General features: G+C 57.7%; 812 protein-coding genes, 14 tRNA genes, 7 rRNA genes, 2 other RNA genes, 12 pseudogenes and 1 riboswitch (2 of these 848 running past the window's edge). Of the genes and pseudogenes, 341 read left to right on the top strand and 506 right to left on the bottom strand.

What is annotated here, in order from left to right; translation table 11 throughout:
• The 4 genes from umuD to ABUK12_RS21090 all read left to right on the top strand — a co-directional run.
• Positions 1-421 carry the 3' portion of a translesion error-prone DNA polymerase V autoproteolytic subunit gene (umuD, locus tag ABUK12_RS21105; protein ID WP_410013648.1) on the top strand. 11 nt of this gene lie to the left of the window's left edge, so only the last 421 of its 432 coding nucleotides appear in the window; the start codon falls outside the window, past its left edge; its stop codon occupies positions 419-421.
• A 2-nt stretch (positions 422-423) separates the two neighbouring features.
• The gene (umuC, locus tag ABUK12_RS21100) at positions 424-1,692 is read left to right on the top strand and encodes a translesion error-prone DNA polymerase V subunit UmuC (RefSeq protein WP_410013647.1); all 1,269 of its coding nucleotides are present in this window, start codon (positions 424-426) and stop codon (positions 1,690-1,692) included.
• Between the two features lie 191 nt (positions 1,693-1,883).
• The gene (panS, locus tag ABUK12_RS21095) at positions 1,884-2,810 is read left to right on the top strand and encodes a ketopantoate/pantoate/pantothenate transporter PanS (RefSeq protein WP_410013646.1); all 927 of its coding nucleotides are present in this window, start codon (positions 1,884-1,886) and stop codon (positions 2,808-2,810) included.
• A gap of 396 nt (positions 2,811-3,206) precedes the next feature.
• Positions 3,207-5,057 carry a DUF3413 domain-containing protein gene (locus ABUK12_RS21090; RefSeq protein WP_410013645.1) on the top strand — a complete coding sequence of 617 codons (1,851 nt, stop codon included), beginning with the start codon at positions 3,207-3,209 and terminating at the stop codon, positions 5,055-5,057.
• Between the two features lie 210 nt (positions 5,058-5,267).
• Here ABUK12_RS21090 and ABUK12_RS21085 read toward each other — a convergent pair whose 3' ends face one another.
• The 3 genes from ABUK12_RS21085 to ABUK12_RS21075 form a co-directional block, all read right to left on the bottom strand.
• A complete protein-coding gene (locus tag ABUK12_RS21085; RefSeq protein WP_410013644.1) occupies positions 5,268-5,813 on the bottom strand; it encodes a YfaZ family outer membrane protein in 546 nt (181 codons plus the stop codon).
• Between the two features lie 145 nt (positions 5,814-5,958).
• Complete coding sequence (locus tag ABUK12_RS21080; protein ID WP_410013643.1) at positions 5,959-6,135, bottom strand: DUF3606 domain-containing protein; 177 nt, start codon at positions 6,133-6,135, stop codon at positions 5,959-5,961.
• 262 nt (positions 6,136-6,397) lie between these two features.
• On the bottom strand, positions 6,398-7,228 hold the full coding sequence (locus ABUK12_RS21075; RefSeq protein ID WP_410013642.1) for an SDR family oxidoreductase: 831 nt from the start codon (positions 7,226-7,228) through the stop codon (positions 6,398-6,400).
• A gap of 117 nt (positions 7,229-7,345) precedes the next feature.
• Here ABUK12_RS21075 and ABUK12_RS21070 point away from each other — a divergent pair, with 117 nt between their 5' ends.
• The 6 genes from ABUK12_RS21070 (at position 7,346) to ABUK12_RS21045 (ending at position 13,759) form a co-directional block, all read left to right on the top strand.
• A complete protein-coding gene (locus ABUK12_RS21070; protein ID WP_410013641.1) occupies positions 7,346-8,236 on the top strand; it encodes a LysR family transcriptional regulator in 891 nt (296 codons plus the stop codon).
• 75 nt (positions 8,237-8,311) lie between these two features.
• A complete protein-coding gene (locus ABUK12_RS21065; protein WP_410013640.1) occupies positions 8,312-9,484 on the top strand; it encodes a hypothetical protein in 1,173 nt (390 codons plus the stop codon).
• Positions 9,485-9,689: 205 nt separating this feature from the next.
• Positions 9,690-10,541 carry an ABC transporter ATP-binding protein gene (locus ABUK12_RS21060; protein ID WP_410013639.1) on the top strand — a complete coding sequence of 284 codons (852 nt, stop codon included), beginning with the start codon at positions 9,690-9,692 and terminating at the stop codon, positions 10,539-10,541.
• Positions 10,538-11,320 carry an ABC transporter permease gene (locus ABUK12_RS21055; RefSeq protein ID WP_410013638.1) on the top strand — a complete coding sequence of 261 codons (783 nt, stop codon included), beginning with the start codon at positions 10,538-10,540 and terminating at the stop codon, positions 11,318-11,320. The genes ABUK12_RS21060 and ABUK12_RS21055 overlap by 4 nt, the downstream gene beginning before the upstream one ends.
• 37 nt (positions 11,321-11,357) lie before the next feature.
• The gene (locus ABUK12_RS21050) at positions 11,358-12,443 is read left to right on the top strand and encodes an ABC transporter substrate-binding protein (protein WP_410013637.1); all 1,086 of its coding nucleotides are present in this window, start codon (positions 11,358-11,360) and stop codon (positions 12,441-12,443) included.
• Positions 12,443-13,759 carry an acyl-CoA thioester hydrolase/BAAT C-terminal domain-containing protein gene (locus ABUK12_RS21045; RefSeq protein WP_410013636.1) on the top strand — a complete coding sequence of 439 codons (1,317 nt, stop codon included), beginning with the start codon at positions 12,443-12,445 and terminating at the stop codon, positions 13,757-13,759. Before ABUK12_RS21050 ends, ABUK12_RS21045 begins: the two co-directional genes overlap by 1 nt.
• Before the next feature lie 24 nt (positions 13,760-13,783).
• Here the strand turns inward: ABUK12_RS21045 and ABUK12_RS21040 are convergent, their stop codons facing one another.
• Positions 13,784-14,425, bottom strand: coding sequence for an HD domain-containing protein (locus ABUK12_RS21040; RefSeq protein WP_410013635.1), 642 nt, complete (start codon positions 14,423-14,425; stop codon positions 13,784-13,786).
• A gap of 135 nt (positions 14,426-14,560) precedes the next feature.
• Between ABUK12_RS21040 and ABUK12_RS21035 the strand changes: the two genes are divergently transcribed.
• Both ABUK12_RS21035 and ABUK12_RS21030 read left to right on the top strand, forming a co-directional pair.
• Positions 14,561-15,526: a GlxA family transcriptional regulator gene (locus ABUK12_RS21035; protein ID WP_410013634.1), complete on the top strand. Its 966-nt coding sequence runs from the start codon at positions 14,561-14,563 to the stop codon at positions 15,524-15,526.
• A 204-nt stretch (positions 15,527-15,730) separates the two neighbouring features.
• Positions 15,731-16,579, top strand: a complete 849-nt coding sequence (locus ABUK12_RS21030; protein ID WP_410013633.1) for a hypothetical protein — start codon at positions 15,731-15,733, stop codon at positions 16,577-16,579.
• Positions 16,580-16,739: 160 nt separating this feature from the next.
• On the opposite strand, the gene psiE is transcribed toward ABUK12_RS21030, so the two are convergent.
• Positions 16,740-17,138 (bottom strand): phosphate-starvation-inducible protein PsiE, encoded by a 399-nt coding sequence (gene psiE / locus ABUK12_RS21025; RefSeq protein ID WP_410013632.1) that lies wholly within the window; start codon positions 17,136-17,138, stop codon positions 16,740-16,742.
• A gap of 248 nt (positions 17,139-17,386) precedes the next feature.
• Positions 17,387-17,818, bottom strand: coding sequence for an OsmC family protein (locus ABUK12_RS21020; RefSeq protein ID WP_410013631.1), 432 nt, complete (start codon positions 17,816-17,818; stop codon positions 17,387-17,389).
• Positions 17,819-18,387: 569 nt separating this feature from the next.
• Here ABUK12_RS21020 and ABUK12_RS21015 point away from each other — a divergent pair.
• Positions 18,388-20,214 carry a methyl-accepting chemotaxis protein gene (locus tag ABUK12_RS21015; protein WP_410013630.1) on the top strand — a complete coding sequence of 609 codons (1,827 nt, stop codon included), beginning with the start codon at positions 18,388-18,390 and terminating at the stop codon, positions 20,212-20,214.
• A gap of 15 nt (positions 20,215-20,229) precedes the next feature.
• Here ABUK12_RS21015 and ABUK12_RS21010 read toward each other — a convergent pair whose 3' ends face one another.
• Positions 20,230-20,967 (bottom strand): SDR family oxidoreductase, encoded by a 738-nt coding sequence (locus ABUK12_RS21010; RefSeq protein WP_410016736.1) that lies wholly within the window; start codon positions 20,965-20,967, stop codon positions 20,230-20,232.
• Between the two features lie 141 nt (positions 20,968-21,108).
• On the opposite strand from ABUK12_RS21010, the gene ABUK12_RS21005 reads away from it, so the two are divergent.
• Positions 21,109-22,017 (top strand): cupin domain-containing protein, encoded by a 909-nt coding sequence (locus ABUK12_RS21005; protein ID WP_410013629.1) that lies wholly within the window; start codon positions 21,109-21,111, stop codon positions 22,015-22,017.
• On the opposite strand, the gene ABUK12_RS21000 is transcribed toward ABUK12_RS21005, so the two are convergent.
• Complete coding sequence (locus ABUK12_RS21000; RefSeq protein ID WP_410013628.1) at positions 22,018-22,503, bottom strand: RcnB family protein; 486 nt, start codon at positions 22,501-22,503, stop codon at positions 22,018-22,020.
• A gap of 148 nt (positions 22,504-22,651) precedes the next feature.
• Here ABUK12_RS21000 and ABUK12_RS20995 point away from each other — a divergent pair, with 148 nt between their 5' ends.
• The 6 genes from ABUK12_RS20995 (at position 22,652) to ABUK12_RS20970 (ending at position 27,089) form a co-directional block, all read left to right on the top strand.
• Positions 22,652-23,017: a hypothetical protein gene (locus ABUK12_RS20995; protein ID WP_410013627.1), complete on the top strand. Its 366-nt coding sequence runs from the start codon at positions 22,652-22,654 to the stop codon at positions 23,015-23,017.
• On the top strand, positions 23,017-23,577 hold the full coding sequence (locus ABUK12_RS20990; RefSeq protein ID WP_410013626.1) for an RNA polymerase sigma factor: 561 nt from the start codon (positions 23,017-23,019) through the stop codon (positions 23,575-23,577). The genes ABUK12_RS20995 and ABUK12_RS20990 overlap by 1 nt, the downstream gene beginning before the upstream one ends.
• Before the next feature lie 124 nt (positions 23,578-23,701).
• Positions 23,702-24,334 (top strand): TetR/AcrR family transcriptional regulator, encoded by a 633-nt coding sequence (locus ABUK12_RS20985; RefSeq protein ID WP_410013625.1) that lies wholly within the window; start codon positions 23,702-23,704, stop codon positions 24,332-24,334.
• A 233-nt stretch (positions 24,335-24,567) separates the two neighbouring features.
• Positions 24,568-25,209: a TetR/AcrR family transcriptional regulator gene (locus ABUK12_RS20980; RefSeq protein ID WP_410013624.1), complete on the top strand. Its 642-nt coding sequence runs from the start codon at positions 24,568-24,570 to the stop codon at positions 25,207-25,209.
• A 39-nt stretch (positions 25,210-25,248) separates the two neighbouring features.
• Positions 25,249-26,421, top strand: coding sequence for a TCR/Tet family MFS transporter (locus ABUK12_RS20975; RefSeq protein WP_410013623.1), 1,173 nt, complete (start codon positions 25,249-25,251; stop codon positions 26,419-26,421).
• A 152-nt stretch (positions 26,422-26,573) separates the two neighbouring features.
• Positions 26,574-27,089, top strand: a complete 516-nt coding sequence (locus tag ABUK12_RS20970; RefSeq protein WP_410013622.1) for a ClbS/DfsB family four-helix bundle protein — start codon at positions 26,574-26,576, stop codon at positions 27,087-27,089.
• Positions 27,090-27,313: 224 nt separating this feature from the next.
• On the opposite strand, the pseudogene ABUK12_RS20965 reads toward ABUK12_RS20970, so the two are convergent.
• Together ABUK12_RS20965 and ABUK12_RS20960 are read right to left on the bottom strand one after the other, a co-directional pair.
• Positions 27,314-27,583: pseudogene (locus tag ABUK12_RS20965) on the bottom strand (type II toxin-antitoxin system RelE/ParE family toxin); the annotation flags it as partial.
• 32 nt (positions 27,584-27,615) lie between these two features.
• Positions 27,616-27,900 (bottom strand): damage-inducible protein J, encoded by a 285-nt coding sequence (locus tag ABUK12_RS20960; RefSeq protein ID WP_410013621.1) that lies wholly within the window; start codon positions 27,898-27,900, stop codon positions 27,616-27,618.
• On the opposite strand from ABUK12_RS20960, the gene ABUK12_RS20955 reads away from it, so the two are divergent.
• Both ABUK12_RS20955 and ABUK12_RS20950 read left to right on the top strand, forming a co-directional pair.
• Positions 27,893-28,111 carry a hypothetical protein gene (locus ABUK12_RS20955; protein ID WP_410013620.1) on the top strand — a complete coding sequence of 73 codons (219 nt, stop codon included), beginning with the start codon at positions 27,893-27,895 and terminating at the stop codon, positions 28,109-28,111. The genes ABUK12_RS20960 and ABUK12_RS20955 overlap by 8 nt on opposite strands.
• A gap of 411 nt (positions 28,112-28,522) precedes the next feature.
• A complete protein-coding gene (locus tag ABUK12_RS20950) occupies positions 28,523-28,840 on the top strand; it encodes a hypothetical protein (protein ID WP_410013619.1) in 318 nt (105 codons plus the stop codon).
• Positions 28,841-28,883: 43 nt separating this feature from the next.
• Here ABUK12_RS20950 and ABUK12_RS20945 read toward each other — a convergent pair.
• The 7 genes and pseudogenes from ABUK12_RS20945 to xerD form a co-directional block, all read right to left on the bottom strand.
• A pseudogene (locus ABUK12_RS20945) lies at positions 28,884-29,075 on the bottom strand (DUF6538 domain-containing protein); the annotation flags it as partial.
• A gap of 87 nt (positions 29,076-29,162) precedes the next feature.
• Positions 29,163-29,236: transfer RNA gene (locus ABUK12_RS20940), tRNA-Gly, on the bottom strand.
• A 223-nt stretch (positions 29,237-29,459) separates the two neighbouring features.
• The gene (gene lysS / locus ABUK12_RS20935; RefSeq protein ID WP_410013618.1) at positions 29,460-30,980 is read right to left on the bottom strand and encodes a lysine--tRNA ligase; all 1,521 of its coding nucleotides are present in this window, start codon (positions 30,978-30,980) and stop codon (positions 29,460-29,462) included.
• Between the two features lie 9 nt (positions 30,981-30,989).
• Positions 30,990-32,088, bottom strand: a protein-coding gene (gene prfB / locus ABUK12_RS20930) for a peptide chain release factor 2 (RefSeq protein WP_410013617.1) whose coding sequence is annotated in 2 segments (ribosomal slippage) — positions 30,990-32,012 and positions 32,014-32,088 — 1,098 coding nt in all. Because the reading frame shifts where the segments join, the coding sequence is not laid out codon by codon here.
• A gap of 85 nt (positions 32,089-32,173) precedes the next feature.
• On the bottom strand, positions 32,174-33,910 hold the full coding sequence (gene recJ / locus ABUK12_RS20925; protein WP_410013616.1) for a single-stranded-DNA-specific exonuclease RecJ: 1,737 nt from the start codon (positions 33,908-33,910) through the stop codon (positions 32,174-32,176).
• A 5-nt stretch (positions 33,911-33,915) separates the two neighbouring features.
• Positions 33,916-34,620 (bottom strand): bifunctional protein-disulfide isomerase/oxidoreductase DsbC, encoded by a 705-nt coding sequence (gene dsbC, locus ABUK12_RS20920; protein ID WP_410013615.1) that lies wholly within the window; start codon positions 34,618-34,620, stop codon positions 33,916-33,918.
• Between the two features lie 79 nt (positions 34,621-34,699).
• Positions 34,700-35,614 (bottom strand): site-specific tyrosine recombinase XerD, encoded by a 915-nt coding sequence (xerD, locus tag ABUK12_RS20915; RefSeq protein WP_410013614.1) that lies wholly within the window; start codon positions 35,612-35,614, stop codon positions 34,700-34,702.
• Positions 35,615-35,713: 99 nt separating this feature from the next.
• Here xerD and fldB point away from each other — a divergent pair, with 99 nt between their 5' ends.
• Positions 35,714-36,232, top strand: coding sequence for a flavodoxin FldB (gene fldB / locus ABUK12_RS20910; protein ID WP_410013613.1), 519 nt, complete (start codon positions 35,714-35,716; stop codon positions 36,230-36,232).
• Between the two features lie 31 nt (positions 36,233-36,263).
• Here the strand turns inward: fldB and ABUK12_RS20905 are convergent, their stop codons facing one another.
• The 3 genes from ABUK12_RS20905 to ABUK12_RS20895 form a co-directional block, all read right to left on the bottom strand.
• A complete protein-coding gene (locus tag ABUK12_RS20905) occupies positions 36,264-36,683 on the bottom strand; it encodes a protein YgfX (protein ID WP_410013612.1) in 420 nt (139 codons plus the stop codon).
• On the bottom strand, positions 36,664-36,930 hold the full coding sequence (gene sdhE, locus ABUK12_RS20900) for an FAD assembly factor SdhE (RefSeq protein WP_410013611.1): 267 nt from the start codon (positions 36,928-36,930) through the stop codon (positions 36,664-36,666). Before sdhE ends, ABUK12_RS20905 begins: the two co-directional genes overlap by 20 nt.
• A gap of 63 nt (positions 36,931-36,993) precedes the next feature.
• A complete protein-coding gene (locus ABUK12_RS20895) occupies positions 36,994-37,149 on the bottom strand; it encodes a hypothetical protein (protein WP_410013610.1) in 156 nt (51 codons plus the stop codon).
• Here ABUK12_RS20895 and ygfZ point away from each other — a divergent pair.
• Positions 37,148-38,131, top strand: coding sequence for a tRNA-modifying protein YgfZ (gene ygfZ / locus ABUK12_RS20890; protein WP_410013609.1), 984 nt, complete (start codon positions 37,148-37,150; stop codon positions 38,129-38,131). The genes ABUK12_RS20895 and ygfZ overlap by 2 nt on opposite strands.
• Positions 38,132-38,248: 117 nt before the next feature.
• Here ygfZ and trhA read toward each other — a convergent pair whose 3' ends face one another.
• Positions 38,249-38,896, bottom strand: a complete 648-nt coding sequence (gene trhA / locus ABUK12_RS20885; RefSeq protein ID WP_410013608.1) for a PAQR family membrane homeostasis protein TrhA — start codon at positions 38,894-38,896, stop codon at positions 38,249-38,251.
• Positions 38,897-39,139: 243 nt separating this feature from the next.
• On the opposite strand from trhA, the gene ABUK12_RS20880 reads away from it, so the two are divergent.
• Positions 39,140-39,748: an HD domain-containing protein gene (locus ABUK12_RS20880; RefSeq protein ID WP_410013607.1), complete on the top strand. Its 609-nt coding sequence runs from the start codon at positions 39,140-39,142 to the stop codon at positions 39,746-39,748.
• Here the strand turns inward: ABUK12_RS20880 and ABUK12_RS20875 are convergent.
• The 3 genes from ABUK12_RS20875 to mntR form a co-directional block, all read right to left on the bottom strand.
• Positions 39,666-41,882 (bottom strand): YgiQ family radical SAM protein, encoded by a 2,217-nt coding sequence (locus ABUK12_RS20875; protein WP_410013606.1) that lies wholly within the window; start codon positions 41,880-41,882, stop codon positions 39,666-39,668. The two genes, ABUK12_RS20880 and ABUK12_RS20875, sit on opposite strands and share 83 nt — an antisense overlap.
• Positions 41,883-42,001: 119 nt before the next feature.
• Positions 42,002-43,225, bottom strand: coding sequence for a zinc metallochaperone GTPase ZigA (zigA, locus tag ABUK12_RS20870; protein WP_410016735.1), 1,224 nt, complete (start codon positions 43,223-43,225; stop codon positions 42,002-42,004).
• A gap of 169 nt (positions 43,226-43,394) precedes the next feature.
• Entirely contained in the window at positions 43,395-43,865 is a 471-nt protein-coding gene (mntR, locus tag ABUK12_RS20865) for a manganese-binding transcriptional regulator MntR (RefSeq protein ID WP_410013605.1), read from the bottom strand.
• 379 nt (positions 43,866-44,244) lie between these two features.
• Between mntR and ABUK12_RS20860 the strand changes: the two genes are divergently transcribed.
• From ABUK12_RS20860 to ABUK12_RS20845, 4 genes are read left to right on the top strand one after another with little or no spacing between them, the layout of a single operon-like run.
• A complete protein-coding gene (locus ABUK12_RS20860) occupies positions 44,245-45,102 on the top strand; it encodes a metal ABC transporter substrate-binding protein (protein WP_410016734.1) in 858 nt (285 codons plus the stop codon).
• Positions 45,099-45,911 carry an ATP-binding cassette domain-containing protein gene (locus ABUK12_RS20855; protein ID WP_410013604.1) on the top strand — a complete coding sequence of 271 codons (813 nt, stop codon included), beginning with the start codon at positions 45,099-45,101 and terminating at the stop codon, positions 45,909-45,911. The genes ABUK12_RS20860 and ABUK12_RS20855 overlap by 4 nt, the downstream gene beginning before the upstream one ends.
• Positions 45,911-46,780 carry a metal ABC transporter permease gene (locus ABUK12_RS20850; protein ID WP_410013603.1) on the top strand — a complete coding sequence of 290 codons (870 nt, stop codon included), beginning with the start codon at positions 45,911-45,913 and terminating at the stop codon, positions 46,778-46,780. The genes ABUK12_RS20855 and ABUK12_RS20850 overlap by 1 nt, the downstream gene beginning before the upstream one ends.
• Positions 46,777-47,631, top strand: a complete 855-nt coding sequence (locus ABUK12_RS20845) for a metal ABC transporter permease (protein ID WP_410013602.1) — start codon at positions 46,777-46,779, stop codon at positions 47,629-47,631. The genes ABUK12_RS20850 and ABUK12_RS20845 overlap by 4 nt, the downstream gene beginning before the upstream one ends.
• Before the next feature lie 122 nt (positions 47,632-47,753).
• On the opposite strand, the gene ABUK12_RS20840 is transcribed toward ABUK12_RS20845, so the two are convergent.
• The 9 genes from ABUK12_RS20840 to ABUK12_RS20800 form a co-directional block, all read right to left on the bottom strand.
• Positions 47,754-48,080, bottom strand: coding sequence for a transcriptional regulator (locus tag ABUK12_RS20840; protein ID WP_410013601.1), 327 nt, complete (start codon positions 48,078-48,080; stop codon positions 47,754-47,756).
• A gap of 109 nt (positions 48,081-48,189) precedes the next feature.
• Complete coding sequence (gene eptB / locus ABUK12_RS20835) at positions 48,190-49,842, bottom strand: kdo(2)-lipid A phosphoethanolamine 7''-transferase (RefSeq protein WP_410013600.1); 1,653 nt, start codon at positions 49,840-49,842, stop codon at positions 48,190-48,192.
• A 368-nt stretch (positions 49,843-50,210) separates the two neighbouring features.
• A complete protein-coding gene (gene gcvP, locus ABUK12_RS20830; RefSeq protein WP_410013599.1) occupies positions 50,211-53,075 on the bottom strand; it encodes an aminomethyl-transferring glycine dehydrogenase in 2,865 nt (954 codons plus the stop codon).
• A gap of 141 nt (positions 53,076-53,216) precedes the next feature.
• Positions 53,217-53,609, bottom strand: a complete 393-nt coding sequence (gene gcvH, locus ABUK12_RS20825; protein ID WP_410013598.1) for a glycine cleavage system protein GcvH — start codon at positions 53,607-53,609, stop codon at positions 53,217-53,219.
• Between the two features lie 26 nt (positions 53,610-53,635).
• Positions 53,636-54,733: a glycine cleavage system aminomethyltransferase GcvT gene (gene gcvT / locus ABUK12_RS20820; protein WP_410013597.1), complete on the bottom strand. Its 1,098-nt coding sequence runs from the start codon at positions 54,731-54,733 to the stop codon at positions 53,636-53,638.
• Positions 54,734-55,088: 355 nt separating this feature from the next.
• Positions 55,089-56,303 carry an FAD-dependent 2-octaprenylphenol hydroxylase gene (gene ubiI, locus ABUK12_RS20815; RefSeq protein ID WP_410013596.1) on the bottom strand — a complete coding sequence of 405 codons (1,215 nt, stop codon included), beginning with the start codon at positions 56,301-56,303 and terminating at the stop codon, positions 55,089-55,091.
• 43 nt (positions 56,304-56,346) lie between these two features.
• Positions 56,347-57,525, bottom strand: a complete 1,179-nt coding sequence (gene ubiH, locus ABUK12_RS20810) for a 2-octaprenyl-6-methoxyphenyl hydroxylase (protein WP_410013595.1) — start codon at positions 57,523-57,525, stop codon at positions 56,347-56,349.
• 3 nt (positions 57,526-57,528) lie between these two features.
• The gene (pepP, locus tag ABUK12_RS20805) at positions 57,529-58,842 is read right to left on the bottom strand and encodes a Xaa-Pro aminopeptidase (RefSeq protein WP_410013594.1); all 1,314 of its coding nucleotides are present in this window, start codon (positions 58,840-58,842) and stop codon (positions 57,529-57,531) included.
• Positions 58,843-58,904: 62 nt separating this feature from the next.
• Positions 58,905-59,486 carry a YecA family protein gene (locus ABUK12_RS20800; RefSeq protein ID WP_410013593.1) on the bottom strand — a complete coding sequence of 194 codons (582 nt, stop codon included), beginning with the start codon at positions 59,484-59,486 and terminating at the stop codon, positions 58,905-58,907.
• Positions 59,487-59,699: 213 nt separating this feature from the next.
• Here ABUK12_RS20800 and zapA point away from each other — a divergent pair, with 213 nt between their 5' ends.
• From zapA to ABUK12_RS20785, 3 genes are all read left to right on the top strand, one after another.
• A complete protein-coding gene (zapA, locus tag ABUK12_RS20795; RefSeq protein ID WP_410013592.1) occupies positions 59,700-60,029 on the top strand; it encodes a cell division protein ZapA in 330 nt (109 codons plus the stop codon).
• Positions 60,030-60,069: 40 nt separating this feature from the next.
• Positions 60,070-60,253, top strand: a non-coding RNA gene (gene ssrS, locus ABUK12_RS20790) — 6S RNA.
• A 226-nt stretch (positions 60,254-60,479) separates the two neighbouring features.
• Complete coding sequence (locus ABUK12_RS20785; protein WP_410013591.1) at positions 60,480-61,079, top strand: 5-formyltetrahydrofolate cyclo-ligase; 600 nt, start codon at positions 60,480-60,482, stop codon at positions 61,077-61,079.
• 130 nt (positions 61,080-61,209) lie between these two features.
• Here the strand turns inward: ABUK12_RS20785 and serA are convergent, their stop codons facing one another.
• Positions 61,210-62,442 carry a phosphoglycerate dehydrogenase gene (serA, locus tag ABUK12_RS20780; RefSeq protein ID WP_410013590.1) on the bottom strand — a complete coding sequence of 411 codons (1,233 nt, stop codon included), beginning with the start codon at positions 62,440-62,442 and terminating at the stop codon, positions 61,210-61,212.
• Between the two features lie 315 nt (positions 62,443-62,757).
• Positions 62,758-63,414: a ribose-5-phosphate isomerase RpiA gene (gene rpiA, locus ABUK12_RS20775; RefSeq protein ID WP_410013589.1), complete on the bottom strand. Its 657-nt coding sequence runs from the start codon at positions 63,412-63,414 to the stop codon at positions 62,758-62,760.
• 216 nt (positions 63,415-63,630) lie between these two features.
• Here rpiA and ABUK12_RS20770 point away from each other — a divergent pair, with 216 nt between their 5' ends.
• The gene (locus ABUK12_RS20770; protein WP_410013588.1) at positions 63,631-64,524 is read left to right on the top strand and encodes a LysR family transcriptional regulator ArgP; all 894 of its coding nucleotides are present in this window, start codon (positions 63,631-63,633) and stop codon (positions 64,522-64,524) included.
• 55 nt (positions 64,525-64,579) lie between these two features.
• Here ABUK12_RS20770 and ABUK12_RS20765 read toward each other — a convergent pair whose 3' ends face one another.
• The 5 genes from ABUK12_RS20765 to pgk form a co-directional block, all read right to left on the bottom strand.
• Positions 64,580-65,305 carry an oxidative stress defense protein gene (locus ABUK12_RS20765; protein WP_410013587.1) on the bottom strand — a complete coding sequence of 242 codons (726 nt, stop codon included), beginning with the start codon at positions 65,303-65,305 and terminating at the stop codon, positions 64,580-64,582.
• Between the two features lie 191 nt (positions 65,306-65,496).
• Positions 65,497-66,126 (bottom strand): LysE family transporter, encoded by a 630-nt coding sequence (locus tag ABUK12_RS20760; RefSeq protein ID WP_410016733.1) that lies wholly within the window; start codon positions 66,124-66,126, stop codon positions 65,497-65,499.
• 204 nt (positions 66,127-66,330) lie between these two features.
• Positions 66,331-67,248, bottom strand: a complete 918-nt coding sequence (gene mscS, locus ABUK12_RS20755) for a small-conductance mechanosensitive channel MscS (protein ID WP_410013586.1) — start codon at positions 67,246-67,248, stop codon at positions 66,331-66,333.
• 203 nt (positions 67,249-67,451) lie between these two features.
• A complete protein-coding gene (fbaA, locus tag ABUK12_RS20750) occupies positions 67,452-68,528 on the bottom strand; it encodes a class II fructose-bisphosphate aldolase (RefSeq protein ID WP_410013585.1) in 1,077 nt (358 codons plus the stop codon).
• Between the two features lie 116 nt (positions 68,529-68,644).
• Positions 68,645-69,808: a phosphoglycerate kinase gene (gene pgk, locus ABUK12_RS20745; protein ID WP_410013584.1), complete on the bottom strand. Its 1,164-nt coding sequence runs from the start codon at positions 69,806-69,808 to the stop codon at positions 68,645-68,647.
• 1,056 nt (positions 69,809-70,864) lie between these two features.
• Here pgk and ABUK12_RS20740 point away from each other — a divergent pair.
• Positions 70,865-71,623 (top strand): SDR family oxidoreductase, encoded by a 759-nt coding sequence (locus tag ABUK12_RS20740; RefSeq protein WP_410013583.1) that lies wholly within the window; start codon positions 70,865-70,867, stop codon positions 71,621-71,623.
• Positions 71,624-71,733: 110 nt separating this feature from the next.
• Here the strand turns inward: ABUK12_RS20740 and tkt are convergent, their stop codons facing one another.
• On the bottom strand, positions 71,734-73,728 hold the full coding sequence (gene tkt, locus ABUK12_RS20735; RefSeq protein ID WP_410013582.1) for a transketolase: 1,995 nt from the start codon (positions 73,726-73,728) through the stop codon (positions 71,734-71,736).
• Between the two features lie 261 nt (positions 73,729-73,989).
• On the opposite strand from tkt, the gene ABUK12_RS20730 reads away from it, so the two are divergent.
• Positions 73,990-74,751 carry a M48 family metallopeptidase gene (locus tag ABUK12_RS20730; RefSeq protein WP_410013581.1) on the top strand — a complete coding sequence of 254 codons (762 nt, stop codon included), beginning with the start codon at positions 73,990-73,992 and terminating at the stop codon, positions 74,749-74,751.
• A gap of 60 nt (positions 74,752-74,811) precedes the next feature.
• Here the strand turns inward: ABUK12_RS20730 and speB are convergent, their stop codons facing one another.
• Positions 74,812-75,732, bottom strand: coding sequence for an agmatinase (speB, locus tag ABUK12_RS20725; protein WP_410013580.1), 921 nt, complete (start codon positions 75,730-75,732; stop codon positions 74,812-74,814).
• A gap of 13 nt (positions 75,733-75,745) precedes the next feature.
• The gene (gene speA, locus ABUK12_RS20720) at positions 75,746-77,722 is read right to left on the bottom strand and encodes a biosynthetic arginine decarboxylase (RefSeq protein WP_410013579.1); all 1,977 of its coding nucleotides are present in this window, start codon (positions 77,720-77,722) and stop codon (positions 75,746-75,748) included.
• An 879-nt stretch (positions 77,723-78,601) separates the two neighbouring features.
• On the opposite strand from speA, the gene metK reads away from it, so the two are divergent.
• The 3 genes from metK (at position 78,602) to ABUK12_RS20705 (ending at position 82,288) form a co-directional block, all read left to right on the top strand.
• Positions 78,602-79,753: a methionine adenosyltransferase gene (gene metK, locus ABUK12_RS20715; RefSeq protein WP_410013578.1), complete on the top strand. Its 1,152-nt coding sequence runs from the start codon at positions 78,602-78,604 to the stop codon at positions 79,751-79,753.
• Between the two features lie 390 nt (positions 79,754-80,143).
• A complete protein-coding gene (locus ABUK12_RS20710; protein WP_410013577.1) occupies positions 80,144-81,553 on the top strand; it encodes a sugar porter family MFS transporter in 1,410 nt (469 codons plus the stop codon).
• A 207-nt stretch (positions 81,554-81,760) separates the two neighbouring features.
• Positions 81,761-82,288: a SprT family zinc-dependent metalloprotease gene (locus ABUK12_RS20705; RefSeq protein WP_410013576.1), complete on the top strand. Its 528-nt coding sequence runs from the start codon at positions 81,761-81,763 to the stop codon at positions 82,286-82,288.
• A 14-nt stretch (positions 82,289-82,302) separates the two neighbouring features.
• Here the strand turns inward: ABUK12_RS20705 and ABUK12_RS20700 are convergent, their stop codons facing one another.
• Positions 82,303-83,337 carry an alpha/beta fold hydrolase gene (locus ABUK12_RS20700; RefSeq protein ID WP_410013575.1) on the bottom strand — a complete coding sequence of 345 codons (1,035 nt, stop codon included), beginning with the start codon at positions 83,335-83,337 and terminating at the stop codon, positions 82,303-82,305.
• Between the two features lie 180 nt (positions 83,338-83,517).
• On the opposite strand from ABUK12_RS20700, the gene endA reads away from it, so the two are divergent.
• The 5 genes from endA to ruvX all read left to right on the top strand — a co-directional run bounded on the left by endA (position 83,518) and on the right by ruvX (position 87,088).
• Positions 83,518-84,216 carry a deoxyribonuclease I gene (gene endA, locus ABUK12_RS20695; RefSeq protein ID WP_410013574.1) on the top strand — a complete coding sequence of 233 codons (699 nt, stop codon included), beginning with the start codon at positions 83,518-83,520 and terminating at the stop codon, positions 84,214-84,216.
• Between the two features lie 62 nt (positions 84,217-84,278).
• A complete protein-coding gene (gene rsmE, locus ABUK12_RS20690) occupies positions 84,279-85,010 on the top strand; it encodes a 16S rRNA (uracil(1498)-N(3))-methyltransferase (RefSeq protein WP_410013573.1) in 732 nt (243 codons plus the stop codon).
• 11 nt (positions 85,011-85,021) lie between these two features.
• On the top strand, positions 85,022-85,972 hold the full coding sequence (gene gshB / locus ABUK12_RS20685) for a glutathione synthase (protein WP_410013572.1): 951 nt from the start codon (positions 85,022-85,024) through the stop codon (positions 85,970-85,972).
• Positions 85,973-86,081: 109 nt separating this feature from the next.
• Entirely contained in the window at positions 86,082-86,645 is a 564-nt protein-coding gene (locus ABUK12_RS20680; protein ID WP_410013571.1) for a YqgE/AlgH family protein, read from the top strand.
• Positions 86,645-87,088 carry a Holliday junction resolvase RuvX gene (ruvX, locus tag ABUK12_RS20675; RefSeq protein WP_410013570.1) on the top strand — a complete coding sequence of 148 codons (444 nt, stop codon included), beginning with the start codon at positions 86,645-86,647 and terminating at the stop codon, positions 87,086-87,088. Before ABUK12_RS20680 ends, ruvX begins: the two co-directional genes overlap by 1 nt.
• 46 nt (positions 87,089-87,134) lie before the next feature.
• Here the strand turns inward: ruvX and rhaM are convergent, their stop codons facing one another.
• The 4 genes from rhaM to rhaB all read right to left on the bottom strand — a co-directional run bounded on the left by rhaM (position 87,135) and on the right by rhaB (position 91,111).
• The gene (gene rhaM / locus ABUK12_RS20670) at positions 87,135-87,449 is read right to left on the bottom strand and encodes an L-rhamnose mutarotase (protein ID WP_410013569.1); all 315 of its coding nucleotides are present in this window, start codon (positions 87,447-87,449) and stop codon (positions 87,135-87,137) included.
• 96 nt (positions 87,450-87,545) lie between these two features.
• Positions 87,546-88,373, bottom strand: coding sequence for a rhamnulose-1-phosphate aldolase (gene rhaD, locus ABUK12_RS20665; protein WP_410013568.1), 828 nt, complete (start codon positions 88,371-88,373; stop codon positions 87,546-87,548).
• Positions 88,374-88,379: 6 nt separating this feature from the next.
• Positions 88,380-89,642, bottom strand: coding sequence for an L-rhamnose isomerase (locus ABUK12_RS20660; RefSeq protein WP_410013567.1), 1,263 nt, complete (start codon positions 89,640-89,642; stop codon positions 88,380-88,382).
• Complete coding sequence (rhaB, locus tag ABUK12_RS20655) at positions 89,639-91,111, bottom strand: rhamnulokinase (protein ID WP_410013566.1); 1,473 nt, start codon at positions 91,109-91,111, stop codon at positions 89,639-89,641. The genes ABUK12_RS20660 and rhaB overlap by 4 nt, the downstream gene beginning before the upstream one ends.
• A 336-nt stretch (positions 91,112-91,447) precedes the next feature.
• On the opposite strand from rhaB, the gene rhaS reads away from it, so the two are divergent.
• Both rhaS and rhaR read left to right on the top strand, forming a co-directional pair.
• Positions 91,448-92,275, top strand: coding sequence for an HTH-type transcriptional activator RhaS (gene rhaS, locus ABUK12_RS20650; RefSeq protein ID WP_410013565.1), 828 nt, complete (start codon positions 91,448-91,450; stop codon positions 92,273-92,275).
• 105 nt (positions 92,276-92,380) lie between these two features.
• Entirely contained in the window at positions 92,381-93,277 is an 897-nt protein-coding gene (rhaR, locus tag ABUK12_RS20645; RefSeq protein WP_410013564.1) for an HTH-type transcriptional activator RhaR, read from the top strand.
• A 189-nt stretch (positions 93,278-93,466) separates the two neighbouring features.
• Here rhaR and ABUK12_RS20640 read toward each other — a convergent pair whose 3' ends face one another.
• Complete coding sequence (locus ABUK12_RS20640) at positions 93,467-94,465, bottom strand: type IV pilus twitching motility protein PilT (RefSeq protein WP_410013563.1); 999 nt, start codon at positions 94,463-94,465, stop codon at positions 93,467-93,469.
• Positions 94,466-94,481: 16 nt separating this feature from the next.
• Between ABUK12_RS20640 and ABUK12_RS20635 the strand changes: the two genes are divergently transcribed.
• The 6 genes from ABUK12_RS20635 (at position 94,482) to hemW (ending at position 98,740) form a co-directional block, all read left to right on the top strand.
• Positions 94,482-95,195, top strand: coding sequence for a YggS family pyridoxal phosphate-dependent enzyme (locus tag ABUK12_RS20635; protein WP_410013562.1), 714 nt, complete (start codon positions 94,482-94,484; stop codon positions 95,193-95,195).
• A 21-nt stretch (positions 95,196-95,216) separates the two neighbouring features.
• The gene (gene proC, locus ABUK12_RS20630; RefSeq protein ID WP_410013561.1) at positions 95,217-96,038 is read left to right on the top strand and encodes a pyrroline-5-carboxylate reductase; all 822 of its coding nucleotides are present in this window, start codon (positions 95,217-95,219) and stop codon (positions 96,036-96,038) included.
• Positions 96,039-96,088: 50 nt separating this feature from the next.
• Positions 96,089-96,643 (top strand): YggT family protein, encoded by a 555-nt coding sequence (locus ABUK12_RS20625; protein ID WP_410013560.1) that lies wholly within the window; start codon positions 96,089-96,091, stop codon positions 96,641-96,643.
• Positions 96,640-96,948 (top strand): DUF167 family protein YggU, encoded by a 309-nt coding sequence (gene yggU / locus ABUK12_RS20620; RefSeq protein WP_410013559.1) that lies wholly within the window; start codon positions 96,640-96,642, stop codon positions 96,946-96,948. The genes ABUK12_RS20625 and yggU overlap by 4 nt, the downstream gene beginning before the upstream one ends.
• Before the next feature lie 72 nt (positions 96,949-97,020).
• Positions 97,021-97,614 carry an RdgB/HAM1 family non-canonical purine NTP pyrophosphatase gene (gene rdgB / locus ABUK12_RS20615; RefSeq protein WP_410013558.1) on the top strand — a complete coding sequence of 198 codons (594 nt, stop codon included), beginning with the start codon at positions 97,021-97,023 and terminating at the stop codon, positions 97,612-97,614.
• Positions 97,607-98,740, top strand: coding sequence for a radical SAM family heme chaperone HemW (gene hemW / locus ABUK12_RS20610; RefSeq protein ID WP_410016732.1), 1,134 nt, complete (start codon positions 97,607-97,609; stop codon positions 98,738-98,740). The genes rdgB and hemW overlap by 8 nt, the downstream gene beginning before the upstream one ends.
• A gap of 144 nt (positions 98,741-98,884) precedes the next feature.
• Here the strand turns inward: hemW and ABUK12_RS20605 are convergent, their stop codons facing one another.
• Together ABUK12_RS20605 and trmB are read right to left on the bottom strand one after the other, a co-directional pair.
• Complete coding sequence (locus ABUK12_RS20605) at positions 98,885-99,610, bottom strand: DUF2884 domain-containing protein (protein WP_410013557.1); 726 nt, start codon at positions 99,608-99,610, stop codon at positions 98,885-98,887.
• Positions 99,611-99,638: 28 nt separating this feature from the next.
• Positions 99,639-100,358 carry a tRNA (guanosine(46)-N7)-methyltransferase TrmB gene (gene trmB, locus ABUK12_RS20600; protein ID WP_410013556.1) on the bottom strand — a complete coding sequence of 240 codons (720 nt, stop codon included), beginning with the start codon at positions 100,356-100,358 and terminating at the stop codon, positions 99,639-99,641.
• A 169-nt stretch (positions 100,359-100,527) separates the two neighbouring features.
• On the opposite strand from trmB, the gene mutY reads away from it, so the two are divergent.
• From mutY to mltC, 3 genes are read left to right on the top strand one after another with little or no spacing between them, the layout of a single operon-like run.
• Positions 100,528-101,631 carry an A/G-specific adenine glycosylase gene (gene mutY / locus ABUK12_RS20595; protein ID WP_410013555.1) on the top strand — a complete coding sequence of 368 codons (1,104 nt, stop codon included), beginning with the start codon at positions 100,528-100,530 and terminating at the stop codon, positions 101,629-101,631.
• A complete protein-coding gene (locus ABUK12_RS20590) occupies positions 101,631-101,903 on the top strand; it encodes an oxidative damage protection protein (RefSeq protein WP_162366945.1) in 273 nt (90 codons plus the stop codon). The genes mutY and ABUK12_RS20590 overlap by 1 nt, the downstream gene beginning before the upstream one ends.
• Positions 101,904-101,961: 58 nt before the next feature.
• Positions 101,962-103,026 (top strand): membrane-bound lytic murein transglycosylase MltC, encoded by a 1,065-nt coding sequence (gene mltC, locus ABUK12_RS20585; RefSeq protein WP_410013554.1) that lies wholly within the window; start codon positions 101,962-101,964, stop codon positions 103,024-103,026.
• A gap of 43 nt (positions 103,027-103,069) precedes the next feature.
• On the opposite strand, the gene ABUK12_RS20580 is transcribed toward mltC, so the two are convergent.
• Positions 103,070-105,226, bottom strand: coding sequence for an ornithine decarboxylase (locus ABUK12_RS20580; RefSeq protein ID WP_410013553.1), 2,157 nt, complete (start codon positions 105,224-105,226; stop codon positions 103,070-103,072).
• A gap of 992 nt (positions 105,227-106,218) precedes the next feature.
• Here ABUK12_RS20580 and ABUK12_RS20575 point away from each other — a divergent pair.
• From ABUK12_RS20575 to ABUK12_RS20565, 3 genes and pseudogenes are all read left to right on the top strand, one after another.
• Positions 106,219-106,294 (top strand) — tRNA-Phe (locus ABUK12_RS20575).
• 492 nt (positions 106,295-106,786) lie between these two features.
• Positions 106,787-107,509 (top strand): annotated as a pseudogene (locus ABUK12_RS20570) (tyrosine-type recombinase/integrase); the annotation flags it as partial.
• Positions 107,446-107,787 (top strand): annotated as a pseudogene (locus tag ABUK12_RS20565) (integrase core domain-containing protein); the annotation flags it as partial. The pseudogenes ABUK12_RS20570 and ABUK12_RS20565, both read left to right, overlap by 64 nt.
• A 449-nt stretch (positions 107,788-108,236) precedes the next feature.
• Here ABUK12_RS20565 and ABUK12_RS20560 read toward each other — a convergent pair.
• Positions 108,237-109,532: an MFS transporter gene (locus ABUK12_RS20560; RefSeq protein WP_410013552.1), complete on the bottom strand. Its 1,296-nt coding sequence runs from the start codon at positions 109,530-109,532 to the stop codon at positions 108,237-108,239.
• Positions 109,533-110,186: 654 nt separating this feature from the next.
• On the opposite strand from ABUK12_RS20560, the gene leuC reads away from it, so the two are divergent.
• The 5 genes from leuC to ABUK12_RS20535 all read left to right on the top strand — a co-directional run bounded on the left by leuC (position 110,187) and on the right by ABUK12_RS20535 (position 115,138).
• The gene (leuC, locus tag ABUK12_RS20555; RefSeq protein ID WP_410013551.1) at positions 110,187-111,608 is read left to right on the top strand and encodes a 3-isopropylmalate dehydratase large subunit; all 1,422 of its coding nucleotides are present in this window, start codon (positions 110,187-110,189) and stop codon (positions 111,606-111,608) included.
• 4 nt (positions 111,609-111,612) lie between these two features.
• Positions 111,613-112,221 carry a 3-isopropylmalate dehydratase small subunit gene (gene leuD, locus ABUK12_RS20550; RefSeq protein WP_410013550.1) on the top strand — a complete coding sequence of 203 codons (609 nt, stop codon included), beginning with the start codon at positions 111,613-111,615 and terminating at the stop codon, positions 112,219-112,221.
• A 50-nt stretch (positions 112,222-112,271) separates the two neighbouring features.
• Positions 112,272-113,165: a fumarylacetoacetate hydrolase family protein gene (locus tag ABUK12_RS20545; RefSeq protein WP_410013549.1), complete on the top strand. Its 894-nt coding sequence runs from the start codon at positions 112,272-112,274 to the stop codon at positions 113,163-113,165.
• A gap of 15 nt (positions 113,166-113,180) precedes the next feature.
• Positions 113,181-114,089, top strand: a complete 909-nt coding sequence (locus tag ABUK12_RS20540; RefSeq protein WP_410013548.1) for an alpha/beta fold hydrolase — start codon at positions 113,181-113,183, stop codon at positions 114,087-114,089.
• Positions 114,090-114,193: 104 nt separating this feature from the next.
• Positions 114,194-115,138: a LysR substrate-binding domain-containing protein gene (locus ABUK12_RS20535; RefSeq protein ID WP_410013547.1), complete on the top strand. Its 945-nt coding sequence runs from the start codon at positions 114,194-114,196 to the stop codon at positions 115,136-115,138.
• A gap of 60 nt (positions 115,139-115,198) precedes the next feature.
• On the opposite strand, the pseudogene ABUK12_RS20530 reads toward ABUK12_RS20535, so the two are convergent.
• From ABUK12_RS20530 to ABUK12_RS20495, 8 genes and pseudogenes are all read right to left on the bottom strand, one after another.
• A pseudogene (locus tag ABUK12_RS20530) lies at positions 115,199-115,605 on the bottom strand (GNAT family N-acetyltransferase); the annotation flags it as partial.
• Positions 115,602-115,895, bottom strand: coding sequence for a DUF1778 domain-containing protein (locus ABUK12_RS20525; protein WP_410013546.1), 294 nt, complete (start codon positions 115,893-115,895; stop codon positions 115,602-115,604). The pseudogene ABUK12_RS20530 and the gene ABUK12_RS20525, both read right to left, overlap by 4 nt.
• Before the next feature lie 538 nt (positions 115,896-116,433).
• The gene (locus ABUK12_RS20520) at positions 116,434-118,092 is read right to left on the bottom strand and encodes a ShlB/FhaC/HecB family hemolysin secretion/activation protein (RefSeq protein WP_410013545.1); all 1,659 of its coding nucleotides are present in this window, start codon (positions 118,090-118,092) and stop codon (positions 116,434-116,436) included.
• A 3-nt stretch (positions 118,093-118,095) separates the two neighbouring features.
• On the bottom strand, positions 118,096-123,255 hold the full coding sequence (locus ABUK12_RS20515; RefSeq protein ID WP_410013544.1) for an MBG domain-containing protein: 5,160 nt from the start codon (positions 123,253-123,255) through the stop codon (positions 118,096-118,098).
• Between the two features lie 352 nt (positions 123,256-123,607).
• Positions 123,608-124,006, bottom strand: a complete 399-nt coding sequence (locus tag ABUK12_RS20510; RefSeq protein WP_410013543.1) for a nuclear transport factor 2 family protein — start codon at positions 124,004-124,006, stop codon at positions 123,608-123,610.
• Entirely contained in the window at positions 124,003-124,860 is an 858-nt protein-coding gene (locus tag ABUK12_RS20505) for an alpha/beta fold hydrolase (RefSeq protein ID WP_410013542.1), read from the bottom strand. Before ABUK12_RS20505 ends, ABUK12_RS20510 begins: the two co-directional genes overlap by 4 nt.
• 4 nt (positions 124,861-124,864) lie before the next feature.
• Positions 124,865-126,130: a cytochrome P450 gene (locus ABUK12_RS20500; RefSeq protein WP_410013541.1), complete on the bottom strand. Its 1,266-nt coding sequence runs from the start codon at positions 126,128-126,130 to the stop codon at positions 124,865-124,867.
• Positions 126,131-126,763: 633 nt separating this feature from the next.
• Positions 126,764-127,099, bottom strand: coding sequence for an EthD domain-containing protein (locus ABUK12_RS20495; RefSeq protein WP_410013540.1), 336 nt, complete (start codon positions 127,097-127,099; stop codon positions 126,764-126,766).
• Between the two features lie 93 nt (positions 127,100-127,192).
• Here ABUK12_RS20495 and ABUK12_RS20490 point away from each other — a divergent pair, with 93 nt between their 5' ends.
• On the top strand, positions 127,193-128,137 hold the full coding sequence (locus tag ABUK12_RS20490) for an AraC family transcriptional regulator (RefSeq protein WP_410013539.1): 945 nt from the start codon (positions 127,193-127,195) through the stop codon (positions 128,135-128,137).
• Positions 128,138-128,387: 250 nt separating this feature from the next.
• Here ABUK12_RS20490 and allB read toward each other — a convergent pair whose 3' ends face one another.
• The gene (allB, locus tag ABUK12_RS20485; RefSeq protein ID WP_410013538.1) at positions 128,388-129,959 is read right to left on the bottom strand and encodes an allantoinase AllB; all 1,572 of its coding nucleotides are present in this window, start codon (positions 129,957-129,959) and stop codon (positions 128,388-128,390) included.
• Between the two features lie 386 nt (positions 129,960-130,345).
• Here allB and ABUK12_RS20480 point away from each other — a divergent pair, with 386 nt between their 5' ends.
• The 7 genes from ABUK12_RS20480 (at position 130,346) to ABUK12_RS20450 (ending at position 139,121) form a co-directional block, all read left to right on the top strand.
• Positions 130,346-131,281 (top strand): LysR family transcriptional regulator, encoded by a 936-nt coding sequence (locus tag ABUK12_RS20480; RefSeq protein ID WP_410013537.1) that lies wholly within the window; start codon positions 130,346-130,348, stop codon positions 131,279-131,281.
• A 121-nt stretch (positions 131,282-131,402) separates the two neighbouring features.
• A complete protein-coding gene (locus tag ABUK12_RS20475) occupies positions 131,403-133,523 on the top strand; it encodes an FUSC family protein (protein ID WP_410013536.1) in 2,121 nt (706 codons plus the stop codon).
• Complete coding sequence (locus ABUK12_RS20470) at positions 133,513-133,707, top strand: DUF1656 domain-containing protein (RefSeq protein WP_410013535.1); 195 nt, start codon at positions 133,513-133,515, stop codon at positions 133,705-133,707. Before ABUK12_RS20475 ends, ABUK12_RS20470 begins: the two co-directional genes overlap by 11 nt.
• Positions 133,700-134,641, top strand: coding sequence for a biotin/lipoyl-binding protein (locus ABUK12_RS20465; protein ID WP_410013534.1), 942 nt, complete (start codon positions 133,700-133,702; stop codon positions 134,639-134,641). The genes ABUK12_RS20470 and ABUK12_RS20465 overlap by 8 nt, the downstream gene beginning before the upstream one ends.
• Positions 134,642-134,650: 9 nt before the next feature.
• Positions 134,651-136,141, top strand: coding sequence for an efflux transporter outer membrane subunit (locus ABUK12_RS20460; protein ID WP_410013533.1), 1,491 nt, complete (start codon positions 134,651-134,653; stop codon positions 136,139-136,141).
• Positions 136,142-136,318: 177 nt separating this feature from the next.
• The gene (locus ABUK12_RS20455; RefSeq protein ID WP_410013532.1) at positions 136,319-137,167 is read left to right on the top strand and encodes a helix-turn-helix domain-containing protein; all 849 of its coding nucleotides are present in this window, start codon (positions 136,319-136,321) and stop codon (positions 137,165-137,167) included.
• Positions 137,168-138,290: 1,123 nt separating this feature from the next.
• On the top strand, positions 138,291-139,121 hold the full coding sequence (locus ABUK12_RS20450; protein WP_410013531.1) for an N-acetylmuramoyl-L-alanine amidase-like domain-containing protein: 831 nt from the start codon (positions 138,291-138,293) through the stop codon (positions 139,119-139,121).
• A gap of 309 nt (positions 139,122-139,430) precedes the next feature.
• On the opposite strand, the gene ABUK12_RS20445 is transcribed toward ABUK12_RS20450, so the two are convergent.
• Complete coding sequence (locus tag ABUK12_RS20445; protein WP_410013530.1) at positions 139,431-140,462, bottom strand: LacI family DNA-binding transcriptional regulator; 1,032 nt, start codon at positions 140,460-140,462, stop codon at positions 139,431-139,433.
• Between the two features lie 394 nt (positions 140,463-140,856).
• On the opposite strand from ABUK12_RS20445, the gene ABUK12_RS20440 reads away from it, so the two are divergent.
• The 4 genes from ABUK12_RS20440 to ABUK12_RS20425 all read left to right on the top strand — a co-directional run bounded on the left by ABUK12_RS20440 (position 140,857) and on the right by ABUK12_RS20425 (position 146,375).
• Positions 140,857-142,287, top strand: a complete 1,431-nt coding sequence (locus ABUK12_RS20440) for a 6-phospho-beta-glucosidase (RefSeq protein WP_410013529.1) — start codon at positions 140,857-140,859, stop codon at positions 142,285-142,287.
• Between the two features lie 318 nt (positions 142,288-142,605).
• Complete coding sequence (gene ascF, locus ABUK12_RS20435; protein WP_410013528.1) at positions 142,606-144,060, top strand: PTS cellobiose/arbutin/salicin transporter subunit IIBC; 1,455 nt, start codon at positions 142,606-142,608, stop codon at positions 144,058-144,060.
• A gap of 195 nt (positions 144,061-144,255) precedes the next feature.
• Positions 144,256-145,374, top strand: coding sequence for a porin OmpC (gene ompC, locus ABUK12_RS20430; protein ID WP_410013527.1), 1,119 nt, complete (start codon positions 144,256-144,258; stop codon positions 145,372-145,374).
• Positions 145,375-145,697: 323 nt separating this feature from the next.
• Positions 145,698-146,375, top strand: a complete 678-nt coding sequence (locus ABUK12_RS20425; RefSeq protein ID WP_410013526.1) for a helix-turn-helix domain-containing protein — start codon at positions 145,698-145,700, stop codon at positions 146,373-146,375.
• A 17-nt stretch (positions 146,376-146,392) separates the two neighbouring features.
• On the opposite strand, the gene ABUK12_RS20420 is transcribed toward ABUK12_RS20425, so the two are convergent.
• The 7 genes from ABUK12_RS20420 to ABUK12_RS20390 all read right to left on the bottom strand — a co-directional run bounded on the left by ABUK12_RS20420 (position 146,393) and on the right by ABUK12_RS20390 (position 154,582).
• Positions 146,393-147,004 (bottom strand): 2-dehydro-3-deoxyphosphogluconate aldolase, encoded by a 612-nt coding sequence (locus ABUK12_RS20420; protein WP_410013525.1) that lies wholly within the window; start codon positions 147,002-147,004, stop codon positions 146,393-146,395.
• Entirely contained in the window at positions 146,994-147,887 is an 894-nt protein-coding gene (locus tag ABUK12_RS20415; RefSeq protein ID WP_410013524.1) for a 2-dehydro-3-deoxygalactonokinase, read from the bottom strand. The genes ABUK12_RS20420 and ABUK12_RS20415 overlap by 11 nt, the downstream gene beginning before the upstream one ends.
• On the bottom strand, positions 147,884-148,783 hold the full coding sequence (locus ABUK12_RS20410; RefSeq protein ID WP_410013523.1) for a dihydrodipicolinate synthase family protein: 900 nt from the start codon (positions 148,781-148,783) through the stop codon (positions 147,884-147,886). Before ABUK12_RS20410 ends, ABUK12_RS20415 begins: the two co-directional genes overlap by 4 nt.
• Positions 148,777-149,937 (bottom strand): mandelate racemase/muconate lactonizing enzyme family protein, encoded by a 1,161-nt coding sequence (locus ABUK12_RS20405; protein WP_410013522.1) that lies wholly within the window; start codon positions 149,935-149,937, stop codon positions 148,777-148,779. The genes ABUK12_RS20410 and ABUK12_RS20405 overlap by 7 nt, the downstream gene beginning before the upstream one ends.
• Before the next feature lie 20 nt (positions 149,938-149,957).
• Positions 149,958-151,280: an MFS transporter gene (locus ABUK12_RS20400; RefSeq protein ID WP_410013521.1), complete on the bottom strand. Its 1,323-nt coding sequence runs from the start codon at positions 151,278-151,280 to the stop codon at positions 149,958-149,960.
• A gap of 241 nt (positions 151,281-151,521) precedes the next feature.
• Positions 151,522-152,676 (bottom strand): porin, encoded by a 1,155-nt coding sequence (locus ABUK12_RS20395; RefSeq protein ID WP_410013520.1) that lies wholly within the window; start codon positions 152,674-152,676, stop codon positions 151,522-151,524.
• Positions 152,677-152,911: 235 nt separating this feature from the next.
• The gene (locus tag ABUK12_RS20390; protein ID WP_410013519.1) at positions 152,912-154,582 is read right to left on the bottom strand and encodes a methyl-accepting chemotaxis protein; all 1,671 of its coding nucleotides are present in this window, start codon (positions 154,580-154,582) and stop codon (positions 152,912-152,914) included.
• 539 nt (positions 154,583-155,121) lie between these two features.
• Between ABUK12_RS20390 and ABUK12_RS20385 the strand changes: the two genes are divergently transcribed.
• Entirely contained in the window at positions 155,122-155,922 is an 801-nt protein-coding gene (locus ABUK12_RS20385; protein WP_410013518.1) for a (S)-acetoin forming diacetyl reductase, read from the top strand.
• A 185-nt stretch (positions 155,923-156,107) separates the two neighbouring features.
• Here ABUK12_RS20385 and ABUK12_RS20380 read toward each other — a convergent pair whose 3' ends face one another.
• A complete protein-coding gene (locus tag ABUK12_RS20380; RefSeq protein ID WP_410013517.1) occupies positions 156,108-157,763 on the bottom strand; it encodes a methyl-accepting chemotaxis protein in 1,656 nt (551 codons plus the stop codon).
• A gap of 327 nt (positions 157,764-158,090) precedes the next feature.
• On the opposite strand from ABUK12_RS20380, the gene ABUK12_RS20375 reads away from it, so the two are divergent.
• From ABUK12_RS20375 to ABUK12_RS20360, 4 genes are read left to right on the top strand one after another with little or no spacing between them, the layout of a single operon-like run.
• The gene (locus ABUK12_RS20375; protein WP_410013516.1) at positions 158,091-159,215 is read left to right on the top strand and encodes an FIST N-terminal domain-containing protein; all 1,125 of its coding nucleotides are present in this window, start codon (positions 158,091-158,093) and stop codon (positions 159,213-159,215) included.
• Positions 159,193-160,308 carry a sensor histidine kinase gene (locus tag ABUK12_RS20370; protein ID WP_410013515.1) on the top strand — a complete coding sequence of 372 codons (1,116 nt, stop codon included), beginning with the start codon at positions 159,193-159,195 and terminating at the stop codon, positions 160,306-160,308. The genes ABUK12_RS20375 and ABUK12_RS20370 overlap by 23 nt, the downstream gene beginning before the upstream one ends.
• Positions 160,299-161,396 (top strand): HDOD domain-containing protein, encoded by a 1,098-nt coding sequence (locus ABUK12_RS20365; RefSeq protein WP_410013514.1) that lies wholly within the window; start codon positions 160,299-160,301, stop codon positions 161,394-161,396. The genes ABUK12_RS20370 and ABUK12_RS20365 overlap by 10 nt, the downstream gene beginning before the upstream one ends.
• On the top strand, positions 161,389-162,528 hold the full coding sequence (locus tag ABUK12_RS20360) for a response regulator (RefSeq protein WP_410013513.1): 1,140 nt from the start codon (positions 161,389-161,391) through the stop codon (positions 162,526-162,528). Before ABUK12_RS20365 ends, ABUK12_RS20360 begins: the two co-directional genes overlap by 8 nt.
• A 58-nt stretch (positions 162,529-162,586) precedes the next feature.
• Here the strand turns inward: ABUK12_RS20360 and ABUK12_RS20355 are convergent, their stop codons facing one another.
• A complete protein-coding gene (locus ABUK12_RS20355) occupies positions 162,587-163,234 on the bottom strand; it encodes a TetR/AcrR family transcriptional regulator (protein WP_410013512.1) in 648 nt (215 codons plus the stop codon).
• Positions 163,235-163,310: 76 nt separating this feature from the next.
• Here ABUK12_RS20355 and ABUK12_RS20350 point away from each other — a divergent pair, with 76 nt between their 5' ends.
• From ABUK12_RS20350 to ABUK12_RS20320, 7 genes are all read left to right on the top strand, one after another.
• The gene (locus ABUK12_RS20350; RefSeq protein WP_410013511.1) at positions 163,311-164,045 is read left to right on the top strand and encodes an SDR family NAD(P)-dependent oxidoreductase; all 735 of its coding nucleotides are present in this window, start codon (positions 163,311-163,313) and stop codon (positions 164,043-164,045) included.
• A gap of 544 nt (positions 164,046-164,589) precedes the next feature.
• Positions 164,590-165,879, top strand: coding sequence for an MFS transporter (locus ABUK12_RS20345; protein ID WP_410013510.1), 1,290 nt, complete (start codon positions 164,590-164,592; stop codon positions 165,877-165,879).
• 618 nt (positions 165,880-166,497) lie between these two features.
• Entirely contained in the window at positions 166,498-167,010 is a 513-nt protein-coding gene (locus tag ABUK12_RS20340) for a fimbrial protein (protein ID WP_410013509.1), read from the top strand.
• A gap of 114 nt (positions 167,011-167,124) precedes the next feature.
• On the top strand, positions 167,125-167,811 hold the full coding sequence (locus ABUK12_RS20335; protein ID WP_410013508.1) for a molecular chaperone: 687 nt from the start codon (positions 167,125-167,127) through the stop codon (positions 167,809-167,811).
• Between the two features lie 70 nt (positions 167,812-167,881).
• A complete protein-coding gene (locus tag ABUK12_RS20330) occupies positions 167,882-170,431 on the top strand; it encodes a fimbria/pilus outer membrane usher protein (protein ID WP_410013507.1) in 2,550 nt (849 codons plus the stop codon).
• 10 nt (positions 170,432-170,441) lie between these two features.
• Positions 170,442-171,464 carry a fimbrial protein gene (locus ABUK12_RS20325; RefSeq protein WP_410013506.1) on the top strand — a complete coding sequence of 341 codons (1,023 nt, stop codon included), beginning with the start codon at positions 170,442-170,444 and terminating at the stop codon, positions 171,462-171,464.
• Positions 171,465-171,635: 171 nt separating this feature from the next.
• Positions 171,636-172,130 (top strand): DUF1198 family protein, encoded by a 495-nt coding sequence (locus ABUK12_RS20320; RefSeq protein ID WP_410013505.1) that lies wholly within the window; start codon positions 171,636-171,638, stop codon positions 172,128-172,130.
• A gap of 87 nt (positions 172,131-172,217) precedes the next feature.
• On the opposite strand, the gene ABUK12_RS20315 is transcribed toward ABUK12_RS20320, so the two are convergent.
• Complete coding sequence (locus ABUK12_RS20315) at positions 172,218-172,634, bottom strand: winged helix-turn-helix transcriptional regulator (protein WP_410013504.1); 417 nt, start codon at positions 172,632-172,634, stop codon at positions 172,218-172,220.
• Between the two features lie 98 nt (positions 172,635-172,732).
• On the opposite strand from ABUK12_RS20315, the gene ABUK12_RS20310 reads away from it, so the two are divergent.
• From ABUK12_RS20310 to ABUK12_RS20290, 5 genes are all read left to right on the top strand, one after another.
• On the top strand, positions 172,733-173,464 hold the full coding sequence (locus tag ABUK12_RS20310; RefSeq protein WP_410013503.1) for an SDR family NAD(P)-dependent oxidoreductase: 732 nt from the start codon (positions 172,733-172,735) through the stop codon (positions 173,462-173,464).
• Positions 173,465-173,780: 316 nt separating this feature from the next.
• Positions 173,781-174,584, top strand: coding sequence for a MipA/OmpV family protein (locus tag ABUK12_RS20305; protein ID WP_410013502.1), 804 nt, complete (start codon positions 173,781-173,783; stop codon positions 174,582-174,584).
• Positions 174,585-174,598: 14 nt separating this feature from the next.
• Positions 174,599-175,309 (top strand): response regulator transcription factor, encoded by a 711-nt coding sequence (locus tag ABUK12_RS20300; protein ID WP_410013501.1) that lies wholly within the window; start codon positions 174,599-174,601, stop codon positions 175,307-175,309.
• Positions 175,302-176,684, top strand: coding sequence for a sensor histidine kinase (locus tag ABUK12_RS20295; protein ID WP_410013500.1), 1,383 nt, complete (start codon positions 175,302-175,304; stop codon positions 176,682-176,684). Before ABUK12_RS20300 ends, ABUK12_RS20295 begins: the two co-directional genes overlap by 8 nt.
• 417 nt (positions 176,685-177,101) lie before the next feature.
• The gene (locus ABUK12_RS20290) at positions 177,102-177,737 is read left to right on the top strand and encodes a transglycosylase SLT domain-containing protein (protein ID WP_410013499.1); all 636 of its coding nucleotides are present in this window, start codon (positions 177,102-177,104) and stop codon (positions 177,735-177,737) included.
• Here ABUK12_RS20290 and ABUK12_RS20285 read toward each other — a convergent pair.
• The gene (locus tag ABUK12_RS20285; RefSeq protein ID WP_410013498.1) at positions 177,734-178,693 is read right to left on the bottom strand and encodes a LysR family transcriptional regulator; all 960 of its coding nucleotides are present in this window, start codon (positions 178,691-178,693) and stop codon (positions 177,734-177,736) included. The genes ABUK12_RS20290 and ABUK12_RS20285 overlap by 4 nt on opposite strands.
• Before the next feature lie 82 nt (positions 178,694-178,775).
• Here ABUK12_RS20285 and ABUK12_RS20280 point away from each other — a divergent pair, with 82 nt between their 5' ends.
• Positions 178,776-179,777: an MBL fold metallo-hydrolase gene (locus ABUK12_RS20280; RefSeq protein WP_410013497.1), complete on the top strand. Its 1,002-nt coding sequence runs from the start codon at positions 178,776-178,778 to the stop codon at positions 179,775-179,777.
• A gap of 22 nt (positions 179,778-179,799) precedes the next feature.
• Here ABUK12_RS20280 and ABUK12_RS20275 read toward each other — a convergent pair whose 3' ends face one another.
• Entirely contained in the window at positions 179,800-180,708 is a 909-nt protein-coding gene (locus ABUK12_RS20275) for a LysR substrate-binding domain-containing protein (protein WP_410013496.1), read from the bottom strand.
• 103 nt (positions 180,709-180,811) lie between these two features.
• On the opposite strand from ABUK12_RS20275, the gene ABUK12_RS20270 reads away from it, so the two are divergent.
• The gene (locus ABUK12_RS20270; protein ID WP_410013495.1) at positions 180,812-181,879 is read left to right on the top strand and encodes an SDR family oxidoreductase; all 1,068 of its coding nucleotides are present in this window, start codon (positions 180,812-180,814) and stop codon (positions 181,877-181,879) included.
• A 22-nt stretch (positions 181,880-181,901) separates the two neighbouring features.
• Here ABUK12_RS20270 and ABUK12_RS20265 read toward each other — a convergent pair whose 3' ends face one another.
• The 14 genes from ABUK12_RS20265 to ABUK12_RS20200 all read right to left on the bottom strand — a co-directional run bounded on the left by ABUK12_RS20265 (position 181,902) and on the right by ABUK12_RS20200 (position 199,129).
• Positions 181,902-182,867 carry a D-2-hydroxyacid dehydrogenase family protein gene (locus ABUK12_RS20265; RefSeq protein WP_410013494.1) on the bottom strand — a complete coding sequence of 322 codons (966 nt, stop codon included), beginning with the start codon at positions 182,865-182,867 and terminating at the stop codon, positions 181,902-181,904.
• A gap of 59 nt (positions 182,868-182,926) precedes the next feature.
• Positions 182,927-184,537 (bottom strand): methyl-accepting chemotaxis protein, encoded by a 1,611-nt coding sequence (locus tag ABUK12_RS20260; RefSeq protein WP_410013493.1) that lies wholly within the window; start codon positions 184,535-184,537, stop codon positions 182,927-182,929.
• A gap of 305 nt (positions 184,538-184,842) precedes the next feature.
• Entirely contained in the window at positions 184,843-186,510 is a 1,668-nt protein-coding gene (locus ABUK12_RS20255; RefSeq protein WP_410013492.1) for a methyl-accepting chemotaxis protein, read from the bottom strand.
• Positions 186,511-186,955: 445 nt separating this feature from the next.
• Entirely contained in the window at positions 186,956-188,002 is a 1,047-nt protein-coding gene (locus ABUK12_RS20250; RefSeq protein ID WP_410013491.1) for a pyridoxal-phosphate dependent enzyme, read from the bottom strand.
• Between the two features lie 162 nt (positions 188,003-188,164).
• A complete protein-coding gene (locus tag ABUK12_RS20245; protein WP_410013490.1) occupies positions 188,165-189,208 on the bottom strand; it encodes an iron-containing alcohol dehydrogenase in 1,044 nt (347 codons plus the stop codon).
• Between the two features lie 165 nt (positions 189,209-189,373).
• The gene (locus ABUK12_RS20240; protein ID WP_410013489.1) at positions 189,374-190,420 is read right to left on the bottom strand and encodes a DMT family transporter; all 1,047 of its coding nucleotides are present in this window, start codon (positions 190,418-190,420) and stop codon (positions 189,374-189,376) included.
• A gap of 9 nt (positions 190,421-190,429) precedes the next feature.
• Positions 190,430-190,807: a 4-amino-4-deoxy-L-arabinose-phosphoundecaprenol flippase subunit ArnF gene (arnF, locus tag ABUK12_RS20235; protein ID WP_410013488.1), complete on the bottom strand. Its 378-nt coding sequence runs from the start codon at positions 190,805-190,807 to the stop codon at positions 190,430-190,432.
• Positions 190,804-191,154 (bottom strand): 4-amino-4-deoxy-L-arabinose-phosphoundecaprenol flippase subunit ArnE, encoded by a 351-nt coding sequence (gene arnE / locus ABUK12_RS20230; RefSeq protein WP_410013487.1) that lies wholly within the window; start codon positions 191,152-191,154, stop codon positions 190,804-190,806. The genes arnF and arnE overlap by 4 nt, the downstream gene beginning before the upstream one ends.
• Positions 191,151-192,815, bottom strand: a complete 1,665-nt coding sequence (gene arnT, locus ABUK12_RS20225; protein ID WP_410013486.1) for a lipid IV(A) 4-amino-4-deoxy-L-arabinosyltransferase — start codon at positions 192,813-192,815, stop codon at positions 191,151-191,153. The genes arnE and arnT overlap by 4 nt, the downstream gene beginning before the upstream one ends.
• The gene (gene arnD, locus ABUK12_RS20220; RefSeq protein ID WP_410013485.1) at positions 192,812-193,717 is read right to left on the bottom strand and encodes a 4-deoxy-4-formamido-L-arabinose-phosphoundecaprenol deformylase; all 906 of its coding nucleotides are present in this window, start codon (positions 193,715-193,717) and stop codon (positions 192,812-192,814) included. Before arnD ends, arnT begins: the two co-directional genes overlap by 4 nt.
• Positions 193,714-195,696, bottom strand: coding sequence for a bifunctional UDP-4-amino-4-deoxy-L-arabinose formyltransferase/UDP-glucuronic acid oxidase ArnA (arnA, locus tag ABUK12_RS20215; RefSeq protein WP_410016731.1), 1,983 nt, complete (start codon positions 195,694-195,696; stop codon positions 193,714-193,716). Before arnA ends, arnD begins: the two co-directional genes overlap by 4 nt.
• Positions 195,696-196,676 (bottom strand): undecaprenyl-phosphate 4-deoxy-4-formamido-L-arabinose transferase, encoded by a 981-nt coding sequence (arnC, locus tag ABUK12_RS20210; RefSeq protein WP_410013484.1) that lies wholly within the window; start codon positions 196,674-196,676, stop codon positions 195,696-195,698. Before arnC ends, arnA begins: the two co-directional genes overlap by 1 nt.
• Positions 196,663-197,817: a UDP-4-amino-4-deoxy-L-arabinose aminotransferase gene (gene arnB / locus ABUK12_RS20205; protein WP_410013483.1), complete on the bottom strand. Its 1,155-nt coding sequence runs from the start codon at positions 197,815-197,817 to the stop codon at positions 196,663-196,665. Before arnB ends, arnC begins: the two co-directional genes overlap by 14 nt.
• Before the next feature lie 475 nt (positions 197,818-198,292).
• The gene (locus tag ABUK12_RS20200; RefSeq protein ID WP_410013482.1) at positions 198,293-199,129 is read right to left on the bottom strand and encodes an SDR family NAD(P)-dependent oxidoreductase; all 837 of its coding nucleotides are present in this window, start codon (positions 199,127-199,129) and stop codon (positions 198,293-198,295) included.
• Positions 199,130-199,313: 184 nt separating this feature from the next.
• Here ABUK12_RS20200 and ABUK12_RS20195 point away from each other — a divergent pair, with 184 nt between their 5' ends.
• Complete coding sequence (locus ABUK12_RS20195; protein WP_410013481.1) at positions 199,314-199,928, top strand: TetR/AcrR family transcriptional regulator; 615 nt, start codon at positions 199,314-199,316, stop codon at positions 199,926-199,928.
• 49 nt (positions 199,929-199,977) lie between these two features.
• Here ABUK12_RS20195 and ABUK12_RS20190 read toward each other — a convergent pair whose 3' ends face one another.
• Complete coding sequence (locus ABUK12_RS20190) at positions 199,978-200,475, bottom strand: DUF1003 domain-containing protein (RefSeq protein ID WP_410013480.1); 498 nt, start codon at positions 200,473-200,475, stop codon at positions 199,978-199,980.
• Positions 200,476-201,462: 987 nt separating this feature from the next.
• Between ABUK12_RS20190 and ABUK12_RS20185 the strand changes: the two genes are divergently transcribed.
• Entirely contained in the window at positions 201,463-202,374 is a 912-nt protein-coding gene (locus tag ABUK12_RS20185) for a LysR family transcriptional regulator (RefSeq protein ID WP_410013479.1), read from the top strand.
• Positions 202,375-202,447: 73 nt separating this feature from the next.
• On the opposite strand, the gene ABUK12_RS20180 is transcribed toward ABUK12_RS20185, so the two are convergent.
• The 9 genes from ABUK12_RS20180 to ABUK12_RS20140 all read right to left on the bottom strand — a co-directional run bounded on the left by ABUK12_RS20180 (position 202,448) and on the right by ABUK12_RS20140 (position 212,923).
• Positions 202,448-203,164, bottom strand: a complete 717-nt coding sequence (locus ABUK12_RS20180) for an ABC transporter ATP-binding protein (protein WP_410013478.1) — start codon at positions 203,162-203,164, stop codon at positions 202,448-202,450.
• Positions 203,161-204,036 (bottom strand): ABC transporter ATP-binding protein, encoded by an 876-nt coding sequence (locus ABUK12_RS20175; protein WP_410013477.1) that lies wholly within the window; start codon positions 204,034-204,036, stop codon positions 203,161-203,163. The genes ABUK12_RS20180 and ABUK12_RS20175 overlap by 4 nt, the downstream gene beginning before the upstream one ends.
• The gene (livM, locus tag ABUK12_RS20170; RefSeq protein ID WP_410013476.1) at positions 204,033-205,403 is read right to left on the bottom strand and encodes a high-affinity branched-chain amino acid ABC transporter permease LivM; all 1,371 of its coding nucleotides are present in this window, start codon (positions 205,401-205,403) and stop codon (positions 204,033-204,035) included. The genes ABUK12_RS20175 and livM overlap by 4 nt, the downstream gene beginning before the upstream one ends.
• 11 nt (positions 205,404-205,414) lie before the next feature.
• Positions 205,415-206,329, bottom strand: coding sequence for an ABC transporter permease subunit (locus ABUK12_RS20165; protein WP_410013475.1), 915 nt, complete (start codon positions 206,327-206,329; stop codon positions 205,415-205,417).
• 187 nt (positions 206,330-206,516) lie between these two features.
• Positions 206,517-207,638 (bottom strand): branched-chain amino acid ABC transporter substrate-binding protein, encoded by a 1,122-nt coding sequence (locus ABUK12_RS20160; RefSeq protein WP_410016730.1) that lies wholly within the window; start codon positions 207,636-207,638, stop codon positions 206,517-206,519.
• A 633-nt stretch (positions 207,639-208,271) separates the two neighbouring features.
• On the bottom strand, positions 208,272-209,132 hold the full coding sequence (locus tag ABUK12_RS20155) for a D-amino-acid transaminase (protein ID WP_410013474.1): 861 nt from the start codon (positions 209,130-209,132) through the stop codon (positions 208,272-208,274).
• Positions 209,133-209,149: 17 nt separating this feature from the next.
• Positions 209,150-210,142: an N-acetyltransferase DgcN gene (dgcN, locus tag ABUK12_RS20150; protein ID WP_410013473.1), complete on the bottom strand. Its 993-nt coding sequence runs from the start codon at positions 210,140-210,142 to the stop codon at positions 209,150-209,152.
• Between the two features lie 668 nt (positions 210,143-210,810).
• Entirely contained in the window at positions 210,811-212,199 is a 1,389-nt protein-coding gene (gene thrP, locus ABUK12_RS20145) for a bifunctional threonine/serine APC transporter ThrP (protein ID WP_410016729.1), read from the bottom strand.
• 70 nt (positions 212,200-212,269) lie between these two features.
• Positions 212,270-212,923 (bottom strand): NADPH-dependent F420 reductase, encoded by a 654-nt coding sequence (locus tag ABUK12_RS20140; protein ID WP_410013472.1) that lies wholly within the window; start codon positions 212,921-212,923, stop codon positions 212,270-212,272.
• A gap of 133 nt (positions 212,924-213,056) precedes the next feature.
• Here ABUK12_RS20140 and ABUK12_RS20135 point away from each other — a divergent pair, with 133 nt between their 5' ends.
• A complete protein-coding gene (locus ABUK12_RS20135) occupies positions 213,057-213,950 on the top strand; it encodes a LysR family transcriptional regulator (protein ID WP_410013471.1) in 894 nt (297 codons plus the stop codon).
• Positions 213,951-213,952: 2 nt separating this feature from the next.
• On the opposite strand, the gene arsC is transcribed toward ABUK12_RS20135, so the two are convergent.
• Complete coding sequence (arsC, locus tag ABUK12_RS20130; protein ID WP_410013470.1) at positions 213,953-214,312, bottom strand: arsenate reductase (glutaredoxin); 360 nt, start codon at positions 214,310-214,312, stop codon at positions 213,953-213,955.
• Positions 214,313-214,638: 326 nt separating this feature from the next.
• Positions 214,639-214,824 (bottom strand): general stress protein, encoded by a 186-nt coding sequence (locus tag ABUK12_RS20125; RefSeq protein WP_410013469.1) that lies wholly within the window; start codon positions 214,822-214,824, stop codon positions 214,639-214,641.
• A gap of 643 nt (positions 214,825-215,467) precedes the next feature.
• Here ABUK12_RS20125 and ABUK12_RS20120 point away from each other — a divergent pair.
• Positions 215,468-215,626: a hypothetical protein gene (locus ABUK12_RS20120; RefSeq protein ID WP_410013468.1), complete on the top strand. Its 159-nt coding sequence runs from the start codon at positions 215,468-215,470 to the stop codon at positions 215,624-215,626.
• 39 nt (positions 215,627-215,665) lie between these two features.
• On the opposite strand, the gene ABUK12_RS20115 is transcribed toward ABUK12_RS20120, so the two are convergent.
• Complete coding sequence (locus ABUK12_RS20115) at positions 215,666-216,730, bottom strand: DUF808 domain-containing protein (RefSeq protein ID WP_410013467.1); 1,065 nt, start codon at positions 216,728-216,730, stop codon at positions 215,666-215,668.
• A gap of 102 nt (positions 216,731-216,832) precedes the next feature.
• On the opposite strand from ABUK12_RS20115, the gene ABUK12_RS20110 reads away from it, so the two are divergent.
• Complete coding sequence (locus ABUK12_RS20110; protein WP_410013466.1) at positions 216,833-217,129, top strand: putative quinol monooxygenase; 297 nt, start codon at positions 216,833-216,835, stop codon at positions 217,127-217,129.
• Positions 217,130-217,270: 141 nt separating this feature from the next.
• Here ABUK12_RS20110 and ABUK12_RS20105 read toward each other — a convergent pair whose 3' ends face one another.
• The 6 genes from ABUK12_RS20105 to ABUK12_RS20080 all read right to left on the bottom strand — a co-directional run bounded on the left by ABUK12_RS20105 (position 217,271) and on the right by ABUK12_RS20080 (position 225,143).
• Positions 217,271-218,146 (bottom strand): alpha/beta hydrolase, encoded by an 876-nt coding sequence (locus ABUK12_RS20105; RefSeq protein WP_410013465.1) that lies wholly within the window; start codon positions 218,144-218,146, stop codon positions 217,271-217,273.
• A gap of 652 nt (positions 218,147-218,798) precedes the next feature.
• On the bottom strand, positions 218,799-219,758 hold the full coding sequence (locus ABUK12_RS20100; RefSeq protein ID WP_410013464.1) for an ABC transporter permease: 960 nt from the start codon (positions 219,756-219,758) through the stop codon (positions 218,799-218,801).
• Entirely contained in the window at positions 219,755-220,735 is a 981-nt protein-coding gene (locus ABUK12_RS20095; RefSeq protein ID WP_410013463.1) for an ABC transporter permease, read from the bottom strand. The genes ABUK12_RS20100 and ABUK12_RS20095 overlap by 4 nt, the downstream gene beginning before the upstream one ends.
• A complete protein-coding gene (locus ABUK12_RS20090) occupies positions 220,728-222,209 on the bottom strand; it encodes a sugar ABC transporter ATP-binding protein (RefSeq protein WP_410013462.1) in 1,482 nt (493 codons plus the stop codon). Before ABUK12_RS20090 ends, ABUK12_RS20095 begins: the two co-directional genes overlap by 8 nt.
• Before the next feature lie 91 nt (positions 222,210-222,300).
• Entirely contained in the window at positions 222,301-223,233 is a 933-nt protein-coding gene (locus tag ABUK12_RS20085; RefSeq protein ID WP_410016728.1) for an autoinducer 2 ABC transporter substrate-binding protein, read from the bottom strand.
• Positions 223,234-223,550: 317 nt separating this feature from the next.
• On the bottom strand, positions 223,551-225,143 hold the full coding sequence (locus ABUK12_RS20080; RefSeq protein ID WP_410013461.1) for an EAL domain-containing protein: 1,593 nt from the start codon (positions 225,141-225,143) through the stop codon (positions 223,551-223,553).
• Positions 225,144-225,579: 436 nt separating this feature from the next.
• On the opposite strand from ABUK12_RS20080, the gene ABUK12_RS20075 reads away from it, so the two are divergent.
• Entirely contained in the window at positions 225,580-226,311 is a 732-nt protein-coding gene (locus tag ABUK12_RS20075) for a helix-turn-helix transcriptional regulator (RefSeq protein ID WP_410013460.1), read from the top strand.
• A gap of 202 nt (positions 226,312-226,513) precedes the next feature.
• Here the strand turns inward: ABUK12_RS20075 and ABUK12_RS20070 are convergent, their stop codons facing one another.
• On the bottom strand, positions 226,514-227,143 hold the full coding sequence (locus ABUK12_RS20070) for an acyl-homoserine-lactone synthase (RefSeq protein WP_410013459.1): 630 nt from the start codon (positions 227,141-227,143) through the stop codon (positions 226,514-226,516).
• A 222-nt stretch (positions 227,144-227,365) separates the two neighbouring features.
• On the opposite strand from ABUK12_RS20070, the gene ABUK12_RS20065 reads away from it, so the two are divergent.
• Both ABUK12_RS20065 and ABUK12_RS20060 read left to right on the top strand, forming a co-directional pair.
• Positions 227,366-228,034: a carbapenam-3-carboxylate synthase domain-containing protein gene (locus ABUK12_RS20065; RefSeq protein ID WP_410013458.1), complete on the top strand. Its 669-nt coding sequence runs from the start codon at positions 227,366-227,368 to the stop codon at positions 228,032-228,034.
• 254 nt (positions 228,035-228,288) lie between these two features.
• Positions 228,289-229,188 carry an SDR family oxidoreductase gene (locus tag ABUK12_RS20060; protein ID WP_410013457.1) on the top strand — a complete coding sequence of 300 codons (900 nt, stop codon included), beginning with the start codon at positions 228,289-228,291 and terminating at the stop codon, positions 229,186-229,188.
• 60 nt (positions 229,189-229,248) lie between these two features.
• On the opposite strand, the gene exbD is transcribed toward ABUK12_RS20060, so the two are convergent.
• The gene (gene exbD, locus ABUK12_RS20055) at positions 229,249-229,674 is read right to left on the bottom strand and encodes a TonB system transport protein ExbD (RefSeq protein WP_410013456.1); all 426 of its coding nucleotides are present in this window, start codon (positions 229,672-229,674) and stop codon (positions 229,249-229,251) included.
• Positions 229,675-229,677: 3 nt separating this feature from the next.
• Entirely contained in the window at positions 229,678-230,634 is a 957-nt protein-coding gene (gene exbB / locus ABUK12_RS20050) for a tol-pal system-associated acyl-CoA thioesterase (RefSeq protein ID WP_410013455.1), read from the bottom strand.
• Between the two features lie 426 nt (positions 230,635-231,060).
• On the opposite strand from exbB, the gene metC reads away from it, so the two are divergent.
• Positions 231,061-232,287 (top strand): cystathionine beta-lyase, encoded by a 1,227-nt coding sequence (gene metC, locus ABUK12_RS20045; RefSeq protein WP_410013454.1) that lies wholly within the window; start codon positions 231,061-231,063, stop codon positions 232,285-232,287.
• Positions 232,288-232,377: 90 nt separating this feature from the next.
• Entirely contained in the window at positions 232,378-233,043 is a 666-nt protein-coding gene (locus tag ABUK12_RS20040) for a DedA family protein (protein WP_410013453.1), read from the top strand.
• 26 nt (positions 233,044-233,069) lie between these two features.
• Here the strand turns inward: ABUK12_RS20040 and ABUK12_RS20035 are convergent, their stop codons facing one another.
• Positions 233,070-233,939, bottom strand: a complete 870-nt coding sequence (locus ABUK12_RS20035) for an AraC family transcriptional regulator N-terminal domain-containing protein (RefSeq protein ID WP_410016727.1) — start codon at positions 233,937-233,939, stop codon at positions 233,070-233,072.
• Positions 233,940-234,230: 291 nt separating this feature from the next.
• Between ABUK12_RS20035 and dkgA the strand changes: the two genes are divergently transcribed.
• A complete protein-coding gene (dkgA, locus tag ABUK12_RS20030) occupies positions 234,231-235,061 on the top strand; it encodes a 2,5-didehydrogluconate reductase DkgA (protein WP_410016726.1) in 831 nt (276 codons plus the stop codon).
• 113 nt (positions 235,062-235,174) lie between these two features.
• Here the strand turns inward: dkgA and ftsP are convergent, their stop codons facing one another.
• The 3 genes from ftsP to parC all read right to left on the bottom strand — a co-directional run bounded on the left by ftsP (position 235,175) and on the right by parC (position 239,796).
• Positions 235,175-236,587 (bottom strand): cell division protein FtsP, encoded by a 1,413-nt coding sequence (gene ftsP / locus ABUK12_RS20025; RefSeq protein WP_410013452.1) that lies wholly within the window; start codon positions 236,585-236,587, stop codon positions 235,175-235,177.
• 5 nt (positions 236,588-236,592) lie between these two features.
• Positions 236,593-237,345 (bottom strand): 1-acylglycerol-3-phosphate O-acyltransferase, encoded by a 753-nt coding sequence (locus tag ABUK12_RS20020; protein ID WP_410013451.1) that lies wholly within the window; start codon positions 237,343-237,345, stop codon positions 236,593-236,595.
• 162 nt (positions 237,346-237,507) lie between these two features.
• Positions 237,508-239,796: a DNA topoisomerase IV subunit A gene (gene parC, locus ABUK12_RS20015; RefSeq protein ID WP_410013450.1), complete on the bottom strand. Its 2,289-nt coding sequence runs from the start codon at positions 239,794-239,796 to the stop codon at positions 237,508-237,510.
• A 223-nt stretch (positions 239,797-240,019) separates the two neighbouring features.
• Between parC and ABUK12_RS20010 the strand changes: the two genes are divergently transcribed.
• The 7 genes from ABUK12_RS20010 (at position 240,020) to ABUK12_RS19980 (ending at position 247,930) form a co-directional block, all read left to right on the top strand.
• Positions 240,020-240,601 carry an NAD(P)H-dependent oxidoreductase gene (locus ABUK12_RS20010; RefSeq protein WP_410013449.1) on the top strand — a complete coding sequence of 194 codons (582 nt, stop codon included), beginning with the start codon at positions 240,020-240,022 and terminating at the stop codon, positions 240,599-240,601.
• A gap of 42 nt (positions 240,602-240,643) precedes the next feature.
• Positions 240,644-240,955: a putative quinol monooxygenase gene (locus ABUK12_RS20005; RefSeq protein ID WP_162366350.1), complete on the top strand. Its 312-nt coding sequence runs from the start codon at positions 240,644-240,646 to the stop codon at positions 240,953-240,955.
• Positions 240,956-241,243: 288 nt separating this feature from the next.
• Positions 241,244-242,764, top strand: coding sequence for a sugar ABC transporter ATP-binding protein (locus ABUK12_RS20000; RefSeq protein WP_410013448.1), 1,521 nt, complete (start codon positions 241,244-241,246; stop codon positions 242,762-242,764).
• A gap of 8 nt (positions 242,765-242,772) precedes the next feature.
• Positions 242,773-243,759 carry an ABC transporter permease gene (locus ABUK12_RS19995; protein ID WP_410016725.1) on the top strand — a complete coding sequence of 329 codons (987 nt, stop codon included), beginning with the start codon at positions 242,773-242,775 and terminating at the stop codon, positions 243,757-243,759.
• 229 nt (positions 243,760-243,988) lie between these two features.
• On the top strand, positions 243,989-245,344 hold the full coding sequence (gene glpT, locus ABUK12_RS19990; protein WP_410013447.1) for a glycerol-3-phosphate transporter: 1,356 nt from the start codon (positions 243,989-243,991) through the stop codon (positions 245,342-245,344).
• A 254-nt stretch (positions 245,345-245,598) separates the two neighbouring features.
• Positions 245,599-246,669: a sugar ABC transporter substrate-binding protein gene (locus tag ABUK12_RS19985; RefSeq protein ID WP_410013446.1), complete on the top strand. Its 1,071-nt coding sequence runs from the start codon at positions 245,599-245,601 to the stop codon at positions 246,667-246,669.
• A 10-nt stretch (positions 246,670-246,679) separates the two neighbouring features.
• On the top strand, positions 246,680-247,930 hold the full coding sequence (locus ABUK12_RS19980; RefSeq protein WP_410013445.1) for an LVIVD repeat-containing protein: 1,251 nt from the start codon (positions 246,680-246,682) through the stop codon (positions 247,928-247,930).
• A gap of 293 nt (positions 247,931-248,223) precedes the next feature.
• Here the strand turns inward: ABUK12_RS19980 and mtnK are convergent, their stop codons facing one another.
• Positions 248,224-249,423, bottom strand: a complete 1,200-nt coding sequence (gene mtnK, locus ABUK12_RS19975) for an S-methyl-5-thioribose kinase (RefSeq protein ID WP_410013444.1) — start codon at positions 249,421-249,423, stop codon at positions 248,224-248,226.
• 127 nt (positions 249,424-249,550) lie between these two features.
• Here mtnK and mtnA point away from each other — a divergent pair, with 127 nt between their 5' ends.
• Positions 249,551-250,582: an S-methyl-5-thioribose-1-phosphate isomerase gene (gene mtnA / locus ABUK12_RS19970; RefSeq protein ID WP_410013443.1), complete on the top strand. Its 1,032-nt coding sequence runs from the start codon at positions 249,551-249,553 to the stop codon at positions 250,580-250,582.
• 124 nt (positions 250,583-250,706) lie between these two features.
• Here mtnA and ABUK12_RS19965 read toward each other — a convergent pair whose 3' ends face one another.
• The 5 genes from ABUK12_RS19965 to ABUK12_RS19945 form a co-directional block, all read right to left on the bottom strand.
• Complete coding sequence (locus ABUK12_RS19965) at positions 250,707-251,252, bottom strand: 1,2-dihydroxy-3-keto-5-methylthiopentene dioxygenase (RefSeq protein ID WP_410013442.1); 546 nt, start codon at positions 251,250-251,252, stop codon at positions 250,707-250,709.
• Positions 251,249-251,938 carry an acireductone synthase gene (gene mtnC, locus ABUK12_RS19960; protein WP_410013441.1) on the bottom strand — a complete coding sequence of 230 codons (690 nt, stop codon included), beginning with the start codon at positions 251,936-251,938 and terminating at the stop codon, positions 251,249-251,251. The genes ABUK12_RS19965 and mtnC overlap by 4 nt, the downstream gene beginning before the upstream one ends.
• Positions 251,935-252,549: a methylthioribulose 1-phosphate dehydratase gene (locus tag ABUK12_RS19955; RefSeq protein WP_410013440.1), complete on the bottom strand. Its 615-nt coding sequence runs from the start codon at positions 252,547-252,549 to the stop codon at positions 251,935-251,937. The genes mtnC and ABUK12_RS19955 overlap by 4 nt, the downstream gene beginning before the upstream one ends.
• Before the next feature lie 152 nt (positions 252,550-252,701).
• The gene (locus ABUK12_RS19950) at positions 252,702-253,574 is read right to left on the bottom strand and encodes an NAD(P)-dependent oxidoreductase (protein WP_410013439.1); all 873 of its coding nucleotides are present in this window, start codon (positions 253,572-253,574) and stop codon (positions 252,702-252,704) included.
• A gap of 218 nt (positions 253,575-253,792) precedes the next feature.
• Positions 253,793-255,022 (bottom strand): MFS transporter, encoded by a 1,230-nt coding sequence (locus ABUK12_RS19945; RefSeq protein WP_410013438.1) that lies wholly within the window; start codon positions 255,020-255,022, stop codon positions 253,793-253,795.
• Between the two features lie 112 nt (positions 255,023-255,134).
• Here ABUK12_RS19945 and ABUK12_RS19940 point away from each other — a divergent pair, with 112 nt between their 5' ends.
• A complete protein-coding gene (locus ABUK12_RS19940) occupies positions 255,135-255,749 on the top strand; it encodes a TetR/AcrR family transcriptional regulator (RefSeq protein WP_410016724.1) in 615 nt (204 codons plus the stop codon).
• An 81-nt stretch (positions 255,750-255,830) separates the two neighbouring features.
• Here ABUK12_RS19940 and parE read toward each other — a convergent pair whose 3' ends face one another.
• The 5 genes from parE to nudF all read right to left on the bottom strand — a co-directional run bounded on the left by parE (position 255,831) and on the right by nudF (position 260,315).
• Positions 255,831-257,726 (bottom strand): DNA topoisomerase IV subunit B, encoded by a 1,896-nt coding sequence (gene parE, locus ABUK12_RS19935; protein ID WP_410013437.1) that lies wholly within the window; start codon positions 257,724-257,726, stop codon positions 255,831-255,833.
• Positions 257,727-257,821: 95 nt separating this feature from the next.
• Positions 257,822-258,403, bottom strand: a complete 582-nt coding sequence (gene yqiA, locus ABUK12_RS19930; RefSeq protein ID WP_410013436.1) for an esterase YqiA — start codon at positions 258,401-258,403, stop codon at positions 257,822-257,824.
• On the bottom strand, positions 258,403-259,230 hold the full coding sequence (gene cpdA, locus ABUK12_RS19925) for a 3',5'-cyclic-AMP phosphodiesterase (protein ID WP_410013435.1): 828 nt from the start codon (positions 259,228-259,230) through the stop codon (positions 258,403-258,405). Before cpdA ends, yqiA begins: the two co-directional genes overlap by 1 nt.
• A 27-nt stretch (positions 259,231-259,257) precedes the next feature.
• On the bottom strand, positions 259,258-259,683 hold the full coding sequence (locus ABUK12_RS19920) for a DUF1249 family protein (protein WP_410013434.1): 426 nt from the start codon (positions 259,681-259,683) through the stop codon (positions 259,258-259,260).
• Positions 259,683-260,315 carry an ADP-ribose diphosphatase gene (gene nudF, locus ABUK12_RS19915; protein ID WP_410013433.1) on the bottom strand — a complete coding sequence of 211 codons (633 nt, stop codon included), beginning with the start codon at positions 260,313-260,315 and terminating at the stop codon, positions 259,683-259,685. Before nudF ends, ABUK12_RS19920 begins: the two co-directional genes overlap by 1 nt.
• A gap of 221 nt (positions 260,316-260,536) precedes the next feature.
• Between nudF and tolC the strand changes: the two genes are divergently transcribed.
• From tolC to ABUK12_RS19900, 3 genes are all read left to right on the top strand, one after another.
• A complete protein-coding gene (gene tolC, locus ABUK12_RS19910) occupies positions 260,537-262,066 on the top strand; it encodes an outer membrane channel protein TolC (RefSeq protein ID WP_410013432.1) in 1,530 nt (509 codons plus the stop codon).
• A gap of 195 nt (positions 262,067-262,261) precedes the next feature.
• Positions 262,262-262,945 carry a DUF1190 family protein gene (locus ABUK12_RS19905; RefSeq protein WP_410013431.1) on the top strand — a complete coding sequence of 228 codons (684 nt, stop codon included), beginning with the start codon at positions 262,262-262,264 and terminating at the stop codon, positions 262,943-262,945.
• Between the two features lie 7 nt (positions 262,946-262,952).
• On the top strand, positions 262,953-264,113 hold the full coding sequence (locus ABUK12_RS19900; RefSeq protein WP_410013430.1) for a glutathionylspermidine synthase family protein: 1,161 nt from the start codon (positions 262,953-262,955) through the stop codon (positions 264,111-264,113).
• A gap of 45 nt (positions 264,114-264,158) precedes the next feature.
• Here ABUK12_RS19900 and ygiD read toward each other — a convergent pair whose 3' ends face one another.
• Positions 264,159-264,944 carry a 4,5-DOPA dioxygenase extradiol gene (gene ygiD, locus ABUK12_RS19895; RefSeq protein ID WP_410013429.1) on the bottom strand — a complete coding sequence of 262 codons (786 nt, stop codon included), beginning with the start codon at positions 264,942-264,944 and terminating at the stop codon, positions 264,159-264,161.
• Positions 264,945-265,138: 194 nt separating this feature from the next.
• Complete coding sequence (gene norR, locus ABUK12_RS19890; RefSeq protein WP_410013428.1) at positions 265,139-266,659, bottom strand: nitric oxide reductase transcriptional regulator NorR; 1,521 nt, start codon at positions 266,657-266,659, stop codon at positions 265,139-265,141.
• Between the two features lie 255 nt (positions 266,660-266,914).
• On the opposite strand from norR, the gene norV reads away from it, so the two are divergent.
• The 3 genes from norV (at position 266,915) to tehB (ending at position 270,447) form a co-directional block, all read left to right on the top strand.
• Entirely contained in the window at positions 266,915-268,321 is a 1,407-nt protein-coding gene (norV, locus tag ABUK12_RS19885; RefSeq protein WP_410013427.1) for an anaerobic nitric oxide reductase flavorubredoxin, read from the top strand.
• A gap of 9 nt (positions 268,322-268,330) precedes the next feature.
• Positions 268,331-269,467 (top strand): NADH:flavorubredoxin reductase NorW, encoded by a 1,137-nt coding sequence (norW, locus tag ABUK12_RS19880; protein WP_410013426.1) that lies wholly within the window; start codon positions 268,331-268,333, stop codon positions 269,465-269,467.
• A 116-nt stretch (positions 269,468-269,583) separates the two neighbouring features.
• Positions 269,584-270,447 (top strand): SAM-dependent methyltransferase TehB, encoded by an 864-nt coding sequence (gene tehB / locus ABUK12_RS19875; protein ID WP_410013425.1) that lies wholly within the window; start codon positions 269,584-269,586, stop codon positions 270,445-270,447.
• A gap of 214 nt (positions 270,448-270,661) precedes the next feature.
• On the opposite strand, the gene ribB is transcribed toward tehB, so the two are convergent.
• Positions 270,662-271,315, bottom strand: a complete 654-nt coding sequence (gene ribB / locus ABUK12_RS19870; RefSeq protein ID WP_410013424.1) for a 3,4-dihydroxy-2-butanone-4-phosphate synthase — start codon at positions 271,313-271,315, stop codon at positions 270,662-270,664.
• A 109-nt stretch (positions 271,316-271,424) separates the two neighbouring features.
• Positions 271,425-271,600: riboswitch (FMN riboswitch) on the bottom strand.
• Positions 271,601-271,729: 129 nt separating this feature from the next.
• Between ribB and ubiK the strand changes: the two genes are divergently transcribed.
• Positions 271,730-272,131: a ubiquinone biosynthesis accessory factor UbiK gene (gene ubiK / locus ABUK12_RS19865; protein ID WP_410013423.1), complete on the top strand. Its 402-nt coding sequence runs from the start codon at positions 271,730-271,732 to the stop codon at positions 272,129-272,131.
• Positions 272,132-272,216: 85 nt separating this feature from the next.
• On the opposite strand, the gene hldE is transcribed toward ubiK, so the two are convergent.
• From hldE to ABUK12_RS19850, 3 genes are all read right to left on the bottom strand, one after another.
• Positions 272,217-273,650, bottom strand: a complete 1,434-nt coding sequence (hldE, locus tag ABUK12_RS19860; protein ID WP_410013422.1) for a bifunctional D-glycero-beta-D-manno-heptose-7-phosphate kinase/D-glycero-beta-D-manno-heptose 1-phosphate adenylyltransferase HldE — start codon at positions 273,648-273,650, stop codon at positions 272,217-272,219.
• A 104-nt stretch (positions 273,651-273,754) separates the two neighbouring features.
• Positions 273,755-276,619 carry a bifunctional [glutamate--ammonia ligase]-adenylyl-L-tyrosine phosphorylase/[glutamate--ammonia-ligase] adenylyltransferase gene (glnE, locus tag ABUK12_RS19855; protein ID WP_410013421.1) on the bottom strand — a complete coding sequence of 955 codons (2,865 nt, stop codon included), beginning with the start codon at positions 276,617-276,619 and terminating at the stop codon, positions 273,755-273,757.
• A 45-nt stretch (positions 276,620-276,664) separates the two neighbouring features.
• On the bottom strand, positions 276,665-277,972 hold the full coding sequence (locus ABUK12_RS19850; RefSeq protein WP_410013420.1) for an inorganic triphosphatase: 1,308 nt from the start codon (positions 277,970-277,972) through the stop codon (positions 276,665-276,667).
• A gap of 418 nt (positions 277,973-278,390) precedes the next feature.
• Between ABUK12_RS19850 and ABUK12_RS19845 the strand changes: the two genes are divergently transcribed.
• Both ABUK12_RS19845 and ABUK12_RS19840 read left to right on the top strand, forming a co-directional pair.
• Positions 278,391-279,011, top strand: a complete 621-nt coding sequence (locus ABUK12_RS19845) for a TIGR04211 family SH3 domain-containing protein (RefSeq protein WP_410013419.1) — start codon at positions 278,391-278,393, stop codon at positions 279,009-279,011.
• Between the two features lie 157 nt (positions 279,012-279,168).
• Positions 279,169-280,422, top strand: coding sequence for a multifunctional CCA addition/repair protein (locus tag ABUK12_RS19840; RefSeq protein WP_410013418.1), 1,254 nt, complete (start codon positions 279,169-279,171; stop codon positions 280,420-280,422).
• 108 nt (positions 280,423-280,530) lie between these two features.
• Here ABUK12_RS19840 and bacA read toward each other — a convergent pair whose 3' ends face one another.
• Both bacA and folB read right to left on the bottom strand, forming a co-directional pair.
• Entirely contained in the window at positions 280,531-281,349 is an 819-nt protein-coding gene (bacA, locus tag ABUK12_RS19835; protein ID WP_410013417.1) for an undecaprenyl-diphosphate phosphatase, read from the bottom strand.
• A gap of 144 nt (positions 281,350-281,493) precedes the next feature.
• A complete protein-coding gene (gene folB, locus ABUK12_RS19830) occupies positions 281,494-281,853 on the bottom strand; it encodes a bifunctional dihydroneopterin aldolase/7,8-dihydroneopterin epimerase (RefSeq protein ID WP_410013416.1) in 360 nt (119 codons plus the stop codon).
• 105 nt (positions 281,854-281,958) lie between these two features.
• Between folB and plsY the strand changes: the two genes are divergently transcribed.
• Positions 281,959-282,654: a glycerol-3-phosphate 1-O-acyltransferase PlsY gene (plsY, locus tag ABUK12_RS19825; RefSeq protein WP_410013415.1), complete on the top strand. Its 696-nt coding sequence runs from the start codon at positions 281,959-281,961 to the stop codon at positions 282,652-282,654.
• A gap of 11 nt (positions 282,655-282,665) precedes the next feature.
• Here the strand turns inward: plsY and tsaD are convergent, their stop codons facing one another.
• A complete protein-coding gene (tsaD, locus tag ABUK12_RS19820; protein ID WP_410013414.1) occupies positions 282,666-283,679 on the bottom strand; it encodes a tRNA (adenosine(37)-N6)-threonylcarbamoyltransferase complex transferase subunit TsaD in 1,014 nt (337 codons plus the stop codon).
• 450 nt (positions 283,680-284,129) lie between these two features.
• On the opposite strand from tsaD, the gene rpsU reads away from it, so the two are divergent.
• The 3 genes from rpsU to rpoD all read left to right on the top strand — a co-directional run bounded on the left by rpsU (position 284,130) and on the right by rpoD (position 288,214).
• Entirely contained in the window at positions 284,130-284,345 is a 216-nt protein-coding gene (rpsU, locus tag ABUK12_RS19815; protein ID WP_001144069.1) for a 30S ribosomal protein S21, read from the top strand.
• A 124-nt stretch (positions 284,346-284,469) separates the two neighbouring features.
• The gene (dnaG, locus tag ABUK12_RS19810) at positions 284,470-286,218 is read left to right on the top strand and encodes a DNA primase (protein WP_410013413.1); all 1,749 of its coding nucleotides are present in this window, start codon (positions 284,470-284,472) and stop codon (positions 286,216-286,218) included.
• 154 nt (positions 286,219-286,372) lie between these two features.
• Positions 286,373-288,214: an RNA polymerase sigma factor RpoD gene (rpoD, locus tag ABUK12_RS19805; protein ID WP_410013412.1), complete on the top strand. Its 1,842-nt coding sequence runs from the start codon at positions 286,373-286,375 to the stop codon at positions 288,212-288,214.
• A gap of 196 nt (positions 288,215-288,410) precedes the next feature.
• Here the strand turns inward: rpoD and mug are convergent, their stop codons facing one another.
• Positions 288,411-288,917: a G/U mismatch-specific DNA glycosylase gene (gene mug / locus ABUK12_RS19800; RefSeq protein ID WP_410013411.1), complete on the bottom strand. Its 507-nt coding sequence runs from the start codon at positions 288,915-288,917 to the stop codon at positions 288,411-288,413.
• A gap of 133 nt (positions 288,918-289,050) precedes the next feature.
• Here mug and ABUK12_RS19795 point away from each other — a divergent pair.
• Positions 289,051-289,127, top strand: a tRNA-Ile gene (locus ABUK12_RS19795).
• Positions 289,128-289,237: 110 nt separating this feature from the next.
• Here ABUK12_RS19795 and ABUK12_RS19790 read toward each other — a convergent pair.
• Positions 289,238-290,394 (bottom strand): IS3 family transposase gene (locus ABUK12_RS19790; RefSeq protein ID WP_410013410.1). Its coding sequence is split into 2 segments (ribosomal slippage): positions 289,238-290,142 and positions 290,142-290,394, totalling 1,158 coding nucleotides; the frame shifts between segments, so codons are not numbered across the junction.
• A 244-nt stretch (positions 290,395-290,638) separates the two neighbouring features.
• On the opposite strand from ABUK12_RS19790, the gene ABUK12_RS19785 reads away from it, so the two are divergent.
• Positions 290,639-290,797, top strand: a complete 159-nt coding sequence (locus ABUK12_RS19785) for a hypothetical protein (protein WP_410013409.1) — start codon at positions 290,639-290,641, stop codon at positions 290,795-290,797.
• On the opposite strand, the gene ABUK12_RS19780 is transcribed toward ABUK12_RS19785, so the two are convergent.
• From ABUK12_RS19780 to ABUK12_RS19760, 5 genes and pseudogenes are all read right to left on the bottom strand, one after another.
• The gene (locus ABUK12_RS19780; protein ID WP_410013408.1) at positions 290,794-291,408 is read right to left on the bottom strand and encodes a Fic/DOC family protein; all 615 of its coding nucleotides are present in this window, start codon (positions 291,406-291,408) and stop codon (positions 290,794-290,796) included. The two genes, ABUK12_RS19785 and ABUK12_RS19780, sit on opposite strands and share 4 nt — an antisense overlap.
• A 4-nt stretch (positions 291,409-291,412) precedes the next feature.
• Positions 291,413-292,728 (bottom strand): annotated as a pseudogene (locus ABUK12_RS19775) (tyrosine-type recombinase/integrase).
• Positions 292,729-293,165: 437 nt separating this feature from the next.
• Positions 293,166-293,294, bottom strand: a pseudogene (locus ABUK12_RS19770) (ogr/Delta-like zinc finger family protein); the annotation flags it as partial.
• A gap of 16 nt (positions 293,295-293,310) precedes the next feature.
• Positions 293,311-293,805 carry an N-acetyltransferase family protein gene (locus tag ABUK12_RS19765; protein ID WP_410013407.1) on the bottom strand — a complete coding sequence of 165 codons (495 nt, stop codon included), beginning with the start codon at positions 293,803-293,805 and terminating at the stop codon, positions 293,311-293,313.
• A gap of 97 nt (positions 293,806-293,902) precedes the next feature.
• Positions 293,903-294,304, bottom strand: a complete 402-nt coding sequence (locus ABUK12_RS19760; RefSeq protein ID WP_410013406.1) for a YybH family protein — start codon at positions 294,302-294,304, stop codon at positions 293,903-293,905.
• A 395-nt stretch (positions 294,305-294,699) separates the two neighbouring features.
• Between ABUK12_RS19760 and ABUK12_RS19755 the strand changes: the two genes are divergently transcribed.
• A complete protein-coding gene (locus ABUK12_RS19755) occupies positions 294,700-295,341 on the top strand; it encodes a glutathione S-transferase family protein (RefSeq protein WP_410013405.1) in 642 nt (213 codons plus the stop codon).
• A 302-nt stretch (positions 295,342-295,643) separates the two neighbouring features.
• A complete protein-coding gene (gene tnpA / locus ABUK12_RS19750) occupies positions 295,644-295,937 on the top strand; it encodes an IS66 family insertion sequence element accessory protein TnpA (protein WP_410013404.1) in 294 nt (97 codons plus the stop codon).
• Positions 295,938-296,292: 355 nt separating this feature from the next.
• Here the strand turns inward: tnpA (ABUK12_RS19750) and ABUK12_RS19745 are convergent, their stop codons facing one another.
• The gene (locus ABUK12_RS19745) at positions 296,293-296,670 is read right to left on the bottom strand and encodes a DUF5680 domain-containing protein (protein ID WP_410013403.1); all 378 of its coding nucleotides are present in this window, start codon (positions 296,668-296,670) and stop codon (positions 296,293-296,295) included.
• Positions 296,671-297,189: 519 nt separating this feature from the next.
• A complete protein-coding gene (locus ABUK12_RS19740) occupies positions 297,190-298,854 on the bottom strand; it encodes a methyl-accepting chemotaxis protein (RefSeq protein WP_410013402.1) in 1,665 nt (554 codons plus the stop codon).
• Positions 298,855-299,484: 630 nt separating this feature from the next.
• Here ABUK12_RS19740 and ABUK12_RS19735 point away from each other — a divergent pair.
• Positions 299,485-300,810, top strand: a complete 1,326-nt coding sequence (locus ABUK12_RS19735) for a hypothetical protein (protein WP_410013401.1) — start codon at positions 299,485-299,487, stop codon at positions 300,808-300,810.
• 2 nt (positions 300,811-300,812) lie between these two features.
• Here ABUK12_RS19735 and ABUK12_RS19730 read toward each other — a convergent pair whose 3' ends face one another.
• Both ABUK12_RS19730 and rlmG read right to left on the bottom strand, forming a co-directional pair.
• The gene (locus ABUK12_RS19730; protein ID WP_410013400.1) at positions 300,813-301,118 is read right to left on the bottom strand and encodes an MbeD/MobD family mobilization/exclusion protein; all 306 of its coding nucleotides are present in this window, start codon (positions 301,116-301,118) and stop codon (positions 300,813-300,815) included.
• A gap of 139 nt (positions 301,119-301,257) precedes the next feature.
• A complete protein-coding gene (gene rlmG, locus ABUK12_RS19725) occupies positions 301,258-302,385 on the bottom strand; it encodes a 23S rRNA (guanine(1835)-N(2))-methyltransferase RlmG (RefSeq protein WP_410013399.1) in 1,128 nt (375 codons plus the stop codon).
• 212 nt (positions 302,386-302,597) lie between these two features.
• On the opposite strand from rlmG, the pseudogene ABUK12_RS19720 reads away from it, so the two are divergent.
• The 3 genes and pseudogenes from ABUK12_RS19720 to ABUK12_RS19710 form a co-directional block, all read left to right on the top strand.
• Positions 302,598-303,572: pseudogene (locus tag ABUK12_RS19720) on the top strand (Gfo/Idh/MocA family protein); the annotation flags it as partial.
• A 77-nt stretch (positions 303,573-303,649) separates the two neighbouring features.
• A complete protein-coding gene (locus tag ABUK12_RS19715) occupies positions 303,650-304,381 on the top strand; it encodes a glutamine amidotransferase (protein ID WP_410013398.1) in 732 nt (243 codons plus the stop codon).
• Positions 304,382-304,663: 282 nt separating this feature from the next.
• The gene (locus ABUK12_RS19710) at positions 304,664-305,605 is read left to right on the top strand and encodes a TerC family protein (protein ID WP_410013397.1); all 942 of its coding nucleotides are present in this window, start codon (positions 304,664-304,666) and stop codon (positions 305,603-305,605) included.
• Here ABUK12_RS19710 and ABUK12_RS19705 read toward each other — a convergent pair.
• The 4 genes from ABUK12_RS19705 to uxaC form a co-directional block, all read right to left on the bottom strand.
• Positions 305,602-306,144, bottom strand: a complete 543-nt coding sequence (locus ABUK12_RS19705) for a YgjV family protein (protein WP_410013396.1) — start codon at positions 306,142-306,144, stop codon at positions 305,602-305,604. The two genes, ABUK12_RS19710 and ABUK12_RS19705, sit on opposite strands and share 4 nt — an antisense overlap.
• A 96-nt stretch (positions 306,145-306,240) precedes the next feature.
• On the bottom strand, positions 306,241-307,728 hold the full coding sequence (locus tag ABUK12_RS19700; protein WP_410013395.1) for a UxaA family hydrolase: 1,488 nt from the start codon (positions 307,726-307,728) through the stop codon (positions 306,241-306,243).
• Positions 307,729-307,746: 18 nt separating this feature from the next.
• On the bottom strand, positions 307,747-309,198 hold the full coding sequence (locus ABUK12_RS19695; protein ID WP_410013394.1) for a tagaturonate reductase: 1,452 nt from the start codon (positions 309,196-309,198) through the stop codon (positions 307,747-307,749).
• 84 nt (positions 309,199-309,282) lie between these two features.
• Positions 309,283-310,692, bottom strand: coding sequence for a glucuronate isomerase (gene uxaC, locus ABUK12_RS19690; protein WP_410013393.1), 1,410 nt, complete (start codon positions 310,690-310,692; stop codon positions 309,283-309,285).
• A 555-nt stretch (positions 310,693-311,247) separates the two neighbouring features.
• On the opposite strand from uxaC, the gene ABUK12_RS19685 reads away from it, so the two are divergent.
• A complete protein-coding gene (locus tag ABUK12_RS19685; RefSeq protein WP_331120011.1) occupies positions 311,248-312,546 on the top strand; it encodes an MFS transporter in 1,299 nt (432 codons plus the stop codon).
• Between the two features lie 272 nt (positions 312,547-312,818).
• On the top strand, positions 312,819-313,595 hold the full coding sequence (gene exuR, locus ABUK12_RS19680; RefSeq protein WP_410013392.1) for a transcriptional regulator ExuR: 777 nt from the start codon (positions 312,819-312,821) through the stop codon (positions 313,593-313,595).
• 92 nt (positions 313,596-313,687) lie between these two features.
• On the opposite strand, the gene ABUK12_RS19675 is transcribed toward exuR, so the two are convergent.
• The gene (locus ABUK12_RS19675; protein WP_410013391.1) at positions 313,688-313,990 is read right to left on the bottom strand and encodes a hypothetical protein; all 303 of its coding nucleotides are present in this window, start codon (positions 313,988-313,990) and stop codon (positions 313,688-313,690) included.
• Between the two features lie 14 nt (positions 313,991-314,004).
• Here ABUK12_RS19675 and ABUK12_RS19670 point away from each other — a divergent pair, with 14 nt between their 5' ends.
• The 7 genes and pseudogenes from ABUK12_RS19670 to ABUK12_RS19640 all read left to right on the top strand — a co-directional run bounded on the left by ABUK12_RS19670 (position 314,005) and on the right by ABUK12_RS19640 (position 318,726).
• Positions 314,005-314,685 (top strand): DedA family protein, encoded by a 681-nt coding sequence (locus tag ABUK12_RS19670; RefSeq protein WP_410013390.1) that lies wholly within the window; start codon positions 314,005-314,007, stop codon positions 314,683-314,685.
• The gene (gene mzrA / locus ABUK12_RS19665) at positions 314,682-315,071 is read left to right on the top strand and encodes an EnvZ/OmpR regulon moderator MzrA (protein ID WP_410013389.1); all 390 of its coding nucleotides are present in this window, start codon (positions 314,682-314,684) and stop codon (positions 315,069-315,071) included. The genes ABUK12_RS19670 and mzrA overlap by 4 nt, the downstream gene beginning before the upstream one ends.
• A 153-nt stretch (positions 315,072-315,224) precedes the next feature.
• Complete coding sequence (locus ABUK12_RS19660; RefSeq protein ID WP_162366294.1) at positions 315,225-315,530, top strand: DUF883 family protein; 306 nt, start codon at positions 315,225-315,227, stop codon at positions 315,528-315,530.
• Between the two features lie 4 nt (positions 315,531-315,534).
• A pseudogene (locus ABUK12_RS19655) lies at positions 315,535-315,918 on the top strand (phage holin family protein); the annotation flags it as partial.
• A gap of 74 nt (positions 315,919-315,992) precedes the next feature.
• Positions 315,993-316,277, top strand: a complete 285-nt coding sequence (locus ABUK12_RS19650) for a YqjK-like family protein (RefSeq protein ID WP_410013388.1) — start codon at positions 315,993-315,995, stop codon at positions 316,275-316,277.
• A gap of 228 nt (positions 316,278-316,505) precedes the next feature.
• Positions 316,506-316,898 carry a DoxX family protein gene (locus ABUK12_RS19645; protein WP_410013387.1) on the top strand — a complete coding sequence of 131 codons (393 nt, stop codon included), beginning with the start codon at positions 316,506-316,508 and terminating at the stop codon, positions 316,896-316,898.
• A gap of 826 nt (positions 316,899-317,724) precedes the next feature.
• Entirely contained in the window at positions 317,725-318,726 is a 1,002-nt protein-coding gene (locus ABUK12_RS19640) for a glutathione S-transferase family protein (RefSeq protein ID WP_410013386.1), read from the top strand.
• 44 nt (positions 318,727-318,770) lie between these two features.
• On the opposite strand, the gene ABUK12_RS19635 is transcribed toward ABUK12_RS19640, so the two are convergent.
• Positions 318,771-319,661 carry a LysR family transcriptional regulator gene (locus ABUK12_RS19635; protein ID WP_410013385.1) on the bottom strand — a complete coding sequence of 297 codons (891 nt, stop codon included), beginning with the start codon at positions 319,659-319,661 and terminating at the stop codon, positions 318,771-318,773.
• A 196-nt stretch (positions 319,662-319,857) separates the two neighbouring features.
• Here ABUK12_RS19635 and ABUK12_RS19630 point away from each other — a divergent pair, with 196 nt between their 5' ends.
• Positions 319,858-320,586, top strand: a complete 729-nt coding sequence (locus tag ABUK12_RS19630) for a pirin family protein (RefSeq protein WP_410013384.1) — start codon at positions 319,858-319,860, stop codon at positions 320,584-320,586.
• A gap of 65 nt (positions 320,587-320,651) precedes the next feature.
• Here ABUK12_RS19630 and rnpB read toward each other — a convergent pair.
• Positions 320,652-321,028: RNase P RNA component class A (gene rnpB / locus ABUK12_RS19625), an RNA gene on the bottom strand.
• A gap of 25 nt (positions 321,029-321,053) precedes the next feature.
• Entirely contained in the window at positions 321,054-321,923 is an 870-nt protein-coding gene (gene rsmI / locus ABUK12_RS19620) for a 16S rRNA (cytidine(1402)-2'-O)-methyltransferase (RefSeq protein WP_410013383.1), read from the bottom strand.
• Between the two features lie 62 nt (positions 321,924-321,985).
• On the opposite strand from rsmI, the gene ABUK12_RS19615 reads away from it, so the two are divergent.
• From ABUK12_RS19615 to dolP, 4 genes are read left to right on the top strand one after another with little or no spacing between them, the layout of a single operon-like run.
• A complete protein-coding gene (locus tag ABUK12_RS19615; protein WP_410013382.1) occupies positions 321,986-324,007 on the top strand; it encodes a penicillin-binding protein activator in 2,022 nt (673 codons plus the stop codon).
• Positions 323,965-324,360 carry a YraN family protein gene (locus ABUK12_RS19610; RefSeq protein ID WP_410013381.1) on the top strand — a complete coding sequence of 132 codons (396 nt, stop codon included), beginning with the start codon at positions 323,965-323,967 and terminating at the stop codon, positions 324,358-324,360. Before ABUK12_RS19615 ends, ABUK12_RS19610 begins: the two co-directional genes overlap by 43 nt.
• Positions 324,361-324,397: 37 nt before the next feature.
• Entirely contained in the window at positions 324,398-324,988 is a 591-nt protein-coding gene (gene diaA / locus ABUK12_RS19605; protein ID WP_410013380.1) for a DnaA initiator-associating protein DiaA, read from the top strand.
• A 9-nt stretch (positions 324,989-324,997) separates the two neighbouring features.
• Complete coding sequence (dolP, locus tag ABUK12_RS19600; protein ID WP_410013379.1) at positions 324,998-325,573, top strand: division/outer membrane stress-associated lipid-binding lipoprotein; 576 nt, start codon at positions 324,998-325,000, stop codon at positions 325,571-325,573.
• Between the two features lie 41 nt (positions 325,574-325,614).
• Here dolP and mtgA read toward each other — a convergent pair whose 3' ends face one another.
• The 4 genes from mtgA to ABUK12_RS19580 form a co-directional block, all read right to left on the bottom strand.
• Positions 325,615-326,343: a monofunctional biosynthetic peptidoglycan transglycosylase gene (mtgA, locus tag ABUK12_RS19595; RefSeq protein WP_410013378.1), complete on the bottom strand. Its 729-nt coding sequence runs from the start codon at positions 326,341-326,343 to the stop codon at positions 325,615-325,617.
• Complete coding sequence (gene elbB / locus ABUK12_RS19590) at positions 326,340-326,993, bottom strand: isoprenoid biosynthesis glyoxalase ElbB (RefSeq protein ID WP_410013377.1); 654 nt, start codon at positions 326,991-326,993, stop codon at positions 326,340-326,342. Before elbB ends, mtgA begins: the two co-directional genes overlap by 4 nt.
• Before the next feature lie 229 nt (positions 326,994-327,222).
• Complete coding sequence (gene arcB / locus ABUK12_RS19585) at positions 327,223-329,556, bottom strand: aerobic respiration two-component sensor histidine kinase ArcB (RefSeq protein WP_410013376.1); 2,334 nt, start codon at positions 329,554-329,556, stop codon at positions 327,223-327,225.
• Positions 329,557-329,637: 81 nt separating this feature from the next.
• Positions 329,638-330,564 carry a TIGR01212 family radical SAM protein gene (locus tag ABUK12_RS19580; RefSeq protein ID WP_410013375.1) on the bottom strand — a complete coding sequence of 309 codons (927 nt, stop codon included), beginning with the start codon at positions 330,562-330,564 and terminating at the stop codon, positions 329,638-329,640.
• Between the two features lie 678 nt (positions 330,565-331,242).
• On the opposite strand from ABUK12_RS19580, the gene gltB reads away from it, so the two are divergent.
• Both gltB and ABUK12_RS19570 read left to right on the top strand, forming a co-directional pair.
• Positions 331,243-335,703, top strand: a complete 4,461-nt coding sequence (gltB, locus tag ABUK12_RS19575; RefSeq protein ID WP_410013374.1) for a glutamate synthase large subunit — start codon at positions 331,243-331,245, stop codon at positions 335,701-335,703.
• Between the two features lie 10 nt (positions 335,704-335,713).
• Positions 335,714-337,132: a glutamate synthase small subunit gene (locus ABUK12_RS19570; protein WP_410016723.1), complete on the top strand. Its 1,419-nt coding sequence runs from the start codon at positions 335,714-335,716 to the stop codon at positions 337,130-337,132.
• Between the two features lie 103 nt (positions 337,133-337,235).
• On the opposite strand, the gene sspB is transcribed toward ABUK12_RS19570, so the two are convergent.
• The 5 genes from sspB to zapE all read right to left on the bottom strand — a co-directional run bounded on the left by sspB (position 337,236) and on the right by zapE (position 340,922).
• Entirely contained in the window at positions 337,236-337,733 is a 498-nt protein-coding gene (gene sspB, locus ABUK12_RS19565) for a ClpXP protease specificity-enhancing factor (protein ID WP_410013373.1), read from the bottom strand.
• Between the two features lie 3 nt (positions 337,734-337,736).
• Positions 337,737-338,378, bottom strand: a complete 642-nt coding sequence (sspA, locus tag ABUK12_RS19560; protein ID WP_410013372.1) for a stringent starvation protein SspA — start codon at positions 338,376-338,378, stop codon at positions 337,737-337,739.
• A gap of 336 nt (positions 338,379-338,714) precedes the next feature.
• Positions 338,715-339,107, bottom strand: a complete 393-nt coding sequence (rpsI, locus tag ABUK12_RS19555) for a 30S ribosomal protein S9 (protein WP_162366275.1) — start codon at positions 339,105-339,107, stop codon at positions 338,715-338,717.
• 15 nt (positions 339,108-339,122) lie between these two features.
• Positions 339,123-339,551: a 50S ribosomal protein L13 gene (rplM, locus tag ABUK12_RS19550; RefSeq protein WP_410013371.1), complete on the bottom strand. Its 429-nt coding sequence runs from the start codon at positions 339,549-339,551 to the stop codon at positions 339,123-339,125.
• A gap of 243 nt (positions 339,552-339,794) precedes the next feature.
• Entirely contained in the window at positions 339,795-340,922 is a 1,128-nt protein-coding gene (gene zapE, locus ABUK12_RS19545; RefSeq protein WP_410013370.1) for a cell division protein ZapE, read from the bottom strand.
• A 210-nt stretch (positions 340,923-341,132) separates the two neighbouring features.
• Between zapE and zapG the strand changes: the two genes are divergently transcribed.
• From zapG to degS, 3 genes are all read left to right on the top strand, one after another.
• Complete coding sequence (gene zapG / locus ABUK12_RS19540) at positions 341,133-341,537, top strand: Z-ring associated protein ZapG (RefSeq protein ID WP_410013369.1); 405 nt, start codon at positions 341,133-341,135, stop codon at positions 341,535-341,537.
• Positions 341,538-341,703: 166 nt separating this feature from the next.
• Complete coding sequence (gene degQ / locus ABUK12_RS19535; protein ID WP_410013368.1) at positions 341,704-343,083, top strand: serine endoprotease DegQ; 1,380 nt, start codon at positions 341,704-341,706, stop codon at positions 343,081-343,083.
• A gap of 341 nt (positions 343,084-343,424) precedes the next feature.
• On the top strand, positions 343,425-344,492 hold the full coding sequence (gene degS / locus ABUK12_RS19530; RefSeq protein WP_410013367.1) for an outer membrane-stress sensor serine endopeptidase DegS: 1,068 nt from the start codon (positions 343,425-343,427) through the stop codon (positions 344,490-344,492).
• Between the two features lie 106 nt (positions 344,493-344,598).
• Here the strand turns inward: degS and murA are convergent, their stop codons facing one another.
• From murA to mlaF, 7 genes are all read right to left on the bottom strand, one after another.
• Positions 344,599-345,858, bottom strand: coding sequence for a UDP-N-acetylglucosamine 1-carboxyvinyltransferase (murA, locus tag ABUK12_RS19525; protein ID WP_410013366.1), 1,260 nt, complete (start codon positions 345,856-345,858; stop codon positions 344,599-344,601).
• Positions 345,859-345,923: 65 nt separating this feature from the next.
• The gene (ibaG, locus tag ABUK12_RS19520; protein ID WP_410013365.1) at positions 345,924-346,184 is read right to left on the bottom strand and encodes a BolA family iron metabolism protein IbaG; all 261 of its coding nucleotides are present in this window, start codon (positions 346,182-346,184) and stop codon (positions 345,924-345,926) included.
• A gap of 92 nt (positions 346,185-346,276) precedes the next feature.
• Positions 346,277-346,585, bottom strand: coding sequence for a lipid asymmetry maintenance protein MlaB (mlaB, locus tag ABUK12_RS19515; protein ID WP_410013364.1), 309 nt, complete (start codon positions 346,583-346,585; stop codon positions 346,277-346,279).
• Positions 346,578-347,213 carry a phospholipid-binding protein MlaC gene (mlaC, locus tag ABUK12_RS19510; RefSeq protein ID WP_410013363.1) on the bottom strand — a complete coding sequence of 212 codons (636 nt, stop codon included), beginning with the start codon at positions 347,211-347,213 and terminating at the stop codon, positions 346,578-346,580. Before mlaC ends, mlaB begins: the two co-directional genes overlap by 8 nt.
• Positions 347,214-347,227: 14 nt before the next feature.
• Positions 347,228-347,800 (bottom strand): outer membrane lipid asymmetry maintenance protein MlaD, encoded by a 573-nt coding sequence (gene mlaD, locus ABUK12_RS19505; RefSeq protein ID WP_410013362.1) that lies wholly within the window; start codon positions 347,798-347,800, stop codon positions 347,228-347,230.
• 4 nt (positions 347,801-347,804) lie between these two features.
• Entirely contained in the window at positions 347,805-348,590 is a 786-nt protein-coding gene (gene mlaE / locus ABUK12_RS19500) for a lipid asymmetry maintenance ABC transporter permease subunit MlaE (RefSeq protein ID WP_410013361.1), read from the bottom strand.
• A gap of 7 nt (positions 348,591-348,597) precedes the next feature.
• Positions 348,598-349,407: a phospholipid ABC transporter ATP-binding protein MlaF gene (gene mlaF / locus ABUK12_RS19495; RefSeq protein WP_410016722.1), complete on the bottom strand. Its 810-nt coding sequence runs from the start codon at positions 349,405-349,407 to the stop codon at positions 348,598-348,600.
• A gap of 251 nt (positions 349,408-349,658) precedes the next feature.
• Here mlaF and ABUK12_RS19490 point away from each other — a divergent pair, with 251 nt between their 5' ends.
• The 11 genes from ABUK12_RS19490 to npr all read left to right on the top strand — a co-directional run bounded on the left by ABUK12_RS19490 (position 349,659) and on the right by npr (position 357,701).
• Positions 349,659-350,624 (top strand): calcium/sodium antiporter, encoded by a 966-nt coding sequence (locus tag ABUK12_RS19490; protein WP_410013360.1) that lies wholly within the window; start codon positions 349,659-349,661, stop codon positions 350,622-350,624.
• Positions 350,625-350,658: 34 nt separating this feature from the next.
• A complete protein-coding gene (gene kdsD, locus ABUK12_RS19485) occupies positions 350,659-351,645 on the top strand; it encodes an arabinose-5-phosphate isomerase KdsD (RefSeq protein WP_410013359.1) in 987 nt (328 codons plus the stop codon).
• Between the two features lie 14 nt (positions 351,646-351,659).
• On the top strand, positions 351,660-352,223 hold the full coding sequence (gene kdsC, locus ABUK12_RS19480; RefSeq protein WP_410013358.1) for a 3-deoxy-manno-octulosonate-8-phosphatase KdsC: 564 nt from the start codon (positions 351,660-351,662) through the stop codon (positions 352,221-352,223).
• Positions 352,220-352,789 (top strand): LPS export ABC transporter periplasmic protein LptC, encoded by a 570-nt coding sequence (gene lptC, locus ABUK12_RS19475; protein ID WP_410013357.1) that lies wholly within the window; start codon positions 352,220-352,222, stop codon positions 352,787-352,789. The genes kdsC and lptC overlap by 4 nt, the downstream gene beginning before the upstream one ends.
• A complete protein-coding gene (gene lptA, locus ABUK12_RS19470; RefSeq protein WP_410013356.1) occupies positions 352,767-353,348 on the top strand; it encodes a lipopolysaccharide ABC transporter substrate-binding protein LptA in 582 nt (193 codons plus the stop codon). The genes lptC and lptA overlap by 23 nt, the downstream gene beginning before the upstream one ends.
• Before the next feature lie 14 nt (positions 353,349-353,362).
• A complete protein-coding gene (gene lptB, locus ABUK12_RS19465) occupies positions 353,363-354,088 on the top strand; it encodes an LPS export ABC transporter ATP-binding protein (RefSeq protein ID WP_410013355.1) in 726 nt (241 codons plus the stop codon).
• Between the two features lie 47 nt (positions 354,089-354,135).
• A complete protein-coding gene (gene rpoN, locus ABUK12_RS19460) occupies positions 354,136-355,569 on the top strand; it encodes an RNA polymerase factor sigma-54 (RefSeq protein ID WP_410013354.1) in 1,434 nt (477 codons plus the stop codon).
• A gap of 23 nt (positions 355,570-355,592) precedes the next feature.
• Complete coding sequence (gene hpf, locus ABUK12_RS19455) at positions 355,593-355,880, top strand: ribosome hibernation promoting factor (protein ID WP_162366255.1); 288 nt, start codon at positions 355,593-355,595, stop codon at positions 355,878-355,880.
• A 106-nt stretch (positions 355,881-355,986) separates the two neighbouring features.
• A complete protein-coding gene (ptsN, locus tag ABUK12_RS19450; RefSeq protein WP_410013353.1) occupies positions 355,987-356,466 on the top strand; it encodes a PTS IIA-like nitrogen regulatory protein PtsN in 480 nt (159 codons plus the stop codon).
• Between the two features lie 111 nt (positions 356,467-356,577).
• A complete protein-coding gene (gene rapZ / locus ABUK12_RS19445) occupies positions 356,578-357,432 on the top strand; it encodes an RNase adapter RapZ (RefSeq protein ID WP_410013352.1) in 855 nt (284 codons plus the stop codon).
• A complete protein-coding gene (npr, locus tag ABUK12_RS19440) occupies positions 357,429-357,701 on the top strand; it encodes a PTS phosphocarrier protein NPr (RefSeq protein ID WP_410013351.1) in 273 nt (90 codons plus the stop codon). The genes rapZ and npr overlap by 4 nt, the downstream gene beginning before the upstream one ends.
• Here npr and ABUK12_RS19435 read toward each other — a convergent pair whose 3' ends face one another.
• The 9 genes from ABUK12_RS19435 to ABUK12_RS19395 all read right to left on the bottom strand — a co-directional run bounded on the left by ABUK12_RS19435 (position 357,702) and on the right by ABUK12_RS19395 (position 365,191).
• Positions 357,702-359,615, bottom strand: a complete 1,914-nt coding sequence (locus ABUK12_RS19435) for a BglG family transcription antiterminator (protein WP_410016721.1) — start codon at positions 359,613-359,615, stop codon at positions 357,702-357,704.
• A gap of 6 nt (positions 359,616-359,621) precedes the next feature.
• The gene (gene dagF, locus ABUK12_RS19430; RefSeq protein WP_410013350.1) at positions 359,622-360,362 is read right to left on the bottom strand and encodes a 2-dehydro-3-deoxy-phosphogluconate aldolase; all 741 of its coding nucleotides are present in this window, start codon (positions 360,360-360,362) and stop codon (positions 359,622-359,624) included.
• Positions 360,359-361,477: a DgaE family pyridoxal phosphate-dependent ammonia lyase gene (locus ABUK12_RS19425; RefSeq protein ID WP_410013349.1), complete on the bottom strand. Its 1,119-nt coding sequence runs from the start codon at positions 361,475-361,477 to the stop codon at positions 360,359-360,361. Before ABUK12_RS19425 ends, dagF begins: the two co-directional genes overlap by 4 nt.
• Positions 361,461-362,603: an amidohydrolase/deacetylase family metallohydrolase gene (locus tag ABUK12_RS19420; RefSeq protein WP_410013348.1), complete on the bottom strand. Its 1,143-nt coding sequence runs from the start codon at positions 362,601-362,603 to the stop codon at positions 361,461-361,463. The genes ABUK12_RS19425 and ABUK12_RS19420 overlap by 17 nt, the downstream gene beginning before the upstream one ends.
• Positions 362,604-362,689: 86 nt before the next feature.
• Positions 362,690-363,337 (bottom strand): DUF4310 family protein, encoded by a 648-nt coding sequence (locus ABUK12_RS19415; protein WP_410013347.1) that lies wholly within the window; start codon positions 363,335-363,337, stop codon positions 362,690-362,692.
• Between the two features lie 20 nt (positions 363,338-363,357).
• Positions 363,358-364,134 (bottom strand): DUF4311 domain-containing protein, encoded by a 777-nt coding sequence (locus ABUK12_RS19410; protein WP_410013346.1) that lies wholly within the window; start codon positions 364,132-364,134, stop codon positions 363,358-363,360.
• Positions 364,135-364,165: 31 nt separating this feature from the next.
• A complete protein-coding gene (locus ABUK12_RS19405) occupies positions 364,166-364,462 on the bottom strand; it encodes a DUF4312 family protein (RefSeq protein WP_410013345.1) in 297 nt (98 codons plus the stop codon).
• A complete protein-coding gene (locus ABUK12_RS19400) occupies positions 364,462-364,827 on the bottom strand; it encodes a glycine-rich SFCGS family protein (protein WP_410013344.1) in 366 nt (121 codons plus the stop codon). Before ABUK12_RS19400 ends, ABUK12_RS19405 begins: the two co-directional genes overlap by 1 nt.
• Positions 364,828-364,846: 19 nt before the next feature.
• The gene (locus ABUK12_RS19395; protein ID WP_410013343.1) at positions 364,847-365,191 is read right to left on the bottom strand and encodes a glycine dehydrogenase; all 345 of its coding nucleotides are present in this window, start codon (positions 365,189-365,191) and stop codon (positions 364,847-364,849) included.
• A gap of 671 nt (positions 365,192-365,862) precedes the next feature.
• On the opposite strand from ABUK12_RS19395, the gene ABUK12_RS19390 reads away from it, so the two are divergent.
• Positions 365,863-369,960, top strand: a complete 4,098-nt coding sequence (locus tag ABUK12_RS19390) for a dermonecrotic toxin domain-containing protein (RefSeq protein WP_410013342.1) — start codon at positions 365,863-365,865, stop codon at positions 369,958-369,960.
• A 48-nt stretch (positions 369,961-370,008) separates the two neighbouring features.
• Here ABUK12_RS19390 and cybC read toward each other — a convergent pair whose 3' ends face one another.
• The 3 genes from cybC to ABUK12_RS19375 all read right to left on the bottom strand — a co-directional run bounded on the left by cybC (position 370,009) and on the right by ABUK12_RS19375 (position 373,111).
• Entirely contained in the window at positions 370,009-370,377 is a 369-nt protein-coding gene (gene cybC / locus ABUK12_RS19385) for a cytochrome b562 (RefSeq protein WP_410013341.1), read from the bottom strand.
• A 36-nt stretch (positions 370,378-370,413) separates the two neighbouring features.
• A complete protein-coding gene (pmbA, locus tag ABUK12_RS19380; RefSeq protein WP_410013340.1) occupies positions 370,414-371,754 on the bottom strand; it encodes a metalloprotease PmbA in 1,341 nt (446 codons plus the stop codon).
• 202 nt (positions 371,755-371,956) lie between these two features.
• Positions 371,957-373,111 carry a Gfo/Idh/MocA family protein gene (locus ABUK12_RS19375; protein ID WP_410013339.1) on the bottom strand — a complete coding sequence of 385 codons (1,155 nt, stop codon included), beginning with the start codon at positions 373,109-373,111 and terminating at the stop codon, positions 371,957-371,959.
• A 273-nt stretch (positions 373,112-373,384) separates the two neighbouring features.
• Between ABUK12_RS19375 and ABUK12_RS19370 the strand changes: the two genes are divergently transcribed.
• Both ABUK12_RS19370 and ABUK12_RS19365 read left to right on the top strand, forming a co-directional pair.
• Positions 373,385-374,299 (top strand): BadF/BadG/BcrA/BcrD ATPase family protein, encoded by a 915-nt coding sequence (locus ABUK12_RS19370; RefSeq protein WP_410013338.1) that lies wholly within the window; start codon positions 373,385-373,387, stop codon positions 374,297-374,299.
• Positions 374,300-374,311: 12 nt separating this feature from the next.
• On the top strand, positions 374,312-375,430 hold the full coding sequence (locus ABUK12_RS19365; RefSeq protein WP_410013337.1) for an ROK family protein: 1,119 nt from the start codon (positions 374,312-374,314) through the stop codon (positions 375,428-375,430).
• Positions 375,431-375,435: 5 nt separating this feature from the next.
• Here the strand turns inward: ABUK12_RS19365 and ABUK12_RS19360 are convergent, their stop codons facing one another.
• Positions 375,436-376,521 carry an ABC transporter ATP-binding protein gene (locus tag ABUK12_RS19360; RefSeq protein ID WP_410013336.1) on the bottom strand — a complete coding sequence of 362 codons (1,086 nt, stop codon included), beginning with the start codon at positions 376,519-376,521 and terminating at the stop codon, positions 375,436-375,438.
• Between the two features lie 12 nt (positions 376,522-376,533).
• Positions 376,534-377,136 (bottom strand): GNAT family N-acetyltransferase, encoded by a 603-nt coding sequence (locus ABUK12_RS19355; RefSeq protein ID WP_410013335.1) that lies wholly within the window; start codon positions 377,134-377,136, stop codon positions 376,534-376,536.
• A gap of 556 nt (positions 377,137-377,692) precedes the next feature.
• Here ABUK12_RS19355 and ABUK12_RS19350 point away from each other — a divergent pair.
• The 4 genes from ABUK12_RS19350 to yjgA all read left to right on the top strand — a co-directional run bounded on the left by ABUK12_RS19350 (position 377,693) and on the right by yjgA (position 381,424).
• The gene (locus tag ABUK12_RS19350) at positions 377,693-379,048 is read left to right on the top strand and encodes an extracellular solute-binding protein (RefSeq protein ID WP_410013334.1); all 1,356 of its coding nucleotides are present in this window, start codon (positions 377,693-377,695) and stop codon (positions 379,046-379,048) included.
• Between the two features lie 81 nt (positions 379,049-379,129).
• Positions 379,130-379,999 carry a carbohydrate ABC transporter permease gene (locus tag ABUK12_RS19345; RefSeq protein WP_410013333.1) on the top strand — a complete coding sequence of 290 codons (870 nt, stop codon included), beginning with the start codon at positions 379,130-379,132 and terminating at the stop codon, positions 379,997-379,999.
• Positions 379,999-380,814: a carbohydrate ABC transporter permease gene (locus ABUK12_RS19340; RefSeq protein ID WP_410013332.1), complete on the top strand. Its 816-nt coding sequence runs from the start codon at positions 379,999-380,001 to the stop codon at positions 380,812-380,814. Before ABUK12_RS19345 ends, ABUK12_RS19340 begins: the two co-directional genes overlap by 1 nt.
• Before the next feature lie 58 nt (positions 380,815-380,872).
• Positions 380,873-381,424, top strand: coding sequence for a ribosome biogenesis factor YjgA (yjgA, locus tag ABUK12_RS19335; RefSeq protein ID WP_410013331.1), 552 nt, complete (start codon positions 380,873-380,875; stop codon positions 381,422-381,424).
• 7 nt (positions 381,425-381,431) lie between these two features.
• Here the strand turns inward: yjgA and ABUK12_RS19330 are convergent, their stop codons facing one another.
• The 5 genes from ABUK12_RS19330 to aaeX form a co-directional block, all read right to left on the bottom strand.
• On the bottom strand, positions 381,432-381,698 hold the full coding sequence (locus ABUK12_RS19330) for a hypothetical protein (RefSeq protein WP_410013330.1): 267 nt from the start codon (positions 381,696-381,698) through the stop codon (positions 381,432-381,434).
• Between the two features lie 110 nt (positions 381,699-381,808).
• Positions 381,809-383,266: an NAD-dependent succinate-semialdehyde dehydrogenase gene (locus ABUK12_RS19325; RefSeq protein WP_410013329.1), complete on the bottom strand. Its 1,458-nt coding sequence runs from the start codon at positions 383,264-383,266 to the stop codon at positions 381,809-381,811.
• A gap of 176 nt (positions 383,267-383,442) precedes the next feature.
• Positions 383,443-385,410: a p-hydroxybenzoic acid efflux pump subunit AaeB gene (gene aaeB / locus ABUK12_RS19320; protein WP_410013328.1), complete on the bottom strand. Its 1,968-nt coding sequence runs from the start codon at positions 385,408-385,410 to the stop codon at positions 383,443-383,445.
• Between the two features lie 15 nt (positions 385,411-385,425).
• On the bottom strand, positions 385,426-386,358 hold the full coding sequence (gene aaeA, locus ABUK12_RS19315; RefSeq protein ID WP_410013327.1) for a p-hydroxybenzoic acid efflux pump subunit AaeA: 933 nt from the start codon (positions 386,356-386,358) through the stop codon (positions 385,426-385,428).
• Positions 386,359-386,365: 7 nt separating this feature from the next.
• A complete protein-coding gene (aaeX, locus tag ABUK12_RS19310; protein WP_410013326.1) occupies positions 386,366-386,569 on the bottom strand; it encodes a p-hydroxybenzoic acid efflux pump operon protein AaeX in 204 nt (67 codons plus the stop codon).
• A 347-nt stretch (positions 386,570-386,916) separates the two neighbouring features.
• Between aaeX and aaeR the strand changes: the two genes are divergently transcribed.
• The gene (aaeR, locus tag ABUK12_RS19305) at positions 386,917-387,843 is read left to right on the top strand and encodes an HTH-type transcriptional activator AaeR (protein ID WP_410013325.1); all 927 of its coding nucleotides are present in this window, start codon (positions 386,917-386,919) and stop codon (positions 387,841-387,843) included.
• A gap of 19 nt (positions 387,844-387,862) precedes the next feature.
• Here the strand turns inward: aaeR and tldD are convergent, their stop codons facing one another.
• The 8 genes from tldD to csrD form a co-directional block, all read right to left on the bottom strand.
• Positions 387,863-389,308 carry a metalloprotease TldD gene (gene tldD / locus ABUK12_RS19300; protein WP_410013324.1) on the bottom strand — a complete coding sequence of 482 codons (1,446 nt, stop codon included), beginning with the start codon at positions 389,306-389,308 and terminating at the stop codon, positions 387,863-387,865.
• Between the two features lie 123 nt (positions 389,309-389,431).
• A complete protein-coding gene (gene yhdP / locus ABUK12_RS19295; protein WP_410013323.1) occupies positions 389,432-393,241 on the bottom strand; it encodes an AsmA2 domain-containing protein YhdP in 3,810 nt (1,269 codons plus the stop codon).
• A 97-nt stretch (positions 393,242-393,338) separates the two neighbouring features.
• Positions 393,339-394,808, bottom strand: a complete 1,470-nt coding sequence (gene rng / locus ABUK12_RS19290; protein ID WP_410013322.1) for a ribonuclease G — start codon at positions 394,806-394,808, stop codon at positions 393,339-393,341.
• Complete coding sequence (locus ABUK12_RS19285; RefSeq protein WP_410013321.1) at positions 394,798-395,391, bottom strand: Maf family protein; 594 nt, start codon at positions 395,389-395,391, stop codon at positions 394,798-394,800. Before ABUK12_RS19285 ends, rng begins: the two co-directional genes overlap by 11 nt.
• 8 nt (positions 395,392-395,399) lie before the next feature.
• Positions 395,400-395,888 (bottom strand): rod shape-determining protein MreD, encoded by a 489-nt coding sequence (gene mreD, locus ABUK12_RS19280; RefSeq protein WP_410013320.1) that lies wholly within the window; start codon positions 395,886-395,888, stop codon positions 395,400-395,402.
• A complete protein-coding gene (gene mreC, locus ABUK12_RS19275) occupies positions 395,885-397,135 on the bottom strand; it encodes a rod shape-determining protein MreC (RefSeq protein WP_410013319.1) in 1,251 nt (416 codons plus the stop codon). Before mreC ends, mreD begins: the two co-directional genes overlap by 4 nt.
• A gap of 94 nt (positions 397,136-397,229) precedes the next feature.
• Positions 397,230-398,273: a rod shape-determining protein MreB gene (gene mreB, locus ABUK12_RS19270; RefSeq protein WP_004385136.1), complete on the bottom strand. Its 1,044-nt coding sequence runs from the start codon at positions 398,271-398,273 to the stop codon at positions 397,230-397,232.
• A gap of 395 nt (positions 398,274-398,668) precedes the next feature.
• A complete protein-coding gene (gene csrD, locus ABUK12_RS19265; RefSeq protein ID WP_410013318.1) occupies positions 398,669-400,603 on the bottom strand; it encodes an RNase E specificity factor CsrD in 1,935 nt (644 codons plus the stop codon).
• A 204-nt stretch (positions 400,604-400,807) separates the two neighbouring features.
• Between csrD and msrP the strand changes: the two genes are divergently transcribed.
• The 10 genes from msrP to fis all read left to right on the top strand — a co-directional run bounded on the left by msrP (position 400,808) and on the right by fis (position 409,201).
• The gene (gene msrP / locus ABUK12_RS19260) at positions 400,808-401,812 is read left to right on the top strand and encodes a protein-methionine-sulfoxide reductase catalytic subunit MsrP (RefSeq protein WP_410013317.1); all 1,005 of its coding nucleotides are present in this window, start codon (positions 400,808-400,810) and stop codon (positions 401,810-401,812) included.
• Positions 401,813-402,412 (top strand): protein-methionine-sulfoxide reductase heme-binding subunit MsrQ, encoded by a 600-nt coding sequence (gene msrQ, locus ABUK12_RS19255; protein ID WP_410013316.1) that lies wholly within the window; start codon positions 401,813-401,815, stop codon positions 402,410-402,412. It abuts the gene before it with no gap.
• A gap of 241 nt (positions 402,413-402,653) precedes the next feature.
• Positions 402,654-403,106 (top strand): type II 3-dehydroquinate dehydratase, encoded by a 453-nt coding sequence (gene aroQ, locus ABUK12_RS19250; RefSeq protein WP_410013315.1) that lies wholly within the window; start codon positions 402,654-402,656, stop codon positions 403,104-403,106.
• A 21-nt stretch (positions 403,107-403,127) separates the two neighbouring features.
• Complete coding sequence (gene accB, locus ABUK12_RS19245; protein WP_410013314.1) at positions 403,128-403,592, top strand: acetyl-CoA carboxylase biotin carboxyl carrier protein; 465 nt, start codon at positions 403,128-403,130, stop codon at positions 403,590-403,592.
• Positions 403,593-403,603: 11 nt separating this feature from the next.
• Positions 403,604-404,953: an acetyl-CoA carboxylase biotin carboxylase subunit gene (gene accC, locus ABUK12_RS19240; RefSeq protein ID WP_410013313.1), complete on the top strand. Its 1,350-nt coding sequence runs from the start codon at positions 403,604-403,606 to the stop codon at positions 404,951-404,953.
• Between the two features lie 131 nt (positions 404,954-405,084).
• Positions 405,085-405,327, top strand: a complete 243-nt coding sequence (locus ABUK12_RS19235; RefSeq protein WP_410013312.1) for a YhdT family protein — start codon at positions 405,085-405,087, stop codon at positions 405,325-405,327.
• Entirely contained in the window at positions 405,317-406,762 is a 1,446-nt protein-coding gene (panF, locus tag ABUK12_RS19230) for a sodium/pantothenate symporter (RefSeq protein ID WP_410016720.1), read from the top strand. Before ABUK12_RS19235 ends, panF begins: the two co-directional genes overlap by 11 nt.
• A 21-nt stretch (positions 406,763-406,783) precedes the next feature.
• Positions 406,784-407,665, top strand: coding sequence for a 50S ribosomal protein L11 methyltransferase (prmA, locus tag ABUK12_RS19225; protein WP_410013311.1), 882 nt, complete (start codon positions 406,784-406,786; stop codon positions 407,663-407,665).
• 250 nt (positions 407,666-407,915) lie between these two features.
• Positions 407,916-408,881 carry a tRNA dihydrouridine synthase DusB gene (gene dusB / locus ABUK12_RS19220; RefSeq protein ID WP_410013310.1) on the top strand — a complete coding sequence of 322 codons (966 nt, stop codon included), beginning with the start codon at positions 407,916-407,918 and terminating at the stop codon, positions 408,879-408,881.
• 23 nt (positions 408,882-408,904) lie between these two features.
• The gene (gene fis, locus ABUK12_RS19215; protein WP_410013309.1) at positions 408,905-409,201 is read left to right on the top strand and encodes a DNA-binding transcriptional regulator Fis; all 297 of its coding nucleotides are present in this window, start codon (positions 408,905-408,907) and stop codon (positions 409,199-409,201) included.
• Between the two features lie 74 nt (positions 409,202-409,275).
• Here fis and ABUK12_RS19210 read toward each other — a convergent pair whose 3' ends face one another.
• The 5 genes from ABUK12_RS19210 to cspA form a co-directional block, all read right to left on the bottom strand.
• Positions 409,276-409,965, bottom strand: a complete 690-nt coding sequence (locus ABUK12_RS19210) for a hypothetical protein (protein ID WP_410013308.1) — start codon at positions 409,963-409,965, stop codon at positions 409,276-409,278.
• A gap of 134 nt (positions 409,966-410,099) precedes the next feature.
• Entirely contained in the window at positions 410,100-410,246 is a 147-nt protein-coding gene (locus tag ABUK12_RS19205; RefSeq protein ID WP_410013307.1) for a hypothetical protein, read from the bottom strand.
• Between the two features lie 88 nt (positions 410,247-410,334).
• The gene (locus ABUK12_RS19200; protein WP_410016719.1) at positions 410,335-410,706 is read right to left on the bottom strand and encodes a carboxymuconolactone decarboxylase family protein; all 372 of its coding nucleotides are present in this window, start codon (positions 410,704-410,706) and stop codon (positions 410,335-410,337) included.
• A gap of 18 nt (positions 410,707-410,724) precedes the next feature.
• The gene (locus tag ABUK12_RS19195) at positions 410,725-411,087 is read right to left on the bottom strand and encodes a MerR family transcriptional regulator (protein ID WP_410013306.1); all 363 of its coding nucleotides are present in this window, start codon (positions 411,085-411,087) and stop codon (positions 410,725-410,727) included.
• Between the two features lie 255 nt (positions 411,088-411,342).
• A complete protein-coding gene (cspA, locus tag ABUK12_RS19190; protein ID WP_410013305.1) occupies positions 411,343-411,555 on the bottom strand; it encodes an RNA chaperone/antiterminator CspA in 213 nt (70 codons plus the stop codon).
• A gap of 587 nt (positions 411,556-412,142) precedes the next feature.
• On the opposite strand from cspA, the gene ABUK12_RS19185 reads away from it, so the two are divergent.
• The 4 genes from ABUK12_RS19185 (at position 412,143) to ABUK12_RS19170 (ending at position 416,317) form a co-directional block, all read left to right on the top strand.
• Complete coding sequence (locus ABUK12_RS19185) at positions 412,143-413,168, top strand: amino acid ABC transporter substrate-binding protein (protein WP_410013304.1); 1,026 nt, start codon at positions 412,143-412,145, stop codon at positions 413,166-413,168.
• Between the two features lie 78 nt (positions 413,169-413,246).
• The gene (locus tag ABUK12_RS19180; protein WP_410013303.1) at positions 413,247-414,425 is read left to right on the top strand and encodes an amino acid ABC transporter permease; all 1,179 of its coding nucleotides are present in this window, start codon (positions 413,247-413,249) and stop codon (positions 414,423-414,425) included.
• A gap of 15 nt (positions 414,426-414,440) precedes the next feature.
• Positions 414,441-415,547: an amino acid ABC transporter permease gene (locus ABUK12_RS19175; protein ID WP_410016718.1), complete on the top strand. Its 1,107-nt coding sequence runs from the start codon at positions 414,441-414,443 to the stop codon at positions 415,545-415,547.
• Positions 415,548-415,555: 8 nt separating this feature from the next.
• Positions 415,556-416,317, top strand: a complete 762-nt coding sequence (locus tag ABUK12_RS19170) for an amino acid ABC transporter ATP-binding protein (protein WP_410013302.1) — start codon at positions 415,556-415,558, stop codon at positions 416,315-416,317.
• Positions 416,318-416,340: 23 nt separating this feature from the next.
• On the opposite strand, the gene ABUK12_RS19165 is transcribed toward ABUK12_RS19170, so the two are convergent.
• Positions 416,341-417,513: an ROK family protein gene (locus ABUK12_RS19165; protein WP_410013301.1), complete on the bottom strand. Its 1,173-nt coding sequence runs from the start codon at positions 417,511-417,513 to the stop codon at positions 416,341-416,343.
• 263 nt (positions 417,514-417,776) lie between these two features.
• Between ABUK12_RS19165 and ABUK12_RS19160 the strand changes: the two genes are divergently transcribed.
• The 5 genes from ABUK12_RS19160 to ABUK12_RS19140 are packed head-to-tail and all read left to right on the top strand — an operon-like array spanning position 417,777 to position 422,849.
• Positions 417,777-419,030, top strand: coding sequence for an extracellular solute-binding protein (locus tag ABUK12_RS19160; protein ID WP_410013300.1), 1,254 nt, complete (start codon positions 417,777-417,779; stop codon positions 419,028-419,030).
• 10 nt (positions 419,031-419,040) lie between these two features.
• The gene (locus ABUK12_RS19155; RefSeq protein ID WP_410013299.1) at positions 419,041-419,943 is read left to right on the top strand and encodes a carbohydrate ABC transporter permease; all 903 of its coding nucleotides are present in this window, start codon (positions 419,041-419,043) and stop codon (positions 419,941-419,943) included.
• A complete protein-coding gene (locus ABUK12_RS19150) occupies positions 419,940-420,779 on the top strand; it encodes a carbohydrate ABC transporter permease (protein ID WP_410013298.1) in 840 nt (279 codons plus the stop codon). Before ABUK12_RS19155 ends, ABUK12_RS19150 begins: the two co-directional genes overlap by 4 nt.
• A gap of 24 nt (positions 420,780-420,803) precedes the next feature.
• The gene (locus tag ABUK12_RS19145; RefSeq protein ID WP_410013297.1) at positions 420,804-421,754 is read left to right on the top strand and encodes a carbohydrate kinase family protein; all 951 of its coding nucleotides are present in this window, start codon (positions 420,804-420,806) and stop codon (positions 421,752-421,754) included.
• A 3-nt stretch (positions 421,755-421,757) separates the two neighbouring features.
• Positions 421,758-422,849: an ABC transporter ATP-binding protein gene (locus ABUK12_RS19140; protein ID WP_410013296.1), complete on the top strand. Its 1,092-nt coding sequence runs from the start codon at positions 421,758-421,760 to the stop codon at positions 422,847-422,849.
• 30 nt (positions 422,850-422,879) lie between these two features.
• On the opposite strand, the gene ABUK12_RS19135 is transcribed toward ABUK12_RS19140, so the two are convergent.
• Positions 422,880-423,632 (bottom strand): SDR family NAD(P)-dependent oxidoreductase, encoded by a 753-nt coding sequence (locus tag ABUK12_RS19135; protein ID WP_410013295.1) that lies wholly within the window; start codon positions 423,630-423,632, stop codon positions 422,880-422,882.
• Between the two features lie 208 nt (positions 423,633-423,840).
• Between ABUK12_RS19135 and ABUK12_RS19130 the strand changes: the two genes are divergently transcribed.
• Complete coding sequence (locus tag ABUK12_RS19130; protein ID WP_410013294.1) at positions 423,841-424,764, top strand: AraC family transcriptional regulator N-terminal domain-containing protein; 924 nt, start codon at positions 423,841-423,843, stop codon at positions 424,762-424,764.
• Positions 424,765-425,246: 482 nt separating this feature from the next.
• Positions 425,247-425,765: a hypothetical protein gene (locus ABUK12_RS19125; RefSeq protein ID WP_410016717.1), complete on the top strand. Its 519-nt coding sequence runs from the start codon at positions 425,247-425,249 to the stop codon at positions 425,763-425,765.
• Between the two features lie 426 nt (positions 425,766-426,191).
• Here the strand turns inward: ABUK12_RS19125 and rrf (ABUK12_RS19120) are convergent.
• The 7 genes from rrf (ABUK12_RS19120) to ABUK12_RS19090 form a co-directional block, all read right to left on the bottom strand.
• Positions 426,192-426,307 (bottom strand): 5S ribosomal RNA (rrf, locus tag ABUK12_RS19120).
• Positions 426,308-426,342: 35 nt separating this feature from the next.
• Positions 426,343-426,418 (bottom strand) — tRNA-Thr (locus ABUK12_RS19115).
• Between the two features lie 58 nt (positions 426,419-426,476).
• Positions 426,477-426,592: ribosomal RNA gene (rrf, locus tag ABUK12_RS19110) — 5S ribosomal RNA — on the bottom strand.
• A 126-nt stretch (positions 426,593-426,718) separates the two neighbouring features.
• Positions 426,719-429,711 (bottom strand): 23S ribosomal RNA (locus ABUK12_RS19105).
• 390 nt (positions 429,712-430,101) lie between these two features.
• Positions 430,102-430,177 (bottom strand) — tRNA-Ala (locus tag ABUK12_RS19100).
• 190 nt (positions 430,178-430,367) lie between these two features.
• Positions 430,368-430,444: transfer RNA gene (locus ABUK12_RS19095), tRNA-Ile, on the bottom strand.
• A 75-nt stretch (positions 430,445-430,519) separates the two neighbouring features.
• Positions 430,520-432,062: ribosomal RNA gene (locus ABUK12_RS19090) — 16S ribosomal RNA — on the bottom strand.
• The 16S, 23S and 5S rRNA genes sit together here with 3 tRNA genes alongside, the layout of an rRNA operon.
• A 479-nt stretch (positions 432,063-432,541) precedes the next feature.
• On the opposite strand from ABUK12_RS19090, the gene ABUK12_RS19085 reads away from it, so the two are divergent.
• Positions 432,542-433,084 (top strand): gamma carbonic anhydrase family protein, encoded by a 543-nt coding sequence (locus ABUK12_RS19085; protein WP_410016716.1) that lies wholly within the window; start codon positions 432,542-432,544, stop codon positions 433,082-433,084.
• A gap of 80 nt (positions 433,085-433,164) precedes the next feature.
• On the opposite strand, the gene aroE is transcribed toward ABUK12_RS19085, so the two are convergent.
• The 5 genes from aroE to dprA are packed head-to-tail and all read right to left on the bottom strand — an operon-like array spanning position 433,165 to position 436,705.
• A complete protein-coding gene (gene aroE / locus ABUK12_RS19080; protein WP_410013293.1) occupies positions 433,165-433,983 on the bottom strand; it encodes a shikimate dehydrogenase in 819 nt (272 codons plus the stop codon).
• Positions 433,984-433,998: 15 nt separating this feature from the next.
• Complete coding sequence (gene tsaC / locus ABUK12_RS19075; protein WP_410016715.1) at positions 433,999-434,568, bottom strand: L-threonylcarbamoyladenylate synthase type 1 TsaC; 570 nt, start codon at positions 434,566-434,568, stop codon at positions 433,999-434,001.
• Positions 434,558-435,115, bottom strand: coding sequence for a topoisomerase DNA-binding C4 zinc finger domain-containing protein (locus ABUK12_RS19070; protein ID WP_410013292.1), 558 nt, complete (start codon positions 435,113-435,115; stop codon positions 434,558-434,560). Before ABUK12_RS19070 ends, tsaC begins: the two co-directional genes overlap by 11 nt.
• 23 nt (positions 435,116-435,138) lie before the next feature.
• Positions 435,139-435,612, bottom strand: coding sequence for a DUF494 family protein (locus ABUK12_RS19065; protein ID WP_410013291.1), 474 nt, complete (start codon positions 435,610-435,612; stop codon positions 435,139-435,141).
• Complete coding sequence (gene dprA, locus ABUK12_RS19060; protein WP_410013290.1) at positions 435,584-436,705, bottom strand: DNA-protecting protein DprA; 1,122 nt, start codon at positions 436,703-436,705, stop codon at positions 435,584-435,586. Before dprA ends, ABUK12_RS19065 begins: the two co-directional genes overlap by 29 nt.
• A 126-nt stretch (positions 436,706-436,831) precedes the next feature.
• Between dprA and def the strand changes: the two genes are divergently transcribed.
• From def to mscL, 5 genes are all read left to right on the top strand, one after another.
• On the top strand, positions 436,832-437,347 hold the full coding sequence (gene def, locus ABUK12_RS19055) for a peptide deformylase (RefSeq protein ID WP_410013289.1): 516 nt from the start codon (positions 436,832-436,834) through the stop codon (positions 437,345-437,347).
• 22 nt (positions 437,348-437,369) lie between these two features.
• Entirely contained in the window at positions 437,370-438,317 is a 948-nt protein-coding gene (gene fmt / locus ABUK12_RS19050) for a methionyl-tRNA formyltransferase (protein WP_410013288.1), read from the top strand.
• Positions 438,318-438,399: 82 nt separating this feature from the next.
• Positions 438,400-439,725, top strand: a complete 1,326-nt coding sequence (gene rsmB, locus ABUK12_RS19045; protein WP_410013287.1) for a 16S rRNA (cytosine(967)-C(5))-methyltransferase RsmB — start codon at positions 438,400-438,402, stop codon at positions 439,723-439,725.
• 10 nt (positions 439,726-439,735) lie between these two features.
• A complete protein-coding gene (gene trkA / locus ABUK12_RS19040; RefSeq protein WP_410013286.1) occupies positions 439,736-441,112 on the top strand; it encodes a Trk system potassium transporter TrkA in 1,377 nt (458 codons plus the stop codon).
• A 108-nt stretch (positions 441,113-441,220) separates the two neighbouring features.
• Positions 441,221-441,673, top strand: coding sequence for a large-conductance mechanosensitive channel protein MscL (mscL, locus tag ABUK12_RS19035; RefSeq protein WP_410013285.1), 453 nt, complete (start codon positions 441,221-441,223; stop codon positions 441,671-441,673).
• Positions 441,674-441,738: 65 nt separating this feature from the next.
• Here mscL and ABUK12_RS19030 read toward each other — a convergent pair whose 3' ends face one another.
• The 30 genes from ABUK12_RS19030 to rpsJ all read right to left on the bottom strand — a co-directional run bounded on the left by ABUK12_RS19030 (position 441,739) and on the right by rpsJ (position 456,369).
• Positions 441,739-441,993 carry an alternative ribosome-rescue factor A gene (locus tag ABUK12_RS19030; RefSeq protein WP_410016714.1) on the bottom strand — a complete coding sequence of 85 codons (255 nt, stop codon included), beginning with the start codon at positions 441,991-441,993 and terminating at the stop codon, positions 441,739-441,741.
• Between the two features lie 148 nt (positions 441,994-442,141).
• Positions 442,142-442,519 carry a DUF1992 domain-containing protein gene (locus ABUK12_RS19025; protein WP_410013284.1) on the bottom strand — a complete coding sequence of 126 codons (378 nt, stop codon included), beginning with the start codon at positions 442,517-442,519 and terminating at the stop codon, positions 442,142-442,144.
• Between the two features lie 175 nt (positions 442,520-442,694).
• Positions 442,695-443,090 (bottom strand): 50S ribosomal protein L17, encoded by a 396-nt coding sequence (rplQ, locus tag ABUK12_RS19020; protein WP_162368673.1) that lies wholly within the window; start codon positions 443,088-443,090, stop codon positions 442,695-442,697.
• 40 nt (positions 443,091-443,130) lie between these two features.
• Positions 443,131-444,120 carry a DNA-directed RNA polymerase subunit alpha gene (locus ABUK12_RS19015; RefSeq protein ID WP_162368674.1) on the bottom strand — a complete coding sequence of 330 codons (990 nt, stop codon included), beginning with the start codon at positions 444,118-444,120 and terminating at the stop codon, positions 443,131-443,133.
• Between the two features lie 25 nt (positions 444,121-444,145).
• On the bottom strand, positions 444,146-444,766 hold the full coding sequence (rpsD, locus tag ABUK12_RS19010; RefSeq protein WP_011412065.1) for a 30S ribosomal protein S4: 621 nt from the start codon (positions 444,764-444,766) through the stop codon (positions 444,146-444,148).
• 30 nt (positions 444,767-444,796) lie between these two features.
• Complete coding sequence (gene rpsK, locus ABUK12_RS19005) at positions 444,797-445,186, bottom strand: 30S ribosomal protein S11 (protein WP_131867908.1); 390 nt, start codon at positions 445,184-445,186, stop codon at positions 444,797-444,799.
• A gap of 16 nt (positions 445,187-445,202) precedes the next feature.
• On the bottom strand, positions 445,203-445,559 hold the full coding sequence (gene rpsM / locus ABUK12_RS19000; RefSeq protein ID WP_162368675.1) for a 30S ribosomal protein S13: 357 nt from the start codon (positions 445,557-445,559) through the stop codon (positions 445,203-445,205).
• Positions 445,560-445,706: 147 nt separating this feature from the next.
• Positions 445,707-445,820 (bottom strand): 50S ribosomal protein L36, encoded by a 114-nt coding sequence (gene rpmJ, locus ABUK12_RS18995; RefSeq protein WP_132923644.1) that lies wholly within the window; start codon positions 445,818-445,820, stop codon positions 445,707-445,709.
• A gap of 33 nt (positions 445,821-445,853) precedes the next feature.
• Positions 445,854-447,185, bottom strand: coding sequence for a preprotein translocase subunit SecY (secY, locus tag ABUK12_RS18990; protein ID WP_162368676.1), 1,332 nt, complete (start codon positions 447,183-447,185; stop codon positions 445,854-445,856).
• Between the two features lie 7 nt (positions 447,186-447,192).
• Positions 447,193-447,627 (bottom strand): 50S ribosomal protein L15, encoded by a 435-nt coding sequence (gene rplO / locus ABUK12_RS18985; RefSeq protein WP_162368677.1) that lies wholly within the window; start codon positions 447,625-447,627, stop codon positions 447,193-447,195.
• Positions 447,628-447,630: 3 nt separating this feature from the next.
• Positions 447,631-447,810 carry a 50S ribosomal protein L30 gene (gene rpmD / locus ABUK12_RS18980; RefSeq protein WP_162368678.1) on the bottom strand — a complete coding sequence of 60 codons (180 nt, stop codon included), beginning with the start codon at positions 447,808-447,810 and terminating at the stop codon, positions 447,631-447,633.
• A 6-nt stretch (positions 447,811-447,816) separates the two neighbouring features.
• Entirely contained in the window at positions 447,817-448,317 is a 501-nt protein-coding gene (gene rpsE / locus ABUK12_RS18975) for a 30S ribosomal protein S5 (protein ID WP_162368679.1), read from the bottom strand.
• 14 nt (positions 448,318-448,331) lie between these two features.
• On the bottom strand, positions 448,332-448,685 hold the full coding sequence (rplR, locus tag ABUK12_RS18970) for a 50S ribosomal protein L18 (protein WP_162368680.1): 354 nt from the start codon (positions 448,683-448,685) through the stop codon (positions 448,332-448,334).
• Positions 448,686-448,694: 9 nt separating this feature from the next.
• Entirely contained in the window at positions 448,695-449,228 is a 534-nt protein-coding gene (gene rplF, locus ABUK12_RS18965; RefSeq protein ID WP_410013283.1) for a 50S ribosomal protein L6, read from the bottom strand.
• Between the two features lie 13 nt (positions 449,229-449,241).
• Positions 449,242-449,634, bottom strand: coding sequence for a 30S ribosomal protein S8 (gene rpsH / locus ABUK12_RS18960; RefSeq protein ID WP_410013282.1), 393 nt, complete (start codon positions 449,632-449,634; stop codon positions 449,242-449,244).
• A gap of 33 nt (positions 449,635-449,667) precedes the next feature.
• Positions 449,668-449,973 carry a 30S ribosomal protein S14 gene (gene rpsN / locus ABUK12_RS18955; protein WP_410013281.1) on the bottom strand — a complete coding sequence of 102 codons (306 nt, stop codon included), beginning with the start codon at positions 449,971-449,973 and terminating at the stop codon, positions 449,668-449,670.
• A 12-nt stretch (positions 449,974-449,985) separates the two neighbouring features.
• Complete coding sequence (gene rplE / locus ABUK12_RS18950) at positions 449,986-450,525, bottom strand: 50S ribosomal protein L5 (protein WP_162368684.1); 540 nt, start codon at positions 450,523-450,525, stop codon at positions 449,986-449,988.
• Between the two features lie 14 nt (positions 450,526-450,539).
• Positions 450,540-450,854 carry a 50S ribosomal protein L24 gene (gene rplX, locus ABUK12_RS18945; protein WP_162368685.1) on the bottom strand — a complete coding sequence of 105 codons (315 nt, stop codon included), beginning with the start codon at positions 450,852-450,854 and terminating at the stop codon, positions 450,540-450,542.
• A 10-nt stretch (positions 450,855-450,864) separates the two neighbouring features.
• On the bottom strand, positions 450,865-451,236 hold the full coding sequence (gene rplN / locus ABUK12_RS18940; RefSeq protein ID WP_132923655.1) for a 50S ribosomal protein L14: 372 nt from the start codon (positions 451,234-451,236) through the stop codon (positions 450,865-450,867).
• Positions 451,237-451,405: 169 nt separating this feature from the next.
• Positions 451,406-451,660, bottom strand: a complete 255-nt coding sequence (rpsQ, locus tag ABUK12_RS18935; RefSeq protein ID WP_410013280.1) for a 30S ribosomal protein S17 — start codon at positions 451,658-451,660, stop codon at positions 451,406-451,408.
• Positions 451,657-451,851 (bottom strand): 50S ribosomal protein L29, encoded by a 195-nt coding sequence (gene rpmC / locus ABUK12_RS18930; RefSeq protein ID WP_410013279.1) that lies wholly within the window; start codon positions 451,849-451,851, stop codon positions 451,657-451,659. The genes rpsQ and rpmC overlap by 4 nt, the downstream gene beginning before the upstream one ends.
• Complete coding sequence (rplP, locus tag ABUK12_RS18925; protein ID WP_162368688.1) at positions 451,851-452,261, bottom strand: 50S ribosomal protein L16; 411 nt, start codon at positions 452,259-452,261, stop codon at positions 451,851-451,853. The genes rpmC and rplP overlap by 1 nt, the downstream gene beginning before the upstream one ends.
• A gap of 12 nt (positions 452,262-452,273) precedes the next feature.
• Positions 452,274-452,975 (bottom strand): 30S ribosomal protein S3, encoded by a 702-nt coding sequence (rpsC, locus tag ABUK12_RS18920; RefSeq protein ID WP_162368689.1) that lies wholly within the window; start codon positions 452,973-452,975, stop codon positions 452,274-452,276.
• A 17-nt stretch (positions 452,976-452,992) separates the two neighbouring features.
• Entirely contained in the window at positions 452,993-453,325 is a 333-nt protein-coding gene (gene rplV, locus ABUK12_RS18915; RefSeq protein ID WP_011412083.1) for a 50S ribosomal protein L22, read from the bottom strand.
• A gap of 14 nt (positions 453,326-453,339) precedes the next feature.
• Positions 453,340-453,618 (bottom strand): 30S ribosomal protein S19, encoded by a 279-nt coding sequence (gene rpsS / locus ABUK12_RS18910; RefSeq protein ID WP_132923660.1) that lies wholly within the window; start codon positions 453,616-453,618, stop codon positions 453,340-453,342.
• Between the two features lie 14 nt (positions 453,619-453,632).
• Complete coding sequence (rplB, locus tag ABUK12_RS18905; RefSeq protein WP_410013278.1) at positions 453,633-454,457, bottom strand: 50S ribosomal protein L2; 825 nt, start codon at positions 454,455-454,457, stop codon at positions 453,633-453,635.
• Between the two features lie 17 nt (positions 454,458-454,474).
• Positions 454,475-454,777: a 50S ribosomal protein L23 gene (gene rplW, locus ABUK12_RS18900; RefSeq protein WP_162368692.1), complete on the bottom strand. Its 303-nt coding sequence runs from the start codon at positions 454,775-454,777 to the stop codon at positions 454,475-454,477.
• A complete protein-coding gene (gene rplD, locus ABUK12_RS18895; RefSeq protein ID WP_410013277.1) occupies positions 454,774-455,379 on the bottom strand; it encodes a 50S ribosomal protein L4 in 606 nt (201 codons plus the stop codon). The genes rplW and rplD overlap by 4 nt, the downstream gene beginning before the upstream one ends.
• A 16-nt stretch (positions 455,380-455,395) precedes the next feature.
• A complete protein-coding gene (gene rplC, locus ABUK12_RS18890) occupies positions 455,396-456,025 on the bottom strand; it encodes a 50S ribosomal protein L3 (protein WP_410013276.1) in 630 nt (209 codons plus the stop codon).
• Between the two features lie 32 nt (positions 456,026-456,057).
• On the bottom strand, positions 456,058-456,369 hold the full coding sequence (gene rpsJ, locus ABUK12_RS18885) for a 30S ribosomal protein S10 (RefSeq protein ID WP_001181005.1): 312 nt from the start codon (positions 456,367-456,369) through the stop codon (positions 456,058-456,060).
• 346 nt (positions 456,370-456,715) lie between these two features.
• Here rpsJ and ABUK12_RS18880 point away from each other — a divergent pair, with 346 nt between their 5' ends.
• Positions 456,716-457,459, top strand: coding sequence for a prepilin peptidase (locus tag ABUK12_RS18880; RefSeq protein ID WP_410013275.1), 744 nt, complete (start codon positions 456,716-456,718; stop codon positions 457,457-457,459).
• A 141-nt stretch (positions 457,460-457,600) separates the two neighbouring features.
• Here the strand turns inward: ABUK12_RS18880 and bfr are convergent, their stop codons facing one another.
• The 11 genes from bfr to fkpA all read right to left on the bottom strand — a co-directional run bounded on the left by bfr (position 457,601) and on the right by fkpA (position 466,115).
• Positions 457,601-458,080, bottom strand: a complete 480-nt coding sequence (bfr, locus tag ABUK12_RS18875) for a bacterioferritin (protein WP_410013274.1) — start codon at positions 458,078-458,080, stop codon at positions 457,601-457,603.
• Positions 458,081-458,153: 73 nt separating this feature from the next.
• A complete protein-coding gene (bfd, locus tag ABUK12_RS18870) occupies positions 458,154-458,348 on the bottom strand; it encodes a bacterioferritin-associated ferredoxin (RefSeq protein WP_410013273.1) in 195 nt (64 codons plus the stop codon).
• Positions 458,349-458,522: 174 nt separating this feature from the next.
• The gene (gene tuf / locus ABUK12_RS18865; protein WP_410013272.1) at positions 458,523-459,707 is read right to left on the bottom strand and encodes an elongation factor Tu; all 1,185 of its coding nucleotides are present in this window, start codon (positions 459,705-459,707) and stop codon (positions 458,523-458,525) included.
• Positions 459,708-459,778: 71 nt separating this feature from the next.
• Entirely contained in the window at positions 459,779-461,887 is a 2,109-nt protein-coding gene (fusA, locus tag ABUK12_RS18860; RefSeq protein ID WP_410013271.1) for an elongation factor G, read from the bottom strand.
• Between the two features lie 96 nt (positions 461,888-461,983).
• Positions 461,984-462,454 (bottom strand): 30S ribosomal protein S7, encoded by a 471-nt coding sequence (rpsG, locus tag ABUK12_RS18855; RefSeq protein ID WP_011412093.1) that lies wholly within the window; start codon positions 462,452-462,454, stop codon positions 461,984-461,986.
• Positions 462,455-462,548: 94 nt separating this feature from the next.
• Positions 462,549-462,923, bottom strand: coding sequence for a 30S ribosomal protein S12 (gene rpsL, locus ABUK12_RS18850; RefSeq protein ID WP_162367223.1), 375 nt, complete (start codon positions 462,921-462,923; stop codon positions 462,549-462,551).
• A gap of 257 nt (positions 462,924-463,180) precedes the next feature.
• Positions 463,181-463,468 carry a sulfurtransferase complex subunit TusB gene (gene tusB, locus ABUK12_RS18845; RefSeq protein WP_410013270.1) on the bottom strand — a complete coding sequence of 96 codons (288 nt, stop codon included), beginning with the start codon at positions 463,466-463,468 and terminating at the stop codon, positions 463,181-463,183.
• 14 nt (positions 463,469-463,482) lie between these two features.
• Entirely contained in the window at positions 463,483-463,842 is a 360-nt protein-coding gene (gene tusC / locus ABUK12_RS18840; protein ID WP_410013269.1) for a sulfurtransferase complex subunit TusC, read from the bottom strand.
• Between the two features lie 9 nt (positions 463,843-463,851).
• Positions 463,852-464,238 carry a sulfurtransferase complex subunit TusD gene (gene tusD / locus ABUK12_RS18835; RefSeq protein WP_410016713.1) on the bottom strand — a complete coding sequence of 129 codons (387 nt, stop codon included), beginning with the start codon at positions 464,236-464,238 and terminating at the stop codon, positions 463,852-463,854.
• Positions 464,239-464,240: 2 nt separating this feature from the next.
• Positions 464,241-464,963 (bottom strand): transcriptional regulator, encoded by a 723-nt coding sequence (locus tag ABUK12_RS18830; protein WP_410013268.1) that lies wholly within the window; start codon positions 464,961-464,963, stop codon positions 464,241-464,243.
• Between the two features lie 282 nt (positions 464,964-465,245).
• A complete protein-coding gene (gene fkpA / locus ABUK12_RS18825) occupies positions 465,246-466,115 on the bottom strand; it encodes an FKBP-type peptidyl-prolyl cis-trans isomerase (RefSeq protein WP_410013267.1) in 870 nt (289 codons plus the stop codon).
• Positions 466,116-466,444: 329 nt separating this feature from the next.
• On the opposite strand from fkpA, the gene ABUK12_RS18820 reads away from it, so the two are divergent.
• Entirely contained in the window at positions 466,445-466,663 is a 219-nt protein-coding gene (locus tag ABUK12_RS18820) for a protein SlyX (protein ID WP_162367218.1), read from the top strand.
• 82 nt (positions 466,664-466,745) lie between these two features.
• Here ABUK12_RS18820 and slyD read toward each other — a convergent pair whose 3' ends face one another.
• The 4 genes from slyD to kefG all read right to left on the bottom strand — a co-directional run bounded on the left by slyD (position 466,746) and on the right by kefG (position 470,012).
• Positions 466,746-467,333: a peptidylprolyl isomerase gene (slyD, locus tag ABUK12_RS18815; RefSeq protein ID WP_410013266.1), complete on the bottom strand. Its 588-nt coding sequence runs from the start codon at positions 467,331-467,333 to the stop codon at positions 466,746-466,748.
• A 94-nt stretch (positions 467,334-467,427) separates the two neighbouring features.
• Positions 467,428-467,631, bottom strand: coding sequence for a YheV family putative zinc ribbon protein (locus ABUK12_RS18810; RefSeq protein WP_410013265.1), 204 nt, complete (start codon positions 467,629-467,631; stop codon positions 467,428-467,430).
• Positions 467,615-469,459 (bottom strand): glutathione-regulated potassium-efflux system protein KefB, encoded by a 1,845-nt coding sequence (gene kefB, locus ABUK12_RS18805; RefSeq protein ID WP_410013264.1) that lies wholly within the window; start codon positions 469,457-469,459, stop codon positions 467,615-467,617. The genes ABUK12_RS18810 and kefB overlap by 17 nt, the downstream gene beginning before the upstream one ends.
• Positions 469,452-470,012: a glutathione-regulated potassium-efflux system ancillary protein KefG gene (kefG, locus tag ABUK12_RS18800; RefSeq protein WP_410016712.1), complete on the bottom strand. Its 561-nt coding sequence runs from the start codon at positions 470,010-470,012 to the stop codon at positions 469,452-469,454. Before kefG ends, kefB begins: the two co-directional genes overlap by 8 nt.
• A 132-nt stretch (positions 470,013-470,144) precedes the next feature.
• Here kefG and ABUK12_RS18795 point away from each other — a divergent pair, with 132 nt between their 5' ends.
• Positions 470,145-472,070: an ABC transporter ATP-binding protein gene (locus tag ABUK12_RS18795; RefSeq protein WP_410013263.1), complete on the top strand. Its 1,926-nt coding sequence runs from the start codon at positions 470,145-470,147 to the stop codon at positions 472,068-472,070.
• A gap of 5 nt (positions 472,071-472,075) precedes the next feature.
• Here the strand turns inward: ABUK12_RS18795 and ABUK12_RS18790 are convergent, their stop codons facing one another.
• Positions 472,076-472,678, bottom strand: a complete 603-nt coding sequence (locus tag ABUK12_RS18790) for a LysE family translocator (protein WP_410013262.1) — start codon at positions 472,676-472,678, stop codon at positions 472,076-472,078.
• A gap of 121 nt (positions 472,679-472,799) precedes the next feature.
• Here ABUK12_RS18790 and ABUK12_RS18785 point away from each other — a divergent pair, with 121 nt between their 5' ends.
• Together ABUK12_RS18785 and ABUK12_RS18780 are read left to right on the top strand one after the other, a co-directional pair.
• Positions 472,800-473,042: a YheU family protein gene (locus ABUK12_RS18785; RefSeq protein WP_410013261.1), complete on the top strand. Its 243-nt coding sequence runs from the start codon at positions 472,800-472,802 to the stop codon at positions 473,040-473,042.
• 104 nt (positions 473,043-473,146) lie between these two features.
• Positions 473,147-474,016 (top strand): phosphoribulokinase, encoded by an 870-nt coding sequence (locus ABUK12_RS18780; protein ID WP_410013260.1) that lies wholly within the window; start codon positions 473,147-473,149, stop codon positions 474,014-474,016.
• Positions 474,017-474,648: 632 nt separating this feature from the next.
• On the opposite strand, the gene ABUK12_RS18775 is transcribed toward ABUK12_RS18780, so the two are convergent.
• Entirely contained in the window at positions 474,649-475,071 is a 423-nt protein-coding gene (locus ABUK12_RS18775; RefSeq protein ID WP_410013259.1) for an OsmC family protein, read from the bottom strand.
• Here ABUK12_RS18775 and ABUK12_RS18770 point away from each other — a divergent pair.
• From ABUK12_RS18770 to ABUK12_RS18760, 3 genes are all read left to right on the top strand, one after another.
• Positions 475,031-475,219, top strand: coding sequence for a hypothetical protein (locus ABUK12_RS18770; protein ID WP_410016823.1), 189 nt, complete (start codon positions 475,031-475,033; stop codon positions 475,217-475,219). The genes ABUK12_RS18775 and ABUK12_RS18770 overlap by 41 nt on opposite strands.
• A 167-nt stretch (positions 475,220-475,386) precedes the next feature.
• Complete coding sequence (gene crp / locus ABUK12_RS18765; RefSeq protein WP_034895576.1) at positions 475,387-476,019, top strand: cAMP-activated global transcriptional regulator CRP; 633 nt, start codon at positions 475,387-475,389, stop codon at positions 476,017-476,019.
• 53 nt (positions 476,020-476,072) lie between these two features.
• Positions 476,073-478,145 (top strand): YccS/YhfK family putative transporter, encoded by a 2,073-nt coding sequence (locus ABUK12_RS18760; protein ID WP_410013258.1) that lies wholly within the window; start codon positions 476,073-476,075, stop codon positions 478,143-478,145.
• A gap of 16 nt (positions 478,146-478,161) precedes the next feature.
• Here ABUK12_RS18760 and ABUK12_RS18755 read toward each other — a convergent pair whose 3' ends face one another.
• Both ABUK12_RS18755 and ABUK12_RS18750 read right to left on the bottom strand, forming a co-directional pair.
• Positions 478,162-479,388 carry a bifunctional acetylornithine/succinyldiaminopimelate transaminase gene (locus ABUK12_RS18755; RefSeq protein ID WP_410013257.1) on the bottom strand — a complete coding sequence of 409 codons (1,227 nt, stop codon included), beginning with the start codon at positions 479,386-479,388 and terminating at the stop codon, positions 478,162-478,164.
• A 158-nt stretch (positions 479,389-479,546) separates the two neighbouring features.
• On the bottom strand, positions 479,547-480,122 hold the full coding sequence (locus tag ABUK12_RS18750) for an aminodeoxychorismate synthase component II (RefSeq protein WP_410013256.1): 576 nt from the start codon (positions 480,120-480,122) through the stop codon (positions 479,547-479,549).
• Between the two features lie 200 nt (positions 480,123-480,322).
• Here ABUK12_RS18750 and ABUK12_RS18745 point away from each other — a divergent pair, with 200 nt between their 5' ends.
• A complete protein-coding gene (locus tag ABUK12_RS18745) occupies positions 480,323-482,098 on the top strand; it encodes an ABCB family ABC transporter ATP-binding protein/permease (protein ID WP_410013255.1) in 1,776 nt (591 codons plus the stop codon).
• A gap of 241 nt (positions 482,099-482,339) precedes the next feature.
• Entirely contained in the window at positions 482,340-482,723 is a 384-nt protein-coding gene (locus ABUK12_RS18740; protein ID WP_410013254.1) for a DUF427 domain-containing protein, read from the top strand.
• A gap of 20 nt (positions 482,724-482,743) precedes the next feature.
• On the opposite strand, the gene ABUK12_RS18735 is transcribed toward ABUK12_RS18740, so the two are convergent.
• The 3 genes from ABUK12_RS18735 to ppiA form a co-directional block, all read right to left on the bottom strand.
• On the bottom strand, positions 482,744-483,346 hold the full coding sequence (locus ABUK12_RS18735) for a putative adenosine monophosphate-protein transferase Fic (RefSeq protein WP_410013253.1): 603 nt from the start codon (positions 483,344-483,346) through the stop codon (positions 482,744-482,746).
• Positions 483,336-483,503, bottom strand: a complete 168-nt coding sequence (locus tag ABUK12_RS18730; RefSeq protein WP_410013252.1) for a YhfG family protein — start codon at positions 483,501-483,503, stop codon at positions 483,336-483,338. Before ABUK12_RS18730 ends, ABUK12_RS18735 begins: the two co-directional genes overlap by 11 nt.
• 149 nt (positions 483,504-483,652) lie before the next feature.
• Positions 483,653-484,225, bottom strand: a complete 573-nt coding sequence (gene ppiA / locus ABUK12_RS18725) for a peptidylprolyl isomerase A (RefSeq protein WP_410013251.1) — start codon at positions 484,223-484,225, stop codon at positions 483,653-483,655.
• A 317-nt stretch (positions 484,226-484,542) separates the two neighbouring features.
• Here ppiA and tsgA point away from each other — a divergent pair, with 317 nt between their 5' ends.
• Complete coding sequence (gene tsgA / locus ABUK12_RS18720; RefSeq protein ID WP_410016711.1) at positions 484,543-485,736, top strand: MFS transporter TsgA; 1,194 nt, start codon at positions 484,543-484,545, stop codon at positions 485,734-485,736.
• A gap of 36 nt (positions 485,737-485,772) precedes the next feature.
• Here tsgA and ABUK12_RS18715 read toward each other — a convergent pair whose 3' ends face one another.
• The gene (locus ABUK12_RS18715) at positions 485,773-486,378 is read right to left on the bottom strand and encodes a LysE family translocator (protein WP_410013250.1); all 606 of its coding nucleotides are present in this window, start codon (positions 486,376-486,378) and stop codon (positions 485,773-485,775) included.
• 41 nt (positions 486,379-486,419) lie between these two features.
• Positions 486,420-486,635 carry a DUF1127 domain-containing protein gene (locus ABUK12_RS18710; protein ID WP_410013249.1) on the bottom strand — a complete coding sequence of 72 codons (216 nt, stop codon included), beginning with the start codon at positions 486,633-486,635 and terminating at the stop codon, positions 486,420-486,422.
• Between the two features lie 176 nt (positions 486,636-486,811).
• On the opposite strand from ABUK12_RS18710, the gene ABUK12_RS18705 reads away from it, so the two are divergent.
• Positions 486,812-488,236 (top strand): PLP-dependent aminotransferase family protein, encoded by a 1,425-nt coding sequence (locus ABUK12_RS18705; protein WP_410013248.1) that lies wholly within the window; start codon positions 486,812-486,814, stop codon positions 488,234-488,236.
• Positions 488,237-488,246: 10 nt separating this feature from the next.
• Here ABUK12_RS18705 and ABUK12_RS18700 read toward each other — a convergent pair whose 3' ends face one another.
• Positions 488,247-489,530 (bottom strand): cytosine deaminase, encoded by a 1,284-nt coding sequence (locus tag ABUK12_RS18700; RefSeq protein WP_410013247.1) that lies wholly within the window; start codon positions 489,528-489,530, stop codon positions 488,247-488,249.
• Positions 489,531-489,897: 367 nt separating this feature from the next.
• Here ABUK12_RS18700 and frlA point away from each other — a divergent pair, with 367 nt between their 5' ends.
• From frlA to ABUK12_RS18675, 5 genes are all read left to right on the top strand, one after another.
• On the top strand, positions 489,898-491,250 hold the full coding sequence (gene frlA / locus ABUK12_RS18695; protein ID WP_410013246.1) for a fructoselysine/psicoselysine transporter FrlA: 1,353 nt from the start codon (positions 489,898-489,900) through the stop codon (positions 491,248-491,250).
• Between the two features lie 45 nt (positions 491,251-491,295).
• Positions 491,296-492,318: a fructoselysine 6-phosphate deglycase gene (frlB, locus tag ABUK12_RS18690; protein ID WP_410013245.1), complete on the top strand. Its 1,023-nt coding sequence runs from the start codon at positions 491,296-491,298 to the stop codon at positions 492,316-492,318.
• Positions 492,319-492,384: 66 nt separating this feature from the next.
• On the top strand, positions 492,385-493,206 hold the full coding sequence (gene frlC, locus ABUK12_RS18685) for a fructoselysine 3-epimerase (protein WP_410013244.1): 822 nt from the start codon (positions 492,385-492,387) through the stop codon (positions 493,204-493,206).
• A 7-nt stretch (positions 493,207-493,213) separates the two neighbouring features.
• Complete coding sequence (gene frlD / locus ABUK12_RS18680) at positions 493,214-493,999, top strand: fructoselysine 6-kinase (RefSeq protein ID WP_410013243.1); 786 nt, start codon at positions 493,214-493,216, stop codon at positions 493,997-493,999.
• Between the two features lie 114 nt (positions 494,000-494,113).
• Complete coding sequence (locus ABUK12_RS18675; RefSeq protein WP_410013242.1) at positions 494,114-494,854, top strand: GntR family transcriptional regulator; 741 nt, start codon at positions 494,114-494,116, stop codon at positions 494,852-494,854.
• Between the two features lie 40 nt (positions 494,855-494,894).
• Here the strand turns inward: ABUK12_RS18675 and trpS are convergent, their stop codons facing one another.
• The 11 genes from trpS to pilM form a co-directional block, all read right to left on the bottom strand.
• Positions 494,895-495,899, bottom strand: coding sequence for a tryptophan--tRNA ligase (gene trpS / locus ABUK12_RS18670; protein ID WP_410013241.1), 1,005 nt, complete (start codon positions 495,897-495,899; stop codon positions 494,895-494,897).
• 1 nt (position 495,900) lies between these two features.
• Positions 495,901-496,599 (bottom strand): phosphoglycolate phosphatase, encoded by a 699-nt coding sequence (locus tag ABUK12_RS18665; protein WP_410016710.1) that lies wholly within the window; start codon positions 496,597-496,599, stop codon positions 495,901-495,903.
• Positions 496,592-497,323, bottom strand: coding sequence for a ribulose-phosphate 3-epimerase (rpe, locus tag ABUK12_RS18660; protein ID WP_410013240.1), 732 nt, complete (start codon positions 497,321-497,323; stop codon positions 496,592-496,594). Before rpe ends, ABUK12_RS18665 begins: the two co-directional genes overlap by 8 nt.
• Before the next feature lie 22 nt (positions 497,324-497,345).
• Positions 497,346-498,185 carry an adenine-specific DNA-methyltransferase gene (dam, locus tag ABUK12_RS18655; RefSeq protein WP_410013239.1) on the bottom strand — a complete coding sequence of 280 codons (840 nt, stop codon included), beginning with the start codon at positions 498,183-498,185 and terminating at the stop codon, positions 497,346-497,348.
• A gap of 83 nt (positions 498,186-498,268) precedes the next feature.
• Positions 498,269-499,375, bottom strand: a complete 1,107-nt coding sequence (locus tag ABUK12_RS18650; RefSeq protein WP_410013238.1) for an SPOR domain-containing protein — start codon at positions 499,373-499,375, stop codon at positions 498,269-498,271.
• Between the two features lie 217 nt (positions 499,376-499,592).
• Positions 499,593-500,678 (bottom strand): 3-dehydroquinate synthase, encoded by a 1,086-nt coding sequence (gene aroB / locus ABUK12_RS18645; protein ID WP_410013237.1) that lies wholly within the window; start codon positions 500,676-500,678, stop codon positions 499,593-499,595.
• 41 nt (positions 500,679-500,719) lie between these two features.
• Entirely contained in the window at positions 500,720-501,241 is a 522-nt protein-coding gene (gene aroK / locus ABUK12_RS18640; RefSeq protein WP_131866394.1) for a shikimate kinase AroK, read from the bottom strand.
• A gap of 335 nt (positions 501,242-501,576) precedes the next feature.
• Complete coding sequence (gene pilQ, locus ABUK12_RS18635) at positions 501,577-502,821, bottom strand: type IV pilus secretin PilQ (RefSeq protein WP_410013236.1); 1,245 nt, start codon at positions 502,819-502,821, stop codon at positions 501,577-501,579.
• A 15-nt stretch (positions 502,822-502,836) separates the two neighbouring features.
• Positions 502,837-503,784 carry a hypothetical protein gene (locus ABUK12_RS18630; protein WP_410013235.1) on the bottom strand — a complete coding sequence of 316 codons (948 nt, stop codon included), beginning with the start codon at positions 503,782-503,784 and terminating at the stop codon, positions 502,837-502,839.
• Positions 503,768-504,322: a PilN domain-containing protein gene (locus tag ABUK12_RS18625; protein WP_410013234.1), complete on the bottom strand. Its 555-nt coding sequence runs from the start codon at positions 504,320-504,322 to the stop codon at positions 503,768-503,770. The genes ABUK12_RS18630 and ABUK12_RS18625 overlap by 17 nt, the downstream gene beginning before the upstream one ends.
• The gene (gene pilM, locus ABUK12_RS18620) at positions 504,322-505,158 is read right to left on the bottom strand and encodes a pilus assembly protein PilM (RefSeq protein ID WP_410013233.1); all 837 of its coding nucleotides are present in this window, start codon (positions 505,156-505,158) and stop codon (positions 504,322-504,324) included. Before pilM ends, ABUK12_RS18625 begins: the two co-directional genes overlap by 1 nt.
• A 129-nt stretch (positions 505,159-505,287) precedes the next feature.
• On the opposite strand from pilM, the gene mrcA reads away from it, so the two are divergent.
• On the top strand, positions 505,288-507,849 hold the full coding sequence (mrcA, locus tag ABUK12_RS18615) for a peptidoglycan glycosyltransferase/peptidoglycan DD-transpeptidase MrcA (protein WP_410013232.1): 2,562 nt from the start codon (positions 505,288-505,290) through the stop codon (positions 507,847-507,849).
• Positions 507,850-508,563: 714 nt separating this feature from the next.
• Here mrcA and nudE read toward each other — a convergent pair.
• Entirely contained in the window at positions 508,564-509,115 is a 552-nt protein-coding gene (gene nudE / locus ABUK12_RS18610) for an ADP compounds hydrolase NudE (RefSeq protein WP_410013231.1), read from the bottom strand.
• Between the two features lie 421 nt (positions 509,116-509,536).
• Here nudE and ABUK12_RS18605 point away from each other — a divergent pair, with 421 nt between their 5' ends.
• The 4 genes from ABUK12_RS18605 (at position 509,537) to pckA (ending at position 514,991) form a co-directional block, all read left to right on the top strand.
• Positions 509,537-511,672 (top strand): IgaA/UmoB family intracellular growth attenuator, encoded by a 2,136-nt coding sequence (locus ABUK12_RS18605; RefSeq protein ID WP_410013230.1) that lies wholly within the window; start codon positions 509,537-509,539, stop codon positions 511,670-511,672.
• A 176-nt stretch (positions 511,673-511,848) separates the two neighbouring features.
• Positions 511,849-512,271: a ribosome-associated heat shock protein Hsp15 gene (hslR, locus tag ABUK12_RS18600; protein WP_410013229.1), complete on the top strand. Its 423-nt coding sequence runs from the start codon at positions 511,849-511,851 to the stop codon at positions 512,269-512,271.
• Between the two features lie 29 nt (positions 512,272-512,300).
• Positions 512,301-513,179 carry an Hsp33 family molecular chaperone HslO gene (hslO, locus tag ABUK12_RS18595; protein ID WP_410013228.1) on the top strand — a complete coding sequence of 293 codons (879 nt, stop codon included), beginning with the start codon at positions 512,301-512,303 and terminating at the stop codon, positions 513,177-513,179.
• Positions 513,180-513,371: 192 nt separating this feature from the next.
• The gene (gene pckA, locus ABUK12_RS18590; protein ID WP_410013227.1) at positions 513,372-514,991 is read left to right on the top strand and encodes a phosphoenolpyruvate carboxykinase (ATP); all 1,620 of its coding nucleotides are present in this window, start codon (positions 513,372-513,374) and stop codon (positions 514,989-514,991) included.
• Positions 514,992-515,661: 670 nt separating this feature from the next.
• Here pckA and envZ read toward each other — a convergent pair.
• The 3 genes from envZ to greB form a co-directional block, all read right to left on the bottom strand.
• Complete coding sequence (envZ, locus tag ABUK12_RS18585) at positions 515,662-517,029, bottom strand: two-component system sensor histidine kinase EnvZ (RefSeq protein WP_410013226.1); 1,368 nt, start codon at positions 517,027-517,029, stop codon at positions 515,662-515,664.
• Positions 517,026-517,745: a two-component system response regulator OmpR gene (gene ompR, locus ABUK12_RS18580; protein WP_003853014.1), complete on the bottom strand. Its 720-nt coding sequence runs from the start codon at positions 517,743-517,745 to the stop codon at positions 517,026-517,028. Before ompR ends, envZ begins: the two co-directional genes overlap by 4 nt.
• A gap of 293 nt (positions 517,746-518,038) precedes the next feature.
• A complete protein-coding gene (gene greB / locus ABUK12_RS18575; RefSeq protein WP_410013225.1) occupies positions 518,039-518,524 on the bottom strand; it encodes a transcription elongation factor GreB in 486 nt (161 codons plus the stop codon).
• Between the two features lie 237 nt (positions 518,525-518,761).
• On the opposite strand from greB, the gene ABUK12_RS18570 reads away from it, so the two are divergent.
• The 6 genes from ABUK12_RS18570 to ABUK12_RS18545 all read left to right on the top strand — a co-directional run bounded on the left by ABUK12_RS18570 (position 518,762) and on the right by ABUK12_RS18545 (position 527,362).
• Positions 518,762-521,086 carry a Tex family protein gene (locus ABUK12_RS18570; protein WP_410016709.1) on the top strand — a complete coding sequence of 775 codons (2,325 nt, stop codon included), beginning with the start codon at positions 518,762-518,764 and terminating at the stop codon, positions 521,084-521,086.
• 398 nt (positions 521,087-521,484) lie between these two features.
• Positions 521,485-521,709, top strand: coding sequence for a ferrous iron transporter A (gene feoA / locus ABUK12_RS18565; protein ID WP_410013224.1), 225 nt, complete (start codon positions 521,485-521,487; stop codon positions 521,707-521,709).
• Positions 521,710-521,793: 84 nt separating this feature from the next.
• Positions 521,794-524,100: a Fe(2+) transporter permease subunit FeoB gene (gene feoB, locus ABUK12_RS18560; RefSeq protein WP_410013223.1), complete on the top strand. Its 2,307-nt coding sequence runs from the start codon at positions 521,794-521,796 to the stop codon at positions 524,098-524,100.
• A 12-nt stretch (positions 524,101-524,112) separates the two neighbouring features.
• Positions 524,113-524,361: a FeoC-like transcriptional regulator gene (locus ABUK12_RS18555; RefSeq protein WP_410013222.1), complete on the top strand. Its 249-nt coding sequence runs from the start codon at positions 524,113-524,115 to the stop codon at positions 524,359-524,361.
• Positions 524,362-524,644: 283 nt separating this feature from the next.
• Positions 524,645-526,330: an alpha-amylase family glycosyl hydrolase gene (locus tag ABUK12_RS18550; protein ID WP_410016708.1), complete on the top strand. Its 1,686-nt coding sequence runs from the start codon at positions 524,645-524,647 to the stop codon at positions 526,328-526,330.
• Between the two features lie 66 nt (positions 526,331-526,396).
• Positions 526,397-527,362 (top strand): LysR family transcriptional regulator, encoded by a 966-nt coding sequence (locus ABUK12_RS18545; RefSeq protein WP_410013221.1) that lies wholly within the window; start codon positions 526,397-526,399, stop codon positions 527,360-527,362.
• Here ABUK12_RS18545 and mdcH read toward each other — a convergent pair.
• The 10 genes from mdcH to bioH all read right to left on the bottom strand — a co-directional run bounded on the left by mdcH (position 527,328) and on the right by bioH (position 535,896).
• Positions 527,328-528,257: a malonate decarboxylase subunit epsilon gene (gene mdcH / locus ABUK12_RS18540; RefSeq protein WP_410013220.1), complete on the bottom strand. Its 930-nt coding sequence runs from the start codon at positions 528,255-528,257 to the stop codon at positions 527,328-527,330. The genes ABUK12_RS18545 and mdcH overlap by 35 nt on opposite strands.
• A gap of 6 nt (positions 528,258-528,263) precedes the next feature.
• Positions 528,264-528,905 carry a malonate decarboxylase holo-ACP synthase gene (locus tag ABUK12_RS18535; protein WP_410013219.1) on the bottom strand — a complete coding sequence of 214 codons (642 nt, stop codon included), beginning with the start codon at positions 528,903-528,905 and terminating at the stop codon, positions 528,264-528,266.
• Positions 528,906-528,922: 17 nt separating this feature from the next.
• Positions 528,923-529,882, bottom strand: a complete 960-nt coding sequence (locus ABUK12_RS18530) for an AEC family transporter (protein WP_410013218.1) — start codon at positions 529,880-529,882, stop codon at positions 528,923-528,925.
• 171 nt (positions 529,883-530,053) lie between these two features.
• Entirely contained in the window at positions 530,054-530,860 is an 807-nt protein-coding gene (gene mdcE, locus ABUK12_RS18525; protein ID WP_410013217.1) for a biotin-independent malonate decarboxylase subunit gamma, read from the bottom strand.
• Positions 530,857-531,693, bottom strand: a complete 837-nt coding sequence (locus ABUK12_RS18520) for a biotin-independent malonate decarboxylase subunit beta (protein WP_410013216.1) — start codon at positions 531,691-531,693, stop codon at positions 530,857-530,859. The genes mdcE and ABUK12_RS18520 overlap by 4 nt, the downstream gene beginning before the upstream one ends.
• Positions 531,686-531,985: a malonate decarboxylase acyl carrier protein gene (mdcC, locus tag ABUK12_RS18515; protein WP_410013215.1), complete on the bottom strand. Its 300-nt coding sequence runs from the start codon at positions 531,983-531,985 to the stop codon at positions 531,686-531,688. The genes ABUK12_RS18520 and mdcC overlap by 8 nt, the downstream gene beginning before the upstream one ends.
• Positions 531,986-532,010: 25 nt before the next feature.
• Positions 532,011-532,862, bottom strand: coding sequence for a triphosphoribosyl-dephospho-CoA synthase (locus ABUK12_RS18510; RefSeq protein WP_410013214.1), 852 nt, complete (start codon positions 532,860-532,862; stop codon positions 532,011-532,013).
• Complete coding sequence (gene mdcA, locus ABUK12_RS18505; protein ID WP_410013213.1) at positions 532,862-534,523, bottom strand: malonate decarboxylase subunit alpha; 1,662 nt, start codon at positions 534,521-534,523, stop codon at positions 532,862-532,864. Before mdcA ends, ABUK12_RS18510 begins: the two co-directional genes overlap by 1 nt.
• A 245-nt stretch (positions 534,524-534,768) precedes the next feature.
• Positions 534,769-535,038: a DUF1471 domain-containing protein gene (locus ABUK12_RS18500; protein WP_410013212.1), complete on the bottom strand. Its 270-nt coding sequence runs from the start codon at positions 535,036-535,038 to the stop codon at positions 534,769-534,771.
• Positions 535,039-535,107: 69 nt separating this feature from the next.
• Positions 535,108-535,896, bottom strand: coding sequence for a pimeloyl-ACP methyl ester esterase BioH (gene bioH, locus ABUK12_RS18495; protein WP_410013211.1), 789 nt, complete (start codon positions 535,894-535,896; stop codon positions 535,108-535,110).
• A 40-nt stretch (positions 535,897-535,936) separates the two neighbouring features.
• Here bioH and gntX point away from each other — a divergent pair, with 40 nt between their 5' ends.
• The gene (gntX, locus tag ABUK12_RS18490) at positions 535,937-536,623 is read left to right on the top strand and encodes a DNA utilization protein GntX (RefSeq protein ID WP_410013210.1); all 687 of its coding nucleotides are present in this window, start codon (positions 535,937-535,939) and stop codon (positions 536,621-536,623) included.
• Between the two features lie 59 nt (positions 536,624-536,682).
• Positions 536,683-537,258, top strand: a complete 576-nt coding sequence (gene nfuA, locus ABUK12_RS18485) for a Fe-S biogenesis protein NfuA (protein WP_410013209.1) — start codon at positions 536,683-536,685, stop codon at positions 537,256-537,258.
• A gap of 121 nt (positions 537,259-537,379) precedes the next feature.
• On the opposite strand, the gene malQ is transcribed toward nfuA, so the two are convergent.
• The 5 genes from malQ to glpE form a co-directional block, all read right to left on the bottom strand.
• Entirely contained in the window at positions 537,380-539,482 is a 2,103-nt protein-coding gene (gene malQ, locus ABUK12_RS18480; RefSeq protein ID WP_410013208.1) for a 4-alpha-glucanotransferase, read from the bottom strand.
• Positions 539,483-539,491: 9 nt separating this feature from the next.
• Entirely contained in the window at positions 539,492-541,897 is a 2,406-nt protein-coding gene (gene malP, locus ABUK12_RS18475) for a maltodextrin phosphorylase (RefSeq protein ID WP_410013207.1), read from the bottom strand.
• A gap of 337 nt (positions 541,898-542,234) precedes the next feature.
• Positions 542,235-542,993: a DeoR/GlpR family transcriptional regulator gene (locus ABUK12_RS18470; protein WP_410013206.1), complete on the bottom strand. Its 759-nt coding sequence runs from the start codon at positions 542,991-542,993 to the stop codon at positions 542,235-542,237.
• A 24-nt stretch (positions 542,994-543,017) separates the two neighbouring features.
• Complete coding sequence (gene glpG, locus ABUK12_RS18465; protein ID WP_410013205.1) at positions 543,018-543,857, bottom strand: rhomboid family intramembrane serine protease GlpG; 840 nt, start codon at positions 543,855-543,857, stop codon at positions 543,018-543,020.
• A gap of 325 nt (positions 543,858-544,182) precedes the next feature.
• Positions 544,183-544,515, bottom strand: coding sequence for a thiosulfate sulfurtransferase GlpE (gene glpE / locus ABUK12_RS18460; RefSeq protein ID WP_410016707.1), 333 nt, complete (start codon positions 544,513-544,515; stop codon positions 544,183-544,185).
• Between the two features lie 179 nt (positions 544,516-544,694).
• Between glpE and glpD the strand changes: the two genes are divergently transcribed.
• Positions 544,695-546,206 carry a glycerol-3-phosphate dehydrogenase gene (gene glpD, locus ABUK12_RS18455; protein WP_410013204.1) on the top strand — a complete coding sequence of 504 codons (1,512 nt, stop codon included), beginning with the start codon at positions 544,695-544,697 and terminating at the stop codon, positions 546,204-546,206.
• A gap of 181 nt (positions 546,207-546,387) precedes the next feature.
• On the opposite strand, the gene glgP is transcribed toward glpD, so the two are convergent.
• The 6 genes from glgP to asd all read right to left on the bottom strand — a co-directional run bounded on the left by glgP (position 546,388) and on the right by asd (position 557,381).
• The gene (glgP, locus tag ABUK12_RS18450; protein WP_410013203.1) at positions 546,388-548,835 is read right to left on the bottom strand and encodes a glycogen phosphorylase; all 2,448 of its coding nucleotides are present in this window, start codon (positions 548,833-548,835) and stop codon (positions 546,388-546,390) included.
• Positions 548,836-548,861: 26 nt separating this feature from the next.
• Positions 548,862-550,292, bottom strand: coding sequence for a glycogen synthase GlgA (gene glgA, locus ABUK12_RS18445; RefSeq protein WP_410013202.1), 1,431 nt, complete (start codon positions 550,290-550,292; stop codon positions 548,862-548,864).
• Positions 550,293-550,343: 51 nt separating this feature from the next.
• On the bottom strand, positions 550,344-551,630 hold the full coding sequence (gene glgC / locus ABUK12_RS18440; RefSeq protein ID WP_410013201.1) for a glucose-1-phosphate adenylyltransferase: 1,287 nt from the start codon (positions 551,628-551,630) through the stop codon (positions 550,344-550,346).
• A gap of 13 nt (positions 551,631-551,643) precedes the next feature.
• Complete coding sequence (glgX, locus tag ABUK12_RS18435; protein WP_410013200.1) at positions 551,644-553,629, bottom strand: glycogen debranching protein GlgX; 1,986 nt, start codon at positions 553,627-553,629, stop codon at positions 551,644-551,646.
• Positions 553,629-555,812, bottom strand: coding sequence for a 1,4-alpha-glucan branching enzyme (gene glgB / locus ABUK12_RS18430; RefSeq protein WP_410013199.1), 2,184 nt, complete (start codon positions 555,810-555,812; stop codon positions 553,629-553,631). Before glgB ends, glgX begins: the two co-directional genes overlap by 1 nt.
• A 465-nt stretch (positions 555,813-556,277) precedes the next feature.
• Positions 556,278-557,381 carry an aspartate-semialdehyde dehydrogenase gene (asd, locus tag ABUK12_RS18425; protein ID WP_410013198.1) on the bottom strand — a complete coding sequence of 368 codons (1,104 nt, stop codon included), beginning with the start codon at positions 557,379-557,381 and terminating at the stop codon, positions 556,278-556,280.
• Positions 557,382-557,456: 75 nt separating this feature from the next.
• Here asd and ABUK12_RS18420 point away from each other — a divergent pair, with 75 nt between their 5' ends.
• A complete protein-coding gene (locus tag ABUK12_RS18420) occupies positions 557,457-557,594 on the top strand; it encodes a hypothetical protein (protein ID WP_410013197.1) in 138 nt (45 codons plus the stop codon).
• Positions 557,591-558,184, top strand: coding sequence for a YhgN family NAAT transporter (locus ABUK12_RS18415; RefSeq protein ID WP_410013196.1), 594 nt, complete (start codon positions 557,591-557,593; stop codon positions 558,182-558,184). Before ABUK12_RS18420 ends, ABUK12_RS18415 begins: the two co-directional genes overlap by 4 nt.
• A gap of 91 nt (positions 558,185-558,275) precedes the next feature.
• Here the strand turns inward: ABUK12_RS18415 and gntT are convergent, their stop codons facing one another.
• From gntT to pldB, 5 genes are all read right to left on the bottom strand, one after another.
• Positions 558,276-559,595, bottom strand: coding sequence for a gluconate transporter (gntT, locus tag ABUK12_RS18410; RefSeq protein ID WP_410013195.1), 1,320 nt, complete (start codon positions 559,593-559,595; stop codon positions 558,276-558,278).
• Between the two features lie 285 nt (positions 559,596-559,880).
• Complete coding sequence (gene gntR, locus ABUK12_RS18405; protein ID WP_410016706.1) at positions 559,881-560,876, bottom strand: gluconate operon transcriptional repressor GntR; 996 nt, start codon at positions 560,874-560,876, stop codon at positions 559,881-559,883.
• 320 nt (positions 560,877-561,196) lie between these two features.
• Positions 561,197-561,892 (bottom strand): pirin family protein, encoded by a 696-nt coding sequence (locus tag ABUK12_RS18400; RefSeq protein WP_410013194.1) that lies wholly within the window; start codon positions 561,890-561,892, stop codon positions 561,197-561,199.
• Positions 561,893-562,091: 199 nt separating this feature from the next.
• The gene (yigL, locus tag ABUK12_RS18395) at positions 562,092-562,889 is read right to left on the bottom strand and encodes a sugar/pyridoxal phosphate phosphatase YigL (protein ID WP_410013193.1); all 798 of its coding nucleotides are present in this window, start codon (positions 562,887-562,889) and stop codon (positions 562,092-562,094) included.
• Between the two features lie 9 nt (positions 562,890-562,898).
• On the bottom strand, positions 562,899-563,933 hold the full coding sequence (pldB, locus tag ABUK12_RS18390; RefSeq protein WP_410013192.1) for a lysophospholipase L2: 1,035 nt from the start codon (positions 563,931-563,933) through the stop codon (positions 562,899-562,901).
• 149 nt (positions 563,934-564,082) lie between these two features.
• Between pldB and rhtB the strand changes: the two genes are divergently transcribed.
• Entirely contained in the window at positions 564,083-564,700 is a 618-nt protein-coding gene (gene rhtB / locus ABUK12_RS18385; protein WP_410013191.1) for a homoserine/homoserine lactone efflux protein, read from the top strand.
• On the opposite strand, the gene rhtC is transcribed toward rhtB, so the two are convergent.
• The 3 genes from rhtC to pldA all read right to left on the bottom strand — a co-directional run bounded on the left by rhtC (position 564,687) and on the right by pldA (position 568,218).
• Positions 564,687-565,310, bottom strand: a complete 624-nt coding sequence (rhtC, locus tag ABUK12_RS18380) for a threonine export protein RhtC (RefSeq protein ID WP_410013190.1) — start codon at positions 565,308-565,310, stop codon at positions 564,687-564,689. The two genes, rhtB and rhtC, sit on opposite strands and share 14 nt — an antisense overlap.
• A gap of 141 nt (positions 565,311-565,451) precedes the next feature.
• Positions 565,452-567,284: an ATP-dependent DNA helicase RecQ gene (gene recQ, locus ABUK12_RS18375; RefSeq protein WP_410013189.1), complete on the bottom strand. Its 1,833-nt coding sequence runs from the start codon at positions 567,282-567,284 to the stop codon at positions 565,452-565,454.
• Positions 567,285-567,348: 64 nt separating this feature from the next.
• Positions 567,349-568,218 (bottom strand): phospholipase A, encoded by an 870-nt coding sequence (gene pldA / locus ABUK12_RS18370; protein ID WP_410013188.1) that lies wholly within the window; start codon positions 568,216-568,218, stop codon positions 567,349-567,351.
• Between the two features lie 268 nt (positions 568,219-568,486).
• On the opposite strand from pldA, the gene rarD reads away from it, so the two are divergent.
• Complete coding sequence (gene rarD, locus ABUK12_RS18365; protein ID WP_410013187.1) at positions 568,487-569,428, top strand: EamA family transporter RarD; 942 nt, start codon at positions 568,487-568,489, stop codon at positions 569,426-569,428.
• Here the strand turns inward: rarD and ABUK12_RS18360 are convergent.
• The 9 genes from ABUK12_RS18360 to ABUK12_RS18320 all read right to left on the bottom strand — a co-directional run bounded on the left by ABUK12_RS18360 (position 569,366) and on the right by ABUK12_RS18320 (position 580,203).
• Positions 569,366-570,421 (bottom strand): AbrB family transcriptional regulator, encoded by a 1,056-nt coding sequence (locus ABUK12_RS18360; RefSeq protein WP_410013186.1) that lies wholly within the window; start codon positions 570,419-570,421, stop codon positions 569,366-569,368. The two genes, rarD and ABUK12_RS18360, sit on opposite strands and share 63 nt — an antisense overlap.
• A 127-nt stretch (positions 570,422-570,548) precedes the next feature.
• Entirely contained in the window at positions 570,549-571,499 is a 951-nt protein-coding gene (gene corA / locus ABUK12_RS18355) for a magnesium/cobalt transporter CorA (protein ID WP_410013185.1), read from the bottom strand.
• A 378-nt stretch (positions 571,500-571,877) separates the two neighbouring features.
• On the bottom strand, positions 571,878-574,040 hold the full coding sequence (uvrD, locus tag ABUK12_RS18350; RefSeq protein ID WP_410013184.1) for a DNA helicase II: 2,163 nt from the start codon (positions 574,038-574,040) through the stop codon (positions 571,878-571,880).
• 58 nt (positions 574,041-574,098) lie between these two features.
• On the bottom strand, positions 574,099-574,815 hold the full coding sequence (gene yigB / locus ABUK12_RS18345) for a 5-amino-6-(5-phospho-D-ribitylamino)uracil phosphatase YigB (protein ID WP_410013183.1): 717 nt from the start codon (positions 574,813-574,815) through the stop codon (positions 574,099-574,101).
• Positions 574,815-575,726: a tyrosine recombinase XerC gene (xerC, locus tag ABUK12_RS18340; RefSeq protein WP_410013182.1), complete on the bottom strand. Its 912-nt coding sequence runs from the start codon at positions 575,724-575,726 to the stop codon at positions 574,815-574,817. Before xerC ends, yigB begins: the two co-directional genes overlap by 1 nt.
• Entirely contained in the window at positions 575,723-576,427 is a 705-nt protein-coding gene (locus tag ABUK12_RS18335; RefSeq protein ID WP_410013181.1) for a DUF484 domain-containing protein, read from the bottom strand. Before ABUK12_RS18335 ends, xerC begins: the two co-directional genes overlap by 4 nt.
• On the bottom strand, positions 576,424-577,248 hold the full coding sequence (dapF, locus tag ABUK12_RS18330; protein ID WP_410013180.1) for a diaminopimelate epimerase: 825 nt from the start codon (positions 577,246-577,248) through the stop codon (positions 576,424-576,426). The genes ABUK12_RS18335 and dapF overlap by 4 nt, the downstream gene beginning before the upstream one ends.
• A gap of 69 nt (positions 577,249-577,317) precedes the next feature.
• On the bottom strand, positions 577,318-577,509 hold the full coding sequence (gene lptM, locus ABUK12_RS18325; protein WP_410013179.1) for an LPS translocon maturation chaperone LptM: 192 nt from the start codon (positions 577,507-577,509) through the stop codon (positions 577,318-577,320).
• A 141-nt stretch (positions 577,510-577,650) separates the two neighbouring features.
• Positions 577,651-580,203: a class I adenylate cyclase gene (locus ABUK12_RS18320; RefSeq protein ID WP_410013178.1), complete on the bottom strand. Its 2,553-nt coding sequence runs from the start codon at positions 580,201-580,203 to the stop codon at positions 577,651-577,653.
• Between the two features lie 295 nt (positions 580,204-580,498).
• On the opposite strand from ABUK12_RS18320, the gene hemC reads away from it, so the two are divergent.
• Genes hemC through hemY form a run of 4 tightly spaced genes read left to right on the top strand, consistent with a single transcriptional unit; the run spans position 580,499 to position 584,666 of the window.
• A complete protein-coding gene (hemC, locus tag ABUK12_RS18315; RefSeq protein ID WP_410013177.1) occupies positions 580,499-581,449 on the top strand; it encodes a hydroxymethylbilane synthase in 951 nt (316 codons plus the stop codon).
• Entirely contained in the window at positions 581,446-582,186 is a 741-nt protein-coding gene (gene hemD / locus ABUK12_RS18310; protein ID WP_410013176.1) for a uroporphyrinogen-III synthase, read from the top strand. The genes hemC and hemD overlap by 4 nt, the downstream gene beginning before the upstream one ends.
• Positions 582,187-582,209: 23 nt before the next feature.
• Positions 582,210-583,424: a uroporphyrinogen-III C-methyltransferase gene (gene hemX, locus ABUK12_RS18305; RefSeq protein WP_410013175.1), complete on the top strand. Its 1,215-nt coding sequence runs from the start codon at positions 582,210-582,212 to the stop codon at positions 583,422-583,424.
• Between the two features lie 3 nt (positions 583,425-583,427).
• A complete protein-coding gene (hemY, locus tag ABUK12_RS18300) occupies positions 583,428-584,666 on the top strand; it encodes a protoheme IX biogenesis protein HemY (RefSeq protein ID WP_410013174.1) in 1,239 nt (412 codons plus the stop codon).
• A 609-nt stretch (positions 584,667-585,275) separates the two neighbouring features.
• Here the strand turns inward: hemY and lpxL are convergent.
• Entirely contained in the window at positions 585,276-586,199 is a 924-nt protein-coding gene (gene lpxL, locus ABUK12_RS18295; protein WP_410013173.1) for an LpxL/LpxP family Kdo(2)-lipid IV(A) lauroyl/palmitoleoyl acyltransferase, read from the bottom strand.
• A 476-nt stretch (positions 586,200-586,675) separates the two neighbouring features.
• Positions 586,676-587,521: a fumarylacetoacetate hydrolase family protein gene (locus ABUK12_RS18290; protein WP_410013172.1), complete on the bottom strand. Its 846-nt coding sequence runs from the start codon at positions 587,519-587,521 to the stop codon at positions 586,676-586,678.
• A 500-nt stretch (positions 587,522-588,021) separates the two neighbouring features.
• Here ABUK12_RS18290 and ABUK12_RS18285 point away from each other — a divergent pair, with 500 nt between their 5' ends.
• From ABUK12_RS18285 to tssG, 8 genes are all read left to right on the top strand, one after another.
• On the top strand, positions 588,022-588,660 hold the full coding sequence (locus ABUK12_RS18285) for a two component system response regulator (RefSeq protein WP_410013171.1): 639 nt from the start codon (positions 588,022-588,024) through the stop codon (positions 588,658-588,660).
• A 164-nt stretch (positions 588,661-588,824) separates the two neighbouring features.
• Entirely contained in the window at positions 588,825-591,305 is a 2,481-nt protein-coding gene (locus ABUK12_RS18280; protein ID WP_410013170.1) for a type VI secretion system Vgr family protein, read from the top strand.
• Positions 591,306-591,315: 10 nt separating this feature from the next.
• Complete coding sequence (locus ABUK12_RS18275; RefSeq protein ID WP_410013169.1) at positions 591,316-593,991, top strand: DUF2169 domain-containing protein; 2,676 nt, start codon at positions 591,316-591,318, stop codon at positions 593,989-593,991.
• Positions 593,988-595,067 carry a pentapeptide repeat-containing protein gene (locus ABUK12_RS18270; RefSeq protein ID WP_410013168.1) on the top strand — a complete coding sequence of 360 codons (1,080 nt, stop codon included), beginning with the start codon at positions 593,988-593,990 and terminating at the stop codon, positions 595,065-595,067. Before ABUK12_RS18275 ends, ABUK12_RS18270 begins: the two co-directional genes overlap by 4 nt.
• Before the next feature lie 23 nt (positions 595,068-595,090).
• Positions 595,091-595,723 carry a DUF3540 domain-containing protein gene (locus tag ABUK12_RS18265; protein WP_410013167.1) on the top strand — a complete coding sequence of 211 codons (633 nt, stop codon included), beginning with the start codon at positions 595,091-595,093 and terminating at the stop codon, positions 595,721-595,723.
• A gap of 39 nt (positions 595,724-595,762) precedes the next feature.
• Positions 595,763-596,314, top strand: a complete 552-nt coding sequence (tssE, locus tag ABUK12_RS18260; RefSeq protein WP_410013166.1) for a type VI secretion system baseplate subunit TssE — start codon at positions 595,763-595,765, stop codon at positions 596,312-596,314.
• A gap of 3 nt (positions 596,315-596,317) precedes the next feature.
• Complete coding sequence (gene tssF, locus ABUK12_RS18255; protein ID WP_410013165.1) at positions 596,318-598,177, top strand: type VI secretion system baseplate subunit TssF; 1,860 nt, start codon at positions 596,318-596,320, stop codon at positions 598,175-598,177.
• Entirely contained in the window at positions 598,174-599,280 is a 1,107-nt protein-coding gene (tssG, locus tag ABUK12_RS18250) for a type VI secretion system baseplate subunit TssG (protein WP_410013164.1), read from the top strand. Before tssF ends, tssG begins: the two co-directional genes overlap by 4 nt.
• Before the next feature lie 2 nt (positions 599,281-599,282).
• On the opposite strand, the gene ABUK12_RS18245 is transcribed toward tssG, so the two are convergent.
• From ABUK12_RS18245 to ABUK12_RS18200, 10 genes and pseudogenes are all read right to left on the bottom strand, one after another.
• Positions 599,283-599,705, bottom strand: coding sequence for a hypothetical protein (locus ABUK12_RS18245; protein ID WP_410013163.1), 423 nt, complete (start codon positions 599,703-599,705; stop codon positions 599,283-599,285).
• Positions 599,706-599,712: 7 nt separating this feature from the next.
• Entirely contained in the window at positions 599,713-600,240 is a 528-nt protein-coding gene (locus ABUK12_RS18240; RefSeq protein ID WP_410013162.1) for an Hcp family type VI secretion system effector, read from the bottom strand.
• Between the two features lie 36 nt (positions 600,241-600,276).
• On the bottom strand, positions 600,277-601,755 hold the full coding sequence (tssC, locus tag ABUK12_RS18235; RefSeq protein WP_410016705.1) for a type VI secretion system contractile sheath large subunit: 1,479 nt from the start codon (positions 601,753-601,755) through the stop codon (positions 600,277-600,279).
• Between the two features lie 60 nt (positions 601,756-601,815).
• A pseudogene (gene tssB, locus ABUK12_RS18230) lies at positions 601,816-602,283 on the bottom strand (type VI secretion system contractile sheath small subunit); the annotation flags it as partial.
• A 5-nt stretch (positions 602,284-602,288) separates the two neighbouring features.
• Entirely contained in the window at positions 602,289-603,305 is a 1,017-nt protein-coding gene (gene tssA / locus ABUK12_RS18225) for a type VI secretion system protein TssA (protein WP_410013161.1), read from the bottom strand.
• A complete protein-coding gene (tssM, locus tag ABUK12_RS18220; protein WP_410013160.1) occupies positions 603,302-606,856 on the bottom strand; it encodes a type VI secretion system membrane subunit TssM in 3,555 nt (1,184 codons plus the stop codon). The genes tssA and tssM overlap by 4 nt, the downstream gene beginning before the upstream one ends.
• Positions 606,857-606,872: 16 nt before the next feature.
• On the bottom strand, positions 606,873-608,051 hold the full coding sequence (gene icmH / locus ABUK12_RS18215; protein ID WP_410013159.1) for a type IVB secretion system protein IcmH/DotU: 1,179 nt from the start codon (positions 608,049-608,051) through the stop codon (positions 606,873-606,875).
• Complete coding sequence (tssK, locus tag ABUK12_RS18210; protein WP_410013158.1) at positions 608,048-609,397, bottom strand: type VI secretion system baseplate subunit TssK; 1,350 nt, start codon at positions 609,395-609,397, stop codon at positions 608,048-608,050. Before tssK ends, icmH begins: the two co-directional genes overlap by 4 nt.
• A complete protein-coding gene (gene tssJ, locus ABUK12_RS18205) occupies positions 609,387-609,899 on the bottom strand; it encodes a type VI secretion system lipoprotein TssJ (protein ID WP_410013157.1) in 513 nt (170 codons plus the stop codon). Before tssJ ends, tssK begins: the two co-directional genes overlap by 11 nt.
• A gap of 26 nt (positions 609,900-609,925) precedes the next feature.
• A complete protein-coding gene (locus ABUK12_RS18200; protein WP_410013156.1) occupies positions 609,926-610,318 on the bottom strand; it encodes a DUF4150 domain-containing protein in 393 nt (130 codons plus the stop codon).
• A 253-nt stretch (positions 610,319-610,571) separates the two neighbouring features.
• Between ABUK12_RS18200 and ABUK12_RS18195 the strand changes: the two genes are divergently transcribed.
• On the top strand, positions 610,572-611,744 hold the full coding sequence (locus ABUK12_RS18195) for an AAA family ATPase (RefSeq protein WP_410013155.1): 1,173 nt from the start codon (positions 610,572-610,574) through the stop codon (positions 611,742-611,744).
• Between the two features lie 78 nt (positions 611,745-611,822).
• Here the strand turns inward: ABUK12_RS18195 and ABUK12_RS18190 are convergent, their stop codons facing one another.
• The 5 genes from ABUK12_RS18190 to bcsR all read right to left on the bottom strand — a co-directional run bounded on the left by ABUK12_RS18190 (position 611,823) and on the right by bcsR (position 621,126).
• Entirely contained in the window at positions 611,823-615,089 is a 3,267-nt protein-coding gene (locus ABUK12_RS18190) for a cellulose synthase subunit BcsC-related outer membrane protein (RefSeq protein ID WP_410016704.1), read from the bottom strand.
• Between the two features lie 99 nt (positions 615,090-615,188).
• Positions 615,189-617,537 carry a cellulose biosynthesis cyclic di-GMP-binding regulatory protein BcsB gene (gene bcsB / locus ABUK12_RS18185; RefSeq protein WP_410013154.1) on the bottom strand — a complete coding sequence of 783 codons (2,349 nt, stop codon included), beginning with the start codon at positions 617,535-617,537 and terminating at the stop codon, positions 615,189-615,191.
• A 10-nt stretch (positions 617,538-617,547) separates the two neighbouring features.
• Positions 617,548-620,160 carry a UDP-forming cellulose synthase catalytic subunit gene (gene bcsA, locus ABUK12_RS18180; protein ID WP_410013153.1) on the bottom strand — a complete coding sequence of 871 codons (2,613 nt, stop codon included), beginning with the start codon at positions 620,158-620,160 and terminating at the stop codon, positions 617,548-617,550.
• Positions 620,157-620,876, bottom strand: a complete 720-nt coding sequence (gene bcsQ, locus ABUK12_RS18175) for a cellulose biosynthesis protein BcsQ (RefSeq protein WP_410013152.1) — start codon at positions 620,874-620,876, stop codon at positions 620,157-620,159. The genes bcsA (ABUK12_RS18180) and bcsQ (ABUK12_RS18175) overlap by 4 nt, the downstream gene beginning before the upstream one ends.
• A 43-nt stretch (positions 620,877-620,919) precedes the next feature.
• Complete coding sequence (gene bcsR, locus ABUK12_RS18170; protein ID WP_410016703.1) at positions 620,920-621,126, bottom strand: cellulose biosynthesis protein BcsR; 207 nt, start codon at positions 621,124-621,126, stop codon at positions 620,920-620,922.
• A 109-nt stretch (positions 621,127-621,235) separates the two neighbouring features.
• Between bcsR and bcsE the strand changes: the two genes are divergently transcribed.
• From bcsE to bcsG, 3 genes are read left to right on the top strand one after another with little or no spacing between them, the layout of a single operon-like run.
• Positions 621,236-622,957, top strand: a complete 1,722-nt coding sequence (gene bcsE, locus ABUK12_RS18165; protein ID WP_410013151.1) for a cellulose biosynthesis protein BcsE — start codon at positions 621,236-621,238, stop codon at positions 622,955-622,957.
• Positions 622,954-623,178, top strand: coding sequence for a cellulose biosynthesis protein BcsF (gene bcsF / locus ABUK12_RS18160; RefSeq protein WP_410013150.1), 225 nt, complete (start codon positions 622,954-622,956; stop codon positions 623,176-623,178). Before bcsE ends, bcsF begins: the two co-directional genes overlap by 4 nt.
• Positions 623,171-624,823 carry a cellulose biosynthesis protein BcsG gene (gene bcsG, locus ABUK12_RS18155; RefSeq protein WP_410016702.1) on the top strand — a complete coding sequence of 551 codons (1,653 nt, stop codon included), beginning with the start codon at positions 623,171-623,173 and terminating at the stop codon, positions 624,821-624,823. The genes bcsF and bcsG overlap by 8 nt, the downstream gene beginning before the upstream one ends.
• A 73-nt stretch (positions 624,824-624,896) precedes the next feature.
• Here the strand turns inward: bcsG and ABUK12_RS18150 are convergent, their stop codons facing one another.
• On the bottom strand, positions 624,897-625,136 hold the full coding sequence (locus ABUK12_RS18150; protein WP_410013149.1) for a hypothetical protein: 240 nt from the start codon (positions 625,134-625,136) through the stop codon (positions 624,897-624,899).
• Positions 625,137-625,488: 352 nt separating this feature from the next.
• Between ABUK12_RS18150 and kdpF the strand changes: the two genes are divergently transcribed.
• From kdpF to ABUK12_RS18120, 6 genes are read left to right on the top strand one after another with little or no spacing between them, the layout of a single operon-like run.
• Positions 625,489-625,572 carry a K(+)-transporting ATPase subunit F gene (kdpF, locus tag ABUK12_RS18145; RefSeq protein WP_410016701.1) on the top strand — a complete coding sequence of 28 codons (84 nt, stop codon included), beginning with the start codon at positions 625,489-625,491 and terminating at the stop codon, positions 625,570-625,572.
• Positions 625,572-627,257, top strand: coding sequence for a potassium-transporting ATPase subunit KdpA (gene kdpA, locus ABUK12_RS18140; RefSeq protein ID WP_410013148.1), 1,686 nt, complete (start codon positions 625,572-625,574; stop codon positions 627,255-627,257). The genes kdpF and kdpA overlap by 1 nt, the downstream gene beginning before the upstream one ends.
• Before the next feature lie 18 nt (positions 627,258-627,275).
• Positions 627,276-629,324 (top strand): potassium-transporting ATPase subunit KdpB, encoded by a 2,049-nt coding sequence (kdpB, locus tag ABUK12_RS18135; RefSeq protein ID WP_410013147.1) that lies wholly within the window; start codon positions 627,276-627,278, stop codon positions 629,322-629,324.
• Between the two features lie 11 nt (positions 629,325-629,335).
• A complete protein-coding gene (gene kdpC / locus ABUK12_RS18130; protein ID WP_410013146.1) occupies positions 629,336-629,911 on the top strand; it encodes a potassium-transporting ATPase subunit KdpC in 576 nt (191 codons plus the stop codon).
• A gap of 8 nt (positions 629,912-629,919) precedes the next feature.
• Positions 629,920-632,610, top strand: a complete 2,691-nt coding sequence (gene kdpD, locus ABUK12_RS18125; RefSeq protein ID WP_410013145.1) for a two-component system sensor histidine kinase KdpD — start codon at positions 629,920-629,922, stop codon at positions 632,608-632,610.
• A gap of 28 nt (positions 632,611-632,638) precedes the next feature.
• The gene (locus ABUK12_RS18120) at positions 632,639-633,562 is read left to right on the top strand and encodes a nucleoside hydrolase (RefSeq protein WP_410013144.1); all 924 of its coding nucleotides are present in this window, start codon (positions 632,639-632,641) and stop codon (positions 633,560-633,562) included.
• A 16-nt stretch (positions 633,563-633,578) separates the two neighbouring features.
• On the opposite strand, the gene ABUK12_RS18115 is transcribed toward ABUK12_RS18120, so the two are convergent.
• From ABUK12_RS18115 to trxA, 17 genes are all read right to left on the bottom strand, one after another.
• Positions 633,579-634,412 carry a YdcF family protein gene (locus ABUK12_RS18115; RefSeq protein ID WP_410013143.1) on the bottom strand — a complete coding sequence of 278 codons (834 nt, stop codon included), beginning with the start codon at positions 634,410-634,412 and terminating at the stop codon, positions 633,579-633,581.
• Positions 634,413-634,548: 136 nt separating this feature from the next.
• Positions 634,549-634,625 (bottom strand) — tRNA-Pro (locus ABUK12_RS18110).
• 35 nt (positions 634,626-634,660) lie between these two features.
• Positions 634,661-634,747, bottom strand: a tRNA-Leu gene (locus ABUK12_RS18105).
• 14 nt (positions 634,748-634,761) lie between these two features.
• Positions 634,762-634,837, bottom strand: a tRNA-His gene (locus ABUK12_RS18100).
• A gap of 63 nt (positions 634,838-634,900) precedes the next feature.
• Positions 634,901-634,977: transfer RNA gene (locus ABUK12_RS18095), tRNA-Arg, on the bottom strand.
• 183 nt (positions 634,978-635,160) lie between these two features.
• Positions 635,161-635,901, bottom strand: coding sequence for a lipopolysaccharide N-acetylmannosaminouronosyltransferase (gene wecG / locus ABUK12_RS18090; RefSeq protein WP_410013142.1), 741 nt, complete (start codon positions 635,899-635,901; stop codon positions 635,161-635,163).
• Between the two features lie 27 nt (positions 635,902-635,928).
• The gene (gene wzyE / locus ABUK12_RS18085) at positions 635,929-637,275 is read right to left on the bottom strand and encodes an ECA oligosaccharide polymerase (RefSeq protein ID WP_410013141.1); all 1,347 of its coding nucleotides are present in this window, start codon (positions 637,273-637,275) and stop codon (positions 635,929-635,931) included.
• Entirely contained in the window at positions 637,272-638,354 is a 1,083-nt protein-coding gene (locus ABUK12_RS18080) for a TDP-N-acetylfucosamine:lipid II N-acetylfucosaminyltransferase (protein WP_410013140.1), read from the bottom strand. The genes wzyE and ABUK12_RS18080 overlap by 4 nt, the downstream gene beginning before the upstream one ends.
• The gene (wzxE, locus tag ABUK12_RS18075) at positions 638,351-639,601 is read right to left on the bottom strand and encodes a lipid III flippase WzxE (protein ID WP_410013139.1); all 1,251 of its coding nucleotides are present in this window, start codon (positions 639,599-639,601) and stop codon (positions 638,351-638,353) included. Before wzxE ends, ABUK12_RS18080 begins: the two co-directional genes overlap by 4 nt.
• 1 nt (position 639,602) lies before the next feature.
• Complete coding sequence (gene rffA, locus ABUK12_RS18070; RefSeq protein WP_410013138.1) at positions 639,603-640,733, bottom strand: dTDP-4-amino-4,6-dideoxygalactose transaminase; 1,131 nt, start codon at positions 640,731-640,733, stop codon at positions 639,603-639,605.
• Positions 640,734-640,737: 4 nt separating this feature from the next.
• Positions 640,738-641,502 carry a dTDP-4-amino-4,6-dideoxy-D-galactose acyltransferase gene (rffC, locus tag ABUK12_RS18065; RefSeq protein WP_410013137.1) on the bottom strand — a complete coding sequence of 255 codons (765 nt, stop codon included), beginning with the start codon at positions 641,500-641,502 and terminating at the stop codon, positions 640,738-640,740.
• A gap of 42 nt (positions 641,503-641,544) precedes the next feature.
• Positions 641,545-642,807, bottom strand: coding sequence for a UDP-N-acetyl-D-mannosamine dehydrogenase (gene wecC / locus ABUK12_RS18060; protein ID WP_410013136.1), 1,263 nt, complete (start codon positions 642,805-642,807; stop codon positions 641,545-641,547).
• Positions 642,804-643,934, bottom strand: a complete 1,131-nt coding sequence (gene wecB / locus ABUK12_RS18055) for a non-hydrolyzing UDP-N-acetylglucosamine 2-epimerase (protein ID WP_410013135.1) — start codon at positions 643,932-643,934, stop codon at positions 642,804-642,806. Before wecB ends, wecC begins: the two co-directional genes overlap by 4 nt.
• A 106-nt stretch (positions 643,935-644,040) precedes the next feature.
• Positions 644,041-645,087: an ECA polysaccharide chain length modulation protein gene (wzzE, locus tag ABUK12_RS18050; protein WP_410013134.1), complete on the bottom strand. Its 1,047-nt coding sequence runs from the start codon at positions 645,085-645,087 to the stop codon at positions 644,041-644,043.
• Positions 645,084-646,196, bottom strand: coding sequence for a UDP-N-acetylglucosamine--undecaprenyl-phosphate N-acetylglucosaminephosphotransferase (wecA, locus tag ABUK12_RS18045; protein ID WP_410013133.1), 1,113 nt, complete (start codon positions 646,194-646,196; stop codon positions 645,084-645,086). The genes wzzE and wecA overlap by 4 nt, the downstream gene beginning before the upstream one ends.
• Before the next feature lie 274 nt (positions 646,197-646,470).
• A complete protein-coding gene (gene rho / locus ABUK12_RS18040; RefSeq protein ID WP_162367083.1) occupies positions 646,471-647,730 on the bottom strand; it encodes a transcription termination factor Rho in 1,260 nt (419 codons plus the stop codon).
• Between the two features lie 435 nt (positions 647,731-648,165).
• Entirely contained in the window at positions 648,166-648,492 is a 327-nt protein-coding gene (gene trxA, locus ABUK12_RS18035; protein WP_162367082.1) for a thioredoxin TrxA, read from the bottom strand.
• Positions 648,493-648,610: 118 nt separating this feature from the next.
• Here trxA and rhlB point away from each other — a divergent pair, with 118 nt between their 5' ends.
• Both rhlB and gppA read left to right on the top strand, forming a co-directional pair.
• Positions 648,611-649,906 carry an ATP-dependent RNA helicase RhlB gene (gene rhlB / locus ABUK12_RS18030; protein WP_410013132.1) on the top strand — a complete coding sequence of 432 codons (1,296 nt, stop codon included), beginning with the start codon at positions 648,611-648,613 and terminating at the stop codon, positions 649,904-649,906.
• A 5-nt stretch (positions 649,907-649,911) separates the two neighbouring features.
• The gene (gppA, locus tag ABUK12_RS18025; RefSeq protein WP_410013131.1) at positions 649,912-651,411 is read left to right on the top strand and encodes a guanosine-5'-triphosphate,3'-diphosphate diphosphatase; all 1,500 of its coding nucleotides are present in this window, start codon (positions 649,912-649,914) and stop codon (positions 651,409-651,411) included.
• 104 nt (positions 651,412-651,515) lie between these two features.
• Here the strand turns inward: gppA and rep are convergent, their stop codons facing one another.
• The 8 genes from rep to ABUK12_RS17985 form a co-directional block, all read right to left on the bottom strand.
• The gene (gene rep / locus ABUK12_RS18020) at positions 651,516-653,543 is read right to left on the bottom strand and encodes a DNA helicase Rep (RefSeq protein ID WP_410013130.1); all 2,028 of its coding nucleotides are present in this window, start codon (positions 653,541-653,543) and stop codon (positions 651,516-651,518) included.
• A gap of 266 nt (positions 653,544-653,809) precedes the next feature.
• Complete coding sequence (gene tnpC, locus ABUK12_RS18015) at positions 653,810-655,378, bottom strand: IS66 family transposase (RefSeq protein ID WP_410013129.1); 1,569 nt, start codon at positions 655,376-655,378, stop codon at positions 653,810-653,812.
• A 30-nt stretch (positions 655,379-655,408) separates the two neighbouring features.
• A complete protein-coding gene (gene tnpB, locus ABUK12_RS18010; RefSeq protein ID WP_410013128.1) occupies positions 655,409-655,756 on the bottom strand; it encodes an IS66 family insertion sequence element accessory protein TnpB in 348 nt (115 codons plus the stop codon).
• Positions 655,753-656,142: an IS66-like element accessory protein TnpA gene (tnpA, locus tag ABUK12_RS18005; RefSeq protein ID WP_410016700.1), complete on the bottom strand. Its 390-nt coding sequence runs from the start codon at positions 656,140-656,142 to the stop codon at positions 655,753-655,755. Before tnpA (ABUK12_RS18005) ends, tnpB begins: the two co-directional genes overlap by 4 nt.
• Positions 656,143-656,563: 421 nt before the next feature.
• The gene (locus ABUK12_RS18000) at positions 656,564-659,248 is read right to left on the bottom strand and encodes a hemagglutinin repeat-containing protein (RefSeq protein ID WP_410016699.1); all 2,685 of its coding nucleotides are present in this window, start codon (positions 659,246-659,248) and stop codon (positions 656,564-656,566) included.
• A 30-nt stretch (positions 659,249-659,278) separates the two neighbouring features.
• Complete coding sequence (locus tag ABUK12_RS17995) at positions 659,279-660,337, bottom strand: hemagglutinin repeat-containing protein (protein WP_410013127.1); 1,059 nt, start codon at positions 660,335-660,337, stop codon at positions 659,279-659,281.
• A 361-nt stretch (positions 660,338-660,698) separates the two neighbouring features.
• A complete protein-coding gene (locus tag ABUK12_RS17990) occupies positions 660,699-661,448 on the bottom strand; it encodes an SDR family oxidoreductase (protein WP_410013126.1) in 750 nt (249 codons plus the stop codon).
• A 331-nt stretch (positions 661,449-661,779) separates the two neighbouring features.
• Positions 661,780-661,977, bottom strand: coding sequence for a hypothetical protein (locus tag ABUK12_RS17985; RefSeq protein WP_410013125.1), 198 nt, complete (start codon positions 661,975-661,977; stop codon positions 661,780-661,782).
• 53 nt (positions 661,978-662,030) lie between these two features.
• Between ABUK12_RS17985 and ABUK12_RS17980 the strand changes: the two genes are divergently transcribed.
• Both ABUK12_RS17980 and ABUK12_RS17975 read left to right on the top strand, forming a co-directional pair.
• Positions 662,031-662,333 carry a helix-turn-helix transcriptional regulator gene (locus tag ABUK12_RS17980; RefSeq protein ID WP_410013124.1) on the top strand — a complete coding sequence of 101 codons (303 nt, stop codon included), beginning with the start codon at positions 662,031-662,033 and terminating at the stop codon, positions 662,331-662,333.
• Positions 662,330-663,550, top strand: coding sequence for a type II toxin-antitoxin system HipA family toxin (locus tag ABUK12_RS17975; protein WP_410013123.1), 1,221 nt, complete (start codon positions 662,330-662,332; stop codon positions 663,548-663,550). The genes ABUK12_RS17980 and ABUK12_RS17975 overlap by 4 nt, the downstream gene beginning before the upstream one ends.
• 129 nt (positions 663,551-663,679) lie before the next feature.
• On the opposite strand, the gene ABUK12_RS17970 is transcribed toward ABUK12_RS17975, so the two are convergent.
• The 3 genes from ABUK12_RS17970 to ilvC form a co-directional block, all read right to left on the bottom strand.
• Positions 663,680-664,162: a hypothetical protein gene (locus ABUK12_RS17970; RefSeq protein WP_410013122.1), complete on the bottom strand. Its 483-nt coding sequence runs from the start codon at positions 664,160-664,162 to the stop codon at positions 663,680-663,682.
• Between the two features lie 51 nt (positions 664,163-664,213).
• Positions 664,214-664,363: a hypothetical protein gene (locus tag ABUK12_RS17965; protein ID WP_410013121.1), complete on the bottom strand. Its 150-nt coding sequence runs from the start codon at positions 664,361-664,363 to the stop codon at positions 664,214-664,216.
• 275 nt (positions 664,364-664,638) lie between these two features.
• Entirely contained in the window at positions 664,639-666,117 is a 1,479-nt protein-coding gene (gene ilvC, locus ABUK12_RS17960; RefSeq protein ID WP_410013120.1) for a ketol-acid reductoisomerase, read from the bottom strand.
• A 183-nt stretch (positions 666,118-666,300) separates the two neighbouring features.
• Here ilvC and ilvY point away from each other — a divergent pair, with 183 nt between their 5' ends.
• Entirely contained in the window at positions 666,301-667,188 is an 888-nt protein-coding gene (gene ilvY, locus ABUK12_RS17955) for an HTH-type transcriptional activator IlvY (RefSeq protein ID WP_410013119.1), read from the top strand.
• 173 nt (positions 667,189-667,361) lie between these two features.
• Here the strand turns inward: ilvY and ilvA are convergent, their stop codons facing one another.
• The 6 genes from ilvA to ilvL all read right to left on the bottom strand — a co-directional run bounded on the left by ilvA (position 667,362) and on the right by ilvL (position 673,936).
• A complete protein-coding gene (gene ilvA / locus ABUK12_RS17950; RefSeq protein WP_410013118.1) occupies positions 667,362-668,906 on the bottom strand; it encodes a threonine ammonia-lyase, biosynthetic in 1,545 nt (514 codons plus the stop codon).
• 5 nt (positions 668,907-668,911) lie between these two features.
• Positions 668,912-670,762 (bottom strand): dihydroxy-acid dehydratase, encoded by a 1,851-nt coding sequence (gene ilvD / locus ABUK12_RS17945; RefSeq protein ID WP_410013117.1) that lies wholly within the window; start codon positions 670,760-670,762, stop codon positions 668,912-668,914.
• A 64-nt stretch (positions 670,763-670,826) separates the two neighbouring features.
• Positions 670,827-671,756, bottom strand: coding sequence for a branched-chain-amino-acid transaminase (ilvE, locus tag ABUK12_RS17940; protein ID WP_410013116.1), 930 nt, complete (start codon positions 671,754-671,756; stop codon positions 670,827-670,829).
• A 21-nt stretch (positions 671,757-671,777) separates the two neighbouring features.
• Positions 671,778-672,035, bottom strand: a complete 258-nt coding sequence (gene ilvM / locus ABUK12_RS17935) for an acetolactate synthase 2 small subunit (protein ID WP_410013115.1) — start codon at positions 672,033-672,035, stop codon at positions 671,778-671,780.
• The gene (ilvG, locus tag ABUK12_RS17930) at positions 672,032-673,678 is read right to left on the bottom strand and encodes an acetolactate synthase 2 catalytic subunit (protein ID WP_410013114.1); all 1,647 of its coding nucleotides are present in this window, start codon (positions 673,676-673,678) and stop codon (positions 672,032-672,034) included. The genes ilvM and ilvG overlap by 4 nt, the downstream gene beginning before the upstream one ends.
• Positions 673,679-673,834: 156 nt before the next feature.
• On the bottom strand, positions 673,835-673,936 hold the full coding sequence (gene ilvL / locus ABUK12_RS17925) for an ilv operon leader peptide (protein WP_162367070.1): 102 nt from the start codon (positions 673,934-673,936) through the stop codon (positions 673,835-673,837).
• Positions 673,937-674,318: 382 nt separating this feature from the next.
• Here ilvL and ABUK12_RS17920 point away from each other — a divergent pair, with 382 nt between their 5' ends.
• Positions 674,319-675,842: a YifB family Mg chelatase-like AAA ATPase gene (locus tag ABUK12_RS17920; RefSeq protein ID WP_410013113.1), complete on the top strand. Its 1,524-nt coding sequence runs from the start codon at positions 674,319-674,321 to the stop codon at positions 675,840-675,842.
• A 26-nt stretch (positions 675,843-675,868) separates the two neighbouring features.
• Here ABUK12_RS17920 and ABUK12_RS17915 read toward each other — a convergent pair whose 3' ends face one another.
• On the bottom strand, positions 675,869-676,207 hold the full coding sequence (locus ABUK12_RS17915) for a DUF413 domain-containing protein (protein WP_410013112.1): 339 nt from the start codon (positions 676,205-676,207) through the stop codon (positions 675,869-675,871).
• A 120-nt stretch (positions 676,208-676,327) separates the two neighbouring features.
• Between ABUK12_RS17915 and hdfR the strand changes: the two genes are divergently transcribed.
• On the top strand, positions 676,328-677,146 hold the full coding sequence (gene hdfR / locus ABUK12_RS17910) for an HTH-type transcriptional regulator HdfR (RefSeq protein WP_410013111.1): 819 nt from the start codon (positions 676,328-676,330) through the stop codon (positions 677,144-677,146).
• A gap of 32 nt (positions 677,147-677,178) precedes the next feature.
• Here hdfR and yjfF read toward each other — a convergent pair whose 3' ends face one another.
• The 8 genes from yjfF to ABUK12_RS17870 all read right to left on the bottom strand — a co-directional run bounded on the left by yjfF (position 677,179) and on the right by ABUK12_RS17870 (position 686,496).
• The gene (gene yjfF, locus ABUK12_RS17905) at positions 677,179-678,240 is read right to left on the bottom strand and encodes a galactofuranose ABC transporter, permease protein YjfF (RefSeq protein ID WP_410013110.1); all 1,062 of its coding nucleotides are present in this window, start codon (positions 678,238-678,240) and stop codon (positions 677,179-677,181) included.
• Positions 678,233-679,249: a galactofuranose ABC transporter, ATP-binding protein YtfT gene (ytfT, locus tag ABUK12_RS17900; RefSeq protein ID WP_410013109.1), complete on the bottom strand. Its 1,017-nt coding sequence runs from the start codon at positions 679,247-679,249 to the stop codon at positions 678,233-678,235. Before ytfT ends, yjfF begins: the two co-directional genes overlap by 8 nt.
• 14 nt (positions 679,250-679,263) lie before the next feature.
• Positions 679,264-680,766 (bottom strand): galactofuranose ABC transporter, ATP-binding protein YtfR, encoded by a 1,503-nt coding sequence (gene ytfR, locus ABUK12_RS17895; protein WP_410016698.1) that lies wholly within the window; start codon positions 680,764-680,766, stop codon positions 679,264-679,266.
• A gap of 322 nt (positions 680,767-681,088) precedes the next feature.
• On the bottom strand, positions 681,089-682,045 hold the full coding sequence (ytfQ, locus tag ABUK12_RS17890) for a galactofuranose ABC transporter, galactofuranose-binding protein YtfQ (RefSeq protein WP_410013108.1): 957 nt from the start codon (positions 682,043-682,045) through the stop codon (positions 681,089-681,091).
• A gap of 780 nt (positions 682,046-682,825) precedes the next feature.
• Positions 682,826-682,901, bottom strand: a tRNA-Trp gene (locus ABUK12_RS17885).
• A gap of 8 nt (positions 682,902-682,909) precedes the next feature.
• Positions 682,910-682,986, bottom strand: a tRNA-Asp gene (locus ABUK12_RS17880).
• A 274-nt stretch (positions 682,987-683,260) separates the two neighbouring features.
• Positions 683,261-683,376 (bottom strand): 5S ribosomal RNA (gene rrf / locus ABUK12_RS17875).
• A gap of 126 nt (positions 683,377-683,502) precedes the next feature.
• Positions 683,503-686,496, bottom strand: a 23S ribosomal RNA gene (locus tag ABUK12_RS17870).
• Positions 686,497-686,562: 66 nt separating this feature from the next.
• On the opposite strand from ABUK12_RS17870, the gene ABUK12_RS17865 reads away from it, so the two are divergent.
• Complete coding sequence (locus ABUK12_RS17865) at positions 686,563-686,781, top strand: hypothetical protein (protein ID WP_410013107.1); 219 nt, start codon at positions 686,563-686,565, stop codon at positions 686,779-686,781.
• Between the two features lie 29 nt (positions 686,782-686,810).
• Here ABUK12_RS17865 and ABUK12_RS17860 read toward each other — a convergent pair.
• The 8 genes from ABUK12_RS17860 to ubiD form a co-directional block, all read right to left on the bottom strand.
• A tRNA-Glu gene (locus tag ABUK12_RS17860) sits at positions 686,811-686,886 on the bottom strand.
• 114 nt (positions 686,887-687,000) lie between these two features.
• Positions 687,001-688,543, bottom strand: a 16S ribosomal RNA gene (locus ABUK12_RS17855).
• Positions 688,544-688,891: 348 nt separating this feature from the next.
• On the bottom strand, positions 688,892-689,467 hold the full coding sequence (gene hemG / locus ABUK12_RS17850) for a menaquinone-dependent protoporphyrinogen IX dehydrogenase (RefSeq protein WP_410013106.1): 576 nt from the start codon (positions 689,465-689,467) through the stop codon (positions 688,892-688,894).
• 13 nt (positions 689,468-689,480) lie between these two features.
• The gene (gene trkH, locus ABUK12_RS17845) at positions 689,481-690,932 is read right to left on the bottom strand and encodes a Trk system potassium transporter TrkH (protein ID WP_410013105.1); all 1,452 of its coding nucleotides are present in this window, start codon (positions 690,930-690,932) and stop codon (positions 689,481-689,483) included.
• 47 nt (positions 690,933-690,979) lie between these two features.
• Positions 690,980-691,594 carry an IMPACT family protein gene (locus tag ABUK12_RS17840; protein WP_410013104.1) on the bottom strand — a complete coding sequence of 205 codons (615 nt, stop codon included), beginning with the start codon at positions 691,592-691,594 and terminating at the stop codon, positions 690,980-690,982.
• Positions 691,594-692,925, bottom strand: a complete 1,332-nt coding sequence (pepQ, locus tag ABUK12_RS17835) for a Xaa-Pro dipeptidase (protein WP_410013103.1) — start codon at positions 692,923-692,925, stop codon at positions 691,594-691,596. The genes ABUK12_RS17840 and pepQ overlap by 1 nt, the downstream gene beginning before the upstream one ends.
• Positions 692,926-693,003: 78 nt before the next feature.
• The gene (gene fre / locus ABUK12_RS17830; protein ID WP_410013102.1) at positions 693,004-693,705 is read right to left on the bottom strand and encodes an NAD(P)H-flavin reductase; all 702 of its coding nucleotides are present in this window, start codon (positions 693,703-693,705) and stop codon (positions 693,004-693,006) included.
• A 51-nt stretch (positions 693,706-693,756) separates the two neighbouring features.
• Complete coding sequence (ubiD, locus tag ABUK12_RS17825; RefSeq protein WP_410013101.1) at positions 693,757-695,244, bottom strand: 4-hydroxy-3-polyprenylbenzoate decarboxylase; 1,488 nt, start codon at positions 695,242-695,244, stop codon at positions 693,757-693,759.
• Positions 695,245-695,436: 192 nt separating this feature from the next.
• Here ubiD and rfaH point away from each other — a divergent pair, with 192 nt between their 5' ends.
• On the top strand, positions 695,437-695,928 hold the full coding sequence (rfaH, locus tag ABUK12_RS17820) for a transcription/translation regulatory transformer protein RfaH (RefSeq protein ID WP_410016697.1): 492 nt from the start codon (positions 695,437-695,439) through the stop codon (positions 695,926-695,928).
• Between the two features lie 76 nt (positions 695,929-696,004).
• Here rfaH and hemB read toward each other — a convergent pair whose 3' ends face one another.
• The 13 genes and pseudogenes from hemB to ABUK12_RS17755 form a co-directional block, all read right to left on the bottom strand.
• The gene (gene hemB, locus ABUK12_RS17815; protein ID WP_410013100.1) at positions 696,005-697,024 is read right to left on the bottom strand and encodes a porphobilinogen synthase; all 1,020 of its coding nucleotides are present in this window, start codon (positions 697,022-697,024) and stop codon (positions 696,005-696,007) included.
• A gap of 106 nt (positions 697,025-697,130) precedes the next feature.
• Complete coding sequence (gene tatC / locus ABUK12_RS17810; RefSeq protein WP_410013099.1) at positions 697,131-697,910, bottom strand: Sec-independent protein translocase subunit TatC; 780 nt, start codon at positions 697,908-697,910, stop codon at positions 697,131-697,133.
• Positions 697,910-698,599, bottom strand: a complete 690-nt coding sequence (gene tatB, locus ABUK12_RS17805; protein WP_410013098.1) for a Sec-independent protein translocase protein TatB — start codon at positions 698,597-698,599, stop codon at positions 697,910-697,912. The genes tatC and tatB overlap by 1 nt, the downstream gene beginning before the upstream one ends.
• A 165-nt stretch (positions 698,600-698,764) precedes the next feature.
• Positions 698,765-698,998, bottom strand: a pseudogene (gene tatE / locus ABUK12_RS17800) (twin-arginine translocase subunit TatE); the annotation flags it as partial.
• 59 nt (positions 698,999-699,057) lie between these two features.
• Positions 699,058-700,695 carry a ubiquinone biosynthesis regulatory protein kinase UbiB gene (gene ubiB / locus ABUK12_RS17795; protein WP_410013097.1) on the bottom strand — a complete coding sequence of 546 codons (1,638 nt, stop codon included), beginning with the start codon at positions 700,693-700,695 and terminating at the stop codon, positions 699,058-699,060.
• Entirely contained in the window at positions 700,692-701,297 is a 606-nt protein-coding gene (locus tag ABUK12_RS17790) for a ubiquinone biosynthesis protein UbiJ (RefSeq protein WP_410013096.1), read from the bottom strand. Before ABUK12_RS17790 ends, ubiB begins: the two co-directional genes overlap by 4 nt.
• Positions 701,298-701,309: 12 nt before the next feature.
• On the bottom strand, positions 701,310-702,068 hold the full coding sequence (gene ubiE, locus ABUK12_RS17785) for a bifunctional demethylmenaquinone methyltransferase/2-methoxy-6-polyprenyl-1,4-benzoquinol methylase UbiE (RefSeq protein ID WP_331120775.1): 759 nt from the start codon (positions 702,066-702,068) through the stop codon (positions 701,310-701,312).
• Between the two features lie 74 nt (positions 702,069-702,142).
• Complete coding sequence (gene rmuC / locus ABUK12_RS17780; RefSeq protein WP_410013095.1) at positions 702,143-703,780, bottom strand: DNA recombination protein RmuC; 1,638 nt, start codon at positions 703,778-703,780, stop codon at positions 702,143-702,145.
• Positions 703,781-703,850: 70 nt separating this feature from the next.
• The gene (locus tag ABUK12_RS17775; RefSeq protein ID WP_410013094.1) at positions 703,851-704,381 is read right to left on the bottom strand and encodes a DedA family protein; all 531 of its coding nucleotides are present in this window, start codon (positions 704,379-704,381) and stop codon (positions 703,851-703,853) included.
• Between the two features lie 140 nt (positions 704,382-704,521).
• Positions 704,522-705,286, bottom strand: coding sequence for a uridine phosphorylase (gene udp / locus ABUK12_RS17770; RefSeq protein WP_410013093.1), 765 nt, complete (start codon positions 705,284-705,286; stop codon positions 704,522-704,524).
• Between the two features lie 103 nt (positions 705,287-705,389).
• The gene (locus ABUK12_RS17765; RefSeq protein WP_410013092.1) at positions 705,390-705,899 is read right to left on the bottom strand and encodes a hypothetical protein; all 510 of its coding nucleotides are present in this window, start codon (positions 705,897-705,899) and stop codon (positions 705,390-705,392) included.
• Positions 705,900-706,241: 342 nt separating this feature from the next.
• Complete coding sequence (locus tag ABUK12_RS17760) at positions 706,242-706,751, bottom strand: hypothetical protein (RefSeq protein ID WP_410013091.1); 510 nt, start codon at positions 706,749-706,751, stop codon at positions 706,242-706,244.
• 121 nt (positions 706,752-706,872) lie between these two features.
• The gene (locus tag ABUK12_RS17755; protein ID WP_410013090.1) at positions 706,873-707,655 is read right to left on the bottom strand and encodes a hypothetical protein; all 783 of its coding nucleotides are present in this window, start codon (positions 707,653-707,655) and stop codon (positions 706,873-706,875) included.
• Between the two features lie 251 nt (positions 707,656-707,906).
• Between ABUK12_RS17755 and ABUK12_RS17750 the strand changes: the two genes are divergently transcribed.
• Positions 707,907-708,734, top strand: a complete 828-nt coding sequence (locus tag ABUK12_RS17750) for a dienelactone hydrolase family protein (protein WP_410013089.1) — start codon at positions 707,907-707,909, stop codon at positions 708,732-708,734.
• A gap of 32 nt (positions 708,735-708,766) precedes the next feature.
• On the opposite strand, the gene metE is transcribed toward ABUK12_RS17750, so the two are convergent.
• Entirely contained in the window at positions 708,767-711,043 is a 2,277-nt protein-coding gene (gene metE / locus ABUK12_RS17745; RefSeq protein ID WP_410013088.1) for a 5-methyltetrahydropteroyltriglutamate--homocysteine S-methyltransferase, read from the bottom strand.
• A 102-nt stretch (positions 711,044-711,145) separates the two neighbouring features.
• On the opposite strand from metE, the gene metR reads away from it, so the two are divergent.
• A complete protein-coding gene (metR, locus tag ABUK12_RS17740; protein WP_410013087.1) occupies positions 711,146-712,081 on the top strand; it encodes an HTH-type transcriptional regulator MetR in 936 nt (311 codons plus the stop codon).
• On the opposite strand, the gene ABUK12_RS17735 is transcribed toward metR, so the two are convergent.
• Together ABUK12_RS17735 and ggt are read right to left on the bottom strand one after the other, a co-directional pair.
• Positions 711,987-712,886 (bottom strand): carboxylate/amino acid/amine transporter, encoded by a 900-nt coding sequence (locus ABUK12_RS17735; RefSeq protein WP_410013086.1) that lies wholly within the window; start codon positions 712,884-712,886, stop codon positions 711,987-711,989. The genes metR and ABUK12_RS17735 overlap by 95 nt on opposite strands.
• A gap of 144 nt (positions 712,887-713,030) precedes the next feature.
• Positions 713,031-714,707: a gamma-glutamyltransferase gene (gene ggt, locus ABUK12_RS17730; protein ID WP_410016696.1), complete on the bottom strand. Its 1,677-nt coding sequence runs from the start codon at positions 714,705-714,707 to the stop codon at positions 713,031-713,033.
• 215 nt (positions 714,708-714,922) lie between these two features.
• Here ggt and ABUK12_RS17725 point away from each other — a divergent pair, with 215 nt between their 5' ends.
• The gene (locus ABUK12_RS17725; protein WP_410013085.1) at positions 714,923-715,216 is read left to right on the top strand and encodes a DUF2756 domain-containing protein; all 294 of its coding nucleotides are present in this window, start codon (positions 714,923-714,925) and stop codon (positions 715,214-715,216) included.
• Positions 715,217-715,407: 191 nt separating this feature from the next.
• On the opposite strand, the gene ugpQ is transcribed toward ABUK12_RS17725, so the two are convergent.
• From ugpQ to ABUK12_RS17675, 10 genes are all read right to left on the bottom strand, one after another.
• Complete coding sequence (gene ugpQ, locus ABUK12_RS17720; RefSeq protein ID WP_410013084.1) at positions 715,408-716,157, bottom strand: glycerophosphodiester phosphodiesterase; 750 nt, start codon at positions 716,155-716,157, stop codon at positions 715,408-715,410.
• A complete protein-coding gene (locus ABUK12_RS17715; protein ID WP_410013083.1) occupies positions 716,154-717,230 on the bottom strand; it encodes a sn-glycerol-3-phosphate import ATP-binding protein UgpC in 1,077 nt (358 codons plus the stop codon). Before ABUK12_RS17715 ends, ugpQ begins: the two co-directional genes overlap by 4 nt.
• Positions 717,231-717,236: 6 nt before the next feature.
• Complete coding sequence (gene ugpE / locus ABUK12_RS17710; RefSeq protein ID WP_410013082.1) at positions 717,237-718,082, bottom strand: sn-glycerol-3-phosphate ABC transporter permease UgpE; 846 nt, start codon at positions 718,080-718,082, stop codon at positions 717,237-717,239.
• Positions 718,079-718,969 carry a sn-glycerol-3-phosphate ABC transporter permease UgpA gene (gene ugpA / locus ABUK12_RS17705; RefSeq protein WP_410013081.1) on the bottom strand — a complete coding sequence of 297 codons (891 nt, stop codon included), beginning with the start codon at positions 718,967-718,969 and terminating at the stop codon, positions 718,079-718,081. Before ugpA ends, ugpE begins: the two co-directional genes overlap by 4 nt.
• 65 nt (positions 718,970-719,034) lie before the next feature.
• Positions 719,035-720,354, bottom strand: coding sequence for a sn-glycerol-3-phosphate ABC transporter substrate-binding protein UgpB (gene ugpB / locus ABUK12_RS17700; RefSeq protein ID WP_410013080.1), 1,320 nt, complete (start codon positions 720,352-720,354; stop codon positions 719,035-719,037).
• Between the two features lie 1,661 nt (positions 720,355-722,015).
• Positions 722,016-722,735, bottom strand: a complete 720-nt coding sequence (gene livF / locus ABUK12_RS17695; protein ID WP_410013079.1) for a high-affinity branched-chain amino acid ABC transporter ATP-binding protein LivF — start codon at positions 722,733-722,735, stop codon at positions 722,016-722,018.
• Complete coding sequence (gene livG, locus ABUK12_RS17690) at positions 722,735-723,514, bottom strand: high-affinity branched-chain amino acid ABC transporter ATP-binding protein LivG (protein WP_410013078.1); 780 nt, start codon at positions 723,512-723,514, stop codon at positions 722,735-722,737. The genes livF and livG overlap by 1 nt, the downstream gene beginning before the upstream one ends.
• Positions 723,511-724,782, bottom strand: a complete 1,272-nt coding sequence (locus ABUK12_RS17685) for a high-affinity branched-chain amino acid ABC transporter permease LivM (protein WP_410013077.1) — start codon at positions 724,780-724,782, stop codon at positions 723,511-723,513. The genes livG and ABUK12_RS17685 overlap by 4 nt, the downstream gene beginning before the upstream one ends.
• The gene (gene livH / locus ABUK12_RS17680; protein WP_331120756.1) at positions 724,779-725,705 is read right to left on the bottom strand and encodes a high-affinity branched-chain amino acid ABC transporter permease LivH; all 927 of its coding nucleotides are present in this window, start codon (positions 725,703-725,705) and stop codon (positions 724,779-724,781) included. Before livH ends, ABUK12_RS17685 begins: the two co-directional genes overlap by 4 nt.
• Before the next feature lie 81 nt (positions 725,706-725,786).
• Positions 725,787-726,896 carry a branched-chain amino acid ABC transporter substrate-binding protein gene (locus ABUK12_RS17675; protein ID WP_410013076.1) on the bottom strand — a complete coding sequence of 370 codons (1,110 nt, stop codon included), beginning with the start codon at positions 726,894-726,896 and terminating at the stop codon, positions 725,787-725,789.
• A gap of 399 nt (positions 726,897-727,295) precedes the next feature.
• Here ABUK12_RS17675 and panM point away from each other — a divergent pair, with 399 nt between their 5' ends.
• The gene (gene panM, locus ABUK12_RS17670) at positions 727,296-727,697 is read left to right on the top strand and encodes an aspartate 1-decarboxylase autocleavage activator PanM (protein WP_410013075.1); all 402 of its coding nucleotides are present in this window, start codon (positions 727,296-727,298) and stop codon (positions 727,695-727,697) included.
• An 84-nt stretch (positions 727,698-727,781) separates the two neighbouring features.
• Here the strand turns inward: panM and ABUK12_RS17665 are convergent, their stop codons facing one another.
• The 5 genes from ABUK12_RS17665 to ftsY all read right to left on the bottom strand — a co-directional run bounded on the left by ABUK12_RS17665 (position 727,782) and on the right by ftsY (position 732,803).
• On the bottom strand, positions 727,782-728,264 hold the full coding sequence (locus ABUK12_RS17665; RefSeq protein ID WP_410013074.1) for a hypothetical protein: 483 nt from the start codon (positions 728,262-728,264) through the stop codon (positions 727,782-727,784).
• Between the two features lie 357 nt (positions 728,265-728,621).
• Positions 728,622-729,479: an RNA polymerase sigma factor RpoH gene (gene rpoH, locus ABUK12_RS17660; RefSeq protein WP_410013073.1), complete on the bottom strand. Its 858-nt coding sequence runs from the start codon at positions 729,477-729,479 to the stop codon at positions 728,622-728,624.
• A gap of 212 nt (positions 729,480-729,691) precedes the next feature.
• Positions 729,692-730,678, bottom strand: coding sequence for a permease-like cell division protein FtsX (gene ftsX / locus ABUK12_RS17655; protein WP_410013072.1), 987 nt, complete (start codon positions 730,676-730,678; stop codon positions 729,692-729,694).
• Entirely contained in the window at positions 730,668-731,336 is a 669-nt protein-coding gene (gene ftsE / locus ABUK12_RS17650; protein WP_410013071.1) for a cell division ATP-binding protein FtsE, read from the bottom strand. Before ftsE ends, ftsX begins: the two co-directional genes overlap by 11 nt.
• Positions 731,337-731,381: 45 nt before the next feature.
• Entirely contained in the window at positions 731,382-732,803 is a 1,422-nt protein-coding gene (gene ftsY / locus ABUK12_RS17645; protein ID WP_410013070.1) for a signal recognition particle-docking protein FtsY, read from the bottom strand.
• A 227-nt stretch (positions 732,804-733,030) separates the two neighbouring features.
• Here ftsY and rsmD point away from each other — a divergent pair, with 227 nt between their 5' ends.
• Positions 733,031-733,639 (top strand): 16S rRNA (guanine(966)-N(2))-methyltransferase, encoded by a 609-nt coding sequence (gene rsmD / locus ABUK12_RS17640; RefSeq protein WP_410013069.1) that lies wholly within the window; start codon positions 733,031-733,033, stop codon positions 733,637-733,639.
• Positions 733,629-733,916 carry a DUF1145 family protein gene (locus ABUK12_RS17635; protein WP_410016695.1) on the top strand — a complete coding sequence of 96 codons (288 nt, stop codon included), beginning with the start codon at positions 733,629-733,631 and terminating at the stop codon, positions 733,914-733,916. Before rsmD ends, ABUK12_RS17635 begins: the two co-directional genes overlap by 11 nt.
• Positions 733,917-733,932: 16 nt before the next feature.
• On the opposite strand, the gene ABUK12_RS17630 is transcribed toward ABUK12_RS17635, so the two are convergent.
• Complete coding sequence (locus tag ABUK12_RS17630; RefSeq protein WP_410013068.1) at positions 733,933-734,256, bottom strand: DUF1820 family protein; 324 nt, start codon at positions 734,254-734,256, stop codon at positions 733,933-733,935.
• Between the two features lie 225 nt (positions 734,257-734,481).
• Here ABUK12_RS17630 and ABUK12_RS17625 point away from each other — a divergent pair, with 225 nt between their 5' ends.
• Positions 734,482-735,108 (top strand): lysoplasmalogenase, encoded by a 627-nt coding sequence (locus ABUK12_RS17625; RefSeq protein ID WP_410013067.1) that lies wholly within the window; start codon positions 734,482-734,484, stop codon positions 735,106-735,108.
• Here ABUK12_RS17625 and tusA read toward each other — a convergent pair whose 3' ends face one another.
• Positions 735,109-735,351, bottom strand: a complete 243-nt coding sequence (gene tusA, locus ABUK12_RS17620) for a sulfurtransferase TusA (protein WP_410013066.1) — start codon at positions 735,349-735,351, stop codon at positions 735,109-735,111.
• A 181-nt stretch (positions 735,352-735,532) separates the two neighbouring features.
• Here tusA and ABUK12_RS17615 point away from each other — a divergent pair, with 181 nt between their 5' ends.
• From ABUK12_RS17615 to ABUK12_RS17605, 3 genes are all read left to right on the top strand, one after another.
• Complete coding sequence (locus ABUK12_RS17615; protein WP_410013065.1) at positions 735,533-736,198, top strand: 7-cyano-7-deazaguanine/7-aminomethyl-7-deazaguanine transporter; 666 nt, start codon at positions 735,533-735,535, stop codon at positions 736,196-736,198.
• 47 nt (positions 736,199-736,245) lie between these two features.
• The gene (locus ABUK12_RS17610) at positions 736,246-736,680 is read left to right on the top strand and encodes a GNAT family N-acetyltransferase (protein WP_410013064.1); all 435 of its coding nucleotides are present in this window, start codon (positions 736,246-736,248) and stop codon (positions 736,678-736,680) included.
• Positions 736,681-736,761: 81 nt separating this feature from the next.
• The gene (locus tag ABUK12_RS17605; protein ID WP_410013063.1) at positions 736,762-737,319 is read left to right on the top strand and encodes a DcrB family lipoprotein; all 558 of its coding nucleotides are present in this window, start codon (positions 736,762-736,764) and stop codon (positions 737,317-737,319) included.
• 25 nt (positions 737,320-737,344) lie between these two features.
• On the opposite strand, the gene ABUK12_RS17600 is transcribed toward ABUK12_RS17605, so the two are convergent.
• On the bottom strand, positions 737,345-738,559 hold the full coding sequence (locus tag ABUK12_RS17600) for an MFS transporter (RefSeq protein ID WP_410016694.1): 1,215 nt from the start codon (positions 738,557-738,559) through the stop codon (positions 737,345-737,347).
• Between the two features lie 409 nt (positions 738,560-738,968).
• Here ABUK12_RS17600 and aegA point away from each other — a divergent pair, with 409 nt between their 5' ends.
• From aegA to ABUK12_RS17555, 9 genes are all read left to right on the top strand, one after another.
• Positions 738,969-740,981: a formate-dependent uric acid utilization protein AegA gene (gene aegA / locus ABUK12_RS17595; RefSeq protein WP_410013062.1), complete on the top strand. Its 2,013-nt coding sequence runs from the start codon at positions 738,969-738,971 to the stop codon at positions 740,979-740,981.
• Positions 740,982-740,999: 18 nt separating this feature from the next.
• Entirely contained in the window at positions 741,000-741,527 is a 528-nt protein-coding gene (locus tag ABUK12_RS17590) for a 4Fe-4S dicluster domain-containing protein (protein ID WP_410013061.1), read from the top strand.
• A gap of 161 nt (positions 741,528-741,688) precedes the next feature.
• Positions 741,689-742,972, top strand: coding sequence for an acid phosphatase (locus tag ABUK12_RS17585; protein ID WP_410013060.1), 1,284 nt, complete (start codon positions 741,689-741,691; stop codon positions 742,970-742,972).
• A gap of 239 nt (positions 742,973-743,211) precedes the next feature.
• Positions 743,212-744,714, top strand: a complete 1,503-nt coding sequence (gene proP / locus ABUK12_RS17580) for a glycine betaine/L-proline transporter ProP (protein WP_410013059.1) — start codon at positions 743,212-743,214, stop codon at positions 744,712-744,714.
• Between the two features lie 96 nt (positions 744,715-744,810).
• A complete protein-coding gene (locus ABUK12_RS17575; RefSeq protein ID WP_410013058.1) occupies positions 744,811-745,740 on the top strand; it encodes a LysR family transcriptional regulator in 930 nt (309 codons plus the stop codon).
• A 103-nt stretch (positions 745,741-745,843) separates the two neighbouring features.
• Positions 745,844-747,040: an MFS transporter gene (locus ABUK12_RS17570; RefSeq protein WP_410013057.1), complete on the top strand. Its 1,197-nt coding sequence runs from the start codon at positions 745,844-745,846 to the stop codon at positions 747,038-747,040.
• A gap of 44 nt (positions 747,041-747,084) precedes the next feature.
• Positions 747,085-747,702 carry a TetR/AcrR family transcriptional regulator gene (locus tag ABUK12_RS17565; RefSeq protein WP_410013056.1) on the top strand — a complete coding sequence of 206 codons (618 nt, stop codon included), beginning with the start codon at positions 747,085-747,087 and terminating at the stop codon, positions 747,700-747,702.
• 254 nt (positions 747,703-747,956) lie between these two features.
• Positions 747,957-749,096, top strand: a complete 1,140-nt coding sequence (locus tag ABUK12_RS17560; protein WP_410013055.1) for a hypothetical protein — start codon at positions 747,957-747,959, stop codon at positions 749,094-749,096.
• A 524-nt stretch (positions 749,097-749,620) separates the two neighbouring features.
• Entirely contained in the window at positions 749,621-750,430 is an 810-nt protein-coding gene (locus ABUK12_RS17555; protein ID WP_410013054.1) for a hypothetical protein, read from the top strand.
• A gap of 15 nt (positions 750,431-750,445) precedes the next feature.
• On the opposite strand, the gene ABUK12_RS17550 is transcribed toward ABUK12_RS17555, so the two are convergent.
• Entirely contained in the window at positions 750,446-751,657 is a 1,212-nt protein-coding gene (locus ABUK12_RS17550; protein WP_410016693.1) for an NAD(P)/FAD-dependent oxidoreductase, read from the bottom strand.
• A 288-nt stretch (positions 751,658-751,945) separates the two neighbouring features.
• Here ABUK12_RS17550 and pitA point away from each other — a divergent pair, with 288 nt between their 5' ends.
• Positions 751,946-753,451: an inorganic phosphate transporter PitA gene (pitA, locus tag ABUK12_RS17545; protein ID WP_410013053.1), complete on the top strand. Its 1,506-nt coding sequence runs from the start codon at positions 751,946-751,948 to the stop codon at positions 753,449-753,451.
• 82 nt (positions 753,452-753,533) lie between these two features.
• Here the strand turns inward: pitA and uspB are convergent, their stop codons facing one another.
• Positions 753,534-753,869, bottom strand: coding sequence for a universal stress protein UspB (gene uspB, locus ABUK12_RS17540; protein ID WP_410013052.1), 336 nt, complete (start codon positions 753,867-753,869; stop codon positions 753,534-753,536).
• A 583-nt stretch (positions 753,870-754,452) separates the two neighbouring features.
• Between uspB and uspA the strand changes: the two genes are divergently transcribed.
• On the top strand, positions 754,453-754,896 hold the full coding sequence (gene uspA, locus ABUK12_RS17535; RefSeq protein WP_162367300.1) for a universal stress protein UspA: 444 nt from the start codon (positions 754,453-754,455) through the stop codon (positions 754,894-754,896).
• 87 nt (positions 754,897-754,983) lie between these two features.
• Here the strand turns inward: uspA and rsmJ are convergent, their stop codons facing one another.
• Positions 754,984-755,772, bottom strand: coding sequence for a 16S rRNA (guanine(1516)-N(2))-methyltransferase RsmJ (gene rsmJ, locus ABUK12_RS17530; RefSeq protein ID WP_410013051.1), 789 nt, complete (start codon positions 755,770-755,772; stop codon positions 754,984-754,986).
• Positions 755,772-757,814: an oligopeptidase A gene (gene prlC, locus ABUK12_RS17525; protein ID WP_410013050.1), complete on the bottom strand. Its 2,043-nt coding sequence runs from the start codon at positions 757,812-757,814 to the stop codon at positions 755,772-755,774. The genes rsmJ and prlC overlap by 1 nt, the downstream gene beginning before the upstream one ends.
• Before the next feature lie 342 nt (positions 757,815-758,156).
• Between prlC and ABUK12_RS17520 the strand changes: the two genes are divergently transcribed.
• Positions 758,157-758,579 (top strand): DoxX family protein, encoded by a 423-nt coding sequence (locus tag ABUK12_RS17520; RefSeq protein ID WP_410013049.1) that lies wholly within the window; start codon positions 758,157-758,159, stop codon positions 758,577-758,579.
• A 105-nt stretch (positions 758,580-758,684) separates the two neighbouring features.
• Here ABUK12_RS17520 and ABUK12_RS17515 read toward each other — a convergent pair whose 3' ends face one another.
• Entirely contained in the window at positions 758,685-759,089 is a 405-nt protein-coding gene (locus ABUK12_RS17515; protein ID WP_410013048.1) for an ASCH domain-containing protein, read from the bottom strand.
• Positions 759,090-759,284: 195 nt separating this feature from the next.
• Here ABUK12_RS17515 and ABUK12_RS17510 point away from each other — a divergent pair, with 195 nt between their 5' ends.
• The 4 genes from ABUK12_RS17510 (at position 759,285) to gorA (ending at position 764,963) form a co-directional block, all read left to right on the top strand.
• The gene (locus ABUK12_RS17510) at positions 759,285-761,501 is read left to right on the top strand and encodes a glycoside hydrolase (protein ID WP_410013047.1); all 2,217 of its coding nucleotides are present in this window, start codon (positions 759,285-759,287) and stop codon (positions 761,499-761,501) included.
• Positions 761,502-761,765: 264 nt separating this feature from the next.
• Positions 761,766-762,218, top strand: a complete 453-nt coding sequence (locus tag ABUK12_RS17505) for an RcnB family protein (RefSeq protein WP_410013046.1) — start codon at positions 761,766-761,768, stop codon at positions 762,216-762,218.
• Between the two features lie 306 nt (positions 762,219-762,524).
• Positions 762,525-763,367 (top strand): 23S rRNA (adenine(2030)-N(6))-methyltransferase RlmJ, encoded by an 843-nt coding sequence (locus ABUK12_RS17500; protein WP_410013045.1) that lies wholly within the window; start codon positions 762,525-762,527, stop codon positions 763,365-763,367.
• 243 nt (positions 763,368-763,610) lie between these two features.
• Positions 763,611-764,963, top strand: coding sequence for a glutathione-disulfide reductase (gene gorA, locus ABUK12_RS17495; protein WP_410013044.1), 1,353 nt, complete (start codon positions 763,611-763,613; stop codon positions 764,961-764,963).
• 81 nt (positions 764,964-765,044) lie between these two features.
• Here the strand turns inward: gorA and ABUK12_RS17490 are convergent, their stop codons facing one another.
• Positions 765,045-765,365, bottom strand: a complete 321-nt coding sequence (locus tag ABUK12_RS17490; protein ID WP_410013043.1) for a hypothetical protein — start codon at positions 765,363-765,365, stop codon at positions 765,045-765,047.
• Positions 765,366-765,578: 213 nt separating this feature from the next.
• Here ABUK12_RS17490 and ABUK12_RS17485 point away from each other — a divergent pair, with 213 nt between their 5' ends.
• Positions 765,579-766,007, top strand: a complete 429-nt coding sequence (locus tag ABUK12_RS17485; RefSeq protein ID WP_410013042.1) for a MarR family winged helix-turn-helix transcriptional regulator — start codon at positions 765,579-765,581, stop codon at positions 766,005-766,007.
• Positions 766,004-767,401, top strand: coding sequence for a DHA2 family efflux MFS transporter permease subunit (locus ABUK12_RS17480; protein WP_410013041.1), 1,398 nt, complete (start codon positions 766,004-766,006; stop codon positions 767,399-767,401). The genes ABUK12_RS17485 and ABUK12_RS17480 overlap by 4 nt, the downstream gene beginning before the upstream one ends.
• Positions 767,402-767,428: 27 nt before the next feature.
• Here the strand turns inward: ABUK12_RS17480 and ABUK12_RS17475 are convergent, their stop codons facing one another.
• Complete coding sequence (locus ABUK12_RS17475) at positions 767,429-768,802, bottom strand: cation:proton antiporter (RefSeq protein ID WP_410013040.1); 1,374 nt, start codon at positions 768,800-768,802, stop codon at positions 767,429-767,431.
• Positions 768,803-769,037: 235 nt separating this feature from the next.
• Here ABUK12_RS17475 and ABUK12_RS17470 point away from each other — a divergent pair, with 235 nt between their 5' ends.
• Positions 769,038-770,159, top strand: coding sequence for a GNAT family N-acetyltransferase (locus tag ABUK12_RS17470; RefSeq protein WP_410016692.1), 1,122 nt, complete (start codon positions 769,038-769,040; stop codon positions 770,157-770,159).
• A gap of 51 nt (positions 770,160-770,210) precedes the next feature.
• Here ABUK12_RS17470 and ABUK12_RS17465 read toward each other — a convergent pair whose 3' ends face one another.
• The 4 genes from ABUK12_RS17465 to ABUK12_RS17450 all read right to left on the bottom strand — a co-directional run bounded on the left by ABUK12_RS17465 (position 770,211) and on the right by ABUK12_RS17450 (position 778,249).
• Positions 770,211-772,043: an ABC transporter ATP-binding protein gene (locus tag ABUK12_RS17465; protein ID WP_410016691.1), complete on the bottom strand. Its 1,833-nt coding sequence runs from the start codon at positions 772,041-772,043 to the stop codon at positions 770,211-770,213.
• A gap of 300 nt (positions 772,044-772,343) precedes the next feature.
• A complete protein-coding gene (locus ABUK12_RS17460; protein WP_410013039.1) occupies positions 772,344-773,612 on the bottom strand; it encodes an arginine deiminase in 1,269 nt (422 codons plus the stop codon).
• 15 nt (positions 773,613-773,627) lie between these two features.
• Complete coding sequence (locus tag ABUK12_RS17455; RefSeq protein ID WP_410013038.1) at positions 773,628-775,136, bottom strand: amino acid permease; 1,509 nt, start codon at positions 775,134-775,136, stop codon at positions 773,628-773,630.
• 497 nt (positions 775,137-775,633) lie between these two features.
• Positions 775,634-778,249: an ATP-binding protein gene (locus tag ABUK12_RS17450; protein WP_410016690.1), complete on the bottom strand. Its 2,616-nt coding sequence runs from the start codon at positions 778,247-778,249 to the stop codon at positions 775,634-775,636.
• 152 nt (positions 778,250-778,401) lie between these two features.
• On the opposite strand from ABUK12_RS17450, the gene ABUK12_RS17445 reads away from it, so the two are divergent.
• The 4 genes from ABUK12_RS17445 (at position 778,402) to ABUK12_RS17430 (ending at position 782,668) form a co-directional block, all read left to right on the top strand.
• Complete coding sequence (locus ABUK12_RS17445; RefSeq protein WP_410013037.1) at positions 778,402-779,913, top strand: sugar ABC transporter ATP-binding protein; 1,512 nt, start codon at positions 778,402-778,404, stop codon at positions 779,911-779,913.
• Between the two features lie 9 nt (positions 779,914-779,922).
• Positions 779,923-780,912 carry an ABC transporter permease subunit gene (locus ABUK12_RS17440; protein ID WP_410013036.1) on the top strand — a complete coding sequence of 330 codons (990 nt, stop codon included), beginning with the start codon at positions 779,923-779,925 and terminating at the stop codon, positions 780,910-780,912.
• A 19-nt stretch (positions 780,913-780,931) separates the two neighbouring features.
• Positions 780,932-781,873 carry an ABC transporter substrate-binding protein gene (locus ABUK12_RS17435; protein ID WP_410013035.1) on the top strand — a complete coding sequence of 314 codons (942 nt, stop codon included), beginning with the start codon at positions 780,932-780,934 and terminating at the stop codon, positions 781,871-781,873.
• 108 nt (positions 781,874-781,981) lie between these two features.
• Entirely contained in the window at positions 781,982-782,668 is a 687-nt protein-coding gene (locus tag ABUK12_RS17430; RefSeq protein ID WP_410013034.1) for a D-lyxose/D-mannose family sugar isomerase, read from the top strand.
• A gap of 5 nt (positions 782,669-782,673) precedes the next feature.
• Here the strand turns inward: ABUK12_RS17430 and ABUK12_RS17425 are convergent, their stop codons facing one another.
• Positions 782,674-783,420 carry a response regulator gene (locus tag ABUK12_RS17425; protein WP_410013033.1) on the bottom strand — a complete coding sequence of 249 codons (747 nt, stop codon included), beginning with the start codon at positions 783,418-783,420 and terminating at the stop codon, positions 782,674-782,676.
• Positions 783,421-783,568: 148 nt separating this feature from the next.
• On the opposite strand from ABUK12_RS17425, the gene mak reads away from it, so the two are divergent.
• The 4 genes and pseudogenes from mak (at position 783,569) to ABUK12_RS17405 (ending at position 788,226) form a co-directional block, all read left to right on the top strand.
• On the top strand, positions 783,569-784,474 hold the full coding sequence (gene mak / locus ABUK12_RS17420; protein WP_410013032.1) for a fructokinase: 906 nt from the start codon (positions 783,569-783,571) through the stop codon (positions 784,472-784,474).
• A gap of 80 nt (positions 784,475-784,554) precedes the next feature.
• Positions 784,555-785,520: pseudogene (yhjD, locus tag ABUK12_RS17415) on the top strand (inner membrane protein YhjD); the annotation flags it as partial.
• 498 nt (positions 785,521-786,018) lie between these two features.
• A complete protein-coding gene (locus tag ABUK12_RS17410; protein ID WP_410013031.1) occupies positions 786,019-787,341 on the top strand; it encodes an MFS transporter in 1,323 nt (440 codons plus the stop codon).
• 126 nt (positions 787,342-787,467) lie between these two features.
• Entirely contained in the window at positions 787,468-788,226 is a 759-nt protein-coding gene (locus tag ABUK12_RS17405; protein ID WP_410016689.1) for a CDP-diacylglycerol diphosphatase, read from the top strand.
• A 1,918-nt stretch (positions 788,227-790,144) separates the two neighbouring features.
• Here the strand turns inward: ABUK12_RS17405 and ABUK12_RS17400 are convergent.
• The gene (locus ABUK12_RS17400) at positions 790,145-792,508 is read right to left on the bottom strand and encodes an AsmA family protein (RefSeq protein ID WP_410013030.1); all 2,364 of its coding nucleotides are present in this window, start codon (positions 792,506-792,508) and stop codon (positions 790,145-790,147) included.
• A gap of 253 nt (positions 792,509-792,761) precedes the next feature.
• Between ABUK12_RS17400 and ABUK12_RS17395 the strand changes: the two genes are divergently transcribed.
• A complete protein-coding gene (locus tag ABUK12_RS17395) occupies positions 792,762-793,703 on the top strand; it encodes a sugar kinase (protein ID WP_410013029.1) in 942 nt (313 codons plus the stop codon).
• 95 nt (positions 793,704-793,798) lie between these two features.
• Here the strand turns inward: ABUK12_RS17395 and ABUK12_RS17390 are convergent, their stop codons facing one another.
• The 3 genes from ABUK12_RS17390 to hmsP all read right to left on the bottom strand — a co-directional run bounded on the left by ABUK12_RS17390 (position 793,799) and on the right by hmsP (position 799,058).
• Complete coding sequence (locus tag ABUK12_RS17390; RefSeq protein WP_410013028.1) at positions 793,799-795,283, bottom strand: M16 family metallopeptidase; 1,485 nt, start codon at positions 795,281-795,283, stop codon at positions 793,799-793,801.
• Positions 795,284-795,556: 273 nt separating this feature from the next.
• A complete protein-coding gene (locus tag ABUK12_RS17385; protein WP_410013027.1) occupies positions 795,557-796,831 on the bottom strand; it encodes a dicarboxylate/amino acid:cation symporter in 1,275 nt (424 codons plus the stop codon).
• A 220-nt stretch (positions 796,832-797,051) separates the two neighbouring features.
• A complete protein-coding gene (gene hmsP, locus ABUK12_RS17380) occupies positions 797,052-799,058 on the bottom strand; it encodes a biofilm formation regulator HmsP (RefSeq protein ID WP_410013026.1) in 2,007 nt (668 codons plus the stop codon).
• 804 nt (positions 799,059-799,862) lie between these two features.
• Here hmsP and ABUK12_RS17375 point away from each other — a divergent pair.
• Genes ABUK12_RS17375 through ABUK12_RS17345 form a run of 7 tightly spaced genes read left to right on the top strand, consistent with a single transcriptional unit; the run spans position 799,863 to position 811,648 of the window.
• The gene (locus ABUK12_RS17375; RefSeq protein WP_410013025.1) at positions 799,863-800,705 is read left to right on the top strand and encodes a hypothetical protein; all 843 of its coding nucleotides are present in this window, start codon (positions 799,863-799,865) and stop codon (positions 800,703-800,705) included.
• Positions 800,696-801,499: a cellulose biosynthesis protein BcsQ gene (bcsQ, locus tag ABUK12_RS17370; RefSeq protein WP_410013024.1), complete on the top strand. Its 804-nt coding sequence runs from the start codon at positions 800,696-800,698 to the stop codon at positions 801,497-801,499. The genes ABUK12_RS17375 and bcsQ (ABUK12_RS17370) overlap by 10 nt, the downstream gene beginning before the upstream one ends.
• Before the next feature lie 17 nt (positions 801,500-801,516).
• Complete coding sequence (bcsA, locus tag ABUK12_RS17365) at positions 801,517-803,616, top strand: UDP-forming cellulose synthase catalytic subunit (protein ID WP_410013023.1); 2,100 nt, start codon at positions 801,517-801,519, stop codon at positions 803,614-803,616.
• Between the two features lie 20 nt (positions 803,617-803,636).
• Positions 803,637-806,165 (top strand): cellulose biosynthesis cyclic di-GMP-binding regulatory protein BcsB, encoded by a 2,529-nt coding sequence (gene bcsB, locus ABUK12_RS17360; RefSeq protein WP_410013022.1) that lies wholly within the window; start codon positions 803,637-803,639, stop codon positions 806,163-806,165.
• Positions 806,166-806,214: 49 nt separating this feature from the next.
• Positions 806,215-810,150, top strand: a complete 3,936-nt coding sequence (locus tag ABUK12_RS17355) for a cellulose synthase subunit BcsC-related outer membrane protein (protein WP_410013021.1) — start codon at positions 806,215-806,217, stop codon at positions 810,148-810,150.
• Between the two features lie 2 nt (positions 810,151-810,152).
• Entirely contained in the window at positions 810,153-810,632 is a 480-nt protein-coding gene (gene bcsD / locus ABUK12_RS17350; protein ID WP_410013020.1) for a cellulose biosynthesis protein BcsD, read from the top strand.
• Between the two features lie 14 nt (positions 810,633-810,646).
• A complete protein-coding gene (locus ABUK12_RS17345; protein WP_410013019.1) occupies positions 810,647-811,648 on the top strand; it encodes a glycosyl hydrolase family 8 in 1,002 nt (333 codons plus the stop codon).
• Between the two features lie 61 nt (positions 811,649-811,709).
• Here ABUK12_RS17345 and ABUK12_RS17340 read toward each other — a convergent pair whose 3' ends face one another.
• Together ABUK12_RS17340 and ABUK12_RS17335 are read right to left on the bottom strand one after the other, a co-directional pair.
• The gene (locus ABUK12_RS17340; RefSeq protein WP_410013018.1) at positions 811,710-812,426 is read right to left on the bottom strand and encodes a VUT family protein; all 717 of its coding nucleotides are present in this window, start codon (positions 812,424-812,426) and stop codon (positions 811,710-811,712) included.
• A gap of 464 nt (positions 812,427-812,890) precedes the next feature.
• Positions 812,891-813,526, bottom strand: a complete 636-nt coding sequence (locus ABUK12_RS17335; protein WP_410013017.1) for a hypothetical protein — start codon at positions 813,524-813,526, stop codon at positions 812,891-812,893.
• Between the two features lie 360 nt (positions 813,527-813,886).
• On the opposite strand from ABUK12_RS17335, the gene ABUK12_RS17330 reads away from it, so the two are divergent.
• Positions 813,887-814,540: a S24 family peptidase gene (locus ABUK12_RS17330; protein WP_410013016.1), complete on the top strand. Its 654-nt coding sequence runs from the start codon at positions 813,887-813,889 to the stop codon at positions 814,538-814,540.
• 23 nt (positions 814,541-814,563) lie between these two features.
• Positions 814,564-815,085, top strand: coding sequence for a hypothetical protein (locus ABUK12_RS17325; protein ID WP_410013015.1), 522 nt, complete (start codon positions 814,564-814,566; stop codon positions 815,083-815,085).
• An 854-nt stretch (positions 815,086-815,939) separates the two neighbouring features.
• On the opposite strand, the gene dppF is transcribed toward ABUK12_RS17325, so the two are convergent.
• The 7 genes from dppF to ABUK12_RS17290 all read right to left on the bottom strand — a co-directional run bounded on the left by dppF (position 815,940) and on the right by ABUK12_RS17290 (position 825,344).
• Positions 815,940-816,950 (bottom strand): dipeptide ABC transporter ATP-binding subunit DppF, encoded by a 1,011-nt coding sequence (gene dppF / locus ABUK12_RS17320; protein ID WP_410013014.1) that lies wholly within the window; start codon positions 816,948-816,950, stop codon positions 815,940-815,942.
• Complete coding sequence (dppD, locus tag ABUK12_RS17315) at positions 816,947-817,927, bottom strand: dipeptide ABC transporter ATP-binding protein (RefSeq protein ID WP_410013013.1); 981 nt, start codon at positions 817,925-817,927, stop codon at positions 816,947-816,949. The genes dppF and dppD overlap by 4 nt, the downstream gene beginning before the upstream one ends.
• A gap of 10 nt (positions 817,928-817,937) precedes the next feature.
• Positions 817,938-818,840: a dipeptide ABC transporter permease DppC gene (gene dppC, locus ABUK12_RS17310; protein WP_410013012.1), complete on the bottom strand. Its 903-nt coding sequence runs from the start codon at positions 818,838-818,840 to the stop codon at positions 817,938-817,940.
• An 11-nt stretch (positions 818,841-818,851) separates the two neighbouring features.
• Entirely contained in the window at positions 818,852-819,871 is a 1,020-nt protein-coding gene (gene dppB, locus ABUK12_RS17305) for a dipeptide ABC transporter permease DppB (protein ID WP_410013011.1), read from the bottom strand.
• Between the two features lie 195 nt (positions 819,872-820,066).
• Positions 820,067-821,674, bottom strand: a complete 1,608-nt coding sequence (dppA, locus tag ABUK12_RS17300) for a dipeptide ABC transporter periplasmic-binding protein DppA (protein ID WP_410016688.1) — start codon at positions 821,672-821,674, stop codon at positions 820,067-820,069.
• 897 nt (positions 821,675-822,571) lie between these two features.
• Positions 822,572-823,729, bottom strand: coding sequence for a sigma 54-interacting transcriptional regulator (locus ABUK12_RS17295; RefSeq protein ID WP_410013010.1), 1,158 nt, complete (start codon positions 823,727-823,729; stop codon positions 822,572-822,574).
• Between the two features lies 1 nt (position 823,730).
• Entirely contained in the window at positions 823,731-825,344 is a 1,614-nt protein-coding gene (locus tag ABUK12_RS17290) for a sigma 54-interacting transcriptional regulator (protein WP_410013009.1), read from the bottom strand.
• Between the two features lie 1,042 nt (positions 825,345-826,386).
• On the opposite strand from ABUK12_RS17290, the gene ABUK12_RS17285 reads away from it, so the two are divergent.
• Positions 826,387-828,330: a hypothetical protein gene (locus ABUK12_RS17285; RefSeq protein WP_410013008.1), complete on the top strand. Its 1,944-nt coding sequence runs from the start codon at positions 826,387-826,389 to the stop codon at positions 828,328-828,330.
• Positions 828,327-828,827: an immunity 42 family protein gene (locus tag ABUK12_RS17280; RefSeq protein WP_410013007.1), complete on the top strand. Its 501-nt coding sequence runs from the start codon at positions 828,327-828,329 to the stop codon at positions 828,825-828,827. The genes ABUK12_RS17285 and ABUK12_RS17280 overlap by 4 nt, the downstream gene beginning before the upstream one ends.
• Positions 828,828-829,014: 187 nt before the next feature.
• Here the strand turns inward: ABUK12_RS17280 and anfO are convergent, their stop codons facing one another.
• From anfO to nifH, 7 genes are all read right to left on the bottom strand, one after another.
• Entirely contained in the window at positions 829,015-829,632 is a 618-nt protein-coding gene (anfO, locus tag ABUK12_RS17275; protein WP_410013006.1) for a Fe-only nitrogenase accessory protein AnfO, read from the bottom strand.
• A 10-nt stretch (positions 829,633-829,642) separates the two neighbouring features.
• Positions 829,643-830,149, bottom strand: coding sequence for a pyridoxamine 5'-phosphate oxidase family protein (locus ABUK12_RS17270; protein ID WP_410013005.1), 507 nt, complete (start codon positions 830,147-830,149; stop codon positions 829,643-829,645).
• Positions 830,150-830,164: 15 nt separating this feature from the next.
• A complete protein-coding gene (locus ABUK12_RS17265) occupies positions 830,165-830,584 on the bottom strand; it encodes a hypothetical protein (RefSeq protein ID WP_410013004.1) in 420 nt (139 codons plus the stop codon).
• 35 nt (positions 830,585-830,619) lie between these two features.
• The gene (anfK, locus tag ABUK12_RS17260) at positions 830,620-832,008 is read right to left on the bottom strand and encodes a Fe-only nitrogenase subunit beta (protein WP_410013003.1); all 1,389 of its coding nucleotides are present in this window, start codon (positions 832,006-832,008) and stop codon (positions 830,620-830,622) included.
• Between the two features lie 11 nt (positions 832,009-832,019).
• Positions 832,020-832,370, bottom strand: a complete 351-nt coding sequence (anfG, locus tag ABUK12_RS17255; protein ID WP_410013002.1) for a Fe-only nitrogenase subunit delta — start codon at positions 832,368-832,370, stop codon at positions 832,020-832,022.
• 12 nt (positions 832,371-832,382) lie between these two features.
• Complete coding sequence (anfD, locus tag ABUK12_RS17250) at positions 832,383-833,948, bottom strand: nitrogenase iron-iron protein, alpha chain (protein WP_410013001.1); 1,566 nt, start codon at positions 833,946-833,948, stop codon at positions 832,383-832,385.
• Positions 833,949-834,026: 78 nt separating this feature from the next.
• The gene (nifH, locus tag ABUK12_RS17245; RefSeq protein ID WP_410013000.1) at positions 834,027-834,854 is read right to left on the bottom strand and encodes a nitrogenase iron protein; all 828 of its coding nucleotides are present in this window, start codon (positions 834,852-834,854) and stop codon (positions 834,027-834,029) included.
• Between the two features lie 421 nt (positions 834,855-835,275).
• Between nifH and modD the strand changes: the two genes are divergently transcribed.
• The gene (gene modD / locus ABUK12_RS17240) at positions 835,276-836,124 is read left to right on the top strand and encodes a ModD protein (RefSeq protein WP_410012999.1); all 849 of its coding nucleotides are present in this window, start codon (positions 835,276-835,278) and stop codon (positions 836,122-836,124) included.
• A gap of 47 nt (positions 836,125-836,171) precedes the next feature.
• On the opposite strand, the gene ABUK12_RS17235 is transcribed toward modD, so the two are convergent.
• A complete protein-coding gene (locus tag ABUK12_RS17235; protein WP_410012998.1) occupies positions 836,172-836,627 on the bottom strand; it encodes a molybdopterin-binding protein in 456 nt (151 codons plus the stop codon).
• A 428-nt stretch (positions 836,628-837,055) separates the two neighbouring features.
• On the opposite strand from ABUK12_RS17235, the gene ABUK12_RS17230 reads away from it, so the two are divergent.
• From ABUK12_RS17230 to ABUK12_RS17210, 5 genes are all read left to right on the top strand, one after another.
• On the top strand, positions 837,056-837,622 hold the full coding sequence (locus tag ABUK12_RS17230; RefSeq protein WP_410012997.1) for a spore coat U domain-containing protein: 567 nt from the start codon (positions 837,056-837,058) through the stop codon (positions 837,620-837,622).
• An 18-nt stretch (positions 837,623-837,640) separates the two neighbouring features.
• On the top strand, positions 837,641-838,171 hold the full coding sequence (locus ABUK12_RS17225; protein WP_410012996.1) for a spore coat U domain-containing protein: 531 nt from the start codon (positions 837,641-837,643) through the stop codon (positions 838,169-838,171).
• A 20-nt stretch (positions 838,172-838,191) separates the two neighbouring features.
• Complete coding sequence (locus ABUK12_RS17220) at positions 838,192-838,917, top strand: molecular chaperone (protein ID WP_410012995.1); 726 nt, start codon at positions 838,192-838,194, stop codon at positions 838,915-838,917.
• A 78-nt stretch (positions 838,918-838,995) separates the two neighbouring features.
• Positions 838,996-841,311 (top strand): fimbria/pilus outer membrane usher protein, encoded by a 2,316-nt coding sequence (locus tag ABUK12_RS17215; protein WP_410012994.1) that lies wholly within the window; start codon positions 838,996-838,998, stop codon positions 841,309-841,311.
• Between the two features lie 10 nt (positions 841,312-841,321).
• Positions 841,322-842,299: a spore coat protein U domain-containing protein gene (locus ABUK12_RS17210; protein ID WP_410012993.1), complete on the top strand. Its 978-nt coding sequence runs from the start codon at positions 841,322-841,324 to the stop codon at positions 842,297-842,299.
• A 135-nt stretch (positions 842,300-842,434) separates the two neighbouring features.
• Here the strand turns inward: ABUK12_RS17210 and ABUK12_RS17205 are convergent, their stop codons facing one another.
• The 5 genes from ABUK12_RS17205 to ABUK12_RS17185 form a co-directional block, all read right to left on the bottom strand.
• Entirely contained in the window at positions 842,435-842,719 is a 285-nt protein-coding gene (locus ABUK12_RS17205) for a hypothetical protein (protein ID WP_410012992.1), read from the bottom strand.
• A gap of 703 nt (positions 842,720-843,422) precedes the next feature.
• A tRNA-Pro gene (locus ABUK12_RS17200) sits at positions 843,423-843,499 on the bottom strand.
• Between the two features lie 100 nt (positions 843,500-843,599).
• The gene (gene eptB / locus ABUK12_RS17195) at positions 843,600-845,288 is read right to left on the bottom strand and encodes a kdo(2)-lipid A phosphoethanolamine 7''-transferase (RefSeq protein ID WP_410016687.1); all 1,689 of its coding nucleotides are present in this window, start codon (positions 845,286-845,288) and stop codon (positions 843,600-843,602) included.
• Positions 845,289-845,579: 291 nt separating this feature from the next.
• A complete protein-coding gene (locus tag ABUK12_RS17190) occupies positions 845,580-846,008 on the bottom strand; it encodes an organic hydroperoxide resistance protein (protein ID WP_410012991.1) in 429 nt (142 codons plus the stop codon).
• Between the two features lie 160 nt (positions 846,009-846,168).
• Positions 846,169-846,630 (bottom strand): MarR family winged helix-turn-helix transcriptional regulator, encoded by a 462-nt coding sequence (locus tag ABUK12_RS17185; RefSeq protein ID WP_410012990.1) that lies wholly within the window; start codon positions 846,628-846,630, stop codon positions 846,169-846,171.
• Positions 846,631-846,825: 195 nt separating this feature from the next.
• Here ABUK12_RS17185 and ABUK12_RS17180 point away from each other — a divergent pair, with 195 nt between their 5' ends.
• Positions 846,826-848,022 carry a multidrug efflux MFS transporter gene (locus ABUK12_RS17180; RefSeq protein ID WP_410012989.1) on the top strand — a complete coding sequence of 399 codons (1,197 nt, stop codon included), beginning with the start codon at positions 846,826-846,828 and terminating at the stop codon, positions 848,020-848,022.
• Positions 848,023-848,339: 317 nt separating this feature from the next.
• Here ABUK12_RS17180 and ABUK12_RS17175 read toward each other — a convergent pair whose 3' ends face one another.
• Positions 848,340-848,939 carry a nitroreductase family protein gene (locus ABUK12_RS17175; RefSeq protein ID WP_410012988.1) on the bottom strand — a complete coding sequence of 200 codons (600 nt, stop codon included), beginning with the start codon at positions 848,937-848,939 and terminating at the stop codon, positions 848,340-848,342.
• 194 nt (positions 848,940-849,133) lie between these two features.
• On the opposite strand from ABUK12_RS17175, the gene ABUK12_RS17170 reads away from it, so the two are divergent.
• From ABUK12_RS17170 to ABUK12_RS17145, 6 genes are all read left to right on the top strand, one after another.
• Positions 849,134-849,652 (top strand): cupin, encoded by a 519-nt coding sequence (locus tag ABUK12_RS17170; RefSeq protein WP_410012987.1) that lies wholly within the window; start codon positions 849,134-849,136, stop codon positions 849,650-849,652.
• Between the two features lie 24 nt (positions 849,653-849,676).
• A complete protein-coding gene (locus tag ABUK12_RS17165) occupies positions 849,677-850,078 on the top strand; it encodes a VOC family protein (protein ID WP_410012986.1) in 402 nt (133 codons plus the stop codon).
• 86 nt (positions 850,079-850,164) lie between these two features.
• Entirely contained in the window at positions 850,165-850,521 is a 357-nt protein-coding gene (locus ABUK12_RS17160) for a VOC family protein (protein ID WP_410012985.1), read from the top strand.
• Positions 850,522-850,638: 117 nt separating this feature from the next.
• Positions 850,639-851,238 (top strand): DJ-1/PfpI family protein, encoded by a 600-nt coding sequence (locus tag ABUK12_RS17155; RefSeq protein WP_410012984.1) that lies wholly within the window; start codon positions 850,639-850,641, stop codon positions 851,236-851,238.
• An 82-nt stretch (positions 851,239-851,320) separates the two neighbouring features.
• Positions 851,321-851,869, top strand: coding sequence for an isochorismatase family protein (locus ABUK12_RS17150; protein ID WP_410012983.1), 549 nt, complete (start codon positions 851,321-851,323; stop codon positions 851,867-851,869).
• Positions 851,866-852,783, top strand: a complete 918-nt coding sequence (locus tag ABUK12_RS17145; RefSeq protein WP_410012982.1) for a GlxA family transcriptional regulator — start codon at positions 851,866-851,868, stop codon at positions 852,781-852,783. The genes ABUK12_RS17150 and ABUK12_RS17145 overlap by 4 nt, the downstream gene beginning before the upstream one ends.
• Positions 852,784-852,818: 35 nt before the next feature.
• Here the strand turns inward: ABUK12_RS17145 and ABUK12_RS17140 are convergent, their stop codons facing one another.
• Entirely contained in the window at positions 852,819-853,820 is a 1,002-nt protein-coding gene (locus ABUK12_RS17140) for an acyltransferase (RefSeq protein WP_410012981.1), read from the bottom strand.
• A 229-nt stretch (positions 853,821-854,049) separates the two neighbouring features.
• Here ABUK12_RS17140 and ABUK12_RS17135 point away from each other — a divergent pair, with 229 nt between their 5' ends.
• Positions 854,050-855,294, top strand: a complete 1,245-nt coding sequence (locus tag ABUK12_RS17135; protein ID WP_410012980.1) for an MFS transporter — start codon at positions 854,050-854,052, stop codon at positions 855,292-855,294.
• A 49-nt stretch (positions 855,295-855,343) separates the two neighbouring features.
• Here the strand turns inward: ABUK12_RS17135 and ABUK12_RS17130 are convergent, their stop codons facing one another.
• The 3 genes from ABUK12_RS17130 to ABUK12_RS17120 form a co-directional block, all read right to left on the bottom strand.
• Positions 855,344-856,882 (bottom strand): aldehyde dehydrogenase family protein, encoded by a 1,539-nt coding sequence (locus tag ABUK12_RS17130; protein ID WP_410012979.1) that lies wholly within the window; start codon positions 856,880-856,882, stop codon positions 855,344-855,346.
• A gap of 140 nt (positions 856,883-857,022) precedes the next feature.
• Positions 857,023-857,658 carry a glutathione S-transferase gene (locus tag ABUK12_RS17125; protein WP_410012978.1) on the bottom strand — a complete coding sequence of 212 codons (636 nt, stop codon included), beginning with the start codon at positions 857,656-857,658 and terminating at the stop codon, positions 857,023-857,025.
• Between the two features lie 77 nt (positions 857,659-857,735).
• A complete protein-coding gene (locus tag ABUK12_RS17120; protein WP_410012977.1) occupies positions 857,736-858,338 on the bottom strand; it encodes a hypothetical protein in 603 nt (200 codons plus the stop codon).
• Positions 858,339-858,575: 237 nt separating this feature from the next.
• Here ABUK12_RS17120 and fdhD point away from each other — a divergent pair, with 237 nt between their 5' ends.
• Both fdhD and sodA read left to right on the top strand, forming a co-directional pair.
• A complete protein-coding gene (fdhD, locus tag ABUK12_RS17115; protein ID WP_410016686.1) occupies positions 858,576-859,355 on the top strand; it encodes a formate dehydrogenase accessory sulfurtransferase FdhD in 780 nt (259 codons plus the stop codon).
• Positions 859,356-859,486: 131 nt separating this feature from the next.
• Entirely contained in the window at positions 859,487-860,107 is a 621-nt protein-coding gene (gene sodA / locus ABUK12_RS17110) for a superoxide dismutase [Mn] (protein WP_410012976.1), read from the top strand.
• A gap of 115 nt (positions 860,108-860,222) precedes the next feature.
• On the opposite strand, the gene ABUK12_RS17105 is transcribed toward sodA, so the two are convergent.
• The 9 genes from ABUK12_RS17105 to glyQ all read right to left on the bottom strand — a co-directional run bounded on the left by ABUK12_RS17105 (position 860,223) and on the right by glyQ (position 875,631).
• Complete coding sequence (locus ABUK12_RS17105; protein ID WP_410012975.1) at positions 860,223-860,771, bottom strand: MltR family transcriptional regulator; 549 nt, start codon at positions 860,769-860,771, stop codon at positions 860,223-860,225.
• Positions 860,772-860,829: 58 nt separating this feature from the next.
• Entirely contained in the window at positions 860,830-861,978 is a 1,149-nt protein-coding gene (locus ABUK12_RS17100; protein WP_410012974.1) for a mannitol-1-phosphate 5-dehydrogenase, read from the bottom strand.
• A gap of 86 nt (positions 861,979-862,064) precedes the next feature.
• Positions 862,065-863,987, bottom strand: coding sequence for a PTS mannitol transporter subunit IICBA (locus ABUK12_RS17095; protein WP_410012973.1), 1,923 nt, complete (start codon positions 863,985-863,987; stop codon positions 862,065-862,067).
• A gap of 524 nt (positions 863,988-864,511) precedes the next feature.
• The gene (locus tag ABUK12_RS17090; RefSeq protein ID WP_410016685.1) at positions 864,512-865,228 is read right to left on the bottom strand and encodes a DUF3053 domain-containing protein; all 717 of its coding nucleotides are present in this window, start codon (positions 865,226-865,228) and stop codon (positions 864,512-864,514) included.
• A 135-nt stretch (positions 865,229-865,363) separates the two neighbouring features.
• Complete coding sequence (locus ABUK12_RS17085; protein ID WP_410012972.1) at positions 865,364-865,570, bottom strand: hypothetical protein; 207 nt, start codon at positions 865,568-865,570, stop codon at positions 865,364-865,366.
• A 226-nt stretch (positions 865,571-865,796) separates the two neighbouring features.
• The gene (locus tag ABUK12_RS17080; protein ID WP_410012971.1) at positions 865,797-870,356 is read right to left on the bottom strand and encodes an RHS repeat-associated core domain-containing protein; all 4,560 of its coding nucleotides are present in this window, start codon (positions 870,354-870,356) and stop codon (positions 865,797-865,799) included.
• Between the two features lie 370 nt (positions 870,357-870,726).
• Positions 870,727-872,055 (bottom strand): hypothetical protein, encoded by a 1,329-nt coding sequence (locus tag ABUK12_RS17075; protein WP_410012970.1) that lies wholly within the window; start codon positions 872,053-872,055, stop codon positions 870,727-870,729.
• 581 nt (positions 872,056-872,636) lie between these two features.
• Complete coding sequence (gene glyS, locus ABUK12_RS17070; RefSeq protein WP_410012969.1) at positions 872,637-874,706, bottom strand: glycine--tRNA ligase subunit beta; 2,070 nt, start codon at positions 874,704-874,706, stop codon at positions 872,637-872,639.
• Positions 874,707-874,716: 10 nt separating this feature from the next.
• Positions 874,717-875,631: a glycine--tRNA ligase subunit alpha gene (glyQ, locus tag ABUK12_RS17065; protein ID WP_410012968.1), complete on the bottom strand. Its 915-nt coding sequence runs from the start codon at positions 875,629-875,631 to the stop codon at positions 874,717-874,719.
• Between the two features lie 93 nt (positions 875,632-875,724).
• Between glyQ and ABUK12_RS17060 the strand changes: the two genes are divergently transcribed.
• From ABUK12_RS17060 to ABUK12_RS17035, 6 genes are all read left to right on the top strand, one after another.
• The gene (locus tag ABUK12_RS17060) at positions 875,725-876,156 is read left to right on the top strand and encodes an N-acetyltransferase (protein WP_410012967.1); all 432 of its coding nucleotides are present in this window, start codon (positions 875,725-875,727) and stop codon (positions 876,154-876,156) included.
• Between the two features lie 239 nt (positions 876,157-876,395).
• A complete protein-coding gene (locus ABUK12_RS17055) occupies positions 876,396-877,430 on the top strand; it encodes a LacI family DNA-binding transcriptional regulator (protein WP_410012966.1) in 1,035 nt (344 codons plus the stop codon).
• A 236-nt stretch (positions 877,431-877,666) separates the two neighbouring features.
• The gene (locus tag ABUK12_RS17050) at positions 877,667-878,410 is read left to right on the top strand and encodes a sugar phosphate isomerase/epimerase family protein (RefSeq protein WP_410012965.1); all 744 of its coding nucleotides are present in this window, start codon (positions 877,667-877,669) and stop codon (positions 878,408-878,410) included.
• 295 nt (positions 878,411-878,705) lie between these two features.
• Positions 878,706-879,971: an MFS transporter gene (locus ABUK12_RS17045; protein ID WP_410012964.1), complete on the top strand. Its 1,266-nt coding sequence runs from the start codon at positions 878,706-878,708 to the stop codon at positions 879,969-879,971.
• An 86-nt stretch (positions 879,972-880,057) separates the two neighbouring features.
• Complete coding sequence (gene ghrB / locus ABUK12_RS17040; RefSeq protein WP_410016684.1) at positions 880,058-881,032, top strand: glyoxylate/hydroxypyruvate reductase GhrB; 975 nt, start codon at positions 880,058-880,060, stop codon at positions 881,030-881,032.
• Positions 881,033-881,190: 158 nt separating this feature from the next.
• Positions 881,191-882,189 carry an AI-2E family transporter gene (locus ABUK12_RS17035; RefSeq protein ID WP_410012963.1) on the top strand — a complete coding sequence of 333 codons (999 nt, stop codon included), beginning with the start codon at positions 881,191-881,193 and terminating at the stop codon, positions 882,187-882,189.
• Positions 882,190-882,267: 78 nt separating this feature from the next.
• Here the strand turns inward: ABUK12_RS17035 and ABUK12_RS17030 are convergent, their stop codons facing one another.
• The 5 genes from ABUK12_RS17030 to ABUK12_RS17010 are packed head-to-tail and all read right to left on the bottom strand — an operon-like array spanning position 882,268 to position 887,931.
• A complete protein-coding gene (locus tag ABUK12_RS17030; protein ID WP_410012962.1) occupies positions 882,268-883,356 on the bottom strand; it encodes an ABC transporter ATP-binding protein in 1,089 nt (362 codons plus the stop codon).
• A gap of 6 nt (positions 883,357-883,362) precedes the next feature.
• Complete coding sequence (locus ABUK12_RS17025; protein ID WP_410012961.1) at positions 883,363-884,340, bottom strand: ABC transporter ATP-binding protein; 978 nt, start codon at positions 884,338-884,340, stop codon at positions 883,363-883,365.
• Positions 884,341-884,345: 5 nt separating this feature from the next.
• A complete protein-coding gene (opp4C, locus tag ABUK12_RS17020; RefSeq protein WP_410016683.1) occupies positions 884,346-885,287 on the bottom strand; it encodes an oligopeptide ABC transporter permease in 942 nt (313 codons plus the stop codon).
• On the bottom strand, positions 885,287-886,246 hold the full coding sequence (locus ABUK12_RS17015; RefSeq protein WP_410012960.1) for an ABC transporter permease: 960 nt from the start codon (positions 886,244-886,246) through the stop codon (positions 885,287-885,289). Before ABUK12_RS17015 ends, opp4C begins: the two co-directional genes overlap by 1 nt.
• A 47-nt stretch (positions 886,247-886,293) precedes the next feature.
• The gene (locus ABUK12_RS17010) at positions 886,294-887,931 is read right to left on the bottom strand and encodes an ABC transporter substrate-binding protein (RefSeq protein WP_410016682.1); all 1,638 of its coding nucleotides are present in this window, start codon (positions 887,929-887,931) and stop codon (positions 886,294-886,296) included.
• Between the two features lie 260 nt (positions 887,932-888,191).
• On the opposite strand from ABUK12_RS17010, the gene ABUK12_RS17005 reads away from it, so the two are divergent.
• Positions 888,192-889,460, top strand: a complete 1,269-nt coding sequence (locus ABUK12_RS17005; protein ID WP_410012959.1) for a valine--pyruvate transaminase — start codon at positions 888,192-888,194, stop codon at positions 889,458-889,460.
• A 92-nt stretch (positions 889,461-889,552) separates the two neighbouring features.
• On the opposite strand, the gene ibpB is transcribed toward ABUK12_RS17005, so the two are convergent.
• Both ibpB and ibpA read right to left on the bottom strand, forming a co-directional pair.
• The gene (ibpB, locus tag ABUK12_RS17000; protein ID WP_410012958.1) at positions 889,553-890,014 is read right to left on the bottom strand and encodes a small heat shock chaperone IbpB; all 462 of its coding nucleotides are present in this window, start codon (positions 890,012-890,014) and stop codon (positions 889,553-889,555) included.
• 114 nt (positions 890,015-890,128) lie between these two features.
• The gene (gene ibpA, locus ABUK12_RS16995; protein WP_410012957.1) at positions 890,129-890,542 is read right to left on the bottom strand and encodes a small heat shock chaperone IbpA; all 414 of its coding nucleotides are present in this window, start codon (positions 890,540-890,542) and stop codon (positions 890,129-890,131) included.
• Between the two features lie 288 nt (positions 890,543-890,830).
• Between ibpA and ABUK12_RS16990 the strand changes: the two genes are divergently transcribed.
• Entirely contained in the window at positions 890,831-891,181 is a 351-nt protein-coding gene (locus tag ABUK12_RS16990; RefSeq protein ID WP_410012956.1) for a YceK/YidQ family lipoprotein, read from the top strand.
• 26 nt (positions 891,182-891,207) lie between these two features.
• Here ABUK12_RS16990 and ABUK12_RS16985 read toward each other — a convergent pair whose 3' ends face one another.
• The 14 genes from ABUK12_RS16985 to ABUK12_RS16920 form a co-directional block, all read right to left on the bottom strand.
• The gene (locus ABUK12_RS16985; protein WP_410012955.1) at positions 891,208-892,257 is read right to left on the bottom strand and encodes a LacI family DNA-binding transcriptional regulator; all 1,050 of its coding nucleotides are present in this window, start codon (positions 892,255-892,257) and stop codon (positions 891,208-891,210) included.
• 319 nt (positions 892,258-892,576) lie between these two features.
• Positions 892,577-893,923, bottom strand: a complete 1,347-nt coding sequence (locus ABUK12_RS16980) for an MFS transporter (protein ID WP_410012954.1) — start codon at positions 893,921-893,923, stop codon at positions 892,577-892,579.
• A gap of 377 nt (positions 893,924-894,300) precedes the next feature.
• Positions 894,301-895,650, bottom strand: coding sequence for an MFS transporter (locus ABUK12_RS16975; protein WP_410012953.1), 1,350 nt, complete (start codon positions 895,648-895,650; stop codon positions 894,301-894,303).
• Between the two features lie 123 nt (positions 895,651-895,773).
• Positions 895,774-896,718 (bottom strand): dihydrodipicolinate synthase family protein, encoded by a 945-nt coding sequence (locus ABUK12_RS16970; RefSeq protein WP_410012952.1) that lies wholly within the window; start codon positions 896,716-896,718, stop codon positions 895,774-895,776.
• On the bottom strand, positions 896,715-898,376 hold the full coding sequence (locus ABUK12_RS16965; protein WP_410012951.1) for a signal transduction protein: 1,662 nt from the start codon (positions 898,374-898,376) through the stop codon (positions 896,715-896,717). Before ABUK12_RS16965 ends, ABUK12_RS16970 begins: the two co-directional genes overlap by 4 nt.
• Positions 898,377-898,401: 25 nt before the next feature.
• Positions 898,402-899,991, bottom strand: coding sequence for an FGGY-family carbohydrate kinase (locus ABUK12_RS16960; RefSeq protein ID WP_410012950.1), 1,590 nt, complete (start codon positions 899,989-899,991; stop codon positions 898,402-898,404).
• Positions 899,992-900,515: 524 nt separating this feature from the next.
• Entirely contained in the window at positions 900,516-901,454 is a 939-nt protein-coding gene (locus tag ABUK12_RS16955; RefSeq protein WP_410012949.1) for a 2-hydroxyacid dehydrogenase, read from the bottom strand.
• Positions 901,455-901,469: 15 nt separating this feature from the next.
• Positions 901,470-902,783, bottom strand: a complete 1,314-nt coding sequence (locus ABUK12_RS16950) for an MFS transporter (protein ID WP_410012948.1) — start codon at positions 902,781-902,783, stop codon at positions 901,470-901,472.
• A 127-nt stretch (positions 902,784-902,910) separates the two neighbouring features.
• Positions 902,911-904,059: a galactonate dehydratase gene (dgoD, locus tag ABUK12_RS16945; RefSeq protein ID WP_410012947.1), complete on the bottom strand. Its 1,149-nt coding sequence runs from the start codon at positions 904,057-904,059 to the stop codon at positions 902,911-902,913.
• Positions 904,060-904,327: 268 nt separating this feature from the next.
• Positions 904,328-905,095, bottom strand: a complete 768-nt coding sequence (locus ABUK12_RS16940) for an SDR family oxidoreductase (RefSeq protein ID WP_410012946.1) — start codon at positions 905,093-905,095, stop codon at positions 904,328-904,330.
• Between the two features lie 99 nt (positions 905,096-905,194).
• Complete coding sequence (locus tag ABUK12_RS16935; protein ID WP_410012945.1) at positions 905,195-905,818, bottom strand: 2-dehydro-3-deoxy-6-phosphogalactonate aldolase; 624 nt, start codon at positions 905,816-905,818, stop codon at positions 905,195-905,197.
• Positions 905,802-906,698 (bottom strand): 2-dehydro-3-deoxygalactonokinase, encoded by an 897-nt coding sequence (locus ABUK12_RS16930; protein WP_410012944.1) that lies wholly within the window; start codon positions 906,696-906,698, stop codon positions 905,802-905,804. Before ABUK12_RS16930 ends, ABUK12_RS16935 begins: the two co-directional genes overlap by 17 nt.
• Positions 906,695-907,393 (bottom strand): FadR/GntR family transcriptional regulator, encoded by a 699-nt coding sequence (locus tag ABUK12_RS16925; RefSeq protein ID WP_410012943.1) that lies wholly within the window; start codon positions 907,391-907,393, stop codon positions 906,695-906,697. Before ABUK12_RS16925 ends, ABUK12_RS16930 begins: the two co-directional genes overlap by 4 nt.
• A 249-nt stretch (positions 907,394-907,642) precedes the next feature.
• On the bottom strand, positions 907,643-908,335 hold the full coding sequence (locus tag ABUK12_RS16920; RefSeq protein WP_410012942.1) for a FadR/GntR family transcriptional regulator: 693 nt from the start codon (positions 908,333-908,335) through the stop codon (positions 907,643-907,645).
• A gap of 283 nt (positions 908,336-908,618) precedes the next feature.
• On the opposite strand from ABUK12_RS16920, the gene ABUK12_RS16915 reads away from it, so the two are divergent.
• The 3 genes from ABUK12_RS16915 (at position 908,619) to ABUK12_RS16905 (ending at position 913,877) form a co-directional block, all read left to right on the top strand.
• Positions 908,619-909,926 carry an MFS transporter gene (locus tag ABUK12_RS16915; protein ID WP_410012941.1) on the top strand — a complete coding sequence of 436 codons (1,308 nt, stop codon included), beginning with the start codon at positions 908,619-908,621 and terminating at the stop codon, positions 909,924-909,926.
• 58 nt (positions 909,927-909,984) lie between these two features.
• A complete protein-coding gene (gene uxuA / locus ABUK12_RS16910; protein ID WP_410012940.1) occupies positions 909,985-911,169 on the top strand; it encodes a mannonate dehydratase in 1,185 nt (394 codons plus the stop codon).
• Between the two features lie 248 nt (positions 911,170-911,417).
• On the top strand, positions 911,418-913,877 hold the full coding sequence (locus tag ABUK12_RS16905; RefSeq protein WP_410012939.1) for an ankyrin repeat domain-containing protein: 2,460 nt from the start codon (positions 911,418-911,420) through the stop codon (positions 913,875-913,877).
• A gap of 137 nt (positions 913,878-914,014) precedes the next feature.
• On the opposite strand, the gene yidA is transcribed toward ABUK12_RS16905, so the two are convergent.
• The 6 genes from yidA to dnaA form a co-directional block, all read right to left on the bottom strand.
• Positions 914,015-914,830, bottom strand: a complete 816-nt coding sequence (yidA, locus tag ABUK12_RS16900; protein WP_410016681.1) for a sugar-phosphatase — start codon at positions 914,828-914,830, stop codon at positions 914,015-914,017.
• 163 nt (positions 914,831-914,993) lie between these two features.
• Positions 914,994-916,682, bottom strand: a complete 1,689-nt coding sequence (locus ABUK12_RS16895; protein ID WP_410012938.1) for an ankyrin repeat domain-containing protein — start codon at positions 916,680-916,682, stop codon at positions 914,994-914,996.
• Between the two features lie 298 nt (positions 916,683-916,980).
• Entirely contained in the window at positions 916,981-919,395 is a 2,415-nt protein-coding gene (gyrB, locus tag ABUK12_RS16890; protein WP_410012937.1) for a DNA topoisomerase (ATP-hydrolyzing) subunit B, read from the bottom strand.
• Between the two features lie 18 nt (positions 919,396-919,413).
• On the bottom strand, positions 919,414-920,508 hold the full coding sequence (recF, locus tag ABUK12_RS16885) for a DNA replication/repair protein RecF (protein WP_410012936.1): 1,095 nt from the start codon (positions 920,506-920,508) through the stop codon (positions 919,414-919,416).
• A 24-nt stretch (positions 920,509-920,532) separates the two neighbouring features.
• Complete coding sequence (gene dnaN / locus ABUK12_RS16880; RefSeq protein ID WP_410012935.1) at positions 920,533-921,633, bottom strand: DNA polymerase III subunit beta; 1,101 nt, start codon at positions 921,631-921,633, stop codon at positions 920,533-920,535.
• A gap of 3 nt (positions 921,634-921,636) precedes the next feature.
• On the bottom strand, positions 921,637-922,746 hold the 3' portion of the coding sequence (dnaA, locus tag ABUK12_RS16875; RefSeq protein ID WP_410012934.1) for a chromosomal replication initiator protein DnaA. It continues 285 nt past the right edge of the window; the window shows 1,110 of its 1,395 coding nt (coding positions 286-1,395); its start codon lies beyond the right edge, outside the window — the gene reads right to left on this strand; its stop codon occupies positions 921,637-921,639.

Genomic DNA, 922,746 nt, shown 5'->3' with positions numbered 1-922,746 from the left:
CACGACATTTTTTGCGCCCGCCGGCCTGTTGCCGGTGCTGTCCCTGCCGCTGTTCGCCGACCGGTGCCGGGCGGGTTTTCCCTCGCCGGCCCAGGATTATGTCGAAAAGACCCTCGACCTGAACGAATACTGTATCCGCCATCCCAGCGCCACCTATTTTGTCCGCGCCAGCGGCGATTCCATGACCGACGCGGGTATCGGCGACGGCGATCTGCTGGTGGTGGACCGGGCGGAAAAAGCCGGCCACGGCGATATCGTCATCGCCGCCGTCGACGGCGAATTCACCGTCAAACGGCTCTGCCTGCGGCCGCGCCTGGCGCTGCAGCCGATGAATCCGGCGTTCCCCGAACTGTTTCCCGACCCCGACACGCTGGAAATTTTCGGCGTGGTGCTGTTCGCCGTTCACGACACCCGCAATTGATCATGTTTGCCCTGGCCGACGTCAACAGCTTCTACGCCTCATGCGAAGGCCTGTTCCGTCCGGATCTGCGCGGCGTGCCGATCGTGGTGCTGAGCAATAACGACGGCTGCGTGATTGCCCGATCGGCGGAGGCGAAAAAACTCGGGGTGAAAATGGGCCTGCCCTATTTTCAACTGGAAGCGTTATTGCGCCGGCAGCGCATCGCCGTGTTTTCCTCGAACTACGCCCTGTACGCCGATATGTCGGCGCGGGTGATGGCGACGCTTGAAGCCCTGGCGCCCCGAACCGAGGTGTACTCCATCGACGAAGCCTGGATGGATGTCGCCGGCATAAATGCCAGAGTACCCTACGATCGGTTCGGCCGGCAGGTGCGCGCGGCGGTGCGGGAGGTGACCGGATTGACGGTGGGGGTAGGCATTGCCCGCACCAAAACCCTGGCCAAACTGTGCAATCATGCGGCCAAGCGGTGGCCGGCCACCGGCGGCGTGGTGGCGCTTGACGATCCGATCCGGCTGCGCAGGCTGATGGCTTTGACGCCGGTTGAGGATGTGTGGGGCGTTGGGCGGCGTATCGGCAAAAAACTCACCGCCATGGGCATGCAGACCACGCTGCAGCTGGCCGACGCCAATATCCATTTTATGCGCAAAACCTTCGGCGTGGTGCTTGAGCGCACGGTACGGGAGCTGCGCGGCGAATCCTGCCTCAGTCTGGAACAGCAGCCGCCGGCCAAGCAGCAGATCGTCTGCAGCCGCTCGTTTGGCGGCCGGGTCACCGATCTTGCCGCCATGCGCCAGGCGGTCTGCCGCTACGCCGGGCGCGCGGCGGAAAAACTGCGCCAGGAAAAACAGTATTGCCGCCAGATAGCGGTATTTATCCGCTCATCCCCCTACGCCATCAATGAGCCTTATTATGCCAACGGCGCCAGCGAAACGCTGCTCACCGCCACCCAGGATACCCGGGATATTATGGCGGCCGCCGTGCGCGGCCTGGAGCGCATCTGGCGCGACGGCCCCCGTTACGCCAAGGCGGGGGTAATGCTGAATGATTTTTCTCCCACCCGCCAGGCCCAGTTCCAGCTGTTTGACGACCATCCTCCCCGTCCGTCCAGCCGTGAGCTGATGGCGGTGCTCGACCGCATCAACCAGACCGGTATCGGCCATATCGGGTTTGCGGGCCAGGGCATCGCCCCCGCCTGGGCGATGAAGCGCGAGATGCTATCGCCGGCTTATACCACGCGCTGGGGGCAATTGCCCGTCGCCAGGATAATCTGATAGGACGCGGGGTTAAAAAAGCCGCGCGGGCAAGGCCGGCACAGCCGGCAACGCGTTTTATTGACGGTAATATATTGCCACCCATCCGGATTGACGGTACAAATAAAGCCGCTATGGCAAGCGCGGGGGCTGTATCAGCTCCCGGCAACACAATTTACCTATTAAAATAAGATAATAAGGACACACCTCACATGTTAGCCAAGATTACCCGCCTGTTCCCGCTGTGGGCTGTTTTGCTGTCCATCGCCGCGTACTATTCCCCGACCACCTTTACCCGCATCGGGCCCTATGTGAGCATCCTGCTGATGCTGATTATGTTCGCCATGGGCGTCACGCTCCGGGTGGCTGATTTTAAACGCGTGCTCTCCCGCCCGGCGCCGGTTATCGCCGCCACCTTCCTGCACTACCTGGTGATGCCGCTGGCCGCCTGGATACTGGCCAAGCTGTTCCAGATGCCGCCCGATCTGTCGGCGGGCATGATCCTGGTGGGCAGCGTCGCCAGCGGCACGGCCTCCAATGTGATGATTTACCTGGCGAAAGGCGATGTGGCGCTGTCGGTGACCATTTCCGCCGTGTCCACCCTGGTGGGGGTTTTCGCCACGCCGCTGCTGACCCGGCTGTATGTGGATGCGCAGATCAAGGTCGATGTGGCGGGCATGCTGCTGAGCATTTTGCAGATTGTGGTTATCCCGATCTTTGCCGGCCTGGTTGTCCATCATCTGTTTACCCGCGCCGTTAAGCGCGTGGAGCCTTGGCTGCCGGCGTTTTCAATGATCTGCATCCTGGCGATTATCAGCGCGGTGGTGGGCGGCAGCCAGGGATTTATCGGCTCGGTGGGGCTGGTGGTGATCGCGGCGGTGATCCTGCATAACGGCATCGGCCTGCTGAGCGGCTACTGGGGCGGAAAACTGTTCGGCTTTGACGAAACCACCTGCCGCACGCTGGCCATGGAGGTCGGCATGCAAAACTCCGGTCTGGCGGCCACCCTGGGCAAGATTTATTTTTCCCCCCTGGCCGCGCTGCCCGGCGCGCTGTTCTCGGTATGGCACAACCTGTCCGGTTCGGTGCTGGCCGGCTACTGGTCCGGCCGTCCGATCAAGAACGTGAAGCCAAAATAACGGCGCTACGCTATCAATGACGCCATGCCGTCCGGCGCAGAGGTTGCGCCGGCGGTTAACGTATCAGAAAGCTTAACGGAATACGTCCGCGCGGCGCGCCCGTTTGATAAATAAAACCGCGGTGATTCCACCGTCGCCCATCGACGGCTTTTCGCGCTGATGTGGCCATGGCCTCCTCTGGCGCCGTTGACGACGGCGCCTGTCGTTTTCCCCATGTTCTCACCCGCTCGCTATGCTTAAGCCAAGTTAATCGATAAAGCCATCCTATAACCGGCTGATAATGAGCGGCGCGTTACAGTTGTTTACTAAAATAGATAGCCGGTTAAACACAATTTGGGTGTTAAATCTCACCGCCTCTCAGCTCGCCGCTCTATTTGCCATACAGGATTACTGAAGATGACGCTTAGATTGAATGCCTTTAGTTCATTTAAACCCAATGTAAGATGGGCAACGGTGTTCTGGTTATTAAACGCTGTGTTACTGACGGCGGTAAGTTTCCGCTATTGGCAATGGATCAGCATTCCGGCGGGGGATTACCGTTCGGTTATCTATTTGCTTACCGCCCAATACGCCCTGTTCGGCACCATCTGCCTGCTGGGCCTGGTGCTGAATTGCCTGTTGTGCCTGTTGCCCGGTCGGCTGTTCCGGGGCATCGGCATCCTGCTGGGATTCTGCGCCGTTGCGGTGCTGGTTGTCGATACCCTGGTGTTCGCCCAATACCGCTTTCACCTTAACGGCGTCGTGCTCGAAATGCTGTTCGAGGGGCGCGACGTGGTCGACCTCTCATGGTACACCTGGCTGGTGGGCGCGGGCATGGGGCTGGCGCTGCTGGCGCTGCAACTGCTGTTTAACCGCCTGGCGCGCGCCGTACGCCGTCTAAGCACGCTCAGGACGCCCGGCTACAGCCTGATGGCGCTCAGTATCCTGGTCAGCCAGGGTATGCACGCCTGGGATGACGCCAACTATAGAACCCAGATCCCAAGTTATACCCATGATTTTCCGCTTTATTACCCGCTGACGGCCAAGTCCAGGCTGGTCGCCTGGGGACTGGTGGATCCCTCCCTGGCATTGAATAAAGAGAACAATCTACAGGCTGCGCCGGAAGGGACATTGCATTACCCCCTGCACCCTATCGCCTATGCCAAGCCGGCCCAGCAGCCCAATGTGCTGTTTATCCTGATCGACGCCTGGCGCTACGACGACGCCAATGACCGGGTGACCCCCAACGTCAGCCGGTTCGCGCAGCAGGCGCTGCGCTTCCATCAGCATCGCAGCGGCGGCAACTCTACCGAGCCGGGCATATTCAGTTTGTTCTACAGCCTGCCGGATACCTACTGGCTGGCGGTGCGTAACAGCGGCCAGCGTCCGGTGCTGATGCAAACCCTGGCCGACGAGGGGTATCAATTTTCCATTCACGGGTCGGCGGATCTCAACCATCCGCCGTTTGACCGCACGGTATTTTCCCATATTCCCGATTTGACCATCAGCAACAGCGAACCGTCTCCCGCCCGGCGCGACCGGCAGATCACCGATGCCTTTAAGCAGTTTATCGATAAGCGGGACGCTAAAAAGCCGTTTTTCGGTTTTCTGTTTTATGACGCGGCCCACGGCTACGACCTGCCGCCCGACGCGGCGACGCCGTTCAAGCCCTATTGGGAACGCGTGGATCACATTAAACTCAACAACGATTTTGACCCGACCGAATACCATAACCGCTACCGGGACGCGCTGTATTATGACGATAGCCTGATAGGCGAGGTGTTGGCCAAACTGGCGCAGGCGGGGCTGGACAACAATACCCTGGTGGTGATTACCTCCGATCACGGCGAAGAGTTTAACGATCATAAAAAGAACTACTGGGGTCACGGCAGCAACTTTAGCGACGTGCAAATCCATGTGCCGATGTTTATGAAGCTGCCGGGCGGCGAAAGCGGCGATATCAACCGGCGCACCAGCCATTTCGATGTGGTGCCGACGCTGATGCAAACTATTGCGGGCGTCACGACCCCGGTGGGCGACTACAGCGTGGGACGCAATTTATTGCAGCCCGACGCGCCGCGTTCCGACGATATCATTGTCGGCAGTTATTACAATTACGCGGTGGTGTCCCCCGATCAGATTGACGTCGTCTACCCGGGCGGGATCTTCGAGACCTTTACGCCGGACCTGCAGCCCAGCAAGCAGCATCTGCTGCAGGGCGAGCGCCTGCGTAATATTATCGGGCTGATGTCGCGGTTTAATAAATAAAACGCCACCGCCCGGCGGCGGTCTTGTTCAGACTGCTGACAAGCGTGCACATGAGCTAGCGGTGGGTATGATGGGTAGGCTCAGTAAAGCGTAGCGCACCAGGGATGGCGCGCACGACGTTGCCATCAAACTCAACAAGACCGCCGCCGGGCGGTCTTGTTTCGATCAAATGAAATCGCAGGCATGATGAGGGGAGGACGAAGACGCCCCTCAGAAGTTAAACGCGCCGCCGATATACGGGCCGTCGGCCAGGATATTGTCGCGGTCGCCGTCCTTGCCGTCCATCGCCATATAGCGGTAACCGACGCTGACGGTTACCAGCGGGATGGCGGTCAACCTGACGCCGGCATTGGCTTCGGTATAGTTTTCCACGCCGCTGGAAAGGGAATCCGGCGAGTAGTAATAATCGCCATACAGGCTGAACAGGCTGCCCACCGGCAACTGCAGGCCTCCGCCCACGGCAATGGCATAACCTTCATCGCCGTCTTTTGGCCCCACATACAGTCCCTTGCCGCCCACGGTGCCCATAAACGGGCCGAGGGGAATATTGTAACCGAGGCCGAGGCCGGCGACATCGCCGTTGTCATCGTTATGCGCCCAATTGCCGCTGACGGCAATGCCCGGCGTAGTGGTCCCGAAACCAACGCCTACGTTGGTATAATGTTCGCCGACTTCACCGGTTACGCTTACGGCATTGGCGGATGCGGCGGCCAGTAACAGGCTGGCGGCGGCACCAGCAATAAAAAACGTCTTCATTGTTTTCTTCCTGAATCATCAAAATGGTCGGGAAACATTCCACCGCAGGAAGTTTAACGCAAAGAGTTGAAAGTGTAATGAGGTTAATTATATAAATTTCAGATACAAGCATTCATCCTGATTGGCGCGCCCCGCCGCCGGCGCATTATTTACCACAATGCTCCTTCACGTCTTTCGTGCCATTGCCGACCGCCCTGATGGCGGCGGAGAGTTTTTGTTTGGTGATTCCTAAGGTTTGCGTCCAGTACTCCACTTCCCACGGTTCCCGCAGGCTGATAAAATTTTTATCTTTCGGCTCTTGAAGATGAATTTGTTCACTCATTTCGTCGTGTCCCTGCTGATGGGAATAGCCCCATACCAGTTATAAGTTTATATAACTGAATAGCAACAGGGATTATTTAACTTTTGGGGCTGGATCATGACCCTGACCGAATAAAGCCGTTTATCTGCAAAACGTGAAAAGGATCGCAGTAACTTTTATTGTCTGCGGGAAATGTCGCCGCCCGGTAAATTACTAAATTAATCATCGCGCAGAGGATCGGCACCCGGAATCATTCCCGCCGCCCTGCGCGATATCTTGTCTTTCACTGGTCAATATCGGTCGATAGAGCAATGTCTTTTTGCGCTTCCAGCGCGGCCAGCCGCTGCGTCAGCGTCGCGTGGAGATGATCATAAGCCTGGCTGCCCAGCGTCAGCCGCCGGGGAGCGGGGCTGCGCTCCACGCTGGCCATGATTTCCCGGACCATCTTTACCGGGTCCCCCAGGATCGGGAAAGCCTCAGCGGCCAGCGCGCGACGCATATCCCCCGCCGGGGTGGCGTCATACTCCGCCATCGGCGGCGGGGTGATCAGCGCGCCGCCGAAGCCTGTTTTCGCCGGTCCCGGTTCCACCAGGGTAAACTCGATATTGAACGGCGCCACTTCCTGGGCCACCGCCTCGACGAATCCCTCGATACCCCATTTAGTGGCATGATACAGGCTGAAATTGGGATAGGCGGTTTGGCCGCCCTCCGAGGATATCTGCAGGATCCGCCCGCCGCCCTGGCGGCGCAGGTGCGGCAAGGCGACGCGGATAAGCTGGATCGAGCCGATGAGATTGGTATCGATCTGATGACGGATCTGCTCATCGCTCGCCTCCTCGCCCGCGCCGAACACCGCATAACCGGCATTGCTCACCACGATGTCGATACGGCCCCAATGCGCGACGGCCTGATCGAAAACACGATGCACCTGCTGCGTATCGGTAACGTCCAACGACGCCACCCACAGACGGTCGCCATACCGCGCCAGCAGATCGTCAAGCGCGCCGGTCTTGCGCAAGGTTGCCGCGACGCGATCGCCGCGCGCCAGGAGTTTTTCCGTCAGTTCCCGGCCAAGTCCCGAGGACGTGCCGGTAATAAACCACGTTCTAGACATACGCTGTCTCCTTATTGTTAAGGCGCCGCTATGATGGCGCGTTAACTGAGTATAAGGCCCGCAGATCCATGCTACTATCCGTACAATATCGCATGAAGAAGTGAAATAAACCCAGCAATGAAAAAACCCGATTTAGCGGATTTAACCGCTTTCGCCGCGATAGTCGCCCATCGCAGCTTTCGCAAGGCGGCGGACGAGCTAGGCCTGTCCCCCTCCACCCTCAGCCATATGATGCGGGTGCTGGAGCAGAATATGGGGGTGCGGCTGCTGCACCGGACCACCCGCAGCGTGGCGCCCACCGAGGCCGGCGAGCGGCTGGTGTCCCGTCTGCGCCCGTTGCTCAGGGATCTGGATTCGGCGCTGGAGGATGTCAACGAATTCCGCGACCGGCCCAGCGGCATATTACGCATTAACGCCAGCGAGCCGGCGGCCCGGCAACTGCTGGCGCGGGTGGTGCCGGCGTTTCTGGCGCGCTACCCGGAAATGTCCCTCGATCTGGTGACGGAGAACCGGCTGGTGGATATCGTCGCCGGCGGTTTTGACGCCGGCGTTCGCCTGGGCGAGGCGCTGCCGCAGGATATGATTGCCGTGCGTTTCGGCGGCGAGGTACGTTTTGTGACGGTGGCCGCTCCCGCCTATCTGGCGGGCCGCAGGCCGCCGCAGACGCCGGACGACTTGAAAAGACATGAATGCATCCGCCTGCGCCTGCCCAGCGGCAAGATTTTCCGCTGGGAATTTGCCCGCAACGGCCAGGAAATCGCCCTCGACGTGCCCGGCGCCCTGACCCTGGACCACCTGGGCCTGATGGCGGAATCCGCCGCCGCCGGACTGGGCATCGCCTACTTACCCGCGCCGGTGGCCCAGCCCTATATCGACCAGGGTAAACTTATCCGGGTGCTTGAGGAGTGGTGCCCGCCGATACCCGGGTTATTTTTATATTATCCCGGCAATCGCCATGTGCCGTTGGGGCTGAGGGCATTTATTGCCGTATTGAAAGAAGTTGATTAGTTTATTCGTAGATATTATTTTTTCAAATAAATTAATATCTGGCATTAATTAAATTCAATAGCACCGCGCATTGCAATGCTATTACCTGTTCGCGTAAACTGCGCAGCGCATTACTTATTGCGCACTATGCTTCGGCACTTATGCCATCAATATAATGCTCACTCCCATCGACATCATTATCCATTAGGTTTCTACTATATGCCTTTAAATGTAACACTCGCCTCGGCACCGCAAAATCAGCCATCCCTTACCGCCGGCCATAGCAGCACCGCGCACGACCACCATCTTGCCGGTGACCTTTTAATTGCATTGTTAAAAAAAACCGGCTACGCCGCAACGCCGCTTCCCGCAGAAATAGGGAATGTGACTATAGATAGCAATAATATCGATTTTTTTAATGAGATTTTCGTTAAAACGTATACCGCTACCCGTGATAAAAAAAACGTTCAGGACATCCGATTCGACAACGCATTCACCCTTTCGCTGCTCGACTGCGATGGCGGATTGGTAATAGCCTATGGCGAGAAAGTCTTTGAGCTGTCTAATATTACTATCGAATTATTAACGAATTTAATCATAAGCGATTACCATGATCATCCCGCCGCCTACGATAATACGCTGCTGGCGGATTTTATCCTGATGCAGACAGCGCTGAGCGACGATACCGATAAAATCGATATCCATAAAAAAATCGATATCCTGCATAATATATACCACGACATTCCCCAGCCCTGTTTTATTGCCGCCGCGTATATGATGGCGCACAGATCCATCAGTCCTTTCGACTTTTCCGTACCGGCGTCGATCCTGGCGCCGCTCAGGCAAGGCGGGCAGTTCGACATCGGCTTATGCATGCTGGACGGTAACGATATCAGCCAGGAGCGCCATGGCGTCGATTTTACCCTCACGCGCCATGATAATCAGAAAACCAGCCTGCAGGCGAATGTCCGCCCCCGGGATTTATTTAACCACGCGGCGGAGATCCGGCATTTCCTTGCCGCCAACTTTGGCGACCACTGTATTTTTCTGACCAGCAGCTACAGCGCCGGCCATTTTTGCTATTATGATATTAAAAATGATATTGTTTATTCCGGTGGGACAAAGGCGCTTTCCGCGGCAGCCTCCGGCATACATTTCGTCGACTATATGGCAACAAAATATAATAAAGATAATGAAAAGCAGCAAATCACTTTGTTTTGCACGAATAATAGCGCGGATGAAGTAGCGAAAATCATCGACAGCTTCTGATCAACCCCGCGTCATCAGCACCACCAATACGCCTTCTGCACCTGGCCGGCGCTTATCCTTAAGCAGCTCAGCCGATGCATTTAACTCATATTTAATCCCGGTTTATTTATTAGAGCTTCCATTATTTTCCTCACATACTGAGCCATGTCAAATCACCCCAGACACCCGCGGTGAGCTGCTCACAATATGCATTAAGGATCATTTTATGGTTGCCGTTTCACCCCGCTTTACGGGGGCTATTGTCCGGGGCGCGCCGGGCGATACGCTTTCTTCGCCGCCGGGCATTGCCCCGGCTGACCCGATGCTTAACGCCGAAGGTATTTCGGTCACCTACCGTACCCGTCGTGGGATAATAGAAGCGCTGAAACAGGTCAGCCTGCGCATCGGCACGGGCGAGTTCGTCACGCTGCTGGGGCCGTCCGGCTGCGGAAAATCGACGCTGCTGAAAATCGCCGCCGGCCTGCTGCGTCCCTCCGCGGGGCAAATTACCATTGCCGGCAAGCCGTCCCACGGCCCTAACCGCAATATCGGCGTGGCGTTCCAGAAACCCACCCTGATGCCCTGGAAAACCGTGCTGGAAAATATCCTCATGCCGGCGCATACGCTTAAGCTGGATTTCACCCGGGCGCATGCCCGCGCCCTGGAACTGCTTGCGCTGGTGGGACTGAGCGAATTCAGCCACAACTACCCTAATGAACTGTCCGGGGGCATGCAGCAGAGAGTCGGGCTGGCGCGCATGCTGCTGGGGGATCCCAAACTGTTATTGATGGATGAGCCCTTCGCGGCGCTGGATGCCATGACCCGGGAAACCCTGACCCTGGAACTGCAGCGCGTCTGGCTGCAAGACCGGAAATCCGTGCTGTTTATTACCCATAGCATCCCGGAGGCGGTGTTCCTGTCGGACCGGGTCCTGGTCATGTCCGCCCGCCCGGGAACCCTTATCGAAGACTACCGGATAACCCTGCCGCGGCCCCGATCGCCTGAGACCCTCTCCTCGCCCCCGTTCAGCGAGGCATGCCGGCACCTGCGCCGGCATTTTATGGAGCACGCGCAATGAACCGGATCCTATCGGTGATTTATCCGCTGATAACGCTTACGGTATTGTTGCTGGCATGGCAACTGGCCGTCAGCCTGCTGAATATTCCGGAATATATTTTACCCGCCCCCACCGCGGTGTGGACCACCCTGCTGGATCTGTTCCGCCAGGGCGTTATCTGGAAGCATATCGGCTATACCCTGTCGGCCACGCTTATCGGGTATGCGCTGGGCAGCGGCTTTGCCCTGATCGCCGGCGCCGCGCTGGCGGAATCCGCCACCTTCGAGAAATTCGTTTACCCGCTGCTGGTGGCTATCCAATCCACGCCTAAAGTGGCCCTGGCGCCGCTGATCCTGGTCTGGTTTGGTTTCGGCATCGCCTCCAAGGTGGTGCTGGTGGTGCTGTTATGCTTTTTCCCGCTGTTTATCAATACTCTGGTGGGATTTAAGCGGGTAGATGCCGACCTGATTGACGCCTGCCGGGCCTTTTCCGCCTCCCGCTGGTATATCTTCCGCCACGTTAAGCTGCCGTCGGTGGCCGGGGATATTTTTGCCGGTCTGCAGATAGGCATTGCGCTGGCGCTGATTGGCGCCGTGGTGGGCGAACTGGTGTCGTCGGAAGCCGGGCTCGGTTACATGATTGGCGCCGCCGCGGCGAATTTAAACGTCAGCACGATGTTTGCCGGCGTATTCCTGCTGGCGGTGATAGGGCTTATCGGGGCGCAAAGCGTGCGCTGGCTGCACCGGCGCCTGGTTTTTTGGGAAACACCCCGGGCCGATGATACCCGCACGGTGCGCTAACCCCAGGTTTGATGACATTAACGAGGCTCGCTATTTCATGACACAACGTGGTTATTTATTCAGCACTTTTTTTTGCCTGGCGCTAAGTGCGGCGGCCCAGGCTGAAGAACAGATTATCGTGGGATTGAATATTCCCCAAACCGTGGTCGACGGCAGTATTTATAGCGCCGCCGATAAGCTGGGTTACTTCCGCGCGGAAAACCTGGCGGTGAAAACCATCGTTTTCCAGGGCGCCGGCGCCCTGCTGCCGCAGGTTAACAGCAAAAAAATCGATATCGGCTTTCCGATGCCGGAGCCGGTGCTGGCGTCCTATGCCCCCGGCAAACAACCCTTGCCGGTACAGTTTTTCTATAACGCCCGGCCTTCCGGCGGCATGGAGCTGGCGGTATTGGACAGTTCGCCCATCAAGACCCTGGCCGACCTGAAAGGGAAAAAAATCGGCGTCGGCGCCCTGACCTGGGCTTCGATTCCGCAAACCCGCGCCGTGCTGGCCAACCAGGGACTGAATCCGGATAAAGACGTGCAGATCGTGGCCACCGGCGCGCTCGGCGCCGGCTTCCTGGCGTTAAAGGAAGGCCGCGTCGACGCGCTGAACTTTAACCAGAGCTGGCACGACATGCTGGAGCAAAGCGGCACTAAAATCCGCCGGTTGTCCTATCCGGCCGAATTTTCCGCGATGGTGGGCAATGGCTTTATCGCCCATAACGATACCCTGCGCGATCGCCGCGCCATGCTGGTGGGTTTTGGCCGCGCCATCACCAAGGCCACACTGGCGTGTGAGGCCAATCCCGGCTTCTGCGTCCAGACATTCTGGCAGGCGCAGCCGGAATTAAAACCGGGCGCCGAGGTCTACCAGGCCAGGCTGAAAGACGCGGTATTCCTGTTGGAACGCCGGTTAAAACGCACCCTTTACACACCTGAGGGTCAGCCGGTGGTGCCGGGACGATACGATATCGACGCCATTGCCCGCTATGTCGCCTTGATGCATGACGCCGGTGAGTTGGACGTGGCCAGCGTACCGCTGGATAAGATTTTCACCAACGCGCTGGTCGGCGATATTAATCATTTCGATAAACAGGCCGTACAGCAACAGGCCCGCGTGGCCAAAATGGAGGAGAATTGATGATGCCGCTGACACTGACCGTTACCCCGGCCATCGCCTTGGTGGATGAACCGCGCCGCATCCGTCTCCATGGCCTGCGCCCCGGCGCCACGGTTGAGATTGAAGCCACATCCCGCACCGGCGATGGCGCGGCCTGGCGCAGTTACGCGCAATTTATCGCGGCGGATGACGGCACGGTGGATTTGCAGCATGATGCGCCGGTTGCCGGTGATTACCGGGGCGTAGACGGCCAGGGATTACTGTGGTCGCAGCGGCAGGTTTCCCCGCCGACCGGCGCCGCCGGTCATCCGGCGGTTATCGCGCCGGTCACCGTGCATCTGCGCGCAACGGGACGCTCCGCCGGGGTGGATGCCGCACCTGTCCATGCCGACGCGCAAATGGTGCAACAGTTTAGCGCCGATAACGTCGCCTATCGGCCGATTGAAGAGCAGGGCCTGGTGGGCGCGCTCTATACGCCTGGCACGCCGGGGCCGCATCCGGTGGTTATCTACCTCAACGGATCCGGCGGCGGCATCAATCATCAGCGCGCCGCGTTATGGGCTTCCCGCGGCTATGCGGCGCTGGCATTGGGGTACTTCGGCGCGCCGGGCCTGCCGTCGCATATCTCCGCCACGCCGCTGGAATATTTCGCCGACGCCCTGGCCTGGGTACACGAGCGGCTGCGGCCGCGCAAGGGTTTTGTCGCGGTCAGCGGGCAGTCGCGCGGCGGGGAATTATCCCTGCTGCTGGCCGCCACCTTTCCCGAACGGGTGTCCGCCGTGATCGCCTATGTTCCCAGTTCGGTAACGCACGGCGTACTGGCGGCGGGACGCCCGGGTGAAAGCCGCTTCGCGCCCTGCTGGGTTTACCAGGGCAAGCCGCTGCCGATTGTCTGGCATGGAAACGACGCGCAGGCATGCTGGCGCGAAATCGACAACGCCCCGCAGCCGCGGCGCCAGGCGGCGGCGTTTGTCCACGCCCAGCGGAATACCGCCGCGGTGGAAGCCGCGCGCATCCGGGTGGAAAATATGCGCTGCCCGGTGCTGTTGATTTCCGGCGGCGACGATGGATTCTGGCCGTCCACCGACTACTGCCGCCATGTGACCAGGACGCTTAACGATCACGCCTATCCTTACCCCGTTCAGCACCTGGATTATCCCGACGCCGGCCACGCCATTGCCACGCCGTATGTGCCGGCCACGGTTATCGATAAGCCCCATGCGGTATCGGGCATTATCATGGCCGCCGGCGGCACGCCCGCCGCCAATGCCCACGCCTCGGCGGATTCGTGGCACCACAGCCTGGCGTTTATGGCAAAACTGACGCAAAGCCGCTGATCAACTCGCCGCCTTGCGCGGCGGTTACCCTTTCCAGCGCGACGCGCGGATAAGCGCGCAAAAGTCGCCGGGCATAAAACCCGGTTCCTTATCGGCAATCACATCGGCTTTAACATTGCCGAAGGTGGTGTCCGGCTTATGCTTAATGCCGTCATAAAACGCCTGGATAATGTCTTCTTTAAACGCCGGCGTGCGCGGATGCTCGGCCACCACCTGTTCCCGCACGTCTTCCGGGTAGGACGCATAGTTAATGCCCAGTACATCCATCTCCACGCCGGCGGTGACCAGGGCGATTTCCGGCGCCATAAACTCCGGCACCCCCGGCGTGGTATGCAGGGCGATGGCGGTCCAGACCTTATCGATATCCGCCTGGCCGACACCGTACCGGCGCAGGAAATCGCGCGCCGCATCGGCGCCGTCCACCTCAAAACGCTTATCGCAGCTGCAGTGCTCCCGTGTCAGCCCCATGTCGTGGAACAGGCAGCCGATATACAACAATTCTTGATCGACGCGAAGGCCGCGCTGCCGCCCGGCCAGCGCCCCCCAATAATAGGTGCGGCTGGAATGATGAAACAGCAGATCGGATTCGGTGTCGCGCACCAGCTCCGTTGCTTCGCGCGCCATTTTGCTGTCGGGCACGCTGATACCGTTGATGCTGAAAGCCATGGTGATTACCTCCGGTTAATTGACCTGACCAGGGTAATGGCTCATGCTCAGTGTCTTCAATCACCGTATTACGACGATTTGAGACAAAACGCTGACCGGTGCCATGCAATAACCCATTGAGGTACGGAATAGGATATGCGTAAAGAAATAGTCTGCCTCGCGCTGCCCGGCGCGCAGCTACTGGATATTTCCGGGCCGCTGGACGTGTTTGCCGAGGCGAACGCCATCCTGGGGCGCGTGGTTTACCGTATGCGGGTCATGGGGCTGGATCAGCAGATCGTTACCTCATCCTCGGGAGTAAAAATCGTCCCCGACCTGTCGTTGCGGGAGACGCTTACCGGGCCGCTGGATAGCTTCCTGGTGGCGGGCGCGCCGGCGGCGGCGGGCGTTAATCTGGATGCGCACAGCCTGGCGGCGCTGGCGGCCTGCTGCCGGCAAAGCCAGCGTTATGGCTCGGTATGCACCGGCGCGCTGGTGCTGGCGGCTACCGGATTAATGGATGGCTTCCGGGTCACCACCCATTGGGCGGTATGCGGGGAACTGGCGCGCCGCTACCCCGGCGTGCGGGTCAATGGCGATGAAATCTATATCTGCGACGGCCCGCTGCGCACGGCGGCGGGCGTAACGTCCGGTCTGGATCTGGCGCTGCGGATGGTGGAAGAGGATCTGGGCCGCGAGGTGGCGCTGGCGATCGCCGCCAACCTGGTGATGTTTTTCACCCGCCCGGTCGGCCAAGGGCATTTCAGCCGCAGCGGCCGCGCCTCGCTGGCCGGCAGATCGTCCTTGCAGGATATGCAGCGCTGGGCCGTCGCCCATCTCGATGAGGTGAAAAAGGTGAAAACCCTGGCCGATCATATGCAGCTCAGTACCCGGCATTTTACGCGTCTCTTCCAGGAGGCGCTGGGAGTGGCGCCGGCGCGCTGGCTGGAGCAGGAGCGGGTGGCCAAAGCGCGCGACCTGCTTGAATCCAGCCGTCTGGCGCCGAAGGAAATCGCCGCCGCCTGCGGTTTTTCCAGCGTGGATATTCTGCGGCGCGCCTTTTTACGGCGGCTGAAAACCACGCCCACGCAATATCGCCGCTATTATATCGGCCTTGATTGAGCGCAAGGGCAAACCCGCCTGCGCGCGGCCACACCAACGTCGCTACCGCCTAATCAACACGCCTGGCAAGTCCTCCGGGGCAATCTCCTACAAAATTTCAAAGAATAGCGTTCAATCTCTGTACTGATTAAGCGCTTTATCAAAGACACCGGTGATTTATTATACCCACACTCTTTTTATCAGGTGAAACTCAACGGCGGGCGCATGAACAATATCAATTCAACATCCTCTTCCTCCGATACCGCCATAAATGATGTCGCCGCCGCTCGGCAAGCCGGGCCGTTCAATCCGGCATTCGGCTTAAGCGTAACCAATGTCCCGCGGCCCTTTACCGCAATGCGCAGCCCCATACTCCGCCACCAGGAAGGTCCCCCGGCAAAAATCCATAAACCAAACTTCGCCGATGGTGATAATACCCCCGGCAAGGGAAACCCAGGTTTCGCCTGTCGTTCATATGAATGTTTAAAACAAGAACTGCATAAAAAATATTATGATATAAGCGTTTTGCTGCCGCATGAAAAACACCTTTATCTGCCGATTTTGCTCGACGGCGATAGCGGGACGATAGAACTGCTCAAAAATACCACCCTTATCGATGATAGTGATAACCCTGCTTTAAACTTTCACGCGGCATCCGGCAGGCTGTCCATTACAACTGTCACAGATAAAGATGATAATGAATTTAACGATATCCCGTTAAAACTGATGGACCAAATAAATATGCATTATCCTATATTAGGTAATAATTTCTATGCATCTTATTATTGTGAGCCAAATAAAAAGCAAAAAATGTATAAACTGATATTCCCTAAGAAAAATTTTACGGGGGAAAATTTTTATCTGACGTTGGAATGCGCAAATACGGTATTTAATGCCGCATCGATCAATAAAAAATTTTATATTTCATTGGTTATAATGCATTTAAGTAACTATCTAAAGCACGCCGGCTTGCCTGAGCTTAATCATGATGTTATTGACAAATTATTGCAGGGATATCCGTCATTGGCCAATAGCGGCAAGGGGATTTTGCAATGCTTAGCGGCCTATTACTGAAGGCTCCTTGCCCTACCCTCGCCCACCAATGCGCCATGGCGCGTTTTTATCATGTAAAAGCAGGCCGGATGATGTCCGGCGCCGGCACGTTTTCATCCAGGCGACGATCGCCAGGCTTGGGGGAAGCGCTAATCATGGGCAGTCCGCATCACTGACGGGGCTATTCGCGCTTAAGCCGGTTACTGTTGACCAGCCACAGCGTTACCACCAGGATTAATATGGCGGCCGAATAATACAGCGTGTCCTGCGGATCTTTATGATCGACGATAATCAGGCGGATAATCGCCGTGATGCCGATATAGACAAAGTAGCGCAGCGGAAAGTGATACCCGGACTGGAAATACTTCACAATCAGGGCGATAAACTCAAAATACAGAAAATAAATGACGATGCCTTCAATCATCTGGTAGTAAGACGCCAGTTCGCCGTTTACCAGCAACACCCTGGCCAGAAGAACGGTTTCCTTACCCATAAAAACGATCAGGATCGCCGCCAGGAACAGCAGGCCGATATTCAGGATCATTTGCAGCACGGTCGCTATACGCATACCGGTAATCATACCCATACCTCGTCGTGATAGTTTCCTTACGGAAAGACCGGTAAGCATAGCATGATTTTTGTGATGAATATCACATTAAACCAGCGCATCCGGGTACTTGCCTTCAGGCGAGTAAAGGAAGAGCAAGGGGTTTGGCGGCGCGGCGAAACGCGGTATGCGGCGTAGGGAGGGGAAACCCACTGCGTGGTAAAGCGGTGGCGCAAACCCCGCCCTGATAGACGGGGTGCGGATCAGGTCGTGCTGCCGATTCAGTTTTTTAACTGGTAGGTCAGCGTAATGTCAGCCTTTAGGACCTTGGACACCGGGCAGTTTTCTTTTGCCTGCTGGATAATGGCGTCAAATTCCTGTTTATCGATCCCTGGCACTACCACGCTGCTGTCCAGGGCGATTTTAGTGATGCCGTAGCCGCCGCCCACCTTATCAAGGGAAACATCGGCTTTGGTATCAATACTCTGCGCAGTATATCCCTTCTCGCCCAGCATCAAGGATAGCGCCATGGAAAAACAGGCCGAGTGGGCGGCGCCGATAAGCTCTTCGGGATTGGTGCCGGGTTTGCCTTCAAAGCGGGTATTGAAGCCATAGGGTTGCTGGCTTAAGGCGCCGCTTTCCGTGGAGATGGTGCCCTTACCCTGCTTGATATCGCCTTCCCAATGTGCCTGTCCGTGTTTATGAATAGTCATCTGCATCCTCCTGTTTGTTACCCATAGGCTTTTAGTATAGCTACTCTTGCCGGAGGTGGGGAAATCCCAGGCCAATGCGGTCGGGTAGGCGACGTGACATCCACCCGGTTTATTTTTTCGCTCTTTTGTGAAAGCGGCTATTCTATTTCCGCCATGCGGCAGGCGAAAAATAGATGCCCTGTTATTTTATTAAAAAAATAGCGGTAATTATTTCCCAACGTTCATTTGCAATCGGTAAGCCGAGGCATTACCCGTCAAGATTGAGTCATCATCATCTCTTGGACAGTTGCACTATTTTTTTCAGGCATCCGCATATCAGCACGGGCAAAAGACAAAATTTGGGCTTAACGCCATCACGCAAAGCACAGGGTGGCATGAGCGAATCCCCATAATTTCCACAACAACCGCCCTACCGCCGCCGCACCACTCCGCATCGATATTTTTACTGTCCATTCGCTCATTCCGCGGAAAATAACCTAAAGAAGCGGAAAAATTTGCCGATAGCTACGCAGGACATTTATCTCAGGTATTACACAGTTTGATTTGTGACATTTATATGGGAAACAGAAATGACAAGTTTAATAAGTAAAATAAATAGCATTAAAGTGTCACATAAACTTTTTTTAGGCTTCGGCATTGTCTTATTACTGGTCGTTATTGCATCAGGCCTTAGTGTTCAACGCTTCAAGGAAATTCGCGATATTTATGAAAAGACCAATCTGGTTTATAATATAAATATTGATGTTTTCCAGGTTAAAGTCAACCGCGTTAAATACCTTTACTCGTCCGACGACGCGGTGCGTAAAGTCATGGCCGGCTTTATCGATGACGCCGCCGCGCTCACCCACCAAGCCCAGGCACTGTCATGGGATAAAGAATCGATGGCAAGCCTGGATAGCATTGCCCTTTATCTGGGAGATTTTAATAAATCTCTGGAAAACATGGGTGTTTTTTCCAAAAAGATGGTTGCCATCCGCGCCCAGCTGGACGATCTCCATAACCAGGACGCCATAGGCCCCTTTAAAACCGCCTTGCTAAACCAGACGTTTGGCACCGATATGGATAATCAACTCAATGATTTTGTATTAGCCTTTATTTTAATTAAAGACAACTCCTTTAATTTGCAATTAAAAGGCACCGATGAGGCATTAGCCTTGCTGCAAAAAAATTATGCGGATGCAGAGAAAAAATATAACGACTTAGCGATCAGCCTCGCACCGGAAAAGAAGCCTGACCTGGATGCTTTTTGGAGCTACTTTGGCAAGTATAAAGATATCAGCCAGAATTACTATGCCGATTATAAGGATTTAAATGCGGCGGAAAATGGCGTAAAGCTTGCCGGCGATAAGAGCAGCGCTGCGGTCAAAGTCATTATTAATATCGTGAAAGAAAAAAATGACGCGCTGGCGTATGGTTCTTCAAGCATGACCATTATCATCGGCCTGATTGCGGTGGTCTTCGGTATTCTCGTCTCCTGGTATATCACCCGGCAGATTACCCGGCCGGTGCTGAAAAATCTCGCGGTTGCCGAGCGCATTGCCGACGGCGATCTCACCGCGTCGATAACGCCTGAAAGTCATGATGAACTGGGCCAGCTTACCGCCGCCATGGCGCGCATGAACGCCAAACTGCGCACCATCATTTCCGATGTGCGCGACAGCGTCGGCACCGTGGCCTCGTCGGCGGCCAAAATCGCCACGGGCAATACCGACCTGTCTTCCCGCACCGAGCAACAGGCCGCCGCCGTGGTCGAGACCGCCGCCAGCATGGAAGAGCTTACCTCAACGGTGAAAAACAACGCCGACAACGCCAGACATGCCAGCCAGATCGCCGGCGAAGCCACCCACAATGCCCATCAAGGCGGCGAAGTGATGAAAAATGTCGTCAGGACCATGGACGACATCTCCCTGAGTTCGAAAAAAATCACCGATATTACCGCCGTCATCAACAGCATCGCTTTCCAGACCAATATCCTGGCGCTTAACGCGGCGGTGGAAGCGGCGCGCGCCGGCGAGCAGGGCCGTGGGTTCGCGGTGGTGGCCAGCGAAGTACGCAATTTGTCGCAACGCAGTTCGCAGGCGGCGAAAGAGATCGCCACCTTAATAGGCGAGTCCGTCTCGCGCATTGACGTGGGCACCAAACTGGTGGCCCAGGCCGGCGATACCATGGAGCAAATCGTCGCCTCGGTTTCGCGCGTCAACGACATCATGGGCGAGATTTCCTCGGCCTCGGAGGAGCAAAGCCACGGCATCGAACAAATCGCCCGGGCGATCAGCGAGCTGGATACCACGACCCAACAGAACGCCGCTCTGGTCACCGAGTCCTCGCTTGCCGCCAACACGCTGGAAGACCAGTCGGCGGTGCTGGAGGAACTGGTTGCCAGCTTCCGTTTATAGCGGCCGCCTTGCGGGTTAACCCTGCGCGGTGGGACGCACGATAATCTCGCCCACATCCACATCGGCGGGCTGTTCAATGGCAAAGGCGATGGCGCGCGCTATCGCCTCAGGCGCAATGCCGAACGTGTTCATGGACTCTTCGATCCGGGCCTTGACGGCCGGATCGGTGATGGTCTGCGCAAAGTCGGTACGCGTCATACCGGGAGAGATGACCGTGACCCGCAGCGTTTCCCCCGCCTCTTGCCGCAGCCCTTCGGAGATGGCGCGCACCGCCATTTTCGTGCCGGCATAGACCGCCATGGTCGGTACGATACGATGCGCGGCGGTGGACGCGGTGTGGACAAAATGGCCGAAACCCTGGGCGCGGAACACCGGCAGCGCGGCGGCAATACCATACAACACGCCCTTGATATTAATATCGATCATCGCCTCCCAGTCGTCTACCTTCAGTTCGTCGAGAGGTGAAATCGGGCCCACGCCGGCGTTGCCGATCAAAACATCCAGCTTGCCATACCGTTCGCACGCCAGGTCGACAATACGCGCCACATCGTCGCGCCGGGTGACATCGGTTTGCAAACAGGCCGCGTCGCCCCCCTCGGTTCGTATACGGGTTGCCAGCGCCGCCAGCCGCTCCGGCCTGCGCGCGCCCAGCACCACTTTAGCGCCGCGCGACGCCAGCAGCAGCGCGGTCGCCGCGCCGATACCGCTGCCCGCGCCGGTAATAATCACCACTTTACCGTTGATTTGCGACATGAATACGCCTCCACCTAATTCGCCATCAAAATCGGCGCGGCCTTGCCGGGCCACGCCGGGGACAGAAGGCATCATGGCGCCCGCCGGCCGATTAATCTATAATCAATTCCCCGCTATTTATCATCGATCGTACGGAATGTTATGGACCCGTTGTCGGATGTGTTTTCCCTGTTGAAAGCTAAAAGCCTACTTTCGGCGCGCATTGAGGTGCACGGTCCCTGGGCGATGCGTTTCTCCGGCCTGAGCCATATCAAATTCGCTGGCGTGTTGGAAGGATCATTCTGGCTGTGGAGTGAAGACGGCATGCCGCCCGTGCATATCATGACCGGTGATTTTTATTTGCTGACGCGCGGCCAGGACTATTGCACCGGCAGCGATCCCACGCTGGCGCCGGTTGATGGCCGGGAGGCCCTGGCGAAAAACCTTGGCGCAGACGGTATCGCGCGTTATGGCGACAGCGGCGAGAAGGTGAGCGCGGCGGGCGGACGTTTTATTTTTGCGCACGACACCGGCACCCTGTTATTGAAGCTACTGCCGCCGGTGGTTCATGTGCCGGCGGCGTCAGCCAGCGCCGCGCCGCTGCGCGCGGTGCTGGAACTGCTGCGCATCGAGACCGAAGCCTCACGCCCGGGGGCCGCGGTGGTGGCCACCAATCTCGCCAATATGGTGCTCATCCAGATCCTGCGGGCGCACCTGGGGTCGGGTATGCAAGCGCCCGGCTGGCTGGGCGCCCTGGCCGATCCGCAGATCGGCGCGGCGCTGGGCCTGATGCACGCCGATATCGCCCGCCGCTGGACCGTGGGGGAACTGGCGGCCAGGGTCGCCATGTCGCGCACCACGTTCTCGCAGCATTTCAGGCGGCTGGTCGGGGTGCCGCCGCTGCAATATCTTATCGAGTGGCGCATGGCGGTGGCGGGCGACGCCCTGCGGGCCGGCAAAAGTCTGGCGGCGGTGGCGGACAGCGTCGGTTACGGTTCCGATACGGCATTTAGTTCGGCGTTTACGCGCACCACCGGCCAAAGGCCGGGGCGTTACCGGGCACAAAGGTAGTCAGTTATTACTGAAAAAGATATCGCCCGATTCGGCTTTGAGAATTTTGCCGGTGTCATTGGTGATCAGAAGGTAATTGCCGCTGGCATAAGTCCAGTGGCTATTCTCTACCGGAGCGGGTAAATGGCGCTTTTGCCATTCGACAATTTCATACTGCTTGGTGAGGTATTTAGCCGGTACCGTATCGCCGATTTGATGCTCTTTATCATCGATAATGATTTTATTGAGCTCGTAGGACGGGGGCGCGGCGGGCTGGGGCTGCGTAAGCTCCGGTTGGGGTTGCGTAAGCTGCGGCTGCGCCGAATCCGATTGCGCGGGTGCCGGCGCCTGTTCAGGCTGCGCCGGCTCCTGCTGCGGTTGTACCTGTTCCTGCTGCGGCGCAACGGCATCCTGCTCGCCTTCCGCCCGTACGGGGGAAACCAGGCTGAGGCTGCCGGCCAGTAATCCCGCCGTAAAGAGTAAAACTTGAGTCCTGCTGCGCATCATGTCTCCCGCTGTAAATGCTGTTTTATCAAAATACTTACACTACAGACAATACGGAAGGTAGTGTTGTTCCGTACATGGGTCGCGCACGGCAAATATTTTCGCCGCTGATTCGTCTACCTCTGTATCTGAACAATGTGGAGTAGACAACATGAGAGATCGTAAGTTAAAGATATTGGTTATGGCCGTTGTGGCTATCCTCGCGGTTACCACGCTGGTCATGCTGCTGTGGAACGCGCTGCTGCCGGTAATATTCGGCGTAAAGAGCATTGGCTTTTTCCAGGCGCTGGGGCTGCTTATCCTCTGCAAAATCCTGTTTGGCGGTTTTGGCGGCCGGGGCATGTTCGGCCGCCGGGGCCAGGAAATGCGTGCGCGCTGGATGGCGATGAGCCCCGAGGAACGCGAGGCGTTTATTAAACAGCGCGGCATGGGCCACCGGCAGGGTCCCTGGCATGGCCACTGCCATCCTAGGGATCGGGGCAATGAACCGCGCGCCGACGATAACGGCCAGGCATAATGACTAACGCCGCGGACCGGCGCCACGATCTGCTGGCCGCGCTGCGCGGCTGCCAGCAGCGGCTGCGGGCGTTTATTGCCGGGCGCACCGGTAACGTCGCCGATGCGGAAGATGTGTTCCAGGAGATAAGCTATCAGCTGATCAAGGCCGATAGCTATCTTCATCCCATCGAGCAGGTCGCCGCCTGGCTGTATCGCGCCGCGCGCAATGAGCTTATCGACCGGTCGCGTAAAAAGCGCGAATTATTGCTATCCGACGATATGGACCAGGAATGGCCCGCCGGCGAGGAACTGGGCGAACTGCTGTTTAATGCGCAAAGCGGCGCCGAGGACACCTATCTGCGCGAGCTGGTATGGCAGGAGTTGGAACTGGCGCTGGCGGATATGCCGCCCCAGCAGCGCGAGGCGTTTGAAAAGACCGAACTTCAGGGCTACTCCTTTAAGCAGCTGGCCGATGAGACCGGGATCGCCGTCGAAACCCTGCTGTCGCGCAAACACCAGGCGGTGCTGTTCCTGCGCCTGCGCCTGCAGGTGCTTTATGAAGCGGTAACCGGTGCCTGAGCAGGCTGAAAATAGCCTGCCGTTATGGTCTCTCCGGCGCCCGGATCTCAAGGCGTTGTCCCTCTCTGCCGCGGCTCGAGGTATACTCAGTACATATACATACGCTGATAAGGTCCATTCGCCAATGCCATCCGACCGTCGTTCCCGTAAGCGCCTTGCCATGCGGCAAGCCATCTCCAATGCCGCCACGCGCCTCTTCATGGAACGGGGCTTCGATCGGGTGACGGTGGATGAGATCGCCTCGGCCGCCGACGTCGGGAGGATGACCGTGTTCAATCACTTTCCCCGCAAGGAGGACATGTTCTTCGATCGCGACGAGGAGGGCCGTGAACTCTTGCGCGACGCTTTGCGGCGCCGCGATCCCCAAGTCTCTCCCATCGAGGCGCTGCGCCTGCTCGCGCACCGGCTGGTGGCGGAACAAAGCCCCTATGTCGAATTTTCCGCCGGGAGCGAACGCTTCATGGCGACCATCGAGGGCAGCGAAACCCTTAAGGCCCGGGCGCGCGGAATACGCGACGAGATAGCGCAGGTGGTGACGCAAGCGCTATGCGCATGCGTGGGGCGGGACCCCGCCGATCCCGCCGCTCATCTGGCGGCCGGCCTGCTCCTGGCCACCTGGACCGTGGCCTTCATCCAGGCTCACCGGGTCTTTCGCCACCATCGGGACGCAGAGGAAGCGCAGGCCGCCTTTCTCGCTCTTATCGATCGGGGAACCCTCGGCCTGAACGCCGCCATGGCGGGCACGCCTTACGCCTGAGCGAACGGCTGCTCCCTGCCCGCTACATTCACCGGTGGCCCATCATATAATAACCTCCCGTCGGTCCGCCGGCTGCGGGGGCCGCCGCCCCAATCGCCCCTCCGCGCTGTCGGCCGCCAAAAATGGACGTGATTAAAAATTTTACTGGACTTAATTTTATGATGATCATAAAATTTTACCAGACATAAAAATATGCCATAATAATAGAGACACGACCACCCGGGAGCGGACAAGTGAACATCAACGGTAAAGCGGAAGGGTTGCGTGAGCAAAAAAAACGCATCACGCGCCAGCAGCTATCAAACACCGCGACGGAACTCTTTATTAAACATGGATTTGATAATGTCACTGTTACGGATATTGCCATCGCTGCAAACGTTTCTAAGATGACGGTATTTAACTACTTCCCGCGCAAGGAGGCGCTTTATTTCGATCGCATTGACGAGATCCATCAATTATTACAAAGCGCTATCGACCGCCATCACGCGCTTTCGCCGGTGGCGGCATTACGAACCCTGGCCGCTGAACTGGTCGAACAGGAACATCCGTTAGTCAGGATGGATAAGGGTGTTGCCGACTTTTGGAGGGTGGTCGCGGAAAGCCCATCACTGCGCGTTTATGCGCTTGAGCAGTTTGAAATACTGGTACTGACGCTGAGCAATATCCTGTCCTCGCGCATCAACGCGCAAAATAATGATCCCGCGGCCAGCCTTATCGCCGTCATCGTGCTGAATACCTGGCGTATCGCATTCCAGGAAGCGCTGAGCCACCAAACAACGTTATCAATCAAAGATAGGCGGCAGGTATTCCTTGGTCTCCTTGAGCGCGGCTTTCATGCCGCCGAAGCGGCTGCACAGGGAACCCCCTATGTGTAAACCGTGGGGAACGGCGCTTGCCAGCCTGATGTTGCCGCCATGGTGAAGCAAACGCTGAGCGTTATTTTTATTACCATTTGGCTTGACGCTATTGGCATCGGCATCATATTTCCTATTCTTCCGCGCCTTCTCGAAGATGTCATGCATACGGCGGACATCTCGCCTTACATCGGTATTATGGCGGCGCTTTATGCGCTTATGCAGTTTATTTTCGCCCCCTTTCTCGGCGCATTAAGCGATAATTTCGGCAGGCGCCGAATATTGCTGATTTCTCTTTCCGGCGCGGTGATCAACTACTTGATAATGGCTTTCTCCACCCAGCTTTGGATGCTGCTGGCCGGGCGGGCGATAGCCGGCCTCACTAGCGCGAATATAGCGGTCGCTATGGCCTGGCTGACTGATATAACCCCGCAACACAAACGCGCCCGGCGTTTTGGGTTATTTAATGCCATGTTTGGCGCTGGCTTCATCATCGGGCCGATTCTAGGCGGGTGGCTCGGCGACTACGGATTACGGCTCCCCTTCCTCGTTGCCGCCGGACTGAACACCGGTAACTTTCTGCTGGCGTTAACTGTCCTGAAAGAGTCCCGCACCCCGGCAAACCGGAAAATGAATTTGTCTGAATTTAACCCGCTCAAGCCGTTGCGCTGGTTATCCGCCTCTAAAGGGCTTTTGATTGTCACGCTGGTTTTCTTTTTCTTAAGCGCCACCGGCGAGGTTTATGGAACCTGTTGGGCGCTGTGGGGGCAGGATATGTTTCACTGGAATGGGTTGTGGATTGGCCTGTCCCTGGGCACGTTCGGAGTATGCCAGACACTGGCGCAAGCATTTTTGCCCGGCCCTGCCAGCCGGCTGCTTGGTGAACGCGGCACTATCCTTGCCGGCATAGCCTGCTCATGCCTGGCATTGATTATCCTGTCCATAAGCAACCAGAGTTGGATGGTGTTCGCGATTATGCCGCTTGTGGCTCTTGGCGGCATCGGCACGCCAGCCCTCCAGGCATTGGCTACCCATCAGGTTAACGCTGACCAACAAGGACAGCTTCAGGGCATATTGGCCTCGGCTGTCAGCCTGGCGTCTATTGTGGCTCCGCTGATTTTCTCGACCTTATACTTTCTGGTCCGGACATGGTGGCCCGGCGCCATCTGGATTTCAGTCATTATCATTTATGCGTTCGCGGTACCTTTGATATATCGCTGCGCCCGCACATAACGTAAGCGTGTGGCCAGCGACCGACACTGCAAAATAAGAATTGATCAGCTTAACAATAAGATTTACTCACACTTTCCTCGAAAGTGTTCGCATAAGTACCCCCGCCTTTGCCAAACTACCTTGATACCCCAACAACTGGAGAGGGAATTCTGATGGGTGTGCCGCAAACTAAATCGGAACTTCTGTTAGCCATCGACAAAAACTACAATAAATTATCAGGTTACCTCGCATCCATTCCGCCAGAATTAGCCTCGGAGGCATCCATGGAAGGGCATGCAAAAGGCTCTGTTATGAGTGTTTGCAATCTTGTCGCCTACCTAGTTGGCTGGAATAGATTAGTTATCAAATGGATAACGCGTGACGAAGCAGGACAGCCCGTCGATTTCCCGGAAAAAGGTTACCAGTGGAACCAGCTTGGTCTTCTCGCCCAAAAGTTTTATCACGACTATGGCGATGTGGATTTAGACTCGCTAAAAAACCAACTGCAGGAAGCTAAAAACGAAATCGTTGAATCTATCAATAAGCGATCTGACGATGATCTGTATGGAAAAGCGTGGTATGGCAAATGGACAATGGGAAGAATGATTTCTCTCAATACGTCTTCACCCTACGCCAACGCCTGCGGCAGGTTAAGAAAATGGGCAAAGGAAAATAACCTTAAGCTGTGAGGGAAGCTGGCGGAAAAATTGACTGCGAAAAAGCAACAGTCCCAGGTTTGGCAGCGTCCCTCTCAGCCATAGCGTTTAAAAACGTCGGCGACGGCAAATCAGTTCTTATACGGGCGTTATTGTTGACTTCGGAACGCCATAATCTGCCGCCGGCCCCGCATAGTGCACTTAAGCCGGCGCGCCTCTTGTCCTTCACCGGAGTGCGCCGGACTGCAGAGAGCGGACTAATGTTGTTGGTATCGACTCGTTATCTTTGGTGACATATGCAGAACACGCAAGATAAGCACGATTTTGATTTCGACGGCATACACCATAATAAACGGTAGCCTTGGCATGATAAGTTTGCGCTGATTGTCTTTTTTTCCCGCCAGCACCCCTGCCAGTGGCGTTTCTTCCAACAACGTTGCCATGGCAGTGAACCTTTCATCTACTATGGTGGCAACGTCCATTCCGGCTTCCCGGTAGAGGTAGGCATAGATAGATTCCCGATCTGCCTGTGCTTGTTTTCCCTATTGCGCCACTGATGTCACAGCTTTCCCTGCATGGCTAGTTGTTTGAGTTTGTCCATTCGAGCATGCATTTCTTCATTACTGATGAACTCGACTTGACCGGCTTCATAACTGTCGAACGCCTCTTCTATTAGCTTCTCATGGCAGTATTCATGTTCATGGCTCTGATACTCACGCTCTTCCTCCGCCAGTTCTTCCGCGCGTTGACGCATCAGCTCCGTCAGACTCACTTTATGTCTTTCCGCCGCCTGCGTCGCCAGACGCTTGGTATCGTCATCTATCCGGAAGTGGATTGTGCTCATTGTGACCCCCTCGCATGGCGTCATCTATGGTGTCATTTGTGTTGTCATTGTGTACACGACCCCTTTCGGTGTCATTTTCTTACTTTCCGCCCGCATCATCATCAAGCAAGTCGACCAGCAGCCCGGTGTCTTCATCAGCCTCAGGCGGATCGCCGTTCGCCTGCTCCGCCGGGTGCGTCGCCGCATGCACCGCCTGCAACGCCCCCGGTAGCTGTCAACGAAGTCGACACCCTTATTCGTTTTTATGCCGCAGTTTTCAGCCCGGTTTCTGGCTTATCCGGATTCAGCATCGCTATCGATCATTGGTCGGTGTTTTTATTGCCTCCGGCTCCGGTCTTCCCTCTATTCTGGCTTGGTTTCGCCAATTATAAAGGATAACTTCCGATATCCATTCCTATTGTGCAAGTGCGGTGACGGTCATGTTGTAAGGAGGAAGTAACTTGGCCAAAACTGCGGCTTTACGTTCCGGTGAATAGCGTTTCATATCAGGCTCCGTTGCCCCCCTTGGGATTTTCAGTATGGGGTGTCAACTACCCTGCCAGAAGGGGGGTGCCGGAAAACGGTGGTTTGTTGGCATTAGATTGATTATTCTCAGCATATCAACTCACCAACGAGATGCTTTATGGCTGGAATATTCTACGTTAACGGAATTGACACAAAAGCGTGTTATCAAGGAACAGGGAGGCTTGCTGGCAAAGTTCTCATCATCTCTGCCAATGCTCAACCATTTGGAAAACATGATCTTTATTGTGATCTTTCGAACCCAACTAATTCAAAGTGTTACTATTATCAAACCAGCCCGCAACCGGAACCAGTAAAAGCACACATAACAATTACATCGCTGGATGAAAACTTTATCGAGTTGATTTGGACTGAAAATTCAACCAGATGGGAAATCGAGGGAGAGCTATCAGGTTCTGTTGCCCTTAACAATGCATAGCGACCTCAAACGTTACATGTAGTGCTTTCAAAATATGAACGCTGAACTCTTCCAGAGACGCATACCACTTCTCCAGCAAACGCGTGGCGATCGTTCTGGCATTTGCAAGGCGGGTTGTGCGGGTAGACGCATGAATTTCGCGCTGCCCTATCAGGGCACGGTAACGAGCAGGAACGGTTATTCTTAGAACGTAGATCCCGCTGGAACGTCGATAGAGATTATCACGCTGAGCCATTGGCTGTATCACTCCGTTGTAGGAGGATCACGAGTCTCATCACGTATGATTGAAAAAGCAAGACGAATTAATACGTTAAGGAAGTTTTGGAGCGGGTGAAGGGAATCGAACCCTCGTATGCAGCTTGGGAAGCTGCCGTTCTACCATTGAACTACACCCGCACGGCCGCGCTCGGGGAAAGCGCGAGAGGCATTATAACCTTATGCCGGTGCCTGGCAAGCGGTGCGGCGATTAACTGCGTGAGTTTTAAGCGGTTATCCCTTAATAAAAAACGGCGCCCCGGGATGTTGGCGCGCAACCAACATTCAAGGCGCCGTTTAGCTGCTGCCTGCGGGGCGTTAAGCCCGCCGGCCCAGGTCATTGACCGGCTGGGGTACCGGCCCGTTATTTCTGCGGGCGCAGCGCCGGGAACAGGATCACGTCGCGGATGGTGTGGCTGTTGGTAAACAGCATCATCATACGGTCGATACCCACGCCCAGTCCCGCCGTCGGCGGCATGCCGTGTTCGAGGGCGATAACGTAGTCCTCGTCGTAGAACATGGCTTCGTCGTCGCCGGCATCCTTGGCGCTGGCCTGTTCGGCAAAACGCGCCGCCTGGTCTTCGGCGTCGTTCAGCTCCGAGAAGCCGTTGCCGATTTCGCGGCCGCCGATAAAGAACTCAAACCGGTCGGTGAAGAACGGGTTTTCATCGTTACGGCGCGCCAGCGGCGAGACCTCGGCCGGGTATTCGGTGATAAAGGTCGGCTGGATCAGGTGGCTTTCGGCGGTTTCTTCAAAAATCTCGGTCTGGATACGGCCCAGGCCCCAGCTTTTTTCGATCTTGATGCCGAGCGACGCGGCGATGGCGCTGGCCTGCTCCAAATCGTCCAGATGGGCGGCAACGGTTTCCGGGCGGTAATGGCAGATGGCTTCGCGCATGGTCATCTGGGTAAAGGGTTTGCCGAAATCAAAGGTCTGGTCGCCGTACTGTATTACGCTTGTGCCCAATACCCGCTCGGTCAGGGTGCGGAACAGTTCTTCCACCAGCACGATGAGATCGCGGTAATCCGCATAGGCCATATAGAGTTCCATCATGGTGAACTCGGGATTATGGCGCGGCGAGATGCCTTCGTTGCGGAAGTTGCGGTTGATCTCGAACACCCGTTCAAACCCGCCGACCACCAGGCGCTTGAGGTACAGTTCAGGCGCGATGCGCAGGAACATATCGATATCCAGCGCATTATGGTGGGTAATAAACGGCCGGGCGGCGGCGCCGCCGGGAATGCTTTGCATCATCGGCGTTTCCACTTCCATAAAGCCTTTATCCACCATAAAGCGGCGGATTTCCGCCATGATCTGCGAGCGCACTTTAAAGGTGTGGCGGGAGTCGTCGTTGGCGATCAGGTCCAGGTAGCGCTGGCGATAGCGGCTTTCCTGATCCACCAGGCCGTGGAATTTATCCGGCAGCGGGCGCAGGGCCTTGGTCAGCAGGCGCAGTTCTGTGCAGTGGATCGACAGTTCGCCGGTCTTGGTCTTGAAGACTTTGCCGCGCGCGCCGAGAATATCGCCCAGGTCCCATTTTTTGAACTGGTCGTTATACAGGCCTTCGGGGAGTTCGTCGCGGGCGACGTACAGCTGGATGGTGCCGCCGACGTCCTGCAGGGTCACAAAAGACGCCTTGCCCATGATACGGCGGGTCATCATGCGCCCGGCGATGCTGACCTCGAGCCCCAGTTCCTGTAGTTGTTCGTTGCTGTGTTCGTCATAGGCGGCATGCAGCGTATCGGACGTGGCGTCGCGGCGAAAATCGTTGGGAAAAGCATTGCCCTGCGCCCGCAGCAGCGCCAGTTTTTCACGGCGCGCCGCGAGTTCGTTATTGACATCCGTCGCCTGCGGGGCACCGCCCTGTGATTGTGATTCAGACATCTTGGTTCCTCATAGCCCGGCTTTAAGGCTTGCTTCGATAAATTTATCCAGATCGCCATCCAGTACCGCCTGCGTATTGCGTGTTTCCACGCCGGTGCGCAAATCCTTGATACGGGAATCGTCCAGGACGTAAGAGCGGATCTGGCTACCCCAGCCGATATCGGACTTGGTGTCTTCCAGCGCCTGCTTTTCGGCATTTTTCTTCTGCAGTTCAAACTCGTACAGCTTGGCCTTTAACTGCTTCATCGCCTGTTCTTTATTTTTATGCTGCGAGCGGTCGTTCTGGCACTGGGTGACGATATTGGTCGGCAAATGGGTAATACGCACCGCGGACTCGGTGCGGTTTACATGCTGGCCGCCGGCGCCGGAGGCGCGGTAGACGTCGATGCGCAGGTCCGCCGGATTGATTTCGATATCGATATCGTCATCCACTTCCGGGTAGGCAAAGGCGGAGCTGAACGAGGTATGGCGGCGGCCGCCGGAGTCGAACGGGCTTTTGCGCACCAGGCGGTGCACGCCGGTTTCAGTGCGCAGCCAGCCGAAGGCGTATTCGCCGATGACCTTGATGGTGACCGATTTAATGCCGGCCACTTCGCCATCGGATTGTTCGATAATTTCGGTTTTAAAGCCGCGGGCCTCGGCCCAGCGCAGGTACATGCGCAGCAGCATGCTGGCCCAGTCCTGGGCTTCGGTGCCGCCGGATCCGGCCTGGATATCCAGGTAGCAGTTGGCGCTGTCGTATTCGCCCGAGAACATGCGGCGGAACTCCAGCTGGGCCAGTTTGGCCTCCAGCTGATCGAGCTCGGCGATAGTGTCGTTAAGGGTTTCCTCGTCGTCTTCCTCCACCGCCAGTTCCAGCAGGCCGGACACGTCGTCCAGTCCGCGGGTCATCTGATCGATGGTGTCGACGATGGCTTCAAGGGAGGCGCGTTCCTTGCCTAAGGCCTGGGCGCGCTCGGGGTCGTTCCAGACATCGGGCTGTTCCAGGTCGGCGTTGACTTCTTCCAGGCGTTCGCGCTTGAGATCGTAGTCAAAGATACCCCCTGAGAACTTCCGTCCGTTCAGACAGGTCCTGGATGCGGTTTTTTACCGGATTAATTTCAAACATGAGTTCAGTTAGCTCGTAAAGAAAAGATAGGCATATAAGCCCGGTATTCTAACGGATCCGCACCCCGGTGTGTAGCATATTGCGCTTACAGCGGCCAGAGATGCTGGATTAATAATTGCACCGTGCGGTTGCCGCGATATTCGTTCACGTCCAGCTTGTAGGCGAGTTCCACCAGACGCACGCTGTTGTCGGGCCAGAGGGTGTTATCGACATTAAAGGCAATGCCGTCCAGCAGCGGGCCGCCGGCCACCGGCTCGACCATCAGCTTCAGGTGCTTGTCTCCCACCAGCTTTTGTTGCAGCACGCGGAATTTGCCGTCGAACAGCGGTTCCGGAAAAGCCTGGCCCCAGGGGCCGCCGTCGCGCAGGATTTCGGCGGTGGCCAGGGACAGTTCGCCGCCGCCCAGTTCGCCGTCGGACCAGATAATGCCGTCAAGCAGCGCCGGATCCAGCCATTCGTTGACCAGTTCGGCAAAACGCAGGCGAAAAGGCTCAAACTGCGAGGCGTCCAGGGACAGGCCGGCCGCCATGGCATGGCCGCCGAATTTCATGATCATGCCGGGATGCAGCGTATCGAGTCTTTCGAGCAGGTCGCGCATATGCAGGCCCGCCACCGAGCGGCCCGAGCCTTTCAGGATGCCGTCGCCCGCCGGGGCGAAGGCGATGACCGGGCGGTGGAAACGCTCCTTGATGCGCGAGGCCAGGATGCCCACCACGCCCTGGTGCCATTCGGCGTGATAGATAGCCAGGCCATAGGGCATTTCGTTTTGGTTCAGTTCCATCTGGCCGCACAGCGCCAGCGCCTCCACTTCCATGCCCTGCTCGATTTCGCGCCGGGTCTGGTTAAGGGCGTCCAGTTCCCCGGCAAGCCCGCGCGCCTGCGCCAGGTCGTCGGTCAGCAGCAGCGCCACGCCCACCGACATATCGTCCAGCCGGCCGGCGGCGTTGAGCCGCGGCCCGAGGGCAAAACCCAGATCGCCGGCGCTGAGCCTGGCGGTATCGCGGTTGGCGACCTCCGCCAGCGCCCGGATACCGGGACGGCAGCGGCCGGCGCGGATGCGGCTGATGCCCTGGTGCACGAGAATGCGATTATTGGCGTCCAGCGGCACCACGTCGGCAACGGTGCCCAGCGCCACCAGATCCAGCAGTTCGGCAAGCTTGGGCACCGGGATATTTTTTTGCGCAAACCAGCCGCTGTCGTTGAGCAGGGCGCGCAGCGCCAGCATCAGGTAAAACGCCACGCCGACCCCGGCCAGGGATTTAGAGGGGAAAGCGCAGCCGGCCAGGTTGGGATTAACGATGGCGTCGGCGTCCGGCAGGGTGTCCCCGGGCAGGTGGTGGTCGGTCACCAGCACCGGGATGCCGTGTTGATGGGCCAGATCGACCCCCGCATGCGACGAGATGCCGTTATCCACCGTAATGATAACCTCGGCGCGGCGCGCCAGCGCCTGCACCACCACCTCGGGGCTGAGGCCGTAGCCGTCCTCGAACCGGTTCGGCACCAGGAAATCCACATGGCCGGCGCCCATCTGCCGCAGCGCCATCACCATCAGCGCGGTGCTGGTGGCGCCGTCGGCGTCAAAATCGCCCACCACCATCAGGCGGCGTTCGTCAGCCAGGGCGCGTACCAGCAGATCCACCGCGCTTTCGATACCGTCCAGTTGCCCATATGCCAGCAGCCCCTTGACGCCGCGCTCCAGCTCGCCGGCGCCTTTGACGCCGCGCTGCGCATAAAGACGGCGCAGCAAAGGATGGATATCCAGTGCACGCAGTCCTTCGGCGCTTGCCTGCGGGCGGCGGCGCAGTTCGGTTTTGATTTTCACCGCCGTCAGCCGCCCGCCTGCTGCTGATCGAGCATCGCCGCCATTTCCTTCGGGCTTTGATAGCCCGGCACCATGGCGCCGTTGTCCAGCAGCACCGCCGGCGTGCCCTGGATGCCGTATTGCACGCCCAGCTGGTAATGTTTGCTGATATCGGTATTGCAGGCGGCGGCGGGCACCGGGTCGCCGTTCATGGCTTTATCAAAGGCGGCATTGGGGTTGGCGCTGCACCACACCGAGACCATGTCTTTTTCCGCCTGGGAATTGAGCCCCTGGCGCGGGAACGCCAGGTAGCGCACGGTAATGCCCAGCCCGTTGTAGTCTTTCATCTGCTCGTGCATCTTGTGGCAATAGCCGCAGGTGATATCGGTAAAGACGGTAATGACATGTTTTTGCTGCGGCGCTTTATAGACGATCATCTGGTTTTGCAGCGCGTCCAGCCGTTTGCCCAGCAGCTGGTTGGTCACATTGACCGGCTGGCTGCCGCCGACGTCGTACATCGGACCCTGGATGACGTGTTTGCCGTCGTCGGAGACATACAGCACGCCGCTTTCGGTCAGCACGGTTTTCAGCCCCGCCACCGGCGCGGGCTGGATTTCCGCTTGATGCACCCCCAGGCGCGCCAGGGAGTGCGTAATGGCGGCGTCATCGGCGCAGGCCAGGCGGGAAAGCGACAGCGCCGCAAAAGAAAGCAATACCAGGCTCGGTTTCATTGTCAGTCCTTATCTCTTGATCCTAAATGGGTCTTGTTGGTTTATGCCACGCAGGTGGTGATCAATACGTTAATCCCCGTCAGGCCCGGGGATGATGCTGCTGATGAATCAGTTTAAGACGTTCGGTTGCGACATGCGTGTAAATCTGGGTGGTAGACAGGTCGCTGTGGCCCAGCAGCAGTTGCACCACGCGCAGGTCCGCGCCGTGGTTAAGCAGATGCGTAGCGAACGCATGGCGCAAAACATGGGGGGAGAGCCGCTCGCTGTCGATACCCGCCAGGATCGCATAATGCTTGATGCGATGCCAGAAGGTCTGCCGGGTCATTTGCCGGCTGCGGTTGCTGGGGAACAAGACGTCGGCGCTCTGGCCGTTCATCAGCCAGGGACGGCCGTGCTCCAGGTAATATTCCACCCAGTATACCGCCTCCTCGCCCAGGGGCACCAGCCGCTCCTTGTCCCCTTTGCCGGTAACCCGCACCACGCCCTGGCGCAGGCTGACATCGCTCATGGTCAGGCCCACCAGCTCTGAAACGCGCAGGCCGGTGGCGTAAAGCACCTCCAGCATCGCCTTGTCGCGCACTTCGATGGGCTGGTCCAGCACCGGCGCGTTGAGCAGCGCGCCGACCTGGTCCTCGCTGAGCCCCTTGGGCAGGCGCTGCGGCAGCTTCGGCGCCGCCAGCGCGGCGCTGGGGTCGTCGTCGCGCGCTTTTTCACGGTACAGGTACTGGAAAAAGCGCCGCATGGCGCTAAGCAGGCGGGCGGAGCTGGTGGCCTTATAGCCGTGCTCCAGGCGGTCGGCCAGGAACGCTTGCAAATCCGCCGCGCCGGCGGTTTGCAGGTCCGTCTGGCGGGCGGCCAGCCAATCGGCCAGGGCCTGCAAATCGAGACGGTAGGCCGACAGGGTGTTTTCGGCCAGGTTGCGCTCCAGCCACAGGGCATCGAGAAACTGCTCGATCCAGGGGTTGTTCGATCCTGGGTTATTCTGCTGCTGCATCTGGGCCCCCGGTGTTTTTCATGCCTGCATTATGCCTGATTACGCGGTGAATCTGGTACACTTGATGACATAGATTGAAGGTCAAGAGTATGAGTAAAGATGAAAGTCGGTTTATTTTATGGCTCCAGTACCTGCTATACCGAAATGGCGGCGGAGAAAATCCGCGATATCCTGGGTCCGGATCTGGTCGACCTGCATAATATCAAGGATGTGCCGCCAAGCCGCATGGCAGAGTATAACGTGCTGATCCTCGGCATCCCCACCTGGGATTTCGGCGAAATCCAGGAAGACTGGGACGCCGCCTGGTCGCAGCTGTCCGATCTGGACCTGTCGGGCAAGATTATCGCCCTGTACGGCATGGGCGATCAGCTCGGCTACGGCGAGTGGTTCCTGGACGCGCTGGGTTATCTGCATGATGTGCTGGCGCCGCGGGGCGCCACCTTTATCGGTTTCTGGCCCACCGCCGGTTATGAATTCACCAGTCCAAAGGCATTGGCCGCCGACGGCGAGCATTTTGTCGGCCTGGCGCTGGATGAGGTGAATCAGTACGATTTAAGCGAGGAACGCCTGCAGCTGTGGTGCGAGCAGATCCTGAACGAAATGGCGGCGCTGCTTTAGCCTTCAGCATTGCGCCAAGGCCGGTCCGGCGTTAATCCAGCGTTTCCTGTGAGCCATGGTGCAGCAGCGCCTGGCGCAGGCTGCGCCACTCGCGCTGGCCCATGCAGTCCGCGGCCAGCCACAGGCGGCGCTTTTTTTTGCCCCCCACCTGGCGCAGGCGCAGCAACACCCCGCCTTTAAGCAGCCAGGGTTTGCCCACAACCGACCATTCCTGCTGATGCCAGCGGATATGCCGGTCGCTTTGCAGCACCAGCTCTCCCCGGCAGGCCATGATATTCCTCTGGCTGCGGATGCATTCAAACACCACAAGCGTTATCAGCGTAACCCAGACCAGGCCGTAATTTTCCGGCCACGGCGACAGCAGGATCACTAGGGTCAGGATCCCATGAACCGCCAGCGAAAAAATCTGCGTGCGCCAGGAGACCCGTATGTCACATCGCCAGAGGGCCACGGGCTTTATTTCGCTGTTGTATCATGGTTATCATTTTTTTTAATCCGCTGTCCTGGGGTTCGCCATGATTCATCAGCCAATTGAAAAGATCGGGATCGTCGCATTCCAGCAGGCGGACGAACAAGGCTTTGTCATCGTCGCTAAGGGTGTCATAGTCGTATTCAAAAAACGGCATTATGGAGATATCCAGCTCGCGCATGCCGCGGCGGCAGGCCCAGTGGATGCGCGCTTTATTGACGATATCCATTTGTATCTTTTACCTCATTTCCATCCGGCCAGGGCATAGTTTAACCCGTTTCGCGGGTCGGCATTACATAAAACGACACATTTCGACATGTTCCGGCAATTTTTTACCGGCACGCATCGCACATTTCGGCACAGCGCCGATGAAATAACCACTTGCAAAGCCTCTTGACTCTTTTACCATTAGGCTATTGTTTTGTCTTACAGGATAGGAGTGTTGCATGACACCTAAAGTTCCTTTTCCGCCGCGTTTACCTTCTCCCTCCAGCCATTTGCCCCTGACGCTGATGTCGCTTGAGGAATGGGCGCTGGTCGGGCTGACCGGGCCGGATACCCTTAAGTACCTGCAGGGCCAGGTCACCACCGATGTGGAGGCTATGGCGCGCGATCGGCATATCCTGGGCGCGCATTGCGATGCAAAAGGTAAAATGTACAGCAATATGCGTATATTCCATCGCGGCGCGGGCATGGCCTATATCGAGCGGCGCAGCGTGCGCGACGCCCAGCTTGCGGAACTGAAAAAATACGCGGTATTTTCCAAGGTCGCCATGACGGCGGACGACGACGCGCTGCTGCTGGGCGTCGCCGGGTTTCAGGCGCGCGCGGCCCTGGCCGGCCTGTTTGCCGCCCTGCCCGACGCCGAACATCAGGTGGTGGAGGACGGTGAAACGTCGATCCTGCATTTCAGCCTGCCCGCGGAGCGTTTTTTACTGGTCACCACCCCCGGCGTCCTGGAGCAGCTGCTGCACAAGCTTGAGGGCCAGGCACAGTTGACCGACAGCCGTCAGTGGCTGGCGTTGAATATCGAAGCCGGGTTGCCGGTCATCGACAGCGTCAACAGCGCGCAGTTTATTCCCCAGGCGGTCAACCTGCAGTCGCTCGGCGGCATCAGCTTTACCAAGGGCTGCTATGCCGGGCAGGAGATGGTGGCGCGCGCCAAATACCGGGGCGCCAATAAACGGGCGCTGTACTGGCTGGCCGGTAAAGCCGGCCGCGTGCCGGCGGCGGGAGAAGACCTTGAGCTGCAAATGGGCGATAACTGGCGCCGCACCGGCACGGTACTGGCCGCCCTGCAACTGGAGGACGGCAGCGTCTGGGTACAGGCGGTGCTGAATAACGATCTGGCGGCGGATAGCCGGCTGCGGGTCAAGGACGACGCCGCCGGCGCGCTGGCGATCCAGCCCCTCCCTTATGAAATCGAGTAAAGCAAACCGGCGCCTTTAAGCGGGGAGTGACTGACGCGCCCGGCGGCATAGGCATGGCGCCGGGTGTCGTGTGACTTTGACGGCGTTATCCCTGTTATCCGCGGCCGCCGGGCGGCATTAAATATACAAATAAATCGCCAGGAAATGGCATACGCTGCCGCCCAGCACAAACCCATGCCAGATGGCGTGATTGAACGGAATACGGTTGCAGGCGTAAAAAATGACCCCCACAGTGTAGACCAGACCGCCCACCGCCAGCAGCGTCAGGCCGCCCACCGGCAGGCGCTGCGCCAGCTGATAAATCACCACCAGCGATAGCCAGCCCATGGTCAGGTAGGTGATAAGCGATATCACCTCAAAACGATGGGCAAACGCCAGTTTGAACACGACGCCCAGCAGCGCCATGCTCCAGATCACCACCATCAGGCCCTTGGCCAGCGGCGACGCCAGGCCCACCAGCAGGAACGGAGTGTAGGTACCCGCGATCAGCAGGTAGATGGCGCAGTGGTCCATCTTTTTCAGCCAGCGCTTGGCCGGCGGATGGGGAATGGCGTGGTAGAGCGTAGAGGCCAGGAACAGCAGAATCATGCTGCCGCCGTACAAACTGTAGCTGGTGATGGCCGTCACGTCGGCGCCGACATGACCGGCCTGCACCAGCAATAGCACCAGGCCGACGATACCGAAGATCAGGCCGATGCCGTGACTGATGCTGTTGGCGATCTCTTCCGCCAGTGAATATCCCTGAGCTAATAGCTTATTAGCCATACGTAATACATCCTCAATCTTAACTCATTATCATTTTCGCCAACCGCACCAAGCTTAGCTGAGAACCATTCCAGTGTACACGCGTAAGCTGAAAAAATGTTAACGCGCCCTGACGGCGGCGGCGGCGCGCTTCGCACCGTATCGTCCCGGCGGCGATGGGAAACGGCGTGCAGAGAGCGTTCGAAATTGCCGCCGGTTTGGCCTACAATGTGGCGCTTTACGCTAGCGTGGTTAAAAATTGATATGTCTGAACTAACGCCTGAACTCGCCTTCGGCGAACTGACCGAAGTGATCGCTTTTTTAATGGAAATCGACAAGCTTAAAAGCATTCAGCGCCGCACCAAGGTCCTTGGCACCCAGCGTCAGGAAAATACCGCCGAGCACAGCTGGCATTTTGCCGTCGCGGCGATGGCGCTCGCGCCCTATGCGGACGATGACGTCGATATCAACCGGGTGATCCAGATGGCGCTGGTGCACGATATCGTGGAAATCGACGCCGGCGACGTACTGGTTTACGATTTGGTCGGGCGGGCGGCGGTGCATGCCCAGGAAGAAGCGGCCGCCGAACGGCTGTTCGGCCTGCTGCCGGCGCCGCAGCGCGGGCATTTCCATCAGCTATGGCTGGAGTACGAGGCGGGCGAAACGCCCAACGCGCAGTTTGCCCTGATGCTGGACCGGCTGATGCCGGTGCTGATGAACCTGCATAACCGCGGCCAAAGCTGGGTGGAAAACGGCATCCGGCTTGAGCAGGTGCTGACGCGCAACGCCTTTATCGGCGACGTTTACCCTGCCCTTTGGGAACATCTGAAACGCCATCTTGACGCCGCCCATCAGAACGGCTGGCTGAAGTAGCCCGGCCGGACGCCGCCGGCGCGCGCTGGCGCGCCATATCGGTATGCCGGGTCAGGGCGGGACGCGCGTTGCCGCGCGCGGCGCGCGGTTCCCCGCCGCCCGCCGCCGGGGAAGGCACCAGGCATTCGCCCCCGCCGCCGATCAGGTGCTTTAGTCCCATCTCTTCCAGCGCGGCGCGGATCAGCGCGGCATTGGCCGGATCGTGGTAACGCAGCAGCGCTTTATGCAAGCGGCGCTGGCGATCGCCGCGCGGCACCACCACCTCTTCGCTCTTATAGTCCACCTTGGCCAGCGGATTCTTGCCGGTGTAATACATGGTGGTGGCGCTGGCCAGCGGCGACGGATAAAAATTCTGCACCTGGTCGAGCCGAAAACGGTTTTTCTTCAGCCATAACGCCAGGTTGACCATATCCACATCGCGCGTGCCCGGATGCGCCGAGATAAAATAGGGAATAAGGTACTGTTTTTTCCCCGCCTCGGCGGAGTAGCGATCGAACAATGCCTTAAAGCGGTGGTAGCTGCCCATGCCCGGCTTCATCATCTTCGCTAAGGGCCCGGCCTCGGTATGCTCGGGCGCAATCTTCAGGTAGCCGCCCACATGGTGCAGCGCCAGTTCCTTGATATAGCGCGGATCCTCCACCGCCAGGTCGTAACGCACGCCGGAGGCAATCAGCACCTTTTTGATGCCTTTGACCGCCCGCGCCCGCCGGTAGAGCGAGATGGTCGGCTCATGATCGGTATCCATATGCGGGCAGATTTCCGGATAGACGCAGGAGGCGCGGCGGCAGGTCTGTTCCGCCCGGGGCGATTTACAGCGCAGCATATACATATTGGCGGTCGGCCCGCCCAGATCGGAAATCACGCCGGTAAACGCCGGCACCGTATCGCGGATGGCCTCGATCTCGCGCACGATGGACGCTTGCGAGCGGCTTTGGATAATACGGCCTTCATGTTCGGTAATCGAACAAAACGAGCAGCCGCCGAAGCAGCCGCGCATGATATTGATGGACGAGTGAATCATCTCATACGCCGGGATGGCCGCCTTGCCGTAGGACGGATGCGGCACGCGCTGGAACGGCAGGGCGAAAACCTGGTCCATCTCCGGGGTGGTCAGGGGAATGGCCGGCGGATTGATCCAGACATAACGATCGCCGTGTTTTTGCATCAGCGCCCGCGCGCAGCCGGGGTTGGTTTCGTGATGCAGGATGCGCGAGGCATGGGCATACATCACCTTATCGCCTTTGACTTTTTCGAACGAAGGCAGCAGCACGTAGGTTTTTTCCCACGGCTTGGGTTTGGCGGCGCGCACCGTTACCGATCCGGCCTGCGGAGCCGGCGCCGCGCCGTCGGCACAGGGCAGGTCGTCGCCATAGGGATTAAGGATCGGTTCGATGCGCCCAGGCTGGTCCAGGCGGGTGGAATCCACCCCGCTCCAGCCGGGCAGCGGCTCCCGGCGCATAATGGCGGTATTGCGCACATCGTTGATGGCGCCGATCGCCTCCCCCGCCGCCAGCCGATGGGCCAGCTCCACCAGCGGCCGCTCGCCGTTGCCGTAGATCAGCATATCGGCTTTCGAATCCACCAGCACCGAGCGGCGCACGGTATCGGACCAATAATCGTAATGGGCGATGCGCCGCAGGCTGGCCTCAATGCCGCCGAGGATCACCGGCACCTCTTTGTAAGCTTCCTTGCAGCGCTGGCTATAGGCCATGGTGGCGCGGTCCGGACGCTTGCCGCCGACGTTGCCGGGGGTGTAGGCGTCGTCATGGCGCAGCTTGCGGTCGGCGGTATAGCGGTTGATCATCGAATCCATATTGCCGGCGGTGACGCCAAAAAACAGGTTCGGCCGCCCCAGGCGCATAAAGTCGTCCTTGCTGGTCCAGTCCGGCTGGGCAATGATGCCGACGCGAAACCCCTGGGATTCCAGCATGCGGCCGATAATCGCCATGCCGAAGCTGGGATGATCGACATAGGCGTCGCCGCTGATTATCACCACATCGCAGCTGTCCCACCCCAATTGATCCATTTCGGCGCGCGACATCGGCAAAAACGGCGCGATGCCGTAACATTCCGCCCAATAAGGAGGATAGGAAAACAGGCCGCGTTCGGGTTGGATCAGGCTGGTGGACGCCATACAAGCACTCTTTATCTGGTTAATTCGCCGGGCGGCGATTATAAGCGTACCCGGCGAAATAAGCAGGGATCTTTATCAGTAGTGCGGGCTTTTGCCGATAAAAACAGCCAAATGCCAGGTTATGACCATTGCGGAAACGGATCGCCATACCAGAACCACATCTCCGGTCCCTGCGCCATTTCCCGATCGGTCAGCAGACAGGCGTCAAAACCTGCCCTTAAACCCGCCTCATCCATGCCGATTCCGATCAGCACCAGTTCCTGACGGGCATCGCCGACCCCGTCAACCCAGTTGTCGTGAATAAATGCCAGCGTATCGGGATCGCCGGGCCATCGATCGCGGGGTATGGCGGCCCACCAGCAGCCAGCCGGAGCATGCCTGCTGACGCCGCCGGCCTGGGACCATGAACCGGCATGCGCCGGACGGGTGGCCAGCCAGAAAAAACCCTTGGAACGCATCACCCCGGGCCAATCCTTCGCAATCCAGGCGTAGAAGCGCTCTGGATGAAACGGCCGGCGGGCGCGATAGACAAAGTGGGTAATGCCGTACTCTTCGGTCTCCGGCGTATGCTCGCCGCGCAGCTCCTTCAGCCAGCCCGGCGCCTGCGCCGCCTGGTCAAAATCAAACAATCCGGTGTTCAGGACGCTATCCAGCGCCACCCGGCCGAATTCAGCCGCTTCGATTTTTGCCCTTGGGTTCAGGCCGCGCAGGATAGCCAACAGGCGCAGGCGTTCGTCTTCGCCGATCAGATCGATTTTGTTCAGCACCAGCACATCGCAAAATTCGATCTGTTCGATCAGGAGATCCACCACCGTGCGCGGGTCCTCCACGCCCAGGGATTCGCCCCGGGATGACAGGCTGTCGCGCGAACCGTAATCGCGCAGGAAGTTGAACGCATCCACCACGGTGACCATGGTATCCAGGCGGGCGACGTGCGACAGGCTCAGGCCGTCGTCATCGGTAAAGGTAAAGGTCTCGGCCACCGGCAGGGGTTCGGAAATACCGGTGGATTCGATGACCAATTGGTCGAATTTGCCCTCTTTCGCCAGCCGGCCGACTTCCAGCAGCAAATCTTCCCGCAGGGTGCAGCAAATGCAGCCGTTGCTCATCTCCACCAGCCTTTCATCCGTTCTGGACAATTCCGCGCCGCCGTCGCGCACCAGTGCCGCATCAATATTCACGTCCGACATATCATTGACGATCACCGCCACGCGGCGGCCTTGCCGGTTGTTAAGGATGTGGTTAAGCAAGGTGGTTTTACCCGCGCCAAGGAACCCCGAAAGCACGGTTACCGGCAGGGGAACCGATGCACGCCCTTCCCCCGTCCGGGTTATGCCGGGCATCTTATCTGTCGCACGCATGTTTCACTCCATCAGTATTGTGGTCGGTAAAAGGGCGGAGAAGTCCGTGTTTATTGGTTATGTTATAACATAACATATTCAATAAAGACCAGAGCTTTCCCGCGTCTTTTGCCTGCGGGACACACAGAAGGAATGGATAAGGTGAAGGCCGTTATTTTTGCCGGGCGGCCTGTTCGGTAAACGCGCGGAAAATGGCCAGCGTTTCCTCGCTGACATGATGCTCCAGCCCTTCGGCATCCAGGCGCGCCGTCTCCGGACTGACGCCCAGCGCCAGCAGGAACGACTCGACCACCTGGTGCCTTTCCCGGCTGCGCGCCGCCAGCGCCTCGCCCTCGGGGGTAAGGAAAACGCCGCGGTAGGGTAATTGCCGGATTAGCCCCGCCGCGGCCAGCCTTTTCAGCATTTTCGCCACCGTGGGCTGCGATACGCCCAGCCGCGCGGCCAATTCCACCTGGCGGACTTCGCCGAAATCACGGATAAGATCGTCGATCAGCTCCACATAATCGTCCATCAGCTCGGCACGGTGGGCTGCCCTGACCTGAAGGAAACCCTGCGCATGTTCCTGCACATCCACAAGTTGCGTGGTACGGACGGGCATATCCGCTTTTTCAGGGGTGGTCATAGTCCTTCCTCTTGATGTACGGCTGCATAAGGCCATCACCGGCGATGGCGAGGTAAAGCATAGCATTGTTACCAAAGGCGTTGATAAACAAAATAGGCATGCACGGCGCGGCGGTGACGACAAACAGATTAAGTTTGCCTTTGCTATACAGTATAGCTCATGCTATATATGAACATTAAAGCATCACTTGTTAATTATATACATACAAATGTAATGACGCCCCGGCCGTGCGGACATCGGTAAAAGATGACGACGCTGTACTCCGACCCTGCCAGGGCCAGCCTGATGACCGGAAGCGTTTATGGAGATCGCCGACATGCCGTTATTGCCGTTAAAGAGACGTTTTTCCGCCCTGGCGCCATGGGGCCTGCTGTTTGGCATGGCGTTATCGCTTGCCGGCACCCCCGCCATGGCGGAGAAAAAATTCAAGGTGATAACCACCTTTACCATTATTCAGGATATGGCGCGCAACGTGGCCGGCGACGCGGCGGTAGTGGAATCCATCACCAAGCCCGGCGCGGAAATCCATGATTACCAGCCTACCCCGCGCGATATCGTCAAGACCCAGTCGGCGGATCTGATTTTGTGGAACGGCCTGAACCTGGAACGCTGGTTTGCCCGTTTTTTCGATAATATCCATGACGTGCCCTCGGCGGTGGTCACCGAGGGCATCGAGCCGCTGCCTATCCGTGAAGGCCCCTATAACGGCAATCCCAACCCCCATGCCTGGATGTCGTCCGCCAATGCGCTGATCTATGTGGAAAACATCCGCAAGGCGCTGGTGCAATACGACCCGGCCAACGCCGACGCCTACAACCGCAACGCCAAAGCCTATGCGGAGAAAATCGCCGCCACCGACGCCCCGCTGCGCGCCCGGCTGGCCAATATACCCGAATCCCGGCGCGTGCTGGTGACGAGCGAAGGCGCCTTCAGCTACCTGGCGCGGGATTACGCCCTGCGCGAAGCCTATCTTTGGCCGATCAACGCCGAGGAGCAGGGCACGCCCCAGCAGGTGCGCCGGGTGATCGATCTGGTGCGGGAGCAGCAGGTCCCGGTGGTGTTCAGCGAAAGCACCATCTCGGATAAACCCGCCCGGCAGGTCGCCAAGGAAACCGGCGCGCGCTACGGCGGCGTGCTATATGTCGATTCGCTGTCGGCAGCCGGCGGGCCGGTGCCCGACTACCTCAGCCTGCTTAACGTGACGGTGGATACCATCGCCAGGGGGTTCGGCCAATGAACAACACCGGCTATCAGCCCGATCTCCGGGTGGACGACGTGACGGTCACCTACAATAACGGCCATACCGCCATCAGCAACGCCAGCTTCCGGCTTACCGGCGGCACCATCTGCGCGCTGGTCGGCATCAACGGCAGCGGCAAATCGACATTGTTCAAAAGCATTATGGGCATGGTGCGCCCTTCCTCCGGCAAGGTTACCCTGGATAACCTGCCGGTGGCGAAGGCGCTGCGTAAAAACCTGATTGCCTATGTGCCGCAAACCGAGGAAGTGGACTGGAATTTCCCGGTGCTGGTGGCGGATGTCGTGATGATGGGGCGTTATGGCAAAATGTCTTTCCTGCGCATCCCTTCCGCCGAGGATAAGGCCCAGGTGGACCGGGCGCTGGCGCGGGTCGGCATGAGCGCATTCCGCCAGCGCCAGATTGGCGAACTGTCCGGCGGCCAGCGCAAACGGGTGTTCCTGGCGCGGGCGCTGGCGCAGCAGGGACGGGTCATGCTCCTTGACGAGCCGTTTACCGGTATTGATGTGCAGACCGAAGATGCCATTATCGCGCTGCTGCAATCGCTGCGCGCCGAAGGCCATCTGATCCTGGTCTCTACCCATAACCTGGCCAGCGTGCCGGAATTTTGCGACCGGGTGGTGATGATCAACCGCACGGTACTGGCCGCCGGCCCTACCGCCGCCGCCTTTACCCAGGAAAACCTGGAGCGGGTATTCGGCGGCAGGCTGCGCCAGTTTGATATCGCGGCGGCCGGGGCGCCGCGGGCCGGACTGCGCGCGGTCGACGCCGATAAGCGGGTGTCGTGATGATGGCGCTCTTGCTACAGCCGTTTCAGTACGATTATATGCTCAAGGCCATTTGGGTAAGCGGCATTGTCGGCGGGGTCTGCGCCTTTCTTTCGGCCTACCTGATGCTCAAGGGCTGGTCGCTGATGGGGGATGCGCTGTCCCACTCGGTGGTGCCGGGCGTGGCGGGCGCATATGCGCTGGGTTTGCCCATCGCCGCCGGCGCGTTCCTGACCGGTATGCTGGCGGCGCTGGTGATGACGCTGGTGCGCCATTATACCCGGCTGCGCGAGGACGCCATTATCGGTTTTGTCTTCACCACTTTTTTCGCCGTCGGGCTACTGATCGTTTCGCTAAATCCCACGTCGGTCAACGTGCAATCGATCATCTTCGGCAATATCCTCGGGATAGCCGACGCGGATGTCCTGCAGGTGCAGGTGATAAGCGGCGTGTCTTTTATCGTGCTGTGCGTGATCTGGAAGGATCTGCTGGCGGCGTTTTTTGACGAGGGCCATGCCGTCTCCATCGGCCTGTCGCCGCTGCGCCTGAAAATTATTTTTTTCACGCTGTTGAGCGCCTGTACCGTGGCCGCGCTGCAAACGGTCGGCGCCATCCTGGTCATAGCCATGGTGATAACGCCCGGCGCCACGGCGTACCTGCTGACCGATCGCTTCCCGCGCCTTATCATAATCGCCGTGATCATCGGCACCCTGACCAGCGCCTGCGGCGCCTGGCTGAGCTATTTCCTGAACGGCGCCACCGGCGGGGTTATCGTTACCCTGCAAACCCTGGTTTTCCTGCTGGCGTTTTTGCTGGCGCCGAAACACGGGCTGCTGGCCGCCAAGATGCGTGGCCGGGCGCGGGCTAAAGATAGACGGAGCGCCGGATGATGGCATGGTTGGATTACCTGCTCGCCTATGTCGCCGAACCACTGGGTTTCCCGTTTATGCAACGGGCGATTATCGCCGCCATCGCCACCGGCGTGGTGTGCGCCATCTTGTCGTGCTTCCTGGTGCTCAAAGGCTGGTCGCTGATGGGGGACGCCATTTCCCACGCGGTGCTGCCGGGCATTATCCTGGCCTATATCGCCGGACTGCCGATCGTGGCCGGCGCCTTTGGATCGGGTATCGTATGCGCCCTGGGCACCGGTTATATCAAAGACCACTGCCGGGTGAAGGAGGACACGGTCATGGGCATTGTCTTCTCGGGCATGTTCGCCCTCGGCCTGGTGCTGTTTTCACGTATCGATACCGACCAGCACCTTAGCCATATCCTGTTCGGCAATGTGCTGGGCATTACGCCCGCGGAGCTGTGGCAGGTCGTGTTGATAGCCGGCGCGGTATCCCTGGTCATCCTGGTCAAGCGCCGGGATCTGATGCTGTATTGTTTTGATCCGGCCCAGGCGCGGGTGCTGGGCCTGTCGGTAAAGACGCTGCATTATGGCCTGTTATGCCTGCTGGCGCTGACCATTGTCGCCGCCCTGCAGGCGGTGGGCGTGATACTGGTGATCGCCATGCTGATTTCACCCGGCATTACCGCCTCCCTGCTCGCCCGCCGGTTCGACGGGATGCTGCTGGCGGCGGTGCTGGTCTCGGTGTTCTCCTGCGTTACCGGCACGCTGATAAGTTTTTATATCGACGGCGCCACCGGGCCCTGTATCGTTATCGTCCAGGCCGTGCTGTTTGTGGCGGCGCAGATCTATCGCATCGCCCGGCGCAAAAATCACGCGGCCACCGCCTGAGCGCATCCGCCGGGCGCGGCGACGCTATCATGGTGCTGGCGCCGGGCGATACTTGCCAATCGCCTTCCCTTTTGTTGGTGCAAAATCCAGCCAGCAAATATCGCCGCGTCCAGGAATAAACATCAGTAATCCAGCTCCCCAGCGATGGGCGCCGCCAGATCGTCGGCATGGGCGGTATACGCGGTAAGTCCCATTAACAGGTCGGATTCCCGGAACCGTTTTTTATGGGCTTTTTGAGTGACTAATCCTTGCTCGCTCATCTCGATATCCACCGTATCCCCCGCTTCGAAATGCGGGATGGTTTTAAGGTTACCGGATAAACGCAGCGCAATGCTATTGCCCCATTTTTGTAAAACCGCCTGGGTATGCATAACAACCTTATAGGTAAAGGTATCGACAATGAGTAGACATGCAGCAGGCGCGATGTCAACACCGTGGGTGTCCGCCATACCCGGCACAGGGTGCCTTGTGCCGGTATGGGGCGTGATGACTGAAAAATCAGATCCCCGGGCATCACCGGCGTCTCGCCAAGGCCATCTCTGACCGGGACGCCGCGGCCTAGGGCGTCTGGCACCAGTTACGCTGCTTGACGATGCCGCCGTCGGGGGAGGTAAAGCCGATGCAGCCTAAGATACTGTCATAGAGTTTTTCATGGAATACCGGCGTCTTGGCCGCCGCGAGGGCGCGCAGCCGGCTAAACGCCGCCTGGTGATCGCTCCCGCGCAGGAAGCCGTCCGAGGCCCAGACCATAATGGGGATGGTGCGTTGTTCAATCGGCGCATGATCGCGCGGCGTGCCGTGGAAATGCATATTTTCCGCGATGGATTCCCCATGATCGGAGGCGTAGAACACGATGGCGTTACGATCGCGCAGCTGATCGAAGACCTGTTTCAGGAAATAGTCGGTGTACAGCAGGCTGTTGTCATAGGAATTGACCAGTTCCTCGGTGGAGCAGGCATCGTCGATGCCCTGGCATTCCGGCTGGTAACGGGCGAACTGGCGCGGATAACGCTCCGTATACATATAATGGGAACCCTTGGTATGCAGCACGATCAGGTGCTTGCCGTCGGGATGGCGCGCCAGGGAATCGTGCAGTTCGTCCACCAGCGCCATATCGTCCACCGGCTCGCCCGCGTTGCGTTTTTCCGCCTGGATGGTTTCGCGCAGGGCATAGTCGTCGGCCATCACCTTATTATAGAACCAGGCCTCGCTCTGCATGGAAAACAGCTCGGAGCTAAAGCCCTGTTTTTTTAATACGGAAAAGACGTTCATCTCTTTCAGGGTGCGCTGCGGCGCTTCCGACGCGCCGCCCTCGCGCACAAACATGCAGCGCAGGGAGAGCTTGGTGGACGTATCGCAGGAGTAGCCCTGCAGCAGCGCCAGGTTCTTTTCCTTGTCCAGGTTGGGCGTATTATCGCGCTGGTAGCCGTAGGCGCCCATATGGTCGCGGCGCGCGCTCTCGCCGATGATAAACACCACATACAGATCCTTGACATCCTTCGGCGCCACATACGTAAAATGCTGCGCCGGATCGTACAGCTTGCGGCTGTCCTCCGCCTGGCTATAGGAGCTGTAGATCAGCATGCCGAGCGCCGACAGCCAGTTTGACGGCGAGTAGGAGCCGGCGACCACGCCGCCGTAGCTGGCCATGGTGCGGTTATTCTCGCGATCGTGCTGGTCCTGTACCTGGCCCATCAGCTTCAGCGGCAGCCAGCAGCACAGGGCGGCGGTAACGATCAGCAGCCCTTTTTTGGAAATATGCCTGACGTTGCTGCGCCTGAGCGCCGCTTCGGGCATCGGCGCCAGCCAAATCAGCGCCAGGGGGATCAGGCTGACCAGGATAACCCAGATAAAGAAGTGGTAACCCACCGATTCCTTTGACAGGTCCACATCGGTGGTCATCACGGCGGCCAGGATGCCGTAGCCGATATCCACGTTGTACAGCACCATGTAATAACTGGCGGCCACCGAACTGACCACCACCAGGGTGACCAGTACGCGATAGAGTGTCTTGCCCAGCAGCGAGAGCAGCATGGTCAACAAAAACACCAGTGAAAACAATGCCAGCACTTCGATAGCCACCGACAAGGCATTATTATATTGCAGTTGCTGGTAGCGGCGGATCAGAATGGGTATGTTAAGAATAATCCCGATATAAAAAGCGATAAACAGGGAAATTTTCAGTTGGGATAGTTGCAGAAGCTTTCTCATTAATTCTATTTTTCTCAGTATAAATGACTGCGGATAAGCACATCCCGTACTTAATCACACTCCGCCGGGCCATCTTTAATGTCTTCGTAATATCAGACGAGGGATAATCCTTATCGGACCTCCGTATAGCTCAGGTGGTTCATTTAGTCAGGCGAATATCAGACGATATGATGTAACAACACGTGTTGTCGGCCGCAGCAGGCGGGGTAAAACAGCGGTAATGGGCGTCAGCGCAGGGGCGATCGCCGTCCGCCCGGCGCCGGGTGGGCTGGGCTTTCCAGGAAAGGCGTAGGATGCGGCCAAGCCCGCTCCCCCGCCCGTCCCGGTGCGATACCGGCGCGTCGAGCGGGGACAGCGCCGGTCAGCGCCTATTGATAATCGTCGATCGGCACGCAGGAGCAGAATAAATTGCGATCGCCGTACACATCATCCAGGCGTTTTACGCTCGGCCAGTATTTATTGCCGAAGCCCGCGGGAAACGCCGCGGTTTCCCGGCTGTAGGGATGGGACCACTCGCCCGTCAGCTCGCGCTCGATATGGGGCGCGTTGACCAGCGGATTGTCCGCCAGCGGCCATTCGCCGCTGCCCACCCGGTCGATTTCACCGCGGATGGCCAGCATCGCGTCGATAAAGCGATCCAGTTCCACCTGGCTTTCGGATTCGGTGGGCTCGACCATCAGCGTTCCCGCCACCGGGAAAGACATGGTGGGGGCGTGGAAACCGTAATCGATCAGGCGCTTGGCGATATCCATCTCGCTGATGCCGGTCGCTTCCTTCAGCGGCCGGATGTCCAGGATGCATTCATGGGCAACGCGGCCGTCGCGCCCGGTATACAGCACCGGAAACGCGGACTGCAACCGGCTGGCGATATAGTTGGCGTTCAGGATCGCCACCTGGCTGGCCTGCTTGAGTCCCTGGGCCCCCATCATGCGGATATACATCCAGCTGATCGGCAGGATCGAGGCGCTGCCGAACGGGGCGGCGGATACCGCGCCCTGGCGCGTCAGCACGCCGTCGATATGTACTACGGCATGCCCCGGCACAAACGGCGCCAGATGCGCTTTCACGCCGATGGGGCCCATGCCCGGGCCGCCGCCGCCGTGGGGAATGCAGAAGGTTTTATGCAGGTTCAGGTGCGAAACGTCGGCGCCGATAAAGCCCGGCGAGGTGATGCCGACCTGCGCGTTCATATTGGCGCCGTCCAGATACACCTGGCCGCCGAACTGGTGCACGATTTGGCAGACTTCGCGGATGGTCTCTTCGTATACGCCGTGGGTCGACGGGTAGGTCACCATGATGCATGACAACTGATCGCCGGCCTGTTCGGCTTTCCGGCGCAAATCGTGTAAATCGATATTGCCGTTTTTATCGCAGGCCACCACGGTGACCGACATGCCGGCCATCTGGGCGGACGCCGGGTTGGTGCCGTGGGCGGAGCTGGGGATCAGGCAGATACGGCGGTTGCCCTCGTTGCGGCTCTCATGATAGCGGCGTATGGCCAGCATGCCGGCGTATTCTCCCTGCGCGCCCGAATTGGGCTGCATGCACAGCGCGTCATAGCCGGTAAGCTGCACCAGCCAGCGGGAGAGTTGAGCGATCATCTGCTGGTAGCCGGCCGCCTGCCCGACGGGACAAAACGGATGCAGCTCGGCGAACTCCGGCCAGGTGATGGGGATCATCTCGGCGGCGGCGTTCAGCTTCATGGTGCAGGAGCCGAGCGGGATCATCGACTGGTTAAGCGCCAGATCCTTGCGTTCCAGCTGATGCATATAACGCATCATGTCCGTTTCGCTGTGGTAACGGTTAAACACCGGATGCGTCAGGATGGGCGTGGCGCGCAGCAGATCCGCCGGGATGACCTCCCCGACCGCGCGATCAAGGGCGTCGATATCCAGCACGGCGTCGCCGCCGGTCACCACGCCGTACAGCGCGGCAAGATCGTCGCGGCCGGTGGTTTCATCAAGCGTTATCCCCACCGCCCCGTCCAGGTCGGCGCGCAGGTTAATGCCGCGGGCCAGCGCGCGGCTTATCACCGCGTCTTTATCCGCCACATTGACGGTGAGGGTATCGAACCACCGGGCATGGCGCAGCGTCAGTCCCGCCGCCGTCAGGCCGGAAGCCAGGATGGCGGTCAGGCGATGGATGCGCGCGGCGATGCGTTTCAATCCTTCCGGACCGTGGTAGACCGCGTACAGGCCGGCGATATTGGCCAGCAGTACCTGCGAGGTGCAGATATTGGAGTTGGCCTTTTCGCGGCGGATATGCTGCTCGCGGGTTTGCATCGCCATGCGCAGGGCGGTACTGCCGGCCGCGTCGCGGGACACGCCGATAATACGTCCCGGCATGGAGCGCTTGACGTCGTCACGGGCGGCGAAAAATGCCGCGTGCGGGCCGCCGTAGCCCATGGGCACGCCGAAACGCTGGGAAGAGCCGAACACCACGTCGGCCCCCTGCGCGCCCGGCGCCGCCAGCAGCACCAGCGCCATCATATCGGCCGCCACGCAGCTGATGATGTGACGGGTTTTCAGTTCGGCCAGCAGCGCGCGGTAATCATGCAGTTCGCCGGTGGTGCCCGTCTGTTGCAGCAGCACGCCGAAGACGCCCTGCTGTTCCAGCGCGCGCGGGGCCGGGCCGGTGATCACCTCGAAACCGAAGGTCTCGGCGCGGGTGCGCACCACGTCCAGCGTTTGCGGATGGACATCGTCGGCGACAAAAAACACGTTGGCCTGTTTGAGCTTGCTGGCGCGCTTGGCCAGCGCCATGGCTTCCGCCGCCGCCGTGGCTTCATCCAGCAGCGAGGCGGAGGCGATATCCAGCCCGGTCAGGTCGAGGGTCAGTTGCTGGAAATTCAGCAAGGCCTCAAGGCGCCCCTGGGCGACCTCCGGCTGATAAGGCGTATAGGCGGTGTACCAGCCCGGGTTTTCCAGCATGTTGCGCAGGATCACCGGCGGGGTGACCACCGCGCTGTAGCCCATGCCGATATAGGTTTTAAACCGCTGGTTAAGACCCGCCATGGCCCTGAGCTCCGCCAGCGCCTGGGATTCCGTGGCCGCATCGCCGACCGCCGGAGGCGCCGGCAGCTGGATGTCGGCCGGGACGATGTGGCCAATCAACGCGTCGAGCGTCGCGGCGCCGATAGCCGACAGCATATGCGCCTGCTGCTGCGCGCTGGGGCCGATATGACGCTTGATAAAAGCGTCATGGTGTTCAAGCTGGCTGAGAGTCTGGGTCATAAACAACAATTCCTGCATCGGGCATGGGACGGGGAAAGGCAACGTGCTCGGCAGGGACAGGGGCCGGTATTCCAACGCCCTGTCCCGCCTGTTGGCCTCCGGACGGCTAATTAACCGTGCGGGGCCGGGTCTCGGCGGTGGTTATTCGTCTTCGTCGAGCGTGGCCTCATAGGCCTCGGCGTCAAGCAATCCGGCGACCTCGCTTTCGTCGTCGGCCTTGATCTGGAACAACCAGCCCTCGGTGTAGGGCGCGCTGTTCACCAGTTCCGGCGACGCTTCCAGCTCTTCGTTCACCGCCACGATCTCGCCGCCGATGGGCGCATAGATATCCGAGGCGGCTTTCACTGATTCGGCTACCGCGCAATCGTCGCTGGCGGCGAAGGATGTGCCGACGTCCGGCAGGTCGAGAAACACCATATCGCCCAGCAGTTCCTGGGCATGTTCGGTAATGCCGACGGTATACACGCCGTTACCTTCGTTGCGCACCCATTCGTGGGAGGGGGTATATTTTAGTTCTTGCGGCACATTGCTCATTGCCTTCCTCACTCTTGCAAAGTTAATTATTGAACGACCGGTTTACCGGCGCGTACAAAACCAGGTTTGGTGACCTTAACCGGCATTTCGCGGTTACGGATTAATACAATGGCGTGCTCGCCGATACCGGCGGGCACGCGGGCCAGGGCAATGCTGAAACCCAGGGTGGGCGAGAACGAACCGCTGGTTATCACGCCCGTTTTCATATTACCGTCGGCGTCGGTAAAGTGTACCGTCAGGTCGTTGCGCAGCACACCTTTTTCCGTCATCACCAGGCCGACCAGTTGGTCGGTGCCGGCGCGGCGCTGGGCTTCAAGCGCCTCGCGGCCGATAAAATCCCGATCCTCGGGCTGCCAGGCGATGGTCCAGCCCATGTTGGCCGCCAGGGGAGAAATACGCTCATCCATTTCCTGGCCGTACAGGTTCATGCCGGCTTCCAGGCGCAGCGTATCGCGCGCGCCCAGGCCGCAGGGTTTGACGCCCGCCGCCAGCAGTTTGCGCCAGAAGGACTCCGCCTCGGTTTTCGGCAGCGCAATTTCAAATCCCGCCTCGCCGGTATACCCGGTGGTGGCGATAAATAAATCCTCCGACTGCACGCCGAAGAACGGTTTCATCCCGGCCACCGCCGCCTGCTGCGCGGGGGTAAACAGCGTGCGCGCTTTCTCCTGCGCCCGCGGGCCCTGTACGGCAATCAGCGCCAGGTCGTCGCGTACCCGTACCGACACACCGTAGGGGGCCGCGTGGTCGGTCACCCAGGTGACGTCTTTGTCGCGGGTGGCGGAATTCACCACCAGGCGAAAATAAGTCTCTTCGAGGAAATAGACGATCAGATCGTCGATAACGCCGCCTGAGGCGTTCAGCATGCCGCTGTAGAGCGCCTTGCCGGGCACGGTGAGCTTGGCCACGTCGTTCGCCAGCAGGTGGCGCAGGTATTCGCGGGTGCGCGGACCCGTTAAATCGATGATGGTCATATGGGACACATCAAACATGCCCGCGTCGCGGCGCACCTGGTGATGCTCCTCCAGCTGGGAGCCATAGTGCAGCGGCATCATCCAGCCATGGAAGTCCACCATTTTCGCGCCGCACGCTATGTGCTGTTCATACAACGATGTCAGCTGGGCCATCTCGTCCTCTTTGTCGTCAAATCAGGAGCTGTAAAATTGAATTTTACGCCGCGACGCCCACAGCGAATCCGGCGGCGCAAACGATACCTTTTGCCAGAAGTTACCACTGAATCCCGGGGGAAACCATAAATTAAATTATCCTGCGGCCAGGGCGGCGCAGGCGGAGGGAATAGGCATGAATCAGCATGTTATGTTGGCAAAGTGGCGAATACGGCGCACAAACAATAAATGCCGGCCGTCAAAAGCAAAATATGATAACAAAAAACCCTGACTTTGGTCAGGGGCAAAGACTTTATTCCCGATATCGGATTAGAAAATATAATGCAAAATAGCGGGTTAAATTAGTTTATTTCAGTCAAACCGCGCCCGGTTCCAGCCATGCAGGCAGATCGTTTAACCCCATGGCCTGGCGGATGAGCCGGGGTTTGACCCCGGGTACCGTATCGGCCAGGCGCAGTCCCGCGTCGCGCACCCATTTTTTCAGCGGGTTATTGCCGTCGAACAACTGGCGGAACCCCTGCATGCCGGCCAGCATCACGGCGGCGCTATGCTTGCGGCGGCGCTCATAGCGCCGCAGGTAGGGATGATGGCCGATATCCTTGCCGGCCTGCTGCAGCCGGCGCAGCTCCGACAGCAGTTCCGCCACGTCCATAAAACCGAGATTTACCCCCTGCCCGGCCAGCGGATGGACCGTATGCGCCGCGTCGCCCACCAGCACCAGGCGGTGGGCGGCGAAATCCCGCGCATAGCGGGCGGTCAGGGGAAAGGTTAACCGTTCGCTTTGCAATTCGCATAACCCCAGCGCCAGGTTGAAGTGCGCAGCCAGCTGCGCGTTAAATCCGGCCGGCGCCTGTTCTTGGAGCGACTGCGCCATCTCGGGCGGCAGGGACCAGACGATGGAGCAAAGATGCGGATCGCTCAGCGGCAGGAACGCCAGGATGCCGTCGCCGTGAAAGGCCTGGCGCGCAATGCCGCCGTGCGGATGTTCGGTACGCACGGTGGCCACTAGTGCGTGATGCTGGTAATCCCAGAAAGTCAGCGGAATATCGGCGTAGCGGCGCAGCCAGGAGTTGGCGCCGTCCGCGCCCACCACCAGCCGGGCGGTCAGCATGCCGCCGTCGTCGAGGGTGATAAACGCTTCGTTCTCGCCCCAGGCAATCTGGCGCGGCGCGCGCGGGCACAGCAGCGTCACGTCGGACAGCTGCCCGGCCCGGCGCCACAGCGCCTGGTGGATAACCGGGTTCTCGACGATATGGCCCAGATGGGCGTAGCCCAGCTGTTTACCGTCAAAGGCGATATTGCCGAAGCCGTCGTTGTCCCAGACCTGCATGCCCTGGTAGGGATTGGCGCGCAGCGCGACGATATCGTCCCAGACCTGCAGGTGTTCCAGCAGGCGCTGGCTGGCGGCGTTGATGGCCGATACCCGCAGCGCGGGGTTATCGGCCGGCGGCACCGGCTCCGGCGCCTGTTGTTCCAGCACGGCCACGCGCATGCCGCTGCCCTGGAGTCCGCAGGCCAGCGCCAGGCCGACCATGCCGCCGCCGTTGATGACCACGTCAAATGCTTGCATAACTGTAATATCCTTTTAAAGACCGGGAACCAGCGTAAGGGTGCTAACGCGCCACCCAGCCCAGGGTTTGCCGCGCCAGCGCGGCGCGCAGCCCCGGCGAAGCGGCCATGGCGGCAAGACCCAGGTTACGCGCCACCACCAGCGGCGGATGCCGGTTGGCAAACAAATGTATCAGGCCGTCGGTAATGCCGACCGTGCGGTCCTTATCGGGCAGGCGGCGCTGCTGATAGCGCTGCAGGGTGGCGTAGGCGCCAGGGTCCTCGCCCCGCGCCAGGGCCTCGGCCAGGGTTTCCGCCAGGGTCATCACGTCACGCAAGCCCAGGTTGAACCCCTGGCCGGCAATAGGATGCAGGGTTTGCGCCGCGTTGCCCACCAGCGCCAGCCGATGGCTTACCTGGCGCGTGGCGGTGCGCAGCTGCAGCGGGTAACACTGCCGCTGCCCGCAGGCGGTAATACGCCCGAGCCGCCAGCCGAAGGCGGCTTGCAGCGCGTCGATAAACCGGCTTTCGCTCCAGCCGGTGATTTCCTGGCGCATGGACTGCGGCAGGCACCACACCAGCGCGCTGCGCCCCTGCGACATGGGCAGCATGGCCAGCGGCCCATGTTCGGTAAAACGCTCATAAGCCCGGCCCTGATGCGCCTCAGCGGTGGTGACATTGGCGATAATCGCCAGTTGCCCATAGTCCTCCTGGCGCCACTGCATATGGCAATGGCGCGCCGCCTGCGAGTGCGAACCGTCCGCCGCCACCAGCAGCGAGCCGGTCAGCTCCGTCCCGTTGTCAAGCCGCGCCAGGATATCGTCCTGGCGGCGGGTAATATCCGTAAGCGTCGCGGGGCAGTGCAGCCTTACCCCCGGCGCCTGGCGCAGCAGGGCAAATAAACGCTGCCCGGCGTCGTACAGCTCCACCACATAACCCAGCGCGGGTACGCGGTAATCGCGCGCGGACAGCGAGACTTTACCCGGATAGCCGCTATCGCTGACCTCGACACGGGTGATGGGCGTGGCGCAGGACATCAGCGAAGGCCAGACACCGATGGCGGTTAATTGCTGGCTGGTGCCCTGGGCCAGGGCGATGGCGCGGGCGTCATAACCGGGATGGCGCCGGCTTTCCGGCGCGGCCGCTTCCACCAAATCGATCTCCAGCCGCCCGCCGGTCAGGCGGGACAAGGCCAGCGCCAGGGTGGCGCCGGCCATGCCGCCGCCGATAATGATCACCGACATAGGCTAGCGCGCCGCCGCCATCAGCGCTTCGATGGCATCCGGGTCCTTGACCACCGATGCGGTGAGGTTGTCGTTGCCCTGTTCGGTGATAACGATATTGTCCTCGATGCGGATGCCGATGCCGCGATATTGCGGCGGCACATCCGCGTCCGCGGCGATATAAATGCCCGGCTCGATGGTCAGCACCATGCCCGGCTCCAGGGTCCTGCCCCGCTCCGGGGTGCCGTAGTCGCCGACGTCGTGCACATCCAGCCCCAGCCAATGGCTTAAGCCGTGCATAAAGAACTGCCGGTGGGCCTGGGCGGCGATAAGCCCGTCCACGTCGCCCTTCATTACGCCCAGCGCCACCAGCCCGGAGACCATAACCCGCACCGCCTGTTCATTGACTTCGCGGATACTGGTGCCCGGCCGGTACAACGCCAGGGATTTCTCCAGCATCGCCAGCACTATGTCGTACACCGCCCGCTGCTCGGGGCTGAACTTGCCGTTCACCGGGAAGGTGCGGGTGATATCGCCGGCATACCCCTGGTATTCACAGCCGGCGTCGATAAGCACCAGATCGCCGTCGCGCATCTGCGCCTCGTTTTCGGTGTAGTGCAGAATACAGCCGTTTTCGCCGCTGCCGACGATGGTATTGTAGGAAGGATAGCGGGCGCCGTGCCGGTTGAATTCATGCAGGATTTCGCCTTCCAGCTGGTATTCATACTGCCCCGGACGACAGGCCCGCATGGCGCGGGTATGCCCGAGCGCGGTGATTTCGCCGGCGCGGCGCATGACCGCCAGCTCCTCCGCCGATTTAACCAGCCTGAAATCGTGCACCCAGGGGCGCCAGTCGGTAAGCGTGGCGGGCGCGCGCAAATGCTGACGGTAGCCGCGGCGCAGGGTATCGAGGGCGTTAAACACCAGGGTATCGGCAAAGGCGTATTGTCCCTGGGCGTGATAGACCACATCCAGTCCGTTCAGCAGCAGGTGCAACTGATGATTGATTTCGTCCCACGGCAAGGCCCGGTCCACGGCAAGTCTGGCCGGGGCGGCCTCCTGGCCCAGGCGGCGGCCGAACCAGGTCTCGGCGCCGGGATCGCGCACCCGGTTGAACAGCACGCTGTGCGAATGGGTCGCGTCGCTTTTGATAAGCACCAGCGCCGCCTCCGGTTCGTTGAACCCGGTGAAATACCAGAAGTCGCTATTCTGGCGATAGGGATATTCACTGTCGGCGCTGCGCGTCGCCTCCGGCGCCGCAAAAATGACGGCGGCGCTGGCCGGAGCCATGTTGGCCAACAATGCCTGCCGGCGGCGTAAAAATTCTTGTGATGTCATCACTCTCTCCTGCCTTGCCATACTCTCAACAATTCAACGGGCGGTGCTGCCGGTTGCGGCGATCAGTGCAGCGTCGGCTTTGGCTTTTCCAGCGGGCCGGCGTGCTCCGAGCGGGTAAATCCATTATGGCAAAGAATGGCGGCCATACGCACGTATTCAACGACTTCCTCCAGCGACTGCGCCAGCTCTTCCTGATCTTCATCTTCGTCATAGCCGAGCTGGCCGATATTGCGCAGATCGTCGATGGCTTCCTTTAGCTCGCCCTTGATTTTATCCAGCTGCGGCTGCATCACGCCCAGCCCCAGCAGGAAATGATTTACCCAGCCGGCCAGCGCGTCCACGCGCTCGAATACCGTGGCGCGGTCGTCGTCGGGCAGCAGCAGCTGAAACATAAACTCCTCGTCGTCCAGGGTTTGCGCGGTGGCTTCGTGCAGCTGGCGCAGCGGGTCGGCCAGGGTCTGGGAAAAGGCCATGCCCTCGTTGGTCAGCTCGTGCACCAGCGTCTGCCAACTGTGATCCTTGTTGCCGCCGCACAGCATGCCGCTTATCAAACCATGCATTTCCGCCGGCGTCAGCGCCACGGCCTGTTGGTTAAGCAGTTGGGTCAGGTTATCGTAGTCGGGAAAGGTATTTTGTATAGACATGCGCTTTCATCGTCGTTGGCAGGATAAGTTCGTGTTATGCTACCACCAAGGTCCGTAGCTATACCAGAAAGGGCGTGTATCTTCTGTTTTATATGGATTCTTCTGTTTGATATAGCGCATGGATATAGAGTATAGTTGCGCCCGCCCTGTGCTCCCGCAATGGTGAAACGGGAGTGGCCTGGCGTCGGCGCGGTAACAAAGCAGGAAGGTGGTATGTCCGCACAACCGGTAGATATTCAAATTTTTGGCCGCACGTTAAGGGTAAATTGCCCGCCGGAACAACAAGAAGCGTTGAACCAGGCGGCGGAAGATCTTAATCAGCGGTTGCAAGATCTCAAAGTTCGCACTAGAGTCACCAATACAGAACAGCTTGTTTTTATCGCGGCACTGAACGTATGCCACGAACTGGCGCAGGAAAGAGTTAAAACCCGTGATTACGCCGCCAACATGGAACAGCGGATCCGGTTACTGCAGCAGACGATTGAGCAGGCACTGGTAGAACAGGGCCGTATCTCCGAGCGACCAGGCACGCAGTTCGAGTAACGATAGCCGCCGGGAAAATCCCGCGGAACAGGAATACAAAATTTCTCTGAGGTGTTCGCCAGCGGGCCCGTCCCCTGAGCCGATAATTTTTACCACAAGAATGTGGCGATCTGTAACTGGTGCGCAAGCTCGGTTCGTCCGAGAAGCCTTAAGGTTATAACGCTGCGTTCACCTTGAACCATGGGTTCAAGGGTTACAGCCTGCGGCGGCATCTCGGAGATCCCTTTATAGCGTAGCGTCGGTTTGCATCAGCAGCGGACGCGCGCGTCAGCGGCGCGGCTTGGTACGGCTCTCGGCACGGCGTATCAGGCTTCCCCCCGCCACACTCTATTCCCCGACAGCGTTTTTTCAGACCCGATTTCTTTATCCGCGTACGTTATGACATCCCCCCGGACCGTCTTTATGACATACTTTATTACCTTCTTTTTCCGGTATAGCGCGTAATCAGCCATGACCCAGTCGCCCGAAACGTCCCTGCAGCGGCAAAGTATCCGCAACCATATCCGCCGGCAACGCCGCCGGCTCACCCCGGGCGAACAGGCCGCTGCGGCCGCGGCGCTGGTCAAAACCCTGCTGGCCGACCCGCGGGTTACCGCGGCCCGCAGCCTGGCGCTGTTTTTATCGTTTGACGGCGAGCTGGATACCCGGCCGCTTATTGAGGCGCTCTGGCAACGCGACCAGCGCGTTTATTTGCCGGTGCTGCACCCTTTCAGCCCGGGCCACCTGTTGTTCCTGCGCTACAGGCCCGATACGCCGCTGGTGCTGAACCGCCTGCATATCAGCGAGCCGCGGCTGGACGTGACCCAACTCTTGCCGGCGCGGCATCTCGATATCCTGTTTACCCCGCTGGTGGCCTTTGATGCCCGGGGCCAGCGCCTGGGCATGGGCGGCGGCTTTTACGATCGCACCCTGCGGCACTGGCGGCGCGGCGCCGGCTTCTACCCCATCGGGCTGGCCCACGATTGCCAGCAGGTGGACGCCATACCGGCGGAGCCCTGGGATATCCCGTTGCCGGAAATTGTTACCCCGTCGCGGCACTGGCGCTGGTAAACCGCCGGGGACGGATGGCAGCCCTTGGCCCGGTGGTGTACCCGGCGTGCGCGGTAAGCTGGCGGTACCCATAAAAAAGCCCCGGCTTGCTAAGCCGGGGCTGGGGTCGACCACGTCAGGCGCGCAGCTATCAGTACAGCAGGCGGGCGCGGATAGTGCCGGGTATCGCCTTCAGCAGCTGTAGGGCGGTATTTTCGGTATCGGTTTCCACATCAATGACCACATAACCGATTTCGGGCGTGGTTTGCAGATACTGGGCGGCGATATTGATGCTTTGCTCGGCAAAAATCTGGTTGATGCGGGTCAGGATCCCGGGACGGTTTTCATGGATATGCAGTAAACGGCTGACGTTATCGCCATGTTCCGGCAGCGAGACTTCCGGGAAATTGACCGCCGACAGGGTCGAGCCGTTATCGGAGTATTTGGCCAGTTTGCCCGCCACCTCCACGCCGATATTTTCCTGCGCTTCCTCGGTGGAGCCGCCGATATGCGGCGTCAAGATCACATTATCGAATTCACACAGCGGCGAGTTGAACGGATCGCTGTTGGTGGCGGGCTCTTCGGGGAACACGTCCACGGCGGCGCCGGCGATATGTTTACTGGCCAGGGCGTCGCACAGGGCCGGGATATCCACCACCGTACCGCGCGAGGCGTTGATAAACAGCGACCCCGGTTTCATATGGCCGAATTCGTCCTTGCCCATCATATTGCGGGTGGACTGGGTATCCGGCACATGCAGGGAGACCACGTCGCACATACCCAGCAGCTCAGGCAGCGAATCCACCTGGCGCGCGTTGCCCAGGGACAGTTTGCTCTCGATATCGTAATAGAACACCTGCATCCCCAGGCCTTCCGCCAGGATACTCAGCTGGGTGCCGATATGGCCGTAACCGATGATACCCAGTTTCTTGCCGCGCGCTTCATAGCTGCCGCTCGCCTGCTTGTTCCACTGGCCGCGGTGCGCCTTGGCGTTGGCCTCCGGGACGCCGCGTATCATCAGCAGCATTTCGCCGAGCACCAATTCCGCCACGGAGCGGGTATTGGAAAAAGGCGCATTGAATACCGGCACGCCTTTTTTCAGCGCGGCTTTCAGATCGACCTGATTGGTGCCGATACAAAAGCAGCCGACGGCAACGAGTTTTTCCGCCGCGGCAAAGATGTCTTCCGTCAGGTGGGTACGGGATCGGATGCCGATAAAGTGCGCGTCGCGCACGGAGGCTTTCAGTGCCGCGGAATCCAGCGCGCCCTTATGGTATTCAATATTGGTATAACCGGCGCGTTTCAGGTTATCCACCGCGCTGGGGTGAACACCTTCGACCAACAGAAACTTAATCTTATCTTTTTCCAGCGATACTTTTGCCATTTCCCGACCCTTTTTGAGACTTCAGATGCGACTGCAACACACAGCACCCGGACAAAATAACAAAAATTACCGTGGCGGCAACAGGGCCGTTTATCCTTAAGACAGCATAAGACGCAGCCATAAGCGATTGCTATGGATAAATCCTCTGGTCTGGTGGAGAAGCGTCATATATATAGCAGGCCGATGGCATAAATGTGACATTTATCACTGAATTTCACCTGCGGCGATAAAAGATGCTATGTAAACAAAATTAACATCCACCGCCGCCGGCGTGGAAAGCCGGCGGCGGCGCCGGGCGGCGGTAAAACCGGCCCGTTACTCGATAACCTGAACGCCCCCGGCGGTGCCGATCAGCGCCACATCCGCGCCGCGCCGGGCAAACAGGCCCACGGTCACCACGCCGGGCAGGCTGTTGATTTTGTCTTCCAGGGCCACCGCGTCCAGGATGCGCAGGTTGCGCACGTCCAGGATAATATTGCCGTTATCGGTTACCACGCCCTGGCGGTACTCCGGCAATCCGCCCAGTTTCACCAGCTCGCGCGCCACATAGGCGCGCGCCATCGGGATCACTTCCACCGGCAGGGGAAAATTGCCCAGGACGTCCACCCGTTTGGATCCATCGACGATACAGATAAATTTACGCGCGACCGCCGCGATGATTTTTTCGCGCGTCAGGGCCGCCCCGCCGCCTTTGATCATCTGCATCTGGCCGTTGATTTCATCGGCGCCGTCGACATAGATGTCCAGCACGTCGACGCTGTTGAGATCCAGCAGCGGGATACCGAGGCTCTTCAGCTTGGCCGAAGAAGCGTCCGAACTGGAGACCGCCCCTTCGATTTGATTCCTGATGCTGCCCAGGGCATCGATAAAATGCGCGGCGGTGGACCCGGTGCCGACGCCGACGATCGTGCCCGGTTTCACATACTTCAATGCCGACCAGCCCACCGCCTTTTTCAGTTCATCCTGCGTCATAAATAATTAAGCCTTGGCTACGGAAAGTGGGCGGTATTATAAAACAATATCATCGCCGATGGCGTGAATTCCGCCACAACCCGCCGCATCCCGGATGCCCGCGCCTGACACGGCTAAAATTTTGCGTCCGCAACCGGGTCAATCTATGGCATAGTGAAAACCGGTGACCAAAAAGTACCTATTGATGCACAGAGATATCGACGCAGGGGATAAAGAATGAAACGCCCGGACTATCGGACGCTGCAGGCGCTTGACGCCGTGATACGGGAACGGGGTTTTGAACGCGCCGCGCAAAAATTATGTATCACCCAATCCGCGGTATCGCAGCGCATAAAACAACTGGAAAACCTGTTCGGCCAGCCGCTGCTGGTGCGTACCATTCCCCCACGGCCCACCGAACAAGGGCAAAAGCTGCTGGCCTTGCTGCATCAGGTGGAATTGCTGGAGGACGAATGGCTGGGCACCGATAACGGCAGCGACACGCCGCTGCTGCTGTCGCTGGCGGTGAATGCCGACAGCCTGGCGACCTGGCTGCTGCCGGCGCTGAAACCGGTGCTGACCGATTCGCCTATCCGCCTTAATTTACAGGTGGAAGATGAAACGCGTACCCAGGAAAGGCTAAGGCGCGGCGAAGTGGTGGGCGCGGTCAGTATCCAGCCCCAGCCGCTGCCGAGCTGCCTGGTGGATCAACTGGGCGCCCTGGATTATCTGTTCGTGGCATCCCAGCCTTTTGCCGATCGTTATTTCCCCCACGGCGTGACGCGCAGCGCGCTGCTGAAAGCGCCGGCGGTGGCGTTTGACCATCTGGACGATATGCACCAGGCGTTTTTGCAGCAGAACTTTGACCTGCCGCCGGGCAGCGTGCCCTGCCATATCGTCAACTCATCGGAAGCCTTCGTGCAGCTGGCGCGCCAGGGCACGACCTGCTGCATGATCCCGCATCTGCAAATCGAACGGGAGCTGGCGACGGGCGAACTGATAGACCTGACGCCGGGCCTGTACCAGCGCCGCATGCTGTTCTGGCATCGGTTTGCGCCGGAAAGCCGCATGATGCGCAAAGTGACCGACGCCCTGCTCTCCCATGGCCGGCAGGTCTTGCGCCAGGCCTGAGGGCCGCACAGCGCCGGCGCGCCCCGCAGTGGGACGCATCGGCCACACCCGCCGCCTAGGGCTGGCGTTGCAGCTCGAACACGACATCCACCTGATCGTCAAAATGGATCGCCTGCTGGACATAGGTCTGGGCCGCATCGGTCTGCGACATGGCCTCGTTGGTCTTAAACATCCGCGCCACCGGCACCGGCTGGTAGTTCGCCACATGGTAACGGATGCTGAAAATCGGCCCCAGGGTAGCTTTAAAGCCTTCCGCCAGCGAACGGGCCTGGGAAGTGGCGTTTTCAATCGCCTTGTTGCGCGCCCGATCGCGGTAGGCGTCCGGATTAGCCACGCCCAGCTCGACGGAGCGGATTTCATTCAGGCCGGATTTCAGCGCGCCGTCCAGCAGTTCATTGAGCTTATCAAGCTGGCGTAGCGTGACCTGCACCTGGCGCACGGCGCGATAGCCTTTCAGCACCGATTCCCCGGTCTTTAAAAAATCATATTCCGGCTGGGTGCGCAGGTTCGCGGCGTCGATATCTTTATTTTCAATGCCATTTTTATTCAGAAAATCAAAATATTGCGCCACGCGCGCGTCCACCTGTTTTTTGGCGTCGGCGGCGTCTTTCGAGGAAATCGACACTTCGATGGTCAGGGTGGCGATATCCGGCGTCGCCTCGACACTTGACGTGCCGGAGGTGATCACATGCGGCCCGGCGGGAAGCTCGGCGGCCAGCGCCTGGGTCGTAAACGATCCTAATCCCAACAGGGTGGTTAACAGCAATGCTTTGACCTTCATGACGTCTCCTGTGCGGCAAAATGCGCTGAATATAAATGAAAATACCGCCTATGATTGCGCATTTTCATCTAAAAACAACGCCCTTTGCGCTTATTTACCGTTATGTGATTATCGGCACCCAGCATAATCGTTGCCGTTGCGTTAAAATATAGGATAAGTTCGCAATCTCATGCAGCGCCACGCCCCGGGCACTACACCGGCTGCGCGGTAAACATCTGCCAGGCCTGGCGCGCCAACTGCAGCGCCACCAGCCACATCACCACGCCGACGAATAACTGGATCCCGCGCTGCACCCGGCCGCGGTTAAGCCAGGGGGCCAGACGCGCCGACAGCATGGCCAGGCCGTAGAACCATACCAGGGACGCGCCGATGGTGCCGCCGGCGAACCAGCGCCGCGCCGCCGGCTCCAGTTGCCCGCCGATACTGCCCAGCACCACCAGCGTATCCAGGTAAACGTGGGGATTGAGCCAGGTCACCGCCAGCATGGTAAGGATAATGCGCCGCCGCGACGGGCGGAAGACCTCGCCCGGGACACCGGCGCGGTCATCCCCTTCCCCGCGCCAGGCGTTTTTCAGCGCGCAAAAGCCATACACCGCCAAAAACGCCACCCCCGCCAGGGTCACGCCCCGCAACAATATGGGCGACTGCGACAGCAGCGCGCTGCTGCCAAAAACGCCGGCGATAATCAGCGCCATATCGCTTAACAGGCACAAAGTGGCGATCAGCAAATGATATTGCCGCCGTATGCCCTGGTTCATCACCAGGATATTCTGCGGCCCAAGGGGCACAATGGTCGCCATGCCCAACGCAAAACCCTGCATAAAAATAACCCACACGTCGCTCACCGCCTGCTGCCAATAAAAAGTAGCGCTAGTGTAATCAGAAGCGGATATCAGTTGAAATGGAATAAATTAATCTTGCATTAGCATTGCTTATAATCTGATCACCTGTGCGTCAGCGTGCAAGGCTGACCGCCGGCATGGCGTGACAACCCGCCGCGCCGGCGGGTTTAGCGGCAAGGCCTCTCAGGAGGGTTGCCGCGGCGCAGCCGGGGCCGCGGGCGAATGGCCGCCCTCGGCCGCCGCCTCGGATTTGGGCTTGGGCGCGCGATACATATGCACATCCATTTGCGGATAGGGAATGCCGATCTGGTGCTCGTCAAGGGCGCGTTTAAAGCTTTCCAGCAGGTCGAAGGTGGCGTTTTGCAGCGCATCCCGCGGTACCCAGGCGCGGACCATAAAATCGAGCGACGAGGCCCCCAGGGCGTTGAGGCGCACGGTAATACCCTTATCTTTCAGCACGCGGCTGTCGGCGGCGATAATATCGGTCAGCAGGCTTTTCACCTGTTCGATATCGGCGTCGTAGCTCACGCTGATAATCAAATCGATCAGCCGGTTGGGTTCCCGCGAGAAGTTGGTGATATTGCCGGACAGGATCTTGCTGTTGGGCACCACGATCATTTTGCCGTCGAAGGTGCGCAGCGTGGTGGAAAAGATCTGCACCACCAGCACGGTGCCGGCGGTGCCGGCGAAATCGACATACTCCCCGGCGCGAAAATGGCGGAAGGTCACCAGCAGCACGCCGGCGGCGAAATTGGACAGCGAGCCTTGCAGCGCCAGGCCTACCGCCAGGCCGGCGGCGCCGATAACCGCAATCACCGACGCGGTCTGCACGCCGATGCGCCCCAGGGCCGCGATAATGGTGAAAATGATGATGCCGTAACGGACAATGGCGGAGAGAAAGTCCGCCACGGTAATATCGATGTGGCGCGTTCTCATCAGTTTGTTGAGGGTGCGCGAAATGACGCCCGCAACCAGCATCCCGACGATCAGAATGATAATGGCGGCGACGATGTTCACCGCGTAATGGATTAATAATTGCTGGTTATTGACCAGCCAGCTGCCGGCGTCATTGATTTTATCGACTACGTTTAGATCTTCCATTTAGGTCATCCCACTCTGGTGTATTGCAAAAAAAAACCTGCCGGCGCTGACGTGCCGGCAACAACGGAGCCTTTTAAGCGTAACCAATAATCGGATGACTGCCAACGTCAGGTGGAAAAACGGCCGAAAATAATGCGCCTTATCATAACGTTAAAGGCCTCCACGCGGGAGGCCTTTAGAGAAGGGCAATGACGGCGGAAAAATTACAGCACGTCTATCGCATTCAATTCCTGAAACGCCAGTTCCAGGCGGGTAGCCATGGAGACCTGTCCGGCACGCAGCCAGGCACGCGGATCGTAGAATTTCTTGTTCGGTTTGTCGTCGCCTTCCGGGTTGCCCAGCTGGGTTTCCAGGTAGCCGGCATTCTTGTGGTAATACTTCAGGATACCTTCCCAGGTTGCCCATTGGGTATCGGTATCGATGTTCATTTTCACGACGCCGTAGCTCACCGCTTCTTTAATTTCTTCCGGAGTCGAGCCCGAGCCGCCGTGGAACACCAGGTTCAGGGAGTTAGCCGGCAGGCCGAATTTTTCCGAAACGAATTTCTGCGAGTTATCCAGAATTTTCGGGGTCAGCTTAACGTTGCCCGGTTTGTAAACACCATGCACATTGCCGAAGGCGGCGGCGATGGTGAAACGCGGGCTGATGGCGTTGAGCTTTTCATACGCGTAGGCCACGTCTTCCGGCTGGGTATACAGCGCGGAGTTATCCAGATGGCTGTTGTCCACGCCGTCTTCTTCACCACCGGTGCAGCCCAGTTCGATTTCCAGCGTCATGTCCAGCTTGGCCATGCGGGCCAGGTACTTGCCGCTGATTTCAATGTTTTCTTCCAGCGGCTCTTCGGACAGATCGATCATATGCGAGGAGAACAGCGGTTTGCCGGTGGCGGCGTAATGTTTTTCACCCGCGTCCAACAGGCCGTCAAGCCAGGGCAGCAGTTTTTTGGCGCAATGGTCGGTATGCAGGATAACCGGCACGCCGTAATGCTCCGCCATATGATGGACATGCAGCGCGCCGGCGATAGCGCCGAGAACCGCGGCAGTCTGGCCTTCGACCTTCAGGCCTTTACCGGCGATAAAAGCCGCGCCGCCGTTGGAGAACTGAACGATAATCGGCGCGCGTACCTTCGCGGCGGCTTCCAGCGCGGCGTTAATGGAATCCGTGCCTACGCAGTTAACGGCGGGCAGGGCAAAGTGGTTTTCCTTCGCCACGGCAAATACTTTTTGTACGTCGTCACCGGTGATGACGCCTGGTTTTACAAAATCAAAAATCTTAGACATATTGCTTTGTCCTGTTCTGTAGGCCATTGATGGAGGGAATCAAATACCGTTGCCCTAGCCTGCATTCGCAACGATGTTTGCGGGCGCCGTGATGCCGCGCCCGGCTCGCTAATGCGTTATTGTTTTGCGCGCTCTTCAAGCATAACCACGGCCGGCAGTTTTTTGCCTTCCACGAACTCAAGGAACGCGCCGCCGCCGGTGGAAATATAAGAAATTTTGTCCGCGATGCCAAACAGGTCGATGGCGGCCAGGGTGTCGCCGCCGCCGGCGATGGAAAACGCGTCGCTGTCGGCAATGGCGTTGGCCACGATTTCGGTGCCTTTGCGGAAGTTAGGGAACTCGAACACGCCCACCGGGCCGTTCCACAAAATGGTCTTGGCTTTTTTCAGGATATCGGCCAGCTGCTGCGCGGACACATCGCCCAAATCCAGCACCTGCTCGTTGTCTTTGATCTCGCTGGCGGATTTCAGGGTGGCCGGCGCGGTTTCCGAGAATTCGGTGGCGACGCGGACATCGGTCGGAACCGGGATCTGGCAGGTCTGCAGCAGGCGCTTCGCTTCAGGAATCAAATCGGCTTCGTACAGGGATTTGCCCACGTTGTGGCCCTGGGCGGCGATAAAGGTATTGGCGATGCCGCCGCCGACAATCAGCTGATCGGCAATTTTGGACAGGGAGTCCAGCACGGTCAGTTTCGTCGACACCTTGGATCCGCCGACAATGGCCACCATCGGGCGCGCCGGGTTGCCAAGAGCCTTGCCCAGCGCTTCAAGTTCATTGGACAGCAGCGGGCCGGCGCAGGCGATAGGCGCGAATTTTCCCACGCCATGGGTAGAGGCCTGGGCGCGGTGCGCGGTGCCGAAGGCGTCCATGACATAGATATCGCACAGTGCGGCGTATTTTTTCGCCAGGGTTTCGTCGTCTTTCTTTTCGCCTTTGTTAAAGCGGACGTTTTCCAGCACCACCAGCTCGCCCGGCTTGATTTCCAGGCCGTCCAGATAATCCTTGGCCAGACGTACCGGCGCGGACATATGTTCCTTCAGGTAATTCACTACCGGCAGCAAAGAAAACTCTTCGTTGTATTCGCCTTCGGTCGGACGACCAAGATGGGACGTCACCATGACGCTCGCGCCTTGTTTCAGGGCGGCTTCAATGGTGGGCAGGGACGCGCGGATGCGCGCGTCGGACGTGACTTTCCCGTCTTTAACCGGAACGTTCAGATCAGAACGGATAAGCACGCGTTTACCAGCCAGATCCAGATCGGTCATCTTAATTACAGCCATGGTGAACCCTCTTGTTGATTCTTGGAAAATTGCCTGAACGGCGGGAGGCGCATCGTCGCCCGCCGGCCGAGAAGCCGCTTACGGTCTGCGCCTGGCGGGAGAACCTCTCCATTGGCGCAGCCGTGTGTCTGTTTATTGTCTGCCCTTGTTTCATCACCGTTATTTTTTAACATACCGGCCTGGGGGAAACGTTGCGTCTCGTGCTCACGCGCCCCGTGGCAGGCCGCCGTCCGTCAGGACGGCCGAGGATAACGTTGAAAAGCGGTCATGATTGTAGAGCATGTTATACAGTCAACTATACCACGAAATGCGTCCCATGCCGCTTTTTGCGATAATTCCGCGCCGGCCGGCGGCGGTCAAAATGAGCGCGCGGCCAGGAGCCACGCGGGTGATCACTGCCTGGGGCCCCGTGGTTGGCGGAGGCGGCGCTGATGAATAAAACCGCCGGCGCCACCGTCAACTGAAACGCTTCAGCTAGAATAATCAAAATTAGATAGCAGCGGAATAATTTTGCCAAATATGTGACGCAGATCCGTTTCCGCCGGTTAAAACGGTGTTTTTTTTGTGCATTTGTCGGGGAAAAATTCAGATATTGACGATAAGGCACATACACGTAATAATCGTTCGCACAGTTGCCCGCACGGCGCTGTCGTAGGCGTTACCGTCATCCAACGCGTCCTTTGCCGAGAGGATCCCAGCAGGGAGTGTCTCGGGGTCACTAAAGGCGCTTTATCATGACATCATCCCCTTTTTTCGCATTCGTCCGCCTGTCTCGTACCGCTGTCTTGCCGGGGCATTCCCCCGCGATTACCCTGGCTCTGGCCTTTCCGGCGTTACTTGCCGTCACCGCCCCTTATTTCGCCCGATCGCCCGCGGTGCGTCATGATTCTATATTTGTTCCGGACAGTCGTGTTCAGTCCCTGGCCGCGCGGGCAACCCGCCATCACGCGGGGACGCGTTTGCGCCCCGGCCGTTCTCCGCCTCGCCATTTGCAGGGTGAGTCGGGAGGCGGTCAGACCATAAGCATACGATCACAATACAATACAGGAGCGACGAATGATGAAAATGACCGGCAACACTATCCTTATCACCGGCGGCACCAGCGGCATCGGCCGCGGGCTGGCCGATGCCTTCCACGACCTGGGCAATAAGGTCGTCGTCACGGGGCGCCGGCAGGCCCTGCTTGATGAAATCACGGCGGGCAGGCCCGGCATGGTCGGGATGTCCCTCGATCTTAACGATCCGGCCTCCTTGTCCCGCCTCGCCGGCGACGTGCGCGCGCGCTTTCCTGAGCTCAACGTGCTTATCGCCAACGCCGGTATCTCGCGGGCGGAGGACATGACCGCGGCCGGCTGGGATGTTTCCGACGCCCGGGACATCGTGGAAACCAATATCATGGGCGTGCTGCGCGTTACCGCCGCGTTTCTGCCGGTGCTGCAAGGGCGGCCGGACGCGGTCATCATGGCCACCAGTTCCAACCTAGCCTTCGTGCCCCGCGCCGATTTCCCGACGTATTGCGCCAGCAAGGCCTTCCTGCACTCCTGGTTACAATCGCTGCGCCATCAGTTGCGCCATATTCCCATCGATGTGCTGGAACTGGCGCCGCCCTACGTACAGACCGGGCTCACGGGCGATCGGCAGGCTCGCGACCCGCGCGCGGTTCCGCTCGCGGCTTATGTAGCGGAGGTCATGCAATTGCTGGCCTCGGGAGATCACCCCCGGGGCGAAGTGCTGGTCGAGCGCGACAGGGCCCGGCGCTGGGCCGAGCGGGAGGGTCGCTACGACGCCACCTTTGCCGCCATGAACCCGGGCTGAGGCCAGCGGGATAGCGGCGTGCCGGCGGGGGCTTAGCGCGCCCGCCGGCGCGCCAATAAAAAAAGGCACCCGCAGGTGCCTTTAAGCGTCGTGACGAGGAGGCCAGCAGGCTACGCCAGCAGCGTGCGCGCCTTGTCCAGCACGTTTTCGGCGGTGAAGCCGAACAGGGTAAACAGCTCCTCCGCCGGCGCGGATTCGCCAAAGCTGGTCATGCCGACGACGGCGCCGTTCAGGCCCACATACTTGTACCAGTAATCGGCAATGCCGGCCTCGATGGCCAGCCGCGCGCTCACCGCCTTCGGCAGCACCGCTTCGCGGTATGCCGCGTCCTGCAGATCGAATACCTCCGGCGACGGCAGCGACACCACCCGCACCCGGCGGCCTTCGGCGCTTAGCGTTTCCCACGCCGACACGGCCAGCGACACTTCCGAACCGGTGGCGATAATCAGCAGCTCAGGCGTGCCGTCGCAGTGTTTCAGCACATAACCGCCGCGGGCGATATCGGCCAGCTGCTGCGCGCTGCGCGGCTGCTGCGTCAGGTTCTGGCGTGAGAACACCAGGGTGCTCGGACCGGTGGCATGCTCCACCGCCTGCTGCCAGGCCACGGCGGATTCCACCTGATCGCACGGGCGCCAGGTGCGCATGTTCGGCGTCAGCCGCAGGCTCGCCAACTGCTCCACCGGCTGATGCGTCGGGCCATCTTCGCCCAGCCCGATGGAGTCATGGGTATACACGTAGATGGAGCGGATTTTCATCAGCGCCGCCATGCGCACCGCGTTGCGGGCATACTCCACGAACATCAGGAAGGTGGCGGTGTAGGGCACGAAGCCGCCGTGCACCGCGAGACCGTTGGCGATCGCCGTCATGCCGAACTCGCGTACGCCGTAGTGAATATAATTACCCGCCTTATCGTCGCCCAGGGAGACGGATTTCGCCCAGAGCGTCAGGTTGCTCGGCGCCAGGTCGGCCGAACCGCCCAGCAGTTCCGGCAGATCCGGGCCAAAGGCGTCCAGGGCGTTCTGCGAGGCTTTACGGCTGGCGATATTGGCCGGGTTGGCCTGCAGTTTTTCGATATACGCCCGGCTCTTCGCCTGCCAGTCGGCGGGCAGGCGGCCTTCGGTGCGGCGGATGAATTCCGCCGCCAGCGCCGGGAACGCGCTGCGGTAGGCGGCGAACTTATCGTTCCAGGCGGCTTCTTTGGCCGCGCCGGCTTCTTTGGCATCCCATTGGGCATAGATATCCTGCGGGATCTCGAACGCCGGAGAGTTCCAGCCCAGCTGCACGCGCGTGGCGGCCACTTCCGCCTCGCCCAGCGGCGCGCCGTGCGCTTCATGGGAGCCGGCCTTGTTCGGCGAGCCAAAACCAATCACCGTCTTGCACATCAGCAGCGACGGCCGGTCGGTTACCGCGCGCGCCTCATCAATCGCCGCTTTCAACGCCGCGCTGTCGTGGCCGTCGACGCCGCGCACCACATGCCAGCCATAGGCTTCGAAACGCGAGGCGGTGTCGTCGCTGAACCAGCCTTCCACATGCCCGTCGATGGATATGCCGTTATCGTCGTAGAACGCCGTCAGCTTGCCGAGCTTCATGGTGCCGGCCAGCGAGCAGACCTCGTGGGAGATGCCTTCCATCATGCAGCCGTCGCCCATAAACACATAGGTATGGTGGTCGACGATGTCATGGCCCGGACGGTTAAACTGCGCCGCCAGGGTGCGCTCGGCTATCGCCATGCCCACCGCGTTGGCGATGCCTTGTCCCAGCGGCCCGGTGGTGGTCTCCACGCCGGCGGTATAACCGTATTCCGGGTGGCCCGGGGTCTTGGAATGCAGCTGGCGGAAGTTCTTCAGCTCCTCGATGGGCAGGTTATAGCCGGTCAAGTGCAGCAGGCTGTAAAGCAGCATGGAGCCGTGACCGTTGGAGAGGATAAAGCGGTCGCGGTCGGCCCATTTGGGATTGGTGGGATTATGGTTGAGGTAGTCGCGCCACAGCACTTCGGCGATATCCGCCATGCCCATCGGGGCGCCGGGGTGGCCGGATTTGGCTTTTTGCACCGCGTCCATGCTTAACGCGCGGATGGCGTTAGCCAGCTCTTTTCGGGATGTCATGAATTACTCCGTTTCGGATTGAATAGTGTCTCGTTGCCCAAGCCATCATAAAATCAATCACTTAACTTCAGAGACTGTGAAAATATCGATAAATGTACCCTAAAAAGGTCATAATTGTATATGCAGGAATGCGCGATAAATAGGGGATAATCCCCTGATCGTACGGCACGACGATGCGATGGAAAAAACACCATCATTCATGCCATAAAATCTGTTAACAGACTCACAATTTTTCTTAATATCTTATGGGAAAACAAAATAATGACCCTATCTGTACTGCCCTGGGCCGGCTTAAGCATTATCGCCATCACGCTGCTGAGCGGTTGTGAAAATCTCGACCAGAACACCCTGATGCAATCGGGCGGCCAGGCGTTTGTGGCGGCCACCCTGAGCGATAGCCAGGTCAAGGCGCTGAGCGCCGAATCCTGCGCGCAAATGGACCAGAAGGCGCAAATCGCCCCCGCCGGCAGCCCCTACGCCCAGCGCCTGGCGACCGTTGCCGCCGCGCTGGGGGATAATATCGCCGGCACCCCGGCCGACTATAAGGTTTACCTGACCAAGGACGTCAACGCCTGGGCCATGGCCAATGGCTGCATCCGCGTCTACAGCGGCCTGATGGATCTGATGACGGATAATGAAGTCGAGGCGGTGGTCGGCCATGAAATGGGCCACGTCGCGCTCGGGCACAGCCGCAAGGCCATGCAGCTGGCCTATGCCACCACCGCGGCGCGCACCGCCGCGGCCTCTGTGGGCGGGGTCACGGCGGCGTTATCGCAATCGCAGCTGGGCGAGCTTGGGCAGGCGTTGATCGGCGCGCAGTTTTCCCAGCGCCAGGAAAGCGAAGCGGACGACTATTCCTTTGATTTGCTGAAAAAACGTCATATCGACCCGCAGGGGCTGGTGACCAGCTTTGAAAAGCTGGCCAGCATGGAAAAGGGGCAAGGCGGCAGTATGTTTGATTCCCATCCGACGTCGCAGGCGCGGGCGCAGCATATCCGCGATCGCATCGCGGCGGACAAATAAAGGGCGGGATGGCCGCCCGGTCCGGCGCACCCCGGGGAGGGCGCGCCCGTCAGCGCGGAGTTACCGCGGTTTTTTGGCCGCCTGGATATAGAGCATTTCCAGCGCCAGCGTGGCCGCCGCCAGGGCGGTGATTTGCGAATGATCGTAGGCCGGCGCCACTTCCACCAGATCCATGCCGACGATATTCAGGGGCTGCAGGCCGCGCAGCAGCTTCAGCGCCCGATCGGTGCTCAGGCCGCCGATCACCGGCGTGCCGGTGCCGGGCGCGAACGCCGGATCCAGGCAGTCGATATCAAAGGTCAGGTAAACCGGCAAATCGCCGACAATCTGTATGACCTGGGCCAGGATATCGTCGACGCTGCGATCGTTGACCTGCCCCGCGTCCAGCACCGTAAAGCCGTTATCGCGATCGTATTCGGTACGGATGCCGATCTGCACCGACCGGGTGGGATCGATCAGGCCTTCGTTGGGCGCATGGTAGAACATGGTGCCGTGATCGAACTTGCTGCCGTTGCTGTAGGTATCGGTATGGGCGTCGAAATGCACCAGCGCCATTTTGCCGAAATGCTTATGATGCGCGCGCAGCAAAGGCAGCGTGACGTAATGATCGCCGCCAAACGAGAGCAGGCGTTTGCCCGCCGCCAGTAAACGCTCCGCGTGCTGCTGGAGCTTATCGCTCAGATCCTGCGCATCGCCGAAATCAAACACCACGTCGCCGCAGTCGACCACCTTTAAACGCTGGCGCACGTCGAAGTCCCACGGCCAGCGGCAGCCTTCCCAGGCCAGGTTGGTGGAAACCTGGCGGATCGCCGCCGGGCCGTGACGGCCGCCGGAGCGGCCCGAGGTGGCCATATCGAAGGGAATGCCGGTAATCACCCAATCGGCATCGGCGTCATAGGGGTTGAATTCCAACGGCAAACGCAAAAAGCCAAAGGCATTGGAAACCAGGGAATTATCGTATTGATGGCCCAGGGTGCTCATAGTCCGTCCTTTCTTATTCATCTTCCAGGTAAGTGTAGCCATACAGGCCGGCCTCGAACTCTTCGAGGAACTCCGCCTGCAGCGCGCCGTCCAGATCGGTCTCTTTCACCTGATCGCGGAAACGGGTCAACAGTACCGCCGGATCCAACTGCACATACTGCAGCATATCGGCTACTGAATCGCCTTCATCGGACTCATTAAGCTCCACGCTGCCGTCTTTAAACACAAAGACGTCCACCGCGGCGGTGTCGCCGAACAGGTTATGCATATTGCCAAGGATTTCCTGATAGGCGCCGACCATGAAAAAGCCCAGCAGCGGCGGGTTATCCACATCGTACGGCGGCATCGGCATGGTGGTGGCGATGCCGTCGCCATCGATATAATGATCGATGGTGCCGTCGGAGTCGCAGGTAATATCCAGCAGCACGGCGCGACCTTCAGGCGGTTTATCCAGCCCCTCCAGCGGCAACACCGGGAACAGCTGATCGATGCCCCAGGCGTCCGGCATCGACTGGAACAGCGAGAAGTTAACGTACAGCTTGTCGGCCATGCGCTCCTGCAGTTCATCGATAATCGGCCGGTGCGCGCGGTTGCTCGGATCGAGCTGCGTCTGGATCATGCGGCAAATATTCAGATAGAGCTGCTCGGCCCAGGCGCGCTGGCTCAAATCCAGCATGCCGTGGGTATATTGGGTATGGACGTCGTGCAGGTCCATCTGGCTGTCATGCAGCCATTCGCGCAACGAGCGGCGGTTTTGCGGTTCCTGCATTTCCTGCCAGGTCTGCCACATGCTTTCCAGCGGGCGCGGCGCGTCCTCGGCGGGCGGCAGCGGTTCGCTGAACTCGTTGCGCTCCACGCCGATAACGTTCGACACCAGCACCGTATGGTGGGCGGTAACGGCGCGGCCGGACTCGGTAATCACCGTCGGATGCGGCAGATCATATTCGTTACAGGCATCGCCGATACCCCAAATCACATTGTTGGCGTATTCGTTCAGGCCGTAGTTGGCCGAACAATCGGACTGAGAACGGGTGCCTTCGTAATCGACCCCCAGGCCGCCGCCGACATCAAAGCATTCGATATTCACGCCCAGGCGGTGCAGTTCCACATAAAAGCGCGCCGATTCCCGTACGCCGGAGGCGATATCGCGGATATTGGACAATTGGGAACCCAAATGGAAATGCAGCAGTTGCAGGCTGTCGAGCCGTCCTTTGCTGCGCAGCAGTTCCACCAGTTGCAGCACCTGGACCGCCGCCAGTCCGAATTTGGATTTTTCGCCGCCGCTGGACTGCCACTTGCCCGAGCCCTGCGAGGCGAGACGGGCGCGCACGCCCAGGCGGGGCACCACGTTCAGGCGCTCGGCTTCTTCCAGCACCAGCTTGATTTCGGTAAGTTTTTCAATGACCAGGTAGACCTTATGACCCAGCTTTTCGCCGATCAGCGCCAGGCGGATATATTCGCGGTCTTTATAGCCATTGCAGACAATGACGGTGCGCGTCATGCCGGCATGCGCCAGCACCGCCATCAGTTCCGCCTTGGAGCCGGCTTCCAGCCCCAGCGGCTCGCCGGAATTCACCAGGGATTCAATCACCCGGCGATGCTGGTTAACCTTGATGGGATAGACCAGGAAATAGTCGCCCCGATAGCCAAAGGATTCGCGGGCGCGCTTAAACGCCCCGTTAATGGAACGCAGGCGGTGTTGCAGGATCTGCGGAAAGCAGAACAGGGCCGGCAGCCGCTGCCCGTCGTTCTGCCGTTCCTTGACCAGCTCAGCCAGGTCGACCCGCGCCTCGGGAAAATCGGGATCGGGGCAAACGCTGATATGGCCCAGCTCATTGACATCAAAATAATTATTGCCCCAATACGCGACATTGTAGGTACTCATCATTTTGCTGGCATCGCTGTCATTCATGGCTACCTCCTGCATGGAACGCAAGTTTTCATGGGGTGCGGACCGGTGGGACCCTTGGTGCTTATGATCATCAGACATGACGTAACTCTCTCCCGGGGTTCCAGTTGGCGTTCCCGTTCATCAATGTTGGAGCGTGGACACCACCGTCGGTGGCATAGTTGTTGTGCGTAAACCCGCAGCCCGCCAACGGCAATAAGCGCCGCCGGACGCAATCGGCATCCGGTACATCAGTACAGTAATTGTAAAACACCTTGATGAACTCCGTGAGACGGGGTGGTGGATCGCCCAAAAAATAGGGTCCGCATGAAAGACCGCATGGCCCGGGTCCGGTAATGAGCAACCGTCAACCGGCCCTGGAATCCTGGGAAGCGCCCGCATGTCGGCGGCCTGGCGGGCAACATCGGCCATAACAGAGCGGAAATGCTGGAAAAACAGGGTGCGCCGGACAAGCCGGGCGAGCGGAAGCGTGGTCGGGGTTGACCGGAAAATAACGGATCATTAACTGTGCCACCTCCCGCAAATGCCGGCCATTGGCGGCTTACGCCGTGCCGGGACAGATAAAAAGTTACCGGATGTAAATGAAAGACATTCACCTTACCGTTGCTTATGCGCGCGAATTTATACAGCCTGCCCCGCGAAAAAGCAAAATTTAAATCAGCCCCGGGCGCGATTACCGCACGATCGGGTGCCGCCGCGGCCTGCGCGGAGGCGCCAGGGCGAAAAAATCGCTGGTAATTCGCCAAGCGGGTGTCCTAGAATAGCCATCCAGAAGTTAATCCATCTAAACTGGATAGCTTACTTATACTATTACTTACTGTGAGTACTTACTGCTAACGACGTTATCCGCGGGACGTTGCAGGACGCGTAACGCCATCATCGGAAAATCGCTTTTCCCTTATGGCTGAATCCCAGCGCTACGCAGTCATTCCTAACCCGTATGTTAAGGTAAAGAGACCGATGGCTAAACACCTATTTACGTCCGAATCCGTTTCAGAAGGACATCCTGATAAAATCGCGGATCAGATTTCCGATGCCGTGCTTGACGCGATCCTGGCCCAGGATCCCAAGGCGCGCGTGGCCTGCGAAACATTTGTCAAAACCGGTATGGTGCTGGTTGGCGGTGAAATCACCACCAGCGCATGGGTGGATATAGAAGAACTGACGCGCAGCACCATTCGCGATATCGGCTATATCAATTCGGATATGGGTTTCGACGCCAATTCCTGCGCCGTCCTCAGCGCCATCGGCAAGCAATCGCCCGATATCAACCAGGGCGTGGATCGCAGCGACCCGCTCGAACAGGGCGCCGGCGACCAGGGGCTGATGTTCGGTTACGCCACCAACGAAACCGAAGTACTGATGCCGGCGCCGATCACTTACGCCCATCGCCTGGTGGCGCGCCAGTCCCAGGTGCGCAAAAGCGGCACCCTGCCCTGGCTGCGTCCGGATGCCAAAAGCCAGATCACCTTTGCGTATGACAACGATAAAATCGTCGGCATCGACGCGGTCGTGCTCTCTACCCAGCATTCAGAAGACGTCTCCCTGCGCGATTTGCAGGAAGCGGTCATGGAAGAGATCATCAAGCCGGTCCTGCCCGCCGAATGGCTGTCGTCCAGCACCAAATATTTTATCAACCCCACCGGCCGGTTTGTTATCGGCGGCCCCATGGGCGACTGCGGCCTGACCGGGCGTAAAATCATCGTCGACACCTACGGCGGTATGGCCCGTCACGGCGGCGGCGCGTTTTCGGGCAAAGATCCCTCCAAGGTCGACCGTTCCGCGGCCTACGCCGCCCGCTACGTGGCAAAAAATATCGTCGCCGCCGGCCTGGCCGATCGCTGTGAAATCCAGGTTTCCTACGCCATCGGCGTGGCGGAACCCACGTCCATCAGCATCGAAACCTTCGGCACCGGCAAAGTCTCCATCGAAAAACTGACCCAGCTGGTACGCGAGTTCTTCGACCTGCGTCCGCACGGCCTTATCACCATGCTGGATCTACTGCAGCCGATTTATCGCGAAACGGCGGCCTATGGTCACTTCGGCCGCGAGCATTTCCCCTGGGAAAAAACCGATAAGGCCGCGCTGCTGCGCGATGCCGCCGGTTTATAAGCGGGATAAGATAAGTCGTACCGCCGGAGATTTCTTCGACTACACTACTTAACGGTGATCTGATGATCGCCGTTTTTTTTTAGCCCTTCTGAAAGCGATTACAAAACAATAAAATCAATTTTATCATCAAGTTAATTGGGATTAAATTTTCGATTTTTTTTTGCTACCGCTTCATTTTCAGCTATATGTTATATATCAACCGGACCGACGCGAAAGTTGTTTCTAAAACATCATTTTAGATTGATAAGCGGCATGGCCCTGGCTTTTAGTGCTGTTAATTCAGGATAAGTCTGTGTAAACGATTACATAGTTGTGATCTGGCGCACACTATATCCGCATACGTTTATTTAACATTCATAATTAATAATTGTGTAGTTTTAGGGAGGTACTATGAGTACTGCCAATGTGAGTACTGCCAAACCCCGGTCAGGCAGATCTCATGCCCGCATCACCTTTTTCGTCTGCTTTATGGCGGCGCTTGCCGGACTGCTGTTCGGCCTGGATATCGGCGTTATTGCCGGGGCATTGCCGTTCCTGTCCGATGAGCTGCAAATTACCGCGCATCAGCAGGAATGGGTGGTCAGTTCCATGATGTTCGGCGCCGCGGTCGGCGCGGTAGGTTCGGGCTGGCTGTCAGCCAAGCTCGGGCGTAAATACAGTTTGCTGATCGGCGCGTTATTATTCGTCATCGGCTCGTTATGCTCGGCGTTTTCCCCCAATGTCGAACTGCTGGTGGTTGCCAGGATCATCCTGGGGCTGGCCGTCGGCGTCGCTTCTTATACCGCCCCTTTATATCTGTCGGAAATTGCGCCGGAAAAAATTCGCGGCAGCATGATTTCCATGTACCAGTTGATGATCACCATCGGCATCCTGGCGGCTTACCTGTCGGATACCGCGTTCAGCTATAGCGGTTCCTGGCGCTGGATGCTGGGCATCATCACCATCCCGGCGGTCTTGTTGTTTATCGGCGTATTGTTCCTGCCCGGCAGCCCGCGCTGGCTGGCGGCGAAAGGCCGCTACATCGAGGCGCAGAAGGTGCTGAACATGCTGCGCGACACGTCCGAGCAGGCCAAGAAAGAGCTGGAAGAGATTCGCGAAAGCCTGAAGGTAAAACAAAGCGGCTGGGCGCTGTTTACCAATAACGGCAATTTCCGCCGTGTGGTGTATCTCGGCATTCTGCTGCAGGTGATGCAGCAGTTCACCGGGATGAACGTCATCATGTACTACGCGCCGAAGATCTTCGGCATCGCCGGTTTCTCCAGCACCACGGATCAAATGTGGGGCACGGTGATAGTCGGCCTGGTCAACGTTCTGGCCACCTTTATCGCCATCGGCCTGGTTGACCGCTGGGGCCGCAAGCCGACCCTCAAGCTGGGCTTCCTGGTGATGGCGGTGGGTATGGGCGTATTGGGCGCGTTGCTGCATATCGGCGTTGAAACCGACTTCCGCAAATACTTCGCCATCATTATGCTGATGATGTTTATCGTGGGTTTTGCGATGAGCGCCGGTCCGCTGATTTGGGTACTGTGTTCCGAAATCCAGCCGCTGAAGGGCCGGGATTTTGGCATCACCGTTTCCACGGCCACCAACTGGATCGCCAATATGATCGTCGGCGCCACCTTCCTGACCATGCTTGATGTACTGGGGAACGCCAATACGTTCTGGGTCTACGGCGGGCTGAACGTGCTGTTTATTCTCCTGACATTCTGGCTGATTCCGGAAACCAAGAATATTTCGCTGGAACATATCGAGCGCAACCTGATGACCGGCAAACGCCTGCGCGAAATCGGCGATAAATAATCGTCGAGCCGTCCAGCCGGTGAACGAGCCGGCTGGCGGCGGCGGAGCGGCGCAAGCCGCCCCGGCGCCGGCGGCAATCCGCCATACCTCCGCGCCGTGCCCGGCTTTCCCGCGGCATGGCGCCAGCGTCTATCCCGGCTAAACCCAGCCCTTCCCACCCTATTGCGTCGCTTGCATCTGTTAACTGCGCCGGTTAATCTTGCCGTTATGAAACCGAACCGCATCCCCATCGCCCTTCACCAGGCCGTTATGTCATGTCTGCGTGCCAAGCTGCGCCAGGCAGGGGACTATTTCAACACCACCTTCCCGGAGCCGCTGTTGAATTACCAGCAGCGCGGCACCTCGGCGGGCACCGCGTGGCTGGATAAATGGGAAATCCGGCTCAACCCGGTATTGCTGCTGGCCAACCAGGACAGCTTTATCGACGAGGTGATTCCCCACGAGCTCGCCCATCTGCTGGTGTTTCGCCAGTTCGGCCGCGTGGCGCCCCACGGCAGCGAGTGGCGCTGGATGATGGCAAGCGTGCTGCATACCGAGCCCCGCCGCACCCACGGTTTCGACCTGGCGACGGTGCGCACCAATACCTACCGCTACCAGTGCGGATGCCAGCGCCACGAACTGACGGTGCGCCGCCATAACCGCATCGTACGCGGCGAGTCGGTGTACCGCTGCCGCCAATGCGGCGCTGTGCTGCGCTTTGCCGGCGATAACGATGCCGAAAACGTGATGGAATAACAGCGGCGCCGGGCTCAGCCGGCGCTAAAGAACCCCTCCAGCTCGCGGGCCACCGCTTCAGGCTGCTCTTCCGGCAGGAAATGCCCGCAGTGGGGCACCACCACCCCTTGCACATTATCGGCAAAGGCCCGCAGGGGGGCGGCCATATCGATGATGGACCCCTGATCGGCGCTCAGCGCCAGTACCGGCATCGCCAGCCCGCCGTTCCCGCTCAGGCGCCGGTTCTGCGCCGCGGACAGCGCCGCCTCCCGGTAATAGGCCAGGCCGGCGCGCAGCCCGCCGTCTTGCTTAAAGGCGCGCAGGTACTCATCGATATCCGCCTCGGTAAAAGACTGTGGATTGGCGGTCTTGCGCCGCAAGAACCAGTCCAGGTATTCCCGCTCGCGTCCGGCAATCAAAACTTCCGGCAGGTCCGCAATGGCGTGAAAGGCAAAATGCCAGGTGCGCCAGGCCCGGTCCGGCGCCGTGGGCAGCGCGTCGGGCAGGGTGATGCCCGGGATGCCGGCATCAAGCAGCGCCAGACGCCGCACCTCGTCGCCAAACATCAGCGCGTAGGGATAAGCCACCCAGGCGCCGATATCGTGGCCGGCCAGGAAATAGCGCCGGATACCCAGCTGGCGCAGCAAGCCGTGCACGGCGTTCGCCAGGCTTTCAGTGTCATAGCCGGCCTGCGGGCGATCCGAATCCCCCTGCCCCGGCAGGTCCGGGACAATCACGCGATAGCCCCGCGCCAGCAGCGGCATGACTTTTCGCCAGGCGTACCCGCTTTCGGGAAACCCCGCCAACAGCACCGCCACGAGGCGCGGATCGGCGGCGGACGTTTCCGCGCGCGTCTTCACCGCGTCGCCGCCCGTGCCCTCGGGCAATGCTGTATCGCTCGTATCCCCGCCGGCGCTATGGCCGTTATCGACATAGTGGATCCTTACCCCCGCCACGGTGGCGAAGCGATGGACAAATCCGGCAAGATCCGCGTCCGGGCGCGACGCGGCGACGGCGGCCGTTATCCTGAAGCCAGGTTTCAGGGACGGTGATGGTATAGAGTCAGTCATAACATCTTCCTATAGGGTTGCAGGCAGGCTCCCAATATAGGAAACGATCATTTCCAAATCAAGTGATATCGATTGGCAGCGGCGCGGAAAACCGCGCCGGCAGGATTTTTTTTGCCGCTTCGATTTGCCTGCAACCCCGGGATTGGTTAACCTGCGTTTTTCCTTTTAATGAATCCGAAGATGCAACACAGAATTGTTTGGTTCCTTTGTTTTTCCCTGTTGCCGATCGCCGGCGGCGTCCTGGCGCAAAACATCAATAACTTCAGCCAGGCGAAAGCGGCGGCGGTAAAAATCAACCAGGATGCGCCGGGTTCCTTTTATTGCGGCTGCAAAATCGACTGGCAGGGAAAAAAGGGCACCCCGGATCTGGCATCATGCGGTTACCAGGTGCGCAAAAGCGCCCTGCGCGCCAACCGGATCGAATGGGAACACGTGGTGCCGGCCTGGGAATTCGGCCACCAGCACAGGTGCTGGCAGGAAGGCGGGCGCAAAAACTGCGCCAAAGATGCTGACTATCGGCAAATGGAAAACGACCTGCACAACCTGCAGCCGGCGATCGGCGAAGTCAACGGCGATCGGGGCAATTTCCAGTACAGCCAATGGCGCGGCGGCGAGGGACAGTATGGCCAGTGCGCCATGAAAATCGATTTCAAGAATAAACAGGCCGAACCGCCGGCGCGTGCGCGCGGCGCCATTGCGCGCACCTATTTTTATATGCGCGACCGTTATCATCTGAATATCTCGCGCCAGCAAACCCAGCTGTTCGAGGTCTGGGATCGGCAATATCCCGTCACCGCCTGGGAATGCGAACGCAACCGGCGCATCGAAAAGGTACAGGGCAACGCCAATCCCTATATTCAGCGGGCTTGCCAGTCGTAACACTGCTGCCTACTATGTGATGACGCGCGCCGCGCACCAACCAGGACGAAAACGATACCAGCATGCGAATACCGCGTATTTACCATCCCGGGCCGCTCCCGGCCAAGGGCACCGTGGCGCTCGATGAAGACGCCGCGCACCACCTGACGCGCGTACTGCGCATGTCCGAAGGACAATTACTGCATCTGTTCGACGGCAGCAATCATATCTTCGAAGCGGAGATTGCCGCGGCGGGCAAGAAAAACGTCACGGCCACCATCATCGCCTCTCGTCCGGCCAATTTCGAGTCCCCGTTGCAACTGCATTTAGGACAAGTCATGTCCCGGGGCGAGAAGATGGAATTTACCATCCAAAAATCCATCGAACTCGGCGTCAATGTGATTACGCCATTGTTTTCCGAGCGCTGCGGGGTCAAGCTGGATGACGACCGCATGGCGAAAAAAATCCAGCAATGGCGGAAAATCGCCATCGGCGCCTGCGAGCAGTGCGGCCGTAACAGTCTGCCGCTGATCCGGGAAGCCATGGACCTGGAGGCGTGGTGCGCCGAGCGGGATGAAGGATTAAAACTCAACCTGCACCCGCGCGCCGCGCACAGTATTAATACGCTGCCGCTGCCGGTCGATAAGGTACGGCTGCTGATTGGCCCGGAGGGCGGCCTGTCCCCGGAAGAAATAGCCATGACCTCACGCCATGGATTTACCGAAATCCAGCTGGGGCCCCGTGTTTTGCGCACAGAAACCACAGCGCTCACCGTCATTACCGCACTGCAGGTGCGTTTCGGCGATCTGGGGTAAAGGAGAAACAAATGTTAAAGCTCGGCATCGTGATGGATCCCATATCCTCCATCAATATCAAGAAAGACACCAGTTTCGCCATGCTGCTCGAAGCGCAACGCCGCGGCTGGCAGATCCATTACATGGAAATGAGCTCGCTGTACCTGCGCGGCGGCGAGGCGCGCGCCACCACGCGTCTGCTGGCGGTAAAGCAGGATTATGACCAATGGTATAGTTTCCACGGCGAGCAGGATATCGAGCTTGGCGATCTCGACGTGATCCTGATGCGTAAAGATCCGCCGTTCGATACCGAATTCATTTACGCCACTTATATACTTGAACGGGCGGAAGATAAAGGCGCGCTTATCGTCAACAAACCGCGCAGCCTGCGCGATTGCAACGAAAAGCTGTTCACCGCCTGGTTCGCCCACCATACGCCGGATACCCTGGTCAGCCGCCGCGACGATCATATCCGCGCGTTTTGGCAGGAACACGGCGACATCATCCTCAAACCGCTGGACGGCATGGGCGGCACCTCGATATTCCGGGTAAAAAAAGAAGACCCCAACCTGTCGGTCATCATTGAAACCCTGACCGGCTACGGCCAGCATTTTTGCATGGCGCAAAACTTCCTGCCGGAAATCAAGGACGGCGACAAACGGGTGCTGGTCGTGGACGGCGAACCGGTGCCCTATTGCCTGGCGCGCATTCCCAAAACGGGTGAAACGCGCGGCAACCTGGCTGCCGGCGGACGCGGCGAGGCGCGGCCGTTGACGGAAAGCGATTGGAAAATCGCCCGCGACGTCGGCCCGATCCTGAAAGAAAAGGGGCTGATTTTTGTCGGCCTGGATATTATCGGCGATAAGCTAACGGAGATTAACGTCACCAGCCCGACCTGCGTGCGCGAAATCGAAGCCGCGTTCCCGATTTCCATTACCGGTATGCTGATGGACGCCATCGAAAAACGCCTGGGCAAAAACTGATTTTATGCCGGCTGCGGGCGGATTTCGCTTGCAGCCAGTGACTTATCCATGATTTAGCCGCATACTGCTGTTCGACTATTTATTAAACTACTCACCCTAAAAAGACAGAATGAATTTACAGCATCACTTTCTTATCGCCATGCCCTCTCTGCAAGACCCTATGTTCAAACGCGCGGTGATCTATATCTGCGAGCATAACGACGACGGGGCCATGGGACTCGTCATTAATAAACCCGTCGAGCAGTTCACCGTCGAGAGCGTGCTGCACAAACTCAAGATCATGCCGGCCGAGCGCGATCCGGCGATCCGCCTGGATAAACCGGTGTTTGCCGGCGGCCCGCTGGCGGACGATCGCGGGTTTATCCTGCATACCCCCTGCGAGGGATTCGGCTCCAGCATCGGCATCTCCGCTGAAACCATGATTACCACGTCCAAGGATGTGCTGGAAACCCTCGGCACCGCGCAGCAGCCGCAGGATGTGCTGGTGGCGCTGGGCTACGCCGGCTGGGACAAGGGGCAGTTGGAGCAGGAATTATTGGAAAACGCCTGGCTGACCATCCCGGCCGACAGCGATATCCTGTTTCGCACGCCCATCGCGTCGCGCTGGCGCGATGCGGCCAGGAAGCTGGGTATCGATATTCATAATATCGCCAACGAAGCGGGCCACGCCTGATGACCAACCGGACCATGATGGCTTTTGATTTCGGCACCAAAAGCATTGGCGTTGCCATTGGCCAGGAAGTCACCTGCACCGCCCGTCCCCTGGCGGCGTTTAAGGCCCAGGATGGCGTTCCCGACTGGCTGGCGGTGGAAAAACTCCTGCGTGAATGGCAGCCGGACGTGATTGTGGTGGGACTGCCGCTGAATATGGACGGCACCGAGCAGCCGCTGACGCTTAAGGCGCGTAAGTTCGCCAACCGGTTGCATGGCCGTTTTGGTTTTGAGGTGGTGCTGCACGATGAGCGCCTGAGTACCGTGGAAGCACGCGCCGACCTGTTCGAGCGCGGCGGCTACCGCGCGTTGAACAAGGGCCGGGTCGACGCCGGATCGGCGGTGGTGATCCTGGAAAGCTGGTTTGAACAGCTGCTGGCCGTGCGCCACCCCCATGCCAGGTAAGGGATTTCCGGTAATGCCTGCCGGGTAATCCGGTCAGCAACGTCGCTCACTCCAGATAAAAAACCGGCCGCAGCTCACGGCTTACCGGGCTGTTGTCCGCATTGGCCGGCATCACGTCGGTCATATGGCGCCACCAGCGCTGGCACACCCCGGTGGCGGCCACTTCGTTCCACCGCTGCTCGGACTCCATTTCCACATACGCAAACAGCAAATGGCGCTCCTCGTCCATAAAAATGCTGTAGTGGTGGGCGCCGTGGGCTTTAAGGGTGTATTCCAATTCCGGCCAGATCGGGTTATGACGCCGCCGGTACTCCTCGTGGGCGTCGGGATTGACCTGCATGACAAAGGCCTTTCTGATCATAATCAATGCTCTTATCAATAATGAGGGTGAACCGGCGCGGGCCAGGCACGCCGAATCCCGGGCGCGTGAACATCCGCCGCGCCCGGTATCGGCGCCTTACTCTACATCCAGCGCCGACGCCATCGGCGTCACGCCGAAACGCTGCCCCAGGGCGATCAGCTCGTCGCGGCTGATGGTCTGCTTTTTGCCGCCCATGGCGCGCACCTTGACCATGATTTCGGCCGATTTTTCCGCGGTGTCAATCAGGCCAAAGGCGTCGTCCAGGGTCGGCCCGGTGGCAAAAATACCGTGGAACGGCCACAGTACCAGCGAATGGGAGCGCATCTGCGCCGAGGTGGCGTTGCCGATGCCGTCGGTGCCGGGCACCATCCAGGGCACGATGCCCACGCCGTCAGGGAACACCACCAGGCATTCGGTGCTGCCTTCCCACAGTTCGCGGGTAAAATGCGCGCTGTCCAGTTTCAGCACAAAACTCAGGGCAATCAGGTTGGTGGCGTGGCAGTGCATAATCACCCGGCCGCTGCCCTGCGTCACTTCCTGGCGCACCACGTGCGACTGGAAATGGGACGCCAGTTCCGACGTCGGCAGGCCGCCGGCGGTCAGGCCCCACAGAATGCTGTAGCCGTTGCCCGCGGCGTTTACCTGCAACAGCACCAGGTTATCCGACGGCGATAGCTGGACATTGCGGAAAAACTTACCTGAACCGGTGACCAGAAAATAGGTATTGGCCAGCTCCGGCACCGGCTCGGTCAGCGTTTCGGTGCGCGGCCGGGGCGTGAATTCCCCACGGTACGGCGCCACGTCTTCGGGGGTCAGGCGCAGGCTAACGTTGCCGCCATTACGTTCATCCCAGCCTTTAAGCCACATGTCGGTGGTGGCTTTGACCATTCCCTGTACAAACCAGGAAGTCAGTATTGTTTGCATAGCATCTTATCCTTTGCGTGTTGTTAACGTTGCGCGTTCATATTCACGCACCGTCTGCAGCCAATCGCCGCCTACCGGCACATTGTGCAATTGGCAATATTTGTCCCATACCGCCTGCCAGGGCAGCGATTTTTGCTCTTCCAGCAACGCCAGGCGCGCCGTATAGTCGCCCTGCTGCTCAAGTTGGCGCAGTTCCCCGGTCGGCTCCAGCAGCGCCCGCAGCAGCGCTTTTTTCATATTGCGGGTGCCGATGACCCACGCGGCGATGCGGTTGATGGAGGCATCGAAGAAATCCAGGCCGATATGCACGCGGTTAAACAGTTTCTGGCGCACGATTTCCGTGGCGATGGCCTGGGTTTCGTCGTCCAGCAGCACCACATGATCGCTATCCCAGCGTACCGGGCGGCTCACGTGCAGCAGCAGGCGCGGCACAAACAGGATGGCGCTGGAAATCTTATCGGAAATCACCTCGGTGGGATGAAAATGCCCGGCGTCGAGGCACAGGGCGGTACCGCGGCTGGTGGCATATCCCAGATAAAATTCACTGGAGCCGACGGTATAGCTTTCCGCGCCGATGCCGAACAATTTACTTTCCACCGCGTCGATATGGTGATTGCGGTCCAGCTTTTCCGCCATCACGGCATCCAGCGCCTCCAGCAGCCGCTGACGGGGCGCCAGGCGATCGATGGTCAGGTCCTTCATGCCGTCCGGGATCCAGATATTCATCACCGACGGCGTGCCCAGTTCACGGCCAAAATAAGCCGAGACGCGGCGGCTGGCCTGGCAATGTTCAATCCAGAACTGGCGGATGCCGTCGTCCGCGTGGGACAGGGTAAATCCGTCGGCGCTCAGCGGATGGGAAAAACAGGTGGGGTTGAAATCCAGTCCCAGATGATGCTCCCGCGCCCAGCTGACCCAGCGGGAAAAATGCTTCGGCTCGATTTCATTGCGCTCCACCTTGCCTTCGGCCTCCAGATAGATGGCGTGCAGGTTCAGGCGTTTTGGTCCCGGGATCAGGCTGAACGCCTGCTCCAGGTCGGCGCGCAGCTCCTGAGCGTTATGCGCTTTGCCGGGATAGTTGCCGGTGGCCTGGATGCCGCCGGTGAGCGCGCCGCCCGTGTTTTCAAACCCGGCCACGTCATCGCCCTGCCAGCAATGCATGGATACCGGCAGGGTATCGAGTAATTCGAGCGCGCCCTCCACATTGACATTGATATCCGCAAACCGCTGTTTGGCCAGGAGCCAGGCTTGTTCAATGGATTGACTCATAATAAAATTTCCTCTTTCAGGTGGCAGAGCGCCAAAAAACGTTGCCAGTGTGTGGCGAAATCGGGATCGGGATTAGGGGTGTAATGGCGTAATGGGAAATTGGCTTCCACCACGCCGCGCCAGTGGGCGACGTCGGCCACCTCCCCCAGCGCCATCAGCTGGCAACCAATATTGCCCAGCGTCGAGGCCTCCACCGGCCCTGCGGTCACCGGTATCCGGCAATTGTCGGCGCAAAGCTGGTTAAGCAAAGGGTTCAGGCTGCCGCCGCCGACGATATGCAGCCGGCTTAGCGGGACGCCGCGAAGCCGGCCCAGTTCAAGCAGTACCTGGCGGTATAACAGGGCCAGGCTGTCGAAAATACAGCGCGCAAGCGCGGCGGCATCCTCCGGCGCCGGCTGTTGCTGTTCCCGGCAGGCCTGGCGGATGGCCTCCACCATTGACGGGGGATTAACAAATCGTTCATCGTTGGGATTAATAAGGCTCCGGCAGGCCGGCCGGGCCGCGGCGGCGGCCAGCAAAGCCTCCAGGTCCGTTATCGCCAACTCGCTGCACACCCGCTGCAACAGCCATAATCCCATAATGTTTTTCAGAACCCGGTAGCGCCCGTTGACGCCGCCTTCGTTGGTGATATTCATCGCCAGCGCACGGTCGTCGTTAAAGGGACGATCGCTGTCGATACCCATCAGCGACCAGGTACCGGAGCTGAGATAAGCGCAGTTATCGCCATGCAGCGGGGCCGCCACCACGGCGCTGGCGGTATCATGGGACGCCACGGCGATAACCGGCACCGCCTGGCCGCCCGGGCTGATCCAGTGTCCCGGCGTATTGCCGGGCTGCGTGGGCGTGCCCAGCCAACGCCGGGGAATCGCGAGGTAATCGAGCAGGGACGGATCCCAGTCCCCGGTGGCAAGGTTAAGCAATTGGGTCGTGCTGGCGTTGGTGTATTCCCAGTTCAGCACGCCGGTAAGGCGAAAGTAAAAATAATCCGGGATCATCAAAAGATGCGCCACCTGATCGAGGCCGGCGGGGTGCTGTTGGCGCCAGGCTTTCAGTTGGTACAGGGTGTTGAAGGACAAGAACTGAATGCCGGTGAGCCGGTAAATATGCTCACGCCCCAGTTCATCCAGCACCGCGGGCATAATGCCGTCGGTGCGGTGATCGCGATACGATACCGGGCAATTTGCCCGTTCGCCCTGCGCGTTCAGCAGCACGTAATCCACCCCCCAGGTATCGATACCGATACTGTCGATAACGGTGCCGGCGCTATCCAACGCGGCCAGGCCAAACAGGATTTCCCGTTCCAACTGGTCCAGGTCCCAGCAATCGTGCCCGTCGACTGAAATAAAGGTATTGGGGAAGCGGTGAATTTGCTTAAGCGTGACTTTTTGCGTGGCTGAATGCCATTGAGCCAGCATGACCCGTCCACTGGACGCACCGAGGTCGACAGCTACGCTATTTCGTACGGCCATAGTGAATATTCCTCTTTCATTCTATGACCGGCAGTGTATTCACAATAATGGCGGGCCACCTTCCGGTGAATGCCAACATGGAAGTGCCGGTGGCAGAATAGTAAAGATGAACGTGAAACCGATCACAAAAATAGCATTACCTCAATAACGCAATATTTACGCGGGCAATGAAGGGCATTATTCCCCAGCGCCTGTGATCTCAGCCGCAATTTTGAATATTCACCCGGCCAATCTTTAAAAAATAACCTGAATGTCAGCGATGGCGGTCATTTATTCAAGGTGAAGCCATGGCCAGTCGCCATACTATAAGCACCGAATAACGGTGAGGTGCTGAAGATGACGCTACTTTGCGGTGATGATTTTTTTATTTCCAAAGACGCGACGGTCACCATTGAGCCGCGCGTGCCCCAGGCCGCCTTCCCTGAGCATTATCACGATTTTTGGGAAATAGTGCTGGTGGAGAAAGGCTCGGGTATCCACGTGTTTAACGATCAGCCCTATGTGTTGAATAGCGGCACCGTCTGTTTTATCCGCGCGGACGATCATCATTTATTTGAGAATGTCGATGAGCTGATAATGACCAATGTGCTTTATCGTTCACCGCAGGGTTTCCGGTTTTTAACCGACATCAGCCGTTTCCTGCCGGCCCAGAACCTGCCGGACAGCCAGGTTAACTGGCAGATTAACCATGCGGGCATGCAACAGGCCAAACAGTTTATCCAAACGCTTGCCGAGCTGACGACGGATACGTCGCCCGAAGGCATCGCGGCCAGCGAAGGGCAATTTTTGCAGCTCTTGATTATGCTGCGCCATGGCTGTTTCCAAAGCCAGGGCGAGGGCGATCGCGAGCGGCGCCTGCGCGACCTGCTGCGCTGGCTGCAGCATAATTTCTGCAACGACATCGATTGGATGGCGCTGGCCGAGCAGTTTTCACTGCCGCTGCGTACGCTGCATCGCCAGTTAAAACAGCAGACCGGCATGACGCCGCAGCGTTATCTTAACCGGCTGCGTTTGCTGGAAGCGCGCAAGCGCCTGCTGGAGAGCGACAAAACCATTACCGAAATAGCCCACGCCTGCGGTTTCAGCGACAGCAATCATTTTTCCACCCAGTTCCGGCGCGAATTTTCCCACTCGCCCAAAATGTTGCGCAACGGTGAACACTGAACGCCGGTAGCTGGCGGAAAAATATGACAATTGTCGCCAGTCTCAAGTTTTTAGGTAGCCCGTTATGCCATGATCCCTCTCCTGCCCAGGCGCTGAGGGGGTCTGATGGTGTCTAACCTGAAGCTGAGTACCACCGACTATTTCCTGTCGGACAAAAATGCGATTACGGTGGCGGATCGTCATCCGCAGCCGATATTCCCCACGCATTACCATGATTTTGACGAGTTGGTGATTGTCTGGCGCGGCAATGGCCTGCATATCCTCAATGATGTGCCCTATGCCATTACCTGCGGCGATCTGTTTTACGTCAATGCCCGCGATCGCCATAGCTATGAGTCGGTCAATGAGCTGGAACTGGATAATATACTGTATTGCCGCGGCAGGCTGACCCTATCCACGGATTGGAACGCCTTGCTGCCGGGCGAGGAAGCGACGCAGGAACAACGCTACTGGCGGCTTAGCACCCCCGGCATGTCGGTATTGCGCCGTGAGGTGGACGCGCTGGCGCGGGAATGCATGAAAACCGATCCGCTGTCCGTCCTGCTGAGCGAAGCATTATTCCTGCAGGTGGCGCTGCTGTTGAAGCGGTTCCGCCACGCCCCCGACAGTCCGTTGCTTTCCGACGCCGAACAGCTGGACTTGCTGCTGATGGCGCTGCGGGTCAGCATCGAACAGCCTTTCAGGCTGGACGACTTTTGCCATCGGCACCAGCTTAACGCCCGTAGCCTGAAGACGGTGTTCAAGCAGCAGACCGGCATCGGGGTGAATCAGTATTTACGGCAATTAAGACTGTGCAAAGCCATGGATTTGCTGCGCCATGGACAACAGACCATCGGCGAGGTGGCGTCACGCTGTGGTTTCGACGACAGCAATTATTTTTCCGTGGTGTTCAATCAGTCTTTTGGCGTCTCGCCACGGGAATATCGCCAGCGGTTCCAGAAAAACCAGGACGGCAAAAAGCCTTTTAGCGCGGTAAACCCACCCTCTATTGCTTTGAAGTGAAGTACCACACCGCCAGCGCGATCAAAATAAAAACCCAGGTGACTTTTCTCATTTTTTTTCCGTGATTTGCCGTAGTTTGGCGCTTATTTCAGGCCATACCTGTCATGCGCGCTGGTTTTTTGCGATATTATACTACCACCCCGCTTTTGCAATGGTTATACCCGCGCCGCCCTAAGCCCATCACATATTTTACTGGTAGAGATATTTGCCCGAGGTCATGCGCAGGTAGCTTTGTTCAAACGTCTGCATGCCCTGTGCGTTGCCGGTCTGCAGCAAGCCCGGCAGCAAATGGGTTTTGCCGTCGCGAATAAGATTGCGCACGGCGGGCGTGGCAATCATCAGCTCGAACAGCCCCATGCGCCCGCCCTGCTCCCGGGGAACCAGCTTTTGCGCCATGATGCCAAGCAGGCCGGCGGCCAATAGGCCACGGGCAAAGGCGCGCTCATTGGCGGGAAAGACATCCAGGAGCCGGTCCACCGCCTGGGCGGCGTGGCGGGCATGCAGCGTCGCCAGGACCAGATGACCGGTTTCGGCGGCGCGCAGGGCCAGCCGGATATCCGCCTCGTCGCGCAGTTCCCCCAGCAGGATCACATCCGGGTCTGCGCGCATGGCGGCCCGCAGCCCGGCATTGAAATCCTGGCAATGGCCGCCGATCTCCCGCTGTTGGATCAGGCTGCGCCCGGCGGCATGGATATACTCGATGGGATCTTCCAGGGTAATAATATGGACCTGACGCTGCAGGTTAACATAGTCCACCATGGCCGCCAGGGAGCTTGATTTGCCGCTGCCGGTGGCGCCGGTGACCAGCAGCAGCCCCTGCGGCTGCTTTAGCAGCCCCTTGACCACGGGTGGGATGCCCAGCTCCGCCAGCGACGGGCTTTGCGTCGGTATCAGGCGAAAGGTGGCCGACGTCCCGGTGCGCTGGCGAAAAAAGTGGCAGCGCAGCCGCTGGCGGCTGGAGAGCGTGGCCGCGCAGTCGGCCTGCCCATCGCGCGCCAGCTGCCCGCGTCCGCGTTCATCCAGCAAGCGGTCGCCGCAGGCGATGACCCAGTCTTCCCGTACCGGCGGCAGCTGGTCCAGACAACACAAACCGCCGTCGATACGCACGATCGGCGCCTGGCCGGGACAAAGGTGCAGATCGGACGCATTATGCTTTACACTAAGGGCCACCAGTTCATCAATATCCATATGACCTCCTGAAACCATGAGTACTATCGAGCAGAATCTACAGCAGGTAACAGAACGAATCTCGGCGACCGCGCGTCAGTGCGGCCGCGATCCGCAAGAAATTACCCTGCTCGCCGTAAGTAAAACCAAACCTGTGACGGCTATCGAAGAAGCCATCCGGGCGGGGCAAACCGCCTTTGGCGAAAATTATGTCCAGGAAGGCCTGGAGAAAATCAGCTACTTCCGGCAAAAAGCCGTTACCCCGCCGTTGAGCTGGCACTTTATCGGTCCGCTACAGTCGAATAAAAGCCGGCTGGTGGCGGAGCATTTTGACTGGCTGCATACCCTGGATCGCCTGCAGCTGGCGCAACGCCTGAACAACCAGCGCCCCCCGGCGCTGGCGCCGCTCAATGTGCTGATTCAAATCAACATCAGCGGTGAAGAGAGCAAGTCGGGCATTGCGCCGCATCTCATGGCGGATCTGGCCGCCCAGGTGGCGGAGCTGCCCAGGCTGAGGCTGCGGGGCCTGATGGCCATTCCCGCCCCGCAGGCGGATTATCAGCGCCAGTTGGCGGTTTTTCAGCAAATGGCGGCGCTATTTGCGGATTTGCGCCGCGGCCATCCCGGCGCCGATACGCTGTCGCTGGGAATGACCGACGATATGCCCGCGGCCATCGTCGCCGGCAGTACCCTGGTGCGTATCGGCACCGCGATTTTCGGCGCCAGGGACTATCGCGCACCGATGGCATAACCCATTACCATGAGGAATAGCATGCAACAGCGTAAAATTACCTTTATCGGCGCGGGCAACATGGCCCAGGCCATTATCGCCGGCCTGGTCGCCACCGGTTACCCGGCGGGTTTGATCACCGTCTGCGCGCCGTCGCAGGCCAATCGCCAACGGCTTGCCGCGCGCCTGGGGGTGAATGAAAGCGCCGATAACCTGGCGGGCGCCAGGCAGGCGGAGGTGGTGGTGCTGGCGGTGAAACCCCAGCTGATGGCCGAGGTTTGCGCGCAGCTGCGCCAGGGAATGGATTTTTCCGGCAAACTGGTGCTTTCCATCGCGGCCGGTGTTAACGTTAGCCGGTTTTACGCCCTGCTCGGCGAGACGGTGGCCATTGTGCGCATCATGCCCAATACGCCGGCATTGGTCGGCAAGGGCATGAGCGGCCTTTATGCGCCGGACCAGGTCGGCCGGGCGGATCGCGATTTCACCGCCGATCTGATGGGCGCGGTGGGCAAGGTGTGCTGGGTGGACGAGGAAAGCGGTATAAACGGCGTCATTGCCGCGGCGGGCAGCGCGCCGGCCTATTTTTTCCTGTTGATGGAAGCCATGCAGCAAGAGGCGGTAAGGATGGGCTTTGACCAGGAAACGGCCGGCCTGCTGGTAAGACAGGCCGCCGCCGGCGCCGCCGCCCTGGCCGATGCCAACAGCGCGACCCCGTTTGCCACGCTCCGGCAGAATGTCACGTCCAAAGGAGGCACCACCGCCGCCGCATTACAGGTATTCGAACAACATCAGCTGGCGCAAACCGTAGCCGAGGCCATGCAGGCCGCGGTGGCGCGCGCTGAAGAAATGGAAAAATTATTCTGATTTTTTGCCGTAATCGTGCATTTTAACGCTATTAAGGATATCACCCTCTTATGCTGACGCTGACGTTTCTGGTCAAGACGCTATTTGATTTTTATATCATGGTGCTGCTGCTGCGCATCTGGATGCAGTGGACCCGTTGCGACTTTTATAATCCGTTTTCACAATTTATCGTTAAAATCACCCAGCCGGTCATCAAACCCCTGCGCCGGGTTATTCCCTCCATCGGCCCCATCGATACGGCGTCGCTGCTGCTGGCGTTTATCCTGGCCACGCTGAAGTTTCCGCTGGAAATGCTGATCCAGCTCGGCGGCGTGACGCCCGACCCGCTGTATTTGCTGGTGGGGCTGTTGACGCTGGTGAAATCAGCCGGCCAGCTGATTTTCTGGGTTATCATCATCCGCTCGCTGATGAGCTGGATAAGCCAGGGGCGCAGCCCGATGGATCAGGTGCTCTACCAGCTTAGCGAACCGCTGATGGCGCCGGTACGCCGCATTATTCCCGCCATGGGCGGCATCGATTTCTCCGCCATGGTGGTGATCCTGATCCTGTATCTATTCAACTATATGGGCATGGACCTGTTTCCGACGCTCTGGTACCGGCTGTGATCTGCGCCTGGCTGGACGCGGGCGACGTGGTATTGCGACTTTATATCCAGCCGAAAGCCAGCGGCGATCGGATAGTCGGCCCGCACGGCGACGAGATCAAGGTCGCGATCACCGCGCCGCCGGTGGACGGCCAGGCCAATGAACATCTTACCCGTTTCATCGCCAAACAGTTCGGCGTGGCCAAGAGCCGGGTTATGATTGAAAAAGGCGAACTGGGCCGTCATAAACAGCTGCGGATAACCGAGCCGCCCCGCCTGCCCGCGCTTATCGCGCAACTGCTGGCGGACGACGCCGCCGGGGCCTGAGGCGTGTACCGGCATCCCCCGCGCCGGGCTTGCCCCGCCTGGCACGAATGACCCCTTTTGTGGACAGATGATATGCAAAAAGTAGTACTGGCCACCGGCAACGCCGGCAAAGTGGCCGAACTGGCGGAATTACTGGCGGATTTCGGCCTGGACGTGGCGGCGCAAACCGCCCTGGGCGTCGACTCCGCCGAGGAGACAGGCCTGACCTTTATCGAAAACGCCATCCTCAAGGCGCGCCATGCGGCGGCGGCCACCGGCCTGCCGGCCATCGCCGATGATTCGGGCCTGGCGGTGGACAGACTCGGCGGCGCGCCGGGCATTTACTCCGCCCGCTACGCCGGCGCGGCGGCATCCGATCGGCAGAACCTGGAAAAACTGCTCGAGGCCCTGAAGGACGTGCCGGACAACGAACGCGGCGCCTGTTTTCACTGCGTGCTGGTATATCTGCGCCATGCGCTTGATCCCACGCCCCTGGTGTGCCACGGCATCTGGCGCGGCGTCATCAGCCGCGCGCCGTCGGGCGCCGGCGGTTTTGGCTATGACCCGGTATTTTACCTGCCGGATGAAAAGCGCACCGCCGCCGAGATGACCCGCGGGGAAAAACAGCGCGTGTCCCATCGCGGCCAGGCGCTGGCGCAGTTGCTGGGCGCCCTGCGTGATGCTTAGTTTGCCGCCGCTGAGCCTGTACATCCATATTCCGTGGTGCGTACAGAAATGCCCCTATTGCGATTTCAATTCCCATGCGTTGAAAGGCGAAGTGCCGCATGAAGAGTACGTCGGCCACCTGCTGGCGGATCTGGATCAGGACGCCGCCTATACCGGCGGCCGGGAAATCGGCACCATTTTTATCGGCGGCGGCACGCCCAGCCTGCTGAGCGCGCGGGCTATGCAGCTGTTGCTCGACGGCGTGCGCGCGCGGCTGCCGGTGAGCCCCGCGGCGGAAATCACCATGGAGGCCAACCCCGGCACCGTGGAGGCCGACCGCTTTCACGGCTACCAGCAGGCGGGGGTTAACCGTATCTCCATCGGCGTGCAAAGTTTCCAGCCGGAAAAACTGGTGCGCCTCGGGCGCATCCACGATGCGCAGGAAGCCCGGCGCGCTGCGCAGCTGGCCGCCGGCCTGGGGCTGCGCAGCTTTAACCTGGACCTGATGCACGGCCTGCCCGATCAAACGCTGGCGCAGGCGCTGGACGACCTGCGCCAGGCTGTGGAACTCGAACCGCCCCACTTGTCCTGGTATCAGTTGACCATCGAGCCGAATACGCTGTTCGGCTCGCGTCCGCCGGTGTTGCCCGACGACGACGCGCTCTGGGATATCTACCAGCAGGGAAATGCGCTGCTGTTCGCCGCGGGCTACCGGCAATATGAAACCTCGGCCTATGCCAAACCCGGTTTCCAGTGCCGCCACAACCTCAACTACTGGCGTTTTGGCGATTACCTGGGGATCGGCTGCGGCGCCCACGGCAAATTAACCCAGGCCGACGGCCGCGTGCTGCGTACGGTGAAAGTGCGTCATCCGCGCGGCTATATGCAGGGTAAATATCTGGACAAGCGCTATGCGGTGGCGCCGGCGGATTTGCCGTTTGAATTTTTCATGAACCGTTTTCGCCTGCTGGAGCCGACGCCGCGCGCAGAGTACGCCGCCTTTACCGGGCTGGATGAAAGCACGGCGCGCGAAGCGCTGGATCACGCGCTGGCCGGGGGCTATATTACCGAAAGCCCGTCAGAGTGGCAGGTGACGGAAAAAGGCAAGCTGTTCCTGAACCCGCTGCTTGAGCTGTTTATGGAATGACGGGGTCCGCCCCGCGCCAATAATTCAGGCGCCTCCGGCCGCGGGAAGAGCGTCCCGGCGGGGCGGTGTCGCCGGGCGCACGGTGGGCAGCCTCTACGCCGGCGTTGACAGGCCGGCTGCGGTTGCAACCGTCCGCCGGGCGCGTTATTGCGGCAGGGATTTCAGCAGATCGCTGCGCTGGCGCTCCAGGTGGGTCACCCGCTGGCAGACCTGATCGCCGAATTGCTTGAATTCCTGTTCCTGGTTGCTCCACTCCGCCTGAATGGCTTTTTGCAAGCCGCCCAGATTGCCCATCACCGACTGCAGCGGGCTGTTGCCGGTGGCGGCGTTCATCGTCTGCTTAACGCCCATCTCGTTGAGGCTGTCCTGCACCACGCCGCCCATGCTTTGCTGCACGATGCGCTGGCCGTCCTGCTGCACCTGATCAATGGCCTGATGATGGAAGGCCAGTCCTTCGCTGCGATGCTCCAGAATGCGGTTCATCTGCTGCTTCAGCTGTTTATCAAGCGTGGTCAGCCGGTTACGCACGTTGCTGTCGCTGCCCAACTGCTGCACGATAACCCTGTCCAGCGCCACGCGGCCTTTCTCCAGATGAGCCTGGGCGCCGTTGTCAATCCAGGGCAGCTGTTGACGTATCTCCGCCTGGTAATCCACCGCCTGCTGGCGCGCCCGCGCATCCAGCGCCACCTGCCGGCCGTTACGCACCACGTCGCCGTTGCGGCTGATGGTCACGTTGCCGCTGGCGCCCACCACCTGCACGGTCTGCGCGGTGATAAAGATATCGTCCTGCGGTTTTACCTGGCACTGATAATCCGCCTGCGCCTGCCAGGCGGTTAACATCAAGATACCCAGAACTGCTTTGCGCAACATACGTTCTCCTGAAAATAAAGGTCAAACATCAGACACTTTTTTCGAACATTAAATCCCAAACCCCGTGGCCTAATCGCTGGCCCCGCTGCTCAAACTTAGTTAACGGCCGGAATTCGGGACGCGGGACGTAGTCCCCTTGTTCGGAAAGATTATGGAAATGCGCCACGTCGCTCATCACCGCCAGCATATGCTCGGCGTAGGGCTGCCAGTCGGTGGCCATATGGAACACGCCGCCCGCCCGCAGCTTGCGCCGCACCAGTTCGGCAAACGGCGTCTGCACGATGCGCCGTTTATTATGACGGGCCTTATGCCAGGGATCGGGAAAGTAGAGTTGCACCAGGGCCAGGCTCTCGTCCGGGATCATATGCTCCAAAACTTCGATCGCGTCATGACACATCACCCGCAGGTTGCTGATGCCCGCTTCGCGCGCGCTCAGCAGGCAGGCGCCGACGCCGGGCAGATGCACCTCGATACCCAGAAAATCCTGTTCCGGATGCGCCGCCGCCATCTCCACCAGCGACGCGCCCATGCCGAAACCAATCTCCAGGGTGAGCGGCGCCTCGCGCCCGAACAGGGACGCCGGCGCGATCGGCTCGGGCCGGTATTCGACGCCCATGGCCGGCAACAGCGTATCGATTGCCAGCTGCTGGCCTTTGGTCAGGCGACCCTGGCGGCGCACAAAACTGCGGATGCGGCGCAGCGGCCGTCCCTGGTCGTCAAATTCATGGGAGATAACGTCATTGCTCATAGTAGTTTCGTTTTAGGCAAATTGATTGGCAATCGCGCATTATGCAAAGATAGCGTTGATTAGCAAGTGGCCGGTACCGGAAAGTTCCTGTTTACAGTATGGCAACTCTGTGCTGGAATCGCTGCCTGATATTTCGAGCCAAGACCTGCCGGAGAGTAATACCCCACCGATGAGACAAGCGCAACTGTTCGCGCAACAAGTGCTGGAATGGTACCGGCGCTTCGGGCGCAAAACACTTCCCTGGCAGCAGGACAAGACGCCGTACAAGGTCTGGCTGTCGGAGATCATGTTGCAACAAACCCAGGTCGCCACGGTTATCCCTTATTTCCAGCGCTTCATGGCTAAATTTCCGACGGTCGGGTCGCTGGCGGCGGCGCCGCAGGATGAAGTGCTGCATCTGTGGACCGGGCTGGGCTATTACGCCCGCGGGCGTAATCTGCACAAAGCGGCCCAGCTGATTGCCGACCGGCACGGCGGCGTCTTCCCCACCGCTTTTGCAGACATCACCGCCCTGCCCGGTATCGGCCGTTCTACCGCCGGCGCGATATTATCACTGGCGCTTGGCCAGCATTATCCTATTCTTGATGGCAATGTGAAGCGTGTTCTGGCGCGTTATTTTGCCGTCGGCGGCTGGCCCGGCAAAAAAGAGGTCGAGCAGCGGCTGTGGAGCCTGAGCGCGGAAGTGACCCCCGCCGAGGGCGTCGGGCAGTTCAACCAGGCCATGATGGACCTGGGCGCGCTGGTGTGCACGCGCACGCGGCCGAAATGCGAGCTGTGCCCCCTTAATACCGGCTGCGAGGCCTATGCCGCCCACAGCTGGGCGCTCTATCCGGGCAAGAAGCCGCGCCAGGCGTTGCCGCAAAAAACCGCCTGGTTCCTGATGCTAAAGTCCGGCCAGCGGATTTGGCTGGAACAGCGCCCGGGCGCCGGCCTGTGGGGCGGATTATTCTGCTTCCCGCAGTTTACGCAACGCGGGGAACTGGCGGCCTGGCTGCAAAGCCGCGGCCTGGATATCGATCAGGGCGAGCAGTTGACGGCGTTTCGCCATACCTTCAGCCATTTCCACCTGGATATCGTCCCGGTGCTGTTAAATACGGACGGCGCGCAGCGCTGCATGGATGAAGGCGCCGGACTCTGGTATAACTTAGCGCAACCGCCATCGGTGGGACTGGCCGCGCCGGTCGAGCGCCTGTTGCTGCAAGCGGGTAAATTGCCGGCAGGCGCGCCACGGCCACCGGCCTTGGGCCATCCCGCCAACAAAGAGGAACAATAATGAGCAGAACCATCTACTGTACTTTTCTCAAGCGAGAGGCCGAAGGCCAGGATTTCCAGTTTTATCCGGGCGAGCTGGGCAAACGCATCTTTGACAATATCTCCAAGGAAGCCTGGGCGCAGTGGCAGACCCGGCAGACCATGCTGATTAACGAAAAAAAACTCAGCATGATGAACGTCGCCGACCGTAAAATACTGGAACAGGAGATGATTAAGTTTCTGTTTGAAGGCCAGGATGTGCATGTCGAAGGGTACACGCCGCCTAAACCATAATGATAGATGAGCGCTCGCAGGCCCATTATGCCTTTCTTGTCCTGACACGGCCCGTAAGATGAAGAAAATTGTAGCATTGCTGGTGATTGCGCCCCTGTTGTTCTCGTGTTCCAGTCATAAAACCGAAGACAACGAGGCCTATGTTAAAGATACCAATGGTTTTGATATTCTTATGGGGCAGTTCGCCAATAATATTGAGAATATTTGGGGCATCAACGAGGTCCTGATTGCCGGACCGAAGGATTACGTTAAATACACCGATCAATACCAGACCCGCAGCCATATTAATTTTGACGCCGGGACCATTACCATCGAGACCATTGCCGGCGATCCGGCGTCGCATTTGCGCCAGGCGATTATCAGCACGTTGCTGATGGGCGACAACCCCGGTTCCATCGATCTCTATTCCGACGTCAATGATATCCAGATCAGTAAGCAGCCCTTCCTGTACGGCCAGGTGGTGGATAACAACGGCGATCCCATCCGCTGGGAATGGCGCGCCGCCCACTTTGCCGATTACCTGCTGCAAACCCGGCTGCAGCAGCGCACGTCCGGCCTGCATCAAATCTGGTCGGTGACTATCCAACTGGTGGCTAACCACCTGGATAAACGCGCCCATAAATATCTGCCGATGGTGCGTAACGCCTCACAGAAATATGGCGTGGATCAGTCGTTGATCCTGGCGATTATGCAAACCGAATCCAGTTTTAACCCCTACGCGGTCAGTCATTCGGATGCGCTGGGCCTGATGCAGGTCGTCCAGCACAGCGCCGGACGCGACGTATTCAAAATGAAGGGCAAATGGGGCCAGCCAAGCCGTAGCTACCTGTTCGATCCGGAAAACAACATTGATACCGGCACCGCCTATCTGGCGCTGCTGCAGTCCAGCTACCTGGCGGGGATTGTCAATCCCACCTCCCGGCGCTATGCGGTGATTACCGCCTATAACGGCGGCGCGGGCAGCGTGCTGCGGGTTTTCTCCAGCGACAAGAACCGCGCGTTCTCGGTCATCAACAACCTGGATCCGGATGAGGTTTACCAGAAACTGTCCACCCAGCACCCGTCCGCGGAGTCGCGGCGGTATTTGTATAAGGTGAGCAGTTTACAGAAACACTACCGCTAAGTGATAAACCCCTCCGCGGCCCGATAACGCGGCCGCCGGGGGGCTAGTTGCCGATAACGTGGCCGTACAGGCGCTGTAGGCCATCCTCTCCCCGCACCGCGTAAACCCCCTGCAGTTCCGGCGAAAAGCCCGGCAGCAGGTTTAACCCCTCCTCCAGCGCCAGGAAATAGCGCTGCGCCGCGCCGCCCCACACTTCGCCGGGCACCACGCACAGCACGCCCGGCGGATACGGCAGCGCCCCTTCGGCGGCAATACGTCCTTCCGCCTTGCTCACCGGCACCAGTTCCACATCGCCGCGCACAAAGGCCATGTTGGCTTCCTGGGGATTCATCGCCACCTGGGGCAGGTAGTCATGGCGGAACATTTCCCGCTGCAGCTGCTTCACATCGAAGCTGACATACAAATCGTGCATTTCCTGGCACAGGCGGCGCAGGGTATATCCCTGGTAGCGGTCGGGATATTTTTCGCAGATGCTGGGCAATACGTCGCTCAGCGGCGCATCCTGTTCGATATAGCGCTCGAATTGCACCAAGGCCGCCGTCAGCCGGCGCATTTTCGGCGCGTCTTCCGCCGGCGTCAGCAGGAACAGGATCGAATTAAGATCGCATTTTTCCGGCACGATATTATTTTCGCGCAGATAGGTGGCAAGGATGGTGGCCGGTATCCCAAACGCCGAATAATTCCCGCTCACCCGGTCGATGCCGGGCGTGGTCAACAGCAGTTTGCAGGGATCGACAAAGTACTGGTTTTGGGTGTAACCGCTAAAGGCATGCCAGGACTCTCCCGGCACAAAATTAAAGAACCGCACGTCATGGGCCATGGCGTCGGTGTCGTGATCCTGCCAGCGCTTGCCGCCGACGCGATCGGGGATAAACGGCTTGATAAGGCGGCACTGCGCTAGCATGTCCTTGCGTGTATCGATGCCAAGCTTAACGCAGTCCAGCCACAGGCGCCTGCCGGCGGCCCCTTCGTGCATTTTGGCATTGATTTCCAGCGCGGCGAATAGCGGGTAAAACGGACTGGTGGACGCATGAAGCATAAACGCGTTGTTGAAACGCTTATGGTTGCAAAAGCGTTTCTGCCCTTTGATATGCGCGTCTTTTTTATGGATTTGCGACGTTTGCGAAAAGCCGGCCTGCTGTTTATGCACCGACTGGGTAACAAAGATCCCGGGGTCATGTTCATTGAGATCAAGCAGCAGCGGTGAACACTGCTCCATCATCGGGATAAACTGCTCGTAGCCGACCCAGGCGGAATCAAACAGAATGTAATCGCACAAATGGCCGATTTTATCCACCACCTGGCGAGCGTTGTAGATGGTGCCGTCATAGGTGCCAAGCTGGATGACCGCCAGGCGGAACGGACGCTGCTGCGCTGCGCGCCAGGGAGCGATTTCCTCCACCTGGCGGCGCAGGTAACGCTCGTCAAAGCAATGGGCGTCGATACCGCCGATCAGTCCGAACGGGTTGCGCGCGGTTTCCAGATAGACCGGGGTCGCCCCCGCCTGTATCAGGGCGCCGTGATGAACCGATTTATGGTTATTGCGATCAAACAGCACCAGGTCGCCGCGGGTCAGCAACGCGTTAGTGACGACCTTATTGGCCGACGAGGTGCCGTTCAGCACAAAATAGGTTTTATCCGCATTAAACACTTTGGCGGCAAATTTTTGCGCTTCCTTCGCCGAGCCTTCATGGATCAGCAGATCGCCCAATTTAACATCGGCATTGCACATATCGGCGCGAAACATATTCTCGCCGAAAAATTCATAAAATTGGCGCCCGGCGGGATGTTTGCGGAAAAACTGGCCGCCCTGGTGGCCCGGGCACGCAAAGGTGCTGTTGCCCATGGCGACATATTGCGTCAGGGTATCAAAAAACGGCGGCAGCACGCCCTGCTGGTAGCGCGCGGCGGCGGCTTCCAGTAGCGGCCCGTGGTCTTCCGCGCCGCTCAGGATAAGCAGGCCGGTCTGCGGCGGCAAGGCGACATCAGCGGCGTGCTCCCCGCTCTCCACGGCGATAAAAGCCGGAATCGACAGCCCGGTATTGCGCAAAATGCTGAGTACGCCCGCGCGCGCGTCCGCCACGGAAACGACCAGGGCCGCGACATCGGTAAAATCGGTGCTATCCAGCGGCACGATATCCCGCGCGGTAGACAAACGATCGGCAAAGGCCGCACTGGCCGCTATTTTTAATAATTTCATGTCACCAATCCCAAAGGTTAAGGATGAGTGTATGTGCCTGAGAGCACGCGATGGGAGAACAACGTATCTTCCCGCATAAGATGTCTTCGCTGTTTCCGCTTGTGAAAACAGCGAGTTATCGGAAACACTGGTATTAACAGCAGCCGATAAGCATCAGTAAAAGCAGAGCCAATCTCTGTTTTTACGACTGCTTAACAGGAAGCCGGGATATACCCTCACCGCATGGTGAGCAGGGGTGTACTTCGGAGGCGAAGATCGTTTGGGCAAATATCGGATAACACCAGGCATTGATGCCCGACGCTATAACGCAGCAGCATGGAATGTATCATACCGGCGGCTCCCAAAGACCTTGCAGCAGTGATAAGAGAAATTTGCGCAATAATTGCATTTTTTTACGCCGGGTTCAAGCAAAAATATTGCCAATAAGCAAAAGCAAATTTGATATTAACCATATGATAAACAATAAATTTATATTATTCAGTTAAATTATGACATATCTTATTTCTCCACCGCCTTAAAGTCATCGCGTTATACGCCCATAACCCGGGCTCCAGCGAAGGAAAATGCATGGATAAAGTCTTCCTGTACCTGGCCTGCTTACCTGCCTCATCCGCCATCCCATAAGAAATACCGCGGCCCCTGGCCCGTCAGCGCCGGCCAGGATGGTGTGATTGACAATAAACAGCGCTTCAACTTTTTCCATTCGCCAACCAGGCATGATCATAATGACCAATAAAATACGTTTATCGCCACGTATAAATACCGGCGCCATAATGAGAAATAGTCTTAGCGTATTTTCGCTATAGAAAATAATGAAATAATCGCATCCGGAAAAAGGGCGCCATCACGTATTACCCTGGTTTTTTACGCCGCCACCCCGGATACGCCCGCGGGCGGCACAACGCTGACTGCGTGAAAACTCGCCGATCGAGCGAACAAAGATGATAAAGCCGTTGACGTCATCCCGGCGATACGGTTTAATGCGCCCCGTTGCCCGGATAGCTCAGTCGGTAGAGCAGGGGATTGAAAATCCCCGTGTCCTTGGTTCGATTCCGAGTCCGGGCACCATTTTTGATTAAACCAGCTTAGCAGCTGGTTTTTTGCTTTCTGGCATCGGGACTCTCCATCGAACGGCGTTCGATGACTCGCCTCATCCATGAGGCTCGCCCTGCGGGCCAGCGCTGACGCGCTGTGCAAAAACGCTCCCGGCTTTTTTGTCCGAGTCCGGGCACCATTTTTGATTAAACCAGCTTAGCAGCTGGTTTTTTGCTTTCTGGCATCGGGACTCCCCATCGAACGGCGTTCGATGACTCGCCTCATCCATGAGGCTCGCCCTGCGGGCCAGCGCTGACGCGCTGTGCAAAAACGCTCCCGGCGTTTTTGTCCGAGTCCGGGCACCACCATTTCTTTTTTATGCTTTCTTATGAATCCCTATATATCTTAAATTCAATAGGTTGGCGTAAGAACCCTTTCCGATACGTTTTGATTTATTCCTAGGTATCCGGAAAATGTGGGGTCAAATTGCGGGTCATTCAGTTCGATGAATGGAGAGGCCCTCACATGGCTCTGACTGACAGTAAAATCCGCGCTGCAAAAATCTTGGTAAAATCCTACAAACTCACCGATGCCCAGGGTCTGTATCTACTGGTATCCACCAGCGGCTCGCGTCTGTGGTATTTCCGCTACCGCTTCGGCGGCAAAGAATCCCGCCTGGCTTTAGGCGCCTATCCGCAGGTAACGCTGGCGGCGGCCCGTGAAAAGCGCGACGCCGCGCGCAAGCTGCTGGCATCCGGCATCTGCCCTTCCCTGCCCCGCGAATCAGAAAAAACCGCTGTAGACGAAACCCGCACCTTTAAACACATCGCAACCTCGTGGCACACCAGCAGCCTCAGGCTCTGGTCGGCAAGCCACGCGGATAAAATTCTGACCTGCCTGAAACGCTACGCGTTCCCCGACATGGGCGAAATGGATATCGCGGAGGTCGAAACACGGCATCTGGCGCAGCTCATCAAAGCCATCGACGACAAAGGCGTGCATGACGTTGCAGGGAGAATGCGCCAGTATTTGACCAAAATCATGCGCCACGCCGTGCAACAGGGCATCATCAAATACAACCCCGCGTTCGATCTGGGTGGCGTCGTGACACCGATTGTGACCCAACATCTTCCCGCTTTGCCGCTGCGACGCCTGCCAGAATTACTTGAGCACATTGATAACTACAAAGGCCGGATGCTGACCCGTTTGGCGCTGGAACCCACACTGATTGTGGTTCTCAGTGCTGCATGCATGATTATCATGCTATACAGCAACAGTTCGGCATGAAGATGTCAATATCGCGTAAAGTTAACTGTTACGACAACTTGCCAATGGAGAGATTTTGGGGAACGCTGAAGAATGAAGACCTCAACCACTTTATAGGCGTAATACGCGTGAAGAAGCGGCTTCAGCACAGTAGTACGCGAATACATCAAGATTTTCTACAATCGCCAGTGTCGTCATTCCCGGTTGGGAATCTCTCGCCGGCCGCCTTCGGAAAGTACTATCATCAAATGATTGCGTAAAAAAAGACAAGCGACAGTATTAGCCATTGCCAGTACATTTCAGAATTTTTCAGTACTATCGCTCCCGTCCGACTTCCTGAAAACGGTACTATCTCCCCACAACGGCTTAAACAAGTCCAAGATTTCGTCCGCCCCCGTAGCGCAGCGAATTAATTAAACCGCATTATTGCCAACAGCATTATATTAGGCCCGGTGGGAGCGACGCTTCAAAATGTAAAATTTGGCTTATTCAACTTTATAATACGACACCTAACTATACCGTTTGGCATCATATAGCGCTAAGGAACTTACTGGATCTTCTCCCCTAATCCACGACCAGGCCATTATAAGCAGCAATCGGCAAAACTGAAAAATAGTCTGTTTGTTTTTAGGAACTGTCAATTAACTATCAGCGCTAGCTGTATGAAAAATATATCCTTGTGATTAATTTTTGATCAACTGCATGCCAATTATTTAGTCACATGATTGACCAAACTTTTGTCGGATTGCCGGGACCGGCGCGTCCCCGGTTCGTCAGCGGTTTTGGCTGGGGCGGGAAAAACCGAAGCCTCGGTCCGCTGGCTTCTTTGCAAAATACGGCAGACCAGAAGGGCAATAACAAGCATGGACACAATCGACCCTATCATTCCACTCCAACTGAAACGGGCAAATAAAAAACCGTTCAAATAGCCGATGGCTGCGCCGCCAAGGTAGTAAAAGAACAAATAAAAGGCTGTGGCCTGCCCTTTATTAACACGGGCATTTTTACTCACCCAAGCCAGTGCGACAGAATGGCTAATAAAAAAAGAAACGGCAAAAAACACAATGCCAACAATAAATACGAAGATATTTTCCGTCATCAGTGTAATGACGATTCCAGCCAACATTACCGTCAGGAGCAACGTCAGTACATTCATTGCGCCATACTTCAAAGTAGCCCGGCCTGCGGCGGGAGCGCTGAAAAAAGTGAGGGAAAAGCTGATAGGAATTAATCCAATCCAGGCATAAGACAAATGAAAGGGTGTGTTATGTAAATGGAAAGCAATAAAATTGAATACCGACGTAAATGAACCGAATATCATAAACCCGATGATAAACATCAGGAAAAGAGTCTTATTCCTAAAATGTGCAATACCTCCGCGTAACATCAGCGCCAGATTCAGGTTGGGCATGGCCACGAAATTCTTTGATGCCGGCAGGAAAAACAGCACCAATAACGCCATCAGCAGTAAAATCCCGCCAAAGATAATAAATATGCCTGCCACCGGGATTCGGTCCATCATTTGGCTTGCAAATACGCGTCCGGACATACTGCCGAGGGAATTACCGAAAATAAAATAACCGGTGATAATACCTGTCATCGCGGGAATTATTTCTTCACTGATATATACGGTCACCGCTGCGGTGATGCCGCTGACGGTGAGGCCTAATAATCCGCGCAGCAGCAGCAGCATCGTCCACGACGACGCAAAGGCGCAACACAGCGTCAGCAAACCGCCGGCAAGTAACGAATAAACAATCAGCTGCTTGCGGCCGAAACGATCAGAAAGGCTGCCGCTGAACAGCAACGCCAGCGCCAGGCAACTGATCTCCACCGAAAGAATCAATCCCACCTGGTTCAGAGGGATACCATACACTTCCGACAGCTTGGGTAGCATGGCCTGCACCGAGTAAAGGGATGCCAGCTCGGCCAAGCCGGCCAGTGGCAAGGTGATAATAATGGGCAGGTACGCCCTGAGACTGTTTTTTTTGCGGTTATTGAGCATAACGGTAATTCTCCTTACTCACATACATAGGCATTCGGATTTTTCTAAGGTTTAAGCAATAAAAAAACTCGTGGGTTAATACCCTCTTTTGATAAAATTGACCAATTCCTTTTGGCTGAAATAATGAGAAATTATTGCCGGTTCTACATTCCTCATTTTTCTGTTGATAATATAGTTTCACAGTCAGGTGTGTTCACAAATGTCAGAAGTGTAATGGCAATCATCACATTATGTGTGTATTGCTTCTAGACTATTTTTTTCATGACGCCCTCATGCCAATTAAACATTTTTACTTATTGATAAATAATGTTTTTTATTTTTTATATGATTTTTGTGAATTACAATTTTTATCAATTTTATCGAATGCTGCGCACAATGCCGCGTATTTAATGATTCATAATGCTATATTGATCACACTTTTCAGAAAGATGGATTTCCCGCACAATAGTTGATTATTGCATTCTGTGACAGCGATCTGATTAACTTAATTAAAAATATATTACGGCATTTTAACGTCGATAAAACACAGTTCGTGATTTATTAGAACATATATCGTGATTTTTAAATTAACTAACAACTTCCAAGAGGGTGGTAATATAACGGCAAGATCATTTTGCCAGAATAACCAGACCAGGTGCTATGACGGGAGTAACCATGAGCGAGCATAAAACATTATATGAGAAATTAGTTGATTCTCATACTGTTCGAACGCTGGATGATAAAGGCAATGTACTGCTTTATATCGATCGTTCGATTTTGAATGAGTACACCAGCCCCCAGGCGTTCAGCGGATTGCGTGAAGCGGGGCGGCGGGTATGGAATCCAGCGACATTATTGCTCAATGTCGACCACGTCAATCCGACGCGTCCGGTGCGTACTCCGGCAATGACGGATGCGGGTGGTGAATTGCAGGTCAATTATTTCCGCGATAACAGCAAGTATTTCGACATCGAGCTATTTGATGTCATGGATAAACGCCAGGGCATCGAGCATGTGGTAGCACCGGAACAGGGCTGGGTGCTGCCGGGCACGGTGATTGCCGCCGGGGACAGCCATACCAGTACCTACGGCGCGTTTGGCGCGCTCGGTTTCGGTATCGGCACGTCGGAAATCGAACATCTGATGGCAACACAAACCCTGGTCTATAAAAAGCTGAAAACCATGCGGGTCAGCGTTATCGGCTCGCCGATGCAAGCCATGACCGCCAAAGACATTATCATGCTGTTGATTGAAAGACTGGGCGCGGACGGCGCCACCGGTTATGCCATCGAATTTACCGGCGAGGTTTACAGCGCCCTGAGCGTGGAGGGGCGTATGACGATGTGCAATATGGCCGTGGAGGCAGGCGCGCGCGGCGCGTTCAGCGCACCGGACGAGAAGGTGTTCGCCTATATCGAATCCGCTCCCCGCGCACCCAAAAATGCCCTTTGGCTACAGGCCGTGGCTCAATGGCGAAAGCTTAAGAGCGACGATATGGCGGTATTTGATAAAGAAATCTTCCTTGATTGCACCGCCGTTGAGCCGCGCATCACCTGGGGAATAAGCCCGGACCAGGCGGGCGGCGTCAGCGGCAGCGTCCCGGATCCGAACAGTATCACAGAGGATCAAAAACGCCGTGATATCGAATTTGCGCTGGACTATATGGGGCTCAAGCCCGGCATGTCCTTTGAAGACATCCCCATTTCCCACGCCTTTATCGGCTCCTGTACCAACGGGCGGATAGAGGATTTACGCGCGGCAGCCCGGGTGGTGCAGGGACGTAAGGTCTCGCCCAAGGTTCGCGCCATGATTGTGCCTGGGTCGACCCAGGTACGAGATAAAGCCGAACATGAAGGACTGGCGCAAATTTTTATCGACGCGGGCTTCGAATGGCGTCAGTCGGGCTGCTCAATGTGTCTGGCCATGAACGAAGATGTGCTGAAACCGGGAGATCGCTGCGCGTCCAGCACCAACCGTAACTTTGCCGGACGGCAGGGCGCCGGGTCGAGAACCCATCTTATGAGCCCGGCAATGGTCGCCGCCGCCGCCATCGCCGGTCATATCGTCGATGTCCGGCGTTTCGTTCAAGAGGCATAACAAAATGGAACCTTTTACACGCGTTGAGGGTATCGCCGCGCCGATGCTGGCCGCTAATATCGATACCGATGTCATTATGCCAAAACAGTTTCTCAAAGGCATCGATCGCCGGGGGCTGGACAAGGGCACCTTTTTTGACCAGCGTTTCCTGGCCGACGGATCGGAAAATCCAGCGTTTATCCTCAACAAGCCTGCCTGGCGCCCGACCGCGTTTTTGGTGACCGGACCGAATTTCGGCTGCGGCTCAAGCCGGGAGCATGCGGTGTGGGGATTGAAACAGCTCGGAATACGCGCACTGATTGGCAGCAGTTTCGCCGGTATATTCAACGATAATTGCCAACGTAACGGCGTGCTCACCATTACGCTGGATAAAAAATCGCTGCGGCGAATTGAGCAGGCGGCGACCGATAGCGGCGATCACCGGATAACGGTGGATCTGGTGGGACAGCGCATCGTGGCCGGGGATGACGCTTTGCCGTTTGAGATCGACGATCTCAAAAAGCAGATGCTGGTGGCGGGTTTGGATGCGATTGATTATACCCTTCAGTTTAAAGAGGATATACGGCATTTCGAGCAGCGTCATTTTACGGAGAATCCCTGGCTGAAGCTGTAGCCTTGCCTGGCGATAAAGAGTGAAACCCAAGCGATTGAATGAGGTTGTCAATGAAACTGGCGAGTTATATCCGTAATAAACAGCGCGGTTATGGTGTATGGACTGAGGGGGGTATCATCGATTTGAGTGATAAGCTGGGTAAGAAATACCCCTCGATAAAAGCCCTGCTTGAACAAAACGCCCTGTCTGAAGCCTATGGATTTATTAATACGACACCCGATACATCACCCGACGATGTGCAATTTCTGCCGGTGATCGATAATCCGAATAAAATTATCTGCGCCGGCATGAATTATGCCGAAAAAAGACTTGAATTCAACGAGCTCAATCCTGAACCGACGCTGTTTGTCCGTTTCCCCGATTCGCAAACCGGACATCGCTGTCCGGTTATCAAACCGGCCGGCTCCCGGGAATTTGATTACGAGGGGGAATTGGCGGTCATCATCGGCAAACCCTGTTTCCATGTGGACGTCACGGCGGCGCTGGAGTATGTGGCAGGCTACAGCTGCTATATGGACGGATCCGCCCGTGACTGGCAGCACACCTGGTACACGGCGGGCAAGAACTGGCCGGCCACCGGCGCGTTCGGCCCTTATATGGTCACGTTGGCCGATATCGGCGACCCGCAATCCCTCGCCATCAAAACCTGGCTTAACGGCCGGCTGATGCAAAATGACAATACCCGCAATATGATCCACGACGTGGCTCATTTGATCAGCTATATCAGCACATTTACACCGCTCTCCGCCGGAGACGTCATTATTACCGGTTCGCCGGGTGGGGTGGGTAAAAAACGAATTCCGCCCGTATATTTACAGCCGGGGGATTGTATCGAGGTGGAAATAGAAGGTATCGGTCGTTTAACCAATATGATTTATGAAGAACAAACGGTTCCGGTGCGACCGGAGCTGGATTCTTCCACCCTTTACCCGCCTTCCGTGTAGCTAAGAGGAATTATTATGACCGTAGGGAGTGAAATAATTGGACCGTCCCCCTTTATTGCCGGCTTTAGCCTCAGTGACATTGGTTTAAGCAACGGTATTCGACTGCGTACCGCCATCGGGGGAAAAGGGGCACCATTGTTATTGCTGCACGGACATCCGCAAACTCATGCCACCTGGCGGAAAGTGGCCCCGGAATTAGCTGAGCGCTTTACCGTTATCGCGCCCGATTTACGGGGGTATGGCGATAGCAGCAAACCGGAAAGCGATGCGGAGCACCGTCCTTATTCAAAACGGGAAATGGCCCGGGATATGATGCTATTGATGGCCGGGTTGGGGTACAACCGTTTTGCGGTAGTGGGCCACGATCGCGGGGGACGGGTGGCGCATCGCCTGGCGCTGGATTATCAGCAGGCGGTGGCCAGGGTGGTGTTTATCGATATAGCCCCCACCGCGACCATGTATGCCCGCACGGATAAAAACTTCGCCACCCGTTATTTTTGGTGGTTCTTTTTGATTCAACCCGCGCCGCTACCCGAAAAACTGATTTCCGCCGATCCGGCCTTCTTTTTAGAAAAGCATATCGGCGGGCAGTTGAAAACGCCGGGGGCCACCGAACCTGAGATTTTTAACGAATATTTGCGCTGTTACGCCAACCCGCAAACCCTACATGCCATTTGCGAGGATTACCGGGCGGCCGCGACCATTGATTTAGCAGATGACGAAGCGGATCGGGAGAAATGCGTTATTGTGCCGGTGCTGGCCTTATGGGGCGCGAAGGGCACGGTCGGCCAACTGTATGACGTGGAAGAAACCTGGCGGGAAAAGGCGCTGGATGTGCGGGGGAAGGCACTACCGTGCGGTCATAGTCCACAAGAGGAGATCCCCCGGAGAACATTGGATGAGCTGCTTAATTTCCTGGCATAAACGAGGAAGGCGCGAGCGGCAGCAGTTTGCCATGGTCCGGGAGCCGTGGCATGCTGGTTTACGTGATACCCCTACGTCTTTTGATATTCGCCGCGGAAACTTTTATGCATCTAAACAATAAATCACCCCATACATGGCCGTTGGTTGATGATTTAAACGTTTTTTTGACCGTCGTGAGAAAGCAAAGTTTTGCCGCCGCGGCAGTGGAACTGGGGCTTTCCCCGGCCTATGTAAGCAAACGGATTAATTTGCTGGAAAAGGGACTCGGAGTACGGCTGTTTTTACGCAATACTCGCCAGATCAGTTTGACGCCCGACGGCGAAAAAGCCCGTGACGGGGCGATGGGCGTGCTGGATACTATGAGTGAATTTATTTCCAGCCTTTCCGATACCCATGAGCATATCCAGGGACATCTGAATATCGGTTGTTCATTTGGTTTTGGAGAACAGCATATGGCCCCGGCGCTGGCGGAATTTTCGCGCCGATTCCCGCAAATAACCTGTAAATTGACACTATCCGATCGTGTCATGGATTTGATTGGCGAAGGAATCGATATCGAAATCCGCATTGGGAATGATATCAAAGAGCTTTATATCGCCAGAAGACTGGCGGATAACGCCCGTATTCTTTGCGCTGCCCCCGGTTATCTCGCAGAACACGGTATACCTCAAGAAATCGATGATTTGGCGCGGCATAAATGCCTGGTTATCCAGGAAAGGAATAGTCCGTTCGGCGTCTGGCGCCTGACGAGAGCCGAAGAAGCCTGCCAGGTGCGGGTAAAGGGTTCGTTATCCTCCAACAGCGGCGTAGCGGTATTAAACTGGGCGCTGGCAGGGCACGGTATTATCTGTCGTTCACGCTGGGATGTGCAGAAATATATCGATCAGGGGCTGTTAATCCATTTGCTGCCGGAATACGCGCAAAGCGCCAATATCTGGGCGGTTTACACTATCAAACCGTCGACCTCGACCCGGTTAAAGCTCTGCGTTGATTTTTTAGCGGAATATTTTCATTTAAATCCCCCGGGGCTATCCCCGGAACGCCTCTGAGCATGGACACCGATTGATCGTCAGTGCGACTGGCATAACCAGACCTGCCGCCGCCAGCGGGTAAAATTCCCGCACCTCATCAGACAGCGCATGAGCCAGCATCCCGCGTAGGCCTATAGTCTCCGCCACCTGAACCACCCGTAGCACGGCATCTCGCATCAGTGCCGCCCGATATCCTGGCCGTGCAATGATGTATCAACCGCCAAACGGCCCAACACCGCGATCGGGATCGAATCAGGCATATTGCGACAAAAGCGCCCAGGCGCAGTATTGGTCATCACGGCACTGGACGCCAACGAGTAATACGCCATCACCTTCGGGTCGTCGCAGCAGACGAACGTTCGGGATGCGCCGGTTAGCTGATTTTTCATCGCCCGCTGTTTTAGCCAGTTGACCATAGACTCGACGCCGCAACAAAATGAGGAAAGAATATGCCCGGCGTGAAGAAGATCAGGGGCTAAAATCAATGATTCTGCTGCCACGGCGCAGGCGTTTGCATGGTTTTACGCAGCGCGGCGTTGGGAGCAGGAGCTTGATCCTGACGAGCCAGAAATTCCTGATAGGCGTCCGGGTCCGCCATAATGATGCGCTGCTCGATCAACGCTTCCTCTGCCGCGGCGTGCGCGGCCTCCAGCACAAAGTTGGTACGGTTTTTCCCTTTCGCCTTCGCCGCACGATCGATAAGATCGCACTCGGCGGGTTTAATGCGTAAATTTAATGTCTCGCGTTTGACAGAAACGCGGTTCGTCGCTGGCATGACGTCATCCTCCCGGGTATTCCTCTGGAGATAAATTAAACAGTATGGCGTAACGCTAATGTCATTACGATTAACAGGCAGCATAGGCGATCGAACCAAAGAAACTCACCGGGCATGACAACAAGTGCAGTGCCCTACCCTTTGATCTACATACCATAAAACGGGTCACATTGCGGGTCTTGACAACCGGCGGGGATAAAATTTATGATGGAATTCAACTTAATAGAGAACTGAATGACCCCGAGTCCGGGCACCATTTTTGATTAAACCAGCTTAGCAGCTGGTTTTTTGCTTTCTGGCGTCTGGACGCTTCATCGAACTGGGTCCGATGAAGTGATTTTAATCGGGAAGCGCTGGCACCGATGCGTCAGGTGATTGACGCCATGCTGTAATATTCACCGCCGTCAGATCGCAGACCACATCAGGGCTTTTGCGGCCAAACTTGGAAGAACGCACCAGCGGAATCCGCTGCTGCGCGGCGTTGCGCATTGCCTGGCTGACGCCGCGCAAAACCCGACTTATGGGCTAGCGCTAACCGTCAAAACGAACGACTAACCCGCGCCCACACCCGCGGCGTACGATCCACGTCGCTCTGTGCATCGGCATTACCCAGCTTCCATGCCGCGACCGCCATCAAATGCCAGTTGCCGGCAGACAATGTCGAGCCCACGCCCGTAGCGGAAAGGCTGCGGTGATTTTCGCCGTCAACCCACGTGTCTTTGTTCAGCCGCACTTCGCCATGGTCGACGAAGGTGAACAGCTGCGCGATCTCGGTCAGTGCGTAACGCAGTTCGACGTTGGCCACATAACCTTGGTCGCCCTGTGCTTCGCCTTCTGGATAAGCCCGTACGCCATACGCGCCGCCGAGGCTGATTTTTTCAGAGGAGTCAAGGTTGCCGCCGGCCCATTGGCCTTGGAGCTGACCATAAAGACTGATCCGATCCGTCAGGCGCTGCAGGCGCACGACGCTGGGATTGATCTTCTGAAAGGTGCCGCGAGTCTTGGCAGTTTGATCGTCCAGCACTTTGTCTTGCGTGTTATCCAGCGTCAGGTTGCCTTGGCTCCAGGCCAACGAGAACGCATTCGAACCGCCACCCAAAAAATTGTCGCGGGCGGTGCCGTTGAGGCTGGCGGTCACGACATGCGAGTGTTTGTTGCTTTTGTAGTCGTAAAGATCGATGTCATCTTTTAAGCGTTTGTCATCGAATTGCAGTTGCGCAGTCAGGCTGAAATCCCGGGTGCGAATCAATGGCTGCTGCACAAACACGCTGGCAATCTTCGCGTGACCCGAGGCATCAAGATGGTCAAAATCCTTGGCCAGCTGATAATTCATGTCCGAGTAAGCGGCACCGATTTGGGTCGCCCACGGACCGATCGGCAACTGATACGCCGCCCGGTAGTAACGCTGATCTTCATCAGAGCCCATGATCCGCATGCTGGCCTGATCGCCAATGCCCAACGGGCTGGCGAGGTTCAGCGTGCTGCCTAGGCGATATTCACCGGTGAAGCGGTTGCCATAGTTATCCAGATCCACTTGGCCCGACACCATCGGCGCCGAGCGGGCATCCACCACCAGGTCGCTGGCGCCCACGGCTGTGCCGGGTTTCAGCGTGGACCGGACTTCGACGCCGGGGGTTTCCTGAAGCAGCAACAGACTGCGTTCCAGGGTGCCGGCGCGCACCGCGCCCCCGTTTTTCAGCGCGTGGAGCGGTGCCGCCAACGTGCCGTCGCTGATGCGCGACGCGTTATTGAGCGTCACTTCGCCAAAATGACCTTCGAGCACGGCGATGGTGACGATGCCATTTTCCACGTCCTGGGCCGGCAAATAAGCCCGCGCCAACGGGTAACCTTTGTGTCGGTAAAACAGGGTGATACGCCCGGCCGCTGCCTGCAACTCACCAAAGCTGACCGTGCGATTTCGCAGGTCAGCCAGCAATGGCAGCAGATCGGCGCTGCCGATCGCCTGATTGCCGGTCAGCTTGAATTGCGCGACCTGCATTGTCGGCCCGCTGGTCGTCGGGTTGGTGTCCGGCTTGTCGGGAAGGTTCAGTTCCAGCGTCTGGCGCGGCGGTAACGCCGGCGGTTTCGTTTGGATCTCACGGATCGATTGACCCGCGTCCGGCGCAATTTCAGCCTTGGCCGCACCCGCAGTTAACGTCAGGAGAGCCAGGGCAATGGGAGTAAGGCGGATACGCATGAATCAAAGTCCTTCTGGAAGGCGCAAGCCTTGCTCAATTACGCTATAGAGGTTGTCGGACGGCAGTTGCACCGCCAGAGGCGTGGTGGGGGTCGGCAATTTACGCAGAGGCTTGGTGGTCGCCGCCGCTACGTTTTCGGGGGCGCTGAGCAATTGGAGTAGCACCGCCAGAGACGTAGGGGGGGACGGCAATTCATGCAGCGGCGTGGTGGGTGCCGCCGCTACGTTTTCGGGGGGGCTTGGCAATGGGTTTAGCGGCGTTACACCGATATTGAACACACCGTCAGTGAACGCGATGGCGTAATTGCTGTTGTTCAGCGTGCCTTGTTCAATCCTGTATTGACCGACGGTTTCGCCTGCACTGCGCGTCAGATTGCCGTTGAGGTGGTCACCGTTAACCAGATTGCCATTGGTGGTCCACGTCAGTGCCGGGTCGCTGGCGTTGACGATTTTGCCAAGGTTGTTGGCGGTCACGTCCAGGGCGCGGGGATCGACGGTCCATTGGCCATCGGATGTTTGGGTCACGGTGTAGTTGCCATTGGCGAGGACCCCCTGCACGCTCAACACATAGGTGCCGACGTGGGTGGTGTCGCTAATGCCAGTGCTGCTCAAACCGGTCAGTACCGATACACCTTGGCCGTTGACCAAGCCGCTGGCGCTTAGGGTCGGCTGGACATGAGTAGCGCCGTACGTTGAGCTACCGCTGTTGACCGCCACGGTGATGTGTCTGGCATTGACTGTCCAGTTGCCATTGATGCGCTGATCGATCACGTAGTTACCGTTGCTCAGCGTACCGACCACATGAAGCACATTGCTGCCTGCGTTATCGGCGCTGGTGATGGCGAAATCGTTGCTCAGACCCAGTCCGCTATCGAGATCACCATTGACCAGGCCCGTGACGCCGATGCCCGGTTTATCCGCGGTGACATCGCCGTACGTTGAGCTGCCACTGTTGGCCGCCACGGTGATGTGTCTGGCATTGACTGTCCAGTTGCCATTGATGCGCTGATCGATCACGTAGTTACCGTTGCTCAGCGTACCGACCACATGCAGCACATTGCTGCCTGCGTTATCGGCGTTGGTGATGGCGAAATCGTTGTTCAGACCCAGTCCGCTATCAAGATCACCGTTGACCAAGCCCGTGACGCTGATGCCCGGTTTATCCGCGGTGACATCGCCGTACGTTGAGCTGCCGCTGTTGGCCGCCACGGTGATGTGTCTGGCATTGACGATTACGTTTCCGGTGTTCGCGAGTGCGACCAGGTAACCCCCCAAACCGCTTAACGTATTTTGGATTTCCTGGATGGCGTAACTGCCCACATTCGCGGTAGCCGCCGTTCCCATCGAAGACATCGCTAACGTGCCGGCCACCACGTTAGCCAAGGTATCGGCGGCGAATGCTCCTGCGACACCGGCACTCACGCCAGAGGTGGTATACGCAGAGCTGACGTCTGCCTGGTCGCCGTAGGTCTTGCTGACGTTTGCCGCGGTGTAGGTGACCGTCGGTTGATAGCGGAACACGTACCGGTTGCCGATTACGGCGCTTGCTGGAAGGGTATTCATGTTGGCATTCCAGATAGCCGTATTGTTGCTGTTTAGCCCGGCAAACGTATCGGTGGTTGGGGTATCGGAATAAATCACCCAGTGGTGTCCGGCGACGGCCGAGGCGGTAACGGCGTTACTGCCGGCGTTGTTGATAAAGGCCCCCGGGGTGGACAACACCACATCTGACCCGCTGACATGCCCGCCCTGTGCGATGGTCAAATCACCTGCGACGCTCAGGGTGCTGCTGCCGACAGCGCTCAGGGATTGGTCAACAATGAAACTCCCGGCCTGGGTGAGTTGCACATCATCGGTAGCGTTCAGGCCACCGCCATCGAGGGTAAACAGCTTGTTGGCGCTGTCTACGCCGCCGCTGGCCGCGTTCAAATCCGTCAGCAGCGAGGACAGTGAGTTTTCATCGCCAATGAGTACCAGCGTGTTAGCCGTCAGATTGATGTTACTGGTCGTATCCGTAACACCCTGAGTGAAGGTATTAGCCAGATTGCCGCCGCTTTGCGCGTAGGTGAACACATTCGTGTTCGCCAAGGCGCCGGGCACGAGCAGACTGTAATAGTAACCATCGGCGCCGATGGACGAGGTACCGGCCACCGCGCCGTTAATCACGGTGGCGACTTGGCCAGCCGCATCGCTGTTTTGAGCAAAGCCGGAAATGGCTTGCGGTGTGCCGTGCGGATAGTGGGATGTCAAATAGGGGTAAAGACCGCTGGCGGTGGCCCAAACAGTATTATCGAAATCAGAAGGTAATACGCCCTGTAATTGTGCGGTGGTTAACCCGGTGACACCGGAAGCGACACCGCCGCCAATCCCAACAGCATTGCCGCTGGTCACGCTATTCCAGTAAACGTGGGTAACCGTACCAGCGGCTTGATTGTAGCCAATGGCGCCGCCAACGTTAATGCCCGCCGTCCCCCGCACTTGGCCGGTGGAATAACTGGAGGAAACAGCACTGTCGTTATAGCCTGCGACCCCGCCCACAATATTATCAGCTTGAACATTGCCGAAATTGTAGCTATTTGTGAGCGAACTGGACGTATCGTTAAGGCCAACAACACCGCCGACAAAACTGTCGCCCGATATGTTGCCCGTATTGTAGCTGTTGGAAATCGTACCCTGGTAGCTGTTGCCGGCTACCCCGCCAACACGCGTGTTGCCCGATACGGTCCCGGTGCTATAGCTGTTGGTGATGGTGGCGCTTTCGTTAGCGCCCACTACCCCGCCAACGTAGTCACCCGTACCGCCATTGACGTTGCTGGAACTGTGACTGTTTGTCACCAGGGCACTGCCGTTATAGCCGGTTATTCCGCCTGTCCAGCGGGTGCCCGTCACAGTGCCCATGCTGTAGCTGTTTGCAATCGTCGAGCGATATCCATTCAAGCCGGCGATTCCCCCGATCATAATGCCGGAGGATGACGTTGACACCGTGCCGCTGAAATAGCTGTTTAATATAGAGGAGAAACTATCGTTCATCGAGACGATACCGCCGACGTAAGATCCGCCGCTGATAGCGCCATTCACTAAACCCAGGTCCCGGACCGTTGCCCCCTGATTGTAACCAAACAGCCCCGTGTAATTTGCGTACGGAGCCGTGATGGTCAAGTTCGATAGCGTATGGCCCAAGCCTTCGAAGGTGCCGGAGAAGGGCGAATCATCATCATCAGCATAGCTTCCCACAATGGCGTTCGTATAGGTGACGCCACTCGCGTCCTGATTACGCGCCAAGGCGTAATGGCCGGCTAATCCGCCCGCCGCAGTTTGGTTTGTAATTGCGCTGGACGAAGCTGGATCCCCGTCGATTCCGTCGATGTCGGCCATGCTGTAAACCAGCGTGTAAGCCGAACCGTTGATGTTCAACCGCTGCCCGCTGCCTTGCGGTGCCGTGAAACTGGCCGAGACGCCATCGGCGAAACTGAGATCGCCGCTGCCGCTGCTGGCGCCGTTCCTGTTGTTATTCGTCACCAGTACCAAGCCGCCTGCACCGGTGACGGAGACGTTGGCATTGATGGCAATGGAGTGGAACGAGTCCAGCGTTAGGGTATTTGGCGAACTCCAGCTCAAGGCGGAATTAACGGAAATATCACCGGGGCCGGTTGCCGTGGAGGCCGCAGATCCACCGGTCGTGGAGGCGGTGGTGCCGGTGGTTTGCAGGGTGACGTCGGTGTTCAAGAGCGCGGCGTTGATCGTGGCCGCTGAAACGTCATCAACGATCAGGTCTTCAGGATCCACCAGCCAATCACCCGTTTTGCCTTTCGTCGCCGAGGTGCTCACCTGGATGCCAGTGAAGTCAACGCTGTGGCCGGAGGTTTCTACAGACCCGCCGTCACCGCTGTGCGTACCGCCCCTGGCCGAAAAATTGCCCCTGGCCACGGTCGTTCCGTCGGACCAAACGACAATGTCGCCGCCTTTTCCCGTGGTCCCGGCGTCAGCCTTGAGGCTGCTGCCGGCATCCACGCTGGTACCTTGTGCGTGAGCCAGGGTGCCTTTGCCTTGAGCTTCGCCGCCGATCTTGATGCCGCCGCCACCGCTGGCGCCCGAGGCATTCAGGGTGGCGGACGCGAGCGCAATGTTCTGGCCGGTGATTTGAATCGCGCCGCCCGTGCCTTGGGTTGCCGAGACATCTAAGGTGCCGGCGATGTGCGCCAGACCGCTGTCGCCGCCGCCGAGGGAGATCTTGCCGTTCTTGTTCTGCAAGCCCCGCGCTTCAATCACACCGGTGTTGTTGACCACCGTCCTGAGCAGCGCATTGCTGGCCGCCGCGGTCATAATGACCTGGCCACCGTCGGCTTGAATCAACTGGCGGTTTTCCGCCAACGCATTCTTGGCCGCTTCATCGACCTGGACATTAAGCAAGCCATCGCCAGCGAAGTCCAACGTCACCGCCTTGCCGGCGGCCAATGCTACGGTACCCAGTTTCGCAACAATCACGCCCTGGTTGCTGACGGTGCCGCCGAGTAACGCCACGGCGCCACCGTCGGCTGCGGTAATGGTGCCCTGGTTGACGACGCTGGCGTTGCCGCCATCACCCTTGAGCGCGTATTTGCCGTTGGCGAAATCCCGGTTCGAGAGAGTGAGTGTCGAAGCCACCAACCCGCCGACACTGACGGAGGCACCCTGACCAAACAGCACGCCATTGGGGTTGATCAAGAACACCCGGCCATTAGCGTTAAGTTGGCCCATGATCTTCGAACCGTCAGCGCCGATCACCCGGTTCAGGGCAATAGAATCAGCGCCGGGCTGAACAAAGGTCACTTTGTTGTCTTTGCCAATATCAAAACTCTGCCAATCCATCGCCATTTTTTGGCTGGACTGATTGATCGTCAGTTGATGATTGGCCGCCGTGCCAATCTGGCCGCTGCCGAGAACGACATGACCGCCGGTGGGCAAATCTGCGGCCATGCTGACAATAGGCATGCAGGAAATACTGCATGAGATCAGGGCAATGGCAAACGGTAGCGGCTTGAGCGCTCCGTTACATGGGGTTGAATGATCATCGACCTGAATCGCACCGACTTCACTGCGTTTGCCACGGCGAGTGGCAAGCTCACTGACGACCACAAAGGCATTACAGCTGTGGTTCCAGATCACGCTGAAGATGCGATTCATAGGTACTCCTTGCTTAAGCGGGTAGAAATGCATGCTGACTAAGCTGTATTAGCGCCAGAGGGCGCGCTATCGTTGACGCACATTGGAACGGCAGGCGCCGGTTGCGCCTGCATCACAAACAACGGCAGGGATGGGGAGAATCTTTATCGATAAAAACGTTTAATCACGTGGATAAGATTATTTTTGCGAGATGCGTCGAAGAGGGAGAAATCAGGCGACCAAAACCCCTTGCAAATTGACCCCGTTCGGGGATGCCGGGTGTTAACCCGCCAATTTTCTTTGTCGGCAACCTAAATACCGATGGCGCAACCGTTGCCGGCTGATTTGCGGTATAGCAACACAGCCGGACGCGCTATGCCACCTGGTGCAGAGGGTCCGAGTGGTGGTGGAAAATCCGCCATTGCTCTTGTTCCCGGCGAAACAGAACCGTGACGCGCCGGCATCTTACCGTCGCATCTCTCATGTTGGTTACGCGTTCCCGCAAAATGACATAGCCGAGCATCCCGTCGTTAAAGGCTGCGATGGGTTCCTCCTGATAGTCGGGCTGCCATCCCCGGTAGTTGGCGGCTGCACGGATTATCGCCGCGCAGACCGCATCGTACCCCGTGTAGAGGCCGCCGTAGGCACCCATCATGGTGACGTCCGGCGCACGGGACCACAGTTGCTGATAGGGCGTATGCTCGCCGACAAGAAGACGTCCGACGGCGGCATGCAGCTCTCCCAGGATGTCCTCCCATGATTGCGGCTTCATGGCAGTGGCCCGATGGTCTTGCGAACGAACGGCTCGACTGCGGCGCGCCAAGCCTTGGGGTTGTCGAAGTGCAGTACATGTCCTGCGTCCGGCACCAATACAAACTCGCCTGCCGGGAGCGCATCCGCCATGCGGCGTGAACCCTCGGCGGGGAAATAACTGTGCTCCCCCGCGACCACCAGCGCCGGGCAGTGAACCTGGCTCAGCTCGGGGGTATGATCGCGGTTGTTCCAGTGTGCCCGGCAGGCAAGAACATTGCGCGTACCCGCAAGTGGCCAATAACCATCCCGCCGCTCAGCGAACACCTCGACAAAATAGTCTCCCTCAGCCGGGTGCACTCGTTCGGAATGCGCGCCAATCATGTATTGACCAAAATAGTCCCCGCCGAAATAGGCGCGGATAGCCGCAATACTGTCGAATGGGACCGGCCACTCATCCAGCCATGCCTGCCAGCGTGCCTGGACATCGGGCACCACGGCGGCCATATCGCCGATAACCACGGACCGGACCAGTTCAGGATGCTTGCCGGCAAGTTGCCACGCGGTGAGCGCGCCCATGGAATGACCAATGACCACGGCAGGCGCGAGGCCATACGCATTAATCACCGCGGCGGCGTCCTCGATATGCGCGTTGCGGTCGTAGGGCCCTTCGGGCGCGTCGCTTAAGCCGTGGCCGCGGGCATCGTATCCGATCACTTTTCCATGTTCGGTCAGCCACTGCGCCGTTGTTGACCAGGTCGTTGCCCGGCCCATCATGCCGTGGATAAGGAGAATCCCTCCGCCCTGCCCGCCGAAGTCGATTGCGGCCAGTTGAGTGCCGGCAAATCCGGCAATGTTGCTGCGCTTCCAGCTCATAGGCTTATCCTCTTTTTCCGGTGTTGATCATCAGCGATGTGGGGCCATGGAATCCCAGGTTCGTATTCCAGACGGGTTCGGTTTGCTGACTCACGTCGAAGGAAGGGTAGCGCGTGAGCAGTAGAGAAAGCGCGATTTGCGTCTGTTGGCGCACCAGCGTCGCGCCGATGCAGGCATGCGGGCCGGTGCCAAAGGAAAGATGCCGGTTGGGGGTGCGGCGTAAATCAAGGGTTTCAGGGTGATCAAAAACCGCCGGATCCCGGTTCGCGGAACCGACATAGGGCAGCACCAGTTGCCCCTCCTCGATGCGGTAACCCTTGTAGGTGAATGTCGTGGCCGCCCTGCGGCCAATGTACTGCACGGGCGTACCGTATCGAAGGAACTCCTCTATCGCCAGCGGCAATTGTTCCAGATCCGCCGCCAGCGCGCGCCGTTGGGCCGGATGCTGGTGCAGCGCCCAGACGGCATTGCCAATCAGATACCTTGTGGGCTCCAGCCCTGCGAACATCAGCAGCATGCACTGCGCGGTCGCTGATTCGATATCGAACTGGAATCCCTTGCCGCTATCGCTCATTAAACGGTTAAGTATCAGATCGTCGCGGCGGGATGTTATCGCGTCACCAGCAAGCGCGCGTAAATAACGCCCGAATGCGTGGAGACTTTTCTGGCCGCGTTGTACCTCTTCCACACTCAGATCGCTTGCGCCAAACAGGTACGCGATATCATCGGACCAACTCGCCAGTTGCTCATGATCACCGTCAGCCCCGCCCAGCAGCCGCGTGATCACTATTGCGGGTAACGGACGGGCAAAATCGGCAATCAGATCGACACGGTCCCGCTCCCGCCATGCCGCCATGAGATCCCCGGCAACATTGCGGATAACGCTGGACAAGGAACCTTTGCTGAGCAACGTTGGACACGACCAGTCCAGCCGTTGTCGACGCTGCGCATGGTCATGTCCATCAAAGAAGGCTAACCACTTGCTGAGAACGGGAATCATGTCGGCAAACTGTGCTCGATCTTCGTCGGGCAACGCCAATAACGGCAAGGCGGACCGATCATTGGTCAGTCTCGGATCCGTTAACAGCGCCTTGACGTCAGCGTAGCTGAACAGCAGCCACGATCCGCCATACATCGTCGAATAGTGAATGGGCTCTTCCCGCCGAATTTTGTCGTAGTACGGATAGGGATCCGCCAACAGCTGTGGGTTGCTTAATGAGAAGTCTTTTATTTTGAATGGGTCAGTAGCACCTGAGCGATGTAATTCCATTATTAGCACCTCGTAAATAAGGCATAGACTCCTGCGAACCGTAAAGCGGCACTCCGGCGAAAATATGTTAAAAAATAGCGCCAAGGAACTTATTACATTCACTACAGATTACGTCTTCTGATTAAATTAACTCTTGTGCTAATAAAGCAAGAACACGCATGGGCCAAAATCGCCCTTATAAACCTGACTTAAATGACAAGGCCCTTCGATTTAGCTAATGAATGATAATACTTATTAACCTATTTTAATTTCGTTAGAATATTTTTATTATATATGAATTTATATATTAAATTTTTTTAAGTTTATTTATAATAAATAAAAAAGCTTCCCAGCCCTCAATATCAAGACTGAAATATTCAGAATTCATTTATCTGTAAATAATATGTATACCTCAAGACAATTACCAATGAAAAAATAAGGTAATGCGATCCTCTTCAAATTTTATAAACTATTCTCTTTTAAACATAGCGTTAGCCAAGTCCCTGCTGCATTACCGGTTCGGTATGCAACCTAGAAGCCCCGCGACACAGCAGACTGAGCCGTTGGCCTCCAGAACGATCCGCTCAAACGCCGGTTTGCGAGAGCGGTGAGCATGGATAACAGTCTGCGCTAGAGGCCCGCTTATCGCATCGGTTAGCTTATCACCGTGATTTCTTCGGTGATTATTCTCTCGACCGAAGTCAGATCAATGAAATTCTCATGATCAGGATCTACTTTATGCAGGAAATTTTCTGAAGAGAAAAGGCCATTCAGCTCGGCCATTGTATTAAACCAGGCCTCTACCACCGCATCATAGCGCGGCTCAGGATAATTAGGCGCTGGCACAGGATAAGACACGACAAATTTCCGGATGTATTTCGCTTCAGGAATGGCCAGCAGCAGAGGTGCGTGCACCTCGCGGCGGTAGTCCATGAAGTCCTGGTGGCTCATGCCGGCCCGACGTCTGAACAGCAGAATAATTTTTATCATCTCATTTTACCTTTTGACAGATTAAGCACGAATTGCCTGACAGATGATAGGTAAGGCGACTGGGATGATCTATGCTTAAAAATCCCAATTACTTTGTTGATCGTCCAGATGAAGAGTGACCCTCTCTCCGATATTTTATCACTGCTAAAGCCTGACACTTGGGTGGCAGGCGGTCTGCATTTAGGTGGTGACTGGTCTGTCAGTTTTGACGCGCATAGCGGCATCAAATGTTATGCCATCGTATCCGGTACCGCATGGTTAGCTATGGAAGGCGACGAAGCCCCGTTACTGCTGGAGGCCGGGGATTGCGTTCTGTTACCCAACGGCAGACGCTTTGTCTTGGCACGGGATCTGGCCTTTCCCCCGCTGGCGTTTAGCGCTATGCCGACAGAGGAGTGGGTGGGTGGCATTGCGACGGTCAATGGCGGTGGCGATACGATGATGCTGGCGGGGCATTTTGCCTTCACCGGCAGCCATATCGATTTGCTGCTTGGCTCTATGCCCGCGATTATTCGTCTGCGGGACGACAGCGATAAGGTCGGCCTGCGGTGGGCGCTGGAAAGACTGCGGCTGGAATTAAGTGCAATCCAGCCGGGCGGGGTTCTGGTGGCAAAGCATCTGGCCCACCTGATGTTAATCCAGGCGTTGAGAATTTACCTCTCCACAGAAGCGGGCCGTGGCGTAGGGTGGTTATTCGCGCTGGCCGACCCCCAGTTGGCGGCGTCGATAAATGCGATTCATGCTCATCCGGGCGCACGCTGGACACTGCCGGCCCTGGCGAAAATAGCCGGTATGTCGCGGTCTAAATTTGCGCAGACGTTCAGGGCGAAGACCGGCCACTCGCCCATTATGTATCTGACCCGCTGGCGGATGCTGATTGCCTGCCGGCGTTTGATCCAGGGCGTCGACCCGGTCGCTGTCATTGCCCGGTCATTAGGCTATGAGTCAGAAAGCGCATTCAGTACCGCATTCCGGCGTTCAACCGGCTATTCACCACGCAACTACGCCAGACAACAATATCAGGCTGTACAAGCGTGACAAAGGGGGATGATGACAGGCCACGCCGCTTGCCCGGACCAGGACACAACACCTCAGTCAGGACAACCCGTATCGCCTGTCGCACGGTGAGCACGGGATTGTCCGGGACATACCCGCGGACGGCATGCTCGTGCGTCCGGCGCGCGCGTCAACCCGTTGCCGCCTGGTGGGGGATCAATGCGCGCCGGCAATGGATAACGGATTACAACCGCCGTTTTGCCCCTTGCGCTGATAGCCGGGCTTCACCTGGTCACACTTTGATATATCGGCCTGGGAATGAGCCGGTTAGGCCATCTTCCAGACTGTAAACCGTTTCGCCCCGTAACAGGGTCCGGACAATCCGGGCGCCGATTGTCCGGCCGACATAAGCGCTGATTTTATTCCTGTACTCAAGCTCCTCCGCTTTAAGGGTATAGGGCGAGTTCGGCTTGATAAAGGCAAAGTCGGCATCCTTACCAATCGCAATGCTGCCTTTGGTATGCAAAGCAAAGCGGTCGGCAGGATTGGTGGCGATGAGTCTGGCAAATTGCGTCAATGGCATCCCCCGTTTTTGTACGCTTTCATCAAAAAAAATATCAACGTCATTTTGTACTCCGGCAATGCCGCCCCAGGCGTCAAACGCGTTGTTTCTGTTTTTCAGTTTTGCCGGACAAGGTGAATGATCAGAAGTGATAAAGTTTATATTGCCGGCCAGCACATGCCGCCATAAGCCATCCTGCGCCCTTTGGTCGCGAATAGGCGGCGAGCATTTTGCCAACGGGCCGATATCGTCCAACTCATCAGTCACAAAATACAAATATTGATTACAGGTTTCACAGGTAATATTAACCCCTTCCCCGCGCGCTTTCACCACCTCGTCCACGGCTTCAGGACTTGATATATGGCAAAAATTAATGGGACAGCCGGTCATCTTCGCAAACAAAACCGCACGCCGGATAGCTTCAACTTCCGCGAAAACCGGACGCGTGGCCACATAGGATGTTAACGATCCCTCGCCTTTTTTATAGGCAATTTTCGCTAGACGGTCTGTAATGGCGGCGTTCTCAGCATGAATCATCAAAACCTTGCCGGTTTTGGCTATTTGCCGCATGCCTTCATAAAGGGAATAATCATCAACATTCAGAAAATCACCTTTAATGGAAGGATCGCCGCACGTTGCCATAAAGCATTTATATCCAACCACTCCAGAGTCGCTCTGCTCTTGGATTCCATTATTCTCTAAATTATAAGGAACCAAGCCACCATGAGACGCGACATCAATGACTAATTTCCCTTCTCCGGCAGCATATTTAATTTCCAGTGTTTTTTTATCGACGGTGGCCGGCAATTGGTTCAGCGGCATTTCGATGATCGTGGTAACACCGCCTTTGGCGCAGGCCCTGGTTCCGGTAACATACCCTTCCCAGTCGTTGCGAATGCCGCCCCCCGGTTCATTTATATGAACGTGCGCATCCACCATTCCCGGGCTTACCACCAGACCCTTTGCGTCAATCACGTGTTCAGCCCCTTTTAATGCCGAGCCGATGGCGGCAATTTTACCGTTTTTAATGGCGATGTCGGCAGGCACTTCGCCCTGTTCTAAAATAACTAAGCCATTAGCAATGATCACATCGTAATCACGCACTGCTGCCTGACGGGCAGGCAAGGCGGCGCGACTCTTTACCTCACCGGCGGTTACGGAATTGGGTGCTGTTCCCAACACCCCTATTGCCGCTATACCGGTAATTTCTTTTAAGAGATTTCTTCTATTTTCGGAAAACAAAGCGTCATTTTCCTGATTTTTTTCTTTCGCCTCCGCGCGCTTTCCTAACTTCGCTTTCATCCTTTATTTCCTTATTTTCCTTTTTCATAAAAAATAGCGTCATTAACCCTATTGCGCTATCTGGCTTTTATTGAGCAGCAGCCATAATGATTTTATTTCTTGTCATAGTGATAAGCGTTCAGAACGGCCAGGCTACTCAGTAGGTTCTATTAATCTGATAGGACTCAGTCAGCATAGCGGCAGTGTCGCCATAAACCAAAATATTAAGCCGGGCACGCGGGAATTGTGTTTTTAAACTATTCGACGCGATCGACGCCCGGTAAACAGGGCCGGGCTAAACGGAAGTGTTCATTTTTTTGCCCCTCCGCCGGGTAAACATTCTCCCGTACTTCTCACGGCATGGGTATAGCGTTAAGATTCTGTTTCACGCAATGGATGAGAGATGGATGATGAAGCTCCCCGACCTGAACCTGCTGGTCGCACTGGACGCCCTGCTGGAGGAAGGCAGCGTGGTGGGCGCCGCCCGGCGCATGAACCTGAGCCCGCCGGCGATGAGCCGTACCCTGGGCCGCATCCGGGAAACGCTGGGCGACCCGGTGTTCGTGCAGGCCGGCCGCAAACTGGTGCCGACCCCGAGGGCGCTGGCCATGCGCGAGCAGGTCAGGGCGGCGGTCGAGCAGGCGACACAGGTGCTGACGCCCAGCGCCGAGGTCGACCTGACAACCTTGGCGCGACGTTTCAACGTGCGCGCCACCGACGAGTTCGTCAGTATCCACTTGGGCCGTTTATTGGATGCGATGGCCACGAGTATGCCGCGCGCCATGCTGCGCTTCGCCCCGGAGGAAGACGATGTGGACGACGAGGCGCTGCGCAGCGGCCGCATCGATCTGTTCATCAGCGGCTCGCGCAAGCTCGGGCCGGAGATCCGTGTGCAGTCGCTGTTCACCACCACCTATGTTGGTGTTGCCCGCGAAAATCATCCGATCTTCGATAACGACATGACGTTGCAGCAGTTCACCCGCTGGGAGCATATCAACGTTTCCCGGCGGGGAAAATCCGATGGTCCCATCGACGCTGTAATCGAGGCGCAGGACCTGCGCCGGCATGTCGCCCTGGTGGTGTCCTCGCCCTACACCGCCTTATTCGCTTTGCAGGAATCCGACCTGCTGCTGCTGCTGCCCGCGCATCTCGCACACAGCGCCTTCGCCGCCGGGCTACACATCCGCCTCTTCGACCTGCCGGTCCCCCTGAAGACGGTGCTTCTCACCCAGGCATGGCATCCGCGTCTGCAGAGCGACCCTGCGCATCAGTGGTTGCGGCGCACTATCCGGCTCTTGTGCCGGGAGGATGCGTCGCCTGCCGCCAAGCCGGGAAAGGTATAGCGCGCTGGCGGCGATCGGTGCGTTGAACGCACTCGTTGATTCACTCAAAGTCACTTTCCGTAAGCAATACCGGGCCCTAAAGTAATGCAAATCGTTGCTTTAGCTTTAGGAAATGTTCATCGTGCCTTCTGCGACATTACCACCGGCATCGTCTGTCGCCCCCCTTCCCATCATCACCCGGCTTTGCGGCTGGCTGGCCCGGATTGATCTGACCACTCCACGCGCCACCTACGTCATGCGATCGACGCTTGCCGCCTGGCTGGCGCTGATAGTGGCCTATCTGCTCGAACTGCAGGCGCCGTATTCGGCCGCTTCCACCGTGCTGCTGGTCATCAACCCGATCCAGGGCGCGGTTATCGGCAAAGGCACCTGGCGCGTGCTCGGTACGCTGGCCGGCATGTTGGCCGCCATCGTGCTGATGAGTGCCTTCGGGCAGATGCCGTGGCTGTTTCTGCTGGGCTTTGGCCTGTGGCTGGGGCTGAGCGTGGCGGCAATGACGCTGCTGCGCCACTTTCGCGCGTACGGCGTCGTGGTTGCCGGCTACACCGTGGGTCTGGCGGCCTATGGCGCCCTTGAGCATCCGCTGCTGACGTTTGCTAATGTGATCAGCCGCGGTTCTTCGGTGATGGTGGGAGTGGTCTGCCTGGGGCTGGTATCGATGCTGTTCAGCGCCCGTGGCGTGCGCGGCAGACTCGACGCCCAGTTGCGGCGGCTGGCGGCGGCCATCGCCGATACCCTGGCGACGCAGCTTGGGGCGATCGGCAGCGGGAGCGACGCCGGCGCCGCCCAGGCCGCCTCGGCGAGACAACGCCTGATTGCCGAGGTCTATGGCGTGGACGACCTGCTGGCGCAGGGCAAGGCGGAATCGGCCGACCTGGCGCAGCGCGCCGTGACCGTGCGGCATGCGATGACGTCATTGTTCGCCGCGCTGGTCGGCGGCGTGCCGCCCCTGCCGGCGGACAGCGCCGGCGAGCGGACGCTGCGCGCCTTGCAACCGGCGCTGGAGCAGGCATGGCGCGAAGCGGGGCGCGCCGTGGCAGGCGGACCGCAGGGGGTGGAACCGGCGATACAAACGCTGCGCCGGGTACGCACGCACCTGGGCGCCACGCTTGCCGCGGCTTCAATCGCGGCGCCGGCCGGACAGGTGGCGCACCTTATCACCGGCGACCGGCTGGTGGAGCAGATCGACGACTATCTCGCGGCGCTGGAGGGCATCGCCACATTACATCACCCACGCCCACATGGCCCGCAATCGCCGATTCCTTTCCACCGCGATACCACCGCGGCGATGGAGAACGGATGTCGTGCCATGCTGACCCTGGTGCTGGGCGGCGGGTTTTGGGTCCTTACCGGATGGCCGCATGGCAGCATGATGCTGGCGGGGCTGGCGGCCAGCTGCGCGCTGCTGGCGACGGCCCCTAATCCCGCGGCCGGCGCGGTCGAATTCATCAAGGGCACCGTCGTGGCCGTGCCGGTGGCGTTCCTTTGCGCGTTCATCGTGCTGCCCCGCATCGATGGGCTGCCGCTGCTGCTGGTGGTATTGGCCCTGTTCTGGCTGCCGGGCATCTACGCGACGACGATTCCCCGCCACGGGCTGGCCGGCGTGGCCTATCTGGTCGGATTCAATACGCTGGCGGCCGCGGCCAATCCTATGCACTATGACCTTGCGTTGTTTCTAAACGGGTCGGTGGCGTGGATACTGGCAACGTTTTTCACGCTGCTGAGCTTTCGCCTGCTGCTGCCGCGCAATCTTGCCCGTGACCATGACCGGCTGCGCCGCCGTATCCGCGACGACGCGCTGGCCGTACTGCGCGGCACGCGGGCGGATCGCCGCAATTGGCAATGGTATCAGCAGCACCGCATGGCGCAGCTCGGCACCGTATTCAAAACCCAGCCCGCCGCGCTGGATCACGCCATCGGCGACGCGCTGGCCAGCCTGCATCTGGGCCGCGAGCTGCTGCGCTTGCGCGCATGGCTGCGGCTTGCGCCGACCCTGTCCCCATTGCGCCCGCCGGTCGCGGTCGCGCTGCAGCGGATGGCCCGCCGCGCTGATACTCCGGTCCTGGCCGCCCGGCATGCGCGCCGCGCCGCGCGGACCCTGATGTGGATGGGGGCCGGCGAACCGACCTTGACGGCGGACCGGCAGCGCGTGGCCGCGGCGTTTACCGATGTGGCGGCGCTGCTCGAGGGCCATGCCGCCTATTTCGCTACACTGCCGCGGAGCCGTGCCCATGTTCAGTGAAGTCGCCATCGCCGGCATCTACCTGCCGCCATTTTTCATCTACGCCTGCATCGCGGTGCCGCTGTTCCTGGGCCTGCGCTCCCTGCTGGCACGCTGCGGCCTGCTGCGTCGGGTCTGGCATCCGGCGCTGTTTGAGTTCGCTATTTCCCTTTGTCTGGTTTCCATACTGATTCTTTATGTCTAACACTATGTCTACTGCCGCATTACTCGTAAAACCCGCCGCGAAAGCGGCCCTGACGCTGGCGGCGATCGTCGCGGCGGTGTTGCTGGTCGCCGCGCTTTGGCGCGCCTACGTGCTCGCACCCTGGACCCGCGACGGTCGCGTGAGCGCACAGGTGGTACGTATCGCCCCCGAAGTGTCCGGCACTGTCGCCGCCGTCGCCGTCGCCGATGACCAGTATGTGAAACGCGGCGACGTGCTGTATCGCATCGACCCCGAGCGTTTCCGGCTCGCCGTCGCGCAGGCCGAGGCGCAGCTGGCGGCGGCGACCGCAACGTCGCGCCAGAAGGCCCAGGATGCCAAACGGCGTCAGGGCATGGACGATCTGGTGCCCGGCGAGGACATCCAGCGGGCAAACCAGGCCGTTGCCATCGCCCAGGCGGAACAGCGCCACGCGCAGGTGGCCTTGGACGTGGCGCGATTAGACCTTGAGCGCGCAGCCCTGTACGCCCCGGTCGATGGCTACGTGACGCACCTGCGGCTGCGCCGGGGCGATTATGCCGTGGCCGGACAGCCGAACATCGCGTTGCTGGATGCGCACAGCTTCTGGATCACCGGCTATTTCGAGGAAACCAAGCTTTACGGCATCCATCCCGGCGCGCCGGCGCAGGTCCGGCTGATGGGATACGACGACCTGATCCAGGCGCATGTGTCCAGCATCGGACGCGGCATCACCGATACTAACGAGAAGGCCGACACCCAGGGTTTGCCAAGCGTCGAACCGAGTTTCAGCTGGGTTCGCCTGGCCCAGCGTATCCCGGTACGCGTCGAGATTGACCACGTGCCGCCGGGTATCGTCCTGGTAGCCGGCATGACCTGCAGTATTGACGTCGGCCAGCCGGGACACGCCCCGATTCACCAAGGGCGTTTGACGACGCTGTTGCATCGCTGGATGTAAGGAATGATTATGCGCACAGACATGCATCCCCGCGGATTCACCTTTCCGGTTCCCGTATGGGTACTGCTCCTGGCCACCGGCCTGTCGGGCTGCGCCACCGTCGGCCCCGACTATCATCCGCCGCGGATCGCGGTGCCGACACACTGGAGCGAGGCGCCGGGCGCCGTCGCAGCCGCCGACCAGGCGCGTTTGCAGACCTGGTGGCGCACATTTAACGATCCCATGCTCGATCGGCTGGTGGACAGGACGCTGGCCAACAACCAGGATCTGGGTATTGCCCAGGCACGATTGCAGCAAGCGCGCGCCGAGCGTATATCGCTCGCCGCCGGCCTGGGGCCAACCGTGTCGGCCGGCGGCTCTGGCGAAGCCTTGCGCTCCAGCAAGAGGCTGGACGATGGGACGCTGGGCGGCCAATCCCGGACCTGGCGCGCCGGCTTCGATTCCAGTTGGGAACTGGACCTGTTCGGCGGCACCCGGCGCGCGGTGGAGTCCGCCGATGCGAACATCGATGCATTAGCCCATGACCAACACGCGTTGCAGGTGAGTTTACTCTCGGAGCTGGCGGCCGACTATGCCGGGCTGCGCAGCGCGCAGGCGCGCCTGGTCATCGCCCACGACAACATCCGCACCCTGCATGAGGGCGAGCACCTGGCCGAGCGGGCAATGCGGCAGGGCCTGGGAACCGCCACGGACGTTATGCAGGCACGCGCCGAGCGCGAGTCCGCCGAGGCGCAACCGCCTCTGCTGGAGGCAGACATCGCCCGCCTGAGCCATGCCATCGGCGTACTGGCCGGAGGCTTCCCCGGCGAATGGCGGGCCACGCTGGCCAAGCCTGCGCCCAGCCTGCCCATGGTACCGGCTTTGCCGCTGGCGTTACCCTCGGACGTTATCCGCCGGCGCCCCGACCTGCTGGCGGATGAACGCCGCCTGGCCGCTGCCACGGCGCAGATTGGCGTTGCCGAAGCAGCGCGTTTCCCGCATTTCAGCATTCCGTTAAGCATCGGTACCTCCGCCAGCCTGTTGCATGACCTGTTTTCCGGCGCCAGCCTGGCGTGGTCGGCCGGGGCGCAGGCAAGCCAGACGCTCTATGACGGTGGCCGCGCGCGGGCCGGCGTCACGGCGGCACAGGCCGGAATGCAGGCGGCGGGGCTGGCCTATGAGCGCGATGTGCGCCTTGCCCTGCGTGATGTAGAAGATGCCCTGACCGGGTTAAATAGCGAACGACTGCGCCAGGCGTCGCTGGCAGCGGCGGTTGGCGACAGCCAACGGGCGCTGGAGGGGGCGACCCGGCTTTATCGCCAAGGCTTGAGTGGCTATCTGCCGGTGCTTACCGCCCAGCGCGCGGCCAATCAAGCCCGCGACGCCCTGGCATTGAGCCAGGGGGACGAAGTGCGCAGCGCTATCGCGCTTTACAAGGCCCTGGGCGCAGGGTGGCAGCGCCAAGCCATGGCCCTGGACAGCCCCGGCGCCGGCCAGCCCAACGCCGCTGCCGATGAATGAATGCACGGCTTTCAGGGTGTGACGCCAACCCGATAAGAAGACGACCGGGCGAGCCAGCAGAACGGCCCTGACCTTATTCCAGACAAGAAACAGCACGCCCCTGTTAATACCCGGTATGAAATCGCGTTAACCGCCATGACTCATTCATCGCCCACGCGGGAACAAGGGAAATTACCGATGACTTATGATGACATTATTTCAGATTTACTTAACTGGCTAGAGTCCCATATCGATCAGCAGTTATCCCTTGATGCCATTGCGGCGAAAGCAGGCTATTCTAAATGGCACCTGCAACGCATATTCCTGAAAATAACCGGCAGTAAGCTGGGTACCTATGTACGGGAGCGAAGGTTATCCAAAGCCGCATTGGCACTCTACCACAGCAGCCGATCCATTTTAGATATCGCGCTGGAATATGGCTTTGATTCGCAACAAAGCTTCAGCCGCGCATTTAAAAAACAATTTTTTATTACGCCCGATCATTACCGCAAGATGGCGGATTGGGATACTGTCGGCCTCAGACCCCCGATACAGTTACACCCTTTTCATGTACCGCAACCAGCGTTAGTTATGCTGCCCCGCTTGGCATTAGTCCGTCTGCCCGCCAGCGTGTATCGCCCAGTAGATAACGATGGTTATCAGGGCAATACCTTAGCAAGCGATCTGCGAGGATGCGCACGGGACATCAATGCGGATGGAACGTCGATGCTGTATGGATTACATCATCTTTATCTGGCAAGAAAGCATAAACAACAAACTTACTATAGCATTGCCGCCGGTCAAATTGACGAAACAGAACGTCAGGCAATATTTATAGAAACGGGAATCTATGCGCGTTTTACCTATAATGGCCCATCGGATATGTTACCTTCATTTATTATGAAGATTTATGAAAACCACTTACCCGCGCTGGGATTCATCCGCCGGCAAGGTTACGATATAACACGTTTCCATGCCCTCGAAAGGACCGTTGCCGCCGCTTCGTTACTGCAATGTGATTATTTTATTCCCTGGAAGGAAAAATGATACCCTTGGGGATATGCAATACTGTTGATGCCATTGAGGTTATCTGGCGTGAAGCGGGTCCGTTCGCGGGCCTTCTATACCGCCCCGCGTGCACACGGATTCCCGGCGACCGCAGCGATGTCATGCTCTCGAAAGCGTCAGCGTGCTGCTTTGGCGGTCTGCAGATCGGACTGGCCATGCTCTTGACGGACGGTCAGGGCCGGAGCTCAGCCTTACAGATGTTAAAAGCCCCAACTCGGAGAGTCGGGGCTTTTAAGGTACAACGCACTTAAGATTTAACATTCATCAACTTTATAACGACTTACTGCTATGGGTACTGCGTTTATAGATGTACATGTGTATCACAGAATATATGAGCCACCTATATTGTACGATGTCCTCCCATCTGTTGCCTGAAAGGTAATTGTTCACTTAGCCCTATGCGTATCACTTTAGCTAAGCCTGTACAGTACATCCCCCTCGCGATATAGACTTTGTGTTACGTGGCTTTACTTCTGTCGCGATATACCTACTTTAATACCGTTTTACACCCATCGCGAACAATATAATAACTATAAAGCCTTAACTCATCGCGTTTTCATGACGATATTAACATGCGATGGCAGAGATTGACTACCTGGCCTTAAAGCATCGCCGTTCGAGTTTATTGAAGCCACTCTCACCGGCATAATGTTACTCTGTACTTCGTGGCCTTTATCGCATTATTTACTTACTTTTTACTTACTCTTTACTTACGCTTACTACTTAACTCTTACAACCTATACCGCTTAATTTAATCCACTACATACTACGCCGGCTCGATATAATCTTTACTGCTCAATGCACCGGCGTTGGATATAAATCTAATACATCTCACGGTAATGTCAATACTGTTTTTACAACCATGATTTTATTATCTGCAAATCAAACAAACCCGCGTCGGCTCCGCTTATCCAGCTCCTTTTTCTGCTACTGTGCGGCAGGGATTGAGCGTTAGCCTATTGTGCTCAGTACCCGGTATGGATCGGCCGCGCCCTGATTTAGCCCTGGCGGCCGCGATAAAACCGTGCTGCCGGCGTTTATTGAAATTTACCGCCAGGGTGGTAACCTTTTGCCTGGGAGCTCATGCCGGCGAGAGTGATTGATGAATATCGATAATGCTAACGATTATGCTCGTTTATCCCGCGATGAACGAACGGACGCCCGCGAGGATCAAAGCAGCGTATCCGCTGGCCCGGACGATGCCTTTGCCACCATGGCGACGGATGCCGTTACCTCGGAAAAAATCAACCGGCTTATCGATCGCATCGCGCTGCCCTGCCGCGATCTTAGCCTTGGCCAGCGGCTGGAAAGGCTATCCGAACAGTTTTTAGCCACGCCCTATCAAGCCAATACCCTGGTGGGCTCATTAACCGAAAAAGAGCGGCTGGTGGCCGACTTTCGCGGCGTAGACTGCTTTACCCTGCTGGACTATGTCTGCGCGTTGGCCACATCCCGCAGTGAGCATGACTTTTTCCAGCGCCTGGCGGCAATACGCTATCAGGCGGGCAACATTGATTTTCTGGCCAGAAACCATTTTTTCAGCGACTGGTGCGCCAGGGAACCGGCCAATGCCGTGGATATTACCGCGACACTTAGCCCGCAGGCGATCGGCGTCACCAAATACCTCAACCGCAAGGGCGTTGATGAGGTGTATATTCCGGGGTTGGCTATCGTGGAGCGCAGGATCAGCTATATTCCCACGGAAAAAATCGACGCTGCCGTGCTGGCTGGGCTTTATTCCGGCGATCTGATCGGCATTTATGCACCCTCGCCGGGGCTGGACGTTTCGCACGTGGGCTTTTTGATCAAAAACGCCGACGGGGTTTATTTGCGTAACGCGTCATCGCTTAGCCACAATATGAAGGTGGTGGATTCCCCGTTGGCGGCCTATTTGCAAAACAAGCCGGGCATCGTCGTACTGCGTCTTTGCTAATTAATATCGGCCGTCTTTATTTGTCTGGCGGTTTTAAGCCCGTTATGGTGAATAAACCCGCCGGTCCAGGAGTCCAGCCATCAGAGTCACGGTCATAACGTGTCGTCATCGTTACTCCCGCGCCTGGCGTCACCCGCTTAGGCGATCGCGTCTATAGCGAGTCGGGAAAAACCCTATCCATGGCCGCAAACCGGGATTTGTCCGTCAAAAGCCCCCGGCGGTTCATTGCCCATCGATTGAGTTGGAAACGACACCCTGGCCGGAGAGGCTATGGCCAGTCATTGTTTATACCGCCGGGATATTCTGTATTCAGATGGCGTTCTGCGCAGAAAATTGCGGACCATTAATGACAGAATCCCGCAGAATAAGATCTGAGGTAAATTGATTTTGCTCGGACAAATATCCGCCATCAAGCATCGAAATAATCTGATTAATCACTTCGTTGACCATATCGCTGACGGGATCTTTCACGCTGGATAACGCCGGAATCAGAAACGGCGCGACCGGGATATTATCAAAACCGATCACCGAGACATCGGCAGGCACAGCTATACCGGCGTCGTTGAGTTTTTTCATGGCACCAATCGCCATTTCGTCGTTACTGGCAAGAATGGCGCTGAACGGCTGATTCCCGGCGAGAAGAGTATCAACCGCGGCCGCGCCGCTGGCCGATGACCATTTACCCTTTACGATCAGCGCTTCCTGCACCGGTAAAGCACAGGCGGTCAATGCCTCTTTATAACCGGAAAAGCGTTCAATGGCCGTGGGGGAATCCATAGAACCGGTAATAAATGCAATGTCATGGTGACCACGTTCAATGAGCGCTTTGGTGGCGTTAAAGCTCGATCCTTTATGATCACAATAAATACAGTGGCTCAGATGCTTCCTCAATTTTCGATTCACCACCATTACCGGTATTTTATATTTATCGATGATAGCGTCCATTTTGTCGATGGATAAAAAACGCGGATAAATAATGATGCCATCGCAACCTAAATCATGTAGAAATTCAATGGCCTCCAGCTCCTCGGCGACGCTGTTTTTCCCATCCACCAGAATCAGCTTGCGTCCATTCGCATCCAGTTTTTTGGCCGCCTGAGAAATGAGCTCACTAAAGTAATTACCGTTATACAACGTATTGGTGACCACCAGCCCGATACACTTGGATTTGCTGGTCGCCAGATTACGCGCCAGCAAGTTCGGACGATATCCCGTGTCTTCGATGGCCTTGAACACCTGATCCTTCGTTTCCTGGCTGACATAGCCTTTCCCCGAAAGAACGCGTGAAACCGTGGCTTTTGAGACGCCGGCTCTGGACGCCACTTCCTGCATTGTCGACATCAGGCATACCTAAACGGAAAATGATACGCCATTCTACACATTTTGTGAGTTTTCCGGAGATTTCGACCGGCAATGTCTCCCCATAGGGATCGGCATCACAAAATTGAAGCAGAGTTAAAATTAACTATTGAATTATAAAATAGATAAACTCACTATTGTGTGAAACCGGTTACTTATCGTTTCAGCAAGAAAGTAAAAAGATGACGATAACGCAGGCTCATAGGCAACGAAAAACTTATAATTACATGAAAAATAGAGACTTATTGTTGATGCCTGCCTATTTTACAGCACTATCGCCGTCCATTGCCGACGCCATGGACATACCCATCGCCCGCGCCGTTTTGCAACGTGCTGTGAATATTGATTAAAGAAATTGAAAAAAGAGGATTGTTAGATGAGTGCATCATTATTTCCCGACGGTTTCTTATGGGGCGGCGCGATTGCCGCCAACCAGGCCGAAGGCGGGTGTTTTGAAGGTGGAAAGGGTCTGGCGACAATCGATATGATCCCGCACGGCGAACATCGTTTGGCGGTTAAACTCGGTCAGGAAAAGCGTTTCACGCTGCAAGACGATGAGTTCTACCCGAACCATCAGGCAATTGATTTTTATCATCGTTATAAAGAAGACATCGCGCTGATGGCGGAAATGGGTTTCACCGTGTTCAGAACCTCCATCGCCTGGAGCCGTCTTTATCCGAACGGTGACGAACTGACGCCGAATGCCGAAGGTATCGCGTTCTATCGCGACGTATTTGCCGAATGTAAAAAAAACGGCATCGAACCTTTGGTGACGCTGAGCCACTTCGACGTGCCGATGAATCTGGTGATTGAATACGGTTCTTGGCGCAACCGCAAAATGGTCGATTTTTTCACCCGCTATGCACGAACCTGTTTTGAAGCCTTTGACGGTCTGGTGAAATACTGGCTGACTTTCAACGAGATCAATATCCTGCTGCACAGCCCATTCTCCGGTGCCGGTTTGGTATTCGAAGCGGGTGAAAATCAGGAGCAGGTAAAATATCAGGCGGTACATCACGAACTGATAGCCAGCGCGCTGGCGACAAAAATTGCCCACGAAGTCAACCCGGAGAACCAGGTCGGCTGCATGCTGGCGGGCGGTAATTTCTACCCGAGAACCTGCAAACCGGCAGATGTCTGGGCGGCGCTGCAAAAAGACCGCGAAAATCTGTTCTTTATCGACGTGCAGGCGCGCGGTGCTTATCCGTCCTACACCAAACGCATTTTTGCCGAGAAGGGCATTACCCTCGACAAAGCGCCGGGGGATGACGAGATCCTGAAAAATACCGTCGATTTCGTCTCCTTTAGTTATTACGCTTCACGCTGCGCCTCGGCGGACATGAGCGAGAATAACAGCAGTGCGGTCAATGTCGTCAACTCGCTGAGAAATCCGCATCTTGACGTCAGCGAATGGGGCTGGGGCATCGACCCGTTGGGCCTGCGTATCACGATGAATATGATGTATGACCGCTACCAGAAACCGTTATTCCTGGTGGAAAACGGCCTCGGCGCAAAAGACGAAATTAACGCACAGGGTGAAATCGTTGACGATTACCGCATCAACTACCTGCGTGAGCACATCAAAGCGATGGGCGAAGCCATCGCCGACGGAATCCCGGTGATCGGCTACACCTCGTGGGGCTGCATCGATCTGGTTTCCGCCTCCACCGGTGAAATGAGCAAACGCTACGGTTTCGTCTATGTCGATCGCGACGACCATGGCAACGGTACCCTGGCAAGAAAGAGAAAAAAATCATTTTACTGGTATAAAAAGGTTATTGCGAGCAAGGGGGCAGATTTGGATTGACCGCCAATATAAACCTTAAACCCACATCAGGTCTGGGTAAGTAACATTATATTCATTCGAAGCGGTGAATGTTGACTTTAGCCCGCCCTCATGAATAGAAAAATAATAGGTTGCACAACTATCATAGCGACCAAGAAATACGTGGGCGGCCGCCTGATGGGTTATTACAACCCCATGAAGCCACACCGCGATATCATGGGTATGCACCGGTATCAGCTGTAAATATGGCTGATTTACTGTCCGGATATTGTGGCCCGCAAGCCGACCAGGTTCAGTAATCAGTATAGAACCGGGTACCTACTTAAGAGGACTTTATTTATGTCTAAAAATTATGCGGCATCAGCACAATCGATAGTCGATGCCCTCGGCGGGGCAAATAACATTACCGCCGTCACCCACTGTATGACGCGCTTACGTTTTGTTATTAATGATGATTCAGCGCTGGATACAGAAAAACTGAAATCCATCAGCGGCGTGCTGGGGGTAGTAAGAAACAACAACCAGTGCCAGGTGATCATCGGCAATACGGTTTCGCAGGCTTATGCCGAAGTTATTAAGCTGTTGCCGGAAAATGCCGTTGCGCAACGCCCCCTGCCGGGGAAAAATAAAATTACCCTAAGACGCATCGGTGCGGGCATTCTGGATGCATTGATCGGCACCATGTCACCGCTGATTCCGGCCATTATCGGCGGTTCTATGGTGAAATTACTCGCTATGGTTTTCACTATGACCGGAGCACTTTCCAGCACCTCGGCGACACTCATTATTCTTAATGCGATTGGCGACGGCGCCTTCTTTTTCCTGCCGGTGATGGTTGCGGCATCCGCAGCGGTAAAATTTAAAACGAATATGTCGCTGGCGATTGCGATTGCCGGTGTATTGGTCCATCCCGGCTTTATTGATCTCATGGCAAAAGCCGCACAAGGCCAGCACGTCGAATTTATGGGAATTTCCGTCACGGCGGTAAAATATTCCTACACGGTGGTCCCGGCGCTGGTGATGACCTGGCTGCTTTCCTATATTGAACGCTGGGTTGATAAAATCACCCCGGCGGTGACCAAAAACTTCCTCAAACCGATGTTGATCGTATTGATCGCAGCCCCGATCGCCATCGTATTGATTGGCCCGTTAGGGATCTGGATCGGTACCGCCATTTCCGCCCTGGTCTACACCATTCATAGCTATCTTGGCTGGTTGTCCGTGGCGATTATGGGCGGGATTTGGCCACTGCTGGTCATGACCGGTATGCATCGGGTGTTCACGCCGACCATTATCCAGACCATTGCCACAACCGGGACCGAAGGCATGGTTATGCCGTCGGAAATCGGCGCAAACCTGTCGCTCGGCGGCTCATCTTTGGCGGTGGCATGGCGAACTAAAAACTCCGAGCTACGTCAGACAGCCCTTGCCGCAGCGGCTTCCGCGATTGTGGCCGGAATTTCGGAACCGGCACTGTATGGCGTGGCAATACGTCTGAAACGCCCGCTTATCGCGTCGATAATCAGTGGTTTTGTGTGCGGCGGCGTGGCAGGCGCGGCAGGATTGGCGAGCCATTCCATGGCGGCGCCGGGGCTTTTCACCAGCGTTCAGTTCTTTGATCCCGCCCATCCGATGTCTATCGTCTGGGTTTTCGGGGTGATGGCGCTCGCCGTGGTGCTCTCTTTTATATTGACGCTGTTGCTGGGCTTTGAGGATGTACCGGTTTCCGGCAACGAAAGCCAAAAAACTCAGCCTGCGCCCGCTGTATTGGCGCATGAGATGAAAACAGAATGATTTACTGAAACTGTGTACCACCACGGCCATACTATAGCAATGATAAGATAACGATCTTTACAGGAATATATCCTGGCCGTCGACACGTTCATTGCCATGCCATTTTTATATTAATGACATTATTACGCTGTTATTAAAAAGTAACGTTACCCTTACTATATTACACACACTTAACTTTGATAAAGGTCGTTTATAATGAAACCTTACCTACTGACACTTTTGATTCCTGCATTATTAGTTTCAACCACCTCCGGGGCGGCGGAAATTTATAATAAAGAAGGCAATAAATTAGATTTATATGGTTTTTTTAATGGCATGCATTATTTATCAGATGATAAAAGTGCTGACGGAGATAAAACGTATATGCGTTTTGGTTTTAAGGGTTTGACCCAAATCTCTGATCAGCTGGCTGGATTCGGCCGCTGGGAATATCAAATTCAGGGTAACCAAACCGAGAGCCAAAACACCGCATTTACGCGTTATGCCTATGCCGGTTTAAAATTTGCCGGGTCTAACTCTTTCGATTATGGCCGTAACACCGGTGTGTTATATGATGCCGCATCCTATACCGATATGCAGCCGGAATTCGATGCTTCCACCTATGGCTCTGACCAGTTTTTGTTCAAACGTGGCAACGGTATCGCCACTTACCGCAACACCGATTTCTTCGGTTTGGTTGAAGGCCTGAAAGTGGCGTTGCAGTATCAAGGTAAAAACGATAGTGGGGCCAGCGAGCCGGGTACCCGTAACGTATTGTCGCAAAATGGCGATGGTTACGGCTCCTCTTTGAGTTACGATTTTAAGTCCGGCATCAGCGTCGCCGGTGCCTTTTTTAGCTCGAATCTTACCGATGAGCAAAATTCCGCGCCAGGCATCATGGGCGGGGGCGGAAAAGCTGAGGGCTATACCGGGGCGATTAAATATAATGCCGACAGCCTTTATCTGGCGGCCATGTATACGCAAGCCTACAATGCGGCGAAATTCGGATCGCCGAGTGGTACCGCCTACGGTTTAGCCAATAAATCACAGGCCGTGGAACTCTATGCGGGCTACACCCTGCTTTCAGGTCTGATTCCCTTTGTCGCTTATAACCAAACACGCGGCAGCAATTTAGGCACTGACCGTAAGGGCAACAACTACGATGCCCAGGACCTGGTCAAATTTGTTGATTTTGGTTTCACCTACAACTTCAACAAAAATATGGTGACCTATGTTGACTATAAAGTTAACTTGCTGGATGACAACACCTTCACCGAAAATGCCGGTATCGTCACGGATAATGTGTTAGCCGTAAGCATGAAGTACCAGTTCTGAGGGTATAGATAATCAGTCGGTTTTCCGTTTCGTTAAACCGACACGCCTCTGCCTCATTTTGTGTTATTGCCTGTTTTTGATGTCCTAATCCGCATAGCAAAAACAGGCATCCCTAGCCGTAACGGTTACTCCCCCCAACCTGATTTACCGATGATAAAATCGCATCAGAGACATCGCTTACTCTTGACGGCGCCTGCGCGCCCCGGATTCCCGCGCCGGGATTCCGACCGCGCCGGATCCAGGTTATAATAGTGACCACCAAGCTGGATGCCGCTGCCCACGGTATTCCCGAACCCCATGGGCATCCCCCGACAGGGAGTAAGATGCTACTACATTCGGTTTATGATGCGTTTCGCTGTATGAACCTGCTGGCCACCCTGAGCGAGCCCACGGGTATTCGTGAGATTGGCCGCCAGTTATCGCTGGATTCGGCAAAAGTGACCCGCATTATGCAAACGCTCCTGGCACTGGAGATGGTACATCGCAATGAAAAGCGCAAGTACTCGCTCGGCCTTGGCGTACACCGTTTTTCCGCCCATGCCATTCATAATTCCGCCTTTTACAAAGCCGTGCTTGAGATACTCGAGGAAGTGGGCAATAAGCCGGTTTCCATTGTCATCGGCGTGCTAAGCGGCAGGGATGTCGTCTATTTGATTCATACACGGCAGGGGAAAAGCGTGGCCCGGGCGATAGGGAATTATGATTCGGTCCCGGTGACCGAGTCGATTATCGGCATTAAACTGCTGGCCGCGCGCAGCGATGAGGAAATCGTCAGCCTGATTGGCATCCATGACTTTCATTTGATAAAAGAAGATATCGACGGCGCCCGGCGCCATCAGGTGCTGGTGAAGCGCTATCCGCCGCAGGAGTACCGTATGGCCTGCACCATTCCGGGCATGCAGGCGGCGATAGCGCTGTCAAACCTGAGCGGCGAACGGCTGGAACTGGAAACCCTGAAAAAGTTTCTGGTGTCGGCGGCGCAGAAAATCAGCGGCGGATAAGCGCCGCCGGGCCGGCATTACAGGGCGGGGCCGGCCGGACTTCGCCCCATCAGCGCCACGGCGCGCCGGCGGGTAAGGGACGGCGGCTGTCCAGGCCGGTATAGCGCCGAACCGATCCCCACGCTATCGTAATACCGCAGATAGTCCGCCATATTGTCCGCATCAATGCCGCCCACCGCGCAAAAGGGAGTGGCATGGCAAAACGGCCCCTTAATAAGCTGGGGCCAATTTGCCGGCAGCGCCGCCGCCGGAAAGATTTTCAGCGCGCCGGCGCCAAGCGCGCTGGCGGCGAAAATCTCGGTACTGGTGTACACGCCGATACAGGTTTCCAGCCCCTGGGCCTGACAGGCGCGGACGACGTTTTCGTCAAGGTTGGGCGTGAGGACATAATCAGCGCCGGCCTGCGCGCAGGTCGCCACCTGCGCGGTGGTGATGATGGTGCCCGCGCCGAGATTCACCTGTCGCCCGAAGTGGCGTTTGATAGCCTGGATACTTTGCGCCCAGTCCGGCGAATTGGCGGGAATTTCCACATCGCTGATACCGCTGTCCACCAGGCCGGTGACCTGCGCAATAACGTCGGCCGGGGTTATGCCCCGCAGGATGGCGATGACATTGCCATTAAACAGCATCGTCGAATACCTCGTTCAATCCGGTGATAATCGCCTCTTCCGCCGCGAGAGTGGTACAGGGAAGATGAAGTAAATGACATGCCCGCTGATAGCGTTCAAGCAGGATGGCGGAGCCGATGAAGCACACGCTTTCGTGCCGCGCATGGCCGGTCAAGACTTCATGGCCCACCAGCAGGCCGGATAGCCAGGCCGCGGCAAAGGCGGCCTCGAATTCGCCAAGGATATAACGCCCCCGGCAGCGGAACAGTTCGCTGAGCAGGGTGCTGTCGCCCCGGTCAATGGCCTCGGCGGTTTCCACCCCCTGCCGGAAAATGTCCTCGGAAAAATCCTGCTCGCCAAGCCCCTTGCCGACCACCGAATGATTCAGCACCAGGTGGTACAGTTCGCCGGTCATCAGCGTGCGCAGGCCGACGATTTTTTGCTGCCGGCGATCAACGGTTATCCATTTGCTGTGGGTGCCCACGGCGGCGAATATCCGCGCGTCGCTGATGCTTAAGGCTCCTGCCAGCTGTATCTCCTCGCCGCGGCAGATTTCGTGCTCCTCGCGGCTGCAGATGCCCGGGCGCACGGTGACGGGATTGGGCAATACGTTTTCCAGCGGCAATCCGCGGGCGGTCAAATCATGAAAGCTGACCGGAAGCGCCAGGTAACCGGCATCCACTATGCCGATATTGCTGCCGATCATGCCGCACAGGATAACCGGCACGTGTTCGTCGTACTCATCGCCCAGCCGCAATAGCTCCTCGCGCAACACTGCGCCCAGCTGCTCGCGCCGGCAGCGGGCGACGCCTTTTTCAGATTGCACGGCGCGCACCACCCTGCCCTGTTTGACGCGCATGGCGCGAAAATTACTGGTCCCCCAGTCGACGGCAATGTAGTTCATTGCGCCCGTGCCAAAATCGCCAGCGGCAGATGGTCGGTTATCTCCTGCAGCTCCAGACGCGTCGTCTCGTCGAGCCCCTTTGCCGGATCGCGCACCGCGGCGGTGGCGAACAGTCCTGAGCGGTGCAATATCTCTTTATGCACCGCCACACCCAATCCTGGCTGCACGCCATAGCGCAGGAAGGGCAAATAACGGTAAAACAGCGCCCGCGCCGCCTCCTTGTCATGTTGTTCCCAGGCCTGCAAAATCGCATTTATCACCTCGGGAAATTCACAGGCGGGCATGGTGCCGACAATGCCCCGCGCGAGTTCCTCGTATAAGAAACCGGCGTTGAGTCCGCCGAAAAGCCCGACCCTGTCACCCAGCGCGGCCTTAAGCTGGCTGATTTTCAGCGTGGTGGGCGGCTGTTCTACCTTGATGTAGCGAATCTGCGGGAAATCCTCACACAGCCTTATCAGCGTGGGAACCGGAAAGCTGACGCCGGTCATTTGCGGCGCGTCCTGAATCATAATCTCGATATCGCTCTGTCGGCAGATGTCGCGGTAGAACCGGTAGATCTCGTCCGGGCCGGGTTTTACCACCGACGGCGGATTGATCATCGCCACCTCCGCGCCCCAGCGCTCAACGCGTTTAATCTCCTCTATCGCCACCGGCGCCGCCGCGCCGCCGGTGGCAACCACCAACGGCAGGTCTCCGGTCAGGGCCTTTACGCTCTTAAAAATCGCGTCTTTTTCCTGCCCCGTCAGCGCATAGCCTTCCGAGGCATTGCCAAACAGCGCCAAACCGTCGATACCCTGCTCAAGCAAAAAGCGCACAAGTTTAACAATGGCGGGGAGATCGACCTCCCCCTGGTTATCAAAAGCGGTTGCCAGTATCGGAACATTACCTTTTAACATGCGTCACTCCAGTGATTTTCACGTACTTTGTCTTCATTGATGTCAATACCCAGGCCAGGCCCCGCGGGCAGCGCATAGTGACCGTCCCGGCAAACCAGGGGCTGGCGCAGCAAGCTGTTGGCCAGGTCAAACACCGGCGGCTGGAACTCAAGCATAAAAAAGTTGGGCAGCGCGGCGGCCACGTGGATGGAGGCGGCGATACAAGGACCCAGGCCGACGCTCAGATGCGGCGCCACCAGCAGGTTCCAGGTTTCGGCAAGGGCGGCGATATGCATCAGTTCGGTAATGCCAGTACGCCCCACATCCGGTTGCAGAATGTCGACGGCGCGCTGCTCGATATAAGGACGGAACTGATAGCGGGTACGCTCTGTTTCGCCAAGGGCCACCGGCACCGCGCTTTTCCGGCGTAATTCCCGATGACCCGCGACATCCTCGGGCAGCAGCGGCGCTTCAAGAAAACCGACGTCACAGGCTTTAAGGCCTTCCGCCAGCCTTACCGCCTCGTGAACGCTGTAGTTCCAGTGCGCGTCGATAAAGAGGGTTGCCTGCGGCCCGAGCGCTTGCCGGATGGCGCGGACATTTTCCAGGTCCTCGTCGACGCCATAGCCCAGCGCCAGCTTGACGGCATTGAAATTTTTCTCCTGCCATTGCCGGGCCAGCTCGCAGCGGGCTTCGACGGTCGGGCGCGGCAGACCGGAAACATAGCAGGGAACCTGCGCGCGAAAGCTGCCCCCAAGCAGCTGGTGGAGCGGCAGCCCCAGAATATGCCCTTTGAGATCCCACAGCGCGATATCCACCGCCGCCAGCGCATCAATATGGTAGCCGGCGGTATGGCCGCGATCGCGCATTGAGTTGTACATCTGCGCGTTGAGGACATTGCTGCTAAACGGACTGGCTCCCAGCAGCAGCGGTTTAAACAGGTGCGTAATCAACTGCGCGACCACCTGCGGCACCACCGGGGCCAGCGCTTCGCCCCACCCCACATGGCCATCATCACAGGTTATTTTCACCAGGCAGGTTTCCATTTTGCGTGAATAGACGCAGCGGTATTCAGGGCGATAGTAGTAATCCCCGCCGCCATCCGGATCTCCGCCGAGATAAATCTGCTGCGGTTTGATTTTTAACGGGAAACACTGTACGTCGACGATCTTCATATCCACTCCGGTTTTGCGGGTTAATCCAGTTTTTTGCCTGCGGTCTCTTTGGCGAGGCACACGGCGACAAAAGAGATAAGCGCGGTCAGCATGACGTAAAAAGCGGGCGACAACGGATTGCCGGTGGCGGAGATAAGCCCCGCCGAGACCAGCGGCGTTACGCCGCCAAAGACCGCCACCGTCATGTTGTAGGCGATGGCGATGCCGCCGTAACGCAGCGCGGTGGGGAAAAGCTCCGCCATTGCCGCGCCGCAGCCGCCGTTAAATAAGGCGACCAGCATGCCGAGCAGGCTCATGGCGACGATGGAGACGGCCACCGAACCTTGCTCCATGACCATCATCGCCGGGTAGGTCAGCAGAATAAAACCGCCGCAGCCGATAAGCATCAGCGGCCGGCGTCCCCACCGATCGGAGAGATACCCCGCCAGCGGCATGACGATGGCGACGCTGAACAGACCGAGCATGGTGATCAGATAGGAATCGGTATGGGAATAATGCAAATAGGTGGAGAGATAGCTGGGCATAAAAGATTGCAATACCCAACTGCTCACCGCCTTCACCACGACAAAACCGACGCAAAACAGCAAGGCGCGGGTGGAGGTGGTAAGGGTGGTACGCAGCGGGGAGTGTTCCAGTTTTCCCGATTTTTGCAGCATATGGAATTCGGCGGAGTCTTCCATATTGCGGCGCATATAGAGACCGCCCAGCCCCAGCGGCGCGGCCAGGAGGAAAGGAATGCGCCAGCCCCAGTCGTTCATCGCCGGCTCCCCCAACTGGTGGGTCAGGAACAGCACCAGCCCGGAACCGCAGACAAACGCCATAAAACTGAAATTTTCACTCCAGCAGGTCAGGCTGGCCCGGCGATGAGGCTGCGCGCTTTCCGCCAGATAGGTGATAACGCCGGAACTCTCGCCGCCCGCGGCGAATCCCTGCACCAGGCGGGTCAAGACCAGCAGCACCGGCGCGAGTATGCCGACGTGCGCATAGGTGGGAAGAATGCCCATCACGAAGGTGGAACAGGACGTGATGACAATCACCGTCACCAAGACTTTCCGCCGCCCCAGCCGGTCGCCCATCGAGCCGAAGAAAAAGCCGCCCAGCGGACGCATTAAAAAACCGGAACCGAACACCGCGAAGGATTTCAGCAGCGCCACCGTCGGGTCATTGCTGGCAAAGAAGTTGCTGCCGATGATGGCCGCGAGCGTGCCGTAAAGGCCAAAGTCGAACCACTCGATAAAGTGGCCGACGCCCGCCGACATCATGATTTTAAACGTCCGTTGTCTTTTTGTTTTTGATGTCTCGGCCGGATAGTCCTCTGTCCGGTGAGTGATGGAATTGCTCATTTTATCTCCTGAACGAAACGTCATATGCCTGGCGGTACATCGGGACACCGGCAGGCCTGGGCAGCTGTTTTATCCGCATAACCCGCAGTGTAGGCGGCGGCGGGCGACAAGCCACTACGCGTGGGCGTTGCGTGAGAGCAGTCATAAAACCCATGCGGAAATTGCTTCATATGGTGAAGCATTTGCCAAAACAGCCCTGGATTGCGTTAGTACTCATCTCGATTGAATAAGGGGGGTGTTATCAGAACCGATACCAGAGGCGGACCCAGTTTTCATCCGGCTGGTTATCCGTGGTATTGCTGAAGGTGCGTTCATAATCAATTTGGAAGCCATGGGGCAGTTCCGCGGCAATCCCCAGGTAGGTGTGGTTCGTCTGGTAATGCTCCCAGCGCATCCCATCGCCGGCGATATAAGGCTTGACGGCGGTAATGGCCCGGGCGGCCACCGGCCACCGATACGACGCCATATATTCCCAACCCCGCGCCTGCCCTTCAAAATAGGCCGTCGGCACCCTGGCGGTACGCCGCGGAATAAAATCATGGTAATACCCGGCCGTTGCCGCCAAAGTCCAGTTATCCGGTTTCCATTGCGCCGCGATACCGGTTATCTGTTGATTATAACCCGCTGTATCCGCGCCATCCCCCGTCGGGGCGCGGCTGATGATATAAGCCCGGGTATAACTGTAGGCGGCGCTGAGCGTCAAATCCTTGGCGATATGGTAATCCATGCCGCCGGCGCCGCCGGTTTGGCGCTGGTAACGGACATTGTCGCTTCTGATATAATAATCATTCACCGGCGCGTCCCAACTGGCGCTCAGGGTTACCGGTCCCGCGTCCTGGACATATTTGAGCAAATATTTACCGCGGTAGGAACCATCATAATTGCCGTTGACGCCATTGTTCGACCCTTGACCGTGCATATCATTATCCCATACGTCGGTTTTGGCGCCGATAACACTGTATAAGACGCTGTTTTGCTGTCCGAAGGTCAAGGTTCCATAGGTCTTGCTGGCGATACCAACATAATGTTTACGGGTGAAGGTGGTATCTTTATTATGATCAAAATGGCTGCCGGCCCCGAGCTCATTAAAGATATCGATACCGACTTCGTAATACCATACTAGGTTAATATCATCATTGAGATAATAATTTAAAGAAGTATGAATAAAGCTGCCGCTGTCATATCCCCGCTGCATATAGGTGTGATCATCGGCCGAGCCCATTTTATTACGATATTGCGGCCGGATAAGGCCGCCGAATTGCCATTCCACCCCGTTAAGCATAGGCAGATTATTATTTCGGTTAAGCAGCATGATATCCGCCCTGGCCAAATCAGGCAGGGCAATCAGACTCAACAATACTGCGCTGAAGAACACAGTCGGTTTTTGTAGGGCCATTATTTTATTATTCCTCTGGAAATTGCGGCATTATTCCCGGCAAAAGCTCGGGTATCCGGCAGTGTATGCCGGCGCGGACGGGAAGCTATCGCCCATGCGCGTTGCGTGAGAGGAGTCATAAATTCATTGGCGATATTGCTTCATATAGTGAAGCAATTAACAGGCGTAGAGGAGAAAGGGATGCGCGCCGAAGATTCCCGCCCTTAGAGTGCGGGCGGGAATGTGCGGCGGGGGACTAAAACGTTTCCCAGTTATTGTGAGCCTTGTCGGGCCTGGCCGCCGCTTGTGCCGGGGTAAGGGTGGCCCGGCTAGCAACCCGGTTGATCTTATCGCCGCCATTGCGCGCGTCCGCAGCCTGCGGCAGATGAAATACCGCGACCGTTTCCGTCAGCATCCGGGCCTGTTCTTCCAGCGAGGCCGCCGCCGCGGCCGATTCCTGGACCAGCGCCGCGTTTTGCTGAGTTACGCCGTCCATTTCCGCCACCGCATTGCCCACCTGGCTGATGCCGCGGCTTTGTTCTTCCGACGCCGAAGAAATTTCGCCCATCAAGTCGGTTACCCGGGTCACCGCCTGCACAATGTTATGCATGGTTTCACCCGCGCGGGAAGCTTGCCTGGAGCCGGTATCCACCCGCTCAACCGACTCCGCGATCAACCCTTCTATTTCCTTCGCTGCCTGGGCGCTGCGCTGGGCCAGGCTGCGCACCTCCCCCGCCACCACGGCAAAACCACGGCCCTGTTCGCCGGCCCTGGCCGCTTCCACCGCCGCATTCAACGCCAGGATATTGGTTTGGAAAGCAATGCCGTTAATCACCCCGGTGATATCGGCGATCTTTTTCGAGCTGGTGGTGATGCTTATCATGGTTGACACCACGTCATCGACTATTGCGCCGCCCTGTCTGGCGGTATCCGCGGCATCTTGCACCATCTTATTGGCCTGCATGACATTTTCGGTATTTTGCTTCACCGTGGCGCTTAACTGCTCCATGCTGGCCGCCGTTTCTTCCAGCGCCGCCGCCTGCTGCTCGGTGCGCGATGAGAGATCGGTGTTACCCAGGCTGATTTCACCCGCGCCCTGGTAAATGGAGGCCGACCCATCGCGGATAGCGGTGACGGTACGAATCAGGTTGCGCTGCATTTCCTGTAGATCAGGAATCAGCGAGCCAACGTCGTTACGGCCAACATCGACGATGGCATCATCCAAGTGTCCTTCTGATAGCGTATGCAACTGCGCCTTAATGCGGCCCAGGGGTTTAATCATATAATTGACGAGATAGCGATCGGTGAGGAGCAGTATGACTACGCCGGCGATAATGGCCGCAATGAGTATGGTCTTACACCTGTCAACCATCACTACCATTTGCCGCGCGCTTTGGTCCGACATGGCCGCTGACTTGTATGTTTCCGCCGCCTGCCCAAAGGCGAGGCTGAGCGGGGGATACTGCATCCTGAAAACCTGACGAAATTGTTCAATATCTTTGTTCTGCACCGCGCGGTATAACGGCTCCAGTCCCTGGGAAACCATACGCGACCACGTCGCGATCATGTTTTCGGTCACCGCGGCGTCTATGGAGGGATGAGGGCGCAATTTGAATTCAGCCAGCGCATCCGCTGAGTTTTTCATCGCCACCGCGGCGGAGGCCAATACCTTATCGGCATCGGCCGTTTCTCCCGTCTGGCTATAATCCATAGTACGCGCCAACCGGGTAACGGTGCGGAAATATTGGTCGTTACCACGGGTAATGATATCAATATCTTTTTTCTGATCTTCACTGACAGTCAAAAGATGAGTGACCTGGCCCAATGACGATAGGGTAAATGCCGCAACACCGCCCCAGAGAAGCAAAAAAAATCCAAGCGTGATGATTAATATCACTCTGATACTGCTGTTTTTAAAAAAATTCATAAAACTGCTCCTATTCATCATTTCTATGCTGACATCCGGGCATAGGCGTTATAAGCCAATCAGTTGTAAATAAAATATTACCCACACCTTATCGATTGGCTGATCTGAGCTTTTATAGGTATCGGTTTATGTGGGCGAAACTTTATAGCAAGGGGGGGAGAAATCAGCTCAAAAACAGAGAGTTAGAATGTGAATGGTTCGTATGAATGCCTACGTCGGTCATTAAAAGCCAAGCCGCTTAAGCCTACATTTAGCCCGCCTATTCTCATGATATTAATAAATAACAGCTTTAAGCCACTCAAGGCATCATCATCGCCCATTTCCCCTCAGTATTATCTCATAATAAAAATATATTGAGCGGGGGCCGCTGCGGTATTTACGCCTGTGTTTAATTGCAAAATTCCCAACTATTCTGTTTCTGTTAATGACTTATGCCAGGATAAAGTCTTTTTTTCTGCTATGCCTAGATACTCGATAAGAGTAATCAGAAGCCGTTTACGTAACGGTTTGCATGTAAACCAGAGACCCAGGAGGATACAGTGGTCGATTCAAGCAAGAAAGTCGCGGTTGTGACCGGGGCCGGACAGGGTATTGGCAGAGCCATTGCGCTGCGCCTGGCGAAAGATGGCTTTGCTATCGGCAGTCTGGACTTTAACGCCGAGACGGCGAAACAGACGGTGGCATTGATCGAGGCAGCCGGCGGCAAAGCCCTGGCCGTGGCGGTGGACGTGGCGAAGCGCGAGGATGTCATATCCGCTGTCGACCAGGTGGTGGCGACGTTCGGCCGGCTTGATGTCATGATTAATAATGCAGGTTTAGGCCCGACAACGCCTCTTGAGGATATTACGCCGGAAATCTACCATAAGGTTTTTGACGTGAACGTGGGTGGCGTCTATTGGGGTATCCAAGCCGCCCTTAAACACTTCAAAACCAGGACACCCGCCAAACCCGGCGACATCGTCGGCAAGATAATCAATGCTTCATCCCAGGCGGGACAGGTCGGCAACCCTGATCTGGCGGTCTATGGCGCCACCAAGTTCGCCGTGCGCGGCATTACTCAAACGGCGGCGCGCGACCTGGCTAAACTGGGCGTTACCGTCAATGCCTATTGCCCGGGTATTGTGCGTACGCCGATGATGGAAAACATCGCTAAAAAAGTCGCCGATGAAAATAAACAGTCCCTGGAGTGGGGTCTGCAACAGTGGGCGAAAACGGTTGCGCTGGGCCGGATATCCGAGCCGGAAGACGTGGCGGCCTGCGTATCCTATCTGGCGGGACCCGACTCAGACTATATGACCGGACAAGCGCTGATTATTGATGGCGGCATGGTCTTCAACTGATAGTCTATGGATAAAAAAACCGAGGCGCGCCCGCACGTTAACAGGCGGGCGCGCCGAAGCCGGCGGTGCGCGGAGCGTACCCATCCGGACACATTTTTCCCGACTGATGGATCCTTAATCCCAGTCCCTTTTCCGTCCCGGCGAACAGGGGCGGGCTCCCGTGTAGCGCTCGGGGGCTAACGTCTTCAGAATGTTTCCCAGCCGGCATTATCCTTGGGGTTATCAAGGGGCTTAGCGGCACGACGCGGCGATGCTTTGGCGCCGTTTTGCCGGTTCTCTTCCTGCCGCCCTTGCGGTTCATGCAATTTGAACACCTGAATAGTATCAAGAAGCAGGCGTACCTGCCCCAGCAGCGAGGCGCTGGCCGCTGAGGACTCTTCCACCAGCGCGGCATTCTGCTGCGTGACGCCGTCCATCTGCGAAACCGCGAGGTTAACCTGGTCGATACCGGCGGACTGCTCTTGCGATGCCGCCGAGATTTCCGCCACGGTGTCAGTCACGCACTTCACTGACGACACGATTTCATGCATGGTTGCGCCGGCGCGCTCCACTTGCCCGGCGCCGATATTGACCTTGGCCGCGGAGTCCTCTATGAGCAATTTGATCTCCCTGGCGGCAGATGCGGAGCGTTGGGCCAGGGTGCGTACTTCGCTTGCCACCACCGCAAAGCCCTTGCCGTGCTCACCCGCGCGCGCGGCCTCCACCGCCGCATTCAGCGCCAGTATATTGGTCTGAAACGCGATGCTGTCGATAACCGAAATAATCACGGAAATTTTGCTGGAACTGGAGGAAATCTCGTTCATGGTCTGGACGACTTCCGATACGGCCTTGCTGCCGGACTCGGCCATTTGAGACGCGTTAGCGGCAAGCTGGCTGGTCTGGCGCGCATTCTCGGCGTTTTTCTTGACGGTGGAGGCGAGCTGTTCCATCGAGGAAGCGGTTTCTTCCAGCGAAGATGCCTGCGCCTCGGTGCGAGACGACAGATCGGTATTGCCTGCCGCAATTTCTTTGGAACCGGTGTTGATCTCTTCGACGCCCAGGCGGACCTGCGTGACCAGACGCATCAGGCTTTGCTGCATGCCGCTGATGGCGGAAAGCAATTTACCGATTTCGTTTTTGCTTGATACCTGTATGTCGGCGGTTAAATCGCCTTTGGCGACCGCATCCAGTTGCACAATCGCATAGTTCAATGGTCGCAGTATGATGTTTCGCAACACGTACAACACGGTAAGGGTTATCATAAAGGCAATAAGCAATACGATGGTCATCGTCCACAGCAACTGGCGGTATTCGCTGTTGCGCATCTGCGTCAGCGCGTTTACCGTTTCACGGGTGTTTTTCTGATACTTCTCCAGCGAGGTAGAAAACCGCCCTCCGGCTTTGTCGATATCCTGTATGTTGATAGCGTAATAGCCTTGCACATCCCCCACCTGCAGCAGATGCTCCGCCTGGTCGAGAAGCTGGCTGAGCGCATGCGCCGAGTCCACCAGTTCAGTCTTGATGGCCTCATCGCTGCTTAGCAATACGGGAAGGTCTTTGAATAACTGGATATTGGCCGTCATGCGCCCGTGGGTCTTCTCGATGTTTTTGAAAATCCAGTCATCGGCCTTGCCTTCTTTCAGCAAGCTGGCATAGACCAGGGCAAAGCCTGCGCGGGTACGCGCGGAATCTTTATAGACATCATTGATCAGGATCACCCGGCTGTCGGCCTGGTGAACGAACTCCGTCGTGTCGTTTGAGCGCGTGAGCGCAAACAGGCCCGCGCAGGAAATCGCCAGAATCATCAGAGCGAAAATGGAAATTGCGCCAGTCAACGCAAGTCGTACTGAAATATTCTTCATTAATGATTATTTTCCATAACTGAAACAGCAACACCGGGAGCGGGCGCAATGGATCGTTGTGCGTCGTCGACGTGAGGTTCTGTGGCCGGACACAATGATTGACAATGAGTACTTAACGACCAAAAACCAGGAAACTTTAACTTTTAACGTTACCCCGCCGCCCTTAAGTCAAACCGCGAAGACGCAGGCTATTCCCTGGCCGCAACACGGTTGCTATCTCTGCCGCAAAGACCTAATCTCTTCCCATCGCTATAAACCAAAGAATTTTGAATCGAACGAACGCGGGATCGCAGGCGAAAGTTCTACTCAGAATTGGGAGAGCTTGTCATGAATGATCAATTCCATTACGCCAGCAGCGAGTCGCCGGACCCGCGCCAGGCCGTCGCCGAATTTGCCAGCCAGCTTGGCCATGAAGGCATCGATACCGTTCTTTTCTTCTGCTCCCCTGACTACGACCTGGACATCCTGGGCCAGGAATTGAAGAACGCATTTTCCTGTCCCTGCATCGGCTGCACGTCCTCCGGACAGATTGGCAAGGAAGGCTTCCAGCACTCCGGGCTGTTGGGTCTCGGACTGGACGGCAACTTTCGCACCCGCGCCTTCCTGATTCAACCTTTGACCAACTACACCGCGCTGGTGGCCGACATCGCCGAAGCCATTCGCCTCGACTGCGAGGCCAGGCCGAACCTGCAGCGCTTCGGCCTGCTGCTGGTAGACGGCCTCTCTATGGCCGAAGAACGCCTGGCGGCGAACCTCTATCAGCAGATCGGCAACATTCCCATAGTCGGTGGTTCCGCTGGCGATAACCTGCGATTCGAGAAGACGCACGTTTATGATGGCAATGGCCATTTTATTTCCGACGCGGCGGTATTCGCCGTTATAGAGACCAACGCGCCCATCACCATCTTCAAGGTCCAGCACTTCGAGCCCAGTGAGGTGGAACTCGTCATCACCGGGGCCGATCCTGAGAAAAGGCTCATCCTGGAGATCAATGGCGAACCTGCCGCCCAGGCTTACGCGGATGCCCTGGGCCTGACGGTGCGCGACTTGACGCCGACGGTATTCTCCCGCAACCCGCTGGTGCTCTCCTTCGGCGATGAGCCCTACATCCGCTCCATCCTGCGGTGGAACGAAGACCTTTCTCTCACCTGCTACTGCGCCATCGAGGAGGGATTGATCGTGGCCGTCGGCAAAGCGAAGGATCCCGTCCAAACCTTCAAGCAGGCTTTCGCCAAGGTCCGCGAGACCATTCCCGAGCCTGCGGCCATCATTGGCTTCGATTGCATCCTGCGCCGTATCCAGTTCGAGCAGGAAGGGCTGGAACAGCAGATCGGCAGCATCATGGAGCAGAATCATGTCGTGGGATTTTCCACCTACGGCGAGCAGTACAACGGCGTGCACGTGACGCAGACATTCACGGGCGTCGCCATTGGAGGACAGAACATTGCCTGATGAAGCCTGTCCGCAAGCGTCCGCCGGCGAATACGAGCGCAAGCTCGCCGCCCGGGACAAGACCATCGAGGTCCTCAAGCGCCGCATCGCACAAGAAGCCAGGCGCGGCAACGCGACGCCTTTTGCCATCCTAGAGCAGAATGTGGGCCTGGAGAAGGTGGTCGCGCGCAAGACCCTGGAGCTGGAAAACGAACGGCGCGAGCTCGAAAAAGCCCTGTCCGAGTTGCGCTTGACCCAGGCTCAACTGCTGCAGGCGCAAAAGATGGAGTCCATTGGCCAACTCGCCGCCGGCATCGCCCATGAGATTAATACGCCGACCCAGTACGTCTCCGACAATGTGGGTTTCGTTAAAGGCGCCACCGTTTCACTGCTAAGCCTGTTGGACGCCGCCCTGGCGCTGGCCGAGGCCGCGCGCGGGAAAATGGCCGGGGAATCCGTCATGGCGGAATTCGACGCGATCCTCAAACGCACCAAAGTGGATTTCCTGCGCCGCCAGATCCCGGGCGCCCTGGACGAATCGCTGGAGGGCCTTGGCCATATCGCCAAGATCGTGTCCGCCATGAAGGAATTCTCCCATCCCGCCCAGGACGAGAAGGAATGGGTGGATGTGCGCGAGGTCATCAATACCACCACGACCGTCGCGCGCAACGAATGGAAATACGTGGCGGAACTTGAGACGCGTTTCGAGGATGACTTGCCGCAGCTGCCGTGTCTGCGCGACATGATTGGCCAGGCCATTCTCAATCTGGTGGTGAACGCCGCCCACGCCATCGCCGATACCATCCAGGAAGGCGTCAAGGAGAAAGGCCACATCATCGTATCGGCGGCGCGCAACGGCGAATATATTGAAATCCGGGTCACCGACGATGGCGGCGGCATCCCTGCGGGGATCCGCGATCGCATCTTCGATCCCTTCTTCACCACCAAAGCGGTAGGCAAAGGCACGGGCCAAGGTCTCGCTATCGTCTATTCAACCGTGGTGGACAAACATGCCGGCCGCGTCTTCTGCGAGTCCGAAGAAGGCGTGGGCTCGACGTTCATCCTGCAACTGCCCCTGCACTGCGATAAAGAGGAGTGCCCGGCATGCAAGTGATGTTCGTTGATGACGAAAGCCGGGTACTCTCCGGCATTGAGCGGGCGCTTATGCTGCAAGACACCGAATGGGAGTGCCGCTTCGCCACCAGCGGCCAGGAAGCGCTGGCGATGCTGGAGGAAGAGCCGGCCGACGTGGTGGTGTCCGACATGCGCATGCCGCTCATGGACGGCGCTGAATTGCTTACGCGGGTACGCGACCGCTGGCCGGGCACGATACGTATCATTCTGTCCGGCTACTCCGAGGCCAGCTCCACCTTGCGCATGGTGGACGTGGCCCACCGGTTTGTCGCCAAACCCTGTGACAGCACGGCGCTGCTGGCGATGGTGGGCGGCGCCCTGGCCCTGCGCGCCCTGTTTCAGGACCCGGCGGTGGTCGAGGCCGTGGGCCGCATCAGCAGACTGCCGGCCGCCCCGAAAGTCTTTACCGAAGTATGCCGCCTCCTTGCCAGCGCCGGCGGCGATACCCGACGCATCGCCGGGCTCCTGGGCAGTGACCCCGCCCTGAGCGTCAAGATTATGCAGTTGGCTAACTCGGCCTTCTTCAGCAGAGGCGGTCGCATTCATGATATCGGCAACGCCATCACCCGCCTGGGCCTGGATCAGGTGAAGCTGCTGGTCCTGGCTTCCCAGATCTTTGCGGATGCGAGTACGGACCCTTATGTGGACCGGTTACAGCGGACCTCGCTGCTCGCGTCCACCCTGGCCGCCCGCATTTCCGGACACCAGGAACTGGAGCCGACCGCCGCCCTGCTCGCCAGCATCGCACGGCTTATCCCCGAACTGAGGGAGCCTGGCCGCGAGGTATCCGCCACCCAGGACAATACGTCCATGCATGCCGCGGTAGGCGCCTATCTGCTGGCCTTGTGGGGTTTGCCCATGGACATCGTGGAAGCCGTGGCCTATCACGTCGAGCCCTCCCGCTCTGCGGAGAAAACCTTCGGCGTGACCGGCGCCGTGCATGTCGCGGTCGCTCTCGCCAACAACCGTATCCCCGATCTGGATTATCTCGAACAAACCGGCGTGCTGAATAAACTGCCCCTGTGGCAGGAGATGCTCGCCCACACGCAGGAGACGCTTGATGACTGAAACCGCCTTGCCCCGGGTGCTGTGCGTAGACGATGAACCCAATGTGCTCGCCGCGATGGAGCGCAGTCTCTTTAATGAATTCGACGTGGTGGTGGCTCTCAGCGGTGAAGCCGGCCTGCGCGCCGTGTCCTCGGGCGAGCGTTTTGCCGTGATCATGTCCGACATGCGCATGCCCGGCATGGACGGCGCCGCCTTCCTGTCCAAAGTGCGGGCAGTCGCCCCCGACAGCGTGCGGATCCTTCTCACCGGACAGGCCGACCTGGCATCCTCCATCGCGGCCATCAACCAGGGCGCCATCTTCCGCTACCTCTGCAAGCCTTGCCCCAGGGAGGAACTGGTATCGGCGCTCAATGACGCGGTCGGTCAATACCGTCTCGTTTGCGCGGAAAAAGAATTGCTGGCGACCACCCTCACCGCGTCGGTCAAAACGCTGACTGAGGTCCTCGCCATGGTCGCGCCATGGGCTTTCCAGCGGTCGGCCTTCGCCCAGTCCTGTGTCATCCACGCGCTGCCCAAGCTGGCGTGGCCTGATGGATGGCTATACACCATCGCCGCCTCATTGAGCCAAATCGGCTGTGTGGGCGTCCCCGCCGACATCGTCCAGGCCGATGTGGCCCAGAGAAAACTCTCGGAGGACGAAAAAAAACTCCTCCAGGAACACCCGGATGTCGCCGCCCGATTGGTTGAGCACATTCCCCGCCTCGAACTGGTGGCCGGGATTATCCGCCACCAGGCCCGTGAGGCCGCGCCAGACGCGCCCCTGGAGGTTATCCGCGGCGCCCACCTGCTGCGCGCCGCCCTTGAACTGGAACGCCACGCGGCGCGGGGGCAAAGCCTGGAACGCCCGTGGGAAATCCTGCGCGCGGCGCGCCCGGCGATCCCCGAGTACATCATCAAAGCCCTGGCTGATTTTCGCGCTAACGTGGCCGGCGCCCGCACCGTGCGCTTTAGCGAACTGATGCCCGGCTGGGTGGTAGACGAAGATATCCGCACCACCAACGGTTTGATGGTGCTGACCAAAGGTCATGAACTTACCGACACCGCCATATCCGCGCTTCAACGCCTCCTCGCCGCAAATGCCGTCAAAGAGCCGATCCGGGTGCGTGGACGGCCGGACGCCGCGGCGTCTTAAGATCCACGCCAGGCTCCCCGGGGGAAAATGGCTTAGCCTGTGTTTTCTCCCCGCGGCACTACGCGTCCGCCGGCGGCATTTTCGCCGCGTTCAGATAAGTACAGAACATTAACGTCAGCTGTGATGTCAGGCCGCCGCCAACGAACAGTTCCGACATATTCCTGACGAACACATTGCAGACGGTGCCGCACAGGACGTTCAACAGCGTCAGGTTCACCGTAGCGAGATCGGCAAATTTCGCGTCCGGGGCGCTGGCAAACATGGCCTCGCTTGCCGCTTCGACACGCCTGGTCATCGCCTCGACCAGTTCGGCCACATCCACCTCGGCCGCCGCACGATAGAGTGCGCTCGTCACATCGCGGCGCTCGATTTTGGCTGCAATGTAGGTGCTGACGAGCGCGTCGCTCATCTGCGCATAGGGTTTCCCGTGTTGCGCCAGACAGGCCGCCTCAACCCGTTCCGCCAGCATGATGAGATATCTTTCATTCAGCGCATAGAACAACGCCTGCTTATTGGGAAAATACTGATATAGCGAGCCAACGGATACCCCCGCCCTTTCAGCCACGCGCGTTGTCGTCAAACGGGTTGGCCCCGCGGCTAATAAAACCTGAATCGTCGCGTCGAAAATGGCCTCGACAGTGGTGGCCGATCGCGCCTGCTGCGGGACTTTACGGGCGCTGAGGCTGCGTTTGGGGACCGAAAACATAAGCGAATTCAAAACCTGAAGAATTATTCTTATTCTTAATGTGATCGGAATAACCGAAATTATCAAGGAACTTCACATGACAAATATCGCTAACCGCATTGCGCTCGTGACGGGCGCCAATAAAGGAATCGGCCACGAAATCGCCAGGCAGCTTGCGCAAAAGGGTGTCTTCGTCCTGGTGGGTGGACGCGACGCGGGCCGAGGTAAATCCGCGGCCGATAAGCTGGCCGCGCAGGGTTTGCCGGCGTCGTTCATTCAGATTGACCTTTGCGACGCGCGGAGCATAGCCGCGGCCGCGGCCAGGATCGACGCCGAGTATGGCCGCCTCGATATCCTGGTGAACAATGCCGGCGTTTCCGACGCCACGGACGGCGCGCCAGGCGCCGCCGCCCTGGACGCGGTGCGTCGGGTATTCGACACTAATTTCATCGGGACACTGGCGGTTACGCAGGCGATGCTGCCGCTGCTGCGTAAGTCCGAAGCCGGGCGTATCGTCAATCTATCCAGTAGCCTGGGTTCATTGACGCTCAATGAAGATCCCGACTGGCCGTACTACGATGTCCGGTTTATTGGCTACAACGCGTCAAAAGCCGCGCTGAATATGCTGACGATCCAGCTCAATGCCGAACTGCGCGCTACCGGGATTACCGCGGTATCTGCCTGCCCAGGCCTGGTGAACACCGAGCTAAGCGGAAATCGGGGTGATAGGATGCCCGCCGAGGCGGCGGTATTTATAGTGCGCCTGGCGCTGCTTACTGAGCACGACCCGAAAGGCGCCTACCAAAACGAGCAGGGTAGCCTCCCCTGGTAATGTAGACGCAGTCGGGTATGCAGTAGCGCGCTGATGCGCGCAATGAACGAGCCGGCTTGCTCCGCGCCAGCGGCAGCCGCGCTCTTTTTCGCGGGCCATCAAGCCCGCGGATAAAGTGTCCAAAGTGTGATCTGCATTGTAGTACAAGATAAAATTATGGTGCTACAATCACCAACAGATAATTATTGCGAAAGAAACTGCTTGGAAGCAACGACACATTCTTTCATCCATCGGGCAGAACGCCATATTGCCTTTAATACTGACTGATAAATATATTTTCAGCCGGTGGGCCATTAATTTTATTTAACTTAAAAAATTAATGAGTTCTTTTTATTGTATAACGTGCTGCGGTAGTTCATTAGGTTTTTAACACTGTATTGTTTATTTTGTCACAAAGCCAAAGCGCGCATCGTCTGCAAACACAATTTATTTTCGATGCTATAACAATGGATTTCATGCGCGTTTTCAGTTTCTATCAAAAATATTATCAACTCACTACCCACCTTACCTTACATGTTGTAGTTTACTGAACGGGATGAACAAGATGGATATCTCAGTAGCCACCGTGCCGTCCAAACGGCGCTATATCACATTGCTCATGATCTTTATTACCGTGGTGATTTGTTATGTCGACCGCGCCAATCTGGCGGTAGCGTCGGTGCATATCCAGCAAGAGTTCGGTATCAATAAAACGCAGATGGGATATGTCTTCTCGGCATTTGCCTGGACCTATACCCTTTGCCAGATACCCGGAGGCTGGTTTCTCGATCGCGTCGGCTCAAAAATGACCTATTTCATTGCCATTTTCGGCTGGTCCGTGGCGACGCTCGGCCAGGGATTCGCCAATGGTTTGATTTCACTCATGGGCTTGCGCGCCATCACGGGGATGTTTGAAGCGCCCGCGTTTCCAACCAATAACCGGATGGTGACGAGCTGGTTCCCCGAGCAGGAACGGGCATCGGCGGTTGGTTTTTTCACTTCGGGGCAATTTGTCGGTTTGGCTTTTCTGACGCCGCTATTGATCTGGGTACAGGAAATGCTGAGTTGGCATTGGGTGTTTATTCTCACCGGCGGAGTAGGCATAATCTGGTCGATTATTTGGCACGTTGTTTATCAACCGCCGAAAAAAAGCAAAGGGATTAATGCGGCCGAACTGCATTATATCGCAGCCGGCGGCGGCATTATTGACGGCGATGCACCTACCGCCAAGGCGCAACGCGTGTCCATGACCGCGGCCGACTGGAAGTTAATATTTCACCGCAAGCTGGTCGGCGTTTATCTGGGGCAATTTGCCGTAACCTCGACGTTATGGTTTTTTCTCACCTGGTTTCCCAATTATTTGACCCAGGAAAAACATATCGGCGCCCTGACCGCCGGATTTATGACTACCGTACCTTTCCTGGCCGCGTTTGCGGGCGTATTACTGTCGGGTCTCTTTGCCGACCGTATGGTGCGCAAGGGCAAAACCATTGGATTTGCACGCAAAACGCCCATCATCTGCGGCCTGTTGCTGTCAACCTGCATTATGGGCGCGAATTATACCAACGATCCTGTTTGGATTATGACGCTAATGGCTTTAGCCTTTTTCGGCAACGGTTTTGCTTCCATTACCTGGTCGCTGGTATCGTCGCTGGCGCCGGTGCGGCTGATCGGACTGACCGGCGGCGTGTTTAACTTTGTCGGCGGGTTGGGCGGCATCACCGTTCCGCTGGTGGTCGGCTATCTTGCCCAGGATTATGGTTTCGCGCCGGCATTGATCTATATCGCGGCGGTCGCCCTGCTGGGCGCATTGTCATACCTGTGCCTGGTGGGTGAAGTAAAACGCGTCGGCTGATATGGCAGACCGCTAAACCCGCCGGATGGGAAGCATCCCCAAGGAATCACCGGCATTATTGCCTGCCGCGCCGACATGGGCGGCATTATTTTTATATACGCCTTATTTTTTGGCGGCGCAGCCGCACCGTTCATTAACTATCCATCACCGATTAAGCACCGGCTCTAATGCAGGCTATCAATTTCACTCAACATTCTATAACAATAATTTATCTGGCTATATCTCATATAAAATTAAAATTCATTATGATTATTTATGCGTAACCTATCTTGTCTCACAAAGAGGTTTTTATCCTAATTGCTCCCCGCCCCTTAAAATAACCCACCATTAAAAATCAATATCAAGGTTTTTATATTTTTTTATTCATTATTCCCTTTAACCCTATTTACAGAAGGTGACGTACCGGCGTTATTATCAACTTGCATCGCACGCTGTATTTTCTGCAAATACACCCTAATGAGGTTTATTATTCACTTGATCCCCTACTGGCGTTTTTCCCCACGCTCGTTGACAGGCAATGAGATCACGCGATCACGTTCCGGCAAGATTGAGTGGCATGTTTCAAAAGGGCAGTGATTTATCCAGCGATAAATAATATTAGTGAACGAGGGGCCTTATATGAAAAGCACATTTACCCTTCCCGCGTTAGCCGTAGCCGGCATTCTGTCCTGCGGCCTGGCTAATGCCGCCGATGGTACCATCAACTTCACCGGAACCATTCTGGATACAGCCTGTGTCGTGGAACCTGCCGTCGTGGCGGTGAATATGGGCAGTTTAACCGTCGCGGCGTTTAGTGGTGTTGGCGCAACCGCGGGTTCCACGCCGTTCTCCATTACGCTGACCTCCTGCCCCGCGGGTTTAACCACTGCCCAGGTCTTTTTTTCCGGCGCTGCGGATCCCGCGGATAGCACGGTATTAGGTTTAACCGCCGGGGGAGCCACCGGCGCCGGCATCGCGCTGTTTGAATCCGACGGCAGCACCCGGGTGAATCTTGGCGCGGCGTCCGTGGCGCAGCCTGTCACCGCGGCCGGCGGTTCGCTGGACTTCGTGGCGAAGTACATGCAAACCGCGACGCCGATTGTAGCAGGTGCCGCCAATGCCACGGCGGAATTCGTCCTGCAATATCCCTAAACATAAATGCCGATGCCCTGGCCCCGTCTTTAGGTCGCCCCAGAGGCCATATTTAATCTCTATCGGTCATTACTCTTGGGCCATGGCGCGCGTAGTGGCGGATTTTTACTGGAGATGACCATGTTTCAGTGGCTGAAAGCGGTATGCATGGCAGCCGGGCTGGTTAGCGCCTTACTGGCTCAGGCCGGCGTGGTGGTGGGCGGAACCCGGGTCGTTTACGATGCCGGGAAGAAAGAAGCGTCGATTTCCGTCAGCAATCCGGACAAATCGCTGCCCTATCTTATTCAGTCCTGGATTGATAACGAACGCGATAGCGACACCCTCAGGGTGCCGTTTATCATCACCCCGCCGCTGTTCCGGCTGGATGCGGGGCAGGAAAATGTCCTGCGCATCGTGCGCGCCGGCGGCAACCTGCCCGGGGACCGCGAATCGGTGTTTTGGCTCAATATTAAATCCATCCCCGCCACCGATAAAAATGCGATCAACCAGTTGCTGATCAGCATCAATACCCGCATCAAACTGTTTTATCGTCCGCAAAACCTGGCCGGTCGTGCCGGGGATGCGTATAAAGCCCTGAATTTCTCCCGCCAGGGCGGGCAATTAACGGCGCGTAACCCTACCCCGTTCTACGTGTCGTTCGCCAGTTTGAGCGTAAGCGGCCAGGACATTACAAATCCCGGCATGATTGCCCCGCTGGGCACCCTGAGCTGGCCGTTGCCGGCCGGGGTACGCGGTAACGTGATGTGGCGGGCGATTAATGAATTCGGCGGCACTTCCGCGCCGGCCAGCGCGCCGTTGTGATGGCTTAACGACGGCACGCCCATTAGCCGGCGGATCATCCGTTTGCCAGCATGCGGTAGAGGGGGTGAATATGAAAAATGCGCTATCCCGGCTGCCTGTCAGACCGATGTTGATGAGCTGCTTCGCCTGGTCCATCCCGCCTGTTTTGCCGGTCTTATCGCTGGGTCTCGTCCCGCTGCCGTCGCCGGCGCAGGACTACTTTAATCCCAACGCCCTATCCCTCAAGGGGGCGGCAATGCACACGGTTGATCTCTCCCAGTTCTCTGATATCGGGGGACAACTGCCCGGCATCTATCGCGTCGATATCTATCTCAACGGCAATAAGGTGGATACCCGCGAGGTCACGTTTGTGGCCTCCGCGGCGGGGCTGCAGCCCGAACTCACCGCCAGGCAACTGGCGGAGTATGGGGTGAATCGCGGCGCCTTCCCGGCCCTGCGGGCGCTGCCGGACGACCAGCCTATTACCGCGCTTGGCCAGTACATTCCCGAGGCCGGCAGCACGCTGAATTTCCAGCAATTGCGCCTGGATCTCAGCGTGCCGCAGGCGGCGCTGGACAGCCAGGCGCGCGGCTATGTCGATCCGTCGCAATGGGATCAGGGGCTGCCCGCCCTGATGCTGGGCTACGCCTATTCCGGCTCTACTACCTGGTATGACGACCAGTCGGGCAGCGACGAAAACCATTATCTCAACCTGCGCAGCGGGGCCAATCTGGGCGGTTGGCGATTAAGGAATTATTCTGTTTATAGCAACAGCAGCCGGGAGCGTTCCCATTGGGACAGCATCAACACGTACGTCCAGCATGACGTGCAGTCGCTTAAGGGCCAGTTTACCGCCGGCGACGCCTACACGCCCGGGACGATATTCGACAGCGTGCCGTTTCGCGGCGCGCAGTTGGCCTCCGATGATAATATGCTGCCCGATAGCCTGCGCGGGTTTGCCCCGGTTGTACGAGGCATCGCGCAAAGCAACGCGCAGGTGACCATTCGCCAGAATAATTCCATTATTTATCAGACGTACGTCGCCCCCGGCCCTTTTGTGATTACCGATCTGTTTCCCACCGCGGCCAGCGGTAACCTGGACGTGACGATACGGGAAGCCAGCGGCGCGGAACGCCGTTTTACCCAACCGTTTTCGGCGGTGCCTATCATGCAGCGCGAGGGCAGGTTGAAATATGCCGCCAGCGCCGGCCGATACCGCTCCGCGTTTAACGACGCGCGGGAGCCCAATTTTCTTATGGGCAGCCTGATTTACGGCCTGCCCGGGGACACGTCGGTCTACGGCGGGTCAATCGCCTCGGCGGACTACCAATCCCTGCTGCTGGGGATGGGCCGTGGTTTTGGCGACCTGGGCTCCGCGTCGTTCGATGTGACCCGGGCCAACACCACGTTGCCCGGCAGCGATGAGCGCCATACCGGCCAATCGTATCGCTTCCAGTACGCCAAAGTCTTTACCGACTACGGGACCTCTTTTACCCTCGCCGGGTATCGCTACTCCAGCAAAGGCTTTTATGACTTTGGCGATGCCAACGAGATGACCCATCAAGCCTCCGACGCCTGGCAACGGCTCTACAACAAGCGCAGCAGGATCCAACTGAATGTCAGCCAGTCTATGGGCGATGCCGGCAGTCTGTATCTGGCGGGCTATCAGCAGGACTACTGGCAGCAAAGCGGTTATCAGCGCAGCTTAAGCGCCGGGTACAGTCTTAGCCACGCCGGCATCACCTATTACCTGAATTACACTTTTAGCCAGACGCCGGGGCCGCAGGACAACGATCGGCAATTTGCGTTCAGCGTGCAAATCCCGCTCAGCAAATGGCTGCCGAACAGCTGGGCGACCTACAGCGTCAATGGCGATAACCACGGCGCGGTCAATCAGCAGGCGGGCATCAGCGGCACCCTGCTTGCGGATAATAATTTTAACTACAGCGTGCAGCAAAGCTACGGCAACCGGGGTACCGGCGCCAGCGGCAGCGCATCGGCGTCGTACCGGGGAGGGAGCGGCGAGCTCAACGCAGGCTATAACTACAGCCGACACAACCGGCAGGTAAACTACGGGGCGCAGGGCGGCGTCGTGGCACATCCTTATGGCGTCACGCTGTCGCAATCGCTGGGCGATACGCTGGCGCTGGTACGCGCGCCGGGCGCCGACGGGGTACGGGTGGAAAACAATACCGGCGTGGTGACCGACCGGCGTGGTTACGCCGTGGTGCCCTTTGCCACCACGTATCGCCGGAATCGCATTGCGCTCGACACCACGACGTTGGGTGAGGATGTGGATATCGATATCAATACCCAGACCGTCATACCCACGCAGGGAGCGCTGGCGCTGGCGGACTTCAAGACCCGGGTGGGCAGCCGGGTGCTGCTGACGATAACGTATCGGGGTCAGCCGGTGCCCTTCGGCACGCAGGTCACCCAGATACAGGCCGCCGGTGAAAGCGAAAACAGCGGTATTGCGGATGCCGCGGGCCAGGTGTACCTGAGCGGAATGCCGGAACAGGGCCGGATCAAGGCGGTCTGGGGCCAGGGCGCGGACCAGCGGTGCGAAGCCGGCTACAGTCTGCCCGCCGCGGCATCGCCAACCCCCTCGATTCGCATGGCCAGTGTGCCATGTCGTTAGGAGCCATCGTATGAAGCAACAACGCATTTTATGGTCGATAAGCGCCCTGCTGGCGACGGCGTGCGCGGCGCTGGCGTATACCCCACCGGCCATGGCCGCCTGTACCACCACGGGAGCATCGCAGACCGGCGCCCCCGTCACCTTAACGTTAGCGCGTGATAAACCCAACGGCCTGATAGGCAACCCCTATGTTTTTCCGAGCTCGGATAAATATTCGTGCGCCCCCGCCGGCATAACCCAGCAACAATTTGGGCTACAGGGAAATTTGGAAAATATCACAGGTGAGGTATCGGCTGGCCGTAACATCTATAAATTGGGTGATACCGGATTAGGTTACATCGTCTATGGCGATGTGCAGCCTACAGGAGACTGCGTAGGATCCGCCTATATAGGCACCGGCCCGCAGATGGGGGGGGATGCCAATACCGTTCAGCTATGCTCCAATCCAAGCGGCTACATCCCGCAGTTAACCGGCGGCGCAACAATCACTTTTTATAAACTCGGTCCCGTCACCCCCGGAACCCTCCCCTCGACACATCTCGCCAGTTTTATCAATGTCGTAAACGGCAGTGATTTGACTTTGCCGGCGGTATCGCTTTTCTCGGGAATTATTACCGTTATCGTCAATGCATGCTCCGTGACCAACACCGCCATCACGGTGCCGATGGGTAATGTGGATCGCGCAGAGTTTACCGCCATCGGCAGCACGGCGGGCCTGCGCGGCTTTACTATACCGCTGGATTGTAATCCCGGCATTAATGTCAGAGTGCAGTTCGACGGCATCAGCGCCGGCAGCGCGACGAACGTACTGGCGCTGAGCCCATCCTCTTCCCCCCCCGCCGCCACCGGCGTGGGCGTGCAAATACTGTATAATAGCAATCCGGTCACCCTCGGCGCGCCGCTGGCCGTTGGCACCACCACCGTGGCAGGATTTTTTAATATCCCGTTAGAGGCGCGTTATTACCAGACTGAAAGCACGGTGACGCCCGGACTCGCCAACAGCACAGCCACCTTTACCTTAACCTACCAATAAATCACGGCGGGATGAAATGGGTTGGCCTTAAAGCGGACGCCAGTGCGCAGCTCCGGCAATAATGGTAAATTGCGGGTCGCTGAATCCCGGTGAACATCTTTCTTCCGCACGGCTGTTTTCTCGGCGGTGATTTACTCTTATGATGGACCCTGGTTTGCTTGAGGACGTCCCATGATCTGGCTCATACTGGCAACGCTGGTTGTCGTTTTCCTTGTCGGTTTTCGCATCCTAAACTCCGATTCCCGCCGGGCGTCGCAGGCGTTGACCAAACGCCTGAATATCGAGCCGGTCTATGTGGAATCCATGATAAGCCAAATGGGGAAAAAAGCCGGCGGCGAGTTTGTCAGCTATTTATTACATAACAGCGAATCACATCTCGGCAACGCCGCGGGCGTGCTGCTGATCTATCAAACCTTTATTGTCGATGACGCCGAAGAGAGTCTGGCATTCTGGCATTCGGTGTTGCATAAAGCGCGGCTGCCCACCGAACTGACGCATAAACATGTCCGTTTGGCGCTCTCGTTTTTACGGGACCTTGAGCCGGAAGCAAATGATCTCGCTGCTTACCGGCAACGCTATAACGCGCGCTTTACCGATATCTTTAACCAGGTCCCCGCCGCCAACAGCAATGTGTATTATCTCGACGGTGTCGCGCCGAAGAATTAAGGCGGCAGGACGCATTTGTCCAACAGGACGGTAAACCGTTCAGCCAGGCCATCACTCTGCGGATAAGACCGATGTCTCAATGCGGGTTCAATTAACCGCGCTGTTCATTTGATGAATATGCTGATCGAAATCCCGCTGCGCCCGTTCGATGTCGGGCTGATGATCGACAGCCCAGGCATAAATCGCGGCAAACGGTGATTGCAAGGTATGCCCCAACGGCGTGAGCGAATATTCAACCGCGACCGGCGAGGAGGCTATAACACATCGTTTTACCAGCCCGTTTCTCTCAAGACGACGCAGGCTCTCGGTCAACGCCTTCTGGGTTATCCCCCCCACACGCCGCTGCAACGCGTTAAAACGAACCGGCTGCTCACAAAGGACAATCAGGATCATCAGGGACCATTTATTGGCGATTTGGTCAAGAATCGGGCGCGCCGTGCATGCAGCGGCAAGGGTGTTCACCGCGCATGCGGCAGCAAGGGTGTTGATAGCGGGCCGGGACATAGTGGTTTCCTTGTGTATACCTACGCGACTCAAGGTGCGTAATTGACAGTAAGTATATAAGTTATACCATCATGGTTCAAATTCAATGGAGTACTTATATGTCGAACTTAAATGGGAAAATCGCGGTCGTCACCGGCGGCGGCAGTGGCATCGGCCTGGCCATCGCACAACGCTTCGTGCAAGCAGGCGCTTATGTCTTTATCACCGGCCGCCGCCAGGCGGAACTCGATAAGGCGGTGGCATTGATCGGCGGAAATATCGCGGCGGTGCAAGGGGATGTGACGGAAATGGCGGACCTTGACCGGTTATATGCCGCGGTCAAGGCTCAAAAAGGTCGGCTGGATGTTCTGGTGATCGCCTCAGGCGTTTCCGTGCCGTCCACATTAAACGAGATAACCGAAACCCATTTCGATCTGATGTTTGATGTTAACGCCCGCGCCGCGCTGTTCACGGCGCAAAAAGCGCTGCCGCTGATGGATAAGGGCGGCAGTATGGTATTGATTGGATCCATCGCCGGATTTATCGGCACCCCCGGCTATGGCGTCTATGGCGCGACCAAAGCCGCCATGCGCTCCTATGCCAGAACGTGGGCCAACGAGTTCGCCGATCGGGGAATTCGCGTGAATACGCTGAGTCCCGGACCGATCGACACGCCAATGTTTGATCAGGTTACGCAAGAGGTTCGGAAAACCTTGATCGGCCATATTCCGTTAGGCCGTCTGGGCAAACCGGAAGAAGTCGCGGCCGCCGCCCTGTTCCTCGCCTCGGATGAAAGCAGCTTTATTACCGGGGCAGAATTGTGCATTGATGGCGGAATGGCGCAAATTTAACCAGCGGCGCCCAGGCCGGCTACATGACTATCGTCGCCACCCAACCCGTGACCCTGGCCGGCGGATACATTCCGCCTCTTTGCCGGTCCCTGCCGGCGGCCGGGGCCGGCGCGCGTTGTTCACTTATGTCATGTTGCCGGCACCCTCCCAAATTTATTCACTGCGATGACCATGCCATGAAATGATGGCGGACTGCCGCTGAAGGGATCATTAATCGCCTCGCTGTAAGTCGACTGTAAGCCTGACGGCCTTAGAGTTGACCCCATCTTGGTCACGTCCTCCCGGCGACATCCAGACAACCACTGTGAGAGAATTCATGCAACATCGGCTCAGGATAGGGTATGCAGTAGCATCCGTAGCGTTTTTTTCCGGCGCCGCCTGCGCTGCCGGCACCGCCCCGGCGACGGCGGAGAATGACGCGACGGGCTTTTCATTTTGGAGCGATGCGCCCAACGTTACCCACTGGGGTCTTGGCATCGGCGTGGGCTATGAGCAATCGCCTTACAAAGGAGACGATGCCAGCGTCTCCCCGCTGCCCCTGATCTATTTCGATAACAAATGGATCCATCTCTTCGGCAACAAACTTGACGTCAAGATCGGCCGCTGGGATAACGTCAGCGTTACCCTGCGCGGGGAATATGCCCTGGGCGATGGCTATAAGGAATCGGATGCGCCGATACTCGACGGCATGCAAAAACGCAAAGGCGGATTCTGGGTCGGACCGGCCATGGCCTGGGACAGCGGCTACGGCACCTTCGGCGCAAACGTCCTGACGGCGGGGAATAAAGGGCTGAAAGCGGGCATTGATTACCACCGGGCGTTCGAATACGGGGACGTCACGCTCGTGCCCCACGCCGGCATTGACTGGTATAACAGTCGCTATGTGGATTATTATTACGGCGTGGAAAATGATGAAGCGCGCGCCGGACGCGATGCCTACGCGGGTAAAGCCACCTATAACTTCTCGGCGGGCGTGCGTTTCGATTACCAGCTTACGCCGCACCAAAGCCTGAGCCTGGACGCCGGCGTCTCTCATCTGGGCGGCGGAATCACCGACAGTCCATTGGTTGACAGGACAGTGATCCCCGAGGCCCGGTTCGGCTACCTTTATCGTTTCTAACTGGAAAACACGACATGGCGCGTATCGCACTTATCGAGGATAACGAGCGTCTGGCGGCCATGATCGGTCAGGCGCTGTCCGGTGCCGGGGTGGAAACCGATTTTTTTTATACCCTGTCGCAGGCGAAATACGGCGTAAAGCAGGCTGATTATGCCGTGCTTATCATCGATCGCGGCTTGCCCGACGGCGACGGATTGGATTTTTTAAGGGAGTTGCGGGCCACGGGATATATGACGCCCTGCCTGATCCTGACCGCCCGGGATGCCTTGCACGATAGGGTCGACGGACTGGAAAGCGGCGCGGACGATTACGTTACCAAACCGTTCGCCATGAGCGAACTGGTCGCGCGCATCCGAACGCTGATGCGGCGGCCGGCTGAAACCGCCGGCCTGGTATACGCCTTCGCCGATATTACCCTTGATCCCCGGGAACCGACGCTGTACGGCGCAACGCAGTCCGTTTTGCTCGCCCCCACCGAGCTGCAAATATTGCTGGCGTTGCTTAAGGCGGGCGGGCAGACGGTGCGTCATGCATCACTGGAACACGCGGCATGGGGATTGGGGGAAGCGGTCACGCCGAATGCGCTGGAAGTCACCGTTCACCGGCTACGTAAAAAAATGTCCAGCGCGGGCGTGGCCGCCCAAATCGTAAATGTCCGTGGCGTCGGCTTCGCCCTGGCCGTGAGGACGGCCTCCCGCGATGACGGCGGGCTTGGCTATGCTTAAGACATTTCTCCGTGCGCAATGGATCCGTTACTGGACATATAGCCTGTCGGCAAGATTATGGCTGACCAGCATTGCGGTCCTGGCGGTCAGCCTGTCGTTTATCGCGGCGCTTTACCTCTACGCGTTAAATCAGTTTCCCCGGGAAATGTGGCAGAAAGATAATAACCAAAAAAACGCGCTGCGGGTTTCCGCCGGCTTGCAATACAACGAACTGGGCATGCCCGTCTCCGCCAGGCTGGATGAACAAACGGCCTGGCTATTTGCTATCGCCCCCACCGAAGTGATGTATCGCGTGTTTGATAACCACGGCACATTGATGCTCAGCAGCGGGAAAGACAACAGCGGCCTGGCATGGGGCAAGGGCCGGCTGGCGGATCTGGCGGATTCCCATCAGCGCGTGACCATCAACGGCAGGCCATTTGATGTAATAACGCTTGCAACCGATCACGGGGGAAGGCGCTTTTACGTGCAGACCGCGACCAGCGACGTCTTCGGGGAAAATGTGGCGAATATGAAATTCGCGCCGCTGCCGGAGATCATCGCCTGGAGCATATTAATCGCGACCATCGCGTTCGGCCTGGCATTCCCCTTTACCATACGCCGTGTGCTCTATCCCCTGAAAGTGGCCTCCGAGGCCGCCATGTCGATCACGCCCGCTAATTTGCAGACACGCTTAAACGATCGTGATATTCCCAGTGAAATCAAGCCGCTGATTGTCGCTTTTAACGCTGCCCTGGCGCGACTGGAAACGGGTTTTATCGCCCAGCAGGATTTCCTCGGCGCCGCGGCGCACGAGCTGCAAACTCCGCTCACGTTACTGCGGGGACAAATTGAGCTGCAGCCCGAAATCGAAAATAAAAACCTGCTGTATCGGGAAATCGATCTGATGGCGCGTCAGGTCCGCCAGCTATTGCACCTGGCGGAGGTGAGCGAATCGCAGAACTATAGCTTTGGCGAGGTGGACCGGCTTGCCGTAATGCGCGACGTGGCATCCTATCTGGACCGCAAGGCCGCGGGCAACCGTATCACGTTGCGCCTGTGGCTGCCGGATACCCTGCCGCCGATACACGCGGATAAAAGCGCGCTGTTTATCTTGCTGAAAAACATCGTCGAGAATGCCATCCACTACTCCCCGCCCGGCGGTACCGTTGATATTCTGGCCGACGCCGCCTCCATCCAGGTCTCGGACAACGGGCCGGGCCTTAAAGCCGATGAAGCGCCGCGGGTGTTTGACCGGTTCTGGCGCGCGCCCGGCGCGGTACATGGCGGTACGGGACTGGGACTGGCCATCTGCAAAGAGATTGCCGTCGCCCATCACTGGCAGCTTGATGTCAAAGCCCTGCAGCAGGGCAGCCGATTTATTTTGCGGTTCTAACTCTTATGGCGCGGCAATATCCTGCCGGCGCCGGCAGGCGGCAAAATATCGCAGCGCATGTCGCGCTAAGATAAAAATAGAAATGAAAAATCGGTATAACCTGCGTTATTTACTTAATATCGACAGTTAAATTATACTGACATCGTTGTCGTATTTGGGGCCAGTCGCGTTATTTGGGCGGCAACGGCGATGCCGCGCGCTATTTGAGCGCGGCGTTACCCTTATATTTTTTGAATATTTAAATATAATTTTAGGATGCATCTTAGAGACAGGGGAATATTCCAGCCGGAATCCCGCGCAATCTAACGAAACGGCGAGAAAAAATGCAATTTGCCTCGCATCACTGAAAAAAAATATTCAGAACTGGCGCAAACCTGTATATGCTGAGGGTCGCTCCCGTCGCCTGAGGCATACTGCGTGAAATTAAACTCCCTTTTCCTGATAGCTGGTTTGCTGTTGGCCGGGTGTGCCAAACAACCCACAGAGCGGCCTGTCGCCATCGTTACTCCCCCCCAGCCGCAGCAAATGTTGCCGCAGTCAGCGCCCAAGGGAATCTATGGCGGCTATATCCACGACTCCGCCAGCATTTACGGCGTCGATGAAACGCTGGTGAAAGCCATTATTCAGGTAGAGTCGGGTTATAATCCCAGCGTAATCAGCAAATCCAACGCCGTCGGGCTTATGCAGCTTAAGGCGTCTACCGCCGGACGCGATGCCTATCGGTTAAAAGGCCGCTACGGCCAGCCGAGCGTCCGTGATTTAAAAGACCCCGCCACGAATATTGATCTGGGCACGGCCTATATCAGCATCCTGCAACGGCAGTTATCCGGCATCCACAACCCCGAGACGCTGCGTTACGCCATCGCGGTCGCCTACGTTAACGGCGCGGGCGCCCTGCTGCGCTCGTTCTCAAGCGATCGGGACTACGCCATAAACAGAATCAACCAACTGACGCCGGAACAGTTCTACCAGCACATCCAGGAAAAACATCCCCAGCCGCAGGCGCCGCGATACCTGTGGAAGGTAAAAAACGCCTATCTGGCGATGCGCTAAGACTCTAAGTGCTTTGTCTCCGCGGTGTGCTGCGCCGCATTATTTCCCGCTATAGCGCTTATCTGCCCCGCAAGCCAGCGGCGGCCTGCATCGGCGTCATTTCTGCCATGCCATAACAGCGACAGGTCAAATCCCGGCAGCGCCAACGGCGGCGGACTGGCGCAAAAAGCGACATTGCGCATCCACGCCTGCGCCAATGCTTGCGGTACCGTGGTCAGCACCGGCGTATTCTGTAATATCCCCGGCAATGAAGAGAAGTGCGGCGTGGTATAACTGATGCGCCGTTCCATGCCCTTTTCCGCCAGCATATCGTCCGCCACGCTGCGCGCCCTGGAGCGATAGGTCACCAGCAGATGTTCATATCGCAAGTAATTCTCAAGGGAAAGCGGGGCGGGCAGCGGCAGCTGACGCGGATGCCATAATACCAGGAATTCCTGGGATAACAGCTTCTCCCGCCGTAGCCAGGGGGCCTGGTCGCTGGTGACTGAAACCACCATATCCACCTCGTGCTGCTCAAGAAAAGCCGGGTCCTCAAAGGGCGTGGTGGCGATAACGTTGATACGAATAGCCGGCGCGTGCGTCCTGAGCTGTTTCAACAGCGGCGGCATCAGCCAAATCTCTACCCAATCCGTCATTCCCAGAGTGAATGTCCGCTGGCTCGCGCCGGGGATAAACTCATCGGAATTAAATAAAATCGACTGGATCTGTTCAAAGTGCGGCGCAAACCGCCGGGCCAGGAAATCCGCCCTGGCGGTGGGTTGCATCCCCTGGGCGGTACGGATAAACAGCGCATCGTCAAATAACGCCCGCAGCCGGGCCAGGGCGCTGCTGACCGCCGGTTGCCCCAGGAAAAGCTTCTGCGCGGCCAGTGAAACGCTGCGCTCCCGGTACAGTACCAGGAAAGTAATCAGCAGATTCAAATCCACACCACGAAAATCATTTTCGTTGATATTCATAATTACTCCAATCAATTTGATCAATACTATCGCCGACCAGATACTTTAGCCATTGATTTATGTCGTTTAAAAATGGAAGGTAATGATGAAAAGAGTCAACAAGGTCAAGGTCGCCGCCGTCTTTATGCTTGCTACGGCGCTCTCACCCGCCCTGGCGCTGGTGCCCGCCGCCGCGACCCCGGTGGCGCAGCAAAAACACCAGGCTCCGGGCTTTTATCGTATGATGCTGGGCAAGTTTGAAATCACCGCCGTTTCCGACGGCACCGTCACCATCCCCCTGGACAAGCTGTTGCTGGACATCACCCCCGCCATGCTCAAACAGCGCCTGGCCGATGAAGATATGTCCGCCAATGTGGAAACGTCCATTAACGCCTATGTCATCAACACCGGCAGCAACCTGATACTCGTCGATACCGGTTCCGGCCCGCTGTTTGGCAACAATGGCGGACGTCTGCTGGAAAACCTGCGCGCTGCCGGTTATCCGGCGGAAAAGATAGATACCGTCTTGTTAACCCATATTCACGCGGATCATTCGGGCGGATTGGTGCATAACAGCCAGTACGCTTTCCCCAATGCCACCGTTTGGGTTAATCAGCGGGATGTCGACTTTTGGCTGAATCCCAGGAATATCGGCCAGGTGCGGGAGAGTGAAAAGCATACCTTCGCGGAATCCGCGTCCTCCTTCCGCCCGGTAATCGCCGCGGGAAAATTAAAAACCTTCACCGGTCAAACCCAGCTGTTTTCCGGCATAAACGCCATCCCCGCCCCGGGCCATACGCCGGGCCACACGCTTTATATGATAGAAAGCGCCGGCCAGAAGCTGTTGATCTGGGGCGATACCATTCATTCATCCGCCGTGCAATTTCCCGATCCGGACACGACGATTACCTATGACTGGGACAAGACGCAGGCGGCCGAATCCAGGAAAGCCATTCTGGAGGAGGCGGTAAAAAATGACTATTTGATTGCCGCCGACCATATTGCTTTTCCCGGCCTGGGCCATGTGAAATACCGGGATAGGACGGGCGATCGGCGGGGTTACCGGTGGGTGCCGGTTAATTACAGCCTGGCGGGATTAGAATAACCGCGGCACGCGCGCGCATGCCTTAGCGAATGCGCAGCTGCCCGGCGAAAGTTCGCAACAATAAATCGATCTTGGGGGTCAGTTGCTTATTTTTCGGCCAGGTAATATGCAAAGGCAGGCCGTCGACCACGGCCTCGGGCAGGACAGGCACCAGTTTGCCCTCATCAAGGCTTTTGCTCACCAGCCAGGTGGCTATTTGCGCCAGGCCCGCCCCCGCCTCGAGGGCCGCCACCTGCGCTTCGCTGTCGCTGACCATCATATGATGCGCGATCTCAAGCCCCCTGGTCCGCCCCCCCTCCGCCGGCAATAACCAGCGCGCCCCCGCGCCATCGCTTTTACCATAGACCACGCAATCATGATCGCTTAACGCCTTCACGGTGAGCGGTACGCCCCGGGATTTCAGATAAGCGGGCGCGGCGCAGAAAATCAGGCGTTCGGTGCCCAGGTAGCGGGAGCCGATCGCCGGCGGCAAATCGCCAACGCCGCCGATACGCACCGCGACATCCACGCCCTCGTCAACCAAATCGACAAAACGATCGGTAAAGGTGATATGGGGCCGCAGATGGGTATGCCGCCGGAAAAACGCGATCAATATCGGCATCACGATAAGGCGGCCGAACGAGGCCGGCAGATCGATACGCAGCCGGCCCATGGGCGTATGGGCATGGGACGCCAATACCGCCTGGGCATCGGCCAGGTCGTTCAATACCCGGGTACAGGTGGCGAAAAACGCCTGTCCGGCATCGGTCAGGACCAACCGGCGCGTAGTGCGCTCAAACAGCCGTGTGTCCAGGCGTTGTTCAAGGCGCGCCACGCTTTTACCCACCGCGGAACTGGTGAGGTTCAGCTGTTCGGCGGCGGCGGCGAAGCTGCCGTACCTGGCGGTGTAAACAAACGCGCTCAGGCCTTTCAGACGTTCCGTGGGATGCATATTATCAGGGATAAAAATTCTCGAATGGAAGGAAACAATAGCCGGGATAAGAATTAAATTCCAGTCTAAGCTGAAGACCTGGAATGATAATGGGAGATAAGCTATGCAACATCGTGCCTTAATCGTCGGCGTTAGCGGCATTATCGGCAGCGCGCTGGCAGTGAAATTATTGCACAGTGGGTGGCGGGTCTACGGTTTATCCCGTGGCCGCACGCCGGTGCCGGAAGGCTGCGAAGCCATCGTTGCCGACCTCACCGACGGGCAGTCCGTGGCGGCGGCGTTGAAAGATCTTGCGGTCGATCGCGTGTTTTTCACCGCCTGGTCGCGTCAGGCTACGGAAAAAGAAAATATCCGCGTGAACGGCGCCATGGTCAGTCATGTCCTGGATGCGCTGGGCGCCTCTATGGCAGGCGGCCATGCCGCGCTGGTCACCGGGCTGAAACATTACCTCGGTCCCTTTGAGGCTTATGCCACCGGCGCGGTCCCCGTCACGCCCTTTCGCGAAGAACAGGGGCGGCTGCCGGTGGACAATTTTTATTACGCCCAGGAAGATCGCCTGTTCGCCGCGGCCAAACGCCATGGCTTCACCTGGAGCGTCCATCGCCCGCATACCATCGTTGGTTATGCCATCGGCAATGCCATGAATATGGGGGTAACGCTGGCGGTTTATGCCACGCTGTGCAAATACACCGGCCAGCCGTTTATTTTCCCGGGTTCCGCCATGCAATGGCACGGCCTGACCGATATGACCGATTCCCGGCTGCTGGCCAGTCACCTGGAATGGGCCGCCACCCATGACCAGGGGAAAAACCAGGATTTTAACGTCGTAAACGGCGATATCTTCCGCTGGCGGTGGATGTGGTCGCAGATAGCCGATTATTTTGGCGTGTCGCCGGCGCCGTTCCCCGGCCAGGCGTCACCGCTTGGCGAGCGCATGCAGGACGCGCCGGCGCAGTGGACGGACATTGCCGCGCGCTTTGGCCTGCGCGAGGCCAATATCGATAACCTGGTCTCCTGGTGGCATACCGACGCCGACCTCGGCCGGCCGATGGAAATCGTGACCGATATGAGCAAAAGCCGTAAGGCCGGTTTTACCGGCTACCAGGATACCCGCGACAGCTTTATCGACCTGTTTGACCGTCTGAAAGCCGAGCGTATTATCCCGGCGTAACCGCCAGATCCCGGCGGCCCGGTTATGCCAGCAGCCGGATAGGCCGGCCGGCGTGCCAGGCCAGGATATCCTCGATCATATCGCTGAAGAACACCTGGTAGCTTTCACGGGTTACGTAGCCGATATGCGGCGTCGCCAGGACATTATCCATGGCGCGAAACGGATGCGCCGCCGGCAGCGGTTCCTGGTCAAAGACATCCAGGGCCGCGCCGGCGATGCGCCGTTCGTGCAGCGCGGCAATCAGCGCCGCCTCATCAATTATCGGTCCGCGCGCGGTGTTGACCACATACGCCGTGGGTTTCATCAGCGCCAGCGATGGCGCGTCCACCATTGCGCGGGTGCGCCCGCTCAATACCAGATGGACGGATAAGACATCCGCCTGTGCAAACAGCGTTGCTTTATCAACATAGGTCACACCTGATTCGGCCGCCCGCTCAGCCGTCAGGTTTTCACTCCAGGCGATAGTCTCCATGCCGAAGGCCTGCGCATAGCGGGCCACCTTCCGGCCTATCTTGCCCAACCCCAGGATACCGAGCGTGCGGCCGTGCAGGCTGGTGCCCAGCCCCTGCTGCCAGCCGCCCGACCTCAACGCAGTCGCCTCCGCCAGCAGGTTGCGGGTAAGCGCCATAATCAACGCCCAGGTCAGTTCGGGGGCGGCATAGGGATTGCCGTCGGTGCCGGCGACGCTTATGCCCAGCTCTCCGGCGGCGGCAATATCAATCGCGGCATTTTTCATGCCGCTGGTCACCAGCAGCTTTAACTGCGGCAACTGCATCATGAGCGCGCGGTCAAAACGGGTCCGTTCACGCATGGCGCAGATAACGTCATAGCATTGCAGCCGTGCGGCCAACGCCGCGGTATCGGCGGGGAACTCGTGCAAAAATGTCACGTCGCCGACGGGCGTCAGCGCCGACCAGTCCACGACCTGACCGGCGATGGATTGCCAGTCGTCGATAACCGCAATACGTACAGGGGATAATTGGCTCATTTTATTCCTCGCAGTGGCACAAAGGATGGCAGGAAAATATCATCGGCTTTTCCGGCCGGTCATGCCAGCGCGAACTTACTGACGCTTTGCCGCAAACGTTGGGAATGGCCGATAAGCGCATCGGATGCTTTGGCGCACGCCAGGGTCAGCAGATTGCTTTGCGCGATTTGATCGTTGAGCTGTTTAATTTCACCGGCGATGGTATTCACCCCTTCGCTTTGCGACGCGGCATTGCGCTGCAGTTCATCCAATAACAATGCCACCCCCTGCACCGCCTGGACAATATCGTGGTATACCCGGTCCAACGCTTTTACCCGGCTGAAACCGCTGTCGATGTGCCGGTGGGTGGATTGGATCAGCATATCGATATCACGCGTCGACCCACCGCTTTTTTGCGACAACAGGCTCATTTCCCGCGCCACCACTGAAAATGTGCGGCCGTTTATCCCTGAGTGGGCCGCTTCGATGGCCGCGTTCAACGACAACAGTTTGGTTTGCATGGAGATGCCGTCGAGGAAGGTCACGATGCCGGCTATTTTTTCCGACTCCGCCACGATCTCATGCATTTTTTTATCAACCTCCGTCACCATCTCGCCACAGCGCCGGGTCAACGCCTCCGCATCACTCATATGACGTGTGGCATTACCGGCGAACTGCGCTCCGGTTTCCGCTTCCTGCGCCACATGGTTTAACCGCTCGCCGATAGTTTGAAAAGCCTGGGTCTGGTGCCGGTTATGCTGGCTGACGCGCTGGTTATGACTGGCGATGTCGCCGGCGCCCTGCATCACAAGGGAAGATATTTCATTGATTTCATTGACGATATGTTGCAAGCCCAGTTGCATCTGGCCGATACCTTGATTCAGATCCACGATCTCCCGCGACTGCCAGCGGGAGGCCGTCATAGGTTCGCTGAGGTTGCCGGTGGCAATCTGCGCCATATGGCGCAGGGCGTGGTCGAGAGGCATGATAACGGCATAGGACAGGGCCAGGCCGGCTAGCGCCAGCAAACCTGCCAGCAACACCGAGATACCTAGCGACAGGCTGCGACCGGTGGTCAGCGAGGATAATATCGCTTGGTTAAAGCGCCCGGCTTCGGCGGTATCCTGGCTTAGCCGCTGATAAAACGCCGTGTTGAATTGTTCCTGAAACGCCTGGATGGGCACCATGAAAAACGAATCGATATTATCCGCGCGCAGTCCCTTTAACTGCTCATTCAGCCCGTCAAACACCAGGGCGAAATTCTGGCGCAGAGCGGCGTCGTTATCCTGCGCGCCATCCAGCTTTTGATAATCGGCAAAAAAGGACTGAGCCGCTTTTAGCGCTGTGTCGGCGCTGTCGGCCAAGGCCTGCCAACTGCCGACGGAGCCGCTTTGTTTATCCTGCATAAAATAAACGCCGGCGCGATTGATATTATCGCTGGCGGTCAATAATTCTATACGGGATTTATTCATTAACGCCTGACGTTCCGTCATGGCGTGGGCGGTGGTGATATTGCTTTTCATATGGGTGACCAACTGAGAAAGCAACGCGATAGAGAGGCATTGCAACAGACAAAACAGCAACAGGAACAGGACAAACCCGCCGCGCAGGCTGGTCATCCATTGCGGCGCGTCGATGCGCGGTAATCGCCATCTGCGGCCCTTGAAACCACCTTGACCAATAACCAACATGATTTTATCCATCATAAATAAAATGCAGTATTCGACGGCTTGATGTCAGTGATGTTACAGCGGGGCAATCGGGGCGGTAAAAAACCGTATCCCCGGCGCTAAGTCAAATAAGCGGCAGGATATGCGGCATGGATAACGCAATGGATAACGCAATAGGACGGTCTTGATCCGCGGCGTTCGCAACGCACGCGCCGGGGGTTAAGGGGCGAAGAGAGGGGAGATCGTCTGGCGGCGGGACGGTGGGCGCCTAGCGGCGGCCGACACTTTTCCGGCAGCCACCAGGCGTTATTCAAAAAGGATTGACGTTAAAATGTTTCCCAATTTTCGTTAAGTTTTTCCCGGCCAGCCGGCGTTTTTAATCCGTCCTTTGGCGCCGCGGCGCAAGACGATATCGAGGTGTCTGTTTTCAGCAATCGCCCCGCCGCCGGCAATTGAAATACCGACACGGTTTCCGTCAGCAAACGGGCCTGCTCTTCCAACGATGCCGCCGCCGCCGCGGATTCCTGCACCAGCGCCGCGTTTTGCTGGGTTACCCCGTCCATTTCCGCCACCGCGGTGCTGACCTGGCTGATGCCCCGGCTCTGTTCTTCCGAGGCCGAGGAGATCTCGCTCATTAAATCCGTCACGCGGTTTACCGCCTGCACAATACTGTGCATGGTCTCGCCGGCGCGCGAGGCCTGCACGGACCCCGTGCTTACCCGTTCAACCGACTCCGCAATCAGCCCTTCAATTTCTTTCGCCGCCTGGGCGCTACGTTGGGCCAGACTGCGCACTTCGCCCGCCACCACGGCGAATCCACGACCCTGTTCCCCCGCCCTGGCCGCCTCCACCGCGGCGTTTAACGCCAGGATATTCGTCTGGAAGGCAATGCCGTTGATGACGCCGGTGATATCGGCAATTTTTTTCGAACTGGTGGTGATGCTGCTCATCGTGGCCACCACCTCATCGACGATTTCGCCGCCTTTTTTAGCGGTATTGGAAGCATCCTGTACCATTTTATTGGCCTGGAACACATTTTCCGTATTTTGCTTAACCGTCGCGCTTAGCTGCTCCATGCTCGCGGCACTCTCTTCCAGGGCCGCCGCCTGTTGCTCGGTGCGCGAGGAAAGATCGGTATTGCCCCGGCTGATTTCCCCCGCGCCCTGGTAAATGGAGGCGGAACCGTCGCGAATGGCGGAGACCGTGCGGATCAGGTTCTGTTGCATTTCCTGCAAATAGGGGAATAGCAGGCCCACATTGTTACGGCCGAACACGGCGATGGTATCGCCCAAATGTCCGCCGGAAAGCGTGTGCAGCTGTACTTTAAACCGTTCCAGCGGCTTAAGCATGCAGTTGACAAGATAGCGGTCGGTCAGGACCAGGATGATAAGTCCGGCCACGATGGCCGCAATCAATATTTTTTTGCACCAATCGACCACCACCGCCACCTGCAGCGCGCCTGCCTGCGACATGGCCTCGCTTTTGAATTTTTCCGCCGCCGCGCCGAAAGCCTGGCTGAACGGCGGTGATTGCGTCCGGTATATGCGGCGGTATTCATCCATATTTTTCGCCTGGGCCGCCTGCAATAAAGGCTCCATTCCCTGATTAATAAGCTTGGTCCAGCTGCTGATGATGTTTTCAGTTACCGCGGGGTCAATAGAGGGATGTTGCCGCGCTTTGAACTCATCAAGCGCCGCTTTGGTGCTCTGCATGGCGGTAATAGCCGTCGCCAGTACCTTATCGGCATCCCCTATTTCGCCAGTCTGGACATAATCCATGGCCCGCGACAGGCGCGTAACGGTGCGAAAATACTGGTCGTTGCCGTGGGTGACAATATCAATGTCTTTCTTCTGATCTTCACTGACTGCTAATAGATGGTTTACCTGATTCAGCGAGGACAGGGTAAATGCGGAAACCCCACCCCACAGTACCATAAAAAAACCAAGTGTTATTAAGAGTATAACTCGAATACTGGTATTTTTTAGAACACGCATAGGTACTGCTCCTGTTAATTATTTCTATGCTGGCTTGTGCGCATATGTTTGGCATGCATGGAGGATGGGGGGAAGCGTAAGAACATTTATTGCACCATTCATGCCCAGCCCAAACTGGAAATGATTTTTGCGCGCCGATCTGTCCGTTTAATGAAATCAAATATTGTCCACACCCTGTGAAACGACTTATCTGAGATACAATGGTTATCGGCAAACGTTAACAAAGCTTGATAGAAGATGAAGAAAAAAAAGATCAAAAACAGACAGTTAGCTAGGCGTGTACTCGGCTGTTAATAAATAAGGGTTTTAGGGGTTTTTTCCCCTTTAATTTCACGAAAAAAATATACGTATTATCTTATATGAGCCGCTAATGGGCGGCGGCATTGGGCATATTCAGCGCAAATACCGCCAATGTAATCCCGGTATAATTTGCCGGTGATGATCCTTACAGCATAACGCCCGCCCGGTCCGAACGGTTTGCGCTAGTGAAAAAAACCTCGCCCTTTTCACGGTCGCTGTCGCTACCCGCATCGGCAAACAGCGTTACCACCTGTTGATCGGGACCCAGCGTTTGCGCCAGGCGGCAAGCGCTCTTCCAGTTAGCCGCCGATGAGGCGCCGATGCGTATGCCGGTCAGGTGATAAAATTCATACATTGCCGCCAGCGACTCTTGCCAGCCAATCAGGCTAAACGGCAGCACGTCGAGCTGCATGCGGCTGATAAACGGCTGGCGGAAACCAAAGCCCATGCCGCCGGCACCGGCAAATTTATCCCGGCCGTTAGGCGGAGCCAGGGTGCCGAAAGGCAATTCCCTGGGCGTGGTGCCCTGCACTTTTAGCGCCGGATTATCCTGCGCCAGCGCGGCGTATACCCCGGATAAGGTCCCGCCGGTGCCCACCGCCGCCACCCAGCCGCCGGCCTTGTCGCCGCGCAGCTGACGGCGGATTTCCTGGCCGGTGCCGTGTTGATGTACGGCGACATTCACCAGGTTCCGGTGTTGGGCAAGCAGGGTCCAGCCGGGGTCCGCCAGCGCAATTTCCTCGGCGCGGGCCATTAATCCCAGCAGGAAATACCGGGAGTCCACCAGGGTCAGCCCGGCGTTGGCTTCCCGCAAGGCCTTAACCAATACCTCCGGCGAGGAGTCCGGGATAACCAAATGCACGGCGATATCGCACATATTGCCCAGCATCGCCAGCGCGCGGCCCATATTACCGCCGGAAGCATCAAGCAGCTTCAGCGGTCCCTGGTGAAAATCGTGCTTGTTTACCGCCTCGCAGAACATGCCAAACGCGGTGCGGTCCTTGACCGATCCGAAGGGATTTTCAAACTCCAGCTTCGCCATTATGCTGGCGCCGCCCTCAGGACCGGGTACCGGCATCAACGTGGTATTGCCCAAGGCTGCATGAAAAGAGGACAGTTGGGGAAACATATCCAGTGCCTTAGAGGGATCCGGCGCACGATCAATATCGTTGAATAATTCCAGGTTCATCATCGTTCCTTGAAAGAATCTATTATGCGGGAGCATAATTATCCTATGATTAACATCATGATCAATAAAGAATTATTCAATAAGTTATTTTTCTCGGCTCCACTTTGCCGCCTGGTTATTTCATATAAAAGCGGCCAATATCGTCTCTGTCTGGCGCGACGCTGGCTATTTTATCTCAGTAAGAATGCTCTTTATAAATATGTCGGATATGGCATTATTGTATTTATCGCCAAAGGTATTCTCCCATAGGCAGGTCAAACTATCCCGGGTCGCATTCATTACCGATAATATTTTTTGTCGATCCGCGCTGGGGCCGGCGTTAAGCTTATAATCCACCGCATATTGGCGACAAAATGCAAAAGCAACCTGGGCGTATTGGTCAAAAAAAAACCTCAGGTGGCCGAGCGCCACTAAATTGGCCTTCGAATGGCAAATGCCCATGGCATTTGATACGCCATACGATAATGCATGGACCGCGCCTAACGATCCGCCAAGTAATGAAAAAGCGCTGGTATAATTGGCATAATAAGCTAATTGGCACCATTTGCTATCCTGCGGATGGTAGCCGCTTTTGATGATTTCATTAAAGATCGAAATGACGTTACGGCAGGCGGTGCGCGACGCATGCGACCCTTTAATACCCTCCAGGCATTCCATGGCATGAATGTAGCCGTTCAGCAGCACGGGGATGCCGGTTTCCGCGCTTACCGAGGCAAAGAAGCGGGGATCCACCAGCGCGACTTCCGGCCTGAGGTAAGGTGAAGTCAGGTTCTGCTTGTAGCCGTCGCCGCTTAATACCGCGGATGCGCTAAATTCTGCCGCCGTGCCGGGTATCGTGGGGGCGACAATAATCGGCAATCCTGGACGGATAACCGTATCCTGGTCGCACAGCTTTTCCACATCTCCGCCGTTGGTTAATGTTATGGCGATGGCCTTGCCGAGATCCATGGTTGAGCCGCCGCCAACGGCAATGATATTTTCGGTTCGTGGATAATTATTTACCGCTGCATTCACATCTTCCATGGTCGGTTCCCTGGTCACCAACAGGATATTCTTTCGTTTTAGCAGGCTGATGGTTTCTTTAATAATTTCATGGTTAACAACATTTACGTCAATTAATATTAAAGCATTATTTATGATATTTTTAGAGAAGTAAGTCTGTAGCATACCGGCGGACATTAATACATTTGTGGTAATATTCAGATTCATTACACACCTCTTCACCTATGACAATGAGTGTACTTACCATTTCTAAATTATATTTATTCCCTATTCTACCGTTTGTTTTTAAAACCCATGGGCAATAAACTCTACTCTTATAAATATTTTTTTATTTTAATTAGTTCATTACGAGTTAATCGGCACGACATAAAATTAATGATCGTGGCGGTGATGGGCGTCGGGGAAATGCGGATGGGAATGGGCCATGGGGTCATGTCGATGCCAATGCCGGTGAACGGTTCCCGGTGCCGGCGTTTCCTCATGCGAATGTTGATGATGCTCATCATGGCGGTGTTCATGATCGTGCGCCATGGGCGCGTGGACATGAGGATGCTGATGACGCTCGGTAAGGTGCAACCCGATGCCCAACGCCATCAGCGCCCCGGCGGCAAGCATTTGCAGCGTCAGCGTATCGCCGAGGACGACGGCCAGCGCGGCGCCGAAAAACGGCGCCACGGAAAAATACGCGCCGGTGCGGGCGGTGCCGAGCTGGCGCAGGCCGACCACAAACAGCGCCAGGCTGACGCCGTAGGCCAGGAACCCGAGCGTCAGGGCCCCTGCCGCCTCGGGCCAGCTGGGGAAGGCCACGCCGGCGGCAAAGGCCAGCGACAGATTCACCAGACCTGCCGCCAACCCTTTTACGGCGGCGATCCAGGTCGCGTCGGTTAAAGAAACCTTGCGGGTAAGGTTATTATCCATACCCCAGGCGAAACACGCGCCCAAAATGGCAAGCGCAGGCCACAGACCGGCAAATCGGGCCTCGCCCGGCCAGCTCAGCACCACGGCGCCGGCCACGATCGCCGCCATGCCCAATGCAATGCGGCGATCGACATTCTCTTTAAAGGCAAACCATGCCAGCAATGAGGTGAAGACCCCCTCGGCATTGATCAGCAGGGACGCGCCCGAGGCGGGCATGGCGGCAAGCCCCAGCATCAGCAACACCGGGCCGATAACGCCGCCGGTGATAATGGCGCCGGCAAACCACGGCACTTCCGCCCGCGGCATACTGATCCTGGGGGCGCGCCTGATAAACCGGTACAGCGTCAGCCCCAGCCCGGAACCCAGGTAAAGCAATCCCGCCAGCAGCCAGGGGTTGACGCTGGTTAACAGCAATTTCGCCAGGGGCGTTCCCGCGCCGAATAATATCGCGGCACCCAGCGCCGCCAGTACGCCGGGATGGCGCAGCCCATTTTGCATCATGACCCCGACCTATGGGTGATGGCGATGGATAAGCCACACGCCGAATAAAATAAACGCCACGCCCAGGGTCTTGGCCGCGCTGGCCGCTTCGTTAAACATCGGCAGCGCGATCGCGGCGCAATAGACCAGGGCATAACTGATGCTGAGCAGGGGATAGGCCAGGCTGAGCGGCAGATAGAGCAAAGCGCAGAACCAGCATAACATCGACAGGATGTAACCCAGCACACCCACCGCCACCGCCAGCAGAGGTATACCGTAATGGATGGCGAAGGCCGGCGTCAATGCCTTTAGCGACAACAGCGGGATCTGCTGCATCCCCCACTTCATCAGCAGTTGCGCCAGGGTGACCAGCAGCACGCTGGTCGCCGCCCAGAGATAACCCTTCATGGATTCAGACCCATCAGCACGATGCCGACCATAATGGCCGCCACGCCCCACCAGTGGCGGGACGTGGCGCGCTCATGGAAGATGCCCTGCGCGGCCAGCGTGACCAGCACAAAGTTCAGGCTCAGCACAGGATACGCCACGCTCAGCGGCAGACGTTGCAAAACGCCAAGCCAGAACAGCAGCGCCACCCCCAGCAAAACCAGCGCCCCCGCCAGCCAGCCCAAGGTTGCCGTGCGCCGGTTTTGCCGCGGCGGGCATTGCTGCCAGCGCACCGCGGCCTGTTTCTGACATAACTGCCCCGCGCAGGTGAGAACGCTGACCAGAAGTATCAGCAGATATCCGCTCATGGCCGTTGCCGGTACAGCACCAATGCCAGATGGGAGCTGCGTTGCATGGCATCGGGCGCGGGCAGGTAAACCGGCAGCCGGTTGTCGTCGGGCAGGCGGAGGAGAAGCGCCACATCCCCTTGCCTGCGCGCCGTTGCCAGCCAGCCGGGGAAATCCTGCTCGCTGATAAAACGCCCGCGCGCGTCGGGATAAGATAACCCATAGGTCAACTCGCCGCGCTCACGAAACATTTTCACGTCATCGCGCCTGAGCTCCCAGGCTATGGCGGTCGCCAGGCCCACGCTGTTGCTCAGCACGTATTGGCTGTGGCGCAGCACGCCGGCATTGGCGCGTATAATGTGCTGCGGCAGCTTATTGTCGATCACCCGCTGGGGAATGGCATGGCCCACCACCAGGCTGAACAGGACGGGACAGGCCGCGGCCCAGGCCCAGCGCCGCCCACCCTGGCGCCAGGACACGGCGGCAAAGAGAGCCCAGCCGGCGAATCCCAGCAGGCTTAGCGCCACCTTGGGCCATTCATCGTGGCCTAATATAATCACCTGCGGCAGCAGCCCGGCGCCCAGCGCCGCGATAGCCGCCATGCCCAACAGACCGAAGGCGCCGTTGATCACCGCGTTAAGGCGGAAAACCCGCACGCGGCGGGATGCGATGCAATCTTGCGCATATGCGGCCATCAGCAGGCTCAGCGGCGCCATACACGGCAAAATATAGGTGAGCAGCTTGCCTTTGGCGAGACTGAAAAACACCAGCGGCATCAGCATCCAGCACAGCAGGAAAAACAGCTCCGGCCGCGTCGCCCGCTCACGCCAGCCCTTGAGCAGAGATCCCGGCAGCAGCGCCAGCCAGGGCAATGATCCCGCGATGATAACCGGCAGGTAGTACCATGCCGGCGCTTTATGCTGCGCGTCGTCATCGGCAAAACGCTGGATATGCTCAATCCAGAAAAAATAATGCCAGTAATCCGGCTCACGCCGGGCAACGGCCAACGCCCAGGGCAGGCTCAGCGCCACCGCGGCCAGTACCGCCACCGGGCCGAAGATCAGCAGATCTTTCAGCCGGCGCCGCTGGATGGCGACGGGCAGCGCGGCGATTACCGGCACCGCCAGCGCCAGGAAACCCTTGGTCATAAAGCCCAAACCGCAGGTAATCCCCAGCAGGATATAGGCGCCCAGCTTATCGCGCGCGCCGCTCGCGTTGATCGCCAGATAAAAACTGACCATCGACGCCGTCAGCCACAGCGACACCATGGGATCAAGCACGCTGTAGGTGCCGACGCCGAATACCAGCAACATCGAAAGGAATATCAGCGCGGCCAGGCACGCGGTGCGGCGCGCTTGCCACATCATCATGGCCAGCACATACACCAGCAGCGCGCTGGCGCCGGTGCTCAACACCACACCGAAACGTACGGCGAAATTAGAATCGCCGAACAGCCATTGGCTGATATTGTTAATCCAGTAACCCAGTACCGGCTTTTCAAAATAACGCACGCCCAGCAGATTAGGCACAATCCAGTCGCCGCGCAGCAGCATTTCGCGGCTGGTCTCGGCATAGCGGATTTCATCGGGCTGCCATAACAAACGGCTGTTCAAAGGCAGCAGATAGACCAGCGCATAAAACAGCGCCAGTATCGCCGCCCAGTAATGTTTCATTAATTTCATGGCGGTGAATTTGCCGGGGCCTGGCAACACAGCCAGCCTTCCCGTCCGGGAAAAGGGGAACGGACGACACGCCCCACCGGCACCGTGGAGACATCGGCCGGCAACAGGTCGGGCAACGGGCAAAAGGTGATGCCCTGCTGCTGCGCGCGTTGTAATAATTGCTCGAATAACGCCGACTGCGATCGCCCTTCCACTTCACTATGGATGGTGTAGACCGGCACACCGCTATCCCGGGCGATCCGCCCGAGGATATAATCGTTGAAATTTTCCAGACGCGCCTCTTTGCCGATGACTTCGTCAAAGGTAGGCAAGGTGACGGGAATCTGTACCGCGCCGATACGGTTATCGCTTAATAGCGGCCGGAAAGGATGGCGGCCGCGGCAGTCGCTATTGTAGTAAAAACCGAAATTCTCCTTCGCCGCCAATACGCGCGTATCGGCGCGCCAGCCCGCCGCGGCGGAGCACGTTACCGGCCGCCCGATGCTCGTCTCCAGCGCCTCCACGCCCAGCCGGATCTGCCGCTCCAGCTCGGCGTCAGGCCAACGCCCGGCCTTGGCCTGCCATCCCTGGTGATCCCAGGCATGAAGGCCGACGTCATGTCCCGCCATCAAGGTCTGTTTCATTAACGGTCCCTGGGACGGGGTAATGCATCTGCCCGGCCAGGCGGTGCCGGCCAGCAGGATATCCCAGCCATAAAGGGAAGCCGCCTGGGAACGCAGCATCTTCCATAAAAAACGCGGGCGCAGCAGGCGCCATAAATGGCGCCCCATGTTATCCGGGCCGACGCTGAAAAAAAAGCTGGCCTTGATATCATACTTTTCAAACAGTTCCAGCAAACGCGGCACCCCATCACGGGTGCCGGTGAAGGTATCCACATCAACCCGCAGGCCGACCTGCCTCACGCGTCCACGCCTTCTTTAACCGTGCTGCGCAGGAAGAAATCCAGCGTCTGGTCAACGGTGCGCCGCATCTCGACGGTCGGCTGCCAGTTCAGTAAGCGGCGGGCGTTTTCAATGCTCGGTTTGCGATGTTCGACGTCCTGATAGCCGTTGCCGTAATAACTTTTGCTTTCGATATCCTTAAAGCCGGCAAACGGCGGGAAATGATGGCGCAGCGGATGGTTTTCAAAACTGTCCAGCAGCATTTGCGCCAGTTCACGGATGCTGGCCTCGTTGCCGGGGTTGCCGATGTTGATGATCTGGCCGTCGCAGCGGGCGTCGCGATTTTCGATAATGCGAAACAGTGCCTCGATGCCGTCGCTGATATCGGTGAAACAGCGTTTTTGCTCGCCGCCGTCCACCAGTTGTATCGGCGATCCTTCCACCAGATTCAGGATCAATTGGGTAATGGCGCGCGAACTGCCGATTCGCGCGGCATCCAGGTTATCCAGGCGCGGCCCCATCCAGTTAAACGGCCGGAACAGGGTGAACTTCAGGGTCTCTTTGGCGCCGTAGGCCCAGATGACCCGATCCAGCAATTGCTTGGATACCGAGTAGATCCAGCGCTGTTTATTGATCGGGCCGACGATGAGCCGGGAGCGATCCTCGTCGAATTCCTTATCATCGCACATGCCGTAGACCTCGGAGGTGGAGGGGAAAATAATGCGCTTACGGTATTTCACGCAGTCGCGCACTATTTTCAGGTTTTCCTCGAAGTCCAGTTCAAATACGCGCAGCGGATTGCGGGTATATTCGATAGGCGTAGCGATGGCGACCAGGGGCAGCACCACGTCGCATTTCTTGATGTGGTACTCCACCCATTCCGAGTGGATGCTGATATCCCCTTCCACGAAGTGGAAACGCGGGTTCGTCATAAAACGGCCGACGGCGTCCGAACTGATATCCAGGCCATAGACTTCATAGCCGTCCTCACGCAACAGGCGTTCAGTCAGATGGTTGCCGATAAATCCGTTTACGCCGAGGATCAGGACGCGGGTCCGGCGCCGCTGCGCGGGGCTGGGTTTAGCCGCCAGCCGCACGCCGGCCATCATGCCCATCTCCCGCGCCAGCCGGCTGCCCTGCAAAAATAAACCGGCTTCGCTCTGCCCGGTGATAATCTCCAGCGCGCCGTCGCCGCAGGCAATGGTCAGCGGTTCGGTGGCCAGCACGGTACCCGGCTGTTTATCATGCCGGATATCCCGGGCGCGCGCGTTCCAGACGATAAGCTTGCGCTGGCCCAAATAGCTGAAGGCGCCTGGATAGGGTTCCGTTACGGCGCGCACCAGGTTGGCGATATCGTGCGCGCAATGATGCCAGTAAATCTCACCGTCGGCGGCGGTGCGGCGGCCAAAGTGGCTGGCTTCTTTTTCATTTTGCGGCGTCAGGCTAAGGGTGCCCGCCTTCAGCGGCGGCAATAAATCGCGCAACAGTCGTTCCGCCGCGTCGCTGAGTTTGGCATGCAGCGTTAACGCGGTATCGTCCGGGGCGATATCAACGGCGGCTTGCCCGGCAATATCCCCGGCGTCCGCACGCTTGACCATGCGATGCAGCGTAACGCCGGTCTGTTTTTCACCCTTGACCAGCGCCCAGTTCACCGGCGCGCGGCCGCGATAACGCGGCAACAGCGACCCATGCAGGTTAAAGCCGCCCCGGGGCGCCAGCGATAAAATATCCTCGCACAGCAGCTGACGATAATAAAACGAGAAGATAATCTCGGGTTTCAGGTTGCGGATAGTCTCAACCCAGAGCGGATGGTTGACATCGTCCGGCGCGTAAACCGGCAGCTCGAGACTCGCGCCCAGCCGCGCCACCGAGGGGAAAAACCTGTTTTCGTCCGGGGCGTCGGTATGGGTGAACACGGCCTGTATGTCATAGCCGGCTGCCACCAAGGCTTTTAAACCGATACAACCAATATCATGGTAGGCAAATACAATAGCTTTCATCATTCTTCTTCCTGGGTAGTCGAGGACGGCCGGGCGCCGATCACCTGCTGCACGAAATAACGGGGTCTGGCGCGGACATCGTTGTAAATGCGGCCGATATATTCGCCCAGCAGCCCCATGCCGACGAACTGCGCGCCAATAAAGGTAAAAAGCACCGCGAACAGGGTAAAAACCCCCTCGGCCGCCCACGTGGGCCCAAGGAGCAGGCGCAGGGCGATCAGGATGATCGAGAGGGTGAACCCGGAAATGGCGATAATGCTGCCGACCACGCTTAACAGGCGCAGCGGCGTGGTGGTCAGGCAGGTCACCAGGTCGTACATCAAATTGATTAACTTCATCAGGCTGTATTTGGAATCGCCGAACTCGCGCTCGGCGTGCGCCACTTCAATCTCGATGGTGCGCCGGGCAAAAGAATTGGCCAGGATGGGAATAAATGTGCTGCGCTCATGGCAGTGCAGCATCGCTTCCACCACCTGGCGGCGGTAGGCGCGCAGCATGCAGCCGTAATCGCCCATCGCCTTGCCGGTGGCGCGCTGGATAAGACGGTTAATCATGCGCGAGGCGCATTTGCGGAACCAGGAATCCTGGCGCCTGGCCCGCACCGTTCCCACCACGTCATAGCCTTGTTCCGCCACGCTCACAAGCCTTGGAATCTCCTCCGGCGGATTTTGCAAATCGGCATCAAGGGTAATGACCAAATCGCCGCTGGCCTGGATAAAACCAGCCATGATGGCGGAATGCTGGCCGTAATTGCGATTGAGCATTACGGCGACGATATGGTTTTCCGGCGTCTGCGCCGCCGCCGTCATCAGCTCGATCGAATCGTCGCTGCTGCCGTCGTCCACCAGGATAATTTCATAGGATTGGGTTAACCGCCCGCAGGCGGCGACGGTACGCGTAATTAACGCCGGCAGGCTTTCCTGCTCATTAAATACGGGAATAACCACCGAGACCTTAGTAATAGGTTCAACGCGCGACAATGTTCAGCTCCAACACAGAAAACAAGGCGGCAACCACCCGATCGACATCGCTGTCGGCCATATCCGGAAACAGCGGCAGGGTACACAGACGGGCTGAATTCCATTCGGTCGCCGGCAAGGACACCTGTGGATAACGATCACGGTAATATTTTTGCGTATGCGCGGCGCGGAAATGCAGGCCGGTGCCGATGCCCTTCGCCTGTAAACGGTTCATCAGTTCATCGCGGTCCAGCCCGCAGCGCTCGGGATCGATACGCACCATAAACAGATGCCAGGCATGCTGATGATCGTAGGCTGGCAACCCGAGCGGCAGAAACGGGGAACCCGCCAGAGCGTGGAGATAGCGCCCGGCAAGAGACCTGCGGCGCGCGTTTAACGCCGGCAGGCGGGCCAGTTGCACCACGGCGATGGCCGCATGGATATCGGAGAGGTTATATTTGTACCCCGGCTCCACCACTTCGGCCTGCGGCTTGCGCCCCTGCTGACGGCGATCGAAGGCGTCGGCGCCCAGGCCGTGAAATTTCAGCCGCCGCACGCGCTCCGCCAGGGCATCGTCGTCGGTGCCGACCAGGCCGCCTTCGGCGCAGGTCATGTTTTTAATGGCGTGGAAAGAAAAAATCGCCGTACCCGTGGCGCCGATCCAGCGCCCTTTATAACGGGTGCCCACCGCATGGGCCGCATCTTCGATTAAAGGTATGGCGTGGCGGCGAGCCACGGCGCGCAGCGCATCCAAATCCAGCGGCGCGCCGGCGTAGTGCACCGGCACGATGGCCCTGGTGCGCGGGGTAATAGCCGCCTCCACCGCCGCCGCCGTGACCATCAGCGTGTCGCGATCGATATCGACCATCACCGGACGCGCGCCCAGCAGCTCGATCATGTTCAGCGTGGAAACCCAGGTCTGGGAAGGGGTAATGACTTCATCACCGGGACCGATGCCCAGCGCCGCAAGGACCAGATGCATTCCGGCGGTGGCGGAGCATACCGCTATGGCGTGTTTACAGCCGAAAGCGGCGCAAAAGTCCGCCTCCAGCCGCTGGTTTTGTGGTCCGGTGGTGATCCAGCCGGAACGGAGAACGTCGCCCACGGCCGCAATTTCGTCCTCACCAATGGAGGGACGGGAAAAAGGTAATAGTTGATCCATAAATAAAATCGAATCCAAAAATGCATTTTGAAAGTACTATACCGACCAATAATTAAACGAAGATTAAATTTAAAAAAGAAAGCCTGATTTAATATTGCCGCCGTAGCCATGGCAAAGAACAAGGCAACGTATTTAGGCAAGGAAAAGTGAGTTATATCATGCTTCAGGCATACCGCGTTTTTCGCCGCAGAATTATTACACCGGTTAAGCAATTGTAAAATTGAATTCTCACGCCTGTGCAATAAAAAAGCGTGACTCAACCTGGGTTTAAATATTTCAACGGCGACGGAACTTTTATGAAAGAACGGAATATGAAAATATTATTAATGTAATGACGTTACCTGTCCGGCTCTATTCTTACAGAATTCAGAGGTCTCCGTTGATATTCCCCGCATCGGTCTCCGGCATACTATAAGGAGGGGGCGCGGCTTATTATCATCCGCGTAGGCCCGCGCGGCATTCCCCCTCCGGGAGGTTATTGCGCCGCGGTCATCGTCACATGATAGCGCGTGGCCGGGCGTCCCCGGTTAACCTTACTGAACAGTTTAAGGCGCGCCTGAGTGTAATCCGCCAGCAGCCCGGCCTCTTCCAGTGAAGGCAGGGTTATGGCCTCGCCCATATCCAGACCCGCCAGCGCGGCGTCCACGCACTGCCCGGCCTGCATTATTGTGTCGGGGTCCAGCGTGGAGAGGGGCACGCCGGAAATATCCCAAATTTCCGTGGCGGTGGTGGCCGGAGCCACTAACTGAATCCTGACATTGGTATCGGCGAATTCCAGTTGGAGCGCCTGGGTGAAGCCGAGCACAAAGGACTTGGTGCCGCTGTAGACGGCGCTGCCGACGATGGAACTGAATCCCAGCACCGAGCCGATATTGATAAGCGTACCGCGGTTTCGCGCTCTGAATCCCGGCAGGACCGCCAGGCTAAGCCGGGTCAGCGCGGTAACATTTAAATTCAGCAGCGCCGCCACCGCCGGCGCGGGGGTCTGCTCGGCCGCCACCATCAGCGAGGTGCCGGCGTTATTGACCAGCAGGGTGATGGACGCATCGGCGGCCAGGATAGCGGCCACCCGGTCCAGATCGGCCGCCACGGCCAGATCCGCCACCAGGGTACGCGCTTCATGGCCGTAACGGGAGCGCAACTCCTCCGCCAGCGCCGACAGGCGATCGCCGCGGCGCGCCACCAGCAATAGATCATAACCGCGCTCCGCCAGCCGGCGGGCATACACTGCGCCGATACCCGACGACGCGCCGGTGATAACCGCGGTGCCACTGGCATCGCTGACAGGGTGAGTATCTGTTGGTTTCATCATCTTCTCCTAATAAGGTCGGTTGCCCTGCGGCCAGGCCGCAGAAGGGTTTTGCCACCAAACATGACAGCCATCATGTTTGATGGCAAGTAACATGATGATCGTCATGCTTGATGGCGACAAGCATGACCGCTATCATGTATACTTGTCAAGCCATGGCGGCAAACCGACGACAATAGGATGGAAGATGAGATATCCCGCGGCCGAAACGGCAGAAAAACATCAACGTATTCTCCAGGAAGCGGCACGGCTGTTTCGTGAACGCGGTTTCTCGGGCGTGAGCGTCGCCGAGATTATGAAGGCCACCGGCCTGACGCACGGTCCCTTCTATAATCATTTTGCGTCCAAGGAAGCATTAATGCAGGAGAGCTTCGAGTATCGGGCGCAGACGACGCTTGCCGGTATAGATGAGGCCGCCGCCACGCCGGCAGGGCTGCTGGACTACGTTGATCATTACCTGAGCGTTCAGCATCGCGATAACCCGGCCCTCGGTTGCCTGGTGTCGGCGCTGGCAACCGAAATCGCCCGGGAAGAGACCGTCAGGCCGTCCCTGACCCGGCTGGTGGCCGCCACGGTTGAACGGCTGACCCGTTATTTCCCCTGGCGCAGTAATAAACACGCCCGGGGCGACGCCATTCGTCTGCATGCGTCGATGGTGGGGGGCATTATCCTGGCGCGCGCGGTCAACGACGAGGCGTTTTCCCGGGAAATCCTGCGCGAAGTCAACGCCGGGATACAACGGTTTGCGCGCGCGGGGGCCGCCGGCAATGATAATGTCCAGGGCGGACGGGTGGAAAACTAGCGGCAGGCGGCGGGCGCCGCCTCAATAGCGATGTTGCCGGCCGGTTGGGTCAGCCTTGTTTTTGCTTGATCTCTTCAAGCTGCCGGGTGATCTGCGCCAGCTGTTCTTTTATTGACGTGACGATGTCGCCTTCCAGATAATCAATTTTATCGTGCAGCGCATACATTTCCAGATCGGATTTCACATTCACGTTGGACGCGATTTCCGCGCGGTAGCGGTCCACTTCCCCTTCCCGCTTCTGGCTCATCATAATGGCCGGTGCGGTATAGGCGGCTTGAAATGATAAGAAAAGATTCAGTAAAATAAAGGGATAAGGATCGAATCCGCTTTTACCGACGGCCAGGTTATATCCGGTCCAGCCGATGATAATAATGGTTTGGGTAATGATAAAGGTCCAGGTGCCGATAATGGCCGTGATCCTGTCGGCTAAACGTTGGCCCAGGGTCCGGGGCGCAACGGAATCAGATGACGGCATCAGCAGCGTGGCATGCTCGCTTCTGCTGCTGGCGCGTAACTCTTCAAGTTGCTTTTTGGATCTGGCATCCATGGTGCGTTTCCTTAATAAACACGTTGAATTAACTGACATTATTATATTAGGAAAAATTATAAGTTATCTTTTGTGTTTTACCACTCGCTCCCGGCAGGAAATGTATATTAAATTGTTTCTGGCAATGCCATCAGAGCAAGAGACCGGCAAGCCGGGAACAGAGGTTAACCTTTACGATCTACCGCCGGCTTATACCATCATCCTGCGGTTTACCTCAACTTTTAGAGTAATCCAATGACCAAAATGGCGATACGGACCGGTTTTGCCTTAATCATCATCCTATTTTAAATCATCGCCCGCCCCGTCGCCCCCGTACCTGGCGGCGCTGGAAATCGTAAGCAATTGAAATTGATCAATTTTAAAAACGGCTGAATGCGTTCACATCATTTTCTTAACGTGTCAGCAGGCATAATCTGATATTGATGGCTAATATATTCGCTGGGGAATATATGCTGATAATTAGCATTGCCTTTTGCATGCCATGGCCATTTTCGATACATAGAGTTAACAAGCGTGAGCTGGTTAACATTATTCGCCAATTGTTCTAAAGGATTTCAATGAAGGACTTGTCAAATACTATACTAAAGTCGTAACGTCTATTCACACCACTGATAACAGCGAAGCAACTCCAGCGATTGATGTTGCGTTGCTGGTTAACTGTTTTTTGAATAAATCAGTTGAACAAATAAAACCATCCATAATGATGGTTTTAAGACATTACTGAACATCTCATTTTTTTTCGAGTTAAGAGCGGCATTTCTTAAAAAATATTCTAAATAAGCCTAGCGCTGTTTATTATAGTTCTCAGTAAATTCAGCAATGATTTTTCGGTTGCTGCTGACACCCTTAATATCAATAATATTAATAATAAAATAGCCTGGCAATGTTATTTGAAAAAAAACAAAATAATTTTAATAATTATTCTATTTTTAAAAATATTTTCTTATAAATCTAGTCAAGATAAGCAAAAGCCACCGGGGGCCTAATATGATCTTAATATCTAAAACATTACGGTATTTCATCGTGACCGCACAACAGCAGTCTATTCGGTTGGCGTCGATGATTCTCTGCATCACGCCATCCCCGCTTTGCCGGACAATTAAAATGTTCGAGTTAAGCCTTGGCCATAAACTGTTTTCCCGCACCAGCAATGGCTTAAAACTCACCAGTTACGGTAGCGAACTGTACGCAACGCTGCTACCGCTCTATCAGGAAGTGTGTGAACTGGAAAGCAAAATTTTGAAAAAAAACACCAATAAAAATCATATCGCCACCCAGTATAAACTGGGAATCGATCATCATGACTATTCCTATTTATCTCCTTTGCTTTCTGACTCGCCCTTCAAAAACGAGATTACCCTAGAATACTATGCTCCAGATAGCACGAGTATGGAAGACGTGCTCAAGGAGGGATTGTGCAAGATTTTTTTCTCGGATAAACCGCTACGCTGCCCGCCAGGGGTAATACATCAGCTTTTAGCGGAGGATGCCCTCATGCTGGCAGTCGGCAGCGATGTGAATATCCGCAATGTGCCCATAAATCAACTCTTGTATGATAAAGTCCTGGTGCAATACGAGGCGCAACTTCCTGGAAAGATCAATGAGGAGATAGATGCTCATTTGCAATTTAATAACTTAATGTTGAAACGGCTTCATGTCCCCACGTTTCAGGGACAGCTGTCGACGATTGAAAAGAGCGATGCCATTGGTTTTTTCCCCGCATCGGTAAAAAATATCATTGAAGAACGGCAGTATAAAATAAAATTACTGCCCTTTAAGTTCAGGAATAAAGAACTATTAATCCAGCGTCATATTTATTATTTTAAAGATGACAGCAATTGGGTTGAACAATATATCGCGCCACGCATAGCACCTGTTCCCAATAAGATAGCCTGCTGATAGTCGCGCGCCGGCGGAATGGCTGTTTAGCGCGGTCATTCCGGCCATGGAACGATATTGCGGTATTGCCGGGCTATATACCGCCTAAATAGGCCTTGCGTACCTCTTGGTTGCCCAGGAGTTCGGCCCCGCTGCCGCTAAGCCGGATCTGGCCGTTGACCATGACATAGCCCCGGTCCGATAACTTCAGCGCGTGGTGAGCATTTTGCTCCACCAGAAAGATGGTCATGCCGGTGCGGGCCAGCTCGCGGAGAATCTGGAAAATGTGCTTGACGATGATCGGCGCCAATCCAAGACTCGGCTCGTCAAGCAGCAGCAGCTTAGGCCGGCTCATCAGCGCGCGCGCAATGGCCAGCATCTGCTGCTCGCCGCCGGAAAGCGTCATGGCGCGCTGGTTGCGGCGCTCACGCAGGCGCGGAAAAAGGTCGAACATCCGGAGCAAATCTTCGGCCTGATGGCGATTGCCGATGGGAATAGTGCCCATCAGCAGGTTTTCCTCCACCGTCATATCCGGGAATACCCGCCGCCCTTCCGGCGACTGGGCAATGCCGTTGGCGGCGATGAAATGAGTCGACTTGCGACTGATATCCTCTCCGCGCAATAGGATCTGCCCCGCGCTGATGCGCGGCTGGCCGAAGATGGACATCAGCAGCGTGGATTTGCCCGCGCCGTTGGCGCCGATCAGCGCCACCGTTTCCCCTTCATGCACCTGGATGGAAACCTGCCGCAGGGCCTGGATCGGACCGTAAAATACGTCTACATCGCGAAATTCCAGTAGAATGTCGGTCATAAGGCCAATTCCTCCTCGTCGGTGCCGAGGTAGGCGGCAATCACGCTGTCGTTATTCTGGATGGCTTGCGGCGTACCGGTGGCGATGACATCGCCATGATCGAGCACGATAATATGATCCGAGATGTCCATCACCATGCCCATATCATGCTCGATCAGCAACACCGTGATGCCATGGCGGTCGCGCAGCAGGCGGATAATTTTACTTAAGGTACGGGTTTCCACCGGATTAAGTCCCGCCGCAGGCTCGTCCAGGCAAATCACTTCCGGGTTGGTGCACATGGCGCGGGCGATCTCCAGCCGCCGCTGCTGGCCGTAGGACATTTCACCCGCCAGTCGGTTGGCGCAATCAACCAGTTCTACCACTTCCAGCCAGTAAAACGCACGATCCAGGGCGCGGTTTTCGGCGCGTTTATAGGCCGGCGTATTGCATATCCCGGCAATCAGGTTGCGGTTGGCCTGCATATGCTGCGCCACCAGCAGGTTCTCCACCACCGACATCTCGCGGAACAGGCGGATATTCTGGAACGTGCGCGCCAGCCCGGCGCGATTGACCAGATGGGTGCCGCCGAACATTTTATAAAAAACGCGCCGGCCCAGCCGGGCCGGATGGATAAAATCGGCGGCGCGAAATTTTTGCCCGAGGATCTGGATAATATTGGTGGGCCGCCCGCGGGTGTTGAGCATAATATTGCCGCCTGTGGCCTGGTAAAAGCCGGTCAGGCAGTTAAATACCGTGGTTTTACCGGCGCCGTTGGGGCCGATAAGCGCCGTTATGGAACCCCTGCGCACCTCGAGATTGACGTCGTTCAGGGCCTTAATGCCGCCGAAATGCATCATCAGGTGCTCGACGCTCAGGATAGTGTCGCTCATGGCGCCACCCCCTTACGGGCGGCGAAACCGGCGCGGCTGATACGGATAAGGCCGCGCGGCCGCCAGATCATCATCACCACCATCAGGATGCCGAACAGCAGCACCCGGTATTCGGCAAAACTGCGCAGCAGTTCGGGGGCCACGGTTAGCACAAAAGCGGCAATCACCACGCCGATGGTCGAACCCATGCCGCCCAGCACCACAATGGCCAGGATCAGCGCCGATTCAAAAAAGGTAAACGACGTGGGATTGACGAAACCCTGGTAAGTGGCGAAAAACACCCCGGCAATGCCGGCGGTGGATGCGCCGAGCGTAAAGGCCGACAGTTTAACCAGTACGTGGTTCAGTCCCATGGCGCGGCAGGCGATTTCATCCTCGCGCAGCGCCTCCCAGGCGCGGCCGATAGGCATGCGCGTCAGGCGGTGCTTGATATACAACACCAGCAGCACCACCAGGATCAGCACGCCGTAGATGAAAATAAACTTCAGGTTGGGATTATAGGGAATATTGAGGAACTCATGAATGGGTACCCCGCCCTCCCTGGCGCGGCGACCGAATTCCAGGCCGAAAAAGGTCGGCGACGGCACCGAGACGCCATTGGGGCCGCCGGTAAAAGCCAGCCAGTTGTTTAAAATCAGCCGGATGATCTCGCCAAAACCCAGGGTCACTATCGCCAGGTAGTCGCCATGCATGCGCAACACCGGGAAACCCAATAACGCGCCGGCCACGGCCGCCATGATTGCCGCCAGCGGCAGCATGGACCAAAACCCCAGGCCGAGATATTCATACCCCAGCGCCAGTCCGTAGGCGCCGATAGCATAAAACGCCACGTACCCCAGATCGAGCAGTCCGGCCAGGCCGACCACGATATTCAGCCCCAGTCCCAGCAGCACATAAATCAGGCCGAGAATTGCCACGGTCAGCAGGTATTTGGTCGCGACGAAGGGAAACAGCGCCGCGAGTACCAGGATCAACGGGATAATCCAGCGCAGGCGGCTTTTGTAGTCGGCGGGACGGACGTAGACGCCGCCGCTGTCGCCGTTAAAACGCAGTTGGAAACGTTGTCCCGGCCCGGTTTGCAGAAACAGGCTAAGGGCAAAACGCCCCGCCATCACCGCCAGGATAATCCAGGCCAGGCGCGGAGCGTGGAAATTGAAGCTGTAGCCGTCCAGCACCACGCCCACCACCGGGCCAAAAACAATCAGGGCAATAAAACCGGCCAGGACGGCATCAAGCAGGCATTGCCGGATATCCAGCCCTGCGGGCGGAGGCGATCCCGGGGAACGCGGCGCGGAGGTTGGCTTGTCCGGCGATTGAGCCCCCGGAGAAGGCGTCCCGGCGGATTGCGGCACTGTGGGTTGCGACATTATCTCTCCCTTTATACCTTAGCCACCAGTGGCCGGCCCAGCAGACCCTGCGGGCGAAAAATAAGGATGACCACCAGTAAGGAAAATGAAAATACATCTTTGTAATCGGAATTGACCATGCCCGAAAACTGCGCCTCGGCGACGCCCAGGATCAGGCCGCCCAGCATGGCTCCCGGCAGCGAGCCGATACCGCCCAGCACCGCAGCGGTGAATGCCTTAATGCCGATGATAAAACCGGCATAAAAATCAAAGGTGCCGTAGTTCATGGTAATCAATACCCCGGCCAGCCCCGCCATGGCGGCACCGATAACAAATACCCAGGAAATAACCCGGTCGGTATTGATGCCGAGGATCGAGGCCATCTTGCGATCCTGCTGGGTGGCGCGGCACATGCGCCCCAGCCTGGTGTGGCCGATAATATAGGTTAGCGCCAGCATCCCCAGCAGCGACGCCACCAGGATAAAGATCTTGGTATAAGTGAGCTGGACAAAGCTGTCGCCGATGTGGAACCTGAGCACCCCGTCCAGCATGGTGGGAATACCCTGTTGACGTGGCCCCTGGCTGATTTGCGCATAGTTTTGCAAGATAAGCGACATGCCGATGGCGGAGATTAGGGGCGCCAGCCGGGTAGAGTTGCGCAGGGGCCGGTAGGCAATGCGCTCGATAACCCAGCCGTAGACGCCCGTAACCGCGATGGTAAACACCAGGGTGCCGAGGATGAGCAGCGGAAACGAATGCAGGCCGAAAAACGACAGCAGCGCCAGCGCGATGGCGCACAGATAGGCGGAAATCATATAGACTTCGCCGTGGGCGAAGTTGATCATGCCGATAATACCGTACACCATGGTATAGCCGATGGCGATCAAACCGTAGACGGCGCCCAGTGTCAGGCCGTTAAACATTTGCTGCAGGAAGGAAGAATCCATAGTTACACCGTCTCGTCTTGCTTACAGATCGCCCGGCGGCCAGAAAAGCGACCACCGCACGGCGCGCGGGGTATTTTCCCCCGGAAAACATGGCGTCGGGGCCGGCCCGTCAGCGGCGACGCCCACGGACAACCCCGGCGCCTGGCCCAGGTTCCGCCTGGCGCATTACCTTTAGCCCATGGTGGCTTTAGGGGATTTCGTGATATTTACCCTGGTCGTCCCATTGATAAACCACGTAATCGGATACCTTCAGATCGCCTTTACTGTCCCAGGCCTTTTTGCCCATGACCGTATCCACGCTGTTGGCCTTCAGCCACGCGCTGGCCTTAGCGGAATCGCTGCCGCCGACGGCGTTAAACGCCGCGGCAATAGCCTGTACCGACGCATAGGAATAGAGAGTGTACCCTTCAGGTTCAAACTTGCCGGCGCGGAACTTCTCAATCACCGCCTTGCCGTCGGGAATAACGCGGGGATCTTTGCCGAAGGTCATTAAAACGCCGTTGGTATACTGCGGACCGCCGGCGGCGGTGACCAGTTCACTGGTGACAACGCAGTCGCCGGAAAAGAATTTAGCGGTGACGCCCTGCTCACGCATCTGGCGCACCAGGGGACCCGCCTCGGGATGGCAGCCGCCGAAATAGACCACGTCAGGATCCAGCGCGCGGATTTTCGTCACCAACGCGTTGAAATCTTTTTCACCGCGCGACAAGCCTTCATACATCACCTCCTTCACGCCGCGTTTGTTCAGCTCCGCCTTGGTGGCATCCGCCAGGCCCTGGCCGTAGGTGTCCTTATCGTGGATGATGGCCACTTTTTTCGCCTTCAGCTTATCGATAATGTAGTTGCTGGCAATCAGTCCCTGCTGGTCGTCCCGCCCGCACATACGGAACATGGCGGTCTGGCCACGCTCGGTAATCTGCGGATTGGTGGAGCCGGGAGTGATGGCGATAATACCCGCCTCGTCATAGACTTCCGACGCCGGCATGGTGGATGAGGAGCAGAAGTGGCCAATCACCGCCTTCACGTGTTCCTGATCCACCAGCCGGTTGGCCACCGCCACCGCCTGTTTGGGTTCACAGGCGTCATCTCCTTGCACCAGCTTAATTTTTTCCCCCTTGATGCCGCCCGCGGCGTTAATATCCTCGGCCGCCTGGGAAGCGCCGCGCCAGTATTGATCGCCATAGGTGGCATTGGGTCCGGAAAACGGCCCGGCAACGCCGATAACCACATCGGCATGGGCGGAGAAAGCCGCGCCCAGGCAACCGATAAGCAGGGCGGAAAGCGGGGTTCTTATCAATTTCATTGACATCATCTGGTTCCTTTATACAGTTTCAGCAAAACGCCCGAGGCGTGGACCATAAATCCTGAAGCTTAAACGTACAACCCATGAAGACGACGGGTATTTACCCCAACAAAATAAGCAATTATCCGGCCATAATGGCAAATTTCCGGCACATTAGAGGCACAGACCGTTTCGCTCCGGGGAGCTATCATCAGGGCGGGCGCCGCGCCGCCCCCTTTCAGTGCGCTTGTGCCGCCGGAAAACGGCGCCGGCGCCGCGGTTGCACCATTTCGGTGATACCGTCTATTAAAGACTATCTTTTAACGTTAAAGTCTAATTTTAATAACAAATAGGACATGTATCACATTAATTATCGGCGCGCCGCGGCACATGCCGCCTGGCGATTTAGCGTTAAAAAATAGTTGGTAAACACCAACGTATTTCTGAACCTTGAGATAATAAAAAGCGGCGCCTCAACACTTTCGCTGACTAATATTTACTGATAAGAAAAAATTAACCGCCCGCGCCGGTTTTATTGCCATAAAAATCATCAGCAATAAAGAACGGGCCTGAAAATAAAGGACCGGAATACCAAAATAAGGGCGGATACACCGCCCCCGGCCGGCGAAACCGCGGCATTGCCGGCCCGGGGCGTTATTATCAGGCGGTGGCCCGCAGCGCCATATCCACATATATCGCCCGCAGCGCCCGGGTTACCGGACCGGGAACGCCGTCCCCCACCGTCCTGCCGTCGATGCCGATAACCGGCCAGATAAAGGTGGTGGCGGAGCTGATAAACGCCTCCCGCGCGGCATAAGCCTCCTCAACGCTGAATGCCCGTTCCTCAAACGGGATAGCATGGGTTTCGGCCAGCATCAGTAGCGAACGGCGGGTTATGCCGTGCAAAATCTCGTTGCTGAGCGGCCGGGTCACCAGGGTGCCGGCAGACGTGACAATCCACGCGTTACAGGCGCTGCCTTCGGTTATCAGCCCGTTCTCCACCAGGAAGGCATCGTCCGCGCCCTGGGCATGGGCATACTCCTTGGCCAGGCAAGGCGCCAGCAGTCCCACCGTTTTGATGTCGCGGCGGTGCCAGCGGATATCCTCCAGCGTCACCACCCGGATGCCGTTGATAGCCTTGGCATTATTGATAACCGGCCGCGCCTGGGTAAACAGCGTAAGCGTAGGCGGAGTGCCGGCCGGCGGAAAATCAAATTCCCGATCGCCGGTAGTGCCGCGACTCAGTTGCAGATAGACCGCGCCTTCCCGCAGTTGATTGCGGGCGATAAGCTCCCGCTGTATCGCGTCCAGTTCAGCGGGCGTAACGGGCAGGGAGAGTTTAAGCTCCCGGCAGGAGCGCACCAGACGGGCGATATGGCCCTCGTTTTCCAACAGCTTACCGTTTAATACCGCGGTGACTTCATAGACCGCGTCGGAGAACAGGAAGCCCCGGTCGAAGATGGAGATCCTGGCGTCCTGCTCCGGCACATAGTCGCCGTTAAGATAGACAATTCTGCTCATGGATTCTTCCGCCGTGGTTAAAGTTGCTCAATAATGCGCGCGACGCCCTGGCGGAACGGATCCACCACCGGCAAACCGTAGCATGTTTCCAACTCCGCCATATAGGCCAACGCGTCCGCCTCCGGCAGCAGGGCGCTGTTAACGGAGATGCCGACAAATCGCGCCTGCGGGTTGGTCAGCCGCGCCGCCCGCAGGTTCAGCGCCATACAATCGGCCAGGTCGGGCAGCGGATAATCGACGCCGCGCATAGTGGTACGCGTCGGCTCATGACACAAGACCAGCGCATCAGGCTGCGCGCCGTGGATAAGCCCGAGGGTGACCCCGGCAAACGACGGATGGAACAGCGACCCCTGCCCTTCGATGATATCCCAATGATCCGGCTCGTTGTCCGGCGCCAGGGTTTCCACCGCGCCGGCGATAAAGTCCGCCACCACCGCGTCGATACTGATTCCCGCGCCGCTGACCAGGATGCCGGTCTGGCCGGTGGCGCGAAACGTGGCTTTTCTGCCCTGTTCCAGCATGGCCTTCTCAATGGCCAACGCGGTATACATTTTACCGCAGGAACAGTCGGTGCCCACCGGCAGCAACCGTTTACCCGCGCGCTTGCGCCCGTTGCCCACCGGCAAAGCGGCGCGGGTGTGGCGCACATCGAACAGCGAGCGGCCAAGCCTTTGCGCCGTGGCTTGCAGTACCGGAACGTCCGACAGGCGATTATGCAGCCCGGCGGCCAGGTCCATGCCGTTTTCCAGCGCGTCGCGCAGCACCTCGACCCAATGCCCGGCAATCACCCCGCCGCGATTGGCCACGCCTATCACCAGCGTTTTGGCGCCCATGGCCCGGGCGGCGGCAATGTCCAGATCGGGCAGGCCGCAATCCACCTGGCAACCGTCCATGCGCAATTGGCCGACGCAGTATTCCGGATGCCAGTGGCGAATGCCGGTGGCGACTTTCGCCGCCAGCCGATCGTGCGCGTCCGCCAGGAACAGCAGATAAGGTTTTTGAATTTCCATCAGCAACGCCTCATTAAACAGTTAGGGTTAAGGGTGCGCCCCACCGATGCTGCGGACCCGTTGCTCCACGGACAGAGGCGGCCAGGGGGTTGGCGCGATACCACTACCTAGCACAGGTTATGCCAAATAGACTCCAATCCTAAATAGCGTTATAGATCAATTAAATAAAATTATCTTCCGCCATCGCGACCGATAAAGCCGCGGTCGCCGTGCTTTTTTGCACCAAACTCAGGCGTTAACGCTGCTTTATTGCTTCACCATGGTGATATTTAATAAAATATTAACAATTAACCAGGTTAAAACCCGGCATATTAGTAAAATAACGGCATAAACCACGGTGCAAAAACGGCGTTGCCACGATAAAATCCGCTGCAAACCGAATCCGCCGCTGTTTGTGCGGTAAAACCATTATCCGGCGCTGAAAAACAACAGAGTATCTTGCCGGCGGGCAGACACGGCGGGGCGTTTTGCCGGCTGGGGGCGAAAAAAAACCTAAACCGCTTGTTTGCCACCGCTGATACAGCGAGAGAAACAAGGAGTTTAGGTTTTACCTGGACGGCGGCGGTGCCGCCGACAACAGTGATTGATAATGCCGCCGGCGCGTTATTTTAACAAGTGCCGCCCGGAGGCAGATGTTAATAATGTGACGCCGTTCAGATTTTAATCAATCACCCGGCGTTCGGCGTCCCCGCCTGCGCCGCGCGATTAAATCCCAGCACGCGGTAAATTACGGCAACCAGGACTAAAAAGGCCGAACCTACCACCAGCGACAACCGGGTGTCCGGGCTAAAGGCCATGCCCGCCAGCACGCAGACTAAAAAGGCCATGGTCAGGTAGTTGGACCAGGGAAACCATACCGAGCGGAACGGATGCGACGCCATGGCATCCCGGTGGGCCCGGCGAAAGCGCAGCTGGCTTATCAGCACCACAAACCAGGGCACCATGCCAGGCAGAACGCTGGCGCTGTAGACATAAACGAATACCCGCTGCGGATTGGGAATAATATAATTCAGGCACGAGCCCAACAGCAGCACCACGATGGACAGCATCACCCCCACCGCCGGGATGCCGTTGCGCGAGACCCGCCCTACCGCCGCCGGCAGCTGGCGGTTTTGCGCCAGGGCGAAGAGCATGCGGCCGCAGCTGTACATGCCGCTATTGCAGCCGGACAGCGCCGCGGTGAGGATAACAAAATTGATAATGCCCGCCGCCGCGGTAATGCCGATTTTGGCGAAGGTCAGCACAAACGGGCTACCGCCGCCGTCGATTTGATTCCAAGGGTAAATCGTTACGATAACAAATATTGCCCCGACGTAAAAAATCAGAATGCGCCAGAGGATCTTGCTCACCGCGCGCCGCAGGGTCACCTGGGGATTACGGGCCTCGCCGGCGGTGATGCCGACCAGCTCCACGCCCTGATAAGACGCCACCACAATACAAAGCGCAAACAGCAGGCCATTCCAGCCGCCGGCGAAAAAACCGCCGTGGGCGGTAAGATTGCCAAGCCCCACCGCATGGCCGTGGTTGCCGATGCCGAAAAAGATAATACCCAGTCCCACCGCGATCATCACCACGATAGTGGTGATTTTGATCATGGCGAACCAAAACTCGATTTCGCCATACAGCCTGACCGCGGCCAGGTTAGCGAGCGCCACCAGGGCGACGGCGGCCAATGCCGGCAGCCATTGCGGCAGGTCGGGAAACCAGTACTGGACATACACGCCGATGGCGGTGATTTCCGACACCCCCACCGCCATCCACATAAACCAATAGCTCCAGGCGGTAAGGTAGCCGAAAAACGGACTCATATAGCGATGGGCATAGACCGCGAAGGAGCCGGCGATGGGTTCCAGATAAAGCATCTCCCCCATCGAGCGCATAATAAAAAAGACAAATAACCCGGCGATAATATAGGCCAGCAGCACCGACGGCCCGGCCCATTGCAGCGTGCTGGCCGCGCCCATAAATAAACCGACGCCGATGGTGCCGCCCAGGGCAATCAGTTCGATGTGCCGGGCTTTGAGGCCGCGCTGCAACTCCTGCTTTGGTTCCACTATCATCCCTCTGAATCCGTTGGCTCATTTCCGCGCGCGGATTTAACAATGAATATTATCGAGGGCAAGGAGATTACCGCATTTTGCGTGATATAACATGCTCCTCATCGTTTTCGCGCAGCGCTTTTTGCAGCCCGGCGGCATCGAAACGTTCGCAATACATCGGCCTGCCCCGCTGGAAACGCCACCCCTCGGCCAGAGACCCGGCATCCACGACATCAAAGCCGAATTGATCGATAAGCGCGGCGGCCTGCTGCTTTGCCTGCGCGTCGTCGCCGCTGATGGGCAGCGCGCGCCGTCCCGGCGCGCCCGCGGGCATACCGTCGCGTTCCAGATCGTTAACCCGGATGGAATTGAACGCCTTGACGATGTTCGCCCCGACAAGATGACGGGCCAGCAGCTCGCTGGTGGTGATGGATTGATTCTCCAGCTCAGGCATCTGCCCGTCGCGTTCGGGATAATAATTATTGGCGTCCAGCACCACTTTACCGACCAGGGGCGCAACCGGTACTTGCAGGTAATTTCTCAGGGGAATGGCGACTACCACCAGTTCGCCGAAGGCGGCGGCCTGTGCCGCGGTGCCGGTCAAACAGCCTATTGACGCCACCAGGCTCATCAGGGTTTGCGGGCCGCGTGAATTGCTGACCATCACCTCATGCCCTTGCTTCATCGCCAGTTGGGCGATGGCGCGGCCGATAAAACCCGCGCCGATAATGCCTATTTTCATAAGTCAGAACTCCAGTTGGAAGAAAAAAAATACCGAGGACCGACTTTACATTACCAACCGTTTTGCGATAAACAGGCATATCAGAACATATCCCGCAACCTACAGTTGTGAATTATCCGGCAGGAGCGCCGTAATGGACCGACTGACCAGCATGGCGGTATTTGTTAAGGTCGCCGACCGGGGGTCTTTTGCCGCCGCCGCCGAGGCGCTGAATATTTCAGCGCAAATGGTGGGCAAGCATGTGGTATTTCTGGAGGATCGGCTGGGGGCGCGCCTGCTTAACCGCACCACCCGCCGGCAGAGCCTGACCGAAATCGGCGTGGTGTTTTACCAGCGCTGCAAGATAGTGCTGTCCGAAGCGCAGGCGGCGGAGTCCGTAGCCCTTGAACTCAGCGCCGCGCCGCGCGGCCAGCTGCGCGTCAACGCGCCAGTGACGTTTGGCGCCTACGCCCTGACGCCGATGATTAACCGTTATCTGCTGGCCTTTCCGGCGGTGAAGGTGGATTTAACCTTGACCGACCGCTTTGTGGATGTGGTGGATGAGGGTTTTGAGGCGGTCATTCGCCTGGGCGCGCTGAAAGACTCAAGTCTTGCCGCCCGGGAACTCGCACCCTACAGGATGATTGCCTGCGCATCGCCGGGATATCTGGCCCGTTGCGGGTTACCGCGCCAATTAAGCGATCTTGAACGCCATGAATGCCTGGGCTATAGCTTCTGGTCGCGTCCGCCGCTCAGTGAATGGCGCTTTACCCGCGGCGGCGAGGAACAACGGGTTCGGGTGCAAAGCCGGCTACAGATTAACGACAGCTCGGCGCTGTTAACCTCCGCGCTTCACGACGGCGGGATTCTCCTCGGCCCGGAAGTGATACTGCGTCCCTATCTGGCATCCGGCCAATTGATGCGGGTATTGCCGGACTATGAAGCGCCGTCCCGGCCGCTGCATATCCTGTTCGCCGCCCAACGGCAGCTGACGCCGAAACTGCGCAGTTTTATCGACTGCGTGGTGGCGGAATTCGGGGCGCGCTAAGGTCAAACCGGCGGCAGGATCTCGAATACCGCCTCTTTAGGCCGGCATAACCGGGTGCCCAGGGGCGTGACGACGATAGGGCGATTGATCAACACCGGGTATTGCACCATAAAATCGATAAGCTGTTCATCGGTCCAGCGATCTTCCGCCAGGCCCAGTTGCTGGTAAGGATCGTTTTTGGTGCGAATCAACGCGCGGACCGGCAGGCCCATATCCCTGATCAACGTCTGCAACTGCTGATGATTGGGCGGCGTTTTCAGATATTCGATAACCTTGGGCTCAATGCCCCGTTCGCGCAGCAACGCCAGCGTATTGCGGGAGGTACCGCAGGTGGGGTTGTGATAAAGGGTGACGTCACTCATAGCGTGTCTCTTGTCCTTGGGTAATGACCCACTGGTCCGGCAATCCAAACAGTATCGTCAAAACCCGGTGACGGCGCACGCGGTATTTTTGTATTGTCTCCGACCCGACATCTGGCGCAGGAAGCGCCCAAACCACGATAAGCCCGACCAGAGCGTCGGGCTTATCGTTTATGTCATGGCATAGTATTTGAATTAACGCGGCCGGATCTTGGTTAAGTCCGACCGCCTTTACCTGTTTCTATTACATAATTACTCTGTTGTGAACAGGCATAGCCACCTAACTTACAGATTATAATTATGTAGCGACGAAACAAGCATAGAACCTATTATTTCGACGGTTTTCTGCCGCCGCCATGGCTGTTGCGCCCGCCTTTTTCACCGGCTTCGGATGCGCGCTGCGGGTCGTTTTTAAAGTTGCCGCCGCTCGCCTGGCCGCCTTTCTTGCCGGCGCTGGATGCCTTTGCGCGATCTTCCGCGAAATTGCCCGATCCGCCACGATGTTGTTCAGCCATCTTAAACCTCCGGTTGAAATAAAGTGAATTTCAATTATTCTGTATCTTTTCAAAGCGGCATAAAAATAAACTGCGATAATTTAATCCGGTTTACCGCATTTTTACTCCACTTAATTGCTTTCCACCCAATAACAGAAAGGCAACTCAAATCATGTCATAGGTATATTTAATACTAGCCGACATACTCATACTGGCAAGCGTCATTTACAGATTGATACAAACTCCGCCCAAGGAATCAGCGTAAGTAGGTGCATTAATTTCTTAACTATCTATTATTTAAGGTTTTTTATTAAAAACATTATTTAAAGCCACATTATTTAACCCGTTATTGCATATAATTTAAAAATCGTGGGATACCTGCTGGGAACAACCGAAGCCGCAATTCTCTTTTTGCACCTAAAAATAAGAGACTTATAAGGCTTATAAAGATTATTCTCCCTATTGTCTTGTATGCCAGCCGCTTATCATGATGGAATCAGCACCCTATCATTTTTATTTCTGTCTATACTTAATGCGGACACTCATTCTATATTCGCAATCCGTGGTGTCCGACCGGTCCAGCCGCCGGCGGCAAGGTAAACATTAACCGCAACATTTTGCATGTTTGCATGTCGCTGCAAAAAATATTCACGGGAGAAAAACAATGTTCAGCAACCAGACCCGATACCCTGGCAAGCCCGATGGACTGCTGACAGCGCAGGCGCCGCAACCCGTGGCGCCGGCCAAGCCGGCTGATCAAAAAAGTAAGGATGACCCGGCCAACGCGCCGGAATCCGGCGACAAACTGCCCGACCAGCAATAATCGACCCGCATTGCCAGCCAGCAGTCATACGCCGGGCGATTATGCATGGCTTTTTCCGGCAATTTTCATACCCGCCGTCACCAGCGCCACGATAATCCCGCCGGCCACCAGTCCCAGCAGCATATCGGTGGCGCTGGTCATCAGGGTGCCAACGAAACCGCCGTGCCCTTCTTGCATGCGGTCAATCAGGCCATGGGTCCAGGGCAAGCCGTGCGCCAGAATGCTGCCGCCCACCAGGAACATGGCGATGGTACCGATAACCGACAGGGATTTCATCAGCAGCGGCGCGGCATTGACCACCCCGCGCCCCATGGCGCGCAACAGCTTGCGCGAGCCGCCCTGGCCGGGCAATTCGCTCAGGTAAAGTCCCACATCATCCATTTTGACGATGGCCGCCACGATGCCGTAGACGCCCAGGGTCATGGCGATGGCGATCAGCACCATCACCGCCACCTGGTTCATCAAGGGCGCGCTGGCCACGGTGCCCAATGAAATCACGATAATCTCCGCCGAGAGGATAAAATCGGTACGCACCGCGCCTTTAACCTTTTTATTTTCCAGCGCCAGCACATCTTCCGGGGTGACGCCGGATCCTGACGCCGGCGCATCCGTCTGGCGGGTCTCGTCCGGGGCCACCGAAGCGCCCTGCGCCACATCCGCCGGCGCGGCCTGCGCGGCGGTGGCCGGGACGATCGGCGGCGCATCGGCATTGAGCACCGCCATCGGCGCGGACGGGACCGGTTCAGCATGGTTTTTTTTCTGCTGACGGCGATGCCAGCTTTCGATCAGTTTTTCAACGCCTTCGTAGCACAGATAGGAGCCGCCCAGCATCAGCAACGGCGTAATGGCCCAGGGAATAAATGCGCTGATAACCAGCGCCAGCGGCACCAGTATCGCCTTGTTGATCAGTGAACCCTTAGCGACTTTCCATACCACCGGCAGCTCACGGTCGGCCCTCACGCCGGATACCTGCTGTGCGTTCAGCGCCAGGTCGTCGCTGAGCACGCTGGCGGTTTTACGCGCCGCCACCTTACTCATCGCCGCCACGTCATCCAGTATCGAGGCTATATCATCAAGCAGCGCCAACAGGCTGGTTCCCGCCATATCGAATTCCTTTAATTGTGCTTTTTATCATTAGTATCGTTATGATTAAAGCAGGCTATTCCCATATTGTTAATAATTCATATCAGTTATTTGGAGAATGTTATGTCTGCAGAGGTTCATATCGTGGCGGTTGTCGAAGGTAAACCGGGCAAGGCGGAAGCTATCAAAGCGGTGATAAAACCCTGTATCGAAGCCACCCGCCGGGAAGAAGGCTGTCTGAAGTACCAGTTGCATCAGGATATTGTCCGGCCCGATCATTTTATTTTTGTCGAGCAGTGGGCAAGTGAGGAAATTGTGCAAAAACACAGCAAATCCGCGCATCTCAAAACCATGGTGGACGGGCTGACCGATCTTATCGTCACGCCGTTGGAAGTGTCGCTATTAAAAAGCATTTACTGAGCCGGCGTCTGCGCGCCGTGTTGCATGTCTGGCGGACGACGGCGACCACGGCCGCACCGATAGCATGGATACCGGCGCTTATGGCATAGCCCCGAACACAACCGGGCCGGGCAATGCCGCTGCGGCCCATGTCTGCGCCCTTCACATGTGTTTACGTAGCCAGTCCAGTTGCTGTCCTGCGACGCGATTAAGATGCTCGCCGGCAAAAACCTGGTAATGACGCGCCTTGGGCTGGATATGGCAGCGTTTATCCGCGCTAATGGCCTGGTATAAAGCCAGGCCGTATTCCAGCGCGATGACTTTATCATTTTCAGCAAACACCATAAACGTCGGCTGAGTCACCCGCGCCGCAGCTTGCGCCGGATGATAAAGAATGGTTTCCCATACCGCCAGATAAGGGACTTTATTCCCCAGGACCGGGAATTCCTTTTTTTTCTTTTCAAAGAACACGCGCGACTCCTCATCGGTCATGACCTTGATAATGGGCACCAACAGTTCATTGCCGCTCTGCTGCTGCTTACTCGCCATCCTTTTCAGGGTATCCATAAAGCGGGCCTTTTCCTCTCCCCCCATATCGCCGGTCACCAATTGCTCGCCGTCGGCGAAAGCCAGTTGGCTGAGGACGCATTTTATTTCCGGGCGGCGGGCGGCCACCTCGATAACGTGACAGCCGCCAAGCGACGTGCCCCACAGGGCGATACGCCGGGCATCTATCCCGGGTTGGGCTTGGCACCAGTCCAATACCGCCATGATGTCTTCAATCTGCCGTTCCGGCACTATCCTGCCGGCGTCGCCTTCACTGTCGCCGAAGCCACGGTAATCAAAGGTAACAACGCAGTAGCCGGCCGCGGTAAAATGCTTAACAAAGCCCGATAATAATATGTCCTGGATGCAAAAGAATCCGTGGCACATCAATACCGCCGGCAGCGGCGATGTGGTGCTACCGCCTGCACGATGTATCCGTATGGCCAGTTTGTCCCCCGCAAATTCTATAGCGTGTCGCTCAATTTCCATCATATTTTCTCCTTAGGTAACTAATAATTTCGTCGTTTTAATTACAAATTTCGAACGCGCAATGAAAGTGGCGATCATCGCTGTTCACCGACAAATATTTTCATTAAAATATCAAGATAGTTATTTTAATTGATAATAATACAAATGCTAATGATATTAGGAACTCATAAATTGATAATACCGGTAATTATTATCGTTGAGCAAGGTAAATAATTTATTATCAGGCTCGTTTTTTATTATTGAGTGATAAACAGCAGGAAAATATAAAATACTCCAATTGAGCCTTTTTTAAAGACATATTATGTTAACTGCCAGTCAATCTTAACGCTTCTACTAATAGCCAGCCATTGTATAATAACATCTCTATGTTACTCAATCAGTTAAAGAAACAGCAATCAATTGCTTGGCTAATTATTTATTAGATTTACATTTATATACTCATAAAAATGGTTATTTTGACCGATAAAATCCTGCGTTCCTGTGGGCAGTGATTAAAATCAATAAATAACTATTTTATTTGCATTTATATGAAAAGATTCTTTCACCGGCGGGGAGGATAACATGCATAACATTTTTCTGGGCAACGCGGACGGGAACGCAAGTTGCCGGGAACGCCGCACGGTTCGTCCGCCGCGCGGCGTTTTAATCGTCCCGGTTAACGGCTGGGAAAAGGTAGCCGTATGCCCTTCAGGAAGAGAAACGCCAATAACAGGCCGCCCCATAGCGCCATCGTGATATAACTGCTTATCCCCATGATATTCAGGCCGCTTTCCAACATCTGCAGCAGGATCAGCGCCAGCACCATACCGACAATCTTGCCGAAACCGCCATCGGGATTAATCCCCCCCAGTACCGCCGCCAGGATACTCGTCAGCAGGTAGGACTCGCCGTAGGCGGCCTTGGCGGAATTCAGCTTGGACATCATCAGCAGCGCCGCGACCACGCACAACAGCGAGGAGATGACATAAACCGCCATCAGCGTGCGCGGCGTATTAATGCCGGCATAATGGGCCGCCCGCTGATTGGAGCCGATAAGATAAATACGGCGGCCCAGCGGCGACCGTTCCAGCACGATCCACATGATAAGCGCCACCAGGGCAAAGAGGTACAAGGGTACCGGGATGCCCAGCCAGTTATGGTTGTTCAGCCACAGCACATAGGCGGGAAAATTGGAGATAGCCGTCCCCTTGGATATCAGGATGGTCACCCCCTTCAGCAGGGTCATCATGCCCAGGGTGGCCAATATGGGAGAGACGCGGATGACGGCGATCAGGACCCCGTTCAGCAGGCCGATGAGACCGGCCATAGCGATACCGGCCAGCAGCATCAGCAGGGCGCTGCCTATCGACGGGGCAAAATGGGTGGCAACCCAGGCCATGACCAGGGCGCAGCAGTTGGTGGTGGCGATAATCGACAGGTTGATGCCGCCGGTCAGCATGGTCACCGCCATGGCGAACGCCAGCACGCCTAATACCGGCAATTGTGATCCGATGGACTGGAAATTCGACGCCGACCAAAATACGCCCGGAATCTGCACGCTGAAGGTCACCACCACCACCACCAGCAGCACCATCAGGTACAGCTCCACATGATCTTTTACTTTGGCGCCGCTCATGACAGGATCTCCGATTTACTGCGCTGACTCCAGGCGGTGGAGCTGATACTGACCACAATGACCAGGCCGGTAATCACCATCTGCCAATAGGAAGACACACCGATTAAATTCAAGCCGTTCTGCAGCATGGCCAGCAGTACCACGCCCAACACCGTTCCCAGCAGCGTGCCGCGCCCGCCGATGATACTGGTTCCACCCAGCACCACCGCCGCCAGCACGGTCAGTTCATATCCCAGCAGCGAGTCCGGCGCCACCGTCATCACGGTATAGGATTGCACCACCCCGGCCACGCCCGACAACAGCCCCATGAAACCATAGACAAACAGCTGTAGCTTGAAAATACCGAAGCCCAGCCGGGAAGCCGCCTCGCGATTACCGCCCATGGCATAGATTTTACGCCCGATACTGCTGCGTTTCATCAACAGGCCGGTGATGATCAATACCGCCAGCAGGGTCATAATGGGCAGGTTCAGGCCATAGTCATAGCCGTCGGCGGCGGTAAAAGTAAATAATGTCAGGCCGCCTTCGAACCAGTCGGGATATTTGTACAGCCACACGCCTTTGGAAAAATAGAGCAGTAAGCCATAAAATATATTCAGCGTAGAAATAGTGACAATAATGGAAGGCACTTTCAACCGGTTGACCAGTACAGCGTTGATCAGGCCCAGCACGGTACCGACGCCGCCGGCGATGAGGAACGCCACCAGGAAATTACCACCGTATCTCAGCAGCGCGGTGACCATGATATATTGCGCGATGATGGTCATCGCGGGAAAAGAAATATCGATGCCGCCCGAGATCAGGACGATAAACAGCCCGCAGGCCAGGATCAGCAGCATGGCGTAATTGTTGATAAGATCGTAAAGATTGCCGAAGGTGAGGAAATCGCTACTGTTCAGGCTGAACACGATCCCCATGATCAGGATGGTCGCGATCAGCAATACTTCATGCCGGTGCAATGCGGCTTTGTTAACCATTGACCACCTCCGCCAGCGCCGCTTCGGTGGTTTGGGACGTAAGGAATTCAGCCACCAGGGTGCCCGCTTTCATCACCAGAATCCGATGGCTGTTAAAATACGCCTCTTCAATTTCATCACAAATCATCAAAACCGCGATGCCCTGGGCGGCCAGCGCGTTAATAATCTGGTAAATCCCCGCCTTATTGGCAATATCGACGCCGACCGTGGGCGAATCCAGGATGAGCAGACGCGGACGGGTTGCCAGCCATTTTGCGATCGCCACCCGCTGGGCATTGCCGCCGGAAAGGGTATTGACCGGCAGCGAGGTATTATCCGACTTGATGGTCAGCCGGCCGATCATCTCATCGACCAGGGCCTGCGCTTTTTGCTTATCGATAAGGTGCCAGCGGTCTTTCACCTGCGCCAGTACCGTTGAGATGATATTGTCCTCAATGGACTGCTCCATGACCAGCCCGGTGCCCAGGCGGTCTTCTGACACATACCCTACGCCTGCGGCAATCGCATCGCGATTGCTGTTGAACGCGACCGGCCGCCCGTCGATTTTAATGCTGCCGCTGTCCGGGCGGTTCAGGCCGAACAGGCTCAGGCAAAGTTCCGTGCGCCCTGCGCCCAACAGCCCGGTGATGGCGACGATTTCACCTTGGCGCACCTGCAGCGAAATATCGTGGTATTGCCCGCGGCGGCTTAACCGCTCCACCTCCAGCACCACCGGCTTGCCGCCCGCATAAGGGGTCAGTACTCGATAATCGAACGCCAGCCCGGTCATCAGGAACGCCAGCTGTTTACTGCCCATTTCGGCGGCGGGGAAGGTGCCGATGTACTCACCGTCCTGCAACACGGTAATGCGGTCGGATACCTCCATAACCTCATCCAGCCTATGGCTCACAAACACCACGCAGATCCCCCGCGCCTTCAGCTGATGCACCAGCCGCAGCAGGCCTTTGACTTCCGTCATGGTAAGAGAGGCGGTAGGCTCGTCCATGATAATCAGCCGGGCATCCTGCGCCAGCGCCCGGCAAATCGCCACCAGTTGCCGCTGCGCTATCGACAGCGTTTCCAGGGGCGCGTCCAGGTTAAGCTGGATGCCGATATCGTCCAGGGTGCGCTGCGCCAGTTGGTAAAGATGGCGCTTATTCACCCAGAGATGGTGATGATAAAGATTGATGGCGATATTTTCCGCCACGCTCAGGTTGGGAAACAAGGACAGATCCTGGTAGATCACCTGGATGCCGCGTTTAACGGATTCCCCCGGCGTCAAATGGGAGAACTCGCGATCGTCGAGGGTGATTTTCGCCCCGGCATCCGGTTGATAAACGCCGGAAATAATCTTAATCAGCGTAGACTTGCCGCAGCCATTCTGCCCGGCCAGGCAATGCACCTCGCCCGGCAGTAACGTCAGTGCAATATCATTGAGCGCCTTCACCCCATAAAACGTTTTGCTGACATGTTCCATCGCAATTAACGGCTTCATTGCAACCTCATAGTAACGCGTCCGGGTGACCGGCCGGGGCAGTAGCCCTTCCCCGGCCAGAGCCTCGCAGGATGTAAACAGCGGCGAACAATTAATACAGGCTGTCGATGTTGTCCTTGGTAACCCGCAGCACCTTATGGAACTTAATCACTTTCTTGTCGGCATCCACTTCCGCTTTGCCCAGGCCTTTTACTTCATAGCCCGGGCCGATATTTTCGCCTTTCAGCAGGCTGGCCGCCACCGCCGTCAGGGCATACCCGGCGGTAGCCGGATCGTAGGTAATGCCTTCGGTGATATCGCCGCTTTTAATCAGCGACGCCGCCTGGGACGGAATCATCATGCCGTAGACATGGACTTTATTTTTGGCGCGTTTCTCCTTAACCGCGCGTCCCGCGCCGATGGGTCCCTGCGATCCAAACGCCACGATGGTATTCAGATCGGGATGGGCCTTCATCAGATCAAGGGTGGTACGGCGGGAGTCATCGATGCTTTCCGACACCGGCATGCGGCTGGTCACTTCATGCATATCGGGATAATGCTCTTTCTGGTATTTCACAAACAAATCGGCCCAGAGATTATGCTGGGGCACCGTCAGGCTGCCCACATAGATGACATATCCCCCTTTACCGCCGTTGGCCTTGGCGACCTCCTCCACGTTGTCGGCGGCAAACTGCTGGTTGTCGATAATTTCGACATCCCAATTGGCGCTGGGCTGGCCCGGCGATTCATTGGTTAATACCACGATGCCCGCCGCGCGCGCTTTTTTAAATACCGGCTCCAGCACATCGGCATCATTGGGCACGATGGTTATGGCGCTGACTTTTTTGGCAATCAGGTCTTCAATGATTTTCACCTGTTGGGGAGCATCGGTACTGGACGGCCCGACCTGATAGGCATTGACGGAAAGGTCCTTACCGGCCTGGGTGACGCCTTCGCCCATACGGTTAAACCAGGGCATGCCGGCGATTTTGGAGATATTGACGATTTCGGACTGCGCGGCAAAGGCGCTGGACGCGCTCAGCATCAGGCCCAGGCAACCTGCGGTTAACCAGTTGTGCAGGGTATTTGTTTTCATTTTATTTATCCTCATGAAGCAATAAAGGTAGGAGTAGCTAGAGTTAAAATTTACAAAAAGGCCATGGAGAACAGCGTTAAAATTAAAACGCTTTTTCAAAGCGTTATATTAAAAAAATAGAGACTTATGCGAAGAAAACGATTGAAATATGGAAGGATACGGAAAAATTATCCATATACATATTGGCTGTATATATGGATAAATAAGGCACTATTTTTGTTTGGGATTAAGCTCACAAAACGATTATAAAAAACCAGCAAGCCGGATTATGGTGCTATAGCTGTGGCGGCATGGCGCGCGTGTTCCTCGCGCATATACAGGGAAAATTGCGTCAGCGCCATCGGCCTGGAGAAAAAGTAGCCTTGCTGAAAGAACACCTGTTTATCCAGCAAATACGCCTTTTGCCGCGCGTTTTCCACCCCTTCGGCAATCAGCTTCATATCCAGCTTCACCGCCAGATCGATAACCACGTCCACGATAATCCGGGAAGTGGTCTCCTCTTCAATCATCGCCACGAAGGATTGATCGATCTTCAGGAAATCGATATTCATCTTGCTCAGATAGGACAGTCCGGAATATCCCGTGCCGAAGTCGTCGATGGCAATCGCCACCCCGAGTTGTTGCAGCTCGGCCAGCACGGCCAGCGTCGTATCGTTGACGTCGATAAATTGCCGTTCCGTCAGCTCCAGTACCAGCCGGATATTTTTATCCTGCACCGTCTGCAAAAAAGTCCGGCAATCTTCCACAATCTGCCGGTCGGCAAGATGGTTAGCCGAGATATTGATGGCGACATGCAGCCTCTCCCGCCAATGCACCGCGCTATCGGCAATCACCGTAGCTACCTGCTGCATAAGCTGACGCGTTAAGGGAATGATGAGGCCCGATTCCTCGGCCAGCGGGATAAATACCTCGGGAGAAACAAATCCGTCCGTGGGATGCCGCCAGCGCGTGAGGATCTCCACGCCGGCGCAACGATCGTTGGCCACATTCATCACCGGCTGGAAATAGGGTTCAAACTCATTACGCTTCAGCGCCAGGGCCATATTGGTGCGAATGGACGTGGTAGCCGCCAGCCAGTTGCGGATAAGCAGCGACATGACCAGGCAAACCACCACTGAAAACAGGATTATGACGGCATACGTATCGACCATATAGTCAAAAAACTGACGTTGGGTAATGGCGATGCTCAACGCAAAAGGAAAAACCCGCGAAACCCGGTTGACGGCGATAAACCCGGTTTGCAGCTTGTCAGATGGGATCAGCCGCCCATCAGGCGACAGGGATTGATTCTTTATGCTCAGGAAAATCCGGTTATTGGATCCCACCGCATCCATCATATAATGCATATATTGCGTATCAATGACCACGCTGACGCCGTCATTGCCGCGATGCTTGCGCAACACGATGACGGCAATGCCGGGAAACAGGAGCGTGCCGGCGCGCAGCTCGATTTCCGGCGTCAGATCGCGCATTTCCGCTGCGTATTTGCGCGGCTTCATATTGGGCGGCGCCGGCACCGGGGAGCAATACACCAGGCCTTGATGATCCAGGATAACGGTGCGCACCAGCGAATGGCGCATGTTGATCATGCGTAATCGATCGACGATCTCCGCGCAAGGTCGGTTCAATAACATGATGGCTTCATCGGCCGTTGCGTCGGCGTCGTTTAATAGCGTGTCGACAAAGGCCAGCGTACTGCCTATCTCATGATCGGCGCGGGATTTCAACGTCTGGTAAGCAAAAAAACTAATGAGAGAAACGGAAAAAATAAAAAAGCACAAGGGAATGATTACCCAAAAGAGCATGCGATACTTGTTGGCGATTTTTGCTATGATCCTGCTTTTCAGGCTGATAGGCATTGTGCGTTCCCTACTCCTCGGCACATCCCCGGGGGAGATGCAATCCCGCGTATTCGCCTCTGCGAAACTGTGGTAACTGGTTTGAGTATACACCCAGTTAATTATTTCACTCCTAATGCTTCGGGCAGGGAGGCGATATCACAGGAGCAGCTTGCCTGGGATTATACGGACGGCCAGGCTGGCCGGCAAGCGGACAACGCCGGGCACAAGGCGCAGACAGAAAGTATCTTACACGATGAATAATATAAATTAAAATAATTAGCTTTATGCTTATATATATAATGATTTTTTTAGCGGGACGCATTTTCTCATTGACCGAATCTGTTAACTGATTTACTATCGATTAAAATAATATTATATAATAAAAACCTGCATTTCAATGTATTAAATATATCCCAGATCATTAACTAAACTCAGCTAAAATGATGAGATTCATATGCTTCTTACTGCAAATTCAATCAGGAAAAATGAACACAATCTTATCATTAAAAACATTAGCGATACTATTTTTCGTGAATTTCGCTTTCCGGCGCAAACCCGGTTTGCCTACGCCGTGATTAACAAAAGATACCCGAAGCCGCCGGTTATCTACTCCAACTATCCGGAAAAATGGATAGAGAAATATATCAATATGACATTATATAAATACGATCCCGTTGTCTTATTGGCGCGAAAAAGCATCATGCCCTTCGTGTGGGATGACAAAACGCCATTATTCAATAGTAGCGCCTATAGTAAAATTTTCTCGGCCGCGAAAGAATATAATATCCTCAGCGGTTATACTTTCCCACTGCACGATCATGAAAATAATCTGGCAACCTTAACCCTGTACGCGGAGGAAGAATGCGCGCTTCTCAAACAGCGCATCGAGGAGCATAAAAGAAATATCCAGCTGCTGCTGCTCTCCGTCCATGAGCAATTTATGCTCATACATCCCTATCATGCGCTGCCTGAGAGAGATGAAAGAACGTTAACCACCCGGGAAACCGAAGTCCTTCGCTGGGCAAGCCTCGGGAAAACCTATGGCGAGATTGCCATCATCATGGGCATAACGGAGAGTACCGTTAAATTCCATATCAGTAATGTCATTGTAAAACTTGGCGTAGTGAATGCCAAACACGCCATTAAAAAGGCATCTGACCTGCAACTGTTGAATACCCATGAATAATTGCGGCGGCGTCAAGGCAGCGGGCAATGACTGGCGCCGTCATCATCGGGAAATCGTTATGAATAATGGCGGTGGACATTGTCATGCCATGGTTACAGACCCATCCCGACCGTTACCTATTATCATCTTATTTAATTGAAACGACATTGACAATAAAACACTTAAAATAAACCCTGGCATGACCCATGATGCACCTAAGCGCTCAAAGATAAATAGGCCATTTTTTCAGATAACTTCCCTCACAATAATAATGACGGCGTATATATTTGATCAACGCGTCCTGGCTGTCTTCACCGATGCCGAGACGCAGCAAATATACCGGCTCTTTTTTTTCCGATAATCCGGTACTCTCGATCGCTATATTCCAGCCGCTCCGCTTAAGAATGGTATACATTGATTTACTGCATACCGTCATTATTGCCTGCTTACCAAGCATTCGGGCATAATTCACCATCCCCAGGAACAGCAAATGGCAAAACGGCAGCTTTGTCTCGGCAAGGTCCTTTACCCGCCCTTTATCAACAAAAAAGCGGCTGGACTCAATCAAGGCACCGTCTTCAGGCGCCTGATAATTAAAAAAATCCTTAAAAGGGCCCGTAATCATATTCGGCTGGTCCATGGTTATGAAACGCACGCTGCAGACGATTTCACCGCCATAGCATCCTAATAAATAATGGGTGTGTTCATTATCATAGCCGTCAAATTCCCGGTCTCCGACGCAGGTGACCTGCCAGTCCAGGCGATCCTTGAAGGTTTTTTTACGCAGCAGATATAATTCATCGAGTTTATCATTGATAATATCCTGGTACTTAACACTAATTAAATTAAACATAGTCCACCCTTTTATGATTATATATTAATGCTCTTTGATTTAACTTAATACAAAGTTAATTTATGGTATCAGTTAAGAAAAGCCCTAACAACCTGTACTAAAGTACAGGCAATAACTGTACTTAATACTAGCTTTTTACCCGTATCGATAACGTGTAATGTCTTTGCAACCGGTTATTTTTTATAACAGTAATTAGCATAATTAATAGTTACAAGAGGGTGTATGAGCAATCGTTTTTGTGTCATCCTTAACCAAGGAAATAATATCTTAACCATCACATCACGTCCGCACGGAAAAATACATCGGTTAAGGCAAGGCCAATTATTTATCGGTGACGGCACACCCTATAAGACGTATAATCAGGGAGATGAATCATGGCATATTATCGGCCATATCGACAACCTGCCGCTGCTAAATTACTTATTATTCAATTATTACCCCTCCGGCGCCGATCCGATCAGCGAAGAGATCATCAGCCTGGCGGTGAAGCGCCACGGCATGAGCATCATTGCGCTGCTGAAAGGTGATTTTTGCATTATCCATGAAGACGCGGAAGGTAACCTTACGCTGGTATCAGAAGAGGAAGACGAGTGGTGCGCGCCGGCGGGCGCTGATACCATCGCGGGATCCGCCGCGATAAAAGATGAAGGCCCCTGCACGCCGGCGGGCGCGTATTCGTTCTACAGCGCGAACGGCAACACAAACCATTGCGACGCCGTGCCGGCATGCCTGAGTCCCGCGGGCGAATATTTGGGGCAGCGCCGTATATGCGTCACACGCTGGCGCGAGCACAATTTACATTTTATCCGCAGCTTCCGCAGCCGCGTGGACCCGGGCAGCAGGAGTGTTAACAGCGACAATCCGCCTGATGCCAAGGGTTATTTTTTCTAGACCTTGATCATTATTACTCTCTTATTTTTTTGAATAAAAACCCGGGTAATTTTATTAATTTATAGCATGGTAATTTAGCCAATTGGAACATATCCATTAATTTTAAATAAATATTAATGCACCTGTTGGCATTTTTATGATTATTTATAATTGAGATTAAAATAATCGCTCAAAATTTTTATATTCGACAAATCCGGAAAATCAACTAGGCTTAGGTTTAAATAGGTATGCTTATTATTTAAAAGGAGAGAAAGATGGCTGATTTTGATCAATATACCATGCGTAATCCCGTGACCCAATATACCCGGGAGGACTTTCCTGAACAACGCCAGGACGCGCCCGGACTACAATCCGACATGACCCCGGTTCCTGATTGCGGTGAGCAAACCTATCGCGGCAGCGGCCGCCTGGCCGGACGCAAGGCCTTGGTTACCGGCGCTGATTCCGGCATCGGACGCGCCGTGGCCATCGCCTATGCCCGGGAAGGGGCGGATATCGCCCTGGCATATCATCCCGATGAACATAAAGACGCCGAACAGGTAGCGGAACTGATTAAGGAAGCGGGACGCAAAGTATTTATGCTGCCCGGTGATTTAAGCGACGAGTCGGTAAATGTCAAAGTGGTGGAAGATGCGTACAACCAACTGGGCGGCCTGGATATCCTGGCGCTGGTGGCCGGGAAACAAACGGCGGTGGAGGATATTGCCGATCTGACGACCGAACAGTTCCGCAAAACGTTTGAAACCAATGTTTTTTCACTGTTCTGGATGACCAAGGCGGCGTTGCCGTACCTGCCCGCCGGCGCGTCCATCATTACCACCTCGTCCATCCAGGCCTACCAGCCCAGTCCGTCGTTACTGGATTACGCGGCCACCAAAGCCGCCATCCTGAACTTTACCCGCGGACTGGCTAAACAGGTCGCCGCCAAAGGCATCAGGGTTAACTGCGTGGCGCCCGGCCCCATTTGGACCGTATTGCAGGTGTCCGGCGGACAGCCCACCGAAAAGCTGCCTTCATTCGGCACGCAGACCCCGCTTGGCCGTGCCGGTCAACCCGCCGAACTGGCGCCCATCTATGTCTATCTGGCTTCGCAGGAATCCAGCTACGTCACGGCCGAAGTCCACGGCGTCACCGGCGGCAATCACTTAAGCTAACCGTTCCATGGCGGGCCAGGCCCGCCAGCACCGGCTCAAAGCCGCCGAATTCACAGCAGCCTAGCGCTTGCCGCCGGATTCCGCCCCAACCAACCCCACCTTGAAGTACCCTCCCTGGCGCAGGTTATCCATTACCGACATCAAGGTCTCGTAATCAACGCTTTTATCAGCCTGGAAAAAAATCGTGGTGTCTTTATTGCCCTGGGTCAGCGTATCCAGCGACGTCGCCAGGTTAGCCGGTGTGACGGGTTGATCACCGAGGAACAACTGCTTATCCCCTTTTACCGACAGGTAAACCGGCTTTTCCGGACGCGGCTGCGGGGCCGCGGTGGAGTTGGGCAAATCCACCCGGATATCCACCGTTGCCAGCGGGGCGGCCACCATAAAAATAATCAACAACACCAACATCACGTCGATAAACGGCGTCACGTTGATATCGTGCATCTCCCCGTCGCCGTCAATGTCTTCATTCAAGTGCATTGCCATCGCTTAACCTATCCGAAACTTTGCCACGGCATGCGCGCTTTGACGCCCGGCGCTGGCGGCCAGATCCAAATCACGGCCCAATAACAGGAGAACCTGCGCGGCGCAATCTCCCACCATGGCTTTATAGCCGGCGATAGTGCGCGCAAAAATATTATAGATAACCACGGCGGGGATAGCGGCGAACAGACCGATGGCCGTGGCCAGCAGCGCCTCGGCAATGCCCGGCGCCACTACCGCCAGGTTAGTGGTCTGGGTATGGGCGATGCCGATAAAACTGTTCATGATGCCCCAAACGGTGCCGAATAAACCGATAAACGGCGAAATGGCGCCGATGGTGGCCAGAAAACCGTTGCCTTTACCCATCGCGCGGCTGGTGGCCGCGACGCTGCGTTCCAGCCGGAAGGCGACACGCTCTTTAATGCCGTTGCTGTCGTTAGACTCGGCGGAGAGATCCAGCTCATTTTGCGTCATGGCCAGCAGCCGGCCGGCGACGCTGGCTTCTTTAAATGCCGCCGCGGCCGAAAAAGCCTCGTCCAGGCTCTTCACCTCCGCAAGCGACGCCATCTCGCGGCGCAGCCGGCGTTTCGCCGACGACAGTTCGGCGCTTTTACCAAAAAACAACGCCCAGGTGATGATGGAGGCAATCAGCAGCCCAATCATCACGGTCTTGACCACCACATCGGCATGCTGATACATACCCCATACCGACAGATCCATCTGCGGCAGCAACCGCTGGCCGGAGGCGTCGACAGGTATCGCCTGCGGCAACCTTTGCGGCGCGGCGACGGCGGCGGTTCCCATCGGCGCGGGGGCGGTATCCGGCGCGGCGGCGGCGGCCGGCCCTGTCAGGCCAAATACCATTAGCGTCGCGACGGACATGCCACGCAACACTGCGGATAATGAATAAGCACGTCGCTGCGCCCTTTGGGACAGGACCTGGACCCGTTGTAAAACAGCCATTTTCACGCTGCGCCTCCACCTAAAACTTTGCTAAAAAATAATCCAGCCAGAATGATAGCAAACAGAACGGGAATTGATAGTGGTTCTCATTATTATTTGTATCAACCATTCTTGCGCCACCGACAACCCGCGATAAAATTTATCCTGCGCTCATCAACCTAATAACACCTCGCCGTGGAAAATAACGTTATTAACACTTCGGTTAAAGAACCGTTCAGTTCCCGCACGCGCGGGTTACGGCGGCGGCGGCGCTTATGCCGGATCCCTCTTTTTAAATCAAAATTAATATTATTATAAATCGTTTCAGCCCGGCCAAAACGCCTGCCGCCGCGGCGTATTCATGTTAACGTAGCACAGCGAACACCGGCGTCATTGCGCCGGTGGACCCTTCAGTACAGACAATCAGTTAAAGGCGTAGCGTGGATAATGAAGGCTAAGAAAATCGAGACGGCGTTGATTACCGCCGGCAGGGATAAAAAATATACCCAAGGGTCGGTCAATGCGGTTATCCAGCGGGCCTCGTCGTTGGTCTTTGACTCGGTCCAGGCGAAAAAAAAAGCCACCGCCGGACGTGCCCAGGGCGAGCTGTTCTATGGCCGGCGCGGAACGCTGACCCATTTTTCCCTGCAGCAGGCCATGGTGGAACTGGAAGGCGGGGCGGGATGCGCCCTATACCCCTGCGGCGCGGCGGCAGTGACCAATGCCATTCTCTCGTTCGTCTCGGCGGGCGACCATATCCTGGTTACCGGCTCAGTCTATGAGCCGACCACGGATTTTTGCCGCCATATCCTGGGCAAGCTGAATGTCGCCACCACCTGGTTCGATCCGCTGATAGGCGCCGGGATCGCCGCCTTAATCCAGGAAAACACGCGGGTGGTATTCCTGGAATCGCCGGGGTCCATCACCATGGAAGTACAGGATATCCCGGCGATCGTGAAAGCCGTTCGCGCGATCAACCCCGATATCGTGATTATGCTGGATAATACCTGGGCGGCGGGCATTTTGTTGCCGGCCCTGGAACTGGGCGTGGATATTTCCATCCAGGCCGGCACCAAATATATTATCGGTCACTCCGACGCCATGCTCGGCACGGCGGTCGCCAACGACCGCTGCTGGGATCAGTTGCGCGAACAATCGTATTTGATGGGCCAGATGGTGGATGCCGATAGCGCGTATATGGCCGCGCGCGGCCTGCGCACCCTGGGCGTGCGTCTTAAGCAACACGCCGAGAACGGCATGCGGGTAGCCTCCTGGCTGGCCGGCCGGCCGGAAGTGGCGGTGGTCAACCATCCGGCGTTGCCCAGCTGTAAAGGCCATGCGTTTTTTGTCCGTGATTTTACCGGCGCGAGCGGACTGTTCTCTTTTGTGCTGAAAGCGCGTCTGAGCCAGGCGCAACTGGAGTATTATCTCGATCACTTCATCCATTTCAGCATGGCTTATTCATGGGGTGGTTTTGAATCGCTGATCCTGGCCAACCAGCCCGAGGACATCGCGGCTATCCGCCCCGCCGGCGGAGTCGACTTTACCGGCACCCTGGTCAGGCTACATATCGGCCTGGAAAATACCGATGACCTTATCGCCGATCTTGCCGCCGGTTTCGCCAGGATTGAGGAAGCGTCTCATCGCGCATACCCGGGATCAGGTCTAAAATAGTTAATAAATATTGTCTGATTGCGTACGCGATCGAGGACAGACAGGGATGTTAACGTTAAGCTGCCAATAAAATGAGATAAGCAGGTAGAGATGAGCGTATTACATGAGATTATCCGCGCGCTTTGGCAACAGGATTTCGCCGCCCTGGCAAATCCGCGGGTAATCGGGATAGTTTACTGTGTGATGTTCGCCACCCTATTCCTGGAAAACGGATTGCTGCCGGCCTCGTTTTTACCCGGCGATAGCCTGTTGCTGCTATCGGGCGCCATGGTGGCGAAGGGGGTGATGGCGTTTATACCCACCCTTATCATCCTTACCGTGGCGGCAAGCCTGGGCTGCTGGTTCAGTTATCTGCAGGGCCGCTGGCTCGGGGATACCCGTATTGTCCGCGGCTGGCTGCTGCACCTGCCCGCCCATTACCATCAGCGCGCCTACGCGATGTTCAATCGCCATGGCCTGATGGCGCTGCTGGTCGGCCGTTTCCTGGCGTTTATCCGCACGCTGTTGCCCACCATGGCGGGAATTTCCGGCTTAAGCAGCACCCGTTTCCAGCTGTTTAACTGGTTAAGCGCCCTGATATGGGTCGGCACGCTGCTGACGCTGGGATTCGCCATCAGCCATGTGCCCTTGGTAAAACACCATGAAGACCAGGTGATGATGATCCTGATGGTGCTGCCGCTGGTATTGCTGTGCAGCGGGCTGGTAGGCACGCTGGTGCTGCTGCTGCGCAAACGCAAGGTCAAGGATGCCGCCTAGCCCCCTTTTTCTCCTCCCGGCGGGGGTTATATCTGCAACGCCGGGTTATGTCCCGGCACGCGCACGCGCGCCACGTCTTCCCGGGGCGAGATACCGAAATAACGTTTAAACTCCCGGCTGAACTGCGAGGGGCTTTCATACCCCACCTGCATGGCCGCGGTACCGGCGTTCAGTCCGTCATGCAGCATCAGGATGCGCGCCTTATGCAGCCGGTAGGTTTTCAGGTATTGCAAAGGCGAAGTGCTGGTCACCGCTTTGAAATTATGATGGAACGCCGACAGGCTCATATTGACGTCCGCCGCCAGTTGCTCGATGGTCAGGTTATCGGCAAACTGCCGTTCAATTTTTTTCAGGATCTTGGCGATCTGGTTAAAATGCGATTGCCGGTTCGCCAGGGCGTACAGCGCGTCGCCGCATTCGCCCTGCAGCAGGTAATACAAAATTTCGCGCACCACGGCCTGCCCCAGCACCCGCGCGTCCAACGGCTTATCCATAATATCCAGCAGGCGTTCGGCGGCACAAAATAATTCTTCGGTCAGCGGCGCGGCGTTAATGCCGCTTGACCGGGGGGTAACCGGCCTGAACTGCGCATCGTCCCCCATATCGATAATCAAATCCTGCAGCATCAGGGTATCGACGCCAATAAACAATCCCACCAGCGGCTCTTCCCGCGAGGCGAACGTCTCGCATTCGAACGGCAGCGGCACGCTCAGCAGCAGATATTGGCTGGCGTCGTAAACAAAGGTTTTGCCGCCGAGATAACCGGTTTTACGGCCCTGGAACAGGATAATGATGCCCGGCTCGTACATTACCGGGGTGCGGGCATAATAGGCGTCGGCATGCAGCAGCTTCACATGGGGAATGGTCACGGCCTTGTTCTCCCGCAACAATTGCATGGCGCGCAGCGACAAACGGGTACAGAGGGATTGATTTTGCGTCATGGCAAGGTTCTCTTGTTTGTACGATCCTACAGGTATAGTGCCTTTTTTTACTCCTTTTCTATAGTCTTTTGGAGAAACAGGCAAATAGCGGACAGGAATAAGCATTGAGTCCCAGCCGTGGGATGATCACAATGGAGGGGTACTCACGCCACGCAACACCGCAATTTCTACTAGAATAACTGATCTCGCCACGTGAGATCCCTGCCGGCCTGAACGGGACCGGCGCATGGAAAGTAAGGAGAAATGATGTCGACGCAACCTACAGTAAAATTTCATGATGGACGTACCATGCCACAGCTCGGGCTGGGCGTTTGGCAGGCCAGCAACGAAGAAGTCCTGAAGGCGGTGCAGGAAGCGCTGAAAGTCGGTTACCGCTCTATCGACACCGCGGCCATTTACAAGAACGAGACCGGCGTCGGCGAAGCGCTGCAGGCGGCCGCATTGCCCCGTGAACAGCTGTTTATCACCACCAAGCTGTGGAACGCCGATCAGACGGTGGCGCCTAAGGCGCTGGAAGAAAGCCTGAAGAAGCTACAGCTTGATTATGTCGATCTGTATCTGATGCACTGGCCGGTACCCTCGCAGGATACTTATGTCCAGGCCTGGCGCGATATGGTCAAGCTGAAGGAGGAGGGACTGGCAAAAAGCATTGGCGTTTGTAATTTCCATGCTCCTCATTTGCAGCGCCTGCTGGATGAAACCGGGGTTACGCCGGTGATTAACCAAATCGAACTGCATCCGTTGCTGCAACAGCGCGAACTGCGCCAATGGAACGCCGCCCACGATATCCTGACCGAATCCTGGAGCCCGTTGGCCCAGGGCGGGGAAGGCGTTTTTGACCAGGCAATTATCCGCAAGCTTGCGGAAAAATACGGTAAAAGCCCGGCGCAGATCGTGATCCGCTGGCATCTCGACTCCGGCCTGGTGGTGATACCGAAATCGGTAACGCCGTCGCGTATCAAAGAGAACTTCGCGGTGCTGGACTTCAAGCTGCAGCAGGACGAGTTGGACGCCATTGCCCAACTGGACTGCGGTAAACGACTGGGGCCAAATCCGGATACGTTTGTGAAACCCTGATAAGCGCCGGTGGGCATGACTGGCCTGGTCATATTCGCTCCGGGTCCCGCCGGGATCCGGAGGGTGGCTTACATTGCCGTGAGCCGCCGCAGTCGTATGGCCGGGCCGGCAATTTAGCCGGGACTGACGGTAAACTGGCCGGCGCAGCCGCGATCGGCCATTTCCAGCGTCTGGCTATAATACAGGAACGGGAAATGGTCGCCGGCCACCTGCGGAAACCAGACCATCAGCTCCACATCGCCGTCGACCCATACCGTATCCTTCCAGCCGCGGTCTTCCGGCAAGGGCGAATTGCCATTGACCCGCTTGATCAAAAACGCCACGCCCTGGATATGGAATGACTGCGCCGTCTCGGCGTGGATGATCCAGCGCTCAAAGCTGCCTTGCAGCGCCCGGAAATCGGTGCGGTTCATATCCCACATGGCGCCGTTGATTTCAGGCTGGCTGCCCCCGAGATGAAACTCCCGCGTGCGGGTGATATTGCCGTCGATCACCTGGTCCGACAGCAGCCGCATCGGCAGGTTATCGGTGACCAGCGGCAGCAGGCCGGTGGGTTTGAGCGTCAGCACAATGGTTGAGATCAGGATCGACGAGGGTTCAAAAAAACCGCGCACCCGATCCATAATGCCCGCCGCCGCGCCGGCGGTGATCGCCACTTCTTCGCCTTTCGACATATCAATCAGGATTTCGCGCCGCTCGCCGGGGGCAAGCGAGAGTTGGCTTACCGGCACCGGGGCCGGTAAAAACCCCTGATCGCCGGCCACCACCTGCATGGTGCGTCCGTCGCTCAGCTGCAGCTGGTAGCGCCTGGCGTTCGAGGCGTTAAGCAGCCGCAGGCGCACCCAGCCCCGGGAAACCTCCACGAACGGACTCTGGGCGCCATTGGCCAGCAGGGTGTCGCCGAAAAAACCGCCGTTGGCCGGCGGGTTATAGACTGGGGCGCCAAAGTTATCCAGGCGCTTATCCTGGATGATGACCGGGAAATCGTCCACGCCGTAATGATTAGGCAGAGGTGAGGACTTACTGACTTCATCTTCCACCAGCCAAAGCCCCGCCAGGCCGTTATAGATATGCGGCGCCATGCGGTTGGGGGTGTTGGCGTGATACCAGCAGGTGCCGGCCGGCTGGCGGATGGGGATAACCGGCGACCAGTCGACGCTGGCCGACATCATGCGCGGGGCGCCGCCCATCAGCGAGCCGGGCACTTGCAGGCCGCTGACCGTCATGGAAACCGGTTCGTTAAGACGATTGTTATAGATGAGCTTAACGTCGTCGCCGTTGTATACCCGTACCGTCGGGCCAAGGTAGCCGCCGTTGATACCCCAGGTGGCGGCGCGCCTGCCGGGCATAAACTCCCAGTGCGCCCGTTGCAGCGTCAGGAACAGCGGCTGTCCCCGGCGCGATTCCAGCAACGGCGGAATGGGCAAGGCGGTCGGTTGCCCGGCGGCCCGCGCCCTCAGCGGCAGCGCGCCGGCGCATAACGCAATCCCCGATGCCTGGATAAACTGACGCCTGTTGAATGACATAGCCGTTACCCGGCCTTTTGCGGCGCCGGACGCCCTTCGCGCTGGGCCACTTCCGCATCCAGCTCCGCCAGTTTGGCCGCCATGATATCGCGGCAGTGCGCGGCCAGTTCGCGCACCTGATCGCGCCCATAAGGCGTGATATCCACCGGCGGCAGAATTTCCACGATCACCAGGCCGTTGTTCCAGCGGTTCAGCCTGATCTTACCGTTGGACGTATTGGAGACGCAAATCGGCACCACCGGCACCCCGGCGGCGATGGCCGCGTGGAACGCGCCCATTTTAAACGGCAGCAGCCCGCGGCCCCGGCTGCGGGTGCCCTCCGGGAACATCCAGATGGATATGTTTTTTTTCTTTATCTGCTTAACGATTTCAGCAATGGTGCCGTGGGCGCGCGAACGGTTTTCGCGATCGATAAGCAGATTGCCCGTCAGCCAGTAAAGCTGGCCGAAAAAGGGAATCCACAGCAGGCTTTTTTTACCCACCGTCACCGTGCGCGGCTGCACCATGCTCGCGGCGGTCACCATGTCATAATTATTTTGATGATTGGCGATATAGATGCAGTTTTGCCGGGTCACCAGCGTTTGGGGGTAACGCAGTTCGACCTTCAGGCCGAGGATGGGAGCCATTCGCCCGAACATCCGGCCGAAAGTGGCGACATGACGTGGGTTTCTCGGGCTGAACAGACAATAAATCAAGCCAAATACGCAAATACAAATAGAAAGCAGCACCACCACAATGGTACGAATAATCGCTAGCATATTAACCTCTTAACCATCAGCCGCCGCTAGTATACCGGCTTCATGACAAAATACACGGTTATTCCCCGTACGGCGCTGATAACATTTAAGTCAAACCGCGGCCGGCTGACCTCAACGCCGCCGGGGGCCCGGCGGAAAAGCGCGGGCCCAACGGCCGGACCGCTACTGGTCCGGCAGCGCGGCCTGGCCAGGATCGGCCGCGGCCAGCGGGTCGTCTATCTCAATGCGGTCGATACGCTGCAGGCCGCGGGGCAGTAGCGTTCCTTTCCGTCCCCGTTCGGCGCGATATTTTTGCAAGTCCTCCGGTCGCAGGGTTAATTTGCGTTTGCCGACATATAGCGTAGCCGATCCCTTGGTGGACAACAGCAGCATCCAGACCAGGCGATCTTTGCCGGCGGCCGCGTCGGCCGCGGCAATCGAGACAATTTTATTGCCTTTGCCCTTGGTAAGCTGCGGGAGATCGCTTACCGGGAACAGCAGCAGCCGTCCCGCCTCGGTAATCACCATCAGCAATTGCTCGATCTCATCATTCACCCAGAGCGGCGGCATGACCCGGGCGTTTTCCGGCAGGGTCAGCATCACCTTGCCGGCGCGGTTGCGGGCCACCAGATCGTCGAAGGTGCAGACGAACCCGTATCCGGCATCGGAGGCCAGCAGCAGTTTCTGCTGGTCGGTGCCGGTCAGCATCTGCTCGACGGTAGCGCCGGGCGGCAGCGTCAGCTTGCCGGTTAACGGCTCTCCCTGCCCTCTGGCCGATGGCAGCACGGACGGCTCCAGCGCGTAGCTGCGCCCCGTGGAATCGATAAACACCACCGGCTGGTTGCTTTTGCCGCGGGCGGCGGAAAGGAAGTTGTCGCCGGATTTATAGTTCAGCGCGCTGGGATCGATATCGTGCCCCTTGGCGCTGCGCACCCATCCCATGGTGGACAGGATGATGGTCACCGGTTCCGACGGCGTCAATTCGTTTTCGCTCAGCGCCCTGGCCTCGCCGCGCTCAACCAGCGGCGAGCGGCGGGGATCGCCGTAGGCGGCGATGTCCGCCTCGATCTCTTTCTTCAGCAGATTGCTCAGCTTGCGCTCGGAGGCCAGGATGCCCTGCAGCTTTTCGCGCTCTTTTTCCAGCTCCGCCTGCTCACCGCGGATTTTCATCTCTTCGAGTTTAGCCAAATGGCGCAACTTTAATTCCAGGATGGCGTCGGCCTGGGTCTCGCTGAGCGCAAAGCGCTGCATCAATTGCTGTTTCGGCTCATCCTCGGTGCGGATGATATGGATGACCTCATCCAGGTTAAGGTAGGCCACCAGCAGCCCCTGCAGGATATGCAGGCGGCGCAGCACTTTTTCCAGCCGGTAGTTCAGGCGGCGGCGCACCGTGTCGCGGCGATACACCAGCCATTCGGTGAGGATTTCCAGCAGGTTCTTGACCGCCGGACGGGCGTCAAGACCAATCATGTTCATGTTGATGCGGTAGCTGCGCTCCAGATCGGTGGTGGCGAACAGATGATGCATCACCGCCTCCAGGTCGACCCGGTTGGAACGCGGCACCACCACCAGACGGGTGGGATTTTCATGATCCGACTCGTCGCGCAGATCCTCCACCATCGGCAGCTTCTTCGCCCGCATCTGGGCGGCGATTTGTTCCAGCACCTTGGCGCCGGACACCTGGTGCGGCAGCGCGGTAATCACCGCCTCGCCGTCCTCGATTTTCCACAGGGCGCGCATGCGCACCGATCCGCGTCCGCTTTGGTAGATTTTGCGGATATCCTCGCGCGGGGTAATGATTTCCGCCTCGGTGGGATAATCAGGCCCCTTGACATGGTCCAGCAACTGCTCAAGGGTGGTTTTCGGATTGTCCAGCAGCGCGATAATCGCGGCGCCGACCTCGCTGACATTATGCGGCGGGATATCCGTGGCCATGCCGACGGCGATGCCGGTGGTGCCGTTAAGCAGGATATTGGGCAGCCGCGCCGGCAGGGTTTTCGGCTCCTGCAGCGTGCCGTCGAAATTAGGGGCGTAATCCACGGTGCCCTGGCCGAGCTCGCCGAGCAGCAGCTCGGCGTATTTGGACAGCCGGGACTCGGTGTAACGCATGGCGGCGAAAGACTTGGGATCGTCCGGCGCCCCCCAGTTGCCCTGGCCGTCCACCAGCGGATAACGATAGGAAAACGGCTGCGCCATCAGCACCATGGCTTCATAGCAGGCGCTGTCGCCGTGGGGATGATATTTACCCAGCACATCGCCTACGGTACGGGCCGACTTTTTATATTTGGCGTTGGCGTTTAGCCCCAGCTCCGACATGGCATAGACAATACGGCGCTGTACCGGCTTGAGGCCGTCGCCGATAAACGGCAGCGCGCGATCCATGATGACGTACATGGAATAGTTAAGGTAGGCATTCTCGGTAAATGTATGCAGCGCCAGGCTTTCCGCGCCGTCATGAGCCAAATCACTCATTGATTGTTGTTTCCTCTCACCGCGGTATGGTCTGGGTAGCTAGCCATACCCTTTGGTTTGGTGGTAATAGTCCATGATACTACCCTATCCGGCCCCCGGCTGTCACAGGGCTTGATGGCGCGGCTTTATTGCGCCGCGGACAAAAATGTTGTGCGTCAGGCGCCCTGTTTCATTTTGTCCGCGCGGGCTACACTGCCGTTCAATCTATTTAAGGCAGGATAAAATGAAAAACGTCTTTATTATTAACGCAGGTAAAAAATTCGCCCACTCCGAGGGCGCCTTAAACAACACCATGGCCGACGTGGCCGCCACGTTCCTGACGGAGGCTGGCCTGAACACCCGCGTGACGGTGGTGGACCAGGGTTACGACAGTGAACGCGAGGTGGACAATTATCTTTGGGCGGACGCGGTCATTTACCAGATGCCCGGCTGGTGGATGGGACAGCCCTGGATCCTGAAAAAATATATCGACGAGGTTTTTACCGTCGGTTACGGGCGCCTGTATGCCAGTGACGGGCGCACGCGTTCGGACAGCACGAAAAAATACGGGTCCGGCGGCCTGATCCAAGGCAAAGGCTATATGCTGTCGCTGACCTGGAACGCTCCGCTTGAGGCCTTCACGGACCCGGATCAGTTTTTCGAGGGCGTGGGCGTGGACGGGGTTTACCTGCCGTTCCATAAAGCCAACCAGTTCCTCGGCATGTCGATGCTGCCGACCTTTATCTGTAACGATGTCATAAAACAACCGCAAATTGAGCGGGATATCATAAAATATCGCGAGCATCTCGGCCGCGTCTTTGGTTAACTAGTGTCGACCCGAACTACCCATCCAAAAACTGAGGAATCGATGATCACGGTAATTGCAGAAATCAAAGTGAAACCGGGACGAAGAGAAGCGGTTTTAGCCGCCATCCAGGCACTCCGGCCCAACGTTCTGGCGGAAGACGGTTGCAGCGAATATACCTTGCTCACCGACTATAAGGCGCAGGTGCCCTGGCGCAAAACCGCCCCCGACTCCATTTTCATGCTGGAGCAGTGGAAAAGCATCCGTCATCTCGAGCAGCACCAGCAGGCGCAGCATATGGACGATCACCGCGCTCATATCCGCAACGACGTCATGGACGTGACTTTCCATATTCTGGAAAGACGCACCGATTGATTTTTGCCGGGCAGCCCCGCGCGGCTGTCACCGATAATACCAGGCCGGCAGTGACCTGCGATGCGGGGCAACTGCCGGATTATCTCCTCGCCGGTCCATCAATGTTTGCCCTCTGCCCCGCCCATGGGGGATTCAAGGGCGTCAGCGCGTCGGCAGGGATAAAGATCAAGACCGTTTTTATGTAGCTTATGCTTTTTCCGTTATTGCCAAAACACCCCTGTTGATGAAATATTCCGTCATTATGGAATAACGGTCCTTTATGGCGTGTCGGAAAAAATCCCCGTGCTCATGTCTACACCCAGGCCCAAAGAGACGTCCCGCCTGGAAATGCGTCATATTTCCATTGCCTTCGCCGGTTTCAGGGCATTGGACCAGGTCGACTTCACCCTAGAAGGCGGCTCGGTGCACGCGTTGATCGGCGCTAACGGCGCCGGCAAATCCACACTGATGGCCATCCTGTCCGGCACCCACGCCCATTACCAGGGCGAGATCCTGATAGACGGCGAACCGGTGGATCTGCGCTCGCCGCGCCAGGCCAAGCTGCAGGGGATCCATCTGGTGCAGCAGGAAGTGGATGTGGCGCTGGTGCCGACGCTGACGGTGGGGGAAAATATCATGCTGGACAGGCTGGCGGAACGCGGCCAGCTGTGCCACTGGCCCCGGCTCTACCGGCAGGCGCAGGCGCTGCTCACGCAGCTGGAGGTCAATCTTGACGTGCGCCTGCCCGTCGGCCGTTGCACGCTGGCGGAAAAACAGCACATCCTGCTGGCGCGGGCGTTGTCCCACCGCTGCCGTTTCCTGATCCTCGACGAGCCCACCGCGCCGCTCGATCTTGCCGAAAGCGAGCGGCTGTTTGCGGTGACCCGACGTTTGCAGGCGGAAGGCATCGGCGTGGTGTTTATTTCCCACCGCATCCACGAACTGGCGCAAATCTGCGATAGGTTAACGGTGCTGCGCGACGGCAGGCGGGTCGGCGACGGCCCCATGGCCGGTTTGACCAGCGCGCATATCATTGAAAAAATGCTCGGCCATCCCCTGGACGCTATTTTCCCGCCGCCGCGTCCGTCCGCCGCCAGCCCGATCCTGCTGCGGGTGGAGGGACTGCACGATGAAAGCCTGCTGCGCGATATTTCCCTTTCGCTTCGCCGGGGTGAAATCCTGGGGATAGCCGGCCTGGCCGGCGCCGGTAAAACCGAGCTGTGCAAGGCGTTGTTCGGCGCCTCGGCCGCCGGCGTCGCCTACGGCGAACTGAACGGTAAACCCTGGCGCCCGACGACGCCTTATGACGCGGTAAGGCGGGGGCTAGCCCTGGTGCCGGAGGAACGGCGCAAAGAGGGCATCTTTATCCACGAAAATATCCCCATGAATCTGAGCGTCTGCGCAGATGATACGTTTACCCGCTGGGGCTGGTTCAGCGCCGGCCGGGCGCGGCGCTTCGCGCAGCAGGTGGTGGATCGCCTGGGCATTCGCGCCAGCGGACTGGATCAACAATTGCTGCGCCTGTCGGGCGGCAACCAGCAAAAAGTGGCCATCGGCAAATGGCTGCGCGGCCACGCCGAGGTGCTGATCTTCGACGAACCGACCAAAGGCGTGGATATCAAGGCCAGGCAGGATCTGTTTGTGCTGATTGACGGCCTGGCGCGCCAGGGCAAGGGCATTATCTATGCCTCGGGCGAGTTTTCCGAGCTGCTGGGCCTGTGCGATCGGATTTGCGTGATGTGGGACGGCCGTATCGTGGCGCAGCTGGACGCGCGCGCCACGGATGAGGAAACCCTGTTGTTATATTCAACCGGAGGTACGCTCCCGTGAGCAACAACCTGTTCGTAAAGGCTGGCGCGCTACCCTGGCGCCACCGTTTGTTTGAATTTTTATACCGTTGGGGGATGCTGCTGACGGTAGTGGCGCTGGTGGCGCTGTTCGGCCTGGCCTCGGATAACTTTCTCGATCCCAATAATATCGTCAATATCCTGCGCTCCATCGCCATTGTCACCGTGATTGCCATCGGCGTCTCCCTGTCGCTGGCGGTGGGCGGTTTCGACCTGTCGGTGGGGTCGACCGCGTCGCTTGCCAACGCGCTGGTGATGTCGATGTTTGTCTGGCATGGCCTGGAGACCACGCAGGCGATAGTGCTGACCCTGGCCGCCTGTACGCTGGTGGGACTGTTCAACGCCTTTCTGATCGTGGTGCTGAAAATCCCCGATATGCTGGCGACCCTGGGATCGCTGTTTGTGGTGCAGGGCGTCGCGATGACCTACAGCTTCGGCGGCTCCATCACGCAAAATATGGTGCTGCCGGGGGGCGATATGGCGGAAGGCGAGATTCCGGCGGTGTTTTCCACCCTGGGCCAGGTGCCGGTCATCGTGATTATCATGCTGGCGGTCACGGTGGTGGTGCAGCTCGGTTTATCCCTGACCAAGCACGGGCGCCGGATGTACGCCATCGGCGGCAATCCGGAAGCGGCGCGGCTGGCCGGCATCCGTACCGCGCGTTACCGCATCCTCGCCTACGTTATCTCATCGTGGCTTGCCGCGCTGGGCGGCATTTTACTGGCCTCGCGCATCGGGTCTTCCCAGGTGAACGCCGGAGGCGGCTACCTGATGGACGCGGTGGCCGCGGCGTATATTGGCTTTTCCCTGGCGGGATCCGGCAAACCCAACGCCTTGGGCACGCTGGTGGGCGCGGTGATCCTGGGCGTATTGCAAAACGGCCTGGTCATGATGTCGGTACCCTACTATGCGATGGATATCATCAAGGGCCTGGTGCTGGCCGCGGCGCTGGCCATCACCTATATCCAGCGCCGCTGACGCAAGGTGGTGTTGCCGTCGCGCGCCGGGCAGACCGGCGGCATAACCCTATTAATGTAAGTGTTTCTATCAGATTCCCGCAGCATTCTATCAAAAACGGAATATCCCTCCCGACGCGGGTCGCGTAATACGTGGCCCATGCGCGACTTTGCCCCGCCGCTCCGGCCATACTTCGGTTGCCTGAATAAAAGTATAGGCAGGTCATTTTTTCAACATCACCGGAGACGAAATGCTACGTTTGTTCAAACCCGCCGCCCATCAGCCCCGCGTACCCGATCAACGGGTTGATCCCCTTTACCGCCGCCTGCGCCGGCAGCTGTTTTTAGGTATTTTTTTCGGCTACGCCGCGTATTATTTGGTGCGTAAAAATTTTGCGCTGGCGATGCCTTACCTGGTTGAGCAAGGCTATAGCCATGGCGACCTGGGCGTTGCCTTCTCAGCCATTTCCATTGCCTACGGCATATCCAAATTCGTCATGGGTTCGGTGTCGGATCGGTCCAATCCCCGGGTATTCCTGCCGGCCGGGCTGTTACTGGCCGCCGCGGTGATGCTGTTTATGGGGCTCGTGCCCTGGGCGACCTCCAGCATCGCCATTATGTTCGCGCTGCTGTTTGCCTGCGGCTGGTTCCAGGGCATGGGCTGGCCCCCGTGCGGGCGCGTCATGGTGCATTGGTGGTCCCATAAGGAGCGCGGGACCATCGTCTCGGTATGGAATTGCGCCCACAACGTGGGCGGCGGCATTCCGCCGCTGCTGCTGCTGCTGGGCATGATTTGGTTTAACGACTGGCACAGCGCCCTGTATATGCCGGCCGTGGCCGCCATCGTCGTGGCGGTGGTCGCCTACGCGCTGATGCGCGACACGCCCCAGTCCTGCGGGCTGCCGCCGATAGAGGAATACAAAAACGACTACCCGCCGGAATATGATAAACACGCCGCCGAACAGGAGCTGACCACACGGCAGATCCTGCAAAAATATGTCTTCCCCAATAAGCTGCTGTGGTATATCGCCCTGGCCAACGTGTTTATTTACCTGCTGCGCTACGGCATTCTCGACTGGTCGCCGACCTACCTTAAGGAGGTAAAGCACTTCACGCTGGATAAATCCTCCTGGACCTATTTCTGTTATGAATATGCCGGTATTCCCGGCACGCTGCTGTGCGGCTGGATGTCCGATAAAGTTTTCAGGGGCAATCGCGGCGCCACCGGGATGTTTTTCATGGTGCTGGTCACGCTCGCAACGGTAGTGTACTGGCTTAATCCGGTGGGCAATCCCGGCGTGGATATGCTGTGCATGCTGATGATTGGCTTCCTGATTTACGGTCCGGTGATGCTGATAGGGCTGCACGCCCTGGAGCTGGCGCCGAAAAAAGCCGCCGGCACCGCCGCCGGTTTTACCGGCCTGTTCGGCTATCTTGGCGGCTCGGTGGCGGCCAGCTCCGTGGTCGGCTATACGGTGGACTATTTCGGCTGGGACGGCGGATTTATGATAATGATCGGCGGCTGCGTCCTGGCCGTGCTGTTGCTGGCGCTGACCATGTTCGGTGAAAAACAGCACCGCCGGCAGCAGGCGGCGGCGAACGCCTGACCGGCATCACTTCTGCGCGGCGTAGTCCGATGATACGCCGCGTTTTTATCCCCTGGGTGGCCCACCGCACGCCAATCATCCCCAAACACACGAAATGGCATAACATCTGCCAAAAAGTCATAACGGAAAACATTTCTTATTACGCGCGCGCTGGCTATGATGCAATGCCGGGCCGAATAGACATCCAGACATACAGGCTTCTATCTTATGCCCCGGCGCCCACGCTTATCCTATTTACCCTCATGGAGCCGTTGATGAAAAAATTATTCTCCCCGCTGCTGGCGCTGGGCCTGCTGGCAGGCCTGCCAGCCTTCGCCGCCGCGCCCGCGCCCGTGCCCGCCGCCATCGCCCAGCATAACGGTCCCATCCGCATCGCGGTCATCCGCAACCTGGGATCGGATGACAATACTACACAGTTTGTCTCGGGGGTCATCGAGGAGGGGAAAAAGCTGGGTTTTAAGGTCAGTACCTTTTTAAGCAACGGCGACGATGCCCGGTTCCAGGATTTTGTTAACCAGGCCATTACCCAGAAATACGACGGCATTATCCTGTCCCAGGGACGGGATCCTTATTCCACCGAGCTGGTCAAACGCATCACCGCCAGCGGTATAGCGGTGTCGGTATTCGATACGGCGGTTAACGACGTGGTGCCGGGCGTAACCGTCACCCAGCAGGATGACGCATCCCTGACCAGGGAATCCTTCGGGCAGTTGATCAAGGACTTCAACGGCAAGGCCAATATCATTAAATTATGGGTGGCCGGCTTCCCGCCCATGGAGCGGCGCCAGGCGGCCTATAAAGCCCTGCTGCAGGACAATCCCGGCATTCATGAGCTGGAATCCATCGGCGCGGTGTCGTCGGATGTGCAGGGCGATACCGCCAATAAGGTCGGCGCGGTGCTGGCCAAATATCCCAAAGGTAAAATCGACGCTATCTGGGGCACCTGGGACGCCTTTAGCCAGGGAGCCTATAAGGCGCTCAAGGAAAACGGCCGAACCGAAATCAAGCTGTACAGCATCGACATTTCCAACCAGGATCTGCAATTGATGCGTGAATCGGACAGCCCCTGGAAGGTCAGCGTGGCGGTGGATCCAAAGCTTATCGGCAAAATCAACCTGCGCCTGGTGGCCAATAAAATAGCCGGCGCGCCGACGCCCGCGACCTATGAATTCCGCGCCGCCGTTATCCCCCAGGCGCTGCTGGCCAGCCAGCCGGGGACGGTGAATATGGCGTCGCTGGCGACCATTATCCCGGGCTGGGGCCGGGCGGACGACTTTGTCGCGCCCTGGTTTGCCACCCTTGAAGCCGTTCACGCCAAAAAATAAGGGCATACCGATGGCAGATAAGCAACTCCCCGTCCCGGAATACAGCCGCAATATGCGGCTGCTCAGCCATAGCGACCAAGGGGGTAGACCCGACGGCGTGCAGGTCATGGTGCACCGGGGCTACGCCTACATTGGGCATATGGTGTCGCAAGGCGTATCCATTGTGGATGTGCGCGATGTCAAGCATCCGAAACCCGCCGGTTTTATCGCCGCGCCGCCCGGTACCTGGAACGTGCATTTGCAGGCCCATGACGACCTGCTGCTGGTGATTAATGCGCGCGATTTGTTTGCCGACGCGCGTTTTGCCGATGAAAAAGTCTATTACACCCGCCAGGTCAACGATACCGTGAGCCAAGGCCCGGCGGATCGCGACTGGAGCGCCGGTTTACGCATTTTTGATATCAGCGTTCCCGACAGGCCGCGGGAAATCAGCTTTTTATCCCTGGACGGCATCGGCATTCACCGCATCTGGTATGCGGGCGGGCGCTGGGCGTATGTGTCGGCCCTGTTGGACGGCTACAGCGATTATATTTTCCTGACCATCGATTTGGCCGATCCCGCCCGTCCCGCGGTAGCGGGAAAATACTGGCTGCCGGGCATGCACACCGCCGGCGGCGAACAGCCGGATTGGCCACAGGGCAAACGCTATGCGCTGCACCATGCCATTGTCAGCGGCGATACCGCCTACGGCAGCTGGCGCGACGGCGGCCTGACACTGCTGGATGTCAGCGATCGCACGCGACCGGCATTGATAAGCCACCGCAACTGGAGTCCGCCGTTTGGCGGCGGCACCCATACCGCCCTGCCCCTGCCGGACCGGGATCTGCTGATCGTGCTGGACGAAGCGGTGCTGGATAACCAGGAAGACGGCGAGAAACTGATTTGGGTCTTTGATATCCGCGCGCCGGCGAACCCGGTGAGCATCGCCACCTTCCCGCAGCCAAACGAAGCGGATTACGTGCGTAAAGGCGCGCATTTCGGTCCGCATAACCTGCATGAAAACCGTCCGGGCAGTTTTATCAGCTCGACGCTGATTTTCGCCACTTACCAGAATGCCGGGATACGCGCCTATGATATCAGCGATCCCTATCATCCGCGGGAAACCGGCGCGCTGGTGCCCGCGCCGCCGGCGACGCTAATGGATAAACGCCCCGGCAGGCCGAAGGTCATACAGTCCTGCGATGTCTTTGTGGATGCCCAGGGCATTATCTACGCCACGGATTACAACGCCGGGCTGTCGATTATCGAATATTTGGGCTGAGGATAAAGTACCAGCGGGCGTTCGCGGGCTGGGTCCGCGAACGCCGCACAGCAATAGCGGGAAAAAACTCAGAAGATTAATTTGAACACGCCGGTGAGGGTTAACAGACCAACAATAAAGATAATCGCAATAATCCACAGAAAAATTTTCATTCCCTTTTCCTTCTCGTTTGGGTTGTCATCGTTTAGCGCTTAAGTCGATGAAATCGTTATATCAGTATAGAAGAAGAAAACAGGAATGCAGGCCACCCGCAAGAAAAAATACGCATCATTGCGGCGGCCCGGTCCGGCGGCTCAGCCGTTCTGCCTGATGCGGGCCAGCAGCGCGTCGACATCGGGAATATGCGCCGCCGCCAGAATCAGCGTTTTGCCCAGGCTCAGCGCCTGGCGCTGGCATTGATGGCGCATTGCTTCGTCGGTGATGGTATCCAAATCCGCGACATGGGCAAAACCGATAGTGCGCCGGATTAGCTCGGTGCCGCAATATCCCACCGCATCCGTCCAGACCTGCTGCAGGAACCGCCGCGCATAGCCGGGCTCGGCCAGCATGATATCCCGGCTTTTTTCAACAGCCAGACCCAGGAACCCTTCGGCGAACGCCTGCCACAGCGCGCGCACGTCCCTAAGGCGCTGCTCGCGGGCGTCCGCCGCCTCGCGCAGGGCCAGCAGCCCCGGCAGGCCGCAGTAATTGAGCAGCAGGTTGCCCATGGCGGTGCCGAGATCAAACCCCATCGGGCCGTAATAGCCGAACTCGGCGTCTATTACTTTTAGCCGGCCTGCGGCGACAAAGATCGACCCGCTGTGGACATCGCCGTGCAGCAACGCCTGTGCCTGGCTGAGGAAGCGATGCTTTAAACCCGCCACCGCCGCCTTCAGCGCGCTGTCGCCCTGTATCGCCGCCACCTCGTCCGTAAGCGACGGCGGGAATGCATTGCGCTCATGGGTGATATAAGGATCGGTAAAAAACAGATCTTCGGTGATCTGGCACATCTCCGGATTAGTGAAACGGCTGACCTCCGCTTTTTTGTGCTGGGGACGCTGGTAAAAATCCGAGGTATGGAATAGCGCCTGCGCCAGATATTCGCCCAGCTGGCCGGCGGCCTGGGGATAAACAGCGCCGTTGATCAGTTCACGGCGCCAGATGCTATGGTCGGAGAGATCTTCCTGAATCATCACCGCCAGGTCCGCGTCGTGGTGCAGGATGCGCACCGTGTGCCGCGGGCAGAACGCCCCGTGGATGAGCAGGGTTTCCGCTTCGATCCTGGCGCGATCGAGCGTCAGCGGCCATGATTCGCCGACGCAGCGCACATAAGGCAGCGCCTGCTTGACGATGACCCGGCTGACGCCCTGGCTGTCCAGGATTTTAAATACCAGGTTCAGGTTGCCGTCCCCGACCTCTTCGGCGGCCACCAGGGCATCCGGTTGATCCACGCCGGCATAATGGCGGGCATAATCCACGGCGTCGGCGGCGGTGAGGGTATGGTAAACAGACAAGGCGCACCTCATACAAAGGGAATTAAGGCCGTAAAGGCGTAAAAGCATGTAGACGTCTATACATCTTCCCGTCATGTTGGCAGAATAGCCATTAAGTTGCAATAACCTAAAAGGGTCTTAACGATCGATGCAAAATCTTAACACCGCCAGCATGCGCGTGCGCGACGGCCGTTTGTGGATTCTGGACCAGCAGGCGCTGCCGCAGCGGCAAAACTGGTGCGCCACCGATACCGCGGCGGATCTTATCGATCATATCCGCACGCTCCGGGTACGCGGCGCGCCGCTGATCGGCCTGTCCGCCAGCCTGCTGCTGGCGCTGCTGGCGGAAAGCGGCATGGCGCGCCCGCAGCTGGCGCAATCCCTTGCCGCTTTAGGCGCGGCGCGGCCCACGGCGGTTAACCTGATGAATAATCTGGCGCGAATGCGTCTGGCGCTGGAGCAGGAGGCTTATGCCGCCGCCATGGCGGCGGAGGCGTTGCGCCTGGTGGAAGAGGACCGCTCGCTGTGCGCGGCCATTGCCGGCCACGGCGCGGCGCTGGTGCGCCCCGGCAGCCGCCTGCTGACCCATTGCAATACCGGCGGCCTGGCCACCGCCGGCATCGGCACCGCCCTTGGCGTGATAAGCGTGGCCGCCGCGCAGGGCAAGGTACAAAAGGTCTGGGTGGATGAAACCCGTCCGCTGCTGCAGGGCGCGCGCCTGACCGCCTGGGAGCTGGGAGAACAGGCCATACCCTATACGCTGATTTGCGACGCCATGGCCGCCGGCCTGATGGCGCGGCGGGAAGTGGACGCCGTTTGGGTCGGCGCGGACCGGATTGCCGCCAACGGCGACGTGGCCAATAAAATCGGCACTTATAGCCTGGCGGTGCTGGCGCGCTTCCACGACATCCCCTTTTATGTCGCCGCGCCTCACACTACCCACGATCCCGCGTGCCCCGACGGGGACGCCATTCCCATTGAGCAGCGGGCGGCAAGCGAGGTCACCGGGGTAGCCGGCAGCTTCGGCAGTTGCCAATGGGCACCGCAAAACGCCGATGTCTATAATCCGGCGTTTGATGTCACTCCCGCCGCGCTTATCAGCGCCTGGGTGCTGGATACCGGCGTGGTGACGCCCGGGCAGGCGCAGGCAGGCATCTTCCGCCGCCCGCTGGCGTGCTAGCACCGGCGCGAAGCCGCCGTCTACCGGAACGCCATCGCTCACGCCGGCCGGTAATCAACCGGGCGGCCATAGCGGCATCCGGCGCGGGATGCCCCGACCGGATGCCGGGCATTGATGCGGCCGCTTATCTCTCCAGGCGCGGATAACGGTCGGCGATGGCATCGCCGGTAAACCTGGCCACCCATCCTTCCGGGTTGTCAAAAACCCGGATGGCGGTGAAATGCGGGGCGCTTCCCATATCAAACCAATGGGGCGTGCCGGCGGGCACCGAGATAAGATCGTTCTTCTCACACAGGATCTGCCAGATTTTTCCATGCAGATGCAGGCAAAACAAACCGGCGCCCTCGACAAAAAAGCGCACCTCGTCTTCGCCGTGGGTGTGTTCCGCCAGGAATTTTGCCCGCAGCTGCTCGCGCTCCGGATGATCGGCGCGCATGCTGATCACATCCCAGCTCTGATAGCCTTTCTCCGCCACCAGCCGGTCGATGGCCGGCTGATAGGCGGCGATCACCGCCGCCGGAGCCGGATCCCGCTCCAGTTCACGGTCGGCCTGCCAGCGCTCAAAACGAACGCCGATGTCGTTAAGCTGCCGGCGGATGGCCTCGGCGTCGCGGCTTTGCCACACCGGCTGGCCGGCATGGGTATCGCTGAAAATCGTTAACGCGCTCATTGGGCGATCTCCTGTAAGTCAATCTGGTCAAACCGGTTAACCTGGGGGTAATGCTGCTGCGGATCCGCCTCGTCGCGCACCAGCTGGCACACCCGCCAGCCCGCCGCGCGCGCCGCCGCCAGCTCTTGCCCGATATCGGACAGGAACAGCAGCTCGCCGGGCGGCAGCCGCAGCTCGCGGGAAATGGCGCGATAGGACGCCGTCTCCCGTTTGGCGCCGATGCGGGTATCAAAATAGCCATCGAACAGCGGGCGCAGGTCCCCGGCCTCGCTGTGGCCGAACAGTAATTGCTGGGCCTCCACCGAACCGGAGGAGTACACATACAGCCCCAGCCCCTGCCGCCGCCATTCGGCCAGTCTGGGCGCCACATCGGGATAAAGGTGGCCGAGAAAATCGCCCTCCTGGTAGCCCTCGCGCCAGATCATGCCCTGTAGGGTTTTCAGGGCGGTGGACTTGCGGTCTTCATCCATAAAACCGAACAGCGTGGCGATAAGCGCCTCGGTATCGGCCTCGGGCCGGTTGATTTCCCGCCGTAATGCCGCCAATGCCCGCGCCACGTCTTTCCCGGCGGCATGCCGGCGCACATAGCCCGCCAGCCGTTCGCGCGCGTAGGGAAACAGCACCTGATGGACAAAACGGATATCGCTGGTGGTGCCTTCGATATCGGTGACGATGGCCCTGATCATTTTGCCTCCAGCTGGCGGCGCAGCAGCTCGCACTGGAACAAGAACTCCAGCCCTTCCAGATGGCGCCGCGCCTCGAAGACATCGCGCCCCCAGCAGTAGAGGCCGTGGCCGCGCACCAGAAAGCCGTGGCGCAACGGGGTAGCCTCGTGATGGGCCGCCACCCGGGCCGCCAGCGCCGGGATATCCTGATCGTTATCGAAAATCGGCACGGCCACCTGTTCCAGGTGGCTGGCGACGCCGTCGAGGGATTTTTGCATCTCGTAGCCCGTTAGCAGCAGCGCCTGGCCGGCCTCAAGGCGCGACAGCACGGTGGCATTCACCGAATGGGTATGCAAAATGGCCCCGGCCGCCGGAAAACAACGGTACACCAGGGTGTGCAACCCGGTCTCGGCGGAGGGTATGCGCGCGTCCAGCACCTGGTTGGTGGCGATATCCACCGGCAGGAAATCCTGCGCGCGCAGCCGTCCCTTATCCTTGCCGGATTCGCTGATAAGGCACTGCCCCGCCTGCGCGCGCACCGACATATTGCCGCCGGTAGCCGGGCTCCATCCTTTGGCGCCGATCCAATGGCACGCGTCCACCAATGCGGCCAACTGCTGATTCTCTGCCATACCTGTCCGTTCTCCTGCCGCGGGCGATAAGGGTCAACGTGATTTTTAGCCGTTTAACCATCCGCATGTCTTGATAGCTAAATAGTAACATCGGGGTAATGCAACGGCAACATGGCGTGAGCAGACTCTTTCCCCAGGGTATACAACAAGGACTACCGGGGAAAGTCAGGTTCATCCCTTTGTCTGTTGATGGTGAAATCCGCCACCACCGACCAATCCCGCCCCCCATGGCCTGCGGCCACGGCATCGCCCATCTGCCGATGAATGGCGGCAAGCATGGGGAGTTGCCGCCCCAGCTGTTCGGCCGCCTCCCGGGCCAGGCGCAAATCTTTAAGGCCGAGTGAAGCCTTGAAGCCGGGCTCGTAACGTTCTTGCGCGATATTGGCCGCGTACAGCTGGTAGGAACGGCTGCCAAACAGGGTGCCGAGGATCAGCTCGAAAAAGCGATCGCGCGCCAGGCCGTTAGCCTCGGTGAGCACCACCGCCTCCGCCATCGCCTCAATCGCCATGGTGATCATCATATTGCAGGCAATCTTGGCGGCATGCGCGGTGGGCGGCTGTTCGCCCATTTCCCAGACGCGCTTGCCGATAACCGCCAACAGCGGCCGAACGGCGTCGATTGCCGCCGCTGCGCCGGCGACCAGGATATTGAGCTCGCCTTTGGCGGCGACGTCCGGGCGACCCAATACCGGCGCGGCCACATAGGCAATCCCCGCCTGCTGATGATACGTCACCAACTCCTGCGCAAACGCCACCGAAATAGTCGACGCCACCACGTGCACCAGCCCGGGTCTTGCATGCGCAAACGCATTTGTATCCACCAGCACGCTGCGAATGGCGTCATCGTCGGACAGCATCGTCAGCACCACCTCTGATTGCAATACCTCAACCGGCGTCGCCATGATGTCCACCCCTTCGAGATGGCTGCCTGAGCGATTCCAGGCTGTTACCCTATGGCCGGCCGCAACCAGTTTCAATGCCATCGCGCTCCCCATTGCGCCTAATCCGATTAATCCAATGTCCATTGTTGTTCCCCTGTATCAGTGGTTTGGCGCAGCGACGGCGGCATTGAGGAAATCGGCCGTCGGCGGACTGGCGGCGGCGAAGGCCGAGGCCTCTGCCGTCACATAAGAATGGGTAAATCCACCAGTGAGGGCAGCCGCAAGCGCCCTGGGCTCCCATGCCGTACTGCCGCGCGTCGCTGGCCGGCGGTTCAACCCGCAGCGTGCAACGGCAAATTTTTCTAATCGGTAACCAAGGCGCGGTCCTGCCGGCTGCCGGCGGGAAATCCATGCCGGGAGGCGCGGGAGGCGACGGCAAGGCCTGCCAGTAAAAGGGCCAGCAGAACCCAGGGGAATGACCGTACGCCCCCATGGTCAAGCAGCAGTCCGCCGAAAAGCCCGCCAAGGGCAATGGCGCTGTTCCAAACCACGACGTTCATTGACAGCGCAACGTCCGCGCCCGCCCCGGCCGCGTCGGCCAGCGCGGTCTGGAGCAGTGTGGCGGCGCCGCCGAACGTCAGTCCCCAAACGGCGACACCGGCATAGATCATCAGGGGTGAGGCGGCATTAAGGCCAAAGAGGAGTGATATCAGCGCAAACACGGATAACGAGATCAGCACCGCCCGGCGCAGATGTTGTTCGACAACGCGTCCCGTAATGGAGATGCCCCCGAGCGCGGCCAGGCCGAAAGCCAGCAATACCCGATCGACGCTGCCGGCCAGACCGGCCGGACCGATAAACGGGGCAACGTACGTATACAGCATGTTATGAGCCAGCATCCAGAGTAATACCACCGCCAGTACGGGTTTTACGCCCGGCGTGAAAAGGACTTTTTTCAGCTGCATCCGTTGCGGATCCGACTGTCCCGGATAGTTCGGCACGGCGGCAAGAACCCAAACGATGAGGATGACGGACAGGCCGGACATCACGGCGAAAGTCAGGCGCCAGCCCAGCACACTCCCCAGCCAGGTACCCAGCGGCACGCCAAGGGAAAGCGCAATAGGGGTTCCCACCATCGCCAGGGCCATTGCCCGGCCCTGTAATGCCGGCTGTACCATCCGGCGGGCGTAGCCGGCCAGCAGGCTCCAGGCGAGACCGGCGCAAGCCCCCGCCAGAAAGCGCGCCGCCAGCGTAAGCATCATGCTGGACGACATCGCCGTCAGCGTATTGAACGCCAGAAAACCGGCGATCGTTACCAGCAACACGTGCCGGCGAGGCCATGTGCGTGTCGCGAGCGTCAATGGAATGGCCGCAATCAGTGAACCGGCGGCATATACGGTCACCATTTGGCCCGCCAGCGACATCGAGATCCCCAGGCCGGCGCTGATTTCGGGTAATAAGCCAGCGGGAACGGTTTCGGTCATAATGCATATAAACCCCGTCATGGCGAGGGCCAGCAGCGCGAGTACCGGCAGGCTTTCATTTTGCTGCCGGTAGTCTTGGCGCCGGGAGGGAGAAGGCTGAGATTTCATCGCGTATACTCTTGGGCTTATTTATATATCGATTAGTACAAATATCGTGAAACGAATAGGTTGTCAAACAATTATGTATCAATTAGTATAAAATTATTGAAGCAGGAGAGAGATCATGCGAACCGGACGACCCAGACAGTTTGATCGCGACGAAGCCGTGCGCCAGGCAATGCATCTGTTCTGGGAATATGGTTATGAATCAACGTCATTGACGCAACTGAAAGCGGCTATCGGCCGCGGCATCACCGCACCCAGTTTTTATGCCGCCTTTGGTTCAAAAGAAGGGCTTTTTCGTGAAGCGGTGGCCTGTTACCTGGCCACGCACGGGCGCGTCACCGAGCCGCTTTGGGATCCGGCACTGCCGCCTCGCCAGGCCATTGAGCGGGCGTTGTCGGATTCCGCCCGCATGCAGTGCGAACCCGGGCATCCCAAAGGGTGCATGGTGGCGCTCGGCGTCATGTCTGCCGGCTCCCCCGAGTACAACCCGGTGCTCAAACCGCTTGCCGATTCCCGCAACCGCACACGCACCGGATTGAGAAACTGTGTTAACAGAGCTATCAGCTCAGGAGAACTGCGGGAAGAGGCCGGTACGCAGGCCCTGGTGGTTATTTTTGACAGCTTCCTGCTGGGGATATCCACGCTGGCGCGCGACGGCATACCCCTGAGCGATATCGAAGGGGCGATTGCCCAGATTATGACCTTGTGGGATGCGGCGTCCGCCAGTTAGCCCAAGAGGTTTCAGGCGGCTATCCGCGCAGCCAGCACGGCTGGCCGCCTTGCGCCGGCAGGCGTCCCTGCCGTAAGGGGACTATACCTCGATCTCGGCCTCGTCGCCTTTTTCCTGCAGCCAGTTGCGCCGGTCTTCCGAGCGTTTTTTCGCCAGCAGCATATCCATCATCGCCAGCGTCTGCTGCATATCCTCGTCGTTGATGGTGAGCTGCACCAGGCGGCGGGTGTTGGGATCGAGCGTGGTCTCGCGCAGCTGCAGCGGGTTCATTTCCCCCAGCCCTTTAAAGCGCTGCACGTTCGGGGTGCCTTTTTTGCGTTTCAGTTGCTCGAGCACGCCGGCTTTTTCGCCTTCGTCCAGGGCATAAAACACTTCCTTGCCCAGATCGATACGGTACAACGGCGGCATGGCGACATACACATGGCCTTCCTTCACCACCGCGCGGAAATGGCGCACAAACAGCGCGCACAGCAGGGTGGCGATATGCAGGCCGTCGGAGTCGGCATCGGCCAGGATGCAAATCTTGCCGTAGCGCAGCTGGCTTAAATCATCGCTGTCCGGATCAATGCCGATCGCCACCGAAATATCATGCACTTCCTGCGACGCCAGCACTTCATCCGAGGAGACTTCCCAGGTGTTGAGGATCTTGCCCTTCAGCGGCATGATCGCCTGGTATTCCCGATCGCGCGCCTGCTTGGCCGACCCGCCGGCGGAGTCCCCTTCCACCAGGAACAGCTCGGTGCGCGCCAGATCCTGCGCGGTGCAATCCGCCAGTTTCCCCGGCAGCGCCGGGCCGCTGGTCAACTTCTTGCGCACCACTTTTTTCGAGGCGCGCAAACGCCGCTGGGCGCTGGCCACCGCCAGTTCCGCCAGCTGTTCGGCTACCTGGGTATTTTGATTCAGCCACAGGCTGAAGGCATCCTTCACCACGCCGGAGACAAACGCGGCGCACTGGCGGGAAGACAAACGCTCCTTGGTCTGGCCGGCAAACTGCGGATCCTGCATTTTCACCGACAGCACATAGGCGCAGCGCTCCCAGATATCTTCCGCCGACAGCTTAACGCCGCGCGGCAGGATATTGCGGTATTCGCAAAACTCGCGCATGGCGTCCAGGAGGCCCTGGCGCAGCCCGTTGACATGGGTGCCGCCCTGGGGGGTGGGGATAAGGTTAACATAGCTTTCGGTCAGCAGCTCGCCGCCCTCGGGCAGCCAGAGCAGGGCCCAGTCGACGGTTTCGGTATCGCTGGCAAAGGCGCCGGTAAACGGCGCCTCGGGCAGGGTAATCAGCCCGTTGATCGCCTGGTTAAGATAGTCGGTCAGGCCGGAGGCGTAGCACCAGCGGTGCTCGGTGTTATTCACCTGATCGGTAAAGACTATTTCCACGCCGGGACAAAGCACCGCCTTCGCTTTGAGCAAATGGGCCAGCCGGGAGGCTGAAAAACGCGGGCTGTCGAAGAACTGCGGATCGGGCCAGAAATGCACGCTGGTGCCGGTGTTGCGTTTGCCGCAGGTGCCGATGACCGACAGATCCTCGACCTTATCGCCGTTTTCGAACGCGATGGCGTAGATGTTGCCGTCGCGGCGCACCGTCACATCCACCCGGGTAGACAGGGCATTGACCACTGAAATACCCACACCGTGCAGGCCGCCGGAGAACTGGTAGCTTTTGTTGGAGAATTTACCGCCCGCATGCAGGCGGCACATAATCAGCTCGACCGCCGGCACCCCCTCCTCGGTATGGATATCCACCGGCATGCCGCGGCCGTCGTCGGTCACTTCCAGGGATTGATCGGCATATAACACCACGTCGATACGCCGGGCATGGCCCGCCAGCGCTTCGTCGACGCTATTGTCGATGACCTCCTGGCCCAGATGGTTGGGCCGGGTGGTGTCCGTGTACATGCCGGGACGACGACGTACCGGCTCCAGTCCGCTTAATACTTCTATCGCATCGGCGTTATAGCTTGATTGAGTCATGGCTTAAAGTATATTTCGTGACAAATTGTTGGAGAGCCTACCGCAAAGGACACCCCCTCGGGAAGCGTTATTCGCGCGGCTCAAACGGCGGCGATTCAGACTTTATTCAGCCCCAGGAAATCAATTATGGGAGAGAAAAAATGCTCGAACCCGACAAAGGCGTGATTCCCGCCCGATTCCACGGTCTGGCGGCAGTGGGTGTAATACTCCTGCGCCTGCCGGTAATCAAGGATCTCGTCGCCTGTTTGCTGCAGCAACCAGATAAGGTCCGGCGATTCCAGCCTGTCGACATGCATCAGCTTCAGGTCGTAGACATGGCGAGACTCTAGCACATAATGTTGGCCGGTGTAGGGATTCTCATTCTTGCCCAGGAACTCCGCCAGCAGCTCGAACGGCCGCACCGCGGGGTTAACCACCACGGCGGGCAGCATAAAGGATTGGGACAGCCAGGTGGCATAATAACCGCCCAGGGACGACCCGACAATGCCCAGCGGTTCGCCGGCCCGGTCAAGGACCAGCGACTCGATCATGTCGGCCGCGTCGGCGGGATACACCGGCAACTGCGGGACGATCATCTCGATATCGGGATGATGCCGGGCGAGCCAGGCCTTGAAAGACGTGGCCTTGGCCGAGGCGGGGGAACTGTTGAAACCATGGAGATAAAGCAGGACCGCCATCAATAGCCTTCCGAATCCGTGTCGGGCAGATACTCGTCGCCGGATAACCGATGGACCTCGGTCGACAACGTGCCGTCAGGTTGCAAATCGAGATAACGCCAGCCGGGCCCGACGGAATCGATTGTAAAATTGGTGCAGTGCGGTTTGAACTGCACGCAGGTGGACGGCGAGGCCAAAACGCGCCGGCCCTGCCAGTCGACATCCAGTTCCTGGTGTATATGGCCGCACAGCAGCGTGGTTACCCTGGGAAACCTGGCCAGCGTCGCCGCCAGCATATGCGCGTTGCGCAGGCTATGCTGGTCAAGCCAGATGCAGCCGGACGCGAACGGATGGTGATGCAGCAGCAGCAGCGTATAGCGCTCGGGCTGCGAGTCCAGGGCCTTTTCCAGCCATTCAAGCTGATAATCGCTCAGTTCGCCGTGCGGTACGCCGAACACCTGGCTGTCAAGCAGCACCAGTTGCCATTGATCGCCGAGCAGCACATGTTTCGACGGCGATATTCCGCCGTCCGCCAAGGCCTTGACCATTGCCGGCTGGTAATCATGATTGCCTGGTAACCAGACGCAGGGCGCGGGCAACCGCGTAATGCCCCTGGCGAAGTGCTGGTAGGCCTCAAGGGAATGGTCCTGGGCCAAATCACCTGTCGCGACCACCAAATCGTAATGATGACGTTCAGCTTCAACCGCGTCCAATACCGCGCAATAGCTACGGTAGGTATTCACCCCGAGCAGCGCCTCATCCTCACCGGCGAACAAATGAGTGTCTGTGATCTGTAAAATCCTGATAATGGCCCCATTCGCCACAGGAAGTGTCAACAGGCTTTCCAAAGGGTATCCTTGGTTATTGAAATCTGCCTAACAAACGGGAACCGCCATCGCCCCATACGCTAAACAATAGCGTAGCCAATCCGCAAGGAATTGGTTGATTTGATGTTTTTCGTCACGTTGGTGTAACTTTTTATTAGGGTAATCATACCTTGCCTTGAAACGATAGATCTGCTGACTGGAACACACTTCCGCAACCATGGCGTCCCGGTACAGCCGCACGCTCATGGACGGCAGGCTCCAGTAGCTGACCAGCGGTTCGGTCTGGAGTATCTGCACCAGGGTGGTGTAACGCGTCGCCTCCAGTATGGTCAGGCGATAGCTGGCGCCGTTGACCTGATAGGTTATGGCGTCCCCCACCTCGTTGGTGCGCGGCAACAGCCGGCGCAGCTGGGCGAAATTGGTCTCGCACAGGCGCATCATTTCAGGAAAATCAGGGGTGTAGCGCTTGATCATTAATCGGCCCACTCTTTTCGTAAGGATTCATGGTGTAGTGCCAGCCATTGCAGGGCAATGACGGAGGCCGCGTTATCGATAATCCCTTCCTCAACCCAACGGTAAGCCTGCTCCCGGCTGACCACGTGAAGACGGATATCTTCGTTTTCTTCCACCAATCCGTGGATACCTTCGGCCAGCTGCGCGTCCACCTCGCCGGCCATAATCGTCAAGCGTTCGCTGGTGCCGCCCGGACTTGCCAGATAGCTTAGCAGCAGTTTGCAACGGCCGATGTCCAGCCCCGCCTCCTCAATGGACTCCCGCCGCGCCACCTGTTCGTGCGATTCGCCAGGCTCGATCATACCGGCTACCAGCTCCAACAGCCAGGGGGTCGGACTGCTATCATAAGAGGCAATACGAATTTGTTCCAACAATACAACTTCATCTCGCACCGGATCATAGGGTAACAATACCACGGCATGTCCGCGCTCTAAAATTTCCCGCCGCACCTCGCCGCTCATCTCGCCGTTAAACAGGCGATGGCGGAACCGATACAACTCCAGGGAAAAAAATCCACGGTAAAGCGTTTCGCGTGCAATAATTTCTACATCATTTTTACCAAATGTTACCGGTGAGGGTGTGGACGAAACCATGGAAACGACTCCTTTTGGGATGATTTGTCAGTAGCGACGGCGTCAGGCAATCACTTTTCTCGCTAATTAGGTGGATTGTGATAAATTTTATCCCACAGATTCAAGATGGCACATTAAGCCACCACCTACTTCTGGCGGACTCTGGTAGAATCGTGCACTATTTCATGGCTCATTATCGCCAGCGCTACCATAGCAATTTTGCTGTATCAAAAGGAATGCAAATGAAGAAACTGCTCCCCCTTCTTATCGGACTCGGCCTCGGCGGCTTCAGTGCGTTAAGTCAGGCAGAAAATCTGCTACAGGTATATCAGCAGGCGCGGTTGTCCAACCCGGATCTGCGGCAATCCGCGGCCGATCGCGACGCGGCATTTGAAAAAATCAACGAAGCGCGCAGTCCGTTGTTGCCACAGCTCGGGCTGGGGGCGGATTATACGTATAGTCAAGGCGCCCGTGATAGCAAAGACATCAATTCCGGCGTTGCCAGCGGGTCGCTGCAGCTGACCCAGACCATCTTCGATATGTCGAAATGGCGCGCGCTGACCATTCAGGAAAAAACCGCCGGCGTCCAGGACGTCTCTTACCAGGCCGCCCAGCAGACCTTAATCCTGAATACCGCCACCGCCTATTTTAACGTATTAAGCGCCATTGACGCGCTGTCTTATACCGAGGCGCAGAAACAGTCGATTTACCGCGAACTGGATCAAACCACCCAGCGTTTTAACGTCGGCCTGGTGGCGATTACCGATGTGCAGAACGCCCGCGCCCAGTATGACCAGGTGCTGGCCGACGAGGTCACCGCCCGCAACACGCTGGACAACGCGCTGGAAAGCCTGCGCCAGATAAGCGGCAACTTTTATCCGCAGCTGGCCTCGCTTAACGTGCAGCGCTTCAAGGCTGAACGTCCCCAGCCCATCGCCGGCCTGCTGAAACAGGCGGAAACACGTAACCTGAACCTGTTAAGCGCCCGCCTGTCGCAGGATGTGGCGCGCGAGAATATCCGTTATTACGAAACCGGCCATTACCCGACCCTGAGCCTGAATGCCGAGTCGTCGGTGACCAATACCGATTATAACGGATCCAGGACAAATAATGATCCGACTTACGCAAACCGGCGTGTCGGCCAGAACTCTATCGGCCTGAGCCTGAACGTGCCGATTTACTCCGGCGGTTCGGTGACCTCGCAGGTAAAACAGGCGCAGTACAGTTTCGTCAGCGCCAGCGAACAGTTGGAAAGCGCGCATCGCAGCGCGGTGCAGACCGTACGTTCTTCCTTTAATAATATTTCCGCCTCCGTCAGCTCCATCGACGCTTATGAACAGGCGGTCATTTCGGCGCAAAGCTCCCTGGACGCGTCCGAAGCCGGTTATGAAGTGGGCACCCGCACCATCGTCGACGTGCTGGACGCCACCACCACGCTCTATAACGCCAAGCGGCAGCTGTCGGATGCGCGTTATACCTATGTCATCAATCAGCTGAACCTGAAACAGGCCCTCGGCACCCTGAATGAAGGCGATATCCAGGCGCTTAACGCTTCCCTCGGCCAGCAGATTGCCACCAGTCCCGAACAGGTGGCGCCGGAAAATCCGTCCCAGGTCGCCAAGGCCGAAGGCGTCAGCCCGAGCCAGACTGCCAACGCGCCGCGCGCCAACCAAAGCCAGGAGCAGGCGACACGCTCCCAGGCCGCGACGGTCAGCGCCACCGCGCCGGTTAATTCCAGCTCCGCCACCGGCCGCAATCCCTTCAGGCATTAAGCGTTTTCCAGGCGGGCAGCCCGCCCGCCTGGCCCCTCCGGCGACATCCCGCCTTTCCGCCGCGATCCCACCTTTATGTATAACTATGTAAAGATGTTTCCGCAGTCGCCGCCGATGCTTCTTATTTAGGCATTTTTACCCTATTCTTAGAGCGTATCTCCGGGAATGTTAAATCGTTAATAAAGCAGGAAAATAATGAAACGGACAAAAGACATTAACCACGCCAGTTTCCGCAAGCAATGGCGTGCCTGCCGCATGGCGCCGGTCGCGCTGGCGGTCGGCGCGGTGTTTATGCTGGCCGGCTGCGAGAAAAGCGACGAGAACGTGTCGCTGTATCAAAACAGCGATGACTGTACCCGCGCCAATCCGTCCATGAGCGAGCAGTGCACCACCGCGTTTAACAACGCGCAGAAAGAGGCGGTGAAAACCGCGCCCAAATACGCCTCGCGCGAAGACTGCGTCGCCGAATTCGGCGAAGGGCAATGTACCCAGGCCCCCGCCCAGGCCGGCGTGGCCGCCGAATCGCAGCAAAGCGGCAGTTTCTGGATGCCCCTGATGGCCGGCTATATGATGGGCCGCATGATGGGCGGCGGCGGTTATGCGCAGCAGCCGCTGTTCACGTCGCGCGCGCCCAACAGCCCGGCGAACGGCAAGTTTGTCGACGCCACCGGCCGTAACTACGGCCCCGCCACTACCGGGCGCAGCATGAATGTGCCGAAAACCGCCATGGCGCCCAAGACGCCGACCACCAATACCGTCACGCGCGGCGGCTTCGGCGAAACGGTGGCGAAACAGAACGCCACCATGCAGCGCAGCAGCAGCACCGCGCCACGTCGCAGCAGCACCGCGCCACGTCGCAGCATGAGCATTGGCGGCTAAGCGGGACATGAAACGAGTTACCCTGAACGAACGCCCGGACTGGCGCGAAAAAGCCGCCGAATATGGTTTTGAGTTCCATACCATGTACGGCGAGCCCTACTGGTGCGAGGATGCGTATTACCAATTTACGCTGGCGCAGATAGAAACGCTGGAGGATGTGACCGCCGAGCTGCATCAGATGTGCCTGAAAGTCGTGGCGAAAGTGGTGGACAGCGACGCGCTGCTGGCCAAATTCCGCATCCCCAAGCATACCTGGCAATTTGTGCGCAACGCCTGGCATACCCAACAGCCCTCGCTCTACTCCCGTCTGGATTTAGTCTATGACGGCCGGCAGCCGCCAAAACTGCTGGAAAATAACGCCGATACCCCCTCGTCCCTGTATGAAGCCGCTTTTTTCCAGTGGATTTGGCTTGAGGATCAGATCAAGTCCGGCCAGCTGCCGGCCGGGGCCGACCAATATAACAGCCTGCAGGAAAAGCTGATCGAACGCTTCCGGGAGCTCAAGGAGCAGCATGGTTTCAGCTTGCTGCATTTTGCCTGCTGCCAGGATACCACCGAGGATCGCGGCACGGTGCAGTACCTGCAGGACTGCGCGCTGGAGGCGGAATTACCCAATGATTTTCTGTTTATCGAGGAAATCGGCCTGGGCGAAAGAGGCCAGTTTACCGACACTGAAAACCGGGTGATCGGCAATATGTTTAAGTTCTATCCGTGGGAATTCATGCTGCGGGAGATTTTCTCCACCAAGCTTGAGGACGCGGGGGTGCGCTGGCTGGAACCGGCCTGGAAAAGCATTATCTCCAACAAGGCGCTGCTGCCGATGTTATGGGAAATGTTCCCGGGGCATCCCAACCTGCTGCCGGCCTATTTTGCCGAAGACAACCCGCCGCCGATGGATCACTATGTGGTGAAGCCGCTGTTTTCCCGCGAAGGCGCCAATATCCGCATCGTCGAAAACGGCAAGGAAACCGCCCGCGTGGACGGGCCTTATGGCGAAGAAGGCACCATCGTGCAGCAGTTTTGCCCGTTGCCGCGCTTCGGCGACAGCTATACCGTTATCGGCAGCTGGCTGGTGAACGACAGGCCTTGCGGCATCGGCATCCGGGAAGATAAAGAACTGATCACCCAGGATCTGTCGCGCTTTTACCCGCATATTATCCTCGACTGAGCGCCCCAAAGCATACGCAGCGGCAGCGCCGCTGCGTAACAGCGTTTAACCCACCTGCACCGACAGCATGCTTAACGACGCCATCTCAATGCCGTCCACCGGTATGGAAATCGCCTCTTCGCCATCCCAGGCGCCCAGTATATACAGCAGCGGCAGGTAATGATCGGGCGAGGGGTTGGACAGCGCCGCGCCGTCATGAGCCATAAAATCCACCAGCGGATGGACGCCCTGGCCGCGCCAGCCGATATTGTCGCGCACAAACTGGTTAAAGGATAACGCCCAGGGATAGGGCGGCGCCTCGCCGTGCCATTGGATCATGCGCAGGTTATGCACCACGTTGCCGCTGGCGACCATCATCACGCCCTGGTCGCGCAGCGCCGCCAGTTTTCGCCCCAGCTGGAAATGATATTCCGGCGGCTGGGTACCGTCGATACTGAGCTGTACCATGGGGATATCCGCGTCCGGATACATTTTTTTCACCACCCCCCAGGAACCGTGATCAAAACCCCATTCGGTCAGATCGGCGCTGACAGCCACCGGCAGCAGCAGTTCCTGGATGGTGGCGGCAAGGGCGGGCGAGCCCGGCGCCGGATAACGGATATCAAACAACGCCTGGGGAAAACCGCCGAAATCATGGAGAGTGCGCGGGTTTTCCATCGCAGTCACCGCGGTGCCGCGGGTAAACCAATGGGCGGATATCGCCAGGATGGCGCGGGGACGCGGCAAGGTCCGGCCGAGGCGTTGCCAGGTTTGGGTATATTGATTATCTTCCAGCACGTTCATCGGACTGCCGTGGCCGAGAAACAGCGCGGGCATACGGGGTTCGCTCATGGGTCATTCCTTCTGTATCATCTTGTCGCGCCTGGCGCCTTATGCTGATTAACTTACGCCTTGCGGCCGGAAAATAAACCCGGATAAGCATGATCATCTTATTCAATATATTTGAATAAACCTAAACGTCCGCGTGGCTCGTCCCCGCGCGCCAGGGACGACGATGCCGCGGCGCAAAGCCGGGCGGCGGCCTTTCATTTAATCCCCAGCCGCTTCGCCAGCCGGTGCAAATTGCCGGGATTGACCGCCAGCCTGCGCGCGCAGGCCGACCAGTTATTGCCGCAGCCGGCCAGCGTCATGCGGATTAAGCGGCGCTGATAATCGTCGGTACCGTCGCGCAGGGTAGCGGAAGCGATAGGGTCATGCGGCGGCGAGACATGCGTTAATGCGGGTGAGGCCCCATCCAGGGCAAAATTCTCCGGCCGCAGTACCACCTCGGCGTTGCCCTGCCCCGCCCGCGCCAGTACCGTGGCGCGATAAATGGCATGCTCCAGCTCGCGCACATTGCCCGGCCAGCCGTTTTCCGCCAGCAACGCCAGGGTGGCCGGCGCCAGCGCCACGCGCTGCAGTCCCAGCCGGATGCGGCTGCGTTCGCAAAAAAAACCGGCCAGCAGGGCAATATCCCGCCCGCGCTCGCGCAGCGGCGGCACATGGACGGGAAACACGCTTAAGCGGTGAAACAGATCGGCGCGAAACTGCCCGGCCAGCACCGCCTCCTTCAGCACGCGATTGGTGGCGGCCAGGACGCGCACATTGACCCGCAGGCTTTGATCGTCGCCGACGCGCTGTAAATCGCCGTACTGCAATACCCGCAGCAGTTTTGCCTGCAATGTCAGCGACAGCTCGCCGATTTCATCCAGGAACAACGTGCCGTTATCCGCCAGTTCAAATTTACCGATACGATGATGAATGGCGCCGGTAAAGGCGCCTTTGACATGGCCGAACAATTCGCTTTCCGCCACCGATTCCGGCAGGGCCGCGCAGTTAAGGTACACCAGCGGATTGGCCGCCCGTGGCGATTGCAGATGTATAGCGCGCGCCACCAGCTCCTTGCCGACGCCGGTTTCACCGGTGATCAGCACGTTCAGATCCGAATTGGCCACGATGCCGATTTCCTTTTTCAGCTGCGCCATGACCGCGGACAAGCCGATCATTTCGTCGGCGCCCTCGGTTTGCGGCCGGCCGACGGCGCTTATCGGCGCAATGGCCTGTTTTTCCAATTGCTCCACCAGCAGCGCGTTGCTGAGCGCGACCGAGAACAGCGCCCCCACCAGACGCAGTTCCTCATCGCTGAAATGATCGAGCTGATGCGCATCCATATCATCAATAGTCAGGGCGCCGACCAGGTTCTGGTGGGTAAACAGCGGCAGGCCGATACAGGCATGCACCTTCAATTGCTCATGGCCCGGGATCAGCCCGTCGTAAGGATCGGGCAACAGGCTGTCCGCCGGAAAACGCACCACATCGCCGGCGCGGGCGATGGCCTCCAGACGGGGATGCTCGGACAGCCGGAAACGGCGCCCCAGCACGTCGGGCGACAGACCGGCGATCGCCAGCGGCCGGAACAGCTGCTGTTCATAGCTGAGCAGCGCGCAGGCGTCGCACGCGAGCAACCGGCGCAGGCTGTTGATCAACTGCTGGAAACGGTCCCTGCCGGAGATGCCCGATTGCAGCTCAATGGCAATCCGGCTCAGGGTTTGCATGGATAACGCCATAAGGATAAGCACCTGAAAGGTAAAAAGCGGCGACAAGCCACAGCGTCATTACGCCGCGCAGGGCGGATGCGGCCCGGAGCGCCGACTATCTCATTGTGACAATAGCTGTGTCAAAAAAACATATTTCCAATTTCGTCATTTTGACAAATAAATAATTTAAATTCTTTAATTTCAATGAATTAATTATTGGCATGGGTTATGCAGCACTGATGCCATCCAGCGGTTTTCAGTGGCAATTTACCATGAGGTTTTATCATGACGGTACAGGTCAAAAACACTATTCATTGGGTGGGACAACGGGATTGGGAAGTACGCGATTTCCACGGCACCGAGTATAAAACACTTAAAGGCAGCAGCTATAACAGCTATCTGATCCGTGAAGAAAAAACGGTATTGATTGATACCGTGGACTATAAGTTCAGCCGTGATTTCCTGCAAAACCTCGAGGCGGAAATCGATCTCGCCACCATAGATTATATTATCATCAACCACGCCGAGGAGGATCACGCGGGGGCCCTCACCGCGCTGATGGCGCGTATCCCGCATACGCCGATTTATTGCACCACCAACGCCATTGACTCCATTAACGGCCACCACCATCACCCGGAATGGAACTTTCGCACGGTTAAAACCGGCGACAGCCTGGATATCGGCAACGGCAAGCAGCTGATCTTTATCGAGACGCCGATGCTGCACTGGCCCGACAGCATGATGACCTATCTCAGCGGCGATGCGGTGCTGTTCAGCAACGACGCTTTCGGCCAGCATTATTGCGACGAGCATCTGTTTAACGACGAAGTGGACCAGAATGAACTGTTTGAGCAATGCCAGCGTTACTACGCCAATATCCTGACGCCGTTCAGCCGGCTGGTCACCGCCAAGATCAATGAAATCCTGGGCTTTAACCTGCCCCTGTCGATGATCGCCACGTCCCATGGCGTGGTGTGGCGCGACAATCCGACGCAGATCGTCGCTAAATATCTGCAGTGGGCCGACAGCTACCAGGAGGACCGTATTACCTTGTTTTACGACACCATGTCGAACAACACCCGCATGATGGCGGATGCCATTGCCCAGGGGATTACTGAAACCGATCCCGGCGTGGCGGTAAAAATCTTTAACGTCGCCCGCCATGATAAAAACGAAATCCTGACCCAGGTTTTCCGCTCCAAAGGGGTGTTGGCCGGCTCCTCCACGATGAATAACGTCATGATGCCCAAGGTAGCGGCGCTGCTCGAAGAACTGGCGGGACTGCGCTTTCGCGATAAAAAGGCCTCGGCCTTCGGCAGCTACGGCTGGAACGGCGGCGCGGTGGACCGGGTGCAGACGCGGCTGATGGACGCCGGGTTCGAAACCTCCCTGCCCCTGAAGACTAAATGGCGACCGGACGGCGCGGCATTGAACCTCTGCCGCGAGCACGGCAGGGAAATTGCCCGCCAGTGGGCGCTGCATCCTTTGGATGAGCAGGTCGCGGTTGCCCCCGCCCCCGCCGCCGCGGACACCGTCAGGATGCAATGCAGCGTGTGCCAATGGATTTACGACCCCGCCCTGGGCGAACCGATGCAGGAAGTGGCGCCCGGTACCGGTTGGCCGCAGGTGCCGGAGACCTTTTTATGCCCGGAATGCGGTCTTGGCAAAGACGTCTTTGACGCGTTGAAATAAGGCGATGAGATGAACGAAGGCATTGTTATTATCGGCTCCGGCTTTGCCGCCCGGCAGTTGATCAAGAACCTGCGCAAGCTCGATGACGGCGTGCCGATCCGGCTTATCGCCGACGACAGCTGCGATGAATACCACAAGCCGGAGCTAAGCCATGTGTTCAGCCAGCGGCAACGCGCGGACGACCTGACCCGGATGACCGCCGGGGACTTTGCCGAACAGTTCCGGCTGACGCTGCACCGTCATTCACGGGCGCAGCGTATCGATGCCGCGGCGCGGCGGGTCTATTGCAGCGACGGCGAATATGGCTACCGTCAGTTGATCCTGGCCACCGGCGCGCAGGCCGTTATCCCGGCGATTGAAGGCCGGGAACTGATGCTGACGCTCAATAGCCAGCAACAGTACCGCCGGATAGAAGACCAGCTGCGGCAGGCGCGGCGGGTCCTGTTATTGGGCGCCGGCCTTATCGGCACTGAACTTGCCATGGACCTGACCCGGGCGGGCAAACAGGTGATCCTCCTCGATCAGGCGGCCAGCATCCTGGCGTCCCTGATGCCGGCTGAAGTCAGCGCGCGTCTCCAGCATCGCCTGGTCCGGCAGGGGGTGGAGCTGATCCTTAACACCCGACTGCTGAGCCTGTGTCAGACCGCGACCGGCATCGCCGCCGCCCTGCCGCGCGGCCGTCTGCTGGAAGTGGATGCCGCCATTGCCGCCATCGGGCTAAAGCCCGACACCGCGCTGGCCTTATCGGCCGGTCTGGATACCGGCAGGGGTATCCGGGTTAACGACAGATTGCGCACCTCGGATCCCGCCATCTATGCGCTGGGCGATTGCGCGGAAATCAACGGCGCGCTGATGCCTTTTTTACAACCGATACAGCTCAGCGCCGCGGTGTTGGCTAAAAATCTGTTGGGCGGTAACGACAGCCTGTTACTGCCGCCGATGCTGGTAAAGGTGAAAACGCCCGATATGCCGCTGCACCTGGCGGGCCAAACGCAGCGCACGGATTTACACTGGCAGATCAACTTTGACACCCAGGGTATACTGGCGCAGGGTTGGGATGAACAACGGCGGCTGTGCGCCTTTGTCGCGGGAGAAGCGCGGATGAAGGAGGCGTTTTTACTGCTGCGCCAGTTGGCGCCATGCTGAACGCGTCCTCACGGCCGGCGGCCCGGCGGTAGCCGCCCGGTCGGTATTGACCCGCCATCCCCGGCATTATGTTGATAAATTGACGATGGCCGTTGCCCCCAACGGCGGAGAACGATATGCAAGATTTGATGTGTTATAAAACCCTGCCCGAATGGGATAGCCAGACGCTGCCGGAGGCCTTCCGCCAGCGGCACAATACCCAGGAGGGCGTATGGGCGAAACTCACTGTACTGCAGGGCACGCTGTCCTTTGCGTTTTTAAGCGAAAACGATGAGGTGCTGGAATCCCACGCGTTTACGCGCGACAACCCGCCGCCCCTGGTGGAGCCGCAGCGCTGGCACCGTATTGTCGCCAGCTCGGCGGATATGCGTTGCCAACTGGCCTTTTACTGCCGGCCGGAGGATTATTATCATCTTAAGCACGGCATGACGCGCACGCATTCCGAGGTGATTAACGCCGCCGCATACGCGGCGCCGGGCAAAGCGCTGGATCTGGGCTGCGGCGCGGGCCGTAATGCGCTGTATCTGAACCTGCTGGGGTTTGATGTCACGGCGTATGATAAAAGCCAGCAAAGCATCGATGCCCTGAATACCCTTATCGCGATCGAGCAACGCGATCATATCTCAGCCGGCGTTTATGATATCAACGAACAGCTGATAAACGGCCGGTACGACTTTATTCTCTCGACCGTGGTGCTGATGTTTTTACAGGCCGACCGGATCGAGCGCGTTATCCGCAATATGCAGCAAAGCACCAACGACGGCGGGCTGAATCTTATTGTCGCCGCCATGTCCACCGAGGATTGTCCCTGCCCGCTGCCGTTTCCGTTTACTTTCAGCGCCGGGGAACTGTCCGGGTATTATCGCGATTGGGAAATAATAAAATATAACGAGGATAGGGGAGAACTGCATAAAACCGACGCCGAAGGCAACCGCATTAAGCTGCGTTTTGCCACGCTGCTGGCGCGCAAGCGGCCCTGACAGAACCGGGAAAGCAACCGGGCGCCCCCGGCGGCCGGGGCTTCCCGGCACAGCGGCATCGCCAGTACATACGGACGTTTCAGGGCAGAATGCGCGCGGCGAACCTGCTACCCGCGGGGCCAGCGCCGCCTGGTCCCTTCTGCATGCCCGCACGGCGCCGGGCTATTATCCCGGCCCGGCGAAAGCTGCGGCCGCGGGCGACGGCAGCCGCGCGTCAGCTGGCCTGACGTGCCAACGAGCGGCGGTAGTCCACCAGATCTTCGATGGTGACCACCGGCATATCATACTTTTTGCCGAACGCGATGATTTCCGGAGCATGGGCCATGCTGCCGTCCTCATTGGTGACTTCGCACAGCACGCCCATCGGCTTGAGGCCGGCCAGGGTGGTCAGGTCGATGCTGGCCTCGGTATGGCCGCCGCGGGTGAGCACGCCGCCCGGCTGGGCGCGCAGCGGGAACACGTGGCCGGGACGATTGAGATCGCTGGGCTTGGCGTTGTCTTTGATGGCGGCGCGGATGGTGGTCAGGCGGTCGGCGGCGGAAACGCCGGTGGTGACGCCTTCCGCGGCTTCGATGGTGACGGTAAACGCCGTCTGGTAGTGGCTGGAGTTGTGTTCCACCATCATCGGCAGATCCAGCTGCCGGCGGCGCTCCTCGGTCAGGCACAGGCAAACAATACCGCTGCCGTGGCGGATGGCCAGGGCCATCTGTTCAACCGTCATGCTTTCGGCGGCAAAAATCATGTCGCCTTCGTTTTCACGATCTTCATTGTCCAGCACCAGCACACCGCGACCATGGCGCAATGCGTTAAGTGCGTTTTCCACGCGTTCTGTCGGCGTACCGAACTCGGAAAGAAGCGTCTGATTCATGGTAAAAAAAACCTCATAAAGTATATGGATTACCAGAACCAGGGCAGACTTAGGAGTAGCCTTAACAGGCTAAAAGATAACGAGAATGAGCTGGCAGCTCATTGTTGGCCGTTACTCTCTCCCATCCGGACTATAACCGTCGGCCCCGGAATTACACCGGGTCTGCTGACCTCAAATCCTACGGCAATCTGAGCGCTCGCGGGCTTCCTGTGCAATAATCGTCAATAGCAATTAGCGCACGGGTTTACCGCCGGTGGGGAGTTTCGCCCCGCCCTGAGAATAAGCGGAATTACTATAACGCCATTGGATTATCGGAGCAATTAGCAAACGAATAATTTCTGGCGGCTCTTTTAGTTTCTTCTCGGCTGATCTGGCATTACACTTAACCAAAACTAACGCGTTAGGGAACTACAGATGATAGACACCAAAAAAATCGAACAGCTTGCCCGTCAGATCCATGAGTCCCTGCCAAAAGGCATCCGCGATCTGGGCGATGACGTGGATAAAAAAATCCGCCAGGTGTTGCAAAGCCAGTTCAGCCGGATGGATTTAATCAGCCGCGAGGAATTTGACGTGCAGACCCAGGTATTGCTGCGCACCCGGGAAAAGCTGAACCAGCTGGAACTGCGCCTCAATGCGCTGGAAACCATGCCGAACAGCGGCGGCGCCTCGACGGTGGCCGGCGCCACATCACCTGTAACCCCGGGCGCCGCCGTATCGGCCCCGGCCGCCGCGCCGGCAAGCGATGAACCGCCGGCCGAAACGCAGGCTGGAAGCATCGCCGCAGACATTAAGGACGCAGGCAAGAAGCCGTAGGCCGCCGCAAAATATCGGGCGGCCGCGGACACGTTATCCGCCGGGAAAAGCGGGGGGCAACGGCGCCGTCGCGGCGCCCTTGCCTTTAACCGCGTTTGCCGGTTTTGATGGCGTTAATGATATTGGTGGTGGAGCAGCCGTCTTCAAAGTTGAGCACCCTGACGTCGCCGCCGTTGGCCCACACTTCCTTACTGCCGGCAATCTGTTCGGGCCGGTAATCGCCCCCCTTCACCAGCACATCGGGCAATATCTTGGCGATCAGCCGCTGCGGGGTATCCTCGTCAAAGGCCACCACCCAATCCACGGCGCCCAGCGCGCCCAGGACTACCATGCGCTGCGCCAGCGGATTGACCGGCCGGGACTCGCCCTTCAGGCGCCGGGTCGAGTCATCGCTGTTTACCGCCACGATCAGCCGGTCGCCCAGCCGCCGGGCGTTGGCCAGATAGGTCACATGCCCGGCGTGCAGGATATCGAAGATGCCGTTGGTCATGACAACCTTTTCGCCGCGCTGGCGCGCCTGCGCCACCGCCTGCTCAAGCTCGGCCTCGGTCATGACGCCGAAACCGGCGTCGCCACGCCCGTGAATGGCGTTTTCCAGCTCGATGGGACTGACGGTGGACGTGCCCAGCTTGCCGACCACCACGCCGGCGGCGGCATTGGCCAGGAAACAGCACTCTTCCAGCGGATTTCCGGCCGCCAGGGCCGCTGCCAGCACGCCGATCACCGTATCGCCGGCGCCGGTGACGTCATAGACTTCCTGCGCCTGCGTCGGCAGGTTCAGCGGCGGCTTGCCGGGTTGCAGCAGCGTCATGCCCTGTTCGGAACGGGTAATCAGCAATGCCGACAGGCCGTAATCGGCAATCATCTTCATGCCGCGGGCGACCAGATCGGCTTCGTCGGCGCTACGGCCGGCCACCGCCTCGAACTCGGATAAGTTCGGCGTCAGCATGGTGGCGCCGCGATAACGGGCGAAATCGGTGCCTTTGGGATCGACCAGTACCGGCACCCCGGCGGCGCGCGCCAGCTGGATCATATCCTGCACGCGGGCCAGCGCGCCTTTGGCGTAATCCGACAATACCATCGCGCCGGCGGCGGGCAACGCCGTCTTGATGCGCTCCAGCAGCGGTCCGGCGTCCACGCCGTCAAAGCCTTGCTCAAAGTCCAGGCGCAGCAGCTGTTGGTTACGCGACAGCACCCGCAGTTTGGTAATGGTGGGATGGGTGGACACCGCCACGAAATCACAGGTCACGCTGACGCCGTTGAGCCGCTCGCCCAGGGCGCGGGCGGCATCGTCGACGCCGGTAAGGCCGACCAGGCGCGAACCCGCGCCCAGCGCGGCGATATTCATCGCCACGTTGGCGGCGCCGCCGGGGCGCTCCTCGATGGTATCGACTTTGACTACCGGCACCGGGGCTTCCGGTGAGATACGGCTGGTTGGGCCGGACCAGTAACGGTCCAGCATGACATCACCCACCACCAGCACGCCCGCCCGGCGAAAATCAGGCAACGTAACTTTCATCCACTCGCTCCAGACTTAACGATTTTATTGCGCGGGATTCTAGCATAGGCTGCGGCAATTCTCTCCCACCCCCGATAGTGGAACGCATTTTCCCGCCCTTGCCCTCAGTCGAGCCATTTTTTCCAGTAGGCGGTAATCAGCGCGCGTTCGGTTTGAAACCGATGGCTATCCACGCGCCCCGGCAGGTCCTGCAGCGCCAGATGATGGATTTCGTCGCGCAGGGTGGTATAGGCGTCGCTTAATCGCGCGGCGTCGTCCGGGCTGATGATCCCGTGGCGCGCCATCAGCGCGAAAATGCGCACATTATCGGACCAGCGCGTCAGTTCCGGGATGGCGCAGGCATAACGCAGCACCAGGTACTGCGCCAGAAATTCAATATCGGTGATGCCGCCTTCGTCGGCCTTGATATCAAACTGTTCGCCGTTTTTACCGGCCAGGTGCCGGCGCATTTTGGCGCGCATCTCGCTGACGTCCGCGCGCAAGGCCGCCGGATCGCGCTCCCGGCACAGCACCTCGCGGCGGATGGCGGTAAAACGCGCCCGCAGCGCGTCGTCGCCATATACCTGGCGCGCCCTGACCAGCGCCTGGTGCTCCCAGGTCCAGGCCTCATGCAACTGGTAGTCCGCAAAAGCGTCCAGGGTGCTGACCAGCATACCGGCCGCGCCGGAGGGACGCAGGCGCGGGTCGACTTCATACAGCACGCCCGCGGGCGTGCGGGTGCTGAATAAATGCATGATCCGCTGCGCCAGGCGCAGGTAGAACTGGCGGCCGTCAATACTGCGCTCGCCGTCGGTCATCACCTCCGCCGGACAATCATGTAAAAACACCACATCCAGATCCGAGCCGTACCCCAGCTCCCAGCCGCCCAGCTTGCCATAGCCGATTACCGCGAATCCCTGGCCGCCCTGCTCGCCCAGATGGGCGGGACGGCCGTAACGCGCCACCATGGTCTTCCAGGCTTGCTGGAGCACGGCGGCAATCATGGCCTCGGCCAGATAGGTCAGGTGATCGCTGACCCGCATGACCGGCAGCACGCCGGTAATATCGCTGGCGGCAATGCGCAGTTGCTGCGCCTGCTTAAACTGGCGCATGGCGTCGAGCTGCTGCTCTTCGTCCTCCTCCGGCACCCGCAGTAAATACTGACGCAGTTCATCACCGTAAGCTTCAGGCGCCAGGGGATGGTAGAGCGTGGCCGGATCCAGCAGTTCATCCAGCAACAGCGGATGGCGGGCCAGTTGGGTGGCGATCATCGCCGAGGCGGCACACAGACGGATCAGGTGGGTCAACGCCCCCGGATACTCCACCAGCAGTTCCAGGTAAGTGGTGCGGGACACGATGCTCAGCAGCATCGGCGCCAGCCGTCCGAAGACATCGTCGGCGGCCGGCTGCGGACAGATTTGCGCCAGCAGCCGCGGCATCAGTTGATCGAGCACCTCGCGCCCGCGCGGGCCGATGGTACGTTTCGCTATGTCGCGCCGTAATTCCACCAAGCGGGCCAGAAGGCGCCCGCGCCCGGCCTCATCCAGCTGCGGCGCCAGAAGTCCGGCATCCTGCTCCGGCGCGTCGTCAAACCACAGCGCGCCATAGCGGTCGAAATCCACCGGGTCCGCCGGATCGGGCGCGTCGTCGCCGATAAGCATATCAAAGATTAACCGCACCCGCCGCATATGGCCGGACAGCGCGTCCTCAAGGGCCGGCCAGTCGGCCACCGCCATGCCGTAGGCCAGGCGGGCGCGGTTGAGCGCATCGGCCGGCAGGGTCTGGGTTTGTTCATCGTTGATGGCCTGCAGCAGGTTTTCCAGCCGGCGCAGGTAGAGATAGGCCTGGCTTAATTGTTCGGTCTGGCCGGTGGTCAGCAGGCCAAGCTCGCCGACCGCGCTCAGGGTAGGCAACAGCGAGCGCTGCTGCAGACGGGGTTCCCGGCCGCCGCGGATCAGCTGGAATACCTGGGTAATGAATTCTATTTCCCGAATGCCGCCGGCGCCCAGCTTGATATTGTCTTTTAGTCCCCGGCGCCGCACTTCGCGGGCAATCATGATTTTCATATTGCGCAGGGATTGGATCACGCTGAAATCGATATAGCGCCGGAACACAAAAGGACGCAGCAGGCTTCGCAGTTCCTGGCAGTAGGCGTCGTCACCGTCGCCCATCAGCCGGGCCTTGACCATGGCGTACCGCTCCCAGTCACGCCCCTGTTCCTGGTAATAATCCTCCAAGGCGGCAAAACTCAGCACCAGCGGCCCGCTGTCGCCAAACGGCCGCAGGCGCATATCCACCCGGTAGACAAATCCGTCGGCGGTCGGCTGATCGAGGACTTTGATAAGCCGCTGCCCCAGGCGGGTAAAAAACAGCGCGTTGTCCAGCTCGCGCCGCCCGCCCCGGGTCTGGCCGTTTTCCGGATAGGCGAAAATCAAATCGATATCGGAAGAGAAATTCAGCTCGCCGCCGCCGAGCTTGCCCATACCCAACACCAGCAGCGGCTGCGCGGCGCCGTGCGCATTAGACGGCGTGCCCCACTCACGGCAGCACACCTGGTATAGCCAGTCGCGCGCCGCAATAATCAGCGTTTCGGCAAGCTGGCTGAGCTGGATCAGGGTATCGGTGGTCGCGCAGGCATCCAGCGCCTGCGCCCAGGCAATACGCACCAGGGCGCGGCGGCGGAACAGGCGCAGCTCACGCATCAGCGCCGCCTCGTCCTGCACCTGCGCCAGCCGCGCCTGGAGCGACGAGGCATAACCGCGCCACTCGTCCGCGCGGGGCGGATCGCGGTGCAATTCCTCCAGCCAGTCCGGCCGGGCAATCAGCGCTTCGCTGATAAAATCACTTAACGCCAGCGCGACGGCGGTGTTTTCGTCCACCACAGCAGACCCGGCGGCCGCCTCCCCGTCCGCCGGGCGGGCGGGCATCAGCCGGGCGGCCATCGCCTGCGCCTGGCGATCCAGCAGGGGCGGAAGAGGCAATTTCATCATCGATCTCCTGGGGATGTCACGGGCAACGCTGCGGCCCCGCGGGGCTTAGCGGTTATTGACGCTGCGCCAAAAACTCGGCTGGGTCAGCGCCTGGCGCCGCATATGCTCCAGATTGTTGGTGCCGGGCAGGATAATCGCCTGCTGCAGCGCCTGCCAGTGTAAAATATAAGATAAAACCTTCTTGACCGGATAGGCGCCCGACAGCAGATGGAAAGCCATGATCCGCCGCTCCAGCCGCGGCAGCTGCTGCTGGTATTCCTCGTGGGACATCACGCGGCCGAACGCCACTTTTAACTCGGCGGCGCAGCGCGACAGCATGATATCGGCAAAACGCTTAAAGGAGCCGTCCAGTTTCCGGCGCGCCTTATCATCGAGACTGTCCCGCCAGCCGGCGAGAATCAGCCAACGGGTCAATGCCAGCTTACATTGCAGGTAAGCGGCGTCATAGCACAACCGCCGGGGATCGCTGTCCGGCGGTTGCAGCCGGTCGGTCACCTCCGCCAACCGGGCGCGCAGCTCGTTGGTGGCCTTGCGCGGGATCATATTGCCCATCACCACAAAGGTTTCCCGGATCAGCATAATGGCGGACAGGATGCTTTCCCGCGCCAGCGGAATGCCCTGCAGCCACAGTTCCTCATGGTATTGCCAATGGGCCAGCGCCAGGGACAGCGCCTCGCTCAACCCCTGCTCCACCGTCGCCTTGGGCGCGGGACGCAGCAACGGCAGGGCGCGGATTTCACGCGGCTCATTGCCCGCGGCCAGATGATAGCCGCGCGCGGCCTTGCTCAGGCTGCCCTGGCGCAGGCCGCCGTCGGCGCAAAGCGTGCCGGCCAGCGCCAGTAGGTCCGCGACGTTGCCGTGCATGATTTCCAGTTCCAGTTCGCAAATGGCCTCGCTCAGCTCACCCGCCACCACTTCGCCCTGATCAAACGCCACTTCTATCTCGCTGTCACCGTAGGTTATCAACCACTTTTCACGCAGATAATCGGTACGAAACAGGGGTTGCAAGCGCTGCTGCAACGTCGCCACATCCATGTCCGGCGGCCAGATGTCGGCGGGCAACAGCGTAATATCGATATCGGGGCCGGGCAGTGGAATATTATATTCCGGGTGCTGGTGCAGGCCGCCGACGATGGTGCCGGCGGTTTTAGCCGTCATTTCGTAACGTTCGTTATTGCCGCGTACGCGTAAACCCACGCCGTGCCGGCGCAGGTCAAGCCCGACGGTGTCAAAATAGATGTTAATCAGGCGCTGCGCTGCCGTATGACTGCCTCCGCAGGCGGATACACGCTCCGCCATGGACGCCACCGCATCGGGATGAACGATAAATTTTATTTCTATTTCTTCACTCATAGCTTCGGTTACACCACTGGTTGCTCAACGAGCAGTTGCGGAACGACACCCGGCCCAGCGCCGTTTGTCACGGGAATGCCGCGCAGGTGTCGGGCTGAAGAATGTAATAATCGCCTTAATGCCGCTTATGGACAAGCACTGATATGATTTGAATGACAATTTATAACAAAAAATTAATGCGCTTAACGCGACATGCCGCCGTTTTTATCCATTACAACGTTAATCGGCGCCGTAACGGATAAATTACCCGTTCAAGAAGCGGGACATGGCCATTTAAATAACGCTATTGCGTCTTTCCTCCCCTGGCCGGGGCCTTGCGCAGCCTGATAGTAAGATAGTTCCCATTTCTGTTTAAGCATTGCGTCGTCAAACTGAACCCACTACTATCGACCCACATTTGCCTGAAAACGACGGAACTATGTACAAATTACGCCATATTTGCTTCGCGTTATTGAGTCTAGGCTTCGCCGCCAGCACTCATGCCGATGAGACGCGCTTTGTTTCCGATGAGCTCATCACCTATATTCACAGCGGGCCGGGCAACCAGTACCGGATCGTCGGCACGCTGAATTCCGGAGAAGAAGTCACGCTGCTGAGCGTCAGCGAAGGCAACAACTACGGCCAGATCAGGGATACCAAGGGCCGCACCGCCTGGATCCCGCTCGATCAGCTCAGCGACCAGCCCAGCCTGCGGGTCAAGGTGCCGGCGCTGGAGCAAAAGGTCCAGGACCTGACGCAAAAACTCAGCACCATCGACGCCAGCTGGAACCAACGCACCGCCGAAATGCAAAAGAAGGTCACCGAGAGCGACGGCAATATCCAGACCCTGCGCGACGAAAACCAAAGCCTGAAAGATCAGCTGGTGGTGGCCAGGAAAAAGGTGGATGCCGTGGCGGTACAGCTTGATGATAAACAGCGCGCCATTATCATGCAGTGGTTCCTGTACGGCGGCGGCGTGGCCGGCGTCGGCCTGGTGCTTGGCCTGGTGCTGCCCCATCTGATCCCGCGCCGTAAAAAAGACAATCGCTGGATGAACTGATCCCGCGGGTTTGCCTGTTGTCCTGGCGGTTTAACGTCGCCGCAATATTGCTGTTTACGCTAAGCGCGGTAAGCATGATAACGAAGAGGTAATCAGCGTTGCGGATGCGACTACACTTAACAGATGATGGCAGAACCGACATTGTCAGGAGTTCACAGTGAAAAAATATCTGGTCGGCGGCGCCGTCCGCGACGGATTATTGCAATTGCCGGTGCATGAGAAAGATTGGGTCATCGTGGGCGCCACTCCGGAGCAGCTGCTGGCGGAAGGCTATCAGCAGGTGGGCAAGGATTTCCCGGTATTCCTTCACCCGCGCACGCGCGAGGAGCATGCCCTGGCGCGTACCGAGCGCAAATCAGGATCAGGCTATACCGGCTTTACCGTCTATGCCGCGCCGGATGTCACGCTTGAGCAGGATCTGATGCGCCGGGATCTGACCATCAATGCCATCGCCCAGGATGAAGACGGCCGGCTGATTGATCCCTATCACGGCGTGGCCGATATCGAGCAGCGGCTGTTGCGCCATGTGTCGGACGCGTTCGGCGAAGATCCGCTGCGCGTACTGCGCGTGGCGCGTTTCGCGGCGCGTTTTGCCCATCTTAACTTTCGCATCGCCCCGGAAACCCTGGCGCTGATGCGGCAAATGGCCGAGGACGGCGAACTGCCGTCCATCTCGCCGGAACGGGTGTGGACCGAGACCGAAAAAGCGCTCGCCACCCGCAACCCCCAGGTCTATTTCCAGGCGCTGCGCGATTGCGGCGCCCTGGCGGCGCTGTTCCCGGAAATCGATCGCCTGTTCGGCGTGCCGGCGCCCGCCAAATGGCATCCGGAAATCGACACCGGCATCCATACGCTGATGACGCTCTCGATGGCGGCGCAGCTTACGCCCGACGTCGCCGTGCGTTTCGCCACGCTGTGCCATGATGTGGGCAAGGGGCTGACCCCGCGTAACCTCTGGCCTCATCATCACGGCCACGGCCCGGCCGGCGTCAAGCTGGTCGAGACCCTGTGCGCCCGCATGCGGGTGCCCAACCACATTCGCGATCTGGCAAAAATCGTCGCCGAATACCATGATTTGATCCATACCGTAGATCGCCTCACCCCCAGGACCCTGATGAAGCTGTTCAGCGCCATCGACGTCTGGCGCAAGCCGGAGCGCCTGGAGCAGATGATCATCACCAGCGAGTCCGACGCCCGGGGGCGCACCGGTTTTGAAAATAACCCTTATCCGCAGGGAGACTGCCTGCGCGAGGCATATCGAGCGGCGGCGGCGGTGACCAATCGCGAGGTGATCGAGGCGGGGTTTACCGGCGCGGAAATCGGCGAGGAGATCCGCCGGCGCCGGCTGCAAGCGCTGGCGGACTGGAAGCAACGCCAGGAACAATCGCGCGCGGAGACTCTGCAGGACTAGTCCTCCTCCCCGCAGCCAGCCTTATCCTGACGATAAACAACGCCCCGCCGGGCGCAAGACCGGCGGGGCGTTGTTTTGGCAAACGTTAGCGTAGCGGCGTCGCCGGCGCTACATCAGCACCCAGTACACCAGTCCCGCCAGGATAAAGCGGTAAATGGCGAAAGGCACAAACGAGATACGCTTGATGATCTGCAGGAACAGCTTGATGGCTACCAGCGCCACGACAAAGGCGGTGACAAACCCCACGGCAAACATCGGGAAATCATGCCAGGAAAGGAAAGGCAGGCTTTTATAGAGATCGAGGGCAGTCGCCCCCAGCATCATCGGCACCGCCAGGATAAATGAAAACTCCGACGCCGCATAACGGCTCACACCCACCAGCAGGCCGCCGCTGATGGTGGCGCCTGACCGGGAAAACCCCGGCCACAGCGCCAGGCACTGGAAACAGCCGATCAAAAAAGCCTGCAGGTAGGTGATATCATCAATGCCTGCGGCGCGTGGCACCTTCGGCTTCAGCCACTCGCCGGCCAGCAGCAGCACGCCGCCGACCACCAGGGCGAACATGACGTATTTCGCCTCGAACAGCCCTTTGATTTGTTCATGGAACACCAGGCCCATCACCACCGCCGGTATCATGCCCAGCAGGATATGCCCCAGACGCAGGCGCCCGGTGCCGATGCCCTCGTGCGGCACCCGGCCGAAATGAATACCGATCAGGCCGAACAGCCGGCGCCAGAACATCACCACCACCGCCAGGATCGACCCCAGCTGGATAATCACTTCAAAGGTTTTTGCCTTATCATCCGTAAAGCCCAGCAATGTGCCGACCAGAATCATATGCCCCGTCGAGGAGACCGGCAAAAATTCGGTTAACCCTTCCACCACCCCAAGAATAAAAGCAATAAATACATCAGGCAGTCCTGTCATACAAAACGTTCCCCTCAAGCAACCGACAACAAAAAAGCGGCGGTTTGACGTCAAACCCAGCCGCTAAAACAACCCGGAAAATGAGACAAACATACGGTAAAAAGGTTTCCGCTGCATGAATTTTAGATTAAGAGTCATAAACTTTCAGACTTTTCGGTTACCGCGCTCGATTATCACGCCAACGCTTTTCGCCTGCGGCACCGCGCCCGGCTTGCTGAGTTTAATGCGCACCCAGGGCAGGTTAAAACGCTGGCGCAGCAGCCCGGCCACGTCTTCGGCCACCCGCTCGACCAGCGCAAACTTATTGCCCGCGACAAACGACAGCACCGCTTCGCTGACATCGGCGTAGCTCAGGCAGTCGGCCACGTCGTCGCTGCGCGCCGCGGGTCCGTTATCCCACCCCATCTCGATATCAAACACCAGCTTTTGCAGCCGGGTCTGCTCCCAGTCATATACGCCGATAACCGTCATCACCGTCAGCTGTTCTATAAATACAATGTCCATGCGCCATACCCGCTTTTTGTGGATGTTGGATACCACTTCGAAAGGAATATGCGTATTATCCACACTCAGGCAAATAAAACGATGATTACGGGATGGAACTTGGTTATGAATGCTATCGCGATTGGCATGATAATCTTCGCCTATCTTTGCGGCTCGGTGTCCAGCGCGATACTGATATGCAAACTCGCCCGTCTGCCCGATCCCCGCACCCACGGCTCAGGTAACCCTGGCGCCACCAACGTGCTGCGTATCGGCGGCAGGACGGCGGCGGCGGGCGTTATGGTATTTGACGTACTCAAGGGCATGCTGCCGGTCTGGCTGGGCTACCATCTGGGGGTGCCGCCCTTCTATCTGGGGCTGATTGCCATCGCCGCCTGTATCGGACACATCTATCCGGTGTTCTTCCACTTCCAGGGCGGCAAAGGCGTCGCCACCGCGTTCGGCGCCATCGCGCCCATCGGCTGGGACCTGACCGGCCTGATGGCCGGCACCTGGCTGCTGACGGTACTGCTCAGCGGTTATTCGTCGCTGGGCGCCATTATCAGCGCGCTGATCGCGCCCTTTTACGTCTGGTGGTTTAAACCGCAGTTTACCTTCCCGGTGTCCATGCTGTCATGCCTGGTGCTGCTGCGCCACCACGACAATATCCAGCGCCTGTGGCGCGGCCAGGAAAGCCGTATCTGGCGCAAGCGGCAAAAAGACAAAGATATCGACCGCCAGGAAGGCGCGCCGGATAACAGGGACGCCGATCTGCGGGCCGGCACGCAAAACAACGCGCAGGACAGCCATAGGGACAGATAACGCCCCCTCCCTTATACCGGCGTCAGTTCGGCCAGAGGCCAGCGCGGCCGCACGGTAATGCCTAAATCCGCATGAGCGCCGTCTTGCAGGCGCACCATGCCCGCATAGGCGATCATCGCGCCGTTATCGGTGCAAAATTCCGGACGGGCGTAAAACACGTTGCCGCCGCGTTTTTGCATCATCTCCGCCAGACGCGCGCGCAGGGTTTGGTTGGCGCTGACGCCGCCCGCTATCACCAGCCGCGTCAGGCCGGTCTGATCCAGCGCGCGGCGGCATTTAATCGCCAGCGTATCCACCACCGCGTCCTCGAACGCCCGGGCAATGTCCGCCCGCGTCTGGTCGTCCTGCCCGTTGGCGCGAACGGTATTGGCGGCAAAGGTCTTCAGGCCGGAAAAACTGAAATCCAGCCCCGGACGGTCGGTCATCGGGCGCGGAAAGGTAAAACGCCCGGCCGTACCCTGGCGCGCCATTTTCGACAGCAGCGGGCCGCCGGGATAATCCAGTCCCAGCAGCTTGGCGGTTTTATCAAAAGCCTCGCCGGCCGCGTCGTCTATCGACTCGCCCAGCAGTTCATAGTGGCCGATGCCGGTCACGGCGATCAGCTGGGTATGGCCGCCCGACACCAGCAGCGCGGCGAAGGGAAACGCCGGCGGGTTATCTTCCAGCATCGGCGCCAGCAGATGGCCTTCCATATGATGCACCGCGATGGCCGGCACCTTCCAGGCATAGGCCAGGGCGCGTCCCACGGTGGCGCCCACCATCAGCGCGCCCACGAGGCCCGGGCCGGCGGTATAGGCCACGCCGTCGATATCCCGCCCCTCCAGCCCCGCCTCGCGCAGCGCGGCCTGGATCAGCGGCACGGTCTTGCGCACATGATCGCGCGAGGCCAGTTCGGGCACCACGCCGCCATAGTCGGCATGCAGCTTGACCTGACTGTAAAGCTGGTTGGCCAGCAGCCCCGACCGCTCGTCGTAAATCGCCACGCCGGTTTCGTCGCAGGACGTCTCAATACCTAAAACTCGCATAATTTTTCATCAACTCCACGTTGTGCGGCGCATAGTCTACCATATTCCGGCCCGCGGGCACCCGCCGGCGCGGTGCCGCGGCGCGTAAATTCGGTGTCTTTATTGCCCGGGCCATGATACAAGTATGCCCCTTGCGGATCGCGGGATCCGCGGGAAGATCCAGGATCGGCCGCTCAGGATCCCGGATCAACAGGCCAGGCCACTTAATTTCATGCTTTTTAATCGAGCACGCCAATCATGTGCAGCAAATTTGGCCGTTTTGCGCTATAATAAGTCCAAGAAATCATGAATGACGCGGCAAAGACCCACGCTGTTTGCCGGCCGGCCAGCAAGATCATTGGCCGTGGCGCTTTACAAAGCAGCCCTGGTTGAAGTAAAATTCCGCACCATTTTGAAACGGCTGACACAAGGTCAGCAGCAAAATCCGAATTCTATCGAGGTGAGAGTTACATGCCGGTAATTAAAGTACGTGAAAACGAGCCCTTCGACGTAGCACTGCGTCGCTTCAAACGTTCATGCGAAAAAGCAGGTGTCCTGGCCGAAGTTCGTCGTCGTGAGTTCTATGAAAAACCGACTACCGAACGTAAACGCGCCAAAGCATCCGCAGTAAAACGTCATGCAAAAAAATTGGCTCGCGAAAACGCACGCCGCACTCGTCTGTATTAATTTTTCGGGGTGAAAACCCCAACCGCGTGATTAATCCGCAGACTTAGCAGTTGCATACGAAGGCCGTGCGATCCGGAAGGATTGCGCGGCTTGTTCTCGTTTATAGGCTAACCAATCAGGGCTTATGGCTGGACGAATCCCACGCGTATTTATCAACGACTTGTTGGCTCGCACCGATATCATCGACCTGATCGACGCTCGGGTGAAGCTGAAAAAACAAGGCAAGAATTATCACGCTTGTTGTCCGTTTCACCATGAAAAAACCCCGTCGTTTACCGTCAATGGCGAGAAGCAGTTTTACCATTGTTTCGGATGCGGCGCCCATGGCAATGCCATCGATTTCCTGATGAATTACGACCGGCTTGAGTTTGTCGAATCCATCGAGGAACTCGCCACCATGCACGGCCTTGAAGTGCCGTCCGAGACGGGCGCCGGTCCCAACCAGCAGGAACGCCACCAGCGTCAGAGCCTCTACCAGGTGATGGAGAAGCTTAGCGACTACTATTTGCAGGCGCTGCAGCAGCCCGCCGCCGCGCCGGCGCACCAGTACCTGGACAAGCGGGGGCTGAGCGCGGAGATCATCAGCCATTTCGCCATCGGCTACGCGCCGCCCGGCTGGGACAACGTGTTGAAACGCTTTGGCCGCTCGGCGGACGATCGCACGGCATTGAACGATGCCGGAATGCTGGTGACTAACGATCAGGGACGGGTTTATGATCGCTTTCGCGAGCGCGTCATGTTCCCGATCCGCGACCGGCGCGGGCGGGTTATCGCCTTTGGCGGGCGCATCCTTGGCGACGGCCAGCCGAAGTACCTGAACTCGCCGGAAACCGAGATTTTTCATAAAGGCCGCCAGCTGTACGGGCTTTATGAAGCGCAGCAGAAGCACCCGGCACTGTCGCGCCTGCTGGTGGTGGAAGGCTATATGGACGTGGTGGCCCTGGCGCAGTTCGGCATTGATTATGCCGTCGCCTCGCTCGGCACCGCCACCACCGCCGAGCATATCCAGCTGCTCTACCGCGCCACGGATCAGGTCATCTGCTGCTACGACGGCGACCGCGCGGGCCGGGAAGCCGCCTGGCGCGCGCTGGAAACCGCCCTGCCCTATTTGAACGACGGGCGCCAGCTGCGGTTTATGTTCCTGCCGGACGGGGAAGATCCCGATACCCTGGTGCGCCAGATTGGCAAAGAGGCCTTTGAGCAGCGCATGGAACAGGCGCAGCCGCTATCGGTTTTTTTGTTCGAGACGCTGATGCCGCAGGTGGATTTAAGCAGCCCGGACGGCCGCGCCAAGCTCAGCACCCTGGCGCTGCCGCTGATAAGCCAGGTGCCCGGGGAAACGCTGCGCATGTACCTGCGCCAGCAATTGGGTAATAAATTGGGCATTTTGGACGATAACCAATTGGAAAAGCTGCTGCCGAAGCAGGCGGGCAATACAAATATTTCGCCGCAACCCCGGATAAAACGCACAACCATGCGTATACTTATAGGATTGCTGGTGCAAAACCCGCGCCTGTCGGCCCTTATCCCGTCCTTACAGGGATTGGAGCAGGCGAATCAACCGGGTGTGCCGCTGTTTATTGAATTAGTCCAGACCTGCCAGGCGCAGCCGGGCCTGACCACGGGGCAGCTGCTGGAGCTGTACCGGGATAATAAATCCAGCCCGCAGCTTGAAACGCTGGCGATTTGGAACCACATGATCATAGAGGATATGATCGAAGCGACGTTTGTCGATACCCTGACGAGCCTTTATGACTCCATACTGGAACAACGTCAGGAAGAACTGATAGCGCGCGATAGAACGCACGGATTGACGACCGAAGAACGAAAAGAGCTTTGGTCACTGAATATGGCTCTGGCCAAAAAGACATGAATGACACCGAGGCTTAATTGCCTATAAATGGCAGGGCAATGCCCTGTGCGATGCCGTATTGGGCTGCGGCGTTAAACAAAGGCCTGCACTCTTGTTGGTGATGAAATTTCACCGACCAACACCGAATTATAATCTGAAGTGTGGATACCGTCTTATGGAGCAAAACCCGCAGTCACAGCTCAAGCTACTTGTCACTCGTGGTAAGGAGCAAGGCTATTTGACCTTTGCCGAGGTCAATGACCATCTGCCGGAGGATATCGTCGACTCCGACCAGATCGAAGACATCATCCAGATGATAAATGACATGGGCATCCAGGTGATGGAAGAAGCACCGGATGCCGACGACCTGCTGTTGGCCGAAAACACCTCCGACACCGACGAAGATGCCGCCGAAGCGGCCGCGCAGGTCCTGTCGAGCGTGGAGTCCGAAATTGGACGCACCACCGACCCCGTACGCATGTACATGCGCGAAATGGGTACCGTTGAACTGCTGACCCGTGAAGGTGAAATCGATATCGCCAAGCGTATCGAGGACGGGATTAATCAGGTGCAATGCTCGGTTGCCGAGTATCCTGAGGCAATCACCTACCTGCTGGAACAATATGATCGCGTCGAAGCGGGCGAAGCGCGCCTGTCGGACCTGATCACCGGTTTTGTCGACCCGAACGCCGAAGAAGAGATGGCGCCGACCGCGACCCATATCGGCTCCGAACTGACCACCGCCGAACTGGCCGACAACGATGACGACGAAGAAGAAGATGACGACGACGCGGAGGACGATAACAGTATCGATCCCGAGCTGGCGCGCCAGAAATTCGTCGATCTGCGCGATCAGTACGAAGCCACGCGCAATGTCATCAAAGCCAACGGCCGCAGCCACGCCAAGTCGGCGGATGAAATCCTCAAGCTCTCCGAGGTGTTCAAGCAGTTCCGCCTGGTGCCGAAACAGTTCGACTACCTGGTAAGCAACATGCGCTCCATGATGGATCGCGTGCGCACCCAGGAACGGTTGATCATGAAGCTCTGCGTCGAAAACTGCAAAATGCCGAAGAAAAACTTCGTCACGCTGTTTGCCGGCAACGAGACCAGCGAAGCCTGGTTCAAGGCGGCGCTGGCCATGAACAAGCCTTGGTCGGAAAAACTGCGCGAAGTCGATGAAGACGTCCATCGCAACCTGCAAAAGCTGCGTCAGATTGAAGAAGAAACCGGCCTGACCATCGAACAGGTGAAGGACATCAACCGTCGCATGTCCATCGGCGAAGCGAAAGCCCGCCGCGCCAAGAAAGAGATGGTGGAAGCCAACCTGCGTTTGGTTATCTCGATTGCCAAGAAGTACACCAACCGCGGTTTGCAATTCCTGGATTTGATCCAGGAAGGGAATATCGGTTTGATGAAGGCGGTGGATAAGTTTGAATACCGCCGCGGGTACAAGTTCTCGACCTATGCCACCTGGTGGATCCGTCAGGCCATTACCCGCTCCATCGCCGACCAGGCGCGCACCATCCGTATCCCGGTACATATGATTGAGACCATTAACAAGCTCAACCGTATTTCCCGCCAGATGCTGCAGGAAATGGGCCGCGAGCCCACCCCTGAAGAGCTGGCGGAACGGATGCTGATGCCGGAAGATAAAATCCGCAAGGTGCTGAAAATCGCCAAGGAGCCGATCTCCATGGAAACGCCGATCGGCGACGATGAAGATTCGCATCTGGGTGATTTTATCGAGGATACCACCCTCGAGCTGCCGCTGGATTCCGCCACCTCGGAAAGCCTGCGTTCGGCCACGCATGATGTGCTGGCCGGCCTGACCGCCCGTGAAGCCAAAGTCCTGCGCATGCGTTTTGGCATTGATATGAATACCGACCATACGCTGGAAGAAGTGGGCAAACAGTTTGACGTTACCCGCGAGCGTATCCGTCAGATCGAGGCGAAGGCGCTGCGCAAGCTGCGCCATCCCAGCCGGTCTGAAGTGCTGCGCAGCTTCCTGGATGACTAAACCCCGCAGGACCCGGCAACGGGCCAGCCCGGCGCGTTAACGGCCGCAACAAGCCCCGCTCTCGACAGGCGGGGCTTTTTTTTTGATTGATGCCCGTGCTATTTCCCCGCGGCGCGGCACTCGCCTTACGATCGGCGCTGCGTTTGGCCCGGGCATCCGGCGGCCAGGCCTGGTTATGCCCCTTGACCGGGCCGGGTTACCGGCCCCGCGTCGCCAGTATGGCATCCAGCTCGCGATAGGATTTGATCAGCGTCTCGAAACCCATACGGTTCAGTCCGCTGGGATTGGGCAGCACCCAGATTTCGGTTTTGCCGATGGTCACGTCCTGCTTGCCCCAAATGGCGTTGCTCACCCGAAACGCCTGCCGGTACGCCTGCTTGCCCAGTACCGCCAGCGCGGTGGGCTGATACGCCTGGATCTTCTCGATCAGGCGTTTGCCGCCCTCCCGGTACTCCGCCAGCGTCAGCTCGGACGCCTCGGTGGTGGGCCGCTCTGCCAGCATGGTAATGCCGCATCCCGTATCCAGCAGTTGACGTTCTTCCTCAGGCTTAAGCTGCCGCTCGGTAAACCCGGCCTGATGGATGATTTTCCAGAACCGGTTATTGGGATTGGCGAAATGCACACCCTTGTGGGCGCTCGACAATCCCGGGTTGATACCACAAAAAACCACCCTAAGCCCCGGGGCCAGAATGTCCTCTATCATCTTGAAAACTCCTGAAAATGCAACGCGCTACACACGCCGGCCAATAATAGCGCGTAATTGGCGATAAATCAGCCAAGCAAACCGGGACACTATGGATCTGTCACCGCAGTTACTCTATAATCAACGCCCACTCGGCCCCTTAGCTCAGTTGGTTAGAGCAGGCGACTCATAATCGCTTGGTCGCTGGTTCAAGTCCAGCAGGGGCCACCAAGAAAAACCTTACAGAACAATATATTAAGCCACCATATTGCATGGTGGCTTTTTTGTAGGCGCTACAGGATGGCAGCAAAATGGCAGCAGAGTAATCCTGATTCTATCCTTCAAACACGCAGAGGTAGCCAAAATTGACCTCCCCCCATATCCTGATCATGGCTAAATGAGAGGATTTGCCGTTTTTGGTGACTTCGGATAAATTCCGCCGGAGTCAGATCATTTAATGAAGAAGGTGTCCTGTCATGGTTATATTCCTCCCGCCAGCGATCAAGCTTTTCCTGCACATCTTCCATCGACAGGAACCCGTGGATATTTAGGCATTCATCCCTCAGGCTGCCATTAAATGATTCGATAAACGGGTTATCCGTCGGCGTGCCGGGGCGTGAGAAGTCCATGGTGACCTTATTTTCGTACGCCCATCTATCCAGCACTTTTGAGATAAATTCGCTGCCGTTATCGGCCTGGATCCTTAACGGCACACGATTGTGCATCAACCTCAGATGCTCCAGTACCGCCACCACATCCTCGCCCCTGAGCGACTGGCCGGCATGGATCGCCAGGCATTCCCGACTAAAACTATCGACCACAGTTAACGCCCGAAACCGGCGCCTGTTAAATAGATTATCAGCAACGAAATCCATGCTCCAGCATTGATCCGGATTTGACAGTAGCGGCCTCTCGAGCCGGTGGGCCGCCGTCACATGGCGCCGGGGCCGTTTGCACCGCAAATTTAACCCCTCCTGGCAGTATATGCGGTGCGTTTTTTTGTGGTTCACTCGCCAGCCTTCACGCCTGAGCTGTACATGTAATCGCTCGCAGCCATAACGGATCCGGGTTTCAGCGATCTCTCTGATCCGCGTGGTCAGCCCCCGGTCATCACGGCAAGAACGGTAGTAATAAACCGAGCGGCTCATGGGGATCGTCTGGCAGGCGCGACGAATGCCTACCCGGTAAGCGTCAAGCAAAAAATGGACAATTTCACGCTTACGGGCAGGCTTTAAAACTTTCGTTTTAGCACATCCTGCAGCATCTCTTTGTCCAGGCTCAGATCCGCCACCAAGCGTTTTAGCCGCTGATTTTCATCTTCCAGCTGACGCAAGCGCCGCAGTTCAGCCACGCCCATGCCGCTAAATTTTTTCTTCCAGTTGAAAAAGGTCGCTTCAGAAATGCCCATCGTGCGACACACTTCCGCCACGCGGGTGCCGCCTTCCGCCTGTTTCAAGGCAAAAGCTATCTGTTCCTCGGTAAACTTGGATTTTTTCATGCCCGGATCCCCCCCTTTAGTATGAGAAGTGTGGCAGAAAGCTCCCGTTTAGCCTGGTCCTGTTTAATGGGAGGAGATCAGGAAGAGATCACAAGGTAAAGCGATGAGTTTAAAAATTATTTAATGACAAGTCAGTTTTTTCATCATCTCAAATCGAGAGATGTACAGTGCTATCCCATTGTACCAGCCTTGCGGGCTGTCCCTATCCACACTAGAATGATTGCAACAAAACGAGGCTTTCAGCATGACAAAAAAAACAGCACATACTCAGATCACCAGAACTCAGATCTATCGTTCCGTCGCCAGTTCAACCGCGATCGAAACAGGCGTTTCCGTGCAAAAGATTGAACAGCAACTCAAAAAAAATCAGGTACAGGCGAAAGCTGTTGGCCTCGCCCGTTAATCTGGCAAGATATCGTCCACCAGTTGCATCATGGGACTGTAGTTCCCTGATATGCCTGCCTGTATTGCCTTGAAGTAAAACGCCTTGTGCTCATCCCACAGGCTGTAGTCCAGTAAGCCCTTCCCCGACAGAACCGACAACACATCGCAAAGCAATCTCGACAGACGCCCGTTACCTTCTCTGAATGGATGGATCAAAATAAATTCCACATGGCATTCAGCCAGATAACGAACCAGCTCCGGACGAGCCAGGGATTTCAGTTCACCAGAACGGGAGAGAAACTGCTTCTCGAAACCATCAAGAAGAAGCGGAATCCTGTCGGCAGCAGCAAACTGGAAACCGTCCTTAGTTAAGTTGGCATTACGCAACCTCCCCGCCCAGTCGTACACATTCCCCAGCCATTGACGATGCCAGCCGCTGATATGCTCAAAAGCCAGCGCCGCTGGCGGCTGGCCTTCGATAAATAGCTGTTCATAAAGCATCAGCAATAGACCAGACTCCAGCGCCTCCATTTCCTCTTCTTCAGTGATCCCTAGCTTATTAGCCAGCACCAAGTCTCCAGAGCCCGGCTGATAACGCTCTTCTGCTGAATTAAGCTCATATTTTGACAAGCTCTTACCTCCGTCCAAATAAGTTCACACCGTTGTTTTCCTGTTGGCGCTGATAGTTGTTAACCCGATCCTCCCAGATCTCAAGCGCCCTGCGCTTTTCAGTCAGGTAATCATAACGATCATAGTGTTTCGAGCTAACGTCGTTCAACGCGTGGTTCTGGATACGATCGCGGATCTCTTTACTGATCCCCGCCTCCCCCATCAGCGTTTTACAGGTGCGACGTAAATCTCGCGCCGTGAAAACGTTAAACTCAGGACTAGAGGCCCGGAAATACATGATGGAACGCGTCAGACTATCGGTGCGCACCGGTCGCTCGCCGTTGGTCGAGCGTGGGAAGATATAGAGGCTACCACTTTCCTTAGTCAGTTCTTTAACAGAGGCTAATTCATTTAATGCCGACTCAATCAGCGGGATCAGGTGCTCACGCTTGTTTTTCGATACATCGGCAATGACCAGTAACGTCTTCTGCTGCCAGTCAATCGCGTTCCACTGGCTGGCAATCATTTCAAACGGGCGCTGCCCGCCAGCATAAACACAGAAGCGAATCAGATGCTGCATCAACGGGCCAACGTTAGTTGCCTGAGCGAACTGTTCCATGACAAAACGTAGCTCTTCCAGCGTTAACCATGTATCACCCACTTTCTCCGCCGAGGACTGCTTCGGTATGGCCGATACCGATTAGCTTCAAGCCCGAACGTAATGCCTACGCTGGTATTCATCGGATCGTTATCGGCTTTAAGCCCGTAGTTGAAAGCCGCCATCAGGTAGGAACGAATTCGGTTTGCATGGACCACCGCATCACGCTGGATGATGCCAGACAAGATCGTTTTGATCTGTAAGGGCGTGACATCCTTCGCTTTGGTCTCGCGAGGAATGACTGAATAGCACTTTTTTTCAAGACGCTTCAGTACATCGGCCCAGGTCCGCTTATTGTCGAGCTTCATCTTGTTAACATAGCCGTGTACCAGTTCTTTAAACGATCCCTGCGAGCGATGAAGCTGCATGATGTGCTGCTCGGCCAGGCGTTGTTGCTCAAGCTATTGCTGGGGATTTTTTCCTTCAACAAGCCAGGCTCCGTACTTTTTCGCCAGCTCATTGTCCGTCACCAGTTTCATCTCAGGCCAGATGCCCAGCTGAATGAATTTCTCTTTCTTCCCTTTGTCAATGTAGTAACGGAAATAAAAAATCTTGCTGCCTGAAGGCTGAACTTTGACACCAAGCCTGCCGGTACCGCGCTGCGCGCTGTTGCTCCACACGTAGTACGACGTGCTTTTTGTCTTCAATCCACGTATAGCAGTCTCGGTAAGATTAGCGGCCATGAGGTTGCCTTTCTGAGTATAAGCGTTACCTGACCCGATGCCCATTTTGGGTCAGGTAACGATAGTACAATGGGGAGACGAGACAACCAATCAGAAACAAAAATAACCTCATAACTGATTGATTATAGAAAATTAAAAATACAATAGGCGCCAATGGCGAACGATTAGAAACATGCCGATTTTATGACTCATAATCGCTTGGTCGCTGGTTCAAGTCCAGCAGGGGACACCAAGAAAACTTATATAAATCATCCTATTACAACCACCCTTCCCCGTTTCGATTTTTCCTGTTTTACCCGAGTGTCTCAAAAGTGTCTCACCAGAAAATATCGTGCCTCATCGACGACGCAGTTTAGACATCGGAAACAGGCAAACGGCAGGCGAAAAAAAACCTGCTCTCGCAGGCTTGGCTCAGAACCAAACGCATCTTGCTTGGCCCTGGGATGGGGCGGCGCCGGATTTACCCGGCCGGGGATCATAATGGATTTCGTAATGCTTTCCATAGTCTTAAACGTATGGCCGCAATTGATATTAGTGCATTGGTGATAATGTTCTTTGGTGGTATCCCGGTTACGAAGCGGGTTAGAAGTCCAGCCTCATAAGAAGCTCGTCATGGAACACACCATCAACACATAATGCAGCGGTATCTGTTGCCCATTCTTTGAATCCAACAGAACGATAAAGCGCCTGCGCCGGACGGTTTGTCGAGACGACGGAAAGCTTCACCGTCCTCACCGTTCCAACCGCCTGCAGTGCTGCCGCCAGAAGCGCTCTGGAAAGACCGCTGCCCCTCAGTTCAGCCCGGACATACATTCCCCAAAACGTGGCCACATGGCTCAGCTTTGGCGCAGTACTGAAACTGATGCCAATGATGCCCTGCAATCTATTGTGCAGGTCAAACCCGCCAAATACCGTATTTAACAGCAGACGCTCAGCAAAGAACTCATCAGGCTTCTGGCTTTCATCTGCAAATGAAGCGCCGAATGCCTCCGGGTAAAGCCTGAGAGCTTCGAGTCTGACATACCTGAAATCGCCAACATGGTTTCTGGTAACGCGGCGTACCGTAAATACGTCCATTTCCCGCTCCCTACTGCCGCAAAGATGATGTTCGTTATCCTCGGCGGGACTGAATTTAACACCACCCCCGGCAACGCCTGCCCATCATTGCCTGTTTTCAGACGATATTATCCAGAAGGGAGGTGCCGTAAGAATTATCGACAGTACACAACCACCGGCCGTCGCCCTCCCGGCGGAATACATAGGTAGCCCGCCGGATGGCCTCGGCCGTTCCGCCCTGATCGTCCGGGAAACGAAGCACCGTTTCCATGATAACCAGAGCATTTCCGCCGCCTTCAATAACCTGCATTTTCCCCTGCTCCACAATGAGCCGATCCTGGAAATAGTCAGATATGGCAATGAAAGCGCGGCGAATATCGTCTTTACCCCGGGCTATCATGCCCGGTTTAACAACCAGCGCCGCATCTTCGGCGTAATGCGCCATCAGCGCGTCAAAATCTTTTGCTGAGATAGCCTTATCACATGACGCGATGATCTGCCGGATCGGGTGTGAATTCATGAATTACTCCCCTTAGAATTAACCTTTTCTATTTACCATAACATCTAACACCCGCCCCCTGAAAGGCGCGCTAACGCTTCTCTGTAGTGTTATGCTGCCCCTCGGCGATCAACCTCACCCCGCTGGCGGCTCGCATCAGGTACGCTTTAGCCTCTTCCGGCATTAATTGTATCCCCCTGGCCCGGGTCTGTTCTATGAGGTCGGCGGTGCGGATGCGTACGCCGTTAGTTTCGGAGCAAACCGCATGCGCGAAGGCATCACCCAACTCGTTCTCTCTTATCATTATCAGCCCTCCCCTATTGCGGGAAAAGCTACCCGAAGTCAGGTAAAAAACGTTTTTACCGGGCGAACAGCAGGTAAACTATCCACTCCAATAACAGAGGCGGTGAAGCGATATGCTGCAAGTATGGGGAAGGAAAACGTCATCCAATGTCCAGGCGCTGATGTGGTGCATCGGTGAGTTGCAACTCGATTATCAGCGTTACGATATCGGCCATAAATACGGCGGCAATCACACGCCGGCGTTTTTAGCCATGAATCCCAACGGCACCGTGCCGGTGTTGCAAGATAACGCTGGCCCGGCGTTATGGGAAACGGGCGCCATACTGCGGTATCTGGCAGCCAGGTATGGGAATGATGTTTTTTGGCCGCGGGATGAGAATTGCCGGGCGCAGGTGGATATGTGGGCGGAGTGGTCAAAAATTAATGTGGCGCTTAACTTTACCGCCCCCATTTTCTGGCGCGTGGTGCGCACGGCGGCGAACGAGCGGGATCCGCTGGCGATTGGCCGTGCGGTGGAAACGCTGGCAACCGTTTTATCTATCGCTGAACGCCAGTTAGCCCTGCATCCTTATCTAACGGGTCATGAATTGACTTTAGCGGATATACAGTTCGGCCATGTACTATATCGTTATTATGATATTGATATTCCTCGCCCGGCGTTGCCTCATTTGCAAGCCTATTATCAACGGTTAGCTTCCCGGCCGGCGTACAAAAAACATGTGATAATTTCTTACGAGGAATTACGCGTTTTCTGATGTCGCTAAAAAAGCGGTCGCCAGGGGCCGTTTTTCAGCCTGCGCTCTTTATCTGATTTTCGCCGCCTCCAAGCCATGGCTGCAAGATAAAGGTTCTCGTTACTTATCCGTGTAAATAGAACTAGTATTGTCAAAATTATTTCCAAACGATAATGTGAATGGTATATTCAGTTGCAGCGCGCCATCATGCGATAAAGCAAAAAGAATAATAAATTATATTTTCATGATTATTTATTTTGTTATTAAATTTATTTAATAATTAATTCCAATCACATGTTATAAATACATTATCGAGGTAATTAATGGCAAACCGGTATCCCCTGACTGTGCAACTGCATCATATCCAGGCATGGCTGCTCAGCGGATTGTCCAAACAGGACTATTGCGCGCGCGAAAAATTGACGTTAAGTACCTTTTATTATTGGTTAAATAAAAACAAGTTTGACGCGGAAAAAGGCAATATCGGGGCGGCCGGGCGCACCGAGCTCTTAAGAGACGACCCCAATACCGTGACCCTGCACCTGCCCAATGGCTGTTCTGTCAGCTGTTATCCCGGCCAGCTCACCACCATTATGCAAGCGTTGGCTCTGGCATAACGGCGGCGCCGCCGCGGAATTTACCGGCCGTCCGGGGTCAGGCCGTTGCCTGCGGTTGCAAAAGTACGGTTCGGCCACTGCCATTGCTACCTCATAACCGGTAAGCAGGCGACTTACCCGATGGGTAACGCGGATAGCGCTCAAGACAGGCTGTTTTATACGATGGCGGTAAAGCAACTTAGCTGAAATTGGCTGTTTCCGGCCGCCGGGGTGGTCGCCGCATGCCTGGGAATTGCCTTTGCAGAATAGCGCATGGGAAGGTTAATAATAAGAGTAAAGAAACTGTGTATCGCAGCAGGATAGAAAGCCCCCGTAACATGAACAAGGGCTTGGTCAGCGGCGGATTAACGCCGGGCTAATATATCACATCGCCGCCCGAGTAGCTCAGGCTATAAATTAACCGCAGGTTACCCAACGTAACGGTTTCGGTGCCGTTAAACTTATTAATGGTACCAAAAAAACGATTATTATAGATCATTTTGCCATCCTGGAATTCGGATGGGCCCCGGATAGGCTGTTCAAGCGTCGACCTTGCCAGGTTTTGCCTGACAAACGCATAGATTTTCCTGACAGAATCGTCTGAATCCTCATGATTGATTACCCCGCCTTCGTATGTCATGATCCAAATGGGCTTATTATCTTTAAGTATTAAAATTTTGCCATTTAACGAGCGGTAACCTACATAATAATTCCGATAAATAAAATTATCGCTGCAATGCTCGATTACTTTCATGTCACCGCTAAGTGTGTCCCTGATAAGGATATTATCAGGAAATTTATAGAGGAACTTATTTGCTTCGACTAAAAATTTAATCATTATATTTGTACAAGTCCTTGGAAAAGAGGGCGCGTTATAATAAATTCGCTACCTTGGCATTATATTAAGAAAAAGATCAAAATATTTGCCCATCAACCCAAAGAGCACCTCACAACGCCAGACTAGCATCATATTATTTGTCTTAGCAAGGCATTATATTTGTTAAATCGTCTATTTAAATATAGCTTTTACCCAATCGCAACGCATGCCAATAATTAATATACATATTATTTATTTATTTTATGTTTTTACCAGTAAAAGCAAGAGGATCTAAATGAAGGGAAAGCGGCATTTTGCCGAATAAACGCATGTCCGCAGAATGTCATGACGAAGAAAGTAGGGAACGGTAAGGATAATCGCCTTTTGCGGGTTAGTCATAAGAAACCCGGCCTGAAGGCCGGGCGAGGTATTTATCTCATTACAGGAAAACCATCATTAAAATGTCTGCCAATGCTCATCCTGGCTGGAGGGCGTCTTGCGGCCGGCAATGGCCTGCGTCGCTTTGCCTGCCGGCACCGGCCGGCCCGGAGCGGAGATACCGGCCTGTTTTAACTTGAACACTGAAACCATCTCGGTCAGATGACGCGCCTGTTCTTCAAGCGAGGCGGCCGCGGCCGCCGATTCCTGTACCAGCGCCGAGTTTTGCTGGGTGACGCTGTCCATTTCAGTTACCGCCTGGCCGATTTGCTGAATGCCTTTGCTTTGCTCATCCGAAGCCGAGGCGATTTCGCTCATGATATCGGTCACATGGGTGATGGCCTTTACGATATCCTCCATGGTTTCGCCTGCGTGCGCCACCTGGGTTGAACCGACGTTAACCCGTTCCACCGATTCGTTAATCAGGGTCTCGATTTCTTTCGCCGCTTCGCCGCTGCGTTTGGCCAGGTTGCGTACTTCACTGGCCACCACGGCGAATCCCCTGCCCTGTTCGCCGGCGCGGGCTGCTTCCACCGCGGCGTTCAGCGCCAGGATATTGGTCTGGAAGGCGATACTGTTAATCACGCCGATAATATCCACTATGCGCCGCGAACTGGAGGCGATACTGCCCATGGTGGCGACCACTTCCTGCACGCTGGCGCCGCCTTTCCTGGCGGTTTGCGAGGCCGATTCCGCCAGTTTGCTGGCCTGGTGCGCATTGCCGGTATTTTGCTGCACTGTCGAGTTGAGTTCCTCCATGCTGGCCGCCGTTTGCTCCAACGCGGAGGCCTGCTGTTCGGTACGGGACGACAGATCGGTATTCCCCATGGAGATCTCGCTTGATCCCTGGTAAATCGCTTCGGCGCTGGCCCTGATGCTGGTCACCGTGGTGACCCAGCTGTTTTGCATTTCCAGCAGGAACGGAATTAACTGGCCAACGCAGTTGCGCCCGAAATTCTTGATCTCGACATCAAGCCGCCCGGCCGCCAGTTCGGTGAAATAGTATTTTATGGTGTCGAGGGGTTTGACCAGATAACGCACCAGGTAACGATCGGTAATCACCATAAGGAGAATTCCCGCCAGTAGCGCGCCCATTAGCGTGCGCTGACACCAGGAGACCAGCAGGTTTATGCGGATACTCGAATCCGCCTTGATTTTTTCTATCGAGGCATTATATGAATGCATAGCGGTAGTGAACTGTTTGCGCAATGTCAGATACGGGTCGGCGAGCTGACGCTCGGCATCGTCCAGCCGTCCGGTTTGCACCGCCAGGGCGAGCGGCTGAATGCCCTTGGTAAACAAATCGAAGGATGAGTTATAGATGTTATCTATCAGTGCCGGTTCCAGCAGCCCATGATCCATGACTTTAAACTGTTTTAATCCCGCATCGATGGCGTTCATCTCTTCCGAGACCGCCGCCATTTCATCGTCAAAAGCCTGCTTATTGCCGGCCTTGGCCTGCTTGGCGGCCCGCTCCAGCGTGGTGACCGCGCGGTAGTAGTGATCGTTGGCGCCGTTGATGACGTCACCGTTAACCTGTTGATTATCGCTAAGCTTCAGGGTTTCGTTAACTTGATTTAAGGAAAATAGCGTAAACGTCGATACCGCTGCCCAGAGCAACGAAAAAATAATGAGGATGAAGACCAATACCCACCTGATTTTAAAATTTTTCAATATATTCATTTACTTTTCCTTTCGTGCTCTCTTTGTTATTCCTTGCCCGGGCATCCTCTTGACGGTTGCCTTGGCATGTCGGCTTATCTCTTGGCGCCGGTAAATCAGGTTCTGGACGGGGCCTTATGAAAATATGCCTTCTGTTAATGGCAATACCCTAATCATCGGCAAAAGCAGGCCAAGGTTTATAGTGCGGAGAATATTTATCCGCATTATTAATCAGCGGCGTTAAAATTGGGTTTAAGGTAAAGATAAAAGTATTGTCATAGCCGTCAGGATGGCCGTTTAGGCGCGCAAAGCGTACATGTACTGTATGAAGGTATTATTAGACATCGAACTATATACCATCTTTGATAAGGCGTTCCCATCCTGATAGTGACCTAAGGAAGTATATTTTAAGGCATTGTAATTAGAGGTAAAAAATGACGTTACTTTTGGCATCACGCTTGTTTATTGAGAACAGTTATTTATATATTGACTCTATTACCCTGCGCGGCATACCGCGTTTAACATGATATAGGCTAAAATACAGGCCGTCATTTTCGTACCATGCTGAAATGGCTAAAAGAAAAAACATGACTGTGTACAAAAACCTATTATATATCACTTATTAATATTCCATCGGTTCAAGAGGAAAGTATGCTCAGCGTTAATGCCAACGATAAATCATATTGCAATAATATAACATATAGCGAGATACCGGAAAAAAATCGCACAGACGTTAGTTTATATGATCATAAAAAATTTACCGAAAACATTAATTTTATTAAAGAAATTTATCGAGCTAAGTATCAGCCAACAACCAATATCACACCTCATGCATTCGTGAATGATTACCTGACCGTATGTGTCGATGCATCGTCTGACTCGCCCCCCTGCCTGCCGGCGCGCAATCATGAGATAAGGCCAAGTCCGGATACCTGCCAGCGTAATTTATTCAGGTTCATGCTAAATACCTGGTTTCAGTGGTACGAAGCAGACGTTGAGGCAAACATTAAGATAAAACTTACCCAATGCATGCGTTTATTTTTGCATGAATATGAGAACTATCACTATTCTGGCACGCCGTTGTCCGACCATGCCATGCTGGAACAGACCTTCGTCCTGCCGGAGGAATTAAAATGTATCCTGCCGCCGGGAGTATTTGTGGAAAAAATCATATTGGAAACGATGATTTATTTACTTTCGCAAGAGAAAACGGATTTTTTTTGTACCCCGACCCTACTTTATGGACATCAGGCGAATAGAATCAATAACCACTTTCCTCTTTATTTAAGGGAGGATACGCAGAAGCGTTTTCACATTGCCCGTGTCAGGATGGAAACACTCGCTATAGGCCATTATCTGATGATGCCTTTATTATCTATGCAAAGAGGAGAAGATGGTGTTTTATCCCAGGGTGATCATTTCAGCGCTATTTTAGTGGAAAAAAAATCAAGGGGTTTTGTTTTTAATATCTTCGACAGTTACGACTCAGGAGAGGAGAATGAAGATAAAGAAAAATTAATAGACGCTCTTATTGACGAATCAAGTGATAACGAAATTCGCTATTTTGGCCAGCAGTTTCAATTTAATAATGATTGTAGTATTCATACGTATAATTTTCTCAGATTATGCACTCTGGCGCCGTCCGCCGCTTTATCTGAACAGCATCAATTTCGTCAGATGACCGAACGCTATATACTCAATATCAAATCATTGCAGCAACTGCTCGGGAGAGATGACAACGCAACAAGCCAGATGTTACGTACGTTTTTTGTTCTGGACGGGATTAAAAGCGGTTATACGCAGGGGATGGCCCATGATTTCGAATTGCTGGGCAGGATCTATGATGTGCAGGAAGGCGGCGCCGTTGCCGGCAACGCCACCCGTCCCCCCGGCTTTTGGCAACGATTGCGCCGTAACCCATCATTGACCTTGAGGCCCTGGAAGCGGTGCAGCAAAAATAGCACATCGCCGGCGTGACATTAATTAGCGCCGGGCAGGGACCGGCGGAACGCCGCCGCATCCCTGGCCAGCGCGTCAATATGGGTGCCTAATATTTTGATTTTGTGGATTAACGGATTGCGATCGGGCGAGCTGTCCAGGTTGTTGAGCTGGCTTATCAGTAGCGCATTTTGTTCACGCAGCTTTGCTTCGCGCCGCAGGCTCAAATCCAGTTGTTGCTGCAAAGTCTGATGGTCCAGCTGCCACAGTTTATGGTGGCGGCCAAAGCTTTGCTCCAGCTCCGTCAACGCATCGTTTAACCGTGTTTCGAACTCTTGCAACAACATAATCGTTCCTTAAAAATGACCTTTGGCGAAGTATAATCACTGTCGGCATAGCCAACAAATGCATTAGTGCCCGCCTTTTTTCACCGGTTAAATGCTTACCAAAACGTCCTGGGAAGCAGGCCGGAAACCGCTTGCGGCATCAGATTTTTACCGCGCGCAACACCACGAATTTTGGATTCGAACCAAGTGTAGTGCAGTTGCCGAATAACTGTTTGATCTGATGATAATAATCTAAGTGTCGATTGGCAACGACGCGTAATTCCCCCCCGACGCGCAGGGTGCGCTTCGCATCCCGGAACATTTCCCTGGCGATGTGATCGGTTATCGCCTGCTGCTGGTGGAACGGCGGGTTGCATAACACCACCTGCACGCTGCCGGCGTCATAACCCGCCAGCGAATTTTCCACGCTGAACCGGCAGCGCGCCATATCCTGGGGGCGGTTAATCTCTATATTAATCCGGCTCGATGCGACCGCCATATAGGATTCATCGACAAAATGCACTTCGGACCCGGGATTTTGTCCCAGGGCGGTTAAACCCAGCACGCCGTTGCCGCAGCCCAGATCGACCAGGGTGCCGTCGAGCCCTTTGGGCAGATGGTGCATAAAGAACCGGGCGCCGATATCAAGCGACGCGCGGGAAAACACATTGGCATGATTATGGATTTGGTATCCGCTCTCCTCAAGGGTCCAGACGCAGCACCGATCGGGACTGTCCGCCGCCGGCGCGGTCACCTGGCTGAAAATCAGCCGGGCTTTCTTTTTGGCCAGGGACGTGCGCGTGGGCCCGAGGATATCGCTAAACCGTTGCAGGGTGGAGTTATGGATATCCTTAACCTTTCCCGCCGCGATAACCTGCGTGGCGGCGGTGGCCACCCGGCGCAGGGCATAGAGCTGATACTCCAGCAGCGCCAGGGTCTTGGGAATTTTCATCACCACCAGGCCGGGGGCGTCCGGCAGCGGGGACAGGCTGTCCAGAAAATGGATTTCACCGTCGTCGCCGGGATTTTGCCGGTCATTATGCCGGGTCGCCAACTGGCTGAGGTAGGAGTCGCCGCTGCTATAGGGCGAGAGGGCGCGCAGCGCGCAGGCCAGCGCGCCGAAGCTGTCGTTGAGAATCAGCGTCGGCCCGGCGACGGCGCCCAGGGTGGCGATATGGGCCAGCAGGTATTCGTCCGCCGCATCCCAGGCCTGTAAATTGTCATCGGCCGCGCCGGGCGGATATCTGTCAAGCTCCAGCGTGCCGGAAGCATAGTCAAAGCGGCTCATAGGCCTTTCCTGAAACAGTCAAATTGGGGTGTTTATCCCTGAAAACGCCACCGCAGTAAACTCTTTTTTCATCCGCCGGGCAAAAACCGCGCCGATCGGGGCGATTTAACGCCGGGCGGGCGGGGTTAACCTGCCCGCAGGGATGTTTTCCTTCCACTATTAGCGTGCTAATCTGATGCTTCGTTTACCACTGCGCAGGATAATGATTCAGTATGATTCGCTTCGCTGTGATAGGTACTAATTGGATTACCCGGCAATTTATCGATGCCGCCCATGAGAGCGGCAAGCTTAAACTGACGGCCATCTATTCCCGCACCCTCCCACAGGCGCAAATACTTGGGATCGATTATCCGGTCCAGTACTATTTCGACTCGCTGGAGGCCCTGGCGCAATCCGATGCCGTAGACGCAGTGTACATCGCCAGCCCCAACGCCATGCACTGCTCCCAGGCGTTGTTGCTCCTGGGCAATAAAAAACATGTGATCTGCGAGAAGCCGCTGGCCTCCAACCTGCGCGAGGTGGAAGACATGATTGCCTGCGCGCGCGCCAATGGCGTCGTGCTGTTCGAGGCGTTTAAAACCGCCAGCCTGCCTAATTTTCATGCTTTGCAACAAGCGCTGCCGCGCGTGGGCAAATTGCGCAAGGTGTTGCTTAACTATTGCCAATATTCCTCGCGCTACCCGAAATATCTGGCCGGTGAACAGCCCAATACCTTTAATCCGGCATTTTCCAACGGCTCCATCATGGATATCGGCTTTTATATGCTGGCGAGCGCTGTGGCGCTGTGGGGCGAGCCGCTGCGCCTGTACGCCACCGCCTCGTTGCTGGCCAGCGGCGTTGACGGCCACGGCACGGTGTGCCTGGATTATGGCGATTTTGACGTGACGCTTAGCCATTCAAAGGTCAGCCAGACCGCGTTGCCAAGCGAAATCCAGGGGGAAGACGGGTCCCTGGTGATTGAAAAAATGTCCGAATGCCAGCAGATCACCTGGGTGCCGCGCAGCGGCAATAAGCAGGATCTTACCCAGCCGCAGCATATCAATACCATGCTCTACGAAGCGGAACATTTTGCCGCGCTGGTGGAAAACAACGAGGTGGAGCACGCCGGTCTGGCGCATGCGCGCGCCACCGCCGCCCTGTTAACCGAAATCCGCCGCCAGACCGGCGTGGTATTTCCCGCCGATAATCCCACGGCTAGCAGCCATGCCGTTGACGCACGCGCCGGCGGCCTGGCGATAAACGCCCGGGATGGGGGGACGGTGGCATGACGACCGCGGCCAAACCCATTCTGATCCTGCAAACCGGCGACGCGCCGCCGGATGTGATCGCGGCTAACGGCAATTACGACACGATGTTCCTGCAGGCGACCGACCTGGACCCACGGCAGGTGTGGATTGTCCACCTGCCGGGGGGCGAACGGCCCGACACGCCCGATGCCTATTGCGGCGTGCTGATTACCGGGTCGGCGGCCATGGTGACCGAACGGCTGGCCTGGAGCGAATTCGCCGCCGCGTGGCTGCGCCGGGCGATGGCGGCCGGGATACCGATTTTCGGCGTCTGCTACGGCCACCAGCTGCTGGCCTACGCGCTGGGGGGCGAGGTGGACTATCTTGCCGACGGCATGGAGGTGGGCACCCAGGCGATTGAAGTATTGCCCGCCGCCGCCAACGACCCGTTGATCGCCCGGCTGCCGGAGCGGTTCCAGGCCAATCTGATCCATTCGCAGACCGTGATCACGCCGCCCGCGGGCGCCACCGTGCTGGCCCGATCGGCGCGCGATCCCCACCAGATCCTGCGCTATCGCCATAATGTGATCACCACCCAGTTCCATCCGGAGTTTTCCGCCGCGGTGATGCATGATTTTTTAGCGGGCATGACGGCCGAGGAGCCGATGCGCGGACCGGAGCTGGCGCAAATCGGCCGCGGGATCGCCGATACGCCCGACAGCGAGGCCCTGATGGCGGCGTTTGTCCGGCAATGCCTGCGGGCGGGATAACGCGGCGCGTCCGGGGTAGCGCGAGGTTAACCGGACGGGAGATTGACTGTCGCAAATTTTTACATTAATGTTGCGCCTAGCAAAGGGGAGTAACTTCTTCGTCGGTTTGTCGTCAATACGATGCCAACGCATCCGGCTACCGGGCAATCAGGACAGCGGAATCAATCCAGTCCTGCGTTGTAAGTGAGACCTTGCCGGAAGGCGAGGTATGTTTGCATCCTGGATCAGGAAAAAACGGCTGCGTCTTCCGACGTTAGCCGTTTTTTTTTGAGGATATCCCTGATGAATACCGTTGGCACACCTTTGCTGTGGGGCGTTTTTTTCGTGGTGGTCGTTATCATGCTGGCCATCGACCTGCTGCTCCAGGGCAAAACCATGACGTTGAAACGCGCCGCCTGCTGGTCCGTGGTGTGGGTCTCCCTATCCCTGCTGTTTAACGCCGCCTTTTGGTGGTATCTCGCCACCACCCAGGGGCGCGCCGTGGCCGACCCGCAGGCGCTGGCATTCCTTACCGGTTACCTGATTGAAAAAGCGCTGGCGGTGGATAATGTCTTTGTCTGGCTAATGCTGTTCGGTTATTTCGCCATACCGGCGCAGCTGCAACGGCGGGTACTGGTCTACGGGGTATTGGGCGCCATCGTACTGCGCACCCTGATGATCTTTGGCGGCAGCTGGCTGGTGACCCGGTTCGACTGGCTGCTGTATATTTTCGGCGCCTTCCTGCTGTTTACCGGGATTAAAATGGCCTGGTCAAAAGAGGATGACGCCGCGCTTGACCAAAAACCGCTGGTACGCTGGCTGCGCGGCCATTTGCGCATGACCGGTGAAATCCACGGCGAGCGCTTTTTTGTCCGCCAAAACGGCGTACTGTTCGCCACGCCGCTGATCCTGGTGCTGATCCTGGTGGAATTCAGCGACGTCATTTTCGCCGTCGACAGTATTCCGGCTATTTTTGCCGTCACCACCGATCCCTTTATCGTCCTGACCTCCAATCTGTTCGCTATTCTGGGCCTGCGCGCCATGTATTTTATGCTGGCGGGCGTGGCCGAACGCTTCTCGCTGCTGAAATATGGCCTGGCGCTGATCCTGGTCTTTATCGGCGCCAAGATGCTGATCGTGGATATTATCCATATTCCCGTGGCGATATCCCTGGGCGTGGTGGCCTCTATTCTGGCCGCCACCCTGCTGATTAACGCCTGGGTTAACCAGCGTAAAGGGGGTTAACGCGTCGAGACGGCTTTATGTTCCGCGGCGAACGGGTCGATGCCGCGTAATTGCATACGGCGAAAGCGCACGATATTAATGCCGTTGACAATCAAAAAGCTGCCTTCGATAAGCGAGCCGCCGATAGAGCCAAGCCAGATATTATGGGTGACCCAGCCGGCGGTGGAACACCACATCACGCAGCGGGTGGTCAGCCCGCGGGTGCGGAACAGCGCCCAGGTGCTGATAACCGTACCGATAATGGGCAGCAGCTCCACGGCGTGCTTGACCTCGGAGAGCCCGAGCGCCAGGGTGAGGATAATGAATGCAAACATCACCAGAATGCTGCGGGTACGTGTTGAGATCACCGTACGCAGCGCATTCAGCACCGCGCTCATGCCCGCGGCGTTGGCGCCCATCAGGAAAAAATGGCAGCCAATGATAAAGCTGTAAAGCGCGAGCTGCAGTTTGAACTTGCGATCGTCACGTTTGATAAACATGGTGATGCCGACAAAAAATGCCAACACCCCCACGCCCTGAGCGACCCAGTAAAGGCTCATGGCACGGCATTCCTGTAATTTGGGGAAAGAATAAAATGAAAACGGCGCTTCATAATTATGAAACGCCGTTCTTATAGTAAGGATTCAGGCCGGTTTTTACAACGTTACGCCGCTTTTAAATATGGCCAGTTCCCGGAAATCATTCACTTCGTTGCGCGTGTGCTTGCCATTGGCAATGGCGACGATTAAATCGACGAACTCCGCCAGCACCTGATCCATCGCGACGCCGTGAATCAACCGGCCGGCGTCGAAATCAATCCAATGAGGCTTTTTCGCCGCCAGTTCGCTGTTGGTGGCAAGCTTCACCGTCGGCACAAAACCGCCGTAAGGCGTGCCGCGCCCGGTGCTGAACAGCACCATATGGCATCCCGCGCCCGCCAGGGCGCTGGTGGCCACCGCGTCGTTGCCCGGCGCGCTGACCAGGTTGAGGCCCGGCACATGCAGGCGCTCCCCGTATTTCAGCACGTCCATCACCTTGCTCTGGCCGGCTTTTTGCGTACAGCCGAGGGATTTCTCCTCCAGGGTGGTAATGCCGCCGGCCTTATTCCCCGGCGATGGGTTTTCATAAATCGGCTGTTGATGGGCGATAAAATATTGTTTGAAATCATTGACCATATGCACGGTCTTTTCAAACGTCGCCTCGTCCCGGCAGCGGCTCATCAAAATACGCTCGGCGCCGAACATTTCCGGTACTTCGGTTAATACCGAGGTGCCGCCGTTGGCGATGACATAATCCGAGAAGCGTCCCAGCAGCGGATTGGCGGTAATGCCGGACAACCCGTCCGAACCGCCGCATTCGAGGCCGAATTTCAGCTCGCTGAGTTTGCCCGGCTGGCGCTTATCCTCGCGCATCGCCAGGTAAAGCGCGCGCAGGCACTCCAGCCCCGCCTCCACTTCATCATCCTGCTGCTGGCAGACCATAAAGGTCACCCGCTGCGGATCATACTCGCCAAGCGTGGTGCGGAACACGTCGACCTGATTGTTTTCGCAGCCCAGGCCAATCACCAGCACCGCGCCGGCGTTGGGATGGCGCACCATGTTTTGCAGCATGGTGCGGGTGTTTTCATGATCCTGCCCCAGCTGCGAGCAGCCGAACGGATGGGTAAACAGATGAACGCCGTCGATATCCTCGGCGCCAAAGGTTTCCTTCAAAAAACGCTGCTGGATCTGTTTGGCGATGCCGTTGACGCAGCCGACGGTCGGCAGGATCCACAGCTCGTTGCGGATGCCCACCTCGCCGTTGGCGCGGCGGTATATCTGAATCTCACGATCGGGCATCTGCGCCGGCAGGGTTTTGAAATCCGGCAGGTACTGATATTCATCCAGGTCGCTAAGATTGGTCTTGGCATTTTGCGAATGAATGTGCTGGCCGGGAGCGATGGGGCTCAGCGCATGGCCGATGGGCAGACCATATTTAACGATCATTTCGCCCTCGCCTATGGGCGCCAGGGCAAACTTATGGCCCCGGGCGATAGGCTGGGGCAGCGTGATGGTCACGCCCCCGATTTCCACCGTTTCATTCGTGTCGAGGTCTTGCAGGGCGACCGCCACATTGTCTGAGGAATGAATTTTAATAATATTCATGAATTAACCTTTTTGCTTTCAGCAATAGGCTGAAACGGCAGTGCGCATGCCTTGGTCGATAATGGCCTGCAACTGCTGTTCAACCTGTTTCGCCAGGCCGGGAACCTTGAGCAGATCCTGTTCCCAATGCTCTGTATCGCCCAACACGTCATTTACTAAGGTGCTTAACGCCACCTCGCCTTTGTCCACGCCGCTCCAAAGCGATTTGAAACGGGTAATCCATTTTTCATCATCCTGCATCGGGTAGCTTTCGCCGTTGCGTTCTCCGCGGTAAAACGCGATCAGCGCCGCCAGGGCGAAGGTCAGCCGGGCCGGAAGCTCGCCGTGTTTTTCACGATAGGACAACAGCTGCGGCAGGATGCGGGTACGGAATTTGGTCATGCCGTTCAGGGAGATGGACAATAACTGATGCTGGATAAAGGGGTTGCGGAAACGGCTTAGCACCGCCTGCGCAAACGAGGTCAGTTCATCATGGGGCAGATCCAGCACCGGCACGATTTCTTCGGCGATGGTTTTTTCCACATAAGCGCTGATCAGTTTATCGTTCATCGATTCGCCGACGGTGTCCAGGCCGGACAGGAACGCTACCGGCACCAGCGCGGTGTGCGCGCCGTTAAGGATGGCGACCTTGCGTTCTTTGTAGGGCTTGATGTCGTCGACGATGCGCACGTTCAGGTCCATCTGGTCCAGGCGCAGTTCCTTGGCCAGCCACTGCGGTCCCTGGATAACAAACAGATAAAAATACTCGGCGGTATCAAGGAAGGTGTCCTGGTAGCCCAGTTCGGCCTGCAGTTCTTCCACTTCGCCACGCGGGTAACCGGTCACGATACGGTCGACCAGGGTGGAGCAAAAGGTGTTGTGTTCATTGAGCCAGGTGGTGAACCCGGCCGGCAGCGCCCATTGTTGGGCGTAACGCAGCACCAGCTCTTTCAGCGCGTCGCCGTTATAGTCGATCAGTTCGCACGGCACCAGCACCCAGCCTTTATCGGCGGCGCCGTCAAAATGGCTGAAACGTTCGAACAGCAGTCGGGTCAGCTTGGCGGGATAGCTGGCGGGCGGCGTATCGGTCAGCTTGTCCCCGGCCTGGTAGCTGATACCGGCCTCGGTGGTGTTGGAAAAGACGAAACGGATATTGGCGTCGTGCGCCAGGGCCAGGTAATCGTCGAATTCATGATAGATATTGATTTCACGGTTAACCGAGCGGATAAGCCTGGGCTCGCGCACCGCTTCGCCCTGTTCATTCAGGCCGCGGATAACGGTGGTGTACAGGCCGTCCTGGGTGCTGAGCGACGGCGGGAAATCCGTATTGATTGGACGGATGATAACGATGCCGGCGTCCAGATCGGTATGTTCATTAAGCAGATCCAACTGCCAGTCGATAAAAGCGCGTAAAAAATTTCCCTCGCCGAACTGGATGACACGCGTGGTGTACTGGGGTCCGGGAAAGTTTTGACGATTTAGCGTTTGCATGCGAAATTTTCCTTAAAAATTACCCGGCTGCGGATAATAAAAAATAGCGTTTTAACCGGGCGAGCCTAAGGCCCGCCCCCAGAATCAAAGCTCAATGGCGAAGTAGTTTTTCGCGTTATCAAAGCAGATATTTTTCACCATTTCGCCCAGCAGGTTGATATCCGCCGGCGCTTCGCCCGCTTCCACCCAGTGGCCCAGCATGCGGCACAGGATGCGGCGGAAATACTCGTGGCGGGTATAGGACAGGAAGCTGCGGCTATCGGTTTGCATGCCGACAAAGCGGCTCAGCAGACCCAGGTTGGCCAACTGCAGCATCTGGCGTTCCATACCGTCTTTCTGGTCGTTAAACCACCAGCCCGGGCCGAACTGCATTTTGCCTGGCATGCCTTCACCCTGGAAGTTGCCGATCATGGTGCCGATAATTTCGTTATCCGACGGGTTCAGGCAATACAGGATGGTTTTCGGCAGGGCGTTGTTACGGGCCTGCGCATCCAGCAGGCGGGACAGCGCCATGGCGACCGGCTGGTCATTGATGGAGTCGAAGCCGGTATCCGGGCCGAGCTGTTTCAGCATGCGGGTATTATTGTTGCGCAGCGCGCCGATATGGTATTGCTGGGTCCAGCCGCGGCGGGTGTATTCACTGCCCAGGAATATCAGCACCGCGGTGCGGAACTGGGCGATTTCGTCCTTGGAGGGCAGCTTGCCGTCCAGACGGCGGGCCAGGATGCCGTTCAGGGTGTTTTCGTCCGCTTCGCCGTAAACCACCACGTCCAGCGCATGGTCGGAGACCTTACAGCCATGGGCGGCAAAATGGTCCAGACGTTTTTTCAGCGCGTCGGTCAAGGTGCTGAAGCTGGTGATGGCGGTGTCGGCAGCGGCTTCCAGCAGCTTCATATAATCGTTAAAGCCTTCCGCTTCTATATTAAAGGCTTTATCCGGGCGCCAGCTCGGCAGCACTTTGATATTGAAGCTGGCGTCTTCGGCCACCGCCTTGTGGTGAACCAGGGAATCCACCGGATCATCGGTGGTGCCGGCCAGCTTCACGTTCATCTGTTTCATGATGCCGCGGGCGGAGAAATTGTCCTGGGCCAGCATTTCGTTGCCGCGATCCCAGATTTCCCGCGCGGTGGCGGGGCTCAGCAGTTTATCGGTGATGCCGAACGGACGGCGCAGTTCCAGGTGGGTCCAATGGAACAGCGGATTGCCGATGGTATGGGGAACCGTCTTGGCCCAGGCTTCGAATTTTTCATAGTCCCCGGCGTCGCCGGTGCAAAAACGCTCGGCCACGCCGTTGGTGCGCATGGCGCGCCATTTATAGTGATCGCCTTTCAGCCAGATATCGTACAAATTCTTGAAACGGTAATCTTCCGCAATCTGTACCGGCGGCAAATGGCAATGGAAGTCATAAATCGGCTGGTCCACGGCATAATCATGATACAAACGGCGAGCGAATTCGCTATCCAACAAAAAATCTTCAGTCAAAAACTGGGACATTTCAGGCTCCTCACCTTCATTTCTTTGAGTTATGTTTCTTAAATGTTGAAAGGTGTTATACCAATTTAGCAGGAAAATGCAGATCCTGCCGGTGCTGATATACCATTTCCTGCCAAATTCAACAAAAACTCAACATATATAGGTCAGCCACAGGGCTTACGCCCGGCTAACGGGACGATTTATTATCCCTTAAAATAAAAATGGTTTTTGTGATGTCACTCAACTTTTAAATCTGTATGACAAGTTATCGTAGCGCCACATTGAGTCTGGACTCAATCATTTTGTTTAGATGACTGCACTCAGGGTCATGAATTCATCTGACGGGCCAGGGCGATGCGGATTTCCGGCGGCGATTTGCCGGCAGTCCAAACAGCGGTAAGCGGTATCGGGTTAAAGCGGCAGGCGTTGGCAAGGCGCGGGTCGTTAGACCGGATAACAGGCCGACAGAATATAACAATACCCGGAGAGCGCGCTCTCCGGCTGGCTCTATACCCGTCGTCCCCATGATATCTGGGTAGTGGTGATGACGGCTCATACTCATTGGGAGAAGTGGTAATGCGTAAAATAAAAGGGTTACGCTGGTATATGATCGCCCTGGTCACCGTTGGTACGGTGCTGGGTTACCTGACGCGTAACGCCATTGCGGTGGCAGCTCCTACCCTCCAGGACCAGCTGCATATCACCACACAGCAATATTCCTATATTATTGCCGCCTACTCTGCATGTTATACGCTCATGCAGCCGGTAGCCGGTTATGTATTGGATTTGCTGGGCACAAAAGTCGGTTACGCCGTATTCGCCATCGTTTGGGCGCTGATGTGTATGGCGACCGCGCTGGCCAGCAGCTGGGGCGGACTGGCGATTGCCCGTGGCGCCGTCGGCATGGCTGAAGCGGCTATGATTCCCGCCGGCCTGAAGGCCAGCAGCGAATGGTTCCCGGCGAAAGAACGTTCTATCGCCGTGGGTTACTTCAACGTCGGCTCGTCAATCGGGGCGATGCTCGCACCGCCGCTGGTCGTCTGGGCGATTGTGGTTCACAGCTGGGAACTGGCGTTCGTTATCGTCGGCGCGCTGAGCCTGGCCTGGGCCATCGCCTGGCTGGTACTGTATAAGCACCCGAAAAACCAGAAGAAACTGAGCGACGAAGAGCGCGAATATATTCTGGGCGGCCAGGAAGCACAGCATCAGGTAAACAACGCCAAGAAGTTGTCCGCCTGGCAGATTATCCGCAACCGTCAGTTCTGGGGCATCGCCATCCCGCGTTTCCTGGCTGAACCGGCCTGGGGTACCTTTAACGCCTGGATCCCGCTGTTCATGTTCAAAGCTTACGGGTTCAACCTGAAAGAAATCGCCCTGTTCGCCTGGATGCCGATGCTGTTTGCGGATCTCGGCTGTATCCTCGGCGGCTATATGCCTCCGTTCTTCCAGCGCATCTTCGGCGTTAACCTGATCGTTTCACGTAAACTGGTCGTGACCCTCGGCGGTTTCCTGATGATTGGCCCTGGCCTTATCGGTCTGTTTACCAGTCCTTACGTTGCCATCGGCCTGCTGTGCATCGGCGGTTTTGCCCATCAGTCCCTGTCCGGCGCACTGATTACGCTCTCCTCCGACGTCTTCGGCCGTAACGAAGTCGCCACCGCCAACGGCCTTACCGGCATGGCGGCCTGGACGGCAAGCACCATGTTCGCCCTGGTCGTAGGCGCCCTGGCGGACACCTTGGGCTTCAGCCCGCTGTTCGCGGTACTGTCGGTATTTGACTTACTGGCCGTGCTGGCGGTATGGACCATACTGCAAAACCGTCCGGTGGTGGAACTGCTGCCCGGGCAAGAGCCGCTCAAACCGGCCCATAGCTAAATGACGCCGCAACGCGCGCTGTTTTCCACGCGACGCGGCGACCAATAGCACGTCCCTGAAATCCCCGGCACATGCATGACGCATTGCCGGGGATTTTTATTCCGGGGCGGAAAAGTAGGTGTAATGGGATATGTCCATCTAGGCGCTTCATTTAATAAGTGGTATAACAAATATGTCATCGATGTGAGTTCTAAACGAGCAACTTTTGACGCGTTGCGCAGTGATGGCGCGGCACCGACTAAAACGTTACCCAACATTTAAGAGCCTGTATCATGGAATTCACCGAAACCCGACGATTATATCAACAGCTGGCCGCCGAGCTGAAACAACGCATCGAGACCGGCGTCTATCCCGTGGGTGAAAAACTGCCGGCGGAGCGCTATATCGCGGAAGAGATGAATGTCAGCCGCACCGTGGTGCGTGAAGCCATCATCATGCTGGAAGTGGAAGGCTACGTTGAAGTGCGCAAAGGTTCCGGCATCCACGTCATCTCCAGTCAGCAAAAAAACCTGCTGCTGCCCAGCGGCGAGTTTCAGTTCACCACCGCAGGTCCGTTTGAACTCCTGCAGGCGCGCCAGCTGATCGAGAGCAATATCGCCGAATTCGCCGCCACGCAGGTTACCCGCCAGGATATCGTGTTATTAATGGATATCCAGGAAAATGCCCGCCTGGAAGATCGTTTCCGCGATTCAAAATGGGATCTGAAATTCCATGTCCAGGTCGCCCTGGCGACGCAGAACACCGCCATGGCCACCATTGTCGAGCAGATGTGGAGCCAACGGCTGCACAACCCGTACTGGCGCAAGCTGCATGAACATATCGATGATAAATCCATCGAAAGCTGGTGCGAAGATCACGATCATATCCTCAAGGCCTTGATCCGCAAAGACCCCTACGCGGCCAAACTGGCGATGTGGCAACATCTGGAAAACACCAAGCAAATGCTGTTCCACGCCACCACTGATGATTTCGAATTTAACGTCGACCGTTACATGTTTACCGAAAATCCGGTCGTACACCTTGATAGCCTGGCCAACGGCACCAAATAAACCCTCGCGTTGCATGTGATGATCAGGCCGCGGCGCGCCATTGAGGGCCCGCATCCGTGTAGGCGCCCTGGCGCCACGCCGGGGGCGTTCGTTCATTTCAGGCCAATGGCGCGCCATGCTTGACTCTTCTTACCCCGTCCCAGGCGGATGTGCGCGTTTTCAACCTCCTGTTTTTTAGTCTTGCCAAGCGCTTGCGCCCGGCGGCCGGACCACGTCAGCAAGTGTCGTTTTTCTGTCAGCCCATGTAAAAGAAGCCTTTGCCAGGCGTTTTTATTGCAATATATCCTCGCGGCGGGACGATTGTCGGTTATATTTCCCTGTCTCACGATGTCTGATTTTGTTACAGTGAGATGGCTTTTTTTACATTTTAACCAGGTTGTAAGCTGCTGTTTCAAGTTAGGAATGCTGAATGGATATACTAAAATCCCTGGTACATGCCCTCTGGCGACAGGATTTTGAAACACTTGCCGACCCTACATTGGTCTGGACCCTCTATTTGATATTGTTTGTCATTTTATTTCTGGAGAACGGCTTGTTGCCCGCGGCTTTCCTGCCCGGGGACAGCCTGCTGATACTGGTGGGCGTGCTGATAGCCAAAGGCACCATGAATTTTCCCCTGACCCTGCTGATACTGACAGCGGCCGCCAGCCTGGGATCGTGGATCAGTTATATACAGGGTAAATGGCTGGGCAATACGCGCATGGTGCAAAGCTGGCTGTCCCATTTGCCGGCGCAATATCACCAGCGCTCGCATTCTTTGTTTTACCGGCACGGGCTTTCGGCGCTGCTTATCGGTCGTTTTGTCGCCTTTGTCCGCACCCTGCTGCCGACCATCGCCGGCCTGGCCGGACTGAGCGATACCCGCTTCCAGCTGTTTAACTGGCTGAGCGCGTTTATCTGGGTATTTATCCTGACCACCGTCGGTTTCCTGCTTGGCAAAACCGCCCTGTTCAAGCATTACGAAGATGAGCTCATGCTGGGATTGATGTTACTGCCGCTGATCTTCCTGGTGATGGGACTGGTCGGCTCGCTGCTGATATTGTGGCGTAAAAAACGCGCCACGGACGCCGTAAAAAGGTTAAGAAAGTGAATGTGAACGTAAAATGGCGGCGCGGGTGGATGACATGGCGAGCGGGATTGGTGGCGACAGCCTCGCTGCTGGTCTTGATATTGCTGCTGCCGGCGCTGATGACCAAAGAGACGGCGCTGGAGATTACCCTTGCCAGCGAACGCGGTTCCCTGCCCGACGGTTTTTATATCTACCAGCGCCTTGACGAGCGCGGCATCAGGATCAAAAGCATCACTCCCGCCAGGGACAGCCTGATTATCCTGCTCGATACGCCCGAACAGGCGCTGGCGGCGCAGCGCGCCCTGGAAGATCTGCTGCCGGAAAATTATTCGGTTTCACGCAGCCGGCACTATCCCCGATGGCACTGGCTTCCCTATCTGCATACCGGCAATGCCCGGGTAGGCTAACCCTATTAACCCTAAGAAATTGCTATAAGTTTTTTGCGGTTTGCCAAATCCGGGGCTACGCTTACAACAAGCGCTAAATATTAGACGCCTAGGTAGTAATGATGGATTAATACGGGCTAACACTGATTCGTAAACGTCGAAGGAGTAAAAAAGATGGTTAAAGATACGACCTCTGAACATTTACGCGCCGAATTAAAGTCATTGGCGGATACGCTGGAAGAAGTGCTGCGTGGCTCCTCTCAGAAACCCAAGGCTGAATTTGACAAGTTGCGCAGCAAGGCGGAAAGCGCGCTCAAGGAAACCCGGACCCGTCTCGGCGATGGCGGCGAGCGCCTGGCCGAACAGACCAAAGTGGTTGCGGAAAAGGCCGATGAATATGTACATGACAACCCCTGGACGGGTATCGGCATCAGCGCCGTAGTCGGGTTTGTCCTTGGTGCGTTAATTATGCGGCGTTGATAAAATGATTGAACAGCAAAGCCAGGGCCCTGGCAAGGGCATTTTCACCATAGGCCAGCGTATTATTACCATTATTGTCAGTATGGTGGAGACCCGCCTGCGTTTGGCAGTGGTAGAGCTGGAACAAGAAAAATCCAATATTATCCAAATGCTGATGATGGCCGGTATTACGTTGTTACTGGCCGCTTTTGGCTTGATGAGCCTGCTGGTGCTGCTGATCTGGGCCATCGATCCGCAATACCGCCTGACGGCGATAGCCACTACCACCGCGGTGCTGTTCGTGCTGGCGATTATTGGCGCCATCTGGACGTTGGGCAAGGCTAAGCGTTCCACCCTGCTGGGTTCCACGCGCGAAGAACTGCAGGTTGACCGGAATATATTGGAAAAGGTCCAGGACGAAATTCAGGAAGAAGAGAAAGCCCGCAAGCGCGAAAAGGAAAGGGAAAGAGCCAGGGAGGACAGATGAGCGACCATCAGCCTAAAATGACCAAAACCCAACTCCTGCGCACCATACACCAGCAGCGGCTGGATCTGGGGGCGGAAAAACGCGCCTGGTATTTTGCCACCGCCCGCTACGACCGCGGCTGGAACACGGTATTGAGCCTGCGCAAGTATCTGATAGCCGGTTCCAGCATACTGGCGCTGTACAATATCCGCCATCCCAGCCGTTTTATCCGCTGGACAAAACGCGCGCTCGGCATTGTCGGTACGCTTAAACTGATTCGCACCACGCTTCAATCACGTTAATACGCTCTCCCGCGGGCGAAAGCCCGCAGGAATCTCCACCGCCCCGCCCCTTACTCAATTTTTTTGATAATAACCGACAGTTTTAATCGCTATCACCCAACCTTTCTTACGGATAACATCTCCCTCATCAAACGCAACGGGTTCATTAAGCCGCCTAACCTGCTTTAAAACCTGCTGTAATCTGGCCTTCGTTTTGAAGGCCGTCCTTTAAAATAAGATGGGAAGAAGATGAAAAAATTAGATGATAGCGCCATCCTGGTTGCCCGGATCCTGTTGCCGATCCTATTTATCGTTTCCGGCTTCGGCAAAATAGGCGGCTACGCCGCTACGCAGCAATATATGGAAGCCATGGGCGTGCCCGGCTTTATGCTGCCCCTGACCATCTTGCTGGAATTCGGCGGCGGCCTCGCCATCCTGTTCGGTTTCCTCACCCGCACGGTTGCGTTGATCACCGTGGTCTTTGTCCTGCTGACCGCCTTTATTTTCCATAGCGATTTCTCCCAGGCAGGCAACCAGATCAACTTTATGAAGAACCTCTCCATCTCCGGCGGCTACTTACTGCTGGCGGTGCTGGGTGCCGGTTATTTCAGCATCGATCGCCTGCTTAACAAAAAGTGGTAACAGGCCGCAGAAGGCAAAGCTGACTACACTTAACACAAGCAGTGTTCAAGGGAAAACGCCCCATGGCATGGTAGGCACGCGATCATCGAGCTCACATAAGTCGTGTTAAAGGGAGAGCGTGCCAATGGGGTCGAATCGGGCGTGGTTTTCCCGCCCGACCGAGCGCCCCATAGTGCGCTATGCCCGCCAACGCCGAATTCAACGCAGACGTGTTAAAGGGAGAGCGTGCCAATGGGGTCGAATCGGGCGTGGTTTTCCCGCCCGACCGAGCGCCCCATGGTGCGCTATGCCCGCCAACGCCGAATTCAACGCAGACGTGTTAAAGGGAGAGCGTGCCAATGGGGTTGAATCGGGCGTGGTTTTCCCGCCCGACCGAGCGCCCCATGGTGCGCTATGCCCGCCAACGCCGAGCTCAACGCAGACGTGTTAAAGGGAGAGCGTGCCAATGGGGTCGAATCGGGCGTGGTTTTCCCGCCCGACCGAGCGCCCCATGGTGCGCTATGCCCGCCAACGCCGAGCTCAACGCAGACGTGTTAAAGGGAGAGCGTGCCAATGGGGTCGAATCGGGCGTGGTTTTCCCGCCCGACCGAGCGCCCCATGGTGCGCTATGCCCGCCAACGCCGAGCTCAACGCAGACGTGTTAAAGGGAGAGCGTGCCAATGGGGTCGAATCGGGCGTGGTTTTCCCGCCCGACCGAGCGCCCCATGGCATGGTAGGCCCGCGATCATCGAGCTCACATAAGCCGTGTTAAAGGGGGAGTGTTCCATCACACCGCAGGCCCGCTGGCACCGGCCGCAATTATCCACTGACTATAAGGAACTCGCATATGGGACTGCTCGTAGAGGGCCAATGGCAAAACAGCTGGTACGACACCAAATCCACCGGCGGACGCTTCGAACGCTCGGCGGCGCAGTTCCGCAACTGGATCACCCCTGACGGCGCGCCCGGCCCCACCGGCCGCGGCGGATTCGCCGCGGCGAACCACCGCTACCACCTCTATGTCTCGCTGGCTTGCCCCTGGGCGCACCGCACACTCCTGATGCGCAAACTCAAAGGCCTGGAGAACCTGATCCCGGTGTCCGTGGTCCATCCCCTCATGCTGGAAAACGGCTGGACCTTCGGCACTGATTTTCCCGGCGCCACCGGCGACCCGCTTTACCACAAGGATTACCTCTACCAGCTCTATCTCGAGGCCGACCCCCGCTACAGCGGGCGCACCACGGTACCGGTGCTATGGGATACCGCGGGGAAAACCCTCGTCAGCAATGAATCGGCGGATATCATCCGCATGTTCAACAGCGCCTTCGACGGCGTCGGCGCCCGCGCCGGCGACTATTATCCCCGTGAACTGCGCGCGCAAATCGATGAGATTAACGGCTGGGTTTACGACCAGGTCAACAACGGCGTTTATAAAGCGGGCTTCGCCACGTCCCAGCAAGCCTATGATGACGCGGTGGAAGGCGTATTCGCCGCGCTGGATCGGCTCGAGGCGATACTGGGCCGCCATCGCTACCTCACCGGCGACCGGCTGACCGAAGCGGATCTGCGCCTCTGGACCACCCTGATCCGTTTTGATCCGGTCTATGTCACCCATTTCAAATGCGATCGCCGCCGGATTGGCGATTACCTCAACCTGTCGGGCTTCCTGCGCGATATCTACCAAATGCCGGGCATCAGCGACACGGTAGATTTCGCCCATATCCGCAACCACTACTACCGCAGCCACGCCACGCTCAATCCCCACGGTATCATTTCCATCGGACCGCGGCAGGATCTGGACGAACCGCACGGCCGCGACGATCGTTTCGGCCCGGCGGACGAGGACTGACCGGCGCCGGGATGCGGTGGCGTCAGGTTAACAGCGGCCGGATCTCAGGCGAATAATTTCGGGATTTCGCGCAGGAACCAGGATTTGGCCTCGCCCATGCTGTCGCGGCGCCAGGCCATAATGATATCGTTCTCCATACTGTACTCGGGGCCCACGACCCGCAGGCGTCCGGCGGCAATGTCCTCCGCCACCAGCGGATAGGGCATGGTGGCCACGCCCAGCCCGGCCAGCAGCGCCCGGCGCTTATCGTGCATGGAGCTTACCGTCAGGCGTTGCTGCTTATCCAACAGCTGCACGGTCAGCACCGGACGTTCGCGGGCGGTATCGGCAATGGCGATGCCGCGGTATTTTACCCGCGTCAACTCCGACAGCGGCTCCGGCTCCTGGTGAATGGGATGATCCGGGCTGGCCACGTACACGTTGAGGATTTTATACAATTTGCGGCTGTTGATTTCCGACGAGGTGCGAAAATGCATATCCGGCGCGATAACGATATCAGCCCGGCCCTGCTCCAGCCGTTCCCAGGCACCGGCCAGCACTTCGGTAATAATCGACACCTGGGTATTGGCCTTGCGCGCCAGCTTCTCGATTAAGGGGAACAGCTTCTCGCTCGGCACCAGGGCTTCCGTCACCACGGTTAAATGGGTTTCCCAGCCGCGCGCCAGCGCCTCGGCGTCGGTGGTCAGCTTATCCGCCGCTTCCAGCAGTACCCGCCCGCGCTCCAGCAGCATGCGCCCGACGTTGGTAAACTTGGTGCGATGCCCCGAACGGTCGAACAGCACCACATCCAGCTCTTCTTCCAGTTTTTGCATGGTATAGCTTAGCGCCGAGGGTACCCGGCCCAGTTCATCCGCCGCCGCGGCAAAACTGCCGCGCCGGTCGATGGCATCCATCACCCGTAATGCTTCCAGCGTTAACGCCCGTTCTCTAGCCATGCCCGGTCTCATTCAGGAAATTTGAATATACTGACCAGATTAACTTGCTAACAATCCGCCGTCCATACCCTTACTATTTATAGAGTAAAGTTTTGGCGCCGCCGTCCCTATGCCGCCAGGCGGATAATAAACACGCCATCCGACCCTACACATAAAAAATGGGCAGCTTGTCCATAGAAAATAAGCAGACAGAGCCATGATTACATTCAGAACGGCAAAACAATGCGGCCATGCCGACTACGGCTGGCTCCAGGCGCGTTACACCTTTTCCTTCGGCCATTTTTTCGATCCCAAGATGCTCGGCTACGCTTCCCTGCGCGTGCTGAACCAGGAGGTGCTGGCGGTCGGCGCCGCCTTTCAGCCGCGCGCCTATCCGCAGGTGGATATTCTTAACCTGATCCTTCAGGGACAGGCGGAATACCGCGACAGCGAGGGCCGCCATATCCAGGCCGCCACCGGCGACGCCCTGCTGCTGTCGGCACGCAACGGCGTCACCTATAGCGAACAAAACACCGGTTCGACGCCGCTGACCCGGCTGCAACTGTGGATGGACGCCTGCCCGACGCGGGAAAACGCCGCGGTCCAGCGCCTGGCTATACCCGACCAGCCCCATTTGCTGCTGGCCTCGCCGGATGGCGAAGGCGGCAGCCTCCAATTGCGTCAACAGGCCTGGATACATCACGTGGAACTGGCGGCGGGCCAAAGCCTGACCTTGGAATTAAGGGGATCGCGCGCTTACCTGCAATCGGTGCATGGCACGATTCACATCGATAACCCGGCGACAGATAGCCCCGCTCACCGCGAGGACACCGCCAATCCCACCTTGCTGACCTGCGGCGACGGCGCTTTTATCCACAATGAGCGCCGCGTCCGGCTACAGGCGCAAACGCCGCTGCGGGCGTTATTGATCGACCTGGCGGAATAAACGCGAAGGGGGGTTGCCGGGCAAAAAAAAACCCCATGCCATAAATAAGCATGGGGCTAACGCGATAATAGAGTTGACCGGTAAGCCGGGTTCTGTCGAGGACAATCATTCATCTAGGCCAGCGCTCGCGCGCTGGCTCAAGCAGCCTACCCGGGTTCAGTACGGGCCGTACCTTGTGAACCCCTATTTGGCCTTGCTCCGGGTGGAGTTTACCATGCCGCAAACTGTTGCCAGCCGCGCGGTGCGCTCTTACCGCACCCTTTCACCCTTACCTGATCCCGCTTGCGCGGGCCATCGGCGGTTTGCTCTCTGTTGCACTTGTCGTGGGTTTGCACCCCCCAGGCGTTACCTGGCACCCTGCCCTATGGAGCCCGGACTTTCCTCCCCATGACGTTGCTTCCCGAAGGAAGGTCGGTCAAGCGGCGATTGTCTGGTCAACTCCGGCGCGGAGTATAAAAGCTTTTCGATCAATTGTCATCCCCAAGCTGGTCCAGGGCATAACGATAAAGGGCATTTTTTTTCACGCCGTGGATTTCGGCGGCCAGGGCGGCGGCTTTATTCAGCGGCAGCTCCTTTTGCAGCAGGCCGAGCGTACGCAGCGCCTCCGGCGGCAGGGCGTCGTCCTTGACCTGGAAACCTTCGACGATCAGCACCATTTCACCGCGCGCGCGGTGCTCATCCTCGCCGACCCAGGCCAGGAGTTCGCCCACCGGCGCGCCGTAGATGCTTTCCCATGTCTTGGTCAGCTCGCGCGCCAGCACCACATAGCGCGCCGGCCCCCATACGGTAACCATATCCTGCAGGCTCTCAAGCAGCCGATGGGTGGATTCGTAGAAGATAAGGGTGCGCGGTTCCTGTTCCAGGGCCAGCAGCGTATCCTGGCGGCCTTTGCGCTTCGCCGGCAGGAAACCCTCGTAGCAGAAGCGATCGGAAGGCAGGCCGGCGGCGGACAGCGCGGTAATGGCCGCACAGGGACCCGGCAGCGGCACCACCCGGATACCTGCCTCGCGGCAGCGGCGGACCAAATGATAGCCCGGATCGTTGATCAACGGCGTGCCAGCGTCGCAGACAAGTGCGATACTCAGTCCTTCCTGCAGCTTTGTCAGCAAAACATCCGCTTTTTGCTGTTCGTTATGATCATGTAACGCGAACAGGCGCGCATTTATGGCAAAATGTTGTAACAATAGGCCGGTATGACGGGTATCTTCAGCAGCAATCAAGTCGACCCGCTGGAGTGTCGACAGCGCCCGCTGGGTGATGTCTTCCAGATTACCAATGGGAGTCGGTACCACATAAAGCGTTGATGCGGAAATATCTGCTTGTTGGTGTTGATTCATTGTCTCATCCGGATTGCCGATTTAATATTGAGCATCTTGAAAAAAACATCACTGGATACAGAATGCTTTACTCATATGTCATGGGTTTTAAAACAGGGCGTGTTCTACCCGTCGTGCTGGCTGCGCTGATCCTCGCCGCGTGTTCCAGCCAGGCGCCGCAGGCCCCTGCCGGCGGCGGCCAGGCCAAGCCCGGCGCCAATGCCGGCGCCAACGCCGATTATTACCTGCAGCAAATGCAGCAGGCGGGCAATGATAATAGCAAGACCGACTTTCAATTACTCGCCATTCACGCCCTGATCGGCGAAGGCAAGACCGATCGGGCGCAGCAGTTGCTCGGCACGCTACCCCAAGCGATGACCGATGTCCAACAGCGCGAGCAGCTTTTGCTGTCCGCCGAGCTTGCCGTCGCGCAAAAACGGCCGCAGGACGCAACCGCCGCGCTGCAAAAACTCGACCCCGGCCAGCTTTCCCAGGAGCAACAGGCGCGCTTCCTGCAGGTGCGTATTGCCGCGGGCGCCGGCCAACAGCCGTCGCTGGATTTGCTGCGCGCCTATATTGCCCAGGAGCCGCTGTTGGCCGACCCGGCGGCGCATCAGCAAAATATCGACCAGACCTGGCAAGCCCTGCTGGCCTTTTCAGCCCAGCCGCAGGCAAGCCTGGTGATTAACGCCAATGAAAATGTTCTCCAGGGCTGGCTGGATCTGCTGCATGTCTACCAGGACAATAAACAGGATCCCGCCCTGCTGAAAGCCGGCATCAAGGATTGGCAGACCCGTTATCCGCAGAACCCGGCGGCCAAGACCCTGCCGACCCAGCTCAACCAGGTCCTGAACTACCAGCCCTCGTCGGTCGGGCAAATCGCCCTGTTCCTGCCGATGAACGGCCAGGCCCAGGTGTTTTCCAATGCCATCCAGCAGGGATTCAACGCCGCGAAAAACGGCCTGAATACGGCCGCCGCCCCGGTGCCGCCCACCGATGCCTCCGCGGGCCAAACCTCGCAGGCGGTCACCGCGCCGGCCGACGCCACGGCGGCCGACGCCGCCACCGCCGTTACCGCCGCGCCGCAGCCGGCGGCCGCGCCCGTTGCCGCCGGACCGGCAAGCAATGCGCAAGTGAAGGTCTATGATACTTCCAGCCAGCCGCTGCCAGCGCTGCTGGCGCAGGCGCAGCAGGAAGGCGCCACCATCATTGTCGGGCCGCTGCTGAAAAATGAGGTGGAACAACTCTACAGCAGCCAGAGCACGATGAATATCCTGGCCCTCAACCAGCCTGAGCATCTGCAGAACCGGGCGAATATCTGCTATTTCTCCCTCTCGCCGGAAGATGAAGCCCGCGACGCCGCCAACCATATCTTCCAGCAGCACCGGCAACAGCCGTTATTGCTGGTGCCGCGCGGGTCGCTGGGCGATCGCGTCGTCAAGGCCTTTGCCGATGCCTGGACCAAAGCCGGCGGCGGCACCGTGCTTGAGCAGCGTATCGGTTCCGTCGGCGAGCTGAAACAGGCCATCAACAGCGGCGCCGGCATCCAGCTTTCCGGCCAGCCGGTAGCCACCGCGGCGCCGTCGGAACCGCAGTCGGTGACCATTGCCGGTCTGACCATCCCGGCGCCGCCAAGCGATGCGGCGATCTCGCCTTCCGCCGGCGGCGGCGTCGACGCGGTGTATATTATCGCCACGCCGTCCGAGCTGGCGCTGATCAAGCCCATGATCGACATGCGCACCAGCTCGCGCTCGCGCCTGGGCCTGTATGCCAGTTCGCGCAGCTACCAGGCCGAGGCCGGCCCGGATTACCGCCTGGAAATGGAAGGGCTGGAATTCAGCGATATTCCGCTGCTGGCGGGCGCCAATCCCGGACTGCTGCAACAGACCAGCGCGCAGTTCAAGGAAGATTATTCACTGGTGAGGCTGTACGCCATGGGCATGGACGCCTGGACGCTGGTTAACCATTTCTCCGAAATGCGCCAGATCCCAGGCTTCCAGGTGGCGGGCGAAACCGGCCAGCTCTCGGCGACACCGGATTGTGTCATCAACAGGAAGCTATCTTGGCTGAAATACCAACAGGGAAAACTGGTACAGGCACTCTAACCCGGCAGCGGTCCGGCGCGCGGGCGGAATATCTGGCGCGCCGGTATCTGGAAAGCGCTGGCATGCGCTTCGTCGCCGCCAATATGCGGGTGCGCGGCGGCGAAATCGATTTAATCATGCGGGAATCCCGCGCCTGGGTATTCGTCGAAGTGCGTTATCGCCGTAATAACGCGTTCGGCAGCGCCGCTGAAAGCGTCACCCTCCGCAAGCAGCGCCGGTTATTGCTGGCGGCGGCGGTCTGGCTGGCGCGCCGGGGCGAAAGCCTGGAAACATCCTCTTGCCGTTTCGATGTCCTGGCCATTACCGGTTGCCGCGTAGAATGGCTGGTAAACGCCTTCGGCGCAGCGGGATAACCGCTACTTCATTTATCACAGATTAGGCTTAACTACCGTGCTGGAAAGAATCAAAGGTTGTTTTACAGAAAGTATCCAAACCCAAATCGCGGCGGCGGAGGCCTTGCCCGACGCCATCTCCCGCGCCGCCACGGCCTTGGTGCAAGCGCTGCTCACCGGCAATAAAATCCTGTGCTGCGGCAACGGGACATCCGCCGCCAACGCGCAGCATTTCGCCGCCAGCATGATCAACCGTTATGAAACCGAGCGGCCAAGCCTGCCGGCCGTGGCGTTAAACGCCGACAGCGTAGTGCTGACCGCTATCGCCAACGACCGCCTGCATCAGGAAATCTATGCCAAGCAGGTGCGGGCGCTCGGCCAGGCCGGCGATATCCTGCTCGCCATTTCCACCCGGGGCAATAGCCGTGATATTGTGAAGGCGGTGGAGGCGGCGGTAACGCGCGATATGACCATTATCGCCCTGACCGGTTACGACGGCGGCGAACTGGCCGGCCTGCTCGGGCAGCAGGACGTTGAAATCCGTATTCCTTCACACCGCAGCGCGCGCATACAGGAGATGCATATGCTGACGGTTAATTGCCTGTGCGATCTTATTGACAATTCATTGTTTCCTCACCAGGACGATTAAGGAGCTCAAATGAAGGTTCGTTTCCCCTTTGTACTGCTGTTCACCGCCCTGTTGCTGCAGGGATGTGTCGGTGCGGTGGTCGTCGGCAGCGCGGCGGTGGCAACGAAAACCGCCACCGATCCCCGCACGGTAGGCACCCAGGTCGATGACGGCACGCTGGAAGCCCGCGTCGGCAACGCCCTGGCCAAAGACGCGCAGATCAAGAAAGAAGCGCGTATTGTGGCCACCGCCTACCAGGGCAAGGTGTTGTTGACCGGCCAGGCGCCCACGGCTGAACTGGCCAATCGGGCCAAACAAATCGTGGTAGGCGTGGACGGCGCCACGGAAGTGTATAACGAAATTCGCCTGGGGCAGCCGGTCAGCCTGGGACGCGCCTCGATGGATACCTGGATCACCACCAAGATCCGCTCGCAGCTGCTGGCCAGCGATGCGGTGAAATCATCCAATGTCAAAGTGACCACCGAGAATGGCGAAGTCTTTTTGCTGGGACTGGTGACCAATGAAGAGGGTAAGGCGGCGGCGCAAACCGCCAGCCAGGTCAGCGGCGTCAAGCACGTCACCACCGCGTTTACCTTTATCAAATAAATAGCGGGGCGGGTTCTCCCGCCCGCCCTTTCCCCTGGCGCTCAGCGCAGGCGATTTTCCCTCAGGTAGTCCTCTCCCCCCATCTGGCGCATCTGGCGCATGATCCATTGCTGGCGCATCTGCACATAACGCGACGGGGCATTGGCGCGAAAAAGCAGCGGATTCGGCAATACCGCCGCCAGCAACGCCGCTTCCGCGGCGGTCAACCGGCTGGCGGGCTTGTGGAAAAAACGCTGCGCCGCCGCTTCCACGCCAAAGGTCCCCTCGCCAAATTCGGCGATATTCAGATATACCGTCAGGATACGCCGTTTGGTCCAGAGTCCTTCCATGGCCAGGGTAATGCCGGCTTCAAGGCCTTTGCGCGTCCAGCTGCGTCCGTTCCATAACAGCAGGTTCTTCGCCGTCTGCTGGGAAATGGTGGACGCGCCGCGCATCCGCTGGCTGCGTTCATTATGCGCCGCGGCCGCCTGGATAGCGTCGATATCAAATCCCCAATGCCGGGCAAACTTCTGGTCCTCGGCCGCAATCACCGCCAGCGCCATGTTCGGCGAAATATCGCTCATGCCGACCCAGTCGGAATGGGCGACATAGGCAAAATCGCCGTGCAGCCAGGCGCCCAGTTGCCGTTCCATCATCACCGCCGAAAAGGGCACCGGCAGAAAAGCAAACAGCACCACCGCCGCCAGCCACGCGCCGACAAGCGCAGCGCACCCCGCCAGCAGCCATTTCGCCGCGCGCCATGCGGAAAACCGGCCGCCTGCGATCCTCATGCGGTGAATTCCAGTACCCGTGCCACCAGTTTATCGATGCCCTTCGCCGCCTCGGTGATGGAGGTGGCCAGCATATAGCCGGGCGTGGTGATCACTTTATTGTCGGCATCGACCACAATATCATCCACCGGGCACACCACATGGATGCCCCCCATGTCTTCGATCATTTCCGCGGTATCGTTATCCGTGCCGATGGTTAACCGCAGCGGCGTATCAATCAGTTTCGGCAACAGCGCCGGGGCGATGCAAATAAAACCGATTGCTTTACGTTGTTTATGTATTTCCTGCGTCAGACGACGCAAATCGGCATCCACGTCGCCCTCGTTCCCTTTGCCGGCGATATCGCTCAGGTTCAGCACGGCGCCGAATCCACCCGGCACGATCAGCGCGTCCAGCTCATCGGCGCGCGCCTCCGCCAACGGACGTATCTGGCCGCGCGCGATACGCGCGGATTCAACCAGGACATTGCGTTTTTCGGTCATTTCCTCGCCGGAAAAATGATTAATAACATGGGCCTGGAGTTTATCCGGCGCAAAACACACCGCCTGCGCCCCGGCGCGGTCCAGGGCCAGTAACGTCAGTACCGCTTCGTGAATTTCACTACCGTCATTCACGCCACATCCGCTTAAAACGACGCCAACGCGTTTCATAAATATCCTCGCTTCCATCAGGCCGGTGAAAATATTATTTCTATTGACAAAGTCTATTCTACATCCCAAATTTTAATGGTTCTTGTAACATTACAGCGTTCTTTTGCTATGTTGATAATTAACGCTTAACGAATATTACCACCCCGCCAACCAACAACACCTGAGAATGGGCGGGCAACAGTTTCCCTGGTGTTGGCGCAATCTTCGCGCACCCCGGCCTAGGTCGGGGTCATTTTTTTTCAGCCTTCCGTACCCACTCCCGCAGCGTCTGCACATCGTTACGCCACTCCTGCCCCAGTTCGTCCACCCACTCCTGCACGTTATCCCACCAGGCCGGCAGTTCCGGCGATTGGATCTGCTGGGCCAACTGCTGCAGGTGCAGCAGGCCGATGGAACCGGCGGCGCCTTTGATCTTATGGCCTTCCTCGGCGATGCCGTGCCGATCGCGCGCGGTCATATTGGTCGACAGCAGAGTCATATACCCCGGCATCATCTTCTCGAACATCTCCAGGCCCTGGTATATCAGGGACGGTCCCACCAGGTCCAGATACTGCTCCAGCATCGCGGTGTCCAGTATGGCCTGCGCCGCCGGCGCTCCGGCGGCATCCTCCGCGTCGGCGGGCCGATCGCCGGGATGATCCCAGAAGCGCTGGATGACCTCGGTCAGGGCCGATACCGCCAGCGGCTTGCTCAGCACATCATCCATGCCGGCATCGAGGTACTCCTGTTTGTTTTTCAGTACGTTGGCGGTCAGGGCGATCAGCGGCGGCAAATCCCGCCCGGCGTAGCGCCGGCGCAGCTCGCGGGAGATATCCAGCCCGGTCATATCCGGCAACTGGATATCCAGCAGCACCAGGTCATATTCATCGGGATCAAACATCTCCAGCGCGTCGCGGCCGGTCATCGCCACATCCACGCTGCTGCCCAGTTTTTCCAGCACCGAACGCGCCACCACCACATTCAGCTCAATGTCCTCCACCAGCAGTACGTTGAGCGCCGGCAGCGGCAGGTCATCTTCGTCGTCCTTCGGCTCAGGCCGCACTTCCGGCGCCGTGATGGACAAGCTGAAACACGAGCCTTTGCCCGGCTGGCTTTTTACCTGGATATCGCCGCCCATGGCCTGCGCCAGGCGTTTTGACACCGCAAGGCCGATGCCGGTGCCGGTGGCGGGCTTGCCGCCGTTCTGATCCTTGACCTGGTAATACATGGCGAAAATCTTGTCCTGCTCGTCCTCGGGAATGCCGATACCGGAATCCTCCACGTCAAAGCACAGCAGATCGTCTTTTTCGCGCCGGACGCGAATAATAATTTCACCGCTGCGGGTAAATTTCACCGCGTTGCCAATCAGATTCCACAGGATCTGGCGCAGGCGGGTGCCGTCGGCAAGAATGGCGGCCGGCAGCGGCGCGCAGGGCTGCATCACCAGCGTCAGCCCCTTGGGCTGCACCAAAAGGCCGGACAGGTTCTCCAAATCGGTCAGGAAGGCGTTGAAATCCATCGGCTGGTTATCCAACTGCACCTTGCGCCGCTCCAGTTTATCCATTTCGATAATATCGTTGAAGATATTGCCGAGGGTGATGGCGCTGACGTGAATGGTCTTCAGGTAATTGAGCTGCTCCTGATCCAATTGGGTATCGAGCAGGATGCGGCTTAAGCCGACGATGCCGTTAAGCGGCGTACGCAGCTCGTGGCTGATCGTTGAGATAAAGGTGGTCTTCTCCCTGCTGGCGTTCTCCAGCGCGTCCTGGTAGCGCTTACGCTCGGTTATATCGCGGCCGAAACCCATCAGGCCGTGTCGTTTGCCCACCCGGTCGTAAAAAGGCACCTTGCGCAGTTCAAAACAGGCCTTGCGTCCGTCGGGATAGACCAGCCACTGCTCGTAGGTCAGCGAGACATTATGGCGGAACACCTTCTCATCGGTTTCGATCACTTTTTCCGCGATATCCGGCGCATACACATCGCGTGGGGTCAAGCCTACCAGCTGCTTCTCGCTTTTCCCCACCAACAGTTCCGTCGCGCGGTTGCAGCCGGAAAATTCCTTGTTTTCATTGCGGTAATACACCAGGTCGGGCGAGGCGTCCAGGAAAGAGCGCAGCAGCGACGACTGCTGTTCCAGCTCGATTTGCGCCTGTTCGCGCCGGGCCATTTCCTCGGTCAGTTTATCCATGGCGCGCTGGCGGGCGTCCTCCGCCTTCTCGCGATCGGCAATCTCCTGGTTCAAATGCGCGATATTGTCCTGCAACTGCTGGTTGAGCTGCAGGTCGCGGTTGCGCATTTCCTCCAGTTTATCCACCAGCCGCGCCAGCCGCTGGCGGGATTCCTCCAGTTGCTCAACCACCACCGAGAGAAAATACACCGCCCAGGGCGTGATCAGCAGGCCGAAAAAGATCGAGCGCACCACGTCGATGCTTTCAACCTCGCCGCGCAGCAGCATGGTCACGGCCATCTGCACAATCATGGCCAGCACCACCAGCGCCGACGCCAGCAGCAGCGAAAAACGGACCAGCCCCAACTTGACCATCAGGTCGACGTAATATTGCGCCAGCAGGCGGATTTGCTTCATAGCGGTTTCCTTGGGTGACGATGCCGTCAATCATACCGTAAAAAACGATACCGTAGGTGACGTCGCGGGGGGAGAAGGCGGTCAGGCCCCGGGCAAGAACGGCATGCCCAGGGCGCTGCCCTGGCCGCCCCGCGCTTTGAGGTCATTGTACAGCGCATTCATCCCGTTCCAGTGATTGGCGCACCACAAAGGTGCAAGCAGGGTCGGCGGACGGGCGCTGGCGCTAATACGGTGGAAAATAACCTGCGCGGGGGTATGGCGGATCATCTCGCCGGCAATGGCGGTATAGTCCTCCAGGCTTAGCGCGGCAAGACGCCCCGCCCGCCAGGCCCTGGCCATCACGCTGCCCTCGACCAGCAGCAGCGGATGCAGCTTCAGGCCGTCGACGCCCGCCGCCAACACCCGATCGAGGGTGGACAGGCATTCCGCCGCCCCCTCGCCCGGCAAGCCGACAATCAGGTGCGTGCACACGCGCAGGCCCCGCGCCCGCGCCGCCGCCACGGTATGGCGATAACAGGCAAAATCATGACCGCGGTTGATACGGCGCAGGGTTTTATCCTGCGCGCTTTGCAGCCCCAGTTCCAGCCAGACCTCATACCCCTGGCGCTGGTAGCCGGCCAGCAAGTCCAATACCTCGGGCGGCGCGCAATCCGGACGGGTGCCGACGCAGATGCCGACGATATCGGCCTGCGCGAGCGCCTCGCGGTAGAGACGGTCTAAAACCCTCACTTCTGCATAAGTACTGGTATAGGCCTGAAAATAGGCCAGGTAGCGTTTGGCCCGGTCGGCGTTGCGCGCCTGGCCGGCTACCTGCTCGCCGACGCTGCGGAACTGGCTTTGTTCGTCGGCAAAAGAGGCGACATTGCAAAACGTGCAGCCCCCGCGTCCGAGGGTACCGTCGCGGTTGGGACAGCTAAACCCCCCGTGCAGCGAGAGTTTATACACTTTCTGGCCGTAGCGGCGCAGAAGATCGCCGCCAAACATATTGACTACCTGCAGCAACTGCATATTCTGGTTATCCCGGCCGGTTGAGGTCGTCCAGACTAGCCGGTTTGCCCGCCGGCCGCGATGATATCGATCAATACCCGTCGCCGTCGCCGGCCGTATCGCATATTTATGCAAAGAAGGTGAGAATAAAATCAATTCTCATCGATTAAAATTTCTTATTTTCTCCCGGCGAATCATTCATAATGTCACTATCGCGACAAAACAGAGCCATACACGCCAGAAAACACGCTAGCCAGCAGATCCTGCTGTTATGGGACCTAGCACTAGCATGGTGCAGAGATACTAGCGCTGCACTACAGTGAGACAGCGCATATCGGCGCCGGCCGCTCCCGCCGCCCAGACGACGGTCAAACCGGCTTTAATTAGATTATTATCAACTGGTTAATAGTGTTTTCAGGCGATTTAAGCCCCTTTCTAGCGGGATTTGACCTGCGTGGTGTTTATCGTTAATTTGGAAGGCCGCTGGAAGAATTCTGGACGGGTTAACGACTCGTCATAGTTATGCAGTTATGAAGACTCCTTCTTAAAGCAAGTCGTTTATCACGAGCAAAGACCGCCACGATGAGGTTACCTGGAGAGAGTGGAACAGCAGGACGTTTAATCCGCTGCCGCTCAATACGGATACGCCTCCTCGCAGTAGGTTGTGAGAGTCACCTGGAGCCTGGGGAGGTCCACGATATGTTGTACGATGAATCCCAAGAGAAGGACAACTGCGGCTTCGGCCTGATTGCCCATATAGAAGGCGAGCCCAGCCACAAGGTGGTCCGAACCGCTATTCATGCGCTGGCCCGTATGCAGCATCGTGGCGCCATCCTGGCCGACGGCAAGACCGGCGACGGCTGCGGTCTGCTGTTGCAAAAACCCGATCGCTTCTATCAGATGGTGGCGCTGGAGCGCGGCTGGCGGCTGGCTAAAAACTACGCCGTCGGCATGATATTCCTGAGCCGCGATGAAGACGAAGCCCGCGCCAGCCGCCGGATTGTCGAAGAGGAACTGCAAAACGAAACGCTGTCGATAGTCGGCTGGCGCGAGGTTCCCATCAATCCCGATGTGCTGGGTGAAATCGCACTCTCCTCGCTGCCCCGTATCGAGCAGATTTTTGTCAACGCACCGGCGGGTTGGCGTCCCCGTGATATGGAACGCCGCCTGTACGTGGCGCGCCGCCGTATAGAAAAGCGCGTGGCCGACGACAGTTTTTACGTCTGCAGCCTCTCCAATCTGGTGACCATTTATAAAGGCCTGTGCATGCCGGCGGACCTGCCGCGCTTTTACCTGGATCTGGCGGACCTGCGGCTGGAATCGGCCATTTGCCTGTTCCACCAGCGCTTCTCCACCAATACCGTGCCGCGCTGGCCGCTGGCGCAGCCGTTTCGCTACCTGGCGCACAACGGCGAAATCAATACCATCACCGGCAACCGGCAGTGGGCGCGGGCGCGCGCCTATAAGCTGAAGACGCCGCTAATCCCGGATTTGCAGGACGCCGCGCCGTTCGTTAACGAAACCGGCTCCGACTCCAGTTCGCTGGATAATATGCTCGAGCTGTTCCTGAGCGGCGGCATGGACCTGATCCGCGCCATGCGCCTGCTGGTGCCGCCTGCCTGGCAGAACAATCCCAATATGGACCCGGAGCTGCGCGCCTTTTTCGATTTTAACTCCATGCACATGGAACCCTGGGACGGACCGGCGGGGCTGGTGATGTCCGACGGCCGTTTCGCCGCCTGTAACCTGGACCGCAACGGCCTGCGCCCGGCGCGTTATGTCATCACCACCGATAAGCTTATCACCTGCGCCTCCGAAGTGGGCATCTGGGATTACCAGCCCGACGAAGTGGTGGAAAAAGGCCGCGTCGGACCGGGCGAGCTGATGGTGATCGATACCCGCAACGGGCGTATCCTGCACTCGGCGGAAACCGATAACGACCTGAAAAGCCGCCATCCCTATAAAGAATGGATGGAAAAGAACGTGCGCCGCCTGACGCCGTTTGAGGAGTTGTCCGACGATCAGGTCGGTCACCGCGAGCTGGACAATACCCTGCTGGAAACCTACCAGAAGCAGTTCGGCTATTCCAATGAGGAGCTGGACGCCATTCTGCGCGTACTGGGCGAAAACGGCCAGGAAGCCACCGGCTCCATGGGCGACGATACCCCCTTTGCCGTGCTGTCGAGCCGCCCGCGCGTAATTTACGATTATTTCCGCCAGCAGTTCGCCCAGGTGACCAACCCCCCCATCGACTCGCTGCGCGAAGCCCACGTCATGTCGCTGGCCACCTGTATCGGCCGGGAAATGAACGTGTTCTGCGAAGCGGAAGGCCAGGCGTTCCGGCTGGCGTTTAAATCGCCGATCCTGCTCTACTCCGATTTTACCCAGTTGACCACCCAGGAAGAGCATCATTACCGCGCCGACAAGCTGGATATCACCTACGATCCCAGCGAGCGCAATATGCACGAGACGCTGCTCAAGCTGTGCGACGACGCGGAAGAGAAAGTGCGCCAGGGCACGGTGCTGCTGGTGCTGACCGATCGGGCCATTTCCCCCACCCGGCTGCCGGTGCCCGCGCCGATGGCGGTGGGCGCCATCCATACCCGCCTGGTGGAAAAAAACCTGCGCTGCGACGCCAACCTGATCGTGGAAACCGCCAGCACCCGCGACCCGCATCATTTTGCGGTGCTGATTGGCTTTGGCGCCACGGCCATCTATCCGTACCTGGCCTATGAAACCCTGGCGGCCATGATCGACAGCGGCACCATCGAAAAAGATTACCGTACCGTGATGCTGAACTACCGTAACGGCATCAACAAGGGCCTGTATAAGATCATGTCCAAGATGGGCATCTCCACCGTGGCGTCGTACCGCTGTTCCAAGCTGTTTGAGGCCGTCGGCCTGCATCGCGAACTGACGGATCTGTGTTTCCAGGGCGTGGTCAGCCGTATCGGCGGCGCCAGCTTCAGTGAATTTGAACAAGATTTGCTGAATCTCTCCAAACGCGCCTGGCTGAAACGCAAACCGCTGGATCAGGGCGGCCTGTTGAAGTATGTCCACGGCGGCGAATACCACGCCTACAACCCGGACGTGGTCAAGACCCTGCAGCGGGCGGTGCAAAGCGGCGAGTACGGCGAATACCAGCAGTACGCCAAGCTGGTCAACGAACGTCCCATCGCCATGCTGCGCGACCTGCTGGCCATCAAGCCCGACGGCAACGCCGTGTCCCTGGACCAGGTGGAGCCGGCGGAAAACCTGTTCAAACGTTTTGACACCGCCGCCATGTCCATCGGCGCCCTCAGCCCGGAAGCCCATGAATCGCTGGCGCAGGCCATGAACAGCCTGGGCGGCTTCTCCAATTCCGGCGAAGGCGGCGAAGACCCGGTCCGCTACGGTACCAATAAGGTCTCGCGCATCAAACAGGTCGCCTCCGGGCGCTTCGGCGTCACGCCGGCCTACCTGGTCAACGCCGATGTTATCCAAATCAAGGTGGCGCAGGGCGCCAAGCCGGGCGAAGGCGGCCAGCTGCCGGGCGATAAGGTGACCCCGTATATCGCCAAGCTGCGTTATTCGGTGCCCGGCGTGACGCTGATTTCCCCGCCGCCGCATCATGATATTTACTCCATCGAGGATCTGGCGCAGCTGATTTTCGATTTAAAACAGGTCAATCCAAAGGCGCTGATTTCGGTCAAACTGGTTTCCGAGCCCGGCGTGGGCACCATTGCCACCGGCGTGGCGAAGGCCTATGCGGATTTAATCACCATCGCCGGCTACGACGGCGGCACCGGCGCCAGCCCGCTGTCGTCGGTAAAATATGCCGGTTGCCCGTGGGAACTGGGCCTGGTGGAAACCCAGCAGGCGCTGGTGGCCAATGGCCTGCGCCATAAGATACGCCTGCAGGTGGACGGCGGCCTGAAAACCGGCCAGGACATCATCAAAGCGGCGATCCTCGGCGCGGAGAGCTTCGGCTTCGGCACCGGTCCGATGGTGGCGCTGGGTTGTAAATACCTGCGCATCTGCCATTTAAACAACTGCGCCACCGGCGTGGCCACCCAGGATGAAAAGCTGCGCCGCGATCATTATCACGGCCTGCCGGAACTGGTGACCAACTACTTCCGTTTTATCGCCCGGGAGACCCGCGAAATCATGGCGGAGCTGGGCGTGACCCGGCTGGTGGATCTTATCGGCCGCACCGATTTACTGCTGGAGCTGGACGGCATTTCCGCCAAGCAGCATAAGCTGGACCTGTCGCCGCTGCTGAAAACCGCCACCCCGCATCCGGGCAAGGCGCTGTATTGCACGGAAAGCAGCAATCCGCCGTTCGACAAGGGACTGATGAACAAAACCCTGGTCGAACAGGCCATGCCCCATGTGGAGCTGCGCCAGAGCAAGACGTTTTATTACGATATCCATAACACCGATCGCTCGGTGGGCGCCTCGTTGTCCGGCGCCATTGCCGCGCAGCACGGCGACCAGGGCTTATCCGCCGATCCGATCAAGGCCTTTTTCACCGGCACCGCGGGCCAGAGTTTCGGCGTGTGGAACGCGGGCGGCGTGGAGCTGACCCTGACCGGCGACGCCAACGATTATGTCGGCAAAGGCATGGCCGGCGGCAGTATCGTTATCCGTCCGCCGGTGGGCTCGGCGTTTCGCAGTCATGAAGCCACCATTATCGGCAATACCTGCCTGTACGGCGCCACCGGCGGCAAGCTGTTTGCCGCCGGCCGCGCCGGCGAGCGCTTTGCGGTGCGTAACTCCGGCGCCATCACCGTGGTGGAGGGCATCGGCGACAACGGATGTGAATATATGACCGGCGGCATCGTCTGCGTGCTGGGTCGTACCGGCGTCAATTTCGGCGCGGGCATGACCGGCGGCTTCGCGTATGTCCTTGACGAAGAAGGCGATTTCCGCAAGCGGGTGAATCACGAACTGGTGGAAGTGCTGGACGTGGAGCAATTGGCCATCCATGAAGAACACCTGCGCGGCCTGATTACCGAACATGTCCAGTTGACCGGCTCCCATCGCGGGGAAGAAATCCTGGCCGACTGGCCGGCCTGGGCATCGAAATTTACCCTGGTCAAACCAAAATCGAGTGATGTGAAAGCGTTGCTGGGTCACCGCAGCCGTTCTGCGGCAGAGCTTCGCGTGCAAGCGCAGTAAGAGGTTAATGATGAGTCAAAATGTTTATCAATTTATCGACTTGCAGCGTGTGGATCCGCCTAAAAAACCGCTCAAGATCCGGAAAATTGAGTTTGTGGAAATCTACGAGCCGTTCTCGGAATCGCAGTCCAAGGCGCAGGCGGACCGCTGTATTTCCTGCGGCAACCCTTACTGTGAGTGGAAATGCCCGGTACATAACTACATTCCCAACTGGCTGAAGCTCGCCAACGAAGGCCGGATTATCGAAGCGGCCGAGCTGTCGCACCAGACCAACAGCCTGCCGGAAGTGTGCGGACGCGTGTGCCCGCAGGATCGCCTGTGCGAAGGCTCCTGTACGCTGAATGACGAATTCGGCGCGGTCACCATCGGTAATATCGAACGCTATATCAACGATAAGGCGATTGAAATGGGCTGGAAGCCCAACGTGTCGGGCATTGTGTCCACCGGCAAGCGGGTGGCGGTGATCGGCGCCGGTCCCGCGGGGCTGGCCTGCGCCGACGTGCTCACGCGCAACGGCGTACAGGCGGTGGTGTTCGACCGCCATCCGGAAATCGGCGGCCTGTTGACCTTCGGCATCCCGTCGTTCAAGCTGGAAAAAGACGTGATGATCAAACGCCGCGAGATATTCAGCGAGATGGGCATTGAATTTCGGCTGAATACCGAAGTCGGCAAAGACATCATGATGAGCGATCTGCTGGGCGAGTTTGACGCGGTGTTCCTGGGCGTCGGCACCTATCAGTCCATGCGCGGCGGCCTGGAAAACGAGGACGCGCCCGGTGTTGTGGACGCGCTGCCGTTCCTGATAGCCAATACCAAGCAGCTGATGGGCTTTGAAAACCCCGAGTCGGCGCCTTACGTCAGCATGGAAGGCAAACGCGTGGTGGTGCTGGGCGGCGGCGATACGGCGATGGACTGCGTGCGCACCTCGATACGCCAGGGCGCAACCCATGTGATCTGCGCCTATCGCCGCGATGAGGAAAACATGCCCGGCTCGAAACGCGAAGTGAAAAACTCGCGCGAGGAAGGGGTGGAATTTATGTTCAACCTGCAACCGGTCAGCATCGAAATCGATGCCGCCGGTAAAGTGTGCGGTGTGAAGATGGTACGCACCGCCATGGGCGAACCGGACGCGCACGGCCGTCGGCGCGCCGAGATTATCGCCGGGTCGGAGCACGTGCTGGCGGCGGATACGGTGGTCATGGCGTTTGGTTTCCGTCCGCACAGTATGCAGTGGCTGGCGGATTTCAGCGTCGAGCTGGACAGCCAGGGACGGATTATCGCGCCGGAAGGCACCGAAACCGCGTTCCAAACCAGTAATCCGAAGATTTTCGCCGGCGGCGACGCGGTGCGGGGTTCCGATCTGGTGGTGACCGCCATTGCCGAAGGCCGCAAGGCCGCAGATGGCATCATGAACTACCTGGAAGTGTGATTGCCGCTAAGGCCCTCCCGCTCCGCCAGGGGCGGGAGGGCCTTGCCGTTACGGGTACGGATGAAATCGTTCCCGCCGTGATGGGCGCAGAGGGGCCTTTGGCTTATTTCACGACCCGCAGCGACGGACGCCCGCCACGCGGCGGCGTTGGCGGCTCGTCATCGGGATGATAGTCATCATCGCTATCAGGACGGTCGCCGTCAATAATGGACATGACCGTTTCCGGCGCGTTACCCAGGGTCGACGCATCTTCCGCCACGCCATTTTGCTCATAGCCGACTTCCGGCTCAAACATGGTGCCGGCGCCGTTTTCGCGGGCATAAATGGCCAGCACGGCGGCAATGGGCACATTGACCTGACGCGGGATACCGCCGAAGCGCGCGTTAAAACTCACTTCGGCGTTGGTGAGCTCGAGACTTGCCACCGCCCGGGGGGCGATATTGAGGACGATTTGTCCGTCACGGGCAAATTCCATCGGCACCGAGACGCCGTCCACCGTGACATCCACCACCAGGTGCGGCGTCAGGTGGTTGTCCAGCAGCCACTCATAGAACGCCCGGAGCAGGTAGGGGCGGCGTGGGGAGAGTTGAGAGACTTCCATACCTTAGCCCCGGGTTTGCAGGCGCATTTCGCGCTCAGCTTCGGTTAAGGAGGCCAGGAAAGCGTCACGCTCGAATACGCGCGTCATATAGCCCTTGAGCTCCTTGGCGCCGGCGCCGGCCAACTCGATCCCCATCTGCGGCAAACGCCACAGCAGTGGGGCCAGGTAGCAATCCACCAGGCTGAACTCTTCGCTCATGAAGTACGGCGCTTCGTTAAATACCGGCGCTACGGCCAGCAGCTCTTCACGCAGCTGGCGGCGGGCGCCTTCCGCTTCCTGGGCGCTGCCCTGCTCGACCTTGCGCATCAGGGAGTACCAATCGTTTTCGATGCGATGCATCATCAAACGGCTGGTGCCGCGCGCGACCGGATAAACCGGCATCAACGGCGGATGGGGAAAACGCTCGTCAAGATATTCCATGATGATGCGCGATTCATACAGGGTCAGTTCGCGATCGACCAGGGTCGGCACGGTGCGGTAAGGGTTGAGGTCAATCAGGTCCTGCGGTAGATTATCAAGTTCTACCTGCTCAATTTCGACACTGACACCTTTTTCCGCCAGTACGATGCGTACTTGATGGCTAAAAATGTCGGTCGGGCCAGAAAACAGCGTCATCACCGAACGTTTGTTGGCAGCGACAGCCATGAAAACCTCCAAGTTTATCTAGAAAATACCGCGAATAGCCAACTAACCCGGCTACTATCCTGAAATTGTTTGACTGTTAATTCACCTGGCGCCACGCTGCCCATCGCAACCGCGGCAAGCGCTGCTTGCGGCATCATGATAAATCGCCGGCGACATCAACAGACATAAAAGTGTTTAACAGTTTACCAGATTTTTGCATGTTTAGGGGGATGGCGTGTGGCAAATCGCGTTGAATACATCGACGCAATCAGATATTTGGCGTTAAATCAACGCTCGGGAAATAAAAAAGCCCGGACCGTGCCGGGCTTTGTCAGCTGTAATAATAACAGCCGGGAATTAACGTTTGGAGAACTGCGGACGACGACGTGCTTTACGCAGACCGACTTTCTTACGTTCAACCTTACGGGCATCGCGGGTAACGAAGCCGGCTTTGCGCAGTTCTGCGCGCAGCGATTCGTCATATTCCATCAGTGCACGGGTGATACCGTGACGGATTGCGCCTGCCTGACCGGAAATGCCACCGCCGGTAACGGTGATGTACAAATCCAGCTTTTCAACCATGTCGACCAGTTCCAGCGGCTGACGAACTACCATGCGGGCAGTTTCGCGACCGAAGTATTGATCCAGACTACGCTGGTTGATAACGATGTTACCGCTACCCGGCTTCATGAAGACGCGTGCGGAGGAGCTTTTGCGGCGACCAGTGCCGTAGTATTGATTTTCAGCCATTGCCTATAATCCCGATTAAATGTCCAGAACTTGCGGTTGCTGAGCCGCGTGGTTGTGCTCGGTACCCTTGTAAACTTTCAGTTTACGATACATTGCACGACCCAGCGGGCCTTTTGGCAGCATGCCTTTAACCGCGATTTCAATCACACGCTCAGGGTGGCGGGCAATCATCTCTTCAAAGGTCGTTTCTTTAATACCGCCGATGAAACCGGTATGATGATAATAGATTTTGTCGGTACGCTTTTTGCCGGTGACGGCAACTTTTTCGGCGTTCAACACGATGATATAATCACCGGTATCAACATGCGGCGTAAATTCCGGTTTATGCTTCCCGCGCAGGCGACTGGCCAGTTCAGTAGCAAGACGACCCAGGGTTTTACCGCTGGCGTCGACAACATACCAGTCGCGTTTGACGGTTTCTGGTTTTGCTGTAAATGTTTTCATTAAAAGCTTACCCAATTAAAGTTACACGTTGGTGAACACCCAAACGCTTCAATGAATAGTTATGAGGCTCACACGGCTATCTAGTCCAGCAAACCTACCCCTTCGAATAGCCGTTGCTGGCGCGATCGAAGTTTTCGGGAAAAAAACTTCTTGTAACGTGGGGTCGCAAGATTATAGAGAAGACGAGGCCAAAGGTCGACTGTTATTTACGATTCCAGCCCAATCAGTCGGCGGGCGCGCCGCTCACGGCAAGTGCGGCAGGGCCAGGTACTCTTCGCTTTGCATCTCCTGCAGGCGCGACAGGCAGCGCTGGAATTCAAAACGCAGCAACTGGCCCTGGTACAAAGACTCCAGCGGCGCGTCGGCGGCAATCACCAGCTTAACCTGCCGTTCGTAGAACTCATCCACCAGGGCCACAAACCGCCGGGCGGTATTTTCATCCTGCGGGCCCATCGCATGCACATTGTGCAGCAGCACGCTGTGATAAAGGCGGGACAGGACAATATAATCATTCTGGCTGCGGGCGCCGGCGCACAGCGTGGCGAAATCCAGGGCCACCACGCCGTCCCGGGCGCCGAGCGTCGGCAACGGACGATGATTGACCGTCAGCACCGGCGCGCCGTCCGGCCGTGCGCCGGCCAGGCGGGTGAAAATGCGCGCCATATCGGCGGCGGTCTGCTGATCCAGCGGCGTCAGGTAGAGGCTCGCCTGGGTCAGGGTGCGCAGCCGGTAATCAATGCCGGCGTCTACGTTCATCACCGCGCAATGGCGTTTGATCAGCGCGATGGCCGGCAGAAAGCGGGCGCGCTGCAGACCGTTGCGGTACAGGTCGTCCGGCGGGATATTGGACGTGGCGACCAGGGTGATGCCGCGGGCGAACAACGCCTGCATCAGCGTACCCAACAGCATGGCGTCGGTAATGTCCGCGACAAAAAACTCGTCAAAACAAAGCACGTCGGTTTGCGCCTTGAAATCATCGGCAATCAGTTCCAGCGGGTCCTCATGCCCCTGCAGACGGTTCATCTCCTCGTGCACCCGCAGCATAAAGCGGTGGAAGTGCAGGCGCAGCTTACGTTCTCCCGGCAAGCTTTGAAAAAAAAGATCCATTAACCAGGTTTTTCCGCGCCCTACCCCACCCCACATATATAATCCCTGTACGGGTTCGGCGGCTTCGGCGTTTTTTTTGCCGCGCAGGCGCTGGCCCAGGCGCCCCAACAGCCCGCCGGCGGCCGGCGCGGCGGCGGGCTTCGCCAGCAGTTGGCGGTGAAGGTGTTCAAGCTTATCGACGGCCGCTGCCTGGACGGCGTCGGCCTGGTATTCGCCTCCTGCCAGCATCTGCTGGTAGAGGGATAATGGCGATGTGACATGCATGGCGGCAAACGATCCCTGATACGATTATTTGTAACACTTTTGTTGCGGCCAGCTTAAACAGCCGCGCCGCGGAACACAAGGGCAACAAATAACAATGCTTTGCCCGCGGTGACGCTATCGGGATTCCCCACCGACCGGGTAAACGGTTATAGTGGGAAGTATAGAGTGTGAAAACCCTACGGGACAACGAAGTCAAATATAGGAGTCATTATGACCTGGGAATATGCGCTGATTGGATTAGTGGTCGGTATCATCATCGGTGCGGTCGCAATGCGGTTCGGCAACCGCAAACTACGTCAGCAGCAAACGCTGCAGCATGAGCTGGAAAAGAGCAAGGCGGAGCTGGAAGAATACCGCGAGGAGCTGACCGGCCATTTCGCCCGCAGCGCCGAACTGCTCGATAACATGGCCGACGATTACCGCCAGCTTTACCAACATATGGCCAAAGGCTCCAATAGCCTGTTGCCCAACCAGACCGGCGAAGATAATCCGTTCCGTTACCGCCTGACCGAGGCGGAATCGGACAACGATCAAATCCCGGCGGGCATGCAGCCGCGGGATTACCCCGCCAGCGCCACCGGCCTGCTGCGTGGCACGCGGGAACCACGTAAATAACTTTACAATAAGGCGGGATATCGCCAGCCCCCGCTGACATAACCTTACTGCGCCACCGCTGAACTTTAGCCGTCCCAACAGGGTCATAGAAGAACAAAAAGTGGCGTTTTAACATGGTTAATGATTAATGGCGTCGTTCACGGACAGCAAGCGAGTAATAAGTTTAATGAAAACCACACCTTTATTCAGCGCATTGGCACTTTGCATCTCATTCGGCTTAACCTCTTCCCTGCCTGCCCAGGCGGCGCTGCCGGCCGCGGTACCCGGGCAGACCATGCCCAGCCTGGCTCCCATGCTGGAAAAAGTGCTGCCGGCGGTGGTCAGCGTACATGTGGAAGGTACCCAGCAGGTGCAGCGCCCGACCCTGCCGAAGGAATTCAAATACTTTTTCGGCCCGGGCACCCCGCAGGGCGATCAGCAGCCCGGCGATTCCCGTCCGTTTGAAGGCCTGGGCTCCGGCGTTATCATCAACGCCGCCAAGGGGTATGTCATCACCAACAACCATGTGGTGAACGGCGCGGATAAAATCAAGGTGCAGCTTAACGACGGCCGCGAGTTCGACGCCAAGCTGGTCGGACGCGACGAACAGACCGATCTCGCGCTGCTGCAGCTGCCGGACCCGAAAGGCCTCAGTGAAATCAAGATGGCCGATTCGGACAGCCTGCGGGTCGGCGATTTTGCCGTGGCGGTGGGCAACCCCTTCGGCCTGGGGCAGACCGCCACTTCCGGTATTATCTCGGCGCTGGGGCGCAGCGGCCTGAACCTGGAAGGGCTGGAAAACTTTATCCAGACCGACGCTTCCATTAACCGCGGCAACTCCGGCGGGGCGCTGATTAACCTCAACGGCGAGCTTATCGGCATCAATACCGCCATCCTGGCACCCGGCGGCGGCAATATCGGCATCGGCTTCGCCATCCCGAGCAATATGGTGCAAAACCTGAGTCAGCAGTTGATTGAATTCGGCGCGGTCAAACGCGGCCTGCTCGGCATCAAGGGCAGCGAAATGACCGCCGATATGGCCAAGGCCTTCAAGATCGATACCCAGCGCGGCGCCTTTGTCAGCGAAGTCCTGCCGGGCGGCGCCGCCGCCAAGGCGGGGGTGAAGGCCGGCGATATTATCGTGTCTATCGAAGGCAAGCCTATTACCAGCTTTGCCGAGCTGCGGGTGAAAATCGGCACCACCGCGCCGGGCAAGGCCGTTAAGCTGGGCCTGCTGCGCGAAGGCAAACCCGTGGAAGTGACGGTCACGCTTGACGACAGCGCCGCCACCACCAGCAGCGCGGAAATCCTGACCCCGGCCCTGCAGGGCGCCTCGCTCAGCAACGGGCAGTTGAAGGACGGCACCAAGGGCGTGGCGGTGGATGACGTGGCCAAAGACACCCCGGCGGCCCAGATCGGCCTGCATAAAGGCGATGTGATCATCGGCATCAACCGCGAACGGGTGGAAAACATCACTCAGTTGCGTAAAGTGCTGGAGGCCAAGCCCGCGGTCATGGCCATGAATATCATGCGCGGCGACGAGAGTATTTTCCTGTTACTGCGCTGATGAACCCTATAGCTTTCGGGTGACAGGCAGGCGGCAAGCGAGTGAATCCCGATGAGCTTACTCGTGTAAGTGATTCGGGTGAGTAAGCGTGGCCAACGCACCTGTCGCGTGAAAGATGACGGGTATACCCTATAGCTTTCGGGTGACAGGCAGGCGGCAAGCGAGTGAATCCCGATGAGCTTACTCGTGTAAGTGATTCGGGTGAATAAGCGTAGCCAACGCACCTGTCGCGCGAAAGATGACGGGTATAGGTCAAAACATAAAAAATCGGACACTGACCATGCAGCGTTCGATAAACTCATGTTATCCTGCCGCTATTTCCTTTCTCTTGTTCGGACATCATGCTGGTTAAGCTTCTACGTGCGGTTATTTTTGGACTTATCATCGCGGGCGTCATGCTGCTGGCGTTGCCTGGGCTGCGTTCCACCACCGGCACGCTGATTGCCGGCCATGCCGACAGCGACGACGAGACCCCGGTCAGCTATAACCAGGCGGTGCGCCGGGCCGCGCCGGCCGTGGTCAACGTTTACAACCGCAGCATGAATACCGGTTCCCAAAACGAACTGGAAATCCATACCCTGGGTTCCGGCGTCATCATGAACCAGAAGGGTTACCTGCTCACCAATAAGCATGTTATCAACGATGCCGAGCAGATTATCGTGGCGTTGCAGGACGGTCGGGTCTATGAGGCGCTGCTGGTCGGCTCCGATAGCCTCACCGATCTGGCGGTGCTGAAAATCGACGCCACCAACCTGCCGGTTATCCCCATCAATCCCCGCCGCGCGCCGCATATCGGCGATGTGGTCATGGCCATCGGCAATCCCTATAACCTGGGCCAGACCGTGACCCAGGGCATTATCAGCGCCACCGGCCGCATCGGCCTCAGCCCTTCAGGGCGCCAGAATTTTCTCCAGACCGACGCCTCCATCAACCGCGGCAACTCCGGTGGGGCGCTTATCAACAGCCTGGGCGAACTGGTGGGGATCAATACCCTGTCGTTCGATAAAAGCAATAACGGCGAAACGCCGGAAGGCATCGGTTTCGCCATTCCCACCGCCCTGGCCACCAAGGTGATGAACAAGTTGATTCGCGACGGCCGGGTGATCCGCGGATATATCGGCATCGGCGGGCGCGAGGTGGCGCCCCTTCATACCACCGGCGCCAATATGGATCGCATCCAGGGCATTATCGTCAATGAAGTCACCCCCGGCGGCCCGGCGGCGCAGGCCGGCATCAAAGTCACCGACGTTATCCTTAGCGTCAACAATAAGCCGGCGATATCGGCGATTGAAACCATGGACCAGGTGGCGGAAATCAGGCCAGGCTCGGTGATCCCGGTGGTGATTTTACGCAACGGCGCCAAGCTGACGCTGAATGTGACCATCCAGGAATATCCGGCTTCGGATTAACAGGGGTGTTGACGGTGCCGATGAATACGCCAGCGGCCGACGCTTAAGCGGGGATGGAGCGGGGGAATAACGCCCTGCCTGAAAACACCGGCAGGGCGATAAGCGGTTATTCGCCGGTGACGCGTTCGATATTGGCGCCCAGCTTGCGCAGCTTGGCCTCGATGCAGTCATAGCCGCGATCGATATGATAGATGCGATCCACCAGCGTAACGCCTTCGGCAATGCATCCGGCCAGCACCAGGCTGGCGGAAGCGCGTAAATCGGTGGCCATCACCTGCGCGCCGGACAAGGTTTCCACCCCGTGGCAGATGACCGTATTGCTTTCTATCTCCGCCCGCGCGCCCATGCGGATCAGCTCCGGCACATGCATAAAGCGATTTTCAAAAATGGTCTCGGTAATCACGCCGGTGCCTTCGGCCACCAGGTTCAGCAGGCTGAACTGAGCCTGCATATCGGTGGGGAAGCCGGGATGGGGCGCGGTGCGCACGGTGACGGCTTTAGGCCGCTGGCCATGCATGTCCAGGCTTATCCAGTCGTCGCCGGTTTCGATATCCGCGCCGGCTTCGCGCAGCTTGGCCAGCACCGCGTCCAGCGTATCGGGACGGGTTGCCCGGCAGACTACGCGCCCGCGGGAGACCGCCGCCGCCACCAGGAAGGTACCGGTCTCGATGCGATCGGGCAGCACGCGATAAACGCCGCCGCCAAGGCGTTCCACGCCCTCGATGGTGATTTTATCGGTTCCGGCGCCGGCGATCTTCGCCCCAAGCGTAATCAGGAAGTTGGCGGTATCGACAATTTCCGGCTCGCGGGCGGCGTTTTCAATAATGGTGGTGCCTTCCGCCAGGGTGGCGGCGCTCATAATGGTTACCGTGGCGCCGACGCTGACTTTATCCATGACGATATGCGCGCCGCGCAGCCGCCCGTCCACCGACGCCTTGACATAACCCTCTTCCAGCTTGATGGTGGCGCCGAGCTGCTCAAGGCCGGTAATATGCAGATCCACCGGCCGTGCGCCGATGGCGCAGCCGCCGGGCAGGGAAACCTGTCCCTGGCCGAAACGGGCTACCAGCGGCCCGAGCGCCCAGATGGACGCGCGCATGGTCTTGACCAGTTCATAAGGCGCGCAGAACACGTCCACCCCGCCCGCATCCACATGCACCGACCCGTTGCGCTCGACTTTGGCGCCAAGCTGGCGCAGCAGTTGCATCGTGGTATCGATATCTTTTAATTTTGGTACATTTTGTATTTCTACCGGCTTTTCCGCCAGCAGCGCGGCGAACAATATCGGCAACGCCGCATTTTTAGCGCCGGAAATGGTCACTTCGCCATTCAGGCGGGTCGGACCCTGGACACGGAATTTATCCATCAACACTGCTCTCTGTATTTAACGGGCTTAGATATACAACGCCATAGCGCGGCATCGCCTACAACTTAAAAACCATTCAGCTTACGATCGCGCCGCCACTCTTCCGGGGTATACGCCTTGATAGAGAGTGCATGGATACGATTGTCCGAAATATATTCCATCAACGGGCCGTAGACCGCCTGTTGCTTTTTAATGCGGCTCATGGCGGCAAACCGCTCGCTCACGACGATGACCTGAAAATGGCTGCCATCGCCCGTTACATGCGCTTCTTCCAATGCCAACGCCTCGGCGTTCATCAGCACTTCTTTGATTTCGTGGTTTTCCATAAGGGTCAAATCACTGTCATGGGTCGGGAAACAAGCCGATATCTTAGATGAATACGTCGTCATCGGAAACAGGCAATAATGTGTTCATTCTGTCAGCCGGGCGAATCGTCCGCGCAGGGCAGGATATTATGCAGGTTGTACAAGGTGATAAGGGTGCGCAGTTTATCGGTGACGCCGGTAAGCATGAGCGTACCGCCGCGCCTGGCCTGCAGCGCGCACAGGTGCAGCATCAGGGCCACGCCGGCGGAGTCCACCCGATCCAGCCGCGAGACGTCCAGGAAGCGGATGCCCTGCAGGGCCTGTTCGCGCTGTTCCCAAAACGGCAACAGCGTGACGCGATCAAGCTCGCCCCGCAGGACAAGCGTGTCTTCCTCGGCTTGCCAGCTCAGGGTTTCAGCCATTGCTTTTCTTATCCAGCGAGATAGGTTGCGCGGCGGCGGCCTGTAACTGCCTGGTCAGCCCCTCGATCCCCTGCTGGCGCAGCGTCGAGGCCCATTCATTCTGCTTGGTGGTGATCATGCTCACCCCTTCGGCGATCATATCGTAGGCCTGCCAGTTACCGGTCTGGCTGTTCTTGCGCCATTGAAAATCCAGCCGTACCGGCGGGCGCCCACCCTGATCGACGATGGTGACGCGAATGGCGACGATCGTGGCATCGCCCACGGGCTGCGGCGGGGCAACCTGGTAGGTCTGGTTGCTGTACATCGCCAGCGCCTGGCCGTAGGCCTGCTCCAGATAAGCCTGGAAAGCCTTGAAGTAGGCATCGCGCTGCGCCGGGGTGGCCTGGCGGTAATAGGTGCCGAGCACCAGCGCGCCGGCGTATTTGACCTGCACATAGGGCAGCAGTTCTTCACGCACCACATCGCGCAGCACGTTGGGATTGGCGCGAATCTGGCTTTGTTCGTTCTTGAGGCGGGTAAAGGTTTTATCCGCCGCCGCGTTCATCAGCGCATAGGGATTGGTCTGGTCGACAGCCTGGGCCAGCGGCGCAACCGCAAGCAGGGCCAGCAGTAAAAATCGTGTAAACATAAAACATTATCCTCTTATTTTGCCGCCGCCGCGGGGGCGTTGCCGTCGGCGGATGCAGGTGCGTGGGCCGCGCCGCTGGTCGGGGCGGGCCCGTTGTCGCCGGAAACAGGCGCGGGTTTGTCGCCGCTTTTGTACAGGAACTGGCCGATCAGGTCCTCCAGCACCAAGGCTGATTTGGTATCCTGAATAATACCGCCATCCTTAAGGATAGACGTTCCCATATCCGGGTCCTCGAAGCCGATGTTCAGCGCCAGGTATTGTTCGCCCAGCAGGCCCGAGGTGCGGATCGCCAGGGAGCTGGTATCGGGGATATGATTGTAGGTGTCCTCGATGTCCATCGATACCCTGGGCGCATAGGTTTTCGGGTCGAGGGTAATCTCCGCCACCCGGCCTACCACCACGCCGCCCACTTTGACCGGCGAACGCACCTTCAGGCCGCCGATATTATCGAAAGTGGCCGAAATACGGTAGGTGGACACGCTGCCCATCGAGCGGATATCCGCCACTTTCAGGCACAGGAAAATAACGGCGCACAGGGCGATGATCATAAAAACGCCGACCCAGATTTCACTCTTTTTCGTTTGCATTAACTCACTTCCCAAACATCAGTGCTGTCAGCACAAAATCCAGTCCCAACACCGCCAGGGACGCATGGACGACCGTTCTGGTGGTCGCGCGGCTAATCCCCTCCGACGTCGGGATCGCATCATAACCGTTAAACAGCGCGATCCAGGTGACCGTAATGGCGAAAACCACGCTCTTAATCAGACAATTCACCAAATCCTGGTGCCAATCCACCGCGCCTTGCATGGCGGACCAGAAATAACCGTTGTCGATCCCCTTCCAGTCCACCCCCACTATGCCGCCGCCCCAAATGCCCACCGCGACAAAAATGGCCGTCAGCAGCGGCATGCTGATGACGCCGGCCCAAAAACGGGGCGCCACGATGCGCCGCAGCGGATCGACCGCCATCATCTCCAGGCTGGACAACTGCTCGGTGGCCTTCATCAACCCGATTTCGGCGGTCAGCGCCGACCCGGCGCGCCCGGCGAACAGCAGCGCGGTCACCACCGGGCCCAGCTCGCGCAGCAGCGACAACGCCACCATCATGCCCAGGCTGGCCTCGGCGCTGTAGGTGGTCAGGATAATATAGCCCTGCAGCCCCAGCACCATGCCGATAAACAACCCCGACACAATAATAATGATTAACGATTGTACCCCGACGCTGTAGAGCTGCTTTATCAACAGCGGCCACTGCTGCCGGAAGGCGGGTTTGCCCACCAGCGCGTTAAATAACATCACGCCTGACCGCCCGAAAGTATGGCAGACGCTGATGCCCCGGCGTCCAAAGGACGCTAATGCTTGTTGTAGTAGCATGGCTCGGTCAACTCCCTGAACCTAAAAGCTGTGTTTTATAATCTCTGGCGGGGAAATGAAACGGCACCGGACCATCGGCGATGCCGTCCAGGAACTGCCGCACCCGCGGATCCTGGTTGGCGCGCAGCTCGGCCGGCGTTCCTTCCGCGATAACATGCTGCTCGGCCACGATGTAAGCGTAATCGGCGATGCTCAATACCTCCGGCACGTCATGGGAGACCACGATGCAGGTGACGCCCAGCGCGTGGTTCAATTCATCGATAAGTTTGACCAGCACGCCCATGGTAATGGGGTCCTGCCCGACGAAAGGCTCGTCAAACATAATCAGTTCCGGGTCGAGGGCGATGGCGCGGGCCAGCGCGGCGCGCCTGGCCATGCCGCCCGAGAGTTCGGAAGGCATCAGCGACGCGGCCCCGCGCAGCCCCACCGCCTCGAGTTTCATCATCACGGTGGTGCGCAGCACTTCTTCCGGCAGCCGCGTGTGCTGCCGCAGGGGGAACGCCACGTTTTCAAACACGTTGATATCGGTAAACAGGGCGCCGGACTGGAACAGCATGCTGATTTTTTTGCGCACCTCGTATAGCCGTCCGCGCGATAAGGAGGGAATATTGTCGCCGTCAAACCAAATTTCGCCGCTGTCGGGCGGCAGCTGGCCGCCAATCAGGCGTAACAGGGTGGTTTTACCGATACCCGACGGCCCCATGATCGCGGTGATCTTTCCCCGCGGCACCTGCAGGGTGATGTTGTCGAATATCGGCCGATTGCCGCGCCGGAAGCTCAATCCGCGGATATCGACCAAATGCTCCGTCTGGTTCATGTCATTACTGCCCATATCTTGCCCACTTAAAGCCCATTGCCCTAGATATTAAAGCAATAGGACCGATTCATCGAACTTTTACATAAAATTACCCTGGCGGCGGTAAGATAGGATCAATAGCCGATGTTTTACTTTTGGCCCGCGGGCAGTCAAAATTAAGACGCGCGCCGGTTGCCGGCATCCTTACCCTTCCGCCCGGGAAGCGGCGGTGGCGACGGCGGCCCAGGATTCTTTCACATCAAGGACTTCATATGTTTTTTGCCACGTCATTATTAGTTATTGGTCTTATTCTACTGGTTTATGGCGCGGATAGATTGGTTTACAGTGCTGCCGTGATCGGCCGGTCGCTGGGTATGGCGCCCTGGCTGGTAGGCTGCACCATCGTCGCATTGGGCACGTCCCTGCCCGAACTGCTGATCGCGGTGACCGCCGCGCTGAATCACCAACTCGATATGACCGTGGGCAATATCCTTGGTTCCAATGTGATCAATAGTTTATTGATCGTCGGCGGCGCGGCGCTGATCCGCCCCATGGCCTTCCATTCGGACATCGTGCGGCGCGAGCTGCCGCTGCTGCTGCTCGCCACCGCGCTGTGCGGCCTGGCGCTGGCGGATCGCGCTCTGGGCCGCCTGGATGGTATAATACTGTTGCTGGCGGCGATAGGGTATATTGCCGCCATGATCGCCCTGACCCGCCGGGCGCAGAGCGCCGGCAACGACAGCCTGACCCGCGAACGGCTGGCTGAGCTGCCGCAGGACACGCCGGATAGCGGCACAACCGTGGCGGTGCTGTGGCTGGCGCTGGCCTTTATCATCATGCCCATATCGGCGCATATGGTGATTGATAACGCGGGCGTGGTGGCCCGGCATCTGGGGGTAAGCGAGTTGGTGATCGGCCTGACGGTGGTGGCCTTCGGCACCAGCCTGCCCGAACTGGCAACCGTTATCGCCGGCGCCCTGAAAGGGGAAAACGATATTGCCCTGGGCAATCTCATCGGTTCCAATATCGTCAATAGCCTGCTGGTGCTGGGCGTGCCGGCCCTGCTTTCGCCCGGCCGGTTCAATCCGCTGGCGTTTACCCGCGATTATTGGGTTATGCTGGCGGCAAGCATTATATTAACCGCCTTTTGCCTGGGAAAGCGCCGTAGGATCAACTCTGGCATGGGCGCTCTGTTATTATGTGGTTTTGCCGCCTATGTTACGGTGTTGTTTATTTAGCCCGCGGACGCTGCCGGGCGCATCAGGATACGTTATGTCACATTTGTCGTTAGCGCCGGATTTTGATTTCCCGGCAGCAGGTAAACAGGTACTCGCCGCCGAGCGTGAAGGCCTGGCGCAGCTTGATCAATATATCAACGACGATTTTCGCCGCGCGTGCGAAAAAATATTTTATTGCAGCGGCAAAGTCGTGGTGATGGGGATGGGCAAATCCGGCCATATCGGCCGCAAGATGGCGGCGACCTTCGCCAGCACCGGCACGCCCTCCTTTTTTGTCCATCCCGGCGAGGCCAGCCATGGCGATCTGGGCATGGTATCGGCCCAGGACATCGTCATCGCCTTGTCCAACTCAGGCGAATCCAATGAAATCCTGGCGCTGATTCCGGTGCTCAAGCGCCTGCAGATCCCGCTTATTTGCATGACCGGCAATCCGGCCAGCGCCATGGGCAAGGCGGCGGATATCCATATCTGCGTCCACGTGCCCCTGGAAGCGTGCCCGCTGGGCCTGGCTCCCACCACCAGCACCACCGCCGCCCTGGTGATGGGCGACGCGCTGGCGGTGGCGCTGCTGCAGGCCCGCGGCTTTACCCCCGAAGACTTCGCCCTGTCCCACCCCGGCGGCGCGCTGGGCCGTAAACTATTGCTGCGGGTGACCGATATCATGCACAGCGGCGAAGAAATCCCGGTGACGCCGCGGGATGCGTCATTACGCGACGCCCTGCTGGAAATCACGCGTAAAAATCTCGGCATGACGGTGATATGCGACGATAAGCTGAATATCGCCGGCATTTTTACCGACGGCGACTTGCGCCGGGTGTTCGATATGGGCGTGGATTTAAACCAGGCGCGCATCGCCGACCTGATGACCGCCGGCGGTATCCGGGTGACGCCCAATACCCTGGCGGTCGACGCCCTTAACCTGATGCAGTCGCGCCATATCACCTCGGTGCTGGTGGCCGACCAGAACCGGCTTATGGGCGTGGTGCATATGCATGATATGCTGCGAGCCGGCGTTATTTAACAAGGAAACCCGCCATGCAAGAGACCACCCTTATCGAGACCTGTTACGGCCCGGTCGACCAGCGGATACTGCAATGCGCCCGGGATATCCGGCTGCTGGTGTGCGACGTGGACGGCGTCCTGTCGGACGGCTTTATCTACCAAGGCAACCAGGGCGAGGAGCTCAAGGCGTTTAACGTCCGCGACGGCTACGGCATCCGATGCTTACTGACATCCGGCATCGAGGTCGCTATTATTACCGGCCGGTCCGCCCAACTGGTGGAAGATCGCGCGCGTACCCTGGGGATCTCCCATCTCTACCAGGGCCGGTCGGATAAGCTTTTGGCCTTTGAGGATCTATTGGTTAAACTATCTTTAACAGCGGATCAGGCCGCGTATATCGGCGATGATCTTATTGATTGGCCGGTGATGTCGCGGGTGGGATTAAGCGTCGCCGTGGCGGACGCGCATCCTTTGTTGCTGCCGCTGGCCGATTATGTGACGCATATCGCCGGCGGTCGCGGCGCGGTTCGCGAAATCTGCGATTTAATTCTGCTGGCGCAAGGAAAGCTTGATGATGCCAAAGGGCAGTCGGTATGAGTAAAACAAGATGGTGGGTCACCCTACTGCTGGTATTGGTGGTCCTGGTGTTAATCGGCCTGAACCTGACCGATAACGACGGCAGCCAGAACGCGGCGGCGCCCGATGCCGGCGAACCCACCTACCAGAGCGAACATACCATTACCCTGGTATACAATCCGTTGGGCGCCATGAATTATCGCTTGATTTCCGAGCACGTCGAGCACTTCGCCGTCGAGCAGATTAGCTGGTTTACCCAGCCGGTGGCGACGATGTACGATGAGAATAAAGTCGCCACCTGGACAGTCCGGTCCGATCGGGCCAAGCTGACCAATGATAAAATGCTTTATTTATACGGCCATGTTCAGGTTGACAGTCTGACCGAAACCTCACAACTGCAGCGTATCAGAACCGATAACGCGGTGGTGAATCTTGTTACGCAGGATGTTTCCTCCGATGACGAGGTGACCCTATATGGCATCGGATTTAACTCTAAAGGCATGAAAATGCGCGGAAACCTGCGGAACAAGACTGCCGAGCTGATTGAAAAGGTTAAGACCTCTTATGAAATCCAAAATCCAAAATAACATCTGTTACGTTTTTGCGGCCGGCGCGCTGCTGCTGGCGAGCGCCAATGCCCTGGCGCTGACCGGCGATACCGACCAGCCGATCAATATTGATTCCGAGCAGCAGGCCGTCGATATGCAGACCAATGTCGTCACCCTTACCGGTACGGTGGTGGTCAAACAAGGCTCCATCGACATCCGGGCGGACAAAGTGGTCATCACCCGCCCCAACGGCGAACAGGGCAAGGAAGTGGTCGAGGGTTACGGCAATCCGGTGACGTTTTACCAGATGCAGGACAACGGCAAGCCGGTGAAGGGCCATGCGCAAAAGGTCCGCTATGAGCTGGCCAACGATTTTGTGGTGCTGACCGGCGACGCTTATCTCGAACAGCTCGACAGCAACGTCAAGGGCGATCGCATCACCTACCTGGTGAAACAACAGCAAATGGAAGCCTTCAGCGACAAGGGCAAACGGGTCACCACCGTATTGGTGCCATCCCAGCTGCAGGATAAGAACCCGGCGGGCGCGGCACCCAAAGCGTCCTCAGCGCCCAAGGCGCCCAAATCCGGCACTAAATAAGAGTAATTGAACCCATGGCAACATTAATCGCAGAAAACCTGGCTAAAGCCTACAAGGGCCGACATGTGGTGGAAGACGTCAGCCTCAAGGTCAGCTCAGGGGAAATCGTCGGGTTGCTGGGGCCGAACGGGGCCGGCAAGACCACCACGTTCTACATGGTGGTCGGCATCATCCAGCGCGACGCCGGGCGCATTATTATCGATGACGACGATATCAGCCTGCTGCCGTTGCATACCCGCGCCCGGCGCGGCATCGGCTACCTGCCGCAGGAAGCGTCGATTTTCCGCCGCCTGAGCGTGTTTGATAACCTGATGGCGGTATTGCAGATCAGAAACGATCTCAGCGCTTCGCAGCGCGACGACCGCGCCAATGCGCTGATGGAAGAATTCCATATCGCCCATCTGCGCGATAACCTGGGGCAATCATTATCCGGCGGCGAACGGCGGCGGGTGGAAATTGCCCGCGCCCTGGCGGCCAACCCCAAATTCATCCTGCTTGACGAGCCTTTTGCCGGCGTCGACCCGATTTCCGTCATCGATATCAAGAAAATCATTGAACATCTGCGCGATAGCGGCCTGGGCGTGCTGATTACCGATCATAACGTACGCGAAACATTGGACGTCTGCGAGCGCGCCTATATCGTAAGCCAGGGACATCTTATCGCCCATGGCACACCCGCCGAAATCCTTCAGGACGAGCAGGTGAAGCGTGTTTATCTGGGCGAAGAGTTCCGCCTCTGATAAGGTGTCCTGAAGTGAAAGCCCCAAGAGGTTAATTGACGCATTATATGAAGCAAGGTTTGCAACTCAGGTTTAGTCAGCAACTCGCCATGACTCCGCAGTTACAGCAAGCAATACGCCTGCTGCAACTGTCTACGCTTGAACTTCAGCAGGAGATTCAAACCGCGCTGGAAAGCAACCCCTTACTTGAGCAAACCGATGTCCATGAAGAAATAGACTCACACGACGTACCCGACAGCGAATCGCTTGATACCCGCGAGGCGATGGAGCAGAAGGACATGCCGGAAGAACTGCCGCTGGACGCCACCTGGGACGAAATGTACTCGGCGGGCACGCCTTCGGGCACCGGCACCGACTACCGCGACGAAGAACTGCCGATTTACCAGGGCGAGACCATCCAGACCCTGCAGGATTATCTGATGTGGCAGGTGGAGCTGACGCCGTTTTCCGATACCGATATCGCCATTGCCACCTCCATTGTCGACGCGGTGGATGAAACCGGTTACCTGACGGTGCCGCTGGAAGATATCCTCGAGTGCATCGGCGACGACAGCGTCACCATGGACGAAGTGGAAGCGGTATTAAAACGCGTGCAGCGCTTTGATCCGGTGGGCGTGGCGGCGCGGGATCTGCGGGATTGCCTGCTGATCCAGCTATCGCAGCTGTCGAAGGATTTCCCTTACCTGAACGAAGCCAGGCTTATCGTCAGCGACTATCTCGATCTGCTGGCCAGCCATGATTTCCGCAGCCTGCTGCGGTCCACCCGCCTAAAGGAAGACGTGCTGAAATCCGCCATGGCGCTGATCCAATCCCTCGATCCCCGGCCCGGCCAGTCAATCAACACCACCGAATCGCAATATGTCATCCCGGACGTCCTGGTGCGCAAGGTGCATAATCGCTGGACGGTGGAGCTCAATACCGACAGCATTCCCAATCTTAAAATCAACCAGCAATACGCCGCGCTCGGCAATACCACCCGCAATGACTCGGACGGACAATTTATCCGCAGCCATCTGCAGGAAGCGCGCTGGTTGATCAAAAGCCTGGAAAGTCGTAATGACACGCTGTTAAAAGTGACCCGCTGCATCGTGGAGCAGCAACAGGCGTTTTTCGATCAGGGAGAAGAGTATATGCGGCCCATGGTGCTGGCGGATATCGCCCAGGCGGTGGAGATGCATGAATCGACGATATCCCGCGTCACGACGCAAAAATATCTGCACAGCCCGCGCGGCATTTTTGAACTGAAATATTTTTTCTCCAGCCACGTCAATACCGAGGGGGGAGGCGAAGCGTCTTCTACGGCCATTCGTGCGCTGGTGAGAAAATTAATCGCCGCGGAAAACCCGGCGAAGCCGCTAAGCGATAGCAAGCTGACCACCCTGCTTTCCGATCAGGGCATTATGGTGGCGCGGCGAACCGTGGCAAAATACCGAGAGTCTTTGTCCATCCCGCCGTCAAACCAGCGTAAGCAAATGGTTTGACCTCTACAGAGAAGGAAGACACTATGCAGCTGAATATTACCGGACAGCGCGTTGAAATCACCGATGCTTTGCGCGATTTCGTGACGACGAAATTTTCCAAGCTGGAACAATACTTCGACCGGATCAATCAGGTATATATTGTTCTGAAGATCGAAAAAGTCCAGCAGATTGCCGAAGCGACGATCCATGTCAACGGCGGTGAGCTGCACGCGACGTCAGAGGCGGACGATATGTATGCCGCCGTCGATTTGCTGATCGACAAGCTGACGCGCCAGTTGAACAAACATAAAGAGAAACTGAAACAGTACTGAATTCACTGTAGCCATTATCGCTACCTAACCTCACATCGGCTCGTTATCCGTACGATAACGGGCCGATGAGTCTTAAAGGTGAAACAAGCGCCTTAAGTGAAATGAAATGACTAACGATACAGCTTTGCAAATAAACACGGTGTTAAGCCTTGAGTGCACCCGCGGCTCCATCCACTGCCAGAGCAAAAAGCGCGCGCTGGAAATTATCAGCGAGCTGGCGGCCAAGCAGCTCAACCTGGCGCCGCAGGTGGTGTTCGAGGCCGTATTGACCCGTGAACGCATGGGCAGTACCGGTATCGGCAACGGTATCGCCATCCCGCACGGCAAGCTGGAAGAAGACACCCTGCGCGCGGTCGGTGTGTTTATCCGCCTGGAGCAGCCCATTGCCTTTGATGCGATAGATAACCAACCGGTGGATTTGCTGTTTGCGCTATTGGTGCCGGCCGAGCAGTGTAAAACCCATTTGCACACCCTGGCCCTGGTGGCCAAGCGCCTGGCCGATAAAACGGTCTGCCGTCGCCTGCGCGCCGCGCAAAGCGATGAAGAGCTGTATGCCATAATGACGGAAACGGAAGCCGGGTCTTAACGCGCCGGGTCGGATTGCCTGCCCGGCGCTGTACCGACCAGCGGGGAGTCATTGGCGCGATTACGGCAAGCGTGGCCAATGGGTCAATAAAAATACCAGAGGGGAGTCGTCATGGTGCTGATGATTGTCAGCGGTCGATCCGGTTCAGGGAAATCAGTCGCGCTGCGCGCGCTGGAAGATATGGGGTTTTATTGCGTCGATAACCTGCCGGTGGTGCTGCTGCCGCAATTGGCCAATACGCTGGCCGATCGGAATATCTCCGCCGCGGTGAGCATTGATGTGCGCAATATGCCCGAGACGCCGGAGATTTTCGAGCACGCCATGGACAACCTGCCGCAAAGCTTTTCGCCGCAGCTGTTGTTCCTCGACGCCGATCGCAGCACCCTCATCAGGCGGTATAGCGATACCCGGCGCCTGCATCCGTTATCCAGCAAGAACCTGTCGCTGGAAAGCGCCATTGATGAAGAGAATGAACTGCTGGAACCGCTGCGCTCCCGCGCGGATCTGATTATCGATACCACGGAAATGTCGGTGCATGAGCTGGCGGAAATGCTGCGTGCCCGGCTGCTGGGCAAACGCGAGCGCGAGCTGACCATCGTGTTCGAGTCTTTCGGCTATAAGCACGGCCTGCCCATCGACGCCGATTATGTTTTCGACGTGCGTTTCCTGCCCAACCCGCACTGGGATCCCAAACTGCGGCCGATGACCGGGCTGGATAAGCCGGTGGCGGCCTTTCTCGACCGCCATACCGAAGTGCATAATTTTATCTATCAAACCCGCAGTTACCTGGAGTTATGGTTGCCGATGCTGGAAACCAATAACCGCAGCTACCTGACCGTGGCCATTGGCTGCACCGGCGGCAAACACCGCTCGGTCTACGTGGCCGAGCAGCTGGCGGACTATTTCCGTTCACGCGGTAAAAACGTCCAGTCCCGGCACCGCACCCTGGAAAAGCGCAAACCATGACGGTTAAACAAACGGTGGAAATCAAGAACCGCCTGGGCATGCACGCCCGGCCGGCAATGAAGCTATTCGATCTGGTGCAAAGCTTTGACGCGGAGGTGTTGCTGCGCAACGATAGCGGCACCGAAGCGGAAGCCAGCAGCGTTATCGCCCTGCTGATGCTGGACTCGGCCAAAGGCCGGGTGATCGAGGTGGAGGCCACCGGCCCGGATGAGATACAGGCGCTGGCGGCGGTGATCGAGCTGTTTAACGCCGGTTTCGACGAAGACTGATCACGCGCGGCTCAGGCTATCGATGGCCACCGCCTTGAAGCCGGCGAAATCGCGGCTGTCGCGCAGCCTGGGCATGGAGCGCTCGCGCACGAAGGTCACGAACAGCTCATAGATCGCCATCGCCTCTTCATAATCGGTCTTATTGATCGCCAGCAGGAAAATCACGTAGGCGGTTTCATTATCGCCCCAGGCTATGCCCTGCGGCGCCAGAATGGTGTAAATCACCGTCTGCCTGGCCAGCAGCCCCAGGGAATGCGGCAGCGCAATGCCGTCGCCCAACAGGGTACTGACGATAGCCTCGCGCTCCACCACCGAGGGATAGAAATCTTTATCCACAACCCCTTCCCGCTTCAGCTGGCCGCATACCTGCTTAAACAGCGCCTGCTGGGTCAGCGGCCGGTCGACAATCATAAAATGCTGTTCAGAAAAGAACTTTTCCAGCATATAAGGGCGGGTGCGATCCACCAGCACCAGTTTGCCCAGCTGTTCGAGCTGATAGTCGCTGGGGAACGGCGCCAGCACCATCACCGGTTTGTTTTTTTCACCGATCCTGACGGTGGAAATGACAAAATCCTCCTCCAGCGCCGGCAGCTTGTCATATTCCCGTAATGAAATCACCTGCGTCACGGCAATCTGCGGATATTTGCGCTTGAGCATCGCCTGGATCATGCGCACCGTCGAGTTGCCGCTGTCGCAGACCAGCAGCGCCTGCGGATGGCGCTGGTAGCCGATATTGTAGTGCCGTTCCAGGCCGACGCCGATATGCAGGACCAGATAGCCTATCTCGTTTTCACTGATGACATACGGGGTATATTTGCCCCAGCTGGTTACCGCCGCCAGCGTCACGTCATAGGCCATGGGATAGTGCTGCTTGATGTTGGCCAGCAGCGGATTGGGAATGGTGATTTGATAGCGCACCCGGGTGATCATGGTCTTGATATGGGTCAGCAGGTCGGCGCGCAGCTGGCTGTCGTTTTGCAGGTTATAGTTATAGTGGCTGTTGATGTAGCTGAGGATATAGTCCACCAGCGTTTCGTCGTCGTCGGCGTTAATGGACGAGGGATTGATGTCCTGTATCCGCCGCGCGGCAATATGGATGCGCAGGTAATTTTCCTCCGCCGCCGAAAAGCCCTTGCCGGTTAACGGTTCGATCAGGCGCACCAGCTGCGCGGACGCCGTTTTAATCCCCTCGTCCACCTCCTCCATCGGGAAATCCGGCAGGGGGTAACCTTGCCGGATGCGTTTGACCGCCACCGCGCTGTACAGGGCCAGATATTGTTCGCCATCATCGGTAAGCTTGATGCCGCTGGCCACCAGGCTTTGGTGCCAGGCCGGCTTCAGCCGCGGCAGAATATCGAACGGCAGCTCGCCGCTGGCCAGCAGATAGCTGTCATGCTCGTCCAGCGACAGGGAATACATCAGATCGGTCAGGCACACCCGGATGGACGCTTCCTTGCCGAACAGCTTCATGCCGTGGCGGGGTTTGGTCTCGATGGTCAGATCGTAGCGCGACAGCCGTTCGCGCACTTCGCCCATATCGCTTTGCAGCGTGCCGCGGCTGACATACCATTCGTCGGCCACATCCTCCATCTTAAAGGCATAGGCCGAGCTTAAAAAGCGTACCATCAGCGCCGGGATACGCTCGGCGCTGGAATGAGGCGTGCGATTTTGGCGCGGCGTCTGCCGGGAGAGCGAGGCAAAAAGCGGCTCGTCGTCGATTTTCAACTGATAGCCGCTGCCGCGGTTGAGAACAAACTGCGCGCCATGGCCGGACAGGATGGCGTTCAGCGCCTGGATATCGGCCCGCACGGTGCGGGTCGATACCGAAAAACGTCTGGCCAGCTCTTCCTGCGGCAGCGATTCCGCCTGTAATGCGTCGAACATATTGGCCAGTCGCTGGTTAGGAAATCTCACCATGGCTTATGCAACCTGCTTTTTTACCAGCGCCAGCAATGTCGCCACGTCCTGGGGGCGGGTATTGCCGGTCTCTTTGTCGATAATCGAGCTGTAGATATGCGGAATGATGCGTTTGACCCCGGCGTCCAGCGCGATCTGCAGGATCGGGGCGAAGTTGTCCAGATCGATGCCGCCGGTCGGTTCCAGATAAAAATCATGACGCGCGCAGGCCAGCGCCACCGCCCGGTATTCATCCAGGTGATCCAGCCCGCCCATGGGGAAAAACTTAATGGAGCTGCCGCCCATGTCTTTTAGCAGGGCGATGGCCGTTTCAACGGGAACGATGCCGTCGGGCGACCTGGCGCTGAGCGGACCGGTGGAGATTTTCACCAGCCCCGGCCGGCCGGTGGGCGACACCAGGCCATTGACCAGGGTATCGGTCTGGCCGAGCAGCGCGCGGCTGGCGCCGACGCCGGTAAACACCTGGTTGACGTGCTGCGGCTGCAGGACGCCGGCAATGGCGGCGACCATCGCCGACTGGTTCGGATCGCCCGCTCCCAGGCCAACCGACAGCGCGTTGTCAATCAGGGCGGCGTAGGCGCGCATATCCTCGACGGCCGACGGCACGTCGGGATAGTTTTTCGAGAGGACGCCAACCAGCACATGGCCTTCCGCCGCCTCGTAGATGGCGCGCGCGTTTTCTTTGGAGCCGGCCAGAACGTTCAGGCAAACCCGGTCGCGGTAATAATTGGGGGTTAATTTCATGAACGGGATCCTTTTCCTATTTCACTGATGCGTGAACAAATGATATCAAGCTGGACCGGGGTCACGCTGCGCACATCCACCTCGATAATGCCCGCGTTAGCCTTATACCCGCGAAAATAAATCGCCGGATTGCCCATTTTCAACGCCGAGACGATATCCGCCGTGGCGATGCCCAATACCGTCTCGTCAAAATGGATTTCGGCGCGGGCGATGTCGCGCCCCGCCCCATCCCACACCACCCGCGCGCTGATGCCGGCCAGGGTATTCAGCCGATCGATAAACGGCGTCATTTTGGCCACCATCTCGCCGCCCGACTCTTTTTCACGCGCCAGATAGCTTTCGATGGCCTGGGTCAGGCCCAGTATGCCTTCCTTGCCGATCTTCATTGCCCGGCCGATGCCGCCGCCCTGCCGCTTGACCCACTCCACCGCCTGCGTTTTGCCGATAACCAGCCCGCTGGTCGGTCCCTCGAGCGCTTTGGCGCCGCTGTAGATCACCAGGTCGGCGCCCTGGCGGTAATATACCGCCAGATCTTCCTCGGCGGCGGCGTCGACAATCAGCGGCAGATGGCGGCTATGGGCGATTTCCGCGGCCTGCGCCACGGACAATATGCTCTTTTGCACACAATGGTGCGATTTAATATACAACACCGCCGCCGTTTGCGGACCGATGGCCGCCGCCAGTTGCTCCGGGGAGCACTCGTTGGCATAACCGGCCTCCACCACCTTACCGCCGCCCAGCGCCACCATGGTGCCCACCGGCGCGCCAAAATTCACGTTATGCCCCTTGGGCAGCACTATTTCATGAGGCACGGCCAGCGGTGCGGCATGCAGGTTCACCAGCAGGTTCAGGTCGTCCTTAACGATAAACGCCGCCACCGACTGGGCGATGCCCGCCGAGGCGCAGGAGACGATAACCGCGCTCTCAACGCCCAGCAAACCGGCCAGGTAGGCGCCGGTCTTATCCACCAGATCCTTCATTTCAAAATAATGGTTCAGGCCCAGATTGACCGCGTCGACCACATCCTGCCGGGGTGTGGACACGCCCAGCAGGGTCATGCGGCCCGAGGCGTTGATCACTTCTTTCAGCTGATATTTTTCATAAATCGAAGACATGGGAGGTTTTTCCTTCGTCCGTTAACAAACAAACGCCCGCCACCACCGCCGCCAGCGGGATCAACTGCTGCTCCCCGGTGACGGAGTGTCCCTCGGCGTCGGTGAACACGCAGGGGGCGGTGCGAACGTCAAACAGGGTTATATCCGCATCGCAGCCGGGTACAAGCCGTCCTTTTTTGGTCAGGCGCAGCGCATCGGCCGCATGCAGGGTTACACAGTCAATCACCTGGGCGAGCGTCATGCCGAGGGTGAAAAATTTAGCCATCACCGCCGCCAGGCTATGTACAGGCCCGTCAATACGGTTGCGGCAGTAGATATCGGAGCTGATGGTATAGGGATAGATACCCTGGGCTATCGCCAGGCGGGCCACCTCGAAGCTGAAGCTGGCGGTGCCATGGCCGACATCCAGGCGCACGCCGCGTTGCAGCGCCTTGCGCACCGAGGCGCGCAGTTCGCCCGCGGGCGTCAGGATGCGGTTGGGCTTGCCGTTATAACAATGGGTGACAATATCCCCGGCGCCGAGCAGATCGACGATGCGCCCGAGATCCGGCGGATTATTGCCGATATGCACCATTAACGGCAGGTTGCCGTTTTCCCGCTGGATTTCCTTGGCGCGCTGCAGGGGCTTGACGCCGTTGGCGCCCACCACGCTGCTGCTGATCCTGGCCTTGATACCGATAATAAAACCGCGATGACGGGCAATCGCCTCACCGGCCAGCGCTTTGTCGATGCGCGTCATATCCGCCAGTTCATCCTGGGTGACGATGCCGGTGCGCGCGATATTCAGCAGGGCATACACCCGGGTTTTGGCCGCCCGGGTCAATTGATAAAAATCGTCCACCGCGTCGGCGCCGGTGCTGCCGGCGTCGACCACCGTGGTCACGCCGCAGGCGATACCCACCTTATCCGGCTCGTCATGGTATATCGGCGAGGCGGGATAGCAATGGACATGGGAATCAATCCAGCCGGCGCTGGCATAATAGCGCCCGCCCAGGTTAATCTCGCGCCGGGCGGAAGTCGGCACGGCGCCTACGGCGGCGATGCGCCCGTCCAGCACGGCGATATCGGCAAGGGTGCCGTCCGGCTGCCTGGCCTGCCGGATAATCAGATCATATAAGGGTGCCAAGGGTCCTCCTTATGTTATCCGCCCGCCGCCCCGTGGCGCGGCCGGATAATCAACACAGTGATGGCGTCCCGGCGGCGGGCGTTAGGTTACGCAATAGCCACCGGGAAAAACGCGCCCAGCAGCATCGCGCCGAGGATGGCGCCGCCGGTAATGGGTTTATTCCACAGATAAAACAGCAATGCCCCGGCCAGGGATCCCAGGCCGATGGGGATCGACGCGGTAATGGCCGACAGGATAATCAGCGGCCCGAGAAAACGGCCCGATGCGTTGCCCGCGCCCATCATGACATCCGCCCCGTAGGTGGCGTTGCTTTGGTTAATGGTGAATCTGCGCGCCAGGATAATCAGGCCGCCGATGGCCAGGCCCAGCACCATGCCGGTCGCCAGCGAGGCAAGGAAATTCTCCAGGGGAAATTTGATGCCCGCGCCCAGCAGCAGCGCCGGCACGCCCAGGCCGACCCCGGTCTGCAGCGCGCCGCCGATATCCAGGATCCCCACCAGGGATCCTTCGATAATGCGCGCAAACAGGAAACTGGCGCCGAAAGCGGCCACCGCGCCGTAAACGCCGGTATCGATACCGGTGCGCAGCATGGCGACAAAGGCGACCTCGTTAAAGGCGCCGATGCCGTACAGATAGTACATATGGGTCCCGGCAAAAATCCCGGCTGAAAGCAGTCCGACAAAAATCGGGAACGACCAGTCGGCATACCAAAAACCGCGTTTTGTTTCTTCCATTTTCTTAACCCCTGTAAAATTTATTTACCGCTTAAGGCGTTATGGATGCCGTTCAGCCAACCGGGCACGCCCAGGCTAAAGGACTGCAGCATTTTCATATCGAAACCACGGAAGAAACCGCTGAGGACAAACAGGGCGATAATCGCCGCCATCATGATGCCGGTGATTTTATTCCAGCCGCCCTCTTCCACGCCCTTGCCGATCAGGATGCCCAGCACCAGGCCCGGCACGGCGTTGCCCATGATAAGCTGCGCCAGGCCGCCGAAAATGGTGGCCCAGAAACCGGAGCGTTTGCCGGCGTCGATTGCCGCCAGCCAGAAGATCACCGGCATGACGGTATTCACCAGGATATTGGCGGCAGGCACCAGGACCTTCACGGCGGTCACCTGGAGCGCGGCGGGCACGGCGGAAGCGGTGGAGTTAAGAAACGCCACCACCAGCATGCCGATGATGCCGCAGGCAAACGCCATGCGTTTTGGATCGTGCATGGTTTCACTGAGCTGGCGGTTTTTAATCATCAGCGCCGCAGCCCCCCAGTGGGGAATGATGCGATGGTCGACATCCTGGGTAAACGAACCGGCGGCCACCGACGATGCCCAGGCGTTAAAGAAGAAACCCAGGCCGAAGGAAAAATGCGACGCGGGATCGCCCTCGCAGGAATTGAGTTCACCCAGGGTACGAAAGGCCCCCATGCCCTGAACGGTCGGCGCATGGAACATGCGCGCCGCCCCGGCCCCCACCCCGACGCCGACCAGCCCGCCGATAATAAGTGACTTTATTAAAATGATAAGAAACATCGGATTATCCTTTGATGATTTATCCGCATCGTTAACTGCGGGTAAAAGGGACTTTTTCGGTATCGATCATGATGATGCCGACCGTAATATCCAATATGACGCTGTAGCTTTTCTTTTCACGCGGCAAAAAGAAAAAAAGAAATTTTTCAGTAATACGCTTCTCTTCCGCCTGGATAATTTTGACTTCCTGCGGTTCAATACGCAGCAAAACACAGCCGGTGGATTTCATCACCGCTGGCTGCACCTGACTTAACGCGGCGGCAAAAGCGGCCGCTTTGGTTTCACCTTTTCCCGCCACCTGTACGGTTAAAACAGACTGCTCTTTCATCAGGCATTGCCATATTTTTTAAGCCAGGTTTCTACTAATTTTTGCCCCAATTCTTCTTTATCCATAAAACCAAAACCCAATACTTTATTGCCTTCCTGGATAGCCGTTACGCCTTCTTCAATCGAGCGCATGCCGTGTTTGGCTTTATAACCGTATTTATTCTGCGCGGTGATGGCGCCGGCGCCGCCGCTGCCGCAAAAGGAAATGCCGAAGTCGGCCTGCTCGCTGTTCATCACATCGCCCAGCTTCATATCCGCCGCCATGCCGGGCACGACTATTGCCTTGCCGCCCGCCGCTTCGATGCCCTTGGCCACTTTCTGCCCCTTACCCAGCCGATCGCCTATCACTACCGTTACCTGTGCCATTTGGTTCTCCCACACGTTATTAAGCGTTATTGTCTTTGGCCACTTCAAAATGAACCGATAATAAATACGCTTCTTCAATCGGTAAATTATCCAGCAAATTCACCACCGCCTCCGCCATCGCCATCGAATCCGCGGAAATTTCGTCAAATAACTCTTTATCCACTTCCGGTAACGGCTCGCCGGTTAAAGAACGCATCACCATGGCGCGCACATGGGAGTGCAGCATTTGATCCTGCACGTGATTGATCCGGATATTGCGCTCCGTCAGCATCTGCATGATTTCCAGCAGAACCTTTTCGGTCAATGCGGCGGCCAATGCATCACGTTCCGTTTCTCCGCCCGCTGATACGGCTTTATCGACCACTCTGTGCTCCTACGGCATCCATAATAAAAATATTCAGCGCGGTAAAGCAGTCTTGCTTTTGCCGCCTTTAATGATGATTTACCCTAGCCGGTGCGGCGGCAGGTTTGTAGCCGTTATATTTCCACTTTGAAGTGGAAATAAATCACGGCCAAGCGATCTCATTCGCATAATGGCTACAAACCGCATCATTTCACTGTATATATGGGATATCAGAGTCCAATTGCCCGGCGACGGGCATGGAAGGACGGATATTACGTCGTTATAGACCTATAAGAATAACCTATCGTGAATTTGGCCCTGGCGATAACGCCCGGCAACCCCAGACCATATACCGCGCAGGCTGGCGCCCGCCGTCTGTCTTTATGCGCTGGAAAAAGCCTTAATCCGGCGGCCGTCGGGATAAGGATAAACAATGACGATGGACCATGCGCACCCTGCCGCCTGATGTGCCGGCCCCGGCCTCAGTCAGTTCACCGGCTGGGAAGCGTAAACCCGGCACGGTTAAACCTTATCAGCCGCAAAGACTAATTAACCCGCCATTATGGCGATAGTGGCCGCCTACCTGTTTATCATGGCGGCATCCACCCCCAGGTCATGTTTCATCCCTCATATGGCTCAGCTGAAAGAGATGGTTTAGCGCCGAGCAACAGATTATATATAGAGAGAAATTAATGTACATTAACCATGAAGTTATTAAACATAACCATATTGATACAAATAATTCGGAAGATGTTTTTTATGATTGCGAGCCTTACACCTTATGGCCCGGCCATAATGATGATGAACATGCCGCCGTTGATGACATAATCAATCAACCCCAAACAGCCTTAGCGGAAGATTTAAAAATAGCGTTGACGAACCTGCTTAAAATAGCGGTTTCTCATGAGGCCAGTCGGTTCAGCATGAATATGGGATTGGATATTCCACAGGCGGTATTCAATACCGCCTGGTGCCTCTATAATGCCATAACAGCCAGAAAAAGTATCAGTACAGTCCTGGAAGCCGGGCTGCCATTGTGCATAAATGCTATTTTATCCCAGTCACAATTTTTAGTTTCTGTATCCGTTTATGTAAGGGATTATATTGAAGAACAGCTCGGGCCCTCGCTGACCGGCGCATTAGATATCGGTGCGGATAATATCCTCACTCATAACAGCTATCTTTTTTTTGGCGCCCTGGCGCTGGCCAGTAAGTACTATTGCGATGGGGGGAATGAACGACAGCCGCAGCGGCGTTGTCTGAACCTGCCGGTAGCCATCGCGCGCCTGTTTAATAAGGCTTGCCAGTACTGGCAGGGATTATGCGTGGCGTCCGGGGTTCATCAACGGCAACCGACGGATGAAGGTGGCAGGATGTTATTAAACCCAACGGAAAAAACACAACAGGCGTTGGGGCGCAACCTGGCCCGGCAATGGGCCAGGCAAAGCCATTACAACCAGCTGCGCGCGGAGCGGGCGGCCGAGCAGTTTTATGGCATCAGCGCCAAGACCGGTAGCGCGGCGTCGCGGGCGTGTGTCGAGATCAACGCGCAGCCAAGGCCGCGCATTCCCCCCGTTCGGTGCCCACGATTAAGCGTGGCGCGGGATACCGGCGAGGTAACGGACTGTTTGCCGGGGACGCGCGCACCTCATCTGCCCACGATAACACCGTCGTTCAGCCGCGGGCTGGCCGGATTTTCACTGCCCCGCCTCTCTCTGCTGCCGATGACGGCGGCGGCCCCCATACCGGACGCGACGCCCGCAAAGCAGATTATTACCGCCCTGGCGCCGGAGCGCGATACCCCCGCGCACAAAAGCGATATCCTGATTAACCGCCATCTGCAGCAGGCATTTCCCACCATCACCCGCATAGTCACGGCTTGGTTAAATCAAGAGATCAAAACCAGGTATCTACTTGATATTAAGACGGAAGAATGTTGGGTTCTGTATTTTGACCGTCCTTATCCCGACAGGGAGCCCACTTACGGCCGCAGCCAAATTGCGGTAATCACACAATCGATGCCGTTAACCGAATATGTTATCAACAATTTCTTTAGTAAAGAATGCCAAGATTTGAATTCCGTCGATAAATATCAGGGGATATATTTTACGGAACGGCCGGAACCGATGCTTCGCCATCATTCACAGGCGGCGATCAAACCTTCACAAATTATCGAGCTGTTGAATAATATGGATATTGCTTCCCGGTATTTAACGGCACTGGACGTCTATTGGCGTGAGAATAAACCTTACCATGTCATCGCCAATATCATTAATATATTGACCCATCTTAGCATCGAGCAGACATCATTGGCTGATAGCGTTGTAGCTATCATCCTGCATGCGCTGGGTTTGGAGAAAAATGATCAACTGCGGGTGAGGGTGAAGCTATTTGATATAAACGGTTATCCGGCCACGGATATGGTGGTGTTCAGCATGACCGGTGAAAATATGCTCATTCTTTACCAACCGCGCGGCGTCAGGCATTTTTGGGTGTTCAATGGCATCAACGATTTGAGAAACTGGGTAATAGAACAATGCCGGAACGAAACGCAGCGCATTGACATCGCCAGCCATTTCACGTTGCAGGATAGAGTGGATGGCATGTCGCTATTCGGTTTTTACTCTTGGGGCGTCGACCGTTGGCTGGCCCATGCCGGCGCATACCCTGACCGTATCATGACGCTGAATGAATCGCTGAGCGAACCTTGCCATCTGGCGCTGGGCAACCGGCAGCAGGCGCGCTCCTTAAGCGACGCCGCAAAACTTGGCTACGCGAGCCACCAGGGCCTGTGGACCCTGGCCGCAACGGCGCTGGATATTAGCGCAAACCTGTTTGCCATGCCCCTGGTCCCCTTCGTCCCCCTGGCAGCGCAGACCAATAAAACGGACGGCGTCGCAAAAAACTTCCTGCGCATGGCCCAGTATGCCGGCGATCAGGGCGATACCGTGAAACGAGCGTTATCCATACTCACGTCGGTCCTGAGCGAAATAATGCCATACGATGAAAAAGGCGCAATTCAGCCGGCATTAAGCCTGAACTTTACACTGGCTGAATATTTTCATATCGTCCATACGGATATCGCCCTGTGGAAAACCATGCCTGAGGCCACCTCCGGCGAGAAACGCCTGGTGAAAAGGCTGAGCGTTTACCCGCTAGGGTACCGGCGGGTATTGCAGACCCACCAGCATGGAACCACGGATAACCATTTCACCTTAAGCCTGATGACCAAGGACGGTCTGCGCAGGGACGACATTATCGCCATCCGAATGTATAAAGCGGCGTTACCAATACGCTTTAATAATAGGTTACAATTATTCGAAGTTTACGATATTGATCATATCAGCAAGGCGGGTTATCCGGTCTATATGTTCGTCACCAATAATATAACGCATTGGCAATTCGGCCGCGTGACGGACACCCGTAGTAACGTGGTGGGGGAAAGTGAAGTCATTATGGCTGATTACGCTTTTGTCTCGGTGCGTTTGTTTGACTTGATTATGGAAAATATTGATAACCTCTGCGCAAAGGTGAAATCACTGACCCCCATTAATAGCCAAGGTCTGGCACAGGACGCGCTTGGGCACAGCTATTTAAAAGTGGGCATACATTATATAAAAATTGAAATAGACGCCGAAAGAAATCATTATTATTTAGGCGATCGTGACGCCTGTTATCTATTGATTATCTATGATGGAAAATTAAAAAAATTCACCCTTTACTTAACGCCCGAGCAGAAGTTGTCGGCGCTCTACAACCAGCTGGCGGCGCATGAAAATGACCAATTCAAAAGCACCAATATATCTTTAAGTTACCGTAGCGGCTACCGGGGTGCTAACGAACAAGAATACTTTAGCGCCATGGTGGCTGACAACATCATCCTTGATGCCGGCGTTAAGGAGATTATTTGTTATGGTCTGTTACCACATGAAATAGTGACACACCCTGAAGCAACAGTTTTGGCTTCCCGGCTAAAAAAAGTCATGAGCGCATGCCGCCATATCATCATGGACATGATGAACACTTCGGAGTGCGTACGGCAAGCGTTTTTGATGGATACTATATATACGTTGATAAGAGTCAAAAATCCCGATAAGGATATATTCCGCGCAAAAAACATCATACGATTTAACGAATTATTGGAAAAAATGCTCGATATTATTGAGCAGCATATTGCCGATAAATTCAGTCGGATCTGGTTAGCGCGCTTTCATCAATCCGAGACCATAGTCATGACCGTCCATGGCGATCCGCTTAAACGATTATGGGTCAGCGCGGGAGATGGAGATAATGAGAGCGCGAGTCCATCGCAATGGTATCGCGCCCGCTTTTGCCGTTACGGTTGCAGCGAGCTGCCCCCAGCGCAGAATATCGCCATTCTCGACCGGGTAAACCTTATTAACGGCACCCACGCCGGGAGAAATTATGCGGCCCAGTATCAACATGAAAATTTTAAGTCAATTATCAACCGCTTATGGGCAGGCGAGATGACGGAGGGCGAGGTCAATTACCTGATCAGTCTGCCGGAGGTCACCGCGGTCAAAAATTATTTGCTCATGACCGATAGAGAACTTGCCCGAAAGCTGTTTCGCAAGAAGGCCACGGTCCGGATGGCCATGATTTTCCGCAATGCCGACCTCTTCTGCGAACTGCTGGCGCATCTGCATCGGGGCATGAACAATGGTCATCCGCAGATTCGCCATCATCAGGATCCGTGGCTGATGTCCCTGCTTTTCGCCGTGGCATTTCATGCGACCGGTCCAGCAACATCCGCGCCGGCGCGGGTATAAAAAAACCGGCCTGCCGGGACCGGTTTATTGCCTGGCGCAGCCTTCATCCTAGCGGAATTTTGCGTGGTTTTCGTTGCGGGTTTGCTGAAATTGCTTTGCCATTGCCTGGGCCTGTTTAAGATCGCCTTTATCAGCCAACGCCTGGGCCTGCTCGATTTGACCGATCAGAGTACTCATACCCTGGCGGAAATCCTTCATCTGCGGGCTATCCGCCGGTTGCCCCTTGAGCTTGGGCGGCGTGCCGTTACGGGCATCCAGCGCCGCTTCATGCATATTGGCCAGTGCCGGTTTAAGCGTATCGAGATTATCGCTTTTGACCACTTTACTATAGTTGGCGTTAAGGATATCCATATCCTCGCCCAGATCGCGCGCCTGCGTCGCCAGGGGAGCGGCGATAAACAGGGCTGCCGACAACATTGCTATTGCTTTGAATCTCATTATTATAAATTCCCGTTAAATACCTGCGATTTTCATCTGCGGTAATAACACCGATCCGCATTGGATATTGCTGCGGGTTTCGATATCGTCGCCGACCGAAACAATATTACGCCACATATCCTTCAGGTTGCCGGCAATAGTGATCTCGCTGACCGGATACTGAATTTCACCGTGTTCCACCCAGAAACCCGCAGCCCCGCGTGAATAATCCCCGGTGATGGCACTCACACCTTGCCCCATCAGTTCGGTGACTACCAGTCCCCTGTCCATTTTTTTGATCAATGCCGCAAAATCAAGGCCCTGGCCCGCGATGCGCCAGTTATGAATGCCGCCTGCATGGCCGGTGCTTTTCAGCCCCAGCTTACGCGCCGAGTAGCTGCTTAACAGCCAGGTCTGGAGTACGCCGTCTTTGATGATGGCCCGATCCTGGGTACGCACGCCTTCGCTGTCAAAGGGTGACGATGCCAAGCCCTTAAGCAAGTGCGGATGCTCTTCTATGGACAGCCAGTCCGGCAAAATCGCCTTGCCCAGGTAATCAAGCAGGAATGTGGATTTGCGATACACGCTGCCGCCGCTGATAGCGCCGACCAGATGGCCGAACAAACCGGTTGCCGCTTCGGCGGCGAACAGCACCGGCGCCTGCTGGGTGGCAATCTTGCGCGGGTTCAGGTGCGCCAGCGTGCGCCTTGCGCACTCCTCGCCAACCCATTCCGGCGTGCGCAGATCGTCAAATGCCCTGCCGATGGTGTAGGCGTAGTTACGTTCCATATTACCGCCGCTTTCGGCGATAACGCTGCTGGAGAGGGAATGGCGGCTGCTGTTGTAGCTTGCCAGCATGCCATGGCTGTTGCCGTAGACCTTGGTACTGTAATGGCTGTTGAAACTACCGCCTTCGGTATTGGTGATGCGCTTATCGGCGTTGAGCGCCGCCTGTTCGGCACGGGCGGCCAGATCGGCTCCGCGCTCCGCGTCCAGCTCCGCCGGATGGAACAGGTCCAGTTCCGGCGCGTCGAAAGCCAGCAGTTCTTTATCCGCCAGGCCGGCGAACGGGTCGGGTGAGGTATAACGGGCGATATCCAGCGCGGCGCCCACGGTACGGGCAATCGCGTCCGGACTGAGATCGGTCGACGAGGCGCTGCCTTTGCGCTGCTGGTAAAAAACGGTGATGCCCAACGCGCCGTCGCTGTTGAATTCAACGTTTTCCACTTCGCCATAACGGGTGCTGACGCCGATACCGGTGGTTTTGGTCACCGCTACTTCCGCCGCGTCGGAGCCGGCGCCGGCCAGTTCCAATGCCTGGGCTACCGCGTTTTCCAATAACTTACGCTGTTCTGCAACTTGAGTGACTAATTTCATTGGGCCGCCATAATTGTGAGGGTTATCCGCCGCAGGATGATGTATCAATTCTATCAGTCCACAGGCTGTTTCGCACGGTATCAGGGTGGGATGGTGAAAAGGCTGGGCGGCAGGCGACAAAAATCAATGAACGGCACAGGCGCGCCGCCGTCCCCCGCGCTGGGAATATAACGGCTGCGCGCCAGGGATAGCGCCGGCGGGGTCAGGCACCGCGTCCAAGCTTGCGGTCGAAGCGTCGCCAGCATTCCGTCAGGTCGATAAGGCATTTCTTTTTACGCGCTTCGTCTATTTTAATCGCGGTCAGGCCGGCCTCCATGGCATCGATAATAGAGACCTTTAACGGTTCGCCGTGCAGCAAATGGTCGACCACGCCCTGCGCCATTTGCGTATCCGCGCCGTAATGACCGGCGTCGCCGTAGCCTTCATAGGTTTTATCCTCCAGCTTGTCGCCGCTGCGGGCATCATGGACGCGAAAATAGTTGCGGACAAAATCCCCTTCCGCCATGCCGTCGCTGCCGATAACGCAAAAACGGCGAAAATAATCCGGCACATTCAGATTGGCATGGAAAGAAAGCGTTGCGCCGGTGGCGTATTCAACGATAGCGGTCTGGTAGTCGATAATATCCGCATCGCTGGTAAACACGTTATCGGTGCTATGCCAGCCGCTGGGCTTGCGGTGATACACGTCAGACGCAGCGGTCACCGGCCCGTGCGGTTCATGCGCCGCGGTAAAGGATTTGCGCCCGCCAAAGCTCGCCACGCTGGTGGCGCGCGCGCCGACCAGCCCCTGGTACAGGTCCAGGTCGTGGCAGCATTTTTCCAGCATATACGCCCCGGCGAAGCGTTCGAAGCGCCGCCAGTCGCGCATGAAAAAAGCGCCATGCCAGGGCGGAATATGCTCACAGGCCTCGATGGAGGTGATTTCGCCCAATTGGTTTTGCGCCTGGGCGCGGAGTAAATCCACATACAGCGGCGAATAACGCAGCACCAGGCCCACAATGATGCGATCGCTGCCGTACTGCCGCACCAGCTCCGCCAGCGCCATGGTCTGCTCTTCGTTTATCACCACCGGTTTTTCGGTAAAGACGATAAGCCCGGCTTCCAGCCCGGCGCGGATATGCTCCAGATGCAGGTAATTCGGCGAACCCACCATCAGTAGGTCAAAGCCGCCCGCGGCCAGCAGTTCGCCAAGCGTGCCGAATCCCCGTCCGGCATCGATGCCGAATTGCGTGAGCGTCTCCAGCCCGGCCGGCGCCGGGTCGGCGTATCCGGTTATGGTAAAATCCGCATCGGCTTGTTTAAATTCCCTGGCCACGTTCGCCATGCGAAAACCCAGTCCGACAATGCCTGCTTTCATGTTGGTTGCCCCTGCCGCCCATGATGAACCCACGTTTCTGAACCTTGAACTTATTACGATTACAAAAGTAATGTCAATTATTAACCAATACGTAAAAATGATGACCCTGGATATTGCATTGAAATTTAATAATTTATTAAAATAAAAGAATGTGATATTTTTTTCATTATTGCGATTTATGTTTTTTTACCCTATCTTTTCCGCTCGACACGTCAGTTCCACAGCGTCCCTGGCGGCAATTCATGTCATCAAGAGCCAAAAGGAGGGGGAACGTTGCAAGCAAATTTTTATGTGGGCGTAGATGGCGGCGGCACGGCGTGCCGCGTGCGCCTGATCGATAGTCAGGGCCGCCTGCTGGCGGAGTGCCGGGGCGGGGCGGCCAATATTTTCAGCGCTCCGGCGCAAGCCCTGGCCACGTCGCTGGCGCTGGTGGCCGAGGCCTTTCGCCTTGCCGGCCTGCCGTTGGCGGAACAGGCCGGCGCGCGGGCGGGGTTCGGTTTTGCCGGCGCCAATGTGCAGCGCGTCAGGGAACTGGCGGAAAGCTGGCCAATGCCGTTCGCGGCCCGGCATATTGCCTCCGACGTGGAAATCGCCTGTCTTGGCGCTCATCAGGGCCGCCCCGGCGCGGTGCTGATTACCGGCACCGGCAGCCAGGCCACGGCGTATGACGGCAGCCGGTTTCATTCTATCGGCGGCTGGGGCTTTAGCCTGGGAGACCAGGGCTCGGGCGCCATCCTGGGACGTCACGCGCTGCGCCGCACATTGCAGGCCCATGAGGGCATCCTGCCGGCGTCCGCATTAACGCAGGCCCTGATGGCGGATTTCGATCATTCGCCCGAGGTCATGTTGCACTGGGCCCAGTCCGCCGGCCCCCATGACTGGGCGGCGTTTGCCCCGCGCATCTTTGATTCCGCCCGGTGCGGCGATCCGAACGGCGTTCATTTGGTGCGCCAACTGGCACTGGAGATCGATCTGATGCTAGCCTGTCTGGTGGACGCCGGCTCGCCGCGGATTGCCCTGATGGGCGGTATTTCACAGCCGGTATTGCCCTGGTTGCACCCCCGCTGGCGCCAGCATATTGTCGCACCCTGCGCGGACGCCCTGGACGGCGCGCTGCGCCTGGCCGGCGGCGCCGGACCTTACGTCCAGGCCCGGCCGGCGCACCCGTTATCGTCGTCACAAGGATAAAACAGCCCAGCTATGAGCGCGCCGACCGTATCGCCACGCATTTTACGCCTGATCGTCGAACACTCGCCTATCAGTCAATCCGACCTGAAGGTTCGCAGCGGCCTGAGCATGTCCACGGTTTCACAGGCGACCAATCGGTTATTATCGAAAGGGATTATCCATGAACTCGGACTGCGCCGGGAATCCATGGGGCGGCCCAAGATCTTGCTGGGTATCGATCCCGCCTATGCCTCGGTGGTGGGCGTACAGCTCAACGCCGAGCGCAATGTGATCGTCATGACTGATTTAGTCGGCAAGCTGATCGGCGAACAGCAGATGCCGACCGGCGCGCTAACGCCGAAACAGCTCAGCGACGCGCTGGCGAAATTCCTTAAATCGGTGGAAACCAGCAAAGTGGGCGCGATCGGCCTGGCCATCTCCGGGATAGTGGATCCCCTCAGCGGGGTGTGCATTCGTTCCAAGGTACTGGACTGGAACCATGTCCCCATCGCCGGCCTGTTATCCGAGCGTTTCGCCATACCGGTCTATATCGAAAATGACGCCAACGCCATGGCGCTGGCTTCCCTGGTGTTTGGTCAGCTGGGCGACGCGCAGTCGGCCATCATCGCCACTTATGGTAAAGGGATCGGCGCCGGCATTATTCTCGAACGCCAGCTTTACCGCGGCCGGCACGGCAACGCCGGTGAAATTGGCAACGCGCTGGTCGGCGACGGGTCGGCGGCGCTTCTTGAGGAAGTGGCATCCTCCAGAGCGATATTAAACAGTATCGCCGCCACGTTGCCGGAAAATGGCCCGCCGCGCAGCCTGCAGGAGGTGGACGGCTGGCCGTCGCACCAGGTGGTGGATATCCTCACCGCCGCCGGACGGCACATCGGCATTTCGCTGGCCAACCTGTCGATCGCGTTCGATCCGGACGTGGTGTACCTGGCGATGGAGCCGCAGATGGCCTCGCGCATCCTGCTTGATCAAATCATGACGCATTTTCAGCAATACCGGCTCAAACTCACGCCGCAGGTGATCCCGCTGCGCTACCTGACGGACTCCAGCCGCATGTGGGCGCTGGGGGCGGCGGGATTTGCGGTCAACGGGCTGATCGATGCGATAGCCTCGTCCGCGGACGAGGATGCCTAGCCTGTTTAGCGGATCCGCTCACCGGATTCGCTGAACAGAAGACATTTTGCCGCATCGATGCCCAGGGTCAGTGTTTCCCCGTTGCTAATAGCGGTCAGCGCCCGCTGTTCAATCACCAACGCCTCGTCCCGCCCGGTATGCAAATACAGGTAATTGGTATGGCCCAGCCGCTCGGCAAAATCCAGCACGCCGCTAAACCGCACCTCCGCCCCTTCAGCGGCCAGGAAATGCTCCGGCCTGATGCCCAAGGTAACCGGACGATCCGGGGCCAGCGCGCCGCTCACCCGTACCACCAGGTGATCCAACCCTAGCTCGGGGACCGCCAGGCGCGCCCAGCCCGGTTCACTGCCCACCACCGTGGCCGGTAGAAAATTGATTTTCGGCGAGCCGATAAATCCGGCGACAAAGATATTATCCGGATCATGATACAACTCGAGGGGCGCGCCCACCTGTTCAATGCGGCCCTGGCGCAGCACGACGATACGATCGGCCAGCGTCATCGCTTCCAGCTGATCGTGCGTAACATAAATCATTGTATTGCCCAGCTTTTCATGCAGGCGGGCAATTTCGATACGCATTTTCAGGCGCAGCTCGGCGTCAAGGTTCGATAGCGGCTCGTCAAACAGGAAGATGCGCGGCTTACGGATAATCGCCCGGCCGATGGCCACCCGCTGGCGCTGGCCGCCGGACAGGGCGCGGGGTAAACGATCGAGGAACTCGGTAAGATGCAGCACCGCGGCGGTGCTGTTCACCTGCTGTTCAATATCCCGTTTACTGTATTTCGCCACCTCCAGCGGATAGCGCAGGTTACCGCGAACCGTCATATTGGGATACAACGCATAAGACTGGAATACCATGGCGATGCCGCGATCGGTCGGCGCGCTGTGGGTAATATCCTGGCCATCGACGCTCAGGGTTCCGCCTGATATTTCCTCCAGACCGGCAATCATCCGCAGCAGGGTCGATTTACCGCAGCCGGAGGGACCGACAAATACCACAAATTCGCCGCTGTGGATCTGCAGATCGATGCCGTGGATAACATTGATTTTGTCATAGGATTTTTTTATCCCCCGAAGCTCTACGTTGGCCATCTATGTCCCCGTTTACAGTATTTGTCCCATATAGATGGCCTGGCTCCGGTGCAACAACCGGAACCCGAGCCGTTCATAAAACGCGCAGACGGGTTCATTCTTCAGGCTCACGCCGAGGTGAACGCCTGAAACGCCGGCGCGCCGCAGCGCCTCCAGCTCCGTTTCAATCATCCGCCGTCCCTGGCCGCCGCCCTGGGCCTGCGGCAGGATATTGATATGCAGGTGCGCCGGATACTGCTCGAGCAGGCCGGCTTCCTTGCTCTGCGGCTGGCGAATAAAATCCAGCACGCCTTCATCGAGCGGCAACAGCGCCCGGCGATCGGCCAGTTTTTCCCTAAGCCCCGGCCACCAGTCGCGCTGCAGCCGCTGCTCGAACGCCGCGGTATCGCGCGCGGCGACGACATACCCGAGGATATGGCCGTTTTCCTCCAGAACAAACGCCAGTTCCGGTTCAAAAATGGCGTACGGCATCACGAAACGCAGCCCGGGATAAGCCGGATCGCTGTAAAGCGCACTGGCGTCCGTGCCGGCATTCGCGGTTTTCAGGCAGATCTCAGACAGCGCGGCGCGATCGCGCTCCGCGGCCTGCCTGATCAAAAATGGGGAAGAGGACATAACAACCGGTCTCCATTGCGTTCCCAGGAATAAGGATTAATACACTAAGGAAAACATACTTAGTTCGCAAGTTATAATAATTATATTATATGGTTCAAAAAAATGACGGCAATCGCAATATCAACGCCACCAGACAGAAAAGTGATGACCGCTTGCTGGGTGAATATCTTTAATGATGCATAATCATCGGTTTAGGATTTTACCGCTGAAAATACCGCGCCATCAGGGCGCTAAACTATAAGATAAAATGATAGAGCGATAAATAACTTAATGAAATACAAAACAAAAAAATGAACCCTTTACTTTTCGGTATAGAGATCCGTTATGCTGTCTCCTGATTGTTTTATCTCTCGATTGTCCTTGAATTCATTCTTTAGCCAGTTCTTTTATCCTGTATCCGCGCCGGACCGGCGATAAACAAAAGAACATTGACTTTATTTTTACCATAAAGTAAGTATTAAAGGAGAACCTGTCAGCCGTTTTCCGCCGGTGAATCCATGTCGTTTTCTCCCCGGCGCAATGGGCTTATTATCCTGTGATGGAGGTCAAAACCACCATGTCCTATTTAGTCACTACTTACCGCCGGTCTTCTTACCGCGCAGACGGACTTTTCCTCCATCGCATCAAGCTGGCGCTGGCGGGAAGCCTGCTCGGTCTCTGCGCTCTCAGCGGCGCGCAGGCGCAAACCCTCACCACCTGGGATGTATGGAACTACCCCGCCCAGGATGCGTTGATGAAACAAACCGTTACGCAGTTTGAGCAGCAAAATCCCGGTCTTAAGCTCGATCGTTCCGTCCATGCCTCCGCCGATACGCGCATCCCGCTGAAGCTGTCGCTGACCTCCGGCGAAGGCCCGCAGGTGGCGCAGGTTAATCAGGGCGGCGGCGATATGGGCGCGTTGGTACATGAAAAACTGCTCTATTCACTGGATGATTACGCCAAAACCTATCATTGGGAGCAGCGCTTCCCCGCCTCCATTCTAAAACGCAACCGGTGGTCGGATCATAATGACTTCGGCGAAGGGCATCTGTATGGGGTGGCCAGCCTCGGGGAAATGGTCGGCTTGTATTACAACAAGAAATTGCTTGATCAGGCGGGCGTCGCGGTGCCGAAAAATATGGACGAGTTTGAGGCGGCCCTGCCAAAACTACAGCAGCAAGGCATCGCGCCCATGATGATGGGATTGCTTGACAGCAACGGCGGGCCCCATTTGCTGATGATGCTCTGGCAGGATCAAATCGACAGCAAGGATCGAAAACCCCTTGACGATCTGATCTATGGCAAAGGCGGCACGTTCCATGATGCGAAACTGTTAAAGGCCGCCACGTTAATGAAAACCTGGGCGGACAAGGGGTATTTCTTCCCCGGCTACCAGGGCATCGGCAACGATGACGCCGCCACGCTGTTCCAGAACGGCCAGGCGGCCTTTTTTATCAGCGGCACCTGGTACATGGGGCAGCTCCAGGAAAACAAAGATATCCATTTCGCCGACCTGCCGCCGTTTCCCGGCGTGACATCACCGCTGATGGTGGGCGGCACCGATTTGCCATTCTCTATTACCGCCACCGCCAAGACCCAGCAGCAGCGTGATATCGCGGCCAAATTCATCAATTACCTGGTCTCCGACCACATGGCCGAGGCCTGGCTGAAGGCGGGTTTCCTGCCGGCCAGCGCCGATAAAAACGCCAAAATTCCGGCTGATAACCCGTTATTGGCCGAGATCTACCGAGTCTGGATCAAGGTCAGCGACTATGACGGCCTGGGCCATTATATCGACTGGGCCACCCCCACCATGATCAACGCGCTGCAAGAGCATGTGCAGCTGTTGCTGGCGGGCAAGGAGAGCCCGCAGCAGTTAACCGACAAACTCGATGAGAACTATCAGCAATACATCAAGACGCTAACGCATTAACCCCAGGACGCCGCTCCGGTGCGCGGGCATAACGCGGGCCGGGACGGCGGCTCCTTTTATTTCGCATCAAGAGGCGTATCAATGTTTAATAAGTCCAGTTTGCAAAATATGCTGTACATTTTGCCCTCGCTGCTTATCTACTCAGTGTTTTTATTGATACCCCTGCTGATCACCTTTTGGGCCAGCCTGACCGAATGGGACGGCACCTCATGGCCGGTCTTCATCGGCCTTGGCAATTATATCCGCATGCTGCTCGACCCCGTGTTCTGGATCTCCATCGGCAATAACGCCCTGCTGCTGCTGTTTTACACGTTATTTCCGATTATCATCGGCCTGGCATTATGCAGTTTCCTAAGCGACGCCCGTCCAGCCGAGCGCAGTTTGCTGCGCATCCTGTTTTTCCTGCCGTATATCATGCCGATGGCGGTGCTCGGCGTCGTCTGGCGCTGGCTGTATAACCCGGCGTTCGGCCCGATCGATCAGCTGTTGCGCGCCATCGGGCTGCCGCACCTGGCCCGCGCCTGGCTGGGCGATTTCGACTGGGCGCTGGCGGCGGTGGGCATGGTGGCCACCTGGTATTTCTTTGGTTTCTGCCTGGTGCTGTTTATGGCGGGCATCCAGCGCATGGACCCGTCGTTGCTGGAAGCCGCCGAGCTGGAAGGATCGTCCCATCGGCAAAAATTCATGCGCATCACCCTGCCGTCATTACTGCCGGAAATTCGCGTCGCGCTGCTGCTGACGGTGATTGCCGGCATCAAGGCCTTCGATCTGGTGTACGTAATGACGCGTGGCGGTCCCGGCACATCTACCCTGGTGACCAATATTTATATGTTCCAGCAGGGGTTTGATTTACGCCATTTCGGTTATGCCTCGGCGGTGGCGATTGTCGGTATGGGACTGGTTTTTATTATCAACGGATTGATTCACTTTGCTATTCGGGAGCGACGCTAATGCGCGGTATTCCATTGTATACGCGGGGCTTGTTGTGGCTGTTTGCCCTCATTACCATCCTGCCGTTCGCCCTGGCGTTGTTAACCTCGTTCAAAACACAAACGGAACTGTTCCAGGGGGTATTTACCCTGCCCTCCGGCCTCAGTTTTGCCAACTACATTTCCGCCTGGCGCGACGGTCATTTCCAGATTTATTTTACCAATTCCGTGCTGGTGGTATTCCCGGTGATTATCATCAGCCTGCTGGCGGGTATTCCCTCCGGTTTCGCCTTCGCATTTTTGCGGCTGCCGGCGAAAAAATTTATCGCATTCCTGCTGGCCATCGGCATGGTGCTGCCGTCGGAAGCCTATATTATCCCGCTGTATCATGAGATCCACTGGATCGGGCTGAATAATAATTATCTGGCGTTAATACTGCCGCAGGTGGCGATGTCGATTCCTTTTACCACCCTGATGGTGGCCAGCGCCTTTTCACAGGTGCCGAAAGAGTTACTGGAAGCGGCGGTAATGGACGGGGCGAGCCGCTGGAAAATCTTGTGCGGCCTGCTGGTCCCGGCCATTGTGCCCACCTTGTCCACGCTGGCCCTGCTGCTGTTTATCTGGACCTGGAACGAGTTCCTGATCCCCCTGATCCTGGTGAATAAAGAAGAGCTGCGCACCTTGCCTATCGGCATGATGTTTTTCCAGAATCGCAATACCATCAATATTCCGGTGCTGATGGCGGGCGCCACCATCGCCATATTGCCTTTGGTGGCGGTATTTTTACTGTTCCAACGCAGATTTATTCATGGCATCACCGAAGGTGCGGTAAAATAAGGGCGTGGATCCTCCCGCGCAACCTGTTAGGATTAGCCTCTTTTTGAGGAACCGTATCATGAGTAAATTACCGGAAGACTGGCAAGACGAACAGCCCGCGGCGCAGCCCGCCGAAGAAGACGACGACGAGATTATCTGGGTCAGCAAAAGCGAAATCAAACGCGATGCCGAAGCCCTGAAGGAACTTGGCGTCGAACTGGTCGATCTTGGCAAGAACGCATTGGAAAAAATCCCGCTGGACGATGACCTGCTCGCCGCCATAGAACTGGCGCAGCGCATCAAAAAAGAGGGGCGCCGCCGCCAGATCCAGCTGATTGGCAAGATGCTGCGCGCTCGCGATCCCGAGCCCATCCAGCAGGCGCTGGATAAGCTGAAAAACCGTCACAACCAGCAAATCACCCTGTTCCATAAGCTGGAAAACCTGCGCGACCGCCTGATAGATCAGGGCGACGACGTGGTGGAGGAAGTGATGGCGCTGTATCCCGAGGCGGACAGGCAGCAGTTGCGTTCGCTGGTGCGTAATGCGCAAAAGGAGAAAGCGGCCAACAAACCCGCCAAGACCTCCCGCCAGATTTTCCAGTACCTGCGTACCGTCGCCGGCGATAAATAAGCCGGCGTCAGCGCAGGTTAAAGCGCAGCCGGCCGTCCAGCTCCTCTTCCGCCTCGTCAAACAAGAGGATCAACGCGCCGAAACGGCGTTTTTTTGAAGCATTAAGATGCACGAACTCTATTTCCACCGGCAGCGGCAGCCGGCTGGTAACGGTTTGCCATAAATCGTCCAGATTGGCGGCGCACGGCTCGCTCAGGGAGAACTGACGGCCAAAATCACGGTAAAAGGCCGGCAGATCGGGTATCTGGTTAAAATCAAAGGATACTTTCCCCATCAAGCTTTCTCCGCACTGCAGGTTGTTAATTTTATGTTGCCCATCGCTCCGTCAGTATGCCACACAACGATTACCGGTCATGGTGTAAAAGTGGCGGCGCAAAAAATTAATCATAAGCCGCCAAGATGCAGCGTTTTCACTTCCAGGTAATCGTCCATGCCAAGCACGGAACCTTCCCGGCCCAGTCCGGATTCCTTGACGCCGCCAAACGGCGCCACCTCGGTCGATACCGCGCATTCATTTACGCCCACCATGCCGCTTTCCAGCCGGGCGGACACGCGGAATACGCGCTGCAGGTTTTGCGTATAGAAATAGGCCGCCAGACCGAACGGCGTATTATTGGCGCGTTCGATCACTTCCTCCTCGGTGTCAAAGCGGAAACACGCCGCCACGGGACCGAAGGTTTCCTCATGCGCCAGCTTCATCTCCTCGCTGGCGTCTCTGATAACCGTAGGCTGGAAAAAATTACCCCCAAGCTGATGCGGCTTGCCGCCGGTAACCGCCCGTCCGCCTTTGGCCAGCGCGTCGGCGACGTGCTCCTGCGCTTTTTCCAGGCCGGCGCGGTTAATCAACGGCCCGACCACCACGTCCTGCTCCATGCCGTTACCCACCTTTAACCGCTCCACCTCGCGCGCCAGGCGGGAAACAAATTCGTCGTAGACGCCGGACTGGATATAAAAACGGTTCACGCTGACGCATACCTGGCCGGCGTTGCGGAATTTATTGGCGATGGCGCCCTTTACCGCGGCGTCGATATCCGCATCGTCAAACACAATATACGGCGCGTTGCCGCCCAGTTCCATGGAGATCTTTTTCATGGTGTCGGCGGCGTTGCGCATCAGCGTCTTGCCCACCGCGGTGGAACCGGTAAAGGTCACCTTGCGCACGCGGTCGCTCGCCATAATGGCGTCGCTGATGGCGTGGGTATCCCCCGCCACGCCGTTAACCACCCCTGGCGGCACGCCGGCCTGCTGCGCCAGCGCCAGCAGGGCGAAGGCGGACAGCGGCGTATTGTTGGCCGGTTTTATCAGCGCGGTACAGCCCGCCGCCAGCGCCGGCCCAAGCTTGCGCGTCAGCATGGCCAGCGGAAAGTTCCACGGCGTAATGGCCGCCACCACGCCCACCGGTTCGCGGGTGGCGAAAATCCGGGAATGCGCTTTGGCCGGTGGGATGATCTCGCCGTTAACGCGCTTGGCCTGCTCGGCGAACCATTGGATAAAGCTTGCGGCATAGGCGACTTCGCCCTGCGCTTCCTTTACCGGTTTTCCCTGTTCCGCCGTCATCAGCCGCGCCAGATACGCCTGGTTCTCCATAATCAGGCCGTACCAGCGGTACAGGATTTCAGAACGTTCCTTGGCGGTTTTGGCGCGCCAGGCGGGGAACGCCGCGTCGGCGGCGGCGATGGCGGCCTCGGTTTCCCGTTTGCCGCTTTTGGCCACGTTGGCGATAAGCTGGCCGGTGGCCGGATTCACGACCTCAAAGGTGTCCTGAGCGCCCCGCCATTCGCCGTTGACCAGATAGCCGGTCTTGAACAGCGGGTGGTCTTGTAGGTGTAAGTGCTCGCTCATTGTTATCCTCCCCTTTTATGCCTCCCGTCGCGGGAAGGCGTGCAGTTGCGGTGTAACGCCCCGGCCGCCGCAGGATAACGGCTCCCGGACGCGCCGCGGCGTAAGAAATATGGTTTAAGTATAGATGCTGGTTGCGGGATGGGCGGCCGGGTACGGGGAAAAGCCGCCCCGGCGGGTTAATCGCTGAGCGCGTGACGGTAACGGAACAGGGTGTCGGTCAGGCGCCGCACGGATTCGGTAATATCGGGCGTGGCCTGGTAATGAAGCAGTTTGTCATGATAAATACGCAATTCCGCCAGTAATTGATCGAAATGTTTCCGGCGGCGGATGTCGCTGCGGGCGACCAGCACCCGGTCGGCGGTGGCGCGGATCTGGCGATGGTACGCCGAGAGATCGGCATTGGCCGGAATATCCGCCAGGCGCAGGCGCTGGTGGATAATGATAAGCGTCAGCGCCAGGCGGTATTTGGCGATATCTGCGGGGAATAGCGTCAGTAGCTGGAACAGCTGCTGGTACAGCGCCGGCAGATGATTTTCCTGGCGCCGCGCCTTGTTGGTGGACAGGGCCGATACCGCGCCGTACACAAAGCGGTTCAGCAATACCCGGCCGATGCGCGCCTTGGAACCGTCCCGGATGAGCAGGATCACCAGCGTCGCCAGGCCGCAGCCGATAATTTGGCCGATGGCGCTGTCGAGGAAGGTGTTAATGGAAAAGCTCATGGGATTGGCCAGCACCAGCACATTGATGGTCCCCGCCAGGGTGCCGAGCGTGCCGAGGCGCCGCTTTTGCACCTCGATGCCGATGATAAACGCCAGTACCCCCAGCGCAATGCACAGCAACAGCAGACTTTGCTGGGTGGCGGGCATGATCACCATATAATACAGCGCGCCGATGGGCAGCGCCGCCGACATGCCGATCATAAAATCCTTGCAGACCATCCAGGGGTTGGGCAAGCGCATGGCCAGCGACGTCACCACGGCAATCATCACCATGCAGCTGCTGCCGGACGTCCAGCCGGTCCAAAGCCAGAACAGGCAGCCCAGCGCGGTGGCGACGCCGGTGCGCAGTCCGTTAATCATGGCGTGATGCCGTTCGGCGGAGGGGGCCGAAATGATCACCTGATCGACCAGCACCTGCTCCTCAATTTTGCTGATACGCGCGTTGCTCTTTACCCCTTTCGCCAGCAGCAAAAACCGGGTTGCCGCGCCCACCCAGGTATACAGGACCTGCGGGGTATCGCGGGCGGGCGTGGCGGCGATGACCTGGCGCATCAGCTTCATGCGCTTATGGATATCCCCCACGGTGTCCGCCGGCTCGTTTAACAGCAGCCGCAGATGCGGCGCGATAAAGTCAGGGCGCACCTGCAAGATCAGGAAGGCTTCGCAGGCCTGGGTAATCAGGGTCAGCGACAGGGTATTGATCGCGCGCAGGCGCCGGTTGCAGCGCTGCCAGCGCGAGGATTCCATCATCAGGTTGACGCGCATGCCGTCGAGGGCGGTGGTAAATTTCACCAGATCGCCCCAGGCTTTATCCACCTCTTCTTTCGCCGCGCCGTTAAGGCACAGTAGCAGCAGTCGGTACTGATCCAGCAGTAGCTGGTCCACCGCCCGGTCGATATCCTGTTTTATCGAGCGGGGCGAAAACAGGATATCCGCCAGGATGGCGCAGACGATACCCAGCACGATTTCGCTGCAGCGCTCAACGGCAAACTGCGGCGTCACCTGGGGCTGGCTTTGGATACTGACGATAATAATCAGCGCGGTGTACCCAGCCAGGCCCAGGGCATAGGAATTCTGTACCCGCACCACCGTGGAGATCCACATGCAGGCGCCGGCCCAGATACAGCTTAACAGCAGCATCACCACCGGGGCGCGGATGGTGAGGGTAATAATCACCAGCGCCCCGGCGCAGCCGATAAAGGTGCCGATGATGCGCAGCATGCCGCGATGGCGGATAGCGCCGGCAAAAGGCTCGCCGCCGGCGGCAAAGGCCGGGCCGGCGGCCACGATGGCGGCGGTCAGCACCGACCAGCGCGGCGTTTCCAACTGGAAATGAAAGCCCAGGAACAACGCCAGCAGAATGGCAAAGGTGAGCTTGACCGCAAAACGGCAGCGGAAAAATATCGGCGCCAGCAGTTGCAACATTATCGGGCCATCCGTTTAGCCGAACTCGCGCAGGCGATGCATCAGCTGCATCATCGGCGACAGCTCGCGCCGGTCGCGATCCTTACTGCCGGTGATCACCACCGTCGCGGTGGTGCCGGCCGGATAAAGATCTCCCTGCTGCGCGTCGAGGCGGATTTTAACCGGTACCCGCTGCGCCAGCCGCACCCATTCCAGGTTGGAGTCCACGGTCGCCATGCCCTTGGCATCCACGGCGCTGCTGCTGTTGGTCACCCCGGCGGCAATGCTGTCCACCGTGCCGTAGAGCACCAGATTGCTGCCCAGCGGCGTGATTTCCACACGAAAGCCCGGACGCACTTTTTCCAGTTTGGTTTCTTCCATATAGGCCAGCAGGTAGAACGAATTGCGTTTCACCAGTGCCACCGATACCGCGCCGCGGGTAATAAATTCACCGGCATGGACATTCAGGTTGGTTATCCAGCCCTCGGCGGGGGCGCGCACCGTGGTGCGCTCCAGATCGATTTTCGCCAGATCCCTGACCGCCACCGCTTTCGCCAACTGGTGGCCGACGGTGGTCAAATCATTGCTGGACTGGTCGATGGCTTCCTGGGACATGGCATTGGTGCCCAGCCGCAGCCGGCGTCCCGCCTCGCGACGTTTCTCGGCCACCAGGGCCTGGTAATAATCCACATCGGCCTGCGCTTCGTCCAGCGCCTGCTGGTAGCGCGGCTGATCGACCACGAACAGCACCTGTCCCTGCTTCACCAGCTGGTTATCGCTCACCCGCACGTCGGTAAGCAGGCCGCTGACATCGGGCGAAATCGCCACCACATCAGCGGTGAATTTGGCATCCCGCGTCCAGGGCGATTCGGTATAGAACACCCATGCCCGGAAAATAGCGACCGCGGCAATCAGTACCAACAACAGAGTAATCGCAATCCTGATTATTTTTATTGCAACAGTTTTCACAGCGACCTCAAACAAAAAGACACGAAATCAGATAAAACACGCAGCAATACAATGCGGTATTAAACAAGGCCGGATGCCAGACGAAATCGTAAATGCCCGTTGGCAGCAAAAGGCGACGCAGCAGCATGAACACGGCCATCGACACCAGCAGCTCAAAAAACACCGGGGGAAACGACAGGCCGAAGATCACCATAACCGGCAGCAAACTCATGACATTTTCCTTACCTTTTCCCGTTTGACCGTTGCCGGCGACCCCAAACGCGTCCTGCCCGCCACGGCATCCTTCCTCACGGCCATGGGCGGCATACGCGGATGTAAACGCGGCTAAGTATAGAACTCAGGAAGGTGATCGAGGGTTATTCCCGGCGGATAAAACCCATTGAGGCAGCGTGGCGAAAACGCCCCCACAATGTTACTGTTTATTTCAAAGCAATAAAGACATCTGAAAAACAGGGGCGGCAATGCGCGATCAGATGAACCGACGGGTATATAGTAGCCTTTACTGACTGGCATTTTCAATATTATGTGATCTAAATCACTTTTCACTCAGGCTTAACAATGGAAAGACTGAAACGTATGATGGTATTCGCCAAGGTGGTGGAAGGCGGCTCGTTTACCTCCGCCGCCCGGCAACTGCAGATGAGCGTATCGTCCATCAGCCAGACCGTGGCGAAACTGGAAAACGAACTGCAGGTAAAACTGCTTAACCGCAGCACCCGCAGCCTGGGCCTGACCGAGGCCGGCAAGATTTATTATCAGGGCTGCCGCCGTATGCTGCTGGAGTTCCAGGAGGTGCATGAGCAGCTCTACGCTTTTAACAATACCCCGATCGGCACGCTGCGCGTCGGCAGTTCGTCCACCATGGCCCATAACGTCCTGGCGACCATCACCGCCGATATGCTGAAGGAATATCCGGGACTGTCGGTAAACCTGGTAACCGGCATACCGGCGCCGGATTTGATCGCCGACGGCTTGGATCTGGTGGTGCGGGTGGGCGCGCTGCAGGATTCCAGTCTTTTTTCACGCCGTCTCGGCGCCATGCCGATGGTGGTTTGCGCCGCCAAAAGCTACCTGGCCGCCCACGGCACGCCGGAAAAGCCCAGCGACATGGCTAATTTTTCCTGGCTGGAGTATGACGTCAGGCCGGACAGCGAATTCGAGCTGGTGGCCCCGGAGGGCATCACCCTGCATCTGGCGCCGCAGGGCCGTTTCGCCACCAACGACTCACAGACGCTGATCCGCTGGCTGACCGCCGGCGCCGGCATCGCCTATGTGCCGATCATGTGGGTTCTGGATGAGATAAAGCAGGGCAATGTGGAGATTTTATTCAATCGCTATCTTTCCGACCCGCGGCCGGTGTATGCGGTGTATACCCAGAAGGATAAATTGCCGCTGAAGGTGCAGGTGTGCATCAACGCCATGCATGAATACTTTAACAATGTCACGGCGGTCTACCAGGCGTTCCGCCAGGATACCATGTTCTGATATCCCGGCGGGGCAGGACTCAGGCGGTGCCGCCGACGGTGATATTGTCGAGCTTAAGCGTGGGCTGGCCGACGCCGACCGGCACGCTCTGGCCTTCCTTGCCGCACACGCCGACCCCTTTATCCAGCGCCAGGTCATTGCCGACCATGGAGATTTGCTGCATCGCCTCGATGCCGGAACCGATCAGGGTCGCGCCTTTAACCGGATGGGTTACCCGGCCGTTTTCGATCAGATAGGCCTCGGACGTGGAGAAAACAAATTTGCCGGAGGTGATATCCACCTGGCCGCCGCCGAAGTTGGGCGCATACAGGCCATATTCGACGCTGGCGATAATCTCCTCGGGCGTGGACTGACCGGCCAGCATATAGGTGTTGGTCATGCGCGGCATCGGCAAATGCGCGTAGGACTCGCGCCGGCCGTTGCCGGTGGGCGCTACGCCCATCAGCCTGGCATTGAGCTTATCCTGCATATACCCTTTGAGAATGCCGTTTTCGATCAGCATATTATATTGTCCGGGCACCCCTTCGTCATCGATGGCAAGCGAACCGCGCAGGCCGGCCAGCGTGCCGTCATCCACCACGGTGCATAACGGCGAGGCCACCAATTGGTCCATCTGTCCGCTGAACACCGAGCTGCCGCGACGGTTAAAATCGCCTTCCAGTCCGTGGCCCACCGCTTCATGCAGCAGCACGCCAGGCCAGCCGGCGCCCAGCACCACCGGCATGGCACCGGCCGGCGCCGCCACGGCGGACAGATTAACCAACGCCATGCGCACCGCTTCCCGCGCCCAGCTGTCGGCACGCACGTCGCCGTCGACGCTCTCAAGGAAAAAGTCATAACCAAAACGGCCGCCGCCGCCGCTGGAACCACGCTCGCGTTTGCCGTCCTGCTCAACCTGAACGCTGATGGACAGGCGCACCAGCGGGCGCACATCCGCCGCCAGGGTACCGTCGCTGGCCGCCACCAGGATCTGTTCATACACGCCGGACAGGCTGGCATTCACTTCCTGCACCCGGGGGTCGGCGGCGCGCGCGACTTTATCCACCCGATGCAATAAGGCGATTTTCTCTTCACGCGGCAGGCTGTTAAGCGGATCACGCTGCGTATAGAGGGATTTATAAGGAACTTCGCCCAGGGTATGCACCCGGCCGTTGCCCTGCTCGCTGACAATGCTGCGCGCCGCGTTGACGCTTAATTGCAACGCGTTAAGGGTGAGCTGATCGGCATAGGCGAAGCCGGTTTTTTCCCCGCTGACCGCACGCACGCCGACACCCTGGTCAATGTTATAGGATCCATCTTTGATGATGCCGTCCTCAATCACCCAGGACTCGTGGTAGCTGGATTGGAAATAGAGATCGGCATAATCCAGACGACGTTCGCTCATCTGGCCTAACAGCGAAAAAAGATCTTCGTGACTCAGGTTGTTGGCCGCGAGTAATTGCTCACTGACAAAAGTCAGACTCATAGGTTTTCACTCTTATTAATGATGGATTGGCCAGCAACGGCTGGAATAATAATCGTACTAACAATCGTTATAGTCATATTTATAGACTGCGGCAATTCAACGCCGGCGTCAAATGCACGCTGATTATTTACTATGACCCGCCGGTGTGCGCGGCTGGCGCAGCACTTCCTCGATTTTCGGCTGATCCAGGCTGCCGGTGATGTGATAGCGAATCACCGAGATTTTGTTCCACAGCGGCGCCAGGACCTTGCTGGCGGCGAATACCGCGGCGCCGACCACCGGATTGATGGCAAACGCGGCGGCAACCCCGACGGTGGCGGAGATTTCCGGCGCTATCACCGCTTCCATATCAATGCGCTGCGCGTTCAAATCCACCTGGCCGTTCATGGCGATGTCCGCTTCCAGGCCATCAATCAGCGAGTCGTTGGTATGCAGCACACCGTCTTTAATCCAGGCGGTACCTTTAATGGAGTCAAAATAGAATCCTTTACCGAAGGTGTCGCGGAAATCGAACTGGAGCTTGCGCAACAGCGCGTCGAAGCTAATCAGGCGCAATAGCCTGCCCGCCTGGCCGCTGCTGAGATTATCGATCTTGCCTTTGCCGAGATTGGTGTGCAATACGCCGTTCAGGCTGGCGATCTCGGGTGTCCAGGGCAGCGACTGCCAGTGAAGATCGTAATCCAGGTTAAAAGGCGCGTCGCGCAATGGGGTGTCGATGCCGACATAGTCCGCCGCCTCGCCGATATTTTTACCGCTCAGTTTGCCTTTGACCGAGGTCAGGTTTTGCCGGCCGGTGCGCGACCATCCGCCTTCAAGCGTCAGCCGGGATTTGCCGGTATCCACCAGGCCATGGCTCAGCGCCAGGGTATTTTTCTGCGGCGTCACATCCGCCTCGACCCGGCCCAGATTTTGCCCCAGCAGCCAGCACTCCTGGCAACGCAGCTGCAGTGCCGGCCAGTCGCTAAAGCCGGCGGCCGGGTCGTCATCCTGGAAGAGCGTATCGCCAGCCGCGCCGTTTTTCGGCCACAGCGGATTATAATAAAGGTAACGGATATCCGCCCGCCAGGGGCCTTGGTTCGCTAGCGCCAGCTTGCCGTCGATTTCCTTGCCGCGGGCTTCAACGACGCTGCCGCCCAGGGTATTGCGGCGCGTCAGCGACAGCGCGTGCCATTGCTGGCCGCCCAGGGCCAATAACGGCGTATTCAGCGTCAGGGCATCCGGGAAACGGAACCGGCTGGCCACCGCTTTGCCCGCCGAGCGGGACTGCGGCGTCATTAACGCCAGCCATTTTTCGCCGTCCAGCGCCGGTAGATTCAGCGTCAGGCTTTTACCGTCCGGCAGCGGCGGTATCCTGGCGTTATCGGTGGCCCAGGCGCCGCGAGCAAGCGTAACCAGCTTGCCCAACTGCCATTCGCTGTTAAAGGCATTATTCTTGCCGGCATGTCCGCTCAACGTAAAGCCCGTCAGCCCGCCCTGGGCCTTGACCGCTAATGGGAACGGCTGGCCGGCCGCTTTATCCAATGGCGCAGGTAAGTGACTGCTTACATTTTTTAAATCGGCAGTGACATCCACGGTATACGCGGGTTTGCCTTGCAACGGCAAGGTTATCGCCATCACGCTCTGCCAGGAGGCCCGTCCTCCCAGCGCTTTCGCCATGGGTTCGGGCAGGCCGGACAGATGGGCCACCGACCAGTCCCCTTGCATATCGACGTTGATATCAAAGCTTTTTTGCAGCTCTTGCGTCGTGAAGCGCACCGCTACCGGCTGTCCCAGCCACTGTGCCGACAGCATATCGCTGTCCAGGTTGCCATTATGGTAGCGGAACTGGCCGTTCAGGTTGTTCATGGTGGTGCCCAGCGGCTTAATCAGCAGGCTGTTGTCGGCCAGATTCACCTGACCCGATGCGGTGACTGCCTGGCCGCTAAGGGGTATGGATAGGTGTAAGTCCCCACTAACATTGCCGCCGACCTGCAGCTCGGCAAGCGCCGCGCCAAGGGATTTCTGCAACGGAGTCTGGTTAAAATAGGCGCCGATGGCCGGGCCGGACCCGCTGACATCCGCATCCACCAACAGCAGCTGTTTGGAATAATCTGGGATGGCGGCCACGATATTACTGCCGGTCGCCTCGCCCAGTTTCGCCTGCGGCGCGCGCATAAACAAACCGTCGTTCAGGAAGTCCAGATCGATACTCAGATCGGTCAGCCGCGGCCAGCCGGGTTCAAATTCATAGTCCGCATGGCGCAGCGGCACCAGTACCTCGAATTGCCCGTCGTTATGCTTAAACGGGAATTGTTTGGGATCGCCGGCAAAGACCAGCGTGGCGTTATCCACCTGCCCGCCTTTCAACGCGCCGGTAAGGTAATTGACCAGGTGGGTGCCCATTAACGGCTCGGGAAAATAGCGCCAGACCTGGGCGGCATCATACAAGCGCAGACCGGACAGCACATCCAGCCACGGATCACCGTTGAGGGGCTGATGAAAATAAAAGTCCCCGGTCGCCCACAGCGAGGTGGCCTGCAGATCGATATCGCTGCCCCATAACCGCAGGCCCTGCTCATCATTGCGCCAGTCAAGGGCGGCCCTGGCCCGCTGCACTTCCAGCGGCGCGCGAAACATATCTTTATACGGCAAGGTGCTGTTATCCAGCGCCAGGTTTAGCCGGCCGGCGGCAAGGGTTCCCGCCACCGAACCGCCGACATGATCCACGCCCGGCAGGAGTTGCCATTGCTGCCAGCTGAGATCGCGCCAGTCGCTCTGGAAACGGATTTTTTCCGGGTTATTAAGCGGAATATCCAGCGCCAGGGTGGACAGTACCCCTTTGGGCTGCAGGTCCTGCCAGCGGGCGCGCAGGTTGGGCGTAATAATGGATATCAGCGGCAAGAAGGGACTGAAACGCTGTAGCTCCAGGTTTTTCGCCCGCAGGCGGATTTCCCCGGCCCTGTCGGGCGCGAACAGATGATTCTTTTCCGGCAGCCAGAACAGCGAGAGCGCGCCGGGCGCCCAGGATTCCCCGTCGGTGGCGATGTTGAGCACCGGCACGTCCATTTGCCATCCGTCGCCCTGTTTGCTCAGGTGCAGGGCCAATTTCGCCACGTCCACGCGGTGGTCCTGGCCTCCGTCCTGCCAGCTAGCCGTCCCCTGGCTGAAAAAGGCGTCGCCGCCGGTAATATCGCCATGATCCAGGCTCAGCCAGGCGGCCAGGCTGAAATCGGCCCGTTGCAAACCGGTCTGGCTTTGCACCCACTGGCTGAACCATGGCTTGAGATTGATATTATCGGCCTGCAAGTAGATCTTGCCGTTGTCCAGCAGACCGTTTTCATCATTGAGGTCCATGCGCAACTGGATCGCGCCCTGCTGCACATCAACGTTGGATAAGGCTATCTGTCCTTCCGCCCGGTGGCGCTGGCGTGAGTTGAGCCAGGTCAGTTGCGGCACCGAAAGCATGGTGCGCTCCCCCGAGGGCGTCAGGAAAGAGAGCTCGCTGTCGCGCAGGATAAAGTGGTCGAACTGATGTAAAAACAGATCGGAAAGCTGGTCGGATTTAATGGGGCTGCCCTGATGGTCGCGGCCCAGCAGGGTGGTATTTAAATCCAGCTGCAATCGATAAAACGTGACGTCGCGAAATTGCCAGCGCCAGTGCAGCAGCGATTGCCAGACGTCCAGGGCCAGGGTAACGCGCTGGATACGCAACTGTTCATCGGCGGTAACGGATTCAATGGCGCGGATATCAAGCGTCGGGCCGAAGGACTGCCAGGTGCCGTGCATTTCACGGATCTGGACATTGAGTCCGGTAGCGGCGTTTAGGGTTTGGACAATTTGCGGGCGAAAGCTGTCCAGATGGGGCAACGCCAGGCGTAACGCACTGACCGCTAATGCCACCAGGACAATCAGGGTTGCACATAGGGCCAGCAATATCCCCGGCAGTCGCTTCACGCCTTTCTCCTTGCTTCCCGTCGCACCGCTTACGGCAAGTATTTATTTTTATCTCCTGCCCGCGTGTCATGCTCTACGCCGGGCCTGAATCCTCTGGCTACATCATCACGACGTCGAACTGTTCCTGACTGTAGAGCGGTTCGATCTGCACCTTAACCTGCTTGCCGACAAAAATCTCCACCTCCGCCAGCGCATGGGATTCGTCGCTTTTCAGCGCTTCGCCCACCGCCGCCGAGGCGTATACCAAAAAACGGTCGGATTCGTAGGCATGGTGCACCCGCACGATCTCGCGCATAATTTCATAACAAACGGTCTCAATGGTTTTCACCGTGCCGCGGCCATGACAAGTAGGACACTCGCTGCACAGCACATGTTCAATACTTTCACGGGTGCGTTTGCGGGTCATCTCCACCAGGCCGAGCTGGGAGAAGCCGTTGATGCCGGTTTTTACCCGATCCTTGCTCAGCGCCTGCTCCAGCGAATGCAATACCCGCCGCCGGTGTTCTTCATTAACCATATCGATAAAATCGATGATAATAATGCCGCCCAGGTTACGCAACCGCAGTTGGCGGGCAATGGCCTGGGTGGCCTCGATATTGGTGTTGAAGATGGTTTCATCCAGGTTCCGGTGGCCGACAAACGCGCCGGTATTAATATCGATGGTGGTCATCGCCTCGGTCTGGTCGATGATCAGATATCCCCCCGATTTCAGCTCGACTTTACGTTCCAGTGAGCGCTGGATTTCGTTTTCCACGTCATAAAGATCAAAGATAGGCTGTTTGCCGTTGTAATGCTCGAGCTTGTGGGTCATCTCCGGAATATATTCACCGGTAAACTCCACCAGCAGATCAAAGGTCAGGCGGGAGTCCACCCGGATGCGATCCAGCGCGGCGCCGGCAAAATCACGCAAGATGCGCTGCGCCAGCGCCAGCTCGCCGTAAAGCATATATTTGCTCTGGTTACGGCGTTTGCGCTCCATGACCTTGGTCCACAGGCGTTTGAGAAAAGCGGCATCCTGGGCCAGTTCCTCTTCGCCGATGCCTTCCGCCGCGGTGCGGATAATAAACCCGCCGTGCTCATCGCAGTAATCCGCCACGGTGCGCTTAAGGCGCTCGCGCTCTTCCTCGCTATCAATGCGTTGGGATACGCCGACATGGGACGCCCCGGGCATAAACACCAGGTAACGCGAGGGCAGCGTAATGTCGGTGGTCAGGCGCGCGCCTTTGGTGCCCAACGGATCCTTGACCACCTGTACAATGATGTCCTGTCCCTGCCTGACCAGTTCGGCAATATCGCGCACATGGAAGTTTTTCTGCTCTTCGCCGGCGACGCATTCGGTATGCGGCATGATATCGGACGCATGCAAAAACGCCGCCTTATCCAGGCCGATATCGATAAACGCCGCCTGCATGCCCGGCAGTACGCGGCTGACCCGGCCTTTATAGATATTACCAACAATACCCCGCCGGGCCTCGCGTTCAATGTGGATTTCCTGCAAAATGCCGCCGTCGATATAAGCGACCCGCGTCTCGGAAGGCGTGATATTAACCAGTAATTCAGCAGCCATGTTGTCCTCTCAGACTACGTAAAGCAATAAACTGGCAAAGCAATTCAGAGGTTTCCACCAGCGGCAAACCCACCACGCCGTGATAGCTTCCATTGATAGCCCTGACAAAAACCCCGCCCAATCCCTGGATGCCGTAAGCCCCGGCTTTATCCATGGGTTCACCGGATGCAATATAGCGATGAATCTCCTGCGGCGACAACCGGCGGAATGTGACCTCGGTCACGACGCTGAGGCAAAGCTGATGCCCGGCGTCGGCAAAAGCGATCGCCGTCATCACCTGGTGGCATTGTCCCGAGAGGGCCGTTAACATCTCGGCGGCATGGGCGCCGTCGCGCGGTTTTTCCAGGATGCGGCCATCCAGCACCACGATGGTATCCGCTCCCAGCACCGGACGCGGTTCAGGAGCTATCGCCACGCCGGCCAACGCTTTTTCCAGCGCCAGCCGGCGCACATATTCCGGCGCCTTCTCCCCCGCGCGGCGCAGTTCCGCCACCGGGGCGCAGAGCACGTCGAACGGCACGTCCAGCAATGTGAGCAATTCCCTGCGCCTGGGTGAGCCGGAAGCCAGATATATCGCGGTCATAACAGCCCCTATTGCACGGAAAACTGGCGGCGCACTTTACGCATCAGTAAAAACAGCCACGGCCATAACACGCCGTCCACGACGCTGCTCCAGAAAATTTCCGGCCTGAATGAAATATTGATCACCAGGAACTCAGCCCAGAACACGATGACATGCATGGTCAATGATAGCATTACCACGATCAGCGACTGCTGCCATAGGGCCATATTCCTAAACAACTGGAATTTGAAGACCACCAGGTAGGCCAGGATGCTTAACGCCAGCGCCCTGACGCCCAGGATGGAACCCAGGATGAGATCCATGATAAGCCCCAGCACGAAGCCGGTGCCGACATTAACCCGGTGTGGTATCGCCATCACCCAGTAAATCAGCACCAGGCTGAGCCAGGAGGGCCTGAACAGGTAAAGCTGCTCGGGCCACGGCATGATTTGCAATACGATGGCGAGAAGAAATGAGAGCCAGATGACCCAGGTGCCGTTGCGGCGATAACGGTTCATTGCCGGGACCCGGAAAACGGATTCACCGCCGGCGTGGACCGCCCTGAAGCCGGCGCCGTATGGCCGGCTGCCGGCGCGTTGCCGGCGGGGGACGTCGGGTTGGCGTCCGGCGCGCTGCCGGCGGGGGCCGTACGGCTGGATGCCGGCGCAGCGCTATCCGCCGCGGTGCGATTGCCCGCCGGCGCGGCGCGACCCGTCGCCGCGTGATTGGCCGGCGACGCATTGCCGGCCGGTGCCGCGCGGGAGGTCCCCGCCCTGGCATCCGCCGCCGGCGCAGCGGCGGCGGGCGCCGCGGCCGGTGCGCTTGCCGGCGCTTCCGGCCCCATGATGCTATCCTGGGACGGCAACACCTGCGGCATCATCTGCATCAGGCGTTCATTGGCCACCCGATGGACCTCCGCCGGCGGCAGCGGCACCTCGCCCCGGGGGTCGGCTCCCCATAACAACAGCAAATAGCGCAGCCGCTGCAATTGGGCGGTCGGCCTGGCCTGGATCACGGTGTAGGCACGCTGGGTATCGACCTTAACCGACGACACCACGCCCACCGGATATCCTTCGGGGAAACGGCCGCCAAGACCGGAGGTCACCAGCACATCGCCGACGCGGATATCGGTGTTGCCCGGTAAATGCTCCAGCTGCAGATCTTCGGTGCAGCCGTTGCCGGCCACGATGACCCGGATATCGTTGCGTAAGACCTGGATGGGCAAGGCATGGGACGCATCGCAAATCAGCAACACCCGGCTGGTCATTTTGCCGGCGGCCACTACCTGGCCCACCACGCCTTTGTCGCTGATGACCGGCTGGCCGACATAAACGCCGCTGTCCAGACCTTTATCGATCACCACCTGGTCGCTGTAAGGATCGGTACTGGTGGAGATAACCTGGGTGACCATCTTCTGTTCATCCTGGCGCAGGGGCGAACCGAGCAGCTCGCGCAGACGCGCATTCTCCTGCCGGAATTGCCCCAGCAGCAGCTGTTCGCTGTTCCTGAGCAGCAGTTCCTGGCGCAGGGTATGGTTCTCCTGCTCGAGCTGTCCGCGCGACGCCAGCGTTTCCGACACGTTGTCCAGCATCTTGCGCGGACCATTGGCCAGGAAATAGAACGGGCTGACGGCGGTATCCATGTATGTGCGTATCTGCACAAAGGTCCCGAGCCGGCTGTCGGCGATAATAATGGCGATAGCCACCATCACGGCCAGGAACAGTCGGAGTTGCAGAGAAGGTCCCCTGCTAAAAATCGGCTTCATAAGCTATGCATTTTCCTCAACAAAAAAGGGGGGCGCCGACCAGGATGAGAAATCTCAGCGTTCACCCGGGTGGTTCCCCCCTTTTCGAGGCAGGTTATTCTTCGCTGAACAAATCACCGCCGTGCATATCGATCATCTCCAGCGCCTTGCCGCCGCCACGGGCGACGCAGGTGAGGGGATCTTCCGCCACCACCACGGGTATGCCGGTCTCTTCCATCAGCAGACGGTCGAGATTGCGCAGCAACGCGCCGCCGCCGGTCAGGACCATGCCGCGCTCGGAGATATCGGAGGCCAGCTCGGGCGGGCACTGTTCCAGCGCCACCATGACCGCGCTCACGATGCCGGTTAACGGCTCCTGCAGCGCTTCAAGGATTTCATTGGAGTTCAGGGTAAAGCCCCGGGGCACGCCCTCGGCCAGATTACGGCCGCGGACTTCGATTTCCCTGACTTCATCGCCAGGATAAGCGGATCCAATTTCATGCTTGATGCGTTCGGCGGTGGCTTCGCCAATCAATGAGCCGTAATTGCGGCGCACATAATTAATAATAGCCTCATCGAAGCGATCGCCGCCAATACGCACGGAAGAAGAATAAACCACCCCGTTCAGGGAGATCACCGCCACTTCCGTGGTGCCGCCGCCGATATCCACCACCATGGAGCCGGTGGCTTCTGACACCGGCAGCCCGGCGCCGATGGCGGCGGCCATGGGTTCCTCAATCAGGAATACTTCGCGCGCCCCCGCCCCTTGGGCCGATTCACGGATCGCGCGGCGTTCCACCTGGGTGGCGCCGACCGGGACGCAAACCAGCACCCGCGGACTCGGGCGCATGAAGCTGTTGCTGTGAACCTGTTTGATGAAGTGCTGCAGCATTTTTTCGGTGACGAAGAAATCCGCGATGACGCCGTCCTTCATCGGACGAATCGCCGCGATATTGCCGGGTGTGCGACCCAGCATCTGTTTGGCTTCATGGCCGACGGCGGCGACGCTTTTCGGCGAGCCGGCGCGATCCTGACGAATCGCGACGACGGAAGGTTCGTTCAGGACAATGCCCTGTCCTTTTACATAAATCAGGGTATTGGCTGTACCCAGGTCGATGGACAAGTCGTTGGAAAACATGCCACGAAATTTTTTAAACATAACTGAAGGATAATCCTGCAAGCTGGGGCGAAAGATAAAATCCGCCTACTTTACCAACCACGAGAAGCAGCGACAAGGCGCAATAACGCGCTGCTTCAATGAAAATACGTCCTCGTTAACATTCCCACACACCGAAGAAATCCCTGACGCGGTTTTTAGTCAGATGAAATGCGAGATTACTTCCGGCGCCGGTGTCGGCACTTATCGCTCTGCCTGCCGTATACGGGCGGACGCGCCGGCGGCGTGGCCACTGATAAACGGCAAAGGAGCGACAGATTGGCAACCGCAGGCAGAAAATCTGGCAGTGCACCTGATTCCAGGTAATGTAAGTACCTACTAACCAATTAGGTTAATGGGCGTATTGTACGTTAATTTTTCACGAACTTTTATACTATTCACGCATCCTGGCGTGAATATTTTTTTACCATCTCGTCCAGAGGCACTATCGGGGCAAAAAAGTCCCCTTGTCCCCCTGCGACCGCGTTATCCACCAGCGTTTGCCATTCCAGTTGGGTCCTTACGCCGGTGGCGAAAACCTGGGTCGCGGTGCCGACGCAGGCTTCGGGCAGGCTCTGGATGAACAGCTGGTTTTCAGCACGGCGATCGATTTCCCTTGCCAGGCCGGGATGCAGCTTGATGAGAGATATCGTCACCGCGCTGATATAGGCGGTACTCACCACCGTCAGCCCCGCCTGTACCACGCTTAGACGACAGCCCAGCGCGTCCAGCAAGCGTAACACCGGACGCAACCGCACCAAGTGTTGACAAAGATCGGCCTCCACAAGTTCAAACATAATTTGCCGACGCTGTGTTTTTTCGCATTGCATCAGCGTATTGCGCAGCCACAGCCGGAAGTCGCGTTGCAGCAGCGAGTCAACGCTCAGGGTTATCGCCAGCACCCGTTCCGGCAATTGCGCCAGCAGGGGCAGGATACGGGTCAGCTGCTGCCGGTCGTAGCGCTCCATCAGTCCAAGGCGGCGCAGCATCGGCATAAATTCGGCGGCGGCCAACGCCTGGCCGCCTTCGGGGATACGGTTGATCACCACATGATGATCCAGACGGCCATCGCGCCGGTAGGCCGCGCGGGTAAACAGCTCCGGCCCGCCGCGCGCCAGGGTCTGTTCAAGCAAGGTGCGCCATTTGACATTGCCCCGCACCTGCTCCGGTACCCGCTTGTCGAATACCGACCAGGCGTTGCCGCCCTGCAATTCCGCTTCGCGGGCGGCCTGCTCAGCGGACTCCATCACCTCCACCGCCGTCTGGCCCTGGCGATAGACGCAAATGCCGATATGGAGCACATCGTCGCGGTGATGGCCCGCCTCGCCCGGCAGGGTGGCAAGCGCCGCCACCAGTTGCGCCGCCAGCGACTCGGCCTCCTTGAGGGAGCAATGCGGCAGCAGCACCGCCAGATCGCGCCGGAAATAACGCGCCAGCAGCGCGTCGGGATAACGCATCACATAGGTGGCGATCAGCTGTATCAGCGCCTGTATCAGTTCCAGGGCCTGTGTTTTGCCCTGGCGCGTTTCCGGCAGCTCGGGATCCGGCGGCCGCAGCATCATCACCACGCCATGCGGCCCCATTTCCTGGCTGTCTTCCAGCTGGAGCGACAGCTGGTTGTCAAAAAACAGCCGGTTGCTCAGCCCGGTCTTGGCATCGCGCGCCGCGAACGCCCGGATCAGGATATCCACCCGGCTACGCTGCTCGCGGGCCTGCGCAAGGTCGCTGAGCAGGCGATCGATGGCGCTGCTGGTCAGCGACGGCGGCTCGCCGGCATTGCCCGACACGCTGTCGCGCTCCCCATGCATAATCCGCCGGGCACGGTATTCCAGGGTTTCCTGCGGCTGGATTTGGCGGCGCAGCCAGCGTAACCCCATCAGCAAAGAGAGCACCATCAGGACGATGGCGATGCTTACCGGCGCGGTCACCGCCAGCGAGCGCACCTCGCTTAACAGCGCCGTGGGATAGGTCAGCCGGACCAGCAAGTCGGGATGATGGGGCAACGCCAGGCTGCGGCGCAGGAAATCGGAGGGAGGATGGCCGCTCTCCGCCAGGCCGGCGGGCAGGTAACGGTTCAGCGTGGTCTCGCCGCGGCGGATTTCCAGCTCGCTGATGCCGCCGCTTTGCAGGGCAAACGGCAGCCAGCGCGCCAGGTCGGCGGGTGATTGGGTCGACAGCGCCTCATCGAGCGCCGCGGCAAGCGCCGCCATTTGCCGATCGGTACGGTGCTCGTTGAGGTAAAAAAAACTTAACGCGCTGCCCGCCAGCATCAATAACATCACCAGCGCGCACAGCAAGGCCACCATAGCGGAAAGTCTGACGAGTAATCGCATCCCTGTGCCCCGGTAAAATATCTGAGGTAAGCCTGACGATATTTTATCGTCAGTACGGACAAAATGACATATTTTCAACCAAAGCGGGCAAAATATCGCCAGCCGACGGGTGGCGTGGAAAAATAGTCGCCGGGACGCGGGAATAAAAAAACGTTTTATACGTCATACTGGCTACAGAGCCTTAATTGCTTAATGGAGACGATTATGACCCGAAACCGCAAACTGCGGGAAGCCGACGTTACCGCCGAGGCCGTGTTTTTCCAGCGGCGTAAGGTGTTGCAAGCGCTGGGCATCACCGCGGCCTCGCTCAGCCTGCCGCTGTCGGCCCGGGCCAACGTATTGTCCTGGTTCAAGGGCGACAAGGCCGCCCCCGCCGCGCCGACGGGCAAGGATCTGTCTTTCAGCCGGCCCGCCGCCTGGCATGCCGATTTGCCGCTGACGCCGTATGATAAAGTCACCGGCTATAATAATTTCTACGAATTCGGCCTGGATAAAGCCGATCCGGCGGCCAACGCCGGCGGCCTGAAAACCGACGGCTGGAAAGTGGTCATCGACGGCGAAGTGGCTAAGCCCATGACGCTTGACATGGACGACATCCTGAAACGTTTTGCGCTGGAAGAACGTATTTACCGGCTGCGCTGCGTGGAGGCCTGGTCAATGGTCGTGCCCTGGACCGGTTTTGAGCTGGGAAAACTGCTTAAGCTGGCGGAGCCCACCAGCCAGGCGCGTTATGTCGCGTTCCAGACCCTGGACGATCCAGAGCAGATGCCGGGAGAAAAAGACCGTTATATCGGCGGCGGCCTGGATTACCCTTATGTGGAGGGGCTGCGGATCGATGAGGCCATGAACCCGCTGGCGCTGATGACGGTCGGCGTTTACGGCAAAACGCTGCCGCCGCAAAACGGCGCGCCCATCCGCCTGATTACCCCCTGGAAATATGGTTTTAAGGGCATCAAATCCATTGTCCATATCCGGCTGACACGCGAGCAGCCGCCCACCACCTGGAATCTTTCCGCGCCGAACGAGTATGGATTTTACGCTAACGTGAATCCGCATGTGGATCACCCCCGCTGGTCCCAGGCAACGGAAAGGGCTATCGGCGCCGGCGGCATCCTGGATGTAAAACGCCAGCCGACCCTGTTGTTCAACGGCTACGCCGAACAGGTGGCCGGCTTATATCGTGGCCTGGATTTGCGGGAGAATTTCTGAGTGCGGCTTAACCTTAAACACATTTTCTGGCTAAAGGTACTGATTCACCTGGCGGCGTTCCTGCCCCTGGTCTGGCTGGTCTATGCGGTCAGCCAGGGCGATTTCAGCGCCGACCCGGCCAAGGATATCCAGCACTTTACCGGGCGCATGGGGCTAAAACTGTTGCTGGCGTCGCTGTTGATAACCCCGCTGGCCCGGTATGGCCGCCAACCCCTGCTGATCCGCTGCCGCCGTCTTATCGGCCTGTGGTGTTTCGCCTGGGTAAGCCTGCATCTGCTGAGCTATTCCGTGCTTGAACTGGGCATCGACAATCTCGGCCTGCTGGGCCGGGAACTGGTCTCCCGCCCCTACCTGACGCTGGGCATCATCAGCTGGCTGATTTTACTGGCGCTGGCGCTGACCTCCACCCAGCGCGCCCAGCGGCAATTGAAAAGCCGGTGGCAAACGCTGCACAATCTGGTCTATGTGGTGGCGATCCTGGCGCCGATACACTATCTCTGGTCGGTCAAAATTCTCTCGCCCCAGCCGGTGTTGTATGCTCTGGCGGCGGCGGTTCTGTTAGCACTGCGTTACAAAAAATTTCGCGGCTGGTGGCGCTAGCCGCGGAATTTTTTATTTCATTCCCCCGCCAAAATGCGCTATCTTGCACTCCACTTTGGATACCGCGTCCAGCTTATCTTCGCAGATAACGCCAGTATGTTGCTGCGAAAAGTTGCGATATCATTATAATGCTTGACCCTGTTAACACTCTGGCCCGGATTTTTCATCAAAAAGGTGACAAAACGGTTACGGAAGGTTATTTTTTACGGGGCTTCGTTAATTAACCGGAGATAGCGGCACGATGGCGGATAAGTTTCACATTTTGCTCCTCAATGGTCCCAACCTGAATCTGCTCGGGACCCGTGAGCCGGATAAGTATGGCCACACCACGCTCGCCGATATCATCAGCAGCCTTGAAACACAGGCGCAGGCTCTCGGCGTGACGTTAAGCCACCTGCAATCCAATGCGGAACATGTCCTGATAGATCGCATCCATCAGGCCCGCGGTAATACCGATTTTATCGTGATCAATCCCGCGGCGTTTACCCATACCAGCGTAGCGTTGCGCGACGCGCTGTTAGCGGTAAACATCCCATTTATTGAAATTCACTTATCCAATGTGCATGCGCGCGAGCCATTCCGACATCCTTCCTATCTCTCCGATATTGCGGTTGGCGTTATCTGCGGCCTCGGCGCCGATGGTTATAATTTTGCTTTTCAGACGGCGGTCAATCGTCTGTCTGCATCCAATTAATTAGAGTATGGAACCCCACTCATGGATATTCGTAAGATCAAGAAGCTGATTGAACTGGTTGAAGAGTCCGGCATTTCAGAGCTGGAAATCTCCGAAGGTGAGGAATCGGTTCGTATCAGCCGTGCTCCGGCCATGCCTGCCTATCCCATGATGCAACAGGCTTATATCCCCGCGGCCCAGCAGCAGGTGGCCCCGGTGGCCGCCGCCGCGCCTGCGGCCGAGCAGGCCGCCGCCGTACCCGCCGCCATGAGCGGCCATTTGGTGCGCTCCCCGATGGTCGGCACGTTTTATCGCACCCCAAGCCCTGACGCGAAACCTTTTATCGAAGTCGGACAAAAGGTCAATGTCGGCGACACGCTGTGCATCGTCGAAGCCATGAAAATGATGAACCAGATAGAGTCCGACAAAGCCGGGGTGGTCAAAGCCATTCTGCTGGACAATGGTCAACCGGTTGAATTCGACGAGCCGCTGGTCGTCATCGAATAACGAGGCGCCACATGCTAGATAAAATTGTTATCGCCAATCGTGGTGAAATTGCGCTGCGTATTTTGCGCGCTTGTAAGGAATTGGGTATTAAGACCGTGGCCGTGCATTCCACGGTGGACCGCGATCTGAAACACGTACTGCTGGCCGATGAAACCATTTGTATCGGGCCCGCGCCTTCGGTAAAAAGCTATCTCAACATCCCGGCGATTATTTCGGCGGCGGAAATTACCGGCTCGGTGGCCATCCATCCCGGGTACGGTTTCCTGTCCGAAAACGCGGATTTTGCCGAGCAGGTTGAACGCTCCGGCTTTATCTTTATCGGGCCGCGCGCCGAAACCATTCGCCTGATGGGCGACAAGGTTTCGGCCATCAGCGCGATGAAAAAAGCCGGCGTGCCTTGCGTGCCCGGTTCCGACGGCCCGGTCGGCGATGATATGGAAAAAAACCGCGCGGTGGCCAAGCGTATCGGTTACCCGGTTATCATCAAGGCCTCGGGCGGCGGCGGCGGGCGCGGCATGCGCGTCGTGCGCGGCGACAACGAGCTGGAATCATCGATCAAAATGACCCGCGCCGAAGCCAAGGCGGCGTTTAACAACGATGTCATTTACATGGAAAAGTACCTGGAAAATCCCCGGCATATCGAGGTCCAGGTATTGGCGGACGGCCAGGGCAACGCCATCTACCTGGCGGAACGTGACTGCTCCATGCAGCGCCGCCACCAGAAAGTGGTGGAGGAAGCGCCCGCGCCGGGCATTACCGAAGCCATGCGCCGCTACATCGGCGAACGCTGTTCCAAGGCGTGCCGGGATATCGGCTATCGCGGCGCCGGCACCTTTGAATTCCTGTATGAGAACGGTGAGTTTTATTTCATTGAGATGAATACCCGCATCCAGGTGGAGCATCCGGTTACCGAAATGATTACCGGCGTGGATCTCATCAAGGAACAGCTGCGCATCGCCGCCGGCCAGCCTTTGTCCATCAAGCAGGACGAAGTACGGGTTACGGGGCACGCGGTGGAATGCCGTATCAACGCCGAGGATCCCAACACCTTTATGCCCAGTCCGGGCAAGATCACCCGCTTCCATGCGCCGGGTGGTTTCGGCGTGCGCTGGGAATCGCATATCTACGCGGGCTATACCGTACCGCCGTATTATGATTCCATGATTGGTAAATTGATTTGTTATGGCGAGAACCGCGACGTGGCCATCGCGCGCATGAAAAATGCGCTGGCGGAGCTTATCATCGACGGCATCAAAACCAACATTGATTTGCAGCTGAAAATCATGAACGACGAAAACTTCCAGCACGGCGGCACCAACATCCATTACCTGGAGAAAAAGCTCGGTTTAGTGGAAAAATAACCCGCGCTGCAAAAGGCCGGTTGTCACCGGCCTTTTCCGTTTAAATCCCCTTTAGCACTATGCAAATCGGCTGCATGCCGTAAAATCGCCTTTTTTTCGTTATCATTCATTCATCCCGGTACCAAGACATCATGGATAAACGATTTCTTCAGGCTCACCGCGAAGCCCGGTGGGCGTTTGGCCTGGCGGTGGCCTATCTGATTGCCTGGGTGCTGGCCGCCTACCTGCCCGACGACCGGCAGGGGATCACCGGCCTGCCCCATTGGTTTGAAATGGCCTGCCTGTGGGTGCCGCTGCTGTTCCTGGCGCTTTGCTGGCTGATGGTGCGCGTTATCTACCGCGATATCCCCCTGGAGGATAATGATGCAAAGTGAGATCCTTTTACCGCTGATTGCCTACCTGGTCCTGGTCTTCGCGCTTTCGTTCTATGCCTACCGCCGCCGCCAGAAGGGCGAGTTCCTGACGGAATATTTCCTCGGCAACCGCTCGATGGGCGGGTTTGTGCTGGCGATGACTCTCACCGCCACCTATATCAGCGCCAGCTCCTTTATCGGCGGGCCGGGCGCGGCCTACAAATATGGACTCGGCTGGGTACTGCTGGCGATGATCCAACTGCCGACGGTCTGGCTGTCTCTGGGTGTGCTCGGCAAGAAATTCGCCATCCTCGCCCGCCGCTACAACGCGGTCACTCTCAACGATATGCTGCTGGCCCGCTATCAAAGCCCGCTGCTGGTATGGCTTGCCAGTATCAGCCTGCTGGTGGCCTTTATCGGCGCCATGACGGTGCAGTTTATCGGCGGCGCGCGCCTGCTGGAAACCGCCGCAGGCATCCCCTACGATACCGGGCTGCTGATTTTCGGCATCAGCATCGCGTTGTATACGTCGTTCGGTGGTTTTCGCGCCAGCGTGCTCAACGACGCTTTCCAGGGACTGGTCATGCTGCTGGGCACTTTTATCCTGCTGTTCAGCGTTATCCACGCCGCGGGCGGCCTGTCCGCAGCGGTGACCAAACTCCAGCACATCCAGCCGGCGCTGGTATCCCCGACAGGCGTCGACCACGTGCTGACGCCGCAGTTTATGTCGTCGTTCTGGATCCTGGTGTGCTTCGGCGTTATCGGCCTGCCCCATACCGCGGTGCGCTGCATTTCGTACCGGGACAGCAAAGCCGTACATCGCGGCATTATTATCGGCACCCTGGTGATCGGCGTGCTGATGCTGGGCATGCACCTTGCCGGCGCCCTGGGCCGGGCGATACTACCCGACCTGACCATTCCCGACCAGGTGATCCCGACGCTGATGATCACCGTCCTGCCGCCGGTGGTGGCCGGCATATTTCTGGCCGCGCCTTTGGCGGCGATCATGTCGACAATCAACGCGCAACTGCTGCAATCCTCGGCGACCATCGTCAAGGATCTCTATCTCAGCCTGCGTCCCGCCCAGGCGGGCAACGAACGCTTGCTGACGCGGATGTCGGGCACGGTCACGCTGGCGCTGGGCCTGTTATTAATGGTGGCCGCCTGGCGCCCGCCGGAGATGATCATCTGGCTCAACCTGCTGGCCTTCGGCGGGCTCGAGGCGGTATTTCTGTGGCCGCTGGTGCTGGGGCTATACTGGGAACGCGCCAACGCGGCCGGGGCCCTGAGCGCGATGATCGCCGGCGGGGTCTGTTACGCCGTGCTCGCCACCCTTGATGTGCATATCGGCGGTTTCCATCCCATTGTGCCCGCCCTGGCGCTGAGCCTGGCGGCGTTCCTGGCGGGCAACTGCCTTCGCCCCGCCGCCCGGCCCGTTGCCCGGCCCGGCCTTTAATTTTTTTATTGGGAGCAACAGATGCCCTGGATTCAAATGAAGATCAACACCACCGGCGCCAACGCCGAGGAACTCAGCGACGCGCTGATGGAATGCGGCGCGGTATCGGTCACCTTTCTGGATACCCACGACAACCCGGTATTCGAGCCGCTGCCGGGCGAGACGCGGTTATGGGGCGATACCGATGTCATAGGCCTTTTTGCGGCCGATATCGACATAGCGGCGCTTATAGACGCCTTATCGGGCCATGCCCTGCTGGGACAGGATTTCCATCCTAAAATCGAGCAGTTGGAAGATAAGGACTGGGAACGCGAATGGATGGATAATTTCCACCCCATGCGCTTTGGCGAACGGCTGTGGATCTGCCCCAGCTGGCGCCCGGTGCCGGACGCCACGGCGGTAAACGTCATGCTCGACCCCGGCCTGGCCTTCGGCACCGGCACCCATCCCACCACCGCCCTTTGCCTGCAATGGCTGGACGGTTTGGACCTGGCGGGTAAAACGGTAATCGATTTTGGCTGCGGTTCCGGCATCCTGGCCATCGCGGCGTTGAAACTGGGCGCGGCGCACGCCATCGGCATCGATATCGATCCGCAGGCCATCCAGGCCAGCCGTGACAACGCCCAACGCAATGCGGTGGGCGATCGGCTCGACCTGTATTTGTCGCATGACAAACCCGACGACCTGAGCGCCGACGTGGTGGTGGCGAATATCCTGGCCGGCCCCCTGCGCGAACTGGCGCCGCTTATCTCCCTCCTGCCGAAACCGGGCGGCTATCTCGGCCTGTCGGGCATCCTGGCAAGCCAGGCGGAAAACGTCAAGGCGGCTTACGCCGACGCGTTTTCGCTCGACCCGGTGGCGGAAAAGGATGAGTGGTGCCGGATAACCGGCCGCCGCCGCTAATCCGGCGGCAAGCGCGTCCCGCCGCGTCGCCGGGGACGGGGCGGGAGCGATTCAGGAAAAAATCGCGACCGCACCAAATATTTTTCAGCTACAACTTTTTGTTTTTATTGTGAAAAATTCGAAAGATGACATGCAAAGAACAATTTCATTGATCTATAGCAGCGGATTGTTCAAAGTTTGGCCTTTCATCTGACGAAAAAAATGCGTAATATACGCGCCCTTGCGGACACAGTATGGTCTCTCTTTGTCTATGCGTATTGGACACCTGCAGCTCGATAATCGCCTGATAGCCGCCCCGATGGCCGGAGTGACAGACCGCCCATTCAGAGCACTCTGTCATGCGATGGGAGCGGGGTTGACCTTTTCCGAGATGCTTTCCTCGAATCCTGAGGTATGGCGCACGGATAAGTCCCGTCTACGTATGGTACATAGTGATGAACCCGGTATCCGGGCCGTGCAGATTGCCGGATGCGATCCTGCTGATATGGCCGCCGCCGCCGTCATTAACGTGGCAAACGGCGCGCAGCTGATTGATATCAACATGGGTTGCCCCGCCAAGAAGGTTAACCGGAAAATGGCGGGCTCCGCCTTGCTGCAGTTTCCGGATCTGGTGAAACAGATCCTGCTGACCGTGGTAAAGGCGGTGGACGTGCCGGTGATGCTGAAAATACGCACGGGCTGGTCGCCGGAACACCGAAATTGTGTAGAAATTGCCCAATTGGCCGAAGATTGTGGTATACAGGCCATCACAATACATGGCCGAACCCGCGCCTGCTTGTTCAACGGCAACGCGGAGTACGACAGTATTCGGGCAGTTAAGCAGTCTGTTACCATTCCGGTTATCGCGAATGGCGACATTACTGACCCGCATAAAGCCAGAGCGGTGCTTGACTACACCGGGGCCGACGCCCTGATGATAGGACGCGCCGCTCAGGGAAGACCCTGGATCTTCCGGGAAATCCAGCATTATCTGGATACGGGGGAGCTGCTGCCGCCGCCGCCGTTAGGCGAGGTGAAGCGTTTGTTGATAGAGCATGTACGGGAACTGCACGACTTTTATGGTCCAGGCAAAGGATTCCGCATTGCTCGTAAGCACGTCTCCTGGTATCTGCAGGAGCATGCCCCCGACAACCAGTTTAGGCGCACATTCAACGCCATTGAGGATGCCGGCGAACAGCTGGAGGCGTTGAAGGCATATTTTGAAAATCTTGCGTAATAGAAAAAAGAGCTGACAGAACTATGTTCGAACAACGCGTAAATTCTGACGTACTGACCGTTTCCACCGTTAACTCTCAGGATCAGGTAACTCAAAAACCGCTGCGGGACTCGGTGAAACAAGCACTGAAGAACTATTTTGCTCAATTAAACGGTCAGGATGTAAATGATGTGTATGAGCTGGTACTGGCTGAAGTAGAACAGCCACTGTTGGACATGGTCATGCAATACACCCGTGGCAACCAAACCCGCGCGGCCCTGATGATGGGCATTAACCGCGGTACACTGCGTAAGAAATTGAAAAAGTATGGTATGAACTAATACCACTGCTAACTGAATAAAAATAAAGGCGTTATTGGGCAACCAATAACGCCTTTTTATTGCCCTGCCGTCGGCTATTTAACCCATTGGCCGCGTCCGGCCGGCAGCGCCGCCAGGCTTCTTGCCATTGCGCGTCGATACTGTATTGCCGCCACCAACGCCAGGAACGGCAGCGACAGCTCCAGAAATTCTTCCTGCGAGGTTTGCAACGCCACCAGCCATTCAGGCGCGTGCCAGCCGAAAGTGCCCTTAATCATGCCCAGGGAACGGTCGATAATGTTGGTCAGCCCAATCAGGAAGACAAAAGTGGCGATGGTCACCGCATGGGCTTTGCCCATGCGCACCGCGCGCAAAACAGGCAACGCATGCCTGACCAGCAGATACAGGCAGGCAACGACAATAGGCACCAGCGACAGCACGGCGTACAGCTTATCAAGCGTGGGCAGGGAACCGGTCCAGAAGCGCAGTTTAAGCATGCTCATATGATCGATATATTTATGCAGGTCCGCCTCGCGCGCCATCATCGCCAGCAGGGCCACGATGACGGCGACACGGGTGCGCCGCCGGCATAGCGGCAGGGGCAGCAGCGCCAGCGACAGGACGGCGATGCCGTATCCCACCAGAGTCAGGTTTTCCACCAACTGCCCCTCTTCGACCAGATGCACCAATATGTCGGTGGGCATCAGGCACCATAGGATCAAGGTGAACAGGGACACGCCGACTGCCAGCCAGACAGAAAAGCGAGGGGTATCAAGAAAGGACATGGCGCCATCTCTAAAAAAAAGGAAACCATTATTACCGGTAGCAACCTATTTTTTTTAACAATCCATGCGCACTCATTACCCGTATTAATCTGTTTTGCCGTTTCCATCACAACATGTGCCCTCCAGCCAGGCGGTCAGCCCATCTTCACCGGCAGATCCGGCGATGCCGGGGACATGGCTATCGGCGCGCTACCCTGCTGCCGCAGCGTTTCCAGGTACGCCCGCTCGCGCCGCAGCCTGCTGCCGGCCGTTTCTATCTTGCCCGGATATAATTTACGCATAGGCTTATCACTCACTGTACCCGCCATTGCGCAGTGTTACTTCATCCGCCTCCCGCAGGACTAAGCGATCGGCAACGATACGGGGATATCAGGATGGATTAAACACCGCTTTCGCCACAAACAGCCCATTCAACGCCGCCGGGAAGCCCGCGTATATCGCCATCTGCATAATGATTTCGGTGATTTCCTCACGCGTTAACCCTACGTTCAGGCCGGCCTGGATATGGACGTTCAACTGCGGCGCGCAGTTGCCCATCGCCGTTAGCGCGGCGATGGTGGCGATTTCACGCGCGCGCAGGTCAAGCCCGGGACGTGAATAAATATCGCCAAACGGAAACTCAAGCAGATAACGCGCGAAATCGGGCGCGATATCGGCTAAGGCGTCAATCACGTTTTCTCCGGCGCTGCCGTCGATAGCGGCTAAGGCTTTTTTACCCTGTTCCAGTCTGGATAGGGTTATATTCTGTATCGTCATACATTATTCCTCGGTAACGTTGGCATCGGTATAACCGGCGATTTTAGCGTCGAGGACGAGCAGTGAGGATTGCAGTTCCGTGATATGCGCCCGTACCTTTTGGCGATGCGCCTCCAGCAGGCGCCGGCGATCGGGTAGGGTTGCCGTGCCGCCGTCGCGCAGGGCGGCATAGCGCAACATGTCGCGTATCGGCATGCCGGTAGTTTTCAACCGCTGCAAAAAGGCAATCCAGGGCAGGATGGCGCGGTCGTAATAACGCTGTCCGGCATCATCCCTCCGGGCATACGGCAGCAATCCAATGCGTTCGTAATAACGCAGGGTATGGGCTGTCAGCCCGGTTTTTTTTGCTATATCACCGATCTTCATATCTGTCCTTATTTCGTCCCGACTTTACCCATGCTAAGGGTTAGAGCGCGCGCTAAGTCAAGCGACAAAACAGGTTTTGATCAGGCGGTGGATTCTGGGGACGAAAAAAAGCCCCGACGATGTCGAGGCTCTTTAATTCATTGTCAGGTTCCGGATGCTTTGGATTTTCTGGCGGCTGCGCCGCGCGACCAAAGGGCTATTCGTTTAAGAATGTCCGGTAACCTGCTTCTGCGTGGTTATGGCTGAGTAATTAAATTACAGAGCAACAACGTTGGCAGCAGACGGGCCTTTCTGGCCGCTTTCAATGGTGAATTCAACGCGCTGACCTTCGTCAAGGGTTTTGAAATCATTGCTCTGGATGGCAGAGAAGTGTACGAACACGTCTTTGCTGCCGTCAGCAGGAGTGATGAAGCCGAAACCTTTACCAGCGTCAAACCATTTAACGATACCAGTCATTTTGTCAGACATAGATACTTCCTTCATAATTATTTGTGCCACAATGTGGCGTGGTGAATAGGTCTGTTTGCCAGGGAATACTTACTTATGGGCACTTAAGAAGGAAATTCGTCGAAGAAGTGATGGTCTGCTATCGCTTTTACTTGAACAACTTTACTAAAATGACTTACATAAATAGGTCTGTACTACAAACCGTTGACGCTATTTACTCATAAAACCCCCCGCCGCGCAAGCTTTAATTATCAAATGAATTTTTAAGGTGCAATGACTGCACCCAAGGCGATGTTGCGCCCGCATCCCATGCGCCCAATCAAGGCGGTTCGACAACAATTTTTGCCAACCCACTCCCAGATAACGGAACCCGGGGCGTCATAGTGGTGCGTCCGCCGAATCACTGCACTATATTTGTGCATAACTGTCCCGTTTTGGCGCGGCGCGGCTGTTAATAAAGTGTGAGTTCACCCGCCAGGCAAGCAACTGCCAGATTGGCATCCCCTTTGCTATAGAGGTAACTGGCACTATGCCAACAGACAGGATGGATGCGCAGCGAAAGTGCATCAAAACCACTGGCTTTAATTTTCTGCCTCACAGGATGCTTTATGAAAAAAATGATGATTTCCACCTTGGTTGCCGCAGCCACCCTTTTTGCGATAGCCAATCAGGCACATGCAGGCGCGACGTTGGACGCGGTAAAGAAAAAAGGTTTTGTGCAATGCGGTATCAGTGACGGTTTGCCCGGCTTTTCTTATGCCGATGCCAGCGGTAAATTTACCGGTATCGACGTGGACGTCTGCCGCGCCGTCGCCGCCGCCGTCTTCGGCGACGATACCAAGGTCAAATACACGCCCTTGACGGCAAAAGAGCGTTTTACCGCGCTGCAATCCGGGGAAGTGGATATCCTGTCGCGCAACACGACCTGGACCTCGTCCCGCGATGCGTCCATGGGCATGGTGTTCGCCGGCGTGAACTATTATGACGGTATCGGCTTCCTGACCCATACCAAGGCCGGACTGAAAAGCGCCAAGGATCTCGACGGCGCTACCGTCTGTATCCAGGCCGGTACCGATACCGAGCTGAACGTAGCGGATTATTTCAAAGCCAATAAAATGCAATTTACCCCGGTGACCTTCGATCGTTCCGACGAAAGCGCCAAGGCGCTCGAGTCCGGCCGCTGCGACACCCTCTCTTCCGACCAGTCACAACTCTACGCGCTGCGTATCAAGCTGGGCAAGCCCGACGATTATGTCGTACTGCCTGAAGTGATTTCCAAAGAGCCGTTGGGACCGGTGGTGCGTCGCGGTGATGAAGATTGGTTCACCATTGTCAAATGGTCGCTGTTCGCCATGCTCGATGCCGAAGAAATGGGCGTGACCTCGAAAAACGTCGATCAGCTGGCGGCCTCGCCGGCAACACCCGATATGGCCCATCTGCTGGGTAAAGAAGGTAACTTCGGCGAACAGCTGAAGCTGCCTAACGATTGGGCATACAAAATCGTTAAACAAGTAGGGAATTACGGCGAAATTTTCGATCGTAACGTCGGCGCCGGCAGCGAGCTTAAAATCAAGCGCGGCCTGAATGCATTATGGAATCAGGGCGGCATCCAGTACGCGCCGCCGGTACGTTAATACCAGCCACAGTGCGAGAGCGCCGGCGTAGTCCGCCGGCGCTTTTCCAGCAGATAAATTTATACTGAGGCTTTGCGCATGCAACAACGCCAAACCGTAAAAGGTGCCTTTTCGTTGACCAACCCTGCGGTTCGCGCCTGGGTCTACCAGATACTGGCCGTGGTGGTGGTGGTAGCCTTTGGCGGCTATATCCTGCACAACACGCTGACTAATCTCAGCAACCGCGGCATCACGTCCGGCTTTGGTTTCCTGCATGACGCCGCCGGTTTCGGCATCGTGCAGCATCTTATTCCTTTCGAACAGGGCGATACCTACGGACGGGTGTTTATCGTCGGGCTCCTCAATACATTGCTCGTCTCCGCGCTCTGTATCGTGTTCGCTTCCCTGCTCGGCTTTTTTATCGGCCTGTCGCGACTGTCGGAAAACTGGCTGTTACGTAAACTGTCGACCATCTATATCGAGACTTTTCGTAATATTCCGCCGCTGCTGCAAATCTTTTTCTGGTATTTCGCCGTGCTGCGCAACCTGCCCGGTCCGCGCCAGGCGGTTAATGCCTTTGACGTGGCCTTTCTCAGCAACCGCGGCCTTTATATGCCCACCCCGATGATGGGCGAAGGCGCGGCCGCCACCCTGGTTGCGCTGGTTGCCGCCATCCTGGCGTCGGTTATCCTATTTCGCATTAACCGCCGCCACCAGATGGCCACCGGCGAACTGCGCCGCAGCTGGCCCTGGATTGTCCTGCTGTTGATTGCGCTGCCCGCCGGCGCGCAGTGGCTATTCGGCGCGGCCCTCCATTGGGATTTGCCGCAATTGCGCGGGTTTAACTTTCGCGGCGGCATGGTGCTTATCCCCGAACTAGCCGCCCTGACGCTGGCCCTTTCGGTTTATACCTCCACCTTTATCGCCGAAGTCATTCGCTCCGGCATCCAGTCGGTACCCTTCGGCCAGCATGAAGCGGCCCGTTCGCTGGGGCTGCCTAATCCGGTCACGTTAAACCAGGTTATCCTGCCGCAGGCGATGCGCGTGATTATCCCACCCCTGACCAGCCAGTACCTGAATATCGTCAAGAACTCCTCGCTGGCGGCCGCCATAGGTTACCCGGATATGGTCTCGCTATTTGCCGGGTCGGTGCTCAACCAGACCGGCCAGGCGATTGAAACCATCGCCATCACCATGTCGGTCTATCTGGTTATCAGTTTGGGGATTTCGTTCTTAATGAACATTTACAACCGGCGTAAAGCATTGGTTGAGCGCTAAGAGACCTTCATGACCATGACAATCAATCCCCATGAACCCGTAGCGATAGCGTCGCGCAGCCGGCTGGCACTGGCTATGCTTTGGATACGCCAGAACCTGTTTTCCAGCCTGTCCAATAGCCTGCTGACCCTGTTTTGCCTGTGGCTGCTGTGGATTATTATCCCGCCCATGTTCAACTGGCTGATATTGCAAGCCAATTGGGTGGGCACCACCCGCGCCGACTGCACCCGCGACGGCGCCTGCTGGGTCTTTATCCACGCCCGCTTCGGCCAGTTCATGTATGGCCTGTACCCCTTCGACCAGCGCTGGCGCATTAACCTGACCCTGGTGGTCGGATTGCTGAGCCTGCTGCCGATGTTCTGGAAAGGCATGCCGCGTCGCGGACGTTATATTGCCTGCTGGGCGGTGTTGTTCCCCATTTTTACCTGGGTGATGCTGTATGGCGGCTTTTTCGGTTTATCCCGGGTGGAAACCCGTCAATGGGGCGGGTTGACCCTGACGCTCATCATCGCGGCGGTGGGCATTGCGGGCGCGCTGCCCCTGGGCGTGCTGCTGGCGCTGGGCCGGCGGTCGAAAATGCCGGTGGTGCAATGGTTTTGCATCATATTTATCGAGTTCTGGCGCGGCGTGCCGCTGATCACCGTGTTGTTCATGTCGTCGGTCATGCTGCCGCTGTTCCTGTCGGAAGGGACCAATATCGATAAGCTTATCCGGGCGCTGGTAGGGGTGATCATGTTCCAGTCGGCCTACGTGGCGGAAGTGGTGCGCGGCGGCCTGCAGGCCTTGCCCAAGGGCCAGTACGAGGCGGCCGAATCGCTGGCGCTGGGTTATTGGAAAACCCAGGGGCTGGTGATCCTGCCGCAGGCCCTGAAAATGGTGATTCCCGGCCTGGTCAACACCATCATTGCGCTGTTTAAGGATACCAGCCTGGTGGTGATTATCGGTTTATTCGATTTGTTCAGCAGCGTGCAGCAGGCCACGGTCGACCCGGCCTGGCTCGGGATGTCGACGGAAGGGTATGTCTTCGCCGCGGCAGTCTACTGGATCTTTTGTTTTAGCATGTCCCGCTATAGCCAACATTTGGAAAGGCGCTTTCAAACCGGGCATTCCTCCACCCATTGAGGTACATAATGAGCGACAATAACGCCATCCAGTCCGACCGTTTGATGATTACACTGGAAAACGTCAATAAGTGGTTCGGTCAGTTCCATGTATTGAAAGATATCAATTTGCAGGTAAAAGCCGGCGAACGCATCGTGCTGTGCGGCCCTTCAGGTTCGGGCAAGTCCACCACCATCCGTTGTATTAACCATCTGGAAGAGCATCAGCGGGGCACCATCGTGGTGGACGGTACCCTTTTGAATGACGATTTGCGCAATATCGAACGCGTGCGTACTGAAGTGGGCATGGTGTTCCAGCATTTCAACCTGTTCCCGCACCTGACGGTGCTGCAAAACTGTACCCTGGCGCCCATTTGGGTGCGCAAGATGCCGAAAAAAGAGGCCGAGGAGCTGGCCATGCATTATCTGCAGCGGGTGCGGATTGCCGAGCACGCGCATAAATTCCCAGGCCAGCTGTCCGGCGGCCAGCAGCAGCGGGTGGCCATCGCCCGTTCGTTATGCATGAAGCCGAAAATCATGTTGTTTGACGAACCCACCTCGGCGCTGGATCCGGAAATGGTCAAGGAAGTGCTCGATACCATGATCGGCCTGGCCAATGACGGCATGACCATGCTGTGCGTAACGCATGAAATGGGCTTTGCCCGTACCGTCGCCGATCGGGTGATCTTTATGGATCGCGGGGAGATCGTCGAGCAATCCGCGCCGGACGAGTTTTTCACCCAGCCGAAATCAGAGCGCACCCGCGCCTTCCTGTCCCAGATCCTGCATTGATCGCCACCGGGGCGCCGCCCCGGTTATTTCAGCAGCACCTCGTATTGCGGATTAAACTCATCGAATATCGGCAGCGCCGCGGCGCCCAGCGCGGCGGTGTCGGTACCGTTCAGCCCAATCCTGACGCGGTGGCCGTCGCTGTATTTGCTGCGCACCGAGCGCAGCAGCGGATGCAGGCGCCCGACAATTTTTTCCACCAGCGGCTGCGGCATTTGGCCGCCGATAATCACCGCTTCGGCGTCGAAAATGCATTCGAGGATATTGATTGCCTGCCGGGTTGCCGGCAGGACCGCGTCGATCCAGCGGTCAAAGCGGGCGTGTTCCACGTGCAGCAGGTCCCCGGGCATGGCGATCATGGGATCCAGCCCGCAGGCCTCATAAGCCGATTGCAGGGATAAATAGCGTTCCAGGCAGCCATGATTGCCGCAGGAGCACAGGCGCCCGCCGGGCTGCACCACCATGTGGCCGACCTCGCCGGCATTATGCGCATGGCCGGTGTAAATATGGCCGTCGGTGAAAATGCCCGCGCCCAGGCCAGTGCCGATATAAAGATAGATAAACGAATCCAGCTGCTTGGCAATGCCGTGGAACCGCTCGCCGATGGCGGCCACCGTAGCGTCGTTCTCCAGGGTCACCGGCAGGCCGGTTGCCGTCGTCAATTCCGCCACCACATCGACATGTTCCCAGCCGTGCAGGGTGGTGGGTCCTTCGGACGATAGGCCCTCGACGCCAAACGGCCCCGGCATCACCACCCCGATCCCCAGCATTTTGCCCCAGTCGACCGGCGCCTGCTGCTTCATCTCCGCCAGCAGCTCTTTGATCAGCGCAAGCGTTGCACCGGGCTGGGGCTTTTGCACCAGGCAAAGGCGCCGGAAGCGGACATTGCCGGTAAGATCGACCAAGACCATCAGCAGGGTCTGGTGATCGAGATGAATGCCTATCGAATAAGCGCTGTCCGGATTCAGGGTCATGGGTACCGCCGGCTGGCCGCGGCCGCCGACATGGCGTGGCGCATGGGAGGAGAGAATGCCGGCCTGGCCGAGCTCGGCTGCGATATTGGATACGGTCTGCGGCGTCAGCGCCGTCAGGCGCGCCAATTCCGCCCGCGTCAACTCGCCGTTTAACCGAATGGCCTCGATAACCACGCGCCGGTTGTGCGCCCTGGCATGTTCCAAATTGGTACCTGATGTTCTCATGAGTCCATACCCCTCACTGCCTGTGGCGCCAGTATGTGTGCTTGTTATAGAGCAATCAAATTGATTTATTAATTCCCGGGCAGTGTTTTCGGCATGGCTATTGCAAGTTTCTCTGCAGGATAGCGGCAATTGTTGCCAGGTATGTTAAGAGAATGTGGCGCGATAGCGATCACAAGCTGAGAAGTTAAGCATTGCTTTCGTCTATTAAAGCAATCAAATTGATTTAATTACCCACTCGCAAACCATCTGATCCCGGAGAGAGCATGAACATAAAGACCTTCTACCCCGCCCTGACGCTCTGCGCATTGTCGGTCCTCTCGCTGGGACTCCCGGCACAGGCCCAGGCGAAAACCCAAATCAACGCGCTGTTCATGACCCAGGCCGCCTACAGCGAAAACGATATCCGCGCCATGACCACCGATTTCACCCAGCAGCATCCGGATATCGACGTCAACCTGGAATTTGTCCCCTACGAAGCCCTGCACGACAAAATCGTCGCGGCGCGCGGCGCGGGCGGCAATGGGTACGATGTGGTGCTGTTCGACGCCATCTGGCCGGCGGAATTTACCAAATTCGGCCTATTACAGGATGTCACGGCACGGATTAACGCCGACGACAGCAAAAAGATTTTCCCCGGCGCTATGAGCACCGTTACCTATCAGGATAAGGTTTGGGGCCTGCCCTGGATCCTCGACACCAAATACCTGTATTACAACAAGGCGATGTTGAGCAAAGCCGGCATCACCACGCCGCCGCAGACCTGGCAGCAGGTGGAGCAGCAGTCCGAGATTTTAAAGCAAAAGGGCATCGTGAAGTATCCGCTGGTCTGGAGCTGGTCGCAGGCGGAAGCACTGATTTGTGATTACACCACGCTGGTATCAGCCTTTAAGGGCGACTTCTTTACCGCGGGCAAGCTGAATTTCAGCAACCCGGGCTCGCTGCAAGCGGTAAATTATATGAAGGAAACACTGGATAAGGGCCTGACCAATCCCAACTCGCGCGAATACCTGGAAGAAGATGTGCGCAAGGCGTTCTCCAACGGCGACGCGGCCTTCGCGCTCAACTGGACCTATATGTACAACATGGCCAACGACCCGAAACAGAGTAAAGTGGCCGGCGACGTCGGCATAGTGCCGGCACCGGGCGCGCAGGCCGGCGGCGTTTCGGCGGTCAACGGCTCGATGGGCCTGGGCATTGCCAAGGCCAGCCAGCATCCCGAGCAGGCATGGCAATATATCAGCTATATCACCTCGCAGCCGGTACAGGATAAATATTCGCGCCTGAGCCTGCCTATCTGGAAATCCTCCTATGATGACCCCAAGGTGCAGCAAGGTCAGGAGCCGTTAATCGCCGCTGCGAAACAATCCCTGAATGTCATGTTGTCCCGCCCGGCCATTCCCGCCTATTCGCAGTTGTCCAACGTGCTGCAGCAAAACCTGCAGCAGGTGTTGCAGAACCAGGCTACGCCGGAAGCGGCCATGCAGGCGGCGACGAAAGGCGCGGAACGTTTGCGTTAAGGATTTAGCCATGCTCAGTTTGCCGCAACGTGAGCGTCGTCAGGCATGGGTGCTGCTGGCGCCCATGCTGGTGATGATGTTTTTGCTGACCGCCTGGCCGCTGGGCCGGACCCTGTGGCTCAGCTTTACCGACGCCGCGCTGATTGGCGGCGGCGCCGTGCCCGCTTACGTGGGTTTCGCCAACTATCTGTATGCGCTGACCGACCCGGACTTTCTGGCGGCGCTGGCGCGCACGCTTTATTTTACCCTGGTGTCGGTGGCCTTTGAAGGCGTTATCGGCGTACTGGTGGCCCTGCTGCTGAACCAGAAATTTTACGGCCGCGGCCTGCTGCGGGTGCTGGTAATCCTGCCCTGGGCGCTGCCGACCATCGTTAACGCCATGATGTGGCGGCTTAATTTCAATCCCGATTACGGCAGCGTCAACGCGTTGCTGACACAAACCGGTGTCATCGATCGTTACCGCAGTTGGCTCGGCTCCCCCGACTCGGCGATGAACGCGGTGATGATTGCCGATATCTGGAAAAATTACCCGCTGGTGACGCTGCTGACCCTGGCGGCGCTGCAATCGATCCCGGACGATCTGTTCGAGGCCGCGCGTATCGACGGCGCCTCCGCCTGGCGGCGATTTCGCGCCATCACCCTGCCGGCCATCCTGGCTCCACTTGGCGTGGCGCTGATCTTACGCACCATCGACGCCTTTAAGATCTTCGACATTATTTATGTCATGACGCGGGGCGGCCCGGTGGACAGCACCAAGACCCTGAGCTTTTTCGTCTATCAGGAATCGTTCAGCTACCTGCGCGCCGGCAGCGGCGCCGCCTATGCCATCCTGATGACCATTCTGTGCGGGATTCTGATTGCCGTTTACATGCTGATGCTGTCCCGTCAGCGCCGCCGGGGAATAGAATCATGAAACGCAGGATCCGCATTGTTTTACGCTACGCGGCGGCGGCGCTGCTGGCGATAACCATACTGGCGCCCATGCTGTGGCTGTTTTTAATGAGCGTCAGCTCGGCGGCTGATTTAGCCCGCATCCCGCTGGAATGGCTGCCGCGACAATGGGACTTCAGCCGCTACGCCCGCCTGCTATCGCTGGCGCCGGGCCAGCCGGGCGCGCTTTTCCTGCACGCGCTGGCCAACAGTATGGTGATTGCCACCGGCGCGACGCTGATTTCGCTGCTGCTGGCCGTGCCGGCGGCGTTCAGTTTTTCCCGCTATCCCGGCCGTGAGGGCTGGTTGATGGGCAGCCTGGCTATTTATATGGTGCCGCCGGTGGCGTTTGTCCTGCCGCTGTATTTTGTTTTGCAGCAGTTGTCGTTACTGAATACGCATCTGGGACTGGTGTTGGTGTACTGTTCGCTGATCCTGCCTTTTCTGACCTGGATGCTGAAAAACCAGTTCGACGCGCTGCCGCTGGATATCGAACAGGCGGCGCGCCTCGACGGCCTGCGTTTTTGGCAGGTGCTGTTGCGCATTACCCTGCCACTGGCCAAACCGGCCGTGGCCGCCTCGGCGGTTTTTGGCTGGCTGCTGGCCTGGGATGAATTTTTCTATGCCTTGTTATTTACCAACAATATCCAGGCGCAAACGCTGCCGGTCACTATCGCCGGGTTTACCGCCGGCCGGGCCACGGACGACGGGCTTATCGCCGCCGTCGGCATCCTGGCCTCGGTACCGCCGCTGTTTATCGCCATCTGGCTGCAAAAATCCCTGGTCAGCGGTTTAACCAGCGGCGGCAGCAAGGGCTAAAAAAGGGACGAACTGGATACCTTCATGACAACATCCGCGATCGACGCCACGCTGTATGTGGTGGGCAATATCAATATCGACCTGATTATGGGCACCCTGCACCATTGGCCCGCCCGCGGAACCGAGGCGATGCTGGAACACAGCGCCATGCGGCCCGGCGGCTCGGCCGGCAACTGCGCGCTGGCGCTGGCGGCGCTCGGCACGCCGCACCGGGCGGTGGCCAATCAGGGAGACGATCATTTTTCTTCCTGGCTGGCGGGTTATTTTACCGCCAGCGCGCCCTTCTGGCCGCGTTATGCCTGCGAAACCTCGCTGACGGTGGGCCTGACCCATCCTGATAACGAACGCACCTTTTTCAGCAACCAGGGACATATCGTGCGCCTGACGCGGCAAGACGTGCTGATGCAGCTGCCGCCGCAGGCGACGCCGGGGGATATCGTCTTATTATGCGGCACCTTTCTCTGCCTGCGGCTGCTAAAGGAGTATCCGGAGCTGTTGGCTACGCTGCGCCGCCGCGGTTTTCAGGTGGCGGTGGATACCGGCTGGCCCCCCGACGGCTGGAACGAGCGCCTGCGTAGGGATATCGCCCGCTGGCTCGGTTACTGTGACTATTTATTATTAAATGAAGTGGAAACGCTGGGCCTGGCGGACAGCGGCGATCTGGCGCTGGCCGGAAAAACGCTGGCGGCGCAGCTCACGCCCGGCGGCGCCTGCGTCATCAAGCGGGGCGCGTTGGGTGCCACGGTATATGAGCAGCAGGGGGAATTTTCCCACGCCGCCGAGCAGGTCGAAATCAAAGATACCATCGGCGCCGGCGACAGTTTTAACGCCGGTTTTCTCAGCGCCCTGCTGTACGGTTATAACCGCCGCCAGGCGCTGCGCTGGGGCATTCGTGTCGCCGGGCAGGCCATAGGCAGCTCGCCGCGTCAGTATCCTGACCGGGCATCCCTTCAATCCCTTGCCGGTGAGGAATAATCCATGGCCAGCGTCGAACTCGTCAAGATCGCCAAACGTTATGGCAAACATACCGTGCTTAATCCGCTGGATCTCACCATCCCCGACGGCAGCTTTACGGTGTTAGTCGGCCCCTCCGGCTGCGGCAAATCCACCCTGCTGCGCCTGCTGGCCGGGCTCGATACCGTCTCCGACGGCGATATCTTTATTGATAAACAGCGTATCAACGACCTGGATCCGGCGGATCGGGATATCGCCATGGTGTTCCAAAGCTATGCGCTTTACCCGCATTTGACGGTCGCGGAAAACCTGGCGTTTCATATGCAGGTAAAAAAAGTACCGCGCCAGGAACAGCAAAGCAAAGTTGAGCAAGTCGCCCGCATGCTGGGTATTGAACGCCTGTTGCGGCGGCTGCCGAAGGCGCTGTCCGGCGGGCAGCGCCAGCGTGTGGCCATGGGCCGCGCCATGGTACGCAATCCGCGGGTATTCCTTTTTGACGAGCCGTTGTCCAATCTGGATGCCCAGTTGCGCATGGAGCTGCGCGCCGAGATTAAATCGCTGCATCAGCAGCTCAAAACCACCACGGTATATGTTACCCATGACCAGGTGGAGGCCATGACCCTGGCCGATCAAATTGTGGTGATGAAGGAAGGCAATATCGTTCAGCAAGGCAGGCCTCTGGAAATTTACGATCGGCCGGCCAATACCTTCGTGGCGCGTTTTATCGGCTCGCCGCCGATGAACCTGCTGGAAGGGAAGGTTGAGACACGCGATGGGATTGCGGGCGTAAGCTGTGGCGCACTGTGGTTCCCGCTGCCGGCAAAATGGCACGCTGCGGCAAAGCTTCAGGGCGGCGCGCCGGTGACGCTTGGCATTCGTCCGCATGATTTCCTGCGCCTTGATGCTTCGGAACAGCCCGCCGCCACGTTGCGCGTGATGGAGGTAACCGGCGAGACCAGCCTGCTGCACGTAGACTGGGGCGGTTTCCCGCTGCATGTCCAATTTGCCGGCCGGATCCTGTGCCAGCCCGGGCAACCGCTCTGGCTGGAAACCAAGGCGGAAAGCCTGCATTTGTTTGATACGCAAAGCGGCAACCGGCTTGGCGAGACCCGTTAAAGCGTAGGCGCGGGCGGCAATCCGCGTTGATCAGTAACCCACGCCTCGCACTCCGCCCGCGGCCCTAATGTATTCGCCTGTTACCCAATGTGCATCATCGGACGCCAGGAACACCGCAACGGGCGCAATGTCTTCCGGCTCGCCGAAACGGCCCAAGGGTGTTCCGGCAATAAGTTTTTCCCCCAGTTCGCCCGCAAAATGACCTTTCGTCGCAGGCGTATTGGTGTGGCCGGGCAGAATGGCATTGACCCTGATCCCACGGGGGCCCAACTCCCTGGCCAACGCCAGGGTCAGGGTATCGACCGCCCCTTTGGTGGCTGAATAAACACTGGATGCAAGATAAGGGTCGGTGCTGAGGATGGAGCTGATATTGATGATGCTGCCCCCTGATTTGCCGAAATGCTTTACCGCTTCACGAACAGCCAGTAGATACCCCAGCACATTGATATTAAACTGCTGATGGAAGGCTTCCTCCGTAAGGTCTTCAATCATTTGAAACACCGCGACCCCGGCGTTATTTACCAGAATATCCAGCCTACCGTAGTCCGCTCTGACCGTATCGAACAAGCGTGTGACGTCGCGTGCCTTGCTCATATCCGCCTGAATAGAGACTGCGGTGCCGCCCTGCGCCTGAATCTGCGCGACAACCGCGTCGGCCTCGTCCTTGCTTGACGCATAGTTTACGACGACCGTCGCGCCCGCAGCGCCAAACGCTTTGGCAATGCCGGCGCCGATGCCTTTTGATGCGCCGGTGACAACCGCTATTTTGCCTTTAAGTTTCATATAATTACCTTTTATATCGTTGAGTAATGGCTCGCGGGGGTGAAGGTGGTCAGATTTCAGAGATCCGGACGCAACGCCCGCTTGCCAATAGCATAGGGTCAACAGCCGGCCAGCGGCGTGCCCGTTCTTCTCTCATCCTTGCCTGATCTTCTCACTCCGCTTGCTTTGCCATCGGGTTTACCCCATAGTCAATTGCATGAACAATGCAATGGATGAGCTGCGCAGCATCGTTATGCGTGCAGGAAACACGTGGACAGATACCGGCCTATCGCACGTGACCATGGTGCGGGCCGAGGCGTGCGCGGATCGGGTTTATCAGCCCATGCTGCACTTGGTTCTACAGGGCTCCAAGACGCTCTCCATTGGGGATCAGGTTTTGGATTATGCAGCGGCGACCTATTTTCTCGTCCCCGTGGATGTACCCGCCACCGGCGAGATCCATTCGAGCGGACCGGGGCAGCCCTATCTTGCGATCGGCCTGGCCCTTGATGTCAAGGTCATCGCCACGTTGCTCGCTGGTGAGTCCGAAGCGGATGCGCGTCCAAACACGGGGGGCTTTTCCGCGGTGACCGCGCCTGCTGAAATGATTGATGCATGGTTGCGTATGATGAGACTTATTAATCGCCCGCGAGAAGCCGCGATCCTTGCCCCCATGATCGAGCGGGAAATTTTGTTTCGGGTACTGCAAGGGCCGCTGGGCGGTATGCTGCGCGAAATCGCCCGCCCCGAAGGCCGTTTGTCGCAGATTCGACGCGCCACCCTGTGGATCCGTGAGCACTACACCGAACCATTCCGCGTCGAGTCGCTCGCGGCAATGTCCGATATGAGCGTCGCGGCTTTCTATCGTCACTTCAAATCCATCACCGCCATGACGCCGATTCAATACCAGAAGCGTCTGCGTCTGCTTAGGGCCCGTTGGTTGCTGTTGTTCGATCCTCAGGACGCCGCCGCAATCGCATTTACCGTTGGGTATGAAAGCGCCTCACAATTCAGCCGTGAATATGCACGCCTGTTCGGCATGTCACCGGTGCGGGATGCCGCCAGGTTCAGGTCAGCGCCAGCCTCAGGCGGCGCTTCAATGATGGATGCGGGCGTTTCTGAAAGCTTAAGTCGCGTCTCTTCGTCCGGGTAGCGAACCGCCAGGGTTGATGTCTATGCAAAAGCCCGCTGTTGTCACCGAGGTTTTTTGCAATTGCATGCCTGACAATTGACGATTGCTTCTGACGCCAACGTTGCTGCGAAGATGCATAATGTCATCGGCACAGACGCCTTCCTGTACCTATCCGGCTGATAAACTATAAAATAAAAAACGCCTGGGCCAATGGGATTTATTACACAATGCTGTGCCATTATCTACCTCAGGGTAGCCGGTTATACTGACCGGGGGAATATGCTGAACGCAACCGGAAAGTGGTTAATCACAGGCTGGCAGCCAGGTTTGCAGCGGGTGGTCTCAGGCAAAATCTGATTGAAAAAATAAAGCCTTTTTCTTTGTGCGAATTTAAACTATATCTTAGATATATTCATTACAGAATTCTCTCTCCCCCTCTTGATGTTTTTTTTAATTATTTTCAGATAAAAGATATAATTTTTATTATCAAAGAGATTATTAAAATGTTTAAAAACTCAAGCAAAGCTTTATGTTTTTTTATACTTATCGTCGCCACCAGAACGTATGCCAGAGAGATAAACTTATATTCCGCCAATACCGGTTCGTTTGTGTATCACTTGACTGGTAATTATGGGCAATATAATGAGTTTTTTGATAATAAATTCTTATCAGTCGAGCGCAAATTTTCTGAAGATTCCAACTACAGTATATTGCTTGGGACGATGAACAACAGTTTCGGGGACCGCTGTCTGGCAATGGGATTGAGAAGGGACTGGATATCGGGTGACTCCGGCTGGGTTTTTAAAGGGATATATGGTTATACAGGGGAATTTTTTTTTGACGCTTTCAGTCGTTGCGGTGATCATGGCGCCTATAAAAACTTTAAGAAAGCGACTGGAATAGGATTTGCGCCATATATTTATCATGCTATTCAATACAATTTTACAGATTACTTCGGTATTGAAACTGGAATAATCATTCCTACCGTACTTGTCATCAGCGTGCAATGGAGCTTCAGATAAATGTTTGTTACCCGTTATACGCAAGCCGGGTAGCGAACCGCCAGGGTCACGGACATGAAAAAGCCCTCTGTTTGCACAGAGGGCTTCGCCAATGGGATGCCTTGCAGTGGATGTCCGCCTGCGGCGGCCACCCTGCGGGCCGCCGCAAGCGGCGTTCAACAGGCTCCGCCTGTTGTCCTACTCTCTTACTCGAGTAGCGAACCGCCAGGGTTACGGACATGAAAAAGCCCTCTGTTTACACAGAGGGCTTCGTCAATGGGATGCCTGGCAGTTGATGCCTGACGGCGTCAGGCACCCTGCGGGCCGCCGCAAGCGGCGTTCAACAGGCTCCGCCTGTTGTCCTACTCTCTTACTCGAGTAGCGAACCGCCAGGGTCACGGACATGAAAAAGCCCTCTGTTTACACAGAGGGCTTCGTCAATTGGATGCCTGGCAGTTCCCTACTCTCGCATGGGGAGACCCCACACTACCATCGGCGCTACGGCGTTTCACTACTGAGTTCGGCATGGGGTCAGGTGGGACCACCGCGCTAGTGCCGCCAGGCAAATTCTTTATTTGCCGAACTCTACCGTTAAAACTGGTGCTGATACCCAGAGTCGAACTGGGGACCTCACCCTTACCAAGGGTGCGCTCTACCAACTGAGCCATATCAGCGCTCAAAGCTTTTTTACCAACGCCTTTCGCTTCGCTCAAGGTATTGGTCTTAATGGATGCCTGGCAGTTCCCTACTCTCGCATGGGGAGACCCCACACTACCATCGGCGCTACGGCGTTTCACTACTGAGTTCGGCATGGGGTCAGGTGGGACCACCGCGCTAGTGCCGCCAGGCAAATTCGTTTACCAACCGTCATCCTGCTTCTGATGACCATCGGCCTTTATCCGGAACTTCGCTGAAAATTCTCTCGCCACCCCTTGGGGCAACGCTCTCTTTGCGTCAAACACTTTAGGTGTTGTAAGGTTAAGCCTCACGGGTCATTAGTATCGGTTAGCTCAACGCATCGCTGCGCTTACACACCCGACCTATCAACGTCATCGTCTTTAACGTCCCTTCAGGTGGCTTAAAGCCACAGGGAAGACTCATCTCGAGGCAAGTTTCCCGCTTAGATGCTTTCAGCGGTTATCTCTTCCGCACGTAGCTACCGGGCAATGCCATTGGCATGACAACCCGAACACCAGTGGTGCGTCCACTCCGGTCCTCTCGTACTAGGAGCAGCCCCTCTCAATCTTCCAACGCCCACGGCAGATAGGGACCGAACTGTCTCACGACGTTCTAAACCCAGCTCGCGTACCACTTTAAATGGCGAACAGCCATACCCTTGGGACCTACTTCAGCCCCAGGATGTGATGAGCCGACATCGAGGTGCCAAACACCGCCGTCGATATGAACTCTTGGGCGGTATCAGCCTGTTATCCCCGGAGTACCTTTTATCCGTTGAGCGATGGCCCTTCCATTCAGAACCACCGGATCACTAAGACCTGCTTTCGCACCTGCTCGAGCCGTCACTCTCGCAGTCAAGCTAGCTTATGCCTTTGCACTAACCTCACGATGTCCGACCGTGATTAGCTAACCTTCGTGCTCCTCCGTTACTCTTTAGGAGGAGACCGCCCCAGTCAAACTACCCACCAGACACTGTCCTCGACCCAGATTATGGGCCGGAGTTAGAACATCAAACATTAAAGGGTGGTATTTCAAGGTTGGCTCCATGCAGACTGGCGTCCACACTTCAAAGCCTCCCACCTATCCTACACATCAAGGCTCAATGTTCAGTGTCAAGCTATAGTAAAGGTTCACGGGGTCTTTCCGTCTTGCCGCGGGTACACTGCATCTTCACAGCGAGTTCAATTTCACTGAGTCTCGGGTGGAGACAGCCTGGCCATCATTACGCCATTCGTGCAGGTCGGAACTTACCCGACAAGGAATTTCGCTACCTTAGGACCGTTATAGTTACGGCCGCCGTTTACCGGGGCTTCGATCAAGAGCTTCTCCTTGCGGATAACCCCATCAATTAACCTTCCGGCACCGGGCAGGCGTCACACCGTATACGTCCACTTTCGTGTTTGCACAGTGCTGTGTTTTTAATAAACAGTTGCAGCCAGCTGGTATCTGCGACTGGCTTCAGCTCGGGGAGCAAGTCCCTCCACCTAATGCCAGCGTGCCTTCTCCCGAAGTTACGGCACCATTTTGCCTAGTTCCTTCACCCGAGTTCTCTCAAGCGCCTTGGTATTCTCTACCTGACCACCTGTGTCGGTTTGGGGTACGATTCGATGTGACCTGGAGCTTAGAGGCTTTTCCTGGAAGCGTAGCATCAATTCCTTCACCACCGTAGTGGCTCGTTATCACGCCTCAGTGTTGAATAAAAGAGCGGATTTACCTGCTCTTTCCACCTTCACGCTTAAACCGGGACAACCGTCGCCCGGCGAACCTAGCTTTCTCCGTCCCCCCTTCGCAGTCACACCCAGTACAGGAATATTAACCTGTTTCCCATCGACTACGCCTTTCGGCCTCGCCTTAGGGGTCGACTCACCCTGCCCCGATTAACGTTGGACAGGAACCCTTGGTCTTCCGGCGAGCGGGCTTTTCACCCGCTTTATCGTTACTTATGTCAGCATTCGCACTTCTGATACCTCCAGCAGCCCTCACAGGCCACCTTCGCAGGCTTACAGAACGCTCCCCTACCCAACGGACATATCCTTAAGTCAACTCGACGTGATGAACGCATTGACGTCGCTGCGCTCCGTCAATCGTTTTCCGTACAATTGTCTTAAGTGATATGTCCGCTGCCGCAGCTTCGGTGCATGGTTTAGCCCCGTTACATCTTCCGCGCAGGCCGACTCGACCAGTGAGCTATTACGCTTTCTTTAAATGATGGCTGCTTCTAAGCCAACATCCTGGCTGTCTGTGCCTTCCCACATCGTTTCCCACTTAACCATGACTTTGGGACCTTAGCTGGCGGTCTGGGTTGTTTCCCTCTTCACGACGGACGTTAGCACCCGCCGTGTGTCTCCCGTGGTAACATTCTTCGGTATTCGCAGTTTGCATCGGGTTGGTAATCCGGGGTGGACCCCTAGCCGAAACAGTGCTCTACCCCCGAAGATGAATTCACGAGGCGCTACCTAAATAGCTTTCGGGGAGAACCAGCTATCTCCCGGTTTGATTGGCCTTTCACCCCCAGCCACAAGTCATCCGCTAATTTTTCAACATTAGTCGGTTCGGTCCTCCAGTTAGTGTTACCCAACCTTCAACCTGCCCATGGCTAGATCACCGGGTTTCGGGTCTATACCCTGCAACTTAACGCCCAGTTAAGACTCGGTTTCCCTACGGCTCCCCTATTCGGTTAACCTTGCTACAGAATATAAGTCGCTGACCCATTATACAAAAGGTACGCAGTCACCCTGATAAATCAAGGCTCCCACTGCTTGTACGTACACGGTTTCAGGTTCTATTTCACTCCCCTCGCCGGGGTTCTTTTCGCCTTTCCCTCACGGTACTGGTTCACTATCGGTCAGTCAGGAGTATTTAGCCTTGGAGGATGGTCCCCCCATCTTCAGACAGGATATCACGTGTCCCGCCCTACTCATCGAGCTCACAGCACTTGCACCTTCGGATACGGGGCTATCACCCTGTGTTGCCGGACTTTCCAGACCGTTCTCCTGATGCAAATGCTGATGGTGACTCTGGGCTGTTCCCCGTTCGCTCGCCGCTACTAGGGGAATCTCGGTTGATTTCTTTTCCTCGGGGTACTGAGATGTTTCAGTTCCCCCGGTTCGCCTCAATACGCTATGGATTCACGTAATGATAGTGCAACGAATTGCACTGGGTTTCCCCATTCGGACATCGCCGGCTGATAGCGCTTCATATCAGCTCACCGGCGCATTTCGCGGATTAGCACGTCCTTCATCGCCTCTGACTGCCTAGGCATCCACCGTGTACGCTTATTCACTTAACCTCACAACCCTAAAGTGTCTGTGTTGCGACTGGCTGCACACTGCCATGGCATCGTTGCGCGGTGCTCGCCATGCTCATGGACATTGAGTCCACTCCGCTGGCTGCGCGCCGTGCGCCTTGCCCTGACACTGTTCGCACAGTCTCACCCTGGTGAGAGTAAACCCTCGCCTGGGCTACAGAGATTGCCATCGACACGGCAATCATTAGGTTTGCTTGCTTTGAGAGAATCGCATACTGATTTTGCTCAGCATGTTTTTTTTCAAATTTTCAGCTTGTTCCGGATTGTTAAAGAGCATGTATTTCGCAGCATACTGATACGCGGTTGCGTAACAATGTGCTCTGAAATAAATAAGAAAAACCAGACAATCTTACCACCCATCCCATCAGGAAATGGTGGAGCTAAGCGGGATCGAACCGCTGACCCCCTGCGTGCAAAGCAGGTGCTCTCCCAGCTGAGCTATAGCCCCAAGTCGTTTAACCTTTTAACATCAACCAGACTCTTTCCCGCACTGAAATTGCTGTGCATCAATTAAGCTACAAAGCAATGGCATTTAGAAAGGAGAACAACTTGATAGCCCATTCGTTTCCAGGCAAGGCGTGGGGTCACGAAGTTTATTGAAATAAACGAGTGGCGCCGCAACGCAGCATGGGAAGGAATGGTAGGCCTGAGTGGACTCGAACCACCGACCTCACCCTTATCAGGGGTGCGCTCTAACCACCTGAGCTACAAGCCTATAGAAGGTTTTTCTTGCTCGTTACAGTTATCAGACAATCTGTGTGGACACTACACAATCTAGTATCTATTTCGGTAAGGAGGTGATCCAACCGCAGGTTCCCCTACGGTTACCTTGTTACGACTTCACCCCAGTCATGAATCACAAAGTGGTAAGCGCCCTCCCGAAGGTTAAGCTACCTACTTCTTTTGCAACCCACTCCCATGGTGTGACGGGCGGTGTGTACAAGGCCCGGGAACGTATTCACCGTGGCATTCTGATCCACGATTACTAGCGATTCCGACTTCATGGAGTCGAGTTGCAGACTCCAATCCGGACTACGACGCACTTTGTGAGGTCCGCTTACTCTCGCGAGTTCGCTTCTCTTTGTATGCGCCATTGTAGCACGTGTGTAGCCCTACTCGTAAGGGCCATGATGACTTGACGTCATCCCCACCTTCCTCCGGTTTGTCACCGGCAGTCTCCTTTGAGTTCCCACCATTACGTGCTGGCAACAAAGGATAAGGGTTGCGCTCGTTGCGGGACTTAACCCAACATTTCACAACACGAGCTGACGACAGCCATGCAGCACCTGTCTCAGAGTTCCCGAAGGCACATTCGCATCTCTGCAAACTTCTCTGGATGTCAAGAGTAGGTAAGGTTCTTCGCGTTGCATCGAATTAAACCACATGCTCCACCGCTTGTGCGGGCCCCCGTCAATTCATTTGAGTTTTAACCTTGCGGCCGTACTCCCCAGGCGGTCGATTTAACGCGTTAGCTCCGAAAGCCACGGCTCAAGGCCACAACCTTCAAATCGACATCGTTTACAGCGTGGACTACCAGGGTATCTAATCCTGTTTGCTCCCCACGCTTTCGTACCTGAGCGTCAGTCTTCGTCCAGGGGGCCGCCTTCGCCACCGGTATTCCTCCAGATCTCTACGCATTTCACCGCTACACCTGGAATTCTACCCCCCTCTACGAGACTCTAGCCTGCCAGTTTCAAATGCAGTTCCCGGGTTAAGCCCGGGGATTTCACATCTGACTTAACAGACCGCCTGCGTACGCTTTACGCCCAGTAATTCCGATTAACGCTCGCACCCTCCGTATTACCGCGGCTGCTGGCACGGAGTTAGCCGGTGCTTCTTCTGCGGGTAACGTCAATCGACAAGGTTATTAACCTTATCGCCTTCCTCCCCGCTGAAAGTGCTTTACAACCCGAAGGCCTTCTTCACACACGCGGCATGGCTGCATCAGGCTTGCGCCCATTGTGCAATATTCCCCACTGCTGCCTCCCGTAGGAGTCTGGACCGTGTCTCAGTTCCAGTGTGGCTGGTCATCCTCTCAGACCAGCTAGGGATCGTCGCCTAGGTGAGCCATTACCTCACCTACTAGCTAATCCCATCTGGGTTCATCCGATGGCGTGAGGCCCGAAGGTCCCCCACTTTGGTCTTGCGACGTTATGCGGTATTAGCTACCGTTTCCAGTAGTTATCCCCCACCATCAGGCAGATCCCCAGACATTACTCACCCGTCCGCCGCTCGCCGGCAAAGTAGCAAGCTACTTCCCGCTGCCGCTCGACTTGCATGTGTTAGGCCTGCCGCCAGCGTTCAATCTGAGCCATGATCAAACTCTTCAATTAAAAGCTTGATGCTCAAAGATTGTCATACTGTTAATCTTATGAATTAACTGTTTGTTCACTCTTCAAGACTTGGTATTTTGTGTTTCGATACGGTCTTGTGAGTGCCCACACAGATTGTCTGATAAATTGTTAAAGAGCAGTGCGCCGCTGTAATCAGTCTGGCGCGAGGTGGCGTATATTACGCTTTCCTCTTTCAGTGTCAAGCCCGTTCGGCCTGTCTTCTGACTCGTTTCCGCTACCCCGCGATGTGCTGCACGGTGCCGGTCGATGGAGGCGCATTATAGGGATCCGGACATATTGCACAAGCGTTTTTTGATCTTTTCTTGCCAACTGTCTATTTTTCATCCCTTATGCCCCGATCTTGAGCGATCTCTTGCCCAAAAAGAGGATTTTTCCGGATCTCCAGTGTTGATATCTATGCCGTTACGGCGATACAGTCGATAAAAACAGATCGATGGAAAGGTAGAAACATGTCGGAATTGTCAAAATCATTGCGCCCCTTTCAGGAGCGGTTTCCGATCCTGGGTCAACGGGTGATGATCGATCCCTCAAGCGTGGTGATCGGTGAGATCACCCTGGCGGATGACGTCAGCATCTGGCCGCTGGTTGCCATGCGCGGCGACGTCAACAATATTATCATCGGAGCCCGCACCAATATCCAGGACGGCACGGTGCTGCATGTCACCCATAGATCAGAACATAATCCGGCGGGCAATCCGCTGGTTATCGGCGAGGATGTTACCGTGGGGCATAAGGCTATGCTGCACGGCTGCACCATTGGCAATCGCGTCCTGGTCGGCATGGGGTCTATCCTGCTGGACGGGGTGGTGGTGGAAGATGACGTCATGATAGGTGCGGGAAGTCTGGTGTCGCCGGGCAAAAGGCTGGAAAGCGGCTATCTGTATCTCGGCAGCCCGGCTCGCAGGGTCAGGGCGCTTACGCCCGCGGAAATAGCGGGCCTGCTCTATTCAGCCAATAATTATGTGCGCTGGAAGGATCAGTACCTGGCCCAGGAAAAATAGCCGCCGGCGCCACCGAGCAGACCGGATAGCGGATAACACCGCCTGCCCGGCGGCGGCAAAGGGCAGGCGAATTCGCCGTTTCAGACAGACAGCTCGCTGCGCAACTGTTCCAGTACCGGTGCGATATCGGGCATCACCCCATGCCACAGCATAAACGAATAAGCCGCCTGGCCCACCAGCATTCCCAGGCCATCGGCGCTATGCCCGGCACCCTGCACGGCGCACCAGCGCAAAAACGGCGTCAGTCCGCGCTGGTAATACATATCGTAGCAGCGAACCTCCGGGGTAATCAGCGTTGTTGCCAGTGACGGGATCTCGCCATGGATGCCGGAGGTGGTGGCATTAATCACCAGATCGAAATCCGGTGCGGCCAATTCATCCAGCGGCCGCGCGCTGATTTCGCCGGCATGGTGATAGAAGGACACCAGTTCCTGCGCCCGTTTGAAGGTGCGATTGGTGAGTACTATCGCGCAGCCAAAAGAGAGCAACGGCAGGATGACCCCGCGCGCCGCGCCGCCCGCGCCAATAAGCAAAATCCGGCTGTCATGGGTTATCAGCCCCAGGCGCTGCAAATCCGCCAGCAGGCCGATGCCATCGGTATTATCCCCAAGCAACGTACCGTCCTGCTGTTTTTTAACCGTATTGACCGCGCCTGCCTGAGAAGCCCGTTCGGTTAACTGATCGCATAGCGCAAACGCCCGTTCTTTAAAAGGCATGGTGATATTGGCGCCTTCGCCGCCGGCGGCAAAAAAATCGCGCAGGGTTTGCTCAAACGCATCCTCCGGGGCCAACACCCGCCCGTACGGATGGACGATACCGGTTTGCGCGGCAAACAGCGCATGGATATGGGGCGATTTGCTGTGGTGTATCGGATTGCCGAAAACGGCGTAAGTATCCATAAGCGGTTCTCCTGATTAACCCTGCCGGATAAGGCTGCCGGTTAATGCATCGCGAATTTCCGAAGGGTTCAGCCGCCCTTCCACCCGGTCTTCCATCACAGGAAAGTTATTGCCCAACTGCTGGCGAACCTCGGCGGGCGTGCGGCCAGGCGGTTGGCCGGTGACATTGGCGCTGGTTGAAACCAGCGGTTTGCCGAACGCCAGGCAAAGGCGCCGCACCGGCTCATAGGCGGTAACCCGTACCGCCAGGGTGGAAAACCGGCCGGTTAGCCAGCGCGGCGTTTCCGGACGGGCGGGCATCACCCAGGTCACCGGCCCCGGCCAGCGGGCAAAGACACGCTCCCGCTGCTGCGGGGTAAGCGCGGTCTCGTCGATATAAGGCAATAGCTGTTGATAATTGGCGGCAATGAGAATCAGGCCTTTGGTCCAGGGGCGCTGCTTAAGGGCCAGCAGCGCCTGGACCGCCGACTCGTTATCCGGATCGCATCCCAGGCCGAAAACCGCTTCGGTGGGGTAAGCGACGATTCGCCCTTGCCGCAGCGTGTCCACCAGTCCGGCCAATGCCGGCGGTTGATTATTTTTCATCATTTTCTTTTATCGATACCGGCTTGGCGCAGCGCTTATCGGCACAAAAAAGCCGGGGCCCGCGCGCGGTGTTTTTTTCATATAGCAGCGGAAAATGGCAAAATTCGCATTCACCCGCCACCGGTTTGAAATTAAGCACAAACCGGCAGTGGGGATACTGGTCGCACGCATAAAAGATTTTGCCAAACCGGGAAGTGCGTTGTACCAGTTTGCCCGTTTTGCATTCGGGGCAACTGAAGGCGGTTTCATCCGGCTGGTCCATGGCGGCAATATAATCACAGTCAGGATAATTGCCACAGCCGATAAACATGCCGTAGCGGCCCTGGCGCAGCACCAGGCTGCCCTGGCACACCGGGCATGACTGCCCCTCAAGCACCGTGACGATATGGCCGTCAGCCTGCTGTTTAAGCGATTTAATATAAGCGCAGCGCGGATACTGGGAACATCCGAGAAAGGGTCCATGCTGCCCGGAACGAATCACGAGCTCTGCCCCGCATTCAGGGCAGAGTTCGGTTTGCCTTGCGTTAAAGAGCGCAGCTTTTGCCATAGGGATATATCGTCAGTGATTCTCTAGTGCAGACGGCTCTCATCTTCTTCGAATACAAGATCTTCCATCTGCTGATAGGCATTTTCATATCCGGGGATATTAAACAGCACCATCAGGATTACCCATTTAAGATCTTCCAGATCGAACTCGACGGCATCCAGTGCCATGACGCGATCGATCACCATTTCACGCGTTTCAAGGTTTAACACCTGAATCTGTTCCAGAAACAATAAAAATCCGCGGCATTCCGTATCCAGGAACTGACTCTCTTCATCCGTGTAAATGCGTAATGCCAGCGGATCACCGCCCATGGCGAAGGATTTGCCCTGTCCGTCCTGCAGATCGGCCAACTTCTCCAGCCAGTTGAGCGCATTGTAGATATCGTCCTGATGAAAACCCGCGCGGGTGAGATCGTCGGTTAACTTGTCCTGATCGACCCGCATTTCCACTTCATTGTGGATGTATGTTTCAAACAAGTACATTAGAACGTCGAACATGGCCTGCCCTCCTTAAACGGACATAGCCGCCGGGTACAACTGCGATCCAGCCTGCTAACTCCAGTTGCAATAGCTTTGACACTACCTCTGGTACAGACCGGCCGGCACGTTCAGCGACGACGTCAACAGGTGTAACCTCATCTCCTACGTTAGCCAACACCTCGGCAAATGGCAATTCAAGTTCGCATTCTGGCGCAGAAATAATTTCCGGTGGCGGCAAAGGCAGCCAATGCAGGCCGCCGCCGAGCTGTTCAATAATCTCCTTCGGCTGGGTTACCAGGTAAGCGCCTTGTTGGATAAGCCAATGAGTGCCGGCGCTCGCCGCGTTGCCCAGCGGACCGGGCAAGGCATAGACATCCTTGCCCTGATCGAGGGCGTAACGGGCGGTAATCAGCGAACCGCTGCGGGCGGCGGCCTCCACCACCAGCACCGCCTGGCTCAGCCCGCTGATAATCCGGTTGCGGTAGGGGAAATGCGCCGCCAGGGGCGGGGCGTCTAATGCCAGCTCGGATACCAGCGCGCCGCCCTGCGCCACGATGCGCCCGGCAAGCCCCCGGTGCCGCGACGGATAAATGTTCTGCAGGCCGCTGCCCAGTACCGCGATGGTTTTGCCCTGCGCGTCCAGCGCCGAGCGATGGCATATCCCGTCAATGCCGAGCGCCAGCCCGCTGGTGATGGCCAGGCCGCACCGCGCCAGATCGGCGGCAAAGAACGTGCCCCACTGCTCGCCGTAGCGGCTGCATACCCGGCTGCCGACCATGGCCAGCTGCGGGGAGGCCAGGCAGGCGGGGTCGCCGATGATAAATAGCGCCGGCGGCGGACAGGCGAGGGACCTGAGCGCATCGGGGTAGCCGGGATCGGTAAAGGGCACAAAATGATGCAGCGGATGCTCCAGCCAGCGCAGGGCGGCCTCAATGTCACCGGCGGGATATTGCAGGAAGCGTTGACGCTGGCCGGGGGTGAGACAGGCGTAAAGGAGCGGTTGCGGGCTAAAATCGCCGGGAAGGGGCAATTGTGACAGGCAACGCTGCACTTTGGCGCCGTTAACGCCTTTTACCGCCGCCATGCGCAGCCACATTTCCAGTTCAGTCATGGTTCCCCCGCGCCTTTTGCCGGCGTATGTCGTGACATTTGCTTGCGGATGCTGTCAATCAGGGCGGGAAATGTCTAGAATAAGAGACAGAATCGTTTTCATAATCGGACACAGATATAGACTCATATGCCAGTATTGCAGGTGTTACATTACCCCGACGAGCGGCTTCGCACTATTGCGAAACCGGTAAAAGAAGTTAACGACGCTGTTCGGCGTATCGTGGATGATATGTTTGAAACCATGTACGCAGAAGAGGGCATCGGCCTGGCCGCGACCCAGGTGGATATACATCAGCGGATTATCGTGATCGATGTGTCGGAAGACCACAACGAGCGCCACGTATTTATCAATCCCGAACTGATTGCCAAAAGCGGTGAAACCGGCATCGAGGAAGGCTGTTTGTCCATACCCGATCAGCGCGGTTTCGTACCCCGCGCGGAGAAGGTTACGGTGCGCGCGCTCGATCGCGACGGCAAGCCGTTCGAGCTGGAGGCGGACGGGCTATTGGCCATTTGCATCCAGCATGAAATGGACCATCTGGTCGGCAAACTGTTCGTTGATTACCTCTCGCCGCTAAAGCGCCAGCGCATCCGCCAGAAAATGGAAAAACTGGCCAAAATCAACGCCCGCGCCGAAAAATAACCGTCGCCATACAGGAATTAACGTGTCCGATTCTTTACGTGTCATCTTTGCCGGTACGCCGGATTTCGCCGCGCGCCATCTCCAGGCGCTGCTCGATTCCGCGCATCGGGTGGTGGGCGTCTTTACCCAGCCCGACCGCCCGGCGGGCCGGGGCAACAGGCTTACGGCCAGTCCGGTAAAAATTCTGGCGCAACAGCACCTGTTGCCGGTATACCAGCCCAAATCCCTGCGCCCCGCGGACAGCCAGCGCCTGGTGGCGGAGCTTGGAGCCGACATCATGGTGGTGGTGGCCTACGGACTGATACTGCCCCAGGCGGTGCTGGATATGCCGCGCCTGGGCTGCCTGAACGTCCATGGTTCGTTATTGCCGCGCTGGCGCGGCGCGGCGCCGATTCAACGCGCCCTTTGGGCGGGCGACAGCGTCACCGGCGTCACCATCATGCAAATGGACGCGGGCCTGGATACGGGCGATATGCTGTATCAATCAGCCTGCGACATAGAGCCCGGGGACACCAGCGCCAGCCTGTATGAAAAACTGGCTGCAATCGGTCCGCGGGCGCTGCTCGATACCCTGGCGCGCAGCGCCGCCGGCACCCTGGCGCCGGAAAAGCAGGATGAGAGCCTGGTAACCTACGCCGAAAAGCTGAGCAAAGAAGAAGCGCGCCTGGACTGGTCATGCCCGGCCGCTATGCTTGCGCGCTGCGTGCGTGCCTTTAACCCCTGGCCGATAAGCTTTTTTACCGTCGGCGGCCAGACCATTAAAGTCTGGCAGGCGGCGGCATTGGATTTACCGGCGCAGTCCGCCCCCGGCACGATTCTACACGCCGATAAAAACGGCATTCAGGTCGCGACGTCCAGCGGCGCGCTCAATTTGACGCTGCTCCAGCCTGCGGGGAAAAAGCCCATGGCGGCGCAGGATTTACTGAATTCCCGCCGTGAGTGGTTTACCCCCGGCGCCATCCTGGATTGATGCCTCCCGGCTACCGCCCGGCAATGCCAGCAATGGCGCGGGCGGTTTAATTGCGGCCACCTTCACTTTCCTTCGGTCAACTATGAATAAACGATATAACCTCCGCGCCATTACAGCAAAGGCGGTGTCCCAAGTGCTGGATCACGGCCAGTCGCTGAGCCAATTGCTACCGATGCTGCAAAGTCCTCTGGCCGATAAGGACCGCGCGCTGCTGCAGGAATTGTGCTTTGGCATTTTACGTACCCTGCCGCAGCTGGAATGGATAATCAGGCAGTTGATGGCAAAACCGCTGACCGGTAAACAGCGGCCGGTGCACTATCTGCTGATGGTCGGCATTTACCAACTGCTCTATACCCGCATCCCGCCCCATGCCGCGCTGGCCGAGACGGTGGAAGGCGCGGTAGTGCTGAAAACGCCGCAGTTGAAGGGCCTGGTGAACGGCGTGCTGCGCCAGTTCCAGCGTCAGCAGGAGGCATTGCTGGCCGCGTCCGCGCAAGAGGAAAGCCGTTTCCTCCACCCGTCCTGGCTGGTAAAACGTCTCCAGCAGGCATATCCCGCTCACTGGCAGGCCATTATCGAGGCCAATAACCAACGGCCGCCGATGTGGCTGCGGGTTAACCGGCTGCATCACAGCCGCGCGGCGTATCTCGCCCTGCTGGCGCAGGAGGGCATTGCCGCCAGCGCCCATCCAAGCCTGCCTGAGGCGGTTAAACTGGACGTTGCCTGCAATGTCGGCCGGCTGCCCGGCTTTGCACAGGGTTGGGTAACGGTGCAGGACGCGTCGGCTCAGGGCTGCGCGCTGCTATTGGCGCCGCAGGCGGGAGAGGATATTCTGGATCTGTGCGCCGCGCCCGGCGGCAAGACCACCCATATCCTTGAGCTGGCCCCCGACGCCCGTGTCACGGCGGTGGATATCGACCCCCTGCGTCTGGCGCGTATCGAGGAAAACCTGCAGCGCCTGGGACAGCGGGCCCAGGTGCTGGTGGGCGACGGCACCCGCCCTGGCGAATGGAACCAGGATCGGACCTGGGACCGCATACTGCTTGACGCCCCCTGCTCCGCCACCGGCGTGATCCGCCGCCATCCGGATATCAAGTGGCTACGGCGCGATCGTGATATCGGGGAGCTCGCGGCATTGCAGCGGCAGATCCTCACTGCGATCTGGCCGTTGCTTAAACCCGGCGGCACGCTCCTTTACGCGACCTGCTCAGTACTGCCCGAAGAGAACAGCGAACAAATCGGCGCCTTCCTGGCAAGCCACGCCGACGCCGTTTTGGTTGAAACCGGCGATGCCGACCACCCTGGCCGGCAATGTTTTCCCGCCGCAGATGACGGTGACGGCTTCTTTTACGCTAAGATGATAAAGAGTGACGCACCGGGCATATTGACCCGCACAGAATGGGCATGAAGAACCGACTATGAAAATAATAATCCTTGGGGCGGGACAGGTGGGCGGCACCCTGGCTGAAAACCTGGTGGGCGAAAACAACGATATCACCATCGTCGATACCAACCCGGCCCAGCTCCGCCAATTACAGGATAAATTCGATCTTCGCGCCATCCAGGGCCATGCCTCGCATCCACGGGTATTGCGTGAAGCCGGCGCGGAGGATGCCGACATGCTGGTGGCGGTGACCAATTCCGATGAAACCAATATGATCGCCTGCCAGATTGCCTATACGCTATTTAAAACGCCCAATCGTATTGCACGCATCCGTTCGGCCGATTATATCCGCGAAGCCGCCAAGCTGTTTTCGCCCGAGGCGGTGCCCATCGATCATCTTATTTCCCCCGAACAATTGGTGATCGACAATATTTATAAACTGATCGAATACCCCGGGGCGCTGCAGGTGGTGAATTTTGCCCAGGGGAAAGTCAGCATCGCCGCGGTAAAAGCCTATTACGGCGGGCCGCTGGTGGGCAATGCCCTGTCCTCCCTACGCGAACATATGCCGCATATCAATACCCGCGTGGCCGCCGTGTTCCGCCAGGATCGCCCTATCCGCCCGCAGGGATCGACGGTGATCGAGGCCGGCGACGAAGTGTTTTTTGTCGCCGCATCGCCCCATATCCGGGCGGTAATGAGCGAGCTGCAGCGCCTGGAAAAACCCTATAAACGCATCATGATTGTCGGCGGCGGCAATATCGGCGCGGGGCTGGCGCAGCGACTGGAAAAAGATTACAGCGTCAAGCTTATCGAACGCGACCAGCAGCGGGCGGCGGAGCTGGCGGAGCTGCTGCATGACACCATTGTATTTTTTGGCGACGCCTCCGATCAGGAACTGCTGGCCGAAGAGCATATCGAGCAAATCGATGTCTTCATCGCCATTACCAACGATGACGAAGCCAATATTATGTCGGCGATGCTGGCCAAACGCATGGGCGCTAAAAAGGTCCTGGTGTTGATTCAACGCCGCGCCTATGTGGATCTGGTGCAGGGCAGCGTGATTGATATCGCTATTTCGCCGCAGCAGGCCACCATATCGGCATTGCTGGGCCATGTGCGCAAGGCGGATATCGTCAGCGTGTCCTCCTTGCGCCGCGGCGTCGCCGAGGCCATCGAGGCTATCGCCCATGGTGATGAAAGCACGTCAAAAGTGGTGGGACGCACCATTGATGCCATCAAACTGCCGCCCGGCACTATTATCGGCGCCATCGTCCGGGGCGACGATGTCATCATCGCTAATAAAAACTGCCGTATCCAGCAGGGCGACCATGTAATTATGTTCCTGACCGATAAAAAATTCATTACCGACGTCGAGCGTTTATTCCAGCCCAGCCCGTTCTTTTTATAAAATGCCGGCGCACCGGCACGCCCAATTGCCACAAATTGTTAAAGATTCTGGTAAAAACAGCATCCTTTGTTAGACTTAATTTGTCATTAACCAAGAAGGAGCAAGCCTATGAGTTTCCTGCAGGAATTCAGAAAATTCGCCATGCGCGGCAATGTTGTGGACCTGGCAGTCGGGGTAATAATTGGTGCCGCCTTCGGTAAAATCGTCACGTCCCTGGTGGCCAACGTCATAATGCCGCCGCTGGGTTTATTGATTGGCGGGGTGGATTTCCGCTCGTTCGGGTGGGTGCTGAAACCCGCGCAGGGCGATACGCCGGCCGTGGTATTGCAATACGGTATTTTCCTGCAGAATGTCTTCGATTTCCTGATCGTCGCCCTGGCGGTGTTTTGTGTTATCAAGCTGATTAACAGGCTGCATCGCAAGCATGAAGAAGCCCCGGCGGCGCCGCCGAAACCGAGCGCTGAAGAAACGCTGTTGACTGAAATCCGCGATCTGCTCAAGCAACAGAACCAGTCGGTCTCCACCTCCTCGCTGCCACCGCAGCAGCCGCCGACGCTTTAGGACGTGATTCCAGTCAGTGCTGTTTAAAGCGCGCAAAACAAAGCGGTGAGTTATAGCGGGTCAGGCTAGACAGACTTCCGGTGCTGGCAACGTTCAATAAGGAATGCGCCGCAAACCAGAAAGCCAGTGGTAACGTTACGCTTGATGACGTTACCACTGGCCTCCCAGTTTTGGGCCTTAGCGTTTTTGCCTTTACGACAATAGCTGCCCTTACCCTTCACATTTTTCTCACGGCGCTGGCGAAACAGCGGATCGTGCAAAAGTGCCGCGATGGCATTGTCGTTAATAGTGCCTTTGGTATGGCGGTATTTCTCAGTCATCATATCCTCGCTAAATGATTTGTTTGCCGGCAGTACTACCAGCAAAGAGCCAACCCCCGGTATAAACCCAGCCGGTAAGCTGTGGGCGATATTATAGCAAACCGTACCAAACGCGAGAGCGGAAAAATAAAATATGTTGCCGGCTGGTTTAGCCTTTGGCCGCAGCGCCAAAGCGCCGCCGCAGCTGGTCATGATAGCCTTGATGCAAAAAATCGGTGCTGACTCCCGCCAGCCGCAGCTTGATTTCCAGCAGTCGCAGCCGCGCGCTGATTTCCTCATGCCGGGCATCCTGCGCGTCTATGCCCCGCAGCAGATCGCTTAAACGCAGCGCATCCTTGCGATCCTGTAGCTCCGCCGGCAGATAACCGGCATTTTTCAGCAGCCGGTAGCCTACCCGCAAATCTTCGGGCACGGCGCTGTCGTCGTCAAGCGTAAGGGGCTGGCCGTATCCCGGCAGGTTATCAAACTCGCCCTTTTGCTGGGCCTGCTGGATATGCCGCTCCGCCAATTCATCCACTAACCACATAACAACCGCTCCTTCTACAGACAGGTCATTGATGAGCATAACGCATTGCCGTGCGGATGATAAGCGCCGGCGGCGCACCGCCACAAACGCCCGGCATCGCAGCGGCGGCCGGCACTTTGTACCGGCAATAAAAAACCCGGCCGGAGCCGGGTTTTGGACGCGTACACGGGGCAGATTACTCTGCGACCGCTTCCGCTGGAACTTGGGATTCTGCAGCACGATCTAACAGCTCTATATAAGCCATCGGCGCATTGTCACCTGCACGGAAACCACACTTCAAAATGCGAGTGTAACCACCGGCACGGCTCGCGAAACGCGGGCCAAGTTCGTTAAACAGTTTTGCCACGATCTCGTTATCACGAGTACGGGCGAATGCCAGACGACGATTTGCAACACTGTCGGTCTTGGCAAGTGTAATCAGCGGTTCAACAACACGGCGCAGCTCTTTCGCTTTTGGCAGGGTCGTCTTGATTATCTCGTGACGAACCAGAGAGCCGGCCATGTTACGGAACATAGCCTGGCGATGGCTGCTGTTACGGTTCAGTTGACGACCACTCTTACGATGGCGCATGACCTTATCCTTCTCAGTAAAACCTTACCCTGTGATCGGGTTATTCATCAGCAATACTTGCCGGAGGCCAGTTCTCGAGGCGCATGCCCAGAGATAACCCACGGGAAGCCAACACGTCTTTAATCTCGGTAAGAGATTTTTTACCAAGGTTGGGCGTTTTAAGGAGCTCAACCTCGGTACGCTGTACCAGATCACCGATGTAGTGGATGGCTTCTGCCTTAAGGCAGTTAGCAGAGCGGACAGTCAATTCCAGATCGTCAACTGGGCGCAGCAGGATCGGGTCGAATTCTGGTTTTTCTTCTTTAACTTCTGGTTGACGTACATCACGTAAATCAACAAAAGCTTCAAGTTGTTCAGCCAGGATGGTTGCCGCGCGGCGGATCGCCTCTTCAGGATCGATCGTGCCATTGGTTTCCATTTCGATGACCAGCTTGTCCAGGTCGGTACGCTGTTCAACGCGTGCAGCTTCAACATTGTAGGCGATACGCTCTACAGGGCTATAGCATGCGTCGACCAGCAAACGACCAATTGGGCGCTCATCTTCTTCCGAATGAATTCGGGCAGAAGCCGGCACGTAACCACGACCACGCTGAACTTTGATACGCATATTAATCGATGCGTTTTCATCGGTCAGGTGACACAGCACATGCTGCGGCTTGACGATTTCGACATCCCCATCATGGGTGATGTCGGCTGCGGTTACAGGGCCAATGCCAGATTTATTCAGAGTAAGGATAACGTCATCTTTACCTTGAACTCTCACCGCCAGCCCTTTCAGGTTGAGCAGAATCTCCAGGATGTCTTCCTGTACACCTTCTTTGGTGCTGTACTCGTGCAGTACACCATCAATCTCAACCTCGGTCACCGCGCAACCCGGCATCGACGAAAGCAGAATACGGCGCAGTGCGTTACCTAGGGTATGGCCGAAGCCACGCTCTAAAGGTTCAAGGGTCACCTTGGCGTGCGTCGAACTGACTTGCTCGATATCTACCAGGCGCGGTTTTAGAAACTCTGTCACAGAACCCTGCATTGTGTCCTCTCTTTGGTACTAAGCCTTACTTAGAGTAAAGCTCGACTATCAGGTGTTCATTAATGTCCGCAGACAGATCGGTACGTTCTGGAATACGTTTGAACACCCCTTCCATCTTAGCAGCGTCAACTTCAAGCCAGGTCGGCTTTTCACGCTGTTCAGCCAGTTCCAATGAGGCACGAACACGGGATTGCTTTTTCGCTTTCTCACGGATGCTTACAACGTCATTCGGAGTAACCTGGTAAGAAGCGATGTTGACAACACGGCCGTTTACCATGATCGCCTTGTGGCTGACCAATTGGCGTGATTCAGCGCGAGTAGCGCCAAAACCCATACGGTAAACAACGTTGTCCAGACGACCTTCAAGCAACTGCAACAGGTTTTCACCGGTATTGCCTTTAAGACGCGCTGCTTCTTTGTAGTAGTTGCGGAACTGACGTTCCAGAACGCCGTAGATACGACGGACTTTTTGCTTTTCACGCAACTGCACCCCGTAGTCAGACAGACGCGGTTTACGCGCGCCATGCTGTCCAGGAGGCTGTTCAATTTTACACTTGGAATCGATCGCACGAACACCAGACTTCAGGAATAGGTCGGTGCCCTCACGACGGCTCAGCTTGAGCTTAGGACCCAAATATCTTGCCATTTTCTTTCTCCAACTAACCTAGAAGCGGCGTTATACGCGGCGCTTTTTCGGCGGACGACAACCGTTATGGGGGATCGGAGTCACATCAGTAATATTAGTGATGCGAAAACCAGCCGCGTTTAACGCGCGAACGGTAGACTCACGGCCCGGACCAGGTCCTTTAACCATAACTTCCAGATTCTTGATGCCATACTCTTTCACTGCTTCAGCGCAACGTTCTGCTGCAACCTGCGCGGCGAAAGGAGTGGATTTACGAGAACCACGGAAACCGGAACCACCGGCCGTCGCCCAACCCAACGCATTACCCTGACGATCGGTAATAGTAACGATGGTATTGTTGAAAGACGCATGGATATGAGCCACGCCATCTGAAACTTGCTTTTTAACACGCTTACGTGCACGAACAGGTGCCTTAGCCATTATTTACTCACCCCGATTATTTCTTGATCGGTTTGCGCGGACCCTTACGGGTACGGGCATTGGTCTTGGTACGCTGACCGCGAACCGGAAGACCACGACGATGACGCAAACCACGATAGGTACCAAGGTCCATAAGACGCTTGATACTCAGGGTTACTTCACGGCGCAGATCACCTTCGACCACAAATTTAGCAACTGCGTCACGCAGCGTGTCGATCTGCTCTTCAGACAGCTCACTGATCTTAACATGTTCAGCAATACCCGCGGTTTCACAAATTTTTTGTGAACGGGTCTTACCGATACCGTAGATTGAAGTTAACGCGATCACGGTATGTTTTTGATCAGGAATGTTAATGCCTGCTATACGGGCCACTATGCACTCCTAAAAATTTAAACGGCAACACCATTCTGAAAAGCCCGTTTTCAGGATACTCAAACAATGTTGCGTTGACCTACAAAAGATTGGCTGGCTAATCTAGCCAGCTCAACCCAACTTTGCAAGAAAAAAATGCCGAATTTATCAGCCTTGGCGTTGTTTATGCTTAGGCTCGCTGCAAATTACGCGAACGACGCCATGGCGACGAACGATTTTGCAGTTACGACATAACTTCTTGACGGAAGCACGAACTTTCATTTTTACTCTCCGTAACTTCTCAAGCTGGCCGGATTAGCGGTTATAGCCTTTCAGGTTTGCTTTCTTCAATGCGGACTCATATTGACTAGACATCATCAGAGTCTGCACTTGAGCCATAAAGTCCATGATCACCACAACGACAATCAATAAAGATGTGCCCCCAAAATAGAAGGGAACTTTCATTGCGTCACGCATGAACTCCGGGATAAGGCAGATAAACGTAATGTACATCGCACCGACCAGGGTCAGACGGGTCATTACTTTATCAATATATTTAGCCGTTTGCTCTCCCGGACGAATGCCTGGTACAAATGCACCGGACTTCTTCAGGTTATCTGCTGTTTCGCGCGGGTTAAACACCAATGCCGTGTAAAAGAAACAGAAGAATATGATTGCAGACGCATAGAGTAACACATAAAGCGGTTGTCCAGGCTGTAAATACAGTGAAATCGCTGTCAGCCATCCCCAACCGGTACCGCCGCCGAACCATGATGCAATCGTGGCCGGAAACAGAATGATGCTGGAGGCGAAAATTGCCGGTATAACGCCGGCCATGTTCACCTTCAACGGCAAATGTGTGCTCTGTGCCGCATAAACACGACGCCCTTGCTGACGCTTGGCATAGTTAACGACAATACGCCGTTGGCCACGCTCGACGAAAACAACAAAAAACGTCACTGCAAATACGAGTACTACAACCAATAGCAACAGGAGGAAGTGCAGGTCGCCTTGACGAGCTTGCTCAATGGTATGGGCGATAGCCGGCGGTAAGCCCGCTACGATACCCGCGAAGATAATGATTGAAATACCGTTGCCGATACCTCGTTCAGTAATCTGTTCACCTAACCACATCAGGAACATTGTCCCCGTGACCAGGCTCACCACCGCGGTAAAGTAAAACGCAAAGCCCGGATTATACACCAGGCCCTGCATCCCCGGCATATTCGGCAAACCGGTAGCAATACCGATCGACTGGAATATACCTAATACCAACGTGCCGTAGCGGGTGTACTGGCTAATCTTGCGACGGCCAGCCTCACCCTCTTTCTTGATCTCCGCCAGCGCCGGGTGAACAACCGTCAGCAGCTGGATAATGATCGATGCCGAAATATACGGCATGATCCCCAAGGCGAAGATCGAAGCACGGCTGAGCGCACCACCAGAGAACATGTTGAACATTTCAATGATGGTGCCTCTCTGCTGTTCGAGCAATTTCGCAAGCACAGTGGCATCGATACCAGGAATCGGAATAAAAGAGCCGATACGGAAGACAATCAAGGCACCAACAACAAACAAAAGTCTGCGTTTCAGCTCGCCTAATCCGCCTTTAGCACTTTGAAAGTCTAATCCTGGTTGTTTGGCCATCTGCTACTTATTCCTCAATTGTACCGCCAGCAGCTTCGATTGCAGCACGAGCGCCTTTGGTGACACGCAGACCGCGCAGGGTTACTGCGCGATTGATTTCGCCGGAAAGCATGACTTTCGCGAATTCAATCTGGGTGCCAACAATGTTAGCGGCTTTAAGCGTGTTGAGATCGATAACCTCGCCTTCCACCTGCGCCAGCTCGGACAGGCGAACTTCCGCCGTGACCATAGCCTTGCGCGAGGTGAAGCCGAATTTGGGCAGACGACGGTATAAAGGCATCTGGCCACCTTCAAACCCACGACGTACGCCACCGCCAGAACGAGACTTCTGACCTTTGTGACCACGACCTGCGGTTTTACCGAGACCGGAACCGATACCGCGACCTACACGCCGAGGAGCGTGCTTGGAGCCCTCAGCCGGAGACAGAGTATTTAAGCGCATCTCTTACTCCTCAACTTTGACCATGTAGGAAACCAAATTGACCATACCGCGTACAGCAGGAGTATCCTCGCGCTCTACGGTGTGACCAATGCGACGCAGGCCCAAGCCAACCAAAGTTGCCTTGTGTCTCGGCAGACGACCGATGGAACTGCGCGTCTGAGTTATTTTAATCATCTGTGCCATGGTCAATTACCCCAGAATTTCTTCAACGGATTTACCACGCTTGGCAGCGACCATTTCGGGGGACTTCATGTTAGCAAGGGCATCGATAGTTGCACGAACCACGTTAATCGGGTTGGTGGAACCATAGGTCTTTGCTAATACGTTGTGGACCCCTGCGACTTCCAGGACGGCGCGCATTGCACCACCGGCGATAATACCGGTACCTTGGGAAGCCGGCATCATGAACACACGGGAACCCGTATGAGCACCTTTAACAGGATGCTGCAGGGTGCCGCTGTTCAGCGCGACATTCATCATATTGCGACGGGCTTTTTCCATCGCCTTCTGGATCGCTGCCGGAACTTCGCGTGCTTTGCCGTAGCCAAAACCTACGCGGCCGTTACCATCACCAACAACAGTCAGTGCGGTAAAACTAAAAATACGGCCACCTTTAACGGTCTTGGAAACGCGATTTACCGCGATAAGCTTTTCCTGCAGTTCGCCAGCTTGTTTCTCAGTGTGTGCCATCTTACACCTCTACCTTAGAACTGAAGGCCAGCTTCACGGGCAGCATCTGCCAGTGCCTGGACTCGACCATGATATTGGAATCCGGAACGGTCAAAAGCGACAATCTTGATGCCTTTTTCCAGAGCGCGTTCTGCAATAGTTTTACCTACAGCAGTCGCGGCATCTTTATTACCGGTACCCTTTAATTGCTCCGCGATAGCTTTTTCTACTGTAGAAGCGGCTACCAGAACTTCAGAACCATTCGGGGCAATGACCTGCGCATAAATATGGCGCGGGGTACGATGTATAACCAGGCGGGTTGCGCCCAGTTCTTGGAGCTTGCGGCGTGCGCGGGTCGCACGACGGATACGAGCTGCTTTCTTATCCATAGTGTTACCTTACTTTTTCTTAGCCTCTTTGGTACGCACGACTTCGTCGGCGTAACGGACACCCTTGCCTTTGTAAGGCTCAGGACGACGATAGGCTCGCAAATCAGCCGCAATCTGCCCAACAGCCTGCTTATCAGCGCCTTTCAGCACGATTTCAGTCTGGGTCGGGCATTCAGCGGTGATGCCTGCCGGTAAAACATGGTCGATGGGGTGTGAATAGCCAAGGGCCAAATTCACCACATTGCCTTTTACCGCGGCACGATAACCTACGCCTACCAGCTGCAGCTTCTTGGTGAAGCCTTCAGTAACACCGACAATCATTGCATGCAACAGTGCACGGGTCGTACCCGCCAGGGCCCAGCCATTCGCTTCGCCTTCACGAGGCACAAACGTCAGGTTGTTGTCCGCATAGTTAACATGAACAGCGTCGTGGATAGTACGACTCAGCTCGCCGTTTTTACCTTTGATCGAAATTTCCTGACCGTTGAGTTTTATCTCTACGCCGGCAGGAACTACGACATGTGCTTTTGCAACACGAGACATGTTTTCCTCCCGATTAAGCTACGTAGCAGATAATCTCGCCACCAAGACCAGCCTGGCGAGCCGCACGATCAGTCATGACACCTTTAGAGGTAGAAACAACAGCAATACCTAAACCGGCCATAACTTTCGGCAACGCATCTTTTTTCTTATAGATACGCAGACCAGGACGGCTGATACGCTGGATGGTTTCCACAACCGGCTTACCCTGGAAGTACTTCAGTACGATTTCCAGCGTAGGCTTGGTGTCGCCTTCGATTTTGAATTCTTCAATAAAGCCTTCTTCTTTCAGCAAATTGGCGATGGCCACTTTAAGCTTGGAGGAAGGCATGGAGACCGCTGTTTTGTTCGCGGTTTGACCGTTACGGATACGGGTCAGCATATCCGCGATCGGATCTTGCATGCTCATCTGTCTTTACTCCCGTGATTCAATTGGTGACAATTACCAGCTAGCCTTTCTCAGACCCGGGATTTCACCGCGCATGGCAGTTTCACGGACTTTGATACGGCTCAACCCGAATTTCCGCAGGAAAGCATGCGGACGACCAGTTTGGCGGCAGCGGTTACGCTGACGAGACGGGCTGGAATCACGCGGCAGAGTCTGCAGCTTGAGAACCGCATCCCAACGTTCTTCATCAGAAGAACCTACGCTTGAGATGATGGTTTTAAGTTCAGCGCGCTTTGCGAAGAATTTCTCAGCTAATTTCACGCGTTTGACTTCGCGTGCTTTCATGGATTGTTTAGCCATTAGTACCCTGCCTTACTTGCGGAATGGGAAGTTAAAGGCGGCCAACAGTGCACGACCTTCATCATCGGATTTCGCAGTAGTGGTGATGGTAATATCCAAGCCACGAACGCGATCGACTTTGTCATAATCGATTTCCGGGAAGATGATCTGCTCACGTACGCCCATGCTGTAGTTACCACGACCATCGAACGACTTGGTGGACAAGCCACGGAAGTCACGAATACGCGGTACAGCAATGGATATCAGTCGCTCAAAGAACTCCCACATGCGTTCACCACGCAGGGTTACTTTACAGCCGATCGGATAGCCCTGACGGATTTTGAAGCCCGCAACGGATCTGCGTGCCTTGGTGATAAGCGGTTTTTGACCGGAAATTGCCGCTAAATCGTTCGCAGCATTATCCAGCAGTTTTTTATCAGCAATCGCTTCACCAACACCCATGTTCAGGGTGATCTTCTCGACCCGAGGGACTTGCATGACAGAATGATAGCCGAATTCTTTCATTAACTTTTCGACTAGTTCGTCTTTGTAGTAATCATGCAGTTTCGCCATCGTACTACTCCAAGTTACTTGATTGTTTCGCCGTTAGATTTGAAGATACGGACTTTTTTTCCGTCTTCAATCTTAAAGCCTACACGGTCCGCCTTGTTGGAGGCACCGTTGAAGATAGCAAGGTTGGAAAGCTGAATTGCCGCTTCCTGTTCAACGATGCCGCCCGGCTGGTTCGTAGCCGGAACTGGTTTTTGGTGTTTCTTAACCAGATTGATACCTTCAACAATGGCCTTGCCCGTAGACAGGACATTCTTTACTTTACCGCGCTTACCTTTATCTTTGCCGGTTAGCACGATAACTTCGTCATCACGACGGATTTTCGCTGCCATGATTCGCTCCTTAAAGTACTTCTGGTGCCAGAGAAATGATTTTCATGAACTTTTCGGTACGCAGTTCACGAGTCACCGGCCCAAAAATACGCGTACCGATGGGTTGCTCACTATTGTTATTCAACAAAACACAAGCATTACCATCGAAGCGAACGACAGAACCGTCAGGGCGACGGACACCCTTCTTGGTGCGCACCACTACCGCCTTCAGGACATCACCTTTTTTGACCTTGCCACGCGGAATTGCTTCCTTGATGGTGATCTTGATGATATCGCCGACGCCTGCGTAGCGACGGTGCGAGCCACCTAGAACCTTGATACACATTACGCGACGCGCGCCGGAGTTGTCGGCCACGTTCAGCATAGTCTGTTCTTGGATCATGTTAGTGCTCCGCTAATGTCAACTACAACTTTAGGACCCATATTAGGTCGTTAAGAAAAACCCCATAATACAGGGCGCAGCATTATAACACCGCACTCAGGATATGGGTAGAAAAAATAAACGGCTCGTGCTTTGAGCCGTTTATCTTGTTTGGAGCGCGCTTACTGTATTACAGAATCGCTTTCTCTACAACGCGAACAAGTGTCCAGGACTTAGTCTTGGAGATCGGACGGCATTCGCGGATTTCCACGACGTCACCGATACCACTTTCATTGCTCTCGTCGTGTACGTGCAGCTTGGTCGTACGCTTGATGAATTTGCCGTAAATCGGGTGTTTCACAAAACGTTCGATGGCAACGACAATGGATTTCTCCATTTTGTCGCTGATCACGCGACCTTGCAGAGTACGGATATTGTCACTCATTGCGCACCCGCCTTCTCAGTCAATAACGTTTTAACGCGTGCAACATTGCGACGCACTTGCAACAACAGGTGTGTCTGTTGCAGCTGGCCACTGGCCGCCTGCATGCGCAGGTTAAACTGCTCGCGCAACAGGTTCAACAGCTCGGTGTTCAGCTCTTCAACGCTTTTTTCACGCAGCTCTTTTGCTTTCATTACATCACCGTCTTAGTTACAAAGGTGGTTTTAATCGGCAGTTTCGCTGCTGCCAGCTTGAAGGCTTCGCGGGCAACTTCTTCCGGAACGCCGTCCATTTCATACAGGACTTTGCCCGGTTGAATCAAGGCAACCCAATATTCCACGTTGCCCTTACCTTTACCCATACGCACTTCAAGCGGCTTCTCGGTGATCGGTTTGTCCGGGAATACACGGATCCAGATCTTACCTTGACGCTTAACTGCACGCGTCATTGCACGACGCGCAGCTTCGATTTGACGAGCAGTCAGACGACCACGGCCAACAGCTTTCAGACCGAAAGTACCGAAGCTAATATCCGTGCCCGCAGCCAGACCGCGGTTGCGGCCCTTATGCATTTTACGGAATTTTGTACGCTTTGGTTGTAACATCAGCGACTCTCCTTACTTGCGGCCTTTGCGCTGCTGCTTTTTAGGTTGAGCAGCCGGTTTTTCCGGTTGTTCAACGGCAGCCATACCACCCAGAATCTCACCTTTGAAGATCCACACTTTTACGCCGATGACACCATAAGTGGTGCGCGCTTCGGAGGTGTTGTAGTCGATATCCGCACGCAGCGTATGCAGCGGAACGCGACCTTCGCGGTACCATTCGGTACGTGCGATTTCAGCGCCGCCAAGACGACCACTGACTTCAACTTTAATACCCTTAGCGCCCAGACGCATGGCGTTCTGTACAGCACGCTTCATAGCACGACGGAACATAACACGACGTTCCAGCTGTGAAGAGATGCTGTCAGCGACCAGCTTCGCGTCCAGTTCCGGTTTACGGATTTCGGCAATATTGATCTGCGCAGGCACGCCGGCGATATCCGCAACGACCTTACGCAGTTTTTCAACGTCTTCACCTTTCTTGCCGATAACGATGCCCGGACGAGCGGTGTGAATAGTCACACGGATGCTCTTGGCCGGACGCTCGATAACGATGCGAGAAACGGAAGCCTTCGCCAGTTCCTTGATCAGGAATTGACGAACTTTAAAGTCGCTGTCCAGGTTGTCAGCGAATTCTTTGGTATTCGCGTACCAGGTAGAGTTCCAAGGTTTGACAATACCCAGGCGAATACCATTAGGATGTACTTTCTGACCCATTGCTAGTCTCCAGAGTCTCAGCGATCGGACACAACCACAGTGATGTGGCTGGTGCGCTTCAAGATGCGATCCGCCCGACCTTTTGCACGAGGCATAATGCGCTTCATGCTTGGGCCGGCGTCGACGAATATTTTCGCGACTTTCAGATCATCGATATCTGCGCCATCGTTGTGTTCAGCGTTAGCAATGGCAGACTCCAGTACTTTTTTAACCAGACCAGCAGCTTTCTTGTTGGTATAGGTCAAAACTTCCAGAGCTTGCGACACTTTCTTACCGCGGATAAGGTCAGCCACCAGGCGTACCTTTTGAGCAGAAGAACGAGCGTGGCGATGTTGAGCGATAGTTTCCATCTCTTCCTCCTACCTTAGCGTTTTTTAGCCTTACGGTCGGCCGCATGGCCGCGATAAGTACGCGTCGGCGCGAATTCACCCAGTTTGTGACCGACCATTTCGTCGGAAACAAATACCGGTACGTGCTGACGACCATTATGGACAGCGATGGTCAAACCGATCATTGTTGGAAAGATCGTTGAACGACGGGACCAAGTGCGTATAGGCTTCTTGTCACCGCTTTCCACCGCTTTCTCTACCTTCTTCAGCAAGTGCAGGTCTATGAATGGACCTTTCTTGAGAGAACGTGGCATGGTTTATCCTCTAATTATTTTTTACTACGGCGACGTACGATGAACTTATCGGTACGCTTATTACTACGGGTCTTCTTACCTTTGGTCTGCAGGCCCCACGGACTGACCGGGTGCTTACCAAAGTTACGACCTTCACCACCACCATGCGGGTGATCCACCGGGTTCATCGCCGTACCGCGGACGGTCGGACGAATACCACGCCAGCGGCTTGCACCGGCTTTGCCCAGTACACGCAGCATGTGTTCGGCGTTACCGACTTCACCCATGGTTGCGCGGCATTCAGACTGCACTTTACGCATTTCGCCGGAGCGAAGACGCAGAGTGACATAAGCGCCGTCACGGGCAACAATCTGAACGTAAGCACCGGCGGAACGCGCCAGCTGACCGCCTTTACCCGGTTTCATTTCCACGTTATGCACGGTGGAACCAACCGGAATATTGCGCATCGGCAGGGTGTTGCCGGCCTTGATGGCGGCGTCGACGCCAGACTGAATCTGGTCACCTGCTTTCAGGCCTTTCGGCGCCAGTACGTAACGACGTTCGCCGTCTTTGTACAGCACTAAAGCGATGTTGGCAGAACGGTTCGGATCATATTCCAGGCGCTCTACGATTGCCGGGATACCGTCTTTGTCGCGTTTAAAATCGACAACACGGTATTGTTGTTTATGACCACCACCGATATGGCGCGTAGTGATACGGCCATTGTTGTTACGTCCACCGGATTTAGTGAGTTTTTCCAGCAACGGGCCATAAGGCTTGCCCTTGTGCAGCTCAGGGTTGACCACTTTAACTACGTGGCGACGACCCGGAGATGTCGGTTTACATTTAACAATTGCCATTGTTCTTCTCCTCCGACTTACTCTGCGCCGCCGATGAAGTCCATGTTCTGGCCTTCCTTCAGGGTGACGTAAGCTTTTTTCCAGTCGCTACGACGACCGATACGCTGTCCATGACGCTTCGTTTTCCCTTTAACGATCAGGGTGCGAACGTCATTGACTTCGACTTCAAACAGTTTATGCACAGCGGCTTTAATTTCTGCTTTGGTCGCGTCTTTAGCTACTTTGAGTACGATGGTGTTATGCTTTTCCATCGCTGCAGACGCTTTTTCAGAAACGTGCGGCGCGCGCAAAACTTTCAGCAAACGTTCTTCACGAATCATGCCAGCATCTCCTCAACTTGCTTCACAGCGTCAGCCGTCATGACGACTTTGTCGAAGGCGATCAGGCTAACCGGGTCAATACCTGCGACATCGCGAACGTCTACTTTGTAGAGATTGCGCGCGGCCAGAAACAGGTTTTCATCCAGTTCGCTCGTAATGATCAGCACATCTGCAAGCGACATGTCTTTCAATTTCTGTACCAGCAGCTTGGTTTTAGGCGCTTCGACAGAAAAAGACTCAACGACGATCAGACGTTCTTGACGTACCAGCTCGGACAGGATGCTTTTCAGCGCCCCACGGTACATCTTCTTATTTACCTTCTGGCTGTGATCCTGCGGCTTGGCGGCAAATGTTACGCCACCTGAACGCCAGATTGGGCTCTTCACCGTACCTGAACGCGCGCGACCGGTACCCTTCTGACGCCATGGTTTCTTACCGGAACCAGTAACTTCAGCACGGGTCTTCTGAGCGCGAGTACCTTGACGGGCACCTGCTGCATAAGCAACAACAACCTGGTGTACCAGCGCTTCGTTGAAGTCACGCCCGAAGGTAGTTTCGGAAACAGTCAGCGCGCTTTGCGCGTCTTTCAATACCAATTCCATTCCTATCTCCTCGACGTTACGCCTTGACAGCCGGTTTAACGATCAGGTCGCCGCCGGTTGCTCCCGGGACAGCGCCTTTGACCAGCAGCAGGTTGCGCTCAACGTCAACACGTACTACGTCCAGGCTTAGAACGGTTACACGCTCGTTACCCATCTGGCCTGCCATTTTCTTGCCCTTGAATACCTTACCCGGAGTCTGGTTCTGACCGATTGAACCATGACCACGGTGGGACAAGGAGTTACCATGGGTAGCATCCTGGGTACGGAAGTTCCAGCGCTTTACAGTGCCTGCAAATCCTTTACCTTTGGACGTACCGGTAACGTCAACTTTTTTCACATCGGCGAACAGTTCGACGCTGATGCTTTGACCCGCAGTGATTTCTGCAACGTCTTCGACGCGGAATTCCCACAGGCCACGGCCGGCTTCAACGCCTGCCTTAGCGAAGTGACCGGCTTCAGGCTTAGTCACACGATTGGCTTTTTTGGTGCCGGTGGTGACCTGAATAGCGCGGTAACCGTCGTTGTCCAGGTCTTTAACCTGAGTTACGCGGTTGGCTTCGATTTCAATAACGGTTACTGGGATGGAAACGCCATCTTCAGTGAAGATGCGAGTCATGCCCACTTTACGACCGACTAAACCCTTCATTGTTTCAACCTCTCAATCGTTTGGTGACCTGATTAACCCAGGCTGATCTGCACATCAACACCAGCAGCCAGATCCAGACGCATCAGAGCATCAACGGTTTTTTCGGTTGGCTCAACGATGTCAACCAGACGCTTATGAGTGCGAATCTCATACTGATCGCGCGCATCTTTATTGACGTGCGGAGAAATCAGAACGGTAAAGCGCTCTTTGCGGGTCGGCAGCGGGATCGGACCCCGTACCTGAGCACCGGTACGTTTGGCAGTCTCGACTATTTCCGCGGTTGATTGATCGATCAAACGATGATCAAACGCTTTCAAACGGATACGGATTCTTTGGTTCTGCATGAGACCAGAGCTCCAATTATTTATAAACGTAGAAAATTACTCCTCGCACCCATTTCGATTGATGGGGGAGTGTAATCATTCAGTATTATCCCCATATCGGGGATGTTGTGTGCTGGCTTACCGCCTTCGCGGCCAGCGCGGACTCATTGAGTCGGCTTGTTTCTTATGTCTATGAGACAAGCCCGCGCATTATACGTTAATTTGCTCATGAAGCAAGCGACGATACGGTAAAAAACGCCGGAAACCGGCGCTCATTCCATTTCCGCAGGGGCAGAATGGGCGGCGGCGCCGATTTCAGGCAGGCTTATGCCAGCTGGGATGCCGGGATAAGGGAAGGAAGGCGCGCGTGATAACGGTATTGTCGGTTTTCTGCCTGCTCTTGTATGGCGTCATCATGGGCCATCTCGCCCGGCGCATTCTCGGATGGGCCCGCGCGCTGCCAGGCGCCACGGCGGCGCGGCGCGGGCCACTGCCGGGCGGCGGTTGCGCCGGCGGGGGACGGTTGGCGTATGGCCGGCTTACGGCGATCTCCGGCCAGCGGGCTTCCGCGGCGCCTGGGGCCCGCCGCGCCGCGTGGACAATGCTGTCCCGCCAGATGTGGAAACGGCGCTGCGAGGCAAGCTGCGCGCTGGCGTTCCTGGCGGCGTTCGCCGCCCTGCCGGCGGAACGCCTGGTGAGCGGCCTGGTGTTCAGCTGGTTTTTATTAACGCTGAGCTGGATTGACTATCATACCCTGCTGCTGCCCGACCGGCTTACCCTGCCCTTCCTGCTGTGCGGACTGCTAAGCCCCCTTGGCGAGCCGCAATCGCTCTATGCCGGCCTGCTGGGCGCGCTGTGCGGCGGCGGCGGCCTGTGGCTGCTGAACGGGGTGTTTTACCGGGTGAGAGGCTACGCGGGGCTGGGCGGCGGCGATATCAAGCTGCTGAGCGGGCTGGGGGCCTGGCTGGGATGGCAAGCGTTGCCGCTGTTATGCGCGAGCGCGGCGCTGACCGGGATAGCGTGGTGGCTGCGGCGCCGGACGGCGGATAAAGACATTCCCTTTGGTCCCTGCCTGGCGCTGGCAGGCTGGTGGATATACATCGGCCCTTAGCGCCACTGCCCGGCCGCACATGACAATGCGGCCAGGTTACGCCGGAAACGCGGCAGCCAGGAGCCGATGCGTATCGGTCATAACCGTCGCATCATGCGCAGGCGTTGCTTTATCATTATTTAGCGGGGAACAGCCTGACGCCTATTGCGCCGCATCTTTTAACTGGGACTGGAGATAGTTCTGCAGGCCGACCAGTTTGATTAAATCCAGTTCGGTTTCCAGGAAATCGATATGGTGCTCTTCGTCCGCCAATATCTCGATCAGCAGATCGCGGGTGACATAATCCCGGACGCTGTCGGCATAAGAGATGCCTTCGCGCAGATCCTGCGCGCCCTGCAGTTCCAGGTTCAAATCCGAACGCAGCATTTCCTCGACATTTTGCCCGATGTTAAGCGTGCCCAGATCCTGCAGGTTAGGCAGTCCCTCCAGGAAAAGAATACGCTCGATATAACGATCGGCGTGCTTCATTTCATCGATGGATTCGTGGTATTCAATGTCGTTCAGACGCATCAGCCCCCAGTTCTTAAACATACGGGCGTGCAGGAAGTACTGATTGATGGCTACCAGCTCGTTGCCAAGCAGGGTATTGAGATGGGTGATAATTTGGTCATCGCCTTTCATAATTCACTCCTCCGTTGCGGTAATGTACAGAATATAACCGCGTCAGAGTAAATCAAGGTAATAACCCTACTAATTATGCAATTTTTTCAAACGGCACTAACTGCTGTAATTCGTCTTCCATAACCAACCGGGCCTTGCATGCGCATTTACCGCATTTATTCGCCACCGGCACGACACTTTTAAGTTCTTGAAACGTCTTCGGTTGGTAGTTTCTTACCGCCTTGCGTATGGCAGTATCGCTTACCGCATTACACAAACAAACGTACATTTTTCATACTCATTAAAATCAAATTAGGCATAATTTAAATGAGAACGAGTGTCATTTCAATAGCAGAACTATTTTTGTTTTGTAAATATCCGTCGCCGGTAAATAACCGCTTCTTTTTGCAGCAAATAAAAAAAGGGCGCCAAGGCGCCCTTTTTTGCATAAAACGGAAATGTCTTACGCGATAACCTTGGCAACCACGCCGGCGCCAACGGTACGGCCGCCTTCGCGAATAGCGAAACGCAGGCCGTCGTCCATGGCGATCGGGGCAATCAGGTTAACAACCATTTTGATGTTGTCGCCAGGCATAACCATTTCCACGCCTTCCGGCAGTTCGATGGTACCGGTCACGTCAGTGGTACGGAAGTAGAACTGAGGACGGTAGCCTTTGAAGAACGGCGTATGACGGCCGCCTTCATCCTTGGACAGGATGTAGACTTCGGATTCGAACTGGGTATGCGGGTGGATTGAACCCGGTTTAGCCAGTACCTGGCCGCGTTCCACGTCGTCACGCTTGGTGCCGCGCAGCAGGACGCCGACGTTTTCACCGGCACGGCCTTCGTCCAGCAGTTTACGGAACATTTCAACGCCGGTACAAGTGGTCTTGATGGTGGCTTTGATGCCGACGATTTCAACTTCTTCGCCCACTTTAACGATGCCGCGTTCCACACGACCGGTTACCACGGTGCCGCGGCCGGAGATGGAGAATACGTCTTCGATAGGCAGCAGGAACGGCTTGTCAATCGCACGTACCGGTTCCGGAATGTAGGTATCCAGGGCTTCGGCCAGTTCGATGATTTTAGAGGTCCAGGCTTCGTCGCCTTCCAGTGCTTTCAGCGCGGAACCACGGATTACCGGGGTGTCGTCGCCTGGGAAGTCGTACTGGGACAGCAGTTCGCGCACTTCCATTTCAACCAGTTCCAGCAGTTCTTCGTCATCGACCATGTCGCATTTGTTCATGAAGACGATGATGTAAGGAACGCCTACCTGGCGAGCCAGCAGGATGTGTTCGCGGGTCTGCGGCATCGGGCCGTCGGTTGCGGCAACCACCAGGATTGCGCCATCCATCTGGGCGGCGCCGGTGATCATGTTTTTCACATAGTCGGCGTGTCCCGGGCAGTCTACGTGCGCGTAGTGGCGGGCCGGGGTATCGTATTCAACGTGGGACGTGTTGATGGTGATACCACGGGCTTTTTCTTCCGGTGCGTTGTCGATCTGATCGAAGGCACGGGCGCTGCCGCCGTAAGCTTTGGCCAGCACGGTGGTGATGGCGGCGGTCAGGGTGGTTTTACCATGGTCGACGTGACCGATGGTGCCGACGTTAACGTGCGGTTTTGTACGTTGGAACTTTTCTTTAGACACGGCTATATTCCTTACTCTTATGCTCTCCCCCATTGGAGAGAGCACGGGATATTAATTGTAGACCCTAAAGCTTATTTACCGGCTTTACGGGCTTCGATAATGGCCTGAGCAACATTGTTCGGTGCTTCATTGTACTTCAGGAACTCCATGGAGTAAGAAGCACGGCCCTGAGTCTGTGAACGCAGATCTGTAGCATATCCAAACATTTCAGACAAGGGGACCTGCGCACGAACGGTCTTGCCGGTCGCAGTATCTTCCATGCCGTCGATCATGCCGCGACGACGGTTCAAGTCACCGATAACGTCACCCATGTAGTCTTCAGGCGTTTCAACTTCAACTTTCATGATAGGTTCCAGCAGAACTGGTTTCGCTTTCATGAAGCCTTCTTTAAACGCCATGGAACCGGCAATTTTAAACGCCATTTCCGAGGAGTCGACTTCGTGGTATGAACCATCGAAGGCCGCAACACGGACGTCCACAATCGGATATCCGGCCAGAACGCCGTTTTTCAGCTGTTCCTGGACGCCTTTATCCACCGCGGGCACGTATTCTTTTGGAACCACGCCGCCGACGATTTCATTAAGGAATTCGTAGCCTTTACCACCTGGTTCCATCGGTTCGATACGCAACCAGATGTGACCGAACTGACCGCGACCACCGGACTGACGAACAAACTTGCCTTCTTGCTCAACAGTATTGCGGATGGTTTCGCGGTACGCTACCTGCGGTTTACCGACGTTAGCTTCAACGTTGAACTCGCGACGCATACGATCGACGAGTATTTCGAGATGCAGCTCGCCCATACCTGCGATGATGGTCTGACCGGACTCTTCATCGGTCCAGACGCGGAAAGACGGATCTTCCTGCGCCAGACGGCCCAGGGCTAGACCCATTTTTTCCTGGTCGGCCTTGGTTTTCGGTTCTACAGCCACAGAGATAACCGGTTCCGGGAACTCCATGCGTTCCAGGATGATCGGCTTGCTCTGATCGCACAGCGTATCGCCGGTGGTCACATCTTTCAAGCCAATCGCAGCGGCGATATCGCCGGCGCGGACTTCCTTGATTTCTTCACGTTTGTTGGCATGCATCTGCACGATACGGCCAAAACGCTCACGTTTGTCTTTAACGGAGTTCAGCACGGTATCGCCGGAGTTAACCACACCGGAATAAACGCGGAAGAAGGTCAGGTTGCCCACGAACGGGTCGGTGGCGATTTTAAACGCCAGCGCCGAAAAGGGTTCGTCATCGCTTGAATGGCGTTCGGCATGGGTCTCGCCGTCTTCCAGCACGCCGTTGATGGCCTGAACGTCGGTCGGTGCCGGCAGGTATTCGATTACCGCATCCAGCATCGCCTGTACGCCTTTGTTCTTAAACGCAGAACCGCAGGTAACCAGGATGATTTCGTTGTTCAGCACGCGTTGACGCAGACCCATCTTGATTTCTGCTTCGGTCAGTTCTTCGCCGCCGAGGTATTTATCCATCAGCTCGTCATTGGCTTCAGCCGCGGATTCAACCATATGTTGATGCCACTTCTGCGCCAGTTCCTGCAGTTCAGCCGGGATCTCTTCGTATTCGAAGCTGATGCCCTGATCGGCCTCACTCCAGTTGATGGCTTTCATCTTCACCAGATCGACAACGCCGGTGAATTTTTCTTCGGCGCCGATGGCCAGCTGGATCGGAACCGGATTAGCGGCCAGACGGGTTTTCAGCTGTTCAACAACGCGCAGGTAGTTCGCACCCATACGGTCCATTTTATTCACGAACGCGATACGCGGAACTTTATATTTGTTGGCCTGGCGCCACACGGTTTCGGACTGAGGTTGCACACCGCCTACCGCACAGTAAACCATGACCGCGCCATCAAGCACACGCATGGAACGTTCTACTTCGATGGTGAAGTCAACGTGTCCCGGGGTGTCGATGATGTTGATGCGATGGGCATCAAACTGTTTAGCCATACCGGACCAGAAACAGGTGGTCGCCGCGGACGTAATGGTAATTCCGCGCTCTTGTTCCTGTTCCATCCAGTCCATGGTGGCAGCGCCATCGTGGACTTCACCGATTTTATGGTTTACACCGGTATAGAACAGAATACGTTCAGTGGTGGTGGTTTTACCGGCGTCGATGTGCGCACTGATACCGATATTACGATAACGCACAATTGGTGTTATACGAGCCATTTGTATCCTCGATTACTGGGGCGTTCTATTCGAGCTAACCCAGGAAGGGCGAGCTGTCCGCACGCCCACCTGGTTAGCATGACTACAGCGGCATAATTACCAGCGGTAGTGGGCGAACGCCTTGTTGGCATCTGCCATACGGTGAACGTCTTCACGTTTCTTAACAGCAGTGCCTTTATTTTCTGCTGCATCGGAAAGTTCGTTCGCCAGGCGCAGGGCCATAGATTTATCACCGCGTTTACGAGCAGCTTCAACGATCCAACGCATTGCCAGGGCATTACGACGGACCGGACGAACTTCTACTGGCACCTGATAAGTAGAACCACCAACGCGACGGGACTTGACTTCGACAGTCGGGCGCACGTTGTCCAGAGCTACTTCGAAAGCTTCCAGATGTCCTTTACCGGAACGCTGAGCCAGGGTCTCCAGCGCGGTATAGACAATTGCTTCGGCAGTAGATTTTTTACCATCTACCATCAGGATATTGACAAATTTTGCCAACAGCTCGGATCCGAACTTAGGATCCGGCAGGATTTTACGTTGACCAATGACGCGACGACGTGGCATGGGATAACTCCGTTGTTAATTCAGGATTGTCCAAAACTCAATGAGTTCTTTGACATTAATAATAAAATGTTTGGCCTTACTTAACGGAGAACCATTAAGACTTGGGCTTCTTCACGCCGTATTTGGAGCGGCCCTGCTTACGGTCTTTAACGCCTGAGCAGTCGAGCGCACCGCGAACGGTGTGGTAACGCACACCGGGAAGGTCTTTTACACGACCGCCACGGATCAGGATCACGGAGTGTTCCTGCAGGTTATGGCCTTCACCGCCGATATAGGAAGTGACTTCAAAACCGTTAGTCAGACGAACACGGCATACTTTACGCAGCGCGGAGTTCGGTTTTTTCGGGGTGGTGGTATATACGCGGGTACATACGCCACGTTTTTGCGGGCATGCTTCCAGCGCCGGAACGTTGCTTTTAGCAACCTTCATGGTGCGTGGCTTGCGTACCAGCTGGTTAATTGTTGCCATTCGATAAAACTCCTGGTTTTTGCTTCGTAAACACGTAATAAATCGCCTCGTTAAGCCGCAAGGCAAAGAACGAGGACGCAGAATTTTATGGCCGACGGGTGAGGGTGTCAAGAAATATACAATATACCCGCTATCTTTCGCGCTGCGGATGCATCGGCTGCGTTCGTTTATCCCCCTCCCTTATCGCTGTACGCTGATCGCAATGCGTTCCCTTGACCGCCTTGCCGCAAGGCGCAATTCAGAGGGTAGCGCCCTGCTTACCATGCCATTTGTTGCGATTGTTTTACCGTCAGCGCGACAAACCCAGTATAGCTTATCAGGGTGATTTTGTCCGAAAAATGAGCAAGCAGGCCGCGGGCGGCAACGTCGGCGTCAAGGGCATACAACCCGAGCGGCGAGGCGATAAGCCGCTCCAGCGCGGCGGTTCCCGCCAGCCCGGCTATCACGCCGTCCTGTATCAGCAGCAGATCGTCGCCCCTGCGGGCGGTAAGCAGCAGCGCCGGCAGGTCGCGGGCGTAAGGGGAGCGGCTAAGGGTATAAAGCATGGCGTTTTCCCGGCTCAGAAGGTCAAGACAGTATCAAAAGCGGACAAGCGCTCGCGCCAGCGCGCGGCGGGCAACACCTCGGCGTCGAGCACCCAGCCCGTGGCGCCGGCCAGCCCGCGCTCCGCCAGGGACTCCGCGCAGAGGTAAAAACGCGTGATATCGTAAATCGGCAATACGCCGAAGGTGGGGATGAAATTGCGCGCCAGGATTTCCGCCGGCCGCTGCTGCGGCAATAGCAACAGGACGCCATCGCCAATAAAAAACACGCCGATCTCATCGGTTAGCGCCGATGCGGCCAGCAGCGCATCCAGTCCTTCCCGTCCAGACGCGTCGCCGTGGGGGCCATGGGTAAAAACAAAGGCAAGGCGTTTCATCAGGGCACCTTAAAACTGGATAAACCGATCGCACTCAAGCACGGCCTGCGCCAGCGTGCCCAGGCCGCTCAGGGTAAAACCCGGCTGCAGGTTGCCCTGCTCCGGTGCCGGCGGCGCATCCTGCGCCCCGTCCGTCACGCCCCGGCGCAACGCCGCGGAGACACATACATCCAACGGCACCTGATGCTCCAGGCCAAGCTGCTGCCAGGCGCGCACGATATCCACCTCGTCGCCGGCCGGGGACGTATGGCGATTGGCGTTATAGACGCCGTCCTGATAAAAAAAAATGCTGTTGATCCGGTGGCCTGCGGCCAGCAAGGCCCGTGCAAACTGCAGGGCGCTGCTGGACTGCTGCGTGCCGTAGGCCGGCCCGCCGACCATCAGGCAGTAACGCAGGCTCACCGATCCAATCCCAGGAAATCACCGCTTTTAAACTGGCGGATATACAAATAGACCGTATGTTTGGAAATATTCAGCCGATCCGCCACCTGGTTGATGGCGTCCTTGATATCGAAAATGCCCTTTTCATACAGGTTAAGCACAATCTGGCGGTTCTTGGCGTTGTTGGACACGCCGCGATCGGCATTGACTTCCTCGATGGTGAACTCAAGGGTTTGCGCCACCAGGTCGTCCACCGAAGACGCGAAATTGACCGAGGTGGCGTTTTCCTGGGCTTCCGGCGGGACAAAGGTTTGCATGATTTGGGAAAAGGGCACGTCAAGATTCATATTGATGCACAGCAGGCCGATGACCCGTTGTTCGCGGTTGCGAATGGCGATGGTGACGGATTTCATCAGCACGCCGCTTTTGGCCCGGGTAAAGTAGGCTTTCGACACGCTGCTGTCCTCGCCCGCCATGTCATGCAGCATGCGCAGGGCCAGGTCGGAAATGGGCGAGCCGATTTTGCGTCCGGTGTGTTCGCCGTTGGCGATGCGCACGGCGGAGCTTTTCAAATCTTCCAGGGAATGCAGCACGATTTCGCAGTGTTCGCCGATAAGCATCGCCAGTCCATCCACCACGGCTTCGTAGGATGCCAGTATTTCATGATCAACCGGGCTGAATGGCCGTTCGTCCAAAACATCCAGTTCGTTGAATTCTGGGGTCGGAAGAGAAGTAGACATATGCAGACACCACCCGTTAAAGCGAGCCTGCCCGCATCCCTGGACAAACTCGGCTGTCAGTTGTATTTACCGGTCGCTAGTCTAGCAAATGATTTAAAACGCTGTCCTTGTGTTTGGACAGATTTTTACAACTTATTGGCCGCCAAAAGCGCTATAACGCGCTTTTTTTGGCTGGCATGCCCGGTTTTCCGGCGGGAAGGCGTTAATAAAAAAGGGCGGTGGCTGTTGAGACAGCCACCGCCCTTCATCACTGGCAACGCGTTTTACGCGCCGGCAGTGTGGTTATTTAGTGGTTTCAGCCGCGCCGGCCGGTGCTTCAGCCGCCGGCTTTTCGCCTTCGGCAGCCTTAGCCGCCGGTTTAATATCCAGCAGTTCCACGTCGAAAATCAGGGTGGAGTTGGCTGGGATTCCCGGGACGCCGGTTTTGCCATACGCCTGTTCCGGCGGAATCACCAACTCGATCTTGCCGCCTTTGTGGATCTCTTTCAGGCCTTCGGTCCAGCCGGGGATGACGCCGTCAAGACGGAATGACAGAGGTTCGCCGCGTTTGTAGGAGTTGTCGAATTCCGTACCGTCGGCCAGCGTACCCTTGTAGTTGACCACCACGGTATCGCTATTGGTCGGCGCTTTGCCGGTACCCGGTTTTTCAACTTTGTACAGAACACCGCTGGCCGTTTTCTTCACGCCTTTTTGCTTGGCGTAGTCGGCGCGGAATTTATCGCCTTTTTCGGCGTTGTCCTTGGCTTCCTGCTCCATTTTGGCCTGGGCGGCTTCTTTCACGCGCGCCTCGAAGCTCTGGAGAGTAGCCTCGATTTCTTCGTCAGTCAGCTTGCTCTTGTTGCCAAAAGCGTCCTGAACACCGGCGATCAGCTGATCTTTATCCAGCTTGATGCCTAACTTTTCCTGTTCCTTCAGGGAGTTGTCCATGTACCGACCCAATGAGGCGCCTAACGCGTAAGCAGCCTGTTCCTCGCTGCTTTTGAATTTGTCCGAGGTGGCGTTGGCCGGAGCAGTTGCCGGAGCGGTCGCTGTGGTGCCAGCCGCGGCGGGGGCATCAGCCGCTGCGGTGCTATCCGCGGCCATTACCTGGGCAGCATTGAGGGCTAGCGCCATGGTGGTAGCCAACAGCGTGACTTTAAACAGTGATTTCATCCATATCTCCATAGCCTGGGCTATCTTGTCCCAAGGTCGATAACTAAGTTAAGCCGATACTATAGCCGTGAGCGTAAACACAACACAATCGCTATCCCGATGAATTGAGTCTTTCTAAGACTTTTTTTACGTCAAGAAGTTTCTTTTTTAGCGGCGCCATTGAAGCCTGGTTCGGTGACGCGGGCATATAATAGGCTTTCGGCGGGCATTTATCGTCATTTACCGATAGAATAACACCTGGTTGTTGTCGCAGCTTAATCCGGGTATGAGGTCGGGCCGACGCGATCGCCCCTATTCCATGATAAACGGTATTGAGAGGAGGAGACACTATGGAGTTATCCCAATTGGAACAACGTCTTGATTTGCTGGAAGGCCGGCTTGCGTTCCAGGAAGTCACGATAGATGAACTGAATCAGACCGTCGTCGCGCATCAACGGGATATCGGCAGGCTGCAGGAGCAACTGCGCTTATTGTCGGAGAAACTGCGCACGCAGCAAACCTCGATTATCGCGTCTCAATCGGAAGAGACGCCGCCGCCGCACTATTAATTTTAATTAATTCGTTGAATAACCAATAAAACGGGGCGGAAAAACCCGCCCCATCGGCTATCGGGGTCCGAGCGAACCGGGTTTAGTGGCAACCGCAGCCGCCATTGCCGCCGCATCCGCCGCCTTTGTGCTCGTGGTCATGGCCGTGGCCGCCGCAGCAGTCGCCGCCGTGATCGTGGTCATGGCCTTCATGCTCGTGATCGTGTTCGCCGTGAACATGGCCGTGGGCCAGTTCTTCCGCCGTCGCTTCGCGAATAGCCAGCACCTCGACGTGGAAGTTCAAATCCTGGCCGGCCAGCATGTGGTTGCCGTCCACCACCACATGGTCGCCGTCGACTTCGGTAATTTCAACCGGCACCGGGCCTTGATCGGTCTCGGCCAGGAAACGCATGCCGACCTCAAGTTCCTCGACGCCCATGAACACCTCTTTCGGGACGCGCTGCACCAGGTTGTCGTCGTAATGACCGTAGGCATCGTCGGCAACGATATGCACATCAAAGCTATCGCCCTCATCGTGGCCGTCCAGGGCATTTTCCAGGCCCGAGATCAAAGAACCATGCCCATGGAGATAGTCCAACGGCGCACTCACCGGAGACTCATCGACCAACACGCCATCTTCTGTCCGTACCTGGTAAGCCAGGCTGACCACCAGGTCTTTTGCTACTTTCATGATATCTCCTACCGTTGGAAACTGAATTGGCGCAGATTCTAACGAAAATTTACGCGCATGTATCCTTCAGCTTAAAAAAATTGAGGGTATAAGGCTACTCCGGATCAAAAATACCGATAATGCGATCCTTTGCCGGCGTTTTATCCGCAGCCGCCGGGTCGGTTTGGCGCTGAGTAAAACCGCACTTTACACAAATGACGTTATCCGTCCCCTGGTCCTGCCAGACCGCCAGGGTATCCTTCGCCTGGCACTCGGGGCATACCGCGCCGGCAATAAAACGTTTACGCTTTGCCGTCATGGTGTTTATCTCCCTGCGGATGGTTATCTTCCCAGCCGTCAAGCTGGCGACGTTCATGCTGCATTTCGCGCTGGAAGATATCCTCCAGCTCGCGCCGGGCCTCCTTGACGCGGGATATTTGCGCCACATCCCCCTGCAGCTGCGGCATCAGCTCCCGCAGCATGCGGGTATCGATGCGGCGGAAATGCTGCTGGGCGCGATAGGCCTGGTGGGGATGCATCCCCAGTTCCAACAACGCCTTGCGGCCCAGATCCAGCGCGCTGGAAAAAGTTTCCCGCGAAAATTGATTCACCCCGGCCAGCAGCAGCTCATGGGCCTCGACGCGGCCCCGCGCCCGCGCCAGTATCTTCAGGTGCGGGAAATGCTGCTGGCACAGGTGCACGATGGTCATGTTGTCTTCCGGCGTATTGGCGGCGACCACGATGGCTTTTGCTTTCTCCGCCCCGGCGGCGCGCAGCAACTCAAGCTCGGTGGCATCGCCGTAATACACCTTATAACCATAGCTGCGCATCAGGCTTACCGCACTGATATCGCGCTCAAGTACCGTAATCCGCATCTTATTGGCCATCAGCAGGCGGCCTATCACCTGGCCGAAACGGCCGAAACCCACGATGATCACCTGCGGCTCGTCATCGTCGACGAAGGGTTTTTCACCCTCCTCGTCCTGGGCATTGTAACGTCGGACCAGGATAAGATCGATGAGTTGCATTAATAAGGGGGTGGTAATCATCGACAGCGTCACGGTGACCAGCAGCAGGGCCAGCTGATCGGGCGAGAGGATTTTTTGCGCGCCGGCGGCGGAAAACAGGACAAAGGCGAATTCCCCGCCCTGGCTTAGCACGCCGGCGAACTGTAGCCGCACCGAGCTGCGCAGACCGGATATCCGCGCCAGGATATACAATACCGTCCCTTTGACCAGCACCAGGACCGCCAGGCCGGCCACCACGGTCAGCAAGTGGACATATAAAATGCCCAGGTTGAGCGCCATGCCCACCGAGATGAAAAACAGGCCGAGCAGTAATCCCTTGAACGGCTCGATGGCGATCTCCAGCTCATGGCGGTATTCACTCTCCGCCAGCAGCACGCCGGCGATAAAGGTGCCCAGCGCCATGGATAATCCGAGCATATCCATAAACAGCGCCGCGCCCAGCACCACCATGAGCGAGGCGGCGGTAAACACCTCGCGCACATTAGCCATGGCGACATAACGGAACAGCGGCCGCAGCAGGTAGCGCCCGCCCACCAGCATGATAAAAAACGCCGCCACCTTCATGCCGATTTTCATCCAATCGCTCGGTTCGCTGCCGCCGCCGGCCAGGATAGGGATGAGGGATAACGTGGGGATTACCGCCATATCCTGGAACAGCAGGACGGAAAAGCCGAGCTGGCCGCCTTCATTGCGGTTCATGCCTTTGTCGCGCATCAGCTGCAGCGCGATGGCGGTGGACGACATGGCCAGGCCGATGCCGCCAATCAGCGCCGATTGCCAGGTGGCATGGGTCAGGTAAAGAGCCCCGCCCAGCAGCAACGCGGTAAAGAAAAGCTGCGCGGCGCCGACGCCGAAGATCGATCGCCTCAGTTCCCATAGCTTCGACGGATTCAGCTCCAGGCCGATGATAAACATCAGGAACACCACCCCAAGTTCGGAGAAGTGCAGGATTTCGTCCACATCGCGGATAAAACCCAGCCCCCAGGGGCCGATGGCGATACCCGCCGCAAGGTAGCCGATCACCGCGCCTATGCCCAGGCGCTGGGCTATGGGCACCGCAACGACGGCGGCGAATAAAAACAGCACCACGGCGGTCAAAAACGACGGACTGCTATCCAATGCGTTGTCCCCTTTCGTTAAGCGGCTCTTTCAGCCATTGGGCGTATTCGCCGGCATGGCGCGCCAATACGACGGGATCCAGCCTTCTGGCCCAATAGATCACCTGCGGGCGCACCCAATGCATGCGGCACATGGTGGCGGTCAATTCGAACGGGCGTAGAATATCCTCCATGCCGTAGCGGCTGTAGCCGCGGTTAAGATAAGCGCCCTCCGGTTCGCCGGTGGTGATAACCGTTCGCCAGTATTTCCCCGCCAGGGCGTCGCCGCCGATGCCGCTGGCAAATCCGCGCGCCAGCACCCGGTCGAGCCACTCTTTCAATAATGCCGGGCAGCTGTAAGTATAAAGCGGGTGCTGGAACACAATGACCTGATGTTCACGCAATAATTGCTGTTCGTGGTGAATATCAATAAAAAAATCCGGATAAAAGGCGTAAAGATCATGTACGGTGACATGCTCGAGCGACGATGCCGCCTGCAGCAAAATCCGGTTGGCAACCGAATCCTGTGATTCCGGATGGGCATACAACAACAAAACTTTGGGTGGCTGCGCGATCAATTCCCCTCCAAAGCGTCGTCAGGGCGCGGCTTTTCCGCTACCATGCTTCGCAAAGTTGAAACCAGGACAGGTTATCCTGGATAGCATTCAATAATGTTAATTTAACATACTCTCAAACTATGGCGCTTTATGATTGTCTTCTCCTCACTGCAAATTCGCCGCGGTACCAACGTACTGCTGGATAACGCCACCGCCACGGTGAATCCCGGGCAAAAGGTCGGACTCGTCGGCAAGAACGGCTGCGGCAAATCAACATTATTGGCATTGCTGAAGCATGAACTCGGCTGCGACGCCGGCAGCGTGACCTTCCCCGCCAACTGGTCGATGGCCTGGGTTAACCAGGAGACGCCGGCCCTTGACGTGCCGGCGCTGGAGTATGTTATCGACGGCGATCGCGAGTATCGCCAGCTGGAAGCCGACCTCCAGCTCGCCAACGAGAAAAACGACGGCCACGCCATCGCCACCGTGCACGGCAAGCTGGACGTTATCGAGGCATGGACCATTCGGCCGCGCGCCTCGAGCCTGCTGCACGGGCTGGGGTTCAGCCAGGATCAATTGCAACAGCCGGTGCGGGATTTTTCCGGCGGCTGGCGTATGCGCCTTAACCTGGCGCAGGCGCTGATCTGCCGCTCCGATTTGCTGTTGCTTGATGAACCGACCAACCACTTGGATCTGGATGCAGTCATCTGGCTGGAAAAATGGCTGAAGAATTATGACGGTACGCTGATTCTGATTTCCCATGACCGGGATTTTCTCGATCCTATCGTAAATAAAATCCTGCATATTGAACAGCAGACGTTGAACGAATATACCGGCAACTACTCGTCGTTTGAGCAGCAGCGGGTGACCAAGCTGGCGCAACAGCAGTCGCTGTTCCAGCACCAGCAGGAAAAAGTGGCCCATTTGCAGCATTATATCGACCGTTTCCGTGCCCAGGCCACCAAGGCCAAGCAGGCGCAAAGCCGGATCAAGATGCTTGAGCGGATGGAGCTGATCGCCCCGGCCCATGTGGATAATCCCTTCCAGTTCAAGTTCCGTACTCCGGAAAGCCTGCCGAGCCCCCTGCTGAGCATGGAGAAAGTCAGCGCCGGTTATGGCGGGCGCACCATTCTTAATTCCATCAAGCTTAACCTGGTGCCCGGTTCGCGCATCGGCCTGCTCGGACGCAACGGCGCCGGCAAGTCGACGCTTATCAAGCTGCTGGCCGGCACCCTTGAGCCGCAGTCCGGCACCATCGGCCTGGCGAAAGGCATCAAGCTGGGTTATTTCGCCCAGCATCAGCTGGAGTTCCTGCGCGCCGACGAATCGCCGCTGGCGCATATGATCCGGCTGGCGCCGCAGGAGTATGAGCAGGCGCTGCGCGATTATCTGGGCGGGTTTGGTTTCCGGGGCGATAAGGTGACCGAACCGACCGCGCGTTTTTCCGGCGGCGAAAAGGCCCGGCTGGTGCTGGCGCTGATTGTCTGGCAGCGTCCCAACCTTCTGCTGCTCGATGAACCGACCAACCATCTGGATCTGGATATGCGCCAGGCGCTGACCGAAGCGCTGATAGATTTCGACGGCGCGCTGGTGGTGGTGTCCCATGACCGGCATTTACTGCGTTCCACCACCGATGAATTTTATCTGGTGCATGACGGGCGCGTCGCATCGTTTGACGGCGATGTGGAGGATTACCAGCAGTGGCTGGTGGATCAGCAGCGCCAGGCGGCGGCGCAGGACGGCAATGATACCGAGACCCCGGCGCCGCAGACCAATAATGCTCAGGCCAGGAAAGACCAGAAGCGGCGCGAGGCGGATTTCCGCAATCAGACCCAGCCGTTGCGCAAGTCCATTACCCGTTATGAACAGCAAATGGAAAAACGTGGCGCGGAGCTGGCGGCCATCGAGGCCGGACTGGCCGACGCGGCGCTGTATGATATCAGCCGTAAAGCGGACCTGGCCCTGGCCCTGCAACAGCAGGCCAAGGTTAAATCGCAGCTGGAAGAGGCGGAAATGGCGTGGCTGGACGCCCAGGAACAGTTGGAGACCCTGACCCGGGAGTTCGAGTCGCAATAAGCGCGTCAGCGCCAGATCAGCAATACGCAGGCCGCCGTCAGCAGGCCCATGGCGACGTTAAAAGCGATCCAGGCGCGTTTGCTGCGCAGCAGCCGGCCGATAAGGGTGCCGAAGCCGAGCCAGATAACGCCGGAGACGATATTGACGCTGACGATGCCGACGCTGATGGCGCCGACGGAGGTGATATAGGCGCTGCCGCTCAGGCTGAAGCTGGCCACCGCGCCCAGCGCCATCAGCCAGGCCTTGGGATTAAGGAATTGCAGCAGGCCGCCCTGGTAGAAGGGAATGGGCCGGGGGGGCGGCGCGTCGGTTTCCAGTTTTTCATAGGCGGCGGTGGCTATTTTCCAGGCCAGCCACAGCAGGTAAAGGCTGCCCGCCACCTTCAGCATAAAATGCAGGGACGGATAAAGCGTGATCAGGCCGCCGATGCCGAAGGCCACCAGCAGCAGGATACATTGCATGCCGAGCATGATGCCGATCATCAGCGGCATCGAGCGCCAGAAGCCAAAATTGGCGCCCGAGGCGGTAAGCAGCATATTATTAGGGCCAGGGGTAATGGCGGCCACCCAGAGAAACCCCAGCATTGACAGAAAAAGACTCAGTTCCACGTTTTGGCGGCTCCCCGTAAAATAACGCGTATGAAGCTACCAGTGCGCACGGGGATGTACAAGGCATAACAGGTGAAATTTACTCAACACCTTGATTTATTGACTATCGGGACACAATATCGTGATTATTCCCTGGGAACAAATCGATCCTGACACGCTCTATAACCTGATCGAGTCCTTTGTACTGCGTGAGGGCACCGATTATGGCGAGCAGGAGAAATCACTGGCGCAAAAGGTCGAGGATGTAAAACGCCAGTTGATAAGCGGCGAGGCGGTGGTGGTCTGGTCGGAACTGCATGAAAATATCAATATCATGCCGCGCGGCCGGTTTAATGACCAGGCCGGAGATACGCCGGGCGAATAGCGAAGCCCCTGGCCCCTAAGCGCTAAATATGCTAACACTCACTTCTGGGCCTTGATGCCGGGCGCACTTCTTCACGCCGCAATTCAACCAAGCGTAGGGTTACCATGTCGACAAAACACCCCATTATTGCCGTTACCGGTTCCAGCGGTGCGGGCACCACCACCACCAGCCTGGCGTTTCGTAAAATATTCCAGCAGTTGAATATCCACGCCGCCGAACTGGAGGGTGACAGCTTTCATCACTTTACCCGGCCGGAAATGGATATGGCGATCCGCAAGGCGCGGGATTTAGGGCGCCATATCAGCTACTTTGGTCCGGACGCCAATAACTTTGGCCTGCTGGAGCATACGTTTCATCAGTATGGCGATACCGGCCGCGGCCAGTCGCGTAAATATCTGCATACGTATGACGAGGCGGTGCCGTATAACCAGATCCCCGGTACCTTTACGCCCTGGCAGGCGTTGCCGGAACCGACGGACGTGTTATTTTACGAGGGGCTGCACGGCGGCGTGGTAACCGATAGCCATGACGTGGCGAAGCACGTGGATTTGCTGGTGGGCGTGGTGCCCATCGTCAACCTGGAGTGGATCCAGAAACTGGTGCGCGATACCGGCGAGCGGGGGCATTCGCGCGAGGCGGTGATGGATTCGGTGGTGAGGTCGATGGAGGATTATATTAACTACATCACGCCGCAGTTTTCCCGCACCCATATCAATTTCCAGCGGGTGCCGACCGTCGATACGTCGAACCCTTTCGCCGCCAAGGCGATTCCCTCACTTGACGAAAGTTTTGTCGTTATTCATTTCCGTAGCCTGGCGCATATCGACCTGCCTTACCTGCTGGCGATGCTGCAAGGCTCCTTTATTTCCAATATTAATACGCTGGTGGTGCCCGGGGGCAAGATGGGGCTGGCGATGGAGCTGATAATGGGGCCGCTGGTACAGCAGTTGCTGGAAGGAAAGGAAATTAAGTAAACTCGAGGCCTCGGGTGGGAACACTACGCCCGATTCGGCCCCATCGGCATGCTTTCCCTTGAACACGCCAGGATTCGCTGCGGTGTTGGCGGGCCTAGCATACCGTGGGGCGCTCGGTCGGGCGGGAACACCACGCCCGATTCGACCCCATCGGCATGCTCTCCCTTAAACACGCCAGGATTCGCTGCGGTGTTGGCGGGCCTACCATACCGTGGGGCACTCGGTCGGGCGGGAACACCACGCCCGATTCGACCCCATCGGCATGCTCTCCCTTGAACACGCCGGGTTTGAGTGCGGTGTTGGCGGGCCTACCATACCGTGGGGCGCTCGGTCGGGCGGGAACACCACGCCCGATTCGGCCCCATCGGCATGCTTTCCCTTGAACACGCCAGGATTCGCTGCGGTGTTGGCGGGCATACCGTGCCATGGGGCGCTCGGTCGGGCAGAGAAACCATGCCCGATTCGACCCCATTGGCGCGCTCTCCCTTGAACACGCCGGGTTTGAGCGCGGTGTTGGCGGGCATACCGGGCCATGGGGCGCTCGGTCGGGCAGAGAAACCATGCCCGATTCGACCCCATTGGCGCGCTCTCCCTTGAACACGCCGGGTTGGAGTGCGGTGTTGGCGGGCCGGTTAGGCGGCTGGGGCGTGGTGTTCGTCGCGCACTTCAAAGCTGTGGGTCATATTGACCGACGCGCCGAGCATCAGTGAGACCGAGCAGTATTTTTCCGCCGATAGCGTCACCGCCCGCTCCACCGCCTTGTCGGTCAGCCCGGCGCCGGTGACGATAAAATGCAGGTTGATATGGGTAAACAGGCGCGGCGCCTCGTCGCGGCGCTCGGAGGTGAGTTTGACCTCGCAGTCCCGGACGTCCTGCCGCGCTTTGTGTAAAATCGATACCACATCAATGGCGCTGCAGCCGCCGACCGACATCAATACCATTTCCATTGGGCTGGGCGCTTTTTCGCCCGCGTTCCCATCCATCAAAACCTGGTGGCCCGAGGCGGATTCGCCCATGAAAGACAACCCTTCTACCCATTTGACCCGTGCCTGCATTATGATACTCCTGATGAAAAGCTTTCCAGCAGACTACATTTTTGTTGGAAAACTGGCAATGTTACTGAACATACTTCATGCTGAAGCAAGACAACAGAAGACACTGCTTCAAACCTATGCTAAAAACAAGGCTGGATCGGCCTCATGATAATGAAAGGGCAAGAGATCGATCGGAACATCACATTACCAGACCCTAATAAGTTCCCTTACGTCGCTCCGTTTAAACGCGGAGTCAGAGTGAATAATACAAGCGCCGTAACAGGGAATACGATGTCCCGAACCTGGGATAGCGATGACAAAAGAGGATAACAGCGAATGGTTCTCGGCAAACCGCAAACAGACCCGACTCTCGAATGGTTCCTGTCTCATTGCCATATTCATAAGTATCCATCGAAGAGTACACTTATACATCAGGGTGAAAAGGCTGAAACGCTTTACTACATCGTTAAGGGCGCCGTGGCGGTGCTGATTAAGGATGAAGAAGGCAAAGAGATGATTCTCTCCTATCTTAACCAGGGAGATTTCATCGGTGAGCTCGGCCTATTCGAGGAAGGTCAGGAACGCAGTGCCTGGGTACGGGCGAAAACCGCCTGTGAAGTCGCCGAGATTTCGTATAAAAAATTCCGGCAGCTGATTCAGGTGAATCCGGATATCCTGATGCGCCTGTCGGCGCAAATGGCCAGTCGTTTACAGGTAACGTCGGAAAAAGTCGGCAACCTGGCATTCCTGGACGTTACCGGACGCATAGCGCAAACCCTGTTGAACCTGGCGAAACAACCCGACGCCATGACCCACCCCGACGGCATGCAGATAAAAATCACCCGTCAGGAAATCGGCCAGATTGTCGGCTGTTCCCGCGAGACGGTAGGACGTATTCTTAAAATGCTCGAAGATCAAAATCTTATATCCGCGCACGGTAAAACCATTGTTGTTTACGGCACGCGCTGATAGCCCCGTTATACAGGCGTGGTGCTTCGTACCACGCTTTTTTTGCTGACAGTATGTGGCGCCGGTTAATCTACCACCCTGAAGTAAACTATGCCCTGCGGCAAACCATCGTGCTATGCCTGCCGGTGGCCGCCGGCCTGTTATTCGGCAGCTTGCAAAACGGCCTGCTGTTTTCGTTGGTCCCTGCCTGCTGCAATATCGCCGGCCTCGATACCCTGCATAAACGGTTTTTCAAGCGACTGGCCGTCGGCGGCGTGCTGTTCGCGCTGAGCAGCGTGCTGATCCAGGTGCTGTTGGCCGTGCCGGTGCCGTTGCCCTTGGTGATGCTCGGCCTGGCGCTGCTGTTCGGCGTTACCGGTGAAATCAGCCCGCTGCACGGCCGTTTATTGCCCGCCGCGCTTATCGCCGCCATCTTTACCCTGGGGCTGGCCGGCAATGTGCCGCCCGCCGTGCCGCCGCTGCTGTATATTGCCGGCACCGCCTGGTACGGGCTGTTCAACGCCCTGTGGTTCCGGTTGTGGAAGGAGCAGCCGATGCGGGAATCGCTTAGCCTGCTGTATCGGGAGCTGGCGGATTATATCGAGGCGAAATATACCCTGCTGACACAGCATACCGATCCGGAAACCGCCCTGCCGCCGCTGTTTGCCCGCCAGCAGGCGGTGATTGATCTGATTGCCCAGGTATACCAGCAGCTTTATATGCTGTCGGCCAATGATCAGCTGCAGTACAAACGCCTGCTGCGTTCTTTCCAGGTGGCGCTGGATTTGCAGGAGCATATCGCCGTCAGCCTGCACCAGCCGGACGAAGTACAAAAACTGGTGGCGCAAAGCCACGCCGAGGCGGTTATCCGCTATAACGCCCGGCTGATTGCCGCGCGGTTGCGGGTACTGGCGGATGATATTCTCTATCACCGGCAGCCGGGGCGTTTTAACATGGCCACCGCGCTGTCGGCCCTGGAAAAAATTGCCGACCGGCATCCGGATAATCCGGTCGGACAGTTTTGTTATTACCATTTCAGCCGTATCGCCCGGCTGCTGCGTACCCAGCGCCCGCTTTACCGCCGCGACCTGATGGCCGACAACCAGCAGCGGCTGTCGTTTTGGCATGCGCTGGTCAGCTACTGTTCCTTTAAATCCATGGCGCTGCGCAGCGCGGCAAGGCTTGGGATTATGCTGGCCATCGGCAGCAGCCTGGGGCTGGTATTGGATCTCCCCAAACCCTACTGGATTTTAATGACGGTGATGTTTGTCAGCCAGAACGGCTATAACGCCACCCGGGTGCGGATCCAGCATCGGGCCCTGGGCACGTTGGCGGGGTTGGTGATTGCCGCCGGCACGCTGCAATTCAGGCTGAGCGACGGCACGGTATTGCTGTGCATGTTGTTCCTGACGCTGGCGTCTTACCTGGTGTTGCGCAAAAATTACGGCCTGGCGATGATCGGCATGACGGTGACCGCGGTGTATACGTTGCAGCTACTGTCGCTGAACGGCGCGCATTTCCTGGTGCCCAGGCTGGTGGATACGCTGATCGGCTGTATGCTGGCGTTCGGCGGCATGCTGTGGTTATGGCCGCAGTGGCAAAGCGGTATGCTGCGCAAAAACGCCCATCTGGCGCTGGAGCGGGACCAGGACGCGCTGCGACTGCTGCTGCAACCCGCCCCCGAGCCGGCGGCGCTGGCCTACGCGCGCATGAAGGTCAACCAGGCGCACAACGCGCTGTTTACGTCGCTTAGCCAGGCGATGCGGGAGCCGGCGTTTAATTCGCGCTATCTGACCGATATGCGTTTATGGGTGACCCATAGCCAGTTCATCGTCGAGCACATCAATGCCATGACCATCCTGGCGCGGGATCACTACATGCTGACGCCGACGCTGGCGCAAAAGTACCTGGCCTCTTGCGAGGTGGCGCTGCAGCGCTGCCAGCAACGGCTGGAATATGACGGCCCAAGCTCAGACAGCCCGGTGATGGACGCCGCCGGCGAAACGCCGGAGCTGCCCGGCACCCTGATGGAACGCCATCTGCGGCGTATTCTGTTCCATCTGGGCGTGATGCATACGATTTCATCGGTAGCCTGGCGCCAGCGGCCGCAGCACGGCAACTGGCTGGCGCGCCGGTTAAGCCATTAGTCTCCCGCCGCGCGCCTTAGGGTTTGGCGGCGATAACCTGCGCCACCGCCTGTTCAAACCGGGCCATGCCCTGTTCGATATCGGCGAACTCCACCACCAGCGACGGCGCGAAACGGATGACGTCCGGACCGGCGTTGAGGATCATCAGGCCCTGCGCGGCGCTGGCGTGCAGGAACTCGCGCGCCCGGCCATGGAACTGCGGCCGCAGTTCGGCGCCCAGCAGCAGGCCCATGCCGCGCACATCCGAAAATACCTGATATTTGTCGTCAATCGCCTGGAGCGCGCTGACGAAACGATCGTGCCTTTCGTTAATGCCCGCCAGGACTTCCGGCTGGTTAATCACATCCAGCGCCGCCTCGGATACCGCGCAGGCCAGGGGATTGCCGCCATAGGTGGTGCCGTGGGTGCCCACTTTCATCACCGAGGCGATCTCTTCCGTAGTCAGCATGGCGCTGATGGGGAAACCGCCGCCCAGCGCCTTGGCGGTGGTCAGAATATCCGGCGTTACGCCATAGTGCATATAGGTAAACAGCTTGCCGGTGCGCCCCATGCCGCACTGCACTTCGTCCATCACCAGCAGCGCCTGATTTTGGTCGCACAGATCGCGCAGGCCCTGCAGGAATTCCGGCGTGGCGGGCATAATGCCCCCTTCACCCTGAATCGGCTCCACCACCACGGCGCAGGTATGATCATCCATCACCGCCTTGACGGCCGCCAGATCGTTAAAAGGCACATGGACGATATCCGCCGGTTTTGGCCCGAAGCCGTCGGAATATTTTGGTTGCCCGCCCACGGTAACGGTAAACAGCGTGCGGCCGTGGAACGCGTTATGAAAAGCGATGATTTTGGTTTTATAGGGGCTGTGGCGGGTAATGGCGTAGTGACGCGCCAGCTTAAACGCCGCTTCATTGGCCTCGCCGCCCGAGTTGGCAAAAAACACCCGGTCGGCAAAGGTGGCGTTAATCAGCTTGCGCGCCAGGCGCAGCGCCGGTTCGTTGGTAAAGACGTTGCTGGTGTGCCATAGGGTTTCGCCCTGGGCTTTCAGCGCCGCGACCAGCGCCGGGTGGCAATGTCCCAGCGCAGTGACGGCAATGCCGCCGGAGAAATCAATATATTCCTTTCCGTCCTGGTCCCATACCCGGCTGCCCTTGCCCCGGACCGGAATAAACTGCGCCGGTGCATAAACCGGCAGAATAACCTGGTCGAAAGTTTCCCGCGTTACTGCGCTATTATCTGTATTCATATGTAATTACCCGGTCCGCAACAAATCAAGAAGTGATATTATAGTCATAAAATATGAATAAAAAATCACTCCAGTGCAATCGTTTTATCACTATCAGAGCGAAAAAAAGCCGCTGCCCGTGGCCTTGTCCGTTAATGCTATATCAACATGCCGATCGGCTAACACGCAAGAAAGTTCGCCAGGAGTTGATGCCCCTGCTCGCTGAGCACGCTTTCAGGATGAAACTGTACACCTTCAAGCGGCAGGGTTCGATGACGGATGCCCATAATTTCATCCCGCGCGCCGTCGCGCAGACTCCAGGCGGTCGCCTCCAGGCAATCGGGCAAGCCGGCGCGGTCGATCACCAGGGAATGGTAGCGGGTGACCGTCAGCGGCAGGGCCAGCCCGGCGAAGACGCCGCGGCCGTCATGGGTAATGGCGGAGGTTTTGCCGTGCATCACCTGGTTTGCGCGCACGATGCGGGCGCCGAAAGCCTGCGCAATGGCCTGATGACCCAGACAGACGCCGAGTATAGGTATCCTGCCGGCAAAATGACGAATGGCCGCCAATGAAATGCCGGCCTCGTCGGGGGTGCCGGGACCCGGGGAAATCACCAGTTGCCGCGGGGCCATGCGCTCGATATCGGCCAGTTGCAACCGGTCGTGGCGCCATACCTCTACCTGCGCGCCCAGCTCGCAAAAATATTGGTACAGGTTGTAGGTAAAGGAGTCATAGTTATCGATAAGCAGCAACATCGCCGGTATATCCTACTGGTAAATAGATTTTTATTGAATAACAACAGGATGCATTTTAGATAGCGGCCCGTGCCCCGCCAGCCACACAGGATAGCGTCCTTTGCCTGGACAGGAGATCAGGACCTGTGTGATATTCACCCGACGCCCGCCCGCAGGCTACCGGCCATATTGTCATATCGTCAGGGATAAAAAAACAACGCATGCACCGTTATAAGCCGCTGAAAATACTGCTGCCTTACCTGTGGCCCAAGAATAACCCTAAGCTGCGCTACTATCTGGTGGCGGCGCTGCTGTTTATGATCGTGGCCAAGGTCGGCACGTCGCTGGTGCCGCTGGCCTATAAAGCCATCGTCGACCGGCTGGGCGGCGACCAGGCGCGGCTGCTGGCCGTGCCCATCGGGCTTATCCTCGCCTACGGTCTGGCGCGGGTCTGCGCATCGTTATTTGATGAACTGCGCAACGTGATGTTTATCTATGTCAGCCAAAACGCCACCCGGCTGCTGGGCCTGCGCGTTTTCCGCCAGCTGCATGCCCTAAGCCTGCGTTTTCATCTGGAACGGCGCACCGGCGGGTTGTCCCTGTCCATCGAGCGGGGAACCCAGGCGGTCTCGACGGTGCTGTCGCGCGTACTGTTCTCCATCGTGCCCATCTTATTTGAAATCAGCCTGGTGGCGGCCATTATGTGGCGGCTGCTGAACATCTGGTTCGCGGTGGCGATTATGGCCACCGTCGGCGCGTATATCCTGTTTACCATTACGGCGGTGGGATGGCGTACCCGCTTTCGCCGCGAATTAAACCAGGCCAATGCCGACGCCAGTAATAAATCCCTCGACAGCCTGCTTAATTACGAGACCGTGAAATATTTCGGCAATGAGGCGTTCGAGTGCCAGCGCTTTGACAGCTCGCGTCGGCTGTATGAGCGCGCCGCCATTAAAAACCAATTCAGCTTTACGGTGCTGAGCATTGGCCAGACGGCGGTGATTTCCGTCGGTTTGGTCACGATGATGGCCATGGCGGCGCGCGGCATTACCCAGGGCACCATGACCCTGGGCGACTTTGTACTGGTTAACGCTTATCTGCTGCAGTTGTATCAGCCGCTGAATTTTTTTGGTTTTATTTATGCGGAAATACGCCAGGCGCTGATCGATATGGATAATATGTTTGATCTGCTCACGCTGGAAAGAGAAATTGAAGATCGCCCTGGCGCCGCGCCGCTGCGCGTTACCCGCGGGGAAGTGGCGTTCAACGCCGTCGGTTTCGGATATGACGCGCGCCGCCCCATCCTGGGCAATATCACATTTACCATTCCGGCGGGGAAAACCGTGGCGGTGGTCGGCGCGTCGGGCGCGGGCAAATCCACGCTGTCGCGCCTGCTGTTTCGTTTTTATGATGTCGATGCCGGCGCCATCACCGTGGACGGGCAGGATATCCGCGACGTTACCCAGGCGAGCCTGCACCGTGCCATCGGCATCGTGCCGCAGGATACCGTGCTGTTTAACGATACCCTGCGCTATAACATCGGCTATGGCAATACCGACGCCACGTTTGCCGAAATCGAGCGGGCCGCCAGGCTGGCGCATATCCATGATTTTATTGTCAGCCTGCCCGACGGCTACGAGACCCGCGTCGGCGAACGGGGCCTAAAACTGTCCGGCGGTGAAAAGCAGCGGGTGGCCATCGCCCGCACGGTGCTGAAAAATCCCGCCATCCTGGTCTACGACGAAGCCACCAGCGCACTTGATACCCAGACCGAACGCGAGATCCAGACGCATCTGCGCGAGGTCAGCCGCGATCATACCACCCTTATCATCGCCCACCGGCTGTCCACTATCGTCGATGCCGACGAGATTCTCGTGCTGGAGGACGGCGCCATCGCCGAGCGCGGACGCCATGGCGCGCTGCTGGCGCAAAACGGCCGCTACGCGGCGATGTGGCAGCATCAGCGCCGCGAGGAACAGCATCAACAGACGGCGTAAACAACGCCTTCGGGGCGGCGGCGCGGCTTCACGTGGCTTGCGTGCATCCTGCCGGTGGCCGAGGCCGCAGCCTGCTTGCCGGGAGAGTAAAGGCTAGGGAGCACTGGCGGTAACACGCCGCACGCGCAAAGGCGTAGGCTGCGATAGTACGCCATGGCCGGTCACAGGCCGGATACCCCCGCCGCGGTTTATTGCGGCGGGTCCCCCGGACGTCACGATAACGCACCGAGGTAATACCGTTATGAATACCAAACCCGTTAAAATACCAGGTCCCGATCATCCGATCACCATTGAGCCCAACCCGCAGCGCATCGTGGTGTCCGTCGGCGGCCATACCGTCGCCGACAGCCGAAAGTCGCTGACCCTGCGCGAAGCGGACTATCCGCCGGTGCATTATATCCCGCGCGCCGATGTGGACATGACGCTGCTGGAAAGGACCGACCATGCCACCTATTGCCCGTATAAAGGCGATTGCGCGTACTACAGCATAACGCCGGGCGGACTGCGCTCGCGCAATGCCGTATGGAGCTACGAATCGCCCCATGAGGCCGTCGCCGCCATTAAGGATTACGTGGCGTTTTATCCCGATCGCGTCGACAGCATCGACCTGCGTCCCGGCGGATAATCAACGCGGCGCCGGCAGGCTTAATCGGGCTCGCCCGGTTCGGCGACCACGCGGGCAAACAGGGCGGCCAGGGGTCCCGTGTCGCCAAAGGCGCCGGCTTCATTGGCCGCCAGCCACTCCTCCCGTTCGATGGGCCGCCAGCGCACGTCGTAACCGGCATGGATAATCAACTGCTCAAAGAAGACCCGCTGCGCCCGTCCGTTGCCTTCCCGGAACGGGTGCAGCATATTGATGTCGGCATAATATTGCGCCAGGCGCGGCACGATTGCGTCCAGGGACAACCCGCGCAGATAGTCTTCATCCTCCAAACGCTGCATCACCGCGTTGCCCTCCTTTTCCAGGTAGGCAAAATGGCAATAGCGGGTTTCATTTTGATAGATATCAACCGTGCGCAACTGCCCGGCCCAGTCGTAAACATCCTGGAACAACTGGCGATGCAGGGCGCATAGCCAGGGCAGTCCCCTCTTTGGCGGCCCCAGTTCTATCGTCGCGGCGCGCAGCCCGGTTAGCGCCAGTTCGGCCTCGCGCAGGCCGGCGGACTCATGAATATTAAGCCGGTTGGCCAATACCGGGAGGCCGGGATAAAAATAGGGATCGCGTCCGTCGCCGAATTTATCGTTCATAATGCCTCCTGAGCTCGTCAATGCGCAGCAAGGCCTCTTGCGCCGTCAGGGTAACCGGTTCGGCGGTAAAACCTTCGAGGCGGTTGCTGGCGTGGAAATTCTCATTGCGGCGTTGCTGGAACAACCTGGCTTTTTGTTTTTCAGTCATTTTTTTCATGTCATGCCTCCTGGCTGCGACCTTGAGGTAATAACATGAAGTATAACCGGCATTGGCGGGTTCGCCGGGAAGCGAGGCGCGGACGACGGCGACGGGCCGCCGGGGAAAGGCCATGGCGACCTTTCCCGTTAAGCTGGCCGCGGCGGGGATTATGGCATAATTTTAGCGGACAGGATGGTCACCGGTTTTACCGGCACATTCTGGTAAGGCCCGACGTTTTTGGTCGGCACCTGGGCAATTTTATCGGCCACATCCATCCCCTTGACCACTTTGCCGAACACGGCATAACCGAAATCACGCTGGCCATGATCGAGGAACGCATTATCGGCAACGTTGATAAAGAACTGGCTGGTGGCGCTGTCCTTGTCGTTGGTGCGGGCCATAGCGACGGCGCCGCGCAGGTTGCGCAGGCCGTTATCCGCTTCGTTTTTTATCGGCGCCTGGGTGGTCTTTTGCGTCAGATCCTGGTTGAAACCGCCGCCCTGGACCATAAAACCGGGGATGACGCGATGGAAGATGGTGTTGTTGTAAAAGCCGCTGTTCACATAATCGACAAAGTTTTTCACCGCCACCGGCGCTTTTTGATTATCCAGCGCCAGCTCAATATTCCCCGCCGAGGTCGTCAGCAGTACATGGGTGTCCTGACCGGCGGCGAACACCGGGCAAGAAGCCGCCGCCAGGGAGAAAACCAGTGCGGCGGTGGCCAGGTTTCGTTTCAGCATGAAGGGTTCCTTTTTAATACATGGGCAACAGGAAGGGCTCTGATTCTAAAGAGCGGGCCGCGCTTACGCTACCCATTTACCGTTTTTTACGTAACAGGTTTTATATCGTCGCCGGGAAGGACCTCCCGCGCGGGCGGGATGGGTCTACCGCCGTTAAACAGATATTGCAAAAATCGCTGAAAATGTCCGGCGGGGCGACTTTTATGTCCACGGCATAAATCGCCATGATAGTATTTGTGCCCAATCGGTAACAGTAAGGCAACAATGATGCCGGCGGGCGGCAAGCCGGTCGGGCGTCGACATTTAACAGGCCAATGATGAATAACAAAAATCGACTGCTGCTAACGTGGATTAGTTTTTTTTCGTACGGATTGACCGGCGCGTTGGTGATTGTCACCGGCGTGGTGTTAAGCAATATTGCCGCGTATTTTCAGGTCCCCGTTTCGGCCATGAGCGCCACCTTCACTTTTCTCAACTCCGGTATTTTGCTGGCGATTTTCCTGAACGCCTGGCTGATGGAGATTATCCCGCTCAAACGCCAGCTGATTTTCGGCTTCGCGCTGATGGTGCTCGCCATCGCCGGCCTGATGAGCGGGCATACCCTGGCGCTGTTTTCGCTGTCGATGTTTGTCCTGGGCGTGGTGAGCGGCATTACCATGTCCATCGGCACTTATCTCATCGCTTACCTTTACACGGGACGGCAGAGGGGTTCGCGCCTGCTGTTTACCGACTCGTTTTTCAGTATGGCCGGGGCGGTATTCCCCATCCTGGCCGGCGTGCTGCTGGCGCGCCATATTACCTGGTATTGGGTGTACGCCTGTATCGGCCTGCTGTACGTGGCCATTTTTATCCTGACGCTGCTGAGCGAATTTCCGGTGCTGGGCAAGAAAGACCGCGCGGGGGATCCGCTGGCCGTGCCGCCGGCCCGGGAAAAATGGGGCGCAGGGGTACTGCTGCTGTCGGCCGCCGCGCTGTGTTATATCCTGGGGCAGTTGGGTTTTATCGCCTGGGTGCCTGAATACGCGACCCACAGCTTCGGCATGGATATCGAGCAGGCCGGCGGGCTGGTGGGTAATTTCTGGACGGCGTATATGGTCGGCATGTGGTTTTTCAGCGCGGTACTGCGCCATGTGGATTTACAGCGCATCGTTACCCTGCTGGCCGCGCTGTCCGCCGTCCTGATGTATCTGTTTATCACCTCCGGCCATGGGGAACATCTGCATTATTACCTGCTGGGGCTGGGGTTTGTTTCCAGCGCCATTTATACCACCATTATCACCCTTGGCTCGCAGCAAACCCGGGTGACCTCTCCCAAACTGGTGAACACCATTCTCACCTGCGGCACCATCGGCACCATGCTGACATTTGTGGTTACCGGCCCTATCGTCGCGCATCTGGGGGTAAAATTCGCGCTCATAACCGCCAATGCGTTGTATCTCGCCGTGTTCGTCTTGTGCCTGTCGCTGGGTTTCGTCACCCGCCATAGGCTGCACGGACACGCGGGCGAATAACCGGCTGGCCACGCGCATGCCTGGCCCGGGCAGGGACTAGCGCACCAGCAGTGGATAGAGCGACAAGACCAGCGTCGCGGCCATCAGGCGATTGAACATCATCTGCCGGTGCGACTGGCCGAGCCTGTTTTTCAACATGCTGCCGAAGGCCGCCCAGGCGCTGACGCAGGGAGCGTTGATCAGGGTAAAAATCAGGGCGATCAGCACAATATCGCGAAAATGATATTGCAGCGGGGCATAGGCGGTGACGGCGCCTATCGCCATCAGCCAGGTTTTGGGATTCAGCCATTGAAAAACCACCGCGCCCCAGTAGCCCAACGGCACGGCCGCGCCGCTCAGGCCGCCCGACGGCGCCACGGCGTTGGCGATGCGCCACGCGAGATAGACCAGGTAACAGGCGCCGCTCACCCTGACCAGGGGAAACAGCATGGGATAGAGCTGGAACAACCGCTCCAGTCCCAGGCCGATGGCCAGTATCATCAAGCACAGCCCGCAGCTAACGCCGAAAATATGGGGCAAGGTACGGTAAAAACCGAAATTCACCCCGGAACTGGCCAACATGGCATTATTGGGTCCGGGGGTGATGGACGTGACAAACGCGTACAGGCAAAAGGCGCTTAGTTCGGCAATGGTATTGGTCATGGTTCATTCAGTCCTTGTGATAGAAATCCTTTATCAATAACTTATTTTTTTTCGTCCCGATACGCGACTTCGCTGCGTGAAAGTCCGATATCCTTCAGCTGATCGTCACTCAGGGCGCTTAAGATCAGGCGGTTGCGCCGCCGCCGCTGCCAGTCGGTGAACCGGTGGTAGAACGCAACCAGCGGATTCTGACCGACGGCGTGGCGCGGCTTTACGTCCAGGGGAAGGGTCCGGCCTATTTTTAACGTGTTTTTCATGATGGTTCCTCCTCGTCGGTTGATGGAACTATCATGCAACGGTATGCTGATACCGTACAGATTCAGAAATCCGGTATTTTCACCATACAAATAATAATAATCAGCGCTGTAATGCTTAGATTTCGTCCATTCTGTATTGCTTTTTACTTAGAAAATTTAACCTGTATGAGGGCGATATGACGCGTTATGACAACCTGGCCGGTATCATCGGCGAACGTATTGAGCAGGGGCTATATACCTGCGGTCAGCGGTTGCCCTCGGTGCGCGCCCTGAGCCTGGAGCATGAGGTAAGTATCAGCACCGTGCAACAGGCGTACCGGGTATTGGAGGAACGGCGGCTGATCGAGGCGCGGCCGAAATCAGGTTATTTTGTCAGCCAGCAGCATGAACCGGCCGCGCTGCCGGCCATGTGCCGCCCGGCGCAGCGGCCGGTGGAAATATCCCAATGGGATCTGGTGCTTAAGCTGCTGCGATCCGATCCGGTTGACGGCATGGTGCATCTGGGGCCGGGTATGCCGGATATCAGTTCGCCCACGTTAAGACCGCTGACCAGACAGTTAAGCCGCATCGCCCTGCATCCGGACCTACGCGGCATGACCTACGGCGATATCAGCGGCGCCCCGGCGCTGCGCGAGCAAATCGCCCGGCTGCTGGTGGACAGCGGTTGCCTGGCGCTGCCCGACGATATCATGATCACCACCGGCTGCCACGAGGCGCTGTCGATCGCCATTCACGCGTTATGCCAGCCCGGGGATATCGTGGCGGTGGATTCGCCCAGTTTCCATGGCGTGACCCAGACGCTGAAGGCCTTCGGCATCAAAGCGCTGGAAATCCCCACCGACCCGGTGACCGGCATCAGTCTTGACGCGCTGGAACTGGCGCTGGAACAATGGCCGATCAAGGCCATCCAGGTCACGCCCAATTGCAATAATCCACTGGGTTATATTATGCCGGACGCGTACAAGCAGGCGCTGCTGAATCTGGCGGCGCGCTACGATACGCCGATTATCGAGGACGATGTCTATGGCGATCTGGCCTACCGTTATCCGCGTCCGCACACCATTAAATCCTTTGACGACGACGGCCGCGTGCTGTTGTGCAGCTCATTTTCCAAAACCCTGGCGCCGGGCCTGCGGGTCGGCTGGATCGTGCCCGGCCGCTATATGGAAAAAGTGATTCATATGAAGTATATCGGCACCGGCGCCACCGCGTTGCAACCCCAGCTGGCGGTGGCCGAGTTTGTGCGCCAGGGCGATTACCAGAAGCATTTGCGGCGCATGCGCGCCCGCTACCAGCTTAACTGCGATATCATGACCGACTGGGTCAAGACCTATTTTCCGCCGGAGACCCGCGTCAGCCGGCCCCAGGGAGGATTTTTAATGTGGATCGAACTGCCGGAGCACTTTGATTCCCTCAGGCTGAACCGGCAGTTGGAAAAAGGGGGAATACAAATTGCCGTAGGACCGATTTTCTCGGCCTCCGGCAAATACCGCCATTGTTTTCGCCTCACCTACGCCACCCAGCTCACGGCGGAAATCGAGGCGGCGATCAAAAAAATCGGCGAGACGATTAAACGGCAGTTGGCCGACGTGACGGCTTGAACCAGCAGCGTCACCGCGTGAAATCGACCTTTTCCGCGGGGCCGTCGAGAAACAGCGTCGCCTGCGACGGCAGCGTCTGGGCAATCACCCTGCCCCGGCGGATCACGTAGCGCGGCGCGGTTTGCCGGCGCACCGCGTCAAAACCGTTTTCCGCCGGCAGGATCACCAGATTGGCGCTGTTGCCTTCCTGGATACCGTAATCATCAAGGTGCATAGCGCGGGCGCTGTTAACGGTAATCAGCTCCAGGCCCCGGTTAATTTGCTCATACCCCATCAGCTGGCAGATATGCAGGCCCATATGCAGCACCTGCAGCATATTGCCGGTACCGAGCGGATACCAGGGATCAAACACATCGTCGTGGCCGAAACAGACATTGATGCCCGCCGCCATCAGCTCCTTGACCCGCGTGACCCCCCGCCGTTTGGGATAATCGTCAAACCGGCCCTGCAAATGGATATTCACCAGCGGGTTGGCGACAAAATTGATGCCTGAAAGCTTCAGCAGCCGGAACAGGCGCGCGGTATAGGCGCCGTTATAGGAATGCATCGCCGTGGTATGGCTGGCGGTTACGCGCGCGCCCATGCCGTCGCGGTGCGCCAGCGCCGCGACGGTTTCCACGAAGCGCGACTGCTCATCGTCGATTTCATCGCAGTGCACGTCCACCAGCCGGTCGTATTTCAGCGCCAGGGCGAACGCTGTATGCAGCGACTCCACGCCGTACTCGCGGGTAAACTCGAAATGCGGGATAGCGCCCACCACATCGGCGCCCAGACGCAACGCCTCCTCCAGCAGTTCCCCGCCGCGCGGATAAGACAAAATGCCTTCCTGCGGAAACGCCACCAGTTGCAAGTCCACCCAGGGCGCCGCCTCGCGCTTGACCTCAAGCATCGCCCTGAGCGCCGTCAGCGTGGGATCGGAAACGTCGATATGGGTACGCACGTGTTGAATGCCGTTGGCAATTTGCCATTTAAGCGTTTGCCATGCGCGCCGTTTTACGTCCTCGTGGGTCAGCTGCGCTTTACGCTCCGCCCAGCGTTCAATGCCCTCGAACAGCGTGCCGGACTGGTTCCAGTGGGGGTCGCCGGCGGTCTGGGTGGTATCGAGATGAATATGCGGCTCGACAAAGGGCGGAATAACCAGGCCGCCTCCGGCGTCCAGCGTTCCCGGCGCCTCCCCGGCGTCGGCGGGCGGAGTCTCCGGCGCGGCGGTGATCCGCGCGAAACGCCCCTGCTCGACGCTAATGCGCCACAGGCCTTCCCGCTGGGGCAGGCGGGCATTGATGATGTATTGCAATGGACATTCCGGCACGGTTCACCTCGTTACAGGACGGGACGCAAGGATTCATCCGGCAAGCTTAACGCAACCGCCGTCCCTTGTCCGCAGCTTCCTGCGCCAAGCGGCCAGGCAACCCCCGCGCGCTTTCTTTGTATTCATTTCCGCATTTTGTGATCGGCGTAGCGAATCCAATTCATCATATGTTGTTATATTCATCATATGTCATCATACAGAGATGCGAAACGGAATCCATCCGCTGATGTATAAAAACCCTCAACCCAGCGAATGAAGACCCCGAAACTGCAATAGCAAAAAAAGCCTGGTGATGACCAAACGCCGTTATCCGTCGGCAAAAACCTCGCCCTACAACGAGAAGGTAATTTTTATGGACGTTAAAGAACTACAGAGGAAACTCGGCTTTTGGGCCGTGTTAGCCATTGCGGTAGGAACCACCGTCGGTTCGGGGATTTTCGTTTCCGTCGGCGAAGTGGCGAAAGCCGCAGGAACGCCGCTGCTGACCATTGCCGCCTTTATCATCGGCGGGCTGATCGTCATCCCGCAAATGTGCGTTTACGCCGAACTGTCCACCGCATACCCAGAAAACGGTGCGGACTATATTTACCTGAAAAAGGCCGGCAGCCGGCCGCTGGCGTTCTTATCAGGCTGGACGAGCTTCTGGGCTAACGATGCGCCCTCGCTTTCCATCATGGCCCTGGCCATTGTCAGCAACCTCAACTTTATCGTCCCCATTGACCCCCTGGCAGGCAAGGCGCTGGCCACCGCCCTGATCCTGCTTTTTATGCTGCTTCACCTGCGCTCGGTAGAGGGTGGGGCGACGTTTCAGACGCTTATTACTATCGCTAAAATCATTCCGTTCGCGATTGTCATCGGCCTGGGCATTTTTTATATTCGCGGCGAAAACCTTATCGCCGCACCGGAATCCTTGGGCGCGACGGCGGGCGTCGGCGCGGGCCTGATGGCGCTGCTGGCCGGCATTTCCGCCACCAGTTGGTCCTATACCGGCATGGCCTCGATTTGTTATATGACCGGCGAGATAAAGAATCCAGGGAAAACCATGCCCAGGGCGCTGATTGGCTCCTGCCTGCTGGTGCTGGTGATTTATTCACTGCTGGCGCTGGTGATAACCGGGCTGATGCCCTTCGACAAGCTGGCATCCTCCGGTACGCCGATTTCCGACGCCTTAACCTACCTGCCCTCCCTTGGCGCCGTCGCCGGCACATTTGTCGCTATCACTGCGGTTATCGTCATCCTGGGTTCGCTGTCGAGCTGCGTGATGTACCAGCCGCGACTGGAATATGCCATGGCCAGGGATAAGCTATTTTTCCAGTGTTTCGCCCATGTCCATCCCAAATACCAGACGCCGGATATCTCTATTATCCTGCAATGCGCGCTGGGTATCTTTTTTATCTATGTCTCCGATCTGACCAGCCTGCTTGGTTATTTCACGCTGGTGATGTGTTTTAAGAACACGCTGACCTTCGGTTCCATCATCTGGTGTCGCCGGCGCGCTGACTATAACCCGTTATGGCGCACCCCGGCATTTGGCCTGATGACATTTATCGCCCTGGCCTCAAGCATGATCCTGGTGGCCTCCACCTTTGTCTGGGCGCCGGTCCCCGGCCTGATCTGCGCGGTGATTGTCATCGCCACCGGGCTGCCCGCCTACGCCTTCTGGGAGCGGCGCAATAAGCGTATGTCGGCGTCCGACCCCCTTTAAACCGCGGTATTGACCGCCCGTTAAGTCCTGTCTGGAGAAAGCAGTATGTTAAATGTGGATAAAAGCACCGTGGATTTCCTGGTTACCGAGAATATGGTGCAGGAAGTAGAAAAAGTGTTGCGCGTCGACGTACCTAAAGCCAAAGCCATTGTTGACGAGATGATTGGCCGCGGCATCGATCGGCTTTATTTTGTCGCCTGCGGCTCCCCGCTGAACGCGGCGCAGACAGCCAAGCATCTGGTCGATCGTTTTTCCAGCCTGCAGTGTTTTGCCTATTCGGGCTGGGAATTTTGCGATAACACGCCGCAACGCCTGGACGCCAGGTGCGCTGTTATCGGCGTTTCCGATTACGGCAAGACGGAAGAGGTCATCCAGGCACTGGGCATCGCGCGCGGACGCGGCGCGCTAACCGCCGCCATCACCAAACGCGCCGATAGCCCCATTGCCAGCGCCGCGGATCATCTGATCGCCTATGAAGCCGACTGCATATGGGAAATCCATCTGCTGCTGTGCTACACCGTTGCGCTGGAGATGATCACCCGGCTGCAGCCTAACGAGGAAATCGACCATATAAGCCGCGATTTACGCAAACTGCCGCAGGCGCTGGGGCATCTGGTACGGACCTGGGAAGAAAAAGGACGGGCGCTGGGCGAACAGGCCGCGCCCTGGCCGTTGATTTATACCGTCGCCGCCGGTCCGCTGCGGCCGTTAGGCTACAAAGAAGGAATCGTCACGCTGATGGAATTTACCTGGACCCACGGCTCGGTAATCGAAAGCGGCGAATTTCCCCACGGTCCGCTGGAAATCGTCGAGCCCGGCGTGCCCTTCCTGTTCCTGTTGGGCAATGACGGCAGCCGCCATACCACAGAGCGCGCGATTCGTTTCGTCAGGCAACGCACCGATAACGTCATCGTGATCGACTATGCCGACATCTGCCAGAACATGCATCCCTGGCTGGCGCCGTTCCTGATGTTCGTGCCTATGGAATGGCTGTGTTATTACCTGGCCATCTACAAAGATCATCACCCGGACGAGCGCCGTTATTACGGTGGGCTGGTGGAATACTAACCGACGGATTATCGGGCGGCGCGCCGCCGCCCGTTGCTTTACCCTACAAAATAATAAGGACGAAATATGAAAACCGGTATGTTTACCTGCGGGCACCAGCGGTTGCCGCTGGAGCAGGCCTTTAAAGACGCCCATGAGTTAGGCTATGACGGTATCGAAATCTGGGGCGGACGCCCCCATGCGTTTGCCCCAGACCTGAAAGCGGGCGACATCCGCCAGGTCAAAGAGCTGGCGCGGGTTTACCAGCTGCCGATTATCGGTTATACGCCGGAAACCAATGCCTATCCCTATAACATGATGATTGGCAGCGAGCGTATGCGGCACGAAAGCCTGGATATGATCATGCTGGCGATGGACATGGCCCGGGAAATGGGGGCGGGTTTTACGCTTATCTCCGCCGCCCACGCCGGTTATCTCGCCACGCCCGCCGAAATCTGGCCGCGTTTGGTGGACAATTTGCGCGAGCTGTCGGCCTATGCGGAGAATATCGGTATCGATCTGCTGCTGGAACCGCTGACGCCTTACGAGTCGAACGTGGTGTGCAGCGCCAACGATGTGCTGCGGGTGCTGGAAGCGGTGCCGTCACCCCGGCTGCACGGCATGGTGGATATCTGCGCCCCCTTTGTCCAGGGTGAGCCAATTACCAGCTATTTCGATAAACTCGGCGAACGGCTGCGCCATGTGCATATCGTCGATAGCGACGGCGCCAGCGACAGCCACTATATACCCGGCGAAGGGAAAATCCCGTTGGCCCCTCTGATGCGCGAACTGACGGCACGGGGCTACGACGGCTATTGCACCCTAGAGCTGGTCACCCTGTATATGAACGAACCGCGGCTGTATGCCGCGCTGGCGCTGGACCGTTTCCAGGCGCTGATGGCCGGGTGAGGCACCGATGAAAACAATAATTACGCTTGGGGATAACTGCGTGGATGTTTACCCGGCGCTGCAGAAAGCCTTTCCCGGCGGCAACGCGGTAAACGTCGCAGTCTACGCCACGCGCTACGGTATGCGCCCCGCTTATATCGGCTGGGTGGGCAGCGACGACTATGGACAATTATTGCGCCGGGAACTGGCGGTTAAAGGCGTGGATATTTCCCATGTGCATGTCAGGCATGGCGTTACCGCGCAGACTTTCGTAACCGTAAATGATAACGAACGGGTGCTGGGCGATTATATCGAAGGCGTGATGGCCGATTTTGATCTGGACGAAGGCGATATCGGCTGGATACAACGGTTTGATCTGGTGCACGCCGGCATATGGGGACGGGTTGAACAGTATTATCCCCGGCTCCGGCGCAGCGGCAGGATACTCTCGTTTGATTTTGCCGATAAATGGGACAGCCCCCTGTGGCGAACGTTGCCCGCCGAGCTGGACTATGCCTTCGCTTCGGCAGACGATGATACCCCCGTCGTGCGTGACAGGCTGAAAAACATTGTTTGCGCCGGCGCGCGGACCGCCATCGCCACCCTGGGCGCCAACGGCAGCCTGGCCTTTGACGGCCGGCAATTTTACCGGCACGGCATCCTGCCCGTGAAGGTGGTGGACACGATGGGCGCCGGCGACGCTTTTATCGCCGGGTTCCTGTGCGCCGTCGCGCAGGAGGGGTCCATTGACGCAGCGATGCGCCAGGGCACGGAAAGCGCGGCGCTCACCATTCAATATCCGGGCGCCTGGTAGGCGATATACGGCATGCGCGGGCAGGGACGCCGGCGCATTAACACAGGCTGCTTGGTTCCGGCCGTCAAAACACCCTATAATCGCCCTATGTCGTTATTTTTGTAAGGTTGCTACATGCCGGGCCAGGAGCGCTATTCACACCAGTTACTGTATGCCACCGTCAGGCAACGTATCCTTGATGATATCGAGCAGGGCGTTTACCGCCCCAACCAGCAGATTCCCACCGAAAACGAGTTGTGCATACTCTATGACGTCAGCCGGATAACCATCCGCAAAGCTATTACCGATTTGGTAAAAGACGGCGTGCTGATCCGCTGGCAGGGTAAAGGCACCTTTGTGCAGAGCAAAAAAGTCGAAAACGAGTTGCTCACGGTAAGCGGATTTACCGATTTCGGCGTATTGCAGGGCAAGGAACCGCGCGAGGAGGTGGTGAAGCGTGAGCTTATCCCCGCAGGGGATTTCAGCAGCCGGCTGGAAATCGACGCCGACAGCCAAATTTTCAAATTGGTGCGAGTGATGTATCTGGAGGAGGAGCCGCTGTTTATCGACTACTCCTATATACCGCTGGCACGATATCCGCAGTTTGACCAACAGTACCTGCCGGGCACCTCCACCTACCATCTGCTGCAGGAGCGCTACCAAACCCAGGTGGTCAGCGATAAAAAAGTGATCGATATTTTTCACGCCACCAAAAGCGAAGCCCGGCGCCTGCAGTGCGAGCTGGGAGAACCACTGTTTCGCATCAGCAAGATTGCCTATGACCGGCAGGGGCGACCGGTGCATTGCTCGGACCTGTTCTGTCGCGCCAACCGCGTGCGCCTGACCATTGATAACCACCGCAAGGCCCAAGTCTAGCCAAGCGCCGCTGTTTTTAGCCGGCGCGAGCAATGCTCAACTACGGGCGGGCGACAAATCCCACGGCCTGGTACACCTGGCGCAGGGTCTGCTGCGCGCGCGCGCTCGCCTTGGCCGCGCCGTCGCGCATAATCTGGTTAAGCAGGGCATCATCCGCGCGAAAATGGCGATAACGCGCCTGCAGATCGGTGAGCATGCCGGACACGGCGTCCGCCACCGCCCCTTTCAGGTGGCCGTACATCTGGCCTTCGAATTCATGTTCCAGGGCAATAATGGATTTGCCGGTGACGCCCGCGAGGATATCGAGCAGGTTCGACACCCCGGGTTTGGCTACGGGGTCGTAGCGCACCACCGGCGGCTCTTCCGAATCGGTCAGGGCGCGTTTCAGTTTCTTCGCCGCCGATTTTGGATCTTCGAGCAGCGTAATCACGTTGTTGCGATTGTCATCCGACTTGGACATTTTTTTGCTCGGATCGAGCAGCGACATCACCCGGGCGCCGGATTTGGGAATAAAGGGGTCGGGCAAGGTAAAGATAGGCCCATAGAGCGCGTTAAAACGCTGGACGATATCCCGCGTCAGCTCCAGATGCTGCTTCTGATCGTCGCCCACCGGCACCTGGTTGGTCTGGTAGAGCAGGATATCAGCCGCCATCAGCACCGGATAATCGAACAGGCCGGCGTTAATGTTATCGGCGTAACGGGCCGATTTGTCCTTGAACTGGGTCATGCGGCTCAGCTCGCCGAAATAGGTGTAGCAGTTGAGCAGCCAGCCCAGCTGCGTGTGTTCCGGCACATGGGACTGCACAAAGATGGTGCTTTTTTCCGGGTCGATGCCGCAGGCCAGGTACATCGCCAGCAGGTCCAGGGTGGCGTTGCGTAGTTTCTGCGCATCCTGGCGCGCGGTGATGGCATGCAGATCGACGATGCAATAAATACAGTCGTAATCATCCTGCATGGTAACCCACTGACGCAGCGCACCCATATAATTGCCAATGGTCAATTCGCCTGAGGGCTGCGCGCCGCTGAATACGATGGGTTTACTCATTTTACGCTTCCTGATTATCTGTAGATGACAACCCAAGGATGGGCAGGAGATCGGCAAAACGGTCCAGGACATAATCCGGATGGCTCGTTTCGATCGTTTCGCCATAGTTATAACCGTACGTCATGCCGACGCAGGGGCAGCCGGCGGCTTTGGCCGCAATGATATCATTGCGCGAATCGCCGACAAACAGCAGTTCCTCAACGTAGAGTCCCAGTTTGCCCAATACCAGGTAGATGGGCGCCGGGTGCGGTTTTTTCGCCGCCACGTCATCCCCGCCGATCAGCAGCGAAAAATAGCTGTCGATACCCAGCGATGCCAGCAGCGGCGCGACAAAAGGCGTGGGTTTGTTGGTCACCACCGCCATGGGCAGGCCGTGGGCGGCCAGACGGGCCAGCGTGTCTTTTACCTGCGGGAACAGCCGGCTGCCCTGCTCAACGGTCTGGGCGTAAAACTGGTCGAACAGCACGCGCGTCTCGCGGCACAGCGCGGGTTCGGGCGAGGCGCCGGCCCAAATCAGGGCGCGTTCGACTAAAACGTCGGCGCCATTGCCTATCCAGGTGGAAATCAGCGTCTGCCCCGCGGGCGGAAGTCCCTGTGCCTGGAGAGCCTGATCGAGCGCGCTGCTGAGCCCCGGGGCGGTATCGGTTAAGGTGCCATCAAGGTCGAAGGCCAGTCCGCGGATGTTGCAAAGCTTACTCATGGCTGTTTTTTCGCTCAAGGCGGCTATCCCCGGGTCTGGTGTTATCCGGCTCAGGACGGCTGGCGCCCAGCTCGCGACGCATGGCGTCGATAATGGCCCGGTAGTCGGGATGGCCGAAGATCGCCGAGCCGGCGACAAACATATCCGCGCCGGCGGCGGCGATGGCGCCGATATTATCGACTTTGACGCCGCCATCCACTTCCAGGCGAATATCGCGACCGCTGTCGTCAATCAGCCGGCGCACCTGGCGCAGCTTGTCGAGAGTGCCGGGAATAAACGACTGGCCGCCGAAACCGGGATTAACCGACATCAGCAGGATAATATCGAGCTGGTCCATGACATAATCCAGGTAACTGAGCGGCGTTGCCGGGTTAAGCACCAGGCCGGCCTTGCAGCCGTGGGATTTGATCAGCTGCAGCGAGCGGTGGACATGTTCCGAGGCTTCGGGATGAAAAGTGATGTAACTGGCGCCTGCGGCGGCAAAATCGGGAATCAGGCGATCGACGGGCTTGACCATCAAATGGACGTCGATGGGGGCGGTGATGCCGAAGTCGCGCAGGGCCTTGAGAACCATCGGCCCCATGGTGAGGTTGGGTACGTAGTGGTTATCCATCACATCGAAGTGAACCACATCGCCGCCGGCGGCCAATACCCGGGCGGTGTCTTCGCCCAGACGGGCAAAATCCGCCGAAAGGATGGATGGGGCGATTAAAAAATTTTTCATCCGCGTCTCCAATCATTAATGGTCAGTCAATGGCGCCGGAGCGGTCAGCATAATCATACAGCGCCAGCAGCTCGTTCACCTTGATGCGGCCAAGGATATTGCGGCTGATGGTGCGCCGGCCTTTCACCACATGCAGCACCGCGTCGCAATACCACTCCCGCGTCAGCAGAGTGTCATGGTTGGAAATCAGTACCGGCACCTGCGCTTCGCTGGCCAGCCGGTAGGCTATCCGCGCCAGGTTCTGCTGCTCAAGGTTATTGAAACTATTCGTATGGTACGCCGTAAAATTGGCCGTGGTCGACAACGGCACATACGGCGGATCGCAGTACACCACAGATCCCGGCGCCGCTTTATGCAGGGTCTGCTGATAATGTTCACAGACAAAAACCGCCTGCTGGGCTTTCTCTGCAAACCAGTTGAGTTCGTTTTCCGGGAAATAGGGTTTTTTGTAGCGGCCGAAAGGCACGTTGAACTCGCCGCTCAGGTTATAACGGCACAGGCCGTTATAACAATGGCGATTGAGATAAAGAAACAGCACCGCCCGCCGATAAGCATCGGTACAGAGGTTAAATTCGCTGCGCAGCAGATAATACACCTGCGACGTATTGGTCTCGGCGTTAAACATCAGCCGGGCGTCGCCGATAAATTCACTGGTGCGTTCTTTGACGATGTTGTACAGATTGATGAGATCGCTATTGATATCAGCAAGGATGTACTTCTCGTAGTCGGTATTCAAAAATACCGACCCCGCGCCGACAAAGGGCTCGATCAGGCAATCCCCCGCGGGTAAATGGCGGCGGATATCTTCTATTAGCGGATATTTACCGCCAGCCCATTTCAAAAACGCGCGGTTCTTCTTCATGCCGTCGATTGTTACTCACACACTCTCAAGAGCCGCGGATTGTACTCTGTTTAGGACCCATACATCAGGTTAAATTCAGGAACTTATTTGTTTTGATCCTGCTTGACCTGGCCGATTTCCCTGGCCCACGGTTTTTTAGCCTGTATATCGGCCGGTAATTGCGCCACCGCGCTTTTGGCCTGGGCTGATGTCGGGTAGACCCCGCTCACCAGCACATACCAGGGCTTGCCGTCACGGCGGGTCTCATACACCCAATACTGGCCCAACTGCTGCTTCTTGGCATAGGCGTTAAGCGTAGTGGCCTGGGAAGCGCTGCTGATTTGCACGGTGTAATACCCCGCCGGGGCGGTTTGGATTGAACCACCGGCACTGGCGGGGGCGGCCGCGGCGGCTGGTGCCGACGTGGCTACCGGTGCCGCTGTAGCTGCCGGCGCGCGCTGCGCGGCGGCGGCGGGAGCGCGCGTGGCGGGTTCAATCACCATGGTATGGCGGGTGGGTGCTGCCGTGGGCTGCGGCGCGGCCACGGCCGGCGCACGCTGGACGGCGGCGGGCGCCTTGGCGTTATGCGTTGGCGCCGAATTTTTGGCGCTGGGGACCATGGCGGTCGTCTTCGGCGCTTTATGCGCGGCGGACGCGGGTTTGGTCGCCTTGGCGGCAGGTTCCCTGCCCGCCGGGGCCACCGTGGCCGGTGCGGTCGGCAGCGTCGAGGCCGGCTGGTCGCCGTTGACTTGCTGGGTCACGCCGTTAACCCGATCCCCTTGCTGTGACAGCGCGTCCGCCATATTGCCCGGCAGATCGATGCGGTGCTGCGGATTGCCGTCGGCTGACGGCGGCGCCTGGGTCGGCGCGGCGGCAACCGGCGGCGCGTTGAGCGTCTGCGGCTGCTGGGCGGTGCCGTTGCTGCCGTTCACCGTACCGGCGGTATTGCCGTTGCCGCCGTTCACGGTGCCGTTGGCCGCGGGCGTACTGCCTGGGCTATTGACGTCGGGGTTGGCGCTGTCCGGCACGGGTTTGAGATCGTTGGTCGCGGTATTTGCCGTACCGGGCAGTTCGATGCTCTTTTCCGCCACGTTCGGATTTTGCTGGTTAGCGTCCATCTGGGTAGGCGCCTTTAACGCCGAACCGATGGCAATAACCAATAGCAGCAGCACCAGGATGCCAATGCCTATCATCAGATGCTGTTTGGACATGGCCACTTTGGGAACTGATGGACCTTTCCGTTGACGGGGTGGGCGGCGATCGCTGCTATCGGGTCTCAGTTCGTCTTCCGACTTGAACTCATCCATCTAAAACTCTCCAACTGAGAGATAATTTCCGCACGGCCCGGGGGTCGTGGGGAGGGTTAATGCGATTAAATCAAACTCATCCCCCCTTTCCCGCTCGCGGGATAAGGGGAACGGCCCTGACTCAAGCCTGGCAATCGGCGATTGATGCCAATACGATATCATTTGCTACACCGGTACGCACTTCCGCCTGGCCTATTGAGCGCGGCAGCACTAACCGTAATTGACCGGAAACCACTTTTTTATCCCGCATCATATGGGGCAGGTAATCCGCCGGGGCCATTTCTTTCGGTCCGGCCACCGGCAAGCCCGCGCGCGTCAACAACGCCCGCACGCGACCAATCTCATCCATACTGAACTGCCCTAAACGACGGGCGGTATGCGCCGCCATCATGATGCCCGCCGACACGGCCTCGCCGTGCAGCCAGACGCCGTAGCCCATATGGGTTTCGATGGCATGCCCATAAGTATGGCCTAAATTGAGCAAAGCCCGCTGACCATTTTCACGTTCATCCGCGGCGACCACCGCCGCTTTCAGTTCGCAGCAGCGCCGCAGGCAATAGGACAACGCGTCGGGCTCAAGCGCCAGCACATCGTCAAGATGATTTTCCAGCCAGCCAAAAAAAGCCTCGTCCAGAATGATGCCGTATTTGATGACTTCGGCCAGTCCTGAGGACAATTCGCGCGCCGGCAGGGTTTTAAGGCAGTCGAGATCGATAACTACGGATGCCGGCTGGTAAAACGCGCCGATCATGTTCTTACCGAGAGGGTGGTTAACCGCCGTTTTACCGCCCACCGATGAATCGACCTGGGAAAGCAGCGTAGTGGGAACCTGGATAAAGCGCACGCCGCGCTGATAACTGGCGGCGGCAAAGCCGGTCAGATCGCCGATGACGCCGCCGCCGAGCGCAATAAGCGTGGTATCGCGGCCATGGGGTTTTTTCAGCAGCGCGGTGAAAACCTGATCCAATACGGCCAGGGATTTGTATTGCTCGCCGTCGGGCAGAATGACCTGGTCGACGATGACCCCGGCGCTTTCCAGCACCGTGCGGACAGAGTGCAGGTAAAGCGGCGCCAGCGTTTCGTTGGTCACCACCATCACGTGATCGCCGCTTTTAAGCGGCATGAAAGAAGCCGGGTCGTTGAATAACCCGGCCGCTATCGTAATCGGGTAGCTGCGCTCCCCTAATGTTACCGTAATCCTCTCCATGGGGTGCTTAAGACCTTTTCGGCATCTCGTTACACACTAAATCAGTTGCTTTCCAGCATATTGATAATCTGGTTGGCGACAACTTTAGCACTTTGTTCGTCGGTACGGATGGTGACATCCGCAATTTCTTCATACAAAGGGTTGCGTTCCCGGGCCAGCGCTTCCAGTACTTCACGCGGCGGGGCTTCAACCTGTAGCAAGGGTCGTTTTTTATCACGCTGGGTTCTGGCCAGCTGTTTTTCAATGGTGGTCTCAAGATAAACGACCACACCACGGGCAGAAAGGCGGTTACGTGTTTCACGTGACTTTACTGAACCACCACCTGTAGCCAATACGATCCCTTGTTTCTCGGTAAGTTCGTTAATGACTTTTTCTTCACGATCGCGAAAGCCGTCTTCGCCTTCCACGTCGAATACCCAGCCTACATCAGCTCCGGTGCGTCGCTCAATCTCTTGATCAGAATCGAAAAACTCCATATTAAGTTGTTGAGCCAACTGACGCCCAATAGTGCTTTTGCCGGCACCCATAGGCCCAACCAGAAAGATATTGCGTTTCTCTGCCATGTTTTTCGGTATTACTAAGATTATTCGTTAATGACAACCCGCCCCGCCAATCAAATCAGCGGCGGGACCTAAACTGAAACCTCATGAGCGATAGTGCGAGAATCAGACGAAAAATTATCTCAACACTCGGGGTAGTTTGGCAACCGATTAAATCGATGCTCACACCGCAAGGAGGAATTCCGATATCTCTATCGTAATTACAGGTGACGCAAAAACAGCGATGCTCAATGGGTTACCCTTGTAAGCGAAATTGTGCACAGCGTCAAATCGAACGCGAAAAAAACGCATAATTTGTTGCTAAAACCGCAATTTTGCCCAAATTGAGGCAATCAAGTTTACCCCGTTATGCGGGTCGGCGTAATAAAAATAACCAGTTCACGCTGTTTATAGTGCGCACGCTGGCGTTTGAACAGCTGGCCGAGCAGCGGAATCTCCGCCAAAAGCGGTACCCTATCATGGGTTTGATGTTTTTGATGTTGAAAAATACCTCCTAAAACAATGGTTTCGCCGTCAGCAATGGTCACCTGGGTCTTGATTTCCTCCATATCGATGGAAACACTCTCATTTTCCCCTTGTTTGATTACCCGCCCCGGCACGTTCTGGCTCAGGCGCAAATTGAGGGTTACTTTGCCGTTGCGCAGTATTTTAGGGGTGACTTCCATGCTCAGTACCGCCTCTTTGAACTGAATGGCCGGTGATTTATTTTTACCGTTCGCCACCTGGTAGGGAATCTCGGTGCCCTGCTTGATGCTGGCGGTTTGCTGATGCGCGGTATAGAGGCGGGGGCTGGCCAGGATATCCACTTTGTTTTCCTGCTCCAGCGCGGTCAGTTCCAGTTCAAGCAGCCGGCCGCTGAGGCGCGCCAGGCGAAACCCCATGCTGGCGTAATGCTCACTCAGGGGCAGATCGACCCCCAGGCGCGTGGCGCAAGGCGATGTGCCGCCGCCTTGCTGCCACTTTACCCCGATTTCCCGCAGGTTATCCCGGCTGATGGTAACGATATGGGCGGTGATCATCACTTGCTCCAGCGGCAGATCCCAGATTTTTATCCAGCCGGTAAGCGCAGACAATGCCGCGTCGGTATCGCGCAGCACCAGGGAATTAGTGCGTTTATCCAGCATCACGCTGCCACGCGGGGACATCAGGGCGCCGCGCATCGAGCCGATGCTTTTCGCCACCTCGCCGGCATCGGCGTGCTCCAGCGTCACCAACTGGTTGCGCAAAGGAGTTTCACCCGGCGGCCCGTCCGCCTCGCCCCGCCGCGCGGGGAACACCATCAGCGCGTCATCCTGGCGCTCCAGGCGCAGGCGGCCAGTGCGCGCGATCAGATCCACCGCCTGTAGCCAGGACACATTGTGCAGATTAAGGCTGATATTGCCTTTGATGTCCGGGGCAATAACCAGATTCAGGCGCTGATGTTCCGCCAGGGCGCGCAGCACCTGCGGTATCGGCGCGTCGTCAAATACCAGCGTCACCGGTTTGCCGTCGCCGCCCGCCGTCCGTCCGGCCAGCGTGACGTCCCGCCATCCAACCGTCAGCAAACACAAGATCAACCCCACCATCCGCGCGTGTCCTTTCATTGTGCCTCGTCCTTTTTATCGGGTGACTCCATTATGATCCTCCTGATCTTTCTGATCTTCCTGATCTTTCCTGGCCGCAGTGCGTGTTGTTCCGCACCGGCGCCAGCGCCCCTGATCGTCAACGGTCCAGAATAACCAGCGCTCTCCCGCGCCCACCTTCCCTTTTATCCGATCGATCCGGCCGTCCGCGGCAGGCCGACCGGCGTGACCCGGCTGAACGTGCGGCGCCGGTTGAAAAGGATCGCGCTCCTGCGGCCGTTCATCGTCCGTTGCCTCTCTCCTCTCCTGGTCCTCCGCCGCCAAACCCGGGCTGGACGCCGTCTCCCGGTAATCTACCGCCGTGGCCCCGTCGTTACCGGCCTCCTCGTCATCGTCCCCCGCCTCCCCCGGCGCCTTTTCCCGCCGCCCGTTTTTCGTTTCCGTCCCGGGCGCGGCAGACAGGATAAGCTCCGCCTCCAGCAACCCGCCCCGGCGCCTGACGGTAAGGGTTTCCAGGGGGAGTGCTCCCCGCAGGTCGCAGAGATGGCGCAGCATGCGCCGCAGTTGCGCATAGTCCGTGGTTACCACCAGTTGCCAGCGTTCGAAAACGTGCTGCCGGTCGCCGGCGGCGCCAAACGCCCGCCAGGTGAGGTTCTTCCCCCGGCCCGGAGGGATAACGGCGGCCAAGGCGGCCGGATCCCCGCGCATTTTTTCGCCGGCGTCGACGGGGCGGCGTAAGCGCAGGATATCGGCTTCCAGGCGTTCCGGAGCGGGTAAGCCGGCCTGCGCCCGTTCCTGCCCAGCCACCACGGTTTTGCAATGGCCGATATCCTGGCGCAGCAACTCCGCCGCGTCCTGTCCAGGGCGCACGACCAGCAAAATCCCCAGCGCGACGTAAACGCCCACGATGATCTGCGCCAGGGCCAGCGCGCGCCAGGGGCGCTCCATCCAGCGGCCGAACCCGCCCTCAGCGTCCGGCATCATCCGCCGCCCCGGCGGGCCACGCCGCCTGTAACTCAAAGCTGAAGCGGCCGTTTTCCTGTTGTTCGATTCGTCGCCAGCGTATGGAAGCGAACCGAGGATGCCGGGAAAGCAGGCGGTCCGCCGTGCTAATATGCGCATAGCGCTCGCTGCAGCCGCTTATATGTACTTCTGTGCCGCACAGCCGCAGCCGGGTTAACCACAATCCCGGCGGCAGCAGGCCCGGCAGTTGATCCAGCAGTTGCCGGTAGCGCTGGTTGCCGGCGTTGGCCCGGCGCCGGCCGCGCAGCTTGTTTTCCAGCTCTTGCCGCCGTTCCAGCAGACGCTCCATCCGCTGCCGCTGCCCGCGGATTTGTTTTTCGCGCTGTTGCCACTGTGAGAGCAGTGCGCCAAGCTCGGCGAGCTGTTCATGGCCGCGCCGCGCCTGCAGGCCCAGCAGACCGGAGGCCAGCAGCAGTTCGACCGCCAGCGCCAGGGACATGATTCTTGCGCGCCGCCGCCGGCGTTGGCGCCGCCACGGCAGCAAGTTGACCTGATACATTATTCATCGCCGCGGCGCACGGCCAGCCCGCCCGCGATGGCGAATGCCGCCGGCCACGCCGGTAGCGGGGGATGCGCCTGCCACAGGGCGGCAAATGGCGACCATTGCAGGGCATCCGTCTGCGGCGGGCAGATGGCGTCGCTGCTGATATAGACCGGCTCGCCCCTGCCGCAGGCATCAGGATAGCGCTGGTGGATGAGTCCGCGCGCCGCCGGCAGCGCCGCGGCCTCGCCGGTGGCGATAACGCCGAATTCCAGGGGACGCGCCAGCGGCGAGACCCAGTGCCATCCCGTGCGCGCAGCGTGGATCAGCAGCCGGTCCCGCGCCAGGCCCGCGGCGCTTGCCATGCAGCGCAGGGCGCTGGGCGCGATATCCAGCACTTGCGGAGCCAGACCGGCGCGCTCCAGACAGGATAGCCACCGCGCCACGGCCTCCTGCCGGGCTGCGGTCACCAGCAGCGTGCCGGGCGCCTGCGGATCGTCACGGTAATCGAGCAGCAGCTTTTCACGGCCGGCGGGGAAATAGCGGCGGGCCTGCGCGGTGATATACCACTCCCGTTCCGGCTCGCCGAGGCGATGGTCCGGCGCGGCCATGCGCCGGTGCAGAAACTCGGTTGACGGCAAACAAACTCGTAACGAAATGCGTCCGGGCAGTTGCCTGCGCCACACCGCCAACAGTTGCTCCAGGGCGGCGGACGGCGTGCCCTCAGCCCCCTCCGGCATGGGCCGCTGCCACCAATGGCGAAGCTGCCAGCCCTGGCGCCGCCGCTGCACCGCCAGCGCCCGCGCGGTGCCGTTTTCAAACGCCAATCCCACTTGCCAGGTGCAAAATTCCATGTTTGCCGAGCTCCTTCTCATTCGTTATCGTCCGTCATTAAAAGTACGTATCCAACGTGCTGGCTTACCTTTATACTAGCGCGCGGTTGTTTATAAACTGCCCAAATGACATGAAATGGGAAATCTCAGGTGAAGTTCGTAAAATATTTTTTAATCTTTGCAGTGTGTTGCATTCTGTTGGGAGCCGCCTCGATATTTGGCATGTACAAATATATCGAGCCGCAGTTGCCTGACGTCGCCACCCTGAAAGACATTCGGCTGCAGACCCCGATGCAGGTCTATAGCGCGGACGGTGAGCTGATAGCGCAGTTTGGGGAAAAACGCCGTATCCCCCTGAAGCTGCAGCAAATACCGCCGGAACTGGTCCACGCGTTCGTGGCCACGGAAGACAGCCGCTTCTATGAGCACCATGGGGTTGACCCGGTGGGCATCATGCGCGCCGCCTCCATCGCGCTGATGTCCGGCCATGCGTCCCAGGGCGCCAGCACCATCACGCAGCAGCTGGCGCGCAATTTCTTCCTCAGCCCAGAGCGGACGTTGATTCGCAAAATCAAAGAAGCTTTCCTGGCCATCCGTATCGAGCAGCTGCTGACGAAAGATGAAATCATCGAGCTGTATCTCAACAAGATTTATCTGGGTTACCGCGCCTATGGCGTCGGCGCGGCGGCGCAGGTGTATTTTGGCAAGAATGTCGACCAGCTGACCCTGAGCGAGATGGCGGTCATTGCCGGCCTGCCGAAAGCGCCCTCGACCTTCAATCCGCTTTATTCCCACGATCGGGCGCTGGCGCGGCGTAATTTCGTGCTGTCGCGCATGCTGGATGAAAACTTCATTACGCGCGAACAGTTCGAACAGGCCCGCAACAGCGATCTGGTGGCGAATTATCACGTGCCGCAAATGGCGTTTTCGGCGCCTTATGTCTCTGAAATGGTGCGTCAGGACATGATGAAACGCTACGGGGAAAATGCCTATACCGATGGTTATAAGGTCTATACCACCATCACCAAAAAACTACAGCTGGCGGCGCAGGACGCCGTGCGCAACAACGTGCTCGATTACGATATCCGCCACGGCTACCGCGGACCGAGCAACGTGCTGTGGAAGGTGGGTGAAATGGCCTGGGACCAGAAGCATATCGTCGATACTTTAAAAACGCTGCCGGTTTACGGACCGCTGTTCCCGGCGGTGGTAACGCAGGCCGACGCCGAACAGGCCACCGCCGTAATGGCGGACGGCAGCAGCGTCGCCCTGCCGATGGCAGGGGTGCGTTGGGCGCGAGCGTTTAAAACCGATACGCTGCAAGGCCCTCTGCCGCGCAAGGTCTCGGACGTCGTCAAGCCGGGCGAGCAAATTTGGGTGCGCAAGGTCGGCGATATCTGGTGGCTGGCGCAGGTGCCCGACGTCAACTCGGCGCTGGTGTCCCTCAATCCGCAGGACGGCGCGGTCAAGGCGTTGGTGGGAGGGTTCGATTTCAACCAGAGCAAATTCAACCGCGTCACCCAATCGCTGCGGCAGGTCGGGTCGAATATCAAGCCGTTCCTGTATACCGCCGCCATGGATAAAGGGCTGACCCTGGCCACCATCCTTAACGACGTGCCGATTTCCCGTTGGGACGCCGGCGCCGGCGCCGACTGGCGGCCGAAAAACTCGCCTCCGACCTATGACGGCCCCATCCGCCTGCGCCAGGGGCTGGGGCAATCGAAAAACGTGATGATGGTGCGCGCCATGCGCGCCATGGGCGTGGATTATGCCGCGGAATACCTGCTGCGCTTTGGTTTTCCCGCGCAGAATATCGTGCATACCGAATCGCTGGCGCTAGGCTCGGCGTCGTTTACTCCGCTGCAGATGGTGCGCGGGTACTCGGTGCTCTCCAACGGCGGTTATCTGGTCGACCCCTACCTAATTACCCGCATCGAGGACGAAGCCGGCCATGTTCTGTTTGCAGCCAAGCCCAAAGTGGTCTGCGACACCTGCAACCTGCCGGTAATCTACGGCGACACCAACAAATCCGCCGTCCTGTCCGATGACAGCATGGAAAACGTCGCCGTGTCGCGCCAACCCGATAATAACGCCGCCGTGCCGATGCCCCGCCTGGAAACCGTTTCCCCGGCGCAACAGGCCGCTGACGGCAGCCAGCTTTATGCGCCGCACGTCATCAGTACGCCGCTGGCGTTCCTGATCCACGACGCGCTTAACAGCAACATCTTTGGCGAACCCGGCTGGATGGGCACCGGCTGGCGCGCGGGCAAGGACTTGAAGCGCCATGATATCGGCGGCAAGACCGGTACCACCAACGATTCCAAGGATGCCTGGTTCTCAGGCTACGGCCCGCAAACCGTCACCACCGTATGGATTGGCTTCGACGATCATCGCCGCAACCTGGGCCGGGCCACGGCGTCCGGCGCCATCAGCGATCAGATTTCCGGCGGCGAAGGCGGTGCCAAAAGCGCCCAGCCGGCCTGGGATGATTTTATGAAGGTCGCGCTGGAAGGAATACCGGAGCAAAAAGTCACGCCCCCGCCGGGCATCGTCACCGTCAGCATCGATAAGAGCAGCGGCAAACTCTCCGACGGCGGCGGCAACAGTCGCGAGGAATACTTTATCGACGGTACGCAGCCGAGGGACCGGGTGGTGCACGAGGTGGGTACCGTGGTGACGGATAACGGCGGCGAATCGCACGAACTGTTCTAATGCGGCGGCCTGCCACGGCAGGCCCGCCAACACCGCACTCAAAGCAGACATGTCAAGGGAGAGCGTGCCAATGGGGTCGAATCGGGCGTGGTTTTCCCGCCCGACCGAGCGCCCCATGGCGCGGTATGCCCGCCAACACCGCGCTCAAAGCAGACGTGTTAAGGGAGAGCGTGCCAATGGGGTCGAATCGGGCGTGGTTTTCCCGCCCGACCGAGCGCCCCATGGCACGGCAGGCCCGCCAACACCGCGCCCAAAGCAGACGTGTTAAGGGAGAGCGTGCCAATGGGGTCGAATCGGGCGTGGTTTTCCCGCCCGACCGAGCGCCCCATGGCGCGGTATGCCCGCCAACACCGCGCTCAAAGCAGACGTGTTAAGGGAGAGCGTGCCAATGGGGTCGAATCGGGCGTGGTTTTCCCGCCCGACCGAGCGCCCCATGGCGCGGTATGCCCGCCAACACCGCACTCAAAGCAGACGTGTTAAGGGAGAGCGTGCCAATGAGTCGAATCGGGCGTGGTTTTCCCGCCCGACCGAGCGCCCCATGGCGCGGTATGCCCGCCAACACCGCGCTCAAAGCAGACGTGTTAAGGGAGAGCGTGCCAATGGGGTCAAATCGGGCGTGGTTTTCCCGCCCGACCGAGCGCCCCATGGTGCGGTATGCCCGCCAACACCGCACTCAAAGCAGGCATCCAAAGGGATAACCGGACTCCGGTTGTTTTATTTCCGCACCAGCCACGCATGGGCCAGAAACAGCGCGCTGACGTTACGCGCCTCGCGAAAATCCGGCTCATTAAGCAACTCCATCATGCGATCGATGGGCCAACGCACCTGCGGCAACGGTTCGGGCTCATCGCCCTCGCGCTGCTGCGCATACAGATCCCGCGCCACCACGATATTCATTTTGCTGGAAAAATAGGACGGCGCCATGGTCAGCTTGGTTAAAATATCCATGCGCCGCGCGCCGAAACCCACCTCTTCCATCAGTTCCCGGTTCGCCGCTTCCAGGATCTCCTCGCCGGGATCAATCAGCCCCTTGGGAAACCCCAGCTCATAATCCTCAATGCCCACCGCATACTCACGGATCAACACCAGATGATCATCGATTATCGGTACGATCATCACCGCCTCCCGATCGGACGGCTGCATCCTTTCATAAATCCGCCGCGCCCCATTGCTGAACTCGAGGTCGACGGTTTCTACATTAAACAATCGGGAGCGCGCCACGGTTTCAACTTTATGAATTTTTGGTTTTTGCAGATGCTTATCCATAATGGTCCCGAGCAGACAAAATACATATCACAGCATAACCGCCTATGCGCGCAAACAACAGGATCAGGGCATCCACGTTAAATCCCCCGCCCGCCAGCGGCGCCGTTTCCGCGCCGGCTAACCCCATCTTTACCTGCCATTGCGCCAACGCGAGGCCGGGTAAAACGGATGCAATTAGTTATAGCATGGCAAGTAAAAGAAAAGAATTGGGATTAAAATAGGAAAATACCGATATGTCGCTAAAGAATGGATTGCTACCCTGAGATTAGCGTTGATAGTTGTCACGTTTTTTTCCCGCGCGGCTGTCAATCAAACAATCGAGTGTTCGTTTCTCTATGACGAGCGTGGCGTCACGCCGCTTGCCGGATGCGTATCATATTATCGATGTATCGTCGTTTTTTCGTGTTTCGATGGGGATGGCATGAGCACAATAGTCATTGTATTGGCCTTACTGTTGACCTGTGCGATCGCGTTATCCGCTTACCGGGCCTACCGCCGGCGCCACATCCCCGCGCCGATAAAGCGCATGCCGTCGCTGCAACCCTTGCCCCGCAAACTGGCCCCGCAGGAACGCGAGGCCATCGAACACTATTTCCAGCTGAATAAACACCTCCAGTATAGCTTGCCCCTGGCCTCGCCCCCCGCGCCGGTGGCGGAGACCCTGGCGTTAACCCCGCAAAGCGAGAATATCTATGCGGTCACCCACGCCATCACCCGTTATGGTTTGGCCACCGACGCGCCCCATAAGTGGCGCTATTTCCTCGACAGTACCGAAGTGCATCTCCCCCCGCTCTGGGAACAGTATATTGCCGACGAAAATCATGTCGAACTGATAAAAACCGCCGGGATCCCCCTGGTGATTGCGCTCAACGGCCACTCGCTGGTGGATTACATGTCCGCCGACCCGCAAGCGCCCAGCCCGCCGCAGTTAGTACCGAACTCGTCCATGCGCGAGCAGGAAACCGAGCAGGTCGAATTGCTTAACATCCGCAAGGAAACCCCCGAGGAATATGCGCTCAGCCGGCCAAAGGGCATCTATGAGGCCGCCTTGCTGAGCGTGGCGCTATTATTGCTGTTTGTCAGCCTGCTGGCGCCGGTGCTGGCCGTGCCATGGCTGGTGGCCGTCGCCGGCGTGCTGATGGGCTGGGGCGGCTGGCGGCTGTTGCGCCGGCCGGCCGAGAGCGCGCTGCGGGATGTGCACTGCCTGCGCGGCACGCCCAAGCGCTGGGGCCTGTTCGGGGAATCTGACCAAAGCCGCATCAGCACCATCTCGTTCGGCATTATCGACCTGAACTACCCGCCCCACTGGCTGCCTTTTATCGGCCATGATATGGGCAAAAAGACCGATGTCGATATCTACGTCAACCGCCAGGTGGTGCGCCAGGGGAAATATCTGTCCCTGCACGACGAAATGAGGCATTTCCCGCTCCAGCGCTTTGGCGGCAACCTGGTATTGCTGTGCAGCTCGGCCCTAATCCTGTGCCTGCTGCTGATCTACGTGCCGCTGACCTTGCCGCTGACGCTGAGCACCGCCTGGTTAAAAGGCGCGCAGAATATCCAGGCGGTGGATGTCAATACGCTGGCGCAGGCGCAGCTGCGCATCGGCGATACGCTGCACGCCCAGGGCTCGGGCATGTGCTATATCAATACCGCCCTGCCCGCGGATGCCCGGGAACCGTTTGTCCCTTTCGACTGTTCCAGCATTTATTGGAATAACGCCGAACCGCTGCCTTTGCCGGAGTCCGACACGGTGGATAAGGCGGTATTATTGCTCAATACCGTCAATACCCAACTGCACCCCCAGTTGGATAACGATCCCAAGATCAATCCAGGCCTGGCGACCGCCATCCAGAAATCGGGCATGATACTGCTGGATGATTTTGCGGACATCGTGCTGAAAACGCAGGACCTTTGCCATGACGACAGCGCCTGCGGCCGGCTGAAAACCGCGCTGGTCAACCTGGCCAACGGCCGGGATTGGCCTTCGCTTGTGAAGCGGGCGCGCAACGGCACGCTCAAAGGCGTCAACGTCCTGCTGCGCCCGGTCAGCGCGGAAACGCTGCAAAACCTGGTGACCAGCGCCACCTCGTCCATTTTCACCGGAGAGACCCGCCAGGCGACCAATGCCCTTAACAGTCCCCCGCCGGGCGGATTCCTGATCCACAGCGACGAGGGAAAATTACTGGTGGATCATCCATTGCCGGCCAGTTCCTTATATGATTACACCGGGCTGGCGCAATGGCATGAACTGCAGCGCCTCTCCGCCATGCTGCTGCACACGCCGTTCCGCGCCCAGGGCGTCATTACCAATATCACCGTCGACGCCAACGGCACCCGCCATATTTCGCTGCACAGCGAACCCGATGTCATCACCGTCTGGCGCTACCTTGGCACCAGCGTACTGCTTTTCCTGTTGATTATCATCGCATTGGTCAACGCCGTACTGCTGATCCGCCGCCTGGGCAAAAGCCGGCATCGCGCCCAGGATATTCAGCGTTATTATGAAAGCTGTTTTAATACCCACCTGCCCACCGTGGCATTAAAAACGCTGCGTTAACCCGCGGCGCCCCGGTTTGCCCCGCGCGTCATGCGCACGGAATTTGCATGTCATCCGCCAACGACTGGTATAATACCCTAATGTATCCTGATACCGGCGGCACACCAGCGCGGCATCCACCCGGCGGACCGGGTACTGAAAAAGCGCCCGTTCCCGGCCAGCACACAGGAGGCACGATGAAAAACCAGGATAAGGACAAAGGCGGACAGGAAGAGGCCGTCCGCCTTGATAAATGGCTTTGGGCGGCACGATTTTACAAAACCCGCGCCATCGCCCGGGAAATGGTGGAAGGCGGCAAAGTCCATTACAACGGACAGCGCACCAAACCCGGCAAAATCATGGAGAGCGGCGCGGAGATCACCCTGCGCCAGGGTGATGACGAGCGCACCGTGGTGGCGCTTACCCTAACGGTACAGCGCCGGCCCGCCAGCGAAGCGCAACTGTTCTACCAGGAAACGGCGCAAAGCGTGGCCAAACGCGAAAAGCTGGCCGCCGCGCGCAAAATCAATGCCCAGAACGTGACCCACCCGGACCGGCGGCCGGATAAAAAAGAGCGCCGCAACCTGATTAAATTTAAATATGGCGAGTCGGGGGAATAAGCCCGCCGCCACCGGCAAGAGAGAGAATTATGGCCATTCACGACCAGCTACACCGTTATTTATTTGAAGATTATGCCGTGCGCGGTGAACTGGTTTCATTGCATGATACCTACCGGCAGGTCCTGGGCCAGCATGATTACCCGCCCAGCGTCAAAAACCTGCTGGGGGAAATGCTGGTGGTCACCAGCCTGCTGACCGCTACGCTGAAATTCAGCGGCGAGATTACCGTGCAACTGCAGGGCGACGGGCCGCTGCGCCTGGTGGTCATTAACGGCGATCACCAGCAGAATATGCGCGGCGTGGCGCGCATCGACGGCGACATCGCCGAAAACAGCACGCTCAGACAAATGGTCGGCAACGGCTACCTGGTCATTACGCTCACCCCGGATGAGGGCGAGCGTTACCAGGGCGTGGTGGGCCTGGAAGGAGAACACCTGGCCGATTGCCTGGAAAACTACTTCCTGCAGTCTGAACAGCTGCTGACCCGCCTGTTTATCCGCACCGGCGAAGCCAACGGCCAGGTCGCGGCCGCCGGTATGCTGCTACAGGTGCTGCCCGCGCGCGATGCCAGCCACGACGACTTTGACCGCCTGGCGCAGTTGACCGCCACAGTCAAGGCGGAAGAGCTGTTCACCCTGCCGGCCGATGACGTGTTATATCGCCTCTATCATCAGGATAAGGTATCGCTTTACCCCGCCCAGGACGTCCGTTTTCTTTGCACCTGCTCCCGGCAGCGTTGTGCTGACGCGCTGCTGACGCTGCCGGAGCATGAGCTTGATGAAATGCTCGATCAGGACGAAACCATCGACATGCATTGTGATTTCTGCGGTAGTCATTATGTCTTTACCGCCGGGGATGTCGCGGCGATAAAGTCAGACCGCACGGGCCCTGAGACACAATTACACTGAGATAGGCGCCGGCGGGCACAGGACAGATAGACTTGCCTATGGTAGCGCATGCTGAAGCTTTATTTATGCGTCAGCTCCCAATACAGTGTAAAACTTGCTGACGTCGGTTATTTCATGACCTACCTCTCGGTGATCCACTGGGTAACCCTTACAATCGCTACAGGTAATAATTTAAAGCTAAGGAGTCGTCATATGGCAAGTCATGGTATCAACGCGCAAGACCTGGTCGGCTATGGCATTACTAACTGTAGCGAGGTGATTTACAACCCGGATTTTGCCTTATTGTTCCAGGAAGAAACCGCCGATTCACTGCAAGGATTTGAGCGCGGCACCGTCACCCGCACCGGCGCCGTGGCCGTCGATACCGGTATCTTTACCGGCCGCTCGCCGAAGGACAAATACCTGGTGCGCGACGACGTAACGCGCGATACCGTCTGGTGGTCGGATCAGGGTAAAGGCAACAACGACAATCATCCGCTCAGTCAGGAGACCTGGAGCCACCTGAAACAACTCGTCGGCAACCAGCTGTCGGGCAAACGCCTGTTTATCGTGGATGCGTTTTGCGGCGCCAATGAAAACAGCCGGTTAAAGGTACGCTTTATCACCGAGGTGGCCTGGCAGGCGCACTTCGTCAAAAACATGTTTATCCGCCCCGATGAAGAGGAACTGCGGGACTTCAAACCTGATTTCGTGGTCATGAACGGGGCCAAATGCACCAATCCCGACTGGCAACAGCAGGGCATGCACTCGGAAAACTTTATCGCCTTTAACCTGACGGAGCGGATGCAGCTGATTGGCGGCACCTGGTACGGCGGCGAAATGAAAAAAGGCATGTTCTCGATCATGAACTACCTGCTGCCGTTAAAAGGCATCGCCTCGATGCACTGCTCGGCCAATGTCGGCGCCGCCGAAGATGTCGCCATTTTCTTTGGCCTGTCGGGCACCGGCAAAACCACGCTGTCCACCGATCCGCACCGCCGGCTTATCGGCGACGATGAGCACGGCTGGGACGACGACGGCGTCTTTAACTTCGAGGGCGGCTGCTACGCCAAGACCATCCATCTGTCGGAGGAAGCCGAGCCGGAAATTTTCCACGCTATCCGCCGCGACGCCCTGCTGGAAAACGTGGTTGTCCGGGCCGACGGCAGCGTAGACTTTGACGACGGCAGCAAAACCGAAAATACCCGCGTCTCATACCCTATCTACCATATTGAGAATATCGTCAAACCGGTATCGAAAGCGGGCCATGCGTCCAGGGTCATCTTCCTGACCGCCGACGCCTTCGGGGTACTGCCGCCGGTGGCCAGACTGACGGTGGAACAGGCGCAATATCACTTCCTGTCCGGCTTTACCGCCAAGCTTGCCGGCACCGAACGCGGCATCACCGCGCCGACCCCCACTTTCTCGGCCTGCTTCGGCGCGGCGTTCCTGTCGCTGCACCCGACCCAGTACGCGGAGGTACTGGCCAAACGCATGAACGCCGCCGGCGCCAAGGCCTATCTGGTGAATACCGGCTGGAACGGCACCGGTAAACGCATTTCCATCAAAAATACCCGCGCCATTATCGACGCGATCCTGAGCGGCGCTATCGACGATGCGGAAACCCTCACGCTACCGGTATTCAACCTGGCGGTGCCGATGACGCTGGCCGGCGTCGACAGCCAGATTCTCGACCCGCGCCATACCTACGCCGAACCCGGTCTGTGGCAGGAAAAGGCCGACGACCTGGCGAAACGGTTTATCACCAATTTTGATAAATACACCGACACGCCGGCAGGCAAGGCGCTGGTTAAAGCGGGACCGAAGCTGTAAGCACCCCGGCGCCGGGCTAAACCCCGGCGCGGTAAGCCCACTGACACCGGACGTAAAACCGGCGTGTTAAAGGGAGAGCGTGCCGATGGGGTCGAAGCGGCCATGGTTTTCCTGGCCGCCAAAGCGCCCCATGGCATGCTAGGCCCGCCAACGCCGAACCTAAAGCAGACGTGTTCAAGGGAGAGCGTGCCAATGGGGTCGAAGCGGCCATGGTTTTCCTGGCCGCCAAAGCGCCCCATGGCATGCTAGGCCCGCCAACGCCGAACCTAAAGCAGACGTGTTCAAGGGAGAGCGTGCCAATGGGGTCGAAGCGGCCATGGTTTTCCTGGCCGCCAGAGCGCCCCATGGCATGCTAGGCCCGCCAACGCCGAACCTAAAGCAGACGTGTTCAAGGGAGAGCGTGCCAATGGGGTCGAAGCGGCCATGGTTTTCCTGGCCGCCAGAGCGCCCCATGGCATGCTAGGCCCGCCAACGCCGAACCTAAAGCAGACGTGTTCAAGGGAGAGCGTGCCGATGGGGTCGAAGCGGCCATGGTTTTCCTGGCCGCCAGAGCGCCCCATGGCGCGCTAAGCCCGCTGACACCGGGCTTAAATCCGGCGCTTGCCAGTCCACATCATGCCTCCGCGTAACGGAGGCTTTTTTTTGCCCCGCGGTCGTTGCCGCGGCGGGATTACGCCGTTTTCTTTACCGAGGTCACGACGGGAACGTCATGCGCATTCACAGGCAACGGCAGGTACGCGCGAATACGCAGGCCGCCGCGCTCGCTGCTGCCGATATCCAGCGTACCGTCGTGGGCGTCGACAATACGCTGCACAATAGCCAGCCCCAGCCCGGTGCCGCTGGTGCTGCGCGCGCTGTCCCCGCGCACGAAGGGCTGGAACAGATATTTCAGCTGCGAAGGTTCGATGCCCGGCCCATCGTCCTCCACCTCAAACCAAACCCGGTGCGCGTCCCGCCCGCTGTTCACGCGGATCCAGCCGTTACCGTAACGGGCTGCGTTAACCACCATATTCACCGCCGCCCGTTTAATCGACAGCGGATTCACGTTAACAATCAGCTCATCATCGAACAGCGCGGTTTCGATAATACGTTCATAACCGCTTTCAGCCGCCACCACTTCCGCCAGGATGCCGTTCAGATCCGCCATCTCGGTCTGCATCTCCTGCCCGGTACGCAGATAATCGATAAACTGCTCGATAATGGCGTTACATTCTTCAATATCCTTATTGATCGACTCGGCCAGATAACCATCCTCGGCATTCATCATCTCGGTGGCCAGGCGGATACGCGTCAACGGCGTGCGCAAATCGTGGCTGACGCCGGCCATCAGCAGGGTCCGATCGTCGGCCAGCATCTTGACGCCGGAGGTCATCTGGTTAAACGCCCGGGTGACCGAACGCACCTCCGAGGCGCCGTATTCCCGCAGCGGCGGCGGTATAATGCCTTTGCCCACCTGCAGCGCGGCGTGCTCCAGGTCCACCAGCGGACGGTTCTGCATCCGGATAAACAACCAGGCGCCGCCTATTGCCAGCAGCATAATGGCCAGGGTATAGCGGAATAAAGGCGAAAAATCGCCCTGATGGATTTCTGTTAACGGAATGCGCACCCAGATATCCGGCGACAGCCAGGTCTTCAGCCAGACCACCGGCGAATTCTTGGTGACCTCCACCCGCACATCGGTGGGGCCGCCGAGCTGCTGCGCCATCTGCTGGCTGAGGAACTCATAATGCTGCGCCCACCGCAGCCCGCTGTCCTCGGCCGCTGCATTGGTATAAAGGGAAATGCCCAACTCCCGGTAAATCTCGCGCCGGAACGCCGGCGGGACTTCAAGCAGCGTACCGTCCTCAAGCTGCAGACGGTCGGTCATCAGCATGCGCACTTCGTACGCCAGCACTTTATTGAACTGCTGCAGGCTGGGTAATATCGCGAAATTCAGTACCACAAGATAGGTCGTCACCAGGCTGACGAACAGCAGGGTAACGATTAACAACAGACTCCGTGCAAAAGAACTGCGCGGAGAGAAGCGCCATCGCCTCATGCTTTACTGCCGTCCGGCACGAATACGTATCCCAAACCCCAAACGGTCTGGATATAGCGCGGGTGGGCGGGGTCTTCCTCGACCATACGGCGCAGGCGGGAAATCTGCACGTCTATGGAGCGCTCCATGGCGCTGTACTCCCGGCCACGGGCCAGGTTCATCAGCTTATCGCGCGATAACGGCTCGCGGGGATGGCTTACCAGCGCCTTAAGTACCGCGAATTCGCCGCTGGTCAACGGCATGGGCTCATCCTCGCGGAACATCTCGCGGGTGCCGAGATTCAGCTTGAATTTACCGAAGGCGATAATCGCCTCTTCCTGCGAAGGCGCGCCCGGCAGCTCATTGGCCTGGCGCCTGAGCACCGCGCGGATGCGCGCCAGTAGCTCGCGGGGATTAAAGGGCTTGGGAATATAGTCGTCAGCGCCGATTTCCAGACCGACGATCCGATCCACCTCTTCGCCTTTGGCCGTGACCATAATGATCGGCATCGGATTGCTCTGGCTGCGCAGCCGGCGGCAAATGGACAGGCCATCCTCGCCCGGCAGCATCAGGTCCAGCACCATCAGATGGAAGGACTCGCGCGTCAGCAGGCGATCCATCTGCTCGGCATTGGCGACGCTGCGCACCTGGAATCCCTGTTCGGTTAAATAACGCTCCAGCAGGGCCCTTAAACGCATATCATCGTCCACGACCAGAATCTTGTAATTCTCTTGCATTGTTCTCTCTCCCAAAGGCGATACGCCCGTAAGCGTATTGTTCAGAAACCTGTAAGGCACTGACAGCGGTTTCAGGTGTATATTCTAAGCAAAATTGTTACAAAGCATATGGAAATACGTAGTTATCCACATATTCGGCAAAAAAACGCGCTTTATGACGATCATCGCCGGTCTTTACCGGTATTTATCCACAAATGCCGGCATGACGATAATTAAACCGACCGGGTAGGATGATTGTTCACTTTACCCCTGGCAAAGTAAACCTTAGCGGCCTTATATTTCGCATATTTCATTTATTCTCCCAACGGTTCCTGATAAGAAATTTTATTCACATACCAGGTTTTTAAACCGGTGGGCGTGGCGACCACCGCTTCATCGTCCACCGCTTTTTTGATTAAAGCCCGCGCCATGGGGGAATCAATGGAAATATAAGATTTGTGCTTGAAGATTTCATCCGGCCCGGCAATGCGGAAGCGGAGCCGCTCACCCTGATCATTTTCCACCTCCACCCAGGCGCCGAAAAATACCCGGCCTTCCTGCTGCGGCGAATAATCCACGACCCGCGCTTCTTTTAGTACCCGGCGCAAATAGCGCACCCGGCGATCGATTTCACGCAGGATCTTTTTGTTGTAATGATAATCGGCGTTTTCGCTGCGATCGCCAAGACTGGCGGCCCAGGACACCTTTTCGGTAATTTCGGGACGATAGTGCTTCCAGAGGTGATCTAACTCTTCCTGGAGTTCCCGATAGCCCTGACGGGTAATTAGATTGGTTTTCATCGTGACCGTTTAGCAAATGTGAGAAGCCGTACCCGGGAAATATACCATAGACCGCCGCCTCGCGACGCTGCGCCGGCGCCCATCCCCGCGCCCCGGCCGCGGCTTCTTGAACAATCGCGCAATTTTCGCCGCTTACCGCGCCCGCATCCATCAGATGACTGGCATTTTGGCGGCGCAATACGTATAACTGTCCACTGCATAAGTAACCCATAACGTGATGACGAACAAAACAGAATGATGAATGATCCTTTGAATCGCCTCATTGCCGCCGAGCTGAAGGCCCGCCCGGAGCAGGTCGACGCCGCTATCCGCCTGCTGGACGAAGGCAATACCGTGCCTTTTATCTCGCGCTATCGTAAAGAGGTCACCGGCGGCCTGGACGATACCCAGTTGCGCCAGCTGGAAACCCGCCTTGGTTACCTGCGCGAGCTTGAGGAACGGCGCCAGACAATTCTGAAAGCCATAGACGATCAGGGCAAGCTGACCGAACAGCTGGCGACGGCTATCAACGGCACGCTGAGCAAAACCGAACTCGAGGATCTCTACCTGCCCTACAAGCTCAAACGCCGCACGCGCGGGCAAATCGCCCTTGAGGCCGGCCTCGAACCCCTGGCCGAGACCCTATGGCGGGATGCCAGCCGGCAGCCGGAAGACGTGGCCGCGGCGTATGTCGACGCCGAAAAAGGCGTGGCCGATGTCAAGGCGGCGCTGGACGGCGCGCGTTATATCCTGATGGAGCGTTTTGCCGAAGACGCGGCGCTGCTGGCGAAAATCCGCCATTACCTATGGAAAAACGCCCATCTCGTGGCCAGCGTGATTGCCGGCAAAGAAGAGGAAGGCGCCAAGTTCCGCGATTATTTTGCCCATCACGAGCCGCTGGCGCAGGTGCCCTCCCACCGTGCCCTGGCTATGTTCCGCGGCCGTAACGAGGGTATTTTGCAACTTTCGCTGAATGCCGATCCGCATTCGGACGAGCCGCCGCGTGAAAGCCACTGCGAGCAGATGATTATCGATCACTTGCAGGTGCGCCTCAATCAGGCCCCGGGCGACGCCTGGCGCCGGGCGGTGATTAACTGGACCTGGCGCATCAAGATCCTGCTGCACCTGGAAACCGAACTGATGGGCAGCATCCGCGAAAAAGCCGAAGAAGAGGCCATCCAGGTCTTTGCCCGCAATATGCACGACCTGATGATGGCCGCGCCGGCGGGCCTGCGTCCGACCATGGGACTGGATCCGGGGCTGCGCACCGGCGTCAAGGTGGCGGTGGTGGACGCCACCGGCAAGCTGGTGGCCACCGATACCATCTATCCTCATACCGGCCAGACGGCAAAAGCCGTGGCGGCGGTGGCGGCCCTGTGCCTGAAGCATCAGGTGGAACTGGTGGCCATCGGCAACGGCACCGCGTCCCGGGAAACCGAACGCTTTTTCGCCCTGGTCAAGGAACAGTTCCCCAAGGTCACCGCGCAGAAGGTGATTGTCAGCGAGGCCGGGGCATCGGTCTATTCCGCCTCGGAGCTGGCGGCGCTGGAATTCCCCGACCTGGACGTCTCGCTGCGCGGCGCGGTGTCCATCGCCCGCCGGTTGCAGGATCCGCTGGCGGAACTGGTCAAGATCGACCCGAAATCCATCGGCGTCGGCCAGTATCAGCATGACGTCAGCCAAAGCCTGCTGGCGAAAAAGCTCGATACGGTGGTGGAGGACTGCGTGAACGCCGTCGGCGTGGATCTGAATACCGCCTCGGTGCCGCTGTTGACCCGGGTGGCGGGACTGACGCGCATGATGGCGCAGAATATCGTGAACTGGCGCGATGAAAACGGCCGTTTCCGCGATCGCAGCCAGTTGCTGAAAGTGGGCCGGCTCGGGCCGAAAGCCTTTGAACAATGCGCCGGGTTCCTGCGCATCAACCATGGCGACAATCCGCTGGACGCCTCCACCGTGCATCCGGAAAGCTATCCGGTGGTAGAGCGCATCCTCAAGGCCACCGAGCTTACCCTTGACAAGCTGCTGGGCAACGCGGGCGCGCTGCGCGGCATCGACCCGGTTCGCTTTACCGATGAGCGCGTCGGCCTGCCCACGGTGACCGATATTATCCGGGAACTGGAAAAACCGGGACGCGATCCGCGGCCGGAATTCAAGACCGCTACGTTCGCCGAGGGTGTGGAAACCCTGCAGGATTTAACCCTGGGCATGATACTGGAAGGCACCGTCACCAATGTCACCAACTTCGGCGCGTTCGTGGATATCGGCGTGCATCAGGACGGGTTGGTGCATATCTCCTCCCTGTCGGCGAGCTTTGTCGAGGACCCGCATAAAGTGGTCAAGGCCGGGGATATCGTCAAGGTGAAAGTGATGGACGTGGATTTGCCGCGCAAGCGTATCGCCCTGACCATGCGCCTGGACGAGCAGCCCGGCGAAACCTCAAGCCGTCGCGACGGCGGCGGCGATAAACGGCGCGACGCGCCTGCGCGTCCGGCGGCCAAACCCCGCCCCGGCAGCCCGTCCGCCGCCGGCAACAGCGTGCTAGGCGATGCACTGGCGGCCGCGCTCGGCAAAAAACGCTGAGGTCATCACTCTCCCCGCGGTGCCGGCGCGCGAGTCAATGCCGGCGCTGATTACCGGCGTGCGGCGCAAAACATCGCGCCGCTATTAATGAAGCTCCGGTTTAACATTCTTATTTCATCACATCAACATTCATAACGTTAATCCCGCTTAAAATAACGTGACCGCCAAAAAAACACTCAACAAATATATTATATTAATAATGCATTAATATTATTTTGAAATAATAATTATTATTTCAATTAATGTATTCCTGCCTGCGCGAATCTATTTACGAATAAGTTTCATTTGCCAATGCGAGCCATTGATGTTAAAACAGGGACATAAAATCAAAAAAAGCGTTTTTTATTGGGCGCAGGCTTTATTCAAAGAGCAGTACGTGAATTGTTTAAGAAGGTTATATGCAGCTGTTACCCCACCACCATTATGAAATTATCGGCTATGCCGCAGAGATAAGCCCGGCATACCGGCAAAAGCTATTGTCGCTGGGCATGCTGCCCGGCGCCTCTTTCCAGGTCATCCGCGTGGCGCCGCTGGGCGATCCGATCCAGATAGAGACACGCCGGATGCAGCTGGCGGTGCGCAGGAAGGATCTCTCCCAGCTGAAACTGGCCGTCCAGGCCTGACCCGGCCAGCCGTCCCCTGCTCCTGACGCCGAACGCGGTTCGCCCGATATAGGGATCATTTCTGTTTATGGATATTTACAGGCTATGAAAAAGCTCAGCATTGGTTTAATCGGTAATCCGAACGCCGGCAAAACCACGTTATTTAATCAATTAACCGGCGCGCACCAGCGGGTCGGCAATTGGGCCGGCGTCACGGTTGAACGTAAAGAGGGCTTTTTTGTCAGCGCTGGCCATCAGGTGGCGGTAATTGATTTACCGGGCACTTATTCATTAACCACCCTGTCGCCGCAATCCTCGCTTGACGAGCAAATAGCCTGTCGTTTTATATTCAGCGGGGAAGCCGACGTGCTGGTGAATGTGGTCGACGCCTCCAATCTTGAGCGCAACCTGTACCTGACCCTGCAGATCCTCGAGCTGGGCATTCCTTGCATCCTGGCGTTGAACATGCTGGATATCGCCGAAAATCAGCGGGTGGTCATTGATATCCCCATGCTGTCACGGCGGCTCGGTTGCCCGGTGGTGCCGCTGGTCTCCACCCGCGCCAGGGGCATCGGCGCGTTAAAACAGGCGATAACCCTGGGAGCGCGGCCGAGGGAACCGTTCCAGGCGCCCTATCCGGCGGATATCCTGCGGGCGGTGCGGCATTTACTGCCCATGCTGCCGGCCGAACTGCCCAGGGTCCAGCGCCGCTGGCTGGCGCTGCAACTGCTGGAGGGGGATGTTTACGCCCGCGCCCGCTTCAGCGCCGCGGCCGGTCAGCTAGACCGGATGACGGCCACCCTGGCGGACGATCCGTCGCTGCTGATCGCCGATGCCCGTTATCGCGGCATCGCCGCGATCTGCACGGCGGCCAGCAACGGCCATCTGACGGCGGCAAACGCCATGACCGCCAGGCTTGACGCCGTGGTGCTTAACCGCTGGCTCGGGGTGCCCATCTTCTTTTTTGTCATGTACCTGATGTTCCTGCTGGCCATCAATGTCGGCGGCGCGCTGCAGCCGCTGTTTGACATCGGATCCGCCGCCCTGTTTGTCGACGGCGCCCAATGGCTCGGGCATACGCTGGCGTTTCCGCGCTGGCTGACGGTGTTCCTGGCCCAGGGCGTTGGCGGCGGCATTAATACGGTGCTGCCGCTGATTCCGCAAATCGGCATGATGTATCTGTTTCTCTCTTTCCTCGAGGATTCCGGCTACATGGCGCGCGCGGCGTTTGTCATGGACCGGATGATGCAAGCGCTCGGGCTGCCGGGCAAATCCTTCGTGCCGCTGATTGTCGGCTTCGGCTGCAACGTCCCCGCGGTGATGGGGGCGCGCACGCTGGATGCACACCGCGAACGCCTGATGACCATCATGATGGCGCCCTTTATGTCCTGCGGTGCCCGGCTGGCGATTTTCGCGGTGTTTGCCGCGGCGTTTTTCGGCCAGGAGGGGGCGACGGTGGTCTTTTCGCTCTATCTGCTCGGCATTGTCGTCGCGGTGCTGACCGGACTGATGCTCAAGCACACCATCATGCGTGGCGAGGCCATGCCGTTTATCATGGAGCTGCCGGTGTACCACGTGCCGCATCTCAAAAGCCTGCTGTTGCAAACCTGGCAAAAGCTCCAGGGATTTGTACTGCGCGCGGGCAAAGTGATTATCGTCGCCAGTATGTTTATCGGCGCGCTCAACAGTTTTTCGCTGCGCGGCGCGGCGGTGGATGATATTAACGACTCGGCGCTGGCGTCGGTCAGCAAAGTGCTGACGCCGCTGCTGGCGCCGATGGGCGTTCACGCGGATAACTGGCAGGCGACGGTGGGCCTGGTGACCGGCGCCATGGCCAAGGAAGTGGTGGTCGGCACGTTGAATACCCTATACACCGCCGAACATATCGCCGCCTCGCCCTTCGACCCTCAGCGTTTTGATCTGGCGGCGGAATTGACCGGTGCGCTGGCCGAAACGTGGCGCAACCTGAAAGACACCTTCAGCCTCAGCGTGCTGGCCAATCCGATCGAGGCCAGCAAAGGCGACGGCGAGATGAACGGGCGCTCCATGGGCGTGATGGCCGGAAAATTCGGCAACGCCGTTGCCGCCTACAGTTACCTGATTTTTGTGCTGCTGTATGTTCCCTGCGTGTCGGTGATGGGCGCCATCGCCCGTGAAAGCAGCCGGGGCTGGATGACGCTGTCCATCGTCTGGGGCGTTAACGTCGCTTATTCCCTGGCCACCCTGTTTTACCAGGCGGCGACATTCACCGCGCACCCGGCCTATAGCGCCCTTTGTATTGGCGTGGTCCTGCTGTTCAACATGGTGTTTATCGCAACGCTTTACCTGATGCGCCGCCGATTTGACGTTTCCCTGCCGCCGGACGGAGGATGCGCGCGCTGCGCCACGCCAACCGGCGGCGGTTGTCATTAAGGCGCGCCGCCGATGGCCGATCTGTTGCGATTACGCGATGCCCTGGCGCTCCGGGGCCAGGCCGACGCTCGCCAGTTAAGCGCGCAGCTCAATCTGTCCGCCGCCATGACGCAGGCCATGCTTGAACAACTGGTGATGATGGGCAAGGCTGAACGCCTGCGCGTCGCGGCGGGAGCCGACCTGCCTGCCGGGTGCCGGCACTGTCCCCAGGGCGGCGGTTGCCGAACGCCGGTTTACCGGCTGACGCCACGGCGGGATTAACCTTCCCGGCGCCGCCCCTCCCCCCCCCCGCTCCGCGCCGCAGCGTATCGGACTGCTCCGCAAATGTGTTTCCCCCTCTCCGGCGGCGCACGGACCGCCAAGACCCTAACCCGCTGTTAATCGGGTTATTTATCGACCCGTCGCGGCCAATATCGCCGGCGGGGGCGTCATAAGAAGAAATAACAGGGTTTGCGCTTTTCTTGCGAATGGCTACATTGACAACATGGCGTCAACGCCACGGTCATGCTGTTTCAGGACGTCGTCACTTTTACAAGGTGCCATGATGGAAGCCATTACCCATTTACTTGAAGAGATTTACGCCTCATCCCTGACCCAGGCGCAGCTGGACACCATCAAGAGTAAAATCAGCTTTGCCAAATCGACGCAACAGCAGCCACGCAAATTACACTGGGATGAGCAGGACGTCGTGCTGATTACCTATGCCGATCAGTTTATGGAAGCGGAACAACCCACCCTGGCGACCCTGACCACCTTTTTTGAACAGCGGCTCCAGGACACGTTTAACCTGGTGCACCTGTTGCCGTTTTATCCCTATTCGTCGGACGACGGTTTTTCGGTCATCGACTACCATCAGGTCAATCCCATCGTCGGCAGTTGGCAGCATATCAGCCGGCTGAATCAATCCACCCGGCTGATGTTCGATTTCGTCTGCAATCATATTTCCGCGCACAGCAAATGGCTGGCGGGCTACCGGGAACAGCAAACGGGGTTTGAAAACTTTTTTATCAACGTGCCGCCCGCCACTGATTTAAGCACCGTGACCCGCCCGCGCACCTCGCCGCTGTTGACGCCCTTTACCATGAAGGAGGGGGAAACCCGCTATCTGTGGACCACCTTCAGCGCCGATCAGGTTGATCTTAACTTTGCCGATCCCCACGTGCTGATAAGCATTATCGGGGTCTTGCTGCATTACCTGACGCAGGGGGCGGATTACATCCGCCTCGACGCGGTGGGCTATCTGTGGAAGGAAATCGGCACGCGCTGCATCCACCTGCCCAAGACCCATCTGCTGGTCAAGCTGATGCGCGCCATCGTTGACGAAGTGGCGCCCGGCACGGTGATCATTACCGAAACCAACGTGCCGCATAAAGATAACATCAGCTATTTCGGCAATGGGCGGGACGAGGCGCAAATGGTCTATCAGTTCCCGCTGCCGCCCCTGGTGCTGCACGCCATCCATAACGGCAGCAGCCGCGCCCTGCGCCAGTGGGCGGCAACCCTTGACACCAGCAATCCCCACATCACCTTTTTCAATTTCCTCGCCTCCCACGACGGCATCGGCATGAACCCGCTGCGCGGCATCCTGCCTGAAGTGGAAATCAACAGCCTGGTGCGCGATCTGGAATCCGAGGGGGCGCTGGTGTCCTATAAACAAAATACCGACGGCACCACCAGTCCTTATGAAATCAACGTCACCTTTCTTGATGCCCTTAACCGGCGCCAGGACACCGACGATACGCGCCTGGCGCGTTTTTTGCTGGCGCACGCCATTCTGCTGGCGTTTCCCGGCGTACCGGCGGTGTATATCCAAAGCATCCTCGGCTCGCGCAATGATTACGAGGGGGTAAAGGCCGCCGGCTACAACCGCGCGGTGAACCGGGAAAAATATCCGCTGAAGGCTATCGAAGCGGCGCTCGCGGACGAAACCTCGCTGCGCTCGCGGGTATTTCATCATCTCAGCGATGTGATCCAACGGCGCCGCGGACAGCCGGCCTTTCATCCGGATGCCGCCATGGAGGTGCTGGAATGGGATAACGCGCTGTTTGCTTTTTACCGCCGCGCCGCCCGGCAGGCCATTTTGTGCGTTTTTAACCTCAGCGCCAAAACCATGACCTGCACTTTACCGCCGGGACGCTACCGGGACGTGGTAAATTATCGGTTATTGACGGGCGATACCCCGCTGAGCCTGGCGCCGTATCAATTCTTCTGGCTGGAAACCCTCGCCTGACTCCACGCGACCGGTTTCGGGGCCGCCCGTGCCGAACACTTTTCCCGTCGGGATGGGACCCCTGTTATGATCGATAACGATATCACTTTCCGTAAGCTTGAGATTTTCCTGGCATTTATGGATAAGCGCAACATCAGCCGCACCGCCGATCTGCTGGGGCTCAGCACCGTCAGCGTCCATCGCGCCCTGCATACCCTGGAAGAAGGCGTACGCTGCCCGCTGTTTATCCACCAGGGACGTAATCTTTCACCGCTGCCGGCCGCCGAGACCCTGGCCGAGTATGCCCGCGAGGTCTCGGACCTGATGCGCAAGGGCATTGAGGAAACCCGCAAATGCGGCGGTATCGGCCAGGGCCGGCTGAAACTGGGCACCATGTACTCCCTGACCCTCGATACCATCCCGCGGCTGATTATGGGCTTAAAACTGCGGCGCCCGGAGCTGGAGCTGGAACTGCTGATGGGATCCAATCAGGATCTGCTGGTGAAGCTTGAGGATCAGCAGCTGGACGCTATCCTGATTTCCATCAGCGATACGCAGATCGACCCCGCCCGCTTCGAGACCCTGCCGCTGTTTATTGATGACATTTACCTCGCCGCGCCGGCCTCGTCCCGGCTGTATGCCACGGGACCGGCGGATCTGCGCGATTTCAAACACGAAAAATTTGTTTCGCTCACCGAAGGATTCGCCACGTATCATGGTTTCCAGGAAGCGTTCCATATCGCCGGATTCGAGCCGCAGATCGTTACCCGGGTCAATGATATTTTCTCGATGATCAACCTGGTGCAGGCGGGAGTGGGTTATACCCTGCTGCCGGGCCGCATGAAGCGTATTTATGAACATTCGGTGCGCCTGATGACGCTGTCCGCCCCGTATCAAATGCGCCAGACCATCGCCCTGGTATTTGCCCGCAGCCGCGAGCATGACCCCGATATGCTGGCGTTGGTGGCGGAAGGCCGCATGTACGCGCGCGATCACGGCGACATCGGCGGCGGGCCGCTTAACGCCGCGTCAACCGCCCGGCCAGCGCCGTAATCAGCGACAGCGGATTCTGGCTGAAGGCAATGGCCTCGCCCTGCGCCATCACGCGCTTGGTCAGGCCGGTGAGTACCGCGCCCGGCGGCATTTCCACCGCCAGGCGCACGTCGCGCTCATAGGCGCTGATCATGGCGTCGCGCCAGTGCACCGGCCGCGCCATATTCAGCGCCAGATCCTCGGCGATGCGGTCCGGCTGCCATAAAACGCGGCCGGTGCTGCCGCTCAGGTACCCGATGTCCGGACGCCTGAGCGCGACCCCGGCCATGGCGGCGGCCAGTCGACGCGCCGGTTCGCTGAGTAATTCGCAGTGCGACGGCACGCTGACCGCCAGGCGCTGGGTGCGCCCCGCGCCCTGTTCACGGCACAGCGCGCAGGTTTGCGCCATCGCCGCCTCGCTGCCCGCGATGACAAACTGATCCTCGGCGTTAAGATTGGCCAGGTATACCGGATTATCCGGCCGATGCACCCGGGCGATAATACGCTCAAGCTGCGGCTGGAGCAGGCCGCTGATGGCCGACAGGCCGTAGCCGTCAGGATAGGCCTGCTCCATCAGCTCGCCGCGCAGGGCCACCAGCCGCAGCCCCGCCTCGAACTCCAGCGCCCCGGCGATGACCGCCGCCGGAAAGGCGCCGATGGATAATCCGCTGGTATAATCCACCTGTACGCCGGCGCGCAGGATTTGCCGGGCATAGACCACCCCCGCGATAAACAGGCATATCTGCACGGCGCGCGTGGCGCGCAGCGCGTCGCCGCTATCGAGATCAAGCACCGGCTCGCCCAGGATGGCCGACGCGCGGTCCAGCAGGCGGCGGGTGTCGCCATCGTCGGGTAGCTGGTGCAACATGCCGGGGACCTGCGGCCCCTGGCCGGGAAAGGTCAGTAACATTTTCATAGGGCATTATGTTCCAGTAGGGTGCGCATGGCCGCTATCCCAGGGATTGTCCGTCAGGATGGGACCGCGCGCGGTCTTGACCATCACCCTGCCGCCGCGCAACCATTCCGTCAGCGCGCAGCCGCCCTGCGGCGTCTCCAGCTGAATATCGGTCCGGCAGGGCAACGACGGCAACAGGTTCAGCAATGGGGTAAAGTCCCCGTGCGCCGCCGGATGTGGGCAACGAATCAGCAAATCCAGATCGCTATCCGGCCGGCTGACCGGTAAACCGGTGGCCAGCATATAACCGCAGCTGCCGGTGACGCCCCACGGCCACGGCCAGTGCTTCGCCGCCAGCAGGCGCAGCGCGCGCATTACCGGCAAGGCCTGGGCATCGGGGGTGGCGGCGGATAATAACCGCTCGATCAGCATCTCGGGGGTAACGACACGGGTAACGGCGTCCGCCGGCACCCAGGCCGCGGCGCGCTGCGAGCGCAACGCCCCGCGCAGGCCGACCGGCACCCGATCCCCGCTGGGATCGCTGTCGCGCCGCACGACCAGCGGCAGCGCCGCCAGCCCCGCCGCCGCCCAGGCGGGCACGGCCTGGCGCCAGATAAGCCGCTGCGGATTATCAATCCATAACAGATCGTGCGGCCGGGGCATTGGCATGGTCTTGCTCCTGCCGGCTACAGGCCGGCGGTCAATGAGATAAACAGCGGCAGGGTCAGGATACAGAGTACGGAGCTTATCAATAACGTCGCCTCGGCATCCGGCGACTGCACGCCGAAACGGTTGCCGAACACGATGCCAAAAAAGCCCGCCGACAGCGCCACCATCAGCACCGCGGTAATCGCCACCGTGCCGGTGATGCCGAACAGGTACAGCAGTCCCCAGGTAATAAACGGCTGCACCAGGTTTTTCGTTACGCACGAGAGCAGCACCGGCGCGTTAATCTTCAACTGGCGCGCGGAGAGGATCACCCCGGTCAAAAACAGCGCCGAAGCGGTGGCGGCCAGGCCCAGGGGCTTGATCGACGCCAGCACGATATCCGGCATTTTGATCCCAATGGCCGAGAGCAACACCCCCAGCAGCGGTCCCCAGACGATGGGTTTGGTCACCGAGCGCCACATCAGCACCGGCAGCAGCATCAGCGTGGATTTTTGGTTTTCACCGCCGGCGCGCGCCTTTTCACGTTCCAGGATCAGCAGGCAGAACGGCGTCATCAGTACCGAACCGCAGGCGATGGAGACCGCCACCGATAAAGAGGTTCCCGGGGTTTCACCCAGCACGCTACCTAAAATCGGCAGGCCCAGGGCGGCATAGTTCGGCAAGGCCACCGTCAGGGTTAACACCGCGGCGTCCTGGGGGGATTTCTTAAAGCCCAGGGTGCAGATAAAATACAGCGCGGCATACGCAATCCACATGGACAGCACCAGCAGCAGGATCAACGGCGACTGCGAGATAATGCCGTGCCAGGACGTTTGCACCGTGGCGCTGAACAGGGCCGCGGGCAGCGCGAAGTCCATAACAAAAACGTTAAGCAATGAAACGTTGGAGTTCACCACCATTTTCGCCTTGCCGGCATAATAGCCCAGCAGCATAATCACAAAGATTGGCGCCAGGGCATGAATAATAATATAGGTCATATAACCGCCTGAAATTAAGAAATAAATTAAATGGCCAGCACCGGCGCGATGTGTTTTTTATGATACGTTCCCCGCCGGCGGCGCGCGGCGGACCAGGATAGCGCTAACGCTATCCCCGCTTACGCCGGCCGCCGGGGGGACGGCAGATGTGTTACCGGTGCTGGTTCGTGGCTACCATTCCTGGCGCATGCGTTCCCTGACAAGCACAGAGCTGCGCCGGTTTTCCGCGCCCAGCCGGTTGGCCAGGCCGGTGCCCTGCTTCAGCGCCTGGTCAATGGCCTGTGAGAGCGCGGCGCGCACCCGGGCCAGATCGTCATCGCCGGCCCGATCGGGATCGCGGATATCCATCAGCTGCGCCAGCAGGCCGAGCGTGGCGTAATTGTTGATGTCGTAGGCCATCGGCGGGATGGTCTTGGCCAGTTTTTCCAGCGCGTCCACCGAGCGCAGGGTAATGCGCGCGGCGGATTCTTTGCCCATGGCATGGACCATCACCGCCGGATCGTTAAAGGCGATCAGCGCATTGGCCTGATACCCGTGGGCCAGGAACGCGCCGGACATGGCTTTACCGACAATCAGCGCAATCACCGGGTGACCGGCCAGACGCGCCTGGGCATAAGCCGCGGCGGCCCCCGCCAGCGCCTGGTGGATGCCAAAGGCTTCCTCGCGGCGGCCGTAGGCCTGGCTCGGCACATCCACCACCGCCACGATGGCGCGTTTAACCGCGTTATCCCGATCCTGTGCTATGGCCTCCGCCACCACTTCCCCCAGCGTCCAGCCCTCCAGTAGACCCACTTCGCCGCGCGCCGCGCGCGGATAATGATTGCCGGCATCCGGCACCACGGCGACGTAGCGCACCGGCCGATCGTTAAGGGTGCCGTCGGCGACTTTTACCGAGGCGCATTGGCCCTGGCGTTGGCGCGCGCCGTCGGTCAGCAGGGAGAACCAATAATCTCCCCGGCTCAGATAGGTGCTGTTCATAGGCGATCCTCCCGGGTAAACAGCGCCAGTACCTGCTGCTTATCCACTTGTTTACGGGTATCGAATTGATTGAGGCGATCCAGGTAGGCGCGGTAGTCGTCGGTACGCAGCCGGGCGGGCACGCCCTGGCGCAGGAAGGCCAGCGCGGCCTGCTTCACGTCCGCCACGGAATCCGCCACCAGCGCGTCGACAAACCCGGACTGGTAACGCGTTTCGCCGCCGGTGAGGCTCCAGATAAACGGCCGATCGCGGGAATCGTATTCCTCGATGCCCGCCTCCTGCTCAATCACCTGCGGGCCGTTCAGCCCCAGGCGCGCTTCGCGGGTGACGATCAGCCGGCTGCACAGCGCGGCGGCAATGGACATGCCGCCGAAGCAGCCCACGGTGCCCGCCACGATACCGATAACCGGCGTATAGCGCCGCAAATCGACAATCGCGGCATGGATATCGGCGATGGCGGCCAGGCCCAGGTTGGCCTCCTGCAGGCGCACCCCGCCGGTTTCCAGCATCAGCACCGCCTGGGTGGGAATGCCGTTGCGGTTGTCTTCCGCCGCCAGCTCCAGGGCCGCGGCCATTTTAGCGCCGGACACCTCGCCCATGCTGCCGCCCTGGAAAGCGCCCTCAATGGCGACCGCCACGGCGGGCTTGCCCTCGATGGTTCCACGGGCCACCACCATGCCATCGTCCGCCTGCGGGACAATGCCCTGCGGTTCAAGCCACGGCGAGGTGATGTGCTCATAAGGGCCCAGCAGTTCGCGGAAACTGCCTTCGTCAAGCATGGCGCGGGCGCGCTGCCGGGCGCCCAATTCAATAAAACTGGTGCGTTCAGACATGGCTGGCCTCCTCGAAAACCTGTTCGATCCTAAGACGGGCCACGCCCGGCGTGGCGCCAAAATCATTGATATCCAGGCGTCCGCCCGGCAAGGCGCGCGCGTTGCCGACCCGTTCGAACAGATGTTGCCAGCGCTGTCCGCCGCCCTCCACCGACGAGGTAATAATCACGCGCAGCGACCGGCCCGGGGCCGGTTGGTATATCGCCTCCAGATCGCCGGAGCCCACCACGCCGGCCAAGGCCTTGGCGGGCAAGGCGTCGCCGGCAGGAAAATGCAGTTCGATTCGTTCCATAACATCCTCTTGATGATGTAGATGATCAGGCGCTAACCCAATCGAGGAAAAACGTGGCCGCCAGCAGGTCGGCCGCGCCGCCCGGCGAGGCGTTATCCGCCAGCATGCGCCGCTCGAGCGCGGCCAGCGCCGCGCGTCCGGCCGGACTGCCGGTGCCGCCCGCCGCCAATACCGCCGCCGCGCCCCGGTGCATGGCGGCAAGCGCCGCCATGCCGCCCCGGCTCAGCACGCAGGTATCGGTCAGGGTGGTCATAATGGCCATTAACGCGTCCAGCCGGGCCTGCGGCTCACCGGCGCCCGCCAGCCGGCTGCGCCGCAGCTGCGGCAACGCCCGGTCGGTGATATGGGGAAATCCGCCGATGGCCTCTTCGCGCGCGCCGGGAACCTGATAGCGCTGCGTGGCCCGCTGCCCCTTGCTGAAGCTTTTCGGCTGCGCGGCGTCGGGCAGTACGGCCAGCCGCGCCGCGTGGGCGGCGATGTCCGCCGCCGTCCCCCGGCCCCCCAGCATGGCGCTGGCGCTGACCAGTAATCCCAACGCCCAGATCGCGCCGCGATGGGTATTGACGCCGCCGGTGGCGCTCATCATATGCCGCTCGCCCATCCGCCCCAGCCGGCCGATTTCCTGGCGCAGCGCCATATCGGGCGGGCGTTGCCAGCTGTGCAGCGCCAGGCGGTAAAATGTCGGCCGCAGGCTATGCGCCGAGCGCTCCATCAGCGCCAGGCTCAAATCCTGATGCGCCCCGGGACCGCGGCTGTCCACCAGGCCCGGTTTCGGGCTAAGTCGCGCTTCCTCGATCAACGCCGTTACGGCAAGCGCCGCGAGGGCGGCGGCCCGCGCCTCGGCATCGTACGGCTGGCCTAAGGGCAAGGCGTTCATTACCAGCTCCGGAATTTAGCCGGGGGTTGATATAAGCCGCCGGACCACTCGACCAGGTCGGCAATGCTGCCGGCGGCCAATAAGGAACGGCTGGCGTCGGAACGACGGATGCCCATATCTTCCGGATAAACCACCAGCTCGCGGCGGCGCAGATCGTCCACCCGTTTGGCGTCGACGCCCAGGCCGATATCGGTGATGCCGGCCACCGCCGCCACCATGGCCCGACGCTCCTCCATCGAGCGCGCGCGGTAGAGATAGGCGATGCCTTCCTCGGTCAGCACATGGGTGACGTCCTGGCCGTAAATCATTACCGGCGCCAGCGGCATGCCGGCGCCTTTGCCGACCTCCACCGCCTCGAGTTTTTCCACAAAGGACGGTTTAGCGCCGGCCTGATAGGTTTCCACCATTTGCACCACCAGCTTGCGGCCGGGCAGCATCGGGTCCGGCTCTTCGATCATATCCAGCCAGGCCGGGGTGGCGTGGCGCCGGCCGTGAGGATCATGGCCCATATTCGGCGCGCCGCCGAAACCGGACAGCCGACCGCGGGTGACGGTGGAAGAATTGGCAAGTCCGTCGATCTGCAGGGTGGAGCCGATAAACATATCCACGGCATATTGACCGGCCAACTGGCAGAAGGCGCGGTTGGAGCGCATCGAACCGTCGGCGCCGGTAAAAAAGACGTCCGGACGGGCGCGGATATATTCTTCCATGCCTAATTCGCCGCCAAAACAGTGCACCGTTTCCACCCAGCCGCTTTCAATGGCCGGGATCAGCGTCGGATGGGGATTCAGGGTCCAGTGCCGGCAGATTTTGCCTTTCAGGCCCAACTGCTCGCCGTAAGTCGGCAGCAATAGCTCAATGGCTGCGGTATTAAACCCGATGCCGTGGTTAAGGGACTGCACCTGGTGTTTGGCGTAGATGCCTTTGATCGCCATCATCGCCATCAGCACATGTACCGGCTTGATTAAACGCGGATCGCGGGTAAACAACGGTTCGATAAAGAACGGCCGGTCCGCCACCACCACAAAATCAACCCAGGAGCCGGGAATATCGACGCGCGGCAAATCATTTTCGTCATCCACCAGTTCATTCACCTGGGCGATAACGATGCCGTCCTTAAACGCCGTCGCTTCCACCAGCGCCGGGGTATCCTCGGTGCTGGCGCCGGTATAAAGGTTGCCTTTGCGGTCGGCCTTGAAACCGGCAATCAGCGCGACATTAGGCACTAAATCGACAAACAGGCGGGCATAAAGCTCGATATAGGTGTGAATAGCGCCGATTTCCAACTGCCCGTCTTCCAGCAATTGAGAAATGCGCAGGCTTTGCGAGCCGGAAAAGGCAAAATCCAATTTGCGGGCAATGCCCTGCTCAAACAGATCCAAATGCTCCGGCAGGCTGACGCTGGGCATGATCATATGCAAATCGTGGATTTTTTGCGGGCTGACTTTCGCCAGCATGCGCGATAAAAAATCAGCCTGCTTCTGGTTATTGCCTTCCAGCACCACCCGATCGCCGGGCAGGATCAGCGCTTCGAGCACGGCGGTAATGGCGTCGGTGGGCAACACCTTGCCGTCGGCTATAGCGCGAACCTGCTCCAGCCGGCGTTTCTTTTCAGTGCGGCGGGTATCCCAGACTCTGGGGGACGCTTGATGAAGCGGCATTATTGACCTCCTCGGTTCATAAACTGTCGCAACATGGGACAGTGGTCATAAACGGTAGAGGGAGTGTAAGGCGGTCAAGATGGGCTCATCAATTAACCCCGGCGGTCAATCGTTAGCGTAAGGGTAACGAATGCGTTGTGCCGCCCCGCGGCGGAAAAAGACAAAAAAAAACCGGTATCAGCGTGAAGACCGCTACCGGATCAGGATGGAATTTATTGGCCGCGCCCGGCCCGGGGCGTCAGTCTTTATTTATAGACATCGGCGGTAGCGCTGAACCTGCCATGCTGGCGGCCGGCGATAATGACATAATATTTACCGCCTTTTTCATCCGCCCGTTTGGAGAGTATGGCCTTGGCATCCATCGGCGAGGTCGTCTTGGCGGTGGTATGCACGGTGGCAATTTTCTCGTAGCCTTTTTCCTTGGCCTCCTGTGGGGTAATTTCTTCCGCCGCCAGGGCGCTTAGGGTAAATAGCGTGCCGGCCAGTGTCATTGCCATAAAGGTTATCGTCTTCATCGGTATTCCTTCATCTCTTTTACGGTGGAACGTGCCACTAACTATAGAAGAGTTTTTGTTTAATCCTTTTCACCTGGCGTCAGGAAGTGTTTTCCCGCCGGCAAAGTCGATAATGTATTGGCAAAACAAATCGGGATGGGAAATAAAGGGCGCGTGGGCGGCTTTGGGGATCACCACGCCGCGGCTATGAGGCCAGCGCGCGTCCAGCAGCGCGGCCACCTTGCGCGGCACCAGTCCGTCCAGATAACCGTACAGACGCAGCAGCGGCAGATCGAGCGCGTCAAGCTGTGCGCGCAAATCCGCGGTGCGCAGGATCTCCAGCCCGCCGGTTAATACCGCCACCGGCGGCAGCGGGTGCTCAAGCACCACCTGCTTTAACCGGCGGGCATCCTGGCGGGCGGTGTCGGTGCCGAGGGTTTGCAGGGCCAGGAAACGCTCCACCGTGCGGTGAAAATCCTGGCTCAGCTGCTGCGCAAAACCCGCCAGCACCTCGGGTTTGATGCCCGGCCATTGGTCGCCGGCGCTGAACCTGGGCGATGAGGCGACGGTAATCAGGCCGGCGACCCGATCCGGGCGCGCCAGCGCCGCCTGCGCCGCCACCAGGCCGCCCAGCGACCAGCCCAGCCACCACGCACCCTCCGGCGCTCCGGCGGCCACTTCCTGCGCCATCTGCCGCAAGGACAACGGCCCATAACCCTGGCTGCGGCCGTAGCCCGGCAGATCCACCAGATGCAGGCGAAAATGCGGCGACAGCCGCGCTTCGATGCAAGACCAGACGCCGGCGTTCAGGCCCCAGCCATGCAGCAGCACAAGATCAACGGAACCGCTGCCGAGGGTATGCCAATAGAGAGATGTCATCAGTTATAGTTCCCGGTACCCAGGTTATGGAGGACCTCCCATGCTAACAATCAACGCCCTTTGTTGGCTATGCCAACAGCCATTATGGTTTAGCCACCAGGGAATTTGCCGGTGCTGCGCCGGCCACCTGCTTAACCGGCGCGAGACCTGCTGCCCGCGCTGCGGGCTGCCGGCCGGAAGCCGCAGGCTTTGCTGCGGACGCTGTCTGCTGAAATCGCCGCCGTGGCAATCATTGCTGTACGTTACTGATTACCGGCCGCCGCTGAGCCGGCTGGTAAAAAAACTCAAATACCAGGGCGGCACCGGGCTTGCGCGCGTGCTCGCCCGCCTGCTGGTGTTGCGCTGGCAGGAAGAACGCCATTTGTACGGGCGCGATAAGCCGGATCTTGTACTAAACGTGCCTTTGCATACTTACCGCCACTGGCGCAGGGGCTATAATCAAACAGATCTTCTCGCCCGGCCGCTGGCGCGCTGGCTGGGCGTGGAATACCTCAGCCAGGGACTGGAGCGCACCCGCGCCGTGGCGCCGCAGCAAACGCTGCATGCCGGCGCCCGCAGGCGCAACCTGCGCGGCGCCTTTGCCTGCCATGCCGATGTGGCCGGCAAGACCGTGGCGCTGGTGGATGACGTGGTCACCACCGGCAGCACCATGGACGAAATTACCCATCTCCTGCTGGCCCGACAGGCCAGGGCGGTGCAGGTCTGGTCAGTTTGCCGGACCTTGTAGTGCTCAGGTTAATGGGAGTATTATAACCGACTAGATTAGTCAACTATTGAGTGAATGATATGATCCGGATTACCGATGCTGCCCAGGAACATTTTGCTAAATTACTGGCCAATCAGGAAGCTGGCACCCAGATTCGTGTATTTGTCATTAATCCAGGCACGCCGAATGCGGAATGCGGCGTGTCATATTGTCCTCCCGACGCGGTTGAAGCCACCGATACCGAGCTGAAGTTCGAGAAAATCAATGCGTATGTCGATGAGCTCAGCGCGCCTTATCTTGTGGATGCGGAAATCGATTTTGTTACCGACAAGCTCGGTTCGCAGCTCACCCTGAAAGCGCCAAACGCCAAGATGCGTAAAGTCTCCGACGACGCGCCGCTGATTGAACGGGTGGAATATGTGTTGCAATCGCAAATCAACCCGCAGCTGGCAGGCCACGGCGGCCAGGTTTCGCTGATGGAAATCACCGACGATAACCTGGCTATCCTGCAGTTCGGCGGCGGCTGCAACGGCTGTTCCATGGTCGATTACACCCTGAAGGAAGGCATTGAAAAAGAGCTGCTGGAAAAATTCCCCGAGCTAAAAGGCGTGCGCGATCTGACCGAGCACCAGCGCGGCGAGCACTCGTTCTATTAACGGCGGCGCGGCCGTCGGCCTTACCGTGAATTACCGGTCCGCTGCGACGGGCCGGCTCATCCCTGCCCAAGCCCCTTTTTACCCGCCGCACGGCGCCTGAGCGCCACTGTATTACCTGCGTTTACCGCTCACCCGTCGGCGTATTGCCTATCGCTGCCTTGCGCAGGCGATCTACTTCCCTGAGCAGGCGCATCAAGGTGGGGTCGTCAAACATTTCGTCCACCTCCCGCGTCAGCTTACGCCGCCAGTTCGGATATTGATCGGTGGTGCCCGGCACATTGACCGGCAGCGCCATATCCAGCCAATCCTCGGGTTGTAGCCCCAACAGCGCCGAATTGCTGCGCGCCACGTAGCGGTGCAGCCCGCGGTTCAGCAACGGCGACATCATCACCCGGTCCGCATTGGCGCTCATCTTTGCCGGTACGCATTTCCAGGCGTGCAGGGCCGCCAGCAGCGCCTGACGCGCTTTCTGCCTATCGTCCAGCAAGAGCTGATACACCTCCTGCGAGGGGTAGATTTTCAGTTCCCGTCCCAGCCGCAGATCCTCCTGCTGCCAAAAGCCGCGCAGGGTGGCGAGATCGTGTGTGGTCAGGGTGGCCATGGCCTGCGCCATATATTCATCGGGCGGGCGGAAATGGGTGGCGTCGGTACGCTCGAACAGCAATACCTTGTAGGAGTACACGCCGGCGGCCTGCAGTTTACCGGTGATTTCGCGCGGCACGGTACCCAGGTCCTCGCCGATAACCATGCACTGCTGCCGGTGGCTTTCCAGCGCCAGCACCGCCAGCAAATCATCCACCGGATATTGCACGTAAGCGCCGTGCTGCGCCGTCTGCCCGCGCGGTATCCACCACAGCCGCAGGAGCGACATGACATGATCGATACGCAACGCGCCGCAGTGGCGCATATTGGCACGCAGCATCGCGATAAACGGCTCATAGGCCCGGGCGATGAGCACGTTCGGGTCCTGCGGTGGCAGGCACCAGTTCTGGCCCTGCGGTCCCAGCTTGTCCGGCGGTGCGCCGACCGAGGCCGCCAGGCAATACAACGTGCGATCGCTCCAGGTCTCCATGCCCCCTTCACTCACGCCGACCGCCAGATCGCGATACAGGCCGATGGGCATTTCCAGACGCCGGCTCAGGCGAAAGCAGGCGTCGAACTGGCGCGCGGCCTGCCATTGCAGCCAGCTGAAAAACAGGATTTCGTTTTCGTGCCGTTGACAGAATTCCCGCACCGCGGCGCCGTCAGCCTGCTGATACTCCGGCGGCCACTGCTGCCAGCCCGCCGAGGGATGGCCCTCGCGGGTCAGGTAACGGTGGAGCGCATCGAAGGTGGCCTGCTGGCGCAGGCTGTCGCCGCCGTCGTGGATAAACCCGCTAAATGCCCGCCGCTCGGGGTCATCGGGCGCGCGGGTGTTGAACTGCGCATAAGCGTGGGTCAGCGCCGCCAGCTTGCATTCCGTCACCTGCGGATAATCCACCAGCTCATCGGCGCGCAGGGCGGCAAGGCGCTGCTGGGTCCGCGGCGATGCCAGCCACTCTTGCGCCGCCGGGCTTTGCTGGAAGTCCTCCAGCGCGCCGACATCGATATACAGGATATTGAGCCAGCGCCGGGAGGACGGACTATAGGGGCTGGCCCAGCCGGGCGCGGCGGGATACAGCGCATGGATAGGATTCAGGCCGACAAAGGCGCCGCCGTGGCGCGCGGTGCCCTCGATCATCAAGGCCAAATCGCCGAAATCGCCGATGCCCCAGTTATGGCGCGAACGCAGGGTATACAGCTGCACGCAGGCGCCCCAGAGCTTATGCCCCGCCAGCAGCGCCGGCGGTTCATAACAGCGCGGCGGCGCCACGATAATCTGGCAGGACCATTGGCTGTCGCCGGCGCGCAGGGTGAGCCGGTGATAGCCGGGCGGCAGCGCGGCAGGCAACGCCACGTGGCCATCCACCGTCCCGCCCTGATGGCGGCGGCCCGATTCCTCGATAAGCTCCCAGCCGGCCGGCTGCGCAAGCGTCACCGGCAGCGGTCGTTCTTGGCCGGTCCTGACCACCCACACCGGCGGCAGCGCCGCCGTTCGATCGGCATCGTCGCTTAACCCCGCCATGGCGGCCAGCAGCTGCCGCTTGGTCTCCTCGCTGATGATTTTGCGCTGTCCCCAGGCATCCACATATTCCGGAATAATTCCCGCCCGTCCGGCGGACCGCTCCAATACCTTGGGATCCATCAAAACTCCTTAACGTTTTGCTTGCCAGATGCGTTGCTGATAATCGCGTATCGAACGGTCCGAACTGAAGAACCCTACCCGGGCGGTATTCAGCACCGCGCTGCGCGTCCAGTCGTCCGGACGGCGGAACAGGGCATCCACCCGCCGCTGCGCCTCGCAATACGCGGCGAAATCCGCCAGCACCAGGTAGGGATCGCCGCCCTCCTGCAGGCTGTGCAGCAGCGGTTCGAACGCATGTTTATGCTTATGGCTGAAAACACCGCTGCCCAGCTCGGTCAGCAGGCCTTTCAGCGCTTTATCCTTTTTCAGGTACTGAGCCGGTTTATACCCCCCGGCCAGCAGCGCTTTGACCTCCGGGTCGGTCAGGCCGAAGATGAATATATTCTCCTCGCCGACCTGTTCGGCAATTTCCACATTGGCGCCGTCCAGGGTGCCGATGGTCAGCGCGCCGTTAAGCGCCAGCTTCATGTTACCGGTGCCGGACGCCTCCTTGCCGGCGGTGGAAATCTGTTCCGACAGGTCCGCCGCCGGGATCATCCACTCCGCCACCGATACCCGGTAATCGGGCAGGAAGATCACTTTAAGCCGATCGTTTATCTTACGATCGTTGTTGATCTTCTCCGCCACCTGATTGATGGCATAAATAATATTCTTGGCCAGGGCATAGCCCGGCGCGGCCTTGGCGCCGAACAAAAACACGCGCGGCACGATATCAAGCGCCGGGTTATCGCGCAGCTGGCGATAAAGCGACAGGATATGCAGCAGGTTAAGATGCTGGCGTTTATATTCATGCAGCCGTTTGATTTGCACGTCGAACAGCGCTTCCGGGTTGACGGTGACATCGGTCAATTGCCTGATTTTCGCCGCCAGGTAGTGCTTATTGTCGCGCTTGATTTGCTGGAACCGCTGGCGGAACTCGGTCTGGTCCGCATAGGGTTCCAGCTCCCTGAGTTTTTCCAGCCGGGTCACCCAGCCCTTGCCGATGGTGGCGTCGATAAGCTTCGCCAGCGCGGGATTGCACGCCTTCAGCCAGCGGCGCGGCGTAATGCCGTTGGTGACATTATGGAATTTTTCCGGCCAGAGCGTGAAGTATTCCGGGAACAGGTCGGTTTTCACCAGATCGGAATGCAGGGCGGCTACGCCGTTAACCGCAAAACCGCACACCACGCACAGATTGGCCATGCGCACCTGTTTGTCATAGTTCACCGCCACCTTCGGCCATATCTCTTTATCATCCGGCCAGCGCTGCCGCACCACTTTCTTAAATTCGCGGTCTATCTGCCTGATAATGTCGAAATGGCGCGGCAGCAGGGCGCGTACCAGCTTTTCGTCCCAGCGCTCCAGCGCCTCCGGCATCAGGGTATGGTTGGTATACGCGAAAGTGCGCGAGGTAATCGCCCAGGCGTCCTGCCAGGAAAGCTGATGTTCATCAAGCAGCACGCGCAGCATTTCAGGGATGGCGATGGTGGGATGGGTATCGTTGAGCTGGATGACTTCGTAATCAGGCAAGCTCTGGATCGTCCGGCCCGCCAGATGGTGGCGGCGCAGGATATCGGCTACCGCACAGGCGCACTGGAAATATTGCTGCATCAGGCGCAGCTGTTTGCCTTCCAGGTGATTATCGTTAGGATACAGCACCTTGGTCAGCTTGGCGGCGTCGATGCCGGCCTGCTCCGCTTTCAGGAACTTACCGTCGTTAAACAGCCCCAGGTCAAAGGGATGGGGATGGGTGGCTTGCCACAGGCGCAGCGGCAGGATGATGCCGTTTTCATAGCCGACCACCGGCAGGTCCCAGGCTTCGCCGTTGAGGGTAAACGCCGGTTCCCAGTTCACGCCGCCTTGCTCATTTTTCACCAGTTTGCCGCCCAGCCCCACCCGCACCGTCAGCGCCGGGTTGTGCCTGAACCAGGGATACTGTTCCCGCTGCCAGTCATCCGGCGTTTCGCATTGCCTGCCCGCGGCAAAATGCTGGCGGAACAGGCCGTACTGATAATCCAGGCCGTAGCCGGTGGCATCTTGCCCCACCGTCGCCATGGAATCCAGGTAACAGGCCGCCAGACGCCCCAGTCCGCCGTTGCCCAGGGCCGGGTCGATCTCCTGCTCCAGCAGGTCGGTAAGCTCGATGCCGTAGCCCCCCAGCACCTTTTTCACCGTATCGTACCAGCCCAGGTTAATCAGGTTGTTGCCGGTCAAGCGGCCAATCAGGAATTCCATGGAGAGATAGTTGACGTGCCTTGGATTTTTTTGGTCCTGCTGACGCGCCGGCTGCCGGGAGATTAATTCATTCACCGCCGCGCTGACCGCGTGCCACCATTGATAGGCGGTCATTTCCTGCGCTTCCTGCAGGCCTAAACGTTGCCACTGGCGGTCCAGGGCCGATTGAAAGGCGACTTTATCAAGCTTCATTTTTGGCATAAAAGCGTCTCTATCCTGTTGATAAAAGTGGGTCAACGCCGGAAACGGGCCGACAGCCTGCGCGGACTGTCATATTCACGGGATATCTCTACCGGGCGGCCGTCGCGGGAGCGACGGACCCATGTTATAAGTTATCGTAAAACAACGGGGTTTGTTCGTTTATGATCAAAGAATAGTCAAGGGCGTTAAAAAGAGGGGCGCTGGCAAAAAATTTTAATTAATTAGCGAAAAAATAATCTACCGTGGCGCGCGGCCGGTTAAAACGACCGGCGCGCCGGGGCCGGCAAGCGGCCCGCGCCCACGATGGCGCGGCCTGGCGGAACGGGGCATCCTGCCCTCAGCACAGCTCCAGCTTAACCTCGGACTGTTCGATAATGCTCATTACGCTCGGCGGCGGCAGCTCGTCGGTAAACAGAAAATCCACCAGGGACATTTTGCCCAGGTTGACCATGGCGTTGCGGCCGAATTTGGAATGGTCGGTGACCAGCATAACGCAGCGCGAGTTGTCGATAATCGCCCGCTTGGTGCGCATTTCGTGATAATCGAACTCCAGCAGCGATCCGTCCATATCGATGCCGCTGATGCCGAGGATGCCGAAATCCAGGCGGAACTGGGAAATAAAATCCAGCGTGGCCTCGCCCATAATGCCGCCGTCGCGGGTGCGCACCTCACCGCCGGCCAGGATCAGGCGGAAATCCTCTTTGGCGGTCAGCAGCGTGGCGACATTGAGGTTATTGGTGACCACCCGCAGGTTCTTATGGTTCAGCAAGGCATGGGCCACCGCCTCGGGGGTGGTGCCGATATCGATAAACAGCGTGGCGCCGTCCGGTATCTGACTGGCTACCCGCTGGGCGATGCGCGCTTTTTCCGCCGACCACATGATCTTGCGATCCTGGTAGGCCGTATTCACCGAACTGGACGGCAACGCCGCGCCGCCATGATGACGATGAATCTTATTGTGCTCGGCCAAATCGTTCAGATCGCGCCGGATGGTTTGCGGGCTGACCGAGAAATGCTCCACCAACTCTTCGGTACTGACATAACCCTGCCGCCGTACCAATTCAATAATGGCATCATGCCGCTGCGTTTGCTTCACGTTAAATCCTCTGCTGCCTGAACCCTATCGCCGGCGACCAATCGCATGGCGCGTATCCCAGAAAGCCATTAATAATCCGATAACCAGCCCCGCCACATGGGCGGCATTAGCCACGGCAATGCCGAAAATATCGAAATAACCGGCGATAAGCCACAGCAGGGCAAACACAATGACACCGCGAGGCATCATCAGCGGGCCGTTGGGGTTTTTCTCGCCATACCACCAGACATACCCCATCAAGGCATACACCACGCCGGAAAGACCGCCGAACAGGGCGCCGCTGAAATGGGATTGCACCAGGCCGCTGACCACCGCCGAGACCAGGGTCAATATCGCCAGGGTCGTCACGCCGCGGTATTTTTCCACCGCGCTGGCGAGATACCACCACCACACTATATTGAACAATAAATGCAGTAACGAAAAATGCAACAAAATATGGCTTACCCAGCGCCATACCTGCAGGTAGCGCGACGGACCGGCGGGAAACGCCAGCCAGTACATAACGACATCATCGCCCAGGACGTTCATTAAAATAAACACCAGGACGCAGCATAACAACACGCCGAGGGTCAGCGGCCCCGCCTGGCTGCGCAGCGCCGGCAGCCAGGCGGTGCGCTGATAATGAAACTGCCCGCGCTCGGCGCTGCCCGTGCGCCAGCTGGCCGCCTGGTAACGTGGGTGCGTCGGGTCCAGCAGAAAGATTTCCAGCGCGGCCTCTACCCGGGCCAGCTCCGCGTCATCTGCAAGCCATAGCTCGGCTATCCTGCCTTGCTGCTGCATTTCAATCGTCACGCCCTGGGTTTTCATATAGTCGATAAAAGCCTGGGCAAGGCGGGCATTGGACAGGGTCGTTACACGAATCATAGCGTGGGGCGAGTCCTTTAATCATGATGTTCGGGCGCCGGCAAGACCGGCGATATCGTGCTGGCATAGCGCTGGCATAGCGCCCGCGGCGCGATAATCAGCTGATTACTATCATAACATGTTCCCTGCGGCATCCCCCATCATGGCATCAACGGCCGCAGGGTTTTTTGCTTACGGGGGAAAATGAACGGTTTTGATAAGAAGGGGAACAGTATCCGCTTGCGGGCAGGGATAATCGCGAGCGCGTCACAATCGACGCACCGGTGATTATCGCCCGCTGAAAAAAGCGGCGCCCGCGCAGGGAAACGCCGGCGCCTGGCGCGGGTCAGCCTGCCGTCGGGGTGGCGACGTCGGAGGGAAACGCTTTCTGCCAGGCATCGAAACCACCGTCTATGCTATAGGCGGCGTTAAACCCCTGTTGCAGAAGGTACTGCGCAGCGCCCTTGCTGCTGTTGCCGTGATAGCACATCACCATCACCGGACGGGTAAAGTCCGTCTGCTGCATAAACGCGCCCAGGGTTTCGTTGGTAAGGTGAACCGCCCCCGGCGCATGGCCGACGGCAAAACTCTGCGGATCGCGGATATCCACCAGAATCGCGTCGCCCTGCCGCCAGCGTTCATACGCCTGTTCCACGCTTATTGCCTCGAAGTGTTCCATCGCCTGCGTCGCCTCGCTTGTTAACGTTTTTTCCACATAGTGTAAACATAAACTGTTACCTGCGTCACGCATAGACGTTTTTTTCAGCATGGGCCTTGGCGCTGATGTTGGTTTTCGATTACAATTATGAGCGAAAACGAAAATAAAAGAACTGTAACGAGCACCTGGAGGAAGGTAACGTGGAAACCAAAGACTTGATCGTGATCGGCGGCGGCATTAACGGCGCCGGCATCGCGGCAGACGCAGCGGGGCGCGGCTTATCCGTGCTGCTGCTTGAGGCGGATGACCTGGCCTGCGCGACCTCTTCCGCCAGTTCAAAACTGATTCACGGCGGCCTGCGCTATCTCGAGCATTATGAGTTCCGCCTGGTCAGCGAAGCGCTGGCGGAACGCGAGGTGCTATTAAAGATGGCGCCGCATATCGCCTTCCCCATGCGCTTTCGTCTGCCGCACCGGCCGCATCTGCGGCCGGCCTGGATGATCCGCATCGGACTGTTTATGTACGATCATCTGGGCAAACGCACCAGCCTGCCGGCCAGTAAAGGGTTGCGTTTCGGCGCGGATTCCATCCTCAAGCCTTCCATCGTGCGCGGTTTTGAATACTCCGACTGCTGGGTGGACGATGCCCGGCTGGTGGTACTGAACGCGCAGGAGGTGGTCGCCAAGGGCGGCGAAGTGCGCACCCGCACCAAAGTAACCCGCGCCTGGCGCGAGAACGGCCTGTGGACGGTGGAAGCGCAGGATGTGATTACCGGCCAGACCCTGACCTGGCAGGCCAAGGGCCTGGCCAACGCCACCGGCCCATGGGTAAAGGAATTTATCGACGACAGCCTGAAGCTGCCCTCCCAGTATGGTATACGCTTAATCAAAGGCAGCCATATCGTGGTGCCGCGCGTGCATAACGGCCAGCACGCCTATATCCTGCAAAATGAAGACCACCGCATCGTGTTTGTCATTCCCTGGCTGGACGAGTTCTCCATCATCGGCACCACCGACGTGGAATACCACGGCGATCCGAAAGCGGTGCATATCGACGACGGCGAGACGGATTACCTGCTTAACGTCTATAACGCGCATTTCAAGAAGCCGCTCAGCCGCGCGGACATCGTCTGGTCCTATTCCGGCGTGCGTCCTCTGTGCGATGACGAGTCCGACTCGCCGCAGGCGGTGACCCGCGACTATACCCTCGCGGTCACCGACGACCACGGCAAGGCCCCGCTGCTATCGGTGTTCGGCGGCAAGCTGACCACCTACCGCAAACTGGCTGAACACGCCTTGGAAAAGCTGCATAAATATTATCCTGACGCCTACGGCGCCTGGACCAAAGGGGCGGTATTGCCGGGCGGCGATTTTAACGGCAGCCGCGACGATTATGCCGCCCAGCTGCGGCGCAAATACGCCTTCCTGACCGAAAGCCTGGCACGCCGCTACAGTCGCACCTACGGCACCCAAAGCGAGCAGATCCTGAAAGGCGCGGCCACGTTCGCCGACCTTGGCGAGCATTTCGGCCACGAATTGTACGAGGCGGAGCTGCATTACCTGGTGGAAAAAGAATGGGTGGTTACCCTTGAAGACGCCATCTGGCGCCGCACCAAACTCGGCATGTGGCTTGATGACGGCGAAAAACAGCATGTGAGCGAATGGCTGGCCCATCATGCGCGCGGCGGGAGGAAGCTGTCGCTGGCCTCCTAGGCAAGGGCGGCCGGATTCGGCCAGCGCATTTTAAGCAACAAGGCCGCGTAACGACGCGGCCTTGTTTGATCGCCCTGGAGCGCTGTTTATAGAGAAATGATCAGCGCCGCCAGGCCATAAACACGCCAGCTCCGCGTGTCCCTGTAGACGTCAATACGGTGACAGCCTGTCGCTTGCTCCGCTACAGCCGGATCGGCTTCACATGCCATATCTCATCGGCATATTCCTGGATGGTCCGGTCCGACGAGAAATAGCCCATACTGGCAATATTCATGACCGCCCGCCTTGTCCACTCCTCCGGCTGCTGATAAAGCTGGTCCACCCGATCCTGGGTATCGACATAACTGCGATAATCCGCCAGCAACTGGTAATAATCGCCGAAATTCACCAGTGTATCGAACAGATTACGGTAGCGATTGGCCTCGCCCGGACTGAATACACCGGTGGCGATCTGGGTCAGGGCCTGGTTAAGCTCCGCATCCTGCTCATAGAACTGGCGCGGGTTATAACCGTCGCGGCGCAGCGCTTCCACCTGCTCGGCGGTATTGCCGAAGATAAAGATGTTTTCCTCGCCCATGCGGCTGCTCATCTCGATATTGGCGCCGTCCAGGGTGCCGATGGTCAGCGCGCCGTTAAGCGCGAACTTCATATTACTGGTGCCGGAAGCTTCGGTGCCCGCCAGGGAGATCTGTTCCGATAAATCCGCCGCCGGGATAATCAGCTGCGCCAGGCTGACGCTATAGTTGGGAATAAATACCACCTTCAAGCGGTTCTTCACCTGCGGATCGCTGTTAATCACCGTGGCCACATCGTTAATTAAATGAATAATCTGCTTGGCCATATGATAGGCCGAGGCCGCTTTGCCGGCAAAGATATTCACCCGCGGCACCCAGTCGGCATCGGGATCCTGTTTAATCCGGTTATAGCGGGTAATAATGTGCAGCACATTCATCAACTGGCGCTTATATTCATGGATACGCTTGATTTGCACATCAAATAACGCCGCCGGGTCGGCCACCACATTAAGCTCTTTGGCCATATAGAGAGCCAGCGCCTTTTTATTTTCCAGCTTGGCCTTTTGCACATCCTGGATAAACGCCGGGAAATCGATATGGGATTTGATTTCCTCCAGCTGGCTTAAATCGGTACGCCACATCTGGCCGATGGCGTCGTCCAGCACCGCCGACAGCGGCCGGTTCGCCAGCGCCAGCCAGCGGCGTGGCGTGACGCCGTTGGTTTTATTGCAAAACTTGTCGGGATAGATGCGCGCGAAATCGGCAAACAGCGATTGCACCATCAGGTCCGAATGCAGTTCCGATACCCCGTTGACCTTATGGCTGGCAATCACCGCCAGCCAGGCCATGCGTATCATCCGCCCGTCATGTTCATCAACGATCGACACGCGTGACAGCAGGGCGCTGTCGCCGGGAAACTGTTCCTGTACGCCGGTTAAAAAATGATCGTTGATTTCAAAGATAATCTGCAGCTGGCGCGGCAGGATCTTGCCCAGCATGTCCACCGGCCACCTTTCCAGCGCTTCGCTCATCAGGGTATGGTTGGTATAGGAGAATACCTTGCCCACCACGTCCCATGCCTGCTGCCAGGTAAATTTATGTTCGTCGATCAAAAGCCGCATCAGCTCGGGAATCGACAGCACCGGGTGGGTATCGTTGAGATGCACCGCGATTTTATCCGCCAGGTTGTCGAAGGTCTGATGCATCATCCAGTGACGGGTGAGAATATCCTGCATGGTGGCGGAGACTAAAAAGTATTCCTGGCGCAGGCGCAATTCGCGGCCTGAATAGGTGGAATCATCCGGATAGAGCACCCGGGAAACGTTTTCAGAATAGTTTTTATCTTCCACGGCGGCGAAATAATCGCCCTGGTTGAATTTGCCCAGGTTGATTTCATTGCTGGCCTGGGCGCTCCACAGCCTTAAGGTGTTGGTGGCGTCGGTATCAAAGCCGGGAATAATCTGGTCATAGGCGCAGGCCAGCACTTCCTCGGTCTCCACCCAGCGGGTTTTCGCCCCCTCCTGCTGCACGCGGCCGCCGAAGCGGACCTTATAGCGGGTGGAGTGGCGGGGAAACTCCCAGGGATTGCCGTATTCAAGCCAGTAATCCGGCGATTCCGCCTGCTGCCCGTTGATAATATTCTGCTTGAACATACCGTATTCATAACGAATGCCGTAACCCCGTCCCGGCAGCGCCAGCGTCGCCATGGAATCGAGGAAACAGGCCGCCAGCCTCCCCAGCCCGCCGTTGCCTAACCCCGGGTCGTTCTCTTCCTCCAGCAGATCGTCCAGCTCGAACCCCATATCCTCCAAGGCGGCCTTGGTATCGTCGTAAATCCCCATCGCCAGCAGCGCGTTGGACAAGGTCCGGCCGAGCAGAAACTCCATCGACAGGTAATAGACCTGGCGCACGTCCTGCGACAGTTGGGCGCGATTGGAGCGCAACCACCGCTCCACCATACGATCCCGTACCGCCAGCAGCGTGGCGTTCAGCCACTCATGCTTATTGGCGGCGGAAGGATCTTTACCGATGGTAAACATCAGCTTATAGGCAATCGAATGTTTCAGCGCTTCCACGCTGAGGGTGGGTGAAGCATAAATAAACGGAGAGTTCATGGCATTCATTCCCAATCAGTGAATATCTACAAGCGTTGATAAAGAGACTGATAAGCCCGGGCGGCGACATGCCAACTGAAATCTAAACCCATCGCCTGACGCTGGACATAACGCCACAGGGCAGGCCTTGACCATAACACAAAAGCGCGGCGGATAGCCCGTTGCAACGCGCTGGCGGTGGCATCTTCGAAAACAAAACCGCTGGCGATGCCGTCGGAGAGGTTCTCAAGCGAGCTGTCGGTCACCGTGTCCGCCAGCCCGCCGGTGCGCCGTACCAGCGGCAGGGTACCGTATTTCAGGCCGTAGAGCTGCGTCAGGCCGCAGGGCTCGAACCGGCTCGGCACCATAATCACGTCCGCGCCGCCGATAATGCGGTGGGAAAACGCCTCGTGATACCCTAACTGTACCCCCACCTGGCTGGGATATTCCGCCGCCGCCGCCAGGAACCCCTGCTGCAGGTTGGCGTCGCCGGCGCCGAGCAGCGTCAGCTGGCCGCCCTGCTCCAGCAGGTCCGGCAGGACTTCCAGCACCAGATCCAGCCCCTTTTGGCTGGTCAGGCGGCTGACCACGGCAAACAGCGGGACCTTTTCGTCCACCGTCAGGCCCATGGCGGTCTGCAGATGGCGCTTATTGTTGACTTTCGCCTCCAGCACATCGCGGTTATAGCGCGTGGACAGCATGGCGTCATGGGTCGGATTCCAGATGGCATCGTCCACCCCGTTGAGGATGCCGGTCAGCCGCCCCTGGGACTGCAGCGACGCCAATAGCCCTTCCATACCGTAGCCGTAGGCCGGCTGGGTGATTTCCCGGGCGTAGGTAGGGCTGACGGTGGTGACGTGATCGGCATAGAACAGCCCGGCCTTCAGATAGGAGATCTGGCCGAAAAACTCCATGCCGTAGGTGTGGAAAAACTCATCCGGCAGGCCCAACTCCGGCAGGTGTCGGGCGTTGAACAATCCCTGGTAAGCCAGGTTATGCACCGTAAACACCGATTTCGCCGGTCGTCCCTTGGCCGCCAGGTAAGCACAGGTCAGGCCGGCGTGCCAGTCATGGGCCTGGATGATATCCGGTTGCCAGGCCCGGTCCAGTCCGCTGGCCATTTCGGCGCCGACCCAGCCCAATAGCGCAAACCGCAGATAGTTATCCATATAGGCATACTGATCCTGGTCATGGTAAGGGCTGCCGGGGCGATCGTAAAGATCGGGGGCATCGATAAGATAGATGCCGACGCCGTTGAAACGGCCATATAACAGTTTGACGCGGCGTGAAAACGCGTCGAATTCATTGACCACGCGGGTATCCGGGATACCTTTGCGCAAATCCGGAAACGCCGGCAATAAAACCCGCACGTCATCCCCTTCCACAATCTGAGCCGCGGGTAATGCCCCGACCACATCTGCCAGTCCCCCGGTTTTCAGTAGGGGAAACAGTTCAGAACACACATGTAAAACCTGCATTATCGCTCCTGTTAAGGCCTATTATTTTTTGACTGATGGCTACAGATCTTCCTAATTAACGTTGGCCAGCATCTTACGTGTTACCAGCACGATTCCTTCCTCAGAGCGATAGAATCGTCGTTCATCGTCCGCGGCGTTTTCACCGATCACCATGCCTTCCGGTATTTCGCAGGCACGATCGATAATGCACCGCCGCAATCGGCAAGAGCGTCCCACGATCACATCCGGTAAAATTACCGCGCCGTCCAGCGTGCAAAACGAATTAACGCGCACGCGGGGAAACAGTACCGAGTGCGTGACATGCGCACCGGAAAGGATGCAACCGCCGGAAACCAGTGAGTTCAGGGTCACGCCGTGGTTACCGGCGCGATCCTGAACAAATTTGGCCGGCGGCAGCGGTTCCATATGCGTGCGTATCGGCCAGTTTTGATCGTACATATCCAGTTCCGGGGTTACCGAAGCCAGATCCAGATTCGCCCGCCAGTAAGCGTCCAGCGTGCCCACGTCACGCCAGTAGGGCGGGGTTTGGTCATCGTCGGCGGAAGAGACGCACGACAGGGTGAACGGATGCGCCCAGGCTTCGCCCAGGGCGGTGATTTTCGGGATAATGTCCTTGCCGAAATCATGATTGGAGCCTTCGGTGCGCATATCCTCTTCCAGCAGGGCAAAGAGATAATCGGCATCAAAGACGTAAATACCCATGCTGGCCAGCGCCAGATCCGGGAAACCGGGCATGGCCGGCGGTTCCGGCGGTTTTTCGACAAAGTCCAGCACCCGGTATTCATCATCGACCGCCATAACGCCGAAGTCCCTGCCCTCCATGCGGGGCACAGGCAGGCAGGCCACGGTGCATTTGGCGCCTTTTTCCACATGATCGATAAGCAGGCGGGAGTAATCCATTTTATAGATATGATCACCCGCCAGGATGACGATGTATTTGGCGCGGTAGCGGCGGATGATATCCAGGTTTTGCGATACCGCGTCCGCCGTGCCGCGATACCAGTGTTCGGTGGCAAAACGCTGCTGCGCCGGCAGCAGATCGACAAATTCGTTCATCTCCTCGTTGAGGAAAGACCAGCCGCGCTGGATATGCTGCACCAGGGTATGCGACTGGTACTGGGTTATCACGCCTATCCGGCGGATACCGGAGTTCAGGCAGTTGGAGAGCGCAAAATCAATAATACGGAACTTACCGCCGAAATGAACCGCGGGCTTGGCACGCTTGGCCGTCAAATCTTTTAACCGCGAACCGCGTCCGCCCGCCAGGATCAGCGCGACGCTTTGGATCGGCAATTGTCTGGCCAGCATCACCGGGTCACTACCTTCATACCTAACCATCGCCGACTCCTTATTATTGTTTTACCAGCACATTAACCGTCCGGGCCGCCAGCGGTAAGCGGCGCTCCGGATCCGGTTGCCCTGGGCGCTGAAACGGTGCCGCCAGCGCCCATGTCCCTTCAGGTAAGGTCATTTCGCAGGCTTTTGTAGTGGCATTGATCACAAACAGGTAATCTCGTGACAGACGGATCTGCAATCGATGTTCTCCCCGCTCCCACTCCCCGGCGCTCAGCGCCTCGCCATGCTCGTTCAGCCATTCGACCGTTTGCGGGTCGCTTTCACGCCACCAGCGGTTCTGCATCAGGGCGGGAATACGCCGGCGCAGGCTGATAAGGTCGGCGGTATAACCTATCAGGCCGGCATCCGCGCGCGGCCAGTCCAGCCAGGTCAGTTCATTATCCTGGCAATAGGCGTTATTGTTGCCCTGCTGGCTATGGCCGAACTCGTCCCCCGCCAGCAGCATCGGCGTGCCCTGCGACAGCAGCAGCGTCGCCAGCAGCGCCTGCTGGCTGCGGCGGCGGCGTTCCCGGATATCCTGTCCGGCGTCGGGGCCCTCGACGCCGTGGTTGTCGCTAAGGTTATCCCAGGCGCCGTCGCGGTTATCCTCGCCGTTGGCCTGGTTGTGTTTTTCGCTGAAGCTGACCAGGTCCTGCAGGGTAAAGCCATCATGGGCGGTCAGCATATTGACCGTGGCGCAGGGTAAGCGCCCGGTCGTGTTGAACAGGTCGCTGGACGCGGCAAAACGGCGGGCAAAATCTCCCGGCGCCAGGTCGCCGCGCAGCCAGAAGCGGCGCATATCGTCGCGAAAACGGTCGTTCCATTCCGCGAACGGCGGCGGGAAAGCGCCGACCTGATAACCGCCGGGGCCGATATCCCAAGGTTCGGCGATCAGTTTGCAGCCGTTAAGCGCCGGATGCTCCTGCAGCGCGGCGAATAGCCGCGCGCTGGCGCTGAATTCCGGCGTGCGCCCCAGCACCGTGCCTAAATCAAAACGAAAGCCGTCGACATGGCACGTCTCGCGCCAGAAGCGCAGGCAGTCCAGCACCCAGGCGGTAACATCGGGATTATCGAGGCGCAGCGTATTGCCGCAGCCGGTCCAGTTTTGATAATCCCCGCGATCGTCCAGCCAATACCAGCCGGGGTTGTCGATGCCGCGCAGCGACAGCACGGGACCGGTCAAATCCAGCTCGGCGCTGTGGTTGAACACCACGTCGAGGATGACCTCGATACCGGCCTGGTGCAGGGCGCGCACCATGGCGCGAAACTCGTCCAGCGCCGACAGATCCTGATGGCCGCAGGCATAGCCCGGCTCGACCGCATAGGGCGCCAGCACGTTGTATCCCCAGTAATTGCGCAGCCCCAGGCGTTGCAAACGCGGTTCGTCCACGTGCTGCTGCACCGGCAGCAGCTCGACTGCGGTAATGCCCAGTTGCCGCAAATACCCCGTCATCAGCGGATGGGCCAGGCCGGCATAAGTGCCGCGCAGCCCCTGCGGGATCCCGGGATGCAGCCGGGTCAGTCCGCGCACATGGGCTTCATAAATTACCGTCTCGCCCCAGGGCGTCGCGGGCGGCGTATCGTCACGCCAATCATAGCGCTCATCCACCACCACGCTTTTCGGCGCCGCCGCGGCGCTGTCGGCCCCGTCCGGCGTGTCGCCCGGGTCATACAGCGACGGATGGTCGCCGACCGCGCCGTCAAGCGCGCGGGCGCAGGGATCGATCAACAGCTTGGCCGGATTAAAGCGCAGTCCCTTTCGCGGCTCAAACGGGCCCTGTACCCGATAGCCATAACGCTGGCCGGGGCCGGCGCCCGGCAGGTAGCCGTGCCAGATATTCCCGCTGCGCGCCGTCAATGCGATTTGCCGTTCATCGCCTTTGTCGTCGAACAGGCACAACAGCACGCGCTCGGCATGGGCCGAATACAGGCTGAAGTTGACGCCTTTGCCGTCAAATCGGGCTCCCATGGGGCTGGCTGAACCTGCGGACAGCGTCTCCATTAATTCTCCCGTACCAGGAAAATCGTCGCCAGCGGTGGTACGGTCAGTAGCAGCGAATGCTCCCGGTGATGACTGGAAACAGGTTCGCTGTACAGCTCGCCGCTATTGCCCATATTGCTGCCGTTATAATAATGGGAGTCGGTATTCAGCACCTCGCGCCAACGTCCGGGGGACGGGATGCCGATGCGATAGCCGGGGCGCGGCACCGGGGTAAAGTTGCTGACCACGATCATTTCGCCGCCGCTGGCGTCGCGGCGCAGAAAAGCGAATACCGAGTTTTCGCTGTCGTCCGCCACCAGCCATTCAAAACCGTTATAGCGATAATCCACTTCATACAACGGCGCATGGGTGCGATAGCACTGGTTTAAGTCGCGCACCAGCCGCTGCACGCCGCTGTGCATGCCGTCCGGGTCGTCCAGCAGGTGCCAGTCGAGACTCATGTCGTGGTTCCATTCACGCAGTTGCGCGAACTCGTTGCCCATAAACAGCAGTTTTTTACCGGGGTGTCCCCACATAAAGCCGTAGTAGGCGCGCACATTGGCGAATTTTTGCCACATATCGCCGGGCATGCGGTTCAGGATGGAGTGTTTGCCGTGCACGACTTCATCATGGGACAGCGGCAGCACGAAGTTTTCGCTGTAGGCGTATACCATGCTGAATGTCATCTGGTGATGATGGTATTTGCGGTGAACCGGATCGAGCTGCATATATTTCAGCGTGTCGTTCATCCAGCCCATATTCCATTTGTAATGGAAACCGAGGCCGCCGTTTTCCGGCGGCGCGGTCACGCCGGAAAATGAGGTGGATTCCTCGGCCACGGTAATGGCGCCGTCGCGCTGGGTGCCCACGGTATGGTTGGTATAGCGCAGGAAGGCTATCGCCTCGAGGTTCTCGTTGCCGCCATAATGGTTAGGCACCCATTGCCCCGCAGGACGGCTGTAGTCGCGATAGATCATCGAGGCCACCGCATCGACGCGTAAACCGTCGATACCGTATCTTTCCAGCCAAAATAGCGCATTGCCCGCCAGGAAGTTGCGTACTTCGTTGCGGCCGTAGTTGTAGATCAGCGTATTCCAGTCCTGGTGCAGCCCCTCGCGCGGGTCGGCGTACTCATACAGCGACGTGCCGTCGAATTTCGCCAGGCCGAACTCGTCGCCGGGGAAATGGCCGGGCACCCAATCGAGCAACACGTTGATGCCCGCCCGGTGGGCGGCGTCAATCAGTACCCGGAAATCCTCGGGGGTGCCGAACCGGCGGGTGGGCGCATAGATGCCGAGCGGCTGGTAGCCCCAGCTGCCGTCAAAAGGGTGCTCGTTAATCGGCAGCAGTTCGATGTGGGTAAACCCCATATACTTGACGTAATCGACCAGTTGCTCCGCCAGTTCCAGGTAACTGAGCCAGAAATTATTGTCGGCGTGGCGCCGCCAGGATCCCAAATGCACTTCATAAATGGCAATCGGCTGGTTGAACGTATTGGCCGCGCTCCTGGCCGCGTCCGGCGTCACCACCGGCGGCAATCCCCGGGTCAGGGACGCGGTTTCCGGGCGCATTTGCGCCTCGAAGGCGTACGGGTCGGCTTTCAGGCGCGTTTGTCCGTGACAGTCGATGATTTCGTATTTATACAGTTGGCCGACGGTGACGGAGGGCAGGAACAGTTCCCAAATGCCGTTTTCGCGCCGCTGGCGCATAGGATGCCGGCGGCCGTCCCAATAATTAAACTCGCCCACCACCGATACCCGCTGGGCATTGGGCGCCCAGACGGCAAAACGCATGCCCGCCACCCCGTCCAGCTCGTCCGGGTGGGCGCCGAGACGTTCATAAGGACGTAAATGGGTGCCTTCCGCCAGTAGCCAGCTGTCGATATCCTGCAAGAGCGGTCCGAAACGGTACGGGTCCTCAATGATATAAGTATGCTCATGCCAGGTGACGGCCAATTGATAGGTAAAAGGTTTTTTACGCCGGCCTAATTGCGCCATAAACAAACCGCGGTCGTCTTCACAGGTTAATTCTGTGATCTTGCGCCCATTTTTTTTATCAATAAGCGTTACCGCGCTGGCATCCGGTAATAACGCGCGCACCACCAGCCCTTCGCTGGTCTGATGCATGCCTAATAATGAAAACGGATCGGCATACCGGCCGGAAACCAAAGCTGTAATGACCTCATGGTCGGGAAATCCTGACATGGTGTTATTCCTTTCATTACTCCATGAAATAAAACAATATTTCCAAAAAATTATCCGATGCTTACACCACCCCCATGGTTTCCCTAAGGCACGGGCGCCCGCGACGGCGGGACCGGCGCGGGTGCATAAAACGGTGCAGAGATTCGGGGTAGTATTGATTACATCTTATGCGCAATCATAGATCTCACAATAATAAGCATAGACAAAGGTTTAAAAGAAAGAATAACCTTAGCTGATGAAAATTTTAATTATCTAATAAGCTATTGAAATACTTTGAGTTAGAAAAAAAGATTCTTATATTAATCAGAGAAATATGAAATAGTGTCTTTGCACAAAAGTTAAAAAAGTGAAATTTTGTCGCTCACTTATTTTTAACTTCGCTCAAGCGGCGCAAGGAAATAGGGGAGGCAATCGCGGCCCATCCGTCGCGAAACGGACGGGCTTTGTCGGCAGGGTCGTATCAGGTCAGGCCAGTAAGCGCAGCATGCGCCGCAATGGTTCCGCCGCACCCCATAACAATTGATCGCCCACGGTAAACGCCGACAGATATTCCGGCCCCATGTTCAGTTTACGCAACCGCCCGACCGGCGTTTTCAGGGTGCCGGTGACGGCGGCCGGCGTTAATTCCCGCATCGACAGCTCGCGATCGTTGGGCACCACATGCACCCAGTCATTATGGGTGGCAAGGATTTGCTCGATTTCCGGCAGGCCGACATCGCGTTTAAGCTTAATGGTAAACGCCTGGCTGTGGCAGCGCAGCGCGCCGACGCGCACGCACAGGCCATCCACCGGAATGACCCGGCGGGTATTGAGGATCTTATTGGTTTCGGCCTGGCCCTTCCACTCTTCACGGCTCTGGCCGTTGTCCAGCTGTTTGTCGATCCAGGGGATCAGGCTGCCGGCCAGCGGCACGCCGAAGTTATCGACAGGCAGGGTGCCGCTGCGGGTTAGCGTCGTCACTTTACGCTCGATATCCAGAATGGCCGAGGCCGGATCCTGCAACTCTTTCGCCACTTCATTATACAACTGGCCCATTTGCGCCAGCAGCTCGCGCATATGGCGCGCCCCGCCGCCGGAAGCGGCCTGGTAGGTGGCGACGGACACCCAGTCCACCAAATCCTGGGCGAACAGGCCGCCAAGCGACATCAACATCAGACTGACGGTGCAGTTGCCGCCGACAAAGGCCTTGACGCCGTCGTTCAGGCCCTGCTGGATCACCGCCTGGTTTACCGGGTCGAGAATGATAATGGCGTCATCCTGCATACGCAGCGAGGACGCCGCGTCGATCCAGTATCCCTGCCAGCCGATTTCCTTAAGCTTAGGGTAGATTTCGTTGGTATAATCGCCGCCCTGGCAGGTGACGATAATATCCAGGGCGCTCAGGGCGTCCAGGGAATAGGCATCCTGCAACGTCCCTTGCTGCCCGCCGAATACCGGCGCGGCCTGGCCTGGCTGGGAAGTTGAGAAGAATACCGGACGGATGGCGTCAAAATCGCGTTCTTCATTCATGCGTTGCATGAGCACCGAACCGACCATACCGCGCCAGCCAATAAAACCAACGTTTTTCATGTTAACTGTCCTGCCTTGGAGGGTGACAAAGGATATTCTGGCGTCAGCCGCGGCAAAAAACACGCCGGCTATACAATGACCACCTTACAAAATGTGGCCGAACAGCTGCAAGCGAAATTAATCGATAAGGAAAAGTTTTTCAGCAGTGACGCTAATAATCATCCCGGCTGGAGGAGTCAGGGGAAAAAACGGAAAAAAAAGAGGCAAAAATGACTGAAATGATTTCGGCAACCGTATTGCTGTTTTTAATAATGGATCCGCTGGGCAATTTACCGATTTTTATGTCGGTATTAAAACACCTTGAACCGAAACGGCGCCGCGCGATCGTGATCCGCGAGCTGTTAATCGCATTATTGCTGATGCTGCTGTTTTTGTTTGCCGGTGAAAAGATCCTCTCTTTTCTTAACCTGCGTTCGGAAACCGTGTCTATCTCCGGCGGCATCATTATGTTCCTGATTGCCATTAAAATGATTTTCCCGTCGCAAGAGGGCAACAGCAGCGGATTGCCGGCCGGCGAAGAGCCGTTCCTGGTGCCGCTGGCCATTCCGCTGGTGGCCGGGCCCTCGATTCTGGCCACCCTGATGCTGTTATCCCACCAGTATCCGCACCAGATTAATCATCTGGTGGTGGCATTGCTGATAGCCTGGGGCATGTCGGTGTTTATCCTGATGCAATCGTCGCTGTTTATACGGCTGCTGGGCGACAAAGGCGTCAACGCATTGGAAAGATTGATGGGGCTGCTGCTGGTGATGCTGTCCACGCAAATGTTCCTGGACGGCGTGCGGGTCTATTTGCGCAGTTGACGACGTGGCCGCCGGCATAAAAACAGGGGCGCGTGATGCGCCCCTGCGATTGCTGATATCCCCCGCAGCGGCATGCCGCGGGCGGTATGGGTTAAGAAATGGCCATATTCATCAGCAGGCAACCTATCAGGCCGCAGACCGAAATAATGGTTTCCAGCGCCGACCAGGATTTGATGGTTTCCAGAATGGTCAGGTTGAAATATTCCTTGAACAGCCAGAAGCCCGGATCGTTGACGTGGGAGAAAATGACGCTGCCGGACCCGACGGCGATGACCATCAGTTCGGGGCTGGCGCCGGTGGTGGCGATCAGCGGCGCGGCGATGCCGCCGGCGGTGATGGCGGCGACCGTGGCCGAGCCGAGGGCGACACGCAGTACGGCGGCGATGCTCCAGGCCAGCAGTAACGGCGAAATGGTGCTGCCTTCCATCAGCGAGGCAATATAAGTACCGACGCCGCTATCCACCAGAACCTGCTTGAATGCGCCGCCACCGCCGATAATCAGCAGGATCATGGCGATAATCTTGATGGAATCGCTGATGGTGTCCATAACCTGCTGCACGCTGCGGCCACGGTTGATGCCGAAGGTGAAGATGGCGATAAGCACCGAAATCAGGGTTGCCATGATCGGATCGCCAAAGAATTCGGCGTAAGGCAGGATGGGATGCCCGGCGGGCAGCACCATCTCAGCCACGGCGCGCAGCGCCATCAGCACCACGGGGACCAGCGCGGTCCAGACGCTGACCGCGAAGCTCGGCATTTCCTGTTCGGTAAAGATTTTCGGATTGTACAGACCTTCAGGCACCGGCTTATCGATCCCTTTCAGGAACCGGCTGTAGACCGGCCCGGCCAGGATCACCGTGGGCACCGCCAGAATGGCGCCGTACAGCAGGGTCTTGCCCATATCCGCATGGAAAATGGTGGCGATGGCGGTCGGCCCCGGATGCGGCGGCAGGAAACCATGGGTTACCGATAGCGCGGCCGCCATCGGTACGCCGACATACAGCAGCGGAATGCGCGCCGTCGCGGCCAGGCTGAACACCAGCGGCAGCATCAGGACAAAGCCTATCTCATAAAACAGGGCAAAACCCACGGTAAAACCGGTGACCACCACGGCCCACTGGATATTCTGCTTGCCGAATTTATCGATAAGGGTAGTGGCGATACGCTGCGCGCCGCCACAATCCGCCAGCAGCTTACCCAGCATGGCGCCAAAACCGATAATCAGCGCCAGGCTGCCCAAGGTGCCGCCGACACCGTTCTTGATGGATACCAATACCTTGCTGACCGGCATTCCCTCAAGCACGCCGACAATCAGCGCCACCAGAATTAAAGCGATAAAACCATTCAGTTTAAAACGAATCATCAGCAACAGCAGCAACGCCACGCCGATAGCAACGATAAAGAGCGGCATAAAAAGTCCTCAATGGCTTTTTTCCCGGCAAGGATTTGGAATACCTTGCCTTCGAGTAGTTATGCATTTGGGTTAGTGATGTGCAAGTCGGGGATATTCCCCGGCCAACCGTAAGAGCATAGTGTGTATCGTGATGTTACCGGTATCATGATACGGGTAACATCACGATAAGGAATCCACCTGCGGAACTAAATTAACGTTTTGGGAGGTAGATCATAATTATGATGAGATAAAATGACGTAACGATGAACTTCACGGCGCGTGGGGAGACGTTAAGGCGGAAATTCAGATGCTGTCACCTGGCAATAAGGTAAAACCGACGTCCGTTTTTAGCGGATCAACCGTTTCGCCACGCAGGCGGGCCAGGAGTTTTTCGGCGCTCAGGCGGCCCATTTCCTCACGGGGCGTGAGCACGCTGGCGAGCCGCGGCTGCATCGCCTGGCCGACATCGTGACCGTGGAAGCCGGCGATAGCCATATCCTCGGGGATACGCAGCCCCTGGCGCTGGCATTCAAATACCGCGCCGATGGCCAGGTCATCGTTGGTGCAAACGATACTGTCCATGACGGGATATTCACGCTGGGCCTGGCGTAACAGCTCGGCGCCGGTGGAGTAAGAGGACGATTCGGTAATCATGACGCTGTGGGCCCGTAGTCCCTGCTCCGCCATCGCCTGCTCATAACCCCGCTGCTTAATGATGGTGCGCTCATCGAGGCGTGCGCCGAAATACACCACATGCCGGTGCCCGCGCGCAATGATATGCAGGGTCATTTGCCGCGCCGCCTCGAAGTTGTCGAAGCCCACCGCGATATCCAGGCAAGGGGAAACGCTGTCCATGATTTCCACCACCGGGATGCCGGCCACTTCGATCATCTTCAGGGTGCGCGGCGTGTGGGTGCGCTCGGCTAAGATCAGGCCGTCGATGTTATAGCTCAGCAGCGAGGTCAGGCGTAATTCTTCGGTTTCGGGCTGGTAGCCGTAGTGGGCCAGCATGGTCTGGTAGCCGTGGGCGTCGGTGACCGTTTCGATGCCGCGCAGCACTTCGGCGAATACCTGGTTGGTCAGGGAAGGCAGCAGCACGCCGATAGCCCGGCTGGTGGCATTGGAAAGGATATCCGGCGCCCGGTTGGGAATGTAACCCAATTCATCCAGGGAATGGGCTATTTTCAGCTGCAATGCCTCCGATACCAGCGCCGGATTGCGCAAATAGCGGCTGACCGTCATTTTAGTGACGCCGACTTTATCGGCAACGTCCTGAAGTCCCGGTCTTTTTTTCTTGATTGGCGACATGACAGCTCCTACCTGGAATGGACGGAGTTTAGCAAAAAAAAGACGCGGCGAGTATGTTTATCCGGCGGCGCAGTCCCCAGGCATAAAAAAGCGGGCCGTGGCCCGCTTCAGACTGCTGACAAACTCGCCCATAAGCGTGAAGCGGGTATGTTGGGCATGGAGAGTAACGCGTAGCGCGCCAGGGATGGCGCGCCCGAGCCTACATGGACGTATTTACGGCGTCGTTACGAGCTTGTCCGGCATACCCGCTGGCAAGGTTTGGTCATTCAATTCAAGCGGGCCGTGGCCCGCTTGCTGTCACTCATGCGCTATCACACCGGCGGCAGGTCGAATACCAGGATTTCGCTGTCCGGCCCCGCCTTGAGGGTCAGTACGGTTTCGTCCCAAACGGCGAGCGCATCGCTGGCGCCGGCCCGCTGGCCGTTGATATCCAGTTCACCGCGCACCACCTGGATCCAGACACGCCGTCCCGGCGCCACGTCCAGCGTTTCCTGCTGGCCGGCGGGCAACGCCCAGCGCGACAGGGTCATATCCTGGAACACCTTCAGCGAACCCTCGCGCGCATCCGGCGAGAGCACCAGCTGACGGCCCTGCGGGGCATCAAAACGGCGCTGCTCATAACGCGGCGTCAGGCCGGTTTGCTGCGGGATAATCCAGATTTGGTATAAATGCAGCGCCTTATCGTCACGTCCGTTATATTCGGAATGGCGTATCCCGGTGCCGGCGCTCATGATCTGGAATTCCCCGGCATGGATTTGTTCTTTATTACCCATGCTGTCCTGATGTTCAACCGTACCGTCCAGCACATAGGTCAGAATTTCCATATCCTTATGGGGATGGGTACCGAAACCCTGGCCTTGCGCGATGCGGTCTTCGTTAATCACCCGCAGCGCGGAAAAACCCATGAATTTGGCGTCATAATAGTCGGCAAAAGAAAAGGTATGCCAGCTGTCGAGCCACCCATGGTTAGCATGACCGCGATCGTTTGCTGCTCTTAAGTAAATCATGTTCAACTCTCCTCAACGTTTTTTTCTAGTCTAGACTTACGCCGGGAATATAAAAGGGTAAAAATCTCATCGCTCTATTCAAAAAAACTGAATATAGAAACTGGCCGCATTCAGCGGTTTTGCGCATGGGAGGGGACGGCGGGAATACCGATAAAAAAGCCGGCGTCAGGGCCGGCTTAAAAACGACTGGAGGCAATTTTCACAAATACATGTTGCGCAGAAAGCGCGGCACCGATTCATCGGCGTTGGTGCCGATGATCTCCAGCTCCGGCAGCAGATCTTTCAGGCGCTGCTGCGAATTTTTCATGATGCAGCCCTTGCCGGCCATGGCAAGCATTTCTTTATCATTCATGCCGTCGCCAAACGAAATACAGTCGGATAAGGCAAACCCCAGCGTTTTCGCCACCTGATCCAACGCATGCCCCTTGGAGACGCCGCCGGCCATCACTTCCAGGCATACCGGCAACGAAAAACTGACGTTGACCCGATCTCCCCAGCGCGCATTCAGCGCATTTTCCAGCGCCACCAGCCGTTCATGGTTGTCGCTGGTGTAATACACCTTGCAGATACCGTCGGTAGGCAGCATCCCCGGTTCGAACAGTTGGTAGTTAAATTCGGACTCGCGGAAAAAGTCCTGTTGATCTAACCGGTTACGATTCATATACCAGTCATCGCGGCGATAGACGTTGGTGAGGATTTCCGGATCGTCGTGCACCAGGCCGAACAGATCGGCGGCGATATCTTCGTCCACGTCATGGGCAAAAATCATCTCGCCGTCAGGACTATGTACCCGCGCGCCGTTGGAGGTGATCATATAGGCTGAAATACCGAGGCCGTCGCGAATTTGGGAAACATCAATATGATGACGGCCGGTGGCAAAGACAAAGTTGATGCCCCGGGCGGTCAGCAGTTGCAAGGTTTCCTTGGTGTAAGGTTTGAGAGTATGGTCCGGCGCAAGCAGGGTACCGTCAAGATCGGAAGCAACAACGTAATACATAAGCCTTTATTAAACCTCTGGTGTTATCGGCGGTTGATCACCGCCGGGAATAAAGTGATCGCGGCTAAAAAACGCGACAATTTTCTCCAGCGCCTCGGCGCGCAGGCTGTCTTTTTCAAACAGGATTTCATGTCTGGCGCCTTCGATCCTGACCGGTTTATTTTCCGCGCACGGATGTCCCGCCGCCGCCATGGCCTGGCAAAAAATATCGTGGCTGCGGTTATCGACAATCCGGTCTTCCCCGGCCTGCAGCAGCAATACCGGGGTGGTGATGGCGGCGGCCTTGGCCAGCACGTCATGACCCGCCAACACCCCTTCCCTGACCCAATGATAGGTCGGTCCGCCGACCCGCAATTCAGGATCGTCGGCGTAAAAACGCAAACTGCGCCGATAGCGCTGGCCGCTGTGCGTCAGCATATTGAGCATAAACGGCATGGGCCGCCACTGACCGGTGCCGATGGCATAATAATCGCGCATGGCCGGGCGCTGCTCGGTCCACTCCAGGATTTGCCAGGCCAGCCAGTGCGGCATCGGCAGGCGGATGCCGAACATGGGCGCGCAGAGCACCGCGGCGTCGCAGGCGTCCGGCATTGCCGCCAGAAACAGGGCCAGAATCGCCCCGCCCATGGAATGCGCCAGGGCAAAACGGCGTTTATAGCGCCCGGGAGCCACATACTGCTGCCAGAACTGGGTAAAATCGCTGACGTAATCGCCAAACTGCAGCACATGCCCGCGGTGGGTATCTTCGAGCAGGCGGCCGGAACGCCCCTGGCCGCGGTGATCGATAATCATCACGTCGTAGCCGCAGTGAAAAAGATCGTAGGCCACCTCAGGGTATTTTACGTAGCTTTCAATACGCCCGGTGCTGATGACGATGACTTTATCGTGCCGGGGCGAGCGCAGACGGACAAAGCGAATCGGCATGCCCTGCGCCCCGACAAACTCGCCCTCTTCCCGTTGATGCCAGAAATCCAGTAACGGACCGGTGGAAAAGGCGGCAAACTGTTGTTCGCGGTTTAACCATTTTTTTTTATGTACCGACACCACCTGCGCTACTCCTGGCACTGGCAAAACACGGGGCAGTTGAGACTGTCCTGCGCGCTGGAAAATCATTGCCGTCCTGGCGGGGAAAAGGCTACTCTACCCTATCGACATAGTGTGACATAAAAATAACATTTCAGGGAGCGCAATTAATGACCTGGGACTGGTGGTTGACCTATCTGCTCACGACCACCCTGTTGAGCCTGTCGCCCGGCTCAGGGGCGATTAACACCATGAGCACCGGCATCAGCCACGGTTATCGCGGCGCGGCGGCGTCCATCGCCGGCCTGCAGGTCGGGCTGGCCACGCATATCGTGCTGGTGGGCATCGGATTGGGGGCATTGTTCGCCCATTCGCTGTTGGCGTTTGAAATCCTGAAATGGCTGGGGGTGGCTTACCTGGTCTGGCTCGGCATCCAGCAATGGCGTGCCGCCGGCAGTTTCAGCCTGGACGTGTCGGGGGCCGCCCTGCTGTCCAGACGCCGGTTATTTCAACGGGCGGTTTTCGTTAACCTGACCAACCCGAAAAGCATCGTCTTCCTGGCCGCGCTGTTCCCGCAGTTCGTGCTGCCGCACCAACCGCAGGCATCCCAGTACCTGGTGCTCGGCGTCACCACCCTGGCGGTGGATACTATCGTGATGATTGGCTACGCGACCCTGGCGACCCGCCTGGCGCATTGGCTTAAGGGGCCGCGCCAGCTGCGGCGTCTTAACCGCACCTTTGGGTCGCTGTTTATCATGGTCGGCGCGCTGCTGGCTAGCGCGAAATAATCAGGCTGATGCCGAAGCCGGCAAAAAACACGCCCGCTACGCCGTCAATCCAGCGCGCCAGGCGCTGGTAGCCGCGGCGCATGGCCGGTAAGGCAAACACCACCGCCACGATGCTGAACCACATCAGGGTTTCGGCGATGATCAGGATAAATAAGCCCCAGCGCGCCCCGGCCGGCACATCATCGCCGACAAACAGGGAGAACACGCTGCCGAAATAGATCACCGCCTTGGGATTAGCCAGATTGGTCAGCAGGCCGCGCACAAAGGTGCGGCCGGAACGTAGTAACGCGGCGGCCGGATGGCCGCCCGCCTGCGGCGCGGCCGGACGCCGGGCCGCGCGCAGCAGCTGCCACCCCATCCAGCACAGGTAAAGCCCGCCGCCGACGGTGATAAGGCTGTGCAGCCACTTCATCTTCATCAGCAGCAGGTGCAGGCCCATCAGCGCCACGGCGGCCCATACCGCCACGCCCAGGCTAATGCCCAGCACGCCCATCATGGCGTCGCGGCGCGAACGGCTGGCCGCGGTCTGGGAGATAAAGAAAAAATCCGGACCCGGGCTCATCAGGGCAATCAAATGCACCATGGCCACGGTAACAAATAAAATTAACATCGGTGGACGCTCCTGGTAACGGTTGCCGCCCCGGCAACCGGTTCACGGCTTGCATAAAATCCTTGGCTAACGCTGGTCCCGCTTCACCCCGGCCGCCGCGCCGGACGCGGATAACGGCATGCGGCTGTGCACGGCCGGCCCCTATAGGGGGTCGTCATCAACCAGGTGTTCGCGGATCATGGTAAGGAACGGCATACCGAAGCGATCGAGTTTACGATTGCCGACACCGTTCACCCGCAGCATGTCCCCGGGCGTCACCGGCAGTTGTTCGGCCATTTCCAGCAGCGTCGCGTCGTTAAATACCACGTACGGCGGCACGTTGGCCTCATCCGCCAGGGATTTGCGCAGCTTGCGCAGCTTGGCGAACAGCTGGCGGTCATAATTGCCGCCGTAGGTTTTCGGCGCGGTGCTGCGCGCCTTAAGGTTGGGCAGCCGCGGCTCGGCCAGCATCAGCGGCACTTCGCCGCGTAACACCGGACGCGCCGACTCGGTCAGCTGCAGCGCCGAATGCTGGGTAATGTTCTGGCTGACCAGCCCAAGATGGATAAGCTGGCGCAGCACGCTGACCCAGTGCTCGTTGGTGCGGTCGCGGCCGATGCCGTACACCGGCAGTTTATCATGGGCGTAGTCGCGGATACGCTGGCTATTGGCGCCGCGCAATACTTCGACGATATACCCCATGCCGAAACGCTGGCCCACCCGATAAATACAGGACAACGCCTTGCGCGCTTCCTCCAGCCCATCGTAGCGCTTGGGAGGATCGAGGCAAATATCGCAGTTGCCGCAGGGCTGTTGGCGCCCCTCGCCAAAATAATTCAGCAACACCAGGCGGCGACAGGTCTGCGCCTCGGCGAACGCGCCCATGGCGTTAAGCTTATGGCGCTCGATATCCTGCTGCTCGCCGGGGGCCTTTTCTTCCAGGCACCGGCGCAGCCAGGCCATATCCGCCGGATCGTAAAACAAAATGGCCTCGGCGGGCAAGCCGTCGCGGCCGGCGCGGCCGGTTTCCTGGTAATAGGACTCGATATTGCGCGGGATATCAAAATGCAGCACAAACCGCACGTTGGGCTTGTTGATGCCCATGCCGAAGGCGACGGTCGCCACCACCACCTGCAAATCGTCGCGCTGGAATGCTTCCTGCACCTGCCCGCGCCGGTCATTGCTCAGGCCGGCATGATAAGCGTCGGCGCTGACCCCGCGGCTTTGCAGGCGCGCGCTGACGTCCTCCACCTTGGCGCGGCTGTTGCAATAGATAATGCCGCACTTGCCGCGCTGGCCCTGCACATAGTGCCAAAGCTGCTCGAAGGGTTTATATTTTTCCACCAGGGTATAGCGGATATTGGGGCGATCGAAACTGCTGATTTGGATTAGCGGGTCGCGCAGGTCCAGCAGGCGCACAATATCAAGACGGGTGGTTTCGTCGGCCGTGGCGGTGAGCGCGATAAACGGCAGGCCGGGGAAATGCCGCTTGATTTGCCCCAGGGTGCGGTATTCCGGGCGAAAATCATGCCCCCACTGCGAGATGCAGTGCGCTTCGTCCACCGCAATCATCGCCGGATGCCACGTGAGCAGCTGCTCCAGCATATTGTCCATCATCAGGCGTTCCGGCGCGATATAGAGCAGCTTGATGCGGCCATCGCGGCAGCCGGTCATCACTTCATGCTGCTGTTCGCGGGTTTGCGTTGAATTCAGGCATCCCGCGGCCACGCCGTAGGCCAGCAGTTGATCCACCTGATCCTTCATCAGGGAAATCAGGGGCGACACCACGATAGTCAACCCGTCCATCACCAGCGCCGGAATCTGGTAGCACAAGGATTTGCCGCCGCCGGTCGGCATGACCGCCAGGCAATCCCTGCCGCTCATCACGGCGTTGATCAGCGCTTGCTGACCCGGGCGGAACTGCTGGTAGCCGAAGGTATCATGCAGTATCTGCTCCGCCAGCGCTTCCCGATCTATTACAGCCACCGTTGACACATCTTCCCCAATTTATTACGTTCATGCGCCGGACATTCCGGCGCCTGTAAGGATACCTGCCGGCTTACATAAAGTCGTTAAGCATAAAACCGACCCCGACGCGGGTTTGCCGGTGATCATAATCGATGAGCGACTCGCCGTACCCGCTGAATACCTGGGTATAAAAGCGCACATGGCGGGAAATGGGATAACTCCAGCCCAGTTGGCCGCTGCCGTAGCCGCTGTTCCAGTTGTAGTGGCTTTCAACGCTGAACACGCTTTCACCCCACGCATAGCCTATCTTGAGCCGATAATAACCCAAATACTTGGTGATATCAGGGTTGTCATCGGTGCTACCGAAGGTAAACCAGGGCTTCACTTCCACCTGCCAGTTGCCGTTTTGCGCCATCAGGCGGGTGTAGGCGCGGTCCCAGCTGCGCGAGGTGGGGTCGGATCTGCCGTTGGACTGATGATTGACGCCGACTTCGATATCGCGCAGGGTCCAGCCGGCAAAATCATAATCCGTTGCCCAGCCGAGGAACAGCTGGGGTTCATAATTCGTTTCACGAAACGGCGACGATTCGTCGGTATTGGACGTCTGCCAAAAGGAATGCTGGGTATAGGACGCGCCCAATACGGAATTATCCCCGGCGATGCCGCGCCACAGCGGGAAGCCCAGGCTCAGCTGGAAGTCCAGTTCGTCGCGGCGGGCGCCATCGGCCCAGTCATAGGATTTAATGGCTTCTTTGTTAATATCGCTGGTATAGGTGTACATGACGAAATTGCTTTCATACGGATACAGCACAAAAGCATTATCATGCTCCTGCAGCATATTAGCGATAATACTGCCCCTGACAGCCGGCGCGTCGTGGATTTTAACCACCGTCGCTTCTTGTGCATTCGCAAACGTCGTTGATCCTAAAAAGAAAACAGCGGCTCCCAACAGCTTACGCATATATTTTTCTCCGAAGTGCGCAATGTAAGAATGCATAAAACCCATGCAAGCGGATCATTTTACACACTATCAACTATTTCTTTTAGCGAATTACACACTATTCGTACATGCATGTAAGCGATCGCTTGCACTTAAAATCCTATGGCTGCCGCCTGCGGCGCCATATCAACGCCTGCGCCGCGGGAAGGCGCCGGCGATGATCCGCAGGTGAATAAGTCATAACTTTCGCTTATACTGGCCAGCTTATTTTTGCTAACCAGGTTAACCCATGAATGAAACATCCACGCGCCAGGGCGTGCTATGCGCGCTGGGCGCGTATCTTATCTGGGGGTTGGCGCCGGCGTATTTCAAACTGATCCAACAAGTTCCCGCCACGGAAATCCTTACCCACCGCATTATCTGGTCGGTTTTTTTTATGCTGGCGTTGCTGACCCTGTGCCGTAAATGGCGGCAGGTGCGCGAGGTATGCCGCCGACCCAAGGCGCTGCTGCTGCTGGGCGTGACGTCATTGCTGGTGGGCAGCAATTGGCTGCTGTATATCTGGGCGGTTAATCATCACCATATGCTGGAAGCCAGCCTGGGCTATTTTATCAATCCGCTGGTCAATATATTGCTGGGGATGGTATTTCTCGGCGAGCGCTTTCGCAAATTGCAGTGGCTGGCGGTAGGCCTGGCCATCTGCGGCGTGCTGATACAGCTGTGGAAATTCGGCTCGCTGCCCTGGATTGCCCTGGGCCTGGCCTTCAGCTTTGCGTTTTACGGCCTGCTGCGCAAAAAACTGGGCGTCGACCCGCAGACCGGCATGCTGATCGAAACGCTCTGGCTGCTGCCGGCGGGCGCCTGGTATCTCTTTATCTTCGCCGACAGCCCCACCAGCCATTTGAGCGCCAATCCGTGGCAGCTCAATATGCTGCTGGTGGCGGCGGGCATTATCACCACAATACCGCTGCTGCTGTTTGCCGTCGCCGCCAACAATCTGCGCCTCTCGACGCTGGGCTTTTTCCAGTATCTCGGCCCGACGCTGATGTTCCTGCTGGCGGTGGTGTTTTACGGCGAAGCCATGACGGAGGATAAGCTGTTCGCCTTTGGATTTATCTGGCTGGCGCTGGCGGTGTTTATCTTTGACGCGGCGCTCACGCAGCAAAAATCACGTCATGGGCGGCACGGCGTGGCGGGAGATAAAGCGCGCCATGGCCGGGCCGATCAATAAAATCGAGAACAGCCGCAGGCTTTGCATCGCCATGACAAAACCGATATCGGCGTGGCTGCCCGCGGCGATAATCGCCACGGTATCCAGCCCGCCGGGGCTGGTGGCGAGATAGGCGGTGAGCAGATCCACCGGCAGCACCAGCGTCAGCACCCAGGCCATAAACCCGCATAACAGAATTAATCCCACGATGGACGCCACCATCTGCGGCAGCGTTTTTAACGCCAGCATCACAATGGCGGGGGTAAAGCGTAGCCCGACGGTCCAGCCGATAAACGCATAGGCCAGCGCCAACAGCCATTCCGGCACCTGCATCGTCAGCGTGCCGGTGATGTGCAGGGCGGCGCCGGCCAGCATAGGAATCAGCAGCGCGCCGGCGGGAATATGCAGTTTCCGCCCCAGCCAGGCGCCGGCGACGGCAATGGCCAGGGTGGCGGCAAAACGGTAATCGAGCGCCGGAAACCATATTACGTCCGCCGCCGCGACACCCTGTTCCCCCATGCTGATATGCGCCACCAGGGCCGCCGCCGCCGCCACAAACAGCACGCGCAGATACTGCATGAACGCCACCAGCCGCACATCCGCGCCGAACTCCCCCGCCATGGCCACCATGGCCGACGCCCCGCCCGGAGACGCGCCCCAGGCCCCGGTAGGGCCAGGCAGGCTGCTAAACCGCACCAGAAGCCAGCCCGACAGGCCGCTGGCCAACAGGGTCAGCGCCAGCACAATCAGCACCAGCAGCCAGTCGGAAATGAGGACATGTAGGATCGTGGGGGAGAGGGTCAGGGCTATCATGCAGCCCAGAACCGCCTGGCAGCCGACAAAAATGCGCGGGGGAATATCAATGGTGGCGCCGCAGAGCGCCATGACCACCCCCACCAGCATCGGTCCCATCAGCAGGGCGGCCGGGAAGTGGAAATATTGCAGGGTAAATCCCAGGGACAGCGAGCAAAACAGCAACACGGCCCATTGGGCGGTAAGCGGCAAATGTTTCATCGGCAACGTTCGCAACGTTTATCAGGTGCGCTAAAGCAGGATGTTTTAGCCAGGCCATCCTGTTTTATCATATTCGCCCGGCGGGGCAATCATTTATCGTACAATAATATCCGTTGAACCGCCGCCGCTATAGCCAGTTCTTGCGCTTAAAGTAGAGGTAAGGCGCCAGTCCCGCCAGGATCATCAGACCGATGGCGCCGGGATAACCAAACGACCATTTCAGCTCGGGCATAAAGGTGAAATTCATGCCGTAGCTGGAGGCCACCAGGGTGGGAGGCAGGAACACCACCGAGACCACCGAGAAGATTTTGATGATGCGGTTTTGCTCGATATTGATAAACCCCATCGCCGCCTGCATCAGGAAGTTCACCTTCTGGAACAACGATTCGTTGTGGGGCAGCAGGGACTCGATATCGCGCAGGATTTCCCGCGCCTGCTCCAGCTGTCCCGACGGCAGCCGCGCCTTGCGCACCAGGAAGTTGAGGGCGCGCTGGGTATCCATAAGGCACAGCCGTACCTTCCAACCGACGTCTTCCAGCTCCGCCAGGGTGGAAAGCGCCTCGTCGTACTCGTCGCCCTGGTGCCCTTCCATAATAACCAGGCTCAAGGCTTCCAGATCGCTGTAGATATTTTCTATTTCGTCGGCCAACTGCTCGATTTTCGTTTCAAACAGATCCAGCAGCAGCTCGTAGGCGTTGCCGTCGGTAAGCCGCTGGCTGCGGGCGCGCATGCGGTAGAGGCGGAATGCGGGCAGCTCCCGCTCGCGCAGGGTATAGAGGCGCCCGTCGCGGATGGTGAACGCCACGGTGGCGTTGCCGGCGTGATCTTCGGCGTCCTCGTAAAAAAAGAAGGAGTGGATATGCAGCCCGTCTTCGTCTTCGAAAAAACGCGCCGACGCCTCGATATCCTCCAGGTCCAGCCGGGTCGCCAGGCTTTGGCCCAGCTCATCCTGCACCCGGTCCCGCTCATCGTTGCCGGGTTCAATCAGATCCACCCAGACGGAATCAGCTAACCTGTCGGCTTCATCCAGCTCAAGGCGGGACAAGCGATTGTGATCCAATTTAAACGCGTTAAGCATACGCCATAGCTTCCTTAGCGGTGACAATCGGGAAACGCATTAGAAAGCAGAAACCGGGGGTGAGAATGTCACCGGCAAGTTTCAGACCATCACAGATCTGACTCAGAGCGACACATAAACGCGGGTCGCTGACAACCACTGAGGCCATCAGCAATAGGGATAGCCTTAGTGGGTGTACCTGATAAACAGATTAACGAGCCAGTATCTACTGGGGGCGTCCAAGGCGTAATCCTCTAATCATAATAGTGCGCGCATGTTACGCCGAGATGAAAAAGACTGTCAATACGCAAGCGGCGCAAAACTGTATATTTCGCGTACGATCGGCTGATTTAATCAGTAACCGCGCGTGAACGGACCCGTTAGCCGAAACCAGGGGGATTATACCGTTTCCAGGCGGGCGTAAGCCGCCACCAGCCACTTGATGCCCTGACCCTGGAAAGCAATCTGCAACCGGCTGTGCTCGCCGGTGCCCTCGAGGTTTATCACCGTGCCTTCGCCGAACTTGGGATGGCGCACCCGCTGCCCCAGCGTAAATCCGCTGTCGTTTTCACTGACCGGGGTACCCATGCGCTGATGGTTGGCCGGCCGGGTGACGCTTGCGCGCAGCCGCACCTCCTCGATACATTCCTCGGGCAGTTCGCCGACAAACCGCGAGGGCCGGTGAAAGGCCTCCTTGCCGTACAGCCGGCGGGTTTCCGCGTAGGTGATGGTCAGCTTTTCCATGGCGCGGGTGACGCCCACATAGGCCAGGCGGCGCTCTTCCTCCAGCCGACCACCCTCGTCCAGGGACATTTGGCTTGGGAACATGCCCTCCTCCATGCCGACGATAAACACCTGGCGGAATTCCAGCCCCTTGGCGGAATGCAGGGTCATCAGCTGCACCGCGTCCTGGTTGGCATGGGCCTGTCCTTCCCCCGCCTCCAGGGCGGCGTGGGATAAAAACGCCTGCAGCGGCATCAAATCCTGGTCTTCATCCTGGTAGCTGTACTGCCGCGTGGCGGTCACCAGTTCCTCCAGGTTTTCGATGCGCGCCTGGCCCTTCTCGCCCTTTTCCTGCTCATACATGATCCACAGGCCCGAGTTCCTGATCACCCGGTCCGTTTGCACATGCAGCGGCAGGTCGACCGTTTCCTCCGCCAGGGCATCCACCAGTTCGACAAAGCGCTGCATGGCCGACGCGGCGCGCCCGGCCAGCACCCGATCGCGCAATAACTCGCGGGTTGCCTGCCAGAGGGTCAGTTGCCGATCCCGGGCCGCCTGGCGCACGACGTCCAGCGTACGGTCGCCGATGCCGCGCGTCGGGGTGTTGACCACGCGCTCGAACGCCGCGTCGTCATTCCGGTTGGCGATCAGGCGCAGGTAGGCCAGCGCGTCCTTGATTTCCTGGCGTTCAAAAAAGCGCTGGCCGCCGTAAATGCGATAAGGCATGGCGTTTTGCAACAGCGCCTCTTCCAGCACCCGGGACTGGGCGTTGCTGCGATAGAGGATAGCGCTGTCGCTAAGCGCATTGCCCGTTTCCTGCCAGGTGCGAATGCGGTTGACCACAAAGCGCGCCTCGTCCAGCTCGTTGAACGCGCAGTAAACCGAAATCGGCTCGCCCTCGGCGTCCTCGGTCCAAAGGTTTTTCCCCAGCCGGCCGCCGTTATGGGCGATGAGGGCATTGGCCGCTTTGAGGATATTGCTGGTGGAGCGGTAGTTCTGCTCCAGGCGCACGGTGTGGGCGCCGGGAAAATCATCCAGGAAGCGCTGGATATTCTCCACCTGCGCGCCGCGCCAGCCGTAGATTGACTGATCGTCGTCGCCGACAATCATGACATTGCCGCTATCGCCGGCCAGGAGCCTTATCCAGGCATACTGGATGCGGTTGGTGTCCTGGAATTCGTCCACCAGGATATTACTGAAGCGTTCGCGGTAGTGCTTGAGAATATGGGGTTTGTTCAGCCACAGCTCGTGGGCGCGCAGCAGCAGTTCGGCAAAATCCACCAGCCCCGCGCGATCACAGGCTTCCTGGTAGGCCTGGTAGATGCGCAGCCAGGTGGCCTCCACGGGGTTGCCGTAGCTCTCCACATGCTGCGGGCGCAGGCCCTCGTCTTTTTTGCCGCCGATATACCACATGGCCTGGCGCGGCGGCCATTGCTTCTCGTCGATATTGAGCGCGCGGATAATGCGCCTGAGCAGCCGCAGCTGGTCCTCGCTGTCGAGGATCTGGAAATCCTGCGGCAGATTGGCGTCCATGTGATGGGCGCGCAGCAGGCGGTGGGCCAGGCCATGGAAGGTGCCGATCCACATGCCGCCCTGGGCGGTGCCGATCAGATGTTCGATGCGATGGCGCATTTCCGCCGCCGCCTTGTTGGTAAAGGTCACCGACAGAATAGAATAGGGCGAGCAGTTCTCCACCGACAGCAGCCAGGCGATGCGATGCACCAATACCCGCGTTTTGCCGCTGCCGGCGCCCGCCAGGACCAGCAAATTGCCGCGCGGCGCCGCTACGGCTTCGCGCTGTTTGTCGTTCAGGCTGTTGAGCAGATCGGAAACGTCCATAGAAGGCCTTCTTTATCCGGCGTTAAGGTACTGGTTATTTATACAGACATAGTGAGGATTATAACAAGGCTGTCAGGGAAGCCAACTGCGAAATTTCAATATGAGGCAACAAACGGGCATCCGCGGCCTGGAAAAAATTGCCGCCGCGATCGTTTACCCAGCACGCCTGCAGGCCCGAAGCGACGGCGCCGGTGATATCGGCGGTTAAATCATCACCGACGTGCAGGATGTTTTCCGGCGCCAGCCCCAGCCTTTGCGCCGCGATATGATACATGTCCCGGTACGGTTTGGCGCGTCCGTCGGGGCCGGCGCGCAGCACAAAAGCAAAATAGCCGCCCAGCCCGCAGGCCTCGGGGGAGGCGTTGCCGTTGGTGATGGCCACCAGCGGCCAGCGTTCGCCCAAAGCGCTTAAGGTCCGGTGGGTGGCGGCCGGCACATCGATGTCGCTGCGCCAGCGGGCAAAACTCGCCATAAAGGCGTCCGCGCCGGCCCGGGCCGCGCGCGCGTCCAGCCCCTGGTTGCGCATGGTCAGCTCGACCGCGCGCCAGCGCCACTGGCTGACGTCATGGTAGATATCCGGCTCGCGCCGGCGCAGCTCGGCGCGGATGCGCTGGAAGTGGCCGGCGTCCAGATCTTTCAGCGCCGGATGGTACCGTTGCAGGAAAAGCGTCGATTCCCGCTCGGTACGGGCGATAACCGGACGGTTATCATACAGCGTGTCGTCCAGATCGAAGGTCAATGCGCGAATCTCGCGCAGGGGGCGATAAAAATGCATCAGCTTTTACCTCGTTTGGCTCGTGGATGCGCCGCATCGTAAACCAATGCCAGGTGCTGGAAATCAAGGTGGGTATAGATCTGGGTGGTGGATACATTGGCGTGGCCGAGCAATTCCTGTACCGCGCGCAGGTTGCCGCTGGATTCCAGCATATGGGTGGCGAACGAATGGCGCAGCTTATGCGGATGGACATGGCTCTCCAGTCCCTGTTTGACGCCCCACTCGGCAAAACGCTTTTGCACGTTGCGCATGGAGATGCGCTTGCCGGTCCTGGCGACAAATACCGCGTTATCCACCGGGGCGAACCGCTCACGCAGCGCCAGCCAGTGCTCCAGCCAGACGATGGCGGTCTTGCCCAGCGGCAGCTTGCGTTCTTTGTTGCCCTTGCCCACCACCCAGACTTCGCCCGCCGCCAAATCGATATGGCCGCGGTCCAGGTTGACCAGCTCCGCCAAACGCAGGCCGTCGCCATACATCAGTTCCAGCATGGCGCGATCCCGTACCGCCAGCGGATCGTCGGTATTGATATCCAGCAGACGGTTCACTTCGTCCACATCCATGTTTTTCGGCAGGTGGCGGCCGCTGCGCGGCGCCGGCACGCCTTTGGCCGGATTGGCCTTCAATTCGCCGCGTCCGACCAGCCAGTCGAGAAAGCTGCGCAGCGCCGAGAGCCGCAGCGCCAGGCTGGCGGCCTGCAGACCGCGGCGTTTGCTGCGGGTGGCCATCGCGCGGACATGGGTCACGTCGAGCTGGGGCCAGGCGGTCAGGCCCAGCTCGCCGGCTATATCGATCAAGGCGGTTAACTGGCGATCGTAACTGGACTGCGTCAGCGGACTGAGCTGCCGCTCCACCCGCAGGTAGCGCAAAAACGCATCCACCTCCGGGCGCAGCGGCGAGACCTGGAGGGTCATGAACGCCCGACCCAGCGGGCCAGCAGGCCGGGCAGCAGGATGGCCAGTTGCTGTAACAGCACCGTGCCCATGCCGGACTGATAGTGCTGGCTGTCGCGGCTGGTAAAGGTCAACACGCCCAGGTCGCCTTTTTCCCCCATCAGGGAAATCGCCACCGAGCCGACCTGCCGCGCCTGGGGCAACAGCTGCAGCAGTTCGGGGCCGTTCAGGCCGCCCAGATAATGGTTGCCCTGCCCCAGCCGCTGGATGCGCAGGGGCTCAAACGCGGTGCGGGAAATGCCCAGGTGGGTAAAATCCGACGGTGCGCCGATATACCATTTATCGGTGAACAGCCTGACATGCGCCCCGGACAAGCCCAGGCCGCGCGCCCAGCGCTGCAGGCGGTTAAGCATATCCAGCAGGCTGTCGGCGGCCGCCAGATCGGACTGCAGATGCAACAGCCGGTTAAACAGCTGTTCGTTGGCGCTCGCCTGCTCCATCAACAGGGTAATCTCTTCCTCCAGCTGGCGGATATGATTACGCTGGCGGGCCAGCTGCCACTCCAGCAGGGAAACGCTGCCCCGGTTGACATGGGGCACGCGCATCTGCTCGACCTGGCAAGCGTTGCGGATAAAAAAATCCGGGTTTTCCAGCAGAAATTGCGCCACCGTGCTGTCGTCCAGCCGCGCCGCGGTCTCCAGTTGTTCCCCGACATGCTTCATAGATGTATAAATCCGTCGTAAATATGGGTTGCCGGCCCGGTCATATACAGCGGATTGCCCGGTCCTTTCCAGCTGATGTCCAGCGTGCCGCCCGGCAGGTCGACGCTGACGCGCTCCGCCAGCAGCGCCTGCTGGATGCCGATGGCCACCGCCGCGCAGGCGCCGCTGCCGCAGGCGCGTGTTTCCCCGGCGCCGCGCTCGTAAACCCGCAGGCGGATGTGCTGCGGGTCTATCACCTGCATAAAACCGATGTTCGCCCGCTCCGGGAAACGCTCGTGGTTTTCAAGCAGCGGCCCCAGCGTCTCCACCGGCGCGGTATCGATATCCTCCACCGTTATCACGCAGTGGGGATTGCCCATGGATACCACGCCGCACAGCACGGTTTGCTCCGCCACCCGCATGATATAGGTCTTTTCCGCCTTGGTGGCGCGGAAGGGCACCATCTGCGGGTCAAAATTGGGTTCGCCCATATTGACCCTTACCAGTTCATCATCGGTAATGGTTAATATCATACGGCCGGTTTGGGTACTGACGTGTATTTCACGTTTGTTGGTTAAACTTTTCATCCTGACAAAACGGGCAAAACACCGCGCGCCGTTGCCGCATTGCGCCACTTCGCTGCCGTCGGCGTTAAAAATACGGTAATGAAAATCCAGTTCCGGGTCGTAGGGAGGCTCCACTACCAGCAGTTGGTCGAACCCGACGCCATAATGCCGGTCCGCCAGGCGACGGATCAGCTCCGGCGAAAAGTAGACATTTTGCGTCACGGCGTCCACGACCATAAAGTCGTTTCCCAGACCGTGCATTTTGGAAAACTGCATAATTCACTCCGCTGAGTAACCTTACGCGCAGCATAGCGCGTCTCTAAAGCCGATGCGACTGAATCGCGGTTACGGCTGCGCCGACGTCGAGGCGCCGCCGGGATTCGCGGTTTGCACAGGCGTTGGCGTAACCGTCCTGGCGGGTTTCGGTTTGGCGGTGGTTTTCTCGGCCGGCGGGTAATATAGCGGACCTTTCAGCCCACATCCGTTCAATCCCAGAACTAAAAACGCCAGGGTAATAAGGCGTAACGGGTTTTTCATGCGCTTAGCTACCTGTTATTCATACTTTCAGGCTAACTATCATCGCAGTTAGATGCTGAAAAGCAATAGGAATCGAATGCCGGCGCCGCCGGGCGCCGGGCATCGGCGGGGGGAAACAGGCGCGCCACACGGGCGGGGCGGCTAGTTCAACCGTGCCTGCTGCGGCAGTGACGACGCGTCATGCTCATAGGCCGGCGCGCACAAATGGGACAGTACGCTGCTGCGAAACGGCACCACCTGGATACGGCCGTCCAGCTGCACAATCTGGTAAAACTGCGGCAGGTTGAAGTTGATAAAGCTGGAACCGTAGGTGAAGCGGTCGTGGGACGACGAATAAAAACGGCTCACATCGCGCACCAGCTCTTCCTTGCTGCCTTCGCAATGGTGGTAAGCCTCGACCCGGTTGGTCTCGTCCAGGATATAAATGTTAAAGCCCTGGTCGTCGGCGCTGTCTTCAAAAAAGAACTGGATTATGCCTTCGCTGGCGAAACCGTCCACCACCGGCGGTAAATGAATTTTTTCCGTTTCCATCTGGATCGACAGGCCATGCAGCTTATTGTTGGAAATGGCGCCGTAGAATTCAATGGCGTTTTCCAGTTTCTGCACCGAGACGCTCAGGCGTTCAAAAAACAATCCCCAGGTCTGGCCGGCTACCCGGACCGCTTTAAACCGCGCCGGATCCTGGCGGGTGCTGGATAGACGCAGTTCGATGCAATCCGCCACCAACTGCTGCACCCGGGTGCGGATAAGTCCGCGCAAATGCTGGCTGTAGCAGAACACTTCCACCGTATCAGGCGGCGCGGCGTCCTGATGCATCTTGCCGAGGATGGTTTTCAACGCTTCCAGTACCGCCTGCTCGCCGTTGAAATGCAGGGTGCGCACCTCATTCCACGAATTGCGGTACAGCAGGTCGATACTGCCCACCAGGCACTCCTGCTGTTGGCCGAAGCTGAACACGTCCAGCTTGCGGAAATCAAAATGCACCACCTGGTTGCGGAAAACCGCGGTCGGATCGTGTTCAAGGTTGACGATGATCGCCAGATGGCGGATTTCGCAGGGGCTGTAGAGCGCCTTGGGCGTCGGCGCCGGCACCCGCAGCGGGAAATTGCGCGACACATCCGCCACCAGTTCCTGCAGCCGGGGCAGATCGCACAGGTCGCTGCCCTTGATATGCAACTGGGTCTTTTCGGTCAGCAGGCCGTTAAACCACGCCCAGGCCACCAGCTTGTTCAGGTAGCGGTTATATTCCAGCGGCTGGTGGCTGATGATGGATTCCATCGCCGGCGACTGGTTATACAGGTACCAGCCGGCCCGGTTGGCCCGGCCCTGGGGCACATGGATAAACGTGAGGTTCGGTTCGGACAGATCGGGGGAGATCTGCGGGTTAATCAGCGTCACCTTGCCCGGCAGCGCTTCAAACGCCGCGTAGAGTTTACGGGTCAGCACCCCGATATCCTGCGGGCTGGCGCTGACGCTCAGGTTATTGCGGCGCGCAAAGCGAATCAGGTTACGGTAGCTTTGCATCATGGCGTCGAGCAGTTCGTTATGCGCCTCACGCACCTGGCCGATTTTCCAGTTGGCGCGGTCGTCGAGCATGCTCAGGCGCGCTTCGTCCCAGCCCCACTCCTTGACCTGCTGGCTTAGGATCTCGCGGCGCCAGACGACGCTTTCAGGCGTCAGCGAGAGCTTTTCGCAGACCTTGAGGTAGAAACAGCGCCGCACCAGGTCCAGCCGGGTGGTGTCGTTAATCTGGGTCAGGTAGTGGGTCACGCGCTCCAGCATCATGCAATAAGGATCGAGGCCGTAGGAGACTATCTCGCCGTCGTGCAAATGCTGCTTGATATTCATGGCCAGCAGCTGGGTATGGGGATATTCCCAGGAATAGGCCTCCAGCAGCAGGGTCTTGAGCACCGCTTTGTACGGGGAATCGATGCTTTTATACAGTTGCCACAGGCTGGCGCCGAAATATTCTTCGGCGGACAGCGTGCCCAGCCCGCCCAGATCGAGCCATTCATTGGGGGTCAGCGCGCCGCGGGCATAAAGCGACATGACGTAATCGTCATAATGCTCTTCTTCGTCGCCCGGCACCATATTCCATAAAATGCGCTTGCCGGCCATGCGCACCGCGGTACGGTAGAATTCGTCCAGCAACAGGATATGCTGGGTGGAACCGCAGTCTTCATCACCCAGGCTGCCGCTTTCGTTATGGCGGAAGCGGTTTTCATCAATCAGGAAGAAGTTGACGTCCACGCCCTTGGTGCCGGCCCATTTTTCCAGCAGGGCGCATTTGCGCTGCAACTGATAACGTTCTTCGTTATCCAGCCAGGACTGATGGCAGACCCAGATATCCAGGTCGGAATTGGCGTTCTGCCCGATGGACGAGGTGCTGCCCATGGAGTAAACCCCGGTGATCGGCCTTTCCCCGCTGGCGGGCGTCACCATCGGCTGCGCGGACTGGCGCTCGATATCGGCTATCCAGGCGGCCTGGTTTTCATCGCACGTGTAGAAGCAAACGCCGCACGGAACGTTACCTTCTAGGTAACCCGGAAGCATTGGATGATGATAATGTAATAAGGTTGGCAGCAGACTGTAGACTTGCTGAAAGGCCGGCCCCATGGCCGCCAACGCCCGATCCACCCGTAATTGGTTGATCGCGTCCAGTCTCTGTTTCAATGTCTCGATGTAGAAGTACAAGACGTCTCGCCTGGTTATCCCGGTGCCTAAGAGCCTATTTCCATACCCGGCCGGAGTGTTGTTTTGAAGATGGGTCGGCCGGTAATTGCTGGAAACGTGATCAATTTAACACCTTGCTGTTTGACCGTAAAGAAAGTTAAGCTACCCGTTAATTATAACACTTTTCCCCGCGGCAACCTTTAATTCCCGATTATCGGCACTTCACCCCATGCCGCCATCACCGGATCCTGATAACTTACAGCGTTTTACTATCGATGGTAGAATGGTTAAAGAATGTGAGAAACGGTAACCCAGAATGCAAGATACCCTGATACGCATCGCCACCCGGCAGAGCCCGCTGGCGCTATGGCAAGCACAGTATGTTCAGCGCCAGCTGCAGCTTCATCATCCCGATTTACGGGTGGAACTGGTACCCATGGTGACCCGCGGCGACATTTTGCTGGATACGCCGCTGGCCAAGGTGGGCGGCAAAGGGCTTTTTATCAAGGAGCTGGAGCGCGCCCTGCTTGAGGATCGCGCCGATATCGCCGTGCACTCCATGAAGGACGTGACCGTCTCATTCCCCGACGGGCTGGGGCTGGTGACCATTTGTGAGCGCGAGGATCCCCGCGACGCCTTCGTCTCCCCGGCCTACGCCAGCCTGGACGAGCTGCCGCCGGGCGCCGTGGTGGGCACGTCCAGCCTGCGCCGGCAGTGCCAGGTACGGGAACGCCGTCCGGATCTGGTGATCCGCGATCTGCGCGGCAACGTGGGCACGCGCCTGGCCAGGCTGGATCGGGGCGAATACGATGCGATCATCCTGGCGGTGGCCGGACTGAAGCGCCTGGATCTGCAGGATCGCATCCGTACGCCGCTGGAACCCGAGCTGTGCCTGCCCGCTGTCGGCCAGGGGGCGGTCGGCGTGGAATGCCGTCTGGACGACCGACGTACCCGCGCGCTGCTGGCCCCGCTGCATCACCGCGCCACCGCCACTCGCATCAGCGCGGAGCGCGCCATGAACGCCCGTCTTGACGGCGGTTGCCAGGTGCCTATCGGCAGCTACGCCGAAATCCAGGGCGACCGGATCTGGCTACGCGCGCTGGTGGGCAGCCCCGACGGCGGCAGGGTTATCCGCGCCGAAAGCAGCGCCCCCCTGGAGGAAGCGGAAGCGTTGGGTATCCGCCTGGCGGAGGAGTTGCTCAGGCAGGGCGCCCGGGAAATCCTCGATCAGGTCTATGCGGCGGAAAACCAGGATTCGCCGCAATGAGCATCCTGGTCACGCGCCCGTCCCCCGCCGGCGAAGAGCTGGTGAACCGCTTGCGCGCGCGCGGCCGATCCGCCTGGCACCTGCCGCTGATTGATTTTGCCCCCGGAGACGAACTGGCCCGGCTGCCCGAACGCCTGGGCGCGCTGCGGCCGGGCGATCTGGTGTTTATCGTCTCGAAACACGCGGTCAATTATGCCCACCCGTTTCTGACCCGTCGGGGCCTGTCCTGGCCGGAAACGCTGCAATACCTCGCGGTCGGCCGCACCAGCGGCCTGCTGATGCACACCGCCTCCGGCCTGCCGGTGGATTACCCCCACGACGGCGAAAGCAGCGAACATCTGCTGCGCCTGCCGTCGCTACAGCGCGTCGCCGGATTGCGGGCGCTGATCCTGCGCGGCAACGGCGGGCGGGAAGTACTGGAGGAGACGTTGCGGCAACGTGGCGCCGAGGTCGCGTATTGTGAATGCTATCAGCGCAGCCCGGTGCATTACGACGGCGAGCAGCAAAGCCGGCGCTGTCAGCAACTGGGCATCAATACTTTGATCATTACCAGCGGCGAAATGTTACAACAATTCTATACTTTAATTCCTGAGTACTATCGCGTCTCATGGCTGTTGCAATGCCGGCTGGTCGTGGTGAGTGAACGAATCGGGGCTTTAGCCCGCCAATTGGGCTGGACGGACATCGTCGTAGCAAACGCGGCAGACAACGATGCGCTTATGCGTGTGCTGCTCTAAATCTAATCATGGGATAGGCCAATATGACGGAACACACTACTCCAACGACTCCGCAGGAAGATGCAACCCGGGCGGCGGATACGCCTAAGCCCTCGTCATTCGCGCCCGGCGATACGGCGGCGGGTACCGCCAAGGCCAATCCTCCGGTCGGCGGGACGAAGGCCCCCAAGAGCGGCAAAAAGCCCCTAGGCGTCATCCTGGCGGCTATCGCCATTATCCTGTCCCTGCTGCTGGCCGCCGCGCTCTATATGTACGGCGTCCGGCAGGCAAAAACGCAAAACGCGCTGAATCAACAGCTGCAATCCCGCATCGAGGCATTGCAGCAGGCGCAGCAACAGCAGCAGCAGCAATCCCAGGCGGCGTTGCAGCAGCAGGGCCGGCAGCTTGGCGCCGCCCAGCAGCAGGCGGCCGTCCAGGACAGGCAGTTAAGCGAATTGCGTGATAAAGTCGCCACCATCTCCGGCTCCGATGCCAATACCTGGCTATTGGCCCAGGCGGATTTCCTGGTCAAGCAGGCCGGCCGCAAGCTCTGGAGCGATCAGGATATCGTCACCGCCGGCGCGCTGCTCAAGAGCGCCGATGCCAGCCTGGCGGATATGAACGATCCCAGCCTGATGAACGTGCGTCGCGCCATAACCGAGGATATTGCCGCCCTCTCAGGCGTCAGCCAGGTGGATTTTGACGGGATTATTCTGAAAGTGAATCAGTTGTCAAACCAGGTGGACAACCTGCGTCTGGCCGACAACGACAGCGATGAATCCCCCATGGACAGCGACGGCGGCAGCGAGCTGTCAAGCTCGGTGCGTGAATGGCGGCAAAACCTCAGCAAAAGCTGGCACAACTTTATGAATGACTTTATTACCATCCGCCGTCGCGATACCAGCGCCGAGCCGCTGCTGGCGCCAAACCAGGATATCTACCTGCGTGAAAATATCCGCTCGCGCCTGCTGATTGCGGCGCAAGCGGTGCCGCGCCACCAAAATGAAATCTACCGGCAATCCCTGGAAAGCGTCTCTACCTGGGTACGCGCCTATTTCGACGCCGATGATGCCAATACCCGCGCCTTTCTCAGCGAACTGGACGACCTGAGCCAGCAGAATATCACCATGGATGTGCCGGCACAGTTAAGCAGCCAGCCGCTGCTGGAGAAACTGGTGCAGACGCGCGTGCGCAACCTGCTGGCGCAGCCGTCGGCCGCGGTTGCTAATGCCCCCGCCGCCGCCGCTCAGGGAGAATAAACGATGCTACGCGTATTGTTGCTGTTCATCCTGCTGATTGCCGGGATTGTGATCGGGCCGATTATCGCCGGCCATCAGGGTTATGTACTGATCCAGACCGATAACTACAATATCGAGACCAGCGTGACCGGTCTGGTGATTATCCTGATCGTGGCGCTGGTGGCGCTGTTTATCGTGGAGTGGGTGTTGCGGCGCGTTTTCCGTACCGGCGCGCGTACCCGCCGCTGGTTCCTGGTGCGTAAAAACCACCGCGCCCGCAAACATACCAAAGCCGCGCTGATGAAACTGGCGGAAGGCGATTACCGGCAGGTGGAAAAATTGCTGACCCGCAACGCCGACCACGCCGATCAGCCAGTGGTCAATTACCTGCTGGCCGCCGAGGCGGCGCAGCAACGGGGCGACGATATTCGCGCCAACCAGCATCTGGAGCGGGCCATGGAGGCGGCGGATAACGATCAGCTGCCGGTGGATATCACCCGGGTGCGCATCCAGTTGGCGCGCAATGAAAACCATGCCGCCCGTCACGGCGCCGACCGTTTGCTGGAGATCGCTCCGCGTCATCCGGAGGTGCTGCGCCTCGCCGAGCAGGCGTTTATCCGTACCCGCGCCTGGCAGGCGCTGCTGGATATCCTGCCGGCCATGCGCAAAGTGCGGGTCTATGAAGAGAGTAAAATCCAGTCGCTGGAGCACCAGGCCTACAGCGGATTGATGGACCAGATCATGGAGAACGAGGGCAGCGAGGGCCTGAATAGCTGGTGGCGCAATCAAAGCCGCCGCACCCGCAACGATCCCCAACTACAGATCGCGCTGGCGGAACATCTGATCGTCTGCAACGATCATGAAACCGCCCAGGCTATTATCGTCAAGGGATTGAAGGACCATTACAACGAACAGCTGCTGTTGCTGGTGCCGCGCCTGAAAACCGGCGATCCGGAGCAGCTGGAAAAAGTACTGCGCCAGCAGATCAAGCAGCAGGGCGCGTCCCCATTGCTTAACAGCACCATGGGCCAGCTCTTGATGAAGCGCGGCGAATGGCAGGCCGCCGCCGACGCGTTCCGCGCCGCGCTTGCCCAGCGTCCGGACGCCCATGACTACGCCTGGCTGGCCGATGTGCTCGATCGCCTGCGTCTGCCGGAAGAGGCCACGCAAATGCGCCAGGAATCCATCAACCTATCGCTGCAAGCCCCGCAGCAGGCGCAGCCCGTCCCGCAGCCAGACCCGGCGCTGAAACCTTTGCCATAGGTAACCCGCCCCGGTTTGGATTAAAAAAAACACTTGCCATCACGGCAAGTGTTTAACAAGGTCAGGTCATAAGACAACAGTTTGGCGCCTCACTCAACGTTTTGTCCGAAGGTTCTGATGAGGGACTCATCATGGAGCTGGACAATAGGCGCCACAAGTTTGGCTCTGCGTCATTCCGGGGTTTATGAGGCGTAAACGCGAACATAAGAGGGTGGAATGAGCATCTACAACAAGGGTAGTGCAGTTTGCGTGCCAGGACAGGTTTTGCCGCGGGATATTTTTTTACCCGCGGCTGAAGCGCATCAATAAGGGTACGGCCGGCCTCATTCTTTCCGCATCATGGCTGCGAATAACAATATCAACATATTGATAAGCAATAACTTAAATTGATTTCGCCGGACTTTACCCCGCCATCGCCGTGCAAATCATTGCCGCCTGCCGGACAGACGATAACAGACAGGCCGCGCTTATTGCGCGGACGCCGCCGGCGGAACCTGTTACCTGTGAGAGACACAAATAGGCTGAAATAATTATTTATATTTAATTCAAATGGTTATATGTCTCCATATCGAGACATATACCCCTAGAGTATACGCAACGCCGCCCGCGCTAAATATATAATGACTTCTCCCCCAGCGGCCGGGTTTTAAACCGCCGGTGCAGCCATAGATATTGGCCGGGGGCTTTCATGATTTCAGTCTCTATCACCCGGTTGACATAGTTGGCGGCCGCCAGGCTGTCGTCGTAAGGGTAGTTTTGCAGCTCCGGCGAAATAATTAACTGGTAGCCCAGGCGGTCGGGTTTGCGGATGACCACGGCGCTGACCAGCTTCGGCCGGGCCAGCTTGGCGATGGTAAAGGTGCCGTTGGTGGTAGCGGTTTGATTGACGCCGAAAAACGGCACAAATACGCTGCCCTTCGGGCCGTTATCCTGATCCGGGGCAAACCAGACCACGCCGCCGCGTTTTAACGTGTGTACCATGCAAACCAGTTTTTTACGGCTGACCAGGGAATTCCCCGAGCGGGAACGGCCCCACTTCTGCACCAGTTCCATAATTTTGCTGTTATGGGGACGATACATGACGGTCATGGGTTTGCAGTGGCCTAAAATACGAAAATGCAGCTCCAGCGTCATAAAATGCACGCCGATAACGATAACCCCATTTTTCTCCCCTATGGGGGAATCCAGGTTTTCCAGGCCGACCACATCGAACCATTTTTTTATACGCTGGTCGGACCAAAACCACGCCATTCCGGTTTCCATCAGGCCCATGCCCAGGGAAGAAAAGTTATCGGCCAATTTTATTTTGATTTGTTCCGGCTCGAGAGTAGGGAAACTGAGCTCAAGATTACGTTTGGCGATGGCAACGCGCCTTTTTAAAAAGCGCATGGATAACAACCCCATACCCCCGCCCAGGCGCAGTAGCAGCGGATAAGGCAGCTGCACTAATAAAAACAACAGGCCAAGCCCCAGCCAAAGTAACCAATACCTGGGGTGCATATAACTTAACGGCAATAGCCAACGTTGGATCATAGGGATGGTTCCGCAGCACGGGACGGCGTCAATAATTCGGCATAGGTAATAACCTGGGTTATTACTTACTACGATGAGCTTAACGAGGACACTGACTCTCGCCGCATGGGTGCATTAAAAGATATTCAATTATAAAAAAACAGGCTTTTCCGGCCGTTCACCAAGCGTCAAAAGAAAAATAGAACCGAATAATACTAGCCGTTTTATTTTACAGAAAAAAGACAACCTAGCACGGACCGGCACGTTTAAACAGCCCGGGGAGAGGCAGGTATCGTAATTTCCTCTGACCTTAACTTATTCAGACACCGGCGGTGAAACTTAATTCATTAACCGCGTTAATCCATCCGCCCAGAAAACGGTGAAAAAAATAAAGTAAAAGCATTGCGGCAAAACAATGCCGCGCGCCCCGCGGCCCAAAATCCGGCCTGGGGCAAGCGGGGCCGCCCCGCCAGAGAGAGGCCCCTGCCATCCCGCGATCAGGCCGAGACCGTGCGCGCAAGCTGCTCGCCCAGGCCCTCTACGCCCAAACGCAGGGTCTGCCCGGCGCGCAGGAAAATGGCTTCCGGCTTATGTCCCATACCCACTCCCGGCGGCGTGCCGGTGGCGATAATATCCCCGGGCCGCAGGCTCATAAAACGGCTCAGGTAGCTGATAATATGCCTGACGCCAAAAATCATGGTGGCGGTATTCCCATTCTGGTAACGCGTGCCGTCCACCTCCAGCCAAAGGTTCAGCGCCTGCGGGTCGGCTATTTCATCCGCCGTGACCAGCCAGGGGCCAATGGGACCGAAGGTATCGCAGCCTTTTCCTTTATCCCAGGTGCCGCCGCGTTCTATTTGCCACTCCCGCTCGGAAATATCGTTCACCACGCAATAACCGGCCACATGGTCCATGGCTTCCCCCTCGTCGATGTAACGCCCGCCCTGGCCGATGACCACGCCCAGCTCCACTTCCCAATCGGTCTTACGCGACTGGCGGGGAATCTGCACATCGTCATTGGGGCCGTTGATGGCGCTGACCCATTTATTAAACACGATAGGCTCGGTGGGAATGGCCGCCCCGGTTTCCGCCGCATGGTCGGCGTAGTTGAGGCCGATACAGACAAACTTGCCTACCTGGCCGACGCAGGGCCCCAGCCTGGGCTGGCCGGCCACCAGCGGCAGCTGGGCGATATCCAGGGCGCGTAATGTGGCGAGCGCGGCGGGCAGCAGGGCGTCCCCGCCGATATCGGCGATATGACCGGCCAGGCTCCGTATGCGTCCCTCGTTATCCAGAATGCCTGGGCGTTCCTCGCCGGGCGGGCCATAGCGCAATAATTTCATGACGTACTCCGTTTTTTTAAAATGACAACGGGTGAAAATATATGCCCCGTAACCGCTGCCGGCCATCAAAACCACCGGACAGACATCAAATACTTGAAGAAGATCACTTTCAGGCGGGTTGCCCATCAAGGTGCGATGAATGAGTAACGCGCCGCAACCATGAACGTTCGCTGCTGCCATTTCTTTAACAGGAAGCGCTAATTAAGCACAGCGCCTAAACCGCATTGAAATATGCTGAATATAGCCTTATTTTTTCCTGTCTCGTCCTTGATTTATTTCAGGGTTCCATTATGCTCGTGGCGTTTCATTATCCAGATGATAACGTAGAATATTTTATTTAAAATCATTTCCCGAATGTGTAATTGCCAGCTTTTAAGCCTGTATCCGTTATTGTCTTTAGCGCTGTCCGCGATAATAGTAGCGGCCGGCGGTTCTGTGCGTTTTTTATTTCAACAATATGCCAATAAATACTCTTCATGTATTTTCCAGGGAATCGTTTTATGAACATAAAACTCGTGCTGGTTGACGATCATGAACTGATCATCAACGGCATTAAAGCATTGCTTACCCCCTATCCGCGTTATCAGATAGCGGGCCAGGTGGACAATGGACTTGAGGTCTATCGCCTGTGCGGCGAGACCCACCCGGATATCGTGATATTGGATTTGGGATTGCCCGGCATGGATGGGCAGGATGTGATCGCGCAATTGCTTAAGCGCTGGCCCGCCCTGCGCATTATCGTGCTTACCTCCAGGCGGGGAGAGCATTATGCCGCCGGGGTGCTGCGCCTGGGCGCCCTGGGCTTTGTGCTGAAAAGCAGCCCGCAGCATTGCCTGCTGACCGCGCTGCAGTACGTTTTTAACCGCAAGCGTTACCTTGATCCGGCGCTGGATCATTTTCGCGTGTTCCAGCTGATGAACGAAAGCGGCCATCACCCTTTGTCCCTGACGCTGAGGGAGCGCCAGGTATTAAAGCAAATCGCCGAGGGCGCGGGCAACCACGCCATCGCCGGTAACTTATCCATCAGCCCTAAAACAGTCGAGACCCATCGTTTGAATATTATGCGTAAACTTGACGTGCATAAAGCCATTGACCTGGTGCATTGGTCGTTCCGGTTGGGATTGGTGGAATACCGTTAGACAAAAATTCAGGAAGGATGTCAGGGAATTACCTGATGTTTCATCTTCATTCGCCGCCTATGATGGCAATAGTCTTATAAAGCCAATAGTTAGCAGAATAAAATAGAGACGTTGTAAAAAATAATTCGGCTTATTACCGACGATCTCGCGTATTGGGGAACAGCATGCCCGACTGGATTAATGTTCATACGCCGTTAAGCGGCAACGCCGAAAGTGAGCTGATATTTAAACGGCTGACCGGCCGGGAATCCTTTTCGGCCTTATACCGGTTCAACGCGGAATTTCTTAGCACTCATAACGATTTAGATATGAATGCATTATTAGGAAAGGATATCACCATTGAAATAAAGCTCATTAATGGCGAGCGCCGTTTTTTGCATGGCCATATCACCCGCATTGATTTCAACGGCTACGATCTGCTGCATGAAAAATATAAGCTGTATACCTTCACCCTGCATCCCGCCCTGTGGTATCTGACGCAAAATCGCGATTGCCGCGTCTGGCAGGAGAAAACCCTGCCGGATATTATTACCCATGTCCTGGCCGACTATAATATTGACTGTGAAAATCGGCTGACCAGCGCCTATCATCGCTACCCCTACATCGTGCAATATCGCGAAAGCACCTTCGATTTCCTGAGCCGTCTGATGGAGCATGAGGGCATTTATTATTTTTTCCGCCACCATGACCGGGGCCATACGCTGGTGCTGGCCGACGCCCCCCAGGCGCACCAGCCTTTCCCCGGCTACGAGGATCTGGTTTACCGGCAGCCGGGCGCCGGTCTTAACGCACATCGCGAAGCCATTCACCGCTGGACATTGTCCCATGAAATCACCCCCCGGTTGTGCAGCATGGACGATTATGACTTTCGGCAGCCGCGCGCCCATCTGGGGCAAACGTGCCAAAACCGCGCCTCGTTTGCCGCCAACAAAAGCGAAATATACGACTGGCCGGGGGGGTATGCCGATCATGGGCATGGGGAGTTCCTGGCGCAAATCCGCCAGCAGGAGCTGGCCTCCCGGCAATGCCGCGTCTCGGGACTGGCAACGGCGCGCGGCATGGCGCCCGGCTACACTTTCCGGGTTCATCACTGTCCGCGCCCGCAGGATGAGCAATCTTATCTGGTCACCGGCGTCGATTACAGCATCCAGGATAACCGCTGGCATGCCGCAGATGCTCAATCCGCACCCGGCGCCGCCATGGCTGAGTTCAGCGTGGCTTTTACCGTTATACCGGCCCAGGTCACCTGGCGTCCGCCCCGCGCCACCCCCTGGCCTAAAACCCAGGGGCCGCAAACCGCCGAGGTGGCCGGTCCGCCCGGCAACAGCATTTGGACCGATAAATATGGCCGCGTAAAGCTAAAATTCCGCTGGGACCGGCACGGCGCGGGCGACGACACCGATTCCTGCTGGGTGCGGGTATCCAGCCATTGGGCCGGGTGGAAATATGGCGGCGTACAGGTGCCGCGGGTGGGCGAAGAGGTGATCGTGGATTTTATCAACGGCGATCCCGATCGTCCCATTATTACCGGACGGGTCTACAACGAAGACGCCCTGCCGCCCTGGGAACTGCCGGCCGCCGCCGCCCGCATGGGATTTATGAGCCGCAGCAGGGATGGCGGCACGGGCAACGCCAGCTACTGGTTTATGGAGGACGCGCCGGGACGCGAGTCCTTTAACCTGCATGCCGAGCGGGATATGACCCTCTCGGTGGAACATGACCAACGCATCAGCGTCGACGGCGATCTGGCGCAGGAGATAAAAGGCCAGAGCCGCTTTATCCACCAAGGTCCCTGCGCCACCTTCAAATTTAAACCCGATATACAGACCTTCCACTTAGGCAAAACCAGCCTGATTACCGCCGGCGGCAGGGCAGACGCCGTTACCGGCGGCGAATACCGGCAGGTGACCGGGCACGCGGCGCAGATTGTCAGCGGCAGCCTGACCCAGCATGCCGGTGATACTATCAGCCACCATGCCCTGAATGATCTGATGTTTGACGCCGGCAATAAAATCGTGTTCGGCCGGACGCGCTATCCCGGCGTGCTGGCGGCGGATGCCCCAGGGCCGGCCCAGGCCGCCCTGGCGCAGGCCCGGCCCGCCACCGCGCAGGAGCTGGCGGATCGCCGCCGGGCCGAGCGGCAATACCAGCGCCCGGATCCCACCCGGGTGGAATATGCCAAAGGGGTGGATACCACCATCAATGGCGTGGATCGGCAATCCATCGCCGGCAATCGGCACGTGGAGATAAAGGGCGACGCGCGCCGCCATATCCACGGCAGGCTGGATGAGCAGGTTGACAGGGATCTGGCCGTGCGCGCCGGCGGCGATATCAGCATTGACGGCGGCAATGAGATTCAGGTGACAGCCAAAAAACGGGTGCTGAAAATCAAGGGAAGCAGCGAAACCCATGCCGGCAATATGCTTCACGTCGCCGGCGCGGCGGAAAGCATCTATAACATGCGCGTTGCCATGACAAAAATGGCGGTAACCACCGATGAGGTATTGACGTCCAGCACCCGGCTGAACCTGGCCACGACCGCGGTGCGGGTCGAAACGGTGGGCGTCAATATCAGCCAGGGGCAGTTGGATATCCGCACCACGCTGCTGAGCCTGCACACCAGCGCCATCACCCTTTTTATCTGAGCCGGCCGCCATGAACATCATCAAACCCCTGCGTCTGGGCGTGCTGCACCGCCCCTGGCGCTGGCTGGGCCAAAACCAGTTAGGCGTGTCCGTGCTGGCCCTGGCTGACATGGGGCCCGCGCCACGGCTGCGTCCCGAACCGGAGCTGTGGCAACTGGCGGCGCGGGAACTGGCCGGCGACGGCGGTTTGCTGGACCTGGCCATTCCCAAAGCCTGCGCGGAATTCCTGGCCACCGGTTATGCCTATACTCGCCATCAGCGGCAAAATAATGCCTGTATGGTTAAAATCCAGGTGGACGCGCTGGAAAAGAGCCTGATGGTGTTCGGGGAACGTTTCTGGGTCAGCGGACGCCCCACCGAGGCGCTGCCGTTTGCACGGCTGCGCCTGGACTGGCAAAACGCCTTCGGCGGCGAAAACGATACCCGCAACCCGCGTGGCCTGGGCGCGCACCCCGTAGAGCGTAACGGCGTCATATGCCATCCGCTGGCCCATATCGAACCGGAGGCGGGTTATGGCGCATCGCGTCGCAGGATAAAACCCGACTGTTTCGGCCCGCTGGACTTTTGCCTGCCGGAGCAGTTCAGCCGTATCGGCAAAAGCTACGACCGCCGCTGGCTGGAGCAGGAGTACCCCGGGTTCGCCCGCGATATCGACTGGCATGTATTTAACCGGGCCGGACGCGATCAGTGGTGGCCGCGGTCGCCGTCATTACCGCTGGGCGCGCCCTGGCGTATCTGGAATATGCACCCGGAGCAACCGCTGCAGCAGGGCGTGCTGCCCGACTGGCGCGCCCGGTGTTTTATCACGCGCGCCGCCGTTCCCGACGATCATCACGCTTGCGCGCCGCCGGCGCTGGAAGAAATCACCCTGCGCGCCACCACCTTGTGGTTTTTTCCTCATGTGGAACAGATGGTGCTGATTTGGCAGGGCAGCTGCGGGATCCAGGAAGACGATGCGCTGGACGTCGACAATATGCTGGTCGCCCTTGAAGCGGCACGGGAGAGCCGGCCCCTGGCGCATTACCGGGACGTTCTCCAGGCCCGCAGCCGAAAGGCTACCGCCGCCGCCCATGCCCTGTGTGAACAGGATTTGGTCACGGAAAGCCTGATCGGCCCATGGCTGGATACCGCCCCCCGGCCGCCGGAAAGCCCGCTGGCGGCCAATCTGGCCCGCCGGGAAGCGGACCTGCGGGAAAAGCGCGGACAGCCCCTGCCGGACAGCGGCGTTCATACGACCTTACCCGGGCAGGCAACCCCGGCTGACCGGAGCCCCGGCCGGCACCAGGGCGCAGCTGACGCGCGGATAAGCCTGCGCGACGGCGACACGGGCGCAGGCGACGGCGATACGGACGCAGGAGATAGCGCCGGTAACCTGGTGGCCCGCGCGCAGGAGCCGGGGCCGCTGCCCGGCGAGCTGCCGCGGTATATGGCGCGGGTGGAACGACAGGCGGCGGCGCTGCAACAACGGGCGCTGGAAAAAGCCGCGGCCCTGGGCGCCGATATGACGGATGCCGTGGACGGCGCCGGGCCTGCGCACTACCACCGGATGCTGGCGGCGCTGCGGCGGGAGGCTGAGGACAGCGCCGGCGCCGGGCCGTCTATTGATACGCCTGAAGCCCGCCTGGCCCTGCACCAGATGTACCGGCTGGCCGCCGCTGCCCGCCCTGCGGCCCCGCAGGCGGCGGCGGAGTGGCGCCCTCGCCTTCAGGCCCTGCTGGCGCAAACGCGCGATCTCGGCGACATGGATTTGACCGGCGCCGATCTGCGCGGCCTGGATCTACGCGGCGTTAATCTGCAGCGGGCCCTGCTGGAAAGCGCCAGGCTGGATAACTGCCTGCTGGACGGCGCCGATCTCAGCGACGCCATGCTGGCCCACGCCTCGTTGACCGGCGCTTCGCTGCGCGACGCGCGCCTTGCCGAAGCCTGCCTGACCGGCGCCCGCTGTCACAACACGCTGTTCACCGGGGCGCAGCTGTCCGGGACGACAGTGACCCGGGCGGCGTTTGCAGACTGTTGTTTTGAGCGGGCGCAGCTCAGCGGGCTGCTGTTTTACCACACCGCCATCCACCGCTGCCGCTTCAGCCATGCCGCCCTGACGAACTGCACGTTTCTTGATGCCGACGCCACGGCGCCGGATTTCAGCCATTGCCGCCTGGAAAAGGTGACGTTCAACCAGGGCCGTCTGGACGCGGCTTGTTTTAACGCCGCGCGGTTGTCCGGCTGCTCGTTTATCACCCTGGCGTTGGATGAGATCCGGTTTCAGGAGGCCGCCCTGGACAGCTGTGTTTTTACCGGCGGCACCCATGCCGGAGGCGCGGCATTCCGGCGCGCCCGGCTAACAAGCTGCAACTTCCGGCAAACGCCGCTGGACCGGGCGGATTTTTCACAGGTCGAGGCGCAAAGTTGTGACTTTAGCGGCGCCGTGCTTACGCGCGCGCGCCTGGACGGTATCAACGCCGGCGGCTGCCTGTTTATCCGCGCCGACCTCAGCCACGCCTCGCTGACCCGCGCCGACCTGATCGGCGCCCTGTTGCAAAAATCCCGGCTCGCCGGCGCCGACCTGCGCGCCGCCAACCTGTTTCGCGCCGATCTGTCGTTAGCGACCATCGACCGCCATACCCGCCTGCAGGGCGCCTATACGCACCAATGCAAAACCCTGCCGCGCGCGCAGGAGCCTTCGTCATGACTCACCTCACCGCGCGGGAATTACAGCACCGCATCGACCGGGGGGAAGCGGTCGACTCGGTGACGCTGGGCGAGGAACAGCTTGCCGGCGTACGGCTGCGCGGCGCGGTATTCAGCAACGTGGATTTCACCGGGGTGGACTTACGCCGGCGCCAGCTGGAAGACACGCTGTTTGATCATTGCCGGCTGGAACGGGCCCGCTTTTGCGGCGGGAATATCAAGGACTGCCGGTTTAACCACTGCGCGCTGCCCGCGGCCGATTTCAGCGGGTGCGATATTACCGGCACAGTATTTAATCATTGCCGGCTGATGGGCAGCCGATTTGGCGCCAGCGGCCTGACATTAACCCAGTTCCTGGAGTGCCCGCTGACCGGCGCGACCTTTGATACCTGCTCGCTGGAGCAGGTGACACTGTTTAAAACGCCGCTGCTCCAGGCCCGGCTGCATCAATGCCGGGCGGTCCTGACCACATTGTTCGGCATCGACCTTACCGCCACCACGTTCAGCCAGAGCCAATTCGACCGCGTTATCTTTGCCGAATGCGACCACCGCCATAACGACTATCGCCGCCAGACCTTTATCGCCTGCCAGTTTACCGGTAATGCCATGGATAACGTCGATTTCAGCCACGGCACGCTGACCCGCAGCTGTTTTAAAGGCGCCTCGCTGGGCATGGCGCGTTTCAATCACGCCCGGTGCGGCCAGGCGCTGTTTATCGACAGCAGCCTGGCGCGGGCGCAATGCCGCCGCGGCCATTTTGACCAGGGGCAGTTTATCGGCGCCGACCTGCGACAGGCGGATTTTTCCCACGCCAGCCTGGAGCAGGCCCTGCTGCATCGCGCCGCGGCCGGACAATGCCGATTTACCGGCTGCAACCTGGCGTATGCGGATTTTCGCGAGGCCGATCTCCAGGACGCCGACCTGCGGCACGCGCGCTTTATGCGCACCAGCATGCACCGCGCCCGGCAAACGGCGGCGCTGTTTTCCAGCCGCAAGGGGCTGCTGGAGGCGGATGCAGCGCTCCATGCCGCCGAAGAGTGGAGCCACCGGCGGCCAGATGTGACCCCGGACCCTTAGCCATCCCTTATTTGAGACACCTTATGATGAACCAACAGGCATTGCGCGACCAGATTGCATCGCCGCCCGGCCAGGCCGTAGGCCGGGTGGTCAACCTGCTGCCGGACGGCTGCTATATCGTGCGCCATGAACAGCGCGGCTGGCAGTGCCGCCGGGCCGCCAGCTGCCTGCTGGCGCCGCAGCCGGGCGATACGGTGCTGGTTGCCGGCAACCGGGCGCAGCTGTGGCTGCTGGCGGTGCTGGATCGCGCGGACACGCTGTCGCCCTGGTCCCTGACGGTTGCCGGCGACCTGCATATCGTCGCCCGGGGCGAGTTAAGCCTGCATGGCGCCGAACGGCTGGCGTTGCGCGCCCCGGCGCTGGATATCGGCGCCGATCGCGGGGAATGCCGTATCGGGCGGATGCGCTACCAGGGCAAGTCGTTGTCGGCCCGGGTGGATGTCGGCTGCATCGTCGGCAAGCGGCTGGAATCGGTATGGCGCACCCTGGTGCATATCAGCCACCGGTGGCTGCGCAAAGTGACGCAAACGGAGCACGCCAGGGTCGGCCAGCTGGATTACCAGGCCGCCGATTATGCCCGCCTCCACGGCCGGAACCTCATGATCACCGCCGACGCCGTCACCAAGATCGATGCTGAACACATTCATATGGGCTGATGCGGCAGCCGCCGGATTTGCCGTAAAAATGGAGCGGAAATGGCGAAAAAAATAAGCCACCCCCCGGCGCAACGCGCCGCCGGACAGACTAGCTCGGCCGGCGGCCGGCAACGCGCCGCGCCCTTGTTATGGGAACGGCTGCTGGACGACGATCCGGAAAATCCGGACGAGTCGCCGCCGGACATGGCGTGCCTGCGCGACAGGCTGAAACAGTCGGTGTTAACCAACCTGCAGGCGCTGTTCAACTGCACGCGTTTCGCCTCCCGCGGCGAGCTGGCGCGCTGGCCCCATATTTACGCCAGTACGCTGAACTTCGGCTTGCCGCCGCTGGCCGGCAAGGTGCGCACCGAGATCGCCTGGCAGGATATCGAAGTCGCCATCGCCAGGGCGATCGCTTGCTTCGAGCCGCGCATCATCGTCCCGGAGCTGTGTATTGATTGCATTGATGACGATGCCGGGCTGGCGTCGCATAACCTGCTGTCGTTTATTATCCAGGGGCGCCTGTGGTGGTCGCCGGCGCCGGTGGAGTTCAGGTTTACCAGCCGCGTGGATCTGGAAAACGGCCATTTTGAACTGAGTGATAAGGGATAACTGATGGATAGCCGGCTATTGGACTACTACAACCGGGAATTGGCCTGGCTGCGGGAAATGGGCACGGAGTTCGCCGAACAGTATCCCAAGGTCGCCGGGCGCCTGGGCTTACACAGCGCCGAACCGGCCGATCCGTATGTCGAGCGGCTGCTGGAAGGCGTTGCTTTCCTGACCGCGCGCGTCCAGTTGAAAATGGACGCGGAATTTCCGCAGTTCTCCCGGCAACTGCTGGAGATGCTGCACCCTAATTATCTGGCCGCCACGCCGTCGATGGCCATCGTGGAGCTGCGGCCGGATGTCGCCAAGGGAGATATCAGCCAGGGTTACCGGGTGCCGCGCGGCACGGTGATGGACAGCCTGGAACGTAAGTCCCGCGGCGTCACCTGCCGCTTTCGCACCGCCCATGACGTCGACCTCCAGCCGTTACGCATCGAGCAGGTGGCGTTGGGCGGGATTCCGGCGGAGATCCGGCCCGGCGCGCTGGGTCTGGAGGGCTGCGCCTGCGCGCTGCGCATCAGGCTTTCCTGTATCGGCCCGGTTACGCTTGGTGAAATGCGTTGCGATCGGCTGATGTTTTATCTCAGCGGCGGCGATATCCCGGCCCGGCAACTGCTGGAGCTGATCATGCAGCATACGCAAACGGTGCTGGCGCAGACCGGCGGCGGCGCGTCCGTGCGCCTGAACCTGGGCCGGGAGGCGCTGCGCCATGAAGGACTTGACGCCGATCAGGCCATGCTGCCGCCGGACCTGCGCAACCTGGACGCATTTCGCCTGTTGCAGGAATATTTTTGTTTTCCCGCCCGGCTACAGTTTTTCAGCCTGGAGGGATTGCAGCCCTTGTTCGACCGCGGCGGCAAACAGCAACAGCTGGAGATTATCCTGCTGCTGGATCAGGCCGCGCCCGAACTGGAGCGCCAGGTAGATCGGCAGCATCTGGCGCTGCACTGCACGCCGGTCATCAATCTGTTCCCCCGCACCGCTGAACGCATTGTTCTCAATGAACGCCAAACTGAATACCCGGTTATCGTGGATACGCTGCATCCGCTGGATTATGAAGTCCACTCCGTCATACAGCTGCACGGCTTCGGCAGCAAAGGCGAAAACGGCTACCGGCGGCTATTCAGGCCGGTTTACGATCGCCACGATGAAGAGGGGCCTGAGGGCCCGGGCTGGTTTTCCCTGCGCCGGGAGCAGCGCCACTGGCCATCGGCCGCCGATCCGTCGATGGCGTATACCGGCTACAGCGGTTCGCTGGCCTATGTCTCCCTGGCAGACGAACGGCATCCGCCCTGGCATGGAGAACTGGCCTATCTCAGCCCCGAGGTGCTGTGCTGCAATCGCGACCTGCCGCTCACGTTGTTGCAGCAAGATAGGCAATTCGTGATGCGCGACTCTCTGCCGGTGCAACGGGTGGTGTTACGCAACGGACCCAGCCAGCCCCGCCCGGCGCTGGCGGAAAGCGCGTCCTGCTGGCCGCTGATTAACCAGCTGCGCCTCAATTACTTCAGCCTGATGGATAACCACGACGGCGGCGCGGCCCTGCGCCAGCTAGTAGACTTCCACGCCCGCAGGGCCGATATGACCGTCAGGCAGCAAATTGCCGGCATTCGTCAGTGCCAGCTCCTTCCCTGCCATCGCGTCATGGCGTCCCCGGCCCTTGCCGTACGCGGCATCGGCGTGCGGCTAAGCGTCGATGAACAGGCATTTTCCGGCCTGAGCCCGTGGCTGCTGGGCAGCGTGCTGGCGCGGCTGTTTACGCGTCTGGCCACCATTAACAGCTTTACCGAAACCACGCTCAGCTCGATACAGCGGGGCGCCATCGGCTATTGGCCGCCGCGTCCCGGGGCGGCGACACCTTTATGAAAATTCACCGCGTCCGTCCCTGCCCCGCCCAACGCCGCTTATCTCCGGTTTCACGCCGCCGCGTCACTGCGCCATCCGCTCCAGCCGCTGATGGCGATACCAATAGCTGGGCCCTGCGCGAGCGCCATCCCTGGGAGTATGATCTGTTTCAACTGCTGCGCCGCGTTGATGCGCAGGGCGGGCTGCGCTACGCGCTGGGACGCGCGCCGCTGCCGCGCGACGAACCGCTGCGCCTGGGCCAGCGGCCGGCGCTGGGTTTCGCCGCCGCCAATATCGCCGCCATCGCGCCGGGGACAGACGCGCGGTTGCGGCGGGTGGATATTAACGGCTTCGGGCTGTTCGGCCCCAACGGTCCCCTGCCGCTGCATCTGACCGAAGAGGTTTACCAACGCCGGCGCCCCGGCCAGGAACCGGCGCTGACGGCCTTCGCCAACCTGTTTCACCACCGGTTGATTACGCTGTTTTATCGCGCCTGGGCCGACGCCCAGCACTGCGTCTCGTTCGATCGGCCGGACAGCCGGCGCTTTGATGGGTATGCCGCCTGCCTGTTGGGAACAGGCCAGCCCGCCGCGCGCGTTGGCGCGCCGGACGCGCAGGCGCGTTATTATATGTCGGGGCATTTAACCCGCGGCCCGCGCAGCGCCGAGGGGCTACGCTCGCTGATACGTCACTTTTTTGCCGTGCCGGCCAGGCTGCGGGAAAACCTGTTCCATTGGCTGCCGCTGCCAGCCGGCGCCCGGCTACGGCTGCACGCCGGTCAACACCGCGCCCGCCTGGGGGGCACACATTGCCTGGGCCTTGCCGTTCCGGACAGGCAGTCCCGGTTCGCCGTCGATATCGGTCCGCTGCCGTGGCGGCAATACCGTCGTTTTTTACCCGCCGGGCATTCCGGCACGCTTGACCGGTTGCGCAAGTGGGTGAGCCATTACGCCGGGGTGGAATTTTCCTGGGAGCTAAGAGTGGTCCTGGCGCGGGAGGAATATCGCGGCTGTACGCTGGGAGGCGGCCAGCCGCTGGGACAAGGCAGTTGGCTGGGATATAACCTGCCGTCGGCCCACCGCGACGATTTTGTTTATCGTCCCGATGAGCCGATGGGTTGGTAAACTCAGCAGGCGTTATGGGTCATTTCCCGCTGATAGACCGGTAAAAAAGTCTGGGTAAACAAGGCGTCGGCATCGTTTTGCGACAGCGTGCCGAGACAGGCGCCCAGCGCCGCCAGCATCGCCCGCCGCTGCGCCGGAGTCACCCCGCCCGTGGCGATATCCGCCGGCGGCAGCGCGCCCGGGCCATGTTCCGCCACGGACGCATCATCCGCCCGTGCCGTGAACAACCGCAACGGATCGGTTTCCCCAGCGCCGTAAAGCCGCGATCCGCCGGGCGCCTCCGCCGCCGCGATCCGGCCGGACGCGGGGGGCGCGTCGAAAAGCGCCCCCAATACCCGATCGATATCATTTTCCCGTACCGTCGCGCCCGGAAATTCATTGAGAAAGTTTTCCCAGGTCTCTTGCGGGCGGCGGTCGTCTATCAATGGGTCATTATTTAAACTTGACTTGGGCAGCGGCATTTTTTTTCACATCCCAACCAAATTCAACCTTCGCGCTCAGGGCGCCGGTGCTTAACTGTTCTCCGCAGGTCACGCCCATCACGGCGGGTGAAAAGCGATACAGCACCGCCATGGCGCCGGGCGCCACCGCGTGTCCTTCCCCCGCGCCGGTGCCGGTATGGGGCACGATTTCCACCGCGCTCAGCATCACCTCCTGCAGTTTAATCAGCAGGTAATCCTCGCTGGACTCGGCCGCCTTTCTCAGCCCCAGGGTTACCGCGGGCAGATGCGTGCCCTCGACGCATTTTTTCATCATGGTGGGCAGGGCCTTATCAATCCGCGCCAGCACCTCCAGCTCGCGCACTACCGCCTTGCCGATACCGCCGCCGCCGCCCACGCTGTTCTCCGAGGGCTGGACTATCTGCCAGCGGAAATGCTGCACGTCGATCCAGTCCTTATGTTCCTCGTCCTTGGCTTCGCCTTTAACGCTGTCCACCTGCAAATAAATACTGTTATTCATACTCAGGAATCCTTTCTTACCGCGGGAAAAGGGATGTTAATTGCCACCTTTCAGCGACGGCAGCTTGGACACCAGGCGTAGCGACACCGTCAGGCCCTCCAGTTGGTAATGCGGGCGCAGGAAAAATTTCGCCTGGTAATAACCCGGATTGTCCGCCAGCTCGCTCACCTGCACCTCGGCCGCCGCCAGCGGGCGGCGCGCTTTGGTTTGCTGCGATGAGTTAACCGGATCTCCATCAACATAATTTATTATCCAATTATTTAGCCATAGCTCCATTTCACTGCGGGTTTGGAAGGTTCCCACCTTGTCGCGCACGATGCACTTCAGGTAATGGGCGAAACGGCAGCAGGCGAAAAGATAAGGCAGGCGCGCGGCCAGATTGGCGTTGGCGCTGGCGTCGGGATCGCTGTATTCCGCGGGTTTTTGCAGCGACTGGGCGCCGATAAACGCCGCGAAATCGGAGTTTTTACGGTACACCAGCGGCATAAAACCGTTTTTGGCCAGCTCCGCCTCGCGCCTGTCACTGATGGCGATTTCGGTCGGGCATTTTAGATCCACGCCGCCGTCGTCGGTGGGGAACATATGGCATAAGAGATTATCCACCGCGCCGCCCGACTCCACGCCGCGAATGGAAGTACACCAGCCGTATTCCTGGAACGAACGGTTGATATTCACCGCCATGGCGTACGCGGCGTTCATCCAGGTGAAATTGGCATGGGTGGCGCCGTCGGTCTGCTCTTCAAACAAAAAGGCGTGGACGGGATTGCCGGCCAGGCCATAAGGCAAACGCGCCAGCAGGCGCGGCAATACCAGCCCGAGATAGCGGGAGTCTTCCGATTCCCGCAGCATGCGCCAGGCGGCGTATTCGGTATTCTGCACGATCTTGCCCAAGTCGCGGGGATTGGACAGCTCCTGCCACGACTCCATCTGCATCACCCCGGGCGACGCGCCGCTGATAAAAGGGCAATGGGCGGCGGAGGCGATAAGCGACAGTTCGCGTAACAGTTCCACATCCTGCGGACTGTGATCAAAATAATAATCGCCGACGAGACAGCCCAGCGGCTCGCCGCCAAACTGGCCGTACTCCTCTTCATAAACGCGTTTAAAGATCGGGCTTTGATCCCAGCTGGCGCCTTTATAGCGTTTAAGCGTGAGCCCCAGTTCTTTTTTGCTCAGGTTCATCACGCGGATTTTCAGCATATCGCTGCTGGCGGTATTGGCGACCAGATAATGCAGCCCGCGCCAGGCCCCTTCCAGCCGCTGGAATTCGGGATGATGGAGGATGATGTTGATTTGCCGCGACAGGGTTTGATCGATAAGCGCAATCAGGCCCTGAATGGTGCTGAAGGCATCCCGGGATAATGTCACCCGGTAGGCCAGCGCCTGCTGCGCCATGGCCCTAACCGCCAACTCCAGCGCGGCGCGCGCTTCGTCGGTCTTGGTACGGAACTGCTCTTCGATCACCGCGCCGATGGCCGGCGGCAAAATGCGTCCGCCGCCCCCGGCGGCGTACATCGGCGAGTAGGGTAATAGATCCTGCCCGCCGGTATCGGCCGACGCGCCGGCCAGGCCCCGCAGCAGCTGGTCATCATTCAGCACCGAGGCCATCAGTTCCTCGGCGCCATGTTTGCCATCCATATAGGAAAGCAGGTTGGAGAGCTGGATGTGCGCCTCCAGCAGCGCGTTCAGCGGTTCGACCTGGTGCGCTATCGCCTCCGGCAAAAAGTCGTCCATCTCGTTAAAGACGAGCGACACCGGCAGGTCGTCGACGCCGGTCAGGGTATTTTCCACCCGGATGGCGATACCCGGCTGGAACGATTTCATCCGTTCATTAAAATTATCACTATCGATATCGAGGAATTTCCGGTCATCGATCCGTACCGGCGGTTCGTGCGCCCCGCCGCTCAAATCCGCCATGACGCCCATGACAAACGGCAGCTGAACCGTGCGTTCGGCGCCGTATAATTCCACCTCATACTCGATTTGCACGCGCGGCGCGCGATGGCGGGCGATCAATTTTTGTCCGCTGTGTGCTTCTTTCATCTCTCTTACTCCTTAAGGCTCTCGCAGCCGAAAAAATGCTCTAACTGGCTTGCCGCCTCCGGCGCCAGGTTGCGCACTATCGCCAGAAAGTCCTGGCTCATTAACCGCTGGATACGCGCAATCATCAACGGCGCCGGATGGCTGGACTCGTAGCGCCGGAAATAGATCTTTACCTGTTCCAGCGCCTGGTAGGCGTCGTCGCGGGTGAGGATATCGCCCTCACGCCGGGACGACGGTGTGGCCGCCGCGCCGTTATCGGGCGGGGTGCGGCGGGGAAATAAGGAACCTTCCGCCGGCGCGGGAGGCGGCGGCGCGGTATCGTGGACCATCAGCGGCTGGGACAAGGCGCGCAGGGAAGCCAGCACGCCGGGCATGTCCGGGATCGCCGTTTCGCCCAAATGCGTGCGCAGCAGGTTGAAAAGCCGCTCCAGGGCGGAACAGATCAACGGCAGATAGCGCGCGTGCGTCTCCAGCCCCCGCCGCAGGAGGACGGACAGCCGCGCCGATTCGCCGGGGGGCTCCGCGGCCCTTATACCGTCGAGGGCGGCCGCGGCATCGGCAAACGACAGGCTGTGGCCCGCTTCGCGTACAAACAGGCTATGGCGCAGCAATTTCGCCAGCTCAAAGCCATCGCCCAGCTCGCGCAGCACGTTAATGCGCATCAGGGGATCGGACTCGCCCTCCAGCGCCAGCGGCGGCAACAGCGTCGGCCAATACCGCTCGAGCGCTTCGCCCATCAGCATAATGCCGTCGGCGTAACCGGGCACGCCGCGCAGGGCGGTCCAGGATTGCGCCAGCAACAGCATCACGCGCAGATCCTTGCTGCGCGCCAGCAATCCGAGGGCTTGTTGCTCCACCCGGCGCCAGTCCGGTTCCAGCGCCGGGATCAGCATATCGCCGAACTGTTGTTCCGCTTTACCGCGCGCCAGCTGGTGCAGCTGAATAAAGGCCAGATCGTATTCCAGGTTTTCGCCGCAGGGCGCGTCGGTGCTTACCGGCGTAAGCAGGGCGTTGATGTTCATAGCGGTTCCGGTTGCGCGACACAGCTGAAGTGCGGCAGGGTAAAGGGGTTGCGCACGTTGTCCGGGATAATTTCCAGCGTCACGTTGCGGCCAGCCAGGGTGAAGGTGATATGCTGCGCGCCGTCGTTGCCCGTCCGCCGGCTTTGGCCGCCGTCGAGCAGCCGGTTCAGCGCCCACGGCCCCTCCCGTTCCAGGGTGGCGATGGTGCCGTCGGCCAGGCCGGCGCTCAGCCGCGCTTTGCCCGTACCCCGCGCGCCCGGCCAGTTCAGATGATAGGCAATCGACGGGCCGTGGTTATAGCTGAGCATCTGCCCGTCGATATCAAGCGACAGGCTGAGAATGCCGTTGTCCATCTTTACCGGGCGCAGGGTAAAGGAAAAGACGGGGCGGGTCGCGCCCGGCGGGAAGAACGCATCGCCGATAGCACGGGCGGCGCGGAAAAAGTGCAGCAATGCCTCCCCGGCCGCCTCGTCGCCGGCGTTGATCCCGGGGAAAAAATGCCAGCGATTGGCGCAGGCTTCCACGCTGTCCGCCAGGTGCTGTCGCCAAAAACGATCGGCCAGCCCCGTTTCCGGCGCAAACAGACGCGCCATATCGTCCGGACTGAGATCGATCGCGCCCTGCGGCGATAAAGGATAACGGCCATCGGCGACCTGCCGGCAATACGCGCCGATCTGGGTATCGAACAGCCGCCGCAGCCGCCGCTGCGTTTGGCGCCGGGTATCATGGCCGGCGCCCTCGGCAAGCTCAAGGATCAGGCGGCGCATCGGCTGCGGCAAACGCAAGGCATCCGCCCGCAGCCGGGAGAGGGTCTCTCCTGGCGCAGGCGCCGTATCGCCGCTGTTGTGCAGCGCGACCAGATAGCGGTATACGCAGCCCAGCTGTGTGAGAATAGCGTCAAAGGCGATGGCGGCGCCGTTTTCATCGCCCGGGCGGGACAGCGCGATAAGATCCCGGTAGTGGTGCCTTACCTTCAGCTCGGGCCCTTCCTGACCTTCCCGGTTCCCCCGCTGGGGAAACAGTGTGTTCAGCAACCCGCGGGTGCCGGCGCCGAGCTGCCGCCCGAGGTCCGGCGATGACGCCTGCGCATCGCCCGGCGGCGACAAGGCGAGGATGTCGCCGATACGCGTCACCAGGCAACGCAGCGGCGAATGTTCGCCGGACAGGATACGCGCGCTGTCGATGCGCCGGTTCAGGTCCGGCGCGGGCATCAGGCCGATATCGCCGAGAAAGTTATCCCAGCGGGTAATAAATTCGTTCATATAACAATGCCGTACGTTGGCGGCCAGTTCGTCCTCATCCGCCGCCAGGGTCTGGTTCAGCACCCAGCGGTCCTCCTCCTGTAGCCGGCGCAGGGCGACGGCGACCCGGGGATGAAAGCCCAGCCAATACCCTGCGGGGGTAAACAGACCGGGGAGCGTATCCGTGGCCGGAAGGCCGCTGTTGCGTATCAGTACCTGCTCCGCCTCGGCGCCCGCCAGATCGATAAGGCTGATGGCCTTGAACCGGCTGTCGTTAATAAGCAATGGTTTCAGCCGCTGGTAGACGCGCTGGGCAAGCGGGTGCTGACGGATGGCAGACTGAGCCGTCTCGATCAGACGCTGGTCTTTGTCGTTGGGCGACAGCAGCGGCGCGTCGGTTATCAGTTGCGCGAGATGCCGGCGCAATTGTTCATTCCCGGCGCTGTCGAGCTGCGCCGCGCCCGGCATCGCCGGCAGGGTCATCAGCACCCAGGAGCGTAAAAACCCGCCGTCGTAATGCTGCGGCTCATACAGCATTTGATAGGCTTTCAGCGCCTGATAAGTGAAATCCGTCTCGCCGCCATGCGCCCGGGCCAGCACCGCGGCAAGCTGCTGCGTCACCAGCGGCAGCAGCACGCGCTTCAGCGCGTGCCGGTAGACCAGTTCGCCGGCGTCGTGCAGCATCCGGCCCCGGTACAGGCCCATACGATGGTCCAGCGGGGGGCGGCGATAATCAAAGACCCCGGTTTCGGCCCAGACGCCCAGTCCGTTAAAGAAGGGCATTATCTGGGCCAGCCCGGGGTCGGGCGCACGCAAGATAGCGGCGCTAAGCTGTTCCAGCGCCTGGGTGCGCGCCTGTACCCGTGCCAGGTACTGATGGTTATTATGATAGCTGGCGATACCCAGGCTCCCCGCCGCCAGCAGCAGCGCCGATAACAGGCCGTAGCCCGCGAGGTAACCCAACCGGCGACGGCATATGGCCCAGCGGCGGGTGCCCGCCAGGTCGCCTTCGGCCAGGATAATGTCCCGAAACAGCGTCTTGAGGAAATAGCTTTGCGGCGTCGGCGCGGCCACATTGGCCGTGGCCATATCCGCCGGCGTGAAGCGGTAATCGAACAAATCGTCCTGGCGGGCCGTTAACGCGCCGGCGGCCGGTCCGGTTTTCTGGTTGGCGCTGGTAAACCAGACGCCCCGTGGCGCGGGCGCGGCCCCCTCGGGAAAGGAGGCAAAGATAATCTCCAGGTAACGCAGCAGCGGCTGGCGCAGCGCGGCAAAGGCCTGGGGCAGGGCCAGGCATTTGCCGCGCTGCCTGGCATCGGACTCCGCCAGCAGCGTATCCGCCAAGGCGTCATCTAACCGCCGCTGCAACCGGTCGAAGGCCTGCGCAAAGGCTTCTGGCAGCGAGAACCCATCTTCGGACCCGCCCCGCCAAGGAAAATCCATGCCCCAGGGCTGCGCCAATTCAGGACCGTCGAAGCGGCTGAAATACTGGCTAAACCCCGCCAGGCAATCGGCCTTGGTGATCATGATATACACCGGCAGGACAATTTTAAGCTGCCGCCCCAGCTCCAGCAGGCGTCGGCGCAACAATCCGGCCTGCCGGCAGTGCTCTTCCCGCGAGGGCTGCAGCAGATCCTGCGCGCTTATTGTCAGCACCACCCCGTTAAGCGGCCGGCGGGCGCGATGGCGCTTTAGCAATGCCAGCATCTGTTGCCAACGGCTGTCGCCGTCGGCCAGAAAGCTGCCGCAGGGACTGATCACCACGCCCAGGGAGGTAAAATACCAGTCGCAACGGCCCGGCCCGTCCGCCGCGCCGGCGTCCGGGGCCTGGGGTTCGAGAAAATCGAGCTCAGCGTTTTGCAGGGCCCTGGACTTGCCGCTGCCGCCGGCGCCCAGCATCAGGTACCACGGCAGCCGATACAAATACGCGCGCCCGAAGACCGGCAGTCCCTCCTTTTTCAGCCCGGCGCCATAACCATGATGCCGCTTGAGGATCCTGGCCGCCAGTTTAAACCCTGCGGCAAGCGGGGTTTCCTCCCTCGCTGACGGCGTCCGCTCCGCCGTCAGCAGTTGCCGTCGCACACTGCGCCGGAAACGGGCCTGACGCATTGAGGAGAGGGATCGCGACAGCAGCCAAAACGCCGTCACCGCGCCGATAACCTGATAACGGACAGCGTCAGACGCCAGGGGATGCACCCCGCCGACGTCAAGCCGGGGGCCCACAAACCAGACGGCCAGGCCAACTCCCGCCGCCGCGCAAACGCCACGCCAGATTCCGCCGCCGTACAGCGCCCCCATCATTTTTAACATGTTCGTGCTCCCCGCCTCATTCTGTGTCGCCGCCGGCCAGGTTAAAGGCAATATCGATGCGTCGGTTAAGGGCGCGATTTTCCGCCGTGGTATTCGGCACCAGCGGCGTCTTGCCGGCGGCGCTTTGCGCCACCACCCGTCCCGGCTGATCCAGCGCCTGGCGCAGCATCAGGGCGACGGTTTCGGCGCGCGCCAGCGCCAGCGCGTCATTAGAAGTAAAAGCGGCGCCATGGATCGGCTGGTTATCGCTATGCCCGCGCACCGTTACCACGCCGGTGGTCTGCGCCAGATGCCGGGCAATCAGGAAGATAACGTCTTGATACGATGGGTGGAGCGTCGCGGAGGCCGACGCGAATACGTCGCCGCCGCGCAGCGTGACAACCCCCTGCTCATCCCGCAGGGACACCGCCACGCGGTTAGCGGCAATATCCGCCGCCAGGGCCTGCATCAGCTCTGGCAGCGACATCCCGGCCACCGACGGGGGCGCCTTGGGCAGTTGCAGGCTGAACAGCCTGTTTTGCACCCCGGTGGCAGCGACGTCCAGCCGGTTATTAAGGACGATATACAGCAAGCCAAGCAGCATCCCGCCCAACAAGACGCATAGCGGCGGCGCCAGCCGCGCCCTGGAGGTCCGCCGGGGGGCGGGGTGTTGCGCGCGCGGTTCACCCAGGGGACGGGCGTATTCACCCCTGATGCTGCGAATCTGCCGCGCCAGCCGCTGGGTCAGGATTTCCAGCCGGTAAATGCCGTTTTCCATGACCCGGTAGCGGCCGCCGAAACCCAATAACAAACAAAAATAGAGCAGCTCCAGCAGATCGATATGCTGCTCGGGCTGTTGCAACAATGTCGCCATCAGTTGGAAAAATTTCTCGCCGCCGTTGGTTTCATTATGAAAAGCCACCAGCAGGCCGTTGCCCGCCCAAATGCTGCTTTGCCCCCAGGAGGTCAGCGCCACCGCCTCGTCCAGGGCGGTACACAGGCAATAGCGCGCGCCGATAATCACGTTATAGCCCAGCGCCGCTTCCTGGCAAACCTGCTCGAAACGGCGCATTTCATCGATCATCCGCAGGCGCAGCGCCCCGGCATCCTCGGGCGGCTGCGCGTAACGTAAATGCGCCACGGCGTTCAGCAGCGGACCGGCCGCCGCCAGCAGCCGGTTGGGCTGCGCGTGCTGCATGCGAGCGTGGTCTGTCATGGCGGTGGTCCACCCGGCGGGGATTGACGCCTTATGGCCCATAATTGAATGTCCAGCCGGGCGAATTCGTCGGTAAGGTACAGGGCGAAGGCCCCGGTTTTGGCCAACTGCGGCCATAATGCGCCGCTATTTTCCAGGGCAAAGCAGCTGGCGCCCGTTCGGGAAGGCAGCTGGCGCGGCGCCTGCGCCAGGGGCCGCAAGGGGATACCCGGCAATTGCAGTTGCACCACGTCGCGGATGCAGCACGCCGGCGCAATCTTGATTTGCGCCAGAAACGCGCTCGTTTGCGCCCCGCCCTCGAGTTCCGCCACCCTTAAGACAAAGTCAAACCGGTCCGGCATCTCTTTATCCGGCAATGTGGCCACGCTCAAGCCCGGCATCTTCTCGGTCAGCGGCAGGGGGATGGCGCTGTCTTCAAGCGCGATAAACAATCCCTGGCGCAGCAGCGACATCAAGAGGCCAAAGCAGCCGCCGATATCCGCATGGTCATACACCGGGATATCGCCTGCAAAGACATGCGGCGCCCGGTACACCGCCAGCTCCAGCGCAAACGGCAGCCATGCGGAGAACAGGCACTCCGGATGTACCCTCGGGGCGTGCAGCAGATGATCTACCCTGGCGCTGAACCGATGGATAAGCGCCTGCAGCATCAGGTCCGCCGCCCTATTGTGCCCTTCGTCCCGCTGTTGCAGCTGGCGGCCCAGCCGCTGGCGTCGCTGTTGCAGCAAGCCCGCCAGCTCCCGGACATATTCCTGCAGCGCCGGGCTGGCGCGGCTGTCCAGCAGGGGAGGAAGATAACCGGGATCCAGCAACACGCCGCCGTCCCGATCCTTCGCCAGCACCCGTACCGCGCCCATGGCTATCCATTCGCCGTTAAGTTCATGTTCCGGCAGCAGCCGCAGACGCAGCCTGCCGCACTGGATCTTCGCGCCGCCCGCGGACAACGCGTTGGTGTCGGCAACCTCTTTTTCAAACGCCAGGTGACGGGCCAGCGAATCCGCCGCTTCGGTAAAAATGACCGCTTCCCGTCCCGCGCGCCGGACCGGCAATGCCAGAACGATGGTCACTCCGCCGCAGCCGGCGCGGATATCCAGCGCCGCCGGCGCATCGCAGGGATCGGTGAAATCGAACAGCGTACCGTCCGGTAGGATGCCGGCGCCGGCGGCCAGCGCCACCTTGCCCAGCGCCAGCAGGCTTTCATCCACCCGCAGGATGGAAAATCCCCAGGGATAGCGGCCATCCCGCAGGTGCCATTGGCGCTGCTCCAGATACTCCTCGGCCTGCTGGAAATGATGAGGACGCAGGAACATCCCCTCCACCCACAGCACTTTATGGTTATTTTTCATTATCATTTCCCTGCAAACCGTCCGGGGTCACGGTAATCCGGCGCAAAACGGGCGGAGGCGGCCGGAGCATCGTCCATACCGAGGCCGCAGGCCGCGGCGGCAGAGGCAATAGCAGCCGCCAGCGTTTATGGGCGAGATCCTGGTACTCGGCAAAGATGCCCAGGTAATGAACATCGTCCGCCGTTGGCAGCGGCAGGACCCGGCACTTATCGTCGGGCAGCAGGAAAATTTCTTCTCCGGCGCGCACCTGCCCGCGCAGCGTCTTATGCGCGTCACGTTGCAGGTCCTCATAGCCGGCCGACAAAAAGCGGGAGGGATCGGTAAGCTGCAATACGGTTATTTTTAGCGGTGATCCGTTATTCACCCGGCCGCGGGCGTTCAACGCCAGGCGATCGCCGCCGCCACTGTCTTGCGGGGTTATTTCCGCCGGCGCGCAGGCGCTGATAAACGCCGTCAGCGCCAGGAGGCCGGGAAAACGAAGCCGAAAAAACAGTGAAGACATATAAAGAATCCTGTTACCGGCGGGGGTTACATTCCAAGCATCATGATTTTCAGCTGGCTGGGAAGCAGCCGCATGCCCACCATATTGGTACCGTTCTGCAGGCTCAGGCTGGTCATGCGGGTGGCGGGAGAACCTTTGATCAGGGTGGTGAACGCGCCGGTTAAATGGCGCGAGGTCCCCATTACCGTACCCGACATTACCCCCAGGCTAATGCCGGCATTGTCGCCGAAGCTGGCATAGGTCAGGGTGGCCATATTATGCGCGGGCAGCCCGCCGAACAGGATGGTATAGGTATGCGGCGTCGCCGTGCAGCCCAGCGCCATATTGGGGTAAGGCACCGGTACGGGCACCGGCGCCGGCGTCAGGCAGACGTCGGGAAACGCCAAATCCATGCCGAATAATTGACAATTCGCAAACATACCCCTATTCCCTTTTCGCCAGCGGCGCCAGGCCAAAAACAGTGGCGACCACGCTATCAAACAACGGGAAAAAACCGCTACGGCGTTTACCTGATTTTATGCTCAACCATTGCGTTGCCGGCGTGGCCCGCAACCCGCTAACATTAGCGGCGGGGAGGCCGTTGGCGGTGGATAGCCGTTGGAAAACCGCGACCCAGGGTTATTTTTCTGTGGTATGGTTTAGCCGTCGCGTCAGCCATGGAGTCGTGTCCCGATGATTAACCTGCTTGCCGTTTCCGGCTACCGTTCCCTGCGTGATCTGACGCTGGAAATCGGGCAAATTACCGTGATAACCGGGCCGAACGGCGCGGGCAAATCCAGTATCTACCGCGCGCTGAATCTCCTGGCCGACATTGCCCAGGACCGCATAGTGCAGTCGCTGGCCGCGGACGGAGGGCTGCATTCCACCCTATGGGCCGGCCCGGAAACGTTTTCGCGCGCGATGATCAACGGCACGCTTCCCGTGCAGGGGACCCAGTCCCGGCAGGCGCCTGTCAGCCTGAAGCTGGGATTTTCCGGCGATACCTTTGGTTATGCCATTGATTTGGGTTTGCCTGAGAAACGCGACATGCCCCCCGGCAAAGCGATGTTTAACCGCGATCCCCACATTAAAACAGAAGTGGTCTGGCATGGTCCGCTGTACAGCAAAAGCGCGACGCTTGCGGATCGCCATGGGCCCGCCGTGCGGATACGCGATGAACGCGGCGTGTGGCAAACGCCGTTCCAGCACCTGGCGGTCTTCGACAGTATGATGACACACTGTATCGATCCGCTTAATGCGCCGGAGCTGCTGATGCTGCGGGAGACCATGCGCGGCTGGCGCTTTTACGATCATCTGCGTACCGATCGCGACGCCCCGGCGCGCCGGCCGCAGATTGGCACCTATACGCCGGTGCTGTCCGGGGACGGCGCCAACCTGGCCGCCGCCATCCAGACCATTTATGACATCGGCTTTGCCGAGGATTTGGACGAGACCATCGACGACGCATTCCCCGGCGCGGCGCTGCGCGTCGCGCAAAACGACGGTTACCTGGAGCTGCGCATGACGCAGCACGGGCTGCTGCGCCCCCTGAAGGCCGCGGAACTGTCGGACGGCACGCTGCGCTTTTTGCTGCTGGCGGCGGCGCTGCATTCGCCTCGTCCCCCTGAGCTGATGATTCTCAATGAGCCGGAAACCAGCCTGCATCCTGAGCTGCTGCCGGCGCTGGCGCGCTTGATTACCGCCGCCGGGCGCAGAACGCAGATCGTGATTGTTTCCCATGCGGCGGCCCTGGTGGACGCACTGCGCGCGGCATCGTCAATCACGGCCATTGTGCTGCAAAAACGGCTGGGGGAAACGCTGGTGGTGGACGACGACGGGCCATTATGGCATTGGCCGGCGCGCTGATTCTTTTCCTCACCGGCGGAAAACCGTTCAACCAGGCGCGCCGGGGATGACGACACCGGAGGGGATTTTCCGGCCGGGTTATTTAAAATCCGCATAGGGGTTCAGCGGCTGCGGCGGCATTGCGAGGTCGCCCTGCCAGCCCGCCATCGAATAGCGCAGGTAAGCAAGGATATGGCTGGGCGTGTAGTCCTTGGCCTGCTGGATATCGATACCGGCGCCAAGGGTCCAGTGCGACGACAGGCGCCGTTCGATTAACGCCTGGACGGTATAGCCAAACCCGGAACTGTCGCCGCCCGACGATAGGATGTCGGCGGCGCCCACCCCCGCCAGGGGATAACGCCGCCGCTCTTCCGTCGAGGCGTGCGACCAGGATAACGAGGCGCCGAGCTGCCAGGCGACATTTTCCGCGCGCGCGCGATAATTTACCGGCACGGCCAGGGAAAAATAGCGCTGCGGGCTATAATACCCGCCCTGCCCCAACGTATAGCCGCTCAAATCCCGGCGATAATGCCACAGCATCGAATTCAGCCCCACGGTGGCCCGCCGATCCTCTTCGTTAATCACCTTATAATAATACCCGCCCATCAGCCGTTCGCGGCTATTGTCGGCCACGTTTTTACCGGTCAGCTGATGCGCGCTCAGATCGCCCCACAGGCCGTTGGCGTTACCCTGATCATAACTCAGGCCCAGGCCGCCGCCGGTGGCGCGCACGCCGCCCCAGGTCATGCCGGTGCCGGGATCGCGAGCGCCGGCAAAGGACAGCAGCGAGCTGGAAACCGGCCGGCGCGAGGCGGTGGCGGTCCAGCCGAGACTGCGCCAATCGCCGCTATAAGCGACGCCGCCCACCCAGTCGACCACCGGAAAACCCAGCGGCGTGGTGCCGATATCGGTTTTCCATTGGTCATTTTCCCAGCCGGCGCCCAAGCTAACGCCGGTCGCCGTTTGGCGGCGGTTGCCGTGACAGGGCAAATCGGCGCACGTGCCGAAGGTGCCGCCGTAATCGTTGGCCAACGTTCCCGCGTCCATACGCACAATATCGGCGCGGCCAAAAGCCCGCCCCTGATCCCAGGGCATATCCGCCTGCAGCATGGTGGTATTAGCGCTCAGATCCGATTTGCCGGGGGTTCCGCCATCGCTCCAGAAATCATGGTCCAGGGTAAAGTTAACGTCCTGTTGACGATACAGCCCGCCGGCGTCGGCGCGGATACCGCGGCGCAGCCAGTCGTCGCCGGGGTTATGACGCGTCAGGCGGGTATACTCATCGTTATTCGCGGGGACGCCGGCGCTGAGGCCCGCGGCCTGCATGGCAGATTGATAGTCCGCGCGCGCTGCTTCCGGCTGGCCGCCCCGTTGCTCGACACGCGCTAAATCACGGTAAATCAGCGTTTTATCCTGCCCGTTCGGCGCTGTTTGTACCCGTTTTTTCAGTTGCCGCAGCCCGGCCGCCGCCCGCGCCGCATCGCCGGCGTCCAGCCAGGCCATGGCGATGCGCCGCTGCTGATACAGGCTCAGTCCATCGGTCGTCGATCGCAGGTATTGCAACGCCCCGCGCGCTCCTGCCGGGTCGCCGGCGGCAAGCCGCCGCTCGATGACGTCAAGCCGGCGGTCTATGTCTTCCGCGCGTTTCTCCCGCTCCAGCCGCTGCGCCAGCTGGCGCATCCCTTCGCTCCACTGACCGGACGGCAGCCCGCGCAGATGGGTCAGCGCCGCATCGTCCCGCCCGCTGCCCGCCAGATACAGCGCATAAGCGTACACCTGTGCGGGATCGCCGGGATAGCGCCGCGCCAGCGCGGCCATCAGGGTATCAGCCTCTGACACCCGGGCCGTATGGCGCAGCGCCTGGGCATAATGATACGCGGTCCAGATAGCGCCCGGCTCCAGGTCCAGCGCCTGCCGGTAACGCTGCGCCGCCTGCGCCCAGTGTCCCGCGCCGGCGTCGCGCCCGCCCTGGTCCGTGAGTAATGTCAATTGGATAGCGAGCTGCTTATCCCGCAGCTTTTGCCGCTGGCCCGGGGGAAGCTGCCCGAGATAATCCAGCGCCAGCTGCGGCGAGCGGCGCTGGTAAAGATTGACCAGCCCGCGCTGGGCGCTGCCGTTGTCGTGCTCAAGGGCCAGCGCGCGGCGATAAGCATATTCGGCCGCCGAGTCATTATCGCGCGCCACCGCCACATCGCCCAGGCCGACCCAAGCCCAGGCGTCCCGATCGTCAATACCGCGCGCCTGCCGGTAATAGCCATCCGCCTCGGCGAGATGCCCGGACTTAAGCGCGCGATCGCCCTGCTCCAACGCCCACCAGTAACGGTTGGTTTGAATCAGGCCCCGCCATTTTGCGCCATTAAAGCCATTTTGTTCAGCCTGCTGCGCCCGCGTAAAATAGTCCAGCGCCCGCAGGCGTTGGCCGGAGCGCGCATAGGCCAGCCCCATGGCGCCCAGCACTTGGGCATCGTCCGGCGTGGCGGCCAAAGCCTCGGTTAACGGCGCAATGGCGCCGGAGGAGGCGCCCTGTTCAATTTTTGCCAAACCCTCCATCCTGGCCTGATAGCGCGGGTCGGCCAGCAGCGCCTGCCGCCGCCGCAGTTCCTGCTGCGCGGCGTCGGCAGACGCGCCGTCGTTGAATACCCTAAGGTAAAATTGCAGGGCCGACACGCTTTGCGCGTCCACCGGCGTTGCCTTTATCCGCGCCAGCCACATTTCGGCGGCGGGCTGCCGGCCCGCCGGGGTATTCGCCACCTGCCGCAGCCAGTCGATAGCCTGTTCGTTCCGGCCGGCGGCAAAGGCGTATTGGGCCAGTTGCAGGCGCAGGGCGACATTGCCCGGATACTGCCGGTCAAGGTCGGCCAATTGACGTTCGGCCTCGTCTTGGTGGCCGGGTACGCGGGCCACCAGTTGCCAATATTCCAGCGCCAGCTCCACCGGCGGCGGCTGGCCGCCGAACACCTGGTCGTACAAGGCGCGGGCCTCCGCCAGCCGGCCCGCCGTGGCCAGCAGGCGCGCCTGCTGCAGCCGCTGCTGTGTTTCCGGCCGCGCCAGCTCCAGGCTGAGCCGCGCCTGGCGAAATTCCGTTGAATCCGGCGCCAGCCGCTGGATTTTTTCCAGCCGCTCCCGCGCCTGGTCCTGGTTGCCTTCACGCAGATCCAGACGCAGCTGGGCCGCCAGCACTTGCGGACTATCGGGCGCGATTAACGCTAAACGGTCCAGTGACTGGCGCACCAGTTGATCCTGATGATTAGCCTCGCCCAGTCTGACCTGCGCCAGCAGCCACTGCTCCGGCGCTATGGCCGGCGGCTGCCCGGCGCGTACGGGCGGCATAACGGCTAGCGACAAGGCCACGCCCAACACCATCATCAGCGCCTTGCCCACCGGCCCTTGTGCGGGGCGGCGTATGGCGGCCGGAAGGCTGCCCCCGGCGCCCCATGGCGCGATAAAACGAACGGTGGGCATGCGTTATTCCCCGTCGCCCGCGGATAAACGACGGCGGCTGAGGGCGCGTAAACCACACCAGAGCACCATGGCGGCCAGCACCACGGCGATCACCGCCATCAGCGCCAGTATTACCGGATGATGGGCCAGGGCATTCCAGACACGTTCCCACCAGGGCAAATGACCGACGTAATAGGTATCGCCCACCTTCAGGCTGTTGACGCCGGAATCGCGGATAAGCGCCACCGAACCGAAAACCCGCGCCTTTTGCAGATTATCCGCCATGGCATTGTTAAGCAGGGCGTTGCCGTCCGGTCCCTTCGCCAGCAGCGCCACGATGCTGCGCTGATTGAAGTAAGGCGACTGCAGGCCGACCACGGCGGCGATGGATCCCTGCGCGGCGATCTGGGTACTGGTATCGGCCAGGGCGTCCACGTCCGGCGTGGTATTGTCCGGCAGCGCCGCCTGGCGCACCGGCTGGTTGATCCAATCGCGGGTGGCGGCCAGCAGCAACTGGGCTTTTTTGCCGTCGCGCATGCCGTCGTTTCGCAAGACCGCGGGCAGATCACCTATCAGCAAAATATCGGCATCGACGGCGCTCACCTGCGACCCGTCCTCGCTCAGGCGCATGCCCAGGGCCGGATAACCGGTTAGCGCGCCGATATTACCCAGCGTGTTCAGCAGGGTGGTCAACTGTAGCGGCTGCGGTTTCGGCGGCACCAGCACCAGCGTCTGGGACAGGTCGGCCAGGCGGCTGAAGGGATAACCCGCGTTGGCGAAAGCGCGCAGGTCCGGCATCGCCATAAAATGCCGGTAGCCGGAAAAATCGATAGTCGAACTGTCGTCGATCACCACATGATTGGGCACCGTGGTGTAGGTTTCACAACGCCCCTCCGCGCCGCCGGCCAATAGCGAGGTATAGTCGAAAGCAAAACGGATCTGGTTAACCGCGCCAAGCTTCAGCGCCGGAATCATCAAGTCCCGGTGATCGGCCAGCAGGCCCCGCAACAGCGACAGGTGCAGCAGCTGCGGACCGTCGTCATGGCCGGGCAGCAGGATAAAGTCCTGCACAAACTGATTATTCAGGCTGACGCTCAGCCGCGAGGTATTTTTCAGCTGGGGCGAGGTGTAGCGGTAGCGCAAACGCATATCGATACCCTGGCTGTTGATCAAAAACAGATCGGGCGGCAGGTTCATATTCAGGCTAATGGGCGTGGGCACGATCCCGTCCGCCTGCAGCTGTTCGGGGTACTGCTTAAGCTCGCCAAAATTCATCGGCCGGTCGGTGCGGACCCAGTTGGGCGCGTCATAGGGCTGGCGCGGCTGAAGCTGCTCCACGCTTTCCACCGCCACCGCCTGCCCGCGAAACAGCATGTTGCCCTGCGCAATGCCTTTCACCGCCGTAAGCAGATCCGCATCATCGCGCCCGGTTATCAGCAGCAGTTTAATAAAAGGATTATCGCGCGGGCTGACCATCGCCACCGCCGGGCCGGTGGCCGGCGGCATATCACGCAGGAAATCCGGCCGGCCGGCGTTGGTGGCGAACACCACCGCATGGCGATCGGGCTCGCGATTGTACAACACCGGGAACGTCTGGCCGCGCCATTGCGCCCTGACGCCGAACCAGGAGGCCAACATCGCCGCGGCCTGCTGCTGGCCCGCATCCGGCGCGGCGGCAAAGACCATCGGCAGCGTCAGCGGCCCGGTATCGCGCGCATCGAAAAACGGCATGGGGAAACGCGATAAATCATTCTTCAGCGGCAGTGTTTGATAGCGCAGCGCCAGCGAGCTGCCTTTGCCGATCTCCAGCCACAGGGTGGTATTGGCCGGATTCTCGCAGATATTCTGGTAGTGGCCGACAAACTCCAGCCGGATACGATTAAAATCGGTGATATAGCGCGGATCTATGGGTACCTGTACCTGGTTTTCCTTGCCCAACTGCTGCTGACCGATAGCCTGCACCGCCATCAGCTGATCGTTAAGATAAACCTTCAGATGCGACTGCACCGGGATAAGCGACGGCGACGGCGTATAGTGTAAATTCAGCATCGCCTGGGTAACCACCTCATCGCCGCGCACGCCGAATTCAACCTGGCCGTTAGGCTGGATGCCGCGCAGGGTCATGGTGCCGGGCGGCGGCGCGATGACGGCAAAGGGCAGCGTGATGTCGCGCACCGGGGCGCCTGGCATCGGCGCATCCGGCCCGCGGAAAGCCGCATCGGGCGCAGGCGCCTGCTCATCCCGCGTCCCGGTTGCGGCCCCGTTTAACGTCAACGCCGGGGGCGCCGCCTCTGCCGGGCCGCCGGCGCCGGATACCGGCGCCGCGCTGGCGAATAGCGCGACGGTGAGCAAAGTCCATATCAGGTTTTTCATCGGTTAGTCATCATTGAGGGGTTTCATCGCTGCGGACGGGCCGCGGGGGATTGCGTGGCAGGAAAGAAGCGATCCAGCCACCGGCGTTAAAAATAAGGACGATTAGCGGACGCAGCGCCGGCGGCGCGATATCCAGCATGCGCAGATAGCCGCGCGCGCCGAGGGCCAGCACTTCGCCCAGGCTTTCCAGCGGCTTGTCCTCCGGAAAGCTATCGCCGCGCACCACCCAGCTGTCGGCGCGGGCAAAGGTACACTGGATAAAATCCACATGCTGCTGAAGCGTCAGGGGTGCCAGCTGGATGCCGGCCTGGCGGCCGCCCGCGCGGCTAACGCGGCAGGGAAAGGCATACTCCTGCCGTCCGCGGCTGAGCAGCAGGGTGATATCCTGACCGGGCTGCAATACATCGCAGGTGTGCATCTCAAGCCCCGCGCCGCTGTCCGAAAAATTGTGCATGACGCAGCCGTGCACATGGCCGTCCCGGGTGGCGATCGCCGCCGGCAGCACGGTATCCACCCGGTGCGCCGCGCGAATCTGTTTAGCCTCGAAGGCCACGGCAATGGCGCCGCCAAGAATAATCAGGTTGTACAGCACCCAGGCAAGGCTTATCACCACGGTCAGCAGTTCGTCGCCGCGGCTATAGGTCAGGCGCCAGGCGCCGGCCGCCAGCCCGGCGACGTTCAGCAGCATCAGCACCAGATAGGGACGGGTGATTGTCCAGTCGATATAGGATTGATCGTTCAGGCGGCCCTTGGCGGTGACGTTAAACGTGCCGGCGTAGGGATTGAGCAGCGCCATGGTGGTCGGCCGCGCGATATACCAGGCCAGCACCGTTTCGTAGATCTCGCTCCAGAACGAGTGGCGGTACTTGCCCTGCACCCGGGAGGTCGTCAGGCTGGCATGGACCATATGGGGCAAAACATACAGGGCGATGGCGACGGCCGGCGCGTAGATGATATAGGCATGCAGCAGCAGAAACGCCAGCGGCGCGGTCAGGAATATCAGCCGGGGGATGCCCGCCAGGAAATGCAGCATGGCGTTGGCGTAACATAAACGCTGCGCCAGTTTCAGCCCTTTGCCGAGCAGCGGGTTATCGATGCGGAAAATCTGCACCATGCCCCGCGCCCAGCGAATGCGCTGGCTGATATGCGCCGACAGGCTTTCGGTTGCCAGGCCGGCGGCCTGCGGAATACGGATGTAGGCTGAACTGTAGCCATGCCGGTGCATCCGCAGCGACGTATGGGCGTCCTCGGTGACGGTTTCCACCGCAATACCGCCGATCTCATCCAGCGCAGAGCGGCGCAATACCGCGCAGGAGCCGCAGAAGAAACTGGCGTCCCACAGGTCGTTGCCGTCCTGTACCAGGCCGTAAAACAGCTTTCCCTCGTGCGGCGTGCGGCGTACACGACCCAGGTTGCGCTCAAAAGGGTCCGGCGAAAAAAAGTGATGGGGCGTTTGCAGCATGCCCAGGCGCGCGTCCTTGAAAAACCAGCCGACGGTCAGTTGCAGGAACGAGCGCGTCGGCACATGATCGCAGTCAAAAATAGCCACCAGCTCGCCTTTGGCCTGTTGGAGCGCGTAGTTGATATTGCCCGCCTTGGCGTGTTCATGACGAGGCCGGGCGATATATTCCACGCCGATTTCCCGGGCAAACTCGGCGAATTCCGCACGGTTACCGTCATCAAGCAGATACAGGGTGATTTTCTCTTTCGGCCAGTCGATGCCGAGAGCCGAATACAGCGTGGGTTTCACCACGCTGAGGGCTTCGTTATAGGTGGGGATCAGCACATCAATGGTCGGCCAGCTGGCGATATCCGCCGGCATGGGCGTCGGCTGGCGATTAAGCGGCCACAGGGTCTGGAAATAGCCCAGCACCAGCACCGTCCAGGAATACGTCTCCGCGCCAAGCAACAGCAACCCCCATACCAGGCTCACCGGATCGCTCCAGTTCAGCGTGGCGGTATAGCGCCACCACAGATACCGGCATGACACGGTTAACGACAAAACAATCAGCATCAGGGCCGGGAAGCGCCCCGCCATATCGCGCACGATCATCGCGATGCCCCACAACAGCATCACAAACACAAACTGCGCCAGATAGCCGAAGGGCTGGGAAATGCAAAAACCGGCCAGCACCGCCGCGACAAGCCCGGCCAGGATCATTAACGCGCGGCTTAACAGGCGGCGCAGACGCGCGCTTGCAACCGGCGCGGCGGCAATCCGCGCGGCAGGCGCCCGGCGCCCGGCCACAGTACGCAGCCGGCGGCGCAAACGCGCCCGCCAGCGCCGGGAAATATCGCCATAAAGCGCCCGCTGGCGCACGCCCCCGGCGGGCATAATCAGCAATAGCCACAGCGTTTGCAGCACATAGCGGACCAGATCGAGCGGGCGGGGACGCGCGGCGGAAACATGGGGATACCAGCGCCCGCGCTGGCGACGGATGCGTTGCCAGGCCGGCGTTTCGAACCGCAGCAACAGCCAGCCGGCAATCACGCAAACCATCATCAGCGCCGCGGCCGGCCGGGAAGCGCCCGCCCGGCGGTAGCCACGGTAGCGGTCACGCAGCGCCGAATGCACCGGCGGCGGCAAGAACACCGACAGGACGCCGGGCCGCCGGGAATTCATTGTTCACCGTTGCGCAAATGGATCAGGCACCAATTGGCCAGAGTAGTCAGCTCCTGGCTGATTTTGCTGTGCGGCATAAATGCGCCCACCGGTTGCAGCGCCGCCAGGGACTCCGCCATCGCCTCGTCGCGATGCAATACCACCGGCAGCAAGTTCGGCAGGCTTTGCTGCCAGAGCAGCAGCAGGTCCTGCTGCAAGGCGCTGGCGGGAACAAATTGGTTAACCACATAATGAGCATGCCGGGGCAAGGATTGCTGATGCAGGCGCACATGGCACTGGGCGTCGGCCTGCAGGAGGGTAAACACGCCGTCGGCCAGGGATACCGCCTGGGTCGCCAGGGCAGACTCGCCGGCGGGGACGTCCAGCACGATCCAATGATAGGCCGACAGGGATTTCAATTGGGCAATGTTCTCCCGCCAGTCGGTCAATGAGTCCAACGCCTGCGTCCCGTCGGCCAGCCGGCCGAAGGGCAGAAAATCGAGCAGTTGGCTATAGCGCATGGCGCCATGCTGCCAGCCGGCGCCGGCCTGCACGGCGCTGGCCCAACCGCGCGGGGCGGAAAAAGGCATGGCGAAATGCAGGCGCAACAGGTTATCCGGTGAAAAATCAATTGCCAATACGTTCTCGCCCAATTGGGCCAGCGCCCAGCTCAGGCCGGCGGCCACCGATGTCGTGCCCGTCGCGCCCCGGATACCCCGCAGGGCTATGACCGGCATGATATGACTCCGCAAGAACGGTAAACCATGGCCACGGCAGGCTTCATGAAGCTTCCGCCTGGGATGCGTCATACGCCACGCCGGCCAATTCGGCCAATAGCGGCCAGCGCGACATCATCAGCGGAATTTTTTCCGCCCGGGTTATATCGACATAATTTAATTCCGGCAGGGAAAAGAGGTGACTTAACACAGCAAAATCATCACTCTCATCATGCGCTGCCGCGCCAGGGTCTATGCTATCCAGTTTTATTTTCCTTTATACGGTGCCATTACCTGGGTTTGGCATTAATCCAGCAAAAATTAAATCAGCGTAAAATAGGGTTCTGATGTAGCTAATTAACTGGTCATTTCATTCCAGAATGGTAATATTTATTATACTCCAGTATTCGATGCCGGCCCAAGCACACTTTAAAGACTTTCAATCCCGTTGCTTTTACACCTACTGCAAGCAGATAAAAATGGCACTGTCTTTTCCTTTTGGCATAAAAAATTGTTGGGATGATACGTCTTTAATGCAACCCCGGGGGCTGTACTGGGTCAATACCGATACCGAGCCGGCCGCCTATGAGCTGTGCGGGCAAGTGGTGGACGCACAGCGGCCAGATGTAATAATTTCAGTTATATATCAGAAAGATAACCCCACGTCCCTCCCCTGCACCTCGACATTGCCGCCTGAACATGCCCTGATCGTCCGTTTATTATCAGCCGAGGATAAAACCCATTATTATCATCAGGCGGCAGGGAAAAAAGCGTTAACCGACTTGCCGGTTGATATCAGTCGCCTGCCGCAGATCAAAAATCAACTGTTGATATTTATGTTGACCGCCGCGGCAGGGAATGATCTGGCGCCAAATGATTTTAACCAGTGGCTGCTTGAAATTGCCAGCCAATGCGCGCGCCAGAATTGCGCTATGCTCATTCTCTGTTATGGCAAGGGAATTCATGCCCTCATTCCGCGTTTATATGTCCAAAACCGCGTATTATATGGATTGGCTACGCTAAATTCAGCCCATTACCCACCGCAATATGTAATGTCCTGGTGGCACAATCAATTCGGCGTGGAAGCAAATACCGCGTACGCTTTACAGCCGCGCAGTCCCGGCTGGGAAATAGCGGCCTCTCCGGCATCCGCGCAACATATTAATAACCACAGTGACGATCAATGGATGTATCTTGCGGAAAACAGTATTTTGGAAGGCGCGCCGCCCTTATCGGATAAGTGGTTTATTTTTGCCGACAACCAGCGCCTGGTGGACCGTGGCCTGCGCGCACGCGCCGCCACGCTGATTTTTGCCCTCAGCGCCAACGACCAGATTGAAACGCTGGCCCGGCAAATTCATCTCCTGCGTATCCGGCGCGGCAACGCGCTCAAAATTGTCGTCAGGGAAATGTACCCCGCCCTGCGCTATATCGATCAACGCTTATTACAGGCCTGCGGCGCTAATTTAATCGTGCCGCACGCGGCGAGGCTATCCAGCTTCCTGACGCTGCTGGACGACATCCAGCAAGGCACGTTTAATCGCTATGTACCGGAAAATATTGAATTATTGCTGCAAGGGCGGCTGCCCGACCGCCACAAAGGTTTTTTGCCGCTGCCGGTATTTTGCGAGGTGATGCAATCCATCCTGGGACAGCCTACCCTTGCGGTAGAAACCCGCGGCGTACTGCTTGCCCTGCGCCCGGTCGGCGGCATCAGCCCGCAGCAGGCCATGTCGTTGTGCCATCTGCGCCGCGACGGCGACGTGCTTACCCTCACCGACAGCCATCTGTATTTGTTTTTATCCAACTGCCAGACCAGCGATGTGGATAGCGTGCTTAATTTCTTATTCAGCCTGCCTGCCGCCGACATGTTCCAAAACCGCACCCTGTGGTATCAGGATAATGCCATCCAGGCGGAGGTTCGCCGCCTGTCGGGGCTGGCCGTGCCGCCTGAGCCGCCGCCCGCCGCCGCCGAGCCGTCCCGGGACGCGCCGCCGGGTAAAAGACGCCGGCTACCCGTACCCCTCATCGTGCAACTGGACGGCAAGCCATTACCGCCTTCGTTTTCACCCCCGCGCAATAATAAAGGCTACGGACAATGAACATCGTCGATATCCTGCAAATGTTCTGCTTGGCGGCGGTGATATTTATCCCGCTCGGGTTTATGGCGCATAAATATTTGCCGCTGTGGCGTAATCGCTTTAATGCATGGTTTTTATCCCCCCGCTATCTGCGTCCGATCAGGGCAAGCCATGTCAAAACCCACCTGGCGATAAAAATAAACCACCGGTCAACGGCGGATAAGCCGGCACATGATGAATAACCCGCGCGTTAACACCTCCGTTTTTCAGAACGGGCACACCTGGCGCGGACTGGGTGGCTGGAATTATTATTTTTTACTGAAATTTATCCTGCTCTGGCTGGGCTATTTGCATGTCGACGCGCTGGCCAACCTGTTTTTCGCCGCCTGTCTGCTGTTTCCCCTGCCCACGGCGCGTCTGCACCGCTGGCGCCAATGGCTGGCGCTGCCGTTTGGCCTGGCCTTGTTTTACCATGATACCTGGCTGCCGGGCTGGCGTTCCATTCTCCATCAGGGCGCGGATGTCAGCGGCTTTAGCATCGACTATTTGCTGGAATTGGCCGATCGGTTTATCAACTGGCGATGGATTGGCGTCGCCTTCGTGCTATTGGTAGGGTATCTGTTTGTGGCGCAATGGCTGCGCATTACCACCTTCACGGTGGCGGGCCTGCTGTGGCTCAACCTGAGCCTGCTGTTGCCCCCGGGGCTGACCCAGGCGCCGCCCGCGGCCGCCACGCCCGCTCCCGTCGCCCAGCGCGCGCAGGAAACGGCGCCGGCGCAAAACCTGCCCAATACGGTCAGCGGCCCGCCGACCAACGCCAATCTCGATGCCTACCTGCAGCAATTTTATCAGCGCGAGCAGGCCAGGCAAACGCCGTTCCCGCAGACGCTGCCCCCCGATGCCCAGCCGTTTGATTTACTGGTGATCAATATCTGTTCCCTGGCCTGGTCGGATCTGGATGCCGCCCAGCTGTCCGCGTCCCCGCTGTGGTCGCGATTTGACCTGCTGTTCACCGACTTCAACTCCGCCACCGCCTACAGCGGCCCGGCGTCAATTCGTCTGCTGCGCGCCAGCTGTGGTCAAACGTCCCATCATGATTTGTACCAACCCGCCGCCCGGCAATGCTATCTGTTCGACAACCTGGCGAAACTGGGCTTTGGCGAACAGCTGGCGATGGATCATAGCGGCGTCTTCGGTAATTACATCGGCAACCTGCGCCAGGACGCTGATATGCAGGCGCCTATCATGTCGCAGGCGGGCCTGGGTCATGAACTGGCCTCCTTCGACGGCGAGCCTATTTTTGACGATGGGCAACTGATGGCCCGCTGGCTGGCAAACCAGTCCCGGGCGGCCACCGGGCGCAGCGCGACATTTTTTAACCTGATCGCGTTGCACGACGGCAATCGTTTTGTCGGCGCAGCCAAAGGCGCCGATTACCGTACACGCGCGCAAACCCTGCTTTCCCAGCTCAACGCCTTTATGGACCAGTTGGATAAATCCGGCCGCCGGGTGATGCTGATCGTGGTGCCGGAACACGGCGCCGGGCTTGTTGGCGATAAAATGCAGATCTCCGGCCTGCGCGATATTCCCAGCCCCGCCATTACCCATATTCCGGTCGGCGTAAAATTCTTCGGCACGCGCGCGCCGCATCCGGCCCAGGCGCTGAACATCACCGCCCCCAGCAGCTATCTGGCCATTTCCGAACTGGTGGCCCGTTCGGTGGACGGCAAGGTCTTCACCACGTCCCTCCTGGACTGGCCGGCGTTAGGCGCCAATCTGCCCACCACCCCCAAGGTGGCGGAAAATGAAAACGCGGTGGTGATGGAATACCAGGGCAAAGTGTATATCCGCCTCAATGGCGGCGGCTGGGTGCCCTACCCGCAATAATGGATAATCCCCGGGCGATGGCCTCCGCCGCCCGGCGCGGGTAGACGGCGCCCCACATCGCCACCATGCCGGCTCAACGCACTGGCCGGCAGCCACCCGGGCTGACCGGCGGCGGGTTCATTTTTGCCAGGATGTCCGGATGGGCGACTAAATAGTTTTCCACGATATGTTCAATCTCCGCCTGTTGTTGCGGCGAAAAATCGCCGCTCGCCGGCCTCTGCGCCGGCGCGGGCACCGGCGACACCGCCCATAGCAGACCGGATGCCAGCAGGCAGGCTAAAAACAACAGTATATTAACGACGATATATTTCATTTTCTTGTCGACCTCTTACCGCTGCCGGACATATTCTCAATACGTTATAGACGCGCCGTCGAATATCGTTAACCAGGCAAATATCTATTGAGCTGGTTATTCGTCTTGCCTTACGCGTTCCTGATAAAGCCAATATAACCAAGCAACTATAAAACCTTTATAAAAATAAAGGGCCGGGCTATAAATTTTTTATATACATTTCTGGAATTAAACCATCTACAAAACCTGCCGCGGCATTTGCGCTATTTTTATAAAATTTTTACACCCGGCAGGAGTAATTTTACATTAACTTTTCAGACAAAAATTTACACTCGCAGCACCTGAGAATTTCCTCTGGAGGTGCACTGTGGGTATGGCTTTGATAACCGGTATCGTGCTGGTGTTTTTACTGTTGGGCTATTTGGTTTATGCCCTGATTAACGCGGAGGAATTCTGATGGCTTCCAGCGCGTTTTTGTTGATTTTCAGCTATATGGCCGTGCTGCTGATCCTGGCGCGCCCTTTGGGGCTAGGGCTGAGCAGATTCATTAACGATCGGCCCGCGCCCGGTTTCGCCGGCATTGAGCGCCGGTTATGGCGATTGTGCGGCGTGTATAAACAGGACATGAACTGGCGCGGCTACCTGTTGGCCATTTTATTGTTCAATGTGCTCGGCATTATCCTATTGCTGGCGATGTTAATGCTCCAGGATCGCCTGCCGTTAAACCCGCAGCATTTGCCGGCCCTCTCCTGGCATCTGGCGCTGAATACCGCCATCAGCTTCGTCACTAATACCAACTGGCAGTCCTACGCCGGCGAAAGCACCATGAGCTATTTTAGCCAGATGGTGGGTTTAACCGTGCAGAACTTCCTGTCGGCGGCCACCGGCATCGCCGTGGCGTTTGCGCTGATCAGGGGGTTTGCCAACCGGTCGGTGGCCACGCTCGGCAACGCCTGGCGCGATATGGCGCGCATCACGCTTTATATCCTGCTGCCGCTGGCGCTGCTGATCGCCCTGATCAGCATCAGCCAGGGCACCCTGCAAAATTTCAGTGATTATCTCAGCCTGACGACGCTTGAGGGCGCCAAGCAAACGTTGCCGATGGGGCCGGTAGCGTCGCAGGAAGCGATAAAAATGCTCGGCACCAACGGCGGCGGCTTCTTTAACGTTAACTCCGCCCATCCGTTTGAAAACCCGAATTACATCACTAATTTTATCCAGATGATTGCCATCTTCCTCATTCCGGCGGCGCTGTGCTTTGCCTTCGGCAATGTCGTGCGCGACCATCGCCAGGGCCATGCCTTGCTCTGGGCCATGTCGCTGATGTTTATCGCCGCGGTAGCGGTGGTGATGTGGGCGGAGCTGAACGGCAACCAGCACTTCCTGCAATTCGGGGCGGACAGCGCCATCAACATGGAAGGCAAGGAAAGCCGTTTCGGCATCCTTAATTCCAGCCTGTTCGCGGTGATCACCACATCGGCCTCCTGCGGGGCGGTTAACGCCATGCACGATTCCTTTACCGCGCTCGGCGGCATGATGCCGATGTGGCTGATGCAAATCGGCGAGGTGATATTCGGCGGCGTCGGCTCGGGCCTGTACGGCATGCTGCTGTTTGTGCTGCTGGCGGTGTTTATCGCCGGGTTGATGATCGGCCGTACTCCGGAATACCTGGGTAAAAAGATCGAAGTGTGGGAAATGAAAATGACCGCCATCGCCATCCTTATTACCCCCGCCCTGTCGCTGCTGGGCACCGCGCTGGCCATGATGACCGAAGCCGGGCGCGCCGGCATGTTCAATCCCGGCGCGCACGGCTTTAGCGAGGTGCTCTACGCCGTGTCCTCCGCCGCGAATAACAACGGCAGCGCCTTCGCCGGCCTGAGCGCCAACACCCCGTTCTGGAACCTGCTGCTGGCGGTCGCCATGCTGCTGGGCCGTTTCGCGGTGATTGTGCCGGTGATGGCGATTGCCGGCTCGCTGGCGATCAAGAAGGTGCAGCCGGTCGGCAGCGGCACGTTGCCCACCCACGGCCCGCTGTTTATTTCCCTGGTCATCGGCTCGGTGCTGTTGGTCGGCGCGCTTAACTTTATCCCCGCGCTGGCGCTTGGCCCGGTGGCGGAACATTTGCAACTGCTTGGTCATTAATCGCGGGAGTTTGAAGCCATGAGTCGTAATCAAAAAGCGCTGTTTGACGGAGCGCTGATGCGCGTCGCTCTTGCGGATGCGTTTAAAAAGCTGGATCCGCGCGTGCAGTTTCGCAATCCGGTGATGTTTGTCGTGTACCTGGGCAGTATCCTGACGCTGCTGCTGGCGGCAGGCATGGCGGCGGGACTGACCGCAGGGAATGTCGGTTTTACCGCCCATGTTTCGCTCTGGCTGTGGTTTACCGTGTTGTTCGCCAATTTTGCCGAGGCGCTGGCGGAAGGGCGCAGCAAGGCCCAGGCGGAAAGCCTGAAAGGCGTGAAAAAAACCAGCTGGGCGAAAAAGCTCGCCGAGCCGCGTTACGGCGCCGCCACCAGCAAAGTGGCCGCCGACGCGTTGCGCAAGGGTGATGTGGTGTTGGCCGAGGCTGGGGATATTATCCCCTGCGACGGCGAAGTGATTGAAGGGGGCGCGTCCGTGGATGAAAGCGCCATTACCGGTGAATCCGCGCCGGTGATCCGCGAGTCCGGCGGCGACTTCGCCTCGGTGACCGGCGGGACGCGCATTCTGTCCGACTGGCTGGTGATAACATGCAGCGCCAATCCCGGCGAAACTTTCCTGGATCGCATGATTGCCATGGTAGAGGGGGCCAAGCGGCGTAAAACCCCCAATGAAATCGCCCTGACCATCCTGCTGGTGGCGCTGACCATTGTGTTCCTGCTGGCGACGGCGACGCTGTATCCGTTCTCGGCCTGGGGCGGCGCGCCGGTGAGCATCACGGTGCTGGTGGCCCTGCTGGTCTGCCTGATCCCCACCACCATCGGCGGCCTGCTGTCGGCCATCGGCGTGGCCGGGATGAGCCGGATGCTGGCGGCCAACGTTATCGCCACCAGTGGGCGCGCGGTGGAGGCGGCCGGCGATATCGATGTCCTGCTGCTGGATAAAACCGGCACCATTACGCTTGGCAACCGTCAGGCCACCCGCTTTATGCCCGCCCCCGGCGTCAGCGAAGAAGCGCTGGCGGACGCGGCCCAGCTGGCGTCGCTTGCCGATGAAACGCCGGAAGGCCGCAGTATCGTGGTGCTCGCCAAGCAGAAATTTAATCTGCGCGAACGCAATTTACAGAGCCTGGACGCCACCTTTATCCCGTTCTCGGCCCAGACGCGCATGAGCGGCGTCAATATCCAGCAGCGCATGATCCGTAAAGGGGCGGTGGATTCCATTCGCCGCCATATCGAAAGCAACGGCGGCCGTTTTCCCGCCGGGGTCAGCAGCCTGGTGGAAGAGGTGGCGCGCAGCGGCGGCACGCCGCTGGTGGTGGCGGAAGATGCGCGCGTTCTGGGTGTTGTGGCCCTGAAGGACATTGTTAAGGGCGGCATAAAAGAACGTTTTGCCGAACTGCGCAAGATGGGCATCAAGACCGTGATGGTGACCGGCGATAATCCGCTGACCGCCGCCGCCATCGCGGCCGAGGCCGGGGTGGACGATTTTCTCTCCGAAGCGACGCCCGAGGCCAAGCTGGCCTTGATTCGCCAATATCAGGCCGAGGGACGGCTGGTGGCCATGACCGGCGACGGCACCAACGATGCGCCGGCGCTGGCGCAGGCGGATGTGGCGGTGGCGATGAATTCCGGTACCCAGGCGGCAAAAGAGGCGGGCAATATGGTCGACCTGGACTCCAACCCCACCAAGCTGCTGGAAGTGGTGCATATCGGCAAGCAAATGCTGATGACGCGCGGGTCGCTGACCACGTTCAGTATCGCCAACGACGTCGCCAAATATTTTGCCATCATCCCGGCCGCCTTTGCGGTGACCTATCCGCAATTAAATATGCTGAACGTAATGCATCTGCACTCGCCCGGCTCCGCCATTTTGTCGGCGGTGATATTTAACGCCCTGGTGATCGTCTTCCTGATCCCGCTGGCGCTGAATGGGGTAAGTTACCGTCCCATGGGCGCCGCCGCCCTGCTGCGCCGCAACCTGTGGATCTACGGCATGGGCGGGCTGCTGATACCCTTTGCCGGCATCAAGCTGATTGATTTGATTTTGACCGTTTTAGGTCTGGGCTAAGAGGAACCATCATGAGCCAATTACGACCCGCCTTGATTTTACTGGTGCTACTGACACTTATCACCGGCGTTGTTTATCCTTTATTGACCACCCAGTTGGCGCAGTGGTGGTTTCCCGCGCAGGCCAATGGCTCATTGCTGGAGGCCGGCGGCGAAACGCGGGGTTCCGCGCTTATCGGGCAGAATTTTACCCGGCCCGAGTATTTCCAGGGCCGTCCGTCGGCCACCGGCGATACGCCCAATAACCCCCTGGCCTCGTCGGGCAGCAATCTGGCCGCGAGCAATCCGGCGCTGGACGAAGCGGTAAAACAACGCGTGGCGGCGCTGCGCGCGGCCAACCCGCAGGCCGGCGGCCCCATCCCGGTGGATCTGGTGACGGCATCGGGCAGCGGCCTGGATCCGCATATTTCGCCGCAGGCAGCCCTTTGGCAGGTGCCTCGGGTCGCGGCAGCGCGTAGACTGGCCCAGGAACAGGTGCGCCAATTGGTTGAACACCAGACGTCGCGGCCGTTGCTCGGTTTTCTCGGCGAACCGACGGTAAACGTACTGGAACTTAACGTAGCGCTGGATAAACTTCCCCAGTCTTAAGGACCGCCATGAGCGACGATGAACCCCAGCGTCCCGACCCGGACGCGTTATTGCTGCAGGCGGCCAATAAGCAACGCGGCAAACTGAAAATCTATTTCGGCGCCTGCGCCGGCGTGGGAAAAACCTGGTCGATGCTTACGGAAGCCCGTCGCCTGCGGGCGCAGGGGCTCGATGTGCTGGTGGGGGTGGTGGAAACGCACGGCCGCGCTGAAACCGAGGCCTTGCTGGACGGGCTGACCGTGCTGCCCCGGCGCCCCACCGGCCGGCACCGGCATCAGGAGTTTGATCTGGACGCCGCGCTGGCCCGGCGTCCGGCGGTGATCCTGATGGACGAGCTGGCGCATACCAACGCGCGCGGCTCGCGCCATCCCAAGCGCTGGCAGGATGTCGACGAGCTGCTGGATGCCGGCATCGACGTGCTGACCACCATCAATGTCCAGCATCTGGAAAGCCTGAACGACGTGGTGAGCGGCGTCACCGGCATCCGGGTACGGGAAACCGTGCCGGACCCGTTTTTCGATTCGGCGGATGAAGTGGTGCTGGTGGATCTGCCCCCCGACGATCTGCGCCAGCGATTAAAAGAGGGCAAGGTGTATATCGGCGATCGCGCCGAACGGGCCATAGAAAATTTTTTCCGCAAAGGCAACCTGTTCGCCCTGCGCGAACTGGCCTTGCGCCGCACCGCCGATCGGGTGGACGACCAGATGCGGGTCTGGCGCGACGCCAGCGGCGGCGAGGACAAGGTGTGGCATACGCGCGACGCCATCTTGCTGTGCATCGGCAATAACACCGGCAGCGAAAAGCTGGTGCGCACGGCGGCCAGGCTGGCGGCCAAGCTCGGCAGCGTCTGGCATGCCGTCTACGTGGAAACCCCCTCGCTGCACCGCCTGGCCGAGTCGCGCCGGCGCGGTATCCTGCGCACCCTGCAGCTGGCCCAGGAATTGGGCGCGGAAACGGCCACCCTATCCGATCCCAGCGAGGTCAACGCGGTGCTGCGCTACGCCCGCGAGCACAACCTGGGAAAAATCATCACCGGCCGCCGCCCGGCCAAACCCTGGCGCAGGGACAGCTTTGCCGACCGGCTGGGCCGCCTTGGGCCCGACCTGGACCTGATCATCGTGGCGCTGGATGAACCGCCGGCCGATCCTCCCGGCAGGCTGGCGGACAGCCGATCTTTTACCGATAAATGGCGGGTGCAGCTACGCGGCTGCCTGGCGGCGGCGGCGCTCTGCGCCCTGATTACCGTCGGCGGCCACTGGCTGCTGCCCGGCGTGGATCCCACCAATATGGTGATGATCTATCTGCTCGGCGTGGTGATCGTGGCCCTGCGCTACGGCCGCTGGCCGTCGGTAGTGGCGACCGTGCTGAACATCGTTATTTTCGACATGGTGTTTATCGCGCCTACCGGCACCATGGCGGTATCGGATGTGCAATACCTGTTCACTTTCGGCGTGATGCTGACCGTCGGCATCATTATCGGCAACCTGACGTCGGGGGTACGTTACCAGGCGCGCGTGGCGCGTTATCGGGAACAGCGCGTGCGCCATCTTTATGAAATTTCCAAGGCGCTGAGCGGCGCGCGCGGCATGGACGAGATTGCCCAAACCTGCCAGCGCGTCATCGACAGTACGCTACAGGCGCGCAGCGAGCTGCTGCTGGCGCAGGAAAATGGCGAGCTGAAGGCCATTGGCGCCGCCGGCAACCTGACGACCCTGCCAGACGCCGCCATTTCCCGCTGGAGTTTTGATAAAGGGCAGCCGGCCGGCGCCGGCACCGATACCCTGCCAGGCGTGCCCTATCAGATACTGCCGCTGAAAACCACCGGCAAAACACTCGGGCTGCTGGTGATTGAACCCGCCAACCTGCGCCATCTGCTGATCCCCGAACAGCAGCGTATGCTGGAAACTTTTACGGTACTTATCGCCGGCGCGCTGGAACGCATGGCGCTGACCCGCAGCGAAGAACACGCGCGCCTGGCCGCCGAGCGCGAGGAGCTGCGCAATGCCCTGTTGTCGGCCCTATCCCACGATCTGCGCACCCCGCTGACGGTGCTGTTCGGCCAGTCGGAAATTTTGACCCTTGACCTGGCGGCGGAAGGATCGAAATACGCGCCGCAGGCCAGCCAGATCCGGCAACAAACCCTGAGCACCATCCGGCTGGTCAACAATATGCTGGATATGGCGCGCATCCAGTCTGGCGGACTTAACCTGCGCGCCGAATGGGTGGCGCTGGAGGAGGTGATCGGCAGCACGCTGAAAATCATGAAACCGCTGCTGGCCCAGCGTCAGGTCAGGCTGGAGTTGCCCGACCATCTGGTATTGATCAAAGCCGACGGCGCGCTCTTGGAGCGGGTGTTCACCAACCTGTTGGAGAATGCGTTAAAGTATGCCGGCGACAACGCGCAACTGGGCATCCGGGCCTATGAACAACGTCATCGGCTGGAAATCGAGGTGTGGGACAACGGGCCGGGCATCCCGGTGGGGCAGGAACAAAAGATTTTTGAAAAATTCGCCCGCGGCAATAAGGAATCGGCCGTGCCCGGCGTTGGACTGGGGCTGGCCATCTGCAAGGCGATTATAGAAATGCATGAAGGGCAGATTCGCGCCGGCAACCGGCCGGAAGGCGGCGCCTGTTTTTACATCTCCCTGCCGGTAGCCCAGGCCCCTTCGCTACCCGAAGATGCGGAAGAGACACAGTAAAACACCTTTTCATAGGACGGAGTCGTTTATGCGTAAAATTATTATCGATACCGATATTGGCGTGGATGACGCTTTTGCGCTTGCCTACGCCGCCCGCCATATGGAAATCCTGGGTGTCTGCGCAGTATTTGGCAATGTTACCCGGGATCAGGCGGTTAAAAATGCCCGGCTATTCTGCGCCAAAATGGCGATCCGCGCCGACATTTATCGCGGCTGTTCGCGTCCGCTGGCTCTTGACCCCACGCCTGTTAGCGGCAAGATACACGGCAAAGACGGATTGGGTGACGCGTTTGACAATCCCTATGACGCCTCGGCGCAAGATGGCATCCGCTTTATTATCGACAGCGTAAAGGCCAATCCCGGCGAAATTACCCTGGTGGCCATCGGGCCGCTGACCAATATCGCCACCGCCATCAACCTGGCGCCGGAGATTGTTCCCCTGGTGAGGGAAGTGGTTATCATGGGCGGCGCCTTCGGCACCCACGGCCATGCCGGCAACGTGACGCCCCACTGCGAATTTAATATCTGGAAAGATCCCCACGCTGCGGATCAGGTTCTCTCCTCCGCCCTGCCGGTGGTTATGCTGCCGCTGGACGTTACCCATGAAGTATTAATTACCGGAGAGGAAATTCGCGCAACCGGGCAGCCGGTATTGACCGCCATTTCCCGCGGCTACCTGGACTACAGCTTGCAAAGCGAGGGGTTCGAGGGCATGGCGCTGCATGATACCCTGACCCTATCCTATTTGATCAATCCCGACTGGTTCAGGGTGTCGACCTCGCCGGTAAGGGTAGTGACCGAAGGCCTGTCGCGCGGCCAGACCTTGCGCCGTACCACCGCGCTCGCCACGCGCTTTGATCCTTTTGCCGGCTGCGGATTGCAAAAAATCTGCCTGGGCGTGGAGGCCGCGCCGCTAAAAGCGCATTTCCTGCAATCCTTGACCTTAATATAGCGGCAATTGTCGTGGCTTATCCATTGAGCGTTGGAATCTCAATACGATCGCGCCATTCACCCGGGATCCCCTGGTTATGCATCAGATATTCCCAGGCGTCTTCAATCTCGTTCGGAATATCCACATGGCAGATATAATCTTTCCCTTTCGGGCCATAGCCTTGTTTATCATCCCGCAGGCGGGGAATTTCGCCCAGTAACAAGGATATAAACCGGTTTACCGGCCAGAGGCCATCGCTATCATGGGTAAAGCCGGTCCCGTTTATGTCACTCACCAGTTGCGGGACACAGGTCGGCCAGTTAATAAAATGCGGACTTTGGGCAGAATCAACCCAGCAGCGGCGAAAGGTGGCGTCGGTCCGGCGCTGCAGCAAGGGATCCTGAATAAGAATAATATCTTGCGGCGTACATCCCCGTTCTTCCAGCAGGGCGCGCGTAAAGCCGGCATTTTCGCCGGAATTGCGCGACGCGGTTTCCATAACGACCTGTTTTCCAGGTAATTCCCAGAATCGGCAGGCAATCTCATGCAATATGGCGGCTTCAGGCCGGGCGGCGGTTTCAATGGCCTGATAACGGGGATGTTGGGCCACCGCCGCGATGAGAAACGAGGTGGAATGGCCGATGCCGCCGGAGATAACCAGGGGAATATGGCGGGCCCGCGCCAGTGCGCACGCGCCGTCAATGGTGGCTAATACTGCATTTCCCGCCAGGATGATGGCATCGGCGCTTAAATGGTCCTGCCGGGCGGAAAAATCGTCAACCGCCAGCCAGGACGCTATCAAGTTGAGCTTGGAGACGATATCGGCTGGAAGCGGCGGCAGCTCAGAGGCGGCAAAAATGGCGGCGTGCATAATTTTAGTTCCCCTTTTGCTTTCATTTTACCAGCGGGTATATGACAGACAACAAAAAACGGCAGGTCATGATGACCTGCCGCTCTTCTTTTTTCTGGCCCTGCCCGCTACCGCTTGGGCAACACCATCGGGAATGTGGTCGGCGAGAGAGGATTCGAACCTCCGACCCACTGGTCCCAAACCAGTTGCGCTACCAAGCTGCGCTACTCGCCGTACTGCAACATCTTAAAAAGGGTACTTAAAGGTTGTGGTGCGAAGAGAGGGACTTGAACCCTCACGTCCGTTAAGACACTAACACCTGAAGCTAGCGCGTCTACCAATTCCGCCACCTTCGCATGGCCACTAATGTTGGGGTGACTGATGGGGCTCGAACCCACGACAACTGGAATCACAATCCAGGGCTCTACCAACTGAGCTACAATCACCATTACTGATACTGCTTACCGCAACGTGAAGATACTGCTGACACGGCACTTGCGCACTAAATATGGTGCGCCCGACAGGATTCGAACCTGAGACCTCTGCCTCCGGAGGGCAGCGCTCTATCCAGCTGAGCTACGGGCGCTTAGCGCCGTTGCGGGTGGGGATAGTACGGAATCGCGGCCTGACTGTCTAGTGCTTTTTACTACTTTTGCCGGGTTTAATGACCCTTTGCTCATTTCCTGCCCGCTTAGGTCGTTTTCCCCGCCGTCAAAACGCCATGAGCCCTTCTTTTCGGGTACTTACCCCCCGGCGGGGGTCCGCGCGCCTACAAACGTCCGCTGATATAATAGCCGATAAAGCGTAACAGTTTCAGTTGGCGCCGGAGACGGCTGGGCTGGCTGAACAGGCGGTATAGCCACTCCAGGCCCATGCGTTGCCAGAGGAGGGGCGCGCGCTTTACATGGCCGGTAAAAACATCGTAGGTGCCGCCCACGCCCATATAGAGCGCGTCGGGATAGCTGGCGCGGCAATCGCGCATCAACTTTTCCTGCCTGGGAGAGCCCATCGCCACGGTAACGATAGCGGCGCCGCTGGCCCGGACCCGGGCGAACAGCGATTCCTGCCCGGCCGGGGCAAAAAAGCCGTCCTGCATCCCGACGATGTTAACGTTCCATTTCGCGCGCAGGCGCTCGGCCGTCTGCCCGAGCACATCCGGCCGGCCGCCGATAAGAAAAACCGCCGTGCCCTCCTTGCCCGCCCGCGCCATAATACCCTCCCACAGATCGGCGCCCGCGATGCGCGCCACCTCGGCGGCGGGATATTTGCGGCGAATCGACCGCACGATGCTGATGCCGTCGGCGTACTTGTATTGCGCCTCCGCCAGCAGTTGGGCAAGCGCGGCATCCCGCTCCGAGGTCAGCACCTTTTCCGCGTTGACTGCCACCAGGGTGCCGGTCTTGACCCGTCCGCCGGCAAACAGGTAATCGACGCACTGCCGCTGATCGCGAAAACCCCAGATAACCAAACCGCGAATACGGTACAGGGCGATTCCGTCCTGAATTTCCATTTATTATCCTTACAAAGGCTGACGCGCTTACGATGATGCCTCTGTCGCCCCACGCGCGCGCCTGGGACGGATCAGCCCCGCGCGGTTAAGCAGCCAAAAGAGTAATTTTGCCAGCAGCAGGCACATGCCGAATACCAGGGCGAAAAACACCACGCGCGACGTAAAGGCATCCAATCCCTCGCGGGCCAGTACTATCATATTAAACACGGCGCCAAAACAAAATGCCTGCAGCACCGCCGAACGATAACGGTCCGACGCCGCCTTGCCCCGTTCATACAGGGTATCGAATCCTTTCAGGATAAGCCCCACCAGGATGGCGCCTAAGGGAATAAACACCACGCCGCCCATGACCAGCAGCGAACCGATAAGCGTGGGCGAAATCGCCAGGCCGGAATGATTGTCCAAAACCTCCCAGGTAAAATAATTGGCGGTATTGAGCACCAGGCTGGGGCGGTCCGGCCATAACCAGCCAGGGATAAAGACATAAAAGTCGCGAATCACAGGCGCCAGGCCCTGGAAGGCTATCTTAGGGTAGTTTTGCAGTAACAGCGCCAGATTTTCCCAGGGGGAGAAGGTGTCGCGCGTCAGATACAAAAACGTATAAAACCCCTCGTCGCCGCTGACGTTCAGGCCGTAGCGCTTTAACGCCAGCCAGAACATGGCGGCCACGGCCACCAGACCGGACGCGCCCAGCATCCACAGGCTTATCCAGTTGCGCTGGATGCCGATAAACAAAAACAAGGCGAAGGCGATAATGATATTGGCCCGGGTCCCGCCGACCACGATATAGGTGAAAATACCGAAGGCCACGGTGCTGCATAAAAATAATAGCCAATTGCGCCGGGTGGGGTTAAGGAAATAAATAATTAACATTGCCGGGATAAAAAAATAGAAAAAGCGCTTCAGCGCCACCCCGGTAACATCGCGGGAAAATATCTGGCTGTAGGACTGCAGGCGGAATAATAAAAACCCGTTATGCATAAAGAATATCGCCACCGTGCCGACGGCGGTCAGCGCCAGCAGGATCCAGGTCAAATGCGTTTCCACCCGGTTCAGGGACAATACCGGCCCGGCGGCGGACCGGGAAGAAGAAAACCAGCGGGTTTTATAACTGACATAATAAATCCCGTAAAAAGCGGTGGCGGCCAGCAGCGCTTCCAGCAGGTTTTCCACCGGCGCCACCTGGACATTAAAGCGAAACGCGAGAATGCAGGTCAGCGGAAAACCCAGATAGAAGGTCAATAAATAAAGCAGTGAAAAAAAGACGTTGAAATTAAAGCGTATCCGGCGAAATTCCCGATAGGTCAGGGTCAGCACCAGCAGCACCGAGAGCACATAGACCACCAGCAATCCGCCGAACTGGCCAAGGGTCATGAGCTTGTCCCCGCGGCGGCGGCCAGCGCCCGGCGCCATCCCTGCAGATAATTGGGATAAAAAAAGGCGATACGGCTTTTATCCACGCCGGCCAGTTGCCGTTGCGCCGCGCGCACCACCGATCGGTCGAGCCTGTCGCCGTGAAAAAGCACCGGCACCTGTTCCGCGGCCAAATCCTGCCAAAACGGGTTGCGCCGACTCAGGACAAACGGCACGCCGAACTGGATCAGCAGGCAGAGCGTGCCGATGCCCTGCTGGCGGTTAAACAGGAAATACCCCACATCGCACTGGCGCAACAGCGTCAGGTAAGCGTCAAACGCCACCGGGCGCGTCAGCAGCTCCAGCCGGTCCGCCGGAAACAGTTTCTCCCCTTGCGCCCGCACCCGGGCGATATAGGCCTCGTTATTGGCCGGATACCCCAGCGGCACAATCACCCGCACGTCGGCGCCGAACTGGCGGTGAATCGCTTCCAGCGCCTCCAGGTGGCGATTGGCGGCATCGCCGGAGTTTCCCACCAGCACAGTGAGGGTTTTACCCACCGGCGGCGGCCGGTCAAAACCCAGCGCCGGGTCCATGCGGGTGGGAAAATACAGCGGCGCCGCCGGCACCTGGGGATAGCGCGGGTGATAGACCGACAAATCGCCGACAGTGGCGAACACATGGCCGACCCGCCCCTGGGCGCGGCGGCGCAACAAATAAAACAAACGGTGTTTTACGCTCTGGGATTCTTCATAGAGATCGGCGCCCCAGATATGCCAGCTGACCCGGGCGGCGGGCAAGGTCCCCAGCAGCAGGGCCAGCCAGAGCCGCGGGTTGAACTGCCCGTGCAGGAAGAAACGCCTCGCCGGTTCGGCGGCGGCTAAACGCACCACCGCCCGCGCCAGCGCCCGTTTATCCGCGTAGGTAGCGATAATAAGCCGCGTAAAGGGCGCGAACGGTGCGCTGTCGGCGGCGGCCACCATAAAATGATGGGGTTGTCCCTCGGGGAGATCGCCCGCCAGCCGATCGTTGAAAAAACGCAGCACCGTCAGGTTATGATGCGGGATATCCGCGCCAAGCACATGGGTTAATGGGATCATTTTTCCCTGCAATAAAGAAGAAATACGCCGCTACAAAGTAAAAAATACACTATATAGGTTGCCATATAAGCCTGCGTCGCGCCAAGCGCGCCATGCAGGGGAATCAGCCAGTGCGAAAAACCGGTCAACAACGCGAACTGGCTGATTTCCGTCAGCAGGTAAAAACGCAGCGAGGCCCGGGCTATGACCAGATAACCGAATACGTAAGCGCCCACTTTCAATACGTCGCCTACCAGCTGCCAGGCGAACAGGTCGCGCATCGCCTCGAACTCGGCGGAAAACAGCAGGCGGATAGCCACATCCCTTAACAGCCACAAGACCAGGCTAACCACCGCCACCGCGGGCATCACAAACAGCAGCGACCGCCCGATTTCCCGGGCGACGGCGCGCTTATCGCTTAAACGCGACAGGGTCGGCAGCAGGTAAACGGTAAACGAGGCGGTAATAAACTGCAGATAAGCGTCGGAGATACTGCTGACCCCCTGCCAGATACCCACCTCTTCCCAGCTATAGCGCTGGGCCAGGAGATTACGCATCAGAATATAGGCCAGCGGCAGGGTGAACGATGTCATCAGCGCCATCAGGGTAAATTTGCCCAATTGGCCGGCAAGCTGCCTATCCCATGACGGACACAAATCGCCCGGGCTAATCCACCGCCGCCGGGCCACCACCAGGGCCGCGGGCAGTAGCGTCACGGCCGGCACCAGCGCCAGTCCGGCCAGCGCCCCGGGGTAACCGCCCAGCCTATAGCAGAGGAAAAAAGCGCCCGCGCCCAGCACGCTGCCGCAGCTGACGGCCAGGGCGTTGCCGGCGGCGTCGCGAAAACCTTTCAGAATAGCCAGCATCAGGTTGGCATAGGCGATACCCAACTGGATAAAGGCCACCGCACGCACCACGCCGGCATAGTCGCCATGGCCGAACAGCCCGCGGCTGATGGATTCGGCGGCCGTTAAAAAAATCACCGCCAGCAGCGTGGAAAACCCCAGCACCATGGCCGACCCGGTGCCCAGCACGGCGCGCAATTGTTGCGGCTGGTGCTGGTACTGCGCCACATATTTGGTGATGCCGTTAAAAATACCCGCGCCGGACAGCACGCCGAGCACGGTCACCAGTTGCCGGAAGTTGCCCGCCTGGCCGACGCCGGACGGCCCGAAAGACACCGCCAGCAGTTTGACCACCAGCAGGCCGACGCCAATCTTGACAAGCGTCGAACCGGCAGTCCATAACGAGGCGCGGGCCAGCGACATATCAGGCGAAATACCGGTTAATCGCGCCGATGACCTGGGATTGATGCTCGTCGGTTAAGTTGTAGAACAACGGCAGCCGCACCAGGCGCTGGCTCTCCAGGGTGGTATAACGATCCTCGCCGCTGAAACGGCCGAATCGCAGCCCGGCCGGGCTGTCGTGCAGCGGAATATAATGGAATACCGTCAGGATATCCGCCGTTTTCATATGCGCGATAAACGCCGAGCGATCGGCGATATCCCGCAGCTTAATATAAAACATATGGGCGTTTTGCCGGCAGCCTTCCGGCACCGTCGGCAGTTCGATACGCCCCCGTTCCGCCAGCGGGAGCAGCGCGTCGCGATAGCGGTTCCACAGTTCCAGGCGGCGGCGGTTAATGATATCGGCGGCATCCAGTTGCCCCCAGAGATAGGCGGCCTGCAAATCGGCCATCAGGTAGCTGGAGCCGATATCGCGCCAGGTGTATTTATCCGCCTGGCCGCGAAAGAACTGGCTGCGATTGGTGCCTTTTTCACGCACGATCTCGGCCCGGTCAACCAGGGTGGCGTCGTTGATGAGCGTGGCGCCGCCCTCGCCGCCGGCGGTGTAGTTTTTGGTTTCATGGAAACTGAAACAGCCGATATGTCCCAGGGTACCGAGCGGTTTCCCGCGATAAGCGGACATCACGCCCTGGGCGGCATCCTCGATGACCGCCAGGCGGTATTTCGCCGCCAGCGCCATGATGGCGTCCATTTCGCAGGCGATGCCGGCATAATGCACCGGCACGATAGCGCGGGTTTTCGCGGTGATGGCCGCCTCGATAAGCGTTTCATCCATGTTCATGGTGTCGGGTCGGATATCGACGAACACAATGGTCGCGCCGCGCAGGACAAACGCGTTGGCGGTGGAGACAAAGGTATAGCTGGGCATGATCACTTCATCGCCCGGCCGGATATTCAACAATATGGCCGCCATCTCAAGCGACGCGGTGCAGGAAGGCGTCAGGAGTGCCTTGGGGCTGCCAAAACGCTGCTCCAGCCACCGCTGGCAACGCTTGGTAAAATCGCCGTCGCCACACAGCTTGCCGCTGCCCATCGCCGTGCGGATAAAGTCGATTTCAGTGCCCACCACCGGTGGGGAATTAAACGGGATCATGTTGTCACCTGTATAACCAGTAGGCGGTGCTGTCAACGTTGGCACCGCATGCGATGTAGAGTCGTAGCGCGGCGATATTGCCGGCCTGGGTGGCGACACGCAGGCGCGATATCCCCTGCAGGCGGCACCATGCCAGCGCGCCGGCGCATAGGATGCGGCCGATGCCCCGGCCGGTAAGCGCCGGGTCCACCGCCAGCAGGCCGATACGCGCCTCATCCGTGCCGAGTCGCCGGAGCGTCACCATGCCTTCGACGGCCCCGGGCCGGCCCTTGACCAGGCAGAGATCGTCAAAAGCGCCCAGGATGGCATTTTGTGCCCAAACGGCATAGAAACGACGGCAGTCCGCGCCGCGGTACCAGGGTTCGCGAAACCGGCTTAGCCTGAACGCCGCCGACGCCAGCAGGCCGACGGCCGCCATGTCGTCGCGGCCGGCCATGCGCAGCGCGCCGCTGCGCCCGCTTTGGGCGCGGTTTCGCGCCGCGCCGGTGGTCGCGCCGTTAATGACATCCTGGGCATCACCACCGCCGTCCCGCTTCGGCACCCGCAGGCAGCAATCAATTTCGCCTTCCACCAGCCGGAAGCCCAGCACAGCCAGCGCATCCGCCAGCGCCAGGCTGTCGGCCGCCACCTTGGCCTGTACCACCTGGAACGCATCCAGGGCGGAAAGGGTCAGCGGCGCGGCGGCGGGATCAAAATTGAGTTTGCCGCTGGTTAAGGTGAAAAAATCACTTTCCCACTCCAGCGGTTCGATAGTGGCATGCACGGACATAGGGTCCACCCGATGGCTAGCGGCCGAAGCCGGGGTTGCAGCTTAGCGCCAGACACCTTTGGTATCGATAATCCAGCGTTGCGTAATATCGGCCGGGGGGCGCGCCCTGAATTGACGGTGATCCACCAGCATTACCAGTATATCCGCGCTATCCAGCGCGCTGTCCAGCCCCGCCAGGGTGGCGAGACCCGCGAGCGACGCGGGCAGTTGCGTCACGTTCGGCTCCACCGCCAGGGTCTTGCCCACATGCCATTGGGCTATCAGCCGGGTAATGGCGACCGCGGGGCTTTCGCGCAGATCGTCGATATCCGGCTTAAACGCCAGGCCGAAGCAGGCGATGGTCAGCTCATGGGCGCGTTTGCCGCTGTGCGCCAGGCAATCAGCCACCGCCGCCTTGACCCGGTCCACCACCCAGAGCGGCTTGCCGTCGTTGACCAGGCGGGCGGTACGGATAAGGCGGGCCTGGCCTGGATTCTGCGCGACGATAAACCAGGGGTCGACCGCGATGCAATGCCCGCCGACGCCGGGACCCGGCTGCAGGATATTAACCCGCGGATGGCGGTTGGCCAGGCGGATCAGTTCCCAGACATTAATATCCTGATCGGCGCAAATCAGCGACAGCTCATTGGCGAAGGCGATATTGACATCCCGAAAGCTGTTTTCGGTCAGCTTGCACATCTCGGCGGTACGGGAGTTAGTGACCACACACTCACCTTGCAGGAAAATCCGGTAGAGCTCGCTGGCGCGCGCCGAACAGCGCGCGGTCATGCCGCCGATCACCCGATCGTTTTTGATCAGCTCGGCCATGATTTTGCCGGGCAGCACGCGCTCGGGGCAATAGGCGATATTGATATCCGCCTCCTCGCCCGCCGTCTGCGGAAAACGCAGGTCGGGGCGCGCCTCGGCCAGCCATCGCGCCATCTGCTCGGTGGTGCCCACCGGCGAGGTGGACTCCAGGATAACCAGATCCCCGGCTTTAAGGACCGGAGCCAGCGAAAGCGCCGCCGCGCGCACATAGTTAAGGTCGGGTTCATGCCCGTCCATAAACGGTGTCGGCACCGCAATCAGAAACGCGTCGGCCGCCACCGGCCGGGTTACCGCCGTAAGATGTCCCTCTTCGACGGCGCGTTGCACCACGTCGGCCAGGTCCGGCTCGACAATGTGAATTTCGCCGCGGTTAATGGTCTCCACCGCACGCTGGTTCACGTCCACACCCACCACTTTTTTGCCGCGCGAAGCAAAGGCGGCGGCGGTGGGCAGGCCGATATAACCCAGGCCGATAACGGAGATCTGGTCAAAACTCATACTGTCACCTGATTATTCTTTAACGCGTCGATAATTCGCTGGCAGGCCTGCCCATCCCCATAGGGATTATGCGCCCGGCTCATGGCCAGATATTCATCGGCGTCGGTCAATAAACGGGAGACCGCCGCCTGGATGGTTTTGGGATCGGTACCCACCAATCTCACGGTACCCGCCGCCACCGCTTCCGGGCGCTCGGTGGCGTCGCGCATCACCAGCACCGGTTTACCGAGGGACGGAGCCTCCTCCTGGATGCCGCCGGAATCCGTCAGGATCATATAGGCCCGGTCCATCAGGTAAACAAACGGCAGGTAGTCCTGCGGATCGATAAGTTTAATATTGGGGATACCGCTTAAAATGCGGTTAACCGGCTCGCCGACATTGGGATTGAGATGGACCGGGTAGACCACCTGCACCTCGGGATGATGGCGGGCAATATGCGCCAGCGCGCTGCAAATGCGCTCGAAGCCGTCGCCGAAGCTTTCGCGCCGGTGGCCGGTGACCAGGATCATCTTTTTCTGCGGGTCGAGAAAATCGTAGCGCGTCTCAAGCCCGGCGCGCAACCCGGCGTCATTTAAAATGCTATCGCGAACCCAAAACAGCGCATCGATAACCGTATTGCCGGTAACGAATATCCGTTCCCCCGCCAGTCCTTCGCGCAGCAGGTTTTGCCGCGCGTTCTCGGTGGGCGAAAAGTGATACATCGCCAGATGGCCGGTTAATTTACGGTTGGCTTCCTCCGGCCAGGGCGAATACAGATTGCCGGTGCGCAATCCGGCCTCCACGTGGCCGACCGGGATTTGCTGGTAAAATGCCGCCAGGCTGGCGGCCAGTGTCGTGGTGGTGTCGCCGTGTACCAGCACCACATCCGGACGAAATGACGCCAGCACCGGTTTCATGCCGGTGAGGATACGACTGGTGATTTCCGTCAGGCCCTGATCCGGACGCATGATATCTAAATCATAATCAGGTACGATTTCAAACAAACGTAACACCTGATCGAGCATTTCCCGGTGTTGGGCCGTGACGCAAATCCTGGATTCAAAGGCCGGGTCCTTGGCCAGGGCCAGGATAAGCGGCGCCATTTTTATGGCTTCCGGCCTTGTGCCGAAGACTGTCAACACTTTCACAGCAAATTCCTTTCCGTCTCAAATAAGCCGTACGCGTGGCTTCTCTATTCTGCCGCGTAGTGGCGGCGCACCCATTCGGATTAATGGCAGTCCCGAGGCTTTGCTCTTAGCGGCGGCGGCCCAGCGCAACGCCGGCCCCGACCAGGCCACCCATAGCGCCCCAGAGAATGAGCAGGAAAACCCGGCGCGGTTTATCGCGTTTAACCGGTTCCTCGGGCGTCCTTAAATAACGGTAAGTCTGGAATGTATTCTGCAGCGTCGGGCCGACATTAAGCGTGGCCAGCATGGCCCGATTCTGATCGTATTCCACATCAAAACCGGGACCGGCCGCCTGCAGGGCTTCCAGCCGCGCCTGCAGCACTTGTTCTCCCAACAGGAACAACCCCGACTGCGGCAATTGCTCCTCGGGGACCGTGATCTGACTATGACTGATGCCCTGCCGCTTGGCAATATCCAGGGCATGGCGCAGCGCGCTCAGGTCGCGATCATAAATGGCATTGGCCACCGCCTCCTGGCGCTTGACCTGCGCCTTGAGTGAGATGGTGCGCGCCGTCCAGGCGCCGATGATATCTTCATTCAGATGACCGGCGGCGCGCTGGCTGGCAAACGCCACATAACGACGCAGCAGCAGATTGGCGTCCGCCGCCGTTTCGGCGGTGAGGGTCACCTGATCAGGCAATTTTTTGGCATCATCCCTCGGCGAAAACTGGATATTGCCGATCATTTCATCCAGCAAGACCGCATCGGCATGGGCGTCGCCCTGTTTGCGCGAGGTATAGTAATCGGCTGCCAGCCAGAAATCGCGGCGGGTGTCATAGGAGGACAGCTGGCGGATAAATTCCTGGTACGCCTCGTCGCCGATGCCCGGCATATCCGAGGTGGGCAAGGCGGTATTTTTCACATCCAGGTTACGCAGGAACTGCTGCTGGGAAAAATAGCTGCCGAGCATGTTCACCGTCGGTTTATCGGTGACCGCCGCCGCGGTCCATTCCTGCTTTACCAGATAAGAATAGACCAGGGCAAGAACCGCAAACACCAGGGCGGTGCCGATAATCCAGCGCTTGCCGCGCCACAGGGCGCAAAAAAGCCCCCGGATATCCAGCTCGTTATCCAGCGCCGCATCGCGGGCCGTCGGTTGGGTTTCTGATCTCATTTTTGTCCCGCATTACGGTTAGTGGGTCTCTGTTTGGCGCCGAACCGCCGCTTGGTGCGTTTAACGAAGCGCGCCACCCGCCAGGCGCATTTCAGCAAATAGCCGTAGAGTAAAAAAACCAGGATGAACAACATAAACATCAGCCAATCGGGCCAGATGAACCACTGTTCGCCCGCCACACCGAACGCGGCCAGGATGGCGGCGGTAACGGTAATAATAACAAAGGCTTGCCGTGAACTGAAGCCGGCGCGCATGATAAGGTGGTGGATATGCTGCCGATCGGGAGAAAAGGGGCTCATGCCTTTACGCATGCGGCGGTACATGATGGCAATCATATCCATCAGGGGGATGGCGATAATCCACAGGCCGGTGACCGGGTTCATGGGATGCCCGGTGCCCTGGGTGCTTTGCAGGATAATCCAGATAATGCTGAAGCCGATCATGGTGCTGCCGGCGTCGCCCATAAACACTTTATAGTGGCGGCCGAACAGGCCGAGATTCAGCAGGATATACGGCAAAATGGCGGCAATCAGGGCAAAACACCACAAGCCGAGGCTGGGATTGTTGTCCTTGAACATCAGGATGCCCATGGCGCCGAGCGAGACGCAGGATAACCCGCCGAGCAGCCCGTCGATGCCGTCCACCATGTTAAACGCGTTGATTGCCGCCCACACGGCGAACAGCGTGACCGGATAACCAAAATAAGGTCCGAGCACCATTTCCCAGGGGCCGAACACAAATCCCAGGCTATTAATATATAAGCCGCCGAAGTACATCATGGTGACGGCGACCAGCGCCTGGATGGTGGCGCGGGACTTGACGCTGATATCAAAACGATCGTCGAGCGCCCCGGTCAGCACCAGGATGCCGGAGCACAGCAGATACAGGCCAATATGCGGCACGAAGTGATCGGTATAAATGAACGTGAAACAGATGCCGGCATAAATGGAGATACCGCCCACCAACGGGATTTGCCCATGGTGTCGTTTGCGGTAATTGGGTTTATCAACCAGGCCGATCTTTTGCGCAACCTTGCGGGAGAAAAACAAAAAAACCATTGAAAACAAAAAAATAGCGAAAAAATCAGTACTCATATTGAGTAGGTTCACAATAGAAAGCTCTCTGCATCCATCAGGCTGTTAGAAGCGCCACCGATGTAGACGCCCCCCACTCTCTGCCTCAATCGTCACTGGGTTAGGTGACACTGAAATATTGATTTGTCATCTTTTTCGTCACACCCGAATCTCCGTCGGGTGAACTGAAGCAAAAGGCCGCTTGGCTAAACCTCTATTCGTCAGGCAGCGGCAAGTAAGAACTCACTATCCTAGCATCAGAAACAAAAAACGCCACGTCTTGACGTGGCGTTACCCGAGTTTTTGTGAATTACGAGCGTTTCATCATATCGAAAAACTCGTCATTGGTTTTGGTCATCGCTAATTTGTTCATCAGGAATTCCATGGCGTCGGTTTCGCCCATCGGGTGGATGATCTTGCGCAGGATCCACATTTTCTGCAGCTCTTCCTGGGTAGTCAGCAACTCTTCCTTACGGGTACCGGAGCGGTTATAGTCAATCGCCGGGAAGACACGTTTCTCGGCGATTTTGCGCGAGAGGTGCAGTTCCATATTACCGGTACCTTTAAATTCTTCGTAAATCACTTCATCCATCTTCGAGCCGGTGTCAATCAACGCCGTGGCGATGATTGTCAGGCTGCCGCCCTCTTCCATATTACGCGCCGCGCCGAAGAAGCGTTTTGGCCGGTGCAGGGCGTTGGCGTCCACACCACCGGTCAGCACTTTACCCGAGGCGGGGACCACGGTGTTGTAAGCGCGGGCCAGACGGGTAATGGAGTCGAGCAGGATGATGACGTCTTTTTTATGTTCGACCAGACGCTTGGCTTTTTCAATCACCATTTCGGCGACCTGAACGTGGCGGGACGCCGGCTCATCGAACGTTGACGCAATCACTTCGCCTTTGACCAGTCGCTGCATTTCGGTCACTTCTTCCGGCCGCTCATCGATCAGCAGGACCATCAGGACGCAATCCGGATGGTTGTAGGCGATGCTCTGCGCGATATTCTGCAACAGCATGGTCTTACCGGCCTTCGGCGGCGCCACGATCAGGCCGCGCTGGCCGCGACCGATAGGCGCGGCCAAGTCCAGCACGCGCGCCGTCAGATCTTCGGTGGACCCGTTGCCTCGTTCCATGCGCAACCTGGAGTTGGCATGCAGCGGGGTTAAGTTTTCAAACAGGATTTTGTTACGGGCATTTTCCGGTTTGTCGTAGTTGACTTCATTCACCTTCAGCAGCGCAAAGTAACGCTCGCCCTCTTTCGGCGGACGGATCTTGCCGGAAATGGTATCGCCGGTGCGAAGGTTGAAGCGGCGGATCTGGCTGGGGGAAACATAGATATCATCAGGGCCGGCCAGGTATGAGCTGTCGCCGGAGCGGAGGAAACCGAATCCATCCTGCAATATTTCCAACACGCCGTCGCCAAAGATATCCTCTCCACTTTTCGCATGCTGCTTTAAAATGGCGAAGATGATGTCCTGCTTGCGCATACGGGCCAGGTTTTCCAGCCCCATGTTTTCGCCGAGAGTAATTAGCTCAGAAACCGGCGTATTTTTTAATTCGGTAAGGTTCATAATGGTGGGTTCTTAAACTCGGGGTATTTCTCGAACTGTTTTTGTGAATGGTATGGCAGCGTAAAATCGTGCCTGTCTAACGGCATTTAATCCCAGCGCATCCCGTTTGGGCTGATGAACAGCAATTCATGCAAAATGAGTACAAGAAGACTGAAGATTGAGAGCGCCTAAAAACGGATCAATTCAAATCCAGGTGGCTTGAACACCTTGCTTGTAACGCCTGTGCCGTTTATCAGCCGTTTATGGTTCAACAAACGGTTCGACCAACTGTTCAACAACAGGACTCGGACAAAGAGTAAAGCTCAGATTCAAACTACAGGTAAGATCTAAATGCAGTGGACATAAACTTAGCACGGTTCTTGGCGGGCGTCTAGCGGTCAATACGAGAAAACATAGTGAACGTCAGGGCCCGTTGAGATAACCGTTTTTTGCCGATTACAGGTTTTTATTCAGGAACTCTTTCAACTGGCTGCGGGACAGCGCGCCGACTTTAGTCGCCACCACTTCGCCATCTTTGAACAACAGCAGGGTGGGAATGCCGCGGATGCCGTATTTGGGCGCGGTGGCCGGATTTTCGTCGATGTTCAGCTTGGCGATAGTCAATTTACCTTCGAATTCATCAGCGACTTCCGCCAGGATGGGCGCGATCATCTTACAGGGGCCGCACCATTCCGCCCAGAAATCCACCAGGAACAGTCCCTTTGCCTGCAACACGTCCTTTTCGAAGCTGTCGTCACTTACGTGAATAATTTTATCGCTCATGTTCTACTCCACAGGATTATCATTACCCGGCTGGTTTAAGGTTAACCAACGACGGGTTGACTTTATTTCACTGGATACGCTTTCGTAATGCAATAGTTAACTGTTATTCTACCACACTATGAGCAAAACACACTTAACCGAAAAGAAGTTTTCCGACTTCGCCCTGCACCCGCTGATTGTTGAATCCCTTGAAAAACAAGGATTTAATAATTGTACGCCTATTCAGGCGCTGACATTACCCATCACCCTTGACGGGAAAGATGTCGCGGGACAAGCGCAAACCGGTACCGGAAAAACGTTGGCATTCCTCGCCGCCACGTTTCATCACCTACTCACCCAGCCTGCCAGCGAGCAGCGCCAGACCAATCAGCCAAGGGCGCTGATCATGGCGCCAACCCGCGAACTGGCGGTGCAAATCCACTCCGACGCTGAACTCTTAGCCCAGGCCACCGGCCTGAAAATGGGTCTGGCCTACGGTGGCGATGGTTACGACAAGCAGCTGAAAGTGCTCGAATCCGGGGTGGATATCCTGGTTGGCACCACCGGCCGCCTGATCGATTATACCAAGCAGAATTATATTGATATGGGCGCTATCCAGGTGGTGGTGCTCGACGAAGCCGATCGTATGTTCGATCTGGGCTTTATCAAGGACATCCGCTGGTTGTTCCGTCGTATGCCCGCCGTTGAACAACGTTTGAATATGCTGTTCTCCGCCACCCTTTCATATCGTGTACGTGAGCTGGCGTTTGAACATATGAACAACGCTGAGTATGTGGAAATCGAGCCGCTGCAAAAAACCGGCTATCGTATCCAGGAAGAGCTTTTTTATCCTTCCAATGAAGAAAAGATGCGCCTGTTACAGACGCTGATTGAAGAAGAGTGGCCGGATCGCTGCATTATTTTCGCCAACACCAAGCACCGGTGCGAGGATATCTGGGGCCATCTGGCCGCCGACGGCCATCGGGTCGGGTTATTGACCGGCGACGTATCGCAAAAAAGGCGCCTGCGCATCCTGGAGGATTTTACCCAGGGCACGCTGGACATCCTGGTAGCCACCGACGTGGCGGCGCGCGGCCTGCACATCCCTTTGGTCACCCATGTGTTCAACTATGATTTGCCCGATGACTGCGAGGATTACGTGCACCGCATCGGCCGCACGGGACGCGCCGGCGAAAGCGGCAGCTCCATCAGCCTGGCATGTGAGGAATATGCGTTGAACCTGACGGCGATTGAAAGCTATATTGGCCATCAGATCCCTGTCAGTAAGTATAACAGCGACGCGCTGATGACCGACCTGCCGGCGCCGAAACGCCTGACCCGCGCACGGCCGGGCACGGGTCCGCGCCGCCACTCGGCATCCCGCCGCAGCGGTGCGGGCGGGGCGCCACGTCATAACCGTAAACGTCCGGGCTGAACACCATGCTAAGTTGCACCTCGCTCTATGCCGCCATTGACTTAGGTTCCAATAGTTTTCATATGTTGGTGGTGCGCGAGGTGGCCGGCACCGTCCAGACGCTGGCGCGCATCAAGCGCAAGGTGCGCCTGGCCTCCGGGCTCAATGCCGGCAAGGCGCTGACTCCCGAGGCCATGCAGCGCGGCTGGCAATGCCTGCGGCTGTTCGCCGAACATCTGCAGGACATTCCCGCGGCGCATATCCGCGTGGTCGCCACCGCCACCCTGCGCATCGCCACCAACGCCGAGACGTTCCTGGTGACCGCGCGGGAAATCCTGGGTTGCGATGTCCAGGTGATTAGCGGCGAAGAGGAGGCCCGGCTGATTTATCAGGGCGTGGCCCATACCACCGGCGGGTCGGATGAGCGCCTGGTGGTGGATATCGGCGGCGGCAGCACGGAACTGGTGGTGGGACGCGGCGCGCAGGCGCTTGAGCTGTTCAGCCTGGAAATGGGCTGCGTCACCTGGCTCGATCGCTGGTTCAGCGATCGCAGCCTGACCAGGGAAAATTTTGATCAGGCGGAACAGGCGGCGCGCGCCATGATCCGCCCGGTGGTGTCGAAACTCCTGGCCTGCGGCTGGCAGGTCTGCGTGGGCGCCTCGGGCACGGTGCAGGCGCTGCAGGAAATCATGGTCGCCCAGGGCATGGACGAACAGATAACCCTGAGCAAGCTGTTGCAGCTCAAACAGCGGGCTATCCAGTGCGGTAAGCTCGAAGAGCTGGAAATCGAAGGCCTGACCCTCGATCGGGCGCTGGTTTTCCCCAGCGGCCTGTCAATCCTGCTGGCGGTATTCCATGAGCTGGGCATCAAGACCATGACGCTCGCCGGCGGCGCGCTGCGCGAAGGCATTATGTACGGTATGCTGGATTTACCGGTGTGCGAGGATATTCGCGAACGCACGCTGCAGAATATGCAGCGCCGCTACCTGCTGGATACCGAGCAGGCGCAGCGGGTCAGTTCCCTGGCGGCGGATTTCGCCCTGCAGGTGGCCAAGGCGTGGCAGCTGGACGAACGATGTTTTGCCATCCTGCACTGTGCGACCATGATTCATGAGATTGGACTGAGCATCGATATTAAAAACGCCCCGCAGCACGCCGCCTATTTGGTGCGCCATACCGATTTACCGGGTTTTACCCCGGCCCAGCAAAAGCTTATCGCCACCCTGTTGCAAAACCAGAGCCATCAGATCGATGTGGCGCAGCTCAGCCAGCAAAACAGCCTGCCGCCGCGCATGGCGCAGCGGCTGTGCCGGTTGATGCGCCTGGCGATTATCTTCGCCAGTCGCCGTCGGGACGAAACGGTGCCGGAGGTGAAGCTGCGGGCCCTGGACGATACCCTGCACGTGCTGTTACCCCACGCATGGCTGGCGCAGCATCCGCTGCGCGCCGAATACCTCGAGCAGGAAAGCCAGTGGCAAAGTTATGTCCACTGGCCGATGCTGCTTGAGGAAATGGAGCCGCTTTAGCACAAACTGCCCTAACCCCGGACTGCGTGGGGTTACGCGCCGGTTCCCCGGCACGGTGCGCAACCCAATCGGCCGGCCCCGCTATCCGCTGCGGTGCCGGGCGGTCAGTGCTCCTGTCCCTTGGCTTTCGCCAATTGCGCCTTGATGCTGGCCAGATGGCTTTGTCCCCGTGACATGCGATCCTCCGGGCTGACCACTTTGCGCACGCTTTCCCAGGCCAGATCGTCCTGCGGCAGCTCCAGCAGGAAACGGCTCGGCTCCGGCCGGATAGTCTCGCCGTACTGACGGCGCTCGCGGCATAACGTGAAGGTAAGCTCTTTTTGCGCCCGGGTGATGCCCACATACGCCAGCCGCCGCTCTTCATCAATGTTATTTTCATCAATGCTGCTTTGATGGGGCAACAGGCCCTCTTCCATCCCCACCAGGAACACGTAGGGAAACTCCAGCCCCTTGGACGCATGCAGGGTCATCAGCTGTACCTGGTCCAGTTCTTCATCGTTCTCGCCCCGCTCCATCATTTCGCGCAGGGTAAAACGGGTTACCACCTGATCAAGTGTCATCGGCTCGTTAAGATCCGACCCCTCCAGCATCTCGGTCATCCAGCTGAACAGCTGGTTAACGTTTTTCATGCGCATTTCAGCGGCCTTGGGGCTGGGCGAAGTTTCATGCAGCCAGCTTTCATATTCCATACCGTGGATCAAATCGCGCACCGCCGGCACCGGCTCCTGCTCCGCCAGCCGGGCAATGCCGGCCATCCAATGGGTAAAACGTTGCAGGGATTCCAGGCCGCGCCCGCTCAGCGTCTGGCTTAAACCCAGATCAAAACTGGCGTCAAACAGGCTTTTATTGCGTGCCGAAGCCCATTCCCCCAGCTTTTGCAGGGTGGCCGGACCGATTTCCCGCCGCGGCGTATTCACCACGCGCAAAAAGGCGCTGTCGTCATCCTGATTGGTCAGAACGCGCAGGTAACACAGCAGGTCCTTGATCTCCGGCCGGGAAAAAAACGAGGTGCCGCCGGAAATTTTATAGGGAATGCGGTTTTGCATCAGCATTTTTTCAAACAGCCGGGACTGATGGTTGCCCCGGTAGAGAATAGCGTAATCGCGATAACGGGTTTTACGGATAAAATGGTGGGCGATCAGCTCCCCCACCACCCGCTCCGCCTCGTGATCCTCATTATTGGCGGTGATCACCTTCAGCGCCTCGCCGTAGCCCAGTTGGGAAAAAAGCTTTTTTTCAAACAGGTGCGGGTTATTGGCGATCAGGATATTGGCGGCTTTCAAAATACGCTCCGTGGAGCGGTAATTTTGTTCCAGCTTGATCACCGCAAGCGCTGGAAAATCGCGCTGCAGCAGTTCCAGGTTTTGCGGGCGCGCGCCGCGCCAGGAGTAAATGGACTGGTCGTCATCCCCCACCACGGTAAAACGCGCGCGGCTGCCCACCAGCATCTTCACCAGTTCATACTGGCTGGTATTGGTATCCTGATACTCATCCACCAGCAAATAGCGCAGGCGGTTCTGCCAGCGCTCGCGCGCCTCGGCGTCGCGTTGCAGCAACAGGGTTGGCCGCAGGATCAGATCGTCGAAATCCAGCACGTTGCAGGCGCGCAGATGGGCGTCATAGAGCGCATAGCAATGGGCGAACAGTTTGTCGCGTTCGGTACGCGCCGCAGCCTGCGCCTGGACAGGATCGAGCAGATCGTTTTTCCAGTTGCCGATCGCCGACGCCAGTTGCTTGAGCAGATCCTTATCCCCTTCCAGCCACTGTTCCGTCAGATCTTTTAACAAAGCCGATTGATCGTGCTCGTCAAACAGCGAGAACTTCGCCTTCATGCCCAGCGCTTTGTATTCCCGCTTGATAATCTCCAGGCCCAGGGTATGGAAGGTGGCGATGGTTAAACCGCGCGCCTCCTGCCGTCCCAGGGTCTGCGCCACGCGCTCCCTCATTTCCCGCGAGGCTTTGTTGGTAAAGGTCACCGCCGCGATATGCCGCGCCTGATAGCCGCACTGGCGGATAAGGTGGGCGATTTTATTGGTAATGACGCGCGTCTTGCCCGATCCGGCGCCGGCCAGCACCAGGCAAGGCCCGGTAACAAATTCGACGGCGTGCTGCTGGCTGGGGTTCAGGCGCATGGTGATTTCCTGGGATTGATAATGATAAACGACGGCCTGGGATTGTAGCAGAAAGGCGGGACGAGGTTGATACCTAACGCAGGACGATGCCCGCATAGGATCCAACCAGATTATGCGCGGGATTTTCTCCGGGCGCGGATTAAAGGACACCACAAACGGAACCGGCCTGGTCGTTAAAATATCCGGGCCCCTACAGCCCGGTTGGCAACATTAGCCTACCGGAAGTCCACGGCAGAGTAAGCGCACGCCCAGCGCCGTATTGACAGTTATTCAGCAGGAATATTGAGATTCCATGGCAGGAGCTCTTTGATCTTATTGATGGGATGATCCACTATATTAGCCAGCACATGGCGCAGATAGGCTTCCGGTTCGACGCCGTTCAGTTTGCAACTGACGATCAGCGTATACATCAGCGCGGCCCGGTCGCCGCCGCTGTCCGACCCCATGAAGAGATCATTTTTCCGGCCCAGGCTCACCATCCGCAGCGCGTTTTCCGCGATATTGTTATCGATCTCCGCCCAGCCATCGCCGGCGTAGTAACACAACGCCGGCCAGTGGTTCATCAGATAGTTGAACGCCTTTGCCGTATCGGCCTGTCGCGGCAATGTGGTGAGTTTTTCCCTGATGCAGCTCTCCAGGCCCATCAGTAACGGCTGGGATCGCGCTTCGCGCACCTGTTGTCGTTCTTCGGCCGGGCGCCCCCGGATGTCGGCTTCGATAGCATACAGTTCACCGATCCTCTGCAGGGCTTCGGTGGTGGTTGGCGACGGATGGCGAACATGGATATCATGGATTTTACGCCGGGCGTGGGCCATGCAGCCGACCTCGCGGATAGGGCCTTCTTCGTATGGCGGGTTGAAGCCCGCGTACGCATCCGCCTGCAACAGTCCGCTGAACCCGGCCAGATGCGTTGGCGGATGAATCCCCTTGCGGTCCGGGCTGTAGGTGAACCACACCGCGGGTGGAAGTCGCGAACCGGCGTTGCGGTCGTCACGCACATAGACCCACAGCCGGCCGGTTTTCGGTTTACCTTTGCCGGGTTGCAGCACGTCCACCGGCGTGTCGTCGACGTGCACCTTGCCGGTGTCCATAACATAGTCGCATACCGCGTCGGCCAGCGGCGCCAGCAGATTACTGCACAACCCCACCCAGCCGGCCATGGTGGCCCGGCTCAGTGTGACGCCCTGTCGGGCAAAGATTTCCGATTGTCGATATAGCGGCGAGTGCTCGGCGTATTTCGCCGTCATCACGCGCGCCAGCAGGCCCGCACCGGCGATGCCACGTTCGATGGGGTGCGACGGCGCCGGCACCTGGACGATGACATCGCAGCGGGCGCAGACCTTCTTCTTACGCCGGGTTTTTATCACCTTGAACGCGCTTTTAATCAGCTCAAGCTGTTCGCTGACATTTTCGCCCAGCGGCTTAAGATCGCCGCCGCAGGCGGGACAGGCCGGCTCGTGCGGCTCCAGGCAGCACTCTTCACGCGGCAGGTGTGACGGTAAAGGCCGACGTACCGGTGAGGGGCGTAAGGCCGGCGGCACCGCCGGGTCCTCGACACGCGCAGACTGGGACGTCTCTTTCGTCAGTAGCGCTTCCAGGCGATGCTCCAGTTGGACTATCTGTCGCCCGGCCTTTTCCGAGCTGCGGCCGAAGTACAGGCGCCGCAGTTTCGCCAGTTGCGCCAGCAGGCGGTCGATTTCTGCTTTGCGTGCGTTAAGGTCATTGTGCAGGGATGCGATGGTCGCCTGTTGTTGCGCGACCAGCGTTTGTTGTTGCAGTACCAGCGCTTGCAGCGCGGGCACATCAGTGGGCAAGGCATGATTTTTTCGTTTCATGCCAGGATGTTAAGGGAAGCTATCGGGTTATTACAATATCGCCAGGTTAAACGAAGTGCGTTCCGGTTGTTTCCAATTTATTTCTTTAAACAGCATCGATAACTGGGCTGGCGTCAGGAAGACTTTTCCCTCCCGGGATTGCGGCCAGACCAAGCGGCCGCGCCCAAGGCGTTTTGCCGGCAGGCACAGGCCGTCCCCGGTCGACCAAAACACCTTTGTCAGGTTGCCGCGTTTTTCCCGGAAGACGAAGACATGGCCGGACAGCGGGTCTTGCTGGAGGGCGGATACGACTTGGCCGGCCAGGCTCTGGAAGCCCTTTCGCATGTCAGTCTGACCGGCGACCAGCCAGATACGGGTGCCCGCCGGTAAGCCGATCATGATTGCGGGCCTTGCATGAGTTCACGAACCAGGACGGTCAGCAACTCGGCCGAAGGTGACGTCAACATCATCCGTCCCCGGGGAAATGTGATTTCACAGGAACAGGGGTGCTCCAGCGGAGATTTCTGCGGGGCCGCAGGCGTCGCGGGATTTTCGGTGATATGGACAGGTAAAAGCGTGGTGGCTGACGGGGTGTGGCCGGCTTTGGGCTGACGGCGGGTAACCCGTCCTTCACACTCGAACAAGCGTATCCATTTGAACAGGACATTGTCATTCACGTTGTGGCGGCGAGCGACCTCGGCAACGGATGTACCTGGTTGTAGAGCAAGCTGAACCAGCTTTAACTTCAGTTCTGGAGAGTAGAACTGGCGAGGCGCTGAAGAGATAAAAGTTCGTTTTAGCCAGATTGATACCGGTAATTTTCATTGCAGACAGGGTATTTCTCTTACTTTTTCTTCTGATTAAAGTTTATCCATCATGGCGGAAATGGATGCTGTCGTGAAGAAGGGGGAAGAGCATCTCATCGCTTACGGAATAACAAGCGGGTCTGTAAGATAAAATCCCGGCGCAGGGGCCGGGATATATAAAGCTTAAAAGTTGTTAACACCTATTAATGTAAATTAAATCTATATAGCAGCCATATAGCAAGTCCACAAATAGCACCATAACATGCTCCTAGAATGGCATAATCAGAAAAATTGATTTCAGTGATGTTTTTCAATGAAAGCCAAATAGCAAGTGGTATTCCAACACTGAATCCTGCTGAAAAATAGGCCATGATTACAATTAACGATAAATACGGCCTCTTCAATTTTCAATACCATCCTTTTGTATTAGGGTACTTGTCGCTTCCTGCACTGTAGCTGCACTTGTACTGCCTGCAATCCCAGGTATAGGGCTTAGTTTTACTTCTTTGAATAAATAACCTGGCCCGAATGTTGTCTCGGAATATTTAAGGGCATTTTTACTCGCTTCCATGCCAAAATGTTCTTTGATAAGTTTAGCTTCCCATGGGCGCGTGATCGTTGTACCCAAGCCAAAACCAATAGCAGTTCCACCCGCCGCCCCCATCATTGCAGCCTCTGAGTTTTCGCCCGTTACATGGCTGCTAAAATAGGCTCCCCCTACATTCAACCTGACATTAGAGTTAAGCGATTTCCCTACCCCGGCGGTTCCACTCACACCTGACGTGAAGAAACTGGTGTAATCAAATTTTTCGCCTGTTTTCCCCTCTAACACCTGTACACCGGCATTTGCCCCCAGACTCATGGCGGCACCCGTGGCTTTCGCTGTTGTGGTCGCGGATGAGGCCACGAATGACTTCGCTGTTCCGGCAAGTCCTAGGACATTTTCCGGCTCCGCCACAAACGACCCCAGTCGGTCCCAGTTATCGGTGTTTTTATGGATATACTCCAACGCCTTGGCATTTTCCGTCTGTACCACGCCACGGATCTCATCATCTCGTATTGGCGCACCGAACCAGTCTGGCATCCATGTGGGGCGTGTGGCCGCATCGATACCGGTATCAACCAGCTGTTTTTGATAGCTCGCACAGGTGAGGGGGCTGTCGGTACATATTTGCTGGAGTTCTTCGTTGCGTCGGGCATTTATCGCTGCGTATTTGTCCCGAACTGCGCCACAGTCACCGCCCGTAGCCTTGCATTCCGTCCACTCTTTCTCAAACGCACGGGCTTCATCACCATTCAGGAAGTTATTCTCCACCGCGTTTTTGCCAGCCTGCGCCCCCGCAGTCGCACCTGATATGCTGCCGCTGCTGACTCCCGCCGCGATCCCCGACGCCAGCGTCGACAGCGCGCCCAGGTTCTCCTTTTGTTGTGATGTCAATTTATCGCTGTCCGCCGTGCCGTATAATGCCAGTGCTATCGCCGGCGCGGCCATTTCGCCGCTTGCCGCACCGGTCGCTCCCGCTACGGCATTGGCGCCGCTCAACTCGGCTATCACCCCGCCCAGGATGGCATGCGCCACCACGTTATTCCGCTTCTCCTCATCGCTCAGTTCGCTATGCGGCTTGCCCTGCGTGGTAATAGTCTTGACCTTGTCCGCCAGGTAGGGCGCCGCACCCTGCGCCAGCGCCGCCTTGATATCCCCGCCGGCCAGTCCCTGCAGCGCGCCCACCACGGCATTGACCCCCGTCCTGACACTGCCGCCCATTCCGGCGCTTTGTGCTGAGAGGGCATTGTCGTAAGCCATCTGCCAGGCCTTATCCCTTACTGCCTGCGGGCCATTCTCAACTGCGGGGTTGGCACGCTTCACCGTATCGAGCTCCATTTTCGCCTGCGCCTTAAGTTGGGAAAGGGCCGCATTATCGGACATCACAGCCGTGGCCTCGCGGGTGGCTTTCGTCTCCGCATGGGTATTATAGATATCAAGCACCTGCGTGCCAATATCACTAATAAGTTGTGTCTTTTGCAGCCGTTTCTGCTCTTTTTCTTTATCAAAGGTGGGGCTGATGCTGCCGTCGTTGGCATGGTCTGGATCCCGGCTGAGCTGGCTGATATCCTGTTGCTGATTCACCTGATCCCGAACGATCAGACTGCCTGCCGATACCGCCGCTTTCGTCGTGCCGGAAGCATGATTCTCATGGTTCGTGCCCGCCAGCGGCAGCGCGCTGACGTTACTTAGCACATTACCGCCAACCGGTCCGCCGCTGTTAAAGCCCGCGCTCTGATGTTCAGACTTATAGTCGGCCTGGTTATCAATGTCCGTCCAGCCCAGCGTGCCGGTGTCCAGCGTGTTTTTGTCCGGCGTTGCCGTGGCAGCGATAACCGCTCCGTCCAGTTGGGTGTGATCTTTAACCTTGATATCATAGCCGCCTTTTCCCGCAAACAGCCCGGTCTGTTCCGTAACCGAGTCATAGTTGCTGTGCAGCGTATTCCGGCTGACGTTCACGCTGGCAGAACCGGTCATCGATCCAAAGGTAAAGCTGCCGCCGGCGCTGGCGTTCTGCTGCTGACTATCATAGCGATCGCTGTCCTGCTCGGAGGTTAGGGTTAGATTGCGGCCGACATTAGCGCTGATCATCTCTCCGCTGACCTGCGCCCCTTTCAGGGTAGTATCGCGACCGCTGGTGAGGGAGAGAGATTGTCCCGCATCAAGGGTGGTTACCGAATGGGTCAGGCTGCGGCCTTTCTCATGCCCTTTGCCGGCATTGACGCTCGCCGATACGCTGACGCCGTAACCGCCGGCTCCGACGCCGATGCCGACGCCAACGCTGCCGCCCTTACTGCTGTTTTTACTGTCGATGCGTTCGGTATTCTGTGCAGACAGCAGGGTGATATCCTGTGTGGCGGCAAGCGCAATATCCGCGCCCGCTTTCAGTTGGCTACCCTGAACGCTGATATTTCCCCGACCGTCCGCACCGTTTCCGGTGGCCGTAATCGTCAGGTCTTTGCCTGCATTGAGCGTACTTCCGTGTGACCGTGCGCTTTCCGTACGCGTTTCGCTCCGGGATGACTGGCTACCATAGGACAGGCTAATGCCAACCGTGTTGGTGGCTCCTTGCTATGCACCTTCGTCGCCTGCCTTGAGCCCGGCGGCGGCGTTTTTAGCATCCGCCGCCTCCGTCAGGGCGTTATCTTGCCCATACGCCAGTGCCGCCTGGGTACCCGAAAGCGCTGCCTTGGTGCCCTGCAGGGCCCTCAGGCGGCCGTCGCTCTCTTTGTTTGCCTGCTGCGCCGTGCTGACGGCGGTATTAAGCGCGCCGCCCACCGTTCCCGATAGCGCCAGACTCAGGCCGCTTTGTTTTGACTCAAACGTCTCTTTACGGGTGCGTTTGTCATACCCCGGATCAATTTGCACGCTGTCGCCGGTTATCGTCAGGTCCTGTCCGGCAACCAGATCGGCTCCGCCGATATACATTCGGTTGCCGGCCGTAAGATTCAGGTTGCCTTTGCTGCTACCCAGCGTGCTGACGCTTTGGCTTTGCGTGGCCCCATCTTCCTTGACCTGGTGGCGAGATGACTTACTGCCCACGGTAAAACCGATGCCTCCGCTGCCCATCAACCCGCTTTTTTTCTGCTCTTCCAGTAAATAGTGGTATTGCGTTTCAGTGGCGGCAGTAATGGCGATATTGTTTCCCGCCTGCAGGGTGACATCATTGTCGCCCACCACCGCCGACCCGGTCACAGTCAGGTCGTTGCCAGCGGAGAGCAATACCGTATTACCGCTCAGCAGAGTGCCTGTTTCGCGGGTGACGTGATCTTCCTTAACCCTGTGGCTGCTGCTCTTCGACAGGTATCCCTTTTTCTCCGAGCGTTCATCCGAGAATTGGTACTGGCTTTCAGTGGCGCTATTAAGATGAATATCCTTGCTCGCCTGCACAACCAGCCCCCCTTGTTCGCTATGCAGCGTACTGCCCGTTACCGATATATCACCGTCACGAGCCACGATCATCATCTCGTCACGGGCGGTGAGAGTGCTGCTCACGGCGCTATCACTCGTCGTTACCATATCCCGCCGGCTTTGCGTTTTGCCATCGCGTTTGCGCTCGCTGTCCCGATCCGAGACACGCTGACGCGCTTCCCCGATCGTGACCTGCCGCGCGTTTTGAGATAGTGGCATTATGCGTATGAGCCCAGAAAAAAATCAATTCAAAATCGGCAACATTGTTAAACCATTATTAAACCTTGAGTTGAAGCAAGCCACTGCTGGGGAGTTATAATTTCACGGGCTAAGCTATATATCGCCGAAAAGTCGGCCTGATGAAAGAAAAGTGAAATTATTAATCTATTCCGCGGAAAATAATAAAACAACCACCAAAGATCCAGCATGAATAATATATATGATAAGGCTGACTGATGAGGTTGATATTCATTAAGTTCATCAGCGAAATACTGGTAAGCGCAAAGGACGCCAGTAATTGAGAAATAGTGTCAGATCAGTGATGAGCCCCGCAATATTTTTTGTTCTTTTATTATGCGAACTATTTTCCTCCCGCAAGATCAAGGAAACTGCCTGTGACATAGGAAGCCTCATCAGACAATAACCATGCGATAGCCTGAGCCACTTCTTCTGGCTGGCCGCCGCGTTGCATCGGCAAATTACCTTTAACACGATCCACCCGTTTTGGCTCGCCGCCATCGGCGTGCATTTCGGTGTAAATAAAGCCGGGGCGCACGGCGTTAACGCGAATTCCCTGGGCCGCGACCTCCAGGGACAGGCCAATGGTTAACGTATCAATGGCGCCTTTCGAAGCGGCATAATCTACATATTCATGGGGTGAACCGAGCCGTGATGCCGCCGAGGATACGTTAACGATGGCTCCCCCCTGGCCGCCATGGCGATGCGCCATCCGTTTAACCGCTTCCCGGGCGCAGATAAAGCTGCCGCTGACATTGGTGGCAAACAGGGTGGCAAGCCGTGTTGCATCCAACTGTTCGATAGAGGCTTGAGGCATCAGCATTGCCGCGTTATTGACCAACCCGGTAATGGGGCCAAGCTGTTTATCTATTTGCCTGAACAGTTCCACCACCTGTTCTTCCTGGGCGATATCTACCTGAACCGCAATGGCATTCCCGCCGCCATGGCGAATGTCATCGATAACCGCTTGCGCACTGGCTTCACGGGTATGATAGCCAATACAAACCTGGTGTCCTTTGCTGGCGAGGCATAATGCCGTAGCCCGGCCGATGCCGCGATCGCCGCCGGTTATCAGGGTAATTTTATTTTTCATATGCTGTGTATCCGGTCGTAAGTGGAGCGTCACGATAGCGTTTCCGCGCCAAGGGGGGTGCCCGGTCAGGTAAGCACCCAACATTTATCAGACTGAACAGCTGAAAGCAATGGGCAGTAAACAAGCCAATGTGGCCCTGATGGCGATGGCTCAGCCGTCAATATTAAAATGTTATGTGATAGCGTCTGGCTGAGATCGGGGTATGGATGTCACGCTTCCAGCGGGGAAAACGATTGCTATCGCGCTTTTAAAAAGTTTTCTCTCATTGAGTCCGACACCACAATGAAGAAATCCGCCCTGATGACGGATTTTGATAACGTGGCACGTATCTTTATCCTGCCATCTCCACTTCTATTATAAACTTTATCACTTCGGCGATACATATCCAGCACGGCGCTTTCAGTTCATCGGCAAGATAGCTCACCACGTCGAACAGCAACCCTGTGAGGATGTGCTCTATTTTAACGGTGGTAAACAAACAACCTGAATTCTCGACCGCTGTCTCTATTTCTTTATGAAATGTCGTCATTCTGTATGCTATATTTAGCAATATAAACTTTAGTGTATCACGGAGTATGCAAAATGAGAGTATTCCGGGTAGAGCAGGCATTGAAGAAACTGGGCCGCGATATACAGGATGCGCGCAAACGCCGCCGCATAAGTACCTCGCTGATGGCTGAGCGAATCGGTATCACCCGCGCCACGCTCAGCAGGCTTGAGGCCGGCGATGCAAAAGTGTCAATGGGGAGTTATGCAATAGCGCTGTATGTGCTTGGTAAGTTGGATCAGTTGGAAAACATCATAGACCGGACTCAGGATCCACTCGGGCTGGATTTGATGGATGATGAGTTGCCCGTCCGTATCCGCACACGGAGAACAGAATGAAGAGCATTAACGTCACCATTGACTGGCAAGATAACGCGCGACTTGTCGGCCAACTGGACGTGTATGTCGCCAGAGGCACGGAACGTTATCAATTTACCTATGCGGCAGACTGGGCCAGGAACGGATTCGCCATTGATCCGGCGCTGGAGCTTATCCCCAGAACACCTTATGTAGATAATAAGCTGTGGGGCGCATTCCAGGATATTTCCCCTGATAGATGGGGGCGCCTAGTCCAGACCAGGGTCAACAACCGCCATCTGTCCGAGTGCGATTTTCTCCTTGGCGTCAGCGATTATATGAGAATGGGGGCGTTACGCCTCAGCGATGCCGCACAGCCAGACGTTTTTTTAGCGGATAACCATGACGTGCCAAAACTGGTCAATTTGCGGGAACTGGAAGCCGCCGTTCACCGCTTTGAAGCCGGGCGGGAAAGCGCGTCAGATCTGGCTATGATTGCGCAACCCGGTTCTTCTCTGGGGGGCGCTCATCCCAAAGCCTCGGTGGAAGACAAGCATAAGCTGTGGCTGGCGAAGTTTCAAAGCAATACCGACACAGAACGCGTATCACTCTGGGAAGCCACCATGCTGGGTCTCGCAAGAAAAGCGGGTATTCGCACCGCACATCACCGGGTTTTGAATGCCGGTGGTGACAGACCAGTGCTTCTGGTGGAGCGTTTTGACCGCCTGGACGGTAAACGCATCCCCTTTATTTCCGCCATGACGTTACTGGAACGTAACGAAAATAATAAAGAAGGCGCCAGCTATATTGAAATTGCGGATGCTCTCACCCATTACTCATCGCGACCCGGGGCAGACCGGCTGGAACTGTTTAGCCGTATGATCTTTAATGCCATGACGGGCAACATTGATGACCATCTGCGTAATCATGGTTTTTTACGCGAACCACAAGGTTGGCGGCTTTCTCCAGCTTACGATATCAATCCGACAACGGAACATTTTGCGCGCCGTAATCATAACTTGTCATTCGATGGTGACCGCTCCAAACCCTCTCTGGACACCTGTCTGGCGCTAGCTGAATTTTTCGATGCTGGGAAAGCTGAAGTTAACGCAGCGTTGACCAAGATTGCCCAAGCAGTTTCACAATGGCGAAATATAGCGAAAGGCAATGGTCTGCGAGGCGAGGAAATTATGCGAATGGAAAGGTCGTTTGAACATGACGATACAGAGCGATTGTTGCGTTATTTGCCCTCACGGTGACAGTATTGAACGTCCCAGGCGCTTTTGTATGCCGCTATTTCTAGCCTTTCCCTGTGCAATCTAAGTCCTGGCCTAGGGCTCAGGATTTTTTCTACAATATTAACACGCGGTAAGGGCGAGTTCCTTTATTCAGGATATTCCGCTTTCCCCAGCCCTCTCCACCTCCGCGATAAATTTCGCCCCATGGGCGGTACGTATCCAGCGCGGCGCTCTCAACTCATCGGCAAAATAACTGACCAGTTCAAACAGCAATCCGGTGAGGGTGTGCTCCATTTCCGCTAATAGCGCCCGGTCCATCAGAATTCGCGCCAGCGCCTGGCAATATTCGCAAAGTAGCTCGGCGTCAGGTTCAAAGCGGGGCGAGGTCACCGGGAAATCATCCACGGTCAGGCTTACAATCAAGTGAGGCGGGATCGGGTCGTTCAGCGTGGGTTGCAACTGGGCAAGGCATTCGGCAAGCCGTGCGCTAAGCGCCTGCCGGCGTGTGGTATCGCTACTTTCACGCAGGGTTTCAGCGAACTGTTCGCAATGCCCGGCGAGCACGGTGAAATCCGTGGTTGAACGGAAGGGGACAGAAAAAAATGCATGAGTTTGGGTTGGGATCGTAGCCATAAGGCAGCCTCCACTAAGTGATATTCATAAACCACCACTGAATTACCTGAATTACGTAATTTCAGGGTGAGCTGAATTCACGACATCAAAATACGCATAAGCGTCAAATGCCGCCACTAAGTTTTGTATCAGGGAGACCAATCCCAGCGCCTGATTTGCAGGCGCAAAAGCACGATATAATGGCGAGCGACTATCCGCCATGCCTTTCGCCGTGAGTATCATTATCGTCGAGGGCCGTCTCAAAATTGAACGCTATATTGCACGTTATTACGTTTAATGAATCATGGGTTATACATTATTCATAGCCTGCCGCATCGGCGCAGATTGCGGTCGTAACGTATAAAGACTATCCCAATGGGATCAGCGTCCTGTCTACGGTGTCAGGCCGTTGTCGGCAATCTCACGCGCTGAAAAAAAAGCCCCGCGCATCAGCGCGGGGCCTTGTGAAATATCAGCGACTGTCGCCGGTGGAAGAATCAGCCGGCAACCGCAATCCGCTTCATATCTTTCATATACCCGCGCAGGGTGGCGCCGATAATTTCAATCGGATGGTGGCGGATGGCTTCGTTGACATCGCGCAGCTGCGCATTATCAATCTCGGCGGCAGGCGCGGCCTTGCCGATATCGCCCGGCTGCAGGCTGTCCATAAAGTTGGCTTTCAGCAGCGGCACGGCGGCGTTGGCGAACAGGTAGTTGCCGTATTCGGCGGTATCGGAAATCACCACATTCATTTCATACAGGCGCTTGCGCGCCACGGTATTGGCGATCAGCGGCAGCTCATGCAGCGATTCGTAGTAAGCCGATTCGGCGATGATACCGGAGCGGGTCATGGTTTCAAACGCCAGCTCCACGCCGGCCTTGGCCATGGCTATCATCAGCACGCCGTGGTCGAAATATTCCTGCTCGCTGATTTTGCCTTCAAACTGAGGGGCGTTTTCAAACGCCGAGGCGCCGGTCTCTTCGCGCCAGGTCAGCAATTTCACGTCGTCATTAGCCCAGTCTTCCATCATGCCGCTGGAGAAGGCGCCGGTGATGATGTCGTCCATATGTTTTTCGAACAAAGGCTGCATCAGGGCTTTTAACTGCTCGGACAAGGCAAAGGCGCGCAGCTTGGCGCTATTGGACAAACGGTCCATCATCAGCGTAATGCCGCCTTGCTTAAGCGCTTCGGTGGTGGTTTCCCAGCCGAACTGCACCAGTTTCCCGGCGTAGGCCGGGTCGATGCCGTCCGCGACCATTTTATCGAAGCACAGTAGCGAGCCGGCCTGCAGCATGCCGCACAGGATGGTCTGTTCGCCCATCAGGTCGGATTTTACCTCGGCGACAAACGATGACGCCAGGACGCCGGCGCGATGGCCGCCGGTAGCGGCCGCCCAGGCCTTGGCCAGCGCCATGCCTTCACCCTGCGGGTCGTTTTCCGGATGTACCGCAATCAGGGTCGGCACGCCGAAACCGCGTTTGTACTCTTCGCGCACTTCGGTGCCGGGGCATTTGGGCGCCACCATGATAACAGTGATGTCTTTACGGATTTGCTCGCCCACCTCGACGATGTTAAACCCATGGGAGTAGCCCAGCGCTGCGCCTTTTTTCATCAGCGGCTGCACGGCCTGCACCACGACCGAATGCTGTTTGTCCGGCGTCAGGTTGACCACCAGATCGGCCTGCGGGATCAGTTCTTCATAGGTACCGACCTTAAAGCCGTTTTCGGTGGCCTTGCGCCAGGACGGGCGCTTCTCGTCAATGGCCGCCTTGCGCAGCGCGTAGGAAATATCAAGTCCGGAATCACGCATGTTCAGGCCCTGGTTCAGCCCCTGCGCCCCGCAGCCGATAATGACCACTTTTTTACCTTTCAGGTAGCCCGCTTCATCGGCGAATTCATCCCGGGCCATAAAGCGGCATTTACCCAGCTGCTCCAGCTGCTGGCGCAGGTTCAGGGTGTTAAAATAGTTAGCCATGGTGCTACTCCGTAATAGGGTATGGTACTTCTGGTATAAGGGTTCCCGCCGGACGGGAATAGGATGTTTGCCACTATAAAGCAGGAATCGTGTTGCTTAAATTGATATATTAACAATCTGATATTGCATATTGTGCAACGTGCGCGCTGCACATGGAAAAAGCGGTTTAAAGGTGCTGCCCCTATGGATCTGCGCGATCTTAAATTGTTCCTTCACCTCGCGGAAAGCCGCCATTTCGGCCGCACCGCGAAAGCGACCCACGTTAGCCCGTCGACGCTGTCGCGCCAGATCCAGCGTCTGGAGGAAGACGTGGGACGGGTCTTGTTCCTGCGCGACAACCGCACGGTACAGCTTACCGACGCCGGCGAGCAGTTGAAGATTTTTGCCCAGCAGACGCTGCTGCAGTACCAGCAGCTGTCCCATCGCCTGGGCCAGCACGGTCCGTCGCTTAGCGGCGAGCTGCGGCTGTTCTGCTCGGTTACCGCCGCCTATAGCCACCTGCCGCCGATCCTCGACCATTTCCGCGCCCGGCACCCGTTGGTGGAAATAAAACTGACCACCGGCGACCCCGCCGACGCCGTGGAAAAAGTGCAGTCCGGCGACGCCGATTTAGGCATTGCCGGCCATCCCGAAATCCTGCCGGCCAGCATTGATTTTACCCCGATCGGCGCAATACCGATGATCCTGATAGCCCCGGCCCTGCCCTGCCCGGTACGCGCGCAGGCGCTGGTCGCCACGCCGGACTGGTCGCATATCCCCTTTATCTTACCGGAGCACGGTCCGGCGCGCCGCCGTATCGATCACTGGTTCCGCGCCAACCGCCTCGCCAATCCGCAGATTTACGCCACCGTCGCCGGGCACGAGGCCATTGTTTCCATGGTGGCGCTCGGCTGCGGCATTGCGCTGATCCCCTCGGTAGTAGTAGACAACAGCCCCGAACCGGTGCGCAACCGCGTGCAGATTGTCGAGCACGGTACGCCGGTAGAACCGCTGGAATTAGGGGTATGCGTACAGCGCAAACGCTTGCAGGAACCGTTGATTGAAGCGTTCTGGCAACTGCTGGAACGTTAAGGGGCAACGCAGCCAGGGTGCAATGGCCTGGTTAATGGCGGCGAAGCGCCATTGCTGAATTTTTTCGACGGTAGCGCCGGAGCCGCTTAAGGTCGTGGCGCTATAGCGGCCCGGAACGCCGGGACGGGAAGCATGCCCGTTATCCTGGTTGCCGGCCAGGCCGGGTTGCCCGGTTATCCTTGCAGAAAGAAGCGGAAAGCCGGATTTTGGGTTTCGTCGTGGCATTCATAACCCAGCGCGGACAGGTGGCGGTCAAACTCCGGCTCCTGCTCGCCCAGCTCGAAACCCGCCATGACGCGACCGTAATCGGTGCCGTGGCTGCGGTAATGGAACAGCGAAATATTCCAGTGGGTGCCCAGAGTATGCAAAAACTTCAGCAAGGCCCCCGGCGATTCCGGGAATTCAAAACTATAGAGCCGTTCGCGCAGCGGTTTCGACGGGCGTCCGCCCACCATATAACGCACGTGCAGCTTGGCCATCTCGTCGTCGGACAGATCCACTACCTGGTAGCCGCCGGCGGTCAGCTCGCTTAAGATCTCATCGCGCTCCACGCGTCCCCGGGTCAGGCGCACGCCGACAAAAATGCAGGCGTTATCCGCGTCGGCGTAGCGATAGTTAAACTCGGTTACCGCGCGGCCGCCCAGCAGCTGGCAAAATTTCAGGAAACTGCCCTTCTGCTCGGGAATGGTCACCGCCATCAGCGCTTCGCGCTGCTCGCCAAGCTCGCAGCGCTCGGAAACATAACGCAGGCCGTGGAAATTGACGTTGGCGCCGGACAGCACATGGGCCAACCGTTCGCCCCGGATATTATGCTGCTGAATATATTTTTTCATGCCCGCCAGCGCCAGCGCGCCCGCGGGTTCCGCTATCGCCCGCACGTCCTCGAACAGATCCTTGATTGCCGCGCAGATGGCGTCGCTGTCCACGGTAATCACGTCATCCAGGTACTCGCGGCATAAGCGGAACGTTTCGTCGCCGATACGCCTGACCGCCACGCCTTCGGCGAACATACCGACCCGGGGGAGGTCCACCGGTTCGCCGGCCTTGAGCGCCGCGCACAGGCAGGCGGATTCCTCGGCCTCCACGCCGATCACCTGAATCTGCGGCATCAGGTGCTTGATCAGCACCGCTACGCCCGCGGCCAGGCCGCCGCCGCCCACCGGTACAAAAATCCGGTCCAGATGCGCGTCCTGCTGCAGCAGTTCCATCGCCAGCGTACCCTGGCCGGCGATCACCGCCGGATGGTCGAACGGCGGCACGAAGGTGTAATTACACTCGCGCGCCAGCTCGATAGCCTTGGCCTTGGCTTCGTCGAAATTGGCGCCGTACAGGAAGGCTTCGCCGCCGAAACTGCGCACGGCGTCCACCTTGATATCCGCCGTGGCAACCGGCATCACGATCAGCGACTTGATGCCAAGCCTGGTCGCGGAGAGCGCAACGCCCTGGGCATGATTGCCCGCCGAGGCGGTCACCACGCCATGGGCTTTTTGCTCTTCATTGAGGCCGGAAATCATCGCATAGGCGCCGCGCAGCTTAAAGCTGTGCACCGGCTGCCGGTCTTCCCGCTTTACCAGGACGGTATTGTCCAGGCGCGCGGAGAGTTTTTCCATGACTTGCAACGGGGTGACCTGGGCCACCTCGTATACCGGCGAACGCAGCGTGGCGCGCAGGTACTCCGCCGCGCAGGGCGCGGCGGGCAACGGTAGGGAGTCGGCCATGACCGTTAGCCTCCCAGCTTGCTTTTATCGCGCACTGCGCCCTTATCGGCGCTGGTGGCGAGCAAGGCGTAGGCCCGCAGGGCAAAGGACACCTGACGCTGGCGATCCACCGGTTTCCAGGCGTCCGCGCCGCGTGCCGTCTGTCTTTCCCGCCGGGCGGCCAGTTCGCTGTCCGCCACGGCCAGCGCGATGCTGCGCTCATGGATGTTGATGTCGATAATATCACCGTCCTGTACCAGTCCGATCAGGCCGCCGCTGGCGGCTTCAGGCGAAACATGGCCGATGGACAGGCCGGAGGTGCCGCCGGAAAAACGGCCGTCGGTAATCAGCGCGCACTGCTTGCCCAACCCCATGGATTTCAGGTAGGTGGTGGGATACAGCATTTCCTGCATGCCCGGCCCGCCTTTGGGTCCTTCGTAACGGATGACCACCACGTCGCCGGCCACCACTTTGCCGCCCAGGATGGCCTCGGTGGCGGCTTCCTGGCTTTCATACACTTTAGCCGGGCCGCTGAAAATCAGGCTGCCCTTATCCACGCCGGCGGTTTTGACGATACAGCCGTCTTCGGCGATATTGCCGTACAGCGTCGCCAGCCCGCCGTCCTGGCTATAGGCGAACTCGCGGGAGCGGATACAGCCCTCCTGACGGTCGGTATCCAGGGACGGCCAGCGGCAGTCCTGCGAGAATGCCTTGGTGGTGCGGATGCCGGCCGGGCCGGCGGAATACATGCTTTTCACTTCCGCGTCTTCGGTCAGCATCACGTCATACTGTTGCAGCGTTTCCGGCAGCGTCAGCCCGAGGATATTGCCGACCTCGCGGTTCAGCAGGCCCGCGCGGTCCAGTTCGCCCAGGATGCCCCAGACGCCGCCGGCGCGGTGGACGTCTTCCATATGGTATTTCTGCGTGCTGGGCGCCACTTTGCACAGATGCGGCACCCGGCGCGATAAACGGTCGATATCGGCCATGGTGAAATCCACGTCCCCTTCCTGCGCCGCCGCCAGCAGGTGCAGTACGGTATTGGTGGAGCCGCCCATGGCGATATCCAGCGTCATGGCGTTTTCAAACGACGCTTTACAGGCAATGCTGCGCGGCAGCGCGCTTTCATCATCCTGTTCATAATAGCGCTTGGTCAGTTCGACGATGCGCTTGCCGGCATTGAGAAACAGCTGACGCCGGTCGGCATGGGTGGCAAGCAGCGAACCATTGCCAGGCTGGGACAGGCCCAGGGCTTCGGTCAGGCAGTTCATGGAGTTGGCGGTAAACATGCCGGAACAGGAGCCGCAGGTGGGACAGGCGGAACGTTCGATCTGGTTGCTGTCGGCATCGGACACGTTCGGATTGGCGCCCTGGATCATAGCGTCAATCAAATCGAGCTTGATAATTTTATCGGACAGCTTGGTCTTGCCGGCCTCCATCGGGCCGCCGGAGACAAATATCACCGGGATATTCAGGCGCAGCGCCGCCATCAGCATCCCCGGGGTGATTTTATCGCAGTTGGAAATACAGACCATGGCGTCGGCGCAGTGGGCGTTGACCATATACTCCACCGAATCGGCAATCAGCTCGCGCGACGGCAAGGAATACAGCATGCCGCCGTGACCCATGGCGATGCCGTCGTCCACCGCGATGGTATTGAATTCTTTCGCCACGCCGCCGGAGGCTTCAATCTGCTCGGCAACCAGTTTACCCAAATCGCGCAGGTGCACATGGCCCGGCACAAATTGGGTAAAGGAGTTGACCACGGCGATAATCGGCTTGTCGAAATCATCGTCGGTCATGCCGGTGGCGCGCCATAAGGCACGGGCGCCGGCCATATTGCGGCCGTGGGTGGTGGTAGCGGAACGATACTTTGGCATGCTCAATACTCCAGTTAATCTTTTGGCAGGCGGTTAACCCGCCTGCTGTTAAAAACCTATAGTTTTAGTTATTGACCGGGTCCAGCCAGCCCCATTTATCTTCGGTCTCGCCGGTGAACAGGCCGAAAAACGCCTGTTGCAGCTGTTTGGTCACCGGACCGCAGCGGCCGATGCCCACCTGGATGCCGTCAACGCTGCGCACCGGGGTGATTTCCGCCGCGGTGCCGGACATAAACACTTCGTCGGCCAGATAAAGCGATTCACGGGAAAGCACCTGCTCGCGCACTTCGAGACCGCGATCTTTCGCCAATTTGATGATGGCGTCGCGGGTAATGCCCGGCAGGGCGGAAGAGGTGAACGGCGGCGTAAACAGGATGCCTTCCTTCACTTCAAACAGGTTTTCCCCCGCGCCTTCGGAAACATAACCGTGGACATCCAGCGCGATGCCTTCCTGATAGCCGTGGCGGCGGGCTTCGCTGCCCACCAGCATGGAAGAAAGATAGTTACCGCCGGCCTTGGCCGCGGTCGGGATGGTATTGGCCGCCACGCGGTTCCATGACGACACCATGGCGTCGATGCCCTGATCCAGGGCGTCTTCGCCCAGATAGGCGCCCCAGGGGAACGCGGCGATAATCACATCGGTGGTATAACCGGCCGGCGGGTTAACGCCCATGCCCACGTCGCCGACAAACACCAGCGGACGGATATAGGCGCTGACCAGCTTATTCTTGCGCAGCACTGAACGGCAGGCTTCCATCAGGTCATCAACACTGTGGCTTACCGGCATACGGTAGATCTTGGCCGAATCATGCAGGCGTTGCATATGTTCACGATGGCGGAACACCACCGGCCCTTTATGCGAGTCGTAGCAACGGACACCTTCGAAGACTGACGATCCATAATGCAGCGCATGGGACATCACATGGACCTTGGCCTCCGCCCATGGAACCATCTCGCCGTTGAACCAAATAAAATCAGCTTTCTTCGTCGTCATTTTCTTTTCCTTACTCGTGCCTTAGGCGCGTATTTGTTGTGATGTCAATTGCTGGATCTCGACACAGGCGACATCCATAAGTTTACTTAATTGTGAAGACAGTAAATCGACCGGGCGAATGCTTGCAACCGTCAATTGAATATTTATACATTCCGGATTGATCTGCGGCGTCATATTTAATGCGCAAACCCGGAATCCGCGGTGGCGCACCACGCGCAGGACGCGTTCCAGGATTTCCGGACGGGAACGCGCCTCGATAGAAAGCTGATGTTGCATCATGATAATTTCTCCAGCATGGTTTCATTGCCGGCGCCGGGCGGCACCAGTGGCCAGACATTTTCGTTTTCGTCGATGGAGACATGCAGCAGGTAGGGGCCCTGGTGGGAAAACATGGCGTCAAAGGCGGCATCGATCTGGTCTTTTCGGGTAATTCGTTGGCCGGGGATATCAAACGCGCTGGCCAGGATGAGAAAATCGGGGTTATCTGTCAGGGTGGTCTCGCTATAGCGTCCGTCGAAAAACAGTTGTTGCCACTGTCGGACCATGCCTAATCGCTGATTGTCGATCAAGACGATTTTCAGCGGCAGCCGTTTTCGCTTGATGGTGGTCAATTCCTGGACATTCATCATAAACGAGCCGTCGCCGGAGACACAGACCACGGTGTCATCGGGACGCGCCACCTGGGCGCCGACCGCGGCCGGCACGCCGAAACCCATGGTGCCCAGGCCGCTGGAGGTGATGAAGTTCTCCGGACGGGTGAAGCTCATATGCTGGGCGGCCCACATCTGGTGCTGTCCGACGTCGGTGGTGATCACGGTATTATCCGGTACCCGCCGGGAAAGCGCGTTCAGCAATGCCGGCGCGTAAATAGCCTCGCCCGGATGATCGTAACGCCAGCGGTATTCCGATTTCAGCGCCTGGGTTTCACGACGCCAATCGTCAATCGACAGCGCCTGCGCCAGGGCGGGAAACAGCTGGTTTAAATCACCCTGCAACGCCACGTGGGGCTGACGCAGTTTACCCAGTTCCGCCGGGTCGATATCCAGATGGATCACTTTGGCGTGGGGCGCAAAGGAATTCAGCCGGCCGGTAACCCGGTCGTCAAAACGGGCGCCGACCGCCATAAGCAAATCGCAGGACTGCACCGCCAGGTTGGCCGCCTGGTTGCCGTGCATGCCCAGCATGCCCAGGTAACAGGGATCTTCACGGTCAGGCGCGCCCAGGCCTTTCAGGGTCGCCACGCTCGGGATGCCGGTGCGATGAATGAAATCACGCAAGGCCGGCACCGCGCGCGCCATGCCGACGCCGCCGCCCACATACAGCATGGGTTTGCGCGCCAGGCGCAGCAGGTCGCGGGCCGCCGCCACGTCCCCCTGGACGGCCCCGTCCTGACTGTCCATGGCGACCAGATGCGGGCTGAGTTCGCCGGTGGCCAGCTGGATATCCTTGGGGATATCGATCAATACCGGCCCCGGACGCCCGCTGGTGGCGACGGCGAAGGCCTCGGCCATGATGGCCGGCAGTTCGTCCAGGCTTTCCACCAGGAAACTGTGTTTGGTGCAGGCCAGGGACAGCCCGAGCACGTCGATTTCCTGGAACGCGTCGGTGCCAATAAGCGCCGAGCCGACCTGGCCGGTAATGGCCACCAGCGGCACGGAGTCCAGCAGGGCATCGGCCAGGCCGGTGATGAGATTGGTCGCCCCGGGGCCGGAGGTGGCGATACAGACGCCGACTTTACCGGTAGCTCGCGCATAGCCAATCGCCGCCATGGCCGCTCCCTGTTCATGCCGGCATAGGAGATGTTCCACCCCGCCGTCAAAGAGCGCATCGTATACCGGCATGATGGCGCCGCCGGGATAACCGAAAACCATATCCACACCCTGTGCGCGCAACGCTGACACTACCCACTGAGCACCGTTCATAGTTAGTTCCCCGCCTGTCTGCGCTGGGAACAGGATTTTATGCTGCTAATCATTTTTCTGTTCCTTATTCATAATATATCTTGGTGGCCATAAAAAAGTGCCAAAAAAAAACCCCCGTCCTTTCGGTGCGGGGGTTTTCTTGAGATTTAAGCTTGTTTAATAAGCTTTTCTTCGTCCAAGTGCAGCCCCGCACGGTGGGATAATAATCACCACCACGCTAATCACGACTAGGCTTATCACTTGGACAAAGGCTTTCATAAATAGGGTTTCATCACTTCTGGTCGAATGAATACCTACAGAGTTATCACAGTAAATGGGGTTATGACAATCTTTTTTATTATTTTCGCTGGGATCGCGCGGCGGCGAAAATTCTAAATAGACCGTTTTTCAATAATTTGATGAGTCATGAATATTTTTCATCTTCGGCGGCCATCTCCCCCGCCACGCTCTCTTCTCTGCACAGGATTAACCTTGGGGCGCCGCCGCGCACGGCTGCGAAGCTCGGCAAACGCCGAAATTTTTTTACGGGCCGTTCCGCAGGGCGGGAGCCTGCCCCTGGGCTGCAGGCGCAAAGCGGGCATGATAAGGGCCGATGCCGTCATCGCGGGTGCGGCATCCAGGATGGTGATGGAGGATGGGCATGTCCCTTGCGTTAATTTATACCCGGGCGTCGATCGGCGTCCAGGCGCCGTTGATTTCAGTGGAGGCCCATATCAGCAAAGGTCTGCCCGGCTTTACCCTGGTGGGGTTGCCTGACGCGACGATAAAAGGGGCGCGCGATCGGGTACGCAGCGCGCTGCTGAACAACGGTTTCGATTTTCCCGCCCGGCGGATAACCGTCAGCCTGGCGCCGGCCGATCTGCCCAAGGAAGGCGGGCGCTATGATTTGCCTATTGCGCTGGCGATCCTGGCCGCGTCGGAACAAATTGCCGCCGATAAGCTCGCTTGCCATGAATTTCTCGGCGAACTGGCGCTGTCCGGCGAACTGCGGCCGGTGCAGGGCGCCATTCCGGCGGCGCTGGCGGCACAACAGGCCGGGCGGCGTCTGATCCTGTCCAGCCATAACAGCGGCGAGGCGGCCCTGATACCGGATAGCCGCGTGCTGGTCGCCGGGCATCTGCGCGATGTATGCGCCTTCCTGCAGGGCGGCGCCGAACTCAATGCCGTGCCGGGCCAGGACCCGACGCCGCCGGCATACGACGGCGCCGATCTCAGCGACATCACCGGCCAGCCGCAGGCCAAACGCGCCCTGGAAATCGCCGCCGCCGGCGGGCATAACCTGCTGCTTATCGGTCCGCCGGGCACCGGCAAGACCATGCTGGCCAGCCGGCTGCCGGGGTTGATGCCCCCCTTAAGCGATGCGGAGGCCGTAGAGACCGCCGCGCTGTTCAGTCTGATGAGCGCCGGGGCCGCCCGCCGGCATTGGCGCCAAAGACCGTTTCGCGCCCCGCATCACAGCGCCTCGATGGCGGCCCTGGTCGGCGGCGGTTCCCTACCCCGGCCCGGCGAGATATCCCTGGCCCATAACGGGGTGTTATTCCTGGATGAGCTGCCGGAGTTCCAGCGCCGGGTGCTGGACGCGCTGCGCGAGCCGCTGGAAGCGGGCGAAATCGTTATCTCCCGCGCCCAGGCCAAGGTACAATACCCGGCGCGTTTCCAACTGGTGGGCGCCATGAACCCCAGTCCGTCCGGCGATTACCAGGGCGTCCACGGCCGCAGCGGCCTCGCGCAGACCCTGCGTTACCTGAACCGGTTATCCGGCCCCTTCCTGGATCGTTTTGACCTGTCCATCGAGGTGCCGCTGCTGCCGCCGGGAATGCTGCGCCGGCAGAACCCGGCGGGCGAGACCAGCGCGATGGTGCGCGCCAGGGTGCAAGCGGCGCGCGACATCCAGCTGCGGCGCGGCCGGAAAATCAATGCGTATCTCAATAACCAGGAAGTTGCATTACATTGCCGGCTTGCTGAAGAGGACGCGATTTTCCTGGAAGAGGTGATGGAAACGCTGGGTTTGTCGGTACGCGCCTGGCACCGGACGCTCAAGGTTGCCCGAACGCTGGCGGATTTGGCGGGCGCGGCCGAAATACAGCGCGATCATCTGGCGGAGGCCGTCAGCTATCGCACCATTGATCGTCTGCTGCAACAGCTTTGGCGGCACATGGAATAACATGGGGCCGCAGCCCCATGCCGGGATTAATCTTCGCTGTCGGTATAGTCTTCCACCACGTCCATCTGCGGCTTGCCGCCGGATAAGGTATGGAAGCGCTTGGGACGACGAATGTGCTCGATATACTTGAACCACACTTTTTCGTGCTCGGTGGAAGGCTCGCGCTGACCCTGGCATACCGCGACAAATTGCGTCTCTTCATCGGTAACCGGTTCGCGCTTGCCGCTGTCCAGATCGTTGTAGGCATGCCCATAGCGCTCCAGCAGCTGGGCTTCCCGAATGGTGAAATGACCATGCCGGGAAAAGCCACGCGGGTAATTTTTGTTATCAAAATAACGATTGGTACTAGAAAAGCTGTCCGCCATCTTAAGCGCTCCCCATCCTTTCATAAGCCGTACTGTTTATGGCGCGGAGTATTAGATAGGCTTGACTTTCTGTAAAACAAAACATTTAAATCGTTACGATAAAAATTTCTGGAGATGGGCGTGGATACGGAATTACTGAAAACCTTTTTGGAAGTTAGCAGGACCCGCCACTTTGGTCGCGCCGCGGAAGCGCTTTATTTGACGCAGTCGGCGGTGAGCTTCCGCATTCGTCAATTGGAAACGCAATTGGGCGTCAGTTTATTTACCCGGCACCGCAATAATATCCGCCTGACGCCTGCGGGAGAAAGCCTGTTGCCTTATGCGGAAAACCTGATGTCCACCTGGCAACTGGCCAAAAAAGAGGTGACCCGATCGCTGCAGCATAGCCTGTTATCCATCGGCGCCACCGCCTCGCTGTGGGAGGCCTGGTTGGGGCAATGGCTGCACGTGTTATACCAGCAGCGCCCCACCCTGCAGATAGAAGCCCGCATAGCGCAGCGCCACGCGCTGATAAGCCAGCTGCATGAGCGCCAGCTGGATTTGCTGATCAGCACCGAAGCGCCGAAGATGGAGGAGCTGACCTGTCAGTTGCTGGGGAATTTTTCGTTGTCGCTGTTTACCGCCTCGGCACCTCCCGAAACGGGGGATCGGCCTTATATCCGTCTGGAATGGGGGGCCGATTTCCATACCCATGAAAGCCGGCTGCTGGTGAATAACCCCCTGCCGGTCATGAGCACCACCTCGGCCCTGCTGGCCCGCAGCCTGCTGCCGACCACCGGGGCATGCGTATTTTTACCCAGCCATTGGGGCGAGTTATATCCCGACCTGGCCGCCATCGCCGATATCCCTCCCCTGGTCAGGCCGCTCTATGCCGTATGGCTGCAAAACAGCGATCAGCGCACCCAGATACGGCAGCTGTTGAAAACACCGGTCATTTAAGCCTGTGAAGCCCGTCACGTCCCTGGCGGCCATCAGGACGAGCCATCCCCCGGGTAGCCGGCCGCGGGTGCCTTATGAGCCTGCTGTTGGCTTTCCGCCGGGATGCCGGTGCGGGGAATACTGGTGACCTTGGCATTTTGCTTATTCTCCCACAGCGAGTTCAGCAGCCGTTGCAAGGCGATAAACGCAAACAGCAGGATGCCGATGACGATTTTGGTCCACCAGGAACTCAGGGTGCCGTCAAAGTTGATATAGGTCTGGATAAGCCCCTGGATCATGACGCCGAACAAGGTGCCGAACACCGTGCCGATGCCGCCGCTCAACAGCGTGCCGCCGATCACCACCGAGGCGATGGCGTCGAGTTCCACGCCCATGCCGGCCAACGCGTAGCCGGCCGAGGTGTAAATCGAAAACACAATGCCCGCAAGCGTCGCCAGCCCCGTGGACAGCATATAAATACGAATCGTGGTGCTGCGGGTCGATACCCCCATCAGGTTGGCGGCCGTCGCATTGCCGCCGATGGCGTACACCTGATTGCCGAACTGCGTATACCGCGCCAGCAGGATGCCGAACACCATCACCAGCAGCATCAGCACCCCCATGGCGCTAAGACGTCCGCCGCCGGGCATCTGCCAGGCGAGGCCCGAGAGGGTTTCATAGATCGGATGGTCGATGGGCAGGGACTCTTCCGACACCAGGTAACTGGCGCCGCGCAGGAAAAACATGCCGGCCAGGGTAATGATAAACGCCGGGATTTTTAATGTATCGATAAGCCAGCCCATAAACGCGCCGAATCCGCAGCCCATGATCAAGATCAGCGGAAACGCGACCAGCGGCGACAGATGATAATCGCCGATCACGCGCGCCAGGAAGACGCCGGTAAACGCGATAACCGACCCCACGGAAAGATCGATGCCGCCGGAAATAATCACAAAAGTCATGCCGACGGCGATAATGCCCAAGAACGCGTTATCCGTCAGGATATTGCAGATAACCCTGGTGGAGGCGAAACCGGGAAAACGGCTCAGGCAAAACAAATAACCGACAATAAATACCGCGATGGTAATGACCAGGGGAAGGTTACGTTTAAGCATGGCGACGGCTCCTGCGAATAAAAGCGATAAAGCTGGAGGACTGCATGACCAGCACGCAAAGCACCACCACGGCTTTCACCACCTGGTTAAGCTCCGGCTGGAAGCCCGACAGCAAAATGCCGGTATTCATCCCCTGGATAATCAGCGCCCCCAGGATTGACAGCAACAGGTTAAAACGCCCGCCCATCAGCGAGGCCCCGCCGATCACCACCGCCAGAATAGCGTCCAGTTCCAGCCACAGGCCGGCATTGTTGGCATCCGCGCCGCGAATGTCGGCGGTGACGATCAGTCCGGCGACCGCGGCGCATAAGCCGCTCAGGATGTAAGTAGACATGACGATAACCCGTGTCTTCACCCCCGCATTCTTGGCCGCGCGGATATTGATGCCCACCGCCTCGATAAACAATCCCAGGGCGGTTTTGCGCGTCAGCAGCCAGGCCAGTACCAGCGTAATCAGGGTAATAAACACCGGCACGGGGAAATAGAACAGCGAGCCGCTGCCGATCCAGGACAGCGACGGATTGTTGAAAGTAATGATCTGGCCTTCGGTCACCAGCTGCGCCACGCCGCGCCCGGCCACCATCAGGATAAGCGTTGCCACGAAGGGCTGTATTTTCAGCAGCGCCACCAGGACGCCGTTCCATAAACCCGACAGCACGCCCACGCCCAGGGTCGCCAGGATGATAACCGTCAGGCTATAGCCCTGTACGGTTAACGTCGCGGTCACCGCGCCGGCGATGGCCATGACGGCGCCCACCGACAGGTCGATCCCCCCGGTGGCGATAACCAGCGTCATGCCGATGGACAGCAGGGCGACCGGCGCACAGCGATTTAAGATATCAATGAGACTGCCGAACAACCGTCCATCCTGGATATGGATGGAGAAAAAATTATTGGCGACAATACTGTCAACCACTAACACAACCACCAACGCGGCCAGCTGCGGCATTCCCACCGGCCAGCGTTTGGCGACAACGACTTTAGTATCGGATGACATTGAACCAGACATAACAGTCACGCTCCTTAGGCGGCAATGGCATTCATAATGGCGCTCACCGATAGCTTATCGAGCGGAATATCCGCGATATGTTTCCGGTCGCGCAGAATAACAACCCGGTCGGCATAACCCACCAGTTCTTCAAGCTCTGAGGAGATAACCAGCAGGGCCAGCCCATCGGCGCACAAGGATTCGATTAAACGGATGATTTCGGCATGGGCGCCCACATCAATGCCCCGTGTCGGTTCGTCCAGGATCAGGAACTGCGGTTTGGTCAGCAGCCAGCGCGACAGCAGCACCTTTTGCTGATTGCCGCCGGACAGGAACTCAATCGGCTGCTCGGCGCTGGGCGTGCGGATATCCAGTTGGCGGATAAAACGCTCGGCAATGTTATTTTGTTCCTTGCGCGGGATGGGCCGCAGCCATCCGCGCTGTACCTGCAGGGCCAGGATAATATTTTCCCGCACCGAGGCGGCGGCGATAATGCCGTCTGTTTTACGATCTTCCGGACAGAAGCCCAGTCCCAGCTTTCCCGCCTGGTTGGGCGAACGGATCACCCGCTCGGTGCCCTTGATCCAGGCGGTGCCCGAATCCGCCGGGCGAATGCCGAAAATCACTTCGGCGGTTTCGGTACGCCCCGACCCCAGCAATCCGGCAAGCCCGACGATCTCGCCCGGTCTGACCTCCAAATCAAAGGGAGCGATCGTGCCTTTCTTGCCATAACCGGCAAAGGCCGCCACCGGCTTCTCGCTATGCAGGGTACGGCCGGCGCGCTGCAAGGCATGCTCATCCAGTTCACGACCCAACATCATCTTGATCAATTCAATATGGGGCAATTCGCGGGTATAACGCGTGCCGACAAACTCGCCGTTGCGCAGCACGGTGATGCGATCGGTAATTTTATAGACCTGGTCGAGAAAGTGGGTCACAAAGATCAGGCTGATACCCCGGTCGCGCAGCTGGCGCATAATGGTAAACAGCATCTCGACTTCGTTGGCGTCCAGGCTGGCGGTCGGCTCATCCAGGATCAGCACCTTGGCCGACAGATCCACCGCCCGGCAAATGGCCACGATCTGCTGCATCGCCACGGAAAAATGCCCCAACGGCTCCGTTACGTCCAGCGCAAAACCATAACCCGCCAGTAAGATTTCCGCGCGGCGATTAACCTCTTTACGATCGATAAAACCAAACCGTCGCGGTTCGCGACCGATAAATAAATTATCCGCCACCGACAGATTCGGCAGCAGATTGACTTCCTGGTACACGGTGCCGATGCCAAGCTCTTGCGCATGGGCGGTATTCTTGGGATGAATATCTTGTCCATCCAGGTTAATCGTACCGCCGTCACGTTGGTAAACACCGGTTAACGCTTTGATAAGGGTTGATTTCCCCGCGCCATTCTCGCCGAGCAATCCCATGATTTCGCCGCGATTGAGAGTTAACGACACGTTGTTTAACGCTTTTACGCCGGGAAAAGTTTTGCTCAGGCCGGTAATGTTGAGTAATACATCATCATGACTATCGATAATACCCACGGTAAATACTCCTAAAGACGTAGCCGGATAAACACGCTATCAGTACCGTTACACCCCGCCCCTGTGCCCCGGTATTGAAGGTTAACGGTCATTATTGGGGTAAAAGAAATGGATGCTATTCGCCAGCTACCAATGCGCCTGGAGTGCATGCAAACAACAGGGTAGAGATGCGCCCTGGCGGCTGGGGTCTTGGCGCCAAAACCCCAATCCCAGGGACGCGTTTACAACATATTTCTTTTTGCGCCGATCCAGGTCGCTCCCTGGCTACGCGGACGCAGGCTTAATCCCCATCGCTGCCGGCAGGATCCCCTGAGCTTTAGTAACCCATGCCGCTTTTCTTATCCAATTGGGCCTGGGCATCGGCCGGCAGGAACAGTTTGCTTTCCGTCTTGATGATTTTGGTGGGCTTGGTGCCGTCTTTTTTGTATTTCGCCAGGGCGTCAAACGCCGGTCCGGCCATATTCGGCGTTAACTCCACATTGGCGTTGGCCTCGCCCGCAAGCATGGCTTTATAGATATCCGGAACGCCGTCGATGGAGCCGGTAAGAATATCTTTACCCGGTTTCAGGCCGGCTTCTTTAATGGCCTGGATGGCGCCGATCGCCATATCGTCGTTATGGGCAAAGACCATACAGATATTTTTGCCGTTGTTTTCGGCCTTGATAAAGCTTTCCATGACCTCTTTCCCTTTGCTGCGGGTAAAGTCACCGGACTGGGAACGAATGATTTTGATGTTATGCGCCTTGGCAATGGCGTCGGCAAAACCTTTCTTACGGTCGATGGCGACGCTTGCACCCACGGTTCCCTGCAATTCCACCACATTACAGGGTTTATCGCCCACGGTCTTGACCAGCCAGTCGCCAATCAATTGGCCTTCAAGCACGTTATCGGCGGTAACCACCGTTAAATAGAGAGAATCATCTTTCACTTTAATAGCCCGGTCGAGCAGGAATACCGGGATCTTGGCGCTCTTGGCTTCCTGCAGTACCGGCTCCCAACCGGTCTGAACTACCGGCGCGATAAAGATGGCATCGACGCCTTGGGCAATAAATGAACGGACCGCCTTAATCTGGTTTTCTTGTTTTTGCTGCCCGTCGGCAATTTTTAAGGTAATGCCGCGCTTCTGGGCTTCACTTTTCGCCACCGACGTTTCCGCCGCGCGCCAGCCCGATTCAGAACCCACTTGCGAAAAACCGACGGTCAACGACTCGGCAAAAGCCACTGAAGACATGGCGACAGAAATGGCGGACACTAAAAGTAAACGCTTCCACATAGTCATCATCCTCTTATAATCATAAAATGTGCTGGTATCATTAGTTTGATAGCAATAATAAAACTAAACAAAAAACCGCTTTTTTATATCGGGGCGCATCACACTTTTGATAAATAAGAGCCGGGTCTAACAGCAACTTCTTTATTTAAATCTGTATCTTATGGATATATTTTTGTCCAGTCCCAGAGAGTATGACGACATAATTGCTTTATTAATAAGCAATTACACGCCATCTGTTTTTTCTGCTTTACCCGTAACATGGGCGCGGCTATGTATAAATCAGCTGGTGTTTTTTATGTCTTCATCAGAAGAGAGAGGGTGTATTTAACGATGGTGCGCAGGGTGGGATTGTGGCATTTTTCCGATAACTAGAATTACCATAGCTGAATCAATTTTTTTATATGGATAATTTTGCTTTTATCTTTCAGCCGCGCGGTGCAGCTATTCCCAGCGGGCAACGAGAAAAATTGTGGGCAGGATGGCGTTAAACCGGCCAAGAGTTATTTAATAAATACCCGGATAAAAATGCTGGCAGGATTATTTATCCCCAATATTTATTAGGACAATGAAGCCCATTTCTGTAATGAGTCACCGCACACTGCCGGTCGTCAAAAAAACGTCCGGGAAATATAATCGAAGATTGCGTTATTGAGTGAAAACGAGCAAATAAAGCGCGTTTTAACGCCCAATAGTCCCAACGCCAGGGGATGGACTGCGTTGCGTTTACAGTAATGCAGACGAAAAAAGCCCCTCGCGTAAGCGAAGGGCTTTTTTTTTATCTGGCAGGGGCGGAGAGACTCGAACTCCCAACACCCGGTTTTGGAGACCGGTGCTCTACCAATTGAACTACGCCCCTAAATAGGGTGGCGGTGCGGACGGGACTCGAACCCGCGACCCCCGGCGTGACAGGCCGGTATTCTAACCGACTGAACTACCGCACCACGATTCGGTACTACACCCAAACATAACATTTGCGGGGTCAACGCCTGTTAAAACCGTTTGCGGTGCTTGACCAACGCCCCTCGCTTCGCTCAAGGTATTGGTCTTAATGGATGCCTGGCAGTTGATGCCTGACTGCGTCAGGCCCCCTTCGGGCCGCCGCAAGCGGCGTTCAACAGGCTCCGCCTGTTGTCCTGCTCTCTGACTCGAGTAGCGAACTGCCAGGGTTACTTCACAACGCCTTTCGCTTCGCTCAAGGTATTGGTCTTAATGGATGCCTGGCAGTTCCCTACTCTCGCATGGGGAGACCCCACACTACCATCGGCGCTACGGCGTTTCACTGCTGAGTTCGGCATGGGGTCAGGTGGGACCACCGCGCTAGTGCCGCCAGGCAAATTCGTTTACCAACCGTCATCCTGCTTCTGATGACCATCGGCCTTTATCCGGAACTTCGCTGAAAATTCTCTCGCCGCCCCTGGGGGCAACGCTCTCTTCGCGTCAAACACTTTAGGTGTTGTAAGGTTAAGCCTCACGGGTCATTAGTATCGGTTAGCTCAACGCATCGCTGCGCTTACACACCCGACCTATCAACGTCATCGTCTTTAACGTCCCTTCAGGTGGCTTAAAGCCACAGGGAAGACTCATCTCGAGGCAAGTTTCCCGCTTAGATGCTTTCAGCGGTTATCTCTTCCGCACGTAGCTACCGGGCAATGCCATTGGCATGACAACCCGAACACCAGTGGTGCGTCCACTCCGGTCCTCTCGTACTAGGAGCAGCCCCTCTCAATCTTCCAACGCCCACGGCAGATAGGGACCGAACTGTCTCACGACGTTCTAAACCCAGCTCGCGTACCACTTTAAATGGCGAACAGCCATACCCTTGGGACCTACTTCAGCCCCAGGATGTGATGAGCCGACATCGAGGTGCCAAACACCGCCGTCGATATGAACTCTTGGGCGGTATCAGCCTGTTATCCCCGGAGTACCTTTTATCCGTTGAGCGATGGCCCTTCCATTCAGAACCACCGGATCACTAAGACCTGCTTTCGCACCTGCTCGAGCCGTCACTCTCGCAGTCAAGCTAGCTTATGCCTTTGCACTAACCTCACGATGTCCGACCGTGATTAGCTAACCTTCGTGCTCCTCCGTTACTCTTTAGGAGGAGACCGCCCCAGTCAAACTACCCACCAGACACTGTCCTCGACCCAGATTATGGGCCGGAGTTAGAACATCAAACATTAAAGGGTGGTATTTCAAGGTTGGCTCCATGCAGACTGGCGTCCACACTTCAAAGCCTCCCACCTATCCTACACATCAAGGCTCAATGTTCAGTGTCAAGCTATAGTAAAGGTTCACGGGGTCTTTCCGTCTTGCCGCGGGTACACTGCATCTTCACAGCGAGTTCAATTTCACTGAGTCTCGGGTGGAGACAGCCTGGCCATCATTACGCCATTCGTGCAGGTCGGAACTTACCCGACAAGGAATTTCGCTACCTTAGGACCGTTATAGTTACGGCCGCCGTTTACCGGGGCTTCGATCAAGAGCTTCTCCTTACGGATAACCCCATCAATTAACCTTCCGGCACCGGGCAGGCGTCACACCGTATACGTCCACTTTCGTGTTTGCACAGTGCTGTGTTTTTAATAAACAGTTGCAGCCAGCTGGTATCTGCGACTGGCTTCAGCTCGGGGAGCAAGTCCCTCCACCTAATGCCAGCGTGCCTTCTCCCGAAGTTACGGCACCATTTTGCCTAGTTCCTTCACCCGAGTTCTCTCAAGCGCCTTGGTATTCTCTACCTGACCACCTGTGTCGGTTTGGGGTACGATTCGATGTGACCTGGAGCTTAGAGGCTTTTCCTGGAAGCGTAGCATCAATTCCTTCACCACCGTAGTGGCTCGTTATCACGCCTCAGTGTTGAATGAAAAAGCGGATTTACCTGCTCTTTCCACCTTCACGCTTAAACCGGGACAACCGTCGCCCGGCGAACCTAGCTTTCTCCGTCCCCCCTTCGCAGTCACACCCAGTACAGGAATATTAACCTGTTTCCCATCGACTACGCCTTTCGGCCTCGCCTTAGGGGTCGACTCACCCTGCCCCGATTAACGTTGGACAGGAACCCTTGGTCTTCCGGCGAGCGGGCTTTTCACCCGCTTTATCGTTACTTATGTCAGCATTCGCACTTCTGATACCTCCAGCAGCCCTCACAGGCCACCTTCGCAGGCTTACAGAACGCTCCCCTACCCAACGGACATATCCTTAAGTCAACTCGACGTGATGAACGCATTGACGTCGCTGCGCTCCGTCAATCGTTTTTCCGTACAATTGTCTTAAGTGATATGTCCGCTGCCGCAGCTTCGGTGCATGGTTTAGCCCCGTTACATCTTCCGCGCAGGCCGACTCGACCAGTGAGCTATTACGCTTTCTTTAAATGATGGCTGCTTCTAAGCCAACATCCTGGCTGTCTGTGCCTTCCCACATCGTTTCCCACTTAACCATGACTTTGGGACCTTAGCTGGCGGTCTGGGTTGTTTCCCTCTTCACGACGGACGTTAGCACCCGCCGTGTGTCTCCCGTGGTAACATTCTTCGGTATTCGCAGTTTGCATCGGGTTGGTAATCCGGGGTGGACCCCTAGCCGAAACAGTGCTCTACCCCCGAAGATGAATTCACGAGGCGCTACCTAAATAGCTTTCGGGGAGAACCAGCTATCTCCCGGTTTGATTGGCCTTTCACCCCCAGCCACAAGTCATCCGCTAATTTTTCAACATTAGTCGGTTCGGTCCTCCAGTTAGTGTTACCCAACCTTCAACCTGCCCATGGCTAGATCACCGGGTTTCGGGTCTATACCCTGCAACTTAACGCCCAGTTAAGACTCGGTTTCCCTACGGCTCCCCTATACGGTTAACCTTGCTACAGAATATAAGTCGCTGACCCATTATACAAAAGGTACGCAGTCACCCTGATAAATCAAGGCTCCCACTGCTTGTACGTACACGGTTTCAGGTTCTATTTCACTCCCCTCGCCGGGGTTCTTTTCGCCTTTCCCTCACGGTACTGGTTCACTATCGGTCAGTCAGGAGTATTTAGCCTTGGAGGATGGTCCCCCCATCTTCAGACAGGATATCACGTGTCCCGCCCTACTCATCGAGCTCACAGCACTTGCACCTTCGGATACGGGGCTATCACCCTGTGTTGCCGGACTTTCCAGACCGTTCTCCTGATGCAAATGCTGATGGTGACTCTGGGCTGTTCCCCGTTCGCTCGCCGCTACTAGGGGAATCTCGGTTGATTTCTTTTCCTCGGGGTACTGAGATGTTTCAGTTCCCCCGGTTCGCCTCAATACGCTATGGATTCACGTAATGATAGTGCAACGAATTGCACTGGGTTTCCCCATTCGGACATCGCCGGCTGATAGCGCTTCATATCAGCTCACCGGCGCATTTCGCGGATTAGCACGTCCTTCATCGCCTCTGACTGCCTAGGCATCCACCGTGTACGCTTATTCACTTAACCTCACAACCCTAAAGTGTCTTCGGAATGGCTGCGAAAGGCCCCTGCCGGTGTTGCGCGGTGCTCGCCATGCTCATGGACATTGAGTCCACTCCGCTGGCTGCGCGCCGTGCGCCTTGGCCGGGACTTTCTCGCTCATCCCTCAACAAGGTCACCATCGACACGGCGACCTTATTAGGTTTGCTTGCTTTGAGAGAATCGCATACTGATTTTGCTCAGCATGTTTTTTTCAAATTTTCAGCTTGTTCCGGATTGTTAAAGAGCATGTATTTCGCAGCATACTCATAAGAGTGTGCTCTGAAATAGACAGCGGGATATGGCGTCCCCTAGGGGGTTCGAACCCCTGTTACCGCCGTGAAAGGGCAGTGTCCTAGGCCACTAGACGAAGGGGACAAAGATAGGATCACGAAGCAGTGCTGCTTCGCAAAAAAAACCATACGAGCTGTTTGCTCATTACAGTTATCAGACAATCTGTGTGGACACTACACAATCTAGTATCTATTTCGGTAAGGAGGTGATCCAACCGCAGGTTCCCCTACGGTTACCTTGTTACGACTTCACCCCAGTCATGAATCACAAAGTGGTAAGCGCCCTCCCGAAGGTTAAGCTACCTACTTCTTTTGCAACCCACTCCCATGGTGTGACGGGCGGTGTGTACAAGGCCCGGGAACGTATTCACCGTGGCATTCTGATCCACGATTACTAGCGATTCCGACTTCATGGAGTCGAGTTGCAGACTCCAATCCGGACTACGACGCACTTTGTGAGGTCCGCTTACTCTCGCGAGTTCGCTTCTCTTTGTATGCGCCATTGTAGCACGTGTGTAGCCCTACTCGTAAGGGCCATGATGACTTGACGTCATCCCCACCTTCCTCCGGTTTGTCACCGGCAGTCTCCTTTGAGTTCCCACCATTACGTGCTGGCAACAAAGGATAAGGGTTGCGCTCGTTGCGGGACTTAACCCAACATTTCACAACACGAGCTGACGACAGCCATGCAGCACCTGTCTCAGAGCTCCCGAAGGCACGTTCGCATCTCTGCAAACTTCTCTGGATGTCAAGAGTAGGTAAGGTTCTTCGCGTTGCATCGAATTAAACCACATGCTCCACCGCTTGTGCGGGCCCCCGTCAATTCATTTGAGTTTTAACCTTGCGGCCGTACTCCCCAGGCGGTCGATTTAACGCGTTAGCTCCGAAAGCCACGGCTCAAGGCCACAACCTTCAAATCGACATCGTTTACAGCGTGGACTACCAGGGTATCTAATCCTGTTTGCTCCCCACGCTTTCGTACCTGAGCGTCAGTCTTCGTCCAGGGGGCCGCCTTCGCCACCGGTATTCCTCCAGATCTCTACGCATTTCACCGCTACACCTGGAATTCTACCCCCCTCTACGAGACTCTAGCCTGCCAGTTTCAAATGCAGTTCCCGGGTTAAGCCCGGGGATTTCACATCTGACTTAACAGACCGCCTGCGTACGCTTTACGCCCAGTAATTCCGATTAACGCTCGCACCCTCCGTATTACCGCGGCTGCTGGCACGGAGTTAGCCGGTGCTTCTTCTGCGGGTAACGTCAATCAACAAGGTTATTAACCTTGTCGCCTTCCTCCCCGCTGAAAGTGCTTTACAACCCGAAGGCCTTCTTCACACACGCGGCATGGCTGCATCAGGCTTGCGCCCATTGTGCAATATTCCCCACTGCTGCCTCCCGTAGGAGTCTGGACCGTGTCTCAGTTCCAGTGTGGCTGGTCATCCTCTCAGACCAGCTAGGGATCGTCGCCTAGGTGAGCCATTACCTCACCTACTAGCTAATCCCATCTGGGTTCATCCGATGGCGTGAGGCCCGAAGGTCCCCCACTTTGGTCTTGCGACGTTATGCGGTATTAGCTACCGTTTCCAGTAGTTATCCCCCACCATCAGGCAGATCCCCAGACATTACTCACCCGTCCGCCGCTCGCCGGCAAAGTAGCAAGCTACTTTCCGCTGCCGCTCGACTTGCATGTGTTAGGCCTGCCGCCAGCGTTCAATCTGAGCCATGATCAAACTCTTCAATTAAAAGCTTGATGCTCAAAGATTGTCATACTGTTAATCTTATGAATTAACTGTTTGTTCACTCTTCAAGACTTGGTATTTTTGTGTTTCGATACGGTCTTGTGAGTGCCCACACAGATTGTCTGATAAATTGTTAAAGAGCATGGCCAGCGTGATAACAAAACTCACCCGGCGCGGGTTGCGTATATTACGCTTTCCCGTTGAAGAGTCAAGCTTTTATTTGCCCGTACCGGGCGCTTTTCCCTTCCCGACCCGGCGTCGCGTTAGCGTTTGTTCCCGGTCAGTGGAGGCGCATTATAGGGAATTCCCGCAGCGTGACAAGCGCTAATTGCTTATTTTAAGTTGATTGGTTTAATTTTCGACAAACTGATGCGTTTCTCGTGACTTGAGCCCGTTTTTACCGGTTAACCCGGCAAAACCGCGGGCAAAATCGCCCACCTGTTGCCAGTCGGTATATTCCACTTCTTTTGTGCTGTCGGTTTCGCCGCCGGTCATGCGCATGATCAGCTGGATCATGACACGATCGAACCAGCGGTAGCGCGGATAGCGCAGCGCACCGGCGAAAACCGCGCAACTATCCGGTCGCCAGGGCGTAGCCGCGAGAAATTTGCGTGTATAGGCATTGGTTTGCGGCGTGCGTTTATCCGCTTTGCGGGCGGTCAGGTTGACGGCAAAAAACGCGCTGGGCAACCGGTTAAGCCAATCCAGGTGCTGTTTGATAAAATCATGCAGCTCGGCGGCAAAATGTCCGTAGCGGATCGCGGCCCCGATCAGCACCCGATCGTAACGTTGCAAATCGCATTGCCCAGCCAGGCCCAGGTCGACAACATCGCAGGCGTGATTATCCGCGATAAGGCGTTCGGCGATAAACCGGGCGATTTTCAGCGTCTGCCCATCCCGGGTGGAATACAGAATCAGAGTGTACATAACAAATCCTCGGTTATTCGCGCCAGAACGTCGGGGTAAACAATACCAGCAAGGTAAAGACCTCCAGGCGGCCGAACAGCATGGTCAGGATCAGAATCCATTTCGCCACCGCGTTCATGGAGGAGAAATTTTCCGCCACCACCCCCAGGCCGGGACCCAGGTTGTTCAGCGTCGCGGTCACGGCGGCAAAGGCGGAAAAATTATCAACGCCGGTGGCGATAATCGCCAGCATGCTGACGATAAAGACTAATACATACGCGGAAAAGAACCCCCAGACCGCTTCCAGGATACGCTCCGGCAGCGCACGGTTGCCGAGCTTGATAGTATAGACGGCGTTGGGATGGACCAATCGCTTCAGTTCCCGCGAACCCTGCAGGTACAGCAGCAGGATACGGATTACTTTCAAACCGCCGCCCGTCGAACCGGCGCAGCCGCCGATAAATGCCGAGCAAAGCAACAAAATAGGCAGGAACAACGGCCAGCGGGCGATGCTGTCGGTAGTAAAGCCGGCAGTGGTCGCCATGGAAACCACCTGGAAAAAGGCTTGGTTGAGGGTTTGCAAGCCGCTTTGGTACACATCGTAGCGCCAGAGGATCAGCGTACACACCATTACCAGGATAAACTGCACGCTGATAAACATCCTGAATTCCGGATCGCGCCAGTAGACCCGCAGGTTATGGCCGCTCAGCACGGCGAAATGCAGACCGTAGTTGCAGCCGGAAATCAGCAGGAACACCGCTACGATGGTGTTGATCATCGGACTGTTGTAATAGCCGATACTGGCATCGTGGGTGGAAAAGCCCCCCAGCGCAATGGTGGAAAAGCTATGGCTGATGGCATCGAAAACCGACATGCCCGCGCCCCACAGCGCCAGCGCGCAGGCGATGGTCAGGGTGATATAGATAAGCCATAACGTTTTGGCGGTTTCGGCGATCCGCGGTCGCATTTTGTTATCTTTCAGCGGGCCGGGCATTTCGGCGCGGTAAAGCTGCATGCCGCCGACGCCGAGAATCGGCAGGATCGCCACCGCCAGTACGATGATACCCATGCCGCCGAACCACTGCAGCATCTGGCGGTAGAACAGGATGGCCTTGGGCAGGCCGTCCAGCCCCACCAGGGAGGTGGCGCCGGTGGTGGTCAGGGCGGAAAACGACTCAAAAAACGCATCGGTTACCGACAAATCGGGATGTTCGGCAAACAAGAACGGCAAGGCCCCTACGCTGCCTAATACGGTCCAGAACAGGACGACTATCAGAAACCCCTCCCGTGATTTCAGCTCATGTTTCTGCTGACGATTGGGCAACCATAATACCAATCCAATCAATAGGGCGAAAAAAAAGGTTTGCGTAAAAGCGCTGCCGGCGCCGTCACGGTAGATCAGCGCCACCAGGCCGGGAACAATCATCGTTCCCGAGAAGAGCATGACCAGTAGGCCGACAATACGGGTTATGGCGCGAAAATGCATTTCAGCACGATCCTTAATATTTTATTTAACTGTGGCCGGGTATGGAGCTATTGCGCAACGGGCGCTAATTGCAATGCCCCCCGGCTGAGATCGCGCAGCTTTTCCTCGGCCATTGCGACCCGGGCGATAGGAATGGCTACCCTGAGTATAATGGATTCGCCATAATCGCACTGGACGACGCGTCCCCCGGTCTGGTTGACCACCGCGTCAATCCAGGCCTGCTGCTCATAACGACATGACACCATAAACTCGGCCTGGGGAACCCTCTGCGTGCGGGCCATGCGTTGTAACGCCTCCCGCACGCCGCCGCCGTAGGCCTTCACCAGCCCGCCGGTGCCAAGCCTGATGCCGCCATAGTAACGCACCACCACCGCGGTAATCTCGCCGAGTCCCGACCCCATCAGTTGCGCCAGCATAGGTTTGCCGGCGGTTCCCGACGGCTCGCCGTCATCGGAAAAACCAAGCTGTTGCGAATCCTGCGGAGGCCCGGCGATATACGCCCAGCAATGATGGGCCGCCCCGGGATGCTCGCAGCGGCTTTGCCGGATCAGCTCCCTGGCGGCCTCGATGCCCGGGGTGGGGGCAAGGAGGGTGATAAAGCGGCTTTTTTTGATCTCCATAGACGCCGTTACCGGCGCCGCGGGAACAAAATAGGCGTGCATTATGCCAGTTTCAGATTGCGTGTCATATTTTCGATCTGCTTATCCATGATAACGATATTATCCTCGATACGGATACCGCCATAGGGTTTAAACAGTTCGATGCGCCGCCAGTTGAAATGCCGGCTAAAGCTGCCCGCGCGCCACGGGGCAAGCAGTGATTCAATAAAATAGAAACCCGGTTCGATGGTCATCACCATGCGCGGTTCCATAACGCGGGTACAGCGCAGATAAGGGTACAGGGCCGGCGCCGCCAGGCGGGTGCCGCGATCGTCCTGCAAAAAGCCGCCGGCGTCATGCACCTGCAGCCCAAGCGGATGTCCCAGCCCGTGGGGAAGGAACGGGCCGGTGATGCCTTCGCTCACCATGGTCTCTTCATCAAGACCGGTCACGAGATCAAACCGGGCCAGCAGACGGGCGATGCGCCGGTGCATCTGGATATGATATTCAATGTAATTGACGCCCGCCTCCATGGTACCGATAAGGGCCTGCTGCTCGGTATTCATGGCGGCGACCAACTGAGCGAACTCGGAATCTTTTTGCGCCGCGTAGGTACGGGTCAGGTCGGCCGCATACCCATTGTATTCGGTACCGGCGTCAATCAGGAAGCTGTGTACCCGCTCGGGCAGGCGCTGATCGAGTTTAGTGTAGTGCAATACCGCGGCGTGCTCATTCAGGGCAATGATGTTGCCGTAGGGTACATCGATATCACGATGGCCGGTTGCCGACAGGTAAGCAATATTGATATCGAACTCGCTCATGCCGGCCTGAAAGGCCTCATGCGCCGCCCGATGCCCTATGACCGCGGTCTTTTGCGCCTCGCGCATACAGGCCAGCTCGTAATCGGTCTTATAGGCGCGGTGGTAGTGGAAATAATCCAGTACCGGTTGGGGGTTAAGCTGGTCGGCTTTCAGGCCCAGGGACGACGCCCTTTGCGGCGACGAGCCAATATAGGCCGCGTTGCCGCGTCCGGACGGCAGCAATGAACCGATATCGTCGGGATTCGCAATCGGGATGATATCGATGAAAGGGGTCCAGAAACTCTCAGGCAACGGCTCGACGCTGTACCAATAATCGACCGGCGCATAGAACCAAAGTTTGGGCTTATTGACGCCGTCGACCCAGAGCCAGCAATGCGGCACGCCGGTGACCGGCAGCCAGGCCTTGAACTGTGGATTGACCTTAAAAGGGTAATCATGGTCGTCGAGGAACGCCGTGATCGGTTCGCCGGAATGGATCAGCAGCGCATCCAGGTTATGCAGGGCCAGCACCTCGCGCGTGCGTTTTTGCAGCGTCGCGAGATGGTCCTGGTAAAGAGTAGAAAAAGATTCCATGGTCTGACCTTATTTTACCGCGCAATTGCCGCCATCTTAGCATAGCGTCCCGGCGGATGAACCCTCCCGCCGCAGCGATCAGATAAAGGCAAACGCATCGCCGAAGATCCGGCCGGGAATGGCGTCGCGTTCCGCGCAAAAACGCTCGCGGGCGATTTTAGCCATTTCGAAACGGCCGGCGATATAGATATCGTGCGCCGCCAGGGAACCGTAGTCCTGCAGCACCGCGCTGAGCACCGTTCCGGTCCGGCCCTGCCAGTTTTCGTCCGGCTGTTCGACCACCGGCACCACTTTCAGGCGCGGATGCAGCAGGGTCAGCGCTTCCAGTTCGCCCAGATCGTAGAGATGTTGCAACTCCCTGCCGCCCCAATAAATAGCCACTTCCCGCTCAGGTTGATTGGCGAGCACGGTCAGGAGGATTGAGCGGGCATAAGAAAAACCGGTGCCGCCGGCGATAAGGACCATGGGCCGCTCGGTATCGTCACGCAGCCAAGCCTCGCCATGCGGGATATCGACGGTAATTTCACGATCTTTCAAGATGCGATCCATAACGGCCATCGCATACAGATTCAGTTCAGAAGCCCCAATATGCAGCTCGATTATCGCGTTCTCCATGGGCGTCGACGCCAGGGAAAAGGGGCGTTTGTCGCGTTCATCCATCACTACCATCAGATACTGACCGGCGCGAAAACTAAAAGCCGCTTCCGGGACCAGGCATACCCGATATACCGTATCGGTGATGGCATCCACGGAAGTGACCTTACAGGTCAATGTTGTCATGCATTCCCTCTGTCGGGCTAATAAGCAAAATGGAATGGAGGGCTGTAACTATCATCGCCCTTTACCACTGTCTTTTAATATGGCCAGTTCGTCCCACAACGCATCAACGCGGGCGCGAACCCCGTCGTCCATGCGAATCGGGGTGCCCCACTCGCGCGAGGTTTCCCCCGGCCATTTGTTGGTGGCGTCCATTCCCATTTTTGAACCCAATCCGGAAACCGGCGAGGCAAAATCCAGGTAATCTATCGGCGTATTTTCCATTAACACCGTATCGCGCGCGGGGTCCATCCGGGTCGTAATGGCCCAGATAACATCCTGCCAGTTACGCGCGTTGATATCATCATCGCATACGATGACAAATTTGGTATACATGAATTGACGCAGAAACGACCACACCCCCATCATGACCCGTTTGGCATGGCCCGCATATTGTTTCTTGATGGTCACTACCGCCAGGCGGTAGGAACAGCCTTCGGGCGGCAGGTAAAAATCGACGATTTCCGGAAACTGTTTTTGTAAAATGGGAACGAAGACTTCGTTAAGCGCCACGCCCATGACCGCCGGTTCATCCGGCGGCCGGCCGGTGTAGGTGGAATGATAAATGGCGTTCCGCCGCTGGGTGATATGGGTAATGGTGAATACCGGGAACTCATCCACTTCGTTATAATAGCCGGTGTGATCGCCATAAGGGCCTTCGGGAGCCGTTTCACCCGGTTCAAGATATCCTTCCAGCACGATTTCGGCGCTGGCGGGCACCTCGAGATCGCAGGAGATGCACTTTACCACCTCGGTCTTATAGCCGCGCAGCAGGCCGGCGAACGCATATTCGGACAGGCTGTCGGGCACCGGCGTGACGGCGGCCAGGATGGTGGCCGGATCGGCGCCCAGCGCCACCGCCACCGGAAAGCGTTCGCCCGGATGGGCCGCGCGCCATTCCTGGAAGTCCAGCGCGCCGCCGCGATGCGACAGCCAGCGCATGATGACTTTGTTTTTACCCAGCACCTGCTGGCGGTAAATGCCCAGGTTCTGGCGTTCCTTGTGCGGTCCGCGGGTGACCGTCAGGCCCCAGGTGATAAGCGGCGCCACGTCGCCCGGCCAGCAGTGCATAATGGGAATACGGCCGAGATCGACATCCTGGCCCTGCCAGATTTGCTCCTGGCACGGCGCGGAGCTAAGCCGTTTGGTCGGCATATTCAGCACCTGGCGGAATTTCGGCGCCTTATCCAGCAGATCGCGAAAGCCTTTTGGCGGCTCCGGTTCTTTCAGGAAGGCCAGGAGTTCCCCCACCTCCCTGAGCGCCGCCACACTCTCCTGGCCCATGCCCAGCGCCACCCGTTCCGGCGTGCCGAACAGATTGCACAGCACCGGCATGGCATAGCCTTTGGGGTGTTCAAACAGCAGCGCCGGCCCGCCCGCGCGCAGGGTACGGTCGGCGATTTCCGTCATTTCCAAATAGGGATCAATGGGCAGGGTGATTCGTTTCAATTCTCCCCGCTGTTCCAGCAAGGATAAAAAATCGCGCAAGTCTCGGTATTTCATAGCGTCATCGGATGCCGGGTTATATTTGCATTATAAAGTCTGTTTAACAGCCATGCCGCCCTTTTGTCAAAATTGATGGTAAATATGCTGTTTTTTTATGCGCCGCGCGCTGCGGCCTATAATAATGTCACGCTATTTATTTAGGGAGGCCTTTGTTATGCTGGGCCACCGGAGATAGGGGTGCATCAGATTATGGAAGCATGGTATTTATTGTATTGTAAACGCGGCCAGATGATGAGGGCGAAAGAGCACTTGGAAAGACAGGCGGTGGCGTGTATGAGTCCAATGGTCACCCTGGAAAAAATCGTCCGCGGCAAACGCACGACCGTCAACGAACCGTTGTTTCCCAACTATCTGTTTATTGAGTTTGATCCGGAACGTATCCATACCACCACCATCAGCGCCACCCGCGGCGTGAGCCATTTCGTGCGTTTCGGCAACCTGCCGGTGACCATTGCGGCCGAGGTTATCGAGGAGCTGCGCGATCATGCCTACGAAGGGGTGACCGACCCGCAAACGCCGTATGTCGGCGATCTGGTCGTGATTACCGACGGCGTCTTCGAAGGGCTCCAGGCGATTTATAGCGAGCCCGACGGCGAAGCGCGCTCCATGCTGCTGCTCAATTTCCTCAACAAACAGGTCTGTCAAAGCATAGACAACAAACAGTTTCAAAAGATTTTGTAGCCTGATAAACCGCCGGGAATTAGCCCCTGAGGACTAAGCCGCCCGCTGACGCGTTGCGAAGGAGCGGCTTGTTTATTCAGCGCCTCAGGTGATCGTCATGCAGCCATTGGGCGACGCGTTTGGAGAAGTAGGTCAGGATACCGTCGGCGCCGGCGCGCTTGAAGCACAGCAGCGATTCCATGATGGCCGGCTTTTCCTGCAGCCAGCCGTTCTGGATCGCCGCCATATGCATGGCATACTCGCCGGACACCTGATAGGCAAAGGTCGGCACGCCGAAGGTTTCCTTCACCCGATGGATCATATCCAGATAAGGCATGCCTGGTTTCACCATCACCATATCGGCGCCTTCCTGCAGGTCCTGCGCCACTTCCTGCAACGCTTCGTCGCTATTGGCCGGATCCATTTGATAGGTTTTTTTATCGCCGCCCTTCAGGTTGGCGCTTGAGCCTACCGCATCGCGAAACGGGCCGTAATAGCAAGACGCATATTTCGCCGAATACGCCATGATCTGATTGTTGACCAATCCCTGCTGCTCGAATTTTTCGCGTATCGCGCCGATGCGCCCATCCATCATATCGCTGGGCGCGACGATTTCCGCGCCCGCTTCGGCGTGACACAGCGCCTGGCGCACCAGGATTTCCTTGGTGATGTCGTTAATCACATAACCCTGGTCGTCGATGATGCCGTCCTGGCCATGGGTCGTGTAGGGATCCAGCGCGACATCGGTCAGCAGCCCCAATTCCGGTACCGCGTCTTTCAGCGCGCGGATAGTGCGCGGAATCAGGCCCTCGGGATTATAGGCTTCTTCCGCCAGCAGCGATTTGTAGGGCGCTTCAATAACCGGAAACAACGACAGCACCGGCACACCCAGCTTGGCCACCGCTTCCGCTTCCTTGATCAGCAGATCAAGCGTCATGCGATACACTCCCGGCATGGACGGCACTTCCTGCTGGCGCTGTTTGCCTTCCATGACAAATACCGGATAAATCAGATCATTGACGGACAGATGGTTTTCCGCCACCAGGCGGCGGCTGAAATCATAGCGTCTCACCCTGCGCAGGCGGCGATGGGGGAAGTTGCCAAATACAGTGCTCATAGTCTTTCTCCTGAATAACGCCGTCCGTGACGCTGGCGGCGTTTAGATTATTCTGTTTAAAACCAGAACCGCCCGAAAGGGCGGTTCAGAAGCTGACAAACGACGCTTAGTCCCCATCCTGGGGATCTTCGGTATTGTCGTCCGATGTGCCCTCCTGGCCGCGCCGTCCTTTGCCGACGTAAAACCGGGCGCAAAAAAGGCCGATTTCAAACAGCAGGTACATCGGGATCGCCAGCAGCGTTTGGGAAAAAACGTCCGGCGGCGTCAAGAGCATACCGACCACAAAGGCGCCGACCAGTACATAAGGCCGTTTTTTCTTCAGATCGTCGGGTGTGACCACGCCGGTCCAGCATAACAGCACTATGGCTATCGGCACCTGGAACGACACGCCGAAGGCCATAAACAGCGCCATGACAAAATCGAGGTAATTATTGATGTCGGTGGCGATCAACACCCCGCGCGGCGCGGTTTGGGCAAAGAAGCTGAAGGCCAGTGGAAAGACGATAAAATAAGCAAAGGCCATGCCCGCATAAAACAACAGCGTGCTGGAGAACAGCAGCGGCATCATCAGACGCCGTTCATGCTTATATAACGCCGGCGCGATAAAGGCCCAGACCTGGTACAGCAGCAGGGGCGCGGAAGCAAATACCGAAACGATAATCGTCAGCTTGATAGGCGTAAAAAACGGCGACGCCACATCGGTTGCGATCATACTGGCGCCGGCCGGCAAATGTTTGATCAAAGGTGCCGAAACGATCTGATAGATATCATTGGCGAAATAGACCAGCGCCAGGAACACCGCCAGCACACTGAGAATGCAGTACAGTAAACGCTTACGCAGCTCGATTAAATGGCTGATAAGCGGTTGGGTATCTTCAACGGCCATTATTCGCGATCATTATTTTTAAGGGGTGTGGGGGCGGCCGCGCTGTCCGGCGCCGGAGCCTGTCCGTGCCGGAGCAGGGTAGCATCATGTGGGAACGGGCCGTTATTGGCCGGCGTGGGCGTCGCCGGCGGTGCTTCGGCCTGGGCCGGCCTGGACGTTGTCGGCGCTTCGGCCTGGGCCGGCTGGGACATTGTCGGCGCTTCGGCCTGGGCCGGCTGGGACGTTGTCGGCGCTTCGGCCGTCATCGGTCCGGGTGTCGCCGCCGGCGCCATCGGCGGCGCTTCTGCCTGGGTTGCGCCTTCCGCCGGCGTCACGCCGTCATGAATCGCTTCCGGATCGGTTATCAACGGGTTATGGATCGTCTGGGGCGTGGTCTCGTTATCGGGAACCATTTTGCTGTGAAAGCTTTTTTTCATGGAATCGGCCGCTTCGCGCAGCTCTTCCATTGAGGCTTTCAGTTCCGGCGACAGGTTATCCTTGCTGGCCTGCTCGACTTTTTTCAGGCTGTCCTGCAATTCCTGCAGCTTAAGCTCTTGGCTCAATTCGTTTTGTACCGTGGAGGCCAGCGAGCGTAGCGCCCTGACCCAACCGACCACGGTACGCACGGCCACGGGCAAACGCTCGGGGCCGAGAACCACAAGCCCAATCACGAACACCAGGGCCAGCTCACCAAATCCAATGTCAAACACAGCTTATACCTGCTTGTTGTCTTTGTTTACCGTTTCGTCCGGCCGCGGCGGCTGCGGCTGAAGGGGTTGCTGCGGCGGCTGAAGGGGTTGCTGCGGCGGCTGGGATTGCTGCGGCTGCGGCTGGGGTTGCTGCGGCGGCTGGGATTGCTGCGGCTGCGGCTGGGATTGCTGGGGTTGAGGCTGCTGCGGTTGTGCGATGGTCTTCGCCGCAAAGTCAGCATCCTGGCCGGTTTTATCCGTGTCCCGCGGAGCAGGTTTGTCATCATCGTTCATGGCCTTTTTGAAGCCCTTGATGGACGCGCCCAAATCCGCGCCCATGCCGCGCAGCTTGTTGGTGCCGAACAGCAGCACCACGATGACCGCGATAATTAATAATTGCCAAATACTGATGCCGCCCATGATATTACCTCTGTTTAGGGGTTAATTCGAGTTACCGGATTTTGCCGGACCCGCAAAATTTACGCAGTGCGTTTCCAGCCAACGATCCAGCTTACTATGCCGGCAGCCATTAACCAGGCGGGAAACGATGACATCTCGTTGCCCAATGATAATAGAAAAGTACCGCACAGCAGCAGCGTGGCGCCGATACCGAATAAAAACCGCGCCTGCCCCTGCCGGACGTGCTGTCCTTTTAGCTCGACGGTCAGCTTGTCGACGCTCTTTTGCAGCGATCTATGATGCTTGAATCCTTCATAAATCAGTTCCGGCAGTTCGGGCAGTTTTTCCGCCCAGAACGGCGCCTTTTCCTTCATCGCCCGCAAAATAGCCGGGATACCCACCTGATCCTTGATCCAGGTTTCCAGGAAGGGTTTGGCCGTTTTCCATAAATCCAGCTGCGGATAAAGCTGGCGGCCGATACCCTCAATGTAGAGCAGCGTTTTTTGCAGCAATACCAGCTGCGGCTGCACTTCCATATTAAAACGCCGGGCGGTGTTGAACAGATTCAGCAAGACGTGGCCGAAGGAAATATCCGCCAGGGGTTTTTCGAATATGGGCTCACATACGGTACGGATGGCAAACTCAAAATCCTCCACGTTGGTATCGGGCGGCACCCAGCCCGAATCTACATGGAGTTCCGCCACCTTACGGTAATCGCGATTGAAAAAAGCGATAAAATTCTCAGCCAGATAGCGCTTATCTTCTTTATTCAGCGAGCCGACGATGCCGCAATCTATCCCGATATACTGCGGGTCGTCCGGATGTTCAAAACTGACGAAAATATTGCCGGGATGCATGTCCGCATGAAAAAAACTATCACGAAACACCTGCGTAAAGAAGAGCTGCACGCCGCGTTCCGCCAATAATTTCATATTGGTTCCCTGTTTTTCCAGCGCCGCCACGTCGGAAACCGGCACACCGTAGATGCGCTCCATCACCATCATGGTTTCACTGCAATAATCCGGGTAAACCTCGGGGATATACAGCATCGGACTGTTCTCGAAGTTGCGCCGCAGCTGGATGCAGTTGGCGGTTTCGCGCAGCAGGTTCAGTTCATCAAGCAGGGTTTTTTCATATTCCAGCACCACTTCCACCGGCCGCAGGCGGCGGCCGTCCGGCAACAGCCGGGGCAGCCAGCTGGCCAGGCGGTACATCAGGCGCATATCGGCCTTGATCATCGGCATGATATCCGGGCGGATCACTTTGATCACCACCTCTTTGCCGTTTTCTTTTAAACGCGCGGTATGCACCTGGGCAATGGAAGCCGATGCCAGGGCGACCTGATCGAAATCATCGAACCAGGCCTCAAGCGGCTGTCCCATGGCTTTTTCAATATGCTGGCGCGCCAGCGCGCCGTCGAAAGGCTTGACCCGATCCTGCAGCATGGCCAGCTGATCGGCAATCACCGGGGGAAACAAATCACGCCGGGTCGACAACATCTGGCCGAACTTGATCCAAACCGGCCCCAGTTCCTGAAGCGCCAGGCGCAACCGGACCCCCAACGGCTCATCCAGATGCTCATTGGGAAGCCAGAATATCAGCCGGCGTCCCAGGCGCAGCGGCAGGGTGAGGCGTATTTTGGGAATCAGCTCGTCCAGCCCGTAACTGAGCAGCACCCGCACGATAAAATAAAGGCGACGCAGTTCTCCCACAATCATCGGCCGGACTCCAGTTTTGCCAGGCGGGCCGTTAAGGCGGCCCCAGCGCGGTCTATCGCATCGACTTCGTCACTGAACCACGCCAGCTCCAGGGAGGAAGGCGATAAGCGCCACTCCTCGGTTACCGCCTGGCCCAGCCGGGTTTGCTGTTCGCCCAGGCGCCGTCGCAGCCCGCAGGCATGGGCGCGTAATTTTTGTGTCAAGCCTTCGGCGACGATATCGCCCACATAAGGCGCCAGCAGCTCCGCCGGGTCTACCTCGGCCATGTCCAGCAGCGCGACAAACTGCTGCACCACCTGCAAATCCCCGTCTACGTCCAGTGAGCCTTGTTTGATTAATAACGGCAACTGCTGGCGCCGGCGCAGGGCCGGCAGGGCGGAGAAGTGCGTTCTGACGGTACAGTCGGCCGGTCCGTCCCAGGCGGACAATACATCCGCCTGGCTCTCGCCGAACACCAGGATAACCGGGCTGTCCAGTTCGGCCAGCTCAAAGCGCAGCACCTTGCCCTTCAGGCGCTGGCGCGCCGGCTTCAAAAACCCATCTTTATACAGCAGGCGTTTCAGCGCGGTTTCAAGCGTTGCGGTAATCAATAACATCAGCATGTCATTTCCCGATCAGAATTTGTAACCGCGGTGCAGGGCAACGATACCTCCGGTCATATTAAAATATTCGGCGCTGTCAAAACCGGCGTCCAGCATCATGGCTTTCAGCGTTTCCTGGTCCGGATGCATGCGGATGGATTCGGCCAGGTAACGGTAGCTGCCGGCGTCGCGCGCCACCATCTCGCCGATGCGCGGCAAGACATGGAAGGAGTAGAGGTCGTAGGCCTTGTTCAACGGCTTGAACAATGGCGTGGAGAATTCCAGGATCAGCAGGCGTCCGCCCGGCTTAAGCACCCGGTACATGGAGCGCAGCGCCTGCTCTTTTTCGGTCACGTTACGCAATCCGAACGAGATGGTGATGCAATCGAAGGTGTCGTCCGGGAACGGCAATGCCTCGGCATTGGCCTGCACATAACGCACGTTGCCGATGATGCCTTTATTACGCAGCTTTTCGCGGCCCACCTTTAACATGGAATCATTGATATCGGCCAGCACCACTTCGCCCTCCTCGCCCACCAGGCGGGAAAACTTGGCGGTCAGATCGCCGGTACCGCCGGCCAGATCCAGAACCTTCTGCCCGCGGCGCACGCCGCTGCAATGAATGGCGAAACGTTTCCACAGACGGTGGATGCCAAACGACATCAGGTCATTCATCAAATCATATTTTGCCGCAACGGAATGAAAGACATCCGCCACCATGACCGCCTTCTCGTCCTTAGCAACGGTGCGGAAGCCGAAATGGGTCGTTTCACGCTGGTCTTCATCTGCCATGTTTTTATGCCCTGCTTGATCAGTTATCAGAGAAGTGTAACAGAAGCGGGCTGAAAGCCCCACTCCGACACCCCCTACCTGAGCGGGTATTCTTCCTGCTCCCGGTGCGAAGTCTCCGCCGCCGGGGCGTCCCCGTCAACCGGCGGCGTTAATTCATCCCCGCCGGGTTTCAGATCGCCGCCGCGCCCGCCCGCTTCGTCCGCGGACAGCGCGCCGTCATCGTCATACAGCCCTGAGACCGCCCCTTCCCCCGGCGGGTCGGTATAGGGTTGGCGCCCGGATTCCTCCGCCAGGACCGGATTGATCGGACGTTTGATTTCAACGCCGAGCGCCCTGAACCCTTCAGCCTGGCTGATGAGATTACCACGCCCCTGCGCCAGTTTATTCATGGCCTGGCGATAGACTGCCTGCGCTTTGTCCAGGCTTTGGCCGACGGCGGTCATATCGTCGACGAACAGCCGCATTTTGTCGTACAGCCGCGCCGCCCGCTCGGCAATATGCTGCGCGTTGCGGCTCTGGTGCTCATAGCGCCACAGGTTATTAATGGTGCGCAGCGCCACCAGCAGCGTGGTCGGGCTGACGAGCATGATATTCTGCTTCAGCGCCTCGCCAATCAGCTCCGGCTGCTTATCTATAGCCAGCATAAAGGCCGGTTCGACGGGGATAAACATCAACACATAATCCAGCGAGCGTAAACCAGGCAATTGTTGGTAATCTTTTCTGCCGAGCAAACGCATGTGCCCGCGCAGCGAATTGATATGCTCCAGCAGCGCGGCCTGGCGCTCCAGGTCGTCATCGCTGTTGAAAAAACGTTCATACGCCACCAGGGACATTTTGGCGTCGATGACCACATCCTTGCCCTGCGGCAGGCGCACGATCACGTCGGGCTGCATGCGGTGGTCAGCATCGACCTGGATATTCACCTGGGTCTGGTATTCATACCCTTCCCGCAGTCCCGAGGCTTCCAGCACCCGGCTCAATACCACCTCGCCCCAATTGCCCTGGGTTTTGTTATCGCCTTTCAACGCGCGGGTAAGGTTAACCGCTTCCCGCGCCATTTCGGCGTTAAGCTGCTGCAGGCTGCGGATTTCATGGGTGAGGGTATGGCGCTCGCGCGCCTCCTGCCCGAAACTGTCCTGGACCTGCCGGCGAAAGCCGTCCAACTGCTCGCGCAGGGGGATAAGCAGCAAATCCAGGCTTTGCCGATTGAGTTCATCCACTTTACGCCCGCTTTGTTCGAAGATCCGGTTGGCCAGGTTTTCAAACTGCGCCGCCAGCCGCTGCTCGCTGTTGACCAGCAGGCGCTGTTTTTCCTCGGCGGCCAGACGGGTTTCCTCCAGGCGAATGGTGACTTCGCGCAGTTCCGCTTCCTGCGCGCTGTTCACCTCGCGCTGCGCCCGCAATTCCTGGTTCAGTTGCTCGCATTCGCCGCGCCAGTGCGCCAACGGCGCCAGCCGTTCCTCGGCGGTGGCGAGACGCCCGTACAGATCGCGCATCTCCCGCTCAGCGGCGCGCAGCTGCTGCTCGCACTGGCGATAAGCGGCCTGCGCACGTTCCACCTCCTGCTGCGCCGTCGCCAGAGATTGCGTGCGCAGGCGCAGCTCCGCCTCAGCGCGCCCCTGCTGCCGCTGATAACGGGTCGCGGTGATAAGCAGACCGGCCAGCACCCCGATTGCCAAGCCGCCCAGGCCGTAAAACAGGCTGAAATCCATGTTACCTCCGCCTAAAACAATACTGACTGCCACGTTAAGGGCGAACTGTATAGATGTCCAGCGGGTTTTATCAGCCGATGAAGCGGCTAAGCCATTGGATGCCAAATGCCCCGGGCGCCAGCAGGCCGAAAGCCCAGACCGCGGCCGAGCCGAGATTGGCCAGTTGGAAATAGAATCTGGGCATGCCGCAAATGCCGGCTACCAACGGCACCACCGCGCGCAGCGGGCCGAAAAAACGCCCGAAAAAGGCGCCGGCGATACCCCAGCGGTCGAAAAAGGCCTGCCCGCGCGCCAGCATATGGGGATGCCGGGAAAACGGCCAGAGATGCTCCAGCCGCTCCTGGTAATGATATCCCAGCCAATAGGAGAGCCAGTCGCCAAAAAAACCCCCGGCCACCGCCGCGGCATAGACCGGCCAGAAAGCAATGCCGGCCTCGCCGATAAGCGCGCCCAGCGCCAGCAAAATGACGGTGGCGGGCAGCAGCAGCGATAAAAACGCCAGGGATTCGCCAAAAGCGAGAATAAACACGAGCGGAATGGCCCAGAATTGCTGCTGGCGGACAAATTCGGTGGTATGGGCAATGATTTCATCCAATGACAAGGCGGCTCCCTTGGCGCAGGGCGGTAAAGTACCGGGAAGACCGGTAGGGGGAGTTTGTATCCTATGATGCCATGACAAAGCGCGGGTAGATTAAACCGGGGGCAAACGACCGGGAACTTTATCCCGGCCGCGAAAAAGGCTCAGGCAAGCAGCAGCCGGGCGGCTTCAACCACAATGCTTACCGCCGCGCTTTCCGTTTGCTGCATCGTCAACGCGTCGGGGATTTCCTGTTGGGTGCGGTTGACGATCACCCCCGCCACCATGCCGGCGCGTAACCCCTGGGTGGAGCACATGGTCAATAAGGTGGCGGATTCCATTTCATAATTCATCACCCCCATTTCCTGCCATTCGCGCATGGACCCCTTGAAGCGGCTGACCACCCGTCCCGAAAAGGTGTCATACCTTTCCTGCCCCGGATAAAAAGTATCCGACGAGGCGGTAACGCCGATATGGACCCCGGCCCCGAGTCGCCGGGCCGCCGTCACCAGCGCGGTGGTACAGTCGAAATCGGCCACCGCGGGATATTCCATGGGCGCGAAATGCAGGCTGGCGCCGTCGAGTCGCACCGCGGCGGTGGTCACCAGCACATCCCCTACCGGGATTTGCGGCTGTATGGCGCCGGTGGTGCCCACCCGCAAAAATGTCCGGATGCCCAATTGCGCCAATTCCTCGACGGCGATGGAGGTGGACGGGCCGCCGATGCCGGTGGAACAGACAATCACCGTCTGACCGGCAAGACCCGCGCGCCAGGAGGTGAATTCGCGGTGGCTGGCCAGCGGCTCGGGATCGTCCATCAAACGGGCGATTTTCTCCACCCGCTGCGGATCGCCGGGAATGATGGCCAGGGTGGCGCCGCGCAGATCGGCATGCGTCAGGCCAAGATGAAAGACATCGGAAGCGGACATGGCAGATACCTCTGAGAATAAAATGTTAGCACGCAGATAATATCGACATTATCCATTTTTTATCCGCCATTGTCCGGTGGCATGTCACATTCACTGAGACAGGCTAAGCCGTCGCCACCTCATGGAACAATAGCTTCATTTTCTCATTGTCCCGAATGGCCGTAATCAGGCTGGCGAAGACCTCATAAGGCGTCATATGCCCCCCATCGTCGATGATTCCCCTCAGCCAGGTACCGATTATGGTCCACGCCTGCTCTTTCATCAGGGACATCACCTCATACAGCAGTTTCTGGACGCCGTATTGCGCAACTTTTATTCCTGTAGCAAACAAAGACGCGACTGACGAGACCTCGCGGCCGATACCGAACAGGCGCCCCACCGCGTTGCCGACGCCGGCAAGCCCCGAGACCAGTTTCGTCAGCCCGCTGGCGTTAACTATTTTTTGCGCGAAGCGGGCGACGGCCGTAAAGGGCGAGGTGGCGGAGGCCTCCGGAGCGTTTTTAACCCCGACAACAGGATAGGCTAATATCTTTTTGCCCGGACCGCTGTTTTGTTCAGTGGTTTTTGGGACTACAGTACTGTCTGGCATGGAATGACTGGCAGAGATATACATGACAATTCTCCCGTGACATGGAATTTGATAAGGCCTGCCCTTTTAACATAGCTATTAATTACTCCTGATAATAGTTTCTTGGCTATCATAAAAGGAAATATCCTTTTTCTGGGTAGTGAAATGCAAAAAATGAGAATACGGAATATAATTCAAGCGCAGCACTTTGAATGAACGTTGCATTTTCGTCAAAGACAATTTTCATTTAATGCTATTTTTATTGGGCGCTATATAAGTAAGATTAATGGCGCCCAAACCGGCCGAGATATTTATAGAGAGAGCCATTCCCCGAAAGGAGGCTCACCGGCCGGGGAAATCAGCTCTATATCCCCCTCCCCAAACACGTTAGGACATAGAGAAGGTTATCAGCAGATAGTTGATTATGGGATGTTCACTAATACATGCCGCTAAGTACTCACGAACGACTCCCGCGCCGACATTCATCATCTCGCTCACTTTATCAAGGCAGGTTTGCAGCATAGGGTATAACGTTTCCCGGGAGAAAGAGGTTATTTCCTCCAGTAGGGGCGATGCGCCTTTTTGCACCGCGTCGGCAAGATAATCATAGACTTTGGCCAGGATAGCCATCGAACCGCTTACCGTTCCCGCAATCACGAATGCCCTCCCGGCTCCCGCGAATGAAGCGGCCAGGGGACTGGACCCGAGCCCGATAACGGCGCAACCGAGCGCCGCGCCCTGCATGAGTGTGACCAGTTGCGGCGCGAGGGTGGACAGGGTGTCGACACTGTTCCTGACCATTTTCAGCATACCCGCCAAACCGCTGGGGGCGTTATCGGCGGCGGCGTTTACGTCGATCGCCACCGGTGGGGGTAGATGGGCAATGGATATCGTCATGAAAAAACCTTTAAAATTGTAAAAACACCCGGCAGAATTTGTCTCATCCTGCAAACTTTAGTACGTGAATATAAATAATTTATTCACGCTTTGCGTTATTATTACCACGTCAAAATCATCTTTATTGCCTCGATGGCCGCATAAAAAGGTGGCTGAGCAAGAGGAATATCTTTTGCGTCATATTTTTCAGCGCATCAAAAAAAGGATTGATGATAAGATCTTTTATCGTCAAAACTGCACGCTCAATAGCTGTATTTATCTTACCGCTTAGGAATTTGAATGCGGCCACTATATTATCTATTAAATTTTTCGCTTGAATAAAAAAAGCCACTGATTTCTGCAATACTTTTAAAAAAAACAGACCTTTTTCATAGTCGTTTTTTTCTTTCTCAACGAGATTGATAATATCATGTGTGCTCTTGCTCACCAGTTCGGCCATACTCAACGGGACGCAAGATGCTTTCTCATGTTCGGGGTTTACTATTCTATTAATAAGATCAGGCAAATGGCTATGGGTGATAAATTTAATTATGCCGACAAGGGGCATATCCTGATTTCTAGGGCCATGGCCCGGATAATGCTCGGTTGCATTTAGGGCGAACCCGCCTATTGCCGGCATTTTCTGCATAAAAAGGCCCCCGTTAGCGCAAAAATGAGTCACATTTCCTACGCATTTCATAAGAGTTGACATTTTACGGAAATACATTCGCTCACATAAATGTTCGGCAGCGAAGGCGATCTGGCTTATATAATAAAATGAATTGGCCATGCTTATTACGCTATTCACAATCTCTTTTAGGCTGCTTTTTAATCTATCAAGGCAATGTGATCCACGGAGGTGAAGAAAGCCATCCGCCAAGGCGGGGGGGTGGTGATTTATATATACAGTGTCCATATTAACCATATTGAAATATTCCTGTCAGAAGCAATAGATAAACTAAATACTTAAAATATTCTTATCTGTTAAACCAAGCTGACCTTAACTAACAAAAACCATAAAAACTTTAAAAAAAAGCTTTTTTCGCGGGTGACGTGATATTTATCACCTATTTAGAAAGCTTTTCCATGCAAAAAAATGGCCGGTCTCGACGGTTCAATAACCCGCCGACTTGACTATAATAAGGGCTGCAATCACTGGATAACCAAGGTAGCCCCATGACTCCTGACGACACCATCGCTTCGGTAACCTCCCGCGCCGGATTTGCGCCGGCCGCCGGTACACCGGCTTCCTCTGCGATCCATACCGACGACATCGGGCTGATTGCGGCCATGACGACGATTACCACCCAGGGTAAGGAAATGCCGGCCTATATGGCGCGTCCCGCCGGGGATGGCGAACGCTTTCCGATAGTGCTGGTCGTCCAGGAAATTTTTGGCGTGCATGAGCATATCCGCGACCTGTGCCGCCGCCTGGCAAAACAGGGCTATCTGGCCGTGGCCCCGGAGCTTTATTTCCGCCAGGGCGATCCGAGCGCTTATGATGATATTCCTACATTATTCCAACAGTTGGTCAGCAAGGTACCGGATTCTCAGGTGATGGCCGATTTGGATCATACCGCGCACTGGGCGGCGCGCCATGGCGGCGACAGCCGGCGCCTGGCGATCACCGGTTTTTGCTGGGGAGGGCGAATCGCGTGGCTGTATGCCGCCCATAATCCGCAGCTCAAGGCGGCGACGGCCTGGTATGGCAAACTGGTGGGTGACAAAACCCTGACTACGCCACGCCATCCGGTGGATGTCGCCGCGGAGCTCACCGCGCCGGTGCTGGGTTTGTACGGCGGGCAGGATACCAGTATTCCGCAGGCGAGTATTGATGCCATGCGCCAGGCGGTCAGCGCCGCCAACGCGGTTGCGGAGATTATGGTCTACCCCGATGCGGGACATGCGTTTAATGCCGATTACCGCGCCAGTTACCATGCGCCGTCGGCCATCGACGGCTGGCGGCGTATGCTGGCATGGTTTGATAAGTACGGCGTGAAATAAATTAAGGCGCCGGAAGGCGCCTCTTAATTGGCTTATCTTTGTTCGGCGCGCAGTCGTTTCGCGGCGCTGACCATATTCGCCAGTGACTGGCGGGTTTCCGGCCAGGCGCGGGTTTTAAGTCCGCAATCCGGATTGACCCACAGGCGTTCCGCCGGAATACGCTCGGCGGCCTTGCGCAGCAGCGTGACGATCCACTCCTCGCTCGGCACGTTCGGGGAATGGATATCATAAACGCCGGGTCCGATTTCATTGGGATAATCAAATTCCTTAAAGCTTTCCAGCAGCTCCATATCCGAACGCGAAGTTTCGATGGTGATCACATCGGCGTCCAGCGCCGCAATGGCATCCATGATGTCGTTAAACTCGCAGTAGCACATATGGGTATGGATCTGGGTGTCGTCGCGCGCCACCGCGGCGTTCAAACGGAAGGCCTCCACCGCCCATGCCAGGTAGGCCGGCCACTCGCTTTGCCGCAGCGGCAGCCCTTCACGCAGCGCCGGTTCGTCGATCTGGATAATGCCGATGCCCGCCTGCTCCAAATCCGCCACTTCATCGCGCAGCGCCAAAGCTATCTGGCGCGCAATCGTCTTACGGCTGACATCCTCGCGCGGGAACGACCAGCACAGGATGGTCACCGGACCGGTAAGCATGCCTTTCACCGGCTTGTCGGTCAGCGACTGGGCATACTGCGCCCATTCCACGGTGATGGGCGACGGGCGGCTGATATCGCCGATGATAATCGGCGGTTTTACACAGCGGGAGCCGTAGCTTTGCACCCAGCCGTTTTGCGTAAAGACAAAGCCGTCCAGATGTTCGCCGAAGTACTCCACCATATCGTTGCGCTCGGCCTCGCCGTGCACCAGCACATCAAGCCCCAGGCGTTCCTGTTCGGCGATGGCGTGTTTAATATGCTCGCCAATCCCGGTGCGGTAGCGCGCTTTATCCAGGCGCCCGCGTTTGAAGTCCAGGCGCAGGCCGCGGATATCGGCGGTTTGCGGGAATGAACCTATGGTAGTGGTCGGCCATGCCGGCAGGTCAAAACGCCGGCGCTGCACCTGGGCGCGCTGCGTATAAGGCTGTTGGCGCCGGCTGTCCTGCGCGGTGATTTTTTCCAGGCGGGCGCTGACCTGCTGATTATTGACCCGGCTGGAATGACGGCGATTGCGGATAGGCTGGCTGTATTGCGCCAGTTCCCGCAGATGCGCGTCATCGGGCTGCGCCAGCGCCGCCCGCAGCAGTCCCAGCTCGGCGCATTTTTGCAGGGCAAAGGCGAACCAGCTTTTCACCTCGTCGTCCAGACGGGTCTCGACGCTTAAATCTATGGGGCTGTGCAACAGCGAACAAGAGGTTGCCACCCATAGCGGGCGCTGGCCGGCCAGCGGCTGGATGCGCTCAAGGCAGGCGGCAAGGTCGGCGCGCCAGACGTTGCGGCCGTTGATGATGCCCAGCGACAGCAGCCAGTCCGCCGGCAACTGCGCGTGCAGTACAGCAAGATTATCCTTGCCCGCCACCAGGTCTACATGCAGGCCCTGGACCGGCAACGCGCGAATCTGGTCCAGATGGTGGCCGATACTGTCGAAATAGGTGGTCAGCAGCAGCTTGACCGATCCCTGCAAATCCTGATAGGCGGTTTGATAGGCGTCACGCCAGGCCTGCGGCAGTTCCAATACCAGCGCCGGCTCGTCGATTTGCACCCATTCGATACCGCGTTTAGCCAGCTCCGCCAGTACCTGGCGATACACCGGCAATATTCCGGTCAGCAGCGACAGGCGGTCGAAGGCTTCACCCTTTACCTTACCCAGCCACAGATAGCTGACAGGCCCCAGCAGCACCGGCTTGACGTTATGGCCCAGCGCCAGGGCTTCGTCCACTTCGTCCAGCAGTTGCGTCCAGCCCAGGCGGAAAGATTGGCCGCGGGAAAACTCCGGCACCATATAGTGATAATTAGTATTAAACCATTTGGTCATTTCCGCGGCGGCGGCGGGTTCACCCGTGGGCGCCCGGCCGCGGCCGATGCGAAACAGGGTATCAAGATCGGACGCATTGGCGCCGTCGCGATGGCGCGCCGGCACATTATCCAACATCAGGCTGGTGGTCAGAACATGATCATACCAGGCAAAATCGCCCACCGGCAGCAGGTCCACGCCGGCATCTTTCTGCTGTTGCCAGTGGCGCGCGCGCAGTTCGCGGCCCACGGCCAGCAAGTCCTGCTGCGACGATTTCCCTGCCCAATAGCTTTCCTGCGCTTTTTTCAGTTCGCGGTGCAAGCCCACGCGCGGAAAACCCAGTGTGTGACTTAAAATTGCCATTGCTCTCTCCCATTTAGACGTCCGGATGTTTACACATCCATATTCACCATGTACTGTATTATCCACAAGCGCAAATTATTCACTTCCAGGTGAAACACCCTCATGATCGAACTTAAACATCTGCGCACGCTGCAGGCGCTGCGTAACAGCGGCTCGCTGGCCGCCGCGTCGGCGCAGCTTCACCAGACGCAATCCGCGCTCTCGCATCAGTTCAGCGATCTGGAGCAGCGGCTGGGCTTCCGGTTGTTCGTGCGCAAAAGCCAGCCGCTGCGTTTTACCCCTCAGGGCGAGATCCTGCTGCAGCTGGCCGAACAAATCCTGCCCCAGGTGCAGCAGGCGCTGCAAAACTGCCTGGAGCCGCGCCAGACCACGCTGCGCCTGGCCATTGAGTGCCATAGCTGTATTCAATGGCTAACGCCCGCGCTTACCGAATTTCGCGAGCTATGGCCGCAGGTACTGGTGGATTTTCGCTCGGGCGTAACCTTCGATCCGCAGCCCGCCCTGCAGCAGGGCGAGCTGGACCTGGTGCTGACCTCGGATATCCTGCCGCGCAGCGGGCTGTTTTATGTGCCGATGTTTGATTATGAAGTGCGGCTGGTGCTGGCGCCCGATCATCCGCTGGCGTTAAAAGAGCGGATAGCGCCCGCGGATTTAAGCGAGGAAGTGCTGATGATTTACCCGGTTCAGCGCCAGCGTATGGATATCTGGCGGCATTTCCTGCAGCCGGCGGGCATAAGTCCGGTACTCAAGAGCGTGGACAATACCCTACTGCTGATACAGATGGTGTCGGCGCGCATGGGCATCGCCGCGCTGCCACATTGGGTGGTGGAAAGTTTTGAGCGCCAGGGACTGATTGTGACCAAGACCCTGGGTAAAGGGCTGTGGAGCCGGCTTTACGCCGCGGTCAGGGACGGCGAGCAGCGCCAGCCGGTCATCGAGGCCTTTATTCGCTCGTCTCGTCAGCATGCCTGCGCGCATTTGCCGTATGTGCGGGATGCCCAACGATCCAGCGGCGGTGAACCCACAGCGACGCCATGATCACCAACGCGCCGACGATAAAACTCGGCCAGTGCGGCTGTTGTTGCCAGATGGCGAAATTGACCAGCAGGCCGGCGGGAACATGAAAGTTATTCATAATACCGAGCGTACCCGCATCCACCTGGGTGGCGCCGTAGTTCCACATAAAATACCCCAGCGCCGAAGCGCCGACCCCCAGCCAGATCAGCACGCCCCATTGCAATGAGGTGGCGGGCAACTGCTGCGCATTGCCGAACAGACACCAGCCCGCCAGCGCCACGATAAACGAACCGAGGTAAAACCAGGAAAACGCCGTATGCTGCGGCATCGGGTATACCTCCATCAGCCGTTTGTAGCCCACCTGGCCGATAGCGAACATCAAATTGGCCGCCTGCACCAGCAGCAGGCCGTGCCAATAATGCGCACTGACGCCGTCGTAGCGGATGATAGCCGCGCCGGCCACCGCCAGCATGGCGCTGAGCACATATCCCCAGCGCAGCCGGCGACGGCGCAGCAGGTCGTATACCAGCGTCACGTATAAGGGCGTCATGACGGTAAACAGTAAAAATTCCGGCACCGACAGATAGAGATAGGCCCGGTAGCTAATCATATACATGATGCCCAACTGGCAGGCGCCGATCGCCATATACAGCAGCAGCGGCTTGACGCGGTAGCCGCGCCAGCGCAAGAACGGCAGGAAAACCAGCGCCGCAAGCGTAAGACGCACCAGCACCGAAAAATAGCTGTCGACCTGTCCGGCCAGGTATACGCCGATCAGGCTGAATGAAAACGCCCATAAAATGGTGGTGATGATAAGCAGCGGCACGTTGGGCTATCCTGTAAAACCAAAGCGCTATTCTAGCGGATTCGTTCAGATAATTTTGATTAATCGGGTTTACAGATGGATGTTTAATGAGCACACAGGCGGAGACCGGCCGCCGGCCCCAGCCTGTGCCGCCCCAAGGCGGCGTTAATAACCGGCGGTCAGGTCATCAATGGTGCGCGGGTCCGAGGCGCCGGTAAACGTGCCGTCGGGCATCACCATGATGCTCTGCGTACTGCCCATTACCGGCAAGACCTTGATGTGCTGTCCCCGTTCGCCCAGCAGCTTGAGGGTATCCGGGCTAAAGCCTTTTTCCACCCGGAGCTCGTCCGGGGTCCACTGCTGATGAAACCGCGGCGCGGCGCTTGCCTCGGCGACATTCATCTGAAAATCGATGGTATTGACCAGCATTTGCAGCACGGTGGTGATAATGCGGCTGCCGCCGGGGCTGCCGGTAACCAGCCAGGTCTTGCCGTCCTTTACCACGATGGTGGGCGACATGGAGGACAACGGCCGCTTACCGGCCTGGACGGCGTTGGCGTCCCCGCCCACCAGCCCATACATATTCGGCACGCCGGGTTTGGCGGAAAAATCATCCATTTCGTTATTGAGCAGAATGCCGCTGTCGCCGGCCATGATGCCGCTGCCGAAATACGTGTTGAGGGTATACGTTACCGCCACCGCGTTGCCCTGCCCATCCACCACCGAGTAATGGGTGGTCTGATCGCTCTCGTAGGGCTGCAACTGGCCAGGCTTGATGGTGACCGACGGATTGGCCCGGTTGACATCGATGCGCTGCGCCAGGGTTTTGGCATAGGCCTTGCTGGTCAGCGCCTGGACCGGAACCTTGACGAAGTCCGGATCGCCGAGATATTCCGAGCGATCGGCATAGGCGAATTTCATTGCCTCCGCCATCACCTGGATGGCGTCAGCGCTGCCGGCGCCCATATGCGCCAGGTCAAAATTCTCCAGGATATTCAGGATCTGGATAATATGGATGCCGCCGGAGGAAGGCGGCGGCATGGAAAAGACCTGATATCCCCGATAGCTGCCGGATACCGGCTGGCGCGCCACCGCCCGGTAGGCGGCGAGATCGGCCTTGCCGATAAGCCCGCCGTCACGCTGCATCTCGGCGGCGATTTCGTCAGCGATGACGCCCTGATAAAACGCCTGCGGCCCCTGCTCGGCGATAAGCGTAAGGCTGTGGGCCAGCTGCGGCTGGCTGAGTCTCTCCCCCTCGGCATAGGGCTGGCCGTCGGCTTTAAAAAATACCGCCTTGCTGTTCGGATGGTTGATAAGCGCTTCTCTGCCATAAGAGGCCAGGTCGTCGGCCAGGGCCTTATCAACGCTAAACCCCTCCCGGGCCAGCTTAATGGCCGGCTGCATCACCCGGGCCAGCGGCAGGGTGCCGAAACGGTCCAGCGCCAGCGACATACCCGCGACGGTGCCCGGCGTACCGGAGGCCAGCGGACCGGTCAGCGAACGTTTGCTGTCGGCGTTGCCGTCCGGGCCGATAAACATATCGCGCGTGGCCCCGGCCGGCGCCATTTCACGAAAATCAATCGCCACCGTTTCGCCCTGTCGCGTGCGCACCAGCATAAAACCGCCGCCGCCCAGGTTGCCCGCCTGCGGGTGGGTTACCGCCAGCGCGTACCCTACCGCCACCGCCGCATCCACCGCGTTGCCGCCCGCGCGCAGGATATCCAACCCCACCCCCGTTGCCGTCTCGTCTACCGTGGAAACCATGCCGTGCCGGGCAGACACCGGATGCTGGATATCATTTTCAATGCCGTAGGACAACGGCGCGGCGCCGGCAGGCGGCATGATCAGCAACAGGGCAAGGACCAGCGACAACAAGCGACCGGAGGAAAGAATAGGCATAAGGTTTTCTTCCTGATGGTTTTATTTATTTACTTATTAACCAATTTAACGGCAGTTTCAATATTTACCTGGGACGCCGCACGCAAATACGCACGCTTCACCCTGCGTTTGGCGCGTTTAACGGTTAAAATGATAAAGTCATCATCACGGAGCCACTCATGAAAACCTATTTTTGGCTATTGCTGCCGGTCATGCTGGCGTCGTTTGCGGTTACGGCGGCGGTTAAACCCCTCACGCCCGCGCAGCGCAACGATCCGTTTGCGCAAAGCCCGGCCCAGCAACAGTTGAAACAGCAGATGCAATCCAGCGCGCAGCAGCAGCAGCTCCGCTTGCAACAACAGCAGCAAGCCCAGCAGCAACAGCAGCGCAGCCAGCTGCAATCGCAGCTTAACAACGATCGTCAGCGGGCGCAGCAGAACACGCCGCTAAAACAGCCGCAGCAAAATCCCTGAGCCAGGGGTCAACCCGGCGCGAAATTCGCGGTGCCTGTCGTCAGGCGAGGAGCCCGGGTTGGTGCGGGTTTATGCCGCGGACCCTACCGGTGGCGGCCTGGTGGTTCGCAGGATATAGGATGTCAGCATGCCAGGCGTCAGCGCGCCCGCATAGCTAAAAGGTGGCGCTAGCTATTGGCCTAGCTATTGGCCTAGCTATTGGCAAAATTGGGCCCGATCAAATCAATCCGGTCAGTACACAGGGTATCAACCCCCCAGCTCAGCAGGGCGCGCGCTCTATAAGGGCTATTCACGGTATAAGCCAGGATATGCAGGCCGGCATCGGTGATTTTCGCCACCCGCTCTTCAGTCAGCACTTCATGATTCAGGTGCAGCGCGCTGCACTGGAGTTCCTGGGCGAGCCGCGGCCAATTATCATCCCAAAAGTGCAGCAACAACCCGCGCGGCAGTTGGGGAGCAACCTGCAAAGCGGCCGCCAGCGCGTCGACGGAAAACGAGGACAACAGCGGCGGCACGTCGCACTCTTGCCACAGCTGAACCGCCGCCTGCGCCACGGCGCGACCGGTGCCGATATCGGTGCCGGTGGTGGGTTTGATTTCGATATTCACCGCCAGGCCATGCCGCTCGCAGCGGGCGGCAACGTCCGCCAGCAGCGGCAAGGGTTCGCCGCGGAACTTATCGTTGAACCAGGCCCCGGCATCCAGCAGCGCCAGATCGTCCCAGGCAAAGTGGCCGGCGATGCCATGGCCGTTGCTGGTACGATCCAGCGTATCGTCATGCAATAAAAAAATCTGTCCGTCGGCTGAAAGCTTCGCATCCAGCTCAATCATTTTATGGCCATAGCGTGCGCCGGTATCAATGGCCGCCAGGGTGTTTTCAGGTGCCAGCGAGCCGCCGCCGCGATGCGCGACGATGGTCGGATAAGGCCAGTTTTTTGTCATAAGTCCACCCGGGATCCGCTTAAGGGATCAAAAAAGTGCCATGCATGGGCAGGACACCGTAAATAAAGTATCGTCCCAATGGCGGGCTGCTCATCATGCGGCAGTCGTATCACCATGGAACGCCCACCCCAGCGCCCATGGACCAGGTTATCCGCACCCAGTTGCTCAAGTGAAATAATTTCCAGCGCCGGGCCGTCAGTTGCGCGCCCTGACTGTTCAATATGCTCCGGACGGATACCCGCGGTCAACTCGCGCCCGCGCCATTGCGCGCCGACGGCGGGCAAGGGCAGCGACGGGCCGCCGCTGACCTGGAAGCTGCCGCCATCCTCGCTTATGCGTCCCGGCAGCAAATTCATGGCGGGAGACCCCATAAAACCGGCGACAAACAGCGATGCCGGGCGGCGATAAATCTCCGTCGGGGTGCCGATTTGCTCCACCCGCCCCTTGTTCATTACGATCACCCGCTCCGCCAGCGTCATGGCCTCTACCTGATCGTGGGTCACATACAGACTGGTGGTCCTCAGCCGCCGATGCAGTATTTGCAATTCCAGCCGCATCTGGGTGCGTAATTTGGCGTCAAGATTGGATAACGGCTCATCAAACAGGAATACCGCCGGCTCCCGCACCAGCGCTCGCCCCATCGCCACGCGCTGGCGCTGCCCGCCGGACAGTTCGCGCGGCTTGCGTTTCAGCAGTTCCCCAAGTTCCAATATCTGCGCCACGCGCTCCACCAGCCGTTGGATATGCTGTTTGCCGAAACCGCGAATTTTCAGGCCGTAGGCCATATTGTCATAGACGCTCATATGGGGGTAGAGCGCATAATTCTGAAACACCATGGCAATGCCGCGATCCTTGGGTTCACGCTCCGTCACCCGTTCGCCATCGATATAAATATCGCCGCTGCTGACGCTCTCCAGCCCCGCGACCATGCGCAGCAGGGTCGATTTGCCGCAGCCGGAAGGCCCGACCAGTACGATAAACTCCCCGTCGGCCACGTCCAGGTTTAAGGGCGCTATCACCGACGTCTTGCCGTCATAGGTCTTTTCGACCGCTTGTAAAATCAAACTCGCCATAATGTTTTATTTCTCGCTATCAACCAGGCCGCGCACAAACCAGCGCTGCATCAGCAATACGATTGCCAGGGGCGGGATCATGGTCAGCAGCATCGCCGCCATCACATAATTCCATTGCGTGGCGCTGTCGCCGCTGGCGATCATGCTGCGGATGCCCGCCACCGCGGTGCCCATCGCGCTGTTGTTGATAATCAGGATCGGCCACAGATACTGGTTCCAGCCGTAGATAAAGATGATCACAAACAGCGCCGCCAGATTGGTTTTCGACAGCGGCAGCAGGATATCCCACAAAAACCGCAGCGGCCCGGCGCCGTCGATGCGCGCCGCCTCCAGCAGTTCATGGGGAATGGTCATAAAGAACTGGCGGAACAGGAATGTTGCGGTGGCGGAGGCCATCAACGGCAACGTCAGGCCGGTATAGCTATCAAGCAAATGCAGATTGGCTATCACATCGACGGTGGGAAAAATACGCACTTCCACCGGCAGCATCAGCGTCATGAAGATCAGCCAGAAAAACAGGTTGCGCAATGGAAAGCGAAAATAAACGATGGCGTAGGCGGATAACATCGACACGCTGATCTTGCCCAGGGTGATTCCCAGCGCCATGACCAAGCTATTGAACAGCAGCCGGCTGAACGGCACCGCCTGGCTGCCCACGCCCTCTTGCCAGACATGGCGGATGTTTTCCCACAGATGGCTGCCCGGCACCAGGCTCAACGGCACCTGGAACACCTGGCGGTTGTCCATGGTGGCCGCCACCAGCGCGATATATAACGGCAGCAGAATAACGGCAACGCTTAGTATCAGTATTAAATGGCTGAAGATATCCAGTCCGCGGCGATGTTCTATCATTGATATCGCACCTTACGCTCGACAAAACGAAACTGGATGACCGTCAGCACAATCACCACCATCATCAGCACCACCGACTGCGCGGCGGAACTGGAGAGATCCAGGCCGGCAAAACCCTCGCGGTAGATTTTGTAAATCAGGGTAGTGGTGGCCTGCACCGGCCCGCCGGCGGTTGCCGCGTCGATGACCGGAAAGGTATCGAAAAAAGCGTACACCAGGTTGATGACCAGCAGGAAAAAGCTCACCGGCGTGATAAGCGGCAGCGATAAATCGATAAATCGCCGTACCGGGCCGGCGCCGTCGATGGCCGCGGCCTCCACCAGTGAACGCGGAATGGATTGCAGCGCGGCGAGGAAAAACAAAAAGTTATAGCTTACCTGCTGCCAGATGGAGATCAGCACCACCAGGAACATCGCCTGCCCGCTGTTTTGCGCATGATTCCAGTGATACCCCAGATTATTGAGCAGATAGGCGATAAGCCCCAGCCCGGGGCTGAACAGGAACATCCATAATACCGCAGCCACCGCCGGCGCCACCGCGTAGGGCAATAGCAGCAGCGTCTGGTAAATACGTTTGCCGCGCAGCACATAATCCACCAGCGCCGCCAGCAACAGCGCCACCAGCAGGCCGATGCCGGTCACCAGGCCGCTGAAGATAAGCGTCGTGACCAGGGAATCCAGATAATATTCATCCTGTGTCAGTTGGACAAAATTATCCAGGCCGACAAAGGTATTCTCTATTCCGAACGGGTCCACCCGCTGCACCGAATACCACAGCGCGGTCCCCGCCGGCCAAAGAAAAAAAATCGCGGTAATCACCAACTGCGGCAGCACCAGAAGATAGGCCAGCCAGCGTTGTTTGAATCCGCGATGGGGCGCGATAGCCATAAACAACCCAACCCGCAATGCAAAAATGTACCCGCCGCACGGCGCGGCGGGTCGCCAACTGAGGTTTACTTCAGCGATTGTTCAAACCGGCGCAGCAACTGGTTGCCGCGTTTAACCGCGCTGTCCAGGGCCTCCTGAGGCGTGGCCTTGCCGGTCCAGACGCGTTCCAGCTCTTCGTCCACCACGGTGCGGATTTGCTGCATATTGCCCAACCGCATGCCTTTGGTGAACGGCAACGGCGGTTTATTCAGCATCTGGCGGGTGGCGATATCGGCGCCGGGGTTTTTGTCATAAAAACCCTGGGATCGGGTCAGCTCATACGCGGCGGTGGTGATGGGCAGGTAACCGGTTTTCTGATGCCACTCGGCGGCGATATCAGACTGGGCAAGGAACTGCAGGAACTCCGCCACCCCTTTATAGGTCGCGTCATCCTTACCGCTCATCACCCACAGGCTGGCGCCGCCGATAATAGCGTTTTGCGGCGCGTTCTTCACGTCGGCGTCATACGGCATCATACCCACGCCGTAATTAAACTTGGCATACTGGCGAATCGCGGCCAGGGAGCCTGACGAGGCGGTGGTCATGCCGCATGAGCCGTTGTAAAACTTCTCGGTGGACTCGTCCTTACGACCGAAATAGCTGAAATCCCCTTTCTTGTTCATGTCCGACAGCAATTGGATATGCTTCACCTGCTCGGGCTTATTAAAAATCAGCTCCGCGTCGTTGCCGGCAAAGCCGTTATCCTTGGTCGCCACCGGCAGGCCATGCCAGGCGCTGAAGTTCTCGATTTGGATCCAACCCTGCCAGCCGCTGGCATAACCGCATGCCATACCGCTGGCGCGCAGTTTAGCGGCCGCCGCGGCCAGTTCCTGCCAGGTTTGCGGGGCATGTTCCGGATCCAGTCCGGCTTTTTTAAAGGCGTCCTTGTTGTAATACAATACCGGGGTCGAGCTGTTGAAGGGTTGGGACAGCAGATGCCCGGTCTTACTGTCGCTGTAGTAGCCGGAAACGGTGGGCACAAACGCCGACTCATCATTCTTGATGCCGGCCTGTTCAAACACCTGGTACACCGGCTTATAGGCCTTGCTGGCCATCATGGTGGCGGTGCCGACTTCATACACCTGCAAAATCGCCGGCGCGGTGCCGGTACGGAATGCCGCGATGCCCGCCGTCAGACCCTGCTCGTAATTCCCCTTGTACACCGGCACGACATGATATTCAGGATGCGTCTGGTTAAAGCGCGCGGCCAGGGAATCCACCTCGGTGCCCAGCACGCTATCCATTGAATGCCAGAAAGGAATTTCGGTCACTGCCTGGGCGCTGGTGCTCACGGCCAGCGTCAACGCCACGCTTAAGGCGGCGATACGAATTGAGTGCTTCAACATGCCATGCTCCTGAATGCCGGAAAAGTTCATCGGCCTGTAACATGACATGCTGAAATGACAGAAAAATAACACCCTTATGACAGCGGGGTGACAGCGCGCGGCGAATTCTTCGCCCAGCGCGTCGCCAGGCGGGCCTGACGGTGTCAGAATTAACCGGCGAGTCGGCTTAACGCCCTTAATTCCCAGCGGGAAAGCCTGCCGATGGGGGCGAAGGGGCAGTCTCAGTTCACCGGAGCGCACCACGGCACGGCAGGCCCGCTGCGCTTTGAGCTTACAGGCGGGCCGGCAAGCATCACAATGAATCTGCTGGCTGCTGGCGACTGACGGCGGGAGGCGGGAGGCGGGGAGGTTTATGTCGTTTCGGAGAAGGTTTCGCTTGCCGTGCGTTCGGCGGTTATATGGAATGCCGGGTGCCGGCAAGCGACAAAGAGGCCGTACCGCGACGGCCTCCTTGACCTCCGCGCGCCCGGCAGGTCGCGCGTCGCTGCGCGATGCCTTCCGCCGCCCGTGCCCCCGTGATGCACCGGCCCGGTATGCGCTCCCGGCGCTACCGGGCCTTTCGCCGCTCCCGGCGGCTCATGCCGGGGTCACAGGCGCCGTCAGCGCGCTTTATGCCGGTCCCCATGTCGCTGTTCGCACCGCATATTATGAAACAACAGCGGCGCTGATGCTTGGGATAAGGTCTGGCGCCGGGATACGGTTAACCATTACAGAATGCAACGGGTCTGGAATGCCGCTGACATAGCGAAAAGCAGGCATACCGAAAGAGACTTATCAGTCATGCAGTCATGCAGTCATGCAGTCATGCAGTCATGCAGTCATGCAGTCATGCAGTTATGCAGTTATGCAGTTATGCAGTTATGCAGTTATGCAGTTATGCAGTTATGCAGTTATGCAGTTATGCAGTTATGTAGTTATGCAGTTATGACATATGACATTCATCATTCAATTTTGAGTTTTGAGTTTTGAGTTTTGAGTTTTAACATTAAGCATTACGCTTTCAGCCATTAGCCATCAGCCTGTAAACATTAGCGCAAAACGAATACTGAGACCTTTCCCGGTAAGCGCATACCGCTAAGGACCCCAAAACGCTGTTTTGCTGGCAGGCGATGGTGTTGACGTGGTGCCGGCATAGAGTGCGCCGGCGGCGCACGTCACGGCTGGATGAGCCGCCGGGAGCGGCGAAAGCCCGGGCTGCGCCGGGAGCGCATGCCGGGCGGTCCACAAGCCGGGATGGGTGATGCCGGGCACCGCGCAGCGGCGCACGATCTGCCGGACGCGCGGAGGTCAAGGAGGCCGTCGCGGTACGGCCTCCTTGTCGCTTGCCGGCACCCGGCACGACATAAAATAGCCGAACGCATGGCAAGCGAAGCCCTCGCCGCGGTAACATAAACCTCACCCGCAAGTGTCAGCGAAACCCCAGCCGCGGCAACATAAACCTCCCCGCAAGCATCAGCCAAGCCCTCGCCGCGGCAACATAAACCTCACCCGCAAGCATCAGCCAAACCCTCGCCGCGGCAACATAAACCTCCCCGCAAGCGTCAGCCAAACCCTCACCGCGGTAACATAAATCTCCCCGCAAGCATCAGGCCAAACCCTCGCCGCGGCAACATAAACCTCCCCGCAAGCATCAGCCAAACCCTCGCCGCGGCAACATAACCTCACCCGCCCAGATAAGCGCTGCGCACCGCCTCGTTCGCCAGCAACGCCTCGCCGCTATCCTCCAGCACCACATGGCCGTTTTCCAACACATAGCCGCGGTCAGCCAGTTTCAGCGCCTGGTTCGCATTCTGCTCCACCAGGAAAATGGTCATCCCCTCCTGACGCAACTGCTCGATGGTATCGAATATCTGCTGGATAATAATCGGCGCCAGTCCCAGCGAAGGCTCATCCAGCAGCAGCAATCGCGGCTGGCTCATCAACGCCCGCCCAATGGCCAGCATCTGCTGCTCGCCCCCGGACATGGTGCCCGCGCGCTGCACACGACGCTCATACAAACGCGGGAAAAGCTCGAACACCCGCTTAATCCGCTGCTGATACTGCGGACGGTCGGCAAAGAACCCCCCCATCGCCAGGTTCTCTTCCACCGTCATCCGCGAAAACACCCGCCGCCCTTCCGGCACGATGGCAATCGAGGCACGCATGATCCGCGCCGTCGGCCAATCGGTAATATCGCCGCCCTCAAACATAATCCGGCCCTTGGAGGCGCGCGGATCACCACACAGCGTACCCAACAACGTGGTTTTGCCGGCGCCGTTGGCGCCGATAAGCGTCACGATCTCGCCCGGATTAATATGCAGGCTCACCTCATGCAACGCCTGGATTTTACCGTAATGCGCCGACACCCGGTGCAATGACAGCATAGCGGTATCCTGAGTCATCAGGCCTCTCCCAAATAGGCCCGAATCACGTCCGGGTTACTGCGAATCTCGGCGGGCGTACCCTTTGCCAACGGCATGCCCTGGTTAACCACATAAATGCGATCGGAAATACCCATCACCAACTTCATATCATGCTCAATCAATAACACCGATACATTATGCTGTGACCGCAGTTCGGCAATCAGCAGGTTCAGCTCGGCGGTCTCGTTCGGGTTCAGGCCGGCGGCCGGTTCATCAAGCATCAGCAGCGACGGGCGCGTCACCATGCACCGGGCAATCTCCAGCCGGCGCTGCTGGCCATACGCCAGGTTACCCGCCTGACGGTTAGCCAACTCCAGTAAACCCACGCGGTCAAGCCAGGCGCCGGCATAATCCTGCGCCTCGGCTTCCGCCTGGCGGAAGGCGCGGGTTTTCAGCAAGCCGGCAAATACGCCGCTTTTAAGATGCTGATGCTGCGCCACCAGCAGGTTTTCGATTACCGTCATTTCCCGGAATAAGCGCACATGCTGGAAGGTACGCACCACCCCCATACGGGCGATGGTTTGGCCCGGAAGCCCTTCCAGATGCTGATCGCGCAGCATGATAGTGCCGCCGGTGGGACGATAAAACCCGGTCAGGCAGTTAAACACCGTCGTTTTACCGGCGCCGTTGGGGCCGATCAGCGACACGATTTCGCCGGGGAATAATTCCAGTTCAACCTGGTTAACCGCCAGCAGACCGCCAAAACGCATGGTCAACGCCTTAACGGATAACAGGGGCTGCAATGCCGTGGACGTCATGCCTGCGCTCCTTTACCGGTCTTCATTTTCATCTGCGGACGTTTCATCGGCAACAGGCCCTGCGGTCGCCAGATCATCATCAGCACCATCAACGCGCCCAGCAGCAGCATGCTGTACTGGTTCAGGTCACGCATCAGCTCGCGGGACACCACCAGCAGGATGGCCGCCAGGATCACCGCGAACTGCGACCCCATACCGCCCAACACCACAATGGCCAGCACAAAGGCGGATTCGACGAAGGTAAACGACTCCGGGCTGACAAAACCCTGGCGCGCGGCAAACAGCGTCCCGGCAAAACCGGCGAACGCCGCGCTGATGGTAAAGGCGGTCAGTTTGATACGGGTCGGGCTCAGGCCCAGCGAACGACAGGCGATTTCATCCTCGCGCAGCGCCTCCCAGGCCCGGCCCAGCGGCATGCGCAGCAGACGGTTTATCACAAACAAGGTTAAAATCACCAACAGCAGCGCCACCATATATAAAAAGATAATCCGGTCGCTGGGGTCGTAGGTCAGGCCAAAAAAGTTATGGAAGGTGTCCCAACCGCCGTCGCGAGGGCTGCGGTTAAACTCCAGGCCAAAAAAGGTGGGTTTCGGGATCTGGCTGATCCCGTTCGGCCCGCCGGTTATCTCGGTATTGTTAAGCAGCAGGATACGGACGATCTCGCCAAATCCCAGGGTAACGATGGCCAGATAATCGCCGCGCAGGCGCAGCACAGGAAAACCCAGCAACAGGCCAAAACCGGCGGCGACCAGCCCCGCCAGGGGCAGGCTTTCCCAAAAACCCAGGCCGCAGTAATGATTCAGCAACGCGTAGGTATAGGCGCCGATGGCATAGAATCCGCCGTAGCCCAGTACCAGCAGGCCGGATAATCCCACCACCACGTTCAACCCCAGGCCCAGCATCACATAGATAAGCGTCAGGGTGGCGATATCCACCGTGCCGCGCGATACCAGGAACGGCCAGGCGATGGCGGCCAGGATCATCACCAGCGCGAGCCATTTCTGGCGCGGCGTGGAGCCGTCAAAGCTCGGCAATACCCAGGACGGCCCGCTGATTTTTTTCAGGCTATGCTGGAAAACCGGCCGCAATAGCTGGAACACGAACACCACCGCGCAGCCGGCACCGATCCAATACCAGCGTACCGCACCGGCGTTATGCACCACCAGGTGGGTACCGTCCAGGCTCAGGCGCATACCCATCATAAAGGCGGCCAGCACCAGCAGCATAAACGCGCAGAACAGCGCGTTTAATAAATGGTTGATCTTCATACCTTCTCAACCTCCGGACGGCCCAGGATGCCGGTGGGCAGCACCAGCAACACCACGATAAGCAACGCAAACGAGACCACGTCTTTATATTCGCTGCTCAGGTAGGCCGAGGTCAGCGCCTCTGCTACCCCCAGGATCAACCCGCCCAGCATCGCGCCGGGAATGCTGCCGATACCGCCCAACACCGCGGCGGTAAACGCCTTCATGCCGGCCATGAAGCCGATATAGGGGTTGATGACGCCATAAAACTGGCCCAGCAGCACGCCGGCCACCGCCGCCATCGCCGCGCCAATCACAAAGGTCAGTGAAATAACCCGGTCGGTGCTGATGCCGAGCAGGCTGGCCATTTTCAAATCTTCCGCGCAGGCGCGACAGGCGCGGCCCATGCGTGAATAACGAATAAACAACGTCAGGGCCAGCATGGCGACAAAGGTCACCGCCCAGATGGTAAATTGCATGGTGCTGATGCTGGTGACAAAACCATTGCTTTCGCCCAGCACCCATTGGCCGCTGGCCAGGCTCGGCAGCGCCAGATCCCGCGAACCCTGCGTCAGGCTAACGTAGTTTTGCAGGAAAATAGACATGCCGATGGCTGAAATCAGGGCAATCAGGCGCTTGGAGGAGCGTACCGGCTTATAGGCCACCCGTTCTATGCTCCAGCCGTAGGCGCTGGAAATCACGATGGCGGCGATAAACCCGGCGCCGATCAGCAGCCAGCCGGCGTCGATGCCCATCATCATCAGCGCGGCAATAACAATAAAGGAGACATAACTGCCGATCATATAGACTTCGCCGTGGGCGAAGTTAATCATGCCGATAATGCCGTAAACCATGGTGTAGCCAATGGCAATCAATGCATAGGTGCTGCCCAACGTCAGGCCGTTGAACAACTGCTGCATAAAATAAAGGAACTGCTCGGACATACCTTAACCTTCGAAGCCGCTCCCGGTGACGCGAGGCCAACGGGAGCGGCGATATTTTTTTAACCAGGGAGGAACGGCAGATTATTTAATCGGTGTGGAAGTACCGTCTGCGTGCCATGTAAATACGCCGAACTCAAATCCTTTCAGATCGCCCTTCTCATCCCAGCTCAATGGACCCATAACGGTTTCCACGGTCCTGGCTTTCAGGTCCTTGACGATATCGGCCGGTTCCATGCCGGCGCTTTCCATACCGGCCGCCAGGGACTGTACCGCCGCATAGGTAGTCCAGACGAACGGGCCGGTGGGATCGAGCTTTTTCGCCTTCAGCGCGGCGACTATCGGCTGGTTGGACGGTACCTGATCATAACGCTTCGGCAGGGTCACCAGCATGCCTTCGGAGGCGGCGCCGGCGATGTTGGATAACGAGGAATTGCCTACCCCTTCCGGCCCCATGAATTTGGTGGTCAGTCCGGCCTGTTTAGCCTGGCGCAGGATTTGCCCCATTTCCGGGTAATACCCGCCGAAATAAACGAAATCAACGTTCTCTTTCTTCAGGCGCGCCACCAGGGTTGAGAAATCCTTATCACCGGCGGTGATCCCTTCGAACAGCACCACATTGCCGCCATTTTTCTTCAGGCTGTCCTGTACCGAACGCGCCAGACCCTCGCCGTACTGCTGTTTGTCGTGAACCACGGCGATGCGTTTAGGTTTGACCGCGTCAAGGATGTATTTCGCGGCGGTCGGCCCCTGATCGGAGTCCAGGCCGGTGGTACGCATAATCATCTTATAGCCGCGCGTGGTCAGGTCGGCATTGGTGGCCGCCGGGGTGATCATGATGACGCCCTCGTCTTCATAGATATCGGACGCCGGCTGGGTGGAGGAGGAGCAAAGATGGCCGATGACATACTTTATGCCATCGTTGATGACTTTATTGGCCACCGCCACCGCCTGCTTTGGATCGCAGGCGTCATCATATTCGACGCCCACCAGTTTGTTGCCCTTTACCCCGCCCTTGGCGTTAATATCGGCAATGGCCTGGCGCGCCCCGGTAAATTCCATGTCGCCATATTGGGCAACCGGACCGGACATTGCGCCGACCACGGCGACCTTGATATCTTGTGCCCAGACGGAATGGCTCATTGCCATGGCCATACAGCCGGCCAGCAAAGCGTTGCCTTTGTTGAATTTCATCCACTGTTCTCCGTTTTGTTGTGTTTGCTGCCTGTTTTTTGGCCGGTTTTTCACCGCTATTTGGTATTTTTATTATATGTAATAATGCTTTAGCCTACAGATTGCGAAGATTCTCTAATAAGCTTTATTTTTCATATTATTAAACAGAAATATTATGCTGTAAATCAACTTATACTTTCAGAAATAACCTGCATGGACAGCACAAAATAATGATATTATTATCGGTATTTTCATCATCTTCTAGCGGGTCGTGCTAGGTTAGGCTATTCAGGGAGATCGTTTACCCGGAATTATTGTGATGGGCATCACTTATTGCTATTTTAATCATCGCAAGATTTAGACAATCTTTTGTCAACAAATTCGCTACATTATTTTTTTATGTCTTAAGTGATTACACGTATGAAATTGACTATTGAGCAGTTATCCCGTTTTACCCCGCAGGATATGATTGATTTGGCGAAAATTTGGCCAAATACCGATATCGCGTTGCTCAACGCCCGCCTTTCCGGCTCGCACGCGGTGTTCGCCGCCCGTTTTAACGACAGGTTATTAGGCGCGGTGCAGGTGATCATTGATAACGAATGGAACGAAGGCCGCCTGGTGGCGCCGCAGGTGCGCGCGGTAACCCGCCGCCGCGGCGTAGGGCTCTATCTTATGACGGAAGTGCAGCGGCTGCTGCCGGAAATCAATCATTGGTGGCTAGGCAATAACCAATACTTCGAAGACCTGGCGGTGATGGCGCAGTTTATGGATGCCTGCGGTTTTTGCCAGGAGCCGGACGGCTGGCACAAACGCCGTTGATTCCAGCCGGCTTCCGGGAATGCATTAGGGCGGGTAAAGCGGCAGCATGATCACATACCACTATGGCTATTTATATTATCCCGCTCACTTTAATATGAATTTCTTACTTTCATTTAATGAGCCGGTATCAATAGCTGAGTCAACAGGCATAGGCGGCTTAGCGATATCTTTCTTGCTGCGTAGCGGGCCGCGATAGGTACCTTGGAACCGGCCGGGAAAAACCGGGAGCCTGTCTTTGCCAACGGCTTGCTGCCGGCTCTCTTGCGGATAAGCGGCTATTTCAGGCAAAGTGCAAACAGACAGGTTTATTTGGTTATGCACCGGCATAGCCCAGGGCGTATAACATCCCATATAGACGGGATAAACGGGGAGATAGATGGCCGTTGGCATTGGATAATGGCCCATGGGGTGATGACACTGATTCAGGGCTGTGCAACCGGGCGCGTTTCCGGCGTTGCGTAGTCTTCCGGCCAGTATCGTATTATGTGCGACCATGCTGTCGGCAGGTGGGGGCGTAAATGCGATCACTCCATTGTCAGTGGGAATATTCCCATTAACCTTTTCCATATTATCTCCTGTTACTATTTTATTTCTCTATAGCAGAATATTATAAGCGGATTATGTATAACTTTACCCGTTAAGTTTATCGACTTCAATAGGGATGATAAAGGCAGACTTGTTCAATAATAAAATAACGATGACTACATCAATCAGAAAATTGTTATTCCCTGCCTATTTTTAGTAAAAATAATATTCATCATTAAGTACAAAAAAATATTCCATTACATTCATAATTTATTGCAGAGTTATTTAACTAAATAAATATTTAATACGGCACTTATTGATGAGCGGGCGGGAGTTGAAAATGAGAACGGCCGGTATATATACCGGCCGTTTGGAATTATGATTTGATTGAAAAACCCGTCAGGATTCTATCGCCAGACGCATCTTTTTCATGGCGTTTTTTTCCAGCTGGCGCACGCGTTCCGCCGAGACGCCATATTTATCCGCCAGCTCCTGCAGCGTGGATTTGTTGTCATCGTCAAGCCAGCGCGCGCGGATGATGTGCTGGCTGCGTTCATCCAACCCTTCCAGCGCCACGCTGAGCTTATCCGCCGCATGATCGTCCCAGTTATCCTCCTCGATACCGTCGGCAAAGTCGGAGGACTTGTCCTGCAGGTACAGCATGGGGGACATCGCTTGCCCGTCACGGGCTTCTTCATCCGGCGTTGGATCGAAGGTCATATCCTGCGCCGCCATGCGCGATTCCATTTCCCGCACGTCCTTGCTGGTCACGCCCAGGGTTTTGGCCACCATCTCCACTTCGTCCTGGTTAAACCACCCCAGGCGCTGCTTGCTCTTGCGCAGGTTGAAGAACAGCTTGCGCTGCGCCTTGGTGGTGGCCACCTTCACGATGCGCCAATTGCGCAATACATATTCGTGGATTTCGGCCTTGATCCAATGGACGGCAAAGGAAACCAGGCGCACCCCGACTTCGGGGTTAAAGCGGCGGACCGCCTTCATCAGCCCGATGTTGCCTTCCTGGATCAGGTCGGCCTGCGGCAGGCCGTAGCCGGAATAATTACGCGCAATATGAACGACAAAGCGCAGGTGTGACAGGATTAGCCGCTTGGCCGCCTCCAGGTCGCCCTGATAATGCAGCTGTTCAGCCAATGACCGCTCTTCCTCCGCTGTAAGCATAGGATAGGCGTTGGCTGCCCGGATATAGGCTTCCAGACTGCCTTGGGGAATCAGGGCTAAAGCTTGCATATCTTTAATCATTCAAGTCCTCTCGTAATATGTTCTGATGCTGCTGCCTTATGGCGCGCCCGGTTGATGGGCCTCATTAATCAGCTAGCCATTAATGAGACCGGGGATGAACACCTTAGTTCATTGCCATTTTTAGCTCACAGCGATTTTAGTTCATAACCATTATCTACGGGGATCAGCTCGTGCGGTCGCAACATCCGATGCCCTATTATAACAAAAAAACGTTATTGGGGTGTAAAATGACGTAAATGTTGCACCGTCGCCATCCAGGCGGCCACCCAGCCTATCATGGCGGAAATCAGCAGCAGCAGCAGCGTCTCTTCCCAGTCCAGTCCGTGCAGCGCAAAGGAGGTGCCGAATACCGCGGCGACCTTCGCCACCACCGACTCCAGCCGCCAGACCAGTGTTTCCGAAAGGATCAGCGACAAAATCGCGCCCCCCAGGCCCAGCAGCGCGCCGCCGTTAAGAAACGGCCGCAGGATAAAGCCGTCGGTGGCGCCCAGCAGCTTCATTACATTAATGGTTTCGCGGCGGCTGAAAATACTCAGCCTGATGCTGTTGCCGATAACCAGGAACACCGCGATAATCATCAGCAGACCAATGGTGGCGGCAACCTGCCCCACCAGCCCGGTTAACGCCGCCAGGCGAGCAAACCAGCTGTCGTCCATGCGGACTTCATCCACTCCCGGCACCGCCGCGACCCGGTCGCGCAGGGTCTTGAGGGTGTCGGCGCTCTGAAAATCCAGCTTAGGCGTAATAATGGCCACCGCGGGCAACGGATTTTCCTCCAGCATATCAAGCGCGCCGCCGAAGCCCGACCAGTTACGGAATTCCCCCATCGCCTCCTCGCGGGACAGATAGTTGACCTTTTCCACGCCGGCTTCCTGCTTAAGCCTTCCCAGCACCTTAAGCGCCGCGTCGTCGTCCAGGGCCTTGTCCAGGTAGACGGTCAACTGCGGCGCGGGATACCATTGCTCCGCCGCCTGGCTGACATTTTTCCATACCAGATAACATACGCTGGGCAAGGTCAACGAAATGGCAATTACCGCAATAGTTAATAAGGTCGCCAGGGGCTGCAGGCGCAAATCCGCCAGCGCGCTTTTCCAGGCATAGCCCCATTGCTCGCGCCAGCCGCTTTGCAGCGCCTTACTTTTGTTTTTTAACGGCTTGGCGCTGCGCGCGCCCTTGGGCCGGTTAAGCTTATTCACCATCCTGGCCCCCGTCTAACCTGCCCTGGCTAAGGGACATGATGCGATAGCGCCGCCGGGCAATCAGGCTCAGGTCATGGGTGGCCATCAATACCGTCACGCCGGCCCGGTTAAATTCCTCAAACAAGCGTAAAATCTCCTCCGACAAGGCGTCATCCAGATTACCGGTAGGCTCGTCCGCCAGCAGCACCGCGGGTTTATTCACCACCGCCCGGGCAATGCCGACCCGCTGCTGTTCGCCGCCCGACAGCTGGATGGGGAAATTACGCGCCTTATCCAGCAGGCCGACCTTGTCCAGGGCCGCCGAAACGCGACGCCTGATATCCTCGACGCTGGCGCCGGCGATAATCAGCGGCATCGCCACATTGTCATAGACGGTGCGATCGAGCAGCAAATGATGATCCTGAAAGATCATGCCGATCTGGCGGCGTAAAAAGGGCACCTCGCCATTTTTCAGGCGACTGATGTCGTGGCCGCCGAAAAATATATGACCCGCGCTAGGCCGTTCAATACCGCATATCAGTTTCAGCAGGGTACTTTTCCCCGCGCCTGAATGGCCGGTCAGAAAGGCCATCTCGGCGGGACGAAGATGAAAATTGACGCTTTGCAGCGCCTGTCGTCCGCCAAGATACGCTTTGCTGACCTGTTCAAAGCGAATCATCCTAATTAATCCTCTCGGGCAAAATGGACCCTGTTGGGCAACCAATCAATGTTCTTGTGTAACATCCCGTGAAAATAGCGCCTCAATAAAATCCGGGGCGTTAAACGGCCGCAAATCCTCAATGCCCTCGCCCACGCCGATATAACGGATCGGGATACCGAACTGGTCGGCCACCGCGAAGATCACGCCGCCTTTGGCGGTACCGTCCAGTTTAGTCAGGGTAATGCCGGTGAGCGGCACCGTTTCGTTAAATAACCGCGCCTGGCTGACGGCGTTCTGGCCGGTGCTGGCGTCCAGGGTCAGCATAACCTCATGGGGGGCGTCGTCGTCCAGCTTTTTCATGACCCGCACGATTTTCTTCAGTTCATCCATCAAATGGCTTTTGTTCTGCAGGCGCCCGGCGGTATCGGCGATAAGGACATCAACGCCGCGGGCCTTGGCCGCCTGGATGGCATCAAAGATGACCGATGCGGAATCGGCGCCGGTGTGCTGGGCGATAACCGGGATCCGGTTACGCTGGCCCCAGACCTGCAGCTGCTCCACCGCCGCCGCGCGGAAGGTGTCGCCGGCCGCCAGCATCACGGTTTTGCCCTGCGCCTGGTACTGGCGCGCCAATTTACCGATGGTGGTGGTCTTGCCGACGCCGTTGACGCCGACCATCAAAATGACAAACGGCGTCTTGCCGCCCACGTCCAGCGGCCGATCGACCCTGGCGAGGATGGCGCCCATTTCTTCTTTTAATTTGACGTAAAGCGAGTCCGCGTCCTTCAGGTGCCGGCGGTCGGCATGCTCGATAAGGCCGGCGATAATCTTGCGGGTGGTTTCCACCCCCACGTCGGCAATCAGCAATTGTTCTTCAAGCTGTTCAAACAGATCATCGTCTATTTTCTTACCGGTAAACAATCCGATAAATCCGGATCCGAGGTTTTGTTTGGTCTTGAGCAGCCCCCGCTTCAGGCGGGCGAAAAAACCTTCCCGGGTCGGGCGTTGCTGCTCGGTCAGGGGCACGCCGCCGGCCCCGTCGATCTCCGGAACGCCGACGCTATCCTCGTCGCGCCAGGCAAGATCTTCCGCGGCCGCCAACGCCCCTTCGCCGGGACGGACGTCTTCTGCGAGGGCCAGGCTTGATTCGCCATATCCGGCGCGATCCCCGTCGGCCACGGCGATATCGTCCTGCGCCGGCGGTTGCGTATCTTCAGGACGGACATCTTCGGCAAGGGCCAGACTCGCGTCATCACGCCCGGCGTGGTCGCCCTCCGTTTGTCGCGCCGATACCTGTTCGGTGATATCGACGATATCCCGTGCCGTATCGCGAGCCGCCGCCTCGCCGGCCGGGGGCGATGACGCGGCGGCATCCTCGGCCGCGATCGGCGCATCCTGGTCAACCGGTTTTTCCTGTTCCGGTTCGTCATCCTGACGCTTAATGCCTAACCAGGAAAGGAAACCGCGTTTTTTCTCTTTTGCCATTTGCGACTACACTCCTCGCCGAAGAATCATGGCGGATGAATAACGTGACTGATAAACCTGATAGTTTATCACCTTCGCGGCCGCTCAACACGCCTGGCGTTGGCTTTTCCCCGCCGTCGGCGAACAAGAGCGAATTAACATTCCCCAAGCGTCGCCGGCCCGGTAGAATAGCCGGCAACAGACCCTGACCCGGTTTTTTGACTGATTTGGCGAACAATAAGACATCTATGGCAAAAAAAATCCCTTCGCGTCCCGCCGGGCAAATCCGCATTATCGGCGGTCAATGGCGCGGGCGTAAACTGCCGGTGCCGGATAGCCCGGGGCTGCGCCCTACCACCGACCGGGTGCGAGAAACGCTGTTCAACTGGCTGGCGCCGATGATCCAGGGCGCGCGCTGCCTGGATTGTTTTGCCGGCAGCGGCGCGCTGGGCCTGGAGGCGCTGTCCCGTCACGCCGGCGCCGCCACGCTGCTGGAACAAGACCGATCCGTAGCCGCCCAGCTGGATAAAAACATGCAGTTGCTGGGCGCCGCCAACGGCCGGGTTGTCGTGACCGACAGCCTGCGCTGGCTGGCGCAGCCGGGTACCCCGCACGATCTGGTCTTTCTCGATCCCCCTTTTCGCCGCGGGCTTATCGGCCAGACGGTGCAATTACTGGAACAGCATCACTGGCTGGCGCCCGGCGCCTGGATTTATCTTGAGACCGAAACGGAAAACCACGACGTCGCGACGCCCGCGCACTGGCGCCTGCACCGCGAAAAAGTCGCCGGCCAGGTGGCCTGCCGGTTGTACATTCGTCAAGATGGCCCCTTTCAGGAGCGACATGATGTGGATTAATCTGGGCCGTTTACTGATGTTGCTTATCTGGGGATTCCTGGTGTTTAACCTGATCCATCCCTTTCCGCGCCCGTTAAAATATTTCCTTGATATCGCCATGATTTTTATGGTGATTATGCACGGGTTACAGCTCACGCTGCTCAAAGCCACCCTGACCCGCGACGAACCCAAGCTCAGCCGTCTTTTCCAGGCGCGCATGTTTTTATTCGGCGTATTTGAAATGCTGGCCTGGCAAAAGAAACAACGCGCGCAAAAGCCGGCCGGCCTGGATAAATAGCGCGCGGGACGAGCGCTTAAGAGGGTTTTTTGCCGGGAAAATAGGGGAACGTGGTGACATTATCGCCAAGATCGGAAATACGCGCGCTGCCTTTTTCCGTCACGACATCAATACGGATCACCGCGTGCAGCGGAATATAGCTGCGGCTGACGCCGGCAAATTCGGTTTTCAGTTTTTCTTCGGACGGGTCGACCAACACGGCGCTTTGGCTGTAAAACACAAACTCGCCGATTTCGATAAAGCCGAACATAGGGCTTTGGCTGAGTTCGCGCACATAAAGCTGATAGTTTTTGCCGTTATTGATAAATTGAATCCGATATAAGGGCAGTTCGCTGCTCATAACCCGGCTATCTCCCACATTTCTGGGTAATTGTCATTTGCATGGAAAAATTCTGGCGCTAACATAGCATAAAGCGCCGTAACAACACACTCAGTCCCTAAATCTGGGTTAAACCCATATCGATCCCCTACACTGAATTTACGATCGTCATAATTTCTCTGCGCTAATCGTACCAAATGAGACATCAGGGAACGCCCCCTCACTGCACATAAGGATAAAAACACTATGCTCTGGTCATTTATCGCTGTCGTTTTTTCAGGTTGGTTGTTTGTCGACGCCACCTATCGAGGCCCGGTATGGCAACGCTGGTTATTCAAGCCGGTTACCCTGCTGCTGCTCCTGGCCCTGGCGGCGCAGGCGCCGGTGCTGACCGTCGCCGGTTACCTGATTATCCTCGGCCTGGTGGCGACCATGGTGGGCGATGCGCTGCTGCTGCTGACCAATGAACGCATGATGTACGTTATCGGCGCCTATTTCTTATCGTACCTGCTGTATACCATAGGGTTCGCCAGCCAGATGACCTTTACCGTCTTCTGGCCGCTGCCCGTGGTGCTGCTGATTATCGGCGCGGCGCTGATAGCCGTGCTGTGGTCGCGCCTGGCGGAGCTGCGCTGGGCGATTTGTACGTATATCGGCATGACCCTGCTGATGGTATGGATCGCCGGTGAACAGTACTTTGCCCGCAGCACCGATCACAGTTTTTCACTGCTGGCGGGCGCGTGCCTGCTGCTGCTGACCACCGTGCTGTGGCTTATCAGCCATTTCCGTTACCCTTTCGGGGCGGCGAAAGCGGTGATTGCGGCCAGTTATTTCGCCGGCCACTTCTTGATTGTGCGGTCCCTGTATTTTTGATTAGCCTTTGCGCAACAGATAACGGTAGGGTAATTCCCCGGTCGACTGCGCCAGCAGGGCATGTTCCATGTACCGGCAGAAGCCGGGAATGTCGCGGGTTGTGGCCGGATCGTCGGCGATGACCAGCAGCGTTTGGCCGGTTTGCATCTGGCGGACGGTTTTACGCACCATCATAACCGGCTCAGGGCAGCGCAGGCCCTGGGCATCAAGGGTGAGGTCGGCATCGGCAAAGCAGTCAGACATAAAATTTCCAGCGTTCGTGAGTCTGTGCAAGCTTGGCTGAATTTGATGATAAACTCAACGGTTGCATTTTAAATACAAGCAGGTATTATGCGCGCCGCGCCCATAAGTGGTTAATTAATAGCTGAACGGCGCATCTCTTGTTCTGGGTTCCCTCACCCCATTTATCAAAAAAAGGCCATATATGTTCAAATTTACCCCGCGCCAGCGGCTGCATGCGCTGCTCTGGCTGGCGCTGTTCCACATTATCATTATCACCTCAAGCAATTATCTGGTGCAGTTGCCGATTGCTGTTTTCGGCTTCAAAACCACCTGGGGCGCCTTTACTTTTCCTTTTATCTTCCTGGCAACCGACCTGACGGTACGGATATTCGGCGCGCCGCTGGCCCGCAGGATTATCCTGGCTGTAATGGTGCCGGCGCTGGTGATCTCCTATATCGTTTCATCGCTGTTTTACCAGGGGGAATGGCAGGGTATGGCCGTGCTCGCGCAGCTTAATCTGTTTGTCGCCCGCATCGCCTGCGCCAGTTTTATGGCCTACGCCCTGGGCCAGATCCTGGATGTCCATGTCTTTAACCGGCTGCGCCGCGGTTTTCCGTGGTGGGTGGCGCCGACGGCCTCCACGCTGCTTGGGAATATCAGCGATACGCTGGCGTTCTTTTTTATCGCGTTTTATAAAAGCACCGATCCGTTTATGGCCGCGCATTGGGTGGAGATCGCCTTGGTGGATTATAGCTTCAAGCTACTGATAAGCATGGTGTTTTTTCTGCCGATGTACGGTATCTTGCTGAATATGCTGCTTAAACGGATGGCACGGCCGGGCAATAACGGATTTCTCCAACTGAGTTAACCTCCATATTGCGTTATTCTTGGCTTACTCGCTTTTGGGAGATTGCCATGATAATTAACCACCGTACCGCCAGCGCGAAAGAGATCCATCTATTGTATGCTCAGTTGCCGGAGCTGAATGCGCACCACTCCCTGATGGATATCGAAATGCGGCTGCAGCACCGGCCGCATCAATTGCTTATCGCCGAGATCAACGGCCGCCCCGTAGGCTTTATTGCGGGATATGCCCTTAATGCCGGCGAATTTCACCTGTGGCTGGCGGGCGTTTTGCCCGATTTCCGCCGTCAGGGAGTGGCGCGGGCGCTGCTGGCCGCGCAGGAAACATGGGCAAAAGCGCAGGGATATCACACCATTAACGTAAATACGCGCAGCAGCTTCCAGGGGATGCTATTGTTTCTTATATCAAATCATTACCTGCCGACGCGGAACGGAACGCAGGATGATGAAGGGGAAAATCAGGTTTGGCTTGAGAAAAAGTTATGACAATCAGTTGGTTGCCTTTCCCAAGCGCATCGGATTATAAACAGCTGAACGGCTGAATAAATGGAGTCATTAAGGAAATTTATGCAGAAAGCAGCGAAGTATCTCGGCATCGGTTTACTGGTTTTCGGGCTGGCGGCCTGTGACAATAAAAACGATCGCAACGCCACGGTCGACAACGGCGCGGCGCATAGCCAGGCACAAACCAAAGTCAGCCTGCTTGACGGCAAGCTCACCTTCGCCCTGCCCGGGGATATGAGCGATCAGAGCGGCAAGGTGGGCACCCAGGCCAATAATATGCACGTCTATGCCGATGAAACGGGCCACAAGGCGGTGATCGTCATCCTCGGCGATAATACCACCGAAGGGCTGGATGTACTGGCCCAGCGGCTGGAAGATCAGCAGCGCTCGCGCGACCCGGACCTGCAGGTCGTCACCAATAAAGCCGTTACCGTCAATGGCCAAACGTTTCAGCAGCTGGACAGCATCGTCTCCAGCGGCGGCAAACCGGCCTATTCGTCGGTGGTCATCGGCCGGGTGGATAATCATCTGCTGACCATGCAAATCACCCTCCCCGCCGAAAACCAGCAAACGGCGCAAACCGCGGCTGAGTCTATCCTCAATACCCTGGTGGTAAAATAAACCGTCCGGCCCCCGCGGGCCGGCTCTAACGCGCCTGGCCGGACGCGTGGTTGCGCAGCACCCGCCGCCTGAGCGACAGCGTCATCAACAGTGCCAGCAGCACCAGCAGGGCGGCTGAAAGATAAATCGACGAAACGCCTGCATGGGCCATCAACACGCCCGCCAGCGGTCCGACGATACCCAGCGATAAATCCATAAACGCGGTAAAGGTGGCCAGCGCGCTGCCCTGGTTCTGCGGCGGCACTTCCTTCATCGCCACCACCCCCAGCGCAGGGAAAACCAACGAGAAACCGGCGCCCGTCAGGAACGCGCCCACCTCCGCCATCCAGGGCGAGCCTGAGAGCCACACCAGCAGCAGGCCGGCGGCTTCCACGCTAAAACAGGCCATGGAAACCCGTAATCCGCCATAGCGGTTAATACTGTTGGGAAAAAATAGCCGGGTGCCGACAAACGCAACGCTGAACAGCGTCAGGGCGAAAGCGGCGCCGTCCCAGCCTTTATCGCCATAAAACAGGGTAATGAAGGTGGCGATCACGCCAAACCCGCAGGACGCGAACGCCAGCACCAGCCCGTAACGCCAGATAAGCCCCACCACCGCGCTAAAGGGAATCTGCTTACCGGTGGCGGTCTTCACCGGCGGTTTGCGCACCGCCGCCATAATCGCCATGGCGCAAACCACAATGATCGCCGCCGCCATTAATCCCAAGCCGCCCAGATAGTACAACCATACCCCCAGCGGCGCGCCTACGGCCAGGGCGCCGTAGCTTGCCACGCCGTTCCAGGAGATCACCCGGCCGATATGCAGCGAGCCGACCGCGCCCACCCCCCATAGGGTGGCGCCGGTGCCGACAAAACTTTGCCCGATGCCCAGTATCACCCGTCCGGCGCATAACAGGATTAACGCCGCGACCGGCAGGGCGTCGCCCAGCAATGACAACAGGTAAAATACCCCGCTCAGCAGGCAGCCGAACAAGCCCAGCACCACGATGCGTTTCGGCCCGACCCGGTCGGCATAACGCCCGGCCCAGGGACGGCTCAGAAGGGTAGCGAGATATTGCAGGCTGATCACCAGGCCGGCCCAAAACGCACTGTAGCCCATATGGTTATGCACATAACCGGGCAATACCGCCAGCGGCAGGCCAATGGATAAATAATTCACGAAGTTGAAGACAACGATGGAGAGAATATTCAGATTAAGACGCCATCCGCTGGCGGCCTGCTGAGGTGAAGAACCAGGCATCGACATCATACTCACGGCAAAGGGCGGCTGTACCGGGACCCGCCCGGTGAACAAATAATTAACAAGTATAACGAAATGTCCCCGGGCGATCATGGTGGCGATGCCTAAATTTCCAGACATTTGCCCAAAAAAGCATCTTTTGCCGACCGGGCGATACCTGAAAATCCGCGCCCTCCCGCCTTGGGCATTTACCCCAACGACCGCCGGTTTATTTCACGACCTGCACAAAACGGCTGCATCCAGGTAGCAAAAGCAGCGAACTTTCGCCTTTCGCCGAGAAAAAAGATTGCATTAAAGAAACAGTAACCATTATAAAGATAGGGCTATTATTTTGGCGGCACGCCCGTACCGGCACGGGCAAAATACCTATAACGCTGCGCCGTGGGGCCTACCGCGGCAGGAAAGACGTATGAACCGATTTATCGTGGCAGAGTCAGAAACCTGTATCGGCTGCCGCAGTTGCGAAGTGGCCTGTGTTGTTGCCCATCATGGCGGCCAGTTCCCCAGCAAACGCGAATACTTTACGCCGCGGCTTAGGGTCATCAAGGGCACAAAAGCCAGTATCGCGGTTTCCTGCCATCATTGCGAAGACGCCCCCTGCGCCAGCGCCTGTCCCAACGACGCCATAGTGCGCAGCCATGATTCCATCCAGGTATTGCAGGAAAAATGCATCGGCTGCAAAAGCTGCGTTATCGCCTGCCCGTTCGGCATGATGACGGTGGTGACCGAGACCGTACAGCCCGCCAGCCAGCGTCTGGCCGAGGCCTATGAAAGAACCGAGGCGCAAAAATGCGATTTGTGCGCGGCGGAAAATTACACGCCCGCCTGTGTCGGCGCCTGCCCGACACAGGCACTGACATTGGTGGATGAGCAGGAGATCGCCGTGCGTCAGCAGCAAAAGCGCTTCGCCGCCGCGTTAAAAGATCCCGCCAGCTACCTGCTGGCCGGCGCACGCCCGGTCAGCTCGCCGCCCGCAAGCCAGGCGCGCAGCCGGCATCCCAGGGTTAACCTGCTTGATATGCCGCGCACGCCCAGGCTGGAAGCGGCCAAAATCCCGCTTGAACAGCGCAAAACCAGTTTCGCCGAAATCTACCAGCCGTTTAACGAAACGCAGATTGGCGAACAGTCCGAGCGCTGCCTTAACTGCGGCGAACGCACCATTTGCCAGTGGACCTGCCCGCTGCATAACGCGATTCCACAGTGGATTAAGCTGGCCCATCAGGGACGGATCCTGGAAGCGGCCGAACTGAGCCACAAAACCAGCAGCCTGCCTGAAGTCTGCGGCCGCGTCTGTCCACAGGATCGCCTGTGCGAGCAGTCCTGTACCTTAAACGACCGCCAGGGAGCGGTGACCATCGGCCATATCGAGCGTTATATTACCGAAACGGCGTTCACTATGGGCTGGCGGCCGGATATGTCGCAGGTGATACCCAGCGGCAAACGGGTGGCGGTCATCGGCGCCGGACCGGCCGGCCTTGGCTGCGCCGATATCCTGGTACGCAACGGCATTACGCCGGTGGTATTCGACCGGTACCCGGAAATCGGCGGGCTGCTGACGTTCGGCATCCCGGCCTTTAAGCTGGAAAAAAGCGTTATGAGCCGCCGGCGCGAGATTTTCAGCGCCATGGGCGTCGAATTCCGGCTCAATACGGAAATTGGCCGGGATATCACCATGGAGCAACTGTTAAGCGAGTTCGATGCGCTGTTCCTGGGCGTCGGCACGTATCAGTCGATGCGTTCCGGGCTTGACAACGAGCAGGCCGAAGGCGTGCTCGACGCCCTGCCTTTCCTGATCGCCAATACCCGCCACCTGATGGGATATCCCGATACCGACGAGCATACCTATATCAGCCTGGAGGGTAAAACCGTGCTGGTGCTGGGCGGCGGCGATACCGCCATGGACTGCGTGCGGACGTCGCTGCGCCACGACGCGCGCCAGGTGATCTGCGCCTATCGCCGGGATGAAAAAAATATGCCCGGCTCTAAGCGCGAGGTAAAAAACGCCCGTGAGGAAGGGGCGGAATTTATGTTCAACCAGCAGCCGCTGCGCATTGAAGTCGACGGGGCGGGCCGGGTTACCGGCGTCACCATGGTAACCACCGCCATGGGCGAACCGGATGAAAATGGCCGGCGCCAGGCGGTGCCGGTGGCCGGCTCCGAGCATTTGATCGCCGCCGACGCGGTGATCATGGCGTTTGGGTTCAAGCCGCACCGCATGAACTGGCTGGCGGATCATAACGTGGTGCTGGATAAGCAGGGACGGGTCGTGGCGCCCACGGTCTCCGGCTATCCCTACCAGACCAGCAATGCCAAGATTTTTGCCGGCGGCGACATCGTGCGCGGCGCCGATCTGATCGTGACCGCCATCGCCGAAGGGCGCAAGGCCGCCGAAAGCATCAGCTGTTATTTGCATGTGCGCTAAGGGCGGCGGGAGCGAACGATGAACCAGTTTATTATCGCCGACAGCAGCCAGTGCATCGGCTGCCGCACCTGCGAGATCGCCTGCGCCACGGCGCACGGCGGTGAACGCGGCATCAGTCCGCAGAATTTTGCGCCGCGCCTCAAGGTGGTCAAAACCTCCCGCATCACCACGCCGGTGCTTTGCCGCCAGTGCGAAAACGCCCCTTGCGCCAACGCCTGCCCCACCGGCGCCATTCGTTATCTCGACAATAGCGTCCAGGTGCTGCAGTCGTTATGCGTCGGCTGCAAATCCTGCGCGCTGGCCTGCCCCTACGGCATGATTTCCGTTAGCGCCGTCTCCGTGGCCGCGACCGCGACCCGGCCGGCGTCGTATCGGGCCACGGCGCACAAATGCGATATCTGCAGCGGGCGCGCGCGGGGACCGGCCTGTGTCGAAGCCTGTCCCACCGGCGCGCTGGAACTGATGCGCGCGGACGAATTGGCACGCCGGCTGCGGCAAAGGCAGCGGGATGCGGCCAACGGCGCGCTGCCCGGCCTCGGTGGATAATATCGCGGCCGCGGCCGGGTTGAACTGATGCCCGCGCCATGGCGGCAAACCGCCTTTTATCGCCAGTGCCCCGCTGACATTAAACTGTCATAAATCCGGCCTAGTTTTATTTCGTGATGTTAATTGCTTTTCCCCCACGAAATAAAACAGAAGGATTCGCCATGCGCTCTCTCACTTCCCTGGTTATCGCCTCCACGGCGATATTATTTATCGGCCCGGCCCTGGCGCAGTCCACGACCCTGGATCCGCGCCGCATCGTCGTCATCGTCGACGCCACCACGCCGGCCAGCCAGGATCCGCAATTTGTCGCCCTTGAGCAGCGTATCCAGCAGGACTTGCGCCAGGCCCTGCAAGGCGGCGCCGCCACGCTGGCCCGGTCCCAATTGGACAAAGCCAAACAAACGCCAAAACAAGCGGATAAGCAGTGGCTGGCCGCCAGCGGTTATGATTTTGCCGTCAATCAGAACCAGCAGGCCGACATCGCGCTGCTGGAGGAATTCACGCGGTTATCGCCGGCGGTACAGGCGCAAAGCCTGGCCACGGTCACCCAGATTAACCGCGACGCCACCCAGGGACAGCGCCGGCAGGCGCTGGTGGACGCCGAAGGGCAGAATTACCTGTTTTTCCTCGCCGACGCGTTGGGCCCGCGCCTGGGCAAAGCCTTTCTCGACGCCTATGAAAAAGGCGAAATCGCCAAGGCCGCCGCATTAATCAAAAACTCGGAAATCAGTACCTCGGCCGCCAAGGATCATTTTAATTATGACCGGCCCTTTTTACGTCCGGCCAATCAAATCCATCTGGTGCCGGACGACAGCGTGGTAAAAGACGGCCATCCTTATACCGCCACCGCCGGCGCTTTTCCCAGCGGCCATACCAATACCGGTTATACCGATGCCCTGCTGCTGGCGGAGATGCTGCCCGAGCGGTTTGTGCCGCTTCTCGATCGCGGCGCCCGTTACGGCTATTCCCGTATCGTGCTGGGCGTACATTATCCATTGGATATCATTGGTTCGCGGATGGTTGCCGAGCGCAACGTGGCGCATTTCCTGAATGACGCGCCATACCGCGCGCTGTTCGAGCAGGCCAAAAGCCAACTGCGCGGCGCGCTGGAAAAAGAATGCGGCATGGCGCTGGCGGCTTGCGCCCAAAGCGACGCCGGGAGCGACCCCTATCGCGATAGCGCCATGACGGCGTTTTATCGCTATACCATGACCTACGGCCTGCCGGCGCAGAAAACCGCCGCCAGGCCCGTCAGCGTGCCCGCGGGCGCGGAGGTGCTGCTGGAAGCGCCGCTGCCTGGCCTTTCTGGCGCGCAGCGCCGCGCGTTGCTGGTAAAAACCGCCCTGGCGGACGGCTACCCCCTGTCCGGGGGCAACGGCGAGCAGAATTTTTGGCAACGCCTTGATTTACATGACGCGGCGATCGGCACAGCGGCCCGTCGATAAAGGCCGGCGCGGCCTCCGCCCCATTGCGGCAATTCGGCGGCGGATCAAACCTGCGGAATAAAACGCCAAAAATGCCGCCATTGGCGCCAACCAGGCCGCTAAATTGACGAAATGAACGATATATTCTGCCAGCCTGGTCATTTCACACTATACTCCTCGCGAATTTAGTCCTACCGGCATCATGGCATAGTGACTGTCCAGGCTGTCGGGAGAGCGCTTATGGACCGAGGAACCGAGCAATGCTATTAAGAAAAAAACGCATGAAACCCATGCGAATACAAGACATCACGATCATCGACGACGTGAAGCTCAAAAAGGCCATTACCGCGGCCGCGCTGGGCAACGCCATGGAATGGTTCGATTTTGGCGTATATGGTTTTGTCGCCTACGCGCTGGGACAGGTATTCTTTCCCGGCGCCAATGCCGGCGTGCAGATGATCGCGGCGCTGGCGACCTTTTCGGTGCCGTTTTTGGTCAGGCCCCTGGGCGGCCTGTTTTTTGGCGGGCTGGGCGATAAGTTTGGACGGCAGAAAGTGCTGTCGGTAACCATCATTATTATGTCGGCCAGTACGTTTTGTATCGGTCTTATCCCTTCTTACGCCTCGATTGGCATCTGGGCGCCGATCCTATTGCTGACGGCCAAACTGGCGCAGGGGTTCTCGGTAGGCGGCGAATATTCCGGCGCAGCCATCTTTGTCGCCGAATATTCTCCCGATAGGAAGCGTGGTTTCCTCGGCAGTTGGCTTGATTTCGGCTCCATTGCCGGCTTCGTGTTGGGGGCGGGTTGCGTGGTGTTTATTTCCAGCATGGTGGGAGAAGACAATTTTATCAGTTGGGGCTGGCGGATTCCGTTTTACCTGGCCGCGCCACTGGGGCTTATCGGCATCTATCTGCGTAATGCCCTGGAGGAGACGCCCACCTTTCAGCAGCATATCGATAGCATCGATAAAGACGCCAAAACCACCCTCCAGGCGCCGCCCAAGGTGTCCTTTCGCGAGATAGCCACCACCCAATGGAAAAGCCTGCTGAGCTGCGTAGGCCTGGTTATTGCCACGAATGTCACCTATTACATGCTGCTGACCTATATGCCGAGCTATCTGTCCCATAGCCTGCATTATTCGGAAAACCGCGGCGTACTGATTATTATCGCCATTATGGTGGGCATGCTGTTTGTGCAACCCCTTATCGGCCTGATGAGCGATAGGTATGGACGCAAACCTTTTGTGATTGGCGGCAGCATCGGGTTGTTTATTTGCGCTATTCCCTGCTTTATCATGATCAACAGCGGGATTATCGGGCTAATTTTCCTGGGACTCTTGATCCTGGCGGTATTGCTGAACGCGTTTACCGGCGTGATGGCCTCTACCTTGCCGGCCATGTTCCCGACGCATATCCGCTATAGCGCGCTGGCCATTTCGTTCAATATCTCGATTCTGGTGGCGGGCCTGACGCCTACGCTTATCGCCTGGATTGTCGAGGAGACGCGGAATCTGTATATGCCCGCCTATTACCTGATGCTGGTCGCCGTTATCGGCCTGCTGACGGGGCTGTATATGAAAGAAACCGCCAACCTGCCCCTGAAGGGCGCCGCGCCGGCGGCCTCGGACAAAACGGAAGCCAAGGAACTGTTGCAGGAACAATACGATAATATCGAGCAACGTATCGAGGATATCGATAGTCAAATCAAGGAGCTGGAAATCAAACGGCAGGCGCTGGCGGTTCAGCACCCCCAAATTGATTAGCGATGCCCCCGGGGCGCACCTCACCCGGCACTGGCGGATTACGGCTTGAGACGGGTAAACTGCGGGCAGTGATATCCCATTCCCCGGAGGAATAGCGTGGATCGATTAGCGGCGATGGAAGCTTTGGTCTATGTCGTGGAAACCGGCTCTTTTTCCGCCGCCGCCCGCCGGCTTGCCATCGGCCAGCCGGCGGTATCCAAGACCATCGCGCAACTGGAGGAGCGGCTCGGCGTCAGGCTGCTGTTGCGCTCGACCCGCGGCCTGACCCCCACCGCGGCGGGCGAAGAGTATTACCAGCGCGCCAAACGGGCCATCGACGACATCAATGACGCCGATGCGTCGGCGCGCGGCGCGGGCCATGGTTTGACCGGCCGGTTGCGGATCTGCGCGCCGGTGACCTTTGCCCGGATGAATGTCTTGCCGCACCTCGGTCTTTTTTTGTCCCGTCATCCCGAACTGCACGTCGACGTCGTGCTTGATGACCGCAATATCGACCTGATTGCCGAGGGGATCGACGTGGCGCTGCGCCTGGGCGCGCTCAGCGACTCCAGCCTGATTGCGCGCAAGCTCAGCTCGGCGCCGCTGCAGATTGTCGGCACGCCGGCGTATTTTGCCCGCTGCGGCATGCCCCTGAAACCGGAGGATCTCCTCGGCCACCAGGCGGTGGTCTACACCCAAAGCCGGGGCGGCGGCGCGCGATGGGTTTTTACCCGTGGCGAAGAGACGCGCACCATTAATGCCCAGGGACGGATACAGGTCTCGGCCGCAGAGGGTATTCGCACCCTGGTGCGTTCGGGCGTTGGCCTGGCCATGGCATCGCTTTGGATGTTCGCCCCGGAGCAGGCGCGCGGCGAAGTGATTACGGTGCTCGACGACTGGCACCTGCCGATGATGGATTTGTGGGCGGTATTTCCCACCGGCCGTCTGGCCAGCGCCAAGGCGCGCGCATTCGTCGAGTATTTTGCCGCTATCCTCGGGCCGGGCCCCGCCGCCGCGCTGAACGCCACCTATTCCCCAGCGGAATAAAAGCTATCGATTTCCACGGTCTACCGGCGCACTCCGCCGACCGGTAGTCTTAACGTCAACGGTCATCGCGGTGGCGACGGCATTTCACTTGACGGAAAAAATCATGTCTATTGTAACCAATGCCTCCCAGAGGCAAACCGGCGTCATCAGCCAACTGTTGATTTTCGCCATGGCGGCGGCCAGCGGCATCGCCGTGGCGAATATTTATTACAACCAGCCGATGATGGTGGTGATCGCGGCGAGTTTTCCCGGTCAGTCTGCCCCCGGCCTTATACCGACCATCACCCAGCTGGGCTACGCGGCCGGGCTGCTGCTGCTGGTGCCGCTGGGCGATTTGTTTGAACGGCGCCGGCTGATTGTGCTGCAGTTCCTGATGCTGGCGCTAGCCTCGCTGCTGGCGGCGTTCGCGCCTACGGGCTGGACGCTGCTGGGCGCGTCGCTATTGCTGGGCATTGGCGCCACGGCGGCGCAGCAGATCGTGCCGGTGGCGGCGACCCTGGCCTCTCCCGCCCGGCGCGGCGCGGTGGTGGGCAGCGTGATGAGCGGGTTGTTAAGCGGTATTCTGCTGAGCCGCACCCTGGCCGGCCTGGTGGCCGAATATGCCGGCTGGCGCGCCATGTTCCTGCTGGGCGTGCCGCTGGCGCTGCTCGGCGCGCTGCTGATGTACCGCATGCTGCCTAAAACAACCGCGACAGCGCGCGCCGCCCTGAGCTATCCGGCGCTGATGGCTTCCCTGATCCACTTATGGCGCGAAGAGCCGCGCCTGCGCCAGGCGACCCTGACCCAAGCCGCGCTGTTTGCCTCTTTTAGCGCCTTCTGGACTATCCTGGCTATTTATCTGGATCATTCGGCCTACCATCTGGGATCCGGTATTGCCGGATTGTTCGGGGTCGTGGGCGCGGTGGGCGTATTTGCCGCTCCGGCCGCCGGCAGGATGGCCGATCGCCTCGGCGGACGCCCCGTGATTATCATGGGCGCCGCGCTGACGCTGATTGCCTGGCTGGTATTTATGGGCTGGACGTCGCTTATCGGCCTGACGGTCGGTGTGATTTTGCTCGACCTCGGCGTACAGAGCGCGCTGGTCGCCAACCAGCATGTCATCTACGGTCTGCGGGAAGAAGCCAAGGGACGGGTAAACACCCTGTTTATGGGCGGCATGTTCCTCGGCGGCACCCTGGGTTCCATGGGCGCGATGATGGCCTGGGAACGGGCCGGCTGGCATGGCGTGGGCTATTTTGCCATCACGCTGGCAATCCTGGCCGGCGTCTTTATGGCGGCTACGCCGCGCCATAGGGTGTAAAATAACCCTTGTTTGGGAAACGACCATTTCCTTATAATGGCACAATGAATACAGACACTGTTCCCCACCACGCCCGCAGCCCCGGGCGACCGCGCGGGTTCGCGATGGACCTGGCGCTTGATCAGGCCATCCTGATCTTCAGATCCAAAGGCTACACCGCCGCCTCCATCAGCGATCTGGCCCAGGCGATGGGGTTGTCGGCCGGCAGTATTTACAAAGCCTTCAGCGATAAGCGCACCCTGTTCCTGGCGGCATTCGATCGTTATACGTCCCTGCGTAACGCGGATTTGGCCGACCGGCTCGCCGCCGTCGCCACCGGCCGCGAGCGCCTGCGCACGGTGCTGCGGTTTTACGCCGAATCATCCCATGATATTGAAGGACAACGCGGCTGCCTGGTCGTCGGCAGCGCCATCGGGCTGGATACCTTTGATCCGGCACTGGCGGAGGCTGTCGCCGGGACGCTGCGAGGCAATGAAAACCTGCTGGCGGCGCTGATTGATCAGGGCAAGGCCGACGGTTCAATTAAACCCGGCGTTAACAGCGCGGCCGCCGCCAGGATGATGTTAACCATCCTGCTTGGGATGCGGGTGGTGGGGAAAACCGGCCGCTCGCTTGACGACATGGCGGAGCTGGTGGCGCTGGCGTTAAAAATCCTGGATTAAAAATACCGGACCGCCGCCGACAACCCCTGCAGTTGCCGTAAGAGATCAGAGTATTGTTCCAGGCCGCCAAGCTGTCATCGCAGCGCCGTGCGATGCCCGGCGGCGTCTGTGGCCTGATGCCCGCAGCTCACGTAGCCTCAGCGCTCTCCCTTTCTTGCCGCCTGGCAAAAAACTCTCTCCCGCCAGACTGCTTGCCAGCCCTGTTTTAGCCGTTTAGCTTTAGCCCCACCTTATGACGATAAAAACAGGAACGGATGATGGACCAAATCGCTTCGCCCTATCTCAAGGAATTTATCACCCTGCGCAGCCTGTCGGCACCGCAACCCGCAAAGGCGTTAACCCGGATCGCGAGCCATTTTGCCCGGATACAAAATTGCTGTGAAAGATGCGCGACCCTCTGGGAAAGATGGAATCAGGAAGTCGCTAAAATGGAGGACGGCATGCTGACCGCGCCGCATCCACCGGCAAGGATGCTGCATAGCATGCAGGCCAGATATGACATTGCCGAACGGCTGGTGAGCGCGGCGGACGAGAATATACTTGGCGTCAGCCTGTTAGTAACCGACCTGCACGAAAAACAGCTTCTCGACCATATCTTTGCGCTTGCGGGCAGAAAAAAACAGCATGAACAAAAACCGGAAGAACGCGCAGCGACTCATCTGTTCGCCAAACTACTGATGAGAGGCTTGCTTGATGAATTTTTGCACGCCAAGTTCCACCAGGCACAATTGGAACGAAGCCGCTGCTACGAGCCCCTCCTGAACGGCCTTTATCCGTTTCGTCGCTCGGACGACACGATATTGAAAATAAAAAGCATCAGCGCCGACTCAAAAAAAGTCGTTTCAGGCAAAGTTTACGCCAATGATGGGGTTAAACCGTTTATAACCTCGACAACGGCGCCCTTGGCGAGATTGAAATTATATGCGCAGGTTATGTTGCGCCATGCAGCATTGGATAAACCGTCGCGACCGGAGGCGGAGGCGGCGCCACAGTGGAGGGTGATGGCGCGCAGCCCGATCGCTAAGGATACCTGCGTAGGCGTGCTGTCAGGGACGCTGGTCGATGAATATCTTATGGCGCACCGGCAGTTTTTCAATATGGAATATATCGTCGATATTTCAGTGTGTGGCGGGCCTGACACTTATCTGGACAGTGATGGCATTTTGGCGAAAATAAGGGCCGGTTTCGCTTACGACGATCCCAGGGCTGCGCATAAGCCCGCAGCGGAAAGCTGCAATGTCGAGGCGGCCAAATTTTTGGCGGAACTGGCGGATGGCAGGAAAATTTATGTATTGGCGATATTTGCCTTAAGGAACATCGCCGCCGGTGAGGAACTGCGTATTTATTCCCTGACGCCGCCGGAATATAACACCACTGCCGATAACAGAACCTGATGAACAATAGCGGCTAAACGCGAAGCCGCGAACCCGGCGCGGGGAAAAATCTTATGTCAGCCGGCCTTGTTGTGCCGCGTATCCCCTCCCGATAAGCTCCGTATGAAAGCCACGGCCATGGCTTACCGGCTGTAAAGCAGAGAAGCGACGCGCAGCAATGATGATAGGGAGGTCCACTTAGTATGTACAATATTCATTCCCCCGGCGGCCCACCCGCCATACATTCCCTCCCGGCGGGCAAGGTCCGTCGGCCAGGCGGGCTGTCCAGGCTAACCAGTCACCTGAAGGTGGCGGAGAACTGCTGTGACCGGTGCCGCCCGGTTTGGCGCCAGTGGCATGCCATTCTGGAAAGTACCTTGCGTAAGGCGGGTGAAAAGGAAAAGCACCCCTATCGCGCGGTCAGTATCGGGCTGCAGTGTGTCCGGGCATTGGCTGACAAATTGATGACGCCGCAAGACCATGCCGCGCTTGCAGGAATGAGCATACACGTTAACCGCCGCCATGGTTTGAATTGGAGTGCGCGGTTGCACGCGCTTAAATTAGTGGATGGCCGGGCCGGGCAACCGCCCGACCAGGCCAGTGAAGAAGAACGCGCGGCGACGCATTTGATTGCCCGGGTGTTTATGAACGGCGTGCTGACCCACTTTATGAAAAGCGAGATCCGCAGCGCCATCGTTGCCAGGAACAGAAGTTATCGCCATGATATCAATGCCCTGCCGCCCTATCGGGACGTGGACGGCAATGCCGTGACGATCGTCCATCTCAACCGTTTTTCGCTGGCAACCACCGCCAATAACCGCTATGCCAATGACCAGGTAGTGCCCTTTGCCAGCGGAGATGTGAGCGGCGCCGATCGGGCCGCGCTTTATGCAGGCTTGTTGCAGTGCCGTAAGCTCACCAGGCACGATGTGCCGGCGCGGGAAAAATCCCTTATCGGCCAATGGGGGGTGATGGCCGCCAGGCCGTTGGCGAAAGGGACGTGCGTGGGAATCTACGCCGGTGTCCTGGTACCGGAAGGGGTGTGCGACAAAACCGTTTTCGATCATGACTATCTGATATCCATAGCGGCCGATGATCAGGAAGAGGAGATCATTCTTGACGGCGACGGCATCATATCCAAAATAAACACCCTGGTTGAATATGACGAGCATGGCCGTCCCTGTCGCCAGGCGCGATCCGGCTATAATGTGGAAATGGCCCGGTTTCCGGCGATTCTGGCGAATAAGCGCACGGTATCGGTTATCGCGGTGTTCACGCTGGCTGATATCCCCGCAGGCGTGGAACTGCGCTGTAACTACAAGTACCGGGATCATGAGATCAGGCGTCTGCGTTAAGTCACCGCGTGACCCTCAGGCAGGGTTAGGGCGTTCCGCGGCCCCCAGCGCCTGCGCGCAGGCCCACGCCGAGCTCCAGGCCCATTGGAAGTTATAGCCGCCCAGCCAGCCTATCACATCCACCACCTCGCCGATAAAATACAGTCCCGGCACCTGCCGGCTTTCCATGGTTTTGGACGAGAGATAGCGGGTATCCACGCCGCCCTGGGTGACCTCGGCGGTGCGATAGCCCTCGGTGCCGTTCGGCTGCAGCCGCCACTGCTGCAGGGCCAGAATCCAATCGGCCTGCTGGCGGTGGGTGAGCTGTTTTAGCGTGCATTCCGGAATGGCCAGCAGGGCGAACCACATCTCGACAAAACGACGCGGCAACAGTTTTGCCAGGGTGTTTTTCAGGCTTTGGTTGGGGTGTTCGCGCAATTCAGCCGCCAGGAACGTGGCTAAATCGGTATCAGGCAGCAGGTTAAGCGTCAGGTACTCGCCGCTTTGCCAGAAGCTGGAAATCTGCAATATGGCGGGTCCCGACAGTCCACGATGGGTAAACAGCAGGTTTTCCCGGAACGAGACGCCGTTTTCAGCAACGACCACCGCGGGCACGCCGATGCCGGACAGCACGCTTAACTGTTCCAGCAGGGGCTTATGCAGGGTAAAAGGCACCAGCGCGGCGCGGGTGGGGATGACCGGCAGTCCGAACTGTTGGGCAATTTTATAACCGAAGGGCGTGGCGCCCAGGCCGGGCATGGACAGGCCGCCTGTCGCGATCACCAGGCGGCCGGTTTTGATGGCGCCGCCCGGCAGGGTCAGGAAAAAATCATCGCCGCGTTTTTCCACGGCCCCTACCTCGCTGCGACACCGCAGCGTCACCTGGCCCAATTCGCACTCCTTGAGCAGCAAATCCACCACCTGCTGCGCCGAGTCGTCGCAAAAAAGCTGGCCGAGGGTTTTTTCATGCCAGGCGATGCCGTATTGCTGCATCAGGGCAATAAAGTCCCACTGGGTATAACGCGACAGGGCGGACTTGCAGAAATGCGGATTTTGCGAGAGGAACGCCGCCGGCTCGACATACAAATTGGTGAAATTACAGCGGCCGCCGCCGGACATGAGAATTTTCCGTCCCGGCTTTTTGCCGTTATCCAGCAGCAATACCCTGCGGCCCAGCCGGCCGGCCTGCGCGGCGCAAAACATGCCCGCGGCGCCGGCGCCGATCACCACTACGTCAAACTGTTCCACCATACTTGCTCTCTGCTTATGCCTGCTTAATCATGAAAAAGGGCGTCCGTCCGGCTATTGTGCGTTCCACGCGGGGGCCGATTGTAATGTCCCCGGTGGCCTTATGCCAACGTAACAGGATGATAAAATCAGTAAGCATAGTTATCCTCATGATTTTACAGAGTAAAGTGCGGACAAGCCCGCGCAGTCCCGACAGAAATGTCATAAAAAGGTCATATTTCTCTTTTCCACGGCCCCTGTTGTCGCAGATAATGCGCCCCGTTCATGTCCAATCTATGGCGTAACCCTATGCTACATCTATTTACCGGCCTGGAGTTTCATACCGGTCTTATGCTGGTGCTCGCATTGATTTTTGTCCTGGTATATGAAGCCATCAACGGGTTTCATGATACCGCCAATGCGGTAGCAACCGTAATCTACACACGTGCCCTGCGCTCGCAGCTGGCCGTGGGCATGTCGGGAATCTTCAATTTTCTCGGCGTACTGCTCGGCGGCCTGAGCGTGGCGTATGCCATCGTGCATCTGCTGCCGGTCGACCTGTTGTTAAACGTCAGCTCCACCCACGGCCTGGCAATGATGTTTTCCATGCTGTTGGCGGCCATTATCTGGAACCTGGGAACCTGGTACTTCGGTTTGCCGGCCTCCAGCTCGCATACCTTGATTGGCGCCATTATCGGCATCGGCCTGACCAACGCCATGGTAACCGACTCGTCGGTGCTGGACGCGCTGAATATCCCGAAGCTTATCGAGATCTTCCTGTCGCTGATCATTTCGCCCATCGTCGGGCTGGTGGTGGCCGGTATCATGGTCTTCGCGCTGCGCCGTTACTGGAGCAGCACCCCGAAACGGCGCCGCATTCATTTGACGCCGGCGGAACGGGAGAAGAAAGACGGCAAACGCAAACCGCCGTTCTGGACCCGCACTGCGCTTATCCTGTCGGCCGCCGGGGTGAGTTTTGCCCACGGCGCCAATGACGGACAGAAAGGTATCGGCCTGATCATGCTGGTATTGATAGGCGTCGCGCCGGCCGGGTTCGTGGTGAATATGAATTCCACCGGTTATGATATCGCCCGCACCCGCGACGCGGTCGGCAACCTGCAGCAATTTTACCTGCAGCATCAAGGCGCCCTGCCGCAGGTGGTTAACGCCGAACCGCCGGCGATTCCGACGCCGGATGTCAACGCCCTGCCGTCCACGCCGGCCGAGTTTCACTGCGACAGTTCCCGGGCGCTGCTGGCCATCACCCGCGCCATGGCGCTGCTGGATAATTTGCAGAGCTACGATAAGATCACGCCCTTCGAGCGCGCGCATGTGCGCCGCCTGTTGATGTGCGTCGCCGATACCGCGGACCGGACCGCCAAGCTGCCGCAAACCACCGGCGAAGATAAACGCTTCCTGAATAATTTGCGTAAGGATCTGCTGGCAACCGTGGAGTACGCGCCGCTGTGGATTATCGTTGCCGTGGCGCTGGCCTTGTCGCTGGGCACCATGATTGGCTGGCGGCGCGTTGCCACCACCATCGGCGAAAAGATCGGCAAGAAGGGCATGACCTACGCGCAGGGACTGTCGGCGCAGATGACCGCCGCCGTGTCCATCGGCGCCGCCAGCTATACCGGCATGCCGGTTTCCACCACCCATGTATTGTCCTCCGCGGTGGCGGGCACCATGCTGGTGGACGGCGGCGGCGTCCAGGGTAAGACCGTGCAAAATATCCTGCTGGCGTGGGTACTCACCCTGCCGGTGGCTATCGTGCTCTCGGGTAGTCTTTACTGGCTGGCATTGAAGCTGATTTAACGCATCCGGCAGGCGTAGTGAAAAGGGCGGCCTGCGGGTCGCCTTTTTAATTGTTTGATTCCCAGCACGGTTTCTTTACGTCTCAGTGCCAGATAGCCAGGGCAATCAGGCTGACGACGATGAATCCGCACAGCGCGCTGGTCAGCATAAATTGCCGGCGCACCCGCTCGCAGCGGCGGATAAATTCCGGATCGTGATGATCGAGATACCGCTGGGCAATGATGTAGCGTACCAGCCTGAGCTGCTTGCTGGGCTGTCCGTGCGCGGTGAAAAACCCGCCGCCGTCCACGTACTGGTAGAGCAGCGGATCGCACCCCCGCAGTACCACCAATAATGCCCGCAACGATGAGTAATAACGCGCCATATTAACGACACAGACGACACATAAAGCCCAGAAAAGCGCAACGGTGTTGATCATAAATCCCCCCCGGCAACGCGACTCCACACAACCTTCCGACATCCGGGCCGGCAGCGGTTTACGCGCGATAGCAACTAACCACAGAGCTGAAGAAGCCCACCCCAAAAATTGATATAACCGAGAATGGATATACGCAGTAAAAATACTGCCGGACCTTGCAATATTGAGTGTAGAAAAGTTTGTCTAAAGAAAGCAATCGAAGCGACAAAAATTGTTCTTTTAGCCGGTTTTTTTTCAGCAACGCGACCGCGCCTTGCCGGGTCACCCCGGCATACGGGCTACGTCGCATCCTCCCCGGATAATGCGCGATGCCCTTTCTAATAAAAGCTATACTAAATTTAGTGCGTTGAAAAATTAATAATTATAATTCAATTATGTTAGTTATTGCTGTTAAGGTTTTACCGCCGGAGTATCGCCCCAGCCGAAAATGCTGGGCGGGTTGATAAATATCATACGGATAGGTGTGATCACGGCATCACTTCTGGAACGCCGCCGAGTGTTAAACTTAAGGCGTCACAGACATGCCGGATGAGTACCCACGTCGCGCGGAGTTAACGAGTGACATTTTGCAAGGAGTCTGATTATGTCTTATAAACACATCCTTATCGCCGTTGACCTTTCACCGGAAAGCAATGTGTTGGTGGAAAAAGCAGTATCGATGGCCAGACCGTACAACGCGAAGATTTCGTTGATCCATGTTGACGTCAATTATTCCGATCTCTATACCGGACTTATCGACGTCAATCTCGGGGATATGCAAAAACGCATCTCCGAGGAAACCCAAAATGCGATGACGCAGCTGTCGCAGAACGCCCATTATCCGATTGCCGAAATCCTCAGCGGCAGCGGCGATTTAGGCCAGGTGCTGGTGGATGCCATCAATAAGTACGATGTCGATCTGGTCCTGTGCGGACATCATCAGGATTTCTGGAGCAAGCTGATGTCGTCGGCCCGCCAGCTGATCAACACCGTCCATGTGGATATGCTGATCGTGCCGTTGAACGACGAAGAAGTCTACGAGGATTAAGCGTGTTGATGCGCACAGCCTCCGCCCTGCGGGGCGGGGGCCGGCGCATGCATGGTTTCACCCCGACATTGCGCCTCTCCGGTGGGTTTAATCCGCCGTAACCTGTTGCTCTGCGGGGATTGCTTGCGGGGTATAGATATCGAAACGATGATTTTTTGTGGTGATATGGGCCTGGGCGGCAATGCCCGCCAGCGGCGGAGCATAGTCCGGGCGTTTGACCACCACCCGCCGGGTCGCCAGCGCGCGCGCGGGTAGAAGCAGTTCGTCGGCGTCCTCGTCGGCGCCCACCAGCGATTGAAACACCCGCATCTCTTTTTTAACCAGCGCGCTTTTCTGCCGGTGCGGAAACATCGGATCAAGATAAACCGCATCCGGACGCGGCCGCAGCCCGGTTAACCCGATCAGGCTGGAGCCGTGCACCAGCGTCAGGCGCTCACGCAGCCATGTCCCCACCTCCGGGTCGTCATAGGCCCGTTGCAGCCCGTCGTCCAGCAGCGCCGCCACCACGGGATGGCGCTCGAACATGCGCACACGGCAGCCGAGGGACGCCAGGACAAACGCATCGCGCCCCAGGCCCGCCGTCGCGTCCACCACGTCCGGCAGCGTTTTACCCTTTACACCCACCGCCCGGGCGATGGCTTCGCCGCGTCCGCCGCCGAAGCGGCGGCGATGTGCCATTACCCCGCCGGTAAAATCGACGAAGATGGCGCCGAGCTTCGGCTCATCGCGCTTGCGCAGCTCAAGGCGCTCCGGCGTCAGCACCAGTTCCATCACCGCCGACGCATCGTGCAGCAGGCCCCAGCGTTCAGCCAGGGCCGCTAAACGCGCCTTGTCCACGCCCGGTTCACAACGCAGCGCCAGCGGCTCCAGCGGCATTATCCGCGGATACCGTAATGATGCAGCATGGCGTCCAGCTCGGGTTCACGGCCGCGGAAACGGACAAACAGCGCCATAGGCTCCTCGGAACCGCCGCGCGAGAGAATATTGTCCAGGAACGACTGGCCGGTTTGCCGATTGAAGATCCCCTCTTCCTCAAAGCGCGACCAGGCGTCCGCCGCCAGCACGTCGGCCCAGAGATAGCTGTAGTAGCCCGCCGCGTAACCGCCGGCGAATATATGGCTGAACGCATGGGGGAAACGGCTCCATTCCACCGCCGGCATGACCGCCACCTGCTGTTTCACCTCCGCCAGCGTTTGCAGGATGCGCGCGCCCTGTTCCTGGCTGTATTCGAAATGCATGCGGAAATCAAACAGGCCGAATTCCAGCTGGCGCAGGATAAACAGGGCCGCCTGGTAATTTTTCGCCGCCAGCAGCTTATCCAGCATGGCTTTGGGCAACGGCTCGTGGGTTTCATAATGGCCGGAGATAAAGGCCAGCGCCTCGGGCCGCCAGCAGAAGTTTTCCATAAACTGGCTGGGCAGTTCCACCGCGTCCCAGGGCACACCGCTGATGCCGGCAACCCCGGGAGTGTCGATGCGGGTCAGCATATGATGCAAGCCGTGGCCGAATTCGTGGAACAGGGTGGTGACCTCGTCGTGGGTAAACAGCGCCGGCTTGCCGCTGACCGGGCGGTTAAAATTGCAGGTCAGGTAGGCCACCGGCTTTTGCAGGCTGCCGTCGGCTTTGCGCAGCATGCCGACGCAATCGTCCATCCAGGCGCCGCCGCGCTTATTGTCGCGGGCATATAAATCCAGGTAGAAACTACCGCGCAGCTCGCCCTGTTCGTCGAACAAATCGAAAAAACGCACCTCGGGATGCCAGGTATCCACATCCGTACGCTCCTCGGCGGTGATGCCATAGATGCGGTTCACCACCTCAAACAGGCCGTTTACCACCCGCTGCTCGGGGAAATAAGGCCGCAGCTGCTCATCGCTGATGGCGTAAAGATGTTGTTTTTGCTTTTCGCTATAGTAGGTAATATCCCAGGGATTTAACGCATCGCGGCCGTGGTGTTTGGCCGCGAAGGCGCGCAGCTGCTCCAGTTCCTGCTCGCCCTGCGGACGGGCGCGCCGGGCCAGATCGGTGAGAAAATCCAGCACCTGCTGCGGATTTTGCGCCATTTTGGTCGCCAGGGACTTATCGGCATAGCTGGCGAAACCCAGCAGTTGGGCGAATTCGTGCCGCAGCGCCAGGATTTCCTCCATGATCGGGCCGTTGTCCCATTTGCCGGCATTGGGACCCTGGTCGGAGGCGCGGGTGACATAGGCGCGGTACAGTTCTTCACGCAGGGCGGCGTTATCGCAATACGTCATCACCGGCAGATAGCTGGGGATATCAAGGGTAATCAGCCAGCCTTCCTGCCCCTTCGCCTCCGCCTGGGCGCGGGCCGCGGCCAGCGCGCTTTCCGGCATGCCGCCGAGTTCGCCTTCGTCGGTAATCAGCTTGCTCCACCCCATGGTGGCGTCCAGCACATTATTGCTATAGGCCGAACCCAGCTCCGACAGGCGCGCGGCAATCTCGCCATAGCGCTTTTGTTTCTCGGGTGAAAGGCCGATCCCCGACAGCTCGAAGTCGCGCAGGGCGTTATCAACCGCTTTTTTTTGCGCCACGCTCAGCTCATCGTAGTATTCGCCGTTGCGCAAATCGCGATACGCGTCGTACAACCCCTTGTTCTGGCCCACCCAGGTACTGTATTCCGACAATAACGGCAGGCTTTGCTCATAGGCTTCGCGCAGCTCCGGGCTGTTCTGCACCGCGTTCAGATGGCCGACCGGCGACCAGATGCGGCCCAGGCGATCGTCCGCTTCCGCAAGCGGCTGGCACAAGGTGTCCCAGGTATACGGACCCGATAGCGCAACGATGCGCTCAACGGTCTGTCGGCAGTCGGCAAGGGCGGATTTTACCGCCGGGACGATATGCTCAGGAAGAATGGCGGAAAACGGCGGCAAGGAAAATGGAGTCAACAACGGATTTGTCATAGCGCGGCCCTGATCATTGTTTAAAAGATATGAAAGTAACATGAGGCTAACTATAGCGAAAATCAATGGCGGGCAACGGAATGTGTTATGCCGTTAACGCCGCCGACAGCTAACGGCCCGTGGAAAATAGCGGCGGCGCGGGGAGAGAACAGCGCGGTTGCCGCCCCACACCCCAGGCTGAGGGATGCCAATATGCCCCGCGGCCGTAGGGGAAATTTATTTTCGTTATTGCTGCTATTTGGTTGATCTGGCTCATTTAAGCGGTGGGCTTTTGTCGCTGAAAAGAGTAATAATGGTTACAACGATAATCATTCAAATTTATTGCAAATGGGATGGTGTAAAATGATTGCTGCTTTTAACCGTATGCTGGATAAACCGGATTTAGGAAGATTAGTGCTGCGCGTCGCTTTTGGCGGCATGATGATGCTTCATGGCATCCATAAAGCGATCTATGGTATTGACGGTATCGTCGGCATGGTGGAGCGGCACGGCATGCCGGCGTTTGTTGCCTACGGTGTGTTTCTCGGCGAGATAGTGGTGCCGGTGCTGTTTATCCTCGGCATCCTGGTACGCCCCGCCGCGCTGGTATTTTGTTTTACCATGCTCTTTGCCTGGCTGATTACCAATCCGGGCATGATATTGACCCTGGACAAAGTGGGCGGCTGGGGTTTTGAGGTTATCGCCGTTTACCTGTTCGCCGGCATCGCCATAGCGCTGTTGGGCTGCGGCCGGTATAGCGTGATGAGCAATCCTAACCTGCGTTAAACGCCCGCCCCCGCCGGCTTGGATGGCCGGCAAGGCATGGCGCCGTGCGGGAAATACCCCGCCATCCCGGCCCGGGGACGGCGGCTGCGGGCGATATGCCGTTTTTCATTGAAGTCTTTCTATCAGCGTGAATTGCTCGAATACCAGCAGCATCTCCGGTGAAAAGCCGCCCTCGCGCTGAAAAAAATCCCGATGCGCCGCCCGCCAGTAGTCCAGGCTCTTATCTCCCTCGCCTTCCAGGGCGGCCATGTCGGCGGTCACGTCGCAATAACGCACCAACCGTTGCGCCACGGTGCGGATGACGCAGGCGGGATTGTCGGCGCCGTCCAGTATCACATGATAACCGCCGACAGCCGGGGCCCCGTCCTGCCGGAAAGCGGTATAAGAACAGCAGGACGCGGTTTTTTCGCCGCGCAGGACCAGGGCCAGCAGAGTATCGGCCATCTCGGCGCCGTCGCCAAAAGCCCAGAATTGGGCGCCGGGATAACGGTCCGCAAGAACAATCCGCATGATAACCCCATCCTTTCAATAAATTACCTGGAAAAAATCTAAACGATCCATTAACAGAAAAGCCGTATTGAGTAAAGTAAATGGCATTGCCACGCCGCCATGCTAGGGTTCACGACATCGCCAAATCCGGCTGAAGCAACACAAGCATTCCCCCTATAAATATAAAATAGTAACGCGGTATTCCGAGGTGACATCATGAACAAGACGCCCCGCCTCGCCGGGCAATGGCATTGCCTGGCCAAAAGCGTGACCTGCGGCCTGTTACTGCTGGCGGGATCGGCCAGCGCGTTAACCTTGCAACGCGATGACATGATCTTTACCGTCGACCCGTCCACGCTTGCCATCAGTATCGGCAATATGCCAGTAAATCAGCCGCAGGCGCCGCAGAAAGTCACTGCATTGAGCCACGGCCCCACCCAGGCTAACTGGTACTGGCCGCAGCGGGCAATGAACGTCGCCCTGCGGCTGGGGGATAACGAGTTATATCTTGATTTCACGACCGCCAAGCCGCAGCGCTTTATCTGGTTTTCCCTGCCCGAGCCGGTGAAAACACTGCTGTTGCCGCTGGCCGAAGGCAGCCGGGTGTCACTTAAGGATCCGCACTGGCAACAGTATCTGTTGGGCGAGATGTCATCGCTCAATACCAATATGGATTTAAAACTGCCGTTATGGAGCCAGTTGCAGGGCGGCCAGGTCGTCAGTTGGCTCTTACTCACGCCGATGCATAATGAGGTGGCATTTTCCGGCGCAGAAACCGCGGTGAAGATGGTCGCCGCGCATGAATTCAATCGATTTAATCAACATCAGCCTTTGCAGGTCCTGCTTTATGCGGGGCGTTCAGAGCTTTCCGGCGCCTTGCGCTATCGGCAATATCTGCAGCAAACCGGTCAGTTCACACCATTACAGGATAAAATCCGCCTGGCGCCGGAGGGCGAAAAACTGATCGGGGCCACCCATGTTTATCTATGGGGCAACGGCCCGCTCGATGTGTCCGATGTTATTGACTGGCCCGGACTGGCGCTGTATCTGCAATCGCCAGGGGGATTATCCCTGTGGGATAAAATCGATAAAGAGGGCAGGCAAACCCTTGAGACCGTTAAAACCCGGATTCCGCAGCCATGGCAGCAAGCCTCGCTGACCGCCGCGCTGAACGCAGCCTTAATCGACAGCGTTCCTGTTAACGCCACGCCCGATGATCCTGATTTCCTGCCGGCGCAGCAGGCACAGGCCAACGCCATACGCCGGCTTGCCGAACAGCGCCTGGGCCCCTTTCTTGCCCCTGCCGCAGCCTGGGGCCAGGGGTTAAGCACGCCATTGATAACCGCATTGCATCAGGCGGGGCTGCCGCGGTTATGGCTGGCAACTGAAAAGTGGACCGCTAATTTTATGGCGGCGCGGGCGGTGGCGCTGGCAAAAAAATCAGGCTATCTGATCGCCACCTATGATTCATACGATACGGCTATCCCGCGCGGCGTTAATGACAGCTGGTTAAGCGCGCAGATACCCGCGGCGCTGTGCGAAAACTGCGCCATCGTGGAAGCGCATGGCGGCAAAAAGCCCGGTTTTGGCCAAAAAGGGTATTATCTTAACCCCAGCTGTATGCTGTCCTTTTCGCAGCGAAGAATAAGCGAACTGATGCATCTGGGGAATCTGAACAGCCTGTTCCTGGATGTCGACGGCACCGGCATGGCCGCGGATGACTATCATCCGGTCCACCCGAGCGGCGCGCAGCACACCATTGCCGCCCGCAATGCCCGCATGGCCTGGTTTAATACCACCTTTAAACTGCCCTTGGGATCAGAGGACGGCAACGCGGCCAATGCCGGTCAGCTGATGTTTGCGCATGGCACCCAGACCTGGGGATTTGGCTGGGGCCGCAAGGATATGTATCAGGATCGCCGTTCCCCCTGGTATCTCGGCGCCTGGTGGCCGGATGCCCAGCCGGCATTCTTTTTTGCCCCGGCAAAGGTGAAGGAGCCTTATCGCAGCGTTGTATTCGACCCGCGCAATCGTATCCCGCTTTATCAGGCCGTTTTTCACGATGCCCTTATCAGCAGCCATCACTGGCACACCGACAACCTCAAGTTAAGCGAGGTGAAAACGACCCGGACCTTGCTTAGCGGGCTGTATAACACGGCACCGATGTATCATCTTAATCGCGCCACGCTCGCCGCCAGACTACCGGAAATACTCAAAACGGATGCTGTCTTCCGCCCGCTGCATACCGCACTGTGGAATCAAGCGCTGACGGGTTTCCGCTGGCTGGACGACGCCGGCTGGGTGCAGCAAACCACGTTTAGCGACGGGTCGGTGATTGTCGCCAACTTCAGCCAAAGCGCCTTTGCGGATATTCCCGCCCAAGGCCTGCGCGCAACCCTGGCCGACGGCCGGATACTGGATTTTAAAGGATAGCGTCATGCGTAACGCCTAAGGAAACCGGTTCCTTCCCGCGGCATCACCACCGGGGCCGGACACTATGCCGCGCGCGTTTAACCATGGCTGATAGCCGGGGGGCGCCCGCATTACCTTCACATATGTAAGGAATGCGATAAGGGCGGTAAATCATTGTCAGTAGGGCATTTTTTTAAGATATTTCCTGATGTCGTCCCGTCTGATCTCGCTGATAGTGTGCTTACTGGCTTGGCGAAGCAGTCGCTTAATTGAGGGTGACGAAAAATGAAAAAATCTACGCTGCTAATGGTAATCACATTAATTTCAGCAAGCGCCTGCCTCCCGACAGCGTCATACGCCGACGGTCCCGGCGGACACGACGGCCAGGATTGGCAGCCCCGCAACGGGGGCGGCGACCATCACGGTAATGGCGGCCCGGGCGGACAAGGCGGCCATGACAACCGGGGCGGCCATGATAACCGGGGCCATGGCGACCGGGGCGGCCCGCGCGGCCGTGAACGCGACCATTTCGCCTGGAACGGCCATGATTTCAGGCGCGGACATCCGGTACCGCGCTATTACCGCGAACATTACCGCGTTGATGACTGGCGTAGCCGTGGCCTGTACGAGCCGCCCAGAGGCGAGCAATGGGCCTATATCGACGGTAATTATGTACTGATGGCGGTGGCGACCGGAGTGATAACGTCCATTATCGTCGGCAGCATGCTGCATAACTAACGCCTTTTCCTGCCGATGGGTTAACGCCCATCGGCAGGCTTTACCTGGTTTTCCCCCTCGTTTTCCCCCGCCCTGGCGCTATCCAGGCATAAAAAAGCCCGCAGGTCGCAGGCAATGCTTTTCCCTTTTTATCCCCAAGGCGGTTTATACTAGCGCCCATGATATGCTGTGCCCTGTAGCGCGCCCCGTACCTGTCTTGCCGTTAGGGCCGTAAATCTTCAGCACCGCAACGACGCACAGTAGTCACTTTCGGTAACGCACTGATTATACTGTAAATAACAACATCATCTGAAAGCGCAAAACACTATGTTAAGTTATCGCCACAGTTTTCATGCCGGTAATCACGCCGATGTGCTGAAACACACCGTCCAGAGTCTGATCCTGACGGCCATGAAGGAAAAAGAAAAACCTTTCCTTTATCTTGATACCCATGCGGGCGCCGGGCGCTATTTGCTCAGCAGCGAGCGCGCCGAACGCACCGGGGAATACCTGGATGGCATCGGCAAGATCTGGCAGCGGGACGATTGTCCGGCGCTGCTGGACCCCTACCTGACGGTAATCCGTCATTATAACCGCAGCGGTACCCTGCGTTATTACCCCGGCTCGCCGCTGATTGCGCGCCAGATGCTGCGCGCGCAGGACAAGCTGCACCTGACGGAACTGCATACCAGCGATTATCCGCTGCTGCGCAATGAGTTCCAGAAAGACGCGCGCGCCGAAGTATTGCGCGCCGACGGTTATGCCCAGTTGAAATCCCAACTGCCACCGCAGAGCCGGCGCGGGATGATCCTGATGGACCCGTCCTATGAGCTGAAATCCGATTATCCCGACGTGGTGTCCGGCATTGAGGAGGGCTACAAGCGTTTTGCCACCGGCATTTACGCCCTGTGGTATCCGGTAGTGCTGCGCCAGCATGTGAAAAAAATCCTGGCATCGCTTGAGAAAACCGGCATCCGCCGCATCCTGCAAATCGAACTGGCGGTCAGGCCGGACAGCGACCAGCGCGGCATGACCGGCTCGGGCATGATTGTGATCAATCCGCCGTGGATGCTGGAGCAACAGATGACCGAGCTGTTGCCCTGGCTGCACCAGGCGCTGGTGCCCACCGGACACGGCCATACGCTGGTGCGCTGGGTGGTGCCGGAATAACTCCGGCCGACGCCGGTCTATTACCCGGCGGCGCCAATGCCCATGGGTTGGGTCGTGCCGGAATAAAGCCTGGCTATTAACCAGCGACGCCGGGGCGGAATCCGCTACCGGTGCGCTGAGGGCCGCCGGCACGTCGGCGTGGCGCCCCGCTCTGCGCCTATCGGAGGGATTGATGCAAACTTTGCGACAAATGCGTTTTGCGCGTTAAACTTGTGCCCATCAAAAGACCAAAAGGGAATCCTGATGACCAGACATTACGACTATCTTGCTATTGGCGGCGGCAGCGGCGGTATCGCCTCGATTAACCGTGCCGCATCGTACGGCCGGAAGTGCGCGCTGATCGAGGCCAAATATCTTGGCGGCACCTGCGTCAATGTCGGTTGCGTCCCGAAAAAAATCATGTGGCACGCGGCGCAAATCGCCGAGGCGATCAAGCTCTACGGTCCGGATTATGGTTTCGACACCACCATTAACCATTTTGACTGGCAGACCCTGGTCAAGAGCCGCAGCGCCTATATCGACCGCATCCATCAGTCCTACGAACGGGTGCTGGGCAATAACAACGTCGATGTTATCGAGGGTTTCGCCACCTTTGTTGACGCGCATACCGTAGCAGTCAACGGCGAACACATCACCGCCGATCATATTCTGATCGCGACCGGCGGACGCCCCAGCCATATCGATATCCCCGGCGCCGAATACGGTATCGATTCCGACGGTTTTTTCGCGCTGGACGCCATGCCGCAGCGCGTGGCGGTGGTCGGCGCCGGTTATATCGCGGTGGAGCTTGCCGGGGTGGTGAATGCGCTGGGCGCGCAGACCCATTTGTTTGTGCGTAAGCACGCGCCGCTGCGCACCTTCGATCCGCTGGTGGTGGATACGCTGGTGGAAATCATGCAGGCGGAAGGCCCGAACCTGCATACCGGCTCCATTCCCGAAACCATTGTAAAAAACCAGGACGGCAGCCTGACGCTGACGCTGGAAAACGGCCAGGTATTTACCGTCGACGCGCTGATTTGGGCCATCGGGCGCGAGCCGTCCACTGATAACCTCAACCTGGCCGCGGCCGGGGTGGAAACCGACAGCAACGGCTATATCCGGGTGGATAAATACCAGAATACCAATGTCCAGGGCATCTACGCCGTCGGCGACAATACCGGCGCGGTGGAACTGACCCCGGTGGCGGTGGCCGCGGGTCGCCGCCTGTCGGAACGCGTGTTTAACGGCAAGCCGGAAGAACATCTGGATTACAATCTCATCCCAACCGTCGTGTTCAGCCATCCGCCCATCGGCACCATCGGCCTGACCGAGCCGGAAGCGATCGCCAAATACGGTGAAAAACAGATCAAGATATACAAAACAGCGTTTACCTCCATGTACACCGCCGTGACAAGCCATCGCCAGCCATGCAGGATGAAGCTGGTGTGCCTGGGGCCGGAGGAAAAAATTATCGGCCTGCACGGCATCGGCCTGGGCATGGATGAGATCCTTCAGGGCTTTGCCGTGGCCATGAAGATGGGCGCCACCAAGCGTGATTTTGATAATACCGTGGCGATTCATCCCACCGCGGCGGAAGAATTGGTCACCATGCGATAAGGCTATACCCCATCGTCCCATCCCGGTAAAAATCCGGAAAACGCGTTCACTGGCGATAGATCCCCTGATCTACCGCCAGTGTCATTTTCCGGCACCGCCATGGAAACGCCCGAACGCGCGGGCGCACACCAGCGCCATTAACAGCGCGCCCAGGCCGGCGGCGCCCGCGTCCGCCATAGCGCGTAGAGTGAAAGATCCCACCTGGTAAATCAAAAAATAGGCCAGCGCCACATTGAATGCCCCCCACAACACATTAACGGTTGCCGATGACAGCCCCTGGCCCGGCGGCGTGGCAAAGGGACTTTGGAAAGACCGCCCCATCATTCCGCTGACCAAATGTGGAATCGCGTTGGCGACAACGGCTCCGCCCAAGAAATACGACAGGTAGTGATACCACGGCATGCGGGGATCCTCCAATGGCCATATCAGTGTGTTGCCCGCCGCTTGCCGCGCAGCGGCCGATGGCTTCGCCCGGCGGCGCGGGTTGACGGCGCCAGGTGCGCGGCGCCAGGAATGAGATTTGCACTTAACAGTCAAACTTGCAAGTTTATCTTGCAAGTTTGACTGGCAACATTCATGCTTTCCCTATCATTTACCCATTATGGTGACCAGGTCATGTCAGCCAATACCCCGGAGCAAGACGTTTTCGATTTTATGCAGGCGATAGGGATGCTTATCCGCCGTACCCGCAATGAATCCGGGGCGGGAGAACTTTCAATGACCGAGTCTGTCGTCATGTCGCGGCTGGCTAACGACGGCCCCGCCACCACGGCGGCGCTGGCGCGCGCTGAAAGGATGAAGCCGCAGTCTATGGGCGCGACCATTGCCGCGCTTGAAGACATGGGCATCGTCAGGCGTACGCCGCATGCCACCGACGGCCGCCAGGTGCTTATCGAGCTGACGGCGCGCGGGGTTGAGCTACGCAAGAAAAACCGCGAGGCGAAACGGCTGTGGTTATCGCAGGCGATCGCGGAACTTGACGTGGAAGAACGCGCCATGCTTTTCAAGGCCGGCGGGATCATCAAACGACTGGCCGAAAAATGAACCCGGGAACGAAGCGCGGCAACGCGCCCGGCGAAATAGGCTCATCCGTGTGGAAAGTGGCCGTCGTCGTCTTGATCGGGTCGTTTATGACGCAGCTCGATTCGACCGTGGTCAACGTTTCACTCCCGGCCATCAGCCATACGCTCGGCTCATCGATTGCGACGGCGCAGTGGATCGTCAGCGGCTATCTGCTGGCGATGACCCTGATGCTGCCGCTCAACGGCTGGCTCGTGGATCGCATCGGCGCAAAGCGGCTTTATCTTATCTGTTTCGCGGTATTTATCCTGGCGTCCGTTCTGTGCGGCGCGTCGCAAACGATGGGCGGATTGATCGCCGCCCGGGTGTTCCAGGGTCTGGTGGGCGGCGTGCTGGCGCCCATGACGCAGATGATGATTGCGCGCGCGGCGGGGAAAAACATGGCGCGGGTGATGGGCTACGCCACGCTGCCTATCCTGCTCGCACCCATTCTCGGTCCGGTGGTGGCCGGGACGATCCTTATGCAGGCCACCTGGTCCTGGTTGTTCTACCTTAACGTACCGGTGGGGGTGGCAGGTGTCGCACTGGCGGCGTTACTGCTGCCGGGCGATGCCGTCACCTTGCCATCGCGGCCGTTCGATTTTCCCGGTTTCGCGCTGATTTCCCCCGGCCTCGTGGCGTTGATTTACGGGCTGCAAAATGCGGCGCACGCCGGGGGACGATGGCTGCTGCTTGCGGCCGTCGTGGTTCTGGCCGGGTTCGTACGCTATTCCTGGCGCAAGGGGGATTCAGCCCTGATCGACGTACGGATTTTCTCGCACCGGACCTTCTCTGTCGCCGCGATCACACAATTTTTCGCCAGCGGCATCATGTACGGCCGGCAGCTTATCGTCCCGCTGTACCTGATAGCCGGCTGTGGGTTATCCGCCGCGCACGCGGGCTGGCTTATCGCCGCGACAGGGATCGGCATGATGTGCTCGTTTGCGTTGCTGGGGGCGTTGACAGACAGGTACGGCTGCCGCGCGGTCTCGGCGGGCGGCGCGTTGCTGGCGTTCCTGAGCACCCTGGCGTTCCTGTGGATGGCAAGCCATCTGTTCTCGGCCGCCTGGGCCATGGGAAGCCTGTTTCTCGCCGGCGTGGGCCAGGGAACCATCAGCATACCGTCCATATCGGCCGCGTATGCGTCGATACCGAAAGCGAGGCTTGCCGTGGCGAACACCGCGCTGAATATCGCACAACGGATCGGCGGGCCGGTGGCGACCACGCTCCTGGCCATGGCCGTCTCGTTAACCCCGCCACACCCCGCTCATGCCCAGCCGCGGCAATTCTTGCTGGCCTTTGCGCTGCTTTCGGGCCTGCACCTGTTGGCGTTCGTGGCGGCGATGTTCCTGCCGTTGCGCATATCGCGCGCAGCCTGAGCCAGAAACACCGGCGCGGCAACCGGTTCAGCCATCCCCGGAAGAGTCGGGCCTGTCCCCGCGTTGCGCGGCCGCCGCCATTTTGTCCTGCCGCCAGTTGAGCAGCGGCGAGACCGAGATGCCGTGCACGATAACGCTTGCCACAATCAGCGTAAACGCCATATTGGCCATGCGCTCGGCATCAGGGCCGGACAGGCCGTGGATATAGGCCCAGGTAATATAGTTGATGCTGCCGATGCCGCGGATACCCAGCCAGCCGATCAAGACCCGGTGCAGGCGCGGCGTGCCGCTGCCGATGGTCGCCGCATACACTGCGAGCGGGCGAACCAGCAAAAATACGATCGCCGCCAGCACCAATCCCATGGGATCCCAATGCAGCGCCAGGGTGACGCCCAACACGATAACGATACCGGCGGCAAACAACCGTTCCATGGTATCGCCAAAGGAGAGCGCGTCGCTGACCACCAGGCCGACGGAGCGCAGCGGCCCCGACGCACCGGACTCATGGCGCTGGTTGGGATTGACCAGGGATTCCGCCGTGCCGCCGCGCGCGTCCTCCGGCAAATGGTCCGGCGAATGCCGGGAAAAGATGCCCAGCTCGGTGCGCCTGAGCCCGACGCCGGCGGCAAACGTGGCTAAAAAGCCCGACGCGTCCAGGCTTTGCGCCGCGGCGTAGCTTAATGCCACCAGCGCCAGGGCCAGGAAATCATTGGGCGCGGTGTCGTTCCGGGTACTTTTCAGGTGCGTGGCCAGATGGCCAATCAGCCGGCCCATGCCAAAACCGATGCCCAGCCCGCCCAGCAGCGCCCAGGCGACATCGCGCAGCGCCCAGTGGCCCAGCATGCCGAACGACAGCGGCTCATGGGTGGTCAGCAGCAGCATGGCCAACATCAAAATCGGCAGCGCCGTGCCGTCGTTCATGCCCGCTTCGCTGGACAGGGAGACCCGCAGGCTATCGTCGTCGCGGGCGTCGTTAACCGAAATCAGGCTGGCCAGCACCGGATCGGTAGGCGCCACTATCGCGCCGAAGGCCAGGGATAGCGGCCAGGAGAATCCGGTCAGCCAGTGGGCGGCCAGCGTCACGCCGCCGACCGTCAGGATCATCGCCGGGAAAGCCAGGCGCAGTCCCATGCGCCAGCCCGGGTCCTGGAACGGCAATCGCAGCTTGAGGCCGGTAATAAACAGCGAGGCGGCCATGGCAATTTCGGTGACATGCGCGATTAACATCGCGTGGGCGGCCACATCCACCCGCAGCAGGTTCAGCACCCAGGGACCGCAGACGATGCCCGCCAACAGATATACGCCGAATGAGGTGACGGGCCCGCGATGGATCCAGCCGGACGCCAGCGACATGACTAATAACAAGCCGCCCACGGCCGCTGTCCATCCCGTAAAACCCATGCGTTCCCCTGATAATGTCGTTATTCCCCTCTAAGTATGATCTATTTTTTTTATTCGCTCTGATTATGTGTGGACGGACTATCGGCACCCCGGCACGGCACATCGCTTCACGCTGGAAAACTAACCCGCCTTGAGATACCGCGCCTTTGCCACTGCGTGCCCCCGCCCTTGCGTATCGCGCGGCAACTGGCTACTGTTCTTTCTGATTGTCGGCACTTCACCGGAGCATATTGTGATGTCTTTAACGTCCCTGGCGCGCCTGCGCGATATTCCCGCCGGCGAGTGGGATGCCCTGGTCCCGGCCGGACAACCCTTTCTGCGCCACGCCTTTTTGTCGTCTCTTGAGGACAGCGGCAGCCTTGATCCGCGTTCGGGCTGGCAAGCCGACCATCTGTTATGGGTGGAGGACGGCCGTACCCTTGCCGCCATGCCCGGCTACCGGAAACACCACTCCTATGGCGAATATGTTTTCGATCAGGGCTGGGCGGAAGCCTGCGAACGCGCCGGTATTCAGTATTATCCCAAATGGCTGGGCGCCGTGCCCTTCAGTCCGGTAACCGGCGCCAGGCTGCTCGGCGACCCGGCGGCGGGCGCCCGGCTGCTGGCGGCGCTGCCGGGGCATCTGGCCCGCCACGGCCTCTCGGGCGCGCATATCAACTTTACCGATTCCCGCGCCAACGGTCTGCTGGCGGCCGAGCCGGACTGGCTCAGGCGCCTGGGTTGCCAGTATCATTGGTTTAATCGCGGCTACCGGGATTTCCAGGATTTTCTTGATGCCCTGACCTCGCGCAAACGCAAGCAAATGCGCAAGGAACGCGGGCAGGTCCTGGCGCAGGGCATTGAGTTCGCCTGGCTTGCGGGCGGGCAGGTGAGCGAGGCGCAGTGGGACTTTATTTACGCCTGCTACGCCAATACCTATGAGGTGCGCGGCCGCACGCCCTACCTGGCACGGGACTTTTTTAGCCTGCTGGCCGCACGGATGCCCGACGCCGTCCGGGTGGTGCTGGCCAGCCAACGGGGCCGCCCGGTGGCCATGGCCTTCAGCCTGGTGGACGGCGATACGTTTTACGGGCGCTATTGGGGCTGCCTGGCGGAATTCGATCGGCTGCATTTCGAAACCTGTTTTTACCAGGGCATTGATTATGCCATTGCCCATGGGCTGGCGCGTTTTGACGCCGGCGCCCAGGGCGAGCATAAGCTTATCCGCGGTTTCGAGCCGGTGCTGACCGACTCATGGCACTACCTGCGCCACCCCGGCCTGCGCGAGGCGGTGGCCGATTTCCTGACGCAAGAACAACAGGCCGTGCGCGCCTGGGCGCAGGACGCCAGGCAGTCGCTACCCTACCGCCAGGACTGAGCAAAACGTGGCGATAACCGGCACCGACCAAGCGCCATGCCGCCGCCCTGATTACTCCGCCCCGACAAATCCGCCGGTCTGGTATTGCCATAACCGGGCATACAACCCCTGGCGGGCCAGCAGTTCGTTATGGCTGCCGACCTCGGCGATGCGCCCATTATCCAGCACCACCAGCCGATCCATCTTGATAATGGTCGACAGCCGGTGGGCGATGGCAATGACCGTCTTGCCGCGCATCAGCAGCTCCAGGCTTTCCTGGATGGCCGCCTCCACCTCCGAATCCAGCGCCGAGGTCGCCTCGTCCATAATCAGGATCGGCGCGTCCTTCAGCAATACCCGGGCGATGGCGATACGCTGGCGCTGCCCGCCGGAGAGCTTCACGCCGCGCTCGCCGACATGGGCATCCAGGCCGGTACGGCCCTGCGGGTCGGACAGCAGTGGGATAAACTCGTCGGCGCGGGCGCGGCGAATGGCATCCCACAGTTGCTCGTCGCTGGCACCGGGTTTGCCATACAGCAGGTTATCGCGGATAGAACGGTGCAGCAGGGAGGTATCCTGGGTGATCATGCCGATCTGCGCCCGCAGGCTTTCCTGGCTGACGTGGGCGATATCCTGCCCGTCGATAAGAATCCGGCCGCCGTCCAGGTCGTACAGGCGCAGCAGCAGGTTCACCAGCGTCGACTTGCCGGCTCCGGAGGGGCCGATCAGACCGATTTTTTCGCCGGGTTGGATAAACAGATCCAACCCGTTTATCACCGGCCGCTCCCGGCCGTAGTTAAAATCAACATGATCAAACCGAATGGCGCCGCGGTCGACCACCAGCCGCTGCGCCCGCGGCCGGTCGGTGACGCTGACCGGTTGGGCGATGGTTTCCAGGCCGTCCTGCACCATGCCGATATTTTCAAAAATGCCGTTAACCACCCACATGATCCAGCCCGACATATTGACGATGCGGATCACCAGGCCGGTGGCCAGCGCAATGGCGCCCACGCTTAACAGCGACTGGGTCCATAACCACAGCGCCAGCCCGGTGGTGCCGACGATCAGCAGGCCGTTGAGCGTGGTGATCACCACGTCCATACTGGTGACCACACGGCTTGCCAGCTGGGTTTTATACGTCTGCTCGCTGATAGCCTCGCGGGCATACTGCTGCTCCAGCGCCGTATGCGCGAACAGTTTCAGGGTGGTGATATTGGTATAGCCGTCGACAATACAGCCCATCAGCTTGGAACGCGCCTCTGAAGACGCCACCGAGCGGGCTTTGACCCTGGGCACGAAATAATACAGGCAGACCAGGTAGCCGAAAATCCAGGCCACCAGGGGGATCACCAGACGCCAATCCGCCTCGGCAAACAGCACCAGCGTGGTGATGGCGTAAATCAGCACATGCCACAGGGCGTCCACCGCCTGCACCAGCGAGTCGCGCAGTGAATTGCCGGTTTGCATAATGCGCTGGGCGATGCGGCCGGCAAAATCATTCTGGAAAAAATTCAGGCTCTGGCGCAGCACGTAGTTATGATTTTGCCAGCGGATCAGGCTGGTCATACCCGGGCTGATGGTCTGGTGCACCAGCAGGTCGTGCAGGCCGATGAACACCGGACGCAGCAACAGGATCACCACCGTCATCCACAGCAGTTCGCCGCCGTGCTCGCTGAAAAAACGCGTGCCGGGCGTGCCGTTGACCAGGTCGATAATCCGGCTCAGGTAGCTGAACATCGCCACCTCGATAAGCGCGCCGACCAAACCCACCACCAGCAGCGCGGCAAAGCTCGGCCAGACCTGGCGCAGATAATACCAATAGAAAGGCCATACCCGGCCGGGTGGCGCCTTCGTCGGCGCTTCCTGGAAAACGTCGATAAATTTTTCGAAACGGCGGTACAGCATCACAATCCTCTCATCTCGTTTAAGCTGGGCGTACCCGGGATAAAGAAGAGTAGTGCATTTTGCGCCGGATTTTTGACTCAATTCACCGCTCATTAAGCCACATTACCTTATGGCGGCGAGGAAACGCGGCGGGGCGCATGACGTAAAAAACGGCGCGCTCCCCGGCGCCCGCCGTCAGGTTGCCGCCGGCAGGCGTTATGCAGAGCGCGCCGTTCCACTGCTTCTCTTATTGATGCCGCCGCGTGAACGGGCGGATGTTATCGGCGCAATCCCGACGGCCTTGTCCCTTGGCGCGCGGGATCACTCAACCGCGTCGCGAATCAGCGGACAGGTCATGCAATGACCGCCGCCGCGTCCGCGGCCCAGCTCGCTGCCCACGATTTCAATGACCTCCACCCCTTCTTTACGCAGCCGGGTATTGGTTTTGGTATTGCGATCATAGGCCATGACCTTGCCGGGAGACAGCGCCACCATGTTATTGCCGCTGTCCCACTGCTGGCGTTCGGTATCGTAATCATTGCCCTCGGTTTCGACCACGCGCAGCGTATCCAGGTTTAACGCCGCGGCCACCGCCTCGACAAAGGAGCCCGGGTCGCGGCTGAGCTTCATGCCGGTCGGGCCGTCGTCCGGACGCAGGGAAAACGTTTTGATTTGATTGACGATGGCCGGATACAGCGTCACCACATCCCGATCGCAGAAGGTGAATACCGTATCCAGATGCATCGCCGCGCGCAGTTTCGGCATGGCGGCAATCATTACCCGTTCCACCCCGGACTGTTTTTTAGCGAACAGCGACGCCGCCAGTTGGGTAATGGCCTGGTGCGAGGTACGTTCGCTCATGCCGATGAGCACCGTTTTATTGCCGATAGGCATCACATCGCCGCCTTCCAGGGTGGCGGTGCCGTGGTGAACCGTCGGATCGCCATACCAGACATCGAAATGGGCATGGGCAAAATCCGGATGGAATTTATAGATAGCCGCCATCAGCAATGTTTCCTCATGGCGGGCCGGCCAGTAAAGCGGGTTAAGCGTGACGCCGCCGTAGATCCAGCAGGTCGTGTCGCGGGTATACAGGGTATTGGGCAACGGCGGCAGCAGGTACTCGGTAATGCCCACCGCTTCACGGATCAGCGTCAGTTCCTCATGATCGGCATATCCCTGCGCGGCCAGTTCGGTGGTGGAGAGGCCGCCTATCAGCACTTCGGCCAGGATCCGCGGCGGCAGGCCATCGAGGAAACTGCGGGTTTCGCTTAATATCCCAAGCGTTACCTCATCGGGCACGATTTGCTGATCCAGCAGCCAGCTCCTGGCCAACGGATTTTCCAGGGTCGTCGCCAGCAGGTTATGCATTTCCACCACCTCGACGCCCTGCTCGCGCATTTTGGTCATAAAGTCGAAATGATCGCGTTTGGCGCGCTCCACCCACAGCACGTCGTCAAATAACAGTTCATCACAGTTACTGGGCGTCAGGCGATTATGCGCCCTCCCCGGCGCGCACACCAAGACCTTGCGCAGTCGTCCCACTTCCGAATAAACGCCATACTCCGCAGGTTTTTGCTTCTCTGTCATATCAGCTCCCGTCATTTAGATGGTGATAACCCCGGTGGCGAGACTCCACAGCGCCGCAATGGCCGCCAGCATCACGACGATAAAGACTATCCGTTCCGCCGCGGTGAATAATTCCGCCTTCTGTTCACGTTTTGCGAGAATAAACAGCACGGTGCCGGGTCCGTAGATCACGGCGGACAACAGCAGATACTTTAATCCGCCGGCATAAATCATCAGCAACGCGTAAAAGGTAGCGATTGCCGCAAAAAGCAGGTCTTTTTTATGCCCCCGCCAATCGGTTTCATAGGTCTCGCCTGTCCAGGCCAGCTTTAAGGCGTAGGCGCCGACCAATAAATAAGGGATAAGCGTCAGCGAGCTGGTCAATTCAAGCGCCAGCTGAAAGGCATAATCACTAAACAACGTCAGGACCAGGAAAACCTGGATGGTGATATTGGTCAGCCATACGGCGGCGGAGGGGACCGCCCGGCTATTTTCCGTGGCGAATATCTTCGGCATGCTTTGGCTTTTGGCGGCGCAGAACAGCACTTCCGCCGCCAGCAGCGACCAGGAGAGATATGCGCCGAGCACCGAAATAATCAGCCCCGCGCTGATAAACACCGCACCCCAGCGGCCCACCACCGCTTCCAGCACGCCGGCCATGGACGGCTGGCGCAAGGCGGCCAGGTCCGGGCGCAGCAATACGCCGTAGGACAGCATGGTCACCAGTATCATCAGGCACAGCACGCCGATAAAACCCAGCACCGTGGCAATGCCGATATGGCTGCGCTGCCGGGCATAGCGGGAATAGACGCTGGCGCCCTCGATTCCTAAAAAGACAAATACCGTCACCAGCATGGTGCTCCGTACCTGGGAAAACAGCGATTCGGGCTGCGCCGCCGGCGCCATCGCCAGGGCCGCATGGCCGGCATAGCCGTAGTCGTTGAGGTGCGATACGTCGCCGCCGCGCGCCAAATCCGGGACGCCCCAGAAATTGGCGGCAAAAAAATCGCCTTTGAAGGCGAAAATCAAGACAATGACAAAACAGAATATCGGAATAACTTTGGCGAAGGTGGCGATGGTATTGATTGATGCGGCGCCTTTTACGCCACGCAACAACAGCACATGGAATGCCCAGAGAATAACCGAAGCCACCAGTACCGCCGGCACGGTATTGCCATTGCCGAATATCGGGAAAAAGGCGCCGAGCGTGGATTTTATTAAAACATAATAAGAAACGTTGCCTATACAGGTGCCCGCCCAGAATCCCAGGGCGGAGGCAAAACCTAAATAATCGCCGAATCCTTCCTTGGCATAAATAAATACCCCGGAATTGAGTTCAGGCTTGCGCTGGGCCAGCGTCTGGAAGACAAAAGCCAGCATCAGCATACCGCCGCCCGCGATACACCAGGCGATCAGGGCGCCGAAGCCGCCGGTGGCGCGACCGAAGGTGGCCGGCAGGGAAAATATACCGGCGCCGATCATCGACCCCACCACCAAAGCCGTAAGCGACCATAGAGACAATTTCGCGTCTGCTGAGTTTGTCATATATATTCTCAATGTCTTGCGGTAAATCATAAATTAACTCATTTTTTACGCGATGTATTGTGATCTTTTCGTGATTTTAGATTTTTGCAATATATCCATTCCATGCCTTTGGCGGCATGCCTGTCGCCATGATTTCTATATCCATAGAAACTAAATGATGAATTATTTTTAATACGAAAGTTAATTTTAGAAGGAAATCATATTAATTATATTTATTACATATTACCTAACAACATTAAAAAAACGCGGTGGAATATCCGCCGATATCATAGTTATTATTTCTCGCACCGCTGCGCCTTTAAATATGCCGCGAAGACCATTATGCCGTTTTTTATCATGCCGGGTCCGCTACGCGGCGGCATGGGCGCTTGACCGGGGCCGTGGTTTTTCTGTTTTCCACGCGAGGGGATTTGCCGGTATCATCCGGCGCGTTATCGTCGGACCAAACAGTTTTTTTTATTGATCGAAACGTCTTATCAATGGGTAACCGTTAAGCATCACCCATGGCCGTTTAGTCTTGCGCCTAAGGCCTGCCGCAGCGCCTGGGCCAATTGCGCCAGGCTAAACGGCTTGCGCAGCAGCGTGACGGCGTCGGGCAATCCGCAGCCGTCACGGCGCATATCCTGACCGCTGATAAGCAGGGTAGCCAGCGCCGGATTCGTCCGGCGGGCCAGGCGAATAACATCGGCGCCGCTGTGCGCGCCGGGCAGCATTAAATCGCTAATCAGCAGGGCGATATCCGGCGTGCGCCCGAGCAGCATCAGGGCCTCGGCGCTGTCGCCGGTGGCGAGCGTCAGGTATCCCAACTGATGCAGCTGTTCGCGCAGGGTTTCGCGCACATCGTCCTGATCGTCAAGGATCAGCACCAGCAAGTCCTCGCGCGCCTCGGGAGCGGGTTCGGCCGGCGGCGCCGGGGCCGGGGTCGCGGCCGGCGCGCGCGGCAGTTGCAGGCGCACCAGCGTGCCGGCGCCCGGGGACGATTCAATCTGCACCCGGCCGCCGGACTGGCGGATAAAGCCATAGACCATCGACAGCCCCAGGCCGCTGCCGCTGCCGACCGTTTTGGTGGTGAAAAAGGGCTCGAATACCTGCGATTGCACCTCGGCCGACATGCCGCAGCCGCTGTCGGCGACCTCCAGCGTCACCATATCCTGCTTCCTGCCGCCGGCGCGCACCACCCGCTGGTTATAGGTACGGATAATAATTTCGCCGCCGCGTCCCTCCATGGCGTCGCGGGCGTTGACCACCAGGTTCATGATGGCGTTTTCCAACTGGTTGACATCGATCCAGGCAAACCAGCCGGGCAGTTGAGGCTCAAGCTTCAGCGCGAGGTTGACCGCAAGCGTTTGGCGCAGCAGTTCGCTCAGGTTATCCACCAGCCCGGCCAACTGCACCGCCTGGGGATGCAGCGCCTGTTTGCGGGAAAAGGCCAGCAGGCGCTGCGTCAGCTGGGCGCCGCGCCCGGCGGCTTTCAGGGCGCGATCGATGCGCTCGCCGTCGCGGCCGTCGCCGTTTGCGCACAGCTCAAGGCTGCCGATAATCACCGCCAGCAGGTTATTGAAGTCATGGGCCAGGCCGCCGGTCAGCTGTCCCACCGCCTTCATTTTCTGGCTATGGACCAGCGCCTGCTCCAGCGCCTTGCGCTCCGAGCGGTCCAAGACCACATTGACCATGCCGTGGCGCGGCACCGGGCTGAAACGCAGCTCGAGGATAGGGCCGTTTCCCAGGTGTATTTCCAGCGCGCGGGGTTGAAGCGCGCGCAGGTGGGCCGCCACCTCGCGCCAGTCGCGATAACCGGGCGCCTTTGCCTGGTTGCGGCCGAGGAACGCCAGCAATTCCCGGTAATGCTGGCCACGAAACAGCAGCGTTGCCGGCAGCCCCAGCAGCAGCGGGTATTGCGGGTTCCACACCACCAGGTGGCCGCGCCGATCGAACAGGGCAAACCCGTCGCGCATGGCCAGGAAGGTATTTTCCAGCTGGGTGCTTTTTTCTTTCAGCAGACGCGAGGTATGCTCCAAAGACGCGGTATTGCCGGCAAAGACGTTAAAGGCCCGCGCCAGATCGCCCAGTTCGTCGCGCCGGTGCAGTCCCGGCACGCTGACCTGGCGCTCGCCCCTGGCCAGACGGGACATGGCGTCGGCGATAACCGACAGGTTGGACCCCAGGTTGCGATAGATATACCAGCCGGCGAACAGGGTGATGACCAGCGACAGCAGGGCAAACAGGCCGATGAAATAGATGATTGACGCCAGTTCGTTATGCGTCTGGCGCATCCGCTCCCGCGACTCCCCCGCCACTTTTTGCACATACAGGTTGATATCGCCGTTCAGCATGCCGACCAGCGCCTTGATATGATAGGTGTAATAGGCGATGGCCAGATCGCTGCCGGACAGCTCGCGGCCCAGGGGGCCGAGACTGTGCTGGCTCAGCATAAATAACCGGATTTTATCGCCCAGCAGGGCGCTGGCGTCGCCGGCCGGCGGCCAGCCGGCCATCACCTGATCCAGTTGGATTAGCGCCGACCGGGGGCTGGTGGTGTGAATGGCGATATCCAGCAAGCGGTCGATTTCGCCCCTGAGGGCGACTGTCGGCGCCAACTGGTGTTCACGGGCCGCGATGGTATCAATCTGGCGCAGGTACATTTGGCACTGGTACAGCTCGCTCAGCAGCTGGTTGCGCTGCATATGCCGCTGATGGCCCAGCTCAAGCAGGCGGGTGACGCTGGCTTCCAGGGCGCCGCTGCGCCCGGTGATGCGCTCCACCAGCGCCGGTTCGCTCCCGGCCAGCGGCGATTGCGCCAACCGGCGCAGGGAAGATTGCAGCGCCAGCTGCGTTTGCGCCAGTCGCATAGCCTCGCTCTGGTATTCCAGCGCGCCCACCACCTGGGACAGGCGGATGGCGGCAATGGCCACGTTGGCGGTATCGCGTCCCAGCTCCATGCTGCCGGTCATTTCACTGAGGGTACGGGCCTGCATTTGTTCCTGCAGGTTGCCGGCATGGCGGAACCCCACGATCGCCACCACGCTGACCATCAGCGTCACCGCCACCACCAGCAGGTTAAACATCAGCAGGCGGCCCCGGGCGCCTGCCAGGATCGGCCTTGGGGAGAACAACGACGTCATATCAGGGCTCCGCGACGGGCAGGGCGCCAGTATAAAACCCATGCCGTGGCTAATTATGACAAACATGAACGACCGCTGACATTTTGCATTTATCTGCGCCTGCTTTACTGCGCCTATGACGGCTTAACGAAGGCGCCAACCGGATGACAGCGACCCCGATTCTCGAAATGCGCGATATCGGCAAACGTTTCGGCCATTTCCATGCCCTGAAGTCGGTCAACCTCAAAGTCTGGCTGGGCGAAATCCATGCCTTGATGGGGGAAAACGGCGCGGGCAAAAGCACCTTGATGAAAATCCTGGCCGGCGCTTACACCGCCACCAGCGGCGAGATCGTCATCGACGGCGAGCCCAGGCCGATTAAAAGCCCGAAAGACGCCCTGGCGGCGGGCATTACGCTTATCTACCAGGAAATGAATCTGGCGCCCAACCTGACGGTGGCGGAAAACATCTTCCTCGGCAGTGAGCTGGCGCGCGGCGGCCTGGTGCAGCGCGGCAAAATGGTCCAGGAGGCCCAGCAGGTTATCGATCGCCTGGGCGCCCAGTTTCACGCCACCGACCTGGTCATGTCGCTGACCATCGCCGAACAGCAGCAGGTGGAAATCGGCCGCGCGCTGCACCGCAACAGCCGCATCCTGGTGATGGACGAACCCACCGCCGCGCTTTCGTCCCGCGAAACGCAGCGCCTGTTCGAGCTGATAAAACGGCTGCGCCAGGAAGGGATGGCCATTATCTATATCAGCCATCGCATGGCGGAAGTCTATGAACTCTCCGATCGGGTCAGCGTGCTGCGCGACGGCCAGTATGTCGGCAGCCTGACGCGCGAGCAGCTTTCCGCCGCCGAGCTGGTGCGCATGATGGTCGGGCGGCCGCTAAGCGATCTGTTTAATAAGGACGTCCATATCCCGGTGGGCGATGTGCGCCTGGAGCTGCGGGACCTTACCGACGGTAAAAAAGTCAAGCCCGTCAGCCTGACGGTGCGTTCCGGCGAGATCGTCGCGCTGTCCGGACTGGTGGGCGCCGGCCGATCCGAGCTGGCCCAGCTGGTGTTCGGCGTCCATAAACCCACCGGCGGCGTCGTGCGTGTGGACGGCAATCCCGTCGCCATCCGCTCGCCGCGCGACGCCATTGCGCTGGGCATCGGCTTTTTGCCCGAGAACCGTAAGGAACAGGGGCTGTTCCTGGATATGGCCGCCCATGAAAATATCGTTATGCCGATCCTGGAGCGCGACGCGCGCTTCGGCCTGCTTAACCGGCGCAAGGGGCTGTCGATTTCGTCCGAGGCCATCCGCGCGCTCAATATCCGCGTGCCCCACGCCCAGGTGCGCGCCGGCGGGCTGTCCGGCGGCAACCAGCAAAAGCTGCTGGTGTCGCGCTGGGTGGCGATCCATCCGCGCATCCTGATCCTTGACGAGCCGACGCGCGGGGTGGACGTGGGCGCCAAAAGCGAGATCTATCGCATGATGGGACAAATGGCGCAGCAGGGCGTAGCCATTTTAATGATCTCCAGCGAACTGCCTGAGGTGGTCGGGATGAGCGATCGCGTATACGTGATGTGTGAGGGCCGACTGGCAGGGGAGCTCAGCCGCGGCGAGATTTCGCAGGAAAATATCATGACGCTGGCCACCGGCGTCGCACTGACACCGTCGTCCGTTTAAGGAGCCGCCATGGCCACCAATTCCGCTACCCCCGACGCCACGCCGGCCGCCGCCAAACGGCCCTGGCTGAACGACCTGATGCAAACTGTCGGCATCCTGCCGATACTGGTGCTGATCGTGGCGATTTTCGGCTTTGTCGCGCCCAATTTCTTCACCGACAGCAACCTGCTGAATATCGCCCGCCAGGCTTCCATAAACATCGTCCTGGCGGCCGGGATGACCTTTATTATCCTGACCGGCGGCATCGATCTGTCGGTGGGGTCGATGCTTGGCGCCACGGCGGTGGTGGCCATGGTGGTCTCGCTCAATCCGGCGCTGGCCTGGCTGTCGATTCCGCTGGCGCTGCTGGCGGGGCTGGGCATGGGACTGTTCAACGGCATCCTGGTGGCCTACGCCGGCCTGCCGCCGTTTATCGTCACCCTCGGCACCTATACCGCGCTGCGCGGCGCCGCCTACCTGCTGGCGGACGGCACTACGGTGATCAATTCCTATATCAATTTCGAATGGATCGGCAATTCCTACCTGGGGCCGGTGCCCTGGTTGATTATCATTGCCCTGGCGGTGATTGCGGTGTGCTGGTTTATCCTCAGGCGCACCACCCTCGGCGTGCATATCTACGCGGTGGGCGGCAATATGCAGGCGGCGCGCCTGACCGGCATCCGGGTCAGCTTTGTGCTGCTGTTCGTCTATGCCGCCAGCGGCCTGCTTTCCGGCCTGGGCGGATTGATGAGCGCCTCCAGGCTCTACAGCGCCAACGGCAACCTGGGCATGGGGTACGAGCTGGACGCCATTGCCGCGGTGATCCTCGGCGGCACCAGCTTTGTCGGCGGCATCGGCACCATCACCGGCACGCTGGTGGGGGCGCTGATTATCGCCACGCTTAACAACGGCATGACGCTGATGGGCGTCTCCTATTTCTGGCAGCTGGTGATCAAAGGGGCGGTGATCATCATAGCGGTGCTGATTGACAAATACCGTACCCGACATCATCAGGCATAACCCATACCGGAGAGAAACCATGCGATTTAATCCTGTTTATACCGCGTTGCTGACGGCGGCCATGCTGGCCGTCGCCCCCCTGGCGCAGGCCAAGGATCTGAAGGCCATCGGCGTAACGGTGGGCGATCTCGCCAACCCGTTTTTTGTCCAGATAACCAAAGGGGCGGAAATGAAAGCCCGGGAACTGGCCGGCGATAAAGTTAACGTGACGCTGGTGTCCAGCGGCTACGATCTGGGCCAGCAGGTGGGGCAAATCGATAATTTCATCGCCGCCAAGGTCGATATGATTATCCTGAACGCGGCGGATTCCAAAGGCATAGGTCCGGCGGTGAAACGCGCCCAGGCCGCGGGCATCGTGGTGGTGGCGGTCGATGTGGCGGCCGAGGGGGCCGACGCCACCATCACTTCCAACAATACGCAGGCCGGGGAACTGGCCTGCCAATACATTACCGATAAGCTGAAAGGCAAAGGCCAGGTGGTGATTGTTAACGGCCCGCCGGTGTCCGCGGTGCAAAACCGGGTGGAAGGCTGTATGAACGAGCTGAAAAAACACCCGGATATCAAACTGCTGTCCTATAACCAGAATGCCAAGGGCAGCCGCGAGGGAGGATTGGAAGTGATGACCTCGCTGCTGGCGGCCAACCCGCATATCGACGCGGTCTTCGCCATTAACGACCCGACGGCCATCGGCGCCGATCTGGCCGCCAAGCAGGCCCAGCGTAAAGAGTTCTTTATCGTCGGCGTCGACGGCTCGCCGGACGGCGAGGAAGCGCTGAAACGCGAAAACTCGCTGTTTGTCGCCACGCCGGCCCAGGATCCGCAGGTCATGGCCGCCAAGGCGGTGGAAATCGGTTATGACATTTTACAAGGCAAGCCGGCACCCAAGGACCCGGTGCTGATCCCGGTGAAAATGATCGATCGCAACAATGTCGGCAGCTACAAGGGCTGGACGGTGAAATAATCCACAGCGCCGGCGGGCCGGTGCGGTCGACTCCGCGCCGGCCCGCCATCATCCTCCTATGGGCGGCGAGGTATCGCGCCGCCCGCTCCCGATGACAGCGGAGGCGATATGAAACGCTCTCAGGTCAACAGTATCCTGCAGCAGACCCAGCAATTTTTTGCCCGCAACGGCATGCATCTGCCGCCGTTTGCCCGTTTTTCCCCCCCGGACTGGCTGGCCCTGGAGCGCCGGCACTGGCGCGAGGTGTTTGATCTGCGCCTGGGCTGGGATGTCACCGATTTCGGCGGCGATGATTTTAGCCATACTGGCCTGACGCTGTTCACCTTGCGCAACGGCTCCCCCGACGGCGCGCCTTATGCCAAAACCTATGCCGAAAAAGCCATCCATTGCCGGGAAGCGCAAATCACGCCGCTGCATTTTCATTGGCATAAGCGCGAGGATATTATCAACCGGGGCGGCGGCAACCTGATGGTGGAAATGTATAACAGCGATGAGGGGGAACAGCTCGCCGCCTCGAAAGTGACGGTCGTCATCGACGGTTGCCGGCAAACCCACGCCGCCGGCTCCCGGGTGCGGCTGGCGCCCGGGGAAAGCATTTGCCTCACGCCCGGTATTTACCACAGTTTCTGGGGGGAGGAGGGTTATGGCGATGTGCTGGTGGGCGAAGTCTCCATGACCAATGACGACCAGCATGATAACCGTTTCCTGCGGGGACAGGCGCGTTTTAGCCCGATAACCGAAGACGAGGCGCCGCGTTGGCTGCTATGCAACGACTACCCCCTCTTACCGGCCTGACGCGCTCAGGCGGTCTGGGCGATGGCGGTATCGGCGCGCACCACATCGGCCGCAAACACATATCCCAGCCGGCGGATGGTGCGGATAAGCGTCGGCTGGTGGGGATTGGATTCTATCTTACGGCGCAGCCGCATGATCAGCACGTCGACGGTGCGATCGAAGACGTCCAGGGTTTCGCTGTGGGTCAGCTCCAACAGTTGATCGCGGGTAAGCACTTTACGGGCGTGCGCAATCAGCGCCAGCAGCAGGCTGTATTCGCCCTGCGTCAGGACCACCGGATCCCCGCCGGGATTAAACAGCGTGCAGCTGTCGCTGTCGAGCCGCCAGCCGTTAAACAGCCAGCCGTTGTGACGGCCGGCGGCCGGCGGCGCCATGGACGGCGAACCGCCGCGGCGCAGCACCGCCTTGATGCGCGCAATCACCACGCGCGGATGAAAGGGTTTGACGATATAATCATCGGCGCCCATTTCCAGACCGACGATGATATCCGATTCCGATCCCATGCCGGTGAGCATCACCACCGGCAAATGCGGCCGCAGGCGCTGGATCTGCTGCAATACCAGCAGGCCGTTGGTATCCGGCAGCATCAGGTCCAGCAGCACCAGCGCAATCTCCGGCGATTGCTCAAGCAGCGCCAGCGCCGACCGGCCCTGATGGCGGACGTGCACGGTAAATACATGCTCGCTGAGCATGTCGTTTAACAGTTCACAGATGGCGGGGTCGTCGTCCACGACAAGAATACTGGGTTTCATATGCCGTCTTCGCTGTGTTACGGGAATGATAATAGAGTGTACATTAAGCCAAATCGATAGCATGGTTCAGGATGTGGATGTGTGAGACGTCTCTCATGCCGCATCGGGGACGCGATGGCCGGCGGCGGATTAAATGGAGGAGGTGACAATGCGTATTGGCATAGATCTGGGCGGGACCAAAACAGAAGTGGTGGCGCTGGGCGAGGACGGACAGGCGATATATCGCCAGCGTATCCCCACGCCGCGCGACGATTATGACCAGACCCTACGCGCCATCGCCTCGCTGGTGGCCGGCGCCGAACAGGCCGCCGGCCGGCAGGGCAGCGTCGGCATCGGCATCCCGGGCACCCTGTCGCCGTATACCCAACGGGTGAAAAATGCCAATTCGGTCTGGCTCAACGGCCGGGAGATCGATAAGGATTTAACGGCGCTGCTGGGACGACCGGTACGCATCGCCAACGACGCCAATTGCCTGGCGGTATCCGAGGCCACCGACGGCGCGGCCGCCGGCGCCGCCACCGTGTTTGCGGTGATTATCGGCACCGGCTGCGGCGCGGGGCTTGCGATCAACGGCCGGGTTCATGCCGGCGGCAACGGCATCGCCGGAGAGTGGGGCCATAATCCCCTGCCCTGGCAGGACGGGGACGAACAGCGCCATGCCCGGGAAGTACCCTGCTACTGCGGCAAAACGGGCTGTATCGAGACCTTTGTGTCCGGCACCGGTTTTGCCGGCGACTACACCCGCCTGGGCGGGCCGCCGTCCACCGGCGCGGAGATTATGCAGCGGGCGGCGGCGGGGGACGCGCTGGCCGGCATGGCCGTCAGCCGCTATGAGCAGCGGCTGGCCAAGTCGCTGGCCCATGTGATCAATATCCTCGACCCCGACGTGGTGGTGCTGGGCGGCGGCATGAGCAACGTCGACCGCTTATACCGTACCCTGCCGGCGTTGATTAAAGGCTGGACGTTCGGCGGCGAATGCGAAACGCCGGTGCGCAAGGCGGCCCACGGCGATTCCAGCGGGGTGCGCGGCGCCGCCTGGCTGTGGCCGGATTGATCCGCCCGTGCCGTTTTTAGCGATCCTTATCTATAATCAATTGCATGGCGAACTAATATCGCGATAGAGATGAGAGGATCATGGCTGAAAAATCGACGACATCAACCCCGTCCCCCGGGCAATCCGGCAGTTCGCTGTTCGGCAATATCCATACCGGCAACGAAAAGATTGATAAGGTGGCGTTACGTTCCGGCCGCCTGATCGGGAAAGTCAGCGCCTATCCGGCTGTGGCGCACGTGATCCGCGCCGTGGAGCGTTTTAACGACCGTATGGGCAGCCAGTTCGGCGCGGCGATCACCTATTTTTCCTTCCTGTCCCTGATACCCATTTTAATGGTGTCCTTCGCCGGGGTGGGGTTTTTCCTGGCGTCCAATCCGGATATCCTGACCAACCTGATTAACAAGATTGCCGACAGCATCAGCGACCGGACCCTGGCTGATACGCTGAAAACCACGGTCAAGACCGCCATCGCACAGCGTACCACGGTGGGTATTACCGGGCTGCTGATAGCGCTGTATTCCGGCCTGAACTGGATGGGCAACCTGCGCGAGGCCATCCGCGCCCAGCTGCGCGACGAATGGGAGCGCAATCCCCAGGATGAGGAAAAATTCTATCTTAAATACCTGCGCGATCTGATTTCGCTGATTGGACTTATCGTGGCGCTGATTGTCACCCTGTCCCTGACCTCCATCGCCGGCGCCGCCCAGGAAAGTATCGTCAAAGCCCTGGGGCTGGACACCGTTGAATGGCTGCGGCCGGTCATGACGGTGGTCACGCTGATAGTCTCGGTGCTGGCCAATTACCTGCTGTTTTTGTGGATCTACTGGGTCATCCCCCGCCATAAGCCGCACAGCAAAGCCATGTTCCGCGGGGCGCTCCTGGCGGCGGTGGGTTTTGAAATCATCAAAATTATCATGACCCTGACGCTGCCCAAGCTGGCCACCTCGCCTTCGGGGGCGGCGTTTGGCTCGGTGATCGGGCTGATGGCGTTTTTCTACTTTTTTGCCCGCCTGACATTGTTTTGCGCCGCCTGGATAGCCACGGCAAAATACCGCGACGACGACGGCCCCACGCCGCCGGGGACGAAAACGCCTCCCGCGGCGAATCGCGGCCGGGACAATACCGGCGCCGGCATATCTTACGGCGCGCCTGGAAAACCGCCGGCGGCCCGGCGCCTCTGCGCCGCCCAGGCGGCATCGGGACAGGACCGCCTCTTGCCCTATCTAATGGTGCTTACCGCCGGTATAGCAGTGTATTATTTCAATAAAATGCGCTAAAGGCAGTTTATATTGCTGCTTTTAACAAAAATATAACCATAAACCAGCATATAACACTTACCCCGCCCTTTTATTTGCCCCCGGGGCAGGGTTAAACTCTGCCGGTTGGCGCTTATCACGGTGTTCTCTCTGCAAACAAGCGCCTGCGTCACATAATCTGCTTTTTGGCAGGCAAAGACGCCGGGTGGTCAAAAATACGCCATTGAAAATGCTTTTTTCTATGTCTAAGATGCCTTTCTTTTACGCATTTGATCAATAAGAAACAACATGCCAGCCTCCATCGCACCAGCCATCGAACCCAATGCGCCATCCGTCCCGGTAAACTCCCGGGGTAAAGTGATTGTGGCGTCGTTAATCGGTACCGCCATCGAATTTTTCGACTTCTATATTTACGCTACCGCGGCGGTCATCGTTTTCCCGCATATTTTCTTTCCGCAGGGCGATGCTACCGCCGCCACGCTGCAATCGCTGGCGACGTTCGCGCTGGCCTTCGTCGCCCGGCCCATCGGCTCCGCCCTGTTCGGGCATTTTGGCGATCGCGTCGGACGCAAGGTGACGCTGGTGGCCTCGCTGCTGACCATGGGTATTTCCACCGTGCTCATCGGCCTGCTGCCGGGTTACCAAACCATCGGCATCGCGGCGCCGATACTGCTGGCGGTGGCCCGTTTCGGCCAGGGCCTGGGGCTGGGCGGCGAATGGGGCGGCGCGGCGCTGCTGGCCACGGAAAACGCGCCGGCGCATAAGCGCGCGCTGTACGGCTCGTTCCCGCAACTGGGGGCGCCCATCGGCTTCTTTTTCGCCAACGCCATGTTTTTAGCCCTGTCCTGGCTGCTGACTGACGAGCAGTTCCTGAGCTGGGGCTGGCGCGTGCCTTTTATCCTGTCGGCGGTACTGGTGCTGATCGGCCTGTATGTGCGCGTCTCGTTGCACGAAACGCCGGTATTCGCCAAGATAGCCCTGGCCAAGGCGCAGGTGCGCATGCCCATCGGCACGCTGTTTAGCAAGCATCTGAAAGCCACCGTGCTCGGCACCTTTATCATGGTGGCGACCTATACGCTGTTTTATATCATGACCGTCTATTCGCTGACCTACGGCACGACCCCCAAGCCGATTGGCCTGGGGATCCCCCGCAATGATTTTCTGCTGATGCTGATGGTCGGGGTCATCGGTTTCGGGCTGCTGGTGCCGGTGTCGGGCCAGCTGGCCGACAGCTTCGGCCGCCGGCGGACCATGATCACCGTAACCCTGATTATCATTCTGTTCGCGCTGGTTTTCCCGTCCATGCTTGGCTCGGGCAATATCTGGCTGGTAATGGCGTTCCTGCTGTGCGGTTTTACCGTTATGGGCCTCACCTTCGGGCCCATGGGCGCGCTGCTGCCCGAGCTGTTCCCCACCGAGGTGCGTTATACTGGCGCGTCGTTCTCCTATAACGTTTCCTCGATTATCGGGGCTTCGGTCGCGCCCTATATCGCCACCTGGCTGACCGCCAATTATGGTCTGTTCTATGTCGGCATCTACCTGGCCTCAATGGCGACCCTGACGCTGCTGGCGCTGCTGGCCACGCACGAGACTCGGCATCGGTCATTGTAGCTGTTAAAATAAGCGCGCCGGCAGTCAGGGGCCATCCCCCGGCCGGCTGGAGAATGACGGGCCGGATCCCCAGTGGTGCGGCCCGTTTTTTTTGATTATGCGAAAATAATGAGGGCTGTAATGAATATGCGGCGTAACCGATATTTCCTGCCGATACTGTTGCTGGTTATCGCGGCCCTTGGCGCCGGCGTCTATTACAGCCGCTTGCCCGGCGGCAACCCCGATGCGCTGTGGAAGATCGTCAGCCAGAAATGCGTACCCGGACAGCAAAAAACCGGACAGCCGGCGCCTTGTGCGCAAGTCAACCTGGCGGCGGGGTACGTGATACTTAAGGACCTGAACGGCCCCCTGCAGTATTTGTTGATGCCGACCGAAAAAATAACCGGTATGGAAAGCCCGCAGTTGTTACAGCCCCAGACCCCCAACTTCTTTTATGACGCCTGGCGGGCGCGGCACTATCTCGCCGAAAAACGCGGCGCGCCAATCCCGGACAGCGCCCTCTCCCTGGCGATTAATTCCGCCTCGGGCCGCACGCAGAACCAGTTGCATATCCATATCTCCTGCCTGCGTCCCGATGTGCGGCGCCGGCTTGACAGCGAAGCCGCCGCCCTCGGCAATGCCTGGCGCCCCCTGGGCGAACCGCTGATGGGGCATCCGTACCTGGCAATGCACGTTACCGCCGCCGAACTGGCGGCGCAGAGCCCGTTTCTGATGCTGGCGCGCGGCGTGCCGGACGCGGCGGATAACATGGGGCATTTTACGCTGGCCCTGGTGCCGCTGGCCGACGGCGGCTTCGCGCTGCTGGCCGGCGAGCGCAACCTGCTGCGCGGTAATCTGGCTTCCAGCGAGGAGATCCAGGATCACAACTGCGCCATCCTGCGCTAAGCGGACATGTCCGGGTCGTGTCCCCTGGCGGGATTTTCGCGTACGGCTTGCGGGTGAGGTTTATGTTGCCGCGGCGAGGGTTTCGCTGATGCTTGCGGGTGGGGTTTATGTTGCCGCGGCGGGATTTTCGCGTACGGCTTGCGGGTGGGGTTTATGTTGCCGCGGCGAGGGTTTTCGCGTACGGCTTGCGGGTGAGGTTTATGTTGCCGCGGCGGGATTTTCGCGTACGGCTTGCGGGTGGGGTTTATGTTGCCGCGGCGAGGGTTTTCGCGTACGGCTTGCGGGTGAGGTTTATGTTGCCGCGGCGAGGGTTTCGCTTGCCATGCGTTAGGTTGTTTTATGCAGTGCCGGGCGCCGGCAAGCGACAAAGAGGCCGTACCGCGACGGCCTCCTTGACCTCCGCGCGTCCGGCAGATCGTGCGCCGCTGCGCGGTGCCCGGCATCACCCATCCCGGCTTTTGGACCGCCCGGCATGCGCTCCCGGCGCAGCCCGGGCTTTCGCCGCTCCCGGCGGCTCATCCAGCCAAGATGCGCACTGCCGGCGCACTCTATGCCGGCACCACGTCAACACCATCGCCTGCCAGCAAAACAGCGTTTTGGGGTTCTTAGCGGTATGCGCTTACCGGGAAAGGTCTCAGTATTCATTTTGCGCTAATGTTTACAGGCTGATGGCTAATGGCTGAAAGCGTAATGCTTAATGTTAAAACTCAAAATTGAATGATGAATGTCATATGGCATGACTGATAAGTCTCTTTCGGTATGCCTGCTTTTCGCTATGTCAGCGGCATTCCAGACCCGTTGCATTCTGTAATGGTTAACCGTATCCCGGCGCCAGACCTTATCCCAAGCATCAGCGCCGCTGTTGTTTCATAATATGCGGTGCGAACCGCGACATAGGGACCGGCATAAAGCGCGCTGACGGCGCCTGTGACCCCGGCATGAGCCGCCGGGAGCGGCGAAAGGCCCGGTAGCGCCGGGAGCGCTAACCGGGCCGGTGCATCACGGGGGCATGGGCGGCGGAAGGCATCGCGCAGCGACGCGCGACCTGCCGGGCGCGCGGAGGTCAAGGAGGCCGTCGCGCTACGGCCTCTTTGTCGCTTGCCGGCACCCGGCAATACATAAAGCAACCCGACGCATGGCAAGCGAAACCTCCGCCACGGCGACATAAATCGCCCCGCACACGACAAGCGAAACCTCCGCCATGGCGACATAAATCGCCCCGCACACGACAAGCGAAACCTCCGCCACGGCGACATAAATCGCCCCGCACACGACAAGCGAAACCTCGCCACGGCGACATAAATCGCCCCGCACACGACAAGCGAAACCTCCGCCACGGCGACATAAATCGCCCCGCACACGACAAGCGAAACCTCGCCACGGCGACATAAATCGCCCCGCACACGACAAGCGAAACCTCCACCACGGCGACATAAATCGCCCCGCACACGACAAGCGAAACCTTCGCCATGGCGACATAAATCGCCCCGCACACGACAAGCGAAACCTTCGCCATGGCGACATAAATCGCCCCGCACACGACAAGCGAAACCTCCGCCACGGCGACATAAATCGCCCCGCACACGACAAGCGAAACCTCCGCCACGGCGACATAAATCGCCCCGCACACGACAAGCGAAACCTCCGCCACGGCGACATAAATCGCCCCGCACACGACAAGCGAAACCTCCGCCACGGCGACATAAATCGCCCCGCACACGACAAGCGAAACTCACACCGCGGCGACATAAATCGCCCCGCCAGCCGCAAACGAAGCCCCTAACGAGGCGACATAAACAGCGCGACATTTACTTCCCGGGGCGGCCAATATTGCCGGACCGCATCAGCCCCATCACGCGTCAGGACCGCGATCGCAAAATCTCCACTCGGCATATTAAAGGGAGAGCGTGCCACCCTGTTATTTTTTGTTTTTCATTTCCTGCAAAATCGGACCGCACTGATTCTCTTCACCACCGCTGGGCGAAATCAACGCCAGCAGCGCCGCCGCCGGCGCCAGAACCGCGCCAAGCGCCACCGCCGCCGCCCCGCGCGCAATCAGCGGGCCGGGTTTTACCCCGGCGTCCGGGTTCTTAAAGGTGCCGCGCACATACAACGGCGAGCGCAATGTCACGATACGCATCCCTTTACTGTCCGGATTGATGGATAAATCCAGCCGTTCGCTGGAAAAATTAGTCGTGCCGGCAATATTGATGACCGCATTCTCTGTATCAAACACAAACAAGCGCGGCGTAGCCAACCCGTTACGCACCCCCAGGTCCGCCGCCGCGCAGTTAATCTTCACCTGTTCGTCGCCAAACAGTTTGCCGACCACATAGTTACCCACGTTCAGGCCGGCGATTTCCATCAGATTACGGCTGATAACGCCGTCGTTCATCAGAATACGCACATCGCCATTGGCGCTGCCCAACAGCGCGGCCACGGAATTACCGGTGCCGGTAAACTGCGCATCGCCGTTCAACTGCCCCATGCTGCTGCGCATGGCTTCCACGTCGGGGAACAACGCCTTAAGCTGCAGTCCGCGCGCGTGCAAATCCGCCCGGCCCCGCATCGGCGTCTTGTTGCCCTCAAGCTTAATGGTGGAATTCAGGTTGCCGCGCGCCATGCCAAAACGCAGCGGGTCAAGCAGCAGCACGCCGTCATCTAGCTTAACGTGGGTATAAAGATCGCTGATTGGCAGGTTTTTGCCGTGTTCGATGCGCTTGCCAGTGAATTTCACATCCGCGTCCATGGTATCCCACTTGGCGGTATCGAATTTATCGTAGGGCAGCACCTTATCCGCCGGCTGTACCGACTGGGTTTTGGCTTTCTGCTTACCGCTTTCCGTGCCGGAATCTGCGCCGATAAGCGGCCCCAAATCGGCAAAGCGCAGTTCATTCGACACCACTTCCCCGGTCAGGGAAGGTCGCGGTTTACCCTGCACGAACTCCAGCGTGCCGTGGATATCGCTTGAGCCGATTTTGCCGTTAAATTTCTCATAGCGATAATGCCCGGCCTCCTTGCCCTGGAAATGGGCAATCAGGTGCCCGTCCGTTGAATACGGCGGTGAATCCGGCAATACGACACCGGTCAGGGCATGCAGATCCCCCAGGTTATCGCCCGCCAGCCGCAGCCGCAAATCCAGGCCGCCCAGGTTCATCGGATCTTCCAGCGTCCCCTGGATAGCGACCCGGGTCGCGCCGGAGCGCACGTCCGCCTGCAAAGGGAAGGGCCGGCTGGCGCTGCGCAGCGCCAGCATGCCGCCGATTTTACCGTCGCCGCTCAGGGGCTCGTTGTTATATTTCCCCGTCACCTTCCAGCCGAAGATATAGTCGTCGGTACGCCGCGCCGCGCCGCTGCCATCCGGATTGACGGCGGTATCGTCCTTGGCCGTTTTTTCATCGCCGCCGGACTTGGCCGCGGTATCGGCCTTGGCCGTTTTTTCATCACCACTGGACTTGGCCGCGGTATCGGCCTTGGCCGTTTTTTCATCACCACTGGACTTGGCGGCGGTATCAGCCTTGACCGTTTTTTCATCGCTGCCCGACTTGGCCGCGGTATCGGCCTTGGCCGTTTTATCATCGCCGCCAGATTTGACCGAGGTATCATCGGCCTTGGCCGTTTTGTCGCCGCCCGCGCTGGAGGCGTCGCCCCGGGTGGTATTATCCTTGGTGCTGGCGCCGGCCAGCTCCGCGTAAGGGATAGGCTTGCCCAGCGGATTGACCGTCATATGAATGTCGGCCTTGGTTATCGGGTCGAGAAAGTCAATTTTCCCCTGGTCAAAGGCAATATCGTCCACCTTGAATGACCAGGCGGAAGGCGGCGTGTCCTGCTGCGGCTGATCGCTGTTGGCCAGGTTAAAGGTCCAGTTGTTCTTACCGTTGGCCAAACGCTTTAACGCGGCGTCGGGGCTGAAAAGAGTAATGCGCGGGAGGTAGATCTCCTTATGCAGCAACGCCAGCGGCGACAGACTGGCCTCCACCCGTTTCAGCCGGGCGGTATAATCGCCGGGCACGTCGGGCGGGTTGCCGAGTACCACGTCTTCCGCATGCAGATGCGGCCAGGGGATCCATGCCCGCCATCCCGCCTCGTCCCGCTGGCGCGACCACTGTACGCCCAGGTCGCCGTTAATGGCGAAGGGCCGGTGCAGCTCGGCGGTAACCTTTTCATTGATCGTGGGCTTCAGGCGATTCAGATCGTAGGTGGCGATAAAAATAACGATGGCAATCAATACCACCACTAAAAATAATACAATGCCTAAGATCGCCTTTTTCGTCCGGGTCATGGTGATAACATTCCTCATTAAACGGCCTTATGTCATTAATCATAGTTGAGGATTTCGGACCTGAGGCAGGATAATGATTGAATTTGTTACTGAAAATAGTGATTATCCCTGAACAAGGGCCCCCGCAGGGCGCGATCTAAGTCATGAAAAATTAAAACAACGTTTCAGTGCTATTGACGGCGGCGACCAATCTAGTGAGACTAAGTGCGTTAACCCCTTTTCTATTCACTTTATTCATACAGGCTCGCAGTAAATGACAACCAAAAACATTGCCGTTATCGGCGAATGCATGATTGAACTGTCCGAAAAAGGCACCGATGTTAAACGCGGGTTTGGCGGCGATACCCTCAATACCTCGGTGTATATTGCGCGGCTGGTCACCTCGGGCGAGCTGGACGTACATTACGTCACCGCGCTCGGCACCGACACCTTCAGTGAAGACATGATCGGCGCATGGCGGCAGGAAGGGGTGAAAACCGATCTTATCCAGCGCCTGGATAACCGTTTGCCGGGCTTATATTATATCGAGACCGACACCACCGGCGAGCGCACCTTCTATTACTGGCGTAATGAAGCCGCCGCGCGCTACTGGCTGGAAAGCGCGGATTCAGAGCGTATCTGCCGGGAGCTGGCGGGTTTTGATTATCTTTATTTGAGCGGCATCAGCATCGCCATCCTCAGCGCCGAAAGCCGCCGGCGCCTGCTGGCGCTGCTGAAAACCTGCCGGGATAACGGCGGCAAGGTCATCTTTGACAATAACTATCGTCCGCGCCTGTGGGCGAGCAGGGAAGAAACCCAAAGCGCATATCGGGATATCCTCACCCACACCGATATCGCCTTCCTGACCCTGGACGATGAAGATATGCTGTGGGGCAAACAGCCGGTGGACGAGGTCATTAAGCGCACCCGCGGCTGGGGCGTGCAGGAAATTGTCATCAAACGCGGCGCCGAGTCCTGTCTGGTAACGACCCGGGAAGGGGAACTGCTGGACGTGCCGGCGATCAAACTGCCGAAGGACAAGGTGGTCGATACCACCGCCGCGGGCGACTCGTTCAGCGCCGGCTATCTGGCGGTGCGCCTGACCGGCGGCGACGCGGTCTCTGCGGCCAAATGCGGCCACCTGACCGCCAGCACGGTGATCCAATATCGCGGCGCCATCATTCCACGCGACGCAATGCCCGCAATACCTGCATAAGCCCATGATGCGTGAGGCGGCGAATGCCCTTTCCTGGCTATCGCCGCCATCATGCCCGCCGTTACCGCGTTGAAACCAGCCCCGCCCAGCCCGCATCAAGACGGCGGCGGGATATCCGTGACTTCCGGTTTGCTCTCATCGACGGCTGCCGGCTGCGGTCCCGGCGCCATGATATGCTCGTAGGTTTCCTGCAGCGCCTTCATATTCATTTCCGGCTCGCCCTTGGGCTGCATCAGCACCAGCGTGGCGTTTTGCGATAGCTGCGAGCGCAACTCTTCATTAAGCATCTGCAGCGTCAGCTTAGACAAAAACGCGTTGCGCAGCTTCTGGTACTGCTCCGGCGCGATATCCACCACGTCATTTTGCTGTGAACGCAGACGCTGGCTCATTAATATGTCGGTATCGGTACGGGCGTAAGTGGCGAACAGCGTGCCCAGCTCGCCGGTCTTGCGCGCCATAAGCGCGTCGAACTCCGCCTTGCTCAGGCCGTTATTGCGCAGGTTCGCCAGCTCATGGGAAACGAAGGTCAACGCGGCCGTCAGGTTATCCATGGCGGTGTCCATATGCACGGCGCACTGGGAGCGCTGGTAATGCACGTTACAATCGAAACGCAGGTTGGTCTGCTTCAGGTTGCTGTCTTGCATGGCCTGCTGGACATGCCAGAACAACGCCTCGCGGGCCAGATCGCTGCGCCAGTAGCGATCCAGGGAGCGCGAATCGCGGATAGGCTGCCAGGGAGTATCCCATACCAGCTTCAGGCTATCTTCTTTGGCGTCCTCGCTCATCAGGCTGACCGGCTGCGCCACCAGCGGCGACAGCGCCGGCAGCGTGGAAGGCGTATCGCGCTTGCCCTTCAGCGATGAGAACGTTTTGACGATCTGCTCGTTCAGCCCGCGATTGTCGACGTTGCCCACCACATACAGCGTCATGGCGTCCGGCGTATACCAGCGCTGATAGAATTGCTGCAACTGCTGGCCGCTCACCGGCGCGGCCGCCTGCCGGCTCGGATCGTGGGCCAGCAAGACCGACCCTTTAAGGCGGTAATGCCACCAGGGGCTGCCGGCATTGGCGGGGGCGGTCGCCACCGGATCGGCCCCTTCCAGGGCGGCATGCAGCGTGGTGGGATTAATGGTTAAATGGCCGCCGGTGTTCATCATCCATTTCAGCGCCTCTTTCAACAGCTCGGGGCGGCCGTTGGGCAGGCTCAGGCTGTAAAGCGTGTAATCGTAGGAGATGACGGCCGGAGGCTGCGGACGTTCGCGGTCCACGCCCTGTTGCCAGAGTGATTTCAGCTGCGCGGAGGAAAAGTTTTCACTGTGTGTCAACGCCAGGCGCGGAAGCAGGCGCGCAAAACCGGTCTGCTGCGCATTTTCAGCCAGCGAACCGGTATTCACCATTAAGCGTAATTCAATACGATCGTTCGGCCGTTGCGGTGTTGCCAACACTTGCCAGGAGAAGCCATTACTGAGTTTACCCTGTTGCCAGGCGGGATCGGGTTGTAATGCTTCTGCCTGAACATTGCCACCCACCGTCGCCAGTAACACTCCACTCATGAAAAGACGAATTCCGGTGCCCTGCATGTGAACCCCTACTCAATAACTGCCTATTAAAATATGTAATCTCACTCAGACGGTTTACCGTGCGTTCCATCGATTAGTACTTTTTCCGTCGGAAAAAAGCGTGGCGCAAAGTGTACCATGTTGTTAGACCGCAGACCTTTGCGGATGTCACGGCACGGCATAAAATAGTACCGCCTGGGGTATAAACGAGATAAAAATAGGCGTAACAGGGCATTACCGGCCGTATCGCCATGCATCGGCCGGTAAAAGGGGGGCAAAAACAGCAGGAAATGATCAGGTTCCGGAGGCGGCCGTTTTCGTGGGTTTAAGCACCGCGTTCAGCTGTTTTTCATCCAGTTGATCACACCACTTGGCCACGACGATAGTGGCGACGCCATTGCCCACCAGGTTGGTCAGCGCGCGGGCCTCGGACATAAACCGGTCAATGCCGAGGATAAGCGCCAGCCCGGCCACCGGCAGGTGCCCGACCGCCGACAGGGTCGCGGCCAGGACGATAAAGCCGCTGCCGGTGACGCCCGCCGCCCCCTTGCTTGACAGCAGCAATACCACCAGCAGGGTCACCTGATGGATGATGTCCATATGGCTATTGGTGGCCTGGGCGATAAACACCGCCGCCATGGTCAGGTAGATGGACGTGCCATCGAGGTTAAAGGAATAGCCGGTGGGGATCACCAGGCCCACCACCGATTTTTCGCAGCCGGCACGCTCCATTTTATCAAGCATGCGCGGCAGCGCCGACTCGGAAGAAGAGGTGCCGAGCACAATCAGCAGTTCTTCTTTGATATAGTTGATAAAACGGAAGATATTAAAGCCGGTGACCCGCGCAATCAGCCCCAGCACCACCACCACGAACAGGATGCAGGTCAGATAGAAACAGGCGATAAGCTGCCCCAGCTGTATCAGCGACCCCAGGCCATACTTGCCGATGGTAAAGGCCATGGCCCCGAATGCGCCAATCGGCGCCAGGCGCATGATCATATTGATAATGCCGAAAATCACCTTGGCGAAGCTGTCGATAACGTTAAAAATCACCTGGCCCTTCTCGCCCAGGCGGTGGAGGGCGAAACCGAACAACACCGCGAACAGAAGCACCTGCAGGATATTGCCGCTGGCGAAAGCGCCGATTACGCTCGCCGGGATGATATCCATCAGAAACGCCACCAGTCCCTGCTGCTCGGCCTGCTGCGCATAGATAGCCACCGCCTTGGCATCCAGGGTGGCCGGATCGATATTCATGCCGGCGCCCGGTTGCACCACGTTAACGATAATCAGGCCGATAATCAGCGCTATGGTGCTGACGATCTCAAAATACAGCAGCGCCACCGCCCCGGTGCGGCCCACCTCTTTCAGGCTTTCCATGCCCGCGATACCGGTGACCACGGTACAAAAGATAACCGGTGCAATGATCATCTTGATTAATTTAACAAAACCATCGCCCAGGGGTTTCATGTCCGCGCCCAGTTCCGGATAGAAATGCCCGAGCAGGATCCCTGCCGCAATGGCCACCAGGACCTGAAGATAAAGGCTTTTAAACGGGTTGAATGTCATACGCCAACCTTATTCATTAGTTATACGCGTTTAAGTGGGTTGAATATGTAGCAAGGATATTAATGATTTGATAATGAATTACATATCTCGAAATACCAATACACCACCGCGCGGGGGTTGTCGGCAGGCAACGGAGAGAAATTAGAATTGAAACGCTTCAGTTGGACTTTAGAAACTATAGTAACCGGCCATGGGAAGCGGCACACGGCCGCACCGGCGATCAAACGGCGGCGAGATGCAGGAAACGCTGCTCGAAATCCTCCTGGGGCAGAGGCTCGGAAAACAGGTAGCCCTGTCCCCAGCTGATGTTATGATCCAGCAGGCATTGCAGCTGCGCCTGGGTTTCCACGCCTTCAGCGATAACCGGCAGCGACAGCACCTCGGCAATGGCGCTGACAATACGCAGCATCACCAAATCCTCAGGCAGTTTTTCGATAAAACTCCGGTCGATTTTCAGCAAATCAATGGGCAGGTTGCGCAACCGGTCCAGATAATAAAGGCTGGAGTAGCCCATGCCGAAGTCATCCAGCGCAATCAAAATCCCCAGCTCGCGCATTTGCCGCAGCAGGCCGAGGGAGTGCTCGAATTCAGTAATGCGCGCGGTCTCGGTGATTTCCAGCACCAGTTGTGCGGGCGCGATCTCGTAGCGGGCCAGCAGCACTTTGAGAAACGGCACCAGATTGGATTCCTGCAGTTGTTTGGCCGAGAGGTTCACCGCCAGCTGGAGATGGATACCGCGTTTACGCCATTGCGCCAGAATGCGGCAGGAGGCTTCCAAGACCCAGTTGCCCAGCGGCACCATCGCGCCGATTTCTTCGGCGCCGCTGATGAAATCCGACGGCAGCGAGTAGCTGCCGTCATCCTGGCGCCAGCGCAGCAAGACCTCCGCGCCAATCAGCCGCCGGTCGCGAATATCCACCTGCGGCTGGAAGAACAGTGCGCAGCGTTCCTGCTCTATGCCTTCCAGGATGGTGCTTTCCAGCGTCATGCGCCGGTGAACCATGGCGGTGAGCTTGGGCTCGAAGAATAAGATCTGGTTTTTGCCGTTGTCATGGGCCAGCATCATGGCGGACGTGGCGCGCCGCAGCAGTTGATGCGCGGACTCGTCGTTGCGCAGTCTCAGGGCAATGCCGATGCTGGCGGCGGGACGCAGCGACAGGCTACCGATGGCCAGGGGGGCATTAATGCTTTTCATGATGCCCTGCGCCAGCTGCATTCCTTCGTAAGCGTTCTGGATTCCGTGATCGAACAACGCGAATTCATTGTGATTGAGCTGGCCGAGAAAACGATGATCGTTAAGGTGCCGCTTAAGCTGCCGGGTCAGCGTCATCAGCAGGATGCCCCGTTGCGCCTCGGTAAGAATGCCGGTGGCTTCCTGTAGCGTGCTGATACTGATGACCAGCAGGCAATATTGCTGCATATCCCGGCACAGGGCCATGCGCGAATCCAGCATGGCGGTAAACAGGTTTTTATTCGGCAGCGCGGTCTCGGCATGGCGGGTCGACAGCCGGTTAAGATCGTCGAACATGCCGGCCAGTATCTGCTGGTTGCGATTATAGCTGCGCACCAGCACGCCAAGCTCGTCGTCGCGGTGCATATCCGGCAGCGAAAGCTGGTGGCGGGGAATGTCCTGCGCCGGCAGCGTTTCCAGACTGCGGGCGATTTCACGCAGGGGATGGACCATCAGGCGGTTAATACACCAGGTGATCGCAATCGTCAGCACCAGCGCCAGCAGGAGATAGGTGGACATCATGGTGGAAAACGCGCTGGCGATAAATTGGTACAACCGGTAGGAGTCGGCTTGCAATACCAGCGACGCCAGGGCCCGTGGATGCGAAGGCCGCGGAAGCGCGTACAGCGGCACCGAGATTTCCACCGGCAGCCGGAACAGGCGCTCTATCAGCGCCGGCACCGGCCGCTCCGGCGGGAAATCCGCGTGCAGTACCTGGAAATCATCCGGCAGCACCACATCCGCCCGGCTCAGGATGCCCACCGGCTTCAGGGTGGCGAGAATCCGTTCGGCCTGCGGCACGTCTCCCTTTAATACCGCGCTGGATAAAGGCTGACGCACCGACATGGCTATATTTTGCAGCTGCTGGGCGTAATCCTCACGGCGCTGCTGCACAAAATGGAACAGCTGGATCACAATGAAAATGCAAATAGTCACCAGCGCCACGCCTGACACCGTAGCCATTTGTTTAATCGTTAATGAACGTCTGATCCGCAAACTGTTCTCCAAGGCGTTTTTCAGCTCGACCCGTTACGCTCCCTAACCCGGCGGACGGTTACCCGGCTCACCCCGGCCCCGGCCATGACGAAGGACAGCGCATATTTTCGCGATTCGGGCAGCAAAAGTTGCCGGGCGGGCCGCAGAGCGATTTTGTGCATACTAATATATACTATCTCACGCCGGGTTTTATTTTTTAAAACAGGCATTTCGTCTCTTTAACGCTTATCGGCGACACTCGGTTATAATGACGACGTTTTACCTAGGAATATTCTGATTCATGGCGGTCCCGGCGCGCGCCGGCGGGGTAGATAGGGCATTAATCCCCGCGCATCCCTGACGTTGCGGCGCTGGCGTGAAGAACAACAGCTGTGTAAAATGCAATCAGCGCCCTACATCAGTTTTATTGCAGTTTGAAATGCCATTATTTTAACAAGACATTACGTTTTCTTTATAATTTTTCGCTGGCATCACGAATGGGATAGCATGAGCAGAGGATAATGGCATTTCCCAGGCTATCGCTTTATTCATGACCGCCCCATGCCGGCGTTGGGGATTTACATTTTCACTGCTTCGGCACTCAAGACGGGACTATAATTTTACCGCAGCTCAATGTGTTTCATTTGATTTAACTTTGTAAAAAATTGAAACTTGTATTAGTTTGTCTTGAGGACCTTCTCATTCATTTCATTGTGCCAGGCTCGAGGCCCATTACCATCCCTAACATACCCCGCGGGCGCCGTCTTGTTCATAAGATAATGCGGTCCGCAGAGTGGTCGCGCAAATTTATCCGGTGAGGTAGGAATGAATAATTACGATGATATTAAGCGGTTTAAAGAAAAACTCAATATGGAAGGCATTGATTATAAAGAAATCGCTGAAAGCAATCCTAATATTACCGCGCATAATTGGGCGATTATAAAACAAGTGGCCACGGCCGATGAACCTTTTCATCCCCTGGAGCAGGGGCGCCCCACACAGCCCACCCCGGCTCCCGTCTCGGATAAAGAATTCAGCGCATCGCCGCTGGGGCAACCGCTGGCGGCCCAGCAGCCGCGCGCGGGCGGAAATATTAATCGGGACATTGGCGCCATAAACGCCCACTATCAGCCGCAGGCCTCAACAGCGGCGGAGTCTTTTGCTTCCCCCCTGATGAGCGCGGTCGGCAAGGCGCTGCCGGCGATAGGCCCCGTGGCGCCCGTCGCCACGCCCCAGGACGGCAATGCGCCCGCGGGCGCCGCGTTTCTTAACGCCATACAGCAGGAATTTGCCGCTCCGCCCGCCGCCGTGCCCACGCGGTCACAGGAACCCGCCGCGGCATCGCCCTTCGACGCCGGGCAACATGGCCGCCCCGCCGCGGCATCGCCTTTCGACGCCGGGCAACACGGCCGCCCCGCCGCGGCATCGCTATTCGACGCCGGGCAACACGGCCGCCCCGCCGCGGCATCGCTCTTTGACGCAGCGCGGCATGACCAACCCGCCCGGACGTCTTCTACGGCGGCGTCATCGGTCCGGGCGCCGGCCAATGCCGCCGGTACCATGCGCTTTAATAGTCTGTTTAACCGGAAATCCCAGTCATCGGCAATGCCGTCGGGTCGGGATACGCCCCTTTCACTTCTTTTAGAGAATATTGCGTTATGCCGTTAGTCTGTGTCTGTTCGCCGAAGGGCGGCGTGGGTAAAACAACCGTCAGCGCCAATCTTGCCTACGCCCTGGCCCGCAGCGGCAGCAAGGTGCTGGTTATCGATTTCGATGTGCAAAACGCGCTGCGGCTGCATTTCGGCGTACCGATTTCCGATACCCGCGGCTACGTGGCACAGGCCACCACCGCCGTGGACTGGAGTCAGTTTATCCTGAAAGCCGACGCCAATCTGTTTGTCCTGCCCTATGGCGAGGTGGAGGAAGAACAGCGTCTGGCGTTTGAAAACGCCATCAGCCGCGATCCGCATTTCCTGCTGCGCGGATTAAACACGGTATTAAATTACCCCGGCCTGGTGGTCATCGCCGATTTTCCTCCCGGCCCGGTGGCGGCGTTAAAAGCCGTGCAACCCTTCGCGGATATGCACATTGTGGTCATGCTGGCGGATACCGCCTCGCTTTCCTTATTACCGCAAATGGAAAACCACAAATTCCTCGGCGCGCCGATGAATAACCGCCTTGGGGAATATTATGTGGTTAATCAAAGTGATATGCGCCGCAACTTAAGCCGCGACGTATCGCAGTTTTTTGAACAGCGTCTGGGCGACCGGTTATTAGGCACCATACACCGCGATGAGTGCGTACCCGAAGCCAACGCGTCGCAGCGTTCAATCATTGAATTCAGCCCGGTGTCCGCCGCCGCGTTCGATATAGAACTCATCAGCAAAAAAGTCGCCGCCATTGTCGGCGTGAAAGTGGGCGATGGCGAGTTTTATGCCATGCCTAATCACGGCATCAAATAATAAGCACAGGAACAGGCATGAATAAGTTTCTATTTTCTATACTGCTTTTACTGTTACTGCCTGTTGCCGTGCTTATCATCATCACGCCGATGGACAGCGACAAACAATACATCTTCGGCCTGTTCAGTATCGGACTGATGTTGCTGCTGGGCGTAAGTAAAAGCCATTTAATCAGCGTCATCATGATAGTGATGTCTTTTTTGATGTCCACCCGCTATATCTATTGGCGCGCCACCGAAACGCTGCACTTTAATTCGGTGATTGAAGCGGTATTGGGGATCGGCCTGTTTATTGCCGAAATGTATGCCTGGGTTATCCTGGTGCTGGGTTACCTGCAAACCACCTGGCCGTTAAAGCGCAAAATTGAACCTATGCCGGACGACCCGGCCACCTGGCCGACGGTGGATGTCTACGTCCCGTCCTATAACGAGAGCCTGGACGTGGTGCGTGATACTGTCCTTGCGGCGCAGTGTATCGACTACCCGCGCGACAAGATGAAAATCTATATTCTGGACGACGGTAAACGCAATGAATTCGCGGTGTTTGCCGCCGATGCCGGGGTGGGTTATATCACCCGTAACGATAATAAGCATGCCAAGGCCGGCAACCTTAACCATGCGATGACCGTGACCAAAGGCGAGTTTATCTGTGTATTCGACTGCGATCATGTCGCCACCCGTGGCTTCCTGCAGGCCACCGTGGGCAGCTTTTTGATTGACGATCGCCTGGCGCTGATCCAAACGCCCCACCACTTCTATTCTCCCGATCCGTTCGAGCGCAACCTGTCGGCGGCGCGCGATATCCCCAACGAAGGCGCGCTGTTCTACGGGCCGGTGCAGCAGGGCAACGATAACTGGAACGCCACCTTCTTTTGCGGGTCCTGTGCGGTGATCCGGCGCAGCGCGCTGGAAGAAATCGGCGGATTCGCGGTGGAAACCGTCACCGAGGACGCCCATACCGCGCTGAAGCTGCAGCGGCTGGGCTGGAACTCCGCCTTTTTGTCCATTCCGCTGGCGGCGGGTCTTGCCACCGAGCGCCTGGGGCTGCATGTTATCCAGCGTACCCGCTGGGCGCGGGGCATGACCCAGATTTTTCGTCTGGACAATCCGCTATTCGGCCGCGGCCTCAAGTGGCAACAGCGTTTGTGTTATCTCAACGCCATGCTGCATTTCCAATACGGCCTGCCGCGCGTGGCGTTCCTGACCGCGCCGCTGGCGTATTTATTGTTTAACCAAAATATTATCGCCTCTTCCGCCAGCGCCATATTTGCCTATGTTTTGCCGCATTTGTTCCTGGCCATCTATATCAATTCCCGCATGAACGGGCGTTTCCGCTATACCTTCTGGGGTGAAATTTACGAAACGACCATGGCGTTCCATTTGATTATCCCCACCCTGCTGACCCTGATTTCCCCCCGGCACGGTAAGTTTAACGTCACCGATAAAGGCGGGTTACTGGATGTCGGCTTCTTTGATTTCCATATCGTCAAACCGCATCTGATCGTGGCGGTGCTTCTGGGCATGGGTATTGCCGCCGGGGTGGTGCGCGCGGTCATGCATGACTATTTTAACGTCGATCCCCGGGTGATTTTGCTCAATATCGTCTGGGCGTCCCTGAGCGTCATCATTTTGCTGGCGGCGATTGCGGTGGCCAAGGAAACGCGCCAGATCCGCAAGACTATCCGTATCGATGTCAGCATCCCGGCCATTATCCACTACGCCAGCGGTATTTCGGTGCGCACCGAAACCCTGGACCTCTCCATGGGCGGGATGAAGCTGGTAACCCCCGACGACCGCTATCAAACCGATCGCATCGAGGAAGTGGAACTGCGGCTGCAGTCCGGCGCGGTCTGTATCCCGGTCAGCCTGATTGGCGCCGACGCCAGCGTTATTCGCCTGATGTTCGAAGCGATGCCGCTGGAAAAACGACGTGAGCTGGTGCGCGTGGTGCTGGCACGCGCGGATGCCTGGATTGTGCCGCCCTATCCGAAAGATCGGCCGCTGCACTCATTTGCCAGCATTGTCCGCTGCGTCTTCGAGCTCTTTTACAACACCTGGAAAGAGCGCGGCCAAAAAAGAAAGAATGCCAAGTCCGCAGGACCTGGCGAAGCGACCTAAGCTCACGCGGAAAAAATTGCATGCCATTTCGTATCAGGAAGATAGCCCATTGTGTATTACTGATCGCCGCCTTGGGCGGCCTCGGCGCCACGGCATGCGTCGGGGCGGCCTTTGCCGCCGATCCGCAGGCCGCGCCGGTTTATCACCTGCCGCCGCTTCCGGCGGCGCAGGATACTGGCGGCGCGGGCGCCCAGTCCGCTGACGATACGCGCCAATCCCCGGCCGCCGACCCGGCGGCAACCGGTGCCGGCGCGCCGGCCGATGGCAGCGCGCCACCAACCGCAAGCGCCGTCGGCACACCTGCCGGCGGCCTGCCGATGGATTTTCCCCCGCCGGTAATAAGCGTGGCGCCGCAGGCCGCCGCGCCGGGCCAGGGCGTGGATAGCCAACTGGCGCAGGTGACCCCCCTCAACGATGACACTATCAGTGTTGCCGGCATGGGCCAGCCGAACGGCCTCACGCTGAGCGGCGGCCAGCTCCAGTCCGGCATTGTGTTTACCCTGCCCCGCGATCAGGTGGCGACCACCGCCCGGCTATACCTGGCGCTGAAAGTCTCCCCGGCCCTGGCCGCGCGGGACACCAGCCTGCGCCTGATGCTCAACGGCCAGGAACTGGGCAATGTGGCGCTTAGCCAGGCCAGCGCCACGGATAATGTCTATGAGCTGGATATTCCGGCGGCAATGATCGTCAGTAACAACAACCTTAGCTTTAGCGTGAATGACGACAATACCCTGACGTGCGAGCGGGATCTGTCGGATAAATATTGGGTGACCGTCCTGCCCACCAGCCATTTGCAGTTGAGCAGCCAGATACTGGATATCGGCCGCGACTTAAGCCATTTCCCGCGCCCGTTTTACGATCCGCTGTCGATGAAGGGCTCGTCGGTGGCGTTTATCTTCGGCCAGACGGTCAAATCCGACGCGGTGGCGGCCGCCAGCATGCTGGCGTCCTATTTTGGCCTGCTGTCCAGCTACCGTAATATGGAATTCCCGGTGCACCTGAACGAGCTGCCGGCGCAAAACGGCATCCTGTTCGGCCAGCCCGGCGATAAAATCGCCGATATCACCCTGCCGCAGGTAACCGGCCCCACGCTGCAGATGATCGATAATCCGCTCAATCCGGTGTATAAGCTGTTGCTGGTGGTGGGGCGCAACGGTAATGAAATGCGCCAGGCCGCCTATCGCCTGATTTCGTCGCCGCTGCCGGCCAGGCAGGATGTCATCCAGGTGCAGAACCAGACTATCCCGTTACGCCAGCCCTACGACGCGCCGCGCTGGATTGACACCACCAAGCCGGTCTATCTGAAGGATCTGGCGCAAAACCCGGAATCGCTGACCGCCAACGGCCTGTATCACGACGGCATACGCATCGGCTTTCGCGCCGCCCCGGATCTGTTTATGTGGGATGGCGATTTCATCCCGGTAAAAATTGATTACCGCTTTCCGACCGAAAACTGGATAGACGAAGATTCGTCGCAATTGAGCATTACGCTTAACGGCACCTTCCTGCATAGTTTACCGGTCAATAAGCACGGGCTGGTGGAAACCGCCTGGCGCAAGCTGGGCGGCGATACCCGCCAGGAAACCTTTACCCTGCAGCTGGCGCCTTATCTGATTTACGGCGATAACCAAATGGAATTTTATTTCGCCCTGAAGCCTAAGGCCGACGCGCCCTGCAGCCTGCTGACCAGCAATAATATCAAAAGCCGCATCGACCCGGACTCAACCATCGACCTGAGCCGGACGCACCATTTTACGCTATTGCCCAACCTGTCCTATTACGTCGGCGCGTCATTTCCCTTTAGCCGGCTGGCGGATTTCTCCCAAACGGTGATGCTGCTGCCCGCCAAACCGGAGGCCGGTGAAATCGCCACGCTGCTGGCGATGGCCGCCCGCGCCGGCAATGCCACCGGCATCGCCCTCAATCATGTGGATGTACGCCTGGGCCTGCAAGACCATGCCGCCGGCGGCATTCCCCTGGCGGATAAGGATATCCTCGCCTTCGCCTCGCTTAAACAGACCGATCTGGTGCGCGATTTGCTGGCCGGTTCGCCGTATGAAATGCGCAACGGCCTGCTGTCGGTCAAGGAAGAGACGCTTACCGCCCGCCTGAAAGGCTATTTTACCGGGCGTTTTTTCCGTCAGGGCGTGGAAGCGGACCGTTATCTGGCCTCCACCGACGCCTGGCGGGGATTCCTGAGTTTCGCCTCGCCCTGGGCCGGCAAACGGGTAGTGGTACTGGCCACGGCCACCGACAGCGATCAGTTGTCGCATATTAACGCTGATTTACAGGTACCGGCCATTAATGCCGGCGTTCGCGGCGATATAGCGGTGATCAATGCGGAAAACGGCGTAAAAAGTTTTACCGTGGGCAGCCAGTTCCCCAGCGGGGAGATGCCCTGGTACATGATGATAATCTGGTACGCCAATCAGCATATTATTTTCCTTTCCTTAAGCGGCCTGGTGTTCGCGGTACTGATAGGAAGTTGTATTTACGTTCTGCTGGCGCGGCATGCGGCTAAACGCCTGGCCAATAGCGCGAACAAATAACCGTATCGATAAGATGCGTTGCCTGACTGGGCCATATGGGTAAAAGAAAATGAAACGGCAAATAAAAAAAGACTTAAAAACGCTGTATGTCGCCGGCCTGGCGGGCCTGTCGCTGTTTTCCGCCCTGGCGCAGGCAGCGGATAATAGCCCGGCCATTAACGCGTTGCTGCAGCAGGCAGCCTATTGGCACGAAAAAGCCCATAACGATTTGGCCCAGGAATCGTTACAGAAAATCCTGGCGGTGGATGAAAATAACGCCGATGCCCTGTATCTGCTCTCGCTCTACGCGTTACGCGACGGACAAAAGGCCGAGGCCCAAAAATGGCGCCAGCGGCTGGTCAAGGCCTCGCCAGGCGACGCGCGCCTGCAGAACCTCGACAGCGCCAGCGTACTGCAAACCATCTCGCCGACCCAATTAGCCAATGCGCGCCAACTGGCGGCGCAGGGCAACACGGCGCGCGCCATCGAAAGCTACCGCACCCTGTTCCAGGGCAACCAGCCGCTGGACAGCCTGGCGGTAGAGTATTACGAAACCCTGGCCGGGGTTCCGGCCTCGCGCCCGGACGCTATCGCCGGCCTGCGCAGCCGCGTCAGCCAGCAGCCGTCCGATACGGCCGCCAGGATGGCGCTGGGCAGGATCCTGACCTATGACGAAAACACCCGTCGCGAAGGCGTCGGGCTGCTGGCGCCGATGGCGGCCAATAACAAGGCGGCGGACAACGCCCTGCGCCAGGCGCTCATCTGGATGGCGCCGCAGCCCGGGGATAAAACCGTCTATGACGATTATATGCAACGCCACCCCAGCGACGGCGCGGTATTACGCCATTTTCAGGAAAGCGTGGGCGGCGCTGAAAAGGGACAGGGCTATTCAGCCCTGAACAGCGGCGATCTTACGGCGGCGCGCAGCCGGTTCGAGGCGGTGCTGACCACCAACCCCAACGACGGCGACGCCTTGGCCGGGCTGGGTTATATCGCTATGCGCGGCGGTGATTTCAGCGCGGCGGAAAACTACCTTAACCAGGCAATGAAGCAAGGCGGCCCGAACAGCGCCCAATGGGCGGCGCTGGCCAAGGACGCGCATTTTTACGGCGAACTGAACAAAGCCAAAGGCGCCGTCTCGTCCGGCGACCTGAACGCGGCGCTGGCGCTCAGCGAGCCGCTGGCGCAGGCGGAAGGCAGCAAAGGCGTCTCGGCGGAGCTGTTCCGCGCCGACGTCTTGCGCCGCAGGGGCGACCTGGCCGGCGCGGAGCAGGCCTATCGCACCGCGCTGTCGAGCGATCCGCAGAATACCGATACCAAGCTGGGACTCTACTATACCCTGCGCCAGGCCAATAAGACCGCCGACGCGCAGCAGGTGCTGGAAACAATACCGGCGGATAAGCGCCCGCAGGTGGCGGCGGGCGGCGTCAACGTCGAGCCGTTGCGCCGCCAGGCCGCGCAGGCAATGCAAGCCAACGATCCGCAGCGGGCGTTGAATTTGCTGCAGCAGGCGCTGGAAAAACAACCGTCCAATATCTGGGTGCGCCTGGATATGGCGCGCATCCTGCAAAAGCAGGGAGACAGCGCGCAGGCCCAGGCCATGATGGCCGCCGCCGGCCAGCGCGGCGCGCCGGCGGACAACCTTTACGCCGCCGCCCTGTTCGCCAGCGAAACTCAGCGCTGGGCCGCCGCGGCGCAGCTGCTGGCCTATATTCCCGACAGCCGGCGCAACCGCGCCATGCGCGATCTGGCCGCGCGGGTAAACTTTAACCAGCAGATGGCGGGCGCCGAACGTTATATCCAGGAGGGCAACCGCACGGCGGCGTTAAACACCTTGCGCGCCCTGGCGCAAACGCCACCCGCCGCGCCGGCAGATGTGGGCAAACTGGCGCAGGATCTGATGACCCTGGGCGACAGCGCCGCCGCGGTGGCGCTGGTACGTAATAATATGCGCGCCGGCGTTAACGGCAATGCCGGTGATTATGCGGCCCAGGTCGGCGTGCTCAACCAGGCCGGCCTGACCGCAGAGGCGGAGGCCTGGATGAATAATCCGCGCATCGTGGCCAGCAGCACGCCGGCCGAACTGAGCCGCATTCGCCAGGGCTCGGTGATTAACCAGGCGGATGAACTGCGCGAACGCGGACAATACGCGGCGGCCTACGATAAGCTCATCGTGGCGATGCAAAGCGATCCGCAAAACGTCGATCTGATGCTGGCCATGGCGCGTCTTTACCAGTCCGGCAAAATGAACGAACAGGCGGCGCGGGTCTATGATTATGTGCTGGTGCGCGAACCGCAAAACGAAGGCGCCCGCGAAGGCGCCGCCAACGCGGCCCTGGCCCAGGGCGATATCGCCCGCGCCAAACGGCTGGTGGCCGGCATGCAGGGACCGCGTTCGGTAGATCGCATGGTGCTCGAGGCGCGCATTGCGGAAGCGGCGGGGGATCATGAGCAGGCCATCGCCCTGCTGCGCTCCGCCAAAGGCCGGGTCATCGGCCTGAATACCGCCGGCCCCGGCGGCGCGCCGGTTGTCGGTGGGCTGGAAACCGCCGACAATCCCTTCGTTAATAAAACCGTGGCCGCGGCCGCGCCGCGCACCGCTTCCGCCTACGGCGCCGTACTGCCGTGGCAGCGTTCCGATAGCCCGGCGCCGCTGCCGCTGACCGGCTTGACGCTGGCAACCGCCAGCGCCGAAACGCCCGAAGACCGTACGCTTAAACAAATCAATCAGTTGCTTGATCAGGAACAGCAAAAAACCGCCACCTGGGTGGAAGGCGATGTGGGAATCCGCAGCCGCGACGGTGAAAGCGGCCTGAGCGGCCTGACGGAAATCAAGGCGCCGCTTGTGCTCTCCGGCGTGCCGTTCGACAGCTCGCGGCTAAAACTATCGGTCACGCCGGTTTCGTTAAATTCCGGCTCCACCAGCGGCACGGTCAGCAACCGTTTCGGCACCGGCGCGCTGCAGCAGGGACGCATGGTGGAAAACGCCACCAATAACGCCACCGCCGCCGCCGGCGCCACCACGTCGACCACCACCACGTCCACCACCACCAACTCCGACGGCACCCAGAGCAGCACCACCACCACCACGTCCTCCACCGCGGATGCCGCCTCCACCGTCAATCCCGGCGATTACGCCGCCGATTCCTCCGGTTCGCAGCAGGCCTCCGGCGTGGAGGTCAACCTGGCGCTCAGCGGCGACAGCTACAAGGCCGATGTCGGCACCACGCCTCTGGGCGAGGATCTGAGCTCGCTGGTGGGCGGTCTTCAATGGTCCCCCAGCCTGACCACCTTCAGTAAGCTTATCTTTACCGCCGAACGGCGCGCGGTCACCGACAGCCTGCTTTCCTACGTGGGCACGCGGGATAAGATTAGCGGTAAAAAATGGGGGCAGGTCACCAAAAACGGCGGCGGCGTCCAATACTCCTACGACGACGGCGACGCGGGCCTGTATGCCGGCGTCGGTGGTTACAGTTACCAGGGCGACAATATTCCCGGCAATACCGGCATCACCTCATCGGCGGGATTTTATGTCCGCCCGCTACGCGAGGACCATAGCGAGGTGAAGACCGGTATTAACATTACCTTTATGGATTATGATAAAAACCTCAGCTATTACAGCTACGGCCAGGGAGGCTATTTCAGTCCGCAAAACTATATCAGCGTCTCGCTGCCGGTGGATTACACCCAAAAGTATGACGACTGGGACCTGACGCTGGGCGGCTCGGTGGGCTATCAGTCCTATTCACAGGATAAAAGCGCCTACTATCCGAATAATCCGGCGCTGCAAACCGCCCTGGAATCACTGGTGGCCGGCGGATATGTCGATTCGGCCTATTACGACGCCCGTAATGAAAACGGCGTCAGCTATAATGTGCACGCCAACGGCAGCTATAAAATCAATCCCAATATGTCCGTGGGCGGGCAGGTGGGCTACGACACCTTTGGCGACTACTCCGAGAGCACCGCGCTGGTGTACTTTAAATATTTATTGGGTGGTAAATAAGTATGCAGGATATATCTGACGCAACGTCCGAGCTGGTTTACTTCCGCCGGCGGCAATATCAGCCCGGCTGGCAGGATCTGCTCGATATCATGATCTCCGGCATCGCCGCCAATGCCGGCGACGAAGATCGCCGCCAGTTCCTTAACCTGATGGGTAGCCAACTGGCCGGGCGCTTTCCTTTACCCCATGCCGAAACGGTCGGGGATCTGGAAGATGGCTTTAACCGGCTCTGGTCGGAATTCAATTGGGGCTTTGTGCGGCTGCAGCCGGGTGAAACCCATCTCACGTTGATACATCATGCCGTTCCTCCCGCGGCTACGGGCGCTGAGCCGGAGGAGTGGACCGCCGGGCTGGCGGCGATCCTGGAAGGCGCCTATGCTGAATGGATATTAGCCCAGGGCGGACAGCCTCATGTCGCGCTGCGTTGGCAGCAGGACAGCGCGGAAGGCATAATGACTTTTAGTTATCAAAACACTATTTAAGGGATTGAAGCGTTATGAAATTTGCCCGCCATTTGCCGCTGCTGCTCGCTATGTTTTTCGCCCTGCTGACGGGCGCGGCGCAGGCCGACAGCGCCGGCTGGCAACATTATAAAAGCCGCTATATGCTGCCGGAAGGCCGCATTATCGATACCGGCAACCACAATGTCAGCCATACCGAGGGGCAGGGCTACGCCATGCTGCTGGCGGTAAACTATAACGACCGCGCCGCCTTCGATACCCTGTTGAATTGGACCAACCAGCATCTGTACCGTAAAGACATCGGCCTGTACTCCTGGCGCTACGATCCCGCCGCTACCCCGCCGGTGGCCGACATCAACAATGCCTCCGACGGCGACACCCTGATCGCCTGGGCGCTGCTCCAGGCCGGGGACAAGTGGAAACTGCCGAACTATACCGCGGCGTCGAACGCGCTGCAGGCGGCGATAATCAAACACAATGTGATTAAGTTCGCCGGCTTCAACCTGCTGTTGCCGGGGGCGTCGGGCTTTAACCAGACCAGCTCGGTGACGCTCAATCCGTCATACTTTATCTTCCCCGCCTGGCAGGCGTTTTACCAGGCCGGCCATTTGAAGATCTGGAACGATTTAACCGCCGATTCCCTTAAAATCCTGGGGCTGATGCGCTTTGGCGACCCCCGGCTGCCCACCGATTGGGTCACCCTGCGGGCGGATGGCTCCTTGACGCCTTCCGATCGCTGGCCGTCGCGCTTTAGCTTTGACGCGGTGCGCATACCGCTGTATATCAACTGGGCGCAGCGCAACAGCCTGGCGCTTGGGCCGTACGTCGCCTACTGGCGCCAGTTCGACCGGCTGGCCACTCCCGCCTGGGTCGATGTGCTGACCGGCGCCAAGGCCGATTTCATGCTATCGCCGGGCATGCTGGCCATTCGCGACGCCATCATGGGCAACGGCGCGCAGGTCAATGACAATATCCAGCCGCAGGAAGACTACTATTCCGCCAGCCTGCGGATGCTGACGTACTGGTCGCTGAAATAATTACCCGAACTACAAGTGCAGTCGCGTGCGGCCCTCGACAGGGCCACATGCATAAAAAATGTTACCCTTTATCATCGAATTTATTCCTCTTAACATCATCATTGGTCCCCTTGAATACAGTTAACGGATTATAAGAGATTCCCCAGTCGTAATAGTCCGTTTTTTCAATCTTTTTAATTTTGTGTACGATGTAAATGCCAACGGGTAAAAGTATAATTGACATAACCACTTTATAGCACCACGTAGTAGATATGATATTAACTAATTCATAAAATGAATATTTAGATGATAAACTGATTGGATAATCGGTAATCAGCAATACCGCCTGGGCCATCATGGCGGATAAGGTATAGCGGATGATGAAAAAGCGGCCGTTGAAATACACTTTAAGCTTGGATATTAAAAAGCTATTGCAAAAATAAGATGCCGGCATCGAGACCCAGGTCGCAACGGTTACCCGCCAAAAGTCATTGTAGAGGCCATAATAGTGCTGGGAATAGGCATTCGAATCAACTTGAATAACTGCACATATATTTATTAAAAAAACATATATTGTTTGGCATAAAACCACAATCCAAACCGTACGCCCCCCTAATTTATAACCATAAACTTCCGTGGAAATAGTTGATAATAAATAAAATAATGAAAATATAATGCCGCTAGCGGTAATTCTAAAGTCGCCTAAATTAAATACCTTAAACATCAATGTGTCGCACATCACCATGATGGTAACAGTTAATCCGACAAATAAACCGTATAGCTTGTAATCTGTATTCATAAAATCCCTTTTAAAAATTATCGTCTGTTAACGTGTACATACTTGTATTGGAAAAGATCTTCATCTTTAAGGCCTTTAGACTTTTTAGTAGTGCTTTAATAGTTTTAACATTTAGAGAGAACAGGTCATAATCTTAATTTCAAAATTTCAATAAGTCATGCTTTTTTATTACTTCGTTTAATTGAATAATTTACTTTTTATACAAATTGAAAAATATAGCATATTTATTATTAGAAATTATTTCTTCCTGGTTAATTATTAAAGTGTACCTATAATGTCAGAAATATTTTAAAATATCACTATTAACGAATAGCTTAAAGTTATAAAAGATGAAAAGTACTATTTTTTTAAAATTTAACATCAATATTAATCTGGAAATTAGAGTAAAAATTCAGTTTCTCCTCTCAGTATATTGCCGAAGTACCGGAGGAGAATATCTGCTATAATAATTATATTCGATATACTTATTTTTTTATCTTTTCGTCTAATTCTTGTACACATTCAAACATAATTTCTTTAATTATCTCTGAATCATGAATAGCCACGAATTGCTCCATTGTCCCATAAAAATCCAAGAATGAAATCCTGATTGTTCTGGATACCCATACTGCAAAAAAAATCTGAGAGCAATTATCTAACCTTTGCGATAAAAGCATGGCACTTTTAGGCTTATGATTGTGTTCTGCTTCAAAAGCTAAGGCCGCAGTATCTACACTACGCCAAGCAAAATGATTTTGCAGATTTTCTAAATCAACAAGTAGAGGGCCCCCTATCAATAAATCATCTCTTAATTCAGTAATCAAGGTTCCTTTTATATTTAAATACCCATTTACACGTAGGTTTGTGGGCAGTTTATCGATAGGCGTATTTTCAAGATCTAATGAATCATTACAATGAAAATCATCAGGTAGGGCTTCAATATTAGTGTTTTCCATGAAGATAGATTGTCCAACCTCTATGTCTATTGGTAATATCCGAACCTTCGTATCTTTAGCGTCAAGATTATCATAAACCTTGAGTTTATTGGGTAGCTTATTAATAGCACAACCTTTTAAAATCAATGATCCCATGACAATTAAATATTCAGGTAGATGAGTCACACCACTATCGCTAAGGTCAAGGGTATCGTTGATTATGATTAATCCGCCCGGTGTACGGGAAAACTCAACTTTTTTTGAGAGAAGATAATCGAAAAAATTAATTTTATGTCTCCTTCGTTATATGGTGATTGTGTCAATGTAAACTAGCATGTGATTTTCAAGGGAAAAATATACTTTGATAGACAATCATTTTGAATAAAATATATTTAAATATCTATATAACTCAGCTTAATATTAATTATTCTAACCACTAGGAAAATAAACAATAGAGCAATATCTAACGGACATAAATTACTCGTTTTTAGTTCTGAGTGACAATATACTGTATTTTTTTCAATATATCATCACAGAGACAATATAATGCATAAAATTGACTTAAAAAATCAAAATGGTGAGCATGAAGCACTTCTTACTATTGGGAAAAATTTGGTTTATTTGATGTCAACAAGAAATGTTGACAGTACAGAATTAAGCACCTTAACCGGTCTTGGCACAGCAACTATCAATAGTATGCGGCGAGGTATCGGAAATCCTACGCTCGCAACGATTGTCGCGTTGGCTCAATTTTTTGAAGTTAGCCTAAGCGAGTTCACAGACATTAATATAGAAAGGCAGGCAATAAGTCATAAAAAAATTAAAACACTGCCATTAATAAAACTTAATGAATTAAATATATTTTTGGATAACGTGTTGGATACATATGATACTTATACTACAGAATTATGTGTATTTGGAAATAATGATTGTTTTGCTATTAATATAAATAATGATTCTCTATACCCACAATTCTCTAGCGGAACAATTTGCATAGTAAAAAAAGATAACACACCCCATGACGGAGATATTGTTTTAGTAAAAATAAACAATTGCACTCCTTGTTTTAGACGTGTATTTATTGAAGATACAGGTTATTTGTTCACTGCGGTATCGATAGATCAGGATTTAGTCCCTTCGGCATATAAATCTTATTCTATAGTTGGTATTATAATCAAAACCATTAAATATTTTTCTTGATATTAAATATTCTGAGGTGATTAATGCATTGGCGTTTAGTTATAAAATGGGTTAAGGCAGTTTTTACCCCTCAGTATCAATTAACTTTAAGTGAAGTAATAAAATCCAGGATCCCCTATAAATCCAAATACATGTTTAAAGAATTTGGTAGTCATGAATATATTAGTTTAACATTCGAGGATATAAAAAAAAGTGAAAACTTACTACATATCATTAACCCTAACAACCTAATTGAAATAAGCCTAATTGAATCTAAAATACAAAAAGATTACGAAGCTTATTACATAACTGAAATGACAATTGGCAATAACTATAAGCTGAAAGCACTGGATCAGGAAGTTTGTTTTTCAGGCGAGTACATACATAAAAATATTGATGTTTTTCAGAACTTTCACTCGAAAGATCTTTGTGAAATTATGTATGCGACCGGTTTTAATAAAGGCCGAAGGGTTTCTCTTGCTCTAAAAGATGTCAGCGATAGTAGAAAGCTTAAACCAGCTAAAACGAACACAGATAATATTTACAACTTTAAGCCTATGGAGTAAGTAGGCAGCATCAACATCTAAACTGTGGGACAGAAGTCATGGTCCCACCTCCACCGGATGATATTTACCAATGTTCATACCCTGTATGTCTGCTTTGCTGCCAAATATCTATGTCTTTAACCGGTGTTTCGTCTAGATCTCGTTTCGTAGTAAGTTCTGCAGGAATACATCGGCTCGACGCCGATTTTAAAAACAGCTTATCCCCAGCGAATTATCGCATCAAGATCCTCACGACTAGCAAGATACGATTGATTGGGCATCGACGCAGGAAGAAATACTGTGGCAAAATTGTTCTCCTTTTTTGAGAGATAATTCATTATATTCGCCTTAAAAACGGATGTGGCAGACACATAGATAATACCTTCAAATCAAGCCATAATGATCATCATCAGTAAAATTTCCTACATCCTGAAAACATTTTAAAAACTTGGGCCCGCGCTTTATTGTTTTCTTGATTCTGCTGCCTTTTTTTTGCCTTCGCGGTGGCGGCAAACTCGCCCTCAAACATGTTTGAAAAATTGTTATCTATCTCTTGCCTCTTCTGTCACAGCTTTGATCAGATTAATAGTGATACAATTTTTAGCATTTGCTAGTTTAATGGCTGGGCTTTCGTATTTAAGAAGGTCGGTTTCATCGTTTCACTGTGCGCACGTTTATGTGCATAACGAAAACGCATATATCTGAGAATAAACAATAACAAAAATCTATTATGGACTGTTGGCGTAACCGGTCATCAGGTTAGGATGACACTGAGGTAATAAGGGTACGAAGGCATAATTGCACATACGTTTGAAGCGGTCATGATAGGCAGGAAAAATCCCATCATGCCCGCAGGCACGGTCTTGTTATCAAACTCAGCGAATGCCCTGCGCCTCGTCCTGATCGACGGCAAAGCAGGCCACCAGCTGGTCGCCGTAGCGCTTAAGCTGCGGCTGCAGTTCGGTACAGGTACCGAAACGGCGGCGGCAGCGGGCGCTAAAGGCGCATCCCGGGGGCGGGTTCAGCGGGCTTGGCAGCTCGCCGGTCAGCTTGATGCGTTCGCGGCGCAGATCCGGGTTCAGCCTGGGTGTGGCCGACAGCAGCGCCTGGGTATAGGGATGGCGCGGATTACTGAAAATCGCCTCTTTGCTGCCCTTCTCCACGCAGCGGCCCAGGTACATCACCATCACTTCGTCGGCAATGTGCTCCACCACCGACAGGTCATGGGAAATAAACACATACGACAGCCCCATATCCTGCTGCAGGTCCATCATCAGGTTCAGTACCTGGGCGCGCACCGATACGTCCAGGGCCGATACAGGCTCATCGGCGATGACCACGTCGGGGTCGAGCATCAGCCCGCGGGCAATGGCGATACGCTGGCGCTGGCCGCCGGAAAACATATGCGGATAACGATCATAGTATTCGGTGCGCAGCCCCACCTTCGCCATCATCGCCAGCGCTTTCTCACGCCGTTCGGCGCGGTTGAGCGAGGTATTGATTTGCAGCGGCTCCTCGAGGATTTGCCCCACCTTCTTGCGCGGGTTCAGCGAGCCGTACGGGTTCTGGAACACGATTTGGATCTTCTGGCGCCGCAGGTGCGCGGCGGTCACATCAGGTTTCAGCAGATCCTGGCCCAGGTAATGCAACTGCCCGCCGGTGGGCGTTTCAATCATGGTCAGCAGACGGCCGAGGGTGGACTTGCCGCAGCCGGATTCGCCCACCACCGCCAGCGTCTTGCCGCGCTCCAGGGTAAAGGATACCCCGTCCAGGGCCTTGACCATGACCTCCTTGCCGAACAACCCTTTTTTCACCGGGTAGTATTTCTTTAAATCCACCGCATGCAGCAAGGCGGTTGCCTGCGGATCGTAAATAGTCTCGCTCATCGGGTGGGTCTCCCCGCATCATCCAGCGGATAGTGACATTTAGACTGACGATCCGGCAAATCCCGCAGCTCCGGTTCTACCTGGCGGCAGTAATCGGTGGCATAGGGACAGCGCGGGTTCAGCAGGCAGCCGGTGGGGCGATCGTATTTGCCTGGCACCATGCCCGGCAGCGAGGCCAGCCTGGCCTTGTCGGTGGCAAATTCCGGCAGGGAGCGCAGCAGCGCCTGGGTATAGGGGTGGCGCGGCGCGCGGAAGATTTCCGTCGCTTTGCCGGTTTCCACCACCTGGCCGGCGTACATGACGATAATATGATGCGCGGCTTCCGCCACCAGCGCCAGGTCATGGGTAATCAGCACCAGCGCCATATTTTCCCGCTGCTGCAAATCCAGCAGCAGCTCGATGATCTGCGCCTGGATGGTCACATCCAGCGCGGTGGTGGGCTCATCGGCAATCAGCAGCTTGGGACGGCAGGCAATCGCCATGGCGATCATCACGCGCTGGCTCATGCCGCCGGACAGCTGGTGCGGATAGACATCCAGCCTGGATGCCGGCGCGGGGATGCCCACCAGGGTCAGCAGATCGATGGCGCGCTGGCGCCGGGTCCTGCGGTTGCCGCCCTGGTGCACCTTGATGGCTTCCATAATCTGGTAGCCTACGGTGTAACAAGGGTTAAGGCTGGTCATCGGGTCCTGGAAAATCATGGCGATGTCGGCGCCAATCAGCTGACGGCGCTCGCTGTTGGAGATTTTCTGCAAATCCCGGCCGTTGAATACCAGGTTTTCCGCCATGACGCGGCCGGGAAAATCAATCAGGCCCATAATGGCCAGCGAGCTGACGGACTTGCCGGAGCCGGACTCACCGACAATGCCCACGACCTGGCCCTGTTCCACCTGGTAGCTGATGCGGTCGACGGCACGAAACGGTGTTCCTTCATCACCGAAATGCACCGATAATTTATCTATGGTTAATAACGCCATTGCTTCCTCGTTACTGCTTGAGTTTGGGGTCGAGCGCGTCACGCAGTCCGTCCCCCATCAAATTAAAGGCTAACACGGTGAGCAGGATAATGACCCCCGGGAAGGTCACCACCCACCAGGCACTCTGCGCAAACTGCAGCACATCGGAGAGCATGGTGCCCCACTCCGGTGTCGGCGGCTGCGCGCCCATGCCCAGGAAGCCCAACGCGGCCATGTCAAGGATGGCATTGGAGAAGCCCAGCGACGCCTGCACGATCAAGGGTGCCAGGCAGTTGGGAAGGATGTTGATAAACATCTGGCGCAGGGGTCCGGCGCCGGCCACGCCCGAGGCGGTCACATAGTCGCGGTTCACCTCGCCCAGCACCGCCGCGCGCGTCAGGCGCACGTAATGCGGCAGGGCGACGAACGTCAGCGCCAGCGAGGCGTTGACGATGGAGGGGCCGAAGATGGCCACCAGCACCAGCGCCAGCAGCAGGCTGGGCAGCGCCAGCATGATATCCACCACGCGCATGATGACCACGTCCACCAATCCGCCGATATAACCGGACAACAGCCCGAATATCACGCCGAATATCAGCGACAGGACCACCACCAGGCAACCGACCAGTAGCGAAAGGCGCGCGCCGTACATCAGGCGGGTCATGATATCGCGCCCGACGTCATCGGTGCCCAGGATAAACTGCCAGCTGCCGCCCTCCATCCACACCGGCGGGCGCAGCAGGGCCTCGCGGAATTGCTCCGCCGGGCCATGGGGCGCGATGACCCCGGCGCCGATGGCGACGACGAACATCAGGACGATATAGCCCAGGCCGATGACCGCGCCCTTGTTGCGTTTAAAATAGTGCCAGAACTCCTGGAGCGGGGTCATGGGCTTCGGTGCGCCGGTTATTACCGGCTCAGAGATTTCAGTCATTTTCCATTCCCCTATTTCTTGTGGCGAATACGCGGGTTAACCACGCCATACAGCACGTCCACCAGCAGGTTCACCACAATAATCAGGATCGCCACCAATAACACCCCGCCCTGTACCACCGGATAATCACGGCGCTGCAAGGCCTCGACCAGCCAGCGGCCCAGGCCCGGCCAGGAGAAAATCGTTTCCGTAAGGATAGCGCCCGCCAACAGGGTGCCGACCTGCAGCCCGATAACCGTCACCACCGGCAACAGGGCGTTGCGCAGGGCATGGACGATAATGACGCGCATGCGGCTCAGGCCTTTGGCGCGGGCGGTGCGGATATAATCCTCGCTCAGCACTTCCAGCATCGCCGAACGGGTCATGCGCACAATCACCGCCAGCGGGATGGTGCCGAGCACGATGGCCGGCAGCACCATATGCATCACGGCGTCTTTAAAATCCCCCGGCTGGCCCCAAATCAGGGTATCGATCAGCATAAAGCCGGTAAGCGGCATGCTGTCGTCCAGGAAGACCGTGTCGCCCACCCTCCCGGACACCGGGGTGAGGTTAAAGTGCACCGACACCAGCATGATGAGCATCATGCCCCACCAGAAAATAGGCATCGAATAGCCGGCCAGCGAAATACTGACGGCGGTATGATCAAACAGCGAACCACGTTTGACCGCCGCCAGCACCCCGGCGGGAATACCGACCAGCACGGCAAAAATCATTGCGCAAACACCCAGTTCCAGGGTTGCCTGGAAACGCGGCACGAATTCCTGCCAAACGGGGATGCGGCTTTTAAGCGAAATGCCCAGATCACCGTGCATAATGCCGACGACATAATGAACATATTGCTGAAATAAGGGTTTATCCAGGCCCAGCGCCGCCATCATCTCTGCGTGGCGCTCGGGGGACATTCCGCGTTCACCCGCCATGATCAGCACCGGATCGCCGGGAATCAAATGGACAAACGCAAACGTCAGCAAGGTAATACCAATAAACGTCGGGATTACGAGTCCCAAACGTCGGAGTATGAACTGCAACATATTCCGAACTCTCTGTTTCTGTAGATAGTTTACCCGGGCGCATTACGCGCCCGGGTTATCAAAGCTCACATCTTCAGGATTCCCCCCTGGCCTCGCTGGCGCGATTCCTTCCCCGGTGCGGCACCGGGGAACACTCCCGCTTCCCCGCATGGGTGGGGGAAGCTCCCTTTAGGGATATGGGGGGTTAATTGACCTTTAGTCTAAAGATACGTTCTCGAAATGATGTTTACCCAGTGGATCGACCACATACCCTTTCACTTCCTTACGCACAGGCTCGTATACCGTGGAATGGGCAACGATAAGCGCCGGCGCCTGATCGTGCATGACCACCTGGGCCTGTTTGTACAGATCCACGCGTTTCGCATGATCGGACGTGCTGCGCGCCGGCTGGATCAGGTCTTCAAACGGCTTGTAGCACCACCTTGAGTAGTTGGAGCCGTCTTTTGCCGCATCGCAGCTGAACAGGGTGGCGAAGAAGTTATCCGGATCCCCATTGTCCCCGGTCCAGCCCATCATAACAGACTGATGCTCGCCGGCCTTGGCGCGTTTGAGGTATTCGCCCCATTCGTAGCTGACGATCTTGGCCTTAACGCCGATTTTAGCCCAGTCGGACTGAATCATTTCCGCCATGCGCCTGGCGTTCGGGTTGTAGGGACGCTGTACCGGCATAGCCCACAAATCGATGGAGAAACCCTCCGGCAAGCCCGCTTCCTTCAGCAGTTCTTTCGCTTTGGCCGGATCGTAAGCGTAATCCTGCACCGCGTCGTTATAGCTCCACATGGTCGGCGGAATCAGGTTTTTCGCCGGCTGGCCCGCGCCCTGGTATACCGCGTCGATGATGGCGGATTTGTTTACCGCGGTGATCAGCGCCTGGCGAACCTTCAGGTTATCCAGCGGTTTTTTCTCGACGTTAAACGCCAGGTAGCCCACGTTCAGGCCCGGCTGTTCCATCAGGTTGATGGTTTTGTCTTCTTTCATGCGCGCGATGTCGGCCGGATTAGGATACGGCATGATCTGGCATTCGTTTTTCTGCAGCTTGGCATAACGTACGGACGCGTCCGGCGTAATGGAGAACACCAGGCGGTCGATTTTCGGCTTGGTGCCCCAATAGTTTTCGAACGCTTTGTACAGGATGCGGGAATCTTTCTGGTACTGCAGCAGTTGGAAGGGGCCGGTACCGATCGGGTTGAGATCGATTTTTTCCGGCGTGCCCGCTTTTTGCATCAGATCGGCATACTGGGCGGACATGATGGAGGCGAAGTCCATGGCCAGGTCGGCCAGGAATGGCGATTCCTCGCGGGTCAGGTTGAAGCGCACTGTGTAGTCGTCGACTTTTTCCACGCTGGCGATCAAATCGCCCATGCCCATGCCGTCAAAGTACTCGTAATTGCCGCCGGAGACTTTATGGTAAGGATGGTTGGCGTCTTTCTGCCGCATAAAGGAGAAGATCACGTCGTCTGCGTTGAAATCGCGGGTCGGTTTGAAATCCTTGCTTTCCTGCCACTTCACGCCTTTACGCAGATGGAAAGTATAGGTTTTGCCGTCGGCGCTGACTTCCCACTTTTCGGCCAGGCTCGGAATCACTTCCGTGGTGCCCAGCTTGAAATCGACCAGACGATTGTAGATCGGCACGGAACTGGCATCAAAACTGGTGCCGGACGTGAATAACTGCGGGTTGAACCCTTCAGGCGAGCCCTCTGAACAATATACCAGAGTCTTTGCCTGAACGCTGGCCGCCACGGCTAATGCCGCCAGGCTAATGCCGACCTTCAGTATCCCTGATTTGGTCAAGGAAATTGTCATCATTCTGCTCCATTGTGTGATGTGATGTTGTGTGTTGTACGGCCAGACGCTGTTTTTTTTAATGCTGCGGTCTGTGCAGTGCGCCTTGCGGCATCAGAACCAAAGAAGGGAATATATGCCGGGATGCCCATGAGGCAGCACCCCCCGACGCGTTGAATGCGTGGGACCATTCAAACAATCCATTGCCCCTCCTGAATTCCGAGGCTCCCAATTTGGCAACTGTTTGCCAATACGTCAATATAACCCGTAGGGATTTACACATTTTGTGAGACGCAGCAAACGAAAACAATCCACAGGTGTTTGGCCAAAAATGAAGCACGATCGCCAGTCAATATAGCTAAACTGTGAAGTAATTCACTTTATGACAATGAGTAAGCAGTCATACATACTATTTAAAAACTAAAAAAAAATTTGATCGTGTGGCGAATATATGAACTGTTATTTCAGAATTTCCGGATGAAAGCAGGTAAAAATGCTGACATTGGTTCGCCTTGATGACCATATCGACAACCTTTCCGTCCAGTCTGCCATACTATCTGCGCGCTATCCATCAGCCATAAACAAAGGTTATGACCGACCATAAGAAAACCTTGTTTATTGATGCCGGAAATAAGGATAACTTTGTAATATACTGATAATTATGCTTATTTTTAACGCTAATCGCTCTCTGCAGTATTGACTCCGCAGGACGTTTTATCGGGGGGCGTAATAAAATGAGGCGCAATGCAACAAACCGCTTTATCGGCTATACATCGCGATAAGATCAAATAACGGTGTCATATTTTCCCTGATAAAAACAAAATAAATAAATTAACTATTTGCTGCCATAAAATAAATAAGTTATTAACCTTAGAGAGAATATGCGCTTGCCGGGAAATCGGTACCATGACGGCGCAGTTAAAATTTCTTTACCTCAATGTGCAGTTTTTTCAAGGCATAATAAAGCTGCCGGGGGGTGATATGGAGCAAACGGGCGGCTTTGGCTTTGACCCCGCCGCTTTTTTCCAGGGCGGCGACCAGGCGATAGCGCAGCTCCTCATCGGCGTCGTCAGGGGCGCCGGCCGTCGCGGTCATGGCGCTCATCATTATTTCCGCCGGCCATAGCGGCGTAGCCGGGCCATACCCCGCCTCGTGGCCCGCCTCCTGCGGCACCGTCTCCTGCTGCCGGCTGATTTCCTGGTTCAAACGCTGGCGCAGGCAGCGCCCGGACAGGCAGGGCAATTGCTGGATAACGCCATCCCGGGCCTGGATGGCGGCATGCTCAAGGCAATTCTCGATATCGCGCACATTCCCCGGCCAATGGCACAGATAGAGTGGCGCCTGGGCCGCCTCGGTCAGCGTGAGCGTCCTGTGATTATCGCGGTTATAACGTTCGAAAAAATAGTTAACCAGACCGGGAATGTCTTCTTTACGCTCGCGCAGGGCCGGCAGGGCAATGGTGGCGATATGGATGCGATAATAGAGTTCGGCTAAAAAGGTCCCCTGCGCCATCCTCTGCTCCAGGTTTTTCTCGGTGGCGCAAATTATGCGCACATCGCAGGCCAGGGTGCGGGAGCCGCCGAGCGGCTTATACCGCTGTTCTTGTAAAATGCGCAGCAGCCGCTTTTGCAATAACAGGGAAAAATGGCCGATTTCGCTGATAAACAGCGTTCCGCCCGCCGCCAGGGCAATATCGCCGGGATAGCCGGCGACGCTGCCGGAAAAGCCCGCTTCACAACCGAACAATTCGCGCATGATATCGTCGCTGGCAAGGTAATCGCAGCACACTTTAATAAACGGACCGGCGCGATGTTGCGACTGGAGGTGAATCGCCCGGGCGATAACATCCTTACCGGTACCCGGCTCGCCGCGCAATAATACCGCTGAGCGGGTGGGCGCAATGTTTGCCACCGCCGCCAGGGTGCGTTTCATGGCATGGGAATGGGCAATGATCTGATCGACCGCATGGCCGCCGCGTCCTTTACGTGAGCGCGCTTTTCCCGCCGGCCCGCAAAGGTCGACGGCGCAGCGCGGAATGGCTAACCGCCCCGCGGCGAGATCCCCGGTGCCGGCCATATCAGTCTCCGCTCCGGTAATCTTTATAGTTCAGCTGATATTTCGCCATGCGCAGGCCGAGCATGCGCCGGGTCAGGCCCAGCTGCGCCGCCGCCCTGGACATATTGCCCTGGAAGCGGGCCAGCGCCTCGACGATCAGTTCATACTCCATCATGGATAAACGGGCCTCCAGGCCCGACTGTTCGCCAAGCGTGCCCAGCACGGCCGGTTGCAGGGCGGCGGGCAGATGATAGCTGTGGACCACCCCCTCTTCCGCCAGCAATACCGCGCGCTCCATCATATTTTCCAGCTCCCGCACGTTGCCCGGCCAGTCGTAGTTGAGCATTAAATTCAGCGCGGGCGTGGAAATGGCAGGGACATCAACCCCCTGTTCCCGGGCAAACCAGGCGTTGAAATGTTCGGCCAGGATCAGGATATCGTTGCCCCGCTCACGCAGCGCTGGAATAGTAATAGGGAAGACATTCAGACGATAGTACAGATCCTCGCGAAAGGTGCCGTTGGTGACCATGGCGGTTAAATCGCAGTGCGTCGCCGCCAGGATGCGCACGTTGACCTTAATGGACTCGTTGCTGCCCAGGCGTTCAAAGCACCGTTCCTGGATCACCCGCAATAGCTTGGCCTGGGCCGAAAGAGATAATTCGCCCACTTCATCCAGGAAAATCGTGCCGCCATCCGCCTCCTCGAACCTTCCGGCCCGACGCGCGACGGCACCGGTAAAGGCGCCTTTTTCATGGCCGAACAGCTCACTTTCGATGACGCTTTCCGGCAGCGAGGCGCAGTTGAATTTGACAAACGGCCCGCTGCCGCAGCTGCTGTTATAGTGGATGGCGCTGGCGACCCGTTCCTTGCCGACCCCGCTTTCACCGAGGATCAGCACCGTGGTGCGGGCGTGGCTGACTTTGTCAATCATCAGGTAAACCGACTGCATCGCCCTGGAGTTGCCGATGATATTCGCCGGCTTGAATTTTTCCTTCAGCTCTTTATCCAGCCGGGCGCTTTGAGCCTGCAATACCTGCTTATGGGCGCGCTCCAGCAGATGCAGCTCCACCGCCTGGGCAATAGTGGTGGCGATAATGGCCAGCACCTCCAAATCCAGATTTAACAGTTGCCGGTTATTGTATAAACGTTCCACCCCAATGGTGCCCATCACTTTCATGCCGCGCATGATGGGCACGCAAATAAAGGAAAGATGGCCATCGACCGTTTTATCCCAACTGCCGGTGCGATTGAGAAACAACGGCTCTTCGGCAATGATCGGGACAATAATGGGCTGGCGGGTTTCCACCACCCTGCCGGTGATGCCCTCGCCGGGATAATAGACGCCCTTTTCGATTTCATCCTTGGATAAACCGTAGCTTTCATGGATAAAAATCTGGTCGCAGCTGGCATCGTAGAGCGAGATCATCGCCCGGGTAACCTGCAAATGTTTTTGCATCAGCTCCAGCACCAGCTTGAGCGTCTTGGATAAAGAGCCTTCCCTGCTGACCACCTTGCTGACCTCGGACAGCAGGGGCAGCAGTTCGGAGCGGCACTCGCCCAGTTGGCAGGTAAAGGATAACGAATCCGCCAGCGTCGGATGGGCGGATGCGGTGTCATTAAGCATGGCCGGTGGCATAAAGCGCGCCTCCCTTTGGCGCCCAATGGGCGGTGAAGGTCAAAAAACCGATGTGCCGGCATAGGTTTTCCGGCCCGAGTGAGAGTGGTGCAAGTTGCCGGCCATCTATCGCTATATAATTAAATATATAACGATATGATTTAACGTCGTTTTGCCATTGGCGCATTGACGCCAGTGGCTTTTTTGTCTTGTATGTGACAACGGATAATCAACAATGTACGTTTCACGCCGGAGTCAGGCGCCCGGCTGAAGCGGCGCGCCCTGCAGCAGCCTGAGTCCGCATCATCATGTTGATAAAAACCGGGATGGGGACACTCATACCGCGCTGTGGACAAACCGCAGCGATAATGGGATAGCAGGCTGATTATCCCGATGGGTGGTGCCTGCCGGCACGCGTTTTAACACATTATTATTAGACCATCCGCCTTCAGCATCTTAGAGAATACGCAGTATTTTTTACTGCTCACACAGGAATAATGCTAATCAGGAAGGTTAAAGTTTTTAATAAAAAAATAAATATGCCAAAATGCTGGCTAACTCATTTATCTTATTTAAGCAAAGATAATGATTTAGGAAATTAAAAAAATAATATCATCCGTGCCGCTGAATTTGTTATTCAAAAAATATACTCGAAACAATAACCTGTCGCCAGCAACCCAAAAAATATTGCGGCAATATAGCTTTCAATTGACTTTCAATTAATAATATTTTCACCCATGGACAACAATGCCGGTTTTAAAAAGGTTTCTCTTTGATATTGCCGTTTAACTCTTTGTTAACTTTTTCATGCTTTACTTGCCCTATTAGCACACCCCTATCCGCGTCTTATGTGATGAACCCAATTAATCGGGAATAATTTATTATCATTCAAATAAGGGAATAAATGAATATCGGCGGCTGTGGCAGTTCATCGGGCAACAGATGCGGCAGCTCATCCAGGGGCTGTGGCGGCGGCAATTCCCGTAGAGCATGCGCGACGCACAGAGGCGGGGGTGGCGGTGATTATGCCGGCCGGGTCACCTCGTCGAGAAATGAAGATGTCATGACCGTAACCGCCACCCCTGGCAGACACCACTCCGGTAATCATCATTTCCGTCTGCATGGCGGCGGCAACGGCGGTAATACCAGCGGGAGCGGAGGTTTTAATAATACACAGCAATTAGAGACGGCGAGAAGAAGGGATTTTCAAGCACTTACGGAACAATTTCAATATCACATTAATTTATCAAAAGAAGTGTTGGATAAAGCCCTGGCGGAATGCCAGGAAGATCATGATGGCTATCACTCCCAGCCAAGGCCTGCCACATTGGCGGCGGCAGAGGCGCTGGACAATGATATGCGGGCGCAGGTGTTTTCCGCCCAGCATAAAAAGCAATCCGCCTACCAAGCGCTGAGTGAGATTAACGACCGCCTTTGCCATCTCAGTACCGGCGTTATCGCATTACATAAAGAACTAAGCACTAACCCGAGTACGTCTGTTCGGGAACGCTATTTACGGCAAGAACATCAGCTCAATCTAGAAAAGACCAAACGGAATAATCTTGACCATGCCGCCCGGGCAAGGGCTGGACAGGTGGATAACGCGCTCAAACGGAAAAATGAAACCGGGCAAATTTTAGCGGCAATAAGAAACTCTATTGCAGAACAAAAGGCTGCGGGAGCTCCCCCTGAAGCGCGGAAAGCTGTTATCAACGCTGAAAACGCCGCAAACTCCCGTAGCGAACCCTTGGCGGATAAAAGTGCTATACCCGCATCGGCAACGCCCACCATGGTGGGCAATACTGCTATTCCCGCATCGGTATCGCCGTCCATGGTGGACCGTAATGCCATTCCCACATCGGCAATGCCCTCCATGGCGCAGGTTAACGCGCGGCGCGCCATAGCGTTATCCGGTATGGCAGTGGCCCCATCGCCCAGGATGGCGCTGGCGCCGGTCGCCGCCGGCGTAAATGGCGGTATGGCAAACGCCGCCGCCGGCGGGGTTAATGGTCTCGCGCTACGCACCGCGATAAGCGAATTAGGCGCGGCCACGCTCGGGCTGGCAAAACATCCCCTTGGCCTGGGGGTGGGGTTGTTAGCCTACAGCGGCAACGTGGGCGAAGGTAGCGACAAGGTGCCGGGGCGCGACCTGGCGCAACGCTTCGCCACTGCTCCGTTGGATCCGTCTGAACTGGCGTCTGCGCCAGGGATCAGCTGTTCCGCAGGTAACGCTGTAAAAAATAACCTGCTGGGCGCTGTCGCCGGGGCTGCAGTGGAAAGCGCACCGGTGGCCGGAGCTGCTTGCGATGCTGCCAAAGAAGGCAAAAAAGACGCAGCGCTGGCGCTTGGTAAGGCTGCAACCGAGGTTCAGGCCGCTGTTTGTCGCGACAGCCTGCTGTGTGTGGCGAAACTTATCCTGACTGGACAAAGCGGTAGTACAACGGAAACTGTGCCTGTTGCGGATGATTTGACGGGCGGTAAACTTGAAAACCCATCGTCAAATCAGGATAATAAGACCGTATTGATCTCACCGGATCAGCGAGGAGATCAGAGATTCCGTCACACCGGCAATATCGAACGCAAACCGTATACGGATGAGAGTACGACGGTAACGCCGATACCGGAACATAGTAAAGATAAATTCATTTATCTGTCTAATGGCAAAGATAATAGATTACCCATTTCAGAACCTACGGTGGCAAATAATGGATTGAAAGTTGAATCTAATGCTAAACATACGCCTGGAGCACAAGGATTTAGGCCTAATGCCGGGGTGGAGCCGAGAAATTCTTTAGAACTATTTGACCATTCTATTGCTACGAAAGATCCGAAGATAAGGCTAGCCATTGATAATAATGGGAATATTCATCGGTTCTTCAACACTAGCAAGGATGGAAAGGGCAATTTTCACTGGAGTGGCAGCTCGGGAGATGAAAAAAATGCTTTAGGTAACAGGGAATTGGGGAACTTTAACAGAGAAATCAAAGAGCTGAAGGATAAAAAATGATTTTCGGACAACCTTTTGTATTTGCTGTTTTTTACGAATTACTGGAAAAAACAGAGGACAATTACTGGAAATATGGCCTTTTTGGTTTTTTTATTGAGGACGAAATATATCCAGCAAAGGGATCTAATTATACATTGTCAATGGCTATTGATTATCTAAAGGATTGTCAGCCTGAAATAACTAATTGCAAAAATAACGAGCTCCTTTTTCCCGACAGCGATTTAGAACTGTTAAGAAAACTGGCACATTCGCATGGAATGCTTCTTGATAGTGATCCTCAAGATTTGGAATTGCCTGACGCAAAGCCGTTAGGCGTTTTTTTAAGCCCACTTGAAGTATCAGACGTTGGCTTTTATTTGTTTTATTATCCTAAAGATGAAGATGAAGAATACTTGATATACACAGCGGATTACGGTAATACAGCTAAAAAAGCCATATTTAAGAAAGGTACTATCAGTAATGTGTTCGCACAACTCCCAATCAAAGATGCTATATAGTTGACTAAAATTCCGGCACCTACGCCGGTATTTTTAACTTATATGCCAGTCCGTATCCGATGATTTAGGAGCGTTACTTGGCTCAATGGATTGGACGATATGGCGTGATTCATCCAAACCTGCCGATCCAGCGGTATGGGAAGACTGGATAGCAGCAGTTAAAAAAGTGGATTGAACAAGAACCCGTTCAACTCTTACCTATGTTGAGTACCCGCGCCCGGCAACGCCCGTCCGGTTGTTGCGCCACCGTAAGCGCCAGCTTTAATGCCGGCAGTTCATGTTTAAACCATTTCGGCACATGATCGCAGGTAATGTCGATTTGTTTAAAGGCTCCCGCGCGGAAAAATGGCAGCAGCACCTGTTTCGAGGTTAAGGCGCCATTGCTTTTCAGCGCGTCGATAAGGTTAAGGCAATATTCCCCCGCGCCCTGGCCGGGCTTGATAACGCTTTGGGCCGCCGCTGCCTGCTCCCGCGGTGCGTTTTCTTCCACAAACTGCCGGATACGCGTCAGGAAACCGGCGGGTTCCCCGGTCAGCCGCCACATAGTGATGCCCATGCCGTCAAAATAGGACAGCAGCGCGCCGTGAATAGCGGCGGCGACAAAATGGCGGCAGCCGTCGAGGGACGTCAGCATCTCCAGGGTGCGGGTTCTGATTTCGCTTAATCCCATTTGCGGGCGCAGGGTAAACGGAATATCCGCAACCGGCCGCCAACCGTCGGCGGTTGATTCATACACCCGCACCGCGCCTGGCTGGTACAGCGAGGCGGCCCGGCCGCCGGCATCGATAAATACCGCTATCTTCATTTTCCACTCCCTAAAATCCGTGCTGTTTACCCTTCATTGAAATGATATCAATACGCAGCACCAGGGTGGCGCGCACATTGGCGGCGGGAAAGGTCCAGGCTTTGTCGCTGAAGCGGGCGACAATCAGGTTAAGCGCGGCGATCTTTTCCGCCTCGTCCCGGATAAACACCGCGTTGCCCAGACCGATGACCGTACGGTGCCTGGCCTCGAAATTACAGATCACCTCGTCTTCCACCACGCCCTGTTCGGTGGAAACCGCAAAACACAGGGTGCTGTTTTTTTTCAGCATCGCTATTTTGGTGCCGGCCCTGGCGGAATGGAAATAAAGCGACGTGCCGTCCCAGGCGTAAAATACCGGTACCATAAAAGGGATATTGTCCTGCGCCAGGGCGATATACATCACCCTGGCGGAGTCCAGGATCGCCGCTATTTCGGCCGGTTGCGTTATTTCCCGTTCATCGCGACGCATGGCGCCGTGCGGATGTCCCGGGGCCGCGCGCGGTTCTGTCGACTGCATAGGTCGTGCCCTCCTTTATCGCGCCTGGGAACCCTGGGTGCCCAAAGCGGTTAAAATCCCCGACAATTCCCGGCAAATGGCGATAATGCCGACCGAATCCGCCAGGGTCGGGGTGCCGTGGTGGTAGTTTTCCAGCGAACAGAGACCAAAGATGTCATCCAGCGCGCGGATTTTGCCGCTTAATGCCGGCGAAAAGAGAATAACCTCCTCCGCCGTATCCATGAGGCTGCCATAGTTGTGGTTATACGGCATGCTGCCGTACCAGGCGCAGAGTGCGATGAGATAACACTCCACGGCAATGGACGCCACGTTGAAAACCAGACCGGGCGACTGCGCCTGTTCGGCGAACAGTTCCGCCCGCCGGTGATAGCCTTCGGCATCATGGGAAAGCCGGATAAACTTTTGCCGATCGGATTCAAATAACAGTTTTGACATTGGTTTTATCCTTATGAATGACAGGCCGATACCCATTACCAGACGTTAAGGATCCACTCTTTGTTTTTCTTGTATTCCATATCGGTGAACAGCGCGTTGGCAAACTGCTCCGCCAGCCAGATGGCCCCCGCATAGCCCACCACCGGATGGCGCCATAAGCCGGCGCGGTCATAGGTGGGAAACCCAACCCGGACCATGGGGATCTGATTGTCGATGGCGGTAAAGCGCCCTTTGGAATGGCCGAGGATCAAATCCAGTTCCAGCCCTTGGTGGGTAATGCGGTTTTCCAGTTCCCACAGGTCGGCATTGGTAATGATCTCCATGCCGTGATCCACCTGCTCCTGTAGGGCGATAATGCGGGGATCGGTATCATAAAACGCATTATCGTCGCCCAGCAGCAGCAGTACCGGCTTCATTTCCAGATCCAGGCAAAACTCGGCCAGGCCGATGACCAGATCGGGATTGCCGTAAATCGCCACCCGCTTATCGGCCAGGAACATATGCACCAGATCGGTCAAGGCGTCGATGGCGATGCCGCGCTCGCGCACCAGCGATTCCGGAATTGCCTTGCCGGTCAGCTGCCGCAGGTTTTGCAGGAACGTGTCGGTATTACGGATACCAATGGGCGTAGGCCCGATAATGGTGGGGATGGCGAATTGTTCCGCCAGGTAATCCGCCGCCTTGCGTCCTTCATAACGGTTCAGCGCGAGGGTGCCCAGGGCGTTGGCCGTTCCCACCAGGTCCTCGACGGTGGTATTGCCGTGGGAAACGGTGTTGCCGCTGGGCATCACCGGGGAGTCGAAATTTTCAATTTCAAACAGCACGGTGGCATCGATGCGCATTTCCGCCAGCAGATGTTTCAGCGCCGTCACGTCGCCGGGGTTAACCCAGCCGGTGAACAGGTTAATCTTGCCGTTGGGTTCGCTTTTCTTGGCAAAATATTTGATGAAATCCCGCACCGTCACATCGTAGCCGCTTATCATGCTGCCGACAAAACTCGGGGTATGGATCGGGATCAGATAGACCTCGCGGCCGGGAAATTTCTCTTTCAACAGCCCATCGTTAAGCTTGCGCACCACGCCGTCCACGTCGTCGCCGATCACCTCGGTGGAGCAGGTGGTGATAATCGGCACCACCCTGACATGGGGGTAGCGCATCAGCAGCACGTCCACCGCCTGCTCCACGCGATCGAGCGCGCCGAATACCGCGCCGTCCTCATGCACCGAGGAAGAGGCGATTTCAAAGCTCTCCTTTAAATGCTGGGAAATCAGCAAACGCACGAACATCACGCAGCCCTGGCCGCCGTGCACGATGCCGATACAATCCTTGACGCCGATGCTGACATATTGCGCCCCCGCCGGCTGGCAGGTGAATATCGGATTGATAACGCCGGTACGATCTTTCTTTCTTAATTCACACGACATGCTAGTGCCCTCTAATAGCGCCGATCGGTTAATTCCGCGTTTAGCGATCCGGTAATCGTCAGGTAGTTCAGCCGTTCATGGAGCGCGGTGATAAGCGCGGCGATCTCCGCCTTACCCATCATGCCCAGCCAGGAAAAGCGCGTTTTATACGCCTCCACCAGTACCACGGCGTCGGCCCAGTAGCAGCGATTGGCCGGGGTACTGAGATCCACCGGTTCGTCACACAGCAATTGCGCGACGATATGCAAAATGCCTTCATTCTGCTTTTCCCGGTCCCAGACGCGGGAATGAAACTGCCAGAGGCAATTTTTCATGATGTAATCCACCAGCGGCTCGATACGGTCTTCAATCTGGTTTGCCATCGATGGTTCTCCTTATTCCGCCGGAATGACCGTCTGGCCGGGAAAGGTGGGGTAAACGCGCTCACGCAGCCTGGAAACGCTGTCATAACCGCCGCTATACTGGCGCAGGGTGGTGGACGCCAGGGTCTGATCGTCAAGGCCTGCGGCAGCGAGCATTTTCTGTGTGGCGAAACCCCGGTCGGTGGGGATGGCATCCTTGCTGATATCCAGCAGGGCCAGCTGATGGATGGGTGAATAAATGGCGTTATAGATATCGCGCGCAAAACGCACCCAGCCTTCGTACCCCTTATAGGGACCGTTATGGTACGCATGGGCGTTCAGGTAGGGGACGCGGATTTTTTTCGCCACTTCGCCCGGGCGCTTGCCGGTAAAGATGACATCCGGCTTGAGCTGGTACATCGCTTCCAGGGTTTCCAGTTCATTGGGATCGTCGATGGCCATGGCGCCGGCCTCGCAGCGGGCAATGCCTTTTTCCATATCGCCCTGATGGCCGAATTTGGTATAGACCGACACCACTTCCACGCCCATTTCCGCATGGATCACGTGCGCCCAGTGCCAGAGTTTGGAACCGCCCGGCCATAAGCAGACTTTTTTGCCTTTCAGGCGCGCCATATACCAGTCAAGCTCCGGTTTCCAGCGGGCGGTTTCCTCGTCGATAATGGCCTGCGCGCGGTCTTCGATACCAAAAAACAGCCCGATCTTGCGCAGGGAATCCGATAAGGGGCCAAAACCAAAACCGTCGATATCCAGGCGCGGAATGCCGTAGCGCACCCGCAGTTCATTGGCGATATATTCCGCCGAGCGCGCGCATTCCAGCACATTAAGGTGGGCTTTATGCATGCCGCGCAAATCATCGTAGGAGCCGTTGCCGGTAAAGGTGGACAGCACCTGGATACCCATGCGCTTAAAGTAATCCACCATCACTTCCTGATCGCCCTGGATATTGTATTCGCCCACATAGTTGATGACATGATCGCTGGTGATTTTCGGCTCGACGGTGCCGACCTTCTGGTTAATCCAGGCGATATTGATTTTATGATGGCCTCCGGACTGGCTGGGGCCGGCGAAACCCGGCGAATTGCAGACAAAAATATCCACATCCGGCAATTCGTCCATCACGTCCTGCGCCACGGCGGCGATATCGTCGCCGATCAGCGCCGACGCGCAGGTTTGGTAAATGGTCATGCGCTTAATGGTGGGCTGGGCCTTAAACGCCTCCAGGATATTCTGCTTCAGCACCCCTTCCGCGCCGAACACGATATGTTTTTCCTTCATATCGGTGGCAAAGGTATATTTCAGCTGGAAGTTGTCGTTATCACTGATGTAGCGTTTGGTTTGCCAGGTATCGTAAGTACATCCCACCGGCCCGTGGCTGATATGGATGACATCCTTCATCGGCGTGCCGATAACATGCTTGGCGCCGCAATAGGCGCAGCCGCGTTCGGACAATGTTCCCGGGATGGTATTCAGATAGCCCAGGGGCAGCACCGAGGTTAAGTCCTCCCCGGCGCCTTTGACTACGGCATGGAGTTTCCGCTCCGGTATACACTTGCTAACCTCAAACTCATGATGTGGCATGGTTCATTCCCCGATTAAGTAACTGGTCATCTTGCCGGCCGGCGGCGATCCGGTCCTTTAGCACTTAGCGCTGTTCAATCAATCGGCCAGACCGTATTTGACCACCATGGCTTCCAGCGCTTCCATGGTCATGGGTTTAGGGATAACCAGGTTTTTATTTTCAATAATCTTACGTCCCAGCTCGCTGTATTCATGGGCCTGGTTAGATTCCGGATCAAATTCAGTAACGGTTTTTTTATTGAATTCCGCTTTCTGCACGATATTATCCCGTGGTACAAAATGCAGTAATTGCGTGCCGATGGCCGCGGTGAACTCTTCAACAAATTCCCGCTCCCCGTCAACCTTGCGGCTATTACAAATAATACCGCCGAGACGGACACCGCTTTGCTTGGCATATTTCACCAAGCCTTTGCAAATATTATTGGCGGCATAGATCGCCATCATTTCCCCCGAGGCGACAATATAGACTTCCTGGGCCTTGCCTTCGCGGATCGGCATGGCGAACCCGCCGCAGACCACGTCGCCTAAAACGTCAAAGAAGATAAAATCCAGATCCTCGGAGTAGGCGCGATTATTTTCCATCAGGTCGATGGCGGTGATGACGCCTCGTCCGGCGCAGCCTACGCCCGGCTCAGGGCCGCCGGACTCAACGCAGCTGATGCCGAACACGCCGGTTTTCACCACCATGTCATTGGTGATCTTTTCGGCGCCCCGATCGCGCAGCACGTCCATCAGGGTTTCCTGATGCATGCCGCCTAATATCAGCCGCGTGGAATCCGCCTTTGGATCACAGCCATGAATAAACACTTTTTGACCATGATAATAGGCTAATGCGGCGGCGGTATTTTGTGTGGTGGTCGATTTGCCAATACCACCCTTGCCATAAATTGCCAGTTTGCGAGTCACAATAAAGAACTCCTCTGATGAATAATGTATAATGAATAAAAAATAGTAAAGACAGCATGAATAGAGCAATCCCCATGCCAAGGCGTAAAACAGTCCGTACGGCCGCGATAATAATGCGTATTTTTTTGTAGCGGGAATACGTTACCGCCTGTATTTATTGGCAATATCACCATGCGGCGAAATCGTATTTTACATACCGCCGGTTGCTGACGGGAAAATGCATATCCGCGCATTTAGTACATTCGCGAACATTATTAAAAATAAAAGTTCACGACGGTGTTTTATCCGGTGGGAGGACCCGACCGGCCCGGCGCTTGATCCGTATCATTCACGTTTTAGCGCCGGTTGTGTTATTGGTGATCCAGCAGGAAGTGGCGACGGCGCATTTACATCATCTCTCTCAACACGACGAGGCACGATCATGCTTTATCTTTCCGATCAGGAACTGGATTCGCTACTGCAGGAAGATATCCGCTACGGCGACCTGACTACCCGCGCCCTGGGCATCGGCAACCGTCAGGGCGTCATGAGCTTTAGCCGGCGCACCGCCGGGAAAGTCAGCGGGCTGGACGCCGCAGCAAGGGTCCTGCAACGGCTGGGGCTCAGCGTGGTGATGGCGATGGCCGACGGGCAGATGGCGCAGGCCGGCGATGTGCTGTTAACCGCAGCCGGGCCGGCCGAAAGATTACACCAGGGCTGGAAAGTGGCGCAAAACCTCTTGGAATGGTGCAGCGGCGTCGCCCAGGCCACTCATGAGATGGTCGCCATGGCGCAAGCGGTAAACCCCAGGATGCGCATCGCCTGCACCCGCAAAACCATTCCCGGCACCAAAACGCTGGCGCTGGGCGCGGTGATTGACGGCGGCGGCATCCTGCATCGCTGCGGAACCGCGGATACGGTACTGTTGTTCGCCAACCACCGTCATTTCTGCGCCGATCCGGCGGATTGGCGCCAGCATGTGGCCACACTGCGCGGCGCGGCGCCGGACCGGTTAATCGTGGTGGAAGCGGATAATGAAACCGAAGCCATGGCGGCTATAGACGCCGGCCCGGACCTGGTGCAACTGGATAAATTCAGTCCCGCCGCGGTAAGCCGGGCGCTGGCCTATGCCAACAGCCAGGCTACCGGTTGCCGGCTGGCGGCGGCGGGCGGGATCCATTCCGGCAATATCGGGGAATACGCCCGCACCGGCATTGAGCTGGCAATCACCTCGATGCCTTACTACAGTCCGCCCGCCGATATCGGCGTCCGGCTGTATCCCGCCAAGTGATACCGCCGTCATCCGCTTCGCGTCTCAACAGCGCACGCCGTAAGGTATTAGGGATTTCCGGCCGTTATTGGCGGTGAGTCGTGGGTCGCCAGCACAATGCTGGACGCCTTGACCAGGGCAATCACTTCATCACCGTCCTTGAGGCGCATGCCGGCGACGCTCTCATTGGTAATGACCGAAACCAATGACATGCTGGCATCGACGGCGACCGTAACTTCGCTGTTGATGGCGCCTTTGACGATGTTGGTGATGCTGCCGGTAAATTGATTGCGCGCCGAAAACCGCAGGCCGGTGCCGGCGGTCGTCAGGATCACCCAGGGCGCTTTGATAAACGCGCTGGCTTCGCCGCCAAGGCGCAGGTCGAGATAGTGCACGCTGCTATGGGTAATGGTGGCGACCAGCTTCTTGCCGCCCGCCAGGGTGAGTTCTATTTCATCATTGACCGCGCCGGCGACAATGGCCGTTACGGTGCCAGTCAGATGGTTTCTTGCGGATGTCAGCATAGTCTTCTCCAGAAGGTAAAAGGAAGCCTGGGCAAAAAGTCACTACCCCTGCCAATACGCAGCAACTTTTATGCCATATATCCCGGACGGCGTTTATTTAAGTTATGACTCACCAGGAAAATGACCGGGCCGGCGCGGCCTGTTTCCCCAGGATACCTGATAAACGCCCGCCGTTCATCTTGACAACCCCCGTGCGCTTCTGGGGATACCCGACGTTTCGCAATGTGCTCGCCAAGGGAAGGAAAAAGTTATTATCCGTCGCCGGATTTATTTATGACTACTATAAAACATCGGCCATCTAGCCATGGCTTATTAACATTGATTCATCGAACCTTTAATTATTATTCAATATATTTTTCAAAAAATAATGTTTTAATTTTAATAAATATCCCGTTGAGTATTCTCTAAGATTCCTTTGAGGTAAGGATATGAATAAGAAGTTTTTTTTCCTGGCGTGCTGGCTGGGCTGTGGCCTGGCGGGTGTTGCCCGGGCGGTAACCACCACCGGAGCCATTAACGCCTCGCTGACCTTAACCAACGGTTGCCTGATCAACGGCGACCCGGCCACCAGCAATGTTAACTTCGGCACGCTCGATTTCGGTACCCATCCCGCCACTTTCGAGGAGCTGAGCGCGACACTGAGCGGCGCCACCGGCGACGGCATCCGTGTTCGTTGTACCACCGGGGCAACCTTTAGCGTGCAGATAACCGGCAGCAACCCCGCGCCGGTGAATGTGTATGGCGCGGAAACCGCCAGCCCGCGTTATCTGGTGCTCGGCAGCGACGCATCACAGGGCATTGCGTATACGCTGTATAACGACGCCGCGTTTACCACGCCTATTGCCAACAATACCGGCCTGAGGGCTACCGGTGTCCCTGATCCGGTAAACGGCAATATTTATCCGGTATATGGTCGGGTCACCCAGGGCGGGAATAATACCAGCGTGCCGGCGGGTACTTATAGCGACGTGATTAATGTCCAGGTCATTTATTGATAGCGGAATGCTTAAGGGATGTCAGTACTCAACCGACGGCAACGGCCTCATTGCCTGGGCGTGGCGCTCGGGTCGCTGCTGGCGCTGTATCCAGGACCGCTGTCCGCCTTGCCGACGCAAAATTTTCAGATATCGGCGTCGGTGGTGTCGGGCTGCCAGATCCAGGGCGGCGGTGTGCTCGGGACGCTGGATTTCGGTACCTTGTCCGGTATCGATACCCGGGCCGCCAATGCCGCGCTGGTGCAAAGCGCCTCGTTTGCCATCGCCTGCACCCCGGGCACGACCTTAACCATGAATCTGGGCGGCGGTAATCATTTCACCACAACGCGTCATCTTCAGCGATTGAATAATACCGATCTGATTGCCTACCGCCTTTTCACCAGCGCCAGTTTATCGCCGGCCAGTGAAATTCCGGTTAACCAGGATATCGCCATCAGCCACGGCGATGGCGACCACATCCAGCTGCCGGTTTACGGACAGCTGCAGTTGGATGGCTTTCACCCGGCAGGAACCTATACCGATAGCATTACGGTAACCCTGTCCTGGTAACGATTTAGAAGGATCTGAATATGACCATTCTCGCCGTCGGGCGCTTTCTGTTGTCGCTGCTGCTGGGCCTGTGGCTGCCCATCGCCTGGGCGGGGCACGCCGTCCTGATCTGGCCGGTGGATCCCTTTTTGGCCGGCACGCAAAAAGCCACCGAGCTGTGGGTGGAAAACAAGGGCGCCGCCGCCACCTTGCTGCAGGTGCGGATCTTTTCCTGGGAGCAGACGGAGGGCGGGGAGCGCTTTCATACGCAACAGGATATTATCGCCAGCCCGCCCATGCTCAGGCTGGATGCCGGACAAAAACAGCTGATCCGCATTATCAGGCAAGCGCCGCCGGCTTCCGGCCCGGAACAAGCCTTTCGCATCCTGCTCGACGAAATTCCCACCCCTAACGACCGGGCCGACGATCCCGCCAATTCGCTGATGTTCCAGATGCGTTACTCCATTCCGCTGTTTGTCTACGGCGGCCAATCGTCGCCGGACAGCGGCATGCCGCTGTTAAGCTGGCGTCTGGTCCAGGTACGGGGCGAGCCTTATCTGGAGATCCGCAACCAAGGACCGGTACACGCCCGGCTCAGCAAAACGCGGCTGGGGAAATATCAGCTCACCGACGGATTGTTCGGTTACGTACTGGCCAACGCCCGCCATCGCTGGCCGCTTAACGCCGGCGTTGACGCTCACGCGGTGCTGGAGACCCGGGTCGATAACCGCAACAAGGTATGGCGCGGCACGTCTTCCGCGCGCTAGATAATGGACCGTCCTGCGCCGACCTTTCTCCGCCGTTGCGCCGTTACCCTGTTAAGTTATTGGGCTTGCGGGTTTCCCATGGACGGCAACGCGGAAACGTTCTCTTCGCTGCCGCCGCCGCCGGGGATGGCGCCCGGGCAGGCGCAGCGTCAATATATGCTGGAGCTGGTGGTGAATGAATCCGCCGTCGGCCGGATCGTGCCGGTGGCGTTTCGCGACGGGCATTATACCGTGCCCACCGCCGATCTGGTGCAAGCCGGGCTGCCGGCCGATCGGCTAAACGCGCAGCAAACGGATGTCACCGCCCTGCCCGGCGTAACGGCGACTTATGACCGGCCGCGGCAGCGGCTGTTGCTGGCGGTGCCGGCCAGTTGGCTGCCGGAACAATCGATAAGCCTGGAGCCGGGCGGCCGGCGCCATCCTGCACGCGTCAGCCCCGGCGCGTTGTTCAACTATGATATTTATGGCAGTCGCATCAGCGGCGACGTGCGCTTAGCCGTATGGCATGAATTGCGTACCTTTGGCGATGCCGGCCACTTTTCCATTGACGGCGTGGCGCAGCGCCAGATAACCGGCGCGCCCGGCGGCGGCGGCTATATGCGCTACGATACCTATTGGGCCAGCCAGAACGAGGAGCATGCCCTGCGCTGGGCGGCGGGCGATGTGATCACCGACGCGTTATCGTGGAGCAGCAGCGTGCGTATCGGCGGCATCCAACTCGCACGTGATTTTTCGGTACGCCCGGATATCGTGACCTATCCTCTGCCTTCGTTCGCGGGACAGGCGGCGGTGCCCACCACCGTCGATATGTTTATCAACGGTTATAAAACCAGCAGCAACAACCTCCAGCCAGGTCCTTACTCGCTCAACAATATGCCTTTTATCAACGGCGCCGGCGAGGCGGTTATCGTCACCACGGACGCGGTAGGCCGCCAGGTGATCACTACCCTGCCGTTCTATGTGTCCAGTACCCTGCTCAAACCCGGCTTATCCGATTATTCCGTGGGCGCCGGCGCGCTGCGCCGCGCGTATGGCGTAAAAAACGCCGATTACGGCCCGCCGGTGGTCAGCGGTTCCTACCGCCGGGGAACAACGGACTGGTTGACGCTGGAAAGCCATGCCGAGGGCGCGCAAAACCTGGCCCTGGCCGGCGCGGGCAGCCTGTTGCGGGTGGGACGCGCGGGAGTGATCAACGGCTCCTGGACCCACAGCCGTTTTGGCGGATGGACCGGAGAACAATATGGCTGCGGTTATCAATACAGTAACCGGGTCGCCAGCATCGGCACGCAGCATACCTGGCGCAGCAGTCACTTTGCCCATCTGGCGCTCTATGATGCCGGCGCCCGTCATCGGCCGCGCACCGCCTCGACGTTAAGCCGGGCCAGCGCGCAATATAACGCCGGCGTCACGCTGCATCGTTATGGCAGCCTCGGCGCGGCAATGATCGATATCCGCGGCCGGAGGGGCGATCGTACCCGCTTATGGAATCTGTCATGGAGCAGGAATCTGTGGGGCGACGCCAGCCTGTTTGCGACCGCGGGTTTCGATCGGCAACAGCGGGACTATTCCGGCGCCCTCTCGTTGATCATGCCCTTTGGCGGCCTGGCCAGCGCCAGCGTCGGCCTGGAGCGCGACAGGCCCGGCGGCGACGCCCAGCGCCTGACGGTGTCCCGCGCCATGCCCTCCGACGGCGGTTTCAGCTGGGACGCCTCCTATGCCCGCCAGCAAAGAGACAAAGATTATCGCCAGGCCACGCTCGACTGGCGTAACCGTTATGTCGACGCCTCCGGCGGCTTTTACGGCGTCAGCGGCAGCGACGTGCAATGGGCGGATATCAGCGGCGCGCTGGTGACGATGGATGGGCGGCTGCTGGCGGCAAACCAGTTAAATAATGCGTTTGTGCTGATAAAAACCGGGCAGCCGCAAGTGCTGGTGCGTTATGAAAACCAGCCGGCGGGCGTGACCGACCAAGCGGGCTACCTGCTGATTCCCAATGTTATCGCCTACTACCCGGCTAAATACGGCATCGATATCTTAAATATCCCCGCTGATTTGACGGCGCCCGCTATCGAGCAACGTTTCTCGGTGCCCCGCCAGAGCGGCTATCTGCTCCATTTCCCTATCGAGCCGCTGCGCGCGGCCAGCATCATCCTGCATGACGGCCAGGGCCGGCCGCTGCCCGTAGGCACCCGGGTCGTGCGCGACGGGCTGCCCGATGATTATGTGGGCTGGGAAGGCCTTGCCTGGCTGGAAAACCTGGCAACCGACAACCGGCTGCGCGCCGTCACCCCGGACGGACGGCGCTGCGCCGCCCGCCTGACGCTGCCGGACGGCAGGCCCCGGGCTTTACATACCTACGGGCCGTTGCCATGCCCGCTGTCCGCGACACCTTAAGGAACGCTTGATGAAAACCCTTTCCCCGGGATTGCTGTTGCTCGCATTATTATGCCAGTCCGCCTTTGCCGCCTGCGCCTTGCCCGGCCGTACCGTCGCCTTTGGCAAGGCAAGCTCTTTCAGCATTAACAGCACCGTCAGCACGTCCAGCAACAGTATCGAGGTTAACTGCGGCGCCGGCAGCACGCTTGCCCTGCTGAGCACCGACCATATTGATCTGCAGCTCTATTCCGCCAATGCCACCAGCAGCGGACAGGCGGCGCTGAAAGCCATCGACGGCGGCGATGTTATCCCCATCCAGGTATGCACCGCCGCCAACTGCGCCACGCAACTGGCGCTTAACGGCGCCCCGGTGAGATACCATTCCGCCGAGCTGGTAAACCTGGTTGGGCTGATGGGGGGGTCGAACTTCAGTATCCCGCTGTATTTGCACACCATGACGGGCCAGAACGTGGCGGCGGGAACCTATACCGTCACCCTGAATATCCTGGTGAACTACGCTATCTGCACCGGCATAGGCGCGCTGGGACAATGTATGCCGGGCAGCAGCCAGATGGGTTCCGCCATGGTGCCGCTGACGGTTAACCTGGTCATCACCAACGACTGCGTCGCTATTACCGCCCCCGACATCAGCTTTGGCGCCGCGCCGCTGGTGAGCGGTTTTAATCCGGTATCGCAGACGATCGGCATCGTCTGTACCAAAGGCAGCACGTATACGGTGGGGATGAATAACGGCAATCATGCGGTCGGCAACGTCAGGCACATGGCCAGCGGCGGCAGTCTGCTCGGCTATGAGATCTCTAAATCCAACGGCGCCGAGTCCTGGCGTGACAACGGCAATGACCGCTGGTCCAGCGCGCTATCCAATAGCGTCAGCAGCGACGGCACCCTGCGTACCTACAATTATGTCGCGCGGATTTTGCCAAACCAGCCTACGCCGCCGCCGGGCAATTATACCGATAATGTGGTTATCGATCTGTCGTTCTAGGCCGTGCGGCAGGCGTTAAACAATAAAGAGTGGAAAGGGCTTAATTTCACGAATATCGCTATTATCAATAACCAATCCATTGACGTTTTTTATAGAGTGGATTTTTGCGGCACCCTGGGCGGGCGTTAGCGGACGCTACGCCAGAGGCGTGGGTTTTGGCACCGACTTCCTGATCAATTCATCCGTTTCGAACGCCGGAATAGCCTCGCCGGAAAAGGCGACGGCATACCTTTGTCCCCCTGAACTGATATGCACAACAGTATCGTAGCTTTTACCAGAGGTTTCTTTTCTCCGCTTTGTCCTGCGAGACATCAGCTGAAGCGTTGTTTTTGGCATGACCAGAATACGTCCAAGCCTGAATTCATCATGATAAATAGACGTTTTCCTGTCATTTTCAATCAAAAAGAAATCAACTTTCATATCATCCCCGCATCGCTTGTTATATCGTTTAAAAATGCCCCCAGGGCCTGACTTTATTATACGAATTCATCGTCTCCCTAAAATAGCATCCAATGCCGACAGCAAAATAATATCCAGACTAATTTATAACATGCGCCGTCAAGCCGGCAGATACAAGCTTTTTTAACATTTATTTGACATATCCAGGCAATGCCAATGCTAATTTCCTGTTGTAAAGGTAAATTTATTCAAAGAGTTGTTCAGCAATTCATCAGCAATGCTTAAGAAAAAATGCAGCTTTGCCACTTAAGATAATGCGTTAGCGACAAGAGAATTTACGGGCATGATTTATCGATGCCAATTGATTGCCTTTTATAGAAGCGTATTTTAGCCCGCCGCGTGCTTTTTATATTTTCACCCGCAGATAAACATATAATCTCAAATGTCAGTCAGGTAAATTTTTATAATTAATATATTTTGTAAAACGAATTATGGATTTGCTTATCCCCACCCGGGCCTCAAATCCTTGCCGGCCGTCGTGCCGCGGTTATTTTTACACAGGAAATCACCTGTTCCCGATAATATCGGCTGGCGGGGCTGAAGCGTTTTTCCCAAAACGGGCGCGCTGGTCAGGGACGAGGTTTGCTGCAAAAAAAAAGCACGTCCTAAGACGTGCTTTTTTTCTGCCTTGTCTGGACTGCTGGAGACAAGACCTTGAAGAGGTTGGTCGGTGAGAGAGGATTTGAACCTCCGACCCATACGTCCCGAACGTATTGCGCTACCAGGCTGCGCCACTCACCGAATGCGGGCGCATCTTACTGCGGCCGTCTTTTTGCGTCAATCCCTTTTTCAAGAAATACTGCCGACTGTTTACAAAAGCGCCGCCGGCGGTACCTGTCGCTTACAGGGCCATCCCCTTGGCCGCAGGCTTGGCGCACCAGTTGTTCCGCGGGTTGATGCCGCCGTTCGGCGACGTATAGCCCAGGCAGCCGAGAATGGTATCAAACAGCTCTTCATGGCGATGGGTGGCGCCGATACGCTGCTGGGCCTGCAGGCGGTCGAACGCCTCCCGATGGGGCTGGTCGGCCAGGAACGCATCCGACGCCCAGACCATCATCGGTACGCGGAACTGTTCCGGCGGCGCCATATCGCGCGGCGTGCCGTGTAAATGGTAGTTTTCATCAATGGACTCGCCATGGTCGGAGGCGTAGAACACCAGGGCTTTTTTATTGCGCATCCTGTCGATGACGCTTGCGATAAAACTATCGGTATACAACACGCTGTTATCGAAGGCATTGATAAGCTGCGCTTTGGAGCAGGCATGATCCACGCCCATGCATTCAGGCTGGTAGCGGGCAAAATCCCGCGGATAACGCTGCGAATAGAGGTAATGCGAGCCTTTGGTATGCAACACCATCAGGTGCTTGCCTTTGGGGTAGCGTTTAAGCGATTCGCTCATCTCATCCACCAGCAGCATATCATCCACGGATTTGCCGTCGTTGCGTTTTTCCGCGGCGATCATCTCGCGAAACGAGAAGTTATTGGCATAGGTATTTTTATAAAACCACACCTCGCTCTGCATGGCGAACAGCTCCGAGGTAAAGCCGAGCGAACGCATTACCGCAAAGATATTCTGCTCTTTTAACGTCCGCTGCTGGTTATCCGCTGTCCCGCCCTCGCGCACGAACATGCAGCGCAGGGAGAGTTTGGTGGAGGTATCGCAGGATTGCCCGCGAAACGCCACCAGGTTTTTCTCGCGGGATAATTTGGGCGTGGTATCGCGGTGATAGCCCAGCAGCCCCATATGGTCCCAGCGGGTAGTTTCGCCGATGATAAAAACCACATAGGTATCATCGATACCGGCCGGAGGAACATAGGTAAACTGCTTGGCGGGATCGAACAGCGTGTCATTGTCCTGGTTTTCGTCGAAATGGGTGTAGGCGAACAGGCCGAGGGCCGCCATCCAGTTAACCGGCAGGTAGGAATGCGCGATAACGCCGCCGTAGCTGGGCAGATCGATATTGGTGATTTTTTCGCGCACGTTCTGCGCCTTATCCTGATAGCGCACCGGCAGCCAGATCAGCGCCAAAGTAACCAGTAGGATCAACAGAGGCTTAATGCGCTGGCCGGGGGTCTTCATCTGCTGGATCAGGGTACCGCTCACCGAGTGTTTCCAGATCAAAAACAACGGCAAGGCGCTGACCGCCACCATCCACAGGACAAAATAAAACCCGACCACCTCTTTTGATAAATCAATATCCGTGGTCATGACAGAGGCAATAATGCCGTAGCCAATAACGACATTAAAATAGGTCATGTAATAACTGGCGGCAACCGAGATTAACAACAATACTGTAGCCACAGTACGGTAGAAATGACGCCCGCCCAGCGAAATCAGCCGCAGCAAAAAGAAGGTGGATAGCACCGTCACCATAATTTCGGTAAGGGCGATAACCATGTGGCCGACGGTGGTAACCGGATGAAGCACATCGAAACGCCGGATAAAAACCGACAGGTTAAGAAAAAAACCCACATAAACAGCGATTATTATCGATAGTTTTTGCTGCGACAGCTGTTTGACTAATTTAATCAAGGCAATAGTCCATGATAATCAATAAATTAAGGTCTCGCTGCCGGCGATTTGGCTAGCGGATTCGCACCCGACTTATGCCGCCATGGCTAACAACGAATGGATAAGCATACCTTTAATGTGCGAAACCATTTTGACAAATTTCATATTAAAAAGTTTTGGGTAGTAACGGTTTATCCTGCGGCGGGCGCGCCGGGCAAAAAAAAACGCCGCAAGCAAAGGCTCGCGGCGTTATCCAACCGGTTTCACCGGCAGCCGCGCTGAGCGGCGGCACCGGTTTAACGCTGAAAACTAATTAATGACGTTAAGTTTAACATCAATGTTATTGCGGGTCGCGTTGGAATACGGGCAGACCACATGCGCTTTCTGCACTAACGACTCGGCCAGGCCGCGATCCATGCCGGCTAAATGAATATCCAGCTGGGCTTCAATGGCAAAACCGGTCGGCACCGCGCCGATGCCGACCGTGCCTTCGATAAACGCGTCCGCCGGCAGCTTCACTTTCTCCTGCGCGGCGACATGTTTTAACGCACCCAGAAAGCAGGCGGAATAGCCGGCGGCGAACAGTTGCTCCGGGTTGGTGAATTCCCCGCCCGGGCCGCCCATTTCTTTCGGCACGCCCAGTTTGACATCCAGCACGCCGTCGGATGAGGTGGCCCGGCCATCACGCCCGCCGGTGGCTTTGGCTTTTGCGCGGTACACAACTTTTTCAATAGACATGGTTATTTCCCTCTTACGTTGTTGGATGATGCCTTCGCCGGACCGAGTGCCGGACGAAGATATATTGCAAGCGATTAAATCGCTTGCAACTTAAAAGCAGGGGCTTTATTCAGTATAGCCCATAGCGGTAGCCTGGTCGCCGCTCAGGCCCCCAGGGCGGTTACCACTGCGCCAGCTGGGCGCGCAGGGTTTGCAACTGCCGTTTTAAGTCGTTGAGCTTTTCTTCACTGCAGGCCGTGGCGCACAGGATATCGTCCGGCACCGTGCGCGCGGTTTCCCGTAATGCCCGGCCCTTGTCGGTCAGACGGATAATCACCTGGCGTTCGTCCGCCGCGGAGCGAAAGCGTCCGAGCAGGCCGGCGGTTTCCAGGCGCTTGAGCAGCGGGGTCAGCGTGGCGGAATCGAGATACAGCCGTTCGCCGATATCCGATACCATCACCTCGTCACGCTCCCACAGTACCAGCATAACCAGATATTGCGGGTAAGTGAGATCCAGCTTGACCAATAATTTGCGGTAGACCTTGTTCAAGGCCAGGTTCGCCGAGTACAGGGCAAAGCAGAACTGCTGGTCAAGGGCTAAAGGCGTAGCCGTCGCTTTTGGGTCATCATGTTTCGTTTTCATGGTGTTATTATAAATAGCGCGCGATAGAATCGCAAGTTATTTTTTTGCCCACCTTCCCCCGTCTGGACTGGCGGCGCGGAAAACATACCGTGCGTTTTTGCTACACTTTTTATCGGTAAGTCGTTACCGTAACTTTTCACATCGATGATATCATTAGCAAACTTGCTATTAATCCTTACCTACTGCGTGTGACCCATGGAAGCCTGGAAGATCAATATCTTTTCCGTTTGGTTAGGCTGTTTTTTCACCGGCCTGGCCATGAGCCAAATCCTGCCTTTTTTGCCGCTGTACGTTGAGCAACTTGGCGTGCGATCCCATGAGGCGCTCAGCATCTGGTCGGGATTGGTATTCAGCGCGACGTTCCTGGTTTCCGCGGTAGTGGCGCCGCTGTGGGGCAGCCTGGCGGACCGGCGGGGGCGTAAGCTGATGCTGTTGCGCGCGTCGCTTGGCATGGCGGTGGTGATTGCGCTGCAGGGTTTTGCCAGTAATGTCTATCAGTTATTCCTGCTGCGGGCGCTGATGGGCCTGACATCAGGTTATATTCCCAACGCAATGGCGCTGGTGGCATCGCAGGTGCCGCGCGAGAAAAGCGGTTGGGCGCTCGGCACCCTTTCCACCGGCCAGGTGGCCGGCGTGATTGTCGGCCCGCTGCTCGGCGGCTTTATGGCCGATCACCTGGGTCTGCGGGTGGTATTCCTGGTGACGTCGGCACTGATGTTTACCAGCTTTCTGGTGACGCTGTTCTTGATTAAAGAGAAAACGGTTAACATCAAAAAAGCCGATCAGCTCAAGGGCCGGGCAATCTTTCATTCATTGCCCTATCCAGGCCTGATTTTCAGCCTGTTTATTACCACCATGATGATCCAGCTGACCAACAGCTCGATAAGCCCTATTCTGACTTTGTTTATCAAAGATATCTACAACGATACCGGCAATCTGGCGTTTATCAGCGGCGTGATCGCCGCCGTGCCGGGCGTGTCGGCGCTGCTGGCCGCGCCGCGCCTGGGCCAGTTGGGCGACCGCATCGGCACCTCGCGTATCTTGATGGCGGCGATGATGGCAAGCATAGCGCTGTTTTGTTGCATGGCCCTGGTGAAGACGCCCTTGCAGTTGGGCGTGCTGCGCTTCTTGCTCGGATTCACCGACGGCGCGCTGATGCCCGCCGTCCAGACGCTGCTGGTAAAATATTCCAGCGATAAAGTCACCGGCCGTATCTTCGGTTATAACCAGTCGTTTATGTATATGGGGAATGTGGTAGGGCCGCTCATCGGCTCCAGCGTCTCGGCGGTACTGGGCTTTCGCTGGGTGTTTTTATTCACGGCCTTGATGGTGCTGATCAATACGGTGCAGCTCTGGTCGGGCTTTCGCAAGATCCCCGCCAGGAACAGTTAAATCCAGGGATATCGGCCGCCCATTTGCACCACCATGATACCGGCGCAGATTGCCACAAAGAATAAAAATACCAGCAGAATTCGGGTCATCGCTTCGCTCCTTATCAAAATATTGCCTGTTTTTTGACCAGCCCTTTTATACTATAGCCGCGCCGGCCGAACCTGAAAAACATCTGTGCAAAAAAAATCGTTCGCCATCCCTTGCCCATGCCGGCAGACATGCAAACAAGCGGGAGCGATGGACGCATGTCCGCCACTCCCGCAAGCCGGGTTTTGCCATCAGACCCGTCTTAGCCCAAGCACAACATGCCCGGGATGTTATTTAAAAATGCGGAAACGTTCTTCATCGTCGATAAATGTTTTTTCGCCCGCCGCCTGCTCAATGGAGCCAAACGGCATTTGCGCGCGCAGTTTCCAGCTGTCCGGCAATTCCCAGGTGCGTTTAACCTCATCGTCAATCAGGGGATTATAATGCTGCAAGGTCGCGCCGATACGCTCCTGAGCCAGGGCCGTCCATACTGAAAATTGCGCAATGCCGGTGGAATGTTCCGACCAGATGGGGAAGTTATCGGCATAGGCGGCAAATTGCTTTTGCAAAACATCAATGACCTTGGTGTCTTCAAAAAACAGCACCGTCCCTTTGCCTGCGGCAAATGAGGCCAGTTTGGTTTCAGTGGCGGCGAAGGATTGCGCGGGCACAATCTTCCTCAGCGTTTCTTTAATGATATTCCATAATTTTTCATGCTGTTCACCAAAGAGCACGACAACACGGGAGCTTTGAGAATTAAAGGACGAGGGGCTATGTTTGACCGCGTCTTTCACCAGCGAGGCGATCTGGTCTTCCGATAGCGCGACATTCCTGCCGATGGCGTAAATTGACCGGCGGGCTTTGATGACGTCCAGAAATGCATTGCTCATAGATCTACTCCTGTTAAAGGGAAATTAATGAACGGCGGCTACATGCGGTTCATCGCACCGGCTAGCTTATGCCTTGTCGGTGTAATCTGTAAATCATTCGCATCATTCTCTCGATTAACTATGCTGATAAGACTTATTGCGGATCTTCATGGCATTAGCCCATGACCTACCAGACGAGCAGGAGCGATGATCTTATGACCATAGAAACCCTCGCGTTAAATGAAGCGGTGGGCGGCGTTCCCAACAGTCCGCTGCCCCTGGTCATCTATCGCCGCGTGATACCGGCGCAAACGCCCGATCCGGCGGCCTGGCTGGAACGTCATTTTGCCGCCAATGATTGGCCGGCCCAGTGGCGGTATATTATCTATAACTTCACCCATTTCCATTCCAATTGCCACGAGCTGCTAGGTGTTTACGCCGGCGAATCCCAGGTGCAGTTCGGCGGTGAAAGCGGGCCGGTCGTCACCTTGTCCCTAGGCGATGTGGTGCTGATCCCAGCCGGCGTCGGCCATAAAGCGCTGCAATCAAGCGAGGATTTTATGGTGGTCGGCGCTTATCCCAACGGCATGAACGCCGATTTATGCCGCGACGATCCCGCCAGGCTGGCCTCGGTGCAACAGCATATCGGGCAGGTGCCGTTACCGGCCACCGATCCGATCAGCGGCGATCGGGGCGGCATTACCACGCTATGGCATAATCCGGAACAAGCATAAGCCGGCGCAGAACAGGAGGAAACTATGTCTCGAGTCCAGGCAGTCGATCATTTGGTTATCAGCGTTAGCGATATTGCCGTTGCCAAGAAATTCTACAGCGGATTGTTTACGTTCCTGGGTTTTGACGTGATGGACGAAATGCCCGCGGCGATGGGCTGGAGCAACGGCACGACGCGCTTTTGGATTTACCAGGCGGACGAGCAGGGTAAAAAGCATCCTTATCGTAAAGGCGACGTGGGATTCCACCATTATGCCTGGTCGCTGAACAGCCGGCGGGACGTCGATGAGCTGCAGGCGTGGCTGGAACACAACGGCGCCAGCATCGTCGACCCGGCCGGCGAATATTATGCGGACTATTATGCGGTCTTTTTCCTCGATCCCGACGGCCTGAAGCTGGAAGGCATGCATTACGGCAAACAGGAGTAATACGCGGCCGGGCAATGGACCCGCCTGTCATATAGCCGAACCTGGGCCATACTTAGGTGACCCCCACTCACAAGGAGAAATTCCTGATGAAAGAGATCGGCGCAAACGGCCAGGTGGATTACGTTGAGTTCAACGTCAGCGATATCCAGCGTGCCAAACAGTTCTATGGTTCGGCGTTCGGTTGGGCGTTTACGGATTACGGCCCGACCTATACCGAATTCTACGATGGCAGGATTACCGGCGGCTTTACCTCCACCGAGGCGATTACCCCGGGCGGCGGCCCGCTGGTCATTTTCTACGCCAGCGATCTGCCCGGCACGCTGAAAAAGCTGGAAGCCGCCGGCGCGGAAATCGTCAAGCCGATATTCGCCTTCCCCGGCGGGCAACGCTTTCATTTCAAGGATCCCGACGGCTACATATTAGGCGTTTGGACGGAAGATTAGCCGGCGCGGAAAATCTGCGATCCTCCTGTCAAAAATAAAACAGCGTTCTATTTTTGCGACGCCGTCATGCTACCCTATGGCATCAGGTCATGACTTCATAGGATAACAGGAGGAATTATGTCCAAGACAGTCGCCGTATTGCTGGCGAAGGGTTTTGAGGAAGCGGAAGCCATCATCGTAATTGATGTGCTGCGCCGCTTGGATATCAAGGTTGAAACCCTCTCATGTCAGGATAGGCTTGAGCTGGTGAGCTATCACCAGATCCGGATGTTCGCCGACGCCCTGCTCGAGCATCGCCGGGAGACGCTCTATGACGCGGTGGTGATCCCCGGCGGCCTTGAGGGTACGGTCAACCTGGCCGCTAATCCGCTGGTAACGGATTTTATCCGCCGCCACGATGAGGCTGGCAAATGGATTTGTCCGTTATGCTCGGCCGCGGCCCGGGTGCTGGGCGGCAACGATTTACTCAAGGGACGCCGCTATGTGTGCTCCGGCGATCTGCACCGGGGAGTCAGCGACGGCCGCTTTATTGATGAGAAAGTGGTCGAGGACGGCAACCTGCTCAGCGGTAAAGGACTGGGCGTCGCCTTTGATTTTGCCTTTTCCCTGGCCTATCGCCTCACCGGCGATCAACAAAAGACCGACTTCCAGGTTGAGCATATCTATTACGATTACTGGCGCACGTCAGCGCCGTTAGGCGGTATTGTCCCGAATTAGCCCGATCATGGCCGGATTTAGCCTGTTTATGTGCCCTACCCATGGGCACTATAGTGCTACAGCATTATCACGGAGTCCGGAAATGGCACAAAGCGCGTTATTGATTATCGATGTCCAGCAATCTTTCCTGCAGCGTCCCTTCTGGTCGGAAGACGACGTGCCCGCCTTTCAACAGGCGCTGCTGTCCCTTATCGCCGGGTGCCGGCAGCGCGGCGCGGCGCTGGTGGATATTTTCCATAACAGCGGCGACGGCCCCTTTAGCCCGCAGTCCGGCCTGGTAAAACCGCTGCCGTTCCTGACCCATACCGCCGACGCCACGTTCCACAAACATGTCCATAACGCCCTGACCGAATCCGGCCTGCGCGCATGGCTGGATGAGCGGGACATCAAGCACGTGATCATCGCCGGCATCCGCACCGAGCAGTGTTGCGAAACCACGGCCCGGGTGGCGTCGGACCTGGGGTATCGCGTCACTTTCGTGACCGAGGCGACGCTGACGTTTCCCATGACCCATGACGGCCGGACGCTGAGCAGCGCGGATCTCAAGCACCACACCGAAACGGTGCTTATCGACCGTTTCGCCGCTATCCGCACCGTGGCCGGCTGCCTGGAGGAACTGGAGCAAGCGTGATGCGTGATGTTTATTTCCTGGTATTGCCCCAGGTCATGGCGCTGGATCTCACCGGCCCGGCGGAGGTGCTGGCGCTGTCCGGCGCCTTCAGGCTGCACTACATCGGCCCGCAGGAGGAGATTACCACCTCCATCGGCATGACCGTCAGCCGGATTGCGCCGCTGCCGGCCTCCCTGCCGCCGGACAGCATCGTGGTGCTGGCGGGTGTCGCCGACTCCCGCCAGCAGCTGGACAGCGCGCCGGCGCTGGAGGCGCAGCGGTGGCTGCGTGAGCGCCGATCATCCTTTCAGGATCGGACATGGACGCTGGTGTGCGTTTGCTCCGGGTCGCTGCTGGCCGGGCGGGCCGGCCTGCTGGACGGGTATCGCTGCACCACCCACCATGACGTGATGGAGCGCCTGCGCCAGCAGGCTCCCGCGGCCCTGGTCAAGGACAACCGGATTTTTGTCGAGGATCGGGGGGTATTTACCAGCGCTGGCATTACCGCCGGTATTGACCTGGCCCTGTACCTGGTCAGCCTGTATGTCGGGCCGCAGCAGGCCATGGCCACTGCCCGGGAAATGGTGGTTTATTTCCGCCGCGGCGGCGACGACCCGCAGCTTTCGCCCTGGCTGCGCCACCGTAATCACCTGCACCCGGCGGTACACCGCGCCCAGGACATCCTGGCCCATGAGCCGGAGGCGGAATGGCGCCTTGACGCGCTGGCGCGGCAGGTATTTATGAGCAGCCGCCATTTGACCCGGCTGTTCCGGGAACATCTAGGGCTTAGCGTCAGGGAATATCACGAACAGCTGCGACTGGCGGTGGCGCAGCAGCGTTTACAGCAGGGCCAGGGCATCGAGAAATCGGCGCTGGCCGCCGGTTTTTCCTCCAGCCGCCAGTTGCGCCGGGCGCAGCAGCGCTGGCAGGAATAACGCCCTGCCGGCATATCAACCCCGGATCCGGGATTTCAGCTGACCCAGCGGCGCACATCAACGCGCCGTAGCCCCGCCGCCAGCAGCAGGCTCACCAACAGCGTGGCGATAAACACATACATGATATCCAGCGGCGGCGCCGCTTTAAAATCCAGGCCATGGGTGCGGATAAAATGAATGATAAACGCATGAAAGCCATAAATAGCCAGCGAATAGCGCGAGATCAGGCGTAGCGGCGGCCACCATTGCCGCCGGCAGGCCTGTTTAAAAAATACAAACAGGCTGACGGCGCCGATACATACCAGGGGGCCGCAATAAAGGTAATAGGTATCGGCGAAGTCGCCATTAACGATCAGCTGCTTTTTCGTGCCCACCGCCACCAGCACGACACTGATAATAAACAGCGCCGCGGCGATCACGGGGATTTTTTTACCGCGCAGATCAAGCATACCCACGGCCCGGCCCAGCACCGCATACAAGATGTAATAAAACGTATCGCCGCTGATAAACAGGTTTACCGGCAGCAAGGTTATATGGCCGCGATTGAACGTTACGGTGTTGGGATTGGCCATCACCGCCAGCAGCACTATTATCGTCGCCAGAAAACCGGCGGACACCGGTTTGATTTCGATCAGCGGCGACAGCAGATAAATGACCATCACCGCGTAGAAAAACCAAAGATGGTAGAAAACCGGCTTCTGCAAAGCCCCTTCCAGCGCCCGCGCCGCGTTGATGGGGGTAAAAAGCGCCATATACAGCAGCCCGATCAGGCTGTAAAACAGCAGGCATAGCCCCATGCGCAGGAAATGTCTGGCGCCGGCGCGCCTGGCGCCGAAAAAAAGAAAGCCCGATATCATAAAAAATAGCGGAACGGCAACCCGCGACGCGGAGTTAAGCACATTGGCCAGCAGCCAGTTGTGCTCACCGATGTCCAGGCCATGGGTAACATAAAACGAGGTGGTGTGGATCATTATCACCATCATGCAGGCCAGCGCACGCAGATTATCTATCCAGTCAATTCTTTTATCTTCGTCCACTCACTTCATCCCTATCCGCATTTTGTATGCATACGCTTAATCTTCAATATCTTAAAAATAGGCTATATATCTACAAATGAGGAAGCAAAGTAAAAAATGAATTATCCGGATGAAGGATAATTTCGGCCGGGGTTGCGTGGGATTTAAAATAAATGCAAAATAGCCGGCCAATGTTAAAAACATTGACGGATTATTTTGTTTTTAACTTTATATTTCAGCTGGTTATAATATGCAAAGCTCATTATCTCCCTCCGTTCGTTTAGGCCGGAGGGCGTTGCTATTTCCGTTATGCCTGGTGCTGTTCGAATTTGCCGTCTATATCGGCAACGACATGATCCAGCCGGGCATGATGGCGGTGGTCGCATCCTTTAATGCGGGCCGGGAATGGGTTCCGACCTCCATGACCGCCTACCTGGGCGGCGGCATGGTGCTGCAATGGCTGCTGGGGCCATTGTCGGATCGCCGTGGCCGGCGCCCGGTAATGCTGGCCGGGGTGATGTTTTTTATTGCCGCCTGCCTCGGCATTCTGCTGGCGCAAACCATTGAGCAATTTATGGCGCTGCGTTTTTTACAAGGGTTCGGACTGTGTTTTATCGGCGCGGTGGGCTATGCCACCATCCAGGAGTCGTTCGATGAAGCCACCTGCATCAAAATTACCGCGCTGATGGCCAACGTCGCGCTGATTGCCCCGTTATTAGGCCCGCTGGCCGGCTCCATTATTATCCAGCTGGCCTCCTGGCAGGTCATGTTCGTGCTGTTTGCCGGCCTCTCGGCCATCGCGCTGGCGGGCTTGTGGCGCGCCATGCCCGAAACCGCCTCGCGCCTGGGGGAGTCGTTTTCTCCGGGCGGCCTGTGGCGCGACTATAAGGTGGTGCTGACCAACCGCCAGTTCCTGTACGGCGCCATGGCCATCGGACTGGCCTGCCTGCCGTTGCTGTCCTGGCTGGCCCAGTCGCCGGTGATCCTGATGGGCGACGGGGGGATGACGCCGATGGAATACGGCTTGCTGCAGATGCCGGTGTTCGGCGCGCTGATCCTGGGCAACATCACCCTGGCGCGATTAAGCGGCCGGCGTACCGTGGATCGGCTGATCAAGCTCGGCGCCGCGCCGATCATCGGCGGGCTGGTGCTGGCCACCGCGGCCACCCTGTTCTCGCCCCACGCCTATCTGTGGATGACCGCCGGCATGAGCCTGTACGCCTACGGCATCGGCGTCGCCAACGCCGGCCTGTACCGGCTGACGCTGTTTTCCTGCGCCATGAGCAAGGGCACCGTGTCCGCCGCGCTGGGCATGCTGAACATTATGGTTTATACCCTGGGCATCGAACTGGCAAAAACGCTGTACGCCCAGGGCGGCAGCGGCCTGTTCAACCTGTTTAACCTGATAAGCGTGCTGGGCTGGTATACGCTGGTGCGGCTGTTTATCCGCCGCCGCGCATCCACGCTGACGTCCATTCCCACGCCCGCGCTATAAGCGTCAGCAAGAGAAAGGCCGGCAAAGGCCGGCCTTTGTCACCCTGGGGTTAAAACAGCCCCATCGGCTGATCGGAGTAGCTGACCAGCAGGCATTTGGTCTGCTGGTAATGCTCGAGCATCATCTTATGGGTTTCGCGCCCGATACCGGACTGCTTATAACCGCCGAAGGCGGCATGGGCGGGATAGGCATGGTAGCAATTGGTCCATACCCGGCCGGCCTGGATGCCGCGGCCCATTTTATAGGCCACGTTGCCGTCGCGGCTCCAGACCCCGGCGCCCAAGCCGTAATCCGTATCGTTGGCCAGCGCCAGCGCCTCATCCATATCCTTAAAGGTGGTTACCGCCAGCACCGGACCGAAGATTTCCTCCTGGAAGACGCGCATACTGTTTTTGCCGAACAAAATGGTCGGCTCCAGGTAGTAGCCCTCGGACAGTTGCCCCTCCATCTGTTTGCGCCGCCCGCCGGTGAGGATCTCGGCGCCTTCTTTTTTGCCGATATCAATATAGTTGAGAATGGTGTCCATTTGCCCCGAGGATACCTGCGCCCCCAGCTGGGTCCGGGCATCAAGGGGATTGCCGCTGCGGATGGCCTCGACGCGTTTTACCGCCCGCTCCATAAACCGCTCGTAAATCGATTCCTGCACCAGCGCCCGGCTTGGGCAGGTGCAGACTTCGCCCTGGTTAAAGGCAAACAGGGCAAACCCTTCCAGCGCCTTATCAAAAAACGCATCTTCCTGGTTCATGACGTCGGCAAAAAAGATATTCGGCGATTTGCCGCCCAGTTCCAGCGTGACGGGAATGATGTTTTGCGCCGCATAGCTCATGATGCGCTGGCCTACTTCCGTGGAGCCGGTAAAGGCCACTTTGGCCACGCGCTTTGAGGTGGCGAGGTATTCGCCGATTTCGGCGCCCGCCCCGTTGACCACGTTAATCACCCCCGCCGGCAGCAAATCCTGAATCAGCTCCATCATCACCAGGATGGAAAGCGGGGTCAGCTTGGCCGGCTTAAGGACGATACAGTTGCCGGCGGCCAGCGCCGGGGCCATTTTCCAGCAGGCCATCAGCAGCGGGAAATTCCAAGGAATAATTTGCGCCACCACGCCCAGCGGTTCATGAAAATGGTAGGCGACCGTATCGCCGTCGATTTCACTGATGCCCCCTTCCTGGGCGCGCGCGCAGGAGGCGAAATAACGAAAATGGTCGATAGCCAGGGGCACGTCGGCGGCGCTGGTCTCACGAATCGGCTTGCCGTTGTCCCAGGTTTCCACCGCCGCCAGCAGCTCGACGTTTTGCTCCAGGCGATCGGCGATACGCAGCATGATATTGGCGCGGGTCTGTACCGACATCGCGCCCCACTCCGCTTTCGCCTTATGGGCGGCATCCAGCGCAAGGTCGACGTCGTCAGAGCTGGAACTGGCGATTTCGCACAGCGGCAGGCCGGTTACCGGCGTCAGGTTGACAAAATAATCACCTTTTACCGGCGCGACCCAAGCACCGCCGATAAAGTTGTCGTAACGGGGTTTAAGTTCGAGCGGATAACCATATTCGCCGGGTATTAACCGGCTTGAGGGGGGATTGTAAGCCATGTTTTCTCCTAGACACTGTGACTTTACCAAGAGTGGGCTGGGCTGATAAACGCTATCCTTTAACGTTAGCCGCAGCGGACACCACGAGACAGGTAAGGAGGGAATGAATTTTAACTATTCGAGAGGGTTCACAGTTTGTGTCATAACATTTCAGTGCCATACAGTGCCGCTGCTACTGGCGGCGCAGTACGGGCAAAACTGGTGCGCGCAAACAGCCGTTCCGCCAGCGCCACCAGCATCGGCCGATTCACGCACCAGTTGGGCATCACGCGGCGATAATTGATAAACCCCAGCGTGCAGGCCACGGCAATATCGGCAAGCGTCAGGGTGGGGCCGTTAAGCAGCCTGCCCTCGTGGGCATGTTCCTCCAGCGCGTCCAGGCCGCGGCAGATTTTTGCGCGCTGGTTCAACAGCACGTTTTCATCGGGGCCGCCGCCGCGCCCGCATTCGCGAACGATGGCCATGGCCGCATCCGTCACGCCGTCGGCCAGCGCTTCAATTTGCCTCACCCGCAGCGCTTCCAGGCGATCGGCCGGCAGCAGCGGCGGTTCGGGATGGGCCAACTCCAGATATTCCGCGATGATGGGCGAATCAAAGATACCCTCGCCCCGCTCGTTAAGCAGTACCGGCACCTTGCCCAACGGGTTCACCGCCGTGACGCAGGCATCACGACCGTTAGGAGAGGCGCTGACCAATTCAAAGGCAATATCCTTTTCCAGCAGGATAACTGAGATTTTCCGCACGTAAGGACTGGTATAGCTGCCTAACAGTTTCATTGGTTCGCCTCCGGTGGCCGTGGTCGCACAAATCAGTATGGCTCATGACACAGAAGTTTAAGTTAGAGAAGCCGTATTTAATGGAATGACAACGTGCCCAAGATGTTGCCTACCAGGTCGTCATGAACGGCTGCGCCGGAGGTCGGCGTCAATACCTGGATGGTGATGACGCGATCCAGGTAAGGCGTTATCAACAAGGTGCCCAGCATGGCTTTGCCCTGCATTTCCTGTTGGGAGTCGATGCGCAGGAATTTATGCTTATCCACCATTACCGGGACCTGGCCGGTTTTCCTGACATTCTTGAACTGGGTTTTCAGGCCCGACAGCGCGCCCTGCGCCATTTTATTAAATGCCGCGTCGCTGGTGTCGTTGGCATCGCCGTTGACCGTGCGCACCTCGCTGATGCCCACCGCCTGCGAATGCGCCCGGTTGGCGAACAGCTGGACCACCACGCCGGTATTTTGCGCGTTGGCGTCCTCCCGCGTCTGGTTAACAAAATCCGGCGGCAGTTGTAAGGTTATCTTGCCGTCGAGCAACGCGACCCGGACACTGTTTTTCAGTTCCGGCGCCGGCGCGGCGGCGGAAGAGGACGCCGCCGGCGCCGATGCCGCCGTAACGCCCAGCACCGATACGCCCGCCAGGGCGATCGCGGTCATAATCCTGATAATACGCCTTGCCATGTCAAACATCCTTCTCGCAATCAACGGAGTGGCCGCCAACGGCAGCCTGCTGTGAAAACATCGTTAAGCAAAAGCATAGCCCCTTTTTAAGCGCAGCGGCGCGCCACATGCGCATTTTGTTACCGCGCCGCCGGTGGAGTAGACTAGGGACATCAGGCCCACCAGCACAACGGCGAGTAAACCATCGTGACCGACCCTCTTCCCATACAGGATACCGACCCCACCGCCCTTGCCGGGATAAGCCGGCTCGGCGTTCGCAAACGGGGGCAGCTCGACCAGGAGCTACCCGACTGGCTGGCCGAGGAAGTGCCGGTGGCGCTGGTCTACAACGGCATTTCCCATGTGGTCATGATGGCCTCGCCGAAAGAGCTGGAGCAATTTGCCCTGGGCTTCTCGCTGTCCGAAGGCATTATCAGCGCGCCGGGCGAGATTTACGGTATGGACGTGGTGACGGCCTGCAACGGCCTGGAGGTGCATATCGAACTGTCCAGCCGCCGTTTTATGGCGCTGAAAGAACATCGGCGCGCCATGGCCGGACGCACCGGCTGCGGTGTCTGCGGCGTCGAGCAGCTTGAGGAGATAGGCAAACCCATCGCTCCCCTGCCCTTTACCCAAACCTGGCCGCTGGCGCGGCTGGACCATGCGCTGGCGCAGTTGAAAAGCGTGCAGCCCATCGGCAGGCTGACCGGTTGTACCCACGCGGCGGCCTGGATCACCCCCGACGGCGAACTGACGCTGGGCTGCGAGGACGTCGGCCGCCACGTGGCGCTGGACAAGCTGCTCGGCTGCCGGGCGCGCCAGGGCGCCGCGCCCGGCGCGGTGCTGGTCTCCAGCCGGGCCAGTTATGAAATGGTGCAGAAATCCGCCATGTGCGGCGTGGAAATCCTGTTCGCCGTCTCGGCCGCCACCGCCCTGGCGGTAGACGTGGCCGAACGCTGCGGGCTGACGCTGGTGGGATTCAGTAAGCCGGGGCGGGCCGCGGTTTATACGCATCCCTGCCGAATCGTTGACAGCTAAAGCTAAACATGTTCTTTAAAAGGGACTGATAAACGTTTTAATAAACGTTTAATTAACTATAATGATCGGATTGCTTACGCGGCACTAACATTCATTCAGGGTGCCGCTCACCTAAAATGGAGAAGATAAATATGAGCTATACTCTGCCATCCTTGCCTTATGCTTATGACGCCCTGGAACCGCATTTCGACAAACAAACGATGGAAATCCATCACACCAAGCATCATCAAACCTATGTCAACAATGCCAACGCCGTGCTCGAAAGCCTGCCTGAACTCGCCAGCCTGCCGGTTGACGAACTGATCCAAAAACTCGATCAGGTGCCGGCGGACAAAAAAACCGTACTGCGCAACAACGCCGGCGGTCACGCCAACCACAGCCTATTCTGGAAAGGCCTGAAGCTGGGCACCACCCTTTCGGGCGATCTGAAAACCGCCATTGAGCGCGATCTGGGTTCCGTCGACGCGTTCAAGGAAGCGTTTGAAAAAGCCGCCGCCACCCGTTTTGGTTCCGGCTGGGCCTGGCTGGTATTGAAAGACGGTAAACTGGCCGTGGTCTCCACCGCCAACCAGGACAACCCGCTGATGGGCGAAGCCATCGCCGGCACCTCCGGCTACCCGATCCTGGGCCTGGACGTGTGGGAACATGCCTACTACCTGAAATATCAAAACCGTCGCCCGGACTATATCAAAGCCTTCTGGAACGTGGTGAACTGGGACGAAGCGGCCAAACGTTTCGGCGAAGCCAAATAACCGGCGTCCGTTAAATGTAAAAACCATCCCGCGGGATGGTTCGGTTGATCGCAAACGTCCCGGCCGTAAGGCCGGGACGTTTGCATTTCAGGTACCGTTGCTCCCTGAAGCAGGCTTATTTCAGTAACAACTTGTCAGTGAAGGCTTTTTTCGCGCTGATGCGGACTAAATACTCAGTGGTCGACAGCACCATGGTGGAACGGACAATCTGCTGGTAGCGCTGCTGCTGCATACGCACCAGCGCGTCATCCGCCGGTACGCGGGAAAATTCCGGCAACGGCGGGAACGCCGCGACGCAGTGCAGTTCGCTGAACGGGCCGAGGATTTCATCGTCGGTAAACCGGTATTCCTTGGGATCGTCCTGCAAGGCCTCGTGCAAGGCCATCAGCAGCTCGGCGTCCTCATACTCCTGTCGGCTGATAACGCCCAGGGCGTATACCAGCTTCAGGCGCACCGGTAGTTCGCCCAGCGGACCGGCGCCAATCAGTAGCGGCTCCACGGCATATTTTACCGCGTAATCATCCTTGCGAAAGATTTGCAGCACCAGAATATTGACCGCCTCGGCCAATAATTCCACCGCCGCGCCCATCAAATCCCTGACCGTTGTGCCGGCGTTCAGTTGTTCGAGGACCTGGTTTTCGTACAGTTGAGTATTTTCCGTCATCACCGAACACCATGTAACCCCCGGAGGCGGGATATTGCCCGCCGCCGGATCTTCATCATCATTGCATGGCGTTATAAAGATCCACCACCTGCGCTACCACCTCGCCGTCTTCCTCAAGACCGGAGACCTGCGCCAGCGCCGCTCCGGGGCCTGATTTTTCCAGCAATGCCGCCCATTCCTGCGCCTGGGGATCCTGCTCGCTATGATAATGCATGGCGGCGGCGATGCCCTTAAGCAGGTTGTCGTGGCGCAGGCCGTATTCCATGGTGCCGCGCAGCGGCTTGATCAACCGGTCGCCGGCGCTGAGCTTACGCAGCGGCTGGCGGCCGACGCGCTCTACGTCGTCATGTAAATAGGGATTCTCAAAGCGCTGCAGGATTTTATTGATATAGGCGGCGTGTTTCGCGGCTTCAAAACCGTAACGGTTAATCAGCACCGCGCCGCTTTCTTCCATGGCGCCTTTCACCACCTGGCGGATGTCGGGGTCGAGGATCGCGTCGCGGATGGTCTTATGCCCGGCATGCTGGCCCAGGTAGGCGGTGATGGCGTGGCCGGTGTTAAGCGTAAACAGCTTACGTTCGACAAACGCCATCAGGTTATCGGTCAGCTCCATGCCGGCGATGGCCGGCGGCTCGCCGATGAACTGGGTTTTATCCACAATCCATTCGCTAAAGGTTTCCACCGTCACCGCCAGCGGATCCTGGGTTCCGGCTTCGGCCGGGGGTACGATGCGATCCACCGCGGAATCGACGAAACCGACGTGCTGCGCCACCCAGGCGTGATACTGCTCGGGCAGTGCCTTTAAGACATGCTGTTTCAACTGGCTGGTGCCGCGCACCATATTTTCACAGGCGATAATATTCAGCGGCCGGGTGTTGCCCGCGTCATGGCGCGCGATCAATCCCTTGGCGACGGTACCGGCGATGCGTTCCAGGATCTGCGGCCCTACGGCGGTGGTCACCAGATCAACGTCGGCTATCAATGCCACCACTTCCGCGCCGGTGCTGTTAACGGCGCTGACGCCCCGGACCGTTTCCACATGGGACTGCTCGCCCACGACATGGACCTCGTATTCATGCCTGGCGTTCAAGGCATCAAGCACCGTTTGGTTAACGTCGGCAAACACCACGTCCACCCCGGCATCGGCCAATAATTTACCGATAAAGCCGCGTCCGATATTACCTGCTCCGAAATGTAATGCTTTCATAGATTTAACCTTGGATTCTCTTAGTTAAAAAGGGGCCAACGCAGGCCCCCTCTCAAATACAACCGTTTCCATCGCCCGCGTTGTGGTTAGGCCGTTTTGCCGCCTTTGAGCAGCTCAAGCACTTCATCTACGTCGGTGGTGTTGATCAGGCGTTGGATAACCGCATCGTCGTCCAGCGCGTTTGTCAGGCTGGTAATGACCTGGATGTGCTCGTTATTGCGCGCGGCGATACCAATCACCAGACGGGCAATATCGTCTTCCTCATCACCGAAACGCACGCCCGCCGGATACTGGCAGAATACCACGCCGGTGCGCAGCACCTTATCCTTGGCCTCGATGGTGCCATGGGGAACCGCAATGGACTCGCCCAGGTAGGTGGAGGTCAGCTTTTCACGATCCAGCATCGCTTCCACATACTCCGGCAGCACGTAACCGCCGTTGACCAGTTGTTCACCGGCAAAACGGATCGCCTGTTCCTTATTGTCGGCCTGCCGTCCGAGGAAGATATTGGCCGCGGTCAGCCGGAACAGGTTCTGCTCGCTGTCTTCGAAGCTGTCGTCCAGGGTGGTGATGACTTTATTCTGATTGGTTTCGGTCTTTTGCACCGCGACCAGACGCGCCACCAGATCGGTATACAGCCCGCTGTCCAGGAAGTTGGTCAGGGAGATATGCTGCGCCTGCGGGGCGTGGCGCATGGCCCGCTCGGTCAGGTCGCGGTGGGTGATCACCAGGTCAACATCCTCAGGCAGGCTGTTGATGGCCGTATTGGTGACGCTGATATTGGTCAGCCCGGCTTCCTTGACTTTTTTACGCAGTACCCCGGCGCCCATGGCGCTGGAGCCCATGCCGGCATCGCAGGCCACGATGATTTTACGTACCGAAGCCAGGTCGCCGGTGGCGCCGGCGGTAACCGGCGCGGCCATGCCTTTGGACTGCGCTTTCATGTCTTTTATACGGCGGGTGGCGTCTTCCAGATCGTCCCCTTCCTTGGCCTTCATGCTTTTCAGCAGGATCGAGGCGATAACGAAGGACACGGCAAACGCCGCAATGACCGCGGTGATATTGGCAAAATAGGCGCCTTTAGGCGTCATGGCCAGCACCGCCAGGATGGAACCCGGCGAAGCGGGGGAAACCAGGCCGCCGTGCAACACGCTCAGGGTAAACACGCCGGTCATGCCGCCGAGGATTACCGCTATCAGCAGACGCGGGTTCATCAGCACGTAAGGGAAATAGATTTCGTGGATACCACCCAGGAAATGGATGATGGCCGCGCCGCCGGCGGACTGTTTGGCGTTGCCGCGACCGAAAATCATGTAGGCAATCAGCACGCCCATGCCCGGACCCGGGTTGGCTTCAATCAGGAAGAAGATCGATTTGCCGGTGGCGGTAGCCTGCTGGATGCCCAACGGCGAGAAGATGCCGTGGTTGATGGCGTTATTCAGGAACAGGATTTTTGCCGGTTCGACAAAGATCGAGGCCAGCGGCAATAAATCGTGGCGTACCATCAGGTTCACGCCCGCCGCCAGGATATGGGACAGGATTTCAACCAGCGGCCCGATGGCCAGGAAGGCGATAATCGCCAGGATCATGCCGATGATGCCGGCGGAGAAGTTGTTGACCAACATCTCGAAGCCGCTTTTGATCTTGCCGTCCACCATACGGTCAAAACGTTTAATCGCCCAGCCGCCCAACGGACCGGCCAGCATGGCGCCGAGGAACATCGGCATATCCGCCCCGGCAATCACGCCCATGGTGGTAATGGCGCCCACCACGCCGCCGCGTTCGCCGCCGGCCAGCCGTCCGCCGGTATAACCGATCAGCAACGGCAGCAGGTAGGTGATCATCGGGCCGACTAATTTAGCCAGCGTCGCGTTGGGTGTCCACCCGGTGGGGATGAACAGCGCGGTGATAATCCCCCAGGCAATAAAGGCGCCGATATTCGGCATCACCATATTGCTCAGGAAACGGCCAAAATTTTGTACTCTGACCTTGATATCCGAAGAAGACATAAAAAACACCCCTATTGATACGCGCCGGACAATAAGGGCGCGTGAAAATTGTTGCGACAGTGTTGCATTCTCTGTCGGTAGTTCTATAAGCAGCGGGACTCTACCACGCTGCGTGCCGAATGCGTACTCAGCGGCGTAACTGTGACGAATATCACCATGTCACCCCCTGTTTATCCCCTATATCGGTGATATTCATCACAAATTCCGTATGAAAAAAAACCACAATTATAACTTCAGGGAGTTAACGGCGGGTAAATTGTGATAGAGATCACTCTTGCTTGCTGGGTATTTGTTTGATAAATGTGATTTGTATCACAAATTATTTATCATCCCAGCCGGGCATCGGCGAAGAGAGGGCGATAGAGGCTGATTTAGACGCTAAAAGGCGGAATTGCGTAGCTAAAGCTGTAAGAAAATTACCGCTGTAATACCTGCGTTTTCTCGCACGCACGACAGCCATCATGACGCGGATATGTTACAAAAAGGTGACCCGGCGGGCCACCTTGGTGTAACGCGGCGCGTCATTAGCGCAGGGCCGTCCCTGCGGCGGTCTGCGCCTGCATCAGCTGCTGGTGCTGGCTTTGCAGGCCGGCCATCAGCTCATTATATTGCGTCGCCTGCAGCCGGGTGGGAAAGGCCACCGACGTGGGGCTGTAGGTCACCTGGCTGCCCTGCATATTCAGGAAATTGCCCACCTGGATCAGGGTTTCCGCAAGCTGCGCCGCGCTGGTCACCACCGGCGTCACCTGCTGTGCCGGCTGAATCACCAGCTTGGTATAGGCCTGTTCGTATACCGCCTTCAGGTCGTCGGGCTGCTTTAGCGCGGCGCGGGAGTCATCCGCCTGTTTTTTCAGGCGTTCTATCTGCGGCCCCAGCAGATTCAGCGCCCCTGCGGACTGCTGCAAATCCACCCGGTGGGTAAGATAATCCTGCGGCACGCGGATCTGGCTGACCTGATCCAGCACCGGCAGCAGGCTGGCATTGACCGCCTGGGTATATTGCTGGGTAAAGGTCAGCAGGATCTGGTAGTCGGCCACATAGGTGCCGAACTGTTTTTTCTGATCGTCGGTCAGCGTCGGCAGGCGCTCGCCGCCCGGCAGCACGGTGGTTTGTAGAAACGCCATAAACGCCTTGCGCTGCTCCGGCTCCTTGTCGCCGCAGGCGGTAATCTGCAGCGCCAGCATCAATAGCACTGGAATCATCAGCGCATAGCGCAACTGCGCCAGTCTGTCCCTTAACATCATGACCAACTACTCCTGTAAAATAGCTCACCCCTTTCCCTGGTTACCCAATTAACGCGTCCTGTTTGCAGTGTAAGGATAGTCCACTTTGCGAGGAATAAATATGCTCAAAGCCTTACCGATGGTCTCATTTTTTTACAAAACCCGCGGCGCATCGAACCCATCCACGGCATCAAGGGTAAGGGACGCACATCCGCTATTGCCATAGCGGTCCGTCAACCGCAACGGCAAGGCCGGAGGAATAAAGCCGTTGCCGGTCAGACTGAAGCCCCAAACGTTATCACCAGCCGGCGAGGGGCCGGCAGACACATCGTAAACATCGGTCTCGATAATAAAAATCAATAAGATTACTTTATTGCATCAGGTCACTTACCTCTATCATGTGATCATTTTAACGAAATGAAATGGCACGACAGCAGCTCTTTTATGATACTTAAATCATTAACGCGGATTTTCTGAGGTTTTATCAAGATGAAAACATGCTAATAAAACACCACATTTATAGTCACGCCGCGCACACAATTATTACTGTATATAAACGATGACTTGATTCAGATATTCCGTCGCTTTATTTAAGACTGAATTTCTTGGTCAAGTGAAAGCGCATGGGATCTTTGATTACGAAGGTATTCGGGGCGTCCCACTCCCATACGCGGCAAAAAATACCGTCAATAGTTTTATAACGCAATCCTTTGTCCTCCAAGTTTTTTAACAAGGTACGTATTGTAACCATTTCAAAATTTTGCGAGGCATGAGAACGCACGGTGATAATATCCACTTTATACTCACTTGCAAGGCGGGACGCAAAAAGATCGTCATCCTTAGGGAATCGCTCTAACCGGTAATTGTGCTGAAAATCACGGCGAGTGACCTCTGCGGGCGTAAAGCTATTGTCGGCTGCTTGCCGCAATCCCAACCTTAGCCTTCTTCCCTCTTTTATACCATACCTCACTTGAGTCCCTTGCGGCGGCGTGAAAAAACCCGCCTCTTGGTGATATTTTCCATGGGACGAAATAATAAGGCGTTCTGAATTTTCAGACCCTTTAAATAAATACAGATCGTCGCCCAACTCTATCCTGTTGCCAAGCGCGATATCTTCAAGACCTCCTCCCCTGGTGGTGTTAGCGCGTCTGGCCGCCAATTTGCCGACGCCCGCCCCCGCCCCCGCGCCTAATCCCAGAGCCAGCGATGCCCATCCCAGCGCCGCCGAGGCCTGCGGATTCTTTTCCTCCAGCGCGATGGAGGCAATGCCTGTCGCCGCCGCCGCCGCTTCAAGGGTAATCAAGACGCCCGCGACCAATGATAGTGAGGCGCCGCCGGTGGGGATGCTCAAGGCAAAGCCTACGACAGCCAAAACGATACCCAGAATGCCCTGCCAGCTGATATGGCCGCTCGGATCGGCGTTATTGACCGGGTCGCCGGCGCAATAGACATAGGCATTGATACCGCCCGCGCCGAACGGACTTAACGAATCCGGCGTATTAAAACGCATCAGCACCGGGTTATAAGCGCGATAGCCGTTGCCCAGGTGATAAGCGCCGCTCACCGGATCGGGACGCTCGCCGGTAAAACCGGGCAACGACGGGCGGAAGGCAGGACTAAAGCCCCAGGGGGTATAACGGACCAGCTCCGAGGTCTGATTTTCGGCCCGTGACCACAGCAGGCTGTTCTGATCATTGGTGGCCGTCAGTCGCAAGTTGGTACCGTCATGCACCGCTGCAGTGGCGCCGCCCAGTTTGGCTAGCCGCACCGGCCGCAACGCGCCGGGTTGCTGCTCGTTGACCCTCTCATCATTGCGGTAATAAAGCGCATGCGCGCCGCGCCCGGTTACCGATTGTCCGACCAATCGATTGAGGGCGTCATAGCCATAACCGCCGCCCGGAGCGGGGCCGCCCGTCACCGAAATCAAACGGCCCAGCGGGTCATAAGCCAACCGGCGTCCGGCCTCGTCCAGCGTCATCTGGCCGTTGGCGTCATACGTCAGCGCTATCACGGCGGGATAATCCGGATGGCTGTGCTGCACCCGGCTGAGCTGGGTGGGATCGCTGGGGTTATTAAATTGAAACAGCGCATTGTCCACGCCGCCGGGAAACGTAGTGCCGCATTGGGTAATGTTGTCGATGGCGTCATAGACAAAGGTCTGTAACGAGATAGACTTGCCGTAGGGGTCTACCGGCGGCGCGGCGCCGGCGCAGGTATAGCGTTCCAGCCGGTTGCGGCTGTCGTAAAACCAGGCTTCCTGGCGCAGTATTACATTATTGTGCCGTGTTTCGCTGCTGCGCCGCTGGTCGTTGGCATACCAGGTCTGGCTTATGGTCAGCGTTTCGTTATTGGCCGCTGTGACCGAGCGGGCAATCTCGCGGTCAAACTGATCGTAGCCCAGCCTGATGGTGCAGCCATGCAGACCGCGTGGGTCGGCGGTGTGCCGCGTTTCCAGTCTGCCCAGCGCATCGTAGGTCAGTGTTATAACCATATCCGCATCGCTGACCCGAACCAGTTGCCCCACCGCATTATACTGATATTGGGTCTGCGTGCCGGTGACATCGGTATACTGCGTCTGGCTGCCCATCAGGCTCCAGGCGTGGTTTACCCCACGCAACGGCTGGCCCGGCACGGTAAAGGTTTCTCCCTGCAACTGGCCGGAGCGGGTAAACGCGCGCGTGGTAACCACGCCATTATCGCCCGTGGCCCGCGTCATTCTGCCGCTCAGGGGGTCCCAGGTAAAATCCTGGCGCAGGGTGCCGCTGGTCACGCTCCTGACGGCATTATCCAATTGGGGAATATATTCATAGCGCAGCACTTCGCCCATCGGCGTGGTCACAGTGGACGGCAGCGGGCTGGCGCCAGTCCAGCCAAAACGGGTCAGGCGACCGCCGCTGGTACTTTGCATGATGCGCCCACTGCTGTCATATGCCTGGGAGCCCAACTGAAAAATACGCGCAGCGGAATTAGTAACACGGATGGCGGTAGCCCATAGCTGGTCGCTAAACGGCACGTACATTTTACTCACCACGCTACCGTCGGGCAGACGTTGGCCTACTACCCGATCGAAGGCGTCATACTGGTAATCGATGGTGCGGCCCATTTCATCGGTTTCCTGACGCAAACGACCCAGGCCATCATAACGGCGGGTGACCTGCCCCAGCGTCACGCCCGACCGATCGCGCCGGACAATGGTCAGCGGCAGCCCGCGGACGTCCAGAGTGGTCAGGGTCCAGCCGGCATATAGCGTCTGATTATTGGCGAAGCCCTCGCGGGTCTCAGCCTGGGTCAGTGCAATCGGGTCGCTTTGGGTTATCAACGTGGTTCCGTCGTTGAACGCGGTACGCAATAGGTTCCCCCAAATGTCATACGTGATCGCCGCCGTACGCGCCATACGGGCGACCTGGCCGCTACGGGGATAGTCAAACACGCTTTCGGCGACCCGCTCGCCAAAAGCATTATAGGCGGCGGTTTGCGCCTCAAACCACTGACCGTTTGTATCCGGATCGCTAACTTCCTGGCGCGTCACCCGCCCCAGGCCATCAAACCAGCTGCGCGTGGCATTGCCGAGCGGATCGGTGGTGGTGGTGTAAATAGCGGTGCCGCCGGTTACAGGCTGGGTTGCATAGGCAAGCATGGTCACCTGCTGGAACGCGCTGCCGGCATTGCGGGTGGAGCGGGTAGGGCGACCGAGATTATCATAGACATTTACCGTGCGGTTGCCCTGCTCATCGGTCTCGGCCAGCACCCGCCCACTTAATATCGATACTTCCCGGCTGGTAGTGAGCGTTAGCTTATCGTGACCGGTGACCCGCTCGCTGGTGGTCAGCACATTTGCGTTTAACGTATAAAGTTGTTCGAGGAAATTCGGATAACTCAGACTACTGTTGTTGAGGTCATAAAACCAGCGCACCGTGCGCGCAGGTCGCCCATGCATCGTCGGGCTGGCGCGCTGGTTAAGGTAGAACTGCTGGGTATGCAGTATCCGGGTTGCGCCGCTGGCGTCAAAGCGGTCTTCCATCAGCACGCTATAAGGGGCGGGGGCGCCGGCCATGGCGGGCAGGGAAATATAGTTGTAGTTCTCGTCGCGCGCGGGGGTGGAGAACGCCGAGGGGGCCGGGATTGTATTTTTCCGCCGTATAAAGCGTGTAAATCCCCATGGGTCGGGCGGGCAGCCGGGCTCCCCGGCGGACGAATAATAAAACAGCTCGGTAACCATACCGTCCGGGGTTTGCGTGCGGGTGGGATTGCCTGAGGCATCAAATTCCGTCAGGGTAATTTCGCTGCGCGGCGTACCGGAGAGATAGCGCCATATAACAGTCCGGCTGCGCGGCAGCTGAAACTGCGGGGGCTGATTGTCAAAAACCGTGCCCGGCAAGGCATAATACTCGGTAATGGTACGAGTGCTGGCACCCAGGCTTTGCGTTTCCTCTTCGATTTGCAGATGGAAGTTATTGTATGTGCAGATCGTCGCCCGCGAGACGCCGCCGCTGGTCACTGTTCTGCGCGACCAATAGGTATAGGCGTTGAGAACCCCGAAAAGGTTATCGCGGTCCGGCGACCAACTGCCGGCGGTGCCGTAGCCGAGGTAATTCGAGTTGGAGTAGGTATAAGTAGTGTCAATCCCCTCCTGACCGGCGCCGGGAGATTTTAAATGCCTTGATACCGCCGGCAGGGCAGGCAGGCCCGCACTGGTCGGAAACAACATCCGGGCGTTTTGATACCAGACCTGCTCCCTGAGCCCGGTGGGATAGTGAATACCGGTAATCGGATACCAAGACCCGACCGTTGTATAGTCAAACGTCCAGGTCAAGGGCGGCGTCACCGCGTTATTCGTCAACTGGTACAGATTATTATTACGGTAAATCATCGTCAGGACATAACTTTCGCTGCTCCCCGGCCAAAGGGTAAACGTGGAGGCGTTAGTGCCGGAGTAGACCGCCGACAGCAACAGTTTGCCGGTGCTATCGGTAATTCTTTCCAGGCGCGTCAGAGAGCCGAGGATGTTCCAATCAAACTTAAGCCACTGACCGGTGGGTGAATGAATATATTCCGGGACTTTCATCGACCGCGCGTCCTGTGGGCCGGTCAGCACTTCCACGGTGCCGTTTTTCCAGATAATAAAATAATTGGTACTGGTCCGCATAAAGCGAAAGCTGTCCAGCTTATGCTGAACAATGATCGGTTGATCTCCGGTTTCAATAATATTATATCGCTCGCCGGTATTAAGCACTAATAGCCGATTCGCGAAGTCATAATAGGAATAACCCAGTGAGATACCTATTCCGTAACCATCATTTCCGGTGCTAAGCGGTGAATATGTCAACCTGGCGTCAAATGCCGGGCCAACACCGCCGTTACCCACCAAATTGGCAATGGGAAGCGCGATTACAAACAGGCCCGTGCGGGGATCGACTCCGCCCTGCAGACCCTCGATAGAATTTGAGGCCTGGGAAGAAAATAAATTGCTCATAGATCAATCCTTGCGAGTTTATTTACTTTTTTCGTTTATACAATCATCGTAACTGAGGCACATCGAAGTAATCATTGGTATTAAAATACAGTGTGAGATTGCCTTTATTACCGTATTTATCAGTGAGACTAATAACACGCGTGCTCGCTTGGCCGCTACTCCAATAATGAGCCACAATGTCAGTCTCACCCCATATAGAAAACTGATACATGACCAACGTTGCCGGATTCGTAATATTATTATCTACGTCACCGGCATTTAAAGAGGTAAATAATTTAAACGCGAAACCAGAAGCATACCCCAAGAAATGGCCTTGAACTTCTGGATTAAATGGCTTTACATACCAAAAATTCACTTGATAATAAGAGCGGCCCCAGCCACGCTCCATCACAGAAAAAGGCCGACTATAAAGGTAACTAGAGCCTTGAGCAATTCCTGTAAATCCTGCCCCCCCCCAAGGGTCATTACCTAAATTCAAATCGGCGTCCGAAATAATATCCATAGGTTCTGCTAATAAAAAAGTTCCTCCTATTTTTGGATAAAGATTGATAGTTACACAATCGAGCGTTCCATTATAATGATAATAGGTAACTAGTCTATGGGACTCCCAATAAATATTATCCCGTAAAGTTTCTCTCGATCGTTGACTGAGAGTAACGTTTCTCGCGTCAGAATAATCAATGGGGTCCAAGGCATTAATTGTAACAGAACTGAAAAATCCGGGGGTACCGTATAAACCTGTACTTATCACCTTTGGCGAAGCGGCCGGATGGGTCAAGGTTAGTTGCACCGCGATTTCAATGGTTCTGGAAGGACTAGCTGCCCCACGTCCTACGAAATAACTAAACGTTCTGCCACTTGTCTCGATAAGTCCATCCACAGGCACCATTTGAGATTCGGTTTCCCTGAACCTTTCGGACATGTTCATCTCATTGATATCACCTTGGTAATATCCCGTTGATGAATAGCTGTTTTCCAACATATGATCTTTTTCAAATGTAGTCTGATGGGCATCTGCATTTGTCTCAGTATTGTCAGGCAGTATGTACGTAGACGGTGTATCCTGGACTGGCGCAAATGATGGTGCCGGAGGGAGAATATCGAACCCAAGGGAACCATAAACAACAAACCAAGTACTGTTGTTAGGATTCTGGCTTAGATGCGCTGTCCTAATAACCTCTATTAGATTTACATTACGTCGAAACTCGTCCAATGAATAATCCGTGAATTCCTGGCCGAATTCATCCAATGCTTTTATATAAATGATAACTTCTACGGTGTTGAAACCATTTCCATAGATATATGCAACACGGTTAGTTGTAGTAAATGAAACCTGCAAGGATTCAATAGATTTGATATCAGACCAAGCCATTTTTTACCTCCTATCATTATAAAATCACAATCGATATTCAAGAAGCTAAAATTATTTTTGTAAAATTCAAATTCCAATTACTGAATTTCATTAACTGAAACAAGAGAAGATTCTTTCATTAACATTATTTTTATATTTTTTCCTATATAAAACAATATGTATTTATTTTCATTAAAATTCCTTAATTATTGTTAAAGGAAAAGTAATTCAAAAGGATGTCAATAAATGGAATTCATAAACGCTACAAAATTCTTTTTTTTCAATCATTTAAAGAATAAATAAGAGAGAGGTGCATACATTAAAAAACTTTATTCTAAGATAAAAACAGATCACATTGCTGTTAAAAATTTTTCGCTCACTCACTATAAAACGATAGTACCAGCAGTAAATTGCCATCGGGCATTAATATTTTAATTTATGTCGAGTAAAAGTTAAAAAATGTCATATCAATAAGTTTCATCAATATTGATAACAAGGCGTCAGAGAAAAGCCATTTGCTGGTTTAAGCACTTTGCTAAAAAAAACCGATCAGTATTAACTGACCGGCTCTGCATACTACTGTCTGCTTATGGCAAGAGTCGCTATTGCAGCAGCGAGATATCCGCCACCCGCAAAAACAGCTGTTGCAGCTGGCTGAGCAGCGTCAGGCGGTTGACCCGCACCTCGGCGTTGTCGTCCATCACCATCACTTTATCGAAAAACGCGTCCACCGGCTCGCGCAGGGTGGCCAGTTCCGCCAGCGCTTCCTGGTAGCGGCCCGCGGCAAACAGCGGCTCCAGCTTATCGCGCAACACCGTAAGATGCGTCGCCAGCTGGATCTCCGCCGCGTCTTTCAGCACCGCGGCGCGCACGTCGCCGTTCAGGGTGTCGGTGGCCTTGGCCAGGATATTGGACACGCGCTTGTTGGCGGCCGCCAACGCGGCGGCGGCGTCCAGGGTGCGGAAATAGGTGACCGCGCGCATGCGGGCTTCGAAATCCGCCGGTCGGGTAGGCCGGCGCGCCAGCACCGCCTGGATGGTGTCGACGCTGTGGCCCGCTTCCTGGTACCAGGCGCGGAAGCGGCCGAGCATAAAGTCGACCACATCGTCCACCACCCTGGCATTGGTGAGTTTTTCACCGTACAGGCGCGCGGCTTCGGCGGCCAGGGCCGATAAATCCAGCGGCAGGTTGTTCTCGACGATAATGCGCAGCACGCCCAGGGCGGCGCGCCTGAGGGCAAACGGATCTTTATCCCCTTTCGGATGCTGGCCGATGCCGAAAATACCGGCCAGGGTATCCATTTTCTCGGCGATGGCCACCGCCGAGGATACCGGCGTGGACGGCAGGGCATCGCCGGAGAAACGCGGCTGGTACTGTTCTTTTAGCGCCAGCGCCACGTCTTCCGGCTCGCCGTCGTGGCGGGCGTAGTGCATGCCCATCACGCCCTGGGTGTCGGTAAACTCAAACACCATATTGGTCACCAGGTCGCACTTGGACAGCAGCCCGGCGCGGGCGGCATGCTGCACGTCGGCGCCAATCCGGCCGGCAATCCAGCCGGCAAGCGACTCGATACGATCGCTTTTATCGCGCACGGTGCCCAGCTGCTGCTGGAATAATACGGTATCCAGCCGGGGCAGCCGGTCTTCCAGGCGTGTTTTCAAATCGGTGTTATAGAAAAATTCGGCGTCGGCCAAACGTGGGCGCACGACTTTTTCATTGCCGGATATCACCTGGCTTGGGTCTTTGGAGGCGATATTGGAAACAAAGATAAAGTGCGGCAGCAGCTTGCCCTGGGCGTCGTACACCGGGAAGTATTTTTGATCGCCCTTCATGGTGTAGACCAGGGCCTCGGCCGGTACGGCGAGGAATTTTTCCTCAAACCGCGCGGTGAGCACCACCGGCCATTCCACCAGCGAGGTCACTTCTTCCAGCAAACTGTCGGTCAAATCGGCAGTACCGCCGATTTCCCTGGCCGCCGCCTCGGCGTCGCGCTTGATCTGGGCCTTGCGCAGCTCGTAATCGGCCATCACCTTGCCACGTTCCAGCAGCAGGGCCGGGTATTGGTCCGCGTTGTCCAGCGTCAGTTCGGACTCGCCCATAAAACGGTGGCCGCGCACGGCGCGGGCGGAGTCTATGCCCAAGATACGCCCCGGAATCAGCTCGTCGCCCAGCAGCAGGACGACGGTATGCACCGGACGGATAAACTGCGTGTCGCTGTCGCCCCAGCGCATCATGCGCGGGATCGGCAGTTTAGCCAGCGCGGTGGTGACCATGCCCGGCAGCAGTTCCTGCGCGCGCTTGCCTTTAACCGACGCCCGGTAGAGCAGCCATTCGCCCTTGTCGGTCACCTGGCGTTCCGCCTGCTCGACGGTGATGCCGCAGCCGCGCGCCCAGCCCTCGGCCGCCTTGGTGGGTTTGCCCTCGGCGTCAAACGCCTGGGCAACGGCGGGACCGCGTTTTTCAATGTTGCTGTCGGCCTGGGCGGCGCCAAGGTTTAGCACCTTAAGCGCCAGGCGGCGGGGCGAGGCGAACCATTGCACCTCACCGTGGGGCAGGTTGGCGCCGTCGAGTTCGGCGGTAAACAGGGTGGCGAACGACTGCGCCAGTTGGCGAAGCGCTTTTGGCGGCAGCTCTTCCGTGCCGATTTCCACCAGGAAAGTGTGTTGCGTCATGGCCGGCCTCTTATTTCTCGTTCTTTTTGCACATCGGAAAACCCAGGGCTTCCCGGGAAGCGTAGTAGGCTTCGGCGACCGCTTTGGTCAGGGTGCGGATCCGCAGAATATAACGCTGACGTTCGGTAACCGAGATGGCCTTGCGGGCATCCAATAAATTAAAGCTGTGCGCCGCCTTGAGAATACGTTCATACGCCGGCAGCGGCAGGGGTTTTTCCAGCGCCAGCAGCGTCTGCGCTTCTTTTTCGTACTGATCGAAACAAACAAACAGGAAGTCGACGTCGGCGTACTCGAAGTTATAGGTGGATTGCTCCACTTCGTTTTGATGGAATACATCGCCGTAGGTGGTCTTGCCCAGCGGGCCGTCGCTCCAGGTCAGGTCATAGACGCTGTCCACGCCCTGCAGGTACATGGCCAGGCGTTCCAGGCCATAGGTGATTTCGCCGGTCACCGGGCGGCATTCCAGCCCGCCCACCTGCTGGAAGTAGGTAAACTGCGTCACTTCCATGCCGTTGAGCCACACTTCCCAGCCGAGGCCCCAGGCGCCAAGCGTCGGGTTTTCCCAGTTGTCCTCGACAAAACGGATATCGTTAATGGTCGGATCCAGCCCGACTTCTTTCAGCGAGCCGAGGTATAATTCCTGGATATTGTCCGGGGAAGGCTTGATGATGACCTGAAACTGATAGTAGTGCTGCAGGCGGTTGGGATTTTCGCCGTACCGGCCGTCGGTGGGACGACGCGACGGCTGCACGTAGGCGGCGGCAATCGGCTCCGGTCCCAGCGCCCGCAGGCAGGTCATGGGATGGGAGGTGCCCGCGCCGACTTCCATATCCAGCGGTTGGACAATGGTGCAGCCTTGGCGCGCCCAGTAGTCCTGTAAGGTCAGGATCAGGCCCTGAAAGGTCTTGGGATCAAACTTTTGCATGTTGAATTCGCACGCGATAAAAGTGGATATATTAAGAATGCGCCAGTATACCCTCTGGCGGTAAGATATACAGCCCAATTAAGGAGTAAGGCGATGATCCGCCCGTTTGTGCCGGGCGATATGCCCGCGCTGCTGGCGCTGTGGCTGGACAGCACCACCCGCGCCCATCCCTTTATCCGCGCCGGCTACTGGCTTGAGAGCCTGCCGTTGGTGCGCGACGACTACCTGCCGCAAGCCCGGAGCTGGGTGGCTGAGCGCGACGGCGTCATCACCGGCTTTATCAGCGTGATGATGGAGCAGTTTGTCGGCGCGGTTTTTGTCGCGCCCCGCTACCATCGCCAGGGCATCGGCCAGGCGCTGATGACGCGGGTAAAACAGCGCTACCCGGTGTTGACCCTTGAGGTCTACCAGTTAAACCGCGCCGCCTGTCATTTTTACTACCGCCAGGATTTCCGCGAAATCGGCAAGGCTTTTAACGCCGAAACCGGCCATATGCTGCTGACCCTGCAATGGCGCGCCGGTTAAAAGCGTTTGTTACCGCTTCAGGATTGGCTATGCTAACGCTGGTCAGCAGGTTATTTACCCGGGGCGAAAAAACGTTGCCCATGCATGCGCTGGCGCGGCAAACAAATCAATGCCGCCGGGACGCAGGCACATAATCCGCACATGCACGTTGTTCAATGGTTTAATAATACGCGCCGCCGGGGCGCGGATAAATTTATCAGCCGCTCAGGTGCATGAATTTCTATCAGGAGAGGTACGCCGTGAGCCAGCAAAAAGGGACCCGCGCATCGGGACGCGCCACCATCAGCGATGTGGCCAGAGCCGCAAACAGCGGCAAGACCAGCGTGTCGCGCTATTTGAACGGCGAGCTGCACCTGCTTTCCGACGACCTTAAGGCGCGCATCGAAGCGGCCATCGTGCAGCTCAATTACCGCCCCAGCCAGATGGCCCGCAGCCTGAAGGGGGGACAGACCAGGCTGATAGGCCTGATTATCGCCGATATTACCAATCCCTATTCCGTTGACGTGATGCGCGGCATCGAGGCCGCCTGCCGCCGGCACGGCTTCACCCTGCTGGTATGCAACACCAACAACGAAGTGAACCAGGAACGCCACTATCTTCAGCTGCTTAACGGCTATCAGGTGGAAGGGATCGTGGTCAACGCGGTGGGCATGCATGAGGATGCGCTTGCCATGCTGCAGCAGTCCTTGCTGCCGATGGTGCTGATTGATCGCAAAATTCCCGGTTTCGCCTGCGACATGGTGGGCCTGGACAACCGCGAGGCGGCGACCCGCGCCACCGGGCACCTGATCGCGCAGGGATTTGAAGCCATTATGTTCCTCAGCGAGCCCCTGGGCACGGTGAATACCCGCATCGAACGGCTGCAGGCCTTTCGCGCCTGCCTGGCGGCCCATCCGGATCTGGCGGCGGAAGAGGCGGAGTGCGCGCTGAACGATACCGACACCCTGGCCGCCGTTATCCAGGACTTTAACCGCCGCCACCGCGGCATGCGCAAGGCCATTCTGTCGGCCAACGGCGCGCTGACGCTGCACATCGCACGCGTACTGCGGCGCCAGGGCCTGAACTGGGGCAGCGATATCGGCCTGCTGGGATTTGACGAACTGGAGTGGGCGGAGCTGGCGGGCGTGGGCATTACCACCTTTAAGCAGCCGACCTACCAAATCGGCTACGCCGCGCTGGAACAATTGTTAAAGCGCATCCAGGGGGCCGACGAACCGGTCAGCGAACAAGCGTTCAGCGGCGAGCTGATCGTGCGGGGGTCCACTACCCGTTAGCGAAGTGGATAAGACCGTAAGGCACCCTTAGGAAACGGAAAAGTCAGATAATAGTTTCCTCCCTGCGGCGACCACGCGCCGTTAATCGCCGCGCACCTCCCCGCCCCGCCCCGGATGCCAGTTGGCTAAATTAGTGACAGCGATCATAAATCTGACATAACGGACTTCTCAATGGAACCGGTACCATCTACCGTAAAACCATCACCGCGGAAAATGTCTCCGCATGGGAGTCCAAGATGAAACATGATGTGTTTGTGGTTACCGCCGCGTACGGCAATGACAATGTCCTCGCCATGGGCGGGCAGCAAAAACTGCTGCCGACCATCGCCGGGGCGGGCGCCGCCGGGGTGGAAATGCGCCGCGAGCTGCTGACGGAAACCGACCTGGCCCGCCTGCCGGAACTGGCCCGGGAGATAGCCGGCCTGGGGCTGCGCTGCTTCTATTCCGCGCCGGAGGCCTTATTTACCCGGGACGGCGCGCCCAACCCGTTGTTGCCGCAGCTGTTCGACGAAGCCGAACGCCTTGGCGCCGAGCGGCTAAAATTATCCTTAGGCCATTATTCCGCCACTGGGGATATCGCCGGCCTGGACGCGTTGCTGACATCCCGGCGCGTGCGGTTAATGGTGGAGAACGACCAGACCGAATGCGGCGCGCTGGCCCCCATCAGCGCGTTTTTGCACCGGGCGCGGGATGCGCGGCTGCCGGTCGGCATGACGTTTGATATGGGCAACTGGCGCTGGGTCGGGGAAGATCCGCAGGCGGCGGCCACGGAGCTGGCCTCTTTTGTCAGCTATATCCATATCAAGGTCGCGCTCCCGTCGGATAACGGCTGGCGCGCCACGGCGCCGCAACACGACGGGCAGTACTGGCGGCGGTTGCTGGCAAGCCTGCCGGACGATGTGCCGCGCGCCATTGAGTTTCCGCTGGAAGGGGACGATCTGGCGGCGGTAACCCGCCGGTTCATCGCGCTATTGCAATAAGCGCGCCGCCTGGCCGGCTTATTACCGGGCCTCTTCCCGGCGGTAGCCGGGTCCGGCCGCCGGCGTCACGACGGCCCCGCCCCCGCGGTGTGCGCCCGGGCGCCGGGGTAATTTATTCGACATAGGGATGGAACCGATACCAAAGAACATGATGATGCCAGCGCGCGCGGCGGCGGATGGCCGGGCAGGCTATTGACGCACCGCGTCGAAACAATAACAACGACATCGGAACACCCGCCCCGGCCCTACCCTGCGGCGGTTGAGACAGCAGCGATATCAATGAAGGAATACATCTATGAGCTTAGCGAAATTAGCACCAAAACGTTGGTGGTATATTATGCCGATTGTATTTATCAGCTACAGTCTGGCATATCTCGACCGGGCCAACTTCAGTTTTGCCTCCGCCGCCGGTATTAACGATGACCTGGGAATAACCAAAGGGGTATCGTCATTATTGGGCGCGCTGTTCTTTCTCGGTTATTTCTTTTTTCAGATACCGGGCGCTATTTATGCCGAACGCCGCAGCGTCAAGACGCTGATTTTCTGGTGCCTGGTCTTATGGGGCGGTTTCGCCGCGCTCACCGGCATCGTCAGTAATATTCCCATGCTGATGGCGATCCGGTTTGCGCTGGGCGTGGTGGAGGCGGCGGTGATGCCGGCGTTGCTGATTTATATCAGCAACTGGTTTACCAAAGCCGAACGCTCACGTGCCAATACGTTCCTGATCCTCGGCAACCCGGTGACGGTACTGTGGATGTCGGTGGTTTCGGGGTATTTGATCAACGCCTTCGGCTGGCGGGAAATGTTTATCTTCGAAGGCATCCCGGCGGTTATCTGGGCTTTTTGCTGGTGGGTGTTGGTTAACGATAAACCCGCCCAGGCAAAATGGCTGTCGGAGGAAGAAAAGCAGGCGCTGCAACGGCAATTGGCCAAGGAACAGGAAGGCATTAAAGCGGTGCATAATTACGCCGAGGCGTTCCGTTCGCGTAATGTGATTATTCTGTGCATCCAGTATTTCGCCTGGAGCATCGGCGTTTACGGGTTTGTATTATGGCTGCCGTCCATTCTGCGCAACGGCATGGAAATGGGCATGGTGCAGGCCGGCTGGTTATCCGCGGTGCCTTACCTGGCGGCCACCATTGCCATGATCATCGTCTCCTGGGCATCGGACAAACTACAGAAACGCAAAATATTCGTCTGGCCACTGCTGCTGATTGGCGCCCTGGCCTTTATCGGTTCCTACCTGCTGGGCGCCCACCATTTCTGGGGTTCCTATGCGCTGCTGGTTATCGCCGGCGCCGCCATGTATGCGCCTTATGGCCCGTTCTTCGCCATAGTGCCGGAAATGCTGCCGCGCAACGTCGCCGGCGGGGCGATGGCGCTGATTAACAGCATGGGCGCCCTCGGTTCCTTCGTCGGCTCGTGGGTGGTCGGCTACCTTAACGGCGCCACCGGTTCGCCCTCGGCGTCCTATGTCTTTATGGCGGTGGCGCTGCTGGTATCGGTGTGGTTGACGTTAATTGTCAAACCGGCGGAAAACGCCGTGCCGCGCATGGCCTAAAGCCGGCGCCGCCTTTTCCGTTAACAGGCAAAAATGGTATGCTGGTCTTTATCGCCAAATGACATAACCGACCAACGGAGATCATGATGAAACCTGCCGTAGTATTGTACAAATCGTTACCCGACGACCTGCGCCAACGTCTGGATGAGCATTTTGACGTGACCGAAATCGGGGATGTGGGCGCAGAAAATGTGCGCAGACATGCGGACATATTGCAACAGGCTCAGGGTATCATCGGCTCCGGCGGTAAATTCGATAAAACAATGCTCGACGCGCTGCCCAACCTCAGGGCCGCCTCCACCATTTCCGCCGGCTACGATCAGTTCGACGTCGACGAGATGAGCGCGCGCGGCATTGCGCTGATGCATACTCCCCACGCCCTGACGGAAACCGTGGCCGACCTGCTGATGGGGCTGGTGCTGGCCACCGCGCGGCGCCTGGTGGAACTGGCGGAGAGGACCAAGGCGGGCGAATGGCGTGAGAGCGTCGACAGCACCTGGTTTGGCACCGACGTGCATCATAAAACCCTGGGCGTGGTCGGCATGGGACGTATCGGCCTGGCGCTGGCGCAGCGTGCGAACCTGGGGTTTTCCATGCCGGTGCTCTATAACGCCCGTCGTCAGCACGCCGAGGCGGAAAGCCGTTTTGACGCCGAGTATTGCGATCTGGATACCCTGCTGGCCCGGTCTGATTTTGTCTGTATCATCCTGCCGCTGACGGATGAAACCCATCATCTGATCGGCCGCGAGAAGCTGGCCCTTATGAAACCCGGCGCTATCCTTATCAATGCCGGACGCGGTCCGGTAGTGGACGAAGCGGCGCTTATCGAGGCGCTGGAAAACCGTACCATCCGCGGCGCCGGCCTGGATGTCTACGAGCAGGAACCGCTGCCGGTGGATTCGCCGCTGCTGCGCCTGCCGAACGTGGTGGCCATGCCGCATGTGGGCTCCGCCACCGATGAAACCCGCTATCAAATGGCCGCCACCGCGGTGGATAATCTGATCAACGCCCTTACCGGCCGGATTAGGGAAAACTGCGTTAATCCCCAGGTCATCAAATAACCCTTGCTCCCATCGCCTTTACATAACGATTCCCCGTCCACCCGGGCGGGAAAAGCGTATCATGGCCGCTAAAATAAACGTTGCCGGCATCAGCGCTACGCTATGCTTTTTTATGGTATGCGATAAAATGGAATCAAGCGGTATGGAAAGGAACAATAATGACTATTAGTCATACTCACATCAAAATCAGCACCTTTGTGTTGATGTTGCTGTTTATTGCGATCATTATCCCTTTGCACTTATTTCCCTGTTTTGTCGCGGGGTTCCTGGCCTATGAAATCATTTTCGCCCTTACGCCCTGGTTTGAGCGCATCATCGGCGGCCGGGCGCGCTGGGTCGTGGTCAGCATCATCGCCGCCGTGGTAGTGATTGTCATGACGCTATCCATTGTCAGCCTGGTCAGTTTCCTGACCTCGAATATCCAGCGCGGCATTGATTTAACCGCCGAAACCAACCGCATTTTCTCCGGCGTCAAAAATCGTCTGCCCGATATATTGCCAGCCTACCTGCCGGACAGCGCGGAAGAGCTGAAAAACCAGGTTTTCGCCGTGGTGGAAAAAAACCTCATTACCATCCGCAATATGGGACGCAGTTTTTTGCACGGCTTAATCACCATCCTTATCGGGCTGATTATCGGCGCGATTATCTCATTGAATAAGCCATCGGGACGCACCACCTATTTTCGCGAGCAAATGCTGCAGCGCGTACAGAATTTATCCAGCTCTTTTCGTAATATCGTGTTTGCCCAGATCAAGATTTCGCTGGTCAATACCATCCTGACCTCTATCCTGCTGCTGGTGATTTTTCCGCTGTTCAAGGTGCATCTGCCGTTATCCAAGACGCTGGTGGTGGCCACCTTTATCTTTGGCCTGCTGCCGATTATCGGCAACCTGATATCCAATTTCCTGATGATTATCTCGGCGCTCTCCGTCTCGCTGCCGATAGCGGGCGTGGTGCTGGTATATTTGATGCTGATCCATAAGCTGGAATATTTCCTCAACGCCGAGATTGTCGGCAATCGCATCCAGGCCAAATCCTGGGAGCTGCTGCTGGCCATGCTGGTGTTTGAAGCGGCGTTTGGACTGGAGGGGCTGGTGGCCGCCCCCATCTATTACGCCTACCTGAAGACCGAATTGCGCGGTCTGGATCTTATCTGAAAGCGCCCTAACAAAAGCGCGGCGGGGTATGCCGGCGCGGCGGGGTATGCCGGCGCGGCGGGCCGACGCAGAGGCCGCTCAGGCTTGTGAGCCGACCCCGGCATAATGGCATGATACGCTGTGTCCCGGCGCCGCCTCCAGCAGCACGGGCGGCTGGCGGCGGCAAAGATCGGTTGCGTAAGGGCAGCGGGTATGGAAGCGGCAGCCCGGCGGCGGCTCGGCCGGACTGGGCGGCTCGCCCAGAGCGATGGGCCGCGGCGGCGCGTCGACATCCAGGGTAGGCACCGCGGCCAGCAGGGCTTGGGTATAAGGATGCAAGGGCCGCCGGAATAAACTGTCCCGATCGGCCCGCTCCACGATTTGCCCCAGGTACATCACCGCCACATCATCGCAAAGATGTTCCACCACCCCCAGGTCATGGGAAATAAATAAAAAAGTCACCCCGAGATCGTCACGCAGATCGGCAAATAGATTGATGATTTGCGCCTGGATGGACACATCCAGCGCGGAGATAGGCTCATCGGCGACGATAAAGTCCGGTTGCAGGATCAGGGCCCGGGCGATGCCGATACGTTGACGCTGGCCGCCGGAAAACTCATGGGGAAAACGATCGTAGTGTTGGGCGGAAAGGCCGCAGGTTTCCATAATCCGCACCACCCGATCGCGCACGGCATGTTTATCCGCCAGGCCATGTTCCAGCAAGGCCTCGCCGATGGCGTCGCCCACCCGTAGCCGGGGATTAAGCGAACTATAGGGATCCTGGAATACCAGCTGCATTTTCGGGCGCAGCGATTGCCACTGCCGCGAACTCATGCCGGTCAGTTCCCGTCCGTTACCCGCCCTCTCCGGCGCCTGGCCGGCCGGCGCCGTGCCATGGCCGTGGCGGGGGCGATCATCAGCGGGAAAGTTTTTGCCATCATCCGGGCGATTGTTATCATAAAAAATTACGCTGCCTCCGCTTGCCGGATACAGCCCCAGCAACGTGCGCCCCACCGTGGTTTTGCCACTGCCGGACTCGCCCACCAGGCCAAAAATCGTTCCCCGGCGGATAGTGAAACTGACATCATCCACCGCATGCACCACGCCGGTGGCCTGGCCGAACAACCCGTCATTAATAGGAAAGTACTTTTTCAGGCGCCGCACTGCGATCAACGGTCCGTTATTCATGGCGGGCTACACTTTGGTTGCTTGGGGGGTGGAATAAAAACAGGCCGACTGCCGTTCCAGGCCGCCGGCCAGCGGCGGCACGGACTCAAGGCAGCGCCCGGTGGCCATATCGCAACGGCCGGCAAAGGCGCAGCCCGGCGGCAGGGCCGATAAATCCGGCACCTGGCCGGGAATGGAGTACAGCCGGCGGCGACGCTGGCCCGGCACCGGCCGGGAGGCAATCAGCCCACGGGTATAAGGATGCAGGGGATGCGCCAGTATCCGGCGGGTCGGGCCCTGTTCTACAATGCGCCCGGCGTACATCACCACCACATGCTGCGCCATCTGCGCAATCACGCCCAGATCATGGGTAATCAACATCATCGCCATATGGTTGCGCTGCGCCTGCTGGCGCAATAATGCCAGAATTTGCGCCTGCACCGTGACATCCAGCGCGGTGGTGGGCTCGTCGGCTATCAACAGCTTCGGCCGGCAGCCGATGGCCATGGCGATCATGATGCGCTGGAGCATGCCGCCGGAGAGCTGGTGCGGGTAGCTGTGCATCAGGCTTTCCGCCCGCGCCAGCCCCACCTCGCCGATCAGGGCGATGGACTGTCGCCAGGCGTCGCGCGGCGATTCGCCACGATGGCGAATCAAAGGTTCCATCAGTTGTTCGCCGATGGTTAGCACCGGATTGAGCGCCGTCATGGGTTCCTGGAAAATCATCGACATCAGGTTACCACGCAGATCGGTCATCTGCCGCGGACGCAGGGTCAGCAAATCCTGCCCGTCAAGCAGGATAGCGCCATGCTCGATAGTCGCGTCCGGACGCGGCAGCAGCCCCATCAGCGCCATGGCGGTGACACTCTTGCCGCAGCCGGATTCGCCCACCACCCCCACCGTTTGGCCCGCCTCAATACAAAACGACAGGTCCTGTACCGCCTTTACCCTGCCCTGGTCGCTGTTAAAGGAGACGGACAGTTGCTGAAAGGAAAGTAATGCCATCGGGTTCACCGCCGCTTCATTTTCGGGTCAAGGGCGTCACGCAGCCCGTCGCCCAAAATGTTAATGGCGATCACCGTGACAAAAATAGCGACGCCGGGCGGCATCCACAGCCAGGGCCGCCGCTGGAAATCTATCAGGCTGTTGGCCGCGTCCATCATATTGCCCCACGAGGGCGTGGGCGGCACCACGCCCAGACCAAGATAGCTGAGCGCCGATTCGCTCAGTATGGCATTAGCCACTCCCATGGTGGCCACCACAATCAGGATTGGCACGGTATTAGGCAGCAGATGGCCGAGGATGCGCCGACGGGTCGATAGTCCCAGCACTTCTGTGGCCAGCATAAAATCCCGCTCGCGCAGCGAGAGGATCTGTCCGCGCACCAGGCGCGCCAGGGACGGCCAGCCCAGCAGGCTGAGCATTATCATCACCATATAGATGCGGTAATCCGGCGAGATGCCCAGCTCGGACAACATCGCGCCCATAATAATCAACAGCGGCAGGCTGGGGATGGTCATCAGCAAATCGGCGAAACGCATAATCAGCCTATCGGTCCAGCCGCCGAGATAACCGGCCAATGCCCCCAGCAGATACCCCAGCGTCACCGACAGCACCATGGACACCAGCCCAACGGTTAGGGAAATACGCCCCGCCAGCAGCAGACGCGTATAGATATCGCGGCCCAGGAAGTCGGTGCCCAGCCAATGGTCGGCGCCGGGGGCATGGTTAATCATCAGCGCGTCGGTGGCATCGTCGGCCCAGGGCGAAAACCAGGGGCCGGCAGTGCACCAGATGCCCATGGCCACCAGCAGCACCAGGCAAAGCATCGCCAGCGGATTGCGCCGCAGCCGGCGCCAGGACGCGGCAAGCGGCGAGGGCGACGTCATCGCCAGCGCGGGCAGGCCGGCCTTGCGCCAGCGTCGGCGCGAGGTGAACAGGGAAACAGCCATCATGACCTCAGGCGAATACGTGGATCTACCCAGGCGTACAGCACGTCCGCCAGCAAATTACCCAAAATGGTCAGCACCGCCAGGAACATGGTAAACCCCATCAGCACGGGATAGTCGCGCGCCGACAGCGAGTCGAGCTGTATATGGCCGGCGCCGGGCCAGTTAAAGATTTTTTCGGTAATAAGCGCGCCGGAAAACAGCCCAGGCAGTTCAAAACCCAACAGGGTGATAATCGGCAACAGCGCATTGCGCAGGGCGTGCCGCAGGATAACGGTATGCTCGCGCAGCCCCTTGGCGCGCGCGGTGCGGATATAATCCATGCGGATAACATCCAGCATGCTGGCGCGAAAATAGCGCGTCAGGCTGCCGGCCTGCAGCATTACCAGCGCAATCACCGGCAGCGCCAGATGCGCCGCCACTTCCAGTACCCATTGCATACCCCGCGCCTCGCTGCCGGTACGCAGCATTCCGCCCACCGGCAACCAATGCAAGTCCACGGCAAACCATTTAATCAGCAACAGGCAAAGGAAAAACGTCGGAAACGACATGGCGGCGAAAATCAGCACCGTTACCAGATGATCGAACAGCGAGTAGGGTTTGACCGCCGAGGCCACGCCCACCGCCAGTGCGATGCCCCAATACATTACCATCGCCACCGTCGCCAGCAGGAAGGAGTGCCAAATATACTGATTGAGCAGGGTGCTGACCGGGATCTGGTATTGTAACGAATAACCCAGATTACCCTGCAGCAGTTGCCCCAGCCAGCGCAGATAACGCAACAGCATGGGTTGATCCAGCCCATACAGGGCTTTTAGCTCAGCCGCCCGCTGCAGGGTCAGGGTAATATTGCCATCAATAAAATCGCCGGGCGTCAGCGCGAAAATAAAAAAAATCAGCAACGACGCCAGCAACAGCATGGGGATGGTTTGCAACAGGCGGCGGATAATAAAGTTTCGCATAGGCTATCCCTATCCGCCCCGGCCACGCCGGCGGAGCGGATAAGCGGTTATTTCGCCAACCGCACCTGGGGCAGGCTGCCTACCAGGCCGTTGTAGATATCGGGTTTAAAGCCGGTCACCCGCGCGCTGCTGGCGGACAGAATATACCGGTATCCGAGCAGGATCACCGGCGGATCCTCCGCCAGGGTCTGGTAAAGCTGATGATAGATCGGTTTGCGTCCGGCGTTGTCCAGGGTGGCATTAGCCTGGGCCACCAGCTTATCCACCTGGGGATTGCTATAGCCCAGCTTGGATTCGCGGGTCTGGAACTCACGTACGCCGTCATGGGGATCGTTCAGGGTGCTGGTGCTGTAGGAAACCAGATCAAAGTTGCCGGTTTTTTGGCGCGCCAGCAGAGCGTTGAAATCCAGCACTTCGGGGCGCAGCAGAATACCTATCTGGCGATAGTTTTCCTTGGCGATAGGCAACAGCGCGTCGTTAAGCAGTTTTTTTACCGCCAAAAGCGTCAGTTCCAGCCGCTTGCCGTCCTTGACGCGAATGCCGTCCGGACCGACCTTCCAGCCCGCTTCGTCCAGCAATTGCTTCGCTTTCTCCGGGTTATAAGCATAGTCGTTGACGCCATTGGGATCGTAGGCCCAGGAAATCGGCGCGATAGGCTCGTTCGCCACCTTGCCGTAGCCCTGGTAGACCACGCTGATGAGCTTCTGCCGGTCCAGGCCGTAAATCAGCGCCTGGCGCACCTTGACGTCATGCAGATAGGGCCGTTGATGATTGAAGCCGACCATGCTGTAATCGCTGGAGCCGTACAGGTTGATATTGGCAAAACCCAACAGCTGCAATTGCTCGATGTCATCCGGCTTGGAGGTAAAATTATCGTAGTCGGTTTCGCCGGTCTGGAACAGCTGGAAATTTGTAGCGGGATTGGTTACGCGGTAAATAAAGCGCGCCATCGGCGGTTTACCGGCGAAATAATTGGGATTGGCGTGGAAACGGATTTCCTGGCCCGGGATATATTTCTCATAAATATAGGGGCCGTTGCCGAGCGGTTTACCGTGCAGAGTGCGCAGGTAATCCAGCTTACCCGGCAAATAATCCTTGCCGTAGTAGGCTTTCGACAGCACTGGCCCGCCAATGGTCGATAAGGTGGTGGCGCCCGGTTCGGTGGTGGCGACGCTGATGGTCAGCGGATCGATCACCTTGATGCCGCTGACCGTTTGGGCTTTGCCGGCTTTATACTCTTCGCCGCCGGCGATATGGGCCAGGGTGATATCGTATTCGCCGTCATAGGCCGGATCGTAGAGCAGCGTCAGGGTGAAGGCCACGTCTTCGGCGGTAAGCGGCGAGCCATCGCTATATTTCAAGTTGGGCTTGAGTTTAATGGTATAGGTTTTATTATCCGCGCTGACGTTCCAGGACTCCGCCAGTTCCGGCACCAGTTTGCCCTGGCTGTCCCAGCCGATCAGGCGGGCGAAAATCACGTTGGTGACGTTTTCGTCCCAGCCGTTGGTAAAAAAATAAGGGTTGAAGATACCCTGAGGCTCGGAAATACCCGCGACGATGGTGTCCTGACGTAGCCGGGCGGCGGCCGGCGCCAGGCTGGCGTCGCTGGCGGGCGTAATGCCTTCCTTAAGGATGTCGGCCCGGGCGGGCAAGGACAGCAGCGCGGCTGTGGCCAGGGTCGCCATGACCAGGAGACCCGCTGTTTTTTGATATCGATGCGACATAATGACCTGATGCTCCTGACAAAAGAAGTGCGGGCGGTCTGCACAATGGGGCAAAGGGTACATTTTGTATTACGAAAGTGTCTAAGAATGAAATTATATTTCTTATAACCATTAGTAAATTAAGAATACTAAAATGGCAGTAATAAAATAGCGGTTGCCTGGCGTGACGCACACGGTATGGTAACACTCAGGCTTACGTTAATATTATCCGAACCCACTTTATGACCTACTCGCTTTTCGGTAAAAAATTCACCCGCCATTCCGGCATCACCCAGCTGATGGCCGATATGAACGATGGCCTGCGCGCACCGGACGCCATTATGCTCGGCGGCGGCAACCCCGCCGCCATCCCCGAAATGGAGCGTTATTTTCACGCGCTGTGCCAGTCCATGCTGGCCGACGGCACCCTGGGCGAAGCTCTGTGCAACTACGACGGCCCCCAGGGCAAAAACGCGCTGCTGACCGCGTTGGCGGCCATGCTGCGCCAGGAGCTGGGCTGGCCGGTGACCACGCGCAATATCGCGCTGACCAACGGCAGCCAAAGCGCTTTTTTCTACCTCTTCAACCTGTTTGCCGGGCGCGGCGCGGACGGCGGCCTGCGGCGGGTGTTGTTTCCCCTGGCGCCGGAATACCTGGGTTATGCCGATGCCGGGCTGGAGGAGGATATGTTTGTCGCCGCCAAGCCGACCATTGCGCAGTTGCCGGACGGCCAGTTCAAATATCATGTGGATTTCGAACATTTAAAAGTGGGCGGGGATATCGGGCTGATTTGTGTTTCCAGACCGACCAACCCCACCGGCAACGTGATTACCGACCAGGAGCTGCTGCGCCTTGACGCGCTGGCCCGCCAGCATCAGGTGCCCCTGCTGATTGATAATGCCTACGGCCTGCCGTTTCCCGGCATTATCTTCAGCCAGGCCGCGCCGTTGTGGAATCCCAATATTATCCTGTGCATGAGCCTGTCCAAGCTGGGCCTGCCGGGGGCGCGCTGCGGTATTATCATTGCCAATGAAGAGGTTATCGACGCCGTCAGCAATATGAACGGCATTATCAGCCTGGCGCCGGGCGGGCTCGGCCCGGCGCTGGCCGCCGAGATGATCCGGCGCGGCGATTTAATGCGCCTGTCGCAAACGGTGATCCGCCCGTTCTATCAACAACGGGTGCGGGAAACCATAGCCATCCTGCGCCGCTACCTGCCGCCGGAGCGTTGCCTTATCCACACGCCGGAAGGGGCGATTTTCCTCTGGCTATGGTTCCAGAACCTGCCGATTACCACCGAGACCCTCTACCAGCGGCTTAAACAGCGCGGTGTGCTGATGGTGCCGGGGCATTATTTTTTCCCCGGGCTGGAAACCGAGTGGCCGCATGCGCAGCAGTGTATGCGTATGAATTATGTGCCCGACGCCGATAAAATCGAGCGGGGCATCGCGATATTGGCGCAAGAGGTGGAGCGGGCGTTTCGGGAAACGGCGGGCAGCGCTGGCCAATAACCTGGCCGCGGCGCAGCTAGCCGCGGTTTTTAATGAGCGAAAACGCCGCGCGGTAACTCCGCGCGGCGTTTTCACGATCAAGACCGGTGTTATTACTGGCCGGCCGCCGGGGCTTCAGCCTGATGCTCAAGCACCTGGGGCTGGGCGTCGCCGATGGCGATCTTGCGCGGCTGCAGGGATTCCGGCACATGGCGTTCCAGCGCAATATGCAGCAGCCCGTTAACGAACTCCGCCTGCGTTACCGTCATATGTTCCGCCAGGGTGAAGCTCAGGGAGAATTCTTTGCAGACCAGCCCCTGATGCAAATATTCAACCTCGCGTTCGGGCGGGGTGGGCTTGCCGGCAATGGTCAGGCGCGGCCCTTCCACTTCAAGCGTGAGCTCTTCTTGCTTAAAGCCCGCCAGCGCCAGGGTGATGCGATAATGGTTATCATCGCTTTTTTCAATATTATACGGCGGGAAGCTAAAGGCTTCCTGATTGCCCTGCATGGTGCTGGCTAATTTATCGAAACCGATCCACTGACGCAGTAAAGGTGACAGATCGTAATTACGCATGGTATTAACTCCTTCTATGAAGCGAGATTATTTTCCCCAACCCGTGGCTGGGTTAGCCCCCGGTTACGGCAGGCGGATGTTATTACATTATCGCGGCGATCGGCCGCGATCGGTTTAATTGATTTCGATACGCCGCGGCTTTAGTGTTTCCGGCACAACGCGTTCTAAATCAATATAGAGCAAGCCGTTTTCCAGATTGGCGCCTTTAATTTGAATATGCTCGGCCAATTGGAATTTGCGCTCGAAATTGCGTTCGGCAATCCCCTGGTATAAATAGTTCCGCTCGGCGGGTTCTTGCGCATGAGCGCCTTTAACCGTTAATAAATTATCATGGGCGGTAATATCCAGCTCATGTTCGGCGAAACCGGCTACGGCGATGGCAATGCGGTACTGGTTTTCATTAACCAGTTCAACATTGTAGGGGGGATAACCGCCATTGCCCTGGCTTTGCCCTGATTCAAGCAGATTTACCAGCCGATCAAAGCCAATAGCGGAACGGTACAGGGGTGACAGATCAAAATTACGCATACAACAGCCTCCAACATTCAGCGAGGTGACAAACAACCTTCCGGATGGACAGGTCAGTGACCTAAATACCCTTACGGCGTACTTATCTGGGGTCACATTAATAAAATGGAGCCGGCCGCGGCATTTTCAAGCGTCAATAAGAAAAAAATCTCCTTCATTTAGCAAAAACTGCAAGTCACGGGCTGAATATCCATTACACTGATAACGGCAGTAGGGAATACTTACCGCAATACCGGGCGGAATGCATAGCGTTAGTAAAATTACCCCCCTAATGGATGTATAGGAATCATGTTGAAACAAGTATTATTCATTCTGACAACAGGCTGCGCGTTGCTGGCCAGCAACGGGTGCTCAAGCGTGATGAGCCACACCGGGCCCGACCAGGGTTATTATCCGGGTACCCGCGCCAGTGTGAATGTCATCCGGGATGAGGATACCAGTTGGGCCATGGTGCCGCTGGCGCTTATCGATCTGCCGTTCTCGGCGGTGCTGGATACTCTGCTGTTGCCGTATGATTATCTGCGCAAGGATAGCGATAAATCCGCCGATTCACCGCGCGAACGTATGCTGCACAGCGGCGCCAACAGCCCCGGCGGTTCCCGGCATAAAAACAAGGCCGGCCGCGCCCATACCCTATAAGCCGCCACGCCGGCAACCGGGGGAGTTTAAGCTTGCCCGGCCGGATCGGCCTTGCCCTGGGCCTGCTGACAGAACGCCGCCCGCCGGCGGTGCTTAAGCGTCATGGGAATGACCGACTTGACCGGCGCCGTTTCGCCCTCCATGGCCTGCGTCATCGCCTGGAACGCATGCTCGACCCAGGCATCCTCGTCCTGGCGCATCGACCAGGTGTTATTGGGTAAAAAACCCAACATGGGATGCTCATCGAAAGTACCGATATTCATCTCGGCGGGAATATAGCCATAATGTTCGCGCAAGACGTTAAGCGCGCCTTCAAGTACCGGCAGCGACGAGGCGATAAAGGCCGGCGGCGCATCCTGGTGCAATTCGAAAAAACGCTGCATCAGCAGCTGGCCGTCTTCGCGCCGGTTATGCTGGGCGGTCAGCACCCAGTCCGCGTTTTCGCTGATGCCATGGGCGGCCAGGGTCTCGGTAAAGCCCTGTAAGCGCTGTTTTATGGTCGGCTGCTGCATATCGCCGGCCATAAAAAACAGCGGCAATGTCCCGGCATCAATCATGGCATGGGTTAACGCCGCGCTGCCGTTGACGTTATCGCTGACCACCAGCGATACCGCGCTGTCGCTGAAATCGCGATCGAGAAAGACCAGGGGTTTGGTAAAACGCTTGATATGGTGATTTTGCGCCGGCAATGACGAGGGCACCACGAACAGCCCGTCGACATTGCGCTGCTGCATGGTTTCCACCAGGGTATTTTCGCGTTCGGTATCGCTATAGGTACAGCTGGTGGTCAGTTGATAGCCCGCCTCGCGGCAGCGGATTTCCAGTTTTTCCGCCAGGGTGGAGAAAAACAGATTGGATAACCTGGGAATAATCAGCCCCAGGGTATCGGTTTTGTTCAGCTTCAGGCTGCGGGCGGCATGATTAATGGTATAACCGTATTCGCCCACGTAGCTGGCAATCCTGCTTTGCGTTTTGGCGCTGATACGATATTGCCCGGCTTTACCGTTAAGCACCAGGCGAACGGTGGTGATTGAAATACCCAGCGCTTTGGCTATCTGCTCTACGGTCTTGGCCATCTTATCGGTTAATCCTGTTATCGAATTCTGTAGATAACGCAGTATAACGGACTGGCTAACTCGAATCAGCGGATAATTACGCCAAATACTCACGCCTTGCTCAATAAAAAGTGGTTTTTCCCCTCCTGACGGCGCGGATGCGTCCATTCCGGTCAGAGTGTCACACTCTGTTGCCGCGCTTTCTGCGTCCGTTGCCGGGCAATGAGCCCGGCAACGAATGTCAAGATCGCCTCGCGCTCAGCGCTGCTTTGCAATAGCGACTCGCCGGTGGCGTAATGAAAATAGCGCCGCCGGGTTATTTTCGTCATATTGATCAGGTTCAGCGCTCTTTTATCGCGGACAGATCCGCCCGATAGCTCTCCTTGGTAATACACACGCAGCAAATGGTAATCGTCGCCATGACGGCTAAGAATAGCGATACCGGCCAGGAATCGCCGCCGGACCAGGCAATCAGCAGGGTACCGATCATCGGCGTCAGGCCGCCGACAATATTGGCCAATTGGAACCCCAGCGACACGCCGGTATAACGCACATTGGTATCGAATAATTCGGAAAAAAAGGCCGGCTGCACGCTAAACATCATGCCCAGGCCGACGGAATAACAAAAGGTGGTGGCGAAATAGAACATTTTCACCGAGCCGGTATCGATCATCCAAAACAACGGAAACGCAAAAATCAGCGTAATAGCCGCGCCGGCCAGATACACCGGCCGCCGGCCGATTTTATCCGACAGATAACCGAAAAACGGGAAGGTAAAAATACCGACAAAACTGGCCAGCAATAAGCCGTTGAGGGCGGTTTCGCGGCTGAAGTTTAATTGCCGGGTGACATAGGACATAAAAAACGCCACGGTCAGCCAGCCGAGCACGATTTCGCCCATGCGCATGCCCATGGCGGTCAGCACCGCACGCCAATGGTATTTCAGTACCGCGATAATCGGGAAATCATGTTTTTGGCCGGTGGCTTTGCCTTCGGTAAATACCGGCGTTTCTTCAATTTTCGAGCGGATATACAGGCCGACAAACAACAGGGCGACGCTGAGCAGGAACGGAATGCGCCATCCCCAGCTCATCAGCTGCGGTTCCGGCAGCCAGGCGACGATGGCAAACACCGCCGTGGCGATAAACAGCCCCAGCACATTGCCCAACTGGACAAAGGTGCCGAAAAAACCGCGCCGGTGCACCGGCGCGTATTCCGTGACCAGCGTGGTGGCGCCGCCCCACTCGCCGCCGATGGCGAATCCCTGGCACAAGCGCAGGAAAATCAGCAGCAGCGGCGCCAGATTGCCGATGGCGGCGTAGCTGGGCACCAGGCCGATACAGAATGTCGAGGCGCCCATGATCATCAGCGACAGCACCAGCGATTTTTTACGGCCGATTTTATCGCCGTAATGACCAAAAACGATGGCGCCGATAGGCCGGCTGACAAAGGTAATCGACAGGGTAAGAAAAGAAACGATCAGACCCATAAACGGCGTGAGATTGGGAAAGAATAATTTCGGGAACACCAGCGCGGCGGCGGTGCCGTAAATAAAAAAATCATAAAATTCGATGGTGGTGCCGCTCAGCCCCGAACCGAGCACCGTCATCAATTTTTTATTCTGCGCCTTTTTTGCCTCTGCGCTGGTGCCGGCGTCGGCCAATGTTGAATCAGTTAAGATAGACATAACTCATTCCTTATGGATAGAGGGAATCATTACCAGACGGACCCGCCGCCATCGACGTTCAGGCTGCAGCCCGTCATATAAAAGGAAGCATCGGGCGCCAGGAAGATAATGGCGCCGTGATATTCCTGCGGACGGCGTCAACGTCTCATTTCTTGCTAAGTCGAGTTAGCAATTTAGCTAACGGCAGATGGGCTGGCAAAGGGTTTTGTTATGAAGTGTGAGCAGGATCGAGGCGAAAGTGTTAACGCCATGATGACGTTACGATACAGCCAGGGGCAACGCCGCCGGCCGCCGGAAAAAACGGCGAACGGCGGACGGAAAATTAAACGGCGGGCAAACCCCCTGGCAGGGGAAGATCCGTTGCACCGCCCCGGCAATCAGTGATCGAGCGTCAGGTCGCGACGCGAGGTCTCCGGCGCGCGCCAGGCGGCGTAGGCAGCCACCAGCGCGGCAATCACCACGTACGTCGCCACATAGGTCCAGTCGTCATGATCCAGCGCGGTCAGTCCCTTGGCGATAAAAGGAGTAAACCCGCCGGCGACGATCGCGCCCAGCTGCGCGCCGATGGACGCGCCGCTGTAGCGCACCTTGGGGCCGAACAGTTCGGTAAAGAAGGCCGGCTGTACGGCGTTAATGGAATTATGGGCGATATTGATCAGCAGGATATACCCCAACACCATCAGGACAAACGAGCCGCTTTCGAGCAGCCAGAAAAACGGAAACGCCATGGCGGCGGCGAACAGCGCGCCGAAGATATAGATAGGACGACGGCCGACCCTGTCGGACAGCATGCCGAAGAACGCATGCATCGGAAACGCCAGCACGCAGGTGGTCATCACCACATTGAGCATGGTTTGCTTATCCACCCCCAACTGCGAGGTGGCGTACGAAACGGCAAATACCGTGGCCAGAAAGAACGGCACGCTTTCGGCAAAGCGCAACACCATGATCAGCAGAATGCTGCGCCATTGGTGACGCACCACCTCCACCACCGGGCTGCTGGCTTTTTCGCCGGGCGCGGTGGTGGGATTTTGCCGCTCGCGTCGTTGCACCGCTTGAAATACCGGCGTTTCTTCCAGGCGGCGGCGCATATACAGGCCGACCAGCACCAGGGCGAAGCTCAGCATAAAGGGAATACGCCAGCCCCACGACATCAGTTGATCTTCCGGCAACAACGTGATGAGCGCAAAAATCCCGGTGGCCAGCAGCTGGCCGGAAAAGCCGCCGGTTTGCGGGATGGACCCCAACAGGCCGCGCCGGTTGGCCGGCGCGCTTTCCACCACCATCAGCATGGCGCCGCCCCACTCGCCGCCGACCAGGAAACCCTGGGTAAAGCGCAGCACGACGAGCAGAATGGGCGCCCAGACGCCGATTTGCGCCCAGGTAGGCAGGCAGCCGACCAGGAACGTCGCCACCCCCATGCCGCCCAGGGTAATCATCAGCGTGTATTTACGGCCCAGGGTATCGCCCATATGGCCGAAAAAAATACCGCCCAGCGGCCGGGCGATAAACCCGACGCCGAAGGTGGCGAACGACGCCAGCATCGCCGCCAGCGGGCTGATGGTCGGGAAAAATATTTTGCCGAACACCAGGGCGCTGGCCAGCCCGTACAGCAGGAAGTCATAAAATTCGATGGTATTGCCAATCCAGCTGGAGATCACCACCCGGCGAATATTCGACCTGTCGAGCAGTTTGCGGTCTTGGGTTATATCAAGAGAAATAGACATGGGTTCCTCATTATTTCTTATCTGTCCCGCCTGGGCCGGACAGGTTATAGGTTGTGGCGCGCAGCCGCGCGCCACGGGCGTAGGGCAAAGATCGTCTTAAAACTCTTGTGGCCGGCGTCGGGTTTACTGCGGGAGCACCAGTTGCCGTATTTCGTCGCCCAGGCGCGCCATGCTGTCCACCGCCGCCGGGAAAAAGCTGTCGTTGAACGCGCCGATGCCGCGCACCCGGCACTGCATGGTAGTGAAGTTGCCCAGTTCCCGCTGCCAGTATTTAGCGCAGGCGGGATAATCCAGGCTCTCGATCAGGGCGGCGGTGGCGAGATAATCAGCCACCCGCCGCGCCTGTTGCGGCTGGCCATGCCAGTTTTCATAGAGCCAGACATAGAGCTGCGGATGGAAATTGGCCATCACGCCGCTGTAGGCGTGGCAACCCGCCTGCCAGGATGCCAGCAGGGTTTGGCTGTTGGCGTTGGCCAGGTGCAGCCGGGAACCCTGCGTCAGCGCCAGCCGGCGCCGCATGGTGGGCAAATGGCAACTGGTGTCCTTGATAAAGGTGTAGCGATCGCTTAACGCGCACCAGCGGATAATCTCATCCGACAGCAGGCGTTTATACGGCCAGGGACATTCGTAAATACCTAAATCCAGCGTCGCCGGCAGCTGTTGCGTCAGTCGTTGCAGGGTAGCCAGCGTTTTTTCATCGCTCTCGCCTTGCAGCGCCAGACGGTTGCTTATCAGGATCAAAGCGTCAATGCCGGTCTGCGCCATGGCGCCGAGCTGTTCCACCTGCTGGCTCAGCCCGCTGGCGGTGTGTCCCGACGCCACGACCGGCACGCGTCCGTCCACCTGGGCGACGATGCGCCCGACCAGTTCGCGTGATTCTTTATCACTGAGGAAAAACATCTCGCTCGACTGGCAGTCGGCGAACAGGCCGTGCACCCCGGCCGCCAGATACCACTCCACCAGCTTTTCCAGCGACGCCCAGTCAATCTCGCCCCGTTCGTCAAAGGGCGTTAACATCACCGGCCAAATGCCGGCGTATTTTTGCCCATCCCGCGCCGATTGCGTCATGCCCGTGGCCCCGCCAGCAGATCAACCGCGCTGCCCGCCGCCCGTACCCGCACGCCGAGCGTCAAGGCCTGGGCGACAAACGCCTGATAGACCTCGCCCAGCAGATCCTGATCCACATAGGCCAGCGTCAAATGGTTGCTTTGATGGCCCGCCATCAGATCGTCGCGCCCGATGCCGTCCAGCACCGCATTCAGCAGCGGCCATTCATAGTTGGTGGCGCGGCGGCGGCGCTCGAATTCCTCCGGCGGCAGCTCAACGGCGGTGCCGGTGCCCATATGCATGACCACCTGCGTGCCTTCGTAATGGGCGCGCGCCCAGATAAAACGCCCGGCTTTGCCCTGCCCGGCGATGGTGGAGCCGCCGTAGGGGAAAAACATCGCCGGCTGACGATAACCGGTGGCCCCGGCGATACCGCCCTTCAGGTGGGCAAACGGCACCGCGCCGGAGATTTCCAGATCCCAATAAAACGTACCCTGGTAGTCGCTGCCCCAGCGGATATCGTGCAGGGTGGTCTCGGCGGGCAGGCCCAGGCCATCCAGCAGGCGCCACATCATCACCTGCGGGATGGCGCTGCCCATATCCACTTCATTGATGCAGGGAATGGCCTTGCCCGGCCAGATAATCCCGCCCTGCTCATCCGGGATGGGAAACCGCTCGGCGTTGCCGATAGCGCCTTCGGCAAAATCGGACGCGGCGCAGCAATCCTTCAGGCCCTGCTGATATTGCACCCCCACCGCCGCCAGACCGAAGCGCTGCACGAAACGCGCCATGGCAATCATCATCGCGCACTGTTCCAATACCTGCTCACGCGTCAGCGACTGGGCGCCGTCCGTGCCGAAGTCAAATGTCATGCCGCGCTGCTCATACCAGGCGAGGCACTCCTCGCGCAATGACGCCGGCACCTTGGCCATTTCCACCAACAGCGCCGATTGCGACAGGGATTCCAGCGGGATGCCCGCGTTTACCAGCGCCTGCTGCGGAAAGACCCCATTAATCATGCCCATGCAAAAGGTATCGAACAGGCCGATAATCGCCTTATGACGCAGGATATATTCCCCCGCCGCCCGGCCGATTTGCCCGGCCGGGCTTGCCATCAGCGCATGGGTGGGCGCGATATCGCGCAAATAGCCGGTCTTATGGCTCAACGCGCCGTCGCGCAGCCAGGTGCTTAATCCCTGGTAGAACAACTCGTCGTCAAAATTTTCCGACCACAGGCGGGAATAGGCGGCGCCCAGGCTGGTCAGGGTGCCCGCCATGCAAAGCATACCCACCAGGCCCGGCCAGGTGCCGTCGAAATTGGCCAGCAGTAATACCGGGCCGCGATGATGCGCCAGCGACGGCGCGATATGATGGGAATACTGCCACGCGGTCAGCAGCACGATAACTGGCGCGTCGGGGTCAATGGCGGCGAACAAATCGCCGCCTTCTTTCTGGCTGCTGATAAAGCCATGGCCGCGATCGGCATGGATCGGATGGGCGCGCTTGATGCGGTATCCCAGCTTTTCCAGCGCCGCCTGCAGCTTTTGTTCATAATCCTGCTGGGTCGGCCAACAGGTGACATTAGCCGGTTCACGCAAATCGGCATTGGCGACCAGCAACACTTCCCGATTGCCTGCCTGGATCATCGCCGGTGAAGGCGGAAGGGTAAATTTCAACATGGTTTGCTCCTGGTAAATAATAAGGTCAGCGCCAAACGCGCATGTCGTTTTCGGCCCGCTGCGCATCGTCATAAAGCCGCAGGTAAACCTGGTATTTCGCCTGATGGAATGCCGCGCTGCCCGCATCGGCGCGGATCACCTCGCCGGGACGCACCAACGCGCGCGCCGCGTCGGTCAGGGTGGGAAAGACACCGGCCGCCACCGCGCCCAACAAGGCCGCGCCGAGAGTGACGGCGTCATCCTCGGCCGACAGCTCGATATCGCAGCCGGTGACGTTGGCGTATTCGCGCAGCCAGAGGGGATTTTTGGTGGCGCCGCCGCAGATCAGCAGCCGGGTAATATGATGACCGGCCTGGTTCATGGCGTCGATAATATGGCGGGTGCCGTAGGCAATGGCCTGCAGGGTAGCCAGGTAGAGCCGGGCCAGCGCATCCGGTCCCTGCTCCAGCGTCAGGCCTATCACCGCGCCGCGGGCGAGCGGATTGGCGCGGGGCGAACGGTTGCCATGATGATCCGCCAGCACATGCAGATGGCGGGTGGGGAACGGGTCGCGCCGTTCAAGGGCGTCCACCCAGGCATTAAGCAGCTCATAGTCGCTGCACTGCCGCTCACGGGCCTGCTGTTGCAGCAACGGCCAGGCGGCATGCCCCCGCAGCGTCCATTCCACCAGCGCGCCGGCGGCGCTCTGGCCGCCCTCGCTCAGCCACCAGTCCGGCAGCATCGCGCCCCAATAGGGTCCCCATACGCCCGGGACATGAATCTCACGCCGGTTAACCAGCATATGGCAATTCGACGTACCGCTGATAATGGCCAGGGCGCCCTCGGGTTGGGTTGCCACCAGCGCCAGTCCGCCCGCATGGGCGTCGATAATGCCGCCTGCCACGGTCACCGCGGTGGTCAGGCCGCACTCCCGCGCCGCCCGGTCGCTGAGTTGCCCTGCGGGCCGGCCCAGTTCGAGGATCGCCGGCGGCACCTTCTCCAGCAGGTCTTCCAGGTCAATCGCCCGCAGCAGCGGGGCGCTGAACTGGTTTTCATGGGCCAGGTAATTCCACTTACAGGTCAGCGTGCAGGTGCTGGCGGCATCCACGCCCGTGGCGCGCCAGACCAGGAAATCCGCCAGATCAAACAGTCGCCAGGCCCGTTGGTAACGCTCGGGAAAATGACGCTTCAGCCACAGGACTTTCGGCAATTCCATTTCCACGCTCACCTCGCCGCCGACATAGTCCAGCGCCCGATCGCCTGTGGCGTTGATATCCTGGGCTTCCCGCACCGCCCGATGATCCATCCACATAATAATATCGTGCCCGGCGGCGTTATCCTCGGCCAGCGAAACCCCCTCGCCGGCGCTATCCACCGCCACCAGCGAACAGGTCGCGTCAAAGGCCAGGGAAACCACTGATTCAGGCGCCACGCCTGCGGTGCCCACCGCCTCTTGAATCGCCGCGCAGGCCTGCGACCAGATTTCCTGTGACGATTGTTCGACCACATCCGGCCGGGGATGGAACTGACTGATGGGGCGCACGGCAAAGCCCAGCCGGGCGCCTTGCTTATCAAACACGCCGGCCCGGACGCTGGCCGACCCCACGTCCACACCGATAAAGCACTGGTTTTTCATGCTCGCACCCCTTTGCTAAGTCGAGTTAGCAATTTAAGCAAAGGTATTGGCGGTGACAAATGAATTTTATGGGATTTGTGAGCTGGATCGGGAAGCGAGACGTAAGGCGATGATAATCAAAAAATTATAACGGCCAGATCTTTCTTTACCGCCGGGCGCGGCAGGCCCTCTGCGCACCGGCCCCGCCGGGCAGGCCAAGCAGCACGCCATAACATTGATAGCCGAACCTTTCTCCCGCATTTAAATGCGGGGCAGCCAGCCTTGGCAGGGGTTTCTCTTGAGCTTGCGGGGGCTTATGTTGCCGCGGTGTGGGCTTCGCTTGCCGTGCGTTAAGGTGTTTTATGAGCGGCCAGGGGGACCCTGCATACGGCTCCCCTGGTCGCTTGCCCGCGCCGGGCAGTTCATCTCTCCGCCCGGCATATGGCAAGCGAAACCCGCGCCGAAGCGACATAAACGTGGCGGCATTCATCTTCGCGGGCACCCCATATTGCCAGGCCACATCAGCCCATAGCGCGCCAAGCGGATTAGTACGGCGCCACCGGCGTCAACAGCGGCTTGCCCGCCAAAAACGCCGCGATATTATCAAACACCAGATCCGACATCGCGCGCCGCGTATCATGGGTTGCGCTGGCCATATGCGGCGTAATCACCACATTCGGCCGGTTAAACAACGCCGCGGGCACCTCCGGCTCGTGGCTGAACACATCCAGCCCCGCGCCGCCGATAATCCCCCGCTCAACCGCCTCGATCAAATCACCCTCATCCACTACCGTACCCCGGGCGATATTAATCAAGATCCCCTGGGCGCCGAGGGCGGCCAATACCGGCGCGTTCACCAGCGAACGGGTTTTCTCCCCACCGTTAACGCACACCACCAGGAAATCGCTGGCGGCCGCCAGTTCCACCACCGAGGTATAAAACGGCCAGGGACTGTCAGGCAACTGACGATAATCATGATATGAAATCGCCATATCAAAGGCCGCGGCCCGCCTGGCAATCGCCTGGCCGATACGCCCCATGCCGATAATCCCCAGCCGCCCGCCGGATACTTTTTTGGTCCAGGGATACCCCCCGTCCCGCCAGCCGCCCCGCTCGATAAACCGCTGCGCGCCCACGATCTGCCGTGAGGTCGCCAACAACAGCCCCATCGCCATATCCGCCACGTCCTCGGTCAGCACGTCAGGCGTATTGCACACCGCAATGCCCCGACGCGTGGCCGCGGCCACGTCAATACCGTCATAACCCACGCCGAAATCGGCAATCAGCTCAAGCTGCGGGAATTGCGCGATAAACGCCTCGGTGACGGTGGATTCGCCGTTCACCACCAGCACCCTGGCCTGCTGCGCGGCCGGCAACCGTTCCGGCTCCGGCAGCGAGGAATAATCCACCATATGGAATTGCTCTTCCAGGCGGCGCGTCAGCGCGTCGGGTAACATGGCGGCCTTGATAACGGAATAAGTCATAAATAATCCCTGCGATTAATGTGATAACGGTGAAACGGCGCCTGGCTTTACCGCAGGCGTCCGGGTCCGGCCGACAAAGATGCCCACCACGCCGCCAATCACCAGCGCGACGGCGATAATCATCAGCCCGTAATGATAGCTATTGGTCAAATCCTTGATTTTCCCCAGCAGCGGCGGCAGGCCCAGGCCGGCGAAATTGGCGATGGCATTGATAAAGGCAATGGAGGCCGCCGCCGCCACCCCGGTCAGTTTCTCGGTGGTCACCGCCCAGAATATCGGCGTCAGGGCAAAGTTAAAGCCCACCGTCAATACCAGCAGAATATAGGCCAGCCACAGGTTGGCGGTAAAAATGGAGATGCCCAGCAGCAGCCCGGAGATGATCAGCGGCACGCCCAAATGCAGCGCGCGCTCTTTGGTTTTGTCCGAATGACGGCCGTTGAGATACATAAACAGGCAGGCGAAGACAAAGGGCACCGCCGCCAGCACGCTGATAACAAAATTGCTCTTGTCCGCCACCATGCTTTTTAATATCAAGGGCAGGAATAAGGTAATGCCGATGGAGCAAAACGCTTGCAGAAACCACACCAGGCTCAACAGCCACACCACTTTATTTTTCAGCGCGCTGCCCCAGGAATGGTCCTGGCCCACGACCGCATCGGCGTTATCCGCCGCCAGGGTCGCCTTCAGCCAGCTTTTTTGCTCCGCACTCAGCCAGTGGGCTTTATCCGGGCTGTCGGAAAGGTAAAACAACACCATCACGCCCATCACTACCGCGGGGATGCCTTCAATAAAGAACAGCCAGCGCCATCCCTCGATACCGCCCAGGCCGTGCAGACCCAGCAGACTGCCGGAAACCGGCAGGCCGATAATCGACGCCAGCACCGAACCCATATAAAAAAACGACATGGCCCTGGCCCGGTTGCTTTTCGGGAACCAGCAGGAAATATAATAAATAATACCGGGAGCAAAACCGGCCTCCGCCATCCCCAACAAGAAACGCATGACATACAGCTGGGTCGGGGTATGGATAAAGCCCATGCCGGTGCTGACCAGCCCCCAGGTTATCATGATGCGCGCAATCCATAATTTGGCGCCGACCTTCGTCATTAAAATATTGCTGGGCACTTCGAAGAGAATGTAGGAAATATAAAACATGCCCACGCCCAGCCCATACATGCTGGTGGTCAATCCCAGGTCGGCGTTCATTTGCAACGCCGCCACGGAAATATTGGTTTTATCCAGGTTGGAAATAAAATAGCACAAGATAATAAACGGGATTATTTTTAAATTCAGCTTAGCCAGGGTAGAGGTACTTAAATCGATATTCATATCATCACCTTTAGGCCACGCCCGGCCTGGGAGCACAGGACTCCTGACTGGGCGTGGTGAAGCAACGCGGGATGGTACTGCTTAATATTATGGCATTACTATAATGGCACTCATCTATAGCGGGTAATTACCACTCCGCCACCGCACCGTCAGGATAACGCCATACCGGATTACGCCATTCACCGGCGTTTTTACTGCGCTCAATCACCAGTTCCTCATTAATTTCCACGCCCAGACCCGGTTTATTTAATGGATAAAAATAACCGTCAGTCATTTTAAAGTCATCTTTATTAATCACATAATCCAGCAGTTCCGCACCCTGGTTATAATGAATACCCATGCTTTGTTCCTGCAAAACCGCGTTATAGGAAACAAAGTCCACCGCCAGACAGGACGCCAGGGCAATAGGGCCTAACGGGCAATGCGGCGCCAGCGTGACATCGTAAGCCTCCGCCATTGACGCGATTTTCAGGCATTCGGTAATGCCGCCCGCATGGGACAGGTCGGGCTGGGCAATCGCCAGGCCGCCGGCCGCCAGCACGCGTTTAAATTCAAAGCGCGAGAACATACGCTCGCCGGCGGCGATGGGGATCGAGGTTTGCGCCGCCAGGCGCGGATAGTACTCCGCCTGTTCCGCCAGCACTGGTTCTTCGATAAACAGCGGCCGGTAGGGCTCCAGCTCCTTGATCAGCAGCTTCGCCATCGGGGCGTTAACCCGCCCATGGAAGTCGAGGCCGAACTCGATATCATTACCCATGGCTTCACGCACCTGGGCCGCCACCGCCACCGCCGCATCCACCTTGCGTGAATTGTCGAGCAGGCCCATCTCTTCGCAGCCGTTCAGCTTAAAGGTATCAAAGCCAATCGCGGTGAGTTTTTTCATGCCCGCAATCACATCGGCCGGGCGATCGCCGCCGACCCAGCTATAGGCCTTGATGCGATCGCGCACCAGGCCGCCCAGCAGTTGATATACCGGTACGCCCAGCGCCTTGCCCTTGATATCCCACAACGCCTGATCGATGCCGGCGATGGCGCTCATCAAAATTGGCCCGCCGCGGTAAAAACCGGCGCGGTACATCGTCTGCCAAATATCGTTGATGCGCGCCGGATCCTGGCCGATGACATAATCCGCCAGTTCATGCACCGCGGCCTCGACGCTCTTGGCGCGGCCTTCAATTACCGGCTCGCCCCAGCCGACGATGCCCTCGTCTGTTTCGATTTTCAGGAACATCCAGCGCGGCGGCAGCCGGTAGGTGGTGAGTTTGGTGACTTTCATACTCTGTTTTCCTCTCAAGCCTGACTTTAATGACTCCAGCCTGCGGTGTGAAGCAGCGCTATCATGCCCATGATTGTAGCACCATCATTTTATATTGTACTACAATCTGGATCACACTTTAGGCAATCCAACGGCGGGAAAACGCCGGCTCCCGGGACTGACAACGGCGTATTCTGGACGCCAGGCATAAAAAAGCCGGTCATATTCTGACCGGCGGGACGAAAAAGGTTTGCGGGCCGGGTGAACCCCTGCCCGGCGCCCAGGCGCGTTACAACACTGAAAGCCATCCGCCGTCGACGTAGATGATCTGCCCGCTGACATAGTCGGACGCCGAAGAGGCCAGGTATATGGCGGTGCCGATCAGCTCTTCCGGTTTACCCCAGCGTTTGGACGGATTGCTGCTTTTAACCCAGGCGTCAAATTCCGCGTTGTTCACCAGATCGGTATTCATTTCGGTAATAAAATAGCCCGGGCCAATGCCGTTGGCCTGGATATTATACCCGGCCCACTCCGCCGCCATGGCGCGGGTCAGCATCTTGATGCCGCCTTTCGCCGCCGTATAGGGCGCAACGGTTGCGCGCGCGGCCTCGCTGGTCAATGAACAGATATTGATAATTTTACCGCCGTCGCCTTTGGCGATCATCCTGGATGCCGCCTCGCGGGATACGATAAACGCGCTGGTCAGGTTGGTGTCGATCACCCGCCGCCAGTCGGCAAGCTTCAGGTCGACCAGCGGCTGGCGATGCTGGATACCGGCATTGTTTATCAGGATATCCACGTGCGCGCCCTCGCCATCCAGCCGGGCGAATACCGCCGCCACCTGCTGCTCATCGGTGACGTCAAACGCCATACCGCGCACGGCCAGCCCTTGCCCGCGGAGCTCGGCCACCGCCGCCGCCAGGGTATCCTCATGCAGACCGTTAAGGATCACGGCGGCCCCGGCCCCCGCCAGGCCCTTGGCATAGGCAAAACCCAGGCCGCGCGCCGATCCGGTGACCAGCGCTGTGCGGCCGGACAAATCAAATAAACCCGTCATGGTATTCCCCCTTTCCGTTAAGCGTAACACAGCCTTGGTCGCCTCGCCGGGCGCACGGAAGGGCATCACGCGGCTTGCCGCGCGCGCCGGCCGGCGGGACTAGCGTGCCTGCGCCGCGGCCCGGTAAGCGGCGACAAAAGCCGCGGCCTGCTCCCGCGTGCGGCCGACCGGCTGGCCGGCGCGGTAAAGATCGCTACCCAGGCCCGCGCCGATACATCCGGCCTTCAGGTAGAGATGCAGATTTTCCGGCGTAATGCCGCCGACGGCGAATACCGGTATTTCCGGCGGCAGTACCGCTTTCAGCGCTTTAATATAATCCGGACCGAACGACACCGACGGGAAAATTTTCAGCGCCTGCGCGCCGGCGTCCAGAGCGGTAAAAGCCTCGGTGGCGGTGGCGCACCCGGGACATACCGCCATGCCGTGGCTTACGCCGCGGCGGATCACGTCAGGCTGGATATTGGGCGTGACCAGCAGCTTGCCGCCCAGCCATGCCAGCTCGTCCACCTGCGCGGGCTTCAGCACCGTGCCGCCGCCGATCAGCGCGCGGTCGCCAAACGCCTGCACCGTTTTGCCGATACTTTCCTGCCAGTTCGGCGAGTTCAAGGGGATTTCCACCGCGTCAAATCCCGCCGCCAGCAGCGCCTCGACATGCTCCAGCACTTCGCCGGGCGTAATACCGCGCAGGATGGCGATCAGGGGTAGTTTATCGTTCCAGTTCATTGACTATGCTCCTTATGCCGGCCTGGAATGACGCATCGCCATCCAGTAACCGGTCGTTAAGACCCGCATATTGCAGCGCCTGCCGATAGCGGGCCGCAAGCGACGGATTGCCGATAATGGTAATGGTTTCACCGCCGCCGATGGCCCAGCCGCGCTGCATCTGCGCCACTTCATTGCCAATCAACAGGCCGGAGAGCCATTCGCTCACCGCGCTGGTATCCAGCTGGCCCAGCACGTGGGCGGCGCGGGTTTCGAACAGGCACCGCAGAATATGGCTTTCACGAAAGCCCTGCTCCATTCCCTGGCGGAAAATATCCGGGTTCGGCCGCTGTTCGCCGACGCCGACGCCCACCAGCGACTGCTTCATCAATAAATGGTGCAGTTCTCCGGTCATCACCGTGCGGAAATCATCGATCACGCCGTCATTGACGCGCACCCATTTACTGTGGGTGCCGGGCATCAGGTACAGGGCGCCGGGCTGGGAACAGTAGGCCCCGAGAAGCTGGGTCTCCTCGCCGCGCATCACGTTGCAGTTGCCGTCGCCGATAATGCTGATGCCGGGAATAATCCAGGCCTTCCGCGGCGCGGCCTGCGCCACCAGGGTCAGCCGTCCGGCCAGGTCGCCCAGCCGCGTGGGGCACGGCAGGTAGGGCACCGGCACCCAGCCGGCATTGCTGCCCACCATGCCGGCCATCACCACCGGCACATCGTGCTGCCGCCAGGGCGCCAGCACCTCATGGAATACCTGCTCCGCCGTGCGCGAGCCCAAACGGGTGACCCCGGCCTCGGACTGCTGGCTGCCGGCCAGTTCGCCGTCCAGGTACAGCCAAGCGCGTAAGTTTGTCGATCCCCAATCTATGGCGATATAACTGTTGCTCATGTTATGTCCTTCAGCCTTTTGGTCGAGCTGGCAATCATGGTGACCGCCGCCTGCTCCGCCGCCTCGCAATCCTGATGCCTGATGGCGTCGTATAAGTTTTTATGCTCTTGCAGCGTGCGCGGCATATTGCCTTCGTCCGCCATATAGGTGCGCTCGAACACCGCGCGTTGCAACGAGCTGATGGCCACGCCCAGCTGTTGCAGCACCGGATTATGCACCGCGCTCAGCACCGCCTGGTGGTAACGGATATCCGCCTCATTAAAGGCATCGCGATCGTGACTGTTGGCAATCATCTCGTTCAGCGCCGTCTCGATAACCGCCAGTTCGCCGGAGGTGGCCCGCTCGGCCGCCCACCGCGCGATGGTCGGTTCCACCAGATGGCGCACCTCGGTCAGCGAGGCGATTAACCGCGGGTCATAATCCAGCGCCAGCACCCACTGCAAGACATCGGTATCCAGGTAATTCCACTTATTGCGCGCGCAAACGAAGGCGCCGCGATAACGAATAATCTCGATTAAATTCTTGGCCATCAGGGCGCGCAGCACTTCACGTATGATATTGCGCGAGGTTTCGAACTCCTCGCACAAATCCGCTTCCGACGGCAGTCCCGTTCCGGGGATATACTTACCGCTGACGATCTGCTGGCCCATTTCATGGATGATGCGATCGGTTTTGCTGAGAGCCTGACGGTCCATAACATTTCCCACAAAGTGATAAAAATAAGGCCACTTTATCATTTAATGGTTTTATGTCGCGGCACTGCTGCACAATTTTGCTTTAAGCGCTAAGAACCTGTGAACTATTGTAGCACCATATTTTTATATTGTACTACAATCTGGATCACGTTTTAGACATGCCATGGGCGGCGAACGCCACGCGCATGGCCGGAAGATGGAAAAGCGGGGAGGATACACTGCTACGGTAAACCGCCAATGCCGCGCGGGCTACTTCCCGTCGTCGAACAGGCGATCGTAGACATGCTGCAGATGCAATTCCATGCACAGCCTGGCACGCGCGGCGTCGCGCTCGATAATCGCCTGGGCGATATCATTGTGATCGCGATTCATGGACAACGGAAAATCGTTATCGGCATAATGGCTTTCCAGCCGGACAAAACGCGAGCTTTTACGTTTGTTCCACAGATATTCCATCATATCGCGCAGCACTTCATTGCCGGTCATTTCACTGATCAGCACATGAAAACGCTTATCCTCGCGCAGGAATTTTTCATCGTTGACATGCAGCTGGGTTAAATCGTGGGTCACTTCCCGCAATTCGGCGCGTTGGTCATCGGTGCCGTTGCGCGCGGCCAGTTCCGCCATCGTTGACTCGAAGATTTGCCGCGCCTTGATCAGGGATTTCAGGCTGAACTCTTCATCGGCGTGGGGCTGGGAGAGTTTGGGCAAGGGATCGGCGACAAAAACGCCGTTGCCGGTGCGGATTTCCACCCAGCCGGTAATTTCCAGCGCAATCAGCGCCTCGCGGATGGAAGAACGGCTGACGCCGAGCTGTTTCGCCAGTTCCCGCTCGGCGGGAATCATTTCGCCTGGCTTGAACTGACCGGTATTGATACACCCGATCAGTAAATTGGAAATCTGCCGGTAAAGACGTTCAACTTTAAGCGTAGGTAATTCCATATTGCCTCCAGCGCAAAACCCGTATCGCCGGCACGTCAGCCGTTAAATTGGCGAGAGCTTAACACAGCGGCCGGGACGGCAAAAAAAATTAATCGCCGCGGATCTCTGCGCTTAAGACGATTAATGAGATCTGCATCACGGAAATCAACCAAATGTTAAGGAATAGTAGCCAGGTCCAGTGGCCTGACCACCAGACCTTCAGTCCTTTTCCCTGTAACCATCGTGAAGTGATTCTCTTACAGGGTCAATAAGACAACAAAAAAATCGCTGTGAGGATCCTTGTATGCCCACCATTGCCCTTGATCAATTGCAGCCGCTGCAAAAAACGGCCCGGATCAAAAAGATCCAAACGGTCTCGCTGATTTTATTATTTATCGCCGGGATCATTAACTTTCTCGATCGCGGCTCGCTGTCCGTCGCCAACCAGGCGATCCGCGGCGATCTGGGATTATCCGCCACCGAATTCGGCGTCTTGCTGTCGGCCTTTTCGTTATCCTACGGCATAGCCCAATTGCCCAGCGGTATCCTGCTCGACCGCTTTGGCCCGCGCATCGTGCTTGGCGGCGGCCTGTTCTTTTGGTCGCTGATGCAGGCGCTGGCCGGTTCGGTGAATTCATTTTCCCATTTTATTATGCTGCGCATCGGCCTTGGCATCGGCGAAGCGCCGTTTATGCCCAGCGGTGTAAAGGTGATCGGCGACTGGTTCCATCCCAGGGAACGCGGCGTGCCGGTGGGCATATTCAATTCCTCCACCACCCTCGGGCAAGCTTTTGCCCCGCCGATCCTGGTTGCGCTCCTGCTGGCGTTCGGCTGGCGCACCATGTTTGTGATGATTGGCGTCGCCGGCATTGTCATCGCGTTATGCTGGTGCGTCTGGTATCGCAACCGTGAGCGCTTTCCGCTTACCGCCGAGGAGCAGCAATACCTGGATGCTTCCGCCACGCCGCGCAACGTCACCCGCCTGTCCTTCGGCGAATGGGGCGCGCTGTTTAAACGCCGCACGGTATGGGGCATGATCCTGGGTTTCAGCGGCGTGAACTATACCGGCTGGCTGTATTTGTCCTGGCTGCCGGGCTACCTGCAGGCCGAACGCGGGCTAAGCCTGGCCAATACCGGCTGGGTGGCGGCAATCCCCTTCCTGTTCGGCTCCATCGGCATGCTGGTCAACGGCGTGGTGGCCGACCGGCTGGCCAAGAAAGGCTATTCCCTGATTAAAAGCCGCAAGACGCTGATCTGCTTTGGCCTGGTGTGCTCCGCCGCCTGCACCCTGCTGGTGGTACAATCCACGTCCACCACCATGGCGGTGGCCTTTATCAGCCTGGCGCTGTTTTTTATCCATTTCGCCGGTACCTCCGCCTGGGGGCTGGTGCAGGTCATGGCGCCCTCGCGCATGGTGGCGTCGGTAAGCAGCATCCAGAACTTCGGCAGCTTTATCTGCGCCTCTTTTGCGCCAATTGTGACCGGCTGGGTGGTAGATACCACCCACTCGTTTAATCTGGCCTTGATTATTTGTTCATGCGTCACTTTCGCCGGCGCGTTATCTTATTTCTTTATCGTCAAAAATCCGATTGAAGAACAATCCGCTGCGTAGCCCTTTGCGGCTCAAAGCCCGGCTACGCACCGCTACGTTAAACAGCAAGGAGTGAATTATGGAACATACATGGCGCTGGTACGGCCCTAACGATCCGGTATCGCTGGACGACGCCCGCCAGGCGGGAGCCACCGGTATCGTTACCGCCCTGCACCATATTCCCAACGGCGAAATCTGGACCGTCGAGGAAATCAAGAAACGCCAGGCCATCCTGGCGGAAAAAGGACTGGTATGGTCGGTGGTGGAAAGCGTCCCGGTGCATGAGGATATCAAGACCCACACCGGCAATTACCGCCAGTATATCGCCAATTACCAGCAGTCCCTGCGCAACCTGGGCGCCTGCGGCATCGACACCGTTTGCTACAACTTTATGCCGATACTGGACTGGACCCGCACCGATCTGGCCTACCCGATGCCCGACGGATCCCGGGCGCTGCGCTTCGACGCTATCGCCTTCGCGGCATTTGAACTGCATATCCTCAAGCGTCCGGGCGCCAAAGAGGACTATAACGCCGATGAGCAGCGCCAGGCGGCGGAGTATTTTGCCGCCATGAGCCAGGAACAAATCGACCAGCTGACCGCCAATATCATCGCCGGCCTGCCGGGCGCCGAGGAAGGCTACACGCTGGAACAGTTCCTGGAGCAGCTGGCGCGCTACGACGGCATCGATAAAGCCAAACTGCGCGAACATATGGCCGAATTCCTCAAGGCCATCGTGCCGGCGGCGCAGGAATCCGGCATCGTGATGGCGGTACACCCGGACGATCCGCCGCGTCCGATCCTCGGCCTGCCGCGCATTGTCTCCACCATCGAGGATATGCAATGGCTGAAAGAGACCGTCGACAGCATCAATAACGGCTTTTGCATGTGCACCGGTTCCTACGGCGTGCGCGCCGATAACGATCTGGTTAAGATGGCCGAAACCTTTGCCGACCGCATCCATTTTGCCCACCTGCGCGCCACCCGCCGGGAGGAAAACCCGAAAAGCTTCCACGAGGCCGATCACCTGGACGGCGACGTGGATATGGTAGGCGTGGTTAAAGTCATCCTGGCCGAAGAGCAGCGCCGGCGCAAACAGGGCAATACCCGCGCCATTCCCATGCGCCCGGACCATGGCCACCAGATGCTGGATGATTTAAAGAAAAAAACCAATCCCGGTTATTCGGCTATCGGACGGCTGCGCGGATTGGCGGAAGTGCGTGGCGTCGAGCTGGCGCTTAAGCAGACTTTTTTTAACGACTAAGGCGATCCTCGCCCTCTTTTTGGCCGCCTCTTTATTGGGGCGGATATTGTTAACTATAAAATCATTTACTTGGCATGCCTTCTCCCCCAAGCTTCGCTGCGCCGCTTATCAGCCAGAACCCCGGTTTCTATAATTAAACAACATGCCCATCGCAGTTATTCAGCACCAACTTGAACTCTATTTAATTACTGTTTCAGGGTTATTTAGCTTCAAATGTTATGATCTGCAATTTAAATTAAAGGTCATTTATGCACATTACTGATATAGTCTGTCAATGGAGGCATTACCCCTCCGTTAGCAGCTTAGACGACAATTCGGAAGAGTTAGCAAAGCACCTGGCTTATGATGAATTATTGCATGGTAGTCTACAATACTATGGTAAAAGATATCATTATGTTTGCATTATAAATGCAATAGGTTCACTTCGTATTTTAGCCGATGAAATAGGCTTTGGTAAGGACTATGAGGAAAAAATAGCCACTTTTGAAAAAAAAATAGGCGAATCATCCTACTTGTGTCCAGGGGATAAGGAATACATTTATCGACATCTTAACGGCTATATTTCATCTTTAGTGGCCTTGGCAAAAGTGAATCCGCCACAAAAAATAAAAGATGCGGTGGCTAAGATGATGGGGTGCCTGGATGGAGATGTGGGCACCGCTATAACCACCATAAAATATGTTTATGAACAGTGTGCATTGGATTCAACCGATGAACTGACCGCGAATATTAATAAAGAGATATTTTACGCAACATCACAGATTTGCCACACGTTGTTAATCAATTACATTTCAGAATCCGACAAAGAATCAAAAGCGTCTGCAGAGACAGACCCTCGGCTAGACGAATATTATTATATTCTTCAAAAAACAGAATATGGGAAATACTTTCCTTCGCCACAATTTTCATATCTTGACGGATCTGATCCCATTAAAAAGGATGTATCTAATTTAGTCAGTTTATTAAACAAAAAACTGACTATATCTTCCATTATTCAACAGCTAGGTGCTGCGAATGCAGCTGAAAAAAAACATGAAATCAGCCCCCTGAGATGCTTTACCAACAATATTCGTTACTGGTGCGGAATGCCAATAGAGACAGAGTATCAAGCCCCTTCAAAAATATTACCAAATATTGTTGGAAATAATGATAATAATTTTATTATGGCAGAACTAACGGAGTATTTTTACCTTAACGGTTTATTCAATAAACAGATAGATATCTCTACCCTTTGGGAAAACGATAAAGTCTATATAAAATCATTTGAAGACATATTATGGCTTGAATTTAAATCTGATCGATCAAAACAACCCGTGTCGCTTAAAACCTTAATTGAACATAATTTCACAGGCAAACTACCGGACCGCCACCTAATAATAGCAATTAAAAACACATCGGACAATATAATTGTACATCATTTAGACAGAGCGTGGATAAATGATAATAACATCGTTTTCAATCAAATTGAAAATAAAAAGATATATCTTGCCAAGAAAGCATTCGAGCGTAAGTATGAACTTCATTTAAAGATGAATTATGATAACCTGGCCCTTAGGTTAATTTACGCTATCAAGCATCATGACAATGAAACCATTCATGAATTCCTTCAATGTGAAAATCTTACAACGGAGATGTGTCATCATGCTATGTTTGCAGCTATTTATTGCGGAGCAACAAACGCCGTCATAGATTTATTGACTATTATTGGTAATAAGTTCAATTTTATTCTATTTCATGGCTTACCCTTCTTGTTGCACGCTGCTAGTGTAGATCATCCAGAAATTTTATCAGCGATATTAAGTCACGAAAAAAAATATAAAAACTATCGGACCGAGGATGGCGCTTCCGCACTGATGCTGGCGGTTTCAAATAACCGATTGAAAAATATAAATTTTTTTCTGCTAGACGCTGGGATCGATGTCAATAAAAAAGACAAAGAGGGAAATACGGCGCTAATGTTGGCAGTCCGTGCAAGCAATCTTGAGGTGATAGATTCTCTACTGGCGCATCAGCCAATAAATATTTATTTAACTAATAACGAGGGGGAAAGCGCATTATCGTTAGCAGTGCGAAGCGGTAATTTTGATATAGTGAAAAGTGTTATTGGGAAAACGCATAAAAACGAGTTGTACCGCAACGATTATACCTCTCTACTCAATGCACTTAATCAAAGCAACGAAATGATAGCGAAATTTGTTTTAGAAAATGCGCCACCGCCAGATATCAACCAAAAAGACAGCAATGGTGGCACGATACTCAGTAAAGCAATCTGCGGTCATTTTGACTTTGTTAAATCATTACTTGAACGTGATGATATCGATATAAATATAAAAGATGGCTTTGGCAGATCAGCCCTTATAAATCATTGCATAAATTACATTTGGGCAAATGATATTAGCGATTCTGAGTATTTTGAGATACTCGATATGCTTCTTAAAAATGTTAATCTTGATATAAACACTCAAGATCATGAAGGTAAAACGGCCTTACATTATGCCATGACATCTTATAAATATATTACGAAGGTAAGATATTACAAGACCGTAGAATCTTTATTGACTCATCCTAACATACGACTCGACTTGAAAGACAATGAAAACCATTCCGCCCTGGATATTGTGAAAACAGAAAATGACCAAAAAGTCAACACTATGATTGTCATGAAAAGAAATATTTCTTCCCCTGCTGTATACAATGCCTCAATGTAATACCGCAGACCAGAAGAAGGCTAGTCCTAGTTACCCAGGTTGACCGTGTAAAATCGGCATTGCCCGCTGATATTATACTTGATAAAGAGCGCTGATACGTACGTATCAGCGTCTCGTCTTTTTTTGTCAGAGAGAGATTAACTTTCCAGAACCCATTTCCGTATGGCCACCGCCACGCCGTCTTCTCTGTTGGTCTTGGTAACAAACTGGCTGGCCGCCTTGATCTCGTCGATGGCATTGCCCATGGCGACGCCGGTACCGGCGTAGTTAATCATCGCCAGGTCGTTGGCCTGATCGCCAATGGTCATGACCTCGTCCGCCGTCAGGTGCAGATGCTCCGCCAGCGCTTTAACGCCCTCGCCTTTATTCGCCTGTTTATTCAGCAATTCCAGATAGTATTCGGCGCTTTTCATAATGGTGTAGCGCTCATACGCCTGCGCGGGAATGTGGCTGATCGCACGGTCCAGGATGGCCGGCGGGTCAATCATCATCACCTTCGGAAAGCGCATGGCGGGGTCCATTTCATCCACGCGGCGGAATTTAAACGGCATACCGGTTAGATAGGCTTCATGGACCGTATAAGGGCTGATATCCCGATTAGCGGTATAGAGGGTATCGAAGTCCAGCGCGTGAAAATGGACGTTCAGTTGTCGCGACAGCGCCTCCAGATAGCGGTAATCGTTGATATCGAGCGTGGTCTGCGATATGCATTCACCGTTTACCGTTTTCTGCACCAAGGCGCCGTTATTGGTGATGCAGTATTGTCCTTCGCCAAGCAGATTTAACTCCAGCAGATAGCGCTGCACCCCGATAAAAGGCCGGCCGGTGGCCAGCGCCACATAAACGCCTTTCTTTCGCGCCGCGTCTATGGCCTGCCTGACCGCCGGGGTGATCTCATGCTGCGGGTTCAGCAGCGTCCCGTCCATATCAATTGCTATCAGTTTTATCGCCATCTTATCCTCGTTATATAATATCATCACGACCTGAACACCGCCGTGGCGTACCGCTTTCAGATTAGCGCGCTAACGATATAATAATAGCTCAATTTGATGTTATAAAAATAGCAATTTATCACGCCGAATGCTGCGGGTTAAAGAATTCTCCGGCGCGTGGCATCTATATTCGGGGGTTCATTGCCGTGGATTTTTGATTGCTCGCATATCCTAACGCCCATTTGCGGCTATTCATTGCGACAGAATGGCTTTTTAATATTACCTCGATATCTTTGCGTTGGTTTTTTACCGCCAACCCTAAGGCTGTAAAGCCATTTTTTTCGGCGATATGTATATCAATTTCCTCACAGTCTAATAAATTCAACACCATTTTTGTTTCTCCCTTAGCCGCAGCCTGCATCAGGGCGGTAACGCCGAAGTTATTTTTACAATTTATAATAACATCAAGTTTATCCTTCACATAATCGTACGCATTATCGTCATTATGGCAGACGGCGGCATGAAGAAAGGTATTGCCATTTTTATCTTTATTAAGAGGGTTTACCTTTCCATTCATGAAATACCATTTATACAACGCAAAAATATTTTCTTCCATAAAATCATTTAAAACACTGTAACGATCGCCGCACCAGTCTAAACAAAAATTATTGAGCAGCAATTCCGACGGTGTATTGATAATAGCAAAGCGGAGTAGATCGTCGTCTAAAACGCCGTGAACCTTTTCCGAACACAATACCACCAGGGTTAACGGCCCTCTAAAGACGCTTTCGTACTCCACCCAAAAAAAACCATTAAATGATTTTACAATAATTCTACCGAAAATAAGAACATGCTTAATATGAAATACAATCTCTTTATTATTTTCCGCCGCCAATGCTTCCGCTAAAGCGCCATAAATAGCATCGGCATCCTTAAGTAAGAAGGGCAGATTGTTATCCACATTGCGCGCCAGGACCGTGTTGAGATCGACCGGCGGGCTCGATAATTGCGCAAATTTTTCCACCGCCTGATGACCGCACTCGCTAAAATACCGCATGCCGCCCACATCCAGGTGATGCCCCGGCTCATTAAGGATCTCCTCTATCTTACGGCGTATCATGTTGCCGATGTCTTTAATAACACTGACGATGTCCACTGCCCGGTTAAGTCGGTCGAGCAACGGCAAGAAATAAGGCGCCGTCTCGGATTCAATATATTTACCGACATTGTTATCTTTATATAAAAATTGATATAACCATTTAGCCTTTGTCAAATGATACTTGTACGCATCAATGTATTGCTCCCTTTTGGCATCATCAATATACTTATGATAGCATTCGACATGTTGTGCCAGCACAGTGTTAATGATGTCGCACCTTCTGGCGTAGACATGCCCGCTAACCGCTTTAAAGCCATCAATCGCCGAATCCGCAAGTAAGATGGCGGTCAAAACTTCCCCGAGATTTTTTTTTAAACTTTTAAAGATATCGCCAAACACGTCTATAATATGAGAGTTAGCCGTAGAAAAAAAAATGGGATTCAACTGTCTAAAACTAAGCAAACATTGGTTAAGGTTGATGTACAGAAGCTTTTTTGATTCAACGCTGAAATTTTCATAATGATTTAATTTTTCGCAAAAGCTCATGATATCGACACGGACTTGATCGCACAATTCCAGAGCTTGCGCAATAGCGGTTAAATCATTTTCGGTTTGCTTAATATAGTGCTTGAACGATTCGCTCATTTCAAAATTTTCATAACCACCGTATTTTTCCGCCGTATAAATTATTCTTTCCATCGGGTGATTCTGTTCCAGGGCTGAGTGTTCAGAGGCGGAAGGGGGGTAATAAACAGACGCTGTTATAACCTGCATAAGCTCTCCTGATGAGACATTTTAAATTAAACGGAAACGAAACAAATGATGCATTTTTAATTAATTTGACACGGTTAGACTGGTTGGAGATAAACGCAGATCTTACCCGTTTCATTATGATGTGCGTTACTAATAGTAAATACAAGATGTGATAGAACCCCAGATTGTTTCTTTTAAGGTTGTTGTTATATTATTTATTCTTTAATGCCCAGACAAAAAACAACCGCAGCATATAACGGATGCCAAAAAAAAACCCGTGCAGCCAAAGGCGCACGGGCATTTTATCTTTAGCATAATATCAGATATCGATATTGGCCGCCTTCAGGGCATTCTCTTCAATAAAGGCGCGGCGTGGTTCCACCGCGTCGCCCATCAGCGTGGTAAACAGCAGGTCGGCGGCAATGGCGTCCTTGACCGTGACACGCAGCATACGGCGGCTTTCGGGGTCCATGGTGGTCTCCCACAATTGCTCCGGGTTCATTTCCCCCAGGCCTTTATAGCGCTGGATAGCCAGCCCGCGACGGGATTCCTTCACCAGCCACTCCAGCGCCTGCTCAAAGGTGGTCACCGTCAAACGGCGTTCGCCGCGTTCCACAAAGGCGTCTTCTTCCACCAGGCCGCGCAGTTTTTCACCCAGGGTGCAGAGCTTGCGGTATTCGCCGCCATGGACAAATTCAAAATCAAGCACATAGTCGGTATCGACGCCATGGGTACGGATGCGCAGCACCGCCTCATACTGCTGACGCTCGCGGTTTTCACGAACTTCAAAACTGTAGTTGCTGCCGTGCTTTTCGTTCTGGTTCAAATCCGCCACCAGCGCGGCAATCCAGGCGGTCACGCGGTCCCGGTCGGCCAGATCCGCTTCATTGAGCGAAGGCTGGTAAATCAGGTGATTGAGCAGCGCGCGCGGGTAGCGGCGTTCCATGCGGCCAATCATTTTCTGTACCGCATAGTGTTCGGCCACCAGGCTTTCCAGCGGCGCGCCGGCCAGCGACGGAGCGTGCTCGTTGGTATGCAGGGCCGCGCCGTCCATCGCCAGGGCAATCTGGTATTGGTCCATGGCGTCATCGTCCTTGATGTACTGTTCCTGCTTGCCTTTTTTCACCTTATACAACGGCGGCTGGGCAATGAACACATGGCCGCGCTCGATGATTTCCGGCATCTGACGATAGAAGAACGTCAGCAGCAGGGTACGGATATGGGAACCGTCGACGTCGGCATCGGTCATGATGATGATATTGTGATAGCGCAGTTTATCGGGATTATATTCATCCCGGCCGATGCCGCAGCCCAGCGCGGTAATCAGCGTGGCCACCTCCTGGGAGGAGAGCATCTTGTCAAAGCGCGCTTTCTCGACGTTGAGGATCTTGCCCTTCAGCGGCAAAATCGCCTGGTTTTTACGGTTACGGCCCTGCTTGGCGGATCCGCCGGCCGAGTCCCCTTCCACCAGGTACAGTTCTGATAAGGCCGGATCGCGTTCCTGGCAATCCGCCAGCTTGCCCGGCAGGCCCGCCAGGTCCAGCGCGCCTTTGCGGCGGGTCATTTCACGCGCTTTGCGGGCTGCTTCACGGGCGCGCGCGGCGTCGATGATCTTGCCCACCACGATTTTGGCGTCGGTGGGGTTTTCCAGCAAATAGGCCACCAGACGCTCGTTCATCTGGGTTTCCACCGCGGTTTTCACTTCCGACGACACCAGTTTGTCCTTGGTCTGGGAAGAGAACTTAGGATCGGGCACTTTCACCGATACCACGGCAATCAGGCCTTCGCGGGCGTCGTCGCCGGTGGCGCTGACCTTGGCCTTTTTGCTGTAGCCTTCTTTATCCATGTACGAATTCAGGGTACGGGTCATGGCGGCGCGAAAGCCGACCAGATGGGTACCGCCGTCACGCTGCGGGATATTGTTGGTGAAGCAATAAATGTTTTCCTGGAAACCATCGTTCCACTGCAGCGCGATTTCCACGCCGATACCGTCTTTTTCCGTGGAGAAATAAAACACGGTGGGATGGATCGGGTTTTTATTCTTGCTCAGGTATTCCACAAACGCCTTGATGCCGCCCTGGTAGTGGAAGTGATCTTCTTTATCGTTACGCTTGTCCTTCAGGCGGATGGACACGCCGGAATTCAGGAAGGACAGTTCGCGCAGGCGCTTGGCCAGGATTTCATATTGAAATTCTACGTTATTGGTAAAGGTGGCGAAGCTCGGCCAGAAGCGGATGGTGGTGCCGGTCTGGTCGGTTTCACCGACCACCGCCAGCGGCGCCTGCGGAATCCCGCCCAGGTAGGTCTGCTCATGGACGCGGCCTTCGCGCCGCACCACCAGTTCCAGCTTTTCCGACAGGGCGTTGACGACGGAAATACCCACGCCGTGCAATCCACCCGACACTTTATACGAGTTATCATCGAACTTACCGCCGGCATGCAGTACGGTCATGATCACTTCTGCGGCGGAAATGCCTTCTTCTTCATGGATGCCGGTGGGGATCCCACGCCCGTCATCCTGGACCGATACGGAGTTATCTTCGTGGATTGTAACCACGATTTCTTTACAATGGCCGGCGAGGGCTTCGTCAATTGAGTTATCCACAACCTCGAATACCATATGGTGCAGACCGGTGCCGTCATCCGTATCACCGATGTACATCCCTGGGCGTTTACGCACCGCGTCCAGTCCTTTGAGTACTTTGATACTTGAGGAGTCATAAGAATTCGACATCAACGTTTCTCGCTCATTTTAAACTTCGGATTGAATACGTATTTTACCTTGTTCCACCTGGAACATCCTGCCCTTTTCATCCGTAATATCACGGATTTGTTCAGCGCTTAGCGCGCTGACAAACACCTGTGCCCGGGTGGCTTTCAGGCGCTCCGCCAGTAACCGGCGCCGGCCGGTATCCAGCTCGGAAGCGAAGTCGTCTATCAGGTAGAGACACCGCCGCCCGCTCTGGCGGGTGAGAAATTCGCCCTGCGCCAAACGCAGGGCGCACATCAATAATTTAAGCTGCCCGCGCGAGAGGATATCCTCCACCGGCACCCCGTCGGCGCGAATGCGAAAGTCCGCTTTATGCGGGCCGGATGCAGTATAGGTCAAGGCCCGATCGCGCTCAAACTGACGCTCCAGCAGCTCGCCGTAATCGCTCTCGCGATCCCATCCGCGCTGGAAGCTGAAATCCAGCTGGAACTCCGGCAAAAACTGGGCGCAGGTGGCGGTGATATCCACCGCTATCGCCGCGCTGTAGTCGGCGCGCCATTGGCTAATCCTGGCGGTCAGGGGCACCAGTTCCTGATCCCAGGCGCGCAGCTGCGCGTACCGGCTGACCTGGCGCAGCGCCGCATTCCGCTGCCGGAGCAGGCGCTTGAGGTTGCTCCAGGCATTGAAAAAATCGGGATCGTGATGAAAGCACCCCCAGTCCATAAAGGCGCGACGGTATTTCGGCCCCCCGTTAAGCAGGGTGAATCCTTCGGGAGTAATCAGCTGCATCGGCAGCAGTTGGGCCAGTTCGGCGATTTTATGGCCGTCGCTGCCGTCGATGCGCACCCGGCTATCGCCCTGGCGGCTTTTACTTAAGCCCACCGAGGATTGGCGGTCGTCCGCCGTATTGCCGTCAATGCGGCCATGGAGGGTAAATTCCGGCTGCTCATGGCGGATAACGCGCCCAATCTGCAAACTGCGGAACGCCCGGCCGTGCCCGAGGGTGTAAATGGCTTCCAGCACGCTGGTCTTCCCGCTGCCGTTGGCGCCGACCAGAAAATTAAAATCGGCCGCCAGGGCCAGATCGGCGGACTCGATATTACGAAAATCACGGATAAGCAGGCGGGACAAGGCCATTTAACACACTACCTTACCACATCTCTAGAGACGCATCGGCATAACAACATATGCTGCCGCCTGGCTGGCGCAGTCTTCGATCTGCACGCTGGACACCCCATCGGTAAGCAATAAACGGACGTTTTCGCTTTTCAGGGCGTTAAGCACATCCAGTACGTAGCTGACGTTAAAACCAATTTCCATCTCGGTTCCCTGGTAAACAACGTCCAGGATTTCCTCGGCTTCTTCCTGTTCGGGATTGTTGGCGGTAATTTTCAGCTGATCGGTGCTGAGGTACAGCCGCACGCCGCGGAATTTTTCGTTGGAGAGAATGGCGGCGCGGGCGAAGGCCTGCTTAAGCACATCGCAGCCCGCTTCCAGGGTTTTATCGGGATTTTTCGGCAATACGCGGCGATAATCCGGGAAGCGTCCGTCAACCAGCTTGGAGGTAAAGATATAATCACCGACGCTGGCGCGAATATTGTTGGTGCCTATCTGCAGTTTCAGCGGCGTTTCGCCGCCGTCCAGCATCCTGACCAGCTCCATGACCCCTTTACGCGGCACGATCACCGAATGGGTGGGCAATTGCTGGCCGACCGGCATCGAACACACCGCCAGGCGATGGCCGTCGGTGGCCACGGTACGCAACTCTTCGCCTTCGGTTTCAAACAGCATGCCGTTGAGGTAATAGCGCACATCCTGATGGGCCATGGAAAACTGGGTCGATTCAATCAGGCGCTTAAGCGTGGACTGGGGCAGGGTGAATTCGACATCGCTCTGCCAGTCGTCCAGATTGGGAAAATCGGTCGCCGGCAGGGTCGACAGCGAAAAACGGCTGCGCCCGGAGCGGATCAACATGCGATCGCTTTCCAATATCACCGTGATCTCCGCCCCATCGGGCAGGCCGCGGCAGATATCAAAAAATTTCCGCGCCGGCACGGTGGTCGCCCCCGGCTCATGGGGCTGGGACAGGGCCACTTTCGCCACCATCTCCATTTCCAGGTCGGTGCCGGTCAGCAACAGACTGTCTTCGGCGACCTGCAATAACAAATTGCCCAGGATCGGCAGGGTGGGACGGCCGCCCAGCGGGCTGCTGACCTGTTGCAGTGGTTTAAGCAGATGCTCTCGTTCAACGATAAATTTCATAGTTTAGGAAGATAATGTTCTGATTAAGTTGGAGTAATCTTCTTTGATATCGTGGCTCTCTTCACGCAGCTGCTCGATTTTCCGGCAGGCATGCAGCACCGTCGTATGATCGCGTCCGCCGAACGCGTCGCCGATTTCCGGCAGGCTATGGTTGGTCAGCTCTTTCGACAGCGCCATCGCCATCTGCCGCGGACGCGCCACGGAGCGGGATCGCCGCTTCGACAGCAGATCGGCCACCTTGATTTTATAATATTCCGCCACGGTTTTCTGGATATTATCGATGGTGACCAGTTTTTCCTGCAGCGCCAGCAGATCGCGCAACGCCTCGCGCACAAAATCGATGGTAATGGCGCGGCCGGTAAAGTTGGCGTTGGCGATCACCCGGTTCAGCGCGCCCTCCAGCTCACGCACATTGGAGCGTAGCCGTTTGGCGATAAAAAAAGCCACTTCCCCCGGCAGGCGGATATCGTTCTCGTCGGCTTTTTTCATCAGGATCGCCACGCGGGTCTCCAGCTCCGGCGGTTCGATCGCGACCGTCAGACCCCAACCGAAACGTGATTTCAGACGATCCTCCACCCCGTTGATCTCCTTGGGATAACGATCGGAGGTCAGGATGATTTGCTGATTACCTTCCAAAAGCGCATTAAAGGTATGGAAAAACTCTTCCTGCGAACGCTCTTTATTGGCAAAAAACTGGATATCATCGATCAGCAGGGCGTCGACGGAGCGATAGTAGCGTTTAAATTCTTCAATGGCGTTGTTCTGCAGGGCCTTCACCATATCCTGCACAAAACGCTCGGAATGCATATACACCACCCGGGCATTGGCCTTACGCGCCATGATGCCGTTGCCCACCGCCTGCAGCAGATGGGTCTTGCCCAGGCCGGTACCGCCGTACAAAAACAGCGGGTTATAAGCGCCGCCGGGATTGTCCGCCACCTGCCGCGCCGCCGCGCGCGCCAGCTGGTTGGATTTACCCTCGACGAAATTATCAAAATTATGTTTCGGATTTAAATTTGAACGGTAGGACAATTCAGGCTGCACCGGCGAGCTGTCCCAGCTTGGCCGCGCGGGCCTGGGACGGGACGCCTGCACCGGCGCCTCGCTGGCATG

It is taken from the genome of Sodalis sp. C49, assembly GCF_046352915.1.
In the GTDB taxonomy this organism is placed as follows: domain Bacteria; phylum Pseudomonadota; class Gammaproteobacteria; order Enterobacterales; family Enterobacteriaceae; genus Acerihabitans.
The sequence above is the reverse complement of the archived record's forward strand: the minus strand, read 5'-3'. Positions and strand labels throughout refer to the sequence as shown.

Coding starts and splice junctions, on each gene's coding strand:
- ABUK12_RS20105 (WP_410013465.1), bottom strand. CDS start 218,146: ATGATGGAAATTGAGCGACACGCTATAGAATTTGCGGGGGACAAACTG.
- ABUK12_RS19615 (WP_410013382.1), top strand. CDS start 321,986: ATGCTTTACTCATATGTCATGGGTTTTAAAACAGGGCGTGTTCTACCC.
- greB (WP_410013225.1), bottom strand. CDS start 518,524: ATGAAAACCAATCTAATTACCCGTCAGGGCTATCGGGAACTCCAGGAA.
- uxuA (WP_410012940.1), top strand. CDS start 909,985: ATGGAACATACATGGCGCTGGTACGGCCCTAACGATCCGGTATCGCTG.
- ugpB (WP_410013080.1), bottom strand. CDS start 720,354: ATGTTGAAGCACTCAATTCGTATCGCCGCCTTAAGCGTGGCGTTGACG.
- kdpB (WP_410013147.1), top strand. CDS start 627,276: ATGAGTCGTAATCAAAAAGCGCTGTTTGACGGAGCGCTGATGCGCGTC.
- fis (WP_410013309.1), top strand. CDS start 408,905: ATGTTCGAACAACGCGTAAATTCTGACGTACTGACCGTTTCCACCGTT.
- ABUK12_RS17120 (WP_410012977.1), bottom strand. CDS start 858,338: ATGGCAAGGCGTATTATCAGGATTATGACCGCGATCGCCCTGGCGGGC.
- mtnC (WP_410013441.1), bottom strand. CDS start 251,938: ATGATCAGGGCCATCGTCACCGATATCGAAGGCACCACCAGCGATATC.
- rplE (WP_162368684.1), bottom strand. CDS start 450,525: ATGGCGAAACTGCATGATTACTACAAAGACGAACTAGTCGAAAAGTTA.
- ABUK12_RS18665 (WP_410016710.1), bottom strand. CDS start 496,599: ATGAGTAAGCTTTGCAACATCCGCGGACTGGCCTTCGACCTTGATGGC.
- ABUK12_RS20505 (WP_410013542.1), bottom strand. CDS start 124,860: ATGAGCTGGAAGCGCAGCAACATTGCCGGATTTGCCGGCACTCAACTG.
- rplM (WP_410013371.1), bottom strand. CDS start 339,551: ATGAAAACATTTACAGCAAAACCAGAAACCGTCAAACGCGACTGGTAT.
- ABUK12_RS17375 (WP_410013025.1), top strand. CDS start 799,863: ATGAATAATTACGATGATATTAAGCGGTTTAAAGAAAAACTCAATATG.
- ABUK12_RS18820 (WP_162367218.1), top strand. CDS start 466,445: ATGGAGTTATCCCAATTGGAACAACGTCTTGATTTGCTGGAAGGCCGG.
- ABUK12_RS19285 (WP_410013321.1), bottom strand. CDS start 395,391: ATGACCGCGATATATCTGGCTTCCGGCTCACCCAGGCGCAGGGAATTG.
- ABUK12_RS17105 (WP_410012975.1), bottom strand. CDS start 860,771: ATGACGGAAAATACTCAACTGTACGAAAACCAGGTCCTCGAACAACTG.
- yjfF (WP_410013110.1), bottom strand. CDS start 678,240: ATGCTTAAACGTAACCTTCCCCTGGTCATTACCATCGCGGTATTTATT.
- pepP (WP_410013594.1), bottom strand. CDS start 58,842: ATGACATCACAAGAATTTTTACGCCGCCGGCAGGCATTGTTGGCCAAC.
- ABUK12_RS21080 (WP_410013643.1), bottom strand. CDS start 6,135: ATGAGTGAACAAATTCATCTTCAAGAGCCGAAAGATAAAAATTTTATC.
- glnE (WP_410013421.1), bottom strand. CDS start 276,619: ATGATGAAATTGCCTCTTCCGCCCCTGCTGGATCGCCAGGCGCAGGCG.
- ABUK12_RS18710 (WP_410013249.1), bottom strand. CDS start 486,635: ATGAAAAACACGTTAAAAATAGGCCGGACCCTTCCCCTGGACGTAAAG.
- rpsE (WP_162368679.1), bottom strand. CDS start 448,317: ATGGCACACACTGAGAAACAAGCTGGCGAACTGCAGGAAAAGCTTATC.
- ABUK12_RS20590 (WP_162366945.1), top strand. CDS start 101,631: ATGAGCAGAACCATCTACTGTACTTTTCTCAAGCGAGAGGCCGAAGGC.
- frlC (WP_410013244.1), top strand. CDS start 492,385: ATGAAAACCGGTATGTTTACCTGCGGGCACCAGCGGTTGCCGCTGGAG.
- ABUK12_RS17750 (WP_410013089.1), top strand. CDS start 707,907: ATGACTCCTGACGACACCATCGCTTCGGTAACCTCCCGCGCCGGATTT.
- ABUK12_RS20125 (WP_410013469.1), bottom strand. CDS start 214,824: ATGGCTGAACAACATCGTGGCGGATCGGGCAATTTCGCGGAAGATCGC.
- ABUK12_RS18705 (WP_410013248.1), top strand. CDS start 486,812: ATGACGCGTTATGACAACCTGGCCGGTATCATCGGCGAACGTATTGAG.
- ABUK12_RS18400 (WP_410013194.1), bottom strand. CDS start 561,892: ATGATTTACTTAAGAGCAGCAAACGATCGCGGTCATGCTAACCATGGG.
- speA (WP_410013579.1), bottom strand. CDS start 77,722: ATGTCTGATGATCATAAGCACCAAGGGTCCCACCGGTCCGCACCCCAT.
- tusB (WP_410013270.1), bottom strand. CDS start 463,468: ATGCTTTATACCCTTAGCCGCTCCCCTTACGCCCGCGACCTGCCGGCG.
- ubiB (WP_410013097.1), bottom strand. CDS start 700,695: ATGATTGTGGGAGAACTGCGTCGCCTTTATTTTATCGTGCGGGTGCTG.
- glyQ (WP_410012968.1), bottom strand. CDS start 875,631: ATGCAAAAGTTTGATCCCAAGACCTTTCAGGGCCTGATCCTGACCTTA.
- ABUK12_RS17095 (WP_410012973.1), bottom strand. CDS start 863,987: ATGTCTTCTTCGGATATCAAGGTCAGAGTACAAAATTTTGGCCGTTTC.
- rpsU (WP_001144069.1), top strand. CDS start 284,130: ATGCCGGTAATTAAAGTACGTGAAAACGAGCCCTTCGACGTAGCACTG.
- tldD (WP_410013324.1), bottom strand. CDS start 389,308: ATGAGTCTGACTTTTGTCAGTGAGCAATTACTCGCGGCCAACAACCTG.
- ABUK12_RS20860 (WP_410016734.1), top strand. CDS start 44,245: ATGGCGTTATCGCTTGCCGGCACCCCCGCCATGGCGGAGAAAAAATTC.
- ABUK12_RS20010 (WP_410013449.1), top strand. CDS start 240,020: ATGAAAAACGTCTTTATTATTAACGCAGGTAAAAAATTCGCCCACTCC.
- ABUK12_RS17175 (WP_410012988.1), bottom strand. CDS start 848,939: ATGAGCAATGCATTTCTGGACGTCATCAAAGCCCGCCGGTCAATTTAC.
- ABUK12_RS20450 (WP_410013531.1), top strand. CDS start 138,291: ATGAATATCGATAATGCTAACGATTATGCTCGTTTATCCCGCGATGAA.
- ABUK12_RS19905 (WP_410013431.1), top strand. CDS start 262,262: ATGAAACGGACAAAAGACATTAACCACGCCAGTTTCCGCAAGCAATGG.
- ABUK12_RS19685 (WP_331120011.1), top strand. CDS start 311,248: ATGCGTAAAATAAAAGGGTTACGCTGGTATATGATCGCCCTGGTCACC.
- lpxL (WP_410013173.1), bottom strand. CDS start 586,199: ATGATCCAACGTTGGCTATTGCCGTTAAGTTATATGCACCCCAGGTAT.
- ABUK12_RS21000 (WP_410013628.1), bottom strand. CDS start 22,503: ATGATGCGCAGCAGGACTCAAGTTTTACTCTTTACGGCGGGATTACTG.
- ABUK12_RS19630 (WP_410013384.1), top strand. CDS start 319,858: ATGATTACATTCAGAACGGCAAAACAATGCGGCCATGCCGACTACGGC.
- ABUK12_RS17760 (WP_410013091.1), bottom strand. CDS start 706,751: ATGACGATATCCATTGCCCATCTACCCCCACCGGTGGCGATCGACGTA.
- ABUK12_RS17665 (WP_410013074.1), bottom strand. CDS start 728,264: ATGGAAAAGGTTAATGGGAATATTCCCACTGACAATGGAGTGATCGCA.
- ABUK12_RS20095 (WP_410013463.1), bottom strand. CDS start 220,735: ATGGTTAACAAAGCCGCATTGCACCGGCATGAAGTATTGCTGATCGCG.
- ABUK12_RS17265 (WP_410013004.1), bottom strand. CDS start 830,584: ATGTCAAAACTGTTATTTGAATCCGATCGGCAAAAGTTTATCCGGCTT.
- kdpF (WP_410016701.1), top strand. CDS start 625,489: ATGGCTTTGATAACCGGTATCGTGCTGGTGTTTTTACTGTTGGGCTAT.
- yidA (WP_410016681.1), bottom strand. CDS start 914,830: ATGGCGATAAAACTGATAGCAATTGATATGGACGGGACGCTGCTGAAC.
- ABUK12_RS19740 (WP_410013402.1), bottom strand. CDS start 298,854: ATGAATATATTGAAAAATTTTAAAATCAGGTGGGTATTGGTCTTCATC.
- ABUK12_RS17560 (WP_410013055.1), top strand. CDS start 747,957: ATGATGGACCAAATCGCTTCGCCCTATCTCAAGGAATTTATCACCCTG.
- ABUK12_RS20090 (WP_410013462.1), bottom strand. CDS start 222,209: ATGAAGCCGTTAATTGCGATGGAACATGTCAGCAAAACGTTTTATGGG.
- ABUK12_RS19400 (WP_410013344.1), bottom strand. CDS start 364,827: ATGGCACAGGTAACGGTAGTGATAGGCGATCGGCTGGGTAAGGGGCAG.
- dkgA (WP_410016726.1), top strand. CDS start 234,231: ATGTCGACGCAACCTACAGTAAAATTTCATGATGGACGTACCATGCCA.
- rhaR (WP_410013564.1), top strand. CDS start 92,381: ATGGTGTCTAACCTGAAGCTGAGTACCACCGACTATTTCCTGTCGGAC.
- hslR (WP_410013229.1), top strand. CDS start 511,849: ATGAAAAACCAGGATAAGGACAAAGGCGGACAGGAAGAGGCCGTCCGC.
- ABUK12_RS20785 (WP_410013591.1), top strand. CDS start 60,480: ATGACCCAGTCGCCCGAAACGTCCCTGCAGCGGCAAAGTATCCGCAAC.
- ABUK12_RS20115 (WP_410013467.1), bottom strand. CDS start 216,730: ATGGCGGGAACCAGCCTGTTGGCGCTGCTTGATGATATAGCCTCGATA.
- umuC (WP_410013647.1), top strand. CDS start 424: ATGTTTGCCCTGGCCGACGTCAACAGCTTCTACGCCTCATGCGAAGGC.
- kdpA (WP_410013148.1), top strand. CDS start 625,572: ATGGCTTCCAGCGCGTTTTTGTTGATTTTCAGCTATATGGCCGTGCTG.
- livH (WP_331120756.1), bottom strand. CDS start 725,705: ATGTCCGAGCAGTTCCTTTATTTTATGCAGCAGTTGTTCAACGGCCTG.
- ABUK12_RS19580 (WP_410013375.1), bottom strand. CDS start 330,564: ATGCAGTTGCTGCAGGTAGTCAATATGTTTGGCGGCGATCTTCTGCGC.
- ABUK12_RS17290 (WP_410013009.1), bottom strand. CDS start 825,344: ATGCCACCGGCCATGCTTAATGACACCGCATCCGCCCATCCGACGCTG.
- ABUK12_RS17220 (WP_410012995.1), top strand. CDS start 838,192: ATGACCATTCTCGCCGTCGGGCGCTTTCTGTTGTCGCTGCTGCTGGGC.
- ruvX (WP_410013570.1), top strand. CDS start 86,645: ATGACCAACCGGACCATGATGGCTTTTGATTTCGGCACCAAAAGCATT.
- ABUK12_RS19670 (WP_410013390.1), top strand. CDS start 314,005: ATGGATATACTAAAATCCCTGGTACATGCCCTCTGGCGACAGGATTTT.
- aroE (WP_410013293.1), bottom strand. CDS start 433,983: ATGGATACTTACGCCGTTTTCGGCAATCCGATACACCACAGCAAATCG.
- rsmB (WP_410013287.1), top strand. CDS start 438,400: ATGAATAAACGATATAACCTCCGCGCCATTACAGCAAAGGCGGTGTCC.
- ABUK12_RS20075 (WP_410013460.1), top strand. CDS start 225,580: ATGCTTCTTACTGCAAATTCAATCAGGAAAAATGAACACAATCTTATC.
- ABUK12_RS19650 (WP_410013388.1), top strand. CDS start 315,993: ATGAGCGACCATCAGCCTAAAATGACCAAAACCCAACTCCTGCGCACC.
- anfG (WP_410013002.1), bottom strand. CDS start 832,370: ATGGCAAACCAGATTGAAGACCGTATCGAGCCGCTGGTGGATTACATC.
- tssF (WP_410013165.1), top strand. CDS start 596,318: ATGGATAGCCGGCTATTGGACTACTACAACCGGGAATTGGCCTGGCTG.
- plsY (WP_410013415.1), top strand. CDS start 281,959: ATGAATGCTATCGCGATTGGCATGATAATCTTCGCCTATCTTTGCGGC.
- pckA (WP_410013227.1), top strand. CDS start 513,372: ATGGCAAGTCATGGTATCAACGCGCAAGACCTGGTCGGCTATGGCATT.
- fre (WP_410013102.1), bottom strand. CDS start 693,705: ATGACAACATTGACCTGTAAGGTCACTTCCGTGGATGCCATCACCGAT.
- ABUK12_RS19710 (WP_410013397.1), top strand. CDS start 304,664: ATGAATACCGTTGGCACACCTTTGCTGTGGGGCGTTTTTTTCGTGGTG.
- ABUK12_RS21065 (WP_410013640.1), top strand. CDS start 8,312: ATGCTATTACCTGTTCGCGTAAACTGCGCAGCGCATTACTTATTGCGC.
- ABUK12_RS19340 (WP_410013332.1), top strand. CDS start 379,999: ATGCGCGGTATTCCATTGTATACGCGGGGCTTGTTGTGGCTGTTTGCC.
- ABUK12_RS17235 (WP_410012998.1), bottom strand. CDS start 836,627: ATGCTGACATCCGCAAGAAACCATCTGACTGGCACCGTAACGGCCATT.
- kdsD (WP_410013359.1), top strand. CDS start 350,659: ATGTCACATTTGTCGTTAGCGCCGGATTTTGATTTCCCGGCAGCAGGT.
- ABUK12_RS19745 (WP_410013403.1), bottom strand. CDS start 296,670: ATGAAAGTAATCGAGCATTGCAGCGATAATTTTATTTATCGGAATTAT.
- ABUK12_RS19730 (WP_410013400.1), bottom strand. CDS start 301,118: ATGTTGTTGCAAGAGTTCGAAACACGGTTAAACGATGCGTTGACGGAG.
- corA (WP_410013185.1), bottom strand. CDS start 571,499: ATGCTTAACGCGTTTAAATTGGATCACAATCGCTTGTCCCGCCTTGAG.
- bcsE (WP_410013151.1), top strand. CDS start 621,236: ATGGTAATATTTATTATACTCCAGTATTCGATGCCGGCCCAAGCACAC.
- trkA (WP_410013286.1), top strand. CDS start 439,736: ATGAAAATAATAATCCTTGGGGCGGGACAGGTGGGCGGCACCCTGGCT.
- ABUK12_RS20635 (WP_410013562.1), top strand. CDS start 94,482: ATGAGTACTATCGAGCAGAATCTACAGCAGGTAACAGAACGAATCTCG.
- ABUK12_RS20250 (WP_410013491.1), bottom strand. CDS start 188,002: ATGATGAACCTGGAATTATTCAACGATATTGATCGTGCGCCGGATCCC.
- hldE (WP_410013422.1), bottom strand. CDS start 273,650: ATGAAAGTTACGTTGCCTGATTTTCGCCGGGCGGGCGTGCTGGTGGTG.
- ilvE (WP_410013116.1), bottom strand. CDS start 671,756: ATGACGACGAAGAAAGCTGATTTTATTTGGTTCAACGGCGAGATGGTT.
- ABUK12_RS19945 (WP_410013438.1), bottom strand. CDS start 255,022: ATGAAATCTCAGCCTTCTCCCTCCCGGCGCCAAGACTACCGGCAGCAA.
- ABUK12_RS20710 (WP_410013577.1), top strand. CDS start 80,144: ATGAGTACTGCCAATGTGAGTACTGCCAAACCCCGGTCAGGCAGATCT.
- ABUK12_RS20995 (WP_410013627.1), top strand. CDS start 22,652: ATGAGAGATCGTAAGTTAAAGATATTGGTTATGGCCGTTGTGGCTATC.
- ABUK12_RS20065 (WP_410013458.1), top strand. CDS start 227,366: ATGAGCAATCGTTTTTGTGTCATCCTTAACCAAGGAAATAATATCTTA.
- ABUK12_RS20560 (WP_410013552.1), bottom strand. CDS start 109,532: ATGCTCAATAACCGCAAAAAAAACAGTCTCAGGGCGTACCTGCCCATT.
- rfaH (WP_410016697.1), top strand. CDS start 695,437: ATGGAAGCATGGTATTTATTGTATTGTAAACGCGGCCAGATGATGAGG.
- rplC (WP_410013276.1), bottom strand. CDS start 456,025: ATGAAGGGTTTAGTCGGTCGTAAAGTGGGCATGACTCGCATCTTCACT.
- ABUK12_RS16965 (WP_410012951.1), bottom strand. CDS start 898,376: ATGTTGAAATTTACCCTTCCGCCTTCACCGGCGATGATCCAGGCAGGC.
- ABUK12_RS17625 (WP_410013067.1), top strand. CDS start 734,482: ATGCTCTGGTCATTTATCGCTGTCGTTTTTTCAGGTTGGTTGTTTGTC.
- ugpQ (WP_410013084.1), bottom strand. CDS start 716,157: ATGACAAAAAACTGGCCTTATCCGACCATCGTCGCGCATCGCGGCGGC.
- tssC (WP_410016705.1), bottom strand. CDS start 601,755: ATGTACGCCGCCGGGGGCGGCGGACGCATTTTGCCGCCGGCCATCGGC.
- rhaB (WP_410013566.1), bottom strand. CDS start 91,111: ATGGCCGTACGAAATAGCGTAGCTGTCGACCTCGGTGCGTCCAGTGGA.
- ABUK12_RS21060 (WP_410013639.1), top strand. CDS start 9,690: ATGGTTGCCGTTTCACCCCGCTTTACGGGGGCTATTGTCCGGGGCGCG.
- gorA (WP_410013044.1), top strand. CDS start 763,611: ATGACCAGACATTACGACTATCTTGCTATTGGCGGCGGCAGCGGCGGT.
- kdsC (WP_410013358.1), top strand. CDS start 351,660: ATGCAAGAGACCACCCTTATCGAGACCTGTTACGGCCCGGTCGACCAG.
- zapA (WP_410013592.1), top strand. CDS start 59,700: ATGTCCGCACAACCGGTAGATATTCAAATTTTTGGCCGCACGTTAAGG.
- ABUK12_RS17970 (WP_410013122.1), bottom strand. CDS start 664,162: ATGGCTACGATCCCAACCCAAACTCATGCATTTTTTTCTGTCCCCTTC.
- ABUK12_RS20100 (WP_410013464.1), bottom strand. CDS start 219,758: ATGAGCGGCGCCAAAGTAAAAGATCATGTGGAGCTGTACCTGATGGTG.
- ABUK12_RS18745 (WP_410013255.1), top strand. CDS start 480,323: ATGCACCGTTATAAGCCGCTGAAAATACTGCTGCCTTACCTGTGGCCC.
- malQ (WP_410013208.1), bottom strand. CDS start 539,482: ATGGATCCCAAGGTATTGGAGCGGTCCGCCGGACGGGCGGGAATTATT.
- ABUK12_RS19950 (WP_410013439.1), bottom strand. CDS start 253,574: ATGGACATTGGATTAATCGGATTAGGCGCAATGGGGAGCGCGATGGCA.
- ABUK12_RS18530 (WP_410013218.1), bottom strand. CDS start 529,882: ATGACCTATATTATTATTCATGCCCTGGCGCCAATCTTTGTGATTATG.
- rplV (WP_011412083.1), bottom strand. CDS start 453,325: ATGGAAACTATCGCTCAACATCGCCACGCTCGTTCTTCTGCTCAAAAG.
- ABUK12_RS19375 (WP_410013339.1), bottom strand. CDS start 373,111: ATGAAAGCAGGCATTGTCGGACTGGGTTTTCGCATGGCGAACGTGGCC.
- ABUK12_RS19640 (WP_410013386.1), top strand. CDS start 317,725: ATGGGACTGCTCGTAGAGGGCCAATGGCAAAACAGCTGGTACGACACC.
- dppA (WP_410016688.1), bottom strand. CDS start 821,674: ATGACAATTTCCTTGACCAAATCAGGGATACTGAAGGTCGGCATTAGC.
- dgoD (WP_410012947.1), bottom strand. CDS start 904,059: ATGAAAGTCACCAAACTCACCACCTACCGGCTGCCGCCGCGCTGGATG.
- ibpB (WP_410012958.1), bottom strand. CDS start 890,014: ATGCGTAATTACGATCTGTCACCTTTACTGCGTCAGTGGATCGGTTTC.
- ABUK12_RS18285 (WP_410013171.1), top strand. CDS start 588,022: ATGAACATAAAACTCGTGCTGGTTGACGATCATGAACTGATCATCAAC.
- aroB (WP_410013237.1), bottom strand. CDS start 500,678: ATGGAGAGGATTACGGTAACATTAGGGGAGCGCAGCTACCCGATTACG.
- rpmJ (WP_132923644.1), bottom strand. CDS start 445,820: ATGAAAGTTCGTGCTTCCGTCAAGAAGTTATGTCGTAACTGCAAAATC.
- dolP (WP_410013379.1), top strand. CDS start 324,998: ATGAAGGTTCGTTTCCCCTTTGTACTGCTGTTCACCGCCCTGTTGCTG.
- ytfQ (WP_410013108.1), bottom strand. CDS start 682,045: ATGTGGAAGCGTTTACTTTTAGTGTCCGCCATTTCTGTCGCCATGTCT.
- cspA (WP_410013305.1), bottom strand. CDS start 411,555: ATGTCTGACAAAATGACTGGTATCGTTAAATGGTTTGACGCTGGTAAA.
- ABUK12_RS20040 (WP_410013453.1), top strand. CDS start 232,378: ATGAGCGTATTACATGAGATTATCCGCGCGCTTTGGCAACAGGATTTC.
- ABUK12_RS20410 (WP_410013523.1), bottom strand. CDS start 148,783: ATGTTAAAAGGTAATGTTCCGATACTGGCAACCGCTTTTGATAACCAG.
- rpmC (WP_410013279.1), bottom strand. CDS start 451,851: ATGAAAGCAAAAGAGCTGCGTGAAAAAAGCGTTGAAGAGCTGAACACC.
- ABUK12_RS20305 (WP_410013502.1), top strand. CDS start 173,781: ATGCAACATCGGCTCAGGATAGGGTATGCAGTAGCATCCGTAGCGTTT.
- ABUK12_RS17180 (WP_410012989.1), top strand. CDS start 846,826: ATGGAAGCCTGGAAGATCAATATCTTTTCCGTTTGGTTAGGCTGTTTT.
- ABUK12_RS21035 (WP_410013634.1), top strand. CDS start 14,561: ATGCGTAAAGAAATAGTCTGCCTCGCGCTGCCCGGCGCGCAGCTACTG.
- ugpA (WP_410013081.1), bottom strand. CDS start 718,969: ATGGCTATCGCGCCCCATCGCGGATTCAAACAACGCTGGCTGGCCTAT.
- zigA (WP_410016735.1), bottom strand. CDS start 43,225: ATGCCCGGCATAACCCGGACGGGGGAAGGGCGTGCATCGGTTCCCCTG.
- ABUK12_RS18535 (WP_410013219.1), bottom strand. CDS start 528,905: ATGCCAATGCCCCGGCCGCACGATCTGTTATGGATTGATAATCCGCAG.
- ABUK12_RS17590 (WP_410013061.1), top strand. CDS start 741,000: ATGAACCAGTTTATTATCGCCGACAGCAGCCAGTGCATCGGCTGCCGC.
- ABUK12_RS17755 (WP_410013090.1), bottom strand. CDS start 707,655: ATGGTTAATATGGACACTGTATATATAAATCACCACCCCCCCGCCTTG.
- serA (WP_410013590.1), bottom strand. CDS start 62,442: ATGGCAAAAGTATCGCTGGAAAAAGATAAGATTAAGTTTCTGTTGGTC.
- ABUK12_RS20375 (WP_410013516.1), top strand. CDS start 158,091: ATGAATGATCAATTCCATTACGCCAGCAGCGAGTCGCCGGACCCGCGC.
- norW (WP_410013426.1), top strand. CDS start 268,331: ATGAACGAAGGCATTGTTATTATCGGCTCCGGCTTTGCCGCCCGGCAG.
- tssM (WP_410013160.1), bottom strand. CDS start 606,856: ATGTTAAAAATGATGGGGGCGCTGTACGGCGGCGGAATCTGGCGTGGC.
- ABUK12_RS17005 (WP_410012959.1), top strand. CDS start 888,192: ATGACCTACTCGCTTTTCGGTAAAAAATTCACCCGCCATTCCGGCATC.
- ABUK12_RS20990 (WP_410013626.1), top strand. CDS start 23,017: ATGACTAACGCCGCGGACCGGCGCCACGATCTGCTGGCCGCGCTGCGC.
- norV (WP_410013427.1), top strand. CDS start 266,915: ATGACGGTACAGGTCAAAAACACTATTCATTGGGTGGGACAACGGGAT.
- ABUK12_RS20400 (WP_410013521.1), bottom strand. CDS start 151,280: ATGAGCAATTCCATCACTCACCGGACAGAGGACTATCCGGCCGAGACA.
- rhaS (WP_410013565.1), top strand. CDS start 91,448: ATGACGCTACTTTGCGGTGATGATTTTTTTATTTCCAAAGACGCGACG.
- aroK (WP_131866394.1), bottom strand. CDS start 501,241: ATGGCAGAGAAACGCAATATCTTTCTGGTTGGGCCTATGGGTGCCGGC.
- mtnA (WP_410013443.1), top strand. CDS start 249,551: ATGCAAAATCTTAACACCGCCAGCATGCGCGTGCGCGACGGCCGTTTG.
- malP (WP_410013207.1), bottom strand. CDS start 541,897: ATGCCAAAAATGAAGCTTGATAAAGTCGCCTTTCAATCGGCCCTGGAC.
- ABUK12_RS19425 (WP_410013349.1), bottom strand. CDS start 361,477: ATGTCTTCGATTTATGAAAAATATCAGCTGAAAGAAGTGATCAACGCC.
- lptM (WP_410013179.1), bottom strand. CDS start 577,509: ATGAAAAACCCGTTACGCCTTATTACCCTGGCGTTTTTAGTTCTGGGA.
- ABUK12_RS19405 (WP_410013345.1), bottom strand. CDS start 364,462: ATGAAAGAGCAGTCTGTTTTAACCGTACAGGTGGCGGGAAAAGGTGAA.
- mlaB (WP_410013364.1), bottom strand. CDS start 346,585: ATGGCTGAAACCCTGAGCTGGCAAGCCGAGGAAGACACGCTTGTCCTG.
- ABUK12_RS19570 (WP_410016723.1), top strand. CDS start 335,714: ATGAGTCAAAATGTTTATCAATTTATCGACTTGCAGCGTGTGGATCCG.
- ABUK12_RS20395 (WP_410013520.1), bottom strand. CDS start 152,676: ATGGCCCTACAAAAACCGACTGTGTTCTTCAGCGCAGTATTGTTGAGT.
- ABUK12_RS19845 (WP_410013419.1), top strand. CDS start 278,391: ATGTACAAATTACGCCATATTTGCTTCGCGTTATTGAGTCTAGGCTTC.
- hemW (WP_410016732.1), top strand. CDS start 97,607: ATGCTTAGTTTGCCGCCGCTGAGCCTGTACATCCATATTCCGTGGTGC.
- livF (WP_410013079.1), bottom strand. CDS start 722,735: ATGACTCAGGATACCGCTATGCTGTCATTGCACCGGGTGTCGGCGCAT.
- speB (WP_410013580.1), bottom strand. CDS start 75,732: ATGAGCACCCTGGGCCATCAATACGATAATTCCCTGGTTTCCAATGCC.
- rho (WP_162367083.1), bottom strand. CDS start 647,730: ATGAACCTTACCGAATTAAAAAATACGCCGGTTTCTGAGCTAATTACT.
- ABUK12_RS18510 (WP_410013214.1), bottom strand. CDS start 532,862: ATGAACGCCTTGCCCTTAGGCCAGCCGTACGATGCCGAGGCGCGGGCC.
- exbB (WP_410013455.1), bottom strand. CDS start 230,634: ATGGCTGTTTTACAACGGGTCCAGGTCCTGTCCCAAAGGGCGCAGCGA.
- rhaD (WP_410013568.1), bottom strand. CDS start 88,373: ATGCAAACAATACTGACTTCCTGGTTTGTACAGGGAATGGTCAAAGCC.
- ABUK12_RS17385 (WP_410013027.1), bottom strand. CDS start 796,831: ATGACATTCAACCCGTTTAAAAGCCTTTATCTTCAGGTCCTGGTGGCC.
- ABUK12_RS18760 (WP_410013258.1), top strand. CDS start 476,073: ATGTGGCGCCGGTTAATCTACCACCCTGAAGTAAACTATGCCCTGCGG.
- parC (WP_410013450.1), bottom strand. CDS start 239,796: ATGAGTGATTTGGCTCATGACGGCGCGGAAAGCCTGGCGCTGCATACA.
- ABUK12_RS18360 (WP_410013186.1), bottom strand. CDS start 570,421: ATGAAACATTTGCCGCTTACCGCCCAATGGGCCGTGTTGCTGTTTTGC.
- ABUK12_RS20480 (WP_410013537.1), top strand. CDS start 130,346: ATGATGAAGCTCCCCGACCTGAACCTGCTGGTCGCACTGGACGCCCTG.
- ABUK12_RS19350 (WP_410013334.1), top strand. CDS start 377,693: ATGTCCTATTTAGTCACTACTTACCGCCGGTCTTCTTACCGCGCAGAC.
- ABUK12_RS16925 (WP_410012943.1), bottom strand. CDS start 907,393: ATGGACCGTCAGGCTCTCAGCAAAACCGATCGCATCATCCATGAAATG.
- glgA (WP_410013202.1), bottom strand. CDS start 550,292: ATGCAGGTTTTACATGTGTGTTCTGAACTGTTTCCCCTACTGAAAACC.
- hpf (WP_162366255.1), top strand. CDS start 355,593: ATGCAGCTGAATATTACCGGACAGCGCGTTGAAATCACCGATGCTTTG.
- pldA (WP_410013188.1), bottom strand. CDS start 568,218: ATGCGTAAGCTGTTGGGAGCCGCTGTTTTCTTTTTAGGATCAACGACG.
- ABUK12_RS21020 (WP_410013631.1), bottom strand. CDS start 17,818: ATGACTATTCATAAACACGGACAGGCACATTGGGAAGGCGATATCAAG.
- ABUK12_RS17225 (WP_410012996.1), top strand. CDS start 837,641: ATGTCAGTACTCAACCGACGGCAACGGCCTCATTGCCTGGGCGTGGCG.
- ABUK12_RS17125 (WP_410012978.1), bottom strand. CDS start 857,658: ATGAAACTGTTAGGCAGCTATACCAGTCCTTACGTGCGGAAAATCTCA.
- ABUK12_RS17025 (WP_410012961.1), bottom strand. CDS start 884,340: ATGGCATTACTTTCCTTTCAGCAACTGTCCGTCTCCTTTAACAGCGAC.
- exbD (WP_410013456.1), bottom strand. CDS start 229,674: ATGGCAATGCACTTGAATGAAGACATTGACGGCGACGGGGAGATGCAC.
- ABUK12_RS17285 (WP_410013008.1), top strand. CDS start 826,387: ATGACCGTAACCGCCACCCCTGGCAGACACCACTCCGGTAATCATCAT.
- ABUK12_RS18730 (WP_410013252.1), bottom strand. CDS start 483,503: ATGAAAAAAATGACTGAAAAACAAAAAGCCAGGTTGTTCCAGCAACGC.
- ABUK12_RS17840 (WP_410013104.1), bottom strand. CDS start 691,594: ATGCACGCCTATTTTGTTCCCGCGGCGCCGGTAACGGCGTCTATGGAG.
- rpsQ (WP_410013280.1), bottom strand. CDS start 451,660: ATGAGTGACAATATCCGTACTCTGCAAGGTCGCGTGATCAGCGACAAA.
- xerD (WP_410013614.1), bottom strand. CDS start 35,614: ATGCAGCAGCAGAATAACCCAGGATCGAACAACCCCTGGATCGAGCAG.
- ABUK12_RS17605 (WP_410013063.1), top strand. CDS start 736,762: ATGCAGAAAGCAGCGAAGTATCTCGGCATCGGTTTACTGGTTTTCGGG.
- frlB (WP_410013245.1), top strand. CDS start 491,296: ATGTTAAATGTGGATAAAAGCACCGTGGATTTCCTGGTTACCGAGAAT.
- ABUK12_RS19185 (WP_410013304.1), top strand. CDS start 412,143: ATGAAAAAAATGATGATTTCCACCTTGGTTGCCGCAGCCACCCTTTTT.
- rffC (WP_410013137.1), bottom strand. CDS start 641,502: ATGTCCGTGCATGCCACTATCGAACCGCTGGAGTGGGAAAGTGATTTT.
- ABUK12_RS17465 (WP_410016691.1), bottom strand. CDS start 772,043: ATGCTGTACCGCCGTTTCGAAAAATTTATCGACGTTTTCCAGGAAGCG.
- ABUK12_RS20005 (WP_162366350.1), top strand. CDS start 240,644: ATGATCACGGTAATTGCAGAAATCAAAGTGAAACCGGGACGAAGAGAA.
- ABUK12_RS20525 (WP_410013546.1), bottom strand. CDS start 115,895: ATGCCAGCGACGAACCGCGTTTCTGTCAAACGCGAGACATTAAATTTA.
- bcsB (WP_410013022.1), top strand. CDS start 803,637: ATGCCATTTCGTATCAGGAAGATAGCCCATTGTGTATTACTGATCGCC.
- opp4C (WP_410016683.1), bottom strand. CDS start 885,287: ATGGCTGTTTCCCTGTTCACCTCGCGCCGACGCTGGCGCAAGGCCGGC.
- ftsY (WP_410013070.1), bottom strand. CDS start 732,803: ATGGCAAAAGAGAAAAAACGCGGTTTCCTTTCCTGGTTAGGCATTAAG.
- ABUK12_RS20155 (WP_410013474.1), bottom strand. CDS start 209,132: ATGAGCAGAATTGTCTATCTTAACGGCGACTATGTGCCGGAGCAGGAC.
- rpsG (WP_011412093.1), bottom strand. CDS start 462,454: ATGCCACGTCGTCGCGTCATTGGTCAACGTAAAATCCTGCCGGATCCT.
- ABUK12_RS19015 (WP_162368674.1), bottom strand. CDS start 444,120: ATGCAGGGTTCTGTGACAGAGTTTCTAAAACCGCGCCTGGTAGATATC.
- ABUK12_RS17505 (WP_410013046.1), top strand. CDS start 761,766: ATGAAAAAATCTACGCTGCTAATGGTAATCACATTAATTTCAGCAAGC.
- ABUK12_RS18115 (WP_410013143.1), bottom strand. CDS start 634,412: ATGCACGCCGCCATTTTTGCCGCCTCTGAGCTGCCGCCGCTTCCAGCC.
- ABUK12_RS18780 (WP_410013260.1), top strand. CDS start 473,147: ATGTCGACAAAACACCCCATTATTGCCGTTACCGGTTCCAGCGGTGCG.
- ABUK12_RS20470 (WP_410013535.1), top strand. CDS start 133,513: ATGTTCAGTGAAGTCGCCATCGCCGGCATCTACCTGCCGCCATTTTTC.
- rsmI (WP_410013383.1), bottom strand. CDS start 321,923: ATGAATCAACACCAACAAGCAGATATTTCCGCATCAACGCTTTATGTG.
- msrP (WP_410013317.1), top strand. CDS start 400,808: ATGACCCGAAACCGCAAACTGCGGGAAGCCGACGTTACCGCCGAGGCC.
- ABUK12_RS21075 (WP_410013642.1), bottom strand. CDS start 7,228: ATGTCTAGAACGTGGTTTATTACCGGCACGTCCTCGGGACTTGGCCGG.
- prlC (WP_410013050.1), bottom strand. CDS start 757,814: ATGACAAATCCGTTGTTGACTCCATTTTCCTTGCCGCCGTTTTCCGCC.
- ABUK12_RS19165 (WP_410013301.1), bottom strand. CDS start 417,513: ATGAGAACATCAGGTACCAATTTGGAACATGCCAGGGCGCACAACCGG.
- ABUK12_RS17480 (WP_410013041.1), top strand. CDS start 766,004: ATGAACCCGGGAACGAAGCGCGGCAACGCGCCCGGCGAAATAGGCTCA.
- rsmD (WP_410013069.1), top strand. CDS start 733,031: ATGGCAAAAAAAATCCCTTCGCGTCCCGCCGGGCAAATCCGCATTATC.
- ABUK12_RS16960 (WP_410012950.1), bottom strand. CDS start 899,991: ATGAAAAACCAGTGCTTTATCGGTGTGGACGTGGGGTCGGCCAGCGTC.
- rplP (WP_162368688.1), bottom strand. CDS start 452,261: ATGTTACAACCAAAGCGTACAAAATTCCGTAAAATGCATAAGGGCCGC.
- ABUK12_RS19900 (WP_410013430.1), top strand. CDS start 262,953: ATGAAACGAGTTACCCTGAACGAACGCCCGGACTGGCGCGAAAAAGCC.
- ABUK12_RS21050 (WP_410013637.1), top strand. CDS start 11,358: ATGACACAACGTGGTTATTTATTCAGCACTTTTTTTTGCCTGGCGCTA.
- ABUK12_RS17510 (WP_410013047.1), top strand. CDS start 759,285: ATGAACAAGACGCCCCGCCTCGCCGGGCAATGGCATTGCCTGGCCAAA.
- ABUK12_RS20080 (WP_410013461.1), bottom strand. CDS start 225,143: ATGCCTATCAGCCTGAAAAGCAGGATCATAGCAAAAATCGCCAACAAG.
- rpoN (WP_410013354.1), top strand. CDS start 354,136: ATGAAGCAAGGTTTGCAACTCAGGTTTAGTCAGCAACTCGCCATGACT.
- mscS (WP_410013586.1), bottom strand. CDS start 67,248: ATGGAAGATCTAAACGTAGTCGATAAAATCAATGACGCCGGCAGCTGG.
- rplX (WP_162368685.1), bottom strand. CDS start 450,854: ATGGCAGCGAAAATCCGTCGTGATGACGAAGTTATCGTGCTAACCGGC.
- folB (WP_410013416.1), bottom strand. CDS start 281,853: ATGGACATTGTATTTATAGAACAGCTGACGGTGATGACGGTTATCGGC.
- ABUK12_RS19155 (WP_410013299.1), top strand. CDS start 419,041: ATGCTCAGTTTGCCGCAACGTGAGCGTCGTCAGGCATGGGTGCTGCTG.
- rpsI (WP_162366275.1), bottom strand. CDS start 339,107: ATGGCTGAAAATCAATACTACGGCACTGGTCGCCGCAAAAGCTCCTCC.
- ABUK12_RS17440 (WP_410013036.1), top strand. CDS start 779,923: ATGGCCACCAATTCCGCTACCCCCGACGCCACGCCGGCCGCCGCCAAA.
- accC (WP_410013313.1), top strand. CDS start 403,604: ATGCTAGATAAAATTGTTATCGCCAATCGTGGTGAAATTGCGCTGCGT.
- ABUK12_RS20460 (WP_410013533.1), top strand. CDS start 134,651: ATGCGCACAGACATGCATCCCCGCGGATTCACCTTTCCGGTTCCCGTA.
- zapG (WP_410013369.1), top strand. CDS start 341,133: ATGACCTGGGAATATGCGCTGATTGGATTAGTGGTCGGTATCATCATC.
- panS (WP_410013646.1), top strand. CDS start 1,884: ATGTTAGCCAAGATTACCCGCCTGTTCCCGCTGTGGGCTGTTTTGCTG.
- ibaG (WP_410013365.1), bottom strand. CDS start 346,184: ATGGAAAACCACGAAATCAAAGAAGTGCTGATGAACGCCGAGGCGTTG.
- bcsA (WP_410013153.1), bottom strand. CDS start 620,160: ATGAATTCCCGGCGGCCCGGCGTCCTGTCGGTGTTCTTGCCGCCGCCG.
- endA (WP_410013574.1), top strand. CDS start 83,518: ATGCAACACAGAATTGTTTGGTTCCTTTGTTTTTCCCTGTTGCCGATC.
- ABUK12_RS18755 (WP_410013257.1), bottom strand. CDS start 479,388: ATGAATACAGATAATAGCGCAGTAACGCGGGAAACTTTCGACCAGGTT.
- icmH (WP_410013159.1), bottom strand. CDS start 608,051: ATGACAGACCACGCTCGCATGCAGCACGCGCAGCCCAACCGGCTGCTG.
- ABUK12_RS17600 (WP_410016694.1), bottom strand. CDS start 738,559: ATGCCTGGTTCTTCACCTCAGCAGGCCGCCAGCGGATGGCGTCTTAAT.
- pepQ (WP_410013103.1), bottom strand. CDS start 692,925: ATGGAATCTTTTTCTACTCTTTACCAGGACCATCTCGCGACGCTGCAA.
- mak (WP_410013032.1), top strand. CDS start 783,569: ATGCGTATTGGCATAGATCTGGGCGGGACCAAAACAGAAGTGGTGGCG.
- ABUK12_RS17075 (WP_410012970.1), bottom strand. CDS start 872,055: ATGGCTTGGTCTGATATCAAATCTATTGAATCCTTGCAGGTTTCATTT.
- dppD (WP_410013013.1), bottom strand. CDS start 817,927: ATGGCGTTATTAACCATAGATAAATTATCGGTGCATTTCGGTGATGAA.
- ABUK12_RS19365 (WP_410013337.1), top strand. CDS start 374,312: ATGAGCGCGCCGACCGTATCGCCACGCATTTTACGCCTGATCGTCGAA.
- trkH (WP_410013105.1), bottom strand. CDS start 690,932: ATGCATTTTCGCGCCATAACCCGTATTGTCGGCCTACTGGTCATGCTC.
- ABUK12_RS18545 (WP_410013221.1), top strand. CDS start 526,397: ATGATCGATAACGATATCACTTTCCGTAAGCTTGAGATTTTCCTGGCA.
- ubiD (WP_410013101.1), bottom strand. CDS start 695,244: ATGAAATACCGAGACTTGCGCGATTTTTTATCCTTGCTGGAACAGCGG.
- ABUK12_RS20895 (WP_410013610.1), bottom strand. CDS start 37,149: ATGCAACACTCCTATCCTGTAAGACAAAACAATAGCCTAATGGTAAAA.
- bacA (WP_410013417.1), bottom strand. CDS start 281,349: ATGACAGGACTGCCTGATGTATTTATTGCTTTTATTCTTGGGGTGGTG.
- ABUK12_RS17215 (WP_410012994.1), top strand. CDS start 838,996: ATGGACGGCAACGCGGAAACGTTCTCTTCGCTGCCGCCGCCGCCGGGG.
- ABUK12_RS20300 (WP_410013501.1), top strand. CDS start 174,599: ATGGCGCGTATCGCACTTATCGAGGATAACGAGCGTCTGGCGGCCATG.
- rpsS (WP_132923660.1), bottom strand. CDS start 453,618: ATGCCACGTTCTCTCAAGAAAGGTCCATTCATAGACCTGCACTTGCTG.
- ABUK12_RS17865 (WP_410013107.1), top strand. CDS start 686,563: ATGCTCATGGACATTGAGTCCACTCCGCTGGCTGCGCGCCGTGCGCCT.
- fusA (WP_410013271.1), bottom strand. CDS start 461,887: ATGGCTCGTATAACACCAATTGTGCGTTATCGTAATATCGGTATCAGT.
- mltC (WP_410013554.1), top strand. CDS start 101,962: ATGAAGAAAATTGTAGCATTGCTGGTGATTGCGCCCCTGTTGTTCTCG.
- bcsG (WP_410016702.1), top strand. CDS start 623,171: ATGAATAACCCGCGCGTTAACACCTCCGTTTTTCAGAACGGGCACACC.
- fbaA (WP_410013585.1), bottom strand. CDS start 68,528: ATGTCTAAGATTTTTGATTTTGTAAAACCAGGCGTCATCACCGGTGAC.
- rpsC (WP_162368689.1), bottom strand. CDS start 452,975: ATGGGTCAGAAAGTACATCCTAATGGTATTCGCCTGGGTATTGTCAAA.
- ABUK12_RS16905 (WP_410012939.1), top strand. CDS start 911,418: ATGCACATTACTGATATAGTCTGTCAATGGAGGCATTACCCCTCCGTT.
- tssE (WP_410013166.1), top strand. CDS start 595,763: ATGGCGAAAAAAATAAGCCACCCCCCGGCGCAACGCGCCGCCGGACAG.
- ABUK12_RS17160 (WP_410012985.1), top strand. CDS start 850,165: ATGAAAGAGATCGGCGCAAACGGCCAGGTGGATTACGTTGAGTTCAAC.
- ABUK12_RS21010 (WP_410016736.1), bottom strand. CDS start 20,967: ATGTCGCAAATCAACGGTAAAGTGGTGATTATTACCGGCGCGGGCAGC.
- sdhE (WP_410013611.1), bottom strand. CDS start 36,930: ATGGATATCGTCAATAAAGCGCGCATCCACTGGGCCTGCCGCCGCGGC.
- ABUK12_RS16975 (WP_410012953.1), bottom strand. CDS start 895,650: ATGTCTATTTCTCTTGATATAACCCAAGACCGCAAACTGCTCGACAGG.
- ABUK12_RS17045 (WP_410012964.1), top strand. CDS start 878,706: ATGAGCTTAGCGAAATTAGCACCAAAACGTTGGTGGTATATTATGCCG.
- ABUK12_RS20730 (WP_410013581.1), top strand. CDS start 73,990: ATGACCCTATCTGTACTGCCCTGGGCCGGCTTAAGCATTATCGCCATC.
- ABUK12_RS19695 (WP_410013394.1), bottom strand. CDS start 309,198: ATGCAAACGCTAAATCGTCAAAACTTTCCCGGACCCCAGTACACCACG.
- ABUK12_RS20085 (WP_410016728.1), bottom strand. CDS start 223,233: ATGCTGAGCGCGTCCAGCGCCTTTGCCGCGCAGTCCGAAATCGTCAAT.
- rsmE (WP_410013573.1), top strand. CDS start 84,279: ATGCGAATACCGCGTATTTACCATCCCGGGCCGCTCCCGGCCAAGGGC.
- ABUK12_RS17340 (WP_410013018.1), bottom strand. CDS start 812,426: ATGAATACAGATTACAAGCTATACGGTTTATTTGTCGGATTAACTGTT.
- mug (WP_410013411.1), bottom strand. CDS start 288,917: ATGATAGAGGACATTCTGGCCCCGGGGCTTAGGGTGGTTTTTTGTGGT.
- ABUK12_RS17060 (WP_410012967.1), top strand. CDS start 875,725: ATGATCCGCCCGTTTGTGCCGGGCGATATGCCCGCGCTGCTGGCGCTG.
- nudF (WP_410013433.1), bottom strand. CDS start 260,315: ATGGTTTCGTCCACACCCTCACCGGTAACATTTGGTAAAAATGATGTA.
- ABUK12_RS20255 (WP_410013492.1), bottom strand. CDS start 186,510: ATGCGTGTTCTAAAAAATACCAGTATTCGAGTTATACTCTTAATAACA.
- glpE (WP_410016707.1), bottom strand. CDS start 544,515: ATGGAACACTTCGAGGCAATAAGCGTGGAACAGGCGTATGAACGCTGG.
- ABUK12_RS20035 (WP_410016727.1), bottom strand. CDS start 233,939: ATGCAATTGTTGCGGGAGAACAAGGCCGTGACCATTCCCCATGTGAAG.
- ABUK12_RS16915 (WP_410012941.1), top strand. CDS start 908,619: ATGCCCACCATTGCCCTTGATCAATTGCAGCCGCTGCAAAAAACGGCC.
- ABUK12_RS18810 (WP_410013265.1), bottom strand. CDS start 467,631: ATGACGGCAAAGCGTAAACGTTTTATTGCCGGCGCGGTATGCCCCGAG.
- fldB (WP_410013613.1), top strand. CDS start 35,714: ATGAAAGTCGGTTTATTTTATGGCTCCAGTACCTGCTATACCGAAATG.
- rpiA (WP_410013589.1), bottom strand. CDS start 63,414: ATGACGCAGGATGAACTGAAAAAGGCGGTGGGCTGGTCGGCATTGAAG.
- nfuA (WP_410013209.1), top strand. CDS start 536,683: ATGATCCGGATTACCGATGCTGCCCAGGAACATTTTGCTAAATTACTG.
- gcvP (WP_410013599.1), bottom strand. CDS start 53,075: ATGACCCAGACTCTCAGCCAGCTTGAACACCATGACGCTTTTATCAAG.
- gltB (WP_410013374.1), top strand. CDS start 331,243: ATGTTGTACGATGAATCCCAAGAGAAGGACAACTGCGGCTTCGGCCTG.
- ABUK12_RS16940 (WP_410012946.1), bottom strand. CDS start 905,095: ATGACGGGTTTATTTGATTTGTCCGGCCGCACAGCGCTGGTCACCGGA.
- metR (WP_410013087.1), top strand. CDS start 711,146: ATGATCGAACTTAAACATCTGCGCACGCTGCAGGCGCTGCGTAACAGC.
- ABUK12_RS17325 (WP_410013015.1), top strand. CDS start 814,564: ATGCATTGGCGTTTAGTTATAAAATGGGTTAAGGCAGTTTTTACCCCT.
- dam (WP_410013239.1), bottom strand. CDS start 498,185: ATGAAGAAGAACCGCGCGTTTTTGAAATGGGCTGGCGGTAAATATCCG.
- ABUK12_RS19175 (WP_410016718.1), top strand. CDS start 414,441: ATGACAATCAATCCCCATGAACCCGTAGCGATAGCGTCGCGCAGCCGG.
- pgk (WP_410013584.1), bottom strand. CDS start 69,808: ATGGCTGTAATTAAGATGACCGATCTGGATCTGGCTGGTAAACGCGTG.
- ABUK12_RS19150 (WP_410013298.1), top strand. CDS start 419,940: ATGAAACGCAGGATCCGCATTGTTTTACGCTACGCGGCGGCGGCGCTG.
- ABUK12_RS20640 (WP_410013563.1), bottom strand. CDS start 94,465: ATGGATATTGATGAACTGGTGGCCCTTAGTGTAAAGCATAATGCGTCC.
- ABUK12_RS18770 (WP_410016823.1), top strand. CDS start 475,031: ATGAAAGACAACCCTTCTACCCATTTGACCCGTGCCTGCATTATGATA.
- ABUK12_RS20265 (WP_410013494.1), bottom strand. CDS start 182,867: ATGAGCCAATTATCCCCTGTACGTATTGCGGTTATCGACGACTGGCAA.
- ABUK12_RS16985 (WP_410012955.1), bottom strand. CDS start 892,257: ATGGCCAAGACCGTAGAGCAGATAGCCAAAGCGCTGGGTATTTCAATC.
- ABUK12_RS17205 (WP_410012992.1), bottom strand. CDS start 842,719: ATGAAAGTTGATTTCTTTTTGATTGAAAATGACAGGAAAACGTCTATT.
- murA (WP_410013366.1), bottom strand. CDS start 345,858: ATGGATAAATTCCGTGTCCAGGGTCCGACCCGCCTGAATGGCGAAGTG.
- ABUK12_RS19330 (WP_410013330.1), bottom strand. CDS start 381,698: ATGGGGAAAGTATCCTTTGATTTTAACCAGATACCCGATCTGCCGGCC.
- ABUK12_RS17330 (WP_410013016.1), top strand. CDS start 813,887: ATGCATAAAATTGACTTAAAAAATCAAAATGGTGAGCATGAAGCACTT.
- norR (WP_410013428.1), bottom strand. CDS start 266,659: ATGGCGTTATCCATGCAAACCCTGAGCCGGATTGCCATTGAGCTGCAA.
- ABUK12_RS19965 (WP_410013442.1), bottom strand. CDS start 251,252: ATGAGCGCGTTAACGATTTTCAGCGATACCCATGCCGGCCAGCCGGTG.
- trmB (WP_410013556.1), bottom strand. CDS start 100,358: ATGAGCAATGACGTTATCTCCCATGAATTTGACGACCAGGGACGGCCG.
- dsbC (WP_410013615.1), bottom strand. CDS start 34,620: ATGAAACCGAGCCTGGTATTGCTTTCTTTTGCGGCGCTGTCGCTTTCC.
- ABUK12_RS18830 (WP_410013268.1), bottom strand. CDS start 464,963: ATGTCTACTTCTCTTCCGACCCCAGAATTCAACGAACTGGATGTTTTG.
- ABUK12_RS19025 (WP_410013284.1), bottom strand. CDS start 442,519: ATGTGGTTAGTGGATGAATTGGCGGAGCGGCATATCCAGCAGGCCCAG.
- livM (WP_410013476.1), bottom strand. CDS start 205,403: ATGTCGCAACCCACAGTGCCGCAATCCGCCGGGACGCCTTCTCCGGGG.
- ubiI (WP_410013596.1), bottom strand. CDS start 56,303: ATGCAAGCATTTGACGTGGTCATCAACGGCGGCGGCATGGTCGGCCTG.
- pilQ (WP_410013236.1), bottom strand. CDS start 502,821: ATGAAAGGACACGCGCGGATGGTGGGGTTGATCTTGTGTTTGCTGACG.
- ABUK12_RS20970 (WP_410013622.1), top strand. CDS start 26,574: ATGGGTGTGCCGCAAACTAAATCGGAACTTCTGTTAGCCATCGACAAA.
- ABUK12_RS20310 (WP_410013503.1), top strand. CDS start 172,733: ATGTCGAACTTAAATGGGAAAATCGCGGTCGTCACCGGCGGCGGCAGT.
- anfD (WP_410013001.1), bottom strand. CDS start 833,948: ATGCCACATCATGAGTTTGAGGTTAGCAAGTGTATACCGGAGCGGAAA.
- psiE (WP_410013632.1), bottom strand. CDS start 17,138: ATGATTACCGGTATGCGTATAGCGACCGTGCTGCAAATGATCCTGAAT.
- ABUK12_RS21015 (WP_410013630.1), top strand. CDS start 18,388: ATGACAAGTTTAATAAGTAAAATAAATAGCATTAAAGTGTCACATAAA.
- ABUK12_RS18150 (WP_410013149.1), bottom strand. CDS start 625,136: ATGAAATATATCGTCGTTAATATACTGTTGTTTTTAGCCTGCCTGCTG.
- ABUK12_RS20350 (WP_410013511.1), top strand. CDS start 163,311: ATGACAAATATCGCTAACCGCATTGCGCTCGTGACGGGCGCCAATAAA.
- ABUK12_RS20280 (WP_410013497.1), top strand. CDS start 178,776: ATGATGAAAAGAGTCAACAAGGTCAAGGTCGCCGCCGTCTTTATGCTT.
- ABUK12_RS18750 (WP_410013256.1), bottom strand. CDS start 480,122: ATGTTGCTGCTTATCGATAACTATGACTCCTTTACCTACAACCTGTAC.
- mreD (WP_410013320.1), bottom strand. CDS start 395,888: ATGAACCGTTATCGCCGCAACGGCACCTGGGTCATCTGGCTCTCATTT.
- gcvH (WP_410013598.1), bottom strand. CDS start 53,609: ATGAGCAATGTGCCGCAAGAACTAAAATATACCCCCTCCCACGAATGG.
- ABUK12_RS17010 (WP_410016682.1), bottom strand. CDS start 887,931: ATGGCGACCCTGGCCACAGCCGCGCTGCTGTCCTTGCCCGCCCGGGCC.
- ABUK12_RS20355 (WP_410013512.1), bottom strand. CDS start 163,234: ATGTTTTCGGTCCCCAAACGCAGCCTCAGCGCCCGTAAAGTCCCGCAG.
- ABUK12_RS17500 (WP_410013045.1), top strand. CDS start 762,525: ATGTTAAGTTATCGCCACAGTTTTCATGCCGGTAATCACGCCGATGTG.
- ABUK12_RS17405 (WP_410016689.1), top strand. CDS start 787,468: ATGCGGCGTAACCGATATTTCCTGCCGATACTGTTGCTGGTTATCGCG.
- rlmG (WP_410013399.1), bottom strand. CDS start 302,385: ATGAGCCGCTTTGACTATGCTTCCGGCACGCTGGAGCTTGACAGATAT.
- ABUK12_RS19920 (WP_410013434.1), bottom strand. CDS start 259,683: ATGATCAAGCGCTACACCCCTGATTTTCCTGAAATGATGCGCCTGTGC.
- ABUK12_RS19735 (WP_410013401.1), top strand. CDS start 299,485: ATGCTCAGCGTTAATGCCAACGATAAATCATATTGCAATAATATAACA.
- ABUK12_RS17675 (WP_410013076.1), bottom strand. CDS start 726,896: ATGAAATTCAACAAAGGCAACGCTTTGCTGGCCGGCTGTATGGCCATG.
- mlaE (WP_410013361.1), bottom strand. CDS start 348,590: ATGCTACTACAACAAGCATTAGCGTCCTTTGGACGCCGGGGCATCAGC.
- ABUK12_RS17425 (WP_410013033.1), bottom strand. CDS start 783,420: ATGAAACCCAGTATTCTTGTCGTGGACGACGACCCCGCCATCTGTGAA.
- ABUK12_RS20760 (WP_410016733.1), bottom strand. CDS start 66,126: ATGCAGGGTTTTGCGTTGGGCATGGCGACCATTGTGCCCCTTGGGCCG.
- ABUK12_RS19345 (WP_410013333.1), top strand. CDS start 379,130: ATGTTTAATAAGTCCAGTTTGCAAAATATGCTGTACATTTTGCCCTCG.
- trpS (WP_410013241.1), bottom strand. CDS start 495,899: ATGAGTAAACCCATCGTATTCAGCGGCGCGCAGCCCTCAGGCGAATTG.
- prmA (WP_410013311.1), top strand. CDS start 406,784: ATGCCCTGGATTCAAATGAAGATCAACACCACCGGCGCCAACGCCGAG.
- ABUK12_RS17035 (WP_410012963.1), top strand. CDS start 881,191: ATGACTATTAGTCATACTCACATCAAAATCAGCACCTTTGTGTTGATG.
- ABUK12_RS20850 (WP_410013603.1), top strand. CDS start 45,911: ATGATGGCGCTCTTGCTACAGCCGTTTCAGTACGATTATATGCTCAAG.
- ABUK12_RS20165 (WP_410013475.1), bottom strand. CDS start 206,329: ATGGATTCTTCCTTCCTGCAGCAAATGTTTAACGGCCTGACACTGGGC.
- rhtC (WP_410013190.1), bottom strand. CDS start 565,310: ATGTTAATTTTATTTGTTACCGTGGCCATGGTGCATTTGATTGCCCTG.
- ABUK12_RS20195 (WP_410013481.1), top strand. CDS start 199,314: ATGAGATATCCCGCGGCCGAAACGGCAGAAAAACATCAACGTATTCTC.
- slyD (WP_410013266.1), bottom strand. CDS start 467,333: ATGAAAGTAGCAAAAGACCTGGTGGTCAGCCTGGCTTACCAGGTACGG.
- ABUK12_RS17015 (WP_410012960.1), bottom strand. CDS start 886,246: ATGCGAAACTTTATTATCCGCCGCCTGTTGCAAACCATCCCCATGCTG.
- ABUK12_RS17295 (WP_410013010.1), bottom strand. CDS start 823,729: ATGGCCGGCACCGGGGATCTCGCCGCGGGGCGGTTAGCCATTCCGCGC.
- ABUK12_RS17130 (WP_410012979.1), bottom strand. CDS start 856,882: ATGGCTTACAATCCCCCCTCAAGCCGGTTAATACCCGGCGAATATGGT.
- ABUK12_RS18415 (WP_410013196.1), top strand. CDS start 557,591: ATGACTGAAATGATTTCGGCAACCGTATTGCTGTTTTTAATAATGGAT.
- ABUK12_RS16955 (WP_410012949.1), bottom strand. CDS start 901,454: ATGACTTATTCCGTTATCAAGGCCGCCATGTTACCCGACGCGCTGACG.
- ABUK12_RS16990 (WP_410012956.1), top strand. CDS start 890,831: ATGTTGAAACAAGTATTATTCATTCTGACAACAGGCTGCGCGTTGCTG.
- proC (WP_410013561.1), top strand. CDS start 95,217: ATGCAACAGCGTAAAATTACCTTTATCGGCGCGGGCAACATGGCCCAG.
- ABUK12_RS19180 (WP_410013303.1), top strand. CDS start 413,247: ATGCAACAACGCCAAACCGTAAAAGGTGCCTTTTCGTTGACCAACCCT.
- ABUK12_RS19030 (WP_410016714.1), bottom strand. CDS start 441,993: ATGACTGAGAAATACCGCCATACCAAAGGCACTATTAACGACAATGCC.
- ABUK12_RS18335 (WP_410013181.1), bottom strand. CDS start 576,427: ATGAAGCATGTCGGGGAACAACTGGAGACCGCGGCGCGGCTGGACGAC.
- dnaG (WP_410013413.1), top strand. CDS start 284,470: ATGGCTGGACGAATCCCACGCGTATTTATCAACGACTTGTTGGCTCGC.
- ABUK12_RS19705 (WP_410013396.1), bottom strand. CDS start 306,144: ATGAGCCTTTACTGGGTCGCTCAGGGCGTGGGGGTGTTGGCATTTTTT.
- ABUK12_RS16970 (WP_410012952.1), bottom strand. CDS start 896,718: ATGACGCAATCGGCGCGGGATGGGCAAAAATACGCCGGCATTTGGCCG.
- hemB (WP_410013100.1), bottom strand. CDS start 697,024: ATGAGCACTGTATTTGGCAACTTCCCCCATCGCCGCCTGCGCAGGGTG.
- ABUK12_RS16895 (WP_410012938.1), bottom strand. CDS start 916,682: ATGCAGGTTATAACAGCGTCTGTTTATTACCCCCCTTCCGCCTCTGAA.
- rdgB (WP_410013558.1), top strand. CDS start 97,021: ATGCAAAAAGTAGTACTGGCCACCGGCAACGCCGGCAAAGTGGCCGAA.
- ABUK12_RS18675 (WP_410013242.1), top strand. CDS start 494,114: ATGCCGGGCCAGGAGCGCTATTCACACCAGTTACTGTATGCCACCGTC.
- arnT (WP_410013486.1), bottom strand. CDS start 192,815: ATGAAATTAATGAAACATTACTGGGCGGCGATACTGGCGCTGTTTTAT.
- ABUK12_RS17685 (WP_410013077.1), bottom strand. CDS start 724,782: ATGAAGATCAACCATTTATTAAACGCGCTGTTCTGCGCGTTTATGCTG.
- metE (WP_410013088.1), bottom strand. CDS start 711,043: ATGGCAATTTTAAGTCACACACTGGGTTTTCCGCGCGTGGGCTTGCAC.
- ABUK12_RS20985 (WP_410013625.1), top strand. CDS start 23,702: ATGCCATCCGACCGTCGTTCCCGTAAGCGCCTTGCCATGCGGCAAGCC.
- aaeR (WP_410013325.1), top strand. CDS start 386,917: ATGGAAAGACTGAAACGTATGATGGTATTCGCCAAGGTGGTGGAAGGC.
- ABUK12_RS20855 (WP_410013604.1), top strand. CDS start 45,099: ATGAACAACACCGGCTATCAGCCCGATCTCCGGGTGGACGACGTGACG.
- rpoD (WP_410013412.1), top strand. CDS start 286,373: ATGGAGCAAAACCCGCAGTCACAGCTCAAGCTACTTGTCACTCGTGGT.
- ABUK12_RS20360 (WP_410013513.1), top strand. CDS start 161,389: ATGACTGAAACCGCCTTGCCCCGGGTGCTGTGCGTAGACGATGAACCC.
- ABUK12_RS18265 (WP_410013167.1), top strand. CDS start 595,091: ATGATGAACCAACAGGCATTGCGCGACCAGATTGCATCGCCGCCCGGC.
- ABUK12_RS20740 (WP_410013583.1), top strand. CDS start 70,865: ATGATGAAAATGACCGGCAACACTATCCTTATCACCGGCGGCACCAGC.
- anfK (WP_410013003.1), bottom strand. CDS start 832,008: ATGTCGTGTGAATTAAGAAAGAAAGATCGTACCGGCGTTATCAATCCG.
- rplN (WP_132923655.1), bottom strand. CDS start 451,236: ATGATCCAAGAACAGACTATGCTGAACGTGGCCGACAACTCCGGCGCG.
- lptA (WP_410013356.1), top strand. CDS start 352,767: ATGAAATCCAAAATCCAAAATAACATCTGTTACGTTTTTGCGGCCGGC.
- glpT (WP_410013447.1), top strand. CDS start 243,989: ATGCTACGTTTGTTCAAACCCGCCGCCCATCAGCCCCGCGTACCCGAT.
- ABUK12_RS17445 (WP_410013037.1), top strand. CDS start 778,402: ATGACAGCGACCCCGATTCTCGAAATGCGCGATATCGGCAAACGTTTC.
- proP (WP_410013059.1), top strand. CDS start 743,212: ATGCTATTAAGAAAAAAACGCATGAAACCCATGCGAATACAAGACATC.
- zapE (WP_410013370.1), bottom strand. CDS start 340,922: ATGCATGTCACATCGCCATTATCCCTCTACCAGCAGATGCTGGCAGGA.
- tssA (WP_410013161.1), bottom strand. CDS start 603,305: ATGAACATCAACGCCCTGCTTACGCCGGTAAGCACCGACGCGCCCTGC.
- tssJ (WP_410013157.1), bottom strand. CDS start 609,899: ATGTCTTCACTGTTTTTTCGGCTTCGTTTTCCCGGCCTCCTGGCGCTG.
- bcsB (WP_410013154.1), bottom strand. CDS start 617,537: ATGAAAAACCTGATATGGACTTTGCTCACCGTCGCGCTATTCGCCAGC.
- ABUK12_RS18275 (WP_410013169.1), top strand. CDS start 591,316: ATGAACATCATCAAACCCCTGCGTCTGGGCGTGCTGCACCGCCCCTGG.
- rmuC (WP_410013095.1), bottom strand. CDS start 703,780: ATGGATTTCAGCCTGTTTTACGGCCTGGGCGGCTTGGCAATCGGGGTG.
- ubiK (WP_410013423.1), top strand. CDS start 271,730: ATGATAGACACCAAAAAAATCGAACAGCTTGCCCGTCAGATCCATGAG.
- lptC (WP_410013357.1), top strand. CDS start 352,220: ATGAGTAAAACAAGATGGTGGGTCACCCTACTGCTGGTATTGGTGGTC.
- ABUK12_RS16935 (WP_410012945.1), bottom strand. CDS start 905,818: ATGAACTGGAACGATAAACTACCCCTGATCGCCATCCTGCGCGGTATT.
- arcB (WP_410013376.1), bottom strand. CDS start 329,556: ATGAAGCAAATCCGCCTGCTGGCGCAATATTACGTCGACCTGATGGTC.
- ABUK12_RS17345 (WP_410013019.1), top strand. CDS start 810,647: ATGAAATTTGCCCGCCATTTGCCGCTGCTGCTCGCTATGTTTTTCGCC.
- kdpC (WP_410013146.1), top strand. CDS start 629,336: ATGAGCCAATTACGACCCGCCTTGATTTTACTGGTGCTACTGACACTT.
- metC (WP_410013454.1), top strand. CDS start 231,061: ATGAAGGCTAAGAAAATCGAGACGGCGTTGATTACCGCCGGCAGGGAT.
- rplR (WP_162368680.1), bottom strand. CDS start 448,685: ATGGATAAGAAAGCAGCTCGTATCCGTCGTGCGACCCGCGCACGCCGC.
- ABUK12_RS21085 (WP_410013644.1), bottom strand. CDS start 5,813: ATGAAGACGTTTTTTATTGCTGGTGCCGCCGCCAGCCTGTTACTGGCC.
- tusC (WP_410013269.1), bottom strand. CDS start 463,842: ATGAAACGCCTTGCCTTTGTTTTTACCCATGGCCCCCACGGCGACGCG.
- tsgA (WP_410016711.1), top strand. CDS start 484,543: ATGAATAACAAAAATCGACTGCTGCTAACGTGGATTAGTTTTTTTTCG.
- rpmD (WP_162368678.1), bottom strand. CDS start 447,810: ATGGCACAGATGATTAAAATAACTCAGACGCGCAGTTCCATCGGTCGT.
- hemD (WP_410013176.1), top strand. CDS start 581,446: ATGAGCATCCTGGTCACGCGCCCGTCCCCCGCCGGCGAAGAGCTGGTG.
- ABUK12_RS20420 (WP_410013525.1), bottom strand. CDS start 147,004: ATGCTGTTTAATGGCAATGTCATCGCCATCCTGCGGGGCATAACCCCG.
- mntR (WP_410013605.1), bottom strand. CDS start 43,865: ATGACCACCCCTGAAAAAGCGGATATGCCCGTCCGTACCACGCAACTT.
- ABUK12_RS20390 (WP_410013519.1), bottom strand. CDS start 154,582: ATGAATTTTTTTAAAAACAGCAGTATCAGAGTGATATTAATCATCACG.
- ABUK12_RS17165 (WP_410012986.1), top strand. CDS start 849,677: ATGTCTCGAGTCCAGGCAGTCGATCATTTGGTTATCAGCGTTAGCGAT.
- ABUK12_RS20700 (WP_410013575.1), bottom strand. CDS start 83,337: ATGACTGACTCTATACCATCACCGTCCCTGAAACCTGGCTTCAGGATA.
- uspB (WP_410013052.1), bottom strand. CDS start 753,869: ATGATCAACACCGTTGCGCTTTTCTGGGCTTTATGTGTCGTCTGTGTC.
- rng (WP_410013322.1), bottom strand. CDS start 394,808: ATGGCTGCTGAATTACTGGTTAATATCACGCCTTCCGAGACGCGGGTC.
- mlaC (WP_410013363.1), bottom strand. CDS start 347,213: ATGTTTACACGATTTTTACTGCTGGCCCTGCTTGCGGTTGCGCCGCTG.
- ABUK12_RS18735 (WP_410013253.1), bottom strand. CDS start 483,346: ATGAACGATAAATTCGGCGACGGACGCGATCCCTATTTTTATCCCGGC.
- ygfZ (WP_410013609.1), top strand. CDS start 37,148: ATGACACCTAAAGTTCCTTTTCCGCCGCGTTTACCTTCTCCCTCCAGC.
- ABUK12_RS20540 (WP_410013548.1), top strand. CDS start 113,181: ATGACCGTAGGGAGTGAAATAATTGGACCGTCCCCCTTTATTGCCGGC.
- rffA (WP_410013138.1), bottom strand. CDS start 640,733: ATGATCCCGTTTAATTCCCCACCGGTGGTGGGCACTGAAATCGACTTT.
- rpsK (WP_131867908.1), bottom strand. CDS start 445,186: ATGGCTAAGGCACCTGTTCGTGCACGTAAGCGTGTTAAAAAGCAAGTT.
- ABUK12_RS17270 (WP_410013005.1), bottom strand. CDS start 830,149: ATGCAGTCGACAGAACCGCGCGCGGCCCCGGGACATCCGCACGGCGCC.
- ABUK12_RS19360 (WP_410013336.1), bottom strand. CDS start 376,521: ATGGCCAACGTAGAGCTTCGGGGGATAAAAAAATCCTATGACAAAATC.
- ABUK12_RS20605 (WP_410013557.1), bottom strand. CDS start 99,610: ATGTTGCGCAAAGCAGTTCTGGGTATCTTGATGTTAACCGCCTGGCAG.
- wzzE (WP_410013134.1), bottom strand. CDS start 645,087: ATGAGATCAGAAACCCAACCGACGGCCCGCGATGCGGCGCTGGATAAC.
- tssK (WP_410013158.1), bottom strand. CDS start 609,397: ATGAAAAATAACCATAAAGTGCTGTGGGTGGAGGGGATGTTCCTGCGT.
- ABUK12_RS20175 (WP_410013477.1), bottom strand. CDS start 204,036: ATGAGCGACACTATCCTGAGCGTCGAGCACCTGATGATGCATTTCGGC.
- rarD (WP_410013187.1), top strand. CDS start 568,487: ATGAATGAAACATCCACGCGCCAGGGCGTGCTATGCGCGCTGGGCGCG.
- ABUK12_RS20380 (WP_410013517.1), bottom strand. CDS start 157,763: ATGAAGAATATTTCAGTACGACTTGCGTTGACTGGCGCAATTTCCATT.
- ABUK12_RS20495 (WP_410013540.1), bottom strand. CDS start 127,099: ATGATAAAAATTATTCTGCTGTTCAGACGTCGGGCCGGCATGAGCCAC.
- ABUK12_RS17150 (WP_410012983.1), top strand. CDS start 851,321: ATGGCACAAAGCGCGTTATTGATTATCGATGTCCAGCAATCTTTCCTG.
- ABUK12_RS20260 (WP_410013493.1), bottom strand. CDS start 184,537: ATGTTGGTTATTGGTCAAGGTGGTTTCAAGGGCCGCAGATGGCGATTA.
- hemG (WP_410013106.1), bottom strand. CDS start 689,467: ATGTACACTCTGATTCTGTATTCCACCCGGGATGGGCAGACGCTGAAA.
- modD (WP_410012999.1), top strand. CDS start 835,276: ATGCTTTATCTTTCCGATCAGGAACTGGATTCGCTACTGCAGGAAGAT.
- ABUK12_RS17565 (WP_410013056.1), top strand. CDS start 747,085: ATGAATACAGACACTGTTCCCCACCACGCCCGCAGCCCCGGGCGACCG.
- ABUK12_RS20345 (WP_410013510.1), top strand. CDS start 164,590: ATGGATATCTCAGTAGCCACCGTGCCGTCCAAACGGCGCTATATCACA.
- tsaC (WP_410016715.1), bottom strand. CDS start 434,568: ATGAAAAATAATCAACCGCCGGCATTGGCCGGACTGGTGGACACGCTG.
- aaeB (WP_410013328.1), bottom strand. CDS start 385,410: ATGTTGCAACTGCTGGCGCCGATATTTTTCCGCTGCCGTTTTGCGGTC.
- ABUK12_RS17975 (WP_410013123.1), top strand. CDS start 662,330: ATGAAGAGCATTAACGTCACCATTGACTGGCAAGATAACGCGCGACTT.
- ABUK12_RS19130 (WP_410013294.1), top strand. CDS start 423,841: ATGGATGAGCTGCGCAGCATCGTTATGCGTGCAGGAAACACGTGGACA.
- rpsD (WP_011412065.1), bottom strand. CDS start 444,766: ATGGCAAGATATTTGGGTCCTAAGCTCAAGCTGAGCCGTCGTGAGGGC.
- pitA (WP_410013053.1), top strand. CDS start 751,946: ATGCTACATCTATTTACCGGCCTGGAGTTTCATACCGGTCTTATGCTG.
- rpsJ (WP_001181005.1), bottom strand. CDS start 456,369: ATGCAGAACCAAAGAATCCGTATCCGTTTGAAAGCGTTTGATCATCGT.
- ABUK12_RS17610 (WP_410013064.1), top strand. CDS start 736,246: ATGATAATTAACCACCGTACCGCCAGCGCGAAAGAGATCCATCTATTG.
- wecG (WP_410013142.1), bottom strand. CDS start 635,901: ATGGAAATTCAGGACGGAATCGCCCTGTACCGTATTCGCGGTTTGGTT.
- arnF (WP_410013488.1), bottom strand. CDS start 190,807: ATGAAGGGTTATCTCTGGGCGGCGACCAGCGTGCTGCTGGTCACCCTG.
- ABUK12_RS20315 (WP_410013504.1), bottom strand. CDS start 172,634: ATGTCCCGGCCCGCTATCAACACCCTTGCTGCCGCATGCGCGGTGAAC.
- ABUK12_RS17485 (WP_410013042.1), top strand. CDS start 765,579: ATGTCAGCCAATACCCCGGAGCAAGACGTTTTCGATTTTATGCAGGCG.
- sspB (WP_410013373.1), bottom strand. CDS start 337,733: ATGGAAGTCTCTCAACTCTCCCCACGCCGCCCCTACCTGCTCCGGGCG.
- mscL (WP_410013285.1), top strand. CDS start 441,221: ATGAGTTTCCTGCAGGAATTCAGAAAATTCGCCATGCGCGGCAATGTT.
- dagF (WP_410013350.1), bottom strand. CDS start 360,362: ATGAAATTAACCCCCAATTATTACCGCGACCGGGTTTGCCTGAACGTT.
- ABUK12_RS17920 (WP_410013113.1), top strand. CDS start 674,319: ATGTCCCTTGCGTTAATTTATACCCGGGCGTCGATCGGCGTCCAGGCG.
- tolC (WP_410013432.1), top strand. CDS start 260,537: ATGAAGAAACTGCTCCCCCTTCTTATCGGACTCGGCCTCGGCGGCTTC.
- ppiA (WP_410013251.1), bottom strand. CDS start 484,225: ATGCTGAAACGAAACCTGGCCACCGCCGCACTGGTTTTCTCCCTGGCG.
- ABUK12_RS17430 (WP_410013034.1), top strand. CDS start 781,982: ATGAAACGCTCTCAGGTCAACAGTATCCTGCAGCAGACCCAGCAATTT.
- ABUK12_RS17790 (WP_410013096.1), bottom strand. CDS start 701,297: ATGCTGATGTTATTGATTACCGCAACGCTTGAAACCGCGCTGAAACGC.
- ABUK12_RS20510 (WP_410013543.1), bottom strand. CDS start 124,006: ATGAAGCCGCAATCATGGGAGGACATCCTGGGAGAGCTGCATGCCGCC.
- ABUK12_RS20975 (WP_410013623.1), top strand. CDS start 25,249: ATGGTGAAGCAAACGCTGAGCGTTATTTTTATTACCATTTGGCTTGAC.
- bfr (WP_410013274.1), bottom strand. CDS start 458,080: ATGAAAGGCGATGACCAAATTATCACCCATCTCAATACCCTGCTTGGC.
- bcsQ (WP_410013024.1), top strand. CDS start 800,696: ATGCCGTTAGTCTGTGTCTGTTCGCCGAAGGGCGGCGTGGGTAAAACA.
- ibpA (WP_410012957.1), bottom strand. CDS start 890,542: ATGCGTAATTTTGATCTGTCACCCCTGTACCGTTCCGCTATTGGCTTT.
- ABUK12_RS20340 (WP_410013509.1), top strand. CDS start 166,498: ATGAAAAGCACATTTACCCTTCCCGCGTTAGCCGTAGCCGGCATTCTG.
- ABUK12_RS19645 (WP_410013387.1), top strand. CDS start 316,506: ATGAAAAAATTAGATGATAGCGCCATCCTGGTTGCCCGGATCCTGTTG.
- ABUK12_RS17080 (WP_410012971.1), bottom strand. CDS start 870,356: ATGCGGACCAGTACCAATTATTTTATTATCTGGAAAAACGGCACCGTG.
- npr (WP_410013351.1), top strand. CDS start 357,429: ATGACGGTTAAACAAACGGTGGAAATCAAGAACCGCCTGGGCATGCAC.
- gntT (WP_410013195.1), bottom strand. CDS start 559,595: ATGCCGCTCTTTATCGTTGCTATCGGCGTGGCGTTGCTGCTGTTGCTG.
- ABUK12_RS17390 (WP_410013028.1), bottom strand. CDS start 795,283: ATGCAGGGCACCGGAATTCGTCTTTTCATGAGTGGAGTGTTACTGGCG.
- ABUK12_RS17520 (WP_410013049.1), top strand. CDS start 758,157: ATGATTGCTGCTTTTAACCGTATGCTGGATAAACCGGATTTAGGAAGA.
- ABUK12_RS20295 (WP_410013500.1), top strand. CDS start 175,302: ATGCTTAAGACATTTCTCCGTGCGCAATGGATCCGTTACTGGACATAT.
- gppA (WP_410013131.1), top strand. CDS start 649,912: ATGCTAAGTTGCACCTCGCTCTATGCCGCCATTGACTTAGGTTCCAAT.
- ABUK12_RS19490 (WP_410013360.1), top strand. CDS start 349,659: ATGTTTTTTGCCACGTCATTATTAGTTATTGGTCTTATTCTACTGGTT.
- ABUK12_RS17050 (WP_410012965.1), top strand. CDS start 877,667: ATGAAACATGATGTGTTTGTGGTTACCGCCGCGTACGGCAATGACAAT.
- dgcN (WP_410013473.1), bottom strand. CDS start 210,142: ATGGAAATTCAAAAACCTTATCTGCTGTTCCTGGCGGACGCGCACGAT.
- ygiD (WP_410013429.1), bottom strand. CDS start 264,944: ATGAGCGAACCCCGTATGCCCGCGCTGTTTCTCGGCCACGGCAGTCCG.
- ilvM (WP_410013115.1), bottom strand. CDS start 672,035: ATGATGCAACATCAGCTTTCTATCGAGGCGCGTTCCCGTCCGGAAATC.
- ABUK12_RS18195 (WP_410013155.1), top strand. CDS start 610,572: ATGATTAACCTGCTTGCCGTTTCCGGCTACCGTTCCCTGCGTGATCTG.
- ABUK12_RS18570 (WP_410016709.1), top strand. CDS start 518,762: ATGAATGATCCTTTGAATCGCCTCATTGCCGCCGAGCTGAAGGCCCGC.
- csrD (WP_410013318.1), bottom strand. CDS start 400,603: ATGCGATTACTCGTCAGACTTTCCGCTATGGTGGCCTTGCTGTGCGCG.
- fkpA (WP_410013267.1), bottom strand. CDS start 466,115: ATGAAATCACTGTTTAAAGTCACGCTGTTGGCTACCACCATGGCGCTA.
- yigB (WP_410013183.1), bottom strand. CDS start 574,815: ATGCATTTTTATCGCCCCCTGCGCGAGATTCGCGCATTGACCTTCGAT.
- rplW (WP_162368692.1), bottom strand. CDS start 454,777: ATGATTCGTGAAGAACGTTTGCTGAAAGTTTTGCGCGCGCCGCACGTT.
- nudE (WP_410013231.1), bottom strand. CDS start 509,115: ATGGATAAGCATCTGCAAAAACCAAAAATTCATAAAGTTGAAACCGTG.
- ABUK12_RS19985 (WP_410013446.1), top strand. CDS start 245,599: ATGAAAAAATTATTCTCCCCGCTGCTGGCGCTGGGCCTGCTGGCAGGC.
- ABUK12_RS17915 (WP_410013112.1), bottom strand. CDS start 676,207: ATGGCGGACAGCTTTTCTAGTACCAATCGTTATTTTGATAACAAAAAT.
- tssG (WP_410013164.1), top strand. CDS start 598,174: ATGAAAATTCACCGCGTCCGTCCCTGCCCCGCCCAACGCCGCTTATCT.
- rsmJ (WP_410013051.1), bottom strand. CDS start 755,772: ATGCCGCTGGAGCCGCTGGCGCTGCGTTGTGAACCGGGCGTGGACAAG.
- arnB (WP_410013483.1), bottom strand. CDS start 197,817: ATGGATCAACTATTACCTTTTTCCCGTCCCTCCATTGGTGAGGACGAA.
- dusB (WP_410013310.1), top strand. CDS start 407,916: ATGCGTATTGGACACCTGCAGCTCGATAATCGCCTGATAGCCGCCCCG.
- ABUK12_RS18200 (WP_410013156.1), bottom strand. CDS start 610,318: ATGTTTGCGAATTGTCAATTATTCGGCATGGATTTGGCGTTTCCCGAC.
- envZ (WP_410013226.1), bottom strand. CDS start 517,029: ATGAGGCGATGGCGCTTCTCTCCGCGCAGTTCTTTTGCACGGAGTCTG.
- glgB (WP_410013199.1), bottom strand. CDS start 555,812: ATGTCAGGATTTCCCGACCATGAGGTCATTACAGCTTTGGTTTCCGGC.
- ABUK12_RS20705 (WP_410013576.1), top strand. CDS start 81,761: ATGAAACCGAACCGCATCCCCATCGCCCTTCACCAGGCCGTTATGTCA.
- ABUK12_RS19070 (WP_410013292.1), bottom strand. CDS start 435,115: ATGGCAAAAGCTGCGCTCTTTAACGCAAGGCAAACCGAACTCTGCCCT.
- wecC (WP_410013136.1), bottom strand. CDS start 642,807: ATGAGTTTTGACCAGATCTCCGTTATCGGCCTGGGTTATATCGGCCTG.
- ABUK12_RS20625 (WP_410013560.1), top strand. CDS start 96,089: ATGCTGACGCTGACGTTTCTGGTCAAGACGCTATTTGATTTTTATATC.
- ABUK12_RS16920 (WP_410012942.1), bottom strand. CDS start 908,335: ATGGAATTACCTACGCTTAAAGTTGAACGTCTTTACCGGCAGATTTCC.
- mdcE (WP_410013217.1), bottom strand. CDS start 530,860: ATGAACAGCACCTATCTGAGCCGGGGAGATTATTGGTTCTCCCTGCTG.
- ABUK12_RS17400 (WP_410013030.1), bottom strand. CDS start 792,508: ATGACCCGGACGAAAAAGGCGATCTTAGGCATTGTATTATTTTTAGTG.
- gntX (WP_410013210.1), top strand. CDS start 535,937: ATGCTAACAATCAACGCCCTTTGTTGGCTATGCCAACAGCCATTATGG.
- ABUK12_RS20140 (WP_410013472.1), bottom strand. CDS start 212,923: ATGAAAATAGGCATTATCGGCGCGGGTTTTATCGGCCGCGCCATCGCC.
- gcvT (WP_410013597.1), bottom strand. CDS start 54,733: ATGGCCCAGCTGACATCGTTGTATGAACAGCACATAGCGTGCGGCGCG.
- ABUK12_RS19135 (WP_410013295.1), bottom strand. CDS start 423,632: ATGAAACTTAAAGGCAAAATAGCGGTTGTCACCGGCGCATCAAAAGGC.
- ascF (WP_410013528.1), top strand. CDS start 142,606: ATGTCTAAAAATTATGCGGCATCAGCACAATCGATAGTCGATGCCCTC.
- mutY (WP_410013555.1), top strand. CDS start 100,528: ATGAGACAAGCGCAACTGTTCGCGCAACAAGTGCTGGAATGGTACCGG.
- ilvY (WP_410013119.1), top strand. CDS start 666,301: ATGGATCTGCGCGATCTTAAATTGTTCCTTCACCTCGCGGAAAGCCGC.
- frlA (WP_410013246.1), top strand. CDS start 489,898: ATGGACGTTAAAGAACTACAGAGGAAACTCGGCTTTTGGGCCGTGTTA.
- ABUK12_RS20275 (WP_410013496.1), bottom strand. CDS start 180,708: ATGCATCCCACGGAACGTCTGAAAGGCCTGAGCGCGTTTGTTTACACC.
- glpG (WP_410013205.1), bottom strand. CDS start 543,857: ATGATTCGTGTAACGACCCTGTCCAATGCCCGCCTTGCCCAGGCTTTT.
- ABUK12_RS17100 (WP_410012974.1), bottom strand. CDS start 861,978: ATGAAAGCATTACATTTCGGAGCAGGTAATATCGGACGCGGCTTTATC.
- allB (WP_410013538.1), bottom strand. CDS start 129,959: ATGAAAGCGAAGTTAGGAAAGCGCGCGGAGGCGAAAGAAAAAAATCAG.
- ABUK12_RS17470 (WP_410016692.1), top strand. CDS start 769,038: ATGTCTTTAACGTCCCTGGCGCGCCTGCGCGATATTCCCGCCGGCGAG.
- rhaM (WP_410013569.1), bottom strand. CDS start 87,449: ATGATCAGAAAGGCCTTTGTCATGCAGGTCAATCCCGACGCCCACGAG.
- ilvA (WP_410013118.1), bottom strand. CDS start 668,906: ATGGCCGACTCCCTACCGTTGCCCGCCGCGCCCTGCGCGGCGGAGTAC.
- ggt (WP_410016696.1), bottom strand. CDS start 714,707: ATGCCGCCTGCCGGCGCCGCGCCGTTGTCCTACGGCATTGAAAATGAT.
- dapF (WP_410013180.1), bottom strand. CDS start 577,248: ATGCAGTTTTCCAAAATGCACGGTCTGGGAAACGACTTTATGGTCGTG.
- dppF (WP_410013014.1), bottom strand. CDS start 816,950: ATGAGCGAGACTATTTACGATCCGCAGGCAACCGCCTTGCTGCATGCG.
- ftsP (WP_410013452.1), bottom strand. CDS start 236,587: ATGTCATTCAACAGGCGTCAGTTTATCCAGGCATCGGGGATTGCGTTA.
- xerC (WP_410013182.1), bottom strand. CDS start 575,726: ATGACCCTCCAGGTCTCGCCGCTGCGCCCGGAGGTGGATGCGTTTTTG.
- ABUK12_RS20520 (WP_410013545.1), bottom strand. CDS start 118,092: ATGCGTATCCGCCTTACTCCCATTGCCCTGGCTCTCCTGACGTTAACT.
- ABUK12_RS20465 (WP_410013534.1), top strand. CDS start 133,700: ATGTCTAACACTATGTCTACTGCCGCATTACTCGTAAAACCCGCCGCG.
- aaeX (WP_410013326.1), bottom strand. CDS start 386,569: ATGAGTTTGCTGCCGGTTATGGTGATCTTCGGCCTGTCGTTTCCCCCG.
- ABUK12_RS18280 (WP_410013170.1), top strand. CDS start 588,825: ATGCCCGACTGGATTAATGTTCATACGCCGTTAAGCGGCAACGCCGAA.
- ABUK12_RS18080 (WP_410013140.1), bottom strand. CDS start 638,354: ATGATCCCATTAACCCATGTGCTTGGCGCGGATATCCCGCATCATAAC.
- ABUK12_RS18650 (WP_410013238.1), bottom strand. CDS start 499,375: ATGTCCAAACAGCATCTGATGATAGGCATTGGCATCCTGGTGCTGCTG.
- ABUK12_RS17990 (WP_410013126.1), bottom strand. CDS start 661,448: ATGAAAAATAAAATTACCCTGATAACCGGCGGCGATCGCGGCATCGGC.
- ABUK12_RS18775 (WP_410013259.1), bottom strand. CDS start 475,071: ATGCAGGCACGGGTCAAATGGGTAGAAGGGTTGTCTTTCATGGGCGAA.
- ABUK12_RS19715 (WP_410013398.1), top strand. CDS start 303,650: ATGACGACCGCGGCCAAACCCATTCTGATCCTGCAAACCGGCGACGCG.
- tnpB (WP_410013128.1), bottom strand. CDS start 655,756: ATGATCGGCTTACCGGCGGGCACCCGTATCTGGCTGGTCGCCGGTCAG.
- ABUK12_RS18240 (WP_410013162.1), bottom strand. CDS start 600,240: ATGAATAACAGTATTTATTTGCAGGTGGACAGCGTTAAAGGCGAAGCC.
- ABUK12_RS19170 (WP_410013302.1), top strand. CDS start 415,556: ATGAGCGACAATAACGCCATCCAGTCCGACCGTTTGATGATTACACTG.
- tusA (WP_410013066.1), bottom strand. CDS start 735,351: ATGTCTGACTGCTTTGCCGATGCCGACCTCACCCTTGATGCCCAGGGC.
- wzyE (WP_410013141.1), bottom strand. CDS start 637,275: ATGACCCTTGGCCAGTTCGGCGGATTGCTGGTGGTCTATGTGCTCTCG.
- bcsD (WP_410013020.1), top strand. CDS start 810,153: ATGCAGGATATATCTGACGCAACGTCCGAGCTGGTTTACTTCCGCCGG.
- ABUK12_RS17455 (WP_410013038.1), bottom strand. CDS start 775,136: ATGACAAACTCAGCAGACGCGAAATTGTCTCTATGGTCGCTTACGGCT.
- feoB (WP_410013223.1), top strand. CDS start 521,794: ATGAAAAAGCTCAGCATTGGTTTAATCGGTAATCCGAACGCCGGCAAA.
- gshB (WP_410013572.1), top strand. CDS start 85,022: ATGTTAAAGCTCGGCATCGTGATGGATCCCATATCCTCCATCAATATC.
- ABUK12_RS19415 (WP_410013347.1), bottom strand. CDS start 363,337: ATGGAAGAAACAAAACGCGGTTTTTGGTATGCCGACTGGTCGTTCCCG.
- ABUK12_RS16980 (WP_410012954.1), bottom strand. CDS start 893,923: ATGTCTATCTTAACTGATTCAACATTGGCCGACGCCGGCACCAGCGCA.
- panM (WP_410013075.1), top strand. CDS start 727,296: ATGAAATTGACTATTGAGCAGTTATCCCGTTTTACCCCGCAGGATATG.
- rhlB (WP_410013132.1), top strand. CDS start 648,611: ATGAGCAAAACACACTTAACCGAAAAGAAGTTTTCCGACTTCGCCCTG.
- ABUK12_RS20185 (WP_410013479.1), top strand. CDS start 201,463: ATGATCTTAATATCTAAAACATTACGGTATTTCATCGTGACCGCACAA.
- mreB (WP_004385136.1), bottom strand. CDS start 398,273: ATGTTTAAAAAATTTCGTGGCATGTTTTCCAACGACTTGTCCATCGAC.
- ABUK12_RS17615 (WP_410013065.1), top strand. CDS start 735,533: ATGTTCAAATTTACCCCGCGCCAGCGGCTGCATGCGCTGCTCTGGCTG.
- aegA (WP_410013062.1), top strand. CDS start 738,969: ATGAACCGATTTATCGTGGCAGAGTCAGAAACCTGTATCGGCTGCCGC.
- ABUK12_RS17030 (WP_410012962.1), bottom strand. CDS start 883,356: ATGAATAACGGACCGTTGATCGCAGTGCGGCGCCTGAAAAAGTACTTT.
- mdcH (WP_410013220.1), bottom strand. CDS start 528,257: ATGAAAATGTTACTGACCTTTCCCGGCCAGGGGCCGCAGGTCCCCGGC.
- ABUK12_RS17765 (WP_410013092.1), bottom strand. CDS start 705,899: ATGTATATCTCTGCCAGTCATTCCATGCCAGACAGTACTGTAGTCCCA.
- rep (WP_410013130.1), bottom strand. CDS start 653,543: ATGCGCCTGAACCCCAGCCAGCAGCACGCCGTCGAATTTGTTACCGGG.
- ABUK12_RS18605 (WP_410013230.1), top strand. CDS start 509,537: ATGAGCACAATAGTCATTGTATTGGCCTTACTGTTGACCTGTGCGATC.
- ABUK12_RS20200 (WP_410013482.1), bottom strand. CDS start 199,129: ATGATGAAACCAACAGATACTCACCCTGTCAGCGATGCCAGTGGCACC.
- dppC (WP_410013012.1), bottom strand. CDS start 818,840: ATGACTGAAATCTCTGAGCCGGTAATAACCGGCGCACCGAAGCCCATG.
- hslO (WP_410013228.1), top strand. CDS start 512,301: ATGGCCATTCACGACCAGCTACACCGTTATTTATTTGAAGATTATGCC.
- ABUK12_RS16930 (WP_410012944.1), bottom strand. CDS start 906,698: ATGAGCAACAGTTATATCGCCATAGATTGGGGATCGACAAACTTACGC.
- ABUK12_RS20580 (WP_410013553.1), bottom strand. CDS start 105,226: ATGAAATTATTAAAAATAGCGGCCAGTGCGGCCTTTGCCGATCGTTTG.
- def (WP_410013289.1), top strand. CDS start 436,832: ATGCCAGTATTGCAGGTGTTACATTACCCCGACGAGCGGCTTCGCACT.
- ABUK12_RS17355 (WP_410013021.1), top strand. CDS start 806,215: ATGAAACGGCAAATAAAAAAAGACTTAAAAACGCTGTATGTCGCCGGC.
- ABUK12_RS18625 (WP_410013234.1), bottom strand. CDS start 504,322: ATGTATCAGGTCAACTTGCTGCCGTGGCGGCGCCAACGCCGGCGGCGG.
- ilvL (WP_162367070.1), bottom strand. CDS start 673,936: ATGAAAGCCTTTGTCCAAGTGATAAGCCTAGTCGTGATTAGCGTGGTG.
- ABUK12_RS19660 (WP_162366294.1), top strand. CDS start 315,225: ATGGTTAAAGATACGACCTCTGAACATTTACGCGCCGAATTAAAGTCA.
- ABUK12_RS18555 (WP_410013222.1), top strand. CDS start 524,113: ATGGCCGATCTGTTGCGATTACGCGATGCCCTGGCGCTCCGGGGCCAG.
- ABUK12_RS18740 (WP_410013254.1), top strand. CDS start 482,340: ATGAATACCAAACCCGTTAAAATACCAGGTCCCGATCATCCGATCACC.
- ABUK12_RS20415 (WP_410013524.1), bottom strand. CDS start 147,887: ATGAACTACATTGCCGTCGACTGGGGGACCAGTAATTTTCGCGCCATG.
- ABUK12_RS20070 (WP_410013459.1), bottom strand. CDS start 227,143: ATGTTTAATTTAATTAGTGTTAAGTACCAGGATATTATCAATGATAAA.
- ABUK12_RS18795 (WP_410013263.1), top strand. CDS start 470,145: ATGATTGTCTTCTCCTCACTGCAAATTCGCCGCGGTACCAACGTACTG.
- wzxE (WP_410013139.1), bottom strand. CDS start 639,601: ATGTCGCTGGCCCGCGCCTCGTTATGGACTGCCGGTTCGACGCTTGTC.
- rpsL (WP_162367223.1), bottom strand. CDS start 462,923: ATGGCAACAATTAACCAGCTGGTACGCAAGCCACGCACCATGAAGGTT.
- ABUK12_RS18715 (WP_410013250.1), bottom strand. CDS start 486,378: ATGACCAATACCATTGCCGAACTAAGCGCCTTTTGCCTGTACGCGTTT.
- yigL (WP_410013193.1), bottom strand. CDS start 562,889: ATGTATTACGTTGTTGCTTCCGATCTTGACGGTACCCTGCTTGCGCCG.
- ptsN (WP_410013353.1), top strand. CDS start 355,987: ATGACTAACGATACAGCTTTGCAAATAAACACGGTGTTAAGCCTTGAG.
- kdpD (WP_410013145.1), top strand. CDS start 629,920: ATGAGCGACGATGAACCCCAGCGTCCCGACCCGGACGCGTTATTGCTG.
- ABUK12_RS17210 (WP_410012993.1), top strand. CDS start 841,322: ATGAAAACCCTTTCCCCGGGATTGCTGTTGCTCGCATTATTATGCCAG.
- hemC (WP_410013177.1), top strand. CDS start 580,499: ATGCAAGATACCCTGATACGCATCGCCACCCGGCAGAGCCCGCTGGCG.
- accB (WP_410013314.1), top strand. CDS start 403,128: ATGGATATTCGTAAGATCAAGAAGCTGATTGAACTGGTTGAAGAGTCC.
- ABUK12_RS21045 (WP_410013636.1), top strand. CDS start 12,443: ATGATGCCGCTGACACTGACCGTTACCCCGGCCATCGCCTTGGTGGAT.
- ABUK12_RS20060 (WP_410013457.1), top strand. CDS start 228,289: ATGGCTGATTTTGATCAATATACCATGCGTAATCCCGTGACCCAATAT.
- ompR (WP_003853014.1), bottom strand. CDS start 517,745: ATGCAAGAGAATTACAAGATTCTGGTCGTGGACGATGATATGCGTTTA.
- ABUK12_RS20000 (WP_410013448.1), top strand. CDS start 241,244: ATGTCTACACCCAGGCCCAAAGAGACGTCCCGCCTGGAAATGCGTCAT.
- ABUK12_RS18420 (WP_410013197.1), top strand. CDS start 557,457: ATGACCACCTTACAAAATGTGGCCGAACAGCTGCAAGCGAAATTAATC.
- ABUK12_RS20535 (WP_410013547.1), top strand. CDS start 114,194: ATGCATCTAAACAATAAATCACCCCATACATGGCCGTTGGTTGATGAT.
- ABUK12_RS17475 (WP_410013040.1), bottom strand. CDS start 768,802: ATGGGTTTTACGGGATGGACAGCGGCCGTGGGCGGCTTGTTATTAGTC.
- glyS (WP_410012969.1), bottom strand. CDS start 874,706: ATGACGCAACACACTTTCCTGGTGGAAATCGGCACGGAAGAGCTGCCG.
- uvrD (WP_410013184.1), bottom strand. CDS start 574,040: ATGGACGTTTCCGATCTGCTCAACAGCCTGAACGACAAACAGCGCGAA.
- exuR (WP_410013392.1), top strand. CDS start 312,819: ATGGAATTCACCGAAACCCGACGATTATATCAACAGCTGGCCGCCGAG.
- ABUK12_RS19700 (WP_410013395.1), bottom strand. CDS start 307,728: ATGAATATTATTAAAATTCATTCCTCAGACAATGTGGCGGTCGCCCTG.
- ABUK12_RS17460 (WP_410013039.1), bottom strand. CDS start 773,612: ATGACAGAGAAGCAAAAACCTGCGGAGTATGGCGTTTATTCGGAAGTG.
- gyrB (WP_410012937.1), bottom strand. CDS start 919,395: ATGTCGAATTCTTATGACTCCTCAAGTATCAAAGTACTCAAAGGACTG.
- anfO (WP_410013006.1), bottom strand. CDS start 829,632: ATGAAGATAGCGGTATTTATCGATGCCGGCGGCCGGGCCGCCTCGCTG.
- lysS (WP_410013618.1), bottom strand. CDS start 30,980: ATGTCTGAATCACAATCACAGGGCGGTGCCCCGCAGGCGACGGATGTC.
- ABUK12_RS17585 (WP_410013060.1), top strand. CDS start 741,689: ATGCGCTCTCTCACTTCCCTGGTTATCGCCTCCACGGCGATATTATTT.
- ABUK12_RS17395 (WP_410013029.1), top strand. CDS start 792,762: ATGACAACCAAAAACATTGCCGTTATCGGCGAATGCATGATTGAACTG.
- rplO (WP_162368677.1), bottom strand. CDS start 447,627: ATGCGCTTAAATACTCTGTCTCCGGCTGAGGGCTCCAAGCACGCTCCT.
- ABUK12_RS20545 (WP_410013549.1), top strand. CDS start 112,272: ATGAAACTGGCGAGTTATATCCGTAATAAACAGCGCGGTTATGGTGTA.
- ABUK12_RS18630 (WP_410013235.1), bottom strand. CDS start 503,784: ATGATGCCGGACGCTGAGGGCGGGTTCGGCCGCTGGATGGAGCGCCCC.
- ABUK12_RS19765 (WP_410013407.1), bottom strand. CDS start 293,805: ATGGACGTATTTACGGTACGCCGCGTTACCAGAAACCATGTTGGCGAT.
- leuC (WP_410013551.1), top strand. CDS start 110,187: ATGAGCGAGCATAAAACATTATATGAGAAATTAGTTGATTCTCATACT.
- ABUK12_RS18190 (WP_410016704.1), bottom strand. CDS start 615,089: ATGATGGTGTTGGGCGTGGCCTTGTCGCTAGCCGTTATGCCGCCCGTA.
- mreC (WP_410013319.1), bottom strand. CDS start 397,135: ATGAAGCCGATTTTTAGCAGGGGACCTTCTCTGCAACTCCGACTGTTC.
- tkt (WP_410013582.1), bottom strand. CDS start 73,728: ATGACATCCCGAAAAGAGCTGGCTAACGCCATCCGCGCGTTAAGCATG.
- rhtB (WP_410013191.1), top strand. CDS start 564,083: ATGACCTGGGACTGGTGGTTGACCTATCTGCTCACGACCACCCTGTTG.
- udp (WP_410013093.1), bottom strand. CDS start 705,286: ATGTCCGCTTCCGATGTCTTTCATCTTGGCCTGACGCATGCCGATCTG.
- rplQ (WP_162368673.1), bottom strand. CDS start 443,090: ATGCGCCATCGTAAGAGTGGTCGTCAACTGAACCGTAACAGCAGCCAT.
- parE (WP_410013437.1), bottom strand. CDS start 257,726: ATGACTCAATCAAGCTATAACGCCGATGCGATAGAAGTATTAAGCGGA.
- leuD (WP_410013550.1), top strand. CDS start 111,613: ATGGAACCTTTTACACGCGTTGAGGGTATCGCCGCGCCGATGCTGGCC.
- ABUK12_RS21030 (WP_410013633.1), top strand. CDS start 15,731: ATGAACAATATCAATTCAACATCCTCTTCCTCCGATACCGCCATAAAT.
- yqiA (WP_410013436.1), bottom strand. CDS start 258,403: ATGGCGGTCCTGCTTTATCTCCATGGTTTCAACAGTTCCCCCGCCTCG.
- ABUK12_RS18290 (WP_410013172.1), bottom strand. CDS start 587,521: ATGAAATTATTGCGCTATGGCCCGCCCGGCGAGGAACGCCCAGGCATT.
- ilvG (WP_410013114.1), bottom strand. CDS start 673,678: ATGAACGGTGCTCAGTGGGTAGTGTCAGCGTTGCGCGCACAGGGTGTG.
- ABUK12_RS20190 (WP_410013480.1), bottom strand. CDS start 200,475: ATGGATGCCAGATCCAAAAAGCAACTTGAAGAGTTACGCGCCAGCAGC.
- secY (WP_162368676.1), bottom strand. CDS start 447,185: ATGGCCAAACAACCAGGATTAGACTTTCAAAGTGCTAAAGGCGGATTA.
- ABUK12_RS19205 (WP_410013307.1), bottom strand. CDS start 410,246: ATGCGTAAATTATATCCGGGCAAGATAGAAACGGCCGGCAGCAGGCTG.
- trxA (WP_162367082.1), bottom strand. CDS start 648,492: ATGAGCGATAAAATTATTCACGTAAGTGACGACAGCTTCGAAAAGGAC.
- mtgA (WP_410013378.1), bottom strand. CDS start 326,343: ATGAGGATCGCAGGCGGCCGGTTTTCCGCATGGCGCGCGGCGAAATGG.
- ABUK12_RS18270 (WP_410013168.1), top strand. CDS start 593,988: ATGACTCACCTCACCGCGCGGGAATTACAGCACCGCATCGACCGGGGG.
- ftsE (WP_410013071.1), bottom strand. CDS start 731,336: ATGATTCGCTTTGAACAGGTCAGCAAAGCGTATCTTGGCGGACGACAG.
- ABUK12_RS21040 (WP_410013635.1), bottom strand. CDS start 14,425: ATGGCTTTCAGCATCAACGGTATCAGCGTGCCCGACAGCAAAATGGCG.
- ABUK12_RS19125 (WP_410016717.1), top strand. CDS start 425,247: ATGTTTAAAAACTCAAGCAAAGCTTTATGTTTTTTTATACTTATCGTC.
- ABUK12_RS20515 (WP_410013544.1), bottom strand. CDS start 123,255: ATGAATCGCATCTTCAGCGTGATCTGGAACCACAGCTGTAATGCCTTT.
- ABUK12_RS19195 (WP_410013306.1), bottom strand. CDS start 411,087: ATGAAGATCGGTGATATAGCAAAAAAAACCGGGCTGACAGCCCATACC.
- dppB (WP_410013011.1), bottom strand. CDS start 819,871: ATGTTGCAGTTCATACTCCGACGTTTGGGACTCGTAATCCCGACGTTT.
- ABUK12_RS17230 (WP_410012997.1), top strand. CDS start 837,056: ATGAATAAGAAGTTTTTTTTCCTGGCGTGCTGGCTGGGCTGTGGCCTG.
- ABUK12_RS20765 (WP_410013587.1), bottom strand. CDS start 65,305: ATGAAGGTCAAAGCATTGCTGTTAACCACCCTGTTGGGATTAGGATCG.
- bcsF (WP_410013150.1), top strand. CDS start 622,954: ATGAACATCGTCGATATCCTGCAAATGTTCTGCTTGGCGGCGGTGATA.
- ABUK12_RS19140 (WP_410013296.1), top strand. CDS start 421,758: ATGGCCAGCGTCGAACTCGTCAAGATCGCCAAACGTTATGGCAAACAT.
- ABUK12_RS18520 (WP_410013216.1), bottom strand. CDS start 531,693: ATGTCTGAACGCACCAGTTTTATTGAATTGGGCGCCCGGCAGCGCGCC.
- ABUK12_RS19635 (WP_410013385.1), bottom strand. CDS start 319,661: ATGGCTAGAGAACGGGCGTTAACGCTGGAAGCATTACGGGTGATGGAT.
- rpsN (WP_410013281.1), bottom strand. CDS start 449,973: ATGGCTAAACAATCCATGAAAGCACGCGAAGTCAAACGCGTGAAATTA.
- arnE (WP_410013487.1), bottom strand. CDS start 191,154: ATGAGCGGATATCTGCTGATACTTCTGGTCAGCGTTCTCACCTGCGCG.
- ABUK12_RS20330 (WP_410013507.1), top strand. CDS start 167,882: ATGAAAAATGCGCTATCCCGGCTGCCTGTCAGACCGATGTTGATGAGC.
- ABUK12_RS19410 (WP_410013346.1), bottom strand. CDS start 364,134: ATGTTTCTTATCATTTTAATAAAGTCACTTATTATCGGCGGGCTGGTC.
- ABUK12_RS18500 (WP_410013212.1), bottom strand. CDS start 535,038: ATGAAGACGATAACCTTTATGGCAATGACACTGGCCGGCACGCTATTT.
- frlD (WP_410013243.1), top strand. CDS start 493,214: ATGAAAACAATAATTACGCTTGGGGATAACTGCGTGGATGTTTACCCG.
- ABUK12_RS18550 (WP_410016708.1), top strand. CDS start 524,645: ATGGAAGCCATTACCCATTTACTTGAAGAGATTTACGCCTCATCCCTG.
- ABUK12_RS17725 (WP_410013085.1), top strand. CDS start 714,923: ATGAAAACCTATTTTTGGCTATTGCTGCCGGTCATGCTGGCGTCGTTT.
- ABUK12_RS17155 (WP_410012984.1), top strand. CDS start 850,639: ATGTCCAAGACAGTCGCCGTATTGCTGGCGAAGGGTTTTGAGGAAGCG.
- ABUK12_RS20365 (WP_410013514.1), top strand. CDS start 160,299: ATGCAAGTGATGTTCGTTGATGACGAAAGCCGGGTACTCTCCGGCATT.
- ghrB (WP_410016684.1), top strand. CDS start 880,058: ATGAAACCTGCCGTAGTATTGTACAAATCGTTACCCGACGACCTGCGC.
- ABUK12_RS19980 (WP_410013445.1), top strand. CDS start 246,680: ATGGCAGATAAGCAACTCCCCGTCCCGGAATACAGCCGCAATATGCGG.
- dnaN (WP_410012935.1), bottom strand. CDS start 921,633: ATGAAATTTATCGTTGAACGAGAGCATCTGCTTAAACCACTGCAACAG.
- rplF (WP_410013283.1), bottom strand. CDS start 449,228: ATGTCTCGTGTTGCAAAAGCACATGTCGTAGTTCCTGCCGGCGTAGAG.
- ABUK12_RS21055 (WP_410013638.1), top strand. CDS start 10,538: ATGAACCGGATCCTATCGGTGATTTATCCGCTGATAACGCTTACGGTA.
- tnpC (WP_410013129.1), bottom strand. CDS start 655,378: ATGAAACGAAAAAATCATGCCTTGCCCACTGATGTGCCCGCGCTGCAA.
- ABUK12_RS17185 (WP_410012990.1), bottom strand. CDS start 846,630: ATGAAAACGAAACATGATGACCCAAAAGCGACGGCTACGCCTTTAGCC.
- ABUK12_RS20110 (WP_410013466.1), top strand. CDS start 216,833: ATGTCTGCAGAGGTTCATATCGTGGCGGTTGTCGAAGGTAAACCGGGC.
- crp (WP_034895576.1), top strand. CDS start 475,387: ATGGTTCTCGGCAAACCGCAAACAGACCCGACTCTCGAATGGTTCCTG.
- metK (WP_410013578.1), top strand. CDS start 78,602: ATGGCTAAACACCTATTTACGTCCGAATCCGTTTCAGAAGGACATCCT.
- ABUK12_RS20180 (WP_410013478.1), bottom strand. CDS start 203,164: ATGACCGACATTCTACTGGAATTTCGCGATGTAGACGTATTTTACGGT.
- ABUK12_RS17435 (WP_410013035.1), top strand. CDS start 780,932: ATGCGATTTAATCCTGTTTATACCGCGTTGCTGACGGCGGCCATGCTG.
- ABUK12_RS20020 (WP_410013451.1), bottom strand. CDS start 237,345: ATGCTAGCGATTATTCGTACCATTGTGGTGGTGCTGCTTTCTATTTGT.
- ABUK12_RS18120 (WP_410013144.1), top strand. CDS start 632,639: ATGCGTAAAATTATTATCGATACCGATATTGGCGTGGATGACGCTTTT.
- aroQ (WP_410013315.1), top strand. CDS start 402,654: ATGGCGGATAAGTTTCACATTTTGCTCCTCAATGGTCCCAACCTGAAT.
- panF (WP_410016720.1), top strand. CDS start 405,317: ATGCAAAGTGAGATCCTTTTACCGCTGATTGCCTACCTGGTCCTGGTC.
- lptB (WP_410013355.1), top strand. CDS start 353,363: ATGGCAACATTAATCGCAGAAAACCTGGCTAAAGCCTACAAGGGCCGA.
- ABUK12_RS21005 (WP_410013629.1), top strand. CDS start 21,109: ATGGACCCGTTGTCGGATGTGTTTTCCCTGTTGAAAGCTAAAAGCCTA.
- rpe (WP_410013240.1), bottom strand. CDS start 497,323: ATGAAAAATTTTTTAATCGCCCCATCCATCCTTTCGGCGGATTTTGCC.
- ABUK12_RS19355 (WP_410013335.1), bottom strand. CDS start 377,136: ATGTCCTCTTCCCCATTTTTGATCAGGCAGGCCGCGGAGCGCGATCGC.
- glgC (WP_410013201.1), bottom strand. CDS start 551,630: ATGGTTAGGTATGAAGGTAGTGACCCGGTGATGCTGGCCAGACAATTG.
- pilM (WP_410013233.1), bottom strand. CDS start 505,158: ATGGAATTTTGCACCTGGCAAGTGGGATTGGCGTTTGAAAACGGCACC.
- trhA (WP_410013608.1), bottom strand. CDS start 38,896: ATGGCTAATAAGCTATTAGCTCAGGGATATTCACTGGCGGAAGAGATC.
- ABUK12_RS19325 (WP_410013329.1), bottom strand. CDS start 383,266: ATGAGCGAGCACTTACACCTACAAGACCACCCGCTGTTCAAGACCGGC.
- ABUK12_RS17635 (WP_410016695.1), top strand. CDS start 733,629: ATGTGGATTAATCTGGGCCGTTTACTGATGTTGCTTATCTGGGGATTC.
- ABUK12_RS20660 (WP_410013567.1), bottom strand. CDS start 89,642: ATGAGTCAATCCATTGAACAAGCCTGGCTCCTGGCCAAACAGCGGTTT.
- mdcC (WP_410013215.1), bottom strand. CDS start 531,985: ATGGAACGAATCGAACTGCATTTTCCTGCCGGCGACGCCTTGCCCGCC.
- ABUK12_RS19785 (WP_410013409.1), top strand. CDS start 290,639: ATGACAAAAAAAACAGCACATACTCAGATCACCAGAACTCAGATCTAT.
- ABUK12_RS20840 (WP_410013601.1), bottom strand. CDS start 48,080: ATGGCGGACACCCACGGTGTTGACATCGCGCCTGCTGCATGTCTACTC.
- livG (WP_410013078.1), bottom strand. CDS start 723,514: ATGACGTCCACGGCATTGCAGCCCCTGTTATCCGTTAAGGCGTTGACC.
- ABUK12_RS20880 (WP_410013607.1), top strand. CDS start 39,140: ATGTCTGAACTAACGCCTGAACTCGCCTTCGGCGAACTGACCGAAGTG.
- ABUK12_RS20680 (WP_410013571.1), top strand. CDS start 86,082: ATGAATTTACAGCATCACTTTCTTATCGCCATGCCCTCTCTGCAAGAC.
- ABUK12_RS17965 (WP_410013121.1), bottom strand. CDS start 664,363: ATGGCGGATAGTCGCTCGCCATTATATCGTGCTTTTGCGCCTGCAAAT.
- ABUK12_RS17090 (WP_410016685.1), bottom strand. CDS start 865,228: ATGTTAAGGGACAGACTGGCGCAGTTGCGCTATGCGCTGATGATTCCA.
- ABUK12_RS20240 (WP_410013489.1), bottom strand. CDS start 190,420: ATGATGCAAAATGGGCTGCGCCATCCCGGCGTACTGGCGGCGCTGGGT.
- pmbA (WP_410013340.1), bottom strand. CDS start 371,754: ATGAAATTAGTCACTCAAGTTGCAGAACAGCGTAAGTTATTGGAAAAC.
- hemX (WP_410013175.1), top strand. CDS start 582,210: ATGACGGAACACACTACTCCAACGACTCCGCAGGAAGATGCAACCCGG.
- ABUK12_RS20425 (WP_410013526.1), top strand. CDS start 145,698: ATGCTACTACATTCGGTTTATGATGCGTTTCGCTGTATGAACCTGCTG.
- ABUK12_RS21070 (WP_410013641.1), top strand. CDS start 7,346: ATGAAAAAACCCGATTTAGCGGATTTAACCGCTTTCGCCGCGATAGTC.
- eptB (WP_410013600.1), bottom strand. CDS start 49,842: ATGAGAAAGCTTCTGCAACTATCCCAACTGAAAATTTCCCTGTTTATC.
- ABUK12_RS20440 (WP_410013529.1), top strand. CDS start 140,857: ATGAGTGCATCATTATTTCCCGACGGTTTCTTATGGGGCGGCGCGATT.
- ABUK12_RS20455 (WP_410013532.1), top strand. CDS start 136,319: ATGACTTATGATGACATTATTTCAGATTTACTTAACTGGCTAGAGTCC.
- bcsA (WP_410013023.1), top strand. CDS start 801,517: ATGAATAAGTTTCTATTTTCTATACTGCTTTTACTGTTACTGCCTGTT.
- ubiH (WP_410013595.1), bottom strand. CDS start 57,525: ATGTCGGTGATCATTATCGGCGGCGGCATGGCCGGCGCCACCCTGGCG.
- ABUK12_RS20245 (WP_410013490.1), bottom strand. CDS start 189,208: ATGAATCTGAATATTACCACAAATGTATTAATGTCCGCCGGTATGCTA.
- ABUK12_RS19065 (WP_410013291.1), bottom strand. CDS start 435,612: ATGTTCGACGTTCTAATGTACTTGTTTGAAACATACATCCACAATGAA.
- ABUK12_RS17980 (WP_410013124.1), top strand. CDS start 662,031: ATGAGAGTATTCCGGGTAGAGCAGGCATTGAAGAAACTGGGCCGCGAT.
- rplD (WP_410013277.1), bottom strand. CDS start 455,379: ATGGAATTGGTATTGAAAGACGCGCAAAGCGCGCTGACTGTTTCCGAA.
- tsaD (WP_410013414.1), bottom strand. CDS start 283,679: ATGCGAGTTTTAGGTATTGAGACGTCCTGCGACGAAACCGGCGTGGCG.
- ABUK12_RS20405 (WP_410013522.1), bottom strand. CDS start 149,937: ATGAAGATCGTCGACGTACAGTGTTTCCCGTTAAAAATCAAACCGCAG.
- ABUK12_RS20875 (WP_410013606.1), bottom strand. CDS start 41,882: ATGGCGTCCACCAGCCTGATCCAACCCGAACGCGGCCTGTTTTCCTAT.
- ABUK12_RS17280 (WP_410013007.1), top strand. CDS start 828,327: ATGATTTTCGGACAACCTTTTGTATTTGCTGTTTTTTACGAATTACTG.
- rapZ (WP_410013352.1), top strand. CDS start 356,578: ATGGTGCTGATGATTGTCAGCGGTCGATCCGGTTCAGGGAAATCAGTC.
- ABUK12_RS17410 (WP_410013031.1), top strand. CDS start 786,019: ATGCCAGCCTCCATCGCACCAGCCATCGAACCCAATGCGCCATCCGTC.
- elbB (WP_410013377.1), bottom strand. CDS start 326,993: ATGAAACGCGTTGGCGTCGTTTTAAGCGGATGTGGCGTGAATGACGGT.
- mdcA (WP_410013213.1), bottom strand. CDS start 534,523: ATGCCGCTTCATCAAGCGTCCCCCAGAGTCTGGGATACCCGCCGCACT.
- ABUK12_RS17190 (WP_410012991.1), bottom strand. CDS start 846,008: ATGTCTATTGAAAAAGTTGTGTACCGCGCAAAAGCCAAAGCCACCGGC.
- ABUK12_RS19160 (WP_410013300.1), top strand. CDS start 417,777: ATGAACATAAAGACCTTCTACCCCGCCCTGACGCTCTGCGCATTGTCG.
- tatC (WP_410013099.1), bottom strand. CDS start 697,910: ATGGCCGTTGAAGATACCCAACCGCTTATCAGCCATTTAATCGAGCTG.
- uspA (WP_162367300.1), top strand. CDS start 754,453: ATGTCTTATAAACACATCCTTATCGCCGTTGACCTTTCACCGGAAAGC.
- ABUK12_RS19955 (WP_410013440.1), bottom strand. CDS start 252,549: ATGGCAGAGAATCAGCAGTTGGCCGCATTGGTGGACGCGTGCCATTGG.
- arsC (WP_410013470.1), bottom strand. CDS start 214,312: ATGAGTGACGTCACCCTTTATCACAACCCCACCTGCGGTACCTCCCGC.
- ABUK12_RS17985 (WP_410013125.1), bottom strand. CDS start 661,977: ATGACGACATTTCATAAAGAAATAGAGACAGCGGTCGAGAATTCAGGT.
- ABUK12_RS20135 (WP_410013471.1), top strand. CDS start 213,057: ATGGACCGACTGACCAGCATGGCGGTATTTGTTAAGGTCGCCGACCGG.
- ABUK12_RS17630 (WP_410013068.1), bottom strand. CDS start 734,256: ATGAGCAGCGAACTGCCCTTATATCGGATTCAATTTATCAATAACGGC.
- glgX (WP_410013200.1), bottom strand. CDS start 553,629: ATGGAGACGCTGTCCGCAGGTTCAGCCAGCCCCATGGGAGCCCGATTT.
- ABUK12_RS17135 (WP_410012980.1), top strand. CDS start 854,050: ATGCAAAGCTCATTATCTCCCTCCGTTCGTTTAGGCCGGAGGGCGTTG.
- mlaF (WP_410016722.1), bottom strand. CDS start 349,407: ATGAACCAGACGGAGCATTTGGTCGATATCCGCGGATTGAGCTTCCGG.
- ABUK12_RS20335 (WP_410013508.1), top strand. CDS start 167,125: ATGACCATGTTTCAGTGGCTGAAAGCGGTATGCATGGCAGCCGGGCTG.
- bcsQ (WP_410013152.1), bottom strand. CDS start 620,876: ATGCCGGTCATAGCCCTGCGGGGTATCCGGGGCGCGACGGGCACGACA.
- ABUK12_RS17515 (WP_410013048.1), bottom strand. CDS start 759,089: ATGCGGATTGTTCTTGCGGACCGTTATCCCGGCGCCCAATTCTGGGCT.
- tehB (WP_410013425.1), top strand. CDS start 269,584: ATGCAAGATTTGATGTGTTATAAAACCCTGCCCGAATGGGATAGCCAG.
- sodA (WP_410012976.1), top strand. CDS start 859,487: ATGAGCTATACTCTGCCATCCTTGCCTTATGCTTATGACGCCCTGGAA.
- yjgA (WP_410013331.1), top strand. CDS start 380,873: ATGAGTAAATTACCGGAAGACTGGCAAGACGAACAGCCCGCGGCGCAG.
- ABUK12_RS20800 (WP_410013593.1), bottom strand. CDS start 59,486: ATGTCTATACAAAATACCTTTCCCGACTACGATAACCTGACCCAACTG.
- mlaD (WP_410013362.1), bottom strand. CDS start 347,800: ATGCAAACGAAAAAGAGTGAAATCTGGGTCGGCGTTTTTATGATCATC.
- ribB (WP_410013424.1), bottom strand. CDS start 271,315: ATGAATCAGACGCTTCTTTCCGAGTTCGGTACGCCGACAGAACGCGTG.
- ytfT (WP_410013109.1), bottom strand. CDS start 679,249: ATGTCTGGTTCAATGTCATCCGATACTAAAGTCGTTGTCGCCAAACGC.
- recF (WP_410012936.1), bottom strand. CDS start 920,508: ATGGCCTTGTCCCGCCTGCTTATCCGTGATTTTCGTAATATCGAGTCC.
- ABUK12_RS21090 (WP_410013645.1), top strand. CDS start 3,207: ATGACGCTTAGATTGAATGCCTTTAGTTCATTTAAACCCAATGTAAGA.
- ilvC (WP_410013120.1), bottom strand. CDS start 666,117: ATGGCTAACTATTTTAACACCCTGAACCTGCGCCAGCAGCTGGAGCAG.
- ugpE (WP_410013082.1), bottom strand. CDS start 718,082: ATGATAGAACATCGCCGCGGACTGGATATCTTCAGCCATTTAATACTG.
- asd (WP_410013198.1), bottom strand. CDS start 557,381: ATGAAAAACGTTGGTTTTATTGGCTGGCGCGGTATGGTCGGTTCGGTG.
- ABUK12_RS19145 (WP_410013297.1), top strand. CDS start 420,804: ATGACAACATCCGCGATCGACGCCACGCTGTATGTGGTGGGCAATATC.
- hemY (WP_410013174.1), top strand. CDS start 583,428: ATGCTACGCGTATTGTTGCTGTTCATCCTGCTGATTGCCGGGATTGTG.
- ABUK12_RS20120 (WP_410013468.1), top strand. CDS start 215,468: ATGTTCAGCAACCAGACCCGATACCCTGGCAAGCCCGATGGACTGCTG.
- ABUK12_RS17170 (WP_410012987.1), top strand. CDS start 849,134: ATGACCATAGAAACCCTCGCGTTAAATGAAGCGGTGGGCGGCGTTCCC.
- ompC (WP_410013527.1), top strand. CDS start 144,256: ATGAAACCTTACCTACTGACACTTTTGATTCCTGCATTATTAGTTTCA.
- ABUK12_RS20445 (WP_410013530.1), bottom strand. CDS start 140,462: ATGTCGACAATGCAGGAAGTGGCGTCCAGAGCCGGCGTCTCAAAAGCC.
- ABUK12_RS16950 (WP_410012948.1), bottom strand. CDS start 902,783: ATGAATATCGATTTAAGTACCTCTACCCTGGCTAAGCTGAATTTAAAA.
- tnpA (WP_410013404.1), top strand. CDS start 295,644: ATGGCAAACCGGTATCCCCTGACTGTGCAACTGCATCATATCCAGGCA.
- ABUK12_RS20845 (WP_410013602.1), top strand. CDS start 46,777: ATGATGGCATGGTTGGATTACCTGCTCGCCTATGTCGCCGAACCACTG.
- ftsX (WP_410013072.1), bottom strand. CDS start 730,678: ATGGTGAATAAGCTTAACCGGCCCAAGGGCGCGCGCAGCGCCAAGCCG.
- ABUK12_RS20160 (WP_410016730.1), bottom strand. CDS start 207,638: ATGTCAATGAAATTGATAAGAACCCCGCTTTCCGCCCTGCTTATCGGT.
- ABUK12_RS20270 (WP_410013495.1), top strand. CDS start 180,812: ATGCAACATCGTGCCTTAATCGTCGGCGTTAGCGGCATTATCGGCAGC.
- arnA (WP_410016731.1), bottom strand. CDS start 195,696: ATGAAAGCTATTGTATTTGCCTACCATGATATTGGTTGTATCGGTTTA.
- ABUK12_RS17490 (WP_410013043.1), bottom strand. CDS start 765,365: ATGCCGTGGTATCACTACCTGTCGTATTTCTTGGGCGGAGCCGTTGTC.
- rplB (WP_410013278.1), bottom strand. CDS start 454,457: ATGGCAATTGTTAAATGTAAACCGACATCTCCGGGTCGTCGCCACGTA.
- ABUK12_RS20325 (WP_410013506.1), top strand. CDS start 170,442: ATGAAGCAACAACGCATTTTATGGTCGATAAGCGCCCTGCTGGCGACG.
- rpoH (WP_410013073.1), bottom strand. CDS start 729,479: ATGATTAAAGATATGCAAGCTTTAGCCCTGATTCCCCAAGGCAGTCTG.
- sspA (WP_410013372.1), bottom strand. CDS start 338,378: ATGGCTGTCGCTGCCAACAAACGTTCGGTGATGACGCTGTTTTCTGGC.
- ABUK12_RS20285 (WP_410013498.1), bottom strand. CDS start 178,693: ATGAATATCAACGAAAATGATTTTCGTGGTGTGGATTTGAATCTGCTG.
- ABUK12_RS20950 (WP_410013619.1), top strand. CDS start 28,523: ATGGCTGGAATATTCTACGTTAACGGAATTGACACAAAAGCGTGTTAT.
- ABUK12_RS17715 (WP_410013083.1), bottom strand. CDS start 717,230: ATGGCGAGTTTGATTTTACAAGCGGTCGAAAAGACCTATGACGGCAAG.
- ilvD (WP_410013117.1), bottom strand. CDS start 670,762: ATGCCAAAGTATCGTTCCGCTACCACCACCCACGGCCGCAATATGGCC.
- uxaC (WP_410013393.1), bottom strand. CDS start 310,692: ATGTCCCAGTTTTTGACTGAAGATTTTTTGTTGGATAGCGAATTCGCT.
- ABUK12_RS20500 (WP_410013541.1), bottom strand. CDS start 126,130: ATGGAATTACATCGCTCAGGTGCTACTGACCCATTCAAAATAAAAGAC.
- ABUK12_RS19760 (WP_410013406.1), bottom strand. CDS start 294,304: ATGAATTCACACCCGATCCGGCAGATCATCGCGTCATGTGATAAGGCT.
- ABUK12_RS20960 (WP_410013621.1), bottom strand. CDS start 27,900: ATGAGCACAATCCACTTCCGGATAGATGACGATACCAAGCGTCTGGCG.
- ABUK12_RS19210 (WP_410013308.1), bottom strand. CDS start 409,965: ATGTCCTTTCTTGATACCCCTCGCTTTTCTGTCTGGCTGGCAGTCGGC.
- dprA (WP_410013290.1), bottom strand. CDS start 436,705: ATGACTGAACTGGAAATGTGGCTGCGCATGGCGGCGGTAAAAGGCGTT.
- rpsH (WP_410013282.1), bottom strand. CDS start 449,634: ATGAGCATGCAAGATCCGATCGCGGATATGCTGACCCGTATCCGTAAC.
- ABUK12_RS17995 (WP_410013127.1), bottom strand. CDS start 660,337: ATGCCACTATCTCAAAACGCGCGGCAGGTCACGATCGGGGAAGCGCGT.
- ABUK12_RS20770 (WP_410013588.1), top strand. CDS start 63,631: ATGAAACGCCCGGACTATCGGACGCTGCAGGCGCTTGACGCCGTGATA.
- degS (WP_410013367.1), top strand. CDS start 343,425: ATGCTGGTTAAGCTTCTACGTGCGGTTATTTTTGGACTTATCATCGCG.
- bfd (WP_410013273.1), bottom strand. CDS start 458,348: ATGTACGTTTGTTTGTGTAATGCGGTAAGCGATACTGCCATACGCAAG.
- ABUK12_RS19850 (WP_410013420.1), bottom strand. CDS start 277,972: ATGAGTGAAGAAATAGAAATAAAATTTATCGTTCATCCCGATGCGGTG.
- ABUK12_RS17570 (WP_410013057.1), top strand. CDS start 745,844: ATGTCTATTGTAACCAATGCCTCCCAGAGGCAAACCGGCGTCATCAGC.
- glgP (WP_410013203.1), bottom strand. CDS start 548,835: ATGAACTCTCCGTTTATTTATGCTTCACCCACCCTCAGCGTGGAAGCG.
- ABUK12_RS19390 (WP_410013342.1), top strand. CDS start 365,863: ATGTACATTAACCATGAAGTTATTAAACATAACCATATTGATACAAAT.
- ABUK12_RS19235 (WP_410013312.1), top strand. CDS start 405,085: ATGGATAAACGATTTCTTCAGGCTCACCGCGAAGCCCGGTGGGCGTTT.
- feoA (WP_410013224.1), top strand. CDS start 521,485: ATGCAGCTGTTACCCCACCACCATTATGAAATTATCGGCTATGCCGCA.
- bioH (WP_410013211.1), bottom strand. CDS start 535,896: ATGACATCTCTCTATTGGCATACCCTCGGCAGCGGTTCCGTTGATCTT.
- cybC (WP_410013341.1), bottom strand. CDS start 370,377: ATGTTGTCGGCAGCCCTGTTTATCGCCGCTCCCCTGGCGACGCAGGCG.
- ABUK12_RS19755 (WP_410013405.1), top strand. CDS start 294,700: ATGCTGCAAGTATGGGGAAGGAAAACGTCATCCAATGTCCAGGCGCTG.
- ubiE (WP_331120775.1), bottom strand. CDS start 702,068: ATGGCAGATGAAGACCAGCGTGAAACGACCCATTTCGGCTTCCGCACC.
- ABUK12_RS20320 (WP_410013505.1), top strand. CDS start 171,636: ATGATCTGGCTCATACTGGCAACGCTGGTTGTCGTTTTCCTTGTCGGT.
- degQ (WP_410013368.1), top strand. CDS start 341,704: ATGAAAACCACACCTTTATTCAGCGCATTGGCACTTTGCATCTCATTC.